Raw genomic sequence first — 658,467 nt, 5'->3', positions numbered from 1 at the left:
GCTGGACCACCGGCACCGCCTACGATCCCGCACAACACCGAGCCCTCCAACGACTCCTCAACCAAGATCAAACCGTGGCGGGTTGACACAGGGCTACTCATGCGTGGCCGTACCTCATCGAGGTCTCTCCGCTCCGGGCCAAGGACCGGGAGCGCTCGGCGGGGACCCGGGCGTGCGGACCTCGGTGCGCTGTATCCGCAGGCCACGGGCCTGATAGTTGGCGAGGGCGGCCGGCCCGTCGAGGCTGCAGGTGTTCACTGTCACGCGCTGCGCCGGCGGGAGGCCGTGGCGCTCGGGCAGGGACCAGGCGTGCCGCAGCGCGACGGTGAGCAGGTGACCGCCGAGTCCCTGGCCAGCGAATTGCGGCAACAGCCCGAAATAGGCGATCTCCACGCGGCCGGGTTCGGTGCCGTCGAGTTCGGCGTATCCGGCCGGGGTGCCGCGGACGTGGGCGATCCACGTCTCCACGCCCGGCCGGTCCAGCCAGTCCTGCCACTGCTGCCACGTCCACGGGATCCGGTCCGTCCAGGACCAGTCGCCGCCGACAGCGGTGTAGAGGAAGCGGTTCAGCTCGGGGCTCGGCACCTCGGCCCGGACGATCTCCACCGGCCCGGCGGGCGGGCGTGCCGGGCGGATCTGGGTGGCTTCGTCCTGTTGCAGGTACCAGATGGTGATCTCCACGCCGCCCATGATGCCGCGACACACCGGACCCCGGTTTGGCGTGCGGTCGGGGGACCAGATAAAGTTCTGTCGTCGCCGGGGAAACCTGGGGGAGACAAGCGGAAGTGGCGCAGTGGTAGCGCATCACCTTGCCAAGGTGAGGGTCGCGGGTTCGAATCCCGTCTTCCGCTCGGAGAGGCCTTTTCGAGGTCAGCTCGGTGGAGTGGCCGAGAGGCGAGGCAACGGCCTGCAAAGCCGTGTACACGGGTTCAAATCCCGTCTCCACCTCGCACGAGGTTCTGCGGGCGATTGGCGCAGCGGGAGCGCGCTTCCTTGACACGGAAGAGGTCACTGGTTCGATCCCAGTATCGCCCACCAGTAGTCGTTAACGAACCGGATGCCCTTTTAGGGATCCGGTTCAATTTTTTGATGGCGTTGACCTGCGGTTATGTGCAGGGCTCGGCGGGTTCGTTTCCCATCATGTTCTCGCCCCGTCTGCCACCCAGCGCGGGAGCCGCTGCCGGTCGTCAGCGCGATCGTGTGCTGGTTGGAGGTGAGCTGAGCGAGCGCAGGCCAAGCTTGGCGCGGTACTCGGCACCCCGCGTCGGAGCAACAGTCTGCAACGATCGTGCCTGGCTCCGCGCCTTATCGGCGGCGGCATGAGTGAAACGCGACGTCGATCTGGCGACGCTGGCTGACTACAGCAGATCGAGGAGAGTCTCGAATCGGGCGGTCATTATGGGATCGACCTCGCCACGAATCCGGACGCTGACCACGCTCCCGCCGACTGCCTGGGCCAGCGACACAGTCAGTGGCGGGGTTCCTGCCAATGGGTAATCGAACCAGCCGTCGGGCGACTCGTCGTCGGTCGGTTCGAGCGCACCGACGAGTGCGATCTCGTCTAGCTCACCGTAGTCGTACCCGATGTACCTGCTGACGTTCGCCAAGAAGCGAGCCACGTTGTCTTCGGACACCCAGCCCTCGATCGATCGCACCACTGGATTATGCGGTACTTGCCGTCGCCCGCAGGCACTGACTATCCGCGCAGTCGTGGTGAACTTACAGCGGCACGTAAGTGCGTCGCTGATCGATCGGGGTGCGGGTTTGTAGACCTGCACCCCGATCGGTTGATCGCGGCTGTTAAACGCAGTCATCCTCGCAAGGTGTCACGCAGGTCTGACGACTCTCATTCGCGCATCTTTGCATGGGTCGATTTGTTGCGACACGTGGTTTGGACAGGGCGTCAAGGAAGGTGGCTAAAGCGAGAGCCCCGAAGAATCCATCCTGGATTGAGGTCTTAAAAGCGAGCATCGCACCAGCTGCTGCACTCGCTACCAAGATTGACATCGTACGCAAGCTGGCCACTCGACTTCTGTTGAGTTCCACCAGAGAAGCGTTGCGTATGGCGAGTCTTCGATCATCTACTTATAAGACTTGGACTTGAGGTGTTCTCCCTCCTCACGGCAGTGCAGCAGCGCTGGAGCCGTCAAAATTAGACGTAACGCACTACCCTTCGGCCATGATGCAAGCGGATCTTCTATGCAGGCAGTGTTGGTCGATCTTGAAGCAAGTGGGACGCCGTGATCGGCGGTACTGCTCGGGGAGGTGCAAGAGGCGCGCGTACTACGTCCGAAAGAAGAATGCACGGGTGTCGCCGCACTTCCCTTCTAAGAGAGTCGCGCTCTACAACATCGCCAGCATGGCATTGCATCGAGTGTCCGAACCCGCCTCGCCGGCGGATCTGGCGCTCGCGATCAGGCGAGAATTCCGCTATCCATTCCACATTGAGTGGCTACCTCCACTGTGTGCGCGATCCGGCTGCGTGAATCCATTGCCTCCATTTTCCCGGGAAGATCGCGCTTTTTGCTCCAATGCGTGTCGCCAACGCGCATATCGACACGCGCGACGCAGTGCCCGGAATCCGGACCATACGCCTAATTCGATGCGCTAATATTTGCAGGATGGTCTAATGGTAGGTAGGCCAATAATCGGCCCTTTGAATTCGTGACACGCTGGCCAACTATTCGCCGCTCGCGGACACTCTCATCGGCTACGACAGTGCATTATGTCGACGGCGTATCCGTCGGCGCGGGGCTGTCGGGTCGCGGGTGGCGAGCGTGCTCGTCGCTGGTCGAGTGACCGTGTCCGGAGCGCCGTTGTCGATGGATTGGACCAGGACGGCGGCGCCTCGGAGGGTAGTGGCCGCTGAAACGGTCAGGGTGTGCGGTGCCGGCCGGCCGATAGCGTGACGATCAGGCCTTGAGTTGCGGGCATGCGGCTCGAATTCTGCCGCGTGTGGTCCAACTGTGGTTCTGGTCCTTCGCGTCAAGGAAGGTTGAGGACCCGGCGTTCGGACAGGTCGGGCAGGTGTCGAGCTGCGGTGATGAAGGCGTTGTCGTCATGCAGGACCGTCAGGCCGCCGACGGCGGCGCAGGCGCAGATCAAAAGATCCACGCAGGACAGTGCTCGGTGCACGCCGGCTCGAAGCAGACGGTACTGCGCCGAGTCCACCCATTGCCATGCGCTCTTGGGCACCGCGACGTCCGGATACAGATCGGCGAACATCGAGGTCATCTCTTCGTACTCGTCCAGTCCGCGAGCCGAGCGGCGGAACTCTGTGCGCTGCGGGCGGCACGATCCGATGGCGTGGTCCGAGATGACATCGGCCCAGGACTCGCGGACCGCATCGTCGCGTAGGATCCGCCAGACCGCGGACGAGTCGATCAGATACTGAATCACTCTGCTGGCGTCTTGCTCGCGCGGTACAGGTCCTGCCAGCCTTCGTAGTCCCAGCTTTTGGCGGCCGTCGCGTGATGATCGAGCGCCGCGATCCGCCGGTGGCGGGCCGCGTACTCGCGTAGTGCCAGGTTGACCGTTTCCTTCTTGCTCTTGGCTCCGGACAGCCGCATCGCCTCGGCGAGGGCCTCATCATCCAGGTCGATTTGAGTGATCGCCATGTGAGTCCCCTTGTTGGTGATGTGTGGGTCCGTCCAACATTACCAACATTCCGCGGGCCTCGGGTCACCGTCCGGTGGGGGCCGGCCGATCGCCGTGTACCGGCCCGCGGCATAGGCCGTGCACAGGATCCTTTGAGGCTATTCCGAGGGTTTGTTCGATGAGGTTCGCCCGGTTCGCGGCTAGGGTCTAATCGAAGTTCATCGATACGTAACCTGCCGGCCGGATCGCGTTCAGGGGGCTGACGCCCCGGCCGGCGCACTGAGAGGTCGTGCCACTATGCCCCGGCTTGCGCTCTTCGCGCTAGATCTTGCCGCTGTGAGTGTTCTTGTCTTCGGGCTGTATTTTCCACGGCACCGGCGACGGGACCTGGTCGTGGCGTTCCTCGGGGTCAACGTGGGCGTGCTCGCGGTCGCCGGGTCGCTCAGCTCCAGTTCGGTCGGCGCGGGTCTCGGGCTCGGCCTGTTCGGCGTGCTGTCGATCATCCGGCTCCGCTCCACCGAGCTGGACCAGCACGAGGTGGCCTACTACTTCTCGGCGCTCGCCCTCGGCATCCTCGGGCCGCTCAGCGGCGGGCCGGCCTGGCTCAGCCCGGCGCTGATGACGCTGATCCTCCTGGTCATGTATCTCGGCGACCACCCACGCCTGTTCCGCTCCTACCGGCGGCAGGTGATGGTGCTCGACAACGCGGTCGTCGACCACGTGGCCCTGATCGCCCAGCTGGAGCGGATCCTCGGAGCGCGGGTGCACGCGGCCACCGTCGAACGGGTGGATCTGGTCAACGAGACCACCGTGGTGGAGGTGCGGTACTCGTACGCCTCGAGCAAGAAGGCGCTCGTCGGAGCGGGCCGGTGACGGTGACCACCGCCCATCTCGATCCGGTCTCGCTGGCCGAGCTGACCGAGAGGGCGGAGTTGCAGACCCGCACCGACCGCAAGTACGTCCTGTCGCTCGACGCCGCCGGCGACCTGCTGTCCCGCCTCGACCCGGCGACCCGGGTGCTGGAGATCGACGGCGAGCGGACCTTCCGGTACCGGTCGGTCTACTTCGACACCCCCGACCTGGTCAGTTTCCGGCTCACCGCCTACCGCCGGCGGCGCCGGTTCAAGGTGCGGACGCGCACCTACCTGGACTCGGCGCTGTGCTGGCTCGAGGTGAAGACCGAGGGCTACCGGGGCGGGACGGTGAAGGACCGCCTGCCGTACGACTCCGGCCACCACGACGACGTCGAGCCGGGCCGCTGGTTCGTCGACGACATCCTCGGCGGCGCCCCGTTCGTGCTGCGGCCGACACTGTCGACGCACTACCGGCGCACCACGTTCCACCATCCGGCCGACGACTCCCGGATGACCGTCGACATCGGCCTGACCTGGACCGACGCGGACGGCCGGGAGCTGTCCCTGCCGGGCGTCGCGATCGTCGAGACCAAGACCGCGTCGTCCGTCTCCCCCAACGACCGGCTGCTCTGGGCCTGCGGGCACCGGCCGGTCAGCATCTCGAAGTACGCCACCGGGCTCGCCGCTCTGCGTCCCGGTCTGCCGGACGTGCCCTGGCGCCGCCTGCTGCGCCGGCACCTCCCTCGCTGAAGGCAGTCATCTCCTCAACATAAGGACCTTCCATGCCCAGAATCCCCCGTCTCGCCGTCCCCGCGGCGCTGACCGCCACCGCTCTCGCCGTAGCGATGGCGCCCGCATCCCCTGCCCTGGCCGCCGGTCCGGCCGGCGCCGCCGCGCTCGCCGCCAACCAGGCCGGCCACCTCAGCGCGGCCGACCTGACCTGGAACGAGGCGGACGTCGCCGCGGTCACCCTGACCGGCACGAGCGCCACCACCACCAGTTCGAACGTGACCGTCTCGGGCAGCACGGTGACCGTCAACGCGGCCGGCACCTACCGGTTCACCGGCTCGCTGACGTCCGGGCAGATCATCGTCAACAGCACCGGGACCGGCATCGTCCGGCTGATCCTCAACGGCGTCACGGTCACCGGCGGCACCGGCGCGATCAACGTGGTCGCCGCCGACGAGGTGCTGATCCACCTGCAGGCCGGCACCACGAACCGGCTCACCGACGGCACCGCTTCGGTGGACGGAGCGATCGCCTCGGCCGCCGACCTGAGCATCGCCGGCACCGGCTCGCTGGTCGTCACCGGCAACGCCAACGACGGCATCAACGTCAAGGACGGCCTGATCATCGCCGGTGGCACGATCACGATCACGGCGCCCGACGACGCCGTCCGCGGCCAGGACTACGTGATCGTCAGCGGTGGCTCGATCACCGCGACCGCCGGCGGCGACGGCCTCAAGTCCGACAACGAGGAGGATGCCACCCGCGGGTACGTGGCGGTCACCGGCGGCACCGTGAACGTCAAGGCCACCGATGACGGCCTCACCGGGCAGACCGACGCGATCGTCACCGGCGGCTCGGTCACCGCGACCACCACCGGCAAGGGCATCAAGGCCGGCGTGCTCACCGTGATCAGCGACGGGACGGTGAACGTCACCGCCACCGACGACGGCCTGCACTCGGACGCCAACCTGACCGTCGACGGCGGCGCCACGACCGTGTCCAGCGGTGACGACGGCGTGCACGCCGAGACGGACGTGCGGATCGCCGGCGGCACGGTCAACGTCACCAAGTCGTACGAGGGTGTCGAGGGCCTCAAGGTCTACGTGACCGGCGGCAGCGTCTCGGCCACCTCGACCGACGACGCGTTCAACGCCTCCGATCCGAACTACGGCGAGATGCAGAACTCGCCGAACGCCCTGATCAGCGTCACCGGCGGCACCGTCGTCGCGAGCGGCGGCACCGACGGCCTGGACTCCAACGGGGCGCTGACGCTGGCCGGCGGCACGGTCGTGGTCACCGGTTCGGCGACCCGCGGCGGCGGCGAGGGCGGCCTCGACTCCAACGGCGCCCTCACCATCACCGGCGGCACCGTGATCTCCTCCGGGATCAGCGCCACCACCAGCACGCTCCCGTCCTCCGGCCAGGGCTGGGTGTCGATCACCTTCAGCGCCAACCAGGCGGCCGGCACCGTGGTCCACCTGGCCACCACCTCGGGCACACAGATCGCGTCCTACCAGCCCACCAAGGCGTTCCGCGGCGTCGTCTTCAGTTCCAACCAGATCACCCGGGGTACGACCTACGCGGTCCGCACCGGCGGCACCGTCTCCGGAACCGCCGTCGGCGGCGGGCTCCACATCGGTGGCACCCTCTCCGGAACCCAGGTGAGCACGGTGGTGGCCGGCAACCGGTGACCGGTTGTGGGATCGTCGTCTCCTGATGACCGATCCCGTGCTCGACCTGTGCCGGGCCGGACGTGCTCACCTCCCCGGGCACGTCCGGTCCGTGCCTGTCCCGCGCCGTTTCGTCCGGGACCGGCAGGGATTCCGGCGGGCGCTGACGGATCTGGCGCCCGCCCCAGCAGGCCGGAGGTCAGGCTGATCATGAGTACGCACGCCGATCTGCGGGTGCCGCGCCGGTTCGGGATGGACCGGCCGTGGGCCGAGCGGGCCGCCCGCCCGCTGCGACTGGTCGCCGGCCCCGGCGCGGACCCGACCGAGGCCGAGCTGGCCGCCCTGGCGGCCGGCCTGCTCCGCCGCGACGAGCTCGCCGCCGGCCTGGTCCGGGCGGTCCGCCCCGGCGAGCTGCACCGGGCGCTCGCCGCCGGGCCGTCCGCCGACGTGCCCGAGCCGGTGCGGGCCTTCTACGACACGCTGTCGCAGCGTCCGGACTGGGTGGACGACGAGCTGCTGGCCCGTGGCGCGGAGGCGTGCCGGGCCTTCGGGATGGACGCGGGGCTCGTCCTCGCGTACGGCTCCCTGCTCGGCGGCTATCGGACCGCCGCCGCCCTCGAACCGCTGGTCCGCACCGGCCGGCTGGCCGGCGGTGAGACGCTGCGGCGCATCCGGGAGACCACGCTGTGGTGGCGTGCGGTGACCGCGCCCGGCGGCCTGGCGCCCGGCGGCGAGGGCTGGCTGGCCACCGCGCACGTCCGGGTCATGCACGCGCTGGTCAACGCCCGCCTGGAGGCCGATCCGACCTGGGACTGCGAGCTGCGCGGCGTGCCGATCAACCAGTACGACCAGGCCAGCACCCTCGGCGTCTTCAGCACCAGCTTCCTGCTGCATCTGCGTCTTCTCGGGGTACGGGTGTCGCGCGCCGACGCCGCGGCGGTCATGCACCTGTGGAGTTACGTCGGCTGGTTGATGGGCGTCGACGAGGAGTGGCTGCCGCACACCGAGCGCCGTGGCCGCCGCCTGCTCTACCACTTCCTGGCCAACGACCCGCCGCCGGACGCCAACAGCATCGCCTTGGCCCGGGCCCTGATCACGATGACCGACGCGGCGACCACCGGCCGGCGCCGGCGCTACGAGCGGGAGCGGGCCCTGTCGGTGAGCTGCTGGCTGCTCGGCCCGGCGGCCATGCGTGACCTCGGCCTGCCCTACCGTCCACCGTGGTACGGCCTGGCCCGGATAGCCGCGAACCTGCCGGTCAGCCACGTCCTCGGCCGTCTGCCCGGCGGCCGGGCCCGCCTGCTGGCCCGGGCCGAGCGCCAGGCCCGCGCCCAGTTCGCCCGCTGGGGCAGCGAACTGTGAACAGCGCTGACAGAAATGTGCCAGAAGTTCGGCAGGCGGGGCTGTAAACCTGATCTCGGCGCCGGACGGGACGACGAGATGCGCTGGCGGGCGCCCAGTTCGACGTTCCTCGCCTGATGAGCGCGGACGGTGCGGGATCAGCAGTCAAGGGGGGATCTCGCACCTTCCGCGCTCTGCACTTCACGGATCTGGGTGACCATGTGGCCGATCGACGAGTCCGCGCGTGACGAGACCGCCGGGGACCGGATCGCCCGGCTGCTGGCTCAGCACCCGCTCATCGACGGGCACAACGATCTGCCGGACGCGCTGCGGGCCCTGCACGGCGGGGCGGTGTCGCCGGACGACCTGGAGAAGTTCGCGCTCGACCAGCGGCAGCCACTGACCCGTACCGACCTGCCACGGCTCGCGGCCGGGCGGGTGGGCGGGCAGTTCTGGTCGGTCTTCGTGCCGGACGACCTGCCTCCGGCGGCGGTGGTGGTCCGTACCCTGCAGCAGATCGACCTGGTGTACACGCTGCACCGGCGGTTCCCGGGACGGCTGGAGCTGGTGACCACCGCCGACGGGGTGGAGGCCGCCTTCCGAGCCGGGCGGATCGCCGGGCTGCTCGGGGCCGAGGGCGGGCACAGCATCTGCGACTCGCTCGCGGTCCTGCGGATGCTGGGGGAGCTGGGCGTACGGTATCTGACCCTCACCCACAACCAGAACGTCGCGTGGGCCGACAGCGCCACCGACACGCCCCGGCTCGGCGGGCTCAACGACTTCGGCCGCGAGGTGGTCGCCGAGATGAACCGGATCGGGATGCTCGTCGACCTGTCGCACGTCGCCGACACCACGATGCGCGACGCCCTGGCCGTCACCACGAAACCGGTGATCTTCAGCCACTCGTCGGCGCGGGCGCTCTGCGGGCACCCCCGCAACGTGCCCGACGACGTGCTCGCCCGGCTGCCCGGCAACGGCGGGGTGTGCATGGTGACGTTCGTGCCCGCGTTCCTGTCGGCGGAGCGCTGGGCGTGGACCAGGAACCCGCAGGGCCCGCCGCCGCCGGTGACCGTGGAACAGGTCGCCGACCACGTCGAGCACGTCCGCGAGGTGGCCGGGATCGAGCACGTGGGGATCGGCGGCGACTTCGACGGCTGTGACGACGCGCCGGCCGGGCTCGACGACGTGTCCGGCTATCCGAGGCTGTTCGGCGAGCTGGCGGCCCGGCGGTGGTCCGATGCCGAGCTGGCGGCGCTGGCCGGTGGCAACGTGCTGCGGGTGCTGCGCAGCTCCGAGGCCGGGCAGTCGCAGCCGAACCGGGCGCGCCACTCGGTCAGCTCGGCGTTCTCCCGTACCCCCAGGGCTTGAAAGACGTCTCCCGCCGCGGACCAGAGCCGATGCGCGGCCTCGTGATCGCCGGACGCGCAGCGGACGGCGCCCAGATCGCGCAGCGTGCGGGCCCGGCTGAGATCCATGCCGATGTCGCGCCACTGCGCCGACGCCGACTCCAGCAGCTCGCCCGCCTCGGTCAGCCGCCCGGCGGCCAGGTGCAGCTCGCCGAGGGTGCGGGTGACCAGCGCGGTGCCGTGCCCGTCGCGTCGCCCGGTGGTGGCGGCCAGCGCGACCCGCAGCGGCTCCAGCCCCCGGTCCGGGTTGCCCTGCCGGAGCCACACCTTGGCGAGCGCCTGAGCGGTGTACGCCGCGAGGTGCGTCTCGCCGATCCCGGTGGCGATGGTGTGCGCCGCCGAACACAGCTCCTCGGCCTTGTCGAGCTCGCCGCGCGCCCGGTGCACCAGGCCCATGCCGCGGATCGCGATCAGCTCCCCGCGCCGGTGGCCGATCCGGCGGTAGCGGGCCAGCGCGGCCGCGAGATGGTCCAGCGCCACCTCGTCGTCGCCGAGCTCACGATGCGCGAACCCGAGGCTGTAGTGGGCGTGCGCCACCCCCGCGTCGTCGCCGAGCCGGTCCAGCACCTCCAGCGCCCGGTTGATCTGCGGCAGCGCGATCGTGTGCTCACCCAGCTCACGACCGACCGTGCCGAGCCCGTTCAGGGCCACCGCCTGCCCCCGGTCGTGGCCGGCCGCCTCGAACAGCCCGGCGGCGCGGGAGAAGTGCGACCGCGACTCCGCGAACCGGTCCTGGGCGTACCGCAGCTGGCCGATGCCGCACTCCATCGCCGCCTCGGCCAGGCGGTCGCCGGAGCGGCGGGCCGCCGCGCTCGCCGCGGTGTGCGTGCGCTCCCAGCCGTCGAAGTTGTTGCGCGCCGCGAACGACGCGAAGACCAGCGCGTCGGCCAGGCCGCAGGCCGCCGCCACCAGGTCCAGGGAGGCGGCCCGCTCCACCGCCGCGATCAGCGCCGGCTCCTCGTCGTCGAACCAGCGCCGCAGGTCGGCCCGGTCGAGGGCGGCCGCCCAGCCGGCGGGCGGCTCCGGGAGCACCGGATGGTAGAGCCGCGGCGTGGCCACCGGCAGCTGCTGCGCCAGGTGCTCCACCAGCCGCAGCAGCGCCGCCACCGCCGCGGTGACGGTCTCCCGGACCGGGTCGGCGCGGGCCAGTTCCCCAGCGTAGAGCCGGACCAGGTCGTGCATCCGGTACCGGGTGAAGCCGCCGTCCGAGGCGACCACGTCCAGCAGGCGGGCGTCGGTGATCTCCTCGACCAGGTCGTCGGCCTCGTCCGGCCCGGCGCCCAGCAGCGCGGCCACCGTGATCGCGGTCAGCACCGGCGGGTCGAGGCAGCCCAGCGCCCGGAAGGTCAGCTGCGCCCGGGGACTCAGCCCGCGATAGCCGACGGCCAGCCCGGCCCGGACCTCCAGGTCGTCGACGGCCAGCTCGTCGAGCCGGCGCCGCTCGTCGTCGAGCCGGTCGGCGAGCTGGCCCACCGACCAGTGCGGACGCGCCGCCAGCCGGGCCGCGGCGACCCGCACCGCGAGCGGCAGCCGCGCGCACAGGGCGATCAGCCGCTCCGTCTGTTGTGGATCGGCGTCCGCCCGCTCCCGGCCGATCACCCGGGTCAGCAGCGCCCGCGCCTCCGCGGCGGTCATCGTGCTCAGCTCCACCCGGCGCGTCGCGGCCACCGTGACGAGCCGGTTCCGGCTGGTCACGAGCAGCGCCGACCCGGCGTCACCGGGCATGAAGGGGTGGATCTGCCGCGCCCCGACGGCGTCGTCGACGACCACCAGCACCCGGCGGCCGGCCAGTTCGGCACGGTACCGGGCCTCCCGTTCCCGCAGGTCGGAGTTGCCCTGCGCGTCCGCGTCGGTGACGCCGAGCATGCGCAGCAGCCGGCTCAGCGCCTCGGCCGGCTCCAGCGGATCGGCGCCACCCACGTTGAGGAAGAGCAACCCGTCCGGATACTGCTCGCGGACGGCGTGCGCCACGTGCACCGCGAACGCCGTCTTCCCCGCGCCGCCCTGCCCGGAGACGACCACGACCGGGCTCCCCGAGGAGGTGCGCAGCGCCTCGACGACGGCGGACACCGCGTCGTCGAAACCGGTGTAGTCCGGCAGGTCCGGCGGCAACAGGAACGGCCGCGCCGGGCGCGCCGCCTCGGCCGGCTCGCGCAGCACGCTGGTGTGCGCCTCGCGCAACAGCGGGCCCGGCTCGGTGCCCAGCTCATCGACGATCCGGTTACGGGACCGGGCGAAGAGGTCAAGAGCCTCGACGGTACGGCCGGAGGCGTGCAGCGCGCGCATCATCGCCGCGATCAGCGGCTCGCAGAGCGGGTCCCGGGCCAGCGCCACGGCCAGCCGGTCGACGGCCTCGGCATGCCGGCCCCGGGCGATCGCGGTCAGCGCCCAGTCGGCCAGCGCGCCCAGCCGATGCTGGTCCAGGCTCTCCCGGGTGCGCTGGGCCCACTCGCCGGGCAGTCCGGCCAGGGCGTCGCCGCGCCACAGCCCGAGCGCCTCCTCCAGCAGCGCCAGCCGGTCCTCCGGGCCCGCCGACCGTGCCGTGTCGAGCAGCTGGCGGAACCGGAACAGGTCGACCGAGCCCTCCGGGACCTGCAGCGTGTAGCCGCCCGACCAGCGCACCAGCGTGACACCGGTGCTGTCCTTGACGACCCGGCGCAGCCGGGCCACGTAGCCGTAGAGGGCGCCGCGCGCGTCGGCCGGCGGCTCGTCGCCCCAGAGCCGGTCGATCAGGGTCTCGAAGGTGACCGGGTGCCCGCCGTCGAACAGGAGGGAGGCCAGCAGGTGCCGCTGCTTGAGAGCGCCCAGCACGACGACCCGCTCCTCCTCGGCCGCCTCGACCGGACCCAGAAGCCGGAACCGCACCACACTCCCCTTCGGACACCGACATCGCGCCGGCTCAGCCTAGGGGTGAGAGTCGTCACCGTCCACGTCGTCCCATCAGCGGACGTCAGTCCCCGTCGACGCCGATCAGCCGGTCCGCCATCGCGGCCAGGCGGGCGGCTTGGGTGTCGTCGGCGATCAGGAACTGGAGACCCAGCTCCAGGCCGCCGCGGGCCGGTGCCGCGTGCACCACCCGGGCCGGCACGGTCATCCGGTCGTCGCCGCTGGTCAGGTCGACGTCCAGGTCGGTGCCCTCGGCCATCGGCTCGCCGCCGTTCGTCAGACAGCGCAGGCCGCCGGCGCTGATGTTGACCAGCGAGGCCTCCACGGCCGGCCGGCCCGCACAATGCAGCACCACCCGCCCGGCCATCGCGATCCGGTCGTGCTCACGCCGCTCCAGACGGTGCGCCAGGTCGGCCATCTCCTCCACCCGGCCCAGTGTGTTCGTCATCTGCTCGCCCAGCCGGCCCATCAGCGTGGACTGGTCGGCGGCGACCGCCCGCAGCGACACCGCCGCCTCGCTGACCGCCGCGATGCCCTCGGTCATCGTGGTGATCGTGTGGGCCATCGCGGTGGTGTCCCGCTCCAGGTCGTGGATGGTCTCGATGATCTGGTCGGTCGACTCGGTGGTGTGGGTGGCGAGCTGCTTGACCTCGTCGGCGACGACGGTGAAGCCGTATCCCAGGTCCCCGGCCCGGGCCGCCTCGATCGTCGCGTTCAGCGCCAGCAGCCGGGTCTGCCGTGCGATGTCGGTGACCAGGGCGGCGCCGGTCGCCACCCGGCGCAGGCTCGACTCGAGCGAGGTGATCACCTGTTCCGCCTGGTGGGCCTGTCCGACGATCGCGGTGGCGGCCACGTCGGCCACGGTGATCCGCTCGTCGATCACCTCGGACGACCCGCGGACCTCGCCGACCTTCTCGGTCACCTGCCGCAGCTCTCCGGCGATCACCGTGGTGGACTCGTCGACGATCTCCTGGGTGCGGCGGCGGAACTGTGTCTCGGCACGCCGCTGGTGCTGGAACCCGGCCCGGAGCTGCTGCTCCCGGGCGACCTCCGCGCTGGCCAGTGCCGCCTCCTGGGCCAGCAGCCGGTCCCGGGCCACGGTCAGCGCCCGGCCGATGTCGCCCATCTCGTCACGGCCCTCCGGCACCGGCCGCGGCTCCAGGTCGGATCCGGCGATCGCGGTCACCGCGGCGACCGTCTGCCGTACGTCGTGGGCGGTCCGCCAGAGCACCCCGAGCGCGAACCAGAGCGCCAGCAGGAAACCGCCGATCGACACGGTCAGCACCACGGCCCGCTCCAGCGACAGGGTGCCGATCCGCGCTTCCAGCAGCGTGTTCAGGGCGTCGTGCAGCGGCCGTACCACGGCGGCGCCGGCCTCGGCGACCGCTGCCGCATCGGCCGGGCCGGGCCGGTCGAGCGTCTCGGTGAGCTGCCGGCCGAGCGCGTCGAGGCGGTCGGCGAACTCCTGCACCGGATCGCCGATCCGGCCGGCGAGAGCGGGATCGTGGGTGTTCGCGGCCGCCGTGGTGGCGTCGTTGCGCAGCGCGCCCGCGGCGCCGGCCAGCCGTCCGGCCAGCACCGCCTGGGTGGCCACCGCGGCCCGGGCGGCGGTGCCCTCGGGCACCGGCAGGGCCGCCTGCATCGCGGCGAGGATCGCCTGCGGCAGCTGCACCACCTGGGCGTCCATCACGTAGAACGAGTCCAGGTCCGGGTCGAGGATCAGGTTGGAGTTGTTGCCGACCTGCGTGACCAGGGCGGCCAGGGCGGTGGCGGTGGCGATCCGGGCCGGCGCGGAGCCGTCGCCGACGTCCGGGACGGACGCCACCGCGTCGGCGAGCGCCAGGGCCGGCCAGGCCCCGGCGGCGGTGCGGACGGCGGCGAGATCGGGGGTACGCCCGCCCGCCGTGTCGGTGAGAGCGGTGAGCACCGCGAGCAGGACGTCGGCGCCCTCCCGCTCGCGGCTGCTGAAGGTGATGTCGGCCGAGGTCACGGCGGTGTACATGCCGGTGGCCAGGGCGCCGGGGATCAGCAGCGTGAACACGACGACGCCGAGCCGTGTCGCGGTGCGGATCCGGTCGGCGACCCGGAGGACCGGGCGTAGCAACGGTGGTGAGGTACTCGACGTCATATATGGCTTTTATACGGCAGAACCCGAAACGTGTCCGGCGTTCACGTCCTCCCGGGGCCACCACCGCACCCCGGAGCCGGCGAACCTCAGGCCTCGGACAGGGCGGGCGCCCGGTCGATCCACGCCGTGAGGTTGGCGGGCAGGTCGGCCTTGCTGTAAAGCCATCCCTGCACCAGGTCACAGCCCTGCTCGCGGAGCCAGTCGCGCTGGGCCTCGGTCTCCACGCCCTCGGCCACCACCCGGTGTCCCATCGCCCGGGTCATCGCCAGGACCGCCCGGACGATCGGCTCCTTGGCGCCGTTCCCGCCGACCCCCGAGACGAACGACCGGTCGATCTTGACGATGCCGACCGGGAGCCGGTCCAGGTAGCTCAGCGAGGAGTAGCCGGTGCCGAAGTCGTCCACGGCCAGCGTGACGCCCATCGTCCGCAGCGCGTCCAGGGTCAGCAGGGCCGTCTCCAGGTCCTCCATCACGCCGGACTCGGTGATCTCCAGCCACAGGGCGGACGGCTGCAGGTTGTGCTCACGCAGGGCGTCGTCGACCAGCCGTACCAGCGAGCCGTCACGCAGCTGGCGCACCGCGACATTGACCGACACGTGCAGCGGACGCGCGTCCGGCCCGCGCCGCTCGGTCCACTCGGCAAGCTGCCGGACCGACTCGCGCAGCAGCCACGAGCCCATCTCCTCGATCATGCCGGTCTCCTCGGCGATCGGGATGAACTGCACCGGCGACACGTGCCCCAGCTGCGGCGAGTGCCACCGCATCAGCGCCTCGAAACCGTCCAGCTCGCCGGAGGCCAGGTCGACGATCGGCTGGAAGTGCGCGGCCAGCTCCCCGCGCTCGACCGCGCCGCGCAGCGCCTGCTCCAGGCGGACCCGGTCCTGCACCTGGTCCCGCATCGAGGCGTCGAAGAGCGCGTACATGTTGCGGCCGTTGCTCTTGGCCTGGTACATCGACGTGTCCGCGTCACGGATCAGGTCCAGCGCGTGCACGTCGCCGCCGGACCTGGCCACCCCGATCGACACCGAGGTCACCACATCGCCGATGGAGAGCGAGAACGGCCGGTTGAACTCGGCGATCAGCCGCTCCGCCAGCTGCTCGCCCAGCCGTTCGCTGGGCGGGCCGGCCAGGGCCACCACGAACTCGTCGCCGCCGATCCGGCTGACCACGTCCTCCGCGCGCACCTGCTGGACCAGCCGCGCGGCGACCGCCCGGAGCAGCTCGTCGCCGACCCGGTGCCCCCAGTTGTCGTTGATCATTTTGAACCGGTCGAGGTCCAGGAAGAGCAGGCTGATCTCCAGCCGCTCGCCGGCGGCCCGCTCGGCCCAGCGCGACACCGTCTCGGTCAGCAGCTCACGGTTGGGCAGGTCGGTGAGCGTGTCGTGGGTGACCCGGCGCCGGCTGATCTGCTCGGCGCGGGCCCGCGAGTTGTTCGACCGGATCACCCGGATCAGCACGGTCAGCACCAGCGCCAGGCACAGGACGGCGCGGAACACGTAACTCATCGGGGTACCCGGCGGCATCAGCGCGGTCAGCCCGACCGGGAGGATCACCATCGCCACGATCAGGACGGTCCGGCCACGGCTCAGGTCGCGGGTCACGCCCCGCTGCGGCTCGGTGAGCGACCGCATCGACGGGTGCATCGCCGCCCCGGTCAGCAGGACGAACATCAGCAGCAGGAACGCGTCGACCACCTGCTGCGGGACACCCACCTCCAGCGCCTCACGCAGGCAGTAGAGGACGTCCCCGGTGAACAGCGCCGCACAGGCGAGGACCAGCGTCCACAGCGCCGGCTGCCGGACACCCTGGGACAGCATCAGCCGGGCGCCGAGCACCAGGATCGTCACGTCGAAGACCGGGAAGACCGCATTGACCAGCTGCGACCCGCTCATCTCGGCGGCCAGGTTGGGCGCGATCAGGAAGACCCAGGTGAGGAAGGCGATGCTGAGCCCCACCAGCAGGGCGTCGATCCGCGCCGAGTCGTCGTCGTCGGCCAGCCGCCGCCGCAGCATGACCATGAAGCAGAAACCCACCATGAGGTACGCCGGTACGGTCAGCAGATCCGGCAGGAGCGTCAGCCACTCCGGCAGGCCACCCAACTCCCGGACCACCCGCAGCAGGCAGCTGGCGACGAAGAACCAGGAGCCGTGACGGATGTAGCGCCACGGCCGCTCGTCGGCCGGCCGGTTCAGCCGCGGACCCCGGTGGATCGCGAACATCCCCTGCGCCAGGAGCAGCGCCATGATCGGTGAGGACAACTGCTCCGGCCCGGCCAGCAGGGTGACGACCAGCGCCACTCCCACGCACAGGTGCAACCGGAACTCGAGGACGGCCCGAGCGGTGCGCGCTTCGCCGGTGGCCTGGACGTGGGTCATGCCCCTCTATCGGCGAGGGTGGGGCCGGTCTTATCGAAGTCGGCGCGGATGACCCGGCTCACGCGCGGAGCCGGGTCATCCGCGCCGTGATCTCAGGTGCCGGTGGTGCCCTGCTGGGTGGTGGCATCCTGCTGGGTGGCGCCGGAGTCCGGCTGGGCCGTGCCCGGGTCCTGCTGTGTCGTACCGGAATCCGGCTGGCCGCCGGAGTCCTGCTGGGCGCCGCCGGGCATGCCGCCGCCTCCGCGCATGCCGCCGCCGGGGCCGCCGCCGAAACCGCCGCCCGGACCGCCCTGCCCGCCGGTCGAGCCGTTCTGCGTGGTGGCGGCCGGCGCGGCGTCACCACCGATCGCCGTCATGATCCCGGCCGTGATGCCGGAGCTGGCGATCGCGGTGACCAGGACGGCGGCGAGCAGCACCACCTTCGGGCTGCGCTTCGGCTTGCCCGCCGGGATCTGCCACGACGCGGCCGGCGGCGCCGGCGGGAGCGGGCCGCCGGGGATCCCGGTCGCGTCCGGGGTCTCCACCTTGTCCGCTTCCGCTGCCTTCTCCGCGTCATCCACCGGTTCCGCCTTCGCGGACTCCTCCTCGGCGGTGATCTGCCGCGGGACCGCGATGATCTCGGTCGCCGTGGTCGGCGGCTCGTCGGCGTGGGCGGCCCACGGGTCGCGGGGGACGGCGGTGGTCAGCCGGTCGTTCACTGTCATCGGTAGCTCCTCGGGAGGTCGGCGAAGACCATCGTGCGGAGCCGGTATGTGCGGACTCTGTGTGCCGAGCAGGAAACCTCTGTCAACCCGGAGTGGTCAGGAAGGAGCTGATCGTGGCCACCACCCGGTCCAGGTCGGTGACGTCCGGCAGATGGTACGGCCCGTCCAGCGGGATCAGCCGCGCCTCCGAGAGCCCGGCCGCCAGCTGCCGCCCACCGGCGAACGGGATCACCCGGTCACCCCGGTAGTGCAGGATCAGCGCCGGTGCCCGGACCCGGCCGAGCAGCGCCGACACGTCCGTCTCGTACGTGCCGGCCAGGTACGCCGCGGCCACCTCCCGGTCCGCCGAGTTCCGCAGCACCTCGGCCAGATGCCGGGCCGCCGCATCGGTCGCGTCCGGCCGGTAGAGGTCGGCGAAGAGTTTCGCGCCCAGCCCCCAGTGCGTGCGGACCATCGTCACCAGGGCGGCGTTCAGGTCCGGCCGCAGGAACGTGCCCGGCCCGTCCGCGTAGGTGCCGAAGAACACCAGCCGCCGCACCAGCTCGGGGCTCGTCGCCGCCAGGGCCACCGCGATCGGGCCGGCCTCGGACATCGCCAGCAGGCTCACCGGGCCGCCGGCCCGCTCGGCCACCGCGCGCAGCTCGCCGACCGCCGCCTCCAGCCCGAAATCGGTCACCGGGCCACGGGACAGTCCGGTGCCGAACCTGTCGTACAGGGTCAGCCGGACGTGCCCGACCAGGCGCTGCAGCAGCGACGAGCGGGGATCCCGGCCGGACGCGATCACGTCGATGCTGGACACCCAGCCCGGCAGCGCCACCAGTGGCGGCCCGTCACCCAGCGAGGCGGTCGCGATCGTCCGGGCGCCCGGGGTGGTCAGATAGCGAGCCTCCAGCATGGACAGCGGCGTGACCGCGGGCCGCGTGCCGGGCAGCGCGTGACGCAGGATCAGCAGACGGGTGTCCTGGATCGCCGCCGACGGCTCCAGACCCAGCTCCCCGGCCAGGCGGTCGGCGTACTCCCGGTACGCGTCGAGGGCCTCGGTCTGCCGGCCGAGCGCGTAGAGCGTACGCATGAGGGTGTCGCGGGCCCGTTCCCGCAAGGGGTGACCGGCCACGAACGCCTCCAGGGCGGGCAGCTCCGGCCGTCCCGCGTCGAGCAACGCCCGGTGCCACGCCTCCGTCGCGTGCAGCCGGGCCTCCTCCAGCCGGATCGCCTCCAGGCGGGCCACCTCGTCGTCGGCGAAGCCGGCATAGGCCGGCCCCTCCCACAACGCCAGCGCCTCACCGAGCAGGTCGGCCGTGTCCCGCCGGCGGGCGGCCGCCACCAGCCGGTCGAACCGGCCCGCGTCGATCTCGTCCGGATCGGCCCGCAGCACGTAGCCGGGCGGCGCCGTGTCGATCACGACGCCCGGCAGCGCCCGCCGCAGCCGGGAGATCTGACTGTGCAACGCCCCCGCCGGGTCGGCCGGCTGCTCCGCACCCCACAGCAGCGCGGCCAGGCGCTCGGCGGGCACCACCCGCCCGGCCCGCGCCAGGAGGGCGGCGAGCAGGGCACGGCGCCGATCGCCCAGGACGATCGGCGCGCCCTCCGCGGTGAACGCCCGGACGGCGCCGAGGACCCGGAACCTCATCCGCCGACTATCGCACCGCCTCCCCGGCGATCTGCGGATTGATCGGGAACAAGACGGTACGGGCGTGATAGCGCTCCACCCGGACCGTGGCGAACCCGGCGCCGCGCAGGGTGTCCTCGGTGTCCCGGCACAGCTCGCACCCCTCGAAGAGCCACCGCCACGGACCGGCCGTCAGCCGCTGGAGCAGCGTGTATCCGGCGGTCGTGGCGCGTACGTGCTCCAGCAGGACCAGCCGCCCGCCCGGCCGCAGGATCCGGGCCACCTCGCCGATCACCGCCGCCGGATCGGGAACCGTGCACAGCACCAGCGTGCTCACCACGACATCCACCGAGGCGTCCGGCAGATCGATCCGCTCCGCCCCGGACGGCAGCAGCTCGACGGTGATCCCGCGCCGCCGTGCCGCCGCCCGCAGCGGGGCGTGCATGTACGGGTTCGGCTCCACCGCCACCAGCCGGGTGCCCGGCCGGTAGTACCGCAGGTTCGCCCCCGTGCCCGGCCCGATCTCGACCACCCGGTCCGGCAGGCCGGCGAACAACGGCGCCTTGTGACCGCCCAGCACGCGGTGGGCGTACCCGTCGAGAACGCGCAGCACCGCGGCGTTGAACCGCCCCCGTACCGGATTCCCTCGTTCTTCTCCCATGGGACAACCGTGCGCCTAGCGGCTGTCACGGCGCTGGCGTCCGGCTGACCCGCCGCTGCCGGAACGGGTGGATCTCGTCCGACCGGTGGCCGGTATTGCGGCGAGCGGCCGGCATGCGAGATTGTCGCGCGTGTTCGAGGAGGCACTGATGGAAGAAGCATTCGCGGCGTACACCGCCGGTCACAGCGACGGCAGCGCCGGCATCCGCGACGGTGAGCGTGCCAACGACCCGGAGACCGGTACGGACTACCGGATCGGTGTCGTCGACGGCAGCGTCGCCGCGTTCCAAGCCGAGCTTGTCGCCGAGGTCCGCCGGCTCCTGGACTCGCCGGAGGGGGTCTGACCTGCGGCGCGATGCATAAACCGGGGGGTGCTTTGGCATCCGGTCCCGGGCTCGGCTAAGGTTTCTTCCGTCGCCAGGGAAACCTGCGAGACAAGCGGAAGTGGCGCAGTGGTAGCGCATCACCTTGCCAAGGTGAGGGTCGCGGGTTCGAATCCCGTCTTCCGCTCGGAGAAGGCTGTTGCTGATCCTTGCATCGGCCGCCTCGGTGGAGTGGCCGAGAGGCGAGGCAACGGCCTGCAAAGCCGTGTACACGGGTTCAAATCCCGTCTCCACCTCGCTTTGTTATGCGGGCGATTGGCGCAGCGGGAGCGCGCTTCCTTGACACGGAAGAGGTCACTGGTTCGATCCCAGTATCGCCCACCAGATTTCTGTTCAGCCGGGTGCCCGTTTCGGGTGTCCGGCTGTTCTCGTCTCCGGGCCGATCCTGCCGGCGGCCGGAGCCGTCCGGCCGCCGTTCACCGGGCGGGCGGGGCGCCTCTTCAGCGCCCGGCACGGCCGCGAGCGGGCCTGCACTCTCCGGATCTTCGTCGGCCTCGGCCACATCGGCGCGCGGGGCGTCCACGCCTGACGGGACGCCCCGCGCGATGCCGGGCGTCGCCGGGTTCGGGTTGACGCCGGTGGACGTGGCGACGAAACCGAAGGTCGCGGTGGTCCCGGCGCCGAGCCGGCCGGTCCGGTCGACGTTGCGGGCGGTCACCGTGGCGCCGGACCGGGTGACCGTGGCGTTCCACCCTGGCTGACGGTCTGGCCACCGGCGTAGGTGAAGCCGGTCGAGGTCGACGGGGAGCCGTCGCCGACGATCACCTCACCCTGGAATCACGCCGGACCACTGCGAGGGCGGCCCGGCCCGGTGGTGATCGAGTCGCCGAGCGCCCTGACCCGGACCGCGGCGGCGGCGACCACGAGCAAGGTTCCTCGCTTCCTCATGATCATCCGAGGCTCTCGGCGAAGTGCTCGATGTTGTCCGCGTTGTCGACCGCCTTGTTCGGGTCGGTACGGGCCAGCTGCTGACCCTCGGCGAGACCGTAGACGTGATCGTCGGCGCCACCGTTGACGGTGAAGTGGCTCGACTCGTGGATCAGCGTCCCGGCCTTCGAGTCCCATCCGGTGGCGGCGGCCGGCCAGTAGCCGCGGCCGAGGTGGATCCGGTAGTGATCGGCCTGGTAGACGTACGCCATGTAGGGGCTGGCGGCGTCGCAGACCAGGTCCACCGTCCGGTTCGTCAGCTCGTCGGTGATCGCGGCGAACGTGGTGGTCGCCCGGTTGAAGCGGGCCGGGCTGTACGCCCCGAACCAGGTCAGGTAGTTGCCGCCGCCGGCGGTGTGTCCGGCGAGCCAGGACCGGGCGCGCGTCGCGTAGGTGAGGGCGTTGCCGATCGCCGTCCGCAGCTGGGATTGTTCACTCGACGAGCAGTTCGAGAACCGCAGCGTGACCGCGGCGACACCGGCCCGCTGGATGCTCGTGGTCACGGTGCCGGCGGTGGTGCGCAGCGCTGCGGCCGAGCCGCGGATGCCGGTCACGGTACGCACGACACCGCGGCCGGAGGTGAGCCCGGTCGACGTCAGAGTGACGAGATACGTCCCGGCCCGGGAGAGGTCGTAGTCGTCGGCCAGCCGCATGTCCACGGTGTAGGCGCCACCGGCCGGGATCCGGGTGTAGGCGCTCTTCTCCGACGCGGCGAGTTTCACCAGCTTCCCGCGGTACTCGACCGGCGTGCCGTCGCGGGTCACCGAGAGGACCTCGCCGATCTGGTGCGCCCGCGGCAGGTCGAGCGAGCGCACGTCGATCGGCGCCGACGAGCTGTTGCGTGCGGTGAAACGCATGGTCAGCGTGGTGTCGGTGGCCGAGACGACCTGGTATGTCGTGGTCAGGGCGGCCGGACCGGCCGGACCGGCCGGGGCGGCGAGGCTCCCGGCGGGGATCAGTCCGGGTGCGACGATTCCGGCGAGCAGCGCCGCCCAGAATCCGCGTCGAGACAGGTGCATGTGAGACCTCTTTCGCCGGCGATTTCGGGTCGCCGTGGGGACGCCATGGGGGGATGGCGGCGGGAATCACATATCAGCATGTGTCAATGAAACGAGTCAACCGGCGGCTCATCAGGCCGGGGTGGGGCACGCGTGGCCGAAACCGGGTCGGCTGCCGGGAACGCGACTGCCGCAGCACCGCTCGGGCCTGCCTCTGCGCCGCATTCCCACAGACGGACGGCGGCCGTTCGATGCGAGCGACCGCCGTCCGTCCCGTGACTCAGAGCAGTTCGGCGGCCCGGTCCAGATCGGACTCGTCCACCGACGCGAGCGAGCCGAAGATCGAGACCGCCTGGTAATAGGTCCAGGCCAGGCTGAGGCAGGCCGGGCGGACCACCGGCGAGTAGGTCGCGCACTTACGTTTCAGGTCGGCGTAGAAGGCCGTGTCGACGAGCCCCTTGTTCGCGTCGGTGAACGCGCCCGCCGCCTTGTAGTTGCGGTAGCCGAAGTCATGCCGGTGACAGGACAGGGTGAAATCGAAACCGAGCGGCTTGTCCGGACTCGCCGAACAGAAGTCGGTGCTCCAGTCGAAGCCGTAGGCGGCCCAGTCCGCCTGGTTCTTGCGGGCGGAGTTCCAGGCGTTGTAGGACGAGGCTGACGTCTGGGTGAACGAGGTGAGCACCGCCATCTTCTCGGCGGCGGTCGCGGCCCGGGCCGGCCCCGCCGAGCCGAGAACGACGGCGAGCGAGACGATCACGGCCAGAACGGCCCGGAACGGTAGAAGGCGGAGACGAGCGGCGGTAGTCGCAACCGGTGGTGTCGCGGACATCGAGGCTCCTTCGAACGACCCGCCCTGACGAGCGGGCTGCCGGTGGGCGCCCGGGCTACCGATCGGTAACCCGAACGATCACTAAGTCTGGAGCCTGAAACCGGGCGCAAGCCCAGCACCAGATTGCCGTTTCCCGTCCCCCGCGCAAACAGGCGCTACCCCGCGATCATGGCGTCAGCCGCCGGGAAGTGATCCCACCAGCCGACACGGTCATGTTTGGTGAGCGTCTCTGCAAGCCGCGCCAGGAGAAGAGTGTCGTGGTCGAGGATCAGGAGGAAGTCTTCGTTGCCAGTCTCAAGAAGGCGGCGGACAACGGCGATCAAATTTGCGATGTACCACTGAGGGTCGGCCGATCCGTCCATTCTGAAAGTAAGTGATACATGACCTTGAATTTGCTGGCTCCAGGTTCCCTCGTTGCACTCGACTTCGATGTAAGCCTCGTCCCTGGCGAGGATCGTGACGTGGAAGCCGTAGCGTTCCTTGAAGTCTGCGGAGAGCAGCGGTGGAACCTCGGTGAGTTGATCGGTCGGATCTGGAAAGCCTCGCTCGGCGATCTCTGCTTCCGAAGAGGCGCCGATAAGGGCGATCTTGTATTCGAGTGCCATGGGAGGGGGTCGTCATCCGTTCGTTCGCGGTAGCAGTATCTGGACTATTTCGCCGGACGGCAGAATTGCCTTCACTTCCTTCAGGTCGTTGATCGGCCAATCGGTGAACTGCTGCTGTAGGTCTTTGATGTCGCCATTCCAGTCCTTCAGATTGAGGACGACCCTCTGCGTTTGCAGCTCGACGATCTTTTCTTTAGCGACAGACCAGATGCCATAAGGTGATTTGTCACCCTTTGGGGCATAGCAGTCGAAGACTCGGCCTTCGACCAGGTAGTCCGGATCTTTCAATGGGTCGCCGGTGTCTCCTGTTGCCTCACGAGCGCCGGCGACCTCTGGTTTCGTAGGTTGCTGGTGGACGGAGTATCCCTTGTCGGCCATGACCGCTGCCGCCTCGTTCTCGCGATCAATCGAGCGACGGTTGTCGTTCTTGTCATCCTTCGGAACCTTGCGGCTGACTCTCAAAGGGTTTCCGGTTGGGGTGCCGCCAGGTGTATGGGTTGCTCGGGTGAAAAGGTGATCGGGTTGCCCACGGGCTATGTCCGAAGGGGTGCTGGCTGGGGTCGCTCGGCCTTGGCGGGCGGTGGCCATGGCGGCAGCCTCGTTGGAGCGGACACCCCCGCCTCCCGGTGCGCCGCCGGCGTGCGGGCGTGAGGTATTGCCCGGGCCGTTCGGGGTGTCGCCGCCTCCGCCGGCGCCTTTTGGTTTCGGGGGCATTGTCAGCCGTTCAGGAGGCGGGTCAGGTTGGTGAGGCTGGTTATCAGGGCGCTCGTGTAGGAGGCGATCCGGCCGGACCATTTGGCCACCGCTGACGCTATCTGGGCGGCTACCACCGGGATGGTCACCACCAGCAGGGCCTCGCCCGCCCAGACGATCACTCGGGAGACCAGGTCGGCTATCAGGTCGCGGACCAGGTCTCTGGTGAACGACACCAGGTTGCCGGCCGCCTGCGTGGCCGAGGACATGGTGGTGGCCAGGACGCTCAGGCCATCGAGGACGTTGACGTTGTTGGCCATCAGGCTCTGGTAGGTGGCGGCTGCCTCGCCCTGCCAGTCGGGGACTCCGGTGGACAGGTGGCCCTGCAGGTCGGCGGCCATGTCGTGGAGTTCGGTGGCCATGTTCTGCCAGGTGGCGGCGTGGGCGGCGACCAGGTCGGGCAGGCCGGCCAGCTTGTCGAGGATCTCGCGTAGCGGCTCGAAATGCTCCATCGCCCAGCCGAGGCCGTTGGCCAGGAGTGCGCTGAACGGGTCGATCACCGTGGCGACGGTCTCGGCGGCGAACGCCCCGCCGGCCAGGGCACGGTCGGCCCAGCTGCCGCTCTCCACCGCCTGCAGGGCGCCCTGGAAACTCTCCGCCAGGGACAGGCCGGTCGTGCCGGTGGTGGTGGACGTGGCGGCGGCGACGAGAGTCATCGGTGAGCACCCCCGGAGAAGGTGAGGAGAGCGGCGGCGGGCGCGGTGAGGAGAGTGGCAGCGGGGGCGGCGGGCGCGGTGAGGGGAGTGGCGGCGGGGGCGGCGGGCGCGGTGAGGGGAGTGGCGACCGGACTCATCGGGGTGGCCTCAGAGGCTTCCGGAGCGGCGGATGCGGTCGGCGGCGGCCGTGTCGGCGGCGGTGTAGTCGTGACCGGTTCGGGTCAGTGCCTCTTGCGCGAGGCGGAGGTTCTCCTCGACGTACGAATAAATGGTTTTCTGGGCCTCCTGCCTTTCCTGCAGGATTCCGGACATCCAGCCGCACAACAGGCCGTATGCCGCATCGTTGCGGGTGATGGCCGCGCTCGCGGCCGTGATCGCGGCGAACCGGTCGCGGACCGCCGCGATCTTCGCCGCGTGCTCGTGGATCTGGTCGACGTCGGCGGAGAATCCGTCAGCCATGGGGTCCCTCTCCGGCGCGGGAGTCGATCTGGGCGGTGATGGCGCGGGCGGCCGGGGAGTCGGGGCCGAGTGTCTCGGTGACGATCTCGCGGGCCCGGCCGGCGGCGGCCCGCCGGGCGGCGGTGGAGGCGTCGAGGACGGCGCGGGCGACGGCGGACGGCGGGAACCGGTGGATGCGGTCGGTGAAGCGGATGTCGAGGAGGGCGCCGGTGGAGTCGACGGTCACCTCGGTGAGGTCGTTGCCGTCGCGGGCGGTGCCCCGGACCGCCGCTATCCGGTCGGCGGTGTCGCGGGCGGTCGCGGCGTTGCGCTCCACCCGGTCCTGCCAGCCGCGCAGGTAGGTCAGCGAGGCGTCAGGGTCCAGCAGCTCGTCCATCGTCTCCCCGTGGTGAGATCGCCGGTCTTGCCGAAGCGGTGGCGAGCGCCGAATTCTAGCAGCGTTCCTGCAGGCCGGGACGGGTGAGACGGAGGAGACCCGTTACACAGAAATAGCTGTTTCCGCAGCTCAGAGGCTTGCGTAAGGGTGCCCTAAGTCCGGTTTGCGGGATTTGTGGACGGGGGTCGCTTTGATCTGAACCTAGGTTGAGGTTTTACAGTCGCCCTGGCCTGCCGTCGATCTTGGCTGACGGAATCGAAGCGCGCGAGTTAGGAAGCGACCATGAACCGCCCCCTGCGAGTTGCCGTCATCGGAGCCGGCCCGGCCGGCATCTACGCCGCCGACCATCTGATCAAGGCATCGGAGACGGTCACCGTCGACATCTTCGACAAGCTGCCCACCCCCTACGGCCTCATCCGGTACGGCGTGGCGCCCGACCACCCCCGGATCAAGGAGATCGTCAACGCTCTCTTCCGGGTGCTGGACAACCCGCGCATCCGCTTCGTCGGCAACGTCTCCTACGGCGTCGACGTGAAGCCGGAGGAGCTGAACCGCTTCTACGATGCCACGGTGATCTCCACCGGCGCCGAGAAGGACCGCTCGCTGGACATCCCCGGCATCGACCTGCAGGGCAGCTTCGGCGGCGCCGACTTCGCCTCCTGGTTCAACGGCCACCCGGACGTGCCGCGCGACTGGCCGCTGGAGGCCAGGGAGGTCGCCGTCATCGGCGCCGGCAACGTGGCCATCGACGTGGCCCGGATCCTCGCCAAGACCGCCGACGAGCTGCTGGTCACCGAGATCCCGGACAACGTCTACCAGGCGCTCAAGGCGAGCCCGGTGACCGACGTGCACCTGTTCTCGCGGCGTGGCCCGGGGCAGGTCAAGTTCACCCCGCAGGAGTTGCGCGAGCTGGACCACTCGCCGAACGTCGAGGTGATCGTCCACCCGGAGGGCATCGAGTTCGACGAGGCCAGCCTGGAGGCGATGCGCCAGACCCGGCACATCAAGATGTGTGTCGACATCCTGCAGAACTGGGCGGTCCGTGACCCGCGGGACCGGCCGCGCCGCCTCCACATGTACTTCCTGCAGGCGCCGGTCGAGGTGCTCGGCGAGGACGGCAAGGTCGTCGGCCTGCGCACCGAGACCCAGGAGCTGACCGGCGACGGCTGGGTCCGCGGGACCGGCGAGTTCACCGACTGGCCGGTGCAGGCCGTCTACCGGGCCGTCGGCTACCTCAGCAGCGCGCTGCCGGACCTGCCGTTCGACACCCGGACCGGCACCATCCCGCACGCCGCGGGCCGGGTCATCGACCTGGACGGCGAGCACATCCCGGGCACCTACGTGGCCGGGTGGATCAAGCGGGGCCCGGTCGGCCTGATCGGCCACACCAAGGGCTGCTCCGGCGAGACCGTCGCCAGCCTGCTGGAGGACCAGGCCGAGGGCCGGCTGCCGGAGGCGCCCGAGGGTGACCCGGCCGCCCCGATCGCGTACCTGGAGCAGCGCGGCCTGCCGATCACCACCTGGGCCGGCTGGCAGCTGCTGGACGCCCACGAGATCGCGCTCGGCGAGCCGCAGGGCCGCAAGCGGATCAAGGTCGTCGACCGCGAGGAGATGACCGCCATCTCCCGCGGCTGATCCCACGCGACAAGGGCCTCTCCGCGGAGAGGCCCTTGTCGCGTCAGCGGGTGGCGGCGTCGGCCAGGGCGCGTTCCACCGGCACCGGTTTGCCGAGATAGAAGCCCTGACCGAGGGGTACGCCGCAGGCCGCGAGCGCGTCCCGCTGCGACGCCGACTCGATGCCCTCGGCGATCACCGTGCAGCCGTTCTCCCGGGCGAACTCGACGAGCGACCGGATCGACGCGCGCCGCGCGCCCTCGGTCGCCACCCCGTCCAGTGCCTTGCGGCCCAGCTTGAGGAACGCCGGTTTCAGCGACTCCACCCGCGCCAGGCTGTCGTAGCCGGCGCCGGCGTCGTCGACCGCGATCCGCACCCCGGCGGGCAGGTCGACGAGGTCCTCCGGCTCGGCGCCGTCGATCTCCAGGACGATCGGCCGGTCGCTCTCGGCGACCAGCTCCTCCAGCTCGCGGGGCCGGCGCAGCAGCCCGGGCGAGACGTTCACCGCGAGCCAGGTGCCCTCCGGGAGCGACACCGCCGACGCCATCGCGGCCCGGACCAGCGCGGCGTCCAGGTCGATGTGCCGGCCCTGCTCCTGCGCGTCGGCCAGCCCCTGGTGCGGGCTGCTGCCGTCGGCGAACCGGGTCAGCGCCTCGTAACCGGCCACCTCACCCGACTCCAGCTCGAAGATCGGCTGGAACACCGTGAAGAACGTGTACTCCTCGAACGAGCTGGACGCCTGCGGGGTGCGGACCCCGCGGCGGCTGGCGGCGGCCTGGGACGCCCGGACCGCGACCAGGCCGGGGGAGTTGCCCTCGGCGCCGTAGTGCAGCACCGACGCCCAGTCGCCGATCGCGCCGGCCATCGCGCGGCCCTCGCCGTGACCGGGCGCGACCGGCTTCGCGGCCGGGGCGGAACGGGACTTCTTCGGCTGCACCGGGCGGTACAGCCAGCCCTTCAGGTGAGTGAGCAGATCGACCACGGTGTTGCCGAGGCCGACGAAGGCGATCATCGCGTACGAGGCGAGGACCAGGTTGACCACGGCGAAGACCAGGTTCGACCACTGGCCCAGCTGCACGTCCCGGACCACGGTCCAGGCGCAGAGCGCGATCAGGGCGAGCGGGGCGAGCAGGTAGGTGGTCGCCGCGGTCGTCCGGTTGCGGACCTTGGGCGTACGTTTGAACTGGCTCTTCTCGCCGGTGAGCAGCTGGAGCATCGAGGCGAAGCTGCCGGAGAGGTTGACCGGCAGCAGGATCAGGTTGAAACCGTAGATGCGCAGGATGTCCATGCGCTTGTAGCCGACGTATCGCAGGTCGGCGGCCATCATCATGAAGTACGGCACCGACACCAGCAGCAGCACCGGGTTGAGCAGGTCGGCGTTGAACGGGTACGCCAGCATGATCACCAGGCAGATGGAGCTCCAGAAGATGGAGGCCATGTAGTTGACCCGGAGGAACAGCTCGCCGAAACGGTTCTTCTGCCCGCGCGCCGACCGGGCCCTCACCTGGTCCTTCAAGCGGGACAGGATGAGCAGGCCGCCGTTGGCCCAGCGCTGCCGCTGAATGCAGAGCGAGCCGAAGTCGGGCGGGGTGGCGCTGTACGCCAGCCGTTCCGGGTAGTTGTGGAGCGTCCAGCCGCGCACCCCGAGGTCGATCGTCGACTCGGTGTCCTCGATGACCGTACGGTCCTGGATGTAGCGTTTGATCTCCCAGTCGCCCTCGTAGGCGACCTCGCAGATGTCGTCGAGCGCCTTCTTGCGCAGCACCGCGTTCGCGCCGACCCAGAACGTCGCGTCGTAGTGCGTCATGCCCTGGTGCACGATGTGCTGGATGTCGGTGGTGGCGCCGGAGATCCGCTCCAGCCGGGTCGCCGCGCCGGGGAACGCGCTGTACGGCGTCTGCGTGACCGCGCACTGGGCGTACGCGCCCTGCTCCATCAGGTGCACCAGCCGCAGGCAGTACTCCGGCAGCAGCACACTGTCGGCGTCCAGGGTGAGCACGTAGTCCGGGTTCGGGATGGTCACCTCGGCCCGGCCGGCGCCGGCGGAGACCAGCGCGATCCCCATCGGGGTGCTCACCTCCTGGTAGCTGCCGCCCATCAGGCCGATGTAGCTGTTCAGGTTCATCGCCTTGTTCGGCTCGGCCGACAGCGACACGTACCGCTTGCGCTCGAAGCCGGTCACCGACGCGTCGAAGATCGCCATCAGCCGCCGGTAGAGCTGCACGATCCGTTCGACCGGCAGCACCGCCTCCTCGGTGGCGCCGCGCTCCAGGGCCTCGGCGATGGTGCCGAGATCACCGGCGAGCCGGTTGACGATGTGCTCGACGAAGAACGCGTCGGTGTGGTCCACCATCTCCTGCCGCCGGCCGAGGCCGTCGAGCCAGCCCACCGCGAACCGGTACTCGGCCGCGAGGTCGCGCATGTCCTCGATGGCCGCCACGCCACCGCCGAGGCCGGCCTCGAAACGCTCGTACGCCGCCTGCACCCGGGTGAACGGCACGGCCAGCTCCGCCTCGATCGCGCCGGGCAGGGCGCGGGCCGAGAGCAGCAGGTCCCGCGCGGCCCGGGTCCTCGGCTTCTGCGGGTCGTCGATGAGCAGCACCACCCGCAGACCCGGGTACTCCTGCAGCGCCGCCGACAGCAGTGTGGTCCGGACGACCCGCTCGTCCTCCTGATAGGACGGCACCAGCACGGTCACCGACGGGGTCGGCCCGGCCAGGAACGGGTCGAGCGCGATCCGCGGCGCCCGGTGGTGCGACCGGCTGCGGTAGAAGAACCCGATCCGGGTGATCAGGTAGGCCATCGCCGAGCCCATCAGCGCGGTGACCACCAGCATGTAGACGATCGCCTCGACGACCAGCTTCGGGCTGTTCGCCCGGCCCACGATGAACTGCTCGAACACCGTGTAGGCGACATAACAGGCCCAGACCGCGATGGTCAGGACGATGGCGAGCCGTCCCCGGGCGATCCGGCCTTCGGAGACGGGCGGCGGAATCAGCGGGTGGGGGGCCGTCCGCCGGTCCGCGCCCCACTGCCGTGGAGTGTCGGGCCGGTGCTGCTCCACCGGTTTGCGCTGCATGTGGGATGGCCTCTCACTGGGGATGGGACGCCGGTCCCGGCGCGTTTCCGCCGGTGCCCGTCGACCGGCACCATCGGCGGACCCGCCCGGTCGCTTGAAGGTTTCCGGTTGGTTGCCTTCAGCGCGGGCGTGACCTGCCGATTCGTGAAGCCGACGAGGACCCGCGATCGAGAGGCCAACCATGCAGACCGCCACCCCGCAGTTGGCGCGGCCCCCGGACGACCCGCTCGCGGACCCGGACTGGGAGGAGCCCGAGGGGCCGGTGCAGAAGCTGTCCTGGCTGCGGCTCGGCTTCCTGATCCTGCTGGTGGCCGGGGTGGCCGGGGGCGGCGCGGCCGCGGTGGTCCACTACCGGGACAGCGCCGGCCCGGCCGCGAAGTCGTGGGCGGTGCCGTACGTCGACGTCACGCTCACCCCGACGTTCGAGTTCCAGGACCCGGCGGTGAACCCGGCCAACGACGTGGCTCTCGCGTTCGTGGTGGCCGACCCGAAGGACGGGTGCGCGCCCAGCTGGGGCGGGGCCTACACGCCGGACGAGGCGGCCGCGTCGCTGGAGCTGGACCGGCGGATCGAGCAGCTGCGGGCGGCCGGCGGCGACGTGATGCTCAGCGTCGGCGGCCTGACCAACTCCGAGCTGGCGGTGGCCTGCGCCGACCAGGCGCGGCTGACCGACGCCTACCGGCAGCTGGTGCGCCGCTACCAGCTGGACACCCTCGACCTGGACGTGGAGGGCACCGCCGTCGCCGACACGGCGTCCCTGCAGCGCCGGGCGCTCGCTCTCAAGACGCTGCAGGCCGAGCGGAAGGCCGAGGGCAAGACGCTGGACGTGTGGATGACGCTGCCGGTCACGCCGGACGGCCTCACCGCCGCCGGGCTCGCCGCGATCCGGATCACCCTGGCGGGTGGCGTCGCGCTGCGCGGCGTGAACGTGATGATCATGGACTACGGGACCGCCGGCGCCGGTCCGGACATGCTGGAGCTCGGGAAGAGCGCGCTGGAGGCCACCCACAAGCAGCTGTCCGACCTCTACCTGCGCCTCGGCGTGCAGCTGACCGGGCCCGAGGTGTGGTCGCGGATCGGCGCCACCCCGATGATCGGGCAGAACGACATCGACGCCGAGCGGTTCACCGTCGCCGACGCGCGGGGGCTGGCCGCCTTCGCCGTCGACAACGGCCTCGGCCGGGTGTCGATGTGGTCGCTGAACCGGGACGCCCCGTGCACCGGCACCTTCACCAACGTGGTCGTCCACTCCAACACGTGCAGCGGCGTCGCCCAGGAGAAGCTCGCCTTCTCCAAGGTGTTCGCCGACCTGCCGGGCGCGATCGTGGGCAGCTCCGGGCGGGAGGCGGTGACCATTCCGGCGCAGTCCGCGGTCACCGACGACCCGGCCAAGAGCCCCTACCCGGTGTGGCGGCTCACCGCCCAGTACGTGCGTGGCTACAAGGTCGTCTGGCACGGCGTCGTCTACGAGGCGAAGTGGGCCAACCAGGGCACCGACCCGTCGGCCGGCGGCGACGCCACCACGCCCACCCCGTGGTCGGTGATCGGCCCGGTGACCTCGGCCGACGTGGCGCCGTCACCGAGCCCGACGGTCACCGGCGTGACCGGCGAGTGGGATCCGAAGACGATCTACTCGCGCGGGCAGCGGGTGATGTTCGGCGGGCTGCCGTACGAGGCCCGGTGGACCAGCACCGGCGACGCGCCGTCGACCGAGTACCCGATCAGTCCCGACGACCCGTGGAAGCCGCTGTTCCTCGTGCCGGGTGAACCGGTCACCAACTGAGACGAGCGTCCCCGGGCCGGCCGGCCCGGGGACGTTCCCGTCATCCCAGGCGCCGGCGCACGTCCTCGGTGGTGCTCGGGCCCGGCGACCACGGCGCCACCCACGGCGCGTCCGACGGTGGCGTGATCACGCCCTCCTCCAGGAAGGCGTAGCGGCCGGCCAGCACCCGCTCGGCGGCCGTCACGTCCAGCCGGTCGGTGTTGTCCCACAGGGCCGCGAACCGCTCCTCGGCGCGCAGCCGGGCCTGCCGGCAGAACAGGTCGGCCAGCTCACGGCCCTCCGGGCGGTCGTCGCGCTCGGCGTGGGCGCGCACGCACGCCGCCGTCATGGCGAACAGCTCCGCGCCGATGTCCACGATCCGGCCCAGGAACGCCTGCCTGCGCTCCAGCTTGCCCTGCCAGCGGGACATCGCGTAGAACGTCGACCGGGCCAGCTTGCGGGACGTGCGTTCCACGTACCGCAGATGCGCCGCCAGGGGGCCGAACTCGCCGTACCCCGCGGGGTTCTGCCCCGGACCCACCGCGAGGGTGGGCAGCCACCGCGCGTAGAACGCCCCGGCCTGCGCCCCCGCGCGGGCCTTGCGTCCCAGGCCGGCCTCCGGGTCGATGATGTCGCCCGCCACCGCGAGGTGCGCGTCCACCGCCTCCCGGGCGATCAGCAGGTGCATGATCTCGGTCGAGCCCTCGAAGATCCGATTGATCCGCAGGTCACGCAGGATCTGCTCGGCCTCCGACGGGCGCTCGCCACGGGCGGCCAGGGACGCTGCCGTCTCGTAGCCCCGGCCGCCGCGGATCTGCACCAGCTCGTCGGCGACCTGCCAGGCGATCTCGCTGGCGAACAGCTTGACCAGGGCCGCCTCGATCCGGATGTCGTTGCGCGCGTCGTCGGCGATCAGGCAGCAGAGATCCAGCATGGACTCCATGGCGTAGGTGGACGCCGCGATGAACGCGATCTTCTTGGCCACCGCCTCGTGCGAGCCGACCGGACGGCCCCACTGCACCCGGTCCGCCGACCACTCGCGGGCGATCGCCAGCGCCCGTTTGCCGGCGCCCACACACATCGCCGGCAGCGACAGCCGGCCGGTGTTCAACGTGGTCAGCGCGATCCGCAGGCCCTTTCCGAGGCCGCCGATCACGTTCGCCTCCGGCACGAACACGTCGTGGAAGCGGGTCACGCTGTTCTCCAGGCCACGCAGGCCGACGAACGCGTTGCGCCGCTCGACGGTGATGCCCGGCGAGTCGCCCTCGACGACGAACGCGGTGATGCCCTTCTCCGGGACCCGCGCCATCACCACGAGCAGGGTGGCGACAGTGCCGTTGGTGGCCCACAGCTTCACACCGTTGAGCCTGAAGCCGCCCTCGACCGGCTCGGCCACGGTGCCCAGCCGGGCCGGGTCGGAGCCGACGTCCGGCTCGGTGAGCAGGAACGCCGACACCTCACCGGCCGCCAGCCGGGGCAGGAACGCCTTCTTCTGCTCGGGCGTGCCGAACATCTTGAGCGGCTGCGGCACGCCGATCGACTGGTGCGCCGACAGCAGGGCGCCCACCGCGGCGTTCACCGAGCCGGTCATCGTGAGCGCCTGACAGTAGTGCAGATTGGACAGGCCGAGTCCGCCGTACTCCCGGTCGATCTTCATGCCGAAGGCGCCGAGCCCGGCGAGGCCGTGGAAGACCTCGTCGGGGATGCGTGCCTCCCGCTCGATGCGGGCGCCGTCCACCTCGGACCGCAGGTAAGCGGCCAGGCGGTCGAGGAACTCCGGCCGGGGCGCCGGGGCCGGTCGTGGATGGATCAGGTCGAGCCGGAACCGGCCCAGGAAGAGCTCTTTACCGAAGCTGGGCTGCCGCCACTCGGACTCGCGAGCGGCTTCAGCGGTCTGCCGTGCCTGTTTCTCCGAGACGTTCGCGCTCATCACATACCCCCTCCTCCGGGCCACGCTACGCACTCGCGTTACCGAGTGGTAGCGGTCGGTAGGCATTCGGTTGCTCCCCTTCGTGGCGGTCCGGCCGGGCCGATCAGTCGTGGCGTAACCCGCTGAGATCGAAATTCAGGAGAGTCCCTTGCTGCAGTCGAAGCTCAACCGCCGTCTGTTCCTCGGTGCCGGCGGCGCCGCCGCCGGATCGGTCGCCCTGGCCGGTGTCGGCTCCTCGGCCGCGCTGGCCACGGAGTCCGGTCTGACCCCGGACAAGGTCCTCGCTGAGCTTCTGGCCGGCAACAAGCGCTTCATCTCCGGCAAGGCCAAGCACCCGCACCTGAGCCGGGAGCGGATCGGGGCCGTCGCCAAGGGCCAGCACCCGTTCGCGATCATCCTGGGCTGCGCGGACTCGCGGGTCGCCCCCGAGCTGCTCTTCGACCAGGGCGTCGGTGACCTGTTCGTGAACCGGGTGGCCGGCAACGCGGTGGACCCGCTGCTGCTGGGCAGCATGGAGTACGCGGCCGAGGAGTTCGTGCCGCCGCTGGTCGTGGTCCTCGGCCACGAGCGGTGCGGCGCGGTCGCGGCGACCCAGGGCTGTGTGCGCTCCGGCGGCAAGGCGCCCGGCAGCATCCAGGCGATCGTCGACACCCTCACGCCGATCGTCGGCCCGTACGCCAACGACCCCGACGCCGTCGAGAAGGGCGTCCAGGCGAACGTGAAGGCGCAGGCCGCGGCCGTTCTGGCGCAGAGCGCCATCTTCCGGGAGAAGGTGGAGGCCGGGCACATGAAGATCGTCGGCGCCCGTTACGACCTGGACTCGGGCAAGGTCACCGTCCTGTCCTGACCCTTCCGAGCCACGCAGGCTGCGGGGGCGGCGCCGTCACGGCGCCGCCCCCGCAAGGCGTTTCAGTGCCGGGTGAGCGTGACCGAGGTGCACGTGGTGGCCACCGGGCAGAGCCGGATCTGCACGCTCGGGTCGGTCGCCGCGACCGCCCGGGTGAAGGTCGACCGGCCGCCGCGCAGCACCGTGGTCCGGCTGCTGGTGCTCGCCGTCGCGACGGTCACCGTGACCGAACTGTACGAGTTGTTGACCGCCGTGGCCGTCAGGACGTCGGCGTCCCAGTTCACCGTGCCGCCCACCGACGCCGCCGAGCAGTTCAGCGGATAGGCGCAGAGTGTGAAGGAGTCGGTCGCCGCCAGTGCGGGTGACGCGAACAGGCCGGCCGAGAGCATCGTGCCGGCCACGACGGCCGTCACCAGATTGCGGGCGCGTGCCATGGTGGTGCCTCCATATTCCCCGTTGACATCGGACTTCTTCGATACCCTTGCAGCCGGTTCACGCGACGACAAGACGGCGATATGCCAGTTTTCTGAATCCGTGGCGGATTTTGCGTTCCGGAAACCATCAGAACTCTCATGGCGAATTCCTAGGAAACGCTTCTAGGGTCGATGAATGCAGAGTCAGGCGGTCGCATCGTGATGACGGTGCTCCGCCCGGACGGGCCGGTCGAGCCGGAGCCCGCTCCGGAGGAGCCGAAGAGCCGGTGGAGCACTCCTGAGCTGCGCCGCCGGGTGCTCATCGGGGCGATCGTGGCCTGGGCCGTGACGATCACGGCGCTGGTGGCCGTCCGCGGTGGCGACGACGATCCGGCGCCCGCCGCCGCCCGCCCCTCGGCCTCGCCCTCGGCGTCCGACGCCCCCCTCACGGTGTCCGAGATCTATCAGACCCTCACGCCGTCGGTGGTGCTCATCCAGACCACCGGGCACGACGCGCAGAACCGCCTGGAGGCCGGCACCGGCACCGGCGTGATCGCCAACGCCGACGGCACCATCCTCACCGCCCTGCACGTCGTCGACGGCGCGGAGAGCATCCAGCTCACCTATGCCGACGGCACGAAGGCCACGGCCCGGCCCGCCACCGAGGACCCGGCCCGCGACATCGCCACCCTCACCCCCGAGAAACTGCCGGAGACGCTGGTCCCGGCCGTGCTCGGCGGCGGCAGCCGGGTCGGCGACGACGTGGTGGCGATCGGCAACCCGCTCGGCCTGACCTTCAGCACCAGCAGCGGTGTGGTCTCCGGCCTGGAACGGGTACTCAACCGGGACAGGGGCGAGGCCGACATCGAGGGCCTCATCCAGTTCGACGCGGCGGTCAACCCGGGCAACTCCGGCGGCCCGCTGATCAACGACCGCGGGCAGGTGGTCGGCATCGTGATCGCGCTGGCCAACCCGAGCGGCGCGGGCACCTTCATCGGCATCGGCTTCGCCGTCCCGATCGGCGCGGCCCTCGGCGGCGCAGGCGAGGGCGACGGCCGGTCGCCGCCCCTCTGATTCGTTCGACACGAGCAAGGATGGATGAATGAGCTGGACCGACGCCCCGCCCGCCTCCGCCGGCCCGATCGAGAAGGTGCTCTACGAGGTCAAGAAGACCATCGTCGGCCAGGACAACCTGCTCGAGCGGCTGATCGTGGCGCTGCTGGCCCGGGGGCACATCCTGGTCGAGGGTGTGCCCGGCCTGGCCAAGACACTCGCCGTCAAGTCGCTGGCCGAGGCGATCGGCGGCGACTTCCACCGGGTGCAGTTCACCCCCGACCTGGTCCCCGCCGACATCGTCGGCACCCGCGTCTACAACCAGCAGAGCGGCGAGTTCCAGGTGCAGCTCGGCCCGGTCTTCACCAACCTGCTGCTGGCCGACGAGATCAACCGGGCGCCGGCCAAGGTGCAGAGCGCCCTGCTGGAGACGATGCAGGAGCGGCAGGTCACCATCGGCCGCGAGACCCATAAGCTGCCCAGCCCGTTCCTGGTGATGGCCACCCAGAACCCGATCGAGAACGAGGGCGTCTATCCGCTGCCCGAGGCGCAGGTCGACCGCTTCATGATGAAGGTGGTGGTCGGCTACCCCAGCGTCACCGAGGAGTTCGTGGTCGTCGAGCGGGCTCTCGGGCGGGCCGCCGCGATCCAGCGGATCATCGACCCGGCCACCCTCGCCGGCCTGCAGGAGGAGGTCGACCGGGTCTACGTCGACCCGTCCCTCATCGAGTACGCGGTGAACCTCGCCCACGCCACCCGTGACCCGGCCCGGGTCGGGCTCACCGACCTGGCCCGCTACGTCACGTTCGGGGCCAGTCCACGGTCTTCGATCAGCCTGGTGCTGGCGGGGCGGGCGCTGGCCTACATCCGCGGCCGGGAGTACGTCGTACCCGAAGATCTCGGTGACCTTGCCCTGGATGTCCTGCGGCACCGGCTGGTGCTCTCCTACGAGGCGCTCTCCGACGAGGTCACCGCCGACCTGATCATCGCGAAGATCCTGGCGAACCTGTCGTTCCCGGAGCCCGCGGGCCGGGGCCGCTAGATGACCACCGCCCCCGACCGGCTGCTGCGGCGCCTCGAGTGGAAACTCGGGCGCCGCCTCGACGGGCGCCTGCAGGGCTCCTACCGGACCGTGTGGCACGGCGCCGGGCTCGACTTCACCGACCTGCGGGCGTATACGCCGGAGGACGACGTCCGGCACATCGACTGGAACGTGACGGCACGCCTCGACGAGCCGTTCGTCCGGCAGTACACCGAGGATCGGGAGATGACCGCCTGGATGGTGATCGACAGGTCGGCCTCGATGAGGTTCGGTGCCGGCAAGGAGTCGACCGCTTCGGATCTGGCGGTGGCGATCGCGCGGCTGATCTCCCAGGGTGGTAATCGGGTCGGGGCGATCCTGTTCGACAATCAGTCCCACAAGGTCATCCCGCCGCGTGCCGGACGGGATCAGGTTCTGCGGATCGCTCGTGAGGCCACACGAGAAGTCACGAAAAAGTCGGACAAGACAACCGACTTGGCGGGCATGCTGCGTTTGGCTGCGGCGACCACCGCGCAACGGCGCAGCCTCGTCTTCGTCATGTCCGACTTCATCGGCGACCCCGGCTGGGACCGCCCGCTGGCCCAGCTCACCCACCGCCACGAGGTGGTGGTGATCCGCGTCGTCGACCCGGCCGAACTCGAACTCCCCGACCTCGGCCTGATCCTCGTCGAGGACGCCGAGACCGGAGAGCAACTGCTCGTCGACACCAGCGACCCGCTGCTGCGGGCCCGCCTCACCGAGCAGGTCGGCGCCCGCGAGGACGAGCTGGCCGCCGGCATGCGCCGGGCCGGCGTCGACGCCCACCGGATCACCACCGACCAGGACATGACGGCCACCCTGGTCGACATGGTCCGCCGCTCCGGACGGAGGCGCCGGTGACCTTCCTCTACCCGGCCGTCATCGGCGTGGCCGTCCTGGTCGGCGCCGCGGCCGTCGCCGGTTACGTGGTTCTGCAGAAAAGGCGCGCCGAAGCCCTGAGTCAGGCCGGCTTCGCCGCATCGCAGAAAAGCCGGCTCCGCCAGCATCTGCCGTACGCCCTGCTCCTGGCCGCCCTCCCGGTGATGCTGGTCGGTCTGGCCCGTCCGCAGGCCGAGGTCGCCGTGCCCCGCGTCGCCGGCACCGTCCTGCTCGCCTTCGACGTGTCCAACAGCATGTCCGCCGCCGACGTCGCCCCGAGCCGGCTCGGCGCCGCGCAGGAGGCCGCGAAGGCGTTCGTCACCGACCAGCCGGACAGCGTCGACGTCGGCGTGCTCGTCTTCGGCGACCAGGCGCTGCTCACCCAGGCGCCCACCGACGACCACGCGGCCGCGATCGCCGCGATCGGCCGGGTCACGCCCAGCGGCGGCACCTCGCTCGGGCAGGCCATCCTGGTCGCGCTCGGCACGATCACCGGTAAACCGGTCGCGCTCCCGCAGGAGGGTGGCGCCGCCCCCGATCTCGGGTATTGGCCGTCCGCCACGATCGTCGTCTTCTCCGACGGCGAGGAGACCGGCGGGCCCGACGTGCAGGCCGCCGCCGAGCTCGCCGCGGCCGCCGGCGTCCGGATCCAGACCGTCGGCGTCGGCACCGCCAAGGGCGCGACCGTCGAGGTGGACGGCTTCCAGCTGGGCACCGCCCTGGACGAGACGCTGCTGACCACCGTGGCGCAGGTGACCGGCGGGGCGTACCAGCAGGCCGGTGACGCCGCCGCGCTCACCGACAGCACCAAGTCGATCGACCTGCGCCTGACCACCGAGAAGGAGCCGCTCGAGCTGACCGCCCCGTTCGCCGCGGTCGCCCTGCTGCTCCTGACGCTCGGCGGGCTGCTGGGCGTCCGCTGGCACGGAAGGATCGTCTGATGTCGCTGAGCTGGCCCTGGGCGCTGGCCGCGGTCCTCGCGGTGCCGCTGCTGCTGCTCGCTCGCTGGTGGTTCAACCGGCGCCGCAAACGGACCGCCGTCACCGTGTCGAGCGTCGCCCTGATCCGGGCCGCGCTGCCCGGCCGGACCGCGTGGCGCCGGCGCATCCCGGTCTACCTGTTCCTGACCGGGCTGGTCGCGCTGGCCGGAGGCATCGCCCGGCCGCAGGCGTCGGTCGCGGTCCCGTCCAACGACACCACGATCCTGCTGGCCATCGACGTGTCCGGCTCGATGTGCAACACCGACATCGCCCCGAACCGGCTGGCCGTCGCGGTCGACGCGGCCCGCGAGTTCGTCGAGGCGCAGGAGGGCGACACGAAGATCGGTCTGGTCGCCTTCTCCGGGATCGCCGGCCTGCTGGTGCCGCCGACCGCCGACAAGGACCCGCTGCTCGACGCGATCGCCGGCCTCAAGACGGCTCGCGGCACGGCGATCGGCCAGGCCATCCTCACCTCGATCGACGCGATCGCCGAGATCAACCCGGACGTCGCCAAGACCGGCGTCGACCTCAACGGGACAGTCCCCGACGGCACCGGAGCCGACTTCGAGCCGGACACCATCGTCGTCCTCACCGACGGGTCGAACACCACCGGCGTCGCCCCGGTCACCGCCGCCGAACAGGCCGCGGCCCGGCGGCTGCGCGTCTACACGATCGGGTTCGGCACCACCGAGCCCAAGCAGATGGTCTGCACCGCCGAGCAGGTCAGCGGCGACTCGGCGTTCACCGGCGGCGGATTCGGCGGCGGCGGGTTCGGCGGTGGCGGCGGCGGGCGGGGCGGCGGCAACCGGGAGATCGACGAGGACGCGCTGACCGAGGTCGCCGACCTCACCGGCGGGCGCTACTTCAAGGCCCAGGACGCCGAGCAGCTCACCGACGTCCTCGGCGACCTGCCCCGCGAATTCGGCCTCACCAAGCAGAACGTCGAGATCAGCGTCTGGTTCCTGCTGCTCGGCACGCTACTGGTCAGCGCGGCCGTGGGCCTTTCCCTCTGGTGGAATCGCGGTCCGGCGATCCGTCGTCCGGCAAACCCGGTGTAGTACGGCGTGGGCAGCCCCCAACCGCATCGACGGCGGCTCGTGGCTGCCCCGCGACGCAGGTGGCCGGTCCGGACCGCCCGGCGGCCGCCGGGCTGAATCCGGTGGCCACGCGGGGTGGCCGTACCCCCTCATGGGTTCAAGCGACGGTGACGTTGCGCGGCCATGCGGACCGGGGCGTCGGGCTCGCCGAAGCGGTCGTAGCCGGGGCGGCGTTCGACGATCTCGAAGAAGACGCGGCCGCCGTAGACCGGGGTGTAGAGGTGGAGCAGTTCGTGGCCGGACGGGTCCCGGTCGTAGAGGATGCCGTGCCGGGCCAGGGTGGCGACGAGATCGGCGTCCAGGGCGAAGCGGGCGATCAGGTCGTCGTAGTAGTTGTCGGGCACCGGCAGAGGCGGCAGGGTGAGGGCCGCGGCGGTGGCGACGATGTCGTCGGTGGTGAAGGCGACGTGTTGCGGGTCGGCGACCGCGGGCGCCCATTCGCCGCGGCGCAGCAGGGCCACCGTGAGGGCGACCCGGACGGTGCGGGACGTGTTCGCGACGGCGCGGGAGCGCATCAGGCCGAAGGGGGCGGCGTACTCCTCGGTGGCGAGATGGTCCAGGCCCAGCACCGAGTGGTAGAAGAGGCCCGCCTCGTCGAAGTGGTCGAACGGCTGCGCCAGCCCGAGATGGTCGACCGTCAGCAGGCCGGCGCCCGGTCCGGCCGGGACGCCGGTGGGGAGGAAGTCGGCGCGCCATCCGTCGCCGGGCGGGGTCACGAAGACGCTGGTGCCGTCGGGGGCGGTGATCGCGGCGAGTTCGGTTTCGCCGGGCTCGCGGACGTTCGGGTGGGCCGGCGCCAGGAGTGCCCCGGCGCGGGTCACCGAACGGCCCGGATCGGTGGAGGTGACCGCGAAAGCGCTGATGGCGGCCGGGCCGGGGCGGGTCACGGCGCTGTTCAGGACGATCCGGGCGGTTCCCTGCTCCCAGAGTTCTACGGGTTTGGTGCGGTGCTGGCCGGTGTGGGTGAAGCCGAGGCCGCGCAGGGCGGAGCGGAGTTCGGGGCCGGAGTTGCCGTCGACGGCGAACTCGGTGAAGGCGTGGCCGGCCAGCTCGGGAGCCCCGGGGAGGTGGCGTACCGCGAGCGCGTCCTCCAGGCCGATCAGCGAGCGCATCGCGTCGACGGCCGTGCGGGCCGGGTCGGACTGGCGGAAGACGTCGTTGAAGACCTCCAGCGACAGCGGGCCGTCGTAGCCGGCGGAGAGGACCAGGCGGACGAAAGCGGGCAGGTCGAAGGCGCCCTGGCCGGGGAAGAGGCGGTGGTGCCGGCTCCACTGGAGCACGTCCATGCTCAGGTGCGGCGCGTCGGCCAGCTGCAGGAAGAAGATCTTGCCGGGGGTGATCTCCGCGATCCCGGCCGGGCTGACCTCGCGGGACAGCACGTGGAACGAGTCGAGACAGAGCCCGAGCGCCGGATGGCCGGCGCGCCGCACGATCCGCCACGACCGGTCCCAGGTGGAGACGTGCCGCCCCCACGCCAGCGCCTCGTAGGCGATCCGCATCCCGCGGGCCTGGGCACGGCCGGCGAGTTCGGTGAGCTGGGCGGCGATCAGGTCGTCATCGTCGGCGGCGGCCGGGGCGACCGACGAGCAGACCAGCACGGTGTCCACGCCGAGGGCGGCCATCACGTCGAACTTGCGCTCGGCCCTCTCCAGACTCCTCCGGAACAGTCCGTCGTCAGTGGAGTCCAGGTCGCGGAACGGCTGGTACAGATCGATGCTGAGCCCGAGGTCGTCGCATCGCTTGCGGACCTCGGCCGGCGCCGTCGGCGACACCACGAGATCGTTCTCGAACAGCTCGATGCCGTCGAATCCGGCCGCGGCCGCCGCCGTCAGCTTGTCGTCGAGGGTTCCGGAGAGACAGACGGTGGCGATCGACCGGCGCATGCGGGACTCACTTTCGTAGATAGCCGGTCACCAGATCGCCGAGCATCGTGCGGTAGTGCTCCCGACGCTGCGGGTCGAGCAGGTCCCGGTCGAAGAGCGCGCCCCACGTGTGGCGGTTGGCGACGCGGAAGAAGCAGAACGAGCTGATCATCATGTGGACGTCGAGGGCGTCGACGTCGGCGCGGAAGAGGCCCTCGTCGTGGCCCCTGTCGAGCACCTCGCGGAGCAGGTCGACGGCCGAGCTGTTGAGGTCGACGAGCCGGGCCACGTGGTTCATGTGCTTGGCCTGCTGCGCGTTCTCGACGCCGACGAGCTTGATGAACGCGGGGTGCGCCTCGTGGTGGTCGAAGGTGACCTCGGCGAGCCGGCGGACGGCCGCGACCGGGTCGAGATGGCCGACGTCGGCGGTCCGCTCGGCGGCGCGGATCTCGGCGTACGCCCGTTCCAGAACCGCCAGGTAGAGCTGCTCCTTGCCGCCGAAGTAGTAGTAGATCATCCGCTTCGTCGTCCTGGTACGGGCGGCGATCTCGTCCACTCTGGCCCCGCTGTAGCCGCGGTCGGCGAACTCCTCGGTGGCCACGTCGAGCAGCTCGGTGCGGGTGCGCTCGGCGTCGCGCCGCCGCTCGCCCGTGTCTGCCCGCACTGTTTTCTCCTGCGTCATGAACCCAGTCTGCCGTGGGCCTTGACAGTGTCCGCCGTCACACCCGATAACTAACGTACCAGTTCGTACATTAGAAATGGAGATCGAGATGTCGGCATGCCGGTGCGGGCTGATCGGGCACGGGATCGGCGCCTCGCTGTCACCGGCGCTGCACGAGGCCGAGGGGCGCCACCACCACCTCGGGCTCACCTACACGCTGTTCGACGCCGAGTCCCCATCGGACCTGGAACGGCATCTCGACGAGGCCGAGCGTGCCGGGTTCGCCGGGCTCAACATCACCCACCCGTTCAAACAACAGGTGATCAAGCACCTCGACGAGCTGTCCCCGACCGCCCGGGACATCGGCGCCGTCAACACCGTCGTGTTCTCCGGCGGGCGACGGCACGGGCACAACACCGACGCGTACGGGTTCGCCGAGTCCTTCCGTACCCAGCTGCCCGGCGCGGCCACCGGTCACGTCGTTCAACTGGGCGCGGGCGGCGCCGGAGCCGCCTGCGGCCACGCCCTGCGCGGTCTCGGCGTCGAGCGGCTGACCATCGTGGACCCGGATCGCTCCCGCGGCGGGAAACTCGCCGACCGGCTCGGCGCGAGCCACCGGGAGACGGCCGGCCCGGCCCTCCTGAAAGACGCCGACGGGCTGGTCAACACCAGTCCGATCGGCATGCGTCACCACCCGGGGATCCCGCTGCCCGCAGCGTCGCTCCACCGCGGCCTGTGGGTCGCCGACATCGTCTACATGCCGGTGGAGACGGAGCTGCTGCGCGCGGCCCGGGCCGCCGGGCTGCGGGCGGTCGGCGGCGCGGCGATGTGCGCCTACCAGGCCGCCGCCGCGTTCGAGCTGTTCACCGGGCGTACCCCCGAAATCGCGCGGATGCTCCTCCACCTCTCCCATCTTCTGGAGCGCGGACATGTTGACCGAGACCACCACTCGTGAGCTTCCCGAACCCCCCTCACTGCGCAGAATGGTCGGGCCCGGCGTCGTCGCCGTCGGGATCGGCATGGCGGCCGGCGAGATCATCCTCTGGCCGTACCTGACCGCCATCGGCGGCCTCGGCCTGCTCTGGCTGGCGTTCACCACGCTGGCCGTGCAGTTCGTCATCAACATGGAGATCGAGCGCTACACGCTGGCCACCGGCCAGACCGTGGTGGCCGGATTCTCCCGCTGGTGGAAGGGCTGGGGCATCATCATCTGCCTGGCCGGCGCCTTCCAGTACGTCTGGCCCGGCTGGGCGACCAGCGGCTCGACCCTGCTCACCTACCTCTTCGCCGGCGGTGATCCGGTGTGGATCACGGTGATCGGGCTGGCCGTGGTCGGGGTGCTGCTGACCTTCTCCAAGGTGATCTACAAGACGGTCGAGCGGGTCGAGACGCTCAAGGTCGCGCTGACCCTGTTCTTCCTCGCCGTCGTCGTCGTCTTCGTCATCTCGCTGAGCACCTGGGGCGAGGGCGCGAAGGCGACGGTCACCGAGTTCGGGCAGATCCCGGACGGCATCACGTTCACCATGCTGCTCAGCGCGATCGGCGCGGCCGGGGCCGGCGGTGTGCACAACCTGGTGCTGAGCAACTGGATCCGGGACAAGCGGTACGGCATGGGCGCGCACGTCCCCCGGCTGGTCTCCCCGATCACCGGCCAGGAGGAGGCGGCCGGCACCGGCGACCGCTATCAGTTCCCCCTGGACGAGACGTCGATGAGCCGCTGGAACCTGTGGTGGCGACGGGCCAACGTCGAGCACCTGGTCACGTTCGTGGCGGTCTGCTTCGTGACGATCGGCGTGATGAGCCTGCTCGCGTACGAGACCCTCTTCGGCCGTGGCGACCTGAAGTCGGACCCGTCTTTCCTGCGGATCCAGGGCGACATCTTCCAGGCCGAGGTCGGCACCTGGCTGAAGCTGCTCTTCCTGGCGGTCGCGGCGGTGTCGCTGTGGGCGGCCGCGATGGGCCTGCTCGACATCATCGGCCGGGTCGCGTCGGACTTCCTGCGGCGCAACTACCTCGCCGGGTCGGCGCGCTGGACCGAGGCGCGGCTCTACCTGACCGTGGTGTGGACCGAGATCGTGCTCGGCTCGATCATCCTGCTCGCCGGCTTCACCCAGCCGCTCGGCCTGCTGATCGTCTCCACCTGCGCGGCCTCGGTGGTGACGCTGCTCTACTCGGTCCTGCTGGTCCGCCTCAACACCAGAGACCTCCCGGCGCCGATCCGGATCCGCGGGTGGCGGCTGGGCGGGCTGCTGGCGGCGATCGGTTTCTACGGCTTCTTCGCGATCGCCATGGTGGTGACCCAGCTCGACAAGCTGTAGGTGGTGGGGGCCGCCCATCCGGACGGCCCCCGTCACTCAGACCCTGCGGCGACGGGTCCAGGAGAAGCCGATCAGGCCGGCGAGGGCGGCCAGCACGCCACCGCTCGCCGTCCAGATCCAGCGGGACGAGAAGTCCGGGACCCAGGCGAAGTACTCCTCCTCCGGCTCCGCCGGCACCGTCGGCGCCGGCGTGGTCAGGATCTTGCCGGGGCGGTTGTCCGGGACCAGCGGGGCGGCCAGTGAACCCTGGTCGGCGCCGGTGTCGCCGGTCGGCGCGGTGAGTTTCAGGCTCACCTCGACCGGCAGGCCCAGGTCCTTCTCCGGCAGGTCGGTGCTGGACAGGCGTACGTAGTAGGTGCCGGGCAGCGGGTCGCCGTCCCACGGCTCGGCCCACGAGCGGACCTGCCGCAGCCGGCAGCCGAGCGTCACCGACGTGGCCGATGTCTCGGCGACCGGGCTCTGCTCGCCACCGACACAGGCCTGCCGTCGGCGCAGCCCGTCGAAGACCTCGACGGTCCACGCGTGGTCGCCGGTCCGGCCCTGCGCGGGCAGCGCCACGTCGACGGCGAGCTCCGGCCGCTGCCCGGCGGTGGCCGGGAACTGCCAGTACAGGTAGTCGCCGGTCACGGCGGAGACCTTGACCGGCTGGTCGGCGGCGATCGACACCGCGGTCAGGTAGGACGTGCCCGCGGTGCTGACCAGCGGTGTCGGGCCGGCGGACGGGTCGGCGAGAAGAAGAGCCGCGGCGAGTACGAGCTGCTGCATGATCAGTTCTCCTTCCACTTGGCGACCCACCAGCGGGTCAGCCAGCCGGCCAGCACTCCGGCGATCAGGCCGGCGATCACGAGCACGAGGAGCAGCAGGAAGCCGCTGCCGAGGCCGGGGGCGTCCGGTGTCCGGGACGCGGCGACCAGGCCGATGCTCAGCTCGACGGGCATGCCCGGCGCGCCGGCGGCAGTGGCCGAGGCGAACGAGTTGCTCACGATCAGGCAGATGTCCGAGGTCGCGGCGAGCGCCGGCTCCTCGTCACCGGACCAGCGCAGGCCGGCCGAGATCACGTCCGCGCGGCCGCTGCCCGCGTCCACGCCACGGACCAGTTCGCGGCCGTCCACGGTGGCCGCCTTGATCAGCACGCCGTAGTCGCGGTTCAGCGGCCGGTCCAGGGCGATGCTGGCCGAGGCGCGCAGCTCGTCGCCGTCGCGGACCGAGACCCGGTAGAAGCGGTGCTCGCCGATCAGCTCCCGGTCGGTGTAGACGCCGGCGGCCAGCAGGGGAGCGGTCGCACAGTCCTGGGCGCCCTTGACCTCGGCCGGGGTGACCGGCGGCGGCAGCGCGGCCCGGTCGACGAGCTGCTTGATCCGGTCGGTCAGCTCCTCCTCGCTCTGCGCCGCGGCGTACGTGCCACCGGTCGCCTGCGAGATGCAGACCAACTGCTTGCGGGTCTTCTCGTCGGGCGCGAGGCCGAGCGTGTCGACGACCAGGTCGGTGCCCTGGGCGGCCAGCTCACGGGCCACGTCGCACGGGTCGGGCGGGGTGCAGGTGTCCTCGCCGTCGGTGATCAGGACGATCCGGCGGGCGGCTCCGGCGCCGTCCAGGTCCTTCGCCGCCTCGCGCAGGGCCAGGCCGATCGGGGTGAAGCCGGTCGGTTTCAGGGTGGCGATGGCGTTCTTGGCGGCGACCCGGTTGACCTGGCCGACCGCCACGATCTGCTGGGTGTCCTTGCAGCCCTGCTTCTTGTTCTCGCCGCCGTAGGTCGCGCCGAGCACCCGGATGCCGAGCTGGGTGGTCTCCGGCAGGGCGTCGACGACCTCGTTGAAGGCGCGTTTGGCGACCGTCATCCGGGTCTCGCCGTCGATGTCGTCGGCCTTCATCGAGCCGCTGACGTCGAGGACCAGCTCCACCACGGGCGGTTCGGCGGTGGTCTCGTCGGCGCGGGCGGGAGAGGCGCCGGGAACGGCGACCGCGATCAATCCTATTGCTGCCACAATGGACAGTTTTCTGTGGATCACGCGGCAAGATCATAAACATACGTCACGGGTACGGGTCCCGCGGGGCGGCCAGGCACCCGGCGACGCCCATCGCGACGCCGCCCGGGAGTCAGGAGACGGCAGCGGGCCGCGGCACATCGTGCGCCACGGCCCGCGGTGAGCGAGTGTGAGGTCAGGACTTGAAGACGTCCTTGATCTTCTCGCCGGCCTGCTTCAGGTTCGCGCCGGCCTGATCGGCCTTGCCTTCGGCCTCCAGGCTCTCATTGTCGGTGGCCTTGCCGACGCCTTCCTTGACCTTGCCGCCGATCTCCTCGGCCTTGTTGTCGACCTTGTCGTCGAACGCCATCGGGCACCTCCAGAGTCGGGCGATCGCTACGAATCGGCAGATACCCGTCAGGCGGGGTGGCTAATCGTGTCAGCGGTCCGCGTCCGCACCGTGCTCCCGTCCGGCGTGGCCGCCATGCGGCAGAACCATGCCCTCGGCCGGCGCAGGCCGGGGTGTCCCGCGGTAGTGGTTCCCGGCGCGGGTGTGCTCCTGGGCGTGCTCGACTTCGTGTGGATCAAGTACGTCCCCTTTCCGTTCGGTGGCCTGGGCAACTCGATCGCGGTCTGGGCCGTAGTGGCGTTCCTGCTGGCCTTCCTCAATCGATGGACGTTGCCGGCCGGCATCGTCGGCTCGGTGCTCTGCCTGGTTCTCGCCGTGCCGAGCTACTACCTCGCCGCCACCGTGATCCAGAGCGATTCCCCGGAGAACATGTACAACGCCACCGCGTTGCTCTGGATGGCGTTGGGTGTGGTGGCCGGCACGGTCTTCGGCGCGGCGGGCGTGCTGGCGCGAACCGCGGGGCGTTTGCGTGCGGCTGCCGCGGCCATGCCGGGCGCCGTGCTGTTCGCCGAGGCCGCGATGCAGCTCAAGCGGATGACCGATCCCAGCTACACGACCTCGGACAGCCTGGGGTACGCCGCAGTCCTGATCGCGTCGGGGCTGGCACTCGTCGTGCTGGTGAGCCGCGCCGACGCCGGCATCACCGGCCTCGGCGAAGTGATGCACCACCGCATACGCCCGGCGGCCGCGCTGTCGGCCGGGAGTGCCGCCCGCGTCGCGCGGTAGCCGGGGACGGCGTGGTTGCGGTCGGGACGTCGTGGCCGTACCACGAAGGGGTTATTTGAAAGCGGCGTGGCCGGTGAGCGTCTGGCCGATCACCAGCGTGTGGATCTCGGAGGTGCCCTCGTAGGTGAGGACCGATTCGAGGTTGTTGGCGTGCCGCAGCGGCGAATACTCCAGGGTGATGCCGCTGCCGCCGAGGATCGTGCGGCACTCGCGGGCGATGGCCAGCGCCGTCCGCACGTTGTTGAGCTTGCCGACGCTGATCTGGTGCGGCTTGATCGTGCCGGCGTCCTTGAGGCGGCCCAGGTGCAGCGCGAGCAGCGCCGACGTGTTCAGGTCGACCGCCATGTCGGCCAGTTTCTGCTGGGTGAGCTGGAAGGCGGCGATCGGCCTGCCGAACTGGACACGCGAGTTCGCGTAGTCGACCGCGGTGCGCACGCAGTCGAGCGCCGCCCCGGCCGAGCCGAAGACGATGCCGAACCGGGCCTCGCTCAGGCAGCTCAGCGGCGCCCCGAGCCCGCGCGCCTCCGGCAACTGCGCCGAGGCGGGCAGCCGCACGTCGTCCAGCGACAGCTCACCGGTGATCGAGGCGCGCAGCGACAGCTTCTTCTTGATCGTCCGGGTGGTGAAGCCGGGCGTGTCCCTCGGGACGAGAAAACCCCGGATCCCCTCTTCGGTACGGGCCCAGACGGTCGCCACGTCGGCGATGCTGCCGTTGGTGATCCACATCTTCGACCCGTTGAGGATCCAGTCGTCACCGTCGCGCACCGCGCGGGTGCGCATGTTCGCCGGATCGCTGCCGAAGTCGGGCTCGGTGAGGCCGAAACATCCGATCGCCTCACCGGCGGCCATCCGGGGCAGCCACTGGAGTTTCTGCTCCTCCGACCCATACCGCCAGATCGAGAACATCGCCAGCGAGCCCTGCACCGAGACGAAACTGCGCAGCCCCGAGTCGCCGGCCTCCAGTTCCAGGCAGGCCAGACCGTACGCCACGGCGCTCGTCCCGGCGCAGCCGTAACCCTCCAAATGCATCCCGAGGACACCGAGCTTGCCCAGCTCGGGCGCCAGCTCACGGGGGAACGTGCCCTCCTCGAACCAGTCGGCCACGTGCGGGCGCACGTGCTCGGTCACGAACCGCGCCACCGTCTCGCGGATCTGCCGCTCCTCGTCGCTGAGCAGGCTGTCGAAGTCGAGCAGGTCGAGCGGATCGGTGAGGGTCATGGGATCGATTCTGCACCGCCGGGCTCGTCAGCGTTCTCTCAGAGGGGTGATCTAGCCTCTTGATCATGGCGGCCTCGATACCTGGACTCAGCGACCTCGTCGATCCGGACGTCCGCGACCGGGTCGCGGCGTTCCTGACCGGGGTGGAGAGCGAGCTGCTGGTCGCGGTGACCAGCCCCGACCCGCTGATCGACGAGGCCGCGGCGCACCTGGTCCGGGCCGGCGGCAAGCGGTTCCGCCCGCTGACCGTCTCGCTCTGCGCCCAGCTGGGCGACGCGTCCCGGCCCGAGCTGCTGACCGCCGCCGTGCTGATGGAGCTGACCCACCTGGCCACCCTCTATCACGACGACGTGATGGACGAGGCGCCGCTGCGGCGGGGCGCGGCCAGCGCGAACTCGCGGTGGAGCAACCGGATCGCCGTCTACGTCGGTGACTTCCTGCTGGCCCGGGCCGCCCAGATGGCGGCGAGCCTGGGCGAGGCGGCGGTCCGGCGGCAGGCGAGCACCCTGTCCCAGCTGGTCCGCGGGCAGCTCGCGGAGACCGTCGGCCCGCGCGGCGGCGACCCGATCCGGCACCACCTGCAGGTCGTCGAGGACAAGACGGCCTCGCTGATCGCCACGTCGGCCTGGTTCGGCGGCCTCTTCGCCGGGCTGCCCGCCCACCACGTGCGCACGCTCGCCGACTACGGCACCGCGATCGGCATCGCCTTCCAGCTCTCCGACGACCTGCTCGACATCGCCTCGGAGACCGCCCAGTCCGGCAAGACGCCCGGCACCGACCTGCGCGAGGGCGTGCCCACCCTGCCGATGCTGTACGTGTTGTCCGATCCGTCGTCCGGCAGCCCCCGTTTGCGGGAACTCCTCTCGAAAGGCCCCCTCACCGACGATGAGGAGCACGCTGAGGCGCTGGTCCTGCTGCGCGAGTCGGCTGCCCTGAAGCAGGCGCGGGAGACCGTGCACGGCTACGCGGAGGCGGCCCGCCGCAGCGCCGGCACCCTGCCCGCCGGTCCGGCCCGTCAGGCGCTGGAGCAGCTCTGCCACTACATCGCGGATCGCACCGGCTGATTTCTCTTCACTCTCCCGGCCTCGAGCCGATGAGCGCTGTGCCAATTCTCTAGGAGAAGCACAGCGGGGGAGAGAGATGCGAAGCGAGGACGACGGTTTCACGCTCGTCGAGCTGCTCGTGGCGCTGGCCGTACTCAGCGTCGCGATGGCCGGGCTGGGGTCGTTCTTCGTCAACGGCAACCTCGCCGTGTCGCATCAGCGTGACCAGCGCCAGGCGGTCCAGGTGGCCTCCACCACGATCGAGCAGGTGCGCGGGCTGAAGGGCACGTCGCTGCTCGCCGGGCGCGGCCCGCTGAAGGCGAAGGAACAGTGGGACCGGGCGCTGGCCGGAAACTACCGCGGCAAGATGAAGAAGTACCTGGGCAGCATGCAGATCGCCTCGGACGCGGAGATCACCGACCCGGCCTCCACCCTGGGTGACAACGCGGCGCTCTCCACCGCCACCCAGACGATCTCGGCCGGCACCATGCAGTTCCAGCGCGACATCTTCGTCGGCCGCTGCGAGATCTACTACCTGCGCAACGACGACTGCGTGGACCCGTCGTTCGGCACGCCACCGGCGAACCCGGCCGAGATCCTCAAGTACTTCCGGGTCGTCGTGCTGGTCACCTGGAGCGGCAAGAACTGCTCCGGCGACAACTGCAGCTACATCGCCTCGACGCTGGTCGCCTCGCAGGCCGAGCCCACCTTCGACTCCAAGGCCGGCCCTCCGGACCTGATCACCACCGAGATGTGGTTCTACGTCAACAGCGAGACGCCGAACTGGCTCGACGTCGACCACGGCCAGCTGCCCAACGTGTGGTCGTGGGCGGCGACGAAGCCGTCCTGGCTCACCATCGACCCGAAGACCGGGGTCGTCAAAGGACTGCCCACCGTCGCCGGTGACACGTCGACCACGGTGACCGTGACCGACTCCCTCAAACGCATGGACTCCGGCACCATCGTGTGGCACGCGGTCACGCCACCGACGATCAGTGCGCCGACCAATCTGACGAGCATCGTCGGCAACCCGGTCAGCCTGACCGTGCCGGCCGCCAACGGTGTGCCGAACCGCGTCTTCACCCTGGTCAACATCGACGACAACCTGGACCTGGACCTGGACCGCGCCACCGGTGTCCTCACCGGCACGCCGACCGCGACCGGGGTCTATCCGATCACCGTCAAGGTCGAGGACGCCAACCTCAAGTCCGCCGAGGTGACCTTCAACCTCACGGTGCTCCCCTACAAGCCGCCGACCATCACCGTGCCGCCCGCTCTGCAGGTCAACTACAACGCGGCGGTCAGCGCCACCGCGACCGGGGCGAACGGCGACCTGAAGTACACGTACGCCGCCACCGGCCTGCCGAGCGGGGTGACCATCAACACGTCGACCGGCGCGCTGTCCGGGGCGCCCAAGGTGGCCGGGCGGTACCTGCCGACGATCACGGTGACCGACGGGCGGGCCGCGACCGCCAGCGGCTCCTTCGAGCTCGTCGTCAACTCGACGGCGGTCCTCAACTTCACGTCGCCGGCTCTGGTCGGCGCCGACCGGACCGGCAAGGTCGGGACCGCCGTCAACCTGCCCGTGACCACGAACAGCCAGCTGCTCACGCTGACCGGCCTCACCCTCGACGCGCCCTCGCTGCCACCGGGCCTGAAGTGGAACAGCGGGAAGGACGCGATCATCGGCACGCCGACCACGGCCGGGACCTACCAGGTCACCGTCACCGCCACCGCGAAGCTGGCGACCGTCACGCAGACCGCCGTGCTGACCATGAACTGGACGATCTCCTGATGGCCGCGACAAGAAGGGCGACCGGAATGTGGCAGCGGCTGCGCACCCGCCTGGCCGGTGGTGACGACAGTGGATTCACGCTCGCCGAGATGGTGATCGCGATGACGATCCTGTCCTTCGTCACGCTGATCACCGTCACCGCGGTGACCGAGATCTACTCGGGCACCAAGCGGATCGACAACACCGGCGCGGTCCGCGACCAGCTGGACAACAGCTTCCGCCGGATGGACCGGGAGATCCGCTACGCGACCTGGATCGGCCAGGAGGCGCTGGTCAACGGCGCCTGGACGATCAAGTTCGCCACCCAGGACGGGTGCCGGGCGCTCAAGCTGAGCACCACGGGTGACCTGAGCCTGACCACCTGGGCCACGAGGGGCACGACCAAGGACGCCACGATGGCGCTGGCGTCGAACATCAAGCAGATCACCGGAGCGAACCCCTTCACCCGCAACAAGGCCGGCGTCCCGCCCAGCGCCCCCACCGGCATGGGCGCCGACTATCAGCCCGTGTTCTACCAGGTCCGCCTGTACTTCAACGTGCAGGACGGCACCGTCACCATGCCGTTCGACGCCACCTTCACCGCACAGAACGCCGGTACGACCACCGACGACAATAAGTACAAAACTGACTATTGCGTAGGAGTGACCCCGTGAGAGCAAGAATGATGAGGTGCGCCCGCGACGACCGGGGATCACTGCCGATGGCGATCATGGTGACCACCATGGGTCTGGTCCTCTCAGTGGCGCTGCTCCCGCTCGTGGTGCGCCAGGTCACCACCACACGCTCCTTCAAGGACCGCAGCACGGCGCTGAACGGCGCTCAGGTCGGTCTGGACACGGTGATGGCGCGGGTCCGGGCCGCCTCCGAGATCAACCTGAGCGGCTCCGCCGACGGCCGGCTGGAGGACATGCCGCCCTGCGACTTCGAGGGCGACGCCGGGATCGACGGCACCGGTGAGAAGCTGCTCTACAAGGTGAAGATCACCTACCGGGACCAGGACGGCGACGAGCTGAAATGCCCGTTGGTCGCCCTGCCGACGACCGCCGACGTGACCTCCGAGGGCGTCAGCACCGCGGGCACCCGGTCGGTGTCGGCCACCTACAAGTTCTCCACGACGAACAACAACATCCCCGGCGGATCGATCTGGATCGCCTCGTCCACCGACAAGACGCTCTGCATGGACGTCAAGTCGATGCCGGTCGCGATCGACCGGGCCGTCGTGATGCAGGCGTGCAACGGCAACAGCACCCAGCAGTTCGCCTACACCGAGAAGCTGTACCTCAAGCTGATCAACTCGGAGGGGACGAAGCTGGCCGACGGCACGATCGCCGAGGACGGTGTCTGCCTGTACGCCGCCACGCCGCACGCCTCGGGCAGCGCCGTCACCCTCCAGCGCTGCCCGAACACGAGCACCCCGACCGGCCTCTACCAGTGGAGCCTCGACGGCAACAGCCAGTTCCACTCGACCAACTCCAGCCGGGGCATCGAGAGCTTCTGCATCAACCTCAAGGCGGCCAACACCGTCGGCACCCCGCTGATCCTCGGCTCGTGCGGCGGCAGCACCACCCTGAGCGTCTGGCGGTCGGACCCGCGGATCGGCGCCGGCATGGCCGGTGACAAGACCAACCAGCTGGTCAACTTCGCCCAGTTCAGCCGCTGCCTGGACGTCACCAACCAGAACGTCGGCTACTCGTACATGATCGCCTGGTTCTGCAAGCAGGCCCCGACCGGCGTCGTCGACTGGAACCAGATCTGGGAGCACCCGGTCCCGGACGCGACGAAGAAGGAGATCTCCAAGAAGGGCCCGGTCGTCGTCACCCAGAACGGCACCAAGTACTGCATGAAGTCGCCGCTCTCCACCGCCACCAACGCCTACGTGACGGTCGAGAAGTGCGCCACCAACTACGCGACGGCCTACGCCTCGAAGGACGACACCAGTGCCTTCGGCTGGACCGTCTACCACGACACCGGCAACTACGCGACGAGCTACCGGATCGTCGACAACAAGGGCTACTGCCTCCAGCCCACCGACCTGAACGCGACCGTGAAGGACACCCACTCGGACGGCACCAGCAAGGTCAAGGTGGGCGTCTGCAGCAGCTCCGAGCTGCAGAAGTGGAACGCGCCGGCCAACCTCAACGTGGCCACGCCGATCTCCAACGTCCGGGAGAACTAACTGCCATGACTCGACCGTCTCCGGCCACGGAGGGCCGGGACCCGGGATTCACCCTGGTGGAGACCGTGGTGGCGATCATGATCGTGATGGTCGTGACGGCCTCGCTGACCAGCCTGTTCGTCTCGTCCAGCCGGATCGCGCACCTGCACGGCGACCGGCAGATCGCGATCCAGCTCGCCGACGACGCGATGGAACGCGTACACGCTCTGAAGGTCGCGGCCGTCCTCACCGGCCGCGACCGGAAGAGCGTCACCGAGCAGTGGTCCGCCCCGCTCGACGCGGTGAGCGGCATGCTCGACAGCGCCGTCACCGACATCGCCTACGACGGCGACGCGGCCGACGGCGCCGGGGCGACCGCGAAACTACCGACCACGCCGCTGGAGCAGACCCTCAACGGGCTGATCTACCGGCAGCACTTCTACATCGGCAGCTGTGTGCGGCCCAGCGCCACCGCCTCCGAGTGCGTCGCGGCGTCCGCCGCGGCCGGCGCCGGCAAGAGCGCCGTCATCCCGTTCTACCGGGTGATCGTCGCGGTGACCTGGCCGGGCCGGCTCTGCCCGGCAGGCACCTGCTCGTACGTCACCTCGTCGCTGATCGGCAGCCGCACCGAGGAGCCGGTCTTCAACACCAACACCAGCGCCGGCGTGCTCGACCTGACCACCGAGATGGACAGCATCGTCTACGACGACGTGACACTGCCGGTCACTCTCGACTTCGCGGCCACCGGCGGCGAGGGGGCCCGAGTCTGGTCGGCGCTGAACCTGCCGCCCGGCATGACGATCAGCCCGACGACCGGCCGGGTCACCGGCACCCCGACCACGGCCGGGACGTACGCCACCCGGATCGTCGTCACCGACGTCTACGACCAGCAGGACTACGTCGCCTGGAGCTGGCAGGTCAAGGCGCTCCCGGTGATCAGCACCAGCAACACCGCCGTGCTGACGATCAAGGGCGGGGTCGCGTACACCAAGACGTTCGCCGTGACCGGCGGATCACCGGCGCTCGTCTGGTCGGCGACCGGCCTGCCGCCCGGCCTCACCATGGCCGCGGCCACCGGCATCGTCTCCGGCACCCCGACCGGGGTCGGCTCGTGGAGCTCGACGATCACCGTGACCGACGGCCACCAGCAGACGAACGCGAAGACGTACACCTTCACGGCCGCGACACTGTCGCTGAGCGTCGCCGCGCAGAGCCTGACCCTCGGCACGGCGGCCTCGGTCACGATCGCGGCGGCGGGCGGCATCCAGCCGTACGCGTACACCGCCACCAATCTGCCCCCCGGGCTGACCATGAACGGCACGACCGGTGTGGTCAGCGGCACGCCGGCCCAGGCCGGCAGCTGGGCCGTCGTGATCAAGGTGGTGGACGCGGCCGGCAGCACGCTCTCCCGGACCGCGACCTGGAAGGTGACGTGATGGGACGGCGCGACGACGACGGGTACACCCTGGCCGAGCTGATCGTCGCGACGACCCTGATGGGGGTGGTCACCGCGGTGACCACGCTCGCCGTGGTGCAGATCTACCGGTCGTACAACTCGACCGATTCCGAGATCGAGGCGCAGACGCAGGTCACCACGGCGTTCCGGGTCCTGGACCAGGAGATCAGGTACGCCCGGAGCGTCAGCGACCCGGGCGTGGTCGAAGGGGACTCCTACGTGGAGTACCTGGTCAACCTCGACGACGTGGACACCTGTGTGCAGTTGCGGCTGCACACCCCGACCGGGGAGCTGCAGCGCCGGAAGTGGCCCAAGAAGGCCGGCGTGGTGTCGCCGACCGCCTGGACCACGCTGGCGTCGCTGGCCACCTCGGAGAAGCCGTTCACGGTGATCCCGGTCGACGCCAACGCCTTGGACGGCTTCCGCTACCAGCGGCTGCGGGTCTTCTTCACCTCGGACGCGGGCCTCGGCGAAGCGGCGTCCCGCCGGGTCACCGACATCACCTTCACCGCGCTCAACGCGACTGCCGACGACAACGCGGACACCTGCACCGAGGCCAGGGGAGTGAGCTCATGAGGTTGTGGCGCCGCCGTGGCGACGAAGGGTCACTCCCCATCGCCGTGCTGATCACGCTCGTCGGCATGAGCCTGGGCGGCCTGCTCACCTCCATGGTGGTCAACTCGATCACCGACTCCAACCTCAGCGCCCGGCGGGTGCTGGCGCTGCACGCCGCGCAGGCCGGGCTCGACGTGGGGCTCGCCCAGGTGCGCGGCGCCGTCAAGGCCAACGCGATCACCGGCGCGGAGGAGGGCGACCGTGCCCAGCTGCCGTGCAGCCCGCTCACCGGCTCCGTCGGGGGCGGCAACGAGTCGTCGTACACGGTATCGGTCGCCTACTTCCGCACCGACCCGCAGGGGCAGGACGCCGACTGGCTCGACGACAACGCCATCTCCTGCGTGACCGTCAGCGGCCCGCAGTACGTGCCCGCGTACGCCCGGTTCACCGCGATCGGCAAGGCCGTCACCGGTGGCCGCACCATGACCCGCACCCTGAGCGGCACCTACGTGCTGCACACCACGAACGCCAACATCTACGGCGGGCTGATCCACGCCTACCGGACCAGCAGCAGCGTCAAGGACTACTGCATCGACGCGGGCTCCGGCGACCCGAACGGCGCCACCCCCGTCACCATGCAGCTGTGCAGCCCCGGTGCGGTCGCGCAGACGTGGGCGTACACCGAGACGCTGCAGATCGTGCTCGTCGCGTCGCAGAAACCGTCCCGCCCGCTCGGCATGTGCCTGCAGGCGGGCCTCACCCACGTCGCCGACAACGTCGTCACCGTCGAGCCGTGCCAGGGCACCAAGCCGTCGCTGTACCGGCAGCAGTGGAGCTTCAACGGCTCTGCCGAGTTCGTCGGCTCCGAGCTCACCGCCGGCTCCAACACCGACGGCTCCTGCTTCTACCGGCAGTTCGACGGCGCCGCGGACAGCAAGCTGCTCCTGCTCGTCAACTCGTCGGGCTGCAACACCAGCTCGGTCAACGCCCGCCGCTGGTCGCCGGACGCCGCGGTCGGCGCGGGCATGGCCGCCTCCCCGGCCGGCCAGGCGGTCGGCCAGCTGGTCAACTACAACCAGTTCGGCCGGTGCCTGGACGTCACCGAGAAGAGCGTCACCTTCGTGCACATGATCGCGTGGCCGTGCAAGCAGAACCCGAACCCGGCCAACGTCGAGTGGAACCAGCGGTACGGCTACCCGGCTCTCGACCCGGCGAAGGCGGGCACCGCGGAGAACCACGCCACCGGGACGATCACCACGAACAACGGCGCCGTCTACTGCCTCACCAGCCCGTCATCGCCCGACCTGTACCAGTACGTGACGACGAAGAGCTGCACCGGGGCCGGTAACCAGCGGTGGACCGTGTACGGCGAGACGAACAGGTACGCCACCAGCTACCAGATCGTCGACGGCACCGGCGGCTACTGCCTGCAGCCCCGTAACCCGAAGGCCGAACCGCCCGACTACTACCAGCCGACCACGTACAAGATCAGCAAGATCTACGTGGCCCCGTGCGACGGCTCCACCCTGCAGAAGTGGAACGCCGACCAGAACGTGATCGCCGCGCTGGCCCTCAAGGACGTCAAGGAGACGAACTGAGAGCCGGTCAGCTCGTCGGGAAGAAGTTGCCGTACACGTCGAGCGAGGCGGCGCCCGTGGCGGCGACCGCCTCGTAGGTGTCGCCGCCGGCGTTGCGCCCGCCCGGCGGGTACGCGTACTTCGCTGTGAACGTGTAGGTGCCCGGGGCCAGCCGGTCCGCCGAGGAGAGCGTGAACCGGTAGAGGAAGGCCCCCGGCTCCTCGGTGACAGTGGTGCTGACGCTGCCGCCGGGAGCCTGCTTCGTGCCGCCGCGGGACACCAGCCCCTCGGTACGGGCCACCCGGATCACCACCTCCAGGGCGGTCAGCTCCTCGGTGGTCTTCAGCGTGACGATGCTCGCGCCCTGGGTGTCGCCGCTGTCCGGATCGACCGACCCGTCCGACCAGAGCGGGCCCTGGCTGACCCGGGTGAAGCCGGGCTGCCCCTTGACCGGTGACGGCGACGGGGCCGCGCTGGTCCGGCTCGGGGCAGGCCTGCTCGTCGGCGGCCTGACGGGAGTCGTCGTGGCGCCGGGCGTGGACGGCTCGATGCTCACCGGGTCGGTGACGACAGGTGTGGCGGTGGTCGTCGCCGGGGCGATCGACGGGGCCGGAGCGGCCTCGTCACGGTCGTCCGAGCCGGCCAGCGCCCACGTGCCGACACCGCCGCCGCCGAAGACCGTCACGACCGCGGCCACCACGGCGGCCATCCGGACGCGCGGGCCACGGCGGGCGCCCGGCACGTGGGCGCGGCGGCGGCCGGTGCCGGTGTCGTGCATGGCGGCCATGGTGATCCGGTCGAGCATGGCGTCGCGGTCGGGCTCGTGCGCCGCGGCCTCGGCCCGCAGCGCCGCCCGGATCTGATCGTCGGAGAGCCTCACCGGGCCGCCTCCCAGCCGTCGATGCGGACGTGGTCCCCCAACAGCTCGGCAAGCTGCTTCGCGCCGCGAGAGGTCGAGCTCTTCACCGCGCCGACGGAGATGCCCAGGACCGCGGCGACCTCACGCTCCGGGAGGTCGAAGGCGTAGCGCAGCACCACGCAGGCACGCCGCCGGTGCGGGAGCCGGCGCAGCGCGCCCCGGACGTCGAGGACGGCCGGCACGTCGGTGTCGCGGCCGCGGCGCAGCGACCCGAACGACAGCAGGCGCTCCCGGCTGCGGCGGCGTACCCAGTTACGGGCCAGGTTCATCACGATGCCATGACCGTAGGCGACCGGGTCGTCGGCGGCGGTCACCCGCTCCCAGTGCCGCCACACCTCGGTCAGCGCGTCGGCGGCCAGATCGTCGGCGACCTCGGACTCGCCGGTCATCAGGTACGCCAGACGCGACAGCGAGGCGTGATGCCGCTCGAAATACGCGTGGAAGGCGTCGTCGCGCACGGCACACCTCCTCGTTCTCCCGGATCGGACGACGTTCCGCCAGACCGGACGACGGTAGAGATCGTGCCCGGTCCGGGGCAAGGGCTGTTCGGCCGGTGAGACGCGGATATCAGCGACGTAGGCTACTTTCTCGATCATGGAAATAGGGATTGTCGGATTCCTGGCCGGCTTCCTCCTGTCGGTGGTGACCGCGCCGGTCGGGGTCTCCGGCGCGGTGTTCCTGCTGCCGGTCCAGCTCAGCGTGCTGCACGTGCCCAACCCGGCGGTCACCCCGACCAACCTGCTCTACAACGTGGTGGCCGGCCCCGGCGCGCTGCTGCGCTACCTGCGGCAGGGTGGGTTCGACCGGCCGCTGACCCGGCTGCTGATCGCCGGCGCCCTGCCCGGCGTGGTGATCGGGGCTTTCCTGCGGGTGTTCGCGCTGCCCGGCCCGCGGGTGTTCCGGGTCGTCGTGGCGGCGGTGCTGCTGCCCCTCGGCCTGTGGCTGTGCCTGCGCGCGGTCCGTCCCGCCCCCGCGCCGCGGCGTGCCCGTGACCTGCCGATCGGCTGGCTCGGGCTGGGCGTCGGGGTGATCGGCGGCGTCTACGGCATCGGCGGCGGCTCGCTGCTCGGGCCGATCCTGGCCGGCAGCGGCATCCCGATGGCCACCGTCGCCCCCGCCGCCCTGGCGTCCACCTTCGTCACGTCGGTGGCGGGTGCCGGCACGTACGGCCTGATCGCCCTCACCGCCGGCGCCGCCGAGATCGCCCCGCACTGGACCCTGGGGCTGCTCTGTGGCGCCGGTGGCCTGATCGGCGGCTACCTGGGCGCGCGGATGCAGCGGCGTCTCCCGGAGGCGGCGCTGCGCTTCCTGCTCGGCGCCCTCGCCGTCGCGCTGGCCGTCGTCTACCTGATCCAGGCCGTCTGACCGCACGGTCAGGGGATCAGGACCACCTTGCCGGTGGTCCGGCGGGCCAGCAGGTCGGCGTGCGCGCGCCCGGCCTCGGCCAGCGGGTAGGCGGGCCCCGGCGGCAGGACCAGGCGGCCGTCCGCGACCAGGCCGAGCAACTCCCGCAACGGCTCCCGGAACCCGCCGGGCATGTCCAGCGCGGGCTTGAGCCAGAAGCCGGCGACCGACGTGTTCCGCTCGGCCAGCACCCCGAAGTCGGCCGGCGGACGGCCCTGCCGGGACGCGTTGCCGTAACTGATCAGACGGCCGTACGGGGCGAGGCCGCCCAGCGCGGCGGTCAGCGTGGCCCCGCCGGTGGACTCCAGCAGCACGTCGGCGCCGCGGCCCCCGGTGACCTCGAGGAGGCGCTCCGCGTACCCCTCGGGATCGCTGTCCACCGCGACGCCGGCGCCGAGCCGCAGCGCCCGCTCCCGTTTCTCCGCCGTCGAGGCGGCCGCGATCACCAGACCGGCGCCGAAGTGCCGGGCGAGCTGCACCGCCACCGAGCCCACCCCGCCGGACGCGGCCCCGACCACCACTGTCTCGCCGTCGCGGAGCCGGGCGCTGCTGCGCAGCACGTGCCAGGCGGTCAGGCCCTGGACCAGCAACGCCAGCGCGGTCGCGTCGTCCACCCCGTCCGGCACCTCGACCATGTCGGCGTCGGCCACCGAGGCGCGCTCGGCGTAACCGCCGCCGGGGAACAGCAGCGCCACCACCCGCCGGCCGTCCGCGGTCCGGCCGGCCACCTCGGTGCCGGGCACGAACGGCAGCGCCGGCGCCGCCCGGTAGGAGCCGTCGGTGCGGTGCGTGTCGGCGTAGTTGACCCCGGCCGCGGTCACCTCCACCAGTGTCCGGTCCGGCAAGGCGACCGGGTCCGGCAGGTCGGCGGGCTCCAGCACCTCCGGGCCGCCGTGCCGGGAGACGAGGATCGCCCGCACTCAGGCGACCTCGCGTTGATCGGTTGCGCTCATGCCAAACATACTAATCAGGTGGGTGTTATAGGGACAGGTGCTGGAGGAAACGGGCCGGATCGGCCAGGAACGCCCGGGTCATGGCCACCGGCTCGGCCTGGTCGTAGGAGACCTCGCGGATCGGCCCCTCCGGCGTGATCTCCAGGATCGTGGCGCCCGGCGAGGCCAGCAGGATCGGCGAGTGCGTGGCGATCAGGAACTGGCTGCCCGCCGCCACCAGATCGGCGATCCGCAGCAGCAGGGCCAGGCAGCCGTTCACCGACAGCGCCGCCTCCGGCTCGTCGAGCAGGTAGAGGCCGGCCGGCCCGAACCGGTGCGCGGCCAGGTCGAGGAACGACTCGCCGTGCGACCGCTGGTGCGGCGACACCCCGCCGTAGGAGCGGGTGACACCCAGCCGCTCGATCTCGGTCGCCACGTTGTAATACGACTCGGCCCGCAGGAAGAACCCGGTACGCGGTTTGCGCCCGGCCGTACGAACCAGGGTGAGACTGCCGCCGAGACTCGACTCGGTGGCCCGGGTCGCGAAGTTGAACGACGTGCTGCCGCCCTCGGCGTTGAACCCGGCGGCCACCGCGATCGCCTCGATCAGCGTCGACTTGCCGCTCCCGTTGTCACCGGAGAGCAGCGTGACGGGGGTGGGCAGACGCAACTCCCGGCCGTCCGCGAGGGCGCGGACGACCGGGAGATCGAAGGGGTATCCGGCACGCGGCGCGCCGTCGAGCCGGATCGCTCGGAGAAACAGGGTCAGTCCTCCCGGGGGACCGGCACCGGGGCCACCCGCCAGATCCGGGCCGCGTAGTCGGCGACCGTACGGTCCGAGCTGAAGAAGCCACTGTGCGCCGTGTTCAGAATGGACATCCTCGTCCACCGGGCCGGATCCCGCCAGCTCTTCTCCACCTGCTCCTGGCACTCCAGGTAGGAGCGGAAGTCGGCGAGCGTCAGATACTCGTCCCAGCCCAGCAGACTGTCCGCCACCCGCCGGCCGACCTCGCCGAAGACACCCGAGGTGAGAGTGTCCATCGCGGCCCGCAACTCCTCGTCCCGCTCGTAGAAATGCCGCGGCTGGTAGCCGTTGATCCGGGCCCGGGCCGCCTCGTACGCGTCCAGGCCGAAGAGGAAGAAGTTGTCCTCACCGACCCGGGCGCGGATCTCGATGTTGGCGCCGTCCAGCGTGCCGATGGTGACCGCGCCGTTGAGGGCCAGCTTCATGTTGCCGGTGCCGGAGGCCTCCTTGCCGGCCAGCGAGATCTGCTCGGACAGGTCGGCGGCGGGGATGATCCGCTCGGCGAGGGTCACGTTGTAGTTGGAGGGGAAGACCACCTTGAGGTACGGCGAGACGACCGGATCCGCCTCGATACGCGCCGCGATCGTGGCGATGAGCCGGATGATGTCCTTCGCCGCGTGGTAGGCGGGCGCGGCCTTGCCGGCGAACAGCACCGTACGCGGCACCCAGTCGGCCGCCGGGTTCTGCCGGATCCGCTGGTAGAGGGTGATGACGTGGAGCAGTTTGAGCTGCTGCCGCTTGTACTCGTGGAACCGCTTGATCATCACGTCGGTGAGCGAGTCGGGATCACCGGCGGCCAGGTCCACCTTGTTGGCCCGCTTGATCGCCTGCCAGCGCTCCCGGAACGAGGCGTCGTCGGCCAGCCGCTCCAGACCGGCGAGCCGCTCCAGGTCACCGACCCAGCTGTCGTCGCCGAGGCCCTCGGTGATCAGATCGGACAGCCGCGGGTTCGCGATCTTGATGAACCGGCGGGGCGACACGCCGTTCGTCACGTTCTGGAACTTGGCCGGCCACAGCGCGGCGAAGTCGTCCAGCACGGTCTCCCGCAGCAGCTTCGAGTGCAGCTCGGCCACCCCGTTCACGGCCTCGGTGCCGACGACCGCGAGGTGCGCCATCCGTACCCGCCGCTCCGGATCCTCCTGAATGATCGACATCCGCCGCAGCCGATCGTGGTCGCCGGGGAACCGGGCCTCGACCTCCCGCAGGAACAGCATGTTGATCAGGTAGATGATCTCCAGGTGCCGGGGGAGCAGCTTCTCGAACATCCGCACCGGCCACGTCTCCAGCGCCTCCGGCAGCAGGGTGTGACAGGTGTACGCGAAGGTCCGCCGGGTGATCTCCCAGGCCTGCTCCCACTCCACCTCGTACTCGTCGACCAGCAGCCGCATCAGCTCGGGGATCGCGATCGTCGGGTGGGTGTCGTTGAGCTGGATGACCGTCTTGTCGGCGAACGTGTCCCAGCCCTCGTTACGCAGCCGGAACCGGCGCACGATGTCCCGCAGCGAGCAGGAGACCAGGAAGTACTGCTGCTTGAGCCGCAGCTCCCGGCCCAGCTCCGTGCTGTCGTCCGGGTAGAGCACCTTGCTGATGTTCTCGGCGCGGACCGCCTCCTGCACGGCCTCCGCGTACTGCCCGGCGGAGAACCGGCTCAGGTCGAACGAGGCCTCGCTGGCCTTGGCGCTCCACAACCGGATGATGTTCACCGTCTCGGTGCCGAAGCCGGGCACCAGCATGTGGCTGGGCTCGCCGAGCACCACCTCGCCCGGCACCCACACCTTGCGGGTCGTCGAGCCGGGAATCGGCTCGGTGTGACCGTAGAAGCCGACCGCCTGCCGGTCGTCCGGCGCCGGGAACTCCCACGGGTTGCCGTGGAACGCCCAGTCGTCGGGCAGCTCGGCCTGCCCCTCCTCGGTGATGACCTGCCGGAAGATCCCCAGGTCGTAGCGGATGCCGTAGCCGACGGCCGGAATGTCCCGGGTGGCCAGCGAGTCGACCAGGCAGGCGGCGAGCCGGCCCAGGCCACCGTTGCCCAGGCCCGGCTCGACATCCAGGTCCTCCAGGTCCTCCAGCCCGAAGCCGAGGGCCTTGACCGCCTCGGCGGCCAGATCGCCGGTGCCGGAGTAGAGCAGGTTCTGTTCGAGTTGAGCGCCGAGCAGATACTCCGCGGAGAGGTAGTAGACCCAGCGCGGATTGCTGGCGAACTGCGCCGCGGCGGTCCGGGCGCGCCGCTCGGCGAGATGGTCGCGCACGGTTTGGGCGAGTGCCTCGTACGCGTCCCGCGCGCTCGCCGACTCCACCGTCGTGCCGCGCCGGTAATAGAGGTTGCTCAACAGGTCCTGCTGGAACTCATCGGCGGTCTTGCCCAGTTTGCGTAGACCGATGCCCTGTCGAAGATCCATGCCGTCATTGTGCCCTCCGGACGTTTCAGAACACCCCTCTTCGGGCTAACGGCCACATCGTCCCGTTCCCGACCGGACGTCTGTTCCGCGCTCAACACCCTGTTCGCCGCCGCAGGGCGCGAATGGGAGACTGCCGTGTGCTCGAGGATCTGCTGCCGCCGTCCGTCGTCACCGTCGAGGCGTTCGGCGACGACCCGGGCGAGCCGTGTTTCCCCGGCGAGGAGGATCTGGTCGCGACCGCTGTCGACAGCCGCCGCCGAGAGTTCGTGACGGCCCGCCGCTGCGCCCGCGAGGCCCTGGCCGGCCTCGGCTTCACACCCGCGCCGATCCGTCCCGGGCCCCGCCGCGAGCCGATCTGGCCGGCCGGCGTGGTGGGCAGCATCACCCACTGCACCGGTTATCGCGCCGCCGCCGTGGCCCGTACCGCGGATCTGGAGAGCCTGGGCATCGACGCCGAACCGCACGCCCCGCTGCCGCCCCGGGTCCTCCCGGCCGTGACCACCCCGGCGGACCGGGACCACCTGGCCGGGCTGGCCGCACGGGATCCGTCGGTGCACTGGGACCGGCTGCTGTTCTGCGCCAAGGAGGCCGTCTACAAGGCGTGGTTCCCGGTCACCCGCCGATGGCTCGGCTTCGAGGAGGCGAGCCTGACCGTCGACCGGGAGCGGGGGACCTTCGCCGCCCGGATCCACGTCGACTCGCCGTGGCCCGCCCTGCACGGCCGCTGGCAGGTGGCCGGCGGCCTGGTGACCGCCGCCGTCACGGTCACCGGGGAACCCGCCGCCGCGAACTAGTCGAAGTGCTGCAACCCGGGCCAGACCAGGGACCACGGGCGGTCCATCCGGCACACGTGGACACGTACCCCGACCTCCTCGTTCTCCACCCCCGGGGTGTTGTGCAGGGTCGCCTTCGGTGTGCAGGTGCCGAGCCCCTCGGGCGGCGTGTCCAGCACCGCGATCACGATGCGCTTGGAGTCCGGTGGCGGGCCGAACCCGTGCAGCGCGTTGTGTCCGCTGTAGACCTGCGGCAGCCGCAGCGACGGGCCGTACCGGTCGAGGGCGCCGGCCTCACCGTAGTTGCCGGTGAACAGGACGGACCGCCGCTGGTCGGCCTCCGACAGGCCGGCCCACACGGTGCCGATCTGCCACACGTACTGCCGCCAGCCGACCTGGTCGGCGATCGTCTGGTTCAGCTCGGCCGGCAGTGACCCGGCCAGGTCCCGCTCCGGGATCACCGGCAGCGACGTGACCACCGCGGCCGCCGACGTGACCAGCGCCGCCCCCGCGACGAGCGCCTGACGGCCACGGCGCCCACCGGCCCAGCGGGCGACAGCGACGGCGCCGACGGCGTGCAGCCCGAGCAGCAACCCCGCCGTGTAATACGGCTGCCCGGCCGTCAGGAAGACCAGAACCAGCATCAGGGGGTACGCCACGACGAGCGCCCGCAGCCGCCGCAGCCGGGGATCACGCACCGGGGCGACCAGCCCGGCGATCCACACCGGAGGCAGCGCGAGCAGGGCGAACTGGAGCGGCAGCAGCATCGCCCGGGACTCGGCGCCCTTGTTCTCCGCGATCGCCGCCGCCATCTGCGCCTGGGGGAACCCGTTCGCCACCTGGTAGATCAGGTTCGGCGCGCCGATCACCACGGCCAGCGCCACGCCGATCCACACGTGCCGCGACCGCAGCACCTCGCGCGGCCCGGCCAGCAGCAGCGCCGCCCCCAGGCAGAGCAGCAGCAACAGGACCAGATGCTTGTTCCACAGACCGAGCCCGGCGACGGCCCCGGCGTATGCCCACGAGCGGGGCCGGTCCGAGAGCAGCGCCCGGACCACGAAATACAGCACGCCCGTCCAGACCAGCAGGTCCGGTGCGGAGGTGGCGGTGACGTGCGCCGAGGAGAGCGGGACGACACCGAACACCCCGGCCGCGGCCAGTGACTGGGCGGCCGTGCCGCCGCCGGCCTCGCGGGCGATGGCGGCGGCTGCCAGCGCGGTGAGCCCGAGCAGCACGGCGGCCGGCACCCGGATCGCCCACAGGGTGTCGCCGAACGCCTCGATGCCGAGCCGGACCAGCATCGGGGTGAACGGCGGCTGGTCGACGTAACCCCACTGCGGGTGCTCGCCGAGAATCCGGAAGTACAACTCGTCGCGGTGGTAGCCGTATCCACCGGCGGTGATCAGAAGCAGCAGCGTGGCGGCGGACGCGATCAGGCCGGCCGGCCACCAGGCGTACGGCCTCCGGGCAGACTCCATACGCTGTGTATCTGACGTGTCACTGAGCGCATCGACCACGGTCCCACCGTACGGGTTCCCGCCCGCCGGCCGCCAATGTCAACTCGACCAGCCCGCACCCAGCAGGCACGTGCCACACCCGCGGCACGCGCCGTCACCCTCGACCGTCCCGTCCGCACGCAGCAGATACGGGCAGGGATCCCCGGTCGGTGTGGCGTAGCGGCGAACCGGCTCGACCTTCACCGGCTGTTCCGAAACGGTCGTGGTGGTCATGCCTCCATTGGCCCACGGAACCCGCGCGCGGACCCGGGCCGGAAGTCCCGCCGATTCGGGCGGGTCCTCCCCTGGTCCGCCGGTGCCATCATGAGATCGGCTACGTCCGTCGATGTCCACGGAGGAGCGTTGACCGAGTCCGAGCCCCGTGAGCCCCGCCCCCGCGACCCCGAGCGCCCGGCCGCCGTCGAACGGGCCCGTGCGGGCGTGCGCTCCTGGGTCCGGGCGACCGGCCGCCGTGCCCGGGCCGGACTGCGATCGGCCAGCCCGTACGCCATCCTCGCCTTTCTCACCGCCTCCGCGGTCGCCCCGGTGGCCGGCGCCGGCCTCGGCGCCCCCGACGCCTTCGCCGCCGCCCTCGACCAGGTCGGCGGCCTGGGCAGCAACTTCCTCGCCGACAGCCTGACCGAGACGGCGAAACGGCTGCGCGACCGGGACCCGCGGGCGGCCGGCTGGAGCGAGGAACAGTGGCGCGACGCGATCGCCGCCGACCTGCTGCCCCGGCTCGCCGCCGCCGACGAGCGGGGCAAGGCCCTGCACGAGGAGGTCTCCCGGGTGCTGCGCGAGGTGGACGCGGTCGGCGCCGCCATCGCCGAGGCCGCCACCACCGACGAGGAGCTGCGGCACCAGCTGGAGGCGGCGTTCCGGGAGCTCGGGCTGGGCGTGGGCGAGCTGGGCTGGATGCTCGCCGAGGTGCGGCAGAGCGTCGACGGGCTGCGCCGGCAGTTCGCGGTGCAGAGCCTGGAGCTGAGCCGCCAGCTGGAGCAGGTCCGGCGGCACCTGGCCGAGGTGACCCGGGAGCAGCTGCCGGGCGGTGACGGGGTGCCCGCCGACGTGCCCGGGGGAGCCGTTCCGCCGTACCCCGGCCTGGTCAGCTTCCAGCCGGAGGACGCGTCCCGTTTCCGCGGCCGGGAGACGCAGATCGCGCAGCTGCTCAGCTGGCTCGCCGAGCAGGCCGTGGGCGGGCCGCCGCTGATCGTCACCGGGGTGTCCGGCGCCGGCAAGTCGTCGCTGCTGCGGGCCGGACTGCTGCCAGCCCTCGGCGTCGGCGCGCTGGGCGAGGAGCCCGCCTCGTGGGCCTGGGTGCTGACCGCGCCCGGCGCCTCCCCGCTCGCCGACCTGGTGGGCCGCCTGTACGGCCTGGCCGCGTCCGGCGCCTCCCCGCTCGCCGACCCCGTGGGCGGCCTGGCCGGGCCGGACGACGAGGTGCCGCACGACGACCTGGTGAAGGCGGTGCGTGCGGAGCCGTACCGGATCGGGGCGCTGGCCGCGAAGGCGGCCGCGGCGGGCCGTCGCCCGATCGTGGTGGTGGACCAGTTCGAGGAGCTGTTCACCCAGTGCCCCGACCCGGCCGAACGCCTCGCCTACGCGACGGCGCTGGCCGAGGCGGCGCCCGCGCTCGTGGTGATCGCCGTCCGCTCCGACTTCTACCCGGCCTGCGCCGCGCTGCCGCCGCTGGCCCGGATCCTCGCCGCCGGGCACGTCGTGCTGGGACCGCTGGACGCGGCCGAGATCCGCCGGGCCGTCGTCGAGCCGGCCGAGCACGCCGGCCTCACCGTCGAGCCGGGCCTGCCCGACCTGCTGCTGCGCGACCTGGGCGCGGACGGGCCGGACGGCTACGAGCCGGGGGCGCTGCCGCTGCTGGCCCACGCGCTGCGCGCCACCTGGGACCGCCGGGAGGGCATCCGGCTGACCGTCGCCGCCTACCTGGCCACCGGCGGCATCCGGCACGCGATCGCGGAGACCGCCGAGGGCATCTACCTCGACCTGCCGCCGGAGGACCGCGACCGGCTGCGGGACGCCCTGCTCGCGCTGGTCACGGTCACCGGCGACGGTACGGCCGTGCGCCGCCGCGGCGAGCGGGCGGCCAGCGACTCCCGGGTGCTGCGCCGCCTGGTCCGGGCCCGGCTGGTCACGGTCGGCGCGGACACCGTGGAGATCAGCCACGAGGCGCTGCTGACCAGCTGGCCGCGGCTGGCCGGCTGGGTGGCCGAGGCCCGCGAGGACCTGCTGCTGCGCCAGTCGGTGACCGAGGCGGCCCGGGACTGGGACCGGTCCGGCCGCGATCCCGACCTGCTGCCCCGGGGCTCGCGCCTGCTGGCCGCCGGCGAGCGGGTCCCGGCCGGTGACGGCGTGCCCCCGCTGGTCGGCGAATATCTGGCGGCCGGGGCCGCGGCCGCCGCCGGTGAGCAGCGGGCCCGTGAACGCGCCACCCGGCGGCTGCGCCGGATGGTCGCCGGGCTGGCCGCGGCCCTGCTGCTGGCGGTGGGCGGCGGCCTGGTCGCGGTGGACCGGCAGCGCACCGCCGACGCGGCCGGCCGGGACGCCCGCTCCCGGCAGTACGCGGCCGAGGCCGTGGCCCTGCTGGACCGCGACGAGCCGGCCGCGGTCCGCCGGGCGCTGGCCGCCTGGAGCGAGGAGCCGACGACCGAGGCCCGGGGCGCGCTGCTCTCCACCCAGATGGTGCGCTTCGCCGGGCAGCTCGGCACGGTGCCGGGCGGCTACTCGGCGGCGGTCAGCCCGGACGGGTCGCGGATCGCGGTCGGCGACAACAAGGGCATCGTACGGCTCTGGGACACCGCCTCGCTGACCGAGGTGGGACAGCCGCTCGCCTACCCGGCGCCACCGGAGGGCATCGAGACGACCTGGGTGGTCTCGGTGGCGTTCTCCCCGGACGGCCGCTATCTGGCCTCCGGCGCGCTGGTGCCGGACAACGGGGTGCGGATCTGGGACGCGGCCACCGGCGAGCCGGTCCGGGCGCTGCCCGCGGCCGGGGCGGTCGACTGGCTGCCCGGCAGCACCACGGTGGTGGCCGGGGGCACCGCCGAGCCGAAGGACCTCGGGCTCTGGGACGCGGTCACCGGGCGGGTGGTCCGTACCGTGCCGGTCGGGCTCGACGCAGTCACGTCACTGTCGGTGAGCCGGGACGGCAGGTACGTCGCGGCGGCCGGTCCGGGCGGGGCCGCCGAGGTCCGGCGGGTCGACGACGGCCGGCGGACGATGGCGCTGACCGGCCCCACGTACCTCGCCTTCGGGCCGGACGGCTCGCTGGTCACGAACGAGGCGGGGCCCGGCGGGCAGGGCCGGCTCCGGCAGTGGGAGCCGGGCACCGGCCGCAAACTGCGCGACATCACCCCGGAGGGGCACACGAGCGCGCCGCCGGCGCCCTTCGCGGTCGCCGGCGACGGCATGATCATCTCGGCGGCAGCGCTGCGCAGCGTGGACCTGTGGTCGATCACCAACGGCACGCACGGCACACTGCGGACCGGCCTGTCGTCGTACGGTGCGGCGGCCGCCTCGGCGAACGGCCAAGTGGTCGTGGTGACCGCGCCGACCGGGCCGTCGGTCGTGCACCGGCGGGTCGTCGACTCGCTGAACACCGACGGCGAGGTCTACGGCGCGGTGTTCTCGCCGGACGGGCGGCGGATCGCGGCCGGCGGCCAGGACGGCACGGTCCGGGTCTGGGACACCGCCACGAGGGTACGGACCGCGTCGTTCCGCCCGGCCGGACCGGTGAACGGGCTGGTGTACGCGGCCGACGGGCTGCTCGGCATGATCACCGCCGAGGGCACGCTGGAGCTGTGGGACGAGACCGGGAAACGACAGTCCTCGACGGACCTCGGATCGTGCACGGGTGATCTGGCCGCGTCCCCGGACGGGCGGCTGCTCGCGGTGGCGACGTTCGCGTGTCTCGGCGAGGGCCCGGCCTGGACACCCGGCGGAATCCAGGTCTACGACGTCGACACCCGCCGGATGCGCGGGACGATCACGCTGGCCAAGCCCTCCGAGGAGAAGGTGGAGTCGAGTTATGCGCTCGACTTCTCCGCCGACGGCGCCACCCTGTACGCCGCGGTGACCACCGGCAGTGTCGCGCGGAACGACGAGGGCTTCACCGGCGACCTGCGCTCCTGGCGGACCGCCGACCTGAGCGCCGTCGGCGAGCCCCGGCCGTTGGGCCGCTACCAGCCACTGGACCTGGCGGTCGCGCCGGACGGCCGCACCATGGCGGTGGCCGGGACGAACCGGCGGGTCGACATCCGCTCCGGCGACGGCTCGACCTCCCTGTGGACCACCGCCGAGCAGGGGGAGCAGGTCGACCGGGTGGCGTACGCGCCGGACGGGCGGACCCTCGCGGTGGGCGACCGCAGCGGCCCGGTCCAACTCTGGGACACCACGACCCGGGCGCCGCTGGCCACCCTGCGCGGGCACGCCGGCGTGATCGCGGCGCTGGCGTTCTCACCGGACGGCCGGCTGCTGGTCAGCGGATCGTTCGACTCGCTCGTCTCGGTGTGGCCGCTCGACCCGGCGACGGCCGGCCGCAAGCTCTGCGGCATCGCCACGTCGCTGAGCCGCAACGACGGCGCTCCCGTCCCCGACTATTGCCGGCAGTTCGGCTGAAGCGGGCCCCGGATGCCGGCACGTCCTCCGTTCCGGCACACCGGGTCGTCCCCTTCCGGACAGTCGCCTCGACGATCGAACCGGTCCGGCGGCCTGGGCGTACCCTCCTGCGAAGACAGCAAGCGACAGTTGTCGATCAAGCTGGACGGATCACCAATGGGCGAGCTCGCCAGACTCCTCGAGCGCATCGACGCCGAGGCCACCACCCCGGACGGCCAGATCCGAGCCCGCCTCTCCGGGCGAATGCAACTGGCCCTGGAGTTCCGGAACCGGTCATACGGGTCCTGCACCGACGCCGAACTGGGTCGCCGCCTGAGCCGGATCGCCACGATGCTCTGGGTGCGCTATCACCGGGAGTACGTCGAGGTGGAGAACTCCTTTCTCGGCTTTCCCGAGCCGGATCCCGATCCCGAGGACCGCCGGTTCGAGCAGGAGGCCGAGGAACTCACCGTCTCCGCATCCTCGCCGGGTGGATGGGTGACCATGACCAGCCGGGCACTCGCCTTCTGGACGGTCGATCTGGCAGCCGGCACCCAGCGGTCGCTGGCTCAGGACCGTTTCGTCACCGAGGCACTGGCCACGGGATCCGCCACCATCACCGCATACCGGTCAGCCCGGATGCGGCTGCTCGACAGGTACTACGACCTGGCCGACGGTTTACCGCCCTGGCGGCGGAGCAGGCCCGCCGGCCGACCGACGGGGGAGCGCTGGTGAACAAGCATCGCTGGTCCAGATCTGCAGCCGCTGCGGCGCTGCTCCTGACGGGAGGGCTCGCCGCGTGCACGAGCCGTGGCGCCGAGGAGAATCCGCCGGTGGCCGCTTCGGCGATCCCGCGGCCGGCCACGTCGCTGCCCGCCGAATGTCTGCCGACGATCACCGAGATCGGGTTCACCGCCGACGAGCGGGACGTGCGGTACGGCGTCGCCACCCGTAACGCCTGTCCGTACGCCCTGGTCAATGCCGCGGTGACGGTGCGGGTCCTCGGCGCGGACGGCCGCCGGCTCGCCGGTGAGGACATCGATCTACCCGACCTGACGGTCCTGCTTCCGGGTCAGGAACTTGCGGGAGCCGGCTATTTCCAGCTGGACGACGCGGTCCGGGTCGGCACTGTCGAAGCCGTGTTCACCGGCGGTGAGCCGGCCCCGGCCGACGCGTTCGCGGCGTGGCCTCGCACGGTCCGGGTCGCCGACCTGACCGTCAGCACGCCCGACAGCCATGGCCGTTCCGCGGTGACCGGCCGCATCGTCACCGAGCCGGCGGGCGCCGCGCTCTGCTCACCGGCGGCGAGCCTGATCCTCCGGGATCGCGCCGGGAAGATCATCTACGGACGGCCGGCCCTCATCCGCGGCGACCGGGTGAGCGTCGATCTGGCGGTGCCTGAGGCCGCGGATCCGGCCAGGACGGAAATCGCCGTCGCCCAGGGTCAGGACGCGCTGCGCGCGAATCCGGTGCCGGTCGCGGCGTGTGCCGTCTGAGCCGGACGAGACGGAACGGGGAGAGACATGTCCGAGTACTTCACCACCGACATCAACGCCCTCTACATCATCGGCCGGATGGATCTGCCGCTGCTCGGTCTCACCTACGCCAAGGTCAACAACGTGGTGGCGGAGACCGCCGTTGCGGAGCAGGCAGCCTTCCAGGACCCGCCCGGTGGGCCGCCCGCCCGGATCGCGGGTCTCTGGCGGATCCTGCGGGACGACCTGCAGAACATCCTCGCGCAGAACGCGGAGAACCTGCACATCGCTGCCGCAACCGTGGTCCACATCGCGGAACTCTACGAGGAGACCGACACCGTAAGCGGCAAGGCGATCCTGCGAACCGACTGGGGAGCCGGCGGCACGCCGCACGGCACGGTGACCGGCGAACGCGTCCCGGCCGAGGCGCCGCCTCCGCTCCGGGTCGCGTGGTATGAGCGGGCCATGGCCAAGGACTACGTGTACCGCAGTTACAGCGATCTGCAGAACCTGGGTCAGCGCATCATCGACAAGGCTGCCGAGGTCGTCCTCTGGCAGGACGAGTCGTACAGCATGGCACAGCAGGGCTCGATCAACGACTACAGCCGATACGGCTCCGTCGGCGTCGACACCGACAACCCGCACTACCAGCCGCCGGCGTCGGGTGAGCCGTCGGACAACGCCAACGTCCAGGAGTACGTACGACAGGCGCTCGCCGACGTTCCCCAGTACTTCACCGCCTTCTCGGTTCCCGACCCGGACACCGCCGTCGAAGGGATGACCGGGCCGCTGTACCGGGTGGCCGGCACCCTCATACCCAACCTGCGGATCTCCCGCCGAGCCGAAGGACAACTGTCCACCGAGGTCCTCGCCGGCGACAGCGGAGAGTCCGAATCGATCAACCAGCTGGTCGGGAACATCGTCAACATCCACATGAACCATTGGGAGGGCGACGGGGCGACCGAGTTCTCCGGCTACTGCAGCAAGCTGAGTGAAGCGGCGCTGTTGCAGCAGCATGTGGCTCTCAACCTGGCCGAGATCATGGAGGCTCACCTGGAGATCCGCCGCTGTCAGCTCACCGACGCGTGGAACATCGGCGAGGACACCATCAAAGTGCTCGACTCGCTCGACGCCTGGTGCCTGAACCGGAAGAAGAGCACGCAGACCGTGCTGACCGTCGCCGGCGCTATCGCCGCCGTGATCGTGGTCGCCGTCGCGCCGGAGAGCATCCCGGCCGGAGCGGTTCTCGGTGCCGAGGTCATCCAGGGCCTCGGTGCCACTCTCGGCACCGTCCCGGACAGGAAGGACGAGCCGGCGCCCATCTCGGGAGCCACGGTCCAGGACGTGATCCAGTCGATGTCCACTGCCCTCTATACCCTGCAGGCTCGTATCGATGAGCAGGAGGAACTGCTGGTCGTCGCACTCGGGGCGATGAGCCGCACCATGGACCAGGTGCGGACCAAGCTCGTTCCTCCCGCCGCTGACGTTTTTTCGGTCTCGACGACGCGCCCCTGCCCGACGTCAAGGCGGACTTCTACAACCGCTGAGGCCTTCCGGCGATGTGGGGGCGCCCGGCGTCCGCGGTCAGATCTGGCGGTTTCGGCCGGCGGCCATGCCGGCCAGGATCTGCGGGACCATCAGGGCGACCATCAAGGCCAGCGGCACCCGCCAGCCGCCGGAGGCGTCGTGCAAGGCCCCGACCAGGATGGGGCCGGGGATGGCGAAGAGGTAGCCGATGCTCTGGGCGAACGCGGACAACTGCACGACGGTGGCGGGGGTGCGGCCGCGGAGGGCGATCATCGTCAGGGCCAGGGGGAACGCGGCGTTGACGATGCCGAGGAGGATCGCCCACAGCCAGGGGGCGGCGGCGGGGGAGGCCCACAGGCCGGCCCAGCCGGCGATGCCGAAGAGGCCCAGGCCGAGGGCGATGCCGCTCTGCGAGCGGAGGCGGCCGGCGTACGCCGAGAGCAGGAACGACAGTGGCACGCCGAGCAGCGACGTGACGGCGAACAGGACACCGGCCAGCGCGGGGGAGAGGCCGGCATCGCGGTAGATCTCCGGGAGCCAGCCGATGATCACGTACGCCGAGGTGGACTGCATGCCGAAATACACGGCGAGGGCCCACGCGACCGGGTGGCGGCTCACCCGTACCGCGGAGGGGGTGTCGGAATCGGCGGTGACCTCGCGCGATCGGGCCATCATCAGCCACGGCGGAAGGGCGAGGAGCGCGGCCAGCGACCAGCAGGCGAGCCCCAGCCGCCAGTCGTCGCCGAAGGCGCCGGTGATCGGCACGGTCGCGGCGGCGGCCGTGGTGGCGCCGATGTTGAGCGCCACCGAGTAGAGGCCGGTGACCGTGCCCACCCGGTCCGGGAAGCGGTCCTTGACGATCGACGGCAGCAGCACGTTGACCAGGGCGATCCCGGCCAGGGCGACGGTGCTGAAGAGCAGGAACAGCGCGGCGCCGCCGGCGAACGGCCGGATCGTGAGGCCGGCGGCGAGCAGCAGCAGACCGCCGAGGACGACCCGCGCGGCGCCGAACCGCCGGGCGAGGCGGGGCGCCGCGAGACCGATCGAGGCGAAACACAGCACGGGTACGGACGTGAGCAGCCCGGCCACGGTGGCGCTCATGCCGAGCCCGGCCCGGATCTCGGTGAGAACCGGGCCGATGCTGGTGACCGCGAGCCGGAGGTTGACCGCGGCGAGGAGGAGCGCCGTCAGTGCGAACAGCCCGCCGGCACGGGTCTTCTCCTGGATCACCACTCACCCAGCGTATCGGGTGACCGGCGTAACACTCCTTACAGCGTCGTCATGCGGCGGTGGCCGGCTCCTGCTCACGCTCGATCTGCTCGTTCCACTCGCGCTTGCTGGACTGCCAGCCGTCCTCGTTCATGCCGCGCCGCCAATACCCGGAGATGGAGAGCTGGCTCATCGGGACGGCGAGCTCGACCCGCAGGAACCGGCGCAGCTCACGGACGGCGTTGGCCTCGCCGTGCACGAACGCCTGCAGCCGCCCGGCCGGGAAGTCCAGCCCGCGGACCGTGTCGACGAGCCCGGCGCCGGCGCCCCGGTGCAGCCAGGTGATCTCGGCGTCCGCCCGGGTCTCGATCTTCTGCTCCTCGTCGGGGCCGGCGACCTCGATGAACGCCCGCACCTTCGCGCCCTCGGGCATCCGCTCCAGGGCCGCGCTGATCGCCGGCAGCGCGCTCTCGTCGCCGGCGAGCAGGTGCCAGTCGGCCGTGGGGTCCGGCGTGTAACCGCCGCCGGGGCCCATGAACCGGAACGGGTCGCCGGGCCGGGCGGACGCCGCCCACGGGCCGGCGATGCCCTCGTCGCCGTGAACCACGAAGTCGACCCACATCTCGCCGGCCTCGGGCAGCCATTTACGCACCGTGTAGGTCCGGACGACGGGCCACGCCTCACGCGGCAGCGTCTCCCGGATGACGCCCTGATCGAACGGCTCCGGATAGGTGACCCCGGGCAGCGGGAACAGCACCTTGATGTAGTGGTCGGTGAACTCCCCGGCGTCGATCCGGGTCAGAGCGTCACCGCCGACCACGACACGCACCATGTGCGGGGTCAGCTGCTCCACGCGGGTGACCACACCCTCGTGGGCCGGTCGCGCGGGTCTGTTCGCCATGGACTGCACCTCACTGCCGAAAGGGAACTGCCGTCGATCGGTCATCGGCGGGTAAGGCTACCCTTATTTTGGCCGATCAACCCGCCCGGCTCCACTTTCCGGAAATTTCTCACCCGGTGGCCGCCGGGTGTGGCGATCCGGGGGATACGCAGCCCGGACATGCGGGCGGCGGGCAGGACCGAGAGGGTCCTGCCCGCCGTCACGGGTGCCGTGGCGCGGGGTCAGCGCCAGGTGTTGCGGGGCCGGGTCCGCAGGAAGGCCGCGATCAGCAGGCCGATCAGGACCATCACCGCGCCGCCGCCGATCCACGCCAGGTTGCTGCTGACCAGGTTGACGGCGCCGCCCTGGGCGGGGGGCTCGGCGACCGTCCCGCCGCTGGTGCGCTCCGGCTGGTCGGGGGCGCCGTCGCCGGGGTCGGCGGCGAGACCGGGACCGTCGGTGGGCTCGGCGTCGACGTCGTATTCCGGCTCGGCCGCCTTGGTGGTCTTCTTCGTCGTGACCGGCTTCTGGGTGTTCTCCTCGGACTGCGAGGATTCTTCAGAGTTTTCAGACTCCGAAGATTCGGACTTCGTGCCGGCCGGGGTCCTGGTCGGGGTCGGGGTGGCCTTGGTGGTCGCCCCCGAGGTGCCGGCCTCTTCCTCGTCCTCGTTCTTCGTGGTCGTGGTGTTACGCGGGGTCGCGGTGATCACGGTGCTGTTCGGCTTGGCGGTCGCCGGCTTCGTCGCCGGCGTCGTCGGGGTCACGGCGCCGCCGTTGTTGTTCCCGCCGCCGTTGTTGTTCCCGCCGTTGTTGCCGCCGCCTTGGTTGCCGCCTTGGTTGCCGCCTTGGTTCCCGCCGTTGTTGCCGCCGCCTTGGTTGCCGCCTTGGTTGCCGCCGTTGTTGCCGCCGCCCTGGTTCCCGCCGTTGTTGCCGCCCTGGTTGCCGCCGTTGTTCGCGGCGCGGACGGTGACCCGGACGGAGTCGAGGGCCGGCGTCTGGTTGGCGCGCTCCATCATCGGGATCCGGTGCGACCCGTCACCCGCCCACGACGAGCACTGGAACTCGCCCTCCTGCGGCAGCCCCGGCACCTGAATGGTCACGGTGTCCGGCTCGGCGCCGCCGCGGCGGTCCTCGGTCGCGACGAAGAACGCCGGCACCGGCGCGGACTCGGGCGCCTCGTCGTCGCTGTTCAGGATCCGGCAGGCGGTGTGGAAGTGGCCGCGGACAATGCCGTTCTGCAGGACGCTGCTCTCCACGTAGTACCCGCCCTGCCCGGCCGCGAGGAACCGGTCCCGGATCAGGTTGCGGGTGCTGATCCGCAGCTGGAACGGCGTGCCGACGGTGACCTCATCGGGCGCCTGGGTGATCAGGAGAGTCGGGTTGTTGGCGGCCACGCCGACCTCACCGAACTCGGTCGAGACGCACCGGTTGCCCTTCTGGAAACCGTCGTGCGCCTCCAGATCGCTGTCCACACAGGTGTCGGTGAGGATCGTCAGGTTGTTGCCGACGACCTTTCCGGCTCCGCTCTCACCGGCCTTGGTGCTGTTGTCGGTGTCCGCCGCGTTGGCGAACTGGGTGAAGCCGATCACCCCGCCGATGGCGATGACTACTGCGCCGGCGGCCAACAGCCGGGTACGTCGTTGCCCCGAGCTTCGCATGACGAGACCTTCTTTTTCCGATTCCCCGGTCAATGACGGCGCCGGATCCCGGCGCCGACCGCCCAGACGTTAGGGGCGCGTCTCACAGAAAGCAATTCCGGAACCGGGATCGGAGAATTCTTATGGCCGCCTTAAAGAAAATATGTGGATCGGCCCTCGAACCCCGGGGATCATCCGAACGGATGATGTCCAGGGTTCACGCGGATGTGGAGAAAAGTCTCTGACCAGGAATGGTAACTGATAGAGCGGTGAACGCCACTATCCGTCAGCGGGCCAGAAACCGCGCGCGACATAGACGTCGCGCAACACCTCGATACGGTCCGTCATGATGCCGTCGACACCCATGTCGAGGAGCCGATTCATTTCTTCCGGATCGTCGATCGTCCACACATGGACCTGCAATCCGAGCCGGTGCAGATAGGTGAGAAATCGCGGAGTGAGCACGGTGACCCGGCCGTGGCGGACCGGGATCTGGGCGGCGACCGCCGACTCCGGCACCCGCAGGCGCACCCCGGCGGTCGCGGCGAGCCACAGCCGGGCGGTGGCCCGCAGGCCCAGGGAGGTGGCCACCCGTGGCCCGGTCAGCGCGCGGACCCGGGCCAGCCGGGCGTCGCTGAACGAGGCGAGCAGCACCCGGTCCTCGGCGCCGGCGGCCCGGACCGCGGCGACGGCCGGCGCGACCACCCCGTCGGCCTTGACGTCCACGTTGAAGCGGATCCCCGGCCAGGCGTCCAGGACCTCGTCGAGGCGGGGTACGGCGGCGGCGCCCCCGACCCGTACCGAGGAGAGGTCGGCCCAGGTCAGGTCGGCGACGCGGGCCGGCTGCCCGGCGACCCGGTCGAGTTCCGCGTCGTGGATGACGACCGGCACCCCGTCCGCGGTGGCGTGCACGTCGGTCTCCACGTACCGATAGCCCATGTCGACGGCGCGCCGGAACGCCTCGGCGGTGTTCTCGTCGCCGTCGGCGGCCCCGCCGCGGTGCGCGAAGGCGAGCGGGCCTGGACTGTCCAGATACGGGTGGACCACCGGGGCAGTATGCCGGGGCTTGTCGACGTCGCCCGAAAGAGGTCGAATGGCGGTGGCGGCGTAGAGGGGGCGCGATGTCCGGACCCACTGTTGTCATCATCGGCGCGGGGATCGTCGGGTGCGCGCTCGCCGACGAGCTGACCGGCCGCGGGTGGACCGACGTCACCGTGCTGGATCGGGGCCCGCTCTTCGTGACCGGCGGCTCCACCTCGCACGCGCCGGGGCTGGTCTTCCAGATCCATCCGTCCCGGACCCTGTCGCGGCTCGCCCGTTACACCGCCGAGAAGTACGCCGGGCTCGGCTGTTTCTCCCCGGTCGGCAGTCTCGAGGTGGCGACGACGCCGGCCCGTCTCGCCGAGTTGCACCGCCGGTTCGGGTTCGGGCAGTCGTGGGGGGTCCCGTCATCGGTCCTGGATCCGGCCGCCTGCGCAACGTTGTACCCATTATTGGACAAATCAGTAATTAGCGGCGGACTGTATGTGCCGTCCGACGGACTGCTCCCGGCGGTCCGCGCGGCCGAGACGCAGGCCGCCCGGGCCACGTCGCGGGGCGCCCGGTTCCTCGGCGACCGGGCGGTCACCCGGGTGCTCTCCCGCGCCGGGCGGGTCACCGGCGTCGCGACCGCCGACGAGGAGTTCCGGGCCGACCTGGTGGTCAGCTGCGCCGGGTTCTGGGGGCCGGCGATCGCGGCGATGACCGGGGTGCCGATCCCGCTGCTGCCGATGGCCCACCAGTACGTACGAACCACTCCGGCCGGCGCCTCCGACGGCCTGCCGATCCTGTGCCACCCGGACCGTGACCTGTACTTCCGGGCCCACGGGGATCGGCTCGGCATCGGGTCGTACCGGCACGAGCCGATGCCCGTCGACCTCGCCGACCTGCCCGGTGACGACCACCCGTCGAAGCTGCCGTTCACGCCGGACACGTTCAGGCAGTCCTGGGCGGCGTCCGCCGAGCTGATCCCGGCGCTGCGCGGCGCCACCCCGGAGGAGGCGTTCAACGGCGTCCTCTCGTTCACCCCCGACGGTTTCCCGCTGCTCGGCGAGGCGGCGTCGCTGCGGGGTCTCTGGGTGGCGGAGGCGGTCCGGGCGGCCCATTCGGCCGGGGCCGCGAAGGCGGTCGCCGAGTGGATGGCCGACGGCCGGCCCGCGATCGACCTGCACGAGTGCGACCTCAACCGGTTCGACGCGGCCCAGCTCTCGCCCGACTACGTGCGCCGCCGGGCGGTACGCACGTTCGTCGAGATCCACGACATCGTGCACCCGGCCGATCCGCCGCCGGTGCGCAACGTCCGGGTCAGCCCGTTCCATCCCCGGCAGGCCGAGCTGGGCGCGGTCTTCGGCGAGGCCGCCGGGTGGGAGCGACCTCTCTGGTACGCGACGAACCCGCCCCCCGAGTCGCCGCGCCCCCGGGACGAGTGGTCGTCGCGGCACTGGTCGCCGATCGCCGAGACCGAGGCCCGGGCGACCCGCCGCCGGGTCGCCCTCTACGACATGACCCCGCTGACCCGGATCGACGTGACCGGCCCGGTCGCCTTCCTGTCCGGTCTGGTGGCCGGTGACGTGGACCGTCCGGCCGGGACCGTCGTCCACACCGTCATGCTCGACCCGGCGGGCGGGGTGCGCGGCGACGTCACGGTGGCCCGGCTCGGCGAGGACCGGTTCCGGATCGGCGGGAACGGGCCGCTCGACGTCGACTGGCTGCGCCGGCACGCCCCGCCCGGTGTCTCGGTCCGTGATGTCACCGGCGGCACCTGCGGGGTCGGCCTGTGGGGCCCGGCCGCCCGGGAGCTGCTCGCCCCGCTCACCGAGGTGGACGTGTCGGCCGAGGGGTTCCGCTGGTTCCGCGCGCGCGAGGGGCACGTCGGCACGGTTCCGGTGGTGATGCTGCGGCTGTCCGGTGTCGGCGAGCTGGGTTGGGAGATCCACACCGAGGCGCAGTACGGGCTGCGCCTGTGGGACACGCTGTGGGAGGCCGGCCGGGAACACGGCCTGATCGCGGCCGGCCATGCGGCGTTCGACAGCCTGCGCCTGGAGAAGGGGCATCGCGCCTGGGGGCGGGACGTCACCGGTGAGGACGACCCGTACCAGGCGGGGCTGTTGCCGGCCGGCGACCGGGCCCCGGAGCGGTGGCTCACCTGCCTGGTGCTGGCCGACACCGGGGACGTGCCACTGGGCGGTGAGCCGGTGTATGCGGGCGGCTTCCCGGTGGGCCACGTGACCAGCGCGGCGTACGGCTGGTCGGTGGGCGCGCCGATCGCGTACGCCTGGTTGCCGTCGGCCCTGGCCGTGCCCGGAACGCAGGTGGAGATCGGCTATTTCGACCGCCTGCTGCTCGCCACCGTGGCGACCGAGCCGCTCTTCGATCCACGGCACCAGCGTCCACGGCGCTGACCTGCGAAGTTATCTGACGATTCTGCGTCGCGGGTGGCCCCGGTGTGACTAGCATCGAGTCGATCGGGTCGGGCCTCGCACGGGTTCCGCCGTTCACACGATCGTGGGTGCACCCGGATCGGCGAAAGCGGTGTTTCCCCTGCTCATGGCGGCCGAAACGAAACCGTCCGGGGTAAATAACGGGACTCGCTCACACGGCTTCGCGGACTGCCCTAGCTTAGGCCAGGTCTAAGTCGGGCAAATCCGTTTGAAGTGGAGTATGTCGTGCGCTTTTCTCGTTCACCCAGGGTCGCGCGAGGCGGTCTCTGGGTCTCCGCCGTGCTCTCGATAGTGGCCGCGGTGAACTCGGGAGGAGCGTTCGCGGCCGACGCCGAGCCGAAGTACGCGCCCCCGCTGGCACTGAACGGAACCGCCTCGCTGATGTGGCGGGCCGGGGACGACGAGCGGGTCATCCGCCTGACCGACGGCGGTTACCGCCAGGCCGGGTCGGCCTGGAGCACCGAGCAGGTCGACCTGACCGGCTCCTTCGAGACCACCTTCAAGGCACACCTGCGCAGCGGCAAGCGCGGCGCCGACGGCATCGCCTTCGTGGCGCAGGGCGAGGGCCCGCGCGCGCTCGGCGGCTGGGGCGGCGGTCTCGGCTACCGCGGGATCCACCACAGCGTGGCCGTGGAGTTCGACATCTACCGCAACTCCCCGGATCCGAGCAGCAACCACCTCGCGGTCTCGATCAACGGCAACCCGGACCGGTACGAGTCGGCCGCCGAATCCTCGATCCCGCTCTACGGCAAGCCGTTCCAGGCGCGGGTCCGGTACGACGCCGGCCACCACCGGCTGACCGTCCACGTCCGTGCTCTCGGCCAGGGCGCCACCGAGGAACTCCTCCTCGACCAGCCGGTGAACCTCGCCGCCCGGACCGGTGTGAGCAGCGGCTGGGTCGGGTTCACCGGCGCCACCGGCAGCCTCACCGCACGCCAGGACGTCTACGAGTGGACGGTCGGCGCGCCCAAGGCGTGAGCGGCCGTCTCCCGCCGGGGCACGCGCCCCGGCTCCTGCCCTTGCTCCGGCCCGGCCCGGGCCGACTGCACCCTCCCCGATCGGAGAGAGTTATGCCCACGGTCGACCGTGTGCTTCCCGGCGAGACGAACGCCGTCATCGACATCCAGGACATCCACACCGCCGTACCGGCCATTCCCGGCCTCCCGGGCGAGCCGGGCGACGGCGCCGAGCCGGAGCCCCGGATCAGCGTCATCGTCCCGGCGCTCAACGAGGCCCGGAACATCCCGCACGTCTTCGCCCGGCTCCCGCAGGTGGACGAGATCGTCCTGGTGGACGGCGGATCGATCGACGACACGGTGGCGGTGGCCCGGCGGCTGCGGCCCGACATCCGCGTCGTCCGGCAGAACCGCAAGGGCAAGGGCAACGCTCTGGCCTGCGGGTTCGCCGCGGCCACCGGCGACATCATCGTGATGATCGACGCCGACGGCTCGACCGACCCGCTGGAGATCCCCCGGTTCGTCGAGGCGCTGCGCGAGGGCGCCGACTTCGCCAAGGGCTCCCGGTTCCGGCCGACCGGCGGCAGCGCCGACATCACCCGGCTGCGTCGAGCCGGCAACAAGTGCCTGAGCATGCTGGTCAACGTCCTCTTCCGGACCCGCTACAGCGACCTCTGCTATGGCTACAACGCGTTCTGGGCACACTGCCTGGACGTCTTCGAGCTGGACCACACCTCCCCGGCCCCGGACAACGCGGACGGCCGGCTCTGGGGTGACGGCTTCGAGATCGAGACCCTGCTCAACCTGCGCGCGGCCCGGGCCGAGCTGAAGATCACCGAGGTCGCCAGCTTCGAGCACAACCGCATCCACGGGGTCAGCAACCTCAACGCGCTCACCGACGGCATGCGGGTGCTGCGGACGATCGCCCGCGAATGGCCCCGCCGGACCCGGGTCAAGCGGGTCGCCGAACGGCAGGCCCGATGAGGATCGGCATCGTCGCGAACGCCTACCACCCGGACATCGGCGGGGTGGAGACCCACGTCAAGCGGCTCTGCGCCGGCCTGATCGCGGCCGGCGACGAGGTCGAGGTGATCACCCAGCACGCCGTCCGGTCCGTGGAGACCGTCGACGGTGTGCTCGTGCGCCGTTTCCCGTTGACCGTCCCGGCCGGTGACTACCGGCTCTCCGTGCCGCTGTGGCGCTGGCTGCGCGCCCACGCCCACGAGTACGACGTCCTGCACGCGCACAGTTACCACGCCCTCGCCGCGCTCTGCGCCGCCCTCGGCAACCGGTCGCCGCTGGTGTTCACGCCGCACTACCACGGCACCGGGCACACCCGGTTCCGGGCCGCGCTGCACCCGCTCTACCGGCCGCTGGGCCGGACCATCATGAACCGGGCCTCCGCCGTCGTCTGCGTCACCTCGGCCGAACGTGAGCTGGTGCTCCGCGACTTCCCGGCCGTCGCCACCCGGGCCGTGGTCATCCCGAACGGCACCGACCCGCGCCCGGCCCGCGGCCCGATCTCGCCCCGCACCCGCCGGATCCTCTGCGTCGGACGCCTGGAACAGTACAAACGGGTCGACCGGGTGATCCGCGCGATGACCCGCCTCGGCCCGGAGCACCGCCTCGACGTGGTCGGCACCGGCCCGGCCGGCGACCGGCTGCGCAACCTCGCCGCCGGGCTCGGGCTCGCCGGGCGGGTGGTCTTCCACGGCCGCCTCGACGACGCCGCCTTCGACTCCTGCCTGTCCCAGGCCTCGGCGGCGGTCTCCGCCTCCACCCACGAGGCGTTCGGCATGGCGGTCGCCGACGCGCTCGCCGCCGGCCTGCCGACCGTGGCCGCCCCGATCCCCGCGCACCGCGAGGTCGCCGGGCTGGCCGGGGACAGCGCGTGGCTGCGGTTCGCCGACCCGGACGACGAGAACGACCTGGCCACCGCGCTCCGGGACGCCGCCGCGATCGGGCGCACCCGGCCGGCCATCCTGCCGACCTGGCCGGACGTGGTCGGCGCGACGCGGAGCATCTACGCCGCGGTAGCCCGCCGGACCACCAACCCTGTGGGGGCCGTCAGTCGATGAGTGCTGCTACGGCCAGTCCCACCCTCGACCGGCGGGACGGCCGGGACCCCGTACCGGCGCCACGCGCCTGGGCCGGGCCGGTCGCCGCCGGCATCACTCTCACGATCACCGGGGCCGCCGGGGCCGCCGCCCTGGTCACGGCCTACCGCCGAGCGGAATGGGGACAGGACGGCGCGTTCGACTGGTTCTGGGCGGGCATGCTGGTGTTCAGCCTGCCCGCCGCATACTGGGCGATCCGCCGCGGATCCAGCGCCCGCCTGCGCCTCGCCGTCCTGATCGGCTACGCCTGCTTCACCTACCTGCCGAAACTGCTGCGCAACCCGGCCGGCCCGCTCTACCACGACGAGTACGCCCACTGGGGACAGAGCCACGACATCCTCCTCGACGGCCTGCTCTTCCAGCAGAACCCGATCGTCCGGGTGATCGGCGACTACCCCGGCCTGCACGCCACCGTCGCCTCGCTGGCCACGCTCACCGGCGTCACCGTCTGGCACGCCGCCCTGTTCGTGCTGATCCTCGCCCACGTGCTGCTGACCCTCGGCGTCGCGGTGCTGGCCGGTCAGTTGTGGCCGGACCCGCGGGTCGCCGCCGCGGCCGCCATCGTCTACAGCCTGAACAGCTCGTTCCTCTACTTCGACACCCAGCTCGGCTACGAGTCGCTGGCCATCGGCGTGCTGGTGTGGGCGCTGGCCTGCGCGATGCGCGCGATCCGGGCGGCCGGCGTCCGGGCACGGCTCGGCTGGGCCGCGCTGTTCCTGCCGTTCACCGTGGCGATCACGGCCACCCATCACCTGACCGCGATCTGGCTCACCGGCATGCTCGGCCTGATCGCCGTCGCCTGCACGATCCTGCGCGTGCCCGCGCGTACCGCCTGGGCCCTGACCGCCACCGCCGGCGCCTCGGTGGCCCTGTGGATGGCCGCGGTGTCACCGCGGACCGGCACCTACCTGGAGCCCTACCTGGGTCGCAGCCTCTCCCAGTTCGGCGGACTGGCCGGCGGCGGCTCCGGCGGCCGCACCCTGTTCAACCAGTCGGTCGCCCCCTGGTGGGAGCAGCAGGCCGCCTTCCTCGCCCCCGGGGTGGCCCTGCTCGCCGTCGTCGGCGCCGCCGTGCTCTGGTGGCGCCGGCGGACGGTCACCGATCCGCTGACCCGGGCCGCGTCCGGCGCGATGCTGCTGCTCGGCGCCCTGTACTTCCCGGCCACGCTGCTGATCCTCACCCCGTCCGGCGCGGAGGGCGCACGCCGGTCCTGGGCCTTCAGCTACCTCGGCATTGCCGTGGCGACCGCCCCGTTGATCATCGCACTGCTGGACCGCGCGCGCCGCCGGATCAGCGGTTCCGCCATATTTCTTCTGGCGACGTGCGCCCTGGTCATGGTCGGGAACACGGCCGCCGGCATGAACCCGTCCTACCGGTTCCCCGGCCCGCCGGTCTTCGGCTCGGACACCCGGGCCGCGACCCCCGAGCTGCTGGCCGCGTCCGCCTGGCTGCGGGAGACCCGGGGCCGCGGCGCGCGCCTGGTCGCCGACCGCTACTCCGGCCTGATCTTCGGCTCCTACGGCGAACAGGAGCCCACCACCGGCTCGGAGAGCTTCCCCGCCTACGAGCTGTACCTGGCGAAACCCGGCAGCCCGATGCCACCGGCCCTGATGGAGCAACTGCGGGCCTGGCGTTTCGAATACCTGGTCGTCGACCGCCGGATGGCCGAACAGGTCCCCGACATCAAGATCTACTTCGAGACGAACGAGCCGATCCCGCACGACGGGCGCCCCGGCTTCACCAGGGCCCAGCTGACCAAGTTCGACACCCTGCCCTGGCTGGTCAAGGTCTACGACGGACCGCACATCGCGATCTACCGCTTCGACTTCGACAGCCAGAACCGGCGCATCCACATGGGAGCCCCATGATCGTCCCCCCGCTTGCTCGTACCCCCGTCGTCCGGCTGCTGCTGGTCGCGTACCCCGCCCTCGCCTGCCTCCTCCCGGCCGCCGGCCGGCCCTGGCTCACCGTCCCCCTGGCCCTGACCGCCCTCGCCGCCACCGGAGCCCTCTGGATCCGGGCCCTCCCCGGCCCGCCCGCCGAAACCGGAGTCCCCGCCGCCCGCCCCGGCCTCACCGCCGCGGCCGGCCTGATCACGGTGCCGCTGCTGGCGCTCCTGCTGCACGCCGCCGGCCGTCCGGTACGCCCCACGCCCCTCGTCATCGCCTGCGCCGCACTGGTCACCGTCCTCGGCGCGGTCGCCCTGATCCGCGACCGCCGCCGGACCGCCGTCCGTCCCGGCCTGCCCTACCAGCGCCGGCACGACCCCGCCTCGCCTCCGGCCTCGACACCCCGGCCGCCGTCCATCGCCGGGCCTGCCGCCGGCCTCCCGGCCGATTCCGCTCCCTCTTCCTTCTCCTGGTACGACCCGACGGGCTCTCCGGCAGTGCGGGGACCCGGCGACCCGTCCCACCTGTCACCCGAGGCCCCCGATCCGGACCCCCACGCGGCCGCCCTCTCCGACGACCCGTCAGCCACCCAGCCGATCCCAGCCCTCGACTCCGTCCCCGGGTCAAACGCTGCCGGCTCCTTCGGTGGGGCCGTGTCGTCCGTCGTGGGCGGGTTCGGCCGGGCCAGGGCCATGTCCGGCGTGGACCACCCGGACGGGCCGGTGCCACCGGACGCCGATCTCGTCGGCTCGGGTCGCGGATCGGCGCGGACGACGGTGGCGGTGACCGTCCCACTGGTCCTGGCGGTCGGCGTCGGCGGGCCCGCGGTCCACGCCTACCTGAACGCGCCGCACCCGCCGGAGCCCGGATATCTGAGCGTCGCCCTGAACGGATGGGCCACCGCCATCGACGGCCCGGTCACCGTTCCCGCGCGGGGCCTGGTGGTGCCGGTGCGGGTGACCAGCGCCGGCCTGGCCGACACGACCCGCCTGCTGCAACTGCGGATCAGCGGTCAGGTGGTGGCGAGCCGCCCGATGACGGTCGCCGCCGACTCGGTCCGCTCCCTGACCGTCTACATCCCGGCCCTTCCCCCGGACGGGCTCCTCCACTCGGTGGCCATCAGCGTCGGCGCCACCGGCATCGGCTTCTACGCCAGGGGACACGCCGGCAACCCCCTGAACCCGGGAACCACCGCAAGCGCCGCCGTGACCGGCCCGGGAGTCCGCCCCGCCGACGGCACCACCTCCGGGACGGCCCCCGCCGACGGCACCGGCCCGGCCGTGCCTCCGGCGAACGCGCCCGGCTCACCTTCCGGTTCCACCTCCGGGCCTGCCTCCGGATCAACTTCCGGTTCCACCTCGGGATCGACCTCCGGCGTCCTCACCGGGCCCGCCTCCGGGGGCGACCGCGGTGGAGCGGCCTTCACCGGCGACCGGGCCGGGACGGCGACCGGTGGATCGCGAGTCCCGGCGGCGAACGGCGGCGACCGTGCCGGGTCGGTCACCGGCGGATCGCGAACCAGGGCCGCGACCAGCGGCGATCGTGGTCCGGTGAACACCGGCGGATGGCGTCGCCCAGCCGCGAACGGCGGCGATCGTGGCCGGCCGGCCACCGGCGGGTGGCGTGGTCCGGCCCGGTCCCGTGGTGATCGGGCCGCGCACGGCGGCAACACTGATCGGGCCGGGCACGGCGGCAACACTGATCGGGCCGTCCGGCCGACCCCCGGGATCGCCGCGGGAGTGCGGGCGCATCCGGTCGCGCCCGGCCCGCAGCGTCCCGGCGCTGTTCGGGTGACCCCGTTGCCGGACATCGACGTGCGGCCTCGTCCGGTCTCGTCCGGCGGCGGGACCGGCCCGGTGCCCACGGAGCCGCACACCGGATCGAACACCCCGGCCGCTTCCGGCGGCGACACGACGGGCCCGGCGGACCGGACCCGCACGACCGGCACCAAGGGCGGCACCAAGGGCGGCCGGGCGGTGGTCCCGCCCGGCGCCGACGGCACGGTGTTCGGACCGGGTGACGGCCCCGCGAAGTCGGGCCGGGTCGCCTGCTCGGGCAAGCGCCGCGCCGTCCTGGCGGGGGAGCGGACCTCGTGCTGATCACCGCTCTGCGCCGGCTGTCCAGTGATTCCCTGGCCCGCAACAGCCTGTTGATCATGGCGACGACGGTGAGCAACGGCGGCCTGGGCTATGTCTACTGGATGCTGGCGGCCCGGGCGGTCCCCCCGAACCGCATCGGCACCGCGACCGCCCTGATCTCGGCCGCCACCGCGGTCAGCATGATCGCCAACCTGGGCGCCGGCCACATGTTCATCCAGCGCCTCCCCGGCAGCGACGCCGCCACCTGGTCCAGGATCGTGACGTCCGGCCTGTTCCTGGCCTCCGCCGCGACCACGGCCACGGCCACCGCGGTCGCCGTGCTGGTCCCGTTCTTCTCCGGCAACTTCGGATTCCTGTCCGGCCTCACCGGAACTGCCGCCCTGACCGCCGCAGCCGTGGCGGTGACCCTGACGACCCTGCTCGACAACCTCTATGTGGCCCACCGTGCAGGCCACGGGATGCTGATCCGGAACCTGGCGGTGGCCGCCGGCAAACTCGTCACCCTGCTCGCCGTCCTGGCCACCGGTCACCAGGGCGCCACCGCGGTCCTGGTCTCCTACGTCCTGCCCACCCTCCTGATCAGCCTGGCCACCATCGCCGTCGGCAACCGACGCCTACGCCCGTCCCCCCGGCCCGGCGCCGGTCCGGATTCGCCTCCCCCGGCAACCGTGTCATCATCGGCCGAGTCGCCGGGTATCAGTCCAGCAGGCGCCTCCACGGCCGGCGTCGCTTCACCGACCACCGGCCGGGCGGGTGTGGTGTCGCCGGTCGCCGGCTCGGCGAGCGGCGCCTCCGCGGTGGCTGCGGCATCGGTCGCTCCGCCGCAGCGCCGGTGGCGGGGGGCAGCGGCCGGGTTGCGGGCGGAGCTTCCGCACGTGCGGACCGCCGTCATCGGGCACCATCTGATCAATCTGACCCAGGCCGGCCCGGCCGCCCTGTTGCCGGTGCTGGTGACGGCCCGGCTCGGCCCGGACGCGAACGCCCACTTCTATCTGGCCTGGATGACCGCGTCGATGCTGTTCATGGTGTCTCCGGCGGTGGCATCGGCGCTCTACGCGGAACGCACCAACGCCGCCCCGGTGCCGGTGTCCCGCGCCGCCATGGTGGTCCTGGCCATGGTCGGCGCCCCCACCGCGGTCCTGGTGATCGCCGGGGACCGGATCCTGGCCCTGTTCAGCGCCGGGTACGCGGCCGAGGGCGGCCTCCTGCTGCAGATCCTGGTGCTGGCCGCGCTCCCCGACGCGGTGGCGAACCTGGCGGTGGCGCACTGGCGTTCACGCAACGAGTTCCGTCTCTGCCGACGCCTCAACCTGGTTCGCGCGGTCACCTGTCTGGCCCTGGCCTGGCTGCTCCTGCCGGGCGCGGGCGTGACGGGCGCCGGCGTCGCCTGGCTGATCGGCCAGACCGCCTCCGCCCTCCTGGTCGCCGCGGTGGCGCTGGTACGCCGTCACCGAACCCCGGCCGGTCGTGAGGGCGGTAGGGACCATCCGGAGACAGCACCGAAAGCCGGCTCACCGAACGTGACCGCCCCTGTCGAGACGGTGCGGGAGGTGAGCGAGCGCCCGCGTATGGGCCGGGATGCCGGGTCGCGGAACGTGAGCGGGCGGGCGGAGACGGGGAGGGAGTCCGGCCCGCTGGGCGGGGCCGGGCGAGGAGCCGGGGCGCGGGGCGGTGCCGGCAGGAATGGGCGCGCGACGGCCGTACCCCCCAAGGGTTTCCAGCGACCGCAAACCGGCAGTGAGGCACCTACCGGGAGAAAACGATGAGGATTCTGCATCTGTCGAATCTCTACGCGCCGGTCATCGGCGGGCTGGAGCGCAGCATCGCGACCAGCGGCGAGGAGATGGTGCGGCGCGGGCACGAGATCACCGTGCTGACGCTGGCGACGCCGGAGGCGCCGCACGACGAGACGATCAACGGGGTACGCGTGATCCGCATCCGGAGCATCGCGAACACGGTGGCGCCCGGCCTGAACCGGGATCCGCGCAAGCCGTTCCATCCGACGACGGCCGACCCGCTGGCGACGGCCGGGATCGCCCGGGTGCTCCGCGCACACGACTTCGATCTGGTGCACAGTCACGACTGGCTGATGTACAGCTACCTGCCGTTGCACGGAACGCCGCTGGGCCGCCCGCACGTGCACACCGCACACGATTTCGGGCTGACGTGTGTGCGCAAGACGTTCGCCCGGGACGGCCGCCGCTGTGCCGGGCCGAGCCTGGGCCGCTGTGTCCCGTGTGCCTCCGCCCAGTACGGCGCCCCCAAGTCTGCGCTGCTCACGATAGGTCTGCGGGCACACCGGCACCGGGGCATCGACTGCCTGACCGCGATCTCGAACTCGGTGGCGTCCGCGCTGAACCTGGCGCGGCTGCCCGGCGAGCTGCCGGTGCGGGTGATCTCCAGCCTGGTCCCCGACGGCCTCGACGAGCTGGCCCGGGTCACGCCGCGCCCGGAGTGGCTGCCAGACGGGCCGTACCTGCTGTTCGTCGGCCAGCTCGGCCCGCACAAGGGCATCGACGTGCTGTTCGACGCCTACGAGAAGCTGCGTGCCGGGCTCGCCGAGCCGCCGCGGCTGGTCTGTCTCGGGACGCCCCGCCACGACACCCCACCGGTCCCGGACGGGGTGCTGATCCGCACGAACGTGCCGCACCCGCAGGTGATGGCGGCCTGGCGGCACGCGGCCGCCGGGGTGGTGCCGTCGCTGCTGGAGGGCATGGGCCAGGTCGCGGTGGAGGCGATGCTGGCCGGCACCCCGCTGATCGCTTCGGCGTCCGGCGGGCTGCTCGACGTGGTCGGCGACGACGGCGTGAACGGCCTGCTCGTGCCGCCCGGCGACGCGGAGGCCCTGCACGCGGCCCTGTTGCGCCTGCTCACCGACCCGGACCTGGCCGCCCGGCTGCGCGCCAACGGTCTGCAGCGTGGCCTCGGCTTCACCGCGGCCCGTGTCGTACCCCAGATCGAGGAGGTCTACCGTGCCTGCATCGCCGCCTGACCCGTTCGGCCACGCCGAGGCCCGTCTGCTGAGCCGCTCGCCGCGGATCCTGGTGGTCGGTTCGGGATGGCGGTTCCTCTCCGGGATCAGCTACTACACCTGCCGGCTCAGCAACGCGCTGCACGACCGGTACGAGGTGGGCGCGATCCTGATGCGGCGGCTGCTGCCGGCCCGGCTCTACCCCGGCCGGGACCGGGTCGGGCGGTCCCTCACCGATCTGCGATACCACCAGGGGGTACGGGTTTTCGACGGCATCGACTGGTGGGCGGTGCCGAGCCTGCTCCGGGCGGTGCGGTTCCTGCGCCGGTTCCGGCCGGACGTGCTGGTGCTGCAGTGGTGGACCGGGGCGGTGCTGCACTCGTACCTGGTGCTGGCGATGGCCGCGCGGAAACTGGGGATCCGGGTGATCGTCGAGTTCCACGAGGTGCAGGACACCGGGGAGGCCCGGCACCGGTGGGCCGCCCGGTATGTGCGCCGGTGCATCCGGCCGCTGCTGAGCCGTACCGACGGGGTGGTGGTGCACTCCCGGTTCGACGAGGCGGCGCTGGCCGAGGCGTACGACCTGGGGGCGGTGCCGGCCGAGGTGGCGCTGCACGGCCCGTTCGACCACCATCTGCCCGAGCGGCCGCTGCGCGAACCGGGGGACGACGTGTGCCGGCTGCTGTTCTTCGGGACGATCCGGCCGTACAAAGGCCTCGAAGATCTTGTCGAAGCCTTTGCCGACCTCGGCCCCAACTATCACCTGACGGTGGTGGGGGAGACCTGGGAGGGCTGGACCGGGCCCGGCGAGATGATCGAGAGGTCGCCGGTCCGCGACCGGATCGAGTTTGTCAACCGCTACGTCGCCGACCACGAGGTCAACGAGTTCTTCGCCCGCGCCGACGTCGTGGTGCTGCCCTATCGGCGCAGCTCGGCGAGCGGCCCGCTGCACATCGCGATGAGCCACGGCCTGCCGGTGGTGGTCACCGCGGTCGGCGGCCTCGTCGAGGCCGCCGAACACTACAGCGGCACGGTCTTCGTCCCGGCGGCTGCGCCGGCCGAACTGCGGGAGGCGATCGTCCGTGCCGCGGGCCTGGCCGGTCGCCGGCACGCCGACCCGTCCTCATGGGGGCGTACGGTCGACGCGTACGCCCGCCTGCTGACCAGGATCGGCGTCGCTCAGGACCCGCCGTTCGACAGTGTCACGTCGTCGAACCAGACGGTCCCCCTGTTGTCGCCCGACTTGAGGTGAAGCTGGACGCTGGTCGCCCCCGGCGGGGCGACCGCGTCCACGGTCAGCCTCGTCCAGCCGCTGTCCCCCTTCGCCACCTGCTTCGACGAGTTCTGGCCAAGCCACCGGTCGTTGATGTCGAACCAGCTCAGCGCGATCTCGTTGGAGCCGGTCACCCCGGCGCCCCGCGCCCACGCCTCGGCATGCCAGGTCTGCCCTGCCTGCACCGGGTCGATCGGTGACGTCCGGATCGACGGGATGCTCGACCCGTTACGGCCGGTCCCGGTGAACCGCGCCGCGTAGGCGCCGGTCCGGGCCGTGCCGCGGGTCCGGGCGATCGGTCCCTCCTCGGAGAGGTACGGCCGCCACGGCGAACTGCCCGGGCTCGCCTCGAACCCCAGGTCCAGCAGCTCGTCGGTGATCCGGTTGCCGGCCCAGCCGTTGCGCACCACCCAGGTCGCCGGCTTGGCCGTGCCGTCCGCCCGGTACAGACCGAACCGGTACTGCGCCGGCACCTTCGAGACCTGCGAGTTCGACGGGATCGCGCCGTCGGAGAAGTCGTACAGCGTCCACGGCGCCACCGACCGCACCCCGGCCGTGGCGGCGGCCGCGAACGTCCGGGCCAGGAAGGTCGCCTGCTCACCCTCGCTGCTCGTGGCGGTGCTCAGGCCGGTCTCACCGATCACGATCGGATCCGGCGCGACCGCCGCCTGGGCACGCCGGATCTCCGCCAGGGCCCGCTCCGAGTTGCCGTAGAAGTGGAAGTCGTAGTAGTCCAGCGGGGTCTCGGCGAGGGCCGCCCGGATCCTGGCCAGGCCCGCCGCGCCGCTCTGACCGTCCACCGACAGGGTCAACGGCATCCGGGGTACGGCCGACCGAACCGCCGGAATCAGCTTGCGCACCCAGGCGACGGCGGCCGGATCGGTCGACACGAACTCGTTCTTCAGCTCCACCGACAGCACCCGCCGGTCGTCGGCATACGGCGCGAGCACCGCCTGCGCCCAGGCCGCGCTGCCGGCCGCGTCGGAGTAGCCGGACCACCAGTCGAACAGGGTGAGCTTCACGGTCAGGCCCTGCGAGTCGGCGATGCTGATGAACTTGCGCAGCCGCTCGGCGTACTCCGCCTTCGGTTTCGGATAGCCGAAGGCCTGCGGGAAGATGATGATCCGCACGTTGTCCGCGCCCAGGGCGGCCGCCTTGGCCAGGTCCGCCTCGATGCGGGCGGCGTCGAAGCCCGTCCACATCGCCGACCAACCGGCGTTCGACGGGTAGTAGTTGATGGTCCGCGCGGTGGTGACCGCCGCGAGCCGGGACTTCAGCGTCACTGCCGCTTCGCTCTGCACCGTCACCGGCTTCGGGTCGCCGATGGGCAGCACCGATGCGCGGGGGTCGGGCCCGGCCGCGGAGGAGCCGGAAGCCGGAAGCGTGACAGCAAGCAGGAGAGTGGAGGCCAGGATCGCCGCGTTGCGGGTACGAGCTGTCGTCACGGTGGTTCGAAGCCCTTCACATCGTCAGGTGGTGGGCCCCTCTCTTCGGTTGTCCGACCTCTCGACGTCAGGGCCGGGGCTGATGCAGTCCGGTTGCGATCCGGGAGCGTGCCCGCCAACCCGCTTCATTCCTCCGACAGCGGCCGATGGTCCCCGCCCGGCCCCCGCGGGCCGCCTCACCCGCCCCGCCGCCGGGCCGCCCGTCCCGCCCGTCCGGCCTTCGGGCCGCCCATCCCGCACGTCCGGCCCGTCCCGCCCGCCGAGCCGCCCGTATCGCAGGTCCCGCCTTCGATCGCCCGTCTCGCCCGTCCGGCCTTCGGGGCGCCTGTCCCGCGTGTCCGACCTATCCGGCCCCGCGTGTCTGACCTATCCGGCCCCGCGTGTCTGACCTACCCGGCCCCGCGCGTCTGACCTATCCGGCCCCGCGCGTCCGGCCTTCCGGGCGTCTGTCCCGCGCGTCCGACCTACCCGGCCCAGCGCGTCCGGCCTTCCGGGCGTCTGTCCCGCGCGTCCGACCTACCCGGCCCAGCGCGTCCGACCTACCCGGACCCGTGCGTCCGGCCTACCCGGCCCAGGGCGTCCCGCGCGTCTGGCCTTCGGGCGGCTGTCCCGCGCGTCCGACCTACCCGGGCCTCCCTGCCCCCGGCCTCGCGCGTCCGGCTTCCGGGTCGCCTGTCTCGCCCGTCCGGCTTTTGGGTCGCCTGCCCTGCGGATCCGGTCTCCCGCCCCGCCGGCCCCGCCCGCCCGGATCCGCGTCCGGTGGCGGGGACCCGGGCGAGCGGCGGGTGGCCTACTCCGGGTAATGGCGTGGCGTGTAGACCGCCGTGGTGCCGTCACCGCGGGTGACGGCGCGGGTCTGTGACGAGCCGATGATCAGCAGGCAGCGCATGTCGACGGAGGCCGGGTCGAGCGCGGCCAGCGTGGTGATACGCACCGACTCCTCCGGGCCACCGACATCCCGGCCGACCACCACGGGTGTGCCCGGGCGGCGGTGGGCGCGCAGCAACTCCAAGGCGCGGACCAGCTGCTCACGACGGGTCTTCGAGGCCGGGTTGTAGACGGCGATCACCAGGTCGGCGGCTGCGGCGGCGGTCAGCCGGGACTCGATCACCGACCACGGTTTGAGCCGGTCCGACAGCGACAGGATGCAGAAGTCGTGCCCGAGCGGCGCGCCCGCCCGGCTCGCCACCGCCTGCGCCGCGGTCAGCCCCGGAATGATCCGCACCGGAACGTCCAGCCACTGCGGATCCTCGGCCACCTCCAGAACGGCGGCGGCCATCGCGAACACGCCCGGGTCACCGGACGAGACGACCGCCACCCGGTGCCCCCGTTTCGCCAGGTCCAGCGCGAACGCGGCCCGCTCCGCCTCGACCCGGTTGTCCGAGGGGTGGCGGCGCTGACGCGGGTTCGGCGGAACGCGGTCCACATAGGGCCCGTACCCGATCAGGTCGTCGGCGTCGGCCAGCGCCTCCTGCGCCTCCGGGGTCAGCCAGTGCCGTGAGCCCGGCCCCAGACCGACCACCGTCACCCCGCTGGCCCGGCCGGCCGTCGCTATCCGGCTCAGCGCCGTGGCGTTCGCCTCCTCCAGACTCACCATGCCGGTGTCGGGGCTCACCGGGCCGATATCCGTCCCGGCACGTCTCGCGGCGGCAGCGTCGTTCCTCGCGGTGGCGTGCCTGTTTGCCGCGGTGCCCGCGTCGCTCGCGGTGGCGTGCCTGTCATCCGCGGTGGCTGGGTCGTTCGCGGTGGCTGGGTCGTTCGCGGTGGCCGGGTCGTTCCTCATGACCGGCGGAGTCAGCAGGGTGTCCAGGCCGGATGGACGACCGTTGTCCGCGTCGGCGGTGAACGCGGTCGCCGCCGGGCTCGGCAGCAGCGCCAGCGAGAAGTACGGAACCGTGGCCGGATCGACGTCACGCAGCGGCGCCGACCGTTCCCGATCGGTGGTGGCACGCTCCACATACCAGGCGTCGTCGAGCCGCCCGGCCTCCTCCAGGGCCTCACGGACCCCCTCGAAGGTGCGGCCCAGCTTCATCACGGCGGCCGAGTCGGTGGTGGCCAGACGGGCGGCCAGCTCCTTCGGCTCCAAGGTGCCGGGCAGGACGGTCAGCACCTCGTCCCGCTCCATCAGCGGCCGCCCCAGCACCGCGGAGGCGGCGCTCACCGACGTCACCCCGGGCACCACCGACGTCTCGTAGCGGCCGGAGAGCCGTTTGTGCATGTGCATGTAGGACCCGTAGAAGAACGGATCGCCCTCGGCCAGCACCACCACGTCGCGACCGGCGTCCAGATGCGCGGCCAGCCGGGCCGCCGCCTCGGCGTAGAACTCGTCGATCGCACCCTGATAACCGCCCGGGTGATCGGTGGTCTCCGTCGTCACCGGATAGATCAGGGCCTCCTCGATCTGGCCCTCCCGCAGGTAGCCGGCCGCGATCGCGCGGGCGTTGCTGCGCCCGTGGCGTGCCGCGTGATACGCCACCACGTCGGCCGCGCCGATCAGCCGCGCCGCCTTTACCGTGACCAGCTCCGGGTCACCGGGTCCCAGGCCCACCCCGAAGAGCCGCCCGGTCCTCGCCGCGGCGGTGTCGCGGCGGGATACGTCGTTCGTCATTCTGTTCCGTTCCGGCCTATTCGGCTTCCGAAGCGAGGGCGTTCACCGCGGCCGCGGTGATGGCGCTGCCACCCCGGCGTCCGCGCACGATCAGGTATTCCAGGCCGGACTCCGCCAGCGCCTCCTTCGACTCGGCCGCGCCGATGAAGCCCACCGGGATCCCGACCACGGCGGCCGGCCGGGGCGCGCCCGCCGCGATCATCTCCAGCAGCCGGAACAGCGCCGTCGGCGCGTTGCCGATGGCCACCACGGCACCGCCCAGCCGTTCCCCCCACAGGTGCAGGGCGGCCGCGCTGCGGGTATTGCCGATCTCCGCCGCCAGCCCCGGCACGGCCGGATCACGCAGCGTGCACACCACGTCGTTGGCGGCGGGCAGCCGGCTGCGCGTCACCCCGGACGCGACCATCTCCGCGTCACACAGAATCGGCGCGCCGTCGAGCAGCGCCTTGCGAGCCGCCGTCACCACCCCCGGGCTGAACCGGACATCCTCCACCAGATCCACCATCCCGCAGGCGTGGATCATCCGAACCACCACCCGCGACACGTCCTCCGGCAGCCCGGACAGATCCGCCTCGGCCCGGATCGTGGCGAACGACCGCCGGTAGATCTCCGCGCCGTCACGCACGTACTCCATGCTCAGGGCCTCCTCGCCACCGCTATCGCGTCTTCCAGCCCACTCGTCATGGCGGCGCCTCCGGAGCTCGCCACCAGGACGTCCTCGAGACCGCTCGCACCCGCCGCCCGGGCGTCTTCCCGGTCAGTCGTCCCCACCGCCACGGCTTCTGCCGGCCCGCTCCCGTTCGCTGCCGCTCTCGTGCCGCCGAGCCCGCCCTCGCGTGCCGCCGCTCTCGCGTCGTCGGTCCCGCTCATGCCGGCCGCCGCTCTCGCGTCGTCGGTCCCGCTCATGCCGGCCGCCGCTCTCGGGCCGTCGAGCCCACTCGTGCCTTCGAGCCCTCTCGTGCCGGCCGCCGCGACCCTGGCGAGGGCCGCGCCCAGCGTCGCGCCGACGGATCCCGCGCTGTTCGGGCCGCTCTCCGCCGTGGCCGTGACCAGTGCGGAAACGCCGATCCTCGCTGGTCGGCGCGCGGAGGTCGATGGTCCGACCGGCCCGGAAGCACCGGCCACCGGCTGACCGGCCAGACCGGATCCCTCACCCGCCAGCTGACCGACCGGCTCGGATCCCTCGATCACCGGGTGGTCGACTGGTCCGGATCGTGGGGCTATAAGCCGGCTCTTCGGCTGGAGTCCTTCCGGTGCCGGTTGGTCGATCGGTCCGGATTGTCCGGCCATAGGCTGGCCCTCCGGTTCGGATCCCCTGACCGTCGACCGGTCCTCAGGCTCGGAGCCTCCCGGCGCTGGGCGGTCGATCAGTCCGGATCGTCGGGCCACGGGCTGGCTCTTCGGCCGGGGTCCTTCCGGTGCCGGTTGGTCGATCGGTCCGGATTGTCCGGCCACAGGCTGGCCCTTCGGTTCGGATCCCCTGACCGTCGGCCGGTCCTCAGGCTCGGAGCCTCCCGGCGCTGGGCGGCCGATCGGTTCGGATCGACCGGCCGGTGAGTGACCGGCCGGACCGCCCTGCGCTCGGGCGATCGTGGAGACGTGCACACCCGGGTCGCCGTCGGCGGCCGGATGGCGGGTGATCAGGTAGCCGTCCCCGGTCGCCTCGGCGCGGACGTGTGGGCCCGCTGGGCTGCCGCATGCTCGGGCACAACCGACCCAGTGCACCGGGAGTCCGTCGACGAAACGGGCCGCGGCGGTGGCGTCGGCGCGCACGTCGGCCAGCGATTTCGCGCAGCCGGGCCGGCCGGCGCACGCGGTCACCCCGGACCATGGCGAACCCGGCGCCACCGCGAGGCCGGCGTCGGCCAGACGATCCACCCAGGCCGGAGCCGTCTCCGGCGCCAGATCGGCCACGACCACACCACGCCAGGGCGTCACGACCAGCAGGTCGGCGGCTTCCAGAGCCCTCAGTGGCGCGCCCTCCAACCGCCCCAACGGCACCAGAGCGGCGACTGCGGAGAGTCCGTCCTCCTGGGGCAGCGCCCCGATCAGATCGCCCGGATCCACGGCATCGATCGCTGTGGCTACATCGACCGGCACGGGCGTCAGGCCGAGCGCCTTAGCCACCCGTGCCGAGACCCGGGCCGGGCCGTCGGCGAGCTCACGCAGCCGCCATGCCGCAGCGCCGCCGGATCGCTGCACCTCCCGCTCGGCGAGAAACGCGTGCGCGGCGGCGATGAGCGTGGGCACCACATCGTCGAACCGGACGCGCAGACCGGTGTCGTGCCCCGCGAACCGAACGGCGAACAACCCACCGTCACCGGCCCTTTCCCGGCTTGTGCCACCGGGATCGGCTGGGACCGGGGCGGCGCCGGCACCCGACTCGATTTGGCGTGAAGCCCACAGGTCGGCATCGAGCCGGGCGAAGCGAGAACCGGTTGGGCCGACGCCAACCTCGGTGACACGTGGGCCGGGCCGGCCGCGGTGGGGCTCGGCGGGTTGTGGGCCGGGCAGGGTCGAGTAGGGCTCGGCGGGTTGTAGGCCGGGCCGGCCGCGGTGGGGCTCGGCAGGCTGTGGGACGGGCACGGTCGCGTTGGGCTCGGCGGACTGCGGGCCGGGCAGGGTCGCATCGGGCTCGGCAGGGCGCTGGCCCGGCACGGCGGGAACGGGCTCGGGCGTTCGCCGGTGGGGGACGACGGTGCCCGGCGGGGCGGCGTCTGGCGGGGCGGGGACCGCGGCCACGTCGGCGGCCAGCGGGACCTGGCCGAGGGCGAAGAGGAACTTGCCGGGCAGCGCGGCCAGGCCGGCGTCAGCCTGGATCGCCAGGTCGAGCCGTCCTACGAGAGCACGCACCGCAGATCCTGGTAGGGGCGGCGCCGCGATGTTCCGTACATTGTCGTGGGTTGTCGAAGGCAGAAGGCCCGCCGACCGTAACCGGGCCGCCAACGCCGGCGCATCGCCTGGCTGCAATGCTCTGAGCTGCAGGTTTGCGCGTGAGGTCAGCTCCAGGCAGCCGTCCCCGAACTCCTCGGCGAGCTCGCGCAGCGAGCGCAGCTGAGCCCCGGACAGCATCCCCCCTGGCAGCCGGACCCGGGCCAGCATGCCGTCGGCCGCGGCGTGCAGCCGCAGCGCGCCGGGACAGGCGTCGGTGTCTGACGAACGGGGAGTCATGGCCCGGATACTACGGCCGACCACCGACAGGAATTCACCTCCGTCGTGCGGTGGGTCGGGAGCGTCACAGCCGCCGTTCTGCCTTGACGCGGGACACCGGGGTTCGGAAAGGTTAGGGGCCAACGAGCGGCGACGCCGCGGAGGAAGCCGGTGCGAGTCCGGCGCGGTCCCGCCACTGTCACCAGGGGATTCTCTGGGAGCCAGGAACTCCGGTCGCCGTTGATGTCCGTCTACCCGGGGCGCGGACCCCGAGGGGGAGTGCGCCGTGTTCCTGCTGCTGTCGACGTCCGACACCGACCTGCTCAGCGCCCGGGCCAGTGGCTCGGCATGGCGCCCGGCCAACCCCGCCCGCACCGCTGTCGACGACCTGCCGGCCCTGCTCGACGGCGTCGATCTCGTCGTGGTGCGCATCCTCGGTGGCCGCCGCGCCTGGGAGGAGGGCCTCGACGCGCTGCTCGGGAGTGGTCTGCCGGTCGTCGTCCTCGGTGGTGAGCAGGCGCCCGACGCCGAGTTGATGAAACTCTCCACGGTGCCGGCCGGTGTCGCCGCCGACGCGCACACCTACCTGGCGCAGGGTGGCGCGGAAAATCTGGCGTCGCTGCACGACTTCCTCTCCGACACGGTGCTGCTGACCGGCAACGGGTTCGCCCCGGCGGTCGAGACCCCGCAGTGGGGGCTCCTGCCACGCGAGACGACACTCGAAACGCCACGCGAGACGACACCCGACGCGTCCGGGCCGGGCCGGGAGACGGTCGCGGTGCTCTACTACCGCGCCCATCACATGGCCGGCAACACCGCGTTCGTCGAGGCGCTGTGCCAGGCGATCGAGGCGAAGGGCGGGCGCGCGCTGCCCATCTTCACCGCCTCGCTGCGGACCGCCCCGCCGGAGCTGCTGGCCGAGCTGCGCAAGGCCGACGCGCTGGTGGTGACGGTGCTGGCCGCCGGCGGCACCCGTCCGGCCACGGCGAGCGCCGGCGGTGACGACGAGGCGTGGGATGTCGGCGTGCTCGCCGACCTGGACGTGCCGATCCTGCAGGGCCTCTGCCTGACCAGCTCGCGGGCCGCGTGGGAGGCCAGCGACGACGGCCTGAGCCCGCTGGACGCGGCGACGCAGGTGGCGATCCCCGAGTTCGACGGACGGATCATCACGGTGCCGTTCTCGTTCAAGGAGATCGACCAGGACGGGCTTTCGGTCTACGTGGCCGACCCCGAGCGGGCCCTGCGGGTCGCCGGGATCGCGGTGGCGCACGCCCGGCTGCGGCATGTCCCGCCGGCCGACCGGCGGATCGCGTTGATGCTGTCGGCCTATCCGACCAAGCACTCCCGGATCGGCAACGCGGTCGGCCTGGACACTCCGGCGTCGACGGTCGCCCTGATCAGGGCCCTCAAGGAGCGCGGTTATCAGGTCGGTTCCTTCTCCGATTACGACGGCGACGGCCTGATCCACACGCTGATCGCCGCCGGTGGCCAGGATCCGGACTGGCTGACCGAGGAGCAGCTGTCCGAGAACAAGGTGCGGATCTCGGGTTCGGCCTACGAGTCCTGGTTCGCGACGCTGCCGGACGATTTCCGGGAGAGCGTCGAGCAGCACTGGGGCCCGCCGCCGGGTGAGCTCTACACCGACGGCGGCGACATCGTGCTGGCAGCGCTCCGCGACGAGAACATCGTGGTGATGGTGCAGCCGCCGCGTGGTTTCGGCGCCAACCCGGTCGCCATCTACCACGACCCCGACCTGCCGCCGTCGCATCACTACCTGGCGGCGTATCGGTGGCTGGCCGACGAGTTCGGCGCGCACGCCGTCGTGCACGTCGGCAAGCACGGCAACCTGGAGTGGCTGCCCGGCAAGAATGTCGGCATGTCCGCGTCCGACGGCACCGACGCGGCGCTCGGCGACCTGCCACTGATCTACCCGTTCCTGGTCAACGACCCGGGTGAGGGCACCCAGGCCAAGCGGCGCGCCCACGCCACCCTGGTCGACCACCTGATCCCCCCGATGGCGCGGGCCGAGTCCTACGGCGACATCGCCCGGCTGGAGCAGCTGCTCGACGAGCACGCCAACATCGCCGCGCTCGACCCGGCGAAACTGCCCGCGATCCGGGCGCAGATCTGGACCCTGATCCAGGCCGCCAAGATGGACCACGACCTCGGCCAGCAGCACCGGCCGGACGACGAAGAGTTCGACGACTTCATCATGCACATCGATGGATGGCTGTGTGAGGTCAAGGATGTGCAGATCCGCGACGGGCTGCACGTGCTCGGCGCGGCCCCGTCCGGTGAGGCACGGATCAACCTGGTGCTGGCCATGCTGCGGGCCCGGCAGATGTGGGCCGGCAAGGTGGCTGCGCTGCCCGGCCTGCGGGAGGCGCTCGGCCTGGCCGAGGACGCGTCGACGGCGGAGACCGATGCGGTCGAGGCGGAGGCGCGCGCCCTGGTGACGGCGATGGAAGAGGCGGGATGGCCGACGACGGTCCCGGAGGGCTTGTCGGACCTGCCGGACGTGGTGCGCGTGCTGGAGTTCGCCGCCACCGAGGTCGTGCCACGCCTCGCCCGGACCACCGACGAGCTGACCCACGTCCTGCACGCGCTCGACGGCGGCTACGTCCCGGCGGGGCCGAGCGGCTCCCCCCTGCGTGGCCTGATCAACGTGCTGCCCACCGGCCGTAACTTCTACTCCGTCGACCCGAAGGCCATCCCGAGCCAGCTGGCCTGGGAGACCGGGCAGGCGATGGCCGAGTCGCTGCTCAACCGCTACCGCGCCGATCACGGCGACTGGCCCCGCTCGGTCGGCCTGTCCGCGTGGGGCACCAGCGCGATGCGCACCGCGGGCGACGACATCGCTGAAATCCTGGCGCTGATCGGTGTCCGCCCGATCTGGGACCCGGCGTCACGGCGCGTCACCGGGCTGGAGCCGATCGCGGCCGGTGAGCTCGGCCGTCCTCGCGTCGACGTGACGGTCCGTATCTCCGGCTTCTTCCGGGACGCGTTCCCCCACGTGGTGGCGCTGCTCGACGACGCCTTCCAGCTGATCGCCGGCCTGGACGAGCCGGACAACTTCGTGCGTGAGCACGCGCTGCGTGACCAGGGCGAGCACGGTGACTGGCGGCGGGCGACGACACGGATCTTCGGGTCACGCCCGGGGGCGTACGGTGCGGGAATCCTGCCTTTGATCGACAGCCGGAACTGGCGCGACGACGCCGACCTGGCCGAGGTGTATGCGGTGTGGGGCGGTTTCGCCTACGGCCGTGACCTGGACGGTGTCCCGGCTCGTGGTGACATGGAGAACGCGTACCGCCGGATCGACGTGGCCGCGAAGAACATCGACACCCGCGAGCACGACATCGCCGACTCCGACGACTACTTCCAGTATCACGGCGGCATGATCGCCACGGTTCGCGCGCTGACCGGTAAGGCGCCGGCGGCGTACATCGGCGACTCGACCAACCCGGACCAGGCACGCACCCGCAGCCTGACCGAGGAGACCGCGCGGATCTTCCGGGCCCGGGTGGTGAACCCCCGCTGGATCGCGGCGATGCGGCGGCACGGCTACAAGGGCGCCTTCGAGCTGGCGGCGACCGTCGACTACCTCTTCGGCTACGACGCGACCGCCGGCGTGGTCACCGACTGGATGTATGAGCAGCTCGCGGCCAGCTACGTGCTGGACGCGGAGAATCAGGCGTTCATGCGGCAGTCCAACCCGTGGGCGCTGCACGGCATCACCGAGCGCCTGCTGGAGGCCGCCGACCGCAAACTGTGGGACTCGCCGGAGCCGGAGACGCTGGCCGCCCTCCAGCAGCTTTACCTGGAGACGGAGGGCGACCTGGAGGACGGGCCGGCCTGAGCCGCGGGCCCGGCGCGGCGGATCAGGCCTGGCGGCGGCGGAGCAGATAGGTGTCCATGATCCAGCCGTGCCGCTCGCGGGCCTCGGTGCGGGTCTTGACGATCTCGTCGCCGACCTCGGCCACCGGGCCTGCGGCGAGCAACTCGTCCGGCGTGCTGACGTAGGCGCCCCAGTAGATGTCCGCGTCCGGGTATTTCGTGAACGCGTGCTGGGCGTCGAGCATCACGATCACGTCGTCGGCGCCTTCCGGCCAGCCCTCGGCCAGGCGCCGCCCGGTGGTGACCTGGAACGGCTGCCCCACCCGGTTCAGGCCGACCCGATGCTTGGCGGCCAGCGCCGACACGCTGCTGATGCCGGGGACAACCTCGAACTCGAACTCGACCGCCCCTCGCTCCAGGATCTCCTCGAGGATGGCGATCGTCGAGTCGTACAGCGAGGGGTCGCCCCACACCAGGATCGATCCGATCTCGTCGTCCTTGAGGTGCTCGGCGATCAGCTCCTCCAGGACCAGGGATCGCCGGTGCCGCCAGTCGGCGACGGTGCCGGTGTAGTCGGCCGGGTTGCGGTCACGATCCGGGTCGCGGCCCTCGACGATCCGCTTCCGCGGCTGCGAATACCCCCGGATGAGGCGCTCCCGCAGCTCGATCAGGCTGGCCTTGGTCTCACCCTTGTCGAGCAGGAAGAACACATCGGTCCGCCCGATCGCCTTCGCCGCTTGCAGGGTCAGATGGTCCGGGTCGCCCGCGCCGATCCCGACTACACAGATCTTCCGCACGCCCTGAGTCTGCCTCACCCCCGCCGACACCCCATCGCCAGCCCGAGCCGGTGAGCGCTACATCGCAGGCCGGCCGCACAAGCGGCGTCCGGCCGGCGAAAGCCGGGTGGGCCGCACAGGCGGCGTCCGGCCGCCGAAAGCCGGGGTGGGCCGCACAGGCGGCGTCCGGTCGCCGAGATGCCGGTGTCGGCTGGACAGGCGGCGTCCGGTCGCCGAAATGCCGAGGCCGGCCGCACCGGACGGCGTCCGGTGCGGCGAAAGGCAGAGCCCGCCTCACTCACGGCGGCGGGCCGCCGCAAGACCGCTGCGATGGGCGATGGCGACGAGCTGCGCGCGGCTTCCGGCCTCCAGTTTGGCCAGGATCCGGTGCACGTACGTCCGGACGGTCTCCGGACTCAAGGACAGCGCCCGGGCGACCGCCGCATTGTCGTCGCCGTCCGCGAGGGCGGTCAGCACCTGGCGTTCGCGGGCGGTGAGCCGCTCCAGGCCCGCGGCGGCGACCGGTCGTGGCACGGCTGCCGCGTGGGCCATGACCTGCCGGGTCACGCCGGGTGAGAGGACCGGTTCGCCGCGGGCGGCGGCCTGTACCGCCTCGCGCAGTGGTCCGGGTGCGGTGTCCTTGAGCAGGTATCCGTCGGCGCCGGCCCGCATCGCCCCGAGCACTTCGTCGTCGGTGTCGAAAGTGGTCAGCATGAGGATCGCGACGTCCCGGCCGGACGGCTCGGCCCGGATCTCCCGGACCGCGGCGATACCGTCCCCACCGGCCATCCGGATGTCCATCAGCACGACGTCCGGCCGTAGCCGCCGGACGAGGGCCGCCCCGGCCACCCCGTCGGACGCCTCCCCGACCACCTCGATCCCGGCCGGCTCACCGGTGAGCAGGGCCGTTATGCCCGCGCGCACCAGAGACTGGTCGTCGACGAGCACCACCCGCACGCGCCTCACCGGGCCACCGCCAGGGGCAGGGCCGCGCTGACCCGCCACCCGTGCTCGACCGGCCCGGCATCGAGCTGCCCTCCGGCCGCGGCCACCCGCTCCCGCAGCCCGGTCAATCCCGCCCCCGCCGCTTCGGGACCGCTGGGCGTCCCGTCGTCCTCGACGCTGACCAGCAGAATTCCGTCGTCCTCGCGGATCTCGACCGCGATGCTGTGTCCCGCCGAGTGCCGCAGCACGTTCGTCACCGCCTCCCGGACCAGCCGGTAGGCGGTGGCCGCGGTCTCCGGATCCTCGACCGGTTCGATGTCGGCGCGCACCCGGAATCCGGCGTCGCGGGCGGTGTCCATCAGTGCGCCGAGGTCGCCGAGGGAGGGCCCGGCCCGCAGGCGCCGCACCGTGCCCCGCAACTCGTCGAGCGCGTCGGACAGCGCCCGCGCCACATGATCGAGAGCGGTCACCGCGGCGTCCGGCCGGTGGGGCGCCTCCTGCCGGGCCACGTTGGCCTGGATCGCGGCGACGGTGAGCGCGTGCCCGATCGCGTCGTGCAGTTCCCGGGACAGTTCCTGGTTGTGCTCGTGCACCCGGCGTTCGGCCTCCAGCTCGATCTGCCGGCCGGTGAGCGCGGCGATCCGCCGACGGGCCCGGACCAGCTCGCCGAGGGCGATCGCGGCGGCCATCAGGGCGAGATGGCCGATCCCGTCGTAGAGCACGACGACCCCGAAGTCCTGCCCTTCCCGCAGCCGGAAGAACACCGACACGACCATGGCGATCAGCACCGTGACGACGGCGATCCGGCGGTGCCCGGCCTCGGCGGCCGAATACAGTGCGGCGGCCAGTGGGACGGCGACGCCGATCGCCGGGAACCCGGCCGCATAGTAGGCGAAAAGACCGGACAGGGTCAGGATCAGCACGGTACGGGAGTGCCGCCGCCGCCAGAGCATGAGCACGCCGAGGGCGGCCGCCCACAGGTACGCCCCGATCCCGCTCCGCCCACCGAGCTCGGCCGAGGCGATCAGCGCCAGCACCGCGGCGACCCCGGCCGCGACCGCGAGGTCCACCCGTACCTTCCGCACGTCTCCGATGCTAGGCAGACTCCGTGGCGCCCGGGTACGCCGGAAAGCGACATCTCCCGACGCCACCGTCGGGTGTCATGCGGCAGGACCTCCGCCTGAGGATCGTCCTGGGCCTGCCGGCGGCGCCCCGATAGGTCAGCGCCCGCGAACGCGGCCGGCGCCCGCTCAGTCGGGAAGGAGGGGCACCGACGGCGAGATGTCCCGCCCGATCATCGCGGCGCGCCGCAGCGAGCCGGATCCGAACCGATCACGAACCCGGTCGACCGCCGCGTCGAGCCCGTCGGCGCGTGGCGGCTCGAACGGCAGCTCCATCTGCACGGCCCCGTCCCCGTCGAGGTTGCTGACCGCGACTCCCACCAGCGTGAGCCCTCGCTCGCCGATCAGCGGCCAGGCCTCGCGCAGCAGGTCGACCGCGGTCCGCAGCACCGCCCCGGTCTGCATCGTGGCCTTGAGCAGGCTGCGGGAGCGGGTGGCCCGGCTGAAGTCGCCGAACCGCAGCCGTAGCGTGATGGTCCGCCCGGCCCGGTGTGCCCGCCGCATCCGCTGGGTGACCCGGTCGACGAGCGCGCCGAGCACCGCCTCGACCTCGGGGAATCCCCGTGGCCCGGACCGGCCCAGCGCGCACTGCGCCCCGATCGAGCCGCGCCGCCGCCCGGTCTCCACCCGGCGCGGGTCGTGGTTGTGGGCGAGCGCGTGCAGGTGCCGGCCGGCGTTGACGCCGAGCATGGCGATCAGGGCCGCCTCGCCGATCCGGGCGACGTGCCCGACCGTGTGGATCTGCCGCTCGCGCAGCCGGGTGGCGGTGACCGGCCCGACGCCCCATAGTTTCTCCACCGGGAGCGGATGCAGGAACTCCAGCTCCCGGCCGGGTGGCACGACCAGCAGCCCGTCCGGCTTGCCGGCGCCGCTGGCCACCTTGGCCAGGAACTTGGTGGGCGCCACGCCGACGGTGATCGGCAGCCCGGTCCGCGCGCGCACCTCGGCTCGCAGCCCGATCGCGATCTCCTCCGGCCTCCCGCGGATCCGGCGCAGGCCCTCGACGTCGAGGAACGCCTCGTCGATGGAGATCGGCTCGACGAGCGGGGTGGTGTCGCGGAACACCTCGAACACGGCCTTGCTGGCCGCCGCATACGCGGCCATCCGGGGCGGCACGACGACGGCATGCGGGCAGAGCGCCCTCGCCCGCCCGAGAGCCATCGGGGTACGCACGCCGAACTCCTTCGCCTCGTAGGAGGCCGCCAGCACCACCCCGCCGCCGACGAGGACCGGCCGGCCGCGCAGCGCGGGATCGTCGCGCTGCTCGACCGACGCGTAGAACGAGTCCAGGTCGGCATGCAGGATCACGCCGCCACTTTAGTACACGTGTTCGAGGAAGCGCGGGCCGATCGAGCGGCGGCCGTCACAAATCCGTGGGGGAATCGCGCAGCGGGATTCTCGGTTCTCAGACTTGAGTCACCCACGCTCAAGAAACTGGAGGAGCCACCCATGCTCACCACCCCCACCGTCCGCGACCTGGAGCGACTGACCGCCCGCGTCCTGGAGGGCTCGGCCCGCAGCTCGGGCGCCCGGCTCGACGCCTACCGGGTGGACGGCGCCTTCTACATCGACATCGACCTGCCCGGCGTCGACACCGCCTCGATCGACATCACCGTCGACGGCAAGGTGCTCACCGTCCGCGCCGAGCGCCGGCGTGCCGAGCAGGAGAACGCGCAGGTCGTGATCGCCGAACGCCCGATGGGCACCTTCAGCCGGCAGGTCTTCCTGTCCGATCGGCTCGACACCGACCGGCTCGAGGCGCGGTACGACAACGGCGTCCTGACCCTGAGCATCCCGGTCCTGGAGCGCCGGCCCCGCCGCATCGAGGTGACCGTCTGACCCCGTCGCTCAGTGGACGAACTGCAGCCAGTTGAGGTTGACGAACTCGCCGCCGTCGTTCGCGGTGAACGTGACGAACACGGTGTGCACGCCGCTGACCGGCTGGAGGACGGCGGTGCCCGTACGCCATGATTGCCAACCGCCGGTGTCGCTGACCGAGACCTCACCGACCGGCGCGGCGTCCCGGCTGTCCAGCCGGACCTGCACCCGGCCGCTGATCCCGGACCCGGACGCCAGCCGCAACCGCACCTGAGTCGCCGGCACGGCGCCGAAGTCGAAGTTGTCGAACCGCAGGTGGTCGTCCCGGTTGACCCAGCCGATGTTCTGACCGCCGCCCTCGTCCTCGGTCGCCTGGGTCTGCACCCCGGCCAGCTCGGTCGCCGACTCGGCCTGCAGCACCGGGTAGGGCGCCGCGCCGGCCGGGGGAGCGGGCGACGGCGAGGCGTCCGGCTCGGCCGAGGTGGCCTCCGGCGTGGCGGCCGGGGTGGTGACCGCCGCCTGGGGCGTGATCACCGGCTCGGCCGGGGTGTCCTGCCAGCGGCCCAGCAGGTAGCCGACGAGCACGAGGCCGGCGCCGCCGAGCACGGTCACCACCCGGCGCCGGTTCTGCCACGACTTGGTGCGATAGACGGTCGGAGATCGCTGATCCACCCGGACAGGGTAAAACGAAACGCCTCCCGCGCCATCGGCGCGGGAGGCGATCGACGATCACGAGCGGTGGATCAGATCACGGCCCCGGTCTCCGGGAAGTGGCAGGCCGCGACCGAGCCGTTCGGGTTCGGCAGGAGCACCGGCGCCTCGGCCGCGCACTTCTCCTGCGCCTTCCAGCACCGGGTGTGGAAGACGCAGCCGGACGGCGGGTCGATCGGCGACGGGACGTCACCCTCCAGCTTGATCCGGCCCGCGCCGCCCAGCTTCGTCACGTCCGGCACGGCGGAGAGCAGAGCACGGGTGTACGGGTGAGCCGGGTTCTCGTAGATCTGCTGACGCGTGCCGACCTCGACCATCCGCCCCAGGTACATGACGGCGATCCGCTCACAGAAGTGCCGGACCACGGCCAGGTCGTGGGCGATGAAGACGAAGGACAGCCCCAGGTCACGCTGCAGCTGACGGAGCAGGTTGACCACCTGCGCCTGGATCGACACGTCGAGCGCGGACACCGGCTCGTCGGCGACGATCAGCTTCGGCTGCAGGGCCAGGGCCCGGGCGATGCCGATACGCTGCCGCTGGCCGCCGGAGAACTCGTGCGGGTACCGGTTGTAGTGCTCCGGGTTGAGGCCGACGGTCTCCAGCAGCTCCTGCACCCGCCGCTTCACGCCACCGGGCGGCTCGATGCCGTTGACCTGCAGCGGCATCGCGACGATCCGGCCCACCGTGTGCCGCGGGTTCAGCGACGCGTACGGGTCCTGGAAGATGATCTGGATGTCCTGGCGGAGCTTGCGCAGCCGCGATCCCTTGGTGTGAGTGATGTCCTCACCATTGAAGGTGATCTTGCCGGAGGTCGGCTCGAGCAGACGGACCAGCATGCGGCCGGTCGTCGTCTTGCCACAGCCGGACTCGCCGACCAGGCCGAGCGTCTCACCGGGGCGGACCTCGAAGTTCACATTCTCCACCGCGCGGACCACGGAGCCCTTGCCCCAGAGGCCGGAACGGACCGGGAAGTGCTTGGTCAGGCCCTCGACCTTGAGCAGCGGCTCACGAGCCGGAAGAGTCGGGGTGGCCGGGCTCGCCGCGGAGTCTGCGAGATCAGTCATTGGGCCACTCCTGCGTGCGCGATGTCTTCTGCATACAGCCGCTGCCGGGTCTCGAAGGACATGTGGCAGGCGACGTTGTGCCCGTCCTCACCGGCCGGGCGGAGCTCCGGAACCTCGGAGAACGAGCGGTTGCCGTTCTGACCAGCGTAACGACAGCGCGGGTTGAACGAACAGCCCGTGGGCAGGTTGATCAGGCTGGGCGGGTTGCCCTTGATCGGCACCAGGTCCACGTTCGCGTCGCCGTGCAGCGACGGCACGCTGGCCAGCAGACCCCAGGTGTACGGGTGCTGCGGCCGCTTCATGATCTGCTCCACCGAGCCGGTCTCGACGGGCCGGCCGGCATACATCACCAGGACGTCGTCGGCGACCTGCGACACCACGCCGAGGTCGTGAGTGATCATGATGATCGCGGACTGGAACTCGCGCTGCAGGTCCTCGAGAAGCTCCAGGATCTGCGCCTGCACGGTCACGTCCAGGGCGGTGGTCGGCTCGTCGGCGATCACCAGAGCCGGGTCGTTCACCAGCGCCATCGCGATCATGGCGCGCTGGCGCATACCGCCGGAGAACTCGTGCGGGTACTGGTTCGCGCGGCGCTGAGGCTGCGGGATGCCGACCCGGTTGAGCATGTCGACGGCCCGGGTGCTGGCCTCCTTCTTGCTCGCCGACGGGTGGTGCACCTTGTAGGCCTCGGCGATCTGCGCGCCGACCTTGTAGTACGGGTGCAGCGCGGACAGCGGATCCTGGAAGATCATCGCGACGTCCTTGCCGCGGAGCTTCTGGATCTTCTCCTCTTTCATCCCGACGATGTTCTGGCCACCGATCGAGATCTCACCGCTGATCTTCGTCCGGGCCGGGTTGTGCAGGCCCAGGATCGACATGCTGGTCACGCTCTTGCCGGAGCCGGACTCGCCCACGATGCCGAGGGTCTGCCCGCGGCGCACCGAGAAGGACACGCCGTCCACCGCGCGAACCAGGCCGTCCTCGGTCGGGAACTGCACCTTGAGATCGCGTACCTGCAGGTAGGCCTCCGGGTCCACGGCGGCCGCGGCAGGGCTGGTCGAGGTCGTCATTTCGCTTCTTTCCACGTCATCTCTGGACGGCTCAGCCGAGTCGCACGCGGGGGTCGATCACCGCGTAGAGCATGTCGACGATGATGTTCATGGCGACGATGAAGAACGCCGCCAGCAGGACGGTGGCCATGACCAGCGGGAGGTTCAGGTCGGAGACCGCCTGGGCGGCCTCGCGCCCGATGCCGTTGAGGCTGAACACACTCTCAGTGATGACCACGCCGCCGAGGTAGGCGCCCAGGTCGACACCGGCGATCGTGATGATCGGGGTGATCGCGGCGCGCAGCGCGTGGCGCCGGTTGACCACCCGGGGGGACAGGCCCTTGGCCCGCGCCGTCCGGACGAAGTCCTCCTGCAGCGTCTCGATCATCTGCGCGCGGGAGAGCCGGGCGTACAGCGCCGAGTTGATCAGGCCGAGCGTGATCCAGGGGAGGAGCATGCCGCCGGCCCAGTCGAGCGGGTTCTCGGTCAACGGGGTGTAGTGCGGGTTCGGCAGGATGCCGGTCGAGTAGACCAGCAGCAGGAGCAGCACACCACCGAGCGTGTAGGTCTGGGTGGAGGCGAAGCCCACGGAGGCGCCGATCGCGACCCGGTCGAAGACCGTGCCCTTCTTCAGCGCGGCCAGCATGCCGAGCCCGATGCCGACCGTCAGGAACACCACCATCGCACCGGCCACGATGCTGATCGTGACGGGGAGCGACCGCTCGATGGTGTCGGTGACGGGCTCCTTGCTACGGAAGGAGTATCCGAGGCACGGGGCGGTGCACTCACGGATGGTGCCGGCGTCGTCGATGGTGCGTCCGACGAAGACGCCCTTCACGAAGTCTGTGTACTGCTTGGTGATCGGCTGATCGAGACCGAGACTCTGCTCGACCTGAGCGATCCGCTCGGGGGAGCAGTTACGCCCGCACTGGGTCCACGCCGGGCTCGAGGGCACCGCGAAGAACAGGAGGAAGGTGACGATGGAGATGGCCACCAGCGTTGTCGCCGCCAGTAGCAGGCGCTTGATCAGGAAGCGGAGCACGGTTCTCTACATTCCTCTTGACTGGCCACGGCCGGTGGGATGACCGCGGGTTGCGCGATCATCCCACCGGTGTGACTGGAGAGACTGTTACGGCTTGACGAACATGGTGTTGAGGGTCAGGTGGCTGAACGAGTCGCTCAGGAACGTGCCACCGATCTTGGAGCCGGTGATCTCGTAGGTCCCGATGTAGTACTGCGGAACCAGCGGCGCGTACTTCTCCATGATGAGCTTGTCGAGCGCGGCCCAGGCCGGGGCCGCCTCGGCGACCTTCAGACCCTTGATCCGGTCGATCTCCTTGTTGACCTCGTCCTCGTTGAAGTAGGCGAGGTTCTGGTTGCCCTTGTCACGGATGGTGCGGCCGTCGAGCAGAGCCGGGATGACGGTCGAGGAGGACGGCCAGTCGGCGCCCCAGCCACCACGGATCAGGTCGTACTGGTTGCCCTTGGTGCCGACGCTGTCGTAGTAGGTCGCGGGGTCGAGCGGGGTCAGAACCAGCTCGATACCGGCCTTGGCGTAGACCTCCTTGGACTTCGCCGCCATCTGCTGACGCACCGGGACGTTCGGGAACGCGTAGGTCAGCTTGATCGACTTGCCGCCGAGCAGCTCCTTCGCCTTCTCCGGGTTGCCGGACTGGCCACCGTCGTAGGCGTTGTAGTTCTGGTAGCCACCGATGGTCGGCGAGGTGATGGTCGAGCCGAACTGGTCGATACCGCCACGGACCTTGATGATCGCGTCACGGTCGACGGCGTAGTTGAGCGCCTGGCGCACCTTCAGGTCCTTGACCCGGTCGGTGTTGATCCACATGTACTCGACGTACTGCGAGGCGCCGGACTTGACGCGCTCCTTGACCTTCGGGTCGCTGGTGGTCTTGGACAGCACCGCGGCGGGCACGTTCGCCCAGATGAACGCGGTCTGGTCCTCGGCGGCGTCGGCGACGATCCGGTTGGCGCCGGTCTCGGCGTCGATGCCGAACTCGACCCGGATGCCGTCCATGTACGCGTTACGGATCGGGTCGGTCGCCGGGTCCCAGTTGGGGTTGCGAACGAAGTCGATGTACTGGTCGTACGCGTGTTCCTTGATCATGTACGGACCAGAGGAGACCGGCTTGCGGTCGTAGTCGCCCTTGGTGTCCTTCGCCTTCGGGACCGGCGCCGTGGTGGGCATGGCCACCGCGAACGGGGTCTCACACTGCGGCTTCGGGAACGTGAAGGTGATCACGTTGCCGTCGGCCTTGAGGCCGGGAACCTCGGCGCCGGGGCTCTTGAACGGGCCCTTGTAGGTGGTGTTGTACTCCACCGCGTCGGTCAGCCACTGCTGGATGTACAGCGGGCCCATGCCCCAGTCGGGGTCGAACGAGCGCGAGATGCCGTAGACGACGTCGGCGCCGGTGATCGGCGTGCCGTCCTCGAACTTCAGGCCGTCCTTCAGGGTGTACTTCCACACCTTGCAGTCGCCGTTGACGTCCTCACCCGCGTTGGTGGCGAGGTCGCCGACCAGCTTCAGGTTGCCCTTGCCGTCCTCCTTGTACCCGGTGAGGGTACGGGCGAACTGGGTCGCCATGGACAGCGAGTCAGAGACGTAGATCTTCTGAGGGTCGAGGTGCTCGAACTCCGCCGCGTGGAGGAGCTTGACGACGCCACCCTTCGTGGCGCCCTCGACAGCCTTGGCCGGCCCCTGCGATTCCGCGGGGTCGGTTGCGATAGTGCCGGTCTGCACCACGTTCTGCGTGTTGCCGCCGCCGGGGGTTTCGTTCGTGGTCTCCGAACAACCGCTGGCAACAAGGGCAACCGCCAGAACGCCGACGGGCAGCGCTCCGAACTTGCGTCGCACTTAGGTTCTCCTTCTCTCAACCGATACGTGCCTGGGCCACGCGACCCGCCGCGGCACGAGCGGAAGTACCGTTTTCAGTTGTGTTTCAGTTCCGGCCGGTCACTTCGACGACTTGGGATCGAGTGCGTCGCGAAGCGAGTCGCCCAGCAGGTTGAACGCGAGGACCGCGATGAAGACGGCCGACGCGGGGATCAGGAAGTAGGCCCAGTCCGGGGTGCCCAGCCACTGGCGGCCGTAGTAGACCAGCCGGCCGAGGTCGGGAGTGGGCTCCACGACACCGATGTTCAGGAAGGACAGCGCGGCCTCGGCGGCGATGAAGCCCGGCAGCGCCAGAGAGAAGGAGACCAGGATCGGCGCCCAGATGTTCGGGAGGAGCTGCTTGAACAGGATGTGCGTGCTGCTCGCGCCGGCGGCCCGGGCGGCCTCCACGTACTCCCGCTCGCGCAGCGACAGGATCTGGCCGCGGACCAGACGGGCCGTCGTCATCCAGCCGAACAGAGCGAACACGCCGATGATCACGGACACCCGGAACGTGCCGGGGACCTCCTCGCCCACGTCGTAGGCGGCGGTGTTGATGATCGGGATGATCGCCAGGGCGAAGACCAGGAACGGGAACGCCAGCATGAAGTCGGTGAACCAGGTGAGAGCCTGGTCGACCCAGCCGCCGAAGTAGCCGGAGACGATGCCGAGCACCACGCCGAGCACGATCGAGATGATCGCGGAGAGGAAGGCGATGACCAGCGACGTGCGCATGCCGAAGATCAGCTGCATGAACAGGTCACGGCCGATGCCGGCCTCCAGGCCCAGCCAGTGCTCGCCGCTGATGCCGCCCAGGTAGCCGGTCGGCAGGCCCTGGTAGTTCAGTTTCTCGCTGAAGCCCTCGGTCGCGGTGATCCCGTACAGCTTGGAGATCAGCGGGGCCAGCAGGGAGATCAGGATGAAGAACAGGACGGTGATGAAGCTGGCGAACGCGGTCCGGTCCCGCTTGAGACGGATCCACGCGAGCTGGCCCGGCGAGCGGCCGACGAATGCCTTCGCAGCCGTATCGGGCTGGAGAACCGCTACCGCCGTGTCCTCGGTGCCTGGTGAGCGTGAGTCGGCGGTGGCCGGGGTGTTGCTCATGATGCGGTGTCTCCTCGTAGCGGACTTGATCGCGAAACGAACCTGTCACTCGCGGTGGCGAGGCGGGTCCTGCCCGTTCCCGGGCGGGTCGACTCGGCCCGTCGTCGTGACGGCGGGCGCTCGATGCGCTTCAGGATCGTCGGCGTGCGGCCGGGGTCGATAGTTGGTTGTACCACGCACCAATCCCTCCCCCGTGGACGCGCCCCACTGGCGCTATGTGAGCCGTATTCGTCTGCCGCGGTTCAGAAATTTATCCGAGATCCGCAGGCCGAGAAATGTGTTGACGCATCGATCCGGTAACGGAACGGGATCGCTGCCATAAGGCCTGGGTCATATCGTGCGCCGAGTGCGTGGGTCATAAGAACCCATTTTGGGGGTAAAAACGCCATCTTCCATGCGGCGAAACGACCGGAGGGCTGAGAATGTCGGGTTTACCGCGCTTATGCGTTCTTGCAGTTGCGGAGAGTTACCGCCCCTGGTGAGGGTCGCGTGCGGCCGTACTGTTTCCCAGCGGTTTCCGATTTCGAACCTCCATCGGCGCGAGCCGATGAACGTTCCGTAGTCGTGGCCGGCAACAAGATCGCGCATTTATCGACGCCCGATTACGGCCGGCGCATTGGCGGTCCATCAGTGGTGCGGAGCGAGCCCGGCGAGAACTTCCGCACCGAGCTCCGCGGCCACTCGCGGGTCGGCGTCGAGCCCGCCGATACGCGGATCCCAGTTGGGTTCGTAGAACAGTTCGGTCGCGCCTGCCTCAGCGTACCTCTCCGCGCCCGCGCGGATCTGCGCCCAGTCCCCGGAGAGCGGGATCGACTCGTCCCGCCGCCCGGGCTGCACGACACCCCGGACCACGATACGCAGCGAGTCCGGATCGCGCCCCGCCGACTCCGCGGCCTCCCGGACGATCCGGACACCGCGCGCGATCTCCGGCAGCGTGGTCCGGCTGCTGCTCACCCACCCCGCCGCGATCCGCCCGGCCCGGCGCAACGCCGCGTCCGCCGTCCCGCCGAGCAGCACCGGAGGGCCACCCGCCTGCGCCGGCGCCGGCAGCATCCGGCTCGCCGGAACCCGGTAGAAACGCCCGCCGAACTCCGCCTCCTCGCCGCTGAACAGCGCCGTCAAGGCCGCCAGATACTCCTCGGTGCGCGGCCCGCGCGGGTTCGGATCCGACCCGGTCGCGGTGAACTCGGCCTCCGACCAGCCGGTCCCCAGCCCCAGATCGAACCGCCCGCCGGACAGCCGATCCAGCGAACTCGCCTGCTTGGCCAGGTAGGCCGGCGCCACATACGGCAGGTTGATCACCGACACGCCCAGCCGGATCCGCGACGTGGCGGCGGCCGCCCAGGTCAGCGCGACAACCGGGTCCAGCACGCTGTGATAGGCCGGCGCAAGATCCTGCCCCCGGCCGACGAGCAGCCGCTGAAACGCCCAGAGCCCGTGATACCCCAACTCCTCGGCCTGCCGCGCAATCAGGGTCAACGTCTCCGGCTGCGCCCACGCGCCCGACACCGGACAACCGAAACTGATCAGCATGAAAAGCAACCTAACCGCCGCGGCCGCTCCCCGTCCCGCGACCGCCGGCCACGCGTCGCATCTCACTCTCCGGCCACCCGCTCGCGCCCGCCCGGCGTCCCCGGAGGCGAAGGCGAGCCGGTCCGGGTCCGCGGAACGCTCCCGGCCGGCCATGGCTGGCGTGGGTCGCCGTCAGGGCGAGCCGGTCCGGGCCGGCGGGGTGCTCGCGATCGTTGCGGGTCGCTCTTCGCGGATCATTTCGTACGGATCAGGAGGATGCGCTGCCGGACACCGCGACGAGGGCGCGGGGCGCGGCCGACAAGGCGGCTCTCGGGCGGAAGCGGCTGGTCACCGGCGAACGTGCGGCCGCCCGGTCAGCTGCCCGGATAGATCCGTGCCGGGATGACCAGCACCGCCGTGCGCCGCTGCTCCACCATGGTCCGGTCGTAGGCGGGCCAGTCGTCATGCGTCCCGCCGGCGGCCGTGAAGATCTCGCGCAGCAGCAGCCGGAGGCGTTCCGGATCGAGCCAGGGCTGTGGATCATCCGGCCCGGCCAGCAGCGCCCGCCCCTCGACCGTCGCATAGCGCCAGCCGCTCCGGAACGCCACCGCGATCTGTGGCCGCTCGCGGAGGTTCCGCAGTTTCACCGCCCCGTAGGTGACGAACGCCAGCACCGGTGTCCCGTCTGCCGGATGTCCGACAAGGCCCGTGTTGACCAGTGTCGACTGCACGGTCTGATCGGCCCGCACTGTCGACACGATGGCCAGCCCGGTCTCGTCCCGGCTCAGTCCCCACGCGTCCTCGAGCGCACCCATCCCGCCACCCTATCCACCCCGGAGCAGCCCACCACAAGACCTGTGATGGTGAGCGCTCCGGATTGGTTACCATGCGTGACGGATCGCCTCGGCCCGGCGGGCGCGGGCCGGCCGGGACGGGCCGGCTGCCTCGCGGGGCTCGGCGGGACTCTGCGTGGCCGTACCGAATCAGGCGTTTGCTCCTTCGAGGAAGAGCCGGCCAGCCTCGGCTGCCGGGACCGGCCGGGAGAAGTAGTAGCCCTGGGCGAAGCCGCAGCCCATCTCGCGCAGGGCCGCGAGCTGGCCGAACTCCTCGATGCCCTCGGCCACCGTGGCCATGCCGAGGCTCTTGCCCAGGCGGACGATGGTGTCGGTGAGCGCGGTGTCGTCGGCGATGATGCCGAGACGTTCCACGAACGAGCGGTCGATCTTGAGGGTGTCGACCGGGAAGCGGCGCAGGTAGGCGAGCGACGAGTAGCCGGTTCCGAAGTCGTCGATGGCGAGGGTGAGGCCGAGCGCCTTGAGGCGCAGCAGCTGTTCCAGGTTGGCCTCGGTGTCGGTCATCAGGACGCTCTCGGTCATCTCCAGGCACAGGCGGTCGGCGGGCATGCCGGTCTCGGCCAGCACCTGGGTGACCATCTCGGACAGGTCGGCGCGGTCGAACTGGCGGACCGAGACGTTCACCGACATCTTCGGCGGGCGGCCGTCGCCGGCGGCGCCCCATTCGACCGCCTGGCGGCACGCCTCGTGGAGGACCCAGCGGCCCAGCGGCACGATCAGGCCGGTGGCCTCGGCGATAGGGATGAAGTCGAGCGGGTTGATCATGCCGCGGGTCGGGTGCGGCCAGCGGACCAGCGCCTCGAAGCCGATCACCTCGCTGGTGGCCAGGTCCACGGTGGGCTGGTAGTGCAGGCGCAGGCCGCCGTTCTCCAGGGCGGAGCGCAGGTCGGACTCGAGTTCCAGGCGGTCGACCAGGCCCTCGCGCATGCGGGGGTGATAGCCGGAGAAGATGCCGCCGCCGCTCGCCTTGGCGTGGTGCATGGCCAGGTCCGCGTTGCGCATCAACTGCTCGGCCCGATCGCCGGGGCTGTCGGCGGCCCCACCGGAGGCGGCGGACCCCTCGGGCAGGGCGGAGGAAACGGCGGCGGCGGATCCCTCGGGCAGGACGGAGGAAACGGCGGCGGAGGGGAGGCCGGTGGAGGAGTCGGCGGACGTGGGGACGGTGGAGGGGGTGCCGGCCAGGCCGATGCTGGCTCGGACGTGGATCTGGCGCTCGCCGAACATCACCGGGGCGTCCAGGTCGTCGAGGAGGCGCCGGGCCACCGGCTCGGCGCCGCTCTCGTCCTCACCGAGCAGCAGCACGCCGAACTCGTCGGCGCCGAAGCGGGCCACCAGGTCGCCGTCCCGGACGCAGCCGCGCAACCGGTCGGCGACCTGCACCAGCAGCTGGTCGCCGGCCAGGTGGCCGAGGCTGTCGTTGATGCGCTTGAAGCCGTCCAGGTCGAGGTGCAGCACGGTGACCGCGCCGTCGGCGCGCATCGCGGTCGCGGCCCGCTCCCGGAACAGCGCGCGGTTGCCGAGCCGGGTCAGGGAGTCGTGGTACGCCTCGTGCATGAGCTGTTCCTGCAGCTCCATGCGCTCGCTGATGTCGCGGGTGTTGAGGACGAAGCCGGCCACGTGCGGGTCGTCCACCAGGTTCGTGATGATCACCTCGGAGGGGCGTTCGCCGCCGTCGACGTGGGTGTGCACGACCTCGAGCGTCACGTCGGCGAACGGGCGGGCGGCGACCTGGCGCATCGCCTGGGCCAGCCGGTGCGCCACCTCGGCGTCGACCAGGTCGGTGTAGCGGCGCCCGGCGAACGACTCCGGCGGGTAGCCGAAGACCCGGCGCACCGACTCGCTCTGGTAACGGATCACGCCGTCCGCGTCGATCACGGTGACCACGTCGGAGCTGTGCCGGATCAGCGCCTCGAACCACTGCTCCCGGGCGTGCAGCTCGCCGGTGCGTTCGGCGACGCGGCTCTCCAGCGTACGGGTGAGGGCCCGGTTCTCCAGCTGGGTGAGCAGCTGCCGGCCGACGATGAGCAGGATCAGGAAGGAGCGGGTGTAGTTGACGAACGGGTGGCTGTGCCCGGTGTGCAGGTGGAACATCACGCTCGACCCGAGGGCCGCCAGCACCGCGAGGTACGGCACCATGACCGCGGTGTGCCAGACGCCGGGCGGCAGGTCCAGCGGGGTGGCGTCGCGCTCGCGCGGGCGGAGCGCGCCCATCAGGATCAGGGCGTACCCGGCCAGCGAGGGCACGTGCACCAGCGGCGCGGCCCGGAAGTCGCCGATCAGCTCCAGGTAGACGTGCCCGACGTCGGTGATCGCGAAGGCGACCATGCCGGTGCCGAAGAACGCCAGGTCGGCGCCGCAGCCGTGGTGCCGGCGCTGCCGGGGCAGCATGTACGCCAGGATGGTGGCGAGCACGATGTCGGTCAGCGGGAAGAGGAGTGTGAAGTAGACCCCCGGGTGCGGGGCGCCGTCGCGGAGCCGCGGGTCCATCACGAAGATCCAGGCGACCAGGACCAGGGACGCGGCGATCAGCAGGCCGTCGAGGACGCTGCGGATCCGGTTCGCGAGGGGCTGGGAGGCGCTCGGCAGGCTCAGCACCCCGGCCGGGATCAGGACCACCAGCCCGATCAACCCGGGGGTGGCGAGTGCCGGGAACAGGTTGCGGGTCACGCCGGCGACCGGCCACTGGGTGAACCAGCCGAACTGGCCGAGACCCCAGAGGAACACCCCGGCGGCGAGCAGCGTCCACCCCCAGCGGGCCCGTCCGGTGAAGCCACGGGAGCGCCAGAGGCAGCCGGCCGCCGCGGCCGACGACGCCCCGAGCAGGCCCCAGGCGGTCACCGCCCGGGCCGTGCCGGGTCCGCCGGGGCTCGCGGCCACCAGCGCGATCAGGATGGCCAGGACAGCGCCGGCCGCGACGCTGTGGCGGGCCCAGCGGCTCGCCGCGCGCGGGCCGGGAGCTGTCGTGTCGACTGCCATCCGTTCGCCCCTTTCCGGTACGCCACCCGGGCCGAGGAGTGCCGAGGTGTGATGACCGGGTTCATCGGGACGGCGGCGGCGGTCCTGAGAAGTTCCCGGCGATCAGTTGCCGACCAGGCCGTCCTCGTAGGCGACGATCACCAGCTGCACCCGGTCGCGGACGCCGAGCTTGGCGATCGCCCGGGTGACGTGGGTCTTGGCGGTGAGCGGGCTGATCACCAGCCGGGCGGCGATCTCGTCGTTGGACAGCCCGGTCGCGACCAGGCGGACCACCTCCCGCTCGCGGTCGGTGAGCACGGACAGGCGGTCCCCGCCGGGCCGGCCGGCCGCTGGAACGGGGCGGTGCGCGAACTGGCCGACGACGCGGCGGGTCACGCTGGGGGAGAGCAGCGCGTCGCCGCCGGCCACCACCCGGACCGCGGAGCGCAGCCCCTCCGGGTCGATCTCCTTGGTGAGGAAGCCGCTGGCCCCGGCCGCGAGGGCGGCGAACACGTACTCGTCGGTCTCGAACGTGGTCAGGATGATGATCTTCGTGGGCTGGGCGGCGAGGATCTTCCCGGTCGCCGTGATGCCGTCCATGCCGGGCATCCGGATGTCCATCAGGATCACGTCCGGCCGCAGCTCCCGGGCCGCGCGCACCGCCTCGTCGCCGGTGGACGCCTCGCCCACCACCGACAGGTCCCGGCCGCGTCGCAGCAGGCTGCGGAAACCGGCGCGGACCAGGTGCTGGTCGTCGGCGATGAGGACGGTCGTCGGCATGCTCACTCCGTGATCGGGATGGTGGCTCGTACGGCGAATCCGGTCCGCCCCGGCCCGGCGGTGAGCGCGCCGCCGAGCGCGGCCACCCGCTCGCGCATCCCGGCGATGCCGTGGCCGTCGGTGGGCTGCGCGCCGCCGGTGCCGTCGTCCTGGATGTCGACGAGCACGTTGTCCGGCGCGTACCGGATGGTCACCACGACCCGGCCGGCGGCGGCGTGCCGGACCGTGTTGGTCAGCGACTCCTGCACCACCCGGTAGACGGCGGCGGCGACCGGGGCGGGCACCGGCACCGGGTCGCCGAACTCGTTGAGTGACACCTCCAGCCCCGCCGCCCGGACCTGGCCGAGCAGGCGGTCGAGGCCTTCCAGCGCCGGCAGCTCGCCCTCGCGCAGCACCCCGACCAGCGCTTTCAAGTCGTTCATGGCACGGCCGCGGACCTCCTGGGCCAGGCGCAGCGACTCCCGGGCCTCCTCCGGCTCGGTGTCGAAGGCGTCCAGGGCCACGTTGAGGTGCACACCGACGACGGCGAGGGTGTGCGACACCACGTCGTGCAGGTCGCGGGCGATCGCCACCCGCTCCTCGGCCCGCCGCCGGTGGACCTCCAGCTCGAGACGCCCGGCGACCTCGGCCCGCCAGCGCAGCGTGTTGCGGTACGCGGTGGCGGCGGCCAGGGTGGCGGTCACCCACAGCGCCTCCCCGCCGAGGTGGGCGAGCACCCAGCCGGGCGGGTGCGGGTAGACGAAGGTGTCCCAGTTCAGGCCCCAGAGCAGCGTGAACACCGAGGCGGCCACCGCGGTCCGCAGCCGGCCGGCCAGCACGAGCGCCACCAGCGCCGCGGTGGCCGGCCAGACCCAGCCGGCCTGGATCAGGCCGGCGAGGCGCCAGGCCGCGACGGTCGAGAAGGTCAGGATCAGCACGCCGAGCGGCCATCGGCGTACGGCCAGCGCCATCGCGGCCAGGGTGACGGCGAGCGGGGGCACGAGCGCGGCGTCGCCGAGCCCGTCGGTGAGGGCCAGGCCGGTCGGCACGCCGAGCAGGGTCAGCAGAGCAGCGGTACGGGTGAGGGTCGTCGTCATGCCCGGGACGCTATGGCCGGCGGCCGGCCCGTCGCGTCGTACCGGAGCTGTCACCCGCATCGACGCCTCCCGAGTACCGCGTACACCGTTCGATGTAGCCTCTCAGGTCTCGCCGGCCGCCTCGCGCCGCGCCTTGGCCCGTCGTTTGCCCTCGTGCATGGCCTGGACGCGGGCGACCGGGATGGTGTGGCCCTCGGCGATCAGCCCGGCGTCGAGCCGCTGCGGCGCGGGCATCGCCGCCGCCCACGGGTCACCGTCGCCGAGCAGCGCGGGCGCGGTCCGGATGGTGAAGTCGGCCGGCGCGACCTGATCGAGATCGGACCACGCGACCGGGAACGACACCGGCGCCCCGGGCCGGATCCGCGGGCTGTAGGCCGCCGCCACGGTCGCCCCGCCGGCCCGGGTGGCGTCCAGGAAGACCTTGCCGTGCCGGTCCTCGCGGAGGAACGCGGTGGTGGCCAGCTCGGGGTCGATGCGCTCGGCGCGGGCGGCCACCGCGCGCTGGGCGGCCGCCACGTCCTCGACCGCGGGCTCACCGGCGAGCGGGACGAAGACGTGCACGCCCTTCGAGCCGCTGGTCTTGACCGCGCCGGACATCCCGGCGCCGGCCAGCGCCTCCCGGACCAGCCGGGCCGCGGCCACGGCGGCGGCGAACCCGCCGTCCTCCGGCGGATCCAGGTCCATGATCAGGTGGGTGGGGTACGGCGAGCCGGCCGTCATCAGGGCCGGGTGGTACTCCACGGCCCGCTGGTTGCCCAGCCAGAACAGGGTCCGGCGGTCGTTGGCCAGCGGGTAGGTCACCTCGCGGTGCGACGCCTCGGCCCACACCGACGCCCGCGGCACCCAGTCCGGTGTGTATTTCGGCAGGTTCTTCTGCATGAACCGCTCCTGGCCGCGGAGCACCCGGACGACCGAGAGCGGACGGTCCCGCAGGACGGGGAGGAACCGGTCCGCCACCGCGTCCAGATAGTCCACCAGGTCGCGCTTGGTGACCCCGGCGCCGGGGAACAGCTCCTGATCCAGATTGGTCAGCGGTACGCCGTCGCGCTCCTCACCCATCCGCTCATCGTGCCCGATCGGGGCCGGATCCGCCCGCCCTCGGCCGGTCGTCTCAGCCCTGGCGGACGAACTGCTTGGCCGCCGCGGCCAGGGCGCTCTGCAGGGCCGCCTTGTCCTCCGAGGTTGAGAAGGCGCCGAGGGCCGCGTTCGCCGCATTTTGCCACGGCTGGGAGCAGGCCGAGCCGTGGGCGCAGGACGGCACCGCCACCCCGGATTTCCAGTCGGCGGCCGCGGACAGCTGATAGTCGGAGAAGCCGACGGTCGGCGCGTCGGTCCGGGCCGGGATCGAGCCCTTCTGCACGCTGAACGCCTGCTGGCCCTCCGGCGACGCGACCGTCTGCAGCCAGCACCTGCCGCCGGCCGGGTTGGCCGCCCCGCTGCTGAGCGCGAACGAGTCGGCGAGCCACTGGAACGCCTTGCCGTTGCCGGGGAAGGTGAACGAGTCGTACCCGCTGAAGTTGGCGGCCTCCAGCTCGGCCCCGACCCAGTCGCCCATCATCTGGTAACCGGCCTTGCCGTCGGCGAGCAGCCGGGTCGCCTGCGGCCAGTCGAGCGAGTCGCGGTCGGCGTTGCTGAATCCGAGGACGGTGGCGTAGTCGTCGATCGCGTCGGCGACGGCCTCGCCCTCCCACTTGGTGGCGCCGGTGAACAGCCCGGTGAACCGTTTCGGCCCCAGGTCGCTGATCAGCACCGATTCGAGCAGCATCAGCTGGGTCCAGTCGCGGCCGAGCGCGAGCGGGGACTCGACACCGTCGCGCCGGAGCCGGCCGAGGTTGCCGATGAACTCCTTGAGCGTCTTCGGCGCGGTCAGGATGCCGGAGTCGGCGAGCACCTGGTCGTTGGTCCACACCACGTTGGCCCGGTGCACGCCGACCGGAACCGACCACAGCTTGCCGTTGACCGTGATCGTCTCGATCAGGCCGGCCGGGAGCGTGCCGGTCAGGCCCCACGTCGAGAAGTCGGCGGTGAGGTCCTCGATCTGGCCGGAGTCGATGTGGTCGAGCAGCTCCGCGCCGGCGTGCACCTGGAAGACGTCCGGCGGGTCGTTCTGCTGCAGCCGCGCGTTGAGGACCTGCTTGGCGTTGACGCCGGCGCCGCCGGGCACCGCGCCGCTGGAGAACTGCTGGCCGGGGCAGGCGGTGGTGAACCGGCTGACCAGGGCGTCCAGGCCCGCCTTCTCACCGCCCTCGGCCCACCATGTGAAGACCTCGACCTGGGCGGCCGTGGAGTCGTCGTCCTCCCCGGTCCCGCAGGCGGACGCCACCAGCAGGGCGGCGGCGCCGACGACGGCCGCCAGGGCGCGTCGTGTGGAGCGCATGGTGTTCCCCCATCATCCAAACTCGTCGTTGTCGCGAGGACAATCGGAAGTACCGTGCCGCTTCACGCTCAAAAGTGTCAACTTGTGACCTATCGGCGCTTCACCATGCGATACGGCTGATTGGATCTTGAGCTGGGCGGATGTCGCGGGACGGTGGCGCAGCTGTGCTGAATGTAACTCACGGTTAGCGGGTTGATGTACCATGGCCCCAGTTCAGGTGTGTGACGGGAAACCTGGCGGCCACCGAATGGTCACTGACCGTGAGTTGAGCCTTCGACCTAATTCCTCCGGGGTACGTCAAACGGGCCATAGCTCGCGGTCTATCCCATTCGTCACAATCGGAGCATGACCACACCGGGCGACATCGCACTGCTGATCGTTCTGGCCGCCGCCCTCATGGCCTGTGCCGGGTACGCCGCCGGCCGTCTCCATCAGCGCCGGCAGAGCGGCCCCGACCTCCGGAACGCGTACAAGACCGGGTACGACGCGGCCACCCGCAGCGTCTTCAGCATGGCGGCCCGGGCCGCCGGGAAGAAACCCGACGAGCCGGAGACGCCCGAGGTGCCCGGCCAGCGGGAGGGCCGCCACGCCGTGCCCGAGGAACTGGTCCGGGCCAAGACCTACCGGCTGTCGTTCGACCGGGTGGCCCGGGCCAAGGTCCCGCGGCAGACCGAGGCCGTCGACGAGCCGGCGAAACCGGATGCGGACACCCGTACCGCCTCGTGATGCTCCTCAGCCGTCGACCCTGGCCGCCTCGACCGCCTCGCGCAGCCCCCGGGCGGCCAGGCGGTCGGCCCGCTCGTTCTCCGGGTGCCCGGCGTGCCCCTTCACCCAGTGCCAGGTGACGTCGTGCCGCCGGACCGCCTCGTCAAGGCGTTTCCACAGGTCGACGTTCTTCACCGGCTGCCGGGCCGCGGTCATCCAGCCGTTGCGTTTCCAGTTGTGCAGATACTGCGTGATGCCGTTGCGCACGTAGACGCTGTCGGTGTAGATCTCGACCGTGAGCGGCGCCCGGTTCAGCGCCTCCAGCGCCCGGATCGGGGCCATCAGCTCCATCCGGTTGTTGGTGGTCGACTCCGCCTCGCCACCGCAGAGATCCTTCTCCGCCGTGCCCCAGCGCAGCACCGCGCCCCAGCCGCCCGGCCCGGGATTGGGCGCGCACGCTCCGTCGGTGTAGATCTGCACGACGCTCATACCGGGAGACGATAGAGCCCGACCCCGGTAGGAGGTTTTCCCCGGCCCGCCGGGGCACTGTGGGACAGGCCATCGGCGCGCACCACCCGGCCGGGGGCTCCAGCGGCTCACCGTATGGTGTCGGTGGCGGACGGATCGCAGATGGGCGGGACTCATGATTGGTGGCGACGCGGCCGCGGTCGAGGTGCGCGACGTCGTGGTGCGGTATGGCGAGACCACGGCCGTCGACCGGGTGTCGCTGACCCTGCCCCGCGGACGGGTGCTCGCCCTGCTCGGGCACAACGGCGCCGGCAAGACCAGCCTCCTGCAGATCTGTGAGGGCTTCCGCCGGCCGGATGACGGCCGGGCACGGGTGCTCGGGCTCGACCCGGTCGGCGACCACGACGAGCTGATGCCCCGGCTCGGGATCATGCTGCAGTCCGGTGGCGTCTACCCGTGGGCGACGGCCGGCGAGATCCTGCGGCTGTTCGCGTCGTTCGCGGCCCACCCGCTCGACACCGACATGCTGCTGGACCGGCTCGGCCTGCGCAGATTCGAGCGCACCCGGTTCCGCCGGCTCTCCGGCGGCGAGCAGCAGCGGCTCAGCCTCGCGGTCGCCCTGGTCGGCCGGCCCGAGCTGGTCTTCCTCGACGAGCCGACCGCCGGCATGGACACCGAGGCCCGCCACACCACCTGGCAGCTGATCGAGGAGCTCCGCGCCGACGGCGTGTCGGTGCTGCTCACCACCCACCTGCTCGACGAGGCGGAGCGCCTCGCCGACGACGTGGTGATCATGCGGTCCGGCACTGTCGCGGCCACCGGCACCCCGGCCGAGCTGACCTCCGCGGCCGCCATCGACGTGCTGGAGGTGCGGGCCGATCCGGGTCTCGACCTGACCGGGCTGCGCCCGGGGCGTTCGGTCGCGGAGCCCGCCCCCGGGCAGTACACGATCTCCGGCGGCCTGGACACCGCCGGGCTGGCCGAGGTGCTGGCCTGGTTCGCCGCCTCCGGCGCCGACGTGACCGCGATCAACACCCGCCGGCGCACCCTCGAGGACGTCTACCTCGCCCTGACCGCCACCCAGACCCCGGTGGGAGCAGCCCAGTGAGCACCTTCGCCCCCGCGCCCGGCCGGGCACCGATGCGCGTCGTGCTGAGCCGGCAGATCCGGATGGAGCTGCTGCTCACCGCCCGCCGCGGCGAGGCCGTCGTGCTGGCCATGGGTGTGCCGCTGCTGGTGCTGCTCGGGGCCGGCCTGTTCGACGTCACCAACTTGCCGACCGACGACCGGCTCGGCTGGGTCGTCCCGGGCGTGCTCGCGCTCACCGTCATGTCGACGGCGTTCACCGGGCAGGCCATCACCACCGGCTACGAGCGCAGCTACGGCGTGCTGAAAAGGCTCGGCGCCTCCCCGCTGACCCGCCCCGGCCTGCTGCTGGCCAAGACCGCCGCGGTCCTCGTGCAGATCGCCGTGCAGGTGCTGGTGCTGGCGCTGGTCGGTCTCGCGGTGGGCTGGCGTCCGGAGGCCGGCGCCCTGCTTCCGGCGATCGGGGTGACGGCGCTCGCCGCCGCCGGCTACAGCGGGCTGGCGCTGCTGCTGGCCAGCGTGCTCAAACCGGAGACCACCACGGGCGCGGCCACCCTGATCTACGTGGTGATGCTCTCCGTCGGCGGCATCATGTTCGGCGCGCCCGACCTGGGCACGGCCGGCTGGTTCCTGCTGCCGCTCGCCGCGCACGCCCAGGCGCTGCGGGAGACGCTGATGCACGGCGGCTCGGTGCCGCTCGGCATCTGGCTCGCGCTCGGCACGTGGGCGGTGGTCTGGCTGACCGCGGCCGCCCGCACCTTCAAGTGGGAGTGAGCGTGTCCATCGATCGGTGGACAGCCGATGACAGCCGCGCGGTCGTCGCGTCCGGGCGCCCCGGCGGAGCACGATCTGATGCATGGAAGCCATCGAGGTAACCGGACTTCGTAAGACATACGGCGGGCAGGACGCGGTCGCGGGCATCGATCTCGTCGTCGCCCGCGGCGAGATCTTCTCCCTGCTCGGCCCGAACGGCGCGGGCAAGACCACCACCGTCGAGATCCTCGAGGGGCACCGCCGCCGGACCGCCGGCGACGTGCGGGTCCTCGGCGAGGACCCGGGGACGGCCGGCTCGGCGTGGCGCACCCGGATCGGCATCGTGCTGCAGGACGCCGACGACGCGGCCGACCTGACCGTGCGCGAGATGGTCAGGCACATCGGCGGGTTCTACCCGGAGCCGCGCACCGCCGACGAGGTGATCGAGCTGGTCGGGCTCAGCGCCAAACGGAACAGCAAGATCCGTACGCTCTCCGGCGGACAGCGCCGCCGCGTCGACGTGGCCCTCGGCATCGTCGGCCGCCCCGAGCTGCTCTTCCTCGACGAGCCGACCACCGGCTTCGACCCGGAGGCGCGCCGCCAGTTCTGGGACCTGATCCGCACGCTCGCCGCCGACGGCACCACGATCGTGCTGACCACCCACTACCTGGACGAGGCGGAGGCGCTCGCCGACCGGCTCGCCGTCGTCTCGGCCGGCCGGATCGTCGCCGAGGGCACCCCGACCACCCTGGGCGGGCGCGGCGCCGCCGAGGCCCGGGTCAGCTGGACCGAGAACGGCGCCGTCCGGGTCGAGCAGGTCGCCGACCCGAGCGACCTGATCCGTCACCTGGTCGCGTCGGGCGCCGACCTGAGCACCCTGACGATCACCCGCCCGACCCTCGAGGACACCTACCTGAACCTGATCGGAGCCACCCGATGATCGCCATGAGCCTGAGCCGCGGCCACGTCGAGCTGCTCCAGTTCCTGCGGGACCGGACCGCGGTGATCTTCACGTTCTTCTTCCCGGCCCTGCTCCTGCTGCTCTTCGGCACCATCTTCGGCAGCGAGTCGACCGACGGCGGCGTGGCGGTCAGCCGGATCTTCACGGCCAGCATGATCGCCTACGGCGTACTGAACACGGCTTTCGTGACGATGGGATCCGGACTCGCGATGGATCGTGAGGACGGGACGCTCAAGCGACTCCGCGGCACACCGATGCCGGCTACGGCGTACCTCATCGGCAAGGGTCTTCTGGTTTTCGCCCTGAGCGTGGCCGAGGCGACCTTCCTGATCCTGATGGGCGTCGTGGTCTTCGACATGCCCCTGCCGCCGGCCGGCCACTGGGTGACGTTCGCCTGGATCTTCCTGCTGTCGACGGTGGCCTGCTCGCTGCTCGGCATCGCGGTCAGCGGCCTGGTCAAGAACGCCCGCAACGCAGGCGCCATCCTGAACGTGCCGGTGGTGGCGCTGCAGTTCGTCTCCGGCGTCTTCATCCACCCGATGACCCAGCTGCCGGAGTGGCTGCAGAACGTCGCGTCGATCTTCCCGGTCCGCTGGATGGCGCAGGGTTTCCGCTACGTCTTCCTGCCCGACGAGGCGAAAGTGACCGAGATCGGTGGCGCGTGGAACCTCGGCACGGTGGCCGTGGTGCTCGGAGTGTGGTGTGTGATCGGATTGGTGCTGTGCCTGGTGACGTTCCGATGGAGCGGTCGCGACAAGTGAGCGAGTCGCAGTCCTCCTACTGGTTGTGGGAGATCTTCTTCGGAGTGACCATGATCGCCGTCGCGGTGGCGGTGGCGATCGTGGACGGTTTCGAGCCCTGGCGGCGAGCGGTCGCGCTCGCCGCCATCGGCGCGATGCTCCTGCTGCACCTGCTCGCCGGCCGGCCGCTGATCGCCCGCGGGGCGGAGAACACCGCGGCCCTGCTGACCCTCCTGGCACAGCTGGTCCTCTTCGGTGTCGCGGTGTGGGCCGTCCCGCTCGCCACCTGGCTGTTGTTCGCGGTCATCCCGGTGATCTTCCAGATGGTCGCGGTCCGGCTCGCGATCGCCCTGGTGGTGGCGGCCAACCTGATCCCGGTCGCGGTGGAGTACCACTACGAGCCCGGCGGCGTCGGGATGGACCTGGTGATCGCCGCCATCTCCACCGGCGCCGGCCTCTGCATGGGCCTCTGGATCCTGCGGACCGTCAAGGAGAGCGAGCAGCGGGCCACGCTCATCACCGAGCTGGAGGCGAGCCGCGCCGAGGTGGCCCGGCTCTCCCACGAGGCCGGTGTCGCCGCCGAGCGGACCCGCCTGGCCGGCGAGATCCACGACACCCTCGCCCAGGGCTTCACCAGCATCATCACCCTGGTCCAGGCGGCCGATCCGGGCCTGCGCGACGAGCGGCTGGCGCTCGCCGTGCGTACCGCACGGGAGAATCTCGCCGAATCCCGGGCACTGGTCGCGGCCCTCTCACCGGTGGCGTTGGCCTCCGCTTCACTTCCCGAGGCGGTACGCCGTAGTGCCACCCGATTCACGCAAGAGGCGGGCGTGCCGTGCTCGGTGCGCATCACCGGCTCGGAGTACACCCTGCCCACCCGCGTGGAGGTGGTGCTGCTACGAGCCGCGCAGGAGGCCCTCACGAACGCCCGCCGGCACGCCGGTGCGCGGGAGGTGGCGCTGCTGCTGGCCTACGCGCCCGCCTCGGTGCGGCTGGTGGTCCGGGACGACGGCAGCGGCTTCCCGCCCGGCGCCGCCGAGGGGTTCGGGCTCTCCGGCATGCGTACCCGGGCGTCCCAGGTCGACGGCGCCCTGACCGTCCGCAGCGACCCCGACACCGGAACCACCATCGAACTGGAGATCCCCACGTGATCCGTATCCTCCTGGTAGACGACCACCCCGTGGTGCGGATGGGGCTTCGGGGGATGCTCGACCTCGAGCCGGACCTGACCGTCGTCGGTGAGGCGTCCTCCGGGGCCGAGGGCCTCGACCAGGCGCTCGCGCTCACCCCCGACATCGTGCTGATGGACCTGCGGATGCCGGGTGGCGACGGCGTCGAGGCCACCGGCCGGATCCTGGCGGCCGCCCCCGGTGTCCGGGTGATGGTGCTGACCACCTACGAGTCCGACCGGGACATCCTGCGCGCCATCGAGGCCGGCGCCTCCGGATACCTGCTGAAGGACGCCTCACCGCAGGAGCTGGCCGACGCGGTCCGGGCCGCCGCCCGCGGCGAGACGGTGCTGGCGCCGAGCGTGGCGACGACCATCGTGCGCCAGATGCGCAGTCCGGCCCCGCCGGGCCTCTCCGCGCGAGAGACTGAGGTGCTCCGGCTGGTCGCTCGCGGCCTCACCAACGCCGACATCGGCAAGGAGCTGTTCATCAGCGAGGCGACGGTCAAGACGCACCTGCTGCGCGTCTTCAACAAGCTCGACGTCGCCGACCGTACGGCCGCCGTCACCACCGCCATGCGTCACGGGATCATCTGAAACATCGTTAATCAGAATTCGTCTCATAAGGCCTGAATCGGGCAGCTAGATTACGGACGGCGCGTCCCTGTCTACGCAGCTCAGCCCGCGCGCGCCCGGCCCGAGGAGACGACATGCGCGCACGACGATCCCATCGGATGCAGCCGGCCACGGTGCCGTTCCGGCTGTGGGCCCCGGCCCGGTTCCGCGCCGCCGTCTCGTTCGTCGTCGCGGCCGCGATCACCCCGATCACCGTGATGATCCCGGCCACCCCGGCGCACGCGGTGGCCGGCGAGATCATCGTCGAAGCGGACATCGAGGACGCCGAGGACGGCATCTTCACCTTCGAGGTACGCCGGATCGGCCCGACCACCGGCATGGGCTCGGCGACCGTCACCTTCGACTCGGTGGGCGCGCCGGACGCCGACTTCCACGCTGCCACCCCCGGCGTCGACTACAAAGAGCCCGCCGTCAAGACGCTGACCTTCGCGGAGAGCACCCGCGACGTCATCAAACGGGTCACCTTCACCGGCATCACCGACCCCAACGACGAGTACGACGAGCGGTTCGCGATGCGGCTCTTCGCCTCCAACGGCTCCACGATCACCGAGGCGTGGGGCACGATGCTGGACAACGACGACCCGCCCACCTACAAGGTCGACCCGGTCACCGTCAACGAGTCGGCGACCACCGCCACGGTCACCGCCACGCTGTCCGCCTTCTCCGCCAAGCCCGTGTCGATCCCGTACCGGACGGTCGACGACACCGCCACCGCCGGCGAGGACTACACGGCCAAGAACGGCATGCTCGACTTCACCGTGGGGCAGGCGACCGCCACCGTTCCCGTCACCCTCCTCCCCGACGACCGCGACGAGGGCGCCAGCGAGAAGTTCAAGCTCGACACCACCGGCACCGGAACCACCGCCACCAACGCGACCCCCAGCCTCACCGCGTCGGAGCTGACCGCCGACGTGACCATCACCGACGACGACGCCCCGTCGGTGATCTCCATCGGCAACGCGCCTTCGGTCCGTGAGGGCGACACCCTCCGCTACCCGGTCACCCTCGACAAGCCGTCCAACCTGTCGGTCACCGCCAAGGCCAACACCAGCAGCGGTACGGCCACCGCCCCCGCTGACTACACCGCCCTGGTCGACGAGGTGGTCACCATCGCGCCGGGCGCCACCACAGCGACCGTGCAGGTCCCGACGGTCAGCGACGCGGACCCCGAGACGGACTCGGTGACGGTCACGCTGAGCGACGCCGCCAACGCGACCCTCGGCACGGCCACCGGCACCGGCGCCATCGTCGACTCGGTCGTCTCGGTCACCCCGGTGGAGACCCTGGACGAGAGCGAGCACGTCCAGCACTTCGACATCACGCTCGCCAACGCGGCCACCAGCTCCGTCCAGATCGGCTACGCGGTGGCGGCGGGCACCGCGTCGTCGCCGGCCGACTTCACGGCGGCCTCGGACACGCTGACCTTCGCCGCGGGCGAGACGACGAAACGGATCGCCGTGCCGATCCACGCCGACACCGTCCACGAGAACGGCGGCGAAACCTTCACCATCACCCTCACCAACCCGGGCGGCGGCGTGACCGGCGGCCTCGGCCCGTCCACCTTCACCATCCAGGACGACGACAGCCTGCCCACCCTGTCCACCCTCACCACCAGCATCGCCAGGCCCGAGGACAACGCGGACAACACGGCGACCTTCGTGGCCGGCATCAGCAACGCCAGCAACCAGCCGATCACCCTGGCGATCACCAACGACGACAGCGGCGGCACGACCGAGGGCGGAACCGACCCCGGCAAGAACGACTACGACTTCCCGGCGACGGTGACGATCCCGGCCGGAAGCACCACTGTCGACATCCCGGTGACGGTCCACGGCGACGACGTCTACGAGGCCGACGAGACCGCGGCGTTCAGCGTCGACCGGGCCGGCGGCGAGACGGACGTCGCTGCCGGCGCCCGCAATGCCACGCTGGTCCTCCGCAACGACGACGCCCTTCCGGTCGTCACCCTGAACGCGCCGGCAGCCGTCGCCGAGGGCACCGCGACGGTGCCGATCACCGCCACCGTCACCGGCTCCGCCGAGGCGCCGATCCCCTTCACGGTCTCGGCCGGCGCCGGGACCTCCGACGGCGCCGCGGGCATCGACGACTTCGACCCCGCCAACCTTATCGCCCCGGACGACATCGATCCGGGTCAGACGAACCTCGTCCTCGGTTCGGTCGCCGTCGAAGCCGACGACGTCGATGACGACGACGACGACTTCACCGTCACTCTGACTCCCACCGGCCTGACGCCCAGGACCAAGACCATCGCCATCACCGACCAGGCCACCGACCTCCCGCCCAAGGTGGTCGGCCCGGGAACGCTCACGGTGGCGGAGGACGTCGGTGGCGGCAACCTGACCGTCCCGGTCGAATTGGATTTCGCCGTCGCCGGTCAGACGGCCACGTCCACCGACAAGACGATCACGGTCGACTACGCGACCGCCGACGCCACCGCCGTCGCCGGCCTCGACTACACGGCGACGTCCACGCCGCCGCTGAGCTTCGTCGCCCCGGACACCGGGAATGCCGCGTCGCTCACGCAGGACATCACCGTCCCGATCATCAACGACACCGCCTTCGAGGACGACGAGGACTTCACCGTCACGCTGACCAGCGACGCCACCGTCGATTCCGCCGTCACGACGGTGACCATCCAGGACGAGCCCGACCCCAAACCGACCTTCTCCGTCACCGCGGACCATTCGATGGCCGAGACCGGGACGGCGACCTTCGAGATCGAGCTGAGCGAGCCGGCATCCGCCAACACCGACTTCGACGTGACCGTCGCCGACGGCAGCGCCACCGCTGCCGCGGGATCCGTGGGCGGCGACGACTACGACCTGCCCACCAGCAGCACCGTGACCGTCCTCAAGGACCAGACCACGGCGCTCATCGAATTCGCGGTCAAGCCGGACGACGTCTACGAAGGCGATGAGACCGTCGATCTCACCATCGAACCGGCCGCCGGCGCGACCAACATCGAGGCGGGCACGGAGAGCCGGACGCTGACGATCACCGACGGTGATGCGGTGCCGACGATCACCCTCAACGCCACGACCGCGGCGGAGGGCGGCTCGGCAGTGCAGATCCAGGGCACACCGAGCATCGCGACCGAGGTTCCCCTGACTTACAACGTCTCCCTGGCCGGTGATGCGACGGGTGGCAACAACGCGGCGGAGGCCCAGGACTTCGCCGAGGGCGCGCTCTCCGAGACCATTCCGGGTGGCACAGCGGCCGGAGCGCCGGTGACCCTCCAGACGGTCACCTTCGTCAACGACACCATCGACGAGTACACCGAGACCATCAAGGTCACCGCTACCAATACATCCCCCACGGGGCCTTCTCCGGTGTCGGCGTTCTATCGGATCACCGACGACCCGAACGACATGACACCACGGATCCGGGTCGTGGACCCCGACACCCCCTTGACCGTCGCCGAGAACGGCGCCTCGGTGAACGTCCCGTTCGAGCTGACCTGGGACGGTCTGGCCGGGAACAATGCCGCCTCGACCGATCTGCCCATCACCGCGAACTTCGCCACGGCGCCGGACACCGCGGTGGAGACCGACGACTACGACGCGGCCACGGGCCAGCTGTCGTTCCCCGCCGGCACGACCACCGACGATTTCGACGTCACGATCAACGACGACGCGGTCTTCGAGGCGGACGAACAGTTCAAGGTGACGCTGTCCGATGTCACGGCGGGCAGCGGCACCCTGTCTCCGGAGACAGCCGTCACGATCACCGACGACGACCAGGCAGCCCGACCGGCCGCCACCGTCGACGATGTCGCGGTTGCCGAGAGCGGCACCGCCCACATCGCCGTGGATCTCACCGAGCCGGCGGTCGCGGCGGTCACGCTGGACGTCCTCCTGACACCCGACTCAGCGGTCGAGGCGACCACCGGGGTCGGCAGCAACGACTACGACCCGCCGCTGTCGGCCACGGTGACGATCCCGAAGGACTCCGCCGTCGGGACAATCGACATTCCGATCACCGCGGACGACGTCTACGAGGGCGACGAACGGTTCCAGGTGACGATCGATCCCGACGACGAGGTCAACGTGGCGCCGGGCACGGACACCGCCTGGGTGACCATCACCGATGACGACGCGGTGCCGACGCTGACGTTCAGCGACCCGCAGCTCAGCGAGGGCGGCACGATCTCGGTGATCGCGACGACGAACCGGGCTGTCGAGGACGCGATGAATTTCAACGTCGCGGTGACCGGCAGTTCCGCGAACAGCAAGGATCCGGCGGACGGCACCGGGGGCGCCGACGACCTGACGACGTCGCTGACGACGGGTCAGATCCCGGCGGGTACCGCGGCGGGGACAGTCACGTTCGGGTCGATCGCTCTGGACGATGACACGATCGACGAGAACACCGAGCAGATAGCGGTGACGTTCGACAACACGACGGTGTCGTCGGCTCCTGACGTGACGACGTATTACACGATCACCGACGATGTGAACGACAAGACGCCGAACATCGTCACCACCAACCCCACCAATGTCGGCGAAGAAGCCGGTCCGCTGTTGTTCCCGGTCGACCTGAGCTGGTCCGGGATCGCCGGGAACACCGCCAACGCGACCGAGAAGACGATCTCGGTGGATTACGCGACCGCCGACGACACCGCGACGCAGCCCGGCGATTACACGGCAGCCCTGGGCACGCTGACCTTCACTCCGGGTCAGACGTCGAAGACGGTGTCGCTGGGGATCACGAACGACAGTGCGTTCGAGGCGTCCGAGCAGTTCAAGGTGAACCTGTCGAACTCGATCGGCGGCGCCGCGATCAGCAACGCCGAAACGGCCGTGGTGATCATCGACGACGACACCGCCAACAAGCCCACCCTGTCGATCACGCCGACGGTGTCGGTCAACGAGAGCGCCGGGACCGCTGATTTCACGGTGACGCTGTCCACTCCGGCGGTCGCGAACGTCAGCCTCGCGGTGGCGGTGGCCGGCGGCACCGCTCAGGACACCGGGTCCGGCGCCGGCAGCAACGACTACGACCAGCCGACGACGCCGTTCACGATCGCGAAGAACCAGACCACCGCGACGGTCACCGTTCCGATCAACAGCGATGCGGTGTACGAGGGCGACGAGACCGCCACCGTGACCGTGCAGCCGTCCGGGGGCGAGACCAATGTGGCGGCCACCCCGGCCGCGGGCACCCTGACGATCACCGACGACGACGCCGTGCCGACGCTGACGTTCAGCGACCCGCAGCTCAGCGAGGGCGGCACGATCTCGGTGATCGCGACGACCGACCGCGCCGTCGAGGACGACATGAACTTCGCGGTCGCCGTGGCCGGCAGTTCCGCGAACAGCAAGGACCCCGCGGACGGCACGAACGGCGCCGACGACCTGACGACGTCGCTGACGACGGGTCAGATCCCGGCGGGCACCGCGGCCGGAGCGACGGTCACGTTCGGGACGATCGCTCTCGACGACGACACGATCGACGAGAACACCGAGCAGATCGGCGTGACGTTCGACAACACGACGGTGTCGTCGGCGGCGGACGTGACCACGTATTACACGATCACCGACGATGTGAACGACAAGACGCCGAACATCGTCACCACCGACCCGACGAACGTGGGGGAGCAGGCCGGGACGGTCAGCTTCCCGGTCGATCTGAGCTGGTCCGGGATCGCCGGGAACACCGCGAACGCCACCGAGAAGACGATCTCGGTCAACTACGCGACCGCCGACGACACGGCCACCCAGCCCGGCGACTATCTGAGCGCCTCGGGCACGCTGACCTTCGCGCCCGGCGACACGCAGGAGACCGCGGCCCTGACGATCGTCAACGACAACACCTTCGAGGCGTCCGAGCAGTTCAAGGTCAACCTGACCGGCGCCACCGGCGGCGCGGCGATCAGTAACGCCGAGACCGCTGTGGTGATCGCCGATGACGACACCGGCAACAAGCCGACCCTGTCGATCACGCCGACGGTGTCGGTCAACGAGAGCGCCGGGACCGCTGATTTCACGGTGACGCTGTCGTCCCCGGCGGTGGCCAATATCAGCCTCGCGGTGGCGGTGGCCGGCGGCACCGCTCAGGACACCGGGTCCGGCGCCGGCAGCAATGACTACGACCAGCCGACGACGCCGTTCACGATCGCGAAGAACCAGACCACCGCCACGGTCACCGTTCCGATCAACAGCGATGCGGTGTACGAGGGCGACGAGACCGCCACCGTGACCGTGCAGCCGTCCGGTGGCGAGACCAATGTGGCGGCCACCCCGGCCGCGGGCACCCTGACGATCACCGACGACGACGCGGTGCCGACGCTGACGTTCAGCGACCCGCAGCTCAGCGAGGGCGGCACCATCACGGTCTCCGCGGTCACCAACCGTTCGGTCGAGGACGACATGAACTTCGCCGTCACCGTGGCCGGCAGCAGCGCGGGCAGTTCCGATCCCGCCGAGAGCGGCGACTGGAGCACGGCGATGACGACGGTGACGATCCCGGCCGGGACGACCGCCGGCAGCACGGTGACCTTCGGCACGATCACCCTCGCGGCCGACAAGGCGGACGAGTACACCGAACGGATCGGGGTGACGCTCGACAACACGACGGTGTCGTCGGCGGCCGATGTGACGACCACTTACCAGATCGGCGACGACCCGGCCGACCAGCCGCCGAACATCGTCGCCACCACCCCGTCCGCGGTCGTCGAGTCCGGCGGTTCGATCACCGTGCCGGTCGAGATGAACTGGTCGGGCCTCTCCGGCAACGACGCGGACTCGACCGAGAAGCCGGTCACCGTGCAGTACGCCACCGCCGACGGCACGGCGACACAGCCGGGCGACTACGAGACCGAGTACGGCACGCTGACCTTCACCAACGCGAATCCCAGCAGGACCGTGGACGTCACGATCACGCCGGACACCGTCTACGAGGCCGCCGAGAGCTTCACGCTCGACTTCACCGGCCCGACCGGCGACGCCAACCTCACCACGGCGCAGACGGTCCTCGCGATCCAGGACGACGACGCCGTCAACAAGCCGGGCTACGCGGTGACCACGACGTCGGTGGCCGAGGGCGAGACGGCTCAGCTCACCGTCGAGCTGGACAGCCCGGCGGTCTCGGACATCACCTTCGACGTGACCGCCGACGACGTCACGGCCACCGAGCCGGACAACAGCGCCGTCGGCGACGACGACTACGACCTGGCGCACCCGACGGTGACTGTGCTGAAGAACGCCACCACGGCAACCCTCGACATCGCGCTGAACAACGACGACGTCTACGAGGGCACCGAGACAGCCACCATGATCGTCATCCCGGCCACCGGGGAGACCGACGTCAAGGCCGGCACCGAGACGGACGGCGGCGAGCACGCCACCCTGTCCATCGCCGACGGCGACACCGTCCCGGCGATCACCCTGAACACCGTCACCGACGGCGCCGAGAACGCCTCGATCGACGTGATCGCCACCCCGGCCGGCATCGCCGAACGGGACATGACCTACTCGCTCACGCTGGCCGGCGCCGGGACCGACCCCGCCGAGGCGGGCGACTTCACCGACAGCTCCGCGACGGCGACGGTGCCGGGCGGCTCCCCGGCGGGCGTCCCGATCACGCTCCGGTCGATCCCGATCGCGGCCGACCTCGTGGACGAGAACACCGAGACCATCGGCGTCACGGCCCACAACGCCACCGCGGCGACCGGGGACGTGTCGTCCACGTACGCCATCCTCGACGCCGCGGACAACAAGTCGCCGAACATCGTCCCCACCACGCCGGCCGCGGTGAACGAGAACGCGGGCACCGCGCTCGTCCCGGTCGCCCTCGACTTCACCGGCATCCCGGGCAACACGGCGACCTCGACCGAGAAGACCATCACCGTCGACTTCGAGACCGTGGAGGGCACGGCGAAGGCGAGCGCCGACTACTCGCCGCTGGACGACACGCTGACGTTCAGCCCGTGGAACACGCCGAAGGTCATCACCGTCCCGCTGATCGGCGACGACGTGTACGAGCTGACCGAGCAGTTCACCGTCCGGCTCTCCAACCCGAGCAGCGGCAGCACGATCACCAGTGCGGACACCGTCGTCGAGATCGCCGACACGGACACCAAGCCGACGTTCACGATCACGCCGAGCCGCACCGTCACGGAGGGGCAGAGCGCCTCGTACACCGTGACCCTGGGCTCTCCGGCCGCCGACGACGTCACCCTGGACGTGGCGATCGTCGACGGCACCACCACCGACGGCGGGTCCGGCGCGGGCAAGGACGACTACACGGCCCCGAGCAGCCCGCTGACCATCCTCAAAGGGCAGACCACCAAGACGTTCAGTGTTCCGGTCACCGACGACCCGGCTTACGAGGGCCAGGAGACCGCGACGGTACGGGTGACGCTCGCCACGAACGAGACGGAGGCGATCGGTGGCCCCGCCGACGGAACGCTGACGATCACCGACAACGACCCGGTGCCGACGATCGCCGTGACCGGTGTCGAGGGTGCCGAGGGTGCTCCGGTGTCGGTGGTGGCCCGCCCGTCCGGGGTCGCCGAGCAGGCCATGTCCTACACGCTCACCGCGGCCGGCGACGCCACCTCCGGCAACGACGCCGCGGAGTCCACCGACTGGGCGAACAACCTGACCACGGCCACCGTCCCGGCCGGCACCGCGGCGAACACCGCCGTCGACTTCGGCTCGATCCCGCTGCTCGCCGACACGATCGACGAGCCCGTCGAGACGGTCAAGGTGACCGCCCACAACTCGACGGTGACCACGCCGGACGTCTCCGCCTTCTACCGGATCACCGACGACCCGATGGACAAGGCGCCGTCGGTGGCGCTCGGCTCCCTCTCGGTGACCGAGGGGACCGGCCCGGCCGAGGTGCCGGTGACGCTCTCCTTCGGCGGCGACAACGCGGCCACTTCGTCGGAGCGGCCGGTGTCGGTCACCTACCAGGTCCTGGCGGGCACCACGTCTCCCAGTGACCGGGGCACGCCGACCAGCACGAACCCGCTGATCATCGCGGCCGGGGCGACGAGCGGCGTGATCCGGGTGCCGATCGTCGACGACGGCGAGGGCGAATCGGACGAGACGTTCCGTGTGCGGGCGACAGCGGTCACGCCCTCGGACGCCACGATCACCACCGACACCGGGACCGTCGTGATCGTCGACAACGACGGCGGGTCGGCGCCGGTCACGCCGACGAACCCGGGCACCCCGACGCCGACCACTCCGGGGACCGCTCCGGCGTTCTCGGCCGCGGACGTGACCGTCGCCGAGACGGCCGCCACCGCCACCGTCACCGTCTCGCTGAGCGCCGCCGCGCCCGCGGACGTGGACCTCACCGTCGCCGCCAAGGACGGCACGGCCACCGACGCGGTCACCGGTCCCGGCGGCGACGACTACGACCTGCCGGCCACCTCGCTGACCATCCCGAAGGGCGCCCGGTCCGGCCAGGTCACCGTGCCGCTGCACCCGGACCAGGTGTACGAGGGTGACGAGACCGCCGAGCTCACGATCGCCCTGGCCGGCGGCGAGACGGATGCGACCGGCGCGGCCCGGCAGGTGACGCTGACGATCACCGACGACGACGCCAGGCCGGCCGTGGCCGTGCAGGCCGACACCGCCGCCGAGGGCGAGCGGGTCACCGTCTCGGCGACCGTCACCGGTGTGGCCCAGCGGGACCTCACCATCGCGGCCCCGACCGTCACCCCGGGTGGTGGTGGCGGCGACCCGATCGAGGAGAACGAGTTCGACTTCTCCGGTGACGACGCCGTGGTGCCCGGCGGAACCGCGAGCGGATCGACGGTCGAGCTCGGCACGATCCAGTTCTCCGACGACACCGTGGACGAGGACACCGAGACCCTGTCGGTGAACCTGAACGAGAGCGGCCCGGCGGCCCTCGGAGCGACCGGCACGGTCCTCAAGGTCACCGACGACCCGGACGACGTCGCGCCGACGGTGACGATCAGCGACGAGGACACCCCGGAGAGCGCCAGCTCGGTCAGCCTGGAGGTGTCGCTGGAGTTCAGCGGCGACACCACCGGCACCGAGCGCACGATCACCGTCCCGTGGCGCACGATCGCCGGCAGCGCCAAGGCCGGCGAGGACTTCACCATGTCGTCCGGCACTGTCACCCTCACCCCGCCGGCGGGCAGCGCCACCGTCTCGGTCCCGCTGCTCAAGGACGACCAGAAGGAGACCGACCAGACCTTCAGCGTCTACCTGAGCGGGGCCAGGCCCACGGACGTGACGATCGGCAAGCCGAAGGGCATCGTCACGATCGACGACGACGACAAGGCGAAGGCGCCGACGCTCTCCGTGCCGGGCACCGTCACCGGCAGCGGACGGGTCACCATCGCGGGTGTGGCCAGCGCCGGTTCCACGGTGCAGCTGCTCACCGCGCCCGGCACGTCCGGTGGCGAGTTCAGGGTGGTCCTCACCACGACGGCCGACAAGGACGGCAAGTTCTCGTTCAACCCGAACCTCAACGGTGGCTACCGGCTGCAGGTCAAGGCCGACAACATGACCTCGCCGATCCGTACCGTCCAGGTCCGCCAGGAGCCGACGATCACGCTCACCTCGAACGCCCGCGGGACCGTGGTGGCGACGGTGACCGGCGACCCGGCCCGCGGCGGGCAGGACGTCAAGGTGCAGCACCTGGTGGGCCGCAAGTGGGAGACGGTCGCGACCGGCGAGCTCAACAAGAGCGGCAAGTACACCACCACCGAGAAGGGCCTGCGCCCCGGGAACCAGTCGTTCCGCGCGGTCATCGCGGCCTCGCCGTCGCTGGGCATCCTGGCCGGCACGTCACCGGCGAAACAGGTCAAGGTGAAGTGATCGACAGCTGTCGACAGTGGAGGGCGGCCTACCCGGGCCGCCCTCCGCCGTTTAGACATGATGTGAAGGTTTTTATACCGAAAAACGCGTTCCGCCGATAACGGTGCGATACGCCGGTTAGATTACGGATGGCTCGGCCTCACACTGGATCTCGAAAGCCCGGTGTCTGCGCTGCTGAGGGCCGGTTTCACCACCGCCCCCACCGCCCCTTAGGTGCGGTACCCGAACAGGCAAACCCGTCGCGAGGCGGGGACGCAAAGCCAGGGGCCTCCCCGCTGGAGGTTGCCCAGCCGCCGAAGGAGACAGAAAGACATGCACTATCACACCCGCCGTACGGGGTCGGGCGGTTCCGTGCCGCTCGCCCTGCGCGGCCACAATTCGGTGCGTACGGTCTTGTCGGCCGCCGTCGCCGGCGTCATCGGCCTCGCACCCGTCGTCCTCGTGGCGTCGCCCGCCGCGGCGTTCGTCGCTCCGAAGTACTCGATCACCACCTCGTCGACGCCGATCGTCGAGACGGCCACGGTCACTCCCGCTTCCGGCCTCACGCCGGCGCAGACCGTCCAGAAGAAGGCGACCATCTACGTGAACCTCTCGGCGCCCGCCGAAGAGGAGACGACCGTCACACTGACGATCGACACCACCGAAGGTGCCGGAGGCACGGCGATCGGCGCCGCGAGCAGCAACGTCAACCGGGACTTCACCTGGCCACCGGCGGACGGCGCCGCCGTCGTCATCCCGGCGGGCGAGCAGAGCGGCTCGCTGGACATCGAGCTCTATGACGACAAGCTAGACGAGGACGCCACCCAGAACTTCGTGGTCAAGGTGGACGAGACCTCGCCGGTGCTGTCGCCGCTGACCACCGCGGCCGGCTCGACCAGGGTCTACATCTCGGACGACGACGCCACCCCGACCGTGTCGATCGGTGACGCGGGTGACGCGACCGAGGGCACCACAGAGGAATCCGACGACGCCAACGACCTGGTCTTCCCGCTGACCCTCAGCGGCCGCTCGGAGAAGGCCGTCACCGTCGAGCTGAGCACCGCGAACGGCGTCACCTCCGGGGACACCTACGGCGCCACCGGCGGCCTCATGGCGACCACCGGCGTCGACTACATCACCCAGACCAAGTCGGTCGTCACCATCCCCAAGTACGCGGTCTCGGCCGTCGCCGTGGTGGATGTGAAACCCGACGCGGTCGTCGAGGCGAGCCCGGAGAAGCTCACCGCCACCATCGCCAACCCCACCAACGCGACCCTCGGCACGCCCGTCACCGGCACCGGCAACATCGTCGACGACGAGACCGCCCCGAGCGTCGGCCTCTCCTACCTCGCCCTGGAGAACTGGGACGACGAGCCGGTCCGGTCGTCGCTCGAGGGCAACACCGGCGAGACGGCGAAGACGATCAACGTCAAGCTGAGCGGCCAGTCCACGATCCCGGTCCGGCTCAACTACGAGTTCGTCGCGACCGGCGACTACCCGGCCAACAACGGCAAGGACTACAAGGGCGCGAGCGGCAGCATCACCATCGCGCCGGGACAGACGACCGCCACCATCCCGGTGACGATCCTGGCCGACACCATCTTCGAGCCCAACGACGAGACCTTCGGGGTCAAACTGACCAGCCCGAACGGCTCCGTCACCGCGTCCAGCATCGCGAACCCGTTCGCCTTCACGATCACCGACGACGACACCGGCCCGGTCACCTTCGCGACCGGCAACGTCGAGGTGCAGGAGGGCAACACCGGCACCACCGTGGCCAAGGTCCCGGTCACGCTCAGCGCCCCGCTGGACATCGACACCACCCTGGACGTCGTCGTCAGCCCGGTCTCGGCCGACCCGGACGGCGTCAACGAGGGGGACACGGCCGGCCGTAACGACTACGACCCGCCCACCACGGGCACGGTCACGATCAAGGCCGGCGAGACCGTCGGATACGTCGAGATCGTCGTCAACGGCGACACGGTCTTCGAGAAGAACGAGACGCTGACCGTCGCGGCCAGCCGCGGCTCGGCGGACCCGGTGCGGGTCGCCGCGGGCGCCGCTCCCGGTACCACCCAGACGTCGCTGGTGACCATCGCCAACGACGACGCGGCACCGACCTTCGCCTTCAGCGAGGTCGCCGCGCCGGAGGGCGGCCTGGTCCGGATCGGCGGCACCATCACCGGTATCGCGCAGGATCCGTACACCATCTCCTTCACCACCGCGGCCAGCGGCTCGGCGACCGCGGATGCGGCGGGAATGATCGAGGCGGTCCCGGCCACGCCGGGTGTCGACTTCGAGACCACGCCGGCGATCGTCGACTACACGGTGCCGACCGGCAAGTCAGGCACCGTGGTGGTCGCCGACCGGAGCACCGCCAACCTGGGTTCGCTCTACCTGCTGCCGGACGACATCGACGAGCCCACCGAGACGTTCACGGTGACGGCGACCGAGAAGGGCACCACCCTGGTCGGCTTCGCCAAGTCGACGGGCACGTTCCGGATCACCGACGACCCGTCGGACCTGCCGCCGGCCGCGTCGCTGCAGGACGAGTCGATCGGTGAGTGGGAGCAGTCGGTGGACGTCGACGTCGACGTGACACCGAACGGCGAGGCGACCTCGACCACCCAGACCATCAAGATCCCGTACAAGACGGTCGACGGCACGGCCAAGGCCGGCGAGGACTACGTCAAGACCGAGGGTGTCCTGGAGATCAAGCCGGGCGACACCCCGAAGATCAACGTCAAGATCATCAACGACAAGTGGGCCGAGGACGAGGAGACCTTCGAGGTCCGCTTCGGCTCCCCGATCTCGCCGGTCGGCGCCTCGGTGATCAAGAGCACCGGTGAAGTCACCATCAAGTCCGACGACAAGACCGATCCGGTCAAGCCGTCGCTCAGCGTCACCGGCCCGGCCAAGGGTGTGGGCGGCGCGACGATCAGCGGCAAGGCCGCACCGAACGCCACGGTCGAGCTGTGGGGCGCGATGCTGCCGGAGACCGACCCGGCCAAGGGCAAGTGGCTGGCCGAGGTGAAGTCCGACGACGAGGGCTGGTTCAAGTTCCCGTCGCGGTCGCTGAGCCAGGGCTGGGTGTTCGCGGCCCAGGCCACCGACATGGTCTCCGAGCCGGTGACCGTCAAGGTGACCCAGAACCCGTCGTTCTCGGCGAGCTCCACCAAGGGCAAGCTGAACGTCTCGGTGGCGGGCAACCCGAAGGCGGCCGGACAGACCGTCACGGTGCAGCGCTACACCGGTGGCAAGTGGGTGAACGTCGGCAGCAAGGGCACCACCAACTCGGCCGGAGCGTTCAAGAAGTCCTACAGCTTCAAGTCGAAGACCAAGCTGACGCTGCGGGTCCAGGTGAGCGGTGACAGCTCGCTCGGCATCAACAGCGGCTGGTCGGCCCAGAAGAAGATCACCATCAAGTAAGACGTGACAGACGAGACGGGGGCGGCCATCCGGCCGCCCCCGTTCCGTGTGTGCGACGGTCAGTCCACCTCGGCGACGGCCTGGGCGAACTGCGCGGAGTAGAGCCGGGCGTACGCCCCACCCGCCGCGAGCAGCGAATCGTGGGTGCCCTGCTCCACGATCGACCCGTTCTCCATCACCAGGATCACGTCGGCGTCGCGGATCGTGGAGAGCCGGTGCGCGATGACGAAACTGGTCCGCCCGGTGCGCAGGGTCGCCATGGCCCGCTGGATCAGCACCTCGGTACGCGTGTCGACCGAGCTGGTCGCCTCGTCGAGGATCAGGATGCTCGGCTCGGCGAGGAACGCCCGGGCGATCGTGACCAGCTGCTTCTGCCCGGCGCTGACGTTCGAGCCCTCCTCGTCGATCGTCGTGTCGTAGCCGTCCGGGAGCATCCGCACGAACCCGTCGACGTGGGCGGCCTCTGCGGCGGCGTGCACGGCGGCGGTGTCGGGGGAGTCGGCGCCGTACCCGATGTTGTCGGCGATGCTGCCGCCGAACAGCCAGGTGTCCTGCAGCACCATGCCGATCTGCTCACGCAGCTGCTCGCGTGGCATGGTCGCGATGTCGACGCCGTCCAGCGTGATCCGCCCACCGGTCACGTCGTAGAACCGCATCAGCAGGTTGACCAGGGTGGTCTTGCCGGCGCCGGTGGGGCCGACGATCGCCACGGTCTGTCCCGGCTCGACGGTCAGGTTCAGGTTGTCGATCAGCGGCTTGTCCGGCAGGTAGCGGAACGACACGTCCTCGAACGCGATCCGGCCGCGGACCCCGTCAAGCTTGGCCGGCGCCGGATCCGGCGACTGCTCGGCCGCGTCGAGCAGGGCGAACACCCGCTCGGCCGAGGCCACGCCGGACTGCACCAGGTTCGCCATGCTGGCCACCTGGGTGAGCGGCTGGCTGAACTGGCGCGAGTACTGGATGAACGCCTGCACCTCGCCGAGGCTCAGCGAGCCGGACGCCACCCGCAGACCGCCGACCACCGCGACCAGCACGTAGTTGACGTTGCCGATGAACATCATGGCGGGTTGGATCAGGCCGGAGACGAACTGGGCGCGGAAGCTCGACGCGTACAGCTTCTCGTTGTGCTCCTGGAACGTCGCCGCCGCCTCGCCCTGCCGGCCGAAGACCTTGACCAGGGTGTGCCCGGTGAACATCTCCTCGATGTGGCCGTTGAGCTGCCCGGTGACCTTCCACTGGGCGACGAACTGCGGCTGCGACCGCTTGCCGATCACGGTGGTCAGCCAGATCGACAGCGGGACCGTGACCAGCGCGATCAGCGCCAGCAGCGGGGAGATCCAGAACATCATGCCGAGCACGCCGACGATCATCAGCAGAGCCGTCACCAACTGGGCGAACGTCTGCTGCAGGGTCTGCGCGATGTTGTCGGTGTCGTTGGTCGCCCGGCTCAGCACCTCACCGCGCGGCTGCTGATCGAAATAGGACAGCGGCAGCCGGCCCAGCTTCTCCTCCACCTGCTGGCGCAGGTCGTAGACGGCGGACTGCACGGCGCGGGTGGTGAGCCGGCCCTGCAACACGCCGAAGACCCAGGCGAACACGTAGATCAGCGCCACCCAGCCGAGCACCCGCGCCAGCCGGTCGAAGTCGATGCCCTGGCCGGGCGTGAAGTCGACGCCGGAGAGCAGGTCGGCCTGCGTGGTCTGCCCGTTGGCCCGCAGATACTCGATGACCTGGTCCTTCGTGGCGCCCGGCGGGTAGCCCGGCATCCGGCCGATGACGCCACCGAAGATCACGTCGGTGGCGTGGCCGAGAAGGTACGGCCCGAGCACCGACAGGAAGACACCGAGGGCGCCGAAGGTCAGCGCTCCCGCGACGAACAGGCGCTGTGGCTTGAGCAGCGCCAGCAGCCGTTTGGTGGAGCCCTTGAAGTCCTGCAGTTTCTCCGGTGGCCCACCGGCCATCATCATCCGGGCGGCGGGCGGTCCACCCGGAACGGGCCCACGACGCTGAGGAGCGGTCATCGGGTGCTCGCCTCCTCGACGGTGAGCTGGGACAGGACGATCTCGCGGTACGTGGGGCTGGTCTCCATCAGTTCCTCGTGAGTGCCGGTGCCGACCACCCTGCCGTCGTCGAGCACGATGATCCGGTCGGCGTCGCGGATCGTGCTGACCCGCTGCGCCACGATCACCACGGTGGCGTCCGCGATGTGGTCGGTCAGGGCCGCCCGCAGCGCCGCGTCGGTGGCGTAGTCGAGAGCCGAGAACGAGTCGTCGAACAGGTAGATCTCCGGCCGGTGCACCAGCGTGCGGGCGATCGCCAGCCGCTGCCGCTGACCGCCGGACACGTTGGTGCCGCCCTGCGCGATCGGCGCGTCGAGCTGCCCCTCCATCGACTCCACGAACGGGCGGGCCTGCGCGATCTCCAGCGCCTCCCAGAGCTGCTCGTCGGTGGCGTCCGGGTTGCCGTAGCGCAGGTTGGACGCGACGGTGCCGGTGAACAGGTACGGCCGCTGCGGGACCAGGCCGATCAGCCGGGACAGCAACGCCGGGTCGATCTCCCGGACGTCCACCCCGTCGACCAGGACCTGGCCCTCGGTGGCGTCGAAGAGGCGCGGGATCAGGTTGAGCAGGGTGGTCTTGCCGCTGCCGGTGCTGCCGATGATCGCTGTCACCTCGTTGGGGCGCGCGGTCAGCCGTACCCCCGAAAGCACGCCTGCCTCGGCCCCCGGATAGCGGAAGCCGACATCGCGCAGCTCGAGCTCGCCGTGCCGGGACAGCGTCGTGACCGGCGCCGCCGGCGCCGCGACGCTGGACTCGGTGCCCAGCACCTCCTCGATCCGCTCCGCGCAGACCTCGGCGCGCGGCACCATCATGAACATGAAGGTCGCCATCATGATCGACATGAGGATCTGCATGAGGTAGCTGATGAACGCGGTCAGCTCACCGACCTGCATGCCGTTGCTGTCGATCCGGTGACCGCCGAACCAGAGCACCGCGACGCTGGAGATGTTCACGATCAGCATCACCGTCGGGAACATCAGCGCCATGATCCGGCCGACCCGCAGCGACACGTCGGTCAGGTTGTCGTTGGCCACGCCGTAACGGGCCCGCTCGTGGTCGTCGCGGACGAACGCCCGGATCACCCGGATGCCGGTGATCTGCTCGCGCATCACCTGGTTGACCCGGTCCAGCCGCTCCTGCATGGACCGGAACAGCGGCCGCATCCGCGCGATGATCAGGCCGATCACGGTGACCAGGATCGGCACGATGACCAGCAGCAGCGAGGAGAGCGGAACGTCCTCGCGCATGGCCAGCACGATGCCGCCGACGCACATGATCGGCGCCGACACCATCAGCGTGAAGGTGAGCAGGACCAGCATCTGGATCTGCTGGACGTCGTTGGTGGTCCGGGTGATCAGCGAGGGCGCGCCGAACTGGCCGACCTCGCGGGCGGAGAAGCCCTGCACCCGGGTGAAGATGGAGGCGCGCAGGTCACGGCCGACGGCCATGGCGGTCCGGGCGCCGAAATACACCGCCACGGCCTGCGCGGTGATCTGGAGAACGGTGATGCCGAGCATGCCGGCGCCGACCCTCAGCACATAGCCGGTGTCGCCCCGGATCACGCCGTTGTCGATGATGTCGGCGTTGAGCGCGGGCAGGTAGAGCGTCGCGATCGTCTGCAGGAACTGGAAGAGCACCACCAGGGTGATCTCCGTCCGGTACGGCCGCAGATGCACTTTCAATAGTTTGATCAGCACTTCTGTTCCGTCTCGTCGAGGTGAATGCCGTCCAGCAGCAGCGAAGCCAGATCCGCCCCGCTGAACGAGTCGGGCTCCCCGTAGGGCCCGAAGGTGTTGGCGCCGCAGAACATCAGCAGCAGGTGTGCGGCGCGGTCCGGGGTGACCCGGAGCCGGGCCGCGTCGGGCGCGAAGACGTCGGCGACGGCGGCGCCGATCCTCGCCCGGTTGGCGGCCATCCGGGCGACGGTCTCCGGATCCTGCTCGCCGACCATGATGAGCTTGCGGGCCGCGTGCATCAGGTGGGCCCGCTCCAGGAACCGCCGGTGCACCAGCTCGGCCGCGGCGATCACCCGCTCGCGCAGGGGAGCGGCACGGTCGATCGCGGCCAGCGCGTCGAGATCGGGTTGCGGGTCGAGGGCCTTGATCACCGAACAGACCACCAACTGGCTCTTGCTCTCGAAGACGCCGAAGATGGTGCCCTCGGCCACCCCCGCCGCGCTGGCGATCTGCCGGGTGCTCACCTCCAGCCCGTGCTCGTGCAGCAGCGGGATGGTCGCCTCGATGAGGGCGGCCCGCCGCTCCTCCGGCGCCATCGCCGGGACGCGTCTGCGTCGGTTCTCCATGCCGGCCACTGTAATGAGCGAGTACTCACTCAGCCAAACCGTTTACCGCGGTCGAACCGGAAACGGTGACGTGGCGTATGAAGGGAATGTGAGCCAAAAGAAGTCGTACCGCCGCGCCATCCGGCACCTGACCACGGGCTTCGCCGCTGTTCTGGTGTTCCTGGCCCTGATCGTCCCGGACCAGATCTTCCGGCTGCCGCCCGGCAACTCGGTCTTCACCGCGCTCCTGCGAGTTCCGGTCGAGGCGCTGATCGCCGGAGCGCTCCTGCTTCTGCTGCCGCAACGGGGGCGTCTCGGCCGGGCCCGCCGCCTCATCGCCGGCGGGCTCGGGGTGCTGCTCGGGCTCCTCACCGTGGTCAAGCTGATCGACATCGGCTTCTTCGCCGTGCTGGCCCGCCGCTTCGACCCGGTCCTCGACTGGATCCTCGTCGACGACGCCTACAACTTCATGGTCGACTCGATCGGCGAGCCCGGCACCATCGGCCTCTCCGTGGCGCTGGTGCTCGCCTCGATCGGCCTGGTCGCCGCGATGACCTGGGCCGTCCTGCGGCTCAGCGGCATCGCGCTGAACCACCGGGTCGCCGCCTGGCGCGGCATCGGCACGGTCGCCGCCGCCTGGGTCGCCCTCACCCTGATGGGCACCCAGCTGATCGGCGGCATCCCGGTCGCCTCGCACACCGCCGCCGACCTGGCCGCGCACACCGCCCTGGCGCTGCCCAACGACCTCGCCGACCGCAAGCGGTTCGCCGCCGAGGTGCAGGTCGACGCCTTCCGCGACCGGCCTGCCGACCAGATGCTCACCGCCCTGCGGGACAAGGACGTCATCGTCTCGTTCATCGAGAGCTACGGCCGCGACGCCATCGAGAACCCGGCCTTCAACAGCGCCGTCCTCACCAGCCTCGCCGCCAATCAGCAGGCCCTGACCGCGAAGGGGTTCGCCGCCCGCAGCGGCTGGCTGACCTCGTCCACGGCCGGTGGCGGCAGCTGGCTGGCCCACTCCACGTTCCTGTCCGGGCTGTGGATCGACAACGAGCAGCGTTACCGCAGCCTCGTCTCTTCCGATCGGCTGACCCTCACCAGGGCATTCAAGAGCAGCGGCCATCGTACGGTCGGAGTCGAGCCCGGCATCATCTTCGCCTGGCCGGAGGGCGCCTTCTACGGATACGACCACATCTACGACTCGCACACGCTCGGCTACAACGGCCCCGGCTTCAGCTGGTCCCCGATGCCCGACCAGTATGTGATGTCCGCCTTCCAGAAACTGGAGTACGGCCCCACCGACCGTGGCCGGCTGCTCGCCGAGATCACCCTGACCTCCAGCCACACCCCGTGGGCGCCGGTGCCCAGCATGATCGACTGGGACGCGGTCGGCGACGGCAGCGTCTACGGCCCGATGGTCGCCAACGCCGAGGGCCCCACCAGCGTGTGGAAGGACGAGAACCGGATGCGCACCGAGTACGCCCGGTCGATCGCCTACTCGATGGACAGCCTGCTCGGGCACATGGCCAGGTACGGCCGCGACGACCTGGTGATGGTCTTCCTCGGCGACCACCAGCCGGCCTCCGCCGTGGTCGGCACCCAGGCCACCCACGACGTGCCGGTCACCGTCGTCGCCAAGGACCCGGCCGTCCTCGACCGGATCGCCGGCTGGGGCTGGACCGACGGCCTCAAGCCCGACCCGGCCGCCCCGGTCTGGCGGATGGACACCTTCCGGGACCGTTTCCTCGCGGCCTACGGCCCGGAAGGCGACCCGCACTGACCCGGCACGCCGCCCCCGCGGCCGGGACTCAGCCCGGGATGATGTCGATGACCTGCCCGGCCGGGAGCCGGGGGGTCTTCGGCGGCGCCGAGTGCGCCGGGTCCAGCGTGCCGAGACGCACCGCGAGGTACGGGAAACCGACATCCCCCAGCATCCGGCGCAACGTCTGACGGGTGAACGGGATCTCCACCGGGCTGCTCAGCGGCAACAGGCTCACCGCCTGCTCGGTCGCGGCCAGCCACAGCCGGCTCAGCGCCTCCCCGGCCCGCAGCCAGTCCTCGGCCCCGTCACCGTCGCCGTAGAGCACGGCGTACACCGCGGCCCGGTCGTGCCCGTCGCCCGCCGCCAGGGTGCCCTTCGCCTGGAAGTCGCGCTCGGCGACAGTGGTCAGCGGCACCTCCTCGGGCAGCGCCGACGCCGGGATGCCGGTCCCGTCGGGCCGCTCGCCCCCGACCCACGTGGCGGTCTCCGCGGCGAGCCGGTCGTCGTGCGCCTCCGCGTGCTGGGCCCGGTCGACCGCCACGGCCAGCGCCAGCACCTGGTCACGGCCGAGGACGTGCAGCCGGGCGCCGCTCTCCTCGACCACCTTCACCAGGTGCCGCAGCGTGTCCTCCGGCACCCGCTCGTCGGTCACCGTCCGCCGGTCGGTACGCCGTACCTGAAGCATCTGGAAGTGCCGGGTCGCCTCCGGCCGTGCCGGCACCTGCTCGACCGGCCGGACCACCGCGAGCGGCTCGCCCGCCGGCCGGTCCACCTCGTGCCGCCAGCCCTCCGCCTCCAGCGCCACCTGCGCGTGGTGCAGCGCCGTCCCGCAGCTCAGCAGCAGCATCCGGCCCTCCGGGTCCTGCTCGCGCAGCTGGCGCTCGGACACGCCGAACAGCTCCAGCCGCCCCTCCCGGACCACCCAGCGCCACGGCTGTGTGTTGTGGATCGACGGGGCGAACCGTGCCGCGTCCGCCGCCTGGACCAGTGCGCGCTTGACCTCGTCGCTGTCGCTCATGTCCCTATCGTGCGCCATCCACCCGGCAGGAGGTACGGCCTTCCGCCCCTACCGCCGATACGCTCTTGCGATGTTCAGTGTCGACCTGACCGAGAATGCCCAGCTGCGACCGCTCGAGCCCTGGCAGGCCGAGGAGTTCCTGGCCCACATGGACCGGGCCCGCGCCACGGTGGACCCGTGGATCCCGTGGGCCAGCGTCAGCACCGATCTGGCCGGCGCCACCGCCACCCTGCAGCGCTACGCCGACAACGCCGCCAAGGACGGCCAGCGCCTGTTCGGCATCTGGCTGGACGGGGTGCTCGTCGGCGGCACGATGTTCGTCGCCTTCGACGTGCGGGCCGGCAACTGTGAGATCGGCGTCTGGCTGGAGCCTGCCGGCACCGGCCGCGGCCTGGTCACCCGGGCGGCCCGGGTGCTGATCGACTGGGCGTTCCGGACCCGTGGCCTGCACCGCGCCGAGTGGCACTGCAATCCCGGCAACATCGCCAGCTCGAACGTGGCCCGACGCCTCGGCATGACCCGTGAGGGCCTGATGCGGGAGTCGTACCCGTGGAACGGCGTCCGCAACGACACCGAGATCTGGGCCGTGCTCGCCTCCGAGTGGAAGTAGATTCACCGGCGATGTTCGCGGAACCCTCGCTGACCCACCGGCGGGAGGACGGGCACGACGTCCCCCTGCTGCTCTGGCGTTTCCCGGAGCCGCTGCTCGCCGCCTCCAGCGCGGTCCTCGGCGGCGGCGCCGGGCTCCGCGAGTGGCTGATCAACGCGTCGGTCGCGATGTCCTACGCCCGCCCCGACCCGGACGCCCACCTGGCCGCGCTCGCCGCCGGCCTGGGCCTCACCGGGCCGGGGATCGGCCTGCTCACCGGCGTGGACGTGGCCGACGCGGTGCACGTCCGCGACGACGACGTGCAGGTGCACGCCACGGTCGGGCTCGGCGCCCCGATCCGGGCCGCCTCGCCGGAGTCCGGGTTCGACCACCGGCCCGGCACGGTCAACCTCGTCGTCTGGGTGCCGCAGCGGCTCGCCGACGGCGCGCTGATCAACACGATCGCCACCGCCACCGAGGCGAAGGCGCAGGCCCTGGCCGACCTCGGGCTCGACGCCACCGGGACGGCCACCGACGCGGTCTGCGTGCTCTGCCCGGCCGGCGGTCCGCCGGCGGCCTACGGCGGGCCGCGTTCGCGCTGGGGAGCGCCGCTGGCCCGGGCCGTGCACCGGGCGGTCCTCGACGGCGGCGCGGTCAACCTGGCCACCGGCCGCTCCTGGTCCGGCCGGTCCGCGGCGGGCCCGGGCTGAGGCCGGCCCGCCTTCGAGACCGGCGTCAGCCGCTTTCCTTCGAATACGGCGTCAGGGCCGAAGCAGACCGGAATCGACCAGGATCCGCCGGCCGTCGCCGTCGCGGACGAACGTCACGAACTCGTCGCCCGGTCCCGGCTTCACCGGCACGAGGCTCACCCGCCCCACCTCGACCGGCTCGGCGTTCAGGCGGGCGCCCCGCGCCGCGAACGGATCGTCGGTGACGAAGACGTCCGCCGGTTCACCGCCGGCGATGCGGTCGGCCAGGGACAACCCTTCGCCGTACGCCAGAACGACCTCGATGTTCGGATGCTGCGCCTCGAACCCTTGCTCGACCTGCACGAACGCCTGTGCCAGCGATTCGTCCACGGCCACCCTCAGCTCGACGAGCCCCGCCCGTGCCCCGCTCCCGTCGCCCGTTCCGGCACCGGGTCCGCCGTCGGTTCCGGCATTGGGCACACCGTCGGTTCCGGCACCGGGCACACCGTCGGTTCCGGCATTGGGCACACCGTCGGTTCCGGCACCGGGCCCGCTCGCGTCGCCGGCTCGAGTGCTGTCCCGGTGCCCGGCCGCGCCGGTTGGGGCGACCACATTCTCCGGATCCCCCGTGCCGGCGCATCCGCCGGCCGCGAGCACGCCGGCCAGCAGCATGACGATCACTCCCCGCATCGTTGCCCTCCGATCACCGCCCAGTGACGTCCCCGCTTCGACTTCGCCGTCCCGCACTCCGGTTCCCGCGGTCACCGCGCGGGCGGCCGCGAGCGGTCGATCCTCGACAGAGCCCGCCTGCGCCGGCCGCGGTCACCGCGCGGGTGGCCGCGAGTGTCAAATCGGCACAAAAAGTGCCACCGTTCCGGCGTTGCGTACGTCACACCGGCAACGTCATGCTGGTGGCGTGCCGGAACGCATCACCGAAGTAACCGCGCTGCTCGCCGAGGTCCTGGCGCCGCGTGCCCCCCTCACCGTGATCGTCGACGGCGGCGATCCGGGCGCCGCCGCCCAGTTCGCGTCCCGCCTCGCCGCCGCCTTCCCGTCCACGTCGCGGGCCTGGAGCGTCGACGCCGTGCTCGGGCTGATCGGCCCCGGCGGTGGCCTGTTCGACTCGGCGCTCAACGTCCTGGAGCCGGCCACCGACCGCATCCTGGTGTATCTGCGCGGCGGCCCGCGTCACCGGTTCGCCGAGGGTGACGGGGAGAAACGCGCCCAGGTCGTCATCGACCACCGCGACCCGGACTGGCCGGTGATCCGCCACCTGCACCCCGACCTGGCCGACGTCGACCGCTGGTACCTCTCGGAGAGCCAGGCCTTCTTCGCCGCCCGCGCCGCCGACTGGGACAGCAAGTTCGGCGACGACATGCCCCGTTACGCCGAGGCGGTCCGGCTCGCCGGGGTCCGGCCCGGCGACGTGGTCCTCGACGTGGGCTGCGGCACCGGCCGGGCGCTGCCCGCACTCGCCGCCGCCGCGGGCCCCGCAGGCCGGGTCGTCGGGCTCGACTTCACTCCGGGCATGCTGGCCGCCGCCCGCCGGGCCGGCCGCGACGACCACGCCACGCTGCTGCTCGCCGACGCCCGCCGGCTCCCGGCCGCCGACGCCACCGCCGACGTGATCTTCGCGGCCGGCCTGGTCCACCACCTGCCCGACCCGGTCGCCGGCCTGGCCGAACTGGCCCGGGTGACCCGTCCCGGCGGCGTCCTGGCGATCTTCCACCCGACCGGCCGCGCCCAGCTGGCCGCCCGGCACGGCCGCACCCTGCGCCCCGGCGAGCCGCTCTCCGAGGAACGCCTGGGCCCGCTCCTGTCCACCGCGGGCTGGCGCCTGCACCACTACGAGGACGTCCCCGACCGCTTCCTGGCCCTGGCCACGCGCCGCTGATCCCGCCCGGCTCCCGGAGCTGCCCGAAGCCCTCCACCACAGCCCGAGAGCCGTGCCGGACCGGCGAGCCCTCCGCCGACGCGGCCGTCCCTTACGACTGGTCGTGGATGCTGTCCGGGCCCTTGGCGGCGGCTCTGGGGGCCGACCGGAGAAACTCGCTGGTCGTGGGTGCTGTCCGGGGCGTTCGGCGGCAGCCCTGGGAGCCGGGCGGACAACCCGCTGGGTGTGCGTGCTGTCCCGGGTGGCGCGGGGCCGGCCGGTGACCAACGGGATCGGCCCGGCGGGCGCGTTACGGCCGTGACCCCGCGCCCGCGTCGCGTGGTAGCCCGGTGACGGTCCGGGAATGGCGGGGCGGGCGGACCCGTACCACAGAGGGGTTGTCCGTGATGAACGTCCTGGGCCGATGGGAATCCCGCCGCCGGCATGGAAGGCTTGCCGGCATGGGCATGGTCAAAGTTGTCGGGCTGGTGCTGCATCCACGCCGTGACTGTGGCGCCGCGATCGACGCGATCACCGGCTGGGCGGTCGAGCGCGGGGTCACCGTGCTCGGTCTTCCCGACGAGGTGAGCCGGATCAGCGGCTGCACCGCGGAGGCGGTCGAGGCGGAGGAGATGGTGGAGCGGGCGGGGCTGCTGGTGAGCCTCGGTGGCGACGGCACGATGCTGCGCACGATGCGCCTGGTGGAGGGCCGCCGGACCCCGGTTCTGGGGGTGAACGTGGGGCGGCTCGGGTTCCTCGCCGAGGTGGATCTGTCCGGTCTGGGGGAGGCGCTCTCCGCGATCGACGAGCACCGGTTCACCATCGAGTCGCGGACGGCGGTGCACACCACCCTGCCGGACGGGCGTGCGGTGTCGGCGTTCAACGACGTCGCCCTGGTCCGGGTGCCGGGGCACGGGCTGGCCGCGGTGGGGATCCGGGTGGAGGGCGGCGGGTTCGTCAACTACGCGGCCGACGCGGTGATCGTGTCGACGCCGACCGGTTCGACGGCGTACAGCTTCTCCGCCGGAGGCCCGATCGTCTCGCCGAACGTGCAGGCTCTGATCGTGTCGGCGGCCGCCGCTCACTCGTCGTTCAACAGGTCGCTGGTGCTGGACACGAGCGAGCAGTTGGCGCTGGACGTGCTGCCGACCAGCGGCCGGCTGGCGATCGAGGTGGACGGCATCATCGAGGGCTATGCCGAGCCCGGGTCCACTCTCGAGATCCGGCCGATGCCGGCCGCCGCCGAGGTGATCCGGTTCGGGCGGACCTCGTTCTACGAGCGGGCCCGCCGCAAGCTGCGGGTGGAGGGCAGCGCCTCGGCGGTCGCGCTCGACCCGGCCGACGCGGTGGTCGTCGACAGTTTCGAGCGTCATCGTTACGAGGTGATGATCGGCGGGGAGACCGTGGGGACCCTCGACTACACCGCCAAGCCCGGTCAGATCGAGCTGTTGAACACCGAGGTCGACCAGGCGTTCTCCGGCCGGGGGCTGGCCGGCCGCCTGGCCGCCGCCGCGCTCGCCGACGCCCGGTCGCGCGGTCTCACCGTCATCGCCACCTGCCCGTTCGTCACGGGCTACCTCGAACGACACCCCGAGAGCTGAGGACAACCCATGGGCCAAGCCGCGATCCTCACGGTCGACGACGACCCGTCCGTTTCCCGCGCCATCGCACGTGACCTGCGCCGCCGCTACGCCGACCGGTATCGGGTGGTGCGCGCCTCCTCCGGCGACGAGGCCCTGGAGGTGCTGCGTGAGCTGAAACTGCGCGGCGGGCGGGTCGCGGTGATCCTCGCCGACTACCGGATGCCGCAGATGAACGGCATCGAGTTCCTGGAGCAGGCGATGGACCTGTTCCCGCATGCCCGCCGGGCGCTGCTGACCGCCTACGCCGACACCGACGCGGCGATCCAGGCGATCAACCTGGTCGACGTCGACCACTATCTGCTCAAGCCGTGGGATCCGCCGGAGGAGAAGCTCTACCCGGTGCTGGACGCGCTGCTCGACGCCTGGGAGGCGACCGGGGAGCAGGAGCTTCCGGACATCCGCCTGGTCGGGCACCGGTGGAGCGAGCCGTCCTTCCAGATCCGTGACTTCCTGGCCCGCAACCTCGTGCCGTACAAGTACTTCGGCGCCGACGAGCCGGAGGGCCGCCGTCTGCTGGAGGCCGCGGAGGCCGGGCCGGAGGCGGTGCCGCTGGTGGTGACGGCCGACGGGCGGGCGCTGTCCCGGCCGTCGGTGCAGGAGGTCGCCGAGGTGGCCGGCCTCTCCACCAACCCGGGGCGCGACTTCTACGACCTGATCATCGTGGGTGGCGGGCCGGCCGGGCTGGGCGCGGCCGTCTACGGCGGGTCGGAGGGCCTGAAGACGCTGCTGATCGAGCGGCAGGCGGTCGGCGGCCAGGCCGGGCAGAGTTCCCGGATCGAGAACTATCTGGGCTTCCCGGACGGCATCTCCGGCGCCCAGCTCACCGACCGGGCCCGCCGGCAGGCCGACAAGTTCGCCGCCGAGACGATCAGCACCCGCGAGGTGGTCGGGTTGCGTACCGACGGGTCGGCGCGCACGCTGACGTTCGCCGACGGTGGCGAGGTGTCGGCGCACGCGGTGCTGCTGGCGACCGGCGTGTCGTACCGTCCGCTGGTCGCCGACGGCGTGGCCGACCTGACCGGGTCGGGCGTGTTCTACGGCTCGGCCGCCACCGAGGGGCCGGCCTGCGCCGGTACCGACGTCTACATCGTGGGCGGGGCCAACTCGGCCGGGCAGGCGGCGCTGTTCTTCTCCCGGTACGCCCGCCGCGTCACCCTGCTGGTCCGCGGCGACTCCCTCGAGGCGTCCATGTCGTACTACCTGATCCAGCAGCTGGCCCAGGTGGCGAACATCGAGGTCCGGACCCGGTGCGAGGTGGTCGGCGCGCAGGGCGACGGCCATCTGCAGGCGATCACCATCTGCGACAGCAAGAACGGCACGAAGGCGACGGTCGAGTGCGGCTACCTGTTCGTGTTCATCGGCGCGGAGCCGCGGACCGACTGGCTCGGCGACACGCTGCTGCGTGACGAGAAGGGCTTCATTCGTACCGGAACGGATCTGCTTCTCAACGGGGAGCGCCCGCGGGGATGGGATCGGGACCGGGATCCGTTCTATCTGGAGAGCAGTGTCCCCGGTATCTTCGCGGCCGGCGACGTCCGGGCCAGTTCGGTGAAACGGGTGGCCTCGGCGGTCGGCGAGGGTGCGATGGCCGTCGCGCTGGTCCATCGTTACCTGGAGGCTCAGTGATGTCCGACATGACCGACGAGATCCGTCTCGAACCCTGCGAGCCCGGACGGCTCACCATCGAGGATCTGCGTTCGCTCTTCCTCTTCGAGAAGCTCACCGACGAGCAGCTGGCCTGGCTCGCCGAGCACGGCTGCACCATGCGGGTTCCCGGCGGTGGCCTGGTGCTGCGCGAGGGCGACCCGGCCGTGTCGTTCTTCGTGCTGCTCACCGGCACGATCACGCTGACCCGCCGGGTCGGGCAGGACGACGTCACCACGACCCGCACCGAGCAGCGTGGCGTCTACATGGGCGCGACACAGGCGTACCTGCGTGAGGACGGGGTTCCCCGGACCTATCAGGCGTCGATGCGGGCGATCACCGACGCGGAGTTCTTCGTGCTCTCCGCCGACGACTTCGGCTCGCTGATGCGTGACTGGTTCCCGATGGCGATCCACCTGCTGGAGGGTCTGGCGCTGGGGATGCGCAGCTCGCAAGCGGCGATCGGCGAGCGGCAGCGGCTGGCCGCGCTGGGTGCACTGTCGGCGGGGCTGATGCACGAGCTGAACAATCCGGCGGCGGCCGCCTCCCGGGCCACCGGGGCGCTGCGCCAGCGGGTCGCCGCGATGCGTCTCAAGCTCGGCAAGCTCGCCGCCGGCAAGGTCGCCCCGGACCGGCTCGTCGCTCTCCTGGAGTTGCAGGAGGAGGTGATCGAGCGGGCCGCGAAGGCGCCGGCGATGACCGCCATGCAGGTCGCCGACCTGGAGGACGAGCTGGGCGACTGGATGGAGGACCGGGAGATCACCGCCGCGTGGGACATCGCGCCGGTCTTCGCCCAGGGCGGCATCGACACCGAGTGCCTCACCGAGCTGGAGTCCCGGCTCGCCTCGCCGGAGCTGCTCGACCAGGCGATCCACTGGATCGGCTATGCGTTGGAGACCGAGCAGCTGATGAGCGACATCGAGGACGCCACCGGCCGGGTGTCCAAGCTGGTGCACGCCGCCAAGCAGTACTCGCACGTGGACCGGGCCGCCCATCAGTGGATCGACGTGCACGTGGGGCTGGACAGCACGCTGGTCATGCTGGGCCACAAGATCGGCGACACGATCCGGGTGGTCAAGGACTACGACCGTGACCTGCCGCAGATCCCGGCGCACCCGGCCGAGCTCAACCAGGTGTGGACCAACGTCATCGACAACGCGGTCCAGGCGATGGGCGGGGCGGGCACCCTCACCATCCGCACCTACCGGGACGACGATCGGCTCGTGGTGTCGGTCGGCGACACCGGCCCGGGCATCACGCCGGAGGTGCGCAAACGCATCTTCGAGCCGTTCTTCACCACCAAGGCCGTCGGTGAGGGGACCGGGCTGGGCCTCGACATCTCCTACCGCATCGTGGTCAACGGCCACGGCGGGGACATCGAGGTCCATTCGGAGCCGGGCGACACCCGGTTCCTGATCCGGTTGCCCTTCAGCGAGCCGGCGTCAGCCTAGGAGCCCGCGGACATAGGCCGCCTGTCCGGCGTGCTGGGCGTCGTCGTCCAGCACGCTGACCAGGCGGACCCCGAGGGTCACCGGCGGATCCCAGTTGCGGTCGACGATCCGGTCCAGGTCGGCGGGGGTCAGGGTCTCGACCCATGCGACGGTACGGGCGAGCACCGCCCCGAAGTACCCGGTCAACGTCTCCCAGTCCGCCGGCGCCACCCGGGCGACCTGCTCGGGCCCGTGCCCGTAGCCGGTGTCCGACGGGTCGGACTTGAGCCCGAAGCGTGGCCCCCAGTCGCCGGTCACGTAGATCTGCTCGCCACCGATGACCCCGGTGAGGTGGTGGTCCTGCACCCGGGTGAGGTGCCAGACCAGCCAGCCGATCGAGTTGGCGCCCGGCCGCGGCGCCCAGCGCAGTTGCTCCGGCGTGAGGTCACGGACGGCCGCCTCGATCGTCTCCGGCAGCCGGCCGTACCCGTCTTTCAGGATGTCCCGGACGTCCATGCTCACTCTCCCGTGGTGCCGTCGGCGACCTGTTCCGGCCCCTGCCCCTGCTCGGCGCCGGTGTCGCCGCCGGTCTCATTCTGCTCCGGCGCGCCGGTCCCGGCGGGCGTCGTCGGCGTCGGGCCCTCGGTCGTGGGCGTCGGCTCGGCCGGGGCGGTGGTCGTCTCGGTGGCCGGTGCCGTCGTCTCGGTGGTGGTCGTCTCCGGGGCCGTCGACGGCGTCCCGGCCGGTTTCTGCTCCGGCTCGTCCTCGGTGTGCTTGTCCTCGGTGTCGAACAGGATCGTCGGGCTGCCGGTGTCACGGCCGCTGGTCACGTCGGCGGCCGACCGGCCGGCGAACAGCTCCGCGGTCGTCAGCACACCCATACCCAGCAGGAAGAACGCGCCGGTGACGAGGACGACCCGCTTCCAGTGGATCCGGCGCTCCGGCTTCGTCCCGGTGTCCTCGGCCGTCTCCGTCTCGGAGGCCGCAGCTTCGGACGCGGCCTCGACCGCCGGGGTGCCGACCGCCGCCGGGGCGATCATGAACGCCGACTGAAGCTGTTTGGTGCCGTGGTTGATCGATCGATGGTAGATCTCAGTGCCGATCGAGCTGATCAGACTCGCCAGCGCGGCCCCGATCAGGGTGCCGGCGACTCCCAGGAAGGAGCCGAGCACCGCCGCCGAGACGGCCGCGAGAGTGCCGGCGATGGTCTTCGGAACGTCGATACCGGACCAGAAACGGCCCGCAGCCTGCTCAGACATGTCCTCCTGATCCCCTGCGTCAGAATTGCGCGGATCAGGAAGCCTTTACCTCCACGGCAGTTGCTAAACCCGTCGACTCGGCGGCGACGTGCCGCCTGGTCAGCCGCCGGGTGCGCAGGATGCCCGCCACACCGGCCGCGGCCACCAGGAACTGCACCGACATCGCGACCCGGAAGTCGTCGATGTGATAGTCGTTACCGCCGCCGGTACGGTAGTCGAGGATCAGCCCGATCAACTCGATCGTCACGAGCGACGCCACGAACCCGCCCACGTTGACCACCCCGGTGGCGGTGCCCAGACGGCTCGGCGGGTTGAAGCTGCGCGCGAAGTCGAACCCGATCATCGACCCCGGGCCGCCCAGCCCCAGCGCGATCACCAGCGCCACCAGCAGCGGCAGCGGCGCCCGCCCCGGCCAGGCGATCACCACCGCCCAGGCGGTCATGTTGATCGCCACGATGCCGAGCACCAGCCACGACCGGCGCAGCGGATGCCGCTGGGTGAGCATGCCGAGAACCGGCCCGGCCAGCATCCCGGTCACCACGAACACGGTCAGCAGCACCCCGGCCGTGGCCCGGCTCAGCCCCTGCCCGGCGACCAGGAACGGCACACCCCACATCAGCGCGAACACCGTGCCGGTGAACTGGGTGGTGAAATGCGCCCACAGCCCCAGCCGGGTGCCCGGGTGCCGCCACGAGCTGCCCAGGTCGACACCGAGCTGCTGCCAGCTCACCGACGCTCCGCTGATCCGCCGCTCGGGCGTGTCACGCAGCGCGGCCAGCGCCACGATCGCCGTGAACACCCCGACCCCGGCCGCGCCGAGGAACGCGGTGGTCCAGCCCGCCCCGGCCAGCACGGCGGCCATCGGCACCGCCGACAGCACCTGCCCGAGCTGCCCGATGATGCCGGTCAACTGGGTGAGCACCGGCACCCGGCGCGCCGGGAACCAGCGGGGCACCAGCCGCAACACGCTGATGAACGTCATCGCGTCGCCCGCGCCGACCAGCACCCGGGCCAGGATCGCCCCGCCCAGGCCGTCGGTGAAGGCCATCAGCACCTGCCCCGACGCCATCACCGCGGCGCCGGCCAGCACGAGCCGCAACGACCCGAACCGGTCCAGCAGCAGCCCGACCGGGATCTGCAGGGCGGCGTAGACCAGCAGCTGCAGGACGGCGAAGACGGCCAGCGCGCTCGCGCCGACCCCGAACCGCTCCTGGGCGTCGAGCCCCGCCACACCGATCGAGCTGCGATGCAGAACCGCCACCGTGTACGCGGCGAGGCCGGCGGCCCACACCGCCCAGGGACGCAGGGCCATCAGACGCCTTCCGCAGTGCTGGGTAACGTGCGCCTACCACCCTTCTCCGTTACCGGCGCCACCGGCAACGTTCGCCTTCTCACTCGGTGAGGTACGTCTCCAACCACGCGAGGGTCTCCCGGAGGAACTCGGCCCGGGCCGCCCGGTGCAGCAGTTCGTGGCCCTCCCCGGGGAAGAGCAGATAGCGGTGCGGGTGGCCCCGGGCGGCCAGGGCGGCGACCACCTGCTCGGCCTCGATCACCGGCACGTTGCTGTCGTTGGCGCCGTGCACGACCAGCAACGGGGCCCGCAGCCGGTCGATCCGGTGGATCGGGGACAGCTCGCGCAGCAGTTCGGCGTCGTGGACCGGGTGGCCGTACTTACTCACCGCCGCGGACGCGATCCACGGCTCGGTGTGCTCGTAGAAGGTGGCGAAGTTCGACATGCCGCAGATGTCCACGCCGACGTCGAACAGCTCCGGGAACCGGGTCAGCGCGGCGAGGGTGAGGTACCCGCCGTAGGAGCGGCCCATCACCCCCACGCGCCCGGCGATCCCTGCGTCACGCAGATGCTCCACGCAGGTCCGGACGTCCTCGATCGCGGCCGGTCGCAGGGCTCCGTTGTCGGCGTCGACGAACGAGCGCCCGAAGCCGGACGATCCGCGCACGTTGGCGGCGAAGACGGCGATGCCCCGGTCGGCGAGCGTCTGGAAGAGCGGGCCGTGCCCCGGCCGCTCCTGGGCCTCCGGGCCGCCGTGCAGCCACACCACTGTCGGATGCGGGCCGGGCGTGCGCGGGGTGAACAGCCATCCGGTCAGCGTCAGCCCGTCGTGTGCCGGGAACGAGCGCAGCAGCGGACGGATCGCGCCGGGCGACGCCGGAACCGCCGAGACCGCGCTGACCTGCCCGGACTCCCGCTGCCAGACCCAGACGCCGTGCGGCTGGCCGGGCCCCTCGGCAGTGAACGCGAGCGTGGATCCGTCGAAGCTCCACGCCAGGTCGGCGGCGACCGGGCCGGGCAGCGGGCCGACCGGGACCGGCTCGCGATGCCCGTCGTGGTCCAGGTCGACCAGCGCGACCTCCGACTCGCCGCCCCGGACGTTCCACAACACCGCGGCGGTACGCCCGTCCGCCGTCACCGCGAAGTCCTCGACCTCGGGGGTGCTCGCGAGCACCTCCACCGCGTCGCCGGCGATACGCAGCAGGGCCGGGAACTCGCCGTCCTGGCTCAGCGCGTAGACGCAGCCGCCGCCCGGGCTGAAGACCGCCCGCTCGCCCCGGGTGACCGGCTTCTCCGTGCCGAGGGCCAGGTCACGCAGCATGATGTGGCGGGCGCCGCGTGGTCCGTACCGCAGAAGCGCGAAGCGCCCGGCCGGGTCCACGTCGAGAAGGGTGACCAGATCGCCCTCGGTGACCACGGTCCGCGTCCCGGCCGTGACGTCGATCAGCACGGCCGTGGTGAGGTTCTCGGTGAGGGCGAGGATCGGCCGGCCCGGCAGCCACCGCATGTTCTCCGCGGTGCCGGCGCCGAACCCGGCGACCTGGTGCAGGTCGGAGCCGTCCGGGCGGACCAGCCACACCTCGTTGCGGGGCGCGCCGCCGGGGGCGATCTGGCAGGCCAGCCAGCCGCCGCCGGACGACCACCGCACCGTCGACACCGGCTCGGGCCCGGTGTCGACGCGGAAGGCCAGCTCGCTGCCGACCGGCTGCACCCAGACGGCGGGCACGCCGCCACGGTCGGAGACGTACGCCATGTGCCGCCCGTCCGGGGACAGCGCCGGCGACCAGTTGCCGGCGGCCTCCGAGTCGAGACGGCGCCAACCCGCGGGCAGCACTGTCACGTCGATGCGATGGAGCTGGCCTTCCAACGAGGATTCCCCCTGTCTACAACTGCTGCAACCACATCTCCAGCAGCGCTAGCTGCCACAACTGGTTCGCCCCGAGCGTGGTGCGCGGGGTGTTCGGATCGGCCAGGAGCGCGCTCACGTACTCCGGCCGGAACAGCGCCCGGTCCCGGGCGGCCGGCGCGTGCAGCGCGTCCCGGACCAGGTCGAGCACCGGTCCCTCCAGATGCCGGATCCCGGGCACCGGGAAGTAGCCCTTCGGCCGGTCGATGATCTCGTCCGGCACCAGCCCGCGGGCCGCGTCCTTGAGCACTCCCTTGCCGTCGTGGGCCAGTTTCAGCTCCGGCGGGCAGGCCGCCGCGATCTCCACCAGCTCGTGATCCAGGAACGGTACGCGCGCCTCCAGCCCGAACGCCATAGTCATGTTGTCGACCCGCTTGACCGGGTCGTCCACGAGCATCACCTGCGAGTCGAGGCGCAGCGCGGCGTCGACGGCGGTGGTGGCGCCCGGCCGCCCGAAGCTCTCCTCGACGAACCGGCGGCTGACGTCGTCGTCCACCAGCCACTCCGGGTTGAGCTGCCGGGCCAGGTCGTGGTGCGGCCGGTCGAAGAACTCCGCCGCGTATGCCTCGGCGGCGGACTCCCGGGACACGCCGGCGAGCGGCGGATACCAGCTGTAGCCGGCGAAGATCTCGTCCGCTCCCTGCCCAGATTGCACCACCTTGACCTGTCTCGCAACGTCTTCGCTGAGCAGGTTGAACGCGATGCAGTCGTGGCTCACCATCGGCTCGCTCATCGCCGCCACGGTCCGCTGCACCGCCGGTAGGAACCGGTCCTGACCGATCCTGATCTGATGGTGCTCGGTGCCGAACCGCTTGGCCACGATGTCCGAGTACGCGAACTCGTCACCGCTCTCCCCGCCACCGGAGTCGAACCCGATGCTGAACGTGGTGAGCCCCGTCTGCCCCTGCTCGGCCAGCAGCGCCACGATGAAGCTCGAGTCCAGGCCGCCGGAGAGCAGCACCCCGACCGGCACGTCGGCGACCATCCGCCGCTCCACCGCCTGGCGCAGCTTGTCCCGTACCGCCTCGGTCCACTCCTGTCCGGTCGCCGCGACCGGCCGGGTGAACGACGCCTCCCAGTAGACCCGCTCGGTCGACGTGCCGTCGGCGCGGATCACCCGGACCGTGGCCGGCGGCAGCTTGCGCACTCCGGACAGGATGGTCCGCGGCGCCGGCACCACCGAGTGGAACGTCATGTAGTGGTGCAGCGCCACCTTGTCGATGCTCGTGTCCACCCCGCCGGCCGCGAGCAGCGCCGGCAGCGTGGACGCGAACCGCAGCCGGCCCGGCGACTCGGCCACGTACATCGGCTTGATCCCGAGCCGGTCCCGGGCCAGCGTGACCGTCCCGGTGTCGTGCTCGGCGACCGCGAAGGCGAACATCCCGAGGAACCGGGTGACACAGTCGGCGCCCCACCGGTGGTAGGCCTTGAGGATCACCTCGGTGTCCGACGTCGAGACGAAGGTGTACCCGTGCCCGGCCAGCTCCTCGCGCAGCTCCCGGTAGTTGTAGACGCAGCCGTTGAAGACCACGGTGAGCCCCAGCTGATCATCGGTCATCGGCTGCGCGCCGGCCTCCGACAGGTCGATGATCTTCAGGCGCCGATGACCGAAAGCGATCCGCCCGCCGTCCCAGAGCCCGTCACCATCGGGGCCCCGTGACTCGAGACGGGGCAGCATCCGCCGGATCGCCTCGGTGTCCGCCCGCCGGTCGCCGTAACAGATCTCTCCGGCGATCCCGCACATGAAATCCCTCCCTCTATCCGAGCAACCAGGTGTCCTTCGAGCCGCCGCCCCGCGAGGAGTTGACGATCATGCTGCCCGCCGGGGCGACCCGGGTCAGCGCGGCCGGCGCCACCACCGACTCCGTGCCGGTGAAGACGAACGCGCGCAGGTCGACGTGCCGCGGGGCCAGCCGGTGCCCGTCGAAGACCGGATGAGTGGAGAGGTTCACCACCTCCTGGGCCACCCAGCGGTGCGGGGCGGTCCGGATCTGCCGGCGCAGCGCCGCCAGCTCGTCGGCGGTCGCGTGCGGGCCGATCACGATCCGGTCCCCGCCGTAGCCGTCGACCGGCTTGCAGACCAGCTCCTCCAGACGGCCCAGCACCTCCGCCCTCTGCTCGGGGATGCCGCACAGATAGGTGGGCACGTCGGCCAGCAGCGGCTTCTCGTTCAGGTAGTACTCGATCAGGCGGGGCACGTAGGCGTACACCGCCTTGTCGTCGGCGATGCCGTTGCCCAGCGCGTTGGCCAGCACGATCGTGTCCGCGTGCAGCGCCGACACCAGGCTCGGGCCCAGCGGCATGCCGTCCGCGCCGGGGGAGTGGACCAGACTGTCCTCACCCATCCGCAGGTAGATGACGTCGACCCGGTGCCGGTGGCCGTTCCTCAGCCGCCACACCCGGCCCTCGTCCACGAACAGCTCGGTGCTGCGCACGACCGGCACGTCCATCGCCTCGGCCAGCATCCGGTGCTCGAACCAGGCCGAGTCGTCCGGACCCTGGCTGAGCACCACCAGCTCCGGGTCGTCCCCGGCGGCCGGGCCGGCCGCGTCCAGCAGGGCCCGCTTGAGCAGCTTCGGAGTGTCCTCCACCGAGATCAGCGCGGCCGGCCGGGGCAGCTCCGGCAGGACGCTCCAGGTGAGACGGCGGTTCTGCATGGCGTACGCGATCCCGGACGGCACCCGCAGGTTGTCCTCCAGCACACACCACTTGCCACTGCCGTCCCGCACGAGATCGACCCCCGCCACCTGGGTACGCACCGCGGGCCGGCTGATCAGCGCCCCACTGGCCCGCAGCTCCGGCGACCCGTCGATCACCCACTCCGGCACGACACCGTCGGCCACCACCTGCCGCTCGCCGTAGACGTCACCGAGGAACGCGTTCAGCGCCCGCACCCGCTGGACCAGGCCCTGCCGCAGTCCCGACCAGTCGTCGGCCGGCACGATCCGGGGCACCAGGTCGAACGGGAACAGCCGGGTCGCCGCCTCGCCGGCCACACTGAACGTGATGCCACGCGCCCGCTGCTCGTCGTCCCGGGCGTCCTCACGCTGCCGCAGGCCGGTCGCGCCCAGCGAGGTCAGCACCGGCAGGATCCCCGAGTACGCCGGATCGACCCGCCCGCTCGGGAAGGCCTCGTCACCGTCGGCCACGTACGCCTCGATCAACGCCGGCGCCGGAGGCCCGGCCGGACCGGCCTCGGTGACGCCCCCGCGGGTGTCGGCCACCAGCATGTCCACCACGTCCGACAGCCGGCCGCGCCGGGCCAGCGCACGCCGCTGCCGGGCCGCCGAACTGCCCCGGCTCAGCGCCCGCAGCGTCAGGTCGAACACCTGGTCCCAGTCGCCCAGCTCCTCCAGCTGCGGGCGCAACTCGCCGACCAGGCGCTCCACCGCGACGGCGGCCGGCACCGGCACCGGCGAGCGCGGCAGGTCCAGCAGGTCGCCCTCCAGGCCGGACCGGGCGGCCCGCCACATCGCCGCCCGGTGCAGCGGCGGCCGCGACGCGGGCAGCGCCAGACCGGCGCGGTGCTCGCCCTGCGCCCGCAGCACCAGCGCCCGGAAGATCCCGGCCAGCAGGATCACTGTCTCGACATCCGGGCTCGCGTCGGTGACCCGCAGCTCCACGGTGGGCACGTGCGCCGACGGGCGGACGTCGAAATACACCATCTTCGGGTCGCTGATCGTGCCCGACGCGATCAGGTCGCTGACCAGCGCCTCGTGCTCCTGCGCCGAGTGCAGCTCCCCGCTGTCGCCGGCGGTCGGCCAGCGCATCCACACCAGCGAGCGGACACTGGCATAACCCGAGTCCTCACCCAGCCAGTAGGGCGAGCTGGTGGAGAGCGCCAGCAGCACCGGCAGCGCCGGGGCCACCCGCTGCGCCACCGACACCGCCTCGTCGCGGTCCGGCACTCCGACGTGCACCTGCGCGCCGCAGATGAGCTGCTCCCGTACCAGCATCTGGTATTCGTGCAGCATCCGCTGGTAGCGCGACGTCGGTGTGACCGGCAGCGCGTCCAGGTCGACGAGCGGCACGGTGCCCGCCGCCACCAGCCCCAGGCCGAGCGACTCGGCCACCCGGATCGCCTCCCGGCGTCGCTGCGCGACACCGATCCGCAGATCGTCGAGGGTGCTGCTCACCGGCGTGTTGGTCTCCACCACCGATCGGTGCAGCTCGGCGGAGAAGTGCGCGGCGTCCAGCCGGTCCAGGATCTCCGGAGCACGGGGTACGAGCTCCCGCGTCCCGAGGTCGACGACGTGCAGTTCCTCCTCCACGCCGAGCGTGAGGGCGGCCCGGCCGGGGGCTCGGTGGTGTTCAGCCTGCAATGACTCCGTCATGGGGACCGCCCTTGCGCGTTCGTCGTCAATCGCCGTTTCCGTCGGAGCTTTCCCATCGGATGTGGCGAATTCGTGACGTGCCCATTTCGTGCCACGGTCAAGCATGACGATCACGACACGACCGACCGGGCGGACAGACTGCTCCAGGTCACCGGTACTCTCCCGGTGACGCCCGACACCCCGGAGGTCAGGAAATGAGCAGCGTTGTCGTCATCACCGGATCCGCCGGTCTGATCGGCTCGGAAGCGGTCCGGCACTTCGCCGGCCTGGGCATGGACGTGGTCGGGGTCGACAACGACATGCGCGGCTACTTCTTCGGCGCCGACGGCTCCACCCAGTGGAACCTGCAGCGTCTGGTCAAGGAGGTCGGCGACCGCTACACGCACCACAACGTCGACATCCGCGACCGCGACGGGCTGGACAGGCTCTTCGCCGGCCTCGGGTCCGCCGTCGGCCTGGTGATCCACGCCGCCGCGCAGCCGAGCCACGACTGGGCCGCCCGCGAGCCGTTCACCGACTTCGACGTGAACGCGGTCGGCACGATCAACATGCTGGAGGCGACCCGGCGGCACGCCAAGGACGCCCCGTTCATCTTCACCTCGACAAACAAGGTGTATGGGGACACGCCCAACTCGCTGCCGCTGATCGAGCTGTCGTCCAGGTACGAACTGCCCGAGGACCACAAGTGGTATGGCGGCATCGACGAGACCATGTCGATCGACAGCAGCATGCACTCGGTCTTCGGCGCCTCCAAGGTGGCCGCCGACATCATGGTCCAGGAGTACGGCCGCTACTTCGACATGCCGACCGCGGTCTTCCGGGGCGGCACGCTGACCGGCCCGGGCCACTCCGCGGCCGAGCTGCACGGCTTCCTGGCGTATGTGATGCGTTGCGTCATGGAGCAGCGGACGTACAAGATCTTCGGCTACAAGGGCAAGATGGTCCGCGACGCCATCCACTCGCACGACCTGATCACCGCGTTCGAGGCGTTCCACAGGGCCCCGCGGGTCGCCGAGATCTACAACATGGGTGGCGGCCGTTTCTCCAACTGCTCCCACATCGAAGCCTTCAAGATCGCCTCGGAGATCACCGGGCTGGAGGCGCGGACCGAATACGTCGACCAGAACCGGATGGGCGACCACCAGTGGTGGATCAGCGGGACCGGTCGTTTCGAGCAGCACTACCCGGAGTGGAAGCTGACCTACGACGTGCCGGCCATCCTCCGCGAGATCTACGAGGCCAACCAGGACGTCTGGAAGTCCTGACCCCGCACCTCAACCCCGCGTGTGGTTGTCAGCGGTGTCTCAATGACGTTGAGACACCGCTGACAACCACACCGCCTTTTCCGGCCTCTGCCTCCGGCCCTCGTGCCCGCCCGCCTCCTGCTTGGCCTTTTCGGCCGGCCACCGCGGTCCGCCCCTCACGGTCGGCCCTGCGCCCGGGCGGGTGGGCTTGCGGCGCGCTGTAGGCGGTTCGCTGGCTCGTGGCCGATAGATTCGGGGCCATGAGCGTCGGGTCGGGACGGGTGATCGCCGGGCGTTACCGGCTGGGGCGGATGCTGGGCCGCGGCGGTATGGGCGCGGTCTGGCAGGCCGAGGACACGCTGCTCGGCCGGGAGGTGGCGCTCAAGGAGGTCGCCGGGGCGGCCCACCCTTCCGAGTCGCAGGTGCGGCGCACCCTGCGGGAGGCGCAGGCCGCGGCGCGTCTGCGGCATCCTTCCATCGTCACCGTCTACGACGTGGTCACCGACGACGGCGCCCCGTGGATCGTCATGGAGCTGGTCGACGGCCGGTCCCTCGCCGAGACCATCGCCGAGCAGGGCCTGCTCACCGAACGGCGAACCGCCGAGATCGGTCTGCACGTGCTCGACGCTCTCCGGGCGGCCCACCGGGAGGGCATCGCCCACCGCGACGTCAAACCCGCCAACATCCTCCTCGAGGACGAGCGGGTGGTGCTGACCGACTTCGGCATCGCCGCCATCGACGACGCGACCGCCCTCACCGCGACCGGCCAGATGGTCGGCTCACCGGCCTACCTCGCTCCGGAACGCATCAACGGGCAGCCGGCGACGGCAGCCGCCGACATGTGGTCGCTGGGCGTGACGCTGTACACGGCGGTGACCGGCCGGTCACCGTTCCAGCGGGAGGACACCCAGTCCACGCTGGCCGCGATCCTGCACCACCGCCCGGAGTCCCCGGCCCATGCCGGACGGCTCTGGCCGGTGATCAAGGGCCTGCTGGACAAGGACCCGATCCGCCGTCTCGGCGCCGAACAGGCCCGCGAACTACTGGCCAACGTGGCCCGGACAGCCGACACGACCGACTCCGGGGCCCGTCGCCGGCCCCGCTGGTGGCCGCTACGGCAGACCCGGCCCGAAGACACCCCGGACGGCTTGCCGGGAACCCTGGTGGCCCCGTCCCCGACCCTCGCCGCGCCGACGGCCCAGCAGCAGGGCCCCGGCGTGCCGGCGGTGGTCGGCGCCCCCGGCCCGGACCCGGTAACCGTCGCCGCGGTGGAACCCGCCACCGCATCCGTCGCCGCGGTGGAACCCGCCACCGCATCCGTCGCCGCGGTGGAACCCGCCACCCCATCCGTCGTCGCGGTGGAATCCGCCAGTGGCACCGCCTCGGCCGCGGCCACCGTTGCGGCGGTCGAGTCCGCCACCACCGCCGTCACCGAATCGGCCGCCGACGCCGAGCCGGTCACCGTCGCCGATCCGACCGCCGACCCTGCACTCCCCGCCGGTCCCGCCTCGGCCACCGTTGCCATCTCCACCGCAGCTCCGGCCGCCGCTACGGCCTCGGCCGCCGGTGCTGCTCCCGCTGCCGATTCGGCTTCGGCCGCCGGTGCTGCTTCCGCTGCCGATTCGGCTCCGGCCGCCGGCACTGCCTCCGCCGCCGCTTCGGTGCCGGCCGCCGTCACCGCCTCCACCGCCCATGGTGGGGCTGGGGATGGCACCGGCGGGGCGGCTGGGTCCGGCGACGCTGATGTGGAAGGCGGAGGCGTTGCGCCGCGGACGGTGGACCTCGGCAGTGGAGGTGACGACACCACCGGTCTCGTTGTCGCGCCGGCGATGCTGCGGGAATCGGGGTCGGGCGGGCGGCGGGTGACTCCGTTGCCCGCTCATCCCGGGGTGGCGCCCGGGGCGCGCCGGTCCGGCCGGACCCGGGTGTGGCCGGTCGCCGCCGTCGTCGCCGGGGTGCTGCTGGCGGGTGGCTCGGTGCGGCTGTTCTGGCCGGACTCCGGGTCCTCCGGTGAGGCGGCCGGCGCCGCGCCCAGCGCCGGTGCGGGGAGTGCGGCGCCGTCGGCCCCGGTGTCGGCCGCCGCGGTGGCGCAGCCGGTGAAGCCGGTCAACCCGAACCTGGACGCCTGCCTGGTCGGTACGTGGCGGTCGGTGTCGGTGCAGGTGGTCAACCACTTCGAGGGCGTGGACAAGGTCTTCACCAGCAAGGGCGGCGTGCTGATGCACATCCGGGAGGACGGTTCCGCCATCGAGGACTACAGCCGCTCGTCGTCCCTGACCGCGACGATCAACGGCAACAAGTACGTCGAGACGCTGCGCGGCGTCCGGAAGTCGAAGATGCAGAGCCGTAACGGCAAGCTTTATGCGAGCGGGTTCTCGGGCGGGCCTACGTACAAGATGAAGCGCAACGGGACGAACCAGTCGATCAAGGTGACCAACCCGACCACCTCGTACGCCCTGACGTACATCTGTTCGGACACCGCGCTCACCGTCTACGGCGACGAGGACACCTCCACCGACACTTACGAGCGGGTCAGCCGTACCCCATGATCGTGGTCTTTGCTGGGGTTTTCGCACTTCCTGTGGGTTTTCTGTAAGGGGCGTTTACGTAATGACCCGTTAACCATCATTGGGTACATTGCCGAAATGTCCGACTTGACGCAGTTCTTGCGCCGGGACTTGCCGGCGTCCATCGTCGTGTTCCTGATCGCCATCCCGTTGTCCCTCGGCATCGCCGCGGCCTCGGGTGCGCCCCTACTCGCAGGATTGGTCGCCGCCGTGGTCGGCGGCGTCGTCGCGGGCGCCCTCGGCGGCGCCCCGTTACAGGTCAGCGGCCCCGCCGCCGGCCTCACCGTGATCGTCGCCGGCACCGTCGCCGACTTCGGTTTCGCCGGCACGGCGGCCATCGTCGCCGTCGCCGGCCTCGTCCAGATCGCTCTCGGCGCCTCCCGCCTGGGCCGCGCCGCCCTGGCCCTGTCCCCGGCCGTCGTGCACGGCATGCTCGCCGGCATCGGCCTGGTCATCGCGCTCAGCCAGATCCACGTGATGCTCGGCGGCGCGCCGCAGAGTTCGGCCTGGCAGAACCTGATCGACCTGCCCGGCCAGATGCTCGACCACCACGGCGCGGCCGCCCTGCTCGGTGTCCTGACCGTGGCGATCCTGGTGCTCTGGCCGCGCCTGGTCCGCTTCTCCCTGCTGCCCGCCGCTCTGGTCGCCGTGGTGTCGATGACCGCGCTCGCCGCCGCCATGAACGCCGACGTGGAGCGGGTCAGCCTGCCCGACGAGCCGCTGACCGGCCTGATCCGCCCGGCCTGGCCGGACGCCCCGCTGCGCGAGATCACCGTCGCGGTGCTGACCATCGCGATCGTCGCCAGCGTCGAATCCCTGCTCTCCGCGGTCGCCGTCGACCGGCTGCACGACGGCCCACGAGCCGACCTCAACCGTGAACTGGTCGGCCAGGGCGTCGCCAACACCGCCTCCGGGCTGCTCGGCGGCCTGCCGGTGACCGGTGTGATCGTGCGCAGCTCCACGAACGTGGCGGCCGGCGCCCGTACCCGTGCCTCGGCGATCATGCACGGCCTCTGGATCGCGGCGTTCGTGCTCCTCTTCGCCGACCTGCTGGAGACCATCCCGATGGCGGTGCTGGCAGCCGTGCTCATCGTCGTCGGGTTGCGGCTGGTCGACCTCGGCCAGATCCGCACCTACGCCCGGCACCGAGAACTGCCCACCTACCTGCTCACCGCCCTCGGCGTGGTCTTCACCGACCTGCTCACCGGCGTGGCGCTCGGCATGATCTGCGCGGCCGTGCTGATCCTCTGGCGGCTCACCCGCTCGGAGATCCGCCGGGTCGAACGCGCGCCCGGGCAGTGGCTCGTCACCATCCACGGCACCCTGTCGTTCGTCGAGTCGGCCCGGCTCAGCCGGGAGCTGGGCGCACTGCCGGCCGGCGCTGACGTCGACATCGAGTTGCACCTGGACTATCTCGACCACGGGGCGTTCGAGACGATCCGCGACTGGCGGTCCGGGCACGAACGATCAGGCGGCTCGGTCACCGTACGTGAGGTGCACGACTCCTGGTTCCACCAGGCCACCTCGGGCCGGCTCGGGGACGGCAAACGCACCCCGCGGCTGGTCGGCTCGTGGTCGCGCTGGCAGGACATGGACCAGCAGCGGCGCGGCGCCATGGAGGCGGGCATCGCCGAGTTCGAACGGACGGTCGCCCCGATGGTCCGCCCGCAACTCGCCGACCTGGCCCGGGACGGGCAGCGGCCGCAGCAGCTCTTCATCACCTGCGCGGACTCGCGGGTGGTCCCGAACCTGATCACCGCGAGTGGTCCGGGTGACCTGTTCTGCGTCCGCAACATCGGCAACATCGTCCCGCCCCACACTGGCGGCGACACCTCGGTCGGCGCGGCCGTCGAGTACGCCGTCGACATCCTCGGTGTCACCACCATCACGGTCTGCGGCCACTCCGGCTGCGGGGCGGTGCGTGCGTTGATGAGTGACGCGGCACGGCCGGGATCGGCGCTGGGGGACTGGCTGGATCAATCCGGCGTACGGTTCAGCAACCCGGCCGACGAGGAACGCTGCTGCACCGAGAACGTGATGCAGCAGCTCAGCAATCTGCGCAGCTATCCAGCCGTCCGTAACGCCGAGGTGGCGGGTCTGCTGCGCTTGACCGGCATGTACTTCGACCTGGCCGAGGCCCGCATGTACGAGGTGGACCCGATCGTGGGCCAGGCACACCCGGTCGCCATCCAGCCGGCCGCCTGACGCCACTCCAGTCAACCCAGTCAACCCGGTCAACCCAGTCAACCCGGTCAACCCAGTCAACCCGGTCAACCCGGTCAACCTGGTCAACCTGGTCAACCCAGTCAACCCGTCAACCCAGTCAACCCGTCAATCCATCGCCCGGCGTCCGGATCTGTTCCGGGCGCCGGGCCGTCCACGGCACGCGGATGTGACATGCTGCCTGGCATGAGTGACGGAATCGAGTTCCACCCCGCCTGGTGAGCGCCCGCCGGACGCTGTTCGCGTTCGCCCTCGACCAGAGCCCGCCCGGCGAGTCCCGGGCGATCGAGTATCGCGGCTTCCGCTGTGTCACCCGTTCACCGAAGGACCTGCGTCGCCACGGTGCCGCCGCGGCTGCCCGACTGGACGCCTACTTCGCGCGGCCGGCGGCCCGGCCCGACGAACTGCTGGACGCCTTCCATGACGTCGACGTGCCGATCCACCACAATGTGCATCTCGCCGCCGCCGCGTCACACGCCGATCCGAACCGGGTCCGGGAGGCCGGCCGCTGGTTGATCCGCAACAGCGTCCACGAGTGCTCGGCCACTCTCGGCCTGGCGCTGCTGGCCGAGGACACCGACCCGGCGGATCTGCCGGACATCGAGACCATGGGCAGGCTGGGCGACCGTTTCGCCCCACTCGCCGCCCGTGCCATCAGGCGCCGGACCCCCGACATGACGCCGCTGATCCGCCTGGCGGGGGACGCGCACGGCTGGGCGCGGGCCTACTACGTCGAGGCGCTGTGCGAGGTCGCCACCCTCGCCCCCGTGCGCGCGTTCCTGCTGCGGCACGCCAGCGACGGCGACTATCTCAACGGCTACTTCGCCCGGCGGGTCGCCATCGTGGCGAGCCTGCACGAGGCGATCACCGTGCCCGATCCGGACGAGGAACTGGTCGACCACACCGGCCGATTGCTGACCGTGATGACCTTCGGCAGCGGTATGGGCTCCGACCTGGGTTCCTATCCGGCGGCCGGCCCGGTCCTCACCGCCTACGCCGGCCACCTGGGCCGGATGGCGCCGACCTTGGAGCGCTACCGACGGGCCGCCTGCCTCGGCGAGCACCTGACGACACGGGCCCCGGAGCAGATCGGCCGCACTCCGGAGCAGCATGCCCGCCTGATCCGGCGCTTCCGGAGCATCCTGGGCCGACGGTCGTGGCAGGCCGCGGCCCAGGAGCAGGCGGCCCCCGAGGAGGCACACCACCTACGCCACGCGGCCCGGGTGCTGACCCTCCTGCAGACCGAGAACGGTCCGCCATGACGCCGGGCACCCAGGCGGCCGGCGGGGCGCCGCGTCAACGATGGCGCCGCTCCCGCCGCCAGGGCGTTGCGGAACGCGGACGGCGTGCCGAGGAGCTGGCTGCGGGTCGGCCCGGCTGGCCGGGGCAGGGTGAGGGGGCGTGGGCGGCGTGTCGAGGAGCCGGCTGCGGGTCGGCCCGGCTGGCCGGGGCGGGGTGAGGGGGCGTGGGCGGCGTGTCGAGGAGTCGGTCGTGGGTCGGCCCGGCTGGCCGGGGCAGGGTGAGCGGGCGGGGGCGGCGTGTGGTCGCGTGCGGCCCGGCTGGCCGGGGCAGGGTGAGCGGGCGCGGGAAACCACGTCGCGGAACTGATCCGGATCGGTCGGGGCAGGGAAGGTACCCGGAGATGGTGGACCGGCTCCGCGTCTCCGGGCTGTCAGCGGGGCACGAAGACCAGGCGATCGCGGAACAGGTCCAGCTTGGCCGGGGTCAAGCCCTCGCAGTAGACGACCAGTTCCTCGGCTGAGGTGAACCCGTTGTGCAGGTCGCGGGCTTCGACGATCCGGTCGGCCAGGTCGCGGTCGATGGTGAGGTAGCGGACCAGCCAGTCGGCGGGGACGTGGTTGACGTCGACCAGGCCGCCGTCGTCGTACTCCCGGCCGGGCAGATCCGGCCGGCCGATCATCAGTTCGTTCGCCATCGCCGGCCGGCTGGCCTGCAACTCGCGGGCCTCCTGGCGGCGGGCGGCCCGCCACTGCGCCGCGGCCAGGGCCGGGTCCACGCCGGTGCCGTGCTGCCAGGGCGGCGGTGGATAGGAGGGGATCTGATATCGGGCGGCGGTGCGGAACCAGCGTTCCCGGACCCGCATCTGCAGCGCGGCCACGTGGATCGTCCCGGCGATCCACAGGACCAGGGAGACGAGGCCGACCACCGCGTTCTCGTCGTCGGACGCGTAGCCGGGCGACGCGATCATCCGGGCCAGGATGAGGCTCGCGATCACGGCGACATAGCCGACGCCGAGGATCGTGTGCAGGCTGGAGCGCAGTCGGGCGGCCGCGATCAGGACCATCACCGGCGTGCCGTAACCACAGGTGAACAGCGGCACCAGAAACCACCACCCGGTCACCGGCGGGGTCTCACGTTGCCATCCGGGCGCGACTCGTGGATCGGGCTGCATATCCCGACGGTATGCCCACCGGACAACCGCCTCTGTCGCACCTCACGGGGGAGGGCGGCGAACTGGCCCGGTCTGAGCAGGCCCGTGACCGCCGCGGGATCGTACGAGCGTGCCCGCGCCACGGACGGCGCGGGCACGCTCGCTCCGGGCGACTAGTTGCGCGTGATGGTGAACGTGGTGGTCGGGTTCTCGATGTCCCGGTAGTTGTTGCTCATCTGCAGGTTGGTGAAGGTGGCCGAGCCGACGGCGGGACCCTGGTCGGCTTCCGGCAGCGGGTTGGCCCAGATCCCGTATCCGGACTTGGCGTCGTACTCGTCACCGCTCTTCTGCGCCCCGGTGATGGTGACGTTGGTGAAGATCGTGTCCGTGATCGGGTTCACCGGCCGGCCGTTGCTGTACTGGGTCTGGAACATGATCCCGGAGTACGTGGGGTCGACGATGTCCACGTTGCTGACCCGGATGCCCTGGAACACCTTCGACGCGCTGAACAGCCAGATCGCCGGGAAGACCTGTGCGCCCCAGAAGTGGCCGCCGGCCCGGACGATCGAGATGTTGTCGAACACGGTCGGCGGGCTCGCCCCGAACCCGTTCATCGGGTACCCGAAGTCCAGCGAGCTGATCGTGATGCCCGAGTAGACCAGGGTGTCCGCGATGTAGATGTTCTTGAACGTGTTCGCGTAACCGCCGTAGACCGCGATGCCCGCCGCCCGCCACGTCAGGATCGACGTGAGGTTCGAGTAGGTGTTGTTGATCTCGTCGGAGCCGCCCGCGTCGATCGCCGAGAACAGCGCGAAGCTGTCGTCGCCGGTGGCCCGGGCCTCGTTGTTGTCGACCAGGTTGCCGGTCGAGCCGTTGGTCATGTTGACCCCGTCGGCGAACGTGTTCCGGATCCGCGAGTTCTTGATCACCATGTTGTCGGTGTTCGCGCCCCAGTACAGGCAGACCACGTGTTCGGTCCAGATGTTGTCGATCGTGATGTTGGAGACGTTGGAGAGGTCGAAGACCTTGCCCGGCCCGTCGATGCGGATCGTGTAGTTGCCGAAGAACGCGAAGTCCGCGAACGTCGACCCGTTGGCCGTCGCGTCGGCCCGGAAGCCGGCGTCCGTCTCGCTCTGGGTGGACGGCGTGTAGAAGCGGGTGTACCACGGTCCGGCGCCGACGACCTTGACGGACCGGCCGTACACCTGGAACTTGTTGCTCGTCTGGTAGTCGCCGGCCGGCAGGTAGACGCCCAGCTTGGACGTGTCCTGACGGGCCGCGTCCAGAGCCGCCTGCACCGACTGCTGGTCGAAGCCGTTCGGAACGACGTACTTCGAGGCGTCCGGGTTGGCGATCGGGGCGACCTGCTCCAGGTTGATGAAGTCGATCGCGATGTTGCCCGTGTTGACTGCATCCTTCTGTAGCTTGACTGTACTTCCGGCAGGTATTGATCCAGTCAACATGATGTTGGCTTCGTCGTAGATGTGGCGCGGCCCGCTGCCGGAGTTCTGCGGTGACGACTCACTGCCGTACAGCCACGCGTACTTCGAGGTCAGCGGCATCGTCTTGGTGAGCGTCCCGTTGACGTACACGTTGATCGAGCTGGTCGTGCCGTCCGGGATGGAGAAACGCGCGACAACGGTGTTCGTTGCCGCCCGGGTCGTCCACTGGACGTACGAGCCGGTCTGGTTCAGCGTGACCGCCTTGCGTCCGGACGCCTCACCGGCCAGGTTGCCGACGATCCGGTTCGGGCCGACGACCGCCGCGCCGCCACCGATCTGGCCGTCCTCGGCCTCGTAGAAGTCGAACGGCAGGTTCGCGCCGCGACCCACGAAGAACGGCTTCTCGCTGGTGTTGTTGGCCTGCTTCACGGGCAACTCCGCGGAGTCCGCCGCCACCACGGTCCGGACCGTGTAACGGCCGTTCACCGCGGTCCACGAGCCCAGGTTGAGCACGGTCGAGGCGCCGGCCGCGAGCGTCCCGGTCCACGAGCCGGTCAGGGTGCGGACCGTCGTCGAGCCGTTGAGGATCGTCAGCGTGACCCCGTGCGCACCGGACGACGTCGCCGCGGAGCCCTGGTTCTTCAGGGTCACCGAGAACGCGACAGCGTTGCCGGCCGCGGGGGTGCCCGGGTTCCACGTGACCGCCGAGGCGACCAGGTCGGCGCTGCTCACCGGGGTGACGACGAGCGCGGACGGGTGGGTCCAGGTGTTGTTCGCCTCGTTGGTCTCGAAGATCGCGCCGGCCTCGTCGACCTTCGCGGACAGCTGGTAGCTGCCGGCGTCGCGGGCGCCGATGCTCGTACTCACCGTCTGTGACTGGCCGGCGGTGAGGGCCGGCACCGCCACGGTGCCGACTTTGGCCGTACCCAGATAGAAGTTGACGTTGGAGGCGGCCGACGATGCGGTGCCCGCGTTGCGGACCGTGGCCGACGCGGTGATCGCGTCCGTCTCCACCGGTGCGGCCGGTGCGTAGGCGGTCGACGTGATCGTCAGGTCCGGGTTGGGTGCCGCGGCACCGATGACCTGCAGTTCCGCGACCTGGCCGCTGGGCGCGCCGGTGTTCGCGGTGAAGGAGAGCCGGACGTCCGCGGTGGTCGCGGAGACCGGCACGGTCACCGTGTTGCCGGTCGAGGGATTGAAGGTGTACGCCGCGGAGCCCGCGATGGTCGTGTAGGCGGACCCCGACTGCTCCCGCCCGAGGACGGAGAACGTCTGCTGCCGGGTGCCCCACGCGCTCGACGGGTTCAGCTTGACCACCACCGAGGAGACGCTCGCGTTCGCGCCCAGCTTCACCGTCAGGTTCGCCGGGTACCCGCTGCCCTCCCAGTAGGTGCCGGTGTCACCGTCGTTCGCGTTCGCCGCCACGAAGGTGTGGACGACCGACGACGCCTCGATCGGCTTGCCGGCCGCCAGGTCCGTGCCGGTCTGCGGGGTGCCGTTACGGGTCACCGTGTTGCTGTCGGCGGACACGTTCCCGGCCGCGTCGCGGGCGCGCACCGCGTAGGTGACGGTCGCCGAGTCCGGCTGGCTGTCGGTGAACGTCAGCACCGTGCCGAGAGAGGTACGCAGAACCCCGTTCGCGTAGACGTCGTAACCGGTCACGCCCACGTTGTCGGTCGACGCGTTCCAGGTGAGCCGGATCTGCCCGCTCGCCGGCTGGGTGTAGGCGAGACCTCCCGGCGCGCTGGGGGCCTGGCTGTCGCCGCTGACCGGGCCGTAGATCTCCAGTTCGGACAGCTGCCCGGCCGGCCAGGCGGTGTTGCCGGTGAAACTGAGCCGCACGAACCGCGCGCTCGTGGTGGTGAAGTCGACGGTCACCGTGTTGCCGGAGGACGGGTTGAAGGTGTAGCCGGCGCTCGCCTTCAGGGTGCTGAACGTGTTGCCGTCGGTGCTGCCCTGGATCGTCAGGGTCTCGGTGCGGGTGTTCCAGGCGGTGGCCGGCGGCAGTTTGAGGACCGCCTGGTTGACCGGGGTGGACGTGCCCAGGTCGACCTGCAGCCACTGCGGGAAGGCGTTGTTGTTGCTCTCCCAGTAGGTGTTGGGGTTGCCGTCGCCGGCGTTGCCGGCCGGGTAGACGTCGGTGAAGCTGCTGGCGCTGAAGGTCTTGCCGGCTGCCAGGTTCGGGCCGGCGGCCAGTGCCGCGGGGGCGTGGACGAGCGCGGCGACCACGCTCGTCACCGCCACCGTGGCCAGGATTCTTCGGGACAATCTGGACATCGGGGGAGCGCACCTTTCTTCCGTGAGAGGTGGTGATCGCCGGGCGGGCGGCTTCGGTGGGTGCCGCCCGCCCGGACGCCTGTTACTTCAGCCGCAGCCAGGCCGCGGTGTCCTGCGGGAGGAGGTCACCGTCGAAGGGCCCGCTGGCGAGCAGGACGGACTCGTGCTCCGGCAGGGGGACGGGCGCGCCGGAGAGGTTGAGCACGCAGGCGAAATCGGCGCCGCGGGTCCAGGCGAGAACCCCCTCGCCGCGGTCCAGCCAGGCGAAGCGCTGATCCTTGAAGGCGCGCAGACGGATCGCCGACCGGTAGAGCTCGAGCATCGAACTGGGGTCACCGGTCTGCGCCTCGACGGTCCGGTCCTTCCACTCGGCCGGCTGCGGCAGCCACGGGGCGCCGGTGGTGAAGTCGAACGGCGGCTCGTCGCCGGACCACGGCAGCGGCACCCGGCACCCGTCACGGGTGTGGCCTCTCCGGGCGTACATCGGATCCTGAATTTGATCTTCAGGAATGCTCTCGTTCTCCCACAGGCCGAGCTCCTCGCCCTGGTAGACGTAGGCCGAACCGGGCAGCGAGAGGGTGAGCAGCGCCGCCGCCCGGGCCCGGCGCGTCCCCAGCTCCAGGTCGACCGGGGTGCCGTCCAGATTGTTCTCGAAGCTGAACGTGGTGTCGGTCCGGCCGTACCGGGTGACATGCCGGGTCACGTCGTGGTTCGACAGGACCCAGGTGGGCGGCGCCCCGATGCGGGCGTGCGCGTCCAGCGTGCGATCGATGCAGGAGCGCATGAGGTACGGGTCCCAGGCGCACCCGAGGAAGTCGAAGTTGAACGCCGCGTGCAGCTCGTCCGGACGCAGATAGTTGGTGAACCGTTCGACGTCCGGCATCCAGACCTCGCCGATCAGCGCCCGGTCGGCGTACTCGTCGGCGATCCGCCGCCACGACCGGTAGACGTCGTGCACCGCGTCCAGGTCGTGGAACGGGTGCGGCTCGCCGTCGGTCACCTCGGGCAGTGCCGGATCCTTGAAGAGCAGCGCCGCCGAGTCGATCCGGATGCCGTCGGCGCCCCGGTCGAACCAGAACCGCAGGATGCTCTCGAACTCCTCCCGGACGACCGGATGGTCCCAGTTGAGATCCGGCTGTTCCGGTGTGAACAGATGCAGGTACCAGGTGTCCTCGTCGACCCGGGTCCACGCGGTTCCGCCGAATTCCCCGATCCATTTTGTGGGCATATTTTGGCTTTTACGAAACCAAAAGTATTCGCGTTCCGGTGCCGTTTCGCTCGCCAGCGCCGCCTTGAACCACGGGTGCTCGCTGGAGATGTGATTCGGGACGATGTCGATGATGATCCGGATGCCGGCCTCGTGCGCCTCCGCGATCAGCGCCTCCGCCTCGGACAGCGTGCCGAAGACCGGGTCGATGTCGCGGAAATCGGAGACGTCGTACCCGGCGTCGGCCATCGGCGACGGGTACCACGGGCTCATCCAGATCGCATCGACCCCGAGATCTCGCAGGTGACCGAGCCGCGCACGCACGCCGGCGATGTCACCGACCCCGTCACCGTCGCCGTCGGCGAAACTGCGCGGATAGACCTGGTAGATCACCGCGTCACGCCACCACTGATTCGTCATCCCGCTCATCCCTTGAGGCTGCCTGTGGTCAGGCCGGACATGATGTTGCGCTGGAAGATCAAGAAGATGATCACGGTCGGGAGCGCGGCGATCACCGAAGCCGCGATCACGATGTTCTGCGGGGTCCCGGCCGCGAAGCTGTAGATGCCGACGCTCACCGTGCGGGTGTCCGGATGCGGCATGACCAGCAGTGGCCAGAGGAAGTCCTTCCACACCGCGGTCACCGCGAAGATCGCCACCACGCCGAGGATCGGCCGCGACATCGGCAGGATGATCGACCAGAGGGTACGCAACGGCGACGCCCCGTCGATGAACGCCGCCTGCATCAGCTCCTCCGGGATCGAGTCGAAGAACCGCTTGAGCAGGAAGATGTTGAACGCGTTCGCCACCATCGGCAGCCAGATCGCGAACGGCGAGTCCAGCAGGCTGATGTTCAGCACCGGCAGATTGATCACCGTCTGGTACTGCGGGACGATCAGCACCATCGCCGGAATCATCAGGGTGGCCAGCATCGCGCCGAGGATCACGTTGCCGAGGGCCGGGCGGAGCTTGGACAGCGCGTACGCCGCGGCGGTGTCGAAGACGAGCTGGAAGACCACCGCCCCGGCCGCGTAGTAGAACGTGTTGAACAGCAGTTTGGCCAGGTCCAGCTGCATCCACGCGTCGACGTAGTTGGACAGCCGCGGATCCTGCGGGAACAGCGTCGGCGGGGTCTGCGCCACCTCCTGCGCCGTCTTGAGCGCCCCGGTGACCATCCAGTAGAGCGGCCCGATGAAGACCAGGGTGAACACCGAGACCACCAGGGCCAGCAGCGTCCAGTAGACGGCCCGGCCCTTCTTCAGCTGTGTGGAGGAGACGAGGGTGCGAGTGCTCATGAGTCGTCCCTGGTGCTCAGCCGCAGATACACCGCGGAGAAGGCGGCCAGCACCAGGAGCATGATCACGCCCAGGGCGGCGGCGCCGTTGAGGTCGTTCTGGAAGAAGCCGTGCTGGTAGATCAGGTACGCCACCGACGTGGCCGAGTCCTGTGTGCCGGCCCCGTTGGCCAGGATCAGCGGCTCGATGAACAGCTGCATGGTCGCGACGATCTGCATCATCGCCAGCAGCGCCAGGATCAGGCGGGTCTGCGGGATCGTCACGTGCCAGATCCGTTTCCAGAGGCCGGCGCCGTCGAGCTCGGCCGCCTCGTACAGATCGCCGGGAATGCCCTGCAGCGCCGCCAGATAGATCAGCACCGCGCCGCCCATGTTCATCCAGGTCGACGCGAGCACCATGGCCGGCATCGTCATCGTCGGTGACTGCATCCACTCCGACGTGGGCAGGTGGAGGAACTTCAGCACCGCGTTGAAGAGACCGGCCTCGCTCGGGTCGTACGCGTAGTACTTGAACAGGTAGAGCGCCGACGCCGGGGGCAGCATGACCGGCAGGTAGACCAGCACCCGCAGGTAGCCCTTGGCGTGCCGGAACTCGTTGAGCAGGATCGCCACGAAGAACGGGACCGCGAAGCCGACGACCAGCGCCAGCCCGGTGAAGTAGAAGGTGTTCTTCCAGGCGACCCAGAAACTCGGGTCCTCGACGATGCGGAGATAGTTGTCCCAACCCACCCAGCTCGTCACGCCGCGCCGGGTGCGCTGGAAGCTCATCACGATGCCGCGGATCATCGGGAACCACATGAAGACGCCGAAGCAGACGACCGCGCCGATCAGGAAGGCGTGCCCGGTCAGGTTGTCCCGCAGTTTGCGGTTGGTCTTCGAGGAGACCCCCGCCTCGGCTTTCACCGGGGCGGGGGCGGTGATGACGGCCATCCTCAGCTACCGGCCGCCAGAAGCTGGTTGACCTTTTCCTCAGCGGTCTTGAGCAGGGCGTCGACGTTCGCGTTCGGGTCGGTCAGGACACCGGACATCGCCGAGTCGAGGACCGCGTAGATCGCCTGGGCGTCCCGCGGCTCGCCCACGATCGGCAGCTGCTTGGCCTCGAAGAGCGCGAAGTTCTCCACCGGCACGTTCGCGTTGGCCTTACGCAGGTCGAACTCCTGCTTCTGCGCCTCGGTCCCGTTCGCGAACAGCAGCGGCTGCGGCAGGCCGACCGGGTAGTTCTGCGGCTTGGCCCGCACGTAGTCGAGCTGGCCCTTGCCCGGGGTGAGCTTCTGGTAGGCGACCCACTTCAGGCCGGCCTTGACCTGCTCCGGAGTGAGGTCCTTCTTGAAGAAGTAGCCCTCGCCGCCACCGAGCGTGCCCTTCGCCAGGTCGGTCTGGCCCGGCAGCGGAGCCACCGCCCAGTCCTCGAACTTGCCCTTGAACTGGCTGACGATCGCCTGGGTGGTGTCCGGCGCGCCGATGAACATGCCCACCTTGCCGGCGGCGGCGTTGGTCAGCAGGTCACCCCACTGCAGGAGCTGACGGCTGCCCATCGAGTTGTCGCCGTACCGCATGTCCTTGAGGTTCTGCAGGACCTGCTTGCCCTCGGGGGTGTTGAACGCGGCCTTCTTGCCGTCCTCGGAGAGGACCCGCCCGCCCTGCGAGTAGAGCAGCGAGGTGAAGTGCCAGCCGCCGGTGTTGCCCGCGCTGTACTCGGCGTAACCGGCCACGCTGCTGTCCGCGGCGGTGATCTTCTTGGCCGCCTCACGCACCTCGGGCCAGGTCTTCGGCGGGTTGTTGACGTCCAGACCGGCCTTCTGGAACAGGACCTTGTTGTAGACCAGACCCATCGAATAATTCTTCACCGGTACGCCGTACAGCTTGCCGCCGTCGGTGAAGACCTCCTTCAGCGCCGGGTCGACGCTGTCCCACGTGGCGATGGTGTCCTTGCTGACGTACGGCGTGATGTCCAGCGCCTGACCCGAGTCCAGCACCTGCTGCAGGTCGGTCATGTAGCCGTAGAAGACGTCGGTCGTGGTGCCACCGGCGAGACGGGCCGTGAAGTCCGGCGGGTTGTTGCACTGCTGGCCGACGCTGATGCTCTTGATCACGATGTCGGGGTTCTGCTTCTGGAACTCGGTGACGTCCGCGTTCCAGTTCTGCAGCAGCTCCTTCTGGGCGGCGACCGGCTGGCAGTCGACAGTGATGGTGACCTTGCCGGCGGCGTCGGTCCCGCCGTCGTCGTCACCCTTCGTGGAGCACGCCGTCAGGCTGAGCCCGAGGCCGGCCACGAGCGCTAGCGCCGCAACCTTCCGGTACTGCGGTACGGACATCTGTCCATCCCTTCGGGAACGGGTTATCCATGGCCATCGCTGAATCGCGTTGTCGTCACTACGGTCAGGACTGTTTCCCGTAGTGAGTGGAGTCACTGTAACTACGCGCCCATGTTGCCGCAAGGTTTCGATCGTGCTCTGCAAAAACGCGACTGCTCGTTGTTGCTTTGCGGTGGTGTCTGTTTTGGGCGCAAAAAAGCCGGCCCCTTTCGAGGCCGGCCACTGTCGCGCGGGAGTCTTGTTGTGCTGTCAGCTTGCAGGCCGGTCGGACCCGGTTCCGCTTGCTCTCTCTTGCAGGGCGGCTCGCGTCGTCTGCCGCGGGGACGGCTCTATCTGCGGGCCGGGCCGGTTGAGCCGCGGACCACCAGCTCCGGCTCGAACAGCAACTCGTCGGAGAACTCGCGGGCCTCGTCGATCTGGCTCACCAGCAGGTCCACCGCCGCCTGGCCCATCGTCTCGATCGGCTGGCGAACCGTGGTCAGCGGCGGATCGGTGCAGGTCATGAACGCGGAATCATCGAAGCCCACCACCGAGACGTCGGCCGGAACCGCCCGCCCCAGCCGCCGCGCCGCCCGGATCGCGCCCAGAGCCAGCACGTCACTGGCGCAGATGATGCCGGTCACGCCACGCTCCACCAGCTTGGTGGCCGCCACCCGGGCGCCCTCCATCGAGAAGCTCGACCGCTCCACCTCGGCCTCGGCGCCGGACGCCTGGATCATCGCGACCAGCTTGCGGCGTGACGGGATGTGCCCCTCCGGCCCGAGCACCATGCCGATCCGCTCGTGCCCCAGCGAACGCAGATGCCCATACGCCTGCTCGACCGCCACCGCGTCGTCGGTCGACACCCGGGGGAAGCCCAGCTCGTCGACTCCCGCGTTGACGAGCACCACCGGGAGCCCTCGCTCGGTCAGCCGCAGATAGTGCTCGTGCGAGGCGTCGGCCAGCGCATACGAGCCACCGGCGAAGATCACCCCGCTGACCTGGTGGTCCAGCAGCATCTCCACGTAGTCGGACTCGGGCACGCCGCCGATCGTGCGCGCACACAGCGCCGGGGTGAACCCGCGCTGCGCCAGCGAACTGGTCACCACCTCGGCCAGCGCCGGGAAGATCGGGTTCTGCAGCTCGGGCAGCACCAGGCCGACGAGCCGGGCGCGCTCGCCGCGCAGTTTCGTCGGGCGCTCGTAGCCGAGCACGTCCAGCGCGGTCAGCACCGACGTGCGGGTGGCCTCGGAGACGCCGCTGCGCCCGTTGAGCACCCGGCTGACGGTCGCCTCGCTGACCCCGGCCTTCTTCGCCACCTCGGCAAGTCGTTTGGTCACCGCGGAATCCTACGTCAATTCCTTGCAAAAACCGAACCGCAGTTGGTGCTCATATTGCGGTCGGCTTGCGCGGACTTGCGATCGGCTGGCATGCCCTCTCTGTCGGCCGACTCTATTTCACAGCCTGTCGCTGCTTCCGGGGCGTGAAGCGGTTAAGCCGTCGCTGTCCGCGATGCACGGCACGTCAGCGCTTTCAACCGGTTCCCGCCTCGCTCCCGCCCGCGCCTACCCTCTCCCGTGGAGACCTCCCCCTTCTGCCCTCGCTCTTGTCCGCGCCGGTCTTCACCGCGCCGGCCTTCACCGCGCCGGCCTTCACCGCGCCGGTCTTCACCGCGCCGACCTGGGCCGGAGTGGGCTTCCTCCTGGCCTCCGTCGCAGCCGCCGTCCGGGCCGGGTCGTGTCTGGTGTGACCCCAGGGCCGGATCGCTCAAGTGCCGCGGGATCACGGAAAACGCTCCGCAGCCGGTGAGCGGGATGGGATGTTTTGCGGAGGCCGTTAGAGAGGGGTCGCTGTCACCATGTCCGACTGGGATCAGAACGACGGCTGGTCGTCCACGGAGCAGCAGGACTGGTCCTCCGGAGGCGGCCAGAGCGACTGGTCGGCGCAGGACCGGCAGCGTGACTCGGTGCACCGGCTGGCCAACGTCAGCAACGACATGGCGGCGGCCACCGAGGCTGCGGTGCGGGCGGCCGAGACCGCGGTCCAGGTGATCCAGCGGCTGGAGGCCAGCAGCACCGAGATCGGCAAGGTGGTCCAGCTGATCGCGACGATCGCCAAGCAGACGAACCTGCTCGCCCTGAACGCGACGATCGAGGCGGCGCGGGCCGGCGAGGCGGGGCGGGGATTCGCCGTCGTGGCCAGCGAGGTCAAGGACCTGGCGAACGAGACGGCCACCGCGACCAGCGAGATCGGCACCCAGGTCGGCGGGATCCGGGCGGACACCCAGAACGCGGTCTCCGCGATCGAGGAGATGCAGGGGCTGATCGAGGAACTGGACCGCTGCCAGAAGGTGATCAGCGGGATCGTGGTGGAGCAGCAGGCCGGCTGAGGACGACATGCCGTCATGAGTACCGCGGACAGCGCGGCGACGGCTCCGGGCCTGTGGACGAACTCCGAATGTGGATAACCTCCGGGGCGGTCGCCGCGGTGGGGGAGACTGGGCGCCATGGCTCGCAGATCCCCCAAGCCCCGGACCGCCTCTTCCGTGTGCCCGTGCGGGCGTGGTCCGTACCCGGACTGCTGTGGTCTTCTGCACGACGGCAAGCCGGCGGCCGATCCGGAGGCGTTGATGCGCTCGCGTTTCAGCGCGTTCGCGCTGGACAACAGTGACTATGTGCTGCGCACCTGGCATCCGGAGACGCGGCCCGGCTCGGTCGAGCCGGATCCGGCGCTGCGCTGGACCCGCCTGGAGGTGCTGGAGCACAGCGGCGGTGGCGTCTTCGACGCGGAGGGGACCGTCGAGTTCCGGGCACACTTCACCGATGGCGGCCGTCCCGGCGTGATGGCCGAGAAGAGCCGGTTCGTGCGGCACGACGGCCGTTGGGTGTACTGGGGGCCGTTGTGATCTGCTGGAAGGGGAGGTGGGTTCGTCATGTCGGCAGAGCGGCCGCTTGAGGACGGCATCGTCAGGGACTTCAAGGTCAACTTGTCGTACGGGGCATATCTGCGCCTGGACGACATCCTGGGCGCGCAGCACCCGGTGAGCGTGCCGGAGCACCACGACGAGTTGCTGTTCATCGTGCAGCACCAGACGTCCGAGCTGTGGCTGAAACTGATGGTCCACGAGCTGCGCGCCGTGCAGGAGCACCTGGCGAAGGACGAGCTGCGGCCCGCTCTCAAGGGCCTGGCCCGGGTCAAGCACATCCAGCGCACCCTGACCGAGCAGTGGTCGGTGCTGGCCACCCTGACCCCGACGGAGTATGCGGAATTCCGATCGTTCCTCGGGACGTCGTCGGGCTTCCAGTCGTACCAGTACCGGGCGATCGAGTTCCTGCTCGGCAACAAGAACCGCGGCATGCTGCAGATCTTCGACGACCAGCCCGGCGCGCGGGCACTGCTCGAGGACACCCTGGCCACACCCAGCGTCTACGACGAGTTCCTGCACTTCCTGGCACGGCGCGGGCATCCGGTCCCGGCCGGGATCCTGCAACGTGACGTCACCGAGGCGTATGAGTACCACCCCGACCTGGTGCCGGTCTTCCAGGAGATCTACGAGAAGGCGGAGCAGAACTGGGACGTCTACGAGGCCTGTGAGGAACTGGTCGACCTGGAGGAGAACTTCCAGTTGTGGCGGTTCCGGCACCTCAAGACGGTGGAGCGGACCATCGGCTTCAAACGGGGGACCGGTGGTTCCAGCGGGGTCGGCTTCCTGCGGGCGGCGCTCGATCTGACATTCTTCCCCGAGCTGTATGCCGTCCGGACCGAGATCGGGGTGCCCCGTTGATCGATGACCTGCCCGCCCGCGCCGCCGCCCTGGACGCGGCCGATCCCCTCGCGGCGTTCCGGGCGCAGTTCATCACCCCGCCCCCGGCCGAGCTGCTCTCCTACCTCGACGGCAACTCGCTGGGCCGTCCGCTGGAGGCCACCGCCCGGCTCGTCGACGAGTTCATTCGTGAGCAGTGGGGCGGCCGGCTGATCCGTGGCTGGGACGAGGGCTGGCTGGAGTGGCCGCTCACCCTCGGCGACCGGCTCGGCTCGGTGGCGCTCGGCGCGGCGCCCGGGCAGACCGTGATCGCCGACTCGACGACCGTGCTCATCTACAAGCTGGCGCGGGCCGCGGTGGACGCGCGGCCGGGCCGCCGCAGCGTCGTGCTCGACACCGACAACTTCCCCACCGATCGGTATGTGGTGGAGGGCATCGCCGCCGAGCGCGGGCTGCGCCTGGTGTGGATCGAGACCGACCCGGCAGCCGGAATCACCCCGGAGCAGGTGGCCGGCGTGGTCGACGACGACACGGCGCTGGTGCTGTTCAGCCACGTCGCGTACCGGTCGGGGTGGCTCGCCGACATCGCCGCGATCAACCGGGTCGCGCACGCCGCGGGAGCCCTCGCCATGTGGGACCTGTGCCACTCCGCGGGCTCGGTGCCGGTCGAGCTGGACGAGTGGGGCGTCGACCTGGCGGTCGGGTGCACCTACAAATATCTGAACGGCGGGCCCGGCGCGCCGGCGTTCGCCTATCTGCGGCAGGAGCTGCAGGGCGAGCTGCGACAGCCGATCCAGGGGTGGATGGGGCATCGGGCGGCCTTCGAGATGGGCCCCGGGTATGAGGCGGCCACCGGGATCCGGGCGCTGCTGAGCGGGACGCCGCCGATCCTGGCGATGGTCCCCCTCCAGGCGAACCTGGACATGCTGGAGTCGGCCGGGATCGAGGCCGTGCGCGCCAAGTCGCTGCTGCTCACCGGCTATGTGCTGGATTCCGCCGACGAGTGGCTCGCGCCGCACGGGGTGGTCGTCGCCGGCCCGCGGGAGCCGTCGCAGCGGGGCGGGCACGTGACGCTGCGGCGCGACGGGTTCAAGGAGTTCCTGGAGCCGCTGTGGGACACCGGGGTGATCCCCGACTACCGCCGGCCGGACGGTCTGCGGATCGGGCCGGCGCCGTTGAGCACCAGCTTCGCGGAGGTCTGTCAGGGGCTGACGGTCCTGCGGGAGCTGCTGGAGAAGAGCGGCCGGTGAGCACGGATCCGTCGTCCGCGTCGCCGGACGTGTGCGAGACCCCGTCGTCCCCGGCGGCGGCCTGCTGTGGTGGCGCCGAGGGTGGCGCGGGGTGTGCCCTGGCGGCCTTCAAACGGTCGTCCGGGCCGCGTCCCACGGTGACGGTCGCCGAGGAAACCACGTTTCCCGCGCCACCGTCGGTCGCCGAGGAAACCACGTTCCCCGCGCCACCGTCGCCCGCCCCGGCAGTCCCGGCCCAGCCGGATCCTCCGGCCCCGGTGCCCGCCGGTTCGCCCTCCGCCGGCCCTGCCGCCTCCGGGCTTGTCCCTGCTGGGCCGGGTTCAGCCGCGCCGGGTGGGCGGGTGCAGTGGCTGGTGGCGGAGTCGGTCTGGTGGGGCGGGCGCCTTCGGACGGGCGTCGCCCTGCGGGTGGCGCCGAACGGACTGGTCAAACCGGTCCCGGCGGAGCTGGCGCCCGGCGGCGAGGACACCCGCCGGTTCGCGGGGACGCTGCTGCCGGGGCTGGTCGATGCGCACGTGCATTCGGCACTCGTCGATCTGGGCACGGTCCGGGCCGGAGGCATCGCTGAGGTCTGGGATCTCGGCGGGGTCCCGGCGAGAGTCGCCGAGCTTGCCGAGCAGGCGCGGGAAGCCGGTTCGGCGCTGCCACGGGTCAGATATGCGGGACCGTTCCTGATCGCGCCAGGCGGTTATCCGAGCGATCGCGCCTGGGCGCCGGCCGGCAGTTGGCGGGAGATCGTCACGGTGGCCGACGCGGGCGCCGCGGTGGCCGAGGCGTCGGCCGCCGGCGCGACCCTGATCAAGGTGACCGCGCATGCCGGCGGCCCGCAACTGGAGCTTCCGGTGCTGTCGGCTGTGGTGGCGGCGGCGCACGCGTCCGAGCTTCCGGTCGTCGTGCACGCCGAGGGGCCGGGGACGGTGGCGGCGGCCTGTTCCGCCGGGGCCGACGTGCTGGCACACACGCCGTGGACGGAACGGATCGACGACTCGTTGCTGCAGGCCTGCGCGCAACGCATGCGCTGGATCAGCACGCTGGACATCCACGGCTGGGGCCGGCCGGACGACCCGGACCGCGAGGTCGCCGTCGACAACCTGCGGCGCTTCATCGGAGCCGGCGGAACCGTCCGGTACGGCACCGACCTGGGCAACGGCCCCCTCCCGGCCGGCATCAACGTCCGGGAGATCCGCCTGCTGCAGTCGGCCGGCCTGACACCCGACGGGGTGTTGACCGCCATGACCGAATCCGGCAGTTCCACGGTCTCCTGGCTGCCGGGCGGCCTCGACCCGGATCCGGAACGATTCGCGGACGCCCTGGCCACGGCCCGTGTCCTCGACGCGGACTCCCGCCTGCACAGCAGCTGACCGTGGCGACGAGCGTGACCGACCCGCACGGGACTCCCGCCGGCACGGCAGCTGACCGTGGCGACGGGCGTGACCGACCCGCACGGGACTCCCGCCGGCACGGCAGCTGACCGTGGCGGCGGGCGTGACCGACCCGCACGGGGCGCCGGTCGGGGCGGTGAGTCGAGTGCTGAACAGGCCCGACCCATCGCGCCGGGTGGTGGTCAGAGGGTGACAGTGGTTCCGGTGGTGGCGCTGTGGCGGGCTGCGTCCAGGATTTCCATGGCTCGGACCGAGTCCCACGGGTCGACCGGGAGGGAACCCTCGCCGAGGACGGCGGCGGCCACCGCCGGGTAGAAGGTGTCCCAGCGGCCGCGGCAGCTCTCCACGGGGGCGCCGGTGGCGCCGCGGAACAGGTGGCCCCAGCGGTGCTCCGGCTCGACGCCCCAGCGGTCGCCGAGGCGGGCCGGGGACTTGCCGGCCTTGAGCAGGGTCTCCTGGTAGTCGAGCTCGGGGGAGATGTAGGTGCCGGCGGTGCCGGTGACCCGGAAACGGGGGCCCGGGCCGGCCTGGCGCCAGGAGCCCCACAGGTGCGACTCGACGCCGCCGGTGTGGTGCAGGGCCACGAAGAAGTCGTCGTCGAGGCCGCCGTCGGGGCCGTGGACCTCCGCATACACCCGGTCGGCGGGGCCGTGCAGCTGCAGCGCCTGGTCGACTAGGTGGGAGCCGAAGTCGAGGAGGGTGCCGCCGCCGGCGGCGCCGGGGAGCCGCTCCGGCGCCCAGCGCTCCATCCGGGACTCGAAGCGCCGGACCTCGCCGAGCGAGCCGTTCTCGATCAGTTTGCGGACGGTCAGCAGGTCCGAGTCCCACCGGCGGTTCTGGTAGACGGTGAGCAGCACCCCGGCCTCCTCGGCCGTGGTGACGAGCTTGCGGGCGGCGTCGGCGTCGAGCGCGAACGGCTTGTCGACGACGACGGCGAGGCCGGCCTCGATGGCCTCGATCGCGAGGGCGGCGTGGGTGGCGGCGGGCGTCGAGATGGCGACGGCCTGCACGCCGTCGGCGGCCAGCGCGGCGATCGAGTCATACGTCCCGACGCCGGGCAGTTGCTCGGCGACCTGGGCGCGGCGCTCCGGTGACGTGGTCACCACGCCGGTGAACTCGATGTTTGCCGCGGACGCGATCAGCGGCGCATGGAACACCCGGCCGCCGGTGCCATAGCCGACCAGCCCGAACTTCACCCGTTCGATCATGCCCGGAAGTTTTACACATCGGTTGCCGGCCTGTTGCCACTGATTTCCCTGGTGACCTGTGATGCGCAAGACATCACTGAGCGTACGGCTTGATTTTGCGACCGAAACGTGTGCGTATCGCGCACATCCGCCGGGTGATCTAGCGAAAGAGCAGGTACCGCGCCTGTCGGATGGATGACGGCGACGGCCGATCGGGGCGCCCGGGATGAACAATTGCGGGATGGAACCCGCGCAGAAGGACCGGACGCCCTTTTCCGACATCGACGGCCTCTCGGGCCAGATGTCGGAAATCGTGCTGGACGCCCTCACCGAGATGGGCCGGCATCCGGAGATCCAGCGGGTGCGCCGGGTCGCCTTCGACATGCTGGGCGCGGTGACCGGTCAGCGGCTGCTCGACGCCGGCTCCGGCAACGGTGAGGTGGCCCGTCTGCTGGCCGCCCGGGTGGGCGGCCGGGGTGAGGTGCTGGCGGTGGACCACTCGTCGGCGGTGACGGCGGACGCGGTCGCCCGGCACGACGGCAGCAACGTGCGCTATCTGACCGCTGACGTGGCGGCGCTCGACCTGCCGGCCGGGCATGTCGACGGGGTGTGGTGCGAGCGGGTGCTGCAGCACGTCGACGACGCCGACGCGACGATCGGCGAGCTGCTCCGGGTGACCCGGCCGGGCGGGCGGATCTGCCTGGTCGACACCGACTGGGGTTCGCTGGCCTTCGACGGGATGCCGGGCGGCCTCGGCGCGGTGGTGATGGCGCACGTCAACGGGCACTTCACGCCGAGGCAGTTCGACATGGGGCGTACGCTGCGGCGCCGGCTTGTCGCGGCCGGGCTGCGTGACGTGGTCACGGCTCCGGTGACGTGCCTGTTCACCACCCCGGCCTCGGCCGCCGTGATCCTGCCGATGGTCAACCCGCGGGTGCCCGAGGCCGCCTGGGCGACCCCGCCCGGCCTGCGCGAGGAGTGGCTGGCCTGCGTCGACGCGGCCGGGCAGAGCGGCACCTTCCTGGCCGTGCTCACCATCTGGGTGGCGGCCGGCACCAAACCCTGACCTACCGGTGGGGCGGCGGCGTCACGGGCGGTCCAGCGGCATGCCGGCGAAGCGGCCGGCCCCGATCCGCGACCCCGCCGGCGGGGTCGCGGCGCTACACCGGCTGCATACGGTGCAGCAGGCGGTCGAGTGGCATGCTGGCGAAGCTGATCCGGACGTCGCTGGAGGCGTACGGCAGCCAGAACCGCCCGTCGTGCACGAGCCCGCCGCACGAGTAGAGCACGTTCGGCACGTACCCCTCGCGCTCGATCTCGTCCGGATCGATCAGGCCCTGTGGCAGGTCGGCGATCACCCGGGACGGGTCGTCCAGGTCGAGGAGCATGGCGCCGATGGCGTAGCGGCGCATCGGCCCGACACCGTGGGTGAGCACCAGCCACCCGGCCTCGGTCTCGATCGGTGAGCCGCAGTTGCCGACCTGGATGAGGTCCCAGCCCCGGTGCGGCACCAGGATCGGCCCGACGTGCTGCCAGCGGTGCTGTTCGTCGCGCACGCTGAGGCCGAGGGTCTCGCCGTCGGACCGGCACAGCGCGTACTTCTTGCCGTTGATGTACCGCGGGAACATGGCCATGCCCTTGTTGCGCGCGGCCGGCCCGTGCAGAGTGGTGACCTCGAAGTGCCGCAGATCCCGCGTGAAGATCACCCGCCCGGCGATGTTGAAGCCGTCGTACGCCGTGTAGGTGGCCTGGTACGCCATCCGCCCGTCCGGGTCGAGCACCTGCACGAAGCGGGCGTCCTCCATGCCGCGGGACTCGGTCGGCGTGGACGGCCACAGCACCCGCTGGTGCATCGGGATGGTGGCCGGGAACGTGACCGCGTAGTCGGCGCCGACGATGCGCCGGATCGCCTCCAGCGCGGTGGGCGTGGTGGGCCGGGCCAGCAGCTCGGGCGGCAGGTGGCTGAGCACCTCCTCGAACTCGTGGTCGTCATAGCGCTCCGGCAGCGCCGACACCACGTACGCCGAAGCCTCGTTGTCGATGTCCTCCTCGATGAGCGCCGCGCACAGCTGGTGCCGCATGTGTTTGGCGCCGACCCGCTGACCGATCATGAGCGGGCCGTCGCGTTCCTCCATCCGGATCGCCGCGCCGGGCCCGAGGATGGCGCTGCAGAACCCGATCGACGAGATGTGCCCCTCGCCGATCTGGCGCAGGCTGATCGCCACCCGCATCTCGCCCGGGAGCAGTTCGCTCTGGTCGGGGTGCGGGACCATCGACGGGTTGCAGAGCGCGGCGGCCTCGACCGAGAACTCGTGGCTGAAGTACGCGCCGATCAGCGTCCGCGCGGCCGGGGACAGCTCGATCTCGTTGGGCACGCGGTGCTGTACGACCTGGTAGTGGTGCTGGAAGACGGCGAGGATGTCGTGGTGGCGCCCGGCGAAGCGGTTGAGCACGTCGTCGAGCAGCGTGTTGATGTCGCTCTCGTCGAGTTGCAGGATCCGCTCGATCAGGCTGGACGCGCGGTTGTGGATGGCGTGCGCGTCCTCACCGGGGACGAACAGTTTGATCACGACGCGCCGGCCGTCCGGCGCCATGGTGATGTTGTGACGGGTGATGTCGGTGGTGTTCACCGTTGCTGTCACGCTAGGCCGCCTGAGGGTCGGGTCGCGCTCCGGCTCGCCAGCGTGCGCGCATGCTGCAGCGTCGAGACGAGCGCGAGGGTGGATTCGGCTCCTTGGTTCAGATTAGGACCATTGGCCGTCAATCCGTCATAACATCCGCCAGTCTCAGGGTCGTACATCACCGTTCCGGTGTCGTTGTCTCCGAAGAACCAGGTGATCGCCTGGAAGAGCGGAGCGTCCCAGTGCTCGTCGCCGGTGACCGCGGCGGCCGTGGCGCAGGCGTCCGCGGTGGCCGCCGCCTCGATCGGCTGCTGGTCGAAGCGGTGCCGGGGCTGACCGGGCCGCCAGCCGCCGACCGGGACCGTGGACAGGTGCCCGTTCTGCTCCTGTGTGCGGCAGAGCCACGACAGCATCCGGAGCCCGTCGGTGAGCAGGCCCTCGTCGCCGAGCAGGTCCCCGGCGGCGATCACCACCTCGGCGACCGACGGGTTGGCGTAGGTCAGCTCGGGCTCCGGCCACACCCACTCCGGGTCGGCGCCGGGTGTCCCGATCGCGGTGGCGGCGTCGCCGAGCAGTTCCGCGACCGCCGGGTCGTACGGCCCGGCGCGCAGCAACTCGGCGGCGCCCAGCCCGGCGAAGGCCATCGCCCGCGGCCAGGCCGACCGGCATCGCAGGCCCTGCCGGAACGCGTTCGCCGACTCCCGCCGGATCCATCCGGACGGGCCGCGGGCGGCGGCCGTGCCGAGGCCCCACATGGCCCGGCCCCACCAGTCGCCGAGCGACGGCTCGTCGGTCCACCGGCGCTCGTAGCTCATCCGGTTGCGGAAGGCGCCGTCCGGCCCCTGCGCGTGGGTGAGGAACGCGAGATAACGCTCGGACTGCCGGACCAGCTCGGGCCGCGGGCGGGGTTCGCGGGCGGCGACGAGCAGGCCGCGGGACACGTCGTCGACGCAGTAGCCGTGCTCGCGCCGGGCGATCGCGTTGCGGGCGTGCTCGAGCAGCCCGGTGTCGTCGGAGAGCCGGAGCACCTGGTCCCAGCGGGGTTCGGGAAGGTCACGCAACTGGACGGGCGGCGGGATCAGCCGCAGGGTCTGTGCCATGCCTAGGCGGAGATCGTCGCGGCCGCGAGCGGCCGGCGGTCGGCGATCAGTCGGGCGGTCAGCGACTGGTACCGGGCGGCGACCGCGGGCCAGCGCAGGGTGGGGCCGCCGGCCAGGCCGGCGAGACGGCCGGGGAGGCCCGGCTCGGCGAGCACGTGCCGGATGGCGATCGCCATCGCCTCCGGATCCTGATGGGGTACGAGCAGACCCGGCCCGTCCGCGAGCAGCTCCACCGCGTGCGGGAACTCGGTCGCGACCACCGGGACCCCGGCGGCGACCGCCTCGATCAGCACCCCGGAGGTGACCTGTTCGGTGGAGTCGTACGGCAGCACCACCGCGTCCGCCGACCGGATCAGCCGGGACAGCTCGGCCGGTTCGAGGTAGACGTCCGACCATCGCACGCAGTCGGCGACGCCCAGCTCGGCGGCGAGCGCCTTGAGCGAGTCCCGGTAGACGTCGCCCTGCTGTTCGAGCACTTTGGGATGGGTACGCCCGGCGACGGTGTAGACCGGCCGCGGCTCCACGTCGCCGAGGAACGCCAGCGACCGCAGCGCCCACTCGATGCCCTTGCCCGGCCCGAGCAGCCCCCAGGTGAGCAGGTGCGGCCGGTCGTGGCCCTCACGCGGGGTGCCGTTGTGGCTGGCGGCGCCGTGCGGGATCACCGTTATCTTGCGGGGATCGACGTCGTAGTGGCTGGTGAGCCGCTTGCGGGCGGTGTCGGTCATGGTCACCACGGCGTCGGCGGCCACGGCGATCTGTTCCAGGACGGCACGCTGCAGCTTGTCGGGGTGCGTGAGGACGGTGTGCAGCACCACGATGGACGGGATCCGCAGCGCCCGCAGGACCGGCAGCACCTCGGCGCCGGCGTCACCGGGGTAGATGCCGTACTCGTGCTGGATGATCGCGGCGTCGAAACGGTTCAGCGCGGTGGCGGCGGCGACCCAGCCGCCGGGGCGGTCGGTGTGCCACGTGTGCACGACCCGCGGCGCGGCCCGGTCGAGCGCGATCCCGCCACTGGTGTTGTCGCCGGCGAGCAGCCGTACCACTCCTGATCCGCCGGCGCCGCCGGTGAGATGTGTGGCGAGAGCCGCATTGAATGTCGCCAAACCGCATTGAGTGGGGGGATAAGTGCTCAAAAACCCGTATGTCGCGGGCATGACTGGGCCTTTCTCCTCGGCCGGGCTGCCTACCCGCAGCACGGACTCAGCACGCGGGCACGGTGCCGTACACCGCGGGTGAGCGGCGCAAACATGGTCCAGGAAAATTGACCCGTTTAACGCGCAATTCACATTGCGACGTTAACAAGATCTAGCTAATCAACTGATGATTTTTCGGTAAATCGCCAGGTACTCGTCGACCATCCGTTCCGCCGAGAAGCGTTCCCGGGCGCGGGCGGAGCAGGCCGCCCGGTCGATCTCCGCGATCCCTTGCACTGCGGCAACGGCCTCGTCGGCCGAGTCGACCAGGCGCCCGGTGACACCCTCGTCGACAACCTCGGGCATGGAGCCTTTCCGGTACGCGATGACGGGGGTGCCGCACGCCATGGACTCCACGACGGAGAGCCCGAACGGCTCGGCGAACCGGATCGGGTGCAACAGCGCCGCCCCCGATCCGAGAACGGCGCCCCGCTCGTCCGGTCCGACCGATCCGAGATAGACGACCCGCTCACCGTCGATCAGGGGCTCCACGCGCTCGGCGAAGTACTCCCGGTCCTGCACGATCCCGCACATCACCAGCCGCCGGCCGGCCCGCCGCGCGATGTCGATCGCGATGTCGGTGCCCTTGTCCGGGTGGATCCGGCCGAACAGGATCAGGTCGTCGCCGCCGTCGGCGTGGAACGGCAGCCCGGCCAGATCCACCCCGTGGTGCACGGTGGCCAGGTAGTCCAGGTCGGGGGAGCGGTCGCTGTCCGAGATCGACACGAAGTGCGACCGCGCCCGCCGGTACGCCGGAAGGATGTTGCGCCCGGAGAAACCGTGCACGGTGGTCAGCATCGTGGTGCGGCAGTGCGCCGAGAACGCCAGCGGCAGCCAGTCCAGGTGATTGTGGATCAGGTCGAACTCGCCGGACCGCTCCAGCGCATGGCTGACGTGGATGGCCTCCCAGACCCGGCCGTCGATCTCGTCGCTCTCCTCGTACCCGGCCGGGACCACGCCGTCCAGCGTGCCCTTGGTGACCGAGTCGAGGGTGGCGAAGAGCGTCACGTCGACGCCGCGGGCCACCAGCCCCTCGGCGAGCAGGCTCGTGATCAGCTCCCATGGCCCGTAGTGCAGGGGAGGCGTACGCCAGGCGATCGGCCCCAGCAAGGCAACCTTCATGACAAACCAGATCTTTCGCCCATAACCACGTGGTCAGTATGCATCGCCGGTGAGCGGCGCGTTCTCGTGTTAGAGAAGACGAATGACGGATTCGTGGTGGAAGAAGTCGGTCGTCTACCAGATCTACCCGCGTAGCTTCGCGGACTCCGACGGCGACGGCATGGGCGACCTGCGCGGCATCATCGCCCACCTCGACCACCTGGCCGAGCTGGGTGTCGACGTGCTCTGGCTGTCCCCGGTCTACCCCTCGCCGCAGGACGACAACGGCTACGACATCAGCGACTACCAGGACATCGAGCCGCTCTTCGGTGACCTCGCGACCTTCGACGAGCTGCTCTCCGGCGCCCACGCCCGGGGCATGAAGATCATCATGGACCTGGTGGTCAACCACAGCTCCGACGAGCACCCGTGGTTCGTCGAGAGCCGCTCGTCCAAGGACAGCCCGAAACGGGACTGGTACTGGTGGCGGCCGGCCCGCGACGGCATGCAACCGGGCGCCCCCGGCGCCGAGCCGACCAACTGGGGCTCGGTCTTCGGCGGCTCGTCCTGGGAGTTCGACGAGAAGACCGGCGAGTACTACCTGCACCTGTTCTCGCGGAAGCAGCCCGACCTCAACTGGGAGAACCCGGCGGTCCGGCAGGCCGTCTACGACATGATGCGCTGGTGGCTGGACCGCGGCGTGGACGGCTTCCGGATGGACGTCATCAACATGATCTCCAAGGACGTCTCCCTGCCGGACGGGCGGCTCAACGCCGGATCCGCGTACGCCGACGGCTCGGCCGCGTTCATCGGCGGCCCGCGCCTGCACGAGTTCCTCCAGGAGATGCACCGGGAGGTCTTCGAGGGACGCGACGGGCTGCTGACCGTCGGCGAGATGCCCGGCGTCACCGTCGACGAGGCGATCCTGCACACCGACCCGGACCGGCACGAGGTCGACATGGTCTTCCAGTTCGACCACGTCTGGGTGGACCGCGGGCCCGACCCGTGGCGGCTTCTCCCGCTGCAGCTCACCCAGCTCAAGGCGATCCTCGGCCGCTGGCAGGCGGGGCTCGCCGAGGCCGGGTGGAACAGCCTCTACTGGAACAACCACGATCAGCCGCGGGTCGTCTCCCGATACGGCGACGACAGCCCCGCCCACCGGGTGGCCTCGGCGAAGATGCTCGGCACCGTCCTGCACCTGCACCGCGGCACGCCCTACGTGTACCAGGGCGAAGAGCTCGGCATGACCAACTACCCGTTCGGCGGCATCGGTGACTTCCGTGACATCGAGGCGCTCGGGCAGTACCGGCAGGCGGTCGAGCTCGAAGGGCGTACCCCGGAAGAGGTCTTGACGGTCCTGCGGGCCCGCGGCCGTGACAACGCCCGCACCCCGATGCAGTGGGACGACTCGCCGAACGGCGGTTTCACCACCGGCACGCCCTGGCTGCCGGTCAACCCGAACCACCGGGAGATCAACGCGAAGGCGCAGCGCGCCGATCCGGACTCGGTCTTCCACTACTACCGCCGGCTCATCGAGCTGCGGAAAACCGAGCCCGCGGTCGCCGGCGGCGACTTCACCATGCTGCTGCCCGACGACGAGCGCCTCTACGCCTTCACCCGCCGCCTCGGCGGCACCGAGCTCCTGGTGATCGGCAACTTCTCCGGAGTGGAGGCGCACGCCCCGATCGACGGGTGGGACGGCGCCGAGCTGGTGCTCACCAACCTGGACGAGGCGCCGAAGGACCTGACGCTCGCGCCCTGGCAGGCGGTGATCTACCGCCGCTCGGTCTGACCCCGGCTCATCATCACGCCGAGCGCGGCCAGCGTGATCCGCCGCCCGGCCAGCCGGCTGACGCCCATCATCATCCGATTACGGGCGCCGGTGATCAGGCTGGGCGGCGTGTTGCGCCGGTCCAGGGCCTTGATGGCCAGGTCGACGACGGTCTCCGGGCGCATCCGCGCGGTCCCGCCGTCGGCGCCCTGGCCGGCCACGTCGAAGAACTCGGTCTCGGTGGGGCCCGGCGACAGCGTCATCACGGTGAGCCCGGTGCCCCGCGACTCGGCCCGCAGCGCCTCGGTGAAACTGAGGACATACGCCTTCGTCGCCGCGTAGACCGCGAGCGTCGGCCCCGGCTGGTAAGCGGCGATGCTGGCCACATTGACGAGCACCCCTCGGCCGTGCGCCCGGAGCGGCTCGATGAAGGCCCGGGTGATCTCGGTCAGCGTCGTCACGTTGAGCGTGATCTCGTCGGTGATCCGCTGTGGGTCCGCCTCGTGGAAGAGCCCGTGCGTGCCGAACCCGGCGTTGTTGATCAGGCTGGTCACGGTGAGACCGCGCTCGGCCACCGCGGCGGCCAGCTTCGCGCCCGCGCCGGGCTGCGCCAGGTCCATGCCGATCGTGGTGACCGTGACGCCGGGCAACTCGGCGGCGAGCGCCTCCAGCCGGTCGGTGCGCCGGGCGACGAGCACCAGGTCCGAACCGCGGGCCGCCAGGCGGCGGGCGAAGAGAGTGCCGAACCCGGAGCTGGCCCCGGTGATCAGGGTGGTCTGGTTACGGAAGTCGACGGCCATGATGTCACGCTATGCCGCCGCGGTCCGTCCGCACCCGTGACCACCCCTTGCCGGTAACGGCGGGCGATCCGGGGTATGGGGAGCGCATGACGAGTCATGTGATGCGTGGGCACCGGATGTCGCCCTGGTGGGGGCTGGCCGGGTTCGGGGCGGCGGTGGCGGTGGCCGCGCTGCTCGGCGGGCTCGGGGTGGCCGGGACGGCCGATGAGTACCGAGGGTTGGACCAGCCCTCGTGGGCACCGCCGTCAGCGGTGTTCGGGCCGGTCTGGACCGTGCTCTACGTGATGATCGCGGTCAGTGGGTGGCTGGTGTGGCGGCGTACCGGGTGGTCGCCGGCGCTCAACTGGTATGCCGCTCAGCTGGTGCTGAACGCGATCTGGACGCCCATCTTCTTCGGATTCGGGCAATACGGGCTTGCGCTCGCCGACATCGTGGTTCTCTGGGTCCTGATCGGTGTCACGGTGTGGAAGTTCCGGCCGGTCTCCCGCGTCGCGGCGGGCCTGCTGCTGCCGTACTGGGCCTGGGTCACCTTCGCCACCGCTCTGAACTCCGCGATCTGGCTGATGAACCAATGATCTGAACTTTTTTCACAGAACTCCCCACCTGTCCCGCCGGTAACCGGCAGGGTGTCTTGTGGTCGCCGGTACATCCGAAATGACCCCGTTATGCCGGTGGCCGGGGGAGTTCTCATGCGCCGTATCCGGACCACCGCCCGTCTCGCCGCCGCCCTGGTGGCCGCCACACCCGCGATCGCCGTCGCGATCGCCGGAGCGGACGTCGTCGTGCGGGCGCAGGGCGACACCGCCGGGAGGGCGCGAACCGAGCCGGTCCTGCAGACCTTCGACCTGGCGGAATCCGGGGTGCGCCTGGTCTCGGCCCGATCCGGGACGGCGCCGCGCGCCGCCGGGTCCGCCCGTGAGGTCGCCGTGCCGCGGACCGCCGAACTGGCGCGGCGGACGACCGCGCCGTTCAGCCTGGTCGGGGTCACCTGGGCCGATCCGGATTCCGAGCCGAAGGGCGCCATCGAGGTACGGACCAGACGGCTCGGCACCGGCACGTGGTCCTCCTGGCGGCTCCTGGAGACCGACAATCCGGACGCCTCGGACGGCGGCCCGGGAGTTCGCGGCAGCAGCGACCCACTGTGGGTGGGCCCGTCCGACGGGGTGCAGGCCCGGATGATCGCCACCGGCGGCGCCGCCCTGCCGGCCGGTCTCCGCGTCGACCTGATCAACCCGGACGCCCCGGAGCCGGACCAGCCGGTGAAGATGGCGCCGGCAGCGGAGAGCCACGAGACGGCCCCGGCGGCACGAGGCGGCGAAACGACCACGGTGGCGGGGCGCGACGACACCGGACGGAACGGGAGGCCGCCGACCGGCGGGCAGGGGAGCGACAACCCGGGCGAGGCCGCCGACGAGCCCGTGGTGCTGCCGGTCAGGCCCGTTCCGCGGCTGGTGACCCGGGCCGGCTGGGGCGCCGACGAGGCGATCGTGAAGGAGCCGCCGATGTACACCGGGGCGGTGCACATCGTGTTCGTGCATCACACCGCGTCCGGGAACGGCTACGACTGTGCGGAGTCGGCGAGCATCGTGCGGGGGATCGAGCGGTTCCACGTCAAGAGCAAAGGCTGGAACGACATCGGTTACAACTTCCTGGTCGACAAGTGCGGACGGATCTTCGAGGGGCGCGCCGGCGGCGTGCACCGCTCCGTGCTGGGGGCGCACACGCTCGGGTTCAACGCGAACGCCAGCGCCGTCGCGGTGATCGGCGACTACCGGTCGGCGCCGATTCCGGCGGCGGCCCGCGCGTCGGTGGCGCAACTGGCGGCGTACAAGCTGGGGGCCTGGAGCAATCCGCCGCTCGGCAAGGTGGGTCTGGTCTCCGGGGGCAGCGACCGTTTCCCGGCCGGGCGGACGGCGCTGCTGAACCGGATCTCCGGGCACCGCGACACGGGCCGCACCGAATGCCCGGGAGATGCTCTCTACGGGCAGCTCACCGCGATCCGGGCGGCGGCGGGCGCGGCCCCGGCCGGGTTGCGGATGCGCGGGGTCAACGGCGCCGCGGTGTACGACGGCAAGTACTACACGAAGGGTCCGGCCGGCCCGGCGTGGGATCTGACGACGCCGACCCGGATGCTGGACCGCTTCGAGGTGCTCGTCGACGGCCGGTTGTCGGCGGCGGCGCCGAAAGGGCACCGGCAGGCCGCGGTGCGGCTGGAGCCGGGGGAACACAAGGTCACCGTCAAGGCCGTGCACCTGTCGGGGAAGGTCGCGACGGCCGCTGCGGAGGTGGTGGTCGACCCGGTGGCGCCGGAGTTCGGCGAGACCCCGCTGGTGGCGTTGCGGGAGGGCGCCGTCGGTGTGTCGGCGCCGGTGCGGCTCGGCTGGGCGGCCACCGACACGTCGGGCCTGAAGTCGGTACGCGTGCGTGGCGCGGTCTCGGAGAACCTGTCCGGCGGCACCCGGCGGCTCGCCGGCACGGCCCGGCTGGGTGATCCGTCGACCTGGGCGGTCACGGCCACCGACCGGGCCGGGAACTCGGCGAGCACGGCGGTCACCCGTACCCCCGTGTTGTTGACGGAGGCCGAGGCGACCCGGACCGGAACCTGGCGGACAGTGCGTGACCAGGGGTATCTCGGCGGCGAAGCCGTCGCCGGATCGACCGGCGGCGCGTCGCTGACCTGGACTTTCGCCGGCAGCTCGGCCGCGGTGGTGGCGAGCCGGACAGCCGCTTCGGGACGGGTGCGGATCTACGTCGACGGGGAGTTCCAGGGCATCGTGGACCTGCGGTCGGCGAACGAGCGTCACGGGCAGGCGGTGTGGACGCGGTCGTGGCGCGGCTCGGCCACGCACACCGTCCGCGTGCAGGCGGAGGGCAGCACGGGACGGCCCTCGGTGGTCCTGGACGGCCTGGTCTACCTGCGCTGAGCCGCGAAAACCGGATAGTCGCGGAGAGTGATCGCGTCGGCCTTGCTGAACTGCTTCTCGCCGAGCTGCTTCGACGGCCAGCGGGTCATCATGCGGACGGCGAGGACCCGCAGCCCGATCATGGCGCGGGATCGCGGCGCGGCCATCCGCATCCCGCCCGGCGGCAGGTGCAGCCCACTCTCCACGTAGTCGGCCATCGCCCGCTGGTAGGCCGCGAACGCCTGCTCCGGCTCGGTGGCCCCGGCCAGCTCGCCGGCGAGAACGTAGGCGCCGACCAGGCTCATGCTGGTGCCCAGACCGGCCAGCGGTGACCCGCAGTAACCGGCGTCGCCGATCAGCGCCACCCGGCCGCGCCACCATCTGTCCACCCGCACCTGGTTGAGCGAGTCGAAGTAGAAGTCGGGCGCGGCGGACATCGCGGCGATCAGCTCCGGGACCCGCCATCCGGCTCCGGCGAGCTTCGCGGCGATCAGCCGTTCCGCCTCGGCGCGGGGCAGCCTGTCGAACTCGGGCGACGGGTGCAGGAACGACAGCGACGCCTTGGCCGTGCCGCCGTTCTCCGGCCGCAGGTAGGCGCCCCGCCCGCCGGTCGCCGAGTACATCAGCAGCCAGTGGTCGAGGTCGCCGGGGTCGGGGACGGTGAAGTACGACGTGTAGCCGCCGAGGTAACGCACGAACCGCTCGTCCGGGCCGAACACCAGCCGCCGGGTGCTGGAGTGCACGCCGTCGGCGCCGACGATCACGTCGAACCGCTCGGCGCCCCCGCTCGCGAACGTCACCGTGCGGTCGTCGATCGCGGTGATCCGGTCGCCGAACCGGTAGTCGACGCCGGCCGTCGCGTCGAGCAGGATCCGGGCCAGGTCACCGCGGGCGATCTCGATCTCGGCGACGATGCCCTCGCCGCCGAACGCGGTGGCCGGCACCTCGGCGAGCCGCCGCCCGGAGGCGCTCACCACGGCGAATCCCCGCTCGTCGACCTGCTGAGCCCGGATCCGCTCGCGCATGCCCATCCGTTCCACGACGGTACGAGCCACCCCGCGCACGTCCACCGCGTGCCCACCCGGCCGGGGCGCCGCCGCCCGCTCCACCACCGTCACGTCGGCGCCCGCCCGGTGCAGCCAGAACGCCAGCGCCGGCCCGGCGATCCCGGCACCGGAAATCAGAACCCGCATGTTCCCGCCTCCTTGCGTACTCTGTACATCGATGTACTAGACGCTAGGGCCAGCGGCGCCGAGAAGCGAACCGCACTAGTACGGAGAGGCAGGTGTACTACCGTGGACGCCCCGTACCGCCGGATCGTCGCCGACATCCGCCGCCGCATCGAGACCGGCGAGCTGCGGCCCGGTGACCGGGTGCCGTCGGCCCGCGCCATCACCGCCGAGTGGGGTGTCGCCATCGCCACCGCCACGAAGGCCCACGCGGCGCTGCGCGAGGCCGGCCTGACCGTGGCCCGCCCGGGTGTCGGCACCGTGGTGGCCGGCCCGGCGCCGCCCCGCGACACCGACCTGACCCGCGACCGGATCGTCGCCGAGGCCGTCGCCATCGCCGGCCGGGACGGTCTCGCCGAGCTGTCGATGCGCCGGATCGCCGCCGGGCTGGACGTGGCGACCATGTCCCTGTACCGGCACGTGCCGAGCCGCGACGACCTGATCCTCGCCATGATCGACGCGGCGCTCGGCGAGCTGCGGGTGCCACCGCGATACTCCGGCGACTGGCGGGCCGACCTGGACCGGTGCGCCCGCGCGCTGTGGGCGGTCTTCCAGCGGCACCCGTGGCTCGGCCCGTCGATGTCGATGACCCGCCCGCAGCCCGCCCCGAACGCGCTGCGCCTCGGCGAATGGATGATGGGCGCGCTCGACCCCACCGGGCTCGGCGTCGCCGACCGGCTGCTCGTGCAGGTGCTCCTCTTCAGTTTCGTGCGCGGGGTGGCGAGCGGCCTGGAGCCCGAGGCGCAGGCGGTCCGGGACACCGGGCTCACCGACGAGCAGTGGATGGACGGTCAGGCCGGAGCCTTCGCCGCGTTCGCCGCCCGCCATCCCGCGCCGCACTACGAGCAGTTGTTCCAGGGTGATCTCGACTTCGAGTTCGACCTGCAGGTGCTCTTCGAGTTCGGGCTGGCCCGCTTCCTCGACGGGCTCGCCGTGTGGATCAACCGCTGATCGTCACGACCACCTTGCCGCGGCCGTGCCGGGACTCGACCGCCGTGTGCGCCGCCACCACCTCCTCGAACGGGTAGGCGCGCACCGGCATCACCACCTTCCCCGCCGCGGCCAGCGCGATCACCTCGGCCAGCCGGGCCGGTGAGCGGCCCGCCCGGACCACCGAGGCGCCGTGCTCGGCCGCCGCCCGGTCGTCGACGATCGTGCCGACCCGCTGCGGCGCGATCCCCAGGGCGATCGACTGCGCGATCGCCTCACCACCGGCGGCGTCGAGGGAGACGGTCGGCTTCAGGCCGGTGGCGGTCACCGCTTCGATCAATCCCGCGCCGTACGGGACAGCCACCGCCCCCAGCTCCCGGAGGTGATCGTGATTGCCCACGCTCGCGGTGCCGATCACGGTCGCCCCCGCGAGCCGCGCCAGCTGGGTCGCGACAGTGCCGACACTGCCCGCCCCGGCGTGCACGAGCAGCACGTCTTCGGCGGTCACGCCCAGCTCGAGCAGAGCGCCGCTCGCCGTCTGCGAGGCCGCGACCAGACCCGCCGCGGTCGCGAAACCGAGGCTTTCCGGCTTGGCGACCACGTTCCCGGCCGGGACGGTCAGCAGCTCGGCCACCGCGTTCAGCATCGTCGAACCGAGAACCGCGTCGCCCGGCGCCAGGCCGTCCACACCCTCGCCGACGGCTTCGACGACCCCGGCGTACTCCTGCCCGATCTGCTGCGGGAACACCGCCCGCACCCACGGCATCGTGCCGCGCCGGACCGCCACGTCGAACGGCTGGACACCGGCCGCCCGTACCCGGACCAGCACCTCGCCCGGACCCGGCGCCGGATCCGGCAGCTCCGCGATCCGGAGCACCCCGGGCGGCCCGTACTCATCGAAGACAGCAGCTCTCATGGCCGCAGTCTGCAAGCTGAATGAAGGTTGAGGTCAAGCGTTCTGCACGCGCTCTGCACCCGGCACGGCGCAGTCTCGTCGCATGACATCTCAGGACCTCGCCGAACGGCTCTTCGGCGCGCTCATCGGCGCCGCTGAACTCCTCACCGTCCAGCTCGGCCGCGAGCTGGGGCTCTACGCGGCGCTGCGGACCGGCCCGCACGACCCGGCCGGGCTGGCCAAGGCCGCCGGCATCGACGAACGGTACGCCCGGGAATGGCTGGAGCAACAGGCCGCCGCGGGGTTCCTCACCGCCGGCGCCGGCTCGTTCGCGCTCGAACCCGGCGCCGCCGAGGTGCTGCTCGACGAGGACAACGCGGCCTACGCGGGCGCGGCAGCCGAGTTCGCCCTGGGTGCGGCGCTGCTCACCCCGGCGGTGATCGACGCGTTCCGGACCGGGGCCGGCGTGCCTTACGCCGAATACCGGCACATCCGGCACGGCATCGCCGGTTTCAACCGGCCCCTGTTCACCCACCAGCTCACCGGCGAATGGCTGCCCGCCGTGCCGGAGGTCGACCGGCGGCTGCGTGCCCAGCCCGGTGCGGCCGTCCTCGACCTCGGCTGCGGCATGGGCCATTCCTCGGTGGCGATGGCCCGCGCCTACCCGGCGATCACCGTCCGCGGCGTCGACCTCGACGAGGACTCGATCACCGAGGCGCGCCGGGCGGCGGCCGCCGCCGGAGTCGCCGACCGGGTCTCTTTCACCGTCGGCGACGCGGCCGCCGCCGGCGGAACCTACGACCTGATCACCGTCTTCGAGGCGCTGCACGACATGGGCGACCCGGTAGGGGTGCTCCGCAACGCCCGTGAGCTGCTCACCGGCGGCGGCAGCGTGCTCATCGCCGACGAGCGGGTGTCCGACGAGTTCACCGCCCCGGCCGGCGAGATCGAGCGCCTCCAGTACGCGTTCAGCGTCCTGCACTGCCTGCCCGCCACCCGCGCCGAGAACCCGGTCGTCGCCAACGGCACCGTGCTCCGCGCGCCGACCCTGCTCGGCTGGGCCCGTGACGCCGGATACCCCACGTCCGAGGTCCTCGACATCGAGAACGACTTCTGGCGCTTCTACCGCCTCCGCTGACCGCTCTGTCCGGTCCCCGATTCCGGGTTGCGGCCGCCCCGGGGACCGGCTCTACCGTCGGATCGTGCTGGTGCGGGTGCTGGGTCCTTTCGAGGTGGACGGCGAGAACGGGCCGATCCACCCGGCCGGCGCGTCCCAGCGCGTCATCCTCGCCCTCCTCGCCCTGCACGCCGGCCGTCCCGTCCCGGTGTCCGCCCTGACCGACGCCGTCTGGCCGGAGTCCCCGCCGCCGTCGGCCCGCAACACCCTCCAATCCCACGTGGCCCGCCTCCGCTCCCGGCTCCCCACCCCGGCCCTGATCACCCTCGGCCCCGCCGGCTACCGCCTCGGCCTGCCCCGCTCCCACGTGGACGCCCTCCACTTCGAGGACCTGACCCGCCCCGCGGCCGGTCCGCGTGTTCCCGAGGCGATGGCGTTGTGGCGGGGTGATCCACTTCCGGAGTTCGCGGGTGAGCCGTTCCGGGGCATCGCCGCCCGGCTGGTCACGCTCCACCGCACGCTGCTCGTCCGGCACGCCGTCTCGCTGGACGCCGCCGAGGCGGCGGCCTCACTGCAGGCGGTGGCCGACGCGGACCCCTGCTGGGAGGACGGCGCTGTCGCCCTCGCCGCCGCGCTGGCGGCGACCGGCCGCCGGGGGGACGCACTGGAGGTGTTGCGCCGGCATTCCGACGCGGTCATCGACCGCCTGGGCCTGGACCCCTCCCCACGTGTACGCCGAACCCAGCTGACCATCCTCCGGGCCACCACCCCACCCTCCGCCGGCGCCCGGCCCCCGGCGGGGGTGCCGGTCGCGGGTCCCGACACAGCGCCGGCGTCCGGACCGTTCGGGAGTGAGGATCCGGCCGTGGGGGTGGGGGCGGCTTCCACGACCGGCCGGGGTTCGGGCGTACCGCTGCGGTTCTCGTCGTTCCTCGGTCGTGCTGAGGAGCAGCAGGAGCTTGCCGCGCTGCTCGCCGGGGACGGGCCGGCCCTGGTCAGCGTCGTCGGGCCCGGTGGGGTGGGGAAGACCCGGCTGGTGGCGGAGACCGTGCGGGCCGCCACCGGTGTCGTGTGGGTGGATGCCGCCGGGGTACGCGAGGAGGACCTGACCGAGGCGCTGGCCGTCGGAGTGGGCGCGCGGGTCGCACCGGCGGATGATCCGTTCACGGTGATCGCCGCGGCGGCCGCCCGGCATCGGATCGTGGTGCTGGACAACTGCGAGCACGTTCTCGGCACGGCGGCCCGCCTGGCGGAGGCGCTGCGTGCCGCCCGTCTGGTGGTGACCAGTCAGGAGAGCCTCCGGGTGGACGGCGAGCAGATTCTGCGACTGGCTCCGTTGGGTGCGGCCGCGGCCCGGCGGCTGTTCTGTGAACGGGCCGGTGCGCCACCGTCGGCGCTGGTCGACGAGATCGTGGAACGCCTCGACCTGCTGCCGCTGGCGATCGAGCTGGCGGCGACCCAGGCGGCGGCGCTCGGTGTGGCGGAGCTGCATGCCCGGCTCGACGACCGGCTCGAACTGCTGAACCGCGGCCCGCGGGACGGCGACCCCCGGCACCGGACGCTGCGTGCCGTCGTGGCGTGGTCGTTCGGCCTGCTCGACGAGCCGTCGGCCCGCCTGCTGCGAAGACTCGCCGTCTTCGCCGGAACATTCACCGTCACCGCTGCCGAAGCCGTCACCGCTGCCGAAGCCGTCACCGCGACCGAAGCCGTCACCGCGGCCGAAGTCGCAGCCGGAGCCCTCGCCGGAGCCGGAGACGAAGCCGTCACCGCAGCGGAAGCCGGAGCCGGAGCCCGGGACGGGGGCGAGGCAGATCTGCCGCGGGCTCGGGTTGCGGCGCTGCTGGCCGGGCTGGTGGATCGGTCGCTGGTGGTTCGGGACGGGCCGGGACGGTTTCGGCTGCTGGAGACCGTCCGGGCGTACGCCGCGGAGGGAGCCGGACTCGATCGGGCGGTGACCGAGGCGCGGCACGCCGAGATGATGGCCGCCGCCGCCGGAGATCTCGACCGGCGGATGCACGGCCCGGACCAGGCGGCCGCGGTACGGGAGTTCGACGCCCTGCTGCCCGATCTGCGGCTGGCGTTCGCGCGCGGCACGCCGGAGACCCGGGTCCGGCTGGCCGCCGCCGTGTACCGGTACGGCTACCGCTGCCAGCAGTACGAGGTGCTGGCCTGGGGCCGGGCCGCCCTCGACGGTCCACCGCATCCGGACGCGCTGGCCGCCGCGGCCACACACGCCTGGGGCCGCGGTGACCTGCGGGAGGCCCGTGAGCTGGCCAGCCGGGCGGATCCGCCGGGTGCGGCCGCGCACGAGGTCCTCGGTGACGTGGCGCTGGTGGCCTGTGAGGCCGGGACGGCGCTGCGGCACTACCGGGCGATGGGTGGCGATCCGGTGCACCGGGTGTCCGGCCTGGTCGGGGAGGCGCTGGTGCTGGCCTGGTCGGGGCGGGTGGCGGAGGCGACGGTGGTGGCCGGCGAGGCGGTGGCGCTGGCCGACGGGACGGGCAATCCGAGCGCCCGGGCGGAGGCGCGGTACGGGCTGGGCGAGGCGCTGGGCGACATCGACCCGGACCGGGCGCTGGCGTTGCTGGCCGAGGCGGTGGAGCTGGCGGCGCCGGTGGACGATCGGCTGTTCCGGGCGGCGGCCGGGACGGCGGCGGTGGCGGTGCGCAGCCGGCACGGCGATCCGGGGCCGGCGCTCGCCGAGTTCCGGGAGGTGCTGCGGCTGTGGCGGCGGGCCGGCAACGACACCCTGCACGCGGCTGCTCTGCGTAACCTGCTGGTGCTGCTGGCCCGGGTCGGCGCGGACGAGACGGCGGCGCTGCTGGACGGGGCGCTGCCGCCGGCCGCGGTGTACCCGGCGGAGGCGGCCCGGCTGCGGCGCGCCCGGGCGGCGGTGGCCGAACGGCTGGGGCCGGACCGGGTGACGGCCTTGCGCAAGCGCGGTGAGCTGCTGGGACCCGTCCGGGTTACGGAGGAGGCGGCCCGGGCCATCGACGTGCTGCTCGCCCGGGGGTGTGGTTGACGGGTGGCTCCCCCGGGCGGGTCGATACGGTAAGCGGGTGTCTCAGATCCCGTGGTGGGGCCTGCCCCTGGTAGCGGTCGTGTTCGCGCTGGCCGGCGCCGCGGCGGCGCACTTCGTCTTCACTCGCAACAACCGTCTGCTCAGCCGGTCCCGCCGGGACCGGCAGTGGTATGAGGAGCGCAAGGAGGCCTACGTCCGGTTGCTGGCCGCGTTCGAGCACGCGACGCATCGGCTGCGGACGAGTTTCGACGCCGGGGAGAAGCCGCCGGCGCCTCTGGTCTACGTCGACCAGGTCGGCCCGGCGCTGATGTCGGTCCGCCTGCTCGCCTCCGGGCCGGTGCGGAGCGCTGCTCTGGCCGTACACCTGCAATTGGAGCGTCTGCACGGTGAGATGAATCCGGCCGGGGTGATCGGGGTGCAGCCGCAGACCCACTTCCGGGAGTTGCTGGCGCAGGTGCCGCTGGTGATGCAGCAGTTCGAGGCGGCGATCCGGGAGGAGCTGGGGATCGTGGACACGCCGCCCCAGCCGTCGCTGAACGGGCGTCCCGAACTGACCCGCTGACCGCCCCCTCTTTCTGCAAACGTTTGCATCGGGCACTATCGAGGCCGTGACCGATCAACTCTCACTCGATCCCGTGTCCGCCGCCATCGCCGGGTGCGGGCTTGTCGCCGTCCTCCGGGCACCCACCGCCGACGGGTTCTCCGCGGTGGCCGACGTCCTGGTCGCCGCCGGTGTCACCGCCCTGGAGGTGACGCTGACCTCGCGTGGCGCGCTGGAGGCGATCTCCGGCCTGCGGCGGCAGCTGCCCGACACGGTGGTGGTCGGCGCGGGCACCATCCTGACCGAGGAGGACGCGAAGGCGGCCGTCGGCGCGGGCGCCACGTTCCTGGTGTCCCCGGTCAGCGGTCTCGGCCCGCAGCCGGTGCCGTACTACCCGGGCGCGTTCAGCCCCACCGAGGTGCACGCCGCGCACCGGGCCGGCGCCCCGCTGATCAAGCTGTTCCCGGCCGGCGGCCTCGGCCCCGGCTACCTCAAGGACCTGCGCGGCCCGCTGCCGGACGTGAAGATCATGCCGACCGGGGGTATCGGCCTGGACGACATCGCCAAGTGGCTGACCGCCGGCGCGGTCGCGGTCGGTGTCGGCGGCCCGCTGATCGGCGACGCCGCCACCGGTGGCAGCCTCACCGCGCTGGCCGCCCGGGCCCGGCACGCGGTCGACGCCGTGAGCTACGCACGGTCATGACGGGTCTGCTCACCCTCGGCGAGTCGATGGGCATCTTCGTCGCCGACGGCATCGGCCCGCTCGACCGGGCTCGTGGCTTCACCCTCGGCGTGGCGGGGGCGGAGAGCAACGTGGCCATCGGTGTCGCCCGGCTCGGCGGCGACGCGACGTGGCTGGGCCGGCTCGGTCCGGACGCGACAGGCGCGCTCGTCGCGGCACGGTTGCGGGCCGCGGGCGTACGCGTGCTGGCCGTCCCCGACGAGGCGCACACCGGCCTGATGATCCGCTACCAGCGGTCGAGCGAGTTCATCCAGGCCGACTACCACCGGGCCGGCAGCGCGGGCTCCCGCCTGGCCCCGGCGGACGTGCCGGCCGCGGAGATCGCCGCGGCCGGGATCGTGCACGTCACCGGCATCACCCCGGCGCTGAGCGACTCCTGCCGGGCGGCCGTGTTCCACGCCGTCGACCAGGCGCGGGCGGCGGGCGTCGCGGTGTCGGTGGACGTCAACTACCGGGGCAAGCTGTGGTCGCCGCCGGTCGCCGCCCCGGTTCTGCGTGAGCTGGTGAGCCGCGCCGACGTGGTGTTCGCGTCGCCGGAGGAGGCGGCGCTGTTCGTGGACTCCGACGACCCGGTGGACGGGCTGGCGAAGCTGGGCCCGGCCGAGGTGATCGTGAAGGACGGGGCCCGCGGTTGTGTGGCGCTGATCGACGGGGTGCGGCACGAGATCCCGGCGCTGACGGTGACGGCGGTCGACACGGTCGGGGCCGGGGACGCGTTCGTGGCCGGCTATCTGGCCGACCGGCTGGCCGGGGCGGGCGCGGAGCAGCGGCTGCGCACGGCGATCGCCGCGGGCGCGTTCGCGGTCACCGTTCCGGGCGACTGCGACGGCCTGCCCGACCGCTCTGAGCTGGGCGCTCTCGGTGGCGGCGACATCGTCCGGTAAATGGGTGGATTAGGCCACGGAGAGAGCGGGTACCGGTTTCACAACGGCGAATTCATCGATCTGAGGAGGCCGTTATGCAACCGACGCCGTTCACTCCGTGGACGTGGCGCGACCCGTCGCCGCTGGGCAACGACCCGGTGACCGTCGAGTCCGCCGAGGAGTACGGGACGACCGGCGTGGACCTGGTCGGCTACAAGGTCGAGGCCACTGACGGCCACATCGGCTCGGTCGACAAGGCCAGTCACGACGTCGGCAGTTCGTTCCTGGTGGTCGACACCGGGCCGTGGATCTTCGGGCGGAAGGTCCTCCTCCCGGCCGGCACGGTCCAGACGTTCGACCACGACGAGCGCAAGGTGTACGTGGATCGGACGAAGGAGCAGATCAAGAACTCTCCGGAGTACGACAAGGACACCTTCGAGACGCCGGAGTATCGGGAGCAGGTCGGCGACTACTACACCGGTAGTTACCGCGACTACCCTCGCTGATCCTCGCCAGAGCCCGCCGCCCCGCCCGTCACCCCCACGGGCGGGGCGGCGTGTGTCCGGGCCCGCTGATCCAGGTAGTCGGACAGCCGCGCCGAACCGGTCAGCATGGCCCGCCCGCGTGCGGTGAGCCGCTGCCGCCACTGCGCGATCGACGCCGCCAGCGGCCCCGGCCCACCGGCCGCGCGAACCTGCTCGATCACCGTCGCGATGTGCGCGATCGGGTAGCCGCCGCGGCGCAGCAGGTGGGCCAGCTCCGCGTCGCGGACGTCGTCGGGGGAGTAGACCCGCGCCGTCCGGGAACGGGCCGGCGCCAGAATCCCGGCACGCTCCCATTTGCGCAGCGTCGCCGCGGTGACGCCGAGCCGGTGGGCGAGCACCCCGACGGAGACCGGCCGGTCCGGCAGATGCCCGGGCGCCGGCGTCTCGACCAGAGCTGCGGCGACCGCCGTCACGGTGTCACGATCGCGGCGCAGCTGCACGTGGGCGGCGTCGATCACGGCGAGCGCGGCGTCCAGGTCGTCACGGAGAACGGCCCGCATGATCTCCCCGGCCGCCGGATAGCCGTACCCCGGGAGAAGCCCCAGATAGGCGGCGAGCGCCCCCGCGTGGTCGTCGGTGTAGACCCGGTAACCGCTCGCGGTGCGCCGCGCCGGCGGGATCGCACCGGCCTCCTCATAGTTGCGCACCGCCTGCGCGGACAGCCCGTGCGCCCGCGCCAGATCCACCGGCCGGTGAACCCCGTTTTGAGACTTCAGCGGACTCCTCCCAGCTGGATCGAGTCAAAGTTTCAACTGCTGGTTCAACGATACGGTTGAGGTCATGGCTTTCGACACCGAGCTGCGATCCCTGATCTCCGCGCGCCGCCCGCTCCTGCTGGCCCTGGGCGAGCCCTACCACGGCGAGCCCGCCTTCCCCGGCCTCCGCAACCGGATCCTCGACACCCTCGCCGGCGAGGGTTTCCGCTCGATCGCGATCGAGTCGGACCGGGCCGCCGCGCTCGCCGTCGACGACTACGTGCAGGGCCTGCGCGACGACGTGGACCTGTCCACCGGCATCAGCCACGGCTGGGGCGCGCACCCGGCCACCCGTGACCTGATCGACGGGCTGCGCGCCCACAACGCCGGCCGCCCACCGTCCGATCGTGTCGCCGTTCACGGCTTCGACGCCCCCACCGAGATCGAGGCGGCCCCCAGCCCCGGCCCCTACCTGCGGAAACTTCGCGACTACCTGGGCGCTGAGGCGCCCGGGCTCGACGATCTCGTCGGCCCGGACACCCGCTGGACGGCGCCGGAGATCATGTATGACGCGACGCGATCACCCGGCCGCTCACCGGAGGCTGCCGCGCTGCGAGGTCTCGCGGAGGATTTCCGGACGCGGTTGTACGGCCACGCGCCCCGCCTCGTCAAGGACACCTCCGCCCGCGCCTGGCGCCACGCGACGGTGCTGGCGTCGACGGTGATCGGGCTGCTCACGTACCACGCCGCGATGGCCGCCCCGGGCACCCATTCGGAGCGGATCGCCGGCCTCCTGCAGGCCCGCGACGCGCTGATGGCCCAGAACCTGCTCGACATCCTGGCCGCCGAACGAGACCGCGGCCCGGTCCTGGTCGCCGCCCACAACACCCACCTGCAGCGCGGGCCGAGCCGGTGGGAGACCCACTGGGAGGGTGTGGACTACGCCGCCGAGTGGTCCGGGGCCGGTTCGATCGTGTCCGCCCTGCTCGGCGACCGTTACGTGTTCGTGGCCGGCAGCCTCGGCGCCAGCGGCCCCGCCGGCCTGGGCGCCCCCGAGCCCGGCACCTACGAGGAACGGCTCGGCCCCGACACCGGCCTCTTCCCGCCCCCGGCCGGCGCCGGCCTGCGCGAACGTGAGCACGAGTTGCTCGGCCACTTCGCCCTGACCCGGGAGATCGTCGAGTCGTCCGATGCGATCCTGCACATCGGTCACGGGCCGGGCGCCGCCGTGGCCGCCCGGATCAGCGCCCTGCCCGGAGTGACCGAGACCCGGATCGAGCCGGGTTCCGACATGCCGCCGTACACCTGGGGTGACCGTTTCTTCTTCGCCGGCGAGGATCGGATGCGCCCGTTCGCGACGATCGTCCACCACGACGTCCCCGGCTTCGACGAGCGCTCCCAGCTCTCCGCCGAGGGCCGGCACCGGCTCAACATCGAGGTCGGCCGCACCGAGTTCGGCAACCTGTTCGGTTACGGCCCGGAGGAGTTCGCCACCCACCAGGACAAGATCGACTTCACCGAACCAGACCGCCTGATCCCGCACCCCGCCTACGCCGTCCAGGGCTGGGCCGCCATCGTCGACCCCGGCCCGGCCACCGCCACCGAAGCGACCCGCCTGCTGGCCCAGGCCCGATCCCGCTCCGCCGCCCGAGAAGCCCGCCGCTCCCGCTGACCCGTTACCCCGCGGTCGCCTTCCCCGCCGGTCGCCTCCGCCCAGCGCCGCCACCGCCCGCCTCCGCCCAGCGCCGCCACCGCCCGCCTCCGCCCAGCGCCGCCACCGCCCGCCGCCGTCCGGCGCCGCCACCGCCCGCCGCCGTCCGGCGCCGCCACCGCCCGCCGGTCACCGCCGTCCAGCGCCGCCCGCCGTCGCCTGTGCCCACCGCCCCACCGACCCTCCGGTCGTCGGCGGTGCGCGCCTGTCCGGGCGCGCCGCCGACGGTGACCGGATCGTTCCGGGGCCGGGCGTGATGGTGCCTTCTGGCCGGGCTCGTGGCGGCGTTGGATGGAACCATGACCAACGCACTCATCGTGATCGACGTTCAGGAGTCCTTCCGTGCCCGGCCGCTCTGGGCGACGACCGACAACCCCGACGTGGCGACGAAGGTGGGCCGGCTCGTCGACGCCGCCCGCGCCGCCGGTGACCGGGTGATCTGGGTGCTGCACTCCGAACCCGGCACCGGCAACACCTTCGACCCGGCCGGCGGGCACGTGCGGGTGATGGACGAGCTCTCCCCGGCCGACGGCGAACCGCAGCTGATCAAGACCGTGCACAACGCGTTCACCACCACCAACCTGCAGCACCTGCTCACGGTGGCCGGAGTCGGCGCGATCACGGTGTGCGGCCTGCGAACCGAGCAGTGCGTCGAGACCACCGCCCGGGTCGCCTCCGACCTCGGTTACCAGGTGACCTTCGCGATCGACGCCACCGCCACCAACCCGATCCCGCACCCGGACGCCCCGGCCGACCAGACCGTCGAGGAGTTGCTGGCCGACCCCCGTACGCTGTCGGCGGCGGACGTCGCGGCCCGCACCGTCTACGCGCTGTCCGGCCGCTTCGCCACCGTGAAGACGGTCGCCGAGATCCTCGCAAGCTGACCGCCCATCCGAACCGGACGTCCCGGGCAAGCCCCCGGGACCACCGGATGAGCGCTGGAGGGAGTTGACCGGATCGTGAGCCGGGTGCTGTTCGTCCTGACCCCGCAGGTGCACCTGCTCGACCTGGCGGGACCGGCGCAGGTGTTCTCGACCGCCCCCGGTTACCGGCTGCACTACGTGGCCGAGGCGTCGCCGGTGCCGACGTGGCAGGGCGTGCCGCTCTGCGCCGAGCTGGAGTGGCCCGCCCTGGATCCCGGTGACCTGCTGCTGGTCCCGGGCTGGCGCAGTGGCTACGGCTACTTCACCCCGGAAACCCTGGAGCGGATCGCCGCCCATCACGCGGCCGGCGGAACGGTCGCCTCCGTCTGCGCCGGCGCGGACGCCCTGGGCCGGGCCGGTCTGCTCGACGGCCGCCGCTGCACCACCCACCACGACCTGCAGGACGCGTTCGCCCGCCGTTTCCCGAAGGCGACAGTGGCCCGCGACGTGCTCTACGTCTGTGACGATCGGGTGGTCACGTCGGCCGGCATCGCCAGCGGCATAGACCTGGCCCTGCACCTGGTCGCCCAGCGGCACGGCCCGGCCACCGCGGCCCGGGTGGCCCGGGAGATGGTCGTCTACGCCCGCCGCAACGGCGAGGAACAGCAGCACAGCGCCATGCTCCGGCACCGTGCCCACCTCAGTGACGTGGTGCATCGCGTCCAGGACCGGATCGACGCCGACTTCGCCGCCGCACTGCCGCTGGCCCAGCTGGCTACCGGCGCCGGAGTCAGCGAACGCACGCTGACCCGCCTGTTCACCGCCGCCACCGGCCGGACCCCGCTCCGCTACCAGCAGCTGCTCCGCCTGGAACGAGCCGAGTACCTGATCGGCCACGGCTCGACAACCGAGTCCGCGGCCCGCGCGGTCGGCTTCACCGACGCCCGCATGCTCCGCCGCCTCCGTGCGCGCTGAGGACCGACCCGGCGGTGTCGCGGGCGGTCCGGCAGATCCGGGGGCCGGCCGGGTTCGAGGTCTTGGGCCGCATCCGGCCCGGCGGTGGCGGGTCGGCCGGGACCGGCGACCGCCCGCTCCGGACTATTGCGGGACTTTGCGTGGCCGTACCGAAAGAATTGTTTCAACGGGAACGGCCGGGCCCGTCTGGCACCGGGGCCCGGCCGTTTCACCGGTGGCTTGCGCTCACACAGGGGGAAAGCGATTGGGGGGTCGCTCTGTGGAGCGGCAAGCCGCTATTTGTAGGTGATGTTCGCGGAGGTGAACTTGCAGTTGGTGCCGTCCCCGCCGGTGCTCGCCTTGTACGTGGCGACCTTGGTGGGCTCGGCGCCGGTCTTGTTGCCCTTGTAGGTGACGCAGATCGAGATCTTCTTGCTGCTGTCGCCGATGACCGTGATGCCGGAGAACGTGGCGGTGTCGCCGAAGTTCGAGTTGATCCCGACCAGGCTGGAGCCGGGCGCGGTGACCTCGATGTTCTTCAGCACGACGGCCCGCTTGTACTGGGTCTTGCAGTTGCCGCACGAGCGGTAGAGCTTGCCGAAGTCGCTGACCGCGAAGCCGCTGACGGTCAGCGTGCCGCCGCCGTTGTGCTGGAACACCTTGTCGTCGGCGCCCTTCGCGCCACCGCCGGTGACCGTGTACTTGGCGCTGGAGCCGCCCTTGAAGGTGGCCGCGTCCTCGCCGACGTTCTCCCACCACACGTTGGAGATCGTGCAGGAGCCGAGGCAGTGCACGCCGTCGGCGGCCGGGGAGCCGATGATGACGTTCTTCAGGGTCGCGCCGTCGGCCAGCGTGAACAGCGGGTCCTGGCCCTCGTCCTGGCTGCCGGTGCCGAGCGCGCCGCTGCCGACATACCGCTTGAGGCCGCCGTCGAGGGTGCCGGAGACCGCCTTGGTCGCGGTGAGCTTCACGGTGCCGGTCGCGGACGGCCACGTCGCGGCGGAGGCGCCCTGCGTGTGGACGACCGCTCCGAGGCCCAGGCCGAGCGCGGCGATCGCCACCACACCGGCACGCCACCGCTTCCGCAGATTGTTGAACACGATCGGCCTTTCAGTGGGGATGAAAGAATGGGGGAACGGGATAAATCCTGACCCCCATTGCCGACCCCTGTCAACTCGCTTAATCAGTAATTTAACCATGCATTTGTAAATGAATGGAGAAATGCATTCCACTGATTAAGTGTGTGCCCGGCGGTGAAAGGTTGCCTGTAATTTTCTGCTACCGGAAGACTACGGAACGTCCATGTCGGTGTCGTCGGCGACATCACCCACCGGCACCACCCGGACCGGGTTGGCGCGCAGATAGTCGCGGGCGCCACGGTCCCCGGTCGCGGACGCCGACACCCCGGCCCAGTGGTCACGGCCGAGCAGCACCGGATGCCCGCGCCGCTCGCCGTAGCCGCCCATGACCAGGGCGCCGGGGTGGGCGTGGGCGAGGACCCGGCGGACCGCCTCGGCCGAGACCCCCGGCATGTCGGCCAGCAGCACCACGGCCGCCGTCACGCCGGTCGCCGGGAGCGCGGCCAGCCCGGCCCGCAGCGACGAGCCCATGCCGGTCGCCCAGTCCGGGTTGACCACCGTCGCCGGCAGGTCCGGCGCGGCGGCCCGCACCTGATCGGCCGCCGCGCCGAGCACCACCGTCACCGAGGCGCAGCCCGCCTCGCGCAGTGTGTCCGCGGCCCGCTGCACGAGGAGCCGGCCACGGTACGGGACCAGCGCCTTCGGCATGCCGTAGCGCCGGCCCGCCCCGGCCGCCAGCACCAGTCCCGCGACCGTCACCGCGGCAGCGCCAGACCCCGGACGGCGGCCAGCGGCAGCGCGGTCCGCGGGTGGTACGCGGTACGCCACAACCCGCCGTGCGCCGCCGCCACGGCCTCGTCCTCCCAGGCGGCCGGAGCGGCCGACCGCGGTTTGCGGATCTGGTGCACCAGCAGCAGCGCCATCAGCCGGCTCGCCGTCTCCGGCTCGAAGATCTCCACGTCGAACAGGTGGGCGCCCGCGTAGGCGGCGGCGAGCAGACGGTTGCTGAGCACCGACCGGGTACGCGTGGGCGGCGCCACCGCGAAACTGACCACCCCGTCGCGGCGGGTGAGCGTGGACCGCCAGCGGTGGATGCGCTTGGCCAGCGCGTAGTTGGGGCCCTGCTGCGGGACGAGGCTGTCGTTGATCCCGGGCGCCGTGGCGTACGGGTAGTTGGGCCGCAGCAGCCGGCCGCCGGAGACCACGGCGCCCAGTCGCGCCCGCGCGGACCGGGCGGCGTACCGCTCACGGGACTGGGTGACGGCCGTGCCCGGGGCCGCGTACACGTCGGTCGGGGTGGCCAGGAACGCGAGCGCCGTGTCGTGCCGATGCTGCCGCAGGTGGGTGCCGAGCGCGTCGACGGCCGCCGCGAGCAGCGGGTAGGCGCCGCCGGGGGCGTACACGTAGTTGCCCAGGATCAGCCGGCCGTCGAAGCCGAGCACCCACTGCGCCACCGCGCTCAGGTCGTTGAGCAGGTCCACGCCGGGGGTCTCGCCGCTCGCCGGGGCGAGCAGCCGCCCGGCCGTCACCTTCGTCCGCAGCCGCTGCCACAGGTCCTCGCGGGGCAGGTCGAGGGCGAGGACCGTGCCACCCCAGTCGAGGAACGACCCGACCGGCCCCATCTCGGTGCCGGCCCCGGCCGCGACCAGCGTCTGATCGCTCAGGTCCAGCCAGTCCGGGGAGGCGGCGACCTCCCGGACCGCGTCGGCGCACGACTCCTCGATCGACCCGGCGGCCACCCAGGCGTCCAGCCGGCGCTGCAGGGCGTCGCCGCGCAGCAGTTCGCCCCGGTACGGCAGGACGACCTCGGTCCCCGGCCGGTCCGTGCCCTTCACCTCGACCGTCTCCAGCGGACGCTCCGGGGCCGCCATCAGGGCTTGGGCCAGGGCGAAGTCGCCGTCGTCACGCCGGTACCGGATGCGGGCCTGCACCGAGGCCAGGCCGGCTTCGGCGATCTCGTAGCCGGCCGTGCCGTCGGCGGCCAGCCCGGCTTCCACCAGGGCTTTGAAGTGGCGCGGATAGCCGCGCCGCCAGTCGGGCTCGCGCTCGGCGGCCGCGGCGGCGGCCGGGTCCACGGAGCGCAGGGCATCGGCGACGACGGCCCGGCCGAACGCCGTGCTGGAACGCCGTCCGGTCTCGTCGGAGGGGAAATCGATCAGGGGGGCAGGGTGATCCACCGCGCCAGTATCGCCGCCTCCTACCAGAGGAGGAGAAGCCCTCCTTCGGCCGGTCGCCGATGCGGCCCCCGGACGGACGATTCCGCCGCCCGGAACGGCGAACGTAAGCCCATGACCACCATCGATTCGCTCACCGCGGGCAGCCTGCCCGCCCAGCGCGGCGAGGCCCGCTGGAACCGGCCGCTGCTCTTCCTCACCGCCGCGTCGGCGGTGCTCGCTGTCATCGCCCTGACCGGGATCTTCGTCGACGACCGGATCCTCACCGGCGTGCCGATCTGGCTGAAGCCGTTCAAGTTCGCCGTGTCGTTCGTGTTCTACGCCTTCACGCTGGCCTGGATGCTGGCCGTCCTGCCGCGCCGCAGCCGTGCCGCCGAACGGGCCGGCGTCGTCATCCTCGCGGTGGCGGTGGTCGAGCTGACCATCATCGTGACCCAGGTGATCCGCGGTACGACCAGCCACTTCAATGTCAGCACGCCGCTGAACGAGACGCTCTGGAACATCATGGGGCCGTCGATCATGGTGCTGTTCCTCGCCCAGGTGGTGATCGCGGTGGCGGCGTTGCGGCAGCGGATCCCGGACCGGCCGGCCGCCTTCGCGATCCGGCTGGGACTGGGCATCTCCCTGCTCGGCATGGCGATCGCCTTCCTGATGACCTCGCAGACGACCGACGCCGGGCTGCTCGGGGCACACTCGGTCGGCGTGCCGGACGGTGGGCCGTCGATGCCGGTCACCGGGTGGAGCACCACCGGCGGCGATCTGCGGATCAGCCACTTCGTCGGGCTGCACGCCCTCCAGGCGCTGCCGCTGCTGGCGTACGGGCTGGCGCGCTGGACCCGGCTGGCGGAGGTGGCACGGGCCCGGCTTGTGCTGATCGGCGGGAGCGCGTACGCCGTAGTGGTGATCCTCTTGACCTGGCAGGCGCTGCGGGCGCAACCGCTGCTGCAACCGGACAGCCTCACCCTCGCCGCGTTCGCCGCCGTGGCCGCCGTGACCGGCGTCGCGAGCGCCGCCGCGATCCGGGGCCGGGCGTGACCGCGACCCTGTTCTCCCTGACGTTCCTGCTGGCCGCGCCGTTCTGGGCGCTGATGATCCTGCTGCCGAAGTGGTCGTGGACCACCCGCATCGTGCGCAGCCCGCTGATCGTGCTGCCGATCGTGGCGATCTACGCGGCGCTCATCCTCCCGGACTTCGGTCACGTGTGGGCGAGCGTGTCGAATCCGACCCTGGACGGGGTGGCCGAGTTGCTCGGCTCCCCGGCCGGGGCGGCCGCCGGCTGGGCGCACATGCTCGCCTTCGACCTGTTCGTGGGCCGCTGGTCCTACCTGGACAGCCGCGAGCGCGGGCTCCCGGCGCTGCTGATGGCGCCGATCCTGGTCCTGACCATCATGCTCGGGCCGCTGGGGCTGGCCGCCTACCTCGCGGTGCGGCCCCGCCGGCCCGAGCGCCTAGGCTGACCGGCATGAACTGGGCGGGCCGCCTTCTCAACGCGCGGGAGACGCTCCCGCGCATGCTGCTGCTCATCCTCAGCGGTGTCGCCTACCTGCTCGTCATCTGCGGGACGCAGGCCCCACCGACCGGGCCGCAGTGGCTGCTCGCCGGGCTCGCGTTCGCCGCCGGGCTCCTGCTGCACCGCCGGCAGCCGGTCAACCTGCTGGTGCAGACACTGCTCTTCGGGATCGCGCTGGCCTTCCTCGAGGACCCGACGATCAACCAGGTGGGCACCGCGTGGGCGCTGGGCGAGCTGGCCTTCTGGGCGCCCCGGGCGGTCTGGATCGCGGGCGGCGCCGGCCTGGTCGCCGTGACGTATCTGTCGCTCGGCCTGCCGGGCGCGGGCGTCGGCGTCACCGAGGCGATGCTGGGGCTCAGCACCAGCCTGGGCATGCCGATCCTGCTGGGCCTGGTCGGCCGGACCACCCACCAGCTGGGCCTGCAGGCCGCCCGCCGGACCGAGTCGGAGCAGCGCGCCGCCCGCGCCGACGAGCGCGCCGCCATCGCCCGGGAGCTGCACGACGTGGTCGCCCACCACATCGCCTCGGTGGTGCTCCGGGTCGGCGTGGCCCGGCACGTCCTGCCGGACCTCGACCCGAGGGTGACCGACGTCTTCGACGACGTCCACCGGACGGGGACGGAGGCGTTGACCGATCTGCGGCAGCTGGTCGCGGTCCTCCGAGACCCCGAGGGGGTACGCGGTGACGCCGCCCTGACCGCGATCGAGCCGTCGGCCCTGCCCGCCGCACTGGACGGCGCCGTGGAGAAGGCCCGCCTGGCCGGGGTGATCGTGGAGGCCGAGATCGACCCGGCGGTCGGCTCGCTGGACGCGGTGCGCGGCCTGGCCGTGCTCCGGCTCACCCAGGAGGCGCTGACGAACGTGGCGAAACACGCCGGCCCGTCGGCCACGGCCTCGTTACGGGTCCGCACGGCCGGCTCCGGTGTGGAATGGGCGGTGGTGGACGACGGCGGAGGGCCGACCGGCGCGCGGGACGTCCCGGTGGGCGGCGGTCACGGGCTGACCGGCATGCGCGAGCGGGTCGAGGTGCTCGGCGGGACCCTGACCGCCGGGCCGGACGGGAAGGGATGGCGTGTGAGCACGGTGCTGCCGGGATGATCCGGGTGCTGCTCGTCGACGATCAGCAACTGATCCGGGCCGGGTTGCGGATGCTCTGCGACGCCCAGCCCGGCATGGAGGTGGTCGGCGAGGCCGGTGACGGGCGGGCCGCGGTCGAGCTGGCGGCCCGGCTGCTGCCCGACGTGATCGTGATGGACCTGCGGATGCCCGGCGTCGACGGCATCACCGCGACCAGCCGGATCATCGCCGCCCGCCCGGCGGCCCGGGTGCTGGTGCTCACCACGTTCGGCGACGACGACCACCTCTACCCGGCGCTGCAGGCCGGCGCGTGCGGGTTCCTGCTCAAGGACGCCCCGCCGGAGGAGCTGCTGCACGGCATCCGGCAGGCGGCGACCGGGGAGAGCCCGTTCAGCCAGGACGTGCTGCGCCGGCTGGTGCGCCGCGCCGTCGACGCCCGGCCCGAGCCCCGCGGCCGGGTCGGCGGCCTGACCGCCCGCGAGCAGGAGGTGCTGGAGCTGGTCGGGGAGGGGCTGAGCAACACCGAGATCGCCGAGCGGATGCACATCGGGGTGACCACGGTGAAGACGCACATCACCGCGCTGATGACCAAGACCGGCAGCCCCAATCGGGTACGCCTGGCGCTGCTCGCCCATCGGGCCTGACTCCTCAACCGGGACGCCCGGCGGCCGATCACGCCGGGCATGCGTAAGTGGATCGCCGCGGCGGTGGCCGCCTCCGTCATCGTGTCCCCGGCACCGGCGCACGCCGCCGACGAGCCGGCCGCCCGCTACATCGTCACGATGAAGAACGGCCTCCCGGACCTGATCGCCGGCCGTCTGCTGCGCCAGTTCCGCAGCTTTCCCGGTTACGTCACCGAGATGACCGCGAGCCAGGCCCGGCGGGCCGCCGCCGACCCGTCGGTCCGGCACATCGAGAGGGACCGGAAAGTCGCGCTCACCGGGACCCAGAAGAACCCGGTCTGGGGACTGGACCGCATCGACCAGCGGAGCAGGTCGCTCTCCCACAGCTACCGGCCGTCCGCCGACGGCGACACGGTGCACGCCTACGTCATCGACACCGGCATCCGGACCACCCACCGGCAGTTCGGCGGGCGGGCCGTCTCCGGTTACGACTTCGTCGGCCGCGACGACGACGCCGACGACTGCAACGGCCACGGCACGCATGTGGCCGGCACGATCGGCGGATCCACCTACGGCGTGGCCAAGAAGGTCGAACTGGTCGCGGTCCGGGTGCTCGACTGTGCCGGCGAGGGATACATCTCGGAGATCATCGACGGCATCGACTGGGTGACCCAGCACGCGCAGCGACCCGCGGTGGCCAACATGAGCCTCGGCGGCGAGCACAGTCCGGCGCTGGACATGGCCGTGGAGGACTCGATCGCGGCCGGGATCACCTACGTGGTGGCGGCCGGCAACGAGGACCGGGACGCGCGCCGCAGCAGCCCCGCCGACGTGCCGGCGGCGATCACCGTGGCGGCGACCGACAGCCGGGACCGGCGGGCGTCGTTCTCCAACTACGGCAAGGCCGTGGACATCTTCGCGCCGGGCGTCGGCATCAGGTCGTCGGTGGCGAGCAGCGACACCGCCAGCGAGAAATACAGCGGCACGTCGATGGCCGCGCCGCACGTGGCCGGCGCCGCCGCCCTGATCCTCGACGCGAACCCCTCTTACACCCCCGCGCAGGTACGGGCGAAACTGGTCGCGAACGCCACCAAGGGCAAGGTCACCGACCGGGTCGGCGCACCGAACCGCCTGCTCCACATCCCGGCCCCGCCCAAGCCCGCGGTGATCGCCACCGGTCAGACCCCGCAGGCCGGGGTGGGCGTGCCCTACTCGGCGCGGCTGGCGCTCGCCACTGCCCGCCGCGGCGCCTGGAAGGTCGACTCGGGCACGCTCCCGGCGGGTCTCTCGCTCTCCGCTGCCGGGGTGATCTCGGGTACCCCGGAGAAGCCGGGCCGGTACACGGTGACCGTCCGGTTCACCGACTACGTGCCGCAGGCGGTCACGAAGCGGGTGGTGATCCCGGTGGTCGCCACCACGCCGATGATCACCACCGAGGTGCTGCCCGACCTGATCGTCGAGGTGCCCTTCGAGCAGTGGTTCGAGGTGGCCGGCGGACGGGACGGCGTCTGGGCGCTGGACTCCGGCGAGCTGCCCGCCGGGCTGAGCCTGACGACGGACGGCCTGCTCAGCGGCGTGCCCACCGGTCCGGCGGGCGTCTCCTGGACCTTCACGATCCGGTTCACCGACGTCTGGGGCCAGACGGGCAGCAGGACGTACACGCTGACCGCCCGCTGACCCGCGAAGACGCCGCCGCCCTCACCAGTCGAGGGCGGCGGCGTACTTCTGTGCGATGGCGGTGGACTCGGGCAGATCGCTCTCCAGCACCGGCAGGCCCGGCCGGACCACGGTGGCGCCCAGTTCGACCAGCAGCTGACGCAGCAGCGCCTCGGCCGCGGCAGCCTGCGGGGCGACGCCGGCGGTCACCACCGGGACGGCCGGTTTGCCGGCCAGCGCCTGCGCCGGGAGCTGATCGAGCAGCACCTTGAGCACGCCGGTGTAGCTGCCCTTGTACGTGGGCGTCGCCACCACCAGCAGGTTCGCCTCGCCGAGCGCGGTGACGGCGGCCTTCGTCGCCTCGTCGCCGGGGGTGAGCAGACCGGCGCCGAGCGAGCCGACCTCGATGACATGCGGCTGCGGAGACCCGAGCTGCCCGGCGATGGCCTCGCCGACCGCGATGGCGAGCGTCGACGTCCTGGATCCGGCCCGGGGGTTGCCGGACACCACCACGATTCCCGTCATGACATGACCTCTCTGGCTTCAGCGAGCCGGCGCGGACCGGGCGGCCCGGCGTGCGTTCCACCAGTGGGGAATCGCCCCCACTGTGGAGGACGGCGCCTGGCCGGCCTCGTGACGCATATCCTAGTTAGCCGATAGGGAATTGTCACCACGGGCGATATGATGCCTACCACTGCCTATCTAACTGATAGGAAATGTATCCTTGCCCCACCCGCCGTGAAGGAGCAGTCATGTCCGCACTGGCCGTCGCCCACCCGCACGCCACGTACCCTCGCCCGGTCCTGCTGCGACCGGTGCCCGACCCGCCGCCGGAGCAGCATGTGGACGATGACCAGGCGCCAGTGACCGTGACGATCAGCATCGCGGGCGGGGCGAGCGGCCGGGAGCGTGTGCTCGCGGCGCTGCGGGAGCTGGTCGACGCGGCCGGGGCGACCACCGCCGTGGAGCTGGGCGGTGTGCCCGCCGCGCCGGCTGCCGAGGGCGCCGCCGAGATCCGTCTCGACCCGCGGGCGCGCACCGCCTTCCGTGGCGGCCGGCTGCTCGAGCTCAGCCGCCTGGAGTATGACCTGCTGATCTTCCTGGCCCGGCACCCGCGTCAGGTGTTCAGCCGTTCCCAGCTGCTCACCCACGTCTGGGGCCACCGGCACACCACCAACCGCACGGTCGACGTCCATGTCAGCCGCCTGCGGAGCAAGCTCGACGACCCTGAGCTGATCACCACGGTGTACGGCCTGGGCTACCGGCTCGCCGACGACGCCCCGATCGTCGTCGTCGAGCGGTAAGCAGGCAGTTCACGTGTGTCGATGTAGCTGCTGCGCCGGCCGGTGACCTCGGGTCGCCGGCCGGTTGCGTTTCCTCCGGCTTCATCCCGAACGGGTAATAGGTCCGCGATATGCAAGGGGTGTATGCCCAGTTCAGCGCGCTGTTGATCGCCGTTCGATGATCGTTAACACGTCTTGCCAGCAGATTGAGAGATTTAAATACTTGCGAGCACGGGTGCGCCGGATCGGGCGTACCTCCCCTTACCCGTTCCCCCTGGGAGGAAACGTGCTCAACCCGAAGCTTCGCCGACCGATCGTCGGCCTTGCCGTGGGCATCCTCGTCGGAAGCGGACTCGCCGCCACCCCCGCCGCGGCCGCTCCGATCGCCGACCCCACGGCGCTGGCAAACACCCTCGACGCTCGTCTCGGCGCCCGTGACGCGGGCTCCTATATCGACGCCTCCGGCAAGCTCGTCGTCAACGTGACCGACGCCGCCACCGCCGCCGAGGTGAAGGCCACCGGCGCCACCCCGCGCTTCGTCGCCCGCAGCGGCGCCACGCTGGCCGCCGCCGACGACAACCTCAAGGCCAACCTGAAGACCCCGGGCACCGCCTTCGCCGTCGACCCGGTCACCAACCAGGTCGTCGTCTCGGTGGACGAGAGCATCACCGGCGCCAAGCTCGACGCGGTCAAGGCGACCGTCGCCAAGCTCGGCGACGCCGCCCGCATCGAGAACGTCCCCGGCAAGATCAGCCTCCGCATCTCCGGCGGCGACGCGATCTACGCCCCCAGCGGCGGCCGCTGCTCGCTCGGCTTCAACGTGCGCAACAGCGCCGGCACCAACTACTTCCTGACCGCCGGCCACTGCACCAACATCTCGGCGACCTGGACCAACGGCTCCACCACGCTCGGCACCCGGGCCGGCACCAGCTTCCCGGGCAACGACTACGGCATCGTCCGCTACACCAACACGACCATCACCAAGACCGGCGGCGTCGGCACCTCGGTCGACATCACCTCGGCGGCCACCCCGGCCGTCGGCGCGACCGTCTACCGCCGTGGCTCCACCACGGGCACCCGCTCCGGCCGGGTCACCGCGCTCAACAGCACGGTGAACTACGCCGAGGGCTCGGTCTCCGGCCTGATCCGCACCACCGTCTGCGCCGAGCCCGGCGACAGCGGCGGCTCCCTCTACTCCGGCACCACCGCGCACGGCCTCACCTCGGGCGGCAGTGGCAACTGCACCAGCGGTGGCGTCACGTACTTCCAGCCGGTGGTCGAGGCCCTGAGCGCGTACGGCGTCTCGGTCTTCTGACACCCGGCAGCGGTACGGCGATGACGCCCGCACCGTGACCCCACCCGCCTCCGGTCACTTGATCGGGGGCGGGTGCCGTGTATCACAATCGATGAATGACCACAGTGAACAACGGCCCCAAGGTGCACCGGGGTGGCACGGCGCCGGGCTGCCCGGTCCGGGTCGGCGACGACGGCGTCTGGCGCATCCAGGACTACGCCACCGCGCGGCTGTTCCTGCGGCACACCGACACCCGGCAGGCCGGCCTCGGCATCGAGAACGCGTTGCGTCACCAGCACCGGATGCGGCTGCCGATGCTCTACCGGGACGGCCCGGAGCACCGCGAGCAGCGCCGACAGACCGCCCGCTACTTCACCCCGAAACGGGTCGAGACGGCGTACCGGGAACTGATGCAGCGGCTCGCCGACCAGCAGTGCGAGGTGCTGCGGCGGCGCGGCGCGGCCGACCTGTCGGCGCTCTCCTTCCGGCTCGCCGTCGCGGTCGCGGCCGAGGTGGTCGGCCTCACCGACAGCGCGCCGGGGATGCCGCAGCGGCTCGACAGGTTCTTCGCCATCCCCGACCCGGACGCGCGCGGGCTCGCCGCGGTCCGGCAGAAGGCGTTCAACAACTTCGTGCTGATGTCGTTCCTCTGGCGCGACGTCCGCCCAGCCGTCGCCGCCCGCCGCCGCAACCGCCGCGACGACCTGATCTCCCACCTGCTCGACCAGGGCTGCACCCTGCCCGAGATCTTCGGCGAGTGCGTCACCTTCGCGGCCGCCGGCATGGTCACCACCCGCGAATTCATCACCGTCGCCGCCTGGCATCTGCTCACCGACGAAACGTTGCGTGCGCGCTACACCGACGGCGACGCGACCGACCGGATCGCCGTCCTGCACGAGATCCTGCGGCTCGAACCGGTCGTCGGCGACCTGCTCCGGTGGACCACCGCGGACGTCGAGGTCGGCGAGGCGACCATCCCGTCCGGCGCCAAGGTCGAGGTGGGGGTGGCCGCAGCCAACCTGGACCCGGCCGAGGCCGGCGACCAGCCCCGCGCGGTCTGCCCGGGCCGGCCGGTCGGACCCGGGCTCTCCTTCGGCGACGGCGCGCACAAGTGCCCCGGCGCGCACATCGCCATCCAGGAGACCGACATCTTCCTGAGCAGGCTGTTCGCGATGCCGGGCCTGCGCATGATCAAGGAGCCGACCGTGACGATCCGGCCCGACATCGCCTCCTACGAGATCAAGGGCCTGGTCCTGGCCGTCTGACCGGGCCGGCCTCAGTCGTGGGTGCGCTCCTCGCCGCGGCGGCGCAGCATCTTCAGGCCCGGCAGACCGGCGATCGCCAGGTGCAGGTCCTCGGTCACCTCGAGCAGCTTGTGCAGGTCCGGACCCATCTGGTCGAGCTTGCCCAGCAGCGGCATCACGTCGTGGACCAGGTGCCGCTGCAGGGCGGGCAGCTCGTCGATCATGCGGATCGCGGCGGTCACCTCGTCCGGAGTCAGCTCGGACACGAACCGGGCGGCGAGCGGGGCGGCCTGACGCAGCGTGGGGGAGTAGTCACCGATCAGGCTCTCGACCTCACCGGCCACCGCGTTCGCCCGAGTAGTGATGGACGTCACTCCATCGATTGTCGTGTCGGCCCGGACGGCGATGGCCGAGACGTCGTCGATCGCCCTGTCGGCCCGCGTGGTGATCGCCGACACCTCGTCGATCGCCGTGTTCGCCCGGGTCGCGATCGCGGTGACCTCGTCGACGGCGATGGCCGCCGCGGTGGCGACGGCCCGGGTCTCGGCGACCGCCGACTCGGCGGCGGTCGCCACCGCGGACACCCGCTCGATCAGCTCCTCGGCCCGGCCCGCCGCCAGCGTGATCCGGTTGATCAGCAGCTCGGTCTGGCCGATCAGGGCGACGGCCCGCACCGGGATCGTCGCCGCGGTGGCCGCCGTCTCGATCACCTTGCCGGCCGCCGAGGTGGTCATCTGGAGGGCTCCGGACACGAGTGAGAACATGCACCCATTGTGCGCCGGTTCCGCACCCCGCTCCCGGTGACGGGCTGTGCCGGGGCGGGAGCCGAGCGTCGAAAGTCGGGAATACACAGGAATCCGGTGAGCCATCCGGCCGCAAGACACGGCACTATGCATGGGTGCGACGTACCCGGAATCTCATCGTGACGGCGGCCGCTCTCGGTATTCTGGGAGGCTCGGTCCTGGTGGCGAAGGGTCTCCTGGCCGACGGCGGTACCGGCGGCACCGGCGGTGGCGGCACGCTGGCCGGCGTCTTCCAGGACGAGCCGAAGGCTTCGCCCACGCCCACCGGCCCCACCCCCGAGGAGCTGGCCGCCATCGAGCGCGCCAAACGGGTGAAGGCCCTCGACGCGGCGCTGAAGAAGTACGCGTCCGGCAAGCCCGAGTTCTCGGTCGCCGTGCTGGACCGCAAGACCGGCGAGACGTATGCGTTCCGTGGCGACGAGAAGTACGAGACCGCCAGCGTCGTCAAGGTGCAGGTGCTGGCCTGCCTGCTGCTCACCGCACAGGACGCCGACCGGAAACTGACCGGCTCGGAGAAGGCGCTGGCGGACAAGATGATCCGGTACAGCGACAACGACGCCACCACCGCGCTCTACGGCAAGGTCGGCAAGATCACTGGCCTGACCGCCTGCAACAAGCGCCTCGGCCTCACCCAGACCAAGGTCAGCGGCTCCTGGGGCCTCACCCGGACCACCGTGACGGACCAGGTGGTGCTGCTCTCCCAGCTGGTCGACGAGAAGAGCGAGCTGTCCGAGGCCTCCCGGGAGTACGCCCACAAGCTGATGAGCACGGTCGCCCCCGATCAGGACTGGGGTGTCCCGGCCGCCGCCGAGGAGGGCGAGGACGCCACCGTCAAGAACGGCTGGCTGCAGCGTGACACCGAGGGCAACCTCTGGATCATCAACACGGTCGGTCAGATCACCGACGACGACACCGACGTGTCGATCGCCGTGCTGTCCCACACCAACCGGACGATGCCGGCCGGCCAGAGCCTGGTGGAGAAGGTCGCCAAGCTCACCCGCACACATCTCAAGTACTGAGCAGGCCGGGGAGGGCGCCGGTCCAGCCGTCCAGCACGCGCGCCGGGTCGGTGCCCAGGACGCCGGACAGCAGGGTGGCGTAGACGTCCCGGAAGTCGACGGTGTATTTCAGGTCGCCGTCGTCGAGATCGGTGAGGCTCGGCGGCTCACCGTGCAGACCGCCGGACACGCCGTCCCCGAGCACGAACATGTCCGACGCGGTGCCGTGGTCGGTGCCGTCCGAGGCGTTGGCCCGTACCCGGCGCCCGAACTCCGAGTAGACCGCGATCACGACCCCCCGGCCGGCCATCCGGTCGGCGAACGCGGTGAGCGGCTCGTCCAGCCGGGTGAGCAGCGCCCGTTGCTGGGCCTTGCCGTCGGCGTGCAGATCGAACCCGCCCAGTGACACCGAGTAGACCCGGGTCGCCGCGCCCGCCTCGATGCACCGGGCCACCAGGGCGAGCTGCCGGTCCAGGGGAGGGGCCGCGCCGCCGGTCGCGGTCGCCGGCGCCTCGTCGTCGTCGGACTCGGCGCCCTCCGGCGTGTCCTCGCTGACCTGGCTCATCAGCTCCCGCACCCGGATCAGGTCGGCGAAACAGGCGGCGGCCCGGGCCTGGGCGGGCGCCTCGCCCGGCGAGGGGGTGCCGAACGCGGCGACCGACTCCGGGGACACGCCGCCGGGCAGCGCCAACTCCCCGCCGGGGACGGTGGCGCCGGCGCTGATCGCCCCGGCCAGCAGCGGTGGCAGGACCGGCTCGAAGGACACGGCCAGCCGGGGATCGCCGCCCGCCGTGTCGAGCCAGCGGCCCAGCCAGCCGGTGACTCCCGGGCGGCCGGGCTGTGCGGTCTGCCAGATGTCCATCGACTGGAAGTGGCTCCGGTTCGGCTTCGGATAGCCGGCTCCGCGCACGACGGCCAGCCGCCGCTGCCCGAACAGCCGGTGCAGCCCGGCCAGGCCCGGGTTCAGGCCTACGCCCCCACCCAGGTCGAGAACCTCGTCCGGGCCGTAGGCCAGATCGGGCCGGGCGGCCGCGTACGCCGGATCCGCGTACGGCACGACGGTGTTCAGCCCGTCGTTGCCGCCGTAGAGGGTGACCAGCACCAGGGTCTTCGCCGCCGGGTCACGGTCGCCCGCGGTGTCCAGGACGTCGCGGAGCCGGTAGGCGGCGGCGCCGGCCGTGAGCAGGCCACCGGTGACGCCGCTGGCCACGAGGAACCGGCGGCGGGTGATCGTGTCCATTGCTGTTCCGTCCTCACTGAATCGCGTACTCGGGGCTGGCCAGGGCAGTCGCCAGCAGCCGCTTCGGGTTCGTCACGGCGCGCAGGGCGGACACCGTACGGTCGGTCCAGCCGTCGACGACGAGCACGTCGGCCAGGACGTCGAGCCGGTCGTCGCCGGTCAGCCGGTCGGTCACCTCCGGCGCCAGGTCCGCCAGCCATTGCCCCGCCCGCAGACGGGTCAGCGTCGACGCCGTGGTCAGCCAGGCCACGCCGGCCGGCCAGCCACCGACCGACGGCGGCCGCAGCGGGATCTGGCCCAGCGCCTGCAGCGTGGAGACCAGCCGCCGGTGCTCGCCGGCGGACAGCCGCCCGATCGGCACGCCGAGCTGGCGTACCGCGCCGACCAGCCACTCGACCGGCTGCTTCACCAGGGTTCCGGTGGTGGCGGCGAACGCCGGGTCCCGGCAGAGCGCGGACAGCAGCGCCGTGGTGTCCCGGCCGGCCGCGGTGATCCGGGCCGTCACGTCGGCCGGTGGCAGGCCGTCGGCGGAGGCGTACCGTGCCCACAGCCGGCGTGTGACGAACGGCAGGTGCGCCTCGTGCCGGACCAGGAGATCCGCGTACCCGTCGACGTCGAGCGTCCCGGTCCGGCCCAGCAGGGTGACCGGCCGGGCGTCGTGCCGCCGGGTCTCCAGCCGGGCCGTGCCGGCCACCCGGTCCACCTGCCAGCCGGTGAGCACCCGTGCGGCCGCTTTGACGTCGTCCTCGGTGTACGCCCCGACGCCCAGCGTGAACAGCTCCATGACCTCGCGGGCCAGGTTCTCGTTCGGCGCCTTCCGGGAGTTCCGCTGGCCGTCCAGCCACAGGATCAGCGCCGGATCCCGCAGCATGGCCCGGACCAGCGGCCCGGTGTCGCCGCTGCCGTAGCGCCGGAACGTCTGCTGCTGAGCGAGCATGAGCGGCGCGGATCGCACCTTGCGGGCGCTGGTGGCCCAGTGACCGTGCCAGAAGAACGTCAGCTTCTCGGCCGCGCCGCCCGCGGCCATCCGCTCCAGCCACCAGCGGGTCAGGGCGGCGACCTGGCCGGCCTGCTCACGCCGGGCCGCCTGCCGCTGCTCGCGGGTGGAGTCCCGGCCGAGCCGGGCTGCCGGGTCCGGGCCCAGGTCCGGTGGCGCGGGATCGGCAGCCGGACGCAGCAGGGCACGCAGCGTGGCCTCGAAACCGGACCGGGCAGCGGCGTCCACCTCGGCGGAGGTCGGCCCGAACGTGAGCCGGCGGAGCAGGTGCGACACCAGGCGGCGATCCGTCATACCGGCAACGTAGAACGTCGATGTACGGAGAACGTAAGCGCCGGATCCGGAGGAGGTTCACCGTGCCGTGGCGCGGGCCGCCCGTCTCTTCGAGAACCGGCTGAGGACCTGGTTGACCAGCAGGATCAGCGCCACCGCGGCGAGGACGCCCTGCCACGGCTCGGGGAAGATCGAGCCGCCGGCCAGGCCGATCGCCGCATACACCACCGACCAGAGCGCGCACGCCGGCAGGTTGGCCACCACGAACGTGCGCCACGGGAGGCCGGCGAACGCCGCGGCCAGCAGCACCGGCACCCGGCCGCCCGGGATCAGCCGCGACACCAGCAGGACCGGGACCTGCCGAGCCCGCAGCCGCTCCTTCACGCCGGCGAGATGCTCCTCGTCACGCAGCCAGCGCAGCCGCCGGGCCAGCTGCTCGCCACCGAATCGGCACATCGCATACATCACCAGATCGCCCAGGTAGGCGCCGGCCGCGCCGGCCGCGACCACCAGCGCGATCAGGTACGGCCGGTCGTGGAACGCGAGCGCCGCCGTGCCGCTGACCGCCGCCCCGGTCGGCACGATCGGCACGATCGCCCCGAACGCGACCACCAGGAACAGCCAGCCCGTGGCGCTGAGAGTGCCGATCACCGGTGCACGCCGAGGGTCTCGCCGTGCGCCAGCACCCGCACCCGGCTGTCCGGCGCGGCCTCCGCCGCGAACTCGGCGAACCGCGCGCCCGGCTCGTCGAACATGTGCCGGCGGACCCGGCCCATCCCGATCGGCCACAACGTGCCGTAGTGCACCGGCACCGCCCACGCCGCCTTCACCCGGCGCAGCGCCTCGGCGCCGGCCCGGGCGTCCAGGTGGCCGTGCGCGCCGAGGGTCGGGCCCCAGCCGCCGACCGGGATCAGCGCCAGATCGAGCGGGCCGAGGTCGTGCATCCCGTCGAACAGGCCGGTGTCACCGGCATACCAGGTCCGGGCCGTGCCCTCGATCACGAAGCCGATCGCGGCGGCCCGGTCCCTCGACCACGGGCCACGACCGCCGTCATGTCGCGCGGGGACGGCTCTCACCCGTACCCCCTTGATCTCCGTCTCGTCGCCCGGCCCCAGCTCGACGCAGCGCCCGGCCGCCTCCGGCATCGCTCTCGCGGCGAAGGCCGCGGCCCCGCGCGGCATCACCAGGACCGGCTCGCCGGGCACCGCCCGCAGCGACGGCACGTGGAAGTGGTCGGCGTGCAGGTGGGACAGCAGGATCGCGTCGGGCGAGCCGGGCAGGCGCGGCGACGGGCCGGCCATCCGCCGCAGGTGGGCGAGCCGCCCGGTGAGCACCGGATCGGTCAGCAGACGGGCCCCGGAGTCGGCGAGCCACACGGTGCTGTGCCCCCACCAGGTGACCTCGGTCGTGCTCACCGCCCCACGGTACCCAGGCGCCTCAGGGCCAACCCGCACGCGCGGGCGAACGTGTGCTGGAACATCACCGCGAGCGGCCCGGCCACCCGCATCAGCCGGCCGGCCGGGCGGCTGAACGCGGTGACGGTCAGCCACACGTCGTCGTGCTCGTCGCGCTCGACCACGAACGCCTCCTCGCCGGTCGCCGGGTGGCCGGGGCGGGTGCCGTACGCGAAACCGATCCGGTCGCCCTCCTCGACGGTCCAGACCACCTCGCACGGGGCCCGCAGCGGCCCCAGCCCGACGGTGAGCAGCACCCCGGGCGCGGCCCGCCCGGAGTCGGCGCTGATCCGGGCGCCGATGGCCCGGTGCATGCGGAAGGTCAGCACCGCCTCGCCGGCCCGGGCCAGGGTCTCCTCGCCGCGCCCGATCCGGGCCCGGTGCCGCAGATGCCGGTAGCCGGACGGCATCCGCCCGGTACGGGTGAACCCGACATGTGGATAGGTAACTTCGGTCACCCGTGCAGTGTGCTCCTCGTCGCCGCGCCGACGCCTGTCGAGTCGCCGCCGTGACATGACTCCGGCACACTGAGCGACGTGACTGGACCCCGCTGTGCTGTCGTGGTGAACCCCACCAAGGTGGCCGATCTCGATCAGTTGCGCCGGACCGTCGACCGCGCGCTGTCCCGCGCCGGCTGGCCCGCCGCCGGCTGGTATGAGACCACTCCCGAGGACCCCGGCCGTGGCCAGGCCAGGAAGGCCGTCGCCGAGGGCGCCGAGCTGGTCTTCGCGTGCGGCGGCGACGGCACGGTGACCGCCGTCGTCACCGCGCTGGCCGGCTCGGAGGTGGCCCTGGCCGTGCTCCCGGCCGGCACCGGCAACCTGCTCGCCGCGAACCTGGGCCTCGGCAACGACCCGGCCACCGGCCTGGAGGTGGCGCTGGAGGGCGGCCGCCGGCGCATCGACGTCGGCGTGATCGACGACAGGTGCTTCGTGGTGATGGCCGGGATGGGCTTCGACGCGCAGATGCTCGAGGACACCTCGGAGAAGGCGAAGAAGCGGATCGGCTGGCTGGCGTATGTCGGCGGCGCCGCGAAACACCTGCTGGACCGCCCGATGCGGGTCCGGATCCGGCTGGACGGCGGCCCGCCGATGCCCCGCCGGCCGGCTGCCGTGATCGTCGGCAACGTGGGCCGGCTGCAGGGCGGCGTGCGCCTGCTCAGCAAGGCCGAGCCCGACGACGGCAAGTTCGACGTGGCCATCCTCAGCCCCACCAACCTGGCCCACTGGGCGGCGCTGGCCTGGGCCGTGGTGAGCCGGCGCGAGCGGGTGCCGCTGATGGAGACCTACACCGCAGCGCGGGTTGAGATCTACAGCAACCGGGCACAGGCGCGTCAGCTCGACGGCGACACCATCGCCCCGGGCAAGGTCATGAAGATCCACCTCCGGCCCAAGGCGCTGCTGCTGTGCGTGCCGCAGCCGGACGCCGATCCGGATCTGGCGTACGACGCCGGCGCCGTCGCCAAGCGGGCAAAGGAGAGGGCTTGAGCAGCACCCAGCCGGTCCCCGAGACCCGGATGATGCCGGGTGACAAACTCTCCGCCGACGACGCCTTCCACGCGTTGTGGCACTACGGGCGCTGGCCGCTGCTGCACGACGCGTTCGTGCGGTTCCGTTACGGCGACGGGTTCAGCCACTCCCGGGCGTTCGCGTTCCAGCTGTGCCTGGCCATCGTGCCGTTCCTGATCGCCCTCTCCGGGCTGGCCACCGATCTGGGCGTGGAGGACGGCGGCCGGATCGTCGCGGACACCGTCATCGCGCTCACCCCGGGCGCGAGTGAGCCGCTCGTCGCCGAGCTGCTGACCGACGACGACCGTACCGAGGAGGCCGGCGAGGTCGCCCTCACCCTCGGTCTGATCGCCGGCCTGTTCGCGCTGACCAGCGCGATGGCCCAGATCGAGCGCGGGGCGAACCGCATCTACGGCGTCGAACGGGACCGTCCGGCGCTGCGCAAGTACCTGCGGGCCGCGATCCTGGCGCTGGTCGCCGGGCTGCCCGCGCTGTTCGGGTTCCTGCTGCTGGTGGCGGGCCGGGCGGCCGGCGACTCGGCCCAGGAGCACTTCGGCCTGCCGCACGGCCTGCGGGTGGCGTGGGACTTCGTCCGGTGGCCGCTGAGCCTGGTGCTGATCGTCTTCGCGGTGGGCCTGCTGTTCCGTCACTCGGTCCGGCGCAACCAGCCGGCCCTGTCCTGGCTGCTGTTCGGCGCCGTGGTGTCGACCGTGCTGTGGTGGCTGGCGAGCCTGCTCCTGGCCGGGTACATCCGGTTCAGTGAGGGGTTCGGCGCCACGTACGGGCCGCTCACCGCGATGATGGCGCTGCTGCTCTGGGCCAACCTGACCGGCATCGCGCTCTTCCTCGGGCTGGCCTTCGCCGCCCAGCTGGAGGCACGCCGGGTGGGGGTGCGGCGGCCCGCGCTGGAGGACCGCTGGGAGCCCGACCCGGAACCGGAGGTTCCCGCCCAGCGCGAACCCGGTGTACCGGCGGAGCCCACCGGGTAAGAACGGCGCACCTCTCCCGGACGAATCAGGAGTACGCCGTGACCGACAAGCGACCCCGGTGGGCGCCGGTACGACACTTCGCCGAACGCAGCGTGCTGGGCCTGGCCGCCGTGACCGCGATCGGCCTCGCCTTCGGCATCCTGCTGCTGCTGGTGCGTTTCCACTGGCAGCCGCTGCTCGGCCTGGACCGGTCGGTGGCCGACGGGCTGAACAGCTGGGCCTCCGGCTCGGACACCATCGTCGCGGTGCTGACGCAGATCTCCTCGTTCGGCGGCCGCGGCGTGATGATCCCGCTGGTGGCGCTGCTGGTCACGGTGCTGCTGATCCGGCGCCTGCCCCGCCCGGCGCTCTACCTGACGGTCACCGGGCTCGGCGCGCTGATCCTGGACCCGTCGCTGAAGGCGCTGATCGGGCGGCTGCGGCCGGTCGTCGAGGTGCCGGTGGCGTCCGCGCCGGGCAACAGCTTCCCCAGCGGGCACGCGCTCGGCTCGATGGTCGTCTACGGGATGATCGTGCTGGTCTTCCTGCCCGCGGTGCGGCGGCGGTGGCGGCCGTGGTTCATCGGGCTGGCCGCGCTGATCGTCGCCGCGGTCGGGTTCACCCGGATCGCCCTGGGCGTGCACTTCCTGTCCGACGTGATCGGCGGCTGGCTGCTCGGCGTGGCGTGGATCAGCGTCACGGCGTACGCCTTCCGGATCTGGCGCCGCGAAGCGGGCCGCCCGGTGCCGGCGCTCACCGACGGCCTGGAGCCGGAGGCCGCCCCCGACCTGCGTCCCGCGCCCGCCGAGGAGGCGGTCCTGCCGCATCCGTGGGCGAAGGCGGCCGAGATCCTGGTCGGCTGGGTGTTCGTGTTCGGCATGCTCTACCTGGTCGGCTACTCGGTGAACCGCTGGGAGCCGCCCTTCGACGACGGCTTCCCGCGCTGGCTGCAGACCTTCCGCACACCGTCGCTCGACGACCTGAGCTGGATGGCCAGCAAGGCCGGCGACACCCACGCCATCCTGATCATCTCGCTGATCTTCTGCCCGCTCGCGCTGGCCCTGTGGCGGCAGTGGCGGCCGGTGCTGTTCCTGGCCCTGGCCATGATGGGCGAGCTGACCCTCTTCCTCTGCGCGGCGGCCGCGGTCGGCCGGGAGCGCCCGTCGGTCGAGCAGCTCGACGGCACGATGCCGACGTCGTCGTTCCCGTCCGGGCACATCGCGGCGACCATGTGTCTCTGGGCCGCCATCGCGATCATCGTGATGGCCCGGGTCCGGCAGCCGTGGCGCTGGATCTTCCCGGCCCTCGCCGTGATCATGCCGGTCATCGTGGCGCTCTCCCGGATGTACCGCGGCATGCACCACCCCACCGACGTGCTCGGCGCCACCCTGCTGACCGCCGGCTGGCTGACCGTCCTGTATTTCACGGTTCGCCCGAACGCGCACGCCGAGACCGCCTCCGAGGCGGCCGCGGAGGCCGAGCAGGTGACCCGCCGGCCGGTGACGGTCGGATGACGCTGCGGCTGATGACCTGGAACATCAAGAACGGCGGCGGCGACCGCCTGCCGGCGATCATCCGGGTCATCCACCGCGAGCAGCCGGACGTCCTCTGTCTCCAGGAGCTTCAGAAATTCCGGAGGTACGGTCCACGCCTGCACCGGTTGGCGCAAGAGGCCGGCATGACCGTCCACCTTGCGCCGGCCGGGTTCGCGCAGCCGGTCGCGATCCTGGTGCGCCCGCCCCGGCGGATCCTGCGCCGCGCGGCGATCCGCTGGCGGCTGCACCACGCGGCGGCGATCGCGGAGGTCGAGACCACCGCCGGCCCGCTGCGCGTGGTCAGCGCCCACCTCAACCCGTTCTCCCCGTACCGCCGCTACCGGGAGGCCCGCTGGCTGTCCGCCCGCTACGGCTCGCCCCGCCGGATGACGCTGATCGCCGGCGACATGAACGGCCTCGACCCGGACGGCGACCACACCGCCACACTGGACGAGCTGCATTCGCTCTTCCGGCAGCGGCACCTCGCCCCGGACGGCGCCGCGGACACCCGGGCTCTCACCGCGTTCCGGCAGGCCGGGTTCACCGACCTGTGGGCCGCCGTGGGGGAGGGCGACGGGCGTACCGTCCCGACCGGTTTCGCCGGCCGCGAGTTCGGCGCCATGCGCCTGGACTACCTGCTGGCGACCGCGCCGCTCGCGGCCCGCGCGCGGCGGGCGTGGGTGGTCCGCGACGACATCACCGCCGAGGCCTCCGACCACTATCCGCTCCGCGCCGACGTGGCCCTCTAGCCTCACGCTATGACCGTCGAGTTCCCGTCGCCCACCATCCCGGCCGCCGATCGGGCCGAGGTGTTCACCCGCTACCTGGACTATTTCCGGGAGACGCTGCTGGCGAAGACCGCCGCGCTCGATGAGGCGGCGCTCCGGTCCAGCCGCCTGCCGTCCGGCTGGACCCCGCTGGAACTGGTCAAACACCTGCGGCACGTGGAACGGCGCTGGATCGAGTGGGGCTTCGAGGGCCGCGAGATCCCCGACCCGTGGGCCGACCAGCGCGACGACCGCTGGCACGTCTCGGAGTCGGAGACCCTGGCCGGCCTCTCCGCGGAGCTGCGCGCCCAGGGTGTGCACACCGCCGCGACGATCGCCGCCAACGACCTGGACACGGTGGGCCAACCCGGCCCGCGCTGGTCCGGCGCCGACCCGGCCACCCTGGAGCGCGTCTGCTTCCACCTGGTCCAGGAGTACGCCCGCCACCTCGGCCACCTCGACATCGTCGCCGAACTGGCCGGAGCCCCCACCGGCGAATGAAACCGGCCGGTCCTCAGGGTCGTTCTGGCGGTGCTCGGGCAGCTCTGGGGTCAGCCGGAGACGACGCGGTCGCGGCCGGAGCGCTTGGCGGCGTACAGGTTGCGGTCGGCGGCCGACAGCATCGCCGAGAAGGTGCTCCGGCCCTCCGGCGCCGTGGTGATCCCGATGCTCGTGGTCACCGCCAGCGTCCCGGTGATCGGCTCCCAGCCGTGCGCCCGGATCCGCAGCCGCAGCCGCTCGCAGCGGGTGGCCGCCTCCTCCGCGTCCACCCCCGGGTAGACCAGCAGGAACTCCTCGCCACCCATCCGCGCCGCGAACGCCGACCCGGACGCCGCCTCCTCCAGCAGCTCCGCCACGTGCTGCAGGACGGTGTCGCCGGTGGCGTGCGACAGGGTGTCGTTGACCCGCTTGAAGTGGTCCAGGTCGACGATCGCCAGCGACACCGGGCGACGACGGGCCGCCGATTCCATCAGCAGAGCCGGCACCCGCTCGTTCACGTAGCGCCGGTTGTACAGGCCGGTCAACGCGTCCCGGTGGGCCATCTCCCGGAAGTGCTCACTGGCCCGGCGCGCCTCGTTGGCCTCGAAGACGGCCTGCAGGGCGCGGGCCCGGGCGTCGCGCTGGACCGACTGGAGCGCGGTCGCCGCGGCATGGAAGGCACGATGCTCCTCGTACGCCTCGGCGAACCGGCCCGTGTCGGCGTACAGCGCGGCCTGCTCCTGCCGGACCCGGGCGCCGATCCCGGCCAGACCCCGTTCGGTGCACACCGCCCGGGTCGCGTCCAGGGCCTCCTGCGCGGCCTCGTACCGGCCGGCCAGACGGCGGGCCTGGGAGAGGGTGAGCTGGCACTCGGCGACCGCGTCCCCCTCGTTGGCGGCGACCAGGTCGGCCAGCACCGGGGAGAGCAGTTCCTCCACCGCGCCGTACCGGCCGCCCATCAGCTCGACTTGCGCCATCGTGTCCAGCTCGTTGGCGGTGAACCGATATCCGGTCCGGGCCTGCAGCTCCCGCATCTGCCCGACGAGCATCCGCGCCTCGGGCTCGTCACCGATCTCGACAGCCGTGTACGCCATGTTGTTCAGCACCGACGAGGTGACCTCGTGGTCCCCCGCCTCGACGGCCAGCATCAGGGCCTCCTGCGCCCGGACCTTCCCGTCGGCGTGCGAGCCGGTGTCGTCGAGCGAGACCGACAGCGTCATCAGGTGCCGGGCCCGCAGGCTGGGCGGCACGTCGTCGGTGAGGAAGGCGACACCCTGCAGCGCGTGGGCGAGCGAGTCGGAGAAGTCACCCACATGCCGATAGAAGACCGACAACTCCCGATGGGTACGGGCCAGCAGATAGTGGTCCTCGTGCTGCTCGGCCCAGACGCGTACCTGATGGGCCAGCTGACCGCCCTCGCCGGTCCGCCCCTCCCGGAGCAGCACCCCGGCCTGCAGCAGGGTCGCCCGCTGGACGAGCCCCTCGGCGCCCAGCTCGGCGGCACGCTCCCGCAGCTCCCGGGCGGGCTCCCCGACGGTCCGGAACGCCGACAACGGCCGTCCCTCGAGCTCGGCCGCGGCGGATTCGAGGGCGTCGAGCTCGTGATGAGGCTCGGTGGGCACACGGCTCGCCGTCTCCGTCGTCACTGTTCCTGCTTTCCTGTAGCCGCCGTGACGACCCACGTTCCGGCGGCCCGGTAGCTTTCCGGTTCGCACCGGGTTGCGGATCGGTTGCGGGCGGACGGTCGTCATCCGGCAGGAGCCGGCCGACGGTCGATCCTCACCAAGAGAGATGCCGGGGTCGGGCATCGCCGGGGGAGACGCCGGTGGGCGGTGGGATCACCGCTTGGTGCACACCGGGGCGGCGGCCGCGATCTCCTGCTCCTCGCCTCGCACCGCGACCGTGATGCAGTAGTCGTAGCGTTCGCTGAGGCTGTAGACGACGTAGTCGGTGGCCCCGGCGGGCAGTTCGGCGACGGTGACCGGTGGCCGATCCGAGCGGGCCACCGTGATCAGCACCTCGCCGCGGGCGTCGCGTGGGTACTCCCATTGCAGGGAGACGCTCGGCCCCTCGTCGCGGAGCCGGACGTTTTGCGGAGAGCCCGGCTCCGAGGTGGCGGTCAGCGCCTGGGCGCCGGTCGCCGTGGTGGCCGGCGGCTCCGGAGTGGTCGCCCCATCCGCGCCGGGCAGGGTCAGGATCACCACCGCGGCGGCGGCCGCGACTCCACCGGCCAGCACCGTGGCCAGCAGCAACGGATGCCCCGCCCGGGAGCGCCGAGTCGATGACGGCAGCCGCCGCGAATTCGGCGGATCGGTGAGCGTGCTGGCGCGGGCCGTGCCGACCGGAAGAGGACGGCCGTCCTCGCCGTAGTCGGGCGCCCGGTTGCCGGGCAGCGGGGGCGGGGTGTCGGCGCGGGCGTGCCGGCCGGTCGGGTCGCCAGGCAGCCGGTGCACGTCACTCAGATACAGCGGCTGCTGGTAGACGGTGCCGTTGGGATCGGTCGGCCGGTTGTCCGGCGGCATCTCGTCATCGAGCCCGTCCGGATCGACGGAGCCGGGGTAGGGATCGGCGGCGTGCGACGGTGATCCGGCGGTCCGAGAGCTTGATCCGGCCACGTGAGGTCGGGTTTCGGCGGGCCGGGTTCCGGTGGCGTGAGGTCGGGTTTCGGCGGGCCGGGTTTCAGTGGCATGAGGCCCGGAGTCGGCAGGTCGGGATTCGGCAGGCCGGGATTCGGCAGGCCGGGATTCGGCAGGCCGGGTTTCCGTGGCGTGCGGCCGGGAACCGGCGGTGCCAGGACGAGTTTCGGTGGCGCGCGGCCGTGATTCGGCGGTGTAGGAACCGGATTCGGCGGCGTGAGCCGGAGACTCGGCAGGCCTCGAATCCGCCGGGTAGGGCCAGGGATCGGCGGTCCCACGACGAGGATCGGCGGTGCGATGCGGGTATTCGGCCGTGCCAGGGCGGGGTTCAGCCTCGCGAGGAAAAGGACCACCAGCGCCGGGAGAGGGGCGGGCGGCACGAGGATCAGGCTCGGTGCCGGGATAGGAAGGGGCTGCGCGAGGGCGAGGAATCGCGGCCCCAGGAGGCAGGCCGGCAGTGCCAGGGCGGGTGTCGGCAGTGCTGGGGCGGGCATGGGCAGCGTCGGGGCCGGCATCGGCAGGCCCGGGGCGGGTAGTGGCGGCATGGGAACCGGACGCGGTGGTGCCGGGACCGGGCGCGGTGGTGCCGGGGCGGGACGCGGTGGTGCCGGGGCGAGAGTCGGTGGTGCCGGGGCGGGACGCGGTGGTGCCGGGGCGAGAGTCGGTGGTGCCGGGGCGGGACGCGGTGGCGCCGGGGTGAGAGCCGGTGGTGCCGGGACCGGGCGCGGCGGTGCTCGGGCGGGAGTCGGTGGGGCCGGGCCACGGTTTGCCGACTCCGGGGCGGGAGGCGTCGAGGCCCGGATAGACGGTGCCGTTCGGGTCGGTGGGGCGGTCGTCGGGTGGGGGCTGGCCAGGCGCGTGGGCCGGGAACGCCGCCGGGCGGCCGCCGGCCGGGTCGGTGACGGTGGGGCGGCGCGGGAACGGGCGGAACGGGCGGCCGCCGGTGGTGTCTCGGCGACCGCAGGTGTGCCGGCCGGACGACGTGCCGGCGACCAGGGCGGCGGACTGCCGGGCCAGTGGGTGATCGGCCGCCAGGTAGCGGGCGCACAGCTCGCTCGCCAGTGCCAGGTGCTCGGCCGACTCCGTCGCCAGGCCGCACTCCCGCTCCATCGCGCCGAGCCGGGCGAGCATCTTGATCCCGGCGGGCGCCGCGTCGCCGTGCACCCGGCTGTGCCGCCGCCAGGCGCGGGCCAGCCGGGACCGGGCGGTCGAGCAGTGTCCCGCGGCGTGCTCGGCGGTGGCCAGGTCGGCCTCGGCGGCCAGCACCCGTGGCGAGTCCGGGCCCTCCAGCGCGGCGAGCTCGCCGACCAGGTCGTGATAGACGGAGGAGGCCCGGCCGTGCTGGCCGATCCGCTGCAGCACCGCCGCGTGCATGGCCGCCGCGGCGATGGTGCGCTCGTCGCGGGCGCCGTGCAGGCGTTCCTCGGCCGAGTGGGCGAAAGCGGCCCAGAGCCGCGCCGACTCCGGGTCGCCGAGGGCGATCAGGACCCGGGCGTGCAGGGCGGCGGCGACGGCGAGGTCAGCGGTGGCGCGGCGGGGATCGGCGTCGGCCGTACGCAGGACGTCGGCCAGGACGTCCCGGGCGCCCGCGAGATCACCGGCCGACGTCAGGGTCTGCGCCTGGGCGGTGAGCTCAGCGAGCGGAGGGGCCATGTATCCCATAGTGCTCACGCGAACACCATGGGTACAAGTTTCCGGTACCGAAGTGGACAGGGTAGAAACACGATGTGTCCCCGATTGTGACCGTCAAACGTGAGCTTCTCGTCCGCCACCTGCAGGCATGGGCCGCCGGTGCGCTTCATCACGCCCGCCGTGCCACCTATGTGCACGGCTATGCCGACGGGGACGGGGGAGTGGCGGCCGAGGCGGCCGTGCGGGTCCTCGCCGATCTGCCCGGCCTGGCCCGCGGGCGGGAACTGTCCATGGTGGCGGTCGGCGACGACGTCACCGAGGTGGGACGGCGGCTCGAGGCCGCGCAACGGGAGTCGGGAGCGGCGGCCGGGCTGTCGGTCCTGCCGGTCGGCGGCGGGACGGACCAGCGGCTTCCGGTCGCGCTGAAAGCGGCCGGCGCTTCACGCGTACCCCTGATGGGTTTTCTCGACGCGGCAAGCGGGGGGAAGCCGCCCGCGGTGACCACCGTCGCTGCGATCGCGGCCGGGAAGCCGGCCGAGGTTTTGCTCGCGCTGCCTCCCGGCAGCCCGGTCGACCCCTATCGGGGTCTGGGTTTTCCGCTGGTCACGGCCGCTGAGCTGGCGACCGGGCCGGAGCCCGGCGAGGTGGTGGTCTTCGCCACCACCTCGGGGCGGAGTCTGGAGAGCTTCAAGGAGGCGCTGTGGGCGGTCGATGAGTTCGCGGGGGTACGGCTACGTGACCCCGGCGATCCGGAGCGGCATCTCCTCGACATCTCGCTGAGCCCGCATCCCGGCCCACTGCGGCGGGAGTTGCTGGCGCACCTGGAGCGGGTCGGAGCGGCCACGGTGACCGAGTTGCGCACTTTCGCGCTCACCGAAACCGTCTATCGCGCCGCTGACGCCACCCGGGTCCTGCACACGCTGATCGACACCGGGGCGGTCGCCCGCGAGCCGGCACACGGCCGGCTCGGCGGCGACGTCATGATCCGCCTTTAGCGCGAGCGGCTCTTGTCCTGCTTCCAGGACAGCGGGCCGGGCAGGTCGACGCGGTGGGCGCGGGTCTTGGAGTTCCAGGACCAGCGACCGATCTTCAGGCTCCACGACGAGTAGCCGTTCTCGGTGAAGTTCAGGACCAGCGGCCCGATCTTCTTGCGGCTGCGGTAGACGATGCCCATCGGAACTTCTCCCATCTACGTTCTGATGGGCCGGAGATTTCCCGATGGGGACAATCCACAAACGTCAGCGTGGCTGCCAGGCGTCGGGGCGGGTGGTCAGCTTGCGCACATGCGCCGGCATCCGCCCGCTGATCAGCTCGGCGAGGCTCACCTCGTCGAGCACCTCACGCACCGCGGCCCGCACCGCCACCCACAGGTTCGGCAGGTTCTCGGCCGCCCCCGTGTACTGCGTCTCCTCCGGGCGGAGGCCGCGCACACCGGCCAGCGGGCCGTCGACCGCCCGGATGATCTGGCCGATCGTCACATCCCGCGGTGGGTGCGACAGCGTGTAACCGCCCTCGGCGCCGCGTTGGGCCCGGACCACGCCGGCGCGGCGCAGGTCGGCGAGCACTGCCTCGAGGAACTTCCGGGGCATGCTCTGGTCTTGGGCAATGGCCTGAGCGGACATCAGTGCGGGGTAGGCCTGCGCCAAACTGAGGGCGGCCCGCACCGCGTAGTCACCGCGCGCGGAGATCTGCACCTGACTATCATGCCCCGCCCGCGCATCCCCGATGCACATACCCCAGGGAGTTGTGGGAATTCACGCTCAGTCAGTGGGGCGTCGCTGGCCGGGTATGCCGTCGGGCCCCGTCGCGTACCTCCCTCGGAATTGCCCCGGGCTCAGCCCGGTCTCCCGGTGGAAGAAGCGGCCGAAGTTGGTCGGCTCCCCGAACCCGAGGATCCGGCCCACCTCGGCGACCGACAGCGGCGTCGCGGCGAGCAGGCGCCGGGCCTGCAGCGCGACCCGGTCGTCGACCACCTGCTTGGCGGTACGGCCGGTCAGCGCGAGGCTGGCCCGGGTCAGGGTACGCACCGAACAGCCCAGCTCGGCCGCATAGTCCTCGACCCGGCGGGTGTGCGGATAGCCCTCCTCCAGGCGGCGCTGGAACCGCTCGAAGGTCCGGCCCTCGACGTGGCCCGCCGGATCGACGGCCGGCTCGGCGAGCCGCAGGCGCAGCAGCACCGCGGCCAGCTGATGTCGCAGCAGGGCGGCCGCGACCGGCCCGGGTGGGCCGTCGGCGTCGGCGGTCAGGTTGCCGAAGGCGGTGCGGAGGGACTCCGGATGGGGTACGGACAACGGGCGGGCGCCCGGACCGGACGGATCGTCGGGCGCCAGGTCCGGTAGCTCCTCCGGCCCGAACAGCCCGGACCGGAAGACGATCGTGGCCGTGTCGCCGGGCGGCTCGCCGAACCGCACCGCCTGCCCCGGACGGACCCAGAGCGCTGTGCCCGGGGCGCACAGGTGCTCGGTGAAGTCCACCTCGGCGTCGAGCGGGCCGGTGCCGGCGAGCACCAGAGCGTGACTGTCCAGCAGGACGGTGGCGGCGTCCGCGGCCACCGGAAGCGCGCAGCCGCCGATCCCCGACCAGTCCGGTGGGAGACGGGTGGGCGCCGGCTCGGTGTGTTGAATGAGTGCTGACATCGCGCCTGACGGTAGTCGTCGATGGATGCTTCCGCATCCACTAGCGCACCGACTGAGGTAAATGTCCGATTTCTAGCTCGGTATTCGCTATACGTCCGATTCCGATTCCTATTCGGAGATCGATTATTTTTCCGGCTATAAAGGGCGACCCGCGCGGACCGGCAGTGTCCGCGCGGGTCGCCCTGACTCGCTGATGTCGCCGGCGGCTAGCGTCCCGCCAGCAGCCGGTTGACAGCCGCGTCGACGTCCAGATGGTCGGACTCGCGCCCGCGGGGCACCACCACGTAGGTGCGCCGCAGGAAGCGGACCAGGACGCTGCGCGGCACCTCGAACAGCGCGTTCCCGTCCGGCGACGAGAGGGCCAGCGCGACGAAGTCGCCCCGCGGCGTGGCCCACGGCCACACCCGGACGTCGCCGATCCCGGCCGGCTCGTCGAGCCCGGTCACGAGGAGTTCCCGCGCGAAGGACCAGCTCACGGCTTCCCCACCGGCTGATTCTGCGTGGAACAACACGTGAACCGCATACGGGTCGGCTGGGTCGTAACGCAGACTGGCGCGTACCGGCAGTGCCGTCGCGTCAGGCGCTACGAGCCGCAGCGAGGTTTCGACCTCGACGGTCGTTGGACGAATGGTACTCATGGACGAACTCCCCCCGGCACCGCTGCGAGGCTGGTGAACCCCGCGGTTCCCATACTCAGGTGATCCTTGTAGTTACGCTCCGCCATACGCTGATCTCACCCAGTAGTGGGAAGGCGGTTCCGAAAACCCTTCCGCGCAGGACGTAAAGCGATATCTTGTCCTGTTCTGCCCATGTACTCGGTTCCGCCCGGCGTCGGTGGTCCAGCAGTTGACTTACTCCGGTAACGTCCATTCCTCCCGGGTAGTGACGGGGCTCCCGGACACTGGGGGATGAAATGAACCTAAAACCGGACGACGGGGTTCTCAGACGTGCGTGTGCTTGACCGTATTCGGTCCAACTCCACCGGCCGCCTGGCCCTCAAGGTCGGCGTCGGCATCGTCGGTGGCCTGGTCGTCGCCATCGGCATCGTGTTGATCCCGTTCCCCGGCCCCGGCTGGGCGATCGTGATCCTCGGCCTCGCCATCCTCGCCGTCGAATTCCACTGGGCGCGCGGCGTGCTCGCCTTCACGAAGCGTCACGTGCAGAGCTGGACCCACTGGATCGCCCGCCAGTCCCTGCCGCTGCGCGCCCTGATCGGCATCGTCGGCATGCTCTTCATCAGCGCGGTCGTCTGGGCCAGCGTCAAGGTGAGCCTGCACATCGACCTGGTCCAGGTCAGTCTGGACTGGTTGCGCGCCCGATGACCCCCTGGTTCGCAAACCGGTGGTGGCGTCTAGTAGAGTTCCATCTCGTTGAGGGCGATTAGCTCAGCGGGAGAGCGCTCCGTTCACACCGGAGAGGTCACTGGTTCGATCCCAGTATCGCCCACATAGCGTCTAGCTGCGAGAACGCTCGGTCTTGTAATTCACGAGGCCGGGCGTTTTGTCATGTTTGCGGGAGCAGATGGGGAGCAGTGCCTTGACTCCCGAGATGACCTCCTCGGAGGAAGCTAGCTGAGCGGAATGTCGAGCAGCGTTCAACAGCGCTGAAGGATTCTCGAGGTCCTCGTGCGGCGGCGACCACTCCTGTCGTTGCTCCTGTGACCACGACCTGCTTTGCGAAGTGGTCAGGTGAGTGCCGAGTAGCGTCGTACGGCGCCGTGCGAAGTCCGGCGGCGGTCACCGGTGTCGCCGGGGCTGACCTGGGCTGTGGGGGATTGCCGTGTCCTGCTGGTACTGGCTGATCACTGCTGGCTGACGGGAGTGGTCCGTCCTGGGCTGACAAAGGCGCTCGGAATGTCCGTTATGCGCTCGCGGGCCGTTCTTTCCGGGGCGGCACCGCGGGATTCCCTCCGGCGCTGTGCGTGCCGGGTGGTCGAGCTGGCCCGACCACCCAGGAGCGCTCTGGTCAGCGGCGGTAGGTGCGCTTGCCGGTGTACTTGACGTTGCCGGCTTTGTCGTAGGCCCGGAGTTGGACGGTGTATTTCTTGCCGTACTTCTTCGGGTTGACGGTGAAGGCGTACGCGGCTTTGGTGTCGGTGGCGACGACCTTGCCGTTGACGAGCAGCTGGACGCGGGCGATCCCGTACCGGTCGGTGGCCTCGCTGGTGACCTTGAAGGTCTTGCTGACCTTGGCCTTGTTCTTCGGCGCCTGCCGGTATCGGATCGCCGGCGCGGTGTTGTCGACGGTGACGGTGCGGCTGACGTAGGTCTGGTTTCCGGCCCGGTCGACGACGCGGAAGGTCAGGGTGTGCCGGCCGTCGTAGCGAGGGGTGGTGTCGAGGGTGACGCGCCAGGGGGCTCGGTTGGTGTAGGCGTTGTGGTCGTCGATGCCGGCTTCGAGCAGGCTGATGCCGGTGGCGTCCTGGTAGCTGGTGATGGCGGCGGGCAGGGCCTTGCCGCGGACCAGTGCCCCGTTGGCGGGGGTGAGGGTGAGGACGGGTTTGTCGTTGTCGACGGTGACGGTCTGCGTGTGTTCGCTGATGTTGCCGATGCCGTCTTCGGCGCGGACGGTCATGGTGGCCGGGCCGTTCGGGATGCCCCGGGGCCAGGTGAAGGTGCGGTACTGGCCGGGAGTGGTGTCGGTGGCGACCACGGTGCCGTTGACCAGCAGTTCGGTCTTGCGGACACCGGCGCCGTCGGTCACCTGCACGGGGATCGGGCCGCCGGCCCTGATGAAGTTGGGCGACCAGTGGAACTCGGGGGTGATGGCGGGGCCGGTGTGGTCGGCCCAGACGGTGCCGCGCAGGGTCATCGTGTTGCCGAAGTGGTCCCAGCCGCGGACGGTGAGGGCGGTCGGGCCGTCGTAGGTGCTGGTGTCCCAGTTGATGATCCACGGGGCCGCGGTGGCGGTGCCGATGACCGTCGAGCCGATGCTGAGCTCGATGCCGGCGGTGTCGGCGGCCAAGCCGTGCTTGGCGAAGTCGATCGGGGTGACGCCGGTGAAGCTCATCGCCGGGCGCTGGCTGGAGGCTCCGGTCATGATCCAGGGGAAGACGAGCCACGGCGCGTCGTTGTCGACGTGGACGATCGCGACGTCGGAGGTGGTGGCGTTGCCCGCCGCGTCATAGGCGGTGAGCGTCACGTGGACGTCGTCGTTGCGGCGCGGCCGGGTGTCCCAGGTCAGCGTGAACGGTGCGGTCTCGGAGGTGGCCACGACCCATCCGTTGACCTGGAGGTGTACGCGGGTGACGGCGACATCGTCGGAGACGACGGGCCGCAGGGTGACGGTGCCGTTGGCGGCGGTGCCGGCGGCCAGGCCGATGTCGGTGATCGTCGGAGCGACGGTGTCCTCGCCCGTGGCGGCGTGGGCCGCGGGAGCGTGCAGCCCGGCGGCGGCGAGCATGGCTACGAGAACGGCGCTGCCTCTACGTGACGTGATGTTGCCCGGTCGCATGCCCCCGCCTCTCACGAACCTGTGCGCGCGAAGCATAAGCCAAAGTAGATCAACGGAGATATCCCAGCGTCCTCGCGCGATCGATGCATTGATCAGGCCGGGGTTGGTACCGGTGCCCCGGCGGGTGCGGCGCTGAGGGACGCGGCGGGCGGCCGGCAATCGGCCTGCCGGACGGCGCCGGGCACGCCGATTGCACGGTCATGATGCCCGCCGCGGGCCGTTGGTCATAGGGCCGGATCACGCGATGCCCTCCCAGAAGCGCGTGTGGGGTGGTCGAGCCGGCCCGAGCCGGTCCGGCCACCCCGTGAACGCTCTGGTCAGCGGCGGTAGGTGCGCTTGCCGGTGTATTTGACGTTGCCGGCTTTGTCGTAGGCGCGGAGCTGGACGGTGAACTTCTTGCCGTACTTCTTCGGGTTCACGGTGAAGCCGTAGGCGGCCTTGGTGTCGGTGGCGACGACCTTGCCGTTGACGAGCAGTTGCACGCGGGCGATGCCGTACCGGTCGGACGCGGCGCTGGTGATCTTGAAGGTCTTGGTGACCTTGGCCTTGTTCTTCGGGGCCTTGGTGATCGTGATCGCGGGCGCGGTGTTGTCGACGGTGATGGGTCGCTGGACGGTGGTGACGTTGCCGGCCTTGTCTTGGACGTCGATTCGCAGGGTGCGGCGTCCGTCGGCGACGTGACGGGTGTCGATGCGCACGGACCAGGGTGCGCGGTGGGTGTAGACGAGGTCGTTGATGTAGCCGCTCAGGTAGGTGATGCCGGTGGCGTCCTTGGCGCTGGTGAGAGCGGTGGTGAAGGTGCCGCGGACGAGGGCGTTGGCGGCGGGCGTGAAGGTGACGGCCGGACCGTCGTTGTCGACGGTGACGGTGCGGGTGTGCTCGGCCATGTTGCCGATCTCGTCGTAGGAGCGGACCGTCATGGTGGCCGGGCCGTTGACCGCGGTGCGGTCGAAGGGCAGGGCGATGGCGCCGAGGCCGTTGCAGCAGATCGACCGGTCGGTGCTGATCAGTTTGCCGTTGACCCACAGTTCGACGCGGTCGACCGCGGAAGGGTCCTCGGAGCCGATGTAGATGCGGCCGTTGCGGTTGACGTAGCCGTCGACCTCGTCGTATCCGACATCCAGCGAGGGTGGGGTGCGGTCGACGTAGGCATACACCTTGCTGGTGCCGACGTTGCCGAGGATGTCGTAGGTCTTCGTCCGCAGGGTGACCAGGCCGTCGGGGCCGGTGGTGTCCCACGTGACGGTCCACGGCGCGGCGGTCGCCGAATCGATCACCCTGTCGTTCAGGAGCAGGTCGACGCGGGTGACCGCGTCGAGTTTGGTGTGCGGCGACACGCTGAGATCGAACTCTTTGACGCCGGTAAAGGTGTTGCCGATGCTGCGCTGCAGGCTGTCCGGCCACGGGAAGTAGGCGACGGCCCCGCGGTTGATGACCGTGACGGTCACGGTCTCGCTACGAGTCTCGACTCCCGCCGAGTCGATGACACCCAACTGCAGGCGCCAGTCACCGTCGAAACTGCCGAGCGTGTTCCAGGACAACGACCACGGCGCCACATTGTCTGCGGTGACCTGCTTGTCGTCGGCGTAGAGCACCACACGGCTGACATCGGAGTCCTCAGCGATCGTGGGCGTGATCACCACGGTCTTGTTGACGTACTGACCGGCACTCAGACCGAAGTCGATAACCGGCGATTCGACGGCGTACGCCGGTGTCGCGGCTGGACCAGCCGTCAGCGCTGCCGCCAGCGTCAGCAGAGCTACGGCGCCTCGTGATGTCCGTCGCATGTCTCCCCCGAAGATCGATTGCCGACATCGTAGATCGTCGAAATGCGCGAGCCCCGAGCCTGCCGGCCACCGGCTGTCGACGGTGACCTCGACCGGCCCGGGCGGGCAGCGGCTGAACACCTACACCTACGACAAGACCGGCAACACCAAGACCCGGCAGGAGGGCGGCGCCACCCAGAGCCTGGAGTGGAACCCGGACGGCCGCGTCGCGAAGATCGTCGACCCCACCAAGGGCGAGACCACCTTCGTGTACGACGCCGACGGCAACCGCCTGCTACGCCGCACGACGGCCGGCACCACCTTGTACCTGCCGGAAACCGAGGTCACCGCTGCCACCGACGGCACCCTGACCGCAGACCGCTACTACACCCAGGCCGGCGCCCCCACGGTGATCCGCAGTCGCACCGCCACCGGCGAGACGCTGTCGGTGATGCTGGCCGACCACCACAACACCGCCACCGCCGCCGTCCGGCTGTCCAGCGACATGACGGTTCAGCGGCGCAAACTCACCCCGTACGGCGAGGACCGCGGCCAGAAGCCGCAACTGTGGCCCGGCCAGCGTGGTTTCGTCGGCGGCACCATCGACGACAGCACCGGCCTGATCCACCTCGGCGCCCGCGAATACGACCCCGCGATCGGCCGGTTCCTGTCCGTCGACCCGGTCATCGACGTCATGCAACCGCTGCAACTGCAGCCCTACAGCTACGCCTACAACAGCCCGCTGACCTTCACCGATCCCGACGGCCTCTGGGGCTGGTCGGAGATCGTGCACACCGCCCTCGACGTCGCCGGCATGGTCCCCGTTATCGGCGAAGCCGCCGACCTGACCAACGCCGCCGTCTACGCCGCCGAAGGCAACTGGGGCGAAGCCGCCCTCTGCGCGGCCGCAGCCATCCCCGTCGCCGGCAATGCCATCGCCGCAGCCAAGATGGGCCGCAACGCCAAGAAAGCCATCAACGCCGCCGAAGCCATCGCGGAAAAGGCCGACGACGCCGTCGACGTCGCCAAAGCCGCCCCACCAGTCAAAGCACCCGACCCCGAACCCCCGACCAAGGTCGCCGACAACACCAAGCGCACCGAAACCTGCGCCACCAAGAACAGCTTCGCCCCCGACACCCCCGTCCTCATGGCCGACGGCACCACCAAACCCATCGGCGAACTGGAGACCGGCGAGGAGGTCCTGGCCGCTGACCCCGAGACCGGAGAGCAGGGCCCCCGCGAGATCGTCGCCACCATCGCCGCGAATGTCGTCAAACCGGTGGTCAAGGTGACTGTCGTGCAGGAAGAGGAGCGGTCGGCGACCGCCCCCAAGCCTGCTGCCGAAGACAGTGCCAAGCTCTCCGCAGCGACAGCTACCGGATCGGATGTCTTCGGCAGCCTCATTGCCACCACGGAGCATCCCTTCTGGGTGGAGGACCTGCAGGCTTGGGTCCCCGCCAGCGAACTACTGCCCGGGATGTGGCTACGTACCTCCACGGATACCTGGGTCCAGGTCGGGGCAGTCAGCGCCGCCGGAAACCGCTCCGACGTCCGCAACCTCACCATCAACGACCTCCACACGTACTATGTGTTGGCTGGCGAAACCCCGGTCCTGGTCCACAACTGCGGGAATGGCAGTTCGAAAGCGGAAGATCACGTCAGCTGGGTTGATGAGGGAGGCGACCTAAGTCTCGGTCGGCGGGGAATGCCGCAGGGTGCCTATGATTATCAATCAGGTGTCGCAGGCGCTCGATCTAATGCAGCAACGCGTTATGGGCAGGCTCCCCAGTTGGAAATGCCCGGTGCTGACGGGAAACCGGTTACCGCCAAATTCGATGGCCTCGAAGGGAATGAGATTATCGACCGGAAGCTGAATCCGCGATTTACTGAGAAAGCTGTGGACCAGGCTCGGCGGCAGGCTGCGACTGCGGCGTATCATGGCCTAACGCCAGTGTGGGAACTACCTGATGAGGCGGCTATGAGTGCAGCAATCAGGTTTATGTCCTATGCAAAGATATCGACCATTGTAGTTAGGCAGGCGGGATGAATCCGGAGCCATTGGTGCGTGCGATTGTAGCTGCCATGATGCTGATGGAGGAGTGTGGCCCTGAGGAAATCGATCCCGATACTGCGGTGCGCGGTTTAGAGAACATGGGGTACGAGATTCTTCAGTTGTCGAGGGACGATCGTGGTGAACTTCTCGAATTGATCGAACGCATGGCGCGGGACAGCGATTCGCATACGGCCGACTTTTTGCGGGCACTTCCATTTAGCATTGGAATGGTTGACGGTTCCCCGCCAGAGTCTGGCGGTGAAGCTGATTAACCTGGATCGCAAGTGGCCACTTCGTGGCGTTCAACGTCGCCACGTGGCGCGTAAGCTGGCTTATGGAAACAAGATTTAAGCGATGGAGGTTGTGATGGAAGGGGCGTGGGATTGGTTGAAAGATTTGCAACGTTATAGGGAGATTCCTGAACGGCTGCGCCTTCCGACGGCATCGCCCGAACTCAATCGGTGTGCAGATGATAGGCAGTAACATCATCGGTAACGACGTTGTCGAACTCGCTGCGCAGTACATGGCCGAATATGCCCGCCTCGAACTTTGGATCGGGAGTCGCGAGCCACCTATGGGATTTCGAAAGAAGTTCGAGATAGCTTCGGTATCTTCTGGCGTTCTTCTTGAGGTGTACGAGGCATGGGTCTCTTTTGAGGCCGCATACATAACCTCGGGCAAGGGGGTCGACCAGGTGCGCGAAGAGCGAGAGGTATTGAAGGAATCATTAAATCGGGGCATCGCGGCTCTCATGGGAATCCAGAGTCAACCTCGATTCCTGTAACTGAAATCTTCCCGGATGACTGTTCCGGTCATGTGATTCGTTGCTCTGCTCCCCGTCTGACCGCTGCCAGGTCGCAAAGGTGCTCACCCGATGGCGATACCGCTGGTGTCCGCTCTCCGTCTTCCGGGCCTCAGGACAGCGTCGACTGCCTCGGGATCAGTTCAAAGTCGACGACCATTCGCCGGGGCGCCGGCTGCTCCTCTCGCGGCACGCCGTCGATCTGGAGCTGGATCCGCTCTTCCAACAGGGCGACGGCCTGGTGTGCGATCACGTCGCGGCCCGGGTCGATGGTGCTCAGCGGCGGGCGGGAGTAGTTCGTTTCGTCGATGTTGTCGAAGCCGATCAGCTGGACGTCCTCGGGGACCCGGAGGCCGCGGTCCTGTAAGGCGGCGAGTGCCCCCAGCGCGAGTGTGTCGGCGAACGCCACCACCGCGTCGGGCCTGACGCCGCTGTCGAGAATGCTGGTGATCGTCGTGGCGCCGGTGGAGTGGAAGTAGTCGGGCACACCGATGATCGCGCGGGGGTCGACGTCCAAACCTTGTGACCGGAGGGCCTCCCGGAAGCCTCGGAACCGCAGCGTTCCGCTGCTCGGCGACGGGTCGTGCTTGACTCCCAGGGGTACGACCGTGGTCGCGCCTCGGCCCAGGACGTGCTCGGTTGCCGCTCGTGCTCCCTCGACGTTGCTCATCGTGACGTGGTCGACGTTGCCGTCGAACACCCGCTCGCCCAGGAGCACGAGGGGAAAGCCGACGTCGAACAGCGGGAGATCCTGCTGGCTCAGCGCGAGCGGGGAGTACAGCACGCCGTCGAAACGTGACCGGTAGCTGCCGTCCAGCACTCGCAGCTCGCGGTCGCGCTCGGCGTTGGTCTGCTCGATGAACACGGTCAGGCCTCGCTGGGACGCCTCTCGCATGACGGCGTCGGCAAGTTCGGCGAAGTAGACGACGCGCAGCGACGGCACCACCAGAGCGATCGCCCCGGTCCGGCCGCGGCTCAGGTTCCGCGCCGAGACGTTCACGTGGTAGCCCAGCTCACGGATCGCGTCGTCGACCCGCTTGCGGGTTTCCGGACGAACGTACTGGTAGCCGTTGAGGATGTTGGACACCGTCTTGATCGACACCCCGGCGAGTCCGGCGACGTCGCGCATCGTCGGCGACCCGTTGGTCTTGCGTGCCAACGCCCCTCCTGCCGCTCGTCGGCTCATCGACGAGCGTATAAGAGCCCCGTGCCGATCCGACGCAGCGGCCGGCTCGTCCCGATCCGGGACGGGCCGGCCGTGTGGCTTACCGTCAGTTGACGGTCAGGGCGATGGCGTGCACCGAGCTGCCCACATCGATCTGCAACTCGTAAGCACCCGGGGCGAGTCCTCTGGTGTCCCAGTCGAAGACGTACTCGGCCTTGTGTGCGCTGTAGCGCGCGGTGTTGTCCGCATTCCTCTGGACGGGTCTGGCCGCGACACGATCACCGGTCACGCCGCCCGTCTTCTTCGCCAGGTAGAGACGCGGCCGCGCATCAGTGACGGTCTTGCCGTCCGTGCCGGTCAGGGTGAACCTGACCGGCACGGCACGTCCGGCCTTGACGACGTCGGTGCCGTCGCCGGCCAGCGGCGGCCGCACCCCGCCGAACCGGTACTCCGGCGTGAAAAGCCGCGGTACGAAGTCGATCAGGTTCGCCATCCAGGTGTCGAAGCCGTGCGGTCCGACCCAGGTCCCCGCGTACTCGTACTCGATGCCCTGGGCGGTCAGCCACCGCATCGAATCCTGGGTGAACGAGTACGTGAAGTCGACGTCACCGGAGTACAGCCGGGCCAGCTTGGTGCTCTCGTTGACCGCCGGGACGTCGACGGTGGGGTAGGAGAGCAGGCCACCCGAGAAGGCGCCGATGTAGGCGAACTCGCCCGGATGGCTGAGCCAGGTGCCGAGGGTGTTCATGGCTCCCCACGACAGACCGGCGAGCGCCTGCTGATCCGAATCCGTCGAGATGTGGTACTTCTCCGCCGCGGTGGGGATCACGTGCTGGCTGAGGTCGGTCCAGAAGTCGACGCCGTTCTGGTCCGGCATGACCACGACCATCGGCACCATGGTCCCGTTGAGGTAGTGATTGTCGAGAATCTGTTTGGCCCGGCCGGTCTCGATCCAGCTGCCGTAGTTCTGGCCCCCGCCGTGGTACAGGTACAGCACCGGGTAGGCAGCTTCGCGGTCGGGATCGTAGCCCGGCGGCGTCCAGACGTACGCGTAGCGCTCGGCGCCCTGGCCTCCGTCGTACGTCATGAGCGAGACCGTGCCGCCCTTGCCCTCGGGGACGTCCGCGAGCATCGCGTCGGTCTTGCCCGGCACGAAGAGTTGTGACTCCATCACATGGGTGTTGACGGTGTCGGCGGGGTCCTTCTTGTCGACGCCGTCGACCACGTACCGGTAGTAGTAGTACCCGTCGAGCGGTCCGACAGAGGTGCGCCACCGGCCGTCGGGCTGCTTGACCATCGGGATCCGGAACCACTGGCCGTTCGGGGCCCAGTTGCCCCAGATCGTGACGTCCTTGGCGTCGGCCCACTGGGTGCCGGTCTCGAACGTGACGATGCCCTGCGGGTCGATGTGCGGAGTCGTGATCGACCCGGCGGCCGGGGGCTGGTACGGCCGGGTCAGCGGGCGGTGTCCCTTGCTGGCACCGGGGCCTGCGCCCTTCTGCCCGAAGAGCCGGGAGGCGAAGTCTCGCAGGTTCTCCCGCCACGCGTCCCAGCCGGCGTCGTCGGGGTTGACGCCGTCGAACTCGAACTTCACTCCGGACTTCTTCAGGTTCACCAGCAGGTGATAGGTGTCGTTGTAAGACGGATCGAGCGTGTTGCCGACGTACGTCCGGAGCAGTTCGGTGCCCTTGTTGATCGCCTTGGCCTCCGCCTTGGTGATCGGGCGGCCGGCGGAGCCGGAGAAGGAGCCGACGTAGGCGAACGCGCCGGGGGCGCTGCGGAGGATGCTGATCGCCTGCTGGGCGCCGGTTCCGACACCGGCCAGCGCCTGGCTGTGCGACCGGGACGAGATGTGGTAACCGGCCCGTGCTGCCGGGACGATGGCGTTCAGCAACTCGGCGCGGGGGTCGGCGGAATTGGCGTCAGCCATCACCACCACCATCGGCTTGGCGTCCCTGCCGGCCACCAGGTTGTCGAGAATCTGCTTCGCCCGGCCGAGTTCCAGCCACTCGCGAGCGGTCTGGCCCTCGCTGCTCAGCAGGTACAGCACGGGGTACGCCTCGGCCCGGGCGGAGTCGTAGCCGGGCGGCGTCCACACCACGGCGGTACGGTTCTCCGCCGCCGCCGCGCTTCGGTAGGGCAGTTCCGCCACGGTCCCACCCGCGGCGACGTCGTCCATCCATGCGACCGACTCACCCGGCACGAAGAAGGTGTTCCAGTTGGGCTTCGACGTCACCGCCACCGGACTGCCGGGCTGGCGAAAGGACACCTTCGACCTGTCCGGCATGGTCGCGGTGTACTGGTAGTGATACAGCCCGGGCTCGAGCGGACCGACGTTCGCGGCATAGTCCGAGCCGTTCAGGCCGAGAGCGAGCGCCGACCAGGTGCCGCTCGGGCCGATGTTCGCCTCCAGCTCAAGCGTTGCCGGCGTTCCACCGACGATGCTGACGGCCTCCGCCTGCGGCACCTTGAAGTAGTGGTAGACGTCGTCGTTCGAATGCCATGTGTCAGTCGCGGCAACCGCCGGGGCGGCCGCGATGAGTGACACCATCAGAGCCGCGGCTGCGACCAGGCCGGTCTTTCGGGAGTCTCTGCTGTGTGACATCGCGTTGCTGCTCCTCTCAGAGCGCCGAGACCTCCCGCATCGACGGCACGCGCCTCACCACCGGGATCGGCCACCGAGGCCTTCCCGGCAGCACCGACAGGCCCACGTTTACATCGGCACGCCTCGATTCGTACACCGGTGTAGACGGAATGGCAAGAGGCGTGTTCGTGGGCGGCCGAGTGCCGCCGTGACCCGATCGCTCTCCGAAATTACCGGTTCTTGCCCGAGAATTCGTCATGAAGATCGCCGATGAATTAGCAGCTCATGCCTTTGATCAACAAGATCTGGAGCCGTGGGCGGCGGTGATGGTCCCGTGGGATTCTCCAGCGCCGAAAGTTTCGGACCCTTGACAACGCATTGATGGGAGGTAATGTTCTGCCACCTGAGCGTCCCCTCACGACTCCGCCAGGAAAGCGATCGTCGCGTCGGCGCTGCCCGCCGTGCCCCGCGCTGTGACCCAGCCGGCCCGGCCAGTGGATGCTCCGGCCGGCTTCCCGACGGACTCCAGGGAGAACACCATGCTTCGACCACACCCCGCCCGCTGGGCCGACTCCGCTGTGCGCGTGCGGCGCGTCCTCACCGCGGCCGTCGCCACCGCGGCGATGCTCGTGGCCGCCGGCTGCACGCCGGGGAGCTCGAGCGACGACTCCGGCTCGTCCGGAACGGCCTTCGAGTTCTGGTCCTTCACCGGGATCAACCAGAAGGTCGACGTCGAGAGGTACAAGAAGAAGCACCCGGACGCGCAGATCAAGCTGACGGAGGTGGGCAGCACCAGCGAGACGGCGCAGGCGCTCACCGCGGCGCTGGCCGGTGGCAAGGTGCCCGACCTGGTCCTGATCCAGGGCGACGACCTGCCGAAGTTCATGCAGTCCCCGGAGAACTTCGTGGACCTGAACACGCTCGGCGCCGACAAGATCAAGAACGACTACCTGGACTGGGTCATCAAACAGCCGACCACGGACGACGGTAAGATCATCGGTATCCCCACGGACGTCGGCGGGCTGGCGGTCGCCTACCGTACCGACCTCTTCAAGGCGGCGGGCCTGCCCACCGACCGTACCCAGGTGTCGGACTCGTGGAAGACCTGGGACGACTTCCTCGAGGTCGGCAAGAAGTACACCGCGGCGACCGGCAAGAAGTTCCTCGACAACGTGCCGACCAGTGTCTTCTTCCAGGCGGTGAACCAGGGTGCCACCCGCTACTACGACAACAGCACCCACAAGATGGTGTACGACACCAACCCCGAGGTCAAAGCCGCGTTCGACCTGACCCTGAAGGCCGGGGAGGCGAAGATCGCCGCCAAGCAGGAAACCTTCTCCGCAGCCTGGACCGCGGGCATGGCCAAGGGTGACTTCGCCGTCACGTCCGCACCGTCGTGGATGCTCAACGCGATCAAAACCAACGCGCCCACCACCGAGGGCAAGTGGGACATCGCCCGGATTCCGGGCAGCGCCGGCAACTGGGGCGGTAGCTTCCTTGCCATTCCCCAGCGAGCGAAGAACCCGCAGGCGGCGTGGAAGTACATCACCGAGATGCAGTCGCCGGCCGGGCAACTCGAGAACTTCCTGGCGAAAGGCAACCTGCCCACCACGCCGTCGGTCTACTCCGATCCGAAACTGCTCGCCCAGACCGACCCGTTCTTCTCCAACGCGCCGATCGGCAAGATCTACACCGAATCGGCGAAGGCGATCAAGCCGTTCTACATCGGCCTGAACGACGCCACCATCGGTACGGAGCTGCTCAACACCCTGACAAGCGTCGAGCAGGGAAAGGTTCCACCGACCGAGGCATGGGACACCGCGCTGACCAACGTCAAGAACGCCCTCCGGGGCTGACGGGCGGCTGACGCTCGGCGGCCGGTGCCCATCCGGCCGCCGCAACCGGCGGAAAGGTGACGGCTTTGACCCTGACGCTCAACCCGGTGACGCCCCCGGGAGCGACCGGCCGGCAGACCGCCAACCGCCGCATCCTGCAGAGCATGCGCGAGCGCCTCGCGCCGTACGCGTACATCGCGCCGTTCTTTCTGCTGTTCGCGGTCTTCGGATTGTTCCCGCTGCTGTTCACGTTCTATGTCGCGCTGTTCGACTGGGATCCGATCGGCGAGCATCGCTACGTCGGGCTGCAGAACTTCCGGGTCCTCATGGACGACCCGAGGTTCTGGGGTGCGATGCGCAACACCTTCAGCATCTGGGTGCTGTCCACGGTCCCGCAACTGCTGGTGGCGCTCGGCATTGCGCATCTGCTCAACAACGTGCGGCTGCGGGCAGCGACGTTCTTCCGGATGGTGGTGCTGGTTCCGTACGTCACCTCGGTGGCCGCGACCACGATCGTCTTCGCCCAGCTGTTCGACCGCGACTACGGCTTGCTGAACTGGTTTCTCGAGCTGTTGGGATTCCAGCACATCGAGTTCACCGCGTCGGTGTGGGGCAGCCACCTGATGATCGCCGCCATGGTCGCCTGGCGGTGGACCGGATACAACACACTGCTGTATCTGGCTTCCCTCCAGGCGGTACCCCGCGAACTGTACGAGGCCGCCTCGGTCGACGGCGCGAACGGCTGGCAACAGTTCCGCCGCATCAGCATCCCGGCGCTGCGTCCGATCATCGTGTTCACCGTCGTCACGTCGACGATCGGTGGACTGCAGATCTTCACCGAGGCGCTGCTGGCCAACCCGTCCGGCGGGCTGTCCTGCGGGGCCGCGCGGCAGTGCCAGACCCTGACCCTGTTCCTGTACGAGCAGGCCTTCGGCCGCTTCCACTTCGGGTACGGCGCGGCCGTCGGCGTGGCGCTGTTCGTCATCGTGGTCATCGTCTCGACGATCAACTATCTCTTGGCCACACGCATCCGTTGGGAGCGACCATGAAGGCTCCGAACCGGACGCCCAGGACCACCTACGTACTCCTGGGCATCATGGCTCTCCTCAGCGTGTTCCCGCTCTACTGGATGTTCGTGGTGGCCACGACGGACACGGCCAGCGCGACCCAGCTTCCGCCGCGGGTACTGCCGGGCGGGAACTTCCTGCATCTGGCCGGGCTGGTCTTCGACACCGTGCCCTTCTTGCAGGCCCTGCTCAACAGCATCGCCGTCGCCGCCGCTGTCGGCGCCGGGCAGGCGACGCTGTGCGCCCTCGCCGGGTTCGCCTTCGCCAAGTTGAGGTTCCCCGGCCGTAACACGCTGTTCCTCATCGTGGTGCTCACCATGACCGTGCCGGCCCAGCTGTCGATCATTCCGCAGTACCTGATCATGTCGCAGCTGAACTGGGTGGACACCCTGCAGGCCGTGATCGTGCCGGGGCTGGTGAGTGCCTTCGGCATCTTCTGGATGCGTCAGCACATCGCGAGCGTCATCGACGACGAGTTGATGCACGCCGCCACGGTGGACGGGGCGAGTACCTGGCAGATCTTCTGGCGGATCGCCTTCCCGCTGGTCCGCCCGGCGGCGTTCGTCCTGGGCCTGTTCGGGTTCGTCACGGCCTGGAACGACTTCCTCTGGCCGTTCATCGTGCTGAAGTCACCGGACCGGTACACCGTCCAGATCGCGATCAAAGCCCTGCAGAACAACCGTGACATCGACCTGGGCCTGGCCATGTCCGGCTCGTTCCTGGCCACGCTGCCGCTTCTCGTGTTGTTCATCCTGGTCGGGCGCCGCCTGGTGCAAGGCATCATGGACGGCGCGTTCAAGGGCTGATCGTTCACCGTACGCAGCCGGCGGATGACAAGCCGCCGAACGCCCGCGTGCGCGACATCGGTGCTGTCCTCACTCCCGGTTACGACCGGACAAGGCGTACGCCGGTCGCGAGCGCCGCCTTGTCGCCGGTGTCCCACCCGCAGCCGGAGCGCCGCATTAATGGTCGTCTCAGATTCGCTCGGTACGAATTCGGCCTCGGACAAGCGACGTAACGCTCATGCAGGAGGCTCTCGATGGCAGTCAACGCAGCATCGTCCAAGGAAGCGCCGCCCGGCCGGCCGGCGGGCCGGTGGGTGCCGTGGCTGGTGATCGGCCTGTGGCTGGCGCTGGCGGCGGTCATGGTGCCGTTGAGCGGAAAGCTGGGCTCGGTCACCAAGGACAGGGCCGTGGACGCCCTGCCCGCCAGCGCCGAGTCCACCAAGGTGGCGGCGTTGGAGGACAAGCTTCCCGGTGGTGAGTACAACACGTTCGTCTTCGTGTACCACCGTGCCGGTGGTGTGACGGCCGCCGACCGCGCGGCGGTCGAGCGTCATTACGACACGCTGGCCAAGCGGTACCCGCCGAAGGTGGCGCCACCGGCCGGTGAGAACGACGAGGGCCCGCCGACGCAACAGTCCAACGACGGCGAGGCGATGATTTTCACCCTCGACGTGAGTACGACCTACGGCGAACCGGCGGTCCTCATCGGCCCGATGCGTGACACCGCGAAGGACCGTCCCGCCGGCCTGGACCTCGACGTGACCGGCCCGGCAGGGATCGACGCCGACATGGACGCTGTCTTCGACGGCATCGACCTGCAGGTCTTCCTCACCACCATCATCGTCGTCACCGTCCTGCTCATCCTCACCTACCGCAGCCCGGTGTTGTGGATCATCCCGCTGGTGGCGGTGGGTGTGGCCGCGCTGACCGCGATGGCGACCGTCTATCTGCTCGTCAAGAGCTTCGGCCTCGTGATCAACAGCCAGAACTCGGCGCTGCTCACGATCCTGGTGTTCGGCGTCGGCACGGACTACGCGCTGTTGCTCATCGCCCGATACCGGGAGGCGCTGCACCACCACCGACACGTCCGGGTCGCGATGCTCCACGCACTGCGCGGCGCGGCGCCGGCCATCGTCGCCTCCGCGGCCACCGTGGTCGCCGGCCTGCTCTGCCTGCTCGCCGCGGACCTGAACGAGACCCGCGGCCTGGGCCCGATCGGCGCCGCCGGCATCCTCTGCGCGCTGGTGGCCATGCTGACGCTGTTCCCGGCGGTGCTCGTGGTGCTCGGCCGGCGGATCTTCTGGCCGGCCATCCCACGCTTCGACACGGCAATGCAGGAGACGCCGGGCCTGTGGGGACGGCTCGGCGCCGCGATCAGCCGCCGCCGGTGGGTGGCGACGCTCGCTTCGCTGGGAGTCCTCGGCGTGCTCACCGTCGGGCTGTCGGGCAACACCAGCACCCTGCGGGAGCAGGACCAGTTCCTGTCCACGCCGGAGTCGGTCGCCGGTTTCACCGTTCTGCGTCAGCACTTCCCGGAGCTCGGCGGCCAGCCGATGACGGTCTACACGCGGGCGGCGTACCAGGAGCAGGTCCTCGACGTCGTCAAGGGCGTCCCCGGTGTGGCCCAGGCCGACCCAGGTGAGGCCAAGGGTGGTTGGGTCGACATCTCCGTGTTCCCGATCGACGCGCCGGACACCACCGCGGAGTACGACACGATCAAGCGGGTGCGCACCGCCGTCCACACGGTGAACGGGGCGGAGGCGATCGTCGGCGGGCCGAGTGCGGAGCACCTCGACACCGACGAGACCACCAGTCGCGACCAGAAGGTGGTGATCCCGCTGGTACTCGCCGTCGTCCTGATCATTCTCGGTCTGCTGCTGCGCGCGATCGCGGCCCCGCTGATCCTGATGGCCACCGTGATCGTCTCCTTCGCCGCGGCCTTCGGCGGCAGCGTGTTCGTCTTCGACACCGTCCTCGGGTTCCAGGGCATCGACTACTCGGTGCCGCTGCTGGCCTTCCTGTTCCTGGTGGCGCTCGGCGTCGACTACAACATCTTCCTGACCCACCGGGCCCGGGAGGAGACGGTGCGCCTCGGCACCAGGGACGGCATGCTCAAAGCCCTCTCGGCCACCGGTGGCGTCATCACCTCGGCCGGCCTGGTCCTGGCGGCAACCTTCGCCGTCCTCGTCTCACTTCCGCTGGTGATGCTGGTCGAACTCGGGTTCCTGGTCGCCTTCGGCGTGCTGCTCGACGCCCTGCTGGTGCGGTCGGTGCTGGTGCCCGCCCTGACCCTGCTGATCGGCCGGCGGGTCTGGTGGCCGAGCCGCCTGTCCCGGCCGTCGCCGGAGCCGCCGGCCGGACGGCACTCGCTCGCCGACGACGAGGAGTTCGCGCTGCACCGGTGACAGCGGCGGCATGAACGAGATCCGGGCCGGGGACCAGACCCCGGCCCGGATCTTTCGTCAGGAACCGCTGGGGGAGTGAACGACCGAGGAGGCGGGGTCCGTGACCGGAAGTTCGAGCCGGAGCAGTGCGCCACCGCGGGCGGAGCGGGCGACGGCGGCCCGGCCCCCGTGGGCGTGGACGACCCGCTGCACGATCGACAGACCGAGACCGGATCCGGGCATCGCCCGAGCGCTGTCGGCACGGTAGAACCGGTCGAACACCCGCGGCGCGTCGGCGGCGTCGATGCCCGGCCCGGCGTCGTCGACCTCGAGCACCGCCGACGCGCCCTCGGCCCGGAGCCGGACCTGCACCGGCTGGTCCTCCGGGGACCACTTGCCGGCGTTGTCGACGAGGTTGAGCACCGCCCGCTGCAGCGCGGCGGGACGCCCGCTCACCCACACGGAGGTCACGTCGAGCGCCACCTCCAGGTCGGGCACGCGGGAACGCGCCTGAGCCACGGCGGCCACCACCACGTCGGCGAGGTCGAGCGGCTCGGCGCCCTCGTCGCTGATGTCACCGCGGGCCAGGTCGGTCAGCTCGGCGGCGAGGGTGCTCAACTCGGCCACCTGGGCGCCGAGATCGTTGAGCAGCCGGGTCCGGCTCTGCGCCGAGAGGGCGGTGTCGAGGGTGCCGCGCCGGTCGAGCCGGACCAGCAGCTCGATGTTCAGGCGCAGGCTGGTGAGCGGGGTCTTCAGCTCGTGGGCGGCGTCCTCGGCGAGCAGCCGCTGGGCCCGGCGGGAGTCCCGCAGGGCGGCGAGCATGTCGTTGATCGCCTGGATCAGCCGCCGGATCTCGCCACCGCCCTCATCGGGGATGCCGGCGTCGAGATCCTGAGTGTTCGCGACACGGACCGCGGCGGCGGTCAGCCGGTCGATCGGCGCCAGCCCGGTCCGCGCCACGGCCCGGCCGACAAGGGCGCCGCCGGCCACGCAGAACAACCCGATCAGCAACATACCGAACCCGAACTCGTTGATCGGGCCGTCGTCGGCGACGTCGACCACCTGAACCGCCCCGTCGGCCGCCCGCAGCGTGTAGACCCGGTAGCCGTCGTTCCAATCGGTCGACTCCAGCAGGTCAGCCGACGCGCCACGGGCCACGCGCCCGGCGCCCTCACTGACCGGGGGCAGCTCGGGCTGACCGGCCGGCGTCCGGGTCGAGCCGTCGGGCAGGATGACCCGCACCAGACGACCGGACCCGGGGTACGGCGACAGCTGAACCTGCGCCAGACCGGCACGCTGCGCGTTCGTCGCCAGCGAGCGGGCGTCGGCGTGCAGCTGAGTCACGGCGGTTTCCCGCAGCTTCCAGTCCATCAGCTCGCTGGCCACCTGGAAGGCCACGAACACGCTGACCGCGATGGCCGTCGCCGCGATCACCGTCATCCTGGTCCGCAGCGACTGCCGGCGCCACCATCGGGTCAGCCGGCGCGGCTCCCGGCGGGCGTGGCCGCTCACGGAGGAGTCTCCCGCAACGTGTATCCCAGGCCACGCAGCGTGTAGAGCAGCCGGGGCTCGCCCTCGGCCTCCATCTTGCGGCGCAGGTAGCTCACGTACACCTGAAGGTTGTTGGCGGTGGTGCTCATGTCGTAGCCCCAGATCGCCTCGAACAGCGCGTCGCGCGTCAGGACCCGGGTCGCGTTGCGCATCAGCACCTGCAGGAGGGAGAACTCGGTCCGGGTCAGGCGCAGCGGCCGCCCACCCCGCCACGCCTCGAACCGGTCGGGATCGAGCCGGACGTCAGCGAACGACAGGACCTGCGACTCCTCGCCGGCCGGCGCGCGCCGGCGCAGCAGGGCCCGCACCCGGGCCAGCAACTCCTCGGTGGCGAAGGGTTTGGGCAGGTAGTCGTCGGCGCCCGCGTCCAGCCCCGTGACCCGGTCGGAGACCTGATCGCGGGCGGTCAGCATCAGCACCGGCAGAACGCGGCCGGCGGCCCGCAACCGCCGGCAGGTCTCCAGTCCGCCGAGGCGGGGCATCATCACGTCGAGGATCAGCAGATCCAGCGTGTCGCCGCCGGCCCCGGTGACCTCGTCGAGCACGGCGAGCCCGTTGGCGACCGTGCTGATGTCGTAACCCTCGACCTCGAGCACCCGCTCCAGCGACTCACGGATGGCCGCGTCATCATCCGCGATCAAAATCCGCACGCCGGTCCGCCCCCTTTACCTTCGATGATTTTGCCGCTCATTCTCCCCGCTCGACCTGAAGCCAGGATTAGAGCCGCAGCACGGAACCGTCGGAGGCGGCCTGGAAACCGGGTTCCACCTCCGCCCTGCCGTTCTGCGGCGACGGAAAGACATGATGGAGTCATGGCCGACGATGAAGACCTCCCCGTGCTCGTGGTGGACGGCGCTGCGTTCTCCGATCTCGAGGGCTTCGCTCGCGAGATCTCGAAGCTGATTCCGTACGGCGGCACCTGGAACGGCAACCTGAACGACTTCGACGGGCTCCTCCGCGGGAAGTGGGGCCCGTTTCCGGAGGGCGGCTGGGTGTTCCGGTGGGTGAACTCCGACCTGTCCCGGACAGCACTGGGTTATGAGGCGACCGCCGTTTGGCGGGAAGGACTCCGTCGTCGCTGTCACCCGTCGCATCGCGAAGGCTTGGAGGCGGACATCGCTGCGGCTCGGCGCGGCGAGGGGGAGACCCTCTTCGACATGATCGTCGAGATGATCCGTGCCCATGGTGCCGGTGGTGAGGAGTGGGAGGACAACGTGGTTCTCGAGTTGGTCTGACCGTCTGTGCTGTTCCGGGTGGCCAGGTCAGGGGATGAGGACCACGCCTCCGCGGACGCCGCCCTCGGCCAGGCGGGTGTGGGCGGCCGCCGCGTCGTCGAAGGTGTAGACGCCGGCCACGCGGAGCGGGAGGTCGCCGCTGTTCACCAGGGCCACCAGGGCGGCCAGGCGGGCGCCGTCGGGGAGGACCTCCATGGCGAACGTACGGATGCCGCGCACCGGCTCGGGCCGCAGCGGAGGGGACGCGGCCACGTAGCCGCCGCCGTCGCGGACCCGGTCCAGCAGGGTGGCGCCGACCACGGCCAGGTCGATCACCGCGTCGAAGGTTCCGGCCGGCTCCTCGTCACGGGGCAGGAACGTCGCGCCGAGCGATTCGACGAACTCGCGGTCGCCGGCGCCGGCGAGGCCCGTGGCGTGCAGGCCGGCCGCCCGGGCCAGGGCCAGGACGAACCCGCCGACCTGCCCGGCGGCGCCGGTGACGAGCACTGTCGAACCGGCGGGCAGGGCCAGCAGGTCGAGGGCCTGGGCGGCGGCGAGCCCGTTGGTGGGCAGGGTCGCGGCCTCGGTGGCGGGGGCGTCGTCGGGTGCCGCGGTCAGCCAGGCGGCGTCGAGGACCACGTACTCCGCGTGGGCGCCGGTCGTGGTCCGCAGCCACGGCGAGAAGCCGATCACCCGGTCGCCGACGGTGAAGCCGTCGACCGAGGGGCCGATCGCGTCGACGGCGCCGGCCACGTCCCAGCCGGGGGTGTAGGGCAGGCCGGTGGGCAGCGGGGCGGGGAACCGGCCGGAGCGGATCATCAGGTCGACCGGGTGGAGGACCGAGGCCGCGACCCGGACCCGGACCTGCCCCGGCCCGGGTTGCGGAACCGGCGCCTCGGCCACGTGGAGGACCTCCGGGCCACCGAACCGTGCATAGCTGACTGCGCGCATCGCCGTCTCCTTCGTGATGTCTTTCGATCACCACGACCGTACGAACGAAGGGGCACTGTGAGAAAGTAGGTACCTTCGAGTACCTAGGGCACCGCAGGAGGTCTCCGATGGCCACGACGACCGCAGCGCAGCGCCGTGAGCAGGCCAAACGTGACTACGATGCGTTCCTGGACCGCTGTCCGACCCGGGAGCTGCTGAGCCGGCTCACCGACAAGTGGGTGGCGCTGGTGATCCCGGCGCTCGCCGGCGGCCCGCAGCGGCACAGCGAGCTCGCCCACCGGATCGCCGGTGTCAGTCAGAAGATGCTCACCCAGACCCTGCGGGCGCTGGAGCGCGACGGCCTGGTGACGCGGACGGTCACGGCCGCCGTGCCGGTCCGCGTCGACTACGAGCTGACGCCGCTCGGCCACGAGCTCTTCCCGGTCATGATCGCGATCAAGGACTGGGCCGAGACGCACATGGATCGGGTCGCCGAGGCGCGCCGCCGGTTCGACGAGCGGTCCTGAGCTGCCGATCGGCGAGAGTGTCGAGATGCCCGCCGTCCCCCGTATGCACGGCGGGCACCTCGCTGTTCCCTCGTGTCGTCGGGGCGGGCCGTCCGTAACCGGCGGTGGCACTGCGGCGTCCCGATTCCCCCGTAACGCTTCGCGTAACCGGGCTAGGGCGTCCCGTTCCCTTCAACGATGTCAATGCTCGCGGGTGGACCTTGTACGAAACGTGGGAGACTTGTAGCGGTCCTTGTGGATTTCTTGAATCCCCTGGTAGAGGCGAGGTGCGGAGTTCAGTTGGCGGCGGAGTTCGGTGTGCTCGGCGTGGTGGAGGCCAGGATCGACGGCCGGCCCGCCGATCTCGGGCATGCCCGGCAGCGATGTGTTCTGGGTGTGCTGCTCGTGGAGGCCGGTCGTCCGGTCGGCCCGGACCAGCTGATCGACCGCGTCTGGGGGGAGCAGGCGCCGCAGCGGGCCGCCGGCGCGCTCTACAGCTATCTGTCCCGGCTACGGCGGGCCGTCGCGGGAGCGGACGGTGTGGAGATCCGGCGGGAGCCGGGCGGCTATCTGCTCACCGTCAATCCTCAGGCGGTGGATCTGCACCGGTTCCGGCGGCTGATGACGACGGCGCGGGCGGCCGAGTCGGATCGGTCCGCGGCCGGCCTGATCGAGCAGGCGCTGCGGCTGTGGCGGGGTGATCCGTTCGCCGGGCTGGACACGCCGTGGCTGGCCGCGATGCGGCGCACGCTGCTCGACGAGCGGTTCGCCGCCGAGCTGGACGGCAACGACGTGCTGCTGCGCCTGGGCCGGCACGGCGAGTTGCTGCCGGCGCTGTCCGCCGCGGTCGCCGAGCACCCGCTGGACGAGCGGCTGGCCGGTCAGGCGATGCTCGCGCTGTACCGGTGCGGACGCCAGGCCGACGCCGACGAGCAGTACCGGCGGATCCGGCGCCGTCTCGCCGACGAGATGGGCAGCGACCCGGGCGCCGAGCTGCGCCGCTTGCACGAGCAGGTGCTCGCCGCCGATCCGGTGCTCGCCGTGCCGGGGGGCGACTCCCGTGCCCTCTCCGGGGTGGCCCCGGTCGCCGCGGTCACGGTGCCGGCTCAGCTGCCGGCCGACGTGCGGGCGTTCACCGGGCGTACCGGGGAGTTGTCCGCCCTTGATCGCCTGCTGGCGCCGCCGGACGGCGACGAGCCACCGCTGACCGTCGCGTTGCTGTGCGGCACCGCCGGGGTCGGCAAGTCGGCGCTGGCCGTCCGGTGGGCGCACCGGGTCCGGGAGGCGTATCCGGACGGGCAGCTCTACGTCAATCTGCGCGGCTACGACGCCGAGCAGCCGGTGGCGGTCGCCGACGCGCTGGCCGGGTTCCTCACCGCGCTCGGGGTCCGTGGCCCGGAGATCCCGCCGGGCACCGACGAGCGCGCCGCTCGCTACCGGTCGGAGCTGACCGGCCGGCGGATGCTGGTTCTGCTGGACAACGCGTCCTCGGTGGACCAGGTCCGGCCGCTGCTGCCCGGCACCGGGTCCTGTCTGGTTCTGATCACCAGCCGCGACTCGCTGCGAAGCATGGTCGCGGTCGACGGCGCCGAGCGGGTCAACCTCGACCTGCTGCCCCCGCCGGACGCGGTCGGGCTGCTGCGCAAGCTGATCGGGGCCCGGGTGGACCGCGAGCCGGAGGCCGCCGAGGCCCTGGCCGCCGCCTGCGCCCGGCTGCCGCTGGCCCTGCGGATCGCCGCCGAGCTGGCCGCCGACCGCGCCGACGTGCCGCTGACCGAGCTGGTCACCGAGCTGGCCGACCACCAGGTCCGGCTGGATCTGCTGGACGCGGGCGGTGACCCACGGGCCGAGGTCCGGGCGGTGTTCTCCTGGTCGTACCAGAATCTCCCGGAGGGTGCGGCCCGGGCGTTCCGGCTGCTGGGGCTGCATCCCGGCGAGACCGTGCACGTCGACGCGGTGGCCGCGCTGATCGACGCGCGCCCCGGCGAGGCGCGGCGGCTGCTCGACGTGCTGACCCGGGCCAGCCTGATCCAGCCGGGCCGCGGCGGGCGGTACGGCATGCACGACCTGCTGCGGGCGTACGCGGCGGAGCTGGCGGCCGAACACGACGCCGAGACCGACCGGCGGGCCGCCCTCACCCGCCTGTTCGATCACTATCTCGCCACGGCGACCACGGCGATGGCCACGCTCTATCCGGACGGCGCGACGGCCACCGGCGACCCGGAGACGGCGCGCGCCTGGTTGGAGGCGGAGCGGCCGAACCTCGCCGCGGTCTGCACGAACGGCGCGGCGCACGGCTGGTATCGGCACACCATCGATCTCGCCGGGACGATGTTCCGCTATCTCGACGCGGGCGGGCCGGTGGCGGAGGCGGCGACCGTGACGGCGTCCGCGGTGGCCGCGGCCCGGGCCGTCGGCGACCCGGACGCCCAGGCGCGGGCACTGTCCAATCTGGGCCGTCTGCACCGCCGGCAGGGCCGTCTGCGGGAGGCCGCCGAGACCTACCGGCAGGCGCTGCGGCTGTACGCGCATCTCGGCGAGCCCGCGGCGGAGGCGCTCGTGCTGCGCAACCTGGGCAGCGTCGACTGGCGGCGCGGTGACTACCGGCAGGCCGCGGAGCACTACCAGCGCGCCGGGACGCTGTGCCGGGACCTCGGTGACGACGCCGGCCGGGCCGACGCGCTGGTCCGCCTCGGGCTGATCGACGCACGGCTGGGCGACCGGGCCCGGGCGGCGGAGCGGTTCGGATCGGCCCTCGATCTGTACGCCGAGCTCGGCGACCGGTTCAGCGAGGCGTACGTGTTGTCGCTGCTGGCACGTCTGCCGCACCGCCCGGTCACGCTGGAGCAGGCCGAGGCGCACCTGGAGCAGAGCCTCGCCGCGGTTCGCCGGTCCGGTGATCGCACCGCCGAGGCGTACGTGCTGACCGATCTCGCCGCGATCCACGTCCGTCAGGAGCGCCTCGCGGAGGCCGCCGGTCACCTGCGTCGCGCGCTCGTGCTGCTGCGGCGGATCGGGGACCGGGCGAGCGAGGCCGAGGCGCTCAACGACCTGGGGCAGGTGCTGCACGCCGTGGGGGATCCGGCCGACGCGCGGGCCCAGCACGAGCAGGCGCTGACCCTGGCCGAGGAGATAGGGGACCGGTACGAGCAGGCCCGCGCCCACGACGGCCTGGCGGCGGCGTTGCGGGACGGTGGCGAGCCCGACCCGGCCCGCAAGCACCGCGAGCTGGCCGAGCAGATCTTCACAGAGCTGGAGGTGCCGGCCGCCTGAGGCGATGATCAGTCGCGCTGGACGCCGTCGATCCAGAGCACGGTGACCGGGCATCCGCGGGCGCGGGCGTACGCGACCACGTCCGCGGTGCCGCCCAGCCCGCGGGCGGGCAGCCCGTCCCAGATCGCGAACAGGTGGTCGCAGCGGTCCACCAGCGCCTGCCCGGCGGCGAGGAAGCTCTCGTCGGACGGCTCACCCCCGGGAACGGTGATGACCGTGGCCGCGGCGCGCACCAGATCCTCGAACCGGGCCCGGCTGCCCTCGGTCAGCGAGCCGCCGTAGTCGGCCCACGGCAGCACCGCCTCGAGGGTCCCGCCCGAGGCGAGCACGTGGGCGGCGAAGAGCTGGTCGGCGCCGTCGGCGAGACTCGACACCCCGAGCAGGCCGGCGCCGGTGGGCAGCACCCGTCGCCAGTGGTCCATCGCCCGCTCGGCGATGCCCGGTGGAAGGACCCGGTGACCGGTGACACCGAACCGCACATTGACCTCCGTGAGAAGCACCATGACGATACGGCCTCTCCGGCCCGTCCGGGGGGCACGTCATGATCAGCAGGTCGATCGATACGGCAGCTCGGGGATGTAGAGCGCCCATTCCTCGGCGCTGAGGCCGCGGCCGCTGATCGCGCAGGCGTGCCGGACCGGGTCGTCGGCGAGTTCCTTCGGCACGGTGGTGTCCCAGAGTGTGATCGACTTGTGCTCGCCGAGGAGCGCGCCGCCGGCCGCCAGGGATCGGCCGTCGGGGCTGAACACCACGTAGAGACTCTGCAGGTCGGGGTGTTTGAGTACGGCGAACCGGATCGGGGTGCCCGGGTCGGTGACGTCCCACAGCATGATCGAGTGGTCCATGCCGGAGGTCGCCAGGGTGTGCCCGTCCGGGCTGAACAGGGCCCAGAGCACCTGGCTGCTGTGGGCCGGGAGCAGGCTGATCCGGTGCGGCTGGGCGGGGTCGGCGAGGTCGTACAGGATGGTGGTGCCGTTGTTGTTGGTGCCGGCCGCCAGGAAGCGCCCGTCCGGGCTGAACTCCAGCGAGGTCGCGGTGAAGCCGCTGTAGTCGGCGAGCGCGATCGACGTGAGCCGGACCGGCGCGGTGCGGTCGGCGACGTCCCACATCGAGATGGTGAAACCGTCGGCGACCGCCATCAGCCGCCCGTCCGCCGAGAACGCGATCGAGCTCAGCAGTCCGTTGCCGAAGGTCAGGTCGGACAGCTTGGTGGGCCTGGTCCGGTCGGACACGTCGTACAGCGCGGTCCTGCCGTCGGCCCGCCCGACGGCGAGGGTCTTCCCGTCGCTGCTGGTCGACGCGACCCAGATGTTCTGCCCCGGGTCGGTGATGCGGGACAGCACCACGGCCTCGTCCGGCTTGCTGATGTCCAGGAGCGTGGTGACGTTGTTCGTGCCGACGGCGTAGAGGGTCTTGCCGTCGGGGCTGACCATCATCCCCACCAGGTTGCCGCTCTGCAACGGCACGTCCGGCCCGGCGACCGGGGCCGCGGGGCCGGCCAGGTGGTAGGAGACGCTCTTGCCGTCGCGTCGCCCGGTGATCAGCGTACGGCCGTCCGGCCGGTAGGCGAGCCCGGCGAGCTTGTCGGGGAACGGGCCGGTGACGGTGCCGACGGGCCCGCGGGTGTAGCGGCCCTTGGGCGTCCACAGCGTCGCGACGGAGCCGTCGCCGGCGGTGATCAGCGTCCGCCCGTCGTGGCTGTAGGCCATCGACCGGACCGGGCCGCCGCGGACGGTGAGCGAGGCGATCTCGGTCCACATCCGGGGCCAGCCGTTGTTCCACTCGGCGCTGACGACGACCGAGGCGCCGTCCGAGTTGCCCAGCGCCAGCATGTCGCCGGCCGGGGTGAACGCCATCGAGGCGAGGGTGGTGTCGCCCGGGCCGCCGACGCGGGAGTCGCCCGACCGCGGGGCGGCCGGGTCGCTCACGTTGTAGAGGTACACGTAGTCGCTGGGCCCCTGCACGGCGACGACGGGCTGGGCCGGGCTGTACTCGATGAGGGCGTCGGCGGGGATGGCGCCCCAGGTCAGCTCGAACGCGCCGCGCCGGACCGGGGCACTGCGGTCGGTCACGTCCCAGGCGTAGACCTTGACGCCGCTGGTCACCGCGGTCTTCCCGTCGGGGCTGAATTTCAGGGGGTACGCCCCGGTCAGCGTCGACTGCCGGACCGGGGTCTCGCCGGCGATGTCCCAGAGGACGGTGTTCTTCTCCCGGTTGCTCGTCGCGGCGGTCCGCCCGTCCGGGCTGAGGTTCACGGCGATGATGCCCGCGGAGTCGGTCAGTGGCGTCAGCCGTATCGGATCAGCCGGTTCTGTCACGTCCCATCGGGTCGCCACCTCGCCGCCGTCGAAGGTGATGAGGGTCCGCCCGTCGCGGCTGACCGCCAGTGACCGGTCCGCCGTCCCCTCGGCCGGCAGCGTGGCCAGCCGGACCGGCTCGGCCGGGATCGTGGTGTCCCACAGCGACACCGTCCCGCCGGCGCCGGTGGTGGCGACCACCTGACCGGTGAGGGCCTCGGCGTCGATCGCGTCGTCGATGTGCCCGGAGTAGGCCGACGACATGGCGAGGTGGCTGAGCTGTTCGCTGGTCGTCGCGTCGTCGTGCAGGTTCTTCGCGGCCACCGCCAGCCGGAGGGCCTTGCGCGGATCGTCGGTGATCATGGCGCGGGCCCGTTCCATCAGGCGCTGGTTGATCACGATGCGCTGCGCGAGTTCCGCGGCCTCCCGCTGGCGGCGGGCCTCCTCGGACGCCTCCTTGGCCAGCTGTTCCTGTCGTTTGCGCTCCTCCTCGGCCTGCCGGGCCAGCTCGCGGTGGTGCTCGGCGAGTTGCTCCTGCTCCTTCGCCCGCTCGGTCGCCCGGTTCGCGAGGTCCTGCTGGGCCTTCGCGTTCGCCATCTCCCGTTCGGCGTTGGCCTTCTGCTGCGCGGCCTCCTCGGCGGCCTGGCCGGCCAGCTTCTGCTGTTTCTCGGCGTTGGCCTTCTGCCGTTCCGCGTTGGCCTGCTGGGTGGCGGCGCTCGCCTTGAAGCGCGCGGCATTGGCCTGTTCCCGGGACGCCTCGGTGGCGGCCTCCTCGGCCAGCGCCCGCTGCTGACGGGCGAGCCCCTCCTGCCGCTTGGTCTCGGCCACCGCGGTCCGCGCCCGATCCTCCTGCGCCCGCGCGTTCTCCAGCTGGACGCGCGCGTTCTGCTCCTGGGCCGCGGCGTTCGCCTGCTGCCGCTGCGACTCGGCGGTGGCGCGTTCCGCCGTGCCGCGCTGCTCGGAGGCCAGCCGCTGCTGGCGGACGGCCTCCGCCGCGGCCAGGTTGGCCCGCTCGGCGTTGCGGACCGCGACCACTCCGGTCAGCGACGTGACCAGGGTGAGCAGGATCAGGGCCATCGCCGCGACGGCCGACAACCGCCGGGCCCGGCGGTGCTGGCGGACGTCCTCGCCCTCCAGCTCGTCCTTGCTGACCCCGTGCATCGGCGCGGCGAGCTGGGCGATGGCGTCGCGGAACCGGACGTGCTGCAGGCTCAGGTGCAGGTCGTCGCGGGCCCAGCGCAGGTCCAGGTAGAGCGGCTCCTCGGCGAAGACGCCGCGGAGCGCCTCCGGCACCGCCGTGGAGTCGGCGGTGAAGTCACGGGCCGCGGGGTCCCAGCGCCACTCGCCGTCGGTCACCACCGGCAGGATGCGGTCCGGTGATTTCGTCGCCAGCCAGTGCTCGATCTCCCGGTTCACCCACGGTGAGGACGCCGCCTCGGGGGAGGCCATCAGCACGAAGTGCTTCGATCCGTCCAGTGCGTCCTGGATGGACGTCCACAGCTTGGGGGTGACCGAGAGACCGGTCTGGTCCCGGAAGATCCACAGAGCCCGGCGCCGGTGCCAGGGCTTCGCCAGCCGGTGCAGACCCCGCTGCACCGCAGGCGCGAGCCGCCCGTCGGCGGCGTGACTGTACGAGATGAAACCATCGAACGGCATGGCGGATCCCCGTGATCGGCGTAATCGACGGGGCACGATTCTGCACGCCGCCGGTCCGCAGGTAAAGCGGCGAATCGCCCGGAGCGGACGATCCCGCGTGGCGGGGCGCCGGCGCCATGTGCTTTCATCTATGCGGGCCGGGCATTCTCCCCCGTGGATGCCCGGCCTCCATAGTGCCGTCCCGCCCACGGTCAGGCGTCGCGCCGACGCACCGCGTAGTAGCCCGCGGCGAGCGCCGCCACCGTCCAGGCGACCAGCACCGCGAGACCTGTCCAGCCGTTGAGGATCGTGTCGCCCTGCGGCTCCCGGTAGAGGATCTGGCCACCGGCGACGTCCGGCAGGAACTGCGCCGCCTTCCGCACCCCGGGGATGCTCGTCAGGATCGTCGAGACCATGAAGAACAGCGGGAAGAGCAGGCCGATCGTCAGCGCCGAGCTGCGCAGCACGGCGGCCAGCCCCATGGCGAAGACACAGAGCAGCGTGGTGTAGACGATGCCGCCGCCGATGGCGCGCAGCACCCCGTCGTCGGAGAGCGCCACCGCGTGCTCACCCAGCATCACCTGTGTGGCGGCGAACGTGGCGATCACCACGACGGTCGAGGCGGCCAGTGCGACCAGGCTGCCGGTGACCGTCTTGGAGGCGAAGAACACGGCCCGGCGTGGCACCGCGGCGAGCGAGCTGCGGATGGTGCCGGAGGTGTACTCGGTGGTCACGGTGAGCACGCCGAAGATCACCAGGGCGAGCAGGCCGAGCCGGATCGAGCTGAGTCCGGAGCCGATCGGGTCGAACACCGCCCGCTCGGCCGCGTCCAGCTCGGCGTAGGTCTTGTGCAGGTACCAGCCGGACGGGATCGCCAGCGCCAGGCTGACGGCCAGGAAGGCGCCGAGGTTCCAGAACGTGGACCGCAGCGTACGGATCTTGTGCCACTCGAACGCGCACGCCGCGCCGAAGTCCGCCACCGTCATACCTCCTGCTTCGCGCGGTAGTCCACCGCATCGGCCGTCAACTGCATGAACGCCTCCTCGAGCGAGGCGACCTGGGGACTGATCTCGTAGACCGTGATCTGGTGGCGGGCGACGAGCGCGCCGACCGTCTCGAGCGTGGTGTGCAGCGCTTCGAGGGTGCCGTCCGGTCCGTCGGCGACCTCGATGCCGGCGCCGGCCAGGGCGTCCCTGGCCTTCTCCGGCTCCGGGGTGCGGATCAGGATGAACGAGCGCGAGTTGCGGCTGACGAACTCGGTCACCGAGCTGTCGGCCAGCAGCCGGCCCTGTCCGATGACGATCAGGTGGTCGGCGGTGAGCGCCATCTCGCTCATCAGATGGCTGGAGACGAAGACCGTCCGGCCCTCGGCCGCCAGGCGCTTCATCAGCGCCCGGATCCACAGGATGCCCTCCGGGTCGAGGCCGTTGACCGGCTCGTCCAGCAGCAGCACCCGCGGGTCGCCGAGCAGCGCCGCGGCCACGCCGAGCCGCTGGGCCATGCCGAGCGAGAGGCCCTTGGCCCGCTTGCCGGCCACTCCGCTCAGGCCGACGATCTCCAGCACCTCGCCGACCCGGCCCGCCGGGATGCGGTTGCTGAGGGCCAGGCCGTCCAGGTGCGCCCGGACCGTACGGCCACTGTGCACACCCTTGGCGTCGAGCAGCGCCCCGACGTGCCGCAACGGCTGCTCCAGCTGGTCGTAGCGCCGGCCGTCGACGAGCACCTCGCCGGACGTGGGCCGATCCAGCCCGACGATCGCCCGCATGGTGGTGGACTTGCCGGCGCCGTTCGGGCCGAGGAAGCCGGTGACCCGGCCTGGTTTGACCTCGAAGGAGAGGCCGTCGACCGCTGTGGTCCGGCCGTACCTCTTGGTCAGTCGTCGTACTTCGATCGCTGCGCTCATCGCACCTTCTCGCTGGTCGGGAACGGACACGGGTGAACGGGTCAGGCCGCGACGGGCACGTTCACGGTGGTGCTGGTCTTGATGCCGGCCATCAGCACCAGCACCGCCTGCGCGGACGGCAGCATCAGCCGCCCGGCCCGGGTCAGCACGGCCCCGTTGCTGTTGCGCGCGAACAGCCGGGTGCCGAGCGTCTGCTCCAGGCACTTGATCTGGTAACTGACGGCCGGCTGCGAGTAGCCCAGCGATCTGGCCGCCAGGTCCATCCGGCCGTGCTGTGCGACGGAGACGAAAGCCTGCAGTTCCCGCTCGTTCATGACATCCCCCGTGATATCTGACTGATGCAGCTTTACTATAGTCATCAGAGTAATAAGCGAGTGTTGCAACGGTCAAGACTTTGATGACACCGGTAATCTCGCGGCTTCCTCGTACAGCGCCCGATACAGGCCCGCGTCCCGCCTCAGCTGCTCGTGGCTGCCGGTGGCGACCACCCGCCCGTGGTCCATCACCACGATCAGATCGGCGTCGAGGATCGACGTCAGCCGGTGCGCGATGATGATCCGGGTCGCCCGCAGGCTGTTGAAGAACGCCGTCACCGTCGACTCGGACAGGTTGTCCAGCGAACTGGTCGCCTCGTCCAGCACCACGATCGACGCCTCCTTGAAGGCGGCCCGGGCCAGCGCGATCCGCTGCCGCTGGCCACCGGAGAAGTTCTGCCCGAGCGACGCGACCGGGGTGTCGTACCCCAGCGGCAGCGCCGTGATCTCGTCGTGCAGCCCCACCCGGCGGGCCGCCTCGCGCACCCGCTCCTCGTCCGGATCGCCGGCGCCCCAGGCGATGTTGTCGCGCACCGTGCCGTACTCCAGCACCACGTTCTGCGGCACGTAGGCGACCGCCTCGTAGAACCGGTCCCGGTCATGACCGCCCAGCTCCACGTCACCGATCAGGATCCGGCCCGCGTCCGGCCGGTGCAGCCCCACCAGCAGCCGGGCCAGAGTGGACTTGCCGCAGCCGGACGGGCCGACGATCGCCACCTTGGCCCCCTCCGGCACGCGCAGCGAGGCCCCGTCGAGGACCCGGCGGCCGAACGTGCCGTACCCGAAGGTCACCTCCTCGACCACGACGTCGCCGGACGGGCGCTCCCGCGTCTCCCCCCGGAACAGGTCGTCGGCCGGGCGCAGCAGCACGTCGGCGATCCGGGCCAGCAGCGACCCGGCCTGCGCCAGCCGCGTGACCGAGCCGGCCAGCACGTTCACCTGGCCGAGCAGCAGCCCGGTCAGGGCCTGCACCGACACCACCAGCGAGACGCCCGGCGCGGACCGGCCGGCCAGCGCCTGCTGCAGGATCACCACCGGGCCGACGAACATGACACCGGCCAGCACCGCGTCGAAGACGCCCTGCACGGTCTGCAGCCGATCACTGTGCCGCTGCGCCGCGTCGCTGCGCCGCTGCCACTGCTCGGCGTAGACCCCCTCCATGCCGTTGGTCTTGATCAGCTCCAGGCCGGAGATCGCGGACAGCTGCGTGGCCTGCAACTCCGCCTGCGCCCGGGTCTGCGCATGGGCCAGCCGCCGGACGGTACGGGCCGCGGCCAGCGTGCCGGCCGCGAGCGCCGACATCAGCAGCAGCGTGGTCACCAGCGCCGCCATCGAGACGGCCGCCAGCCAGCCCAGCAGCACCACCGTCACCACCACGGCGGCCAGCGCCACGATCAGGTCGTTGCAGAGCAGGGCACGCAGGCGGTGCACCGACTCCAGCGTGAACATCAGGTCGCCGGGGCCACGGTTCTCCACGAAGGCGTACGGCAACCGCAGCAGCCGATCGAAGACGGCCCCCGCCAGCGACCGTCCCACCGCCGCCGACGCCACGATGCCGGCCACCGTCCGGACGAACAGCAGCAGCGCGAACGCCAGACCGACCCCGGCCAGCAGCGGCCCCGCCGACAGCCCGCCCGGCCGGTCGCCGAACAACTGCTCCAGCAGCCACGGGATGCCCAGCGGGACCAGCGAGCTGACCAGCGACAGAACCAGCACCAGGCCCAGCAACCCACGGCGCTGCCAGGCGAAACGGCCCAGCACCCGGGCGCCGGACGGCGGTCGCGCCCGGACCCGGTGGGACACCGGATCGGCGGTCACGGCCAGCCCGGAGAAACTCGCGGCGAACTCCTCGGCGCTGACCCGGCGGCGGCCCGCGCCCGGGTCGAGCAGCGTCACGCCACCCGAGTCGAACCCGGTGACGACCACGAAGTGCGACCGCTTCCAGTGGCAGATCGCCGGGCGGCCGAGCGCGGCCAGGCCGGCCGGGGTGGTGCGGTAGACGCGCGGGCGCACCCCGTTCTCCCGCAGCACGGTGGCCAGGTCGGCGACGGTCAGACCGTCCCGGCCGACCCGGTACCGGGTACGCAGGTCGTGCATCGGGACCCCGGCTCCGGCGGCCTCCAGCAGCATGGCGCAGCAGCACAGACCGCACTCGGTCGGGCCGAGCTGCTCGACGGCCCGTACCCGGGTCACGGCGTGCCCCGGCGGAACGTGAGCGGTGAGGCGACGTCCACCTCGCCGGTGCTCAGGAGCAGGCCCATGCCGACGCCGGCCAGCCCCACGTACAGCGAGTCGTTGAGCACCGACTTGCCGGACCGGGCCCGCAGCGCCCGCGGCAGGATCCGGGTGACCAGCTGGGCGCGCCGGTCCTCGGCCCGCTCGGCGGCCCGCCCGGAGGCGTCCCAGCGGGCGGCCCCGGCGAGGATCAGCAGGTTGCCGACGTCACCGTGGCACAGCGAGAGGTTCAGGCCGAACCCGTCGACCGCCACCGTCTCGGCGAGCCGGGTGACGTCCGCGCCCGGCCCGGGTGGCACGATCTCGCCGGCGGCGAGCCGTTCGGTGCAGCCGAGCAGCACGCCGGGCGTCCCGTGGCACCAGCCTCGCGCGGCCCGTTCCGGCGCCCGGTCGCTGATCGCCCAGTGCTGCTCGTCGTGGTTCCAGAGGTTGTCGTGGGCCCGGGCCAGGTCCGGATCGGCCACGCCGTGCCGGGCCAGGGCCGCGAGCGCGCCGCTGGTGCCGTGCGCGAAACCGCTGTACAGCGACTTGCCCTCGACGGCCGTGCCGGTCAGGTGCCGGAACGCGGCCTCGGTGACCGCCGGCCGGCCGACGGTGATCGCCGCGGCCAGCAGCCCCGCCGAGCCCATCAGGAAGTCGGTGTCGGTCATCGCCGGAAGATCGGCGGGCAGCAGGTCCCACAGCCGGGCGCCCATCTCGCTCAGCTCCCGCGAGCCGGTCAGCCGGCCGGTCTCGAGCGCCGCGAACGCCACGCCGGGATAGCCGCCGCACAGGCCACCGGCCACCTCGCGCCGCCGCCGGGCCGGATCGTCCAGCAGCGCCCGCACCCGTGGGGCCAGCGCCTCGACCGCCAGCTCGCGGTGCCGCGGCTCGTCCAGCAGCACGCCGGCCGAGGCCAGGAACAGCGCCAGGCCGGGCACGCCCGCGTACAGGTCGTCGCCGAGCTCGTCGACCCGCCACGGATGCTCCTGCGTGGTGTCCCGGATCGTCGCGCCGACCCATCCGGGGCGGCCGCCGGCGAACGAGGCCCGGTCGTGCAGCTCGCCGGCGATGTCGCCGACCACCTGCCGGATCCGGCCGGGTACCGCGGCCCGGGACGCGCGGCGCATCGCCGGGAGGTACGCCGGAGCGTCGCACTCCGGCCCGGTCAGGTCCACATAGGCCGCCCGGATCACCCGCAGGTTCAGCTCGCGCTCCGCCGCCGACATCGCCCGCAACCCGTCGATCGCCTGCTCCAGCGGGGCGCCGCTGAGCACGTCGGCGATCGGACGGTCCCGGTGGTGCACCCAGGTCGACCCGGTGCGCAACGTGAAGAACGGGATGTCACCCTGCAGCAGGTCGTCGATCTCGGCACGGACCACGGCCGGCGTGAAGTGCTCCACCCGGCCCAGGCCGACCCGGTGCAGCAGCATCCGCTTCGCGGCGGTGTCCTGCTGGAACGCCGGGTGCGCGGCGGTCCGCAGCAGCTTGTAGTACTTGCCGGTGGTCTCCAGCACGGCCCGGATCGGCAGGTCGGCGAAGAGCTCGCGCAGCCACGACTCGACCCGGTCCCGGTCGCCGGCGGCCCAGTCCCAGCACTCGGCGAAACCGCGGCACAGCTCGGCCAGCTCCACGGCCCGGGGCACGGTCAGCGGACGGACCGCCGGAGTGTCCACCGAGCCGGTCACCATGGTCACCCGCGGCCGGTCGGTGCCGAAGTCCTCCAGCGCCGGCACCGGCGTGACAGCGCGCTGGCCCGGCACGTACCCCAGGAATCCGATGTCGATCGACGCCGTCGGGTCCGCCGGGTCGGAGATCCGGGTCGGCAGGAAGCCGGTGGAGAAGACGGTGTGCGCGAGCGTCTCGCCGGCCGATCCCGTCGCGCCCGCGCCGGCCCGCTGGTTGACGCTGAACAGCGACTCGGCGTCGACGACCACCGGCAGGCCACGATGGTTGAGCACGTTCTCGTAGTGCATGTCGCCGGCACGCAGCAGGTAGAGGACCCCGAGCAGGCGGCCGGCGGCCCGGAAGTAGCCGGCCTCCTCGATCGCCGGCGCCCGGTCGGCGTGTTCCTGCCAGCCGACGCCGTTGCCGCACCACACGCCGAGGACCGGCAGGTCGAAGCCGGCCGCCGCCCCGATCCGCCCGACGAACGTGTTGTAGGCCTGCTCGGCGGCCATCGGGCGCGGTTTGTAGACGAGCACCCGGTCGCCGCCGAAGGTCAGGCGGCACACCGTCTGCCCGCCGGCGTGGGTGTCGCCCAGGCCGTACCCGATGTCGTGCAGTTGGATCAGGCCCCCGCCGGTCGCCGAAGGCGGCAGCGTGCCGTCGGCCACCGCGGCGGTCGTCGCCTCCAACATCCGCCGCGCGTGCCGGAGGGTGTTGCGGGTCAGCACCCCGAGCTGACGCCGCAACTCGGGGAAGACCTCACCGAGCGTCACCCGGAACTCGTCGCGTCCGGCCAGGTCACAGAAGTGCCAGAGACGTTCCTCGGCGGTCTCGCCGGGCAGCGATCCGGCCCGGCGCAAAAGATCAAGAGCGACCACGAGGGTACGCACGGAAGCGTCCTGCACGCGGCCGGCCAGCCAGTCGATCAGCCCGTCGGCGAACTCCCCGGCCCGGTGGGCGGTCAGCGGCGAGCCGGCGAACACCAGCTCGGCGGCGGCCCGGTGCCGTGCGCTCCACGCCCGCGCGAACGAGTCGAACCGGGCCGGCCCGTCGATGTCACGCCAGGTGGCGAGGGCGGCCAGGGCGGCGAGTTCGCCGGTGCGGTCCGCCGGGGGATCGGCGTCGGCCGGAAGCTCGGAGATGCGGCTGAGGAATCCGTGCAGAGCCGCGGGATCGGTGTACTCGGGAAAAAGGGGTCGGACGTCTTTCAGTCGCATTCCACCACTCGCATCCGGAAACGGCCACGGGGCCCGTGAGAGCACGGACCCCGTTGGCATTCTCTATTTCGGTCGCCGTTGCCGTTCTGTCGTCAGTCGCCGGTGCCGCAGAGGCGCTTCGGGACCGAGCACTCCCAGGAGACCGTGCACACCCAGCCGATGGTGCTCGTGCCGGGAACCGTCCACAGGCCGCCGGCCTCCTGCGCCGCGTCCAGGTCGATCTCCTGCTGGCTCAGCTCGGCGGCGATGTCACCGGCGGCGGCGAACTTCTCGTTCTCAGTCATCGTCCGTGTCCTCTCAGTGGCGGCGGGTTGCTCCCGCCTTCTGAGAACCACGAAACCAGGAATGGCTCCGGAATGCGCTACTGCATCGAATACTTTGAATTGGATCTCTATTTTGCCAGCTCGTTCAGCTCGCGCCACAATTGCGCGGCCCGGCGGAATGCGGAGATGTCCTCGGCCGCCTGTGCCGCCTCGCGCAGCGTGGCCACGGCCTCCGCGGTGCGCCCGGTCTGCGCCAGCGCGCTGCCCAGCGCGTGCCGGAACCGCACCCCCTCCAGGCCCATCAGTTGGCCGCGATCGACCGACGCGGCCATCGCCACGGCCAGCTCCGGATCACCGGTCGCGATCGCGTAGCGCACCTCCAGCGCGGCCAGCCGGTTGGCGTCGGCGCCCGCCTCGGCCGCGGTGGCCGCCCGTGCCGCCGCCATGTGCTCCTCGACCATCTCCGGAGCGGCCTGGACATCGAGCAGCGTCGAGACGGCGGCCCGGCTGAACCGGGCCCAGTCACGCAGCGACGTCCGCGGATTGGCCAGCATCCGCCGGGCGCCGCCGAGCAGCTCCAGCGACCGGTCCGTCTCGCCGGCCGCGGCGAGCGCCAGGCTCGCCGCCCACTGCGCCCGGCCGCTGATCGACGGGCTGCCCAGCGCCTCGGCCATGGCGAGCATGCCGTTGACCAGGCGGACGATCTCCGCGCCACCGCCGGCGTCGGCGAGAACCGAGATGTGCACGGCCAGGAGCCGGATGTGCTCGCTGCCGTGCCGGAACGCGGTGCCGTCGATCTCCTGTCCGGCCTGCTCCACGTGGGTGAACGCCTCGTCCAGCCGGCCGACGTCACGGGCCGCGGCGGCCAGCGACACCCGGATCCGCACCCGCGCCTCGGGCACCCCGGCGACCTCGGCCACCGGCAGCAGGCCGGCGAGCAACTCATACCGCCCGTTGCGGTCGCCGCGCATCTCCAGCACCCGGTCCAGAGCCAGGCCGTGGGTCAGCGTGGCGTGCGGATTGCCGGACGCCCGGGCGGCGGCGAAGATCTCGGCGAGCCGCTCCTCGGCCTGCTCCAGGTCGCCCTGGTCGATGGCGCTGGTGGCCAGCAGCTCGCGAACCAGCTCGGCCCGGCCCGCGGAGGTGTCCTCCGGCCCGGTCGGGATGTCGATGTCGCCGGCCAGGTCACGCAACGGCACGTTGAGGACCTTGGCCAGATGGGCGACCACGTCGAGGGTGGGCACCCGGGCGCCCGACTCGAGCAGCGAGATGTACGACTGGTTGACCGCTCCGGAGGCCAGGTCGCGCTGGGACAGCCCCAGATCGGCGCGCAGCTTCCGCAGGCGGCGACCGAACTCGGGCTGAGGCACCTGAGCGACCACGAACCACTTCCTCACTCGTCCCGGCGACGTGTCATGACTATAGTAATCGCTTGCCAGCGGCCTGTCATGTTCTTGCGATGCTGCCGGAAAACACCTCCTCACCTCGGTCGACGCGGTTTTGTCGTACCGGTGGGATAGAACTTCGGCACCTGTTCGTGAGGAGGTCTGGTTGTGACAAGCGGAGGTGTCGCCTACGAGCGACGCAGCGCCGCGCCGGTCATCGCGCCGGTGCGGCCGCGCAAGCTGGCGAAGGTGCCGTTCGTGGAGCTGGCCGACGGCCGGCTGCAGGGGGTGGTGTCCAGCGGTTCCGACGTGGAGCGGGTCTACGTCTCCTCGATCACCGCGGGCGACCACGGCCTGAGCTGCAACACCAACAACAACCGGCCGTGCGGTGGCCTCTCCGGCGGCGCCCACGCCTGCAACCATCTGCGCGCCCTGGCCGACGCCGCCGTCGCGCAGTACGGTGTGGACCGCGTCGCCCGCTACCTCAAGGTCGCCCTCGCCGACGGCGACGACGACCTCTGGTCCGGGCTGCACCCGACCACCGCCCCCAACCGGGCCGCCGAGGTGTTCAGCGGGTTCCTGCGCCACCTGGCCTACCTGGAGGTCCCGGCCACCGCCGAGCCGCTGCCCGAGCTGCACTGGTTCCCGGCCGCCGGGGCGGTGCGCTGATGCTCGCCGACGCGCTGCGCGCCGCACCGCCCGGTGTCGGCGAGGCGTTCACCCTGATCGACGGCCTCGACGACGTGCTGGTTCACGGCCTCGCCCGGATCGACGAGGAGCGCGCCGCCGCCCTGGAGTCGTTCGCGGCCGCCTTCACCGGCTCACCGCTCGCCGAGCGGGTCACCGACTCGATCGGCAAGATCGTCGCCGGCACCGTGACCGATGATCACGTGGCCGTCCTGGCCGGGGCCCGCGCCGCCCTGACCGGCGCCGCGCACGACGCGCTGCTCGGCGGGCTCGACGCGGCGCTCGGCCGGTCCCGCTTCCCCTGGCCCACCTCCACCGGGGACGGCTCCGCACAGCCCGCCGCCGGTGGAGTCCCGGCGCCGTCGCCCGGCGGTGGTGGCTCGGCGGTGTCGCTCGCCGGTGGTGGCTCGGGGCTGTCGCCCGGCGATGGTGGCTCGGGGCTGTCGCCCGCTGGTGGTGGCTCGGGGCCGCTGCCCGCTGGTGGTGGCTCGGGGCCGCTGCCCGCTGGTGGTGGCTCGGGGCTGTCGCTCGCCGGTGGTGGCTCGGGGCCGTTGCTCGCCGGTGGCCGGTCGTGGCTCCGGGAGCTGGCGCTCGCCGGCTGGCGCGGGGTCGACCACGAGCTGGCCGGTGGCGGCGCTCGCGCCGTCCAGGCGCTGCTCGCCGAGCCGTCCGGGCGCCGGCTGGCGGTCCTGCTCGACGGATTCGCCGCCGAGCTGCGCAGCGCCGCCCCCGTTGCCACGCTCGACCGGATCCCGGTGCGCCGTTGGGCCGACCTCTGGGCGCGGGCGGTCCTGCTGTCCCAGGACGCCTTCCCCGCAGCCGCGGCCACCCCGGCCGACGGCCGCCTCCTGTTCCTCGGCGTCGACCTGCACGAGCACCCGACGGTCTTCCGGGCACAGGGGCACGGCCTCCTGGAGACGCCCGGCGGCGAGGTGCGGCTGGTCCGGGTGAGCGTGGCCGCCGCCAAGGTCGACACGATCAGCGGCCCGTCCGCGTGGCGGATGCTCTCCGCCTTCCCGGTGTTCCGGGCGGCGGTGGCCGGTCAGCGGACCGTGGAGATCACCGGCATGCCGCTCACCCCGGCCGGTGACCTGCTCTGGGACGAGTCGCGGGCGGTGCAGGGCGAGCCCGCCGACCCGTTCGCGGCCGCCCGGGTCCGGCTCGGCGGCGTGACCGCCCCGGCCGTCGCCCCGCTCGACCGGCATCCGGCCGCCATCGCCGAGCCGGTCCTGCTGGAGGGCTACACCCCCGGCGCGGAGTCGTTCGAGCTGGGCGGTGTCACGCTCGCCGTCGACACCGACCGCCTGCCCGAGGCCGGCCCGATCACTCCGGCCCTGGTCGCCGCCTCGACCGCCTGCCTGGGCCTGCTCCGGTGGGATGCCGGCCGCTGGGCGGTGCAGCCGCTCGCCGTGCAGGCGGTGGTCCGCAAGAAACCGGTCGCCGCGCACACCGGCGACTGGGCGCTCGGCCCGACCGAGGCCAAGGCCGCCAAGGCCGAGGCCGCCGCCGGCACCGCCGTCGACGTGCTGCGCGAGCGCGCGGGAAGGCTGCTGCGGAAATGAGCGCTGCGGAGACCCGCCGTCAGGTCCTCTACTGGCGGCTGCTGGCCCGGCTCTTCGACCCGGAGGAGCAGGCCACCCTCGAATCGGGCAGCATGGCGATCGTCGACGACCTCGGTCTACCGGCCGCGCTGCTCGACCCGTCCGTCTCGGTGGACACGGTCGTGCAGCGCTTCCCGCAGCTGGAGGCCGAGTTCGACGGGCTGATGAGCGATCCCGGCGACGACCGTGACGGCGAGGTCCGCCGCGCCGCCCTGGTGTCGAAACTGTTGCTCAACGTGTTCGCCACCGGCTCCGGCAACGTGACAGCCGAGCAGCTGCAGCGCTGGCAGGCCGACGCCGGCTGGTTCGAGCGGGCGATGGGCTGCGAGCCCGGCCAGTTGCGCGGGCGGGCGGCCGCCGCCGGTGCGGGCGCGGGGTCCGGCTCGGGCATCGGCTCGGGGCCTGGTTCCGGCGCCGGTGCGGGCTCGGGACGCGGCGCCGGTGCGGGCTCAGGTCTCGGCGCCGGTGTGGGATCGGGGCTCGGCGCCACTCTCGCCGGGATCGAGGGCGACCTGGTCAGCCGGATGCGGCTGCGTGAGGTGCTGGCCGACAACCGGCTGGCCCGTCAGCTCACCCCGAGCATGTCGCTGATCGAGCAGCTGCTGCGCGACAAGGACAATCTGGACGGTGTGGCGCTGGCCAACGCCAAGGCGCTGATCCGCCGGTTCGTCGACGAGGTGGCCGAGGTATTGCGTACCCAGGTCGCCCAGGCCAGCGCCGGCACGATCGACCGGTCCGTCCCGCCGAAACGGATCTTCCGCAACCTCGACCTCGACCGCACCATCTGGAAGAACCTGCCGAACTGGAGCCCCGAGGACGAGCGGCTCTACGTCGACCGGCTCTACTACCGGCAGACCGCGAAACGGATCGAGCCGGCCCGGCTGATCGTGGTGGTGGACCAGTCCGGGTCGATGGTCGACGCGATGGTCAACTGCACCATCCTCGCCTCGATCTTCGCCGGGCTGCCCAAGGTCGACGTGCATCTGGTCGCCTACGACACCAGGGCCCTCGATCTCACCCCGTGGGTGCACGACCCGTTCGAGGTGCTGCTGCACACCAAGCTGGGCGGCGGCACCGACGGCACCGTCGCGCTCGACCTGGCCCGGCCCAAGATCACCGATCCGCGGAACACGGTGGTCGTGTGGATCTCCGACTTCTACGAGTGGCAGGAGCAGGCCGTCTGGGACGGCATGCAGGCCGTGCACCGGTCCGGGGTCAAGTTCATCCCGGTCGGTTCGGTCAGCAGCGGCGGCCACCAGAGCGTCAACCCGTGGTTCCGGCAGCGCTTCAAGGACCAGGGCACCCCGGTCCTGTCCGGCCACATCAAGAAGCTCGTCACCGAGCTCAAGAACTTCCTCGTCTGATCTCTCACCCTAGGAGACCGTCCCCATGAGTGACATGCTGCGCGCCCCCGCCGAGGTCAAGTACGCGGAGGAGCTGGACTGGCTGGAGTCGGTCGACGACGGCCCGAAACCGTTCTCCTGGCGCCTGAGCCCCAAGATGGTCCGGCTGTTCATCCTCGGCTCCGAGCGCGCCGACGGGCTCGACCGCGAGATCGCCCCGAAATGGTTCGGCGACCGCAGTTTCGTCGAGCGGTCCATCGTCACCCTCGCCTCCGACCGGGGCCTGCTGCTGATCGGCGACCCGGGCACCGGCAAGAGCTGGCTGGCCGAGCTGCTGTCCGCCGCGATCAGCCGCAACTCGACCCTCGTCGTGCAGGGCACCGCCGGCACCACCGAGGACCACATCAAGTATTCGTGGAACGTCTCGATGGTCATCGCCAAGGGGCAGTCCCGAGCCTCGATGATCCCGTCGCCGATCATGACGGCGATGGAGACCGGCGTGATCGGCCGTTTCGAGGAGCTGACCCGGTCCACCAGCGACGTGCAGGACGCGCTGATCTCGATCCTCTCCGAGAAATACGTGTCGATCCCCGAGCTCGACGACGACAACATCGTCTTCGCCAAGCCCGGGTTCAGCATCATCGCCACCGCCAACAGCCGTGACCGGGGTGTCAACGACCTGTCGTCGGCGCTCAAGCGGCGGTTCAACTTCGTCCGCATCCCGGTCGTGACCAACAAGAAGAGCGAGGCGGAGATCGTCCGTTTCCGGACCGAGGAGCTGCTGCGCCGGCACAACATCGAGCTGGAGGTGCCACCCACCCTGCTCGACGTGCTGCTGCAGAGCTTCGCCGACCTGCGGGCCGCCGCCGCCTCGGCCGGCAGCGACGACGAGCGCCTGGAGTCGGCGCTGTCCACGGCCGAGCAGATCGGTGTCCTGGAGGACGCGATCCTGCACAGCAACTTCTTCGGCGCCCGTGCCCTGACCTCGGAGACCCTCGCGTCGTCGCTCGTCGGGTCGCTGGCCCGGCGCAGCCCGGAGGACCTGGCGATCCTCAACAAGTACTGGCACGGCGTGATCGAGCCGCGCAGCCGGGAGCAGAGCGGTGAGTGGGACGGCTTCCTCTCCGGCGGCCGCAAGGCGATCGCGACCCTGTCGTGAGCAGCCCCTTCGATCCGCTCCGCGACCAGCTGCTGAGCGCGGCCGAGTCCCTCGCGGACGGGCCGGCCGCGCTGCCGGAGATCCTGGCCGGGATCGTCGACGACGTCGACCACGCGCTGCGTGAGCCGCTGGAGATCTTCCCGGTCTGCCACCACTCGCCCGCCTCGGCGCTGGCCATGATCCGGCGACTGAGGGAGAAACAGCCCAGGGTGATCTACCTGGAGCTCTGCGAGGACCTGCAGCCACTGCTGACCGAGCTGCGCAACTGCCGGCTGCCGGTGGCGCTGCAGGCCTTCGCCTCCGAACTGGACGGTTTCCCCAAGGAGTCGGCCCCGCTCTCGGTGATCGCGCCGATCACCGAGGCGTCCGCCGAGTATCAGGCGATCTCCTACGCCCTGGACACTCCCGGCGTCGAGCTGGTCCTCGTCGACCGGTCCACCGACCACGTCTTCCAGTGGCAGCCCGACGTCTCGTCACCGGCGGACATCCCCGAGCCGGAGGCCGATCTGCACGGCGACGCGGTGGGCGTGGAGATCGGCGACCTGCGGCCCCGCTTCGCCGAGCTGGAGGAGCACCTGCTGCACCACGGGCGGGTGCGACACTGGTCGGAGTGGTGGGACCAGTATGTGGAGCAGCCGCTGGCCGGGGCCGACCATGAAACGTACCGGCAGGTCATGGTGCTGATCGGCAGCCTGTTCCGGCGGCTGGCCCCGCACGACACGAAACGGTATGCCGGTGACGAGGACCGGGAACGCTACATGTGGACCCGGATCCGGGAGCACCTCGGCCGGTCCGGCGCCGACCCGGCCGACTGCCTGTACATCTGCGGGGCGTTCCACGCGGCCAGCCGGGTGCCGGAGGCGGGCTCGGACCCCGGCGCCCCGGACTTCGCGATCACCCCACGAACCGGCACGACCTGGCTCTACGGGTTGATCCCGTCCAGCCACTCGGCGATCGAGTCCCAGTTCGGGCTGGCGCCCGGCTCGGTGTCGATCGCGGCCTCCACCTGGCAGAAACAGTTGCAGAAACTGCGGCTCACCCCGTTCCGGCTGGAAGGGCAGAAAGGCGCCCGGAAAGCGAAGAAGGCACTGCCGCTCCCGGTCGCCGGCGGCGGGCCCACGGTCGACCACCTGACCGGCTATCTGGCCGGCCCACCGGCGCTCGACGGGCTCGACGAGGAGGAGCTGCGCGGCTGGTGCGTCGACATCGTCCGGCTCGCCCGCCGCAACGGGTATCTCGCCAGCACCGCCGACGCGATCGCGGTGTTCGAGACGTCGGTGCTGCTCGCCGGGATGCGCGGGCGGGTGCGGCCGACGCCGTACGACTTCCAGGACGCCGCGGTCACCTGCATCGAGAAGGACACCGTGCCCGGCCGTCGCGACGTGCGGCGCCTCTGCGAGATCCTGCTCGGTGGCGACCGGATCGGGCAGGTCGGCTACGAGGCGCTCCCGCCGCTGGCGCGGGACCTCTACGACCGGCTCGCCCCGCTCGGGCTCGACCTCGAACAGCGCAGCATCCAGCGGGCGCTGCTCGACCTGGCCGCCCGGCCCGAGCTGGCCGCCTGCTCGGACGTGCTCTGGATGCTGCGCTACCTGCTGCCCGACCAGGCGGTCCGCCCGATCATGGGCAGCCGCAAGCTCGGTGAGAAGCACATCCAGGAGAGCTGGGACCTCGATCTGGGCCGCAACCAGCGGGCCGTCATCGAGCTCGGCTACGAGGGCGTCACCCTCGAACAGGTGCTGGAGCAGCGGCTGCGCCGGGACGCCTGGGATCCGAAGGCGACCGCCGCGACCGCGCTCAAGGCCGTGGAGAGTTCGCTGCTCTTCCTGGAGAGCCCGCGGCTCACCGACGAGCTCGGGGCCCGCGCGATCGAGTTGCTGGCCGCCGAGCGGACCGTCGACGACGCCCCCGACGTGCTGCGGCGGATCCGCCGGCTGCTGGGGCACTACCGGGCGACCACGCCGGTGCTGCCGGGGTGGTGCGGGCGGTTCGTCACCGAGGGGTATGCCCACTACTGCACCCTGCTGCCCACCGCGTTCGTCGACGAGGAGACCGGCGTGCGGCAGGTCGGGGCGATGCTGGGCTTCCTGTTCAGCATGGAGAGCCTGGCGCTGTCACTGGGCTGCGACCGCACCCAGCTGGAGATCGCGGTCCGGCAGTCGCACCCGGAGTCCCCGGCCAAGATCGCGCTGCTGTGGGCGGCGCTGCACCAGCTCGGGGCCCTCCCGCTGGCCGACCTCCGTGAGCGGGTCGCCGAGTTGCTCGGCAACCCGCTGGTGGTGCCGTCGTTCCCGCAGTATGTGAGCGGTTTCGTGCAGGCGCTGGAGCCGGTGCCGAGGCTGGCGCCGTTCGTGGTGGAGACGCTGTCCCAGGCGTTCGCGCGCCTGCCCGACCCGGTGCTGCTGCCGTGGCTGCCGACCCTGATCGTCACGCTGAAACGGCAGGCCGCCGAACTGGTCCCGGTCCTGACCCGGGAGGCGGGCCGCACCTTCCCGGGGTCGCTCGCCGCCCTCGACTCGTGGACGGCGCCGTGGAACGCCCCACCTCGTGCCCGGCCGTCCGCGGTCCCGGCGGGGCTGAGCGGCCCGTCCGGCGCGGCCGGTGCCGCGGCGGTGTTGCTGGCGGCCAACCCGGTGGCGGCGGACGCGGCAGCGGCCATGCTCGGCTGCGAGGGCGAGTGGACACCCCTGGCCGCCGAAACCGGCGACACCGCGGCGGTGACAGCGTTGCTCACGTCCCACCCGATCACGGCGGAGGCGGTTGCCGTTCTCGTCGGCGTCTGACAGAGCCCGGAGGAGCCCGTGCCGCTCCGGAATCCGGTCCGGCGTCGGCCCCTGCGTTACACGACTTCCAGGGGCTCGACCGGGAACGGGCGCGCCGGCCGGGGCCTGGCCCCGGCCGGCGCGGTGTGGGGGATGGGGTGTGGTTACTTGAGGTAGGTGGTGGCGGAACCGATCTTGCCGGGCGCCGGGGTGGCGCTCGTCGAGAGGACGTAGACGCGCAGGTTGCCCTTGGCGTTGAGGTCGATGGTCAGGGAGCCGCCGGTGACGGTCTTGGCGTCGCCGGTGACCGCGTCGACGTAGGTGCCGTTGGGGATGCCGGTGAAGGTGGCCCCGTTGGAGACCGCGATCAGCGCGAAGCTGTCCACCCCACTGGCGGTGTAGCGGCGCTTGTAGGCCATGTTGCCGCTGACACCTTCGGTGGAGTATTGGCCCATCTGCAGGGCGGGGACCGCCCGGCGGATCTGGTTGAGTCGCTGCAGGTGTTTGACCAGGGGCTTGGACAGCGTGGTGGCGACCTGGCCACTGGCCGAGCTGACCACCCCGTAGTCGCCGGCGGTGACGCTGCCGGCGATCTGGCTGCCGTAGTAGGCGCGGCCGGTGGTGGCGAGCGGGCAGGTCGGGCCGCAGTCGATCTGCTTGCCGGCCTGGAACTCGATCTCCGATCCGTAGTAGAGGGTCGGGATGCCGCGGAACGACCACATCAGCGACATGTTCTCGGCCCACGCGTCGGTGCCTTCGGCGTAGCGGACCGACGACTTGTTGGGGCCGTAGTCGTGCGAGTCGACGTAGACGACGTTGTAGGTGGCGTCGTTCACCGAGTCGTCCGAGTCCTTGCCGTTGTGGTAGGCGTTCGACGCGTCACCGAAGTTCATGTGCATGCGCATGTCGATGATGTTCATGCCGGAGAACTTGCTGTGGTCGGGGGTGTGGTAATTGTTGCCCGACAGGAACGCGTTGGTGCTGGTCGGCTGATTGCCCGTACCCAGATTGTTCTCGTAGTCGAATTGTTCGATCGCCGCCGTGACGTCGTCGGACGAGTAGGTCGCCCGTTCCTTCCAGGTGAAGAACTGGGCGGAGTGGTTGACCGAGCCCCGGTTCCACTTGTCGTTCACGAACGCCGCGACCTCACCGAAGATGTAGAAGTCCCGGGCCTTGGTGGCGCCGTACTTCTCGGTGAGGATCTCCTGGAATGCGGGGAGGAAGCGGCGGTTCCAGGTGACGCGGGGGATGTGCACGGCGGTGTCGATGCGGAAGCCGTCCACGCCCATGTCGATGTATTTCTTGTACGCCCCGATCAGATAGTCCTGGACGACGGCGTTCTCGGTGTTGAAGTCGGCGAGGTCCTCGTGCAGCCAGCAGGATCGCGCGTCCTCGCCTTCCCAGTTGCCGATCCAGCACTGGTGGTAAAGCGTCGACGGGAACATCTTGTTGGTCGGCTGCGGCCACTGGCAGTTGTAGAGCGCGTATCCCTCGGCGCTCTTGCCGCCGGTCGCCACTCCGTAGTCGGGGCAGGTGTTGCCGGCCGGCGGGGTGCTGCTCCACAGGTCGCCGTTGTAGGTGCGGCCGGCCGGGTTCTCCTCGAGCGGGTTGTAGGTCTTCCCGGCCACCTTCTCGCTGTAGTACCAGCTCCACTGGCTGTCCCGTACCCCGTATGCGGTGGGGGTGTAAAGGCCGTTGGCGCCCCAGCGGGAACTGTGGTTGAGGACGATGTCCTGGTAGATTTTGAGGCCCTTGGCGTGGGCCGCGTCGATCAGCTGCTGGTAGGACGCGCCGTCCGACTCCAGCCGCGGGTCGACCTCGTAGAAGTCCCAGCCGTGGTATCCGTGGAAGTCGTAGTCGGAGCGGTTCAGCACGACCGGCGTGATCCAGATGGCGGAGAAGCCGAGCCCCTTGATGTAGTCGAGCTTGTCGACCAGGCCCTTGAAGTCGCCGCGGAACATCGGGTCGTCGTTGGCCGCGTTGCCGGATTTGACGTGCTGGCTGCCGCCGCGGTTGTTGGTGCTGTCGCCGTCGTTGAACCGCGCGGTGAGGATGAAGTAGATGCTGTCCTTGCGCGGGTCGCCGCCGAGCATCTCGCCGCCGGCCGGGGCCGGGGCGGCCGCGCCCGTGGTGACGGTCTTCGAGACGGCGGCGGAGAGGTTGCCGGCCGCGTCGAGTGCCTGCACCTGGTACGTGTAGGCGGTGTTCGCGCTCAGCCCCCGGTCGGTGTATCCGGTGGTCGAGCTGCTCAGCACGGTGCCGCCGCGGGTGATCCGGTAACCGACGACGCCCACGTCGTCGGTGGACGCGGTCCAGCCGAGGGTGACAGTGGTGCCCGCCGCGGTGGCGGTCAGGCCGGTCGGCGCGGTCGGCGCCGTGGTGTCGGCGGGCGCGGTCACGCACGGGCTGGTCGCGTTCGCGGTGACGACACCGCCGTTGACGGTGATCGTGCCGGTGCCCAGGGTGTAGTTCTTGCCGGCGTTGTTGTCCCAGGTCCCGGAGCCGTTGTTGAAGGTGGCGGCCCAGGTGGTGGCGGCGCCGAGGCTCACGGTGCGGCGGACCCAGCCGGTGCAGGCCTCCTCGTTCATCACCACGCCGGGGACCGTGGTCCAGGCGCCGCCGGTCGGCGCGTAATGCAGGTACGTCGTGGTCCAGGCGGTCCGGTAGTAGACGGTCGCCGAGTTGCTCGCGGTGGCGCCGCACGGGACGGCTGAGCCGACCGCGCCACCGGAGATCGTGACGGTTCCCGTACCCACGCTGTAGTTGGCTCCTGAGTTGTTGTCCCAGGCGCCGGCGCCGTTGTTGAAGACCACCTGCATGCCGGTGGCGCTGCCGAGGTCGAGTTGCTTGACATACCAGCCGGCGCAGCCGCTGTAGGCGCTCATCGCGACGCCCGGCGCCGTCGTCCAGGAGCCGCCGGTCGGCGCGTAGTGGATGTTCACCGTCGACCAGGACGTGGGCGCCTGGTAGTAGACGGTCACCGTGGTCGCCGCGCGCGCGGCGGGCAGTTCGGTGAGAAGCAGCAGGGGTACGGCGCAGAGCGCGGCCAGCACTCTGCGGATCATTCGGGACACGGGGCCTCCAACCACCTCGGGGACGGGCGGTGTAACGGGGGAGATGCGGGGTTAGCGAGTCGGTAATCCCGCGTTCACATGACGTGGAAGCTAGCAACTTCTTTCAATTTCTGGAAGCCTCTGCCGTCTGCTTGCAAGAAGATGCACTGAGATGCGTCGATCTGTCCGGTGGTGGAAAGCAGAAGAGGCGTGCCGCGTCGTGCGGCACGCCCCTTCCGTGAGATCGGTCTATCTCTTGGCCATCGCCTCCACGCCGGCGACCAGCAGGTCCACGGCGAAGGAGTAGTAGTGCTCCAGATCGGGCTCGTCGCGATAGGACTCGGCGAGCCGGATCATCATCGGGAAGCGGTCGGCGGGCATGCCCTCGAGCTGCACGCGCTTCTGACGCCGCCACTCCGTCTCGTGCCCGGCCGGTGTCCCCGGCGGGCAGGCCGGCTGTCCGCTCACCGCGCCGATGCAGCCGTTGAGGAGATGCATGGCCACCCAGTAGCCCTCTTCGACGGTGAACCCGGCGTCGCTCAGCAGTGCGAGAGTGTCGTTCGTCGCACGGTTGAAACTCTCGGTCTGTGTCTTGTCCACAGCGTGCAACAGGGTCGGCAGGGACGGGTGCTCCCGCATCACCCCGACCACCGTCTCGACGACCCTGCGTAGCCGTTTCTGCCAGGGATCCTCGGTGTTGCGGTCAGCCCGCACATCGGTGAGCACGTGGTCGACCATGCCCAGGAGCAGCTCTTCCTTGTTCTTGAAGTGCCAGTAGAGCGCCATCGGAGTGACGCCCAGCTCCTTGGCGAGGCGACGGACCGTGACGGCGTCGAGCCCCTCCTCGTCGGCGAGGCGGAGCGCGCGGTCGGCCACGGCGGCCTTGGTCAGTCGATCACCGGTCACTTGACAACTATACGACGTACGGGTCTCATGTACGAGGTACATGTACACCGTACAAGTACGTCGTACAGGGGGATCTGATGGAGAAGAACCGACGGTGGTGGGCGCTGGTCGCGGTGGCGCTCGGCACCTTCATGACCTACCTCGACAACAACGTCGTCAACGTGGCGCTGCCGTCGATCCAGCGGGACCTCGGCCTGAGCATCGCCGGACTCGAGTGGATCACCAGCGCGTACATCCTGGTCTTCGCCGGGCTGCTGCTCGCCGGAGGCCGCGTCGCGGACGTCCTCGGCAACCGCCTCGCGTTCGTCGCCGGCCTGGTGATCTTCACCGGCGCCTCGGTCGCCGCCGGGATCGCCGACGGTCAGAGCCTGCTGATCGGGGCCCGCGCGGTCCAGGGCGTCGGCGCGGCGCTGCTGGCTCCCGCGTCACTGGCGCTGTTGCAGGAGCTGTTCCCGAACCCGAAGGAACGGGCCACCGCCATCGGCGTCTGGGGCGGGGTCGGCGCGCTCGCCCTCGCGGTCGGTCCGTTCACCGGCGGCGTGCTCAGCGAACACGTCTCGTGGGGCTGGATCTTCCTGATCAACCTGCCGATCGGCATCGCCACGCTCGCCCTGACGCTGATCAGCGTGCCGCGCCGGCCGATCCGGGACGGGTGGTCGCTGCGGCGTTTGGATCCGGCCGGCCTCGCCTCCTCCTCACTCGGGCTGTTCGCTCTGACGTACGCCCTCATCGAAGGGGATGCGGAGGGCTGGACCTCGCCGCTCATCCTGGGATCATTCGCGGTCGCCGCCGTGGCGGCATCGGTCTTCGTGCTGCTGCAGAACCGCAACGCCGACGCCATGATGGACCTCCGGTTCTTCCGGTCCCGGATGTTCTCCGGCGGCCTGCTCTCGATGGGCCTGTGGGCCTTCGGTGTCTTCGGCATCTACTTCTACATGGCCATCTACCTGCAGAACGTTCTCGGGTTCACGCCGACCGAGGCCGGTGCAGCGTTCATCCCGATGGCGATCATCACCGCGGCCGGCGCCGTCCTCGCGCCACGCCTGGAGATCCGATTCGGCGTGGCCCGGGTGACCGCTTTCGGTCTGGCCGTGATGGCCGCGGCGATCGGCGGCATCGCCGGGTACGGCGAGGGCACCACCTACCTCGACCTGCTGCCCTGGTTCCTGCTCTACGGCGTCGGCGGCGGCCTGCTGGTCCCGCTGAACACCGTGGTGGTCGACGCGCTGCCGCCGGAGCGGGCCGGCATCGCCTCCGGCATGCTCAACGTCTCCCGTGAGGTGTTCGGCCTGCTCGGCGTCACCGTCCTCGGCGCGATCCTGAGCAACCGGACCGAGGCGGCCGGCGGCGACTTCCTGGCCGGCTACCAGTTCTCGCTGGTGGTGGCCGCGCTTCTGGTGGCCGCCGGAGTGCCGGTCAGCCTGTGGATGCTCCGCCGTCAGGCAGTGGCCGGAGCCGGGGCGGTCGACGGCGAGACGGTCCGGGAGATCCGCAGCCACACCACGAAACCCCAGATGACGAAGAGCGCGTAGACCGCGTAGAGGATCGCCGACGGGTAGTAGCCGAAGTGCAGCAACTCGGGCACCCCGACCAGGTCCACGGCGATCCAGCACAGCCAGAACTCGACCCAGCCCCGGGCCATCGCGTAGGTGGCCAGCATCGATCCCACGAAGATCCACGAGTCCGCCAGGTAATACCACCAGGGGACCGGGAACCCCGCGCCGATCTCGCGGAAGACGACGAAACAGACGCCCACCGCGACCAGGGCGAGCGGGAGGAAGACCAGGCGCTGCCGTGGGCTCGCCCAGTGCGGGACCACGGCGGTGCCGTGGTCCCGCCGCCGGTTGCGCTGCCACGCCCACCAGCCGTACACACTGGTGATCAGGAAGAACACCTGACGGGCGGCCTGACCGTAGAGCGGGGTGCCCTGATCGTTGCCGACCGCCTGGCCCAGGAAGACGGTGAAGAGCAGGACGTTGCCGACGATCCCGACCGGCCAGGCCCACGCGTTGCGGCGCAGACCGAACAGCGCCGAGCCGAGCCCGAAGGCGTTGCCGACGATCTCGCGCCAGTAGATGGCCTGACCGTCGGTCACCTGCCACTTGGCGTTGTAGAAGACGGTCAGCAGGTGATCGATCCAGGTCACGGCTTATCCTAGGCCGTGACCTCCCGCCTGTACGTCGACGACCCTGGCGTGGTGCTCTGGTATGACCTCGACGACCCCTCCGGCGACGAGCTGCGGGAGCTCGCGACCCGCTTCGGCCTGCACCCGCTCGCCGTCGAGGACGCGCTCCAGGAGCACGAACGGCCCAAACTGGACCGGTACGAGAACCACCTGTTCCTCAACGTGTACGCCGTGGACTTCGACGACGAGCCGCGCAAGACCGAGATCAGCGCCTTCATCACCCCGCAGGCCCTGATCACCGTGCACCGGGCGCCCTTCGACATGCAGCCGGTGCGGGACCGGTGGGCCGACGGCGAGCGGCCACCCGGCGGCGTCGACTTCCTGGTGTACGCGTTGCTCGATCTCGTGGTCGACACCCACTACCGGATCACCCAGCGCATCGACGAGGCGATGGACTCCGTCGAGGACCGGATGCTCGGCGACGGCCCGGCGCCCCGCGACGTGCGGCGCCGCGGCTTCACCCTGCGCCGGCACCTCGCCGCTCTGCGCCGTGCGGTCGCCCCGATGCCGGAGGTGGCCCGGTCCCTGGCCGGCTCCCTGCCCGGCGGTGATCGACTCGAGCCGTACTACCGGGACGTCGAGGACCACGCCCGGCACGCCCTGGATCTCATCGAGCACTCCCGGATCCGGATCACCGAACTGCTCGACGACGACCTGGCCGAGCAGAGCAACGAACTCAACGTGGTGACCCGCAAACTCGCGGCGTGGGCCGCGATCATCGCGATCCCCACCGCACTGACCGGCTATTTCGGGCAGAACGTGCCCTACCCCGGATACGACGAGTGGTGGGGCTTCGTCCTCAGCACCGTGCTGATCGTCCTCTCGGCCACCGGGCTCTACCTCTACCTCAAACGGCGCGGCTGGCTCTGAGCCGAACCGGTTAAGCCCCGTCTGTCCACAGGGGTCCCCGAGCTGCCCTCGGATCGCGTAACGTCCCCCGCAACCGGGGGAGGGGTGAATGTTCGCGCTCGTCTTCGGCGCGGTGCGGACCCGAGCCGCACAGGTGCTGACCATTCTGGTGCTGACCGCGCTCACCGCGGCCGTCGCCGCGGCCGGTCCGTGGTATGGGTTCGCCGCCGTCGGCACGGCCGCCGACGCCTACCTCGACGCGGCGCCGCCCAGCCAGCGCACGGTCACGGTGACCAATCGCGTCGACACCCGGGGCGACCCGGCCGGCGCCCTGCGCCAGTTCGCCGAGCAGGTGCGCGCCGGACTCCCCGCCGGGGTCGGCCCCGGCCTCACCGGCATCTCCGCGGCGATCAACCTGCAGATCGGACCGTCCGGCACCAACATCGACCTGGACTTCCGTGACGAGTTCTGCCAGCGGGTCCGGCTCGACGGGGCGTGCCCGGCCGCCGCCCGTGAGGTGGCCCTCAGCCACGACGCCGCCCGCGTGCTCGGGGTCTCCACCGGCGACGAGCTGACCGTTCTCACCCCGTCCTCGCCCGAGCCGCTGCGGCTGACGGTGGTCGGCCTCTACGCCCGGTCCGAGCCGACCGGCACCTACTGGTCCAGCCGCCTGTTCCGCTCCGCGACCGGGCCGGATCCGATGTTCACCGTGACGGCCACCTTCGAGCATCCGCATCTGCGGAGCCCGACCGTGGCGTACGACGTGGTGCTCCCCAACGCCCTGCTGCGCGGTGACGGCGGGTTCGACCTCGGCGCCGCGCTCATCACCTCCGACCGTCTGCTCGGCCAGTCCCAGCTGCGGCTCAGCAGCCAGGCCACCCCGCTGCACCAGGCGATCGTCCGTGATCGGGAGACCATCCTCGACGGCATCTCGGCCTCCGGCGCCCAGCTGCTCGTCCTCACCTGGTTCGCGCTCGGGCTGGCCGGGTGGTACACGTTGCGGGACCGCCGGGCCGACGCCGCCCTGCTCAAGCTGCGCGGCGTGAGCCGGTTCGGCCGGCTGCGGCTGGCCCTCGGGCAGCATCTCGTCCCGCTCGCCGCCGGCGCGCTGGTCGGCGCGCCCCTCGGATATCTGGTGGCGTGGGCGCTGGCCGGGCCGGTGCCGGTCGCGGTGGACCGGCAGACCGCCCTGGCCTGGAGCGCGCTCGCGGTCGGCGCGGTGCTGGCCGGTGGCCTGCTGGTGCTGGCCGCGGTCGAGGCCACCGTGCTCGGCCGGCCGGTCTCCGCGCTGCTGCAGCGGGCCGCGTCCGGGCGTGGCGCCTGGCGGCCCGCCCTCGTCGACGTGGTCCTGCTCGCGATCGCCGCCGCTGCTCTCTACCAGGTCCGTTCAGCCGGCACGGGCGACGGCCTGGGCCGGGCCGGCCTGGCCATGGTCGCGCTCGCCGCCGGCCTGATCGCCGCCCGCCTGCTCAACCGGCTCGCCGACCGGGGCGGCGCCGCGGCGCTGCGCGCCGGACGTCTGCGTGCCGGGCTCACCGCCCTGCGGATCTCCCGATCACCCGGCTCCGACCGGTTGTTCGTGCTGGTCGTCGTGGCCGTCGCGCTGTTCGTCACGGCGGCCGGGGGCTGGGCCGCGGAGAGCGCCGGCCGGACCGCCCGCAGCAGCGCCGAGCTCGGCGCGAGCCGGGTGCTGACCGTCGGCGCCGCCAACCGGACCGTCCTGCTCAACGCGGTCCGCACCGCCGACCCCGGCGGCCGTGCGGCGATGGCCGTCGTGCGCAACCGCACCGACACCGCCCAGATCCTCGAGGTGGACACCGCACGGCTGGGCGCGGTCGCCGCCTGGCGCTCCGAGTACGGTCCGGTCACCGATCTCCCCGAGGCCGTCGCCGCGGCGTCCCTGACCCCGCTGCCGCTGGTCACCGGCGACCGGCTGACCATGACCGCCCGCCGCGAGGGCGATGCCGCCGTGGCGCTCACCCTCCACCTGCAGCACGAGGCGACCGGCCAGCCGGTGACGGTGGGGTTCGGCGCGCTGCGGGCCGGCGACCAGACCGTCACCGTGCCGGTGAGCGGCTGCACACCGCCGCCCGGCTGCCGGCTCGTCCGCTGGGAGCTGACCCAGCCGCCCACCAGGGACGGCCGGCTGCGGCCCGCCCCGCCCGGCTCCGCCGTCGTCGTGCGCGCGCTCGGCCAGGACACACCGGTCCTCGACGGCGCCACGCTCGGTGACATCATCCGCTGGCGGGTCGGCACCGTGGGCGCCTCCGTCGACCTGGTCGCCGGTGGCGGGACGCTCAGGCTGGCCGCCGACGACAACACCACCGAGGTGGACCGGGTGGGCACCGAGGTGTGGGCGTCCGACCGCCTGCTGCCGATGCCGGCCCTGCTGGCCGGCCCGGTCCCGGACCGATGGCTCGACGACGAGGCGCTTCTCGTGGGGTATGGGGAGATGGCTCCGGTGCAGGTGATCCGCAACGTGTCCGCCCTGCCCTCCCTCGGCGGCTCCGGCCTTCTCCTCGACCTGGACACCACCCGTCGTCTCGCCGGCGCTGCCGACCCCGGCGGCCAGTTCCAGGTGTGGCTCGCGCCGGACGCGGGGCCCGGCATCGTCGACGCCCTCACGGCCGCCGGCCTGACCGTGACCGACGACATCGACGTGGCCGATCACGCCGCCCGCCTCGGCACCCAGGGCCCGGCCGTCCTCGTCCGGTTCGAGCTGCTCGCCGGTGTCGCCGCGCTGCTGCTCGCGGCGGCCGCCGTCGCCGTCGCCGCCACCGTGGACCGCCGCGCGCTCGCCGAGCAACTGGCCGCGCTGCGCCTGCAGGGCCTGCCCCGCCGGGTCGCGGTGAGCACCGGATGGGCCGGCACCGCAGCCCTGATCCTGGCCGGGCTCGCCGGCGGTGTGTTCGCCGCGCTGCTCGCCGTCGACGTGACCGGCCGGACCGTTCCGCCCTTCACCGACGGCTGGGCCGTCCTCGCCCCGCCCGGCCCGCTGGACCCGGCGGCGACGGCGCTGGCCGTGGCCACGGCGCTGACGGTGCTCGTGCTGACCGGCCGGCTCGCCCTGCAACCACTGATGAGAAGCCTGCGCGACGGGGAGGCCGGCCGATGATCTCCCTGGTCCTGGCAATGGTCTGGAACCGGCGCGGCCAGGCCGTCACCCTGGCGCTGCTGGCGATGCTCGCGGTCGCCTCGGCCGTCGCCGCGCCCGCCTACCTGATCGCGGCCGAGCGGGCCGTCGCCGCGGGGCAGATCGCGACCGCGCCGACCAGCGAGCTCACCCTGGCGGCCCGCCGCACCTCCGACAGCCTGGAGGAGCCGTCCCGCAGCGTCGGCATCAAGTTCCCCGACGTGGGCCGGGTCCTGCTGCTCGGGTTGAGCGGGTTCACCTTCTACCACTCCGCCGAGGTGCCGACGGTCGGGCTCCTGCCCACCAAAGACCTCCCGACCCGGTTCGTCTTCCGTCAGGATCTCTGCGCCCACGTGCAGCTGACCGCCGGGCGCTGCCTGGCCGGCGAGGGCGACGTGCTGATCGGCGAGAAGACGGCCCAGCAGCGTGACCTGGCTCCCGGCGACACCTTCAGCCTGACCGCGGCCCGGTCGAACGGCCTGGCCCGCCCACCCGTCTGGGACCCCGACGGCGCGCCCAAGAAACTGACCGTCGCCGGGATCTACCGGCCCACCGAGCCCACCTCCGCGTATTGGGGGCTGCACGGCTACTTCGTCTCCGGCGACGGCATCGGGCCGGGCGAACCGGTCTTCACCACCGCCGGCACGCTCGACACGATGCAGCGGACCACCACCGCCATGGCCATCGACGGCATCGCCCGGCCCGGCACCCTCGACGTCGACCGGCTCGACCAGCTGCGCGCCGACATGCTCCGGCTCGACGCCACCGCCGCCGAGCTCGAGGACTCGCTGCAGTTCGACAGCGGCATCCCGCACCTGCTCGACCGGATCGACGAGGGCCGCGCCGCCGCCCGCCGCCTCGTGCCGGTGCTGGCCGTGCCGCTGGTGCTGCTCGCCTGCTTCACCATCTACCTCACCGTCGGGTACGGCGCCGAGGGCCGGCAGAGCGAGCTCGCGGTTGTGGCGTTGCGCGGCGCCCGCTGGTGGACCCGCTGGTGGCTGGCCACCGGCGAGAGCCTGGTCGCCGTGCTGGCCGGGGCCGTCGCCGGATGCCTGGCCGGGCAACTACTCGTCAACGGCGTGGCCGCGGCCCTCTTCCCCGGCGTCGGGTCGGCCCCGGCGTTCACCTCGCTGCGGTATGCGCCGGTGGCCGCCGCCGCTGCTCTCGTCGCGGCGGTGGCGGCCCAGCGCCGGCAGTTGATCAGCCCGGTCACCCGGCTGCTACGGCGTACCCCGCCCGCCGACCGCCGCCGGCTGGCCGCGGCCGAAGCCGTCGTCGTGGTCCTCGCCATCGCCGCCGGCTCGCAGTACTTCCTGTCCGCCGAGCCGCTCGTCGGAGTCGGTCTGTTCGCGCCCGCGCTGATCATGCTGGCCCTCGGGCTGATCGCGGCCCGGCTGCTGCTGCCGCTGGTCAACAGGTATGCCGTCCGCGCTCTGGGCCGCGGGCGGCTCGGCGTCGCGCTGGCCGGCCTCCAACTGTCCCGCCGTCCCGGCGCGGGCCGCCTGTTCGCCCTGCTCGTGGCGTCCGTCGCGGTCGCCGGCTACGCCGCCTGCACGGTCGACACCGCCGCCCGTGGCCGCGACGTCGAGGCATCGCTCGGCACCGGCGCGGAGCGGGTCCTCGTCGTCCAGTCCGTCAGCCGGCAGGATCTGCTCACCAAGGTCCGGCTCGTCGACCCGGAGGGGCGGTTCGCGATGGCCGCCGTCCGCATCCCCGGCAGCTCCACCAGCCCGCCCGGCCTCGCCGTGGACACCAAGGCGCTGGCCGCGGTCCCCGCCTGGGCGGCCGGCGGGCCCGACCGGGAAGGGCTCGGCCGGCTGCTCCACCCCGACGAGCCGCCACCGCCCGTCGTCTTCACCGACCAGGACATCTCGGTCGAGGTCAACGCCGTCACCAGCGGAGTCATGCAGCTGGCGGTCTCCGTGTCGGCGATGGACGGCTCCGGCTTCCAGGTGGTCGAGTTCGGCGATGTGAAACCCGGGACCCACACCTACCGGCAGGACGTGGCGATCTGCGAGAACGGATGCCGGCTCAACGCGATCCGCGTCTCCGGGACCGGCAGCACCGCCGAGGTCACCGGCGACCTGGTGATCCGCGGCATGCGGACCACCGCGCCCCCGCCGCTCGACCCCGGCCGCTGGCGGGCCACCCAGTCGACGCGTCTGTCCGCGGCGTCCGACGGCCTCCGGGCCGAGCTCACCGTCACCGGAGCGGTCGCCGACACCGCCTGGATCCAGCCGGTCACCACGCCCTACCCGCTGCCCATCGCGTACGCCGGGAAGCCACCCGTCGACGGCACGATCATCGACTCCGGCGCCACCACCATCCCGGTCGCCGCCACGGTCGACGTGCCGGCCGTGCCCGCCCTCGGCCGTACCGGAGTCCTCATCGACCTCGAATACAGCGACCTCGTCTCGGTCGCCCCGAAAGCCGTGCCGCAACCCGAGGTCTGGCTCAACGCCGACGCCCCCGCCGACGTCGTCGACCGGCTCTCCCAGCAGGGCCTCCAGGTCGTGTCCGAGACGTCCGCGGCCCAGGTCAAAGCCGGACTCGACGAGCAGGGGCCGGCCGTCGCGCTCTGGTTCCACCTGCTCGCCGCGGTCCTCGCCGGGCTCCTCGGCGCCGGGGCGCTCGCCCTCACCGTCGCCGTCGACCGGGCCCGCCGCACCGAAGACCTCACCGCACTGCGCACCCAGGGGCTCCGGCCACGCCCGGCCGGCTTGGCGACCCTCTGGACGTACCCCGTGCTGGTCGTCATCGCCACCACCGTCGGCCTGCTGGTCACCGCCGCGGCGTGGCGGCTCACCGGGTGGGCGCTGCCGCTGGCCGGCCTCACCCCGCCCGACCTGCCGCTGCCGGCCTGGCCCCGGCTCACGGCGCTGCTGGCGGCGGTGGGGGCGGTTCTGGCCGTCCATTTCCTGGTGGCCATCCTCGGTGGGCGCGACCTGCGCCGCCGGATCGAGCCCCGGTGATCACCGTCCTGCCGCGGCCCGGGTGTCCGCTGCCGGTCCTGGTCGATTTCCCACCGTGAGCGGGGCCGATCGCCGCGGTGTCACGGGGGCGGGTGCGACAGCAATTGGCGGCGGCGGCGCGGACGCGGCGGCGGTGCGCCTGCAACGATGCTGCGGCGAGCGCGGCGGGGGGTAACGGCGATGGTGCGGTGGGCGGCAGCGCGGTGACGGTGGAGCGGCGGTTGCGGTGCGGTGGGGGGCAGTGCGGTGGGCGGCAGTGCGGTGACGGTGCAGCGGCGGTTGCGGTGCGGTGGGCGGCAGTGCGGTGGGCGGCAGTGCGGTGACGGTGCAGCGGCGGTTGCGGTGCGATGGGCGGCAGCGCCGAGGTGGTGCGGCCGGGGGTTGCGGCGGGGCGGTGCGGTGAGCGGGCCTCGGCGGTGCGGTTCTTGATGTGGGCTGGGATGGGGAGGAGACGAGGATGGGGACGCTGACGGTCGAGGGTGCCGATTTCGGGTACGGCGATGGCGACCCCGTGCTGTCCGGGGTGACGCTGACCGCACGGGCCGGGGAGGTGCTCGCGGTCACCGGTACCTCCGGTGCGGGCAAGACGACGCTGCTCAACGCCATGGCTGGGCTGCTGTCGCCGCGTGTGGGGACGGTGGCGGTCGACGGGACGGCGCTGACCGGCCGGGATCACGCGGTCTCGCTCGACGTGGTGCTGATCCCGCAGGACAACGGGCTCGCGGCGATTCTGACCGCTGCCGAGAACGTGTCGGTGGCGGTGATCGCCACCGGAGGCACGCCCGCTGATGCCCGCCGGCGTACCGCGGAGTGGCTGGAGGCGCTGGGGCTCTCCGGTCAGGCGAATCAGTTGATCGACGAGCTGTCCGGCGGTCAGCAGCAGCGCGCCGCCCTGGCCCGGGGGCTCGCGCTGCACGGCGACATCGTGCTCGCCGACGAGGTCACCAGCGAACTCGACGCGGCCAACCGGCAGCGGGTGCTCGACCTGCTGCGCGCCGAGGCGGCCCGGGGCGCGACTGTCGTCTTCGCCACCCACGACCCGGAGGCGGCCGCCGCCTGCGATCGCGAGCTGCATCTCGCCGACGGCGTCGCGACCTGGCCGCGCCCCTGACCACACTCTTCGCCGCGATCACGGCCGAGCCGAGCGAGGTCCGAGGCAGACCGGACCCCGTGATCGCGGTCGGGTCCAGTGGGGTTTGCGGTGGGCCGGGCGTCGCGGTCGGGTCCAGGGGGTGTGCGGTGGGCCGGGCGTCGCGGTCGGGTCCAGGGGGTGTGCGGTAGGCCGGATCCCGTGATCGCGGTCGGGTCCAGTGGGGTTTGCGGTGGGCCGGGCCTCGCGGTCGGGCCCAGGGGGGTGTGCGGTAGGCCGGATCCCGTGATCGCGGTGGGGTCCGGTGGGGTTTGCGGTGGGCCGGGCCTCGCGATCATGGTCGAGTTCCAGGGCGGTCCGTCGCGAACCGGAGCCCGCCATCACGGCCGAGCCCGGCGGCGTCCGCCATGGACCCGACCGCAGGTCACCACATGGCGTGGTGCGCGGGGACGGGGCAGGACGGGATACCGCGCGGGGTGGCCGAGTGGAGTGGGGCGGTGCTTCGGGCGTACCTCGGGAGGGTGGTTTCAGGGGGTCTCGTGCCCGGAGGGCACCAGGGTGACCTCGCCGTCCACGTGGGCGACAGTGAACAGGGTGCCCGGCGGGTAGGAGCCCAGCACCTCCGGTGGCAGCTGGACGGTGCCGTCGCCGGCGACGACGGCGAAGTCCTGGCCGTCGCGGCCCTCGGCGCCCACCCGGCCGTCGCGGATGGTCACGGCCCGGCCCAGGCGGGCGCCGACCTCGTTGTCGTGGGTGACGACGACGATGGTGGTCTGGCGTTCGGTGTTGACCGTCTCCAGGGCGTCGAGGACCTCGTCGCGGCCGGCGGTGTCGAGGCGGCTGGTGGGCTCGTCGACGAGGAGCAGGCCGGGGCCGGTGGCGATGCCGACGGCCAGGGCGGCGCGCTGGCGGCCGCCGGGGGTGAGGTCGGCGAGTCGGCTGCGGCCCTGGCCGGGGAGTCCGACCAGGTCGAGGATGCGGTCGGGGTCGTCGAGCTCGATGCCGCGGGTGTGTGCGGCCCGGCGCTGGGCGAGCCAGATGTTGCGGTGCAGGGTGGCATAGGGGAGCAGGTTGCGGGCGGCGCCCTGCAGGACGACGCCGATCTCGGTGCCGCGCAGCCGGGAGATCTCGCCGTCGGAGAGTTTGCCCATGTCGTAGGTGCCGATGTTGATGCGGCCGGCGGACGGGCGCATCAGGCCGGCGAGCAGGGCGATCAATGTGGACTTGCCGGAGCCGGACGGGCCGACGAGGGCGAGGGTCTCGCCGGGGGCGATCGACAGGTCGACACCGGCCAGGGCGACCACGTCACCGGCCTCGGCCCGATAGATGTGGACGACACGGCGGCAGGCGACGGCGAGTCCGTTCATGGGTGTCAAGCTAACCGAGCCCGGACCGGTGTTTCGACCCCGAAGCGGGGCCTCTTATCCTCGGGCCGTGCGCGACATCGCCGTTTTCACCGGATCCGCCCATCCTGATCTTGCGAAGGAGATCTGCGAGCACCTCGGTGTACCGCTGCTGCCCACCCGGATCGACCGTTTCGCCAACGACTGCATCGAGGTCCAGCTGCAGGGGAACTGCCGGGAACGTGACGTGTTCCTGATCCAGCCGCTGGTCCCGCCGACCCAGGAGCATCTCGCCGAGCTGCTGTTCATGCTGGACGCCGCGCGGGGCGCGTCGGCCGCCCGGATCACCGTGGTGCTGCCGCACTACGCCTACGCCCGTAGCGACAAGAAGGACGCCCCGCGTATCTCGATCGGGGGACGTCTGGTCGCCGACCTGCTCACCACCGCCGGCGCCGACCGGGTGCTGGCCATGACCCTGCATTCGCCGCAGGTGCACGGCTTCTTCAGCATCCCGGTGGATCACCTGCACGCGTTGCGGGAGCTGGCCCACCACTTCCGCGGCTACGACCTGAGCAACACCGTGGTGGTCTCGCCGGACCTGGGCAACGCCAAGGAGGCCGCGGCCTTCGCCCGGATGCTGGGGATCGAGGTGGCGGCCGGGGCGAAACAGCGGTTCGCCGACGACAAGGTGGTGATCAGCTCGGTGATCGGCGAGGTCGCCGACCGGGACGTGATCGTGCTGGACGACGAGATCGCCAAGGGCAGCACCGTCTTCGAGCTGCTGGCCCGGCTGCGGGAGCGCAACGTGCGCAGTGTCCGGGTGGCGTGCACGCACGGCCTGCTCACCAACGACGCCGTGCAGCGGCTTTCCGCGGAGAAGGAGATCGAGGAGATCGTCTGTACGAACACGGTGCCGATCCCGAAGCACAAGGCGACCGACAAGCTGACCGTCATCTCGATCGCTCCGGCGCTGGCCGAGGCCATTCGGCGGATACACAACGGCGAGTCGGTCAGCGCCCTCTTCAGTTAGCCCTAATTACGCCGAATCGCCCGCACACCGCGAGGCAAACGCGAATCATGATGCTCATGGGTGTCATGGCTTCCCCCCTCCGGTATGCGCTTGCCGACCTCGCCCTCGCACTCAGCCGAGCGGCGGCGGATCCGGCCGAGGTACGCTCCACGGCCGCCCGCGCCGCAGCCGACATGGTCGGTGACGGCGCGGGTGTGCAACTGCTCCGTGACGACGGGCACTACGAGGAGATCTCGTACCACCACCTCGACAACGAACGTTCGGCTCCGCTGGCCCGGGACCTGTCCCGGGCCGGCCAGACCCCGGACGACGAGTTCTCCACCACCCTGGCGGCCAGCCGGCGTCCGATCGTGCTGGCCGGCGAGTCGGCCGCCGCTCTGGCCGCGCCCGAGCTGGGGGTGAGCGCGGCCGTCCTGTGCCCGGTGATCGTCGACAACACGTACGCCGGATATCTGATCCTGACCCGCCACACGCCGGACGCCCTCTACTCCACCCAGGAGGTGGAGCTGGCCCGGGACATCGCCGGGGAGCTGTCGCTGGCGGTCGGCTCGTCCCGCGCCCTGGAGCGGCTGCGCAACGCCGAGGAGCGGTACCGCCGGGTGCTGGAAACCATCCCGGAGGGTGTGCTCCAGCTGGACCCGAACGGGGTCGCCACCTATGCGAACGAGCCGATCGGCGTGGTCCTGGGCATGCAGCGGGCCGAGCTGATCGGGGTGTCGTTGCGCGGCTTCCTCGACAACGTGGGCCAGAAGGAGCTGGACCGGCGGATCAACGAGTGCCGGACGGGCCGGTCGACGGTCGGGGCGACCCGGCTGATGCGCGCCGACGGGTCGCGCCGCAGCGTCCGGATCAGCATGATGCCGGTCCAGGACGAGAGCCACGAGTTCGCCGGCGTGCTGTGCATGATCACCGACACCACCGACCACATCGACGCGCGCGGCCTGAAACGGCAGCTCGACCACCTGCGCCGGCTGGACAGCCTGGGCCATCTGATCGGTGGGCTGTCGCACGACTTCAACAACCTGATGACAGTGGTGGCCGGGTCGGCCGACATGATCCTCAGCACCGCCGACGAGGAGTCGCCGCACCATCAGCTCGCGAAGGACATCCTGGACGCGGTGGGCACCGGGCGTACGCTCACCCATCAGCTGCTGGCGTTCGGCCGCAGCGAGGGACATCGCCCCGAGGTGATCCCGATCCCGGACCTGCTCACCGACGTGCAGGCGCTGTTCAGCCGGACGCTGGGCGAGCGGATCGGCCTCGACCTGGCGTTCGGCCCGGATGTGTGGCCGGTGAAGGCCGAGCGCGGCCCGCTGGAGCAGGCCCTGGTCAACCTGGCGGCGAACGCCCGCGACGCGATGCTGCACGGCGGGATGGTACGGGTGACCGCCACCAACGAGACCGTGGAGCCGGGCCAGCTGGCCGAGGGCGCGCCGACCGGCAAGCTGGTGCATCTGGTGGTCACCGACACCGGCACGGGCATGGAGGACGAGGTACGCCGCCGCGCGCTGGAGCCGTTCTTCACCACCCGCCCGACCGCGGCCGGTCTGGGGCTGGCCACGACCGCCGGGATCGTGCACAACCTGGGCGGGCACATCGAGCTGGAGTCGCAGCCGCGGATCGGCACGACCGTGCACATCTATCTGCCGGCGGCTGAGCAGAAGGCCGGGACGTCGGGGGAGCGGCAGCAGAAGACCGCGGTGATCGGCCGGGTGCTGATCGTCGAGGACCAGCCGGACGTGGCGCAGCTGGTCCGGCGGCTGATCGAGCCGGCCGGGTACGAGATCGCGGTCGCCACCGACGCGCTGACGGCCGTCACCCAGGTGGCCGCGGGCGCCCGGCCGGACCTGCTGATCACCGACGTGGTGATGCCGACGATGACCGGGCCCGAGCTGGCCGGGGCGTTGCGTACCCACCAGCCGGACCTGCCGGTGCTCTACATGTCGGGTTACACGGCCGCGTCGCTGGGCCCGCAACTGCACCTCGACGACAACAGCATGCTGCTGGAGAAGCCGTTCACCCGGTCGACGCTGCTGGGGGCGATCCGGTCGCTCTGCGGTCCGCAGCCGCCGGCTGCACAACGCCCCAGCTAACGGTCGCGCAGGGACTCGGAGAGCCGGCGGAGGAACTCCGGGTCGTCGTCGGGGCCGGCCGGCGCCGGGGCGATGCCGGCCGCCGGGGCGCCGCGGCCGGCCCGGAACCATGCGACCGGCCCGAGGACCGGGCACAGCAGGATGAGCACGGCCCACGCCGCGCGCGGGAACGACTGCAACCGTGACCGCTCGGTGAGCAGGCAGTCGACGAGCGCCACCACGGCGAGCGCGACGACGGCGAGGAAGAACAGCGTGTTCAGGCGGGCCATGACGAACACAGTGGCGTCCGTGGGCGGCGGGTACGGTCCGCCCACGGTGCCACTGGGTTGCTTCGCGCCTCGGGTCAGGCCGCCGAACCGGACAGCGCCGGCAGGTAGCCGCTGGTGTAGCCGCTGCCGTTCGGGTGGTACGAGTTCTGCGGCGGGATGATGGTGAGCCCGTTGATCCACGCCCGGGACGAGCACACCCCGTGCCCGGTGAACTCGTCGCGGACGTCGGACCAGACGAACCCGGCGGCCTCGGCCCGTTGCTTGACCATCTCGTCGAGGACCCGGGCGCCGTCGTTTATCGACCGGCGCTTGGCGGTGCTCATCTCGCAGAGCGCCGACGAGGTGTCGAAGATCAGCGGGTAGCCGAGGACCACCACCCGGGCAGCGGGGGCCTTCGCCCGGATGGCGGCGTAGGTGGCGTCCAGTCGTGCCGGGAGGGTGTTGGCGACGTACGCCTTGCCCTGCTCGACCTTGGCGGCGCAGGCCGAGTCGCTGGACGTCAGGCAGGTGACGACGGTCGGCGCGAACCCGGCGTCGTTGCCGCCGATGGTGATGCTGACCAGGTCGGCGCCGCCGTTCATGGCGGGTATCTGGCTGTTGCGGACGTCGTCGGTGGTGGCGCCGCTGCAGGCCAGGAACTGGAAGGATGCGGGACTGTTGGCCGCGGCCCACTTCGGCGCGTAGCTGTTGTTGCTGCGCAGGCAGCTGCCGGACTGTCCGGACGCGCCGACGCCGGAGGAGTACGAGTCGCCGAGGGCGACGTAGTCGATGCTGCTCGCCGCCTGGGCGGGTGCGGCGAGGACGAGGCTCAGGACGGACGAAGTGACGAGAACACTGACGATTCTCATCGATGGCCTCCGATGCTCCGCGGGGGATCCGGGGACCGAAGCGCTTCGGTTACCGCACAGTAGGCCGAGCGCGCGAGAAAAGGAATCCGGTGAATTTCCTGTTAAGTAGGAGTAACATGCATCGATGTGACCTGGGGCTATCACGCAAGGTCATGTTTCCTGTACGCGTCACGCGGATCTTCAGCATGCGTCCAGACGGGCGAGCTAGCGTCGGATCATGCAAGAGAGCCGGGCCCGCCGACTGGTCGAGACGCTGCGGGCGCGCAACGTGTTCGCTCATCTGAAACTGCCGAGCGCCGGGCGGTCCGGTTATGCCGTCCGCGTCGTGCTGCCCGACGGGCGCGAGGCGCTCTGGGGTGACGACGGGAGCGCCGCTCTCAAGGCGCAGGTCATGCGTGACGGCGTCCTCGTCGGGTTCGTCGACTCGATCCCCGGCTCCGAGGACTTCACCGACGAGCAGGCGGTCGAGGCCATCGCCACGGCCGACTACGACCGGCCGATCGGCCGGTCCGAGCCACCGCCCGTCCACCGTCCGGTCCCGCCGCCTCCGGCGCCGTCCCTGACCCAGCGTTTCCGCGGCCTCCGCGGCTGACGGCGCCGCGCTGAGACACCGGTGACGCCCATACGGGTCCCCGAGCGGTCGGAGCGGCGCCGTGCTGAGACGCCGGTGGCGCCCATGCGGGTCCCCGGGCGGTCGGCGCGGCGCCGGACAGCACCCGGGGTCGGTCGGTGACCACCGCATGAGCCCGGCGGCCGCGCGGCGATCCGGATCACCGCCTGCCTCGCGTCGTAGTCCGCGACGGGGTGGATTCGGCGTGCGCGACCGGTCCCGTACCCCGCAATGGTTGTCAGGCCGAGTCGCGCAGGACCAGCGGCGTGGGCAGGAGCTGGCCGCCCGGATCGGGGTGTTCGCCGCGCAGCTGGCGCAGGATGAGCTGGGCCGCGCACGACCCGATCTCCTTGGCCGGCTGGTGGACCGTGGTGAGCTGTGGCTGGCAGCGGACCGCCCACGTGCTGTCGTCGAAGCCGACCACACCGACGTCGCCGGGGACGCTGCGGCCGGCCTCGCGCAGCGCTTCGAGGGCGCCGGCCGCTATCGCGTCGGAGGCGGCGAAGACACCGTCGATGGCCGGCTCGCGCTCCAGCAGGTCGCGCATGCCCTTGACGCCGGAGCCGTAGTCGTAGTGCGGCACGTCGGACACCAGCTCGTCGTCGAAGAGGGGGCCGAGGGCGTCGCGGAAGCCGGCCAGGCGGTCGATGCCGGAGTCGCGGTCGAGGGCGGCGGCGATCATGCCGATCCGGCGGCGGCCGGTGGTGACCAGGTGCTCGGTGATGGCGCGGGCCGAGCCGACGTTGTCTATCCCGACGAAGGGGATGGTCTGGTCGAGATCGGGCGGATGGCCGACGAACGCGGCCGGCAGTGACAGGTCGCTGATCACCCGGATGATCGGGTCCTTGGTGCGGGCCGAGACGACGATGGCGCCGTCGACGAAACCGCCGCTCAGGTAGCGGGCGACGCGCTCGGTGTCGCGGGCCGACTCGACGACGAGGCTGACCATCTGGTGGTCGGCGAGCGACAGCGCGGCGTTGGCGCCCAGCATGATCGAGCCGATGTTGGGGTCGTCGAGGAAGAGCGAGTGCGGCTCCAGCGCGACGAACGCGACCGCCTGTGACCTGCGCATCTTCAGGGCTCGCGCCGCGTTGTTGGGCACGTAGCCGAGGTCGCTCATCGCCGCCTCGATGGCGGCTCGGGCCTCGGCGGAGACGTATCCACCATTCAGCACGCGGCTCACGGTGCCCCGGGACATGCCGGCGGCGGCCGCGATGTCGTGCACCGTGGCGCGTTTCTGGGGCTGGGGCCGGGACATGTGGTCAACAGTAGCGGCGGGCTATTGACCTCGTCGCAGGCCAGTCCTACTGTGTGCACGTTCACACATCCGTAACCGCCCTTTAGGCTCACGGAAATGTGTGCACGTGCACACATTCCTTGACCAGGAGTTCTATGAAAAGCGTGCGTATGCCGGTCCCGGGCATCAGCCTGGGCTGCGACTACAACCCCGAGCAGTGGTCGCCGGACGTCTGGCGCGAGGACGCCGCGTTGATGCGGCGGGCCGGGGTCGACCTGGTCGCCGTCAACATCTTCGGCTGGTCCAACCTGGAGCCCAGCCCGGGCGAGTACCGGTTCGACGATCTCGACGAGGTCGTCGAGCTGCTGCACACGCACGGCATCAAGATCAACCTGGGCACCGGCACCTCGTCGCCGCCGCCGTGGCTGAGCAGCCGCTACCCGGAGACGCTGCCGGTCACCGCGGACGGGACCACCCGGTTCCCCGGCGGCCGCCAGGCCTGGTGCCCGAGCTCGCCGGTCTTCCGCGATCGCGCGCTCGACCTGGTCGGACGGGTCGCCCGCCGGTACGGCAACCACCCGGCCCTGGCGCTCTGGCACGTCTCCAACGAGCTGGGCTGCCACAACGCCCTCTGCTACTGCGAGACCAGCGCCGACGCGTTCCGGACCTGGCTGCGCGCCCGCTACCGCAAGATCGAGACGCTGAACGAGGCGTGGGGCACCTCCTTCTGGAGCCAGCGCTACTCGGACTGGGCGGAGATCCAGCCGCCCCGCCTCGCGCTCTCCCTGCGCAACCCGGCCCAGCTGGTCGACTTCCAGCGGTTCAGCTCCGACGAGCTGCTCGGGTACTACCGGGCCGAGGCGGCCATCCTGCGTAAGCACTCCACCGTCCCGGTCACCACGAACTTCATGGTCACCGCCCACATCCGCAACCTGGACTACTGGTCCTGGGCGCCGGAGATGGACGTGGTCGCCAACGACCACTACCTGGACCACCGCCTCGGTGACCCGGTGGCGGAGCTGTCCTTCGCCGCCGACCTGACCCGGGGCCTGGCCGGCGGCCGCCCGTGGATGCTGATGGAGCAGGCGGCCGGCGCGGTCAACTGGCAGCCGCACAACGTCACCAAGGCGCCCGGCGAGATGATCCGCAACTCGCTGACCCACGTGGCCCGTGGCGCCGACTCGGTCTGCTTCTTCCAGTGGCGGGCATCGGCCCAGGGCGCCGAGAAGTTCCACTCGGCGCTGCTGCCGCACGCCGGCACCGACACCGTCGCCTGGCGCGAGGTGCTCAAGCTGTCCGAGACGCTGGACCGGATCGGCGAGGTGGCCGGCACCGAGGTCGAGGCCGACGTCGCCCTGCTCTTCAGCTGGGAGTCGTGGTGGTCGTCCGAGGGGGAGGCCCGGCCGTCGCAGGCGGTCACCTATCTGGATCAGGTGCACTCGGCTCACGGGGCGCTGCGGGGCCTGGGCGTGACCACCGACGTGGTCGCCCCGGGCGCGGACCTGAGCCGCTACAAGCTCGTGGTGGTGCCCGGCCTCTACATGATCAGTGACACCGACGCGCAGGCGATCGCCGATTACGTGTCCGGCGGCGGCCGGTTGGTGGTCACCTACTTCAGCGGGATCGTCGACGAGCGGGACCGGATCCGGCTCGGCGGTTACCCGGGGGCGTTCCGGGAGGTGCTGGGGGTGCTGTCCGAGGAGTTCGGCCCGCTGCTGCCCGGAGACACCGTTGCCCTCAGCAATGGTGGTTCCGCGTCGCTCTGGACCGAACGACTGCGCACCACGACGGCCTCGGTCATCGCGACCTACGAGGACGGCGCGATGTCCGGGATTCCGGCCATCACCCGGAATCAGTACGGCGCGGGCACCGCCTGGTATGTCGCCACGAAAACGGATATGTCGGAAATCCTTCGGGAAGCCACCCAGGTCGTGTCCGATAAATCGGACAAAAAGGAAGTGGTGCGTCGTCGTGGTGACGGTCGCGGCTACCTCTTCGTCATCAACCACGGCACGGAAGCCGTCGACCATCCCGCCCGGGGCACGGACCTGATCACCGGCGAGAAGGTCGACGGCGTGCTGACAGTCCAGGGCGGCGGCGTCGCGGTGGTCCGGGAGGAGAACCCATGAGAGGCAAGTGGAAGGCGCTGACCTTCTTCATCCTCCCGTTCGCGCTGCTGTTCGCGGCGTTCTACCTGGCGCCGATCGGGTACGCGATCAAGCAGTCGCTGTACAAGGTCGAGCGACAGGGCACGTTCGGCAAGGCCACCGAGGTGTTCGGCGGACTGGCCCAGTACGAGCGGGTCTTCTCCGACGGCCCGTTCTGGGAGTCGATCGGCCGGGTGCTGCTCTTCGGCATCGTGCAGGTGCCGGTGATGCTGGGCCTGGCCCTGATCTTCGCGCTCCTGCTGGACTCCGGGCTGGTGAAGGGACGGCGCTTCTTCCGGCTGGCGTTCTTCGTGCCGTACGCCGTGCCCGGTGTGGTCGCCGCGATCATGTGGGGCTTCCTCTACTCCCCGAACCTGTCCCCGTTCACCGCGGTCACCAGCAACGTCGACCTGCTCAGCGCCGACTTCGTGCTCTGGGCCATGGCCAACGTCGTGACCTGGGTGTACGTCGGCTACAACATGCTGATCATCTACTCCTCGCTGCTGGCCATCCCGCAGGAGGTGTACGAGGCGGCGAAGATCGACGGGGCCGGGGCGTTGCGTACCGCCTGGTCGATCAAGATCCCGCTGGTGATGCCGGCCATCGTGCTGACCACCGTCTTCTCGATCATCGGCACGTTGCAGCTGCTCGCCGAGCCGGCCGTGTTCCGTACCTTCAGCTCCGCGGTGACCAGCACGTACACGCCGAACCTGACCGTCTACTCCACCTCCGCCATCCCGAACTTCAACCTGGCGGCGGCGTTCTCGGTGGTTCTGGCCCTGGCGACGTGCGTGCTGTCCTTCGCCTTCCTGAAAGTGACCCAGCGGGGAGGCGACAAGTGAAGAACGTCAACCGCCTGGCCCCCATGCTCGTCATGGGCGCCGCGACCCTCTACTTCCTGGTCCCGATCTGGTGGCTGCTGGTGGCCGCCTCCAAGAGCCGCAGCCAGTTCACCTCCACCACCCCGCTGTGGTTCGCCGACTTCTCGCTCCTGGACAACCTGAAGGAGCTGTTCGCGTACGGCGACGGCGTCTTCCTGCGCTGGATGCTGAACAGCGTCGTCTACACCGGCGGCGCCGCCCTGCTCGGCACCCTGCTCGCCGCCATGTGTGGATATGCCCTGGCCAAGTACCGTTTCCCCGGCCGGGAGGCGATCTTCAACATCGTCCTGTCCGGGGTACTTGTGCCGGCCACCGCCCTCGCCCTACCGTTGTTCCTGATCTTCAGCCAGTTCCAGGCGACGAACACCTTCTGGTCGGTCTTCCTGCCCAGCCTGGTGAACCCGTTCGGCGTCTACCTGGCCCGGATCTACGCCACCGCGAGTGTCCCGGACGAGCTGCTCGAAGCCGCCCGCCTGGACGGCTCGGGCGAGGTCCGCACGTTCTTCACGATCTCCACCAAACTGATGTTCCCGGCCCTGGTGACGATCTTCCTCTTCCACTTCGTGGCCGTCTGGAACAACTTCCTGCTCCCGCTGATCATGCTCGGCGAGGAGAAGCTGTTCCCGGTCACGCTCGGTCTCTACTCCTGGAACACCCAGGTGAACCAGATCCCCGAGCTGCGGATGCTCGTGCTCACCGGCGCTCTCGTCTCGATCGTCCCGCTGGTGATCGCCTTCCTGCTCCTGCAGCGCTTCTGGCGCAACGGCCTCGGCTCCGGCGCCATCAAGTAATCCCTCCCTCCCATCAGAAAAGGATCATCATGCGAGCAGCACTCGGCCTCGTCTTGGTTTCCGCACTGGCCCTCGGCGCCTGTTCCTCGGGCGGCGACACCTCCGCCGAAGGCGGCGACACCAAGGCGAGCTGCGCCCCTTCGGAAGGCAACGTCACCCTCACCTACACCACCTGGATCCCCGGGATCGAGAACGTGGTGAAGCTCTGGAACGACAAGAACCCGAACATCCAGGTCAAGGTGCAGACCGGCCCGAACGGCAACGGCGGCACCTACGCCAACTTCTTCAACCAGCTCAAGGCCGGCAACGCCCCCGACCTGGGCCACATCGAGTACGACGCGCTGCCCAGCTTCCGGGTCCAGGACGGCCTGACGAACCTGGCCGACTGCGCCGAGGTCACCGCCGCCAAGGACCAGTTCGTCGACTGGACCTGGGGCCAGGTCTCCTTCGGTGAGCAGAACGCGGTCTACGGCATCCCGCAGGACACCGGCCCGATGGCTCTGTTCTACCGCAAGGACCTGTTCGAGAAGAACAACATCCCGGTCCCGACGACCTGGGAGGAGTACGCGGCGGCGGCCGTCAAGGTGAAGGCGGCCGGCGGCTACATCACCAACTTCTCGCAGAGCGACATCAGCCAGTTCGCCGGTCTGTCGTGGCAGGCGGGCGGCCGCTGGTTCGCCAACGACGGCACCAAGTGGACGGTGAACCTGCAGGACGAGGGCACCACCAAGGTCGCGAACTACTGGCAGGACCTGATCAGCAAGAAGCTCGTCTCGGCCGTCCCGCCGTGGACCACCGAGTGGGACAACGCCTACAACACCGGCCAGGCGTGGACCTGGGTCTCCGCGGTGTGGGGCGCCAACTCCATCAAGTCGGGCGCGCCGGACACCTCCGGCAAGTGGGCGGTCGCCCCGATGCCGCAGTGGACCGCCGGTGGCACCGTCGCCGGTAACTGGGGCGGCTCGTCGACCGCCGTCTTCAAGGGCTCGAAGCACCCGTACGAGGCCGCGAAGTTCGCCCTGTGGCTGAACACCTCCGAGGAGGCGCTGACCGCGCTCAACAAGGAGGCCCAGCTCTACCCGGCGACCAAGGCCGGCGCGAAGCTCCCGGCGCTGTCCGAGGGTGTCGAGTTCTACGGCGGCCAGAAGATCTACGATGTCTTCGCGACGGCCTCCACCCAGGTCTCGCCCGACTTCGTCTGGGGACCGACGATGACCAGCACCTACGCCACCGCGTCGGACGGCTTCAAGGCCGTCGTCTCCGGCACCGGCACCCTGCTCGACACGCTCAAGACCACCCAGGCCAAGACCGTCGAGACCCTGAAGTCCCAGTCCATCCCGGTCGCCGAGTGACCGTGTTCCACCTGCGCGCCGCGGGTGTCAGCCTCGTGCTCGACACCCGCGGCACCGCGTCGGTCCTGCACTGGGGCCCCGACCTGGGCGACATCGACCTCTCGGCGCCGGCGTTCGTCCCGGCGGTGCCACCGAGCTCGATCGACGTACCCCTGCGGTTGTCGTTGTTGCCGTCCCTCGCCGAGGGATGGAGCGGCCGTCCGGCGATCGAGAACGGTCACGGTTTCCGGACCGCCGAGGCCCACCATCAAGACCAGACCTTGGTGGTACGGTCCGCGAGCCCCGATGCCACGCAAGAGGTGGTCACGGAGCTGGAGCTGACGCCGCAGGGCGTCCTCCGAGTCCGGCACCGGCTCACCAACCGTGGCGACCACGAGATCGTCCTCCCGAGCCTCGACGTCCTGCTGCCGATCCCGGCCGAGGCGTCCGAACTGCTCGACTTCACCGGCCTCTGGTCGCACGAGCGCAGCCCGCAGCGCGCCCCGCTCCGGCACGGCATCTGGAGCCGGGAGAGCCGCCACGGCCGTCCCGGGCACGACGACGCGTTCCTGATGGTCGCCGGAGAGCCGGGGTTCGGCTTCCGCCGGGGCCGGGTGTGGGCCGTCCACCTGGCCTGGAGCGGCGACAAACGGATCTGGGCCGAACGCTCCGCCCTCGGCCCCAGCGTCCTCGGCGCCGGCGAGCTGCTCGCCCCCGGCGAGATCCGCCTCGCGCCCGGCGGATCCTACGAGACGCCGTGGCTGGTCGCGGTCTTCTCCGGCAGCGGCCTCGACGGCCTCTCCGACCGCCTGCACCCGTGGATCCGCGCCACCTCGCCGCTGTCCCTGCCGCGCCCGGTCGTGCTGAACACCTGGGAAGCCGTCTACTTCCATCACGACCTGACCGTTCTCGGTCAGCTGGCCGACGCCGCCGCCGAGGTCGGGGTGGAGCGGTTCGTCCTGGACGACGGCTGGTTCACCGGCCGCCGCGACGACCGGCGCGCCCTCGGCGACTGGTCCGTCGACGACACCGTCTGGCCCGACGGCCTGCACCCGCTGATCTCCCGCGTCCACGCCCGGGGGATGGAGTTCGGCCTGTGGGTCGAACCCGAGATGATCAGCCCCGACTCCCGCCTCGCCCGGGACCACCCGGACTGGATCCTGGACGGCGGCGCCGGGCCGACCTGGCGCTGGCAGCGCACCCTCGACCTGACCCGGGCCTACGACCACCTGCTGGAACGCCTGAGCGCCCTGCTCTCCGAGTACCCCATCGCGTTCCTCAAGTGGGACCACAACCGCGACCTGCTCACCCCCGGCGTGGCGCACCGGCAGACCCGTGCCCTGTACCGTCTGCTCGCCGCCCTGAAGGACGCCTTCCCGCACGTGGAGATCGAGAGCTGCGCCTCCGGCGGGGCGCGCATCGACCTGGGCATCCTGCCGCTCGTCGACAGGTTCTGGACGTCGGACACCAACGACCCGCTCGACCGGCAGTCGATCCAGCGGTGGACCGGCATCCTGGTCCCACCCGAATACCTCGGTGGTCACCTCGGCGACGGCGTCGCCCACGTCACCGGCCGCACCTCGGCCCTCGGGTTCCGCCTGGCCACCGCCCTGTTCGGCAGCGCCGGCATCGAGTGGAACCTGACCAGGGCCTCGCCGCAGGAGAAGGCCGACATCGCCGCGTGGATCGCCGAGCACAAACGCCTGCGCCCGCTGCTCCACTCCGGCCGGGTGGTCCGCGCCGACTCGCCCGACCCGGCGCACCTGGTCCACGGGGTGATCGCGCCGGACCGTGCCCACGCGGTGTTCGCCCTGGTCACGCTCGGCACCCCGGCCGCCGCCCTGCCACCGCCGATCCGGTTCCCCGGCCTCGACCCGGACCGCTCCTACACGGTCCGCCCGATCGGCGTCCCGCCCCGCACCATGCAGGACGCCCCACCGCCGTGGCTGGCCGCGGGCGAGGTCACGCTGCCGGGCCGCTTCCTGTCCGAGGTGGGGCTGCCCGCCCCGCTCCTGACCCCCGAGCAGGCCCTCCTGCTGGAACTGGCCTGACCCGGCCGCCCCTCGGTGCTGTCGCGAGCCCTTCGCGACAGCACCGGCCGCCGGCCGTGGAGCGGCGGCCGGCGCCCAGGGCTGCGCCGGCGGGTGCGGTTCAGCTCTGCGAGCGGCTCGGGTCATGCGCCGCCGAAGCGTTCGGTGCGGATGCGTTTGGGGTCGTGGCCCAGGGCGACCAGGATGTCGGCGGCCGTCTCGACGAAACTCGTCGGGCCGCAGACGAAGCAGTCCGGCTCGAAGTCGGGTGGCCAGCCGTGGGTGTTGAGGGTCGCCACCGAGATGCGGGCCGGGGGAGCGGGCCACCCGTCGGGAACGGCCCGCGTGTAGACGAAGTGCACGTCGAGGCCCGGGTCCGACACCGCGCGGCGACGGATCTCCTCCGCATAGATCACGTCGGCCGGGGTCCGTACCGAATAGATCAACCGGAACGGCTGACGGCCCGCCGCCAGACCGCGCGCCCGGATCATCGCCATCAGCGGCACTATCCCGGACCCGCCCGCCACCAGCGTCACCGGAGCCGTGGACTCGGAACGCCACACGAACCAGCCGCCGACCGGACCGCGGACCTCGATCTGGTCACCGGCCTCGACGACGTCGGTGAGGTAGGGCGACACCTCACCGTCCTCGAGGCGCTGCACACTGATCTCGACCGGCCCGGGCCCGGCCGACGCGATCGAGTAGCTGCGCTGGGCCTGATAACCGTCCTCAGCGGTCAGGCGGATGTCGATGTGCTGACCCGGCAGGTGACCCGGCCAGTCCGGAATGTCCAGCGCGAGGGTACGGGCCGAGGCCGTCTCCCAGGTCGCCGACCGGACCGTGGCCACCCGCCAGGTCAGTCGCCGTGATACCGCTGCTCGCGCCACGGGTCCCCATACATGTGATAGCCGGCGTCCTCCCAGAACCCGGGCTCGTCCTCGTGCATCATCCGGAGCCCGTCCACCCACTTGGCGGACTTCCAGAAATACAGGTGGGGGATGAGCAGCCGGGCCGGGCCGCCGTGCTCCGGGTGCAGTGGCTCGCCGTCGTACTCGTACGCGATCCAGGCCTTGCCGTCGAGCAGGTCCTCGAGAGGGACGTTGGTGGTGTAGCCGCCGTAGCTGTGCGCCATCACGTAGTCGCCGGCGGTCTCGACCTCCTCGAAGAGGGTGTCGAGGGCGACGCCTTTCCAGCTGGTGCCCAGCTTGGACCACTTGGTGACGCAGTGGATGTCGACCGTGATCTCCTCGGCCGGCAGGGCGGTGAACTCCGCCCAGTCCCACGTGTGCTTCTCACCGACCTCGGTGGTGATGGTGAACTTCCACCGCTCCTGCGGGATCCGCGGCGTGGGACCGGCGGAGAGGACCGGGAAGTCGTGCGCAAGGTACTGGCCGGGCGGCAGTGCGGGCGACGGCTCGCGCCGCCGCCCGCCGAAACCCCGGGAGATGATGCTCATGAGGTACGAGTAAACCCCACCCGGATGACCGCCGTATATCGGAAGGTCAGAGCTTGACCGTGCCGCTTGTCACGCCCTGGACCGCCTTCGTCCCGGCGACCACGACGCGGTAGGTGCCGCCGCTCAGGCCGGTGACCTTGGTGCTGGACTTGACCGGGTAGGTCTTGACGGTCTTCCACGAGTTGCCGGACCTGCGCTGCAGCGCCATCTTCTGCGAGGGCGCGCCGGCCGCCTTCACCGTGAGGGCGCCCTTGCCGGACTTCTTCGCCGTGACGGTCGCGCGGACCGTGTACTCGGCGGACTCCGATGCCGACGCCACGGTGCCGGTCTCGCCGACGGTCACGCGGACCTGGAAGGCGCCGGTCGCCTTGTGCTCGACGTAGTAGACGCCGTCCTCGTCGGATTCGGTCGTGTCGCAGTCCCACCGGCCGCCGGCGACCGACACGCAGGTCTCGGCCTCCAGCCCGGCCAGGGCCTCGCCGTCGGCGCTCACCTGGAACGTGGTCTCGGTGTCGGCGCCGTAGGAGACGAGCCCGCCCCCGTCGACGGCGATCTCCGGCGTGACGCGCTCCTCGCCGCCGTCGCCGCCGGCCGCCGCCTCGACGGCCGCCGCCGCGTCGACCCGCCCGTGCCCGAAGTCGTTGTCGAAGCCGTCCTCGCCGAGGTCGACGGCCGACTCCTCGAGGGCGTTCTGGATGCCCTGCGGGGTGATCTCCGGCCGGCTCGCCTTGATCAGCGCGGCCACCGCGGCGACGTGCGGCGACGCCATCGAGGTGCCGTTGAGCTCGGCGTATTCGCTGCCGTCCTCGCTCAGGTCACCCGGGTAGGTGCTGAGGATGGCGCTGCCGGGCGCGGCCACGTCGACGTAGTCGCCCTGGTTCGAGTATTCGGCGATCTCGTCGTCGGCGTCGGTGGCGGCGACCGCGATGACCCCGTCGTAGGCGGCCGGGTAGCTGGTCGGGCTGCCCTCCTCGCGCTGGTTGCCGGCCGCCGCGACGACGGTGACGCCGTTCTCGATCGCGTAGGCGACGGCGGCCTCCTCGGCGGCGGTGGCGGTGTCCGCGCCGAGCGACAGGTTGATCACCTGGGCGCCGTTGTCGACGGCCCAGACGATGCCCTCGGCGGTGTCCGAGGTGTAGCCGGTGCCGTCCGCGTCGAGCACCTTGACCGGCAGGATCCGCGCGTCCGGGGCGATGCCGGTGATGCCCTCGCCGTTGCCGGCGACCGCGGCGACGGTGCCGGCCACGTGGGTGCCGTGCCCGTTGCCGTCCGAGTCGCCGCCCTCGGTGTCGTCGATCGCGTCGTATCCGGTCAGGACGTTGCCGGCCAGGTCGGGGTGGCTGCCGTCGACACCGGTGTCGATGACCGCGACCACCACGTCGGCGCCGGTGGTGTCCTGGTCCCAGGCGCCCTCGACGTTCATCTTGTCGAGGTCCCACTGGTACTCGCGGTAGGGGTCGCCGCCCTCCGGCATGTCGAGGGCGTGCACCTTGCGGTCGACCTCGACGCCGACCGTGCCGCCGGCTTTACGGGCCGACGAGACGATCCGCTCGGCGGACACCTTGTCGGTGGCCTCACGGACGGCGAAGACGGGGCGGCCGGTCGCGTCGAGGGAGGTCGTCACGATCCGGACCGGCTGGGCCGCGGAGACGGTTGCCGGGAGGGTCAGGCCGTACGAGACCGGGCTGAAGGCCTGGCTCCCGGCGGGCAGCGCGAACGCGCCCAGTGCTGCGGCGGTGACCGCCGCGATTCCACCAGCGAGAACGTTGCGCCGCGCGGTCTTCCGCATCTGGTAGCACCCTTCAGTCGGTGGACCTACCCATCCGTGGCCGGCCCTGGCGACAAAGGTGCGGGCAGTGAAGTGCGTTTCAGGGTCCGGTCGGGTGCCGTTCGGGTGCGTAGGATCGGATTCATGCCGTTGACGGGTGAATACGCCCCCAGCACTTCGGACTGGGCGCGCGAGCAGGCAGAGAAGTACGAGGCCACCGGCGGTGCCGAGGCCAACGACATCATGGGAAAGCCGATCATCGTGTTGACCTCGGTCGGCGCGAAGAGCGGCCAGCTGCGCAAGACGCCGCTGATGCGGGTCGAGCACGACGGTGAGTATGCGGTCGTCGGCTCGCTGGGTGGCGCGCCGAAGAACCCGGTGTGGGTCTACAACCTGCGCAAGAACCCGCACGTCGAGCTGCAGGACGGCGAGGTCAAGCAGGACTACGTCGCCCGGGAGCTCTCCGGTGCGGAGCGGGAGCTGTGGTGGGAGCGCGCCGCGGCCGCTTTCCCGCAGTACAACGAGTACACGAAGAAGACCGACCGGCTCATCCCGGTCTTCCTGCTGACCCGCGCCTGATCCGGATCCGATCAGGGACCCGGTCCCGGGTGCGATCGACGATCGCACCCGGGACCGCCCTTGGTAGATTGCTTCGAAGTAAGATTGAATCTAGCTTCGGGGGCGCGGATGTTCGTCGGGCGGCGCGCCGAGCTCGACCTGCTCACCAAAGAGCTGGACCGCATACGACGTACGGGCGGGGGCCGTTCCGTTGCCGTCCGGGGACGGCGACAGGTCGGGAAGTCACGACTGGTTCAAGAATTGTGCGACCGGGCGGGTCTGCCGTATTGCTTCTACACCGCCGTCAAAGGCGCGTCGAGCACGGAGGCGGTCAGCCAGTTCCTCGGTGCCCTGCGCGACTCGTCGCTGCTCACCCCGGCCGGTCGCGACCTCCTTCCCTCTCAGCCACCGGCGGGCGGTTGGGGAGACATGCTGCGACTCCTCGCCGGCGTCCTCCCTGACACACCGAGCATCGTGGTGCTCGACGAACTACCGTGGCTCTCCGAGCAGGACCCGACCTTCGACGGACATCTGCAGGTGGTCTGGGACCGGCTCATGTCGAGCAAGCCCGTCCTGCTGCTGCTGCTCGGCAGTGACCTGCACATGATGCAGCGGTTCACCGAATACGACCGGCCGTTCTACGGCCGGGCCGCCAACATGGTCCTCGGCCCCTTCAACCTCGCCGAAACCGCTGCGGTGACCGAGCTGAGCGGTGCGGACGCCATCGACGCCTATCTGATCACCGGCGGGTTGCCCGGCATCTGCCTGGAATGGACACCAGGATCCAGCCCCATCGACTTTCTGACCACGGAGATCACCAGCAAGACCTCGGCATTGTTCACCGTTCCCGAGCAGTCGCTGGCATCGGAGTTCCCCGCCCCGGATACGGCTCGACGCGTTCTCGAGGCAATCGGTGGACTGGGCAGCCGGACCTTCAGCAACATCGCCGCGGCCGCCGGCGACCGCGGGGGACCGGTCAGCTCCGGCACCCTGTCCCCTCTGCTCCACCGGCTCGTCGACGAGAAGAAGATCCTGGCCGTCGACAAACCGCTGTCCACCAAACCCAGCAAACTAGCCCAGTACCGGATCGCCGACAGCAATCTGCGTCTCTACCTGGCCATCCTCCGGGATGTGCATCAGCTTGTCCTCCGCGACCGGACGGCAGCCGCCCGAGCCGTTCTCGAAGCACGATGGTCCACATGGCGCGGCAATGCCGTGGAACCGGTCATCCGTGACGCGCTCGCCATCGCCGCCGGCGCCGGGGAATTGATGTGGACCGACACGTGGGAAGTCGGCGGCTGGTGGAACCGCCAGGCAAACCCGGAGATCGACCTGGTCGGTGCCGACCGTGCGCCGATCGCTTCCCGCATCGCGTTCGCGGGTTCCATCAAGTGGCAGGACGGTCTGTTCGACCGGCACCACCTCGACGACCTCCGTCGTCACGCTCCGATGATTCCCGGATTCCAGCCCGGCACCAGCGGCCTGGTCGTCGTCAGCCGCTCGGGGACCGACCTGCCCGCGGGAGCCGTGGACCTGATCTGGGGACCCGACGACATCGTCCGAGCCTGGTCCGCCTGACTACCGGAACTTCTTGTCCGACGAGAGCGGCCCGTACGACTCCAGCAGCACCGGGGCACCCAGGCGGGCCGCGATCGCGTCACACCAGTCGTCCGGCCGGGTCATCCGATCCGGCCGGGCCACGGCCAGCCGCGCGCCCAGCGCCTCCTGGTGCTCCAGGTCGCGGAAGGGGCCGGGCTCGATGCGGTCCCACACCTCGTCGCCGATCCGGTACGAGTCGGCGATCCGCAGATCCGGGCAGCGATCCGGGACGTCGAGGTGGGTGACGGCCAGAGCGTCGACACCGCCGGCCACCTCCACGGCGTACCGGTGGGCGACCGCGTCGAAGTGGCCGGTCCGGAAGGGGCCCTGCCACGGGTCCCGGCCGTTGTGCCGCTCCGGCAGGTACAGCGACGGGTCCTCGGTGACGAACGGGCCGGCCCCGTGCCGGGTGGTGTAGGTGCGGACCACACCGAGCCGCGTGACCTTGGCGCCGAGCGCGGTGACGTTGTCGAACGTCGTCGTCGACCACGTGGTGTACGGATGCCAGCCCCGCCACTCGTCGAGCAGCACACCCTGGGCGCCCTCGAACACGCACGGGCCCTCGGCCAGCAGCTGCTCGGTGTACGACGAGCCGACGATCCGGACCGTCTCACCGAACAGGGTGAACGCGTCCACCACGTCGTCGATCGGGACACCGCAGTCGCCGAGAGAGGCCCTCACCGCCGCCAGCCGTTGCCGCAGCCGCGGCGGCGAGAGCACGTCCCCCACCCGGGGAGCATCGGGATGCGTCTGCGCGTACGCCATCGTCTCGCCCACACCCATGCCACACGAACCGTGCCGGTCCGCACCCCGCCCGGTCTCCCGCCGCCGGTTCGCCGCGCGATGCCACGGAGTGGCGAGCAGCGCGTTCCCATCCACCGTGAGCAGGTGGAACGGCTTGCCGAGCGCGGCCGCCTCACCGGCCAGAGCGAGCGGGTCGACCACCATGAACCGGGTGAGGTGGGTCGGCACGCCCCGCAGCGTGCCCGACCCGAACTGGGCGAACGTGTGATGCCGGCCGGTCTCGGTGGTCACGTTGTGCGCGGCCTGCGCACCCCCGTTGAAGCGCAGGACTGCTCGCACACCTCCGCGGGAGCAGAGAAAATCGACCACCGTGCCCTTGCCGGCGTCGCCGTACCCCAGGTCGACGACCGCGACGTGCCCGTTCACAGCCTCTGATTCCCACCCGGGCCACCGGCGATCTCGAACGCCGAGCGCACCACGGCGGTCCGCTGCAGCGGCGCCAGCGCCCGCCCCACCGAGCCGCCCGCCCGTGAGCCCACGTCGGTCAGGTCGGCGATGCCCTCGTCCAGGTCGATCGCGTCCTCGCCCAGGCCGACCGTCAGCGCGATCGTCTCGCACACCGCGTCCAGGTCGTCGAGCTCCAGGACGTTCTGGCCGAGCAGCTTGCGCCAGCGCGACAGCACCTCCTTGTCACCGCTGTGGTGCGCCGCCGTCGGCAGGATGTAGTAGACGTCGTACTTGCGTTTGAGCTCGGTCAGGATGTCCTCGGTCGCGATCGGCTCGCTCAGGTCGTCACCGATCACCGCCTTCACCTCACGAGGCTTCACCCGGGGGTACGGCATCTCGTCGCCGATGATGAACAGGTAGCCCTTCCGCCCCCGGTTCACCATCGAGTCGAGGATCGTGTGCCGGGCCATGAAGTAGAGGGCCAGCTCGTACGACTCGTGTTTCTGGCCACCGCCACCGCCCTCCAGCACGATCCGGGCCAGGTCCTCGTCCATCCGGTTGTCCGACTCGAACTGGCCGACCTGCAGCGGCGCCCGGTCACAGGTCGCGTCACCGATCGCCCCGAACAGGATCTGCGGGTCGACCGCGTAGTTCTTCCTGGTCAGCAGGCCCAGCAACTGCGGCAGCTTGGTCTGCAGCACCCGTGGCACGCTGCCCATCGAGCCGGTCACGTCGAACAGCACCGCGATCGGTGTGCTGAACGGGTGCTCGGTGCTGTCCCGGCTCTCCCGCATGAACACGCCGTCCGGGTTCAGCTCCGGATGCACCGTCCGGGCGCCCGAGTCGCTGTAGTCGAACGCGCTCTTCCCGGACGCCGCCCGGTAGCCGGCGGCCGCCGTGTAGACATCGGTCGACCAGTGTCCGCTTCCCATGATGTGCTCCTCAGTTCCGAAACTGCGGGGGGATGATGTCGTCGAACTCGCCCAACAGGGCCCAGGCGTCCTGCGGCCGCATCCGCGGCGCGTCATAGGTGCAGCCGGCGGCGAACCGCCGCAGCGAGGCGGGCATCCGCGACCCCATGAGCCGGGTCATCAGCACCGTCGCCATGTAGATGTCGGTGGCGGGTCCAGCGGTCCGGTCGTGGCGCACCTCCGGCGGATAGTGGTCCTCCCTCGCTCTCACTATCGCCGCAGGTCGATGTCCCGCATAGCACCAGTCGACGAGAACCAGGCCCCGCCGGCCCGGATGGATCAGCACGTGCTCCGGCAGAACCGCCCCGTGGATCACCCCGGCCCGGTGCGCCCAGCCGAGCGCCACCAGCAGCCGGCGCCAGATCCAGGTCGCGTCCCGTACCCCCAGATCGCCTTCGACCTCGGCCAGAGTGCCCATGCCGCGCCGCCGCTCCAGCACGTTGACGAGCCTGCGGCGGCGCTGGTCGTCCTCGTGGACGAACGTCTCGAGGAGGCGCGGCGCATACGGCCGGAATCTCGGATCGCCGTCCGCCCACAGCTTGCGCAGCGCGGCCGCCTCGGCCTCCATCATGTCGTTGTCCGCGGGGGACCGCGGGAGTTTGACCAGCCGCTCGCCGTCGGCGAAGAGCTCGGCGATGTCACCGCTGCCCCACGGACTCGTGCACCAGTCGTCTTTTTTCTTGTAAAGGGCGGAAAGCTTCGCGAAAGCGTCTGTCGCGGTGGCGCGCCGCTGCGCGCTCACCGTGTCCGGGTGGATCAGCTTCGCCCATCTGCGGTACGCCCTACCCGCGCTGTTCCCGGTGTCGGGCAGGTCCCGGAAGCTGCGGGCCGCGGCGATCCGTGCCACCGCCTCCTCGAACGTCATCGTCGTCATCTCACCCGGTCCTCCCTGGCCGGCCGCAGCAGCGCCGGGTGCAGCAGCCGGGCGTCGCCGGAGCGGTACAGCTTCGCCTTCGGCCCGCCGCGCTCCCCGCCCTTCGCCGTCGTCCCGCCGGTGCTCTCCACGAACCCCGGCACCGACAGCACCTTGCGGTGGAAGTTGCCGGCGTGCAGCTCCTCGCCCCACACCGCCGTGTAGACCTGCCGCAGCTCGCCGATGGTGAACTCCGGACCCACGAACGCCGTCGCCAGCGGTGTGTACTCCAGCTTCGACCGGGCCCGCTCCAGCGCGTCGGCCAGCACCTCGTCGTGGTCGAAGGCCAGATCCTTCGCCTCCTCGACCGGCACCCAGTAGGCGCGGGCGGCGTCACTGCCGGCGGTCGGCTCGGGGAGGCTGGGCGCGAACGCCAGGTAGGCGACGGAGACGACCCGCATCCGCGGGTCACGGCCGGGGTTCCCATACGTCCTGAGCTGCTCCAGATGGACCCGCTCCAGGTCGCCCTCGCCCGGCGTCAGCCCGGTCTCCTCGGCCAGCTCCCTGATCGCCGCCGCGTCGAGCGGCTCGTCCCGGGCGAACCCGCCGGGCAGCGCCCGCCGCCCCGCGAACGGCTGCGCGCCGCGCTCGACGAGCAGCACACAGAGCCGCCCGTCGCGGATGGTCAGGGCGACCACGTCGACGGTCACCGCGACCGGCGGATAGTCCCGCGGGTCGTAGCTCGCCAGGAAGCTCGCCTCGTCCGTCATCGCGCTCGTCCTTCTCGGTAAGGGTCTTGCTCGATGTGAGTCTTTCTCGATCTGAGATGAACGTAGCGCGGGTGGGTGGCCATGTCAACCCGCCCCTGAATGCGGAAATCCCGCCCCCTCGCGGTCGAGGGGGCGGGATCAGAGGTCGAATACGGTCAGGAGCGCTGGTAGGTCAGACAGTCCGCCTTGTCCGCCGAGGCGCCCACGGTAATGGCCGGAGCCTGACACTCCAGATCCTTGTTGTACGTGCAGTCGGCGCGCTTACAGGCGCCCACTTGCGCGGTCGCGATCCCCATCCCGCCGGAGAGCCCGGACCCGGCGAAGGTGTCACAGGCCGAGTTCATCTCACTGATAGTGATGGCGAACGCGGTGCAACCGTCGTGGTTGTACCCACAGTCCGTGACGGTGCAGGTCTGCACGCGGGGCATGCCCATCATCTGAGTCACGACACATCTCCTTCGGCCGCCAGGTTGTCGTCGAGCCCATCGAATATAACCATTAATGCGAGGCCCTACACTTTTCGGCCGCCCATTTCTTCGAAATGCAGAATGGTAAGGCAAGGCTTGCTTCCATCAATTTAGGCAAGCCAACCCTGACGAGAATGTCATTTGGGTGTGCCGCCCCGCTGTGCGGGGTGCCGGCTGTCGTGCCGCCGGGCGGTCTGGCCCCTCCGTGGCCAATGTGTTCTGAGGGTAGACGGGCCAAAGCGAGGTTGCTCCGCTAAATAAGTCCGACATATGAGGATGTTTCCTTCTCTGGGCTACTGAACCGCTACGAATAGTTACGCTTCCGGCGAGACGGCCCGCGACGGTTCATCCGGACGCCTGGGCCCAGCAATCCAGCGACGCGGTCCATGGGGACCCGTAGGAGGACCTCGCATGCGCAAGTCCAAGTCACGCTCGAAAGCCCGGCTGGCGGCGTCCGCCGGGTTGACTACCGGAGCGGTAGGCGCCGCTCTGCTGGTGGCTCCGGCGGCGGCGCTCGCTGCCGTTTCGGTTACCCCTCCGGTGGTGGCCCCCGGTGACTCCGTCACCGTCGTTGACACCGACGCCACGTTCGCCAACGGCTCGAACGCCACGGCTTCCCGGGTGCAGATCATGACCTCGCCCGGTACCACCACTCCGGTTTGTGCGGCGACGATCGCGACGACGTCGACCACCATCCTGGCCACGGATCAGGCCCAGACCAGCTCGAACAGCACCGCCAAGTCGGTGACGTTCAAGTTGCCCGCCGGAGTGACCGCGGGCACCAACGGTCAGGCCAAGAGGTATGTCGCCTGTGTCTACGACTACGCCGCGGGCACCACGGCCCGGCAGGGTAACCAGAACGGCTACTCGATCAACGTGGGCACGCCCGTCGTGGTGAATCCGCCGGTCGGCTTCACCGGTGGCGGGAACACCGTGAACATCACGGCGTCGACTAACGTATTCGCCAATGTCCCCACCATCGGCGCTCAGTTCTCGACCAGTGGCGAGTGCCCGACCGCCTACGGTGCGCCGACGGCCAATCTGGCCACCACGGCAGCCAAGTCCGCCGACAACGCCGCCAGCCTGACCGTGCCGGCCGGTGTCGTGACGGGGGCGGCGGCGACGAAGTACGCCCTGTGCTTCTACAACGGCACTTCCAGCAGCTCCGGCCTGCTCACCGGCGGGCAGTACACCGCCAGCCAGTTGGCGTTGAGCCAGAACATCGGTCCCTGGCAGGGCGGCAACGGTCTGAACATCACGTCGCAGACCGATTTCCTGGCTGGTATCGATGATCCGGGCGTTCTCGTCAGGACCGCGGCGTGCCCGAACACCTATGCGGCGTCCAACGTTGCCAACGCCAACAAGATCATCGCGCCGGACAAGGTCCGCAAACTGTCGACCACGCGCCTCGCCGTGACCGTCCCGCAGGTCTACGACGACCAGACCGCTGCGACCGCCGCGTTTACCGTGAATCCGGTCCGGGACTGGAACATATGCGTCTACACCGGAACCACGGACGCGTCGTCGACTCTGGTCGCCGGAACGCCGTACCGGGTGACGACGATCCAGACCTCGACCGGCATCAGCCCCAAGGCCGGTCCGGCCCTCGGAGGCAGCCTGGTCACGGTGACCGGGACCGCGTTCCCGACCGAGCCCGGCGCTCTCACGGCGACGCTCGGCGGCGCGCCACTGGTCGACATCACGCCGCTCAGCGCCACCGCGTTCACTGCGCGCACGACACGTCGTGCACCGGCCAACAACGTGTCCCTGGTGGTTACCACGGCCAGTGGCTCCCACACTCTGAGCAACGCCTTCTCGTATAACAGTGCGCTGCTCGTCGGCCCCAACACCGCGCCCAACAACCGCCCGGTCGAGGTGGTCGTCAACGGAATCGGGTTCGAGAACGCCCCGTTCTCCAACAGTCTGACCGGTGGAGCTCACGTCTTCCTGGTCAAGGGCAGCTACAACTCCGCCGACATCGGCTCGACCACCCGGGCCAACGCGCCGGTCGCCGACTGCAGCAACGTGCTGGTGCTCGGCGACACCGAACTGATCTGCAAGCTGGACCTGACCAGCCGGCTGGACGCCGCCGGCACGGCCGTCCTGGCCGCGACGCCGACCGCGGGCAACGCCGTCGTCACCGCCGCCGGGAGCCGGGTGATCACCGGTACCGCGTTCGCGCCGACGGACGTCGGCAAGGCCGTCATCGACCCGGTCGACACCGACCCCAAGATCCCGGCCGGAACGGTGATCACCGACGTGGTCAGCGCCACGAAGGCGGTCATGTCGAACGCCGCGACCGGTGTGGCGACCGCATCAACAGTGACGCTCGCGTCGCCGAATACGCAGACCGCCACGGTGACGACCGCCAGCGGTTCCGCGGCGCTCTCCTCGATCTCGCCGGTGCTCACCTCCACCGATGTCGGAAAGTTCGTCGTCGGCTACGGCATTCCGGCCGGCCGGAGCATTCTCAACCAGTCCGGTGCGAGCGCCAACCTGAACGACGGCACCTCAGTGACGAACCCGGGGGCGCACCCTGTCCTCCTCACTGGCACCAAGATCCCGGTTCCGGAGGGCGCCTACAATCTGCAGTACGTGAGCAACGCCGCGGTCAACGCTGTAGTCACCGACCCTGCCTATGTGCAGAGCAACGTCTCCAGCACCTCGACCTTTACGGTCGCTTCTTTCTGACGCGCAAAAGACATCACAAAAGCGGTGGCTCGGAGCGCTTGCTCCGGGCCGCCGCGTGTTCTTTTCCAGAGCATTAAAACTGTTCTGTCTGACATATATGCATGTTCGCTACTTTGCCAAATTCAATACCCATTAATAGGTACGCTTCCGGCGAGACGGCCCGCGACGGTTCATCCGGACGCCTGGGCCCAGCAATCCAGCGACGCGGTCCATGGGGACCCGTAGGAGGACCTCGCATGCGCAAGTCCAAGTCACGCTCGAAAGCCCGGCTGGCGGCGTCCGCCGGGTTGACTACCGGAGCGGTAGGCGCCGCTCTGCTGGTGGCCCCCACGGCAGCGCTCGCTGCCGTTTCGGTTACCCCTCCGGTGGTAGCCCCCGGTGACTCCGTCACCATCGTCGACACCGACGCCACGTTCGCCAACGGCTCGAACGCCACGGCTTCCCGGGTACAGATCCTCACCTCGCCGGGAACCACCGCTCCCGTCTGCGCGGCGACGATCTCGACGACGTCGACCACCATCCTCGCGGCGGAACAGGCTCAGACGACCTCCAGCACCTCCGCCAAGTCGGTCACGTTCAAGCTGCCGTCAGGTGCTACCGCCGGCACCAACGGCCAGGTGAAGAAGTATGTCGCCTGTGTCTACGACTACGCCGCGGGCACTACGGCCCGGCAGGGTAACCAGAACGGTTACACGATCAACGTGGGCACGCCCGCGGTGCTGAACACGCCCATCGGCCTGTCCGGCGGCGGCAACACCGTCAACGTCACCACATCGACGAACGTATTCGCCAATGTCCCCACCATCGGTGCCCAGTTCATCGCCGCCGGTGAGTGCGCCAGCACCTACGGCACGCCGGTCGCCAATCTGGCCACCACGGTCTCCAAGACCGCGGACAACGCCGTGAACCTCGTCGTGCCCGCCGGCGTGGTGAGCACGACGGCGGCCCCGGCCAAGTACTCTCTGTGCTTCTACAATGGCACCGCCGGCACCTCAGCCCTGATCACCGGCAGCTCGTACTCGGCCGGTTACCTGACGCTGAGCCAGGGCACCGGTCCGTGGCAGGGCGGCAATGCCATCAACATCACCTCGCCGAACCCGTTCCTGGCCGGTGTCGACGATCCGGGTGTGACGTTCGAGGCCGCCGAGTGCGCGGCCACCTACACGGCAGCGCGCAACGCCAGCGTGATCGAGCCGGTCAGCGCGCCCCGCAAGGTGACGAACTCACGTCTTGCCGTCACCGTGCCGGCGCCGCTGTACGCCGACCAGACCGCGTTCAACACCGCGCTGGGCTCCAACATGAGCCTGCCCTGGAACCTGTGTGTCTACGCGGGCACCACGAACGCCAGCTCGGCCCTGATCGCGAGCCATCCGTACCGGGTGACTACGGTCCAGACTTCGGCCGGCGTCACGCCCAAGGCGGGCCCCGCGCTGGGCGGCAGTCTGATCACGGTCACCGGCACGGCGTTCCCGACCACGGCGGGCGCCATCACCGCGACGCTGGGTGGTACGCCGCTGACCGACATCACGCCGATCAGCACCACCGCGTTCACCGCCCGCACGCCGCGTCATGCGCCGGCCAGCAACGTTTCGCTGGTGGTCACCACGGCTGCTGGTTCGCACACCCTGAACAGCGCCTTCTCCTACACCAGCGCCGTCGTCGCGAACCCGAAGACCGCACCCAACACCCGGCCGATCGACGTGATCATCAACGGTGTCGGGTTCGAGGGCGCTCCGTGGAGCAACACCGTGACCACGGGCGCGCACATCTTCCTGACCCAGGGCAACTACAACAACGCGACCGTCGACGCGCTCGGCACGCCGCGCCGGGCCAACGCGCCGGTCGCCGACTGCAACAACGTGCTCGTGCTCAGCGACACCGAGTTGGTCTGCCGGGTCGACCTGACCAAGCGGCTCAACGCGCTCGGCACCGCTGTACTCTCCGGCGCACCGAAGTACAACGCGGGTATCACCTCCGTCACCGGTAGCCGCGTGATCATCGGTGACGGTAACCCGGCGTTCACCCAGGAGGATGTGGGCAAGGCCATCATTGACCCGGCCTCGACCCCGAAGATCCCGACCGGCACGGTCATCTCCGCTGTCATCAGCAGCACCGAGGCGGTCATGTCCAACCCGGCCTCCGGCGTCCTGTCCGCTGACGACACGATCGTGATCGCGTCGACGAACAGCCGGGTCGTGCCCGGAATCGGCACCACCAATGCCGACGACGACATCACGGCGCCCGCAAGCACCTTCACGAACGCGGATCAGGGTCTCTACATCGCCGGACCAGGCATCGCTGACGCCACGACCATCACCTCGCAGACCGGTGGCACCGCCGCTGTCCTGTCTGCGAACGCGAGCGCGACGGCCACGGTGCGCGCCGTCGTCTCCAGCCCGAACATCGCGGTTCCGGAGGGTTCTTACAACCTCCAGTACGTGAGCAACGCAGCCCTCAACGCGGTGCACACGGACACCTCCTACGTGCAGAGCGCGATCTCCAGCGCGTCGACCTTCACGGTCTCCGCCTTCTGATCGCCGGCATCACGCAAGTCGGTGGCCCGGAGCTGATGCTCCGGGCCACCGGTCTGTCGCGGTAGGAAAGGACGCCGACCGGGTTCTCCACGGCGCCGTCCAGTTGATGTGCGGCTCAGCCGAGCTTGCGCCATTCGCGCTCGATGATCCCGAGGCTCTTGCCGACCGGGGGCCGTCCGCCGATCTTCGTGTCGACGACGATGACGCTGCGCTTCTCGCTGGTGCGCCAGCACACCAGGAGACTCGGCCGCGTCTTGGGCTCCTGTTCGTTGTAGAGCTTGAAGCGTTGCGAGCAGGAAACCTCGCCGTGCTTTTCGATACCTCCGGCGACCCATCCGAGTTCGCGTTGCCCGGTCAGATCGCCGCGTACGGTGATCACGCGGGTGGCGCCGCCTTCCTTGGCCGAGCCTGTGGTGACCTCCTTGGCCGCGGCCAGGGCGGCCTCTCCGGCCGGGTTGGCCTCCTTGAGTGGGAGCGGTCGTGTGATCTTCACTCCCTCCTTGGCCGCCGCGTCGCGTGCCTTCCGGACGCGATCGGCCGGTTCCTCGAAGGAGGGTTCCGCCCTCACCGCTGCGCTTCCACCGGTCGTCTCGGCCGAGGGCCGGTCGGCGCCGGCGCTTGACGTTGTAGGTTCCGGGGCGGCCGGGTTCTGCGGGGCGACGGTGCCGACTGCGGTTACGTCCTGTGCCCGCCGGTCGTTGCCGTCGACGAACCGGAGAGTAATGAGATACGCGCCGGATCCGAGGATCGCGGCCAGGCCGGTCACCCCGGCCACCGTACTGAGGCGACGGCGCCGCGGGCGTGCGAGCGTGGGCGGAGCCGCGGAGGGGATGTCGTCGTCGTGCCGGTCGTCGTCTTGCTTGTCCATGTTTCTGTGCCCCTTGGGTCTCGGCTGTAGGTCCGCCGGTTCGTGAGGCGAACTCCGGAGGTCCATGCTTCCAACGGATCTGACAAAAGGTGCTTGATCTGGCAATCCCTAGCTGAGAGTTGCCCGAGGCACCCATGGCGCGGGCCGGGGCGCTGTCATACCGCACGAAAACCGTCATCACACGCCGAACGGTCTATAAAGTACAAAAAACTACTAAAACTCTTAAAATTAGCTAAATTAGTTTTCCATGCTATTCAGCGGAAATGCCGCGTTACGCTCCTGCGAGACGGCCCGCCATCACGAGAACGCGCGGGCACATCCATCCCACAACGCGGTTCGTGGGAACCGTAGGAGGACCTCGTATGCGTTACTCCCGACCAAGAACCGGCAATCGCCTCCGGCGAGCCGGTGTAGTCGCGGCGACGACCGCACTCGCGGTCGCCGCCGGGGCCGCGCCCGCATTCGCGGCCGACGTGGACTTCGACCTCGACGTCAATGCGGGCCCGCAGGGTGGTGGCAACACGGTCACCGCCTCGGCGTCAGGTCTGCTGGCCAGTGTGACGACGCCCGGTGCCCGGTTTGTCGTCGGTGCCAACACCACATGTCCGGCGACGTACAGCACCACCTCGGCGGGCTCACTGACCGCTACCGTGACGAAGAGCGACGACGACACCGCCAAGATCGTTGTGCCGGCCGTTGCGCTGGGCTCCACATACCGGGTATGTATGTACGTCGGTACGGCGACGGGCAGCGTGACCCAGGGCAAGACGACGGCGATCGAGGCTTACGTCCCCGAGGCATCGACGGTGTCGATCACCCCCAATGCTGCGAATCCGGCCACCACGGCGAGCCCGGTGTCGATCGTCGCGTCCTCCAGTGGGCCGTGGTTGCAGAACCAGTCGACGGTCTCGGCGATCTTCACCTCCGCCACTTGCCCGGCGACCTATTCGGCGACCGGCGCGACCACGGCGACGGTCACGAAGAACGCGGCGAACACCACGGCCACGATCTCCGCGCCCACGACCTTGACCAACGGCGCGACGTACAACGTCTGCTACTACAACGGCACGGCCAACACCAGCGTGCTTCTCGGCAAGGGGCAGTACAGCCTCGTCCCGGCCGTCTCGCTGAGCCCGCAATTCGGTCCCAGCGCGGGTACGAACACCCTGATCATCCAGTCGTCCACCAACTTCATGAGCAGTGGTGTCACGGCGCCCGGCGTGATCTTCACCCGGCTCGCGTGCCCGAACACCTATAGCAACGCCTCTGACTACGTCGGGGCATCAAGTCCGCTGCCGACGAAGATCAACAACATGCGCCTGAGCGTCAAGGTCCCGGCCGGCGTGGTGCTTGGATCGAGTGAGGCGTCCGCTCAGTACAAGGTGTGTGTCTACGGTGGTTCCACCGCCGGCACGTCCAAGCTGATCGCTCAGCCGCTCAACTACACCATCGCCGCATCGGTGACGGTGAGCAGCATCGCTCCGGCCAGCGGGCCCGCACAGGGCGGTCAGGAAGTCGTCATCACCGGCACGAACTTCCCGACCGCGGAGGGTGCCCAGGTGAGCGCCTCGCTCGGCGGCAGCGAGCTGACCAACATCAAGGTCAACGACCTCGGCACGACGCTCACTGGCACGACCACCTCCCACGCTCCCGGTGCCACCACCGTCAGCGTCACCACCCTGGCGGGCACCAAGAGCGCACTCGGTACGCCGTATGCCTACACGTATGGCATCACCGTGTCGCCGAACACCGCCCCGGTGCCGGCCAGTGCGGGTGCCAACCCGCCGATCTACATCCAGGGTGCCGGCTTCTCCAACCTGACGCCGGGTGCGGCGCCCGGTGTTGCGGCTACGACCACCGGTGCCGCCGTTTACCTCGTCGACAACACCTGGTACGCGGGTAACCAGGCCAGCCGCCCCGTCAACGCGGGTGCCAAGGCCCAGTGCTATGACATCACGGTCATCACCGACAATGAGCTGATCTGCACCCTCGACCTCTACAACGGGCTGGGCACGGCCAACATCCTCGGAACGGCGCCCACCAACACCGTTCCGGTCGGCACGTACACGATCGCGATCGTCAATGACGTCGCGGCGGTCGGCGGTCCGGTGGCCGACGTCGGGTTCTCCCGGATCTCCAGCGGTTCCACCTTCACGGTGGCTTCGTACTGATCGTTCCCGCACCGCTCGATTCTTGGGTGGGCCCGGAGCTTCGGCTCCGGGCCCACCTTCGTGTTGCCGGAGTATCCGCCAAAGGCACTCTTCGGATCATGAAAACTCTTATGCTCCATTTGAGGTCCTTTGGAGGAGAAATAATGCTTTTGCGTCGAATGATGTTAACTCTCGGTGTGGCCGGTTCCCTGTTGCTTGCACCTGTGACCGCTCAGGCCGCGGCTTTTGAGACTCGTGACGTCGCCTTCCTGCACGCGGCCCACCAGGCCAACGTCGCGGAGATCTCCGCCGGGCGCCTGGCCTGGAACAAGACGACCAACCCGGCGGTCAAGCGGGTGGCCGCGGCGCTCATGGTGGATCACATCAAGATGGACTTCGAGGTGTACCAGACGGCGCGCCCCCTCTACGTACGCCTGCCGGAAGGCACCAACGAGGAACAGCGGGCGCTGCACCGCCGCTACGAGCTGGCCCCGCGGGACACCTTCGACGAGTACTTCGTCTCCACCCAGCTGGCCGGCCACCGGCAGACCCTTCGAATGCTGGAGGAGCAGGTCGAGGAGGGCGCCGAACCGTCCGTGCGGGCGGTCGCCGAGAAGGCCATCCCCGTCATCGAGCGCCACGGCGCGCTGCTGCGTGAGGCCGCCCAGTCGCTGGGGATCGCCGGCTACGTGGGCAAGGGTGGTCGCCCCACCGCATAACTGCTCAAGCGGCCTCGTCCGCGTCCGATCCAAGCCGTCAGGAGTGGCCCCTCGGGCCCGCTCCTGACGTGCAACATTTCGTCAACCGTCTCTGCACCTTCCGCCGTCGAATCTGGTTGTCGTAGCCAGCCAAACGGGGGGAAGCAAGTTGATGAAGGTTCAGATCCGTAACTACGCCGTCGGTGCCGTTGCTGCCGGAGCGCTCGCCGCGATCGGTGTGCTCGCGCTTCCGAACGGCTCGGCGGACTGGGCCCCGGTCACCTACGGCCTGACCGCCGCTCCGGAATCGATCGTCCCGGCGACGGTCACCGAGGCGCAGCCGGCCCGGGTGGTCTCGACCACGATCGACGCGAGCGGCCGCCCGGTCGTCACGGTCAAGGAGGCCACCGACAAGGCGTCCGCGATCGAGCTGGTCGAGAAGGCGCAGAAGGCGGACGGCGCGGTCGGTGTGGAGATGGACGCTCCGGTGTACGCCCTGGACGCCCCCACCGGCTCGGACCCGTCCCGGGCGCAGCAGTGGGACCTCCCGAAGATCCGGACCGTGGAGGCCTGGCAGAAGTCGACCGGCGCCGGCGTGACCGTCGCGGTGATCGACAGCGGTGTCGACAGCACCCACCCGGACCTGGCCGCCAACGTTCTCAGCGGCTTCGACGCGACCACCGACCGGGAGGGTCCCACCACCGACCGGCACGGGCACGGCACCCACGTGGCCGGCACCATCGCCGCCGTCACGGGCAACGCGGTCGGCGTCTCCGGCTTCGCCCCGAACGTCAAGATCCTGCCGGTGAAGGTGCTCGGCGACAACGGCAGCGGCAACATGTCCGACACCGCGCAGGGCATCACGTGGGCCGCCGACCACGGCGCCCAGGTGATCAACATGTCGCTGGGCGGCACCCAGCAGGTCGAGGCGGTGAGCACCGCGATCGCGTACGCCCGCAGCAAGGGCGTGACCGTCGTGGCCGCCGCCGGCAACGCCCGTCAGCAGGGCAGCCCCACCTCGTACCCGGCCGCCGACACCGGTGTCATCGGTGTGGGCGCGACCGACTCCAACGACCGGGTCGGCGTCTACTCGAACGCCGGCGACTACGTCGACGTGTCCGCGCCGGGCACCGACATCCTGAGCACCTCGCCGGGCGGGCAGTACAAGACGATGAGCGGCACCTCGATGGCGTCGCCGCACGTCGCCGCGATCGCCGCGCTGCTGAAGAGCTACCGCAGCTCGCTGACGCCGGACCAGGTCGAGACCACCCTGGAGAGGTCGGCCGTCGACCTGGGCGCCGCCGGGTTCGACAACGACTTCGGCAACGGCCGCATCGACGCGCTCGCCGCCCTCAACTCGCTGGCCCCGGCGACGACCGCTCCGACCACGCCGCCCACGAAGGCCCCGTCGACCGCTCCGGTGACGCCGCCCACCAAGGCCCCGTCCACCGCTCCGAGCACGCCGCCGGCGAGCACCCCGCCCGCCACCGGCGCCCCGGTCAAGGCCGTCCCCGTCATCACCGCGAGCACCACCGGTGGCGAGGTCGTCCACGGCACCGCGACCAGCACCGTGTTCACGGTCAAGGCCGGCACGCAGGTGTGGTCCCGTAAGTCCGTCGCGGTCTGCGTGACCGAGGCCGGCGCCGCGCAGCAGTGCACCGACGCCGTCACCGACGAGGCGGGCACCGTCACGGTGGACCGTCCCGGCACGGGCTCCTACGAGGTCGTCGTGAAGGCCGCCGCCACCGCGACCAACGCGGCCGCGACCTCGGCGACGGTCAGCTGGAAGGTCCGCGCCGCGGTCACCGTCACCCCGCGTGGCTGGGGTCAGGTGCAGGTCACCCTGACCGGCGCGGCCGGCCGGGCCACCGAGATCCAGCAGAAGGTCGCCGGCAACTGGCGCAAGGTCGGCTCGTACGCCGTGCCGGTCTCCCCGGCCCGGGTGGCGCTGACCCGCCTGATGCCCGGCCAGACCTACCGCGTGGTCGTTCCGGCGACCACCGCGATCCTGGGCGCCACCAGCGACGAGTTCGTCGCCTGATCGATTCGTGCGAACGGCCGCGGCGGGACCCTTCCGGTCCCGCCGCGGCCGGCGTTCGTGCCGGTCAGTCCAGCTTCGGCCACTCGGCCTCGATCAGCGACACGGCGGTGGTGACGGCCTCGGCGCCGGCCGGCGTGGCGGACGAGACGACGACCACGCTGCGCGACGCCGACGTACGCCAGCACATCAGCGTCGCCGGATCCTGGCCCGGCCCGTTGCTGATGCCGGTCGTGCAGCGGATCCCGTTCCCGGCCGGTGTGCCTCTGTCCTTCGCGCGCTGCAGCAGCGAACCCCCGGTCGCATCGCGCCAGAAGCCGACGACCTGCATCGTGCCGTCCGCGAACGCGTGTTCGGTGACCTTGGTCCGCTCGGTGAGACGCAGACGTTCGCGCAGCTCGTCGAGGGCGGCCGAGGCCCGGGCCTCGGCCTCGCCGGGGCTCGCCGGAAGGCTCGCTCCGATCGAGGGCGCCGGGCTTCGTTCGACGGGTGCGGCATGCCTGGTGATGGTGGGGGTACGGCTGACCGGCGCCGTCTCCTCCGGGGTGGGTCCGGCCGTCGCCGGGTTCGTCTGCGGCGCCAGCGCGGCCGGTTCGGGCAGGCCCGGCTGCTGCTCGTTCATCAGCTGGGTGGCCAGGAACCCGGCGGTGGCCAGTGCCACGACGGCCACGGCGGTCGCGGCGATCAGCCGCCGGCGGTGCCGGGCCGCGCGATCGGGGCCGGTCGCCGCCTCGGAGCTGTAGAGGCCGCCCTCGGGGGCCGGGTATTCGTCGTGGTCGTGGTGCTCGTCGTAGGCCATGTCACCGTCCCCGGGCCGGTCGTCTCGCCTCATGCTCCCAAAGAAAGGTACATATCGGGCGAGATTCGGGTCATCGACGGGCGCTGTCGGCATCACGTCAGCGCTGGGCGGGGCGCGCTCCGGTCGTACCCCCGGAATTGCCCTTGCCAGGAAGAACCCTCGGTGACCGAACCGGAACGACCGGTGCCGATGCCTCTGCCGGGCGTCACCCGGACCGGCGAGGGCGGCAGTGAGCGGTTGACCGGGCGGCCGATGCGCGCGCAGTGTGTGGACACGCGGGTGCGAGGGCGGGCGGACCCGGAGCCGTTCATCGTGCCCCGTCGGCGTGGAGGTGACGGCACGTGTTCGGCGACCCGGCGGATCACGAGCCCGACCGGCCGTCGTGGGACTGCCGGGCCTGCGGCCGGCCCTGGCCGTGCGACCCGGCGCGCGAGCAGCTGGCCGCGGCGCACGGCCGGGTCGAACTGGCCGTCCTCATGTGGGACCACCTCGAGGAGGCCGCCCGGGACATGCCCCAGGCGCCCGCCTCCGAACTCTTCGAACGCTTCCTGCGCTGGACCGATCGCCCGTCCGGCGGCCACTGACCGCCGGTGTCCGCTGACTGACGGTGGCTCCTGGTCGCCGGCGTTCTGGCCGCCGGCCTCCGAGCGCCCGGCGTTTCGGCCGCTCTCGGCTGCGGCGGCGCGGGCCGTCGGGCGCAGGGTCAGCGGAGGCCGGCGACCGCGGCGTCGGTGCCGCCACGCCAGATGATGCCCGCCTCCCGGAAACCGGCCGTGCGCAGCGCGTCGACGTGCCACGTCGCCGGCGGAATCCACTCCTGGTTGTGATCGCTGGACGGGTAGATCCGCTCCCGCTCGGCCGCCTTCGGCGCCAGTTGCTCGTCCGCCGCGACCAGCGCCCACCACTGTGGCCAGGAGGTGGCCGCGCCGGTCGCGTACCGCGCCTCGCGCCGCGCCCGGCCGTGGTCGCGGAGCTGCCGGGACAGCTCCGGCAGGCCCTCGTCCTCCATGTGGTCGGCGTTCGCGAACAGGCCGCCCGGGCGCAGCACCTCCCGGACCTCCGCGTACAGCGCGGCGACCCGCTCGGCCGGCAGCCAGTGCAGCGCCGTCGCGGTCAGCACCGCGTCGAACGGCTCCGGCGGCAGCTTGGCCCGCCAGCCCGGATCGCCCAGGTCGGCGTCGACGACGGTCGCCCTGTCCCGCAGCGACGACCCGGCGATCGTCAGCAGCACCGGGTCCTGGTCCACGAGGGTGAGCCGCGCGCCCGGGAAACGGGCCAGCGTGCGCAGCGAGATCGTGCCGGTGCCGCCGGCCAGATCGAGCAGCCGGGGCGGCTCGCCGCCGGTCACCGCGGCCACGGCGGTCAGCATCGCCGCGAACCGCTCCTCCCGGTCCGGCATGAAGGCTTCCTGCTGGCGGTCCCAACTCTCCTGATATACCTCAGGATTCTTTAGGTAAGCACTCATGTCCCTTACGGTAGTTACATCGACGGGTTGGTTCAAGCGGAACCGAGGCGCTCGGCGAACGCTCGCAGATCACGACGCTCGATCGCCGCCGCCATCAGATCGGGGAACGCGTCCGGGGTGCACGCGAACGCCGGGACCCCGAGCGCAGCCAGCGCCGCCGCGTTGTCGTGGTCGTAGGCGGGCGCGCCCTCGTCGGAGAGCGCCAGCAGCACCACCACCTGCACGCCGGCCGCCGTCATCTCGGCCACCCGGCGCAGCATCTCGTCCCGGACGCCACCCTCGTACAGGTCGCTGATCAGCACGAAGATGCTGTCCCGTGGTCGCGTGATCAGCTGCTGCGCGTAGGCGATCGCCCGGTTGATGTCGGTGCCGCCGCCCAGCTGCGTGCCGAACAGCACCTCCACCGGATCGGCCAGCTGATCGGTCAGGTCCACCACCGCCGTGTCGAACACCACGAGCGACGTGCGCAGCGACCGCATCGACGCCAGCACCGCCGCGAACACCCCGGCGAACACCACCGACGCCGCCATCGAACCGGACTGGTCGACGCAGAGCACCACGTCCCGCTGCACGGCGGCGCCGCGCCGCCCGTACCCCACCAGCCGTTCCGGAATCACCGTCCGATGCTCCGGCTGGTAATGCCGCAGGTTCGCCCGGATCGTCCGGTCCCAGTCGATGTCCGCGTGCCGCGGCCGGCTGACCCGGGCGGCCCGGCTCAGAGCGCCGGTCACCGCGGTGCGGGTCGGTTGCGCGATGCGGCGCTCCAATTCAGCCACGACGGTACGGACCACCTGTCGCGCCGCCTCCCGGGCCGCATCCGGCATCACCCGGTTCAGCGAGAGCAACGTGCCCACCAGGTGCACGTCCGGCTCGACCGCGGCCAGCATCTCCGGTTCGAGCAGCAGCCGGGTCAGATCCAGCCGCTCGATCGCGTCGGCCTGCATGACCTGCACCACGGTGGCCGGGAAATGCTCCCGGATGTCCCCGAGCCAGCGCGCCACCCTCGGCGCCGAGCCACCCAGCCCCGCCGACCGTCGCGCCGGCCGCTCGTCGGCCTCGCCCGCGTCGTAGAGCGCGGCCATCGCGGCGTCCATCGCCCCGTCCCGGCCCTCGGCTCTGCCGAGCGGCTCGTCCGCCGCCCCGCCGAGCACCAGCCGCCACCGGCGCCTCTGCTCCGCGCCCACCTGCTCGCTGTCGCTCAACCCGGCCCCCTACCCGTTCACATCCGCCGCCGGGCGGTTGTTCGCGCCTGTCGCCGGGCGGTCGTGTTCGCCTGCCGCCGGGCGGTTGTTCTCGGCGGTCGCCGAGTGGTCGTGTTCGCCTGCCGCCGGGCGGTCGTTCGCGCCTGCCGCCGGGCGGTTGTTCTCGCCGCTCGCCGGGTGGCCGTGCTCGCCTGCCGGCGGGTGGCTGTTGTCGTCTGCCGCCGAGTCGCTGCTCTCGGTTGTCGTCAGGTGGCGGCCCAGCAGTGCGCCCAGCGTCGCCAGTGGAGTCGCCGCCCGATCGATGTCGAGCGCGACCACCGGCCCCGCCTGCGCCGCCCGGCCGCCGGCGATCCGCTCGCCGATGGCCCGCCGCTCGCCGGGGTCGAAACCGCCGAACGTGCGCCGCAGCAACGGCAGCACCGCGTCGAACGCGTCCGCCGGGATGTCCGCCAGCCAGTCGTCCACCAGCGACAACAGCGCCTCGTCATGGACCAGCAGCAGCCCGCCGCCGGACAGGAAACCCTCCACCCAGGCCGCCGCGTGCGCCGGGGGAGCCCCGACCGTCAACGGCAGGCGCAGCCGTCGCCGCACCTCGGGGCCGTCCAGCCGCCCCGCGTCCAGCAGCAGCCGGGTCAACCGGCCGGCCGGAAGCCCGTGCAACCCCGGCCGGGCCGCCAGCGACCCGATCGTGCCGAGCCAGCGCTCCCGCAGCGAGTCGTCGGCGAGCAGCCCGACCGCCTGATGAACCCCGTCCATGCCGTCGCGCAACTGCCGGGCCGCCTCGTCGGAGAGCGAACCGGCCGCCGACGGCAACGCCGCGCACACCCGGCCCAGCAGACTCGCGGTCACCGTCGCCAGCCCGGCCACGTCGGTGCGGCGCACATCGCCGTACCGCAGGGTCCGGGCCAGGGCCGGGATCGCCGCCATCAGATGATGCACGTCGGCGTCCAGCGCGGCGCGGGTGTCCAGAGCGGCCAGCACCGGTGGGTACGCCTCGGCGAGATCCGCCAGCAGACAGACCTCCACCAGCGCGGTGACCTCGGCCAGCGTCGACGCGTCCCGGGCCTGCCGGGTGACCCGGGCGGTCGCCGCCGACACCACGGTGGTGCCCCACATGCCGCCCTCGACCAGCCGGACGGCGAACTCCGGCTGCCACGCCAGCCGCCACTCCTCCCGGAACGTCCCCGTCCCGCGCCGGGCCGCCGCCCGCTGACCCCACGGCACCCCGAGCACCGTCAGCCGGTGCAGCAGTCGGCTGCGCCGCAGGTCGGTGTCCTGCCGCAGATCCAGGTCGAGGGCACGCCCGGCGGCCTCCGGCCGGAGCCGCAGCGCTCGCTGCTGCGCGGTCAGGTCACGGACCAGCGGCACGGCCGGCATGTCGTCGGGCACCGAGCCGAGACGTTCGCCGACGACCAGCCGGCGGGCGATCAGCTCGGACCGCAGCGGCTCACCGTCACACATCACCGCTTCGGCGGCCTCGGTCACCTCGGCCAGCCCCGCCAGCGGCCGCCCGCGCAGCGTGGCCAGGGCCTCGGCCAGCCGCACGGCCTCGATCACGTGCGCCGACGACGTGGGCACCCCCTCGGCCCGCAGCACGCCGGCCGCGTCCACCAGCCATCGGGTGACCACATCGTCCCCGGTGGTGAAGAGATGGTGATACCACCCCGGCGAGTGCACCCCCGCCCCGTACCCGGACCACGACGCGAGCCGCCCGTACGTCCACGGCACCCAGGTGAACGCCACCTTCCCCCGGCGTCGTCCCTTGAGCAGCGCGGTGTCGTCCTTGACCGCCACCTTCCGGGTCAGCGCCGGAACGTGCCACGCTCCGCACACCACGGCGATGTCCCGGTGCCGGCGTCGCTCCTCCCGCAGCACCGACCGCATGTACGCCTCGCGCGCCAGATCGTCGGGATCCTCCGGCGCGTGCTCCCGGATGGCGGCCATGGCCTCGGCGATCGCCTCGAACACCGGCATGCCCCGATGCTCGACGACGTCCTCCCACCACCGTTCCGGATCGTCGTAGCCCGCCGCGGCCGCCAGTTCCGCGATCGGATCCACGGGCCGCGACGCCACCGGATCCGCGGGCTGTGGGACGCCCGGATCCGCTGGCGGTGGAACGATCGGATCCGCCGTGCGGACGGCATTTCCGGTCGCGACCTCCGGCGGTGTCGAGGTGTCCGCGGGAGGCGCGACGCGACAGCCGTACGGAAGATCGAAAAAACGGACGCGGACGCCGCGCCGGACCGCCCACCGGATGGCCTGCCATTCCGGGGAGAAGACCGCGAACGGCCAGAACGCTGCCTTCCCCGGGTCGTCGACGGCGTAGCCGAGCAGTGCCACCGGCGGCTCCAGGCCGTCGTCCGCCGCCCACCGCACCAGGTCGTCGGCCTCCGGCGGCCCCTCGATCAGCAGCACCTCCGGCGGATGCGCGTCGAGCTCGCGCAGCACCGCGCGGGCCGAACCGGGCCCGTGATGCCGGATCCCGTAGATCCGCTCAGGCATCGCGGGCGGCCCGGTAGAAGTCGAGCCAGCCGGGCCGCTCCCGGACGACCGTCTCCAGATACTCCCGCCAGACGACGCCGTCGGACACCGGGTCCTTGATCACCGCGCCGACGATGCCGGCGGCCACGTCACCGGGATGCAGGGTGCCGTCACCGAAGTGGGCGGCCAGCGCCATGCCGTTCGTCACCACCGAGATGGCCTCGGCGGTCGAGAGGGTCGCGGTCGGGGACTTCAGGGTGGTACGCCCGTCCTCGGTCATCCCGGACCGCAGCTCCCGGAAGACCGTCACCACCCGGCGGATCTCCTCCATCGCGGCCGGCACCTCCGGCAGCTCCAGGGCCTTCCCGAGCTGGGCGACCCGGCGCGCCACGATCTCCACCTCGTCGTCGGCGCCGGCCGGCATCGGCAGCACCACCGTGTTGAACCGCCGCCGCAACGCGCTGGACAGCTCGTTGACCCCGCGGTCCCGGTCGTTGGCGGTGGCGATCAGGTTGAACCCGCGCCGCGCCTGGACCTCGGTGTTCAGCTCGGGAACCGGCAGCGCCTTCTCGGACAGCACGGTGATCAGCGCGTCCTGCACGTCGGACGGCATCCGGGTCAGCTCCTCCAGCCGGGCGATCGACCCGGCCCGCATGGCCCGCATGATCGGGCTCGGCACCAGCGCCGCATCGGTCGGGCCCTCGGCGAGCAGGCGGGCGTAGTTCCACCCGTAACGGATCGCCTCCTCCGCGGTCCCGGCGGTTCCCTGCACGAGCAGCGTCGAGTCACCGGAGATCGCCGCCGCCAGGTGCTCGGACACCCACGTCTTCGCCGTGCCCGGCACCCCGAGCAGCAGCAGCGCCCGGTCGGTGGCCAGCGTCGAGACGGCCACCTCGATGAGCCGGCGCGGCCCCACGTACTTCGGGGTGACCTTCGCCCCGTCGCCCAGCAGATAGGTGACCACGGCCTGTGGGGACAGCCGCCACCCGGGCGGCCGGGGCCGGTCGTCGGCGGCCGCGAGCAGGGCCAGCTCCTCGGCATACTGATCCTCGGCGTGCGGCCGCAGCGCCTCGGCGGTCGGTGTCGTGCCGTCGTTCACTGCAACTCCTGAAACATCTCGTGGCGGAAGGCGAGGGTGCGGGCCAGCTCGGCCACCGGGCGCACCCGGGTCGGATCAACAATCTGATCGAGGCGTACGGCCAGTCGCCCGGCCAGGTCGGCATACTCCGGTGGCATCGCCAGCCCGGCGGCCCGGCAGAGCTCGCCGAGCTGCCAGGTGTGCCGGTCGTTACGGGCCCGCTGCTCGACCGTCTCCAGGACGGCCACCGCCAGCCGGTCCGGCCACGGCCCCGGATGCAGCCCGAGCAGCCGCTGCGCCGAACCGTCCTCGGACCGCAGCGCCGCCGTCGCCAGCCGGGCCAGCACATCCGGTGGCAGCACCAGATGCAGATCCCACCGGACGGCCTCCCGCAGCATCCCGCCGTCCGACCTGAGCAGCGCCGAAGCCCACCCGGCATCCCGCTGCACCACGGCGGCCTTGGCCCACCCGTGCAGCAGCGGATTCGCCCAGTCGTGGCCACGGGCGAGCCCGAGCCAGTCCGCGGGCCCCAGCCCGGTCTCGGCTGCGGCCCGGCCGACGGTTGCGGCCGGTTCCCCGGTCTCGGTTGCGGCCCGGCCGACGGTCGCGGCCCGATCCCCGGCCCTGCTCGTGGCATCGGCTCCGGTGGATTCGCCGGCCGGAGCCGAACTCCCTGTCGATGCTGCCGGACCGGTCCAGATGTCGAGGGGTGCGCCGGCGACGATCTCCTCGAGGAGCCAGGCGCCGATGCCGACGCCGCGGACCGGTGTGGCGCCGACGCCGTCGCGCCGCAGTTCACGGTCGAGTTCGGCGGGTGGCTCGACGGTCAGCCGGCCGGAGGCGTCGAGCCTGACCGCGGCCAGGGCGCGGGTTGCCATCCGCCGGCCGAGAGCCGCACCGGGCAGTGTGCGCAACAGGTCGAGCGCGACCTCCCGGACCTCCTTGCGCCGATCGTCGAGGGCACGTTCCAGCAGGGGCTCGTCGGCGCGGGACAGGCCGGGGCCGAACGTGCCCAGGAACCGCGCCCGGTTCTCCGAGGACTCCTCGTCCCAGGTGCTCTCCAGCAGCTCACGGGCCCGCCCGGGATCGACAGCGCGCAACGCCGCCAGATGACCGAGGCGCTCGGTGGTGGTCGCGGTGGCCCAGTCGCCGGCCGGCGCGGGCGCCGCCTCGTTCAGCAGCCACCGCCAGTCGGCGCGCTGACCGGCCAGCCAGGTCCCGCGCCGCCCGGCGACCCGGGCCACGTCGCCGCGAATCGTGGTGTTGCGGCGGCCCGCCTCCAGCAGCTCGGGCAGGATCACCGGCGGCACGATGCCGCCCCGGGCCGCGGCCGCGGTCAGCCACTGGGCCAGCAACTCCTGCTCGTGGTGGCCCCCGGCGGGCGCGCCGCCACCCAGAATCCGGGCCAGCCGTGCGGCGGCGGGAGGCGGCAGCGGTTCGTCGATCTCGGCCGGCGCGGCCGCCACCGGAACCCGGCCGAACTCCGGCTCCATACCGGCCCGGCGGCAGATCAACGCCACCGCCGCCGCTTCCAGCAGAGCCGCCGCCGGCCCGTCCGCACCCGGCACCGCGGCGGGCGCGGAATCACCTGGCTCGACCGGCCCGGCAAGCGTGGCCGGCCCGGCGAACTCCGCGAGGGCCGCCGGCTCGCTGAGGGATGCGGGTTCGGCGACGGCGGGCTTCCGGATGGCGGTGGACTCGCTGAGGGAGGCGGGTTCGGCGGGGGAGGCGGGTTCGGCGAGGGTGCCGGGCTTCCGGATGGCGGTGGGCTCGCTGAGAGAGGCGGGTTCGGCGGGCCTGCTGAAGGTGGCGGGCTCGGCGAGGGTCAGGGGCGCCGGGAGGGCGGCTGTTTCGGTGTGGCCGGCTGCCCCGGCGGAGGGCGGACCGGTGTGGGTGGCTGGTGGGAGGGTGGACGGGATGGCGCTGAGGCTCACCGTCAGGGGGCCGACCCACAACGACGTCGCTGACCAGGGGCGGCGGCCGGTGCCGAGCAGGGCGGCCGTCAGTAGTTCCGGTGGGAGTTCGGCAGTGCGGCGGGAGGATGAATCGGGCACCGGCGGCGCGGCGGGGACGAATCGGCCGTCGGCCCAGGCCGCGAGGGGGCGCAGGCCGGACGGGGACCACTCGGCGGCGACGGTGGCGGGGTGGGCGCCCGCCGCGGCGAGCAGCCACCACGGCTCACGATGGCCGGGGGCGAGGGGCAGGGCCGAGCCTTCCTCGTCGACCAGGTGACCGTCGGCCGTGGGGCGCACGTCGGCGAGGAGCATCGGCGCGTCGTACCGCCAGGGCTCGGAAGCGATGAGCGTCGCCCACCGGGAGAGACCCGCCCGGATGGTGCCGGCGCCGTCAGGGGCGCCGAATGGCTCGGCCGCCGAGATCTGCTCGGCGACCAGGGCTCGCAGCGGCGCGGCCCCGGGGTAGAAGCACAGGTCGCCGCGGAACTCGGTGCCGGGGATCAGGTCGGCCGGGAGTGGCCGGCCCGGCGCCGCGAACGACAGGATCAGCGCGAATCGGCCGCCGGCGCCGTGCAGCCAGGTCCGCCGGCTGGTCAGGGAGCCGTCGTCGGTCTCGACCTGGCCGAGAACCTGCCAGCGGTCGGTGACCCGCGGGCCGGCCAGCACCTCCTCGGCCGGAGTGGGGAAACCGATGCGCGAACGCACGGTGGCGGCGAGCGCCGGGTCGAGCGTGCCGAGCCGGGCGTGGCCGCTGACCAGCAGCCGGAGCAGCGCCAGCTCGCCGAGCAGCCGGTCGGCCCACTGCGGCCCGACTCCGGCGAACCCGCCGAGCCGGCGGACCGCGCCGGCCGCCCCGGGCGCCTGGGCGTCGACGAGCCGGGCCGCCATCGTCTCGAACGGCTGCGGACCGGCCCGCCCGGCCGCGGCCAGGCCCTGATCGACCTGGTCATCGAGCCATCGTCGCAGCTCGGCCATCCCGCCGGCGACACGCTCGGCACGGCCCTGGGCACGTTTGGCCGCGGCCACCGGATCGGGCGGGGACGCCGTCGCCCGGGCCGCGCGCGCCGCCCGGGCGGTCTGCCAGGCGGTGACGAACTCGGGGGCCGGATCGGACGAGACCCCCGAGGCGGACCAGCGCAGCAGCAGGCCGAGCACGTGCTTGCACGGGATCTTGCGACTGGGGCAGGAGCACTTGAAGGCCGGCCCGGCCAGATCGGCGGCGACCTGATAGCCCCGGCACAGTCCCCAGAGGACGTCGCCGGTCAGGCCGGTGGCGGAGAACTGGCCGGCGGCGCCGCGCGCGTTGCGCAGCGAGGCGGGGTCGGGCGCGAGCGCTTCGACCTGGGCGACGGACCACCGTTCAACGGGCACACGACGACCCTAGGCCCGGGGTACGACGTTTTCCGCCTCCCGAACGCGGCACACTGGGGACATGAGGGTGATCGTGTTCGGCGCGACCGGGATGGTGGGTCAGGGTGTGCTGCGGGAGTGCCTGCTCGCGCCGGATGTGACCGGGGTGCTGGTGGTGACCCGCAGCCCGACCGGTGTCGAGCATCCGAAACTGCGCGAGATCGTCCTGCCCGATCTCGCCGACCTCAGCCCGATCGCCGGTGAGCTGGCCGGTTACGACGCCTGTTTCTACTGCCTGGGCGTGTCATCGGTGGGGATGGACGAGGCCGCCTACACCCGGGTGTCCTACGACCTGCCGATGGCCGCGGCCCGTGCGCTGGCCCCGCTCGGCGACGATCTCACCTTCGTCTACGTCTCCGGTGAGGGCACCGACGCCGACAGCCGGTTGATGTGGTCGCGGGTCAAGGCCCGGACCGAGCGGGAGGTGATGGAGATGTTCCGTAACGGCTTCGCGTTCCGCCCCGGGTTCATCCAGCCGACGCACGGTGTCCGTTCGAAAACGGGGTGGTACAACACCGCCTACACGATCATCGCGCCGCTCGTCCCGCTCATCCGCCGGGTCGCGCCGCGCTTCGTCACCACCACCGACGAGGTCGGCCGGGCCATGCTGCGGGCGGCCCGCGGCGGTTACGACAAGCGCATCGTCACGACGGCGGACATGCACCACTGACTGTCCCCACACGACGGCGCCGAAGGCGAGCGCCATCCCGGCCAACTGCACCGGGGTCAGTGTCTGGCCGAGCGCGGCCCAGCCGACCACCGTCGCGGTGAGCGGCGCGAAGAGGCTGAGCAGCGACACCCGCGACGCCGGCAGCCGGTCGAGTCCGCGGAACCAGAGCGTGTAGGCCAGCGCCGTCCCGATCAGGCTCAGGTAGGCGTACCCCCCGAGATTTGTCACTGACAGTGAGGGAATCGGGCCCTCCGTCAGGAGGGTGACCGGGACCAGCAGCAGACCTCCGGCCGTGAGCTGCCAGCCGGTGACCGTGAGCAACGAGACGCCGGGGCGGCCCCACCGCTTGGTGAGGACGAGGCCGAGCGCCATCGATCCGGCGCCGGCCAGGCCGGCGACCACCCCGATCGGGTCCAGGTGGGCGGAAGCGGTCAGCACGGCGAGGGAGACGCCCGCCACCCCGATCAAACCCGCGGCGATGGTACGCCCGGAGACGCGCTCACCCAGCAGGAGCACGCTGAGGCCGGCCACGAGCAGCGGCTGCACCGCCCCGAGGACCGCCGCCATCCCGCCGGGCAGCCGGTACGCGGTGACGAAGAGCAGCGCGAAGAAGATGCCGATGTTGAGTGCCCCGAGCACCGCGGACTTCCACCACCAGGCGCCGCGTGGCAGCCGCCGGGTGAGGGCCAGCAGCACGAGACCGGCCGGCAGTGCCCGCAGCATCCCGCTCAACAGGGGGCGGCCGGGCGGCAGGAGTTCGGTGGTGACCGCATACGTCGTCCCCCACAGCACCGGTGTGAGGGCGGTGACCAGCAGAATCCGCATCAGACCCAACTCCCTCGACGTAAAGTATCTCGACATCAAGATAACTTTGTTCGAGAAGCTTGTCATCAAGGAAAATGGAGAGGTGACCGACGACATCGACCGGATCCTTGCCCAGTGGGCCCGTGAGCGCCCCGACCTGGAGACCGAAGCCATGGGCGTTTTCGGACGCATCCATCGCCTGTCCCGCCTCGCCGGCGACGCCACCGAGCGCGCCTACGCCCGGTTCGGCATCGCCCGCGCCGACTTCGACGTACTGGCCACGCTCCGCCGCTCGGGCGAGCCGTTCCAGCTGTCGCCGGGCGCGCTGGCGGCCTCGATGATGCTCAGCACCGGCGGCACCACGGCCCGCCTGGACCGCCTGGAGAAGGCCGGCCTGGTCGCCCGCGCCCCCGATCCGAACGACCGCCGGGGCATCCTGGTCCGCCTCACCGAGCAGGGCCACGCCATCGCCGACGAGGCGGTCGCGGCCGGCCTCGCCGAGCAGCAGCGCCTCCTCGCCCACCTCCCGCCGGAGAGCAGCGCCCAGCTCAACGCCCTACTGCGAGACCTGCTCGGCGGAGTGTGACGCCGGGACCGTCTCGGCCGGGGCCGGCGGCGGCGGGGGAGTGCCGTCCCCGAACGGGCGGCCGCCCAGCGACTCGCGGCCGTGCGGGGTCAGCCAGCCCCGCAGGTCCGGGCCGGCCGGGACGACACCGCTCGGATTGATGTCGCGGTGCACCTCGTAGTAGTGCCGTTTGATGTGCGTGAAATCGATCGTGTCGCCGAATCCGGGCGTCTGGAACAGGTCGCGCGCGTACGCCCAGAGCACCGGCATCTCGGTCAGCTTGGTGCGGTTGCACTTGAAATGGCCGTGGTAGACGGCGTCGAATCGGGCCAGTGTCGTGAACAGCCGGACATCGGCCTCGGTGATCGTGTCACCGACCAGGTAACGCTGTCCGGAAAGGCGCTCCGACAGCTGGTCGAGACGGGCGAACAACCGGGCGTACGCCTTCTCGTAGGCCTCCTGCGTGCCCGCGAATCCGGCCCGGTAGACGCCGTTGTTCACGTCGGCGAACACGCCCTCGTTCACCGCGTCGATCTCGTCCCGCAGGTGCGGCGGATAGAGCTCGGGGGCGCCCTGCCGATGATGCTCCGTCCATTCCAGCGACAGGTCGAGGGTGATCTGCGCGAAGTCGTTGGTGACGACCTCTCCGCTGGTCACGTCCACGATCGCGGGGACCGTCACGCCCTTGTCGTAATCCGGGAAACGGGCCAGGAACGCCTCCTGCAGCCGCTCGATCCCGAGGACCGGATCACGCCCGCCCGGATCGAGATCGAAGGTCCAGCTCCGTTCGTCGTGCGTCGGCCCGCAGATGCCCATCGACAACGCGTCCTCCAGGCCGAGCAGCCGCCGCACGATGATCGCTCGATTCGCCCACGGGCACGCCCGCGCGACCACCAGCCGATAACGCCCCGCCTCGACCGGAAAACCGTCCCGCCCGTCCGCGGTGATCCGGGTGGCGATGTACCGCTGATCGCGGGTGAACTCACCCGCCGGATTCACATAGGCCATGCACCCATCGTTCCCGAACAGACAATCCCGAACCCTTTTCCGGTACGCCGACGGCCGCCCCCAGCCGCAACCACTCCTCCCGTGGCATCCACGCGAGGAGGGCCGCCGGTCGCGGCCGGAACGCGCCGGCCGGGGCGGGGTGCGGGGAGACGGCGTTCAGCCCGCGAAGCAGTCGGTCGGCATCGGCGCGCGGGCCGATGCGAGTGTGGACGTCTCCAGAGCGCGGCCGGGGCGCCGGGGGCGAGGCATCCCCCCGTGTCCGACGCCTCGCCCCCGGCGCACTGTCGCTTTTATAGCACGATGGGAAAGCGCTTCCCGATCCTTTCTGGGAGCGCGCCCATCATCGATCGGTCGCTGGTCACGGCCGGAAGAGCGGTGATGTCGCACCATCCGGTGCGACACGCACACGTCACCCGGTCGGGTCATCGGCGTCCTTACCTTCCTCGAACGTTCGCGCGGCCCGGACGGCGGCATGATGACCTGGTGGACGCGGGTGCGCAGACCGATGATGGGCCGATGACGGACATACCGGGCCGGGGGCTGGTCCTCGTGGTCGAGGACGAGCGGCCGATCGCCGACCTGGTCCGGCTCTACCTGAGCCGTGAGGGGTTCGGGGTGCACGTGGAACGGGACGGGGCGGCCGGGCTGGCCGCCGCTCGCCGCCTGCGCCCGGTCGCCTGCATCCTCGACATCGCCCTGCCGGGGCTGGACGGCACCGAGATCTGCCGCCGGCTGCGTGCCGACGGCGACTGGACGCCGGTGATCTTCCTGACCGCGCGGGACGACGAGGTCGACCGGATCCTCGGGCTGGAGCTGGGCGGCGACGACTACGTGACGAAGCCGTTCAGCCCGCGGGAGCTGGTGACCCGGGTCAAGGCGCTGCTGCGGCGGGCGTCGGTCACCGCCGAGCCCGACCGGGTCCGGTCCCTCGGCCCCCTGAGGCTCGATCCCGGCCGCCGCTCCGTCACCGTGGACGGCGCCGCGCTCACCCTGACGGCCACCGAGTTCGATCTGCTCGCCCACCTGCTGGGCCGGCCGGGGCGGGTGTTCACCCGCGAGGAGCTGCTGGCCGCGGTCTGGGGCTACGCGTCGCACGCCGGCACCCGGACGGTCGACGTGCACGTGGCGCAGGTGCGGGCCAAGCTCGGCCCGTCGGCCGGCCTGATCCGGACCGTCCGTGGAGTCGGGTACACGGCCGATGCGTGACTTCTTCCGTACGCTGACCGGCCGTGCCGTGCTGGTCACCGCCGCCACCGCGGTGGTCGCCGTGATCGTGACCGCGATGGTGGCCGTGCCGATCGCGATCCGCTCGGTGAACACCCAGATCCGCGCCGAGCTGATGGACAAGACCGTCCTCGCGGTCGAGTCGCTGACCGACGAGCGGCCGGCCGCCCGGAAGCGGATCACCGACCGGCTGCGCGCTCAGGACATCGAGATCTACCTGATCAGAAACGGTCGCCCGGACAGGGAGGGGCTGCCGCCGCGGGTGGTCCGCCGGATCACCGCGGGCGGCACCGTCGACCTGCGGGCACCGGTCGGCGGCCGGCCCTCGTTCATCGCCGGCAGTCCTCTCCCGGGCGCCGCCAGCGGGGTGGTCCTCACCCGGAGGGTCGCCTCCGGCGTCGGGTGGCGGGTGTTCCGCGGCGTGTGGGTGGCGCTGCTGGCCGGCCTTCTCGGGGGCATCCTGGCGGGTGCGCTGCTGGCCAGGTTCGTGGCCCGGCCGATCGGGCTGGCCGCGGCCGCCGCCGGGCGGCTCGCGGCCGGCGACCGTTCGGTGCGGATCGCCCGTGCCGGCCCGGCCGAGGCGGTCCGGCTCGCCGACGCCATCAACCAGCTGGCGGGCGCGTTGCAGACCAGTGAGGGCCGGGAGCGTGACTTCCTGCTGTCGGTGTCGCACGAGTTGCGTACCCCGCTGGCGACGATCCGCGGTTACGCCGAGGCGCTGGCCGACGGTGTGATCAGCGGCGACGACACGGCCGCGGCCGGATCGACGGTGCTCGCCGAGGCGCAGCGACTGGACCGGCTCATCTCCGACCTGCTGGTGCTCTCCCGGCTGGAGGCCGCCGACCTGCCGCTGGACGTCACCGACGTGGACCTGGGGGAGCTGGTCCGGCAGGCCGGGCAGGCGTGGGCCGCGCGATGCGCCGACGGCGGGCCGGCACTGACCGTGCGGACGCCGGACGAGCCGGTGGTCGTCGGCACCGACCCGGGCCGGATCCGGCAGGTGCTCGACGGCCTCTGCGAGAACGCCCTGCGGGTGGTCCCGGCCGGCGCGCCGCTCATTCTCGCCGTCCGGTCCGGCGAGGGCGAGGGCATCATCGAGGTACGCGACGGAGGCCCCGGATTCACCGACGACGACCTGGCCGTCGCGTTCGAACGGGGCGAGCTGAACCGGCGTTACCGCGGGGTGCGCAAGGTCGGCAGCGGGCTCGGCCTGGCCTTGGCCGCCCGTCTGGTGACCCGGCTCGGCGGCCGGATCAGTGCGGGTCACGCCCCCGAAGGCGGCGCGATGTTCACCGTGGCGCTGCCCGGCCGGCAGGGCCACAGCGACGCGTGAGCCCGACCCGTCCTTTACCGAACCCGAACACGAACCGCACGCGGTCCGATCGGCTCCTGGCCACCATCGAGCGCATGAACCGTACATCCATGAAGGTCTTGATCGTTGCTCTTGCTCTCGCGGTGAGCGGGTGCGGCGCGCAAGTGCCCGCCGCCGAGGCCGCCGACGCCGCCGTCGAGATGGTGGCGCTGCAGGAGGTCGGCTTCGACGCCGGCGACGCGGGGGACGCCGGCGACGCGGGGGACACGGCGGCCGGGAAGCCGGGCGTGCGGCCCCACACCGTGCGCAAGCTGCTGCGCAAGAACACGCTGCACGGTGAGGTGGTGGTGCGGACCCGCGACGATGAGGAGCGCACCGTCGTGGTCCAGCGTGGCGCGGTGACCGCCGCCGACGACAAGGGTTTCACCGTGAAGTCGTCCGACGGCTTCGAGCTGACCTGGACATACGGCGATCCGGTACGGGTGGCCCAGAACCGGGAGAAGGCCGAGCGCAGCGCGGTGCGTGCCGGCGTGCAGGTCGGTGTCGGCGGGGTCCGTGACGGTGCGGCTGTCACGGCCCGCCTGATCATCGTCGGCTGACGCCGAACCGCCGTTACTGCAGGAAGCTGCCGAACGGTGACAGCAGCAGCTTGCCGAGGCCGGTGGCGGTGCCGTCGAGACGGCGGCGCTCCTTGTCGAGCGCGCCCAGATCGTGCCGGATCGCCCACAGCTTCTGGGCGTTGCGCCAGGCGACGTTACGGGTGTACTCCACCATCTCGCCCTGCCACCAGTCGTCGAGGTCACCGTTCATCGTGTCGATGAGTAGCTGCCAGCGGTCCAGATAGCCGCGGCGCAGACCCGGGATCTCCTCGGCGAAGATGTCGTTGACCTGCAGGTAGTCGTGGTGCTGGTCGCTGCCGTCGACCGGGTCGCTGCCGAGGTGGTCGAACGTCGTCACCAGGGCGAACGGCAGGTCGAAGTTGATGTGCGCGTTGACCCCGGCGACCGCCGACGGCAGGGCGCGCGCGTCCGGCCCGGGGATCCGGCAGAACAGGCCGGCCCACACGCCCGGACACGCCGGACTGCCCTCGGTCCAGTAACGGAGGGCGTCGAAATAGCGGGCGGCGAATTCGACATCGAGCCGGGCGAGGAACGCGGGGTCCTTGAACTTGCCGGCGTAGAGACGCTCCAGCACGTTCTCGGTGATCGTGAGGTAGAGCTTGTTGAAGTCGGCCAGCGGGTTGCTGTCGAGCAACGGTGGCACTCGGCACAGGGCAACCTGTAGTCGGGCGAGTAGGTCGACCACTCCGGGGACGTCGTCGGGGTGCCGTTGCAGGAGGTCGGACATCTCCTGCTGTACGGGGCCCCAGATGGGCTGGGTCATGGGTTCCTCCGTGGGTGATGCAAAGGCAACGGAGGGCCCCCAGCACCGCCCGGCGAAGCCTGTCGCCGGGCGGTGCTCCCCCGTGGCGCCTACACTTCCATCGGGGGTCCGTGGTCGGATCGGTAGAACGACGTATTCCGTGTACGTATGTCACGCACGGATAACGATCGCCTGGTCAGGCTGCTGTCAGATAGACGCGGCTCGCCTGTACGCGAGTGCGCACCTGCAGTTTGTCGAAGATGTGCCCCAGGTGCACGCCGACGGTGCGCTCACTGATGAACAGCAACTCACCGATCTCGCGATTGGTCAAGCCCTCGGCCACCGCCGCCAGCACCTCCCGCTCCCGTCCGGTCAGCGTGGACAGCTCGTCCGCCGCGCGCTCCGGGCCGGCCGGCACCACCTGGACGTCGTCGCCGAGCGTGACCCGGAACCGCTGCGCCACCGCGATGATCTCGTTGGCGAACGGGCGGGCGCCCATCGCGGTCGCCGTCGCATACGCCTGGCGCAGCCCGGTGACCGCCGACGTGCGCCGGACCCGGCGCTGCAGGGAGACCTCGGCGTGCCGCAGCCGTGAGTACGCCGCGGGGGTACGGCTGCTGGCGCCGGTCCCAGATGGCGGCCGCCCGCGCCCACGGCTCGGGATCCTGACGGTCCTCCACCCGGCTCAGCTCGGCGGTGCACAGGTCCAGGTAGCCGTCGACCACCGCGCGGACCGGCGCCGGCGCCTCGACCACGCCCTTGACCAGGCGATCCATCACCGTCCGGAGCCGGCGGATCGCCCCCGCGTCGATCGGCTGGCCGGCCACGTGCGCCTCCGCCTCGGCGCGCAGACCGTGCCAGGCCAGCACCCCGAGCAGCACCAGGTCGTCGGAGCGGGTCTCGGTCAGGCCACGCTGCACGGCGGCCCGCGCCTCGGCGTGCTCGCCCTGCCACATCGCCAGCCCGGCCCGCAGCGTCAGCATCGGCAGCACGTGCCGCGCCCCGCCGCCGGCCAGCAGGGTCGCCACCGCGTCCAGGTCACGGCGGGCATTTTCCACCTCGCCGAAGCCGACCCACAGCTGCGAGCGGGCGAGCAGCAGCTCCACCGCGTCGGCGCCGGACGGGTGGTTGCGCATCGCCGTCTCCAGCACCGCATACGCCTCGGACCACTGACCGTTGCGGAACAGCCCCTTCGCGGCGATCGCCAGCAGCCGGGTCTGGTAGGTGCGGCCCACCCCGCGGGCGGCGAGCAGGCCGGCGCCCCGCCGGGCCACCAGCACGCCCTCCTCGAGGCTGTTCAGCGGGCCGGCCAGCAGCTCCGCCAGGTGCAGGTAGGCCACGCCCAGATCGTCCGGGTGGCCGGACCGCTCGGCGATCTCCACGGCGTGCCGGATGACCGCCAGACCGGCGTCCGGGTCCTCGCGGAACGCGGCGCTGAAGCCCAGCGCGGCGCTGGCCCGCACCAGGTCGGTGGTGGCGCCGTTGACCGCGGCCAGTTCGAGGGCCTCCCGGGCGTGCTGGTTCGCGTCGGCATAACGCCCGAGATGCAGGAGCAGTTCAGCGAGGTACGCCGCAGCCGACGCCCGCCGCCGCGGAGTGCAGTCCGGCGCCTCGAGGGCCCGCTGATACTCGATCTCGGCGGTCGCCGAACGCCCGGCCGCGGCCAGGTAGCGCGCCCGCCGCAGGTGCAGCTCGGACTGGCCCGGGGCATCCGGCCGCCCGGCCAGCTCCTCCAGCCGGGCCAGCGCCAGCAGGTGCTCGCCGCACTGGTGGGCCGACTCGGCGGCGTGCCCCAGCAGCTCGGTGCGGCGGGGATCGGTGTCACCAGCCAGTTGCAGCGCGATCGTCCAGTAGCGGTGCGCCTCGGCGAAACCGTACATCCGCTCGGCCGCGCGGGCCGAGGCCACCACCGGCGGCAGCGCCCGGTCCGGCTCGCCGGCCCGCTGCCAGTGGAAGGCCAGGCGAGCGTTGTCCGGCTCGCCCTCCACCGACTCCAGCGTCTCGGCGTACCGCCGGTGCAGCGACGCCGCCTCGGCCGGCAGCACCTCCTGCTCCAGGACCTCGGCGACCAGCCGGTGACGCAGCTTGTAACCGTCCCGGTCGCTGGCCACGAACCGGTGCGTGACCGCCGCCCGGACCGCCTCGATCAGCTGGTCCTCCGGCAACGGCACCACCCCGGCCAGCACCGCGTGCTCGACCGGCTCGACACCGGCGGCGATCGCGTGCACCACGGTGTGCGCGTTCGGCGGCAGCTCGTCCACCCGGGACAGGAAGATCTCGCGCAGCGTGTCGGACAGCTCGACCCGCCCGTCGCGCAGGTCGCGGGCCAGTTCCTCGACCACGAAAGGGTTGCCGCCGCTGCGCTTGTAGACCCGGTCGGCGTCCTCCAGCGCCACGGTGCCGCCGACGATCGCGGTCACCAGCTCACGCGTGTGATCCTGGCTCAGCGGGGCCAGGTCGACCACCCGGACCGAGCGCAGGCGGCGCAGCTCGGCCAGGACCCGGCGCAGCGGGTGGGTGCCGTGCAGCGCCTCGGCGCGGATCGCGGCGAGCACCGACACCCGCACGTCGCCGAGCCCGGCGAGCAGATAGAGCAGCAGCTGGCGGGTGCTCCGGTCGGCCCACTGCAGGTCGTCCAGCACGAGCAGCAGCTGCTGCTCGCCGGCGATCGCGCGCAGGTCACGCGACACCCGCTCGAGCAGGGCGCCGGCGTCGTCGGCCGTACCGGCCGGGGCGGTGCCGTCGAGCCGGCGCAGCGCCTGCAGCACCGGGTGCAGCGGTGAGGCGTCACCGATGTCGAGGCAGGTGCCGAACAGCACCGAGAAACCCGTCTCCCGCAAGGCGTCGGCGGTCTCCCGCAGCAGCCGGCTCTTGCCGACGCCGCTCTCCCCGGTCACGAACACCGCGGCTGTCCCGCCGGGACCGACGTTGCGGAGGTTGGACTGAACGTCGGCCAGCGTGCCGGTGCGCCCGACAAGCGGCCCCTCGTCCCCCTGTCTGGCCATGCTCGGCAGCCTAATCCGTATCCGCCTATCACTATGTCGTCGGTTCGGACTGTTCTGCGTCACAAAAACGACGGAATTCGATGCTGTCAGAGATACGTCGTTCTGCGGATCCGCGTCTTCCCGCTGGCTGGCACCGTACTCCCGGTCAACGCAGTGATCTGGGGGAGCGAAGACATGAGCACCGTCATCAGTGCCGTTCAGGAGCGGCGTCAGACCGTAACCGTGCTGTTCGTCGACATCGTCGGCTTCACCGCTCTGGTGGACCGGCTGGACTGCGCGGAGGTGCGGGCGCTGCAGAGGGATTACTTCTCGACGGTCTCGGCCGTGGTCCGAGGCTGTGGGGGCATCGTCGAGAAGTACGTGGGGGACGCGGTGATGGCGGTGTTCGGCGCCGCGGAGGGGGGATTCGGCCGGGGGGCGGCCGCCTCCGCGGTCCAGGCGGGCCTGTCGGTCCAGGAGTCGTTGAGGGGGCGTCTCCTGGCCGGCAGGTTCCCCGTCCGGACCCGGGTGGGACTGGCCACCGGCGAGGTGATCGTCGACCCGATGGCCGCCTTCGACGGCGGGTACGGGATGATCAGTGGCAGCGTGGTGAGCACGGCGGCCCGTCTGCAGGCCTACGCGCCGCACGACACCGTGGTGGTCTGCTCGGCCACCCGGGACGTGACCGACGAGCTCATCGCCTACCAGGAGCTGCCGCCGGTGTCGGTTCCGGGCAAGCCGTACCCGCTGGACCTGTTCCGGGCGCTGCAGCCGCAGACCGTGTCGCTGGCGACTGTGGCGTAGCGCACTTCTTGGGGTGGATCATCCCCATTTTGGCCACGGACTGGTCTAGACCTGCCTCGCCTGGGGCAGAAGTGTCGTAGGCGCCGGGTAGGCTCGCGCCGTCCTTGACCACCATGGCCTGACCGGGAGTGCCGCCTCGTGACCGCGCAACCAGAGACCTTGTACGGGGCTGACGACCTCACGCACCTGGAAGGGCTCGACGCTGTCCGCAAACGCCCGGGCATGTACATCGGGTCCACCGACAGCAGAGGCATCAACCACCTCGCCAACGAGATCATCGACAACTGCACCGACGAGGGGGTCGGCGGCCACGCCACCCGCATCGCCGTGACGCTGCACGGCGACGGCTCGGTCCAGGTCGACGACGACGGCCGGGGCATCCCGACCGACGTGCACGCCAAGTCCGGGCTGAGCGGCGTCGAGCTGGTGCTCACCCGCCTGCACGCCGGCGGCAAGTTCGGCGGCTCCGGCTACAAGACCTCCGGCGGCCTGCACGGCGTCGGCGCGTCCGCGGTCAACGCGCTCGCCCTGCGCTTCGACGTCACCGTCAAGCGTGACGGCAAGGTCCACGAGATCTCGTTCCAGCGTGGTGTGCCCGGGGTCTTCGACGGTCCCGGGCCGGACGCGCCGTTCACCCGCGAGCCCGGCCTGCGGGTGCTCCGCCGGATGAAGCGGGGCGAGCCCAGCGGCACCTCGATCCGGTACTGGTACGACGCCCGCTACTTCGAGACCGGCGCCAAGCTCGACGTCGAGGCCGTCCGCACCAAGCTGCGCAACACCGCGTTCCTGGTCCCCGGCGTTCAGTACACCCTCTTCGACGCGACCGCCGAGGAGCCGGCCACCGAGACGTTCCACTACCCGAACGGCCTCGTCGACATGGTCGACTTCCTCACCCCGGCGTCGGACAAGCCGGTCTCCGGCACGCTGCTGGTCACCGGCGAGGGGACGTACAAGGAGAACGCGGCCGACGCCAACGGCGTGATGCAGTCCAACGTCGTCCGGCACGCCCAGGTCGAGGTCGCCTTCCGCTGGGGCACCGGCTACGAGCGCACCGTCGAGTGCTTCACCAACACCATCCGCAACGTGCACGGCGGCACCCACCGCAAGGGCTTCGAGCGGGCTCTCGTGCGTGCCCTGACCGAGGCCATCCGCAACGCCCGCGGGCTGCTCAAGCCCAAGGAGGAGCCGCCCGTCCTGGACGACTTCCTGGAGGGCATGACAGCGGTCATCCACGTGCGGGTGCCGGAGCCGCAGTTCACCTCGCAGACCAAGGACGAGCTGTCCACCGCGGGTGTCGCCCGGGTCATGCAGACCCTCGTCGAGACCTATCTGAAAGAGTGGATCGACGGGCGGCGGACCAAGACCGAGGCCCGGACCGTCCTGCAGAAGGTGGTGGACGCGGCCCGCGTCCGGCTCACCCAGAAACAGCAGAAGGACGCGGCCCGCCGCAAGACCGCCCTGGAGGGCGCGTCGATGCCGGCCAAGCTCGTCGACTGCCGGGCCATCGGCATCGACCGGTCCGAGCTGTTCATCGTCGAGGGTGACTCGGCGCTCGGCACCGCCCGGATGGCCCGCTCCTCGGAGTATCAGGCGTTGCTGCCGATCCGCGGCAAGATCCTCAACGTCCAGAAGGCGAGCCTCCAGCAGGTCCTCGACAACGCCGAGTGCTCGGCGATCGTGCAGGTCCTCGGGGCCGGCTCGGGGCGTACCTTCGACATCGGCTCGATGCGCTACGGCCGCGTCATGATCATGGCCGACGCCGACGTCGACGGCTCGCACATCCGGACCCTGCTGATCACGCTCTTCGCGAAGTACATGCGGCCGGTCATCGAGCACGGCCGGCTCTTCGCCGCGATGCCGCCCCTGCACAAGGTGGTCACCAAGGGCCGCAACTCCGAGACCATCTACACCTACACCCAGCAGGAGATGGAGAGCACCGTCGGCCGCCTCGAACAGTCCGGACGTCAGGTGCAGAAACCGGTGCCCAGGTTCAAGGGCCTCGGTGAGATGGACGCCGACGAGCTGTGGGACACCACGATGAACCCGGCCGAGCGCACCGTCCGGCGGATCACCATCGAGGACGCCGACCGTGCCGAGGCCACCCTCGAGCTGCTGATGGGTGAGCGGGTCGAGCCCCGGAAGAACTGGTTGATCGAGGCCGCGGGCCGGATCGACCAAGAGACGATCGACGCCTGAGAGGTCCGCTACCAATGGCACGCCGCAAATCCGACAAGCGCGTCGACCTGTCCGCGTTCGACCAGGCGGGCGCCCGGGTCATCGACAACCCGCTCACCACCGAGGTGGAGGACTCCTACCTGGAGTACGCCTACTCGGTCATCCACTCGCGCGCCCTGCCCGACGCGCGGGACGGTCTCAAGCCGGTCCACCGGCGGATCCTCTGGTCCATGTCCGAGCAGGGGCAGCGCCCCGACCGGCCGTATGTGAAGTCGGCCCGCGTCGTCGGCGACGTGATGGGTAAGTACCACCCGCACGGCGACGTCGCGATCTACGACGCCCTGGTCCGGCTCGCTCAGGACTTCTCGCTCAATACGCCGCTCATCGACGGGCACGGCAACTTCGGCTCGCCCGACGACGGCCCGGCCGCCGCGCGGTACACCGAGGCCCGCATGTCCCGCGAGGCGATGCTGCTGGTCGGCGAGCTCGGCGAGGGCACCGTCGACTTCAAGCCCACCTACGACGGCTCCGAGTCCGAGCCCAAGGTGCTGCCCGCCGCCTTCCCGAACCTGCTGGTCAACGGCACGTCCGGGATCGCCGTCGGCATGGCGACCAACATGATCCCGCACAACCTGGGCGAGGTCGTGGCCGCCGCCCGGCACCTGATCCGCAAGCCCGGCGCCGACCTCGACGAGCTGATGCGTTACGTGCCCGGGCCCGACCTGCCCACCGGCGGCCAGCTGCTCGGCCTCGACGAGGTGCGCCGGGCGTACGAGACCGGCCGCGGCGTCGTCCGGATCCGGGCCCGCGCCGAGACCGGCCTGCTCGAAGGCGGCCGCGGCCGGCAGGCCATCACCGTCACCGAGCTGCCCTACGGCGTCGGCGCCGAGAAGATCATCGAGGCGATCACCGACGAGGTGAAGGGCAAGGTGATCACCTCCGGCCCCCGGCGTGGCCAGCGCCAGGCCGCCCGCCTCACCGGCATCGCCGACGTCAAGGACCTCACCGACCGCGAGCACGGCACCCGCCTCGTCATCGAGTGCAAGGTCGGCGTCAACCCGCAGGCCCTGCTCGCCGACCTCTACCGGCTCACCCCGCTGGAGAGCTCCTTCGGCATCAACAACCTGGTGCTCGTCGACGGGCAGCCGCGGACCCTCGGGCTCAAGGCGCTGCTCGAGGTCTTCGTGCAGCACCGCTACGACGTCGTCACCCGGCGGACCCTCTATCGGCGTACCAAGCGCGAGGACCGCCTGCACCTGGTCGACGGCCTGCTCATCGCCCTGATCGACATCGACCGGGTGGTCGCGCTGATCCGGGCCAGCGACGACGCGGCCGCCGCCAAGGCCGGTCTGATGACCGAGTTCGGCCTCTCCGACATCCAGGCGACGTACATCCTCGACACCCCGCTGCGGCGGCTCACCCGGTTCGACCGGATCGAGCTGGAGGCCGAGCAGGACCGGCTCCGCACCGAGATCGCCGAACTCACCCGGATCCTCGACAACGAGGACGTTTTGAAGAAGGTCGTCTCCGACGAGCTCGCCGCGGTCGCCAAGGAGTTCGGCGCGGCCCGCCGCACCACCCTCATCGACGGCGATCTCAAGGAGGTCCTCGCCGCCTCGGTGCCGGCCGGCCCGCTCGAGGTCGCCGACGACCCCTGCCAGGTCATCCTGTCCGCGACCGGCCTGATCGCCCGGACCGCCGCGGAGAGCGAGGAGTCCACCGAGGCCCGCAAACGCAGTGGCCGCGTCAAACACGACGCCGTCCGCGCGATCATCCACTCCACCGCCCGCGGCCGGATCCTGCTCGTCACCAACCGCGGCCGGGCCTTCAAGACCGACGTGCTCACCCTGCCGGTCCTGCCCGAGCAGTCCGGCACCGTCTCGCTGCGCGGTGGCATGTCCGCGTCCGAGCTGGTGCCCCTGCACAAGGGTGAGAAAGTGGTCGGCATGGCCCCGCTCACCGGCGGCGAGTCACCGGGCATCGCGATGGGCACCAAGTTCGGCATCGTCAAGGTGTGCGCGCCCGAGTGGCCGGTCCGCTCCGACGAGTTCGAGGTCATCACCCTCAAGGAGGGCGACGAGGTCCTCCAGGCCACCTGGCTCACCGACGGCGCCGAAGCGCTCGTGTTCGTCACGTCCGACGCCAACCTGCTCCGCTTCCCGGCCAAACTCGTGCGGCCGCAGGGCCTCAAGGGCGGTGGCATGGCCGGCGTCAACCTCGGGCCCGACGCCGAGGTGATCTCCTTCAACGCCGTCACCACCTCCGACGGCGAACACGGCGAACCCATGGTCGTCACCTCCACCGGGACCCAGGTCAAGGTGTCACCGTTCGCGTCGTACCCCGCCAAGGGCCGCGCCACCGGCGGCGTCCGGGTGCAGCGGTTCCTCAAGGGGGAGTCGCGGCTGGTGGTCGCCTGGGTCGGCCCGCGGCCGGTCGGCGCCTCGAACACGGGCGACCCGGTCGAGCTCCCGGAACCCGACGCTCGCCGCGACGGCTCCGGAAACCCGGTCATCATGGGTCCGCAGCTCATCGGCCACCTGATCGAGCGGGACTGAGTCCCGGGGGGTCCACGGATGGCGGCCAGGCCTGATCCGTCCGTGGACCCCGCTCCCGAGCCGCTGAACTCCCCACGTCCTGCGGCCGGCCGTCAGGTGAGGAGCCGGCCGTCAGGTGAGGAGCCGGCCGTCAGGTGAGAAGCTGGGCGTCAGGTGAGAAGCTGGGCGTTCGTGGCCTGCGATGCGAGTTCGGCGGTGTGGGCGGCAGCGGCCTCCGGACGGCCGTGATACTGAGCCGGCGTGCTCTGGAAGAGGATCACTCGCCAGCCAGGCAGCCTCCGCTCGGCCACCAGCGTCTGGACGGCGTTGACCGCCGGGTCGAGGGAGTCCCCGCCCGGCGGGATCATGCCGGCGACCGATCGCAACAGGACGGCTCCGGGGCCGAGAATCCGCAGCTCCCTGATCCGGGCGACGTAGGTGGCGGTCGGGTGGTCCTGGAAGATCGGCGCCAGATGCTTACCGATGTCCGACGCGTCCACCTGGCTACCGTCGAACCCGACCAGGACACCGTCCTCCGCGAACAATCCCGCAAAACGTTCGGCGTCCCGCTCGTTCCAGGCGGTGAGCAGATCCCGGTAGAGCTCCCGGACGACTGATTCAGCACGAGTCTCACCCATGCCGTAACCCTCCCACGCCGAAGCCCTCGGGACGGAGCCTGGGCCGGCCGGGGTTGCGGTCACCAGATGGGGCGGATCCGGCCGGGGGTGGCCAGGTGGGTCAGGGCCGTTCTCAGGGCGGCGGCCTGGGCGGGCGTCAGGGCGGCGGCCAGCGGGGCCAGCGTCTCGGCGGCCGCTCGGTCGGCTGCCTGGGTGCAGGCGTGACCCTTTTCGGTCAGGACCAGGAGACGGGCTCGGGCGTCGGTGGGGTGGGGGCGGCGTACGACGTACCCCTTGCGGATCAGCTCCTCGGCCATCTGGCTTGCCGCCTGCTTGGTGATCTCCAGGTGTTCGGCGAGGTCGGTGACGGTGGCGCCGGCGCCGGACAGGCGGGCGAAGGCGAAGCCGTGCGCGGGGCGCAGGTCGGTGAAGCCGCTCGCCCGCACCCGGGAGTCGATGCCGTCGACCAGCGCGCGGGCCGCGCTGAGGAGGAGCACCGGGAGGTCCTGGAGATCGTCACGCACAGGAGCAGTTTGACACAGAGGTCAATCTGCTTGACTATTTGGTCAAGCAGATTGACTACTTCTGGAGGGGCAATGGCAATCCATCGCAGTACGGAGGCAGTGGTCCACCGCTTGCACGGCAGCGTGTTCCACGCCTTCGCGTCGCCGTCGACCGGCAGCCGGGAGCTGTGCGCCTGGCGGATCGAGATCGCGGGCGGGGTGACCGGGGTGCCGCACCGGGTGGGTCGTGAGGAGGTGCTGATGGTGTCGGCCGGGGAGTTGTCGGTCAGCCTGGACGGCGTCGCCGGCCGGGTCGGCGCCGGTGATGTCCTGGTCGTGCCGGCCGGGACCGAGTTCCGGGTCGACAACGACGGCGCCGAGACCGCTGCGGCCTGGGTGACCACGAGCGCCGGCTTCGAGGCCACCCTGCCGGACGGGACCGTCATCACCCCGCCCTGGGTGAGCTGACGCACCGGCCGTGGTCGTGAGTTGTCCCCGCGGTCAAGGCGAGGAAGTGCCGCGCCGCAGTGCGATCACGGCCGGGAAAGCGGCACCGGCGCCATGGCGAAGCGACGTGGCTTCGTGCGGTGGGCCAGGTCAAGAGCGAAGCGGCGGCGAGGTCGACCGCGCCGCCACAGTCACGGTGGTGACGCTTCAGTGGGCGAACCGGTGGGTGGTCCAGCCGGGCGGGGGCGGAGTCCGGAGCCACATGGCCAGCAGGACGGCGCTGGCCGGGAAGAGCGGCGTGGGCAGGTCGGTCAGGGGGCGCCACTCCCACCGGTCGAAGACGTCGGGCTCCAAAGGCCGCGGAACGCCGCCACTGTGATCGGCCGTGACGCCCGCGACGAGCGGTGAGCAGGAGAGCGGTGAGCGTGAGCGGGAGAGCAGTGAGCGTGAGCGGGAGAACGGTGAGCGGGAGAGCGGTGAGCGGCGAAGGCCGTGCAGCGCAGACCGCCAGCGCCGGATCGGCGCCGGCGGTCGTGGCGGTGGGACTCAGGCGGTCAGCGCGTCGATCGCCTTGATCTCGTCAGCGGTGAGCGGGCCTCGCGCCTCGGCCGCGAGGCATTCGGCGAGTTCGGTGCGGTTCTTGACGCCGAGGATCACAGTGGCGACGCCCGGGACGCTGAGCGCGTACCGGTGTGCCAGCGACGCCGGGCTCTCGCCGAAGGAGGCGGCCAGGTCGCGGAAGGGCGCCGCGCGGGTGAAGTCGACGGCCGCCGGGTGGTCGGCCGGCACGTCGCGGTCCAGGGCGTCGGTGAGGGAGCCGGCGGCGACGACCCGGATGGCGGTGACCGCGATCCCGGCGTCGGCGGCCGCCCGGACCAGGCCGGCGTTGTCGGGGCGGGCGGTGTCGCCGTGGATCCACAGGTCGCCGCTCTGGTCGAGCGCGTTGACGACGATCTGCGCGGTGTCCGGCCGGGGCGCGGCGGCGAAGGCGTCGAGCAGCGGGCCGGGGTCGCCGACGGCGGTGATGCCCCACGCCCGGATGAGGCCTTCGTCGCGCAGGTCCTCGAAGACCGGGACGATCTCGTCGCGGTAGCCGGCCGGGTCGACCGTTCCGGAGAGGACGGTTCCGGGACGGCGGAACTGGGTGTGGAGGACGAGCACGTCGAGATGGTCGCGTTCCAGACGGGTGAGGCTGGCCTGCAGGCTGCGCCGGATGCGTGCGGCGTAGTCGCGGCCGTCGTCGTCGGGCAGCTGCACCTTGCTGGTGATCATCACGTCGGAGGGGTGGCCGCGCAGCGCGTCGGCGACCGCCACCTCGGACTCGAAACCCGTGCCGTAGCTGGGCGCCAGGTCGAGCATGGTGATGCCGGCGTCGAGTGCGGCGTGGACCGTCGCGACCGCTTCGGCGCGGTCGGTGGAGCCCCAGACGCCGCCGATGCCGCCGCCACCGAGCGTGAGCGCACTGACACGGCCGAGTCAGCCGAAGGACCGCAGTTCCATCATGTTCTCCTCTTCGTTCCCGGCTGTCCGAATCGACCGTAGAACCTGGAGCGCGCTCCAGATCAAGTCCTTGGATCGATGCGGCGCGCCGTCGGCGCAGAGGTGTCCACCACGTGAATAATCCGTGCTTCCGTACGCCTCGACCAGGGACGATGGCGTCTGCGGGAAAGGGGGAGCGGTGGACGTCGTGGCGCAGTGGGTGACGACCGAGTGGACCAGGCGCTCCCGGGGTGGTCCGGGAGCCGCGCTGCGCAGCGCGGTGCCGCAGGGCTTCCGCCTGCCCGGCCGCAGGCGCGGCGTGGTGCACGAGGTGATGATCACCGAAGGTAACGATTTCCGGCCGATCGAGTCGTTCGGCGCGGAGCCTCCGGAGCGTGAGCCGAGCCTGGCGCGTTCCGGTCTGCGGCTGGTCCGGGCCGACAAGGGGGTACGCGTCGAGCTGCTCCTGGCCAGACTCGGCGACCCGTCGCGGGCCCGCCGTCCGCCGGGTGTCTGGCTGGCGCCGGGGGAGTGGCTGCGCTGGCAGGTCAACTACCGGATGTCGGGCCCGAGGATCGACGGCGGGCGCTGGGAGTACCGGCAGGACACCCTGAACATCGCGGTGGGCCCGGCCGATCCGGAGCTGTTCTTCGGCGAGCCCACCCGGCACATCGACGAGCGGGGTTTCCTGCGGTAGGTCCTACTTGCTCGGCTCCGGCACGTCGCAAGTGATCTTCGGGTTGACGCCCATCCAGTTGAGCGGGCCGGCGACGGTGGTGACGATGACCGTGCCGGCTTTCGCGCAGCTGGCGTCGCCGCTGTCGGAGAAGTAGCCACGCTCGAACGCGGCGACGACACCGAGGACGAGCCAGATGAGAACGATGACCGCACCGATACGCATGAGAGCCTCCAAGCCGGGGTTGAAGCGGCTCATACCCCGGCGGCGGCGATCACTAAACGGGCTTGCGGGCCTGCAGGGTATAGGTGTGGGGCAGCCGCTCCGGCTTCTCGGCGAGTTGCCACTCCTTGGAGTCCAGTTTGCGCATCCGGCCGGGCAGCGCCTCCCACGGCACGCTCTGGTGTTCCTCGAGCCCGGTCAGGACGAGCCCTGCTTCGAGGACCGCGGTGACGATCTCGCCGAGCCCGTGGTTCCACTCGTGGGTGAGGGTGTGCTGAAACTCGTGGTCGGACTCCACATAGGTGCCCGGCTCGTCCCAGATCTGTGGTTCCTTCTGCTCGAAGTACGGCTCGGTGAGGGAGAGCAGCCCGTCGGTGCGGTAGTAGTCCAGCGCCCACAGCACCGGATGCCCTTCCCGGATGAACAGCCGGCCGCCCGGGGCGAGCAGCGACGCCACGGTCTGCGCCCACCGTTTGATGTCGGGCAGCCAGCCGATCGCGCCGATCCCGGTGAAGACCAGGTCGAACTCGCCGGTCAGCGCGTCCCGGGCCGAGTAGAGGTCGCTCTGCACGTACTCGATGTCGGCCCCGGCCCGCGCCGCGAGGGATCTCGCCTGTTCCAGGGCTGCCCCGGAGAAGTCCAGGCCTGTCATGGTGGCGCCGAGCCGGGCCAGTGACAGGGTGTCGGTGCCGATGTGACATTGCAGGTGCACACCGCGCAGCCCGGCCACGTCGCCGAGCCGGGGTAGGTCGAACCGCACCACGTCACTGATGTATGACGGGTCGTCGACGAAGGTCTGCACCCGGTAGCCGGGCGACGCCGCGTGAGGCGCCGCCCGCTCGTCCCAGTTCGCTCGGTTGACTTCCAGGTAGTCGGTCATGGAGCGGACGTTATGCGATCCCGGAACCACAGCGCACTGCGTTTTGGCGTACGCCGCTGGGTCTCGTAGTCGACGTGGACCAGGCCGAACCGCTTCGCGTACCCCTCCGCCCACTCGAAGTTGTCCATCAGTGACCAGGCGAAGTATCCGCGCACGTCGGCGCCCTGCGCGCGGGCCGCGGCGACCGCGTCGACGTGCGCCGCGAGGTACGCCGTCCGCTCGGTGTCCTCGACGAACCCGTCGGCGTCCGGATGATCGGGGTAGACCGCGCCGTTCTCGGTGACCACCAGCGGATATCCGTAGTCGCGGTGCAGCCGCAGCAGCAGCGTGGTGAACCGGTCCGGGGTGATCGGCCAGCCCAGGTCGGTCTGCGGCACGTCGGGTTTGATCTCCCGCACCACCGGCAGCCCGTCGGCGTCGACGGTGTTGCCGTCCAGGTCGCGGCCGGCGAAGTCCTGCCCGAAGTAGAAGTTGACGCCGAGCGTGTCGACCTGGGTCCGGGAGATGATCTCCAGGTCGCCGTCGCGGACCGGCAGCTCGATGCCGCGGACCGCCAGGTCGGCCAGCACGTCCTCCGGGTAGCGGCCGTGCTTCAGCGGATCGAGGAAGACCCGGGCCACGTTGCCGTCGGCCCGCCGTGCCGCCGCGATGTCCAGCGGATCGTCCGAGGCGGGGGTGGCGGTGCCGATGTTCAGCGGGATGCAGATGTTGTTGTCCGGCCGTTTGATCGCGTTGGCCACCAGCCCGTGCCCGAGCAGCAGGTGGTGCGCCGCCGCCGTGGCCGCCGCCGGTTCACGCCGGCCGGGCGCGAACACGCCGTACTGGTAGCCGAGGTAGGCCACGCACCACGGCTCGTTGACGGTGCCCCAGTTGCGGACGCGGTCGTTCAGACGGGCGAAGACCATCTCGGAGAACTCGGCGAACCGGTACGCGGTGTCCCGGTTCGGCCAGCCGCCGGCGTCCTCCAGCTCCTGCGGCATGTCCCAGTGGTAGAGCGTCAGCCACGGGTCGATCCCGTTGGCCAGCAGCTCGTCCACGAGCCGGTCGTAGAAGTCGAGACCCTTGACGTTGGCCGGGCCGCGCCCGTGCGGCTGCACCCGGGTCCACGACACCGAGAACCGGTAGGCGTTCACCCCCAGGCTCCTGATCAGCTGCACGTCGGACGGCATGCGGTGGTAGTGGTCGCACGCCACGTCGCCGGTCTCCCCGACGACGTCGCGGGCGAAGGTGTCCCAGACCGACGCGGTCCGCCCGTCCTCGGCGGCCGCGCCCTCGATCTGGTAGGCCGAGGTGGCGACCCCCCAGGTGAAGTCCATCAGCTGTTCACCAGCCAGCACGCCACCGATCGGTTGTCCGGCCGGTTCTCCAGCATCGGGATCTCCGACCCGCACGGGTCGAACGCCTTCGGGCACCGAGGGTGGAACGAGCACCCGCTCGGCATGCCCTTCAGGTCGGGCGGCGAGCCGGGAATGCCGGTCAGCTCACGGCGCGGGCCCTTCAGGGCCGGGAAAGAGCCCAGCAGACCTTTGGAGTACGGGTGAAGCGCGTCCCGGTAGATGGCCGACGCCGGCGCCTCCTCCACGATCCGCCCGCCGTACATGATCGCGATCCGGTTGGAGAACTCCACCAGCAGCGACAGGTCGTGGGTGATGAAGATGACCGAGAAGCCCAGCCGCTCGCGCAGCTCGATGAGCTGGCCCAGGATCTGCCGCTGCATGACCACGTCGAGAGCCGTGGTCGGCTCGTCCATGATCACGACCTGCGGCTGGAGGATCAGCGCCATACCGATCATGACGCGCTGGCGCATGCCCCCGGAGAGCTGGTGCGGGTAGGCGTCCATCCGGTCCGGGGCGATGCCGACGAGCTTGAGCATCTCCCGGGCGCGGGCGTTGCGCTGGGTCTCGCTCATCTTCGGCTCGTGGGCCTTGAGCACGTCGGTCAGCTGGGTGGCGATCTTGTGCACCGGGTTCAGCGAGTTCATCGCGCCCTGGAACACGATCGCCGTCTCGTTCCACCGGAACTTGCGGAGCTGCGAGTCGGACAGGGACAGCACGTCGTACGGGTCGCCCTGCTCCGGGTGGTAGATGACCTCGCCACCGGTGATCACGCCGGGCGGGGCGAGCAGCCGGGTCATCCCGTAGGCGAGGGTCGACTTGCCGGAGCCGCTCTCGCCGGCCAGGCCGAGCACCTCGCCCCGGTGCAGGGTGAGGTTCACGTCGCGGACCGCGCGGACACCCTGGTCGCCCAGGCCGTACCCCACGTTGAGGTTGCGAATCTCGATCACCGGCTGGCTCATTGAACGACCTCCTGCCGCACCACCGGGGTCGGCGTGGCGTGGCTGTGCTGGGCCCGGTTGTCCAGGACCGGGGTGAAACCGATGCGCATGCGGACCGTACGCCCGGAAGCGGTCTTGATCTTGGTCTTGCCGGCGCTGCGCAGGCGGGGGCTGACGAACTCGTCGATGCCGAAGTTGATCAGCGACAGCGCGGTGCCGAGAATCGCGATGGCCAGACCGGCCGGCACGAACCACCACCAGGCGCTCTGCGCGAGCGCCTGCTGGCCCTGCGCCCAGAACAGGATGGTGCCCCAGTTCCACGTGGTGGCCGAGGTGACGCCGATGAACGCCAGGGTGATCTCGGACAGCACCGCGAAGATGACGGTGCCGACGAAGCCGGAGGCGATCACCGCGGTCAGGTTCGGCAGCAGCTCGAAACCGATCACCCGCCAGGTCCGCTCGCCGCTGGCCCGGGCCGCCTCGACGAAGTCCCGCCGCCGCAGCGACAGCGTCTGGGCGCGCAGCACCCGGGCGTTCCAGGACCACGAAGTGAGGCCGATGACCAGGGCGATCAGCGAGTCCTCGGCGTTCTCCAGGGTGGAGGTGATGATGATGATCAGCGGCAGCGCCGGGATCACCAGGAAGACGTTGGAGAGCGCGGAGAGGGCCTCGTCGGTCTTGCCGCCGACGTAACCGGCGGTCACCCCGATGACGACCGACAGCACGGTCGCCACGATGCCGGCGAAGAAGCCGACGAAGATGACGCTGCGGGTGCCGGCCAGCAATTGGCTGAAGACGTCCTGGCCCAGGTGGGTGGTGCCCATCCAGTGGTCGGCGGACGGTGGCTGGACCAGGTCGTTGCCGCGGGCGCCCGGGTCGTACGGGGTGATCCAGGGGCCGATGACCGCCAGCACCAGATAGACGCCGAGGATGATCAGGCCGGTGGCCGCCTTCTTGTTGGCCACGAAGCGGAAACTGCGCCGCTTGGCCCGCTGGGGCTGGGCCATCGAGCCCTGGCCGGGGATGACCTGCTCGATGCTCGAGGTAGGGATCGTCATCTCAGCCCTCCTTGCGGGTGCGCGGGTCGAGGAGCAGGTACGCGATGTCCGCCAGCAGGTTCGCGACCAGCACCGAGATCGTGATGATCAGGAAGATGCCCTGCATGAGCGGGTAGTCCGACGCGCCGAGCGCCTGGAACAGCTGGAACCCGACCCCGGGGTACGAGAAGACGATCTCCACGAGCAGCGTGCCGCCGACGATGAAGCCGAGCGACAGCGCGAACCCGGACACGTTCGGCAGCAGCGCGTTGCGGGCCGCGTAGCTCATCGCCACCCGGCGGTCGGTCAGGCCCTTGGCATGCGCGACGGTGATGTAGTCCTCCGACGACACGGTCACCATCATGTTGCGCATGCTCAGGATCCAGCCGCTGACCGAGGAGATCAGGATGGTCAGGGCGGGCAGCAGGCTGTGCTGGATCGCGCTCGGGATGAAGTACTGGTCGAACGCCGGCACCAGGCCGTTGTCGAAGCCGCCGGACGACGGGAAGAAGCTGTCCGGGCCGGTGAGCAGGTAGATCGCGATGATGCCGAGCCAGAAGTACGGCACCGAGGAGAGGAACGTGGTGACCGGCAGCAGGCCGTCGGTCCACGAGCCGCGCCGCCAGCCGGCCAGGATGCCCAGGCCGGTGCCGAGGAAGAAGCTGATGATCGTGGTGATGCCGACCAGCAGCAGCGTCCACGGGAGGCTGTTGCTGATGATCTCGGAGACCGGCGTCGGGAAGAACGTGAACGACAGTCCCAGGTCACCGGAGAACAGCTGCTTCCAGTAGCTGACGTACTCGCTCCACAGCCCGGCGTCCTTGTCCAGGCCGAACAGCACGTAGAGGGAGTCGATGGCCTGGCTGCTGAGCTGGCCCTGGTACTTGGTGATCAGCGCCTGGACCGGGTCGCCGGGGATCATCCGGGGGATGAAGAAGTTCAGGGTGATCGCGGCCCACGCGGTGAACAGGTAGAAGGCGAGCCGCTGCAGGAAGTACTTCACTTCGCCACCTCACTGGAGTCGTACAGCCAGCAGGCGGCCCAGTGTCCGGGCACGTCGCCGATCTCCAGCGGGACCGGTGTCTCGGCCGAGCAGCGCGGCATCGCCATCGGGCAGCGCGGGTGGAAGCGGCACCCGGCGGGCGGGTGGATGAGGCTCGGCGGCTCGCCGTTGCCACGGTCCTCGTCTTCGACGTCGGACACGCCGGTGAGCCGGTCCGGGTCCGGCGCGGAGTCGATCAGCAGGCGGGTGTACGGGTGAGCCGGCGACTGTGTCACGGTCTCGCTGTCGCCGCCCTCGACCATCCGGCCGGCGTACATGACCATGGTCTGGTCGGCGAAGTACCGGGCCGACGCGATGTCGTGGGTGATGTACAGGATCGCCAGGTTGAAGCGTTCCTTCAGGTCACGCAGCAGGTTCAGGATGCCGAGCCGGATCGAGACGTCGAGCATGGAGACCGGCTCGTCGGCGAGCAGGGCCTCGGGTTCGGCGCCGAGCGCCCGGGCGATCGCCACGCGCTGGCGCTGACCGCCGGACAGCTCGTGCGGGAACTTGTCGAGGTAGCGCTCGGGCGGGGTGAGCGACACCCGCTGGAGCAGCTCGTGCAGCGCCTTCTCGAGGTCGGCGTCGGTCTTCCCGGCGTTGCCGTGGATCTTCAGCGCCCGGGTCAGGTGGTACCGGATGGTGTGCACCGGGTTCAGGGACGCGAACGGGTCCTGGAAGATCATCTGGACCCGGGCGCAGTACGCGCGGAACGCCGAGCCCGACTTGACCTTCGTCGACTGCCCGTGCAGCCGGATGTCGCCGCCGGTACGGGGATAGAGCTGGGCGAGCAGGCGGGCGACCGTGGACTTGCCCGAGCCGGACTCGCCGACCAGGGCCACCACCTGGCCGCGGCGGAGGGTGAGGTGCACGTCATCGACGGCGTGCACCGCGTCGTGCCGGTTGGAGAACAGGTCGCGCAACCGCCGGCGGACGGGGAAGTGCTTGGTCAGGCCGATCGCCTCGAGCACCACCTCGTCGGCCGGCGCCTTGGCTTCCGGGATCGACGTCATGCCGGTGTCCTTCTAACAAGCTGAAGGCGGGCGCCCCGGTGCACACCGGGGCGCCCGCGGGCGATCAGGAGTTGGCGGGCTGCAGCTTCAGGACGACGGTCAGGGCGCCGGCCTGCGTGGGCTGCATCGGGGCGTAGGAGTCCGCGTCCGAGGGCCAGCCGACCCAGTTCTTGGTGCTGTACGCGCCACCGACGTTGTCCGAGCCGACCGGCAGCATCGGCGCCTGCTCCACGAAGATCTTCTGGATCGTGGCGAGCGCGGCCTTACGGGCGGTCTCGTCGGTCGCGTTGGAGTACGCCTTCAGCGCCGCGGTGGCCTCCGGGCTCTCGAAGCGGCCGAAGTTGCCCTGCTGGGCGGCGGTGCCGATCGGCTTCTTCAGGTCGCCGTCCATCACCGTCTGGTAGATGTCGAACGGCGTCGAGCCACCGTTGGTCCAGCGCATCGTGCCGCCGAAGTCGCCCTTCTGGACGTTGGCGTCCCAGACGTTCTGGTTCGGCTTCTCGACGACCGCCTCGATGCCGATCTCGGCCAGGTTGCTCTTGATGATCTCGAGCGTGGTCTGGTAGTCGGACCACGGGGCCGGGTCGCTCAGCTTGATGGACACCGGCTTGCCGGTCTTGTCCTTGAGGGTCGTGCCCTCCAGCTTGTAGCCCGCCTCGGTGAGCAGCTTCTTGGCGCCCTCGACGTCGACGGTGAAGGTCTTGCCCTTGTACTCGTCGGCGATGTAGGCGTCACCCGCGCCCTCCGGCAGACCGGTGACGCTCTTGATCTCCGGGTGGAAGTAGCCGGCCTCGGCCTGCACGAAGATGTCGTTGCGGTTGATGACCATGTTCATCGCGCGGCGCAGCGCCGGGTCGTCGAACGGCTTCTGGGTGGTGTTGATGTAGAGGCCGTGGATGCCCAGCACGCCCGGCGCCCAGACCTTGTAGTGCGCCGGGTCCTTGGCGACGAAGGTCTGCTGGTAGTTCGGGATGAAGACGAAGCTCCACTCGGCCTGGCCGGTGGCGAGCGCCGTGGACATCGCGTTGTTGTCGGCGTAGGAGGTGTAGCGCAGCTCCTTCACCTTGGGCAGGGGCTGCCAGTAACCGCTCTCACGGACGCTGAGGATCGTCGCCTGCTGGCTGAACGACTTCAGGACGTACGGGCCACTGCCGACCGGCTCCTTGATCGGGTCGGTGGCCGGGTCCGCGATCTTCTCCCAGATGTGCTTCGGCACGATCGGGATCTGCCCGATCACCTTGTGCTGGGTGGTGAACTGCGACGACTTGAACGTGATCTTGACCTTGTTGCCCTCCGACGTGATGGCGTCGAACGGGATGGCGAAGATGTTCAGGGCCTCGTTGCTCTTCACCAGGTTGTACGTGAAGACGACGTCCTCGGCGGTCAGCGGCTTGCCGTCGGACCAGGTCGCGCCGTCCCGGATGGTCAGGTCGACGGTCTTGTAGTCGGCGGACCACTTGATCTCGCTGGCCAGCCACGGCGTCAGCGGGTCGGCCGGCTTGGTGTTGTTCCACTGACCGAGGGGCTCGTAGATCATCCACCGGTAGCCGAGCGAGGCGCCCGCCGAGGTGCCGATGAACGGGTTGTTGTTCTCGGTCACCGTGCCGTTCGGCATGCCGATCGACAGGAACTCGGCCTGCTTGGCGTTGTTCGCGTTGTTGTTCGCGTTCGGCGAGTCGCTGCACGCGGCGAGCCCGCCACCGGCCAGCACGCCGGCCAGGGCGACCGCGAAGAGCTTGCGTCGCTGCATCGAAATTCTCCTCGGAGGATTCATCTGCGGGTGAGAGGGGTGAAACAGGGTGAGAGGGATGCCACGAGGGCGTGCGGCATCGCGTGACCGGCCGTCGGCCGGCCCCGGGTGCCACCGATCCCCGGCCGTCGCAGCGGCCGGTCGATGCGCTATCGGGTGGTGGGTCGGATCAGGAGGAGCTGACCGTTGACTCTCGGACGGTGAAAGTCGCCGGGATTATCGTCGTGCGGTTCGGAAGCGGTGTTCCCTCGAAATGGGCCAGCAGCGCACGTGCCGCCGCCTCACCCATCTCGCGCATGGGCTGGTGGACCGTGGTGAGCGGCGGCTGGGTGTGCGCCGCCATCGGGATGTCGTCGAAGCCGACGACCGAGACGTCCTCCGGGATGCGCCGGCCGTGCTCCTGCAGCGCCTGCATGGCGCCGGCCGCGGAGACGTCGTTGTGGCAGAAGACGGCGTCGAACTCGATGCCGGCCGCGGTGGCCCGGTGGATCGCCTCGGCGCCCTGCTCGAAGGTGAAGTCGCCGAGCATGATCCGGTCCTCGTCGATCGGGTGGCCGGCCTCGGCGTAGACCGCGGCGAACCCGTCCCGGCGCTGCTGGGTGCAACCGAACCGGGAGGGTCCGGTGATCATCAGCGGCCGGCGCCGGCCCACCTCGATCAGGTGCCGGGCGGCCGCGCCGGCGCCGATGTGGTTGGTCGTCCCCACGCTGGGGATCTGCCCGGACATCTGGTCGCGATCGTCGATCAGGACCATCGGCAGGCCACGGGCGTGCAGGGTGGCGATGTAGTCGAGAGTGCCCTCCGGCTCGATGACCAGCAGCCCGTCGAACGACTTGGCCGCGACCTGGGCGCCGAACTGGCGCATCGAGTCCTCGCCGCGATTGCAGGTGAACAGCAGCAGCCCGTACTCCTCGGCCTCGAGGACGTCGACCGCTCCCTGCACCACCTCGCCCATCCACGGCCAGGTCAGTGAGGGCACGAGCATGGCCACCACCCGGGTGCGCCCGCGAGCCAGGTTGACGGCTCGGGCGCTGGGCACGTAACCGAGCTCCTCGATCACCGCACGGACCCGCGCGGCGGTCGATTCGTCCAGCTCACCCTTGCCGTTGAGAACCCGGGAAACGGTGGTCTTGCTGACCTTCGCCCGGGCCGCCACGTCGGCGATGGTGATCGGCACGCTCGCTCCCTCAGTTGCTACCGGTTGATTGCCCCGGGGTTTCGGAACCGGTTTCGGGACCGGTTTCGGCAGTCAACCTCAGTGAGAGCGGTCACGTCAACGGGCCGAGCGAGCTATTTCGATTTCAAGACGGTAACCGACTTCGGTAAACAGTCTTAAACGGTAAGCGGGGCAAGATTCGGGAGAATCACCCCGAGCGGGGCGTCGATCACCAGGTCCGCATAGGGCTCCCCGCGGGTCATGCCGCGATTCACGATCGCCACCCGGATCCCGTCGCGCACCGCCCGCAGCACGAACCGCCGCCCCGACATGACGGTCAGCGACGACCCCAGGACCAGCAGCGTCCGCGCGCCCGCCACCAGAGCGAACGACCGCGACACCCGCTCCGGCGGGACCGTCTCGCCGAAATAGACCACGTCCGGCTTCAGCACTCCGCCGCAGGCCAGGCAGTCCACCACGGTGAACCCGGCCACCTCGGCGTCGTCCAGCTCCACGTCACCGTCCGGGTTGACCGTCGCCGCCACCGCCGCGAACCCCGGATTGGCCGCCGACAGCCGCTCCTCCAGCTCGTCACGGCCGGACCCGGCCCCACACCCCAGACACACCACCCGGGACAGGTTGCCGTGCAGCTCGACCACGTCCCGGGCGCCGGCCGCCTGGTGCAGCCCGTCCACGTTCTGCGTGATCACCCCACCCAGCAGGCCCCGCTCCTGCAGCCGGGCCACCGCCCGGTGCCCGTCGTTGGGCCGCGCGTCGCCGATCGTGCGCCACCCCAGATGGCTGCGCGCCCAGTAGCGCCGCCGGGCCACCGGATCGCCGGTGAACGTCTGGTAGGTCATCGGCGAGCCCCGCCGGGCCGAGCCGGAGGGGCCGCGATAGTCCGGGATCCCGGAGTCGGTGGACAGGCCGGCGCCACTGAGCACCACGACGTCGCCCTCGGCCACCCACTCGTCCAGCCGGGCCACCTGTTCCACCATCTCCAGATCCATGCCGTCCATCGTCCCTCGCCCGGGTGACCGTGGCAGCAACCCGTACGAGTGGTGCAAGCGCGTTCGTCCGCGGCGTGGCACAAGGTCACCGAGTAGGTTGATGGACGTGATCACGGTGGCGCAGCCGGCCGCCCGTCCCTGGGACGGGCAGCGAATTCTGCGTTTCCTCACCGGGCTGGCGATGCTCGCCCTGGCGGTCACCCTGCGCCTGCCCGGGCCAGCGGTTCCGGCGCCCGCGGCCGCCCCCGCCGCGCCCGCTCCCGTCGCCGCCGTCGCCGAGGTCGCCGCTCCGGATCCGGAGCTCTACGAGACCGAGCGCATCGAGCCGCAGCCGCTCGGCCAGGCCGCCGCCGCCCTGTCCGCAGTGACGTTCACCACCCGTATCCCGCTCGGCGAGATCCCGGCGGCCACCGCCCCGCGCGCACCCCCGGCCCGCTGACGAGCCCCCGCATCGGGCTCGTCATCGCCGGCCGTAGATCGACCTACCTCTGGGGTGCACCATGGAATCCGTCCTGCAAACCTTCCTCCGCGCGGTCCCGCAGGCGACCGCCGTCTGGATCGCCGTCCTTCTCGTGCTGGCCGTCGCGGTCGCCGTCGCCGCCCTGCCCCGGGGCGTCACCACGCCCCCGGCGCCCGGCGCCGGCAACCGGCTCGCCGACCGGCTGGAGTCCGCCGCCACCGAGGCCGCCGAGGTGGCCGAGCGGCGCCGAGCCGAGTGGCTCGCCGCCCAGCAGGCCGTCGACGAGACCTGGGCCGCCTACGAGCAGGCCTCCGACGACGCCCGCCGGATCGGGGCCACCACCGCGTACCCGCTGATGAGCCGCCGCCGCAAGCTCGGCGAGAACGTCGACCGCCAGCGCTACCTGCACCGCGCCGCCACCGAGCTGTGCCGCACCCAGGACCTGTCGATCGCCCAGCTCAACGACGTCTACGCGCACCGCGGCTGGAACCCCCGGCTGCACCCGGTCCAGCAGGAGCCGGTGCTGCGCAACGCGGTCCGGGCGCACCGCTTCGACGCGTACCAGCGTGCGGTGGAGCGGGAGCGGGCCGCCTGGCGCAGCGCCGAGGCCGCCGCCGAGACCCTGCGCGGGCTGCGGGCCGAGGCGTCCGCCGCCCGTCTGCGCGGCCCGGTCACCGAGGCCGGCGAGCAGCAGGTGTACGCCGAGCACTGGACGTCAGCGGAGAGCGAGCGGCGGACACCCGTCGAACTTCCGGCCGCCGCCTGATGTCCACCCTGGATCCGCCGACCGTTCCCAGCGGACCGTGACAACCGCCGGGTAACGTGGCCGGGCGGGCGGTACGGATCGGCAAGGAGGCGATGGTGACGATTACTCCCGCGGGCGAGTCCTCGCCCGTGGTCCGGATACATCGGGCCGCCCTGATCGAGGACGCCGTCCACGAGATCGTCGAGCGCCGCCTGCGAGGCCGCGGGTGGAAGCCGTACATCACCGCGTACACGGGTTACGGCGCTCCCGGCTGGGCGCGCGTGATGGCCCGGGTGCTGCTGGCCAGGCCGGGTATGGTCCGCAAACGCCGGGAGAAGGTCCGCGGCTGGCGCAGTTTCACCACCACCCCGGTGAGCAGCGCGCTGGTCCGCATCGAGCTCGGCGGCACGGTCACCGAGGCCCGCACCGACCGCAGCGGCTACCTCGACGTCATCGTCAAGGGCGACCTCGACCCCGGCTGGGGCAGCGCGAAACTCTCCACCGAGGGCACCGTCCCGGTCGACGCGCCGATCCGCGTCATCGATCCCGGCGTCAAATTCGGTGTGATCTCTGACATCGACGACACCGTGATGGTCACCACACTGCCGCGTCCGCTGCTCGCCGCGTGGAACACGTTCGTCCTCGACGAGCACGCCCGCGCCGCCGTCCCCGGCATGGCGGTCCTCTACGAGCGGCTGGTCCACGCCAACCCGGGCACCCCGGTCGTCTACCTCTCCACCGGCGCGTGGAACGTGGCGCCCACCCTCACCCGGTTCCTCAGCCGCCACCTCTACCCGGCCGGCCCGATCCTGCTCACCGACTGGGGCCCCACCCCGGACCGCTGGTTCCGCAGCGGCCGCGAGCACAAGCGCAAGTCGCTGCGCCGGCTCGCCGCGGAGTTCCCCGACGTGCGGTGGCTGCTCATCGGCGACGACGGCCAGCACGACCAGGAGATCTACTCCGAGTTCGCCCGGGAGCACCCGGAAAATGTGGCGGCCGTCGCGATCCGCCGGCTCTCGCCGACCCAGGCGGTGCTCGCCGGCGCCATCCCCGGCCCGTCGGAGACCGCCGAGGTCGTGCCGTCCGGTGGCAAGACCTGGTTCTCGGCCCCCGACGGCGCCGGTCTCTGGTCGCTGCTACGCGACACCGACCTCGTCCGAAAGCCCAAGGGCTAGGGTTTGTCCAGCTCAGGCTTGGTCGCGGCCTCGGCCGCCCGCTCGTGCAGACGGCCCCGGATCTCCTCCGGGGTGTATGCCCGTCGCTTGCGCTCCGCCCGGGCGATCACGACGCCCGTCGCCGCGACCCCCGCCAGCCCCGCCAGTCCCGCTATCTTCCACCAACGCATCAGCCGAGAATAGACACGTGGGAGCAGAACTCAGCCTCGACGAGGCCATCGACCTGACCCGTACCGGCGACATCTGGATCTTCCGGGGACGATCCGGGCCGGACCGGGCCATCCAGACCCTCACCAACAGCCCGGTCAACCACGTCGGGATGTCGCTGGTGATCGACGACATGCCGCCGCTGATGTGGCATGCCGAGCTCGGCAAGTCGCTCCCGGACATGTGGTCGGGCAAGTTCCAGCGCGGTGTCCAGCTGCACGACCTGCGCGACGCCGTCACCGTCTGGGCCCGCCGTTACGGCCAGCGCGGCTGGCTGCGGCAGCTCGACCCCGGCGTCACCCGGGCGATGGAGGACAAGGCTCTCAAGACCGTCGCCCGGCTGGACGGCACACCCTTCCCGTCCACGTCGCAGCTGGCCGCCCGCTGGGCGCGCGGCCGGGTCCCGCAGATCCGGCTCCCCTGGCAGGACCGGGAGGAGAGCGAGGCGACCCTGGAGAAGGCGTACTGCGCCGAGGTGGTCGCCGTCACCTACGAGGACATGGGTCTGCTGCCGCGCGGGCGCAAGGCCAACTGGTATGACCCGGGCCGCTTCTGGAGCGGCGACGAGCTGGAGCTCTGCGCCGGCTTCACCCTCGGCGACGAGATCGCCGTAACCGTCCCCGAGGCCTGACCCTCAGCGGGCCCTCAGTGCTGTCCGGGGGGTCCGGGCGTCCCCGAGGCCGGCCCTCAGTGCTGTCCCGGGGGTCCGGGCGTCCCCAAGGGCTGCCCTCAGTGTTGTCCCGGGGGTCCGGGCGTCCCCGAGGGCTGCCCTCAGTGTGGTCCCAGGGGTCGGGGGCATTCCCGGGGCCTGACCTCAGCCGACCCTCAGTGCTGTCCGAGGGTGCCCGGGGACAGCACGGAGGGCCGGCGCGAGTGAGCAACGGCTGGCCGCCAAGGCTGTTTCGACACCTCGGGGCCGGCCCGGAGGGAGGACCGGCTGGTCTCCGGAGCTGTCTCCACACCTCGGGGACAGCACTGAGACCAGCCGGGGAGCGACCAGGCGGCGGTTACCGGCTGGTGCGGCGGCCTCCACCTCGCGCCGAGAACGCGGCGGCGCCGGCGCCTGTGGAGGTCGAGGTGGATCGGGTCTGGGCGGCGCCGGATCGTTGCGCGCCGCCACGCGTGCCGCCTCCGGCCGGGGTGGCGCGCTGCTGAGGCGTACCCGAGCGAGGGTCCGAACCGGAACCACGGGCCTGCCCGGACCCGGCCGCGGACGTCCGCCGCCGGGAGGGCTGCTCGGTGGCGCGCTGGCGGCCCTGACCCGTGGCCGGCGTCGCGGGCGCCGCAGCTGCCGTCCCCTCCGCTGTGGAACGGCCACGGCCTCGCCGCGGCCGGCGGGACCGGGACCGGCCGGCCGCACCGGTGTCCTCGGGCGATGCCGGACGTGACGGGTTGGCCGGCGTGCCGGGCGCGGCCGGGGGAGCGGGCGCCACGAAGGTCCGCTCACCGGGCGCCAGCTGGGCCAGCAGCGCGTCGCCCGGCCTGGTCCGCGTGGTGACCGGGCGGATCCCGGCCTTGCGGGCCAGGTCTCGCACGTCGGCCTGCTGCTCGTCGGTCATCAGGGTGATCACCGTGCCGCGGGCGCCGGCCCGTGCGGTCCGGCCGGAGCGATGCAGGTACGCCTTGTGCTCCACCGGCGGATCGGCGTGGATGACCAGGCCGACGTCGTCGACGTGGATGCCCCGGGCCGCGATGTCGGTGGCGACGAGCGTGCCCGCGGTGCCGTCGGAGAACGCCGACATGTTGCGGTTACGCGCATTTTGCGCCAGGTTGCCGTGCAGCTCGACGGCCGGCACCCCGGCCGCGTTGAGCTGACGGGTCAGCACCTTGGCGCGCCGCTTGGTGCGGGTGAAGACCACCGAGCGGCCGGGCGCGGAGAGCAGCTCGACGAGGATGCCGAACCGGTCGTCGTCGCGGACGTGCAGCACGTGATGGTCCATCTCGACCGGCGCCTGGGCCGCCGCGTCGACGTGGTGGGTGACCGGCTTGCGCATGAATTTCTGCACCAGCACGTCGACCCCGTTGTCCAGGGTGGCGGAGAAGAGGAGCCGCTGCCCGCCCGCCGGAGTCTGCGACATGAGCCGCCGCACCACCGGCAGGAAGCCCAGATCGGCCATGTGGTCGGCCTCGTCCAGCACGGTCACCTCGACCGCGTCCAGCGAGGCGTGCCCGCTGCGGATGTGGTCGTCGAGCCGGCCCGGACAGGCCACCAGCACGTCGACGCCCGCTTTCAGGGCCTTGATCTGCGGGTTGGGCCCGACGCCGCCGAAGACGACGAGGGTGCTCAGGCGGGCCGCCTCGGCCAGCGGGCGCAGCGTCGCCTCGATCTGGGTCGCCAGCTCGCGGGTGGGCGCCAGGATCAGCGCGCGCGGGCGGCCGGGTTGTGGTTTGCGGGCCGTGGCGGCGAGACGGGCCACGACCGGGATCACGAAGGCATAGGTCTTGCCGGACCCGGTACGCCCCCGGCCCAGCACGTCACGCCCTGCCAGTGAGTCGGGCAGGGTGGCCGCCTGGATGGGGAACGGGGTGGTGATCCCGAGCCGGTCGAGCGCCGTGGTGAGGACGGCGGGCACGCCGAGCTCGGTGAAGGAAGTCATGAAGATGGAAACTCCGAGTGGTCGATTACTGATCATTCTAGCTCGGCACCCTCTGCAACCGGTTCGCACCCGAAGGCGAACCGGTCCGCACTCAGCACGCCCCATCTTTCTCCTCAGCGCCGGACACCCCCCTGACCGGCCGGTACCTGAGGAGACCCCCGATGAACGCTGAGACACCTGCGATCGAGCGGCGTGGCGAGGACATCGTCCGGGCTAACATGCCGCTCGTCGGTCATCTGGTCCGGGAGATGCTGGCCCGGGTTCCCTCGCACGTCAACCGGGACGACCTGCTGTCCGCCGGCTATGCCGCGCTGGTGGCGGCGGCCCGGGGCTTCGACCCTGAGCGAGGGGTGCCGTTCCCGCGATTCGCCGCCGCCCGGGTGCGGGGCGCGCTGCTGGACGAGCTGCGCGGCCTGGACTGGGCCAGCCGTTCGGTACGGCAGCGGGCCCGCCGTACCGACTCGGCACGTGAGGAGCTGATGGCCGAGCTGGGCCGGACGCCGACCATTCAGGAGGTGGCCGACAAACTGGGCTGCAGTGTCGAGGACATCGAGAGCGGCGAGGGCGACGTGCACCGCGCGACCGTCTTCAGCCTGCAGGGCTTCGCCACGGCGACCGCCGACGACATCGTCACGGAGCCGGGGCTGGGCCCGGAGGAGATGCTGCTGCGCCGGGAGCGGTTCGGCTACCTGCGGCACGCCGTCGACGCCCTGCCGGAGCGGCTGCGCGCCGTGGTGGAGGGCTACTTCTACGCCGAGCGGCCGATGGCCCAGATCGCCGCCGAGCTCGGCGTCAGCGAGTCCCGGGTGTCGCAGCTGCGTGCCGAGGCGCTGCTGCTGCTGCGGGACGGGCTGAACACCCACCTGGACCCGGCGATGGCGGCGCAGAACCCGCCGAAGGAGGGCTGCGTGGCCCGGCGGCGGGCCGCGTACTACGACAAGATCGCCAGCCGGGGCACCCTGAGGACCCGGCTGGCCCTGACCGGCCCGGACGGCCTGCCGGCGGCGGCCGCCTAGACACCGTGGGTTCGCGTGGCCCGCCGCGGTTCGCGGCGGGCCACCAAAAATCACGCGTTGGCGCAGGTGCCGGCCTTCTTCTGGGCGGCGATCGCCTTCGTGGCGCCCATCTTGTAGAGGCTGAGGCCCTCCTTGGCCGGCTCCAGCTTCCAGGCGTCCTGCTCGTAGACCATGGTGTACGACTGGGCCGCGACCAGTTGCTTCGCGATCACGACGGCCTTGTCGGCGCCCTCCATCCGGGCGCTGGTGAGCTGGATCGCCAGGCCCTTGCGGGAGCAGGCGGTGTTCAGCTTGACGTAGTCGTCCTTGGTGATCGCCTTCTTGCCGGCCGCGGTGTACATCTCCCACGCGCCGGCGAAGTCGCCGCCGCTGAACCTGTCGAACACCGTCTGCGCGGCGGCCTTCGCGCCGTCCAGGGTCTTCGGCTGCGGACCGGCGGCTTCGGCCGCGGCGGCGGCGTTCCCGGCCGGCTCCGGGGTGTCCTCGGTGCAGGCGGCGAGGGTGAGGGTGGCGATCGCGGCGAGGGCCACGGCGCCCAGCCGCAGATGCTTCGGGTGGCTGTTGTCCATGTCCCGGTTAATGACGGCCGCCCGCCGTGCGTAACGGCCCCGGCGTGTCGATGACGGCTTCCGGACACTTGCGCCCGCGGCCGTAACCCGGCGCGCCTCGGCTATTCTGGTCGTTTGCCGAATGCTCCACGGGCAAACAAAAAGGCAACCATAAGAATGGCTGCCGAACGCCGGAATGATACCACAAAAAGGGGCGACTTTGTCAAGCTCGGGCGCCGACATCGATTCTGAGCAGGCGTACTTGACCACGCTCTACCAGCGCCTGGATCAATTGCGTGAGCAGGCCGACAACCGGCTGCGCGCGATCCTCCTGGAGGCGGGCGGCACCCCGCAGGGCCGCACCCAGCGGGAAGCCACCCGCGCCCACTATGCCGAACAACTGGCACAGTTCAATTCCGTCGAGAACGGGCTCTGTTTCGGGCGTCTCGACTTCTCCGCGGACAGTCCGCGCTATATCGGGCGGCTCGGCCTCTTCGCCGAGGACCGGGACGCCGGCCCACTCCTGGTGGACTGGCGCGCCCCCGCCGCCCGGCCGTTCTACCTGGCCACCGCGGTGCAGCCGGAGGGCGTCACCCGCCGCCGGCACCTGCGCACCCGAGGCCGGGTGCTCACCGGCATCGACGACGAGACCCTCGACATCGAGGCCGGTGACGGCACCGGGCGCGAGGACGTGACCGGCGAGGCCGCGCTGCTCTCCGCGCTGACCGCCAACCGGACCGGCCGGATGCGTGACATCGTCGAGACCATCCAGGCCGAGCAGGACGAGGTGATCCGCTCCGGGCTGCCGGGCGTCCTGGTCGTCCAGGGCGGGCCGGGCACCGGCAAGACCGCCGTCGCCCTGCATCGGGCGGCGTACCTGCTCTACACGTACCGGGAGCAGCTGACCCGCAGCGGCGTGCTGATCCTCGGGCCGAACACCACGTTCCTGCGCTACATCTCCCAGGTGCTGCCGGGCCTCGCGGAGACCGGTGTGCTGCTGGCCACCCTCGGCGACATGTTCCCCGGGGTCCGCGCGCACGCCGCCGAGCCACCGGCCGTCGCCGCGATCAAGGGAAGCGCCGACATGCTCGACGCCCTGGAGAACGCGGTGGCCGACCGGCAGACGGTGCCCGGCGACTTCGTCGAGGTCGACCACGACGGCTACCCGCTGCGCATCGAGCGCGAGGTGCTGCTCGCCGCCCGGACCGCGGCCCGCCGCTCGGGCCGCCCGCACAACGTGGCCCGGCAGATCTTCGTGACCGAGGCCATCCACCAGCTCTCCCAGCAGATCGCCGAGCGGATCGGCGCCGACCCGCTCGGCGGCGACAACCTGCTCTCCGAGGCCGACCTCGCCGAGACCCGCCGCGAGCTGCGCGAGGACATCGACGTCCAGCAGGCGCTCTTCGACTTCTGGCCGGTCCTTACCCCGCGCCAGGTGCTGCGCGACCTGCTCAGCGACGCCGACCGGCTGGAGTCGGCCGGGCTCCCGGCCGAGCTGCTGCGCGACCGGTCGGCGGGCTGGACCCCCGCCGACGTCCCGCTCCTCGACGAACTGGCCGAGCTCCTCGGCGTCGACGACACGCTGAAGGTCCGCGAGCAGCAACGGCAGAGAAAAGCGGCCATCGAGTACGCGGAGGGCGTCCTCGAGATCGTCGAGGGCTCCCGGTCGCTGGACTTCGAGGACGAGGGCGCCGAGAAGGACGAGATCCTGTCCGCCCTGGACGTGGTCGACGCGGGCGCGTTCGTCGAGCGGCACGAGGTGATCGACACCCGGACCGCCGCGGAACGGGCCGCCGCCGACCGTACCTGGGTTTTCGGGCACGTCATCGTGGACGAGGCGCAGGAGCTGTCGCCGATGGCCTGGCGGCTGCTCATGCGGCGCTGCCCGAGCCGGTCGATCACCGCGGTCGGCGACGTCGCCCAGACCTCGGAGCTGGCCGGCACCAGCAGCTGGGAGCAGGTCTTCGAGCCGTATGTGGCGCAGCGCTGGCGGATCGTCGAGCTGAGCGTCAACTACCGCACCCCGGCCGAGGTGATGGCGGTCGCGGCCGACGTGCTGGCCGCCGTCGATCCGGCGCTGCGGCCGCCGCGGTCGGTCCGGTCGGCAGGCGTGACGCCGTGGGCGCGGCGGGTGGCGCCCCTCGCCCTTTCCGGCGAGCTCATCGCAGAGGTACGGAAGGAAGCCGCCCTCATCGAGGAGGGCCGTCTCGGGGTCCTCGTCCCGGAGCGCCTGGAGGGCTCGCTCGGCGCCGATCTGCTCGCGGCCGTTCCCGGAGCGGCCGTCGGTGAGCAGCCCGACCTGCTCAACCACGTGGCGCTGATGACCGTTCGCCAGGCCAAGGGACTGGAGTTCGACTCGGTCCTGGTGGTGGCGCCGGACGAGATCATCGCCGAGTCGCCGCGGGGACTGTCCGATCTGTACGTGGCGGTCACCCGCGCCACCCGGCGTCTCGGGGTGCTGCACACCGAGGATCTCCCGAAGGTGCTCTCCTCGCTGTCCTGACTCTCGTGGTGACCTGTGGCCCGTGTCGAGCCGCAGGTCACCACGTGTCTCCTGCGGCGGGGCTGGCGCATTTGTCCGTTATGCGTATCTAGAGTGGCCGCGTGGCTGAATTCAGAGTGTCGGCGGCCAGCGCTGACGATGTGCGGGTGATCGCCGGGTGGGCGGTGGCCGAGGGCTGGAACCCGGGCGACGGCGACGAGAGCGCCTTCTTCCCGGCGGACCCCGGCGGGTTCCTGGTGGGACGGCTGGACGGGCGGCCGATCACGTCGATCTCCGCGATCCGCTACGGGACCGGACACGGCTTCATCGGGCTCTACCTGACCGTTCCGGAGTTCCGCGGGCGCGGCTTCGGGTACCGGACCTGGCAGGCCGGCATCGAACGGCTCGCCGGACGCAACATCGGGCTCGACGGGGTCGTCGCGCAACAGGACAACTATCGGAAGTCGGGCTTCCGGGACGCCTGGACCACCACCCGATACCAGGGCGTCCTCGGCGGGCTGCGACGCGACACCGGCATCGAGGTCACCGATGCCCGCAGCGTGGCGTTCACCGACCTGGCCGCGTACGACCGGCGGTTCTTCCCGGCCGAGCGGGACGCCTTCCTCGCCCTGTGGATCACGCTGCCCGGGCGGCGGGCCGTCGTCGCACGCCGCGGCGGCGCCGTCGTCGGTTTCGCGGCGCGCCGGCCGGCCGGCGACGTCGACCGGATCGGGCCGCTGTTCGCCGACTCACCGGAGATCGCCGAGTCACTGCTCGCCTCACTCAGCGTTCCCGGCGGGGTACGGCCGGCCGGCGCCGAACTGATCAGCGGCGGAACCGCCCTGCTCGGCGGCGGAGTCGTACCGGCCGCCGGCGACGAGGTGCCGGTCATGATCGACGTGCCGGCCGGGCACCAGGAAGCCGTGCGGCTCGCCGAACGGGCGGGACTCAAAGCCGCCTGGGACACGGCACGGATGTACACCGGCGGCGTCCCCGAGATCGACCGCGCCGGGATCTACGCCGTCACGTCCCTCGAACTGGGCTGACCCCCGAACCCGGTGAGGCTCCCACCGTGTCTCGGGACACCGTGGGAGCCTCACCGTTTCAGCACGGGGCGCGGGACGGACACCGGTCCGGTGGGTACGCGTGGCCGTACCCCTCCCGGGTCCCGGCGTCCTGAGACGCCGAGCCGGTCCGCATCGCGCCCGTCCGTATCGCGGATGTCAGGCGGCCGGAGCCGGCTTGACGCCGCGGCCGATCGCCGTGTGACCCTGCGCGTTCGTCATCGCCAGACGGCTGCGCATCGTGGTGTTGTTGGCGATGTTCGCGTAGTAGGTGGCGCGGCGGCGGGCCGTGATGCTCTCCGGGTTCTCCGGGACCGGTGCCAGCTCCGGGTTCAGGTGCGTGTTCAGGCCGTCCCGCAGCAGCGACAGCGCCTCGGCCCGCAGCTGCGAGACCCGCGACTCGGTGACGCCCAGGTCAGCCGCGATGTCCGCCATCGGGCGCTCCTGCAGGAAGTACTCGGTGACGACCGTCTGCAGACGCTCCGGCAGCGAGTCGATGGCGTGGTGCAGGTAGCCGATCTGCTCCCGGCGCAGCAGCATCTCCTCAGGGCCCGGCTCACGCTCGGTGACCAGGTCGTCGGCACTGCTGGTGGTGAAGCCCTGCAACGACAGCACAGTCGCGCGCTGCACGTCGGTGTCGGTCTGGTGCAGGTCCGTCGTCGTGGTGCCCAGCGCCTGCGCCAGCTCCTCCGGAGTCGGCGTGCGGCCCAGCGTGGTGGTCAGCTGCTGGCGCGTGACGTCGGTGTTGCGGGCCTTCGACCGCACCGAACGGGTCGCCCAGTCCAGCGCGCGAAGCTCGTCGAGCAGAGCGCCGCGGATCCGGGTGCCGGCGAACCGGTGGAACGGCACACCCCGCTGCGGGTCCCAGCCGCGGGCCGCCGTGACCAGAGCGTGCAGGCCGGCGCTGGTCAGGTCATCGCGGTGGATGTGGTTCGGGATCCGGCTCAGCATGTCCCGCACCAGGTGGCCGACCAGCGGCATGTGCGTACGGATCAGGTCCTCCTGCTCCCGCACGCTGAGCACAGGCGTGGCGGAAGCGGTGTCGGCGGTGAGGTCGGCAGCGGTCGTCACGGTGCTGGTCATCTGGTTTCCCCCGGTTGCTCGTCGGCGCCCCTGGCTGGGTGGGCACCGGCTGACAGGAGAAACTTTCAAGTGCGGAGGGTGCGTGCTCCGGTCACGGACAGTTGCCTACCGGTTGCTTCAAATCGGCCCGCTCTCGGCCGCGCCCGGCCCCGCCTTGGCCGCGCCCGGCCCGCCTTGGCCTGGCCCGCCTTGGCCCGGTCCGCTTGGCCTGGCCCGGCCCGCATCGCCCGCCGGTCCGTTTCGCCTGGTGGTCGGCCCACTGGTTCTGGCTCGCTGTGTCTCGCTTGCCTGGCCGGTCTGCCGGGTGCTGGCATTGCCTTGCTGTGCCTTGCTCGCCGGGCCGGCTGGCCTGCTGGATGCCGGCCCGGCCGGATCGGGCCGCTTGCTCTGGCGGTGCGGGTTGATCGGCCTTTCTCGTTTCGGGGCGCTGTGTTCGCGATGGCCTTCCATCGGCGGGTCAGGGGTCCGGTTGAGAGTTCCCGTGCGGGTGCGGCAAGGTGTGCCGCATGGATCTGAGCGACACGAGCGCGGCCGTCACCCTCGTCTCCGGCCTTGTGATCTTGACCGGGGTGATCGGCGTGCTTCTGCCGATCCTGCCCGGACTGCTGCTGACCTGGGGTGGCGTGCTGCTCTGGGCGCTGCTCGGCGGCGGTTCCGGTGGCGCCCGGCTGCTGGTCGCCGTGCTCGCCACGCTGATCGCCGGGATCGGGATGGTGGTCAAGTTCGTATGGCCCGGCAAGAAGCTGAAGGACACCGGTGTCCCGGCCGCGGCCGTCGCGGTCGGTGGTGCCCTCGGCCTGATCGGCTTCTTCCTGGTGCCGGTTGTCGGCCTGGTGCTGGGCTTCATCCTCGGCGTCTGGCTGATGGAGCTACGCCGCCTGGGTTCCGAGCGGGCCTGGCCGTCGACCCGCGCCGCGATCGCCGTGGTCGGCCTGTCCCTCCTGGTGGAACTCGCCTCGGCCCTGCTGATCGCCGTCCTCTGGCTCTTCGGCCTGGCCTTCTCGTAACCGAACCTCAGGCTGTGGCCGGCCCCGATCTCAGCCTGTCGTCGGCATCGGCTTCAGCCTGTGGCCGGCCCCGGTCTCAGCCTATCGTCGGCCTCGGCTTCAGCCTGTGGCCAGCTCCGGTCTCAGCGTGTGGCCAGCTCCGGTCTCAGCCTGTGGCGGGCTCCGGTTTCAGCCTGTGGCCGGCCTCGATCTCAGCCTGTGGCCGGCCTCGGTCTCGGCATGTTGTCAGCCCGGCCCCGGGCTGTCGCCAGCCCCGGCGTCGGCGGAGCCGCTAGGCGGATGGTCGCTGGTGAGGCGGACTCTGCCGGCGGCGCTGGCGTCGCTGGGTCAGCAGGAGCAGCAGGGGGATGGCGGTCAGCGTGGCTGCCACCGAGACGGCCGCGACCACCGTGAGCCCGGTCGGTCCGCTCGGGTGGGCTGCCTGGACGGCCTCGCCGCCTCCGCCCGCGCTGGTCGACTCCGGGGTGGCCGATGACGCCTCGGCAGCCGCCGCGACCTCCTCCGGTGTGACGAGCTTGCCGACCGATGCGCCGGCCGGCAGGGAGAAGCCCCAGTCGAGCAGCGCGGCGCCCTGCTCCCACCCGCGCAACGGCCGGGCCTCGGCGCCGAGGACGGTGGCGACCAGGGTTCGCCCGTTGCGGGTGGCGGCGCCGACGTAACTGTGCCGGGCCAGATCGGTGAAGCCGGTCTTCCCACCGAGCGCGCCCGGGTAGTTGTAGATCAGCTTGTTCTCGTTCTGGAACTGGAACCCGCCGGCCTTCGGCTTCTTCTGAGCGGGCATCTGCGCCGTCTTCGTGAGCACATACTTGCGGAAGTCGGCGTTGGCGAAACAGACCCGGGCGATGAGCGCCAAGTCGTACGCGCTGGTGAACTGCCCTTTGCCGTCGAGGCCGGAGGGTGTGACCGCATGCGTCTGGCGTGCGCCGAGCGCCGCGGCCTTGGCGTTCATCGCGGCGACCGTCTTCCGCAGACCGTCGGTGCCGCCGCCACCGGCCAACCTGGCGAGCGCGTTGGCCGCGTCGTTGCCGGAGTTGAGCATCAGACCCAGCCACAGCGTCGAGATCGAGTATGTGCCGCCGACCACCAGGCCGACGGCCGAGCTACCCGGTTCGATGTCGAGGTCGCCGCGGGTGACGGTCATCTTACGGGCCGGGTCGAGCTGATCGATCGCGGTCGCGGCCAGCAGCATCTTCTGCACGCTGGCGGGAGTCTGGTGCACGTGCGGGCCGCACGCGCCGAGCACCTCGCCGGTGCCGAGGTCGGCGACCAGCCAAGTGGTCGCGGTGAGCGCCGGTGGACTGGCGCTGCCTTCCGGGACGACCAGCCCGTGCGTCGCGAGAGCCTGGCCGCCGACCGTCATGTCCTCGGCCACCTCGGCGGGCGGCGTGGGTCGTGGCGGAGCGCTCGGCTTGGCGATCTTCGGCTTGGGACAGGGCACTTCGGCGAGGGCCTGCGAGACGGTACGGAGGGAGACGCCGGCCCGCGCGGTGGTGCTGCCTGAAGTGACGCTCTGCGCGGTTACGTTGCCTGAAGTGACGCTCTGCGCGGTGACGTTGTCCGATACGACGCTCTGCGCGGTGGTGCTACCCGACGCCGCGGCGTGTGTCTCGACGCTCAGCGAAGGGGCATGGCCGGCAGCAATGTCGGGTGTCGCCGCGTCGAGGCCAACTGCGGTGGCGGTGTCGAAAGCATCGGCGGCGGTATTCAGAGCCGTGGCGGTGGCGGCGTTGAGAGCCGTGGCGGTGCCGGGAATGGTGGTGCGGAGAGCCGTGGCGGTGCCAGGGGCTGGGGCCGGCGGCCGGTCGGGGGAGGCGGGCGTGCCGTGGAGCGGGACCGCGGGCGTGCCGTGGAGCGGGACGGCCAGCAGGAACGCGGCCAGCGCCGCCGGGAGGGTCCTCACGGCCAGCGGTCGCCGGCGGTCAACCGGCGCTCCAGCAGGGTGGCCAGGGGGATCGGGTCGCCGTCGCCCCCGCCGGCGCCGACGATGAGACGGGCGGCGCTGGGGGACAGGTCGGCTCCGGCGAACCGGGCGCGCAACGACGGGGCGACGGTGAGCACGTAGTAGCCACCGTCCTCGCCCACCGCGACCGAGCGGTCGGACTTGAGATACCACCCGCGGACGTGGGTCTTGTAGGTCGACCGGCCGTCCAGGCTGCGCGCGCTCAGCACGTGGGGCCGCAGCCCGAGCTCACCGGCCCGGTGGACGAAGTCGTCGAGCAGGGCCTCGGCCCGGCGCGTCTCCGCGGCCCGGTCGGCCTCCAGAGCGGCGGCGCGAACGGCCACGGCACGCCGTTGCTGCTCCCGCCAGGCGGCCTGCTCGTCCTGCATGGCGCCGACCCTAACGTGGGAACCCGGCCCTCGGCCAACCGGGCTTTGACGGATTCGCCTCCCATTCCCGGTCCCATTCCGATAACCGACGGGAAAGAATTGCCGGATCGCGGTCAGGAGTTGCGCGGCGGACCGGTTGCGCGCCAGACTGGGCGCGGTTGAATTATTCATCTCGGGAGTCGTTATGGCGCGGCAGGTAATCACCACCCTGATCGACGATCTGGACGGCAACAAGGCGGATCGGACTGTCGAGTTCAGTCTCGACGGCGTCAGCTACACGATCGACCTTTCCGAGGCCAATGCCGGAAAGCTGCGTAAGGCTCTGGACCCGTTCATCAGTGCGGGCACTCGTCTGGGCCGCACCACGTCGGCGCGCATCCCGTCGCGTGGCGCTGCTCCTGTCCGGACCGCCGGCTCGCGCGACGAGAACCGGTTGATCCGCGAGTGGGCGATCAGCAACGGGCACAAAATCTCCGAGCGGGGCCGCATTCCGCAGGAGGTCAGCAACGCCTACCGGGCCGCGCACGGCCGCTGATTCGTGCCGTTGTCGCCGTGCCGGCACCGGACCGGCACGGCGAGTGGCCGCCGCCCCGCAGCGGGCTCGCGTGAGAAATCCCACTCGATCTTCGCCGAATCGTTAACAGTCCGAATTGGACGGCGAAATACTTTCCGGGCGCCGAGCCGCAAAGGCGCGACGCGCAGCGAAGACCCAGCGGACGAGCAGCAAATGCCCAGCCGACGAGCAGCAAAGGCGGCCCGTCGCGGCGATTGATCCGCCTGCCTGCCGCAAAGCCCGCCCGCCTGCCCCGAGCCCGGGCGTCCGGCTGCCCTAATGCCTGCCCGGCGGCGGCCAAGCTCGCCCGCGCGTCTGCCCTAATGCCTGCCCGGCGGCGGCCAAGCTCGCCCGCGTGTCTGCCCTAATGCCTGCCAGGTGGCGGCCGAGCCCGCCCGCGTGTCTGCCGTAATGCCTGCCCGGCGGCGGCCGAGCCCGCGCGCCCGGCAGCCGCAACGCGCGCGTCTACCGCCAAGCTCAGCCGGCGGGGTGCAACGCCCGGTCGGCGGGCGCGATGGCGCCCGGGGCGCGATCGGTGATCGGTCCAGGCCGCGGCCGGTGAGGGATCAGAGACGCAGGCGAGGCAGTTCGCCGGCGACGGCCTCCAGCACCGTCTCGTCGCCGGCATACCAGCTCGACTCCCGCGGCCAGTGCGTGATCACGTCGGTGAATCCGAGTTCGCGGGCGCGGCCGACAGCGTCGGTGAAGGCCTCCACGCTGCTCATCGAGAAGATCGGTGACGTGTCCAGGTTCAGGTAGCGGTCCACCGAGTCCAGGGGGCGGCCGGCCGCCTCCAGCGTGGCGGTGAATCGGTCGCCGAGCACGGCGACCTCCTTCCACCACAGTTCGGCGTTGTCCACGTGCTGCGGGCCGGTGGTGACCCAGCCATCGCCGTGCCGGGCGGCGAGGCGCAGGGCCCGCGGGCCGTTGGCGGCGACCACGAACGGCGGCCGCGGCTGCTGGACCGGGCCGGGGATGCTGCGGGCGTCGACGGCCGAGAACCAGTCGCCGGACCAGGTGGTCGCCGGCTGCCGCAGGATGGTGTCGAACAGTTCCAGGAATTCGGCGAACCGGTCGACCCGGGCGCGAGGTGTGAGTTCCGGCTGCCCGAGGACCGCCGAGTCGAAGCCGATGCCGCCGGCGCCCAGGCCGAGGATGAGCCGGCCCGCCGAGATGTCGTCGAGGGCGGTGGCCTCGCGCGCGAAGTGCACCGGGTGGCGGAAGTTCGGCGTCGCCACATACGTGCCGAGGCGGATCCGGGAGGTGACCAGGGCGGCCGCCGTCAGGGTCGGCACCGAGTCGAACCACGGGCCGGCGATGAGGTCACGCCAGCCGAGATGGTCGTACGTCCAAGCATGGTCGAAGCCGTACTCGTCGGCGAGTCGCCAGCGACGGCTCGCGACGGCCCAGCGCTGGTCGGGAAGGATCACGATGCCGATACGCACCCGCGGAAGCCTACCGGGACGCCGAAGCCACCCCGGCGGGCCTCACCGGAGGCCGGTAGAAGGAAGCCCGGGCGACGGCGGCAGGGCAGGCCGGGGGAAGCCTGGCAGGGCGGGCAGGCGGGATGCCGGCAGGCGGGCAAGCGGGATGCCGGCAAGCGGGATGCCGGCAGGCGGGATGCCGACAGAGCGGGCAAGCGGGATGCCGGCGGTGCGGGCGGGCGGATGCCGGCAGAGCAGACCAGGGGAAACGGCGATAGCAGGCCGGTCGAAGGCGGCAGAGCACGCCGGGCAACGAGGCAAGACGATCGCAGGTGAAGAAGGGAAGCGGAAGGAGGGGAGGGGCGAAAGGGAGGAGGAGGAAGACGGGAGAAGGGGAAGACGGGAGAAGAGGAAGACGGGAGAAGGGGAAGGGCGAGCGGCGACGTTCAGGCGCTCTGGCGGGCCTGGCTGCCCGGGGCCTCCGGCACGGCCGCCGCCCCTTCGAAGGCCTGCAACGCCCGCAGCAGGTCCTGCTGGGCGGCTGCCGGCATGCGTCCCAGGACGTCGGCGAGGGCGGCCCGGCGGCGTTCCCGCAGGTCGGCCAGGAGGCGCCGGGACGCCGAGGTGAGCAGCAGCCGTACCTCGCGCCGGTCTCGTGGGTCGGCGACGCGGCGCAACAGGCCGGTCGCCTCCAGGCGGTCGCAGAGGCGGCTCGCCGACGACGGCACCACGTCGAGGGCTTCGGCGAGCCGGCTCATGTTGGTGTGCCGGTTGCCGGCGACTATGGTCAGCACGCGCAGCTGGGCGGGCGGCACCGGGGGCTGCTGGGCGAGCCTGGCCCGTTCGAGGACGGCCACCAGCGCCTCCACCGACGACTCGACAGCCTCGGCGATCTCGGTGGCACGATCCATCCCGTATCCCCGTCATCGCAAGTCGCGGGCCCGTGAACCTGCATGTATACCCGGTCCGGCGCTGCCGGAAACAAGATCAGCGTCGCCAATCCAGGCAGACCATGACAGCGTCGTCCTCCGGGTCGGCGCCGGCGTGGTATTCGCGCAGGCCTCGCAACACCGTACCGACCGCCTCGGTGGCGGGCTGCAACCGTGTCCGCCGAAGTGCGCTGAGCAGCCCGGATTCGCCGAATCGGGGGAGCCCTGTCGGGGTGGCGGCGTGTACGCCGTCGCTGACCACCAGCATCCGGTCGCCGGGTTCGAGCTGGAATCGCTGGATCTCGTAGTGCGCCTCGGCGAACATGCCGAGCGGCAGCTGCTGCTCCAGCGGCACCTGCTCGATGCCGCTGCCACGGGCGATCAGGCAGTGCGGCGAGCCGGCGTCGACGGCGGCCACTCCACCGCTCACCAGGTCGATCTCCAGGAGCAGGGTGGCGGCGTGGACGGTCCCGGCGTATCGGGAGTGGACCGCGTCGGAGGCGAGTTCGGCCTGCTCGACGATGTCGGCCCCGAAGCGGCGGGCGTTGCGCATGGCGTTGACGGCCAGGGAGGTGAGCAGGGCGGCCTCCATTCCGTCGCCGTGCCCGTTGAGCACGGTCAGGGTCAGCCGGTCGCCGTCGAGGGCCCAGTCGAAGTGGTCGCCGCGGACGTCGTACGCCGGCTCGAGCTGACCGGCCACCAGGAACCGGTCGTCGCCGAGGGCGCGGCCGGGCAGCAGATCCCACTGCAGCTCGGCGGCCATGGTGAGCCGTCCGCGGCGGCGCGCCCGGTGGTACCGGTCGGTGGAGATCTCGGCGGCCCGCAACGCGGTGGCCAGGTCGTCGCTGTCGGCGGCGAGCCGCTCGGACAGGTCGTCGGAGGGCTGTGCGGGCAGTTCGACGCGGAGCACGCCGACCCGCTCGCCCCAGCAGGTGAGGGGCAGGTGCAGCCGGACCTGGCCGGTGGGGGCGCGCTCGACGCAGGGCTGCTGGCTGGCGAAGCAGCGCAGGGCGGTGGTCGCGTCGGCGGGCTCGGGGTCGCCGAGCAGCGGCTGCAGGCGGGTGCCGGTGAGGTCGGGCACCAGCACCTGGACGGCGCCGGCGGCGAAGTGGCGCCGGAGGTGCTCGGCGGCGGCCTCGGGCAGGCGGTCGGGCGGCGCGGCCCGTAGGAGCGAGCCGAGGGGTGCCGGCTGATCGGACATTTCCAGACTCCTCTCACGAAGCGACGTGCTGAGCGACGGCGGCGGACAACGGACACGAGCGACGGGACGTTCGACGGCGTGCGCCATCGAACGCCGAAGGACGGCGCTGGTTATTTGTTATACGGCAACCAAATCGCGCCGGGGTACCCCACCCAGGGCGACCCGGCGCGACAGGCCTCAGGCGAAGGACTTCTCGAAGTGGATCAGGCTTCCACTGCGCGGGCTGGAGTGCATGCGAACGTTCTCGCCCAGCGCCTTGATCAGGAGAAGGCCCCGCCCGCGCTCGCTGGTCGGCGACGGCGTGGCGTCCACCGCGGGGTCGAAGCCGGAACCGTCGTCCATCACGTCGATGGAGCAGTGGTCCTCGCCGACGTCCAGGCGGACCTCGAACTTCTCCGCCCCCGCGGCGTGCTTCACCACGTTGGCGCACGCCTCGGTGAGGGCGATCTCCAGATCGGCGCCGGCCTGACCGTCCACGCGGAGGATGGTCAGGGCGCACCGCAACAGCCGGCGCACGGCGGGGACGCTGTCCACCTCACGGGGCAGATTGAGCCGAACCGACATGCGCATGCCGCTTTCTGTGCCCGATCCGCCGCCCGGCTAACCGTGACGCTGATGACCCGATCGCTGATTCGTGTTATCCATGTGGGCCGCGCCCGTCTCCCTGTGCAGCGGATACACGGAGTGGAGAGACATGGTGGGACAACCTGACACGGCGACCGTCGTCGCGGCCCGCGCCGGCGATCCGGTGGCGGTCGACCGGCTGGTGGCCGGATATCTGCCGCTGGTCTACACCATCGTGGGCCGGGCTCTGGAGGGCCACGCCGACGTCGACGACGTGGTGCAGGAGGTCATGCTCCGGGTGCTGCGCAACCTGGGCGAGCTGCGCGACCCCGCGGCGTTCCGTTCGTGGCTCGTCGCTATCACCGTGCGTCAGGTCCGGGAACGCTTTCGCGCCCGGCCGCCGGCTGACCCGCTCGATCCGGATCTGCGTGATCCGGGCGCCGACTTCACCGATCTGGCGATCACCCGGCTCGAACTGTCCGGGCAGCGCCGGGAGACCGCCGAGGCCACCCGCTGGCTCGACGACGACAACCGCGAGCTGCTCTCGCTGTGGTGGCTGGAGGCCTCCGGCGAACTCACCCGGGACGAGATCGTCGAGGCCAGCGGCCTCGGCCGCCAGCATGCGGCGGTCCGCATCCAGCGGATGAAGGCCCAGCTGGAGACGGCCCGGGCGGTGGTCCGGGCGCTGCACGGCCCACACTGCGCGGACCTGGCCGGCGTTCTCATGGGCTGGGACGGCCGTCCCAGCGCGCTCTGGCGCAAGCGCATCGCACGGCACACCCGCGACTGCCGTCTCTGCGCGCCGGCCTGGCAGAACCTCGTCGAGGCGGAGAGGCTGCTGGCCGGGATGGCGCTCATCCCCCTGCGGCCGGGCCTCGCGCTTTTCAAAATCAACACCATCGGGGGTACGGCCACCGGCGCCGTTTCCACAGCGGCCACCGCGGCGCCCGCCCAGATCGTGGCGAAGACCGGTGGCATCGTGGCCCAGAAGGTGCTCGCCGGCCTGCTGGCGACGGGAGTCGTGGCTGGTGGCGGGGCGGCCGTCTGGTCGTACAACACCCCGGCGGAGCCCCTTGCCCCCGCGGCCGCCGTCGCCTCACCGCAAGCACCGCCCGCGTCGGCCGCCGCGCCCTCGCCCACGCCGTCGGTGACCCGGCCGTCGCCGTCTCCCTCCCGCACCTCGCCGTCGGCGCCCGCCGCGCCGCCGGTGACGAACGCCTCCGCCAAGAAGGGCGCCGCGGTGTGGAAGTTCGCCGGCGCGAAAGGGGCGCTCAAGGACGTCGGCGCGTCCTGGTACTACTCCTGGTCGGCGAACGACAACGAGGTGCCCGGCCCGGCGGACGTCGAGTTCGTGCCGATGGTCTGGGGCGCCGCCAACGTCACCGACGCCACCCTCAAGGAGGTCAAGGCCGAGGGCGACGTGCTGCTCGGCTTCAACGAGCCCGACCTGGCCGAGCAGTCGAACATGACCGTCGAGGCCGCCCTCGCCGCCTGGCCGAGACTGGAGGCGACCGGGATGAAGCTGGTCAGCCCGGCCGTCGCGTTCGGCGGCGACACGGCCGGCGGCTGGCTGGACCGCTTCATGGCCGGCGCGAAGTCGAAGGGCCTGCGGGTCGACGCGATCGCCCTGCACTGGTACGGCTCCGACTTCAGCGCCGCGTCGGTCAACCAGTTCCTCGGCTACGTCGACGCCGTCCACCGGCGCTACGGCAAGCCCATCTGGATCACCGAGTTCGGCCTGATCAACTTCGGCGGCTCGCCGAAGTACGCCAGCGACGCCCAGAAGGTGGCGTTCATCAAGGGCGCCACCACAGGGCTGGAGAAACGGTCGTACGTCGAGCGCTACGCCTACTTCGGGCTGCCCGCCGTGGGCGACAGCGTCGACTTCGGGCTCTACCGCGACGCCGACAGCCCCACCGCGGCCGGGAAGGCGTACCGGGCGGCCGGGTGACCGGTTCCACAAGGGAGTCCCCACGCGGAACGGGGGTCCCGGCCGCCGGGGCGGGGCTAGTCTTCGGTAATGATTCGGTTCGGGTACAAGGCGTCGGCGGAGCAGTTCGCGCCGGCTGAGCTGCTCAAATACGGCATTCTGGCGGAGGAGCTGGGCTTCGACTCGGTCTTCGTCAGCGATCACCTGCAACCGTGGCGGCACGACGGCGGCCACGCCCCGGCCGCCCTGCCCTGGCTCGGGGCGCTCGCCGCCCGTACCGAGCGGGTGCTGATCGGCACCAGCGTGCTGACCCCGACCTTCCGTTACCACCCGGCGGTCGTGGCGCAGGCCTTCGCCACCCTCGGCTGCCTCGCCCCGGGCCGCGCGGTCCTCGGCGTCGGCTCCGGCGAGTCGCTCAACGAGGTGCTGCTCGGCACCCAGTGGCCGGACGGCAAGGAGCGGTTCGCCCGTCTCAAGGAGGCGGTCCTGCTCATCCAGAAGCTGTGGGCCGAGGACCGGGTGACGTACGAGGGGCAGTTCTACAAGACGGAGAACGCCACCATCTACGACAAGCCGGACGTGCCCGTGCCGATCTACATCGGCGCCTCCGGCCCGGCCGCCACCCGCCTCGCCGGCCGGATCGCCGACGGGTTCATCACCACCAGCGGCAAGGGGCACGCGCTCTACACCGACACGCTGCTCCCGGCCGTCACCGAGGGCGCCGAGAAAGCCGGTCGCAAGATCGACGACCTGGACCTGCTGATCGAGGTCAAGGTGTCCTTCGACGACGACATCGAGCGGGCCCGCAACGACACCCACTACTGGGGCGCGCTGGCGCTGTCCCCGGAGGAGAAGACCGGCGTCGAGGACCCGGTCGAGATGCAGCGCCTGGCCGACGCGCTCCCGGTCGAGCGGACCGCCACCCGCTGGATCGTCTCCTCCGACCCGGACGAGCACGTCGCCAAGGTGGCCGAATACCTCGACATGGGCTTCAAGCACCTGGTCTTCCACGCGCCCGGCCCGGACCAGGAGCGTTTCCTGCGCCTCTACTCGGAGCAGATCCTCCCGCAGCTCCGCTCCCGCACCTGAGCCCGCGCCGACCGGTCTGAGGTTCGGCCGGCCGAACCTCAGACCGAGCGGAGGTGGCCTCGGGCGCCGCCGGATCCGCTGCCCTCGCCGTTGATCACCCGCAGGTCGGGGCGGCGGCCGAGGTTGAGATCGGTCTGGCTCTCTCGCCAGCGGCGACGGATCGGGGAGTCGGCGTTCGGGCGGTCGTTGCCCGGCCGGCCGGTGGCGGACCGGCGGTCGGGGGTGGTGTCGGCGCGGCGGCGCTCCGGGCCTCGGCGGTCGCCGCCACGGCGGCGTTCGGCTACGCCGATGCCGGCGCTGTTCGGGTGGTCGGTGGCGACGCTGTTCGGGCGGTCGGTGGCTGCCGCGGCGATCCGGTTGGGAGCCGGCCAGCGGCGCACGGCCGGATCGGTGGGCCGGTGGCCGGTGGCCGGCTTGCGCGGGGCGTTGACCGGCCCGGCGAAGTACGGGCCGAGCGCCGAAGGGGAGGAAGCGCCAGACTCCGTCCGGGAGGAAGTAGACCATCTCGGGCGGGAGAATGCGTCGTCGGCCGACAGGTGAGAGGGACCCCCGGGCGACCGGTGGGATGACCCGCCGGTCGCTCGGTGTGCTGAGCTGCCGGACGGCCGGTAGGAGGGGCCACCGGTCAGTACCACGATGCTTTCCTCGCCGGACGTGTGCGGGGCGCGTCGCCGGGTCAGGCGTTCGCGGATGATCGCGGCCAGGCCGGGCAGGAAGATGCCGCGGCCGATCTGCGGGTAGTGCGACACGGGCACCTCGGCCAGCCGTAGGCCGGCGGCCCGGGACCGCGCCGCCAGCAGGGGCTCGATGTCCCGGCCGTCGCCGTGCGCCGGGTCGGTTCCGGCCACGGGGGGCAGGCCCAGCAGGCCGGCGTTCTCCCGGCGGAACGCCCGGAAACCGGTGCCGGGGCCGGACGGGCGGCAGCCGAGGAGAACGCTCATGAACCAGAGCAGGATCAGGTCGGAGCGCCGGGCGGCCCGGACTCCTTCGGCCACCTCAGCGCCCGCGACGGAGAGGCTGCCCTCGTCCGTGTCGGAGAAGCGGCCACCACCGGGGCCGGCAGGGCGGCCCGAGCGGAACGGCAGACCGGGAGCGGCAGGGCGGCCCGAGCGGAACGGCAGACCGGGAGCGGCAGGGCGGCCCGAGCCCGAGGCGAGTGGCAGGCCGGGAGCGGAAGGACGGTCCGCGCCCGGGAGGAACTGCTGGTGGGGGGCGGGGGCAAGCGCTTCGACGAGGCGGGGCAACTCGGACGGGTCGCAGGAGCCGTCGCCGGGGAGGGTGACGATCACGTCGCCGGTGGCGGCGGCCACCCCGCAGGCGATCGCGTTGCCGGCGCCGTGGCGGGTCTGGCGGATCACCCGGGCCGCGCGGGGCAGCGGCAGGACGGTGTCGTCGCCGGGGCCGACCACCACGATGATCTCGCCGACCGGGGGCAGGCCGGCGAAGAGGAGCGGCAGCCGGGAGAGCGACGTCAGCGGGATCACAACGCTCACGGAAGGTAACTGCGGCACTGGCATGTAATACGGCTCCCGGCTCGGCGGCGTTGCTGGGCCCGAAGCTACCGGCCGGCAACCGGCCTGCACCCCGGCCTATCGGTTGATGGTGATCATCTGCCTGGACCGAACCGGTGGTGACTGCCCGTGTGCGTCGCCGGGCCGTCACCGACCGTACCGGAATTGGATAGGGTGATCGATGTAAGACTCGGCCTGCACATCTCCACCTTCAGATCGAGAAGCCTGTGCTCCGGCCGAGACGGAGCGGCGGGCGCGGCGCCTGGCGGGGTCACGGTGAGGCATGGCCCGGTTCGGGAGTCCTGGCAGAGGACGGGAGAGTTCGCACGGATGGTGGAGGCGCTGTGAGCATCGAGGCGGTCGTGTTCGACCTGGATGGCGTGATCATCGACACCGAGGAGGTGTGGGAGGAGGTCCGCCGCGGCTATGTGGCCGAGCACGGGCGGGAGTTCCGGCCCGACACCCAGGATCGGATGATGGGCATGAGCACCGGGGAGTGGTCGGCGCATCTGGCTGACGAGGTGGGCGTTCCCCGTACGGCCGAGGAGGTTGCCGCGGACGTCCTGGGCCGCATGGCCGGACGGTATAGGGAAGCCCTGCCGCTGATCCCCGGGTCGGTGGAGACCGTCCGGGCGCTCGCCGCCCACTACCGGCTGGCGCTGGCCAGCTCGTCCGCGCGGATCCTGATCGACCAGGTGCTGGCGACCGCCGGGCTGGCCGACGTGTTCGAGGTGACGCTCTCCACCGAGGAGGTGCCGCGCGGCAAGCCCGCGCCGGACGTGTATCTCACCGCGGTGGCGAAACTTGGTCTGACCCCGGCGGTCTGCGCCGCCGTCGAGGACTCCAGCAACGGCCTGCGCTCGGCGGCAGCTGCTGGTCTCACCGTGATCGCGGTGCCGCACGGCGTCTACCCGCCGGCGGAGGACGCGCTGGCCGGGGCGACGCTGGTGGTGAAGGCGATCACCGAGGTGACGCCGGCGGCCGTCGCAAACCTGTGAGTCGGGTGTGAACATTCTTCAATAGGGGTAACCCGCGGGCCACACTGGAGGAGGTGGCCCGTGGGGGGACTCCGGCTCGACGTGGGGCTCGTCGACTATCTGATTCTGGCGATCTATTTCGCCACCGTTCTCGGCGTGGGCTTCGCGGCACGGCGGGCGATCAGCAGCAGCGCCGATTTCTTCCTGTCCGGGCGGTCGATGCCCGCCTGGGTGACCGGTCTGGCCTTCATCTCGGCCAACCTGGGCGCCCTGGAGATCGTCGGCATGGCCGCGAACGGCGCCCAGTACGGCCTGATGACGCTGCACTACTACTGGATCGGCGCGGTGCCGGCCATGGTGTTCCTCGGCATCGTGATGATGCCGTTCTACTACGGCTCGAAGGTGCGCAGCGTCCCCGAGTTCCTGCGGCTGCGGTTCAACCGGCCCACCCACCTGTTCAACGCGGTCAGTTTCGCGGTGGCGCAGGTGCTGATCGCCGGCGTCAACCTGTACGCCCTGGCGCTGATCCTGCAGGCGCTGCTGGGCTGGCAGCTCTGGACCTCGATCGTGGTCGGCGCGGTGATCGTGCTGTCCTACATCGTGCTCGGCGGCCTCTCCGCGGCCATCTACAACGAGGTGCTGCAGTTCTTCGTGATCATCGCGGGCCTGCTGCCGATCACGATCATCGGCCTGGTCAAGGTCGGTGGCGTCGACGGGCTCTTCGACAAGGTGCGCGCCTCCGCGCTCGGTGACGGCGGCCTGCACACCTGGTCGACCACCGGCGGCACCGACAACCCGCTGGGCGCCAGCTGGATCGGCATCGTCTTCGGCCTGGGCTTCGTGCTGTCGTTCGGCTACTGGACGACGAACTTCGCCGAGGTGCAGCGGGCGCTGAGCGCCAAGGACATGAGCGCGGCCCGGCGTACCCCGATCATCGGCGCGTTCCCGAAGCTGCTGATCCCGGCCGTGACCGTGATCCCGGGCCTGATCGCCCTGGTCACCGTGCAGGGGCTGGGCGCCGAGGACGGGGACTACGTCTACAACAACGCCATTCCGCTGCTGATGCGGGACCTGCTGCCCAACGGCGTGCTCGGGGTGGCGGTGACCGGTCTGGTGGCGTCGTTCATGGCCGGCATGGCGGCGAACGTCAGCGGCTTCAACACGGTCTTCACCTACGACATCTGGCAGACCTACGTCCGTAAGGACCGGGACGACGCCTACTACGTGCGGGTGGGCCGGGTCGCGACGGTGGCCGGCATCGTGGTCGGCATCGGCACGGCGTTCATCGCGGCCGGGTTCGACAACATCATGAATTACATCCAGGCCCTGTTCTCGCTCTTCAACGCGCCGCTGTTCGCCACGTTCATCGTCGGCATGTTCTGGAAGCGGATGTCGGCGTGGGCCGGTTTCTGGTCGCTGTTCCTCGGCTTCCTGGCCGCGTTCGCGCTCTACATCCTGCACCTGACCGAGGTGATCAAGTTCAACTCCGACCTGGAGCAGAGCTTCTGGGGCGCGGGCCTGGCCTTCGTCACGGCGGTCGTGGTGGCGCTGCTGATCACGCCGTTCACCCCCGGCAAACGCGACGACGAGTTGCAGGGCCTGGTGTACGGCATGGGCGGTATGACCGGTGACGTGCTGGCCGCCGACCGGGTCTGGTGGCGCAACCCGGTGCTGCTCGGCGTGATCGCCGTGGTCCTGGCGTTCGCCCTGTACATCCCGGTCTGGTAGAGGAGGAACGACCATGGAACGCAAGCTGGCGCGGCTGTTCGACGTACGGCGGGTGATCGGTGGCCTGTTCGTGGTGTACGGCGTGATCGTCACCGTGATCGGCCTCCTCGACGGGCCGTCGGAGATGGAGAAGGCGCAGGGCGTACGCATCAATCTCTGGATGGGTCTCGGCATGCTGGCGCTGGGTCTGCTGATGCTGCTCTGGCTGCGCCTGAATCCTCCGGCGGAGCCGGACCGGAAAGAGTCGGACCAGGAGGGCTGATTACCGGTCGGGTGTGCCCGGGGTGCGATCGGGTTAGAGGGGGCCCGTGAATCGTCAACCCGGGCCCCGGTCCGACCGATTACCGGGGCATGGAACCCCTCGCCTCAATCAGCGGCCTCGCTACCGAGGCCAGCCGTCGGCCCATCGGCTGGCAGGTGCAGCTCCGCGTCGACTATGTCGTCAACAAGGTGATGCAGACGCATCGCGGCCAATCCGAGGACGTCGTCAAGCAGGCCATTCAGGACCAGCTGCGCGTCTACGGTGTGGTGCCCAACAACCGCCAGGTCAGTCAGTACGCGACGGCCATCTCGGCGTTGCCTCAGCTACCGCCCGCCGGCTGAACGGTCATCTCACCGGGAAACGCAGGATCCGGTCGTCGCCGTCGCGTATGTCGCCGCGGCCGTCGGTGTTCGAGGTGGTCAGCCACAGCGAACCGTCCGGCGCCACGGCGACCGTGCGCAGCCGTCCGTACCTCCCGGTGAACTCCGCCTTCGTCGAGCCGCCGCCGAGCGGCACCGTCCACAGCCGTTCGCCCTTCAGGGCGGCGACGTAGAGGGTGTCGCCGGCCACGGCCGCCCCGCTCGTCGCTCGCGTCGCCGGTCCCCACGTAGAGCATGCCGTCCGGGCCGAACGCGATCCGCCCGCCGTTGTGCCGTGAGCCCCGCGTGATCCCGTCGAAGATCACCTGCTGCTCGCCGCCGAGCTCGAACCGGACGATCCGGTTGTCGCCGGGCGCGGTGAAGTAGGCATACACCCAGTCGTCGCGCACGGCCAGGCCGAGCAGCCCGCCCTCGCCGCCGGCCGCCACGCCCGTCACCCGGTGGACCTCCCGCGGCGCCCGGCCCGGCACGACCTCCAGGATCCGGCCGGACGGCGTGCCTCGTCTGCGGTAAATGATGTTGTTTGCCGTATTCCGGGCGAGGATCAAGGCCAAGATGAGTCCGGTGCGAGCTTTGGGACGGCCGCTCACGGCCGCGATTCTCACCCTCACCAACCTTCTCGGGTACGCGCCACAACCGGCCCTGGCCGACCGGATCACGGGCGCGCCGTCCCGGGTCGTGAGCGCCGGCCGGGCCGTCGACCCGGCCGTCGGCCCGATCCGCTGGTCGCCCTGTCCCGAGGACGAGACCGTGCAGTGCGGCCTGATGCGCGTGCCGGTGGACTGGACCGTCCCGCTCGGCCCGCAGATCGACGTGCAGCTGGCCCGCAGCCCGGCCGCCGACCCGGCCCGCAAGCTCGGCGTCCTGGTGGTCAACCCGGGCGGCCCCGGCGTCTCGGCCGTCAACCTCGCCCTCGACCACGATTTCTTCGACAGCGACGTGCGGCTGCGGTTCGACATCGTCGGCGTCGACCCGCGCGGTGTCGGCCGCAGCGCGCCGATCCTGTGCGAGCAGCAACTGGTCGACGCGAAACCGTCGCCGCTGTTCACCACCGAGGAGGAGTACCGCAAGGCCGAGGAGTACAACCGGCGCCTGGCCGCGGACTGCGCGGCCCGCAGCGGCCCGGTGTACGAGCACGCCGACACGATGAGCGTGGTCCGCGACATCGAGGCGGTCCGGCTGGCGCTCGGCGAGGACCGGATCAGCTTCTTCGGCGCGTCCTACGGCACGCTGCTCGGCCAGCTCTACGCCGAGAGCTACCCGGATCGGGTGCGAGCCCTGGTGCTGGACAGCGTGATGGACCACAGCGCCGGGGTCGACGCGTTCCTCACCCAGACCGCGGAGGCCTCCCAGGCCGCGTTCGACCAGTTCGTGGCCTGGTGCGCGCGGGACGAGAAGTGCGTGCTGCGTGGGCGTGACATCCGCGCGATCTGGGCCGATCTGATGCGGCGGGCCGAAGCGGGGGAGCTGCCCGACCCGTACGACCCGCCCAACCGGCTCGGCCCGTGGCAGCTGATCTCGGCGGCGTTCAGCGCGTTCTACGACCCGCAGTGGTACTCGTTCGCCCACTACCTCAAGGAGGCGCACGACCCGGCGCCCGCCTCGCTCGGCCGCCGGGCCCGCTCCCGGTTCGAGGACCTCACCCCGTACAGCTTCCCGGCGGCCATCTGCCAGGACTGGTGGCTGCCGGTCGGCGGTTTCACCGGATACCGGGACCGGCTGCGCGCGCTCGCCGCCCGCGCCCCGCAGATGCGCGTCTCGCCGCTTGCCCTGACCGCCGTCTCCAGCTGTCTCGGCCGGGCCGCCGCGCCGGTCAACCCGCAACGGCCCATCCCGGCCGCGCCCGGCCCGGTCCTCGTCGTCAACTCCCGCTACGACCCGGCCACCGCCTACCCCTGGGCGCAGCAGGTGGCCCGGCAGCTCGGCCCGTCCGCGCGGCTGCTCACCTACGAGGGCTGGGGACACGTGGCCTACAAGCACAGCGAGTGCGTGAGCGCGGCCGTCGACGCCTATCTCACCGCACTGACCCTGCCGGCCGAGGGGGCGAGCTGCCCGGCCGTCGAGCCGAAACCGTTCGGGGTCGGCTGACCCGTTGCCTTTCCTGGTCATTCCCCGGTAGGCATGGATGACCGGCAATGTCCAACCTGGAGGACTGATGCGGTTCCTGCCCGCGCTGACAGCGCTGTCACTCACCACCCTCGGCCTCGTCGCGGCCTCCCCACCGGCGTTCGCCGGCGGCGCCGTCAAGGAGCCGACCGCGATCGGGTACGGCGGCGCCGTCGCCACCGTCGACGCGGACGCCACCGCGATCGGGCTCGACGTGCTGCGCCGTGGCGGCAACGCGGTGGACGCCGCGATCGCCGCCGCCGCCGCGCTCGGCGTCACCGAGCCGTTCTCGGCCGGGATCGGCGGTGGCGGCTTCTTCGTGCACTACGACGCGCGTACCGGGCGGGTCTCCACCATCGACGGGCGGGAGACCGCGCCGGCCGCCGCCACCGACAGGTACTTCATCGACCCGGCGGACGGGCAGCCGTACGACTTCACCGAGGCCCGGGTCAGCGGCCTCTCCACCGGCGTCCCCGGCACCCTGGCCACCTGGGACGCGGCCCTGCGGCGCTGGGGCACCCGGTCGCTCGCCGACTCGCTGCAGCCGGCCGCCCGCCTCGCCGACCGCGGGTTCACCGTCGACGCCACGTTCCGTCAGCAGGTCGCCGACAACGCCGCCGCGTTCGGGCAGTTCACCTCCAGCCGGGAGCTCTACCTGCCGGGCGGGGCGCCGCCGGCGGTCGGCACGATCCAGCGCAACCCGGACCTGGCCGACACCTACCGGCTGATCGCGCGGAAGGGGACCGGCGTCCTCTACCACGGGGCCGTCGGCGCGGACATCGTCGACACCGTCCAGCACCCCCCGGTCGCCGCCGACCCGTGGGGCTCCTGGGCGTACCCGATCCGGCCCGGTGTCCTCACCCGCGACGACCTGGCCGCCTACCGGCTACGGCACCCGGCGCCGACCCGGTCCGACTACCGCGGGCTGACCGTCTACGGCATGTCCACGCCGTCCAGCGGCGGCGTGGCGGTCGGTGAGGCGCTGAACATCCTCGAAGCGGGGCTGCCCACCCCGGCGACCGCCACCGGGAAGCTCCACACCTACCTCGAGGCGACCGCTCTCGCCTTCGCCGACCGGAATCGGTACGTCGGGGCGTACACCTCGCCGTCGGTGGTGAAGAAGTTGATCTCAGATCGCTGGGCCGGGCAGCGTGCCTGCCTCATCGACCCCACGAAAGCCCTGGTCAAACCGGTCGCGCCGGGTGAGCTGAACGGCTCCGGCTGCGCTGTCGCGGCCACCGGCCGGCCGGTCGAGGAGGGGCAGAGCACCACCAACCTGACCGTCGCCGACCGGTGGGGCAACGTCGTCGAGTACACCTTCACCATCGAGGCGACCGGCGGCAACACCATGGTCGTGCCGGGCCGCGGCTTCGTCCTCAACAACGAGCTGACCGACTTCAACTTCGCGCCCACCCAGGGCTCGGCGCCCGACCCCAACCTGCCCGGCCCCGGCAAGCGGCCGCGCAGCTCGATGTCGCCGACGATCGTCCTCAAGGACGGCAAACCGTTCCTCGCGCTCGGCTCGCCCGGTGGCGCCACCATCATCACCACCGTCACCCAGCTGCTGCTCAACCGGCTCGAACTGGGCATGACCCTGCCCGAGGCGATGGCCGCGCCGCGCGCCTCCCAGCGCAACAGCGCCGGCATCCAGGCCGAGGCCGCGTTCCGTCTGCGGTACGGCCCGGCGCTCACCCCGCTCGGCCACACCTTCGCCGCCGACGCTCCGGAGCTCGGGGCGGCCACCGCTGTCGAGTTCACCCGCGGCGGCGGCCTCATCGCCTCGGCCGAGCCCGTCCGCCGAGGTGGCGGCGCCGCCGGAGTGGTCCGGCCGGCGCGCTGACGTTTGGCGACTCCCCGATCGATCGGCCATCATGGTCCGGTCGATCGGGGAGAGGCGATGAGTTTCGAGAGCATGGCGCCGCACGAGGGCAACCTCGAGACCTTCAGCCTGGCCACCCGCCGGGTGATCCGTTTCAGCGTCGGCTTCCTGGTGATCGTCCTGCTCACCACCGCCCTCGTGCTGGCCGGGGCGTCCGCGATCCAGAGCGGCGCGGCCGACCCCAACTCGCCGGGCACCCAGGCCGGGCTGACGCTCGGGCTCACCACCCTCGGGCTGCTGACCATGGTCTGCCTCGTCGGCCTGGTGATCTCCACGGTGGTGTGGATCGTCAGCGCCCACAAGGTGTCGCCGAGCGGCCCCGGCGCCGTCGGATACGGCGGTCTCTTCGCGACCCTGCTGCTGATCAGCCTCAGCTACATCGTGCCGATGACCATCCTGGTCGCCGACATCCTGCGGATCTCCGGCTGGGCGGCGCTGATCGCCGGGGTCGTGCTGACCCGTGGGCGGATCCGCCGCGAGACCGGCCGCCCGGACCTCGGCGGCCGCCGGCGGAGCCTGCTGCAGAGCGACGACTGGGACGCCTCCAAGTGGGACCCGGAGGTCCACCGCGACATCGAGCGCCGGGGCCGGCCAGGGGAGTGACCTCTGTTAATGTCCCTCGGTGCAGTGTCAGCGGTGCGGAACCGCCCTCCAGCATCCCGGGCAGGGGCATGACTGCCGATCGGCGTATGTCCCGGTCGCTCAGCCGTCTCCGGCGTGGGTGGCGGCGACCTGGGTGAGCGTCGGCTCCGGTGTCCTCGTCGCGCTCTCCGCCGGGGTTCTCGGAGCGTTGCACCTCGCCGGCGCGCCGATCGCCACCACGGTGCCGTTCGTTCTCGTCTCCGGCCTGTTCACGATGGTCATGATTTTCGCGGCGCTGGTCTGGAGCCGGTCCGGGCGGCAGACCGTCGAGCGGTTCGGGGCCGACAGCCGGCTCTACGTCATCCAGTGGGGCGTCCGGATCTGGTCGGTCTGTCTCGTCGCCGGCATCGCCGTTCAGTATCTCGGTGAGACCCGGTCGTCGATGGCGCTCGGCGCGCTGGTGCGCGCGTTCGGTGCGGCGGCGCTGGTCGCCGACGTCCTGATCACCCGTCTCCGGGTCACCCGGCTGATCGCCGGGCTCGCCCAGCCCACCCCGGAGCAGCGTCTCCAGCAGCACGAGCCGGGCGACTGGGACGCCGCCGCGTGGGATCCGGCCGTGCACGCCGAGATCGAGCGCCGCGGCCGCCCCGTCGACTAAACCTCACCCGACGTCCGGCGGGGCTCGGGGCTCGGGGCCTTCATCTGACCTCCAGCGGCAGCCGGACCAGCACCGTTGTGCCGCCGTCCCCGCCGGTCAGCTCGATGCTGCCGTGATGCCGCTCCACCACGGCGCGGCTCAGGGTCAGGCCCAGGCCGCTGCCCGGCAGCACCCGGTCGTGGCCGCGGGCCGTCCGGAAATGACCGGTGAACAGCTGTTCCCGCTCGGCGTGCGGCACATCCCCGGCCGCGTCCGACACGGCCAGCTCGGCCGTCCGCCCGGTGCTGCGCAGCGACACCGCCACGTGCCCGCCGTCCGGACTGAACCGGACTGCGCTGCCCAGCAGCTTCTCCACGATGTGCCGCAGCCGGTCCCGATCGCCCGGCACGATCAACTCACCGGGCAGGTCCGTGTCGATCACCACGGGCGCGCCGTCGATCGCCGCCCGCGCCCGGTCCACCACCTCACGGACCACTTCGGCAAGATCCATGGGGGTACGCCGTACGTCAGCGTGTCCCGCGTCCAGCGCCGACAGCTCCAGCAGCTCGTTGATGATCTCCCGGAGCTGGTTCGTGTTGCGCTCGATCACCGCGATCAGGCGTGGGCCGTCCCGTACCAGCGTCGCCTCGTCCGCCTCACGCAGCAGCTCGGTGTAGGCGCTGATGGACGTCAACGGTGTCCGCAGCTCGTGCCCGATCAACGCCAGATACTCGTTCTTGCTGCGGGTCAGCTGCCGCTGCAGATCCTCCACCCGGCGGCGCTCCACGAACTGCCCCAGATGCGCGGCGATCCCCGACATCAGCGCGACCAGCTCGTCCTCCGGATCCTCCACCGAGTCGGCGAACACGGTCAGCACCCCGATCGGCCCCGCACCGTCGTGCACCGGGATCGCCAGCGCCGTGTGCAGCCGGTCCGCCGACGTGTCCGGGGAGATCAGGCTCTGCGGGCGGCCCACGTCCCGGATCCACAGCGGCTTGTCCACCTGCCAGGCCCGGCCGGCCAGCCCCTGCCCGTACGCCAGCCGCTCCGGCACCGGAATCCCCGACGGCCAGCCCGGCATGCTCCATCGAGCTGCCGCCCGGATCGTACCGTCGTCGACCATCCACAGCTCGGCGTGCACCCAGTCCAGGGTCGCGACCACCGCCTCCAGCACCCGCGGCCCGGCCGCCTCGATGCTCGGCGCCCCGGCCAGCGCCGTCGTCACGGCCAGCTCACAACTGCGGAACCGCTCGGCCCGCCGCTGCCGGGTCACGTCCTGCACCGCCTGCACGGCCCCCACCACCCGGCCGTCCCGCCCGCGGATCGGCTGCGCGTCCATCAGGAAGAACCTGGTCCGGCGGCTCCGCCCGTGCGCGGCGATCGGCTCGTCACGGACCTGTTCGCCGCGCAGCGCCCGGAACAGCCCCAGCTCCTCCCGGAGCAGCGGCACCCCCGAACCGTCGGCCAGCCCCGTCACGTCCTCCACCGGCGAGTCACCCCACAGCCGGCGCATCCGCTCGTTGACGAACACCACCCGCCCGTCGGCGTCACACGCGGTCACCCCGTCGTGCAGGCTGTCCAGCACCGCGTCCAGAAACCGGTGCTGCTGCTCCAGCTCGTGCCGGGCCAGTTGCTCCCCGATCAGCAGCGTCGCCACCTCGGCCGCCTCCGCCACCGCGGCGACCTGCTCGGCCGTCCACTCCCGCGGCCGGTGGTCGTAGGCGCAGCACACCCCGAGCACCCGGCCCCGACGGTCGTGCACCGGATAGCCCAGGTAGGCGCCACCGTGCTCGCGCAGCGTCCCGGCCGGCACCCGGTCGTCGGCCAGCGCGTCCGTCACCGCCAGGGTGCCGCCGGTCCGTACCACGATCCCGCCGAGCGATGTGCCCAGATCGGTGTGGCTCACCTCGTCCCAGTCGGCGGCCAGGCCCCAGCTGCCGTACAACCGCAGCCTCTCGCCCTCGACGAACTGCACACAGGCGCTCGGCGCGCTCGCCGCCCGCGCGGTCAGGGCCGCCAGCTGGTCGGCGGATCCGCTGGTGAGGACACCACGATGCGGGGAGGACCCGAGAAAGCGGGCGGCCGCCGGCGAGCGTGGGTGCTCGTCGACGGCCGTCCCCCCGTAAGGCTCGGCCGTGCGTGCGGGAACCGCGGCTTCCGCCGCGTGCGTCCGTCCGGACCGCCCGGCATCGCCGGGGCCTTCTCGCCGCATGGCCGACCTCCACCTCAAGCCTAGATGCGCGAAAGGGCTAAAACCGGCAAATACGGCGGCGCGCGCTCCGGCCCTTCACGGCGGGGGACTGAGATCCACCCCACAACCTTCAGTGTCGGCCGCTTCCGCCGGACCCTTTGCCCCCGATTCCGCAGCGCTCCGGCCCGGGTCGGCCTCGGCGCGGGTCTGCCCGCGTGGGTCGGCCTCGGCCCGGGTCGGCCCGCGTGGGTCGGCCTTCGCCCGGTCTTCATACGCGCGGGCCGGTATTCGCCCGGCCGGCTCTTGCCCGGCATCGGTGCGGCCGGGTTCAGCGGCGTTCGTACCGCAGATCGGTGATCGGACGGCCCGCCGCGGCGCCGCGCCGCTCGAACTTCGTCTCCGGCCGGCCGTGTGGCGTTTCCGGCAGTCGCCGCAGGCCCGGATCGGCGTCGAGCGTCTCCGCCATCGCCTCCGCATACTCCGGCCAGTCGGTGGCGCAGTGCAGCACCCCACCCGGGCGGAGCCGGTCGCGCAGCAGAGCCACGTTCGACGGCTGGATCAGGCGCCGCTTGTGGTGACGGGCCTTCGGCCACGGATCCGGGAAGAACACGTGCACCGCGTCCAGGCTCGCCGGCTCGATCCGGTGCACCAGCTGCATCGCATCGCCGCAGGCCACGCGCACGTTGTCGAGCCCCAGCTCGCCGGTGAGCGCCAGCAGGTTGCCGATGCCGGGCGTGTGCACCTCGACCCCGAGATACCCCCGCGCGGGATCCGCCGCGGCCATGGCCGCGGTCGCGTCCCCCATCCCGAACCCGATCTCCAGGACCACCGGCACGTCCCGGCCGAACAACTCCACAAGATCCAAGGGGGTACGGTCCCCGTCGACCACCGTCAGCCCGAACCGTGGCCACAGCGCCGCATGCGCGTCGGCGTGGCGGCTGCTCATCCGCCCACGGCGCGGGTGAAAGGTGCGGATAGGCCTGGCTGCGGGTGCTTCGGTCTCACTCATGGCGCGGCCAACGATAGAACCCGCCCCCGGCCGGCGCGAAATCCCGTGGCGGGCGGTGCCCGGCGGACGCGCTCGGACCGCTTGGCGTGGCCGCGGCGGTCGTCGCTTCGTGCGGCGGCTTGCTCCGCCGGTCAGTGGGGCCGGGGCCGGACGCTCGGCTGCGAGCCGGAGCGGAGCAGGGTGCGCGTCCCGTCGGACAGGCGGAGGACGGTGAGCCACGATCCACCGTTGTTGCGGCTGGTGACGACCGCGTGGCCGGAGTCGGCATAGGACAACTCACGGTCGAGCGCGCTCCCGACGGTCCGCTCGGCCCCGGTGGCCGTGTCGTACTCGACCAGGTGAACCGGCTTGTTCCCGGCGGCCGTCTCACCCTCCTCGTAGGCGGTCCAGGACAGCTTCACCCCGTCCGGACGCCAGCTCGGCACCACCGCGAAGCCCCGGTTCTGCGTACCTCCGCCGCCGTAAGCGGCGACGGTCTGCTCCTCGCCGGTCGCCACCGTCCCGATGCTCAGGCAGGCGTCGTACGTCGACTCGCAGTCCCCACCCCGGAACGCCACCCGGATGCCGTCCGGGGACCAGGCCACCGCGTTGTCGTACTGCAGCCGTTCCCGCAGCGACCCGGTGGCAGGCCCGGCCGTCGTCTCCTCCGGCAGCTTCTCCCCACGGCAGTCCCGGGGGAACAGCACCTCCGGCTTCGCCCCGCCCGCTGTCGCCGAGATCCGGTACACGCCGGGCCCACCGGTGCAGGACAGCGACGCGAACGCGATCCACTTCCCGTCCGGCGACCACGACGGCCCACCCGCCGGACGGGTGCTCAGCCGCCGCTGTCCACTGCCGTCCGCCTTCATGACCCAGACCTGCCCCCTGTTCAGCACGGCGATCTGCCGACCGTCCGGCGACCACCGCGGCCGGGCATGTCCACCACCGGTGGTGAGCCGCTGTTCGGTCGCGCCCTTGCTGACGTAGACGTCCCCGTCCCGTACGAACGCCACCGGATCGGGCAGCCCCGCCTCGACCGGCGCCGCCGGCCGACCCGTGCCCGCTGCCGGCGCCGGATCGCCCGGCGTCGCCCTCGCCAGGGCGGGCAGGGCCTGCGAGCCGCTCAGACCCACCGCCGCCGCCAGCGTCACGCTTCCCGCCATCTGACCGAGCTTCCCCATGGCCGAACGCCCTCCGAGGTAACGCCTTCACCCTGACAACAGGAGTCATCGTCGCAACCGCGCTGCACCTAAGCCGTTCCCGCGCCGCAACCCGGAAAATGTCCACCCCTCTCCCGTCCTGGCACCACGGGGATGGCCACCTCGTCCACGGCCGTGCCGTCCGTCCCGGTGCGGCCGGTGTTTCGCACCGGCGTCCGGGCTCCCGCGAAGATCAACCCGCGAGCCCGGCGGCCCGGCACAACATGCAAGAACCAGGCCAGGCGCCCGATCCCTCCCGAGATCCTCGAAACGCCGATCGGCCCCGGCGGACAACGACGGGTGGTGACGCGGCCGGTCGCGGGACCACCCCACGACCGGCCGCGTCCTCAGCCCCGGATCGGCATGCCGGCCGAGGTCCCGCCGACCGGATCCGGTGTGCCGGCCGAGGTCCCGCCGACCGGATCCGGTGTGTCGGCCGGGGTCTCGCCGGCGGGATCCGGTGTGTCGGCCGAGGTCTCGCCGGCCGGCTCCGGTGTGGCGGGACCCGCTCCGAGAAGACCCGGATCGGAGGCCGGGCCGGCGGACGGCGTGCCGATCGGGTCGGCGGGCAGCGGCGCCGGCTCCGGGGCGCCGTCCGCATCCAGGTAGAGCGTCGCCACAGCCCCGAGCAGCAACAACCCTCCGATCATCGTCGCAAGACCGAGAGGCTCATCGATCAGGAGTACGGCGAGGAGCGCTGCGGTGAGCGGTTCGAGGAGGGTGACCACCACGGCCACGCTGCCGGAGATGCGCCGCAGGCCCGTGTAGAACAGCGCATACGCCAGGGCCGTGGTGATCGCGCCCGCATAGATCAGCAGAGCGACCGGCCCGGCCTGCGGGATGAACGCCAGGCCTTCGACGGCGGCGATCGGCAGGATTGCGATCGCCCCGATCGCGCACGACAGGGTCGTCAGGGTGAGCGGTTCCACGCCCTGGGTGGTGTGGCGGCTGAGCGCGGTCGACGCGGCATAGACGATGCCCGAGCCGATGGCGGCCAGCAGACCGAGGCCGGCGGCGGAGGCGCCCGGTCCGGTGGTCGCGCCTGGTCCGGTGGTTGCGCCCGATCCGGCGGTGGCCCCGCCGATCAGGACCAGGCCACCGATCGCCGCTGCCGAGGCGATCATGGTCGCGATGCTGGGCCGTTGCCTGGTGCGTAGCGTCTCCCAGGCGCTCAGCAGCACGGGCGCGATGCCGAGGCTGACCACGGTGGCGATGCTGACGCCGCTCAGCCGGACGGCCACGAAGTAGAGGCCCTGATAGGCGGCGAGCCCGACCCCGGCGGCGACGACCGCGGCCGGCGCGCCACGGAACGCCGCCGCGATCCGCCGCCGCGACGGCCACCCGATGACCAGCAGAACGACGGCGGCGACGGCGAGCCGGTAGAAACCGATCGCCAGCGCCCCGAGCCCGGTGTGCCCGGCGACAACCTGCACGACGACACCGGCGGTGCCCCAGAGGATCCCGGCCGCGGACACCTGCAACAGGCTGAGCCGGGCGCCGGCCGTGGCCGACGAGAAGACAGACGAGAAGTACGAGATGAACACGTGCGCTCCGAGAAAAGAGTGAGTCGTCAGAGAACGGCGACGGAGCGCAAGGCAAAGCAGCCGATCAGCCGGTGCTGAATCGGCGCGGCGGCGCTCCGGTCAGGAGCGCGGCGGCGGCAGAACGCCGGGGAAGGGACTCACGCCAGGCAGCTTAGCCGCTGCCCGCCGGAGGGCGACACGGGTCACGGCCCGCCAACCCGCCGACGCGTGCGCAGACCAGCGCAGAGAGGCGGCCGGCGGGCTCTCCCGGGCGGCTGGCAGGAGCTCTCCGGGCGGCCGAGCGTGCGGAGCGAGCGGGCCGGCGGGCGTGTGGGGTGGGGCGGCCAGTCGCGTGTGTGAAATGGGTCGGCGGGGCGTGTGGGGTCGGGCGGCTGGCCACGCGTGGGAAATGGGCCGGCCGGGCGTTTGGGGTGGGGTGGGGCGGGCCAGCCGCGTGTGTGAAATGGGTCGGCGGGGCGTGTGAGGTGGGGCGGCCGGCCACGTGTGGGAAATGGGTCGGCGGGGCGTGTGGGGTCGAGCGGGCCAGCCGCGTGTGGGAAATGGATCGGCCGGACGCGTGGGGTGGGGCGGCCAGCCGCGTGTGTGAAATGGATCGGCCGGGCGTGTGGGGTGGGCGGCCGGCCACGCGTGGGAAATGGGCCGGCCGGGCGCGTGGGGTGGCATGCGCCCGGCCGGAGCAGGGCAGGGTCAGGCGGCTGGGGACGCGGTCGCGGCCCACATGGCGGTGAAGGCCGCCGCCTCGCCGGCCAGCCAGCTCTCGACGTCGCCCGGGCGGGCCGACCGGTCGATGCGGTGGGCGACGCCCCGGCGCAGGTCGACCAGGACCGGCTCGGCGTTGGGCAGGATCTGGTCCATGTGGCGGGCCATCAGGTGGAGCATCGCCGTCGCGGCCTCGGGGCTCGGCGGCTCCTCGTCGAAGTGGAGGCGGACGGCCTCGCGCCGCCCGTCGTCGTAGCGCAGCCCGAAGTGCGGGTTGATCTTCACAGCCAGGGGGCCGACAGTGGCGATCGCGTCGCGGGTCTGCGCGAGATTGACCTGCTCAGGGTCGCCGAGCGAGGCCAGATAGGTACGGGCGCCGGCGCGCAGCGTCTCGTACAGCGGCTTCCAGCGGTCCTTCACCACATCGACCACGCCGCCGAGGTAGCTGCCGCCGGTCCGGAAAGCGATGTCGGCCTTCAGCGCTTTCACCAGCTGGCCGTGCGGGTTGAACCCGCTCCGGCGCTCCCGCTGCTTGCGCAGGCCGCCGACGAACGTGGCCTTCGCCGGACCGGTGCGCGACACGTAGCGGGTGAAGCCGAGCATCGTCGCGTAGGGAGGGATCACGGGCACGGGGGTGGTGGTCGAGATCGTCACGTCGTCTCCTCGCTCGCACTGCGGAAATCAGGCCGCAAGGGGCCTCCGAAGGCCTGAAGATCCGCAGCTCAGGTCCCCTCTTTCGTACATACATTCTAATCGACGGGTACGACATTCCCAACGCGGAAACCGGCCGCCGGCGACCCGGCCGCGGCGGAGTTCATCGGCCCGCGACCGAAGGCTCCGGCGCTAGACTCCGCCGGTGATCGTGCGGATGGCGGGACCGGCGGATGTGGCGGCGCTCGCGGAGTTGCGCGGCATCGAAGCGGACGGCGTTCCGGCGTACGCGGCATGGATCCTCTCCCACGCGGAGACCCACCTGCCGTTCGTCGCCGAGATCGACGGCCGTGTGATCGGCTGCGCCTTTCTCTTCGTCGCCGAACGGGTGCCCGGCAACGGGTCGACGACCCGGCGGTACGGCGACGTCCAGTCCGTGATGGTTCGTGAGGAGCACCGCAATCGGGGTGTCGGCGCCGCGATGATGGCCGCGATCCTGGCCGAGGCGCGCACTCGGGGCCTGTTGCACGTGACCGTCCATTCCGGTCGTCGCGCTGTCGACTTCTACCTGCGCAACGGCTTCACCCACCACCGCCAGATCCTGATCTGGGAGCCGGGCGCGGTGGACGGCCGCTGACGAGCAGGTGAACAGGTGCTCTCCGGGGCCGGGCGGGACTCCGCGGCCTCCGCGTCGCGACCGGCCGCACGTATCTTTTGATCGACTGTTGGCTATACTCCTCGCGCTTCGGTTTATATCGATTGCTGCCGCTGGGTGGCGATCCGGGGGAGGTATAGCGATGCGACTCGTTGCGAGAGCTTCGGCTGAGTTGTCCGTTGTGGCAGCCCAGCGCCTCTGACGCCGGTCACCTCGGCGCGAACTCGATCACTCCTGCACCGCCCGCCCGGCGGTGGCTGCCGCGTGCCCGGAAGTGATTCTCGCGCCAGGGCGCCGGCCCGGCCGGCGGCCGATCGATGACATTCATCACGGGGAGTGAAGCTTATGAGATTCCGATCACGACTGGCGGCGGCTGCTGCGGGATGCGTCGCCCTGACGGTCCTGGGCGTCCCGTCACCGGCAAGCGCCGACATGGTGCAGAACGATCCGGTGGCGGTCCGGTCGCTGGCCGTCGAGCTGGCCAAGTTCGGCGAGAACAATGTGGCCGAGCAGGCTCGCGCAGCGCTGTCCGGCACCGACGCGGACCTGCGCGACTTCCTGCCGAACGGCCTGCTCACGGCTCAGGACCTGGACGACCGGGACGCGATCGCGGAACTCATGGGCGTCGGCGGGACGGCGATGAAGACCGCCGGCCAGGCGGCCCTGGACGGCGACCGTACGGCTCGGCGTGCCTTCCTGGTCTCCGGCTGGGAGACCGCCTGGGCCCGGGACGAGCGCACCCGGGTGGGTCAGGTCGCGGCGGCCGGTGGGCCGGAGGTCAAGCGTCTGGCCCAGCTGGCGTTGAACGGCACCACCGATGACGTGGACCTGTTCCTCCGCGAGCAGCAGTATGTGGCGCAGCGTCACGACGACCGGGTGCTGGTCGGGCAGATCTCGACCGGCGGGGGTGCGTATCTGAAGGCGGCCGCGCAGGCCGCACTGAACGGCACGGACGAGGACGTCGCCGAGTTCCTCGCCTATGGCCAGTTCGTCGCGCAAGCCCGGGACGACGAATTGCAGACGGTCACGGAGCTGGCGCTGGAGGCCACCGAGGCCGGCAAGATCGCGACCCGGGAGACGCAGCAGGCGAAGGACGCCGCGGCCCGTGCGGTGGAGACGTCGCGACTGGCCAAGCTGGCGGCGCAGGACGCCGCCAAGGAGACCGCCGCGGCCAAGGACTCGGCGCTCAAGGCGGCCCGGGCGGCCAAGCGTGCCGCGGACGCGGCCCAGCGTGCGGCGGATGCGGCGCAGACGGCCGTCGCGGCGGCGAACGCGGCGAACGCGGCGGCCCGGACGGCTTCGAGTGCGGCCTCGCGGGCGGCTGCCGCGGCGGCGAAGGCCGGCGACGCGGCGAGCCGGGCGGACAAGGCGGCGTTCGCGGCGGCCACCGATGCCACGAAGGCGGAGGACGCCAAGAACGCGGCGGTGAACGCGCGGAACGTCGCGGCGAGCGCGCGGACCGCGGCGGTCGCCGCCGGCCAGGCGAAGGCCGCTGCCGAGGCGTCGGCGAACGCGGCGGTGGCCGCCGACTCGGCGGTGCAGAACTCCACGCAGGCGGCGGATGCCGCGACCGAGGCGGCCCAGTACGCCGGCCAGGCCGGGGCCGACGCCGATGAGGCGGAGCGGGCGGCGGCGAAGGCGCGCCGGAAGGCGGCCGAGGCAGCACGGGCTTCGGCAGCCGCGCAGAAGTTCGCCCGTCAGGCGGCGACCGCGGCGGGCAACGCGCAGAACTTCGCCAATGACGCGGCGGCCCACGCGGAACGGGCTGCGGCCGCTGCCGACAAGGCGGCGCTGAACGCGGGCAAGTCGAGCAAGGCCTCCGAGGAGGCGCGGATCCACGCGGAGAACGCCATCAAGGCGGCTGACGTCGCGGCGAACGCCGCGGCCGAGGCACGTCGTGTCGCGACCGTCGCCCGGGAGGCCGACCAGGCCCGGATCGACGCGCAGATGGCCGAGAACATGCTGGCCGCCGAAGATGCCAGGGCCGAGGAGGAGACCGAGCTCGAGCGGGCACGCTGGGACAGCCAGGCGACTCAGCGGCGCGACGCCGAGACCACCCGGCTGATCAACGAGGCGTCCGCCGCCGGCGTGCCCGACGCCACCGTCGTCTCGCTCGGGCGGCAGGCGGCCACGAGACTGCTGAGCAACGGCGGGCCGTGGAGCCAGGCCGCGGCCGAGACCGCGCTGACCGGCACCGATGCGGACATTCTGCAGTTCATCCGGGTCACCCTGCCGCTGACCACGGAGCAGGACGACCGGGAGACCGCGAGCACCATCGCCTACACCGCCGACACGCCGGGTCTGAAGACCGCGGCGACCGCGGCCGCCGACGGGCCGGTGGCGGACCTCCGGGAGTTTCTGCGGACCGGGGCGTACCCGGACCAGGTTCGTGACGACCGGGTCAAGGTCGGCAAGTTGATGACCAATGGTGGCCCGGCGATGAAGGCCGCCGGCCAGGCCGCGCTGAGCGGTACCGCGGAGCAGCTCCACGCGTTCCTGCGCGAGGGGCAGTACGTCGCGGCCAACCAGGACGCGCGTATCGAGGTCGGCCAGATCGCGTCGACGGGTGGGCCCGAGGTCAAGGCAGCGGCACAGGTCGCGCTCTCCGGGCCGCGCTCGTACGCGAAGCACTTCCTCGAGTCGACGCGGTACAAGGCACAGCAGCGGGACGAGGAGGCCGCGGCGCACGCGGCGAAGATCGAGGCTCTGGTCAACGACGCGGCACGGACCGCGGCGCTGGCCAAGCAGGAGGCGGCGGTCGCGGCGCAGGCGGCGGCGACGGCCCGGTCGGCCAGTGACGCGGCCAAGCAGTACGAGGCGATGGCCAAGCAGGCGGCGGCCGACGCCAAGGTCTACGCCGCGAACGCGCAGAACTCGGCGAACGCCGCCAAGAACTCGGCGCAGCAGGCGGCGGCGTCCGCACAGACCGCGAAGAACGCGGCGGCCGCGGCCAAGCAGAGCGCGGCAGAGGCGACCGCGTCGGCGAACCGGGCACGCAACTCCGCCGACGCCGCCCGGGCCAGCGCGGCGTTCGCCCAGCGCCGGGCCGACGACGCGGCGGCGTCCGCTCGCGACGCCCTGAAGAGCAAGGACGAGGCCGCCAAAGCCGCGGTCGAGGCCTTGAAGATCTCGCTGGACCTGCGGCAGAAGGAGGAGGCCGCGCGCCGCGCTCAGCAGAAGGACGTCATCCAGCAGAAGTGCGGTGACATCCGCCTGTACATGATGGGCATCCGGTGTGAGGGTGACGAGCTGCTCCACGCCATCAACAACGACGAGAACTTCTGCACCATCACCTTCGGCAAGGCCCAGGCCTGTGAGGAGGTCATGCCGCTCTACCTGGCCGAGCTGGACGCCAAGAGCGCGCAGGCGGTGCTGGTCACCCACATCGTCCTGACCGTGTGCGGGTTCGTCCCGGTGGTCGGCGAGCCCTGCGACGCCCTGGACGCCCTGGTCTCGTACCTCGAAGGGGACAAGACCGGCGCGGCCGAGAGCCTGCTGTCGATGATCCCGGGCGCCGGCTGGCTGCCCGGCGGCAAGCGGGGCATCGATCTCATCCGTGAGCTCAAGGTGTTCCGCAAGACCAACAACAAGCCGCCGTGCGTCGGCAGCAAGTTCGCCGGAGCCTCCGTAAAGGCGGCCGCGGCCGCGGATCCCTCCGACGCCTGCAAGGTCTGGCCCAACACGATGTACAAGGAGTGGGAGAAGGAGAAGGCGATCGCCGAAGCGCTCGGTGTCACGCCGACCGCGGTCAACGGTGCTCGATTCAAGGAGTACGTGAACACCGGCGAGACCCTGAAATGGGCGGTGCTCACCGACGGCTCCCTGGTCGTGATCCCGAAGCACGTGGATGGGGTCGAGATCAAGCACTCGGTTCTGGCGAACGGCGGAAGTGTGCTGGCCGCCGGCGAGGCGATGATCTTCGACGACGGCCAGGGCGGCTACTTCGGCGCGGAGATCAACCGCAACAGCGGGCACTACATCCCGGACGCCGACACACTCAAGATCGGCCGTGACGCGTTCAAGAAGTTCGGGATCATCTTCCGGTGAGTGATTCTTCCAGGTCCGTCGGCCGGTTCGACGCGAACCGGCTGACGGACTGGCTCCTCGGAACCCAGGAACTCGAGCCGCTTCACGATCCACGGGAGTGGTCGAGCATCACTGCCGCACTCTCCGGAGATGTGTACGCCGCCCTGCAGGAGCAGCGGCCGACGTGGCACCGGCCGGCTGAGGCATACCTGCGTGCCCTGGCCGAGGCGGTCCGGGCGGAGGCCGTCTCCGCCCACGACGCGGCGGTGAGCCGGATGAACATGACGGCGGTGGTCGTACGCTCCGTACCGAGCACCGAGTGGGGCGACCGGTGGCGGCCCACCGCGATGGTGGACCTGTTCCTCGAGCGGTGTCCGGTCACGCTGGCCGAGGCTCAGCGGCTCGCCGGGGCGCAACCACTGCCCCCGGTGGGGGACCTCGTCCGGTTGCGTCATGCGAAGACGATGCTCAATCCGCTGGTACTCCTCGCGCCGTTCCTCCCGCCGGATTCGGTGGACCGGATCCGGCCCTGGCTGGAGCTGAGAGAGCGCCTGCCCTGATGATCGGGTGAGAAGCCGGCCTCGACCGAGAGGGAGAGGCCGGCCGCCGATCCCGATCTTCGGGCGGCGGTGTGGCGGAGAATGGGGGCATGGCACTGATCCGCTGTGACTTCTGGTCCGAGGCGCTCGAGATGAGCACGTCGATGACGGTGCTCCTGCCCGACGGGGACTCGGTGGATCCGCCGCCCGTGGTGTATCTGCTGCACGGGCTCACCGACGATCACACCGCGTGGACGCGGTTCAGTTCGGTGGAGCGTTACGCCGAGGAGCACGGCGTGGCGGTGGTGATGCCGTCGGTGGACCGCAGTTTCTACGCCAACGAGACGTACGGCATGAGGTTCTGGGATTTTCTGTCGGCGGAGCTGCCGGAGCGGGTCGGCCGGTTCTTCCGGGTGTCGGCGCGCCGGGAGGACACCTTCGTGGCCGGGCTGTCGATGGGTGGCTACGGCGCGCTCAAGTGGGCGCTGCGTGAGCCGGAGCGGTTCGCGGCGGCCGCCTCGTTGTCCGGGGCGCTCGATCTGGCGTACATCCAGGAACATGACCGTCGCCCGCACATCCGTGCCCTGGTGGCCAGGGTCTTCGCCGACCGGATCGTCGCCGGCGGCGACGAGGATCTGATGCACCTCGTCCGGGTCGCCGACCCGTCGTCGCTGCCGCGGCTCATGCTGCGCTGCGGCAGCGACGATCATCTGGTCGCGCAGAACCGCCGGTTCGTGGCGGCGTGCGCGACCGCCGGGGTCAGGGTGGACGCCGCTTTCGAGCCGGGCGACCACACCTGGGAGTTCTGGGACGGGCACCTGCCGGCGGTGCTGGCCTGGCTGCTCAAGAGGTGACGGTCAGTTGTCGTCGCGGCTCTGCTCGGCGAGGAACCGCTCCAGCTCCGCGCCGAGCTCCTCGGCCGTCGGCAGCGGGGTGTCCGAGTCGGCGAGCAGGTTGCCCTGGCGGCCGCGCAGGAACGCGTCATACTGCGCCTCCAGCGAGGTGACCAGGCGGGCCGCCTGCTCGTCGTCGGCGACCTGCTTGTCCACCTCGTCGCGGACCGCCTTGGCCGACTCGCGCAGGCTGCCGGTCGGCAGGGCCAGGCCGGTGCTCTCCGACACCGAGTCGAGCAGCACCTCGGCCGCGGCCGGATAACCGGTCTGCGCGAGGTAGTGCGGGACGTGCGCCGCATAGCCCAGCGCGTCGCGCCCGGACTGGCCGAGCCGGAACTCGAGGAGGTTGCCGACGCTGGCCGGCACCTGGACCCGCTGCAGCCACGACTCGTGCTCGCCGAGCAGGCGCTTGTCGGTGGCGTGCGCGGTGACACCGACCGGGCGGGTGTGCGGCACGGCCATCGGGATCGCGTTGAGGCCCACGGTCCGGCTGACGCCCAGATCGTCGATCAGGCCGGTCACCGCGGCGATGAAACGCTCCCACTGCAGGTCCGGCTCGGGGCCGGCGAGCAGCAGGAACGGGGTGCCCAGCTGGTCCTTGACCAGGTGCAGGGCGAGGCTCGGCTCCTCGTAGCTCTCGAAGTGGTCGGCCACGAAGATCATCGGGGGCCGGCGGGAGCGGTAGTCGAGCAGCTGATCGAGGTCGAACGTGGCGACGATCTCGCTCTCCAGGTGCTCCAGCAGATTTTCTCTGGCCAGCTGGATCGCGGTGCCCGCGTCGACGAAACCGGTGAGCGCCTGGATGAGCACCGGGCCGTCCAGAGCCGGCAGGTCGCCGGTCACCTCGTAGAGCCCGTGGGGGTCGAGCACGCTGTGAACCTCCGTGAGAGCGGCGCCCGCTGACGCGGGCCTGTTCCGGCGGTAACAGCCGGCTGCCGGCGTTCATTCCGGCACGCTCCCATCATTGCGCACCCGAGCGTGGCGGCGGAGACGTGCACGCACCACGCACAATGGGTTTCAGATCCTTCTCCCCGCCCCCTGGAGTGATCTTTGAATCAACAGCAGTCCGCAGAGTCCCTCGCCCCCTCCAGCACGCTGTGGGCCCGGATGAAGGCCGATCCGCAGTACGCTCCCGAGCACCTCGCCCTCGACGCGGTGCGCCGGCTCGGCCCGGAGGCGGCCGCCTGGCACGCCCGGCTGCGTGAGGAGCGCCCCGATCTCGACGCCGACGGCCTCGCCAACCTCGCGATCAGGCACTTCACCACCCTGGCCCGGGTCTCCGGCGCCGTCTCCGGCGCGGCCGGCCTGCCCGGCGCGGTGGTCGACGTCGGCGTCCTCGCCTGGACCCAGTCGCGCCTGGTGCTGCACGTGGCCGCCGCCTACGGCGCCGACCCCGCCGCCCCGGAACGGGCCACCGACCTGCTCGTCCTGCAGCGGGTGCACCGGGTGGCGGAGACCGCGCGGACGGCGCTCGGCGTCGCGGCCGGGCGCGAGCGGGCCAGCCGGATCTTCACCGGCGACTCGGGCCGGCCGCTGGCCGGAGTGCTGGTGAAACTCGGCGTCAAACTGGCACAGATGGCGGGGGTACGCGCGGCGAAGCGCCTGTTCGCCAAGATGGTCCCGGGCGCCGGCATCATCCTCGGCACCTGGGTCAACTCGGCCGCCACCAAGGACCTGGCGAAACGTGCCCGGGAGCATTACCGCAACACCTAAGATTCCGCTGCTCCGACCCGAAGCACCAGACGTGCTGGGATATCGGAAGTCCGCCGCCGTCGCCCTGACCGCCGTCGCGCTGCCGCTGCTGCTCGCCGGCTGCTCCTCGTCCTCCTCGTCGTCGACCCGGCCGGGCGCGCAGGGCACGGCCGCCGGCGGCCCCAACTGGATCGTCGTCGGCGGTGGCACGGCCACTCCGTCGCCCACCGTGCCGGTCGGGAAGGCGTCACCGACCCCGTCGACCACGCTGCCGCCGCTGCCCAGCGGCAGCCCCTGGCCGTCCGGGACACCGAGCGGCACCTGCACGCCGATCCAGCGGATCCAGCGGATCGACGGGCTGGCCGTGACGCCGTCCAGCACCAGCGCGGTGGTCACCTGGTATCACCCGGGCGGCAGCAACATCGTCGACTACCGGATCACGGCGATCAACCAGAACCTGATCACCGGCGCGCAGAAGGAGGTCGGCTGGACCCGCAGCGCGCCGGCCACGTGCGGGGACGTCAGCGCCACCGTGACCGGGCTGGACCCGAAGACGCCGTACACCTTCGTCGTCGACGTGGTGCTCAAACCTGACAACTTCAGCCTGGAGGGCGTGCGCACCCAGACGATCGCGCGTTCCGGGGTAATCAGCACCACGTAGGGACTTGTCACAGGGAGTCTCTAAGCTTCCCGGCATGGAGACGATCGTCGACACTGTCGTACTGGTCGCGATCGCTGTCGTCGGCGCGGCCCTCGCGCGCCGGCTGGGGTTCGTCGCGCCACTGGTGCTGCTCGTCGCGGGCCTCGGGCTGTCCTTCGTGCCCGGGTTCCCACAGGCGCACCTCGATCACGAGCTGGTCCTGATCGGGATCCTGCCACCGCTGCTCTACGTGGCGGCGTTGCAGACCTCGGTGCCCGCGTTCCGGCTCGCGCTGCGGCCGATCCTGCTGCTCGCGGTGGGGCTCGTGGTGCTGACCGCGCTGGTGATCGGCTTCCTGATGCACCTGCTGCTGCCCGAGGTGCCGCTCGCCGCGTGCGTGGCCCTGGGCGCGATCGTGGCCCCGCCCGACGCGGTCTCCGCCACCGCGATCGCCCGTCGCGTGGGGCTGCCCCGCCGGGTGGTCACCATCCTCGAGGGCGAGAGCCTGCTCAACGACGCGACCGCCCTGGTCATGGTGCGGGTCGCGATCGGCGCGCTGACCGGCTCGGCGATCGGCCTCATGGAGATCTCCGTCGACGTCGTGCGGACGGCGGGCGGCGGCCTGCTGATCGGGCTGGCCTTCGCGGTCGGCGCCGCCTGGCTGCACCGGAGGATCGACGACCCGCTGCTCGACGACGCGGTGGCGCTGCTCACCCCGTTCGTCGTGGTGATCGTCGCGGAGAAACTGCACACCTCCAGCGTGGTGGCCGTCGTCGTCGCCGGTCTCTACCTCGGGCACCGCATCCCCTACCTGCTGTCGGCCACCTCCCGGCTGCAGATGGAGGCGGTCTGGCGCCTGATCAACTTCCTGCTGGAGGGTGTGGTCTTCCTCCTGGTCGGCCTCCAGATGCGGCACGTGCTCAGCAGCATCGAGACCAGCTGGGCGACCACCGCGCAGGTCACCGCCGTGGTGTTCGGTGCGCTGCTGGCCGTCCGCTTCCTGTGGATGTATCCGGCGACATACCTGGCCCGGCTCGTCCCACGGATCCGCAACCGCGAGCCACGACCACCGGTCACCGTGCCCACCGTCATCGCCTGGGCCGGCATGCGTGGTGTGGTCACGCTCGCCGCCGCCCAGACCCTGCCGCCACCCGGCGTCGAGAACGCGCCCTACTACCCCCGCGACCTGCTCATCTTCGTGGCGTTCGCGATCATCGTGCTGACCCTGATGGTGCAGGGCACCACGCTGCCCTGGCTGGCCCGCCGGCTCGGCGTCCGCGAGGACAACAGCGCCCAGGACGCGCTGGCCGAGGCCGGGGTGCAGCACGCTGCCGGCCGGGCCGCGATCGAGGCGCTGGAGGAGCATGCCGGCGGCGCGCCCCCGACGGTGGTCGAGCGGCTGCGCGGCCTGGTCGAGAGCCGAGGCAACAACGCGTGGGAGCGGCTCGGCAGCCAGGACCGGGAAACCCCGTCGGCTGCGTACGGCCGGCTGCGCCGGGAGATGATCAGAGCGGAACGGCGCGTTTTCAAGATCGCCCGCAACGAGGGGCGGATCCCCGAGGAGGTGCTGGTCCGCGCCCAGCGCGAGCTAGACCTGGAAGAGTCCCAGCTGCAACGGAGTGACGATTGACCTGTCAGCATCTCAAGGAGACGACCGAGCCGGCGCCGCTGAGCGCCTACGAGGACGGCTGCCCGCAGTGCCACGCCGCCGGCAACCACAACTGGGTGCACCTGCGCCTGTGCATGACCTGCGGGCTGGTCGCGTGCTGTGACTCGTCACCGGCCCGGCACATGTCGGCGCACCACGCCGCCGAGGGCCACCCGGTGATGCGCTCGTTCGAGCCGGGCGAGTCGTGGCGCTGGTGCTACGAGGACGAGCAGCTCGGATGAGGACCCTCGTGCTCGGCGCGGGCGCGACCGGCGGCTACTTCGGCGGCCGCCTCGCCCAGGCCGGACGGGACGTGACGTTCCTGGTCCGGCCGGGGCGGGCGGCCCGCCTGGCCGAGCGCGGCCTGCGGATCACGAGCCCCGACGGCGAGACGTCGCTGCAACCACGCGTCATCACCGAGCCCGACGGTCACTACGACCTGGTGCTCGTCGCGGTGAAAAGCTACTCGCTGGAGACCGCCCTCTCCGGCCTGACCCCCGCCGTCGGCCCGCGGACCGTCGTGATCCCGCTGCTCAACGGCATCCGTCACATCGAGTCGCTGGTCCGCCGCTTCGGCGCGGACCGGGCGTGGGGCGGCGTCTGCATGATCCACGCGACGCTCGACGAGCACGGCGACGTGCACCAGATGAGCGGCCTGCACCGGCTCGCCTTCGGACCGCTCGACGCCGCCTCGCTGGACGATCCCGCGGTGGTCGATCATCTGGCCGCCGTCGCCGAGACGCTGACCGGCGCCGGTTTCGACGCCCGCGCGTCGACCGCCATCATCCAGGAACTCTGGGACAAATGGATCCTGCTCGCCACCCTCGGCGCGGCGACGACCCTGCTGCGCGGCTCGATCGGGGCGATCAACAAGGCGCCCGGCGGCAGCGAGTTCCTGCACGCGCTGGCCGCCGAGACCGCCGCCGTCGCGGAGGCCGCCGGCCACCCGATCCGCGGCAAGGCGGCGGCGATGCTGGAGGCGACCATCGTCACCACCGAGCCGACGACCTCGTCGATGTATCGGGATCTCGTCCAAGGGCTGCCCGTGGAAGCCGGGGCGATCGTCGGCGACCTGGTTGCCGAAGCGGCGAAACACCAGGTCAGCGTGCCGTTGCTGGCCGCGGCGCACACCGGGTTGGCGGTCTATTCGGCAAACCTCTGATTCGGTACGGCCCACGCGAACCGATCTGTGCGGCCCGCAAGGCAGGCGACCCACCGGACCGCAACGCGGCCGCCGGGCGTATGCGGGCCGGGCGTATGCGGGCCGGGCGTATGCGGTGGCATCGTGTACCACGTCCGCCGGGCCGGACGGCAGTGGTCTCGCACCTGGCGGTTGTGGGTGGCCGCGGTGTTGCGGGGTCTGGCGGTTGTGGGTGGCCGCGGTGTTGCGGGGTCTGGCGGTTGTGGGTGGCCGCGGTGTTGCGGGGTCTGGCGGTTGTGGGTGGCCGCGGTGCTGCGGGGTCTGGCGGTTGTGGGTGGCCGCGGTGCTGCGGGGTCTGGCGGTTGTGAGTGGCCGCGGTGTTGCGGGGTCTGGCGGTTGTGGGTGGCCGCGGTGCTGCGGGGTCTGGCGGTTGTGGGTGGCCGCGGTGCTGCGGGGTCTGGCGGTTGTGAGTGGCCGCGGTGTGGCGTCGCCTGGCGGCACCGGCCACGGCCGATCAGGAGCGGCCGGCTCCCAGCGCTGTCTCGGTGGTGTCGAGACGGCTCGGCGAGCCGGCCGGTGCGGAGGTCGTGAGGACGTGTTCGGCCTCGCGGGCAACGCGGTCGGCGTCGGTGGCGCGGGCGCGGCCGTAGACGGCGGTGGTCCGGTCGGCGATGGCCGGCCAGTTGAAGTCGGCGCGGACCCGTTCGCGGGCTCGGAGGGCCAGGGAGCGGGCGAAATCGCGGTCGCCGAGGACCCAGCCGGTCGCCTCGGCCAGGGCCTCCGGGCTGCCTGGGGTGAACTTCACGCCGGTCACCCCGTGGTCGACGATCTCGTCCAGGCCTCCGGTGGCGGCGACGGCCACCGGGGTTCCGGCCGCGGCGGCCTCCAGCGCGACCATGCCGAACGGCTCGTAGATGCTCGGCACCACGTAGCAGTCGGAGGCGCCCATCAGCGCTGTCAGCTCGTGGCCGCCGAGGAAACCGGTGAAGCTGACCTCGGGCGTACCGGCGGCCCGGTCTTCCAGGTCCTGGCGGTAGGGGCCGTCGCCGGCGATGACCACGCGCAGGCCGGGGAAGCGGGAACGCAGCGCGGGCACGGCGTCGATCAGGTGCTGGACGCCCTTCTCGTAGACGAGCCGGCCGGCGTAGCTGATCAGCGGGCCGTCACCGGCGTAGCGGGACCGGGCGGCGGCGACCGCTCGGGGACGGGCGCGCCAGCGGAGGACGTCGACCCCGTTCGGGACCACGTCGACACGGTCGGCGGGCACGTCGAAGAGGCGGCCGATCTCGCGTTTCATGTAGGCGGAGCAGACGATCACGCGTACCGCCTCGGCGGTCAGCCAGCGTTCCACGTCGTCGATGGTGCGGTTGTGGGCGTCCGGCAGGTAGCCCTGGTGACGGCCGGACTCGGTGGCGTGGACGGTGGCGACCAGCGGCACGTCGAGGTGTTCGCGCAGCGTGACCGCGGTGTGCGCGACCAGCCAGTCGTGGGCGTGCACCACGTCGAAACCGCCGGTCCGGGCGGCGCGCAGGGCGGCCCGGGTGAGCGTGTGGTTGAAGGCGACCGCCCAGGCCAGCAGGTTGCCGCCGGCCACGTCGAAGGCGGGCGGGTCGTCGGGGGCGCGGACCACCCGGACGCCCTCGGTGTACTCCTCGAGCAGCGCGCCCGGACCGTGCCGGGTGACCACGGTGACCTCGTGACCGGCCCGGACCAGCGTGGTGGCGAGCGCGTGCACGTGCCGGCCGAGCCCGCCGACGAGCAGCGGAGGATACTCCCACGACAGCAGCAGGATCCGGCTCATGCCGTCACCTCCGGGGAGAACGCGGCAGCCCGGCGGCGGGAGAGCGGGACGGCGGTCACGTCAGGTACCTCTGCTTGACTCGTAGGGCCTCGGCGACCGAGCGGGCGGAGAACGGGACGCCGGAGGCGCGGTGCGGGGCGTCGCCGTCGGCGGTCTCGCCCAGGGAGCCGACGCCGGCTTCGGACAGGTGCGCGTCGAGGGCGTCGAGCAGGCCGTCGACCGGCCGGCCGGTGGCGGCACAGGCATCGGCGTACGGGCCGATCAGCCACGTCCACACCGGGCCCTGGTGGTGTGCCATGTCCGGGTCGGCGGGCCGCTGGGACTGGTAGCCGTATTCGCCGGGGGCCAGGGTGCGCGGGCCGAGCGGGGTGAGCAGGGACTCGCCGACGGCGCGGACGGCGGTGGACGGCCGGCCGCGCATCGGGGCGTGCGGCAGCGACCAGGCGAGCAGTTGGTGGGGCCGCAGCGACGGGTCGTCGTGGTGGGCGCTGGCGCCGAGCGGGTAGGCCGCCGCGGGTCCCTCGATCACGTCGTACAGCCAGCCCTCGGGCGCCGGGAACCGGGCCGTGAACGACGCCTGCGCCCGGGCGTGCCGGGCCCGCGGCTCGCTGTCGTCGTGGCCGCCCTCGCCGAGCAGTTCGCACATGGCGGCCAGCGCGTTCACCCAGAGCGCGTTGAGGTCGACGGGCTTGCCGACCCGGGGTGTCTCGGGGCCGGGGGAGGCGAGCCGGATCAGCCCGTCGGCCGGGTCGATGCTGAGCGGCCCGGATCCGCCGAGGTGGTGGCGCAGAACCCGGCCGAGCGGCGCCGCGAGTTTGGCGGCCAGGGCGCCGTCACCGGTACGGGTGACGTGCCGGTCGACCGCATGCACCAGCCACAGCGGCCCGTCGAGGGCGTCGTGCCGCAGCCAGGGGGCGTCCGGGGTACGCAGGTCGCGGGCGGCCGCACGGGTTCTGGCGATCAGCAGCTCCCGGCCCTCGTCGACGCGGCCGGTGTCGAGGAACAGCCCCTCGTAGGCGGTCATCGTGTCGGCCGGCCAGCAGCCCTGCCCCGGGTATCCGGCGACCACGTCCGGTCCGTCGGGCGCCCGGACGATGAACCGGTCGGCGGCGAGAACGAGCGTTTCGGCGTACCCCTCGGCCTTGGCAAGGGTGACCAGCCGATGGGCCCGCTCGCGCTCCGCGGCGATGATCGCCGGCGGTGGTGGCGGGGTCTCGCCGAGAGGGCCCGCCCACGCCGAGATCTCGCAGGCGCCGCCGGGGCCCGCCTGGCGGAAGAACGTGCCGGCGTGCCAGAGGTCCTCGATGGAGTCCTCGGCGCCGGTACGCACGCCGAGGTGCCACGATCCGGCGGGCTGCCAGCCGGGGCCGTGCAGCCGGTACGCCCCGTCGAGGATCACGCCGCCGGTGACGGGCTCGACGGTGAGGCCGGGACCGTCGGCGCGGCGGCTGGTGTGCGCGGTCCGCCAGGTGCACATCGCGGCGACGGCGAGACCGACCGGGCCGGGCGCGCTGATCACCCGGTGGACGACGGCGAGCGACGGGTGGCCGTGCCGCATGGCCAGCTCACGCTCGACGACGACGTCGCCGATCCGCCAGCGCCAGCGCGGCAGGCCCTGGTCGAGGGTGAACATCTCCAGGTGCCGGTGCCCGGACGGCTCGATCGGCCCGGACGCCCAGGAGTGCGTATAGAGCGGCACCTTGGCGCCGGACGGCAGGGTGACGGTGAGGTCCAGCGAGGCGAGCGCGACGTGACCGGAGACGGTCAGCAGAGCGTGTTCACGTCGGGTGCGCAGGCCGCTGACGGTGCCCGACGCGTATCCGCCGAGACCGTCGGTGACCAGCCATTCCCGGCCGGCCCCCGCATCGGCGGAGAGGGAGCCGCAGACGTGCGGCCCGAACGTGAACTGATCATTCCGCGGCACGGTCCCTCAAATGCTCGATTTGATACGCGCCACATCCCCGGACGGGGAGATATCAGCGGCTAACCGGACAGTCGGGCCGACGTTAGCAGTGAAGTCCGCGAGAATGGCCCGTGACGCGGCCCGTGAGGTTAGTCCGTCCCACGGATGGGCAATGCAAACTCCCGCCGGCCTCGATCACAGGGACGGCCGAGGGGTAGGAGCACGGTTATGCAGGTCTGGCCTGGTCATCGGTACCCGCTGGGCGCCACGTACGACGGGACGGGCACCAACTTCGCGATCTTCTCCGAGGTGGCCGAGGCGGTCGAGCTCTGCTTGTTCGACCCCGCCGGCAACGAGCGGAAGGTGTTGCTCCACGAGCAGGACGCGTTCGTGTGGCACGCGTATCTGCCGGGGGTGGAGCCGGGGCAGCGGTACGGCTACCGCGTCTACGGCCCGTACGAGCCGCACCGGGGACTGCGGTGCAACCCGCACAAGCTCCTGCTGGACCCGTACGCGCGGGCGGTCGACTCCGACATCGACTGGCATCCGTCGCTGTACGCGTACGACTTCGACAACCCGGATCAGATGTCCGAGCTGGACTCGGGGCCGTACATGCCCAAGGGCGTGGTGGTGAACCCGTACTTCGACTGGGGCAACGACCGCCGGCCGGACATCCCGTACCACCACTCGGTGATCTACGAGACGCACGTCAAGGGGCTCACCCAGCGGCACCCGGAGATCCCGAAGGACATGCGCGGCACCTACTCGGCGATCGGCCACCCGGCGATCATCGAGCACCTGAAGAGCCTCGGCGTGACCGCTGTCGAGCTGATGCCGGTGCACCAGTTCGTGCACGACAACCGGCTGCACGACCTGAACCTGCGCAACTACTGGGGCTACAACACGATCGGGTTCTTCGCGCCGTACCACGGCTATTCGGCGATGGGTTCGCTCGGCCAGCAGACCCAGGAGTTCCGGGGGATGGTCAAGGCGCTGCACGCGGCCGGCATGGAGGTCATCCTCGACGTGGTCTACAACCACACGGCCGAGGGCAACCACCTGGGGCCGACGCTGTCGCTGAAGGGCATCGACAACCGGACCTACTACCGGCTGGTGGACGACCAACCCCAGTTCTACATGGATTACACGGGCACGGGTAACAGCCTGAACGTGCGCAGCCCGCAGAGCCTCCAGCTGATCATGGACTCGCTGCGGTACTGGGTGACCGAGATGCACGTCGACGGTTTCCGGTTCGATCTGGCGTCCACGCTGGCCCGGGAGTTCTACGACGTGGACCGGCTGTCGACGTTCTTCGAGGTGGTGCAGCAGGACCCGATCGTCGGCCAGGTGAAGCTGATCGCCGAGCCGTGGGACGTCGGGCCGGGCGGCTACCAGGTCGGCAACTTCCCGCCGAACTGGACCGAGTGGAACGGCAAGTACCGGGACACGGTCCGCGACTTCTGGCGCGGCGAGCCGGCCACGCTGGCCGAGTTCGCGTCCCGGATCACCGGCTCGGCCGACCTCTACCAGGACGACGGCCGCAAGCCCTTCCACTCGATCAACTTCGTGACGGCGCACGACGGGTTCACGCTCAACGACCTGGTGTCGTACAACGACAAGCACAACGACGCCAACGGCGAGGAGAACCGGGACGGCGAGAGCCACAACCGGTCCTGGAACTGTGGCATCGAGGGGCCGGCCACCGACCCGGGCGTGCTCGCGCTGCGGGCCCGGCAGCGGCGCAACTTCCTGGCCACGCTGATGCTCAGCCAGGGCGTGCCGATGATTTCCCACGGCGACGAGCTGGGGCGGACCCAGCAGGGCAACAACAACGCCTACTGCCAGGACAACGAGCTCGCCTGGATCGACTGGGAGAACGCCGACGAGCGGCTGCTGGAGTTCGCCCGCAAGCTGACCGCGTTCCGCCACCGGCACCAGGTCTTCCAGCGCCGCCGGTTCTTCACCGGCCTGCCGGTGACCGCCCGTGGCGGCGGCGACCCGCTGCCGGACCTGGAGTGGTTCACCCCGGACGGGCGGCAGATGGCCGGCGACGACTGGGGCAACGACTTCGGCCGGGCCGTGGCGCTCTTCGTCAACGGCGAGGGGATCCGGGAGCGCGGCCAGTACGGCCAGCGCCACGTGGACAGCTCGTTCCTGCTGTTCTTCAACGCGCACGACGCGCCGCTCGAGTTCACCACGCCTCCCGCGGAGTACGGGGAGAAGTGGGAGAAGGTCATCGAAACCGCCGACCCGTCCCCGGATCGCCCGTCCGTCGTGGAGGCCGGACACAAGATCTGGGTGCCGGACCGGTCTCTCATCGTCTTGGACAGGACGGTCTGATTCAATGCGCCCGAGCAGCACCTACCGCGTGCAGGTCCGCCCCGAGTTCCCGCTGAGCAGCACCGCCGAGATAGCCGACTACCTGGCCGATCTCGGGGTGAGCCACCTCTACTCGGCGCCGCTGCTGAGCGCGGCGCCGGAATCGCAGCACGGGTACGACGTGGTGGATCATTCGCGGGTCAGCCCGGCCCTGGGCGGGGCGGACGGCCTGGCCGCCTTGAAAAGCGCCCTGGACGAGGCGAACCTGGGTCTCGTCGTGGACATCGTCCCGAACCATGCCGGGGTGGCCGCGGCCGCCGAGAACCCGACGTGGTGGGACGTCCTGAAGAACGGCCAGAAATCGGAGTTCTCGGGCTTCTACGACGTCGACTGGTCGCGTGGCCGGATCCTCCTCCCGGTTCTCGCCGACACCGCGGACGCCCTGGACGACCTGCGGATCGAGGACGGCGAGCTGCGCTACTTCGACAAGCGCTACCCCATCGCCGACGGCACCGGCGACGGGACCCCCCGCGAGGTCCACGACCGGCAGCACTACGAGCTGATCAACTGGACCCGCGGGGACTCCGAGATCAACTACCGGCGGTTCTTCGCCATCACCGACCTGGCCGGCCTGCGCGTCGAGGACCCGGACGTCTTCGCCGCCACCCACGCCGAGATCCTCCGCTGGTACAACGAGGGCCTCGCCCAGGGCATCCGGGTCGACCATCCGGACGGCCTGCGCGACCCGGGCGAGTACTTCGACCGGCTGCGCGACGCCGCTCCGGACGCCTGGATCGTTGTCGAGAAGATCCTGGAGCCGGGCGAGAGGCTGCCCGCCTGGCCGGTCGCCGGCACCACCGGGTACGACGCGATGGCCCAGGTCAACGGCGTCTTCGTGGACCCGGGCACGGAGGCGTTCTTCGACACCCTCGACCACCACCTGACCGGTGCCACCACCTCCTGGCAGGACCTGGTGCACGACGCCAAACTGCACGTGGCCACGAACGTGCTGGCCGCCGAGCTGGCCCGGCTCGCGGCGCTCGTACCGGAGATCGAGGCCGCCCCCAAGGCCCTCGCCGAACTCGCCGCGTGTTTCCCGGTGTACCGCTCCTACCTCCCGGCCGGCAGCCGCGACCTGGCGACGGCCCGGTCCGAGGCGGGCCGCCGCCGCCCGCAGATGATCACCGTGCTCGACCAGCTGACCGCCCGGCTGCGCAACCCCGCCGACGAGCTGGCGATCCGGTTCCAGCAGTTCACCGGCGCGGTGATGGCCAAGGGCGTCGAGGACAACGCATTCTACCGGTGGACCCGGTTCGTGGCCCGCAACGAGGTCGGCAACGACCCGTGCAAGTTCGGCGTCACCATCGACGAGTTCCACCACTACGCCGAGCAGCGGCTCACCGACTGGCCGGACACCATGACGGCGCTGGCCACCCACGACACCAAACGCGGCGAGGACGTGCGCGCGAGGCTGGCGGTCCTCTCCGAGGTGCCGGGCGACTGGACCGAGGTGGTCCGCCGATGGGTCCGGTTCGCTCCGCTCCCGGATCCGGCCCTGGCCCATCTCCTCTGGCAGGTCGCGGTCGGCGCGTGGCCGATCTCCAGAGAGCGACTGCAGGCGTACGCCGTGAAAGCGGCCCGGGAAGCCGGAACCGGAACGAACTGGCTCAGCCCCGACGAACGTTTCGAGACGGCGTTGCGGCAGATGGTCGACCGGATCTACGACGATCCCGCCCTGCATCGGGAGATCGCCGACTTCGCCTCCTCGATCGCCCCGCCCGGCTGGTCGAACTCCCTAGGTCAGAAGCTGGTGCAGCTGACCATGCCCGGCGTCCCGGACGTCTACCAGGGCACCGAGCTGTGGGACCACTCCCTCGTCGACCCGGACAACCGCCGCCCCGTCGACTTCGGCGCCCGCCGGGAGCTGCTCGGCCGGATCGACGACGGATGGCTGCCGCCGGTCGACGAGACCGGCGCCGCCAAGCTGCTGGTCACCAGCCGGGTGCTGCGCCTGCGCCGGCAGCGGCCCGAGCTGTTCGCCGGCTACCGTCCGGTCTTCGCCGACGGCCGTGTCCCGGAGCACGTGCTCGCCTTCGACCGCGGCGGTGTGGTGGCGGTCGCCACTCGGCTCCCGGTCGGATTGTCACGGCACGGCGGCTGGGGGGACACCACGCTGTCACTGGACGGACACAGTTGGACGGAAGTGTTCACGAACACCAGCTACGGTGGCAGTCGTCTGGCCGTGGCCGAGCTGCTGCACACCTATCCCGTCGCTCTTCTGGTGAAAGAATGACTCTCTTCTCGGTGTGGGCGCCGGAAAAGCCCGTTCGACTCCGCGTCGCCGGCGAGGATCGCGCGATGGAGCCCGGCGAGGACGGCTGGTGGCATCTCGACGTGCCCGCGGCCCCGCCCGGCGCCGACTACGCCTTCGTGCTGCCCGGCGCCGACAACCCGCTGCCCGACCCGCGGTCGGCCTGGCAGCCGCAGGGCGTGCACGGGCCGAGCCGGGTCTACGACCACGCGGCCTTCGCGTGGACCGACCAGCGCTGGCCCGGACGGCAACTGCCCGGCTCGGTCCTCTACGAGCTGCACATCGGCACGTTCACCCCGGAGGGCACCTTCGACGCCGCGATCGAGCGGCTCGACCACCTCGTCGACCTCGGTGTCGACCTGGTCGAGCTGCTGCCGGTCAACGCGTTCAACGGCACCTGCAACTGGGGCTACGACGGGGTCTGCTGGTTCGCGCCGCACGAGGGGTACGGCGGGCCCGACGGCCTCAAACGGTTCGTCGACGCGGCACACGCCAAGGGCCTCGGCGTGGTGCTCGACGTGGTCTACAACCACTTCGGGCCCTCCGGGGCGTATGCGCCGATGTTCGCCCCCTACCTCAGCAGCGGCAGCAACGCCTGGGGCAGCTCGGTCAACCTGGACGGGCCCGGCTCCGACGAGGTGCGCCGCTACATCGTCGACAGTGTGCTGATGTGGCTGCGCGACTACCACGTCGACGGTCTGCGGCTGGACGCCGTGCACGCGCTGCACGACGAGGGCGCCGTCCACCTGCTCGAGCAGATGGCCGTCGAGGTGGAGTCGCTCTCCACCGAGCTGCGCCGGCCGCTGTCGCTGATCGCCGAGTCCGACCTCAACGACGCCAAGCTGATCACCCCGCGGGAGGCCGGGGGGTACGGTCTGCACGCCCAGTGGGACGACGACGTCCACCACGCCCTGCACACCCTGCTCACCGGGGAGCGCCAGGGCTACTACGGCGACTTCGGGTCGCTGGACTGTCTGCGCACCGTCCTGGAGGGCGCGTTCTTCCACGCCGGCACCTGGTCGTCGTTCCGCGGCCGCCGGCACGGCCGCCCGGTCGACCGGCAGCGCACGCCCGGCCACCGGTTCGTCGCGTTCCTGCAGAACCACGATCAGATCGGCAACCGGGCGGTCGGCGACCGGCTCACCGCCACCCTGTCGCCCGGCCTGCTCAAGGTCGGCGCCACCCTGCTGCTGACCTCCCCGTTCACGCCGATGCTCTTCATGGGCGAGGAGTGGGCGGCCAGCAGCCCCTGGCAGTACTTCACCTCGCACCCCGAGCCCGACCTGGCCGCCGCCGTGCAGAACGGGCGCCGCAAGGAGTTCGCCAGTCACGGCTGGGCCGAGGCGGACGTGCCCGACCCGCAGGACCCGGCCACCTTCGAGCGCTCCAAGCTCGACTGGTCGGAGCTGGGCAAACCCGGTCACGCCGAGATCCTCGACCTGTACCGGAAGCTCATCGCGCTGCGCCGGAGCACCCCCGGGCTCACCGACCCGTGGCTGCACCAGGTCGAGGTGTGGCACGGCGACCAGCACGTGGTCATCCGGCGCGGGCCCAGCGTGGTGGCCGCCAACCTGGCCGCCGTCCCGCAGACGGTCAGCCTGCGGGCCCTGCCACGGTCGGTCCTGCTGGCCACCGAGCCCGGCGTCGTCGTCGAACGGGACCGGCTCGTGCTGCCACCGGAGAGCGCCGCGGTCGTCTCGGTCCGCTGAGGTGCGTGCTTCCGCCATCATGTGACCGTGGGAGTGCGGAAGAAGAAGAAAAAGTCGAGAGACTACTGCGACTTCGGGTGTGTGCCGGACTGCGACGTCCCCGGCTGCGACTGCGACATCCCGGGCTGCGACTGTTTCTCGCTCAGCACCATGGTGCGGTTGTCGGCGGCTCTCACCCGTACCCATGGACGCTCCGGACCTGGCGGCCGGGTCTCCGCAAGCGCGCAGCGGGCGGTGACCACCGCCATCCGTGGCTATCGGGTGATCTCCCCGAGGCTGCCCACCCGGTGCCGCTACCGGCCCACCTGCAGCGCGTATGCGCTGCTCGCGATCGAGCGGCACGGGCTCGGCGCCGGGCTGCGGCTGACCGCCGCCCGGCTCGCGCGATGCCGTCCGGGTGTCCCGTTCGGTACCGGGGATCCCGTTCCCTGATGATGTCGGGCACGATGACTCGTCTGGGGACGAAGGGACGGGTCGATGGCTGACACCGACAACGACGGCGCCGCGCCACGCCGGCCTGCGCAGACGCCGCAGCCACCGCAGTCAGCGCGGCCGCCGCAATCTGCGCGGCCCGCGCCGCCTCCACCTCCGCAGACTCCGCCCCCGCCGGACGACAGTTGGCTGCTGCGGACGTTGCAACAGCTGCCGCCGAAGCAGCTGGCGGCGCTGCGCCGGTTCGTGACCGCCGCCGCCCCGCCGGAACCGCCGCCGCCCGTCGCGGTCGAGGAGATGACTGTCGAGGAGCTCGCCTCCCGGGACATCGCCACGCAGGCGGCGATCGAGCAGGCCCGGTCCGAGGCGGAGCATGCGGCGATCACCCGGCGTGACAACCAGTTCAAGGTGTGGCGGCTGGCCGGGCTCGGGGTGTTGATCGTCCTGACCCTGCTGGTCTCGCTGGGCCGGCTGCTGGTCGGTGGCCCGGAGACGCTCGCCGAACTGCGGGCCGCGGCCGGTGTCGACACGTGGGCGACGCTGGACATCGGGGTGAAGGACGACCAGTACGGGGTGGCCTTCCGGGACGACGCCGGCATCTGGAAGGGCTTCGACATCGACATCGCCTACATGATCGCCGAGGACCTCGGTTTCCGCCGTGAGGACGTGCGCTTCTTCGGCTTGGAGAGCGAGGACCGGGCCCGCATGCAGGCGACCGACGCCGACCGTAAACGAGTGCCGGTCCAGCTGGTGATCGCCAGTTACAGCATCACCGACAAGCGGAAGACCGAAGGCGTCCACTTCTCCCAGCCCTACCTCTACACCGAGCAGTCGGTGATCACGCTCAAGGGCCATGCGCCGGTGGTCGCCCTCAACGATCTCAAGAAGCAGAAGGTCTGCACCCTCTCCACATCGACCAGTGCCACCGCGCTGGACGAGGCCGAGGCGATCGTCACCCGGAAGAACCGGGTTCGGGAGTGCTTCACCGAGCTCGACGCCGGCACCGTCGACGCGATCAGCACCGACGCCGCCATCCTGGCCGGCTGGAAACACGAGTTCCCGGCGAAGTACGAGCACTGGGATCTGGGGCTGGAGTCCAACGAACGGTGGGGCGTCAACGTGGGTGAGAACCCGGCGCTCGAGAAACTGGTCAACCTCACCCTGTACCGGTCATGGGCGGATCCGAAGGACAGCCGCTGGGAGAAGGCTTTCGAGCAGAACCTTCAGGCGGAGATCGACCCGATCAACAAAACCGCCATCGCGGTCGGCGAACAGCCCCGGGCCGAGCGGCCGGAGATCGGCTGGATGCCGTGGGAGGATCCGCTGGGATGAGTACCGAGATCAGGAGCGGCCGGGTCGTCAAGAGACGCGCGGTGCCCCGGCCCGGCTACCGCGCCGAGCTGAACTGGCTGCTCGCCGTGCTGCCCGGCTTCCCGCTGCTGCTGCTCGTGCTGCGGCTGTGGTATCTGAGCCGGCAGGACCTGCCCACGATGCTGCTGCTCGTCCAGTACATCAACCCGCTCGGCATGCTCGGCGCCCTCTTCGTCACGCTCAGCTGGACGGTGCCCGCGGCCATCCTGCTGGTCCGGGTGCTCGGCGGCATCTCGCTGGTCAGCTCACCGGGCCAGACCGCGACGTCGTTCCTTGCCGTGGCCGCGTTCCGGATGCCCGGCTGGGTGGTCGTGATCGCCGTCGGCATCGCCGCCTTCACCTGGCAGCTGCGCATGCTCCCGCTGCTGATGATGCTGGTGGTGGCGATCCTCGGGCTGACCGCGGTGCAGGGGGAGCACGGCGAGCCGTGGCTGATGCGGTGGCTCACGCTGGGCGTGCCGGTCCTCGTCGCGATCATCGTGTGGATCTTCGTTTGGCCGGGAGTGGTCGCCTCGCTCCGGTCCGGTGAGTACGCGACGGCCGTACTCCTCCTCGGTCCTCCGCTCTTCGGTCCGGTCCTGACCGGGCCGGTCCCGGAACGCTGGGCCCGGATCGCCACCCACTGGCCCGCCGTGGCCGTCGCCTTCGCCATGCCCTTCATGGTCGGCGTCGTCTTCCTGCGGGCCCCGGTCCTGCCGGACAGCGCCATCGAGGTGGAGACCGAGGGCGAGCCGATGCGGGTCGTCCGTGGGCAGCTGATCGCCGTCGACGACACCTCCACCACGATGCTGGAGGCCACCGGCCAGGTAACCTTCATCCCCAACGGCGAGGTACGGTCGAAGACACTGTGCCCCCAGGCCTCCGACGATCCGGCCAGCGGCATCACCGTCCGCGGCTGGCCGATCGAGGCCCCGGCACTGGAATGGATCGCGCCGACACGGCCCGTGACCGAAATCGATCCACGGTGCCTCGGTCGGCCCCTGAATCGGGGTGCAGGCGGTGGATGAGTGTAATTTCAGCAACGACATGTGCGACATGCCGCCCACCACGTGCAGACAGGTTGGCGCCGACCTGGCAGGCTGCACGCCATGACCTTGCACCTCCGGTGGGCGGCCGTCACCGACCAAGGACACGTCCGGAGCAACAACGAGGACTGTCACTTCGCCGGTGACTCGCTTCTCGTCGTCGCCGACGGCATGGGCGGCATGGCCGCCGGCGATCTGGCCAGCCGGATCGCCATCGAAGCCATGGTCTCGCTCGACACGCCGATCGCCACCGACCACCAGATGGACGCCCTGCACCGGGCGCTCGAAGTCGCCAACGGGCGGATCGCCGAGCAGGTGGCCCTCGACCCCACGCTGGCCGGCATGGGCACCACGCTGACGGCGGTGCTCTTCAACGGCGAGCGGGCGGCGATGGCCCACGTCGGCGACTCCCGTGCGTACCTGTTGCGCGACGGGCGGCTCAACCAGCTCACCAAGGACGACACGTACGTCCAGATGCTCGTCGACCAGGGCCTGATCAAGCCCGAGGAGGCGGCCGCCCACCCGCGGCGGGCCGTCGTCACCCGGGTGCTCCAGGGCGAGCCGGTCACCCCCGCCTACGTCATCGTCGAGCCGCAGCGCGGCGACCGGTGGCTGCTCTGCAGCGACGGCCTCACCGGTGTCGTGCCGGACCCGGTGCTCGAGGAGGAGCTGCGCACCATCGCCGACCCGAAGTCCTGCGCGGAGAGACTCATCGATCTCGCCCTGCGCGGCGGCGGCCCCGACAACATCACGGTGATCGTCGCCGACGTGACCGCGGGGGACTGAGCGGGTATTTTACTCCGGCCGCCATGCCTCGCGGCCCGGACTCTGGTGGTGATCACGACGGCGCGACTGCTCGGCACGCTGGCGCTCACCCTGGGTGTGGTCGCCTTCGGCGAACTCGTCCTCGGCACGCCCCGCCTCTACACCGACACGGCGCAGCTGGTCGCCGGACTCCTCGCGGCCGCCGTCTGCCTGACCGTCGGCCGCGACCGCGCCGGCATCCCGCGCCGCTGGCGGCTGCTCGCCGCGGGCGGGCTCGTCGTCTGGTCGCTCAACCGCCTCTGGTCGGTCGTGCAGCAGCTGGCCGGCGTCGACGGGCCGCCGCACGCGCTCACCTGGGCCGGGCTGTTCGTGCTGCCGGTCTGCATGCTCGTCGGGCTGCTCGGCGCCGTGCACACCCGGCCCCGGCCGGTGCCCACGTCGACGTTGCGCGACCAGATCGCCCTCGTCATCGACAGCCTGCTCATCACCGGATCGGTGCTCGCCCTCTTCTGGTCGGTGCTGCCCGGGACACCCGCCCTGCGCGGCCTCGACGTCGTCCACCTGGTCTACCTGATCGCGGACGTCGTGCTGTTCACCATGGTGGTGCTGCTGCTCACCACCCGGCCCGACTCCCCGGCCGGGCGGCGGCCGCTGCGGCTCGTCGGATCGGCGCTGCTCGCCTTCGGCGTCGCCGACACGGTCCGGCTCCTCGGCGACGGCCCGACGTGGCTGGAAGGGCTCGGGCACCTGCTCGGGCCGGCGTTCATCGCCATGGCGGCGCTCAGCCCCAACCGGGTGCCACCGCCCCAGCCCGACGCCGAGGTACTGGAGCGTGACTGGTTCCGGCTCCTCCTGCCGTACGGGCCGGTCGTCGTCACCGGGGTGGTGCTCGTCGTGCGTACCGTCGCCGAAGGCTCCCTCAGCCCATTCGAGGCGTCCCTCGGCTGGCTCGGTCTCGCCCTCGTCGTCACCCGCCAGATGATCACCATCGTCGACAACACGGTCCTCTTCGACCGGGTCGCCACCGTCCAGCGCCGGCTCCACCACCAGGCCTACCACGACCCGCTCACCGGCCTCGCCAACCGCGCCCTCTTCCGGGAACGGCTCGTCCTCGCCATCGACGCCCACCAGAAGCGCGGCACCCCCGTCGCCGTCCTCTTCGCCGACCTCGACGACTTCAAGCTCATCAACGACACGTTCGGCCACGCCATCGGCGACCGCGTCCTGCAGGCCATCGGCGAACGGATGCGCGCCGGCGTCCGGGCCGGTGACCTCGTCGCCCGTCTCGGCGGCGACGAGTTCGCCATCGTCCTCGACCAGGGCGGCGTCGCGGTCCCCGCGCCCCGCCGCCGTTCCCCGTGGCGGCGACGGGCGGACGGCATGCTGCGGCAGCGGCGTTATGTCCTCTCGGCCGCGGGGGTACGGGTCTCCGAGGCCGCCTTCGCCGGCGGAGCGACAGTGTCCCCGTCCTGGGACACCTCCACCGTTCCCGCAGCCGTCACCCCGTCCAGTCCGCCTTCCCTGGCTCCGGGGTCCTCGCCTGCTGGTGCTCCCGCGCCTTCGGGGGTCTCGACTGCTGGTGTTTCCGCGCCTTCGGGGGCCTCGACTGCTGGTGCTTCTGCGCCTTCGGGGGCCTCGACTGCTGGTGGTTCCGCGCCTGTCGGGTCCTCGTCCGCCTCCCCGGCCTTCGCTGCCGCCCCTCCTGAGGCGTCGTCGCCGTTTCCCGGCTCGCCCGCGTTCGACGCCGCCTGGGAGGCCGAAGCCGAAGCCATCGGGCAGCGGGTGCTGGCGACGCTCCGCGAGCCGTACATCATCGACGGCCGCTCGGTCGGCGTGGGCGTCAGCATCGGCCTGGTCACCGCCGAGCCCGGTGACGACCTGACCGCCGACCTGCTGTTGCGCCGCGCCGACGCCGCCATGTACGCGGTGAAACGCCGAGGCAAGGGCGAACTGATCCGCTACACCGGCCCCAAGGACTCCAGCCCGCACGCCGACCTGCCGAAGCTCCTGGCCGGAGCGCTGGCCGGTGGAAGTCCCGCGGCCGCCGGCTTCGACGTGCACTACCAGCCGATCGTCCGGCTCAGCGACGGCGCGACAGTGGCCGTGGAGGCCCTGGCCCGCTGGACCGACCCGGTGGCCGGCCCGGTGCACCCCGACGTCTTCGTCACGATGGCCGAACGAACCGGCCTGGTCGCCGCCATCGACGACTTCGTCCTGGACCGGGCGTGCGCCGACACCGCACGCCTCGCCGAGATCTACGGCCGCCCCATCGACGTGCACGTCAACGTCTCGGCCGGCCGTCTCGCCGGCCCCGGCCTGGAGGACGCCGTCCGTGCCGCGCTGGCCCGCCACCGCCTCGACCCGGCCCGGCTGATCATCGAGATCACCGAGACGCTGCGGATCCCCGACCTGCCGTGCGCCGCCGGCCTGGTCGAACGGTTGCGGGCCCTGGGCGTACGGGTAGCCCTCGACGACTTCGGCAGCGGCTACAACGCCCTCGCCCAGCTGCACGCCATCCCGGTCGACATCGTCAAACTCGACTCCACCCTGACCGACGTCGACACCTCCCCGGACCGGGCCGGCGCCCTGTGCCGCTCGGTGCTGGCCATCTGCGCCGAACTGGGCATAACCGTGGTCGCCGAGGGCCTGGAGACCGAGGACCGTGCGGGCGCGATGGCCGCCCTGGGGTGCCCGCAGGGCCAGGGCTACCTGTACGGCGCTCCGGCTCCGCTCACCCGCCTGGACTCCTCCTCCTGACCACCGTGCGGCGTGGTCGTCAGCGGCGCCGCGCCGCCGCGGACGGCCACATCGTTCGCCTCGGTCGGCCGCCCGGTCAGCGTGACCGGGGATTGGCCCGGCGGGTCGGCTCGGCGGTGGTCGGGTCCTCCGGCCAGGGGTGACGCGGGTAGCGGCCGCGCATCTCGGCCCGCACCTGGGGGTAGCCCTGAACCCAGAACGAGCCGAGATCACGGGTGACGGCGACCGGCCGCCCCGCTGGGGACAGCAGATGCAGCAGCACCGGAACCCGGCCGTCGGCCAGGCGTGGCGCCTCCTTCCAGCCGAACGCCTCCTGCACCTTCACCGCCAGCACCGGCGCCGCCGGATCGCTGTAGTCGACCCGCACCTGCGACCCGCTCGGCACCGGCAGCCGCTCCGGCGCCACGTCGTCCAGCCGGCCGGCCACCTGCCAGGGCACCAGCCGTCGCAGCCCGCCGGCCACGTCGAGCTTCGCCAGATCGGACCGCCGCCGCGCCGAGCCGAGATCGAGCCAGTCCTCCGGGCTCGCCAGCAACGCCTCGTCGGAGACGTCCGGCCACGGATCACCGAGCGCCGCATGGGCGAACAAGAGCCGCCGGCGCAGATCCCCGGCGTTGCGACTCCAGGTCAGCAGGCCGAGGCCCTCCTGTCGCAGGCCGGCCACCAGTGCCGCCCTGAGCAGCGCGGCGTCGGGATCGGTGAGGCGGACGGAGGCCAGCGTGATGGTCCCGAGCCGACGGACCCGCCGGGCCACCACGTCACCGTCGATCCATCCGATCTCGGTCTCCTCGGTCGACATCGGTGCGGCGACCGACAGGGCGGTCTCCTCGTCCAGGGGAGCGGCACTGCGGATCCGGGCCACCCGGGCCCCGGCGGACCGGTCCGCGCCCGCCACGGCGAGCCACGGCGTTCCGCTCAGCGGGCTGCCGACGGGCAGCTCGGCTGCGGTGCCCCCGGCCATCAGGTAGGCCCGGCCACCGGGTTCGCGCACCCGCGCGACCCGCTCCGGATACGCCAGCCCGGTGACCAGACCGGCCGCCACGTCGTCGCTGAGACGCGCCGCTCCCACCGGCCGGGCAGCCCGGCCGGACCGTGCTGTTCCCCCCGGGCCCACCGGTGTCGCCGGCTGGGCTGTCTTCTCCGGCCGGCTCGGTGGGGCATCGGCCGGCGATGGTGGGGCGGATCGGTCCAGGGCACGCGTCAGGCGGCGGACCTCAGCCCGCCAGGACGGATCGTTGCGAGCCGCCCGCCAGACGGTGACCACGTCGCCGGTGGTGGTGCGGTCGTCGTCGAGGACGGCGACGATCTCGGCGGCACGGTCCGCTCCCAGGACGGCGGCGCCGTCGAGGAGGGCGCGGGCCAGCCGGGGATGCAGGCCCGCGCCGGCCAGGGCACGGCCACGGGCGGTGACCCGGCCGTCGGCGTCGACGGCGCCCAGGTCGTGCAGAGTGGCGACGGCGGCCCGCAGCGCGCCGGGCGGCGGCGGATCGGGCAGCGCCAGGCCATCACCGTCGGGATGCCCCCACAAGGCCAGATCCAGGGCGAATCCGGTCAGGTCTGCGGCGCCGATCTCCGGCTCGGGCTGTGCGGGCAGCCGGTCGTGCAGGGCCGCCGGCCAGCAGCGGTAGACCCGGCCGGGCGCCTCACGGCCGGCCCGCCCGGCCCGCTGCTCGGCCGACGAGCGGGACACCGCCACCGTGGCCAGGGCGCCCAGGCCCCGGGAGTGATCCATCCGCGGGACCCGGCTGAGCCCGGCGTCGACCACGGCGCGGACCCCCGGAACCGTCAGGCTGCTCTCGGCGACCGCGGTGGCCAGCACGACCCGGCGACGGGGCCCGGCGCGCAGCGCCGCATCCTGCGCCGCGCCGGTCTGCCGCCCGTGCAGGGACACCACGTCGGCGTCGAGCCCGGCGAGGCGGGCGGCTATCGTGGCGATCTCGCCCGCCCCGGGAAGGAACACCAGGACGTCGCCGTCGCCCTCGGCGAGAGCCCGGCGGGTCGTGGCGGCCACATGGTCGAGCAGGCGCGGATCGACACGCAGCCCGTGCGGCGGGGTGACCGGACCGGCCGGCGGCGCCCAGATCACCTCGACCGGGTGGTGGCGGGCGTGAGCGGTGACGATCGGCGCCGGACGGCCGGCCTCACCGAGGACCGCCGCGAGCCGGTCGGCGTCAGCGGTCGCCGAGGTGGCGAGGACCCGCAGGTCGGAGCGGAGCGCGGCCCGCACCTCGACGAGGAAGGCGAGAGCCAGGTCGGAGTCGAGGTGCCGCTCGTGGCACTCGTCGAGGATCACCGTGGTGACACCGGCCAGCTCGGGGTCGGCCTGCAGCCGGCGGACCAGCAGACCGGTGGTCACCACCTCGACGACGGTGTCGCGGGAGACCTGCCGCTCGCCGCGGACCGCGTAGCCGACCCGCTGCCCGGTGCGCTCGCCGAGCAGCGTGGCCATCCGGCGCGCGGCGGCCCGGGCGGCGACCCGGCGCGGCTCGGCCACGATCACCCGGCTGCCGGGCCCGGCCAGCGCGAGCGGGACCAGCGTGGTCTTGCCGGTGCCGGGCGGCGCGACCAGGACGGCTGCCCCGGCGCCGGCCAGGGTGGCGGTCACCTCGGGCAGCACGGGACGGACCGGGAGGTCGGGCAGGGAACCTACGGGGATGAGCACGCGCCCAGTCTGGCCCATCCCGGCGGCGGCCCACGCGGTTGTCCACACTGGCGCCATCCCCGATCGGTCTCCGTGCTTCTGTGGACGAGGAAACGGCGCGATCACCGGTCGATAACGGCGAGGTCGCGGTGCGTTCGGGGCGGTTGTCCACAGGACGGGCGGCAGAACGCCGGTCTGCGCTGCTCGGCGCGTTGTCCACAGCCCTGGAGCGACGGCGAGATTTCCGGCCCGGATTCGTGGCAGGGTGGCGCTTGTTAATTCTTCCGTCCGTTCGTGCGAGGCGCGGTTCGTGCCTGCTTGACTGATCGACATCGACGAGGGGGTGACCGATGGGTGCGGTGGATTCCTTCAACGCTCTGCCCGCGGAGCGTCTGGAGGCCGAGCTGCTCGCCTGCTGTGCGGCGCCCGCCTGGGGTGCGGCCGTCGCCGCCGGTAGACCGTTCGCTGACCGGGCCGGCGTTCTCGCCGCGGCCGGCACCGCGAGCCGTGAGCTGACCTGGCCCGAGGTGCTGCAGGGGCTGTCCGCCCACCCCCGGATCGGTGAGCGGGCCGCCGGTGACTCCCAGGAGGCCGCCTGGTCGCGGGCCGAGCAGTCGGCGGCCGCGCAGACCGCCGACGACACGACCAAGGCCGAGCTGGTCGCGGCGAACAGGGCGTACGAGGACCGGTTCGGGCACGTCTTCCTGATCTTCGCGAGTGGCCGTTCGCAGGCCGAGATCCTGGCCGCGGCCCGCGAGCGTCTCGGTAACGACGAGGCCGCCGAGCAGGCGATCGTGACGGACGAGCTGGGCAAGATCGCGCGGCTCCGGCTGGAGCGGGTGCTCGATGCCCTCTGACGGTGTGGCCGCGGCCTTTCACGCCCGGATCTCGACGCACATCCTGGACACGGTGACCGGCGACCCGGCGAGGGACGTCTACGTGCGGCTGGAACGCCGCGACTCGGACGGCTGGAGCACCATCGCCGAGGGGCGTACCGACGGCGACGGCCGCCTGCGCTACGAGGTGGCGCTGCACGAGTGGCAGGCCGGCGGCTATCGACTGTTCTTCTACGTCGAGCCCTACCTGGGCGGCGACTGCTTCTTCCCGGAGATCACCGTCGCCTTCCACGTCCACGACCCGAATCGCCACTATCACGTGCCGCTGCTGCTGAGCCGGTACGGCTACACCACCTACCGAGGGAGCTGACGACCGTTGGGGATCGTGCTCGGACCGAACCGTTACGGCAAGGCGGAGACCCGTCTGGTGCGGGTGCACCGGGACGGCGATACGCACGGCCTGGTGGATTTCAACGTCAGCATCGCGCTCTCCGGCGACCTGACCGCGACGCACCTGACCGGCGACAACTCCGGTGTCCTGCCGACCGACACGATGAAGAACACGGTGTACGCGTTCGCCAAGGAGCACGGCGCCGGCGAGCCCGAGGTGTTCGCCCTGCTCCTGGCCAGGCACTTCGTGGCCACCCAGCCACAGGTCCACGCCGCGAGGGTGTCGATCGAGTCGTTCGGGTGGGACAGGCTGGGCCCGCACTCGTTCCGCCGGCGGGGCGATCACGTGCGTACCACGGTGGTCACCGTGACGAGCGAGTCGGCGCAGGTGGTCTCCGGGGTGTCCGGGCTGGTGCTGCTGAATTCGGCGGATTCGGAGTTCCACGGTTTCGTCGAGGACGGCTACACGACCTTGAAACCGACGACCGACCGGATCCTGGCGACGGCCGTGGACGCCCGCTGGCGCCACGCCGGCGACGACACCGACTGGGCGGCGTCGCACGAGGGCGCCCTGGACGCGCTGGTGACGGCGTTCGCCGGGACGTACAGCTACTCGTTGCAGCAGACCCTCTACGCGATGGGCGCCCGGGTGCTGGAAGAGCGCCCGGAGATCGCCGAGGTGCGGCTCGCCCTGCCGAACAAGCATCACTACCTGGCCGACCTGTCCCCGTTCGGGCTGGAGAACCCGGGCGAGGTGTTCATCGCCGGTGACCGGCCGTACGGGTTGATCGAGGGCAGTGTGATCCGGGACGACGCTCCCGCCGCGACCGCGGAGTGGTGGCTGTGATCATCATCGAGAACGCGGCGATCGCGACGGTCGACGAGGCCGGCACCGAGTTCCCGACCGGTCATGTGGTGATCGGCGACGACGGGCGCATCGTCGCGGTGGGGCCGGGCGAGTCCGGCCTGCCCGGGGAGCGGCGCGACGGCACCGGCTGCCTGATCACCCCCGGCCTGGTCAACACCCACCATCACCTCTACCAGTGGGCGACGCGTGGCCTGGCGCTGGACGAGACGTTGTTCGGCTGGCTCACCACGCTCTACCCGATCTGGGGCCGGCTGGACGCCGAGATCGTGGGCGCCGCGGCCGGCGCGGGGCTGGGCTGGCTGGCGCTGTCCGGCTGCACCACGAGCATGGACCACCACTACGTGTTCCCCCGTGACGGCGGTGACGTGCTGGCCGCCGAGATCGAGGCGGCCCGGTCGATCGGTCTGCGGTTCCACCCGACCCGCGGCTCGATGGACCTGAGCCGCAAGGACGGCGGCCTGCCACCGGACCACGTGGTCGAGGACACCGACGAGGCGCTCGCGGCCACCGAGGCGGCGATCGACCGCTGGCACGATCCGTCGCCGGAGTCGATGCTGCAGATCGCGGTGGCGCCCTGCTCGCCGTTCTCGGTCACCACCCGCCTCATGGAGGAGGCGGCGGTGCTGGCCCGGCGCAAGGGGGTCCGCCTGCACACCCATCTCGCCGAGACCGACGACGAGGAGGAGTTCTGCCTCAAACAGTTCGGCTGCACCCCGGTGGAGTACGCGGAGCGCGTCGGCTGGCTCGGCGACGACGTCTGGCTGGCCCACGGGGTGCACCTGGACGACTCGGCGATCGCCAAGCTGGGGAGCACCGGCACCGGGGTGGCGCACTGCCCGAGTTCGAACGCCCGGCTCGGCACCGGAGCGGCCCGGGTGCGTGAGCTGCTGGACCACGGTGTGCCGGTGGGCCTCGGGGTGGACGGCGCGGCCTCGCAGGAGGTGTCACATCTGGGCGCCGAGCTGCGGCAGGCGCTCTACACGGCCCGGCAGCGGCAGGGTCCCCGGTCGTTTGGCGCGCGTGAGGCGTTGCGGCTGGGCACCATCGGCGGGGCCCGCTGTCTGGGCCGGCAGGACGACATCGGCTCGCTGGAGCCGGGCAAACTGGCCGACCTGGTGATGTGGCGGCTGGACGGCCTGGGGCACGAGGGCATCGACGACAAGGTCGCGGCGCTGGTCTTCGGCCCACCGGCCCGGGTGGAGCTGGCCTTGGTCGGTGGCCGCCCGATCGTCGAGCGGGGCGAGCTGGTCAACGCCGACGCCGACACGCTGACCGCCCGGGCCCGGCGAGCGCACCGCAGGCTGATGGCGACCTCCTGACCGTCACGGGGAAGGACCATGAATAATGCTCGATTACGGTACGGGGGAGTAACCACACTGAGAGGAATCGTCAACGATGACCGAGATCCTGTCCGACGAGGCCGTGGCGTTCGTCGCCGACCTGAACCGGCGATTCCGGCCTCGCCGTAACGAGCTCCTCCAGGCGCGTGCCACGCGTCGCGCGGAGATCGCGGCCGGAGCCACGCTCGGCTTCCTGGCCGAGACGGCGGACATCCGCGCCGCCGAGTGGTCCGCGCCGCCCGCCCCCGCCGACCTGCGGGACCGGCGGGTCGAGATCACCGGCCCCACCGAGCGGAAGATGACGATCAACGCGCTGAACTCGGGCGCGAAGGTGTGGCTGGCCGACCTCGAGGACGCGAACACCCCGCACTGGTCGAACGTGGTCGACGGCCAGCAGAACCTGTATGACGCGATCCGCCGCACGATCACGCTGACGACCGAGAAGAAGACGTACGAGCTGAACGGCGGGCCGTACCCGACGATCGTGATGCGGCCGCGTGGCTGGCACCTCGACGAGCGGCACCTGCCGGTGGACGGCGAGCCGGCCGTCGGCGCGCTGGTCGACTTCGGCCTCTACTTCTTCCACAACGCTGCCGAGCTGATCAGCAGGGGCAGCGGTCCCTACTTCTACCTGCCGAAGATGGAGTCCCACAAGGAAGCCGAGCTGTGGAACGACGTCTTCACCTACGCCCAGGAGAAGACGGGTGTCCCGGTCGGCACCATCCGGGCCACCGTCCTGATCGAGACCATCCCGGCCGCGTTCGAGATGGAGGAGATCCTGTATGCCCTGCGCCCGCACATCTCCGGTCTCAACGCCGGCCGTTGGGACTACCTGTTCAGCATCATCAAGTACTTCCGCGACAACCCCACCATGATCCTTCCGGACCGGGCCGCGGTGACCATGACGGCGCCGTTCATGCGGGCCTACTCGGAGCTGCTCGTCTCCACCTGCCACAGGCGTGGGGCGTTCGCGATGGGCGGCATGGCCGCGTTCATCCCCAGCCGTCGTGACCCGGCGGTCAACGAGGTGGCCCTGACCAAGGTCCGCGAGGACAAGGAGCGCGAGGCCGGCGACGGGTTCGACGGCTCCTGGGTGGCCCACCCCGACCTGGTGCCGGTCTGCCGGGAGATCTTCGATCGAGTGCTCGGCGACAAACCGAACCAGGTGGACAAGAAGCGGCCGGACGTCGCGGTCGACGCCGGTGACCTGCTGCACGTGGCCGGGACCGGCGGCGCGGTCACCCGGGCCGGGCTGCACAACAACGTCAACGTGGCCCTGCAGTATCTGGAGGCGTGGCTGCGCGGCAACGGCGCAGTGGCGATCCACAACCTGATGGAGGACGCCGCCACCGCGGAGATCTCCCGGTCCCAGGTCTGGCAGTGGATCCACAACGGCGTGAAGCTCGAGGACGGCACCCCGATCACCGCCGAACTGGTCGGGCGGATCGAGGACGAGGAGCTCGCGAAGATCCGCGAGACCATCGGCGACGAGGCCTGGACAGCGGGCCGCTACGACGACGCGCGCAAGCTGTTCGAGCGGGTCGCCCTGGCCGACGACTTCGCCGACTTCCTGACCACGGCCGCCTACGACTCCATCGACTGAGCCACGGTGCGGCCGGGTCCGGCCCGGCCGCACCGACCCTAGCGAGGAAGGGCCGACGTTGCGCCTGAACGAGGACGACTACGACGAGATCGACGCCGGGCTCGCCGCGCACGACGCGTTCCTGCAGGCCCGCTACCCGGGTGAACGTCCAGGCCGGCAGCCGGTCCACACCGTCTACGTCCCGGCCGACCGCCTCGACGGCTTCCGCGACTGGGGCGGCATCGCCCTCGACACGATGGACCGCCACGACTTCCCCTGGCCCGACCCGGCGGTCCGCGCCAAACTCGCCGCCGAGCCGATCGAGGACCTGCGCGTCGACTTCGAGGACGGCTACGGCGTCCGCGACGACGACCAGGAGGACGCGGCCGTCCGCAAAGCCGCCACGATCCTCGCCGACGGCCCGCGGCCACCGTTCCTCGGCCTGCGGATCAAATCCCTGGAGGCCGCGACCCGCCGCCGCTCGCTGCGCACCCTCGACCTCTTCCTCGACAACTACCAGGACCATTTCACCATCACGCTGCCCAAGGTCAGCGGTGGCGACCAGGTCGCCGCGATGGTCACCCTCTGCGAGAAACTCGAACGGTCGTACGGCCTGAGCGCCGGCGTTCTCACCTTCGAGATCCAGGTCGAGCTGCCGTCGGCAGTGCTCGCCGCCGACGGGACCGCGACCGTCGCGCGCCTGATCACCACGGCCGCCGGCCGGTGCACGGGGCTGCACTACGGCACCTACGACTACAGCGCCGCCGCCGGGGTGGCCGCCGCCTACCAGTCGATGGAGCATCCGGCCGCCGACTACGCGAAGGCGGTGATGCAGGCCGCCGCCGCCCAGACCGGGGTGCGCCTGTCCGACGGGTCCACCAACGTCCTCCCTGTCGGTGACACCGCCGACGTGCACGCCGCCTGGCAGCTGCATCGGCGACTGGTGCGCCGGTCCCTGGAGCGTGGCTACTACCAGGGCTGGGACCTGCATCCGGCACAGCTGGCGACCCGGTATGCGGCGACCTACGAGTTCTTCCGGGACGGGCGGGACGCCGCCGTCACACGCCTGCGGCGATACCTGGACCGGCAGGACAGCGGCATCGCCGACGAGCCGGCCACCGCCCGCGCGCTCGCCGGCTATCTGCTGCGCGGCCTCGACTGCGGGGCTCTGACCGACGCCGGGTTCCCACGGGAGCAGTTGACCAGCCTGGCCTGAGACCAGCAGTGGAGGACGGTAGTGGGCTACAACACCGAGTTCACGGGGCAGGTGGCCATTGTTCCCCCGCTGAATCCACATGAGGTGGAATACCTCGATCGATTCGCTGAGACGCGGCACGAATCACGTGATGCGGGCCCCTATGCGGTCAGCGGAAACGGGTTGGCGCCCGGGGCGATGTACGGCGGACGGGAACCCGGTCCGGAGCATCCCGGATATTGGTGCAAATGGGTGCCGACGGCCGCTGGTGACGCGTTGATCTGGAACGGCGTGGAGAAGTTCTACGACGCGGAGATCTGGCTCGCCTATCTGGTGGAGACGTTTCTGGCGCCGGGGGCGGAGATCCGCGGCGAGGTGCCGGGCTCGTGGTTCCGGCCGGCGGTGTTCGAGTACTTCACCTGCGATCACGTGCTCAACGGGGTGATCACGGCGGAGGGTGACGAGGAGGACGACCGGTGGCGGATCGAGGTGCGCGACAACGTGGTGCACGTGATCCGGCTGGTCGTTTCGCCGGCCTGTGCGGACATCGATCCGCGGGATCCCGGTGAATGGGGGAGCGGGCAGTGGGCGGAATTCGCGGCACGGACACGGCGGAATCACGTTCTCACGGTCAGCGGCGCGGGCGAGATCCACGACCTCGGTCCGGCCGCGGAGAACGGATTCGAGCCGATTTCCGGATGAGCCGCGAATTGAGAGCGTCGACCGCGGCACTAGGCGACGGAAAACGCGCCACGGGAGGGGCGGCGGCAGTGCCGGCGCGAGGTGGCGACGGCACCGCGCGAGGGGCGGCGGGGATGCCGGCGGTAGCCGCCGGAGGCGGGGATCGGGGTGCTGCGGTTCGGGAGGTGTGGCCGTACCGCTGAATCAGACCATCGAGAAGATCGGGACGATCAGCAGCGCCGCCAGGGTCAGCCACGTCGCCAGCTGTTCGTGGCCGCGATTGCCCTCGCGGACGGCCTTGTAGAGCAGGCCCGCCATGAGGCCGGCGAGGCCGAGGCCGGCCAGGATCGAGGCGGCGCCCGGTTCGCCGAACCAGTCCGGCGCCAGGCTGATCAGCGATGCCGGATCGATGACCGCGAGGACGGCGAAAGCGAGGACGGCGACGCCCAGGACCGCGACGGCGGCGCCGCGCAGGAGGATGTTGGGTCCGGTGTTCATCGCGGGCTGCTGGTTCGTCACGCCGGTTGCCTTCCGTGATGGTCCGTATCGACTGAGTCAGACCATAGCGGCACTGGCAAATCCCGTGTGGATCGAACCTTTCGCGCCTGTGGGGAGTACTACGGGGCGGGACCGCGCGCAACGCGAGGGAGTGTCGTTCAGTGAGCAAGTCGGTTACTCAGAGTGATGCAGAGCATGTCTGTGAACGGCCGTCGTGGGAGTGCCGGGCGTGCGGTGACCCGTGGCCGTGCGCCCCGGCGCGCGCGTCCCTGTCGGATGGTGCGGATCGGGTGATGCTGACCATGTACATGTGGGGGCATCTGGACCGGGCCATGACCGAGCTGCCACCGGGGCCGCCGACGGAGCTGTTCGACCGGTTCCTGCGGTGGACCGACGGGCAGCTGGTTCAGGCCTGAGTGGCGCCGGGCGCGGCCGGCACGATCTGGTCGCGCAGCCAGGACGGGTCGGGGTTCACGTGGCCCCGGCCGTTGATCACCACGGTCGGCACGGTCTCGTCGCCGCCGGTGATCTCCCGGACCGCGGCGGCCGCGGACGGGTCCTGCCAGATGTCGACCCAGCGCAACCGGTCCGCGTCGGCGCCGAGACGGGCCCGCAGCCGGAGACAGAAGACGCAGCCCGGCCGCCAGTAGACGACCGGGCGGTCGTCCTCCGCGGCGGCCCGGGGGAACGCGAGCGGCGACAGCACGAAGGCGAGCACCAGGAACGCGCCCAGCAGCAGGGCGGCCGTGCCGGGCGCGCCGTCGCCGAACCGGGCGGCCGCGATCAGCACACCGCAGAGAGCGGCCAGGGCCGCCACGCTCCATCGTCGCACCATGGAGCGGCACGGTACTCCGCTACGCCCGGTAACGGCATCCCTGACCGGCCCGATGCGCGCCAGGTGAGAACGGACGGCCGCGGTGAGGGCCGGTGCGGCGCCGTGATGAGCGCCTGGTGAAACAAAGCGTCGCTAAGGTCCACCCCATGGCTGATCTTGTGGTGCGCTCGCGGCGCGTGACGACACCGGACGGTGAGCGGGCCGCCGCGGTCGTGGTGGACGGCGGGACGATCGTGGCGGTGCTGCCCTACGACGCCGTGGCCGAGGCCGCGGAGGACGTCGATCTCGGCGACACCGCGCTGCTCCCCGGCCTGGTGGACACGCACGTGCACGTCAACGAGCCGGGCCGGACCGAGTGGGAGGGCTTCGCCACGGCGACCCGGGCGGCCGCGGCCGGTGGCGTCACCACGATCATCGACATGCCGCTGAACAGCCTCCCGCCGACCGTCGACACCGAGGCGCTGACGATCAAGCGGGCGGCCGCGGCCGGTCAGTGCCACGTCGACGTCGGCTTCTGGGGCGGCGCGATCCCCGGCAACGCCGGTGACCTGCCGGGCCTGCACGCCGCCGGGGTCTTCGGGTTCAAATCGTTCCTCGCCGACTCCGGGGTGCCCGAGTTCCCGCCGGTCGACGCCACGCAGCTCGCCGAGGCGATGAACGCGGTCGACGCCCTCTTCGTGATCCACGCGGAGGACCCGGACCACCTGCGCGAGGCGGCGAGCTCCCCCGCGTACGCCGACTTCCTGAGCTCTCGCCCGCAGGACGCCGAGCATGCCGCGGTCGCGACCGCCGTCGAGGTGGCCCGCGCCGCGGGCCGTCGCGCGCACATCCTGCATCTCTCCGCGGCTTCCGCGCTCCCGCTGATCGCCCGGGCACGAGCAGAGGGGGTACGGGTGACCGCCGAAACCTGCCCGCACTACCTGACCCTGGACGCGGCCGCGATCCCGGACGGCGCCACCGAGTTCAAGTGCTGCCCGCCGATCCGTGACTCCGCGAACGCCGACCGGCTGTGGGAGGCTCTCGCCGACGGCCTGATCACCTGTGTGGTGAGCGACCACTCGCCGTGCACGCCCGACCTGAAACGGCAGGACACCGGTGACTTCGCGGCCGCGTGGGGCGGGATCGCCTCGGTGCAGCTGGGTCTTCCGGTGATCTGGACCGCGGCCGCCGGACGGGGGCATACCCTCGCGGACGTGGTGACGTGGATGGCGCGCCGCCCCGCCGATCTGGTGGGATTGCGCAACAAGGGCCGTATCGCGGTCGGCGCCGACGCGGATCTGGTCGCGTTCGAGCCGGACGAGGAGTTCGTCGTCGACGCGCACGCCCTGCATCATCGGAACCCGGTCACGCCGTACGCCGGGAAGGTCCTGCGCGGTGTGGTCCGCACCACCTGGCTGCGCGGCGGCGTGGTGACCGGCGACGACCCCCGCGGCACGTTCCTGGCAAGGGAGATCTGATGGATTTCAGCGCGCTGCCCGACCTCGCGTCGCGGGCCTTCGGCGGAGGAGTCGTGCACGCCAACGACGAGTTCTTCGCCGCCGCCGACCATCTGGTGCTGCCGGAGGCGCCGAGCCACGCGCCGAAGACGTTCGACCACAAGGGACAGGTGTACGACGGCTGGGAGACGCGCCGCCGCCGGACGCCGGGCCACGACTTCGCGATCGTCCGGCTGGGCGCGCCCGGCATCGTGCACGGTGTCGACATCGACACCGCGTTCTTCACCGGCAACTTCCCGCCGTACGCCTCGGTCGACGCCGTGGAGCTGTCCGGCTATCCCGGGCCGGAGGAGCTGGCCGCCGCCGACTGGGTGGAGATCCTGCCGAAGTCGCCGCTGAAGGGTGACGGCCGCAACCTGTACCCGGTGACGGACCGCCGCCGGTTCACGCACGTGCGGCTCACCATCTTCCCGGACGGCGGGGTGGCCCGGCTGCGCGTGCACGGCGAGGTGGTGCCCGACCCGGAGCTGCTGCCGAAGGTGTTCGACGTGGCCGCCGCCGAGTACGGCGCGACCGTCGTCGACTGCAGCAACAAGTTCTACGGCAACCCGCAGCGGATGCTGATGCCCGGCCTGGCCCGCAACATGGGCGACGGCTGGGAGACGTCCCGCCGCCGCGACGACGGCAACGACTGGGTGCTGGTGCGCCTCGCCGCCCCGGCCGTGCTGCGCTTCGGCGACCTCGACACCAGCCACTTCAAGGGCAACGCCCCCGGCTGGGCGACACTGACCGGCATCGACGCGCGGGACCGGACCTTCGAGCTGCTGCCACGGGTGGCGCTGCGGCCGGACACCCCGCACCGGTTCGCGCTGTGGAAGGCGCCCGAGGTGACACACGTACGGCTCGACATCTTCCCCGACGGTGGCATGGCCCGGCTGCGACTGCTGGGCCGTGCGGACCGGACGTTCCTGCGTGCGAGACTCGGCCGGTGAGCCGTACCGTCTCTCTCGTGCTCGTCGATCCGTCGGGCGAGCTTCTCGGGCAGTTGCCGCCGTTCACCGTCGAGCTGCCCTGGTGGCAGGACTCCACCGAGGTGGTGGCGGGCGCCGGCGTCGACGTCACCGTGTTGCGGCTGCTGCACGGCGACCGCAAGCCGCCCGGCGGTCACGTCACCTACCTGGCGATGACACCCGGGAGACCGGCGGGTCTGCTGCCGGCCGACGCCGACCTGACGCCGCACCCGCTGCGCGCCGCCTACGCCGAGGCGGCCGGAGTCACCGCGTCGCTGGCCTGGGCGGCGGGCGCGCTGGACCGGCTCGGGATGACCGGCCTGACCGCCCGGCAGCAGCGCACCTGGAACCTGTCGGCGATCTGGCGGTTCGACGCCCCCGACGGCACGCCGGCGGCCTGGCTGAAACAGGTGCCGCCGTTCTTCGCGCACGAGGCGGCCGTGCTCCGGCTCGTCGGCGGCGTCGCACCGGACCTGGTGCCGTATGTGCTGGCCGCCGGCGACGAAGGGCGGATGCTGATTCCGCACGTGCCCGGCGAGGATCGGTACGGGGCGCCGGAGTCCTTCCGGGCGGAGGTTCTCGCCGCGTGGCAGCCGGTACAGGCGGGCCTCGCCGGCCGGGTGCCGGAGTTGCGGGCGACCGGCATCCCCGACATCTCGCTGCAGAACCTCCCGGACATCGCGCGCCCGTATCTTTCGGAGATACCGGGGCTGGGCGCGCTCCTGGACGATCTGCCGCGCCGGCTCGCCGCGGTGGACGAGTGCGGTCTCCCGGACACTCTTGTGCACGGTGACCTGCACATGGGCAATGTGATCGACGACGGCGAGTCCTTCACCATCGTGGACTGGGGTGACGCCGCGATCGGCAACCCGGCCTTCGACGCGGTGCGGATGCCGGGCGAGCCCCAGGCGCTCGCCGAGTGGGCGAAACTGTGGCCGGACCACGACGCGCTGCGGGCCGCCGAACTGCTGCAGCCGGTGGAACTGCTCCGTCAGGCGGTCGTCTACGACGGGTTCCTCGCCAGGATCGAGCCGTCCGAGTGGCCGTACCACGCCGACGACATCCGCCGCTGCCTGCAGACCGCCGTCGATCTGGCCGGGCCCGATTTCTGATGGCGTGACCTCCGGATATCCACGGTTCTCACCGTATCGGCGGCGTATTCCGTACCGTGTCAGTCATGGAAGACGTCCGCCGGCGCTACCTCGAGCAGATCCGGGGCGACGGGCTGCCGCCCGCGCTGGCCGAGGCGTTCGCGACGGTGCCACGCGAGGTCTTCGTGGCCGACGGCTTCCACAGCCGCGACGGCCGGCGGATCATGCCCGCCGACCCCGACTACCTGCCGACCGTCTACAGCAACGACGTGCTGGTCACGAAGCTGGCCGGAGACGTCCCGGTCAGCTCGTCCAGCCAGCCGTCGCTGATGGCCGCGATGATCGAGGCGCTCGACGTGACGCCCGGCATGCGGATCCTCGAGATCGGCGCGGGCACCGGTTACAACGCGGCGCTCCTCGCTTCGCTCGGCGCCGTGGTGACCACCGTGGACGTTCAGGCCGACGTTGCGGCCCGGGCACGGTCCGCGCTGGCCAGGGTAGGCATATCCGGGGTACGGGTGGAAACCGCCGACGGCTACACCGGAGGCCCACAGGAACGTTACGACCGGATCATCGTCACCGTCGGCGTCTCCGGAGTCTCCCCACACTGGCTGGACCGGCTGGAACCCGGCGGCCGCCTGATCGTCCCGGTCGCCCACGGCGGCATCCACCCGGTCCTCGACATCCGCACCGAGCCGCTGGGGGCGGCGGACGCCCGCACCGGACCACTGGGCGCGACGGATAGCCGCACCGAGCCGCTGAGTGCGGCGGACGCCCGCACCGGACCACTGGGCGCGACAGAGAGCCGCACCGAGCCGCTGAGTGCGGCGGACATCGGTACCGGACCCGCGGGCGCGGCGGACATCCGCACTGGATCGCTGGGGGCGGCGGACGTCCGCACCGGACCGCTGAGCGCGACGGTGGTGTGTGCGGCCGGTTTCATGGGCGCCGCCGGGCCGCTCGGCGTCCGGCATGCGCGCAGCCACCCGCCGGTCGCCGCCGGTCTCGAAGGCCTGGACGAGGTCGCGCCGGCCCGGTGGCGGCCGCCGTTGGACGCCGACGCCTACCGGGGGCTCTGGTTCGCGGCCGCGGCCTGGCATCCCCGGGTCAGCCACGCTTCGATCCCCGGCCGGGAGCAGAGTTACCTCGCGGTCCTCGACGACAGCGAGGCCGCAGGCGCTGTGGTGCTGGCCGACGGCGCGATCCTCGCCTCGGGCCCGGAGGCGGAACGATGCACAGCCGTCGGCACGGCGTTGGCGGACCGCTGGTGGTCCCTGAACCGGCCGTCGATCCACTCGTGGCGGATCGGGTTCGCCCTGGTAGGCGAACCGGCCACCCCGATCTGGGCGCCTCACCGCTGGACCTTGACCACAACGCCCCCAGCCCCGCCGGACACCCCCATACCCCACAACCCGGACACACCGGAGTAGCCAAATACCGCGGAACCGCGGAACCGCGGAACCGCGGAACCGCGGAACCGCGGAACCGCGGAACTGGGGAGCCGGGGAGCCGGGGAGTCGCGGGAACTCGCGGATCCCGCACGCCGAAGGGACCGCGAAGCCTGAGGGGGCGGAGCCGGAGGAAGCCGCGGACCGGGAAGGCGGAGGCAGAGGAGGCCGGCGCCGCTGTGAGGGCTGTAAGGCAGGGATGTGGTGCAGCCCACCGAACCCGCTGAAGCGGTGATGTCGGAGAGCTGCGGAAGTTGAAGAAGTCGGCCGAGCCGTGAGTTCGGAAGGCAGGAGCTGGGGGAAGCCCGGCGGCTGGCGGAGGTACCACGATGACCGGGGAAGCGCGGTGGCTGGCGGAGGTGTGGCGGCCAGCGGAAGTGCCGACCCGGCGTAGGTGTCGGCGGCGGCCGCGCGAAGGCTGAAGCGGGGGAGTCGGCACCGGGGAGTCATCGGGCGCGGAGGAAGGCCAGCACCGCCAGCACCCGCCGGTTGGTGTCGTCGGTCGGGGGCAGGCCCAGTTTGGCCAGGATGTTGCCGACGTGTTTGCCGACCGCCGGCTCGCTGATGAACAGGGCCGCGGCGATCGCCGAGTTGGAGCGGCCCTCGGCGATCAGCGCCAGCACCTCGCGCTCGCGGCCGGACAGGCCGGCCAGCGGATCCTGCGGGCGGCTGATCAGGCGGCGGACCACATCCGGGTCGACGACGGTGCCACCGGCGACCACGCTGCGCAGCGCGGCCACGAACTCGGCGATGTCGGCGACCCGGTCCTTCAGCAGATAGCCCACCCCGTCGCCGGTGGCGATCAGGTCGGCGGCGTAGTCCTGCTGCACATACTGACTGAGGACCACCACCGGCAGGCCGGGGCGGGTCTGCCGGAGCCGGACCGCGGCCCGGAGCCCCTCGTCCTGAAAGGACGGCGGCATCTTGATGTCGGTGATCACCAGCCCCGGGTCGTGCCGCTCGACCGCGGCCAGCAGCTCGGCGGCGTCACCGACGGCGGCGACCACCTCGAACCCGAACCGGACCAGCACCCCGACCAGCCCCTCGCGCAGCAGCACCCCGTCCTCGGCGAGGACCACCCGGGTCACAGCTCGACCCGCAGCAGGGTCGGGCCGCCGGCCGGGCTGGCCAGCAGCAGCTTGCCACCGGCCGCGGCCACCCGGTCGGCCAGCCCGGTGAGCCCGGAGCCGCGGGCCGGGTCGGCGCCGCCACGGCCGTCGTCGAGGATCTCCAGCACGATCACCTCACCGGCCCGGGTCAGGCTCAGCCGCACCGCGGTGGCGTGCGCGTGTTTGGCCACATTGGTCAGCGCCTCCGCCGCCACGAAATAGGCGGTGGTCTCGATCCGCTCCGGCAGCCGCCCGGTGATCTCGGCGTCGACCGCCACCGGCACCGGCGAATTCGCCGCCAGCTCCCACAGCGCAGCGGGAAGCCCGAGGTCGGCGAGTGTCTGTGGGCGGATGCCGTGCACCAGGTCACGCAGCACCACCATCAGCTCTTTCGCCTGATCGTGGGCCCGGCCCAGCGGCTCGGCGGCGGGCGAGTCGCCGGGCAGGTCGAGCCGGGCCATGCCGAGCTGGAGGGTGAGGCTGGTGAGCCGGTGCTGGGCGCCGTCGTGCAGGTCACGCTCGATCCGGCGGCGCTCGGCGTCGAACGCGTCGACGAGCCGGGCCCGGGACAGCGACACCTCGGTCAGCCGGTCGCGCAGGCCGTCGGCGCCGCCGAGCAGCCGCCGGGCCAGCGCGGTGTGCAGCGCCGCCACCGCGCCGGCGAGGTAGAGCAGGACCGGGAGCAGCGCCACACCGATCACCTGGAACGGCACCGACTCCGGGCCGCCGTGGATCACCAGGTCGCCGAGGCGCCACTCGGCGATCCAAGGGCTGAGCAGCAGCACCGTCTCGAAGACGGTGACCAGGGCGGCGCCGAGCCACAGCAGGGGAGCGGCCAGGGCGAGCAGCACCGCGTAGGCGACGGCCCGCCACGTCGACTCCTCCCGATAGCGGGCGGTGAACCAGGCGAGCGGGCCGGAGGTCAGCGGGCGGTGCGGGGCGGGGATCCGCATCCGGCGCCGCTCCAGCGCGGCCAGTGGCAGCGCCACGGCCGGACCGGCGACGGCGAACAGCGACGCGGACAGGATCATCAGGACGACGACCGCCGGTTTCGGCTCGCGGCCCTCGGTGACCTCCTGCCCGACGACGAGCCAGGGCAGCAGCAGGATCCAGAACCCGAAGCCGACCGGCGCGGCGATCAGGGCGGTCAGGGCCAGGTGCAGCAGCGACCGCCACGGGCCGGCCGTGACCAGGTAGCGGCGGTCCTTCAAGGCATCGATCAGCACCGGCTCACCGTAGCCATCGGCGCGCGGCCCGGCCCAGCCGTCCAGGGACACCTTCCGGGGTAGTGCTGGGTATACCTTCGACCGATGAGAGCGGCCTACGACGAGATCGCGGACTGGTACGAGACCGAATTCCTGCCCGGCAGCCTGCCCGGTGACCCGCTCGGCATCCGGCGGGCGATCACCGAGCAGCTCGGTCCCGGCCCGGGCCGCTGCCTGGAGGTCGGCTGCGGCACCGGCGTCCACGCGGCGCAGCTGCGTGAGCTGGGCTGGAGCCCGGTCGGTGTGGACCTGTCCGCCGGGATGCTGCGGCACGCCGCCGGCCGGCTGCCGGTCGCCCGCGCCGACGCGACCCGGCTGCCGTTGCGGACCGGCTCGGCCGACGCCGCGATCACGGTGATGGCGCACACCGACATGCCCGGCTACCCCGCCGTGTTGCGCGAGGTGAGCCGGGTGCTGCGCCCGGGCGGACGGTTCGTTCACATCGGCGTGCACCCGGCGTTCTGCGGTGGATTCGCCGACCGCAGCGATCCGGCCGCGGTCGTCGTCCGTACCGGGTATCTTGACGGGCATTGGACGAAGGCGTCCTGGACCGACAAGGGGGTCCGGGACAAGGTCGGCGCCAGCCACTGGCCGCTGGCCGGCCTGCTGACCGCCTTTCTGGAGGCGGGCCTGCGGTTGGAGGGGTTCGCCGAGGGCGGGTCGCCGGTTCCGACGATGTTCGCGGTCAGAACATCGACAGCATCGCGGTAGTGCCCAGGAGCACCAGCACCAGGACGGCGATGAGCAGCCCCTTCTCGGCGGTGTCGGTGGCCTCGGCGATGGGTGTGGTGGTCAGCGGCTCACTGCTCATGTGTCCTGTCCTCCGAGGGGTCGCGGGTCGTCGCTCCGGATGCGGGCAGCGGTCGGGAGGCTTACGGTGAGGGCGTCGTCGACCTCGAAGGGGCTGCAGTGCCGCCGCAGGAATGGCTTCTCTCCGCTGCCGAACGCGGCAACCCGGACACCTCCATACCCATATGGAACACCGGAAACACGGTCGAGCCACTTATTCACGGGCAAAGTTACTTCGATCGGCTGGTGACCGAAATCAGTCAGCTGAAGGCAGGTGACCACCTGTTCTTCACCGACTGGCGTGGCGACCCGGACGAGCGCACCAGTGACGACGGCCCGACCGTGGCCGAGCTGTTCGCCGCGGCGGCCGCCCGTGGCGTGATCGTCAAGGGGCTGCTCTGGCGTTCGCACCTGGACAAGCTGGCGTACAGCGAGGAGGAGAACCGCAACCTCAGCGACGACATCGAGGCGGCCGGCGGCGAGGTGCTGCTCGACCAGCGGGTCCGGCGTGGCGGGTCACACCATCAGAAACTCGTGGTGCTGCGCCATCCGGACCGTCCCGAGCTGGACATCGCCTTCGCCGGCGGCATCGACCTGTGTCACAGCCGCCGCGACGACGCCGAGCACCACGGCGATCCGCAGGCGGTCCAGATGGCGTCGCAGTACGGCCCGAATCCGCCCTGGCACGACCTGCAGCTCGCCCTGCGCGGCCCGGTCGTCGGCACCCTCGACCAGTCGTTCCGCGAGCGGTGGTGCGACCGGGTGCCGCTCGACCAGGACGGCCCGATCGCCACGATCACCGACCGGCTGCGTCACGAGGACATGAGCCCCGACCCGCTGCCCGAGCAGCCGCCGGACCCGCCCGAGTGCGGCCCGCACACCGTCCAGGTGCTGCGGACCTATCCGGCGATGCGGCCGCCCTACGGGTTCGCCCGGCTCGGCGAGCGCAGTGTGGCGCGCGGCTACACCAAGGCGATCAAGCGGGCCCGCCGGCTGATCTACCTGGAGGATCAGTATCTGTGGTCGAAGGAGGTGGCCCAGCTCTTCGCCGAGGAGATGCGCGACGAGCCGGAGCTGCACCTGATCGCCGTGGTGCCGCGTCACCCGGATGTGGACGGCGGGTTCGCGTTGCCGCCCAACCTGGTCGGCCGGGAGCAGGCGATCGAGCTGTGCCGGCGGGTCGACCCGGACCGGGTGCACGTCTTCGACCTGGAGAACCACGCGGGCACTCCGATCTACGTGCACGCGAAGGTCTGCGTGATCGACGACATCTGGTGCAGTGTCGGCAGCGACAACTTCAACCGTCGTTCGTGGACGCATGACAGCGAGCTGTCCTGTGCGGTCCTCGACGACACCCGCGACGAGCGTGAGCCCCGTGACCCGGCCGGCCTCGGCGACGGGGCCCGCCGGTTCCCCCGTGACCTGCGGCTGGCCCTGATGCGCGAGCACCTGGACCGGGCCGACGGCGACGACGCCGATCTGATCGACCCGGCCGGCGCGGTCGAGGCGGTGACCGCGGCGGCGGACCGTCTGCGGGACTGGCGCGACGGCGGCCGGGTGGGGCCGCGCCCGCCGGGGCGGCTGGTCCCGCACGAGACCGAGCGCCTGCCGTGGCATCAGCGGCTGTGGGCGCTCCCCGCGTACCGCCTCGTCTATGACCCGGACGGACGGCCCTGGCGGGACCGACGGCACGCCCGGTGGTGATCAGCGACGGTCAGAGCACCCACTCGTCATTGCGGATGATCTCGACGGTGCCCTTCGGCCCGGTGCCGGTGACGGTGATGCCCTCGCCGCCGATCACCACGTCGGTGTGCACTGCCGAGGTGTTCAGGCCCAGCTCCTCGCGCTCGGCGACGGTCATCCCGGCGCCGCCGGGCACCGCGAAGGCGAAGCTCGACCCCCAGGCGACATGACAGCCCGCGTTCTCGTCGAAGAGCGTGTTGTGGAAGACGATCCCGGTCCGCGCGATCCGGCTGTCCGAGTCCACCAGGGACACCTCGCCGAGCGAGCGGGCGCCGGGATCGGTCTCCAGTTGGGCCCGCACGACGTCGGCGCCGGAGTCGGCGTCGACCGAGACGATCCGCCCGCCGGCGAGCTCCAGCCGCAGGCCGTGCACGATCTTGCCGCTGAGCGCCAGCGGCTTCGTCACCCGGATCACGCCCTCGGCCGAACGCCGGTCGGGGCTGGTGAAGACCTCCTCGGTCGGGATGTTCGGCATGAACGGCACGCCGGCCGCGTCGACCAGCCCGCCACCGGTCCACCGGCACCCGGGGATCAGGCCGACGGTCAGATCGGTGCCGTCACCCACGTAACGCACCGACGTCAGCTCCAGCTCGTCGAGCCGGGCGCCGCGCTCGGCCAGCGTCGCGGCCCGCTCCCGCCAGGCCAGCGCCGGGTCCGGGGCGTCCAGGCGCATCGCCGTCGACACCGCCTCCCACAGCCGATCGGTGTCCGGCTCGCCGAAGACCTGGTTGGCCCAGCCCGGGTTGGGCGCGCCGACGATGGTCCAGCGGAGCCTGCTCATCACCTGCTCGCGCAGCGCCCGGACCTCCTCGGCCGGGAAGGCGGCGGCACGCACCGGGTCGGCGCCGTCGAGCAGGTGCGGGTCGGCGTCGCCGTGCAGGGCGATCGACGCGACACCCTGCTCGGCCCACTCCCGGATGCGCTGCAACGCCCAGCCGCGGCTGGCCGAGAGCGACTCCAGGCTGGCGTGATCGACGGCGGACCGGCGCATCGGGCCGTCCGACCAGATCGGCTCGACCCAGGCCGCCCCGGCCGCGTAGGCGGCGGCCACGACGGCCCGGGCGATCTCCAGATGCGCGGTGTCCGTACGAAGAATGACTCCCTGCCCGGGCTGGATGTTGACACCGGCCCGGACCACGACGTCGGCGAATCGCTCGATGCGGTCCATACCGCTCAGCGTAATCAGTCGGTGTGCGGGATGCGCGCCGCCGGGACGACGCCGAGCCGTCCCTTCTGGAAGTCCTCGAACGCCTGCTTCAACTCGGCCTGGGTGTTCATCACGAACGGCCCGTAGTGGGCGATCGGCTCGCGGATCGGCTGCCCGCCCATCACGAACAGGTCGAGCTCGGTCTTCGCCTCGACCCGGATCGCCTCGCCCGGACCATACGTCGCGAGCTGCCCGAGCCGGACCGGCCGCATGTCGGTGCCGACCCAGCCCTCGCCGGCGAGCGTGTAGACGAGAGCGTTGTAGTCGGTCTGCCACGGCAGGTCGAGCCGCGCGCCCGGCTGCAGGGTGATGTGGGCCAGGTTGATCGGCGTGAACGTCGACCCCGGACCACGGTGTCCGGCGATCTCCCCGGCGATCACCCGGATCAGCCCGCCGCCGTCCGGTGTGGTGAGCAGGGCCGCCTTCGTACCCCTGATGTCCTGGTATTTGGGGTCGATCATCTTGGCCGCCCGCGGCAGGTTGACCCACAACTGCAGCCCGTGGAAGAGTCCACCGCTCGTGACCAGGTGCTCCGGCGGCGCCTCGATGTGCAGGATCCCGGAGCCGGCCGTCATCCACTGGGTGTCGCTGTTGGAGATCGAGCCGCCGCCACCGAGCGAGTCCTGGTGGTCCATGATCCCGTCGATCATGTAGGTGACCGTCTCGAACCCACGGTGCGGGTGCCAGGGGGTGCCTTTCGGCTCGCCCGGCGCATAGTCGACCTCACCCATCTGGTCCAGGTGGATGAACGGGTCGAGCTCGGACATCGGCACCCCGGCGAAGGCACGGCGGACCGGGAAGCCCTCGCCCTCGTAGCCCTGGGGCGCGGTGGTCAGCCGCCGGACCGCGCGGAACTCGGTGGTCACCGGGTCGAGCTGGGGCAGGCGGGGCAGAACGAGGACGTCGTCGACGGTGATGGCGGGCATGGGTCTCACACCTTCCTGATTCTGGCGAAGACGTGACCGATCACGGCCAGTTCCTCGTCGTCGAGATGATCGATGAAGCTCTCGCGGACGGTCGCGAGGTGCGCCGGGGCGGCCTCGCGCAGCACGGTCAGCCCGTCCTCGGTGAGGACGGCCTCCTGGCCACGCCCGTCGTCGGGGCAGCTCTCCTTGCGGACCAGCCCGCGTTTGATCATGGAGTTGATCTGATACGTGATCCGGCTCGGCGACAGCACCAGGCGGCTGGCCAGCTCGCCCATCCGGATCCGCCGCCCCGGCGCGTCGGCGAGCGCGACGAGCACGTGGTAGTCGTTCATGCTCAGGCCGGTGGCGGCGCGCAACTCGTCCTCGAGGCGGGTGTGCAACGCCCACGAGCTCTCGATGAAGGTGCGCCAGTGCGCCAGTTGCGTCCCGGTCAGCGGTTCGGCCATGCCGGAAACAGTACTCCTTCAAATCTGAAACTTCAAATCTGAAATAAGGTTAGGGTGTACGCGTGAAAATCCGCCAAGCGACAGCCGCCGACGTCGATGAGCTCGTCCGCCTCCGCGCGGTCCTGCTGAAGATCTTCCGGAGCGCCGGGTGGAACGACGACTGGCGCGCCCCGGCCCGCGCCTCCCTGCTGCGCCGCCTGACCGCGCCCGATCCGGTGCTCGCCGCCTTCGTCGTGGAGAACCCCGACGGCCCCGGCCTCGCCGCGTGCGCGGTCGGCGTCATCGACGAGCACCTCGGCAACCCGTACAGCCCCGACGGCCGCGTCGGCTACGTCTTCAACGTGGTCACCGATCCCGGCATGCGCCGCCGCGGATACTCCCGCGCCTGCATGGAGGCGCTCCTGGGATGGTTCCGCGACCAGGGCGTCCGCGTCGCGGACCTGAAGGCCTCGCCGGACGGCGAGCCGCTTTACACGGCGCTGGGGTTCGCCCGCACGTCCGAGCCCGCGATGCGCCTGCGCCTCGAAAACCCATGATGGCGTACGGCTACCCGCCCCCGCCCGGACCGGGCAACGTCCCGGCTACCGTGGCCCGGTGACCGAACTGACCACCACGCGGCTCCGGTTGCGCCCGTTCCGGCCGGGCGACGCCGACGCCGTGCACGCCTACGCGAGCGACCCCGAGGTGGTCCGGCACATGGACTGGGGGCCGAACACGCCGGCCGAGACCGAGGCCTTCGTGGCCGGCGCCGTGCACCCGGCCGACGGCGTCCACCCGTTCGCCGTCGAGCACGGAGGCCGGCTGATCGGCGCCGTCGAGCTCCGCGTCACCAGCCGCATCCACGCCCGCGCCGAGTTCGGCTACACCCTGGCCCGCTCCGCCTGGGGCCAGGGCTTCGCCACCGAGGCCGCGGTCGCGGTGCTGGCCTTCGCCTTCGACCGGATCGGCCTGCACCGTGTCGCCGCCACCTGCGATCCCGCCAACACCGGTTCGCGGAGGGTCCTGGAGAAGGCCGGCCTCCTCTACGAGGGCCACCTGAAGGACTACCTGCACATCCGCGGCGAGTGGCGGGACCGCCTGCTCTACGCCACTACGCGGCCGGCGTGTTCAGCGACTGGGTGAGCCGCTCCCGCGCCGCGTCGACGTCGACGCCCCGCTCGGCGAGGATCAGCATGGCCAGGCCCCGGCCCTCGCGCAGGATGCCCAGCGCGATGTGCTCCGGCGCGATGAAGTTGTGCTTGAGCCGGATCGCCTCACGCAGCGACAGCTCGAGCACCTTCTTGTTGCGCGCCGAGAACGGCCGGTGCCCGGTCGTCGCCGTCGGGGCGAACCGCCCGAGGATGCCCCTCTTCCTCGGCGCGGGCCGGGGCAGGTGCAGCGCGCCCGCCCCGAAGTTCTCCTCGATCGCGGCCCGCACCGCATCGAGGTCGATGCCGATCGACTTGAGCGCCGCCGCATCCTCGGCATCCCGGTCGGCGACGACGGCTGCCTCGCTGTGGTCGCCGACGTGCCGGACGATCGCCTCCCGGACGTAAGCCTCGTCGACCTCGCCCCCGGCGCCGCGCAGCGCCTCCCGGACCGCGCCGTTCCCCGTGGAGACGAGCGACAGCAGCGTGTGCTCGGTGCCGATCGTTTCGTGCCCGAGCTGCCGGGCCTCCGTCTGCGCGCCGATCACGACCTCGCGGGCCGCCCTGGTGAACCGCTCGAACATCTCAATCCTCCCGTGGGTCCGGCATCGGCAGCAGCTTGGCGTGCTTCTTGTGCACACCCTGGCGGGTCACTTCGAGCGCGTCGGCGATCTCCTGCCAGGACCAGCCCTTGGCCCGGGCGTTCGCCACCTGCAGGCGCTCCAGGCCCTCGAGGAGCCGGCGCAGCGCCACGACCGCCCGCAGCCCCACCCGTGGGTCGGTGCTGCCGGCGGCGGCGGCGAGATCGGTAGCTTCCGTCATGACGTCAACTTACGTTGACACATGCGGCCTGTCAACCGTGGTTGACGCGCGAAAAATGGCCCTGTACGGCTTTCACCGGTGTCGCACGACAGCGATGGAAGCCGTACAGGGCCTGTGCGGCGGCGCGGGGTCAGGCGCCGCGGCCGGTCTTCTCCTGCAGTTCGTCGATCTTGCGGGACGCGTCCGCCTTGGTCAGCCCATCCGGGACGTCCTCGTGCGCCTCGGTGGCGAGAGTGCGCAGATAGGACTCCTGCGCCCCGGTGGCCGGCTGGTCGCCGGTGGTCCAGTCCTGCGGATCCTTGATGGCATTGCCGGCGTTCGTCTGGTCGGTCATGACGCCGTCCTTCCCTCGCGAGTGTCGAACGCCTGTGCCATTACCCGCCCCGCTCATGTTCACACCCGGAGATCACCACCTGTCGCCCGGACGGGTTCTGCCCGGAGACGGCGGGGAACACGGAGAGGCCGACCCCGAAGGGTCGGCCTCTTCCGAATTGCTACCAGGTGATGTGTATCGGTCAGTCCCAGGCGGGCAGGGTGCCCAGGGAAACGGTCAGCTCGACCGGGTGGTGCACCGGCGCGGCGACCGTGAAGCGGGTGCCGAACGGGTCACGCAGCTCGGCCAGGGCGGTCAGCCCGGCCTCCGACGGCTCCATGATGACCGCGCCGCCGAGGCGTTCGCAGTGATCGGCCGCGGCCTGGATGTCCTCGACCTGGAAGGCGGCACGCCACCAGGCGCCGCGGTATCCGGGGGCGAGGCCGGCGATGGCGTCGTGAGCCTGGTTCAGCCACTCGCCGGAGCCGAACTGCTGGTTGAGCAGCCAGCCGAACGCCGAGCCGTAGAAGCGGGCCGCGCCGTCCGGGTCGTCAGTGATCAGTTCCGGCCACGACATCGTGCCCGGTTCGCCGCCGGCCTGTGCGCCGGCGAAGTCGTACGCCTGCCACAGGCCGATGATGGCGCCGTTCGGGTCGGCGACGATCGCGCGCCGTCCGCCGTGCGCCTCGGCCGGGTGGCTCAGGCAGTGGCCGCCGGACAGGGCGACCTGCTCGAGCGTCTCCTCGAGGTCGGGCGTGCTCAGGTGGGTGAGCCAGCCGTCGGGCCGGTCGTACTGACTGCGGGTGAGGCCGGCGACAGCGCGCCCCCCGAGCTTGAACCGATCACCCGCCGACTCCCAGCCGAACAACTCTCCGTAAAACTGTGCCGCGCGTGCGGGGTCCGCACTCGCCAGTTCCACCCAGCAAGGTGTCAAGGGTGCATAGCCTCTGATCCGCATGAGCCGCTCCATGGTGGACATCCCCAGTTACCTTCGTACTCTACGGCACTGATAACGCTTCGTCACCACCAGCCGGTTCATTGTCTGGTTTAGAGCAGTTTTAAACTACGCTTGGTAAGCAGGTGTGTGATCCAGGTGACGCATCACCGGTGTCGCGGCTACGCCGTGCAGCACCACGGATACGACGACGACGAATGCCGCCGTCGCCCAGACGACTTCCTCGTTCGGAAAATCGGCATGTGTCACTGCATACGCTAGGTAATAGAACGTGCCGACGCCACGGATGCCGAACGTCGCGATCACCCAGTGTTCCGACGGGCGCCCGGGGGCGCCGCGCAGCGCGGCGAACGCGGCCAGCGGGCGGACCACGAAGATCAGCGCGAGGCCGGCGAGGGCGGCCGGCCAGGTGAGCGGCGCCAGGAGGCCGCCGACCACGGCGCCACCGAGCAACAGCAGCAGCAGTACGGTCAACAGCCGCTCGATCTGCTCGGCGAAATCGTGCAGCACCTGGTGGTACTCGTGGGAGCGCTCAGCCGCCCGGATCGCCCGCGCGGCCACGAATACGGCCAGGAAACCGTAGCCGCCGGCGACCTCGACCAGCCCGTACGCCAGAAAGGTCGCCGCCAGGGCCTGAAAGCCCTCGGAATGCCGGGCCAGCCGCAATGAGTCCCGTTTGACCCGGAAGAACAGTTTGCCGAGAAACTTCCCGATCGCGATGCCGCCGACCAGCCCGACCACACCTTTGTAGAGGATGTCGGTCAGCACCCACCCGCCGAGCCAGCCGGCCGGGTCGAGGCCGTGTGCCGCGATAGCGATCGCCGCGTAGACGAACGGGAACGCCAGCCCGTCGTTCAGCCCCGCCTCCGAGGTCAGCGCGAACCGTACCTCGTCCTCCGAATCCTCCTCGTCGGTCGGCTCGCCGACCTGCACATCCGCCGCCAGCACCGGATCGGTCGGCGCCATCGCCGCGCCCAGCAGCAACGCCGACGCCGGCACCAGCCCGGCCCACCACCAGCCGAGCAGCGCCACCGCCGCGATCGTCACCGGCATCGCGATGAGCAGCAGCCGGAACGTCGACGCCCACCGCCGGCGCCCGAACGGCCGGTCGATCTTCAGCCCGGCGCCCATCAACGCCACGATCACGCACACCTCGGTGAGGTGCTCGGTCAGCCCCGGATGCGCCAGCGGATCGGCCTCCGGCAGGCCCAGCGGCAACCCGAAGAGCAGCAACCCCAGCCCGAGGAACGCCATCGGCATCGACAGCGGACGCCGCTCCAGCACGCGCGGCAGGATCCCGGCGAGCAGAGCACCCACTCCGAAGAGCGCGAACAGCAGATCGGGCACCTGTACGCCCGGGGACATCATGCCCGCGCTTTACCCGCCAAGAGCATCTCGAACCACACCGTCGATCCGCGCACCGTCGGATCGGTGCCCCACGAGTCGCTGAGCTCCTCGATCAGCCCCAGGCCCCGGCCCCGGCTGGCCAGCGTGTCGGCGTGCGCCCGGATCACGCTGCCCCGGGTGCCGGTGTCGGCCACCGACACCAGCAGGCGCTCCGCATTGAGATCGATGTGCACCTGCGCCGGCGTGCCCGCGTGCAGCAGCGCGTTGGTCGTCAGCTCGCTGGTGCACAGGATCGCCGCGCCGATCACCGCCTCCGGCACACCCCACTCCCGCAGCCGCGCCGTCATCCACTGCCGCACCCGGCTCGGGCTGGTCGGCTCGGCCGCCACCTGCAGCGTCGCCGACCGGCTCATCGCCAGCGCGTGCTCGACCGCCAGCACCGCCACGTCGTCGTCCGTCGTGCCCTCCACCGCGGCCGTGGCCAGCGAGCACAGGTTGCGCGGATCACCGCTGGGCGACGACGCCGCCGCGGCGACCAGCGCGTCCAGCCCGGCGTTGAGCGGCCGGTCACGCCGCTCCACCACGCCGTCGCTGAACATCAGGATCGTGTCGCCCGGCTCCAGCCGCACCGAACCGGTCTGCCAGCGCCCGCCCAGACCCAGGGGGGCGCCGGGCGGCACCTTGACCAGCTCGGCGGTGGCCGGCTCGCCACCCCGCCCGGCCCGGCGCAGCACCGGCGGCGGATGGCCCGCGCTGGCCAGCGTGATCGAACCGTCCGACGGGTCGAGCACCCCGTAGACGACGGTCACGAAGATCTCCTCGTTACGCGACTCCGCGCCCAGCGAGCCGACCAGCCGGTCCAGCCCGGCCAGCACACTCGGCGGCGCCGGGTCGGTGAGCGCCATCGCCCGCAGCGCGGCCCGCACCTGGCCCATCACCGCGGCGGCCCGCACGTCGTGCCCGGCCACGTCGCCGAGCACCATCGCCAGCCGGCCGTCGAGCAGGTGGAACGCGTCGTAGAAGTCGCCACCGGCCGCGTTGCCGTCGACGCCCACGTCATATCGCGCCGCGATCCGGAATCTCTCCAGCTCGGGCAGGTGCTCGGGAAGCATGCTGCGCTGCAGCAACTGCGCCGTGCCGTGCTGCGCCTCGAACCGCCGGGCCCGCTCCGCCGCCTGCGCCACCAGCTCGGCCGCGGCCGTCAGCAGTGCCCGCTCGGCCGGCAGCCAGGTGTGCGCGCGGCGGAACCCCACGGTCAGCGCGCCCCGCAGCGAGGGCGCCCGCAACGGCAGCGCGGCCAGCGAGCGGACCCGCCGCTCGTGCCGGTCCGAGGCGACCGCCGCGAGCGGCTCACCGTCGGCGACGAACGTGGCCCGCCCGCTCTCCGCCGCCGCGACCGCCGGGGCCGCCGGATCTGCGCTGATGCGCCGCCAGACCGGTGGCAGCCGCTCGTCCACCTCGTCGAGCATCTCGCCACGGATGCGGCGGACATAGCGATAGGCCAGCCCGTCGTCCACGGCCAGGACGCAATGATCAAGATCGAAGGACATCATCGCGTACGTCAGGACGACTCGCGTGACATCGTCGATGGTGAGCGCGCCGGCCAGCCGTGCGGTCAGCTCGCCCAGGCTCTGCAACCGGTGGATCACGTGGGTGGTCTCGGCCGCCACCGTCAGCACCCCGGCCACCGCGCCCCGCGACGTGCGCACCACCGAATGGCCCCGGGTGTAGAACGCCGGCTCGGAGCGGCCCGTCGCGAACTGCACCTGGCTCTCCGGCTCCAGCACCGATCGGCCGGTGCGGTGCACCTGCTGGATCACGTCACCGAGCCCCGGCTGCTCCCACGCGGCGCCGAACGCCACCGCGGCCGGGCGGCCCAGCGCCGCCGGATGCAGCGCGTCGAGCACCTCGGCATAGGCGTCGTTGTAGACGACCACGAAGTCGTCACCGACGGTGAGCAGCATCGGCACCGGCGACGAGAGCACCAGCTCGACCGCCGCGCGAACCGCCGGATCCCACCCCGTGATCGGCCCCATCGAGGTGGCCGACCAGTCGAAGGCGTGCACCAGCGCCGAACAGCCCAGGCCGGCGTGCTGCACACCGGCGGGCTGCACGGGGAGCACGGTGATCGCGGACGGGTGAAGACCACCCGCCCCGAAGCCTCCCGACCCGACCATGCGGAAAGCCTAGCCCGTGTGGTCCGTTTGTACGATGCCCCACCGGCCGTCCGTCCGGTTAATGACCGTTCTTCGGTGCCGCGTCGGGGTCGGTGCTCAGCCTGATTCGCGCTTGTGCTCACCGTGAGTGAGCGGCGGATACGCGATGAGATCTTGGCCAGTGGAACATCCGGGCACCTATAGTCGCCGCCGTGATCGAACCGCTGCACGGTGTGACACGTGACACCGCCGGATCCCACCCGGCCGGTGAACGCCGTCCCGCCGCCCCGCCCGTCGCGCCGCCGCTGCCCAGCCGGCGAGCCGCGCCACCAGCCGGACCGGACCTCGGCGACCACCGGTATGCGGCGCTCGCGGCCTGGTCCGCCTCGGCCGAGACGATCACGATGGGCGCTGTCGAGGCGGGGCACGGGGGCGCGTACCCCCTGATGGCCGGAACGAACCCGCAACCGGGAACGCCCCACCCCGCCGGACCACCGCCCGCCCCCGAACGTCTCCGGACGCATCGCGCCGCCCTCCTCGCCGTCCTCGCGATCCTCGCCGCCCTGGTGGTTGTCGAAGCCCTCGTGCTCTGGCGCCGCTGACCCGCCGGGCCGGGTGGTATGCCGCTTTACGCAGGGGCGCGCCCGAATGTCAGAGGGGCGTGGTACTCCTTCGGTGAGGTGGTGTGCGGTGTCCCGCCTCGCCGAGTCAGGGAGGACGGATGACCGGAGACGGGCTGACCCGAAGCCTGAACGACATGTGGCGATCCGTGGTGCTCTACCTGCCGACGGTCCTCGTGTCCCTGCTGATCCTGACCGTCGGCTACGTGCTGGCCCGCCTGGCCCGCACCGTCACGACTAAGGCCCTGCGGCGCGCCGGCTTCGACCGGCTCGTGCACAGCGGCCCGGCCGGGCGTCTCCTGAGACCCGGCACACCGAGCGTCACCGACGTCTGCGCCCGGCTCGTCTTCGCGGTGGTGCTGCTGTTCACGCTGCAGGCCGCATTCGGCATCTGGGGGCCCAACCCGGCGAGCGACCTGATCACCGCCCTGATCTCCTGGCTGCCACAGGTCCTCGTCGCCATCGTCATCGTCGTCGTCACCACGGCCATCGCCCGCGCCGCCCACGACCTGCTGCTCGCCGCTCTGGGCGGTCTCGCGTACGGGCGCGTCCTCGCCAAGGTGGCCGCCGCCGTCATCGTCACCCTCGGCGTGATCGCCGGGCTCGACCAGATCGGCATCGCCACCTCGGTGACCCGGCCCCTCCTGATCACCATTCTCGCCACCGTCGCGGGCGTGATCATCGTCGGTGTCGGTGGCGGGCTGATCAGGCCCATGCAGCAGCGGTGGGAGGGGTGGCTCGATCGCGCGGCCACCGAGGCCTCGGCCATCCGCTCGCAGGCCCGCGCCTACGCCGAGCAGCGATCCCGGCAGCCCGCCGACTCCCGGTCTGCCGACTCCCGGTCTGCCGACGACCGGTCCGCCGACGCGGCGGGGACCGCACCTGCCGACCCCGGTTCGCCCGTTTCCGTTCCGGCTGATTCGGGAGTGTCCGGTACCGATCATGGAGCGTCCGGGCCGGTCCGGCCGGAAGTTGGTCCGCGCCGTCCTTCTCCTTCTGGGTCTGATTCGTCCCTATCTGGTAATTTTGGTTCTGTTTCGTCCGGCCCTGCTAGCTCCAGGGCTGGCGCGGCCTTTACCTCTGGGGCCGGCTCGGCGTCTACGTCTGGGGCCGGCTCGGTCTCTACCCCGGATGTCGGCTCGGCTTCTGCTGCTGAGTTCGGCCCGACCTTCGGTGCCGGGGGCGGGTCGACCTCCGTTCCTGGGGGCGGTTCGGCCTCATCGCGCGGGGTCGTCACCCCGGGCACCGGGGCGATTTCGGCCGGTTCCGGGTCTGTGGACTCCGGTCCTGCGGATACGGGCTCGGGAGCGACCGGGGAGGATCCGTCGGTTGCCGGAGCCGGTGGTGAGCCGGCTCCCGGCGGTCACGATCTGAGCGGCTCGAAGCCGGCCGGGGCGGCTCGGCTTGCGGCTGAGCGGCGCGGCGCGGGCGAGGCACGTCGCGCCGGTGAGGCCGATCTGGCTGCCGAAATGAGCCGTGCCTCGGCGGAACGGCGGGTGGAGACGTCCGGCACGGCCGCGGTGGTCACTGGCGGGATGGTCGGGGACGACGATTCTCCCGGGGGAGTCAGCAGCGCGGGGCCGGGCGTCGAGAATCTGCCCGCCGAGTCGGAGAGCCCGGTCGGTTCCGTCGTTTCATCGCCGGGCGCGGACGTTGTCCCAGGCCCGGGTGCGGACGTTGCTTCATCGCCGGGCGCGGACGCTGTCCCAGGGCCAGGCCAGGACGTTGCTTCAGGGCTGGGAGCGGATGTTGGTTCGGTGCCCGGTTCGGCAGTTCCGGAAGAGGCCGACGACTGGGAATGGGAGACGCGCTGGGCTGAGGAGGAACGCCGGGCTCGCGAGACCGACAGCGACGAGACCCAGGTCATCGTCGCGCCGAGGGACGATCGGCCGCACATGATCCCGGGTTTCGATCGCTACGACGATCCGCCCGGCGACTCGGATCATTTCGACGAGGAAGACACGGTCTACGTGCGTGTCGGATCCGCCGAAACCGCGTTCCTCACCCCCGGAGTGCGCCCGCAACCGTCGGTGTCGTCCTCGGCTGCCGAGGAGCATGCCGATCCCGCGGACGACGACGAGCCCACCACTTTCCTCTCACCGGGTGACGATGAGCCGACCGCCTTTCTCACGGTCGGGGACGAGCCGACGATCTCGGTGCCCGGTTCGGAGGAGCCGACCACTTCGGTCATCACCCGCGGGACCGGCGTCGACGAGGAGCCGACCGTGATCTCCGCGCCCGAGCCGGATGTGACCGTGATGATCGACGAGGACCGCGGTCCCGGCGAACCCGCTGCGGCGGGACGGGACGACCCCACTGTTCCCGATCTTCGTGAGCCGGGCATTTCGGGTGTCGACGACGACGAGAGCACCCTCGCGGGCTCGCGGCGGGGATCGGAGGACGACGAACCCACGGTGGAAGGGCCTCGGCCCAAGGCGGGATGACGGAGGGCCGGCACCGGGGTTCCGGTGCCGGCCCTCGTGGTCGGGGACTCGGGTTGCAGGTGCGGCCGAATCAGCCGGCCGGGAGTCTCACGTGGTGGTCACCGGTTGCCCGGGGCCGGATCCTCGATGATCCGGGTCCACCAGCGTTCCTGTCCGGGAAGTCGTCAGCGCGGGGCCGGCAGGGTGGTGGCCAGCATGCAGACGGCGAGCAGGCGGCGCAGGACCCAGTCGTTCTCGGCCCAGTCGATGTCACCTTCGGGGGCGGTCCAACCGTGCTGGAAGGCGGCGTCCCGGACACCCTCGGCGTAGGCCGCGAGCAGGATCGCGGTCAGCGGGCGGGAGTCGGCGTCGAGGCTGTCCCGGACGCCGGCGGCGTGCTGGTCGATGACCGACATGAGGCCGGGGTTCGCCTGGGCGGCGGCGAGACCGGTCACGCCGACAGCGGCGGTCAGGTCGGCGAGCGAAGCGTGGGCGGAGCGCTGAGCAGCGCGGGCGGCGGCGTTGCTGAACAGGCCATTCATGAGAAGAAACGTTAGGTAGCCCAGGGTGACCGACGGGTCCTTCACCGTTGCAGGCCGGTTGAACTCGCCGGACGCGGGAAACCGGACCGTACGGCGAATGACCCGGTGTGGCCCTCGTCCCCGCCCGCGGTGGCCGGGGCGCGGGGTTGCTCCCGCGAAGTCGGGCGGCCTCGGCGAGCGGTCCGGCGATCGGGCGGTGCGGGGCGGGTGCCGGAGCCGGTCCCGGTGACGGCGCGGAGGGATTGGTGATGGGCGTGGCGGATCAGCACACGATGCCGGCCGGCAACGGTAGGGCGGGCCGGAGCGCGGCCGCGGACGGCGGGATCGGATCGGGTGCCGTGGAGGACGGGCCCGATCTGGCGCATCGGCGGCCGGACGGGCTCGATGACGTGACAGTGGAGGCGCTCGGGAAGCTGAGTGAGGCGCTGGAGACGGTGGAACGGGTTCGCGGGCATCTCTACAGCGCGCATCAGCTCGTCGGGAAGGCGGACTTCGCGCTGGATGAGGCGGTTTCGCTGTTCATGCAGGCGGGGCAGGCCGAGATGGCCGAGCGGATCGAGCGGGAGTTGATCGGGCGCAACGTCATTCCGGGGCATTGGACGTTCCAGATCGTCGAGGAGTTCGACGACGGCTACTACGCCGAGTTCTGTGCGCTGGAACGGGAGGCCCGGGATCGGCTGGCCGGTGGACGGCGCCATCTCTACGAGGCGGGGCTCAAGGAACGCCGGCGAACCCATGGCCGGCCCGGGCACGAGGCCCGGCCAGGTCCGGTCGAGGACGCGGAAGGCTGAGGCGAGCCGGAAGGCGCGTCCCGGCCCGACGAGCTGAGGCGAGCCGGAAGGCGCGTCCCGGCCCGACGAGGTGGGGCGAGGCGGAAGGCGTGTCCCGGCCTGCCGAGATGGGCGAGCCGGATGGCGTGTCCCGGCCTGCCGAGATGGGGCGAGGCGGAAGGCGTGTCCCAGCCCGACGAGATGGGGCCAGCCGGATCGCGTGTCCCGGCCTGCCGAGATGGGGCGAGGTGGATGGCATGTCCCGGACCGAGAAGGCAGGCCGATGGTGATGGGGTTGGTGCGGCGGCCGTCGGAAGGCATGGGGCGGCCACACGGGAGCTTCCCTGTGTGGGCAGCTCGGGATGCGCGTCTCCTGATGCCCCTGAGGGGCGGCGCGTCGGTGGGGTGCGGCCGACAGGGTAGCGGTGAGGGGGCCGCGATCAGGGAGGGCGCGGTGGCAGGTGGTCGCCGGGAGGGTTACTCCGGGTAGTCGACTGTTTCGGGGCGACGGCGCTCGGCGTCGTCGGCGATGATCACGGTGGCTACCACCAGGGCGACCACCACCGCGAAGAACCAGGACGCGTCATCGACCAGTTTCGCTGCCAAAGGTGCCTGGAAGGCGGCCAGGAGAAAGCCGACCCAGGCGAAGCGGCGCTGGCGCTCGGAGAGGAAACCGACAGATCGCACTCGGAAAGTCTGGCGCGATATGGGCGGATCGCCGTCACCCGTTCGGCCGATTCTCCGTTGTCCGATGGTGCCCACCGACTTGCGTCTCCGTCGCTCAATTCTTGCCGCCGCCGGGGTTACGGCGTTGGCCGTGGGAGGCGTCGTGATGGTCTGGCCGGCGCCCCCGGCGCCGCCCCCGGCCCCCGTCGGACCGGTCGTCGCCGAGCGGGTGGTCGCCGGGCCGCTCGGCGGCAGGACCGCTGCCTGGCTCACTGTGGGTGATGCCGCGGCGCGCGTACGGGTGAGATTCGCGCGACTGCCCGGGCTGCTCTACCGGATCAGCACCGCCGCCGACGCGGGGGTCGTGCCGGTCGTCGACAGCCGTGGCGGGCGGGTCACGGTGCGGCTGACCGAGGCGGCGGGGGACGGGCTCGACGAGGTGTGGATCGTCCTCAACCGTGATGTGCGGTGGGACATCCGGCTCCCGGCGGGGGCGGGGGAGCAGCAGCTGAACCTGCGCGACGGCCGGGTGCAGCGGGTCGAGGTCGGCTCCGCCGGGCTGGCCGAGGTGTGGCTGCCGGAACCGGACGGCACGGTGCCGGTCGTCTTCACCGGGGGGATCGGCACCGCGGTGGTGTCGGTGCGGCGGGGAACCCCGGTACGGATCCACCTGACGCAGGGCGCCGGATCGGTGGAGACACCGTGGACCGCCAACAACGGCACCGCCGCCGGCACCGTCCTCCGCGAACCGGCGTTTCGGCCGGCCCGCAACCGGGTCGCGATCCGGGCCGACGGGGGGATCGGCGCTCTCGTGATCCGCCGGCCGTCGGACATCGCGCCGCAGCCGGACGCGCCGGATCCGGTCGTCCGGGAGCCAGGTCGCGGAACTGCCCCGTCCGGCCCCGGCTCTGGTCCGGCCGCACGCCGAGGGGCCGGGGCGGGCCCGGCGGATCGGCAGCCGGGGCACGCACGCCGTGACGCGACGCCGGTGAGGCCGGGTCGTGGTGCGGACGGCGGGGTGCCGGGCCGGGGTTCGGGTCATGCGCACCGTGATGCGACGCCGGCAAGACCGGGTCGTGGTACGGACGGCGGGGTGCCGGGCCGGGGTTCGGGTCATGCGCGCCGCGATGCGACCACGGTGGGGCCGGGTCGTGGTGCGGACGGCGGGGTGCAGGGTCGGGGTTCGGGTCATGCGCGCCGCGATGCGACGCCGGTGAGGCCGGGCCGTGGTACGGACGGCGGAGTGCCGGGGCGGGCCGGTGTGCCGAGTCATCCACGCCGAAGTTCGGCACAGGGGGAGCCGAGGCGGGATCCAACGCCGGCCGGGCCGGATCGGGCTGCCGGTGGGCGCAAGCCGGTCCGGTCGGCAGCGCCCGCACGACCGAGCCGCACTGCGATGCCGGTGAAGCCGGGCCGCGACGCCGCCGACCGGTAGCGGACGAGGGCGCGTATCGGGGGTGACGGTGACCGTCGCATGAGCCCGGCGGCATCGGGTCGGTCCGGTGTCTCGCTCACCGGACCGTCGTAGCGGAGGGTGCCCGGCGTGGCCGTACCGTATCAGTGTGGTCCGGTATGTCCGGTGGTGCTGGGGCGCTCGCCTGCGGTGACCGAGGGCTCCGCGCCGGCGTCGTTGTCCGTGGGGTCGTTCTGGCCGTCGGTGTCCCAGCTGGCCATCGCCTTGTTGAGTTCGCTGAGCGGCAGCCGCTCCTCGTCGCGCCAGGTCTCGGTGTCGCGTGAATCGGTCATGATCGTGGCATACCCTTCGGAAAGTGGTGGAAACGGCGGAGACGGCCGCCGTGGCGACCGTCTCCGGGGTGTTCCGATCGTCAGATGCCCGGCCGGTCGACCTGGCCCCGCCACGCACCGGTCTCGATGCCGCCGCGGCTCTCGATGAACTCCTTGAAGCGGTGCAGGTCGCCCTTCACGCGCCGGTCGATGACGCCGAGCTTGTCGCCGGCCGTCTCGACGAACCCCTGCGGGTCGAAGTCCATCTGCACGGTGACCCGGGTGTGGGTGTCGTCGATCCGGTGGAAGGTGACCACACCGGCCTGCTTCTCGCCGTCGGTGGAGTGCCACGCCACCCGCTCGTCGGGCAGCTGCTCGGTGATCTCGGCGTCGAATTCGCGCTTGATCCCGGCGATCTCCGTCTTCCAGTGCGTGTGGGTGTCGTCGAGCTGGCGGATCTCGCTGACCCCCTCCATGAACCGGGGGAACTCCTCGAACTGGGTCCACTGGTTGTAGGCCGTGCGAACCGGGACGTTGACGTCAACGAACTCGGTGACCGTGCTCACGAGGTTCTCCCTTCAGTTGCTTGTCACGATCACTGGGGTGCCCGGGAGTGAGGGCCCTAAACACGGGGTAGCTTGCGAAACGTGGACGACGTGGACGCTGTCGTCGTCGGGGCCGGGCACAACGGCCTCGTCGCGGCGAACCTGCTGGCCGACGCCGGATGGACGGTCCGGGTGCTGGAGGCCACCCCGCAACCGGGCGGGGCGGTCCGCTCCGGGCACGTGACCGCCCCCGGCTACCTCTCCGACCTGTTCAGCGCGTTCTATCCCCTGGGGTACGCCTCCCCGGTGCTGGAGCGGCTGGACCTCGACATCCGGTGGACGCACGCGCCGGACGTCTTCACCCACCTGCTGCCGGACGGGCGGGCCGCCACGGTCAGCCGCGACGTCGACCGGACCGCCGCGTCGATGGAGCAGTTCGCGCCGGGTGACGGCGACCGGTGGCGCAACGCCTACACCGACTGGCAGTCGGTCTCCGGCGAGATGCTGAAAACCCTGTTCACGCCGTTCCCGCCGGTCCGCAACAGTGTCGGCCTGATCCGGCAGCTGAAACTCGGCGGCGCGCTGCGGCTGGCCCGGCGGCTCGTGCTGTCGGTGCGGGAGCTGGGCTCGGAGCTGTTCGCGGGGGAGGGGGCGGCTCTCGCGCTGGCCGGTTGCGCCCTGCACACCGACCTGTCCCCGGAGGAGGCGGGCGGCGGGGTGTACGGCTGGCTGCTCGCCATGCTCGGCCAGGAGATGGGCTGGCCCGCCCCGGTCGGCGGCGCGCAGGAGCTGACGTCGGCGCTGGTCCGGCGCTTCCCGGGGGAGATCGTCTACGACGCCCCGGTGACCCGGGTGCTGGTGGCGCGCGGCCGGGCGATGGGGGTCCGGACGGCGGACGGCCGGGACTGGCGGGCCCGCCGGGCGGTGATCGCCGACGTGCCGGCGCCCGCGCTCTACCTCGACCTGGTCGGTGAGCGGTGGCTGCCGCCACGGCTCACCGAGGACATGGCGCACTTCCGCTGGGACGGCGCGACGGTCAAGGTCGACTGGGCGGTACGGTCGAAGGTCCCGTGGACCAACCCGGCCGCCGCCGGCGCGGGCACCGTGCATCTGGGCGCCGACCTGAACGGCCTCACCCGGTACGCCGCGCACCTGGCCTCCGACGAGATCCCGCCGAACCCGTTCCTGCTGCTCGGGCAGATGACCACCACCGACGCCACCCGATCGCCGGACGGGACCGAGTCGATGTGGGCGTACACCCATCTGCCGCACCGTGCCTCGTGGTCGGCCGACGAGATCGCCGAGCACGTCGAGCGGATGGAGGCGGTCGTCGAGGAGCACGCCCCCGGGTTCCGCGGCGAGGTCGTGGGCCGCAACGTGTTCGCGCCCGGCGACATGGAGCGGGAGAATCCGTCGCTCGTCGGCGGGGCGCTCGGCGGGGGCACCGCGGCCGCGTTCCAGCAGCTGTTCCTGCGGCCGGTGCCCGGCCTCGGACGGGCCGACACCCCCGTCGACCGGCTCTTCCTCGGCAGCTCGTCGGCGCATCCGGGCGGCGGCGTGCACGGCGCGCCCGGCGCCAACGCGGCACGCGCGGCGCTGGCCCGGGACGGGAATCCGCTCTACCCCGCCGTCATCGGCGCGGCCCACCGGGTGATCTACCGCTGACGTTCGGCGATGTCGGCGAGACGGCGCAGGGTCTCCACGTTGCGGCGGTGCAGCAGCAGGTCGTTGAGCTTGTTGCGGGCCCACCGCAGCGGGCCCTCGGTGAAGTCCTCCGCGATCTCCACGCGGGTGGCGCCGTCGCCGACCGGGGTGAGCCGGATGTCGACCTCGGCCGCCCCGAGCGGCCACAGTCCGGCGTTCAGTTTCAGGGAGCGGCCGGGCTCACAGGCCAGCACGGTCGACGAGTCGTGCAGCGACAGCGGCCACGGGCCGGCCTTGTGGTGGAGTTTCGCACCGGGGGCCGGCCAGGCCGGCTCGACGTCACGGATGTGTACGGTGCCGACCACCCAGTCGCTGTAGGTCCATCCGTCGGCGAGGACGGCGAAGATCTGGTCGGGTGGAGCCTGAACGGTTCGCGCCACGATAGCCACGACTTTCGGTTTACCCTGCTCAGAGAGTCTGTAACGGGCGGCCCATGTTTACGGTTCGTACTGTCGGGCAACTGCTGCGCGTACCTGACACCGGCCCGCTGGAGGAGACCCCGTGCACATTGCGATGATCTCCGAGCACGCTGACGTCGCCGACCTGTCGGCCGCGCTGGCCGAACTGGGCCACGACGTGCGGATCTACACACGCCGCGAGACCCCGGACGTCGCCGAGGTGGTCGTCACCCCGAGCGGCGTGCACGTGGTCCACATCACCGCCGGCCCGGCCCGGCCGCTGCCGTCCGACCTGGTTCTGCCGTACATGGGCGAGTTCGCCCGGATTCTCGGGGAGCAGTGGCGCGACGGCTGGCAGCCGGACGTCGTGCACGCGCACTTCTGGACCAGCGGCCTGGCCGCGGTGACCGCCGCCAAGCAGTTCGCCATCCCGGTCGTGCAGTCGTTCCACGAGCTCGGCGAGTTCGGCGAGTCCGCCCACGGCCCGTCCCGCTCCGGATACGAGCGGGCGCTGGGCCGGGCGGTGGACCGGGTGGTGGCGCAGACCCAGGAGGAGGTGCGCGGCCTGGTCCGGATCGGCGTGCCCCGCGCCAGCCTGACCATCGTCCCGTCCGGCGTGGACAGTGAGACCTTCACCCCCGACGGCCCGGCCGTGCAGCGCGACCCGGAGCGCCCGCGCATCCTGTCGGTCGGCAAGCTGGTCGAGCGCAAGGGGTTCGGCGACGTCATCCAGGCGATGCGGTACGTCCCCGGCGCCGAGGTGGTGGTGGTCGGCGGCCCGCCCGCCGAGCAGCTGCCCGCCGACCCGGGCGCCCGGCTGCTCCGGTCGATGGCCGAGCAGTTCCATGTCGCCGACCGGTTCCGCCTGGTCGGCTCGGTGCCGCACCGGGAGCTGCCGAGCTGGTACCGGTCCGCCGACGTGCTGGTCGCGACCCCGTGGGAGGAGCAGGCGGCCCTGGAGGCGATGGCCTGTGGCGTGCCGATCGTCGGCCCGGCGGCCGGGGCGCTCACCGAGACCGTGGTCGACGGGCTGACCGGCGACCTGGTGCCGGAGCGGGACCCGCGTGCCCTGGGGGGCGCGCTGCGCCGGCTGGTCAACGACAAGGTGCGGCGGTTCACGTACGCGACGGCGGCGCTCGACCGGGCGCGGCAGGCGTACTCGTGGAAGCGGGTGGCCGCACAGGTCGGCTCGGTCTACGCGAGCCTGCGGCGTACCCCGGCCGTGGTGGAAGACCCGGTGTAGGGCGGCATCAACCGATCGGTGGACCGGAACCGCCGCCCGCTGTTCGATTCGGGCGCCCTGCTCGCCGGGTGATGCTCGGTGCATGACAGTCATCGAGGTCAAGAACCTGGCGAAGAGGTACGGCGAGACCGTCGCCGTACGGGACGTGTCCTTCAGTGTCGAACCCGGTGAGATCTTCGGCATCCTCGGCCCGAACGGCGCCGGGAAGACCACCACCGTCGAGTGCATCGCCGGTCTGCGCACCCCGGACTCCGGCACGATCACGGTCCTCGGCAGCCCTGCCGGGGACCCGGCCCTGCGCTCCCGCATCGGCGTGCAGCTGCAGGAGAGCGAGCTGCAGGAGAAGATCACCGTCCGCGAGGCGCTGGAGCTGTACAGCACCTTCTACCCGAACCCGGCCGACTGGCGTGCCCTCGCCGACGACCTGGGCCTCACGCCGAAGCTGAAGTCCCGGTTCGGCAAGCTCTCCGGTGGCCAGAAGCAGCGCCTGTCGATCGCGCTGGCGCTGATCGGCAACCCGGAGATCGCCATCCTGGACGAGCTGACCACCGGCCTGGACCCGCAGGCCCGCCGGGAGACCTGGGAGCTGATCTCCGGCATCCGCGACCGCGGTGTCACCCTGCTGCTGGTCACTCACTTCATGGAGGAGGCCGAGCGTCTCTGCGACCGGATCGTGGTGATCGACAAGGGCGCGGTGGCGGCCCTCGACACCCCGGCCGGCCTGGTCGAGCGGACCGGCAACGAGCAGCGCATCCGATTCCGGCCGTCCACCCCGATCGGCGACGAGCTGCTGACCGTGCTGCCCGAGGTCCGTGAGGTGCACCGGCACGGGTCGAAGATCGAGGTCGTCGGCAGCGGCAACCTGCTGCACGCGGTCGTCTCGGTGCTGGCCCGCAACGGCATCGTGGCCGCCGAGCTGACCCTCGAACAGTCCACTCTCGACGACGCCTTCGTCCATCTGACCGGCAAGGAGTGACCGGCATGTCCGTCTTCACCAAGCTGACGCTGACCGAGTTCCGGCTCACTCTCCGCGATCCGCTCTACGCCTTCTTCACGCTGTTCTTCCCGATCCTGCTGGTGCTGATCCTCGGGAACGTGCCGACCATGAAGGAGGCGCCGCCCGAGCTGGGCGGGCTGCGGGTCATCGACCTGTACGCCGGACTCGCGCTCGGCCTGGCCATCGGCATCATCGGGTTGCAGGGCCTGCCGTCGGTGCTGGCCACCTACCGCGAACGCGGCATCCTGCGCCGCCTCGCCACCACACCGGCCCGCCCGGCGATCCTGCTCACCGCGCAGCTGGTGATGAACCTGATCACCGTGCTGATCTCGATGGTGCTCGTCTACACGGTGGCGATCCTCGTGTTCGACGTGCCGTTCCCGCAGAACCCGGCCCTGTTCCTGCTCGCCGTCCTGCTCAACTGCGCCGGCGCGTTCTCCATCGGACTGCTGCTGGCGGGCATCGCGCCGACCGGCAAGACCGCCAACGCGATCGGCACGTTCCTCTTCTTCCCGCTGATGTTCTTCGCCGGCCTGTGGGCGCCCCGCGAGCTGATGCCGGAGATCCTGCGGCGGATCGGTGACTTCACCCCGCTCGCCGCCGGCCAGGACCTGATGACCGACGCCCTCCTGGGACAGTCGCCGGCGCTGCTCTCGATTACGGTTCTGGTGGGATACCTGCTGATCTGCGGGGCCGCCGCGGTCAAGCTGTTCCGCTGGGAGTGACGATGCGCAAGCTGGAGGCGCCGGAGGGACCGGTGGAGAACCGGGAACTCTGGCGCACCTTGCTGTCCTACGGCACGCTGTTCGGCTCGCTGCTGCTGACCGTTGTCACCCAGGGCGTCGACGGCCTGCCGCAACGGGGCCTCGGGACGATCGTGCCGGTCGCCCTCCTGACCGCCGCGTGGATCGCCTGGTGGGTCGACCTGCACCCGGCCTGGCGCAAGCGCGGCGGCCTGATGCTGATCTTCCTGATCGGACTGCTCGCCCTCAACTTCCTGCTGGTCATGTGCAGCCCGCTCTTCGGCGTCTTCACCTGGACCGGCTACATCTTCCTCGGCTACGCGGCCCCGGGCCGGTGGCAGATCGCCGGTGTCCTGCCGGTCGCCGCGATCAACGCGATGTCCCAGATCGGCGGCTGGGACACCTTCGCCAACGAGGATGACGGCTACGTCATCTACCTCGCCGTCCTGCTCTGCAACCTGCTGATCGCCGGGATCATGACATGGGTGACCCTGCGCGACGAGCGCGAGGCCGACACCCGGGTCCGCCGCATCGACCAGCTCGCCGAGGCCAACGCCAAACTCGCGGCCGCCCTCCAGGAAAATGCCGGCCTGCACGCCCAGCTGCTGCTCCAGGCCCACGAGGCGGGCGTCCACAACGAGCGGCAGCGGATGGCCGGGGAGATCCACGACGTCCTCGCCCAGGGGCTCACCGGCATCGTCACCCAGCTGGAGGCCGCCGAGGCCCACCCCGGCGAGCGCGAGCGACACCTGACCGCCGCGAAACGTCTCGCCCGGGAGAGCCTCGCCGAGGCCCGCCGCTCGGTGCAGGCGCTGCGACCCCAGCACCTGGACGCGGCCCGCCTGCCCGAGGCCCTCGACGAGGTGCTGCGAGGATGGTCCGAGCTGCACGGCGTCCGCGCCGACCTGACCACCACCGGAGCGGCCCGGCCGTTGCTGCCGGAGATCGAGACGACGTTGCTGCGTACCGCCCAGGAAGCCCTTGCCAACGTGGCCAAGCACGCCGCCGCCGGGCGGGTCGGGCTCACCCTGTCCTACATGGAGGACGTGGTGACCCTCGACGTCCGCGACGACGGCGCCGGCTTCGACCCGGAGGCGCCGCGGGAGGTCACCGCCGAGGGCGGTTACGGCCTGCGCGCCATGCGGGAACGCCTCACCCGGGTCGCCGGCACCCTCGAAGTCGAGTCCGAACCCGGCGGCGGCACCGCGATCTCCGCCTGCGTGCCGGCCCTGGCCCTGGGAGGAACAGCATGATCAAAGTCGTCATCGTCGACGATCACCCGGTGGTCCGGGACGGGCTGCGCGGCATGTTCGCCGGTGACGACCGGTTCACCGTCCTCGGCGAGGCCGGCGACGGGCGGGAGGCCCTGGCGGTCACCGAGGCCGTCGCCCCCGACGTGGTCCTGATGGACCTGCGCATGCCCGTCATGGACGGCGTCACCACCATCCGTGAGCTGAAGGCCCGCGGGTCCGCCGCCCGGGTTCTCGTGCTCACCACCTATGACACCGACAGCGACGTGCTGCCCGCGATCAAAGCCGGCGCCACCGGCTACCTGCTCAAGGACACCCCGCGCGAGGAGTTGTTCCGCGCCGTCGTGGCCGCCCACCGCGGCGAGTCCGTCCTCTCCCCGGCGGTCGCCGGCCGGCTCATGGGCCAGCTGCGCTCACCCGCCAAGGAGCCGCTCAGCCAGCGCGAGATCGAGGTCCTCACGCTCACCGCCCGCGGCTGCTCCAACCGGGAGACCGCGAAACGCCTCTTCATCAGCGAGGCCACCGTCAAGACGCACCTGCTGCACGCCTACGCCAAACTCGGCGTCCGTGACCGGGCCGCCGCCGTGGCCACCGCCATCGAGCAGGGCCTGATCCGCCGGGACTGAAGCTGTCCCCGTCGATCACGAGACCGGACCCGGCTGAGGCAGACTCGACGCCATGGACGAGTACACGCAGGCCCGGCCGGCTCCGGCGCTGCGCCCGCACGTCGCGTTCTACAGCGGCTACCGCCAGCGCGGCCTCGCCCCCGCCCTGCACCGGGGGCTGCCGTCGCCGTACCTGACGCTGATCGTCACGATCGACGAGCCGCTCGTCATCGCCGCCCATCCCGATCCCGCGCAGGCCCCCGGCCGGTACCGTTCGCTCCTCGGCGGCCTGCACCTCACACCCGCGCTGATCAGCCACGACGGCAGCCAGTCCGGGGTGCAGGTGGCGGTCCGCCCGGAAGGCTGCCGGCCGCTGCTCGGGCTCCCCGCCGCCGCCCTCGCGAACCTCGACGTGGACGCCGCCGCGATCCTCGGCGAACCGTTCGTCGGCGAACTCCGGGAACGCCTGTCCGAGGCCCCCGACTGGCCGGCCCGCTTCGCCGCCCTCGACCGCGCGCTCACCGGCCGCCTCCGCGACGACGCCGCGCCGGTCACCGTCACCCACGCCGTCCATCTGATCAACGGCGGTGTGCCGGTCGCCGAGGCGGCCGCACGGGTCGGCTGGAGCGGCCGGCACCTGACCGACCGGTTCCGCGCCGAACTCGGCATCCGCCCCAAAGAGGCCGGCCGCATCGCCCGCTTCGACCGCGCCCGCCGAGCCATCCGGCCGGGCGTGCGTCTCGCCGATGTGGCCGCCGCACACGGCTACGCCGACCAGTCCCACCTGGTCCGCGACTTCCAGACCTTCGCCGGGTGCCCACCGTCCCGCTGGCTGGCCGACGAACTCGGCCCGCCTGATTCCTGACCGCGCCGTTCTCCGGATCCTCGTGCCGCTCTGCGGGTCCGTGGCGTTGCCCGTCCGCGCCGGTCTCTTCGGCCGCGCTCGGCGAGTTCGCTTTCGTCCAAGCCTGCCCACTGCCGTGTCCGCGACGATGAGCCCATGACCGACTCGACGATCCCGCCACCGCAGGTGTGGCCGACCTTGCGTGCCACCGACGCCCGAGCCCTGATCCGTTTCCTGTCCGAAGCGTTCGGATTCGTGCCGACGGCCGTCCACGGCGACGGCGACGTGATCCACCACGCCGAACTACGCTGGCCTCTCGGCGGCGGCATCATGCTCGGATCGGTCCGCGACGCCCCGGGCGACCCGTGGAACCTGAAGCCGGGAACCTTCGGCGCCTACGTGGTCGCCGACGACATCGAGGCGCTGCACGCCCGAGCGGCCGCCGCCGGCGCCGAGATCATTCGCGAGCCGGCCATGACCGACTACGGTTCCCACGATTTCGCGGCCCGCGATCCCGAGGGCAACCTGTGGAGCTTCGGCACATACCGAGGAGAACCCCAATAATCTGGTATGGCCACGCCGAGTCCCGTGGCTGTCCCCGCGACGCGGGCGAGACTCCCGCCCATCAGCGCGCCTCTCGGGTGACGGCCGGGGTCGCGGCGCCGGGGGAGGCGGGCGCCGCGACCGGGAACGATCAGCTCGCCAGGGCCTTCGCGAGGTCGTCACGGAACGTGCGCTCGCTCTCCGTGACGGTCTCGCCGCCGATTCCGAGGACGCCGCCGGTGGAGGCCGCGCCCACCACCTCGTCGGCGATCTCCACGAGCCAGTGCTTGTAGGTCTCCGCGTCGGCCGGGGAGGCCTTCGCGGCCAGTAGCGCCGCCACCTCGGCGGCCCGGGCCACCACGTCCGCCGCGTACCCCACGGGGTCGCCCGGCTGGATCACCGGCGCCTCCTCGCCGATCTCCGGGTCGCCGGCCTCGGCGACCGCGGCCGTGGCGACCGCCGCGACCAGGGTGCTCGCCGACGACCGTGCGTCCGAGATCCGGTCCAGCCCGGCCGCGCTCTCGGCCCGGGTCTTTCGCGCGCTGTCCGGGCTGGCCGCGCTGGCGGCGGTGAGCACCGACTGAGGCAGTCCGGTCAGCAGCCCCCATTCGGCGTCGGTGAACCCCAGTTCGGCATAGAGCGGTCGATCCGTCACGCGTTTGTCCCTTTCTCGCATCGTCGGCCGCGTCCGCGGCAGCCGGCGGCCGTCAGCATTCTTACCTACCCCTTTCCGTCGTCGTTGCATCCTGTGACGATCGCCGGCATGTCTCGCCGGCTGATCTGTTGCGGCCTCACGGCCACTCGCCGTTCTTCCGGGCGGCCGTCCTGGTGTTCGGCTGGCACGGCGCTGTTTTGGCGCGTTGACACCGCGCTGGATTCTGGCCGGAGGGGTGACGGTGACCGCAGGCCTCGGCCCGGCGGGCGCGCCGAGGCCGGGAGCGGGCAGTCCCGCCGCGCGGTGGCGGCGGGACGCGGAGGATGCGGTTGAGGGGCGGCGTACGGCGTACCGAATCAGGGTTTTGCCTCGTAAACGATGTTGAACGGGGTTTCGGCGACGCGCCGGAAATGGCGGAAACCGGCGTCGGTGACCAGGCGGCGGACCGGTTCCTCGCCGGCTTGCGCGCCCAGTGAGTAGCCGCCGTCCTGGGCGAGGGCGCTGGGCACGCAGAGGAACGCGGAGAACGAGTAGTAGACCCGCCCGACCGGGTTGAGGTTGTCGCTGACCGAGGCGCCGGCCGCCGGTTCGACGATCATCCACGTGCCGTCGGGGGTGAGCCGGGATCGCACGTGCCGGGCCGCGCCGAGCGGGTCGCCCATGTCGTGCAGCGCGTCGAATGTGGTGACCAGCTGGTAGGGGCCGCCGCCGAAGCTCTGCGCGCCGGCGTTCTCGAAGCTGACCCGGCCGTCGAGTCCGGCGTCGGCGGCGCGTTTGCGGGCCTGGTCGACCGACGCGTGGTGCCGGTCGGAGCCGGTGAACACGGATCGCGGGTAGGCCCGCGCCATCAGCACCGTCGACGCCCCGTGCCCGCAGCCGACGTCGGCGACCCGCACGCCCGACTCCAGATGGGCGACGACGCCGTCGAGGGCGGGCAGCCAGGTGGTGATCAGGTGGGCGCTGTATCCGGGCCGGAAGAATCGTTCGCACCCGGTGAACACGTCCTCGTCGTGTTCGCCCCAGCCGAGGCCGTCGCCGGTCCGGAACGCCGCCGTGATCCGGGGTTCGGCCTTGAGGGCGCCCAGCGCCAGCTGGAACGCGCCGGGCGCGAAGATCGGGCCGTCCGGGTCGGTGAGCGCGAACGCCTGCTCCGGGGTGAGCCAGTAGCGGCCGGTCGCCGGGTCGTACTCGACGTACCCGCCGGCGGCCTGGCCGCGCAGCCACTCCTCGACGTAGCGGGCCGCCGTCCCGGTGCGTTCGGCCAGCTCCTCGGGGAGGGCCGGGGCCCCGGCGAGGGCACGGTAGAGGCCCAGCCGGTCGCCGACGACGATGCCACCGGCGGCCATCGTGGCGCCCAGGTCGCCGACGAACCGGTGCACGAACTCCATCAGTTTCGCTTCGTTGACTGTCATGCCTCCTTTCTAGGGACGACAGCGGCCGGGGGAATCCGTGTCGGCTACCTGGCTCGGCGGCCGGGGATACCTAGACCGGCACCTAGACTCCGCGGCATGACCCGGGCGCTGCTGGAGCGGGAGCACGAGCTGAGCGAGCTCGGCGCGGTCGCCCGGCGTGCCCTGGACGGCCACGGCTCGGTCGTGCTGATCACCGGTGAGGCGGGCATCGGCAAGTCGAGCCTGGTCGAGGCGCTGCGCTCGGTGCTGCCGGCCGAGGGGCGGCTGCTCGTGGGGTACTGCGACGACCTGGCCACCCCGCGGGTGCTGGGACCGTTGCGGGACCTGGTCGGCAAGGTCGGTCCGGGGCTGACCGAGGCGCTCGGCTCCGGCGACCGGTCCCGGGTGTTCGAGGCGTTCCGGGCCGAGCTCGACTGGCCCGGCCATCCGACGGTGCTGGTGGTCGAGGATCTGCACTGGGCCGACGAGGCCACTTTGGACGTGCTGCGGTTCCTGGTGCGGCGGATCGCGGCGCTGCCGGTGGTGATGGTCGGGACGTACCGGGACGAGGAGATCGGCGCCGGTCATCCGCTGCGCGGGCTGCTGGGGCTGGCCGCCGGCACCCCGATGCGCCGGCTGCCGCTGGCCCGGCTGTCGGCGGGGGCGGTCCGCCGTCTGGTCGGCGACCGCGGCCTGGATTCGGAGCGGGTCTTCGCGATCACGTCCGGGAACCCGTTCTTCGTCACCGAGGTGCTCGGCACCGGCGACACCGACGGTGTCCCGGCGACTGTCACCGAGGCCGTCCACGCCCGCCTCCAGGCCCTCGACGAAACGTGCCGGGAGGCGTTGTCGCTGCTCGCCGTCATCCCGTCGGCGGTGGAGCGCTGGCTCGTCGACGCCGTCGTGCCGGGTGGCCTGGACGTGCTGGCCGCCGCCGAGCAGCGCGGCATGCTCACGGTCACCCCGGCGCGGGTGCAGTTCCGTCACGAGCTGATGCGCCGCGCGGTCGCCGCGTCGATGCCGGCCACCCGCCGGATCGCCGCCAACCGGGCCGTGCTGACCGCGCTGCGGGAGCACGGCGACGCCGACCTGTCCCGGCTCGTGCACCACGCGGCCGAGTCCGGCGACACCGGCCTGATCGTCCACTATGCGCCGGCCGCCGCGGCGGAGGCGTCCGCGGCCGGCTCGCACCGGGAGGCGGCCGCCCACTACCGGCTGGTCCTGGAGCACCGGGCGGCGTTCGCACCGGCCGTGCGGGCGGATCTGCTGGAGGCGTACGCCGAGGAGTGCTACATGCTCGGGCAGGCCGAACCGGCCCGCACCGCCCAGCGGGAGGCGGTCGCCCTGCGCCGTGCCCTGCCCGGCCCGGTAGCTCTCGGGCTGGCGCTGCGCCGGCTGTCCCGCGTCAACTGGTACTGGGGTGACCGCCCGGCCGCCGAGACCGCCGCCACCGAGGCCGTCGCGGTGCTGGAGGACGCCGGTGACGACGCCGCTCTCGCGTTCGGGCTCAGCAACGAGTCGCAGCTGCACGCCCTCGGCGGTCAGGCCGACGCCGCCGTCGTCGCCGGCGAACGCGCGATCGTCCTGGCCCGGGCGGCCGGCTCCGCGGCGGTGCTGTCGCACGCGCTCAACAACGTCGGCTACGCGCTCTGGGACCGGGCCGACCCGCGCGGCCGGGAACTGCTGGAGGAGAGCCTCGCCGTCGCCCGGGCGGCCGGCGAGACCGACCACGCGTGCCGGGCCTACACCAACCTGGCCTGGCACCTGATCGACGACGTGCGGCCACGGGAGGCTCTGGAACTGCTCGACGAAGGGCTGGCCTACGCGGAACGCACCGAGGTCCTCGGTTTCGTCCGATACCTGCACATCACCCGCTCGATGGCGCACCTGCACCTCGGCGAATGGGACGAGGCCGAACGCCACGCCCGCTGGGAGGAGAACGCGCCCACCATGATGCGGCCGCCCGCTCTCGTGGTGCTCGGCCTGGTCCGGGCCCGCCGCGGCCTGCCCGGCGCCGAGGCGCCCATCGAGGAGGCGTGGGAGATCGCCCGCGGCCTCGGCGAGGCGCAGCGGATCGGCCCGGCCGGCGCGGCGATGGCCGAGGCCGCCTGGCTGCGCGGCGATCCGTCGGTCGCCGCCCGGCTGACGCCGGTCTTCCACCGGATGCTTTCCCGGGAGGGCGGGCGGCGGCTCGGCGCGTTCAGCTTCTGGTTGCATCGCCTGGGCGCCGACGTCGAAATCCTTTGGCCGTACGACCTGCTCGCCCCCGATCGACCGGTTCCGGACACGGGGCGGGCGGCGGCACGCTGGGCCGCCGCCGGTTGCCGCTACGAGCAGGCTCTCGCGCTCAGCCGAGGCCCCGCCACCGAGGACCGGCTGGCGGCGATCCGCGTCCTGGACGCGCTGGACGCCGCGCCACTGGCCCGCCACATCCGCGCCGACCTGCGTGACCGTGGCGTGGCCCGGATCCCCCGCGGCCCGCAACCGGCGACCCGTGACCATCCGGCGGGGCTGACCGGCCGCCAGGCGGAGGTGCTGCGACTGCTCGCCGACGGGCTGAGCAACCCACAGATCGCCGCCCGTCTGGTGCTCTCGGTCCGTACCGTCGACGCCCACGTGGCCGCGGTGATGGCGAAACTGGCCGCCCGTACCCGGCGGGAGGCGGTGGAGAGCGCTCGTGCTCTCGGCCTTCTTCCCGTGGCCCGGCGGGGCGAGGTCCGCGGCGGCTGAGAGAATCCTCGTCGTGCAAGAGGTGGTCGACGGGGTCTTCGAGCTCCGCATGGGTTACGTCAACGTGCACCTGGTCGTCACCGACGACGGGGTGGTCCTGATCGACACCGGGTTGCCCGGCCGGTCGCCGCTGATCGAGCGGGGCCTCCGCGGCATCCGGCGCTCGCTGGGCGAGGTGACCACGATCCTGGTCACCCACCACCATCCCGACCACGTGGGCAGCCTGGCCACCCTGCGCGAGCAGACCGGCGCCCGGGTGATCGCGCACGCCGCCGAGGTCCCGTGGATCGGCGGCCACCACGCCCCGGCCCAGCCCGTCGGCGTCCTCGCCAAACTGGTCGGCCGGTTGGTCGGCACCGCCCCGCCGACGAAGGTCGACCAGCTGATCACCGTCGACGGCTCCGAGCCGCTGCCCGGGTTCACCGCGCTGCACACGCCCGGCCACACCCGCGGCCACGTGTCGTACCTGCTGGACCGCGCCGGCGGGGTGCTCTTCGCCGGCGACGCCGCGGGCAGCCGCCGAGGCCGGGTGTCCGGTCCGCCGAGACCGGTGACCGCCGACCCGATCCGGGCCGGCGAGAGCCTGGTCCGCCTGGCCGGCCTGGAGTTCGACCGCGCCGTCTTCGGCCACGGCCGCGCCGTCTCCGGCCTGGCCGTGGAGGCTTTCCGCAAGGCCGTCGCGGGCTGAGAGGTCAGTTGGTCTCGTTGATGTAGGTCGGGTGGTCCATCAGGAACGCCGCCACCCGGTCCTCGGTGACCGCCTTGAAGAAGTCGTCCACACCGGGCCCGAACTTCTCACCCAGGTAGCCGTCGCCGTAGACGCTCTCGCCGGGCAGCTTCACCGTGATCATGTCGTCGATGTTCAGCGACTTCAGCTCGAGCGCCCACTCCACGATGGTGTGCCCGCCGCCGGCGAAGGTGAGGGAGTCGCCGGCCGCGTCCATCACGTCGAGCAGCTTGCCCGGGTCGGTGAGGACGTCCCGGCTCAGCGCCTGCTTCGCCATCGCCTTGATGAACTGCTGCTGGTGCCGCTGCCGGTCGTAGTCGCTCATGTTCTCGCCGTACCGCTGGCGGACGTAGTCGAGCGCCTCCCACGCCTTCAGCCGTACCGGCTCGGTGCTCTTCTTGTAGGTTTTCTGGACCCCGGTGTAGGGCCGCATGCAACTGGCCGACGTGTGGTCGAACTCGCAGCGCGAGATCCGGTCACGGGTCGAGCCGTCCGGCTTGAGGTGCTCGGACCTGACGTCCATGTCGATGACCATCTCGACGCCGCCCATCGCCTCGACGATCTTCTTGAAGCCACCGAAGTTGACGATGGCCCCAGCGTCGAACCTCTTGATCCCGGTGACGTTGCCGACCGTCGTGGCGAGCAGCTGGAACCCCTGGGCCGCGCTGTACCGGCCGTCGCCGAGGCGGCTGCCGTACGACATCGCGGCGTTGATCTTCGTCCGGTCCGCGCCGGTCCCGGATTTCGCGAACGCCGGGATGTCCACCCGCAGGTCACGGGGCATGGAGAAGAGGTACGCGCTGTGCCGGTCCCGCGGGATGTGCGCGATCACGATCGAGTCGGCCAGCGGCGCGGTGTGCTCGTCACGCGGGTCGATGCCGACGAGCAGGATGTTGACCGGCCCGTCGATGTCGGATTTCACCGGGGGCGGCGCGGCGGCCTCGGCCGGTTTCGCCGCGATCGGGGCGAGCAGGCTCTCGTCGGTGACCCGGTCGGTGTACTTGGCGACCAGCGCTTTCCCGGCCACGAGGGTCCCACCGCCGGCGAGCAGCACCACCGCCCCCACGCCGACGCAGATCCGAGCCCACAACGGCGATCGTCGTCTGGTCGACGCAGCCATGTCCGCCTCCCCCGTACCGGCACGTGCGCATGATGGCACATCCGCGCAACACGCTGGGAGCGCTTCCGGCACGGCCGCCGCTCAGCCACCCACCCGTCCAGGACAGTTCCCCGGTCTCGCCGCCGTCAACCGCCCACGGATCGGGGATCGTGGATCGCCGCCGAACCTCGCTCCCGCTCCTGTTCGGTGTCGTGTCAGGGCTGGTGCCGGGCCCACTTCGTGCACTCCGCGCCGTATTTCGGCCCGCGCTTCAGATCAATGGCGAAGTGCCGGTCGGCGAGCCAGCGACGTTCCCCGTCGCCGGCCTGGACGTAGTGCATCTCATACGACTCCACGATCGCCCGGTCTTTACGGACCTGGGGTTCGTCGCCGGCGCGGCGCCAGTAGCCGGTATCCGTGCAGAAGGTCACTGTGGCCCGGTCAGCGCCGACCTTTTCAACGCCCATGGTCTTGACCCAGAGGGGCCCGGTTGCTGGATCCTCGTTGTTCGTGACGTCGGCGAACGGCGCAAAGACCAACTGGTACAGGTCATCGGTGTAGAGAAACCGTCCGATCGGGATGATCGGGGTCCAGTCGGTCTGGCTTCCCTGCCAGTAGAGAAACACGAGACTCCGCCGGGCAGCGAGAACCTCATCGGTGTCCTGAACCTGAGACAGATCCCATCTGATCGGCAGCTTTTCGGTCCCATCCATCGGCAGCGCCCGGTATGCCTCGTCATAAGTCATCGAGACCGGCACGCTCGACGCCGAGGGGTCTGGTTTCACCGGCTCATCGGTATCGGTACAACCCGCCGTTACCAGGATCGCCAGCGCAGCGACCAGCGCCGCAGCACACCGTTTCACTTGGATTCACCACCCTCCGACTGGCCCAAGATATTTCTCGCCCATTCGTAGCCGTTCTGGTAGCTTTCCCCGGCCTGGCTGGCAGCGTGACCGACCGTGTCCCGGCCGTTCCCGCCCTTGTAGTCCTGCCAGTCCCGCTGGTCGAGCTCCGTCCACTCCTCCACCGGCTTCAGCTGACCATCCTGGTGAAGGTGTGTCGGCAGGCCCTCGAGTTTGCCGCTCTCGTAGAGCGCCATCTCGGCGAGCTTGGCCGAGCCGTCCCCACCGGAGCCCAGCAGGTCACCGAGGTCGTAGGCGGATCTTCCCCGCCCGTCGGTCTTCGCTGATTCCTGGATCTCGTCCAGCACCCCGCCGACGAACTCGTTGGCCAGGTCGCCGACGCCGGGCACCGGGATCCTCTCGGTCACCTTGCCGACCACCTGGTCGGCCAGGAAACCGGCGGCCTTGTACCGCTCCTCGATGACACTGTTGTGCGCCGCATCCCGCGCCTCGCTGTCCGTGTGCAGCTGTTCCCCCGCCCCGAAGTCGACGGCACCCATCACGCTGCCGTAGGTGTGCGAGACGACGCCCATCGACCGCAGAGTCTTGTCGTCGATGCCGGCGCCCGGGTCCTGCCCGCCGGAGAGGATGTCGTGGTAACTGCCGGTGGCATAGGCGGCCTCGGCCATCGCGATCGTCTGGCGCGCGTCGTGGTCCTTGCCGAGGTCGGCCAGGAATCTGACGAGGTGGGTGCGGTCCACCTCCACGGCTGCGTCGGTGTCGAAACGGGTCCCGTCGACCATGTTCTGGTTGACGTCGGAGATGTACGACGACACGATGTTCGCCATCGAACCGCGGATCTCCGGATGCACCAGGTCGGAGTCCGCGAAGCCGACGGTCTTGCCGTCTCTCGGGTTCGCGCCGTTGGCCGCGCCCAGGGCCTGCTCGTCGACATTGGTCTCGAAGACGATCGACTCGACGAGGCGCCGCGCGTCCGGTCCGGCTGTGTCAGTTGTGGCGTGTTCCAGTGCGAGACCGAACTTCTCCAGAGCGCCGTTCTTGTAGTCCCCGCCGTTCTCCAGCAGCTCGGCTGTCCAGCCGGGCCCGCCGGGAGTGTCCGCGGCCGGGTCCCAGTTGCGGTCGGTGAGCAGGTAGTCGAGCCGGGGCAGCCGTCCGCCGTCGGGGCCGTCGGCGGTGTATTCGGTGTGGCCGGTGAGCAGGTCGCGGCCGGCTTCACCGTTGCGGGACAGGGCGTCCATCAGGCCGTTCATCGGGTCGTACCCGGCCGGGGTCCGGTTGTCGTCGTGGCCCTGGGTCCAGTCCAGGCGGACGTTGTCGGCGCGCGTCTCGCCCCACAGGTCGCTGCCTCTGCCCTGTTCCATCTCGAAGTCGACGATGTCCCCGCCGACGGTGGACAGGAATCCGGCGTCGTAGCCGCCGCTGTGCAGCAGCGGGCCGAGCAACTGGTAGCCGTAGACGTCCTCGACGTACCGCATCGGACTGGACGGATCCCCGATGTCGATCCGGCTGCGCCCGGCCGTCATCAGGTCGGTGACCCACTGACTGGACAACTCGTACTGTCCGGGCACGTAGGTCTCGCCGCGCAGCCCGGTCGTGGTGCCGGTCTCGGTGGTCGCGGTCGCCAGCATCACCCCGAGGCCGTTCTGCAGATCCCGCACCACGTCGGCGGTGTCGTTGCTGAACAGCAAGCTGTCGGCGTCCTTGCCGGGCTGGTCGAGCTGATACGTGGCGAGGGTGCCGCTGAGCTCCAGCAGGCCCTTCGGCCCGAGAGCGTTGAGAAGATCGAAGGCGAAGACCTGATCCCGGCCGTACGCCTGGATGAGGTCACGAAGTTCGTCGAGTTCGGCGGCGGTCGGCTGGTACGCCGGGTCCTTGATCTTGTTGATCAGCTCCTGCGCCCGGGCGATCGCCCCGGGCGGTCCGGCCCCGAACCCGACCTGCGCCGACGGCACGTTGGCGTTGATGACACCGGCCGTCGCGTCGTCCTGCGCCCGGGCGTATTCCACCACCGTGCGCAGGTCGTTGAGCAGCGCACCGGTCTCCCGGCCGGTCCGGTCCAGGTTGCCGCCCATGTACGCGGACGCCGGCGCGGTGATCGTGACGGCTGCCGTGTCGACGGTCCAGCCGGCCTGCCGGGCGGCCTCGACGATGCTCTCGGCCTGCCGGCGCAGCGAACTCATCGCGTACGCGTGCTGATCGATCGCCTCCTGGATGCGTTTCGCCGGGCCGTAGGTGTTGCTCACCTCCGTCCGCACAGTGGCGGCCTCCTGGGCCGCGGCCGCCGATCCCGCGCCGCTGGGCCACGCGAAGGCGAGATCGCGGGTGCCCTGGATCAGCTGGTCGGTGGCCGCGTCGACGCCTCGGGCGAGGCGCTGCCACCGGTCCGCCGCCTCATGCCAGACAGCGGCGTCGAAACCCAGCAGGAGTTGGAGCGTCATCTCGCTCATCAGAGTCCCGCCGATCCGCTGCGCCGCAGCTCGTCCGCGCCGGCCTGGTCGGTGGCCTGATAGGTGTCCGCGGCCTCCGTCATCTTCCGGCTGAGCTGCTGCACCCGGACGGTCAGCCGCTCCAGGCCCACCGACCAGGCCTGCTCCGCCGCCAGCGCCGCCGTCCCGGCCGCCGAGCCGGTCTGGGCGGCCGGCGCGAGGCCCGATCCGCTCGCGGTCGCACACTCGCGCAGCGTCGCAGCGGCCGCGGCGACATCCGCACCCAGCGTCCGCAGCGCCACCACATCGACTCCGAGCCGGCCTGGTTGCATCGACGCCTCCCCCGGTGCTCGCGATTCGCGTCTCTACCGGAACGTACGCCGACATCGATGTTCCGGTTCGCCGGCGCGGGCCACGTTCTCCGGTCCGCTACCCGACACCGGCCCCGGAAGGTCTGGAGCAGTCCATGAAGGAGCCGACTCAGCGTCCGGCTTTCGAGGAAGCCTTGACTGGCGTCAGCAACGTGTTCGCGACGACGACCGGGACCGACAGCGTCTTGTAGCCGACGTCGTCGAAGAGGACCGTCATCCGGTCCTCCTCGTAGTTCATCACCATGCCCTCGCCCCACTCGCCGTGCTGCACCCGGGCGTGCACCGGGAACGGGCCCTCCGGCTCGGCGGCGGCGATCTCGTGGGCGGTGCCGTCGGCGCAGTTGTCGCAGTGGCCGCACGGTTTCTTCAGGTCCTCGCCGAAATACGCCAGGAGCGTCTCGGTGCGGCACTGCCGGGACTGGGCGAACCCGCGCATCATGTCGGTCCGGGACCGCATGACGGCCTGTTGCCGCTCGTACTCCGCGCAGGCGGCCTCGGCGGCCGCGGCCGGGAGGGGCGCGCGGGCCGGGACCGTCAGCTTGTGGCCGGATCCGGCGCGCACCGCGCCGACCTGCTCCAGCAGGTTGAGGTACTGCCCGAGCTTGCGCGGCCCGAGGCCGGTCGCCTTCTGCAACGCGGTCTTGGAGGCCGGTCCCTTGTGCAGTTCGCCGGCCAGGTCGCGCAGCTCGTCGGGGTCGGGGGAGCCGCCCTGGAAGAACCGCTGGATGGCCTCGTCCTCGGAGCGCCACAGCAGCAGGGCCCGCGCCGGTTCGCCGTCGCGGCCGGCCCGGCCGATCTCCTGGAAGTAGCTGTCCGGGGAGTCGGGCAGGGCGACGTGGGCGACCCAGCGGATGTTCGGCTTGTCGATGCCCATGCCGAACGCCGACGTCGCCACCATGATGTCGACCTTGTCGTCCTGGAACTCCTCGTGGCGCTGCTCGCGCAGGCCGGCGGCCATCCCGCCGTGGTAGTAGGCGGCCGGGTACCCGGAGGTGGTGAGGCGTTCGGCGAGCTCCTCGGCGGCGCGGCGGGTGGCGACGTAGATGATGCCGGGCCGCTGCTCCTCGTCGAGCATCGTGGTCAGCTTGCGCCACCGGTAGTTGTCGTCCGGGCAGTACGCGACCTCGAGGAACAGGTTGCGCCGGTCCAGCCCGGAGACGTGGATCTCCGGCTTGTTCAGGTGCAGCCGGGCGATGATGTCCTCGCGGACCGGCGGCGACGCGGTGGCGGTGAGCGCCAGGATCGGCGGCCGCCCGATCTGCTTGATCATCTCGCCGAGCGCGAGATAGTCGGGGCGGAAGTCGTGTCCCCAGGCGGAGATGCAGTGCGCTTCGTCGACAGCGACCAGGCCCGGCTTGAGCGCCCGCACCTCGGCCTGCCGCTCCGGGTTGCTCAGCTGCTCCGGGGTGATGAAGAGGAACTCGGCCTCACCGCGGCGGACCGCCTCGATCGCCTCGCGCTGCTGGTTGGGGGTCTCCTGCGAGCTGACCCGGACCGCGCGGACCTTCGCGTCGCCGCGGTCGTTGAGGGCGGCGATCTGGTCCTGCTGGAGGGCGAGCAGCGGCGAGATCACCACGGTCGGGCCGGGCAGCAGCACGGCCGGGATCTGGTAGATCGCCGACTTCCCGGCGCCGGTCGGGAGCACCACGAGGGCGTCCTTGCGGCGCAGCACGGCACGCATCGGCTTGAACTGGCCGGGTCGCAGCGTGCGCCAGCCGAACTGGTTGCGGGCGACCCGGCGCAGGCGCGGGCCGTAGATCGGCAGTTTCATCGAGGGGAGGCTATCCGATCTTCGGGAGGATCTCACGGGCGTACAGGTCGAAGAGGCCCTGGTAGTGCGGGCCCGAGTTGGCGACGTAGATCTCGTCGAAGCCGGCGTCGGCGTACTTCCGGATCATCTCGAGGTGCTTCTCCGGGTCGTTGCCGCAGACGAAGCTCTCGGCTGCCATCTCCTTGGTGACCAGCTGCGACGCCTGCTCGAAGTGCTTGGGCGTGGGCAGCACCTGGGAGAGCTCGCCGGGCACGCCGGCGTTGGGCCATTTCTCGTACGCGATCCGCGCGCCCTCCTCGGCGGTGTCCGCGAACGCCGCCTTGAAGCCGCCCTGGGCGACCTTGCTCCCGCCGCCGGCCTTGCGGAACCGGTCGACCAGGTCGCCGTCGGGCATGACGCTGACGTAGCCGTCGCCGATCCGGGCGGCGGCCTCGATCGCCTTCGGCCCGAAACCGGACACCAGGATCTCGACGGGCTGCTCCGGCAGCGTGTAGATGCGGGCGTTCTCCACGGTGTAGTGCTTGCCGTGGTGCGAGTAGTTCTCCCCGGTCCAGAGGCCGCGCATGATCTCGACGGCCTCCTCCAGCATCTCCAGCCGGACGTCCAGCTCGGGCCAGGCGTCGCCGAAGATGTGCTCGTTGAGGGCCTCGCCGGTGCCGACGCCGAGCCGGAACCGGCCGCCGGTGAGGACCGCGCTGGTGGCGGCGGCCTGGGCGATCACGGCCGGGTGGATGCGGACGGTCGGGCAGGTGACGGCCGTGGTGATCGGCAGGCCGGTGGCCTGGCTGAGCGCGCCGATCATGGACCACACGAAGGCGCTCTGGCCCTGCGCGTCCACCCAGGGGTGGTAGTGGTCGGAGATCCACAGGCCCTGGAATCCCGCGCGCTCCGCGCCTTTCGCCTGCTCCAGCAATTGGCCGGGCGAGTACTCCTCGCTCGACAGGAAGTATCCGATGCGCATGGCGCCCCCGATACCCCTATTTGCCTCCGAACATGCGGCGGATCGCCCAGAGCAGGAAGAGCACGGCGAGGGCGATGCCGAGGAGGCGGACGGCATGCACCTCGGACCAGTCGACACCCGTTGCGGCGAGTGGAGTGAGCACGTGCACATCCTAGCGATCGGGATGCCACAGCAAATAGAAAGGTTTGTTGACTAAAGTCTCGGGAGGGTGTGAACATAGGTCCCCGTAACGGGGGAGCCGAACGCATCGGAGGTACGGGGGCTCATGTCCATTCACGGCGAATTGCCGGAACTGGCAGCTGCGGTACTGCAACCGGGCTTCGTGGGGACGACCGCGCCGGACTGGGTCCGCCGCTGGCTCGGCGCCGGGCTCGGGGGAGTCGCCCTCTTCGCCCGCAACGTGGAGTCGCCCGTACAGGTGGCCGCGCTCACCGCGCAGCTCCGCTCGGAGAACCCGGATGTGATCGTTGCCATCGACGAGGAGGCCGGTGACGTCACCCGGTTCGAGTCGCGGCACGGCAGCTCCCGTCCGGGCAACCTGGCCCTCGGCGCGGTCGACGACGCCGAGCTGACCGAGCTGGTCGCCCGCGATCTGGGCCGGGAGCTGGCCGACGCCGGCATCACGCTCGACTACGCCCCGGACGCCGACGTCAACAGCAACCCCGGAAACCCGGTCATCGGGGTACGCGCGTTCGGCGCCGAGCCTCATCTGGTGGCCCGTCACACGTCGGCCTTCATCCGCGGGCTCCAGTCCGCCGGGGTGGCCGGCTGCGCCAAGCACTTCCCCGGTCACGGCGACACCGCCGTCGACTCGCACCACGACGTGCCGGTGATCGACCGGTCCGAGGCCGAGCTGGCCGCCTGCGAGCTGGTCCCGTTCCGGGCGGCGATCGCGGCCGGCGCCCGGGCCGTGATGACCGGCCACCTGCTGGTTCCGGCGTGGGACCGGGACCTGCCGGCCACGCTCAGCCCGCGCATCCTGACCGGCCTGCTCCGTGAGGAGCTCGGCTTCGACGGCCTGATCGTCACCGACGGCATCGAGATGCAGGGCGTGCGCCGCCGCTTCGGCCTGGAGGGCGCCACCGTCCGCGCGCTCGCCGCCGGGGTGGACGCGATCTGCGTGGGCGGCGACCACGCCGACGAGCAGACCGCGATCCGCCTGCGGGACGCGATCGTCGCCGCGGTCCGCTCCGGGGAGCTGCCCGAGGCGCGGCTGCGCGACGCGGTCGCCCGGGTCCGCGCGCTGGCCGCCTGGACCACGCGTACGCAGGTGGCGACCGGCGCCCGCGCGATCGCCGACGCCGCGGCCGGCGCCGAGGTCGCGGTGCTCGGTTTCCCGGCCGCCGACGCGCTGCTCGGCTCGACGGTCGGCTTCGCGGCGGCGCGCCGGGCGGTCCGCGTGACCAGCACCGCGGCCGGCCCCGTCCTGCCGGTCTCCGGCGTGCCGCACGTTGTCGAGTTCGCGCCGCCGCGCAACATCGCGATCGGCAGCGAGACCCCGTGGGGTGTCGGCGACCCGCTCGCCGAGCTGCTGCCCGGCACCACCGCGGTCCGGTTCGAGGCCGAGGACCTGGAGCCGCTGGCCGACCCGTCGGCGCCGGTGCTGGCCGGGGCCGGGGAGCGGCCGCTGGTCCTGGTGGTCCGGGACGTGCACCGTCACCCGTGGATCGAGCGGACCCTGGCCGGTGTGCTGGCGGCCCGGCCGGACGCGATCGTCGTCGAGATGGGCATCCCGGTCACCGTGACCGGCGGCGTGCACATCGCCACCCACGGGGCCACCCGCGCGCTGGGCCGCGCCGCCGCCGAGATCATCGCCGGTGTGGACGTCCCGGAGCCAGCCCCGCAGCCGGTGGCCGCCTGACATCTCCGCTGTGGCGCTCACCGGCGAGCGCCACAGCGGGTTTCAGCGTGTGACCACGAGGTCCTGGTATTCGGGGTGCTCGCCGATCCACTTGGCGAAGAACGGGCACGACGGGATCACCCGGTCGCCGCGCTCGCGGATCTGGTCGAGGGTCTGCCGGGCCAGCTCGCCGGCCAGGCCACGCCCGCGCATCCGGGGCGCGGTCTCGGTGTGCAGGATGTTCACCACGCCGTCGCGCGCACGGTAGGTGGCCAGGGCGCCCACCTCGCCGTCGACGACGAGTTCGAAACGGTGCTCGGCGCTGTTGTCGCGGACCAGGTAATCGCTCACTCTTGTCACCTTAGGGTTGCTCGTACCCCGTACCGTGAAAGGGTGTTGATCTCTATGCCGCGCCGCCGCATCGCCGCCGCCGTCGCCTCGGCCGTCCTCGGCCTGGGCCTGCTCACCGGGTGCGGTGACGACGTCAGCTGCGGCCTCGACCAGTGCACCGTCAACATCAAGCGGGAGACCAACTACAGCGTCGAGGTGCTCGGTGTGGAGGCCAAGTTCGTCTCCGCCGACGAGAACACGGTGACCCTCGACGTGGCCGGCGAGAAGATCCAGCTCACCAAGGGCCAGCAGGCCGTCGACGTCGGCGGGCTCCAGGTCTCGCTGTCGAGTGTCACGCAGGACGCCATTCAGATCGAGGTGTCCCGGTGACGGCCCACGTTTGACGATCGTCGCCGCTGGTCACATTGGGGGCATGACCGCAGCCTCGAACGTCAAGCACACCGCGTCACGGGCCGCCGAGAGCAAGCCCCTGGAGCTTCTCGCTCGGGGCGGCTTCATCGGATACGGCATCATCCACCTGCTCTTCGCCTGGATCGCGCTGCAGGTGGCCATGGGTGGCTCCGGACAGGACAGTGACCAGTCCGGAGCACTTCAAACCATCGCGCAGCAGCCGTTCGGCAAGACGCTGCTGATCATCATCGCCGTCGGGCTGATCGCCATGGCGATCTGGCAGGCCTTCGAGGCCGCGATCGGCGAGAGCGGCCCGCAGGACCGCCGGGCCATGGCCGAGCGGATCCTCTCCGGCGCCCGCACCGTCCTCTACGGCTACCTCGCCTGGAACGCCATCAAGGTGGTGCAGGACGCCGGCTCCTCGATGGGCGACAGCAACGCGAGCAGCGCCTCCGGCCTGATGAGCTCCGAGGGCGGCCGCTGGCTGGTCGGCCTGATCGGCCTCGTGGTCCTCGGCGTCGGCATCGGCATGGCGATCTACGGCTACAAGAAGAAGTTCACCCGTCACCTGAACACCCAGCAGATGCCGGCCGGCTCGCGCCAGACGATCATCCGCCTGGGCATGGCCGGGTACACCGCCAAGGGCGTCGCGTACGCGATCGCCGGCCTGCTCGTGGTGACCGCCGCCGTCAAGTACGACCCGGACAAGGCCCGTGGCCTGGACGCCGCGCTGAAGACGCTGGCCGGCTACTCGTGGGGCGTGTGGCTCCTCGGCCTGATCGCCGCCGGCATCGCCGCGTTCGGTGTCTACTGCCTGGCGCAGGCCAAATACCGCAAGATCTGAGATCTCGACGGAACCTGGGCGGCGGATGTGAGCTGTGTCTGACATCCGCCGCTGCCGGTGTTCCCGTCGGCCCCACGGGCGAGGCTGGACGCCGGCCGTGACAACGCTCGTGGGAAGGAAGTGAATTGTCCAGCGTGACTGCTCCACTGGCCGTCGCCGGCGCCGCGGTGGCGGCGATCGTGTTCGTCGAGATCGTGCACGCGATCGTCACACGGATCGGCCGCCGGTCCGCGCTCGCCGCCGACCTGGCCCGTACGATGCACCGGCCGTTCCTGGCGACCGTCACCCTGACCGTGGTGCAACAGGCCGTCCGGATCTGGGCCGGTGACTTCCCCGGCCGCTCCGGCGTGGTGCACGCGCTGGTGCTGTTCTGCATAGCGGCCGCCGCCTGGCTGGTCGGCGCCACCCTGCTGGTGCTGGAGGACGTGGCGCTGGCCCGGTGGCGCACCGACGTGCCGGACAATCTCAAGAGCCGGCGGATCAGGACCCAGGTGGTGATGCTGCGCCGGGTCACCGTGGCCGCGATCGTGGTGCTGACCATCGGCGTCATGCTGATGACCTTCCCGGACATCCGGGCGCTCGGCGCCAGCGTGCTCGCCTCGGCCGGCCTGATCAGCGTGGTCGCCGCCCTGGCCGCGCAGAGCACGCTGGGCAACGTGTTCGCCGGCCTGCAACTGGCCTTCAGCGACGCGATCCGGGTCGACGACGTGGTCGTGGTGGAGCAGGAGTGGGGCCGGATCGAGGAGATCACCCTCACCTACGTGGTCGTGCAGATCTGGGACGACCGGCGGCTGATCCTGCCCACCTCGTACTTCACCACCAAGCCGTTCCAGAACTGGACGCGGACGTCGTCGGCGGTGCTCGGCACCGCGGAGATCGACGTGGACTGGGCGACCCCGGTCGAGGCGGTGCGGGCCGAGCTACGGCGGGTCTGCGAGGAGTCGGACCTGTGGAACGGCAAGGTCTGCGTGCTGCAGGTGACCGAGGCGATCGACGGCCGGATCCGGCTGCGCGCCCTGGTCAGCGCGAACGACGCGGCGGCGCTGTGGGACCTGCGGTGCCTGGTCCGGGAGCGGCTGGTCGGCTGGATCTGGCAGCACCAGCGGTCGGCCGTGCCGCGGGTGCGCGCCGAGGTGGAGAAGGCCTCGCTCGCGCCGGCGCAACGGGCCGGGTCCCCCGGGGCGGACGCCGGCTCGGACGCGGCCCGCGTGTTCAGCGGCGGCATCGACGGCGACGCCCGTGGAGCGGTGTTCGGGGGACCTGTCCCGGTTGCGTCCGACAGCGAGGATTGAGAGACCTCTGATCAGGGCATACCCCGATCACACGGAAAGGGGGACATGATGGCCGATGTCGTGAACGGCGTTCCCGTCCGGCCGACCGCCGAGAAGTCGACCGCCGAGCTGGTGCAGATGGCCAGCGAGCAGCTGAGCCGTCTGGTCCGGGACGAGATCACCCTGGCCAAGGCCGAGCTGGCCGAGAAGGGCAAGCGGGCGGGCATCGGCGCCGGCCTGTTCGGTGGCGCCGGCGCGCTGGCGATGTACGGGCTGGGTGCGGCGATCGCGACCGGGATCATCGCCCTGGATCTGGTTCTGCCGCTCTGGCTGGCCGCGCTGATCGTCACGGTGGTGCTCTTCGTGACCGCGGGCGTGCTGGCGCTGCTGGGCAAGAATCAGATCAGCCGGGCGGTTCCGCCGGAGCCGCTGGCCGCGATCGAGAGTGTCAAGGCCGATGTCGACGAAGTGAAGCACGCGGTCAAGGAGCGTAGCCGGGCATGAGCGACAAGAACGGATCCGCCGCCAAGCCGGACCTGGTGGCGCTGCGGCAGGACATCAGACAGACCCGCGCCGAGCTCGGCGAGACCGTGCAGGCGCTGGCCGCTCGGGCGGACGTGAAGGCACGTGCCCGTGAGCAGGTGCAGGAGACCAAGCAACGGGTGCTCACCCAGGCCGCCGTGATGACCGGGCGGGTGCGGGAGGCCGCGGCCGGCGCCACCGGGCGGGTCCGGGAGACGCCGCCGCGGGAGCTGGCCCATCAGGCCGGGGAACGGGTGCGCGCGAATCCGATGCCGACGATGCTGCTGATCGCCGGGCTGGCGGCGGCGGCCGGGATCATTCTGATCATCCGGGGGAGGCGCTGATGGCGGGCAAGCTGTCCAAGGTCGCACTGAAGCCGGTCAACGTGGCGATGGGTTTCGCCGCCGGTGCGGCCGCCGGTTTCCTCTTCAAGGAAGTGTGGAAGCTGGTCGCCGGTGAGGACGACGCACCGGACGCCGGCGACCCGGATCGCGGGTGGGGCGAGATCCTCACCGCGGCCGCGTTGCAGGGCGCGATCTTCGCGGTCGTGAAGGCGGCGGTCCATCGTGGCGGCGCCATCACAACGCAGAAACTGACGGGCACCTGGCCCGACTAGATCATCTGTTGTATAGACAAGTGTCTTGGCGGCCCCTCGCTTCGTTCCGGACTCGTTCGGTAGAAGTGGGGGGCCTTTTCCATATCGGTCATCCATTATTGGATTCCTTCGAGGGGCAGCTTTACGGCCCGATTTTCGGGTACAGTGTGGCCAGTTTTTGCGTACGTGGTTCGCTAGCTTCCGCTAGGCCCGCGGGACGCCGGCCCCGCCCCGGGAGGGTCGGCAGGTGTCACGAGAGCCGAGCGGATGGGACGTCCTCTGAAAGGCCGCCTCGCGGTACCGCTGCTCGAAAACGGTCATCGGCCCCGCGCTGCCGCGGTTGGGCGGGCCGGCATTTTCAGAAGGAGAGTTCAGCATGGCGCAAGGAACCGTGAAGTGGTTCAACGCAGACAAGGGCTTCGGCTTCATCACCGTCGACGGCGGGGGTGCTGACGTGTTCGTCCACTTCTCGGCCATCCAGACGAGCGGCTACCGCACTCTGGAGGAGAACCAGCGGGTGGAGTTCGAGATCGCCCAGGGCCAGAAGGGCCCGCAGGCGGAGCAGGTTCGCCCGCTCTGAGACCTTAACCGCCGGTCGTGAGACCGGCTCGCCGGCCGCCTGGCGGAGGCCGGCCCGACCGTGGCCCCGCACCCTCCCTGAGGTTGCGGGGCCTCTTTCGTGCAGGGGTCGCGGCCCGCCGGGCTCAGCTCTGCCCGCGGGACCGCCGGCGCATCCCGAAGATGATCAATAACAGACCGACGACGATCAGCGCACCGCCGACCGCCGCCCACACCGTCTGCCCGCTCATCAGGCTGTCGCCGAGGTAGTCCAGACCCTGGAGTGTCCACACGCCACCGAGCACGACGGCGAGCAGACCCAGGGACATGGTGAGCCAGCCTCTCAACCGCGGCGGCTCGGTTTCATTGTTCACCATTTGTCGTGCACCTGCGGGCGAATCAACTCATCGTAGACCACGGTGATCATTTCTCTGGTTTCCGGCGAGAGCGGCGGAAGATCGGCGGCCGCGGCGTTCGCCCGCGCCTGTTCCGGGTTACGGGCCCCCGGGATCACCGCTGTCACCCCCGGCTGATCGATGATCCAGCGCAGAGCGAATTGGGCCATCGTCGCGCCCGCCGGGACGAGTGGCCGCAGCCGGCCCACCGCCTCCAGGCCGACTCGGAAGTCCACGCCGGAGAACGTCTCGCCGACGTCGAACGCCTCACCGTGCCGGTTGTAGTTGCGGTGGTCGTCGGCGCCGAACGTGGTGGTCTCGTCATAGCGCCCGGAGAGCAGGCCGCTGGCGAGCGGAACCCGGGCGATGATGCCCACGCCGGCCTCGGCGGCGGCCGGCAGCACCCGCTCCAGCGGCTTGAGGCGGAACGCGTTGAGGATGATCTGCACGCTGGCGACGCCGGGCCGGGCGATCGCGGCGAGGGCCTCGTCGACCTTCTCGACGCTCACCCCGTACGCCCCGATCCGCTTCTCCTCGACCAGGGTGTCGAGAGCGTCGTAGACCTCGTCCGAGCTGAACACCGAGGTGGGCGGGCAGTGCAGCTGAACCAGGTCCAGCGTGTCCACCCCGAGGTTGGCCCGGGAGCGGTCGGTCCAGGCCCGGAAGTTGTCCAGCGAGTAGTTGGCGTGCTCCTGGGGCAGCCGGCGGCCCATCTTGGTGAAGACGGTCAGACCGGGGTGGTCCTTCAGGAACGAGCCGATGATCTGCTCGCTGCGACCGTCCCCGTACACATCGGCGGTGTCGATGAAGGTGACGCCGGAGTCGACGGCGGCCTGCAGGGTGGCGTGCGCGTCGGCCTCGCTGACCTGACCCCAGTCGGCCCCGAGCTGCCAGGCGCCCAGTCCCACGACGCCGACGGTCCGGCCCAGCCTACGGAAGCTTCGTTTTTCCACGTCGTGACCCTACCGCTCAGCTGGTAGGTTCAAACAAGACGTACGTACGGTTTAGGAGGCTGTCATGTGGGACCCCGCCGTGTACCGCCGCTTCGGCGCCGAACGCTCCCGTCCGTTCTTCGACCTCGTCGCCCGGATCGGCGCGGAACGTCCGCGGGCCGTCGCCGACCTCGGCTGCGGACCCGGCGAGCTGACCCGGACCCTCGCCGAGCGCTGGCCCGGCGCCCGGGTGACCGGGATCGACTCGTCGGCCGAGATGATCGCCAAGGCCGCCGCCGAGCCCGGCTCCGTCGACTTCCGGCTCGGTGACATCGCCGGCTGGCGCCCGGAGCCGGACGTCGACGTGGTGGTCACCAACGCCGCCCTGCAGTGGGTCCCCGGGCACGAGGACATGCTCGCCCGCTGGGCGCGTGAGCTGCCGGCCGGGGCGTGGCTCGCGATGCAGGTGCCGGGCAACTTCGACAGCCCCGGGCACCGGGCCGCCCGCGAGCTGTCGCCGGTCGAGCTGCGCGCCGACCCGGTGCTGGACGCGGCCGGATACGCCGGGATCCTCACCGCGGCCGGGGCGACCGTCGACGCCTGGGAGACCACCTACCTGCACCTGCTGCCGGCGGACGGGCCGGAGCACCCGGTGCTGCGCTGGATGGAGGGGACCGCCCTGCGCCCGGTGCGCGCGGCCCTCCACGACGCGGCGTGGGCCACCTTCCGGGCCGCGCTGGCCGAGCGGATCATCGCGGATCATCCGGTGCGGCACGGTCTCGTGGCGTTCCCCTTCCGCCGTATCTTCGTGGTGGCAACTATTTAGGGGGAACTCTTGACCGACCTGACGTCGTTCATCGCCGGCCTGCCCAAGGCCGAGCTGCACGTCCACCACGTCGGCTCGGCGTCACCGCGGATCGTCGCCGAGCTGGCCGCCCGGCACGAGGGCAGCTCGCCGGTCCCGGCCGATCCGGCGCTGCTGGCCGACTACTTCGAGTTCCGGGACTTCGCGCACTTCGTCGAGATCTACCTGAGCGTCGTCGACCTGATCCGCGATGACGAGGACGTCCGGCTGCTCACCTACGAGATCGGGCGGGAGCTGGGCCGGCAGAACGTGCGGTATGCGGAGCTGACCGTCACGCCGTACTCCAGCGTCCGCCGGGGCATCGCGGCCAAGGCGTTCTGCGAGGCGATCGAGGACGCCCGGGCCGGCGCCGCCCGCGACTTCGGGGTGGACCTGCGCTGGTGCTTCGACATCCCCGGGGAGGCCGGGCTGCCGGCGGCCGAGGAGACGCTGCGGATCGCTCTCGGCGAACGGCCCGACGGGCTGATCAGTTTCGGTCTGGGCGGGCCGGAGATCGGCGTGCCGCGGCCGCAGTTCAAGCCGTACTTCGACGAGGCCCGCGCGGCCGGCCTGCACAGCGTCCCGCACGCCGGCGAGACCACCGGCCCGCAGACCGTCTGGGACGCCCTGCACGAGCTGGGCGCCGAGCGGATCGGCCACGGCATCGCCGCCGCCCAGGACGAGCGGCTGATGGCCCACCTCGCCGAGCACGGGATCCCGCTGGAGGTGTGCCCGACGTCCAACCTGCGGACCCGGGCCGTCGCCGACATCGAGGAACACCCGATCGCCACGCTGGTGGCGGCCGGGGTCCCGGTCAGCGTCAACTCCGACGACCCGCCGATGTTCGGCACCACCCTGGAGCAGGAGTACGCGACGGCGGCCCGGCTGCTGAAGCTGGACACCGCCGGCGTGGCGGACCTGGCCCGCAACGCCGTCCGGCACAGCTTCCGCTCGCCCGAGGGCAAGGCCGCGCTGCTCGCCGAGATCGACGCCTACACCACCGCTCAGGGGTAGAGCGGGTCCTGCCAGCAGGCGACCATCGTCAGGGTGCCGATGGTGAGGATCGTCAGCCAGCGCAGGAGCCGTCGCCGGGTGAACCGGGCCGGATTGTCGTCCGGCTCGGTCTCGGGCCTGCTCAGCACATCGGGCATCGCTCGTCTCCCGTCAGTCCGGCACAGCAGTCCAGCTCTGGTGCCGCTGCTCGGTGTCCTCTTGCAGTACCAGCACGCGTTGCGTGCCGAAGCGCTGTGCGCCCACCCCGATCACCAGATCACCGGAGGCGGCGCGGATCGTGAAGCCGTACGCCGACGCCCGTAGCGCCCACCGGGCGGCCGTGCCGGCCCGGCAGTCGCCCTGCACCAGCGGCGTCCCGGCGACCACATCGCCGCCGAGCGGGATCACGCACCGGTTGCTGGCCTTCGAGACCAGCGAATAGGTGTTGTTGCCGGCCGGCACCAGCTGCCACTGCTGCTGGGTGCCGCCCTCGTCACTGCCGAGCGTGACCGGCGTGCCGTCGGTGGAGCGGGCCGCGTACAGGTCGGCCGCGCCGCCGGTCAGCGAGTTGGTCAGCACGAACCACGAGTTCTGCACCGGGCCGGCCGCGGGCGCCGTCTGTGCGGTGGCCTTGGCCAGGTAGCCGAGCTTGCGGTTGCGGACCTGCACGACGTACTTCGCGTCCGGCCGGAGGCCGATCAGACGGGCCCGGGTGGCGCGCGTGGTGGCCACCGGCTCCCCGTCGACCATGACCTCGTAGTCGGTGTTCTTCCCGGCGGCGCTCCAGTTCAGCCGGACCGAGCCGCTGGTCGCCTCCCGGATCTCCAGAACCGCCTGCACGCCGTCGTTGGTGACGCCGGGCGGCGCGCCGACGCCGTCACCGTCACCGGTGCCCGCCGGAGGGCCGGCCGTCGGGCGCTGCTGGGCGACCGGGGTCACCGCGATCTTCGGGCCGGTCGCCGAGACGGCCGGGTCCGGGATGGCCGGCACGGCCACCGAGGGGCTCGGGCTCGGCGCGGTGGAGACGCCCGCGCTGGGCGCCGGGCCGCTCGGCGCGGGGCCGCTCGGCGCCGGGTCCGCCGGCGGCTGCGCGTCCGGCGTGCCCTGGTCGGGCACTGTCGCGCCGGGCACGTCGGGGATGTCGTCGCCGCCGTCGCTGCGCAGCAGGAACTCGCTGAGCGCCACGTTCCAGTGGTCGGCCAGGTAGCTGCCGGGCTCCGGGTTGGTGCTGAAGTAGTCGTCGTGGCCGCAGTCGAGGCGGTTGTCGTTCTTCTTCGGGCACACGTTCTTCACCGGCTTGCCGGTCCGGTCCTTGCCGCAGAGCAGGTCGTACTCGTCGAGGCAGCTGCCCGCGCCGGTCGCGTTCGGCGAGTCGGTCAGCACCGCGCCGAGAGCGTGGGTGAGCTGGTGGGCGGCCATCGCGGCGCTCCAGCAGCCGGCGTCGACCCGGGAGTACGACGGGCCGCCGTTGTTGCGGTTGCCGCGGCCCGGACGGGTGTCGTTGAGGTAGGTGGAGATGCCGCAGTAGAGGTTCGTGTCGGCGAACATCAGGTACTTGCGGTCGGTCCGGTTGTAGCCGAGGCTGCGCAGCGCGTCGATGGTCGACGCGAACGAGCGCAGCGACCCGTCCGGCAGCTGCACCTCGGCCACGTCGGGCCGGCACTCCGGCGTCGTCACGTACCGGATGTGGCGGGAGCCGCCGGTCTCGCCGGCGCTCGCGTCGTAGATCGCGTCGACCCCGGCCGCCCAGGTGCGGAAGGAGTTGAGGAACTTCCCGTACCGGCTGGCCGTCGCCGACTCGTGCAGGTAGAGCAGTTGCACCCGCTTGCCGGTACGGCCGTCGCCGGCGCAGGCCACGTCGTCCGGGCCGAGGATGAAGTCGGCCTGGCCGGGCGCGGCGTCCGGGATCAGCGCCGGGGCGTCGGCGGTGATCGCGCTGCCGCCCTCGTCGCGGGCGATCTCGGCGTCGCCGGGCACGCCACCGGTCTCCCGGCGCACCACCATCACCTCGTCGCTGCCCGCGGTCACCGGGGCGACGCCACGACGGACCGAGAGGCCGTCGGGCGCCGGGTCGGGACCGTGTGTGCAGGTCTCCTCGAACACCAGGTACGCCCCGGCGCAGACCGAGCCGGAGGACGCCAGTTTCAGGCCGCTGTAGACGAGGCCCTGCTCGGGAGCGTCGGCGGGCAGCGCGGTCAGCGCGTAGTCGTCCTTCGACGGACCGTAGTTGATCACGCTGGGGCCGACCACGCCGCCGACGCCGAGCAGCGCCAGGCCGAGGGCTACCGGAAGGAACCGGAAAGTAGCGGAGCGTGTCTTCGGAGGTTTCGGAGTCTCCTCCGCGCGGCGCCGTCCGGACGGCGACCCGCGGAACGTCGGCCGGCGATGCGCGGACACGGCGTCTCCTTGTCGAGCGGGTTGGCGGTGGGAGGGGTCCATGGGGTGACCGCCTCCCACCGCGCGCTGGCTTCTCTGATCGCGGCGATGGGGACGCGCTGCGGGTTGCGATCCGGGAAGCCGGATGGGATCGAACGGAACACTGCCAGCCCGCGCCGCGAAGGGGAACCTTCTTAAAGCAGATATAAGCAAGCGCTGTGTCTTCCGGGGGACACGGTCCTCGTGGGGGTCGCGGCGATGGAAGCCCTTGCTCATTCCCGTCCTCGTTGCCAGCGTCGTCGTCCCGGGTCGCGGTCGCGTGCCGGCCGGCCCCGGCCGACCAGGCCGAACCGGCTCGGTTGTTTCGGGGTGGCGTCCGCGTCGGCCAGCAGCATCACCACGCTCGCCCCACCCATCACGGCCCGGTCCAGACTGACCGAGCCGCCGGTAGCCTGAGCCACCCGGCGGGCGATATCAAGTCCCAGTCCGGTGGATCCCTGCTGGCTCTGGCCGCGGCGCAGCGCCTTCTCCGGGTCGGGGATGCCGGGGCCGGCGTCGTCGATGCGCAGCGCCACCCAGCCGTCACGCCGGGAGAGCGCCACCTCGAACGCGGTGCCCTGCGGGGTGTAGCGGAACACGTTGCCCAGCACCGCGTCGAGCGCGGCGGCCAGCTCGGCGCGGGCCACCGGCACCGGGATGCGCAGGTGCGCGCCGACCACCCGGTACTGCCGGTCCTGGTCGGAGGCGAGCGCCGACCAGAACATCATCCGCTCGCGGACCACCTCGCTGGCGTCGCAGAGCCCGTCCTCCGGCTCGGCGGCGACCCGGTCCGCGACGGCCTGCCGGGTGGTGGTGATCAGGTGGTTGACCTCGTCCTCCAGGGTGGCGATCGCGGTCCGGATCCGCCGGATGCCACGACGGCGGTCCACCTCGTCGGCGGTGAGGTCGATGATCTGGGTGTCGTCCGGGTCGAGGGCCTCGGCGTCCAGGCGCAGCGCGGTCAGCGGGGTCCGCAGCCGGTGCGACAGGTCGGCGACCAGCTCCCGCTCGTCGGTCCGCGAGGTGACCAGGCGGTCGGCCATCCGGTTGAAGGCGTAACCGGCCTCGGCCAGCTCGCGGGGGCCGGACGGCTGGATCCGCATCTCCAGGTCGCCGTCGCCGACCGCGAGGGCCGCGTCGACCAGGTTGCGGGCCGAGTCGACGGCGCCGCGGGCCAGCCGGTCGACCACCACGACGGCCCCGCCGACCAGCACCACGGCCAGGCCGAGCAGCAGCCACCAGTCGCGCGCGGTGTTGTGGTTGAGCTCCGCGTCCGGCACGAAGGCCTCGACGACCAGGGTCTTGCCGGCCGCGGTGACCGGTTGGAGCCGGACCATGCCGCCGTCGACGTCCTCGACGGTCGGGCCGGCCGCGACCGCGGCCCGGTCGATCAGGCCGGCGTCGGCCCGGCCGCCGGCGGAGGCGGACAGCCCGGGGGTGTGCACGACCGGGGCGCCACCGGCCGCCGTGACGGCGGCGGCGACACCCTTCTCCCCGGCGCCGGCCGCGATCGCGCCGGCCACCGTCGAGGTGCGCTCGGCGGCCTGGGCCAGGGCGGCCTCACGGTGGTCGTTGCGCAGCTCCCAGCCGAGCGGGACCAGGAAGACGAGCGCGGCGACGGCGGTCGTGGCGGCGGTGGTGTACGCCAGCCGCAACCTCAGTCCGGCGCCACCAACCGGAATCCGACCCCCCGCACGGTGCGCAGGTAACGGGGCTTCGCCGCGGACTCGCCCAGTTTCCGGCGAAGCCAGTACAAATGCACGTCGATGGTCTGGTCCTCGCCGACCGATGGCTGTCGCCATACCTCCTCCAACAGCTCACGACGGGAAACCACTCGGCCCGGGCGGGCGGCGAGGTAGGCCAGCAGGTCGAACTCCTTGCGGGTCAGCGCCAGCGGCTGATCGCCGAGGGTGGCGCTGCGCTCGCCGACGTCGACCCGGAGCTCGCCCACCTCGTGGACGGCCGGCTGCGCGGCGCGGCTGGCCCGGCCCACGCGGCGCAGCACGGTGGCTATCCGGGCGTCCAGATGGGCGCCGGTGAACGGCTTCACCATGTAGTCGTCGGCGCCGGCCCGCAGCAGCCGCACGACGGTCTGCTCGTCGTCGCGCGCGGTGGCGATGATGATCGGCACGTCGGTGATGCCGCGGAGCATGCGCAGCGCGTCCGACCCGTCCAGGTCGGGCAGCCCGAGATCGAGAACGACCAGGTCGGGCGTCTCGGCGGCGACCCGCCGGAGCGCTTCCAGGGCGGTGCCGACGGCGTGCACGGCGTGCCCCCGGTCGGCTAGCGAACGGAGCATGGCGCCGCGCACGACATGGTCGTCTTCGACGAGCAACACCGTGGCCATGCGAAGACGTTAGCGTCCCGGGCAACGAGAACCTAAAGGGTGATCGAACGAGAGTCTTTGATGACGCTCAGTGATGGAATACGATCCGAAGTACCGATGTCATTCACACTTTTCCCCGGTACCCGTCTCGCCCTCGCCCAGGACAGCCTCGCCGGCCTCAGCGTCGGTGACGCCCTCGGAGCGCAGTACTTCGTGCCCGGCAACAAGCCCGCCGACCTCCTCGACGCCCGGGTGCCGGCCGCCCCGTGGGACTGGACCGACGACACCGAGCAGGCCTGCTGCCTGGTCGCCACGCTGGCCGAGGGCGACTTCGACCGGGACGCCTTCGCCGAGCTGCTGGCCGCCCGGTTCGAGCCCTACCGCGGCTACGGCCCGGGGGCGGTCGTCATGCTCCGCGAGATCCGGGAGGGCCTGCCCTGGCCGATCGCCGCCGCCGCGGCGTTCAACGGTCAGGGCTCGTGCGGCAACGGCGCGGCGATGCGGGCGGCGCCGCTGGGCGCCTGGCATGCGGACTCCCTGGCCCATGCGGCCACCCAGGGGGTACGCGCGGCCGAGGTCACCCACGCGCATCCGGAGGGGATCGCCGGTGGCGTGGCGGTGTCGGTGGCCGCCGCGTTCGCCGCCGCCGCCCGCCTCAACGGCCACCGGCCCGACCGGGGTCAGCTGCTGCGGGCCACCGCCGGGCACACCCCGGCCGGAGTGGTCCACGACGGCCTGGCCGAGGCGGCCGGGCTGGTCCGGGCCGGCGTCGCCGAGGCGGCCGAGCGGCTCGGCTCGGGCGGCCAGGCCACGGCCATGGACACGGTGCCGTTCGCGCTCTGGGTGGCCGACCGGTTCCTCGACGACTACCCGGCCGCGGTGGCCGCCTGTGTGGTCGCCGGCGGTGACGTGGACACCACGGCGGCGATCGCCGGGGGAGTGGTGGCGAGCCACACCGGCCGGGACGGCATTCCCGGGGCGTGGCTGTCGGCCCGCGAGGAACTGCCCGGCTGGCTTCCGGCCGCCGGTGGCGACTGAGCGGCAGCGACTTGCAGCGCGCCGCCGGAAGACCGCCCAAACCCGGCGGATAGCATCGGTGGGCGGTCCGTAGAGCGACCGGACGTTCACTACGAAGGAGACCCATCGTGTCTGCACCCCGTACACCCGTCGTGGCCGACCCTCTAGTCGTCCCGGCCGGGACTACGGCGGCCGACGCGGTGGCCGCCGCCGGGCTCCCCGCCCACGGGCCGAAGGCGGTCGTCGTGGTCCGTGAGGCCGACGGCCGGCTGCGCGACCTGGCCTGGGCGCCGGCCGCCGACACCGAGGTGACGCCGGTCGCGATCGACACCCCGGACGGGCTCGACGTGCTGCGCCACTCCACCGCGCACGTGCTGGCCCAGGCCGTGCAGGACGTGTTCCCGGAGGCGAGGCTGGGCATCGGCCCGCCGATCCGGGACGGGTTCTACTACGACTTCGACGTGGAGAAGCCGTTCCAGCCGGACGATCTGGCGAAGCTCGAGAAGCGGATGCAGGAGATCGTCAAGGCCGGGCAGACCTTCCACCGCCGGGAGTACGGCACGCTCGACGAGGCCAAGGCCGAGCTGAAGGCGGAGCCGTTCAAGCTCGAGCTGGTCGACATCAAGGGCGACGTGGACGAGGAGGCCGCCGCGGTCGGCGCCGGCGAGCTGACCCACTACGACAACCTCGACAAGGACGGCAACCGGGTCTGGGGCGACCTGTGCCGCGGCCCGCACCTGCCGTCGACCCGGCTGATCCCGGCGTTCAAGCTGATGCGCTCGGCCGCCGCCTACTGGCGTGGCTCGGAGAAGAACCCGCAGCTGCAGCGGATCTACGGGACGGCGTGGCCGTCGCGGGACGAGCTCAAGGCGTACCTCACCCGTCTTGCCGAGGCCGAGCGCCGGGACCACCGCAAGCTCGGCACCGAGCTGGACCTCTTCTCCTTCCCCGATGAGATCGGGTCGGGCCTGGTGGTCTTCCACCCGAAGGGTGGCGTGATCAAGCGCGAGATGGAGGACTACGTCCGCGCCCGCCACATCGAGGAGGGCTTCCAGTACGTCGGTTCGCCGCACATCACCAAGGAGGGCCTGTTCCACACCTCGGGCCACCTGCCGTACTACAAGGACACGATGTTCCCCCCGATGGAGCTGGAGGGGGCGAACTACTACCTCAAGGCGATGAACTGCCCGATGCACAACCTGATCTTCAGGTCGCGCGGGCGGTCCTACCGTGAGCTGCCGATGCGCCTGTTCGAGTTCGGCACGGTGTACCGCTACGAGAAGTCCGGCGTGGTGCACGGCCTGACCCGGGTGCGCGGGCTGACCCAGGACGACTCCCACTCGTACGTGACGGCCGAGCAGGCCCCCGGCGAGATCAAGCACCTGCTGAACTTCGTCCGCTCGCTGCTCGACGACTTCGGCCTGGACGACTACTACCTGGAGCTGTCGACCCGCGACCCGAAGAGCGACAAGTTCATCGGGTCGGACGAGCAGTGGGAGAAGGCCACCAAGGTCCTCTCCGACGTGGCCGAGGAGTCCGGGCTGGAGCTGGTGCTCGACCCGGGTGGCGCGGCGTTCTACGGTCCGAAGATCAGCGTGCAGGCGCGCGACGCGATCGGCCGGACCTGGCAGATGTCGACCATCCAGTACGACTTCAACCAGCCGGCCCGGTTCGGTCTGGAGTATCAGGCGGCCGACGGCACCCGGCAGGAGCCGGTGATGATCCACTCGGCGAAGTTCGGCTCGATCGAGCGGTTCTTCGGCGTGCTGGTCGAGCACTACGCGGGCGCGTTCCCGGCCTGGCTGGCGCCGGTGCAGGTGGTCGGCATCCCGATCCGCGACGACCACGCTTCGTATCTCGAGGAGTTCGTCACCAAGCTTCGTCGAGCGGGCATCCGTGCCGAGGTGGACCACTCCACCGACCGGATGCAGAAGAAGATCCGGACCGCGCAGCAGCAGAAGATCCCGTTCATGGCGATCGCCGGTGACGACGACGTCAACGGCGGCACCGTGTCGTTCCGCTACCGGGACGGCTCGCAGCGCAACGGCGTCTCGATCGACGAGGCGGTCGCCCACGTAGTCGAGGTGGTCCGCTCCCGTACCAACGCCGGGCCGTCCGCCGCCTGATCGTCGCGCGGCCGGTTTCCCGCCACGGGGAACCGGCCTTCTGCGCATAGGATGCGATCGTGAGCGGACGGGCGGGCGATCCGGATGGGCTGGAGCGGCTCTGGACGCCGTATCGGTTGGCTTACGTCCAGGGCGAGGACCGGCCCGAGGGTGGTTACGAGAGGCCGGCCGGCTGCCCGTTCTGCCTGGCCCCGGCGCTGCCCGAGGCGCAGTCGCTGGTGGTGGCCCGCGGTGAGCTGGTGTTCGCGCTGCTCAACCTCTACCCGTACAACCCGGGGCATCTGATGGTCTGCCCCTACCGGCATGTGGCCGATTACACCGATCTGACCGAGGAGGAGACCGTCGAGGTGGCGGCCTTCACCCGGACCGCGATGCGGGTGATGCGCTCGGTCAGCAGCCCGCACGGTTTCAACCTGGGGATGAACCAGGGCGCCGTCGCGGGCGCGGGCATCGCCGCCCACCTGCACCAGCACATCGTGCCGCGGTGGGGTGGCGACGCCAACTTCATGCCGGTGATCGGCCTGACCAAGGTGCTCCCTCAGTTACTCGCCGACACCCGTGAGCTGCTGACCAAGGCCTGGCCCGCCGGCTAGCGCCCGGATGCCGGCGACGATCTGCTCCGCGGAGGGGGCGGTCGCCGGGTCGGTCAGCCACTGGGTGAGCACCCCGGACATCAGGGCCATCTGCACCGCGCCCAGCGAGGCGATGGTCTCGGCGTCGATCTGATCCTCCGGGATCCCGGTGAGCAGCGCCGCCATGCCGGATCGCCCGGCCCGTATGCCGCCGGCCAACTGTTCGCGCAGCGCCGGGTTGTGCTCGGCCTGGAGCATCACCTCGATGCTGGCCAGCCAGAGTGGCCGGTCGGTCTGGATGGAGCGGATCACCCGCCGCCAGAACCGCAGCATCGGCTCGCCGGAGTCGTCGCCGGGCTCGCCGAGGGCCCGGCCGAGCGCGTCACCCCACTCCTCCAGGGCGCTGATCATCGCGGCGGTCATCAGCGCCTCGGTGGAGCCGTAGTGGTAGCCGATGGAGCCCAGGTTGGTGCCGGACAGCGCCACGATGTCGCGCGCCGTGGTCCGCGCATAACCCTTCTCCAGCAGTGCCTTCTTGGCGCCTCGCAGCAGCTCCTCGCGGTGACCCATGTTCGCGATCCTAACTTCTATACAAACGTATAAGACGTTTGTATAGTAAGCGCATGACGAACTCACGGGTACTGATCTCAGGCGCCGGCATCGGCGGTCCGGCTCTCGCCCACCGGCTGGCCGAGCGGGGCTTCCGGGTCACCGTGGTGGAGCGGGCCGGCGGGCTGCGCGAGGCCGGCTACAAGGTGGACGTGCGCGGCTCGGCCACCGAGGTGCTGCGCAAGATGGGCCTGCTCGCCGCCTGCCAGGCCGCCGACACCGGGATGCGGCAGATCACCTACGTCAAGAGCAACGGCGCCCCGATCGCCGCCCTCCCGGCCGACCTGCTGATGGGCCGCCGCGGCGACGACCTGGAGATCATGCGGTGGGACCTGAGCCGCATCCTGCACGACGCGACCGCCGACCGGGTCGAGTATGTGTTCGGCGACGCCATCGACACCCTGCAGGACGGCCTGGACGGTGTCGACGTCACCTTCGAGAAGGGCGCGCCCCGCCGCTTCGACTACGTGGTCGGCGCCGACGGCCTGCACTCGGCGACCAGGCGCACGGTGATGGGCGAGACCCCGCTGAGCCACCTCGGGGCGTACATCTCCATCTACACCGTGCCCAACCTGCTCGGCATCGAGCGTGAGGAGATCATGTACTCGCGTCCCGGCCGGCTCGTCTTCGCCTACGCCATGGATCGCGACCAGCCGGCCCGTGTCGGCCTCACCTTCGCCTCACCGCGGCTCGACATCGACCGGCGTGACGTCGCCGGGCAGAAGGCGCTGGTCCGCGAGGCCTTCGCCGGGCAGGGCTGGAAGGTGCCGGACTTCCTGGACGCGATGGACGACGCGCCCGACTTCTACTTCGACTCGCTGAGCCAGGTCGACCTGCCGTCCTGGTCGGCCGGGCGGGTCGCGCTGCTCGGCGACGCCGCCTACTGCCCGTCACCCGCCTCCGGCCAGGGCACCAGTCTGGCCCTGGTCGGGGCGTACCTGCTCGGCAGACATCTGGGCACCCCGGGCGGGTTCGCCGCGTACGAGCGCGAGATGCGCCCGTACGTCGAGAAGAACCTCGCCTTCGGCCGCAAGATGGCCAAGGAGATGGTGCCGGGCGGCCGCCTCAGCATCGCCTTCCGCAACTACGGCATGCGGACCCTGAAGTACCACCCGCGCAAGGAGCAGATGATCGACAAGATCCTCGCACCGATGCACGAGGCGGCCAACGCCATCACGATCTGACCGTCACCGGGCCTCGGCGTGCTCCTTGCGGACCGCCTCGGCCAGGTGCGCGGGCATCGGCTCGTGCCGGACGTACCGGCGGGTGAACGTGCCGGTGCCCGAGGTGAGGGCGCGCAGCTCCACCACGTACCGCACCAGCTCGGTCGCCGGAACCTCGGCCCGGACCGTGCTCGCCTCGCCGGTCCCCCCGGACTCGCTGCCCATCGGGCGGCCCCGGCGGCCGGAGAGATCGCTCATCACGGCGCCGACGAACGCCTCCGGCACCCGGACCTCGATCTCGTCCACCGGCTCCAGCAGGGTGATCGCGCCCTGCTCGGCGGCGGCCCGCAGTGCCAGCGCGCCGGCCGTCTGGAAGGCCGCGTCCGACGAGTCGACGCTGTGCGCCTTGCCGTCGTAGAGCGTCACCTTCAGGTCCACCACCGGATAGCCGGCGGCGATTCCCTTCTCCAGCTGGGCGCGGACACCCTTCTCCACCGACGGGATGTAGTTGTGCGGCACCGCGCCACCGACCACCTTGTCCACGAAGACGAAACCCTCGCCGCGCGGCAGCGGCTCGATCTCGATGTCGCAGACCGCGTACTGGCCGTGGCCGCCGGACTGCTTCACGTGCCGGCCGTGGCCCTTGGCCGTCGCGCCGAACGTCTCCCGCAGCGCCACCTTCACCGGCTCGGTGTCCAGCTCGACGCCGCCGGAGCGGAGCCGGTCCAGGACCACGTCGGCGTGCGACTCGCCCATCGTCCAGAGCACCAGCTGATGGGTCTCCGGGTTGCGCTCCAGCCGCAGTGTCGGGTCGCCGGCCACCAGCCGGGCCAGGTTCTTGGCGAGCGCGTCCTCGTCCGAGCGGGTCTTGGCGACCACGGCGATCGGCAGCAGCGGCTCCGGCATCGACCACGGCGACATCAGCAGCGGATCGTCCTTGCCGGACAGCGTGTCGCCGGTCTCCGCGCTGCCCGACTTGGTGATCGCGCAGATGTCGCCGGCGATCGCCTGCGGGATCTCGCGCAGCTGTGCGCCGAGCGGCGAGTAGACGTGCGCGACCCGTTCGTCGGCGTCGTGGTCCGGGTGGCCGCGCTCGGACATGCCGTGCCCGGAGACGTGCAGCGTCTGGTCCGGCCGCAGGGTGCCGGAGAAGACCCGGACCAGCGACACCCGGCCGACGTGCCGGTCGATCGTGGTACGCACCACCTCGGCCACCAGCGGACCGGACGGGTCGCAGGTGAGCGGGGAGCGTGGCGAGCCGTCCACCCCGGTGACCACCGGCAGATCGTGCTCCAGCGGTGACGGGAAACCGCTGACCAGCAGATCGAGCAGGGCGTCCAGGCCGACCGCGGTGTGCGCGCAGACCGGGATCACGGGGTAGAAGTTGCCGCGCGCGACCGCCTTCTCCAGATCGGGGATGAGCGCGTCGGTGCTGATCAGCTCACCGCCGACGTAGCGGTCCATGAGGGTCTCGTCCTCGCTCTCGGCGATGATGCCCTCGATCAGCGTGTTCCGGTCGTCGGCGATCGGGTTCAGATGCTCCGGCTCGGCCTCCCGCGCCACCGGCGGATAGCCCGCCGAATAGTCCAGCACCCGCAGCGTGACCAGGCCGAGCAGGCCGGCCACCGACTGGCCGTCGTCGCCGAGCATCGGCTGGAAGACCGGCAGCACGTTGTCGCCGAACGCCTCCTGGCAGTCCTGCAGCGCCTGGTCGTAGTCGGCGCGGGGGTGGTCCAGGCGGGTGATCGCGACGGCGCGCGGCATGCCCACCGCGGCGCACTCCTCCCACAGCGCGACGGTGGAGTCGTCCACACCGTCGACCGCCGACACCACGAAGAGGGCCGCGTCCGCCGCGCGCAGCCCGGCCCGCAGCTCCCCGACGAAGTCGGCGAACCCGGGGGTGTCCAGCAGGTTGATCTTCACGTCGCCGTGCAGCAGCGGCGCGCAGGCCAGCGCCACCGAGCGCTGCTGGCGGACCGCCGCGGGGTCGTGGTCGGTCACCGTGGTGCCGTCCGCCACACCACCGGCCCGCGGGATCGTCCCGGTCGCCGCGAGCAGCGCCTCGACCAGGGTCGTCTTCCCGGAACCGGAGTGGCCCACCAGCACCACGTTGCGAACTCTGCCGGGCTCGGTCACCACCGGCGCACCGGCGCCGGCAAGCCCTTTCTCCGAAGTCTTCTGCGCCATGCCGAGCGCTCCCGTCGTTTCCTCTTTGTTACGCCGCTGTTGTTTGAATCCCACACCCGGCGCGGTAGCGGTCGCAAGGACCTTCAGCCCTCCAAAGGTGCCGGATGGTGACGATACGGCCAACCCCGGGACCGAGCCGTACCACCGCTGGTCGTGCGCCGTTATGGTGGGACAGCCATGGCAAAGATCGTTCAAACAACGGCCCGTGCCGTCGTCTCGTACGGCGTCAACCCTCTCGCCCGGTTCCTGCTCAGGATCGGTGTGTCACCCAACGCCGTCACCGTCGCCGGCACTGTCGGTGTGCTGATCGGCTCGTACTTCGGTGCGCAAGGTCACCTCTTCTGGGGCACCGTGATCGTAACCGCGTTCGCGCTCACCGACGTGCTCGACGGCACAATGGCCCGGATGAGGGGCGGTTCCGGGAAGTTCGGGGCGCTCCTCGACTCGTCCATGGACCGGATCGCCGACGGCGCCGTCTTCGGAGCGGTCGTCTACTACCTGGCCACCGAGGGAAATCCGTACGGCGGAGTGGTCGCCACCCTGATCAGCCTCGTCTTCGGGCAGGTCGTGTCGTATGTGAAGGCCCGCGCCGAGAGCCTCGGGCTGAACGCCGACGTCGGCCTCGCCGAGCGCCTGGAACGGCTGCTCATCGTCGGTGTCGGCGGCCTGCTCGGCGCGGCCGGGCAGGACTGGGGCATGCCGGCCGCGATGTGGGTGCTCGCCGCCCTCGCCGTGATCACCGCGTTCCAGCGGCTCGTCCACGCCGCCCGGACCGAGCCGAAGGTGCCCGTGGAGTGAAGGACCGTCTGATCGATCTCGGCTACTCGGCCGGGTGGGGGATCGTACGCGCGCTGCCGCTGCCGATCGCGAGGAAGCTGTTCCGTGCCGCCGCCGACCGGGCGTACCGGTCCAACGGGCCGGCCACCCAGCGGCTGCGCCGCAACCTGCGCCAGGTCGTCGGCGAGGACATGCCGGACACGCTGGTCCGCGACGGGCTCCGGTCGTACGCGCGGTATTGGATGGAGGCCTTCCGCCTGCCGTCCCAGAGCCGCGCCGACTTCCTCGACGGGTTCTTCATGCTCCCGGAGAGCTATCAGAAGCTGAAGAAGGGCGCCGCCGACGGCCGGGGCGTGATCCTCGCGCTGCCGCACGTGGCCAACTGGGACGTCGCCGGCGCGTGGGTCGTCTCGCACGACTGGCCGCTGATCACGGTCGCCGAGCGGCTCAAGCCCGAGTCGCTGTTCGAGCGCTTCCTGGAGTATCGGGAGAAGCTCGGGATGAAGGTGCTGCCGCTCACCGGCGGGCAGCGGCCACCGCTCGACGTGCTCGCCGAGCACCTGGAGAAGGGCTGGGTGGTCGCGCTCCTCGGCGATCGTGACCTGTCGAAGAGCGGCGTCCAGGTGGAGTTCTTCGGCGGGCGTACCCGGATGCCGGCCGGGCCCGCGATCCTGGCCATCCGCACCGGCGCGCCGCTCTACGCCGTCGACCTCTGGTTCGACGAGCAGCGCACGATGTCACGGATGCGCGAGGTCGTCCCACCCACCGACGGGCCTCTCGACGAGCGGGTCAAGAAGACGACCCAGCTGCTCGCCGACGCGTACGCGGCCGGCATCGCCGACCATCCGCAGGACTGGCACATGCTCCAGAAGCTCTGGCTCTAGGAGGCCCGGTGCGGATCGGGATCGTCTCGCCCTACTCCTTCGACGTCCCGGGCGGTGTGCAGAACCACATCATGGACCTGGCCGAGGCCCTGATCGAACTCGGTCACGAGGTCAGTGTCCTGGCCCCCGCCGACGACGACGCCGACGTGCCCGCCTACGTGGTGTCCGCCGGGCGTGCCGTGCCGCTGCCCTACAACGGCTCGGTCGCCCGGATCTCGTTCGGCCCGATCTCCACGGCCCGGGTCCGGCGCTGGCTGAAGAACGGCGAGTTCGACGTCCTGCACGTCCACGAGCCGTTCTCGCCCAGCCTGTCGTTCCTGGCCGTGCTCTCCGCCCGCGGACCCGTCGTCGCCACCTTCCACACCGCGATGACCCGTTCCCGCGCGCTCGCCGGCCTGCAGAACTTCCTCCAGCCGGTGATGGAGAAGATCACCGCCCGGATCGCGGTCAGCGAACTCGCCCGCAAGGTCCAGGTCGAACACCTCGGCGGCGGCGCGGTCGAGATCCCCAACGGCGTCGCGGTCCGCAAGTTCGCCTCGGCTGCGCCCTTGCCCGGATGGCCCGGCGACGGCGGCACTCTCGGTTTCCTCGGCCGGTTCACCGAGCCCCGCAAGGGCTTCCCCCTGCTGCGTACGGCGTACGTGGCGCTCGCCCGGGAGCGGCCCGGCCTGCGGCTGCTCGTGGCCGGCCCGGGCGACCGCGACGAGCTCTACGACGACATCCCCGCGGAGCTCCACGACCGGGTGGAGTTCCTCGGCCTCGTCTCCGAACCGGACAAGGCCCGGATGCTGCGCAGCGTCGACGTCTACGTCGCCCCGAACACCGGCGGGGAGAGCTTCGGCATGATCCTCACCGAGGCGATGGCGGCCGGCGCCACGATCGCCGCCAGCGACCTCGACGCGTTCCGCCGGGTCCTCGACGGAGGCCGCGCCGGAGCCCTCTTCCCCAACGGTGACCAGGCATCCCTCACCCGTCTGCTGGGCGAGCTGCTGGATGATCCGGCCCGTCGTGCCGAGCTGGCATCGTGCGCCCGGCTCGTCGTCGGCGCGTTCGACTGGCCGAGTGTGGCCAACCGGGTGCTGGAGGTCTACGCCACCGCCATCGAAGCCACCGACGGGAGAGTTTTCGACGACGAGTGGTCCTGACCACTGGTGGTGTAAACGTTGGGCACTACGATGCCCGGCATGTGGTGGGTGGTGGGAGTCGTCGTGCTGGCCGCGATCTTCTCGGCGTACCTCGGCTGGACCGCCCAGCGGGTGGAACGCCTGCACACGCGGGCCCAGTCGGCCGAGCGTGCGCTCGACGCGCATCTGATGCGCCGGGCGGCGGCCGCCGCCGTCGTGGCCGAGCAGGCCGAGACGGTCGAGCTGTACGCCGCGGCGCGGCTCGCCCTCGACGCCGAGCCGGGCGACCGCGAGTCCGCCGAGAACGACCTGACCCGTCAGCTCCAGGCCGTCCCCCTCGACCCGGCCGACCCGGCGGTCCGCACGCTGATCGCCACCAGCCGCCGCGTCGTGCTGGCCCGGCAGGTGCACACCGACCTGGTCCGCGACGCGCTCAGCGCCCGCCGCCGCGTCTTCGTCCGGCTGCTGCGCCTCGACCGCCGCTACACCCGCCCGGAGTACTTCGACATCGTCGAGCCGGTCCTCCCGGACCTCCCGCCGCTGCCCGCGGTCCTGACCGTCCCCACCCCGGCCCCGCCGGCCGAGCCACCACTCCCGGCCCAGGCCCGCTGACCCACCGGTGGGTCAGCGGGAGACGGACCGGATCACCAGCCGCGCTCGGAGAGCCGGTGGGGGACCGGCTCGTCCTCGACGTTGATGCCGACCATGGCCTCGCCGAGACCGCGGGAGACCTTGGCGATCACGTCCGGGTCGTCGTGGAACGTGGTGGCCTTGACGATCGCGGCGGCGCGCTGGGCCGGGTTGCCGGACTTGAAGATGCCCGAGCCGACGAAGACGCCCTCGGCGCCGAGCTGCATCATCATCGCGGCGTCGGCGGGGGTGGCGATACCGCCGGCGGTGAACAGGACCACCGGCAGGCGGCCGGCTTCGGCGACCTCCTTGACCAGCTCGTACGGCGCCTGCAGCTCCTTCGCCGCGACGTAGAGCTCGTCCTCCGGCAGGGTCTGCAGGCGGCGGATCTCGGCACGGATCCGGCGCATGTGCGTGGTGGCGTTGGAGACGTCGCCGGTGCCGGCCTCGCCCTTCGAGCGGATCATGGCGGCGCCCTCGGTGATCCGGCGCAGAGCCTCGCCGAGGTTGGTGGCGCCGCAGACGAACGGCACGGTGAACTGCCATTTGTCGATGTGGTTGGCGAAGTCGGCGGGGGACAGCACCTCGGACTCGTCGACGTAGTCGACACCGAGCGACTGGAGGACCTGGGCCTCGACGAAGTGGCCGATCCGGGCCTTGGCCATCACCGGGATGGAGACCGCGTTGATGATGCCGTCGATCATGTCGGGGTCGGACATCCGGGAGATGCCGCCCTGCGCCCGGATGTCGGCGGGCACCCGCTCCAGGGCCATGACCGCGACGGCGCCCGCGTCCTCGGCGATCTTCGCCTGCTCGGCGTTGACCACGTCCATGATCACGCCACCCTTGAGCATCTCCGCCATGCCGCGCTTGACGCGGGCGGTTCCGATGGCGGGCTGGTTCTCAGACATGTGGGTTCGGCTCCTTGCGGGATCGGGCTGTGAAAAGTGGCGGTACCGGGCTGACGGATCGGATGCTATGCAGCCGTGCCGCCGGTTCCGATAGCCAATCGGGCGGCCGGTGGCCTGCTTTATATGGTGGGCCGGTGAACATCGGAGTGCTGGCCCTTCAGGGCGACGTGCGTGAACACCTGTCCGCGCTGGCCGAGTCGGACGTGCTGGCCCGGCCGGTCCGCCGGCCGGAGGAGCTGGCCGGCGTCGACGGCCTGGTGATCCCGGGCGGGGAGTCGACGGCGATCAGCAACCTCGCGGTCTCGTTCGGGCTCCTCGACCCGATCCGCAAGCGGATCGCCGACGGCATGCCGGTGTACGGGTCCTGCGCCGGCATGATCATGCTGGCCGGCACGGTGCTCGACGGCCGTCCGGACCAGGAGTCGTTCCAGGGCATCGACATGACCGTGCGGCGCAACGCGTTCGGCCGGCAGGTCGACTCGTTCGAGGCGCCGGTCGAGATCGAGGACATCGAGGGCGGCCCGTTCCACGCCGTCTTCATCCGTGCTCCGTGGGTCGAGGAGACCGGCCGCGACGTGCGGGTGCTGGGCCGCGTGGCTGAAGGGGACGCCGCCGGTAGGATTGTGGCCGTTCGGCAGGGGAACCTGCTCGCCACGGCTTTCCACCCGGAGCTCACCGGCGACCTTCGTGTCCATCGGTACTTCGTCGAGATGGTCCGCCAGGCCCTTTGATCACAGCGGAGGTTACGCATGTCCGGCCACTCCAAGTGGGCGACGACCAAGCACAAGAAGGCCGTCATCGACGCCAAGCGCGGCAAGATGTTCGCCAAGCTGATCAAGAACATCGAGGTTGCGGCCCGGACCGGCGGTGGTGACCCGTCGGGTAACCCGACCCTCTACGACGCCATCCAGAAGGCGAAGAAGTCGTCGGTTCCGAACGACAACATCGACCGTGCCGTCAAGCGGGGCTCCGGCCTGGAGGCGGGCGGCGCCGACTGGCAGACGATCATGTATGAGGGCTACGGGCCCAACGGCGTGGCGATCCTGATCGAGTGCCTCACCGACAACCGCAACCGCGCGGCCACCGAGGTGCGCACCCGGCTGACCCGTAACAACGGGACGTTCGCGGACGCGGGCTCGGTCTCCTACCTGTTCAACCGCAAGGGCGTGGTGATCGTCCCCAAGGGTTCGCTCTCCGAGGACGACGTGATGCTCGCCGTCCTGGACGCGGGCGCCGAGGAGATCAACGACCTGGGCGAGGCGTTCGAGGTGGTCAGCGAGCCGACCGACCTGGTCGCGGTGCGCACGGCGCTGCAGAGCGCGGGCATCGACTACGACTCGGCCGAGTCGTCGCTGGTCCCGACGATGAACGTGCCGCTCGACGAGGAGGCGGCCCGCAAGGTGCTCAAGCTGGTCGACGTCCTCGAGGACTGCGACGACGTGCAGAACATCTACTCCAACGCCGACATCTCCGACGAGGTCCTGGCCGCCATTGACGAGTGACGGGTAGGCGGAGGGACACTAGGCATGTAGCATGAGGGGGTGATTGTGATGACCGAGCCGGGTCTTCGCCTGCCCCCGATCGAGGACATCGATGTCGAAGATCTCGCCGCCCTGCCCCGTGGTTACCGGTATGAGCTGCACCACGGGAATCTCGTCGTCATGACGCCGACCACCTTCTGGCACAAGCGGGTGGCCAGGCGTCTCATGCTCGTCCTTTTCGCGGCCGGACTCGACGTGCTCCAGGACTGTGGAGTAAAGGGAGTTCGGCCGCGGGACCTTCGTCTTCCGGATCTTGGGGTGTTGGTGCAGCCCGCTCCGGAGGACCCGGCGGAGTACTCGTATCTGCCGCCCTCTGCTTATTCCCTGGTCATCGAGATCGTCTCGAAGAACTCGCCCAATGGTGAGTTCGTGGCGAAGAGGCTCTGGTATGCCGAGCACGGCATCCCGGAGTACTGGATCGTCGAGGAGACCCCGGAAGGTTCCAAGGACGACGGGGTGATCACGATCATGCGTCTGGATGAGGACGACGACAAGCCGGATCATGTCGTCGAGCGGTCGCTGCTCGTCTCCGAGCTCGAAGCGGAGTATCGGCGGGGCTAGACCGGGTCGGCGCCGAGCCAGGTGACGTATTGGACGATGACGGCCAGGAGCAGGATGCTGCCGATCACGTAACGGAGCAGGCGCCGCCACTGGGACCGTAGGTAGGCGTGCACCCACGCGATCTCCGCGTCGGCCAGGGCGTCCAGGTCGGCTCTGGCCGTACCCCCGATGATCTTTGCCTTGCGTAATGCCAGGCTGCCGGTCGGCGTGAAGACCGGGACCACCGGATCCGGCGGCCGTAGGACGCGGACATCCACCTCGTAGACCTGCTCGTCGCGCCACTGCGCGGTCCGGGCCGTCAGGCGCTGCCGCATGTGGCTCTCGGTCCGGCCCCGCCACCGCAACCACCGCCATCGGCCGGCCAGGTCGGTGAGCACGCCCAGGTAGATCTGCTCGGCCACCGGCGCCCCGCCGACCAGCCGGGCGGCCTCCGCGCGCAGTCCGGGAGCGTGCAGAGTGACGAACGCGACGTAATCGGCTGGCGGCTCGTCGTCCATCGGCGGAATGAGGTGCATGACCGGCCTCCCGGCTCCATCGTCGAGGCGTGTCGGCGACGGCCGCAAGTGGCTCGCGTATTAGGGTGTCGAACACACGTTCGCGAGGGGGAGGCTGTCTGTGCGGGTGCTCGGCATCGATCCGGGGCTGACGAGATGCGGCGTCGGCGTCGTCGAGGGGATGCCGGGGCGGCCGGGCAAGCTGATCGGCTACACGGTGGTGCGCAGCGATCCGGACGAGGACATCTCCCAGCGCCTGCTCCACCTGGACCGGACCCTCGCCACCCTCGTCGAGCAGTACAAGCCGGAGAGTGTCGCCGTCGAGCGGGTGTTCTCGCAGCACAACGCACGGACGGTGATGGGCACGGCGCAGGCCAGCGGGGTGGCGATCCTGGCCGGCGCGCGGGCCGGGCTGCCCGTCCGGACGTATACGCCGAGTGAGGTCAAAGCGGCCGTCACCGGCTCCGGCACCGCCGACAAAGCGCAGGTCACCGCTATGGTGACCCGGTTGCTGAAACTGTCCGCGCCGCCGAAGCCGGCGGACGCGGCCGACGCCATCGCCATCGCCATCTGCCACATCTGGCGCGGGGGCACCCGCGCTCTTCAACAAGCCGCGGTGGCCGCTGCCGCCGCCCGCAGGAGCAGCCGATGATCGCCAGCGTGCGCGGTGTGGTGACCGCGATCCTCCACGACAGCGCCGTGGTCGAGGTGGGTGGTGTCGGCATGCGGGTCCTCTGCACGCCGGGCACGCTCGCCGGGCTGCGCACCGGGGCCGAGGCTCGGCTCGCGACGACGCTCATCGTCCGCGAGGACTCGCTCACCCTGTTCGGCTTCGCCGACGAGGACGAGAAACAGCTCTTCGAGCTGCTCCTGACGGCCAACGGGGTCGGGCCGCGGATCGCGCAGGCGGTTCTCGCGGTTCATCAACCCGATGTGGTACGCCGGGCGCTGGCCGGCGGTGAGGTCGCGGTGCTGACCGCCGTCCCGGGCATCGGCAAGCGCGGCGCGGAGAAGATGATCGTCGAGCTGAAGGACAAGATCGGCCCGGTCGGCCTGGCCGGCCCGGGTTCGTCGGGTCTGCTGAACGGCGCCTGGCAGGAGCAGGTCCGGCAGGGTGTGCTGGCGCTCGGCTGGACGGCGTCGCAGGCCGATCAGGCGGTGGCCGCGGTCGCCGAGACGATCGACGGTGAGACGCCGCCGGTGCCGGTGCTGCTGCGCCAGGCGATCCGTCTGCTGGGCAAGACCCGATGAGCGTCCTGCCGGGGCGCCCGGGCACGGCGGAGGTCACCCGATGAACGACGATCTCGTCTCGCCGGACCCGCTCGACGAGGAGCTGGACGCGGAGGCCAGTGTCCGCCCGCGCCGCCTGGCCGACTTCATCGCCCAGCACCGGGTCCGCGACCAGCTGGAGCTGTTGCTGAAGGCGTCGATGGGCCGTGGCACGCCACCGGACCACATCCTGCTCTCCGGCCCGCCCGGCCTCGGCAAGACGACGCTGGCCAACATCGTGGCGGCCGAGCTCGGCACCGGTATCCGGACGACGAGCGGCCCGGTGATCGAGCGCTCCGGCGACCTGGCCGCGATCCTGACCGGCCTGGCCCCGGGCGACGTGCTGTTCATCGACGAGATTCACCGGATCGCGAAACCGGCCGAGGAGCTGCTCTACAGCGCCATGGAGGACTTCCGGGTCGACGTGGTGGTCGGCAAGGGGCCGGGCGCGACCGCGATCCCGCTGGATGTGGAGCCGTTCACGCTGGTCGGCGCGACGACGCGGGCCGGCCTGCTGTCCGGGCCGATGCGTGACCGGTTCGGGTTCGTGGCCCATCTCGACTTCTACTCGCACGAGGATCTGGACGCGTTGCTGCACCGGTCGGCCCGGATCCTGGGGGTGAGCATCACGCCGGAGGGCTCGGCGGAGATCGCCCGCCGGTCCCGGGGCACACCGCGTATCGCGAACCGGCTGCTGCGCCGGGTGCGTGACTTCGCCGAGGTGCGGGCGGACGGCGTGGTGACCGAGGAGGTGTCGAAGGCGGCCCTTCAGGTGTACGACGTCGACGCCCTCGGCCTGGACCGGCTGGACCGGGCGGTGCTGCGTGCGCTGATCGACTCGTTCAAGGGCGGCCCGGTCGGTCTCTCCACGCTGGCGGTGGCCGTGGGGGAGCAGTCCGACACGGTCGAGGAGGTGTGCGAGCCGTTCCTGGTCCGGGCGGGTCTGCTGGCCCGGACCCCACGGGGCCGGGTGGCCACCGAGGCCGGCTGGGCGCACCTCGGCCGGACGCCTCCGACGGACGGCCGCCCGGGCGTGTTCCAGGGTGACCTGTTCGCCCGGGACGCGTGATGAGCGTTACTTATCCCCCGTGATGTGAACGTGACGTGTGCCGCATTCGTTATCTCCAGGTTGACCTATTAGACTCGCCGCCGTTCCATCCGGATTCGCATATCGCCGCGGCGCCCGCCCACCTCGTTGCGCCGGCGGCTGACGGAAGGCCTTTTCGTGCCCGAGGCAAGTTATGCCCAAGCCGCAAGCGGCGGCGGTGAGTACTCGATGTTCCTGATCATCGCGCTGTTCTTCGTCGTCTTCTACTTCTTCCTGATCAGGCCGCAGCAGAAGCAGCGCCGCCAGGCTCAGGAGATGCAGAGCTCGCTCGGTCCGGGGGACCAGATCGTGACGATCGGCGGCCTGCACGGCACCGTCACCGGCGTGGTCGACAACGAGGTCCTTCTGGAGATCTCGCCCGGCGTCGAGGTGCGGTTCGCGCGTCCGGCGATCGCCAAGATCGTTCAGAAGTCCGGCGAGGTCATTCCGGAGCCCGACGTTCCCGCGCCCGCCGCGGACACGGACGCCGACGCGCCGGAGAGCCCCGTCACCGAGATCCGCAAGCAGGACTGACCCGCATTTCCCCGTACGCACCGGCCGCGTTGAGGTAATGACGGGCCGGTGCGTCAGCCCGCCGTTCGACAGTCGACGGCCGGTCACAGACAGATGGCGCCGCGTCGTCGCGCGGCCGATACACAGGGAGACCAAACGCCGTGGCACGACCACCACAGGGACAAATGCATCCTGGACGCCAACTCGGCGTGCTCGGTCTGGTCTTCGCAGTCCTCTATCTGCTCGTCTTCTTCGCGGCCGGCGCGTCGGGCAGCTGGCGGGACCGCCTGGAGCCGAAGCTGGGCCTCGACCTGATCGGCGGCACGCAGGCCACCTACATCGCGTCGCAGGCCGGCGGCACGCCCGCGCCGGATGCGATGGAGAAGGCCCGGGAGATCATCCAGAGCCGGGTCGACGCGCTCGGCGTCTCCGAGGCCGAGGTGGTCATCCAGGGCCAGGACACCATCGTCGTCTCGCTCGCCGGTGAGGCCAAGGAGCAGCTGAAAAGCCTCGGGCAGGCCGCGAACATGCGGTTCCGCCTGCTCACCGGGGTGACCGGCGACGTCGCCGCGACCGCGATCAACCCGCCCAGCGCGGCGCCGAGCGCCCCGGCGAGCGGCGCCCCGGCCGCCTCCGGCGCCGCGTCGGCGAAGCCGTCGGGCGGCGCGAGCGGCGCTCCGGAGGTCGCCAAGTCGGCGCCGACCGGTGGCCAGGGCGGCGGCGCGGAGGCGCCGAGCCCGAGCGTCGCCCCGTCGGCCGCGCCGTCCGCGGCCGCTCCGGCCCCGACGGCGTCCGCCGCCGCTCCGGCGCCGGTCGCGCCGAACGTGCAGGCGCTGCGCGCGGAGATCGCGAAGAAGGTGGGCCCGGCGTGGGCCGCCGCCGAGAAGCTGACCGCGCCGGTGGACCTGACCACCGACCCGGCCGCGGGCCTGCCGTTCAAGGCGTTCGCGTCGCTGACCGGCGAAGAGGTCAACGCGCTCGACCCGAAGATGCAGTTCAACGTGCCGACGATCGGCTGTCAGCAGCTCGACCAGCGGCCGAACGGCGCGATCGACGACATCAACAGCGAGGTCGTCGCCTGCTACCAGGGCGCCAAGGTGCTGCTGGACAAGGCCGAGGTGGTCGGTGACGACATCAGCGAGGCCGCCCCGCAGCTGGACAGCACCACCAACCAGTGGGTCGTCTCGCTCGACTTCAAGAGCGAGGGGCAGACCAAGTGGGCCGGACTGACCCGCAAGGCGTTCCAGGCCGGCGCGACCGAGCCGTGCTACATCGCGGCCTCGGCGTTCGGCTCGCAGGGTGAGGTCCACTGCTCGGTGGCCGTGGTCCTCGACAAGACGGTCATCTCCGCCCCGCAGATCCAGGCGGTGCTGACCGGCAAGTCGCAGATCACCGGCGACTTCGACGCGGTGAGCGCCAAGCAGCTCGCCGACCAGCTGAACTTCGGCGCCATCCCGGTGACCTTCCAGGCGGGCCCGGCCCAGACGATCACCGCGACCGTCGGCAGCCAGCAGCTGGAGGCGGGTCTGCTCGCCGCGGCCATCGGCCTCGGCCTGGTGGCGATCTACGCGTTCTTCTACTACCGCCTGCTCGGCCTGGTGATCTTCCTGAGCCTGTTCCTCTCCGCTCTGCTCACCTTCGGCGCCCTGGTCTTCCTGGGCCGCTCGATCGGCTTCACCCTGACGCTGGCCGGCATCGTCGGGTTCATCGTCTCGCTCGGTGTGGCGGCGGACTCGTTCGTCATCTACTTCGAGCGTCTCAAGGACGAGATCCACGAGGGCCGGAGCCCGCGCAGCGCGGTGCCGCGAGCATGGCAGCGCGCCAAGCGGACGATCCTTTCGGCGAACGCCATCACGATCATGTGTGCCGTGGTTCTCTACATCGTGTCGATCGGCCAGGTGCAGGGCCTCGCGTTCGCGCTGGGTCTCTCGACCGTGCTCGACCTGATCGTGGTGTTCCTGTTCCGTCACCCGATCATGACGGTTCTCGCCAGCACCAAGGCGTTCCTGTCGCCCAGGGTCAGCGGCCTCGGCCGTGTCCTGCGCAGCAGCCAGACCGAGGAGCCCGTCTCCTCGCGCGTGAAGGAGGCCTGACATGGCCAATTCCTCGAGTCTTGCCAACCGCCTCTACCGGGGCGAAGCCAACATCAACATCGTGGGCCGCCGCAAGACGTGGTTCACGATCGCCGCGGTCCTCGTGCTGATCGCGATCGGCAGCTTCGTCGTCCGCGGTTTCCACCTGGGCATCGAGTTCGCCGGTGGCAGTGAGTTCTCGGTCCCCGCGCAGGTGGCCGGGAAGACCCTCACCCAGACCGAGGTCTTCGAGGCGGTGAAGGCCGCGGCCCAGGCCGTGGAACCGAACGCGCAGGTCAACGCGGCTCAGCAGGTCGGCAGCGGCGCCGAGACCAACTTCAAGGTCCGGTCCGCGGCGCTGACCCCGACCGAGATGATCGGCGTCAAGGCCGCGATCGCCAAGGACCTCGGGGTCGCCGAGAACGACATCAGCGACCAGCAGGTCTCCTCGGCCTGGGGCGGCGCGGTCATCAACAAGGCGCTGCTCGGCCTCGCGATCTTCCTGGTGCTGGTGACCGCCTACCTGGTGGTCAGCTTCGAGTGGCGGATGGCGGTGGCGGCGCTCGCGTCGCTGGTGCTCGACCTGCTCGTCACCGCCGGGGTGTACTCGCTGGTCGGGTTCGAGGTCACGCCGTACACCGTGATCGGCTTCCTGACGATCCTCGGTTACGCCCTCTACGACGTGGTCGTGGTCTTCGACAAGGTCCGGGAGAACACCCGCGGCATCACCGGCGGCAGCACCCGGACCTACGCCGAGGCCACCAACCTGGCCGTGAACCAGACCCTGATGCGCTCGCTGAACACCGGTCTGGTGGCGCTGCTGCCGGTCGGTGGCGTGCTGTTCATCGGCGCCGGCCTGCTCAAGGCGGGCACTCTGAAGGACCTGGGCCTGGTGCTCTTCGTCGGCATGGGCGTGGGTGTCATCTCCTCGATCATGTTCGCCGCTCCGGTGCTCAGCTACCTGAAGGACCAGGAGCCGCGGATCAAGACCCACAACGCCCGGGTGCTGGCCCGCCGGGCGCAGCGCTCCGAGGACGTGGCGTCGGGCGCGGAGCGTACCCGCTCGGGCAACCGCACCGCGTCCGACGAGGTCCCGGCGTTCGCCGGCGGCACCACCCCGCGGCCGGGCGCACGCCCGACGGCCAAGCGCCAGGGTGGGGCCGGCAACCGGCCCGGCGGCAAGCGCCGCTGATCCGATCCGCTGGACGACGGCCCGCCGCCCCGAGGGGGTGGCGGGCCGTTCCATTAGGCTGTCCGCCGTGAGTAGCGAGATCCCCGCGGTGACCGGCGACAGCGGCCCGGAGTTGGCGGCCCTGGTCGCCGGAGGCACCGTCGACGTGCCCGATTTCCCGAAACCGGGCATCGTCTTCAAGGACCTGATGCCGTTCTTCGGTGACGGGCCGACGTTCCGCACGGTGATCGACGGCATCGTGGCGCACTACGGCGTCGGGTCGTTCGACGTGGTGGCCGGGGTCGAGGCCCGCGGCTTCGTGATGGCGGCCGCGATCGCCTACGCGACGGGCGTCGGCGTGGTCCCGGTGCGCAAGGCGGGCAAGCTGCCGCGACCGGCCTTCTCCGCGTCGTACGGGTTGGAGTACGGCGAGGCCACCCTGGAGGTCAGTGAGGGCGCGTTCGTGCCCGGACAGCGCGTTCTGGTGGTCGACGACGTCCTCGCCACCGGCGGCACCGCGGGTGCGACCATGGATCTGGTCGAGCGGGCCGGCGGGGTGGTCGCGGGATTCACCGTGCTGATGGAGCTGGGCTTCCTGGACGGCCGGGAGAGGCTCGGCCCGCGCAAGGTACACGCGCTGTTGACCGTTTGATCCGTCTTCGATGTTATTCGCCCGGTCGGCCCTGCTTATTCGTAGGTTCGGCCGGGGTATTCGGTGAGGCGGTGCGGGTAGGATGGGCGTTCCGAACAGACCAGATGATCCCGGCGAACGTGTGAGGAGGCCGGTGTCCAGCGACGTCGCCCCTCCGGCGGAGGGCACGGTGCAACCGACCCAGAGTTCGGGCGAGAGCCCGACTGGCGATCCCGAGACCACCCAGCCACTCGCGCCCGCTGACGAGGCCGGCGGTGGCTTCGCCGGTCTGGCGAGCGCGCCGACCGGGCGGCGGGTCCGCGCCCGCCTCGCCCGATTCAACGCTCCGTGGCAGAGCACCCAGGTCAGCGAGGTCCTCGAGCCGCTGATCGCGACGCACCGGGCCAGTCACCCCAAGGCCGACGGGCGGGCCCTGCAGAAGGCGTTCGACGTCGCGGCCCGGTGGCACTCCGGGCAGTATCGGAAGTCCGGCGACCCGTACATCACGCATCCGCTCGCAGTCGCGACGATCCTGGCCAACCTCGGCATGGACACGACCACCCTGGTGGCCGCGCTGCTGCACGACACCATCGAGGACACCGACTACTCGCTGGAGAGCATGCGCAACGACTTCGGCGCCGAGGTGGCGCTGCTCGTCGACGGCGTGACGAAACTCGACCGGGTCAAGCTCGGCGACGCGGCCAAGGCGGAGACGATCCGCAAGATGGTCGTGGCGATGGCCAAGGACCCCCGGGTGCTGGTGATCAAGCTGGCCGACCGGCTGCACAACATGCGTACTCTGACCTTCCTGCCCCGCGCCAAGCAGGAGCAGAAGGCCAAGGAGACGCTGGAGATCCTGGCCCCGCTGGCCCACCGCCTCGGTATGAACACGATCAAGTGGGAGCTGGAGGATCTGGCCTTCGGCACGCTCTTCCCCAAGCGGTTCGAGGAGATCAACCGCCTGATCGGGGAGCACCAGCCGCAGCGTGAGGCGCTGCTGCGCCAGGTGACCAACCGGGTCCAGCTCGACCTCAAGTCGGCGAAGATCAAGGCCGAGGTGACCGGCCGGCCCAAGCACCTCTACTCGATCTATCAGAAGATGATCGTGCGGGGCCGCGACTTCAACGACATCTACGACCTGGTCGGCGTCCGCATCCTGGTCGACACGGTCCGCGACTGCTATGCCGCGCTGGGCGTCATCCACGCGAACTGGCAGCCGGTGCCGGGCCGGTTCAAGGACTACATCGCGATGCCGAAATTCAACATGTACCAGTCGTTGCACACGACGGTCATCGGCCCGACCGGCAAGCCGGTCGAGATGCAGATCCGGACGTTCGCGATGCACCGCACGGCGGAGTTCGGCATCGCCGCGCACTGGAAGTACAAGGAGCAGAAGGGCGCGACGATCGTCGGCCCGCCGGCGCACATCGACGAGATGACCTGGCTGCGGCAGCTGCTCGACTGGCAGCGGGAGGCGAGCGACCCGTCCGAGTTCCTGGACGCGTTGCGCTTCGACCTGTCCAGCCAGGAGGTCTACGTCTTCACGCCGAAGGGCGACGTGATCCCGCTGCCGACCGGCTCGACCCCGGTGGACTTCGCGTATGCGGTGCACACCGAGGTCGGGCACAAGTGCATCGGCGCGCGGGTCAACGGCAAGCTGGTGCCGTTGGAGTCGCCGCTGTCGAACGGCGACGTGATCGAGATCTTCACGTCCAAGTCGGCGACGGCCGGTCCCACGCAGGACTGGCTCGGCTTCGTGAAGAGCCCCCGCGCCCGGACGAAGATCAGGCAGTTCTTCAACAAGGAGCGCCGCGAGGAGGCGATCGAGGACGGCAAGGAGGCGATCGTCAAGGCGATGCGCAAGCAGGGCCTGCCCCTGCAGCGCATGCTGACCAGTGAAAACCTCATGACGATCGCTCGTGACCTGCACCTGCCGGACGTGGCGTCGCTCTATGCCGCGGTGGGCGAGAGTTCGGTCTCGGCGCAGTCGGTGGTCCAGAAACTCGTGGCCGGGTTCGGCGGCGAGGAGGGCGCGGTCGAGGACATCGCCGAGACCGCCGTCGCGACCCGCCCCCCGCGCAACCGCAGCCAGGCACAGGATCCGGGTGTGGTGGTGAAGGGCGTCTCGGACGTCTGGGTCAAGCTGGCCCGCTGCTGCACGCCGGTGCCCGGTGACGCGGTCTTCGGGTTCGTCACCCGCTCCGGCGGCGTGAGCGTGCACCGGGAGGACTGCGCCAACGCGGAGGATCTGCGTGACCAGCCCGAGCGGGTGGTCGAGGTCAGCTGGAAACCGACGTCGGCGTCCACGTTCCTGGTGGCGATCCAGGTCGAGGCGCTCGACCGGCACAAGCTGCTGGCCGACGTGACCCGGGTGCTGTCCGAGGAGCGGGTCAACATCCTGTCCGCGACGGTCACCACCACCCGTGACCGGGTGGCGGTGAGCCGGTTCACCTTCGAGATGGCCGACCCGAAACACCTGGGCCACCTGGTCGCGGCGGTCCGCAAGGTGGACGGCGTCTTCGACGCCTACCGGGTCACCTCCGGCGCCTGATCGGCAACCGACGGGCGGGTCACAGTCACCCGCCCGTGTGACGCATGGGATAAAACTCCCCAGGACTCCCTCCTCCGGATTGACGAGCAACTCCTGGTGGACGGCTCCGCGTACGGTGTCCCAACGGGGGCGTGCAACAGGTCTTCGCCTGCGGCAGGTTTCCTGGAACGCGCGTCATGGCGCGGCGCCGGTGATGTCGGGCGACACGTGACTCAACGCGCCCCAGTCGGCCTCGCAGCTCTGCGGCGCGGCGATGGTCACGGTCGCCTGGAACGAGGTGCTGCAGGTCCTGTCGTGGCGTGTGTCCACCGAGCGGCATTGCTCGAGCCGGTTGAAGCAGCGTTCCACGACGTTGCGGTGGCGGTGGATCAGCTTGTTGGAAGTCGGTGGTCGGCAGCCGCGTGGGCCGTGGTTGCGTCGTTGTCGTGCTGGTCCGAGCCTTCCGGGATGGTGTGGGTGATGCCGCAGTGGCGCAGGTATCGGCGGATGGCGCGCCCTTGTTGGCGATGACGTGATGGGGTCGGGTCCGTGGTTGCCCGGCCCGAGTGGCTGGACGCGGATGGAGTTCATGACCTGCTCGAAGCGGACCCAGTCGCTGACGTCGCCGCCGGAGACCACGAAGGCCCGGGCCCGGCCTGCGCTGTCGCAGGCCACGTGAATCTTGGTGGTCAATCCGCCGCGGGTTCGCCCGAGGGCGTGATTCGACGGATCTGTTTCCGGCTGCCCCTTTGGTGCCGGCGGCGTGCTGATGGGCCCGCACGACGGCGCAGTCCACCAAGGCCAGCCAGTCGATGTCGGCGTGCGCGTCGACTGCGGCTTGGGCGGCGGCGGGCATTTTCGGATATGAGCCATCGATGGCCCGCCTACGGAACGGGTGTAGATCGATTTTCAGGAGCCGTATCGGGCGGGCACCTCACGCCAGGGCGTGTTGGAGCGGATCTTCCAGGCGATGCCGTTGAAGAACCGGCGGTCGTCCTCATGTGGACGACCGCCGGTGATCGCCGACAGCAGGTGCGGTGACAACGCCTGTCACTCGGCGTCGGTCAGCTCATGGCGACGGATCACCCCGCAGATCCGCACGGCTTGACGTCATTGCCGATGCGGATCTGGCGTTGAGGGGGGTGCCAAACTGCGGCCCGGTGTGTACGTGGAGGTTCGGACCGCGCCACCATTCCGGGTGGAACCGTGGCGCAACTGCTGCCGGTCAGGGCGTCCTCGCCGTCAGCGACCTTTGTTCATAGGTCACTGGCCGGGATCGATAACGGCCTTGAGGAGGGTGCTTCTGATCGGAAGATGTATCTCAATCTGTCCGTGCGAAGGGTCCAAACTGTGACTCTGATTTGAAATTGCCCTCATCTTCATGCCATTGACAATGGGTGGCGAATATATACGACTGGCCACCGTTGATCGCATACCAGTTTCCCTTGACTGAATTCGGGATGTCGACACCCCCAAAGGAGTGACCCGCCACAAGGTCTATCCGCAATTGCTCGAGCTGGGTCGGGAGATGCATGAACCTGACATTGGAGAAAAGGACGTCCACCCGCGTGGGGCTGGTATCCCGGAGGCTTCGGAGAAGTAATCGCGAATAGCTGACCGAGAAGTCCCAGACTTCAAATTCTCTTTCCCAGGACGCGATACTCGTCATTCTAGCCTCCTAGGTAGGCGGGTCGGGGGAAGGTGACGTCTTCGGTGCCCAGGGTAAATTTGATCGTACTCCAGTCACGGTTTCCCAGTCGCACTGCCCGGCCGAGGATATTCATCTCCCGTTGCGTGGTGAACCAGTTGTTTCCGCCGCCCTGCAGGTAGGCGTCCTCGAACAACTCTGCCGGCGTGGCGTTCGCCCGGCCGTTGCTCATCGTGAACCCATCCAGCCGCACATGGATCTCGGTTTTCGGGTGATTGTTGGCTATGTCGCGAACGTTGGCGAGGGCGTCTTCCATCGTGTCATCGAGAAAATGGGTGTATTCTTTTTCGTCGGCAAACTCGCGAAGACCTCTTTTTCGGAGGCCGAGGGCCAGATTCTCGTAAACGGTATCGCAGTTGTGCACGAGGACCGGTGTTTTTCCGGCGAGTACATAGTAGGTGTGCAGGTCGGCGATGGAGAGGTTATGCATGGTCTGGCGGCCGGTGAAGGTGTTGGCCGCTGTGACCTGAGCCTGATGGCCTTCAGGGGTGTGGAGGTTGGTGCCGGGTGTTAGGGCTCCGGCGTCGGTCCACGTTCCGGTGTCGGTGTTCCAGAAGGGGTGGTGGGTGGTGGTGTGCAGGGTGGCTGATTCGCCGGACGACTCTTGGATGGTGAGGTCAGTGAGGTCCGTATCGCTGTTGACGAACAGCTCGGTGACCGGCTTGTCCAGGGATTTTCCGGTGGTGGGGTCAGTCGACAGTACCCGGTCATTGAGCTGAATATCGGCGATTGGCTTACTGGTGCCGTCGGCCATGAGAACGGCAGTGCCGGCCGAAAAGCTGTTATGTGTAAGACAGGACGGAAGTTTTCCCTCGCCTTTGAACATGTTGCCGATGCGTGACTCGGAGACCGCCGACGTCCAAGCCCTGGAGCCCAGCACTCTGGTTTGTAGGTATGCGCCCATTCCGAGGCCGGCGGCAGCGCCGCCGCCGATGAGAAGCGCTTCGGTGCCGCCGATTGCTGCGGTGACGCCGATCATTTCGGGGGCGATGAAGGCGGTAGCCAGTTCGAGGCCGACCGCAAGAAAGCCGGCGCACGGCGGGATGAGGGCGCACCCCACGACCGCGACACCGACGACCACGACGGCTGCGACTTTCCAGGGGTCGTCCCACCAGTGCTTGTCCGCGTCCTGCATCTGCTTGACGATCATGGCCTGGTCGGTGTCGAAGGCCGGGTCCAGAGTGCTCTGCAGGCAGTTGTTGAACTCGTTGCTGTCGTGGTTGGGAAACAGCGTTTGGCAGGACGCGGCGTTGCGAGCAGCGAGCGCGGCGCGTTGCTCGTCGGTCATGGCGACCATGTCGAGGCACTTGTTGTAGGAGTCCTTGCCGTTAGGAACGCCGTCCTGCAGATACGCGCGGCACTGCTCGCGCATCTTGTTGCGGGCGGCTTCCTGTTCGGCCGTGGCTTTCGCGTTCGCGGCGTTGATCGCCTCGTTCGCGGCGTTGACCGCGGCTTGAGCGTCCTTGCCGGCGGCGACGGCAGCGTTGTGGGCGCGGTTGGCGTCGGCCTGGGCGCTGCGGGCTGACGCGGCGGCTCGGCGGGCGGATTGGTCCGCCCACATGGCCGAGCGTTCCGCGTCGTGCGCCGACGCGGCGGCGCGCTGCGCGGCGTCGCGGGCAGATTTGGCGGAGGCGGCGGCCCGGTCGGCGGATGCTTGCGCCTTCTGCGCGGATGCCTGCGCTTTCAGCGCCTCGCTGGCTGCGTTGCCGGCGGCGGTGTTGGCCTGCTGAGCGTAGACGCCGGCGGCTTTCGCGTCGCCACGGGCCGTGGCCGCAAGCTTCTGTGCGGTGTTGGCTTTCTGCACGCCGAGTTGGACGATCTGCTGGGCGTGCGAGATCAGCGCCGCCATTTCCGCCGCGTGCTGGGCGGCCGCCTCGTCGTCCTGCGCGGCTGTGTACTGGTCGAGGGTCAGGAACTGGTGTTGCATCGCGCGTGGGCCGTCCAGCGCGGCCTGGGCAAGCACCTGGAGTTTGGTGTTCTCACCGGCTGCGGCGAGGATCCGGTTGACCTTCATCCGTTCGTCGGTGGCGAGCGCGGCGTCTTGGCCCTTATTGAGGAAGGCGGTCATCGCGGAGAGGCTGCCGTCGTCCAATGCGATCTGAGCAAGATCGACGACGGTCTGATTGCCGGCGGAGACCGCAGCGGCCATCGCTTGGTTGACCTTTCGGCGCAGCTCCGTCAGTTGCAGCGGATAGGCGCCGGTACGCAGGAACGCTGCTACGTCGTTGTCGCTACCAGCCAGCGCTTTGGCGGCGGCGGCTTTCATCGCGGTGCTACCGGTACCCATGTCCGCGTCGGCGATCGCGGCGAGCTTGTCCCGGTTGTCCTGAGCCGCGGCGAGCGGCAGCTGCACCCGGACGAAGTTGATCGCGAGGTTGTCGCCGGCGCCGAGCGCCGCGATCGCGGCCTGCTTGGTCCACGGCCCTCCGGACACCGCGAGGTCGAGTGCGATCCTGCGGGTATCGGCCAGCACAGTTGCCTGTGGTGTATCAGGGGCGTTGACTTCAGCGATCAGCTGATTGGTCGCTGCGCTGCGCTTGGCCACTTCCTCCATGGCCGCGCTGTTCTGCGCGGCCATGGTGATGAAGGCGTCCTTGGCGGCCACCGCGGCCTGATCGGCCTGCTCACCGATCTGCTGAATACGGGCGTTGTCGGCTTCGCGGGCAGCCTCGTACACCTGCTGGGCGGTGGTGACCGCCGCGACTGCCTGATTTGCGGCGTCGGTGGCGGCGTTAGCGTGTTGGGTGGCCAGGTTCGCATCGACGCCGGCGTCCGCAGCGCGGTCGGCGGCTTTTTCGGCTGCGGTTGCTGCGGCTGTCGCCTTGCCGGCGGCCGCCGACGCGGCCTTGGCGGAGGTCGCGGCGGCATCGGCGGCGACATTCGCGAAACGTGTCGAGGCTTGCGCGGCCTTCTGCGATCGAGAGGCGTTCGCCCGCGCCACCGCGGCCTGCTGATGCGCTCGCCGGGCTTCAGCCGAGGCGTCCCCGGACGCGTCAGCGGCCCGGTCGGCGGCGTTCGCCGCGTTCGTTGCTTCCACCGCCGCGCCATTGGCCGCGTCGGTGGCCTGCTGCGCCGCGAACTTCGCTGCGTTGCCGGCGTCCCCGGCGGCCTTGGCGGCAGTACTGGCGTCCACGGCCGTGTTACGGGCCTTCTCCGCAGCCGTGCGCGCGGTCTTGGCGTCGCCGGCTTTGGACACTGCGGCGCTGGCGGCCTGGTAGGCGTCAGCCGCAGCGTCACCGGCCCTTGTCGCCGCGGCGGCGGCCCGCGAGGCGGCGGCAGCTGCCGACCGTGCGGCGTCGCTGGCCGCGTTGGCAGCGCCGATCGCCTCTCTGGCCGCGCCGGCAGCGCGGGTCGCGGCGGTCGCGGCCTGTCGTGCCGCCTTTGCCGCCAGCTTCGCGTCGCCGTGCGCGGATGCTGCCAGATCCGCAGCCGTCTTCGCCGCCGCCTTCGCACCCGCCGTCGCGGCCGCGGTCCGCTCTGCTGCCTCCTTGGCCGCGTCAGCCCGCTGCGTGGCGCGCTCCGCGGCGGCGATCGCTGAACCGGTGAGGTCGGCGATGGTGGCGGCTTCCTGGTCCCGTGCGGTGGCCAGCGCCCATCCCGAACCGATGAACTCGGTGTAGGCGTCAACGTTGTGAGCGTCCAGCGCGGCTTGCGCCGCGTCTTTCACCTTCGGTCCGCCCGCGGCCATGATCTGGTTGACCCGCATCCGCTGGTCGGTCTCGAACGCACCCTGCCAACCAGTGGCAACAAAGTTCTTCAGGGGACTCGAAACAGAATCTTCCGAGTAGTCGGAATCTTCCGAGCCAGCCTCTGGAGTCTTCGCGTCCAGAGCCTTCTGCGCGGCGGCTCTGACCGACGGTCCGCCCGCGGCCATCATCTGATTGACCCGTAGCCGCAGATCGGTGTTCTGCGCACTGACCCAGCCGGACTCCAGGAACGTCTTGACGGCGTTCGGATCGGCAGCATCCAGTGCTTGCTGGGCGAAGGCCCGCACCGTGGGTCCGCCCTGCGCCATCATCTGCTGGACGGCCGCTTGTTGGTCGAGCTTCTGTGGCTCCTGCCAGCCGACGGTCACGAACGCTTCGATCTCGGCATCGCCGCCAAGCAGAGCCTGCTCGGCGGCGGCCTGCACCATCGGCCCCGCGGCCTGCCACACCTTCAGAACATTCGCCCGGTCCAGGCCGGGATCCCGTACTGGGTCCGCCGCATGTGCGGCCGCCGGCGGGGCAAGGAAAGAAACGCCGATCGTGAGCACGGTGGCGAACGCCACCCCGGCCCGATACGACCACCGATCCAGCGGTGACACCCGGGTTGTTCCCCATCTCGGCGTCCTCCGCCGTAACCGGTGCGACTGAGCCGTCTCTGTCATCACGTGCCTATGCACCGGTGACGACCAGTTCGAGCAGGGTGGCGTCCGCATTGGCCTCGTTGATGCCCTTGCCGACCTGAATTGTGTTCTTGGAGCTCAGCGGCACCACGGTCTCCTGCCCGCCCTCGGGCTGGATCTTCGCGACGGATTTGACGGTCTGCCCGGCGGGTGCCGCGGTCCGGCCGTCCAACTCGTACACCGCCGGCACCTTCAGGCTCAGCTGTCCACTGGCGGCGAGCACGTCGAAGCACAGTTGGATGGTGTCCGCCGGCTCCACCACACTGCGTGTCAACGCCTGACCATCGAGCTGCGGGCCGGCGACGACCACGATGCGGCCCGCACCCGCCACCCGGGCGGGACAGTTCTCATCCACCCTCACCACGCTGTTGAGCACGATGTGCCCGTCACCACTGGTCAACTCGACCTTGCGGTCCGCCAGCACCGGGGCCAGATCAGCCGGGACCCCCGGATACGAGTAGTTCTCCACCAGCGAGCCGAGAACGTCGCCGCCGGTGGGTTCGGCTGCTGACGCGACCGCCGCGCCGATACCGATCACCGCGGTGATCGCCACGCCTACAGCGATGAAACCAGGAATTGCCTTCATGCTATTTGTCGCCCCTTGTGCTGTCTTATGGCATCGACCGATGCCTTAATGGTTGGAAGTGCTTCACACGGCCCTTGCGCCCCGCCCGCTGACGTCGCGCCGATCGGTCAGTCGTTCATGCGTAGCCACGACAGAGCGCCGCTGTCACGGCCGGCCAGCGGATTGCTCCCGTCGCCGGAGCTCAGCTTGACGTTTGAACAGGGAGAATCTCCGGCGGGTTCGGATCGGTGTTCGCCTCTGTCAGCGAGTCCGGCCGCTGGTGCACGTCCCGGCCGGCATCGCCTACACGACGGCGTCGTGATCTCTTTGCGACCGGTACAAACAATTCAGGAGCTGATGGCGTGGAATCCGCGCCATTGTCCGCCGCTGGGCCACATCAATCCGGCGTCTCGGAGTTTGCCTTTGCCGTCGCCGGCGAAGAGGAGCATGTCGTCGTTGGCGTTGTGGCCGGCGATGTCGGTGTTGCCGTCGTTGTTGAAGTCGCCTGCGGTGATGGCGTGGAATCCGCGCCATTGTCCGCCGCTGGGCCACATCAATCCGGCGTCTCGGAGTTTGCCTTTGCCGTCGCCGGCGAAGAGGAGCATGTCGTCGTTGGCGTTGTGGCCGGCGATGTCGGTGTTGCCGTCGTTGTTGAAGTCGCCTGCGGTGATGGCGTGGAATCCGCGCCATTGTCCGCCGCTGGGCCACATGAGCCCGGCGTCTCGGAGTTTGCCTTTGCCGTCGCCGGCGAAGAGGAGCATGTCGTCGTTGGCGTTGTGGCCGGCGATGTCGGTGTTGCCGTCGTTGTTGAAGTCGCCTGCGGTGATGGCGTGGAATCCGCGCCATTGTCCGCCGCTGGGCCACATGAGCCCGGCGTCTCGGAGTTTGCCTTTGCCGTCGCCGGCGAAGAGGAGCATGTCGTCGTTGGCGTTGTGGCCGGCGATATCAGCATTGCCGTCGTTGTTGAAATCGATCCTCGGCCGCAGAGGAGTACTGGTGGATGCGTCGATCCAATCGTTGAGGTCATCCACCCGGGTGCTGACGACACCGGTCGGCGCGTCCTCTCCGGCCCCGAGGCATCCGGCTTGCCCACTGCTGGTGGCGACCCCCATCAGCAGCTGACGACCGTTGGCCTCGCGGAATACCGGTCCGCCGCTGTCGCCACGGCAGACTGTCACGTCGCGCGTGTTGGTGAGCCGTACCGAGGGGGCGCTCGCCGCCGACTCGACAGTGACATCACCCGCGTGCTGGTGGGTGGGAATCCACTCAGACCGGGTACGTCCGTATCCCGCGATCCGCCACACCTCGCCGACCGCGGGGGCGGTGTCCCCGAGAACGATGGGCGTCAAGCCCGTGACGGCTCTGTTCAACCGCACGAGAGCGACGTCCCGATCAGAACGTGACACGACCCGCGTGGCAGTCAGGACCTGACCGGTGCCTGTGGTCAGATCGGGGCGCCCGACAGTGATCGTGGTGGTCAGCGGGGGTACGTCGTTGGCAAGGGGAACACCATTGCGGGCGAAACACGCGGCTGACGTCAGAACCCATTCCGCCCGAACGAGTGCGCCGCTGCACCCACGAGCGTCCGAAGCGCCCGGCACACCCACTTCAATCTTGGCGACGAAATCATAGTCGCTGGCCGCCGTCGCACCGGCCGCCTGTGCCGGAACACCGGCCCAAGGATTGGTGACCGCCACCGCCCCGGCGGTCACCACGGCCAGCAGAGATTTTTTGTTGCGTCTCACCACATTGCTCCCCATCTTCGGGTACGAGATTCATTAAGGAGTGAGCCTGTTCCGCGCCATGTGTAGCGCTGGATCAGGGTCGCCCTGAGATCGGTGGAGCCGTGAAGCGTGATTACGGAACAGCCGACTGGTCGTCATCGGCAACGGACCGAAAGCGCAGCCGGCGAAAAATATTCAGCAAGTCATGGTGGAGGTGGCCGAGATCGGCGCGTCGGCCGATAATGAAGCCCGCATCCGCCGCGGCAGATCGTTGCGCACTCGCGCCCTTGCCGAACCTGCCGAAGGCCGTCGTGTGGGTCGCGCTCCGAGTGGCCATTAATCGAAACTTCGCCGAATCGCGAGCGCCAAGATGCGGACGCTATAGGGACTATCGCGTATATGAATCGCATGCCCTTGTACAGCGTTCAGCACTGCTCCCCCGAGCTAATTTGAAATGCATTAACGAAAGGACTCCCGCTAATGCCGTCGTAACATACGGTTGGCTCGTTGTGCCGCGCAACCCCGCTTTCTCTGCAACGCCCGTCGATCACCGCTCCACATCCAGTCCGGCGGCGGTGAAGGCTACAGGTATTGATGCAGGTCAGATGCCCTTCGGTGGTCACTTCCGGCACTGTCAGGCGTCCAGTGCCGGGTGCCGTCATTGTCGCTTTGTGGCATTGATCACGAGTCGGCAGAGCGGTCCCGGTGGCCGGGAAGGGGGCAGCCGTTGGCGGCCCTGGCAGTTCCCGCGGCGGCGAAACCGGACAACGGGCGCCCGCACAGCCGGACAGTGAGGCGCCCGCGCAGGGGGTGAGAACGCAATTCGGCCTGCCCGATGGGCGGGAGTTCCATTCTTCCAGCAGGCTGGAAGAATATTTCTGCCGATGAGCGCGCGATTGCGGTCCGTCCTACTGGACCTGCTGCCCGCTGCCTCCAGCGGTTGGCCGCACCAAGGGGGCGGGCACCCCGTCGCGGTGGTGCACCGCGGATCAGGCGGCCATGGGAAGCGGGCTGAACGGCTGCACGGTGATCAGCGGCGATCGCAGCCGGGGCCTCGGGCCCTCGGCTCATGGTCTGTCGGAAAGGCACCCGGGCGCGCTGTCCAGCCGTTGGCCTCCAGCGCGAGGGGGTGTACCTGAATATCTTGATGAAGATGCCGGAAGGCCCGGGAGTCCCTCCGGACTCCCGGGCCTTCCGGCTGGGTGCGTGAGCGTCAGGCTGCGGTGAGCGTCATCGTCTTGATGACGACCTCGGTCTTCGGGCGGCCGCCGCCGGGGTTGGGTTCGAAGGCGCCGTCGTCGCCGGCCTTGACCACGTTGCGGACGATGTCCAGGCCCTTGTTGATGGTGCCGAGGAGCGTGTAGTTGGCCGGGAGCACGGTGTCCTCGGAGCAGATGAAGAACTGGCTGCCGGTGCTGCCGGGCTGGCCGGTGTTGGCCATCGCGATCGAGCCCGCCGGGTACGGCTTCTCCGCGTTGGTCGGCAGGTTCTCCTCGACCATGGTGTAGCTCGGCCCGCCGGTGCCGTCGGTGTCGCGGTAGCCCGCACCGGTGGCGAACGGGTCGCCGCACTGGAGGACCTTGAAGCCGTCCTTGTTGACCAGCCGGTGGCACTTGGTGTTGTCGAGGAACTTCTTCTCGGCCAGGTGCTTGAAGCTGGCGCCGGTGCACGGCGCCTTGCTCAGGTCGATGTCGGCCGAGATGGCGCCGAGGTTGGTCTCGAAGGTCAGAGTGGTCTTGCCGGTGTTGGGCACGTTGACCGGCGGGAGGCCGACGTCCTTGACCTTGCCGCCGCCACCCTCGGCGGCGGACGGCGTCCAGACGCAGTTGACAGTGCCGGGGCCGGCCGGGGGCAGGTTCGCCGCGGGGTCTGCGCCGGTGCTGGCGGACGGGTCCGGGGAGGCGGTCGTCTCGGTGCCCTTGTCGTCCTTCAGCGCCTGGACGATGAAGAAGGCGGCGCCGGCGATCACCACGACCGCGAGGGCCGAGCCGATGATCGCCTGCCGCTGCCGGCGCTTCCGGGCGGACGAGGCTCGCTCGGCCATCTCCTTCTCGAGGCGGGCCCGCGCCGCCGCGCGCTGCCGGTCCTTCGTCGACGACACGGTCTCCTCCATGCTGCTGTCTCTACCTTCGCTCACGACTGGGCGCCTGTCGACGGAGCAGCGCTGGCGGCGGCGGAAGGCGCCGTGCCGGTGGCTGCCGTACCGACGGTCAGTGTCTTGATGGTGATCTTGTCCTTGGGTTTGACCTTGTCGCCCGCGCTGTTCTCCACCGTCTCGATCTTGGCGATGGCGGCGAGGGTGTCCAGGCCGCCGGTGACCTTGCCGAGGATCGAGTACTGCGGGTCAGCGGTGGCGAAGTCCTTGTGGAAGATCAGGAACTGGCTGCCGTTCACGCCCTTGGGGTTGCCGAGGACGGCGACGGTGCCCTTGGGGTAGAGCACTGTGGCGGGCGCCGCCGAGGCGCTCGGCTCCGGGGTGGGGGCGAGCGGCGGGTTCTCGTCGTAGTAGCTGTACGTCGGCCCGCCCTGCCCGGTGCCGCTCGGGTCACCGCAGCGCAGCGCGCCCTCGGTGGTGAGCTCGTGGCACTCGGTGTTGTCGAAGAACTGCTTGCCCGCCAGGTACGAGAAACTGGCGGCGGCGCACTTCGACGCGGTCACGTCGACGTCGACCACGATCGGGGCACCCTTGTCGGTGGTGATCGTCATGGTCTCGGTGCCGGAGTCGGGCAGGCCGGTGGTCGGCGGGGTGCCGACGTTCTTGAGGTCGGCGTTGCTCTCCACGCTCAGCGGTGTCCACAGGCACTGGTCGAGCGCGCTGGTGTCGGCCGGGGTGTCCGCGTCGTCGAAGGCGCCACCGATCCAGGCGCCGCCCGCGGCGATGAGCAGGACCGCGAGGGTCGCGCCGACGCCCGCCGTGATCCGGCGACGGCGGCGTTCACGCTCGGCCCGGCGGGCCTGCTGCCGGTCGAATTTGGCCCGCGCGAGCTTGCGCTGCCGGTCCTTGCTGGAAGCCACCGAACGCTGTCCTTCCCTGCCTGGAATCACAGGAACGCCTGCCCGGAATCACAGGAGCCCCTCTGCATGTCAAGGGGTGCGGCACGCCACACGCCCGCAAGAGTGTACGGGTACCTCCTGAGAAAGTGGCGTGCGCCCGCCCGGCTACTCTCGTTACGATTCGCACCCGATCGCTGAGAGGTTGCCACCGTGCTCGTCACCGGCTTTCCGGCCCAGGCCTTCGGCACCAACTGCTATGTGGTGGCCGCCGGTCCGGGGGAGCAGTGCCTGGTGGTCGACCCGGGCATCGGGGTGCTCGACCAGCTCGAGGAGACCCTGGCGCAGCACCGTCTGTCGCCGGCCGCGGTCCTGCTGACGCACGGGCACCTGGATCACACGTTCTCGGTGGCGCCGGTCTGCGGGGCGCGGGGCATCACGGCCTATGTGCACCCCGGCGACCGGGAGATGCTGGCCGATCCGGCGAAAGGCCTGAGCGCCGACCTGACCTCGATGTTCGGCGGCCGCCTGCCCTACACCGAGCCGGACGACGTGGCGGAGCTGGCCGACGGCGCGGTCCTCACCATCGCGGGCATCGAGGTGACGGTCGACCACGCGCCGGGCCATACCGGCGGGTCGGTGCTGTTCCGCCTGCCGGGCGCGAGCTCCTCGTGGGATGCCGAGGAGCTCTGTCTCTCCGGGGACGTGCTCTTCGCGGGCTCGATCGGGCGCACCGACCTGCCGGGTGGCAGCACCCCGACGATGATGGCCAGCCTGCGGGACAAGGTCCTGCCGCTGGCCGACGACACCGTCGTGCTGCCCGGCCACGGACCGGCCACCACCATCGGCCGTGAGCGCGCGTCGAACCCGTACCTCCGGGATCTGATCGCCGCGCCCGGTCGCTTCCTGTAGAAGAGAGCGAAAAGTGCCCATTTCCGGCTTCCCCGAGTGGCTGCCGTCCCAGCGCATCATCGAGCAGCAGGTGCTCGACAAGATCCGATCGACCTTCGAGCTGTACGGTTACGCCTCCCTCGAGACGCGGGCCGTCGAGCCGCTGGACACCCTGCTCAGCAAAGGTGAGACCTCGAAGGAGGTCTACCTGCTGCACCGCCTCCAGGAGGAGGAGAACGCGAAGCGCGAGGACCAGCTCGGTCTGCACTTCGACCTGACCGTCCCGTTCGCACGATTCGTCGTGGAGAACAACGGCAAGCTGCAGTTCCCGTTCAAGCGCTACCAGATCCAGAAGGTGTGGCGTGGTGAGCGCCCGCAGGAGGGCCGCTATCGCGAGTTCCTGCAGGCCGACATCGACGTGGTGAACCGGGACACCCTGCCGTTCCACTTCGACACCGAGATGCCCCTGGTGATCGGCGACGTCTTCCGGTCGTTGCCGATCCCGGAGGCGACGATCCTGGTCAACAACCGCAAGGTCTGCGAGGGCTTCTACCGCGGCCTCGGGCTCGCCGACACGGCGCAGGTGCTGCGTACGGTCGACAAGCTCGACAAGATCGGTCCGGAGAAGGTGGCCGCCGCCCTGGTGGAGACGGCCGGCGCCACCGACGCCCAGGCCGCCGCGTGCCTGGCGCTCGCGGAGATCTCGACGACCGACGGCTCGTTCGCCGACCGGGTGCGTGCGCTCGGGGTCACCGATCCGCTGCTCGACGAGGGTCTGGCCGAGTTGCTGCAGGTGGTCGAGACGGCGAACGAGCACGCGCCGGGCCTGGTCCGCGCCGAGCTCAAGATCGCCCGTGGGCTCGACTACTACACCGGCACGGTCTACGAGACGATGCTGAAGGGCTACGAGCGGTTCGGCTCGATCACCTCCGGCGGCCGTTACGACAACCTGGCCTCGGTGGGCAACACCCGGTTCCCGGGCGTCGGCATCTCGATCGGTGTGTCCCGCCTGCTCGGCCTGCTCTTCGGCCAGGACGCGCTGACCGTCTCCCGGTCCGTCCCGACCTGTGTGGTGGTCGCGCTGGCCAGTGACGACCGGCGGGTGGAGTGCGACCGGATCGCGTCCGCGCTGCGCCGCCGCGGCATCGCGACCGAGGTGGCGCCGACGGCGGCGAAATTCGGCAAGCAGATCCAGTACGCCGATCGCCGTGGCATCCCGTACGTCTGGTTCCCCGGGGAGCCGGACACGGTCAAGGACATCCGCTCCGGGGAGCAGGTGGAGGCCGACGCGGCCACGTGGGCGCCCCCGGCCGCCGACCTCCACCCGAACGTGTCGGCGCGCTGACGCTGCGTAAACCTGGTCCGGCGGTTACCGTGAGCGGATGCCGCTGGACCAGACCGCGCTGCTGATCGAGCTGGAGCCGGTCGTCGCCACCAACCTCGACCGGCACCTGGCGCTCGCCAAGGAGTGGTTCCCGCACGAGTACGTGTCGTGGAGCGAGGGCCGCACCTTCGACGGGCTGCTGGACGGGGAGCCGTGGCGGCCGGACGACTCGAAGCTGCCGGACGTGGCGCGGACGGCACTGATCGTCAACCTGCTGACCGAGGACAACCTGCCCTCGTACCACCATGAGATCGCCACGCTCTTCGGCCGGGACGGCGCCTGGGGCACCTGGGTGCACCGGTGGACGGCGGAGGAGGGGCGGCACGGCATCGCCAGCCGCGACTACCTGACCGTCACCCGCGGCGTGGACCCGGTGGAGCTGGAGCGGGCCCGGATGGAGCACATGCAGTCCGGGTACGTGAACGTCAACGGCCACGAGGTGATGCACTCCCTCGCCTACGTGGCGTTCCAGGAGCTGGCCACCCGTATCTCACACCGCAACACCGGCAAGGCGACCGGCGACCCGATCGCCGAGCAGCTGCTGGCCCGGGTGGCGGCGGACGAGAACCTGCACATGGTCTTCTACCGCAACCTGCTCGCGGCGGCCTTCGAGCTGGCGCCGGACCAGGCGATGCGGGCGGTCGCGAACGTGACGGCGAACTTTCAGATGCCGGGGGCCAACATCGCCGGGTTCGGCCGTAAGGCGGTCCTGATCGCGCTGGCCGGCATCTACGACCTGCGTCAGCACCGCGACGAGGTGCTCCAGCCGGTGCTGCGCCAGTGGAACGTCTGGGACCGTACCGATCTGCGGGGTGACGGCGAGCGGGCCCGGGAGGAGCTGGCCGAGCGGATGAGCCTGCTGGAGACGCAGGCGGCGCGGTTCGAGGAGAAGCGCGAGGCCCGGCGGAAGAGGCACGGCGAAAGCTGAGCCGCATTCGTATTGACCGGATGTTTCGGTTTTGTTCCGATTAATCTCAGCAGTGTGGAGGGGAACAGCCGACTGTTGATCATGGGCGGCGCCGCCGGTCCCGCCCTGCTCGGCCGGTTCGTCGAACTGGCCGGGGCGGCCGCCGCGCGGATCGTGGTGATCGCGACGGCCAGCGAGTCCCCGGAGGCGACCGGTACGGCGTACCGCGAAAGGTTCGAAGATCTCGGCGCCGGCGTGGTCCGGGCCCTGCCGCTCGCCCGCCGTGCCGACGCGAACGCCCCGGAGACCGCGGCCGTGCTGCGCGAGGCCACCGGCGTCTTCTTCACCGGCGGTGACCAGGAGCGCATCATCGCCGTCCTGGGTGGCACCGCCGTCGACACCCTCCTGCACGCGCTGGTCGGCGAGGGCCGGGTGGTCCTGGGCGGGACGAGCGCGGGAGCGGCGATGATGTCCGCCACCATGATCACCGGCGGGGACCGCCCCGGCGTGGCCGCGGACAGCGTGCGCACCGGGCCGGGCCTGGAATTCCTGCCGTGTGTGCTGATCGACCAGCATTTCGCCGAGCGGGGCCGGCTGAACCGGCTGCTCAGCGCGGTCGCCCGCTACCCCCATGAGCTGGGCGTGGGCATCGACGAGGACACCGCCATCCTGACCGGAGGCGACAGTTTCGAGGTCCTCGGCAATGGAGCGGTGACGGTGGTCGACGCCGGCGCCGCCACCGACATCCGGGTTCCGCCGTCCGGGCCGATCGTGCTCGCCGGCGCCCGGATCCACGTGCTGCCGGCCGGCTGCACCTTTCACCTCACGGGCCGCCGACCCGTCACCGGCCCGCCTTCCCCAGAACGGGAACGAGCCGCATGAAGATCGAAAGCCTGCGCCGTCTGCGCGGCCCCAACGTCTACCTCTCCCGGCCCGCCGTGGTGGCCCGGCTCCTCCTCGGCGACCTGGCCGGAGTCGAGACCGCCGACGTCACCGGGTTCACCGAGCGCCTGCTGCGGGCGATGCCCGGCCTCGCCGAGCACCACTGTGCCGCCGGTGTGCCGGGCGGCTTCGTCAGCCGGCTGCGCGGCGGCACCTATTTCGGGCACGTCAGCGAGCACGTGGCCATCGAGCTGTCCCAGCTGATCGGCCGGGAGGTCAGCTTCGGCCGGACGGTCGGCGCCGGGGAGACCGGCGTCTACGACGTGATCCTGGAGTGCCCGGTCGACGAGTCGTCCGAGTCGCCGGTGCCCGGTGAGCTGTTCCAGGCCGCGATCGACCTGGTCCTCGAGGTCCACCGGGGCGCCGGGCCGTCCGCCGCCGTGCTGTCGCGCCGGCTCACCGGCCTCGCCGAGCTGGCCGAGCGGGAGGCCACCGGGCCCAGCACCCGGTCGATCATCACTGCCGCCCGCCGCCGCGGCATCCCGGTGGAGCGCTTCGACGACCTCAGCCTGCTCCGGCTCGGCTGGGGCCACCGGCGGCGGCTGGCGTGGGCCGCGATGACCGACCGGACCAGCGCGGTCGGCGTGGACATCGCCGGGGACAAGCACGTCACCCGGCGGCTGCTCGACGAGGCCGGCATCCCGGTCGCCCCGGGCGGCGCCGCGGCCACCGTGCAGGAGGCTCTGCGGCTGTTCGCCGAGCTGGAGACGCCGGTGGTGGTGAAGCCCCGGCACGGCCGGCAGGGCCGCGATGTGGCCCTGCATCTGACCACTCCGGACGAGGTGGCCGAGGCGTTCGCCGCGATCGGGGGCGAGGCCGTGGTGGAGCAGCAGCTCGACGGCAGCGACTACCGGGTGCTGGTGGTCTCCGGCGAGGTGGTGGCGGCCGCCGAGCGGGTGGCCGCGCACGTCGTCGGCGACGGCACGGCCACCGTCGCCGAGCTGGTCGACCGGGTCAACGCCGACCCGCGGCGCGGGGTCGGGCACTCCCGGGTGCTCACCCGGATCGATCTGGACGACGCCACCGACCGGGTGCTGCGGCGCGCCGGGCTGACCCGCGCGTCGGTTCCGGCCGGCGGTGAGACGGTGTGGCTGCGCGACACCGCGAACCTGTCCACCGGCGGGACCAGCCGGGACGTCACCGACCAGGTGCACCCGGACGTGACCCGCCTGTGCCAGCGGATCGTCGCCCTGACCGGCCTGGACATCGCCGGCATCGACCTGCGGCTGCCGGACATCGGCGACGCGCTGCAGCCCGGCACCGAGCCGGTCACCGCCGGGGTGATCGAGGTCAACGCCGTGCCGGGGCTGCGCATGCACCTGGCGCCCGCGCACGGCCGGCCCCGGGACGTGGGCGACGCGATCGTCCGGGCGATGTTCCCCGGCGGCTCGGACGGGCGGATCCCGGCCGTGGCGGTCACCGGCACCAACGGCAAGACCACTGTCACCCGGCTGATCGCCCACCTGCTCTCCGGCAGCGGGCTGCGGGCCGGGGTGGCCAGCACCGACGGGGTGGTGATCGACGGGCGTACGGTCCAGGTCGCCGACGCCACCGGCCCGCGCTCGGCGCAGATGGTGCTGGGCGACCCGCACGTCGAGGTGGCGGTGCTCGAGACGGCCCGTGGCGGACTGCTCCGGCGCGGGCTGGGATACGACTGGTCGGACGTCGGGGTGATCACCAACATCACCGCCGACCACCTCGGCCAGGACGGGCTGGACTCGGTGGAGGATCTGGCGCACGTCAAGGCGGTGGTGGCCGAGCGGGTCCGCGACGGCGGGACGCTGGTGCTCAACGCCGACGACCCGTGGGTCCGCAGCATCGCCGACCGGCCCCGGGTGCGGGCCGACCGCAAGCGGCTGATCTGGTTCTCGGTGGACGCGCAGAGCCCGGTGCTGACCGAGCACCTGGCCCGGGGCGGGGCGGCCTACGTGCTGCACGACGGCTGGCTGGTGCAGGCCACCGGGGCGCGGCGGATGCCGCTGCTGCGGGTGGCCGAGGTGCCGGGGGCGTACGGGGGAGCGGCCCTGCACGTGGCGGCCAACGCGCTCGCCGCGATCGCCGCCGCCCGCGCGCTCGGCGCCCGCCCGGAGAGCCTGGCCGACCGGCTCGCCGAGTTCGACCCGGCGGTGGCGAACCCGGGCCGGGGCACCCTGTTCCGGCTGGGTGAGGTCTCGCTGTTCGTGGACTACGCGCACAATCCGGCCGCGCTGGCCGCCACGCTGCGCACCCTGCACCGGCTGTGGGGCCCGGAGCGCTGCGTGGCGGCGGTGACGCTGCCCGGCGACCGGCGGGACGACCTGCTGGCGGCCTCGGCCCAGGTGCTGGCCGACGGCCTGACCCGGGTGGTGCTCTACGACGACGCCGACTCGCGGGGCCGGGCGCCCGGCGAGGTGTCCGGGCTGGTCGAGCGGGAGATGCGGGCCCGTCGCCCGAAGCTGACCGCGGTCCGGGCGGACGGCTTCCGGGACGCCGTGACCGCGGCGCTGCGGCTGGCCGTGCCGGGCGAGGTGGTGCTGGTGATTTACGAGAAGTGGGCGCCGATGCGGGCCTGGCTGGCCGAGCTGGGCGCCACCCCGGCCGCCGGGACGCCGGTGCGGGCCGGAGTGGCGGCGTTGCCGTCCCGGCATCCGGCACTGCGGCGCACCGGAGCACCCGTTCGCGGTTGACAGATCATGGACAGATTTGATCTCTCTCTGTAGTGATCCATTGACCTTGTGTGAGTCTCTCCGTCGTGGACTCACCCGATTGGTTGAGAACGAAAGTTCTGACGAAGCGGGCATTACCTACCTCGTCGGTCACGCTCCGCGCCTGAGGTCCCTCGAAAGGGGGGATCGAGCGCCCCGACGCAGGGTGATGACGCGCAGGTCGGCCGCATGGTGATGGGTCGAACTGGCGGCTGATAGGGACTAACATCCTCGCCGTCGATGGGGGATGCTCGGAGTCCGATGGTCGGGCCCGACTCGCCCGGCGTCGGACGGCATGGCGGTGCGGTCCGGCGTTTTCCTCTTGAAGCGCGCATGTGGGGGCACATGAGCACGGCGGACCTGCCCGGTTCGGGATTGCTCGCCGGTCGATACCGACTGGTCGAGCGTCTCGGCGCCGGCGGGATGTCAGTGGTGTGGCGAGGGTTCGACGAGGTCCTCGGGCGTCAGGTCGCGGTCAAGGTCCTGCCGCCGTCGACGAGCGCCGACCCGTCGTTCCGTCGCCGGCTTCGGGCGGAGGCCCAGGCCGCGGCACGGCTCACCCATCCGCACATCACCAATGTGTACGACTACGGCGAGGCGACCACTGCCGACGGTGAGCCGGTGCCGTACGTCGTGATGGAGCTGGTCGACGGTGAGTCGCTGGCCGCCGTCCTGGCCCGGGTGCGGACGCTGCCGTGGCCCACCGCGGCCCGGATCGCCGCCGAGGTCGCCGCGGCCCTGGCCTCGGCCCACTCCCGGGGCATCGTGCACCGTGACGTGACCCCGGCCAACGTCATGCTCACCCCGTCCGGCGCCAAGGTGGTCGACTTCGGCATCTCGGCCCTGATCGGGGAGAACGACACCGACCCCGACGGCAGCCTGATGGGCACTCCGGCCTACCTCGCCCCCGAGCGGCTGGAGGGTGGCCAGGTCAGCCCGGCCACCGACGTCTACGCGGTCGGCCTGCTGATCTACCGGATGCTGATCGGCCAGCTCCCGTGGGACGTCGGCACCACCACCGCCCTGCTGCGCGCCCATCAGTATGTGGAGCCCGAGCCGCTGCCCCCGGTGGACGGCCTGCCCCACTCGGTCGACGCGCTGATCGCCCGCTGCCTGGAGAAGCACCCCGGCGACCGGCCGTCCAGCGCCGAGCTGGCCGGCGCGCTGGCCACCATCTCGGCCGGCGCGCCCCTGATCACCTCCGGGTTCGAGGCGGACTGGGAGGACGGCGAGGACACCTTCATCCTGCCCTCCGGCTACCCCTATTCCGGGTTCGGCCCGGCGGCCGCGGCGGCGAGCGTGGCGGCGGGCGAGCGGCCCACCGTGGGCGCGGACGCGACGACCGCCCCGGAGCCGGCCCAGCAGCTCGCCTCGGCCGCGAGCGGGCCGGTCGCGGTGTCGTCCGCGATGGCCTCCGGGCGTGTCCCCTCGTCTCCTCCTCCGCCGTTGCGGCACGGCGCCGGTGGCCCGGCCTCGGCGCCGCCGGCCGGACGCCCCGGCAAGCATGCCCGCAACGGGATCCGGCGGGTCGTGGTGGTGGCCGGCACGGTCGCCGTGCTGAGCGCCCTCACCTACGGCTGGACGGCTCTGGGTCAACCGCGGACCACCAAGCCGGAGGCCGGGGTGACGCCGCCGCCGGGCCCGGCCGTCGTCCCGGTGTCGGGCGAGTGCGTGGTCAGCTACGCGGTCTGGTCGGACGACGGGGTCAAGTTCAAGGCGCAGGTGACCCTCGCCAACCGGGGCGACGTCCCGTTCGACAAGTGGAACCTGTGGTTCCTGATGAACGGTGACCAGACGCTCTCCGGCAACGGCAAGCTCGCCCTCAGCCAGCAGGACCGGGTCGTCCAGGTGTCCTCGAAGGCGCCGATCGATCCGCAGCGCACCACCACCATGCAGATCACCGGGCGCTACAGCGAGAGCAACGCGGCGCCGATGGTCTTCAAGCTCAACAACAAGACCTGCGAGACGTATGTGTCGGACGAGCCCGGCAAGCCGTCCCTGCCGGTCGAGCACCTGGAGAACGGCGACGTCCGCTTCGGTGACCCGGTGACCTCGCCGGGCATCTCGATCGGCCCGAGCGGCAACGTGATCATCAGGCCCGTGCCGTCGGGGAGCCAGACCTCCAAGCCGGTGGTCGACCCGCTCCCGGGGACGAGCAGCTCGACGACCGGCGGCGGCACCTCGACGTCGCCCACCCCGATCCCGCCGTCGCTGCCCCCGTCGGCGGCGCCCAGCAGCGAGAACCCGGGGGTCGGCGAGACGACGACCACGTACACCCCACCGGCGTCGCAGAACGACGACTGCGACGTGGACGTCGACGTCTGCCCGATCACCGGGTCGTAGGAACGGCGGGCCGGTACACCCGATCGGCGGCGGAAAACCAGAGGCCGAAGGTCTGACCGCCGCGTTACGGTGGACTCAGACCGACAGGCGCTTCTGCTCCGATCCGGGAGTCCGGATTGCGGCACTTTGGCACGGCGTGGCTGCCGGCCCGTTTGGCACCCGAGCGGATGATGGGCGAGAGCCCGGGTACGTCGTGGTGTCAGCCGAGTTCAAGCAGGTCGTCGACATCGGGGAGTTCGACAGAAATGATCAGCACAGCAGTGAAGGATCTGGCCGCCGAGGCGCTTTTCGTCTCGTACCTCCAGCCGTCCCAGAGCCCCTCCCGGGTGGCGGTGCAGGAGGCGATCACCGCGATGATCCTGAGGTATGGCAGTGACGGGTGTGCCGCCGGTGTGGCGGAGGAGTTCGGCCATCACCCGGAGTGCGCGGTGCAGCGGATGGTGTGGGTGCACGAGGAGCTGGCCGAGGTGCCGGCGTTGCGGGCCCCGGTGCTGCACTGACGTCCCCTTTTACCGAACCCGGCCGTGTGCAGCGGCCGGGTTCCGTGTTTAAACCCGGTTGGTCCGTGGTGGTCCTCTCAGGCCTGAGGTTTTTCATGAAAAAACTCCACAAAAGCAACCAAGTTCGGCTGACGCTGCACCCGTAGGCGGCCACTGTTCTTCTCGTAAGCCGGTTTCACCAGCCGGTTAGTACCAGCGAGGAGGACTACGTGACCACCACGACCGAACTCCCCGCCACCATCGGCATGATCCACGACGCGCCGTCCGCGCGGGACATCGAGGACCTGATCCGCGAGAACATGCCGATGGTTGGCCACCTGGTCCGGGAATTGCTCAACCGGGTGCCCGGCCACGTCCACGCAGATGACCTCTCGTCGGCCGGCTTCGCGGCCCTGCTCGGCGCGGCCCGCTCCTTCGACGTGACCCGAGGGATTCCCTTCCACCGCTTCGCCGCCGTCCGGATCCGGGGCGCGCTGCTCGACGAGCTCCGCGGGCAGGACTGGGCCAGCCGATCGGTGCGGGCCCGTGCCCGGCGTGCCGCCACCGCGCGTCAGGAGCTCACCGCGGCGCTCGGCCGGACACCCAGCGACGCCGAAGTGGCCGAGATGCTCGGCATCGGCGTCAACGAGCTGGCCAGCGTCGAGGACGACGTGCAGAAGGCCTCCCTGCTCAGCCTCCAGGGATTCCCCACCGGAGCGGCCGAGGAGATGGTGCCGGAGACCTCCGAGGGGCCCGAGGACCTGCTGCTCAAACGGGAGCGCCTCGGATACCTCCACCAGGCCATCCAGGCGCTGCCGGAACGCCTGCGCCAGGTGGTGCAGGAGTCGTTCCTGCAGGAACAGCCGCTCAGCGAGGTGGCGGCCCGGCTCGGTGTCACCGAGTCCCGGATCTCCCAGCTGCGTACCGAGGCGCTGCGGCTGCTCCGCGAGGGCCTGAACAGCTCCCTCGCGCCGGAGCTGCTCACCGTGGCGGCCGGCGGCCCGCGAACCCGCAAGGGCTGCCTGCAACGACGCCGCAGCGAGTACTTCGCGAAGGTCGCCCAACAGGGCAGCCTGCACACCCGGCTGGCGCTGACCGACAGCCACGGCGTGCCGATAGCGGTCGCCGCCTGAGAGAACACCCCGGGATCCAGCCGCGAGACGGAGGACGGCCGGTCACGGCCGTCCTCGCTCCCGGAGATCCATCAGGGGTACGGCCGACCGGCTCACACCAGCGCAAGAGGCGCGAGCGCCGCACCGCACCACGGGTCGAGCGCCGCCTTCACCTGCCGGATGTCCTCGCCCACGGCGGTCGCCAGCACACCCGGCCCGGCCAGCCGCATCGACGCGGCGTCCGCCCCCACCACCGGCGGCCCCGGCAGTTGCGGGCCGGCCGCGACCACCGTGCCGATCGCCCGCCCGCCACCGAGCACCGCGGCGCCGTCCCAGCCCGGAGCGCCCGGACCGACCGCCAGCTCGTGCCGGTAGAGGGCGACCCCGGCGTACCGGATCAGGGTGTCCGCCCGAACCGCGCCGGACGCCTCCCGGTGCCGCCCGCAGACCAGATCGTCGCGCCACAGCAGCGTTCCGCCCTCGGCCACGTCGACCCGCGTCACCACGTCGTGGTCACAGCCCGCCGCCGCGATCAGCGGCTCCGGCAGCCACCGCAGCGTGCCGCCGGCCGCCACCGACGCGGTGACGGTGAGCCGGGACGGCGGCGCCGGCCGGCCGGGCAGCGCCAGCGACGCCGCCACGCTGAGCATCTCCAGCCGGGCGCCCGGCCCCACCACCACGTCGAGCCGCAGCTCGTCGCCGCGCAACGGCCCGGCCGCGCCGCCGACCAGGTGCACGGTCACCCCGCCGCCGGCCGGCCGCCCGGTGCGGCGCAGCAGCAGCGGCGACTCCCCGCGCAGCACGGCGAGCCGGGTCCCGCCCCGCCCGTCGCTCTCCGCGACGACCCTGGCTTCCGCCCGCACCTCAGACCCGGGCCGCGACCAGGCCGCGGATCCAGTCGGCCACCGGGGTGGCCTGCTTGTCCTCGGCCAGCGACAGGAAGACCGTGGGCAGCTCGTGCCGCCGCGCCTTCGCGTCGCGGTCCATCACCGACAGGTCGGCGCCGACCATCGGGGCCAGATCCGTCTTGTTGATCACGAGCAGGTCGGCGGTCGTCACGCCCGGACCGCCCTTGCGCGGCACCTTGTCCCCGCCGGACACGTCGACGACGAAGATCTGCTGGTCGATCAGGCCCTTGCTGAAGGTGGCGGTCAGGTTGTCGCCGCCGCTCTCCACCAGCACCAGGTCCAGCGGGCCGAGCTTCTCCTCGAGATCCTCGACGGCGTCCAGGTTCGCCGAGATGTCGTCACGGATCGCCGTGTGCGGGCAGCAGCCGGTCTCCACGGCGCGGATCCGTTCGGCCGGCAGGACACCGTTGCGCAGCAGGAAGTCGGCGTCCTCGGTGGTGTAGATGTCGTTGGTCACGACCGCGAGGCGGATCTCCTCGCCGAGGGCCCGGCACAGCGCCGCGACCAGGGCGGTCTTGCCCGACCCGACCGGCCCGCCGATGCCGATGCGCAGCGCGCGCGGCCCGCCCGCCAATGGCGTGTGCGGGTCGACACCCGGATCCGGGTGAGTGTGCGGGACCTCGTCGGGGCCGTGCTCGTGCAGTTCAGGGTGCATGGTTCTCCTGCCCTTCAGGTTGCGGGGGCTGATCAGCCTCGTCGTCCCGGGCGAACTCGTTGTCTCCGGGCGAGCTCGTCTCAGGAGGCGAAGAGGCGGACCTCCCAGGTGGCGTGGTGCTCGGCGCCGATGTCGAGCAGTGGAGCGCCCGCGGCCGGCAGCTCGTCGACCGGGTCGCCGGACCGGGCGGCCGCGACCGCCGCGATCCGGTCACATTCCGGAGCCAACCGGGCCAGCAGGGCGTGCACGGCGTACGGGTCGAGGCCGAGGAGCCGGACCGCCGCGCTCGCCGAGCCGGTGGTCGTGCCATGTGCCGCGGCGACCGCCGCCTCGACCGGTGTCAGCCCCGCGGCCGCCGCGAGCGCGCCGAGCGCTACCGGCTGGTGCGGTTCCCGGCCGATCGCGGGGACCGGCCACATCGCCCGGCCGGCCCGCAGCAGCGCCCGGCCCTGCGCCCGCGAGGCCCGGCGCAGCGCGGGCGACGGCGTGCGGGCGTCCAGGCCGACATCCAGCTCGGCGGCGCGCCCGGTGTCGGCGCACGCCGCCGCAGCGAACGCCGCCGACACCAGACCACCGGTGGCGAGTCTGCCGCGCAGGAAACCGTCCAGCCCGTCGACGTCCCGGACCCGTCCCGCGGCGATCTGCGGCTCCAGCCCGCCGGAGTGCGCGTGGCCACCGGAGGGCAGCCGTCCGTCGGCGAGCAGCAGCAGGGTGGCGAGGCTCATGCCGCCGCTGGTCCGGCGTGCGCGGTCGTCGTCCCGGCGTCCGCCGTCGTCCTGGCCCGGCGGAGGGCCGGCGCGGGCATGGCAGAACAGGAAGTCATGTCAGAACAGGAAGTAGCGCTGGGCCATCGGCAGGACGTCGACCGGGTCCGGTTCGATGACCTGGCCGTCGATGCGTACCTCGAAGGTGTCGGCTTTGACCTCGATGCGGGGCATCGCGTCGTTCAGCGGCATGTCCGCCTTGCCGACCGAGCGGGTGTCACCGACCGGGACCAGCGCCCGCTTCACCCCGATCCGGTCGCTGAGCAGCGCGTCGATGGCGGCCGGCGCGACGAACGCGAGGGACGTCTGCGCCGGGACCACGCCGTAGGCGCCGAACATCGGCCGGGGCAGCATCGGCTGCGGCGTGGGGATCGAGGCGTTCGCGTCGCCCATCTGCGCGCTCGCGATCATGCCGCCCTTGAGGACGACCGCCGGGCGTACCCCGAAGAAGGCCGGGTCCCAGAGGACCAGGTCGGCGAGCTTGCCGACCTCGACCGAGCCGACCTGGGCGTCCATGCCGTGAGCCCGGGCCGGGCAGATCGTGTACTTCGCGACGTACCGTTTGGCGCGGTTGTTGTCCGCGGCGCCGTCGCCCGGCAGGGCGCCGACACGGGCCTTCATCACGTGCGCGGTCTGCCAGGTACGGGTGACGACCTCACCCACCCGCCCCATGGCCTGCGAGTCCGACCCGATCATCGAGATGGCGCCCAGGTCGTGCAGGTAGTCCTCGGCGGCCATGGTGGACGGCCGGATCCGGCTCTCGGCGAACGCCAGGTCCTCCGGCACCGACGAGTTCAGGTGGTGACAGACCATCAGCATGTCCAGGTGCTCGCTGAGGGTGTTGCGGGTGTACGGGCGGGTCGGGTTGGTCGACGACGGCAGGATGTTCGGGTGTGACGCGACGGTGATGATGTCCGGCGCGTGCCCGCCACCGGCCCCTTCGGTGTGATACGCGTGGATCGAGCGCCCGGCGATGGCCCGCAGCGTCTCCTCGACGAACCCGGCCTCGTTCAGCGTGTCGGTGTGGATCGCCACCTGCACCCCGGACGCGTCGCACACCCGCAGGCAGGCGTCGATCGCTGCGGGTGTGGTGCCCCAGTCCTCGTGCAGCTTGAAACCGCCGGCGCCGCCGCGCAGCTGCTCCCACATCGACTCGGCGGACATCGTGTTGCCCTTGCCGAGCAGCAGCACGTTGATCGGCCAGGAGTCCAGGGACTCCAGCATCCGGGCCAGGTGCCAGGCGTTCGGGGTGACGGTGGTGGCCTTGGTGCCCTCGTCGGGCCCGGTGCCGCCGCCGATGATGGTGGTGATGCCGGCGGCGAGCGCGGTGTCCAGGATGGTCGGGCTGATCAGGTGCACGTGGCTGTCGATCGCGCCGGCCGTGAGGATCTTGCCGTTGCCGGCCAGGATCTGCGTGCCCGGGCCGATGACCAGATCGGGGTGCACCCCGTCCATGGTGTCCGGGTTGCCGGCCTTGCCGATGGCGGCGATCCGGCCGTCGCGGATGCCGACGTCGGCCTTGACGATGCCCCAGTGGTCGAGGACGACGACACCGGTGATGACGGTGTCCGGGGCGCCCTCGGCGCGGGTGGCCCGGCCCTGGCCCATCGACTCGCGGATCACCTTGCCGCCGCCGAAGACGACCTCGTCGCCGGGGACCGGGCCGGAGCTGCGGTCCTCCTCGATCTCGATCAGCAGGTTGGTGTCGGCGAGCCGGATCCGGTCACCCTTGGTGGGCCCGAGCAGCGCCGCATAGCGGCCGCGGTCCAGGAAGGTCATCGGGGGCTCCCGTTGTGCTCGCCCTCGCCGGTGTCCTCGTCGAGGGAGCCGGCCGGCTCGATGTCGGTGGGGTCCGGCTCGGCCGGGGGCGGCGGCTGGTCGAGCGGGCCGCTGGCCAGGCCGCGCAGGCCGGGCACGACGCGGTTGCCGGCGAGCGCCACGAGGGTGATGTCGCGGGGGATGCCGGGCTCGAAACGGACCGACGTGCCGGCCGGGATCGCGAGCCGGTGGCCCCAGGCGGCGGCCCGGTCGAACTCCAGGGCCGCGTTGGACTCGGCGAAGTGGAAGTGCGAGCCGACCTGCACCGGGCGGTCGCCGGTGTTGCGTACCGTCAGATCGATGGTCGGACGCCCGGCGTTGATCTCGATGTCGCCGTCGCCGAAGAGGACCTCGCCGGGGATCACGAGATCGGCCCGTGGACGGTGACGAGCTTGGTGCCGTCCGGGAAGGTCGCCTCCACCTGCACCTCGGCCAGCATCTCCGGCACGCCCTCGAGGACGTCGTCGCGGGTGAGCACACGACGGCCGGCGTCCATCAGCTCCGCGACGGTCCGCCCGTCGCGCGCCCCCTCCAGCAGGAAGGCGGTGATGATCGCGGCGGCCTCCGGGTAGTTGAGGCGCAGGCCCCGGTCGCGGCGTCGCTGGGCGACGTCGGCCGCGACGTGGATGAGCAGGCGTTCCTGCTCGTGCTGGCTGAGGAACAAAGGGACCTCCTGCTGATCGCGCCACGGAATGCTCGCAGGTGGAAGTTTCGGACGTGTAACCCCTGGACTGATCAAAACATGGAACGGCCCCGCCACCCGGTGCTTCCGTGGGGTGGCGGGGCCGTTTCCTCTACTTCGGCAGCCTCGCGGACAGCAGCGGGGCGAGCATCTCGGAGTACCGCGTGGTGATGTGGTCGTCGTCGCGCCACACCAGCAGGTTGCCGACCAGGCCGGGGCAGGCGTCGGCCGTGCAGAACCACGGCAGCGCGTCGATCATCTGGACGCCGTTGCGCTTCGCGGTCGCGGCGACGAGCTCCTGCCGGTCGGGCAGGATGATCGACTCCTCCGGCAGGGCGGCGCAGCGGGCGACCTTCTCCGAGTGCTCGGCGATGCACTCCGGCACGTTGTAGCCGGGCCACGGGGTGTCCCGGATCTGCACGAGCCTGGTCTTCGCCGCCTTGAGCGCCCGGTACGTGGTCTCCCAGCCGGCTGCCCAGCGCGTGTCGAGGGCGGCGCCGGAGGGCCGGTTGCCCGCCTCGTCCACCAGCGGGTTGCCGTCGTTGCCGCTGGAGGAGATCACCACGAGGTACGGCTTCGCCCGCGTGATCTCGGCGAGCACCTCCGCGCGCCAGGCCGGGCACTCGGTGTAGTCGCGCTTGAGCCCGGGGCTGAAGGTGAGCACCGACGCGGCGTTGCACGCGCTCTTGGTACGGACGAGCAGCTTCCAGCCACGCTCCTTGGCGATCGCGTCGACCGCCGGGAACCAGTGCGCGGCGTGCGAGTCACCGAACAGGACCACCGTCCGCGTGCCGGCCGGGTCGCCGAACACGCACTGGCTGGGCATCGCCGAGTCCAGGTAGTCGAGGTGGCAGCCGGTGGCGTAGTAGGCCGGGGTGTCCTTGCCCGCGCTCTGCACCCGGGGCGCGGTGTTGGACGGCAGCTTGCCGGTGGCGAGTGAGGCCGCGATGATCCGTTGCAGCTCGGCCTCCGGGTCGTCGGCGGCGGCGACGGCCGCGGCGGTGTCGACGGCGGGGGCGCCCTTGGCCAGCTGTGGCGGCTTCATCGCGCCGACCTGGGCGAAGAGGGCGGCGAAGCAGGAGAGCGCGAGACCGGCGGCCAGGCCGCGGCGGGACTTGGCTTTCACCCACGCCTGATTGCGGGCCGGGTTCTCGATGACGTGGTACGACCCGATCGCCAGCACCAGCGCGCCGGCGGCCAGACCGAGGTTGAGCGGGACGTTCGGCTCCACGTCCAGCATGTGCGGGACGACCATGAGGACCGGCCAGTGCCACAGGTACCAGCTGTACGAGTACTTGCCGAGCTGCTGGAACGGCCACGTCCGCAGGACCGTGACGGCGCCGCCGGCGGGCGCGGAGCAGCCACCGGCGATGATCGCGGCGGCGCCGAGCACCGGCAGCAGCGCGGCCGAGCCGGGGAACGGGGTCTCCTCGTCGTAGAGGAACGCCGACACCACCACGGCCGCCATGCCGGCCCAGGTCATGGCGGCGGCGAGCCCTCGCGGCAACCCGGCGAGGCGGGCCGCGCCCACCGCGATCAGCGCGCCGACGGCCAGCTCCCAGGCGCGGGTGTGCGCTCCGAAGTAGGCCCACGGCGCCGACGTCGAGGTCTGCAGGACGCTGACCGTGAGGGACGCCACGACGACGAGCACCAGGGTGACGATCACCGGGGCCCGGCGTTTGCCCCAGACCAGCGCGAAGATCAGCAGCAGGAGCGGCCAGACCAGGTAGAACTGCTCCTCCACCGCGAGCGACCAGAAGTGCTGCAGCGGGGAGGGCTCGGCGCTGGCGTTCATGTACTGGACGCCCTCGTTCGCCAGGCGCCAGTTGATGCCGTAGAAGGTCGCGTAGATCGCGTCCAGCGAGATCGACTTGAACCGGGTGGCCGGCAGCCACAGCCAGGCCGCCCCCACGGTCACCAGCAGGACCACCGTCGAGGCGGGCAGCAGCCGGGTGGCGCGGCGGGCGTAGAAGGTGGCCAGTGACACCCGCCCGGTCCGGCCCAGCTCCTTGAGCAGCAGGGTGGTGATCAGGAAGCCGGAGATGACGAAGAAGACGTCGACGCCGACGTAACCACCCTCGAGGCTGGAGATGCCGGCGTGCGAGAGCACGACCAGCGTCACCGCGATGGCACGCATGCCCTCGATGTCCGGGCGGAAGCCCAGGTGCGGCCGGGGGGTCTGCGAGCCTGACTCCTGCCGAGCAGGAGCAGACTGAGTGTCGTGGGTGACCGACATGTCCTACCTAGATGAAGTTACCGGCCGGGGAACGGTGGCCGAGCTTACCTGCGTTGACACAGGTCTTCCACAGCCTCTTCATCACGACTTCATGGTCAGGTCACCCCGTCACCAGGGCCGCCACCCCGTCGATCAAGAGGTTCACGGCCAGCGCGAAACCGGCGTCCTCGGCCTGCCCTGATCCGATCAGTCTTCGCATCGTGCCGTTGACCTCGGTGTGCAGCAGCCCGCCGACGAGCACGGCCAGAACCGCGCCGGTCCGCTCCACCTCGGCCTCGGGCAGGCCGGCGCTGCGCAGCACGGCGCAGAGGGTGCGCCACATCGGGCCGTCGTGCTGGATGAAGTCGTCACTCGTGAAGGCGTACCGGATCAGGTTGCGGTGGGCGAGGCTCAGGGCGCGGAACTCGTACGCCAGATTGCGCAGTTGCTCCTGCCACGGTCCCTGCCCGACCGCGATGTGACGTGCGCCATCGGTCACCAGCCGGGTGAGGCCCTCCAGGAGGGCCGCCTTGTTCTCCACGTGGTGGTAGATCGACATCGGATTGACACCCAGTTGGCCAGCGAGTTTGCGCATGCTCAGCGCGTCCACGCCGTCGGTGTCGACGATTCTCAGAGCCGCTTGGAGGATTGCGGCCCTTGTCAAACGTTGATCACCGGACTTAGCGGTTTCAGCCATACGCCGTATGGTAGTAGCCATACACCGTATGGCTGAGGAGGATCCCCCCGTGAGCGCCGCGATTCCCACCCCCCGTGGCCTGCCGATCGTCGGCAATGGACTCCAGGTCCCGGTGGAGGGCACCCACCGGTTCTTCGCCGACCTGGCCGCGCAGCACCCCGACGGCATCTACCGGCTCAACCTGGCCGGCCGGCACGTCGTCTTCGTGCACGACCCCGACCTGGTCGCCGAGGTCTGCGACGAGTCCCGGTTTCTTAAGCCGATCGACCCGCCGCTGGCACACGTCCGCGACTTCGCCGGTGACGGTCTCTTCACCGCCCGTGACGGGGAGGAGGTGTGGGGCCAGGCGCACCGCATCCTGCTGCCCGCCTTCAGCCAGCGCTCGATGAAGGCGTATTTCCCGCAGATGCTGGAGATCGCCGAGAACCTGGTGGCCGCCTGGTCGGGCCGCTCCGAGGTGGACGTCTCCGACGACATGACCCGCCTCGCCCTCGACACCATCACGCTCGCCGGGTTCGGGCAGCGATTCCGGTCCTTCGAGCAGGCCGAGCTGCACCCGTTCCTGCAGGCGATGGGCAGCGCGCTCACCGAGGCGATGAACCGGACCCGGCAGCTGCCGATGGTCACCGGGCTGAAGAAGCGGGCCGATGCGGCGTACAAATCGGATATCGCGGTTATGCAGGACACTGTCGACGAGGTCATCCGGGCCCGCCGGGCCTCCGGGGAGAAGGTGAACGACCTGCTCGGCCTGATGCTGGAGGCCAGTGACCCGCTCACCGGCGCCCGGCTCTCCGACGAGAACATCCGCAACCAGGTGCTCACCTTCCTGATCGCCGGCCACGAGACCACCAGCGGCACCCTGTCCTTCGCCCTGCACCACCTGATGCGCAACCCGCACGTGCTGGCCCAGGCCTACGCCGAGGTCGACCGGATCCTGCCCGGTGACACCGTGCCCACCTACGAACTGATCATGAAGCTCGACGTGATCCCGCGGATCCTCGACGAGACCCTGCGCCTGCACTCGCCGATCACCGCGATCGGCCTGGCCTCCCGGGAGGCCACCACGCTCGGCGGCCGCTGGGAGATCCCGGCCGGCCAGAAGATCGCGGTCCTCCTCAAGCCGCTGCACACCCACCCGTCCGCGTGGTCCGACCCGGAGACGTTCGACATTGACAGGTGGCTGCCGGAGAACAAGGCGCAGCACCACCCGCACGCGTACAAGCCGTTCGGCAACGGCGAGCGCGCCTGCATCGGCCGTCAGTTCGCGCTCACCGAGGCCCGGCTCGCGCTCGCCATGCTGCTGCAGCGCCTGGCCATCGCCGACCCGGCGGGCCATCAACTGCGGATCAAGCAGACCCTCACCATCAAGCCCGACGGTTTCCGGTTGCGGGTCCGTCCCCGTCTCGCGCACGAGCGTCTCTCCTTCGGCGAGGCGGTCGCCGAGACGTCCGAGACCGCCGAGGTTCACGCTTCGGGGGTACGGCTACGCGTCGCCTACGGGTCCAACCTGGGCACGTCCGAGGATCTGGCCCAGCAGATCGCCGACCGGGCACGGCGCTCCGGGTTCGACGTGACCGTGCAGACGCTCGACGACCTGGCCGCCGACCTGCCCGCCGAGGGGCTGCTGGCCGTCGTCACGTCCAGCTACAACGGCAAGGCGCCGGACAACGCGCAGGCCTTCGACGAGCTCGACATCCCGGCCGGTGCGCTGGACCAGGTGCGATTCGCGGTGCTGGGCAACGGCAACACACAGTGGGCGACCTACCAGGCGTACCCCCGCCGCGTCTTCGGCAAGCTCGCCGCCGCGGGCGCCCGGCCCCTGGTCGAGCGCGGCGAGACGGACGCCGCCGGTGACTTCGACGGCATGGCACAGAGCTGGCTCAACGGGCTGTGGAGCGCGCTCGCCACCGAGTTCGGCGCGACGTCGCAGGCCGGCAGCGGTCCGCGGTACAGCGTCGAGGTGCTCGGCGACGACCAGATCCGCCCCGCCGTCGTCTCCGCCCAGGCCCACCCGGTCATGGTCATGTCGGCGGACGAGCTGGTCGGCGACCCGGCCGGCCTGTGGGACTTCAGCCGTGAGGCGCCCCGCCCCGGCGTCAAGGCGATCACCGTCCAGCTCCCCGAGGGCGTCACCTACTCCGCGGGCGACCACCTGGCCGTCTACGCCAAGAACGCCCCCGACCTCGTCGACTGGGCGCTGCACACCCTCCGCGTCTCCCGCGACCTGGTGATCCGTCTCGGCCAGAACGGCGAGCGGCCGACCGGGCTGCCGATCGGCGTGCCGGTCACCGCCGGCCTGCTGCTCACCGATTTCGTCGAGTTGCAGGAGCCGGCCACCCGCGGCCAGATCGAGGCCCTCGCCCAGCACACCGAGTGCCCGTGGACGACCCGCCAGCTGACCGCGTGGACCACCTCGCCCGACCTGTACGCCGACGAGATCCTCGCCAAGCGGGTCTCGGTGCTGTCCCTGCTGGAGCGGTTCCCCGCCGTCGAGCTGCCGTTCGCGGTCTTCCTCGAGCTGGTCGGCACGATCAGGCCGCGGTTCTACTCGATCTCCTCGTCACCCGTGGCCGACCCGTCCCTCGTCACGATCACCGTCGGCCTCGTCGACGGCCCGTCCCGTGCCGGCAACGGCCGCTACCGCGGCATGTGCTCCCAGTACCTGGCCAAACTGTCCCCCGGTGACGTCTTCTACGGCCACGTCCGGGTGCCGGCGCCACCGTTCCGGCTCCCCGCCGACCCGGCCACCCCGCTGATCCTGATCGGCCCCGGCACCGGTTTCGCCCCGCTGCGAGGATTCCTCCAGGAGCGTGCGCTCACCGAGGGCCGCGGCCCGGCGATGTTGTTCTACGGCTGCCGCCACCCGTCCCACGACTGGCTGTACCGCGCCGAGATGGAACAGTGGGCCGCCGACGGCGTCACCGACCTGCACCTGGCCTTCTCCGCCGTCGACGGCCACCCGTACCGTTTCGTCCAGGAGGCCCTGGCCGCCCAGGGCGACGCCGTCTGGGAGCTCCTCGACCAGGGCGCCCACATCTACCTGTGCGGCGACGGCGCCCGCATGGCCCCGGCGGTCCGCGACGAGCTGTACGCCATCTTCCGCCGCCACACCGGCGCCACCACGGTCGAGGCCGAGGCGTGGCTGCGCTCCTTGGAGGCGGCGGGCCGCTACCAGCAGGACGTCTTCGCCTGACCCCGCCAGGGGGCCCGTTCCTGTGGCGGCACGGCGATCGATCCTGATCGGTCGGCCACCGTTTCCGGTGGCCGACCGGTCGTGGCTGGCGGAGGGCCGTCAGGGTTCGGGCGGTGGCGGATCGGCGGGTGGCCGGTGTCGGCCGCCGTTTCCGGTGGCCGACCGATCAAGATCGCGAGAAACATGGCCGCTCAGGTCCGGCTGATTTTCCGGCGGCCTAGTTCTGAGCCGCCTGGTTGCCGCCCCCCTGGTTGCCGGCCGCCTGATTGCCGCCCGCCTCGTTGCCGCCTGCCTGGTCGCCACCGTCCTCGTTGGCGCCCGGTTCGGTCTCGTCGTCATCCGGGTCGCCGGTCTCCTCGGGCGTCGTCACGGTCTGCGTGGGGGTGGCGGTATCGCCGGTCGTCGCCGGTGCGGTCGGCTCGGTGGCCCCCGGGGCCTCGGCAGGGCGGCTGGTCGGCGCCGCGCTCGTCGGGCGGTCGTCGTTCCCGGTCTCGCCGGTCCGATCGGGCCGGGTCGTCTCCTTCTCGCCGTCGCCACCTGCGGCCGGGGCGGCGGACCGCGGTGCGGAACTCACCGGCGCCGCCGGAGCGTTGGTCGTCGGCTTCGGCTCATCAGCGAACCAGCCGAGCGGATCGGCGGCCACCAGCGCGCCCAGGCCACCGAGCAGCACGACCGCGGCCAGCACGAGCAGAAGCGGCAGACGGCGGCGGTCGCCCATGTCTCCGGCTGTCCCGCTCGTTCCGGGCGGGGCCGGCACCGGCGTCGCGGGCCGGGTCGTGGCCGTGGCATCGCCCACCATCGTCGGCCGGGCCGCAGCGTCGCCGTTCCTGGTCGCCGCAGCCGCACCGACCGCACCCGCGCCACCTGCTCGTGCGCCGGCATCGACAGCGTCGACGCCGGCCGTTCCTGCGCCCGCCCCCGCCGCTCCGACAGCGCCCGCGCCGGCCGCTTCTGTGCCGGCCGCACCTGCGCCGGCTGCACCCGCGCTCATAATGCCCGCGCCGGTCGTGCCCGCGCCGGCCGGGGAGGTGCTGTCCGGAAGGGGTGCCGACCGAGGCTGGGGGACGGCGGCGGCAGCCGCGCCCGGTGCGGTGTCGTCGAGCACGTCGTGGATCGCGGTCCGGTCGAGCGGCTGCATGCCGAGGACGCCGATCCACGGTGATCCTGCCCGGGTGGCCGCAAGGTCGTCATCGGGTGCCGCCCCGGAGGCCGACGCGGTCGGCGATGCCGGGCCGGAGGGCGGGGCGGGGGCAAAGGGCGTGGAGGTGGTGTCGCCGAGGGGGGTGGCGGCGGAACGGGCCGCCTCCGCCATGATCCCCGCGGAGGGGAAACGGTCGGCGGGGTTCTTGGACAGGGCGGTGCGCACGAGGTCGCGGACCGGCGGCGGCACGTCCGACGGCAGGGCGGGCGGCTCGTCCTCCAGGTGCTGCAGGGCGATCGCGATCGGGTTGCGGCCCTGGAACGGTGGGTGGCCGGCGAGGCAGTGGTAGGCGAGGGCGCCCAGCGCGTACACGTCCGCGGGTGGCCCGGCGGAGTGCTGGGCGACCTGTTCCGGTGCGATGTAGAGGGCGGTGCCGACGACCTCGCCCGCGTTGGTGACGGTGGCGGAGTTCGCGGAGCGGGCGACGCCGAAGTCGACCAGGACCACGGTGCCGTCCGGTTCGATCAGGAGGTTTCCGGGTTTCACGTCGCGGTGCACGATGCCCGCCTCGTGGGCCGCTTCGAGGGCCTGGGCCGCCTGCGCCACCACTGACATGGTCTCGGCGGGGGTGAGGCGGCCGCGTTCGGCGAGGATCCGGTTCAGCGGCTGGCCTTCGACGCGGGCCATGACCAGGTACGCGTCCTCGACCGCGGTGTTGCCGAAGTCGTACACCGGAACCACGCCGGGGTGGCGCAGCGCCGCGAGGGCCTGCGCCTCGTGCCGGAACCGCCGCTGGAAACCGGGGTCGGTGGCGCGGTCGGCGAGCAGCGTCTTGACGGCGACCGCCCGGCCGAGCACCGTGTCGGTCGCCTGCCACACCTCGCCCATGCCACCGGCGGCGATGCGATCGTCGAGCCGGTAACGTCCGCCGAGCAACTCTCCCGTGTGAGGCATGGATGTTCCTCTACCCAGGAGAGCGCCCGGCTACCCGCGGTGGGTCAGGCGCCGGTGTAGAGGACGGCGTCGATCTCGATGGCGAAACCGACCAGGGGGACCGGCAGGGTGGTGCGGACCGGCAGGTGGTCGCCCTTGATGTATTGGCGGTAGATCTCGTTCATCTCCGGGAAGTCACCGAAGTCGCGCAGGTAGACGCCGACGCGGACGGCGTCGTCCAGGCTGGATCCGGCGGCCTCGGCGACGGCGGCCAGGTTGCGGAACGCGGCGTGGGCCTGCTCGGCGAAGCTGCCGGTGATCCGGGTGCCGTCGGGCAGCGCCGGGATCGCGCCGGCCAGGTAGATGGTGTCGCCGGCGACGACGGCGTGCGAGTACGGGCCGCCGGCGGGCGCCGCCTGGCTGGTGATCACAGCGCGCTTGGGCATCAGGAACTCCTCGGTTCGGATCGGGGAAGAGAGTCGGATCGGGGGAGGATCGGCGCCGGGAAGGCTCGGGGGAACTGTTCGGCCAGCCCGTCCACGTCGACGATCGGGGTGGCGAGCAGGGCACGGAGGTCGTGTTCACGGCGGGCCAGGGCGGCCCGTTGCGTGTCGGTGAGCGGGATCCACGGGGCCGGGGCGGCGGGCAGCCGGGGTGGCAGGGGGCGGCCGGCCACGTATGTCGCCCGGTTGACCAGCCGGATCGGGGAGACGCGGGTCTGCCGGTGCGCGTCGACGACGGTGAGCGGTTCCTCCCGTACCTCGAAGATCGCCAAGTCGGCGGGGTCGCCGACGGTGAGGGAGCCGCCGGGCAGGTCCAGCGCCCGGGCCGGGTGTGCGGTGACCGCCGTGATCACGTCGGGCAGGGCGACGCCGCAGGCGAGCAGTTTGGCCATGGTGGTGGGCAGGTCGAAGACCGGGCCGTGCAGGGACCGGGCGTGCAGGTCGGTGGAGATCGTGTACGGTCGCAGCCCCGCGTCGAGTTGCGCTTCGAGCACGTCGAAGGCGAAGCCGCCGGACCCGTGCCCCAGGTCGAGCAGCACACCCCGCGCGGCGGCGTCGCGGACGGCCGGCCCGAGCGGCGCCGCGATGCCGCTGGCGCAGTGGGTGACCAGGTCACCGGGCCGGAGCAGGCCGAGCACCTCGTCGAGGGCGGGCGGCGCCGTACCGATGTGGACCATGACCGGGACGCCGCACGCCTCGGCGGCGGCCAGCCCGCGGCGCAGCGGCTCGACCCCGTTGGCGCCGACGGTCTCGGCGTCGATGCGCACCTTGACGCCGTGGAACAGCTCCCGGTCGGCCTGGATGGTGTCGATCGCCAGCGCCACGTCGCAGTTGGCCAGGTCACGGCTTTCGCCGGTGCGCCCGGCCAGGCCGACGGCGGAGATGTTGAGCAGGGCGTGGACGCGGACGTCGGCGGCGCGGGCGACGGCGCGCAGCCCGGCCGCCGTGTAGGCCCCCGCCGACCCGGCGTCCACCCAGGTGGTGACGCCGGAGCGCCACGCGACCGGGCCCGGGTCGATGCCCCAGTAGCCGGGCCCGACGTGGGTGTGCAGGTCGATCAGGCCGGGGGTGATCAGGCAGCCGGTGACGTCGATGATCGCGCGGGCGGCGCCGGGCGGGCCGCCCACCGCCGCGATCCGGCCGTCGCGGATCGCCACGTCGCCGGGTGTGCCGCCGGTGAGCAGCAGGTCCCAGGTCATCGGGTGGTGTCCAGCGCCGGTGTGATGGCGAGCCGGTACAGCCGGGTGGGCCGGCCTTTGCGGCTCTCCTGTGCGCTGCCGGTCTCGACGACCAGGTCGGCGCTGGTCAGTTTGCGGATCAGCCGGCGCCCGCTGGGGTCGGTGATGCCGAGGGTGCGGGCCAGTTCGGCGGGGGACAGCGGCTGGCCGCCGAGGTTGCGCTCGATCGCGGCGAGCCGGGACAGGGTGGCCGGGCTGAGGCCGGCTCGTCCGGCCAGGCGCTCGATCTCGCCGTGCTCACGGTAGGTGTAGGTGAGCGGGGCGGCGGGCGCGCCCATCGGGCCGATCGTCATCCCGTCGCCGGTGAACAGGTAGGCGCCGGGGTCGGCGTCCTGTTCGGCGCGGGCCGCGGCGCGTTCGGCGAGGGTGACGCTGAGCCGTGCGGACGCGCCGATGCCGAACCCGGCGACGGCCCGGATGCCCAGCGTCTCGCGGGCCTCGGCGAGCACGGGCAGGCCGACCCAGTGGCTGGTGACGCTCTCGAACAGGGACGCGGGCGCGAAGACCAGCACCCCGCGTGCGCCGCGGTGGTCGATCCAGGCGTCGGCGAAGGCGGGCGTGTTGAGCAGCAGGTGCTGGAGGCCGACCCGGGCGCGGTCGAGGTCGCTGCTCTGCTCCGGCTTGGCGACCAGGAAGAGGGCGGCGGCGAAGCGCTGGCCGTCGGCGCGTTTGGTGTGGATGCGCAGGGCGAGCTCGTGCAGGTCGGCGCGGATGGTGCCGGGGGTGGCCAGGGCGTGCAGCACGGCGGTCCGGCCGTCGAGGGCCGCGGCCACACCCATCCGGACGCTGATCACGTACGGCGCCCCGGTGCGCGCCAGCTGCTCGCGGTGGAAGTCGGCGACCTCGGCGACCGGCTGGTCGGGGTCGAAGGGGAGCGCCGCGATCGCCGTCCGGTCCAGGTCGAGGGCGGTGGCCACCTCGTCGATCGTCTCGGTGGTGAAGGTGTCGACGCTGACCGGGGTGGCGGGCCATCCGTTGCCGCGGGCGCGGGCCCAGGCCAGCGCCAGGTCGAGCGCGGCCGAGCGGGTGACGGTGACGGGGAGGTCGGCGGGGATCAGGTCGCGGGCCCGGGCGTACGGGACGAGGCCGAGGAGCAGCCCGTCGAGCCGGTGCTCGCGCAGGAGGCCGGACACCCGGTCGCGGATCTCGTCCTCCCGCTCGTAGACGGCCCAGGCGAACTCGACTCCGGTGAGCGTGCTCGCCGCCTCGGCGAACCGCGTCCGGTGGCTGGCGTGCACCACCAGTCCGATCATCTCGGCCCCGTCTCGTTCTCAAGTAGTTCGTTAGTGCCGTCGTAGCGTGTCCGACCAACCCCTTTCGGTCAAGTCTTGACGGTGACCTGCTCGGAGCCGCAGGCTAGGGCGCATCGAAAACGAACTATTAACGAACCTGGTTCGTATGGAGTGTTGATGAGACTGCGACTGGCGGCGGCTGCCGCTCTTGCTCTGACGATCACCGCCTGCGCCCCCTCGACCTCCGCTCCGGCGCCCGGCGCCACCGACGGCGGCCCGCGGACCGGCGCCCTCAAGGTCTGGCTCTTCGACGAGCCCAACCGCGCGCCGAAGGAGGCCGTGGTCAAGGAGGCGGTCACCGAGTTCACCGCCGCGCACCCGGACACCACGGTGGACGTCCAGTACATCGCCGTGGACACCCGCAGCGAGCGGTTCAAGGGAGCGTTCAACGATCCGGCCAGCGCCCCCGACGTGGTCGAGTACGGCAACACCGACCTGCCCGAGTACGCCACCGCCGGCGGCCTGGCCGACCTCGGCGCGGTCGTCGGGAACTGGCCCGAGGGCGCCGACCTGGCCGCCGACGCCAAGGCGAGCGCCACCTACCGGGGCACCCTGCTCGGCGTCCCGTGGTATCTCGGGGTGCGGGCGCTGTACTACCGCACCGACGTCCTGGCCGAGCTGGGGCTGAAGCCGCCGGCGACGCTGGCCGAGCTGACCAGCACGGCACGGGCCGTCCGCGCCGCGAAACCGGACATGTTCGGTGTCGCGGTGGGCGGCAAGTACACCTTCGGTGCGCTGCCCTTCGTCTGGGCCAACGGCGGCGACATCACCTCGATCGACTCGGCGCCGTCGCGGGCCGGCCTGACCGCCTACACCGCCCTGATCGCCGAGGACAACTGCCCGCCGCAGAACTGCGCCGATCTGACCGGCGGCAAGACCGTCGAGCTGTTCGCCAGTGGCAAGGCCGCGATGGGCATCCTCGGCAACTTCAACCGGGCCGCCGTCGACGCCGGCGCGGCCAAGGGCAGGTACGCCGTCGTCCCGCTGCCCGGCCTGACCGCGGGCTCGATCGCTCCGGCCTTCGCCGGCGGCAACAACCTCGGCATCATGAAGAACGCCCAGCGCCCGGCCCTGGCCGCCGACTTCCTCACCCTGCTCGCGAGCCGGAAATACCAGGCCAGGATGTACGACGCCATGGGCAACCTGCCGACGCTGAAGCCGGCGAGCGCCGAGGTGGTCGCCAAGGATCCGTTCGTCAAGCCGTTCGTCGACACCATCGGCGCCGGCACGAGGTTCGTCCCGCTCGACCCGGGCTGGGGCAAGATCGACGCCTCCGCGGTGCTGCCCACCATGATCGAGAAGGTGGCGACCGGCAAGGCGACCGTCGACGAGGCCACCACCGAGGCCGCCAAGCTGATCGACGAGGCCCTCACCCCGTGAGCCGAGCCCGCCGGGCGAGCACCCGGGCGCCACTGTGGTTGCTCCTGCCGGCCGCGGTGGTGCTCGGCGGCCTCTTCCTCTACCCGATGTACCAGCTGGGCCTGCTCTCGGTGCTCGACTTCACCCAGGCGCAGGTCAGCGGCGGGCAGCCGACCCGGTTCGTGGGCGCGGAGAACTACACCCGGCTCCTCGGCGACTCCCGGTTCTGGGAGGTGCTGCTGTCCACGGTGCTGTTCGCCGCCGCGTGCGTGCTGGCCACCCTGGCGGTCGGCGCCGGCCTGGCCGTGCTGCTCACCCGGGTCAGCCGGATCCCGCGGCTGCTGCTGTCGCTGGCCGCGATGGCCGCCTGGGCGGTTCCGGCCGTCTCCGGCTCCACCACCTGGATGTTCCTCTTCGACACCGACCTGGGCTTCGTCAACCAGCTCCTCGGCATCGAGGGCTTCAACTGGATGTACGACAGGTACACCGCCTTCGGCCTGGTCGGCGCGGTGGTGGTGTGGGCGTCCTTCCCGTTCGTGATGGTCACCCTCTACGCCGGCATCGAGGCCGTCCCGAAGTCGGTGCTGGAGGCCGCCGCGCTGGACGGGGCGGGCGCCTGGCGATCCTTCTGGCAGATCATGGTGCCGATCCTGCGGCCGGTCCTGGCGATCGTCGTGATCCAGTCGGTCATCTGGGACTTCAAGGTGTTCACCCAGATCTACATCATGACCAGGGGCGGCGGCCTGGCCGGGCAGAACCTCACCCTCAACGTGTACGCCTACCAGCAGGCCTTCGCGTCCAGCGAGTACGGCCGCGGCGCCGCGATCGGCGTGGTCATGACGCTGATCCTGCTGGCCGTCACCCTCGTCTACCTCAGAGCGCTGCGCCGGTCGGGAGAACAGCTGTGAGACTCGGTCGTCGTCTGCTCGACGCGGTGGCGGTGCTCGTCGCGCTGATCACCGTCTTCCCGATCTACTGGATGGTCCTCGCCGCGGTGAAACCGGCCGGGGAGATCCAGTCGCTGCACCAGCGGCCGTGGACGGCGGCGCCGTCGCTGGACGCGTTCCGGCGGGTGCTCGCGGTCAACGACTTCGGCCGCTACCTGCTCAACAGCCTCGTGGTGGCGCTGGTCGTGGTGGCGGTCTCCGGGCTGATCGCGTTCCTCGCCGCGGTCGCGCTCACCCGGTTCCGCTTCCGGTTCCGGACCACGCTGCTGGTGACGTTCCTGATCGCCCAGATGGTGCCGATCGAGGCGCTGACCATCCCACTGTTCTTCCTGGTCCGGGACGTGGGGACGGTGGTGCCCGGGGTGGGGCTCAACACGCTGGGCTCGCTGATGCTGGTGCACACCGCGTTCACCCTGCCGTTCGCGATCTGGATGCTGCGGGGTTTCGTCGGCGCGATCCCGGACGAGCTGGACGAGGCGGCACAGCTCGACGGGGCCGGCCGGTTCACCGTCCTGTGGCGCGTCCTTCTCCCGCTGGTCGCTCCGGGACTCGCCGCGACCAGCGTGTTCTCGTTCATCCACGCGTGGAACGACTTCCTGTTCGCGCGTACCTTCATCATCAGCGAGGCCGGCAATCAGACGCTGCCGATGGCGCTGCTGGTGTTCTTCAAACCCGACGAGAACGACTGGGGCGCCATCATGGCCGCCTCGACGCTGATGACACTTCCCGTGCTGGTCTTCTTCCTCATCGTCCGGCGCCGCCTCGTCGCGGGTCTCGGAGGGGCGGTCAAGGATTGATTCCCAGGCCTTTGTCGGTACGGCTGGAGCCCGGCGCCACCGCGGGCGCCGATGTCGTGGCGCGCCTCGACCCGAGCCTTCCGCCCGAGGGCTATGTCCTGGACCTGGCGCCCGAGGGCATCCTCCTGCGCGGCGGCTCGGCGGCCGGGCTGTTCTACGGCCGGCAGACCCTCGCGCGACTGGGGTCGCCACCGCCGTGCGGCCGGGTCGAGGACGCGCCACGGTTCGCGTGGCGGGGCGTCATGCTCGACGTGGCACGGCACTTCATGCCCGTACCCGATGTCCTGCGATTCGTTGATCTGATCGCCTTTCACCGGCTGAACGTGCTGCACCTGCACCTCACCGACGACCAGGGCTGGCGCATCGAGGTGCCCGGGTGGCCACGGCTCACCGAGGTCGGCGCGTGGCGTTCGTCGACGATGCTCGGCTCACGCGTCCACGACCGCTACGACGGCCGGCCGCACGGTGGCTTCTACACCACCGCCGACCTGCGCCGGATCGTCGAACACGCGGCCCGGCGGCACGTCACCGTCGTCCCCGAGGTGGACATGCCCGGCCACATGCAGGCGGCGATCGCGGCGTACCCCGAGCTCGGCAACGGTTTCGCCGGCCCGGTCCGGACCGGCTGGGGCATCTCCCCGCACGTCCTCAACCTGTCGCCGGAGACCCTCGGCTTCTGCCGCGAGGTCCTCGACCACGTCTGCGACGTCTTCCCGTCCGATCTGATCGGCATCGGCGGCGACGAGTGCCCCACGGTCGAGTGGCCGGGCGGCCGGGAGCTGCAGGCCGCCTTCACCGCGGAGATGGCGGCCCATCTGGCCGGCCGGGGCCGCCGCCTCTACGGCTGGGACGAGATCCTGGCCGGCGGCGCGCCGGAGGGTGCGGTCGTCGCCGCGTGGCGTGGCACCGAACCCGCCGAGGTCGCCGTCCGGGCCGGCCACCAGGTGGTCTGCTGCCCCGACGTGAAGCTCTACCTCGACTACCGGCAGTCCGGCGACCCCGGCGAGCCGACCCCGGTGGGCACCCTGCTCACCCTGGAGGACGTGTACGCCTACGAGCCGCCGGACTCGCCGCTCGTCCTCGGCGCCCAGGCGAACATCTGGACCGAGCACATGGAGTCGCTGCGCCGGGTCGAGTACATGGCCTTCCCCCGGCTGTGTGCGCTGGCCGAAGTGGTCTGGAGCCCGGCCGGGCGGGACTTCGCCGACTTCGCCGCACGCCTGCCCCGGCACCTGGAGCTGCTGGACGCGCTCGGCGTCAACTACCGCCCGCTCAGCGGGCCACGGCCGGAGGACGCCCGGCCGGACGCGCCCGGCCACCCCCGCGACCTCGCCGATCGTCTCGCCGAGCTGCACGAGATGACCGCCGACCTGCGCGGGGAGCCGGAGTGACCGGGCCCGGGCGGTCAGGACAACAGCGGCAGGAGCCGCCGGGCCAGCATCAGCGGCCGGGTGGTCACCCTGCCGTCGCCCTCGAAGGTCCACACCTCGGAGAGCACCGCCTGGACGAAACCCCACGCCACCACCCGGTCGGCGGGCATGCCCAGACCGTCGGCGAGCTGTTCGATCCGGGCCTCCGCGGCGTTCAGCACCGGCTCGTGCGGCGCGTCCGGGTCGGGGTTGTAGAGCAGCGCCCCGATCTCGTATCCGGGATCGCCGATCACCCCGTGCGGGTCGATCGCCAGCCACGGCTCGCGCTCCGCGGCCAGCACGTTGTCGTGGTGCAGGTCGCCGTGCAGCACCACCCGCTCGGTCGCGCTCGCGCACAGCTCGGTGAAGAGCCCGGCGGCCCGCTCCACCAGATGCCGGGGCAGCGGGTCGTCGCCGGGGAAACGCTCAAGATGCCGGCGGAACGACGCGATCCGGCCGGACAGCTCGGGCAGCGCCACCCCGTCCGGCGCCGGCCGGTGCAGCCGTTTGATCACGCCGATCAGCACGGCCGTCGCCGCCGGGTCGTCGTGGGCGGTCAGCGCCGCGGCCGGGGTGCCCGGCCGGGCCTCCTCCAGCAGCAGCGCGCCGCGGGCGTCGTCGCGGGCCAGCACGCGGATCGCCGCCCGGCCGCCGAAACACTCCAGCGCGGTGGCCTCGTCGGCGAGGTGGCCGCTCTCCGGCACGCCCAGTTTCAGCACGGCCGGGCTGCCGTCGGCCCGGCGGACCCGGCCCACCCAGTTCATGCTCAGGGGCAGCGGCCCGGCCGGGGTCAGCTCCCAGTCCGCCATCAGCCGGGCGGTCAGCCCGGTCAGCCCGGCGAGCCACGCCCGCCCGGCGTCGCCCCAGGTCTGCTCGACGTTGCGGCGGAATCCGGCGGAGTGCTTGGTGTCGGCCATGGCGAGAAGTCTGACAAGCGAGGAGCGACATGACGATCGACTGGCGGAGCAAGGGCTTCTGGGCGCCGGACGGGACTGTCGATCCCCGCGGGCGCGGCCTCTTCGAGGGCGGTTTCACCTGGCCGCTGCTGGTGGTGCGGCGGGCGGCGGTGGAGGCCAACATCGCGACCATGGCCGCCTACTGCCGGCGGCACGGGTTCGACCTCGCGCCGCACGCCAAGACCACGATGGCGCCGGTGCTGCTGGCGGCCCAGGTCAGGGCCGGCGCCTGGGGGATGACGGTGGCCACGCCCAACCAGGCGCTGGTGCTGCGGCGGCTCGGCATCGAACGGGTGCTGATCGCCAACGAGGTCCTCGACCCGGTGGCGCTGCGCTGGCTGGCCGCCGAGAGCGCCGCCGGCTGGCAGGTGTGCTTCCAGGTCGACTCGCTCGCCGGGGTCGAGGCCGCGGCCGCCGCCGGGGGACCGCTGCGGGTGCTCGTGGAGCTGGGGCACGACGGCGGCCGGACCGGCGTGCGCGGGCTCGGCGCGCTGGAGACGATCGCCCGTGCGGTGCACGCGGCGCCCGGGCTGGAACTCGCCGGGGTGGCCGGCTACGAGGGCCAGCTGCGGGACCAGGAGAGCGTCGACGCGTACCTCGATCAGCTCGCCGCGGGCGTGGACCGCCTGATCGAAGCCGGTCTACTGCCGGATCGCGGACTCGTCGCCTGCGGCGGCAGCGCCTGGTTCGACCGGGTCATCGCCCGTCTCGGCGGCCTCCGCGACCGGGCCCGGCTGGTCCTGCGCAGTGGCGCCACGGTCACCCACGACGACGGGTTCTACCGGGAGCGGACGCCGTTCACCCGGGTGCCCGCCGAGGGGCCGCTCGCCGCGGCGCTCGAGATCTGGGCCCAGGTGATCTCGGCGCCCGAGCCCGGCCTGGCCATCGCCGGCATGGGCAAACGCGACGCGTCGTTCGACGAGGGGCTGCCGGAGCCGCTCGACGTCCGCCGGGCGGACGGTCACACCGTCAAGGCCGAGGGGGTACGGGTGACCAAGCTGAACGACCACCACACGTACCTCGCCGTCGCGGATCTCGCCCTGACCCCCGGCGACCTGATCCGTTTCGGTCTCTCGCACCCGTGCACCGCCTTCGACAAGTGGCGCGACATCCCTCTGGTCGACGAGGATCGGCGGGTCGTGGACGTGCTGCACACCTATTTCTGAGGAGGCGCCGTGACCGGCTTCCGGCTGGAGCGGTGGGACGAGCGGGCGCCCGAGACGGTACGGGCTACCGGCGCCGGGTGAATCGGCGGGCGGAGCGCCGTACTCCCGGACGGTCGTCCCCCGCCGGGGGATGGTCTACCGGATCGATGGTGTTTACGGTGGTTGAGCGCCGAACGAGCGTTTTCACCGACTGCGCCGTTGGAGTCCGCCATGTCCGTATTCCGCGCATCTGCCGGCGAACCCGTCCACCGTCCGCCCGAGGCGCCGCACCCCGCGTCGCCGCCGGGTCATCGGGTGCCTCACCAGCGCGCCTCCGAGCACCGCTACCCGGACGGCCCCACCGAGCCGCTCGGCACCGCCCGCGACGGTCCCGCCCCGGAGAGCCGGCCGCGGGAGGGCGCGGCTCCCGATCCGCCGGCGGCTCTGATCCCCCGGGCCGCCACGCCGCCCCCGATCGTCGTGGCCGACCCCGAGCCGGCCGTCGCCCCGCGCCCGCGCCGCCGCCGGGCCGGGATCGTCGCCGCGATCCTCCTCAGCCTGCTGGCCCTGCTGGCGTCCGGGGCCGGCGTCTGGCTCTCCTGGCGTGCCTACCAGGCGACCCGTGCCCCCGAGCCCGCCTTCCGGGCCGCTCCGGTGATCGCCTCGGTCGCGGCCCGGCCGCCGCAGCCGGCGCGATACCCGGTCGCCTACGCCAAGGAGCCGCTGCGCCTGCAGGTGGCCTGCGCCGCCGTGCTGCACCTGGACCTGGACGAGCCCCGGGCCGACGCCGCCGAGGTCCTCGCCGACCTGCGCTACGACGGCGGCTGCGGGACCAAGCCGCCGCAGCTCGGCCTCGGCGTGGGCGCGGCCGGTGGCAGCCGTCAGGTGAGCGCCGACGCCGACGCGGCCGACTGCGACCGGGCGATCCGCACCGCCCCGCTGGGCCGGGGGCTGGCGGTGGAGGTCAAGGAGGGCACGGCCGTGTGTGTGCTCACCGCGGCGGCGCCGGCCCAGCTCGTGCTCGTGGAGATCATCGACGTCGGCGGCTCCGGCACCGCCGGCCTGCGTGCCACATCCTGGCAGGTTCCGGGAGACCGGTAGACCGGCCCGTGGCACGCGGCGCGGGGCGCTCCTGACAGAATGTCGGGTGCGCCCCGCGAACCCTGTTAGGAGACTCTTCCGTGATCCGTACCCATGACGCCGGCACTCTGCGCGCGAGCGACGCCGGCACGACGGTGACGCTCGCCGGGTGGGTCGCGCGCCGGCGCGACCACGGCGGTGTCATCTTCGTCGACCTCCGTGACGCCTCCGGCGTGGTCCAGGTGGTGTTCCGCGAGGAGGATGCGCACGCGCTGCGCAACGAGTTCTGCGTCAAGGTCGTCGGCGAGGTCAACGCCCGCCCGGCCGGCAACGAGAACCCGGATCTCGCGACCGGCGAGATCGAGGTGGTCGCCAGCGAGCTGATCGTCCTCTCCGAGGCGGCCCCGCTGCCGCTGCCGGTCGACGACACCATCACCGCCTCCGACGACCTGCGCCTGAAATACCGCTACCTCGACCTGCGCCGCTCCGGCCCGGCCAAGGCGCTGCGCCTGCGCAGCCGCGCCAACCAGATCGCCCGCGAGGTCCTGCACGCCCGCGACTTCAACGAGATCGAGACGCCGACGCTGACGCGCTCCACGCCGGAGGGCGCCCGCGACTTCCTGGTCCCGGTCCGCCTCCAGCCTGGTACGTGGTATGCGCTGCCCCAGTCCCCGCAGCTGTTCAAGCAGCTGCTGATGGTGGCCGGCATGGAGCGCTACTACCAGATCGCCCGCTGCTACCGCGACGAGGACTTCCGCGCCGACCGGCAGCCGGAGTTCACCCAGCTCGACATCGAGATGTCCTTCGTCACCCAGGAGGACATCATCGAGCTAGGTGAGGAGATCGTCTCCCGCCTGTGGAGCGAGCTCGCCGACTACCAGGTCCCCCTGCCGATCCCGCGGATCACCTGGACCGACGCGATGAACCGCTACGGTTCCGACAAGCCCGATCTGCGGTACGGGGTGGAGCTGGTCGAGCTGACCGACTACCTGCGCGGCACCGCGTTCCGGGTGTTCGCCGGCGCGATCGACGCCGGGGGCTACGTCGGCGCGGTCGTCATGCCGGGCGGCGCCGCCCAGACCCGCAAGGAGCTGGACGGTTGGCAGGACTGGGCGAAGGCGCGGGGCGCCCGTGGCCTGGCCTACGTGGTCCTCGACGCCGAGACCGGCGAGCCGAAGGGCCCGGTCGCCAAGAACCTGTCGCCCGAGCACCTGTCCGGCCTGGCCGACCAGGTCGGCGCGAAGCCGGGTGACGCGGTGTTCTTCGCCGCCGCCACCGAGCGCCGGGAGGCCCAGGAGCTGCTCGGCGCGGCCCGGATCGAGATCGCCAAGCGGGCCGGCCTGATCGACGAGTCCGCCTGGGCGTTCTGCTGGGTGGTGGACGCGCCGATGTTCGAGAAGACGGACGAGGGTGGCTGGACCGCCGTGCACCACCCGTTCACCTCGCCGAACGAGGAGTGGATCGACACCTTCGAGTCCGCCCCCGACAAGGCCCTGGCGTATGCGTACGACATCGTGGTCAACGGCAACGAGATCGGCGGCGGCTCCGTCCGTATCCACCGGGCCGACGTGCAGAGCCGGGTCTTCGACCTGCTCGGCATCACGCCGGAGGAGGCCGCCGACAAGTTCGGCTTCCTGCTCGAGGCATTCAAGTACGGTCCGCCCCCGCACGCCGGCATCGCGCTCGGCTGGGACCGGACGTGCATGCTGCTCAGCGGCAACGAGTCGATCCGTGAGGTGATCGCCTTCCCGAAGACGCGGGGCGGTTTCGACCCGCTGACCACCGCGCCGACCCCGATCACCGCGCAGCAGCGCCTGGAGGCCGGCATCGACGCCAAGCCGAAGGCCGCGGCGGGTGCTCCGGGGACGGACGGGCAGGCCGCGCCGGTCCAGCACTCCAACTAGCTCAGCGGGAAAAGGCCGGCGACCGGATCGCCGGCCTTTTTCGTGCCCATCATGCAAAGAAGTTGTGCATAGAAACTGTGCACAGTTATTGTGCAAGCATGACGAGCGATGAGCGCAGGACCGATGAGCGCATGACCGAGGTGCACCTCAGCGCCCGGCAGATCCGGGTGCTCGCCCACCCGCTGCGGATCCGCCTGCTGGGTGAGCTGCGGCTGCAGGGCCCGGCGACCGCCACCCGCCTCGCCGAGGCCCTCGACACCAACACCGGGGCCACCAGCTATCACCTGCGCCAGCTCGCCGACGCCGGCCTGGTGGTCGAGGAGGACCGGCCCGGCAGCGGCCGCCAGCGCTGGTGGCGGGCCCTGCACGAGCTGTCCAGCTGGCAGCGCAGCGACTACGAGGGCGACGCCGACGCGGCCGCCGCCGTCGACTGGCTGGAGTCCTATCAGCTCAACCTGATGGTCCAGCGCGTCGAGGCGTGGCGGCTGATCGCGCCGGGCGAGACGCAGGAGTGGCGTGACGTCTCCGGCCTCGGCGACTACGCGCTCACCCTGGCCCCGGAGCAGCTGCACGCCCTGCAGTCGGAGCTGGAGGAGCTGATCGAGCGCCACCGCGCCCGGGCGCTGGCCGACCCGCGGCCCGGCGCACGCCAGGTGATGCTCTTCTACGGCGCGATGCCGTGGGTGGGTGAGGTCAAGTGAGCGCCGCCCAGGTCCGTGCCCGTTATGTGACCCTGCTCAGCCTGCGCTGGGCCCCGGTCGGGCTGCTCATACCGGTCCTCGTGCTGCTGCCGCTCGAGCGGGGGATCTCCCTCCTTCAGATCGGCTCGGCCGTCGCCGTCCAGGGTTTCGTCGTCCTGCTGCTGGAGCTGCCGACCGGCGGGCTCGCCGACGCGCTCGGGCGACGGCCGGTCCTGCTCGTCGCCGGGGCGGTCAACCTGGTCGCGTTGTCGCTGTTCGCGGTCGCCGGCACGTTCTGGCTGCTCGCCGCTTCCTACCTGCTGCAGGGCGTTTACCGGGCGCTCGACAGCGGGCCGCTGCAGTCCTGGTTCGTCGACCGGTCCCTGGCCGCCGACCCGGGGGCCGACATCGAGAGCGGCCTCAGCCGGGGCGAGGTCGCCTGCAGCCTGGCGATCGGGGGCGCGGCCCTGGCCAGTGGCGGCCTGGTCTGGCTCGGGCCGGTCGGCCTCGGATCGCTCGGGCAGGTGAGCGCGTTGACCGTACCGGTGCTGGTCGCTCTTGCTCTGAGCCTGCTCAGCACGGTCGCCGTGGCGCTGATCATGGCCGAGGACCGCCCCGCCCGCGGAAAGGCCGCACTCGGAGCCTCGCTCCGCGGTGTGCCGGTGGCGATCGGCGGAGCGCTGGCCCTCGCCCGCCGGTCCCGGGTCGTGCAGGCGCTGATCGCCGTCGAGTTCCTGTGGAGCTTCGGCATGGTCACCTTCGAGAAGCTGATGCCGGTGCGTCTCAGCGAGGTCACCGCCGCGGCCGGCCCCTTGATCGGGCCGGTCAACGCGATCGCCTGGGCCGCCTCCGCCGCCGGCGCCGCCCTCGTGCCGCTGCTCGTCCGCAGTGCCGGCGCACGGTGGGCCGGGTTCACGCTGTGCCTCGCGCAAGGCGTCATGATCGTCGGCATGGGCCTGTTCGCCGGCCCGGCCGGAGTGATCGGCGCGTTCCTGCTCTGCTACGCGGTGCACGGCGCGGCCAACCCGGTGCACTCCGGACTGCTCCACCGCCAGGCCACGGGGGAGTACCGGACGAGCCTGCTCTCGCTCAACTCGATGGTCGCCGCGCCGGGCTTCTCGATCGGGGCGATCGTCCTCACCGCCGTCGCCGTCCGGACCAGCACAACCACCGCCATCGTGGCCGGCGCGGTGGTGCTGGCCGCCGCCGCTCCGCTCTATCTGGTCAAATCGCCGGCCGTGTTTCGGGAACCCGCCCCTTCGGGTACCAGCGAGTCACTGGCTCTCTGACCCCCCGGAGGAACCGATGCTCGCCATCGCCGCCGCCGTAGTCTTCGGCATCTACCTGCTCGCCGACCTGTTGGACACCAACTTCGGCGCGCCCGACCTGTTCAACTTCTCCACCATGGCGTCACTGGGCCTGCTGCTGCTCGCCCTCTACCTGGCGGGCATCGGCAGCGGGCCGCGTGCGTCCTCCGGCGCGGGCAGCGGCCGCCGCTTCTACGGCCGTCGTCCCGGCCGCGGCTGACCGCTTCCTCCGGCTCGTCTCTCCCTCTGCGGGGGAGGCAGTCCGGCTCGTCCTTCCCTCTGCGGGGGAGGCAGTCCGGCTCGTCCTTCCCCTTGTGGGAAGCCCTCCGGCCACTCCGGCCCGCCCTTCCCCCGGGGGCGGGCCGGAGCATTTTCCGGCACTCTCGGTGAGGCCTTCGTAGCAGGTGGACAGGTTGTCCACAGGCCGGCCGACGGTGTTTCGGATCGATGCCGGAAGGCCGGTACTGTCGGTTGTGATGGAAACGGAAGGGCTCTTCTCCCTCGCACCGCCGGACGCTCGAGCAGCGGATCCGGCCGCCGCCGCGACCGCCGGATTCGGGCGGCCGGCCGGTGACGCGCCCCTGCCGGTGCGGATGCGGCCCACCTCCCTCGACGAGCTGATCGGCCAGGAGCACCTGCTCGCGCCCGGCGCCCCGCTGCGCCAGCTGGTGACCGGGGCCAGCCCGATGTCGGTGATCCTCTGGGGCCCGCCCGGCACCGGCAAGACCACCATCGCGCACCTGGTGGCCAACGCCACCGATCGCAAGTTCGTCGCCATGTCCGCCCTGACCGCCGGGGTCAAGGACGTGCGCGCGGTGATCGACACGGCCCGGCGCGAGCGGCGATACGGCGGGCCGCCCACGGTGCTGTTCATCGACGAGGTGCACCGCTTCAGCAAGACCCAGCAGGACTCGTTGCTCGCCGCCGTCGAGGACCGGACGGTCACGCTGCTCGCGGCGACCACCGAGAACCCGTACTTCTCGGTGATCTCGCCCCTGCTCTCCCGATGTGTGCTGCTCACCCTCCAGTCTCTCGGCGAGGATCACGTCCGCGACCTGCTCCGGCGCGCGACCACCGACGAGCGCGGCCTGGGCGGCGCCGTCACCCTCACCGCCGAGGCAGAGGATCATCTGGTCCGGCTGGCCAACGGCGACGTCCGCAAAGCCCTGACCGCCCTCGAGGCCGCGGCCGGATCCGCCCTGGCCCAGTCCGCCACCGAGATCGACCTCGCCACGGCGGAGAAAGCCGTCGACGTGGCCGCCGTCCGCTACGACCGTGACGGCGACGCCCACTACGACGTGATCAGCGCGTTCATCAAGAGCATGCGCGGCAGCGACCCCGACGCCGCCCTGCACTATCTGGCCCGGATGCTGGTGGCCGGTGAGGACCCGCGGTTCATCGCCCGGCGCATCGTCATCTTCGCCAGTGAGGACGTCGGCATGGCCGACCCGCAGGCGCTGCTCGTGGCGAGCGCCGCCGCCCAGGCCGTGCAAAACGTGGGCCTGCCCGAGGCCGGGCTCAACCTGGCCCACGCCGTCGTGCACCTGGCCACCGCGCCCAAGTCCAACAGCGTCACCGTCGCCCTCGGCGAGGCGATGGCCGACGTCCGCTCCGGCCGGGGCGGGCCGGTCCCGCCGCACCTGCGCGACGCGCACTACCCCGGTTCGCGGGGCCTAGGCCACGGCCGGGGCTACCGCTACCCGCACGACGATCCACGCGGCGTCGTCCGCCAGCAGTATGTTCCCGATGATCTGGTCGGGACCGACTACTATCGGCCGACCGATCATGGCGCCGAACGCGCCGTCGGTGAACGGGTGCCGCGACTTCGCCGGATCGTGCGAGGCCTCGGCCCCACGCGAACACCGCCGAACGGGCCGGTCACCGCTTCGGCGGGCACCCCGGACCGCGCGGCGGGTGGTGCTCGGGCCGCGAATGAGTCACAGTCTTCGGCGGACTCGGAACCGGTCGCCACCGCGCCGGCCACAGCCGGAGCGGCCTCGGGACCGGAGGATGCCTCGGCGCCGGAGGGTGCCGAAGCTGCTTCCGGACCGCAGGGTGCCGAAGCAGCTTCGGGACCGCAGGGTGCCGGACAGGCCTCGGGGCCACAGGGTTCCGTAGCGGCCTCGGGACCGGAGGATGCCGGCCCGGCGTCGCGGTCGGAGGGCGCCGGAGCCGTTGAGGCCGCGGCTGCGACGGCGGGCTCCGGTGGGAGCGCTTCCGCCGATGGGGCCGACCCGGCCGCGGAGGCGGCCGGCAGTGGTGGCGGGGTCACCGGAGCGGGCGGGCAGGTGACCGCCGAGGGTGACACCGAGGGCAGTGACGACAGCGGCGAAAGTGCCGGGGAGGAACAGCGGTGACAGGGCGGGGTGCCGAACGGCCCGACGACGAAGCCGGCCAGGGCGGTAAGAGCCGCCGGCGCTTCGGGCGTGGTGGCGGCCGTGCCGAGCAGCCGGCCGTTCCCCAGGAGGTCCCGCGCGAGGAGACCGGCTGGCTCGACGACCTGCGCACGGCCAAGGAGGAGGGCGGGGCGATCGGCCCCGGCACCCGTCCCGGCGAGGCCCGGACCAGCAAGTCCGGGCGGATGGCCCCCGGCCCCGACGAGGAGCCCGACGACGACTTCGCGTTCCCGGGCGGCCCGGAGGACGGCTTCCCTGGTGACGGTGCCGGCGACGGCGAGGGCACCACAGGGTGGCAGACGGCGCCGGGTCAGCGGTCCGGGCCGGTGCCGCGAACCGCTCCGGTCTCGCCCGGCGCCATGCCTTCCGGTGGTGCCATGCCTTCCGGTGCTGCGCCGGGTGCTGTTCCGCCCGGTGGGCTTCCGTCGGGTGGCTCTCCGGCCGGGCCTGGTCAGATGCCGCCCGGTCGTGGTGGGTCGCGACCTGGGCCGGGGCAGCGTGCGGGCGGGATGCCGCCGGGAGCGGCACAGCCGGGTCCGGCGCCGGCCGGTGGGCCTCCGCCGGGTGCGGGTGCGCCCGGGCAGATGCCGGCGCGGCCGGTCAGCCCCGGGCAGATGCCGCCCGGTGGGCAGGGGCCGTTCGATCAGCAGCAGGGGCGTGGCAGCCGTGGTCCGGGGGGGCAGCGGCCTCCCGGTGCGGTCCCTCCTGGCGCGCTGCCGCCGGGTGCCGTGCCTCCCGGTGCGGTTCCGTCCGGCGCTGCTCCGTCCGGCGCTGTTCCGCCCGGGAGTCTTCCGCCTGGAGGGTTTCCTCCCGGGACTGTTCCGCCTGGTCAGGTGCCGCCCGGTGCTCGTCGGGGCGGGCCGCCGCAGGGTGGGCGTGCCGCTGTCGGGCCGGAAGCCGGCGCCGGTCGACGGCCGATCAACCCGGATCCGTCCGGTCAGATGTTCCCCGGTCAGGCGCCGGCGGGTGGTCCCGTCGTGCCGCCGTCCGGCAATGCTCCCGAGATCCCGCCGAGCCGGCCCGCACCGCCCGGTGCCCGTCCGGTCTCTCCGGGCGCGCGTCCGGTCCCGCCGGGTGTCCGGCCGGTCTCCCCGGGTGTCCGGCCGGTGTCGCCGGGCGCTCCCGCGCGTGACCGTTTCCGCCCTTCGGATCCGGTGTCCCCGGGACGTCCCGACGGCGTCCACCAGACGGGCCCGGTCCCCAGCGGTTACGACGCCGTCCACCAGTCCGGTCCCATCCCGAACGTGTATGACCAGTCGGGCCCGATCCCGACCGGCCGTGACGGTGTGCACCAGTCCGGGCCGATTCCGGGCGGGCGCCAGACGGGTCAGGTTCCGGGTGGCTATGACGCCGTTCATCAGTCCGGTCCCATCCCGAACGTGTATGACCAGTCGGGCCCGATTCCGCGTGGCCGTGACGGTGCGCGCCCGCCCGGCCCGGTTCCGGGTGGGCGGCAGCCGGGTCAGGCTCCTGGCGGGCGGCAGCCGGGTGAGGTTCCGGGTGGCTACGACGCCGTCCATCAGTCCGGTCCCATCCCGAACGTGTATGACCAGTCGGGCCCGATCCCGCGTGGCCGTGACGGTGCGTACCCTTCCAGCCCGGTCTCGGGTGGTCGGCAGGCGGGTCAGGCTGCGGGTGGGCGTGATGGCGGCCGTCAGCCGGGTCAGGCCGCGAGCGGTTATGACGCGGTGCATCAGTCGGGCGCGATTCCCAGCGGTTATGACGCGGTGCACCAGTCGGGCGCGATTCCCAGCGGCTATGACGCCGTGCATCAGTCCGGGGCCATTCCGAACGGCCCGCAGCAGGGTGGGCGGGGAGCCTCCGGCACGTATGGGGCCGCCTCGGTGCCCGGTGCGGGTGGCGAGCGTCCCGGCCGGCCACGTGCCCGGCGTGCTCCGGCCGAGGAAGGCACGGCTGAGGGCCCGACCGGACGGCATTCCGGCCGTGGCGGGCAGCCGGGCCATGCCGCCGACGGGGCGCCGGGGCACCGTCCCGGGCAGCCGGGCCACGCGTCCGACGGCGGCCCCGGCCACCGTCCCGGGCATGCCGCTCCCGCGGGGCCCGGTGCCGAGCGGTCCGGCCGGCACGGTTCGCCGGACGGCGCGCTGCGGTCCGGCAGTGGCTCACACGCTTTCGTGCAGACCGGCTCCGCGACGGGTTCGCACAGCTTTGTGCGGCCGACGTCCGACGCCGGTCCGCGCGGGGTGAACCAGGCCGGCTCCGACGCCGGCCCACGCGGGGTGAACCAGGCCGGCTCCGACGCCGGCCCGCGCGGGGTGAACCAGGCCGGAGCAGACACCGGTTCGCGCGGGTTGAACCAGGCCGGAGCAGACACCGGTCCACGCGGTTTCCACCAGGCCGGGACCGACACGGGTTCGCACAGTTTCGTGCAGCCTGGCTCCGACGCCGGCTCGCGCGCTTTCCGCCAGGCCGGGACCGACACCGGCTCGCACAGCTTTGTGCAGACCGGCGGGGACACCGGCACCCAGAGCGTGATCCGTCGTGGCGAGGGCCTGACCCGCAGCGAGGAACGTCGCCGTCGGAACGCGCACCAGGGCGCCGACCCCGACGAGCCGGAGGCCGGCGGTTTCACCGGGACCCCGGACGTTCCCGGTCCGCGTCGTATCGGGCCCGGCGACGGACGTCCGGTCCGGGCCGCCGCGGCGGTGCCGCCGGTCGTTCCGGGCCGTCAGGGCGCACGGACCCCGGTCGTCCCGGGGCGGGCCGGCGCGATGGCGGACAGCACCTCCGGCGTGATCCAGCGTCCCGGTCGTGGTGGCCGTGGCGGGCAGCCGGGCGAGGACCGTGGCACGGGCGCCGTCGCCGTGCCCGAGCAGGCAGGACCCGGCCGCCGAGCCGCCCGCGCCGACGCGCCGGGCGGCCCCGGATCTCCGGGCGTCCAGACCGAGCCGGAGGAGCACACCGGCCGGCACAGCGGTCTCCGCCAGGACAACACCGGCCCTGTCCGGGCCGGCGCCCCGGCGCTCCCGCCGGGCGCGGGCCCTGCACCGGGACCGGGCGCCGCACCCGGCCGTGCCGCGGTCGGCCCGCCCGGACCGGGTGACGGACCTCCCCGAGGCGGAGCACGCGTACCCGGCCAGGGCCCGGCCCGAGCCCCGGGCCCGGCCCGAGGTGGCGCCGCGGTGCCCGGAAGGCCCCCGACCGGCCCGGACGGCATGCCCGCGGCCGCGATGGGTGCCGCCGGCGCGGTCGCGCCAGGTCGTGGCCGTCCCGGACCGGGCGGAGCACCGGGCCGTGGCCCGGCGGACTCCGACGGCGGCCCGACCGGCCTGCCACCCCGCGGCATGGGCGGCCCGGACGGCCCCCGGCCGGGCCGAGGCGAACCCGACGCGGGACGACCCGGTGGCGGCCCGGTGGGGCAGCCGGGTCGTGGTCCGGACGGCGGTCCCGGACGAGCGATGGGAACCGCCGGTCGTGGCGGCCCGGACGGTGACCAGGCCACAGCCATGGGCGCCGCGCCCGGCGGCCCGGACGGGGAGCCTTCGGGCCTGCCCGGCCGCGGCCCGTCGCGAGCCGTCGGCGGAGCTTCCGTGCCCGGTCGTGGGCCCGGCCCCGACGTTCCCGCACGAGCGCCGGGCGGCGCTGCCGGTGGCGGCCCGGACGGCTCCGATGGCCCGTCCCGGGCGCTGGGTGGCCCTGCCGGTCGCGGTGCGGATGGGTTCGACGGCCCGCCGCGCGTGTCAGGCGGCGCGTCCGTACCCGGCCGTGGACCGGCGGGCGCCGACGGGTCTTCCCGGGCCATGGGCGGTGCGTCTGTTCCCGGTCGTGGGCTCGATGTAGCCGATGGTCCGTCTCGGGCTGTGGGTGGTGCGTCTGTTCCGGGTCGTGGGCCGGATGGTGCTGACGGGCCGTCTCGGGCTATGGGCGGTGCGTCTGTTCCCGGTCGTGGACTCGATGTAGCCGATGGTCCGTCTCGGGCTGTGGGTGGTGCGTCTGTTCCGGGTCGTGGGCCGGATGGTGCTGACGGGCCGTCTCGGGCCATGGGTGGTGCGTCTGTTCCCGGTCGCGGGTCCGATGGGCCGGGCGGGCGTGGTGGCCGTGGGCCCGGTGACGGCATGGGACCCGGCGGCCAGGGCGCTGCTCGTGGTGGCGCTTCTGTGCCGGGTCGCGGTGGCCCCGACGGTGGGCCGGTGACCGGCGCCGTGGGTGCGGCGTCCGTCGGTGCGGCATCGGTGGGCGCCGCGTCGGTGGGCTCGGCCGCGCCCGGCCGGGCGTCGGTGGGCCGCGACCCGGGGACGACCGGAGGCCCCGCGGCGGGCACGGCGAGTGTCGGCGCCGCGAGTGTCGGCACGGCCGGGACCGCTGCGGCGGGGACCGGGGCTGCCGGATCCGGACGGGCCGGTGCGGGCGCCGGTGCCGGGGGCGCGAGCGGCCGTGTGGTGGCCGGTGCGAAAGCGAGCGCTCCGGGCGTACCCACTGATGATGGTCTTGGGGAATCGGGCCCGGCGGCCGGGGACGAGCCGGAGGGTGGCCTTCGTGGGGCGAGCGCCGAGCTTCGGCACAAGCTGCGCACGCAGCGGCGGCTGCGTCTGGTCACGCTGATGTCGCTGGCCGCGCTGGTGCTGCTGGTTCTGCCGGCGTTCTTCGTGGTGCGGTCGATGTCGGAGGATCCGGTGCTGGCGTCGCTGGACGCGTTGCCGGTTCCGGAGTGGGCGTCGAAGAACGACAAGGATTTCGAGACCGGCAACAGCCTGTGTCTGGGGGTCTGCGAGTTCCGGGAGCGGGTGTCCGAGTCGGATCAGCCGTTCGCGGAGACGACGAAGGTCTACACGAAGGCGCTGGCCGAGGCGGGGTGGACCGAGCGCAAGGTCAAGGGCTGCCCGGAGGCGCCGGTGCGTGCCGAGGAGGGCACCTACACCTGCTGGCAGCGCGACGAGTTGACCCTGGACCTCTCGGTGAGCCTGCCGGGCTGCGCTGTCGATCAGGTGTCGGCGGAGGGCAATCCCCAGGCGGGCGTGGCCGCGGAGCCGATCGATCCGGCCTCGTGTGTGGGATCGACGGTGAGCATCAAGGTGTGGAACGCGATCGAGGACGAACGCGGCAAGGAGGACCCGGCGCCGGGCCCGCAGGGGGTGCAGCCGGATCAGGTTCTGCCCACCGACGATTCCATCTTCCAGCAGACGAGTCCGACACCCGAGGCGTCGTGACGCGTGCGGTGGTCACGGACGGTAGGGTCTGTTGGTCGACCCGCCGAACCGTGACCACCCGAAGAGGAGAAAGCGCCACATGGATGCCGGAGAAATCGCAGGTCTGATCGCGGCGGGCGCCTTTCTGATGCTCGTTCTCGTGCTGGCCGTGCCGATCCTCAAGCTGGGGCGCACGATCGACGCCACGACCAATGCGATCAACGACACCGTGGACCGGACCGGTCCGCTGCTGTCGAACGTGAACACCACGGTGGAGAACGTGAACGTCGCGCTCGGCCAGGTTCAGGTCTCTTTGGACGGCGTCAACGTGCAGCTCGCGAAGGTCGACACGATGACCGAGCACGCGCAGAACGTGTCCGCGAACATCGCGAACCTGGTGACCGTGGTGTCCGCGGCCGCCGCGAACCCCCTGGTCAAGGTGGCGTCGTTCGGTTACGGCCTGCGTAAGGCCGCGAATGCGCGCCGGTCGGCCGAGGAGGAGCGCGAGGTTCGCGCCGCGATCAAGCAGCGCCGTAAGGCCGCCCGCTGAGCCTGGTTCCGCGAGAGAGGTATCACAGTCGTCATGAAGCGCCTGCTGTGGCTCGGCGTCGGCTTGGCCGTCGGCGCCCTCGTCGTCCGCAAGCTGAATCAGAAGGCCAACGAGTTCACCCCGACGGGCATCGCCACGTCCCTGTCGGAATCCGCTGGCGGCCTCGTCGAGTCGCTGCGTAGCTTCGTGGAGGACGTCCGCGAGGGGATGGCCGAGCGGGAGCAGCAGATCCACGAGGCGTTCGCCGCGGGTGAGCTGTATGAGGACAAATTCGCCGAGTTGCGTGACGACGCGCAGCCCGGCTCGCAGGAGGGAAATCGATGAAGACGGCAGAGGTCAAGCGGCGCTTCCTGGCGCATTTCGAGGCGAACGGGCACACGGTGGTCCCGAGTGCCCCGCTGCCGGCTATCGACGACCCGAACCTGCTGTTCATCAACGCCGGCATGGTGCAGTTCGTCCCGTTCTTCCTGGGCCAGCAGACCCCGTCGTATTCGCGCGCCGCGAGCGTGCAGAAGTGCATCCGGACGCCGGACATCGACGAGGTCGGCAAGACCAGCCGGCACGGCACGTTCTTCCAGATGAACGGCAACTTCTCGTTCGGCGACTACTTCAAGGCGGGCGCGATCCCGCTGGCGTGGGAGCTGTCCACCAAGCCGGTCGAGCAGGGTGGTTTCGGCCTGGACCCGGAGAGGATCTGGGCGACCGTCTACCTCGACGACGACGAGGCGATCGAGATCTGGAAGCAGACCGGCCTGCCTGCGGAGCGGATCGTGCGCCGCGGCAACAAGGACAACTTCTGGTCGATGGGCATCCCCGGCCCGGCGGGCCCCTGCTCCGAGCTGTATTACGACCGCGGTCCGGCGTACGGCAAGGAGGGCGGCCCGGAGGTCGACGAGGACCGGTACCTGGAGTTCTGGAACCTGGTCTTCATGCAGCACGAGATCACCGACGTGCGCTCGAAGGAGCAGTTCACGATCGTCGGTGACCTGCCCAAGAAGAACATCGACACCGGCATGGGCCTGGAGCGCATCGCGTCGATCCTGCAGGGCGTCGACAACCTGTACGAGATCGACGAGGTCCGCCCGATCCTGTCCCGTGCCGCGGAGATGACCGGCAAGGAGTACGGCAAGCGCTCCGGTCACGCCGCGTCCGAGAGCCACCCGGACGACGTGCGCCTGCGGGTGATCGCGGACCACGTGCGTACCGCGCTGATGCTGATCGGCGACGGCATCGTCCCGTCCAACGAGGGCCGTGGCTACGTGCTGCGCCGCATCATGCGCCGGGCGATCCGGGCGATCCGCCTGCTCGGCTGGCAGGAGCCGGCGCTGCCGATCCTGCTGCCGATCGCCCGGGACTGCATGTCCCCGTCGTACCCGGAGCTGGAGAAGGAGTTCGGCCGGATCTCCACGTACGCGTACGCGGAGGAGGACGCGTTCCTGTCCACGCTGAAGGCGGGCACCACGATCCTGGACACGGCGATCGCCGAGACCCGGGCGTCGAAGCAGACCCAGCTGTCCGGCTCGCAGGCGTTCAAGCTGCACGACACGTACGGCTTCCCGATCGACCTGACCCTGGAGATCGCGCAGGAGCAGGGCCTGCAGGTCGACCAGGAGGGCTTCCGCCGGCTGATGGCGGAGCAGAAGGCGGCGGCGAAGGCGGACGCGGCGGCGCGCAAGACCGGTCACGCGGACCTGTCGGCGTACCGTTCGGCGCTGGACGCGGGCGGCCCGGTCGAGTTCACCGGTTACCAGGAGATCACCCGGGAGTCGCGGGTCCGCGCGCTGATCGGTGACTCCGGGCGGATCGAGGTGGCCGGTGAGGGCGAGTTCGTCGAGCTGGTCCTGGACACCACCCCGTTCTACGCGGAGGGCGGTGGCCAGCAGGCCGACACCGGTGTGATCAACGTCGGCGGCGGCCGGCTGGAGATCGTCGACGTGCAGCAGCCGCTGCCGGGCCTGATCGTGCACAAGGCGCGGGTGGTCCGTGGCGAGGTGCGCGCGGGGGAGACCGGTCTGGCCGAGATCGATGTGAACCGGCGCAAGGCGATCTCCCGTTCGCACACCGCGACGCACCTGGTGCACCAGACGATGCGTAACTTCCTCGGCGAGTCGGCGACCCAGGCGGGCTCGCTGAACGCGCCGGGCCGGCTACGGTTCGACTTCCACACGCCGGGCGCGGTGAACCCGTCGGTGCTGTTCGACGTCGAGCAGCAGATCAACGAGGTGCTGCTGCGCGACCTCGAGGTGAACGCGTTCGTCACCTCGCAGGAGGAGGCGCGGCGGCTCGGCGCGATGGCGCTGTTCGGCGAGAAGTACGGCGACGAGGTCCGCGTGGTCGAGGTCGGTGACTACGCCCGTGAGCTGTGCGGTGGCACGCATGTGGCGCGGTCCGGCCAGCTGGGCCTGGTGAAGATCCTCAACGAGTCGTCGATCGGCTCCGGCGTACGCCGCGTGGAGGCTCTGGTCGGTCTGGACGCGTTCAGCTTCCTGGCGAAGGAGCACCTGCTGGTGTCGCGCCTGGCGGACCTGTTCCGGGTGCCGGGCGAGCAGGTCGCCGACCGGGTCGAGCAGACCGTCACGGCGCTGCGCGACGCGGAGAAGGAGCTGGAGAAGCTGCGGGCGCAGATGGTCCTCGGTGGGGCGGCCGCGCTGGCCGGCCAGGCGAAGGACGTGCGCGGGGTGGCGTATGTCGGGACCGAGGCGCCGGAGGGCGCGGCCGGCAACGACGTGCGGACGCTGGCGCAGGAGATCCGCGGCAAGATCGACGCGGCGCGGCCCGCGGTGGTCGCGGTGACCGCCCGGTCCAACGCCAAGGCGTCGCTGATCGTTGCGATCAACGGCGCGGCGAAGAGTCGTGGCATCTCGGCGCAGGACCTGGTGAAGGCGGCGCTGTCCGGCCGGGGCGGCGGCAACGCCGACCTGGCGCAGGGTGGCGGCGTCCCGGCGGAGGAGGCGCCGCGCCTGCTCGCGGCGATCGAGCAGGCGGTCGCCGACAAGGCCTGATTCCCAGCTGGTGAGAGCGCTCCGGAGCAACTCCGGAGCGCTCTTGTCGTTACGGCGGGTGATTGGTGTCTGCTGTTTGGGTACTCCGTTTCTTAGCGGATCTTTAGGCCTTGCCCCGGGTGGCGGCGCTGCGGCCAGCGAGGGGGCTAAGCTCTTGGTCGCGATCGGTGACGATCATCAAAGGGATCGTGCACAGGTCTTCGCATCAGTGCGTAATCGGGGACGGGAGATGCGGGTTGCTGCGGTGCAGGGTGGGAGCGTGATCATGCGCTTCACTCGGGGTGTCCGCCTGGGTGTGGACGTGGGTCAGGTGCGGGTCGGTGTCGCCAAGTGCGACCCGGACGGGATCCTGGCCAGCCCGGTGGTGACCGTGCCCCGTGACCGGGAGGCCGGCGACGACGGCACGCCGAAGGACATGGCGGAGCTGGCCCGGCTGGTGGCCGAGCACGAGGTGACCGAGGTGGTGGTCGGGCTTCCGGTGGCGCTCAACGGGCGCGAGGGGGTGGCGGCCGGCCACGTCCGCGCGTATGCGGAGCGGCTGAGCGCGGTGCTCGCGCCGGTGCCGGTGGTGCTGACCGACGAGCGGATGTCGACGGTGGTGGCCAGCCGGCGGTTGTCCGAGCGTGGGGTGAAGGGCAAGCGCCAGCGCGCGGTGGTGGATCAGGCGGCGGCCGTGGAGATCCTGCAGGGCTGGCTGAACGCGCAGCGGAGGCAGACTTAATTGGACGAGATGGAACTCAGGTTCGAGGGCAACCCCGACCCCGGGCGGTGGCGTCACCGCCGTAAGGAGGGGAAGGGCCGCTCCGTCGTCGCGTTCGTGATCGTCCTGCTGCTGCTCGGCGGGCTCGGCGCCGGCGGGTGGTACGGCTACGACCGTTTCGCCGGCCGGTTCCTGGCCGCCGACTACGACGGCCCCGGCAGCGGCGAGGTGATCGTCGAGGTCAAGAAGGGTGACAGCGCCTCCACGATCGCCGAGACGCTGCACGGCGCGGGCGTGGTCAAGAGCACCCGGGCGTTCGTCAACGCGGCCAACGAGAACCCGAAGAGCACCGGCATCCAGGTCGGGCAGTACAAGCTGCGCAAGGAGATGAAGGCCAGCGAGGCGGTGGTGGCGCTGCTGGACCTGAAGAACAAGCACGTCGAGGGCGCGTTCACCATCCCCGAGGGCTGGACCCACATGCAGGTCTTCGACGCGCTGTCCAAAGAGACGGGCATCCCGGTGGCGGAGTTCGACAAGGCCGCCGAGAACGTGCAGGCGCTCGGTGTCCCGGCCCTGTGGTTCAAGCGCACCGACGGCAAGAAGGTCAACAAGAAGGACATCGAGGGCTTCCTCTACCCGGCCACCTACGAGCTGCCGAAGGACGCCACCGCCGAGCAGATCCTGAAAATGATGATCAAGAACTTCAACGCCGAGATGGACAAGCTCGACTTCGTCGAGACGGTGCAGAGCGAACTCAACATCTCGCCGTACGAGGCTCTGGTCGCCGCCTCGATCGCCCAGGTCGAGGCCCGTCTGGACGTGGACATGGGGCCGGTGGCCCGGGTGCTCTACAACCGGGCGTACACCGGGAACTTCCCCTGCACCTGCCTGCAGCTCGACAGCACGGTCAACTACTGGCTTCGCCTGATCGGCAAGGACGCCAAGGCCTCGGAGAAGCTCCTCGCCTCCGAGTTGCACGATCCGAAGAACCCGTACAACTATGACGTCAAGGGCATGGCGATCGGGCCGATCAGCAACCCCGGTGAGGTCGCGCTCAAGGGTGCGATGAATCCGCCGAAGAGCAACTACTACTTCTTCGTGACGATCGACGACAAGGGCACGACGGCGTACGGCGTGACCAACGACGACCACGAGAAGAACAAACTGATCGCGTGCAAGAACGGCATCCCGATCTGCTGACCCTCTGACGGGTGCTGTGGCCGGCCGGGGTTGCCCGCCCGGCCACAGCGCGTTAGGCAGGAACCCAGGGGTGGGCGCGAAGGCATCGATGTGGGTATGGTGCGCGTCAGTGCTGGTCGTGTTCTGACCGGAGTCGGCCGGACGGGCAGCGGAGGCAGACGGAGATGATCGACGAACTGGATGTGGCGTTCGAAGAGGACGCCGAGTCGAGTGGTTCAGGGCGAAGCGGCCGGGCCAAGCGAGGCCGGGGCCGGTCGGCCATCGCGCTGACCATGACCCTGCTGCTGTTCGCGGTGCTGGGTGGTGGCGTCTACTTCGGCTACACCAAGGTCGCGAGTTTCTTCGTCGCCGCCGACTACGAGGGCTCCGGCACCACCCCGGTCGAGGTCACGATCCGCAAGAACCTGTCGCTCACCGAGATCGGCAACGAGCTGGTCGAGGCCGATGTGGTGAAGAGCACAAAGGCGTTCACCGAGGCCGCCGACGCCGAGCCGAAGAGCAAGAACATCCAGGCCGGCACCTACGTGCTGCGTAAGCAGATGGCCGCCAAGCAGGCACTCGCGCAGCTCCTCGACCCGAACACGCGGCTCAGCAAGGGCGTGACGGTCCCCGAGGGCAAGACCGCGAAGCAGACCTACGAGCTGCTCTCCAAGGGCACCGGCATCCCGGTGAAGGACTTCGAGGAGGCGGCGAAGGACCCGGTGGCGCTCGGCGTGCCGGACTGGTGGTTCAACCGCGGTGACGGCAAGCAGCCGGCCAAGAGCATCGAGGGCTTCCTCTTCCCGGACACCTACGAGTTCGACACCAAGGTGACCGCCCAGCAAGCGCTGCGGACCATGGTGGAGCACTTCCTCACCGTCACCGGCGACATGAGCTTCGCCGACGAGGTGCAGAAGAACCGGAAGGTGTCGCCGTACGAGGCGTTGATCGTGGCGTCACTGGCCCAGGCCGAGGCCGGTATTCCCGCCGACTACCCGAAGGTGGCCCGGGTCGCCTACAACCGGGCGTACGTCAAGGACATGCCCCTGCAGTTCGACGTGACCACGAACTACTGGCTCCAGCTCAACGGCAAGGATCCCAAGCACTCCGGCCAGCTCCTGCAGAAGGAGATGGACGACCCGAAGAACCCGTACAACACCGAGATCGTGAAGGGCCTGCCGGTCGGGCCGATCAACAACCCCGGCAAGGCGGCGCTGATCGGGTCGCTGAAGCCGGCCAACGGGCCGTGGCTGTTCTTCGTGGCGATCGACAAGAGCGGCCGGTCCGCCTTCGCCGTCACTGACGCCGAGCACCAGAAGAACGTGCAGAAGGCCTGCGCCAACGGTATCGACCTCTGCGGGAAATGAGCCGGTTCCCCGGCCCCGTAAAGTGGGCCGGGTGCAGAGCAAAGACGAGACCCCGTCCAGCGGCCGGAAGGCCGCCGTGTGCGGTAAGCCGATCGCACACTCGCTCTCCCCGGTGATCCACAATGCCGGGTTCGCCGCCGCCGGGCTGTCCGGCTGGACGTATGAGGCGATCGAATGCGCCGAGTCCGAGCTGCCCGATCTGGTGGCCGGGCTGGGCCCGGAGTGGGCCGGGCTGTCACTGACCATGCCGCTCAAGGAGGCCGCGCTGCGGCTGGCCACCTCGGCGTCACCGGTCGCCATCGCGGCCGGTGTGGCCAACACGCTGGTCCGGCAGCCGGACGGCGGCTGGCACGCCGACAACACCGACGTCCCGGGCATGGTGCACGTGCTGCGGGAGGCCGGTCTCGGCCTGAGCCGCGGCCGGCACGCGGTCAAGGAGGCGCCCCCGCGGATCACCGTGCTCGGCGGCGGCGGCACCGCCCGTGCCGCGCTCGCCGCCGCGGCCGAGCTGGGCGCCGAGACGGTCACCGTGGTCACCCGCCGGCCGGAGTCCCGTGACGAGCTGGCCCCGGTGGCGGTGGCTCTCGGCCTCACCGTCGACGGTGTGGCCTGGGCCGACGCGGAGGGCGCGTTCGACGCCGACGCGGTGCTGTCGACAGTTCCCAAGGGGGCCGCCGACGAGCTGGCCGAGCGGGTCACCTGGCGCCCCGGGAGCGTGTATTTCGACGCCCTCTACGACCCGTGGCCCACTCCGCTCGCCGCGTCCGCGACCAAGCACGACATCCCCGTGGTCTCCGGGCTCGATCTGCTGCTGGCCCAGGCGCTCAGCCAGTTCGAGCAGTTCACCGGGCTGGCGGAGGCGCCGCAGGAGGCGATGCGCAGGGCGCTCGGCGAGGCGGTCGCGGCCCGTGGGTGACAGCGGGCCGGGTGTCCGCAGGGCGGGATGCGGCCGGGCACCCGCTGTCGCCTACGGGCGTCGTGCCAGACTGTTGCGGTGTTGCGCTGGCTGACTGCAGGTGAATCGCACGGACCGGCGCTCGTCGCGCTGCTCGAGGGTGTCCCCGCCGGGATCGAGGTGACGAGCGCTGACATCACCCGTGATCTGGTGCGCCGCCGCCTGGGTTACGGTCGCGGCGCCCGGATGAAGTTCGAGCAGGACGAGCTGGAGCTCATCGGCGGCATCCGGCACGGGGTGACCCAGGGCTCGCCGGTCGCGATCCGGGTCGGCAACACCGAGTGGCCCAAGTGGGAGACGGTCATGGCGGCCGACCCGGTCGACCCGGAGGTGCTGGCCTCGCAGTCGCGTAACGCGGCGCTGACCCGCCCGCGTCCCGGTCACGCCGACCTGGCCGGTATGCAGAAGTACGGGCACACCGACGCCCGTCCGATCCTGGAGCGCGCCAGCGCCCGGGAGACCGCGGCCCGTGTCGCCGTCGGCGTCGTCGCCAAGAAGCTGATCAAGCAGGCGCTCGGCATCGACATCGTCTCGCACGTCATCGAGCTGGGCTCGGTCGCCGCCAAGCCGGGTCTGATCCCGACGCCGGACGACTTCGACCGGATCGACGAGGACCCGCTGCGCTGCCTCGACCCCGAGGCCAGCGCCCGCATGGTGGCCGAGGTCGACGCCGCCAAGCAGGACGCGGACACGCTCGGCGGCATCGTCGAGGTGCTCGCCTACAACGTGCCGCCGGGTCTCGGCTCGCACGTCCAGTGGGACCGCAAGCTCGACGCCCGCCTGGCCACCGCGCTGATGTCGATCCAGTCGGTCAAGGGTGTGGAGATCGGCGACGGGTTCACCCAGGCTCGTTCGCGCGGCTCGGTCGCCCACGACGAGATCGTCCCGACGCCCGAGGGTGTCAAGCGGGTGACCGACCGGGCCGGCGGCCTGGAGGGTGGCATCACCAACGGCGAGCCGCTGCGGGTGCGTGCCGCGCTCAAGCCGATCTCGTCGCTGAACCGGGCGCTGCAGACCGTCGACATCGTCACCGGCGAGCCGGCCACCGCGATCAACCAGCGGTCCGACGTCTGCGCGGTCCCGGCCGGCGCGGTCGTCGCCGAGGCGATGGTCGCCCTGGTGCTGGCCGAGGCGGCGACGGAGAAATTCGGCGGTGACTCGGTCGCCGAGATCCGCCGTAACCTCCGGTCGTACCTCGACAATCTGATCATCCACTGATGGCGCCGGTCGCGGTCCTCGTCGGTGTGATGGGCGCCGGCAAGACCACCATCGGCCGGGCCGTCGCCGCCGAGCTGGGCGTGCCCTTCGGCGACACCGACGCGATCATCGAGGAGCGGGCCGGCAAGCCGATCCCGGAGATCTTCGTCGACGACGGCGAGGCCGCGTTCCGCGCCCTCGAACGCGAGGTCGTGGCGGAGTCCCTGGAGACGTTCGGCGGCGTTCTCGCCCTCGGCGGCGGAGCGATCCTCGACGAGGGTACGCGTAAGCTGCTCGCTGCCCACACGGTCGTCTACCTGTCCGTGGAGCTGGCCGACGCGGTCAAACGGGTCGGGCTGGGTGCGGGCCGTCCCCTGCTGGCGATCAACCCGCGCGCCACCCTGAAATACCTGCTCGACCAGCGCCGCCCGCTCTACCTGGAGGTGGCCACGTACACCGTGACCACCGACGGCCGCGACGAGGCCGGCATCACCGCCGAGGTCGTCGCCGCCCTGCGCTAGGCGGCCGGGGTCTTCTTCTCCAGGGCGAGCAGCTCCGGGACGGTGACGAAGCGGAAGCCCCGCGCCTTGAGGCCGGCGAACATGGCGGGCAGGCCGCGCAGCGACACCAGCCGGTTCGGTTTGCCGGTGTCATGGGCCAGCACGATGGAGCCGGGGCGCACGTTGTCGACGATGTCGCGGACCTGCCCGTCCGGGTTCTTCTCGAAGTACAGCTCCCGCATCAGGTGCGACCAGAGCACGATGTCGTAGCCCATGAGGTCAGCGGCCAGCACGGTCGAGCCGCCGAGATGCCCGTAGGGCGGCCGCATCAGCGTCGGTGTCCGGCCGAACACCTTCTTGATCATCTCGTGGGTGCGGGTCAGCTCGCTCATCACGCCCGCCCGGTCCAGGGTGGCGAGGTCGTCGTGGGACCACGAGTGGTTGCCGATCTCGTGGCGGGACATCCGGTCGCGTACCAGATCGGCGTTGGCCTCCAGGTTGCGCCCGACCATGAAGAACGTGGCCGGAATCGCTGCGGCGTCGAGGGCGTCGAGCGCCATCGGCGTCCAGTCCGGGGCCGGCCCGTCGTCGAACGTGAACGCCACCACCGGCTCGGTGGTCTCCACGTAGTAGTGCACCGACAGCCCGGGGTTACGCATGTCGGCGGGCGCGTCCGCGGCCGCCGCGTAGCCACCGCTGAGCGGCGGCCGGTCCCAGCCGAACAGCCGCGGCAGCCCGATCGCGCCGCCCGCCCCGACGGCGACCCCTCCGGTGGCGAGGAGCGCACGCCGCATGACCGTCCGCCGATCGATACCCATTGCCATGCTCCCCCCGTTGCGGTCAGCGAGAGTATCGGAAGGCCGCAACGGGAATCTCAGCGGTTCGGGTGATGCCGTTCAGACGCCGGGATCGGGCAGGCGGCCCTCCAGGGCCTCGATGCGGCGTACGAGCGGAGCCAGCTCGGCGCGGACGGCGTTGAGCAGGGCGGGGGGCGCGGTCTGGTCGGGGCTGGTGGCGCGCAGGTGGGCGTATCCGGCGATGGCGGCGGCGACGGTGCGGCGGGCGGCCTTGCCGTCGACGGCCCGGGAGCGGAGCAGCTCGCCGGCGGCGCCGTCGGGCTCGGCGGCGAGGCCGATCAGCAGGTGCTCGCAGCCGACGTAGTTGTGGCCGAAGCCGATCGCCTCGCCGACGCTGAGCTCCAGGGCGACGGCGGCCGGGCCGCTGAACCGCAGCGCGCCGGGGGTGGCGGGCGGCTCCGGGGTGTCGGGGGCGGTCAGCGAGCCGGGGGCGACGTCCATCGCGGTGAGGATCTGCAGGGCCAGGTTGTTGCCCTCGGCGAGCACGCCGTGCAGCAGGTGGCCGGTGGTGACCGCGGCGGCGCCGGTCTCCCGGGCCCGGGCGGTGGCCAGGTTGAGGACGCCGACCAGGCGGGCGGTGAAGCTGGGCAGGCGCTCGGCGAGCCAGGCCGGGTCGATGTCGGTGAGGACCGCCTGGCGGATCGTGGTGATGCGGCGGACCGCCTGCTCCAGGGCGCGCTGGCAGATCGGCGAGACGGGCAGGCCGGTTTCGCGGACCGCTTCGGCGAGGTCGTCGGGAAGGTACACGTTGATTTTCGGCATGCCTCATGTGTAACCCGCTTGGGGTCATCTGTATATAACCCCATGAGGGCTCGCGGCGGTACGCATAGGGTGTAGCCCGTGGTGACGCGGATTCCGGTGACGGGCGACCGTCCATATGACGTGGTCGTCGGCCGAGGGCTGGCGGACGAGCTGCCCGCGATGATCGAGGGCGCGGCCCGGGTGGCGGTGCTGCACCCGCCCGCGCTCGGTGAGCGCGCCGAGGCCGTCGCCAAGTCGGCCGGGGCCGTGACCGTGGTGCCGATCGAGGTGCCGGACGCCGAGCGGGGCAAGTCCATCGAGGTCGCCGCCCGCTGCTGGGACGCGCTGGGGGCCGCGGGCTTCACCCGTACCGACGTGGTGGTGGGTGTCGGGGGTGGCGCGACCACCGACCTGGCCGGCTATGTCGCGGCGGCCTGGCTCCGCGGGGTCCGCTGGGTGCCGGTCGCCACCTCGGTGGCGGGCATGGTCGACGCCGCCGTCGGCGGCAAGACGGCCGTCAACATCGCCGCCGGCAAGAACCTGGTCGGCGCCTTCCATCCGCCGGCCGGGGTGATCTGCGATCTGGACGCGCTGGACACCCTGCCCGCCGAGGACATCGCGGCCGGCCTGGCCGAGGTGGTCAAGGGCGGGTTCATCGCCGACCCGCGGATCCTGGAGCTGGTCGAGGCCGATCCGGCCGCCGCTCTCGACCCGCGCGGTGACGTGCTGCGCGAGCTGATCGAGCGCAAGATCCGGGTGAAGGCCGACGTGGTCGGGGTGGACCTCAAGGAGTCCGGGCTGCGCGAGATCCTCAACTACGGGCACACGCTCGGTCACGCGATCGAGCGCCGCGAGAATTACACGTGGAAGCACGGGCACGCGATCGCGGTGGGGCTGGTCTTCGCGGCCGAGCTGGGCCGGCTCACCGGCCGGCTGGACGACGCGACGGCCGGCCGGCACCGGGCGATCCTGGAGTCGCTGGGACTGCCCACGGCGTACCCCGCCGAGGCCTGGAGCGACCTGCTGCCCGCCATGCGCGTCGACAAGAAGGCGCGGGCCGCCACCCTGCGGTTCGTGGTTCTGGACGGCCTGGCGAAACCGGGCATCCTGGCCGGGCCGGACGAGGAGCTGCTGCGCCGGGCGTACGCGGCGGTGGCCCGATGATCTATGTGCTGAACGGGCCGAACCTGGGCCGGCTGGGCCTGCGCGAGCCCGGGGTGTACGGGTCGTCGACCTATCAGGACCTGGTCGAGATGTGCCAGACCGTCGCCGACGACCTGGGCCTGACCGTCGAGGTGAAACAGACGGACGCCGAGCACCAGATGCTGGAGTGGCTCTACCGGGCCGCCGACGAGGGCGCCGACGTGGTGCTCAACCCGGGCGCCTGGACGCACTACAACTACGCGGTGCGGGACGCCTGCGCGATGCTGCGCGGCAAGCTGGTCGAGGTGCACATCTCCAACGTCCACGCCCGGGAGGAGTTCCGGCACCGGTCGGTCATCTCGGCGGTCGCCACCGGGGTCATCGCGGGGCTGGGTTTCGACGGATATCGCCTGGCCCTGGAGCACATCGCCCGGTAGGCCCGATTCGCTCCGGCCACGTTGACGCCGGTAGAGTGGTTCGGTCACCGAATCGTACAAAGATCAAGGCAGGAAATGGCTTCCACCAACGACCTGAAGAACGGCCTGGTGCTCAACCTCGACAAGGAGCTGTGGAGCGTTGTCGAGTTCCAGCACGTCAAGCCGGGTAAGGGTCCGGCCTTCGTGCGGACCACGCTGAAGCATGTGCTGTCCGGCAAGGTGGTGGACAAGACCTTCAACGCGGGCACCAAGGTCGAGACCGCGACCGTGGACAAGCGCACCATGCAGTACCTGTACCAGGACGGTGAGGACTTCGTCTTCATGGACCTGGACACCTACGACCAGATCCACGTCCCCGGCGCCACGGTCGGTGACAACGCCAACTACCTGCTCGCCGAGGCCGAGGCCACCGTCGCGCTGCACGAGGGCGTGCCGCTCTACATCGAGCTGCCGACCAGCGTGTTCCTCGAGGTCACCTACACCGAGCCGGGCCTGCAGGGCGACCGCTCGACCGGTGGCACCAAGCCGGCGACCGTCGAGACCGGCGCCACGGTTCAGGTTCCGCTCTTCATCACCACCGGTGAGAAGATCAAGGTCGACACCCGCGACGGCCGCTACCTCGGCCGCAGCTGATGGCTGAAGGTCCCAAGAAGGAGCGGCTCGCGCGTCGCAAGGCACGCAAGCGTGCGCTGGACGTCCTCTTCGAGGCAGACCTGCGTGACCTGCCGCCGAGCCAGGTGCTCCTGACGTACCTGGACCGGATCGCGAAGCCACACCCCGAGCACCTCGAGTATTCGAAGACGCTCATCGAGGGTGTGGCCAAGCACCTCGACCGGATCGACGAGCTGATCGCCAGTTACGCCGAGGGCTGGACGATCGACCGGATGCCCACGGTCGACCGCAACCTGGCCCGGATCGCGGTCTACGAGCTGCTCTTCGAGCCGGAGGTGGACGATCCGGTGGCGATCACCGAGGCGGTCGAGCTGGCCAGGGAGATGTCGACCGACGACAGCCCCCGCTTCCTCAACGGGTTGCTGGACCGGATCGCGGCCTTCGCCACCCGCTGAGCGCGTCACGGAACGGCCCGGATCCTCGGATGCGGGCCGTTTTCTCATGCCCGGGTGTACGAGCGGAGCCGTCGCCGTGGTTCAACCGGCGGCGGAAAGGCGAAAGCCCGCGTCGGGCGGACGCGGGCTTCACGGGGGGCGCTACAGGGTGTTGCTGATTTTGTTCAGTTCCGCCGGCTCAACGGTTCAGCTGGCGAAGAACGCGCGCGGGTCCGCCACCAGGACACCCTGCTCGGTCAGGCGCTCGATGAGGCCGGACGGCGAGATGTCGTAGACGATGGCGAGGGCGCGCAGGTCGTCGGCGCGGATGGACAGCACCCGGCCGTTGTAGTCGCCACGCTGCTGCTGGATCGCCCGCGCGTACCGCGCCACGTAGGCGAGGTCCTCACCCGTGGTGTCGTACAGCTTCTCGAGGTCGAGGACGATCTTGTTGGTGGCCTCGAGCCGGATGCCACTGCCATCGGGCAGCAGCTCGGAGACGGGCACACGGTAGAAGTCGGCCAGTTCGGCCAGACGTGACACGGTGACGGCTCGGTCGCCCCGCTCGTAGGAGCCGACCACGACCGCCTTCCAGCGGCCGTTGGACTTCTCCTCGACACCCTGCAGGGACAGACCCTGCTGCTGACGGATGGAGCGCAGGCGGGCGCCCAGCGACTTCGCGTACTCAGACGGCATACGGACACTCCCGGTACTGTGCTGGCCCGGAGGGTTCTTTCCTCACGGATCGCTACGCTGCGTGACGGTACGGAGTTTGCGACCGCCGGTCAAGTGTTGGTTACCGATGAGTCGCGCGGGCCGCACCAAAGTAACCGGCTGTATCCCTAGTCGAGGTGATTTGTCCGCTCTGCTCCAGTCAGGCACGTCACCATGGCCAACGGCGCGTGCACTGGTAACGTTGCGTCAGCCATCGGGCCCGTGTTCATCAGGGTCCGTACCGACGTCCTTTAACGACCCGTCCCGTGAGGCGGGGAAGGAGGTCCGCCGTGGCACAACCACGCGCAGACGCACCTAGCAAGATCATTTTGGCGGAGTCCGACCTGCACCGGGTCGTCGACCGGATCGCCCATCAGATTCTCGAGAAGACCTCCGGCGCCACCGGGACCGTGCTGCTCGGCATCCCGACCCGGGGCGTCCCGCTGGCCCACCGCCTCGCCGCCCGGATTCACGCCTTCGAGGGCGTCGAGGTCCCCGTCGGCTCGCTCGACATCACGCTCTACCGCGACGACCTGCGCCTCAAGGCCACCCGCGCGCTCGGCCGCACCGAGCTGCCGCCCGGTGGGATCGACGGGCTGCGGGTCATCCTCGTCGACGACGTGCTCTTCTCCGGCCGCTCGGTGCGCGCCGCGCTCGACGCGCTCAACGACGTCGGCCGGCCCAGCTCGGTGCAGCTCGCGGTCCTGGTCGATCGCGGTCACCGGCAGTTGCCGATCCGCGCCGACTACGTGGGCAAGAACATCCCGACCGCGCTCAGCGAGAGCGTCAAGGTGACCCTCACCGAGACCGACGGCGCCGACGAGGTCAAGCTGCTCGGAGGCCTCTCGTGATCAAGCACCTGCGCTCCGCCGCCGACCTGGACGCGCCCACCGCCACGCTGATCCTGGACACCGCCGCCGAGATGGCCGCGCTCTCCGGCCGTGAGGTGAAGAAACTGCCCGCGCTGCGCGGCCGCACCGTGGTCAACCTGTTCTACGAGGACTCGACGCGGACCCGGATCTCCTTCGAGGCGGCGGCCAAGCGGCTCTCCGCCGACGTCATCAACTTCTCCGCCAAGGGCTCCAGCGTGTCCAAGGGCGAGAGCCTCAAGGACACCGCGCTGACCCTGCAGGCGATGGGGGCCGACGCCGTGGTGATCCGCCACTCGGCCAGCGGCGCCCCGCACCGGCTGGCCAACTGGGTGGACGGGTCGGTGGTCAACGCCGGCGACGGCACCCACGAGCACCCGACCCAGGCGCTGCTCGACGCGTACACGATGAGGTCCCGCCTCGGCCGTCTCGACGGCCTGAAGGTGGCGATCGTGGGCGACGTGCTGCACAGCCGGGTCGCCCGGTCGAACGTGCTGCTGCTCACCACGCTCGGCGCGCAGGTCACCCTGGTCGGCCCGCCCACGCTCATCCCGCTCGACGTCGCCGCCGCGCTTGCCGAGAAGACGCAGGTCTCCTACGACCTGGACGCGGTGCTGCCGGACAGCGACGTGGTGATGATGCTGCGGGTGCAGACCGAGCGGATGCAGGATTCGTATTTCCCCTCGGCGCGCGAGTACAGCCGCCGTTACGGGCTCGACGTGGCCCGGATGAAGAAGCTGCCGGAGCACGCGATCGTCATGCACCCCGGCCCGATGAACCGCGGGATGGAGATCGCGCCCGAGGTGGCCGACTCGCCCCGCTCCACGATCGTCGAACAGGTCGCCAACGGCGTCAGCGTCCGGATGGCCGTCCTCTACCTGCTCCTGGGAGGCAAGTGATGGCGTACCTGATCAAGGGCGTCTCGATTCTCGGCGCTGCGCCGGCGGATCTTTTCCTTAAAGATGGCGTCATTTCCGACAAAGCGGATAAAGACGCCGAGATCATCGACGGTACGGGACTGGTGGCGCTGCCCGGCCTCGTCGACGTGCACACCCACCTGCGTGAGCCCGGCCGGGAGGACGCCGAGACCGTCGAGACCGGCTCCCGTGCCGCGGCCCTCGGTGGCTACACGGCGGTCTGCGCGATGGCGAACACCTCGCCGGTCGCCGACACCGCCGGCGTGGTCGAGCAGGTGTGGCGCCTGGGCCGGGAGGCCGGGCTGGTCGACGTGCAGCCGATCGGCGCGGTCACGGTCGGCCTGGCCGGCAAGCAGATGGCCGAGCTCGGCGCGATGGCCACCTCGGCGGCGAACGTGCGGATCTTCTCCGACGACGGCTTCTGTGTCGCCGACCCGAAACTGATGCGCCGCGCCCTGGAGTACGTGAAGGCGTTCGACGGGGTCATCGCCCAGCACGCCGAGGAGCACCGCCTCACCGAGGGCGCGCAGATGCACGAGGGCGAGGTCAGCACCCGGCTCGGGCTGACCGGCTGGCCCGCGGTCGCCGAGGAGGCGATCATCGCCCGCGACGTGCTGCTGGCCGAGCACGTCGGCAGCCGCCTGCACGTCTGCCACGTCTCCACGGCCGGCTCGGTCGAGGTGCTGCGGCAGGCCAAGGCCCGCGGCGTCCGCGTGACCGCCGAGGTCACCCCGCACCACCTGCTGCTCACCGACGAGCTGGCGGCCGGCTACGACCCGGTCTACAAGGTCAACCCCCCTCTGCGTACGCGCCGTGACGTCGACGCCCTGCGCCAGGCCCTGCTGGACGGGGTGATCGACGTGGTCGCCACCGATCACGCCCCGCACGCCGTGCAGGACAAGGAATGCGAGTGGTCGCACGCCCGGCCCGGCATGCTCGGCCTGGAGACGGCGCTGCCGATCGTGCTGAGCATCTTCGGCCCGCAGTGGGAGCTGATCGCCGACCGGATGTCGCGGGCCCCGGCCCGGATCGCCGGTCTGGCCGGGCACGGCGGCGACCTGACCGCCGGCTCCCCGGCCAACCTGACGCTGGTGGACCCGTCCGCGCGCCGGGTCGTCGACCCGTCGGAGCTGGCGAGCCGCAGCCGCAACACGCCGTACGCGGGTATGACCCTGCCCGGTCGCATCGTGGCGACCTTCCTGCGGGGCGAGGCGACGGTTCTGGACGGGAAGGCAGTCAAATGAGCAAGGCGATCCTCGTGCTCGAGGACGGGCGCACGTTCCACGGATTCTCGTACGGCGCGGTCGGCGAGACGTTCGGCGAGGCGGTGTTCACCACCGGCATGACCGGCTACCAGGAGGTCCTGACCGACCCGTCGTTCCACCGGCAGGTCGTGGTGCAGACCGCCCCGCAGATCGGCAACACCGGCGTCAACGACGAGGACGACGAGTCGGACCGCATCTGGGTGTCCGGCTACGTGGTCCGCGACCCGGCCCGCCGCCCGTCCAACTGGCGCTCCACCGGTGACCTCGGCGACCGGCTCAAGGCCGAGGGCGTCGTCGGCATCAGCGGCGTCGACACCCGCGCGCTCACCCGCCACCTGCGCGAGCGCGGCGCCATGCGGGTCGGCATCTCCTCGGTCGATCTCGACGTGCGCGCCCTGCAGCAGCGGGTCCTGGCCCAGCCGCAGATGCTCGGCGCCGACCTGTCGGCCCAGGTCACCACCCCCGAGCGCTACACCGTCCAGGCCGAGGGCGAGCACCGCTACACGGTGGCCGCGCTCGACCTCGGCATCAAGCGCAACGTCTCGCGCCGGCTGGCCGGGCGGGGCGTCACCACACACGTCTTCCCGGCCTCCTCGTCGATCGAGGACCTGCTCGCGGTCGGCCCGGACGCGGTGTTCTTCTCGCCCGGCCCCGGCGACCCGGCCACCGCCGACGGCCCGGTCGCGCTCGCCCGCGAGGTGATGCGCCGGCGGGTGCCGCTCTTCGGCATCTGCTTCGGCAGCCAGATCCTGGGCCGCGCGCTCGGCTTCGGGACCTACAAGCTGGGGTACGGCCACCGCGGCATCAACCAGCCGGTGCTCGACAGGACCACCGGCAAGGTCGAGGTGACCAGCCACAACCACGGGTTCGCCGTGGACGCACCCGTAGGCGAGCGCATCGACACCGAGTTCGGTGGTGTCGAGGTCTCGCACGTCTGCCTGAACGACAACGTGGTCGAGGGCCTGCGGGGCCTGGAGGTCCCGGCTTTCACCGTCCAGTACCACCCCGAGGCCGCTGCCGGCCCGCACGACGCCGACTACCTGTTCGACCGGTTCGTCGAGCTCGTGGAAAAGAAGGGCTGACCCACATGCCGAAACGTGAGGATCTCAAGCACGTCATGGTGATCGGGTCCGGCCCGATCGTCATCGGCCAGGCCTGCGAGTTCGACTACTCCGGCACCCAGGCGTGCCAGGTGCTGCGCGCCGAGGGCATCCGCGTCTCGCTGGTCAACTCCAACCCGGCCACGATCATGACCGACCCGGAGTTCGCCGACGCCACCTACGTCGAGCCGATCACCCCCGAGTTCGTCGAGCTGGTCATCGCCAAGGAGCGCCCGGACGCGATCCTGCCGACCCTGGGCGGCCAGACCGCGCTGAACACCGCGATCGCCCTGCACGAGAGCGGCGTGCTGGACAAGTACGGCGTCGAGCTGATCGGCGCGAACGTCGACGCCATCCGCAAGGGCGAGGACCGGCAGCTCTTCAAGGACATCGTGGCGCTCGCGGGTGGCGAGACGCCGCGCTCCAGGGTCTGTCATTCCATGGAGGAGGTACGGGCCACCGTCGCCGAGATCGGCCTGCCGGTCGTCATCCGGCCGTCGTTCACCATGGGCGGCCTGGGCTCGGGCATGGCCCACACCAGCGACGACCTGGAGCAGATCGCCGGCGCCGGCCTGGCCGCCTCGCCGGTGCACGAGGTGCTCATCGAGGAGAGCGTGCTCGGCTGGAAGGAGTACGAGCTCGAGCTGATGCGCGACAAGCACGACAACGTCGTGGTGGTCTGCTCGATCGAGAACGTCGACCCGATGGGCGTGCACACCGGTGACAGCGTGACCGTGGCCCCGGCCATGACGCTCACCGACCGTGAGTACCAGAAGCTGCGTGACCTGGGCATCGCCGTGCTCCGTGAGGTCGGCGTGGACACCGGCGGCTGCAACATCCAGTTCGCGATCAACCCGGACGACGGCCGGATGATCGTGATCGAGATGAACCCGCGGGTGTCCCGCTCGTCGGCGCTCGCGTCGAAGGCGACCGGCTTCCCGATCGCCAAGATCGCCGCGAAGCTGGCCATCGGCTACACGCTCGACGAGATCCCCAACGACATCACGCTCAAGACGCCGGCCGCCTTCGAGCCGGCTCTCGACTACGTGGTCGTGAAGATCCCGCGCTTCGCGTTCGAGAAGTTCCCGGGCGCCGACAAGGAGCTCACCACCACGATGAAGTCGGTGGGTGAGGCGATGAGCCTGGGCCGCAACTTCGCCGAGGCGCTCAACAAGGCCATGCGCTCGATGGAGACCAAGGCCGCCGGGTTCTGGACGGCGCCGACCTTCACGAGCGTGGACGAGGCGCTGGAGGCGCTGAAGGTCCCGCACGACGGCCGGCTCTACACGGTCGAGGCGGCGCTGCGGCTGGGCGCCACCGTCGAGCAGGTGCATGCCGCGTCCGGCCGGATCGACCCCTGGTTCCTCGACGAGATCCAGGCCCTGGTCGACCTGCGCGCCGAGATCCTGGCCGCCCCGTTCCTCGACGAGGAGCTGCTGCGCCGGGCCAAGCGGTCCGGGCTCTCCGACCGTCAGCTGGCGGTCCTGCGGCCCGAGCTGGCCGGCGAGGACGGGGTCCGCTCGCTGCGGCACCGGCTCGGCGTCCGCCCGGTCTACAAGACCGTCGACACGTGCGCGGCCGAGTTCCAGGCGAACACGCCGTACCACTACTCGTCCTACGACGAGGAGACCGAGGTGGTGCCGAGCGACCGGCCCAAGGTGATCATCCTGGGCTCCGGGCCGAACCGGATCGGGCAGGGCATCGAGTTCGACTACTCGTGCGTGCACGCCGTACAGGCGCTGCGGGGTGTCGACTTCGAAACGGTCATGGTCAACTGCAACCCGGAGACCGTGTCGACCGACTACGACACCGCCGACCGGCTCTACTTCGAGCCGCTCACCTTCGAGGACGTGCTCGAGGTCTTCCACGCCGAGGACAGCTCCGGCAAGGCGGCCGGTGGGCCCGGCGTGATCGGCGTGATCGTGCAGCTCGGCGGGCAGACCCCGCTCGGCCTGGCGAACCGGCTGAAGGCGGCCGGCATCCCGATCGTCGGCACCACGCCCGAGTCGATCGACCTGGCCGAGGACCGTGGGCTGTTCGGCGCGCTGCTCGCCGAGAACGGGCTGCGCTCGCCCGACCACGGCACCGCCACCAGCTTCAGCGAGGCCAAGGCGATCGCCGACACGATCGGCTACCCGGTCCTGGTGCGCCCCTCCTACGTGCTCGGCGGCCGGGGCATGGAGATCGTCTACGACGAGCCGACCCTGAAGGGCTACATCGAGCGGGCCACCGAGATCTCGCCGGACCACCCGGTGCTGGTCGACCGGTTCCTCGACGACGCCGTGGAGATCGACGTGGACGCGCTCTGCGACGCCACCGGCGAGGTCTACCTGGGTGGCGTCATGGAGCACATCGAGGAGGCCGGCATCCACTCCGGCGACTCGGCCTGCTCCCTGCCGCCGATCACGCTGGCCGCCTCGCACATCGCCGAGGTCCGCCGCTACACCGAGGCGCTGGCCCGGGGCATCGGCGTGCGCGGCCTGATGAACGTGCAGTACGCGCTCAAGGACGAGACCCTCTACGTGCTGGAGGCGAACCCGCGAGCCTCGCGGACCGTGCCGTTCGTCTCCAAGGCGACGGCGGTGCCGCTGGCCAAGGCGGCCGCCCGGATCATGCTCGGCGCCACCATCGCCGACCTGCGCGCCGAGGGCATGCTGCTGCCCGAGGGCGACGGCGGGACCGTGCCGGCGAACGCGCCGATCGCGATCAAGGAGGCGGTGCTGCCGTTCAAGCGGTTCCGCACGCTGGCCGGGCAGAACGTGGACAGCCTGCTCAGCCCCGAGATGAAGTCGACCGGCGAGGTGATGGGCATCGACGCCGGTTTCGGCCAGGCGTTCGCCAAGTCGCAGGCCGCCGCCTACGGCTCGCTGCCGACCGGGGGCAAGGTCTTCGTCTCGGTCGCCAACCGGGACAAGCGCTCGATGATCTTCCCGGTGAAGCGGCTCGCCGACCTGGGCTTCACCATCGTCACCACCACCGGGACCGGCGAGGTGCTGCGACGGTACGGCATCGACTGCGAGATCGTGCCGAAGCACTACGAGAAGCCGGGGGAGCGCAACGCCGTCGAGCTGATCCTGGCCGGTGAGATCTCGCTGATCATCAACACTCCGCAGGGCTCCGGCGCCAGTGCCCGCCTCGACGGGTACGAGATCCGCAGCGCCGCCGTCACCGCCGACGTCCCGAGCATCACCACGGTGCCGGGCGCCGCGGCCGCCGTGATGGGCATCGAGGCCCTCCGTGCCGGCGACATGTCGGTCCGGCCGCTCCAGGAGCTGCACAAGCTGCTGCGAGGCTCGGAATGACCGGCCGCACCGGACCCGATCGGCAGCACGTGACCAGGAGGTCCCGGTGAGCCTGTTCACCAGCGTCGCCCGGCCGGCTCTGTTCCGGCTGGGCGGCGGGGACGCCGAGCACGCCCACGAGTGGACGCTGGAGCGGCTCGCGAAGCTGCCCGCCCCGGCGCTGGCCGCGATGCGCCGCTGGTACGGCTTCTCCGCTCCGGTGGAGGTCTTCGGCGTCCGCTTCCCGAACCGGGTCGGCCTGGCCGCCGGCGTCGACAAGAACGGGATCGCGCTGCCCGCATGGCCGGCGCTCGGCTTCGGGTTCGTCGAGGTCGGCACGGTCACCGCGAAACCGCAGCCGGGCAACGACAAGCCGCGCCTGTTCCGGGCCAAGGCCAGCGAGGGCATCGTCAACCGGATGGGCTTCAACAACGCCGGCGCGGCCGCCCTGGCCGACCGCCTGGCCGAGCTGGGCCCGCTCGACGTGCCGCTGGGAGTCTCGCTCGGCAAGTCGAAGGTGACGCCGCTGGAGGACGCCGTCGAGGACTACCTCACGTCGTACCGGCTGTTGCACCCGTACGCCGACTACATCGCCGTCAACGTGTCCTCCCCGAACACCCCGGGCCTGCGCACCCTGCAGGACAAGGACGCGATCGCGGCGCTGCTCAAGGCGCTGGCCGGGCCGGTGCCGGTGCTCGTCAAGATCGCGCCGGACCTGACCCGGCCGGCCATCGCCGAGCTGCTGGACGTCTGCCTGGACCACGGTGCGGCCGGGATCATCGCGACCAACACGACGCTGTCCCGCGACGGGCTCGCCGCGGCCGACCGGCACCTGGCGAGCGAGGCGGGCGGGCTCTCCGGGGCGCCGCTGACCGCCCGGGCCCGCGAGGTGGTCCGGTTCGTGCACACCGAGAGCGGCGGCCGGCTGCCGATCATCGGGGTGGGCGGGATCATGTCGGCCGACGACGCGTCCCGGATGTTCGACGCCGGCGCCGCTCTGGTGCAGCTCTACTCCGGGTTCATCTACAAGGGCCCGGACCTGGTTCTGGAGGTCGCCCGCGGCGCCCGCCCGTCACGGGCGGCCGCGGCCCGATGAGCGCGGCCGAGCGCGACCGCGTTGCGCTCGGCCCGTCCTCCGTCGCCGCGGGGCCGGCACCGGCTTCCGCGGGGGCGGGGACCGGCTCGGCGCCGGGTCTCCCGGGACCGGACGGCGACGGCGGCGCTGCGGCGCTGCTGGCGCTCGACCGGGCGCACGTCTGGCATCCGTACGGCCCGATGCCCGGCCGCACCGATCCCTACCTGGTGGAGAGCGCCGCGGGGGTGCGGCTGCGCCTGGCCGACGGCCGGGAACTGGTCGACGGCATGTCGTCCTGGTGGGCGGCGATCCACGGATACCGGCACCCGGTCCTGGACGCGGCGCTGGCCGAGCAGGCCGGCCGGATGAGCCATGTGATGTTCGGCGGGCTCACTCACGAGCCGGCGATCCGCCTGGCCACCGAGCTGGTGGAGATCACCCCCGCCGGGCTGGAGCACGTCTTCCTCTGCGACTCCGGCTCGGTCGGTGTCGAGGTGGCGATCAAGATGGCGTTGCAGGCGCAGCGGGCGCTCGGGCGGCCCGGCCGGAGACGTCTGGCGACCTGGCGTGGCGGATATCACGGTGACACGTTTCACCCGATGAGCGTCTGCGACCCGGTCGGCGGCATGCACTCGCTGTGGACCGGGGTGCTCCCGGTCCAGGTCTTCGCGGACGCGCCGCCCGCGGAATGGGACGAAGATTACGCCGCCCGGCTCACCGACACGATCGAGCGTCACGCGGACGAGATCGCCGCGGTGATCGTCGAACCGGTCGTGCAGGGCGCGGGCGGGATGCGGTTCCACCATCCGGGATATCTGCGGGTGCTCCGCGAGGTGACGGCCGCGCACGGGATCTTCCTGATCTTCGACGAGATCGCGACCGGGTTCGGCCGGACGGGCCGGTTCTTCGGCGCCGACCACGCCGGGGTGAGCCCGGACATCCTGTGCCTGGGCAAGGCCCTGACCGGCGGATATCTGACCCTGGCGGCGACCCTGTGCACGCGGGCGGTGGCCGAGGCGATCTCCTCGGGGGAGGGGGGCGGGCTGGCGCACGGCCCGACGTTCATGGGAAACCCGCTGGCCTGTTCGGTCGCCCTGGCCTCTCTCGGCCTCTTGCGTGGGGGTGGGTGGGCGTCGGCCGTACCGAAGATCGAATCCGGACTGGAACGCGGTCTGGAACCGCTTCGCGACGCGCCGGGGGTCGCTGACGTGCGGGTCCTCGGCGCCATCGGTGTCGTCCAGATGGACCGGCCGGTGGACATGGCCAAGGCGACCGCCGCGGCGGTCGCCGAGGGCGTCTGGCTGCGGCCGTTCCGGGACCTGATCTACACCATGCCGCCGTACGTCACCGACGACGCCGACGTGGCTCGCATTACCGCCGCAATCGCCGCCGCGGTGGCGGCCACCTGACACGGGAGAGTGAGAAGTTCATGGAAACCTTCGGCGAACGACTGCACGCGGCGGTTGCGGAGCGTGGTCCGCTGTGCGTCGGGATCGATCCGCACGCCTCGCTTCTGGCCCGCTGGGGCCTGCCCGACGACATCTCCGGCCTCGAACGCTTCGCCCGTACGGTCGTCGACGCACTGGCCGATCGGGTGGCTGTTCTGAAGCCACAGTCAGCTTTTTTTGAGAGATTTGGGTCACGCGGCGTCGCGGTTCTTGAGTCAACTATCCGACAGTCGCGTGAGGCCGGCGCGCTTGTCCTGCTCGACGTGAAACGTGGCGACATCGGCTCGACGATGGCCGCGTACGCCGACGCGTACCTGAATCCAGCGAGTACTCTGTGTGCTGATGCGATTACCGTGAGTCCCTATCTCGGAGTCGGCTCTCTGCAGCCGGCGTTCGACTCGGCGGCCGCTCACGGGGGTGGCGTCTTCGTTCTGGCGCTCACCTCGAACCCCGAGGGACCGACCGTCCAGCATGCCGTCGGAGCCGGTGGAAAAACTGTGGCGCAAACCGTGATCGATGAGATTTCCCAGGTCAACGCGGGTGTGCAGCCGCTCGGAAGCCTCGGCCTCGTGGTCGGCGCGACGATCGGCGAGACCGGTCACGATCTCTCGAAGATCAACGGGCCGCTGCTCGCGCCGGGCCTCGGAGCGCAGGGCGGAACCCCTGATGACCTGCGAGCCGTCTTCGGTGAGAGCCTTCACAACGTGTTGCCGTCGTACTCACGCGAGGTTCTCGCCGCGGGCCCGGAGATCGCCGATCTGCGGGCCGCGACGGACCGCGTTCTGGCCGGCGTGCGAGCCGCGCTCGGGTGAAACGGCCTGCTTACCAGGCTCCGGATGAGGCGGCGCGGGGGTACCCCCACGTTGCCGAAACCCGGTTTGACCGCTAGTTTTCCCGGCGCCGGGAACCATATGCCCCTTCGGTTCCATGGCACACCACGTTTCACAGAAGCGCCGGTATTGAACTACCGCCGCTCAGGGACCTGAGGAGAACTGGTGCCGCTCCCGTCATTGAGCCCCGAACAGCGTGCTGCTGCGCTGGAGAAGGCCGCGGAAGTTCGCAAGGCTCGGGCTGAGCTGAAGGAACAGCTCAAGTCCGGCAAGACCACCCTCGCCGCCGTGCTCGAGCGCGCGGAGGCTGACGAGGTCGTCGGCAAGCTGAAGGTTTCGGCCGTGCTTCAGGCGCTGCCGGGCATCGGCAAGATCCGCGCGACCCAGATCATGGAGAAGCTGAAGATCGCCGAGAGCCGCCGGCTCCGGGGTCTCGGCGACCAGCAGCGCAAGGCCCTCCTGGGGGAGTTCGCTGCGAACTGACTCATCGGCTCGTGTAGGAATGAGCCGTGAGCATGGATGACGACGCGCAGCCGGAGGCCCGCCTCACCGTTCTTTCCGGCCCCTCGGGGGTCGGGAAGGACAGTGTGATCGAGCTGATCCGGCTGCGCTCGCCGTGGATCAAACTCTCGGTGTCGGTGACAACACGCAAGAAACGCGACTACGAGACCGACGGCGAGCATTATCACTTCGTGACCAGGTCCGAGTTCCAGCGACTGATCGACGGAAATCAGCTGCTGGAGTGGGCGGAGTTCGCGGGCAACCTTTACGGGACGCCCCGGGCGCAGGTCGAGGGCTGGCTCCATCAGGGCCGGCCCGTTTTGCTGAAGATCGACCTTCAGGGCGCCCGCCAGGTCCGTGCGGCCATGCCGAAGGCTCAGCTGGTCTTCCTGGCCCCACCGAGCGTCGAGGAGCTCCAGCGCCGTCTCATCGGCCGGGGGACCGACGACGAGGAGACGATCAAGCGCCGCCTCGCGCACGCCGACGAGGAGCTGGCGGCCGAGTCCGAGTTCGACGTCACCGTCGTGAACGACTTCGTCGAGCGTGCGGCTGATGAGCTGGTAGGATTGCTCGGTTCGTTATACCTGGCACACGAGCATTAAGGATTTACCACGTGGGAACCATCGCGAACCCCGAAGGCATCACCAACCCGCCGATCGACGAGCTGCTCGACAAGACCTCGTCGAAGTACTCGCTGGTGATCTTCGCGGCCAAGCGCGCCCGCCAGGTCAACGCCTACTACAGCCAGCTCGGTGAGGGCCTCCTGGAGTATGTCGGCCCGCTGGTCGAGACCACTCCGCAGGAGAAGCCGCTCTCGATCGCCATGCGCGAGATCAACGCAGGCCTGCTGACCGCCGAGGCGACTGACAACCCGTAAGGTCGACTGCCCGGGTGCCCTCTGTTCGCGGACAGCGCGAACCGGGGGCACTCCGCGTTTCTGCTCCGGGGGCCGAGTCCCCGGACACCCCACGTCACGGTGGGTCGCGGTGGCTGGGTGATCGGCGGACAGGGGAGGAAGTGGTGGCTGTGACCGAGATCGTGCTGGGCGTGGGCGGGGGGATCGCCGCCTACAAGGCGTGCGAGCTGCTGCGGCTGTTCACCGAGTCCGGCCACGGCGTGCGGGTCGTCCCGACCGATGCGGCGCTCCGGTTCGTCGGTGAGCCCACCTGGGCGGCGCTGTCCGGGCGGCCGGTCGCCACCGGCGTCTGGGACGACGTGCACGAGGTGCCGCACGTGCGGATCGGCCGGGCCGCCGAGCTGGTCGTGGTCGCGCCGGCCACCGCCGACCTGCTGGCCAAGGCCGCCCACGGCATCGCCGACGACCTGCTCACCAACACGCTGCTCACCGCCACGTGCCCGGTGGTCTACGCGCCGGCCATGCACACCGAGATGTGGGAAAGTGCGGCCACCCGGGCCAACGTGGCGACCCTGCGGTCCCGCGGGGCGATCGTGATCGAGCCCGCGGTCGGGCGCCTGACCGGCAAGGACACCGGCAAGGGGCGGCTGCCGGAGCCGTCCGCGATCTTCGAGACGGCTCTGCGCGTACTCCGCCGCGGTCTTGATCCTGATCTTGCCGGCCGTCATGTGGTGGTCACCGCGGGCGGCACGCGGGAGCCGCTCGATCCGGTCCGTTTCCTGGGCAACCGGTCCTCCGGCAAACAGGGCTACGCGCTGGCCCGGGTCGCGGCCGCCCGCGGCGCGCGAGTGACCCTCGTCTCGGCGAACGTGTCGCTGCCCGACCCCGCCGGGGTGGACATCGTGCGGGTCGGCACCACCGAGGAGCTGCGCAAGGCCACCGTCGAGGCGGCCGCCTCCGCCGACGTCGTCGTGATGGCGGCGGCGCCGGCCGACTTCCGGCCGGCGACGGTCGCCGAGCAGAAGATCAAGAAGACCGACGACGGTACGCCCGCCCCGATCACCCTGGTCACGAACCCGGACATCGCCGCCGAACTGGGCGCCGCCAAGCGCCCCGGCCAGATCCTCGTCGCCTTCGCGGCCGAGACCCACGACGCTCTGGAGAACGCCCGCGGCAAGCTCGCCCGCAAGCGCGCGGACCTGATCGTCGTCAATGAGGTCGGCCCTGATCTGGTGTTCGGGCAGGACCGCAACACGGTCACCCTGCTGGGGGCGGACGGCTTCACCGCCACTCACGGGGAACTACCCAAAGACGATGTGGCCGATATGATTTTGGATCAAGTCGCCGCTCGCCTGGAAGCCCAGGTCCGGTAGCCCCGGCGACTCTGGCTACACTTCCGCGTTACGTTGTATTCGACAAATCTGAGGAGCACCGTGGCACGCCGCCTGTTCACCTCCGAGTCGGTCACGGAAGGCCACCCGGACAAGATCGCTGACCAGATCAGCGACGGGATTCTCGACGCTCTGCTCGCCCAGGACCCGCGTAGCCGCGTCGCGGTGGAGACCCTGATCACCACCGGCCAGGTGCACGTGGCGGGTGAGGTCACCACGCAGGCCTACGCCGACATTCCCAGCATCGTCCGCGACACGATCCTGAAGATCGGTTACGACTCGTCGAAGAAGGGCTTCGACGGCGCCTCCTGCGGCGTGAGCGTCTCCATCGGCTCCCAGTCGCCGGACATCGCGCAGGGTGTCGACACCGCCATCGAGCAGCGCGAGGGTGAGGCCGGCGACTCGCTGGACAGCCAGGGCGCCGGCGACCAGGGCATGATGTTCGGCTTCGCCTGCTCGGAGACGCCTGAGCTGATGCCGCTGCCGATCGCGCTCGCGCACCGGCTGGCCCGCCGCCTGTCCGCCGCGCGCAAGGACGGCACGATCCCCTACCTGCGCCCCGACGGCAAGACCCAGGTCACCATCGAGTACGACGGGTTCCGTCCCGTCCGCCTCGACACCGTCGTCGTCTCGTCGCAGCACGCCGCCGACATCTCGCTCGAGTCGCTGCTCACCCCGGACGTCCGCGAGCACGTGATCGCGCCCGAGCTGGAGAGCCTCGGCCTCGACACCGAGGGCTACCGGCTGCTGGTCAACCCGACCGGCCGCTTCGAGATCGGCGGCCCGATGGGTGACGCCGGCCTCACCGGTCGCAAGATCATCGTCGACACCTACGGCGGCTACGCCCGTCACGGTGGCGGCGCCTTCTCCGGCAAGGACCCGTCCAAGGTCGACCGTTCCGCGGCGTACGCGACGCGCTGGGTCGCCAAGAACGTCGTCGCCGCCGGCCTCGCCGAGCGCTGCGAGATCCAGGTCGCCTACGCCATCGGCAAGGCGCACCCGGTCAGCCTGTTCGTCGAGACGTTCGGCACCGAGACCGTGCCGGTCGAGCGGATCGAGAAGGCCGTCAAGGAGGTCTTCGACCTGCGCCCGGCCGCGATCATCCGCGACCTCGACCTGCTGCGCCCGATCTACCAGCAGACCGCAGCGTACGGCCACTTCGGCCGTGAGCTGCCGGAGCTCAAGTGGGAGAGCACCGACCGCGCGGCCGACCTGAAGAACGCCGCGTCCTGACGGTTCGTTTCGCCGAGGCGCCCGCCCCTGGGGGTGGGCGCCTCGCCGTGTCTGCGCCCTCTGACGGTGGCGAGCCGCCGGATCGCGGGGGAAGCCGGCCCTCCGATGATCCGCGGGCGTCGCAAATGCGTGTTCGTTCGCATGACAGTCAGGGGTGGTGAAGGCGCTTACGCTTCCGTGATGACGGGTGTTCAGGGCGAGCGGGTGATCGTGGTCCGGCATGCGATGCCGGCCGTCGATCCGGACGTGCCGTCGGAGCAGTGGCAGCTGGCACAGGAGAGCCGGGTCGCGGCCCGCCTGATGCGGTTGCACGTCTGCCATCCGGCCTACTACGTGGCCAGCACCGAGCCGAAGGCCGCGCAGACCATGCAGGAGATCGCCGGCGCACAGCGGGTGGTCCGGGACGCGGGCCTCGCCGAGGTGCATCGGCCGCACGTGTGGTTCACCGACGAGAAGGGTTACCACTCGGCCGCGCAGGCCTACGCGCGAGGGGAGTGCCCCGACGGGTGGGAGCCGCGCGATCAGGTGATCGAGCGGTTCGACGCCGCGGTGGTACGCCACGCGGCCGCCGCCGCCGAACAGAACCGGACCCTGGTCATCGGCACCCACGGCCTGGCGCCGACCGTGTGGATGGCGAGCCGGTACGAGCTGGCGACCGATCCGGCCCGCTTCTGGGCCGACCTCCGCTTCCCCGACATCGTCGAGATCGACCTCCGCGCCCGGACGGTGACCTGCCTCACCCATTGATCGCGTTCCCTGTCCTCACTGAGGGGGGAGATCGCCCGGGATCCCGGTGCCGGGGGCGGCCAGGGGCGTGGCCGGGCCCGGGGCGGGCGGAAATGTCAGAGGGTGCGGGCAGAATGTTCGGCGATGGGGACCAAGGGGACGCGCAGCGAGCGGGAGCCGGCCGAGCGGCTGCCCGTCGCGCGAGTGTGTGTGGACATGCCGCTCGCGCATCTCGACCGGCCGTTCGACTATCTGGTCTCCGCGGCTGACGACGAGGCCGCCCAGCCGGGGGTGCGGGTCAAGGTGCGGTTCGCCGGCCAGCAGGTCGGCGGATTCCTGCTGGCCCGTGTCGAGTCGTCCGACCACGGCGGCAGACTGGCCTATCTGGAGAGGGTGGTCTCGCCCGAGCGCGTCCTCGATCCCGAGATCCTGCGCCTGGCCCGCGCTGTCGCCGATCGTTATGCGGGCAATCTGGCCGATGTGCTCCGGCTGGCGGTGCCGCCGCGGCACGCTCGGGTCGAGTCCCAGACCGAGAGGTCCGCGACTGCGCCGGACCCCGTCCCGGCGGAGAGTCCGTCGCCAGACCCCGTCCGGGCGGAGAGTCCGTCGCCGGACACCGTCCGGGCGGAGAGTCCGTCGCCGGAGTCGACCTCCTCTGAGCCGACCTCCTCTGAGCCGGACTCGGCGGAGTCGACCTCCTCTGAGTCGACCTCCTCTGAGCCGGACTCGGCGGAGTCGACCTCGTCAGGGCTGGACTCGGCGGAGTCGATCTCGTCAGGGTTGGACTCGGCGGAGTCGATCTTGTTGGAGTCGGGCTCGTCGGTGCTGGACTCGCCGGAGCCGATCTCGCCGGGGTCGGCCTTGTCGGAGTCGACCTCACCGGGGCGGGCCTCGTCGGGGGCCGGGGATGCCTCACCCGCCGAGGGGCCGGTGGAGCCGGGCGCAGCCTCGCGGCAACCGATCTCGCCGTTGGGTGCGGGGCGGTGGGAGACCGGCCGGATCCGGGAGCCGGCGGCCGGTGGGTGGGATTCGTACGCGGCCGGGCCCGCCTATCTGCGGGCGCTGCGGGACGCCCGGCCGGCGCGGGCCGTCTGGTCGGCGCTGCCGGGGGAGGACTGGCCGGCGCGGATCGCCGAGGCCGCCGCGGCCACCGTGCGGGGCGGGCGCGGGGTGGTGATCGTCGTCGCCGACGCGCGGGACCTCGATCGGGTCGACCGGGCGCTGACCGCCGTGCTGGGTGACGGGCTGCACGTCGCGCTCAACGCGGCGCTGGGGCCGTCCGAGCGCTATCGGCGGTTCCTGGCGGCGGCGCGGGGGCGGGTTCCGGTGGTGGTGGGGACGCGGGCGGCGATGTGGGCGCCGGTTCCCGACGTGGGGCTCGTCGTCATCTGGGACGACGGGGACGATCTGCACGCCGAGCCGCGGGCGCCGTACCCGCACGCGCGGGACGTGCTGCTGACCCGGGCGCGCCTGGCGGACTGTGCGGCGCTGGTGGGCGGGTTCGCGCGTACCGGTGAGGGGCAGTTGTTGCTCGAAACCCGCTGGGCGCGGGAGATCGTCGCCGACCGTGCCGTGCTGCGCGGCCGATCGCCGGCGATCACGCCGACCGGTGACGACCTGCAGATGGCCCGGGACTCGGGTGCGGCCGTCGCCCGGCTGCCGAGTGTCGCCTGGCAGGCAGCCAAGCAGGCGCTTCAGGCCGGGGCCCCGGTGCTGGTGCAGGTGCCCCGCCGCGGTTATCTGCCGTCGGTGGCGTGCATCGAGTGCCGTACCCCGGCGCGCTGCCCGCACTGCTCCGGGCCGCTCGGGCTGCACGGTGCGCGCGACGTCCCGGTCTGTCACTGGTGCGGGCGCGCGTCGGCCGATTACCAGTGCCCGAACTGCCGGGATCGCCGCCTGCGGGCCTCCGTGATCGGCGCCAAGCGGACGGCCGAGGAGCTGGGGCGCGCGTTCCCCGGGTTCCCGGTGCGGACGTCCGGGCGCGAGCAGGTGCTGACCGACGTGCCCGGTGAGCCGGCCGTCGTGGTGTCCACGCCGGGGGCCGAGCCGCTGGCCGAGGGCGGGTTCGGGGCGGTGCTGCTGCTCGACACGTGGGCGCTGCTGAGCCGTGCCGACCTGCGGGCCGCCGAGGAGACGATGCGCCGCTGGCTGAACGCGGCGGCCCTGGCCCGGCCGGCACACGAGGGCGGGCGGGTGGTCGTGGTGGCCGACGGTTCACTGGCCCCGGTGCAGGCGCTGTTGCGCTGGGATCCGGGCTGGTTCGCGGCGCGGGAGCTGGCGGAGCGGCGTGACCTGGGCTTCCCGCCGGCGGCGCGGATGGCCAGCGTCACCGGGCAGGCGGCCGCGGTGGCCGAGCTGCTGTCGCTGGCCCACCTGCCGGACGGCGCCGAGGTGCTCGGGCCGGTCCCGGCCGCCGACGAGCAGGAACGGATGCTGCTGCGGGTCACCCGGTCGCGGGCCGCCGACCTGGCGCACGCCCTGCACGAGGCGGCCGGGGTGCGCAGCGCCCGCAAGGCCGCCCTGCCGGTCCGCATCCAGGTCGATCCCGCCGACCTGTTCTGATCGCCGACACGGAGTGGTGGGGCGGCGCGGAGTGGTGGCCGCGGCGGTGGGACGGCGCGGGGTGGTGGCGCGACAGTGAGAGGGCGCGGTGCGGCGTGGGGGAGCGGCCGGTGCGGCGAGGGCGGCGGGAAGGCGGCGCGGCGCGGCGGTGAGACGGCGTGGTGCGGCGCGGGGGCGCGGCGATGGCGGGGCGCGGCAGCTGGGCGGCGGGAAGTCGGTGGTGGTCGTCGATGTTGCGAGTGGGGAGGGCGCTGCTCGACGGCTGTCACCCACGGCGTTGCGCGCGTCACTCCGTAGACTGGGCAGGTGCTGCCCACCAGAGTCAGGAGTCTCACCGCGTGACCGTCCAGCCCATCCGTCTCTTCGGTGATCCGGTGCTGCGCACGCCGGCCGACCCCGTCGTGGATTTCGACAAGGAATTGCGCAATCTGGTGAAGGATCTGATCGAGACCATGCAGGACGAGGGCGGCGCCGGCCTGGCCGCCCCGCAGCTCGGTGTCGGTCTCCGCGTGTTCACCTTCGACGTGGATGACGTGGTCGGGCACATCGTCAACCCGGTGCTGTCCTTCCCCGACGAGGAGGAGCAGGACGGGCCGGAGGGCTGCCTCTCCATTCCGGGCATCTACATCGACACCAAGCGCCGGCAGAACGTGGTGGCCAACGGCTTCAACGAGTTCGGCGACCCGGTCCAGCTGGTCGGCACCGGGCTGATGGCCCGCTGCGTGCAGCACGAGACCGACCACCTCGACGGGGTGCTCTTCCTGGACCGGCTGGACACCGCGTCCCGCAAGGACGCGATGAGGCAGATCCGCTCCGCGGACTGGTATGACGCGGCGAAGCCCCCGACGATCAAGGAGAGCCCGCACGGCCGGAGTGTCTTCGGGTCGGGTCTCTTCAGCTCGGGCCGGTGATCGGATGCGCCTGATCTTCGCCGGCACCCCCGCCGTGGCCGTGCCGAGCCTCGACGCGATCGCTGCCTCGGGGCACGAGCTGGTGGCCGTGGTGACCCGTCCGGACGCTCCGGCCGGCCGCGGCCGCCGTCTGGTCCGCTCGCCCGCGGGGGCGTGGGCCGACGAGCGCGGCATCGAGGTGCTGACCCCGGAGAAACCGCGTGACCCGGAGTTCCAGGAGCGGCTGCGGGAGCTGGCGCCGGATTGTGTGCCCGTGGTGGCCTACGGGGCGCTGGTCCCCCCATCGGCCCTGGAGATCCCGAAGCACGGCTGGGTGAATCTGCACTTCTCGCTGCTGCCCGCCTGGCGGGGCGCCGCTCCCGTGCAGCATGCGGTGCTGCACGGCGACGAGGTGACCGGGGCGAGCGTCTTCGAGCTGGAGGCGGGGCTGGACACCGGCCCGGTCTACGGCACGCTGACCGAGCAGATCCGGTTCAGCGACACGTCCGGCCACCTGTTGGAGCGGCTGGCGGTGGACGGGGCGGGCCTGCTGGTGGCGGTCCTCGACGCGATCGAGGCGGGCACCGCGCGGGCGCATCCGCAGCCGCACGACGGGGTGACCTTCGCGCCGAAGCTCACGCCCGAGGACGCCCGGGTCCGGTGGGACGATCCGGCGTTCGCGGTCGACCGGCGGATCCGGGCGTGCACCCCGGCACCGGGGGCGTGGACGACGCTGCGTGACGAGCGGCTGAAGCTGGGCCCGGTGCGGCCGATCGCCAACGGGCCGGCCGGTTTGCGCCCCGGGGAGCTTCTGGTGGAGCGTAAGCAGGTGCTGGCAGGGACGGCAACGACGCCGGTGATCCTGGGCGAGGTGCGGGCAGCCGGCAAGAAGCCGATGTCCGCCACCGATTGGGCGCGGGGCATGCGGATCGAAGCAGGGGAGAAGCTGGCGTGAGCACGGTTTCCGAGATTTCAGAGAGCGGGACACAGGCGTGACGGAACACAGGGCGTCTCGCCCGTACGGCGGACGGCCGAGCCGGCCGAGCGGCCCGGGTCATCCGCGGGACGACCGGAGCGGCCGGGCGCCGCGCGCGGGCCGGCCGCCGTCGGATCCGGCGCGCCAGGCGGCCTACGAGGCGGTCGCCGCCGTGTACCGCGACGACGCCTACGCGAACCTGGTGCTGGCCGACATTCTCAGCGGGATGGGCCTGCACGGGCGGGACGCGGCGTTCGCGACCGAGCTGACGTATGGCACGCTCCGCGCCGTCGGCACCCTCGACCTGATCATCGCGGCGGCCGCCGAGCGGGACGTGGCGCGGATCGACCCGCCGGCCCGTGACGCGCTGCGGCTCGGGGTCTACCAGTTGCTCTACACCCGGGTGCCGTCGCACGCCGCGGTGAACCAGACGGTCGACCTGGTCCGTTCGGTGGCTCCGGGGGCGTCCGGCTTCGCCAACGCGGTGATGCGTACGGTGTCGGAGACCCCGCTGGAGGCGTGGCTGGAGCGGGTGGCGCCGGCCTACCAGGAGGATCCGATCGCCAACCTGTCCGTGGTGCATCACCACCCGCAGTGGGTGATCCGGGCGTTCGCCGAGGCGCTCGGCGGTGACCTGGACGAGACGGCCCGGCTGCTGATCGAGGACAACCAGCCGCCGGCGGTGCACCTGTGCGCGCGGCCGGGGCGGGCCGACGCGGTCGACCTGGCCGACGAGGTCGACGGGGTGCCGGGCGCCTTCTCGCCGTACGCGGTGTATCTGAACGGCGGCGCGCCGCGTGACCTGGCCGCGATCCGGGAGGGGCGGGCTCACGTCCAGGACGAGGGTTCGCAGCTGGTGGCGGCGGCGCTGCTGGCGGCCCCGATCGAGGGGCGGGACACCCGCTGGCTCGACCTGTGCGCCGGCCCGGGCGGCAAGACCGGCCTGATCGGGGCGATCGCGGCGGGCCGCGGCGCGGAGGTGACCGCGGTCGAGGTGGCCGAGCACCGGGCCCGGCTGGTGGACATCGCGACCGAGGGCATGCCGGTGACGGTGCTGCCGATGGACGGCCGGTCGGTGGGCCGCGACCCGGACCTGCCGGAGGAGGCGTTCGACCGGGTGCTGGTCGACGCGCCGTGCACCGGCCTGGGCTCGCTGCGGCGCCGGCCGGAGTCGCGCTGGCGTCGCCAGCCGGCCGACCTGCCGCCACTGACCCGTCTGCAGCGGGAGCTGCTGGTGGCGGCGCTGCGGGCGGTCCGGCCGGGTGGTGTCGTGGCCTACGTGACGTGTTCTCCGCACATGGTGGAGACGCAGGTGACGGTCAGCGAGGGCGCCCGGCGCAGCGGTGTCGAGGTCGACTTCGTGGACGCGCGGCCGCTGCTCCCGCCCGGCATGCCGGGGCTGGGGGCGGGCCCGACGGTACAGCTGTGGCCGCACCGCCACGGCACGGACGCGATGTTCCTGGCGGTCCTGCGCCGCACGAGCTGACGGCCGGTCCAGCGATGTGAGAGGCCGGCCTCTGCCGGACGAGCTGATGGCCGGTTCGGCGGATGCCGGAGGGCGGCGCGCGCCGCACGAGCTGACGGCCGGTTGGGCGATGCGGGAGGGCGGCCCGCGCCGGACGGACCGGCGCGTGTCGGCCGTACCCGATGGGGTCTGAAGGAAGTGAGGCCGGGCCGGGATGGCCCGGCCTTCTCGCATCGCCGGACCGTAGACTTCGTCGCGTGGAACCCATCATCGCGCCGAGCATCCTCGCCTCCGACTTCTCCCGTCTGGCGGAGGAGGTGCAGGCGATCGAGGGCGCGGCCGACTGGGTCCACGTGGATGTCATGGACAACCATTTCGTGCCCAACCTGACGATCGGCCTGCCGGTGGTGCAGAGCCTGCGCAAGGCGACGAGCATCCCGTTCGACGTGCACCTGATGATCACCGATCCGCAGCGGTGGGCGCCGGCGTATGCGGAGGCGGGCGCCTACAACGTCACCTTCCACGCGGAGGCCTGTGACGATCCGGTGGCGCTGGCGAAGACGTTGCGGGCGGCCGGGGCCAAGGCGGGTCTGGCGATCGACCGGGACACCCCGGTGGAGCCGTATCTGGAGTTGCTGCCCTACCTCGACACCGTCCTGATCATGACGATCAAGGCGGGTTTCGGCGGGCAGGCGTTCATGCCGGAGCTGCTGGAGAAGGTGCGTGACGTGCGCCGCCGGGCCCGGGTCAACGACCTGGAGATCCGCATCGAGGTGGACGGCGGCATCGCGGCCGACACGATCGAGCAGGCTGCCGAGGCGGGCGCCGACGCTTTCGTGGCGGGCACCGCCGTCTACGGCGCGGCCGACCCGTCCGAGGCGATCCGCAAGCTGCGCGCTCTCGCGAAGGCCCGGATGGGGCTGGCGTGAGGACCGTTGCAGGCAGCATTATCTAGCCTTACGCCCCCGGCGCTTGCAGGAAGGTTCGATGAGCACGGCTGAGTCGCTCCCCGAGATCGATCCCGAGCTGGATCCCGAAGAGGGACCGAGCCTGATCCTGGTGGTCGACGACGACCAGGACATCGCCGGGTTCGTCGAGTTCAACCTGAGGCTCCGCGGGTTCGAGGTGATCCGGGCGCGGGACGGCCAGGAGGCGCTCGACCTGATGGAGACGCACCGGCCGGACCTCGCGGTGATCGACTGGATGATGCCGCGGATGGACGGGGTCGAGTTGATCCGCCAGCTCCGCGCCGAGCCGCTGACCTCGGCGCTTCCGGTGATCATGCTGACCGCGATGGGGCTGACCGGCGACAAGGTGCACGGTCTGCAGGCGGGCGCCGACGACTACCTGGTCAAGCCCTTCGATCTGGAGGAGCTGATCGCGCGGGTCACCAACACGCTGCGCCGGCACAAGGACGCCCGTGAGGTGTCGCCGCTGACCGGCCTGCCGGGCAACGCGCGGGTGCGGCGGGAGATCAGTGAGCGGATGCGTGGCGGCGACGACTACTCGGTCGGCTACATCGACGTCGATCGGTTCAAGAGCGTCAACGACGTGTACGGGTTCGACCGTGGCGACGAGTTCATCATCGCTCTCGCCCGGAGCCTGCAGCGGGCCGCGTCGCAGACCGGCAAGCCGTCGATCTTCCTGGGGCACATCGGCGGTGACGACTTCGTCTTCATCTGCCACCCGGATCAGGTGCTGCCGCTGACCCAGCGGACGGTGACCGATTTCGAGACGGCGGCGGACCGGCTGTACGAGCCGGGTGACGCGCAGCGTGGCTACATCGAGGTGCCGGACCGGCGTGGCAACAAGCAGAAGGCGGCCCTGGTCACGCTCTCGATCGGGGTGGCGCAGTCGACCGATGACGGGCGCCGGTTCACCGATCCGCGGGTGGTGATCGCGGTCGCCTCGGAGATGAAGAAGGTCGCGAAGTCGCAGCCCGGATCGTATGTGGCGATCGACCGGCGGCGCATCGAAGCGGAGTGACAAATCCCAGTGCTTCGGTGGGAATACTGGCGGCGGATGTGAGGTAGGTCGCCAGGGAGGTGGCAAAATCCCGAAGTAGTGCAAGACTCGGGGGTGACCCACCACGCGCTGGCGGGACTCGGTGAAATTCCGAACCGGCGGTGATCCGACGCGAGAGCGACGGTAAGCCCGCGACCCGGTTGCCTACCAAGGCAGACGGTGGACCTGGTGAGACTCCAGGGCCGACGGTTGACCGGCTGGGAAGCCGATCAGACAGTCCGGATGGGAGACAGCGCGCGGGATCGGAGCGGGTCGTGCCCTCGTCGGCACGAGCCGGCCGGGGTGCGCGAAGCGTACCCTTCTTGTCCGATTCCTGGCGATAACTCCCCCTCTCCAGCGCGTGACCGCACCGCGCGAGAGGACCGCCAGATGGTGACCGAGGACGAGGCGATGCGCCGCGCTGTCGCGCTGGCCGCCCGGGGCCTCGGCACGACCAGCCCCAACCCGGTGGTCGGCTGCATCCTGCTCGGGCCCGACGGCGCGGTGGTCGGCGAGGGTTTCCACGCGTATGCCGGTGGCCCGCACGCCGAGATCGTCGCCCTCGCCCAGGCGGGGGAGCGGGCCCGCGGCGGGACCTGCGTGGTGACCCTGGAGCCGTGCAACCACACCGGGCGTACCGGTCCGTGCGCGGAGGCGCTGGTCAACGCGGGTGTGCGGCGTGTGGTGATCGCGGTGGACGACCCGACGCCGGTGGCGGCCGGGGGCGCGGCGACGCTGCGGGCGGCCGGCATCGAGGTGGTCACCGGGGTGCGGCGGGAGGCAGCCGAGGCCGGCAACATCGCGTGGCTGACCGCGGTGCGCCGGGGCCGGCCGTATGTGACCTGGAAATTCGCGGCGACGCTGGACGGGCGGTCGGCCGCTGCCGACGGGACCAGCCAGTGGATCTCCGCGGCCGAGTCCCGGGCCGACGTGCACGTGCTCCGCGGCACCGTCGACGCGATCGTGGCCGGCGTCGGCACGGTGCTCGCCGACGATCCGCAGCTGACCGTCCGTGACCTGCGCGATGGCACGCTGGCGATCAAACAGCCTCTGCGTGTGGTGGTGGACTCGTTCGGGCGTACCCCGGAAAATGCTCGGGTCCGTGATGCGGCCGCACCCACCTGGATCGTCACGGCGGCCGCTGCCGGCGCCGGGCCGGATGGCCGCGTCGACCTGACCGCGCTGCTCATCGCGCTGTTCGCCCGTGGTGTGCGCAACGTGCTGCTGGAGGGCGGCCCGACGCTGGCCGGCGGTTTCCTGGCCGCCGGGCTGATCGACCGGGTGGTCGGCTATGTGGCGCCCAAACTGCTCGGCGACGGGCGTGCCGCGCTGGTGGATGCCGGTATCGGCACCATCGCCGACGCCGTCGAACTCGACTTCACCGACATCACGCGGATCGGCGGCGATCTGCGTTTCACAGCGACACTCCGTCCCAAGGAGAAGTGACAGATGTTCACCGGAATCGTTGAAGAGCTGGGCGAGATCGTGCGCCTGACCGAGGGAGCAGAGGACTCCGCCGTGATCGCCGTGCGCGGCCCGCTGGTCACCTCGGACGCACGCCACGGCGACTCGATCTCGGTGAACGGCTGTTGCCTCACCGTCATCGACAACGTCGACGGGGTGTTCACCGCCGACGTGATGGGCGAGACCCTGCGGCGTACGTCGCTCGGCGCCCTGCGCGAGGGCAGCAACGTCAACCTGGAGCGGGCCGCCGCGCTGGGCAGCCGTCTCGGCGGTCACCTGGTGCAGGGACACGTCGACGGGGTCGCGCGGATCATCGCCCGCGAGCCCGCCGATCAGTGGGAGGTGGTGCGTTTCTCGCTGCCGTCCGAGCTGGCGAGATACGTGGTGGAGAAGGGGTCGATCACCGTCGACGGCGTGTCGCTGACGGTCATGGCGGTCGACGAGGACAGCTTCTCGGTCGGGATGATCCCGGCCACGTCGAAGCTGACCGTGCTGGGCAGCAAGGCCATCGGAGATCCGGTCAACCTCGAGGTCGACGTGATCGCCAAGTACGTGGAGAAGATGCTGGGGGGCCGTAATGTTTGAGAACGTCGAGCGCGCGATCGCGGACATAGCCGCCGGCAAGGCGGTGATCGTGGTGGACGACGAGGACCGGGAGAACGAGGGCGACCTCATCTTCGCGGCCGAGCACGCCACGCCGGAGCTGGTCGCCTTCATGGTGCGGTACACGTCCGGGTACATCTGCGTGCCGCTGCCCGAGAGCGAGGCGGACCGGCTGGACCTGCCGCCGATGTTCCACACCAACCAGGACGCGCGGGGCACCGCCTACGCGGTGACCGTCGATGCGAGACACGGCGTCAGCACCGGCATCTCGGCCGCCGACCGGGCGCACACGATCCGGCTGCTCGCCTCGGCCACCAGCGAGCCCACCGACTTCAACCGGCCCGGCCACGTCGTGCCGCTGCGGGCCAAGGCCGGTGGCGTCCTGCGCCGCCCGGGCCACACCGAGGCCTCCATCGACCTGGCGGTGCTGGCGGGCTGCCGGCCGGCCGGGGTGCTCTGCGAGATGGTCAACGACGACGGCACCATGCAGCGCCGTCCCGACCTGGAGAAGTTCGCGGCCGATCACGACCTCGCCCTGATCAGCATCGAGGAGCTGATCGCCTACCTGCGCTTCCGCGAGGGCAGCCAGGTCGAGCGGGTCGTCGAGACGGTCCTGCCGACCGAGCACGGCGTCTTCACGGCGGTCGGTTACCGGGCCGCCGCGGATGACGGCGAGCACGTGGCGCTGGTCTTCGGTGACCTCGGCGACGGCGAGGACGTGCTGGTCCGGGTGCATTCCGAGTGCCTCACCGGTGACGTCTTCGGCTCCCGGCGCTGCGACTGCGGCCCGCAGCTCGACGCCGCCCTGGAACGGGTCGCCGCCGCCGGGCGCGGGGTGGTGCTGTACATGCGCGGCCACGAGGGCCGCGGCATCGGCCTGTTGCACAAGCTGCAGGCCTACCAGCTGCAGGACCGCGGTTTCGACACGGTCGACGCCAACCTCGAGCTGGGCCTGCCGGCGGACGCCCGTGACTACGGCATCGGGGCGCAGATCCTCGTCGACCTCGGCATCCGCTCGATGCGCCTGCTCACCAACAACCCCGCGAAAAGAGCGGGCCTCGAGGGGTACGGGCTACGCGTGACCGGCCGCGAGGAGCTGCCCGTCCGCCTGCACCCGGAGAACGTCCGGTACCTGCGCACCAAGCGGGACCGGATGGGCCACCTGTTCGCGGAGTTGGCCTGAACCAGTCCCCGATCGGGGCAACAATGACGATGAAGGGGGACACACATGGCCGGCTTCGGTGATCCGCACATGCAGACCGTCGACGCTGCCGGGCTCCGGCTCGGGATCGTCGGTTCACGGTGGCACAACGACCTGGTCGAGCACATGATCGCCAGGGCGGTGGCCGCTGCCGAGGCGTGCGGCGTGACGGATGTGATCACCGTCCGGGTGGCCGGCTCCGTGGAGCTGCCCGTGGTGGCGCAGGCCCTGGCCCGCCGGGTGGACGCGGTCGTCGCGCTGGGCGTGGTGATCAAGGGCGAGACCCAGCACTTCGAGTACGTGTGTGACGCGGTCACCTCGGGCCTGACCCGGGTGGCGCTGGACGAGAGCACCCCGGTCGCGCACGGTGTGCTGACCGTGCACAGCCTCGGTCAGGCCCGCGACCGGGCCGGCCTGGAGGACTCGATCGAGGACAAGGGCTGGCAGAGCACGGTGGCCGTGCTCGACGCCGCCCTCGCCATCCGTGAGGTCGCCAAGCCGTAGACCCGTCGCGCTACAACCTCCCGGCCTCGATGATCCGCTTCAGGAACTGACGGGTCCGGGCCTCGACGGGGTCACCGAGCACCTGCTCCGGTGGCCCCTGTTCGAGGACCCGGCCGGAGTCCAGGAAGGCGACCCGGTCGGCGACCTGCTTGGCGAAACCCATCTCGTGGGTGGCCAGCACCATCGTCATGCCCTCGCCCTTGAGGTCGCGGATCATCGACAGCACCTCGCCGACCAGCTCCGGGTCGAGCGCCGACGTCACCTCGTCGAGCAGGAGCAGGCGCGGATTGTTGACCAGGGCCCGGACGATCGCGACGCGCTGCTGCTGGCCGCCGGAGAGCCGGTCCGGGTAGGCGCCCGACCGGTCGGCCAGACCGACCCGGTCCAGCCACTGCAGCGCCTGCTCCTTCGCCTCCTTCACCGGCCTGCCGTGTACGTGTACCGGCGCCAGCGTGATGTTGTCCAGCACCGTCATGTGCGGGAACAGGTTGTACGACTGGAAGACCAGCCCGATCCTCTGGCGTACCCGGTCGGCGTCGGCACGTGGGTCGGTGATCTCCTCGCCGTCCAGGTGGATCGTGCCGTCGTCGATCTCGGCGAGCAGGTTGACGCAGCGCAGCAGCGTCGACTTGCCCGACCCGGAGGCGCCGATCAGGGCCACCACCTCGTGCTCGGCCACATCCAGGGTGAGGCCGTCGAGGATGACGTGGTCACCGAAGACCTTGCGGACGTCCCGGCATTCGAGAAGCACTCAGGTCCCCGCATTCTGGCGACGGGCCGCCCGCAGCGTCACGACATCGGTGACGGCGATCAGCGGCAGGGCGAGAAGAACGAACAAGACCCCGGCGACGATGTACGGGGTGAAGTCGGCGTCCTGGGCCACGCCGATCTGGGCGGCCCGGATGGCGTCGATCGGGCCGGCCAGCGAGATCAGGCCGACGTCCTTCTGCAGGGCCACCGTGTCGTTGAGCAGCGGCGGCGCGACCCGGCGGACCGCCTGCGGCAGCACCACGTGCCGCATCGCCTGCCGGTAGCTCAGGCCCAGCGACCGGGCCGCCGCGATCTGGCTCGGGTGCACCGACTCGATGCCGGCCCGGAACACCTCGGCCAGGTACGCGCCGTACGTCACGATGATCGCCGCGGCGCCCAGCACCAGCACGTCCGGGGTGCCCTTGAGCCGCAGCCCGGGGATGCCGAACGCGAACAGGTAGAGCACGATGATCAGCGGCAGGCCGCGGAACGAGTACGTGTATCCGGTGGCCAGGGCGCGTACCGGGAAGAACACCGGGCCGCGCAGGGTCCGCAGCACCGCGACGAGCAGCCCCAGCGCCAGCGCCAGGGTCGCGCACACCACCAGCAGCTTCAGGTTGAGCCAGAGCCCTTCCAGGATCTGCGGGAGGTACTTCTGCGCGGTGTCCAGGTCGAAGAAGGACTCCTTGACCCGTTTCCAGCCGGGCGCGCCGGTGATGCCGACGGCGAGCGCGATGCCGACGACGGCTGTCGATGCGGCGGCCAGCAGGACGGAACGGACCGCCCGTCCGCGACGGTAGGCGATCCGTTCCTGTTGCCGAGTGCTTGGCTGGTACGTCACAGGAGCTCGGGTGCCCCGGCGGTGTCGGCGAGCCAGGTCTTCTCCAGCACGGCGAGGGTGCCGTCCTGACGGAGCTGGTCCACCGCCTTGCTGACGCAGCCGGTCAGCGGCGAGCCCTTGTCGAGCACGATGCCGAACTGCTCGGGCACGCCGACCTGGCTCAGCTGACCGACGATCACGCCGTCCTTGAGTTCGGCGCCGGTCATGTAGAACGCGGTCGGCAGGTCCACCACGATGCCGTCGACCGTGCCGTTCTCCAGCGCCTTCTTGGCGTCGTCGTTGTTGTTGAACACCTGCGGCTGGCCGGTCGGCTTGATCACGTCGGTGACGGCCTGGTAGCTGGTGGTCCCGACCTGGGCGCCGAGCTTGGCGTCCTTCAGGTCGGCCAGTGTCTTCGCCCCGGCGATCTTCGAGCCCTTGGTGGTGATCACCGTCTGGCGCACCAGGTAGTACGGCGACGAGAAGTCCACCGCCTTCTTGCGCTCCTCGGTGATCGAGAACTGGTTGATGTCGATGTCGAACGTCTTCGGGCCGGGCGCGATCGCGTTGTTGAACCCGACCTGGGTCCACACCACATCGGTCTGCTGGTACCCGAGACGCTGGGCGACCTGGTAGGCGACGGCGGACTCGAAGCCCTTGCCGTTGTCCGGCTTGTTGTCGGCGTACCACGGCTCGTACGCCGGGGTGTCGGTGCCGACGGTGAGCTTTCCGGCGGTCAGGGTCTTCAGAGACGCCGGGTCGCACGTCGCGGCGGGGGCGGCCGACGGTGTGCTGGTCGTCTCGTCTTCGTCTGCGGGGGAACATGCCGTCAGGGCGGCGAGCAGCAGGGCTGCGCCTCCGAGGGCCACGGGGGTGAATCGGCTGACCATGCCCGGGAGCTTAGAAGACGTCCCACGGGCTGGGGGCGTTCGTCGTCAAGACGTGATGAGCTGCCACAATCGGTCCTCGTGAAGACGTTCGAAGAACTGTTTGCCGAGTTGCAAAGCAAGGCGGCGGACAAGACACCCGGTTCGGGCACCGTCGAGGCGCTCGAACGCGGAGTCCACTTCATCGGCAAGAAGGTCGTCGAGGAGGCGGCCGAGTCGTGGATGGCCGCCGAGCACGAGGGGCCGGACCGCGCTGCCGAGGAGATCTCCCAGCTGCTCTACCAGGCCCAAGTCCTGATGATCGCCACTGGACTGAAGCTCGAGGACGTCTACCGACATCTGTGACACGCGTCCACAAGACCCGTTCACACCTTGAAGGAGCACGTCATGCTGCGCATCGCCATTCCGAACAAGGGCACCCTGTCCGCGCCCGCGTCACAGATGTTGCGGGACGCCGGGTACCGCCAGCGCACCGACCCCAAAGACCTGATCTGCCGTGACGAAGCCAACAACGTCGAGTTCTTCTACCTGCGGCCGAAGGACATCGCGACGTACGTCGGCTCCGGTGATCTGGATCTCGGCATCACCGGCCGGGACCTGCTCGTCGACTCCGGCGTCCCCGCCGCCGAGCTGCTCGATCTGAACTTCGGCCGGGCCACCTTCCGCTGGGCCGCCCCCGCCGGGACGATCACCGGCGTCGACGGGATCGGTGGCCGCCGCATCGCCACCGCGTACCCCGGAGTGGTCGGCCGCTACCTGGCCGAGCACGAGCTCAAGGCGGACGTGGTGCGCCTCGACGGCGCTGTGGAAAATGCGGTCCGCCTCGGCGTCGCCGACCTCATCGCCGACGTGGTGGAGACCGGGGCGACGCTGCGCCAGGCGGGCCTGGTCACCATCGGCGACCCGATCATGCAGTCGTCGGCGATCCTCATCGGTCGCGAGGAGGAGGCCCCGGCCGCCGCCTCCCAGCTGCTGCGGCGGCTGCACGGCGTGCTGGTCGCGAGAAACTTCGTGATGCTGGCGTACGACGTACGCGCCGACCTGCTGGACCAGGCCACCGGCCTGACCCCCGGCATCGAGTCGCCGACCGTCTCCCCGCTGCACCGGGAGGGCTGGGTCGCCGTGCAGGCGATGGTCCAGCGCATCGACGTGCACCGGGTCATGGACGAGCTCTACGACCTGGGCGCCCGCGCCATCCTGGTCACCGCCATCGCGAACTGCAGGCTCTGATGACCGCCGTCCTGTTCCGCCCGAAGAGGATCCGCTGGGTGGCCGGTCCGCTGGCCGCCGGGATCACGCTGCTGTTCACCGTGCTCAGCTTCGGCCTGCACGGCTCGGCCGGCTTCCAGAACTCGCAGGCCAGCTTCCAGCGCGGCGACCAGCTCGCGATGATCGGCCTGGGCGTCCTGCTGGGGCTGGGCATCCTGCTGTTCTGCCGGCCGCGGGTCACCGCCGACGCGGCCGGGATCCGGGTGCGCAACGTGATCGGCGGCTACGAGCTGCCGTGGTCGGTGGTCCGTGCCGTCCGGTTCGACCGGAACTCGGCGTGGGCGCACCTGGAGCTGGAGAACGACGATCAGGTGCCGGTGCACGCGCTGCAGGCCGTCGACAAGGACTACGCGCTCGACGGCGTCCGTGCCCTGAGGGCTCTGCATCAGGCTGCTCACGACGCCTGATAGGATTGCGGGCAGTCGACCACGCCCACCTCTCGTCTCGAGGGTGTGAGCGCGAAAGAGGAGCCCGCTGGTTCCCACCCGAGTCACCTGACCGTGGCCGGGTCCGGTCTCCCTGACAGGGGAATATCTCTTGTCGGGCGCGCGTCCTCGTTTGGGCGCCGATGACCGGTCGAGCGGGCCCCGGCGTGCCCTCCTTCGGGAGAGCGGCTCGGGGCCTTCTACTTTCCCGGCGTCCCACCTCGGGACACTCGGGGCCGACCGACATTGGCAGCGCCCGACCTACCCGGCCGGGTGAGGTATCAACTGAGGAGGCCCCATCAGCGTCGAACCACGCGTGAACGAACAGATCCGGGCTCGTGAGGTCCGTCTGGTCGGTCCGGAGGGTGAGCAGGTCGGCATCGTGCCGCTCGAGCGCGCTCTCCAGCTGGCCGCGGATGTCGACCTGGACCTGGTCGAGGTTGCTCCGATGGCGCGGCCGCCGGTGTGCAAGCTCATGGACTTCGGCAAGTTCAAGTACGAGAGCGCACTCAAGGCCCGCGAAGCGCGGCGCAATCAGCAGCAGACCGTCATCAAGGAAATGAAGCTGCGGCCGAAGATCGACCCGCACGACTACGAGACCAAAAAGGGTCACGTGGTGCGGTTCCTCAAGGCGGGCGACAAGGTCAAGGTGACGATCATGTTCCGTGGTCGTGAGCAGAGCCGCCCCGAGCTGGGTTTCCGGCTCCTGCGCCGGCTCAGCGAGGAGATCTCGGAACTCGGCTTCGTCGAGGCCAGCCCGAAGCAGGACGGCCGGAACATGATCATGGTGCTCGCGCCGCATCGAGCCACCAAGGCCGCTGCCGTTGCTGCCACCGCGGCGGGCGCCAAGCCCGGCCGTGAGCCGCGCGAGGGCGATGGTGCCGGCGAAGTGCCGGCCGTTCCTGCCGACACCACCGCAGAGTAGTTCGTCAGCTTTTCCTCGCATCCCCCCGGTTGCGGGGAAAGATCAGAAAGAGGCGTCAAGTGCCGAAGATGAAGAGCCACACCGGCATGGGTAAGCGGGTGAAGGTCACCGGCAAGGGAAAGCTCGTCACCGAGCAGGCCGGTAAGCGTCACCTCCTGGAGCACAAGAGCTCCCGCGTCACCCGCCGGATGACCGGCACGGTCACCGTGGCCAAGGCCGACACCAAGCGAGTGAACAAGCTTCTGGGCCGCTGACGCGCGCCTGACCAGCCCCGATTAGGAGTAACTGAAATGGCACGCGTCAAGCGGGCGGTAAACGCCCAGAAGAAGCGCCGCACCCTGCTCGAGACCGCGAGCGGCTACCGCGGTCAGCGCTCCCGCCTGTACCGGAAGGCCAAGGAGCAGGTGCTGCACTCGATGCAGTACTCGTACCGTGACCGCCGTGACCGGAAGGGCGACTTCCGTCAGCTGTGGATCACCCGTATCAACGCGGCGGCCCGGGCCAACGGCCTGACCTACAACCGCCTGATCCAGGGTCTCAAGCTGGCCGAGGTCGAGGTCGACCGTAAGATCCTGGCCGACCTCGCGGTCCACGACGCGGCTGCGTTCGCCGCCATCGTCGAGATCGCTCGTGCGGCCGTCGCGGCCGAGGGCACCGGCGGCGCCGCCGCTCAGGCTGCCTGAGTTATCGCGTAGCACGTTTCCGGCGCCTCCCGATCGTCACGGTCGGGAGGCGCCGTCGTGAGGAGATCATGTTCACGCCGCGTACCCCCCGCATCGTCGCCGCCCGCCGCCTGCAGCGCCGCCGGGACCGTGACCAGTCCGGGCGCTTCCTGGCCGAAGGCCCGCAGGCCGTGCGCGAGGCGCTCGCCGCGGGGGCGGTGATCGAGCTGTTCGGCACCCCGGCGGCGCTGGACCGCCACGCCGACCTGGCCGCGCAGGCGCCCGAGCTGTCACCGGTCACCGACGACGCCCTGGCCGCGCTCGCCGAGACGGTCCACCCGCAGGGGCTGGTCGCCGTCTGCGAGCAGAACGACGTCCCGATCGGCGAGGCTCTCGCGAAGAACCCCCGCCTGGTCGCGGTGGTCGCCGAGATCCGGGACCCCGGCAACGCCGGGACCGTGCTGCGCACGGCGGATGCCGCGGGGGCCGGCGTGGTCGTCTTCGCCGGCGACGCCGTCGACCCCTACAACGGCAAGTGTGTACGGTCGTCCGCCGGCTCACTGTTCCACGTGGACGTCGTCCGGTCCCCGCTGAGCGTCGTGGAGCTGCTCCAGGACAGCGGGCTGCAGGTGCTCGCCACCAGCGGCACCGGGGAGGACGACGTGGACTCGCTGCTCGACGGCGGGCAGCTCGCGTCGCCGACGGCGTGGCTGTTCGGCTCGGAGGCCCATGGGCTGCCGGAGGACCTCTTGCGCGAGGCGGACCGGCGTGTGCGCGTACCCATCTATGGTGGCGCCGAAAGCCTGAACCTGGCCGCCGCGGCCGCCGTCTGCCTATATGCTTCGGCCCGCGCGCAGCGCTGAGGGTATGCTGGGCCGGTGAACGAGGAGTCCTGTCTGTTTATCCGGCCCGCTGGTCGCGGGCGCCGGGTCTGACTTCTCTGCGCGCAACTCCCTGACCGGCGGGCTACGGCCGAGCCGTGCGTCCGTAAAATGCCCGATGGCAAATCCGGTGTTGAGGGAGTTCGCCCTACCATGTCCTACCGCAACGATCCATACGATCCGAAGCAGGCCGTGCTGCTCGCGCCCGAGTCTCTCGAGAGCGCCGTGGCGGAGGCCGAGAAGGCGTTCGCCACCGCCGCCGACCTCGACGCGCTGACCGCGCTGAAGCCCGCGCACCTGGGCGACCGTTCGCCCGTGTCGCTGGCCCGCCGGGAGATCGGTTCGCTGCCGCCGGCCGCGAAATCCGACGCCGGCAAGCGCGTCAACGTGGCCCGCCAGGCCGTGCAGGCCGCCTACGACGCCCGCCAGGCCGAGCTCGAGGCGGACCGTGCCGCCCGGGTCCTGGTCGAGGAGCGTGTCGACGTCACCCTGCCGTGGTCGCGCCGCCCGCGGGGCGCCCGCCACCCGCTGACCACGCTGATGGAGCACATGAGCGACGTGTTCATCGGCATGGGCTACGAGATCGTCGACGGCCCCCAGCTGGAGCTGGAGTGGGCCAACTTCGACGCGCTCAACATCGGCCCGGACAACCCGGTCCGCGGCGCCGCCGACACGTTCTTCGTCGACCTGCCCGGCCTGGTCATGCGGACCCACACGTCGCCCGGCCAGGTGCGCACCATGCTCGACCGGCAGCCGCCGATCTACATCGTCAGTCCCGGCCGCGCCTACCGGACCGACGAGCTGGACGCCACGCACAGCCCGGTGTTCCACCAGATCGAGGGCCTGGTCATCGACGAGGGCATCACCATGGCGCATCTGCGCGGCACTCTCGACTACTTCGCCAAGGCCATGCTCGGCCCGGACGCGAAGACCCGCTGGCGGCCGCACTACTTCCCGTTCACCGAGCCGTCCGCCGAGTTCGACGTCTGGTTCCCGCAGCACCGTGACGGCCCGCGCTGGGTCGAGTGGGGCGGCTGCGGCATGGTCAACCCGCGGGTCCTCACCGCCTGCGGCATCGATCCGGCCGTCTACTCGGGCTTCGCGTTCGGCATGGGTGTCGAGCGGACCCTGATGTTCCGCAACGGCGTCTCCGACATGCGCGACATGGTCGAGGGCGACGTGCGGTTCACCACGAACTTCGGAATGGAGTCCTGAAGCGATGAAGACGTCACTGTCGTGGCTGCGCGAGTACGTCGAGCTGCCCGCGGGGATCACCGCTTCGGAGCTGGACGCGGCGCTCACGAACCTCGGCATGGAGGTCGAGGGCATCGTCGACCAGGCCGGCACGATCCTCGGTGACCTGGTCGTCGGCCGGGTGCTGACGATCGAGGAGCTGACCGGGTTCAAGAAGCCGATCCGGTTCTGCACCGTCGACGTCGGCAACCCGGAGCCGCAGGAGATCGTCTGCGGGGCGCGCAACTTCGCCGAGGGTGACCTCGTCGTGGTGATCCTGCCCGGTGGCGAGCTGCCCGGCGGGTTCCGGATCGGCGCGCGGAAGACCTACGGCCGCAACTCCAACGGCATGATCTGCTCGGCCGCCGAGCTGGGCGTGTCCGACGACCACTCGGGCATCATCGTGCTGCCCGCCGGCTCGGCCCCGCCGGGTGTGGACGCACGGCCGATCGTCGGGCTCGACGACGTGCTGATCGAGGTGGAGATCACGCCGGACCGGGGCTACGAGATGAGCGTCCGGGGCATCGCGCGGGAGCTTTCCACGTACTTCGATGTGCCTTTCCAGGATCCTGCCGCCCTTGATTCCGCCGCCGCGACGGCGGAGGCCCCGCATCCGATCGTGATCGACGACGTCGTGGGCTGTGACCGGTTCGCGGCGCGGGTCGTCCGCGGCCTCGACCCGGCCGCGCGGTCTCCGGAGTGGATGCGGCGGCGCCTCGTCCAGGCCGGCATCCGCGCGATCTCGCTGCCCGTCGACATCACCAACTACCTGATGCTCGAATTCGGTCAGCCGATGCATGTCTTCGACCTGGACAGCCTGCGCGGCGGCCTGGTCGTGCGGCGGGCCCGGGCCGGTGAGAAGCTGACCACGCTGGACGGTGTCGCGCGGGCGCTCGACGCCGAGGACATGGTGATCTGCGACGAGACCGGGCCGATCTCGCTCGCCGCGGTGATGGGCGGCGAGACCAGCGAGTGGCAGGAGGGCACTGTCAACGTGCTCCTCGAAGCCGCCCACTGGGACCCGGTCATGGTCGGCCGGACCGCCCGGCGGCACAAACTCTTCAGCGAGGCCGCCAAGCGGTGGGAGCGGGGCGTCGACCCGGCGCTGCCGCTCGCCGCGCTGCAGAAGGCCGTCGACATCCTGGTCGAGCACGCGGGCGGAACAGTCGACCCGCTCGTGCTGGACATCGACAACGTCGTGCCCCCGGTCGCGCTCACGCTTCCGGCGGACGCGCCGTCCCGTCTCATCGGCCTGCCCTACACCGGCGCGCAGGCGGCTGACCTGCTGCGCAAGATCGGCTGTGAGGTCAGCGGCGACGAGGTGCTCAGCGTCGTGCCGCCGACCTGGCGTCCCGACCTGGTCGCCCCGATCGACCTGATCGAGGAGGTGGCGCGGCTCGGCGGCTACAACGAGATCCCGAGCTTGCTGCCTCCGGCCGGATCCAGCCGCGGCCTCACCCCGGCGCAGAGACAGCGCCGGTCGGTCGGTCGTGCGCTCGCCGAGAACGGCTACGTCGAGGTGCTGTCGTACCCGTTCGTGTCGCCCGGGACCGTCGACGCCCTCGGGCTGCCCCCTGCCGACCCGCGCCGCAGCGCGGTCCGGCTCACCAACCCGCTGTCGGAGGAGGAGCCGCTGCTGCGTACCACGCTGCTCGGCCCGCTTCTCGGCATCCTGAAGCGGAACCTCGGCCGGGGCCGCCGCGACGTCGCGCTCTTCGAGGCGGGCACGGTGTTCCTGCCGCACCTGACCTCGACCGCGCCCCCCTCGCTGGGCGTGGACCGTCGCCCGACCAACGCGGAGTGGGCGGCCGCCAACGCGATCGTCCCCGAGCAGCCGTGGCACCTCGCCGTCGTGCTGGCCGGCGACATCGAGCCGGCCGGCTGGTGGGGCGCGGGACGTGCCGCGACGTGGGCGGACGCCATCGAGGCGGCGCGCGTCGCGATCGCGGCGGCGGGCATCGCCGAGACCCGGATCGCGGTACGGGCAGCCGAGCATGCGCCGTGGCATCCCGGCCGTTGCGCCGCGATCCTGGTCGACGGCGAAGTCGTGGGCCACGCCGGTGAGCTGCACCCCGCCGTGCTGACCGCCCTCGACCTGCCGAAACGGACCTCAGCCGCCGAGATCGACCTGGACGCGCTGCCGGAGGCCCCGGTCGTCGACGCCCCGAGGATCTCCACCTTCCCGCCCGCGCTGATCGACGTCGCGCTGGTCCTGGATCGCACGGTCCCGGCCGCCGACGTGCAGGCGGCGCTCGCCGAAGGAGCCGGCGACCTGCTCGAATCGGTGTCGCTCTTCGACGTCTACGAGTCGGAGCAGCTGGGCGCGGACAAGCGGTCCCTCGCCTACAAGCTGACCTTCCGCGCTCCTGACCGCACCCTCACCTCGGAGGAGACCATCGCCGCCCGCGACGCCGCGGTCGCCGTGACCTCCTCCCGGTTCGGCGCCACCCTGCGCGGCGCCTGACCCGTACCGATGGAGGCCGGGCCGGTGGTTTCCCACCGGCCCGGCTTCTCGTGTTTTGACCATCGGGGGGATTTGTGGTGGTCGAGGTCTAGTGAAACAGGGAGGACCCTGTCCATGATCTGAGTTCTCACACAAAGATCAT

Annotated in this window: 545 protein-coding genes, 7 tRNA genes, 7 pseudogenes and 3 riboswitches; of the genes and pseudogenes, 312 read left to right on the top strand and 247 right to left on the bottom strand. The window is 71.3% G+C overall.

What is annotated here, in order from left to right:
- Positions 1-114 precede the first annotated feature (114 nt).
- The gene (locus BM290_RS16220; protein ID WP_203779373.1) at positions 115-690 is read right to left on the bottom strand and encodes a GNAT family N-acetyltransferase; all 576 of its coding nucleotides are present in this window, start codon (positions 688-690) and stop codon (positions 115-117) included.
- Between the two features lie 89 nt (positions 691-779).
- On the opposite strand from BM290_RS16220, the gene BM290_RS16215 reads away from it, so the two are divergent.
- The 3 genes from BM290_RS16215 to BM290_RS16205 all read left to right on the top strand — a co-directional run bounded on the left by BM290_RS16215 (position 780) and on the right by BM290_RS16205 (position 1,038).
- Positions 780-851: transfer RNA gene (locus tag BM290_RS16215), tRNA-Gly, on the top strand.
- Positions 852-877: 26 nt separating this feature from the next.
- Positions 878-948: transfer RNA gene (locus tag BM290_RS16210), tRNA-Cys, on the top strand.
- Between the two features lie 15 nt (positions 949-963).
- A tRNA-Val gene (locus BM290_RS16205) sits at positions 964-1,038 on the top strand.
- 320 nt (positions 1,039-1,358) lie between these two features.
- On the opposite strand, the gene BM290_RS16200 is transcribed toward BM290_RS16205, so the two are convergent.
- The 3 genes from BM290_RS16200 to BM290_RS16190 all read right to left on the bottom strand — a co-directional run bounded on the left by BM290_RS16200 (position 1,359) and on the right by BM290_RS16190 (position 3,617).
- Complete coding sequence (locus tag BM290_RS16200) at positions 1,359-1,655, bottom strand: hypothetical protein (protein WP_143133759.1); 297 nt, start codon at positions 1,653-1,655, stop codon at positions 1,359-1,361.
- Positions 1,656-2,985: 1,330 nt separating this feature from the next.
- The gene (locus BM290_RS16195; protein WP_093614687.1) at positions 2,986-3,399 is read right to left on the bottom strand and encodes a PIN domain-containing protein; all 414 of its coding nucleotides are present in this window, start codon (positions 3,397-3,399) and stop codon (positions 2,986-2,988) included.
- A complete protein-coding gene (locus BM290_RS16190) occupies positions 3,396-3,617 on the bottom strand; it encodes a type II toxin-antitoxin system VapB family antitoxin (RefSeq protein ID WP_093614685.1) in 222 nt (73 codons plus the stop codon). Before BM290_RS16190 ends, BM290_RS16195 begins: the two co-directional genes overlap by 4 nt.
- Before the next feature lie 316 nt (positions 3,618-3,933).
- Here BM290_RS16190 and BM290_RS16185 point away from each other — a divergent pair, with 316 nt between their 5' ends.
- From BM290_RS16185 to BM290_RS49750, 5 genes are all read left to right on the top strand, one after another.
- Complete coding sequence (locus BM290_RS16185; RefSeq protein ID WP_239143579.1) at positions 3,934-4,470, top strand: DUF4956 domain-containing protein; 537 nt, start codon at positions 3,934-3,936, stop codon at positions 4,468-4,470.
- Positions 4,467-5,201, top strand: coding sequence for a polyphosphate polymerase domain-containing protein (locus tag BM290_RS16180; RefSeq protein WP_093614681.1), 735 nt, complete (start codon positions 4,467-4,469; stop codon positions 5,199-5,201). Before BM290_RS16185 ends, BM290_RS16180 begins: the two co-directional genes overlap by 4 nt.
- Before the next feature lie 32 nt (positions 5,202-5,233).
- The gene (locus BM290_RS16175) at positions 5,234-6,871 is read left to right on the top strand and encodes a carbohydrate-binding domain-containing protein (protein ID WP_093614679.1); all 1,638 of its coding nucleotides are present in this window, start codon (positions 5,234-5,236) and stop codon (positions 6,869-6,871) included.
- A gap of 189 nt (positions 6,872-7,060) precedes the next feature.
- Positions 7,061-8,212: an oxygenase MpaB family protein gene (locus BM290_RS16170; protein ID WP_093614677.1), complete on the top strand. Its 1,152-nt coding sequence runs from the start codon at positions 7,061-7,063 to the stop codon at positions 8,210-8,212.
- A gap of 198 nt (positions 8,213-8,410) precedes the next feature.
- The gene (locus tag BM290_RS49750; RefSeq protein WP_093614675.1) at positions 8,411-9,559 is read left to right on the top strand and encodes a dipeptidase; all 1,149 of its coding nucleotides are present in this window, start codon (positions 8,411-8,413) and stop codon (positions 9,557-9,559) included.
- Positions 9,560-9,597: 38 nt separating this feature from the next.
- Here BM290_RS49750 and BM290_RS16160 read toward each other — a convergent pair.
- The 6 genes and pseudogenes from BM290_RS16160 to BM290_RS16135 all read right to left on the bottom strand — a co-directional run.
- Positions 9,598-12,219 (bottom strand): annotated as a pseudogene (locus BM290_RS16160) (AfsR/SARP family transcriptional regulator); the annotation flags it as partial.
- Positions 12,220-12,547: 328 nt separating this feature from the next.
- Positions 12,548-14,611 carry a methyl-accepting chemotaxis protein gene (locus BM290_RS16155; RefSeq protein ID WP_143133758.1) on the bottom strand — a complete coding sequence of 688 codons (2,064 nt, stop codon included), beginning with the start codon at positions 14,609-14,611 and terminating at the stop codon, positions 12,548-12,550.
- 86 nt (positions 14,612-14,697) lie between these two features.
- Positions 14,698-16,986: a putative bifunctional diguanylate cyclase/phosphodiesterase gene (locus tag BM290_RS16150; RefSeq protein ID WP_093614669.1), complete on the bottom strand. Its 2,289-nt coding sequence runs from the start codon at positions 16,984-16,986 to the stop codon at positions 14,698-14,700.
- A 92-nt stretch (positions 16,987-17,078) separates the two neighbouring features.
- Positions 17,079-17,690 (bottom strand): hypothetical protein, encoded by a 612-nt coding sequence (locus BM290_RS16145; RefSeq protein ID WP_143133757.1) that lies wholly within the window; start codon positions 17,688-17,690, stop codon positions 17,079-17,081.
- Positions 17,691-17,772: 82 nt separating this feature from the next.
- Positions 17,773-19,320 (bottom strand): bifunctional AfsR/SARP family transcriptional regulator/alpha/beta hydrolase, encoded by a 1,548-nt coding sequence (locus tag BM290_RS16140; RefSeq protein ID WP_093614665.1) that lies wholly within the window; start codon positions 19,318-19,320, stop codon positions 17,773-17,775.
- A gap of 7 nt (positions 19,321-19,327) precedes the next feature.
- A complete protein-coding gene (locus tag BM290_RS16135; protein WP_093614663.1) occupies positions 19,328-19,960 on the bottom strand; it encodes a class I SAM-dependent methyltransferase in 633 nt (210 codons plus the stop codon).
- Positions 19,961-20,108: 148 nt separating this feature from the next.
- Between BM290_RS16135 and BM290_RS16130 the strand changes: the two genes are divergently transcribed.
- From BM290_RS16130 to BM290_RS16115, 4 genes are all read left to right on the top strand, one after another.
- A complete protein-coding gene (locus tag BM290_RS16130) occupies positions 20,109-20,303 on the top strand; it encodes a hypothetical protein (RefSeq protein ID WP_093614801.1) in 195 nt (64 codons plus the stop codon).
- A gap of 94 nt (positions 20,304-20,397) precedes the next feature.
- A tRNA-Gly gene (locus tag BM290_RS16125) sits at positions 20,398-20,469 on the top strand.
- A 38-nt stretch (positions 20,470-20,507) separates the two neighbouring features.
- Positions 20,508-20,578 (top strand) — tRNA-Cys (locus BM290_RS16120).
- A gap of 13 nt (positions 20,579-20,591) precedes the next feature.
- Positions 20,592-20,666 (top strand) — tRNA-Val (locus BM290_RS16115).
- Positions 20,667-20,949: 283 nt separating this feature from the next.
- On the opposite strand, the pseudogene BM290_RS49745 reads toward BM290_RS16115, so the two are convergent.
- The 8 genes and pseudogenes from BM290_RS49745 to BM290_RS16075 form a co-directional block, all read right to left on the bottom strand.
- Positions 20,950-21,000, bottom strand: a pseudogene (locus BM290_RS49745) (hypothetical protein); the annotation flags it as partial.
- 232 nt (positions 21,001-21,232) lie between these two features.
- Positions 21,233-22,288: a M35 family metallo-endopeptidase gene (locus BM290_RS16105; protein ID WP_093614661.1), complete on the bottom strand. Its 1,056-nt coding sequence runs from the start codon at positions 22,286-22,288 to the stop codon at positions 21,233-21,235.
- A 259-nt stretch (positions 22,289-22,547) separates the two neighbouring features.
- Complete coding sequence (locus tag BM290_RS16100; RefSeq protein ID WP_093614659.1) at positions 22,548-23,096, bottom strand: phospholipase; 549 nt, start codon at positions 23,094-23,096, stop codon at positions 22,548-22,550.
- 155 nt (positions 23,097-23,251) lie between these two features.
- Complete coding sequence (locus BM290_RS16095; protein ID WP_093614657.1) at positions 23,252-23,701, bottom strand: SitI3 family protein; 450 nt, start codon at positions 23,699-23,701, stop codon at positions 23,252-23,254.
- A 12-nt stretch (positions 23,702-23,713) separates the two neighbouring features.
- Positions 23,714-24,079, bottom strand: coding sequence for a CdiA C-terminal domain-containing protein (locus BM290_RS16090; RefSeq protein ID WP_093614655.1), 366 nt, complete (start codon positions 24,077-24,079; stop codon positions 23,714-23,716).
- 338 nt (positions 24,080-24,417) lie between these two features.
- Positions 24,418-25,110, bottom strand: coding sequence for a WXG100 family type VII secretion target (locus BM290_RS16085; RefSeq protein ID WP_093614653.1), 693 nt, complete (start codon positions 25,108-25,110; stop codon positions 24,418-24,420).
- A 147-nt stretch (positions 25,111-25,257) separates the two neighbouring features.
- The gene (locus BM290_RS16080) at positions 25,258-25,569 is read right to left on the bottom strand and encodes a hypothetical protein (protein ID WP_093614651.1); all 312 of its coding nucleotides are present in this window, start codon (positions 25,567-25,569) and stop codon (positions 25,258-25,260) included.
- Positions 25,562-25,945 carry a hypothetical protein gene (locus BM290_RS16075; protein WP_093614649.1) on the bottom strand — a complete coding sequence of 128 codons (384 nt, stop codon included), beginning with the start codon at positions 25,943-25,945 and terminating at the stop codon, positions 25,562-25,564. The genes BM290_RS16080 and BM290_RS16075 overlap by 8 nt, the downstream gene beginning before the upstream one ends.
- Before the next feature lie 282 nt (positions 25,946-26,227).
- Here BM290_RS16075 and BM290_RS16070 point away from each other — a divergent pair, with 282 nt between their 5' ends.
- Entirely contained in the window at positions 26,228-27,580 is a 1,353-nt protein-coding gene (locus BM290_RS16070) for an FAD-dependent oxidoreductase (RefSeq protein WP_177319731.1), read from the top strand.
- Positions 27,581-27,623: 43 nt separating this feature from the next.
- Here the strand turns inward: BM290_RS16070 and BM290_RS16065 are convergent, their stop codons facing one another.
- Positions 27,624-30,638, bottom strand: a complete 3,015-nt coding sequence (locus BM290_RS16065) for an EAL domain-containing protein (protein ID WP_093614647.1) — start codon at positions 30,636-30,638, stop codon at positions 27,624-27,626.
- A 181-nt stretch (positions 30,639-30,819) separates the two neighbouring features.
- Between BM290_RS16065 and BM290_RS16060 the strand changes: the two genes are divergently transcribed.
- Positions 30,820-32,421, top strand: a complete 1,602-nt coding sequence (locus tag BM290_RS16060; RefSeq protein WP_093614645.1) for a chitinase — start codon at positions 30,820-30,822, stop codon at positions 32,419-32,421.
- Positions 32,422-32,461: 40 nt separating this feature from the next.
- On the opposite strand, the gene BM290_RS16055 is transcribed toward BM290_RS16060, so the two are convergent.
- Positions 32,462-34,330 carry an acyl-CoA dehydrogenase family protein gene (locus BM290_RS16055; RefSeq protein ID WP_093614643.1) on the bottom strand — a complete coding sequence of 623 codons (1,869 nt, stop codon included), beginning with the start codon at positions 34,328-34,330 and terminating at the stop codon, positions 32,462-32,464.
- Positions 34,331-34,478: 148 nt separating this feature from the next.
- Between BM290_RS16055 and BM290_RS16050 the strand changes: the two genes are divergently transcribed.
- Positions 34,479-35,177, top strand: coding sequence for a carbonic anhydrase (locus BM290_RS16050; RefSeq protein WP_093614641.1), 699 nt, complete (start codon positions 34,479-34,481; stop codon positions 35,175-35,177).
- Between the two features lie 62 nt (positions 35,178-35,239).
- Here BM290_RS16050 and BM290_RS16045 read toward each other — a convergent pair whose 3' ends face one another.
- Positions 35,240-35,611: a hypothetical protein gene (locus BM290_RS16045; protein ID WP_093614639.1), complete on the bottom strand. Its 372-nt coding sequence runs from the start codon at positions 35,609-35,611 to the stop codon at positions 35,240-35,242.
- 201 nt (positions 35,612-35,812) lie between these two features.
- On the opposite strand from BM290_RS16045, the gene BM290_RS16040 reads away from it, so the two are divergent.
- From BM290_RS16040 to BM290_RS16020, 5 genes are read left to right on the top strand one after another with little or no spacing between them, the layout of a single operon-like run.
- Positions 35,813-36,664 carry a S1C family serine protease gene (locus BM290_RS16040; RefSeq protein WP_093614637.1) on the top strand — a complete coding sequence of 284 codons (852 nt, stop codon included), beginning with the start codon at positions 35,813-35,815 and terminating at the stop codon, positions 36,662-36,664.
- A 28-nt stretch (positions 36,665-36,692) separates the two neighbouring features.
- Positions 36,693-37,685, top strand: coding sequence for an AAA family ATPase (locus BM290_RS16035; protein WP_093614635.1), 993 nt, complete (start codon positions 36,693-36,695; stop codon positions 37,683-37,685).
- Complete coding sequence (locus BM290_RS16030; protein ID WP_093614633.1) at positions 37,686-38,564, top strand: DUF58 domain-containing protein; 879 nt, start codon at positions 37,686-37,688, stop codon at positions 38,562-38,564.
- Positions 38,561-39,523, top strand: a complete 963-nt coding sequence (locus tag BM290_RS16025; RefSeq protein ID WP_093614631.1) for a VWA domain-containing protein — start codon at positions 38,561-38,563, stop codon at positions 39,521-39,523. The genes BM290_RS16030 and BM290_RS16025 overlap by 4 nt, the downstream gene beginning before the upstream one ends.
- Positions 39,523-40,620: a VWA domain-containing protein gene (locus BM290_RS16020; protein ID WP_093614629.1), complete on the top strand. Its 1,098-nt coding sequence runs from the start codon at positions 39,523-39,525 to the stop codon at positions 40,618-40,620. Before BM290_RS16025 ends, BM290_RS16020 begins: the two co-directional genes overlap by 1 nt.
- 128 nt (positions 40,621-40,748) lie before the next feature.
- Here the strand turns inward: BM290_RS16020 and BM290_RS16015 are convergent, their stop codons facing one another.
- Positions 40,749-42,542, bottom strand: a complete 1,794-nt coding sequence (locus BM290_RS16015) for a bifunctional sugar phosphate isomerase/epimerase/4-hydroxyphenylpyruvate dioxygenase family protein (protein WP_093614627.1) — start codon at positions 42,540-42,542, stop codon at positions 40,749-40,751.
- Positions 42,543-42,549: 7 nt separating this feature from the next.
- Positions 42,550-43,203 carry a TetR/AcrR family transcriptional regulator gene (locus BM290_RS16010; RefSeq protein WP_093614625.1) on the bottom strand — a complete coding sequence of 218 codons (654 nt, stop codon included), beginning with the start codon at positions 43,201-43,203 and terminating at the stop codon, positions 42,550-42,552.
- A 76-nt stretch (positions 43,204-43,279) separates the two neighbouring features.
- On the opposite strand from BM290_RS16010, the gene BM290_RS16005 reads away from it, so the two are divergent.
- The gene (locus BM290_RS16005) at positions 43,280-44,137 is read left to right on the top strand and encodes a shikimate dehydrogenase (protein WP_239143574.1); all 858 of its coding nucleotides are present in this window, start codon (positions 43,280-43,282) and stop codon (positions 44,135-44,137) included.
- Positions 44,112-45,500 carry an Nramp family divalent metal transporter gene (locus BM290_RS16000; RefSeq protein ID WP_143133756.1) on the top strand — a complete coding sequence of 463 codons (1,389 nt, stop codon included), beginning with the start codon at positions 44,112-44,114 and terminating at the stop codon, positions 45,498-45,500. The genes BM290_RS16005 and BM290_RS16000 overlap by 26 nt, the downstream gene beginning before the upstream one ends.
- 36 nt (positions 45,501-45,536) lie before the next feature.
- Here the strand turns inward: BM290_RS16000 and BM290_RS15995 are convergent, their stop codons facing one another.
- The 3 genes from BM290_RS15995 to BM290_RS15985 form a co-directional block, all read right to left on the bottom strand.
- The gene (locus tag BM290_RS15995) at positions 45,537-46,265 is read right to left on the bottom strand and encodes a heme exporter protein CcmD (RefSeq protein WP_093614621.1); all 729 of its coding nucleotides are present in this window, start codon (positions 46,263-46,265) and stop codon (positions 45,537-45,539) included.
- A 2-nt stretch (positions 46,266-46,267) separates the two neighbouring features.
- A complete protein-coding gene (locus BM290_RS15990; protein WP_093614619.1) occupies positions 46,268-47,509 on the bottom strand; it encodes a VWA domain-containing protein in 1,242 nt (413 codons plus the stop codon).
- Between the two features lie 151 nt (positions 47,510-47,660).
- Positions 47,661-47,834: a CsbD family protein gene (locus BM290_RS15985; protein ID WP_093614617.1), complete on the bottom strand. Its 174-nt coding sequence runs from the start codon at positions 47,832-47,834 to the stop codon at positions 47,661-47,663.
- A gap of 66 nt (positions 47,835-47,900) precedes the next feature.
- Between BM290_RS15985 and BM290_RS15980 the strand changes: the two genes are divergently transcribed.
- Positions 47,901-48,599 carry a DUF6518 family protein gene (locus tag BM290_RS15980; RefSeq protein ID WP_177319729.1) on the top strand — a complete coding sequence of 233 codons (699 nt, stop codon included), beginning with the start codon at positions 47,901-47,903 and terminating at the stop codon, positions 48,597-48,599.
- Between the two features lie 51 nt (positions 48,600-48,650).
- Here BM290_RS15980 and BM290_RS15975 read toward each other — a convergent pair whose 3' ends face one another.
- Positions 48,651-49,817: an acyl-CoA dehydrogenase family protein gene (locus BM290_RS15975; protein ID WP_093614615.1), complete on the bottom strand. Its 1,167-nt coding sequence runs from the start codon at positions 49,815-49,817 to the stop codon at positions 48,651-48,653.
- Positions 49,818-49,882: 65 nt separating this feature from the next.
- On the opposite strand from BM290_RS15975, the gene BM290_RS15970 reads away from it, so the two are divergent.
- From BM290_RS15970 to BM290_RS15940, 7 genes are all read left to right on the top strand, one after another.
- Positions 49,883-50,881 (top strand): polyprenyl synthetase family protein, encoded by a 999-nt coding sequence (locus BM290_RS15970; RefSeq protein ID WP_093614613.1) that lies wholly within the window; start codon positions 49,883-49,885, stop codon positions 50,879-50,881.
- Between the two features lie 76 nt (positions 50,882-50,957).
- A complete protein-coding gene (locus BM290_RS15965) occupies positions 50,958-52,655 on the top strand; it encodes a putative Ig domain-containing protein (protein ID WP_093614611.1) in 1,698 nt (565 codons plus the stop codon).
- Positions 52,655-53,308, top strand: a complete 654-nt coding sequence (locus BM290_RS15960; RefSeq protein WP_093614609.1) for a PulJ/GspJ family protein — start codon at positions 52,655-52,657, stop codon at positions 53,306-53,308. The genes BM290_RS15965 and BM290_RS15960 overlap by 1 nt, the downstream gene beginning before the upstream one ends.
- Positions 53,309-53,355: 47 nt before the next feature.
- Positions 53,356-54,831, top strand: coding sequence for an RICIN domain-containing protein (locus tag BM290_RS15955; protein WP_177319728.1), 1,476 nt, complete (start codon positions 53,356-53,358; stop codon positions 54,829-54,831).
- A gap of 5 nt (positions 54,832-54,836) precedes the next feature.
- Entirely contained in the window at positions 54,837-56,246 is a 1,410-nt protein-coding gene (locus tag BM290_RS15950; RefSeq protein ID WP_093614605.1) for an Ig domain-containing protein, read from the top strand.
- Positions 56,246-56,842 (top strand): pilus assembly FimT family protein, encoded by a 597-nt coding sequence (locus tag BM290_RS15945; protein WP_093614603.1) that lies wholly within the window; start codon positions 56,246-56,248, stop codon positions 56,840-56,842. Before BM290_RS15950 ends, BM290_RS15945 begins: the two co-directional genes overlap by 1 nt.
- Complete coding sequence (locus BM290_RS15940) at positions 56,839-58,419, top strand: RICIN domain-containing protein (protein ID WP_143133754.1); 1,581 nt, start codon at positions 56,839-56,841, stop codon at positions 58,417-58,419. Before BM290_RS15945 ends, BM290_RS15940 begins: the two co-directional genes overlap by 4 nt.
- 7 nt (positions 58,420-58,426) lie before the next feature.
- Here the strand turns inward: BM290_RS15940 and BM290_RS15935 are convergent, their stop codons facing one another.
- Together BM290_RS15935 and BM290_RS15930 are read right to left on the bottom strand one after the other, a co-directional pair.
- On the bottom strand, positions 58,427-59,278 hold the full coding sequence (locus BM290_RS15935; protein ID WP_093614599.1) for a hypothetical protein: 852 nt from the start codon (positions 59,276-59,278) through the stop codon (positions 58,427-58,429).
- Positions 59,275-59,775 (bottom strand): SigE family RNA polymerase sigma factor, encoded by a 501-nt coding sequence (locus tag BM290_RS15930; protein ID WP_093614597.1) that lies wholly within the window; start codon positions 59,773-59,775, stop codon positions 59,275-59,277. The genes BM290_RS15935 and BM290_RS15930 overlap by 4 nt, the downstream gene beginning before the upstream one ends.
- Before the next feature lie 136 nt (positions 59,776-59,911).
- Between BM290_RS15930 and BM290_RS15925 the strand changes: the two genes are divergently transcribed.
- The gene (locus tag BM290_RS15925; protein WP_093614595.1) at positions 59,912-60,682 is read left to right on the top strand and encodes a sulfite exporter TauE/SafE family protein; all 771 of its coding nucleotides are present in this window, start codon (positions 59,912-59,914) and stop codon (positions 60,680-60,682) included.
- A gap of 8 nt (positions 60,683-60,690) precedes the next feature.
- On the opposite strand, the gene BM290_RS15920 is transcribed toward BM290_RS15925, so the two are convergent.
- The 3 genes from BM290_RS15920 to BM290_RS15910 all read right to left on the bottom strand — a co-directional run bounded on the left by BM290_RS15920 (position 60,691) and on the right by BM290_RS15910 (position 64,857).
- Positions 60,691-61,641 carry a quinone oxidoreductase family protein gene (locus tag BM290_RS15920; RefSeq protein ID WP_093614593.1) on the bottom strand — a complete coding sequence of 317 codons (951 nt, stop codon included), beginning with the start codon at positions 61,639-61,641 and terminating at the stop codon, positions 60,691-60,693.
- Between the two features lie 58 nt (positions 61,642-61,699).
- Complete coding sequence (locus BM290_RS15915) at positions 61,700-62,323, bottom strand: AAA family ATPase (RefSeq protein ID WP_239143573.1); 624 nt, start codon at positions 62,321-62,323, stop codon at positions 61,700-61,702.
- A gap of 95 nt (positions 62,324-62,418) precedes the next feature.
- Positions 62,419-64,857, bottom strand: coding sequence for a glycogen/starch/alpha-glucan phosphorylase (locus BM290_RS15910; protein WP_093614591.1), 2,439 nt, complete (start codon positions 64,855-64,857; stop codon positions 62,419-62,421).
- Positions 64,858-64,994: 137 nt separating this feature from the next.
- Here BM290_RS15910 and BM290_RS15905 point away from each other — a divergent pair, with 137 nt between their 5' ends.
- Positions 64,995-65,651, top strand: coding sequence for a 4'-phosphopantetheinyl transferase family protein (locus tag BM290_RS15905; protein ID WP_093614589.1), 657 nt, complete (start codon positions 64,995-64,997; stop codon positions 65,649-65,651).
- Here the strand turns inward: BM290_RS15905 and BM290_RS15900 are convergent.
- Entirely contained in the window at positions 65,648-67,108 is a 1,461-nt protein-coding gene (locus BM290_RS15900; RefSeq protein WP_093614587.1) for a glycosyltransferase family 39 protein, read from the bottom strand. The two genes, BM290_RS15905 and BM290_RS15900, sit on opposite strands and share 4 nt — an antisense overlap.
- A 78-nt stretch (positions 67,109-67,186) precedes the next feature.
- On the bottom strand, positions 67,187-67,360 hold the full coding sequence (locus BM290_RS48330) for a hypothetical protein (RefSeq protein ID WP_177319726.1): 174 nt from the start codon (positions 67,358-67,360) through the stop codon (positions 67,187-67,189).
- A gap of 129 nt (positions 67,361-67,489) precedes the next feature.
- On the opposite strand from BM290_RS48330, the gene BM290_RS15895 reads away from it, so the two are divergent.
- The 3 genes from BM290_RS15895 (at position 67,490) to BM290_RS15885 (ending at position 73,233) form a co-directional block, all read left to right on the top strand.
- Entirely contained in the window at positions 67,490-71,758 is a 4,269-nt protein-coding gene (locus BM290_RS15895) for an AAA family ATPase (protein WP_093614585.1), read from the top strand.
- Between the two features lie 156 nt (positions 71,759-71,914).
- Positions 71,915-72,472 carry a hypothetical protein gene (locus BM290_RS15890; protein ID WP_093614583.1) on the top strand — a complete coding sequence of 186 codons (558 nt, stop codon included), beginning with the start codon at positions 71,915-71,917 and terminating at the stop codon, positions 72,470-72,472.
- Positions 72,469-73,233 carry a hypothetical protein gene (locus BM290_RS15885; protein ID WP_143133751.1) on the top strand — a complete coding sequence of 255 codons (765 nt, stop codon included), beginning with the start codon at positions 72,469-72,471 and terminating at the stop codon, positions 73,231-73,233. The genes BM290_RS15890 and BM290_RS15885 overlap by 4 nt, the downstream gene beginning before the upstream one ends.
- A gap of 1,049 nt (positions 73,234-74,282) precedes the next feature.
- On the opposite strand, the gene BM290_RS15870 is transcribed toward BM290_RS15885, so the two are convergent.
- The 5 genes from BM290_RS15870 to BM290_RS15850 form a co-directional block, all read right to left on the bottom strand.
- On the bottom strand, positions 74,283-74,474 hold the full coding sequence (locus tag BM290_RS15870) for a hypothetical protein (protein WP_143133750.1): 192 nt from the start codon (positions 74,472-74,474) through the stop codon (positions 74,283-74,285).
- A 322-nt stretch (positions 74,475-74,796) separates the two neighbouring features.
- A complete protein-coding gene (locus BM290_RS15865) occupies positions 74,797-75,972 on the bottom strand; it encodes a CynX/NimT family MFS transporter (RefSeq protein WP_093614573.1) in 1,176 nt (391 codons plus the stop codon).
- A gap of 46 nt (positions 75,973-76,018) precedes the next feature.
- Positions 76,019-76,849 (bottom strand): siderophore-interacting protein, encoded by an 831-nt coding sequence (locus BM290_RS15860; protein ID WP_093614793.1) that lies wholly within the window; start codon positions 76,847-76,849, stop codon positions 76,019-76,021.
- 221 nt (positions 76,850-77,070) lie between these two features.
- The gene (locus BM290_RS51060; protein ID WP_093614571.1) at positions 77,071-78,486 is read right to left on the bottom strand and encodes a hypothetical protein; all 1,416 of its coding nucleotides are present in this window, start codon (positions 78,484-78,486) and stop codon (positions 77,071-77,073) included.
- Between the two features lie 258 nt (positions 78,487-78,744).
- Positions 78,745-79,512, bottom strand: a complete 768-nt coding sequence (locus tag BM290_RS15850; protein WP_093614569.1) for a glycerophosphodiester phosphodiesterase family protein — start codon at positions 79,510-79,512, stop codon at positions 78,745-78,747.
- A gap of 74 nt (positions 79,513-79,586) precedes the next feature.
- Between BM290_RS15850 and BM290_RS15845 the strand changes: the two genes are divergently transcribed.
- The 9 genes from BM290_RS15845 (at position 79,587) to BM290_RS15800 (ending at position 93,228) form a co-directional block, all read left to right on the top strand.
- Positions 79,587-81,905 carry a GcvT family protein gene (locus tag BM290_RS15845; RefSeq protein WP_093614566.1) on the top strand — a complete coding sequence of 773 codons (2,319 nt, stop codon included), beginning with the start codon at positions 79,587-79,589 and terminating at the stop codon, positions 81,903-81,905.
- A 339-nt stretch (positions 81,906-82,244) separates the two neighbouring features.
- Positions 82,245-82,922 carry an L-type lectin-domain containing protein gene (locus BM290_RS15840; RefSeq protein ID WP_239143572.1) on the top strand — a complete coding sequence of 226 codons (678 nt, stop codon included), beginning with the start codon at positions 82,245-82,247 and terminating at the stop codon, positions 82,920-82,922.
- 92 nt (positions 82,923-83,014) lie between these two features.
- Positions 83,015-83,884 carry a glycosyltransferase family 2 protein gene (locus BM290_RS15835; protein WP_093614564.1) on the top strand — a complete coding sequence of 290 codons (870 nt, stop codon included), beginning with the start codon at positions 83,015-83,017 and terminating at the stop codon, positions 83,882-83,884.
- Positions 83,881-84,978 (top strand): glycosyltransferase family 4 protein, encoded by a 1,098-nt coding sequence (locus BM290_RS15830; protein ID WP_093614562.1) that lies wholly within the window; start codon positions 83,881-83,883, stop codon positions 84,976-84,978. Before BM290_RS15835 ends, BM290_RS15830 begins: the two co-directional genes overlap by 4 nt.
- A complete protein-coding gene (locus BM290_RS15825) occupies positions 84,975-86,885 on the top strand; it encodes a hypothetical protein (RefSeq protein ID WP_239143571.1) in 1,911 nt (636 codons plus the stop codon). Before BM290_RS15830 ends, BM290_RS15825 begins: the two co-directional genes overlap by 4 nt.
- The gene (locus BM290_RS15820) at positions 86,882-89,005 is read left to right on the top strand and encodes a hypothetical protein (RefSeq protein WP_093614560.1); all 2,124 of its coding nucleotides are present in this window, start codon (positions 86,882-86,884) and stop codon (positions 89,003-89,005) included. The genes BM290_RS15825 and BM290_RS15820 overlap by 4 nt, the downstream gene beginning before the upstream one ends.
- Positions 88,999-90,771 carry a lipopolysaccharide biosynthesis protein gene (locus BM290_RS49735; protein ID WP_239143570.1) on the top strand — a complete coding sequence of 591 codons (1,773 nt, stop codon included), beginning with the start codon at positions 88,999-89,001 and terminating at the stop codon, positions 90,769-90,771. Before BM290_RS15820 ends, BM290_RS49735 begins: the two co-directional genes overlap by 7 nt.
- The gene (locus BM290_RS15805; protein ID WP_093614558.1) at positions 90,768-91,997 is read left to right on the top strand and encodes a glycosyltransferase family 4 protein; all 1,230 of its coding nucleotides are present in this window, start codon (positions 90,768-90,770) and stop codon (positions 91,995-91,997) included. The genes BM290_RS49735 and BM290_RS15805 overlap by 4 nt, the downstream gene beginning before the upstream one ends.
- Positions 91,978-93,228: a glycosyltransferase gene (locus BM290_RS15800; protein ID WP_239143569.1), complete on the top strand. Its 1,251-nt coding sequence runs from the start codon at positions 91,978-91,980 to the stop codon at positions 93,226-93,228. The genes BM290_RS15805 and BM290_RS15800 overlap by 20 nt, the downstream gene beginning before the upstream one ends.
- Here BM290_RS15800 and BM290_RS15795 read toward each other — a convergent pair.
- The 4 genes from BM290_RS15795 to BM290_RS47280 form a co-directional block, all read right to left on the bottom strand.
- On the bottom strand, positions 93,156-94,694 hold the full coding sequence (locus BM290_RS15795; RefSeq protein WP_093614556.1) for a cellulase family glycosylhydrolase: 1,539 nt from the start codon (positions 94,692-94,694) through the stop codon (positions 93,156-93,158). The two genes, BM290_RS15800 and BM290_RS15795, sit on opposite strands and share 73 nt — an antisense overlap.
- A gap of 790 nt (positions 94,695-95,484) precedes the next feature.
- Positions 95,485-97,302 (bottom strand): precorrin-2 C(20)-methyltransferase, encoded by a 1,818-nt coding sequence (locus tag BM290_RS15790; RefSeq protein WP_093614554.1) that lies wholly within the window; start codon positions 97,300-97,302, stop codon positions 95,485-95,487.
- 16 nt (positions 97,303-97,318) lie between these two features.
- The gene (locus tag BM290_RS15785) at positions 97,319-97,936 is read right to left on the bottom strand and encodes a precorrin-8X methylmutase (protein WP_093614552.1); all 618 of its coding nucleotides are present in this window, start codon (positions 97,934-97,936) and stop codon (positions 97,319-97,321) included.
- Between the two features lie 2 nt (positions 97,937-97,938).
- On the bottom strand, positions 97,939-100,473 hold the full coding sequence (locus tag BM290_RS47280; protein ID WP_143133748.1) for a hypothetical protein: 2,535 nt from the start codon (positions 100,471-100,473) through the stop codon (positions 97,939-97,941).
- A gap of 106 nt (positions 100,474-100,579) precedes the next feature.
- A riboswitch (cobalamin riboswitch) is annotated at positions 100,580-100,701 on the top strand.
- Between the two features lie 37 nt (positions 100,702-100,738).
- On the opposite strand from BM290_RS47280, the gene cobN reads away from it, so the two are divergent.
- Complete coding sequence (gene cobN, locus BM290_RS15775; RefSeq protein WP_093614550.1) at positions 100,739-104,311, top strand: cobaltochelatase subunit CobN; 3,573 nt, start codon at positions 100,739-100,741, stop codon at positions 104,309-104,311.
- Positions 104,312-104,333: 22 nt separating this feature from the next.
- Here cobN and cobF read toward each other — a convergent pair whose 3' ends face one another.
- From cobF to dinB, 4 genes are all read right to left on the bottom strand, one after another.
- Positions 104,334-105,086: a precorrin-6A synthase (deacetylating) gene (gene cobF / locus BM290_RS15770; RefSeq protein WP_177319725.1), complete on the bottom strand. Its 753-nt coding sequence runs from the start codon at positions 105,084-105,086 to the stop codon at positions 104,334-104,336.
- Positions 105,087-105,359: 273 nt separating this feature from the next.
- On the bottom strand, positions 105,360-106,031 hold the full coding sequence (locus tag BM290_RS15765; protein WP_093614787.1) for a response regulator: 672 nt from the start codon (positions 106,029-106,031) through the stop codon (positions 105,360-105,362).
- Entirely contained in the window at positions 106,028-107,095 is a 1,068-nt protein-coding gene (locus BM290_RS15760; protein WP_203779366.1) for a sensor histidine kinase, read from the bottom strand. Before BM290_RS15760 ends, BM290_RS15765 begins: the two co-directional genes overlap by 4 nt.
- A 165-nt stretch (positions 107,096-107,260) precedes the next feature.
- The gene (gene dinB / locus BM290_RS15755; RefSeq protein WP_093614546.1) at positions 107,261-108,439 is read right to left on the bottom strand and encodes a DNA polymerase IV; all 1,179 of its coding nucleotides are present in this window, start codon (positions 108,437-108,439) and stop codon (positions 107,261-107,263) included.
- Between the two features lie 141 nt (positions 108,440-108,580).
- Between dinB and BM290_RS15750 the strand changes: the two genes are divergently transcribed.
- The gene (locus BM290_RS15750; RefSeq protein WP_093614544.1) at positions 108,581-108,970 is read left to right on the top strand and encodes an Hsp20/alpha crystallin family protein; all 390 of its coding nucleotides are present in this window, start codon (positions 108,581-108,583) and stop codon (positions 108,968-108,970) included.
- 9 nt (positions 108,971-108,979) lie between these two features.
- On the opposite strand, the gene BM290_RS15745 is transcribed toward BM290_RS15750, so the two are convergent.
- The 13 genes from BM290_RS15745 to BM290_RS15685 form a co-directional block, all read right to left on the bottom strand.
- On the bottom strand, positions 108,980-109,621 hold the full coding sequence (locus tag BM290_RS15745) for a carbohydrate-binding protein (protein ID WP_093614542.1): 642 nt from the start codon (positions 109,619-109,621) through the stop codon (positions 108,980-108,982).
- A 71-nt stretch (positions 109,622-109,692) separates the two neighbouring features.
- Entirely contained in the window at positions 109,693-110,724 is a 1,032-nt protein-coding gene (locus BM290_RS15740) for an ABC transporter ATP-binding protein (RefSeq protein WP_093614540.1), read from the bottom strand.
- A complete protein-coding gene (locus tag BM290_RS15735) occupies positions 110,721-111,794 on the bottom strand; it encodes an ABC transporter ATP-binding protein (protein ID WP_093614538.1) in 1,074 nt (357 codons plus the stop codon). Before BM290_RS15735 ends, BM290_RS15740 begins: the two co-directional genes overlap by 4 nt.
- 31 nt (positions 111,795-111,825) lie before the next feature.
- On the bottom strand, positions 111,826-112,815 hold the full coding sequence (locus BM290_RS15730; protein WP_093614536.1) for an ABC transporter permease: 990 nt from the start codon (positions 112,813-112,815) through the stop codon (positions 111,826-111,828).
- A gap of 87 nt (positions 112,816-112,902) precedes the next feature.
- Positions 112,903-114,645 carry an ABC transporter substrate-binding protein gene (locus tag BM290_RS15725; RefSeq protein WP_093614534.1) on the bottom strand — a complete coding sequence of 581 codons (1,743 nt, stop codon included), beginning with the start codon at positions 114,643-114,645 and terminating at the stop codon, positions 112,903-112,905.
- 99 nt (positions 114,646-114,744) lie between these two features.
- The gene (locus BM290_RS15720) at positions 114,745-115,767 is read right to left on the bottom strand and encodes an ABC transporter permease (protein ID WP_093614532.1); all 1,023 of its coding nucleotides are present in this window, start codon (positions 115,765-115,767) and stop codon (positions 114,745-114,747) included.
- A gap of 627 nt (positions 115,768-116,394) precedes the next feature.
- Positions 116,395-117,300, bottom strand: a complete 906-nt coding sequence (locus BM290_RS15715) for a TIGR03619 family F420-dependent LLM class oxidoreductase (protein WP_093614530.1) — start codon at positions 117,298-117,300, stop codon at positions 116,395-116,397.
- A gap of 353 nt (positions 117,301-117,653) precedes the next feature.
- The gene (locus BM290_RS15710) at positions 117,654-118,094 is read right to left on the bottom strand and encodes a TIGR03618 family F420-dependent PPOX class oxidoreductase (RefSeq protein WP_093614528.1); all 441 of its coding nucleotides are present in this window, start codon (positions 118,092-118,094) and stop codon (positions 117,654-117,656) included.
- A 168-nt stretch (positions 118,095-118,262) separates the two neighbouring features.
- On the bottom strand, positions 118,263-121,109 hold the full coding sequence (locus BM290_RS15705) for a putative bifunctional diguanylate cyclase/phosphodiesterase (RefSeq protein ID WP_093614526.1): 2,847 nt from the start codon (positions 121,107-121,109) through the stop codon (positions 118,263-118,265).
- A 102-nt stretch (positions 121,110-121,211) separates the two neighbouring features.
- Positions 121,212-121,868, bottom strand: a complete 657-nt coding sequence (locus BM290_RS15700; protein WP_093614524.1) for a response regulator transcription factor — start codon at positions 121,866-121,868, stop codon at positions 121,212-121,214.
- 2 nt (positions 121,869-121,870) lie between these two features.
- Positions 121,871-122,944: a sensor histidine kinase gene (locus BM290_RS15695; RefSeq protein WP_239143568.1), complete on the bottom strand. Its 1,074-nt coding sequence runs from the start codon at positions 122,942-122,944 to the stop codon at positions 121,871-121,873.
- Positions 122,945-123,046: 102 nt separating this feature from the next.
- Positions 123,047-124,003, bottom strand: a complete 957-nt coding sequence (locus BM290_RS15690; RefSeq protein WP_093614520.1) for a DNA polymerase domain-containing protein — start codon at positions 124,001-124,003, stop codon at positions 123,047-123,049.
- 52 nt (positions 124,004-124,055) lie between these two features.
- Entirely contained in the window at positions 124,056-125,321 is a 1,266-nt protein-coding gene (locus BM290_RS15685; RefSeq protein WP_093614518.1) for an ABC transporter substrate-binding protein, read from the bottom strand.
- A gap of 345 nt (positions 125,322-125,666) precedes the next feature.
- Here BM290_RS15685 and BM290_RS15680 point away from each other — a divergent pair, with 345 nt between their 5' ends.
- Positions 125,667-126,047 carry a hypothetical protein gene (locus tag BM290_RS15680; protein ID WP_093614516.1) on the top strand — a complete coding sequence of 127 codons (381 nt, stop codon included), beginning with the start codon at positions 125,667-125,669 and terminating at the stop codon, positions 126,045-126,047.
- Positions 126,048-126,053: 6 nt separating this feature from the next.
- On the opposite strand, the gene rnhA is transcribed toward BM290_RS15680, so the two are convergent.
- The gene (gene rnhA / locus BM290_RS15675; protein ID WP_093614514.1) at positions 126,054-126,515 is read right to left on the bottom strand and encodes a ribonuclease HI; all 462 of its coding nucleotides are present in this window, start codon (positions 126,513-126,515) and stop codon (positions 126,054-126,056) included.
- Between the two features lie 154 nt (positions 126,516-126,669).
- On the opposite strand from rnhA, the gene BM290_RS15670 reads away from it, so the two are divergent.
- The 8 genes from BM290_RS15670 to BM290_RS15635 all read left to right on the top strand — a co-directional run bounded on the left by BM290_RS15670 (position 126,670) and on the right by BM290_RS15635 (position 146,069).
- On the top strand, positions 126,670-127,602 hold the full coding sequence (locus tag BM290_RS15670; protein ID WP_093614512.1) for an ABC transporter ATP-binding protein: 933 nt from the start codon (positions 126,670-126,672) through the stop codon (positions 127,600-127,602).
- Positions 127,599-128,354: an ABC transporter permease gene (locus BM290_RS15665; protein ID WP_239143567.1), complete on the top strand. Its 756-nt coding sequence runs from the start codon at positions 127,599-127,601 to the stop codon at positions 128,352-128,354. The genes BM290_RS15670 and BM290_RS15665 overlap by 4 nt, the downstream gene beginning before the upstream one ends.
- Positions 128,355-128,436: 82 nt before the next feature.
- Positions 128,437-129,273, top strand: coding sequence for an ABC transporter ATP-binding protein (locus BM290_RS15660; RefSeq protein ID WP_093614510.1), 837 nt, complete (start codon positions 128,437-128,439; stop codon positions 129,271-129,273).
- Positions 129,270-130,055, top strand: coding sequence for an ABC transporter permease (locus tag BM290_RS15655; RefSeq protein WP_093614508.1), 786 nt, complete (start codon positions 129,270-129,272; stop codon positions 130,053-130,055). Before BM290_RS15660 ends, BM290_RS15655 begins: the two co-directional genes overlap by 4 nt.
- Positions 130,052-131,185, top strand: coding sequence for a sensor histidine kinase (locus BM290_RS15650; protein ID WP_239143566.1), 1,134 nt, complete (start codon positions 130,052-130,054; stop codon positions 131,183-131,185). The genes BM290_RS15655 and BM290_RS15650 overlap by 4 nt, the downstream gene beginning before the upstream one ends.
- Positions 131,182-131,799: a response regulator gene (locus BM290_RS15645; RefSeq protein ID WP_093614506.1), complete on the top strand. Its 618-nt coding sequence runs from the start codon at positions 131,182-131,184 to the stop codon at positions 131,797-131,799. Before BM290_RS15650 ends, BM290_RS15645 begins: the two co-directional genes overlap by 4 nt.
- Before the next feature lie 113 nt (positions 131,800-131,912).
- Positions 131,913-142,661, top strand: coding sequence for a Calx-beta domain-containing protein (locus BM290_RS15640; protein ID WP_093614504.1), 10,749 nt, complete (start codon positions 131,913-131,915; stop codon positions 142,659-142,661).
- Between the two features lie 219 nt (positions 142,662-142,880).
- Positions 142,881-142,959, top strand: a riboswitch (cyclic di-GMP riboswitch).
- Between the two features lie 14 nt (positions 142,960-142,973).
- Positions 142,974-146,069 carry a Calx-beta domain-containing protein gene (locus BM290_RS15635; protein ID WP_093614502.1) on the top strand — a complete coding sequence of 1,032 codons (3,096 nt, stop codon included), beginning with the start codon at positions 142,974-142,976 and terminating at the stop codon, positions 146,067-146,069.
- A 59-nt stretch (positions 146,070-146,128) separates the two neighbouring features.
- Here the strand turns inward: BM290_RS15635 and BM290_RS15630 are convergent, their stop codons facing one another.
- The 3 genes from BM290_RS15630 to BM290_RS15620 are packed head-to-tail and all read right to left on the bottom strand — an operon-like array spanning position 146,129 to position 150,431.
- Entirely contained in the window at positions 146,129-148,090 is a 1,962-nt protein-coding gene (locus BM290_RS15630; protein WP_093614500.1) for an ABC transporter ATP-binding protein, read from the bottom strand.
- The gene (locus BM290_RS15625) at positions 148,087-149,826 is read right to left on the bottom strand and encodes an ABC transporter ATP-binding protein (protein ID WP_093614498.1); all 1,740 of its coding nucleotides are present in this window, start codon (positions 149,824-149,826) and stop codon (positions 148,087-148,089) included. Before BM290_RS15625 ends, BM290_RS15630 begins: the two co-directional genes overlap by 4 nt.
- A complete protein-coding gene (locus tag BM290_RS15620; protein WP_093614779.1) occupies positions 149,820-150,431 on the bottom strand; it encodes a TetR/AcrR family transcriptional regulator in 612 nt (203 codons plus the stop codon). The genes BM290_RS15625 and BM290_RS15620 overlap by 7 nt, the downstream gene beginning before the upstream one ends.
- Before the next feature lie 88 nt (positions 150,432-150,519).
- Between BM290_RS15620 and BM290_RS15615 the strand changes: the two genes are divergently transcribed.
- The gene (locus BM290_RS15615) at positions 150,520-152,190 is read left to right on the top strand and encodes an alkaline phosphatase family protein (RefSeq protein ID WP_093614496.1); all 1,671 of its coding nucleotides are present in this window, start codon (positions 150,520-150,522) and stop codon (positions 152,188-152,190) included.
- Between the two features lie 28 nt (positions 152,191-152,218).
- Here the strand turns inward: BM290_RS15615 and BM290_RS15610 are convergent, their stop codons facing one another.
- Positions 152,219-153,190, bottom strand: a complete 972-nt coding sequence (locus BM290_RS15610) for an Acg family FMN-binding oxidoreductase (RefSeq protein ID WP_093614494.1) — start codon at positions 153,188-153,190, stop codon at positions 152,219-152,221.
- A 70-nt stretch (positions 153,191-153,260) separates the two neighbouring features.
- Between BM290_RS15610 and BM290_RS15605 the strand changes: the two genes are divergently transcribed.
- Positions 153,261-153,800 (top strand): GNAT family N-acetyltransferase, encoded by a 540-nt coding sequence (locus BM290_RS15605; protein WP_093614492.1) that lies wholly within the window; start codon positions 153,261-153,263, stop codon positions 153,798-153,800.
- A gap of 11 nt (positions 153,801-153,811) precedes the next feature.
- Positions 153,812-154,489, top strand: a complete 678-nt coding sequence (locus BM290_RS15600) for an adenosylcobinamide amidohydrolase (protein ID WP_093614491.1) — start codon at positions 153,812-153,814, stop codon at positions 154,487-154,489.
- 51 nt (positions 154,490-154,540) lie between these two features.
- On the opposite strand, the gene BM290_RS15595 is transcribed toward BM290_RS15600, so the two are convergent.
- On the bottom strand, positions 154,541-155,158 hold the full coding sequence (locus BM290_RS15595; RefSeq protein WP_203779365.1) for a molybdate ABC transporter substrate-binding protein: 618 nt from the start codon (positions 155,156-155,158) through the stop codon (positions 154,541-154,543).
- A 226-nt stretch (positions 155,159-155,384) separates the two neighbouring features.
- Between BM290_RS15595 and BM290_RS50655 the strand changes: the two genes are divergently transcribed.
- The 4 genes from BM290_RS50655 (at position 155,385) to BM290_RS15575 (ending at position 161,079) form a co-directional block, all read left to right on the top strand.
- Positions 155,385-156,362, top strand: a complete 978-nt coding sequence (locus BM290_RS50655) for a class I SAM-dependent methyltransferase (protein WP_093614489.1) — start codon at positions 155,385-155,387, stop codon at positions 156,360-156,362.
- Between the two features lie 440 nt (positions 156,363-156,802).
- Positions 156,803-157,942 carry an NAD(+)/NADH kinase gene (locus BM290_RS15585; protein WP_093614487.1) on the top strand — a complete coding sequence of 380 codons (1,140 nt, stop codon included), beginning with the start codon at positions 156,803-156,805 and terminating at the stop codon, positions 157,940-157,942.
- A 9-nt stretch (positions 157,943-157,951) separates the two neighbouring features.
- Positions 157,952-159,610: an NAD(P)/FAD-dependent oxidoreductase gene (locus tag BM290_RS15580; protein ID WP_093614485.1), complete on the top strand. Its 1,659-nt coding sequence runs from the start codon at positions 157,952-157,954 to the stop codon at positions 159,608-159,610.
- Positions 159,610-161,079, top strand: coding sequence for an ATP-binding protein (locus BM290_RS15575; protein ID WP_093614483.1), 1,470 nt, complete (start codon positions 159,610-159,612; stop codon positions 161,077-161,079). The genes BM290_RS15580 and BM290_RS15575 overlap by 1 nt, the downstream gene beginning before the upstream one ends.
- On the opposite strand, the gene BM290_RS15570 is transcribed toward BM290_RS15575, so the two are convergent.
- From BM290_RS15570 to BM290_RS15545, 6 genes are all read right to left on the bottom strand, one after another.
- Complete coding sequence (locus BM290_RS15570; protein WP_093614481.1) at positions 161,071-161,574, bottom strand: mycothiol transferase; 504 nt, start codon at positions 161,572-161,574, stop codon at positions 161,071-161,073. The genes BM290_RS15575 and BM290_RS15570 overlap by 9 nt on opposite strands.
- Positions 161,575-161,576: 2 nt before the next feature.
- Positions 161,577-162,317: a hypothetical protein gene (locus tag BM290_RS15565; protein ID WP_093614479.1), complete on the bottom strand. Its 741-nt coding sequence runs from the start codon at positions 162,315-162,317 to the stop codon at positions 161,577-161,579.
- A 34-nt stretch (positions 162,318-162,351) separates the two neighbouring features.
- Positions 162,352-163,629: an MFS transporter gene (locus BM290_RS15560; RefSeq protein WP_093614477.1), complete on the bottom strand. Its 1,278-nt coding sequence runs from the start codon at positions 163,627-163,629 to the stop codon at positions 162,352-162,354.
- Positions 163,630-163,708: 79 nt separating this feature from the next.
- Complete coding sequence (locus BM290_RS15555; RefSeq protein ID WP_093614475.1) at positions 163,709-165,475, bottom strand: S9 family peptidase; 1,767 nt, start codon at positions 165,473-165,475, stop codon at positions 163,709-163,711.
- 16 nt (positions 165,476-165,491) lie between these two features.
- Positions 165,492-167,258: an N-acetylglutaminylglutamine amidotransferase gene (locus BM290_RS15550; protein ID WP_093614473.1), complete on the bottom strand. Its 1,767-nt coding sequence runs from the start codon at positions 167,256-167,258 to the stop codon at positions 165,492-165,494.
- A 13-nt stretch (positions 167,259-167,271) separates the two neighbouring features.
- A complete protein-coding gene (locus tag BM290_RS15545; RefSeq protein ID WP_093614471.1) occupies positions 167,272-169,848 on the bottom strand; it encodes a carboxylate--amine ligase/circularly permuted type 2 ATP-grasp protein in 2,577 nt (858 codons plus the stop codon).
- A gap of 194 nt (positions 169,849-170,042) precedes the next feature.
- On the opposite strand from BM290_RS15545, the gene BM290_RS15540 reads away from it, so the two are divergent.
- From BM290_RS15540 to BM290_RS15525, 4 genes are all read left to right on the top strand, one after another.
- Positions 170,043-171,113 (top strand): NAD-dependent epimerase/dehydratase family protein, encoded by a 1,071-nt coding sequence (locus BM290_RS15540; RefSeq protein WP_093614469.1) that lies wholly within the window; start codon positions 170,043-170,045, stop codon positions 171,111-171,113.
- A gap of 239 nt (positions 171,114-171,352) precedes the next feature.
- Positions 171,353-173,641: a serine/threonine-protein kinase gene (locus BM290_RS15535; RefSeq protein WP_093614467.1), complete on the top strand. Its 2,289-nt coding sequence runs from the start codon at positions 171,353-171,355 to the stop codon at positions 173,639-173,641.
- Between the two features lie 96 nt (positions 173,642-173,737).
- Positions 173,738-175,864, top strand: coding sequence for a SulP family inorganic anion transporter (locus BM290_RS15530; protein WP_093614465.1), 2,127 nt, complete (start codon positions 173,738-173,740; stop codon positions 175,862-175,864).
- Positions 175,865-176,100: 236 nt separating this feature from the next.
- Positions 176,101-177,144 (top strand): hypothetical protein, encoded by a 1,044-nt coding sequence (locus tag BM290_RS15525; RefSeq protein WP_093614463.1) that lies wholly within the window; start codon positions 176,101-176,103, stop codon positions 177,142-177,144.
- Between the two features lie 410 nt (positions 177,145-177,554).
- On the opposite strand, the gene BM290_RS15520 is transcribed toward BM290_RS15525, so the two are convergent.
- From BM290_RS15520 to BM290_RS15490, 7 genes are all read right to left on the bottom strand, one after another.
- Entirely contained in the window at positions 177,555-178,295 is a 741-nt protein-coding gene (locus BM290_RS15520; RefSeq protein ID WP_093614461.1) for a ComEA family DNA-binding protein, read from the bottom strand.
- Positions 178,296-178,447: 152 nt separating this feature from the next.
- The gene (locus tag BM290_RS15515) at positions 178,448-181,993 is read right to left on the bottom strand and encodes a discoidin domain-containing protein (protein WP_093614459.1); all 3,546 of its coding nucleotides are present in this window, start codon (positions 181,991-181,993) and stop codon (positions 178,448-178,450) included.
- A gap of 82 nt (positions 181,994-182,075) precedes the next feature.
- Positions 182,076-183,620, bottom strand: coding sequence for a glycoside hydrolase family 13 protein (locus BM290_RS15510; RefSeq protein WP_093614457.1), 1,545 nt, complete (start codon positions 183,618-183,620; stop codon positions 182,076-182,078).
- A 5-nt stretch (positions 183,621-183,625) separates the two neighbouring features.
- Positions 183,626-184,495 (bottom strand): carbohydrate ABC transporter permease, encoded by an 870-nt coding sequence (locus tag BM290_RS15505; RefSeq protein WP_093614455.1) that lies wholly within the window; start codon positions 184,493-184,495, stop codon positions 183,626-183,628.
- Positions 184,492-185,424, bottom strand: coding sequence for a carbohydrate ABC transporter permease (locus BM290_RS15500; RefSeq protein ID WP_093614453.1), 933 nt, complete (start codon positions 185,422-185,424; stop codon positions 184,492-184,494). The genes BM290_RS15505 and BM290_RS15500 overlap by 4 nt, the downstream gene beginning before the upstream one ends.
- A gap of 2 nt (positions 185,425-185,426) precedes the next feature.
- Positions 185,427-186,809 (bottom strand): ABC transporter substrate-binding protein, encoded by a 1,383-nt coding sequence (locus tag BM290_RS15495; protein WP_093614451.1) that lies wholly within the window; start codon positions 186,807-186,809, stop codon positions 185,427-185,429.
- 329 nt (positions 186,810-187,138) lie between these two features.
- Positions 187,139-188,128 carry a LacI family DNA-binding transcriptional regulator gene (locus BM290_RS15490; RefSeq protein ID WP_093614449.1) on the bottom strand — a complete coding sequence of 330 codons (990 nt, stop codon included), beginning with the start codon at positions 188,126-188,128 and terminating at the stop codon, positions 187,139-187,141.
- A 266-nt stretch (positions 188,129-188,394) separates the two neighbouring features.
- Between BM290_RS15490 and BM290_RS48325 the strand changes: the two genes are divergently transcribed.
- The 6 genes from BM290_RS48325 (at position 188,395) to BM290_RS15465 (ending at position 193,162) form a co-directional block, all read left to right on the top strand.
- Positions 188,395-188,538, top strand: coding sequence for a hypothetical protein (locus BM290_RS48325; RefSeq protein WP_177319723.1), 144 nt, complete (start codon positions 188,395-188,397; stop codon positions 188,536-188,538).
- Between the two features lie 108 nt (positions 188,539-188,646).
- The gene (locus tag BM290_RS50650) at positions 188,647-189,177 is read left to right on the top strand and encodes a methyl-accepting chemotaxis protein (protein ID WP_093614447.1); all 531 of its coding nucleotides are present in this window, start codon (positions 188,647-188,649) and stop codon (positions 189,175-189,177) included.
- A gap of 156 nt (positions 189,178-189,333) precedes the next feature.
- Positions 189,334-189,693, top strand: a complete 360-nt coding sequence (locus tag BM290_RS15480) for a YchJ family protein (RefSeq protein ID WP_425319637.1) — start codon at positions 189,334-189,336, stop codon at positions 189,691-189,693.
- Positions 189,694-189,720: 27 nt separating this feature from the next.
- A complete protein-coding gene (gene kynA, locus BM290_RS15475) occupies positions 189,721-190,572 on the top strand; it encodes a tryptophan 2,3-dioxygenase (RefSeq protein ID WP_093614443.1) in 852 nt (283 codons plus the stop codon).
- The gene (gene kynU / locus BM290_RS15470) at positions 190,569-191,801 is read left to right on the top strand and encodes a kynureninase (RefSeq protein ID WP_307837940.1); all 1,233 of its coding nucleotides are present in this window, start codon (positions 190,569-190,571) and stop codon (positions 191,799-191,801) included. Before kynA ends, kynU begins: the two co-directional genes overlap by 4 nt.
- Positions 191,798-193,162 carry an amidohydrolase family protein gene (locus tag BM290_RS15465; protein WP_239143564.1) on the top strand — a complete coding sequence of 455 codons (1,365 nt, stop codon included), beginning with the start codon at positions 191,798-191,800 and terminating at the stop codon, positions 193,160-193,162. The genes kynU and BM290_RS15465 overlap by 4 nt, the downstream gene beginning before the upstream one ends.
- A gap of 203 nt (positions 193,163-193,365) precedes the next feature.
- On the opposite strand, the gene BM290_RS15460 is transcribed toward BM290_RS15465, so the two are convergent.
- Positions 193,366-194,391 (bottom strand): Gfo/Idh/MocA family protein, encoded by a 1,026-nt coding sequence (locus BM290_RS15460; RefSeq protein ID WP_093614439.1) that lies wholly within the window; start codon positions 194,389-194,391, stop codon positions 193,366-193,368.
- Between the two features lie 220 nt (positions 194,392-194,611).
- Here BM290_RS15460 and BM290_RS15455 point away from each other — a divergent pair, with 220 nt between their 5' ends.
- On the top strand, positions 194,612-195,436 hold the full coding sequence (locus tag BM290_RS15455) for a methyltransferase domain-containing protein (RefSeq protein WP_093614437.1): 825 nt from the start codon (positions 194,612-194,614) through the stop codon (positions 195,434-195,436).
- 94 nt (positions 195,437-195,530) lie between these two features.
- On the opposite strand, the gene BM290_RS15450 is transcribed toward BM290_RS15455, so the two are convergent.
- The 4 genes from BM290_RS15450 to BM290_RS15435 form a co-directional block, all read right to left on the bottom strand.
- Positions 195,531-197,012: a glycoside hydrolase family 130 protein gene (locus tag BM290_RS15450; RefSeq protein WP_093614435.1), complete on the bottom strand. Its 1,482-nt coding sequence runs from the start codon at positions 197,010-197,012 to the stop codon at positions 195,531-195,533.
- On the bottom strand, positions 197,009-198,091 hold the full coding sequence (locus BM290_RS15445; RefSeq protein WP_093614433.1) for a glycosyltransferase: 1,083 nt from the start codon (positions 198,089-198,091) through the stop codon (positions 197,009-197,011). The genes BM290_RS15450 and BM290_RS15445 overlap by 4 nt, the downstream gene beginning before the upstream one ends.
- Before the next feature lie 2 nt (positions 198,092-198,093).
- Positions 198,094-199,248, bottom strand: coding sequence for a glycosyltransferase (locus BM290_RS15440; RefSeq protein ID WP_093614431.1), 1,155 nt, complete (start codon positions 199,246-199,248; stop codon positions 198,094-198,096).
- Between the two features lie 159 nt (positions 199,249-199,407).
- A complete protein-coding gene (locus tag BM290_RS15435; RefSeq protein WP_093614429.1) occupies positions 199,408-200,409 on the bottom strand; it encodes a glycosyltransferase family 4 protein in 1,002 nt (333 codons plus the stop codon).
- Between the two features lie 82 nt (positions 200,410-200,491).
- On the opposite strand from BM290_RS15435, the gene BM290_RS15430 reads away from it, so the two are divergent.
- On the top strand, positions 200,492-202,180 hold the full coding sequence (locus BM290_RS15430; protein WP_093614427.1) for a glycoside hydrolase family 13 protein: 1,689 nt from the start codon (positions 200,492-200,494) through the stop codon (positions 202,178-202,180).
- Here the strand turns inward: BM290_RS15430 and BM290_RS15425 are convergent.
- Entirely contained in the window at positions 202,162-202,959 is a 798-nt protein-coding gene (locus tag BM290_RS15425) for an SDR family NAD(P)-dependent oxidoreductase (RefSeq protein WP_093614425.1), read from the bottom strand. The two genes, BM290_RS15430 and BM290_RS15425, sit on opposite strands and share 19 nt — an antisense overlap.
- An 86-nt stretch (positions 202,960-203,045) precedes the next feature.
- On the opposite strand from BM290_RS15425, the gene BM290_RS15420 reads away from it, so the two are divergent.
- Together BM290_RS15420 and BM290_RS15415 are read left to right on the top strand one after the other, a co-directional pair.
- Positions 203,046-203,534 carry a TspO/MBR family protein gene (locus BM290_RS15420; protein WP_093614423.1) on the top strand — a complete coding sequence of 163 codons (489 nt, stop codon included), beginning with the start codon at positions 203,046-203,048 and terminating at the stop codon, positions 203,532-203,534.
- A gap of 114 nt (positions 203,535-203,648) precedes the next feature.
- A complete protein-coding gene (locus BM290_RS15415) occupies positions 203,649-205,883 on the top strand; it encodes a peptidoglycan recognition protein family protein (protein WP_239143563.1) in 2,235 nt (744 codons plus the stop codon).
- Here BM290_RS15415 and BM290_RS15410 read toward each other — a convergent pair.
- The gene (locus tag BM290_RS15410; protein ID WP_093614421.1) at positions 205,871-207,055 is read right to left on the bottom strand and encodes an FAD-dependent monooxygenase; all 1,185 of its coding nucleotides are present in this window, start codon (positions 207,053-207,055) and stop codon (positions 205,871-205,873) included. The two genes, BM290_RS15415 and BM290_RS15410, sit on opposite strands and share 13 nt — an antisense overlap.
- Positions 207,056-207,157: 102 nt before the next feature.
- Between BM290_RS15410 and BM290_RS15405 the strand changes: the two genes are divergently transcribed.
- Positions 207,158-208,042: a TetR/AcrR family transcriptional regulator C-terminal domain-containing protein gene (locus tag BM290_RS15405; RefSeq protein WP_093614419.1), complete on the top strand. Its 885-nt coding sequence runs from the start codon at positions 207,158-207,160 to the stop codon at positions 208,040-208,042.
- On the opposite strand, the gene BM290_RS15400 is transcribed toward BM290_RS15405, so the two are convergent.
- Positions 208,032-208,937 (bottom strand): NADP-dependent oxidoreductase, encoded by a 906-nt coding sequence (locus BM290_RS15400; protein ID WP_093614417.1) that lies wholly within the window; start codon positions 208,935-208,937, stop codon positions 208,032-208,034. The two genes, BM290_RS15405 and BM290_RS15400, sit on opposite strands and share 11 nt — an antisense overlap.
- Positions 208,938-209,019: 82 nt before the next feature.
- Between BM290_RS15400 and BM290_RS15395 the strand changes: the two genes are divergently transcribed.
- From BM290_RS15395 to BM290_RS15370, 6 genes are all read left to right on the top strand, one after another.
- Positions 209,020-210,054, top strand: coding sequence for a class I SAM-dependent methyltransferase (locus BM290_RS15395; protein WP_093614415.1), 1,035 nt, complete (start codon positions 209,020-209,022; stop codon positions 210,052-210,054).
- A 64-nt stretch (positions 210,055-210,118) separates the two neighbouring features.
- Positions 210,119-213,055 (top strand): AfsR/SARP family transcriptional regulator, encoded by a 2,937-nt coding sequence (locus tag BM290_RS15390; RefSeq protein ID WP_177319722.1) that lies wholly within the window; start codon positions 210,119-210,121, stop codon positions 213,053-213,055.
- 37 nt (positions 213,056-213,092) lie between these two features.
- Entirely contained in the window at positions 213,093-213,617 is a 525-nt protein-coding gene (locus BM290_RS15385; RefSeq protein WP_093614411.1) for a hypothetical protein, read from the top strand.
- Between the two features lie 46 nt (positions 213,618-213,663).
- On the top strand, positions 213,664-214,299 hold the full coding sequence (locus BM290_RS15380) for a bifunctional 4-hydroxy-2-oxoglutarate aldolase/2-dehydro-3-deoxy-phosphogluconate aldolase (RefSeq protein WP_093614409.1): 636 nt from the start codon (positions 213,664-213,666) through the stop codon (positions 214,297-214,299).
- Positions 214,296-215,222: a sugar kinase gene (locus BM290_RS15375; protein WP_093614407.1), complete on the top strand. Its 927-nt coding sequence runs from the start codon at positions 214,296-214,298 to the stop codon at positions 215,220-215,222. The genes BM290_RS15380 and BM290_RS15375 overlap by 4 nt, the downstream gene beginning before the upstream one ends.
- 74 nt (positions 215,223-215,296) lie before the next feature.
- Complete coding sequence (locus BM290_RS15370) at positions 215,297-215,707, top strand: PRC-barrel domain-containing protein (protein WP_093614405.1); 411 nt, start codon at positions 215,297-215,299, stop codon at positions 215,705-215,707.
- Here BM290_RS15370 and BM290_RS15365 read toward each other — a convergent pair.
- Positions 215,695-216,462 carry a TioE family transcriptional regulator gene (locus BM290_RS15365; protein ID WP_093614403.1) on the bottom strand — a complete coding sequence of 256 codons (768 nt, stop codon included), beginning with the start codon at positions 216,460-216,462 and terminating at the stop codon, positions 215,695-215,697. The genes BM290_RS15370 and BM290_RS15365 overlap by 13 nt on opposite strands.
- Before the next feature lie 64 nt (positions 216,463-216,526).
- On the opposite strand from BM290_RS15365, the gene BM290_RS15360 reads away from it, so the two are divergent.
- The 3 genes from BM290_RS15360 to BM290_RS15350 all read left to right on the top strand — a co-directional run bounded on the left by BM290_RS15360 (position 216,527) and on the right by BM290_RS15350 (position 219,990).
- A complete protein-coding gene (locus BM290_RS15360; protein WP_093614401.1) occupies positions 216,527-218,113 on the top strand; it encodes a DUF6194 family protein in 1,587 nt (528 codons plus the stop codon).
- 338 nt (positions 218,114-218,451) lie between these two features.
- Positions 218,452-219,036, top strand: a complete 585-nt coding sequence (locus tag BM290_RS15355) for an isochorismatase family protein (protein ID WP_093614399.1) — start codon at positions 218,452-218,454, stop codon at positions 219,034-219,036.
- A 75-nt stretch (positions 219,037-219,111) separates the two neighbouring features.
- On the top strand, positions 219,112-219,990 hold the full coding sequence (locus BM290_RS15350) for a GlxA family transcriptional regulator (RefSeq protein WP_093614397.1): 879 nt from the start codon (positions 219,112-219,114) through the stop codon (positions 219,988-219,990).
- 275 nt (positions 219,991-220,265) lie between these two features.
- On the opposite strand, the gene BM290_RS15345 is transcribed toward BM290_RS15350, so the two are convergent.
- From BM290_RS15345 to BM290_RS15335, 3 genes are all read right to left on the bottom strand, one after another.
- Positions 220,266-221,069 carry a pectate lyase gene (locus BM290_RS15345; RefSeq protein ID WP_239143562.1) on the bottom strand — a complete coding sequence of 268 codons (804 nt, stop codon included), beginning with the start codon at positions 221,067-221,069 and terminating at the stop codon, positions 220,266-220,268.
- A gap of 189 nt (positions 221,070-221,258) precedes the next feature.
- Complete coding sequence (locus tag BM290_RS15340) at positions 221,259-221,807, bottom strand: nucleotidyltransferase family protein (RefSeq protein WP_093614395.1); 549 nt, start codon at positions 221,805-221,807, stop codon at positions 221,259-221,261.
- Entirely contained in the window at positions 221,804-223,225 is a 1,422-nt protein-coding gene (locus BM290_RS15335; protein WP_239143561.1) for a hypothetical protein, read from the bottom strand. Before BM290_RS15335 ends, BM290_RS15340 begins: the two co-directional genes overlap by 4 nt.
- 111 nt (positions 223,226-223,336) lie before the next feature.
- Between BM290_RS15335 and BM290_RS15330 the strand changes: the two genes are divergently transcribed.
- Genes BM290_RS15330 through BM290_RS15310 form a run of 5 tightly spaced genes read left to right on the top strand, consistent with a single transcriptional unit; the run spans position 223,337 to position 228,109 of the window.
- The gene (locus tag BM290_RS15330; RefSeq protein WP_093614393.1) at positions 223,337-224,257 is read left to right on the top strand and encodes a hypothetical protein; all 921 of its coding nucleotides are present in this window, start codon (positions 223,337-223,339) and stop codon (positions 224,255-224,257) included.
- Positions 224,254-224,679, top strand: a complete 426-nt coding sequence (locus tag BM290_RS15325; protein WP_093614391.1) for an ABA4-like family protein — start codon at positions 224,254-224,256, stop codon at positions 224,677-224,679. The genes BM290_RS15330 and BM290_RS15325 overlap by 4 nt, the downstream gene beginning before the upstream one ends.
- Positions 224,680-224,684: 5 nt before the next feature.
- The gene (locus tag BM290_RS15320) at positions 224,685-225,830 is read left to right on the top strand and encodes a sensor histidine kinase (RefSeq protein WP_093614389.1); all 1,146 of its coding nucleotides are present in this window, start codon (positions 224,685-224,687) and stop codon (positions 225,828-225,830) included.
- Positions 225,827-226,453: a response regulator transcription factor gene (locus BM290_RS15315; RefSeq protein ID WP_093614387.1), complete on the top strand. Its 627-nt coding sequence runs from the start codon at positions 225,827-225,829 to the stop codon at positions 226,451-226,453. The genes BM290_RS15320 and BM290_RS15315 overlap by 4 nt, the downstream gene beginning before the upstream one ends.
- 39 nt (positions 226,454-226,492) lie before the next feature.
- Positions 226,493-228,109: a S8 family serine peptidase gene (locus tag BM290_RS15310; RefSeq protein ID WP_093614385.1), complete on the top strand. Its 1,617-nt coding sequence runs from the start codon at positions 226,493-226,495 to the stop codon at positions 228,107-228,109.
- Positions 228,110-228,130: 21 nt separating this feature from the next.
- On the opposite strand, the gene BM290_RS15305 is transcribed toward BM290_RS15310, so the two are convergent.
- The gene (locus BM290_RS15305; protein ID WP_093614383.1) at positions 228,131-228,613 is read right to left on the bottom strand and encodes an NADPH-dependent FMN reductase; all 483 of its coding nucleotides are present in this window, start codon (positions 228,611-228,613) and stop codon (positions 228,131-228,133) included.
- A gap of 227 nt (positions 228,614-228,840) precedes the next feature.
- On the opposite strand from BM290_RS15305, the gene BM290_RS15300 reads away from it, so the two are divergent.
- The 3 genes from BM290_RS15300 to BM290_RS15290 all read left to right on the top strand — a co-directional run bounded on the left by BM290_RS15300 (position 228,841) and on the right by BM290_RS15290 (position 231,930).
- Positions 228,841-229,392 (top strand): winged helix-turn-helix domain-containing protein, encoded by a 552-nt coding sequence (locus tag BM290_RS15300; protein ID WP_093614381.1) that lies wholly within the window; start codon positions 228,841-228,843, stop codon positions 229,390-229,392.
- Positions 229,393-229,657: 265 nt separating this feature from the next.
- Positions 229,658-230,686 (top strand): S1 family peptidase, encoded by a 1,029-nt coding sequence (locus BM290_RS15295; RefSeq protein ID WP_093614379.1) that lies wholly within the window; start codon positions 229,658-229,660, stop codon positions 230,684-230,686.
- A 95-nt stretch (positions 230,687-230,781) separates the two neighbouring features.
- The gene (locus BM290_RS15290) at positions 230,782-231,930 is read left to right on the top strand and encodes a cytochrome P450 (protein WP_093614377.1); all 1,149 of its coding nucleotides are present in this window, start codon (positions 230,782-230,784) and stop codon (positions 231,928-231,930) included.
- Positions 231,931-231,941: 11 nt separating this feature from the next.
- Here BM290_RS15290 and BM290_RS15285 read toward each other — a convergent pair whose 3' ends face one another.
- A complete protein-coding gene (locus BM290_RS15285; RefSeq protein WP_093614375.1) occupies positions 231,942-232,673 on the bottom strand; it encodes a hypothetical protein in 732 nt (243 codons plus the stop codon).
- Positions 232,674-232,807: 134 nt separating this feature from the next.
- Between BM290_RS15285 and BM290_RS15280 the strand changes: the two genes are divergently transcribed.
- Positions 232,808-233,731 (top strand): serine hydrolase, encoded by a 924-nt coding sequence (locus BM290_RS15280; RefSeq protein ID WP_239143560.1) that lies wholly within the window; start codon positions 232,808-232,810, stop codon positions 233,729-233,731.
- On the opposite strand, the gene BM290_RS15275 is transcribed toward BM290_RS15280, so the two are convergent.
- From BM290_RS15275 to BM290_RS15255, 5 genes are read right to left on the bottom strand one after another with little or no spacing between them, the layout of a single operon-like run.
- Positions 233,721-234,950, bottom strand: coding sequence for a DUF1501 domain-containing protein (locus BM290_RS15275; RefSeq protein ID WP_093614373.1), 1,230 nt, complete (start codon positions 234,948-234,950; stop codon positions 233,721-233,723). The two genes, BM290_RS15280 and BM290_RS15275, sit on opposite strands and share 11 nt — an antisense overlap.
- A 13-nt stretch (positions 234,951-234,963) precedes the next feature.
- Positions 234,964-236,241, bottom strand: coding sequence for a DUF1800 domain-containing protein (locus BM290_RS15270; RefSeq protein WP_093614371.1), 1,278 nt, complete (start codon positions 236,239-236,241; stop codon positions 234,964-234,966).
- Between the two features lie 57 nt (positions 236,242-236,298).
- Positions 236,299-236,871, bottom strand: coding sequence for a DedA family protein (locus BM290_RS15265; protein WP_093614369.1), 573 nt, complete (start codon positions 236,869-236,871; stop codon positions 236,299-236,301).
- Positions 236,868-237,635 carry an MBL fold metallo-hydrolase gene (locus BM290_RS15260; protein ID WP_093614367.1) on the bottom strand — a complete coding sequence of 256 codons (768 nt, stop codon included), beginning with the start codon at positions 237,633-237,635 and terminating at the stop codon, positions 236,868-236,870. The genes BM290_RS15265 and BM290_RS15260 overlap by 4 nt, the downstream gene beginning before the upstream one ends.
- Complete coding sequence (locus tag BM290_RS15255; protein ID WP_093614365.1) at positions 237,632-238,132, bottom strand: DUF1990 domain-containing protein; 501 nt, start codon at positions 238,130-238,132, stop codon at positions 237,632-237,634. Before BM290_RS15255 ends, BM290_RS15260 begins: the two co-directional genes overlap by 4 nt.
- A 78-nt stretch (positions 238,133-238,210) precedes the next feature.
- Between BM290_RS15255 and BM290_RS15250 the strand changes: the two genes are divergently transcribed.
- Genes BM290_RS15250 through BM290_RS15230 form a run of 5 tightly spaced genes read left to right on the top strand, consistent with a single transcriptional unit; the run spans position 238,211 to position 242,953 of the window.
- Positions 238,211-239,161 (top strand): diacylglycerol/lipid kinase family protein, encoded by a 951-nt coding sequence (locus tag BM290_RS15250; RefSeq protein ID WP_093614363.1) that lies wholly within the window; start codon positions 238,211-238,213, stop codon positions 239,159-239,161.
- Positions 239,158-240,171: a YihY/virulence factor BrkB family protein gene (locus BM290_RS15245; RefSeq protein WP_093614361.1), complete on the top strand. Its 1,014-nt coding sequence runs from the start codon at positions 239,158-239,160 to the stop codon at positions 240,169-240,171. Before BM290_RS15250 ends, BM290_RS15245 begins: the two co-directional genes overlap by 4 nt.
- Before the next feature lie 38 nt (positions 240,172-240,209).
- The gene (locus BM290_RS15240) at positions 240,210-241,664 is read left to right on the top strand and encodes a phosphatase PAP2 family protein (protein ID WP_093614359.1); all 1,455 of its coding nucleotides are present in this window, start codon (positions 240,210-240,212) and stop codon (positions 241,662-241,664) included.
- Positions 241,661-242,434 carry an endonuclease/exonuclease/phosphatase family protein gene (locus tag BM290_RS15235; protein ID WP_093614357.1) on the top strand — a complete coding sequence of 258 codons (774 nt, stop codon included), beginning with the start codon at positions 241,661-241,663 and terminating at the stop codon, positions 242,432-242,434. The genes BM290_RS15240 and BM290_RS15235 overlap by 4 nt, the downstream gene beginning before the upstream one ends.
- 9 nt (positions 242,435-242,443) lie before the next feature.
- Entirely contained in the window at positions 242,444-242,953 is a 510-nt protein-coding gene (locus BM290_RS15230) for a DinB family protein (RefSeq protein ID WP_093614355.1), read from the top strand.
- Between the two features lie 50 nt (positions 242,954-243,003).
- On the opposite strand, the gene BM290_RS15225 is transcribed toward BM290_RS15230, so the two are convergent.
- Complete coding sequence (locus BM290_RS15225; protein WP_093614353.1) at positions 243,004-244,578, bottom strand: GGDEF domain-containing protein; 1,575 nt, start codon at positions 244,576-244,578, stop codon at positions 243,004-243,006.
- Positions 244,579-244,770: 192 nt separating this feature from the next.
- Positions 244,771-247,239, bottom strand: a complete 2,469-nt coding sequence (locus BM290_RS49715; protein ID WP_244903922.1) for a hypothetical protein — start codon at positions 247,237-247,239, stop codon at positions 244,771-244,773.
- 56 nt (positions 247,240-247,295) lie between these two features.
- Here BM290_RS49715 and BM290_RS15210 point away from each other — a divergent pair, with 56 nt between their 5' ends.
- On the top strand, positions 247,296-248,195 hold the full coding sequence (locus tag BM290_RS15210; protein ID WP_093614351.1) for a hypothetical protein: 900 nt from the start codon (positions 247,296-247,298) through the stop codon (positions 248,193-248,195).
- Here the strand turns inward: BM290_RS15210 and BM290_RS15205 are convergent.
- The 4 genes from BM290_RS15205 to BM290_RS15190 all read right to left on the bottom strand — a co-directional run bounded on the left by BM290_RS15205 (position 248,192) and on the right by BM290_RS15190 (position 250,474).
- Positions 248,192-248,374: a DUF4236 domain-containing protein gene (locus BM290_RS15205; RefSeq protein ID WP_043522949.1), complete on the bottom strand. Its 183-nt coding sequence runs from the start codon at positions 248,372-248,374 to the stop codon at positions 248,192-248,194. The genes BM290_RS15210 and BM290_RS15205 overlap by 4 nt on opposite strands.
- Positions 248,375-248,438: 64 nt before the next feature.
- A complete protein-coding gene (locus BM290_RS15200) occupies positions 248,439-248,894 on the bottom strand; it encodes an RrF2 family transcriptional regulator (RefSeq protein WP_093614349.1) in 456 nt (151 codons plus the stop codon).
- 66 nt (positions 248,895-248,960) lie between these two features.
- Positions 248,961-249,836: a helix-turn-helix transcriptional regulator gene (locus BM290_RS15195; RefSeq protein WP_093614347.1), complete on the bottom strand. Its 876-nt coding sequence runs from the start codon at positions 249,834-249,836 to the stop codon at positions 248,961-248,963.
- Positions 249,837-250,042: 206 nt separating this feature from the next.
- Entirely contained in the window at positions 250,043-250,474 is a 432-nt protein-coding gene (locus BM290_RS15190; RefSeq protein ID WP_014446635.1) for an SsgA family sporulation/cell division regulator, read from the bottom strand.
- Positions 250,475-250,783: 309 nt separating this feature from the next.
- On the opposite strand from BM290_RS15190, the gene BM290_RS15185 reads away from it, so the two are divergent.
- Positions 250,784-251,158, top strand: coding sequence for a TIGR02611 family protein (locus BM290_RS15185; protein ID WP_093614345.1), 375 nt, complete (start codon positions 250,784-250,786; stop codon positions 251,156-251,158).
- A gap of 52 nt (positions 251,159-251,210) precedes the next feature.
- Positions 251,211-251,282: transfer RNA gene (locus BM290_RS15180), tRNA-Val, on the top strand.
- Positions 251,283-251,801: 519 nt separating this feature from the next.
- Here BM290_RS15180 and BM290_RS15175 read toward each other — a convergent pair.
- Together BM290_RS15175 and BM290_RS15170 are read right to left on the bottom strand one after the other, a co-directional pair.
- Positions 251,802-253,238 (bottom strand): Ig-like domain-containing protein, encoded by a 1,437-nt coding sequence (locus BM290_RS15175; protein ID WP_177319720.1) that lies wholly within the window; start codon positions 253,236-253,238, stop codon positions 251,802-251,804.
- 368 nt (positions 253,239-253,606) lie between these two features.
- Positions 253,607-255,076: an Ig-like domain-containing protein gene (locus tag BM290_RS15170; protein WP_093614341.1), complete on the bottom strand. Its 1,470-nt coding sequence runs from the start codon at positions 255,074-255,076 to the stop codon at positions 253,607-253,609.
- A gap of 82 nt (positions 255,077-255,158) precedes the next feature.
- On the opposite strand from BM290_RS15170, the gene BM290_RS15165 reads away from it, so the two are divergent.
- Both BM290_RS15165 and BM290_RS47270 read left to right on the top strand, forming a co-directional pair.
- Positions 255,159-257,102: an RHS repeat-associated core domain-containing protein gene (locus tag BM290_RS15165; RefSeq protein ID WP_177319719.1), complete on the top strand. Its 1,944-nt coding sequence runs from the start codon at positions 255,159-255,161 to the stop codon at positions 257,100-257,102.
- Positions 257,099-257,380 carry a hypothetical protein gene (locus BM290_RS47270; RefSeq protein ID WP_143133747.1) on the top strand — a complete coding sequence of 94 codons (282 nt, stop codon included), beginning with the start codon at positions 257,099-257,101 and terminating at the stop codon, positions 257,378-257,380. The genes BM290_RS15165 and BM290_RS47270 overlap by 4 nt, the downstream gene beginning before the upstream one ends.
- Before the next feature lie 642 nt (positions 257,381-258,022).
- On the opposite strand, the gene BM290_RS15160 is transcribed toward BM290_RS47270, so the two are convergent.
- Together BM290_RS15160 and BM290_RS15155 are read right to left on the bottom strand one after the other, a co-directional pair.
- Positions 258,023-259,069, bottom strand: coding sequence for a LacI family DNA-binding transcriptional regulator (locus BM290_RS15160; protein WP_203779354.1), 1,047 nt, complete (start codon positions 259,067-259,069; stop codon positions 258,023-258,025).
- A gap of 112 nt (positions 259,070-259,181) precedes the next feature.
- On the bottom strand, positions 259,182-261,680 hold the full coding sequence (locus BM290_RS15155; RefSeq protein ID WP_093614335.1) for an alpha/beta hydrolase-fold protein: 2,499 nt from the start codon (positions 261,678-261,680) through the stop codon (positions 259,182-259,184).
- Positions 261,681-262,198: 518 nt separating this feature from the next.
- Here BM290_RS15155 and BM290_RS15150 point away from each other — a divergent pair.
- The 4 genes from BM290_RS15150 (at position 262,199) to BM290_RS15135 (ending at position 267,751) form a co-directional block, all read left to right on the top strand.
- Entirely contained in the window at positions 262,199-263,515 is a 1,317-nt protein-coding gene (locus BM290_RS15150; RefSeq protein ID WP_203779352.1) for an extracellular solute-binding protein, read from the top strand.
- Positions 263,516-263,658: 143 nt separating this feature from the next.
- Entirely contained in the window at positions 263,659-264,543 is an 885-nt protein-coding gene (locus BM290_RS15145) for a carbohydrate ABC transporter permease (RefSeq protein WP_093614765.1), read from the top strand.
- Positions 264,540-265,367, top strand: a complete 828-nt coding sequence (locus BM290_RS15140; protein ID WP_093614333.1) for a carbohydrate ABC transporter permease — start codon at positions 264,540-264,542, stop codon at positions 265,365-265,367. The genes BM290_RS15145 and BM290_RS15140 overlap by 4 nt, the downstream gene beginning before the upstream one ends.
- Before the next feature lie 233 nt (positions 265,368-265,600).
- Entirely contained in the window at positions 265,601-267,751 is a 2,151-nt protein-coding gene (locus BM290_RS15135; protein ID WP_093614331.1) for an MMPL family transporter, read from the top strand.
- 57 nt (positions 267,752-267,808) lie between these two features.
- On the opposite strand, the gene BM290_RS15130 is transcribed toward BM290_RS15135, so the two are convergent.
- Together BM290_RS15130 and BM290_RS15125 are read right to left on the bottom strand one after the other, a co-directional pair.
- Positions 267,809-269,242 carry a HAMP domain-containing sensor histidine kinase gene (locus BM290_RS15130; protein WP_093614329.1) on the bottom strand — a complete coding sequence of 478 codons (1,434 nt, stop codon included), beginning with the start codon at positions 269,240-269,242 and terminating at the stop codon, positions 267,809-267,811.
- Positions 269,239-269,931 (bottom strand): response regulator transcription factor, encoded by a 693-nt coding sequence (locus tag BM290_RS15125; RefSeq protein ID WP_093614327.1) that lies wholly within the window; start codon positions 269,929-269,931, stop codon positions 269,239-269,241. Before BM290_RS15125 ends, BM290_RS15130 begins: the two co-directional genes overlap by 4 nt.
- A 162-nt stretch (positions 269,932-270,093) precedes the next feature.
- On the opposite strand from BM290_RS15125, the gene BM290_RS15120 reads away from it, so the two are divergent.
- Positions 270,094-270,516, top strand: coding sequence for a barstar family protein (locus BM290_RS15120; protein WP_093614325.1), 423 nt, complete (start codon positions 270,094-270,096; stop codon positions 270,514-270,516).
- Between the two features lie 27 nt (positions 270,517-270,543).
- Here the strand turns inward: BM290_RS15120 and BM290_RS15115 are convergent, their stop codons facing one another.
- Positions 270,544-271,446, bottom strand: coding sequence for an NADP-dependent oxidoreductase (locus tag BM290_RS15115; protein WP_093614324.1), 903 nt, complete (start codon positions 271,444-271,446; stop codon positions 270,544-270,546).
- A 107-nt stretch (positions 271,447-271,553) separates the two neighbouring features.
- Here BM290_RS15115 and BM290_RS15110 point away from each other — a divergent pair, with 107 nt between their 5' ends.
- Together BM290_RS15110 and BM290_RS15105 are read left to right on the top strand one after the other, a co-directional pair.
- Positions 271,554-271,952 carry a winged helix-turn-helix transcriptional regulator gene (locus tag BM290_RS15110; protein WP_093614322.1) on the top strand — a complete coding sequence of 133 codons (399 nt, stop codon included), beginning with the start codon at positions 271,554-271,556 and terminating at the stop codon, positions 271,950-271,952.
- Between the two features lie 279 nt (positions 271,953-272,231).
- Positions 272,232-275,204, top strand: a complete 2,973-nt coding sequence (locus BM290_RS15105; RefSeq protein WP_239143557.1) for an AfsR/SARP family transcriptional regulator — start codon at positions 272,232-272,234, stop codon at positions 275,202-275,204.
- An 8-nt stretch (positions 275,205-275,212) separates the two neighbouring features.
- Here BM290_RS15105 and BM290_RS15100 read toward each other — a convergent pair whose 3' ends face one another.
- The 9 genes from BM290_RS15100 to BM290_RS15060 all read right to left on the bottom strand — a co-directional run bounded on the left by BM290_RS15100 (position 275,213) and on the right by BM290_RS15060 (position 288,097).
- A complete protein-coding gene (locus BM290_RS15100) occupies positions 275,213-275,707 on the bottom strand; it encodes a hypothetical protein (protein ID WP_239143556.1) in 495 nt (164 codons plus the stop codon).
- A 42-nt stretch (positions 275,708-275,749) separates the two neighbouring features.
- Positions 275,750-279,157 (bottom strand): TIR domain-containing protein, encoded by a 3,408-nt coding sequence (locus tag BM290_RS15095; protein ID WP_093614318.1) that lies wholly within the window; start codon positions 279,155-279,157, stop codon positions 275,750-275,752.
- 191 nt (positions 279,158-279,348) lie between these two features.
- A complete protein-coding gene (locus BM290_RS15090; protein ID WP_093614316.1) occupies positions 279,349-280,122 on the bottom strand; it encodes an ABC transporter permease subunit in 774 nt (257 codons plus the stop codon).
- Positions 280,119-281,039 (bottom strand): ABC transporter ATP-binding protein, encoded by a 921-nt coding sequence (locus BM290_RS15085; RefSeq protein WP_093614314.1) that lies wholly within the window; start codon positions 281,037-281,039, stop codon positions 280,119-280,121. Before BM290_RS15085 ends, BM290_RS15090 begins: the two co-directional genes overlap by 4 nt.
- Before the next feature lie 41 nt (positions 281,040-281,080).
- On the bottom strand, positions 281,081-281,353 hold the full coding sequence (locus BM290_RS15080; protein ID WP_093614312.1) for a helix-turn-helix domain-containing protein: 273 nt from the start codon (positions 281,351-281,353) through the stop codon (positions 281,081-281,083).
- Between the two features lie 72 nt (positions 281,354-281,425).
- The gene (locus BM290_RS15075) at positions 281,426-283,546 is read right to left on the bottom strand and encodes a peptidase domain-containing ABC transporter (protein WP_093614310.1); all 2,121 of its coding nucleotides are present in this window, start codon (positions 283,544-283,546) and stop codon (positions 281,426-281,428) included.
- On the bottom strand, positions 283,543-286,452 hold the full coding sequence (locus tag BM290_RS15070; protein WP_177319718.1) for a type 2 lanthipeptide synthetase LanM family protein: 2,910 nt from the start codon (positions 286,450-286,452) through the stop codon (positions 283,543-283,545). The genes BM290_RS15075 and BM290_RS15070 overlap by 4 nt, the downstream gene beginning before the upstream one ends.
- A gap of 92 nt (positions 286,453-286,544) precedes the next feature.
- On the bottom strand, positions 286,545-286,736 hold the full coding sequence (locus BM290_RS15065) for a hypothetical protein (RefSeq protein WP_093614306.1): 192 nt from the start codon (positions 286,734-286,736) through the stop codon (positions 286,545-286,547).
- 107 nt (positions 286,737-286,843) lie between these two features.
- On the bottom strand, positions 286,844-288,097 hold the full coding sequence (locus tag BM290_RS15060; protein ID WP_177319717.1) for a helix-turn-helix domain-containing protein: 1,254 nt from the start codon (positions 288,095-288,097) through the stop codon (positions 286,844-286,846).
- Positions 288,098-288,268: 171 nt separating this feature from the next.
- Here BM290_RS15060 and BM290_RS15055 point away from each other — a divergent pair, with 171 nt between their 5' ends.
- Genes BM290_RS15055 through BM290_RS15035 form a run of 5 tightly spaced genes read left to right on the top strand, consistent with a single transcriptional unit; the run spans position 288,269 to position 295,673 of the window.
- Entirely contained in the window at positions 288,269-288,769 is a 501-nt protein-coding gene (locus tag BM290_RS15055; protein ID WP_093614302.1) for a hypothetical protein, read from the top strand.
- Positions 288,769-290,349 (top strand): hypothetical protein, encoded by a 1,581-nt coding sequence (locus tag BM290_RS15050; RefSeq protein ID WP_203779350.1) that lies wholly within the window; start codon positions 288,769-288,771, stop codon positions 290,347-290,349. The genes BM290_RS15055 and BM290_RS15050 overlap by 1 nt, the downstream gene beginning before the upstream one ends.
- Entirely contained in the window at positions 290,346-291,752 is a 1,407-nt protein-coding gene (locus tag BM290_RS15045; protein WP_093614300.1) for a vWA domain-containing protein, read from the top strand. The genes BM290_RS15050 and BM290_RS15045 overlap by 4 nt, the downstream gene beginning before the upstream one ends.
- Positions 291,753-291,777: 25 nt before the next feature.
- Complete coding sequence (locus BM290_RS15040; protein ID WP_093614298.1) at positions 291,778-292,890, top strand: ATP-binding protein; 1,113 nt, start codon at positions 291,778-291,780, stop codon at positions 292,888-292,890.
- Positions 292,887-295,673: a DUF5682 family protein gene (locus BM290_RS15035; protein WP_093614296.1), complete on the top strand. Its 2,787-nt coding sequence runs from the start codon at positions 292,887-292,889 to the stop codon at positions 295,671-295,673. Before BM290_RS15040 ends, BM290_RS15035 begins: the two co-directional genes overlap by 4 nt.
- A gap of 143 nt (positions 295,674-295,816) precedes the next feature.
- Here the strand turns inward: BM290_RS15035 and BM290_RS15030 are convergent, their stop codons facing one another.
- Together BM290_RS15030 and BM290_RS15025 are read right to left on the bottom strand one after the other, a co-directional pair.
- Entirely contained in the window at positions 295,817-298,717 is a 2,901-nt protein-coding gene (locus BM290_RS15030; RefSeq protein WP_093614294.1) for a carbohydrate binding domain-containing protein, read from the bottom strand.
- Between the two features lie 237 nt (positions 298,718-298,954).
- Entirely contained in the window at positions 298,955-299,611 is a 657-nt protein-coding gene (locus BM290_RS15025; protein ID WP_239143555.1) for a TetR/AcrR family transcriptional regulator, read from the bottom strand.
- A 77-nt stretch (positions 299,612-299,688) separates the two neighbouring features.
- Between BM290_RS15025 and BM290_RS15020 the strand changes: the two genes are divergently transcribed.
- The gene (locus BM290_RS15020) at positions 299,689-301,143 is read left to right on the top strand and encodes a DHA2 family efflux MFS transporter permease subunit (RefSeq protein WP_093614290.1); all 1,455 of its coding nucleotides are present in this window, start codon (positions 299,689-299,691) and stop codon (positions 301,141-301,143) included.
- Here the strand turns inward: BM290_RS15020 and pnuC are convergent.
- Positions 301,050-301,757 (bottom strand): nicotinamide riboside transporter PnuC, encoded by a 708-nt coding sequence (pnuC, locus tag BM290_RS15015; RefSeq protein WP_093614288.1) that lies wholly within the window; start codon positions 301,755-301,757, stop codon positions 301,050-301,052. The genes BM290_RS15020 and pnuC overlap by 94 nt on opposite strands.
- Positions 301,758-301,772: 15 nt before the next feature.
- Between pnuC and BM290_RS15010 the strand changes: the two genes are divergently transcribed.
- The 4 genes from BM290_RS15010 to BM290_RS14995 all read left to right on the top strand — a co-directional run bounded on the left by BM290_RS15010 (position 301,773) and on the right by BM290_RS14995 (position 309,861).
- A complete protein-coding gene (locus BM290_RS15010; RefSeq protein WP_093614286.1) occupies positions 301,773-302,666 on the top strand; it encodes a magnesium transporter CorA family protein in 894 nt (297 codons plus the stop codon).
- 88 nt (positions 302,667-302,754) lie between these two features.
- Entirely contained in the window at positions 302,755-305,760 is a 3,006-nt protein-coding gene (locus BM290_RS15005; RefSeq protein WP_093614284.1) for an ABC transporter permease family protein, read from the top strand.
- Positions 305,757-308,750 carry an FtsX-like permease family protein gene (locus BM290_RS15000; protein WP_093614282.1) on the top strand — a complete coding sequence of 998 codons (2,994 nt, stop codon included), beginning with the start codon at positions 305,757-305,759 and terminating at the stop codon, positions 308,748-308,750. The genes BM290_RS15005 and BM290_RS15000 overlap by 4 nt, the downstream gene beginning before the upstream one ends.
- Before the next feature lie 457 nt (positions 308,751-309,207).
- On the top strand, positions 309,208-309,861 hold the full coding sequence (locus BM290_RS14995; protein ID WP_093614280.1) for an ABC transporter ATP-binding protein: 654 nt from the start codon (positions 309,208-309,210) through the stop codon (positions 309,859-309,861).
- A gap of 506 nt (positions 309,862-310,367) precedes the next feature.
- Here BM290_RS14995 and BM290_RS14990 read toward each other — a convergent pair.
- Positions 310,368-311,207, bottom strand: a complete 840-nt coding sequence (locus BM290_RS14990; RefSeq protein WP_093614278.1) for an ABC transporter ATP-binding protein — start codon at positions 311,205-311,207, stop codon at positions 310,368-310,370.
- 67 nt (positions 311,208-311,274) lie between these two features.
- Here BM290_RS14990 and BM290_RS14985 point away from each other — a divergent pair, with 67 nt between their 5' ends.
- Together BM290_RS14985 and BM290_RS14980 are read left to right on the top strand one after the other, a co-directional pair.
- A complete protein-coding gene (locus tag BM290_RS14985; protein WP_093614276.1) occupies positions 311,275-312,213 on the top strand; it encodes a ribose-phosphate diphosphokinase in 939 nt (312 codons plus the stop codon).
- Between the two features lie 65 nt (positions 312,214-312,278).
- Positions 312,279-314,306, top strand: a complete 2,028-nt coding sequence (locus BM290_RS14980) for a hybrid sensor histidine kinase/response regulator (protein WP_239143554.1) — start codon at positions 312,279-312,281, stop codon at positions 314,304-314,306.
- On the opposite strand, the gene BM290_RS14975 is transcribed toward BM290_RS14980, so the two are convergent.
- Entirely contained in the window at positions 314,303-314,575 is a 273-nt protein-coding gene (locus tag BM290_RS14975; protein WP_093614757.1) for a PLD nuclease N-terminal domain-containing protein, read from the bottom strand. The genes BM290_RS14980 and BM290_RS14975 overlap by 4 nt on opposite strands.
- Before the next feature lie 74 nt (positions 314,576-314,649).
- Complete coding sequence (locus BM290_RS14970) at positions 314,650-315,423, bottom strand: SGNH/GDSL hydrolase family protein (protein ID WP_093614274.1); 774 nt, start codon at positions 315,421-315,423, stop codon at positions 314,650-314,652.
- A 217-nt stretch (positions 315,424-315,640) separates the two neighbouring features.
- Here BM290_RS14970 and BM290_RS14965 point away from each other — a divergent pair, with 217 nt between their 5' ends.
- Positions 315,641-316,015 carry a hypothetical protein gene (locus BM290_RS14965; RefSeq protein WP_093614272.1) on the top strand — a complete coding sequence of 125 codons (375 nt, stop codon included), beginning with the start codon at positions 315,641-315,643 and terminating at the stop codon, positions 316,013-316,015.
- Between the two features lie 256 nt (positions 316,016-316,271).
- On the opposite strand, the gene BM290_RS14960 is transcribed toward BM290_RS14965, so the two are convergent.
- Positions 316,272-317,291, bottom strand: coding sequence for a LacI family DNA-binding transcriptional regulator (locus BM290_RS14960; RefSeq protein WP_093614270.1), 1,020 nt, complete (start codon positions 317,289-317,291; stop codon positions 316,272-316,274).
- A gap of 134 nt (positions 317,292-317,425) precedes the next feature.
- Between BM290_RS14960 and BM290_RS14955 the strand changes: the two genes are divergently transcribed.
- From BM290_RS14955 to BM290_RS14935, 5 genes are read left to right on the top strand one after another with little or no spacing between them, the layout of a single operon-like run.
- Positions 317,426-319,399: a beta-galactosidase gene (locus BM290_RS14955; RefSeq protein WP_244903920.1), complete on the top strand. Its 1,974-nt coding sequence runs from the start codon at positions 317,426-317,428 to the stop codon at positions 319,397-319,399.
- The gene (locus BM290_RS14950) at positions 319,396-320,259 is read left to right on the top strand and encodes a carbohydrate ABC transporter permease (RefSeq protein WP_093614266.1); all 864 of its coding nucleotides are present in this window, start codon (positions 319,396-319,398) and stop codon (positions 320,257-320,259) included. Before BM290_RS14955 ends, BM290_RS14950 begins: the two co-directional genes overlap by 4 nt.
- The gene (locus BM290_RS14945; protein WP_307837939.1) at positions 320,256-321,089 is read left to right on the top strand and encodes a carbohydrate ABC transporter permease; all 834 of its coding nucleotides are present in this window, start codon (positions 320,256-320,258) and stop codon (positions 321,087-321,089) included. Before BM290_RS14950 ends, BM290_RS14945 begins: the two co-directional genes overlap by 4 nt.
- Positions 321,090-321,118: 29 nt before the next feature.
- Positions 321,119-322,441 (top strand): ABC transporter substrate-binding protein, encoded by a 1,323-nt coding sequence (locus BM290_RS14940; protein WP_093614264.1) that lies wholly within the window; start codon positions 321,119-321,121, stop codon positions 322,439-322,441.
- Positions 322,438-324,471 (top strand): alpha-galactosidase, encoded by a 2,034-nt coding sequence (locus BM290_RS14935; RefSeq protein ID WP_093614262.1) that lies wholly within the window; start codon positions 322,438-322,440, stop codon positions 324,469-324,471. The genes BM290_RS14940 and BM290_RS14935 overlap by 4 nt, the downstream gene beginning before the upstream one ends.
- 122 nt (positions 324,472-324,593) lie before the next feature.
- Here BM290_RS14935 and BM290_RS14930 read toward each other — a convergent pair whose 3' ends face one another.
- Genes BM290_RS14930 through BM290_RS14920 form a run of 3 tightly spaced genes read right to left on the bottom strand, consistent with a single transcriptional unit; the run spans position 324,594 to position 327,695 of the window.
- A complete protein-coding gene (locus BM290_RS14930; RefSeq protein WP_203779348.1) occupies positions 324,594-325,298 on the bottom strand; it encodes a ferredoxin reductase in 705 nt (234 codons plus the stop codon).
- An 8-nt stretch (positions 325,299-325,306) separates the two neighbouring features.
- Positions 325,307-325,906 carry a sulfite oxidase-like oxidoreductase gene (locus BM290_RS14925; RefSeq protein WP_093614258.1) on the bottom strand — a complete coding sequence of 200 codons (600 nt, stop codon included), beginning with the start codon at positions 325,904-325,906 and terminating at the stop codon, positions 325,307-325,309.
- Positions 325,907-325,952: 46 nt separating this feature from the next.
- A complete protein-coding gene (locus tag BM290_RS14920) occupies positions 325,953-327,695 on the bottom strand; it encodes a S8 family peptidase (protein WP_093614256.1) in 1,743 nt (580 codons plus the stop codon).
- A gap of 123 nt (positions 327,696-327,818) precedes the next feature.
- On the opposite strand from BM290_RS14920, the gene BM290_RS14915 reads away from it, so the two are divergent.
- Positions 327,819-328,253, top strand: a complete 435-nt coding sequence (locus BM290_RS14915; protein ID WP_093614254.1) for a nitroreductase family deazaflavin-dependent oxidoreductase — start codon at positions 327,819-327,821, stop codon at positions 328,251-328,253.
- A gap of 108 nt (positions 328,254-328,361) precedes the next feature.
- Positions 328,362-329,810, top strand: coding sequence for an ATP-binding protein (locus BM290_RS14910; protein ID WP_093614252.1), 1,449 nt, complete (start codon positions 328,362-328,364; stop codon positions 329,808-329,810).
- On the opposite strand, the gene BM290_RS14905 is transcribed toward BM290_RS14910, so the two are convergent.
- The 5 genes from BM290_RS14905 to BM290_RS14885 form a co-directional block, all read right to left on the bottom strand.
- Positions 329,811-331,001 carry an adenylosuccinate synthetase gene (locus BM290_RS14905; RefSeq protein WP_093614250.1) on the bottom strand — a complete coding sequence of 397 codons (1,191 nt, stop codon included), beginning with the start codon at positions 330,999-331,001 and terminating at the stop codon, positions 329,811-329,813. It abuts the gene before it with no gap.
- On the bottom strand, positions 330,998-331,954 hold the full coding sequence (locus BM290_RS14900; RefSeq protein ID WP_093614248.1) for a hypothetical protein: 957 nt from the start codon (positions 331,952-331,954) through the stop codon (positions 330,998-331,000). Before BM290_RS14900 ends, BM290_RS14905 begins: the two co-directional genes overlap by 4 nt.
- A gap of 10 nt (positions 331,955-331,964) precedes the next feature.
- Entirely contained in the window at positions 331,965-332,867 is a 903-nt protein-coding gene (locus tag BM290_RS14895) for a molecular chaperone DnaJ (RefSeq protein ID WP_239143553.1), read from the bottom strand.
- On the bottom strand, positions 332,864-333,616 hold the full coding sequence (locus BM290_RS14890) for an NUDIX hydrolase (RefSeq protein ID WP_093614246.1): 753 nt from the start codon (positions 333,614-333,616) through the stop codon (positions 332,864-332,866). The genes BM290_RS14895 and BM290_RS14890 overlap by 4 nt, the downstream gene beginning before the upstream one ends.
- Positions 333,617-333,771: 155 nt before the next feature.
- On the bottom strand, positions 333,772-334,062 hold the full coding sequence (locus tag BM290_RS14885) for a DUF1540 domain-containing protein (protein ID WP_093614244.1): 291 nt from the start codon (positions 334,060-334,062) through the stop codon (positions 333,772-333,774).
- 432 nt (positions 334,063-334,494) lie between these two features.
- Here BM290_RS14885 and BM290_RS14880 point away from each other — a divergent pair, with 432 nt between their 5' ends.
- Together BM290_RS14880 and BM290_RS14875 are read left to right on the top strand one after the other, a co-directional pair.
- Complete coding sequence (locus BM290_RS14880) at positions 334,495-336,774, top strand: IPT/TIG domain-containing protein (RefSeq protein ID WP_093614242.1); 2,280 nt, start codon at positions 334,495-334,497, stop codon at positions 336,772-336,774.
- 101 nt (positions 336,775-336,875) lie between these two features.
- Positions 336,876-339,308: an IPT/TIG domain-containing protein gene (locus BM290_RS14875; protein ID WP_239143552.1), complete on the top strand. Its 2,433-nt coding sequence runs from the start codon at positions 336,876-336,878 to the stop codon at positions 339,306-339,308.
- A gap of 115 nt (positions 339,309-339,423) precedes the next feature.
- Here BM290_RS14875 and BM290_RS14870 read toward each other — a convergent pair whose 3' ends face one another.
- Positions 339,424-340,074 (bottom strand): hypothetical protein, encoded by a 651-nt coding sequence (locus tag BM290_RS14870; protein ID WP_143133745.1) that lies wholly within the window; start codon positions 340,072-340,074, stop codon positions 339,424-339,426.
- Positions 340,075-340,649: 575 nt separating this feature from the next.
- Between BM290_RS14870 and BM290_RS14860 the strand changes: the two genes are divergently transcribed.
- The 3 genes from BM290_RS14860 (at position 340,650) to BM290_RS14850 (ending at position 345,065) form a co-directional block, all read left to right on the top strand.
- Positions 340,650-342,347 carry an IPT/TIG domain-containing protein gene (locus tag BM290_RS14860; protein ID WP_143133744.1) on the top strand — a complete coding sequence of 566 codons (1,698 nt, stop codon included), beginning with the start codon at positions 340,650-340,652 and terminating at the stop codon, positions 342,345-342,347.
- A gap of 203 nt (positions 342,348-342,550) precedes the next feature.
- Positions 342,551-343,045 carry a DUF4142 domain-containing protein gene (locus tag BM290_RS14855; RefSeq protein WP_239143551.1) on the top strand — a complete coding sequence of 165 codons (495 nt, stop codon included), beginning with the start codon at positions 342,551-342,553 and terminating at the stop codon, positions 343,043-343,045.
- A gap of 151 nt (positions 343,046-343,196) precedes the next feature.
- Positions 343,197-345,065, top strand: a complete 1,869-nt coding sequence (locus BM290_RS14850) for a S8 family peptidase (protein WP_093614232.1) — start codon at positions 343,197-343,199, stop codon at positions 345,063-345,065.
- A 64-nt stretch (positions 345,066-345,129) separates the two neighbouring features.
- Here BM290_RS14850 and BM290_RS14845 read toward each other — a convergent pair whose 3' ends face one another.
- Positions 345,130-345,894: an NADH-quinone oxidoreductase subunit E gene (locus tag BM290_RS14845; protein WP_143133743.1), complete on the bottom strand. Its 765-nt coding sequence runs from the start codon at positions 345,892-345,894 to the stop codon at positions 345,130-345,132.
- A gap of 308 nt (positions 345,895-346,202) precedes the next feature.
- Here BM290_RS14845 and BM290_RS14840 point away from each other — a divergent pair, with 308 nt between their 5' ends.
- A complete protein-coding gene (locus BM290_RS14840; protein ID WP_093614228.1) occupies positions 346,203-346,445 on the top strand; it encodes a hypothetical protein in 243 nt (80 codons plus the stop codon).
- Positions 346,446-346,564: 119 nt separating this feature from the next.
- Here BM290_RS14840 and BM290_RS14835 read toward each other — a convergent pair whose 3' ends face one another.
- From BM290_RS14835 to BM290_RS14815, 5 genes are read right to left on the bottom strand one after another with little or no spacing between them, the layout of a single operon-like run.
- The gene (locus BM290_RS14835; protein ID WP_093614226.1) at positions 346,565-347,326 is read right to left on the bottom strand and encodes a class I SAM-dependent methyltransferase; all 762 of its coding nucleotides are present in this window, start codon (positions 347,324-347,326) and stop codon (positions 346,565-346,567) included.
- Positions 347,327-347,358: 32 nt separating this feature from the next.
- Positions 347,359-348,528 (bottom strand): VWA domain-containing protein, encoded by a 1,170-nt coding sequence (locus tag BM290_RS14830; RefSeq protein WP_239143550.1) that lies wholly within the window; start codon positions 348,526-348,528, stop codon positions 347,359-347,361.
- 9 nt (positions 348,529-348,537) lie between these two features.
- Positions 348,538-351,030 (bottom strand): DUF5682 family protein, encoded by a 2,493-nt coding sequence (locus BM290_RS14825; RefSeq protein WP_239143549.1) that lies wholly within the window; start codon positions 351,028-351,030, stop codon positions 348,538-348,540.
- On the bottom strand, positions 351,023-352,108 hold the full coding sequence (locus BM290_RS14820; RefSeq protein WP_093614224.1) for an ATP-binding protein: 1,086 nt from the start codon (positions 352,106-352,108) through the stop codon (positions 351,023-351,025). Before BM290_RS14820 ends, BM290_RS14825 begins: the two co-directional genes overlap by 8 nt.
- Positions 352,105-355,413, bottom strand: coding sequence for a DUF5691 domain-containing protein (locus BM290_RS14815; RefSeq protein WP_239143548.1), 3,309 nt, complete (start codon positions 355,411-355,413; stop codon positions 352,105-352,107). The genes BM290_RS14820 and BM290_RS14815 overlap by 4 nt, the downstream gene beginning before the upstream one ends.
- A 61-nt stretch (positions 355,414-355,474) precedes the next feature.
- On the opposite strand from BM290_RS14815, the gene BM290_RS49710 reads away from it, so the two are divergent.
- Positions 355,475-356,122 (top strand): Rossmann-fold NAD(P)-binding domain-containing protein, encoded by a 648-nt coding sequence (locus BM290_RS49710; RefSeq protein WP_239143547.1) that lies wholly within the window; start codon positions 355,475-355,477, stop codon positions 356,120-356,122.
- A gap of 69 nt (positions 356,123-356,191) precedes the next feature.
- On the opposite strand, the pseudogene BM290_RS49705 reads toward BM290_RS49710, so the two are convergent.
- Positions 356,192-356,947 (bottom strand): annotated as a pseudogene (locus BM290_RS49705) (EamA family transporter); the annotation flags it as partial.
- A gap of 82 nt (positions 356,948-357,029) precedes the next feature.
- On the opposite strand from BM290_RS49705, the gene BM290_RS14805 reads away from it, so the two are divergent.
- On the top strand, positions 357,030-357,512 hold the full coding sequence (locus tag BM290_RS14805; protein ID WP_239143546.1) for a MarR family winged helix-turn-helix transcriptional regulator: 483 nt from the start codon (positions 357,030-357,032) through the stop codon (positions 357,510-357,512).
- Here BM290_RS14805 and BM290_RS14800 read toward each other — a convergent pair.
- The gene (locus BM290_RS14800) at positions 357,483-358,499 is read right to left on the bottom strand and encodes a glutathione S-transferase family protein (RefSeq protein ID WP_093614220.1); all 1,017 of its coding nucleotides are present in this window, start codon (positions 358,497-358,499) and stop codon (positions 357,483-357,485) included. The genes BM290_RS14805 and BM290_RS14800 overlap by 30 nt on opposite strands.
- A 516-nt stretch (positions 358,500-359,015) precedes the next feature.
- Here BM290_RS14800 and BM290_RS14795 point away from each other — a divergent pair.
- The 3 genes from BM290_RS14795 (at position 359,016) to BM290_RS14785 (ending at position 361,634) form a co-directional block, all read left to right on the top strand.
- The gene (locus BM290_RS14795; RefSeq protein ID WP_093614218.1) at positions 359,016-359,705 is read left to right on the top strand and encodes a response regulator transcription factor; all 690 of its coding nucleotides are present in this window, start codon (positions 359,016-359,018) and stop codon (positions 359,703-359,705) included.
- The gene (locus BM290_RS14790) at positions 359,698-361,056 is read left to right on the top strand and encodes a sensor histidine kinase (RefSeq protein ID WP_093614216.1); all 1,359 of its coding nucleotides are present in this window, start codon (positions 359,698-359,700) and stop codon (positions 361,054-361,056) included. The genes BM290_RS14795 and BM290_RS14790 overlap by 8 nt, the downstream gene beginning before the upstream one ends.
- A 74-nt stretch (positions 361,057-361,130) precedes the next feature.
- Positions 361,131-361,634: a hypothetical protein gene (locus tag BM290_RS14785; RefSeq protein ID WP_093614214.1), complete on the top strand. Its 504-nt coding sequence runs from the start codon at positions 361,131-361,133 to the stop codon at positions 361,632-361,634.
- 13 nt (positions 361,635-361,647) lie between these two features.
- On the opposite strand, the gene BM290_RS14780 is transcribed toward BM290_RS14785, so the two are convergent.
- Positions 361,648-362,418: a DUF5995 family protein gene (locus tag BM290_RS14780; protein ID WP_093614212.1), complete on the bottom strand. Its 771-nt coding sequence runs from the start codon at positions 362,416-362,418 to the stop codon at positions 361,648-361,650.
- Between the two features lie 175 nt (positions 362,419-362,593).
- Positions 362,594-365,402: pseudogene (locus BM290_RS14775) on the bottom strand (helix-turn-helix transcriptional regulator).
- Positions 365,403-365,576: 174 nt separating this feature from the next.
- On the opposite strand from BM290_RS14775, the gene BM290_RS14770 reads away from it, so the two are divergent.
- The 3 genes from BM290_RS14770 to BM290_RS14760 all read left to right on the top strand — a co-directional run bounded on the left by BM290_RS14770 (position 365,577) and on the right by BM290_RS14760 (position 370,915).
- On the top strand, positions 365,577-366,185 hold the full coding sequence (locus tag BM290_RS14770) for an adenylate/guanylate cyclase domain-containing protein (RefSeq protein WP_093614210.1): 609 nt from the start codon (positions 365,577-365,579) through the stop codon (positions 366,183-366,185).
- Positions 366,186-366,323: 138 nt separating this feature from the next.
- Positions 366,324-368,381, top strand: coding sequence for a DNA gyrase/topoisomerase IV subunit B (locus tag BM290_RS14765; protein ID WP_093614208.1), 2,058 nt, complete (start codon positions 366,324-366,326; stop codon positions 368,379-368,381).
- 14 nt (positions 368,382-368,395) lie between these two features.
- Positions 368,396-370,915, top strand: a complete 2,520-nt coding sequence (locus BM290_RS14760; RefSeq protein ID WP_093614206.1) for a DNA gyrase/topoisomerase IV subunit A — start codon at positions 368,396-368,398, stop codon at positions 370,913-370,915.
- Between the two features lie 149 nt (positions 370,916-371,064).
- Here BM290_RS14760 and BM290_RS14755 read toward each other — a convergent pair whose 3' ends face one another.
- Both BM290_RS14755 and BM290_RS14750 read right to left on the bottom strand, forming a co-directional pair.
- Positions 371,065-371,532: an SgcJ/EcaC family oxidoreductase gene (locus BM290_RS14755; protein ID WP_093614204.1), complete on the bottom strand. Its 468-nt coding sequence runs from the start codon at positions 371,530-371,532 to the stop codon at positions 371,065-371,067.
- Between the two features lie 59 nt (positions 371,533-371,591).
- A complete protein-coding gene (locus BM290_RS14750; protein WP_239143545.1) occupies positions 371,592-372,035 on the bottom strand; it encodes a MarR family winged helix-turn-helix transcriptional regulator in 444 nt (147 codons plus the stop codon).
- Positions 372,036-372,146: 111 nt separating this feature from the next.
- Here BM290_RS14750 and BM290_RS14745 point away from each other — a divergent pair, with 111 nt between their 5' ends.
- A complete protein-coding gene (locus tag BM290_RS14745; protein WP_239143544.1) occupies positions 372,147-372,482 on the top strand; it encodes a cupin domain-containing protein in 336 nt (111 codons plus the stop codon).
- A 186-nt stretch (positions 372,483-372,668) separates the two neighbouring features.
- Here BM290_RS14745 and BM290_RS48320 read toward each other — a convergent pair whose 3' ends face one another.
- The gene (locus tag BM290_RS48320) at positions 372,669-372,815 is read right to left on the bottom strand and encodes an NUDIX hydrolase (RefSeq protein WP_177319716.1); all 147 of its coding nucleotides are present in this window, start codon (positions 372,813-372,815) and stop codon (positions 372,669-372,671) included.
- 192 nt (positions 372,816-373,007) lie between these two features.
- Positions 373,008-373,907, bottom strand: a pseudogene (locus BM290_RS14740) (aldo/keto reductase); the annotation flags it as partial.
- 232 nt (positions 373,908-374,139) lie between these two features.
- Here BM290_RS14740 and BM290_RS14735 point away from each other — a divergent pair.
- Entirely contained in the window at positions 374,140-374,637 is a 498-nt protein-coding gene (locus tag BM290_RS14735) for a hypothetical protein (protein WP_093614200.1), read from the top strand.
- Positions 374,638-374,640: 3 nt separating this feature from the next.
- On the opposite strand, the gene BM290_RS14730 is transcribed toward BM290_RS14735, so the two are convergent.
- The 10 genes from BM290_RS14730 to BM290_RS14685 all read right to left on the bottom strand — a co-directional run bounded on the left by BM290_RS14730 (position 374,641) and on the right by BM290_RS14685 (position 385,010).
- Positions 374,641-374,841: a hypothetical protein gene (locus BM290_RS14730; RefSeq protein ID WP_093614745.1), complete on the bottom strand. Its 201-nt coding sequence runs from the start codon at positions 374,839-374,841 to the stop codon at positions 374,641-374,643.
- A 52-nt stretch (positions 374,842-374,893) separates the two neighbouring features.
- Complete coding sequence (locus BM290_RS14725; RefSeq protein ID WP_093614198.1) at positions 374,894-375,718, bottom strand: class I SAM-dependent methyltransferase; 825 nt, start codon at positions 375,716-375,718, stop codon at positions 374,894-374,896.
- Positions 375,715-377,034 carry a GH1 family beta-glucosidase gene (locus BM290_RS14720; protein ID WP_093614196.1) on the bottom strand — a complete coding sequence of 440 codons (1,320 nt, stop codon included), beginning with the start codon at positions 377,032-377,034 and terminating at the stop codon, positions 375,715-375,717. Before BM290_RS14720 ends, BM290_RS14725 begins: the two co-directional genes overlap by 4 nt.
- The gene (locus tag BM290_RS14715; protein ID WP_093614194.1) at positions 377,034-378,014 is read right to left on the bottom strand and encodes an ABC transporter ATP-binding protein; all 981 of its coding nucleotides are present in this window, start codon (positions 378,012-378,014) and stop codon (positions 377,034-377,036) included. Before BM290_RS14715 ends, BM290_RS14720 begins: the two co-directional genes overlap by 1 nt.
- On the bottom strand, positions 378,011-379,051 hold the full coding sequence (locus BM290_RS14710; protein WP_093614192.1) for an ABC transporter permease: 1,041 nt from the start codon (positions 379,049-379,051) through the stop codon (positions 378,011-378,013). Before BM290_RS14710 ends, BM290_RS14715 begins: the two co-directional genes overlap by 4 nt.
- 1 nt (position 379,052) lies before the next feature.
- Positions 379,053-380,033, bottom strand: a complete 981-nt coding sequence (locus BM290_RS14705; protein ID WP_093614190.1) for an ABC transporter permease — start codon at positions 380,031-380,033, stop codon at positions 379,053-379,055.
- Entirely contained in the window at positions 380,030-381,085 is a 1,056-nt protein-coding gene (locus tag BM290_RS14700; protein WP_093614188.1) for an ABC transporter ATP-binding protein, read from the bottom strand. Before BM290_RS14700 ends, BM290_RS14705 begins: the two co-directional genes overlap by 4 nt.
- A gap of 64 nt (positions 381,086-381,149) precedes the next feature.
- Positions 381,150-382,835, bottom strand: coding sequence for an ABC transporter substrate-binding protein (locus BM290_RS14695; RefSeq protein ID WP_093614186.1), 1,686 nt, complete (start codon positions 382,833-382,835; stop codon positions 381,150-381,152).
- A 169-nt stretch (positions 382,836-383,004) separates the two neighbouring features.
- Complete coding sequence (locus BM290_RS14690) at positions 383,005-384,012, bottom strand: LacI family DNA-binding transcriptional regulator (RefSeq protein ID WP_093614184.1); 1,008 nt, start codon at positions 384,010-384,012, stop codon at positions 383,005-383,007.
- Positions 384,013-384,167: 155 nt separating this feature from the next.
- Positions 384,168-385,010, bottom strand: coding sequence for an NAD-dependent protein deacetylase (locus tag BM290_RS14685; RefSeq protein WP_373871055.1), 843 nt, complete (start codon positions 385,008-385,010; stop codon positions 384,168-384,170).
- 97 nt (positions 385,011-385,107) lie between these two features.
- Here BM290_RS14685 and BM290_RS14680 point away from each other — a divergent pair, with 97 nt between their 5' ends.
- The 3 genes from BM290_RS14680 to BM290_RS14670 all read left to right on the top strand — a co-directional run bounded on the left by BM290_RS14680 (position 385,108) and on the right by BM290_RS14670 (position 387,381).
- The gene (locus tag BM290_RS14680; protein WP_143133742.1) at positions 385,108-385,440 is read left to right on the top strand and encodes a hypothetical protein; all 333 of its coding nucleotides are present in this window, start codon (positions 385,108-385,110) and stop codon (positions 385,438-385,440) included.
- Between the two features lie 61 nt (positions 385,441-385,501).
- Positions 385,502-386,227 carry a hypothetical protein gene (locus tag BM290_RS14675; protein ID WP_093614180.1) on the top strand — a complete coding sequence of 242 codons (726 nt, stop codon included), beginning with the start codon at positions 385,502-385,504 and terminating at the stop codon, positions 386,225-386,227.
- A 95-nt stretch (positions 386,228-386,322) separates the two neighbouring features.
- On the top strand, positions 386,323-387,381 hold the full coding sequence (locus tag BM290_RS14670; protein WP_373871054.1) for an App1 family protein phosphatidate phosphatase: 1,059 nt from the start codon (positions 386,323-386,325) through the stop codon (positions 387,379-387,381).
- On the opposite strand, the gene BM290_RS48315 is transcribed toward BM290_RS14670, so the two are convergent.
- Positions 387,378-387,551: a hypothetical protein gene (locus tag BM290_RS48315; protein ID WP_177319715.1), complete on the bottom strand. Its 174-nt coding sequence runs from the start codon at positions 387,549-387,551 to the stop codon at positions 387,378-387,380. The two genes, BM290_RS14670 and BM290_RS48315, sit on opposite strands and share 4 nt — an antisense overlap.
- 17 nt (positions 387,552-387,568) lie before the next feature.
- Between BM290_RS48315 and BM290_RS14665 the strand changes: the two genes are divergently transcribed.
- Positions 387,569-388,219 (top strand): hypothetical protein, encoded by a 651-nt coding sequence (locus BM290_RS14665; RefSeq protein ID WP_093614178.1) that lies wholly within the window; start codon positions 387,569-387,571, stop codon positions 388,217-388,219.
- Between the two features lie 376 nt (positions 388,220-388,595).
- Here BM290_RS14665 and BM290_RS14660 read toward each other — a convergent pair whose 3' ends face one another.
- On the bottom strand, positions 388,596-390,185 hold the full coding sequence (locus BM290_RS14660) for a DEAD/DEAH box helicase (protein WP_093614176.1): 1,590 nt from the start codon (positions 390,183-390,185) through the stop codon (positions 388,596-388,598).
- Between the two features lie 161 nt (positions 390,186-390,346).
- Here BM290_RS14660 and BM290_RS14655 point away from each other — a divergent pair, with 161 nt between their 5' ends.
- Positions 390,347-391,201 (top strand): sigma-70 family RNA polymerase sigma factor, encoded by an 855-nt coding sequence (locus BM290_RS14655; protein ID WP_093614174.1) that lies wholly within the window; start codon positions 390,347-390,349, stop codon positions 391,199-391,201.
- Positions 391,202-391,251: 50 nt separating this feature from the next.
- Here BM290_RS14655 and BM290_RS14650 read toward each other — a convergent pair whose 3' ends face one another.
- The gene (locus BM290_RS14650) at positions 391,252-391,770 is read right to left on the bottom strand and encodes a hypothetical protein (protein ID WP_093614172.1); all 519 of its coding nucleotides are present in this window, start codon (positions 391,768-391,770) and stop codon (positions 391,252-391,254) included.
- A 175-nt stretch (positions 391,771-391,945) separates the two neighbouring features.
- Here BM290_RS14650 and BM290_RS14645 point away from each other — a divergent pair, with 175 nt between their 5' ends.
- Both BM290_RS14645 and BM290_RS14640 read left to right on the top strand, forming a co-directional pair.
- On the top strand, positions 391,946-394,252 hold the full coding sequence (locus tag BM290_RS14645; protein WP_093614170.1) for a HelD family protein: 2,307 nt from the start codon (positions 391,946-391,948) through the stop codon (positions 394,250-394,252).
- A 101-nt stretch (positions 394,253-394,353) separates the two neighbouring features.
- Positions 394,354-395,277 (top strand): GNAT family N-acetyltransferase, encoded by a 924-nt coding sequence (locus BM290_RS14640; protein ID WP_093614168.1) that lies wholly within the window; start codon positions 394,354-394,356, stop codon positions 395,275-395,277.
- A 177-nt stretch (positions 395,278-395,454) separates the two neighbouring features.
- On the opposite strand, the gene BM290_RS14635 is transcribed toward BM290_RS14640, so the two are convergent.
- Positions 395,455-396,378: a sigma-70 family RNA polymerase sigma factor gene (locus BM290_RS14635; RefSeq protein WP_093614166.1), complete on the bottom strand. Its 924-nt coding sequence runs from the start codon at positions 396,376-396,378 to the stop codon at positions 395,455-395,457.
- Positions 396,379-396,884: 506 nt separating this feature from the next.
- Between BM290_RS14635 and BM290_RS14630 the strand changes: the two genes are divergently transcribed.
- Positions 396,885-397,385, top strand: coding sequence for a DUF456 domain-containing protein (locus tag BM290_RS14630; RefSeq protein WP_093614164.1), 501 nt, complete (start codon positions 396,885-396,887; stop codon positions 397,383-397,385).
- Positions 397,386-397,656: 271 nt separating this feature from the next.
- Here BM290_RS14630 and BM290_RS14625 read toward each other — a convergent pair whose 3' ends face one another.
- On the bottom strand, positions 397,657-399,285 hold the full coding sequence (locus BM290_RS14625) for a D-alanyl-D-alanine carboxypeptidase family protein (protein WP_342352056.1): 1,629 nt from the start codon (positions 399,283-399,285) through the stop codon (positions 397,657-397,659).
- Entirely contained in the window at positions 399,282-399,713 is a 432-nt protein-coding gene (locus BM290_RS14620; RefSeq protein WP_093614162.1) for a hypothetical protein, read from the bottom strand. Before BM290_RS14620 ends, BM290_RS14625 begins: the two co-directional genes overlap by 4 nt.
- Before the next feature lie 184 nt (positions 399,714-399,897).
- On the opposite strand from BM290_RS14620, the gene BM290_RS14615 reads away from it, so the two are divergent.
- Positions 399,898-400,248 (top strand): histone-like nucleoid-structuring protein Lsr2, encoded by a 351-nt coding sequence (locus BM290_RS14615; RefSeq protein WP_093614160.1) that lies wholly within the window; start codon positions 399,898-399,900, stop codon positions 400,246-400,248.
- 584 nt (positions 400,249-400,832) lie between these two features.
- On the opposite strand, the gene BM290_RS14610 is transcribed toward BM290_RS14615, so the two are convergent.
- The 4 genes from BM290_RS14610 to BM290_RS14595 all read right to left on the bottom strand — a co-directional run bounded on the left by BM290_RS14610 (position 400,833) and on the right by BM290_RS14595 (position 404,390).
- Positions 400,833-401,711 carry an LLM class flavin-dependent oxidoreductase gene (locus tag BM290_RS14610; RefSeq protein WP_093614158.1) on the bottom strand — a complete coding sequence of 293 codons (879 nt, stop codon included), beginning with the start codon at positions 401,709-401,711 and terminating at the stop codon, positions 400,833-400,835.
- Positions 401,712-402,136: 425 nt separating this feature from the next.
- Positions 402,137-402,601, bottom strand: a complete 465-nt coding sequence (locus BM290_RS14605; protein WP_093614157.1) for a MarR family winged helix-turn-helix transcriptional regulator — start codon at positions 402,599-402,601, stop codon at positions 402,137-402,139.
- A 76-nt stretch (positions 402,602-402,677) separates the two neighbouring features.
- Positions 402,678-403,820: a PP2C family protein-serine/threonine phosphatase gene (locus BM290_RS14600; protein WP_093614155.1), complete on the bottom strand. Its 1,143-nt coding sequence runs from the start codon at positions 403,818-403,820 to the stop codon at positions 402,678-402,680.
- Positions 403,821-403,997: 177 nt separating this feature from the next.
- Positions 403,998-404,390: an ATP-binding protein gene (locus tag BM290_RS14595; RefSeq protein WP_093614153.1), complete on the bottom strand. Its 393-nt coding sequence runs from the start codon at positions 404,388-404,390 to the stop codon at positions 403,998-404,000.
- 124 nt (positions 404,391-404,514) lie between these two features.
- Between BM290_RS14595 and BM290_RS14590 the strand changes: the two genes are divergently transcribed.
- Together BM290_RS14590 and fgd are read left to right on the top strand one after the other, a co-directional pair.
- Entirely contained in the window at positions 404,515-406,335 is a 1,821-nt protein-coding gene (locus BM290_RS14590) for a sigma-70 family RNA polymerase sigma factor (RefSeq protein WP_093614737.1), read from the top strand.
- Positions 406,336-406,404: 69 nt separating this feature from the next.
- Positions 406,405-407,403 (top strand): glucose-6-phosphate dehydrogenase (coenzyme-F420), encoded by a 999-nt coding sequence (fgd, locus tag BM290_RS14585; RefSeq protein ID WP_093614151.1) that lies wholly within the window; start codon positions 406,405-406,407, stop codon positions 407,401-407,403.
- Between the two features lie 38 nt (positions 407,404-407,441).
- Here the strand turns inward: fgd and BM290_RS49130 are convergent, their stop codons facing one another.
- The gene (locus BM290_RS49130; RefSeq protein WP_218163293.1) at positions 407,442-408,896 is read right to left on the bottom strand and encodes a glycosyltransferase; all 1,455 of its coding nucleotides are present in this window, start codon (positions 408,894-408,896) and stop codon (positions 407,442-407,444) included.
- A 362-nt stretch (positions 408,897-409,258) separates the two neighbouring features.
- Between BM290_RS49130 and BM290_RS14575 the strand changes: the two genes are divergently transcribed.
- From BM290_RS14575 to BM290_RS14560, 4 genes are all read left to right on the top strand, one after another.
- Positions 409,259-409,912 (top strand): HAD family hydrolase, encoded by a 654-nt coding sequence (locus BM290_RS14575; RefSeq protein ID WP_093614149.1) that lies wholly within the window; start codon positions 409,259-409,261, stop codon positions 409,910-409,912.
- A 60-nt stretch (positions 409,913-409,972) separates the two neighbouring features.
- Positions 409,973-411,619: a sodium:solute symporter family protein gene (locus BM290_RS14570; RefSeq protein ID WP_093614147.1), complete on the top strand. Its 1,647-nt coding sequence runs from the start codon at positions 409,973-409,975 to the stop codon at positions 411,617-411,619.
- A gap of 13 nt (positions 411,620-411,632) precedes the next feature.
- Positions 411,633-411,881 (top strand): hypothetical protein, encoded by a 249-nt coding sequence (locus BM290_RS14565; protein ID WP_093614145.1) that lies wholly within the window; start codon positions 411,633-411,635, stop codon positions 411,879-411,881.
- Between the two features lie 89 nt (positions 411,882-411,970).
- Positions 411,971-412,222, top strand: coding sequence for a hypothetical protein (locus BM290_RS14560; RefSeq protein WP_177319714.1), 252 nt, complete (start codon positions 411,971-411,973; stop codon positions 412,220-412,222).
- Between the two features lie 4 nt (positions 412,223-412,226).
- Here BM290_RS14560 and BM290_RS49700 read toward each other — a convergent pair whose 3' ends face one another.
- Complete coding sequence (locus BM290_RS49700; protein ID WP_239143543.1) at positions 412,227-412,451, bottom strand: PQQ-dependent sugar dehydrogenase; 225 nt, start codon at positions 412,449-412,451, stop codon at positions 412,227-412,229.
- Between the two features lie 67 nt (positions 412,452-412,518).
- Positions 412,519-412,698, bottom strand: a pseudogene (locus BM290_RS49695) (PQQ-dependent sugar dehydrogenase); the annotation flags it as partial.
- Between the two features lie 118 nt (positions 412,699-412,816).
- Between BM290_RS49695 and BM290_RS14550 the strand changes: the two are divergent.
- From BM290_RS14550 to BM290_RS14535, 4 genes are all read left to right on the top strand, one after another.
- Positions 412,817-414,349 carry an alpha/beta hydrolase gene (locus BM290_RS14550; protein WP_239143542.1) on the top strand — a complete coding sequence of 511 codons (1,533 nt, stop codon included), beginning with the start codon at positions 412,817-412,819 and terminating at the stop codon, positions 414,347-414,349.
- A gap of 64 nt (positions 414,350-414,413) precedes the next feature.
- On the top strand, positions 414,414-416,207 hold the full coding sequence (gene ggt, locus BM290_RS14545) for a gamma-glutamyltransferase (protein WP_373871053.1): 1,794 nt from the start codon (positions 414,414-414,416) through the stop codon (positions 416,205-416,207).
- Between the two features lie 57 nt (positions 416,208-416,264).
- Entirely contained in the window at positions 416,265-416,849 is a 585-nt protein-coding gene (locus tag BM290_RS14540; protein WP_093614139.1) for a hypothetical protein, read from the top strand.
- A 19-nt stretch (positions 416,850-416,868) separates the two neighbouring features.
- A complete protein-coding gene (locus BM290_RS14535) occupies positions 416,869-417,486 on the top strand; it encodes a hypothetical protein (protein ID WP_143133741.1) in 618 nt (205 codons plus the stop codon).
- Between the two features lie 40 nt (positions 417,487-417,526).
- Here BM290_RS14535 and BM290_RS14530 read toward each other — a convergent pair whose 3' ends face one another.
- The 5 genes from BM290_RS14530 to BM290_RS14510 all read right to left on the bottom strand — a co-directional run bounded on the left by BM290_RS14530 (position 417,527) and on the right by BM290_RS14510 (position 424,689).
- Positions 417,527-419,677: a sensor histidine kinase gene (locus BM290_RS14530; protein WP_093614135.1), complete on the bottom strand. Its 2,151-nt coding sequence runs from the start codon at positions 419,675-419,677 to the stop codon at positions 417,527-417,529.
- Positions 419,678-419,984: 307 nt separating this feature from the next.
- Positions 419,985-420,602, bottom strand: coding sequence for a tRNA (guanosine(46)-N7)-methyltransferase TrmB (trmB, locus tag BM290_RS14525; protein ID WP_373871052.1), 618 nt, complete (start codon positions 420,600-420,602; stop codon positions 419,985-419,987).
- Positions 420,603-420,796: 194 nt separating this feature from the next.
- Positions 420,797-421,807, bottom strand: a complete 1,011-nt coding sequence (locus BM290_RS14520; RefSeq protein ID WP_239143541.1) for a TolB-like translocation protein — start codon at positions 421,805-421,807, stop codon at positions 420,797-420,799.
- A 383-nt stretch (positions 421,808-422,190) separates the two neighbouring features.
- Positions 422,191-423,387: an EamA family transporter gene (locus BM290_RS14515; RefSeq protein WP_239143540.1), complete on the bottom strand. Its 1,197-nt coding sequence runs from the start codon at positions 423,385-423,387 to the stop codon at positions 422,191-422,193.
- A 687-nt stretch (positions 423,388-424,074) separates the two neighbouring features.
- Positions 424,075-424,689 (bottom strand): hypothetical protein, encoded by a 615-nt coding sequence (locus BM290_RS14510; protein ID WP_093614733.1) that lies wholly within the window; start codon positions 424,687-424,689, stop codon positions 424,075-424,077.
- Positions 424,690-424,942: 253 nt separating this feature from the next.
- Between BM290_RS14510 and BM290_RS14505 the strand changes: the two genes are divergently transcribed.
- The 4 genes from BM290_RS14505 to BM290_RS14490 all read left to right on the top strand — a co-directional run bounded on the left by BM290_RS14505 (position 424,943) and on the right by BM290_RS14490 (position 430,811).
- Positions 424,943-425,374: a GNAT family N-acetyltransferase gene (locus BM290_RS14505; protein WP_239143539.1), complete on the top strand. Its 432-nt coding sequence runs from the start codon at positions 424,943-424,945 to the stop codon at positions 425,372-425,374.
- Between the two features lie 363 nt (positions 425,375-425,737).
- The gene (locus BM290_RS14500) at positions 425,738-429,439 is read left to right on the top strand and encodes an ALF repeat-containing protein (protein ID WP_093614129.1); all 3,702 of its coding nucleotides are present in this window, start codon (positions 425,738-425,740) and stop codon (positions 429,437-429,439) included.
- Complete coding sequence (locus BM290_RS14495; protein WP_143133740.1) at positions 429,436-429,978, top strand: hypothetical protein; 543 nt, start codon at positions 429,436-429,438, stop codon at positions 429,976-429,978. The genes BM290_RS14500 and BM290_RS14495 overlap by 4 nt, the downstream gene beginning before the upstream one ends.
- Positions 429,979-430,067: 89 nt before the next feature.
- Positions 430,068-430,811 (top strand): alpha/beta hydrolase, encoded by a 744-nt coding sequence (locus BM290_RS14490; protein ID WP_093614126.1) that lies wholly within the window; start codon positions 430,068-430,070, stop codon positions 430,809-430,811.
- Between the two features lie 3 nt (positions 430,812-430,814).
- Here the strand turns inward: BM290_RS14490 and BM290_RS14485 are convergent, their stop codons facing one another.
- Entirely contained in the window at positions 430,815-431,720 is a 906-nt protein-coding gene (locus tag BM290_RS14485; RefSeq protein WP_093614125.1) for a proteasome assembly chaperone family protein, read from the bottom strand.
- 237 nt (positions 431,721-431,957) lie between these two features.
- On the opposite strand from BM290_RS14485, the gene BM290_RS14480 reads away from it, so the two are divergent.
- The 5 genes from BM290_RS14480 to BM290_RS14460 are packed head-to-tail and all read left to right on the top strand — an operon-like array spanning position 431,958 to position 435,992.
- Positions 431,958-432,563 carry an EcsC family protein gene (locus tag BM290_RS14480; protein ID WP_093614123.1) on the top strand — a complete coding sequence of 202 codons (606 nt, stop codon included), beginning with the start codon at positions 431,958-431,960 and terminating at the stop codon, positions 432,561-432,563.
- A gap of 31 nt (positions 432,564-432,594) precedes the next feature.
- Positions 432,595-433,203 (top strand): fibronectin type III domain-containing protein, encoded by a 609-nt coding sequence (locus tag BM290_RS14475; RefSeq protein WP_093614121.1) that lies wholly within the window; start codon positions 432,595-432,597, stop codon positions 433,201-433,203.
- Positions 433,204-433,237: 34 nt separating this feature from the next.
- Positions 433,238-434,812 carry a Na+/H+ antiporter gene (locus BM290_RS14470; RefSeq protein WP_093614119.1) on the top strand — a complete coding sequence of 525 codons (1,575 nt, stop codon included), beginning with the start codon at positions 433,238-433,240 and terminating at the stop codon, positions 434,810-434,812.
- On the top strand, positions 434,809-435,072 hold the full coding sequence (locus BM290_RS14465) for a UBP-type zinc finger domain-containing protein (protein ID WP_093614117.1): 264 nt from the start codon (positions 434,809-434,811) through the stop codon (positions 435,070-435,072). Before BM290_RS14470 ends, BM290_RS14465 begins: the two co-directional genes overlap by 4 nt.
- Positions 435,069-435,992 (top strand): ketopantoate reductase family protein, encoded by a 924-nt coding sequence (locus tag BM290_RS14460; RefSeq protein WP_093614115.1) that lies wholly within the window; start codon positions 435,069-435,071, stop codon positions 435,990-435,992. Before BM290_RS14465 ends, BM290_RS14460 begins: the two co-directional genes overlap by 4 nt.
- A 493-nt stretch (positions 435,993-436,485) precedes the next feature.
- Here BM290_RS14460 and BM290_RS14455 read toward each other — a convergent pair whose 3' ends face one another.
- Positions 436,486-437,772, bottom strand: coding sequence for a glycosyltransferase family 4 protein (locus BM290_RS14455; protein WP_093614113.1), 1,287 nt, complete (start codon positions 437,770-437,772; stop codon positions 436,486-436,488).
- A gap of 55 nt (positions 437,773-437,827) precedes the next feature.
- Positions 437,828-439,696 carry an amylo-alpha-1,6-glucosidase gene (locus BM290_RS14450; RefSeq protein ID WP_093614111.1) on the bottom strand — a complete coding sequence of 623 codons (1,869 nt, stop codon included), beginning with the start codon at positions 439,694-439,696 and terminating at the stop codon, positions 437,828-437,830.
- Between the two features lie 207 nt (positions 439,697-439,903).
- On the opposite strand from BM290_RS14450, the gene glgX reads away from it, so the two are divergent.
- The 8 genes from glgX (at position 439,904) to BM290_RS14410 (ending at position 452,364) form a co-directional block, all read left to right on the top strand.
- Positions 439,904-442,015, top strand: a complete 2,112-nt coding sequence (glgX, locus tag BM290_RS14445) for a glycogen debranching protein GlgX (RefSeq protein ID WP_093614108.1) — start codon at positions 439,904-439,906, stop codon at positions 442,013-442,015.
- Positions 442,016-442,019: 4 nt separating this feature from the next.
- Entirely contained in the window at positions 442,020-444,287 is a 2,268-nt protein-coding gene (gene treY, locus BM290_RS14440) for a malto-oligosyltrehalose synthase (protein ID WP_093614106.1), read from the top strand.
- Positions 444,284-446,014: a malto-oligosyltrehalose trehalohydrolase gene (gene treZ / locus BM290_RS14435; protein ID WP_093614104.1), complete on the top strand. Its 1,731-nt coding sequence runs from the start codon at positions 444,284-444,286 to the stop codon at positions 446,012-446,014. Before treY ends, treZ begins: the two co-directional genes overlap by 4 nt.
- Positions 446,015-446,248: 234 nt before the next feature.
- On the top strand, positions 446,249-446,446 hold the full coding sequence (gene yidD, locus BM290_RS14430) for a membrane protein insertion efficiency factor YidD (protein WP_373871051.1): 198 nt from the start codon (positions 446,249-446,251) through the stop codon (positions 446,444-446,446).
- Positions 446,447-446,491: 45 nt separating this feature from the next.
- Positions 446,492-447,778 carry a transporter substrate-binding domain-containing protein gene (locus tag BM290_RS14425; RefSeq protein WP_239143536.1) on the top strand — a complete coding sequence of 429 codons (1,287 nt, stop codon included), beginning with the start codon at positions 446,492-446,494 and terminating at the stop codon, positions 447,776-447,778.
- Entirely contained in the window at positions 447,775-448,824 is a 1,050-nt protein-coding gene (locus BM290_RS14420) for a hypothetical protein (protein WP_093614100.1), read from the top strand. The genes BM290_RS14425 and BM290_RS14420 overlap by 4 nt, the downstream gene beginning before the upstream one ends.
- An 81-nt stretch (positions 448,825-448,905) precedes the next feature.
- Positions 448,906-449,628: a PP2C family protein-serine/threonine phosphatase gene (locus BM290_RS14415; protein WP_093614099.1), complete on the top strand. Its 723-nt coding sequence runs from the start codon at positions 448,906-448,908 to the stop codon at positions 449,626-449,628.
- 45 nt (positions 449,629-449,673) lie between these two features.
- The gene (locus BM290_RS14410; protein ID WP_239143535.1) at positions 449,674-452,364 is read left to right on the top strand and encodes an EAL domain-containing protein; all 2,691 of its coding nucleotides are present in this window, start codon (positions 449,674-449,676) and stop codon (positions 452,362-452,364) included.
- A 76-nt stretch (positions 452,365-452,440) separates the two neighbouring features.
- Here the strand turns inward: BM290_RS14410 and BM290_RS14405 are convergent, their stop codons facing one another.
- Complete coding sequence (locus BM290_RS14405) at positions 452,441-455,020, bottom strand: ATP-dependent RNA helicase (protein WP_373871050.1); 2,580 nt, start codon at positions 455,018-455,020, stop codon at positions 452,441-452,443.
- Between the two features lie 335 nt (positions 455,021-455,355).
- Here BM290_RS14405 and uraD point away from each other — a divergent pair, with 335 nt between their 5' ends.
- The 7 genes from uraD (at position 455,356) to BM290_RS14370 (ending at position 461,918) form a co-directional block, all read left to right on the top strand.
- Positions 455,356-455,862, top strand: a complete 507-nt coding sequence (uraD, locus tag BM290_RS14400; protein WP_177319712.1) for a 2-oxo-4-hydroxy-4-carboxy-5-ureidoimidazoline decarboxylase — start codon at positions 455,356-455,358, stop codon at positions 455,860-455,862.
- Positions 455,852-456,211: a hydroxyisourate hydrolase gene (gene uraH / locus BM290_RS14395; protein WP_093614095.1), complete on the top strand. Its 360-nt coding sequence runs from the start codon at positions 455,852-455,854 to the stop codon at positions 456,209-456,211. The genes uraD and uraH overlap by 11 nt, the downstream gene beginning before the upstream one ends.
- 15 nt (positions 456,212-456,226) lie before the next feature.
- Positions 456,227-457,078, top strand: a complete 852-nt coding sequence (gene pucL / locus BM290_RS14390) for a factor-independent urate hydroxylase (protein WP_239143534.1) — start codon at positions 456,227-456,229, stop codon at positions 457,076-457,078.
- Positions 457,075-458,418: an 8-oxoguanine deaminase gene (locus BM290_RS14385; RefSeq protein WP_093614723.1), complete on the top strand. Its 1,344-nt coding sequence runs from the start codon at positions 457,075-457,077 to the stop codon at positions 458,416-458,418. The genes pucL and BM290_RS14385 overlap by 4 nt, the downstream gene beginning before the upstream one ends.
- 76 nt (positions 458,419-458,494) lie before the next feature.
- Complete coding sequence (aceB, locus tag BM290_RS14380; protein WP_093614091.1) at positions 458,495-460,042, top strand: malate synthase A; 1,548 nt, start codon at positions 458,495-458,497, stop codon at positions 460,040-460,042.
- 58 nt (positions 460,043-460,100) lie between these two features.
- Complete coding sequence (locus BM290_RS14375; RefSeq protein ID WP_093614089.1) at positions 460,101-461,237, top strand: DUF6986 family protein; 1,137 nt, start codon at positions 460,101-460,103, stop codon at positions 461,235-461,237.
- A gap of 21 nt (positions 461,238-461,258) precedes the next feature.
- Positions 461,259-461,918, top strand: a complete 660-nt coding sequence (locus tag BM290_RS14370; RefSeq protein WP_177319711.1) for a hypothetical protein — start codon at positions 461,259-461,261, stop codon at positions 461,916-461,918.
- A 183-nt stretch (positions 461,919-462,101) separates the two neighbouring features.
- Here the strand turns inward: BM290_RS14370 and BM290_RS14365 are convergent, their stop codons facing one another.
- Positions 462,102-462,416 (bottom strand): hypothetical protein, encoded by a 315-nt coding sequence (locus tag BM290_RS14365; RefSeq protein WP_093614087.1) that lies wholly within the window; start codon positions 462,414-462,416, stop codon positions 462,102-462,104.
- Positions 462,417-462,685: 269 nt separating this feature from the next.
- On the opposite strand from BM290_RS14365, the gene BM290_RS50645 reads away from it, so the two are divergent.
- Complete coding sequence (locus tag BM290_RS50645; RefSeq protein WP_275413262.1) at positions 462,686-462,811, top strand: hypothetical protein; 126 nt, start codon at positions 462,686-462,688, stop codon at positions 462,809-462,811.
- Here the strand turns inward: BM290_RS50645 and BM290_RS14355 are convergent.
- Entirely contained in the window at positions 462,802-463,230 is a 429-nt protein-coding gene (locus BM290_RS14355; protein WP_093614083.1) for a glutaredoxin family protein, read from the bottom strand. The genes BM290_RS50645 and BM290_RS14355 overlap by 10 nt on opposite strands.
- Before the next feature lie 146 nt (positions 463,231-463,376).
- Between BM290_RS14355 and allB the strand changes: the two genes are divergently transcribed.
- The 4 genes from allB (at position 463,377) to BM290_RS49690 (ending at position 468,197) form a co-directional block, all read left to right on the top strand.
- Positions 463,377-464,687: an allantoinase AllB gene (allB, locus tag BM290_RS14350; protein ID WP_093614081.1), complete on the top strand. Its 1,311-nt coding sequence runs from the start codon at positions 463,377-463,379 to the stop codon at positions 464,685-464,687.
- Positions 464,687-465,658 (top strand): allantoicase, encoded by a 972-nt coding sequence (gene alc / locus BM290_RS14345; protein WP_093614079.1) that lies wholly within the window; start codon positions 464,687-464,689, stop codon positions 465,656-465,658. The genes allB and alc overlap by 1 nt, the downstream gene beginning before the upstream one ends.
- Entirely contained in the window at positions 465,655-466,788 is a 1,134-nt protein-coding gene (locus tag BM290_RS14340; RefSeq protein WP_093614077.1) for a phosphotransferase family protein, read from the top strand. Before alc ends, BM290_RS14340 begins: the two co-directional genes overlap by 4 nt.
- A 65-nt stretch (positions 466,789-466,853) precedes the next feature.
- The gene (locus BM290_RS49690) at positions 466,854-468,197 is read left to right on the top strand and encodes a protein-L-isoaspartate O-methyltransferase family protein (RefSeq protein WP_239143533.1); all 1,344 of its coding nucleotides are present in this window, start codon (positions 466,854-466,856) and stop codon (positions 468,195-468,197) included.
- 464 nt (positions 468,198-468,661) lie between these two features.
- Here BM290_RS49690 and BM290_RS14330 read toward each other — a convergent pair whose 3' ends face one another.
- Positions 468,662-469,303: a response regulator gene (locus BM290_RS14330; RefSeq protein WP_093614075.1), complete on the bottom strand. Its 642-nt coding sequence runs from the start codon at positions 469,301-469,303 to the stop codon at positions 468,662-468,664.
- Positions 469,300-470,550: a sensor histidine kinase gene (locus BM290_RS14325; protein ID WP_093614721.1), complete on the bottom strand. Its 1,251-nt coding sequence runs from the start codon at positions 470,548-470,550 to the stop codon at positions 469,300-469,302. The genes BM290_RS14330 and BM290_RS14325 overlap by 4 nt, the downstream gene beginning before the upstream one ends.
- An 84-nt stretch (positions 470,551-470,634) precedes the next feature.
- Between BM290_RS14325 and BM290_RS14320 the strand changes: the two genes are divergently transcribed.
- Positions 470,635-471,300: a class I SAM-dependent methyltransferase gene (locus BM290_RS14320; RefSeq protein ID WP_093614073.1), complete on the top strand. Its 666-nt coding sequence runs from the start codon at positions 470,635-470,637 to the stop codon at positions 471,298-471,300.
- Here BM290_RS14320 and BM290_RS50640 read toward each other — a convergent pair.
- Positions 471,275-471,400 (bottom strand): hypothetical protein, encoded by a 126-nt coding sequence (locus tag BM290_RS50640; protein ID WP_275413261.1) that lies wholly within the window; start codon positions 471,398-471,400, stop codon positions 471,275-471,277. The genes BM290_RS14320 and BM290_RS50640 overlap by 26 nt on opposite strands.
- 98 nt (positions 471,401-471,498) lie before the next feature.
- Between BM290_RS50640 and BM290_RS14315 the strand changes: the two genes are divergently transcribed.
- Positions 471,499-473,082 (top strand): phospholipase D family protein, encoded by a 1,584-nt coding sequence (locus BM290_RS14315; RefSeq protein WP_093614071.1) that lies wholly within the window; start codon positions 471,499-471,501, stop codon positions 473,080-473,082.
- Between the two features lie 10 nt (positions 473,083-473,092).
- Here BM290_RS14315 and BM290_RS14310 read toward each other — a convergent pair whose 3' ends face one another.
- The 3 genes from BM290_RS14310 to BM290_RS14300 are packed head-to-tail and all read right to left on the bottom strand — an operon-like array spanning position 473,093 to position 475,700.
- Positions 473,093-474,289 (bottom strand): aminopeptidase, encoded by a 1,197-nt coding sequence (locus BM290_RS14310; protein ID WP_093614069.1) that lies wholly within the window; start codon positions 474,287-474,289, stop codon positions 473,093-473,095.
- A gap of 14 nt (positions 474,290-474,303) precedes the next feature.
- A complete protein-coding gene (locus BM290_RS14305; protein ID WP_093614067.1) occupies positions 474,304-475,254 on the bottom strand; it encodes a pirin family protein in 951 nt (316 codons plus the stop codon).
- A 5-nt stretch (positions 475,255-475,259) separates the two neighbouring features.
- Entirely contained in the window at positions 475,260-475,700 is a 441-nt protein-coding gene (locus BM290_RS14300) for a MarR family winged helix-turn-helix transcriptional regulator (protein ID WP_093614065.1), read from the bottom strand.
- Positions 475,701-475,762: 62 nt separating this feature from the next.
- On the opposite strand from BM290_RS14300, the gene BM290_RS14295 reads away from it, so the two are divergent.
- A complete protein-coding gene (locus tag BM290_RS14295; protein WP_093614063.1) occupies positions 475,763-476,236 on the top strand; it encodes a GNAT family N-acetyltransferase in 474 nt (157 codons plus the stop codon).
- Between the two features lie 58 nt (positions 476,237-476,294).
- Complete coding sequence (locus BM290_RS14290) at positions 476,295-476,822, top strand: GNAT family N-acetyltransferase (protein ID WP_093614061.1); 528 nt, start codon at positions 476,295-476,297, stop codon at positions 476,820-476,822.
- Here the strand turns inward: BM290_RS14290 and BM290_RS14285 are convergent.
- The 6 genes from BM290_RS14285 to BM290_RS14260 all read right to left on the bottom strand — a co-directional run bounded on the left by BM290_RS14285 (position 476,791) and on the right by BM290_RS14260 (position 482,441).
- Positions 476,791-477,411, bottom strand: coding sequence for a Clp protease N-terminal domain-containing protein (locus tag BM290_RS14285; RefSeq protein ID WP_093614059.1), 621 nt, complete (start codon positions 477,409-477,411; stop codon positions 476,791-476,793). The genes BM290_RS14290 and BM290_RS14285 overlap by 32 nt on opposite strands.
- A 1-nt stretch (position 477,412) precedes the next feature.
- On the bottom strand, positions 477,413-477,649 hold the full coding sequence (locus BM290_RS14280) for a helix-turn-helix domain-containing protein (protein ID WP_093614057.1): 237 nt from the start codon (positions 477,647-477,649) through the stop codon (positions 477,413-477,415).
- Positions 477,650-477,779: 130 nt separating this feature from the next.
- Positions 477,780-477,983, bottom strand: coding sequence for a DUF3072 domain-containing protein (locus BM290_RS14275; RefSeq protein ID WP_093614055.1), 204 nt, complete (start codon positions 477,981-477,983; stop codon positions 477,780-477,782).
- A 181-nt stretch (positions 477,984-478,164) separates the two neighbouring features.
- Positions 478,165-478,881, bottom strand: coding sequence for a VOC family protein (locus BM290_RS14270; protein WP_239143532.1), 717 nt, complete (start codon positions 478,879-478,881; stop codon positions 478,165-478,167).
- 144 nt (positions 478,882-479,025) lie between these two features.
- Complete coding sequence (locus BM290_RS14265; protein WP_239143531.1) at positions 479,026-480,285, bottom strand: cation:proton antiporter; 1,260 nt, start codon at positions 480,283-480,285, stop codon at positions 479,026-479,028.
- On the bottom strand, positions 480,282-482,441 hold the full coding sequence (locus BM290_RS14260) for an ATP-binding SpoIIE family protein phosphatase (RefSeq protein WP_093614051.1): 2,160 nt from the start codon (positions 482,439-482,441) through the stop codon (positions 480,282-480,284). The genes BM290_RS14265 and BM290_RS14260 overlap by 4 nt, the downstream gene beginning before the upstream one ends.
- 191 nt (positions 482,442-482,632) lie before the next feature.
- Between BM290_RS14260 and BM290_RS14255 the strand changes: the two genes are divergently transcribed.
- Together BM290_RS14255 and BM290_RS47260 are read left to right on the top strand one after the other, a co-directional pair.
- On the top strand, positions 482,633-483,022 hold the full coding sequence (locus BM290_RS14255) for a hypothetical protein (RefSeq protein WP_093614049.1): 390 nt from the start codon (positions 482,633-482,635) through the stop codon (positions 483,020-483,022).
- Positions 483,023-483,141: 119 nt separating this feature from the next.
- Positions 483,142-485,484 (top strand): mechanosensitive ion channel family protein, encoded by a 2,343-nt coding sequence (locus BM290_RS47260; RefSeq protein ID WP_143133739.1) that lies wholly within the window; start codon positions 483,142-483,144, stop codon positions 485,482-485,484.
- A 164-nt stretch (positions 485,485-485,648) separates the two neighbouring features.
- Here the strand turns inward: BM290_RS47260 and BM290_RS14245 are convergent, their stop codons facing one another.
- Positions 485,649-486,005 (bottom strand): DUF6401 family natural product biosynthesis protein, encoded by a 357-nt coding sequence (locus tag BM290_RS14245; protein ID WP_093614047.1) that lies wholly within the window; start codon positions 486,003-486,005, stop codon positions 485,649-485,651.
- 272 nt (positions 486,006-486,277) lie between these two features.
- Between BM290_RS14245 and BM290_RS14240 the strand changes: the two genes are divergently transcribed.
- Positions 486,278-486,796 (top strand): hypothetical protein, encoded by a 519-nt coding sequence (locus BM290_RS14240; RefSeq protein ID WP_373871049.1) that lies wholly within the window; start codon positions 486,278-486,280, stop codon positions 486,794-486,796.
- A 456-nt stretch (positions 486,797-487,252) separates the two neighbouring features.
- Here BM290_RS14240 and BM290_RS14235 read toward each other — a convergent pair whose 3' ends face one another.
- A complete protein-coding gene (locus BM290_RS14235; RefSeq protein ID WP_093614045.1) occupies positions 487,253-487,462 on the bottom strand; it encodes a hypothetical protein in 210 nt (69 codons plus the stop codon).
- Between the two features lie 142 nt (positions 487,463-487,604).
- Between BM290_RS14235 and BM290_RS48310 the strand changes: the two genes are divergently transcribed.
- The gene (locus tag BM290_RS48310; protein WP_177319710.1) at positions 487,605-488,876 is read left to right on the top strand and encodes a hypothetical protein; all 1,272 of its coding nucleotides are present in this window, start codon (positions 487,605-487,607) and stop codon (positions 488,874-488,876) included.
- 122 nt (positions 488,877-488,998) lie between these two features.
- Here the strand turns inward: BM290_RS48310 and BM290_RS14225 are convergent, their stop codons facing one another.
- Both BM290_RS14225 and BM290_RS14220 read right to left on the bottom strand, forming a co-directional pair.
- A complete protein-coding gene (locus BM290_RS14225) occupies positions 488,999-489,187 on the bottom strand; it encodes a hypothetical protein (RefSeq protein WP_093614043.1) in 189 nt (62 codons plus the stop codon).
- An 80-nt stretch (positions 489,188-489,267) separates the two neighbouring features.
- Entirely contained in the window at positions 489,268-489,732 is a 465-nt protein-coding gene (locus tag BM290_RS14220) for an SRPBCC family protein (protein ID WP_093614041.1), read from the bottom strand.
- 81 nt (positions 489,733-489,813) lie between these two features.
- Here BM290_RS14220 and BM290_RS14215 point away from each other — a divergent pair, with 81 nt between their 5' ends.
- Positions 489,814-491,376, top strand: a complete 1,563-nt coding sequence (locus tag BM290_RS14215) for a phytoene desaturase family protein (RefSeq protein ID WP_093614039.1) — start codon at positions 489,814-489,816, stop codon at positions 491,374-491,376.
- On the opposite strand, the gene BM290_RS14210 is transcribed toward BM290_RS14215, so the two are convergent.
- The gene (locus BM290_RS14210; RefSeq protein ID WP_307837937.1) at positions 491,367-491,795 is read right to left on the bottom strand and encodes an SRPBCC family protein; all 429 of its coding nucleotides are present in this window, start codon (positions 491,793-491,795) and stop codon (positions 491,367-491,369) included. The two genes, BM290_RS14215 and BM290_RS14210, sit on opposite strands and share 10 nt — an antisense overlap.
- A gap of 121 nt (positions 491,796-491,916) precedes the next feature.
- Between BM290_RS14210 and BM290_RS14205 the strand changes: the two genes are divergently transcribed.
- From BM290_RS14205 to BM290_RS14175, 7 genes are all read left to right on the top strand, one after another.
- Positions 491,917-493,056, top strand: a complete 1,140-nt coding sequence (locus BM290_RS14205; RefSeq protein ID WP_239143529.1) for a glycosyltransferase — start codon at positions 491,917-491,919, stop codon at positions 493,054-493,056.
- Between the two features lie 82 nt (positions 493,057-493,138).
- Positions 493,139-494,032, top strand: coding sequence for an ABC transporter ATP-binding protein (locus BM290_RS14200; RefSeq protein WP_093614033.1), 894 nt, complete (start codon positions 493,139-493,141; stop codon positions 494,030-494,032).
- A 5-nt stretch (positions 494,033-494,037) separates the two neighbouring features.
- Positions 494,038-494,778 carry an ABC transporter permease gene (locus BM290_RS14195; RefSeq protein WP_093614715.1) on the top strand — a complete coding sequence of 247 codons (741 nt, stop codon included), beginning with the start codon at positions 494,038-494,040 and terminating at the stop codon, positions 494,776-494,778.
- Positions 494,779-494,780: 2 nt separating this feature from the next.
- Positions 494,781-496,049 (top strand): sensor histidine kinase, encoded by a 1,269-nt coding sequence (locus BM290_RS14190; RefSeq protein WP_093614031.1) that lies wholly within the window; start codon positions 494,781-494,783, stop codon positions 496,047-496,049.
- Positions 496,046-496,672, top strand: a complete 627-nt coding sequence (locus BM290_RS14185; RefSeq protein WP_093614029.1) for a response regulator — start codon at positions 496,046-496,048, stop codon at positions 496,670-496,672. Before BM290_RS14190 ends, BM290_RS14185 begins: the two co-directional genes overlap by 4 nt.
- Before the next feature lie 52 nt (positions 496,673-496,724).
- Positions 496,725-497,516, top strand: coding sequence for an AraC family transcriptional regulator (locus BM290_RS14180; RefSeq protein ID WP_093614027.1), 792 nt, complete (start codon positions 496,725-496,727; stop codon positions 497,514-497,516).
- Between the two features lie 135 nt (positions 497,517-497,651).
- Positions 497,652-498,059 carry a VOC family protein gene (locus BM290_RS14175; protein ID WP_093614025.1) on the top strand — a complete coding sequence of 136 codons (408 nt, stop codon included), beginning with the start codon at positions 497,652-497,654 and terminating at the stop codon, positions 498,057-498,059.
- A 130-nt stretch (positions 498,060-498,189) separates the two neighbouring features.
- On the opposite strand, the gene BM290_RS14170 is transcribed toward BM290_RS14175, so the two are convergent.
- Together BM290_RS14170 and BM290_RS14165 are read right to left on the bottom strand one after the other, a co-directional pair.
- Positions 498,190-498,693 (bottom strand): hypothetical protein, encoded by a 504-nt coding sequence (locus BM290_RS14170; protein WP_093614023.1) that lies wholly within the window; start codon positions 498,691-498,693, stop codon positions 498,190-498,192.
- 356 nt (positions 498,694-499,049) lie between these two features.
- Positions 499,050-500,105 (bottom strand): methyltransferase domain-containing protein, encoded by a 1,056-nt coding sequence (locus BM290_RS14165; RefSeq protein WP_093614021.1) that lies wholly within the window; start codon positions 500,103-500,105, stop codon positions 499,050-499,052.
- A 96-nt stretch (positions 500,106-500,201) separates the two neighbouring features.
- On the opposite strand from BM290_RS14165, the gene BM290_RS14160 reads away from it, so the two are divergent.
- Complete coding sequence (locus tag BM290_RS14160) at positions 500,202-502,814, top strand: ATP-binding protein (RefSeq protein ID WP_177319709.1); 2,613 nt, start codon at positions 500,202-500,204, stop codon at positions 502,812-502,814.
- Positions 502,815-502,827: 13 nt separating this feature from the next.
- Entirely contained in the window at positions 502,828-503,502 is a 675-nt protein-coding gene (locus BM290_RS14155; protein WP_239143528.1) for an MBL fold metallo-hydrolase, read from the top strand.
- Between the two features lie 4 nt (positions 503,503-503,506).
- Here the strand turns inward: BM290_RS14155 and BM290_RS14150 are convergent, their stop codons facing one another.
- The 7 genes from BM290_RS14150 to BM290_RS50635 form a co-directional block, all read right to left on the bottom strand.
- A complete protein-coding gene (locus BM290_RS14150) occupies positions 503,507-504,661 on the bottom strand; it encodes an LCP family protein (RefSeq protein ID WP_093614019.1) in 1,155 nt (384 codons plus the stop codon).
- Between the two features lie 194 nt (positions 504,662-504,855).
- Complete coding sequence (locus tag BM290_RS14145) at positions 504,856-505,503, bottom strand: hypothetical protein (RefSeq protein WP_239143527.1); 648 nt, start codon at positions 505,501-505,503, stop codon at positions 504,856-504,858.
- Complete coding sequence (locus BM290_RS14140; RefSeq protein WP_239143526.1) at positions 505,500-507,941, bottom strand: hypothetical protein; 2,442 nt, start codon at positions 507,939-507,941, stop codon at positions 505,500-505,502. The genes BM290_RS14145 and BM290_RS14140 overlap by 4 nt, the downstream gene beginning before the upstream one ends.
- 8 nt (positions 507,942-507,949) lie before the next feature.
- Positions 507,950-508,261, bottom strand: a complete 312-nt coding sequence (locus tag BM290_RS14135) for a type VII secretion target (RefSeq protein ID WP_093614015.1) — start codon at positions 508,259-508,261, stop codon at positions 507,950-507,952.
- A 148-nt stretch (positions 508,262-508,409) separates the two neighbouring features.
- Positions 508,410-510,071: a RecQ family ATP-dependent DNA helicase gene (locus tag BM290_RS14130; protein WP_093614013.1), complete on the bottom strand. Its 1,662-nt coding sequence runs from the start codon at positions 510,069-510,071 to the stop codon at positions 508,410-508,412.
- 10 nt (positions 510,072-510,081) lie between these two features.
- A complete protein-coding gene (locus tag BM290_RS14125) occupies positions 510,082-511,032 on the bottom strand; it encodes a TIGR03557 family F420-dependent LLM class oxidoreductase (RefSeq protein ID WP_093614011.1) in 951 nt (316 codons plus the stop codon).
- A gap of 16 nt (positions 511,033-511,048) precedes the next feature.
- On the bottom strand, positions 511,049-511,174 hold the full coding sequence (locus BM290_RS50635) for a hypothetical protein (RefSeq protein WP_275413259.1): 126 nt from the start codon (positions 511,172-511,174) through the stop codon (positions 511,049-511,051).
- 123 nt (positions 511,175-511,297) lie between these two features.
- Here BM290_RS50635 and BM290_RS14120 point away from each other — a divergent pair, with 123 nt between their 5' ends.
- On the top strand, positions 511,298-512,893 hold the full coding sequence (locus tag BM290_RS14120) for a glycoside hydrolase family 3 protein (RefSeq protein WP_093614009.1): 1,596 nt from the start codon (positions 511,298-511,300) through the stop codon (positions 512,891-512,893).
- 42 nt (positions 512,894-512,935) lie between these two features.
- Here BM290_RS14120 and BM290_RS14115 read toward each other — a convergent pair whose 3' ends face one another.
- A complete protein-coding gene (locus BM290_RS14115; RefSeq protein WP_093614007.1) occupies positions 512,936-513,223 on the bottom strand; it encodes a GNAT family N-acetyltransferase in 288 nt (95 codons plus the stop codon).
- A 42-nt stretch (positions 513,224-513,265) separates the two neighbouring features.
- On the opposite strand from BM290_RS14115, the gene BM290_RS14110 reads away from it, so the two are divergent.
- From BM290_RS14110 to BM290_RS14080, 7 genes are all read left to right on the top strand, one after another.
- Positions 513,266-513,592: a hypothetical protein gene (locus BM290_RS14110; RefSeq protein ID WP_093614005.1), complete on the top strand. Its 327-nt coding sequence runs from the start codon at positions 513,266-513,268 to the stop codon at positions 513,590-513,592.
- 43 nt (positions 513,593-513,635) lie between these two features.
- Positions 513,636-514,457, top strand: a complete 822-nt coding sequence (locus tag BM290_RS14105; protein ID WP_093614003.1) for a DUF1206 domain-containing protein — start codon at positions 513,636-513,638, stop codon at positions 514,455-514,457.
- A gap of 134 nt (positions 514,458-514,591) precedes the next feature.
- Positions 514,592-515,749, top strand: coding sequence for a mechanosensitive ion channel family protein (locus BM290_RS14100; RefSeq protein WP_093614001.1), 1,158 nt, complete (start codon positions 514,592-514,594; stop codon positions 515,747-515,749).
- 48 nt (positions 515,750-515,797) lie between these two features.
- On the top strand, positions 515,798-516,232 hold the full coding sequence (locus BM290_RS14095) for a phage holin family protein (protein ID WP_093614707.1): 435 nt from the start codon (positions 515,798-515,800) through the stop codon (positions 516,230-516,232).
- A complete protein-coding gene (locus tag BM290_RS14090; protein ID WP_093613999.1) occupies positions 516,229-516,594 on the top strand; it encodes a DUF3618 domain-containing protein in 366 nt (121 codons plus the stop codon). Before BM290_RS14095 ends, BM290_RS14090 begins: the two co-directional genes overlap by 4 nt.
- Positions 516,594-516,866: a DUF4235 domain-containing protein gene (locus tag BM290_RS14085; RefSeq protein WP_093613997.1), complete on the top strand. Its 273-nt coding sequence runs from the start codon at positions 516,594-516,596 to the stop codon at positions 516,864-516,866. Before BM290_RS14090 ends, BM290_RS14085 begins: the two co-directional genes overlap by 1 nt.
- A 355-nt stretch (positions 516,867-517,221) precedes the next feature.
- Entirely contained in the window at positions 517,222-517,425 is a 204-nt protein-coding gene (locus BM290_RS14080; protein WP_011905669.1) for a cold-shock protein, read from the top strand.
- Between the two features lie 124 nt (positions 517,426-517,549).
- Here BM290_RS14080 and BM290_RS14075 read toward each other — a convergent pair whose 3' ends face one another.
- A complete protein-coding gene (locus BM290_RS14075) occupies positions 517,550-517,780 on the bottom strand; it encodes a hypothetical protein (protein WP_093613995.1) in 231 nt (76 codons plus the stop codon).
- The gene (locus BM290_RS14070) at positions 517,774-518,751 is read right to left on the bottom strand and encodes an aldo/keto reductase (protein WP_093613993.1); all 978 of its coding nucleotides are present in this window, start codon (positions 518,749-518,751) and stop codon (positions 517,774-517,776) included. Before BM290_RS14070 ends, BM290_RS14075 begins: the two co-directional genes overlap by 7 nt.
- 64 nt (positions 518,752-518,815) lie before the next feature.
- Here BM290_RS14070 and BM290_RS14065 point away from each other — a divergent pair, with 64 nt between their 5' ends.
- Together BM290_RS14065 and BM290_RS14060 are read left to right on the top strand one after the other, a co-directional pair.
- Positions 518,816-519,556: a methyltransferase domain-containing protein gene (locus BM290_RS14065; protein WP_093613991.1), complete on the top strand. Its 741-nt coding sequence runs from the start codon at positions 518,816-518,818 to the stop codon at positions 519,554-519,556.
- Positions 519,557-519,565: 9 nt separating this feature from the next.
- A complete protein-coding gene (locus BM290_RS14060) occupies positions 519,566-520,588 on the top strand; it encodes an adenosine deaminase (RefSeq protein WP_093613989.1) in 1,023 nt (340 codons plus the stop codon).
- On the opposite strand, the gene BM290_RS48305 is transcribed toward BM290_RS14060, so the two are convergent.
- From BM290_RS48305 to BM290_RS14045, 4 genes are all read right to left on the bottom strand, one after another.
- On the bottom strand, positions 520,579-520,725 hold the full coding sequence (locus BM290_RS48305; RefSeq protein WP_177319708.1) for a hypothetical protein: 147 nt from the start codon (positions 520,723-520,725) through the stop codon (positions 520,579-520,581). The two genes, BM290_RS14060 and BM290_RS48305, sit on opposite strands and share 10 nt — an antisense overlap.
- Positions 520,726-520,738: 13 nt before the next feature.
- Positions 520,739-522,964 (bottom strand): RICIN domain-containing protein, encoded by a 2,226-nt coding sequence (locus tag BM290_RS14055; RefSeq protein WP_093613987.1) that lies wholly within the window; start codon positions 522,962-522,964, stop codon positions 520,739-520,741.
- 251 nt (positions 522,965-523,215) lie between these two features.
- Entirely contained in the window at positions 523,216-524,637 is a 1,422-nt protein-coding gene (locus BM290_RS14050; protein WP_239143525.1) for a HAMP domain-containing sensor histidine kinase, read from the bottom strand.
- Between the two features lie 2 nt (positions 524,638-524,639).
- Positions 524,640-525,329, bottom strand: a complete 690-nt coding sequence (locus BM290_RS14045) for a response regulator transcription factor (protein ID WP_043525920.1) — start codon at positions 525,327-525,329, stop codon at positions 524,640-524,642.
- Positions 525,330-525,425: 96 nt separating this feature from the next.
- Here BM290_RS14045 and BM290_RS14040 point away from each other — a divergent pair, with 96 nt between their 5' ends.
- The 3 genes from BM290_RS14040 (at position 525,426) to BM290_RS14030 (ending at position 529,044) form a co-directional block, all read left to right on the top strand.
- Entirely contained in the window at positions 525,426-526,346 is a 921-nt protein-coding gene (locus BM290_RS14040) for an ADP-ribosylglycohydrolase family protein (protein WP_093613985.1), read from the top strand.
- Positions 526,347-526,453: 107 nt separating this feature from the next.
- Positions 526,454-528,451, top strand: coding sequence for a threonine--tRNA ligase (thrS, locus tag BM290_RS14035; protein ID WP_177319706.1), 1,998 nt, complete (start codon positions 526,454-526,456; stop codon positions 528,449-528,451).
- Positions 528,452-528,510: 59 nt separating this feature from the next.
- The gene (locus BM290_RS14030) at positions 528,511-529,044 is read left to right on the top strand and encodes an HIT family protein (RefSeq protein WP_239143524.1); all 534 of its coding nucleotides are present in this window, start codon (positions 528,511-528,513) and stop codon (positions 529,042-529,044) included.
- Here the strand turns inward: BM290_RS14030 and BM290_RS14025 are convergent.
- Positions 528,994-529,593: a TetR/AcrR family transcriptional regulator gene (locus tag BM290_RS14025; protein WP_093613979.1), complete on the bottom strand. Its 600-nt coding sequence runs from the start codon at positions 529,591-529,593 to the stop codon at positions 528,994-528,996. The two genes, BM290_RS14030 and BM290_RS14025, sit on opposite strands and share 51 nt — an antisense overlap.
- Before the next feature lie 53 nt (positions 529,594-529,646).
- On the opposite strand from BM290_RS14025, the gene BM290_RS14020 reads away from it, so the two are divergent.
- On the top strand, positions 529,647-530,816 hold the full coding sequence (locus tag BM290_RS14020; protein ID WP_093613977.1) for an FAD-dependent monooxygenase: 1,170 nt from the start codon (positions 529,647-529,649) through the stop codon (positions 530,814-530,816).
- A 3-nt stretch (positions 530,817-530,819) separates the two neighbouring features.
- On the opposite strand, the gene BM290_RS14015 is transcribed toward BM290_RS14020, so the two are convergent.
- The gene (locus tag BM290_RS14015) at positions 530,820-532,982 is read right to left on the bottom strand and encodes an elongation factor G-like protein EF-G2 (RefSeq protein WP_093613975.1); all 2,163 of its coding nucleotides are present in this window, start codon (positions 532,980-532,982) and stop codon (positions 530,820-530,822) included.
- 177 nt (positions 532,983-533,159) lie between these two features.
- On the opposite strand from BM290_RS14015, the gene pgsA reads away from it, so the two are divergent.
- Genes pgsA through BM290_RS14000 form a run of 4 tightly spaced genes read left to right on the top strand, consistent with a single transcriptional unit; the run spans position 533,160 to position 536,379 of the window.
- On the top strand, positions 533,160-533,780 hold the full coding sequence (pgsA, locus tag BM290_RS48300; RefSeq protein WP_177319705.1) for a phosphatidylinositol phosphate synthase: 621 nt from the start codon (positions 533,160-533,162) through the stop codon (positions 533,778-533,780).
- The gene (locus tag BM290_RS48295) at positions 533,777-534,643 is read left to right on the top strand and encodes a phosphatidylinositol mannoside acyltransferase (protein WP_177319704.1); all 867 of its coding nucleotides are present in this window, start codon (positions 533,777-533,779) and stop codon (positions 534,641-534,643) included. Before pgsA ends, BM290_RS48295 begins: the two co-directional genes overlap by 4 nt.
- Positions 534,644-534,651: 8 nt before the next feature.
- Positions 534,652-535,788, top strand: coding sequence for a glycosyltransferase family 4 protein (locus BM290_RS14005; RefSeq protein ID WP_093613973.1), 1,137 nt, complete (start codon positions 534,652-534,654; stop codon positions 535,786-535,788).
- A 30-nt stretch (positions 535,789-535,818) separates the two neighbouring features.
- Positions 535,819-536,379, top strand: coding sequence for a hypothetical protein (locus tag BM290_RS14000; RefSeq protein WP_093613971.1), 561 nt, complete (start codon positions 535,819-535,821; stop codon positions 536,377-536,379).
- 32 nt (positions 536,380-536,411) lie between these two features.
- Here the strand turns inward: BM290_RS14000 and pdxS are convergent, their stop codons facing one another.
- Positions 536,412-537,308 carry a pyridoxal 5'-phosphate synthase lyase subunit PdxS gene (pdxS, locus tag BM290_RS13995; RefSeq protein ID WP_093613969.1) on the bottom strand — a complete coding sequence of 299 codons (897 nt, stop codon included), beginning with the start codon at positions 537,306-537,308 and terminating at the stop codon, positions 536,412-536,414.
- A gap of 134 nt (positions 537,309-537,442) precedes the next feature.
- Here pdxS and pdxT point away from each other — a divergent pair, with 134 nt between their 5' ends.
- The 3 genes from pdxT to BM290_RS13980 are packed head-to-tail and all read left to right on the top strand — an operon-like array spanning position 537,443 to position 539,410.
- On the top strand, positions 537,443-538,039 hold the full coding sequence (gene pdxT, locus BM290_RS13990) for a pyridoxal 5'-phosphate synthase glutaminase subunit PdxT (protein WP_093613967.1): 597 nt from the start codon (positions 537,443-537,445) through the stop codon (positions 538,037-538,039).
- Positions 538,040-538,057: 18 nt separating this feature from the next.
- Positions 538,058-538,810: a YebC/PmpR family DNA-binding transcriptional regulator gene (locus BM290_RS13985; protein WP_093613965.1), complete on the top strand. Its 753-nt coding sequence runs from the start codon at positions 538,058-538,060 to the stop codon at positions 538,808-538,810.
- Positions 538,811-538,858: 48 nt separating this feature from the next.
- Positions 538,859-539,410, top strand: a complete 552-nt coding sequence (locus tag BM290_RS13980; RefSeq protein ID WP_093614701.1) for a Uma2 family endonuclease — start codon at positions 538,859-538,861, stop codon at positions 539,408-539,410.
- On the opposite strand, the gene BM290_RS13975 is transcribed toward BM290_RS13980, so the two are convergent.
- Positions 539,407-539,925, bottom strand: a complete 519-nt coding sequence (locus BM290_RS13975) for a hypothetical protein (RefSeq protein ID WP_093613963.1) — start codon at positions 539,923-539,925, stop codon at positions 539,407-539,409. The genes BM290_RS13980 and BM290_RS13975 overlap by 4 nt on opposite strands.
- Positions 539,926-540,025: 100 nt before the next feature.
- Here BM290_RS13975 and ruvC point away from each other — a divergent pair, with 100 nt between their 5' ends.
- The 8 genes from ruvC to BM290_RS13935 all read left to right on the top strand — a co-directional run bounded on the left by ruvC (position 540,026) and on the right by BM290_RS13935 (position 549,198).
- Positions 540,026-540,556 (top strand): crossover junction endodeoxyribonuclease RuvC, encoded by a 531-nt coding sequence (ruvC, locus tag BM290_RS13970; RefSeq protein ID WP_093613961.1) that lies wholly within the window; start codon positions 540,026-540,028, stop codon positions 540,554-540,556.
- Positions 540,553-541,155, top strand: coding sequence for a Holliday junction branch migration protein RuvA (gene ruvA / locus BM290_RS13965; protein ID WP_093613959.1), 603 nt, complete (start codon positions 540,553-540,555; stop codon positions 541,153-541,155). Before ruvC ends, ruvA begins: the two co-directional genes overlap by 4 nt.
- Before the next feature lie 40 nt (positions 541,156-541,195).
- Entirely contained in the window at positions 541,196-542,242 is a 1,047-nt protein-coding gene (gene ruvB / locus BM290_RS13960) for a Holliday junction branch migration DNA helicase RuvB (protein ID WP_093613957.1), read from the top strand.
- 207 nt (positions 542,243-542,449) lie between these two features.
- Complete coding sequence (yajC, locus tag BM290_RS13955) at positions 542,450-542,794, top strand: preprotein translocase subunit YajC (protein WP_093613955.1); 345 nt, start codon at positions 542,450-542,452, stop codon at positions 542,792-542,794.
- Positions 542,795-542,958: 164 nt separating this feature from the next.
- The gene (gene secD / locus BM290_RS13950; protein WP_093613953.1) at positions 542,959-544,866 is read left to right on the top strand and encodes a protein translocase subunit SecD; all 1,908 of its coding nucleotides are present in this window, start codon (positions 542,959-542,961) and stop codon (positions 544,864-544,866) included.
- A 1-nt stretch (position 544,867) separates the two neighbouring features.
- Complete coding sequence (gene secF, locus BM290_RS13945) at positions 544,868-546,037, top strand: protein translocase subunit SecF (protein ID WP_093613951.1); 1,170 nt, start codon at positions 544,868-544,870, stop codon at positions 546,035-546,037.
- Between the two features lie 67 nt (positions 546,038-546,104).
- Positions 546,105-546,668 (top strand): adenine phosphoribosyltransferase, encoded by a 564-nt coding sequence (locus BM290_RS13940; RefSeq protein WP_093613949.1) that lies wholly within the window; start codon positions 546,105-546,107, stop codon positions 546,666-546,668.
- Between the two features lie 133 nt (positions 546,669-546,801).
- Entirely contained in the window at positions 546,802-549,198 is a 2,397-nt protein-coding gene (locus BM290_RS13935) for a RelA/SpoT family protein (RefSeq protein WP_093613947.1), read from the top strand.
- A 174-nt stretch (positions 549,199-549,372) separates the two neighbouring features.
- Here the strand turns inward: BM290_RS13935 and BM290_RS13930 are convergent, their stop codons facing one another.
- From BM290_RS13930 to BM290_RS13895, 7 genes are all read right to left on the bottom strand, one after another.
- Positions 549,373-549,870: a transposase gene (locus BM290_RS13930; RefSeq protein ID WP_177319703.1), complete on the bottom strand. Its 498-nt coding sequence runs from the start codon at positions 549,868-549,870 to the stop codon at positions 549,373-549,375.
- Between the two features lie 216 nt (positions 549,871-550,086).
- Entirely contained in the window at positions 550,087-550,221 is a 135-nt protein-coding gene (locus tag BM290_RS13925; protein WP_093613943.1) for a transposase, read from the bottom strand.
- Between the two features lie 626 nt (positions 550,222-550,847).
- The gene (locus tag BM290_RS13920) at positions 550,848-555,155 is read right to left on the bottom strand and encodes a polymorphic toxin-type HINT domain-containing protein (protein WP_177319702.1); all 4,308 of its coding nucleotides are present in this window, start codon (positions 555,153-555,155) and stop codon (positions 550,848-550,850) included.
- Positions 555,156-555,261: 106 nt separating this feature from the next.
- Positions 555,262-555,858, bottom strand: a complete 597-nt coding sequence (locus BM290_RS13915) for a hypothetical protein (protein WP_143133738.1) — start codon at positions 555,856-555,858, stop codon at positions 555,262-555,264.
- Positions 555,859-556,184: 326 nt separating this feature from the next.
- Positions 556,185-557,582: an FG-GAP-like repeat-containing protein gene (locus BM290_RS13910; protein WP_177319701.1), complete on the bottom strand. Its 1,398-nt coding sequence runs from the start codon at positions 557,580-557,582 to the stop codon at positions 556,185-556,187.
- A 1,192-nt stretch (positions 557,583-558,774) separates the two neighbouring features.
- The gene (locus BM290_RS13900; protein WP_093613934.1) at positions 558,775-559,674 is read right to left on the bottom strand and encodes a peptidylprolyl isomerase; all 900 of its coding nucleotides are present in this window, start codon (positions 559,672-559,674) and stop codon (positions 558,775-558,777) included.
- Positions 559,675-559,694: 20 nt separating this feature from the next.
- Positions 559,695-560,576 (bottom strand): peptidylprolyl isomerase, encoded by an 882-nt coding sequence (locus BM290_RS13895; RefSeq protein WP_093613932.1) that lies wholly within the window; start codon positions 560,574-560,576, stop codon positions 559,695-559,697.
- Positions 560,577-560,765: 189 nt separating this feature from the next.
- Between BM290_RS13895 and BM290_RS13890 the strand changes: the two genes are divergently transcribed.
- The 8 genes from BM290_RS13890 to BM290_RS13855 all read left to right on the top strand — a co-directional run bounded on the left by BM290_RS13890 (position 560,766) and on the right by BM290_RS13855 (position 571,315).
- Positions 560,766-561,464: an MBL fold metallo-hydrolase gene (locus BM290_RS13890; protein WP_093613930.1), complete on the top strand. Its 699-nt coding sequence runs from the start codon at positions 560,766-560,768 to the stop codon at positions 561,462-561,464.
- Positions 561,465-561,477: 13 nt separating this feature from the next.
- Positions 561,478-562,788, top strand: coding sequence for a histidine--tRNA ligase (gene hisS, locus BM290_RS13885; RefSeq protein WP_093613928.1), 1,311 nt, complete (start codon positions 561,478-561,480; stop codon positions 562,786-562,788).
- 37 nt (positions 562,789-562,825) lie between these two features.
- Positions 562,826-563,755, top strand: a complete 930-nt coding sequence (locus BM290_RS13880) for an acyl-ACP desaturase (protein ID WP_093613926.1) — start codon at positions 562,826-562,828, stop codon at positions 563,753-563,755.
- Positions 563,756-563,809: 54 nt separating this feature from the next.
- On the top strand, positions 563,810-564,616 hold the full coding sequence (locus BM290_RS13875) for a cyanophycinase (RefSeq protein ID WP_239144075.1): 807 nt from the start codon (positions 563,810-563,812) through the stop codon (positions 564,614-564,616).
- Positions 564,613-567,342 carry a cyanophycin synthetase gene (cphA, locus tag BM290_RS13870; RefSeq protein WP_093613922.1) on the top strand — a complete coding sequence of 910 codons (2,730 nt, stop codon included), beginning with the start codon at positions 564,613-564,615 and terminating at the stop codon, positions 567,340-567,342. Before BM290_RS13875 ends, cphA begins: the two co-directional genes overlap by 4 nt.
- A 363-nt stretch (positions 567,343-567,705) precedes the next feature.
- Complete coding sequence (locus BM290_RS13865; RefSeq protein ID WP_093613920.1) at positions 567,706-569,703, top strand: serine/threonine-protein kinase; 1,998 nt, start codon at positions 567,706-567,708, stop codon at positions 569,701-569,703.
- Between the two features lie 245 nt (positions 569,704-569,948).
- Complete coding sequence (locus BM290_RS13860; RefSeq protein WP_093613918.1) at positions 569,949-570,203, top strand: hypothetical protein; 255 nt, start codon at positions 569,949-569,951, stop codon at positions 570,201-570,203.
- A gap of 209 nt (positions 570,204-570,412) precedes the next feature.
- Positions 570,413-571,315 (top strand): sigma-70 family RNA polymerase sigma factor, encoded by a 903-nt coding sequence (locus BM290_RS13855; protein ID WP_093613916.1) that lies wholly within the window; start codon positions 570,413-570,415, stop codon positions 571,313-571,315.
- 92 nt (positions 571,316-571,407) lie between these two features.
- Here the strand turns inward: BM290_RS13855 and BM290_RS13850 are convergent, their stop codons facing one another.
- The 8 genes from BM290_RS13850 to BM290_RS13815 all read right to left on the bottom strand — a co-directional run bounded on the left by BM290_RS13850 (position 571,408) and on the right by BM290_RS13815 (position 579,033).
- On the bottom strand, positions 571,408-572,157 hold the full coding sequence (locus tag BM290_RS13850; RefSeq protein WP_093613914.1) for an urease accessory protein UreD: 750 nt from the start codon (positions 572,155-572,157) through the stop codon (positions 571,408-571,410).
- A 1-nt stretch (position 572,158) separates the two neighbouring features.
- Complete coding sequence (ureG, locus tag BM290_RS13845) at positions 572,159-572,857, bottom strand: urease accessory protein UreG (RefSeq protein ID WP_093613912.1); 699 nt, start codon at positions 572,855-572,857, stop codon at positions 572,159-572,161.
- A gap of 80 nt (positions 572,858-572,937) precedes the next feature.
- Positions 572,938-573,582 carry an urease accessory protein UreF gene (locus tag BM290_RS13840; protein WP_093613910.1) on the bottom strand — a complete coding sequence of 215 codons (645 nt, stop codon included), beginning with the start codon at positions 573,580-573,582 and terminating at the stop codon, positions 572,938-572,940.
- A 99-nt stretch (positions 573,583-573,681) separates the two neighbouring features.
- On the bottom strand, positions 573,682-575,400 hold the full coding sequence (locus tag BM290_RS13835) for an urease subunit alpha (protein ID WP_093613908.1): 1,719 nt from the start codon (positions 575,398-575,400) through the stop codon (positions 573,682-573,684).
- Positions 575,397-575,804: an urease subunit beta gene (locus BM290_RS13830; RefSeq protein WP_093613906.1), complete on the bottom strand. Its 408-nt coding sequence runs from the start codon at positions 575,802-575,804 to the stop codon at positions 575,397-575,399. The genes BM290_RS13835 and BM290_RS13830 overlap by 4 nt, the downstream gene beginning before the upstream one ends.
- Positions 575,801-576,103 carry an urease subunit gamma gene (locus BM290_RS13825; RefSeq protein ID WP_093613904.1) on the bottom strand — a complete coding sequence of 101 codons (303 nt, stop codon included), beginning with the start codon at positions 576,101-576,103 and terminating at the stop codon, positions 575,801-575,803. Before BM290_RS13825 ends, BM290_RS13830 begins: the two co-directional genes overlap by 4 nt.
- Before the next feature lie 130 nt (positions 576,104-576,233).
- On the bottom strand, positions 576,234-578,258 hold the full coding sequence (locus tag BM290_RS13820) for an acyltransferase family protein (protein ID WP_177319700.1): 2,025 nt from the start codon (positions 578,256-578,258) through the stop codon (positions 576,234-576,236).
- Between the two features lie 199 nt (positions 578,259-578,457).
- A complete protein-coding gene (locus BM290_RS13815; protein ID WP_177319699.1) occupies positions 578,458-579,033 on the bottom strand; it encodes a TetR/AcrR family transcriptional regulator in 576 nt (191 codons plus the stop codon).
- A gap of 49 nt (positions 579,034-579,082) precedes the next feature.
- Between BM290_RS13815 and BM290_RS13810 the strand changes: the two genes are divergently transcribed.
- Positions 579,083-582,226: a bifunctional cytochrome P450/NADPH--P450 reductase gene (locus tag BM290_RS13810; RefSeq protein WP_203779858.1), complete on the top strand. Its 3,144-nt coding sequence runs from the start codon at positions 579,083-579,085 to the stop codon at positions 582,224-582,226.
- Between the two features lie 217 nt (positions 582,227-582,443).
- On the opposite strand, the gene BM290_RS50930 is transcribed toward BM290_RS13810, so the two are convergent.
- Genes BM290_RS50930 through BM290_RS13790 form a run of 4 tightly spaced genes read right to left on the bottom strand, consistent with a single transcriptional unit; the run spans position 582,444 to position 587,294 of the window.
- Positions 582,444-584,321, bottom strand: a complete 1,878-nt coding sequence (locus BM290_RS50930; protein ID WP_203779849.1) for a serine/threonine-protein kinase — start codon at positions 584,319-584,321, stop codon at positions 582,444-582,446.
- Between the two features lie 44 nt (positions 584,322-584,365).
- Positions 584,366-584,746, bottom strand: coding sequence for a RidA family protein (locus tag BM290_RS13800; RefSeq protein ID WP_093613896.1), 381 nt, complete (start codon positions 584,744-584,746; stop codon positions 584,366-584,368).
- Positions 584,746-586,002 carry an amidohydrolase family protein gene (locus tag BM290_RS13795; RefSeq protein WP_093613894.1) on the bottom strand — a complete coding sequence of 419 codons (1,257 nt, stop codon included), beginning with the start codon at positions 586,000-586,002 and terminating at the stop codon, positions 584,746-584,748. Before BM290_RS13795 ends, BM290_RS13800 begins: the two co-directional genes overlap by 1 nt.
- Complete coding sequence (locus BM290_RS13790; RefSeq protein ID WP_093613892.1) at positions 585,999-587,294, bottom strand: MarR family transcriptional regulator; 1,296 nt, start codon at positions 587,292-587,294, stop codon at positions 585,999-586,001. Before BM290_RS13790 ends, BM290_RS13795 begins: the two co-directional genes overlap by 4 nt.
- Before the next feature lie 156 nt (positions 587,295-587,450).
- On the opposite strand from BM290_RS13790, the gene BM290_RS13785 reads away from it, so the two are divergent.
- The 4 genes from BM290_RS13785 to BM290_RS13770 are packed head-to-tail and all read left to right on the top strand — an operon-like array spanning position 587,451 to position 591,827.
- Positions 587,451-588,713, top strand: a complete 1,263-nt coding sequence (locus tag BM290_RS13785) for an extracellular solute-binding protein (protein WP_093613890.1) — start codon at positions 587,451-587,453, stop codon at positions 588,711-588,713.
- Positions 588,710-589,600: a carbohydrate ABC transporter permease gene (locus BM290_RS13780; protein WP_093613888.1), complete on the top strand. Its 891-nt coding sequence runs from the start codon at positions 588,710-588,712 to the stop codon at positions 589,598-589,600. The genes BM290_RS13785 and BM290_RS13780 overlap by 4 nt, the downstream gene beginning before the upstream one ends.
- Positions 589,597-590,436 (top strand): carbohydrate ABC transporter permease, encoded by an 840-nt coding sequence (locus BM290_RS13775; protein ID WP_093613886.1) that lies wholly within the window; start codon positions 589,597-589,599, stop codon positions 590,434-590,436. Before BM290_RS13780 ends, BM290_RS13775 begins: the two co-directional genes overlap by 4 nt.
- 11 nt (positions 590,437-590,447) lie before the next feature.
- Positions 590,448-591,827, top strand: coding sequence for a beta-N-acetylhexosaminidase (locus tag BM290_RS13770; RefSeq protein WP_239144074.1), 1,380 nt, complete (start codon positions 590,448-590,450; stop codon positions 591,825-591,827).
- A 14-nt stretch (positions 591,828-591,841) separates the two neighbouring features.
- Here BM290_RS13770 and BM290_RS13765 read toward each other — a convergent pair whose 3' ends face one another.
- Positions 591,842-592,762, bottom strand: coding sequence for an aminoglycoside phosphotransferase family protein (locus tag BM290_RS13765; RefSeq protein WP_093613882.1), 921 nt, complete (start codon positions 592,760-592,762; stop codon positions 591,842-591,844).
- A 29-nt stretch (positions 592,763-592,791) separates the two neighbouring features.
- On the opposite strand from BM290_RS13765, the gene BM290_RS13760 reads away from it, so the two are divergent.
- The 19 genes and pseudogenes from BM290_RS13760 to BM290_RS13665 all read left to right on the top strand — a co-directional run bounded on the left by BM290_RS13760 (position 592,792) and on the right by BM290_RS13665 (position 615,931).
- A complete protein-coding gene (locus BM290_RS13760; protein WP_093613880.1) occupies positions 592,792-593,967 on the top strand; it encodes an alanine racemase in 1,176 nt (391 codons plus the stop codon).
- A 294-nt stretch (positions 593,968-594,261) separates the two neighbouring features.
- The gene (locus tag BM290_RS13755) at positions 594,262-595,047 is read left to right on the top strand and encodes a hypothetical protein (protein ID WP_093613878.1); all 786 of its coding nucleotides are present in this window, start codon (positions 594,262-594,264) and stop codon (positions 595,045-595,047) included.
- A gap of 80 nt (positions 595,048-595,127) precedes the next feature.
- Positions 595,128-596,930 carry an aspartate--tRNA ligase gene (gene aspS / locus BM290_RS13750; RefSeq protein ID WP_093613876.1) on the top strand — a complete coding sequence of 601 codons (1,803 nt, stop codon included), beginning with the start codon at positions 595,128-595,130 and terminating at the stop codon, positions 596,928-596,930.
- A 98-nt stretch (positions 596,931-597,028) separates the two neighbouring features.
- The gene (locus tag BM290_RS13745; RefSeq protein WP_093613874.1) at positions 597,029-597,631 is read left to right on the top strand and encodes a winged helix-turn-helix domain-containing protein; all 603 of its coding nucleotides are present in this window, start codon (positions 597,029-597,031) and stop codon (positions 597,629-597,631) included.
- Complete coding sequence (locus tag BM290_RS13740) at positions 597,628-598,899, top strand: MFS transporter (RefSeq protein ID WP_093613872.1); 1,272 nt, start codon at positions 597,628-597,630, stop codon at positions 598,897-598,899. The genes BM290_RS13745 and BM290_RS13740 overlap by 4 nt, the downstream gene beginning before the upstream one ends.
- Before the next feature lie 16 nt (positions 598,900-598,915).
- Entirely contained in the window at positions 598,916-599,137 is a 222-nt protein-coding gene (locus BM290_RS13735) for a hypothetical protein (RefSeq protein ID WP_093613870.1), read from the top strand.
- Between the two features lie 256 nt (positions 599,138-599,393).
- A pseudogene (locus BM290_RS13730) lies at positions 599,394-600,860 on the top strand (replication-associated recombination protein A); the annotation flags it as partial.
- A 4,014-nt stretch (positions 600,861-604,874) separates the two neighbouring features.
- A complete protein-coding gene (locus tag BM290_RS48290; protein WP_177319698.1) occupies positions 604,875-605,114 on the top strand; it encodes a hypothetical protein in 240 nt (79 codons plus the stop codon).
- 123 nt (positions 605,115-605,237) lie between these two features.
- On the top strand, positions 605,238-605,468 hold the full coding sequence (locus BM290_RS48285; RefSeq protein WP_093613862.1) for a hypothetical protein: 231 nt from the start codon (positions 605,238-605,240) through the stop codon (positions 605,466-605,468).
- Positions 605,465-606,481, top strand: coding sequence for a hypothetical protein (locus tag BM290_RS48280; protein ID WP_093613860.1), 1,017 nt, complete (start codon positions 605,465-605,467; stop codon positions 606,479-606,481). Before BM290_RS48285 ends, BM290_RS48280 begins: the two co-directional genes overlap by 4 nt.
- Before the next feature lie 79 nt (positions 606,482-606,560).
- Positions 606,561-607,010, top strand: coding sequence for a DUF948 domain-containing protein (locus tag BM290_RS13705; RefSeq protein ID WP_093613858.1), 450 nt, complete (start codon positions 606,561-606,563; stop codon positions 607,008-607,010).
- Positions 607,011-607,043: 33 nt separating this feature from the next.
- The gene (locus BM290_RS13700; RefSeq protein ID WP_093613856.1) at positions 607,044-607,334 is read left to right on the top strand and encodes a hypothetical protein; all 291 of its coding nucleotides are present in this window, start codon (positions 607,044-607,046) and stop codon (positions 607,332-607,334) included.
- Positions 607,331-610,012, top strand: coding sequence for an alanine--tRNA ligase (gene alaS, locus BM290_RS13695; protein WP_093613854.1), 2,682 nt, complete (start codon positions 607,331-607,333; stop codon positions 610,010-610,012). Before BM290_RS13700 ends, alaS begins: the two co-directional genes overlap by 4 nt.
- 265 nt (positions 610,013-610,277) lie before the next feature.
- Complete coding sequence (ruvX, locus tag BM290_RS13690; RefSeq protein WP_373871147.1) at positions 610,278-610,733, top strand: Holliday junction resolvase RuvX; 456 nt, start codon at positions 610,278-610,280, stop codon at positions 610,731-610,733.
- Between the two features lie 9 nt (positions 610,734-610,742).
- On the top strand, positions 610,743-611,912 hold the full coding sequence (gene mltG, locus BM290_RS13685; protein ID WP_093614697.1) for an endolytic transglycosylase MltG: 1,170 nt from the start codon (positions 610,743-610,745) through the stop codon (positions 611,910-611,912).
- A gap of 164 nt (positions 611,913-612,076) precedes the next feature.
- Positions 612,077-613,258 (top strand): endolytic transglycosylase MltG, encoded by a 1,182-nt coding sequence (gene mltG, locus BM290_RS13680; RefSeq protein ID WP_093613852.1) that lies wholly within the window; start codon positions 612,077-612,079, stop codon positions 613,256-613,258.
- Positions 613,259-613,289: 31 nt separating this feature from the next.
- On the top strand, positions 613,290-614,174 hold the full coding sequence (locus BM290_RS13675; RefSeq protein WP_093614695.1) for a shikimate dehydrogenase: 885 nt from the start codon (positions 613,290-613,292) through the stop codon (positions 614,172-614,174).
- Between the two features lie 78 nt (positions 614,175-614,252).
- The gene (aroC, locus tag BM290_RS13670) at positions 614,253-615,431 is read left to right on the top strand and encodes a chorismate synthase (RefSeq protein WP_093613850.1); all 1,179 of its coding nucleotides are present in this window, start codon (positions 614,253-614,255) and stop codon (positions 615,429-615,431) included.
- A complete protein-coding gene (locus BM290_RS13665; RefSeq protein WP_093613848.1) occupies positions 615,431-615,931 on the top strand; it encodes a shikimate kinase in 501 nt (166 codons plus the stop codon). Before aroC ends, BM290_RS13665 begins: the two co-directional genes overlap by 1 nt.
- Here the strand turns inward: BM290_RS13665 and BM290_RS13660 are convergent.
- Entirely contained in the window at positions 615,928-616,728 is an 801-nt protein-coding gene (locus tag BM290_RS13660; protein WP_307837986.1) for a polysaccharide deacetylase family protein, read from the bottom strand. The genes BM290_RS13665 and BM290_RS13660 overlap by 4 nt on opposite strands.
- Positions 616,729-616,806: 78 nt before the next feature.
- Positions 616,807-617,529: a Clp protease N-terminal domain-containing protein gene (locus tag BM290_RS13655; RefSeq protein ID WP_093613844.1), complete on the bottom strand. Its 723-nt coding sequence runs from the start codon at positions 617,527-617,529 to the stop codon at positions 616,807-616,809.
- A 78-nt stretch (positions 617,530-617,607) separates the two neighbouring features.
- On the opposite strand from BM290_RS13655, the gene aroB reads away from it, so the two are divergent.
- The 4 genes from aroB (at position 617,608) to nusB (ending at position 620,155) form a co-directional block, all read left to right on the top strand.
- Entirely contained in the window at positions 617,608-618,672 is a 1,065-nt protein-coding gene (aroB, locus tag BM290_RS13650) for a 3-dehydroquinate synthase (protein ID WP_093613842.1), read from the top strand.
- Positions 618,669-619,088 (top strand): type II 3-dehydroquinate dehydratase, encoded by a 420-nt coding sequence (gene aroQ / locus BM290_RS13645; RefSeq protein ID WP_093613840.1) that lies wholly within the window; start codon positions 618,669-618,671, stop codon positions 619,086-619,088. The genes aroB and aroQ overlap by 4 nt, the downstream gene beginning before the upstream one ends.
- A gap of 75 nt (positions 619,089-619,163) precedes the next feature.
- A complete protein-coding gene (gene efp / locus BM290_RS13640; RefSeq protein WP_093613838.1) occupies positions 619,164-619,721 on the top strand; it encodes an elongation factor P in 558 nt (185 codons plus the stop codon).
- A complete protein-coding gene (gene nusB, locus BM290_RS13635) occupies positions 619,721-620,155 on the top strand; it encodes a transcription antitermination factor NusB (RefSeq protein WP_093613836.1) in 435 nt (144 codons plus the stop codon). The genes efp and nusB overlap by 1 nt, the downstream gene beginning before the upstream one ends.
- 186 nt (positions 620,156-620,341) lie before the next feature.
- On the opposite strand, the gene bldD is transcribed toward nusB, so the two are convergent.
- A complete protein-coding gene (bldD, locus tag BM290_RS13630; RefSeq protein WP_014446326.1) occupies positions 620,342-620,830 on the bottom strand; it encodes a transcriptional regulator BldD in 489 nt (162 codons plus the stop codon).
- A gap of 284 nt (positions 620,831-621,114) precedes the next feature.
- On the opposite strand from bldD, the gene pyrR reads away from it, so the two are divergent.
- From pyrR to ribH, 24 genes are all read left to right on the top strand, one after another.
- Positions 621,115-621,699, top strand: coding sequence for a bifunctional pyr operon transcriptional regulator/uracil phosphoribosyltransferase PyrR (pyrR, locus tag BM290_RS13625; RefSeq protein ID WP_373871146.1), 585 nt, complete (start codon positions 621,115-621,117; stop codon positions 621,697-621,699).
- A complete protein-coding gene (locus tag BM290_RS13620) occupies positions 621,696-622,616 on the top strand; it encodes an aspartate carbamoyltransferase catalytic subunit (protein WP_093613832.1) in 921 nt (306 codons plus the stop codon). The genes pyrR and BM290_RS13620 overlap by 4 nt, the downstream gene beginning before the upstream one ends.
- A complete protein-coding gene (locus BM290_RS13615; RefSeq protein ID WP_093613830.1) occupies positions 622,613-623,878 on the top strand; it encodes a dihydroorotase in 1,266 nt (421 codons plus the stop codon). Before BM290_RS13620 ends, BM290_RS13615 begins: the two co-directional genes overlap by 4 nt.
- Positions 623,875-624,981, top strand: coding sequence for a glutamine-hydrolyzing carbamoyl-phosphate synthase small subunit (gene carA, locus BM290_RS13610; RefSeq protein ID WP_093613828.1), 1,107 nt, complete (start codon positions 623,875-623,877; stop codon positions 624,979-624,981). Before BM290_RS13615 ends, carA begins: the two co-directional genes overlap by 4 nt.
- Positions 624,982-624,986: 5 nt before the next feature.
- Positions 624,987-628,301 (top strand): carbamoyl-phosphate synthase large subunit, encoded by a 3,315-nt coding sequence (gene carB, locus BM290_RS13605; protein WP_093613826.1) that lies wholly within the window; start codon positions 624,987-624,989, stop codon positions 628,299-628,301.
- Between the two features lie 46 nt (positions 628,302-628,347).
- The gene (locus BM290_RS13600) at positions 628,348-629,376 is read left to right on the top strand and encodes a quinone-dependent dihydroorotate dehydrogenase (RefSeq protein WP_093613824.1); all 1,029 of its coding nucleotides are present in this window, start codon (positions 628,348-628,350) and stop codon (positions 629,374-629,376) included.
- Complete coding sequence (locus BM290_RS13595) at positions 629,373-630,764, top strand: adenosylmethionine--8-amino-7-oxononanoate transaminase (protein ID WP_093613822.1); 1,392 nt, start codon at positions 629,373-629,375, stop codon at positions 630,762-630,764. The genes BM290_RS13600 and BM290_RS13595 overlap by 4 nt, the downstream gene beginning before the upstream one ends.
- A 20-nt stretch (positions 630,765-630,784) precedes the next feature.
- The gene (gene pyrF / locus BM290_RS13590) at positions 630,785-631,615 is read left to right on the top strand and encodes an orotidine-5'-phosphate decarboxylase (protein WP_093613820.1); all 831 of its coding nucleotides are present in this window, start codon (positions 630,785-630,787) and stop codon (positions 631,613-631,615) included.
- Positions 631,616-631,798: 183 nt separating this feature from the next.
- The gene (mihF, locus tag BM290_RS13585) at positions 631,799-632,116 is read left to right on the top strand and encodes an integration host factor, actinobacterial type (protein ID WP_093613818.1); all 318 of its coding nucleotides are present in this window, start codon (positions 631,799-631,801) and stop codon (positions 632,114-632,116) included.
- 32 nt (positions 632,117-632,148) lie between these two features.
- Entirely contained in the window at positions 632,149-632,736 is a 588-nt protein-coding gene (gene gmk, locus BM290_RS13580) for a guanylate kinase (RefSeq protein WP_093613816.1), read from the top strand.
- Positions 632,737-632,747: 11 nt separating this feature from the next.
- A complete protein-coding gene (gene rpoZ, locus BM290_RS13575) occupies positions 632,748-633,011 on the top strand; it encodes a DNA-directed RNA polymerase subunit omega (protein WP_015623990.1) in 264 nt (87 codons plus the stop codon).
- Between the two features lie 149 nt (positions 633,012-633,160).
- Positions 633,161-634,363 (top strand): bifunctional phosphopantothenoylcysteine decarboxylase/phosphopantothenate--cysteine ligase CoaBC, encoded by a 1,203-nt coding sequence (gene coaBC / locus BM290_RS13570; protein ID WP_093613814.1) that lies wholly within the window; start codon positions 633,161-633,163, stop codon positions 634,361-634,363.
- 60 nt (positions 634,364-634,423) lie between these two features.
- Positions 634,424-635,614, top strand: coding sequence for a methionine adenosyltransferase (metK, locus tag BM290_RS13565; protein WP_093613812.1), 1,191 nt, complete (start codon positions 634,424-634,426; stop codon positions 635,612-635,614).
- A 180-nt stretch (positions 635,615-635,794) separates the two neighbouring features.
- A complete protein-coding gene (locus tag BM290_RS13560) occupies positions 635,795-636,361 on the top strand; it encodes a histidine phosphatase family protein (RefSeq protein WP_093613810.1) in 567 nt (188 codons plus the stop codon).
- 189 nt (positions 636,362-636,550) lie between these two features.
- Positions 636,551-638,902 (top strand): primosomal protein N', encoded by a 2,352-nt coding sequence (locus BM290_RS13555; RefSeq protein WP_239144076.1) that lies wholly within the window; start codon positions 636,551-636,553, stop codon positions 638,900-638,902.
- Positions 638,903-639,240: 338 nt separating this feature from the next.
- Positions 639,241-639,813 (top strand): peptide deformylase, encoded by a 573-nt coding sequence (gene def / locus BM290_RS13550; RefSeq protein ID WP_093613806.1) that lies wholly within the window; start codon positions 639,241-639,243, stop codon positions 639,811-639,813.
- A 4-nt stretch (positions 639,814-639,817) separates the two neighbouring features.
- Positions 639,818-640,747: a methionyl-tRNA formyltransferase gene (fmt, locus tag BM290_RS13545; protein ID WP_093613804.1), complete on the top strand. Its 930-nt coding sequence runs from the start codon at positions 639,818-639,820 to the stop codon at positions 640,745-640,747.
- Positions 640,748-640,784: 37 nt separating this feature from the next.
- A complete protein-coding gene (locus BM290_RS13540) occupies positions 640,785-642,254 on the top strand; it encodes an RsmB/NOP family class I SAM-dependent RNA methyltransferase (RefSeq protein WP_093613802.1) in 1,470 nt (489 codons plus the stop codon).
- Positions 642,255-642,490: 236 nt separating this feature from the next.
- Positions 642,491-643,162, top strand: coding sequence for a ribulose-phosphate 3-epimerase (gene rpe, locus BM290_RS13535; protein WP_093613800.1), 672 nt, complete (start codon positions 642,491-642,493; stop codon positions 643,160-643,162).
- Positions 643,163-643,220: 58 nt separating this feature from the next.
- Positions 643,221-644,219: a GGDEF domain-containing response regulator gene (locus tag BM290_RS13530; protein ID WP_177319697.1), complete on the top strand. Its 999-nt coding sequence runs from the start codon at positions 643,221-643,223 to the stop codon at positions 644,217-644,219.
- Between the two features lie 103 nt (positions 644,220-644,322).
- Positions 644,323-644,496, top strand: a riboswitch (FMN riboswitch).
- A gap of 131 nt (positions 644,497-644,627) precedes the next feature.
- A complete protein-coding gene (gene ribD, locus BM290_RS13525) occupies positions 644,628-645,683 on the top strand; it encodes a bifunctional diaminohydroxyphosphoribosylaminopyrimidine deaminase/5-amino-6-(5-phosphoribosylamino)uracil reductase RibD (RefSeq protein WP_093613798.1) in 1,056 nt (351 codons plus the stop codon).
- Positions 645,684-645,686: 3 nt separating this feature from the next.
- Entirely contained in the window at positions 645,687-646,286 is a 600-nt protein-coding gene (locus BM290_RS13520; RefSeq protein ID WP_093613796.1) for a riboflavin synthase, read from the top strand.
- A complete protein-coding gene (locus BM290_RS13515) occupies positions 646,279-647,487 on the top strand; it encodes a bifunctional 3,4-dihydroxy-2-butanone-4-phosphate synthase/GTP cyclohydrolase II (RefSeq protein ID WP_093613794.1) in 1,209 nt (402 codons plus the stop codon). Before BM290_RS13520 ends, BM290_RS13515 begins: the two co-directional genes overlap by 8 nt.
- A 45-nt stretch (positions 647,488-647,532) precedes the next feature.
- Positions 647,533-648,009: a 6,7-dimethyl-8-ribityllumazine synthase gene (gene ribH / locus BM290_RS13510; RefSeq protein ID WP_093613792.1), complete on the top strand. Its 477-nt coding sequence runs from the start codon at positions 647,533-647,535 to the stop codon at positions 648,007-648,009.
- 10 nt (positions 648,010-648,019) lie between these two features.
- On the opposite strand, the gene BM290_RS13505 is transcribed toward ribH, so the two are convergent.
- Genes BM290_RS13505 through BM290_RS13495 form a run of 3 tightly spaced genes read right to left on the bottom strand, consistent with a single transcriptional unit; the run spans position 648,020 to position 650,469 of the window.
- Complete coding sequence (locus BM290_RS13505) at positions 648,020-648,760, bottom strand: amino acid ABC transporter ATP-binding protein (protein ID WP_093613790.1); 741 nt, start codon at positions 648,758-648,760, stop codon at positions 648,020-648,022.
- Positions 648,761-649,600 (bottom strand): amino acid ABC transporter permease, encoded by an 840-nt coding sequence (locus tag BM290_RS13500; protein WP_093613788.1) that lies wholly within the window; start codon positions 649,598-649,600, stop codon positions 648,761-648,763.
- The gene (locus BM290_RS13495) at positions 649,597-650,469 is read right to left on the bottom strand and encodes an ABC transporter substrate-binding protein (protein ID WP_093613786.1); all 873 of its coding nucleotides are present in this window, start codon (positions 650,467-650,469) and stop codon (positions 649,597-649,599) included. The genes BM290_RS13500 and BM290_RS13495 overlap by 4 nt, the downstream gene beginning before the upstream one ends.
- A gap of 78 nt (positions 650,470-650,547) precedes the next feature.
- Between BM290_RS13495 and BM290_RS13490 the strand changes: the two genes are divergently transcribed.
- From BM290_RS13490 to pheT, 9 genes are all read left to right on the top strand, one after another.
- Complete coding sequence (locus BM290_RS13490) at positions 650,548-650,811, top strand: phosphoribosyl-ATP diphosphatase (protein ID WP_093613784.1); 264 nt, start codon at positions 650,548-650,550, stop codon at positions 650,809-650,811.
- Positions 650,812-650,853: 42 nt separating this feature from the next.
- Positions 650,854-651,696 (top strand): ATP phosphoribosyltransferase, encoded by an 843-nt coding sequence (hisG, locus tag BM290_RS13485; RefSeq protein ID WP_093614691.1) that lies wholly within the window; start codon positions 650,854-650,856, stop codon positions 651,694-651,696.
- The gene (locus tag BM290_RS13480; RefSeq protein WP_093613782.1) at positions 651,696-652,142 is read left to right on the top strand and encodes a PH domain-containing protein; all 447 of its coding nucleotides are present in this window, start codon (positions 651,696-651,698) and stop codon (positions 652,140-652,142) included. The genes hisG and BM290_RS13480 overlap by 1 nt, the downstream gene beginning before the upstream one ends.
- 334 nt (positions 652,143-652,476) lie before the next feature.
- On the top strand, positions 652,477-653,085 hold the full coding sequence (infC, locus tag BM290_RS13475) for a translation initiation factor IF-3 (RefSeq protein WP_093613780.1): 609 nt from the start codon (positions 652,477-652,479) through the stop codon (positions 653,083-653,085).
- Between the two features lie 59 nt (positions 653,086-653,144).
- On the top strand, positions 653,145-653,339 hold the full coding sequence (gene rpmI, locus BM290_RS13470; RefSeq protein ID WP_014446292.1) for a 50S ribosomal protein L35: 195 nt from the start codon (positions 653,145-653,147) through the stop codon (positions 653,337-653,339).
- Between the two features lie 36 nt (positions 653,340-653,375).
- A complete protein-coding gene (gene rplT / locus BM290_RS13465) occupies positions 653,376-653,768 on the top strand; it encodes a 50S ribosomal protein L20 (protein WP_093613778.1) in 393 nt (130 codons plus the stop codon).
- A 68-nt stretch (positions 653,769-653,836) separates the two neighbouring features.
- Positions 653,837-654,610, top strand: a complete 774-nt coding sequence (locus BM290_RS13460) for a TrmH family RNA methyltransferase (protein WP_093613776.1) — start codon at positions 653,837-653,839, stop codon at positions 654,608-654,610.
- 171 nt (positions 654,611-654,781) lie between these two features.
- A complete protein-coding gene (gene pheS / locus BM290_RS13455) occupies positions 654,782-655,843 on the top strand; it encodes a phenylalanine--tRNA ligase subunit alpha (RefSeq protein ID WP_093613774.1) in 1,062 nt (353 codons plus the stop codon).
- A gap of 4 nt (positions 655,844-655,847) precedes the next feature.
- Complete coding sequence (gene pheT / locus BM290_RS13450; protein WP_093613772.1) at positions 655,848-658,325, top strand: phenylalanine--tRNA ligase subunit beta; 2,478 nt, start codon at positions 655,848-655,850, stop codon at positions 658,323-658,325.
- Positions 658,326-658,467: the final 142 nt, after the last annotated feature.

The sequence above is a fragment of the Actinoplanes philippinensis genome (assembly GCF_900113015.1).
Taxonomy (GTDB): Bacteria; Actinomycetota; Actinomycetes; order Mycobacteriales; family Micromonosporaceae; genus Actinoplanes; species Actinoplanes philippinensis.
This window is presented reverse-complemented; position numbering and strand designations above follow the sequence as displayed.

What these genes read in the sequence shown, in the direction of transcription:
- BM290_RS15790 (WP_093614554.1), bottom strand. Translation starts at nt 97,302, where the DNA reads ATGACGAACGACGTATCCCGCCGCGACACCGCCGCGGCGAGGACCGGG.
- BM290_RS14265 (WP_239143531.1), bottom strand. Translation starts at nt 480,285, where the DNA reads ATGATGTCCCCGGGCGTACAGGTGCCCGATCTGCTGTTCGCGCTCTTC.
- BM290_RS16135 (WP_093614663.1), bottom strand. Translation starts at nt 19,960, where the DNA reads ATGGGAGAAGAACGAGGGAATCCGGTACGGGGGCGGTTCAACGCCGCG.
- BM290_RS15065 (WP_093614306.1), bottom strand. Translation starts at nt 286,736, where the DNA reads ATGACTGAGAACGAGAAGTTCGCCGCCGCCGGTGACATCGCCGCCGAG.
- BM290_RS13790 (WP_093613892.1), bottom strand. Translation starts at nt 587,294, where the DNA reads ATGATCGGACTGGTGGTGCACGCCAGCCACCGGACGCGGTTCGCCGAG.
- BM290_RS15440 (WP_093614431.1), bottom strand. Translation starts at nt 199,248, where the DNA reads ATGCCCGCGACATACGGGTTTTTGAGCACTTATCCCCCCACTCAATGC.
- kynA (WP_093614443.1), top strand. Translation starts at nt 189,721, where the DNA reads ATGTCGGCAGAGCGGCCGCTTGAGGACGGCATCGTCAGGGACTTCAAG.
- BM290_RS14080 (WP_011905669.1), top strand. Translation starts at nt 517,222, where the DNA reads ATGGCGCAAGGAACCGTGAAGTGGTTCAACGCAGACAAGGGCTTCGGC.
- BM290_RS14075 (WP_093613995.1), bottom strand. Translation starts at nt 517,780, where the DNA reads ATGGTGAACAATGAAACCGAGCCGCCGCGGTTGAGAGGCTGGCTCACC.
- BM290_RS15095 (WP_093614318.1), bottom strand. Translation starts at nt 279,157, where the DNA reads ATGCCGTTCGATGGTTTCATCTCGTACAGTCACGCCGCCGACGGGCGG.
- BM290_RS15270 (WP_093614371.1), bottom strand. Translation starts at nt 236,241, where the DNA reads ATGACGGATCGCCGCCTGGTGTCGCACCTGCTCCGCCGGCTCACGTTC.
- BM290_RS49690 (WP_239143533.1), top strand. Translation starts at nt 466,854, where the DNA reads ATGGAAGACGTCCGCCGGCGCTACCTCGAGCAGATCCGGGGCGACGGG.
- aceB (WP_093614091.1), top strand. Translation starts at nt 458,495, where the DNA reads ATGACCGAGATCCTGTCCGACGAGGCCGTGGCGTTCGTCGCCGACCTG.
- BM290_RS48330 (WP_177319726.1), bottom strand. Translation starts at nt 67,360, where the DNA reads ATGACCACCACGACCGTTTCGGAACAGCCGGTGAAGGTCGAGCCGGTT.
- BM290_RS15705 (WP_093614526.1), bottom strand. Translation starts at nt 121,109, where the DNA reads ATGGCAGTCGACACGACAGCTCCCGGCCCGCGCGCGGCGAGCCGCTGG.
- BM290_RS16005 (WP_239143574.1), top strand. Translation starts at nt 43,280, where the DNA reads ATGGAGATCGAGATGTCGGCATGCCGGTGCGGGCTGATCGGGCACGGG.
- BM290_RS14140 (WP_239143526.1), bottom strand. Translation starts at nt 507,941, where the DNA reads ATGACGCTCCAACTCCTGCTGGGTTTCGACGCCGCTGTCTGGCATGAG.
- BM290_RS15710 (WP_093614528.1), bottom strand. Translation starts at nt 118,094, where the DNA reads ATGGGTGCGCTCGAGGACGCGTGGGGACTGAGCCGGGACGAGACCGGG.
- BM290_RS14595 (WP_093614153.1), bottom strand. Translation starts at nt 404,390, where the DNA reads ATGCGCATGTCGGTTCGGCTCAATCTGCCCCGTGAGGTGGACAGCGTC.
- BM290_RS47270 (WP_143133747.1), top strand. Translation starts at nt 257,099, where the DNA reads ATGAATCCGGAGCCATTGGTGCGTGCGATTGTAGCTGCCATGATGCTG.
- secD (WP_093613953.1), top strand. Translation starts at nt 542,959, where the DNA reads ATGCATCCTGGACGCCAACTCGGCGTGCTCGGTCTGGTCTTCGCAGTC.
- BM290_RS14500 (WP_093614129.1), top strand. Translation starts at nt 425,738, where the DNA reads ATGAGATTCCGATCACGACTGGCGGCGGCTGCTGCGGGATGCGTCGCC.
- BM290_RS16035 (WP_093614635.1), top strand. Translation starts at nt 36,693, where the DNA reads ATGAGCTGGACCGACGCCCCGCCCGCCTCCGCCGGCCCGATCGAGAAG.
- BM290_RS16065 (WP_093614647.1), bottom strand. Translation starts at nt 30,638, where the DNA reads ATGCAGCGCAAACCGGTGGAGCAGCACCGGCCCGACACTCCACGGCAG.
- BM290_RS15110 (WP_093614322.1), top strand. Translation starts at nt 271,554, where the DNA reads ATGGCCACGACGACCGCAGCGCAGCGCCGTGAGCAGGCCAAACGTGAC.
- BM290_RS15305 (WP_093614383.1), bottom strand. Translation starts at nt 228,613, where the DNA reads ATGACGGGAATCGTGGTGGTGTCCGGCAACCCCCGGGCCGGATCCAGG.
- BM290_RS14950 (WP_093614266.1), top strand. Translation starts at nt 319,396, where the DNA reads ATGAGAGGCAAGTGGAAGGCGCTGACCTTCTTCATCCTCCCGTTCGCG.
- BM290_RS13665 (WP_093613848.1), top strand. Translation starts at nt 615,431, where the DNA reads ATGGCGCCGGTCGCGGTCCTCGTCGGTGTGATGGGCGCCGGCAAGACC.
- BM290_RS50930 (WP_203779849.1), bottom strand. Translation starts at nt 584,321, where the DNA reads ATGCCTCACACGGGAGAGTTGCTCGGCGGACGTTACCGGCTCGACGAT.
- BM290_RS47280 (WP_143133748.1), bottom strand. Translation starts at nt 100,473, where the DNA reads ATGACTCCCCGTTCGTCAGACACCGACGCCTGTCCCGGCGCGCTGCGG.
- BM290_RS14995 (WP_093614280.1), top strand. Translation starts at nt 309,208, where the DNA reads ATGGGGACGCTGACGGTCGAGGGTGCCGATTTCGGGTACGGCGATGGC.
- BM290_RS16060 (WP_093614645.1), top strand. Translation starts at nt 30,820, where the DNA reads ATGCAGACCGCCACCCCGCAGTTGGCGCGGCCCCCGGACGACCCGCTC.
- BM290_RS14285 (WP_093614059.1), bottom strand. Translation starts at nt 477,411, where the DNA reads ATGTTCGAGCGGTTCACCAGGGCGGCCCGCGAGGTCGTGATCGGCGCG.
- BM290_RS15565 (WP_093614479.1), bottom strand. Translation starts at nt 162,317, where the DNA reads ATGTCTGAGCAGGCTGCGGGCCGTTTCTGGTCCGGTATCGACGTTCCG.
- BM290_RS14965 (WP_093614272.1), top strand. Translation starts at nt 315,641, where the DNA reads ATGCAAGAGAGCCGGGCCCGCCGACTGGTCGAGACGCTGCGGGCGCGC.
- rplT (WP_093613778.1), top strand. Translation starts at nt 653,376, where the DNA reads ATGGCACGCGTCAAGCGGGCGGTAAACGCCCAGAAGAAGCGCCGCACC.
- BM290_RS15630 (WP_093614500.1), bottom strand. Translation starts at nt 148,090, where the DNA reads ATGACCGCTCCTCAGCGTCGTGGGCCCGTTCCGGGTGGACCGCCCGCC.
- BM290_RS13815 (WP_177319699.1), bottom strand. Translation starts at nt 579,033, where the DNA reads ATGGCTGAAACCGCTAAGTCCGGTGATCAACGTTTGACAAGGGCCGCA.
- BM290_RS15300 (WP_093614381.1), top strand. Translation starts at nt 228,841, where the DNA reads ATGTCCGCACTGGCCGTCGCCCACCCGCACGCCACGTACCCTCGCCCG.
- BM290_RS15805 (WP_093614558.1), top strand. Translation starts at nt 90,768, where the DNA reads ATGAGGATTCTGCATCTGTCGAATCTCTACGCGCCGGTCATCGGCGGG.
- BM290_RS15115 (WP_093614324.1), bottom strand. Translation starts at nt 271,446, where the DNA reads ATGCGCGCAGTCAGCTATGCACGGTTCGGTGGCCCGGAGGTCCTCCAC.
- BM290_RS16170 (WP_093614677.1), top strand. Translation starts at nt 7,061, where the DNA reads ATGAGTACGCACGCCGATCTGCGGGTGCCGCGCCGGTTCGGGATGGAC.
- BM290_RS15310 (WP_093614385.1), top strand. Translation starts at nt 226,493, where the DNA reads ATGCGTAAGTGGATCGCCGCGGCGGTGGCCGCCTCCGTCATCGTGTCC.
- BM290_RS15735 (WP_093614538.1), bottom strand. Translation starts at nt 111,794, where the DNA reads ATGACGACCTCGACCAGCCCTGCCGCGGCCGCCGTGGACCCGGAGGCC.
- BM290_RS15975 (WP_093614615.1), bottom strand. Translation starts at nt 49,817, where the DNA reads ATGACCCTCACCGATCCGCTCGACCTGCTCGACTTCGACAGCCTGCTC.
- BM290_RS14970 (WP_093614274.1), bottom strand. Translation starts at nt 315,423, where the DNA reads ATGAGAATCGTCAGTGTTCTCGTCACTTCGTCCGTCCTGAGCCTCGTC.
- BM290_RS15205 (WP_043522949.1), bottom strand. Translation starts at nt 248,374, where the DNA reads ATGGGCATCGTCTACCGCAGCCGCAAGAAGATCGGGCCGCTGGTCCTG.
- BM290_RS13480 (WP_093613782.1), top strand. Translation starts at nt 651,696, where the DNA reads ATGACCGCCGTCCTGTTCCGCCCGAAGAGGATCCGCTGGGTGGCCGGT.
- BM290_RS49710 (WP_239143547.1), top strand. Translation starts at nt 355,475, where the DNA reads ATGAGGGTGATCGTGTTCGGCGCGACCGGGATGGTGGGTCAGGGTGTG.
- BM290_RS15235 (WP_093614357.1), top strand. Translation starts at nt 241,661, where the DNA reads ATGACGCTGCGGCTGATGACCTGGAACATCAAGAACGGCGGCGGCGAC.
- BM290_RS16055 (WP_093614643.1), bottom strand. Translation starts at nt 34,330, where the DNA reads ATGAGCGCGAACGTCTCGGAGAAACAGGCACGGCAGACCGCTGAAGCC.
- BM290_RS14045 (WP_043525920.1), bottom strand. Translation starts at nt 525,329, where the DNA reads ATGGCCACGGTGTTGCTCGTCGAAGACGACCATGTCGTGCGCGGCGCC.
- BM290_RS15355 (WP_093614399.1), top strand. Translation starts at nt 218,452, where the DNA reads ATGACCAACGCACTCATCGTGATCGACGTTCAGGAGTCCTTCCGTGCC.
- BM290_RS14175 (WP_093614025.1), top strand. Translation starts at nt 497,652, where the DNA reads ATGACCGACTCGACGATCCCGCCACCGCAGGTGTGGCCGACCTTGCGT.
- BM290_RS13705 (WP_093613858.1), top strand. Translation starts at nt 606,561, where the DNA reads ATGGATGCCGGAGAAATCGCAGGTCTGATCGCGGCGGGCGCCTTTCTG.
- BM290_RS15670 (WP_093614512.1), top strand. Translation starts at nt 126,670, where the DNA reads ATGATTGGTGGCGACGCGGCCGCGGTCGAGGTGCGCGACGTCGTGGTG.
- BM290_RS14520 (WP_239143541.1), bottom strand. Translation starts at nt 421,807, where the DNA reads ATGGCGGGAAGCGTGACGCTGGCGGCGGCGGTGGGTCTGAGCGGCTCG.
- BM290_RS15000 (WP_093614282.1), top strand. Translation starts at nt 305,757, where the DNA reads ATGATCTCCCTGGTCCTGGCAATGGTCTGGAACCGGCGCGGCCAGGCC.
- BM290_RS16190 (WP_093614685.1), bottom strand. Translation starts at nt 3,617, where the DNA reads ATGGCGATCACTCAAATCGACCTGGATGATGAGGCCCTCGCCGAGGCG.
- BM290_RS15595 (WP_203779365.1), bottom strand. Translation starts at nt 155,158, where the DNA reads ATGCGGGGAGTGATCGTCATGCTGCTGGCCGGCGTGCTCGCGGCCGGC.
- BM290_RS13795 (WP_093613894.1), bottom strand. Translation starts at nt 586,002, where the DNA reads ATGACCTGGGACCTGCTGCTCACCGGCGGCACACCCGGCGACGTGGCG.
- BM290_RS16150 (WP_093614669.1), bottom strand. Translation starts at nt 16,986, where the DNA reads ATGACCCACGTCCAGGCCACCGGCGAAGCGCGCACCGCTCGGGCCGTC.
- BM290_RS14675 (WP_093614180.1), top strand. Translation starts at nt 385,502, where the DNA reads ATGGAATCCGTCCTGCAAACCTTCCTCCGCGCGGTCCCGCAGGCGACC.
- BM290_RS13700 (WP_093613856.1), top strand. Translation starts at nt 607,044, where the DNA reads ATGAAGCGCCTGCTGTGGCTCGGCGTCGGCTTGGCCGTCGGCGCCCTC.
- BM290_RS14085 (WP_093613997.1), top strand. Translation starts at nt 516,594, where the DNA reads ATGGCGGGCAAGCTGTCCAAGGTCGCACTGAAGCCGGTCAACGTGGCG.
- trmB (WP_373871052.1), bottom strand. Translation starts at nt 420,602, where the DNA reads ATGAGCAGCCGCCACGCCGACGCGCATGCGGCGCTGTGGCCACGGTTC.
- BM290_RS15420 (WP_093614423.1), top strand. Translation starts at nt 203,046, where the DNA reads ATGACGAGTCATGTGATGCGTGGGCACCGGATGTCGCCCTGGTGGGGG.
- BM290_RS14660 (WP_093614176.1), bottom strand. Translation starts at nt 390,185, where the DNA reads ATGACTTCCTTCACCGAGCTCGGCGTGCCCGCCGTCCTCACCACGGCG.
- BM290_RS15020 (WP_093614290.1), top strand. Translation starts at nt 299,689, where the DNA reads ATGGAGAAGAACCGACGGTGGTGGGCGCTGGTCGCGGTGGCGCTCGGC.
- BM290_RS15495 (WP_093614451.1), bottom strand. Translation starts at nt 186,809, where the DNA reads ATGTCCGTACCGCAGTACCGGAAGGTTGCGGCGCTAGCGCTCGTGGCC.
- BM290_RS15330 (WP_093614393.1), top strand. Translation starts at nt 223,337, where the DNA reads ATGACCACCATCGATTCGCTCACCGCGGGCAGCCTGCCCGCCCAGCGC.
- BM290_RS15410 (WP_093614421.1), bottom strand. Translation starts at nt 207,055, where the DNA reads ATGCGGGTTCTGATTTCCGGTGCCGGGATCGCCGGGCCGGCGCTGGCG.
- BM290_RS15530 (WP_093614465.1), top strand. Translation starts at nt 173,738, where the DNA reads ATGTCCGACTTGACGCAGTTCTTGCGCCGGGACTTGCCGGCGTCCATC.
- BM290_RS16085 (WP_093614653.1), bottom strand. Translation starts at nt 25,110, where the DNA reads ATGACTCTCGTCGCCGCCGCCACGTCCACCACCACCGGCACGACCGGC.
- BM290_RS16105 (WP_093614661.1), bottom strand. Translation starts at nt 22,288, where the DNA reads ATGCACCTGTCTCGACGCGGATTCTGGGCGGCGCTGCTCGCCGGAATC.
- BM290_RS15690 (WP_093614520.1), bottom strand. Translation starts at nt 124,003, where the DNA reads ATGGGTGAGGAGCGCGACGGCGTACCGCTGACCAATCTGGATCAGGAG.
- BM290_RS15955 (WP_177319728.1), top strand. Translation starts at nt 53,356, where the DNA reads ATGGCGATCATGGTGACCACCATGGGTCTGGTCCTCTCAGTGGCGCTG.
- BM290_RS15375 (WP_093614407.1), top strand. Translation starts at nt 214,296, where the DNA reads ATGACGGGTCTGCTCACCCTCGGCGAGTCGATGGGCATCTTCGTCGCC.
- BM290_RS13595 (WP_093613822.1), top strand. Translation starts at nt 629,373, where the DNA reads ATGAGCGCGGCCGAGCGCGACCGCGTTGCGCTCGGCCCGTCCTCCGTC.
- BM290_RS15585 (WP_093614487.1), top strand. Translation starts at nt 156,803, where the DNA reads ATGGGCATGGTCAAAGTTGTCGGGCTGGTGCTGCATCCACGCCGTGAC.
- treZ (WP_093614104.1), top strand. Translation starts at nt 444,284, where the DNA reads ATGACTCTCTTCTCGGTGTGGGCGCCGGAAAAGCCCGTTCGACTCCGC.
- BM290_RS15620 (WP_093614779.1), bottom strand. Translation starts at nt 150,431, where the DNA reads ATGGAGAACCGACGCAGACGCGTCCCGGCGATGGCGCCGGAGGAGCGG.
- BM290_RS15120 (WP_093614325.1), top strand. Translation starts at nt 270,094, where the DNA reads ATGGCCGACGATGAAGACCTCCCCGTGCTCGTGGTGGACGGCGCTGCG.
- BM290_RS14685 (WP_373871055.1), bottom strand. Translation starts at nt 385,010, where the DNA reads ATGGACGGCATGGATCTGGAGATGGTGGAACAGGTGGCCCGGCTGGAC.
- nusB (WP_093613836.1), top strand. Translation starts at nt 619,721, where the DNA reads ATGGCTGAAGGTCCCAAGAAGGAGCGGCTCGCGCGTCGCAAGGCACGC.
- BM290_RS15195 (WP_093614347.1), bottom strand. Translation starts at nt 249,836, where the DNA reads ATGTCAGCACTCATTCAACACACCGAGCCGGCGCCCACCCGTCTCCCA.
- BM290_RS13985 (WP_093613965.1), top strand. Translation starts at nt 538,058, where the DNA reads ATGTCCGGCCACTCCAAGTGGGCGACGACCAAGCACAAGAAGGCCGTC.
- BM290_RS14305 (WP_093614067.1), bottom strand. Translation starts at nt 475,254, where the DNA reads ATGCCCGCCATCACCGTCGACGACGTCCTCGTTCTGCCCCGCCTGCCC.
- ruvB (WP_093613957.1), top strand. Translation starts at nt 541,196, where the DNA reads ATGAACGACGATCTCGTCTCGCCGGACCCGCTCGACGAGGAGCTGGAC.
- BM290_RS16070 (WP_177319731.1), top strand. Translation starts at nt 26,228, where the DNA reads ATGAACCGCCCCCTGCGAGTTGCCGTCATCGGAGCCGGCCCGGCCGGC.
- glgX (WP_093614108.1), top strand. Translation starts at nt 439,904, where the DNA reads ATGCAGGTCTGGCCTGGTCATCGGTACCCGCTGGGCGCCACGTACGAC.
- BM290_RS15750 (WP_093614544.1), top strand. Translation starts at nt 108,581, where the DNA reads ATGCTCACCACCCCCACCGTCCGCGACCTGGAGCGACTGACCGCCCGC.
- BM290_RS15655 (WP_093614508.1), top strand. Translation starts at nt 129,270, where the DNA reads ATGATCGCCATGAGCCTGAGCCGCGGCCACGTCGAGCTGCTCCAGTTC.
- BM290_RS14895 (WP_239143553.1), bottom strand. Translation starts at nt 332,867, where the DNA reads ATGACGACGATGACGTTCGAGGAGGCGGTGGCACGGATCGCCGCGGCC.
- BM290_RS15660 (WP_093614510.1), top strand. Translation starts at nt 128,437, where the DNA reads ATGGAAGCCATCGAGGTAACCGGACTTCGTAAGACATACGGCGGGCAG.
- BM290_RS15605 (WP_093614492.1), top strand. Translation starts at nt 153,261, where the DNA reads ATGTTCAGTGTCGACCTGACCGAGAATGCCCAGCTGCGACCGCTCGAG.
- BM290_RS15290 (WP_093614377.1), top strand. Translation starts at nt 230,782, where the DNA reads ATGACCACAGTGAACAACGGCCCCAAGGTGCACCGGGGTGGCACGGCG.
- BM290_RS14125 (WP_093614011.1), bottom strand. Translation starts at nt 511,032, where the DNA reads ATGCGCATCGGATACTTCCTGTCGAGCGAGGAGTACTCGCCCGGCCAA.
- BM290_RS14040 (WP_093613985.1), top strand. Translation starts at nt 525,426, where the DNA reads ATGTCATTCACACTTTTCCCCGGTACCCGTCTCGCCCTCGCCCAGGAC.
- BM290_RS13840 (WP_093613910.1), bottom strand. Translation starts at nt 573,582, where the DNA reads ATGAGCCTCGCCACCCTGCTGCTGCTCGCCGACGGACGGCTGCCCTCC.
- BM290_RS14770 (WP_093614210.1), top strand. Translation starts at nt 365,577, where the DNA reads ATGAGCACCGTCATCAGTGCCGTTCAGGAGCGGCGTCAGACCGTAACC.
- secF (WP_093613951.1), top strand. Translation starts at nt 544,868, where the DNA reads ATGGCCAATTCCTCGAGTCTTGCCAACCGCCTCTACCGGGGCGAAGCC.
- pheT (WP_093613772.1), top strand. Translation starts at nt 655,848, where the DNA reads ATGAAGACGTCACTGTCGTGGCTGCGCGAGTACGTCGAGCTGCCCGCG.
- BM290_RS15835 (WP_093614564.1), top strand. Translation starts at nt 83,015, where the DNA reads ATGCCCACGGTCGACCGTGTGCTTCCCGGCGAGACGAACGCCGTCATC.
- BM290_RS14600 (WP_093614155.1), bottom strand. Translation starts at nt 403,820, where the DNA reads ATGTCCGATCAGCCGGCACCCCTCGGCTCGCTCCTACGGGCCGCGCCG.
- BM290_RS14605 (WP_093614157.1), bottom strand. Translation starts at nt 402,601, where the DNA reads ATGGATCGTGCCACCGAGATCGCCGAGGCTGTCGAGTCGTCGGTGGAG.
- BM290_RS50640 (WP_275413261.1), bottom strand. Translation starts at nt 471,400, where the DNA reads ATGAGCAGTGAGCCGCTGACCACCACACCCATCGCCGAGGCCACCGAC.
- BM290_RS15695 (WP_239143568.1), bottom strand. Translation starts at nt 122,944, where the DNA reads ATGACGACGACCCTCACCCGTACCGCTGCTCTGCTGACCCTGCTCGGC.
- BM290_RS14130 (WP_093614013.1), bottom strand. Translation starts at nt 510,071, where the DNA reads ATGAAACTGCCGATCTACGGCCCGCGCCTGCGCCGGGTCGCCCGCAAC.
- BM290_RS15825 (WP_239143571.1), top strand. Translation starts at nt 84,975, where the DNA reads ATGAGTGCTGCTACGGCCAGTCCCACCCTCGACCGGCGGGACGGCCGG.
- BM290_RS13515 (WP_093613794.1), top strand. Translation starts at nt 646,279, where the DNA reads ATGTTTGAGAACGTCGAGCGCGCGATCGCGGACATAGCCGCCGGCAAG.
- BM290_RS14190 (WP_093614031.1), top strand. Translation starts at nt 494,781, where the DNA reads ATGCGCAAGCTGGAGGCGCCGGAGGGACCGGTGGAGAACCGGGAACTC.
- BM290_RS14000 (WP_093613971.1), top strand. Translation starts at nt 535,819, where the DNA reads ATGCCCGGCATGTGGTGGGTGGTGGGAGTCGTCGTGCTGGCCGCGATC.
- BM290_RS14415 (WP_093614099.1), top strand. Translation starts at nt 448,906, where the DNA reads ATGACCTTGCACCTCCGGTGGGCGGCCGTCACCGACCAAGGACACGTC.
- BM290_RS15155 (WP_093614335.1), bottom strand. Translation starts at nt 261,680, where the DNA reads ATGTCACACAGCAGAGACTCCCGAAAGACCGGCCTGGTCGCAGCCGCG.
- ribD (WP_093613798.1), top strand. Translation starts at nt 644,628, where the DNA reads ATGGTGACCGAGGACGAGGCGATGCGCCGCGCTGTCGCGCTGGCCGCC.
- BM290_RS14900 (WP_093614248.1), bottom strand. Translation starts at nt 331,954, where the DNA reads ATGGGAAGCGGACACTGGTCGACCGATGTCTACACGGCGGCCGCCGGC.
- BM290_RS48305 (WP_177319708.1), bottom strand. Translation starts at nt 520,725, where the DNA reads ATGCCCGATGTGCTGAGCAGGCCCGAGACCGAGCCGGACGACAATCCG.
- BM290_RS16015 (WP_093614627.1), bottom strand. Translation starts at nt 42,542, where the DNA reads ATGCGCCGGTCGATCGCCACCGTCTGTCTCTCCGGAACCCTCGACGAC.
- BM290_RS15580 (WP_093614485.1), top strand. Translation starts at nt 157,952, where the DNA reads ATGGGCCAAGCCGCGATCCTCACGGTCGACGACGACCCGTCCGTTTCC.
- BM290_RS14725 (WP_093614198.1), bottom strand. Translation starts at nt 375,718, where the DNA reads ATGACCGACTACCTGGAAGTCAACCGAGCGAACTGGGACGAGCGGGCG.
- BM290_RS15445 (WP_093614433.1), bottom strand. Translation starts at nt 198,091, where the DNA reads ATGGCACAGACCCTGCGGCTGATCCCGCCGCCCGTCCAGTTGCGTGAC.
- BM290_RS14320 (WP_093614073.1), top strand. Translation starts at nt 470,635, where the DNA reads ATGAGAGCGGCCTACGACGAGATCGCGGACTGGTACGAGACCGAATTC.
- BM290_RS15230 (WP_093614355.1), top strand. Translation starts at nt 242,444, where the DNA reads ATGACCGTCGAGTTCCCGTCGCCCACCATCCCGGCCGCCGATCGGGCC.
- bldD (WP_014446326.1), bottom strand. Translation starts at nt 620,830, where the DNA reads ATGCCGTCTGAGTACGCGAAGTCGCTGGGCGCCCGCCTGCGCTCCATC.
- BM290_RS14550 (WP_239143542.1), top strand. Translation starts at nt 412,817, where the DNA reads ATGAGTCCGGTGCGAGCTTTGGGACGGCCGCTCACGGCCGCGATTCTC.
- efp (WP_093613838.1), top strand. Translation starts at nt 619,164, where the DNA reads ATGGCTTCCACCAACGACCTGAAGAACGGCCTGGTGCTCAACCTCGAC.
- BM290_RS14195 (WP_093614715.1), top strand. Translation starts at nt 494,038, where the DNA reads ATGTCCGTCTTCACCAAGCTGACGCTGACCGAGTTCCGGCTCACTCTC.
- BM290_RS15430 (WP_093614427.1), top strand. Translation starts at nt 200,492, where the DNA reads ATGACGGATTCGTGGTGGAAGAAGTCGGTCGTCTACCAGATCTACCCG.
- BM290_RS13495 (WP_093613786.1), bottom strand. Translation starts at nt 650,469, where the DNA reads ATGGTCAGCCGATTCACCCCCGTGGCCCTCGGAGGCGCAGCCCTGCTG.
- BM290_RS14875 (WP_239143552.1), top strand. Translation starts at nt 336,876, where the DNA reads ATGTTCGCTACTTTGCCAAATTCAATACCCATTAATAGGTACGCTTCC.
- BM290_RS14710 (WP_093614192.1), bottom strand. Translation starts at nt 379,051, where the DNA reads ATGACGATCCCTACCTCGAGCATCGAGCAGGTCATCCCCGGCCAGGGC.
- ureG (WP_093613912.1), bottom strand. Translation starts at nt 572,857, where the DNA reads ATGCACCCTGAACTGCACGAGCACGGCCCCGACGAGGTCCCGCACACT.
- BM290_RS15080 (WP_093614312.1), bottom strand. Translation starts at nt 281,353, where the DNA reads ATGAACGAGCGGGAACTGCAGGCTTTCGTCTCCGTCGCACAGCACGGC.
- BM290_RS13745 (WP_093613874.1), top strand. Translation starts at nt 597,029, where the DNA reads ATGACGAGCGATGAGCGCAGGACCGATGAGCGCATGACCGAGGTGCAC.
- BM290_RS14645 (WP_093614170.1), top strand. Translation starts at nt 391,946, where the DNA reads ATGATACCACAAAAAGGGGCGACTTTGTCAAGCTCGGGCGCCGACATC.
- BM290_RS15040 (WP_093614298.1), top strand. Translation starts at nt 291,778, where the DNA reads ATGAGTGACATGCTGCGCGCCCCCGCCGAGGTCAAGTACGCGGAGGAG.
- BM290_RS15785 (WP_093614552.1), bottom strand. Translation starts at nt 97,936, where the DNA reads ATGGAGTACGTGCGTGACGGCGCGGAGATCTACCGGCGGTCGTTCGCC.
- BM290_RS16075 (WP_093614649.1), bottom strand. Translation starts at nt 25,945, where the DNA reads ATGGACGAGCTGCTGGACCCTGACGCCTCGCTGACCTACCTGCGCGGC.
- BM290_RS15100 (WP_239143556.1), bottom strand. Translation starts at nt 275,707, where the DNA reads ATGGTGCTTCTCACGGAGGTCAATGTGCGGTTCGGTGTCACCGGTCAC.
- BM290_RS15070 (WP_177319718.1), bottom strand. Translation starts at nt 286,452, where the DNA reads ATGCGACTGAAAGACGTCCGACCCCTTTTTCCCGAGTACACCGATCCC.
- BM290_RS15050 (WP_203779350.1), top strand. Translation starts at nt 288,769, where the DNA reads ATGCTCGCCGACGCGCTGCGCGCCGCACCGCCCGGTGTCGGCGAGGCG.
- BM290_RS15360 (WP_093614401.1), top strand. Translation starts at nt 216,527, where the DNA reads ATGGCTTTCGACACCGAGCTGCGATCCCTGATCTCCGCGCGCCGCCCG.
- BM290_RS15970 (WP_093614613.1), top strand. Translation starts at nt 49,883, where the DNA reads ATGGCGGCCTCGATACCTGGACTCAGCGACCTCGTCGATCCGGACGTC.
- BM290_RS14180 (WP_093614027.1), top strand. Translation starts at nt 496,725, where the DNA reads ATGGACGAGTACACGCAGGCCCGGCCGGCTCCGGCGCTGCGCCCGCAC.
- BM290_RS13860 (WP_093613918.1), top strand. Translation starts at nt 569,949, where the DNA reads ATGATCAGCACAGCAGTGAAGGATCTGGCCGCCGAGGCGCTTTTCGTC.
- BM290_RS13880 (WP_093613926.1), top strand. Translation starts at nt 562,826, where the DNA reads ATGCCGCTGGACCAGACCGCGCTGCTGATCGAGCTGGAGCCGGTCGTC.
- BM290_RS14165 (WP_093614021.1), bottom strand. Translation starts at nt 500,105, where the DNA reads ATGACAGTCAACGAAGCGAAACTGATGGAGTTCGTGCACCGGTTCGTC.
- BM290_RS15950 (WP_093614605.1), top strand. Translation starts at nt 54,837, where the DNA reads ATGACTCGACCGTCTCCGGCCACGGAGGGCCGGGACCCGGGATTCACC.
- BM290_RS15425 (WP_093614425.1), bottom strand. Translation starts at nt 202,959, where the DNA reads ATGGCCGTCGACTTCCGTAACCAGACCACCCTGATCACCGGGGCCAGC.
- BM290_RS14880 (WP_093614242.1), top strand. Translation starts at nt 334,495, where the DNA reads ATGCGCAAGTCCAAGTCACGCTCGAAAGCCCGGCTGGCGGCGTCCGCC.
- pdxS (WP_093613969.1), bottom strand. Translation starts at nt 537,308, where the DNA reads ATGTCTGAGAACCAGCCCGCCATCGGAACCGCCCGCGTCAAGCGCGGC.
- BM290_RS14835 (WP_093614226.1), bottom strand. Translation starts at nt 347,326, where the DNA reads ATGAGTGCTTACCTAAAGAATCCTGAGGTATATCAGGAGAGTTGGGAC.
- BM290_RS15285 (WP_093614375.1), bottom strand. Translation starts at nt 232,673, where the DNA reads ATGTTCTCACTCGTGTCCGGAGCCCTCCAGATGACCACCTCGGCGGCC.
- BM290_RS15005 (WP_093614284.1), top strand. Translation starts at nt 302,755, where the DNA reads ATGTTCGCGCTCGTCTTCGGCGCGGTGCGGACCCGAGCCGCACAGGTG.
- BM290_RS14910 (WP_093614252.1), top strand. Translation starts at nt 328,362, where the DNA reads ATGTTCGTCGGGCGGCGCGCCGAGCTCGACCTGCTCACCAAAGAGCTG.
- BM290_RS15610 (WP_093614494.1), bottom strand. Translation starts at nt 153,190, where the DNA reads ATGAGCGACAGCGACGAGGTCAAGCGCGCACTGGTCCAGGCGGCGGAC.
- BM290_RS14025 (WP_093613979.1), bottom strand. Translation starts at nt 529,593, where the DNA reads ATGGGTCACCGCGAGGAGCTGCTGCGAGGCGCCAAGAAGGCACTGCTG.
- BM290_RS14150 (WP_093614019.1), bottom strand. Translation starts at nt 504,661, where the DNA reads ATGGCTGCGTCGACCAGACGACGATCGCCGTTGTGGGCTCGGATCTGC.
- BM290_RS47260 (WP_143133739.1), top strand. Translation starts at nt 483,142, where the DNA reads ATGACCGGAGACGGGCTGACCCGAAGCCTGAACGACATGTGGCGATCC.
- BM290_RS14635 (WP_093614166.1), bottom strand. Translation starts at nt 396,378, where the DNA reads ATGACCAGCACCGTGACGACCGCTGCCGACCTCACCGCCGACACCGCT.
- BM290_RS15045 (WP_093614300.1), top strand. Translation starts at nt 290,346, where the DNA reads ATGAGCGCTGCGGAGACCCGCCGTCAGGTCCTCTACTGGCGGCTGCTG.
- carA (WP_093613828.1), top strand. Translation starts at nt 623,875, where the DNA reads ATGAGCAAGGCGATCCTCGTGCTCGAGGACGGGCGCACGTTCCACGGA.
- BM290_RS14715 (WP_093614194.1), bottom strand. Translation starts at nt 378,014, where the DNA reads ATGAGCCAGCCGGTGATCGAGATTCGCAACCTCAACGTGGGGTACGGC.
- BM290_RS15740 (WP_093614540.1), bottom strand. Translation starts at nt 110,724, where the DNA reads ATGACTGATCTCGCAGACTCCGCGGCGAGCCCGGCCACCCCGACTCTT.
- BM290_RS50650 (WP_093614447.1), top strand. Translation starts at nt 188,647, where the DNA reads ATGTCCGACTGGGATCAGAACGACGGCTGGTCGTCCACGGAGCAGCAG.
- BM290_RS13900 (WP_093613934.1), bottom strand. Translation starts at nt 559,674, where the DNA reads ATGGAGGAGACCGTGTCGTCGACGAAGGACCGGCAGCGCGCGGCGGCG.
- BM290_RS16175 (WP_093614679.1), top strand. Translation starts at nt 5,234, where the DNA reads ATGCCCAGAATCCCCCGTCTCGCCGTCCCCGCGGCGCTGACCGCCACC.
- BM290_RS14920 (WP_093614256.1), bottom strand. Translation starts at nt 327,695, where the DNA reads ATGCGGAAGACCGCGCGGCGCAACGTTCTCGCTGGTGGAATCGCGGCG.
- BM290_RS15090 (WP_093614316.1), bottom strand. Translation starts at nt 280,122, where the DNA reads ATGACGGTGGCGGACTTCGGCGCGGCGTGCGCGTTCGAGTGGCACAAG.
- BM290_RS14695 (WP_093614186.1), bottom strand. Translation starts at nt 382,835, where the DNA reads ATGCAGCGACGCAAGCTCTTCGCGGTCGCCCTGGCCGGCGTGCTGGCC.
- BM290_RS14800 (WP_093614220.1), bottom strand. Translation starts at nt 358,499, where the DNA reads ATGGCCTATGTGAATCCGGCGGGTGAGTTCACCCGCGATCAGCGGTAC.
- BM290_RS13835 (WP_093613908.1), bottom strand. Translation starts at nt 575,400, where the DNA reads ATGACCTTCCTGGACCGCGGCCGCTATGCGGCGCTGCTCGGGCCCACC.
- BM290_RS15275 (WP_093614373.1), bottom strand. Translation starts at nt 234,950, where the DNA reads ATGGACACGATCACCCGCCGCCGGTTCCTCGTGGCCAGCGGCGTCACC.
- BM290_RS15685 (WP_093614518.1), bottom strand. Translation starts at nt 125,321, where the DNA reads ATGCGCTCCACACGACGCGCCCTGGCGGCCGTCGTCGGCGCCGCCGCC.
- aroQ (WP_093613840.1), top strand. Translation starts at nt 618,669, where the DNA reads ATGATCTATGTGCTGAACGGGCCGAACCTGGGCCGGCTGGGCCTGCGC.
- BM290_RS15400 (WP_093614417.1), bottom strand. Translation starts at nt 208,937, where the DNA reads ATGAGAGCTGCTGTCTTCGATGAGTACGGGCCGCCCGGGGTGCTCCGG.
- BM290_RS14795 (WP_093614218.1), top strand. Translation starts at nt 359,016, where the DNA reads ATGACGGACATACCGGGCCGGGGGCTGGTCCTCGTGGTCGAGGACGAG.
- BM290_RS14355 (WP_093614083.1), bottom strand. Translation starts at nt 463,230, where the DNA reads ATGGTGCGACGATGGAGCGTGGCGGCCCTGGCCGCTCTCTGCGGTGTG.
- BM290_RS16010 (WP_093614625.1), bottom strand. Translation starts at nt 43,203, where the DNA reads ATGACGCAGGAGAAAACAGTGCGGGCAGACACGGGCGAGCGGCGGCGC.
- BM290_RS16100 (WP_093614659.1), bottom strand. Translation starts at nt 23,096, where the DNA reads ATGTCCGCGACACCACCGGTTGCGACTACCGCCGCTCGTCTCCGCCTT.
- BM290_RS15715 (WP_093614530.1), bottom strand. Translation starts at nt 117,300, where the DNA reads ATGCTGATCAGTTTCGGTTGTCCGGTGTCGGGCGCGTGGGCGCAGCCG.
- BM290_RS16095 (WP_093614657.1), bottom strand. Translation starts at nt 23,701, where the DNA reads ATGGCACTCGAATACAAGATCGCCCTTATCGGCGCCTCTTCGGAAGCA.
- BM290_RS14655 (WP_093614174.1), top strand. Translation starts at nt 390,347, where the DNA reads ATGAACGCTGAGACACCTGCGATCGAGCGGCGTGGCGAGGACATCGTC.
- BM290_RS13785 (WP_093613890.1), top strand. Translation starts at nt 587,451, where the DNA reads ATGAGACTGCGACTGGCGGCGGCTGCCGCTCTTGCTCTGACGATCACC.
- BM290_RS14510 (WP_093614733.1), bottom strand. Translation starts at nt 424,689, where the DNA reads ATGCTCGGCTTCACCCGCTACGTGTCGCGCACCGGTCCGGCGAAGGCC.
- BM290_RS14730 (WP_093614745.1), bottom strand. Translation starts at nt 374,841, where the DNA reads ATGCGTATCGGTGCGGTCATCGTTCTCATCTGGCTCGTCCTCGGTGTC.
- BM290_RS15170 (WP_093614341.1), bottom strand. Translation starts at nt 255,076, where the DNA reads ATGCGACGGACATCACGAGGCGCCGTAGCTCTGCTGACGCTGGCGGCA.
- BM290_RS14755 (WP_093614204.1), bottom strand. Translation starts at nt 371,532, where the DNA reads ATGGGTGAGACTCGTGCTGAATCAGTCGTCCGGGAGCTCTACCGGGAT.
- BM290_RS13975 (WP_093613963.1), bottom strand. Translation starts at nt 539,925, where the DNA reads ATGCACCTCATTCCGCCGATGGACGACGAGCCGCCAGCCGATTACGTC.
- BM290_RS15500 (WP_093614453.1), bottom strand. Translation starts at nt 185,424, where the DNA reads ATGGCCGTCATCACCGCCCCCGCCCCGGTGAAAGCCGAGGCGGGGGTC.
- BM290_RS15030 (WP_093614294.1), bottom strand. Translation starts at nt 298,717, where the DNA reads ATGATCCGCAGAGTGCTGGCCGCGCTCTGCGCCGTACCCCTGCTGCTT.
- BM290_RS15960 (WP_093614609.1), top strand. Translation starts at nt 52,655, where the DNA reads ATGGCCGCGACAAGAAGGGCGACCGGAATGTGGCAGCGGCTGCGCACC.
- BM290_RS14590 (WP_093614737.1), top strand. Translation starts at nt 404,515, where the DNA reads ATGGTGGGACAACCTGACACGGCGACCGTCGTCGCGGCCCGCGCCGGC.
- BM290_RS15320 (WP_093614389.1), top strand. Translation starts at nt 224,685, where the DNA reads ATGAACTGGGCGGGCCGCCTTCTCAACGCGCGGGAGACGCTCCCGCGC.
- BM290_RS14825 (WP_239143549.1), bottom strand. Translation starts at nt 351,030, where the DNA reads ATGCCTGAGCGGATCTACGGGATCCGGCATCACGGGCCCGGTTCGGCC.
- BM290_RS14940 (WP_093614264.1), top strand. Translation starts at nt 321,119, where the DNA reads ATGCGAGCAGCACTCGGCCTCGTCTTGGTTTCCGCACTGGCCCTCGGC.
- BM290_RS15145 (WP_093614765.1), top strand. Translation starts at nt 263,659, where the DNA reads ATGCGCGAGCGCCTCGCGCCGTACGCGTACATCGCGCCGTTCTTTCTG.
- BM290_RS15965 (WP_093614611.1), top strand. Translation starts at nt 50,958, where the DNA reads ATGCGAAGCGAGGACGACGGTTTCACGCTCGTCGAGCTGCTCGTGGCG.
- BM290_RS14020 (WP_093613977.1), top strand. Translation starts at nt 529,647, where the DNA reads ATGACGAACTCACGGGTACTGATCTCAGGCGCCGGCATCGGCGGTCCG.
- BM290_RS15870 (WP_143133750.1), bottom strand. Translation starts at nt 74,474, where the DNA reads ATGACCTCGGCACCGAGAACCGCTCCGGCCGGGATGCTCTCCGGCGCG.
- BM290_RS15395 (WP_093614415.1), top strand. Translation starts at nt 209,020, where the DNA reads ATGACATCTCAGGACCTCGCCGAACGGCTCTTCGGCGCGCTCATCGGC.
- BM290_RS13530 (WP_177319697.1), top strand. Translation starts at nt 643,221, where the DNA reads ATGAGCACGGCTGAGTCGCTCCCCGAGATCGATCCCGAGCTGGATCCC.
- BM290_RS16030 (WP_093614633.1), top strand. Translation starts at nt 37,686, where the DNA reads ATGACCACCGCCCCCGACCGGCTGCTGCGGCGCCTCGAGTGGAAACTC.
- BM290_RS15150 (WP_203779352.1), top strand. Translation starts at nt 262,199, where the DNA reads ATGCTTCGACCACACCCCGCCCGCTGGGCCGACTCCGCTGTGCGCGTG.
- BM290_RS15945 (WP_093614603.1), top strand. Translation starts at nt 56,246, where the DNA reads ATGGGACGGCGCGACGACGACGGGTACACCCTGGCCGAGCTGATCGTC.
- mltG (WP_093614697.1), top strand. Translation starts at nt 610,743, where the DNA reads ATGGAACTCAGGTTCGAGGGCAACCCCGACCCCGGGCGGTGGCGTCAC.
- ribH (WP_093613792.1), top strand. Translation starts at nt 647,533, where the DNA reads ATGGCCGGCTTCGGTGATCCGCACATGCAGACCGTCGACGCTGCCGGG.
- BM290_RS13800 (WP_093613896.1), bottom strand. Translation starts at nt 584,746, where the DNA reads ATGCCCAAGCGCGCTGTGATCACCAGCCAGGCGGCGCCCGCCGGCGGC.
- BM290_RS15190 (WP_014446635.1), bottom strand. Translation starts at nt 250,474, where the DNA reads ATGAGTACCATTCGTCCAACGACCGTCGAGGTCGAAACCTCGCTGCGG.
- BM290_RS14845 (WP_143133743.1), bottom strand. Translation starts at nt 345,894, where the DNA reads ATGAGGCGAGACGACCGGCCCGGGGACGGTGACATGGCCTACGACGAG.
- BM290_RS15995 (WP_093614621.1), bottom strand. Translation starts at nt 46,265, where the DNA reads ATGCAGCAGCTCGTACTCGCCGCGGCTCTTCTTCTCGCCGACCCGTCC.
- BM290_RS14490 (WP_093614126.1), top strand. Translation starts at nt 430,068, where the DNA reads ATGGCACTGATCCGCTGTGACTTCTGGTCCGAGGCGCTCGAGATGAGC.
- BM290_RS15545 (WP_093614471.1), bottom strand. Translation starts at nt 169,848, where the DNA reads ATGACGGAGTCATTGCAGGCTGAACACCACCGAGCCCCCGGCCGGGCC.
- ruvA (WP_093613959.1), top strand. Translation starts at nt 540,553, where the DNA reads ATGATCGCCAGCGTGCGCGGTGTGGTGACCGCGATCCTCCACGACAGC.
- BM290_RS16140 (WP_093614665.1), bottom strand. Translation starts at nt 19,320, where the DNA reads ATGAGGTTCCGGGTCCTCGGCGCCGTCCGGGCGTTCACCGCGGAGGGC.
- BM290_RS15900 (WP_093614587.1), bottom strand. Translation starts at nt 67,108, where the DNA reads ATGGAGTCTGCCCGGAGGCCGTACGCCTGGTGGCCGGCCGGCCTGATC.
- BM290_RS14925 (WP_093614258.1), bottom strand. Translation starts at nt 325,906, where the DNA reads ATGAGCATCATCTCCCGGGGTTTCGGCGGGCGGCGGCGCGAGCCGTCG.
- BM290_RS13560 (WP_093613810.1), top strand. Translation starts at nt 635,795, where the DNA reads ATGACGGGTGTTCAGGGCGAGCGGGTGATCGTGGTCCGGCATGCGATG.
- rnhA (WP_093614514.1), bottom strand. Translation starts at nt 126,515, where the DNA reads ATGAGCGTCGTGCAGATCTACACCGACGGAGCGTGCGCGCCCAATCCC.
- BM290_RS16000 (WP_143133756.1), top strand. Translation starts at nt 44,112, where the DNA reads ATGTTGACCGAGACCACCACTCGTGAGCTTCCCGAACCCCCCTCACTG.
- BM290_RS14955 (WP_244903920.1), top strand. Translation starts at nt 317,426, where the DNA reads ATGAAAAGCGTGCGTATGCCGGTCCCGGGCATCAGCCTGGGCTGCGAC.
- BM290_RS14615 (WP_093614160.1), top strand. Translation starts at nt 399,898, where the DNA reads ATGGCGCGGCAGGTAATCACCACCCTGATCGACGATCTGGACGGCAAC.
- BM290_RS16145 (WP_143133757.1), bottom strand. Translation starts at nt 17,690, where the DNA reads ATGACAGTGAACGACCGGCTGACCACCGCCGTCCCCCGCGACCCGTGG.
- BM290_RS14185 (WP_093614029.1), top strand. Translation starts at nt 496,046, where the DNA reads ATGATCAAAGTCGTCATCGTCGACGATCACCCGGTGGTCCGGGACGGG.
- BM290_RS15820 (WP_093614560.1), top strand. Translation starts at nt 86,882, where the DNA reads ATGATCGTCCCCCCGCTTGCTCGTACCCCCGTCGTCCGGCTGCTGCTG.
- BM290_RS14245 (WP_093614047.1), bottom strand. Translation starts at nt 486,005, where the DNA reads ATGAATGGCCTGTTCAGCAACGCCGCCGCCCGCGCTGCTCAGCGCTCC.
- allB (WP_093614081.1), top strand. Translation starts at nt 463,377, where the DNA reads ATGGCTGATCTTGTGGTGCGCTCGCGGCGCGTGACGACACCGGACGGT.
- BM290_RS15700 (WP_093614524.1), bottom strand. Translation starts at nt 121,868, where the DNA reads ATGCCGACGACCGTCCTCATCGCCGACGACCAGCACCTGGTCCGCGCC.
- BM290_RS16155 (WP_143133758.1), bottom strand. Translation starts at nt 14,611, where the DNA reads ATGACGTCGAGTACCTCACCACCGTTGCTACGCCCGGTCCTCCGGGTC.
- BM290_RS14650 (WP_093614172.1), bottom strand. Translation starts at nt 391,770, where the DNA reads ATGGACAACAGCCACCCGAAGCATCTGCGGCTGGGCGCCGTGGCCCTC.
- BM290_RS13660 (WP_307837986.1), bottom strand. Translation starts at nt 616,728, where the DNA reads ATGGGTATCGATCGGCGGACGGTCATGCGGCGTGCGCTCCTCGCCACC.
- BM290_RS15415 (WP_239143563.1), top strand. Translation starts at nt 203,649, where the DNA reads ATGCGCCGTATCCGGACCACCGCCCGTCTCGCCGCCGCCCTGGTGGCC.
- BM290_RS14915 (WP_093614254.1), top strand. Translation starts at nt 327,819, where the DNA reads ATGCCGTTGACGGGTGAATACGCCCCCAGCACTTCGGACTGGGCGCGC.
- BM290_RS49750 (WP_093614675.1), top strand. Translation starts at nt 8,411, where the DNA reads ATGTGGCCGATCGACGAGTCCGCGCGTGACGAGACCGCCGGGGACCGG.
- BM290_RS48285 (WP_093613862.1), top strand. Translation starts at nt 605,238, where the DNA reads ATGGTCCGTCTCGGGCTGTGGGTGGTGCGTCTGTTCCGGGTCGTGGGC.
- gmk (WP_093613816.1), top strand. Translation starts at nt 632,149, where the DNA reads ATGGATGACGACGCGCAGCCGGAGGCCCGCCTCACCGTTCTTTCCGGC.
- BM290_RS15910 (WP_093614591.1), bottom strand. Translation starts at nt 64,857, where the DNA reads ATGGATCTTCGACAGGGCATCGGTCTACGCAAACTGGGCAAGACCGCC.
- BM290_RS14540 (WP_093614139.1), top strand. Translation starts at nt 416,265, where the DNA reads ATGAGTTTCGAGAGCATGGCGCCGCACGAGGGCAACCTCGAGACCTTC.
- BM290_RS14455 (WP_093614113.1), bottom strand. Translation starts at nt 437,772, where the DNA reads ATGAGCCGGATCCTGCTGCTGTCGTGGGAGTATCCTCCGCTGCTCGTC.
- BM290_RS14720 (WP_093614196.1), bottom strand. Translation starts at nt 377,034, where the DNA reads ATGGACTTCACCTGGGGGGTCGCCACCTCGGCCTACCAGATCGAGGGC.
- BM290_RS15600 (WP_093614491.1), top strand. Translation starts at nt 153,812, where the DNA reads ATGTTCGCGGAACCCTCGCTGACCCACCGGCGGGAGGACGGGCACGAC.
- BM290_RS48315 (WP_177319715.1), bottom strand. Translation starts at nt 387,551, where the DNA reads ATGCGTTGGTGGAAGATAGCGGGACTGGCGGGGCTGGCGGGGGTCGCG.
- BM290_RS14990 (WP_093614278.1), bottom strand. Translation starts at nt 311,207, where the DNA reads ATGAACGGACTCGCCGTCGCCTGCCGCCGTGTCGTCCACATCTATCGG.
- BM290_RS15135 (WP_093614331.1), top strand. Translation starts at nt 265,601, where the DNA reads ATGGCAGTCAACGCAGCATCGTCCAAGGAAGCGCCGCCCGGCCGGCCG.
- yajC (WP_093613955.1), top strand. Translation starts at nt 542,450, where the DNA reads ATGTTCCTGATCATCGCGCTGTTCTTCGTCGTCTTCTACTTCTTCCTG.
- BM290_RS16020 (WP_093614629.1), top strand. Translation starts at nt 39,523, where the DNA reads ATGTCGCTGAGCTGGCCCTGGGCGCTGGCCGCGGTCCTCGCGGTGCCG.
- BM290_RS15520 (WP_093614461.1), bottom strand. Translation starts at nt 178,295, where the DNA reads ATGCAGCCCGATCCACGAGTCGCGCCCGGATGGCAACGTGAGACCCCG.
- BM290_RS14700 (WP_093614188.1), bottom strand. Translation starts at nt 381,085, where the DNA reads ATGACGTCGATCCCGGAAGCCAAGGCGCCGGCCGACGAGGTGGTGCTC.
- BM290_RS15540 (WP_093614469.1), top strand. Translation starts at nt 170,043, where the DNA reads ATGAGCAGCGTTGTCGTCATCACCGGATCCGCCGGTCTGATCGGCTCG.
- BM290_RS16080 (WP_093614651.1), bottom strand. Translation starts at nt 25,569, where the DNA reads ATGGCTGACGGATTCTCCGCCGACGTCGACCAGATCCACGAGCACGCG.
- BM290_RS13460 (WP_093613776.1), top strand. Translation starts at nt 653,837, where the DNA reads ATGTTCACGCCGCGTACCCCCCGCATCGTCGCCGCCCGCCGCCTGCAG.
- BM290_RS15085 (WP_093614314.1), bottom strand. Translation starts at nt 281,039, where the DNA reads ATGAGCGCAGCGATCGAAGTACGACGACTGACCAAGAGGTACGGCCGG.
- BM290_RS14310 (WP_093614069.1), bottom strand. Translation starts at nt 474,289, where the DNA reads ATGGACCGCATCGAGCGATTCGCCGACGTCGTGGTCCGGGCCGGTGTC.
- BM290_RS15845 (WP_093614566.1), top strand. Translation starts at nt 79,587, where the DNA reads ATGTCCGGACCCACTGTTGTCATCATCGGCGCGGGGATCGTCGGGTGC.
- BM290_RS15435 (WP_093614429.1), bottom strand. Translation starts at nt 200,409, where the DNA reads ATGAAGGTTGCCTTGCTGGGGCCGATCGCCTGGCGTACGCCTCCCCTG.
- BM290_RS14300 (WP_093614065.1), bottom strand. Translation starts at nt 475,700, where the DNA reads ATGGCCGAACCGCTGACCGGGACGCAACTGGCGCACTGGCGCACCTTC.
- BM290_RS14790 (WP_093614216.1), top strand. Translation starts at nt 359,698, where the DNA reads ATGCGTGACTTCTTCCGTACGCTGACCGGCCGTGCCGTGCTGGTCACC.
- fmt (WP_093613804.1), top strand. Translation starts at nt 639,818, where the DNA reads ATGCGCCTGATCTTCGCCGGCACCCCCGCCGTGGCCGTGCCGAGCCTC.
- BM290_RS14760 (WP_093614206.1), top strand. Translation starts at nt 368,396, where the DNA reads ATGGCACGCCGCAAATCCGACAAGCGCGTCGACCTGTCCGCGTTCGAC.
- fgd (WP_093614151.1), top strand. Translation starts at nt 406,405, where the DNA reads ATGATTCGGTTCGGGTACAAGGCGTCGGCGGAGCAGTTCGCGCCGGCT.
- BM290_RS13915 (WP_143133738.1), bottom strand. Translation starts at nt 555,858, where the DNA reads ATGAAGGCAATTCCTGGTTTCATCGCTGTAGGCGTGGCGATCACCGCG.
- BM290_RS14785 (WP_093614214.1), top strand. Translation starts at nt 361,131, where the DNA reads ATGAACCGTACATCCATGAAGGTCTTGATCGTTGCTCTTGCTCTCGCG.
- BM290_RS14890 (WP_093614246.1), bottom strand. Translation starts at nt 333,616, where the DNA reads ATGACGGACGAGGCGAGCTTCCTGGCGAGCTACGACCCGCGGGACTAT.
- mltG (WP_093613852.1), top strand. Translation starts at nt 612,077, where the DNA reads ATGATCGACGAACTGGATGTGGCGTTCGAAGAGGACGCCGAGTCGAGT.
- pgsA (WP_177319705.1), top strand. Translation starts at nt 533,160, where the DNA reads ATGGCAAAGATCGTTCAAACAACGGCCCGTGCCGTCGTCTCGTACGGC.
- BM290_RS15370 (WP_093614405.1), top strand. Translation starts at nt 215,297, where the DNA reads ATGCAACCGACGCCGTTCACTCCGTGGACGTGGCGCGACCCGTCGCCG.
- BM290_RS16130 (WP_093614801.1), top strand. Translation starts at nt 20,109, where the DNA reads ATGGAAGAAGCATTCGCGGCGTACACCGCCGGTCACAGCGACGGCAGC.
- BM290_RS13760 (WP_093613880.1), top strand. Translation starts at nt 592,792, where the DNA reads ATGACGATCGACTGGCGGAGCAAGGGCTTCTGGGCGCCGGACGGGACT.
- BM290_RS15535 (WP_093614467.1), top strand. Translation starts at nt 171,353, where the DNA reads ATGAGCGTCGGGTCGGGACGGGTGATCGCCGGGCGTTACCGGCTGGGG.
- BM290_RS15635 (WP_093614502.1), top strand. Translation starts at nt 142,974, where the DNA reads ATGCACTATCACACCCGCCGTACGGGGTCGGGCGGTTCCGTGCCGCTC.
- BM290_RS14975 (WP_093614757.1), bottom strand. Translation starts at nt 314,575, where the DNA reads ATGGCCCGCCTGAACACGCTGTTCTTCCTCGCCGTCGTCGCGCTCGCC.
- hisG (WP_093614691.1), top strand. Translation starts at nt 650,854, where the DNA reads ATGCTGCGCATCGCCATTCCGAACAAGGGCACCCTGTCCGCGCCCGCG.
- BM290_RS14280 (WP_093614057.1), bottom strand. Translation starts at nt 477,649, where the DNA reads ATGACGGAAGCTACCGATCTCGCCGCCGCCGCCGGCAGCACCGACCCA.
- BM290_RS15890 (WP_093614583.1), top strand. Translation starts at nt 71,915, where the DNA reads ATGGGCGAGCTCGCCAGACTCCTCGAGCGCATCGACGCCGAGGCCACC.
- uraD (WP_177319712.1), top strand. Translation starts at nt 455,356, where the DNA reads ATGGGTGCGGTGGATTCCTTCAACGCTCTGCCCGCGGAGCGTCTGGAG.
- BM290_RS14480 (WP_093614123.1), top strand. Translation starts at nt 431,958, where the DNA reads ATGAAGGCCGATCCGCAGTACGCTCCCGAGCACCTCGCCCTCGACGCG.
- BM290_RS16090 (WP_093614655.1), bottom strand. Translation starts at nt 24,079, where the DNA reads ATGGCCGACAAGGGATACTCCGTCCACCAGCAACCTACGAAACCAGAG.
- BM290_RS14470 (WP_093614119.1), top strand. Translation starts at nt 433,238, where the DNA reads ATGGAGACGATCGTCGACACTGTCGTACTGGTCGCGATCGCTGTCGTC.
- BM290_RS15460 (WP_093614439.1), bottom strand. Translation starts at nt 194,391, where the DNA reads ATGATCGAACGGGTGAAGTTCGGGCTGGTCGGCTATGGCACCGGCGGC.
- BM290_RS16220 (WP_203779373.1), bottom strand. Translation starts at nt 690, where the DNA reads ATGGGCGGCGTGGAGATCACCATCTGGTACCTGCAACAGGACGAAGCC.
- BM290_RS14530 (WP_093614135.1), bottom strand. Translation starts at nt 419,677, where the DNA reads ATGCGGCGAGAAGGCCCCGGCGATGCCGGGCGGTCCGGACGGACGCAC.
- BM290_RS15515 (WP_093614459.1), bottom strand. Translation starts at nt 181,993, where the DNA reads ATGTCCAGATTGTCCCGAAGAATCCTGGCCACGGTGGCGGTGACGAGC.
- BM290_RS51060 (WP_093614571.1), bottom strand. Translation starts at nt 78,486, where the DNA reads ATGCGAAGCTCGGGGCAACGACGTACCCGGCTGTTGGCCGCCGGCGCA.
- BM290_RS16045 (WP_093614639.1), bottom strand. Translation starts at nt 35,611, where the DNA reads ATGGCACGCGCCCGCAATCTGGTGACGGCCGTCGTGGCCGGCACGATG.
- BM290_RS14015 (WP_093613975.1), bottom strand. Translation starts at nt 532,982, where the DNA reads ATGGCGCAGAAGACTTCGGAGAAAGGGCTTGCCGGCGCCGGTGCGCCG.
- BM290_RS15640 (WP_093614504.1), top strand. Translation starts at nt 131,913, where the DNA reads ATGCGCGCACGACGATCCCATCGGATGCAGCCGGCCACGGTGCCGTTC.
- ruvX (WP_373871147.1), top strand. Translation starts at nt 610,278, where the DNA reads ATGCGCTTCACTCGGGGTGTCCGCCTGGGTGTGGACGTGGGTCAGGTG.
- BM290_RS14225 (WP_093614043.1), bottom strand. Translation starts at nt 489,187, where the DNA reads ATGACCGATTCACGCGACACCGAGACCTGGCGCGACGAGGAGCGGCTG.
- BM290_RS15175 (WP_177319720.1), bottom strand. Translation starts at nt 253,238, where the DNA reads ATGCTCGCCGCCGCCGGGCTGCACGCTCCCGCGGCCCACGCCGCCACG.
- pyrF (WP_093613820.1), top strand. Translation starts at nt 630,785, where the DNA reads ATGGAAACCTTCGGCGAACGACTGCACGCGGCGGTTGCGGAGCGTGGT.
- BM290_RS14090 (WP_093613999.1), top strand. Translation starts at nt 516,229, where the DNA reads ATGAGCGACAAGAACGGATCCGCCGCCAAGCCGGACCTGGTGGCGCTG.
- BM290_RS14565 (WP_093614145.1), top strand. Translation starts at nt 411,633, where the DNA reads ATGGAACGCAAGCTGGCGCGGCTGTTCGACGTACGGCGGGTGATCGGT.
- BM290_RS14960 (WP_093614270.1), bottom strand. Translation starts at nt 317,291, where the DNA reads ATGTCCCGGCCCCAGCCCCAGAAACGCGCCACGGTGCACGACATCGCG.
- BM290_RS16040 (WP_093614637.1), top strand. Translation starts at nt 35,813, where the DNA reads ATGACGGTGCTCCGCCCGGACGGGCCGGTCGAGCCGGAGCCCGCTCCG.
- BM290_RS15925 (WP_093614595.1), top strand. Translation starts at nt 59,912, where the DNA reads ATGGAAATAGGGATTGTCGGATTCCTGGCCGGCTTCCTCCTGTCGGTG.
- BM290_RS15315 (WP_093614387.1), top strand. Translation starts at nt 225,827, where the DNA reads ATGATCCGGGTGCTGCTCGTCGACGATCAGCAACTGATCCGGGCCGGG.
- cphA (WP_093613922.1), top strand. Translation starts at nt 564,613, where the DNA reads ATGAAGATCGAAAGCCTGCGCCGTCTGCGCGGCCCCAACGTCTACCTC.
- BM290_RS14200 (WP_093614033.1), top strand. Translation starts at nt 493,139, where the DNA reads ATGACAGTCATCGAGGTCAAGAACCTGGCGAAGAGGTACGGCGAGACC.
- treY (WP_093614106.1), top strand. Translation starts at nt 442,020, where the DNA reads ATGCGCCCGAGCAGCACCTACCGCGTGCAGGTCCGCCCCGAGTTCCCG.
- BM290_RS15570 (WP_093614481.1), bottom strand. Translation starts at nt 161,574, where the DNA reads ATGGACGTCCGGGACATCCTGAAAGACGGGTACGGCCGGCTGCCGGAG.
- BM290_RS15985 (WP_093614617.1), bottom strand. Translation starts at nt 47,834, where the DNA reads ATGGCGTTCGACGACAAGGTCGACAACAAGGCCGAGGAGATCGGCGGC.
- BM290_RS14780 (WP_093614212.1), bottom strand. Translation starts at nt 362,418, where the DNA reads ATGACCCAGCCCATCTGGGGCCCCGTACAGCAGGAGATGTCCGACCTC.
- BM290_RS15680 (WP_093614516.1), top strand. Translation starts at nt 125,667, where the DNA reads ATGACCACACCGGGCGACATCGCACTGCTGATCGTTCTGGCCGCCGCC.
- BM290_RS15140 (WP_093614333.1), top strand. Translation starts at nt 264,540, where the DNA reads ATGAAGGCTCCGAACCGGACGCCCAGGACCACCTACGTACTCCTGGGC.
- BM290_RS15510 (WP_093614457.1), bottom strand. Translation starts at nt 183,620, where the DNA reads ATGACGAATCAGTGGTGGCGTGACGCGGTGATCTACCAGGTCTATCCG.
- BM290_RS14620 (WP_093614162.1), bottom strand. Translation starts at nt 399,713, where the DNA reads ATGCAGGACGAGCAGGCCGCCTGGCGGGAGCAGCAACGGCGTGCCGTG.
- alaS (WP_093613854.1), top strand. Translation starts at nt 607,331, where the DNA reads ATGAAGACGGCAGAGGTCAAGCGGCGCTTCCTGGCGCATTTCGAGGCG.
- BM290_RS14095 (WP_093614707.1), top strand. Translation starts at nt 515,798, where the DNA reads ATGGCCGATGTCGTGAACGGCGTTCCCGTCCGGCCGACCGCCGAGAAG.
- BM290_RS14240 (WP_373871049.1), top strand. Translation starts at nt 486,278, where the DNA reads ATGCCGGCCGGCAACGGTAGGGCGGGCCGGAGCGCGGCCGCGGACGGC.
- BM290_RS15830 (WP_093614562.1), top strand. Translation starts at nt 83,881, where the DNA reads ATGAGGATCGGCATCGTCGCGAACGCCTACCACCCGGACATCGGCGGG.
- BM290_RS13735 (WP_093613870.1), top strand. Translation starts at nt 598,916, where the DNA reads ATGCTCGCCATCGCCGCCGCCGTAGTCTTCGGCATCTACCTGCTCGCC.
- pheS (WP_093613774.1), top strand. Translation starts at nt 654,782, where the DNA reads ATGTCCTACCGCAACGATCCATACGATCCGAAGCAGGCCGTGCTGCTC.
- BM290_RS15575 (WP_093614483.1), top strand. Translation starts at nt 159,610, where the DNA reads ATGTCCGACATGACCGACGAGATCCGTCTCGAACCCTGCGAGCCCGGA.
- BM290_RS15550 (WP_093614473.1), bottom strand. Translation starts at nt 167,258, where the DNA reads ATGTGCGGGATCGCCGGAGAGATCTGTTACGGCGACCGGCGGGCGGAC.
- uraH (WP_093614095.1), top strand. Translation starts at nt 455,852, where the DNA reads ATGCCCTCTGACGGTGTGGCCGCGGCCTTTCACGCCCGGATCTCGACG.
- BM290_RS14135 (WP_093614015.1), bottom strand. Translation starts at nt 508,261, where the DNA reads ATGCAACCAGGCCGGCTCGGAGTCGATGTGGTGGCGCTGCGGACGCTG.
- BM290_RS13655 (WP_093613844.1), bottom strand. Translation starts at nt 617,529, where the DNA reads ATGCCGAAAATCAACGTGTACCTTCCCGACGACCTCGCCGAAGCGGTC.
- BM290_RS14630 (WP_093614164.1), top strand. Translation starts at nt 396,885, where the DNA reads ATGGATCTGAGCGACACGAGCGCGGCCGTCACCCTCGTCTCCGGCCTT.
- BM290_RS14980 (WP_239143554.1), top strand. Translation starts at nt 312,279, where the DNA reads ATGGCTTCCCCCCTCCGGTATGCGCTTGCCGACCTCGCCCTCGCACTC.
- BM290_RS13980 (WP_093614701.1), top strand. Translation starts at nt 538,859, where the DNA reads ATGACCGAGCCGGGTCTTCGCCTGCCCCCGATCGAGGACATCGATGTC.
- alc (WP_093614079.1), top strand. Translation starts at nt 464,687, where the DNA reads ATGGATTTCAGCGCGCTGCCCGACCTCGCGTCGCGGGCCTTCGGCGGA.
- BM290_RS14160 (WP_177319709.1), top strand. Translation starts at nt 500,202, where the DNA reads ATGACCCGGGCGCTGCTGGAGCGGGAGCACGAGCTGAGCGAGCTCGGC.
- BM290_RS14065 (WP_093613991.1), top strand. Translation starts at nt 518,816, where the DNA reads ATGTGGGACCCCGCCGTGTACCGCCGCTTCGGCGCCGAACGCTCCCGT.
- BM290_RS13820 (WP_177319700.1), bottom strand. Translation starts at nt 578,258, where the DNA reads ATGCGTGCCATCGCGGTGACGCTGGTCGTGCTCTCGCACGCCGGCATC.
- BM290_RS14260 (WP_093614051.1), bottom strand. Translation starts at nt 482,441, where the DNA reads ATGGTCGGGTCGGGAGGCTTCGGGGCGGGTGGTCTTCACCCGTCCGCG.
- BM290_RS15720 (WP_093614532.1), bottom strand. Translation starts at nt 115,767, where the DNA reads ATGAGCAACACCCCGGCCACCGCCGACTCACGCTCACCAGGCACCGAG.
- BM290_RS14460 (WP_093614115.1), top strand. Translation starts at nt 435,069, where the DNA reads ATGAGGACCCTCGTGCTCGGCGCGGGCGCGACCGGCGGCTACTTCGGC.
- BM290_RS14275 (WP_093614055.1), bottom strand. Translation starts at nt 477,983, where the DNA reads ATGACCGACCAGACGAACGCCGGCAATGCCATCAAGGATCCGCAGGAC.
- BM290_RS15860 (WP_093614793.1), bottom strand. Translation starts at nt 76,849, where the DNA reads ATGGCGAACAGACCCGCGCGACCGGCCCACGAGGGTGTGGTCACCCGC.
- BM290_RS15505 (WP_093614455.1), bottom strand. Translation starts at nt 184,495, where the DNA reads ATGAGCACTCGCACCCTCGTCTCCTCCACACAGCTGAAGAAGGGCCGG.
- BM290_RS14105 (WP_093614003.1), top strand. Translation starts at nt 513,636, where the DNA reads ATGACCGCAGCCTCGAACGTCAAGCACACCGCGTCACGGGCCGCCGAG.
- BM290_RS15455 (WP_093614437.1), top strand. Translation starts at nt 194,612, where the DNA reads ATGGAACCCGCGCAGAAGGACCGGACGCCCTTTTCCGACATCGACGGC.
- BM290_RS15560 (WP_093614477.1), bottom strand. Translation starts at nt 163,629, where the DNA reads ATGGCCCTGCGTCCCTGGGCGGTGTGGGCCGCCGGCCTCGCCGCGTAC.
- BM290_RS13765 (WP_093613882.1), bottom strand. Translation starts at nt 592,762, where the DNA reads ATGGCCGACACCAAGCACTCCGCCGGATTCCGCCGCAACGTCGAGCAG.
- carB (WP_093613826.1), top strand. Translation starts at nt 624,987, where the DNA reads ATGCCGAAACGTGAGGATCTCAAGCACGTCATGGTGATCGGGTCCGGC.
- BM290_RS14850 (WP_093614232.1), top strand. Translation starts at nt 343,197, where the DNA reads ATGAAGGTTCAGATCCGTAACTACGCCGTCGGTGCCGTTGCTGCCGGA.
- BM290_RS14120 (WP_093614009.1), top strand. Translation starts at nt 511,298, where the DNA reads ATGTCCATTCACGGCGAATTGCCGGAACTGGCAGCTGCGGTACTGCAA.
- BM290_RS14420 (WP_093614100.1), top strand. Translation starts at nt 447,775, where the DNA reads ATGAGTACCGAGATCAGGAGCGGCCGGGTCGTCAAGAGACGCGCGGTG.
- BM290_RS15940 (WP_143133754.1), top strand. Translation starts at nt 56,839, where the DNA reads ATGAGGTTGTGGCGCCGCCGTGGCGACGAAGGGTCACTCCCCATCGCC.
- BM290_RS14425 (WP_239143536.1), top strand. Translation starts at nt 446,492, where the DNA reads ATGGCTGACACCGACAACGACGGCGCCGCGCCACGCCGGCCTGCGCAG.
- BM290_RS14560 (WP_177319714.1), top strand. Translation starts at nt 411,971, where the DNA reads ATGGAACCCCTCGCCTCAATCAGCGGCCTCGCTACCGAGGCCAGCCGT.
- BM290_RS13865 (WP_093613920.1), top strand. Translation starts at nt 567,706, where the DNA reads ATGAGCACGGCGGACCTGCCCGGTTCGGGATTGCTCGCCGGTCGATAC.
- BM290_RS13520 (WP_093613796.1), top strand. Translation starts at nt 645,687, where the DNA reads ATGTTCACCGGAATCGTTGAAGAGCTGGGCGAGATCGTGCGCCTGACC.